This is a genomic window from Pseudomonas sp. P8_241 (genome assembly GCF_034008315.1).
GTDB lineage: Bacteria > Pseudomonadota > Gammaproteobacteria > Pseudomonadales > Pseudomonadaceae > Aquipseudomonas.
In genome coordinates this window covers 2,944,450-3,867,195 of record NZ_CP125377.1, presented here as the reverse complement: position 1 = coordinate 3,867,195, position 922,746 = coordinate 2,944,450, and the positions used below count along the sequence as shown (strand labels likewise).

Annotated in this window: 734 protein-coding genes, 4 tRNA genes and 34 pseudogenes (2 of these 772 cut by a window edge); 371 read left to right on the top strand and 401 right to left on the bottom strand. The window is 59.2% G+C overall.

The window, feature by feature from the left end; translation table 11 throughout:
* The 5 genes from QMK58_RS17285 to QMK58_RS17265 form a co-directional block, all read left to right on the top strand.
* Positions 1 to 14, top strand: partial view of a YeaC family protein gene (locus QMK58_RS17285; RefSeq protein WP_053158810.1) — the end only. It extends 247 nt beyond the left edge of the window; 14 of the gene's 261 nt are visible here — the last part of the coding sequence; its start codon lies off the left edge, out of view; it ends in the stop codon at positions 12 to 14.
* On the top strand, positions 11 to 841 hold the full coding sequence (locus QMK58_RS17280) for a DUF2797 domain-containing protein (RefSeq protein ID WP_053158813.1): 831 nt from the start codon (positions 11 to 13) through the stop codon (positions 839 to 841). The genes QMK58_RS17285 and QMK58_RS17280 overlap by 4 nt, the downstream gene beginning before the upstream one ends.
* Positions 842 to 851: 10 nt before the next feature.
* On the top strand, positions 852 to 3,509 hold the full coding sequence (gene pepN, locus QMK58_RS17275; protein ID WP_053158816.1) for an aminopeptidase N: 2,658 nt from the start codon (positions 852 to 854) through the stop codon (positions 3,507 to 3,509).
* 984 nt (positions 3,510 to 4,493) lie between these two features.
* Positions 4,494 to 5,546, top strand: a complete 1,053-nt coding sequence (locus tag QMK58_RS17270; protein ID WP_320395112.1) for a YCF48-related protein — start codon at positions 4,494 to 4,496, stop codon at positions 5,544 to 5,546.
* Between the two features lie 28 nt (positions 5,547 to 5,574).
* Positions 5,575 to 7,959, top strand: a complete 2,385-nt coding sequence (locus QMK58_RS17265; RefSeq protein ID WP_053158821.1) for an efflux RND transporter permease subunit — start codon at positions 5,575 to 5,577, stop codon at positions 7,957 to 7,959.
* Between the two features lie 54 nt (positions 7,960 to 8,013).
* On the opposite strand, the gene QMK58_RS17260 is transcribed toward QMK58_RS17265, so the two are convergent.
* From QMK58_RS17260 to QMK58_RS17250, 3 genes are all read right to left on the bottom strand, one after another.
* Positions 8,014 to 12,882 carry a dermonecrotic toxin domain-containing protein gene (locus tag QMK58_RS17260; protein WP_320395111.1) on the bottom strand — a complete coding sequence of 1,623 codons (4,869 nt, stop codon included), beginning with the start codon at positions 12,880 to 12,882 and terminating at the stop codon, positions 8,014 to 8,016.
* Between the two features lie 72 nt (positions 12,883 to 12,954).
* The gene (locus QMK58_RS17255) at positions 12,955 to 13,671 is read right to left on the bottom strand and encodes a FadR/GntR family transcriptional regulator (protein WP_053158827.1); all 717 of its coding nucleotides are present in this window, start codon (positions 13,669 to 13,671) and stop codon (positions 12,955 to 12,957) included.
* Between the two features lie 322 nt (positions 13,672 to 13,993).
* Positions 13,994 to 15,730 carry an IlvD/Edd family dehydratase gene (locus tag QMK58_RS17250; protein WP_053158830.1) on the bottom strand — a complete coding sequence of 579 codons (1,737 nt, stop codon included), beginning with the start codon at positions 15,728 to 15,730 and terminating at the stop codon, positions 13,994 to 13,996.
* 193 nt (positions 15,731 to 15,923) lie between these two features.
* Here QMK58_RS17250 and QMK58_RS17245 point away from each other — a divergent pair, with 193 nt between their 5' ends.
* From QMK58_RS17245 to QMK58_RS17210, 7 genes and pseudogenes are all read left to right on the top strand, one after another.
* Positions 15,924 to 17,246, top strand: coding sequence for an MFS transporter (locus QMK58_RS17245; protein WP_320395110.1), 1,323 nt, complete (start codon positions 15,924 to 15,926; stop codon positions 17,244 to 17,246).
* Positions 17,247 to 17,405: 159 nt separating this feature from the next.
* Positions 17,406 to 18,398, top strand: a complete 993-nt coding sequence (gene araD1 / locus QMK58_RS17240) for an AraD1 family protein (protein WP_053158836.1) — start codon at positions 17,406 to 17,408, stop codon at positions 18,396 to 18,398.
* 10 nt (positions 18,399 to 18,408) lie between these two features.
* A pseudogene (locus QMK58_RS17235) lies at positions 18,409 to 19,994 on the top strand (aldehyde dehydrogenase (NADP(+))).
* A gap of 108 nt (positions 19,995 to 20,102) precedes the next feature.
* A pseudogene (locus QMK58_RS17230) lies at positions 20,103 to 20,448 on the top strand (DUF5629 family protein).
* A 125-nt stretch (positions 20,449 to 20,573) separates the two neighbouring features.
* Positions 20,574 to 21,680 carry a lactonase family protein gene (locus QMK58_RS17225; RefSeq protein ID WP_320395109.1) on the top strand — a complete coding sequence of 369 codons (1,107 nt, stop codon included), beginning with the start codon at positions 20,574 to 20,576 and terminating at the stop codon, positions 21,678 to 21,680.
* A 403-nt stretch (positions 21,681 to 22,083) separates the two neighbouring features.
* The gene (locus tag QMK58_RS17220) at positions 22,084 to 22,290 is read left to right on the top strand and encodes a hypothetical protein (protein ID WP_156322333.1); all 207 of its coding nucleotides are present in this window, start codon (positions 22,084 to 22,086) and stop codon (positions 22,288 to 22,290) included.
* Between the two features lie 328 nt (positions 22,291 to 22,618).
* Positions 22,619 to 22,884 (top strand): annotated as a pseudogene (locus tag QMK58_RS17210) (hypothetical protein).
* A gap of 166 nt (positions 22,885 to 23,050) precedes the next feature.
* Here the strand turns inward: QMK58_RS17210 and QMK58_RS17205 are convergent.
* From QMK58_RS17205 to QMK58_RS17155, 11 genes and pseudogenes are all read right to left on the bottom strand, one after another.
* A pseudogene (locus tag QMK58_RS17205) lies at positions 23,051 to 23,648 on the bottom strand (glutathione S-transferase).
* Positions 23,645 to 27,288 (bottom strand): annotated as a pseudogene (locus tag QMK58_RS17200) (AAA family ATPase). Before QMK58_RS17200 ends, QMK58_RS17205 begins: the two co-directional pseudogenes overlap by 4 nt.
* Positions 27,285 to 28,529, bottom strand: a complete 1,245-nt coding sequence (locus QMK58_RS17195; protein ID WP_053158859.1) for an exonuclease SbcCD subunit D C-terminal domain-containing protein — start codon at positions 28,527 to 28,529, stop codon at positions 27,285 to 27,287. The pseudogene QMK58_RS17200 and the gene QMK58_RS17195 overlap by 4 nt, the downstream one beginning before the upstream one ends.
* Positions 28,530 to 28,771: 242 nt before the next feature.
* Positions 28,772 to 30,412, bottom strand: a complete 1,641-nt coding sequence (locus QMK58_RS17190; RefSeq protein ID WP_053158863.1) for a BatD family protein — start codon at positions 30,410 to 30,412, stop codon at positions 28,772 to 28,774.
* The gene (locus QMK58_RS17185) at positions 30,409 to 32,148 is read right to left on the bottom strand and encodes a vWA domain-containing protein (protein ID WP_053158865.1); all 1,740 of its coding nucleotides are present in this window, start codon (positions 32,146 to 32,148) and stop codon (positions 30,409 to 30,411) included. Before QMK58_RS17185 ends, QMK58_RS17190 begins: the two co-directional genes overlap by 4 nt.
* On the bottom strand, positions 32,145 to 33,227 hold the full coding sequence (locus QMK58_RS17180) for a VWA domain-containing protein (RefSeq protein ID WP_320395108.1): 1,083 nt from the start codon (positions 33,225 to 33,227) through the stop codon (positions 32,145 to 32,147). Before QMK58_RS17180 ends, QMK58_RS17185 begins: the two co-directional genes overlap by 4 nt.
* On the bottom strand, positions 33,220 to 33,714 hold the full coding sequence (locus tag QMK58_RS17175) for a DUF4381 domain-containing protein (protein WP_053158871.1): 495 nt from the start codon (positions 33,712 to 33,714) through the stop codon (positions 33,220 to 33,222). The genes QMK58_RS17180 and QMK58_RS17175 overlap by 8 nt, the downstream gene beginning before the upstream one ends.
* The gene (locus QMK58_RS17170; RefSeq protein ID WP_053158874.1) at positions 33,711 to 34,655 is read right to left on the bottom strand and encodes a DUF58 domain-containing protein; all 945 of its coding nucleotides are present in this window, start codon (positions 34,653 to 34,655) and stop codon (positions 33,711 to 33,713) included. The genes QMK58_RS17175 and QMK58_RS17170 overlap by 4 nt, the downstream gene beginning before the upstream one ends.
* A gap of 5 nt (positions 34,656 to 34,660) precedes the next feature.
* Positions 34,661 to 35,620 (bottom strand): AAA family ATPase, encoded by a 960-nt coding sequence (locus QMK58_RS17165; protein WP_053158878.1) that lies wholly within the window; start codon positions 35,618 to 35,620, stop codon positions 34,661 to 34,663.
* A 155-nt stretch (positions 35,621 to 35,775) separates the two neighbouring features.
* The gene (locus QMK58_RS17160; RefSeq protein ID WP_053158881.1) at positions 35,776 to 37,497 is read right to left on the bottom strand and encodes an ABC transporter ATP-binding protein; all 1,722 of its coding nucleotides are present in this window, start codon (positions 37,495 to 37,497) and stop codon (positions 35,776 to 35,778) included.
* A gap of 737 nt (positions 37,498 to 38,234) precedes the next feature.
* The gene (locus QMK58_RS17155) at positions 38,235 to 38,591 is read right to left on the bottom strand and encodes a hypothetical protein (protein WP_053158884.1); all 357 of its coding nucleotides are present in this window, start codon (positions 38,589 to 38,591) and stop codon (positions 38,235 to 38,237) included.
* Between the two features lie 503 nt (positions 38,592 to 39,094).
* Here QMK58_RS17155 and QMK58_RS17150 point away from each other — a divergent pair.
* Positions 39,095 to 43,981: an NAD-glutamate dehydrogenase gene (locus QMK58_RS17150; RefSeq protein WP_053158887.1), complete on the top strand. Its 4,887-nt coding sequence runs from the start codon at positions 39,095 to 39,097 to the stop codon at positions 43,979 to 43,981.
* Positions 43,982 to 44,144: 163 nt separating this feature from the next.
* Here QMK58_RS17150 and QMK58_RS17145 read toward each other — a convergent pair whose 3' ends face one another.
* From QMK58_RS17145 to QMK58_RS17130, 4 genes are all read right to left on the bottom strand, one after another.
* Positions 44,145 to 44,852, bottom strand: coding sequence for a hypothetical protein (locus QMK58_RS17145; RefSeq protein ID WP_053158890.1), 708 nt, complete (start codon positions 44,850 to 44,852; stop codon positions 44,145 to 44,147).
* Positions 44,853 to 45,082: 230 nt separating this feature from the next.
* A complete protein-coding gene (locus QMK58_RS17140; protein WP_053158900.1) occupies positions 45,083 to 45,493 on the bottom strand; it encodes a cupin domain-containing protein in 411 nt (136 codons plus the stop codon).
* Between the two features lie 172 nt (positions 45,494 to 45,665).
* Positions 45,666 to 45,959, bottom strand: coding sequence for an antibiotic biosynthesis monooxygenase family protein (locus QMK58_RS17135; RefSeq protein ID WP_053158902.1), 294 nt, complete (start codon positions 45,957 to 45,959; stop codon positions 45,666 to 45,668).
* A gap of 123 nt (positions 45,960 to 46,082) precedes the next feature.
* Entirely contained in the window at positions 46,083 to 47,516 is a 1,434-nt protein-coding gene (locus QMK58_RS17130) for a PLP-dependent aminotransferase family protein (protein WP_053158904.1), read from the bottom strand.
* A 206-nt stretch (positions 47,517 to 47,722) separates the two neighbouring features.
* Between QMK58_RS17130 and QMK58_RS17125 the strand changes: the two genes are divergently transcribed.
* From QMK58_RS17125 to QMK58_RS17115, 3 genes are all read left to right on the top strand, one after another.
* Positions 47,723 to 48,163, top strand: a complete 441-nt coding sequence (locus QMK58_RS17125; protein ID WP_320395107.1) for a carboxymuconolactone decarboxylase family protein — start codon at positions 47,723 to 47,725, stop codon at positions 48,161 to 48,163.
* A 70-nt stretch (positions 48,164 to 48,233) separates the two neighbouring features.
* The gene (locus QMK58_RS17120; RefSeq protein ID WP_320395106.1) at positions 48,234 to 49,211 is read left to right on the top strand and encodes a LysR family transcriptional regulator; all 978 of its coding nucleotides are present in this window, start codon (positions 48,234 to 48,236) and stop codon (positions 49,209 to 49,211) included.
* An 86-nt stretch (positions 49,212 to 49,297) separates the two neighbouring features.
* Positions 49,298 to 49,792, top strand: a complete 495-nt coding sequence (locus tag QMK58_RS17115) for a hypothetical protein (RefSeq protein ID WP_320395105.1) — start codon at positions 49,298 to 49,300, stop codon at positions 49,790 to 49,792.
* A gap of 110 nt (positions 49,793 to 49,902) precedes the next feature.
* Here QMK58_RS17115 and QMK58_RS17110 read toward each other — a convergent pair whose 3' ends face one another.
* The 13 genes from QMK58_RS17110 to QMK58_RS17050 all read right to left on the bottom strand — a co-directional run bounded on the left by QMK58_RS17110 (position 49,903) and on the right by QMK58_RS17050 (position 67,531).
* Positions 49,903 to 52,260: a tetratricopeptide repeat protein gene (locus tag QMK58_RS17110; protein ID WP_320395104.1), complete on the bottom strand. Its 2,358-nt coding sequence runs from the start codon at positions 52,258 to 52,260 to the stop codon at positions 49,903 to 49,905.
* Between the two features lie 222 nt (positions 52,261 to 52,482).
* Positions 52,483 to 54,996, bottom strand: coding sequence for a fused MFS/spermidine synthase (locus QMK58_RS17105; RefSeq protein ID WP_320395103.1), 2,514 nt, complete (start codon positions 54,994 to 54,996; stop codon positions 52,483 to 52,485).
* Between the two features lie 198 nt (positions 54,997 to 55,194).
* Positions 55,195 to 56,775, bottom strand: coding sequence for an arylsulfatase (locus QMK58_RS17100; protein ID WP_053158914.1), 1,581 nt, complete (start codon positions 56,773 to 56,775; stop codon positions 55,195 to 55,197).
* Positions 56,776 to 56,848: 73 nt separating this feature from the next.
* Positions 56,849 to 57,877: an HAD family hydrolase gene (locus QMK58_RS17095; RefSeq protein ID WP_053158916.1), complete on the bottom strand. Its 1,029-nt coding sequence runs from the start codon at positions 57,875 to 57,877 to the stop codon at positions 56,849 to 56,851.
* Positions 57,874 to 59,301, bottom strand: coding sequence for a hypothetical protein (locus QMK58_RS17090; RefSeq protein WP_320395102.1), 1,428 nt, complete (start codon positions 59,299 to 59,301; stop codon positions 57,874 to 57,876). The genes QMK58_RS17095 and QMK58_RS17090 overlap by 4 nt, the downstream gene beginning before the upstream one ends.
* Positions 59,298 to 60,878 carry a VWA domain-containing protein gene (locus QMK58_RS17085; RefSeq protein ID WP_320395101.1) on the bottom strand — a complete coding sequence of 527 codons (1,581 nt, stop codon included), beginning with the start codon at positions 60,876 to 60,878 and terminating at the stop codon, positions 59,298 to 59,300. Before QMK58_RS17085 ends, QMK58_RS17090 begins: the two co-directional genes overlap by 4 nt.
* 1 nt (position 60,879) lies before the next feature.
* Entirely contained in the window at positions 60,880 to 61,872 is a 993-nt protein-coding gene (locus QMK58_RS17080; protein WP_320395100.1) for a VWA domain-containing protein, read from the bottom strand.
* A complete protein-coding gene (locus QMK58_RS17075; RefSeq protein ID WP_053158924.1) occupies positions 61,859 to 62,443 on the bottom strand; it encodes a DUF4381 domain-containing protein in 585 nt (194 codons plus the stop codon). The genes QMK58_RS17080 and QMK58_RS17075 overlap by 14 nt, the downstream gene beginning before the upstream one ends.
* Complete coding sequence (locus QMK58_RS17070; protein WP_053158926.1) at positions 62,440 to 63,375, bottom strand: DUF58 domain-containing protein; 936 nt, start codon at positions 63,373 to 63,375, stop codon at positions 62,440 to 62,442. Before QMK58_RS17070 ends, QMK58_RS17075 begins: the two co-directional genes overlap by 4 nt.
* Positions 63,372 to 64,352 (bottom strand): AAA family ATPase, encoded by a 981-nt coding sequence (locus QMK58_RS17065; RefSeq protein ID WP_053158929.1) that lies wholly within the window; start codon positions 64,350 to 64,352, stop codon positions 63,372 to 63,374. The genes QMK58_RS17070 and QMK58_RS17065 overlap by 4 nt, the downstream gene beginning before the upstream one ends.
* Before the next feature lie 8 nt (positions 64,353 to 64,360).
* Positions 64,361 to 65,305 carry a transporter gene (locus QMK58_RS17060; protein ID WP_053158931.1) on the bottom strand — a complete coding sequence of 315 codons (945 nt, stop codon included), beginning with the start codon at positions 65,303 to 65,305 and terminating at the stop codon, positions 64,361 to 64,363.
* Between the two features lie 12 nt (positions 65,306 to 65,317).
* Positions 65,318 to 66,742, bottom strand: coding sequence for a DUF1254 domain-containing protein (locus tag QMK58_RS17055; RefSeq protein WP_053158933.1), 1,425 nt, complete (start codon positions 66,740 to 66,742; stop codon positions 65,318 to 65,320).
* A gap of 12 nt (positions 66,743 to 66,754) precedes the next feature.
* Complete coding sequence (locus tag QMK58_RS17050; RefSeq protein ID WP_256220658.1) at positions 66,755 to 67,531, bottom strand: hypothetical protein; 777 nt, start codon at positions 67,529 to 67,531, stop codon at positions 66,755 to 66,757.
* Positions 67,532 to 67,979: 448 nt separating this feature from the next.
* Between QMK58_RS17050 and QMK58_RS17045 the strand changes: the two genes are divergently transcribed.
* The 6 genes and pseudogenes from QMK58_RS17045 (at position 67,980) to QMK58_RS17025 (ending at position 71,245) form a co-directional block, all read left to right on the top strand.
* A complete protein-coding gene (locus tag QMK58_RS17045) occupies positions 67,980 to 69,299 on the top strand; it encodes a hypothetical protein (protein ID WP_320395099.1) in 1,320 nt (439 codons plus the stop codon).
* Positions 69,299 to 69,775 (top strand): DUF6392 family protein, encoded by a 477-nt coding sequence (locus tag QMK58_RS17040; RefSeq protein ID WP_320395098.1) that lies wholly within the window; start codon positions 69,299 to 69,301, stop codon positions 69,773 to 69,775. Before QMK58_RS17045 ends, QMK58_RS17040 begins: the two co-directional genes overlap by 1 nt.
* Positions 69,756 to 70,015, top strand: a pseudogene (locus QMK58_RS28985) (hypothetical protein); the annotation flags it as partial. The gene QMK58_RS17040 and the pseudogene QMK58_RS28985, both read left to right, overlap by 20 nt.
* Positions 70,016 to 70,041: 26 nt before the next feature.
* On the top strand, positions 70,042 to 70,314 hold the full coding sequence (locus QMK58_RS17035; RefSeq protein WP_320396544.1) for a bacteriocin immunity protein: 273 nt from the start codon (positions 70,042 to 70,044) through the stop codon (positions 70,312 to 70,314).
* Positions 70,315 to 70,376: 62 nt separating this feature from the next.
* A complete protein-coding gene (locus QMK58_RS17030) occupies positions 70,377 to 70,823 on the top strand; it encodes a bacteriocin immunity protein (protein ID WP_320395097.1) in 447 nt (148 codons plus the stop codon).
* A complete protein-coding gene (locus QMK58_RS17025; RefSeq protein ID WP_320395096.1) occupies positions 70,739 to 71,245 on the top strand; it encodes an S-type pyocin domain-containing protein in 507 nt (168 codons plus the stop codon). Before QMK58_RS17030 ends, QMK58_RS17025 begins: the two co-directional genes overlap by 85 nt.
* On the opposite strand, the gene QMK58_RS17020 is transcribed toward QMK58_RS17025, so the two are convergent.
* On the bottom strand, positions 71,187 to 71,612 hold the full coding sequence (locus QMK58_RS17020) for a YciI family protein (protein WP_053158938.1): 426 nt from the start codon (positions 71,610 to 71,612) through the stop codon (positions 71,187 to 71,189). The two genes, QMK58_RS17025 and QMK58_RS17020, sit on opposite strands and share 59 nt — an antisense overlap.
* Before the next feature lie 326 nt (positions 71,613 to 71,938).
* Here QMK58_RS17020 and tpx point away from each other — a divergent pair, with 326 nt between their 5' ends.
* The 7 genes from tpx (at position 71,939) to QMK58_RS16985 (ending at position 84,817) form a co-directional block, all read left to right on the top strand.
* Positions 71,939 to 72,439, top strand: coding sequence for a thiol peroxidase (gene tpx, locus QMK58_RS17015; RefSeq protein ID WP_053158940.1), 501 nt, complete (start codon positions 71,939 to 71,941; stop codon positions 72,437 to 72,439).
* A 178-nt stretch (positions 72,440 to 72,617) separates the two neighbouring features.
* Entirely contained in the window at positions 72,618 to 73,934 is a 1,317-nt protein-coding gene (locus QMK58_RS17010; protein ID WP_053158942.1) for an MdtA/MuxA family multidrug efflux RND transporter periplasmic adaptor subunit, read from the top strand.
* Entirely contained in the window at positions 73,931 to 77,035 is a 3,105-nt protein-coding gene (locus QMK58_RS17005) for an MdtB/MuxB family multidrug efflux RND transporter permease subunit (protein ID WP_053158944.1), read from the top strand. The genes QMK58_RS17010 and QMK58_RS17005 overlap by 4 nt, the downstream gene beginning before the upstream one ends.
* Entirely contained in the window at positions 77,032 to 80,139 is a 3,108-nt protein-coding gene (locus tag QMK58_RS17000) for an efflux RND transporter permease subunit (RefSeq protein WP_320395095.1), read from the top strand. The genes QMK58_RS17005 and QMK58_RS17000 overlap by 4 nt, the downstream gene beginning before the upstream one ends.
* Positions 80,136 to 81,605 carry an efflux transporter outer membrane subunit gene (locus QMK58_RS16995; protein WP_320395094.1) on the top strand — a complete coding sequence of 490 codons (1,470 nt, stop codon included), beginning with the start codon at positions 80,136 to 80,138 and terminating at the stop codon, positions 81,603 to 81,605. The genes QMK58_RS17000 and QMK58_RS16995 overlap by 4 nt, the downstream gene beginning before the upstream one ends.
* A 297-nt stretch (positions 81,606 to 81,902) precedes the next feature.
* Complete coding sequence (locus QMK58_RS16990; protein WP_053158949.1) at positions 81,903 to 83,984, top strand: putative bifunctional diguanylate cyclase/phosphodiesterase; 2,082 nt, start codon at positions 81,903 to 81,905, stop codon at positions 83,982 to 83,984.
* Positions 83,985 to 84,070: 86 nt separating this feature from the next.
* Positions 84,071 to 84,817, top strand: coding sequence for an SDR family oxidoreductase (locus QMK58_RS16985; RefSeq protein WP_053158951.1), 747 nt, complete (start codon positions 84,071 to 84,073; stop codon positions 84,815 to 84,817).
* Positions 84,818 to 84,923: 106 nt separating this feature from the next.
* Here QMK58_RS16985 and mapR read toward each other — a convergent pair whose 3' ends face one another.
* The 3 genes from mapR to QMK58_RS16970 form a co-directional block, all read right to left on the bottom strand.
* Positions 84,924 to 86,333: a GntR family transcriptional regulator MpaR gene (gene mapR / locus QMK58_RS16980; protein ID WP_053158953.1), complete on the bottom strand. Its 1,410-nt coding sequence runs from the start codon at positions 86,331 to 86,333 to the stop codon at positions 84,924 to 84,926.
* 131 nt (positions 86,334 to 86,464) lie between these two features.
* Positions 86,465 to 87,880, bottom strand: coding sequence for a cytochrome c oxidase accessory protein CcoG (gene ccoG, locus QMK58_RS16975; protein WP_320395093.1), 1,416 nt, complete (start codon positions 87,878 to 87,880; stop codon positions 86,465 to 86,467).
* A 184-nt stretch (positions 87,881 to 88,064) separates the two neighbouring features.
* A complete protein-coding gene (locus QMK58_RS16970) occupies positions 88,065 to 88,298 on the bottom strand; it encodes a DUF3203 family protein (protein WP_053158957.1) in 234 nt (77 codons plus the stop codon).
* Between the two features lie 121 nt (positions 88,299 to 88,419).
* On the opposite strand from QMK58_RS16970, the gene QMK58_RS16965 reads away from it, so the two are divergent.
* Positions 88,420 to 88,920, top strand: a complete 501-nt coding sequence (locus QMK58_RS16965; RefSeq protein WP_320395092.1) for an MgtC/SapB family protein — start codon at positions 88,420 to 88,422, stop codon at positions 88,918 to 88,920.
* 100 nt (positions 88,921 to 89,020) lie between these two features.
* Here the strand turns inward: QMK58_RS16965 and QMK58_RS16960 are convergent, their stop codons facing one another.
* The gene (locus QMK58_RS16960) at positions 89,021 to 89,182 is read right to left on the bottom strand and encodes a hypothetical protein (protein WP_172681823.1); all 162 of its coding nucleotides are present in this window, start codon (positions 89,180 to 89,182) and stop codon (positions 89,021 to 89,023) included.
* Positions 89,183 to 89,386: 204 nt separating this feature from the next.
* Here QMK58_RS16960 and QMK58_RS16955 point away from each other — a divergent pair, with 204 nt between their 5' ends.
* The 3 genes from QMK58_RS16955 (at position 89,387) to glgB (ending at position 97,086) form a co-directional block, all read left to right on the top strand.
* Positions 89,387 to 91,381 carry an alpha-1,4-glucan--maltose-1-phosphate maltosyltransferase gene (locus QMK58_RS16955; RefSeq protein ID WP_320395091.1) on the top strand — a complete coding sequence of 665 codons (1,995 nt, stop codon included), beginning with the start codon at positions 89,387 to 89,389 and terminating at the stop codon, positions 91,379 to 91,381.
* 129 nt (positions 91,382 to 91,510) lie between these two features.
* Positions 91,511 to 94,852, top strand: a complete 3,342-nt coding sequence (treS, locus tag QMK58_RS16950; RefSeq protein ID WP_320395090.1) for a maltose alpha-D-glucosyltransferase — start codon at positions 91,511 to 91,513, stop codon at positions 94,850 to 94,852.
* A gap of 2 nt (positions 94,853 to 94,854) precedes the next feature.
* Positions 94,855 to 97,086 carry a 1,4-alpha-glucan branching protein GlgB gene (gene glgB, locus QMK58_RS16945; protein ID WP_320395089.1) on the top strand — a complete coding sequence of 744 codons (2,232 nt, stop codon included), beginning with the start codon at positions 94,855 to 94,857 and terminating at the stop codon, positions 97,084 to 97,086.
* Positions 97,087 to 97,196: 110 nt separating this feature from the next.
* Here the strand turns inward: glgB and QMK58_RS16940 are convergent, their stop codons facing one another.
* From QMK58_RS16940 to glgA, 9 genes are all read right to left on the bottom strand, one after another.
* Positions 97,197 to 98,264, bottom strand: coding sequence for an autotransporter outer membrane beta-barrel domain-containing protein (locus QMK58_RS16940; protein WP_053158968.1), 1,068 nt, complete (start codon positions 98,262 to 98,264; stop codon positions 97,197 to 97,199).
* 310 nt (positions 98,265 to 98,574) lie between these two features.
* Positions 98,575 to 101,226 carry an autotransporter outer membrane beta-barrel domain-containing protein gene (locus tag QMK58_RS16935; RefSeq protein ID WP_320395088.1) on the bottom strand — a complete coding sequence of 884 codons (2,652 nt, stop codon included), beginning with the start codon at positions 101,224 to 101,226 and terminating at the stop codon, positions 98,575 to 98,577.
* 242 nt (positions 101,227 to 101,468) lie between these two features.
* The gene (locus tag QMK58_RS16930; protein ID WP_413817384.1) at positions 101,469 to 102,302 is read right to left on the bottom strand and encodes an endonuclease/exonuclease/phosphatase family protein; all 834 of its coding nucleotides are present in this window, start codon (positions 102,300 to 102,302) and stop codon (positions 101,469 to 101,471) included.
* 65 nt (positions 102,303 to 102,367) lie between these two features.
* A complete protein-coding gene (gene glgX / locus QMK58_RS16925; RefSeq protein ID WP_320395087.1) occupies positions 102,368 to 104,530 on the bottom strand; it encodes a glycogen debranching protein GlgX in 2,163 nt (720 codons plus the stop codon).
* Between the two features lie 187 nt (positions 104,531 to 104,717).
* On the bottom strand, positions 104,718 to 105,053 hold the full coding sequence (locus QMK58_RS16920) for a DUF2934 domain-containing protein (RefSeq protein WP_053158976.1): 336 nt from the start codon (positions 105,051 to 105,053) through the stop codon (positions 104,718 to 104,720).
* Positions 105,054 to 105,074: 21 nt separating this feature from the next.
* Positions 105,075 to 107,870 carry a malto-oligosyltrehalose synthase gene (locus QMK58_RS16915; RefSeq protein ID WP_320395086.1) on the bottom strand — a complete coding sequence of 932 codons (2,796 nt, stop codon included), beginning with the start codon at positions 107,868 to 107,870 and terminating at the stop codon, positions 105,075 to 105,077.
* Positions 107,867 to 109,945, bottom strand: coding sequence for a 4-alpha-glucanotransferase (gene malQ, locus QMK58_RS16910; protein ID WP_320395085.1), 2,079 nt, complete (start codon positions 109,943 to 109,945; stop codon positions 107,867 to 107,869). The genes QMK58_RS16915 and malQ overlap by 4 nt, the downstream gene beginning before the upstream one ends.
* The gene (gene treZ / locus QMK58_RS16905; RefSeq protein WP_053158981.1) at positions 109,938 to 111,737 is read right to left on the bottom strand and encodes a malto-oligosyltrehalose trehalohydrolase; all 1,800 of its coding nucleotides are present in this window, start codon (positions 111,735 to 111,737) and stop codon (positions 109,938 to 109,940) included. Before treZ ends, malQ begins: the two co-directional genes overlap by 8 nt.
* An 11-nt stretch (positions 111,738 to 111,748) precedes the next feature.
* Positions 111,749 to 113,332 (bottom strand): glycogen synthase GlgA, encoded by a 1,584-nt coding sequence (gene glgA / locus QMK58_RS16900; protein ID WP_053158984.1) that lies wholly within the window; start codon positions 113,330 to 113,332, stop codon positions 111,749 to 111,751.
* 561 nt (positions 113,333 to 113,893) lie between these two features.
* Between glgA and QMK58_RS16895 the strand changes: the two genes are divergently transcribed.
* A complete protein-coding gene (locus QMK58_RS16895; RefSeq protein ID WP_053158986.1) occupies positions 113,894 to 114,706 on the top strand; it encodes a crotonase/enoyl-CoA hydratase family protein in 813 nt (270 codons plus the stop codon).
* A 6-nt stretch (positions 114,707 to 114,712) separates the two neighbouring features.
* On the top strand, positions 114,713 to 115,543 hold the full coding sequence (nudC, locus tag QMK58_RS16890) for an NAD(+) diphosphatase (protein ID WP_053158988.1): 831 nt from the start codon (positions 114,713 to 114,715) through the stop codon (positions 115,541 to 115,543).
* On the opposite strand, the gene QMK58_RS16885 is transcribed toward nudC, so the two are convergent.
* Together QMK58_RS16885 and QMK58_RS16880 are read right to left on the bottom strand one after the other, a co-directional pair.
* Positions 115,511 to 116,290 (bottom strand): TSUP family transporter, encoded by a 780-nt coding sequence (locus QMK58_RS16885; protein ID WP_320395084.1) that lies wholly within the window; start codon positions 116,288 to 116,290, stop codon positions 115,511 to 115,513. The genes nudC and QMK58_RS16885 overlap by 33 nt on opposite strands.
* Before the next feature lie 251 nt (positions 116,291 to 116,541).
* Positions 116,542 to 117,018, bottom strand: a complete 477-nt coding sequence (locus QMK58_RS16880) for a DUF1348 family protein (protein ID WP_053158991.1) — start codon at positions 117,016 to 117,018, stop codon at positions 116,542 to 116,544.
* A gap of 260 nt (positions 117,019 to 117,278) precedes the next feature.
* Here QMK58_RS16880 and pssA point away from each other — a divergent pair, with 260 nt between their 5' ends.
* Positions 117,279 to 118,622, top strand: a complete 1,344-nt coding sequence (gene pssA, locus QMK58_RS16875; protein WP_053158992.1) for a CDP-diacylglycerol--serine O-phosphatidyltransferase — start codon at positions 117,279 to 117,281, stop codon at positions 118,620 to 118,622.
* 99 nt (positions 118,623 to 118,721) lie between these two features.
* On the opposite strand, the gene efeO (QMK58_RS16870) is transcribed toward pssA, so the two are convergent.
* From efeO (QMK58_RS16870) to efeU, 4 genes are read right to left on the bottom strand one after another with little or no spacing between them, the layout of a single operon-like run.
* Entirely contained in the window at positions 118,722 to 119,546 is an 825-nt protein-coding gene (gene efeO / locus QMK58_RS16870; RefSeq protein ID WP_320395083.1) for an iron uptake system protein EfeO, read from the bottom strand.
* A gap of 30 nt (positions 119,547 to 119,576) precedes the next feature.
* Complete coding sequence (gene efeB / locus QMK58_RS16865) at positions 119,577 to 120,875, bottom strand: iron uptake transporter deferrochelatase/peroxidase subunit (RefSeq protein WP_320395082.1); 1,299 nt, start codon at positions 120,873 to 120,875, stop codon at positions 119,577 to 119,579.
* Positions 120,872 to 122,092: an iron uptake system protein EfeO gene (efeO, locus tag QMK58_RS16860; RefSeq protein ID WP_053158998.1), complete on the bottom strand. Its 1,221-nt coding sequence runs from the start codon at positions 122,090 to 122,092 to the stop codon at positions 120,872 to 120,874. The genes efeB and efeO (QMK58_RS16860) overlap by 4 nt, the downstream gene beginning before the upstream one ends.
* Before the next feature lie 8 nt (positions 122,093 to 122,100).
* Positions 122,101 to 122,940: an iron uptake transporter permease EfeU gene (gene efeU, locus QMK58_RS16855; protein ID WP_320395081.1), complete on the bottom strand. Its 840-nt coding sequence runs from the start codon at positions 122,938 to 122,940 to the stop codon at positions 122,101 to 122,103.
* Positions 122,941 to 123,224: 284 nt separating this feature from the next.
* Between efeU and QMK58_RS16850 the strand changes: the two genes are divergently transcribed.
* Positions 123,225 to 124,241 carry an AraC family transcriptional regulator gene (locus tag QMK58_RS16850; protein WP_053159002.1) on the top strand — a complete coding sequence of 339 codons (1,017 nt, stop codon included), beginning with the start codon at positions 123,225 to 123,227 and terminating at the stop codon, positions 124,239 to 124,241.
* 2 nt (positions 124,242 to 124,243) lie between these two features.
* On the opposite strand, the gene QMK58_RS16845 is transcribed toward QMK58_RS16850, so the two are convergent.
* The 5 genes from QMK58_RS16845 to QMK58_RS16825 form a co-directional block, all read right to left on the bottom strand.
* Positions 124,244 to 124,789: a GNAT family N-acetyltransferase gene (locus QMK58_RS16845; RefSeq protein WP_053159003.1), complete on the bottom strand. Its 546-nt coding sequence runs from the start codon at positions 124,787 to 124,789 to the stop codon at positions 124,244 to 124,246.
* A gap of 27 nt (positions 124,790 to 124,816) precedes the next feature.
* Positions 124,817 to 125,287 (bottom strand): LEA type 2 family protein, encoded by a 471-nt coding sequence (locus tag QMK58_RS16840; protein WP_053159005.1) that lies wholly within the window; start codon positions 125,285 to 125,287, stop codon positions 124,817 to 124,819.
* A 65-nt stretch (positions 125,288 to 125,352) separates the two neighbouring features.
* Positions 125,353 to 126,816, bottom strand: coding sequence for a nucleobase:cation symporter-2 family protein (locus tag QMK58_RS16835; RefSeq protein ID WP_053159007.1), 1,464 nt, complete (start codon positions 126,814 to 126,816; stop codon positions 125,353 to 125,355).
* 98 nt (positions 126,817 to 126,914) lie between these two features.
* Positions 126,915 to 127,622: an HPP family protein gene (locus QMK58_RS16830; RefSeq protein ID WP_320395080.1), complete on the bottom strand. Its 708-nt coding sequence runs from the start codon at positions 127,620 to 127,622 to the stop codon at positions 126,915 to 126,917.
* A 153-nt stretch (positions 127,623 to 127,775) separates the two neighbouring features.
* Positions 127,776 to 128,957: an MFS transporter gene (locus tag QMK58_RS16825; RefSeq protein ID WP_320395079.1), complete on the bottom strand. Its 1,182-nt coding sequence runs from the start codon at positions 128,955 to 128,957 to the stop codon at positions 127,776 to 127,778.
* Between the two features lie 274 nt (positions 128,958 to 129,231).
* Here QMK58_RS16825 and xerC point away from each other — a divergent pair, with 274 nt between their 5' ends.
* A complete protein-coding gene (gene xerC / locus QMK58_RS16820; protein ID WP_413817383.1) occupies positions 129,232 to 130,200 on the top strand; it encodes a tyrosine recombinase XerC in 969 nt (322 codons plus the stop codon).
* Between the two features lie 10 nt (positions 130,201 to 130,210).
* Here the strand turns inward: xerC and QMK58_RS16815 are convergent, their stop codons facing one another.
* From QMK58_RS16815 to QMK58_RS16770, 10 genes are all read right to left on the bottom strand, one after another.
* Positions 130,211 to 131,281 carry an ABC transporter ATP-binding protein gene (locus QMK58_RS16815; RefSeq protein WP_053159015.1) on the bottom strand — a complete coding sequence of 357 codons (1,071 nt, stop codon included), beginning with the start codon at positions 131,279 to 131,281 and terminating at the stop codon, positions 130,211 to 130,213.
* Positions 131,278 to 132,876, bottom strand: coding sequence for an ABC transporter permease (locus QMK58_RS16810; RefSeq protein WP_053159016.1), 1,599 nt, complete (start codon positions 132,874 to 132,876; stop codon positions 131,278 to 131,280). The genes QMK58_RS16815 and QMK58_RS16810 overlap by 4 nt, the downstream gene beginning before the upstream one ends.
* 3 nt (positions 132,877 to 132,879) lie before the next feature.
* The gene (locus QMK58_RS16805; protein ID WP_053159018.1) at positions 132,880 to 133,893 is read right to left on the bottom strand and encodes an iron ABC transporter substrate-binding protein; all 1,014 of its coding nucleotides are present in this window, start codon (positions 133,891 to 133,893) and stop codon (positions 132,880 to 132,882) included.
* A 147-nt stretch (positions 133,894 to 134,040) separates the two neighbouring features.
* The gene (locus QMK58_RS16800) at positions 134,041 to 134,598 is read right to left on the bottom strand and encodes a membrane integrity-associated transporter subunit PqiC (protein ID WP_053159020.1); all 558 of its coding nucleotides are present in this window, start codon (positions 134,596 to 134,598) and stop codon (positions 134,041 to 134,043) included.
* Between the two features lie 17 nt (positions 134,599 to 134,615).
* Complete coding sequence (locus QMK58_RS16795) at positions 134,616 to 136,295, bottom strand: intermembrane transport protein PqiB (protein WP_053159022.1); 1,680 nt, start codon at positions 136,293 to 136,295, stop codon at positions 134,616 to 134,618.
* Positions 136,276 to 136,932 (bottom strand): paraquat-inducible protein A, encoded by a 657-nt coding sequence (locus QMK58_RS16790; protein ID WP_053159027.1) that lies wholly within the window; start codon positions 136,930 to 136,932, stop codon positions 136,276 to 136,278. Before QMK58_RS16790 ends, QMK58_RS16795 begins: the two co-directional genes overlap by 20 nt.
* Positions 136,929 to 137,525 carry a paraquat-inducible protein A gene (locus QMK58_RS16785; RefSeq protein WP_053159029.1) on the bottom strand — a complete coding sequence of 199 codons (597 nt, stop codon included), beginning with the start codon at positions 137,523 to 137,525 and terminating at the stop codon, positions 136,929 to 136,931. The genes QMK58_RS16790 and QMK58_RS16785 overlap by 4 nt, the downstream gene beginning before the upstream one ends.
* A 173-nt stretch (positions 137,526 to 137,698) precedes the next feature.
* Positions 137,699 to 139,000, bottom strand: coding sequence for an NAD(P)/FAD-dependent oxidoreductase (locus QMK58_RS16780; RefSeq protein WP_053159031.1), 1,302 nt, complete (start codon positions 138,998 to 139,000; stop codon positions 137,699 to 137,701).
* On the bottom strand, positions 138,997 to 140,085 hold the full coding sequence (locus tag QMK58_RS16775) for a polyamine ABC transporter substrate-binding protein (RefSeq protein WP_053159033.1): 1,089 nt from the start codon (positions 140,083 to 140,085) through the stop codon (positions 138,997 to 138,999). Before QMK58_RS16775 ends, QMK58_RS16780 begins: the two co-directional genes overlap by 4 nt.
* Positions 140,086 to 140,242: 157 nt before the next feature.
* Positions 140,243 to 141,601: a glutamine synthetase family protein gene (locus QMK58_RS16770; protein WP_053159036.1), complete on the bottom strand. Its 1,359-nt coding sequence runs from the start codon at positions 141,599 to 141,601 to the stop codon at positions 140,243 to 140,245.
* 162 nt (positions 141,602 to 141,763) lie between these two features.
* Between QMK58_RS16770 and QMK58_RS16765 the strand changes: the two genes are divergently transcribed.
* Positions 141,764 to 142,696, top strand: coding sequence for a helix-turn-helix domain-containing protein (locus tag QMK58_RS16765; RefSeq protein WP_053159038.1), 933 nt, complete (start codon positions 141,764 to 141,766; stop codon positions 142,694 to 142,696).
* Here the strand turns inward: QMK58_RS16765 and QMK58_RS16760 are convergent.
* Positions 142,693 to 143,289, bottom strand: a complete 597-nt coding sequence (locus tag QMK58_RS16760; protein WP_053159040.1) for a cupin domain-containing protein — start codon at positions 143,287 to 143,289, stop codon at positions 142,693 to 142,695. The two genes, QMK58_RS16765 and QMK58_RS16760, sit on opposite strands and share 4 nt — an antisense overlap.
* Before the next feature lie 165 nt (positions 143,290 to 143,454).
* On the bottom strand, positions 143,455 to 145,416 hold the full coding sequence (locus tag QMK58_RS16755) for an FAD-dependent oxidoreductase (RefSeq protein WP_320395077.1): 1,962 nt from the start codon (positions 145,414 to 145,416) through the stop codon (positions 143,455 to 143,457).
* 462 nt (positions 145,417 to 145,878) lie between these two features.
* On the opposite strand from QMK58_RS16755, the gene QMK58_RS16750 reads away from it, so the two are divergent.
* The 18 genes from QMK58_RS16750 to QMK58_RS16665 all read left to right on the top strand — a co-directional run bounded on the left by QMK58_RS16750 (position 145,879) and on the right by QMK58_RS16665 (position 168,359).
* Entirely contained in the window at positions 145,879 to 146,667 is a 789-nt protein-coding gene (locus tag QMK58_RS16750; protein ID WP_320395076.1) for a class II aldolase/adducin family protein, read from the top strand.
* Positions 146,668 to 146,906: 239 nt separating this feature from the next.
* Positions 146,907 to 147,554: a TetR family transcriptional regulator C-terminal domain-containing protein gene (locus tag QMK58_RS16745; RefSeq protein ID WP_053159046.1), complete on the top strand. Its 648-nt coding sequence runs from the start codon at positions 146,907 to 146,909 to the stop codon at positions 147,552 to 147,554.
* Positions 147,555 to 147,629: 75 nt separating this feature from the next.
* Complete coding sequence (locus QMK58_RS16740) at positions 147,630 to 148,346, top strand: response regulator (RefSeq protein WP_053159048.1); 717 nt, start codon at positions 147,630 to 147,632, stop codon at positions 148,344 to 148,346.
* A gap of 5 nt (positions 148,347 to 148,351) precedes the next feature.
* Complete coding sequence (locus QMK58_RS16735) at positions 148,352 to 149,125, top strand: substrate-binding periplasmic protein (protein ID WP_053159050.1); 774 nt, start codon at positions 148,352 to 148,354, stop codon at positions 149,123 to 149,125.
* A complete protein-coding gene (locus QMK58_RS16730) occupies positions 149,122 to 151,368 on the top strand; it encodes an ATP-binding protein (RefSeq protein WP_320395075.1) in 2,247 nt (748 codons plus the stop codon). Before QMK58_RS16735 ends, QMK58_RS16730 begins: the two co-directional genes overlap by 4 nt.
* A 208-nt stretch (positions 151,369 to 151,576) precedes the next feature.
* A complete protein-coding gene (locus QMK58_RS16725) occupies positions 151,577 to 152,989 on the top strand; it encodes an amino acid permease (RefSeq protein ID WP_053159054.1) in 1,413 nt (470 codons plus the stop codon).
* Positions 152,990 to 153,351: 362 nt separating this feature from the next.
* Positions 153,352 to 154,143: an enoyl-CoA hydratase/isomerase family protein gene (locus tag QMK58_RS16720; protein ID WP_053159057.1), complete on the top strand. Its 792-nt coding sequence runs from the start codon at positions 153,352 to 153,354 to the stop codon at positions 154,141 to 154,143.
* A gap of 91 nt (positions 154,144 to 154,234) precedes the next feature.
* Positions 154,235 to 155,395: an acyl-CoA dehydrogenase family protein gene (locus QMK58_RS16715; protein ID WP_053159062.1), complete on the top strand. Its 1,161-nt coding sequence runs from the start codon at positions 154,235 to 154,237 to the stop codon at positions 155,393 to 155,395.
* A gap of 18 nt (positions 155,396 to 155,413) precedes the next feature.
* Positions 155,414 to 157,513, top strand: coding sequence for an acetate--CoA ligase family protein (locus tag QMK58_RS16710; protein WP_320395074.1), 2,100 nt, complete (start codon positions 155,414 to 155,416; stop codon positions 157,511 to 157,513).
* 10 nt (positions 157,514 to 157,523) lie between these two features.
* Positions 157,524 to 159,131 (top strand): 5-guanidino-2-oxopentanoate decarboxylase, encoded by a 1,608-nt coding sequence (locus QMK58_RS16705; protein ID WP_053159066.1) that lies wholly within the window; start codon positions 157,524 to 157,526, stop codon positions 159,129 to 159,131.
* 24 nt (positions 159,132 to 159,155) lie between these two features.
* On the top strand, positions 159,156 to 160,346 hold the full coding sequence (locus QMK58_RS16700) for a pyridoxal phosphate-dependent aminotransferase (protein WP_053159068.1): 1,191 nt from the start codon (positions 159,156 to 159,158) through the stop codon (positions 160,344 to 160,346).
* On the top strand, positions 160,339 to 161,754 hold the full coding sequence (locus QMK58_RS16695; RefSeq protein ID WP_320395073.1) for an aldehyde dehydrogenase family protein: 1,416 nt from the start codon (positions 160,339 to 160,341) through the stop codon (positions 161,752 to 161,754). Before QMK58_RS16700 ends, QMK58_RS16695 begins: the two co-directional genes overlap by 8 nt.
* A gap of 99 nt (positions 161,755 to 161,853) precedes the next feature.
* Positions 161,854 to 163,455 (top strand): ABC transporter substrate-binding protein, encoded by a 1,602-nt coding sequence (locus QMK58_RS16690; RefSeq protein WP_320395072.1) that lies wholly within the window; start codon positions 161,854 to 161,856, stop codon positions 163,453 to 163,455.
* A 153-nt stretch (positions 163,456 to 163,608) separates the two neighbouring features.
* A complete protein-coding gene (locus QMK58_RS16685) occupies positions 163,609 to 164,568 on the top strand; it encodes an ABC transporter permease (RefSeq protein ID WP_053159073.1) in 960 nt (319 codons plus the stop codon).
* A gap of 3 nt (positions 164,569 to 164,571) precedes the next feature.
* Positions 164,572 to 165,393, top strand: coding sequence for an ABC transporter permease (locus QMK58_RS16680; RefSeq protein ID WP_320395071.1), 822 nt, complete (start codon positions 164,572 to 164,574; stop codon positions 165,391 to 165,393).
* 8 nt (positions 165,394 to 165,401) lie between these two features.
* Positions 165,402 to 167,042, top strand: coding sequence for an ABC transporter ATP-binding protein (locus QMK58_RS16675; protein WP_413817431.1), 1,641 nt, complete (start codon positions 165,402 to 165,404; stop codon positions 167,040 to 167,042).
* A gap of 9 nt (positions 167,043 to 167,051) precedes the next feature.
* On the top strand, positions 167,052 to 167,765 hold the full coding sequence (locus QMK58_RS16670; RefSeq protein WP_053159078.1) for an NAD(P)H-dependent oxidoreductase: 714 nt from the start codon (positions 167,052 to 167,054) through the stop codon (positions 167,763 to 167,765).
* 138 nt (positions 167,766 to 167,903) lie between these two features.
* Positions 167,904 to 168,359: a hypothetical protein gene (locus QMK58_RS16665; RefSeq protein WP_053159079.1), complete on the top strand. Its 456-nt coding sequence runs from the start codon at positions 167,904 to 167,906 to the stop codon at positions 168,357 to 168,359.
* A gap of 515 nt (positions 168,360 to 168,874) precedes the next feature.
* On the opposite strand, the gene QMK58_RS16660 is transcribed toward QMK58_RS16665, so the two are convergent.
* Positions 168,875 to 170,533, bottom strand: coding sequence for an arylsulfatase (locus tag QMK58_RS16660; RefSeq protein ID WP_320395069.1), 1,659 nt, complete (start codon positions 170,531 to 170,533; stop codon positions 168,875 to 168,877).
* Positions 170,534 to 170,955: 422 nt separating this feature from the next.
* On the opposite strand from QMK58_RS16660, the gene QMK58_RS16655 reads away from it, so the two are divergent.
* Complete coding sequence (locus tag QMK58_RS16655) at positions 170,956 to 171,456, top strand: GNAT family N-acetyltransferase (protein ID WP_082344460.1); 501 nt, start codon at positions 170,956 to 170,958, stop codon at positions 171,454 to 171,456.
* Between the two features lie 13 nt (positions 171,457 to 171,469).
* On the opposite strand, the gene QMK58_RS16650 is transcribed toward QMK58_RS16655, so the two are convergent.
* The 5 genes and pseudogenes from QMK58_RS16650 to QMK58_RS16635 all read right to left on the bottom strand — a co-directional run bounded on the left by QMK58_RS16650 (position 171,470) and on the right by QMK58_RS16635 (position 177,227).
* Entirely contained in the window at positions 171,470 to 172,792 is a 1,323-nt protein-coding gene (locus QMK58_RS16650) for a DUF1329 domain-containing protein (protein ID WP_053159085.1), read from the bottom strand.
* Positions 172,793 to 173,001: 209 nt separating this feature from the next.
* Positions 173,002 to 173,976: pseudogene (locus QMK58_RS28980) on the bottom strand (methyl-accepting chemotaxis protein); the annotation flags it as partial.
* Between the two features lie 288 nt (positions 173,977 to 174,264).
* Positions 174,265 to 174,567, bottom strand: a pseudogene (locus QMK58_RS28975) (PAS domain-containing protein); the annotation flags it as partial.
* A gap of 240 nt (positions 174,568 to 174,807) precedes the next feature.
* A complete protein-coding gene (gene tspO / locus QMK58_RS16640) occupies positions 174,808 to 175,248 on the bottom strand; it encodes a tryptophan-rich sensory protein TspO (RefSeq protein WP_053159089.1) in 441 nt (146 codons plus the stop codon).
* A 641-nt stretch (positions 175,249 to 175,889) separates the two neighbouring features.
* Positions 175,890 to 177,227, bottom strand: coding sequence for an MFS transporter (locus tag QMK58_RS16635; protein WP_320395068.1), 1,338 nt, complete (start codon positions 177,225 to 177,227; stop codon positions 175,890 to 175,892).
* Between the two features lie 288 nt (positions 177,228 to 177,515).
* Between QMK58_RS16635 and QMK58_RS16630 the strand changes: the two genes are divergently transcribed.
* Entirely contained in the window at positions 177,516 to 180,386 is a 2,871-nt protein-coding gene (locus QMK58_RS16630; RefSeq protein WP_320395067.1) for an EAL domain-containing protein, read from the top strand.
* A gap of 167 nt (positions 180,387 to 180,553) precedes the next feature.
* Positions 180,554 to 180,817 (top strand): hypothetical protein, encoded by a 264-nt coding sequence (locus QMK58_RS16625; RefSeq protein WP_053159095.1) that lies wholly within the window; start codon positions 180,554 to 180,556, stop codon positions 180,815 to 180,817.
* A 53-nt stretch (positions 180,818 to 180,870) separates the two neighbouring features.
* Here QMK58_RS16625 and QMK58_RS16620 read toward each other — a convergent pair whose 3' ends face one another.
* Both QMK58_RS16620 and QMK58_RS16615 read right to left on the bottom strand, forming a co-directional pair.
* Complete coding sequence (locus tag QMK58_RS16620; protein WP_320395066.1) at positions 180,871 to 181,488, bottom strand: dihydrofolate reductase family protein; 618 nt, start codon at positions 181,486 to 181,488, stop codon at positions 180,871 to 180,873.
* Positions 181,489 to 181,585: 97 nt separating this feature from the next.
* Positions 181,586 to 181,855, bottom strand: a complete 270-nt coding sequence (locus QMK58_RS16615) for a hypothetical protein (protein ID WP_053159099.1) — start codon at positions 181,853 to 181,855, stop codon at positions 181,586 to 181,588.
* Between the two features lie 181 nt (positions 181,856 to 182,036).
* On the opposite strand from QMK58_RS16615, the gene QMK58_RS16610 reads away from it, so the two are divergent.
* Both QMK58_RS16610 and QMK58_RS16605 read left to right on the top strand, forming a co-directional pair.
* On the top strand, positions 182,037 to 184,007 hold the full coding sequence (locus QMK58_RS16610; RefSeq protein ID WP_053159101.1) for a BCCT family transporter: 1,971 nt from the start codon (positions 182,037 to 182,039) through the stop codon (positions 184,005 to 184,007).
* A gap of 80 nt (positions 184,008 to 184,087) precedes the next feature.
* Positions 184,088 to 184,873: an alpha/beta hydrolase gene (locus QMK58_RS16605; RefSeq protein WP_320395065.1), complete on the top strand. Its 786-nt coding sequence runs from the start codon at positions 184,088 to 184,090 to the stop codon at positions 184,871 to 184,873.
* A 12-nt stretch (positions 184,874 to 184,885) separates the two neighbouring features.
* Here the strand turns inward: QMK58_RS16605 and QMK58_RS16600 are convergent, their stop codons facing one another.
* Positions 184,886 to 186,364, bottom strand: a complete 1,479-nt coding sequence (locus QMK58_RS16600; protein WP_053159105.1) for a DUF1254 domain-containing protein — start codon at positions 186,362 to 186,364, stop codon at positions 184,886 to 184,888.
* A 224-nt stretch (positions 186,365 to 186,588) separates the two neighbouring features.
* Between QMK58_RS16600 and QMK58_RS16595 the strand changes: the two genes are divergently transcribed.
* Positions 186,589 to 187,485 (top strand): LysR family transcriptional regulator, encoded by an 897-nt coding sequence (locus QMK58_RS16595; protein WP_053159107.1) that lies wholly within the window; start codon positions 186,589 to 186,591, stop codon positions 187,483 to 187,485.
* A gap of 6 nt (positions 187,486 to 187,491) precedes the next feature.
* Here the strand turns inward: QMK58_RS16595 and QMK58_RS16590 are convergent, their stop codons facing one another.
* The 7 genes from QMK58_RS16590 to QMK58_RS16560 form a co-directional block, all read right to left on the bottom strand.
* Positions 187,492 to 188,925 carry an aldehyde dehydrogenase family protein gene (locus QMK58_RS16590; RefSeq protein ID WP_320395064.1) on the bottom strand — a complete coding sequence of 478 codons (1,434 nt, stop codon included), beginning with the start codon at positions 188,923 to 188,925 and terminating at the stop codon, positions 187,492 to 187,494.
* Positions 188,922 to 190,115 carry an iron-containing alcohol dehydrogenase gene (locus QMK58_RS16585; protein WP_320395063.1) on the bottom strand — a complete coding sequence of 398 codons (1,194 nt, stop codon included), beginning with the start codon at positions 190,113 to 190,115 and terminating at the stop codon, positions 188,922 to 188,924. Before QMK58_RS16585 ends, QMK58_RS16590 begins: the two co-directional genes overlap by 4 nt.
* A 59-nt stretch (positions 190,116 to 190,174) precedes the next feature.
* Positions 190,175 to 191,656: an APC family permease gene (locus tag QMK58_RS16580; protein WP_320395062.1), complete on the bottom strand. Its 1,482-nt coding sequence runs from the start codon at positions 191,654 to 191,656 to the stop codon at positions 190,175 to 190,177.
* Positions 191,657 to 192,987: 1,331 nt separating this feature from the next.
* Positions 192,988 to 193,665, bottom strand: a complete 678-nt coding sequence (locus QMK58_RS16575) for a DUF3313 domain-containing protein (protein ID WP_320395061.1) — start codon at positions 193,663 to 193,665, stop codon at positions 192,988 to 192,990.
* 31 nt (positions 193,666 to 193,696) lie between these two features.
* On the bottom strand, positions 193,697 to 197,752 hold the full coding sequence (locus QMK58_RS16570; RefSeq protein WP_320395060.1) for an autotransporter outer membrane beta-barrel domain-containing protein: 4,056 nt from the start codon (positions 197,750 to 197,752) through the stop codon (positions 193,697 to 193,699).
* A gap of 413 nt (positions 197,753 to 198,165) precedes the next feature.
* Positions 198,166 to 199,296: an acyl-CoA dehydrogenase family protein gene (locus QMK58_RS16565; RefSeq protein WP_053159121.1), complete on the bottom strand. Its 1,131-nt coding sequence runs from the start codon at positions 199,294 to 199,296 to the stop codon at positions 198,166 to 198,168.
* On the bottom strand, positions 199,293 to 200,435 hold the full coding sequence (locus QMK58_RS16560) for an acyl-CoA dehydrogenase family protein (RefSeq protein WP_320395059.1): 1,143 nt from the start codon (positions 200,433 to 200,435) through the stop codon (positions 199,293 to 199,295). Before QMK58_RS16560 ends, QMK58_RS16565 begins: the two co-directional genes overlap by 4 nt.
* 143 nt (positions 200,436 to 200,578) lie before the next feature.
* Here QMK58_RS16560 and QMK58_RS16555 point away from each other — a divergent pair, with 143 nt between their 5' ends.
* From QMK58_RS16555 to QMK58_RS16545, 3 genes are all read left to right on the top strand, one after another.
* Entirely contained in the window at positions 200,579 to 201,364 is a 786-nt protein-coding gene (locus tag QMK58_RS16555; RefSeq protein ID WP_053159125.1) for an enoyl-CoA hydratase/isomerase family protein, read from the top strand.
* Between the two features lie 10 nt (positions 201,365 to 201,374).
* Positions 201,375 to 202,019, top strand: coding sequence for a TetR/AcrR family transcriptional regulator (locus QMK58_RS16550; RefSeq protein ID WP_053159127.1), 645 nt, complete (start codon positions 201,375 to 201,377; stop codon positions 202,017 to 202,019).
* A 177-nt stretch (positions 202,020 to 202,196) separates the two neighbouring features.
* On the top strand, positions 202,197 to 202,994 hold the full coding sequence (locus QMK58_RS16545) for an enoyl-CoA hydratase/isomerase family protein (RefSeq protein ID WP_320395058.1): 798 nt from the start codon (positions 202,197 to 202,199) through the stop codon (positions 202,992 to 202,994).
* Positions 202,995 to 202,997: 3 nt separating this feature from the next.
* Here QMK58_RS16545 and QMK58_RS16540 read toward each other — a convergent pair whose 3' ends face one another.
* Positions 202,998 to 205,679, bottom strand: coding sequence for a LuxR C-terminal-related transcriptional regulator (locus QMK58_RS16540; RefSeq protein ID WP_053159131.1), 2,682 nt, complete (start codon positions 205,677 to 205,679; stop codon positions 202,998 to 203,000).
* A 158-nt stretch (positions 205,680 to 205,837) separates the two neighbouring features.
* On the opposite strand from QMK58_RS16540, the gene QMK58_RS16535 reads away from it, so the two are divergent.
* The 8 genes from QMK58_RS16535 to QMK58_RS16500 all read left to right on the top strand — a co-directional run bounded on the left by QMK58_RS16535 (position 205,838) and on the right by QMK58_RS16500 (position 214,208).
* A complete protein-coding gene (locus QMK58_RS16535; RefSeq protein ID WP_320395057.1) occupies positions 205,838 to 207,250 on the top strand; it encodes a coniferyl aldehyde dehydrogenase in 1,413 nt (470 codons plus the stop codon).
* Positions 207,251 to 207,328: 78 nt separating this feature from the next.
* On the top strand, positions 207,329 to 208,414 hold the full coding sequence (locus tag QMK58_RS16530; RefSeq protein WP_053159136.1) for a Zn-dependent alcohol dehydrogenase: 1,086 nt from the start codon (positions 207,329 to 207,331) through the stop codon (positions 208,412 to 208,414).
* A 108-nt stretch (positions 208,415 to 208,522) separates the two neighbouring features.
* A complete protein-coding gene (locus QMK58_RS16525) occupies positions 208,523 to 209,719 on the top strand; it encodes an acyl-CoA dehydrogenase family protein (RefSeq protein WP_053159138.1) in 1,197 nt (398 codons plus the stop codon).
* 10 nt (positions 209,720 to 209,729) lie between these two features.
* Complete coding sequence (locus QMK58_RS16520) at positions 209,730 to 210,872, top strand: acyl-CoA dehydrogenase (RefSeq protein WP_320395056.1); 1,143 nt, start codon at positions 209,730 to 209,732, stop codon at positions 210,870 to 210,872.
* A gap of 164 nt (positions 210,873 to 211,036) precedes the next feature.
* Positions 211,037 to 211,786, top strand: a complete 750-nt coding sequence (locus tag QMK58_RS16515; protein ID WP_320395055.1) for an electron transfer flavoprotein subunit beta/FixA family protein — start codon at positions 211,037 to 211,039, stop codon at positions 211,784 to 211,786.
* A complete protein-coding gene (locus tag QMK58_RS16510) occupies positions 211,787 to 212,728 on the top strand; it encodes an electron transfer flavoprotein subunit alpha/FixB family protein (protein WP_053159142.1) in 942 nt (313 codons plus the stop codon). It abuts the gene before it with no gap.
* 145 nt (positions 212,729 to 212,873) lie between these two features.
* Positions 212,874 to 213,638, top strand: a complete 765-nt coding sequence (locus QMK58_RS16505; protein WP_320395054.1) for an MFS transporter — start codon at positions 212,874 to 212,876, stop codon at positions 213,636 to 213,638.
* Complete coding sequence (locus QMK58_RS16500) at positions 213,639 to 214,208, top strand: MFS transporter (RefSeq protein ID WP_320395053.1); 570 nt, start codon at positions 213,639 to 213,641, stop codon at positions 214,206 to 214,208.
* 49 nt (positions 214,209 to 214,257) lie between these two features.
* On the opposite strand, the gene QMK58_RS16495 is transcribed toward QMK58_RS16500, so the two are convergent.
* Positions 214,258 to 216,996 (bottom strand): LuxR C-terminal-related transcriptional regulator, encoded by a 2,739-nt coding sequence (locus QMK58_RS16495; RefSeq protein WP_320395052.1) that lies wholly within the window; start codon positions 216,994 to 216,996, stop codon positions 214,258 to 214,260.
* Between the two features lie 318 nt (positions 216,997 to 217,314).
* Here QMK58_RS16495 and QMK58_RS16490 point away from each other — a divergent pair, with 318 nt between their 5' ends.
* From QMK58_RS16490 to QMK58_RS16470, 5 genes are all read left to right on the top strand, one after another.
* Positions 217,315 to 218,421, top strand: coding sequence for an acyl-CoA dehydrogenase family protein (locus QMK58_RS16490; protein WP_053159146.1), 1,107 nt, complete (start codon positions 217,315 to 217,317; stop codon positions 218,419 to 218,421).
* Positions 218,422 to 218,455: 34 nt separating this feature from the next.
* Positions 218,456 to 219,643, top strand: a complete 1,188-nt coding sequence (locus tag QMK58_RS16485) for a lipid-transfer protein (protein WP_053159151.1) — start codon at positions 218,456 to 218,458, stop codon at positions 219,641 to 219,643.
* A gap of 41 nt (positions 219,644 to 219,684) precedes the next feature.
* Positions 219,685 to 220,257, top strand: a complete 573-nt coding sequence (locus QMK58_RS16480) for a DUF2889 domain-containing protein (protein ID WP_053159153.1) — start codon at positions 219,685 to 219,687, stop codon at positions 220,255 to 220,257.
* A gap of 208 nt (positions 220,258 to 220,465) precedes the next feature.
* On the top strand, positions 220,466 to 220,678 hold the full coding sequence (locus tag QMK58_RS16475) for a hypothetical protein (RefSeq protein ID WP_320395051.1): 213 nt from the start codon (positions 220,466 to 220,468) through the stop codon (positions 220,676 to 220,678).
* 487 nt (positions 220,679 to 221,165) lie between these two features.
* Positions 221,166 to 223,919, top strand: coding sequence for a LuxR C-terminal-related transcriptional regulator (locus tag QMK58_RS16470; protein WP_320395050.1), 2,754 nt, complete (start codon positions 221,166 to 221,168; stop codon positions 223,917 to 223,919).
* Here QMK58_RS16470 and QMK58_RS16465 read toward each other — a convergent pair whose 3' ends face one another.
* Positions 223,920 to 224,384, bottom strand: coding sequence for a PaaI family thioesterase (locus QMK58_RS16465; protein ID WP_082344464.1), 465 nt, complete (start codon positions 224,382 to 224,384; stop codon positions 223,920 to 223,922).
* Positions 224,385 to 224,546: 162 nt separating this feature from the next.
* A complete protein-coding gene (locus QMK58_RS16460) occupies positions 224,547 to 225,695 on the bottom strand; it encodes an acyl-CoA dehydrogenase family protein (RefSeq protein WP_053159159.1) in 1,149 nt (382 codons plus the stop codon).
* 478 nt (positions 225,696 to 226,173) lie between these two features.
* Here QMK58_RS16460 and QMK58_RS16455 point away from each other — a divergent pair, with 478 nt between their 5' ends.
* From QMK58_RS16455 to QMK58_RS16415, 9 genes are all read left to right on the top strand, one after another.
* On the top strand, positions 226,174 to 227,358 hold the full coding sequence (locus QMK58_RS16455) for a lipid-transfer protein (RefSeq protein ID WP_320395049.1): 1,185 nt from the start codon (positions 226,174 to 226,176) through the stop codon (positions 227,356 to 227,358).
* A 56-nt stretch (positions 227,359 to 227,414) separates the two neighbouring features.
* Complete coding sequence (locus tag QMK58_RS16450; protein WP_053159163.1) at positions 227,415 to 227,852, top strand: MaoC family dehydratase N-terminal domain-containing protein; 438 nt, start codon at positions 227,415 to 227,417, stop codon at positions 227,850 to 227,852.
* A gap of 10 nt (positions 227,853 to 227,862) precedes the next feature.
* The gene (locus QMK58_RS16445) at positions 227,863 to 228,297 is read left to right on the top strand and encodes a MaoC family dehydratase (RefSeq protein WP_053159165.1); all 435 of its coding nucleotides are present in this window, start codon (positions 227,863 to 227,865) and stop codon (positions 228,295 to 228,297) included.
* Between the two features lie 32 nt (positions 228,298 to 228,329).
* Entirely contained in the window at positions 228,330 to 229,163 is an 834-nt protein-coding gene (locus tag QMK58_RS16440) for an SDR family NAD(P)-dependent oxidoreductase (RefSeq protein ID WP_053159167.1), read from the top strand.
* A 103-nt stretch (positions 229,164 to 229,266) separates the two neighbouring features.
* Complete coding sequence (locus QMK58_RS16435) at positions 229,267 to 230,409, top strand: acyl-CoA dehydrogenase family protein (RefSeq protein ID WP_053159169.1); 1,143 nt, start codon at positions 229,267 to 229,269, stop codon at positions 230,407 to 230,409.
* Between the two features lie 122 nt (positions 230,410 to 230,531).
* Entirely contained in the window at positions 230,532 to 232,094 is a 1,563-nt protein-coding gene (locus QMK58_RS16430) for a long-chain-fatty-acid--CoA ligase (RefSeq protein ID WP_320395048.1), read from the top strand.
* A gap of 112 nt (positions 232,095 to 232,206) precedes the next feature.
* Entirely contained in the window at positions 232,207 to 234,027 is a 1,821-nt protein-coding gene (locus QMK58_RS16425) for a DUF1302 domain-containing protein (RefSeq protein ID WP_053159171.1), read from the top strand.
* A gap of 25 nt (positions 234,028 to 234,052) precedes the next feature.
* Entirely contained in the window at positions 234,053 to 235,420 is a 1,368-nt protein-coding gene (locus QMK58_RS16420) for a DUF1329 domain-containing protein (protein ID WP_320395047.1), read from the top strand.
* Between the two features lie 84 nt (positions 235,421 to 235,504).
* Entirely contained in the window at positions 235,505 to 236,692 is a 1,188-nt protein-coding gene (locus QMK58_RS16415) for a lipid-transfer protein (protein ID WP_053159173.1), read from the top strand.
* Between the two features lie 856 nt (positions 236,693 to 237,548).
* Here the strand turns inward: QMK58_RS16415 and QMK58_RS16390 are convergent.
* Positions 237,549 to 239,261, bottom strand: a complete 1,713-nt coding sequence (locus tag QMK58_RS16390) for a hypothetical protein (RefSeq protein WP_053159174.1) — start codon at positions 239,259 to 239,261, stop codon at positions 237,549 to 237,551.
* 166 nt (positions 239,262 to 239,427) lie between these two features.
* Here QMK58_RS16390 and QMK58_RS16385 point away from each other — a divergent pair, with 166 nt between their 5' ends.
* Positions 239,428 to 240,567, top strand: a complete 1,140-nt coding sequence (locus QMK58_RS16385; protein ID WP_320395046.1) for a CaiB/BaiF CoA-transferase family protein — start codon at positions 239,428 to 239,430, stop codon at positions 240,565 to 240,567.
* A gap of 9 nt (positions 240,568 to 240,576) precedes the next feature.
* Positions 240,577 to 241,818, top strand: coding sequence for a LuxR C-terminal-related transcriptional regulator (locus tag QMK58_RS16380; protein WP_053159177.1), 1,242 nt, complete (start codon positions 240,577 to 240,579; stop codon positions 241,816 to 241,818).
* On the opposite strand, the gene QMK58_RS16375 is transcribed toward QMK58_RS16380, so the two are convergent.
* Entirely contained in the window at positions 241,776 to 244,286 is a 2,511-nt protein-coding gene (locus tag QMK58_RS16375; protein ID WP_053159179.1) for a LuxR C-terminal-related transcriptional regulator, read from the bottom strand. The genes QMK58_RS16380 and QMK58_RS16375 overlap by 43 nt on opposite strands.
* 292 nt (positions 244,287 to 244,578) lie before the next feature.
* On the opposite strand from QMK58_RS16375, the gene QMK58_RS16370 reads away from it, so the two are divergent.
* Together QMK58_RS16370 and QMK58_RS16365 are read left to right on the top strand one after the other, a co-directional pair.
* Positions 244,579 to 246,486 (top strand): DUF1302 domain-containing protein, encoded by a 1,908-nt coding sequence (locus tag QMK58_RS16370; protein WP_053159181.1) that lies wholly within the window; start codon positions 244,579 to 244,581, stop codon positions 246,484 to 246,486.
* A gap of 25 nt (positions 246,487 to 246,511) precedes the next feature.
* The gene (locus tag QMK58_RS16365) at positions 246,512 to 247,879 is read left to right on the top strand and encodes a DUF1329 domain-containing protein (RefSeq protein ID WP_320395045.1); all 1,368 of its coding nucleotides are present in this window, start codon (positions 246,512 to 246,514) and stop codon (positions 247,877 to 247,879) included.
* A 180-nt stretch (positions 247,880 to 248,059) separates the two neighbouring features.
* On the opposite strand, the gene QMK58_RS16360 is transcribed toward QMK58_RS16365, so the two are convergent.
* Positions 248,060 to 249,088 (bottom strand): LuxR C-terminal-related transcriptional regulator, encoded by a 1,029-nt coding sequence (locus QMK58_RS16360; protein WP_320395044.1) that lies wholly within the window; start codon positions 249,086 to 249,088, stop codon positions 248,060 to 248,062.
* Between the two features lie 216 nt (positions 249,089 to 249,304).
* Here QMK58_RS16360 and QMK58_RS16355 point away from each other — a divergent pair, with 216 nt between their 5' ends.
* From QMK58_RS16355 to QMK58_RS16335, 5 genes are all read left to right on the top strand, one after another.
* A complete protein-coding gene (locus tag QMK58_RS16355) occupies positions 249,305 to 250,168 on the top strand; it encodes an MBL fold metallo-hydrolase (RefSeq protein ID WP_320395043.1) in 864 nt (287 codons plus the stop codon).
* Positions 250,169 to 250,393: 225 nt separating this feature from the next.
* On the top strand, positions 250,394 to 251,221 hold the full coding sequence (locus QMK58_RS16350; RefSeq protein ID WP_320395042.1) for a transposase: 828 nt from the start codon (positions 250,394 to 250,396) through the stop codon (positions 251,219 to 251,221).
* A 48-nt stretch (positions 251,222 to 251,269) separates the two neighbouring features.
* Positions 251,270 to 252,430: an acyl-CoA dehydrogenase family protein gene (locus QMK58_RS16345; RefSeq protein ID WP_053159188.1), complete on the top strand. Its 1,161-nt coding sequence runs from the start codon at positions 251,270 to 251,272 to the stop codon at positions 252,428 to 252,430.
* Positions 252,431 to 252,475: 45 nt separating this feature from the next.
* Positions 252,476 to 253,690: a CaiB/BaiF CoA-transferase family protein gene (locus QMK58_RS16340; RefSeq protein ID WP_320396543.1), complete on the top strand. Its 1,215-nt coding sequence runs from the start codon at positions 252,476 to 252,478 to the stop codon at positions 253,688 to 253,690.
* Positions 253,691 to 253,703: 13 nt separating this feature from the next.
* Positions 253,704 to 254,516 carry a CoA ester lyase gene (locus tag QMK58_RS16335; RefSeq protein ID WP_320395041.1) on the top strand — a complete coding sequence of 271 codons (813 nt, stop codon included), beginning with the start codon at positions 253,704 to 253,706 and terminating at the stop codon, positions 254,514 to 254,516.
* A 107-nt stretch (positions 254,517 to 254,623) separates the two neighbouring features.
* Here the strand turns inward: QMK58_RS16335 and QMK58_RS16330 are convergent, their stop codons facing one another.
* Positions 254,624 to 255,628 (bottom strand): amidohydrolase family protein, encoded by a 1,005-nt coding sequence (locus QMK58_RS16330; RefSeq protein ID WP_320395040.1) that lies wholly within the window; start codon positions 255,626 to 255,628, stop codon positions 254,624 to 254,626.
* A gap of 459 nt (positions 255,629 to 256,087) precedes the next feature.
* Here QMK58_RS16330 and QMK58_RS16325 point away from each other — a divergent pair, with 459 nt between their 5' ends.
* The 3 genes from QMK58_RS16325 (at position 256,088) to QMK58_RS16315 (ending at position 260,087) form a co-directional block, all read left to right on the top strand.
* On the top strand, positions 256,088 to 257,425 hold the full coding sequence (locus QMK58_RS16325) for an MFS transporter (protein ID WP_053159193.1): 1,338 nt from the start codon (positions 256,088 to 256,090) through the stop codon (positions 257,423 to 257,425).
* Between the two features lie 25 nt (positions 257,426 to 257,450).
* Positions 257,451 to 258,713: a gallate dioxygenase gene (locus tag QMK58_RS16320; protein ID WP_320395039.1), complete on the top strand. Its 1,263-nt coding sequence runs from the start codon at positions 257,451 to 257,453 to the stop codon at positions 258,711 to 258,713.
* Between the two features lie 123 nt (positions 258,714 to 258,836).
* The gene (locus QMK58_RS16315) at positions 258,837 to 260,087 is read left to right on the top strand and encodes an OprD family porin (RefSeq protein WP_320395038.1); all 1,251 of its coding nucleotides are present in this window, start codon (positions 258,837 to 258,839) and stop codon (positions 260,085 to 260,087) included.
* A 19-nt stretch (positions 260,088 to 260,106) separates the two neighbouring features.
* On the opposite strand, the gene QMK58_RS16310 is transcribed toward QMK58_RS16315, so the two are convergent.
* Complete coding sequence (locus QMK58_RS16310) at positions 260,107 to 261,345, bottom strand: LysR family transcriptional regulator (RefSeq protein ID WP_053159200.1); 1,239 nt, start codon at positions 261,343 to 261,345, stop codon at positions 260,107 to 260,109.
* Positions 261,346 to 261,501: 156 nt separating this feature from the next.
* Here QMK58_RS16310 and galB point away from each other — a divergent pair, with 156 nt between their 5' ends.
* From galB to QMK58_RS16295, 3 genes are read left to right on the top strand one after another with little or no spacing between them, the layout of a single operon-like run.
* On the top strand, positions 261,502 to 262,236 hold the full coding sequence (gene galB / locus QMK58_RS16305) for a 4-oxalmesaconate hydratase (protein WP_320395037.1): 735 nt from the start codon (positions 261,502 to 261,504) through the stop codon (positions 262,234 to 262,236).
* A complete protein-coding gene (locus tag QMK58_RS16300) occupies positions 262,233 to 262,949 on the top strand; it encodes a 4-carboxy-4-hydroxy-2-oxoadipate aldolase/oxaloacetate decarboxylase (protein WP_053159205.1) in 717 nt (238 codons plus the stop codon). The genes galB and QMK58_RS16300 overlap by 4 nt, the downstream gene beginning before the upstream one ends.
* Positions 262,950 to 262,951: 2 nt before the next feature.
* Positions 262,952 to 264,040, top strand: a complete 1,089-nt coding sequence (locus tag QMK58_RS16295) for a 4-oxalomesaconate tautomerase (RefSeq protein WP_320395036.1) — start codon at positions 262,952 to 262,954, stop codon at positions 264,038 to 264,040.
* 176 nt (positions 264,041 to 264,216) lie between these two features.
* On the opposite strand, the gene QMK58_RS16290 is transcribed toward QMK58_RS16295, so the two are convergent.
* From QMK58_RS16290 to QMK58_RS16250, 9 genes are all read right to left on the bottom strand, one after another.
* Positions 264,217 to 265,797, bottom strand: coding sequence for an arylsulfatase (locus tag QMK58_RS16290; RefSeq protein ID WP_053159209.1), 1,581 nt, complete (start codon positions 265,795 to 265,797; stop codon positions 264,217 to 264,219).
* Between the two features lie 196 nt (positions 265,798 to 265,993).
* Positions 265,994 to 266,626, bottom strand: a complete 633-nt coding sequence (locus QMK58_RS16285; RefSeq protein WP_053159211.1) for an SDR family NAD(P)-dependent oxidoreductase — start codon at positions 266,624 to 266,626, stop codon at positions 265,994 to 265,996.
* Entirely contained in the window at positions 266,623 to 267,270 is a 648-nt protein-coding gene (locus QMK58_RS16280; RefSeq protein WP_053159213.1) for a TetR/AcrR family transcriptional regulator, read from the bottom strand. Before QMK58_RS16280 ends, QMK58_RS16285 begins: the two co-directional genes overlap by 4 nt.
* A 127-nt stretch (positions 267,271 to 267,397) precedes the next feature.
* Positions 267,398 to 268,222, bottom strand: a complete 825-nt coding sequence (locus QMK58_RS16275; protein WP_053159216.1) for an SDR family NAD(P)-dependent oxidoreductase — start codon at positions 268,220 to 268,222, stop codon at positions 267,398 to 267,400.
* 29 nt (positions 268,223 to 268,251) lie between these two features.
* The gene (locus QMK58_RS16270) at positions 268,252 to 268,668 is read right to left on the bottom strand and encodes a MaoC family dehydratase (RefSeq protein ID WP_053159218.1); all 417 of its coding nucleotides are present in this window, start codon (positions 268,666 to 268,668) and stop codon (positions 268,252 to 268,254) included.
* 14 nt (positions 268,669 to 268,682) lie between these two features.
* Positions 268,683 to 269,123 carry a MaoC family dehydratase N-terminal domain-containing protein gene (locus tag QMK58_RS16265; protein WP_053159220.1) on the bottom strand — a complete coding sequence of 147 codons (441 nt, stop codon included), beginning with the start codon at positions 269,121 to 269,123 and terminating at the stop codon, positions 268,683 to 268,685.
* A 30-nt stretch (positions 269,124 to 269,153) separates the two neighbouring features.
* A complete protein-coding gene (locus QMK58_RS16260; RefSeq protein ID WP_053159221.1) occupies positions 269,154 to 270,338 on the bottom strand; it encodes a lipid-transfer protein in 1,185 nt (394 codons plus the stop codon).
* 27 nt (positions 270,339 to 270,365) lie between these two features.
* Positions 270,366 to 271,466, bottom strand: a complete 1,101-nt coding sequence (locus QMK58_RS16255) for an acyl-CoA dehydrogenase family protein (RefSeq protein WP_320396542.1) — start codon at positions 271,464 to 271,466, stop codon at positions 270,366 to 270,368.
* 279 nt (positions 271,467 to 271,745) lie between these two features.
* Entirely contained in the window at positions 271,746 to 274,577 is a 2,832-nt protein-coding gene (locus QMK58_RS16250) for a LuxR C-terminal-related transcriptional regulator (RefSeq protein WP_053159225.1), read from the bottom strand.
* Positions 274,578 to 274,793: 216 nt separating this feature from the next.
* Between QMK58_RS16250 and QMK58_RS16245 the strand changes: the two genes are divergently transcribed.
* From QMK58_RS16245 to QMK58_RS16190, 12 genes are all read left to right on the top strand, one after another.
* The gene (locus QMK58_RS16245) at positions 274,794 to 275,597 is read left to right on the top strand and encodes an enoyl-CoA hydratase/isomerase family protein (RefSeq protein ID WP_320395035.1); all 804 of its coding nucleotides are present in this window, start codon (positions 274,794 to 274,796) and stop codon (positions 275,595 to 275,597) included.
* A gap of 54 nt (positions 275,598 to 275,651) precedes the next feature.
* Positions 275,652 to 277,208: an acyl-CoA synthetase gene (locus QMK58_RS16240; RefSeq protein ID WP_053159229.1), complete on the top strand. Its 1,557-nt coding sequence runs from the start codon at positions 275,652 to 275,654 to the stop codon at positions 277,206 to 277,208.
* Between the two features lie 4 nt (positions 277,209 to 277,212).
* Positions 277,213 to 278,736 carry a long-chain fatty acid--CoA ligase gene (locus QMK58_RS16235; RefSeq protein ID WP_320395034.1) on the top strand — a complete coding sequence of 508 codons (1,524 nt, stop codon included), beginning with the start codon at positions 277,213 to 277,215 and terminating at the stop codon, positions 278,734 to 278,736.
* A gap of 239 nt (positions 278,737 to 278,975) precedes the next feature.
* Positions 278,976 to 280,115 (top strand): acyl-CoA dehydrogenase family protein, encoded by a 1,140-nt coding sequence (locus tag QMK58_RS16230; RefSeq protein WP_320395033.1) that lies wholly within the window; start codon positions 278,976 to 278,978, stop codon positions 280,113 to 280,115.
* A 28-nt stretch (positions 280,116 to 280,143) separates the two neighbouring features.
* Positions 280,144 to 281,352, top strand: coding sequence for a lipid-transfer protein (locus tag QMK58_RS16225; protein WP_053159236.1), 1,209 nt, complete (start codon positions 280,144 to 280,146; stop codon positions 281,350 to 281,352).
* A gap of 186 nt (positions 281,353 to 281,538) precedes the next feature.
* Positions 281,539 to 283,371: a DUF1302 domain-containing protein gene (locus tag QMK58_RS16220; protein WP_053159239.1), complete on the top strand. Its 1,833-nt coding sequence runs from the start codon at positions 281,539 to 281,541 to the stop codon at positions 283,369 to 283,371.
* Between the two features lie 43 nt (positions 283,372 to 283,414).
* Entirely contained in the window at positions 283,415 to 284,782 is a 1,368-nt protein-coding gene (locus QMK58_RS16215; RefSeq protein ID WP_320396541.1) for a DUF1329 domain-containing protein, read from the top strand.
* A gap of 130 nt (positions 284,783 to 284,912) precedes the next feature.
* The gene (locus tag QMK58_RS16210; RefSeq protein WP_320395032.1) at positions 284,913 to 287,105 is read left to right on the top strand and encodes a helix-turn-helix transcriptional regulator; all 2,193 of its coding nucleotides are present in this window, start codon (positions 284,913 to 284,915) and stop codon (positions 287,103 to 287,105) included.
* A 132-nt stretch (positions 287,106 to 287,237) separates the two neighbouring features.
* Positions 287,238 to 288,590: a coniferyl aldehyde dehydrogenase gene (locus tag QMK58_RS16205; RefSeq protein WP_320395031.1), complete on the top strand. Its 1,353-nt coding sequence runs from the start codon at positions 287,238 to 287,240 to the stop codon at positions 288,588 to 288,590.
* Between the two features lie 29 nt (positions 288,591 to 288,619).
* Positions 288,620 to 289,702 (top strand): Zn-dependent alcohol dehydrogenase, encoded by a 1,083-nt coding sequence (locus tag QMK58_RS16200; RefSeq protein ID WP_053159242.1) that lies wholly within the window; start codon positions 288,620 to 288,622, stop codon positions 289,700 to 289,702.
* 149 nt (positions 289,703 to 289,851) lie between these two features.
* Positions 289,852 to 291,045 carry an acyl-CoA dehydrogenase family protein gene (locus tag QMK58_RS16195; protein ID WP_053159244.1) on the top strand — a complete coding sequence of 398 codons (1,194 nt, stop codon included), beginning with the start codon at positions 289,852 to 289,854 and terminating at the stop codon, positions 291,043 to 291,045.
* Positions 291,046 to 291,057: 12 nt separating this feature from the next.
* Positions 291,058 to 292,200, top strand: a complete 1,143-nt coding sequence (locus tag QMK58_RS16190) for an acyl-CoA dehydrogenase (RefSeq protein WP_320395030.1) — start codon at positions 291,058 to 291,060, stop codon at positions 292,198 to 292,200.
* 58 nt (positions 292,201 to 292,258) lie between these two features.
* Here the strand turns inward: QMK58_RS16190 and QMK58_RS16185 are convergent, their stop codons facing one another.
* Positions 292,259 to 292,948: a tetratricopeptide repeat protein gene (locus QMK58_RS16185; protein ID WP_320395029.1), complete on the bottom strand. Its 690-nt coding sequence runs from the start codon at positions 292,946 to 292,948 to the stop codon at positions 292,259 to 292,261.
* A gap of 390 nt (positions 292,949 to 293,338) precedes the next feature.
* On the opposite strand from QMK58_RS16185, the gene QMK58_RS16180 reads away from it, so the two are divergent.
* The gene (locus tag QMK58_RS16180; protein ID WP_320395028.1) at positions 293,339 to 293,737 is read left to right on the top strand and encodes a hypothetical protein; all 399 of its coding nucleotides are present in this window, start codon (positions 293,339 to 293,341) and stop codon (positions 293,735 to 293,737) included.
* A 90-nt stretch (positions 293,738 to 293,827) separates the two neighbouring features.
* Here QMK58_RS16180 and QMK58_RS16175 read toward each other — a convergent pair whose 3' ends face one another.
* On the bottom strand, positions 293,828 to 294,409 hold the full coding sequence (locus tag QMK58_RS16175; protein ID WP_320395027.1) for a hypothetical protein: 582 nt from the start codon (positions 294,407 to 294,409) through the stop codon (positions 293,828 to 293,830).
* Positions 294,410 to 294,650: 241 nt separating this feature from the next.
* Here QMK58_RS16175 and QMK58_RS16170 point away from each other — a divergent pair, with 241 nt between their 5' ends.
* Entirely contained in the window at positions 294,651 to 294,833 is a 183-nt protein-coding gene (locus QMK58_RS16170; protein ID WP_053159252.1) for a hypothetical protein, read from the top strand.
* Positions 294,834 to 295,511: 678 nt separating this feature from the next.
* On the opposite strand, the gene QMK58_RS16165 is transcribed toward QMK58_RS16170, so the two are convergent.
* Entirely contained in the window at positions 295,512 to 296,126 is a 615-nt protein-coding gene (locus tag QMK58_RS16165) for a LysE family translocator (RefSeq protein WP_320395026.1), read from the bottom strand.
* A 221-nt stretch (positions 296,127 to 296,347) separates the two neighbouring features.
* Here QMK58_RS16165 and QMK58_RS16160 point away from each other — a divergent pair, with 221 nt between their 5' ends.
* Positions 296,348 to 297,505, top strand: coding sequence for a DUF1254 domain-containing protein (locus tag QMK58_RS16160; protein ID WP_053159256.1), 1,158 nt, complete (start codon positions 296,348 to 296,350; stop codon positions 297,503 to 297,505).
* 125 nt (positions 297,506 to 297,630) lie between these two features.
* On the opposite strand, the gene QMK58_RS16155 is transcribed toward QMK58_RS16160, so the two are convergent.
* Both QMK58_RS16155 and QMK58_RS16150 read right to left on the bottom strand, forming a co-directional pair.
* Entirely contained in the window at positions 297,631 to 298,188 is a 558-nt protein-coding gene (locus tag QMK58_RS16155) for a lipocalin family protein (RefSeq protein WP_053159258.1), read from the bottom strand.
* A 200-nt stretch (positions 298,189 to 298,388) separates the two neighbouring features.
* Positions 298,389 to 299,288, bottom strand: a complete 900-nt coding sequence (locus QMK58_RS16150) for a LysR substrate-binding domain-containing protein (protein ID WP_320395025.1) — start codon at positions 299,286 to 299,288, stop codon at positions 298,389 to 298,391.
* A gap of 85 nt (positions 299,289 to 299,373) precedes the next feature.
* Here QMK58_RS16150 and QMK58_RS16145 point away from each other — a divergent pair, with 85 nt between their 5' ends.
* Positions 299,374 to 299,871: a hypothetical protein gene (locus tag QMK58_RS16145; RefSeq protein WP_053159262.1), complete on the top strand. Its 498-nt coding sequence runs from the start codon at positions 299,374 to 299,376 to the stop codon at positions 299,869 to 299,871.
* 547 nt (positions 299,872 to 300,418) lie between these two features.
* Positions 300,419 to 302,098, top strand: coding sequence for a BCCT family transporter (locus tag QMK58_RS16140; RefSeq protein WP_082344466.1), 1,680 nt, complete (start codon positions 300,419 to 300,421; stop codon positions 302,096 to 302,098).
* Positions 302,099 to 302,288: 190 nt separating this feature from the next.
* Here QMK58_RS16140 and QMK58_RS16135 read toward each other — a convergent pair whose 3' ends face one another.
* From QMK58_RS16135 to QMK58_RS16060, 16 genes are all read right to left on the bottom strand, one after another.
* A complete protein-coding gene (locus tag QMK58_RS16135; RefSeq protein WP_053159264.1) occupies positions 302,289 to 302,675 on the bottom strand; it encodes a cupin domain-containing protein in 387 nt (128 codons plus the stop codon).
* Positions 302,676 to 302,706: 31 nt separating this feature from the next.
* Positions 302,707 to 303,570, bottom strand: coding sequence for an AraC family transcriptional regulator (locus QMK58_RS16130; protein WP_320395024.1), 864 nt, complete (start codon positions 303,568 to 303,570; stop codon positions 302,707 to 302,709).
* A gap of 333 nt (positions 303,571 to 303,903) precedes the next feature.
* A complete protein-coding gene (locus QMK58_RS16125; protein WP_053159268.1) occupies positions 303,904 to 304,473 on the bottom strand; it encodes a YSC84-related protein in 570 nt (189 codons plus the stop codon).
* A 332-nt stretch (positions 304,474 to 304,805) separates the two neighbouring features.
* Complete coding sequence (locus tag QMK58_RS16120; protein ID WP_053159270.1) at positions 304,806 to 305,864, bottom strand: diguanylate cyclase; 1,059 nt, start codon at positions 305,862 to 305,864, stop codon at positions 304,806 to 304,808.
* A 485-nt stretch (positions 305,865 to 306,349) separates the two neighbouring features.
* A complete protein-coding gene (locus tag QMK58_RS16115; protein ID WP_053159272.1) occupies positions 306,350 to 307,768 on the bottom strand; it encodes a DUF1254 domain-containing protein in 1,419 nt (472 codons plus the stop codon).
* A gap of 970 nt (positions 307,769 to 308,738) precedes the next feature.
* Complete coding sequence (locus tag QMK58_RS16110) at positions 308,739 to 309,968, bottom strand: OprD family porin (RefSeq protein ID WP_053159278.1); 1,230 nt, start codon at positions 309,966 to 309,968, stop codon at positions 308,739 to 308,741.
* A 49-nt stretch (positions 309,969 to 310,017) separates the two neighbouring features.
* Positions 310,018 to 310,992, bottom strand: a complete 975-nt coding sequence (locus tag QMK58_RS16105) for a hydroxymethylglutaryl-CoA lyase (RefSeq protein WP_320395023.1) — start codon at positions 310,990 to 310,992, stop codon at positions 310,018 to 310,020.
* A 110-nt stretch (positions 310,993 to 311,102) separates the two neighbouring features.
* Positions 311,103 to 311,828, bottom strand: coding sequence for an ABC transporter ATP-binding protein (locus QMK58_RS16100; RefSeq protein WP_053159282.1), 726 nt, complete (start codon positions 311,826 to 311,828; stop codon positions 311,103 to 311,105).
* Positions 311,821 to 312,609: an ABC transporter ATP-binding protein gene (locus tag QMK58_RS16095; RefSeq protein ID WP_320395022.1), complete on the bottom strand. Its 789-nt coding sequence runs from the start codon at positions 312,607 to 312,609 to the stop codon at positions 311,821 to 311,823. The genes QMK58_RS16100 and QMK58_RS16095 overlap by 8 nt, the downstream gene beginning before the upstream one ends.
* Positions 312,606 to 313,580, bottom strand: a complete 975-nt coding sequence (locus QMK58_RS16090) for a branched-chain amino acid ABC transporter permease (RefSeq protein WP_053159286.1) — start codon at positions 313,578 to 313,580, stop codon at positions 312,606 to 312,608. The genes QMK58_RS16095 and QMK58_RS16090 overlap by 4 nt, the downstream gene beginning before the upstream one ends.
* Positions 313,577 to 314,461, bottom strand: coding sequence for a branched-chain amino acid ABC transporter permease (locus QMK58_RS16085; protein WP_053159289.1), 885 nt, complete (start codon positions 314,459 to 314,461; stop codon positions 313,577 to 313,579). Before QMK58_RS16085 ends, QMK58_RS16090 begins: the two co-directional genes overlap by 4 nt.
* A gap of 26 nt (positions 314,462 to 314,487) precedes the next feature.
* Entirely contained in the window at positions 314,488 to 315,636 is a 1,149-nt protein-coding gene (locus QMK58_RS16080; protein ID WP_053159291.1) for an ABC transporter substrate-binding protein, read from the bottom strand.
* Between the two features lie 49 nt (positions 315,637 to 315,685).
* On the bottom strand, positions 315,686 to 316,249 hold the full coding sequence (locus QMK58_RS16075; RefSeq protein ID WP_053159293.1) for an NADPH-dependent FMN reductase: 564 nt from the start codon (positions 316,247 to 316,249) through the stop codon (positions 315,686 to 315,688).
* A gap of 13 nt (positions 316,250 to 316,262) precedes the next feature.
* Positions 316,263 to 317,456 carry a CaiB/BaiF CoA transferase family protein gene (locus QMK58_RS16070; RefSeq protein ID WP_053159295.1) on the bottom strand — a complete coding sequence of 398 codons (1,194 nt, stop codon included), beginning with the start codon at positions 317,454 to 317,456 and terminating at the stop codon, positions 316,263 to 316,265.
* Positions 317,453 to 318,622, bottom strand: a complete 1,170-nt coding sequence (locus QMK58_RS16065; RefSeq protein WP_053159296.1) for an alpha/beta hydrolase family protein — start codon at positions 318,620 to 318,622, stop codon at positions 317,453 to 317,455. Before QMK58_RS16065 ends, QMK58_RS16070 begins: the two co-directional genes overlap by 4 nt.
* Before the next feature lie 20 nt (positions 318,623 to 318,642).
* Entirely contained in the window at positions 318,643 to 319,170 is a 528-nt protein-coding gene (locus QMK58_RS16060) for a VOC family protein (protein WP_053159299.1), read from the bottom strand.
* A 115-nt stretch (positions 319,171 to 319,285) separates the two neighbouring features.
* Here QMK58_RS16060 and QMK58_RS16055 point away from each other — a divergent pair, with 115 nt between their 5' ends.
* The gene (locus QMK58_RS16055; protein WP_053159301.1) at positions 319,286 to 320,089 is read left to right on the top strand and encodes an IclR family transcriptional regulator; all 804 of its coding nucleotides are present in this window, start codon (positions 319,286 to 319,288) and stop codon (positions 320,087 to 320,089) included.
* 430 nt (positions 320,090 to 320,519) lie between these two features.
* Positions 320,520 to 321,425, top strand: a complete 906-nt coding sequence (locus tag QMK58_RS16050; RefSeq protein WP_320395021.1) for a LysR family transcriptional regulator — start codon at positions 320,520 to 320,522, stop codon at positions 321,423 to 321,425.
* Here QMK58_RS16050 and QMK58_RS16045 read toward each other — a convergent pair.
* Positions 321,415 to 322,191, bottom strand: coding sequence for a substrate-binding domain-containing protein (locus QMK58_RS16045; RefSeq protein WP_053159308.1), 777 nt, complete (start codon positions 322,189 to 322,191; stop codon positions 321,415 to 321,417). The genes QMK58_RS16050 and QMK58_RS16045 overlap by 11 nt on opposite strands.
* A gap of 24 nt (positions 322,192 to 322,215) precedes the next feature.
* Positions 322,216 to 323,508 (bottom strand): MFS transporter, encoded by a 1,293-nt coding sequence (locus QMK58_RS16040; protein WP_320395020.1) that lies wholly within the window; start codon positions 323,506 to 323,508, stop codon positions 322,216 to 322,218.
* A 251-nt stretch (positions 323,509 to 323,759) separates the two neighbouring features.
* Here QMK58_RS16040 and QMK58_RS16035 point away from each other — a divergent pair, with 251 nt between their 5' ends.
* Positions 323,760 to 324,476, top strand: a complete 717-nt coding sequence (locus tag QMK58_RS16035) for a class I SAM-dependent methyltransferase (RefSeq protein ID WP_053159311.1) — start codon at positions 323,760 to 323,762, stop codon at positions 324,474 to 324,476.
* Positions 324,477 to 324,585: 109 nt separating this feature from the next.
* Here QMK58_RS16035 and QMK58_RS16030 read toward each other — a convergent pair whose 3' ends face one another.
* From QMK58_RS16030 to QMK58_RS15985, 10 genes are all read right to left on the bottom strand, one after another.
* The gene (locus QMK58_RS16030) at positions 324,586 to 325,203 is read right to left on the bottom strand and encodes a recombinase family protein (RefSeq protein WP_053159313.1); all 618 of its coding nucleotides are present in this window, start codon (positions 325,201 to 325,203) and stop codon (positions 324,586 to 324,588) included.
* 271 nt (positions 325,204 to 325,474) lie between these two features.
* Entirely contained in the window at positions 325,475 to 326,833 is a 1,359-nt protein-coding gene (locus QMK58_RS16025) for a DUF1254 domain-containing protein (RefSeq protein WP_320395019.1), read from the bottom strand.
* Between the two features lie 101 nt (positions 326,834 to 326,934).
* The gene (locus QMK58_RS16020) at positions 326,935 to 328,302 is read right to left on the bottom strand and encodes a DUF1329 domain-containing protein (protein WP_053159314.1); all 1,368 of its coding nucleotides are present in this window, start codon (positions 328,300 to 328,302) and stop codon (positions 326,935 to 326,937) included.
* A gap of 25 nt (positions 328,303 to 328,327) precedes the next feature.
* On the bottom strand, positions 328,328 to 330,235 hold the full coding sequence (locus tag QMK58_RS16015) for a DUF1302 domain-containing protein (protein WP_053159316.1): 1,908 nt from the start codon (positions 330,233 to 330,235) through the stop codon (positions 328,328 to 328,330).
* Between the two features lie 339 nt (positions 330,236 to 330,574).
* Complete coding sequence (locus tag QMK58_RS16010) at positions 330,575 to 331,675, bottom strand: CaiB/BaiF CoA transferase family protein (RefSeq protein ID WP_053159318.1); 1,101 nt, start codon at positions 331,673 to 331,675, stop codon at positions 330,575 to 330,577.
* A gap of 51 nt (positions 331,676 to 331,726) precedes the next feature.
* Positions 331,727 to 332,869 (bottom strand): acyl-CoA dehydrogenase family protein, encoded by a 1,143-nt coding sequence (locus QMK58_RS16005; RefSeq protein ID WP_053159320.1) that lies wholly within the window; start codon positions 332,867 to 332,869, stop codon positions 331,727 to 331,729.
* A 14-nt stretch (positions 332,870 to 332,883) separates the two neighbouring features.
* On the bottom strand, positions 332,884 to 334,080 hold the full coding sequence (locus QMK58_RS16000; RefSeq protein ID WP_053159322.1) for an acyl-CoA dehydrogenase family protein: 1,197 nt from the start codon (positions 334,078 to 334,080) through the stop codon (positions 332,884 to 332,886).
* Positions 334,081 to 334,154: 74 nt separating this feature from the next.
* Entirely contained in the window at positions 334,155 to 334,943 is a 789-nt protein-coding gene (locus QMK58_RS15995) for an enoyl-CoA hydratase/isomerase family protein (protein ID WP_053159324.1), read from the bottom strand.
* A 34-nt stretch (positions 334,944 to 334,977) separates the two neighbouring features.
* Positions 334,978 to 335,733, bottom strand: a complete 756-nt coding sequence (locus QMK58_RS15990; protein ID WP_053159326.1) for an SDR family NAD(P)-dependent oxidoreductase — start codon at positions 335,731 to 335,733, stop codon at positions 334,978 to 334,980.
* 80 nt (positions 335,734 to 335,813) lie between these two features.
* Entirely contained in the window at positions 335,814 to 336,569 is a 756-nt protein-coding gene (locus QMK58_RS15985; RefSeq protein WP_320395018.1) for an SDR family NAD(P)-dependent oxidoreductase, read from the bottom strand.
* Positions 336,570 to 336,849: 280 nt separating this feature from the next.
* On the opposite strand from QMK58_RS15985, the gene QMK58_RS15980 reads away from it, so the two are divergent.
* From QMK58_RS15980 to QMK58_RS15945, 8 genes are all read left to right on the top strand, one after another.
* The gene (locus QMK58_RS15980) at positions 336,850 to 338,037 is read left to right on the top strand and encodes a lipid-transfer protein (RefSeq protein ID WP_053159330.1); all 1,188 of its coding nucleotides are present in this window, start codon (positions 336,850 to 336,852) and stop codon (positions 338,035 to 338,037) included.
* A gap of 58 nt (positions 338,038 to 338,095) precedes the next feature.
* Positions 338,096 to 338,533, top strand: a complete 438-nt coding sequence (locus QMK58_RS15975; protein ID WP_053159333.1) for a MaoC family dehydratase N-terminal domain-containing protein — start codon at positions 338,096 to 338,098, stop codon at positions 338,531 to 338,533.
* A gap of 11 nt (positions 338,534 to 338,544) precedes the next feature.
* Positions 338,545 to 338,961 carry a MaoC family dehydratase gene (locus tag QMK58_RS15970; protein ID WP_053159335.1) on the top strand — a complete coding sequence of 139 codons (417 nt, stop codon included), beginning with the start codon at positions 338,545 to 338,547 and terminating at the stop codon, positions 338,959 to 338,961.
* Positions 338,962 to 338,993: 32 nt separating this feature from the next.
* Positions 338,994 to 339,824 (top strand): SDR family NAD(P)-dependent oxidoreductase, encoded by an 831-nt coding sequence (locus QMK58_RS15965; protein WP_053159336.1) that lies wholly within the window; start codon positions 338,994 to 338,996, stop codon positions 339,822 to 339,824.
* 86 nt (positions 339,825 to 339,910) lie between these two features.
* Entirely contained in the window at positions 339,911 to 341,056 is a 1,146-nt protein-coding gene (locus tag QMK58_RS15960; protein ID WP_053159338.1) for an acyl-CoA dehydrogenase family protein, read from the top strand.
* A gap of 37 nt (positions 341,057 to 341,093) precedes the next feature.
* A complete protein-coding gene (locus QMK58_RS15955; protein ID WP_053159340.1) occupies positions 341,094 to 341,687 on the top strand; it encodes a DUF2889 domain-containing protein in 594 nt (197 codons plus the stop codon).
* Between the two features lie 40 nt (positions 341,688 to 341,727).
* Positions 341,728 to 343,296 (top strand): acyl-CoA synthetase, encoded by a 1,569-nt coding sequence (locus tag QMK58_RS15950; RefSeq protein ID WP_053159341.1) that lies wholly within the window; start codon positions 341,728 to 341,730, stop codon positions 343,294 to 343,296.
* Positions 343,297 to 343,349: 53 nt separating this feature from the next.
* Positions 343,350 to 344,822, top strand: a complete 1,473-nt coding sequence (locus QMK58_RS15945; protein ID WP_053159343.1) for a DUF1254 domain-containing protein — start codon at positions 343,350 to 343,352, stop codon at positions 344,820 to 344,822.
* Positions 344,823 to 344,884: 62 nt separating this feature from the next.
* Here the strand turns inward: QMK58_RS15945 and QMK58_RS15940 are convergent, their stop codons facing one another.
* Positions 344,885 to 345,973 (bottom strand): acyl-CoA dehydrogenase family protein, encoded by a 1,089-nt coding sequence (locus QMK58_RS15940; RefSeq protein WP_053159345.1) that lies wholly within the window; start codon positions 345,971 to 345,973, stop codon positions 344,885 to 344,887.
* A 125-nt stretch (positions 345,974 to 346,098) separates the two neighbouring features.
* Between QMK58_RS15940 and QMK58_RS15935 the strand changes: the two genes are divergently transcribed.
* Positions 346,099 to 348,780 carry a LuxR C-terminal-related transcriptional regulator gene (locus QMK58_RS15935; RefSeq protein ID WP_053159347.1) on the top strand — a complete coding sequence of 894 codons (2,682 nt, stop codon included), beginning with the start codon at positions 346,099 to 346,101 and terminating at the stop codon, positions 348,778 to 348,780.
* Positions 348,781 to 349,337: 557 nt separating this feature from the next.
* Here QMK58_RS15935 and QMK58_RS15930 read toward each other — a convergent pair.
* Genes QMK58_RS15930 through tauA form a run of 3 tightly spaced genes read right to left on the bottom strand, consistent with a single transcriptional unit; the run spans position 349,338 to position 352,106 of the window.
* Positions 349,338 to 350,207: an ABC transporter permease subunit gene (locus tag QMK58_RS15930; protein ID WP_053159349.1), complete on the bottom strand. Its 870-nt coding sequence runs from the start codon at positions 350,205 to 350,207 to the stop codon at positions 349,338 to 349,340.
* Positions 350,204 to 351,043, bottom strand: coding sequence for a taurine ABC transporter ATP-binding protein (locus tag QMK58_RS15925; protein WP_082344471.1), 840 nt, complete (start codon positions 351,041 to 351,043; stop codon positions 350,204 to 350,206). The genes QMK58_RS15930 and QMK58_RS15925 overlap by 4 nt, the downstream gene beginning before the upstream one ends.
* A 46-nt stretch (positions 351,044 to 351,089) precedes the next feature.
* Positions 351,090 to 352,106, bottom strand: coding sequence for a taurine ABC transporter substrate-binding protein (tauA, locus tag QMK58_RS15920; RefSeq protein WP_053159352.1), 1,017 nt, complete (start codon positions 352,104 to 352,106; stop codon positions 351,090 to 351,092).
* A 183-nt stretch (positions 352,107 to 352,289) separates the two neighbouring features.
* Between tauA and QMK58_RS15915 the strand changes: the two genes are divergently transcribed.
* The gene (locus QMK58_RS15915; protein WP_053159354.1) at positions 352,290 to 353,783 is read left to right on the top strand and encodes a PLP-dependent aminotransferase family protein; all 1,494 of its coding nucleotides are present in this window, start codon (positions 352,290 to 352,292) and stop codon (positions 353,781 to 353,783) included.
* Here the strand turns inward: QMK58_RS15915 and QMK58_RS15910 are convergent.
* Positions 353,780 to 355,090: an aminotransferase class III-fold pyridoxal phosphate-dependent enzyme gene (locus QMK58_RS15910; protein ID WP_053159356.1), complete on the bottom strand. Its 1,311-nt coding sequence runs from the start codon at positions 355,088 to 355,090 to the stop codon at positions 353,780 to 353,782. The genes QMK58_RS15915 and QMK58_RS15910 overlap by 4 nt on opposite strands.
* Before the next feature lie 196 nt (positions 355,091 to 355,286).
* Here QMK58_RS15910 and QMK58_RS15905 point away from each other — a divergent pair, with 196 nt between their 5' ends.
* Positions 355,287 to 356,024, top strand: coding sequence for a sulfite exporter TauE/SafE family protein (locus QMK58_RS15905; RefSeq protein WP_053159359.1), 738 nt, complete (start codon positions 355,287 to 355,289; stop codon positions 356,022 to 356,024).
* Positions 356,025 to 356,040: 16 nt separating this feature from the next.
* A complete protein-coding gene (locus QMK58_RS15900) occupies positions 356,041 to 356,808 on the top strand; it encodes an SDR family oxidoreductase (protein ID WP_053159360.1) in 768 nt (255 codons plus the stop codon).
* Between the two features lie 414 nt (positions 356,809 to 357,222).
* Here the strand turns inward: QMK58_RS15900 and QMK58_RS15895 are convergent, their stop codons facing one another.
* Complete coding sequence (locus tag QMK58_RS15895; RefSeq protein WP_320395017.1) at positions 357,223 to 358,110, bottom strand: LysR substrate-binding domain-containing protein; 888 nt, start codon at positions 358,108 to 358,110, stop codon at positions 357,223 to 357,225.
* A gap of 108 nt (positions 358,111 to 358,218) precedes the next feature.
* Between QMK58_RS15895 and QMK58_RS15890 the strand changes: the two genes are divergently transcribed.
* Together QMK58_RS15890 and QMK58_RS15885 are read left to right on the top strand one after the other, a co-directional pair.
* Positions 358,219 to 358,554 (top strand): carboxymuconolactone decarboxylase family protein, encoded by a 336-nt coding sequence (locus tag QMK58_RS15890; RefSeq protein WP_320395016.1) that lies wholly within the window; start codon positions 358,219 to 358,221, stop codon positions 358,552 to 358,554.
* Positions 358,555 to 358,560: 6 nt separating this feature from the next.
* Positions 358,561 to 358,935, top strand: a complete 375-nt coding sequence (locus QMK58_RS15885) for a tautomerase family protein (RefSeq protein WP_320395015.1) — start codon at positions 358,561 to 358,563, stop codon at positions 358,933 to 358,935.
* 141 nt (positions 358,936 to 359,076) lie between these two features.
* Here QMK58_RS15885 and QMK58_RS15880 read toward each other — a convergent pair whose 3' ends face one another.
* Both QMK58_RS15880 and gabP read right to left on the bottom strand, forming a co-directional pair.
* Positions 359,077 to 360,210 carry an aminotransferase class V-fold PLP-dependent enzyme gene (locus QMK58_RS15880; protein ID WP_053159369.1) on the bottom strand — a complete coding sequence of 378 codons (1,134 nt, stop codon included), beginning with the start codon at positions 360,208 to 360,210 and terminating at the stop codon, positions 359,077 to 359,079.
* Positions 360,211 to 360,365: 155 nt separating this feature from the next.
* Positions 360,366 to 361,766, bottom strand: a complete 1,401-nt coding sequence (gene gabP / locus QMK58_RS15875; protein WP_053159371.1) for a GABA permease — start codon at positions 361,764 to 361,766, stop codon at positions 360,366 to 360,368.
* Between the two features lie 467 nt (positions 361,767 to 362,233).
* Here gabP and QMK58_RS15870 point away from each other — a divergent pair, with 467 nt between their 5' ends.
* Both QMK58_RS15870 and QMK58_RS15865 read left to right on the top strand, forming a co-directional pair.
* Entirely contained in the window at positions 362,234 to 363,292 is a 1,059-nt protein-coding gene (locus QMK58_RS15870) for an aromatic ring-hydroxylating dioxygenase subunit alpha (RefSeq protein ID WP_320395014.1), read from the top strand.
* Between the two features lie 87 nt (positions 363,293 to 363,379).
* Positions 363,380 to 364,330, top strand: a complete 951-nt coding sequence (locus tag QMK58_RS15865) for a PDR/VanB family oxidoreductase (RefSeq protein ID WP_053159375.1) — start codon at positions 363,380 to 363,382, stop codon at positions 364,328 to 364,330.
* An 8-nt stretch (positions 364,331 to 364,338) separates the two neighbouring features.
* Here QMK58_RS15865 and QMK58_RS15860 read toward each other — a convergent pair whose 3' ends face one another.
* The 15 genes from QMK58_RS15860 to QMK58_RS15790 all read right to left on the bottom strand — a co-directional run bounded on the left by QMK58_RS15860 (position 364,339) and on the right by QMK58_RS15790 (position 386,086).
* The gene (locus QMK58_RS15860; RefSeq protein WP_320395013.1) at positions 364,339 to 365,055 is read right to left on the bottom strand and encodes a GntR family transcriptional regulator; all 717 of its coding nucleotides are present in this window, start codon (positions 365,053 to 365,055) and stop codon (positions 364,339 to 364,341) included.
* Between the two features lie 86 nt (positions 365,056 to 365,141).
* Entirely contained in the window at positions 365,142 to 366,392 is a 1,251-nt protein-coding gene (locus QMK58_RS15855) for an OprD family porin (protein WP_320395012.1), read from the bottom strand.
* 65 nt (positions 366,393 to 366,457) lie between these two features.
* On the bottom strand, positions 366,458 to 367,792 hold the full coding sequence (locus QMK58_RS15850) for an MFS transporter (RefSeq protein WP_053159382.1): 1,335 nt from the start codon (positions 367,790 to 367,792) through the stop codon (positions 366,458 to 366,460).
* 417 nt (positions 367,793 to 368,209) lie between these two features.
* Positions 368,210 to 369,016: a lytic transglycosylase domain-containing protein gene (locus tag QMK58_RS15845; RefSeq protein ID WP_053159385.1), complete on the bottom strand. Its 807-nt coding sequence runs from the start codon at positions 369,014 to 369,016 to the stop codon at positions 368,210 to 368,212.
* A 179-nt stretch (positions 369,017 to 369,195) separates the two neighbouring features.
* Entirely contained in the window at positions 369,196 to 369,990 is a 795-nt protein-coding gene (locus tag QMK58_RS15840) for an ABC transporter ATP-binding protein (RefSeq protein ID WP_320395011.1), read from the bottom strand.
* Positions 369,991 to 370,001: 11 nt separating this feature from the next.
* Entirely contained in the window at positions 370,002 to 370,763 is a 762-nt protein-coding gene (locus tag QMK58_RS15835; protein ID WP_053159388.1) for an ABC transporter permease, read from the bottom strand.
* A 9-nt stretch (positions 370,764 to 370,772) separates the two neighbouring features.
* Positions 370,773 to 371,534 (bottom strand): ABC transporter permease, encoded by a 762-nt coding sequence (locus QMK58_RS15830; RefSeq protein ID WP_320395010.1) that lies wholly within the window; start codon positions 371,532 to 371,534, stop codon positions 370,773 to 370,775.
* A gap of 257 nt (positions 371,535 to 371,791) precedes the next feature.
* Positions 371,792 to 374,254: a TonB-dependent receptor gene (locus QMK58_RS15825; protein ID WP_320395009.1), complete on the bottom strand. Its 2,463-nt coding sequence runs from the start codon at positions 374,252 to 374,254 to the stop codon at positions 371,792 to 371,794.
* A gap of 396 nt (positions 374,255 to 374,650) precedes the next feature.
* Entirely contained in the window at positions 374,651 to 376,921 is a 2,271-nt protein-coding gene (locus QMK58_RS15820) for a TonB-dependent receptor (protein ID WP_320395008.1), read from the bottom strand.
* Between the two features lie 374 nt (positions 376,922 to 377,295).
* Positions 377,296 to 378,354: an ABC transporter substrate-binding protein gene (locus QMK58_RS15815; protein ID WP_053159396.1), complete on the bottom strand. Its 1,059-nt coding sequence runs from the start codon at positions 378,352 to 378,354 to the stop codon at positions 377,296 to 377,298.
* A 36-nt stretch (positions 378,355 to 378,390) separates the two neighbouring features.
* Positions 378,391 to 379,443, bottom strand: coding sequence for an ABC transporter substrate-binding protein (locus tag QMK58_RS15810; protein WP_053159397.1), 1,053 nt, complete (start codon positions 379,441 to 379,443; stop codon positions 378,391 to 378,393).
* Positions 379,444 to 379,463: 20 nt separating this feature from the next.
* Positions 379,464 to 380,624 carry an LLM class flavin-dependent oxidoreductase gene (locus QMK58_RS15805; RefSeq protein ID WP_053159399.1) on the bottom strand — a complete coding sequence of 387 codons (1,161 nt, stop codon included), beginning with the start codon at positions 380,622 to 380,624 and terminating at the stop codon, positions 379,464 to 379,466.
* A gap of 366 nt (positions 380,625 to 380,990) precedes the next feature.
* Entirely contained in the window at positions 380,991 to 382,859 is a 1,869-nt protein-coding gene (locus QMK58_RS15800) for an ABC transporter ATP-binding protein (protein WP_053159401.1), read from the bottom strand.
* A complete protein-coding gene (locus QMK58_RS15795) occupies positions 382,852 to 384,633 on the bottom strand; it encodes an ABC transporter ATP-binding protein (protein WP_320395007.1) in 1,782 nt (593 codons plus the stop codon). Before QMK58_RS15795 ends, QMK58_RS15800 begins: the two co-directional genes overlap by 8 nt.
* Positions 384,634 to 384,817: 184 nt before the next feature.
* Positions 384,818 to 386,086: an acyl-CoA dehydrogenase family protein gene (locus QMK58_RS15790; protein ID WP_320395006.1), complete on the bottom strand. Its 1,269-nt coding sequence runs from the start codon at positions 386,084 to 386,086 to the stop codon at positions 384,818 to 384,820.
* 503 nt (positions 386,087 to 386,589) lie between these two features.
* Between QMK58_RS15790 and QMK58_RS15785 the strand changes: the two genes are divergently transcribed.
* The 8 genes from QMK58_RS15785 to QMK58_RS15750 all read left to right on the top strand — a co-directional run bounded on the left by QMK58_RS15785 (position 386,590) and on the right by QMK58_RS15750 (position 395,857).
* Positions 386,590 to 387,645, top strand: a complete 1,056-nt coding sequence (locus QMK58_RS15785) for an ABC transporter substrate-binding protein (protein WP_053159407.1) — start codon at positions 386,590 to 386,592, stop codon at positions 387,643 to 387,645.
* Positions 387,646 to 387,660: 15 nt separating this feature from the next.
* Positions 387,661 to 388,392: a class II aldolase/adducin family protein gene (locus QMK58_RS15780; RefSeq protein ID WP_053159409.1), complete on the top strand. Its 732-nt coding sequence runs from the start codon at positions 387,661 to 387,663 to the stop codon at positions 388,390 to 388,392.
* A gap of 338 nt (positions 388,393 to 388,730) precedes the next feature.
* Positions 388,731 to 389,930, top strand: coding sequence for an LLM class flavin-dependent oxidoreductase (locus QMK58_RS15775; RefSeq protein WP_053159411.1), 1,200 nt, complete (start codon positions 388,731 to 388,733; stop codon positions 389,928 to 389,930).
* A gap of 10 nt (positions 389,931 to 389,940) precedes the next feature.
* Positions 389,941 to 391,512: an ABC transporter substrate-binding protein gene (locus tag QMK58_RS15770; protein WP_053159413.1), complete on the top strand. Its 1,572-nt coding sequence runs from the start codon at positions 389,941 to 389,943 to the stop codon at positions 391,510 to 391,512.
* Entirely contained in the window at positions 391,505 to 392,566 is a 1,062-nt protein-coding gene (locus QMK58_RS15765; protein WP_053159415.1) for an ABC transporter permease, read from the top strand. The genes QMK58_RS15770 and QMK58_RS15765 overlap by 8 nt, the downstream gene beginning before the upstream one ends.
* 10 nt (positions 392,567 to 392,576) lie before the next feature.
* Positions 392,577 to 393,422, top strand: coding sequence for an ABC transporter permease (locus tag QMK58_RS15760; protein ID WP_053159417.1), 846 nt, complete (start codon positions 392,577 to 392,579; stop codon positions 393,420 to 393,422).
* Positions 393,419 to 395,221 carry a dipeptide ABC transporter ATP-binding protein gene (locus QMK58_RS15755; protein ID WP_053159419.1) on the top strand — a complete coding sequence of 601 codons (1,803 nt, stop codon included), beginning with the start codon at positions 393,419 to 393,421 and terminating at the stop codon, positions 395,219 to 395,221. Before QMK58_RS15760 ends, QMK58_RS15755 begins: the two co-directional genes overlap by 4 nt.
* 177 nt (positions 395,222 to 395,398) lie before the next feature.
* Complete coding sequence (locus tag QMK58_RS15750) at positions 395,399 to 395,857, top strand: REP-associated tyrosine transposase (RefSeq protein WP_053159421.1); 459 nt, start codon at positions 395,399 to 395,401, stop codon at positions 395,855 to 395,857.
* A 172-nt stretch (positions 395,858 to 396,029) separates the two neighbouring features.
* On the opposite strand, the gene QMK58_RS15745 is transcribed toward QMK58_RS15750, so the two are convergent.
* The 6 genes from QMK58_RS15745 to QMK58_RS15720 form a co-directional block, all read right to left on the bottom strand.
* Positions 396,030 to 397,115, bottom strand: a complete 1,086-nt coding sequence (locus QMK58_RS15745; protein WP_053159423.1) for an LLM class flavin-dependent oxidoreductase — start codon at positions 397,113 to 397,115, stop codon at positions 396,030 to 396,032.
* Between the two features lie 39 nt (positions 397,116 to 397,154).
* Positions 397,155 to 399,737, bottom strand: a complete 2,583-nt coding sequence (locus tag QMK58_RS15740; protein ID WP_320395005.1) for a TonB-dependent receptor plug domain-containing protein — start codon at positions 399,735 to 399,737, stop codon at positions 397,155 to 397,157.
* 190 nt (positions 399,738 to 399,927) lie between these two features.
* Complete coding sequence (locus QMK58_RS15735; RefSeq protein WP_053159426.1) at positions 399,928 to 401,514, bottom strand: ABC transporter substrate-binding protein; 1,587 nt, start codon at positions 401,512 to 401,514, stop codon at positions 399,928 to 399,930.
* 4 nt (positions 401,515 to 401,518) lie between these two features.
* Positions 401,519 to 402,727, bottom strand: coding sequence for an LLM class flavin-dependent oxidoreductase (locus QMK58_RS15730; RefSeq protein WP_053159428.1), 1,209 nt, complete (start codon positions 402,725 to 402,727; stop codon positions 401,519 to 401,521).
* 15 nt (positions 402,728 to 402,742) lie between these two features.
* Positions 402,743 to 403,966: a lipase family protein gene (locus QMK58_RS15725; RefSeq protein WP_053159430.1), complete on the bottom strand. Its 1,224-nt coding sequence runs from the start codon at positions 403,964 to 403,966 to the stop codon at positions 402,743 to 402,745.
* A 14-nt stretch (positions 403,967 to 403,980) separates the two neighbouring features.
* Entirely contained in the window at positions 403,981 to 405,054 is a 1,074-nt protein-coding gene (locus tag QMK58_RS15720; RefSeq protein WP_053159431.1) for an ABC transporter substrate-binding protein, read from the bottom strand.
* Positions 405,055 to 405,528: 474 nt separating this feature from the next.
* Here QMK58_RS15720 and QMK58_RS15715 point away from each other — a divergent pair, with 474 nt between their 5' ends.
* The gene (locus tag QMK58_RS15715; RefSeq protein ID WP_053159433.1) at positions 405,529 to 406,608 is read left to right on the top strand and encodes a sigma-54 interaction domain-containing protein; all 1,080 of its coding nucleotides are present in this window, start codon (positions 405,529 to 405,531) and stop codon (positions 406,606 to 406,608) included.
* Positions 406,609 to 406,617: 9 nt separating this feature from the next.
* On the opposite strand, the gene QMK58_RS15710 is transcribed toward QMK58_RS15715, so the two are convergent.
* Complete coding sequence (locus QMK58_RS15710; protein WP_053159434.1) at positions 406,618 to 407,136, bottom strand: RNA polymerase factor sigma-70; 519 nt, start codon at positions 407,134 to 407,136, stop codon at positions 406,618 to 406,620.
* Positions 407,137 to 407,340: 204 nt separating this feature from the next.
* Between QMK58_RS15710 and QMK58_RS15705 the strand changes: the two genes are divergently transcribed.
* The 4 genes from QMK58_RS15705 to QMK58_RS15690 all read left to right on the top strand — a co-directional run bounded on the left by QMK58_RS15705 (position 407,341) and on the right by QMK58_RS15690 (position 412,216).
* Positions 407,341 to 408,306: a FecR family protein gene (locus QMK58_RS15705; RefSeq protein WP_082344477.1), complete on the top strand. Its 966-nt coding sequence runs from the start codon at positions 407,341 to 407,343 to the stop codon at positions 408,304 to 408,306.
* A 98-nt stretch (positions 408,307 to 408,404) separates the two neighbouring features.
* Positions 408,405 to 410,783, top strand: a complete 2,379-nt coding sequence (locus QMK58_RS15700) for a TonB-dependent siderophore receptor (protein WP_053159436.1) — start codon at positions 408,405 to 408,407, stop codon at positions 410,781 to 410,783.
* Between the two features lie 93 nt (positions 410,784 to 410,876).
* Complete coding sequence (locus QMK58_RS15695) at positions 410,877 to 412,028, top strand: PepSY-associated TM helix domain-containing protein (protein ID WP_053159438.1); 1,152 nt, start codon at positions 410,877 to 410,879, stop codon at positions 412,026 to 412,028.
* Entirely contained in the window at positions 412,025 to 412,216 is a 192-nt protein-coding gene (locus QMK58_RS15690) for a hypothetical protein (RefSeq protein WP_053159440.1), read from the top strand. Before QMK58_RS15695 ends, QMK58_RS15690 begins: the two co-directional genes overlap by 4 nt.
* A gap of 31 nt (positions 412,217 to 412,247) precedes the next feature.
* Here QMK58_RS15690 and QMK58_RS15685 read toward each other — a convergent pair whose 3' ends face one another.
* The 3 genes from QMK58_RS15685 to QMK58_RS15675 form a co-directional block, all read right to left on the bottom strand.
* The gene (locus tag QMK58_RS15685; RefSeq protein WP_320395004.1) at positions 412,248 to 413,282 is read right to left on the bottom strand and encodes a sensor domain-containing diguanylate cyclase; all 1,035 of its coding nucleotides are present in this window, start codon (positions 413,280 to 413,282) and stop codon (positions 412,248 to 412,250) included.
* Between the two features lie 154 nt (positions 413,283 to 413,436).
* Positions 413,437 to 413,685 carry a DUF2790 domain-containing protein gene (locus QMK58_RS15680; protein WP_053159442.1) on the bottom strand — a complete coding sequence of 83 codons (249 nt, stop codon included), beginning with the start codon at positions 413,683 to 413,685 and terminating at the stop codon, positions 413,437 to 413,439.
* A 135-nt stretch (positions 413,686 to 413,820) separates the two neighbouring features.
* A complete protein-coding gene (locus tag QMK58_RS15675) occupies positions 413,821 to 414,750 on the bottom strand; it encodes a LysR family transcriptional regulator (protein ID WP_053159444.1) in 930 nt (309 codons plus the stop codon).
* Positions 414,751 to 414,858: 108 nt separating this feature from the next.
* Between QMK58_RS15675 and QMK58_RS15670 the strand changes: the two genes are divergently transcribed.
* From QMK58_RS15670 to QMK58_RS15655, 4 genes are all read left to right on the top strand, one after another.
* Positions 414,859 to 415,683, top strand: a complete 825-nt coding sequence (locus QMK58_RS15670) for a gamma-glutamyl-gamma-aminobutyrate hydrolase family protein (protein WP_320395003.1) — start codon at positions 414,859 to 414,861, stop codon at positions 415,681 to 415,683.
* Positions 415,680 to 416,753, top strand: a complete 1,074-nt coding sequence (locus QMK58_RS15665) for a M14 family metallopeptidase (RefSeq protein WP_053159448.1) — start codon at positions 415,680 to 415,682, stop codon at positions 416,751 to 416,753. The genes QMK58_RS15670 and QMK58_RS15665 overlap by 4 nt, the downstream gene beginning before the upstream one ends.
* 65 nt (positions 416,754 to 416,818) lie before the next feature.
* The gene (locus QMK58_RS15660; RefSeq protein WP_053159450.1) at positions 416,819 to 418,141 is read left to right on the top strand and encodes an MFS transporter; all 1,323 of its coding nucleotides are present in this window, start codon (positions 416,819 to 416,821) and stop codon (positions 418,139 to 418,141) included.
* Positions 418,142 to 418,321: 180 nt separating this feature from the next.
* The gene (locus tag QMK58_RS15655; RefSeq protein WP_320395002.1) at positions 418,322 to 419,626 is read left to right on the top strand and encodes an OprD family outer membrane porin; all 1,305 of its coding nucleotides are present in this window, start codon (positions 418,322 to 418,324) and stop codon (positions 419,624 to 419,626) included.
* A gap of 124 nt (positions 419,627 to 419,750) precedes the next feature.
* Here the strand turns inward: QMK58_RS15655 and QMK58_RS15650 are convergent, their stop codons facing one another.
* Positions 419,751 to 420,101, bottom strand: coding sequence for a hypothetical protein (locus QMK58_RS15650; RefSeq protein WP_053159454.1), 351 nt, complete (start codon positions 420,099 to 420,101; stop codon positions 419,751 to 419,753).
* 110 nt (positions 420,102 to 420,211) lie between these two features.
* Between QMK58_RS15650 and QMK58_RS15645 the strand changes: the two genes are divergently transcribed.
* The 11 genes and pseudogenes from QMK58_RS15645 (at position 420,212) to arsJ (ending at position 431,094) form a co-directional block, all read left to right on the top strand.
* On the top strand, positions 420,212 to 420,553 hold the full coding sequence (locus tag QMK58_RS15645) for a transcription initiation protein (protein ID WP_320395001.1): 342 nt from the start codon (positions 420,212 to 420,214) through the stop codon (positions 420,551 to 420,553).
* A gap of 385 nt (positions 420,554 to 420,938) precedes the next feature.
* Positions 420,939 to 423,179 carry a methyl-accepting chemotaxis protein gene (locus QMK58_RS15640; protein ID WP_413817382.1) on the top strand — a complete coding sequence of 747 codons (2,241 nt, stop codon included), beginning with the start codon at positions 420,939 to 420,941 and terminating at the stop codon, positions 423,177 to 423,179.
* Between the two features lie 72 nt (positions 423,180 to 423,251).
* A pseudogene (locus QMK58_RS28970) lies at positions 423,252 to 423,380 on the top strand (thiamine pyrophosphate-binding protein); the annotation flags it as partial.
* Positions 423,381 to 423,593: 213 nt separating this feature from the next.
* A pseudogene (locus QMK58_RS15630) lies at positions 423,594 to 423,734 on the top strand (aldehyde dehydrogenase family protein); the annotation flags it as partial.
* Positions 423,735 to 423,815: 81 nt separating this feature from the next.
* Positions 423,816 to 425,675 (top strand): ABC transporter ATP-binding protein, encoded by a 1,860-nt coding sequence (locus tag QMK58_RS15625; protein WP_053159461.1) that lies wholly within the window; start codon positions 423,816 to 423,818, stop codon positions 425,673 to 425,675.
* Positions 425,676 to 426,056: 381 nt separating this feature from the next.
* A complete protein-coding gene (locus QMK58_RS15620; RefSeq protein ID WP_053159464.1) occupies positions 426,057 to 426,413 on the top strand; it encodes a metalloregulator ArsR/SmtB family transcription factor in 357 nt (118 codons plus the stop codon).
* Between the two features lie 45 nt (positions 426,414 to 426,458).
* On the top strand, positions 426,459 to 426,929 hold the full coding sequence (locus QMK58_RS15615) for an arsenate reductase ArsC (protein WP_320394999.1): 471 nt from the start codon (positions 426,459 to 426,461) through the stop codon (positions 426,927 to 426,929).
* A 16-nt stretch (positions 426,930 to 426,945) separates the two neighbouring features.
* Positions 426,946 to 428,007: an ACR3 family arsenite efflux transporter gene (gene arsB, locus QMK58_RS15610; RefSeq protein ID WP_320394998.1), complete on the top strand. Its 1,062-nt coding sequence runs from the start codon at positions 426,946 to 426,948 to the stop codon at positions 428,005 to 428,007.
* Between the two features lie 4 nt (positions 428,008 to 428,011).
* Positions 428,012 to 428,728 (top strand): arsenical resistance protein ArsH, encoded by a 717-nt coding sequence (gene arsH / locus QMK58_RS15605; protein WP_053159470.1) that lies wholly within the window; start codon positions 428,012 to 428,014, stop codon positions 428,726 to 428,728.
* 113 nt (positions 428,729 to 428,841) lie between these two features.
* Positions 428,842 to 429,846 carry an ArsJ-associated glyceraldehyde-3-phosphate dehydrogenase gene (locus QMK58_RS15600; protein ID WP_320394997.1) on the top strand — a complete coding sequence of 335 codons (1,005 nt, stop codon included), beginning with the start codon at positions 428,842 to 428,844 and terminating at the stop codon, positions 429,844 to 429,846.
* Between the two features lie 12 nt (positions 429,847 to 429,858).
* On the top strand, positions 429,859 to 431,094 hold the full coding sequence (gene arsJ / locus QMK58_RS15595; protein WP_320394996.1) for an organoarsenical effux MFS transporter ArsJ: 1,236 nt from the start codon (positions 429,859 to 429,861) through the stop codon (positions 431,092 to 431,094).
* A gap of 304 nt (positions 431,095 to 431,398) precedes the next feature.
* Here the strand turns inward: arsJ and QMK58_RS15590 are convergent, their stop codons facing one another.
* The 3 genes from QMK58_RS15590 to QMK58_RS15575 all read right to left on the bottom strand — a co-directional run bounded on the left by QMK58_RS15590 (position 431,399) and on the right by QMK58_RS15575 (position 441,761).
* Positions 431,399 to 431,548: a histidine kinase dimerization/phospho-acceptor domain-containing protein gene (locus tag QMK58_RS15590; protein ID WP_413817430.1), complete on the bottom strand. Its 150-nt coding sequence runs from the start codon at positions 431,546 to 431,548 to the stop codon at positions 431,399 to 431,401.
* Positions 431,549 to 432,001: 453 nt separating this feature from the next.
* Positions 432,002 to 432,730 (bottom strand): Crp/Fnr family transcriptional regulator, encoded by a 729-nt coding sequence (locus tag QMK58_RS15580; protein ID WP_053159475.1) that lies wholly within the window; start codon positions 432,728 to 432,730, stop codon positions 432,002 to 432,004.
* Between the two features lie 355 nt (positions 432,731 to 433,085).
* Entirely contained in the window at positions 433,086 to 441,761 is an 8,676-nt protein-coding gene (locus tag QMK58_RS15575; RefSeq protein ID WP_320394994.1) for a GH36-type glycosyl hydrolase domain-containing protein, read from the bottom strand.
* Between the two features lie 1,750 nt (positions 441,762 to 443,511).
* Between QMK58_RS15575 and QMK58_RS15570 the strand changes: the two genes are divergently transcribed.
* On the top strand, positions 443,512 to 444,741 hold the full coding sequence (locus QMK58_RS15570; RefSeq protein WP_320394993.1) for a hypothetical protein: 1,230 nt from the start codon (positions 443,512 to 443,514) through the stop codon (positions 444,739 to 444,741).
* Positions 444,742 to 445,070: 329 nt separating this feature from the next.
* Here the strand turns inward: QMK58_RS15570 and QMK58_RS15565 are convergent, their stop codons facing one another.
* Together QMK58_RS15565 and QMK58_RS15560 are read right to left on the bottom strand one after the other, a co-directional pair.
* Positions 445,071 to 445,538 (bottom strand): MarR family transcriptional regulator, encoded by a 468-nt coding sequence (locus QMK58_RS15565; RefSeq protein ID WP_320394992.1) that lies wholly within the window; start codon positions 445,536 to 445,538, stop codon positions 445,071 to 445,073.
* 78 nt (positions 445,539 to 445,616) lie between these two features.
* Complete coding sequence (locus QMK58_RS15560) at positions 445,617 to 446,216, bottom strand: TetR family transcriptional regulator (RefSeq protein ID WP_320394991.1); 600 nt, start codon at positions 446,214 to 446,216, stop codon at positions 445,617 to 445,619.
* A 116-nt stretch (positions 446,217 to 446,332) separates the two neighbouring features.
* Between QMK58_RS15560 and QMK58_RS15555 the strand changes: the two genes are divergently transcribed.
* Positions 446,333 to 448,072, top strand: a complete 1,740-nt coding sequence (locus QMK58_RS15555; protein WP_320394990.1) for a CocE/NonD family hydrolase — start codon at positions 446,333 to 446,335, stop codon at positions 448,070 to 448,072.
* Positions 448,073 to 448,213: 141 nt separating this feature from the next.
* The gene (locus QMK58_RS15550) at positions 448,214 to 450,478 is read left to right on the top strand and encodes a CocE/NonD family hydrolase (protein WP_320394989.1); all 2,265 of its coding nucleotides are present in this window, start codon (positions 448,214 to 448,216) and stop codon (positions 450,476 to 450,478) included.
* Between the two features lie 80 nt (positions 450,479 to 450,558).
* Here the strand turns inward: QMK58_RS15550 and QMK58_RS15545 are convergent, their stop codons facing one another.
* Positions 450,559 to 451,203 (bottom strand): TetR family transcriptional regulator, encoded by a 645-nt coding sequence (locus QMK58_RS15545; protein ID WP_320394988.1) that lies wholly within the window; start codon positions 451,201 to 451,203, stop codon positions 450,559 to 450,561.
* Positions 451,204 to 451,353: 150 nt separating this feature from the next.
* Between QMK58_RS15545 and QMK58_RS15540 the strand changes: the two genes are divergently transcribed.
* Together QMK58_RS15540 and QMK58_RS15535 are read left to right on the top strand one after the other, a co-directional pair.
* Positions 451,354 to 453,699, top strand: a complete 2,346-nt coding sequence (locus QMK58_RS15540) for a CocE/NonD family hydrolase (protein WP_320394987.1) — start codon at positions 451,354 to 451,356, stop codon at positions 453,697 to 453,699.
* Positions 453,700 to 453,824: 125 nt separating this feature from the next.
* On the top strand, positions 453,825 to 454,379 hold the full coding sequence (locus tag QMK58_RS15535; RefSeq protein ID WP_320394986.1) for a nuclear transport factor 2 family protein: 555 nt from the start codon (positions 453,825 to 453,827) through the stop codon (positions 454,377 to 454,379).
* 47 nt (positions 454,380 to 454,426) lie between these two features.
* Here QMK58_RS15535 and QMK58_RS15530 read toward each other — a convergent pair whose 3' ends face one another.
* The 41 genes and pseudogenes from QMK58_RS15530 to QMK58_RS15335 form a co-directional block, all read right to left on the bottom strand.
* Entirely contained in the window at positions 454,427 to 455,401 is a 975-nt protein-coding gene (locus QMK58_RS15530; protein WP_320394985.1) for a LysR family transcriptional regulator, read from the bottom strand.
* Positions 455,398 to 456,381, bottom strand: a complete 984-nt coding sequence (locus QMK58_RS15525; RefSeq protein WP_320394984.1) for a LysR family transcriptional regulator — start codon at positions 456,379 to 456,381, stop codon at positions 455,398 to 455,400. The genes QMK58_RS15530 and QMK58_RS15525 overlap by 4 nt, the downstream gene beginning before the upstream one ends.
* Positions 456,382 to 456,646: 265 nt before the next feature.
* Positions 456,647 to 457,390: an SDR family NAD(P)-dependent oxidoreductase gene (locus QMK58_RS15520; protein ID WP_320394983.1), complete on the bottom strand. Its 744-nt coding sequence runs from the start codon at positions 457,388 to 457,390 to the stop codon at positions 456,647 to 456,649.
* A 54-nt stretch (positions 457,391 to 457,444) separates the two neighbouring features.
* Positions 457,445 to 458,236 carry an SDR family oxidoreductase gene (locus QMK58_RS15515; protein WP_320394982.1) on the bottom strand — a complete coding sequence of 264 codons (792 nt, stop codon included), beginning with the start codon at positions 458,234 to 458,236 and terminating at the stop codon, positions 457,445 to 457,447.
* Positions 458,237 to 458,306: 70 nt separating this feature from the next.
* Complete coding sequence (locus tag QMK58_RS15510) at positions 458,307 to 459,182, bottom strand: SMP-30/gluconolactonase/LRE family protein (RefSeq protein ID WP_320394981.1); 876 nt, start codon at positions 459,180 to 459,182, stop codon at positions 458,307 to 458,309.
* Between the two features lie 73 nt (positions 459,183 to 459,255).
* Positions 459,256 to 459,747, bottom strand: coding sequence for a VOC family protein (locus QMK58_RS15505; RefSeq protein ID WP_320394980.1), 492 nt, complete (start codon positions 459,745 to 459,747; stop codon positions 459,256 to 459,258).
* Positions 459,748 to 459,767: 20 nt separating this feature from the next.
* Positions 459,768 to 460,124: a DUF4286 family protein gene (locus QMK58_RS15500; protein ID WP_320394979.1), complete on the bottom strand. Its 357-nt coding sequence runs from the start codon at positions 460,122 to 460,124 to the stop codon at positions 459,768 to 459,770.
* A gap of 123 nt (positions 460,125 to 460,247) precedes the next feature.
* Complete coding sequence (locus QMK58_RS15495; protein WP_320394978.1) at positions 460,248 to 460,772, bottom strand: nuclear transport factor 2 family protein; 525 nt, start codon at positions 460,770 to 460,772, stop codon at positions 460,248 to 460,250.
* 66 nt (positions 460,773 to 460,838) lie between these two features.
* Positions 460,839 to 461,312, bottom strand: coding sequence for a VOC family protein (locus QMK58_RS15490; RefSeq protein WP_320394977.1), 474 nt, complete (start codon positions 461,310 to 461,312; stop codon positions 460,839 to 460,841).
* A 140-nt stretch (positions 461,313 to 461,452) separates the two neighbouring features.
* Positions 461,453 to 462,787 carry an MFS transporter gene (locus tag QMK58_RS15485; RefSeq protein ID WP_320394976.1) on the bottom strand — a complete coding sequence of 445 codons (1,335 nt, stop codon included), beginning with the start codon at positions 462,785 to 462,787 and terminating at the stop codon, positions 461,453 to 461,455.
* Positions 462,788 to 462,795: 8 nt separating this feature from the next.
* A complete protein-coding gene (locus QMK58_RS15480; protein WP_320394975.1) occupies positions 462,796 to 465,270 on the bottom strand; it encodes an efflux RND transporter permease subunit in 2,475 nt (824 codons plus the stop codon).
* Between the two features lie 51 nt (positions 465,271 to 465,321).
* Complete coding sequence (locus tag QMK58_RS15475; RefSeq protein WP_320394974.1) at positions 465,322 to 466,440, bottom strand: WD40/YVTN/BNR-like repeat-containing protein; 1,119 nt, start codon at positions 466,438 to 466,440, stop codon at positions 465,322 to 465,324.
* Positions 466,441 to 466,485: 45 nt separating this feature from the next.
* Positions 466,486 to 467,853, bottom strand: a complete 1,368-nt coding sequence (locus tag QMK58_RS15470) for a DUF1329 domain-containing protein (RefSeq protein WP_320394973.1) — start codon at positions 467,851 to 467,853, stop codon at positions 466,486 to 466,488.
* A gap of 11 nt (positions 467,854 to 467,864) precedes the next feature.
* Entirely contained in the window at positions 467,865 to 469,574 is a 1,710-nt protein-coding gene (locus QMK58_RS15465; protein ID WP_320394972.1) for a DUF1302 domain-containing protein, read from the bottom strand.
* A 450-nt stretch (positions 469,575 to 470,024) separates the two neighbouring features.
* The gene (locus QMK58_RS15460) at positions 470,025 to 470,903 is read right to left on the bottom strand and encodes a LysR family transcriptional regulator (RefSeq protein WP_320394971.1); all 879 of its coding nucleotides are present in this window, start codon (positions 470,901 to 470,903) and stop codon (positions 470,025 to 470,027) included.
* Between the two features lie 16 nt (positions 470,904 to 470,919).
* On the bottom strand, positions 470,920 to 471,534 hold the full coding sequence (locus tag QMK58_RS15455) for a glutathione S-transferase family protein (RefSeq protein WP_320394970.1): 615 nt from the start codon (positions 471,532 to 471,534) through the stop codon (positions 470,920 to 470,922).
* Between the two features lie 42 nt (positions 471,535 to 471,576).
* Positions 471,577 to 472,509, bottom strand: a complete 933-nt coding sequence (locus QMK58_RS15450; protein ID WP_320394969.1) for a fumarylacetoacetate hydrolase family protein — start codon at positions 472,507 to 472,509, stop codon at positions 471,577 to 471,579.
* The gene (locus QMK58_RS15445) at positions 472,506 to 473,477 is read right to left on the bottom strand and encodes a flavin reductase (protein WP_320394968.1); all 972 of its coding nucleotides are present in this window, start codon (positions 473,475 to 473,477) and stop codon (positions 472,506 to 472,508) included. Before QMK58_RS15445 ends, QMK58_RS15450 begins: the two co-directional genes overlap by 4 nt.
* 74 nt (positions 473,478 to 473,551) lie before the next feature.
* Entirely contained in the window at positions 473,552 to 474,571 is a 1,020-nt protein-coding gene (locus tag QMK58_RS15440; protein WP_320394967.1) for a VOC family protein, read from the bottom strand.
* Between the two features lie 21 nt (positions 474,572 to 474,592).
* Positions 474,593 to 475,129: a carboxymuconolactone decarboxylase family protein gene (locus tag QMK58_RS15435; protein ID WP_320394966.1), complete on the bottom strand. Its 537-nt coding sequence runs from the start codon at positions 475,127 to 475,129 to the stop codon at positions 474,593 to 474,595.
* Positions 475,130 to 475,190: 61 nt separating this feature from the next.
* Positions 475,191 to 476,711: a 4-hydroxyphenylacetate 3-hydroxylase family protein gene (locus QMK58_RS15430; protein ID WP_320394965.1), complete on the bottom strand. Its 1,521-nt coding sequence runs from the start codon at positions 476,709 to 476,711 to the stop codon at positions 475,191 to 475,193.
* Positions 476,712 to 476,874: 163 nt separating this feature from the next.
* Entirely contained in the window at positions 476,875 to 477,723 is an 849-nt protein-coding gene (locus QMK58_RS15425; protein WP_320394964.1) for a CoA ester lyase, read from the bottom strand.
* Positions 477,723 to 478,916, bottom strand: coding sequence for a CaiB/BaiF CoA-transferase family protein (locus tag QMK58_RS15420; protein ID WP_320394963.1), 1,194 nt, complete (start codon positions 478,914 to 478,916; stop codon positions 477,723 to 477,725). The genes QMK58_RS15425 and QMK58_RS15420 overlap by 1 nt, the downstream gene beginning before the upstream one ends.
* A 10-nt stretch (positions 478,917 to 478,926) precedes the next feature.
* On the bottom strand, positions 478,927 to 480,087 hold the full coding sequence (locus QMK58_RS15415) for an acyl-CoA dehydrogenase family protein (RefSeq protein WP_320396540.1): 1,161 nt from the start codon (positions 480,085 to 480,087) through the stop codon (positions 478,927 to 478,929).
* Positions 480,088 to 480,191: 104 nt separating this feature from the next.
* A complete protein-coding gene (locus tag QMK58_RS15410; protein WP_320394962.1) occupies positions 480,192 to 481,049 on the bottom strand; it encodes a MaoC family dehydratase N-terminal domain-containing protein in 858 nt (285 codons plus the stop codon).
* Between the two features lie 70 nt (positions 481,050 to 481,119).
* Complete coding sequence (locus tag QMK58_RS15405; RefSeq protein ID WP_320394961.1) at positions 481,120 to 481,998, bottom strand: aldo/keto reductase family oxidoreductase; 879 nt, start codon at positions 481,996 to 481,998, stop codon at positions 481,120 to 481,122.
* Between the two features lie 25 nt (positions 481,999 to 482,023).
* The gene (locus tag QMK58_RS15400; protein WP_320394960.1) at positions 482,024 to 482,917 is read right to left on the bottom strand and encodes an SDR family oxidoreductase; all 894 of its coding nucleotides are present in this window, start codon (positions 482,915 to 482,917) and stop codon (positions 482,024 to 482,026) included.
* A 102-nt stretch (positions 482,918 to 483,019) separates the two neighbouring features.
* Positions 483,020 to 484,804 carry a dihydrolipoyl dehydrogenase gene (lpdA, locus tag QMK58_RS15395; protein WP_320394959.1) on the bottom strand — a complete coding sequence of 595 codons (1,785 nt, stop codon included), beginning with the start codon at positions 484,802 to 484,804 and terminating at the stop codon, positions 483,020 to 483,022.
* An 11-nt stretch (positions 484,805 to 484,815) separates the two neighbouring features.
* Positions 484,816 to 486,126: a dihydrolipoyllysine-residue acetyltransferase gene (gene aceF / locus QMK58_RS15390; RefSeq protein WP_320394958.1), complete on the bottom strand. Its 1,311-nt coding sequence runs from the start codon at positions 486,124 to 486,126 to the stop codon at positions 484,816 to 484,818.
* An 84-nt stretch (positions 486,127 to 486,210) separates the two neighbouring features.
* The gene (mdeB, locus tag QMK58_RS15385; protein WP_320394957.1) at positions 486,211 to 488,895 is read right to left on the bottom strand and encodes an alpha-ketoglutarate dehydrogenase; all 2,685 of its coding nucleotides are present in this window, start codon (positions 488,893 to 488,895) and stop codon (positions 486,211 to 486,213) included.
* A 131-nt stretch (positions 488,896 to 489,026) separates the two neighbouring features.
* Positions 489,027 to 489,896, bottom strand: coding sequence for a methyl-accepting chemotaxis protein (locus QMK58_RS28965; RefSeq protein ID WP_413817429.1), 870 nt, complete (start codon positions 489,894 to 489,896; stop codon positions 489,027 to 489,029).
* Positions 489,891 to 490,112: pseudogene (locus QMK58_RS28960) on the bottom strand (HAMP domain-containing protein); the annotation flags it as partial. The pseudogene QMK58_RS28960 and the gene QMK58_RS28965, both read right to left, overlap by 6 nt.
* 1,161 nt (positions 490,113 to 491,273) lie before the next feature.
* On the bottom strand, positions 491,274 to 492,641 hold the full coding sequence (locus QMK58_RS15375; RefSeq protein WP_320394955.1) for a carbohydrate porin: 1,368 nt from the start codon (positions 492,639 to 492,641) through the stop codon (positions 491,274 to 491,276).
* Positions 492,642 to 492,795: 154 nt separating this feature from the next.
* A complete protein-coding gene (locus tag QMK58_RS15370; RefSeq protein ID WP_320394954.1) occupies positions 492,796 to 494,013 on the bottom strand; it encodes an MFS transporter in 1,218 nt (405 codons plus the stop codon).
* A gap of 462 nt (positions 494,014 to 494,475) precedes the next feature.
* Positions 494,476 to 495,207 carry a TetR/AcrR family transcriptional regulator gene (locus QMK58_RS15365; protein WP_150766297.1) on the bottom strand — a complete coding sequence of 244 codons (732 nt, stop codon included), beginning with the start codon at positions 495,205 to 495,207 and terminating at the stop codon, positions 494,476 to 494,478.
* 121 nt (positions 495,208 to 495,328) lie between these two features.
* Complete coding sequence (locus QMK58_RS15360) at positions 495,329 to 496,522, bottom strand: OmpP1/FadL family transporter (protein ID WP_320394953.1); 1,194 nt, start codon at positions 496,520 to 496,522, stop codon at positions 495,329 to 495,331.
* A 169-nt stretch (positions 496,523 to 496,691) separates the two neighbouring features.
* Positions 496,692 to 497,627, bottom strand: a complete 936-nt coding sequence (locus QMK58_RS15355) for a 3-keto-5-aminohexanoate cleavage protein (protein WP_320394952.1) — start codon at positions 497,625 to 497,627, stop codon at positions 496,692 to 496,694.
* 68 nt (positions 497,628 to 497,695) lie between these two features.
* Positions 497,696 to 498,562 (bottom strand): fumarylacetoacetate hydrolase family protein, encoded by an 867-nt coding sequence (locus QMK58_RS15350; protein WP_320394951.1) that lies wholly within the window; start codon positions 498,560 to 498,562, stop codon positions 497,696 to 497,698.
* A 28-nt stretch (positions 498,563 to 498,590) separates the two neighbouring features.
* Positions 498,591 to 499,520 carry a VOC family protein gene (locus QMK58_RS15345; RefSeq protein WP_320394950.1) on the bottom strand — a complete coding sequence of 310 codons (930 nt, stop codon included), beginning with the start codon at positions 499,518 to 499,520 and terminating at the stop codon, positions 498,591 to 498,593.
* 102 nt (positions 499,521 to 499,622) lie between these two features.
* The gene (locus QMK58_RS15340) at positions 499,623 to 500,132 is read right to left on the bottom strand and encodes a flavin reductase family protein (RefSeq protein ID WP_320394949.1); all 510 of its coding nucleotides are present in this window, start codon (positions 500,130 to 500,132) and stop codon (positions 499,623 to 499,625) included.
* Positions 500,133 to 500,168: 36 nt separating this feature from the next.
* Positions 500,169 to 501,398 carry an acyl-CoA dehydrogenase family protein gene (locus QMK58_RS15335; protein WP_320394948.1) on the bottom strand — a complete coding sequence of 410 codons (1,230 nt, stop codon included), beginning with the start codon at positions 501,396 to 501,398 and terminating at the stop codon, positions 500,169 to 500,171.
* 148 nt (positions 501,399 to 501,546) lie between these two features.
* Between QMK58_RS15335 and QMK58_RS15330 the strand changes: the two genes are divergently transcribed.
* A complete protein-coding gene (locus QMK58_RS15330) occupies positions 501,547 to 503,307 on the top strand; it encodes an acyl-CoA dehydrogenase C-terminal domain-containing protein (RefSeq protein WP_320394947.1) in 1,761 nt (586 codons plus the stop codon).
* A 100-nt stretch (positions 503,308 to 503,407) separates the two neighbouring features.
* Here QMK58_RS15330 and QMK58_RS15325 read toward each other — a convergent pair whose 3' ends face one another.
* Complete coding sequence (locus QMK58_RS15325; RefSeq protein WP_320394946.1) at positions 503,408 to 504,109, bottom strand: GntR family transcriptional regulator; 702 nt, start codon at positions 504,107 to 504,109, stop codon at positions 503,408 to 503,410.
* A gap of 176 nt (positions 504,110 to 504,285) precedes the next feature.
* On the opposite strand from QMK58_RS15325, the gene QMK58_RS15320 reads away from it, so the two are divergent.
* The 6 genes from QMK58_RS15320 (at position 504,286) to QMK58_RS15295 (ending at position 511,566) form a co-directional block, all read left to right on the top strand.
* Positions 504,286 to 505,119, top strand: a complete 834-nt coding sequence (locus QMK58_RS15320; protein ID WP_320394945.1) for a fumarylacetoacetate hydrolase family protein — start codon at positions 504,286 to 504,288, stop codon at positions 505,117 to 505,119.
* A gap of 79 nt (positions 505,120 to 505,198) precedes the next feature.
* Positions 505,199 to 506,119 carry a VOC family protein gene (locus tag QMK58_RS15315; protein ID WP_320394944.1) on the top strand — a complete coding sequence of 307 codons (921 nt, stop codon included), beginning with the start codon at positions 505,199 to 505,201 and terminating at the stop codon, positions 506,117 to 506,119.
* A gap of 104 nt (positions 506,120 to 506,223) precedes the next feature.
* On the top strand, positions 506,224 to 507,843 hold the full coding sequence (locus QMK58_RS15310; RefSeq protein ID WP_320394943.1) for a bifunctional 3-(3-hydroxy-phenyl)propionate/3-hydroxycinnamic acid hydroxylase: 1,620 nt from the start codon (positions 506,224 to 506,226) through the stop codon (positions 507,841 to 507,843).
* A 67-nt stretch (positions 507,844 to 507,910) separates the two neighbouring features.
* The gene (locus tag QMK58_RS15305; RefSeq protein WP_320394942.1) at positions 507,911 to 509,272 is read left to right on the top strand and encodes an outer membrane beta-barrel protein; all 1,362 of its coding nucleotides are present in this window, start codon (positions 507,911 to 507,913) and stop codon (positions 509,270 to 509,272) included.
* A gap of 59 nt (positions 509,273 to 509,331) precedes the next feature.
* Positions 509,332 to 510,588 (top strand): MFS transporter, encoded by a 1,257-nt coding sequence (locus QMK58_RS15300; RefSeq protein ID WP_320394941.1) that lies wholly within the window; start codon positions 509,332 to 509,334, stop codon positions 510,586 to 510,588.
* Positions 510,589 to 510,792: 204 nt separating this feature from the next.
* The gene (locus QMK58_RS15295; RefSeq protein ID WP_320394940.1) at positions 510,793 to 511,566 is read left to right on the top strand and encodes an ABC transporter ATP-binding protein; all 774 of its coding nucleotides are present in this window, start codon (positions 510,793 to 510,795) and stop codon (positions 511,564 to 511,566) included.
* Between the two features lie 18 nt (positions 511,567 to 511,584).
* Here QMK58_RS15295 and QMK58_RS15290 read toward each other — a convergent pair whose 3' ends face one another.
* Positions 511,585 to 512,493, bottom strand: a complete 909-nt coding sequence (locus tag QMK58_RS15290; RefSeq protein WP_320394939.1) for a LysR substrate-binding domain-containing protein — start codon at positions 512,491 to 512,493, stop codon at positions 511,585 to 511,587.
* Positions 512,494 to 512,606: 113 nt separating this feature from the next.
* On the opposite strand from QMK58_RS15290, the gene QMK58_RS15285 reads away from it, so the two are divergent.
* The 3 genes from QMK58_RS15285 (at position 512,607) to QMK58_RS15275 (ending at position 516,050) form a co-directional block, all read left to right on the top strand.
* On the top strand, positions 512,607 to 513,182 hold the full coding sequence (locus QMK58_RS15285) for a nuclear transport factor 2 family protein (protein ID WP_320394938.1): 576 nt from the start codon (positions 512,607 to 512,609) through the stop codon (positions 513,180 to 513,182).
* 114 nt (positions 513,183 to 513,296) lie between these two features.
* Positions 513,297 to 514,631 carry an MFS transporter gene (locus tag QMK58_RS15280; protein WP_320394937.1) on the top strand — a complete coding sequence of 445 codons (1,335 nt, stop codon included), beginning with the start codon at positions 513,297 to 513,299 and terminating at the stop codon, positions 514,629 to 514,631.
* Positions 514,632 to 514,688: 57 nt separating this feature from the next.
* The gene (locus QMK58_RS15275; protein WP_320394936.1) at positions 514,689 to 516,050 is read left to right on the top strand and encodes an outer membrane beta-barrel protein; all 1,362 of its coding nucleotides are present in this window, start codon (positions 514,689 to 514,691) and stop codon (positions 516,048 to 516,050) included.
* A gap of 72 nt (positions 516,051 to 516,122) precedes the next feature.
* Here QMK58_RS15275 and QMK58_RS15270 read toward each other — a convergent pair whose 3' ends face one another.
* The 8 genes from QMK58_RS15270 to QMK58_RS15235 all read right to left on the bottom strand — a co-directional run bounded on the left by QMK58_RS15270 (position 516,123) and on the right by QMK58_RS15235 (position 525,323).
* A complete protein-coding gene (locus QMK58_RS15270) occupies positions 516,123 to 517,475 on the bottom strand; it encodes an outer membrane beta-barrel protein (RefSeq protein WP_320394935.1) in 1,353 nt (450 codons plus the stop codon).
* Positions 517,476 to 517,534: 59 nt separating this feature from the next.
* Positions 517,535 to 517,915: a nuclear transport factor 2 family protein gene (locus QMK58_RS15265; protein WP_320394934.1), complete on the bottom strand. Its 381-nt coding sequence runs from the start codon at positions 517,913 to 517,915 to the stop codon at positions 517,535 to 517,537.
* A gap of 69 nt (positions 517,916 to 517,984) precedes the next feature.
* Entirely contained in the window at positions 517,985 to 518,845 is an 861-nt protein-coding gene (locus QMK58_RS15260; RefSeq protein WP_320394933.1) for a fumarylacetoacetate hydrolase family protein, read from the bottom strand.
* A gap of 5 nt (positions 518,846 to 518,850) precedes the next feature.
* The gene (locus tag QMK58_RS15255) at positions 518,851 to 519,450 is read right to left on the bottom strand and encodes a VOC family protein (protein WP_320394932.1); all 600 of its coding nucleotides are present in this window, start codon (positions 519,448 to 519,450) and stop codon (positions 518,851 to 518,853) included.
* Positions 519,451 to 519,480: 30 nt separating this feature from the next.
* Positions 519,481 to 520,764, bottom strand: a complete 1,284-nt coding sequence (locus tag QMK58_RS15250) for a 2-oxo acid dehydrogenase subunit E2 (RefSeq protein ID WP_320394931.1) — start codon at positions 520,762 to 520,764, stop codon at positions 519,481 to 519,483.
* A 23-nt stretch (positions 520,765 to 520,787) separates the two neighbouring features.
* Positions 520,788 to 523,451, bottom strand: coding sequence for an alpha-ketoglutarate dehydrogenase (gene mdeB / locus QMK58_RS15245; RefSeq protein ID WP_320394930.1), 2,664 nt, complete (start codon positions 523,449 to 523,451; stop codon positions 520,788 to 520,790).
* A 109-nt stretch (positions 523,452 to 523,560) separates the two neighbouring features.
* Complete coding sequence (locus tag QMK58_RS15240; RefSeq protein WP_150766318.1) at positions 523,561 to 524,067, bottom strand: flavin reductase family protein; 507 nt, start codon at positions 524,065 to 524,067, stop codon at positions 523,561 to 523,563.
* Between the two features lie 29 nt (positions 524,068 to 524,096).
* A complete protein-coding gene (locus QMK58_RS15235; RefSeq protein ID WP_320394929.1) occupies positions 524,097 to 525,323 on the bottom strand; it encodes an acyl-CoA dehydrogenase family protein in 1,227 nt (408 codons plus the stop codon).
* A gap of 489 nt (positions 525,324 to 525,812) precedes the next feature.
* Between QMK58_RS15235 and QMK58_RS15230 the strand changes: the two genes are divergently transcribed.
* The 3 genes from QMK58_RS15230 to QMK58_RS15220 all read left to right on the top strand — a co-directional run bounded on the left by QMK58_RS15230 (position 525,813) and on the right by QMK58_RS15220 (position 528,855).
* A complete protein-coding gene (locus tag QMK58_RS15230) occupies positions 525,813 to 526,457 on the top strand; it encodes a TetR/AcrR family transcriptional regulator (protein WP_320394928.1) in 645 nt (214 codons plus the stop codon).
* An 80-nt stretch (positions 526,458 to 526,537) separates the two neighbouring features.
* The gene (locus QMK58_RS15225; RefSeq protein ID WP_320394927.1) at positions 526,538 to 527,497 is read left to right on the top strand and encodes a zinc-binding alcohol dehydrogenase family protein; all 960 of its coding nucleotides are present in this window, start codon (positions 526,538 to 526,540) and stop codon (positions 527,495 to 527,497) included.
* A gap of 207 nt (positions 527,498 to 527,704) precedes the next feature.
* A protein-coding gene (locus QMK58_RS15220) for an IS3 family transposase (protein ID WP_320394926.1) occupies positions 527,705 to 528,855 on the top strand; the annotation gives its coding sequence in 2 pieces (ribosomal slippage) (positions 527,705 to 527,939 and positions 527,939 to 528,855; 1,152 coding nt in all).
* A 72-nt stretch (positions 528,856 to 528,927) separates the two neighbouring features.
* Here the strand turns inward: QMK58_RS15220 and QMK58_RS15215 are convergent.
* The 4 genes from QMK58_RS15215 to QMK58_RS15200 form a co-directional block, all read right to left on the bottom strand.
* Positions 528,928 to 530,301, bottom strand: coding sequence for an LLM class flavin-dependent oxidoreductase (locus QMK58_RS15215; protein ID WP_320394925.1), 1,374 nt, complete (start codon positions 530,299 to 530,301; stop codon positions 528,928 to 528,930).
* A 34-nt stretch (positions 530,302 to 530,335) separates the two neighbouring features.
* Complete coding sequence (locus QMK58_RS15210) at positions 530,336 to 531,181, bottom strand: amino acid ABC transporter permease (RefSeq protein WP_320394924.1); 846 nt, start codon at positions 531,179 to 531,181, stop codon at positions 530,336 to 530,338.
* Entirely contained in the window at positions 531,178 to 531,882 is a 705-nt protein-coding gene (locus QMK58_RS15205; protein WP_320396539.1) for a transporter substrate-binding domain-containing protein, read from the bottom strand. The genes QMK58_RS15210 and QMK58_RS15205 overlap by 4 nt, the downstream gene beginning before the upstream one ends.
* A gap of 356 nt (positions 531,883 to 532,238) precedes the next feature.
* Positions 532,239 to 533,132 carry a LysR family transcriptional regulator gene (locus QMK58_RS15200; RefSeq protein ID WP_320394923.1) on the bottom strand — a complete coding sequence of 298 codons (894 nt, stop codon included), beginning with the start codon at positions 533,130 to 533,132 and terminating at the stop codon, positions 532,239 to 532,241.
* 127 nt (positions 533,133 to 533,259) lie between these two features.
* Here QMK58_RS15200 and QMK58_RS15195 point away from each other — a divergent pair, with 127 nt between their 5' ends.
* From QMK58_RS15195 to phaC, 4 genes and pseudogenes are all read left to right on the top strand, one after another.
* Positions 533,260 to 534,447, top strand: a complete 1,188-nt coding sequence (locus tag QMK58_RS15195; protein WP_095152194.1) for an MFS transporter — start codon at positions 533,260 to 533,262, stop codon at positions 534,445 to 534,447.
* 63 nt (positions 534,448 to 534,510) lie between these two features.
* Positions 534,511 to 534,924, top strand: a complete 414-nt coding sequence (locus QMK58_RS15190) for a cyclophilin-like fold protein (protein WP_320396538.1) — start codon at positions 534,511 to 534,513, stop codon at positions 534,922 to 534,924.
* Positions 534,925 to 534,995: 71 nt separating this feature from the next.
* Positions 534,996 to 535,370, top strand: a pseudogene (locus QMK58_RS15185) (aromatic amino acid transport family protein); the annotation flags it as partial.
* Positions 535,371 to 535,558: 188 nt separating this feature from the next.
* Positions 535,559 to 537,235 carry a class II poly(R)-hydroxyalkanoic acid synthase gene (gene phaC, locus QMK58_RS15180; protein WP_320394922.1) on the top strand — a complete coding sequence of 559 codons (1,677 nt, stop codon included), beginning with the start codon at positions 535,559 to 535,561 and terminating at the stop codon, positions 537,233 to 537,235.
* A gap of 127 nt (positions 537,236 to 537,362) precedes the next feature.
* Here phaC and QMK58_RS15175 read toward each other — a convergent pair whose 3' ends face one another.
* On the bottom strand, positions 537,363 to 537,773 hold the full coding sequence (locus QMK58_RS15175; RefSeq protein ID WP_320394921.1) for a KGG domain-containing protein: 411 nt from the start codon (positions 537,771 to 537,773) through the stop codon (positions 537,363 to 537,365).
* 265 nt (positions 537,774 to 538,038) lie between these two features.
* Here QMK58_RS15175 and QMK58_RS15170 point away from each other — a divergent pair.
* Both QMK58_RS15170 and QMK58_RS15165 read left to right on the top strand, forming a co-directional pair.
* Positions 538,039 to 538,472: pseudogene (locus tag QMK58_RS15170) on the top strand (ATP-dependent Clp protease proteolytic subunit).
* 596 nt (positions 538,473 to 539,068) lie between these two features.
* Positions 539,069 to 539,524 (top strand): hypothetical protein, encoded by a 456-nt coding sequence (locus QMK58_RS15165; protein ID WP_320394920.1) that lies wholly within the window; start codon positions 539,069 to 539,071, stop codon positions 539,522 to 539,524.
* A gap of 380 nt (positions 539,525 to 539,904) precedes the next feature.
* Here the strand turns inward: QMK58_RS15165 and QMK58_RS15160 are convergent, their stop codons facing one another.
* From QMK58_RS15160 to QMK58_RS15125, 8 genes are all read right to left on the bottom strand, one after another.
* The gene (locus QMK58_RS15160) at positions 539,905 to 552,000 is read right to left on the bottom strand and encodes a VCBS domain-containing protein (protein WP_320394919.1); all 12,096 of its coding nucleotides are present in this window, start codon (positions 551,998 to 552,000) and stop codon (positions 539,905 to 539,907) included.
* Between the two features lie 24 nt (positions 552,001 to 552,024).
* Positions 552,025 to 553,371 carry an HlyD family type I secretion periplasmic adaptor subunit gene (locus QMK58_RS15155; RefSeq protein ID WP_053161247.1) on the bottom strand — a complete coding sequence of 449 codons (1,347 nt, stop codon included), beginning with the start codon at positions 553,369 to 553,371 and terminating at the stop codon, positions 552,025 to 552,027.
* On the bottom strand, positions 553,364 to 555,586 hold the full coding sequence (locus tag QMK58_RS15150) for an ATP-binding cassette domain-containing protein (RefSeq protein WP_320394918.1): 2,223 nt from the start codon (positions 555,584 to 555,586) through the stop codon (positions 553,364 to 553,366). Before QMK58_RS15150 ends, QMK58_RS15155 begins: the two co-directional genes overlap by 8 nt.
* Positions 555,576 to 557,225, bottom strand: coding sequence for an ABC transporter transmembrane domain-containing protein (locus QMK58_RS15145; RefSeq protein WP_082344521.1), 1,650 nt, complete (start codon positions 557,223 to 557,225; stop codon positions 555,576 to 555,578). Before QMK58_RS15145 ends, QMK58_RS15150 begins: the two co-directional genes overlap by 11 nt.
* 439 nt (positions 557,226 to 557,664) lie before the next feature.
* A complete protein-coding gene (locus tag QMK58_RS15140) occupies positions 557,665 to 558,123 on the bottom strand; it encodes a response regulator (protein ID WP_053161244.1) in 459 nt (152 codons plus the stop codon).
* A gap of 333 nt (positions 558,124 to 558,456) precedes the next feature.
* Complete coding sequence (locus tag QMK58_RS15135; protein ID WP_053161242.1) at positions 558,457 to 559,866, bottom strand: GGDEF domain-containing protein; 1,410 nt, start codon at positions 559,864 to 559,866, stop codon at positions 558,457 to 558,459.
* A 63-nt stretch (positions 559,867 to 559,929) separates the two neighbouring features.
* Positions 559,930 to 561,054, bottom strand: coding sequence for a two-component system response regulator (locus QMK58_RS15130; protein ID WP_082344520.1), 1,125 nt, complete (start codon positions 561,052 to 561,054; stop codon positions 559,930 to 559,932).
* Between the two features lie 234 nt (positions 561,055 to 561,288).
* The gene (locus QMK58_RS15125; RefSeq protein ID WP_320394917.1) at positions 561,289 to 565,035 is read right to left on the bottom strand and encodes a response regulator; all 3,747 of its coding nucleotides are present in this window, start codon (positions 565,033 to 565,035) and stop codon (positions 561,289 to 561,291) included.
* 405 nt (positions 565,036 to 565,440) lie between these two features.
* Here QMK58_RS15125 and QMK58_RS15120 point away from each other — a divergent pair, with 405 nt between their 5' ends.
* The gene (locus tag QMK58_RS15120) at positions 565,441 to 567,603 is read left to right on the top strand and encodes an ATP-binding protein (RefSeq protein WP_320394916.1); all 2,163 of its coding nucleotides are present in this window, start codon (positions 565,441 to 565,443) and stop codon (positions 567,601 to 567,603) included.
* A 72-nt stretch (positions 567,604 to 567,675) separates the two neighbouring features.
* On the opposite strand, the gene cysC is transcribed toward QMK58_RS15120, so the two are convergent.
* The 11 genes and pseudogenes from cysC to salA all read right to left on the bottom strand — a co-directional run.
* The gene (gene cysC, locus QMK58_RS15115; protein WP_371259816.1) at positions 567,676 to 568,308 is read right to left on the bottom strand and encodes an adenylyl-sulfate kinase; all 633 of its coding nucleotides are present in this window, start codon (positions 568,306 to 568,308) and stop codon (positions 567,676 to 567,678) included.
* Positions 568,292 to 569,113 (bottom strand): alpha/beta hydrolase family protein, encoded by an 822-nt coding sequence (locus QMK58_RS15110; protein ID WP_053161232.1) that lies wholly within the window; start codon positions 569,111 to 569,113, stop codon positions 568,292 to 568,294. The genes cysC and QMK58_RS15110 overlap by 17 nt, the downstream gene beginning before the upstream one ends.
* Positions 569,114 to 569,157: 44 nt before the next feature.
* A complete protein-coding gene (locus tag QMK58_RS15105) occupies positions 569,158 to 571,254 on the bottom strand; it encodes a sulfotransferase (RefSeq protein WP_053161229.1) in 2,097 nt (698 codons plus the stop codon).
* 128 nt (positions 571,255 to 571,382) lie between these two features.
* Positions 571,383 to 574,979: an autotransporter domain-containing protein gene (locus QMK58_RS15100; RefSeq protein ID WP_320394915.1), complete on the bottom strand. Its 3,597-nt coding sequence runs from the start codon at positions 574,977 to 574,979 to the stop codon at positions 571,383 to 571,385.
* 102 nt (positions 574,980 to 575,081) lie between these two features.
* A pseudogene (locus QMK58_RS28955) lies at positions 575,082 to 575,204 on the bottom strand (ESPR-type extended signal peptide-containing protein); the annotation flags it as partial.
* 43 nt (positions 575,205 to 575,247) lie between these two features.
* Positions 575,248 to 576,051, bottom strand: a complete 804-nt coding sequence (locus QMK58_RS15095; protein ID WP_053161225.1) for a sulfotransferase family protein — start codon at positions 576,049 to 576,051, stop codon at positions 575,248 to 575,250.
* A 726-nt stretch (positions 576,052 to 576,777) separates the two neighbouring features.
* Positions 576,778 to 577,278 (bottom strand): hypothetical protein, encoded by a 501-nt coding sequence (locus tag QMK58_RS15090; protein ID WP_320394914.1) that lies wholly within the window; start codon positions 577,276 to 577,278, stop codon positions 576,778 to 576,780.
* Positions 577,271 to 578,143, bottom strand: a complete 873-nt coding sequence (locus QMK58_RS15085) for a transcriptional regulator (RefSeq protein ID WP_053161222.1) — start codon at positions 578,141 to 578,143, stop codon at positions 577,271 to 577,273. Before QMK58_RS15085 ends, QMK58_RS15090 begins: the two co-directional genes overlap by 8 nt.
* 66 nt (positions 578,144 to 578,209) lie before the next feature.
* Positions 578,210 to 578,335 (bottom strand): hypothetical protein, encoded by a 126-nt coding sequence (locus QMK58_RS15080; RefSeq protein WP_256220673.1) that lies wholly within the window; start codon positions 578,333 to 578,335, stop codon positions 578,210 to 578,212.
* An 85-nt stretch (positions 578,336 to 578,420) separates the two neighbouring features.
* Positions 578,421 to 579,053 (bottom strand): dTMP kinase, encoded by a 633-nt coding sequence (locus tag QMK58_RS15075; protein WP_053160231.1) that lies wholly within the window; start codon positions 579,051 to 579,053, stop codon positions 578,421 to 578,423.
* 284 nt (positions 579,054 to 579,337) lie between these two features.
* Positions 579,338 to 580,183 (bottom strand): annotated as a pseudogene (salA, locus tag QMK58_RS15070) (salicylate 1-monooxygenase); the annotation flags it as partial.
* A gap of 153 nt (positions 580,184 to 580,336) precedes the next feature.
* Between salA and QMK58_RS15065 the strand changes: the two are divergent.
* From QMK58_RS15065 to QMK58_RS15050, 4 genes are all read left to right on the top strand, one after another.
* The gene (locus QMK58_RS15065) at positions 580,337 to 581,302 is read left to right on the top strand and encodes an endonuclease (RefSeq protein ID WP_053160227.1); all 966 of its coding nucleotides are present in this window, start codon (positions 580,337 to 580,339) and stop codon (positions 581,300 to 581,302) included.
* Between the two features lie 166 nt (positions 581,303 to 581,468).
* Entirely contained in the window at positions 581,469 to 581,702 is a 234-nt protein-coding gene (locus QMK58_RS15060) for a hypothetical protein (protein ID WP_053160426.1), read from the top strand.
* A 164-nt stretch (positions 581,703 to 581,866) separates the two neighbouring features.
* Positions 581,867 to 582,091, top strand: coding sequence for a hypothetical protein (locus QMK58_RS15055; RefSeq protein WP_320394913.1), 225 nt, complete (start codon positions 581,867 to 581,869; stop codon positions 582,089 to 582,091).
* A gap of 79 nt (positions 582,092 to 582,170) precedes the next feature.
* Positions 582,171 to 582,833 carry a histidine phosphatase family protein gene (locus QMK58_RS15050; protein ID WP_320394912.1) on the top strand — a complete coding sequence of 221 codons (663 nt, stop codon included), beginning with the start codon at positions 582,171 to 582,173 and terminating at the stop codon, positions 582,831 to 582,833.
* Between the two features lie 133 nt (positions 582,834 to 582,966).
* Here the strand turns inward: QMK58_RS15050 and QMK58_RS15045 are convergent, their stop codons facing one another.
* The 4 genes from QMK58_RS15045 to QMK58_RS15030 form a co-directional block, all read right to left on the bottom strand.
* Positions 582,967 to 583,458 carry a GGDEF domain-containing protein gene (locus QMK58_RS15045; RefSeq protein ID WP_320394911.1) on the bottom strand — a complete coding sequence of 164 codons (492 nt, stop codon included), beginning with the start codon at positions 583,456 to 583,458 and terminating at the stop codon, positions 582,967 to 582,969.
* A 703-nt stretch (positions 583,459 to 584,161) separates the two neighbouring features.
* Complete coding sequence (locus QMK58_RS15040) at positions 584,162 to 584,407, bottom strand: hypothetical protein (protein WP_320394910.1); 246 nt, start codon at positions 584,405 to 584,407, stop codon at positions 584,162 to 584,164.
* A 1,007-nt stretch (positions 584,408 to 585,414) separates the two neighbouring features.
* Positions 585,415 to 586,236 (bottom strand): SDR family oxidoreductase, encoded by an 822-nt coding sequence (locus QMK58_RS15035; RefSeq protein ID WP_320394909.1) that lies wholly within the window; start codon positions 586,234 to 586,236, stop codon positions 585,415 to 585,417.
* Between the two features lie 307 nt (positions 586,237 to 586,543).
* Complete coding sequence (locus tag QMK58_RS15030) at positions 586,544 to 587,617, bottom strand: NAD(P)-dependent alcohol dehydrogenase (RefSeq protein ID WP_053160223.1); 1,074 nt, start codon at positions 587,615 to 587,617, stop codon at positions 586,544 to 586,546.
* Between the two features lie 811 nt (positions 587,618 to 588,428).
* On the opposite strand from QMK58_RS15030, the gene rfaH reads away from it, so the two are divergent.
* From rfaH to QMK58_RS14955, 15 genes are all read left to right on the top strand, one after another.
* Positions 588,429 to 588,947 carry a transcription/translation regulatory transformer protein RfaH gene (gene rfaH, locus QMK58_RS15025; protein WP_053160221.1) on the top strand — a complete coding sequence of 173 codons (519 nt, stop codon included), beginning with the start codon at positions 588,429 to 588,431 and terminating at the stop codon, positions 588,945 to 588,947.
* Between the two features lie 82 nt (positions 588,948 to 589,029).
* Positions 589,030 to 590,154 (top strand): outer membrane beta-barrel protein, encoded by a 1,125-nt coding sequence (locus tag QMK58_RS15020; protein WP_256220671.1) that lies wholly within the window; start codon positions 589,030 to 589,032, stop codon positions 590,152 to 590,154.
* 12 nt (positions 590,155 to 590,166) lie between these two features.
* Positions 590,167 to 590,700 (top strand): polysaccharide biosynthesis/export family protein, encoded by a 534-nt coding sequence (locus QMK58_RS15015; RefSeq protein WP_053160218.1) that lies wholly within the window; start codon positions 590,167 to 590,169, stop codon positions 590,698 to 590,700.
* Positions 590,701 to 590,702: 2 nt separating this feature from the next.
* Positions 590,703 to 593,024: a GumC family protein gene (locus QMK58_RS15010; RefSeq protein WP_053160216.1), complete on the top strand. Its 2,322-nt coding sequence runs from the start codon at positions 590,703 to 590,705 to the stop codon at positions 593,022 to 593,024.
* A gap of 109 nt (positions 593,025 to 593,133) precedes the next feature.
* Entirely contained in the window at positions 593,134 to 594,525 is a 1,392-nt protein-coding gene (locus QMK58_RS15005; RefSeq protein WP_320394908.1) for an undecaprenyl-phosphate glucose phosphotransferase, read from the top strand.
* Positions 594,526 to 594,573: 48 nt separating this feature from the next.
* Entirely contained in the window at positions 594,574 to 595,932 is a 1,359-nt protein-coding gene (locus tag QMK58_RS15000) for a UDP-glucose dehydrogenase family protein (protein WP_053160212.1), read from the top strand.
* Positions 595,929 to 596,636 carry a WecB/TagA/CpsF family glycosyltransferase gene (locus QMK58_RS14995; protein WP_053160210.1) on the top strand — a complete coding sequence of 236 codons (708 nt, stop codon included), beginning with the start codon at positions 595,929 to 595,931 and terminating at the stop codon, positions 596,634 to 596,636. Before QMK58_RS15000 ends, QMK58_RS14995 begins: the two co-directional genes overlap by 4 nt.
* A gap of 17 nt (positions 596,637 to 596,653) precedes the next feature.
* Positions 596,654 to 597,721 carry a glycosyltransferase gene (locus QMK58_RS14990; RefSeq protein ID WP_053160422.1) on the top strand — a complete coding sequence of 356 codons (1,068 nt, stop codon included), beginning with the start codon at positions 596,654 to 596,656 and terminating at the stop codon, positions 597,719 to 597,721.
* Positions 597,718 to 598,830, top strand: a complete 1,113-nt coding sequence (locus QMK58_RS14985) for a glycosyltransferase (RefSeq protein ID WP_320394907.1) — start codon at positions 597,718 to 597,720, stop codon at positions 598,828 to 598,830. The genes QMK58_RS14990 and QMK58_RS14985 overlap by 4 nt, the downstream gene beginning before the upstream one ends.
* Complete coding sequence (locus tag QMK58_RS14980; RefSeq protein ID WP_320394906.1) at positions 598,827 to 600,164, top strand: O-antigen ligase family protein; 1,338 nt, start codon at positions 598,827 to 598,829, stop codon at positions 600,162 to 600,164. Before QMK58_RS14985 ends, QMK58_RS14980 begins: the two co-directional genes overlap by 4 nt.
* Positions 600,158 to 601,114, top strand: a complete 957-nt coding sequence (locus QMK58_RS14975; protein WP_053160203.1) for a glycosyltransferase family 2 protein — start codon at positions 600,158 to 600,160, stop codon at positions 601,112 to 601,114. The genes QMK58_RS14980 and QMK58_RS14975 overlap by 7 nt, the downstream gene beginning before the upstream one ends.
* A 14-nt stretch (positions 601,115 to 601,128) precedes the next feature.
* Positions 601,129 to 602,547 (top strand): oligosaccharide flippase family protein, encoded by a 1,419-nt coding sequence (locus QMK58_RS14970; protein ID WP_320394905.1) that lies wholly within the window; start codon positions 601,129 to 601,131, stop codon positions 602,545 to 602,547.
* A gap of 30 nt (positions 602,548 to 602,577) precedes the next feature.
* Entirely contained in the window at positions 602,578 to 603,633 is a 1,056-nt protein-coding gene (gene galE / locus QMK58_RS14965; RefSeq protein WP_053160200.1) for a UDP-glucose 4-epimerase GalE, read from the top strand.
* Positions 603,634 to 603,672: 39 nt separating this feature from the next.
* A complete protein-coding gene (locus QMK58_RS14960; RefSeq protein ID WP_320394904.1) occupies positions 603,673 to 605,148 on the top strand; it encodes a family 16 glycosylhydrolase in 1,476 nt (491 codons plus the stop codon).
* A gap of 31 nt (positions 605,149 to 605,179) precedes the next feature.
* On the top strand, positions 605,180 to 605,389 hold the full coding sequence (locus tag QMK58_RS14955; protein ID WP_320394903.1) for a hypothetical protein: 210 nt from the start codon (positions 605,180 to 605,182) through the stop codon (positions 605,387 to 605,389).
* Between the two features lie 119 nt (positions 605,390 to 605,508).
* Here QMK58_RS14955 and QMK58_RS14950 read toward each other — a convergent pair whose 3' ends face one another.
* Positions 605,509 to 607,119: a mechanosensitive ion channel family protein gene (locus tag QMK58_RS14950; RefSeq protein ID WP_320394902.1), complete on the bottom strand. Its 1,611-nt coding sequence runs from the start codon at positions 607,117 to 607,119 to the stop codon at positions 605,509 to 605,511.
* A gap of 372 nt (positions 607,120 to 607,491) precedes the next feature.
* On the opposite strand from QMK58_RS14950, the gene QMK58_RS14945 reads away from it, so the two are divergent.
* A complete protein-coding gene (locus QMK58_RS14945; RefSeq protein WP_053160195.1) occupies positions 607,492 to 608,049 on the top strand; it encodes an ATP-dependent Clp protease proteolytic subunit in 558 nt (185 codons plus the stop codon).
* A gap of 166 nt (positions 608,050 to 608,215) precedes the next feature.
* Complete coding sequence (gene gltS / locus QMK58_RS14940) at positions 608,216 to 609,430, top strand: sodium/glutamate symporter (protein WP_320394901.1); 1,215 nt, start codon at positions 608,216 to 608,218, stop codon at positions 609,428 to 609,430.
* 330 nt (positions 609,431 to 609,760) lie between these two features.
* Here the strand turns inward: gltS and QMK58_RS14935 are convergent, their stop codons facing one another.
* From QMK58_RS14935 to fdnG, 8 genes and pseudogenes are all read right to left on the bottom strand, one after another.
* Positions 609,761 to 609,976 carry a hypothetical protein gene (locus QMK58_RS14935; protein WP_053160191.1) on the bottom strand — a complete coding sequence of 72 codons (216 nt, stop codon included), beginning with the start codon at positions 609,974 to 609,976 and terminating at the stop codon, positions 609,761 to 609,763.
* A 109-nt stretch (positions 609,977 to 610,085) separates the two neighbouring features.
* A tRNA-Sec gene (locus QMK58_RS14930) sits at positions 610,086 to 610,181 on the bottom strand.
* Between the two features lie 6 nt (positions 610,182 to 610,187).
* Positions 610,188 to 612,095, bottom strand: a complete 1,908-nt coding sequence (gene selB, locus QMK58_RS14925) for a selenocysteine-specific translation elongation factor (RefSeq protein ID WP_320394900.1) — start codon at positions 612,093 to 612,095, stop codon at positions 610,188 to 610,190.
* Positions 612,092 to 613,522 carry an L-seryl-tRNA(Sec) selenium transferase gene (gene selA / locus QMK58_RS14920; RefSeq protein ID WP_320394899.1) on the bottom strand — a complete coding sequence of 477 codons (1,431 nt, stop codon included), beginning with the start codon at positions 613,520 to 613,522 and terminating at the stop codon, positions 612,092 to 612,094. The genes selB and selA overlap by 4 nt, the downstream gene beginning before the upstream one ends.
* Positions 613,523 to 613,573: 51 nt before the next feature.
* Positions 613,574 to 614,502, bottom strand: a pseudogene (gene fdhE, locus QMK58_RS14915) (formate dehydrogenase accessory protein FdhE).
* A gap of 3 nt (positions 614,503 to 614,505) precedes the next feature.
* Positions 614,506 to 615,161 (bottom strand): annotated as a pseudogene (locus tag QMK58_RS14910) (formate dehydrogenase subunit gamma).
* On the bottom strand, positions 615,158 to 616,093 hold the full coding sequence (fdxH, locus tag QMK58_RS14905) for a formate dehydrogenase subunit beta (protein ID WP_053160181.1): 936 nt from the start codon (positions 616,091 to 616,093) through the stop codon (positions 615,158 to 615,160). The pseudogene QMK58_RS14910 and the gene fdxH overlap by 4 nt, the downstream one beginning before the upstream one ends.
* The gene (fdnG, locus tag QMK58_RS14900) at positions 616,094 to 619,159 is read right to left on the bottom strand and encodes a formate dehydrogenase-N subunit alpha (protein ID WP_320394898.1); all 3,066 of its coding nucleotides are present in this window, start codon (positions 619,157 to 619,159) and stop codon (positions 616,094 to 616,096) included.
* 295 nt (positions 619,160 to 619,454) lie between these two features.
* On the opposite strand from fdnG, the gene QMK58_RS14895 reads away from it, so the two are divergent.
* The 4 genes from QMK58_RS14895 (at position 619,455) to QMK58_RS14880 (ending at position 623,742) form a co-directional block, all read left to right on the top strand.
* Positions 619,455 to 620,609, top strand: a complete 1,155-nt coding sequence (locus QMK58_RS14895) for a PatB family C-S lyase (RefSeq protein ID WP_320394897.1) — start codon at positions 619,455 to 619,457, stop codon at positions 620,607 to 620,609.
* Positions 620,610 to 620,836: 227 nt separating this feature from the next.
* Positions 620,837 to 621,694 (top strand): SDR family oxidoreductase, encoded by an 858-nt coding sequence (locus QMK58_RS14890; protein ID WP_320394896.1) that lies wholly within the window; start codon positions 620,837 to 620,839, stop codon positions 621,692 to 621,694.
* Positions 621,695 to 621,769: 75 nt separating this feature from the next.
* Complete coding sequence (locus QMK58_RS14885) at positions 621,770 to 622,381, top strand: Yip1 family protein (protein ID WP_053160171.1); 612 nt, start codon at positions 621,770 to 621,772, stop codon at positions 622,379 to 622,381.
* Positions 622,381 to 623,742, top strand: coding sequence for a cation:proton antiporter (locus QMK58_RS14880; protein ID WP_053160169.1), 1,362 nt, complete (start codon positions 622,381 to 622,383; stop codon positions 623,740 to 623,742). The genes QMK58_RS14885 and QMK58_RS14880 overlap by 1 nt, the downstream gene beginning before the upstream one ends.
* Here the strand turns inward: QMK58_RS14880 and QMK58_RS14875 are convergent.
* From QMK58_RS14875 to QMK58_RS14865, 3 genes are all read right to left on the bottom strand, one after another.
* On the bottom strand, positions 623,720 to 625,639 hold the full coding sequence (locus QMK58_RS14875; protein WP_053160166.1) for a PAS domain-containing sensor histidine kinase: 1,920 nt from the start codon (positions 625,637 to 625,639) through the stop codon (positions 623,720 to 623,722). The genes QMK58_RS14880 and QMK58_RS14875 overlap by 23 nt on opposite strands.
* A gap of 171 nt (positions 625,640 to 625,810) precedes the next feature.
* Positions 625,811 to 628,090, bottom strand: coding sequence for an ATP-dependent DNA helicase (locus QMK58_RS14870; protein WP_320394895.1), 2,280 nt, complete (start codon positions 628,088 to 628,090; stop codon positions 625,811 to 625,813).
* Complete coding sequence (locus QMK58_RS14865) at positions 628,087 to 629,739, bottom strand: VRR-NUC domain-containing protein (protein ID WP_320394894.1); 1,653 nt, start codon at positions 629,737 to 629,739, stop codon at positions 628,087 to 628,089. The genes QMK58_RS14870 and QMK58_RS14865 overlap by 4 nt, the downstream gene beginning before the upstream one ends.
* Positions 629,740 to 629,949: 210 nt before the next feature.
* On the opposite strand from QMK58_RS14865, the gene QMK58_RS14860 reads away from it, so the two are divergent.
* Together QMK58_RS14860 and QMK58_RS14855 are read left to right on the top strand one after the other, a co-directional pair.
* The gene (locus QMK58_RS14860; RefSeq protein WP_053160162.1) at positions 629,950 to 630,174 is read left to right on the top strand and encodes a YgdI/YgdR family lipoprotein; all 225 of its coding nucleotides are present in this window, start codon (positions 629,950 to 629,952) and stop codon (positions 630,172 to 630,174) included.
* Positions 630,175 to 630,200: 26 nt separating this feature from the next.
* The gene (locus tag QMK58_RS14855; RefSeq protein ID WP_053160159.1) at positions 630,201 to 630,854 is read left to right on the top strand and encodes a hypothetical protein; all 654 of its coding nucleotides are present in this window, start codon (positions 630,201 to 630,203) and stop codon (positions 630,852 to 630,854) included.
* A 58-nt stretch (positions 630,855 to 630,912) separates the two neighbouring features.
* On the opposite strand, the gene QMK58_RS14850 is transcribed toward QMK58_RS14855, so the two are convergent.
* From QMK58_RS14850 to QMK58_RS14835, 4 genes are read right to left on the bottom strand one after another with little or no spacing between them, the layout of a single operon-like run.
* Positions 630,913 to 631,998 (bottom strand): polyamine ABC transporter substrate-binding protein, encoded by a 1,086-nt coding sequence (locus QMK58_RS14850; protein ID WP_320394893.1) that lies wholly within the window; start codon positions 631,996 to 631,998, stop codon positions 630,913 to 630,915.
* Positions 631,999 to 632,053: 55 nt separating this feature from the next.
* On the bottom strand, positions 632,054 to 632,395 hold the full coding sequence (locus QMK58_RS14845; protein ID WP_053160156.1) for a cupin domain-containing protein: 342 nt from the start codon (positions 632,393 to 632,395) through the stop codon (positions 632,054 to 632,056).
* Positions 632,396 to 632,423: 28 nt separating this feature from the next.
* Positions 632,424 to 633,830, bottom strand: coding sequence for an NAD(P)/FAD-dependent oxidoreductase (locus tag QMK58_RS14840; protein ID WP_053160153.1), 1,407 nt, complete (start codon positions 633,828 to 633,830; stop codon positions 632,424 to 632,426).
* Positions 633,831 to 633,881: 51 nt separating this feature from the next.
* A complete protein-coding gene (locus QMK58_RS14835) occupies positions 633,882 to 634,697 on the bottom strand; it encodes a helix-turn-helix transcriptional regulator (protein ID WP_053160152.1) in 816 nt (271 codons plus the stop codon).
* A 260-nt stretch (positions 634,698 to 634,957) separates the two neighbouring features.
* Here QMK58_RS14835 and QMK58_RS14830 point away from each other — a divergent pair, with 260 nt between their 5' ends.
* Positions 634,958 to 635,230 carry a DUF1652 domain-containing protein gene (locus tag QMK58_RS14830; RefSeq protein WP_053160419.1) on the top strand — a complete coding sequence of 91 codons (273 nt, stop codon included), beginning with the start codon at positions 634,958 to 634,960 and terminating at the stop codon, positions 635,228 to 635,230.
* A 138-nt stretch (positions 635,231 to 635,368) separates the two neighbouring features.
* Here the strand turns inward: QMK58_RS14830 and QMK58_RS14825 are convergent, their stop codons facing one another.
* Positions 635,369 to 637,843 (bottom strand): UvrD-helicase domain-containing protein, encoded by a 2,475-nt coding sequence (locus tag QMK58_RS14825; protein WP_053160150.1) that lies wholly within the window; start codon positions 637,841 to 637,843, stop codon positions 635,369 to 635,371.
* A gap of 278 nt (positions 637,844 to 638,121) precedes the next feature.
* On the opposite strand from QMK58_RS14825, the gene QMK58_RS14820 reads away from it, so the two are divergent.
* Positions 638,122 to 638,817, top strand: coding sequence for a pirin family protein (locus QMK58_RS14820; protein WP_053160148.1), 696 nt, complete (start codon positions 638,122 to 638,124; stop codon positions 638,815 to 638,817).
* Positions 638,818 to 638,963: 146 nt separating this feature from the next.
* Here QMK58_RS14820 and pgm read toward each other — a convergent pair whose 3' ends face one another.
* The 4 genes from pgm to QMK58_RS14800 all read right to left on the bottom strand — a co-directional run bounded on the left by pgm (position 638,964) and on the right by QMK58_RS14800 (position 645,224).
* A complete protein-coding gene (gene pgm / locus QMK58_RS14815; RefSeq protein ID WP_053160145.1) occupies positions 638,964 to 640,610 on the bottom strand; it encodes a phosphoglucomutase (alpha-D-glucose-1,6-bisphosphate-dependent) in 1,647 nt (548 codons plus the stop codon).
* Positions 640,611 to 640,721: 111 nt separating this feature from the next.
* A complete protein-coding gene (locus QMK58_RS14810) occupies positions 640,722 to 642,122 on the bottom strand; it encodes a PLP-dependent aminotransferase family protein (protein WP_320396537.1) in 1,401 nt (466 codons plus the stop codon).
* Positions 642,123 to 642,162: 40 nt separating this feature from the next.
* Positions 642,163 to 643,635 carry a hypothetical protein gene (locus QMK58_RS14805; protein WP_053160143.1) on the bottom strand — a complete coding sequence of 491 codons (1,473 nt, stop codon included), beginning with the start codon at positions 643,633 to 643,635 and terminating at the stop codon, positions 642,163 to 642,165.
* Positions 643,636 to 644,201: 566 nt separating this feature from the next.
* Positions 644,202 to 645,224 carry a zinc-dependent alcohol dehydrogenase family protein gene (locus QMK58_RS14800; protein ID WP_053160141.1) on the bottom strand — a complete coding sequence of 341 codons (1,023 nt, stop codon included), beginning with the start codon at positions 645,222 to 645,224 and terminating at the stop codon, positions 644,202 to 644,204.
* Positions 645,225 to 645,493: 269 nt separating this feature from the next.
* Here QMK58_RS14800 and QMK58_RS14795 point away from each other — a divergent pair, with 269 nt between their 5' ends.
* Positions 645,494 to 646,411, top strand: a complete 918-nt coding sequence (locus QMK58_RS14795; RefSeq protein ID WP_060542037.1) for a LysR family transcriptional regulator — start codon at positions 645,494 to 645,496, stop codon at positions 646,409 to 646,411.
* Between the two features lie 92 nt (positions 646,412 to 646,503).
* On the opposite strand, the gene QMK58_RS14790 is transcribed toward QMK58_RS14795, so the two are convergent.
* Complete coding sequence (locus QMK58_RS14790) at positions 646,504 to 647,454, bottom strand: LD-carboxypeptidase (protein ID WP_320394892.1); 951 nt, start codon at positions 647,452 to 647,454, stop codon at positions 646,504 to 646,506.
* 322 nt (positions 647,455 to 647,776) lie between these two features.
* Here QMK58_RS14790 and QMK58_RS14785 point away from each other — a divergent pair, with 322 nt between their 5' ends.
* On the top strand, positions 647,777 to 649,267 hold the full coding sequence (locus QMK58_RS14785; RefSeq protein WP_320394891.1) for a DUF1254 domain-containing protein: 1,491 nt from the start codon (positions 647,777 to 647,779) through the stop codon (positions 649,265 to 649,267).
* Between the two features lie 196 nt (positions 649,268 to 649,463).
* On the opposite strand, the gene QMK58_RS14780 is transcribed toward QMK58_RS14785, so the two are convergent.
* Entirely contained in the window at positions 649,464 to 649,751 is a 288-nt protein-coding gene (locus QMK58_RS14780; protein WP_320394890.1) for a hypothetical protein, read from the bottom strand.
* A gap of 281 nt (positions 649,752 to 650,032) precedes the next feature.
* Between QMK58_RS14780 and mexE the strand changes: the two genes are divergently transcribed.
* Genes mexE through QMK58_RS14765 form a run of 3 tightly spaced genes read left to right on the top strand, consistent with a single transcriptional unit; the run spans position 650,033 to position 655,896 of the window.
* Positions 650,033 to 651,286, top strand: a complete 1,254-nt coding sequence (gene mexE, locus QMK58_RS14775; RefSeq protein WP_053160103.1) for a multidrug efflux RND transporter periplasmic adaptor subunit MexE — start codon at positions 650,033 to 650,035, stop codon at positions 651,284 to 651,286.
* Positions 651,287 to 651,298: 12 nt separating this feature from the next.
* A complete protein-coding gene (locus tag QMK58_RS14770) occupies positions 651,299 to 654,478 on the top strand; it encodes an efflux RND transporter permease subunit (RefSeq protein ID WP_320394889.1) in 3,180 nt (1,059 codons plus the stop codon).
* Entirely contained in the window at positions 654,475 to 655,896 is a 1,422-nt protein-coding gene (locus tag QMK58_RS14765; protein WP_053160098.1) for an efflux transporter outer membrane subunit, read from the top strand. The genes QMK58_RS14770 and QMK58_RS14765 overlap by 4 nt, the downstream gene beginning before the upstream one ends.
* A gap of 202 nt (positions 655,897 to 656,098) precedes the next feature.
* On the opposite strand, the gene QMK58_RS14760 is transcribed toward QMK58_RS14765, so the two are convergent.
* The 3 genes from QMK58_RS14760 to QMK58_RS14750 are packed head-to-tail and all read right to left on the bottom strand — an operon-like array spanning position 656,099 to position 659,379.
* On the bottom strand, positions 656,099 to 657,049 hold the full coding sequence (locus tag QMK58_RS14760) for an HlyD family secretion protein (RefSeq protein ID WP_053160096.1): 951 nt from the start codon (positions 657,047 to 657,049) through the stop codon (positions 656,099 to 656,101).
* 4 nt (positions 657,050 to 657,053) lie between these two features.
* Positions 657,054 to 657,254 (bottom strand): DUF1656 domain-containing protein, encoded by a 201-nt coding sequence (locus QMK58_RS14755; RefSeq protein ID WP_053160094.1) that lies wholly within the window; start codon positions 657,252 to 657,254, stop codon positions 657,054 to 657,056.
* On the bottom strand, positions 657,244 to 659,379 hold the full coding sequence (locus QMK58_RS14750; protein WP_053160092.1) for an FUSC family protein: 2,136 nt from the start codon (positions 659,377 to 659,379) through the stop codon (positions 657,244 to 657,246). Before QMK58_RS14750 ends, QMK58_RS14755 begins: the two co-directional genes overlap by 11 nt.
* A gap of 213 nt (positions 659,380 to 659,592) precedes the next feature.
* Here QMK58_RS14750 and QMK58_RS14745 point away from each other — a divergent pair, with 213 nt between their 5' ends.
* From QMK58_RS14745 to QMK58_RS14735, 3 genes are all read left to right on the top strand, one after another.
* Positions 659,593 to 660,648, top strand: coding sequence for a tetratricopeptide repeat protein (locus tag QMK58_RS14745; RefSeq protein ID WP_053160090.1), 1,056 nt, complete (start codon positions 659,593 to 659,595; stop codon positions 660,646 to 660,648).
* A 104-nt stretch (positions 660,649 to 660,752) separates the two neighbouring features.
* Positions 660,753 to 662,255, top strand: coding sequence for an ATPase domain-containing protein (locus QMK58_RS14740; RefSeq protein WP_320394888.1), 1,503 nt, complete (start codon positions 660,753 to 660,755; stop codon positions 662,253 to 662,255).
* Complete coding sequence (locus QMK58_RS14735) at positions 662,252 to 663,922, top strand: response regulator (RefSeq protein ID WP_053160086.1); 1,671 nt, start codon at positions 662,252 to 662,254, stop codon at positions 663,920 to 663,922. The genes QMK58_RS14740 and QMK58_RS14735 overlap by 4 nt, the downstream gene beginning before the upstream one ends.
* 3 nt (positions 663,923 to 663,925) lie before the next feature.
* Here the strand turns inward: QMK58_RS14735 and QMK58_RS14730 are convergent, their stop codons facing one another.
* From QMK58_RS14730 to QMK58_RS14710, 5 genes are all read right to left on the bottom strand, one after another.
* On the bottom strand, positions 663,926 to 664,303 hold the full coding sequence (locus QMK58_RS14730; protein ID WP_053160081.1) for a response regulator: 378 nt from the start codon (positions 664,301 to 664,303) through the stop codon (positions 663,926 to 663,928).
* Positions 664,304 to 664,381: 78 nt separating this feature from the next.
* Complete coding sequence (locus tag QMK58_RS14725) at positions 664,382 to 665,563, bottom strand: hybrid sensor histidine kinase/response regulator (RefSeq protein ID WP_320394887.1); 1,182 nt, start codon at positions 665,561 to 665,563, stop codon at positions 664,382 to 664,384.
* Positions 665,557 to 666,150, bottom strand: a complete 594-nt coding sequence (locus tag QMK58_RS14720; RefSeq protein ID WP_053160078.1) for a chemotaxis protein CheB — start codon at positions 666,148 to 666,150, stop codon at positions 665,557 to 665,559. The genes QMK58_RS14725 and QMK58_RS14720 overlap by 7 nt, the downstream gene beginning before the upstream one ends.
* A complete protein-coding gene (locus QMK58_RS14715; RefSeq protein ID WP_053160076.1) occupies positions 666,147 to 666,962 on the bottom strand; it encodes a CheR family methyltransferase in 816 nt (271 codons plus the stop codon). The genes QMK58_RS14720 and QMK58_RS14715 overlap by 4 nt, the downstream gene beginning before the upstream one ends.
* Positions 666,963 to 670,454: a response regulator gene (locus tag QMK58_RS14710; RefSeq protein WP_053160074.1), complete on the bottom strand. Its 3,492-nt coding sequence runs from the start codon at positions 670,452 to 670,454 to the stop codon at positions 666,963 to 666,965.
* A gap of 256 nt (positions 670,455 to 670,710) precedes the next feature.
* On the opposite strand from QMK58_RS14710, the gene QMK58_RS14705 reads away from it, so the two are divergent.
* From QMK58_RS14705 to QMK58_RS14685, 5 genes are all read left to right on the top strand, one after another.
* A complete protein-coding gene (locus tag QMK58_RS14705; RefSeq protein WP_053160072.1) occupies positions 670,711 to 671,070 on the top strand; it encodes a response regulator in 360 nt (119 codons plus the stop codon).
* Positions 671,071 to 671,143: 73 nt separating this feature from the next.
* Entirely contained in the window at positions 671,144 to 672,439 is a 1,296-nt protein-coding gene (locus QMK58_RS14700) for a glycosyltransferase (RefSeq protein ID WP_053160070.1), read from the top strand.
* Between the two features lie 146 nt (positions 672,440 to 672,585).
* The gene (locus tag QMK58_RS14695; protein WP_320396510.1) at positions 672,586 to 673,449 is read left to right on the top strand and encodes a phospholipase; all 864 of its coding nucleotides are present in this window, start codon (positions 672,586 to 672,588) and stop codon (positions 673,447 to 673,449) included.
* A gap of 163 nt (positions 673,450 to 673,612) precedes the next feature.
* Positions 673,613 to 674,557: a carbohydrate kinase family protein gene (locus QMK58_RS14690; protein ID WP_053160066.1), complete on the top strand. Its 945-nt coding sequence runs from the start codon at positions 673,613 to 673,615 to the stop codon at positions 674,555 to 674,557.
* A 191-nt stretch (positions 674,558 to 674,748) separates the two neighbouring features.
* Positions 674,749 to 675,015: a DUF2790 domain-containing protein gene (locus tag QMK58_RS14685; protein WP_053160063.1), complete on the top strand. Its 267-nt coding sequence runs from the start codon at positions 674,749 to 674,751 to the stop codon at positions 675,013 to 675,015.
* Positions 675,016 to 675,105: 90 nt separating this feature from the next.
* On the opposite strand, the gene QMK58_RS14680 is transcribed toward QMK58_RS14685, so the two are convergent.
* Complete coding sequence (locus QMK58_RS14680; RefSeq protein ID WP_053160062.1) at positions 675,106 to 675,372, bottom strand: DUF1652 domain-containing protein; 267 nt, start codon at positions 675,370 to 675,372, stop codon at positions 675,106 to 675,108.
* A gap of 280 nt (positions 675,373 to 675,652) precedes the next feature.
* On the opposite strand from QMK58_RS14680, the gene eco reads away from it, so the two are divergent.
* A complete protein-coding gene (eco, locus tag QMK58_RS14675) occupies positions 675,653 to 676,135 on the top strand; it encodes a serine protease inhibitor ecotin (protein WP_053160060.1) in 483 nt (160 codons plus the stop codon).
* Between the two features lie 37 nt (positions 676,136 to 676,172).
* Here the strand turns inward: eco and ilvA are convergent, their stop codons facing one another.
* Positions 676,173 to 677,186: a threonine ammonia-lyase, biosynthetic gene (gene ilvA, locus QMK58_RS14670; RefSeq protein ID WP_082344482.1), complete on the bottom strand. Its 1,014-nt coding sequence runs from the start codon at positions 677,184 to 677,186 to the stop codon at positions 676,173 to 676,175.
* A gap of 221 nt (positions 677,187 to 677,407) precedes the next feature.
* Here ilvA and QMK58_RS14665 point away from each other — a divergent pair, with 221 nt between their 5' ends.
* The gene (locus QMK58_RS14665) at positions 677,408 to 677,770 is read left to right on the top strand and encodes an abscisic acid-deficient protein Aba4 family protein (RefSeq protein WP_371259805.1); all 363 of its coding nucleotides are present in this window, start codon (positions 677,408 to 677,410) and stop codon (positions 677,768 to 677,770) included.
* Positions 677,771 to 677,798: 28 nt separating this feature from the next.
* Here QMK58_RS14665 and QMK58_RS14660 read toward each other — a convergent pair whose 3' ends face one another.
* The gene (locus tag QMK58_RS14660; protein WP_053160056.1) at positions 677,799 to 678,953 is read right to left on the bottom strand and encodes a PQQ-dependent sugar dehydrogenase; all 1,155 of its coding nucleotides are present in this window, start codon (positions 678,951 to 678,953) and stop codon (positions 677,799 to 677,801) included.
* Positions 678,954 to 679,004: 51 nt separating this feature from the next.
* Positions 679,005 to 679,349, bottom strand: a complete 345-nt coding sequence (locus QMK58_RS14655; RefSeq protein WP_053160054.1) for a hypothetical protein — start codon at positions 679,347 to 679,349, stop codon at positions 679,005 to 679,007.
* A 194-nt stretch (positions 679,350 to 679,543) separates the two neighbouring features.
* On the opposite strand from QMK58_RS14655, the gene QMK58_RS14650 reads away from it, so the two are divergent.
* Positions 679,544 to 680,404, top strand: a complete 861-nt coding sequence (locus QMK58_RS14650; RefSeq protein WP_053160052.1) for a Ku protein — start codon at positions 679,544 to 679,546, stop codon at positions 680,402 to 680,404.
* A gap of 51 nt (positions 680,405 to 680,455) precedes the next feature.
* Here the strand turns inward: QMK58_RS14650 and lpxO are convergent, their stop codons facing one another.
* Positions 680,456 to 681,355, bottom strand: a complete 900-nt coding sequence (gene lpxO / locus QMK58_RS14645; RefSeq protein ID WP_053160050.1) for a lipid A hydroxylase LpxO — start codon at positions 681,353 to 681,355, stop codon at positions 680,456 to 680,458.
* A 490-nt stretch (positions 681,356 to 681,845) separates the two neighbouring features.
* Here lpxO and QMK58_RS14640 point away from each other — a divergent pair, with 490 nt between their 5' ends.
* A complete protein-coding gene (locus QMK58_RS14640; protein WP_053160048.1) occupies positions 681,846 to 683,432 on the top strand; it encodes an ABC-F family ATPase in 1,587 nt (528 codons plus the stop codon).
* Positions 683,433 to 683,836: 404 nt separating this feature from the next.
* Positions 683,837 to 685,024 (top strand): MFS transporter, encoded by a 1,188-nt coding sequence (locus tag QMK58_RS14635; RefSeq protein ID WP_053160046.1) that lies wholly within the window; start codon positions 683,837 to 683,839, stop codon positions 685,022 to 685,024.
* Between the two features lie 82 nt (positions 685,025 to 685,106).
* Here QMK58_RS14635 and QMK58_RS14630 read toward each other — a convergent pair whose 3' ends face one another.
* Both QMK58_RS14630 and QMK58_RS14625 read right to left on the bottom strand, forming a co-directional pair.
* Positions 685,107 to 686,144: an alpha/beta hydrolase family protein gene (locus tag QMK58_RS14630; protein WP_053160044.1), complete on the bottom strand. Its 1,038-nt coding sequence runs from the start codon at positions 686,142 to 686,144 to the stop codon at positions 685,107 to 685,109.
* Positions 686,145 to 686,313: 169 nt separating this feature from the next.
* Entirely contained in the window at positions 686,314 to 686,925 is a 612-nt protein-coding gene (locus QMK58_RS14625) for an FMN-dependent NADH-azoreductase (RefSeq protein WP_053160042.1), read from the bottom strand.
* A 129-nt stretch (positions 686,926 to 687,054) separates the two neighbouring features.
* Here QMK58_RS14625 and QMK58_RS14620 point away from each other — a divergent pair, with 129 nt between their 5' ends.
* Positions 687,055 to 687,963, top strand: coding sequence for a LysR substrate-binding domain-containing protein (locus QMK58_RS14620; RefSeq protein WP_053160041.1), 909 nt, complete (start codon positions 687,055 to 687,057; stop codon positions 687,961 to 687,963).
* Entirely contained in the window at positions 687,960 to 688,322 is a 363-nt protein-coding gene (locus QMK58_RS14615) for an MmcQ/YjbR family DNA-binding protein (protein WP_053160039.1), read from the top strand. The genes QMK58_RS14620 and QMK58_RS14615 overlap by 4 nt, the downstream gene beginning before the upstream one ends.
* On the opposite strand, the gene QMK58_RS14610 is transcribed toward QMK58_RS14615, so the two are convergent.
* Both QMK58_RS14610 and QMK58_RS14605 read right to left on the bottom strand, forming a co-directional pair.
* On the bottom strand, positions 688,323 to 688,751 hold the full coding sequence (locus QMK58_RS14610; RefSeq protein ID WP_053160036.1) for a DUF1294 domain-containing protein: 429 nt from the start codon (positions 688,749 to 688,751) through the stop codon (positions 688,323 to 688,325).
* A complete protein-coding gene (locus tag QMK58_RS14605) occupies positions 688,748 to 689,578 on the bottom strand; it encodes an undecaprenyl-diphosphate phosphatase (RefSeq protein WP_053160035.1) in 831 nt (276 codons plus the stop codon). Before QMK58_RS14605 ends, QMK58_RS14610 begins: the two co-directional genes overlap by 4 nt.
* Before the next feature lie 280 nt (positions 689,579 to 689,858).
* On the opposite strand from QMK58_RS14605, the pseudogene QMK58_RS28950 reads away from it, so the two are divergent.
* From QMK58_RS28950 to QMK58_RS14560, 10 genes and pseudogenes are all read left to right on the top strand, one after another.
* Positions 689,859 to 690,587: pseudogene (locus tag QMK58_RS28950) on the top strand (cache domain-containing protein); the annotation flags it as partial.
* 171 nt (positions 690,588 to 690,758) lie between these two features.
* Entirely contained in the window at positions 690,759 to 691,493 is a 735-nt protein-coding gene (locus QMK58_RS28945; protein WP_371259806.1) for a methyl-accepting chemotaxis protein, read from the top strand.
* Positions 691,494 to 691,692: 199 nt separating this feature from the next.
* Positions 691,693 to 692,256: a nicotinamide riboside transporter PnuC gene (pnuC, locus tag QMK58_RS14595; protein WP_053160031.1), complete on the top strand. Its 564-nt coding sequence runs from the start codon at positions 691,693 to 691,695 to the stop codon at positions 692,254 to 692,256.
* Positions 692,253 to 692,777, top strand: coding sequence for an AAA family ATPase (locus QMK58_RS14590; RefSeq protein ID WP_053160029.1), 525 nt, complete (start codon positions 692,253 to 692,255; stop codon positions 692,775 to 692,777). Before pnuC ends, QMK58_RS14590 begins: the two co-directional genes overlap by 4 nt.
* 329 nt (positions 692,778 to 693,106) lie before the next feature.
* Entirely contained in the window at positions 693,107 to 693,544 is a 438-nt protein-coding gene (locus QMK58_RS14585) for a hypothetical protein (protein WP_053160027.1), read from the top strand.
* Between the two features lies 1 nt (position 693,545).
* Positions 693,546 to 694,118 carry a hypothetical protein gene (locus QMK58_RS14580; RefSeq protein ID WP_053160026.1) on the top strand — a complete coding sequence of 191 codons (573 nt, stop codon included), beginning with the start codon at positions 693,546 to 693,548 and terminating at the stop codon, positions 694,116 to 694,118.
* 51 nt (positions 694,119 to 694,169) lie between these two features.
* The gene (locus tag QMK58_RS14575) at positions 694,170 to 695,759 is read left to right on the top strand and encodes a hypothetical protein (RefSeq protein WP_053160024.1); all 1,590 of its coding nucleotides are present in this window, start codon (positions 694,170 to 694,172) and stop codon (positions 695,757 to 695,759) included.
* Positions 695,760 to 695,821: 62 nt separating this feature from the next.
* A complete protein-coding gene (locus QMK58_RS14570) occupies positions 695,822 to 696,502 on the top strand; it encodes a C39 family peptidase (RefSeq protein ID WP_320396509.1) in 681 nt (226 codons plus the stop codon).
* 32 nt (positions 696,503 to 696,534) lie between these two features.
* Positions 696,535 to 697,287 carry a hypothetical protein gene (locus tag QMK58_RS14565; protein WP_053160020.1) on the top strand — a complete coding sequence of 251 codons (753 nt, stop codon included), beginning with the start codon at positions 696,535 to 696,537 and terminating at the stop codon, positions 697,285 to 697,287.
* Positions 697,288 to 697,333: 46 nt separating this feature from the next.
* Positions 697,334 to 698,614: a hypothetical protein gene (locus QMK58_RS14560; RefSeq protein WP_320396508.1), complete on the top strand. Its 1,281-nt coding sequence runs from the start codon at positions 697,334 to 697,336 to the stop codon at positions 698,612 to 698,614.
* A gap of 55 nt (positions 698,615 to 698,669) precedes the next feature.
* Here the strand turns inward: QMK58_RS14560 and QMK58_RS14555 are convergent, their stop codons facing one another.
* Positions 698,670 to 699,995, bottom strand: coding sequence for a sigma-54 dependent transcriptional regulator (locus tag QMK58_RS14555; RefSeq protein WP_053160016.1), 1,326 nt, complete (start codon positions 699,993 to 699,995; stop codon positions 698,670 to 698,672).
* A 344-nt stretch (positions 699,996 to 700,339) separates the two neighbouring features.
* Here QMK58_RS14555 and QMK58_RS14550 point away from each other — a divergent pair, with 344 nt between their 5' ends.
* The 3 genes from QMK58_RS14550 (at position 700,340) to nhaB (ending at position 703,749) form a co-directional block, all read left to right on the top strand.
* The gene (locus QMK58_RS14550; protein WP_053160014.1) at positions 700,340 to 700,606 is read left to right on the top strand and encodes a hypothetical protein; all 267 of its coding nucleotides are present in this window, start codon (positions 700,340 to 700,342) and stop codon (positions 700,604 to 700,606) included.
* 273 nt (positions 700,607 to 700,879) lie between these two features.
* Complete coding sequence (locus QMK58_RS14545) at positions 700,880 to 702,169, top strand: hypothetical protein (RefSeq protein WP_053160012.1); 1,290 nt, start codon at positions 700,880 to 700,882, stop codon at positions 702,167 to 702,169.
* A gap of 77 nt (positions 702,170 to 702,246) precedes the next feature.
* Positions 702,247 to 703,749 carry a sodium/proton antiporter NhaB gene (gene nhaB, locus QMK58_RS14540; protein ID WP_320396507.1) on the top strand — a complete coding sequence of 501 codons (1,503 nt, stop codon included), beginning with the start codon at positions 702,247 to 702,249 and terminating at the stop codon, positions 703,747 to 703,749.
* 118 nt (positions 703,750 to 703,867) lie between these two features.
* Here the strand turns inward: nhaB and zwf are convergent, their stop codons facing one another.
* Together zwf and gnd are read right to left on the bottom strand one after the other, a co-directional pair.
* Positions 703,868 to 705,391, bottom strand: a complete 1,524-nt coding sequence (gene zwf, locus QMK58_RS14535; RefSeq protein WP_320396506.1) for a glucose-6-phosphate dehydrogenase — start codon at positions 705,389 to 705,391, stop codon at positions 703,868 to 703,870.
* Positions 705,388 to 706,368 (bottom strand): phosphogluconate dehydrogenase (NAD(+)-dependent, decarboxylating), encoded by a 981-nt coding sequence (gene gnd, locus QMK58_RS14530; RefSeq protein WP_053160006.1) that lies wholly within the window; start codon positions 706,366 to 706,368, stop codon positions 705,388 to 705,390. Before gnd ends, zwf begins: the two co-directional genes overlap by 4 nt.
* 273 nt (positions 706,369 to 706,641) lie before the next feature.
* Here gnd and QMK58_RS14525 point away from each other — a divergent pair, with 273 nt between their 5' ends.
* The 3 genes from QMK58_RS14525 to QMK58_RS14515 all read left to right on the top strand — a co-directional run bounded on the left by QMK58_RS14525 (position 706,642) and on the right by QMK58_RS14515 (position 709,207).
* Positions 706,642 to 706,824, top strand: a complete 183-nt coding sequence (locus QMK58_RS14525; protein WP_053160003.1) for a DUF6026 family protein — start codon at positions 706,642 to 706,644, stop codon at positions 706,822 to 706,824.
* A 199-nt stretch (positions 706,825 to 707,023) separates the two neighbouring features.
* The gene (locus QMK58_RS14520) at positions 707,024 to 708,760 is read left to right on the top strand and encodes a phosphoethanolamine transferase CptA (RefSeq protein ID WP_053160001.1); all 1,737 of its coding nucleotides are present in this window, start codon (positions 707,024 to 707,026) and stop codon (positions 708,758 to 708,760) included.
* Positions 708,761 to 708,997: 237 nt separating this feature from the next.
* Complete coding sequence (locus QMK58_RS14515) at positions 708,998 to 709,207, top strand: hypothetical protein (RefSeq protein WP_053159999.1); 210 nt, start codon at positions 708,998 to 709,000, stop codon at positions 709,205 to 709,207.
* Between the two features lie 127 nt (positions 709,208 to 709,334).
* On the opposite strand, the gene QMK58_RS14510 is transcribed toward QMK58_RS14515, so the two are convergent.
* The 3 genes from QMK58_RS14510 to zapE form a co-directional block, all read right to left on the bottom strand.
* A complete protein-coding gene (locus QMK58_RS14510) occupies positions 709,335 to 709,826 on the bottom strand; it encodes a GNAT family N-acetyltransferase (protein ID WP_320396505.1) in 492 nt (163 codons plus the stop codon).
* A gap of 118 nt (positions 709,827 to 709,944) precedes the next feature.
* Complete coding sequence (locus QMK58_RS14505) at positions 709,945 to 710,526, bottom strand: DinB family protein (protein WP_053159997.1); 582 nt, start codon at positions 710,524 to 710,526, stop codon at positions 709,945 to 709,947.
* Between the two features lie 15 nt (positions 710,527 to 710,541).
* On the bottom strand, positions 710,542 to 711,660 hold the full coding sequence (gene zapE / locus QMK58_RS14500; RefSeq protein WP_320396504.1) for a cell division protein ZapE: 1,119 nt from the start codon (positions 711,658 to 711,660) through the stop codon (positions 710,542 to 710,544).
* 175 nt (positions 711,661 to 711,835) lie between these two features.
* Here zapE and QMK58_RS14495 point away from each other — a divergent pair, with 175 nt between their 5' ends.
* Positions 711,836 to 712,888: an aldo/keto reductase gene (locus QMK58_RS14495; RefSeq protein ID WP_053159995.1), complete on the top strand. Its 1,053-nt coding sequence runs from the start codon at positions 711,836 to 711,838 to the stop codon at positions 712,886 to 712,888.
* A gap of 54 nt (positions 712,889 to 712,942) precedes the next feature.
* Here the strand turns inward: QMK58_RS14495 and QMK58_RS14490 are convergent.
* Positions 712,943 to 713,120: pseudogene (locus QMK58_RS14490) on the bottom strand (agmatinase); the annotation flags it as partial.
* Positions 713,121 to 713,122: 2 nt separating this feature from the next.
* Here QMK58_RS14490 and QMK58_RS14485 point away from each other — a divergent pair.
* From QMK58_RS14485 to QMK58_RS14475, 3 genes and pseudogenes are all read left to right on the top strand, one after another.
* Positions 713,123 to 713,266: pseudogene (locus QMK58_RS14485) on the top strand (LysR family transcriptional regulator); the annotation flags it as partial.
* A gap of 157 nt (positions 713,267 to 713,423) precedes the next feature.
* The gene (locus tag QMK58_RS14480) at positions 713,424 to 714,530 is read left to right on the top strand and encodes an enoyl-CoA hydratase/isomerase family protein (protein WP_053159993.1); all 1,107 of its coding nucleotides are present in this window, start codon (positions 713,424 to 713,426) and stop codon (positions 714,528 to 714,530) included.
* A gap of 3 nt (positions 714,531 to 714,533) precedes the next feature.
* Positions 714,534 to 715,685 (top strand): acyl-CoA dehydrogenase family protein, encoded by a 1,152-nt coding sequence (locus tag QMK58_RS14475; RefSeq protein WP_320396503.1) that lies wholly within the window; start codon positions 714,534 to 714,536, stop codon positions 715,683 to 715,685.
* 92 nt (positions 715,686 to 715,777) lie between these two features.
* On the opposite strand, the gene QMK58_RS14470 is transcribed toward QMK58_RS14475, so the two are convergent.
* The 6 genes from QMK58_RS14470 to QMK58_RS14445 all read right to left on the bottom strand — a co-directional run bounded on the left by QMK58_RS14470 (position 715,778) and on the right by QMK58_RS14445 (position 722,645).
* Entirely contained in the window at positions 715,778 to 716,551 is a 774-nt protein-coding gene (locus QMK58_RS14470) for an enoyl-CoA hydratase (protein ID WP_053159988.1), read from the bottom strand.
* A gap of 120 nt (positions 716,552 to 716,671) precedes the next feature.
* Positions 716,672 to 717,799, bottom strand: coding sequence for an acyl-CoA dehydrogenase (locus QMK58_RS14465; RefSeq protein WP_053159986.1), 1,128 nt, complete (start codon positions 717,797 to 717,799; stop codon positions 716,672 to 716,674).
* A gap of 137 nt (positions 717,800 to 717,936) precedes the next feature.
* A complete protein-coding gene (locus QMK58_RS14460; protein ID WP_053159984.1) occupies positions 717,937 to 719,130 on the bottom strand; it encodes an acetyl-CoA C-acyltransferase in 1,194 nt (397 codons plus the stop codon).
* Between the two features lie 12 nt (positions 719,131 to 719,142).
* A complete protein-coding gene (locus QMK58_RS14455; protein WP_320396502.1) occupies positions 719,143 to 719,904 on the bottom strand; it encodes an SDR family NAD(P)-dependent oxidoreductase in 762 nt (253 codons plus the stop codon).
* Positions 719,905 to 719,920: 16 nt separating this feature from the next.
* On the bottom strand, positions 719,921 to 721,585 hold the full coding sequence (locus QMK58_RS14450) for an AMP-binding protein (RefSeq protein WP_320396501.1): 1,665 nt from the start codon (positions 721,583 to 721,585) through the stop codon (positions 719,921 to 719,923).
* A 136-nt stretch (positions 721,586 to 721,721) separates the two neighbouring features.
* Positions 721,722 to 722,645 (bottom strand): carbon-nitrogen hydrolase family protein, encoded by a 924-nt coding sequence (locus tag QMK58_RS14445; protein ID WP_053159977.1) that lies wholly within the window; start codon positions 722,643 to 722,645, stop codon positions 721,722 to 721,724.
* Between the two features lie 85 nt (positions 722,646 to 722,730).
* On the opposite strand from QMK58_RS14445, the gene QMK58_RS14440 reads away from it, so the two are divergent.
* Positions 722,731 to 723,636: a LysR family transcriptional regulator gene (locus tag QMK58_RS14440; RefSeq protein WP_320396500.1), complete on the top strand. Its 906-nt coding sequence runs from the start codon at positions 722,731 to 722,733 to the stop codon at positions 723,634 to 723,636.
* Positions 723,637 to 723,700: 64 nt separating this feature from the next.
* Here the strand turns inward: QMK58_RS14440 and QMK58_RS14435 are convergent, their stop codons facing one another.
* Positions 723,701 to 723,952 carry a hypothetical protein gene (locus tag QMK58_RS14435; protein ID WP_053159973.1) on the bottom strand — a complete coding sequence of 84 codons (252 nt, stop codon included), beginning with the start codon at positions 723,950 to 723,952 and terminating at the stop codon, positions 723,701 to 723,703.
* 164 nt (positions 723,953 to 724,116) lie between these two features.
* Here QMK58_RS14435 and QMK58_RS14430 point away from each other — a divergent pair, with 164 nt between their 5' ends.
* Positions 724,117 to 724,434, top strand: a complete 318-nt coding sequence (locus QMK58_RS14430; protein WP_053159971.1) for a DUF883 family protein — start codon at positions 724,117 to 724,119, stop codon at positions 724,432 to 724,434.
* Positions 724,435 to 724,572: 138 nt separating this feature from the next.
* Here QMK58_RS14430 and QMK58_RS14425 read toward each other — a convergent pair whose 3' ends face one another.
* Positions 724,573 to 725,613, bottom strand: coding sequence for an Ldh family oxidoreductase (locus QMK58_RS14425; RefSeq protein ID WP_053159969.1), 1,041 nt, complete (start codon positions 725,611 to 725,613; stop codon positions 724,573 to 724,575).
* A 184-nt stretch (positions 725,614 to 725,797) separates the two neighbouring features.
* On the opposite strand from QMK58_RS14425, the gene QMK58_RS14420 reads away from it, so the two are divergent.
* Together QMK58_RS14420 and QMK58_RS14415 are read left to right on the top strand one after the other, a co-directional pair.
* Positions 725,798 to 730,609, top strand: coding sequence for a dermonecrotic toxin domain-containing protein (locus QMK58_RS14420; protein ID WP_320396536.1), 4,812 nt, complete (start codon positions 725,798 to 725,800; stop codon positions 730,607 to 730,609).
* 96 nt (positions 730,610 to 730,705) lie between these two features.
* Positions 730,706 to 731,707 (top strand): FecR family protein, encoded by a 1,002-nt coding sequence (locus tag QMK58_RS14415; protein ID WP_320396499.1) that lies wholly within the window; start codon positions 730,706 to 730,708, stop codon positions 731,705 to 731,707.
* Between the two features lie 51 nt (positions 731,708 to 731,758).
* On the opposite strand, the gene QMK58_RS14410 is transcribed toward QMK58_RS14415, so the two are convergent.
* Complete coding sequence (locus QMK58_RS14410) at positions 731,759 to 734,104, bottom strand: acylase (RefSeq protein ID WP_320396498.1); 2,346 nt, start codon at positions 734,102 to 734,104, stop codon at positions 731,759 to 731,761.
* 248 nt (positions 734,105 to 734,352) lie between these two features.
* Between QMK58_RS14410 and QMK58_RS14405 the strand changes: the two genes are divergently transcribed.
* Positions 734,353 to 734,721: a fe2+ zn2+ uptake regulation protein gene (locus QMK58_RS14405; RefSeq protein WP_053159961.1), complete on the top strand. Its 369-nt coding sequence runs from the start codon at positions 734,353 to 734,355 to the stop codon at positions 734,719 to 734,721.
* An 18-nt stretch (positions 734,722 to 734,739) separates the two neighbouring features.
* On the opposite strand, the gene QMK58_RS14400 is transcribed toward QMK58_RS14405, so the two are convergent.
* On the bottom strand, positions 734,740 to 734,928 hold the full coding sequence (locus tag QMK58_RS14400) for a hypothetical protein (protein ID WP_053159959.1): 189 nt from the start codon (positions 734,926 to 734,928) through the stop codon (positions 734,740 to 734,742).
* 294 nt (positions 734,929 to 735,222) lie between these two features.
* On the opposite strand from QMK58_RS14400, the gene QMK58_RS14395 reads away from it, so the two are divergent.
* From QMK58_RS14395 to QMK58_RS14375, 5 genes are all read left to right on the top strand, one after another.
* Positions 735,223 to 735,669 (top strand): DUF411 domain-containing protein, encoded by a 447-nt coding sequence (locus QMK58_RS14395; RefSeq protein ID WP_053159957.1) that lies wholly within the window; start codon positions 735,223 to 735,225, stop codon positions 735,667 to 735,669.
* Positions 735,669 to 736,103, top strand: a complete 435-nt coding sequence (locus tag QMK58_RS14390) for a YqaA family protein (RefSeq protein WP_053160409.1) — start codon at positions 735,669 to 735,671, stop codon at positions 736,101 to 736,103. Before QMK58_RS14395 ends, QMK58_RS14390 begins: the two co-directional genes overlap by 1 nt.
* A gap of 83 nt (positions 736,104 to 736,186) precedes the next feature.
* The gene (locus QMK58_RS14385) at positions 736,187 to 737,215 is read left to right on the top strand and encodes an alpha/beta fold hydrolase (protein ID WP_053159955.1); all 1,029 of its coding nucleotides are present in this window, start codon (positions 736,187 to 736,189) and stop codon (positions 737,213 to 737,215) included.
* A gap of 10 nt (positions 737,216 to 737,225) precedes the next feature.
* Entirely contained in the window at positions 737,226 to 738,179 is a 954-nt protein-coding gene (locus tag QMK58_RS14380) for a D-2-hydroxyacid dehydrogenase family protein (RefSeq protein WP_320396497.1), read from the top strand.
* A gap of 104 nt (positions 738,180 to 738,283) precedes the next feature.
* Positions 738,284 to 738,823 carry a tetratricopeptide repeat protein gene (locus tag QMK58_RS14375; protein ID WP_053159951.1) on the top strand — a complete coding sequence of 180 codons (540 nt, stop codon included), beginning with the start codon at positions 738,284 to 738,286 and terminating at the stop codon, positions 738,821 to 738,823.
* A gap of 402 nt (positions 738,824 to 739,225) precedes the next feature.
* On the opposite strand, the gene QMK58_RS14370 is transcribed toward QMK58_RS14375, so the two are convergent.
* Together QMK58_RS14370 and QMK58_RS14365 are read right to left on the bottom strand one after the other, a co-directional pair.
* A complete protein-coding gene (locus QMK58_RS14370) occupies positions 739,226 to 740,524 on the bottom strand; it encodes an ATP-binding protein (protein WP_320396496.1) in 1,299 nt (432 codons plus the stop codon).
* A gap of 4 nt (positions 740,525 to 740,528) precedes the next feature.
* Entirely contained in the window at positions 740,529 to 741,230 is a 702-nt protein-coding gene (locus QMK58_RS14365; RefSeq protein ID WP_053159945.1) for a response regulator transcription factor, read from the bottom strand.
* A 270-nt stretch (positions 741,231 to 741,500) separates the two neighbouring features.
* Between QMK58_RS14365 and QMK58_RS14360 the strand changes: the two genes are divergently transcribed.
* The 10 genes from QMK58_RS14360 (at position 741,501) to QMK58_RS14315 (ending at position 753,591) form a co-directional block, all read left to right on the top strand.
* Entirely contained in the window at positions 741,501 to 742,658 is a 1,158-nt protein-coding gene (locus QMK58_RS14360) for an efflux RND transporter periplasmic adaptor subunit (RefSeq protein WP_053159943.1), read from the top strand.
* 15 nt (positions 742,659 to 742,673) lie between these two features.
* Positions 742,674 to 745,760 (top strand): efflux RND transporter permease subunit, encoded by a 3,087-nt coding sequence (locus tag QMK58_RS14355; protein WP_053159941.1) that lies wholly within the window; start codon positions 742,674 to 742,676, stop codon positions 745,758 to 745,760.
* 153 nt (positions 745,761 to 745,913) lie between these two features.
* The gene (locus tag QMK58_RS14350; RefSeq protein WP_053159940.1) at positions 745,914 to 746,555 is read left to right on the top strand and encodes a DUF1345 domain-containing protein; all 642 of its coding nucleotides are present in this window, start codon (positions 745,914 to 745,916) and stop codon (positions 746,553 to 746,555) included.
* Positions 746,556 to 746,631: 76 nt separating this feature from the next.
* On the top strand, positions 746,632 to 747,471 hold the full coding sequence (locus QMK58_RS14345) for an AraC family transcriptional regulator (RefSeq protein ID WP_053159937.1): 840 nt from the start codon (positions 746,632 to 746,634) through the stop codon (positions 747,469 to 747,471).
* Positions 747,472 to 747,523: 52 nt separating this feature from the next.
* Positions 747,524 to 748,132, top strand: a complete 609-nt coding sequence (locus tag QMK58_RS14340) for a LysE family translocator (protein WP_320396495.1) — start codon at positions 747,524 to 747,526, stop codon at positions 748,130 to 748,132.
* Between the two features lie 133 nt (positions 748,133 to 748,265).
* Positions 748,266 to 749,291, top strand: coding sequence for a LacI family DNA-binding transcriptional regulator (locus QMK58_RS14335; RefSeq protein WP_053159933.1), 1,026 nt, complete (start codon positions 748,266 to 748,268; stop codon positions 749,289 to 749,291).
* A 152-nt stretch (positions 749,292 to 749,443) separates the two neighbouring features.
* Positions 749,444 to 750,226 (top strand): sugar phosphate isomerase/epimerase family protein, encoded by a 783-nt coding sequence (locus tag QMK58_RS14330; RefSeq protein WP_320396494.1) that lies wholly within the window; start codon positions 749,444 to 749,446, stop codon positions 750,224 to 750,226.
* Positions 750,219 to 751,205 carry a sugar kinase gene (locus QMK58_RS14325; protein WP_320396493.1) on the top strand — a complete coding sequence of 329 codons (987 nt, stop codon included), beginning with the start codon at positions 750,219 to 750,221 and terminating at the stop codon, positions 751,203 to 751,205. Before QMK58_RS14330 ends, QMK58_RS14325 begins: the two co-directional genes overlap by 8 nt.
* A gap of 94 nt (positions 751,206 to 751,299) precedes the next feature.
* Positions 751,300 to 752,592 carry an MFS transporter gene (locus QMK58_RS14320; RefSeq protein WP_053159926.1) on the top strand — a complete coding sequence of 431 codons (1,293 nt, stop codon included), beginning with the start codon at positions 751,300 to 751,302 and terminating at the stop codon, positions 752,590 to 752,592.
* A 21-nt stretch (positions 752,593 to 752,613) separates the two neighbouring features.
* On the top strand, positions 752,614 to 753,591 hold the full coding sequence (locus tag QMK58_RS14315; protein ID WP_053159924.1) for a 2-hydroxyacid dehydrogenase: 978 nt from the start codon (positions 752,614 to 752,616) through the stop codon (positions 753,589 to 753,591).
* 182 nt (positions 753,592 to 753,773) lie between these two features.
* On the opposite strand, the pseudogene QMK58_RS14310 reads toward QMK58_RS14315, so the two are convergent.
* From QMK58_RS14310 to QMK58_RS14300, 3 genes and pseudogenes are all read right to left on the bottom strand, one after another.
* Positions 753,774 to 754,943: pseudogene (locus QMK58_RS14310) on the bottom strand (pyridoxal phosphate-dependent aminotransferase); the annotation flags it as partial.
* Positions 754,944 to 755,028: 85 nt separating this feature from the next.
* On the bottom strand, positions 755,029 to 756,174 hold the full coding sequence (locus tag QMK58_RS14305) for a glycerate kinase (RefSeq protein WP_320396492.1): 1,146 nt from the start codon (positions 756,172 to 756,174) through the stop codon (positions 755,029 to 755,031).
* Between the two features lie 199 nt (positions 756,175 to 756,373).
* Entirely contained in the window at positions 756,374 to 757,498 is a 1,125-nt protein-coding gene (locus QMK58_RS14300; protein WP_320396491.1) for a sugar diacid recognition domain-containing protein, read from the bottom strand.
* Between the two features lie 171 nt (positions 757,499 to 757,669).
* Between QMK58_RS14300 and QMK58_RS14295 the strand changes: the two genes are divergently transcribed.
* The 3 genes from QMK58_RS14295 (at position 757,670) to rarD (ending at position 761,212) form a co-directional block, all read left to right on the top strand.
* Positions 757,670 to 758,980: an MFS transporter gene (locus QMK58_RS14295; RefSeq protein ID WP_320396490.1), complete on the top strand. Its 1,311-nt coding sequence runs from the start codon at positions 757,670 to 757,672 to the stop codon at positions 758,978 to 758,980.
* A gap of 154 nt (positions 758,981 to 759,134) precedes the next feature.
* Positions 759,135 to 760,148 carry an aldo/keto reductase gene (locus tag QMK58_RS14290; RefSeq protein ID WP_320396489.1) on the top strand — a complete coding sequence of 338 codons (1,014 nt, stop codon included), beginning with the start codon at positions 759,135 to 759,137 and terminating at the stop codon, positions 760,146 to 760,148.
* A gap of 182 nt (positions 760,149 to 760,330) precedes the next feature.
* The gene (gene rarD, locus QMK58_RS14285; RefSeq protein ID WP_053160407.1) at positions 760,331 to 761,212 is read left to right on the top strand and encodes an EamA family transporter RarD; all 882 of its coding nucleotides are present in this window, start codon (positions 760,331 to 760,333) and stop codon (positions 761,210 to 761,212) included.
* Positions 761,213 to 761,345: 133 nt separating this feature from the next.
* On the opposite strand, the gene hppD is transcribed toward rarD, so the two are convergent.
* The gene (gene hppD, locus QMK58_RS14280; protein WP_320396488.1) at positions 761,346 to 762,422 is read right to left on the bottom strand and encodes a 4-hydroxyphenylpyruvate dioxygenase; all 1,077 of its coding nucleotides are present in this window, start codon (positions 762,420 to 762,422) and stop codon (positions 761,346 to 761,348) included.
* Positions 762,423 to 762,890: 468 nt separating this feature from the next.
* Between hppD and QMK58_RS14275 the strand changes: the two genes are divergently transcribed.
* Together QMK58_RS14275 and QMK58_RS14270 are read left to right on the top strand one after the other, a co-directional pair.
* A complete protein-coding gene (locus QMK58_RS14275) occupies positions 762,891 to 764,423 on the top strand; it encodes an EAL domain-containing protein (protein WP_053159909.1) in 1,533 nt (510 codons plus the stop codon).
* 232 nt (positions 764,424 to 764,655) lie between these two features.
* The gene (locus QMK58_RS14270; protein WP_053159907.1) at positions 764,656 to 765,021 is read left to right on the top strand and encodes a histone-like nucleoid-structuring protein, MvaT/MvaU family; all 366 of its coding nucleotides are present in this window, start codon (positions 764,656 to 764,658) and stop codon (positions 765,019 to 765,021) included.
* Positions 765,022 to 765,184: 163 nt separating this feature from the next.
* Here QMK58_RS14270 and QMK58_RS14265 read toward each other — a convergent pair whose 3' ends face one another.
* The gene (locus tag QMK58_RS14265; protein ID WP_053159906.1) at positions 765,185 to 765,703 is read right to left on the bottom strand and encodes a DUF4946 domain-containing protein; all 519 of its coding nucleotides are present in this window, start codon (positions 765,701 to 765,703) and stop codon (positions 765,185 to 765,187) included.
* Between the two features lie 145 nt (positions 765,704 to 765,848).
* Between QMK58_RS14265 and gloA the strand changes: the two genes are divergently transcribed.
* Complete coding sequence (gloA, locus tag QMK58_RS14260; RefSeq protein ID WP_053159905.1) at positions 765,849 to 766,370, top strand: lactoylglutathione lyase; 522 nt, start codon at positions 765,849 to 765,851, stop codon at positions 766,368 to 766,370.
* Positions 766,371 to 766,534: 164 nt separating this feature from the next.
* On the opposite strand, the gene ahpF is transcribed toward gloA, so the two are convergent.
* From ahpF to QMK58_RS14245, 3 genes are all read right to left on the bottom strand, one after another.
* Entirely contained in the window at positions 766,535 to 768,097 is a 1,563-nt protein-coding gene (gene ahpF / locus QMK58_RS14255; RefSeq protein WP_053159903.1) for an alkyl hydroperoxide reductase subunit F, read from the bottom strand.
* 128 nt (positions 768,098 to 768,225) lie between these two features.
* Positions 768,226 to 768,789: an alkyl hydroperoxide reductase subunit C gene (gene ahpC / locus QMK58_RS14250; RefSeq protein ID WP_007975937.1), complete on the bottom strand. Its 564-nt coding sequence runs from the start codon at positions 768,787 to 768,789 to the stop codon at positions 768,226 to 768,228.
* Between the two features lie 137 nt (positions 768,790 to 768,926).
* Entirely contained in the window at positions 768,927 to 769,862 is a 936-nt protein-coding gene (locus QMK58_RS14245) for a site-specific integrase (RefSeq protein ID WP_320396487.1), read from the bottom strand.
* A gap of 285 nt (positions 769,863 to 770,147) precedes the next feature.
* On the opposite strand from QMK58_RS14245, the gene QMK58_RS14240 reads away from it, so the two are divergent.
* On the top strand, positions 770,148 to 771,158 hold the full coding sequence (locus tag QMK58_RS14240) for a DNA-binding protein (protein WP_053159899.1): 1,011 nt from the start codon (positions 770,148 to 770,150) through the stop codon (positions 771,156 to 771,158).
* On the opposite strand, the gene gorA is transcribed toward QMK58_RS14240, so the two are convergent.
* The 15 genes and pseudogenes from gorA to galU form a co-directional block, all read right to left on the bottom strand.
* The gene (gene gorA, locus QMK58_RS14235) at positions 771,155 to 772,513 is read right to left on the bottom strand and encodes a glutathione-disulfide reductase (protein ID WP_053159897.1); all 1,359 of its coding nucleotides are present in this window, start codon (positions 772,511 to 772,513) and stop codon (positions 771,155 to 771,157) included. The two genes, QMK58_RS14240 and gorA, sit on opposite strands and share 4 nt — an antisense overlap.
* Before the next feature lie 203 nt (positions 772,514 to 772,716).
* Positions 772,717 to 773,619 carry a hypothetical protein gene (locus QMK58_RS14230; RefSeq protein ID WP_413817416.1) on the bottom strand — a complete coding sequence of 301 codons (903 nt, stop codon included), beginning with the start codon at positions 773,617 to 773,619 and terminating at the stop codon, positions 772,717 to 772,719.
* Positions 773,620 to 773,652: 33 nt separating this feature from the next.
* Positions 773,653 to 773,907 (bottom strand): hypothetical protein, encoded by a 255-nt coding sequence (locus tag QMK58_RS14225; RefSeq protein ID WP_320396486.1) that lies wholly within the window; start codon positions 773,905 to 773,907, stop codon positions 773,653 to 773,655.
* On the bottom strand, positions 773,904 to 774,875 hold the full coding sequence (locus QMK58_RS14220) for a hypothetical protein (protein WP_320396485.1): 972 nt from the start codon (positions 774,873 to 774,875) through the stop codon (positions 773,904 to 773,906). Before QMK58_RS14220 ends, QMK58_RS14225 begins: the two co-directional genes overlap by 4 nt.
* Positions 774,872 to 775,078: a hypothetical protein gene (locus tag QMK58_RS14215; protein WP_320396484.1), complete on the bottom strand. Its 207-nt coding sequence runs from the start codon at positions 775,076 to 775,078 to the stop codon at positions 774,872 to 774,874. Before QMK58_RS14215 ends, QMK58_RS14220 begins: the two co-directional genes overlap by 4 nt.
* Entirely contained in the window at positions 775,075 to 776,004 is a 930-nt protein-coding gene (locus QMK58_RS14210; protein ID WP_320396483.1) for a hypothetical protein, read from the bottom strand. The genes QMK58_RS14215 and QMK58_RS14210 overlap by 4 nt, the downstream gene beginning before the upstream one ends.
* Positions 776,001 to 776,255: a hypothetical protein gene (locus QMK58_RS14205; protein WP_320396482.1), complete on the bottom strand. Its 255-nt coding sequence runs from the start codon at positions 776,253 to 776,255 to the stop codon at positions 776,001 to 776,003. The genes QMK58_RS14210 and QMK58_RS14205 overlap by 4 nt, the downstream gene beginning before the upstream one ends.
* Positions 776,252 to 777,175, bottom strand: a complete 924-nt coding sequence (locus QMK58_RS14200; protein WP_320396481.1) for a hypothetical protein — start codon at positions 777,173 to 777,175, stop codon at positions 776,252 to 776,254. Before QMK58_RS14200 ends, QMK58_RS14205 begins: the two co-directional genes overlap by 4 nt.
* Complete coding sequence (locus QMK58_RS14195) at positions 777,172 to 777,372, bottom strand: hypothetical protein (RefSeq protein WP_320396480.1); 201 nt, start codon at positions 777,370 to 777,372, stop codon at positions 777,172 to 777,174. Before QMK58_RS14195 ends, QMK58_RS14200 begins: the two co-directional genes overlap by 4 nt.
* A 2-nt stretch (positions 777,373 to 777,374) precedes the next feature.
* Positions 777,375 to 778,320: pseudogene (locus tag QMK58_RS14190) on the bottom strand (hypothetical protein).
* Positions 778,317 to 778,523, bottom strand: a complete 207-nt coding sequence (locus QMK58_RS14180; RefSeq protein ID WP_320396478.1) for a hypothetical protein — start codon at positions 778,521 to 778,523, stop codon at positions 778,317 to 778,319. The pseudogene QMK58_RS14190 and the gene QMK58_RS14180 overlap by 4 nt, the downstream one beginning before the upstream one ends.
* The gene (locus QMK58_RS14175) at positions 778,520 to 779,464 is read right to left on the bottom strand and encodes a hypothetical protein (protein WP_320396477.1); all 945 of its coding nucleotides are present in this window, start codon (positions 779,462 to 779,464) and stop codon (positions 778,520 to 778,522) included. Before QMK58_RS14175 ends, QMK58_RS14180 begins: the two co-directional genes overlap by 4 nt.
* Entirely contained in the window at positions 779,461 to 781,809 is a 2,349-nt protein-coding gene (locus QMK58_RS14170) for a hypothetical protein (protein ID WP_320396476.1), read from the bottom strand. The genes QMK58_RS14175 and QMK58_RS14170 overlap by 4 nt, the downstream gene beginning before the upstream one ends.
* On the bottom strand, positions 781,755 to 782,732 hold the full coding sequence (locus tag QMK58_RS14165; protein WP_320396475.1) for a toxin VasX: 978 nt from the start codon (positions 782,730 to 782,732) through the stop codon (positions 781,755 to 781,757). The genes QMK58_RS14170 and QMK58_RS14165 overlap by 55 nt, the downstream gene beginning before the upstream one ends.
* 303 nt (positions 782,733 to 783,035) lie before the next feature.
* Positions 783,036 to 783,875, bottom strand: a complete 840-nt coding sequence (gene galU, locus QMK58_RS14160) for a UTP--glucose-1-phosphate uridylyltransferase GalU (RefSeq protein WP_053157579.1) — start codon at positions 783,873 to 783,875, stop codon at positions 783,036 to 783,038.
* A gap of 286 nt (positions 783,876 to 784,161) precedes the next feature.
* Between galU and QMK58_RS14155 the strand changes: the two genes are divergently transcribed.
* Positions 784,162 to 784,350: a hypothetical protein gene (locus QMK58_RS14155; protein ID WP_053160755.1), complete on the top strand. Its 189-nt coding sequence runs from the start codon at positions 784,162 to 784,164 to the stop codon at positions 784,348 to 784,350.
* 137 nt (positions 784,351 to 784,487) lie between these two features.
* Positions 784,488 to 784,769, top strand: coding sequence for a hypothetical protein (locus QMK58_RS14150; RefSeq protein WP_053160756.1), 282 nt, complete (start codon positions 784,488 to 784,490; stop codon positions 784,767 to 784,769).
* Positions 784,770 to 784,780: 11 nt separating this feature from the next.
* Here the strand turns inward: QMK58_RS14150 and QMK58_RS14145 are convergent, their stop codons facing one another.
* Both QMK58_RS14145 and QMK58_RS14140 read right to left on the bottom strand, forming a co-directional pair.
* The gene (locus tag QMK58_RS14145; protein ID WP_053160757.1) at positions 784,781 to 785,011 is read right to left on the bottom strand and encodes a hypothetical protein; all 231 of its coding nucleotides are present in this window, start codon (positions 785,009 to 785,011) and stop codon (positions 784,781 to 784,783) included.
* A gap of 69 nt (positions 785,012 to 785,080) precedes the next feature.
* Positions 785,081 to 785,437 (bottom strand): hypothetical protein, encoded by a 357-nt coding sequence (locus QMK58_RS14140; protein WP_053160758.1) that lies wholly within the window; start codon positions 785,435 to 785,437, stop codon positions 785,081 to 785,083.
* 202 nt (positions 785,438 to 785,639) lie between these two features.
* On the opposite strand from QMK58_RS14140, the gene QMK58_RS14135 reads away from it, so the two are divergent.
* From QMK58_RS14135 to ada, 5 genes are all read left to right on the top strand, one after another.
* Positions 785,640 to 785,942 carry a DUF1883 domain-containing protein gene (locus QMK58_RS14135; RefSeq protein ID WP_007946189.1) on the top strand — a complete coding sequence of 101 codons (303 nt, stop codon included), beginning with the start codon at positions 785,640 to 785,642 and terminating at the stop codon, positions 785,940 to 785,942.
* 27 nt (positions 785,943 to 785,969) lie between these two features.
* Positions 785,970 to 786,146: a hypothetical protein gene (locus QMK58_RS14130; RefSeq protein ID WP_156322361.1), complete on the top strand. Its 177-nt coding sequence runs from the start codon at positions 785,970 to 785,972 to the stop codon at positions 786,144 to 786,146.
* Positions 786,147 to 786,251: 105 nt separating this feature from the next.
* Positions 786,252 to 786,956 carry a 2OG-Fe(II) oxygenase gene (locus QMK58_RS14125; protein WP_320396474.1) on the top strand — a complete coding sequence of 235 codons (705 nt, stop codon included), beginning with the start codon at positions 786,252 to 786,254 and terminating at the stop codon, positions 786,954 to 786,956.
* Entirely contained in the window at positions 786,946 to 787,626 is a 681-nt protein-coding gene (gene alkB / locus QMK58_RS14120; RefSeq protein WP_053160760.1) for a DNA oxidative demethylase AlkB, read from the top strand. The genes QMK58_RS14125 and alkB overlap by 11 nt, the downstream gene beginning before the upstream one ends.
* An 87-nt stretch (positions 787,627 to 787,713) precedes the next feature.
* Positions 787,714 to 788,778, top strand: a complete 1,065-nt coding sequence (gene ada, locus QMK58_RS14115; RefSeq protein WP_053160761.1) for a bifunctional DNA-binding transcriptional regulator/O6-methylguanine-DNA methyltransferase Ada — start codon at positions 787,714 to 787,716, stop codon at positions 788,776 to 788,778.
* Here the strand turns inward: ada and QMK58_RS14110 are convergent, their stop codons facing one another.
* The gene (locus QMK58_RS14110) at positions 788,779 to 789,762 is read right to left on the bottom strand and encodes an MDR family oxidoreductase (protein ID WP_053160762.1); all 984 of its coding nucleotides are present in this window, start codon (positions 789,760 to 789,762) and stop codon (positions 788,779 to 788,781) included. It abuts the gene before it with no gap.
* A 585-nt stretch (positions 789,763 to 790,347) separates the two neighbouring features.
* Here QMK58_RS14110 and QMK58_RS14105 point away from each other — a divergent pair.
* From QMK58_RS14105 to QMK58_RS14060, 10 genes and pseudogenes are all read left to right on the top strand, one after another.
* A complete protein-coding gene (locus tag QMK58_RS14105) occupies positions 790,348 to 790,647 on the top strand; it encodes a hypothetical protein (protein WP_053160763.1) in 300 nt (99 codons plus the stop codon).
* A 104-nt stretch (positions 790,648 to 790,751) separates the two neighbouring features.
* Positions 790,752 to 791,816, top strand: coding sequence for an NAD(P)H-dependent flavin oxidoreductase (locus tag QMK58_RS14100; protein ID WP_053160764.1), 1,065 nt, complete (start codon positions 790,752 to 790,754; stop codon positions 791,814 to 791,816).
* Positions 791,817 to 791,968: 152 nt separating this feature from the next.
* Positions 791,969 to 792,736, top strand: a complete 768-nt coding sequence (modA, locus tag QMK58_RS14095; protein WP_053160765.1) for a molybdate ABC transporter substrate-binding protein — start codon at positions 791,969 to 791,971, stop codon at positions 792,734 to 792,736.
* Positions 792,737 to 793,417: a molybdate ABC transporter permease subunit gene (gene modB / locus QMK58_RS14090; protein WP_053160766.1), complete on the top strand. Its 681-nt coding sequence runs from the start codon at positions 792,737 to 792,739 to the stop codon at positions 793,415 to 793,417. It abuts the gene before it with no gap.
* Positions 793,418 to 793,420: 3 nt separating this feature from the next.
* The gene (modC, locus tag QMK58_RS14085; protein ID WP_053160767.1) at positions 793,421 to 794,500 is read left to right on the top strand and encodes a molybdenum ABC transporter ATP-binding protein; all 1,080 of its coding nucleotides are present in this window, start codon (positions 793,421 to 793,423) and stop codon (positions 794,498 to 794,500) included.
* 75 nt (positions 794,501 to 794,575) lie between these two features.
* Positions 794,576 to 795,601, top strand: coding sequence for a DNA topoisomerase IB (locus QMK58_RS14080; protein WP_053160768.1), 1,026 nt, complete (start codon positions 794,576 to 794,578; stop codon positions 795,599 to 795,601).
* A 71-nt stretch (positions 795,602 to 795,672) separates the two neighbouring features.
* Positions 795,673 to 795,894: a hypothetical protein gene (locus QMK58_RS14075; RefSeq protein WP_053160769.1), complete on the top strand. Its 222-nt coding sequence runs from the start codon at positions 795,673 to 795,675 to the stop codon at positions 795,892 to 795,894.
* A gap of 129 nt (positions 795,895 to 796,023) precedes the next feature.
* Positions 796,024 to 796,254 (top strand): hypothetical protein, encoded by a 231-nt coding sequence (locus QMK58_RS14070; RefSeq protein WP_007975977.1) that lies wholly within the window; start codon positions 796,024 to 796,026, stop codon positions 796,252 to 796,254.
* A 207-nt stretch (positions 796,255 to 796,461) separates the two neighbouring features.
* The gene (locus tag QMK58_RS14065) at positions 796,462 to 796,746 is read left to right on the top strand and encodes a hypothetical protein (RefSeq protein ID WP_053160770.1); all 285 of its coding nucleotides are present in this window, start codon (positions 796,462 to 796,464) and stop codon (positions 796,744 to 796,746) included.
* A gap of 36 nt (positions 796,747 to 796,782) precedes the next feature.
* Positions 796,783 to 797,218, top strand: a pseudogene (locus tag QMK58_RS14060) (hypothetical protein).
* Positions 797,219 to 797,228: 10 nt separating this feature from the next.
* Here QMK58_RS14060 and QMK58_RS14055 read toward each other — a convergent pair.
* Positions 797,229 to 797,849, bottom strand: coding sequence for a TetR/AcrR family transcriptional regulator (locus tag QMK58_RS14055; RefSeq protein ID WP_156322362.1), 621 nt, complete (start codon positions 797,847 to 797,849; stop codon positions 797,229 to 797,231).
* A 217-nt stretch (positions 797,850 to 798,066) separates the two neighbouring features.
* Here QMK58_RS14055 and QMK58_RS14050 point away from each other — a divergent pair, with 217 nt between their 5' ends.
* The 3 genes from QMK58_RS14050 to QMK58_RS14040 all read left to right on the top strand — a co-directional run bounded on the left by QMK58_RS14050 (position 798,067) and on the right by QMK58_RS14040 (position 799,542).
* The gene (locus QMK58_RS14050) at positions 798,067 to 798,903 is read left to right on the top strand and encodes an NAD(P)H-binding protein (protein ID WP_320396473.1); all 837 of its coding nucleotides are present in this window, start codon (positions 798,067 to 798,069) and stop codon (positions 798,901 to 798,903) included.
* Positions 798,904 to 799,007: 104 nt separating this feature from the next.
* Complete coding sequence (locus tag QMK58_RS14045) at positions 799,008 to 799,217, top strand: hypothetical protein (protein ID WP_053160773.1); 210 nt, start codon at positions 799,008 to 799,010, stop codon at positions 799,215 to 799,217.
* Between the two features lie 142 nt (positions 799,218 to 799,359).
* A complete protein-coding gene (locus QMK58_RS14040; protein WP_053160774.1) occupies positions 799,360 to 799,542 on the top strand; it encodes a hypothetical protein in 183 nt (60 codons plus the stop codon).
* A 295-nt stretch (positions 799,543 to 799,837) separates the two neighbouring features.
* Here QMK58_RS14040 and QMK58_RS14035 read toward each other — a convergent pair whose 3' ends face one another.
* A complete protein-coding gene (locus QMK58_RS14035) occupies positions 799,838 to 800,443 on the bottom strand; it encodes a hypothetical protein (RefSeq protein ID WP_053160775.1) in 606 nt (201 codons plus the stop codon).
* Positions 800,444 to 800,990: 547 nt separating this feature from the next.
* On the opposite strand from QMK58_RS14035, the gene QMK58_RS14030 reads away from it, so the two are divergent.
* The 3 genes from QMK58_RS14030 (at position 800,991) to QMK58_RS14020 (ending at position 806,290) form a co-directional block, all read left to right on the top strand.
* Complete coding sequence (locus tag QMK58_RS14030; RefSeq protein WP_320396472.1) at positions 800,991 to 802,985, top strand: acyltransferase family protein; 1,995 nt, start codon at positions 800,991 to 800,993, stop codon at positions 802,983 to 802,985.
* Between the two features lie 1,107 nt (positions 802,986 to 804,092).
* Positions 804,093 to 804,632 carry a hypothetical protein gene (locus tag QMK58_RS14025; RefSeq protein WP_320396471.1) on the top strand — a complete coding sequence of 180 codons (540 nt, stop codon included), beginning with the start codon at positions 804,093 to 804,095 and terminating at the stop codon, positions 804,630 to 804,632.
* 755 nt (positions 804,633 to 805,387) lie between these two features.
* Complete coding sequence (locus tag QMK58_RS14020) at positions 805,388 to 806,290, top strand: universal stress protein (protein ID WP_053160780.1); 903 nt, start codon at positions 805,388 to 805,390, stop codon at positions 806,288 to 806,290.
* A 439-nt stretch (positions 806,291 to 806,729) separates the two neighbouring features.
* Here the strand turns inward: QMK58_RS14020 and QMK58_RS14015 are convergent, their stop codons facing one another.
* Genes QMK58_RS14015 through QMK58_RS14005 form a run of 3 tightly spaced genes read right to left on the bottom strand, consistent with a single transcriptional unit; the run spans position 806,730 to position 810,440 of the window.
* On the bottom strand, positions 806,730 to 807,884 hold the full coding sequence (locus QMK58_RS14015) for a hypothetical protein (protein ID WP_320396470.1): 1,155 nt from the start codon (positions 807,882 to 807,884) through the stop codon (positions 806,730 to 806,732).
* Positions 807,871 to 809,151 carry an LssY C-terminal domain-containing protein gene (locus QMK58_RS14010; protein WP_320396469.1) on the bottom strand — a complete coding sequence of 427 codons (1,281 nt, stop codon included), beginning with the start codon at positions 809,149 to 809,151 and terminating at the stop codon, positions 807,871 to 807,873. Before QMK58_RS14010 ends, QMK58_RS14015 begins: the two co-directional genes overlap by 14 nt.
* On the bottom strand, positions 809,148 to 810,440 hold the full coding sequence (locus tag QMK58_RS14005; protein WP_053160783.1) for an LssY C-terminal domain-containing protein: 1,293 nt from the start codon (positions 810,438 to 810,440) through the stop codon (positions 809,148 to 809,150). Before QMK58_RS14005 ends, QMK58_RS14010 begins: the two co-directional genes overlap by 4 nt.
* Before the next feature lie 332 nt (positions 810,441 to 810,772).
* Between QMK58_RS14005 and QMK58_RS14000 the strand changes: the two genes are divergently transcribed.
* The gene (locus QMK58_RS14000; protein ID WP_053160784.1) at positions 810,773 to 811,225 is read left to right on the top strand and encodes a bleomycin resistance protein; all 453 of its coding nucleotides are present in this window, start codon (positions 810,773 to 810,775) and stop codon (positions 811,223 to 811,225) included.
* A gap of 134 nt (positions 811,226 to 811,359) precedes the next feature.
* Here the strand turns inward: QMK58_RS14000 and QMK58_RS13995 are convergent, their stop codons facing one another.
* Both QMK58_RS13995 and QMK58_RS13990 read right to left on the bottom strand, forming a co-directional pair.
* Positions 811,360 to 811,686: a DUF6694 family lipoprotein gene (locus QMK58_RS13995; RefSeq protein WP_053160785.1), complete on the bottom strand. Its 327-nt coding sequence runs from the start codon at positions 811,684 to 811,686 to the stop codon at positions 811,360 to 811,362.
* A 61-nt stretch (positions 811,687 to 811,747) separates the two neighbouring features.
* Positions 811,748 to 812,137, bottom strand: a complete 390-nt coding sequence (locus QMK58_RS13990; RefSeq protein ID WP_053160786.1) for a hypothetical protein — start codon at positions 812,135 to 812,137, stop codon at positions 811,748 to 811,750.
* A gap of 152 nt (positions 812,138 to 812,289) precedes the next feature.
* Here QMK58_RS13990 and QMK58_RS13985 point away from each other — a divergent pair.
* Positions 812,290 to 812,424, top strand: a pseudogene (locus QMK58_RS13985) (transcriptional regulator); the annotation flags it as partial.
* Between the two features lie 16 nt (positions 812,425 to 812,440).
* On the opposite strand, the pseudogene QMK58_RS13980 reads toward QMK58_RS13985, so the two are convergent.
* The 3 pseudogenes from QMK58_RS13980 to QMK58_RS13970 form a co-directional block, all read right to left on the bottom strand.
* Positions 812,441 to 812,694, bottom strand: a pseudogene (locus tag QMK58_RS13980) (IS30 family transposase); the annotation flags it as partial.
* 63 nt (positions 812,695 to 812,757) lie between these two features.
* Positions 812,758 to 813,196: pseudogene (locus QMK58_RS13975) on the bottom strand (hypothetical protein); the annotation flags it as partial.
* A gap of 28 nt (positions 813,197 to 813,224) precedes the next feature.
* Positions 813,225 to 813,449 (bottom strand): annotated as a pseudogene (locus tag QMK58_RS13970) (phage tail protein); the annotation flags it as partial.
* On the opposite strand from QMK58_RS13970, the pseudogene QMK58_RS13965 reads away from it, so the two are divergent.
* A pseudogene (locus QMK58_RS13965) lies at positions 813,447 to 814,106 on the top strand (tyrosine-type recombinase/integrase); the annotation flags it as partial. The pseudogenes QMK58_RS13970 and QMK58_RS13965 sit on opposite strands and share 3 nt — an antisense overlap.
* An 82-nt stretch (positions 814,107 to 814,188) precedes the next feature.
* Here the strand turns inward: QMK58_RS13965 and QMK58_RS13960 are convergent.
* The 3 genes from QMK58_RS13960 to QMK58_RS13950 form a co-directional block, all read right to left on the bottom strand.
* Positions 814,189 to 814,275: transfer RNA gene (locus QMK58_RS13960), tRNA-Leu, on the bottom strand.
* A gap of 195 nt (positions 814,276 to 814,470) precedes the next feature.
* Positions 814,471 to 814,544: transfer RNA gene (locus QMK58_RS13955), tRNA-Cys, on the bottom strand.
* A 326-nt stretch (positions 814,545 to 814,870) separates the two neighbouring features.
* Positions 814,871 to 815,572 carry a GntR family transcriptional regulator gene (locus tag QMK58_RS13950; protein ID WP_320396468.1) on the bottom strand — a complete coding sequence of 234 codons (702 nt, stop codon included), beginning with the start codon at positions 815,570 to 815,572 and terminating at the stop codon, positions 814,871 to 814,873.
* 174 nt (positions 815,573 to 815,746) lie between these two features.
* On the opposite strand from QMK58_RS13950, the gene QMK58_RS13945 reads away from it, so the two are divergent.
* The 4 genes from QMK58_RS13945 (at position 815,747) to QMK58_RS13930 (ending at position 820,716) form a co-directional block, all read left to right on the top strand.
* On the top strand, positions 815,747 to 816,580 hold the full coding sequence (locus QMK58_RS13945; RefSeq protein WP_053160789.1) for a fumarylacetoacetate hydrolase family protein: 834 nt from the start codon (positions 815,747 to 815,749) through the stop codon (positions 816,578 to 816,580).
* 79 nt (positions 816,581 to 816,659) lie between these two features.
* Entirely contained in the window at positions 816,660 to 817,580 is a 921-nt protein-coding gene (locus QMK58_RS13940; protein ID WP_320396467.1) for a VOC family protein, read from the top strand.
* 104 nt (positions 817,581 to 817,684) lie between these two features.
* Positions 817,685 to 819,295, top strand: coding sequence for a bifunctional 3-(3-hydroxy-phenyl)propionate/3-hydroxycinnamic acid hydroxylase (locus QMK58_RS13935; RefSeq protein ID WP_053160791.1), 1,611 nt, complete (start codon positions 817,685 to 817,687; stop codon positions 819,293 to 819,295).
* Positions 819,296 to 819,363: 68 nt separating this feature from the next.
* On the top strand, positions 819,364 to 820,716 hold the full coding sequence (locus QMK58_RS13930) for an outer membrane beta-barrel protein (protein WP_320396466.1): 1,353 nt from the start codon (positions 819,364 to 819,366) through the stop codon (positions 820,714 to 820,716).
* A gap of 272 nt (positions 820,717 to 820,988) precedes the next feature.
* Here QMK58_RS13930 and QMK58_RS13925 read toward each other — a convergent pair whose 3' ends face one another.
* From QMK58_RS13925 to QMK58_RS13860, 14 genes and pseudogenes are all read right to left on the bottom strand, one after another.
* Complete coding sequence (locus tag QMK58_RS13925) at positions 820,989 to 822,065, bottom strand: alpha/beta fold hydrolase (RefSeq protein WP_320396465.1); 1,077 nt, start codon at positions 822,063 to 822,065, stop codon at positions 820,989 to 820,991.
* Complete coding sequence (locus tag QMK58_RS13920) at positions 822,049 to 822,471, bottom strand: hypothetical protein (protein ID WP_320396464.1); 423 nt, start codon at positions 822,469 to 822,471, stop codon at positions 822,049 to 822,051. The genes QMK58_RS13925 and QMK58_RS13920 overlap by 17 nt, the downstream gene beginning before the upstream one ends.
* On the bottom strand, positions 822,468 to 823,784 hold the full coding sequence (locus tag QMK58_RS13915; RefSeq protein ID WP_320396463.1) for an alpha/beta hydrolase: 1,317 nt from the start codon (positions 823,782 to 823,784) through the stop codon (positions 822,468 to 822,470). Before QMK58_RS13915 ends, QMK58_RS13920 begins: the two co-directional genes overlap by 4 nt.
* A 191-nt stretch (positions 823,785 to 823,975) precedes the next feature.
* A pseudogene (locus QMK58_RS13910) lies at positions 823,976 to 824,086 on the bottom strand (NAD(P)-dependent oxidoreductase); the annotation flags it as partial.
* Positions 824,086 to 824,406: a LysR substrate-binding domain-containing protein gene (locus QMK58_RS13905; RefSeq protein ID WP_413817415.1), complete on the bottom strand. Its 321-nt coding sequence runs from the start codon at positions 824,404 to 824,406 to the stop codon at positions 824,086 to 824,088. The gene QMK58_RS13905 and the pseudogene QMK58_RS13910, both read right to left, overlap by 1 nt.
* Positions 824,403 to 824,906: a LysR family transcriptional regulator gene (locus QMK58_RS13900; protein ID WP_320396461.1), complete on the bottom strand. Its 504-nt coding sequence runs from the start codon at positions 824,904 to 824,906 to the stop codon at positions 824,403 to 824,405. The genes QMK58_RS13905 and QMK58_RS13900 overlap by 4 nt, the downstream gene beginning before the upstream one ends.
* Before the next feature lie 303 nt (positions 824,907 to 825,209).
* Positions 825,210 to 825,404: a hypothetical protein gene (locus QMK58_RS13895; protein ID WP_320396460.1), complete on the bottom strand. Its 195-nt coding sequence runs from the start codon at positions 825,402 to 825,404 to the stop codon at positions 825,210 to 825,212.
* A 488-nt stretch (positions 825,405 to 825,892) separates the two neighbouring features.
* Positions 825,893 to 826,789 carry an alpha/beta hydrolase gene (locus tag QMK58_RS13890; protein ID WP_320396459.1) on the bottom strand — a complete coding sequence of 299 codons (897 nt, stop codon included), beginning with the start codon at positions 826,787 to 826,789 and terminating at the stop codon, positions 825,893 to 825,895.
* Positions 826,786 to 826,980, bottom strand: a pseudogene (locus QMK58_RS13885) (aldehyde dehydrogenase family protein); the annotation flags it as partial. The gene QMK58_RS13890 and the pseudogene QMK58_RS13885, both read right to left, overlap by 4 nt.
* 123 nt (positions 826,981 to 827,103) lie before the next feature.
* Positions 827,104 to 829,569 carry an efflux RND transporter permease subunit gene (locus tag QMK58_RS13880; protein ID WP_320396458.1) on the bottom strand — a complete coding sequence of 822 codons (2,466 nt, stop codon included), beginning with the start codon at positions 829,567 to 829,569 and terminating at the stop codon, positions 827,104 to 827,106.
* 5 nt (positions 829,570 to 829,574) lie between these two features.
* Positions 829,575 to 830,714, bottom strand: coding sequence for a WD40/YVTN/BNR-like repeat-containing protein (locus QMK58_RS13875; protein WP_320396457.1), 1,140 nt, complete (start codon positions 830,712 to 830,714; stop codon positions 829,575 to 829,577).
* A gap of 20 nt (positions 830,715 to 830,734) precedes the next feature.
* Positions 830,735 to 832,093 (bottom strand): DUF1329 domain-containing protein, encoded by a 1,359-nt coding sequence (locus tag QMK58_RS13870; protein WP_053160801.1) that lies wholly within the window; start codon positions 832,091 to 832,093, stop codon positions 830,735 to 830,737.
* A gap of 13 nt (positions 832,094 to 832,106) precedes the next feature.
* A complete protein-coding gene (locus QMK58_RS13865; RefSeq protein WP_053160802.1) occupies positions 832,107 to 833,735 on the bottom strand; it encodes a DUF1302 domain-containing protein in 1,629 nt (542 codons plus the stop codon).
* 405 nt (positions 833,736 to 834,140) lie between these two features.
* On the bottom strand, positions 834,141 to 835,025 hold the full coding sequence (locus QMK58_RS13860) for a LysR family transcriptional regulator (RefSeq protein ID WP_053160803.1): 885 nt from the start codon (positions 835,023 to 835,025) through the stop codon (positions 834,141 to 834,143).
* A gap of 120 nt (positions 835,026 to 835,145) precedes the next feature.
* On the opposite strand from QMK58_RS13860, the gene QMK58_RS13855 reads away from it, so the two are divergent.
* The 4 genes from QMK58_RS13855 to QMK58_RS13840 are packed head-to-tail and all read left to right on the top strand — an operon-like array spanning position 835,146 to position 837,842.
* Positions 835,146 to 836,654, top strand: coding sequence for an FAD-binding oxidoreductase (locus QMK58_RS13855; protein WP_320396456.1), 1,509 nt, complete (start codon positions 835,146 to 835,148; stop codon positions 836,652 to 836,654).
* A gap of 11 nt (positions 836,655 to 836,665) precedes the next feature.
* Positions 836,666 to 837,013, top strand: coding sequence for a c-type cytochrome (locus tag QMK58_RS13850; RefSeq protein WP_082344503.1), 348 nt, complete (start codon positions 836,666 to 836,668; stop codon positions 837,011 to 837,013).
* Entirely contained in the window at positions 837,000 to 837,395 is a 396-nt protein-coding gene (locus QMK58_RS13845) for a twin-arginine translocation signal domain-containing protein (protein WP_053160806.1), read from the top strand. Before QMK58_RS13850 ends, QMK58_RS13845 begins: the two co-directional genes overlap by 14 nt.
* Before the next feature lie 12 nt (positions 837,396 to 837,407).
* Positions 837,408 to 837,842: a nuclear transport factor 2 family protein gene (locus QMK58_RS13840; protein WP_320396455.1), complete on the top strand. Its 435-nt coding sequence runs from the start codon at positions 837,408 to 837,410 to the stop codon at positions 837,840 to 837,842.
* A gap of 45 nt (positions 837,843 to 837,887) precedes the next feature.
* On the opposite strand, the gene QMK58_RS13835 is transcribed toward QMK58_RS13840, so the two are convergent.
* Together QMK58_RS13835 and QMK58_RS13830 are read right to left on the bottom strand one after the other, a co-directional pair.
* Positions 837,888 to 839,057 carry an MFS transporter gene (locus tag QMK58_RS13835; RefSeq protein ID WP_053160807.1) on the bottom strand — a complete coding sequence of 390 codons (1,170 nt, stop codon included), beginning with the start codon at positions 839,055 to 839,057 and terminating at the stop codon, positions 837,888 to 837,890.
* Positions 839,058 to 839,067: 10 nt separating this feature from the next.
* Complete coding sequence (locus QMK58_RS13830) at positions 839,068 to 839,886, bottom strand: SDR family NAD(P)-dependent oxidoreductase (protein WP_053160808.1); 819 nt, start codon at positions 839,884 to 839,886, stop codon at positions 839,068 to 839,070.
* Positions 839,887 to 840,059: 173 nt separating this feature from the next.
* On the opposite strand from QMK58_RS13830, the gene QMK58_RS13825 reads away from it, so the two are divergent.
* The 4 genes from QMK58_RS13825 (at position 840,060) to QMK58_RS13810 (ending at position 843,743) form a co-directional block, all read left to right on the top strand.
* Entirely contained in the window at positions 840,060 to 840,863 is an 804-nt protein-coding gene (locus QMK58_RS13825; protein WP_320396454.1) for an alpha/beta hydrolase, read from the top strand.
* A 168-nt stretch (positions 840,864 to 841,031) separates the two neighbouring features.
* Complete coding sequence (locus tag QMK58_RS13820; protein ID WP_320396453.1) at positions 841,032 to 842,087, top strand: maleylacetate reductase; 1,056 nt, start codon at positions 841,032 to 841,034, stop codon at positions 842,085 to 842,087.
* Positions 842,088 to 842,129: 42 nt separating this feature from the next.
* Positions 842,130 to 843,086 (top strand): VOC family protein, encoded by a 957-nt coding sequence (locus tag QMK58_RS13815; protein WP_156322363.1) that lies wholly within the window; start codon positions 842,130 to 842,132, stop codon positions 843,084 to 843,086.
* A 12-nt stretch (positions 843,087 to 843,098) separates the two neighbouring features.
* The gene (locus QMK58_RS13810) at positions 843,099 to 843,743 is read left to right on the top strand and encodes an alpha/beta hydrolase (protein ID WP_053160812.1); all 645 of its coding nucleotides are present in this window, start codon (positions 843,099 to 843,101) and stop codon (positions 843,741 to 843,743) included.
* A gap of 48 nt (positions 843,744 to 843,791) precedes the next feature.
* Here the strand turns inward: QMK58_RS13810 and QMK58_RS13805 are convergent, their stop codons facing one another.
* Positions 843,792 to 845,159 (bottom strand): MmgE/PrpD family protein, encoded by a 1,368-nt coding sequence (locus tag QMK58_RS13805; RefSeq protein ID WP_320396452.1) that lies wholly within the window; start codon positions 845,157 to 845,159, stop codon positions 843,792 to 843,794.
* Positions 845,160 to 845,331: 172 nt separating this feature from the next.
* Here QMK58_RS13805 and QMK58_RS13800 point away from each other — a divergent pair, with 172 nt between their 5' ends.
* The 11 genes from QMK58_RS13800 to QMK58_RS13750 all read left to right on the top strand — a co-directional run bounded on the left by QMK58_RS13800 (position 845,332) and on the right by QMK58_RS13750 (position 855,695).
* Positions 845,332 to 846,138, top strand: coding sequence for an SDR family NAD(P)-dependent oxidoreductase (locus QMK58_RS13800; RefSeq protein WP_320396451.1), 807 nt, complete (start codon positions 845,332 to 845,334; stop codon positions 846,136 to 846,138).
* A 22-nt stretch (positions 846,139 to 846,160) separates the two neighbouring features.
* Entirely contained in the window at positions 846,161 to 847,084 is a 924-nt protein-coding gene (locus QMK58_RS13795) for an NAD(P)-dependent oxidoreductase (protein WP_053160814.1), read from the top strand.
* Positions 847,077 to 847,466 carry a carboxymuconolactone decarboxylase family protein gene (locus QMK58_RS13790; RefSeq protein ID WP_053160815.1) on the top strand — a complete coding sequence of 130 codons (390 nt, stop codon included), beginning with the start codon at positions 847,077 to 847,079 and terminating at the stop codon, positions 847,464 to 847,466. The genes QMK58_RS13795 and QMK58_RS13790 overlap by 8 nt, the downstream gene beginning before the upstream one ends.
* Before the next feature lie 68 nt (positions 847,467 to 847,534).
* Positions 847,535 to 848,365 (top strand): N-acyl homoserine lactonase family protein, encoded by an 831-nt coding sequence (locus QMK58_RS13785; RefSeq protein WP_320396450.1) that lies wholly within the window; start codon positions 847,535 to 847,537, stop codon positions 848,363 to 848,365.
* Positions 848,366 to 848,467: 102 nt separating this feature from the next.
* Entirely contained in the window at positions 848,468 to 851,227 is a 2,760-nt protein-coding gene (locus QMK58_RS13780) for a LuxR C-terminal-related transcriptional regulator (protein ID WP_320396449.1), read from the top strand.
* 146 nt (positions 851,228 to 851,373) lie between these two features.
* The gene (locus QMK58_RS13775) at positions 851,374 to 851,580 is read left to right on the top strand and encodes a hypothetical protein (RefSeq protein WP_053160818.1); all 207 of its coding nucleotides are present in this window, start codon (positions 851,374 to 851,376) and stop codon (positions 851,578 to 851,580) included.
* A gap of 281 nt (positions 851,581 to 851,861) precedes the next feature.
* Entirely contained in the window at positions 851,862 to 853,451 is a 1,590-nt protein-coding gene (locus QMK58_RS13770; protein ID WP_320396448.1) for an NAD(P)/FAD-dependent oxidoreductase, read from the top strand.
* A complete protein-coding gene (locus tag QMK58_RS13765; RefSeq protein ID WP_053160820.1) occupies positions 853,451 to 853,654 on the top strand; it encodes a hypothetical protein in 204 nt (67 codons plus the stop codon). Before QMK58_RS13770 ends, QMK58_RS13765 begins: the two co-directional genes overlap by 1 nt.
* A 9-nt stretch (positions 853,655 to 853,663) precedes the next feature.
* Positions 853,664 to 854,098 (top strand): nuclear transport factor 2 family protein, encoded by a 435-nt coding sequence (locus tag QMK58_RS13760; protein ID WP_053160821.1) that lies wholly within the window; start codon positions 853,664 to 853,666, stop codon positions 854,096 to 854,098.
* Between the two features lie 18 nt (positions 854,099 to 854,116).
* A complete protein-coding gene (locus QMK58_RS13755) occupies positions 854,117 to 855,391 on the top strand; it encodes an FAD-dependent oxidoreductase (RefSeq protein WP_053160822.1) in 1,275 nt (424 codons plus the stop codon).
* An 85-nt stretch (positions 855,392 to 855,476) separates the two neighbouring features.
* A complete protein-coding gene (locus tag QMK58_RS13750; protein ID WP_053160823.1) occupies positions 855,477 to 855,695 on the top strand; it encodes a hypothetical protein in 219 nt (72 codons plus the stop codon).
* Positions 855,696 to 855,704: 9 nt separating this feature from the next.
* Here the strand turns inward: QMK58_RS13750 and QMK58_RS13745 are convergent, their stop codons facing one another.
* Positions 855,705 to 855,905 (bottom strand): twin-arginine translocase TatA/TatE family subunit, encoded by a 201-nt coding sequence (locus QMK58_RS13745; protein WP_053160824.1) that lies wholly within the window; start codon positions 855,903 to 855,905, stop codon positions 855,705 to 855,707.
* Between the two features lie 249 nt (positions 855,906 to 856,154).
* Between QMK58_RS13745 and QMK58_RS13740 the strand changes: the two genes are divergently transcribed.
* From QMK58_RS13740 to QMK58_RS13730, 3 genes are read left to right on the top strand one after another with little or no spacing between them, the layout of a single operon-like run.
* Positions 856,155 to 856,763: a twin-arginine translocation signal domain-containing protein gene (locus QMK58_RS13740; protein WP_053160825.1), complete on the top strand. Its 609-nt coding sequence runs from the start codon at positions 856,155 to 856,157 to the stop codon at positions 856,761 to 856,763.
* 49 nt (positions 856,764 to 856,812) lie between these two features.
* Positions 856,813 to 858,471, top strand: coding sequence for an FAD-binding oxidoreductase (locus QMK58_RS13735; RefSeq protein WP_053160826.1), 1,659 nt, complete (start codon positions 856,813 to 856,815; stop codon positions 858,469 to 858,471).
* Positions 858,468 to 858,809 (top strand): c-type cytochrome, encoded by a 342-nt coding sequence (locus tag QMK58_RS13730; RefSeq protein WP_082344507.1) that lies wholly within the window; start codon positions 858,468 to 858,470, stop codon positions 858,807 to 858,809. Before QMK58_RS13735 ends, QMK58_RS13730 begins: the two co-directional genes overlap by 4 nt.
* 670 nt (positions 858,810 to 859,479) lie before the next feature.
* On the opposite strand, the gene QMK58_RS13720 is transcribed toward QMK58_RS13730, so the two are convergent.
* From QMK58_RS13720 to QMK58_RS13705, 4 genes and pseudogenes are all read right to left on the bottom strand, one after another.
* Positions 859,480 to 859,662, bottom strand: coding sequence for a DUF1289 domain-containing protein (locus tag QMK58_RS13720; protein ID WP_008033373.1), 183 nt, complete (start codon positions 859,660 to 859,662; stop codon positions 859,480 to 859,482).
* 2 nt (positions 859,663 to 859,664) lie between these two features.
* A complete protein-coding gene (locus QMK58_RS13715) occupies positions 859,665 to 860,036 on the bottom strand; it encodes a hypothetical protein (protein ID WP_053160827.1) in 372 nt (123 codons plus the stop codon).
* Between the two features lie 39 nt (positions 860,037 to 860,075).
* A complete protein-coding gene (dmeF, locus tag QMK58_RS13710) occupies positions 860,076 to 861,002 on the bottom strand; it encodes a CDF family Co(II)/Ni(II) efflux transporter DmeF (protein ID WP_320396447.1) in 927 nt (308 codons plus the stop codon).
* Positions 861,003 to 861,022: 20 nt separating this feature from the next.
* Positions 861,023 to 861,103 (bottom strand): annotated as a pseudogene (locus QMK58_RS13705) (metal/formaldehyde-sensitive transcriptional repressor); the annotation flags it as partial.
* 623 nt (positions 861,104 to 861,726) lie between these two features.
* Between QMK58_RS13705 and QMK58_RS13700 the strand changes: the two are divergent.
* From QMK58_RS13700 to QMK58_RS13655, 10 genes are all read left to right on the top strand, one after another.
* On the top strand, positions 861,727 to 862,371 hold the full coding sequence (locus QMK58_RS13700) for a TetR family transcriptional regulator C-terminal domain-containing protein (protein WP_320396446.1): 645 nt from the start codon (positions 861,727 to 861,729) through the stop codon (positions 862,369 to 862,371).
* A gap of 95 nt (positions 862,372 to 862,466) precedes the next feature.
* Positions 862,467 to 863,393 carry a PDR/VanB family oxidoreductase gene (locus tag QMK58_RS13695; protein ID WP_320396445.1) on the top strand — a complete coding sequence of 309 codons (927 nt, stop codon included), beginning with the start codon at positions 862,467 to 862,469 and terminating at the stop codon, positions 863,391 to 863,393.
* Between the two features lie 2 nt (positions 863,394 to 863,395).
* Positions 863,396 to 864,643 carry an amidohydrolase family protein gene (locus tag QMK58_RS13690; protein WP_320396444.1) on the top strand — a complete coding sequence of 416 codons (1,248 nt, stop codon included), beginning with the start codon at positions 863,396 to 863,398 and terminating at the stop codon, positions 864,641 to 864,643.
* Entirely contained in the window at positions 864,640 to 865,098 is a 459-nt protein-coding gene (locus QMK58_RS13685) for a RidA family protein (protein WP_053160833.1), read from the top strand. The genes QMK58_RS13690 and QMK58_RS13685 overlap by 4 nt, the downstream gene beginning before the upstream one ends.
* Positions 865,099 to 865,128: 30 nt before the next feature.
* Complete coding sequence (locus QMK58_RS13680) at positions 865,129 to 865,977, top strand: creatininase family protein (RefSeq protein ID WP_053160834.1); 849 nt, start codon at positions 865,129 to 865,131, stop codon at positions 865,975 to 865,977.
* A 32-nt stretch (positions 865,978 to 866,009) separates the two neighbouring features.
* The gene (locus QMK58_RS13675; protein WP_053160835.1) at positions 866,010 to 866,996 is read left to right on the top strand and encodes an ABC transporter substrate-binding protein; all 987 of its coding nucleotides are present in this window, start codon (positions 866,010 to 866,012) and stop codon (positions 866,994 to 866,996) included.
* Entirely contained in the window at positions 866,993 to 867,820 is an 828-nt protein-coding gene (locus tag QMK58_RS13670; RefSeq protein WP_320396443.1) for an ABC transporter ATP-binding protein, read from the top strand. The genes QMK58_RS13675 and QMK58_RS13670 overlap by 4 nt, the downstream gene beginning before the upstream one ends.
* Positions 867,817 to 868,635 (top strand): ABC transporter permease, encoded by an 819-nt coding sequence (locus tag QMK58_RS13665; RefSeq protein ID WP_053160837.1) that lies wholly within the window; start codon positions 867,817 to 867,819, stop codon positions 868,633 to 868,635. Before QMK58_RS13670 ends, QMK58_RS13665 begins: the two co-directional genes overlap by 4 nt.
* 36 nt (positions 868,636 to 868,671) lie before the next feature.
* On the top strand, positions 868,672 to 870,033 hold the full coding sequence (locus tag QMK58_RS13660) for an FAD-binding oxidoreductase (protein WP_320396442.1): 1,362 nt from the start codon (positions 868,672 to 868,674) through the stop codon (positions 870,031 to 870,033).
* Positions 870,034 to 870,202: 169 nt separating this feature from the next.
* The gene (locus QMK58_RS13655) at positions 870,203 to 871,606 is read left to right on the top strand and encodes an OprD family outer membrane porin (RefSeq protein ID WP_320396441.1); all 1,404 of its coding nucleotides are present in this window, start codon (positions 870,203 to 870,205) and stop codon (positions 871,604 to 871,606) included.
* Positions 871,607 to 871,747: 141 nt separating this feature from the next.
* Here the strand turns inward: QMK58_RS13655 and QMK58_RS13650 are convergent, their stop codons facing one another.
* The 3 genes from QMK58_RS13650 to QMK58_RS13640 all read right to left on the bottom strand — a co-directional run bounded on the left by QMK58_RS13650 (position 871,748) and on the right by QMK58_RS13640 (position 873,851).
* Positions 871,748 to 872,116, bottom strand: coding sequence for a hypothetical protein (locus QMK58_RS13650; protein WP_053160839.1), 369 nt, complete (start codon positions 872,114 to 872,116; stop codon positions 871,748 to 871,750).
* A 190-nt stretch (positions 872,117 to 872,306) separates the two neighbouring features.
* Positions 872,307 to 873,248, bottom strand: a complete 942-nt coding sequence (locus QMK58_RS13645; protein ID WP_053160840.1) for a hypothetical protein — start codon at positions 873,246 to 873,248, stop codon at positions 872,307 to 872,309.
* Positions 873,249 to 873,386: 138 nt separating this feature from the next.
* Positions 873,387 to 873,851, bottom strand: coding sequence for a response regulator transcription factor (locus QMK58_RS13640; RefSeq protein ID WP_218187259.1), 465 nt, complete (start codon positions 873,849 to 873,851; stop codon positions 873,387 to 873,389).
* Positions 873,852 to 874,337: 486 nt separating this feature from the next.
* Here QMK58_RS13640 and QMK58_RS13635 point away from each other — a divergent pair.
* Positions 874,338 to 874,484, top strand: a pseudogene (locus QMK58_RS13635) (GABA permease); the annotation flags it as partial.
* 82 nt (positions 874,485 to 874,566) lie between these two features.
* Here the strand turns inward: QMK58_RS13635 and QMK58_RS13630 are convergent.
* Entirely contained in the window at positions 874,567 to 874,926 is a 360-nt protein-coding gene (locus QMK58_RS13630; protein ID WP_053160843.1) for a response regulator, read from the bottom strand.
* A gap of 182 nt (positions 874,927 to 875,108) precedes the next feature.
* Between QMK58_RS13630 and QMK58_RS13625 the strand changes: the two genes are divergently transcribed.
* Positions 875,109 to 876,236 (top strand): sensor histidine kinase, encoded by a 1,128-nt coding sequence (locus QMK58_RS13625; RefSeq protein ID WP_053160844.1) that lies wholly within the window; start codon positions 875,109 to 875,111, stop codon positions 876,234 to 876,236.
* Positions 876,237 to 876,436: 200 nt separating this feature from the next.
* Here the strand turns inward: QMK58_RS13625 and QMK58_RS13620 are convergent, their stop codons facing one another.
* The 13 genes from QMK58_RS13620 to QMK58_RS13560 all read right to left on the bottom strand — a co-directional run bounded on the left by QMK58_RS13620 (position 876,437) and on the right by QMK58_RS13560 (position 892,208).
* On the bottom strand, positions 876,437 to 878,101 hold the full coding sequence (locus QMK58_RS13620; protein ID WP_320396440.1) for an arylsulfatase: 1,665 nt from the start codon (positions 878,099 to 878,101) through the stop codon (positions 876,437 to 876,439).
* Positions 878,102 to 878,158: 57 nt separating this feature from the next.
* On the bottom strand, positions 878,159 to 878,953 hold the full coding sequence (locus tag QMK58_RS13615) for a cyclase family protein (RefSeq protein ID WP_053160846.1): 795 nt from the start codon (positions 878,951 to 878,953) through the stop codon (positions 878,159 to 878,161).
* Positions 878,937 to 879,935 (bottom strand): NAD-dependent epimerase/dehydratase family protein, encoded by a 999-nt coding sequence (locus QMK58_RS13610; protein WP_053160847.1) that lies wholly within the window; start codon positions 879,933 to 879,935, stop codon positions 878,937 to 878,939. Before QMK58_RS13610 ends, QMK58_RS13615 begins: the two co-directional genes overlap by 17 nt.
* A 10-nt stretch (positions 879,936 to 879,945) precedes the next feature.
* The gene (locus tag QMK58_RS13605; protein ID WP_053160848.1) at positions 879,946 to 880,929 is read right to left on the bottom strand and encodes a fumarylacetoacetate hydrolase family protein; all 984 of its coding nucleotides are present in this window, start codon (positions 880,927 to 880,929) and stop codon (positions 879,946 to 879,948) included.
* Positions 880,926 to 881,507: a cupin domain-containing protein gene (locus QMK58_RS13600; protein WP_053160849.1), complete on the bottom strand. Its 582-nt coding sequence runs from the start codon at positions 881,505 to 881,507 to the stop codon at positions 880,926 to 880,928. The genes QMK58_RS13605 and QMK58_RS13600 overlap by 4 nt, the downstream gene beginning before the upstream one ends.
* 13 nt (positions 881,508 to 881,520) lie before the next feature.
* Positions 881,521 to 882,768, bottom strand: a complete 1,248-nt coding sequence (locus QMK58_RS13595; RefSeq protein ID WP_320396439.1) for an MFS transporter — start codon at positions 882,766 to 882,768, stop codon at positions 881,521 to 881,523.
* Positions 882,758 to 885,232, bottom strand: a complete 2,475-nt coding sequence (locus QMK58_RS13590; RefSeq protein WP_320396438.1) for an efflux RND transporter permease subunit — start codon at positions 885,230 to 885,232, stop codon at positions 882,758 to 882,760. Before QMK58_RS13590 ends, QMK58_RS13595 begins: the two co-directional genes overlap by 11 nt.
* Positions 885,233 to 885,236: 4 nt before the next feature.
* The gene (locus QMK58_RS13585; protein WP_320396437.1) at positions 885,237 to 886,331 is read right to left on the bottom strand and encodes a WD40/YVTN/BNR-like repeat-containing protein; all 1,095 of its coding nucleotides are present in this window, start codon (positions 886,329 to 886,331) and stop codon (positions 885,237 to 885,239) included.
* A gap of 62 nt (positions 886,332 to 886,393) precedes the next feature.
* Complete coding sequence (locus QMK58_RS13580) at positions 886,394 to 887,782, bottom strand: DUF1329 domain-containing protein (protein WP_053160853.1); 1,389 nt, start codon at positions 887,780 to 887,782, stop codon at positions 886,394 to 886,396.
* 12 nt (positions 887,783 to 887,794) lie between these two features.
* Complete coding sequence (locus tag QMK58_RS13575; protein ID WP_320396436.1) at positions 887,795 to 889,492, bottom strand: DUF1302 domain-containing protein; 1,698 nt, start codon at positions 889,490 to 889,492, stop codon at positions 887,795 to 887,797.
* 56 nt (positions 889,493 to 889,548) lie between these two features.
* The gene (locus QMK58_RS13570; protein WP_320396435.1) at positions 889,549 to 890,673 is read right to left on the bottom strand and encodes an FAD-dependent oxidoreductase; all 1,125 of its coding nucleotides are present in this window, start codon (positions 890,671 to 890,673) and stop codon (positions 889,549 to 889,551) included.
* Between the two features lie 141 nt (positions 890,674 to 890,814).
* Positions 890,815 to 891,171 carry a Rieske (2Fe-2S) protein gene (locus tag QMK58_RS13565; protein ID WP_053160856.1) on the bottom strand — a complete coding sequence of 119 codons (357 nt, stop codon included), beginning with the start codon at positions 891,169 to 891,171 and terminating at the stop codon, positions 890,815 to 890,817.
* Positions 891,172 to 891,278: 107 nt separating this feature from the next.
* Positions 891,279 to 892,208, bottom strand: coding sequence for a VOC family protein (locus QMK58_RS13560; RefSeq protein WP_095056001.1), 930 nt, complete (start codon positions 892,206 to 892,208; stop codon positions 891,279 to 891,281).
* A 277-nt stretch (positions 892,209 to 892,485) separates the two neighbouring features.
* Between QMK58_RS13560 and QMK58_RS13555 the strand changes: the two genes are divergently transcribed.
* Complete coding sequence (locus tag QMK58_RS13555; protein ID WP_320396434.1) at positions 892,486 to 893,448, top strand: LysR family transcriptional regulator; 963 nt, start codon at positions 892,486 to 892,488, stop codon at positions 893,446 to 893,448.
* A 59-nt stretch (positions 893,449 to 893,507) separates the two neighbouring features.
* Entirely contained in the window at positions 893,508 to 894,665 is a 1,158-nt protein-coding gene (locus QMK58_RS13550) for an alpha/beta hydrolase family protein (RefSeq protein WP_095152799.1), read from the top strand.
* Positions 894,666 to 894,843: 178 nt separating this feature from the next.
* Here the strand turns inward: QMK58_RS13550 and QMK58_RS13545 are convergent, their stop codons facing one another.
* A complete protein-coding gene (locus QMK58_RS13545; protein ID WP_320396433.1) occupies positions 894,844 to 895,230 on the bottom strand; it encodes a nuclear transport factor 2 family protein in 387 nt (128 codons plus the stop codon).
* A gap of 257 nt (positions 895,231 to 895,487) precedes the next feature.
* On the opposite strand from QMK58_RS13545, the pseudogene QMK58_RS13540 reads away from it, so the two are divergent.
* Positions 895,488 to 896,835, top strand: a pseudogene (locus QMK58_RS13540) (metal-dependent hydrolase family protein).
* Between the two features lie 29 nt (positions 896,836 to 896,864).
* Entirely contained in the window at positions 896,865 to 897,293 is a 429-nt protein-coding gene (locus QMK58_RS13535; RefSeq protein ID WP_413817428.1) for a GlcG/HbpS family heme-binding protein, read from the top strand.
* Here the strand turns inward: QMK58_RS13535 and QMK58_RS13530 are convergent.
* The 3 genes from QMK58_RS13530 to QMK58_RS13520 form a co-directional block, all read right to left on the bottom strand.
* A complete protein-coding gene (locus QMK58_RS13530) occupies positions 897,278 to 898,213 on the bottom strand; it encodes a LysR family transcriptional regulator (RefSeq protein ID WP_053160862.1) in 936 nt (311 codons plus the stop codon). The genes QMK58_RS13535 and QMK58_RS13530 overlap by 16 nt on opposite strands.
* A gap of 65 nt (positions 898,214 to 898,278) precedes the next feature.
* Positions 898,279 to 900,228: a methyl-accepting chemotaxis protein gene (locus QMK58_RS13525; RefSeq protein WP_256220703.1), complete on the bottom strand. Its 1,950-nt coding sequence runs from the start codon at positions 900,226 to 900,228 to the stop codon at positions 898,279 to 898,281.
* Between the two features lie 170 nt (positions 900,229 to 900,398).
* On the bottom strand, positions 900,399 to 900,869 hold the full coding sequence (locus tag QMK58_RS13520; RefSeq protein WP_053160863.1) for a MarR family winged helix-turn-helix transcriptional regulator: 471 nt from the start codon (positions 900,867 to 900,869) through the stop codon (positions 900,399 to 900,401).
* Between the two features lie 274 nt (positions 900,870 to 901,143).
* On the opposite strand from QMK58_RS13520, the gene QMK58_RS13515 reads away from it, so the two are divergent.
* From QMK58_RS13515 to QMK58_RS13495, 5 genes are all read left to right on the top strand, one after another.
* Positions 901,144 to 902,097 carry a PDR/VanB family oxidoreductase gene (locus tag QMK58_RS13515; RefSeq protein WP_320396432.1) on the top strand — a complete coding sequence of 318 codons (954 nt, stop codon included), beginning with the start codon at positions 901,144 to 901,146 and terminating at the stop codon, positions 902,095 to 902,097.
* A 40-nt stretch (positions 902,098 to 902,137) separates the two neighbouring features.
* Positions 902,138 to 903,214 carry an aromatic ring-hydroxylating dioxygenase subunit alpha gene (locus QMK58_RS13510; protein WP_320396431.1) on the top strand — a complete coding sequence of 359 codons (1,077 nt, stop codon included), beginning with the start codon at positions 902,138 to 902,140 and terminating at the stop codon, positions 903,212 to 903,214.
* A 96-nt stretch (positions 903,215 to 903,310) separates the two neighbouring features.
* Complete coding sequence (gene fdhA, locus QMK58_RS13505; protein ID WP_301158217.1) at positions 903,311 to 904,510, top strand: formaldehyde dehydrogenase, glutathione-independent; 1,200 nt, start codon at positions 903,311 to 903,313, stop codon at positions 904,508 to 904,510.
* A gap of 213 nt (positions 904,511 to 904,723) precedes the next feature.
* Positions 904,724 to 906,058: an MFS transporter gene (locus tag QMK58_RS13500; RefSeq protein WP_320396430.1), complete on the top strand. Its 1,335-nt coding sequence runs from the start codon at positions 904,724 to 904,726 to the stop codon at positions 906,056 to 906,058.
* A 37-nt stretch (positions 906,059 to 906,095) separates the two neighbouring features.
* Positions 906,096 to 907,373, top strand: a complete 1,278-nt coding sequence (locus QMK58_RS13495) for an OprD family porin (protein ID WP_320396429.1) — start codon at positions 906,096 to 906,098, stop codon at positions 907,371 to 907,373.
* Positions 907,374 to 907,666: 293 nt separating this feature from the next.
* Here the strand turns inward: QMK58_RS13495 and QMK58_RS13490 are convergent.
* Positions 907,667 to 907,750 (bottom strand): annotated as a pseudogene (locus QMK58_RS13490) (DUF4102 domain-containing protein); the annotation flags it as partial.
* A 35-nt stretch (positions 907,751 to 907,785) separates the two neighbouring features.
* On the opposite strand from QMK58_RS13490, the gene QMK58_RS13485 reads away from it, so the two are divergent.
* Positions 907,786 to 907,941, top strand: coding sequence for a hypothetical protein (locus QMK58_RS13485; RefSeq protein ID WP_156322366.1), 156 nt, complete (start codon positions 907,786 to 907,788; stop codon positions 907,939 to 907,941).
* A gap of 37 nt (positions 907,942 to 907,978) precedes the next feature.
* Here the strand turns inward: QMK58_RS13485 and QMK58_RS13480 are convergent.
* From QMK58_RS13480 to QMK58_RS13460, 5 genes are all read right to left on the bottom strand, one after another.
* A tRNA-Gly gene (locus tag QMK58_RS13480) sits at positions 907,979 to 908,054 on the bottom strand.
* A 63-nt stretch (positions 908,055 to 908,117) separates the two neighbouring features.
* Positions 908,118 to 908,678, bottom strand: coding sequence for a CDP-diacylglycerol--glycerol-3-phosphate 3-phosphatidyltransferase (pgsA, locus tag QMK58_RS13475; protein ID WP_053160869.1), 561 nt, complete (start codon positions 908,676 to 908,678; stop codon positions 908,118 to 908,120).
* 33 nt (positions 908,679 to 908,711) lie between these two features.
* Positions 908,712 to 910,535, bottom strand: coding sequence for an excinuclease ABC subunit UvrC (gene uvrC / locus QMK58_RS13470; protein WP_053160870.1), 1,824 nt, complete (start codon positions 910,533 to 910,535; stop codon positions 908,712 to 908,714).
* Positions 910,536 to 910,537: 2 nt separating this feature from the next.
* Entirely contained in the window at positions 910,538 to 911,179 is a 642-nt protein-coding gene (gene uvrY, locus QMK58_RS13465; RefSeq protein WP_032829778.1) for a UvrY/SirA/GacA family response regulator transcription factor, read from the bottom strand.
* 92 nt (positions 911,180 to 911,271) lie between these two features.
* Positions 911,272 to 911,544: a hypothetical protein gene (locus QMK58_RS13460; protein ID WP_156322367.1), complete on the bottom strand. Its 273-nt coding sequence runs from the start codon at positions 911,542 to 911,544 to the stop codon at positions 911,272 to 911,274.
* Positions 911,545 to 911,892: 348 nt separating this feature from the next.
* On the opposite strand from QMK58_RS13460, the gene QMK58_RS13455 reads away from it, so the two are divergent.
* The 9 genes from QMK58_RS13455 to QMK58_RS13415 all read left to right on the top strand — a co-directional run.
* Positions 911,893 to 912,957: a 3-deoxy-7-phosphoheptulonate synthase gene (locus QMK58_RS13455; RefSeq protein WP_053160871.1), complete on the top strand. Its 1,065-nt coding sequence runs from the start codon at positions 911,893 to 911,895 to the stop codon at positions 912,955 to 912,957.
* A gap of 356 nt (positions 912,958 to 913,313) precedes the next feature.
* Positions 913,314 to 914,192 carry an esterase/lipase family protein gene (locus QMK58_RS13450; protein WP_053160872.1) on the top strand — a complete coding sequence of 293 codons (879 nt, stop codon included), beginning with the start codon at positions 913,314 to 913,316 and terminating at the stop codon, positions 914,190 to 914,192.
* Positions 914,193 to 914,299: 107 nt separating this feature from the next.
* Positions 914,300 to 914,581, top strand: a complete 282-nt coding sequence (locus tag QMK58_RS13445; RefSeq protein ID WP_033061676.1) for a peptidylprolyl isomerase — start codon at positions 914,300 to 914,302, stop codon at positions 914,579 to 914,581.
* Between the two features lie 135 nt (positions 914,582 to 914,716).
* Positions 914,717 to 916,585: an extracellular solute-binding protein gene (locus tag QMK58_RS13440; RefSeq protein WP_053160873.1), complete on the top strand. Its 1,869-nt coding sequence runs from the start codon at positions 914,717 to 914,719 to the stop codon at positions 916,583 to 916,585.
* The gene (locus tag QMK58_RS13435; RefSeq protein ID WP_053160874.1) at positions 916,585 to 917,646 is read left to right on the top strand and encodes a microcin C ABC transporter permease YejB; all 1,062 of its coding nucleotides are present in this window, start codon (positions 916,585 to 916,587) and stop codon (positions 917,644 to 917,646) included. Before QMK58_RS13440 ends, QMK58_RS13435 begins: the two co-directional genes overlap by 1 nt.
* A complete protein-coding gene (locus tag QMK58_RS13430; protein ID WP_053160875.1) occupies positions 917,646 to 918,668 on the top strand; it encodes an ABC transporter permease in 1,023 nt (340 codons plus the stop codon). Before QMK58_RS13435 ends, QMK58_RS13430 begins: the two co-directional genes overlap by 1 nt.
* A gap of 14 nt (positions 918,669 to 918,682) precedes the next feature.
* Positions 918,683 to 920,260: an ABC transporter ATP-binding protein gene (locus tag QMK58_RS13425; RefSeq protein WP_053160876.1), complete on the top strand. Its 1,578-nt coding sequence runs from the start codon at positions 918,683 to 918,685 to the stop codon at positions 920,258 to 920,260.
* 41 nt (positions 920,261 to 920,301) lie between these two features.
* Positions 920,302 to 921,708: a sigma-54 interaction domain-containing protein gene (locus tag QMK58_RS13420; protein ID WP_053160877.1), complete on the top strand. Its 1,407-nt coding sequence runs from the start codon at positions 920,302 to 920,304 to the stop codon at positions 921,706 to 921,708.
* Between the two features lie 294 nt (positions 921,709 to 922,002).
* Positions 922,003 to 922,746, top strand: partial view of a GntP family permease gene (locus QMK58_RS13415; protein WP_320396428.1) — the 5' portion only. The gene runs 648 nt beyond the window's last position; the window shows 744 of its 1,392 coding nt (coding positions 1-744); its start codon is at positions 922,003 to 922,005; the stop codon falls past the right edge of the window.

The following is a 922,746-nucleotide window of genomic DNA, read 5'->3' as shown; positions in this document are numbered from 1 at the left end:
ATGCCATCCATTGATCGAGATTGGCCGCGGTGCAATCAGCAAAATGTCGGCGCGCCTGGACGGGCCGAACGTGCAATACGCATTTCGCCTGGGCGAAACCGAGGTCCCGGTCAATCCGTTGATCGGGACCACGGTGCGTCTCGAATATCTGGGTGCGATCCACTGCACCCATTGCGGGCGCAAGACCAAAACCAGTTTCAGCCAGGGTTACTGCTACCCGTGCATGACCAAGCTGGCCCAATGCGACATCTGCATCATGAGTCCGGAACGCTGCCATTTTGACGCCGGTACCTGTCGAGAGCCGGAGTGGGGCGAGAAGTTCTGCATGACCGACCATGTGGTGTACCTGGCCAATTCGTCGGGAGTGAAAGTCGGGATTACCCGCGCGACCCAGTTGCCGACTCGCTGGCTCGACCAGGGCGCCAGCCAGGCTTTGCCGATCATGCGCGTATCGACCCGGCAGCAGTCCGGTTTTGTCGAAGACCTGTTCCGCAGCCAGGTGGCTGACAAGACCAACTGGCGTGCTTTACTCAAGGGCGATGCGGCGGCGGTGAACCTGTCCGAGGTTCGCGATCAATTGTTCGCCAGTTGTGCCGAAGGTTTGCAAACCCTGCAGGAGCGATTTGGCCTGCAAGCGATCCAGACCATTTCAGACGTTGATCCGCTTGAAATTCGCTACCCGGTGGAGCAGTACCCGGCAAAAATCGTCAGCTTCAACCTGGACAAAAACCCGATCGCCGAAGGCACGCTGATGGGCGTCAAGGGGCAGTACCTGATCTTCGACACCGGCGTAATCAATATTCGTAAATACACGGCCTACCAGCTCGCCGTGCATCAGTAAGGACTCCAGCATGCGCACCGAACAACCGAAGATGATCTACCTGAAGGACTATCAGGCGCCCGAGTACCTGATCGACGAGACACACCTGACCTTCGAGTTGTACGAGGACCACAGTCTGGTCCATGCGCAACTGGTGATGCGCCGCAACCCCGAGCGTGGCCCGGGCCTGCCGCCGCTGGTGCTGGATGGCCAGCAGCTCGAGCTGTTGTCGGTCACCCTGGCCGACCAGGAGCTTTCTGATTCGCAGTACCAGCTGACCGAAAATCATCTGACCCTGCATCCGACCAGCACCACCTTCACGGTCGATACCAGCGTCAGGATCCACCCGGAAACCAATACCGCGCTAGAAGGCCTGTACAAGTCCGGCACGATGTTCTGCACCCAGTGCGAGGCCGAAGGCTTCCGCAAGATCACCTATTACCTCGACCGCCCGGACGTGATGAGTACCTTCACCACCACCGTGGTGGCCGAGCAGCACAGTTATCCGGTGTTGCTGTCCAACGGCAACCCGATTGCCTCGGGCCCGGGCGAAGATGGCCGGCACTGGGCGACCTGGGAAGATCCATTCAAGAAACCGGCGTACCTGTTTGCGCTGGTGGCCGGTGACCTTTGGTGCGTTGAAGACACCTTCACCACCATGACCGATCGCACTGTGGCGCTGCGCATTTATGTCGAGCCGGAAAACATCGACAAATGCCAGCACGCCATGAACAGCCTGAAGAAATCCATGCGTTGGGATGAAGAGGTCTACGGTCGCGAGTACGATCTGGATATTTTCATGATCGTCGCCGTGAACGACTTCAACATGGGAGCGATGGAGAACAAGGGTCTCAACATCTTCAACTCCAGCGCCGTGCTGGCCAAGGCCGAAACCGCCACCGATGCCGCGCACCAGCGGGTCGAGGCCATCGTTGCCCACGAATATTTCCACAACTGGTCGGGCAACCGCGTGACCTGCCGCGACTGGTTCCAGCTGTCGTTGAAGGAAGGTTTTACCGTTTTTCGTGATTCAGGCTTCTCCGCCGACATGAACTCGGCGACGGTCAAGCGAATCCAGGACGTGGCTTATCTGCGCACCCACCAGTTCGCCGAAGACGCCGGCCCCATGGCACACGCCGTGCGCCCGGACAGCTTCATCGAGATCTCCAACTTCTACACCCTGACCGTGTATGAAAAGGGTTCGGAAGTGGTCGGCATGATCCATACCTTGCTCGGTGCCGAAGGTTTCCGCAAAGGCAGCGACCTGTACTTTGACCGCCACGACGGCCAGGCCGTGACCTGCGATGACTTCATCAAGGCCATGGAGGACGCCAACGGTGTCGACCTGACCCAGTTCAAGCGTTGGTACAGCCAGGCGGGTACACCGCGTCTGGCGGTGAGCGAGTCTTACGACGCGGCGGCAAAAACCTACAGCCTGACGTTCCGTCAGAGCTGCCCGCAAACTCCGGACAAAGTCGAAAAACTGCCGTTCGTGATCCCGGTTGAACTGGGCCTGCTGGACAGCAAGGGCGGTGAGGTTGCCCTGCGGATTGCCGGTGAAGCCGCCGCCCAAGGCACGAGCCGAGTGATTTCGGTGACCGAAGCCGAGCAGACGTTCACCTTCGTCGATATCGCCGAGCAACCGTTGCCGTCGTTACTGCGCGGCTTCTCGGCACCGGTGAAACTGAGCTTCCCGTACAACCGCGACCAGTTGATGTTCCTGATGCAGCACGACAGCGACGGCTTCAACCGCTGGGATGCCGGTCAGCAACTGTCGGTGCAGGTGCTGCAAGAGTTGATCGGCCAGCAGCAGAAGGGCGAGGCACTGTTACTCGATCAGCGTCTGGTGTCGGCGCTGCGTTCTGTGCTCTCGGATGAGTCGCTGGATCAGGCCATGGTCGCGGAAATGCTGTCGTTGCCAAGCGAGGCGTACTTGACCGAAATCAGCGAAGTGGCGGATGTCGACGCCATTCACACTGCCCGCGAGTTTGCCCGCAAGCAACTGGCGGATGCGTTGTTCGAGGGTTTGTGGCTGCGTTATCAGGCCAACCGCGATTTGTCGAAGCAGACGCCGTATGTGGCCGAGGCCGAGCATTTTGCCCGTCGCGCCTTGCAGAATATCGCGCTGTCGTACCTGATGCTCAGCGGTAAACCTGAAGTGTTGGCGGCGACCCTCGAGCAGTTCGACGCCTGCGACAACATGACCGAGCGCCTGACTGCGCTGGCAGTGTTGGTCAATTCGCCATTCGAAGAACAGAAGGCCAAGGCGCTGGCGAGCTTCGCCGAGCACTTCAAGGACAACCCGCTGGTCATGGACCAATGGTTCAGTGTGCAGGCCGGCAGTGTACTGCCTGGTGGTCTGGATCGGGTCAAAGCGCTGATGCAGCACCCGGCGTTCAACATCAAGAACCCGAACAAGGTGCGTGCGCTGATCGGCGCGTTTGCCGGGCAGAACCTGATCAACTTCCATGCGGCAGATGGTTCGGGGTATCGCTTCCTGGCGGATCTGGTGATCGAGTTGAATGGGTTCAATCCGCAGATTGCTTCTCGCCAGTTGGCGCCTTTGACTCGCTGGCGCAAGTACGACAGTGCTCGTCAGATTTTGATGAAGGGGGAGCTGGAGCGGATTCGGGCTTCGGGGCAGTTGTCCAGTGATGTGTTTGAAGTGGTCAGCAAGAGTCTGGCTTGATCTTGGCTTTTGAACCTGGCGGCCTTTGGGCCGACCAGGTTCTTGGTTGATTGAGTACACCCGAACGTACGGCCCCTCGCTTAGGCTCGGCGATCCTTCGCTGCGGTATTGATCCGGGGGCATTGCCCTCCGGTCGGCTTCGCTTCGACCTACATGCAATGAGTTCGACTTCGTCGAACGGCGCTTTGCGCCAATCCCCGGATAATCACCTCCGCTCAGCCTTCCGAGGGGGCGGGTGGATCAAGATCAAAAGCTGAAGGCGAGCTAACGCTCGGCCTGATGAGTGGTGAAGAGCGACGGGTGTACGCGGCTTTTGCTTTTGCCTTTTTGTGGGAGCCAGCCTGCTGGCGATGGCGGCCTGCCAGCCGACCAGTTTCTTTCAGATGTACTCAATCCCTGCAGGAGCTGGCTTGCCAGCGATGGCGGCGTGTCAGGTGCAGCAGGGTTGGCCGGGATGGCGCCATCGCCGGCAAGCCAGCTCCTACAGGGAGACGTGTACAGCCTAGCGATCAGGCCGGCCGCCTCGCTTTGGTTGGGCTTTTGATCTTCTTGCCCCCTCGTGAGGCCCACGGAGCAGGACCGGAGCGAGGGCATGCAGAGCCTAGGCGAGGCACCGAATGTCAGGGGCAAGAGCGTTTGGTTACTTTGCGCTTTTCAAAGTAACCCGCTGTAAGAGCGGAACCATAGGTAGCCGTTACCGAAGAAATGGATATGTACACCGAACGCCGAACGCCCCCCACCAAACCCGCAATCACCCCACCTGATACCCAATCATTCAGTACAACCCCACATCCCCCCCGGTTAACAAAAGATAACGTGGCGTCGATTGTCAGACATTCAAAAACACCGATAGGATAAGCCAGCTTCCGAAGGGGCTCTGGATTGCGGGTTTCAGGACTATGCTCTGAAACACCGCTCCAGACGAGCATCCTTGCGGCGCCCTGAAAGGTTGAATGACCTAACAATAATAATGGGGGAAGGTCTATGAGTGAGCCTGTCATGGGTGTGGGTATCTGCCGCCCGCCGGCATTACGCAAAATTGCGTTGCTGGCTACAGCGCTCTCGCTGTTGAGCTCTGCCATGCTGTCGGCACCTGTGCTGGCCGCAGCGGCGCCAGCATCCGACGTTGTTTATGCCACTGAATCTGCCAAGGCCGTCAAAAGCCTGATGCTCGATGTCGTCCACGCCGGCAAGCGCCTGGTGGCGGTCGGGGATCGTGGGCACATCCTTTATTCCGATGACCAGGGCGCCACCTGGACACAAGCCAAGGTGCCAACTCGGGCATTGCTGACGTCGGTATTTTTCGTCGATGACAAGCATGGCTGGGCTGTCGGCCATGACGCGCAGATCCTCGCCAGCGAGGACGGCGGTGTCACCTGGACCAAACAATTCGAAGACCTGAAACGCGAATCTCCACTGCTCGATGTCTGGTTCAAGGACGTTAGCAGCGGCTTTGCCGTGGGGGCTTACGGCGCACTGCTTGAAACCACCGACGGCGGCAAGCATTGGGAAGACGTCAGCGACCGCCTGGATAACGAAGACCAGTACCACCTGAACGCAATCGCAGCGGTCAAGGATTCCGGACTGTTCATCGTTGGCGAGCAGGGCAGCATGTTCCGCTCCGCCGACTGGGGTCAAACCTGGGAAAAACTCGAAGGTCCGTACGAAGGCTCGCTCTTCGGCGTGATCGGCACGGCTCAAGCTTCCACGCTGCTGGCATACGGCCTGCGCGGCAATCTCTACCGTTCCGCCGACTTTGGCAGCAACTGGGAGCAGGTCGAGCTAAAAGCCGAACGTGGCGATCTGGAGTTCGGGCTTTCCGGCGGTACGTTGCTCGATGACGGTTCCATCGTGATCGTCGGTAACGGCGGCTCGGTGATTCGCAGCAGCGACAATGGCGAAACCTTCAAAGTGGTCAACCGTTCGGATCGTATCTCTGTCTCGGCGGTGACTTCGGCAGGCAATGGCAATCTGATTTTGGCCGGACAGGGTGGCGTTCGCGTCACTTCGCCTAACGGCACCGAGTCGGGCAAATGAGCCGGGTTAATAATAAGAAGGCGCAGCTATGACTTCCTTGAGCACTCATCACCAGGACAAGGCGACGTTTCTTGAACGCCTGATTTTCAACAACCGCCCGGCAGTGATTACCATCTGCCTGCTGGTCAGTATTTTCCTGTTCTGGCAGGCAACGCTGATTCGTCCGTCCACCAGCTTTGAAAAAATGATCCCGCTGGAGCATCCATTCATCCAGAAGATGATGGAGCACCGTAACGATCTGGCGAACCTTGGCAACACGGTGCGTATCTCGGTGGAGGCGACCGATGGCGATATTTTCTCCAAGGAGTACATGGAGACACTGCGTCAGATCAACGACGAGGTGTTTTACATTTCCGGTGTCGATCGTTCTGGTCTCAAGTCACTGTGGAGCCCGAGCATTCGCTGGACCGAGGTGACGGAAGAGGGTTTTGCCGGCGGTGAAGTGATTCCGCAAAGCTACAACGGCTCCCAGGCGAGCCTCGATCTTCTGCGCAACAACGTTCTCAAGTCCGGACAAGTCGGGCGGCTGGTATCCAACGACTTCAAGTCGAGCATCGTCGATATCCCGCTGTTGGAGTCCTATCCTGACCCGCAGGACCAGGGCAAGTTGCTGGCGCTGGACTACCGCAAGTTCTCCCACGAGCTGGAAGAAAAGATCCGCGACAAGTTTGAAAAACAGAACCCCAACGTCAAGATCCACATCGTCGGTTTCGCCAAAAAGGTCGGCGACTTGATCGATGGCCTGGTGATGGTGGTGATGTTCTTCGGTATCGCCTTCGTCATCACCCTGATTCTGTTGCTGTGGTTCACCAACTGCCTGCGCAGCACCGTGGCCGTTCTGAGCACAACGCTGGTGGCGGTGGTCTGGCAGTTGGGATTGATGCACTTCTTCGGCTTCGGGCTCGATCCTTATTCGATGTTGGTGCCATTCCTGATCTTCGCCATCGGTATTTCCCACGGCGTGCAGAAGATCAATGGTATCGCCCTGCAATCGAGTGAAGCGGACAACGCCCTGACCGCTGCACGACGCACATTCCGTCAACTGTTCCTGCCGGGGATGATTGCAATCCTCGCCGATGCGGTGGGTTTCATCACGCTGTTGATCATCGATATCGGTGTGATCCGTGAGCTGGCAATCGGTGCATCCATCGGCGTGGCGGTGATTGTGTTCACCAACCTGATCCTGCTGCCGGTGGCGATTTCCTACGTAGGCATCAGCAAGCGTGCCGTTGAGCGCAGCAAAAAAGACGCGGTGCGCGAACATCCGTTCTGGCGCCTGCTGTCGAACTTCGCCAGCGCCAAGGTGGCCCCGGTTTCCATCTTGCTGGCGCTGATCGCCTTTGGTGGCGGCCTCTGGTACAGCCAGAACCTGAAAATCGGTGACCTTGATCAGGGTGCTCCTGAATTGCGTCCGGATTCGCGCTACAACAAGGACAACAACTTCATCATCAACAACTACTCCACCAGCTCCGATGTATTGGTGGTGATGGTCAAGACCAAGTCCGAAGGCTGCTCGCGCTACGAAGCCATGGCGCCGATCGACGAGCTGATGTGGAAGATGCAGAACACCGAGGGCGTGCAGTCGGCGATTTCTTTGGTGACCGTCTCCAAGCAGATGATCAAAGGCATGAACGAGGGCAACCTTAAATGGGAAACCCTGTCGCGTAACCCTGACGTGCTGAACAACTCCATTGCCCGGGCTGACGGCCTGTACAACAACAGTTGCTCGCTGGCGCCGGTGCTGGTGTTCCTCAACGATCACAAGGCCGAAACCCTCGATCGTGCGGTGCATGCCGTGCAGGAGTTCGCCAAGGAAAACAACAAGGATGGCCTGGAGTTCATCCTTGCTGCCGGTAACGCCGGGATCGAAGCGGCCACCAATGAGGTGATCAAGAAGTCCGAGCTGACCATCCTGATCCTGGTGTACATCTGTGTGGCGGTCATGTGCATGATCACCTTCCGCTCATGGGCGGCGACCTTGTGCATCGTGCTGCCGCTGGTGCTGACCTCGGTACTCGGTAACGCCCTGATGGCCTTCATGGGCATCGGCGTGAAAGTCGCGACCCTGCCGGTGGTGGCACTCGGAGTGGGGATTGGCGTGGACTACGGGATCTACATCTACAGCCGTCTGGAAAGCTTCCTGCGTGCCGGTCTGCCGTTGCAAGAGGCGTACTACCAGACGCTGAAGTCTACCGGCAAGGCGGTGCTGTTCACCGGGTTGTGCCTGGCGATTGGTGTGTGCACCTGGATCTTCTCGGCCATCAAGTTCCAGGCCGACATGGGCCTGATGCTGACCTTCATGCTGCTGTGGAACATGTTCGGTGCACTGTGGCTGTTGCCGGCATTGGCGCGGTTCCTGATCAAGCCGGAAAAACTGGCTGGGCAGAAGGGTAATTCGCTGTTTGCCCATTGAGTCGATGGTGGATTGAAAAAACCGCAGCCTGAGCTGCGGTTTTTTATGCATGAATCAAAGGTTCAGAAACAGCCTTTCGTCCAATGGCGGTTCAATGATGGATTTTCTCAGGTTGACGACAGTGGTGTTGTCGGCGGCGGCTTGCCTCAACAGATCCTTGTAGGTCTGAAAGCGTTGGGCTGGAATCTTGAGGTGGGCGAAACTGTAGGACGCATGCGGCGTATCAAGGCTTGGGTAGTGAAAGTGTGCAAACCACAGGACGTTTGGACTGTTCTTTTCCCGGATCGCGTATTCGGTAAGGTAATCGCCGGTCGCAAGCTTTTTCAGGCGGGTAACCTCGCTGATATCCACGAAGCCATAGCGCCAGAGAAAATCAACCTTTTGTACCTGAGGTCTCTGTTTTTTATAACCCTCGGCGCAATACTGACGGCCGATCCTGGTAACTTCGCTGGCTTCTTCTTGTAACGTCTTGGCCAGCACCGCAGCATCGTCACCGACGAGCGCCTCAGCCTCTTTGCTCAACGCCTCAAGTTTTTCGGCGTGATGGGCCAGCATATCGTCCCAGTCCCTGGGCTCAATGATTTCGAGGCGGGCAGGATCATTCATTTTCTTTTGCTGGAACTGGATGGAAAGTTCGATTTGCGCCTGCCTGGCTTTTAATGCCGAGCTTTCTTTCCTTACCGTCGTCAGCGATCGAGGGGGCCGTGGTGTAACGGCTTCTGGAGTCGAGGCTGTAAGCTGCTCTACGTAAACTTTTTCTGTCGGGTGTTTATGAAACCTGGCAACCACCTGACCACTCACCGGATCGCGGACTTCAATGCGTTCATCTGCCTCGCCTTCCGTGGCAGGTAAAAGGTCGCCAACAAGCGTGCCTTTGTTCCGGGTTTTGAAAACCCGCTTGGTCAAGGAGTGCTCACGTTGTGGTTTTGACACTGTCGTTTGCGCGGGAACATCCGTCTCGGAGCGGACGATTTCTGCCAATTCTGCCTCGGCATTACCGATGACTTCCGTGATACGAGAAATGAAGCGTTGCTGATAGTCTGCTCGCTCAGGACTCAACTTCATTTCGAGCATGTCCTGGCAGGCGCTGAGTGAACGTTTGTAGCGGTCAATGATTGTCGAGAGAGCCTGCGCTCGCTCATCTGCAGTAAATCCTGCGGTCACCCGCAAGTTCATGTGGGACACCGTTATGGCATCCCGAAGATCGGAGACTTCCAGGTCAAACAGATATTGTTCGTAATCATTCATTGCATGGCTATGATCGAAGGTCAGCGTTTTCAATACCGCCAGGCTGTCGATCAGTGCGTTCGTCCTGTCGTTAAGCTGTGGCCGGACCAGAGTGTTTTTCAGAGCCTGACGTGCTTCTCGTCCAAGCCTGAACTGGTCCAGTTCGTTGTAAATGCGATCCAGTCTTCCAGCCAGGTCGATATTCTGTTCTTTAATCTGAAGCTTTTTCTGAAACAACTCGATCATTTCCCGGTAACCCGTTGGATTGCCTTCTCGAAGTTCGGCCTTCTGCCGCAAAAACAGTTTTTTGACAGGTTCGCCCTGTGAGGTCACCGAAGGCTTTTCTGCTTCCAGTCCAAACGCCATCGCAAGAATGTAGCCGGTCGCGAGGCCGGTGAGCAGTTCGGTTTGCCGTTGCGCATGGTCGACGGAAGGTTCCAATGCCTGGCTTCTTCGGCTCATGTTCAAGAGCTCGCCACAGGTCAGTTCCAGTTGCTCGTTTATCCGCACCAGCAGTTCCGACTGGATAGCGCCGGTTCGATTGAGATCGGCATACAACCGGACAGCATTTGTGTACTGCAGATTCGTAGCCGCATGCGCTGGGCCTTCGGCTTGATCGAGTGCTGCCCACGCCGCCTGCAGACTGCGAGTGGCAGTCTCCAGTTGATTCACTGTTTCACCCAAGCTGGTCCGGGTCCGGGAAGACTGGGTTATTTGACGTTCTAGTTGTAGTTCCAGTGCTGGCTTGTTGAGGTTGATTTCTTCCAGCTGCTGGCGAATTTCAGCCAGCTTGGCCTGACGTCTATTTTTGGGACCTCCCCCCCTCAGTTTCAGTCCACGATCCAGTCGCCAGTGTCCTTGCCCATCGCAGCTGAGTTTAAAGCCGGGATGGTCAGGTCGGACCGGGTCGATCAGATACACCTCGCCAAAGCCGGGCACGATACTGACCTTGAACAGCAGCCCGCCGGTGCTTGCGTGCCAGATACCGTCGATTTGATACAGACCTTTGAACGGACCGCTTGCTTGCGCAGGTGGCAGATTCTCGGGCCACGGGACATGAAAGCTGAGCAGCTCATTCATCAGCTTCTGGGTCGACTTCGCACTGGCGGTGGAGGTGATGAAGTCCAGCGGTGTGCGGTCACTTCCTACCGGTTCTCCTGTCAAGGCGATGGTTTCGGGTCTGATTTGAACAGTTTCGGGTTTATGCGGATTAAGTTCAGAGCGCCAAGACGCCAGTGAGGGTTCGGTTTTGTCAGGCGCGGGTCGCCGCAACGGGGGCTGAGCAGGCTCTGTGGTCGGCGCAAGGTGAAGTAGCACCATTGCGGTATTGAGTAATAAATCGATCAGAGCGAGTTCCCTGACTTTCGGATCATCGCTACCCAGTCCGGAGAGATCTTTTTCCAGGCTGTCGATCAAGACGAGCATCCAGCCGACCAACATCAGCGGTCCGCGGGCCAGTGGCAGTAGCAGCGTGTTGAAAAGCAGGCCGGCACCTTCGAAAAAAACCTTCCAGCGACTTTCCGCATTCGATACCGAGTCTCGATCGGCCAGATTGACGAGGGCCCGAGCGTTGCTACCGTAGAGTTCACTGAGGATCGTTGCTCCCGACAGTGCCTGGAACAATTCGTCGGCCCCTTCATCTCCTGCAAGACACGCCGGTGCAGGTTTTTGCGGCAGGTTGAATTCATCACCGAGGTGAAAGTGGTTGATATGCGGTTCGTTGAAGCCGTTATTGGCATAAATACTTCTGGCGCGGTCCGGCAGCCAGGCAAGGATGCTGTCTTGCAGTTCCCCGGATTGGGCAATGGCTTCGAACAGCACCTCGCGGGTCGGGAACTCGAGAAGCGCGATGGCATATTGAGGGCGATAAAGAATGCAAGGGCCGGTATTCAGGTCCCTGGGCTCGATCAGGAACATGTCTTCGACAGTGTCCGGGTCGGCCCCCGGCTTACGGTGAAAGGCCAAGGGGCGAAGGACAATCTCCTGCTCGTCGAATGTGCGGTCTGCCGTTGTATCGCCCACCAGGGCAGCGACGTATCGATGTCCCTTTTCAGTGAATCCGGACTGCTTGCGGATCTTTTGTTCAAGCGCCAGCATGGGTAACTGCACCCGAAGTTGACGGGAGTACATCTTTTCCCGCCGGCGGGCATCATCGGAATCAGAGAGCAGCAGATCCTTGATTTTCTCCGGATAGACCTTGCCGATATCAACCCGTTGAATCAATCCCTGACTGCCCAGCAAATAAGATTCGTCGAGCCATGCAGGCAAGGGCAGCCCCTGTTTGTGGCTCACGGTCATGCGTCCACCAGGTTTGCCCGCCAGGTTCTTCAATGCCAGGTCAGTCAGCGACAGGCGCACATGCTCGATAATGCCTGCGCCACCTGGATAGCCGGCAGCGACAGCGAACACCAGTTCGAGATCGTCAGGATCAAAGTTGGCCTGCTGGCCATGATCGATCTGCATTTGTGATCGCAAGGCTTTACGGCTGAAGGTGCGGATATCGTCCAGCTCTTCGTTCGGCGCAACGCTTTCGCCTTGCATAGCGACTTCAGCCAGATCCAGCAAATACTGGCGATAGGCCAAACGATCGCTCGGGGAGGTCTGTTGCAGCCAGCCCGGTAGTTGCATGTATACAGGAGTCAGTGGGGCTTCATCTGCCAGCGGTGTCTGTATGAACAGGATCGACGGGTCTGTGAGGGTTTGCGTGCGTTCGACCAGATCCAGTAGACCATTGGCGGAACTGGCTTGAAATGTCTCCAGCTCACCAAGCTGTCCGTTGAGGATGAGACCGGCCTGCACCTCGAAAAGACTGTCGTCAGGCTCGTAGCGTTTCCAGCCAATGTGATCGACCTGATACTGCTGCCGTAATACCCGGCCCCAGGCATCGTTGAAGGCTTGCATTGAATTGAATACCTCGACCCTCCCATCGACGTGGCAAAGCAGCACGTTGTTTTGCTGTTGCAACAGAATTTCAGGTCCCTGTCGGCGTATTTCCTGTTCCTCTTTAGTGAAGGTTGTTTCGAGAAACCAGGCGTCAACGGAACGGCCAGGCCTGGCATTTCGCTCCTGACGATCGGGCGTATTGGCCACCTGCAGCAACGCTTGCCGTTGCGCCTCGTTCAGGTTCGATGGACGAAGGCCCGCCGTTTTCAACTGGCCCTTCAGAACCTCACTTAACCATTGGCAGTGGCTGACGCCGTTTTCATCGGTCTGGTTCCAGTAATCCACCAGCGCCTGTTGATAGTCGATGTACAAGGTGAGGGGAAGGTCGGCAAGGATACGGGCTACCACCTGCATATCCAGGTAAGGCGCAGTGCGAGTGTTCAGGCGCTTCGACCCGTTCAGCGTCAAATAGAAGGGCAGTGGGTCACGGGGGCTGAAGTCCAGAGGGGCGGGGGCCAGCAGATGCTCGATGGCAACTTCAATCAGCAACTTGAGTGTCCAGCCACCTGAGGCGTGTGGGCTGGCAAGTTTGACCGCCATCGGGTCGAAGTCCAGGGTGGGGTAGTGTTCCTTCAGTCTGGCGAGCAAAGTATTTGCCACCACGGACGTTATGGTTGGACGCTGTGAAAATCGTTCCTGAACCGCACGGGCTGGAAGCTGGCTGGGTGCAAAGGGTGACAGAGTGTTCGGGTTGGGCATGGCGACGTCCTTTTCTTTTCGAATAATCAGTCCCCTTCCTGGAGACTGATCCACGGGCCGAATCCTTCGGCCTTACAGGAATCGCATTCTCTCATCAGTGGCGTGCCAGCCACTGATGGCAAGTCTTTACTCGGTGTGTCCGAGCACCACATTCAATGCGTTGCGAGCGTCGTCGAGCTGAACGAGCGTGGCATGTCGCGCGCCGAGGGCATCGCGGTTCTCGATAGCGGTCAGGATCGCCTTGTGCCGGGGCAGCGCCAGCTCATGCAGATTCGGCCTCTGATTGGAGTGCTTCAAGGCTTCGGCGATGGCCACCGAAAGCATGTTGCACAGGTTCGCCAACAGATCGTTGTGGGTTGCATCGGCGATGCGGCTGTGGAAATCGAGGTCCGGTTGCAACAGAGCTTCGGGCGTTGGAGCAGCTTCCATGCGTTGGTAGGCTTCACCGATGGATGCGATGTCCGCATCGGTCGCGAATTGCGCGGCCAGGGCCGCAGCGGCCGGCTCGATGATGCTGCGCACACTGGTCAGCAAATCGAAAAACTCGTTCTGCGGGCTGCTTTGCATCAACCAGTGCAAAACGTCCGGGTCCAGCATGTGCCAGTCCTTGCGCGGCTTGACCACCGTGCCGACTCGGGGGCGGGAGTACACCAGGCCCTTGGCGACCAGTACCCGGGTGGCTTCGCGCAAAACCGGCCGGCTGACCGCATATTCTTCGCACAACAGCGCTTCGGCGGGGAGTTTGTCGTCCGGCAGGAAACGTCCCGAGACGATCTGCATGCCCAGTTCCTGGACAATGCGCGAATGCATGCTTTTGCGGTCGGAGGGTTTGCGATAATCCATGGGGAGCGCTGCGGTCCTGGGCGATGGGGTGTCGCGCATGATAGCAGGCGCGGCGCAATCTTGAGGCAGATGGAAAGCAAATGTGTACAAGCGAGCCTGCTCGCGAATGCGACGTTTCAGCCAACATAAATGCTGAATGTACGACCGCTTTCGCGAGCAGGCCCCCACAGGGGATCTCTGCTGAACACAAAATTTGTGCATGACAGAAATTCAAAACTGTAGGAGCAAGCTTGCTTGCGATGGCAGCGTGTCAGCCGCCATCAATATCGACTGATCCGCCGCCATCGCGAGCAGGCTCGCTCCTACAGGGGGACAGGCAGCGTTAGTGAGAATGACGCGGCACTTCAGCTCCGCGGCAACCGACCAGGAAATCGAAGTCGCAACCCTGGTCCGCCTGCAACACATGGTCGATGTACAGCTGACGATATCCACCCACCAGCAATTGCTGCGGCGGTTGCAGGTCGGCCATGCGCGCAGCCAGTTCTGCATCCGGGATGTCCAGGTGCAGGCGACCGCTGGCGCAATCGAGTTCGATCCAGTCACCTTCCTTCACAGTCGCCAACGGTCCACCCGCTGCGGCTTCAGGCGCCACATGCAAGACCACGGTGCCATAGGCGGTACCGCTCATGCGCGCATCGGAAATACGCACCATGTCGGTCACACCCTGGGCCAGCAGCTTGGCAGGCAAGCCCATATTGCCGACTTCGGCCATGCCCGGATAACCCTTTGGCCCGCAGTTTTTCATGACCAGAATGGAGTTGGCGTCCACGTCCAGTTCCGGATCGTTGATGCGCGCCTTGTACATGTCGAAATTCTCGAACACCACGGCGCGCCCGCGATGCTGCATCAGTTCCGGTGTGGCAGCGGAAGGCTTGAGCACTGCACCCAGTGGCGCCAGGTTACCGCGCAATACACAAATTCCGCCGTCGGCGCGGATCGGGTTGTCGAGGGTACGAATCACTTCGTCTTCGCCATAGATCGGCGCGTCCCTGGTGTTTTCGCCGATCGATCTTCCGTTGACGGTCAGGGCATTCGGGTTCGGGATCAGATTGGCCTCACCGAGTCGACGCAGTACCGCAGGCAATCCGCCGGCGTAGTAGAACTCTTCCATCAGGAAACGCCCGGACGGTTGCAGGTCGACGATGGTCGGCATGCCGCGCCCGATGCGGGTCCAGTCGTCCAGGTTCAGTTCTACGCCAATACGTCCGGCAATGGCCTTCAAATGGATCACCGCGTTGGTCGAGCCACCGATGGCGGCGTTGACGCGAATAGCGTTTTCGAAGGCTTCCCTGGTCAGAATCTTCGACAGTTTCAAATCTTCGCGAACCATCTCCACCGCACGCATGCCCGACATGTGCGCCAACACATAACGGCGCGCATCGACGGCCGGGATCGCCGCATTGTGGGGCAGGGAAGTGCCCAATGCTTCAGCCATGCAGGCCATGGTTGAGGCAGTGCCCATGGTGTTGCAGGTGCCGGCCGAGCGGGACATGCCACCTTCGGCCGCAAGGAAATCGTCGATGGTGATGGTGCCGGCCTTGACCTGCTCGCTGAGTTGCCAGACCACGGTACCGGAACCGATGTCCTTGCCTTTGTGCTTGCCGTTTAGCATCGGCCCGCCGGTGACGACGATGGCCGGGACGTCGCAACTGGCAGCGCCCATCAATAGGGCGGGAGTGGTTTTGTCACAACCGGTCAGCAGCACCACCCCATCAATCGGATTACCGCGAATGGCTTCTTCGACATCCATGCTCGCCAGGTTGCGGGTGAGCATGGCGGTGGGGCGCAGGTTGGACTCGCCATTGGAGAACACCGGAAATTCCACCGGGAAACCACCGGCCTCGATCACGCCGCGTTTGACGTGCTCGGCAATCTGGCGGAAATGCGCGTTGCACGGGGTCAGTTCCGACCAGGTGTTGCAGATGCCGATGATCGGCTTGCCATGGAACTGATGGTCGGCGATGCCCTGATTCTTCATCCAGCTGCGGTACATGAAGCCGTTCTTGTCGGCGGTGCCAAACCATTGGGCGGAGCGCAGGGTGGGTTTCTTATCAGACATGATCGATTCTCTTATTGTATGACTATATTGTTCTATCTGAGCGATAACATAAGCTCAAATTCGGCTATTTGGAAGTGTTGTTGGATAAATAGTATTACTATATAGTCGTTTTCAGTGGAGGGATGACCCTGGCGATTTTCCGTGAGAGGCGTCCCCCGAGGTTCTATAAAAACAACAATCGGAGACCGATCTCATGAGCCAGGAACTGCGGCTTATTCGTCGCATCACGCGCAAACTGATTCCCTTTCTTGTCCTGCTGTACCTGATCGCCTACGTGGATCGCTCTGCTGTGGGCTTCGCCAAGTTGCACATGGGTGCCGACATCGGCCTTGGTGATGCGGCCTACGGTTTGGGTGCCGGGCTGTTCTTCATTGGCTACTTCCTGCTGGAGATTCCGAGCAATCTGATGCTCGACCGTTTCGGCGCACGGCGCTGGTTTGCGCGGATCATGGTCACCTGGGGCGCCATCACCATCGGCATGGCGTTCGTACAGGGGCCGAACAGCTTCTATCTGATGCGTTTTTTGCTCGGCGCCGCCGAAGCCGGGTTCTTTCCGGGCGTTTTGTACTACATCACCCAATGGTTCCCGGTGCGCCATCGCGGCAAGATCCTCGGGCTGTTCATCCTTTCCCAACCCATTGCCATGATGATCACCGGCCCTGTGTCCGGCGGTCTGCTGGGCATGGACGGCGTGCTCGGGCTGCACGGCTGGCAATGGCTGTTCATCGTCATCGGCACGCCAGCGATCCTGCTGACCTGGCCTGTGCTGCGCTGGCTGCCTGACGGTCCGCAACAGGTGAAGTGGATGGACCAGGCCGAGAAGGACTGGCTGTGCGGTGAACTGAAAAAGGACCTCGAAGCCTACGGTCAGACCCGTCACGGCAATCCGCTGCACGCCCTGAAGGACAAACGCGTGTTGCTGCTGGCGCTGTTCTATCTGCCGGTGACTTTGAGCATCTATGGCCTTGGTTTGTGGTTGCCGACGTTGATCAAACAGTTCGGTGGCAGCGATCTGGTGACCGGGTTCGTCTCCTCGGTGCCGTACATCTTCGGGATCATCGGCCTGCTGATCATTCCGCGCAGCTCCGACCGATTGAATGACCGGTACGGCCATCTGGCGGTGCTCTATGTGTCAGGCGCCATCGGCCTGTTCCTCAGTGCCTGGCTGTCGGTGCCGGTGCTGCAACTGGCGGCGCTGTGCCTGGTGGCGTTTGCGTTGTTTTCCTGCACCGCGGTGTTCTGGACCTTGCCGGGTCGATTCTTCGCTGGTGCCAGTGCGGCGGCGGGGATTGCCTTGATCAACTCGGTGGGCAACCTCGGCGGCTACATCGGCCCGTTCGTGATCGGCGCACTCAAGGAGTACACCGGCAACCTGGCGTCAGGGCTGTATTTCCTGTCCTGCGTGATGGTGTTCGGGCTGCTGCTGACGGGCGTGGTTTACCGGTTGCTGGAGCGCAAGCACGTATTACCGGCGGAGGAGTTTGCCGCCAGTGCGCGGAGTGCGACTCGTACCTGACTCGAAATAAGCATTACCACCGACCCTGTGGGAGCGGGCTTGCCCGCGATGACGGAGGCACATTCACCATTGATGTGCCAGACAGACTGCTATCGCGGGCAAGCCCGCTCCCACAGGGATCTGCGATTGTTTTCGAAATTTGCACTCGGGAGAAATTTCATGCGTTTGGTTCAATTCGAATTGAGTCACGGCGAGCGCCGTGTAGGCGTGGTCGAGGAAGGTCTGGTGCGTGAAGTGCAGGGCGCGCGTACGGTTCGCGATCTGGCGCTGGCGGCGATCGAGGCGGGCGTTGGTCTGGAACAACAAGTGGGGGACATGGGCCTGGGCGTCAGTCATGACTATGCCGAGCTGCTCACGCAACTGCGTATTCTGCCGCCACTGGACCACCCGGACCCGGCGCACATGCTGGTCAGCGGCACCGGCTTGACCCACCTGGGCAGTGCCTCGGCCCGGGACAAGATGCACCAGCAGGCCGGTGACGAAACTGCGATGACCGACACCATGCGCATCTTCAAGTGGGGCGTGGAGGGCGGCAAGCCGGCAGCGAATCAGCCTGGCGTGCAACCGGAATGGTTCTATAAAGGCGACGGCAGCATCGTCGTTCGTCCAGGCCAGCCATTCCCGCTGCCACCGTTTGCCGAAGACGCCGGTGAAGAGCCGGAAATCAGCGGCCTGTACGTGATCGGTCACGACGGCAAGCCGTATCGTCTGGGTTTTGCCGTGGGCAACGAGTTTTCCGATCACGTGATGGAGCGCAAAAACTACCTGTATCTGGCTCACTCGAAACTGCGCAGTTGCAGCTATGGTCCGGAGCTGCGGGTCGGCGAACTGCCTCAACATCTGGCCGGCACCAGCCGCATTCTGCGCGGCGGTGAGGTGCTGTGGCAGAACGAGTTTCTCAGCGGTGAGGCGAACATGTGCCACAGCCTGGCCAACCTTGAATTTCATCATTTCAAATACAGCCAGTTCCTGCGCCCGGGGGATGTGCACATTCACTTCTTTGGCACCGCAACCCTGTCGTTCGCCGATGGCGTACGCACGCAGCCGGGTGATGTGTTCGAGATCAGCCAGGCGGAGTTCGGCGCGCCGTTGATCAATGGCATTGCACCGGTTGCAGCAGCATTTGAACCCGGCACCGTCGGCACACTTTGAGGAGATTGGCATGACCCTGATTCTTGGCCACAACTACATCGGCGGACAGCGCAGCGCTGCCGGCAGTCTCACGATGCAAAGCGTCGATGCCGAAACCGGTGATGCATTGCCTCATGATTTCTTCCAGGCCACACCGGAGGAAGTCGACGCCGCCGCCAAGGCTGCCGCTGCCGCGTACCCGGCTTATCGCAGCTTGAGTGCCGAGCGTCGTGCGCAGTTTCTCGACGCGATTGGCGCTGAACTGGATGCCTTGGGGGATGATTTCGTGACACTGGTCTGTCGTGAAACAGCGTTGCCGGCGGCGCGGATCATCGGTGAGCGTGGGCGCACCAGCGGCCAAATGCGCCTGTTTGCCAATGTGCTGCGGCGTGGCGATTTCTACGGTGCGCGCATCGACCAGGCATTGCCTGAGCGCCAACCGATGCCGCGTCCAGACCTGCGCCAGTACCGCATCGGCCTTGGGCCGGTGGCAGTGTTTGGCGCCAGCAATTTTCCCCTGGCGTTTTCAACGGCCGGTGGCGACACGGCTTCGGCGCTGGCCGCCGGTTGCCCGGTCGTGTTCAAGGCCCACAGTGGGCACATGGCAACCGCCGAATGGGTTGCGGACGCGATCATTCGTGCGGCGCAGAAAACCGGCATGCCGGCGGGTGTGTTCAACATGATCTACGGCGGCGGGGTGGGTGAAGCGCTGGTCAAGCATCCGGCGATTCAGGCGGTGGGTTTTACCGGTTCGCTAAAAGGTGGCCGCGCCTTGTGCGACATGGCGGCTGCGCGCCCTCAACCGATTCCGGTGTTCGCCGAGATGTCGAGCATCAACCCGGTGATCGTGCTCCCGCAAGCATTGCAAGAGCGCACCGAAACCATCGCCCGAGGGCTGACCGGTTCAGTGGTTCAGGGATGTGGTCAGTTCTGTACCAATCCGGGTCTGGTGATCGGCATTCGCTCACCGCAGTTCAGTGCTTTCCTGCAATTGGTAACGGACATGATGGCTGATCAGCCGGCGCAAACCATGCTCAATGCCGGGACACTCAGCAGCTATGGCAAGGGCCTGCAAAAGCTGCTTGATCATCCGGGTATCGAGCACCTGTCAGGCAATACGCAACAGGGACGACAGGCGCAGCCACAACTTTTCAAAGCCGATGTGAGCTTGCTGATCAACAGTGATGAAGTGCTGCAGGAAGAAGTGTTCGGCCCGACAACGGTGGTGGTTGAAGTAGCGGATCAAGCGCAACTGGTTGCGGCGTTGAATGGCTTGGTCGCGCACCCGGATGGCTACCGGACTTGGCGAGCCGGCAGACTTTGAACAACCCGCTGAACCGACGCCGCTGCTGGAACAGAAAGTCGGACGCATCTTGCTCAACGGCTATCCGATTCCGGCGTGGAAGTGTGGGATCTGGATGGTGCTTGGCGGCCTGTATCCGGCGACCTCGGATGTAATGGGCAACGTCGGTGGGAACATTGGCCATCGATCGCTTCCTGCGCCCGGTATGCTTCCAGAACTACCCCGACAGTTTGCTCCCGGATGTGCTGAAGAACGCCAATCCGCTGCGCATTCAACGATTGGTGGATGGCAAGCCGTCGCGTGAGGCTTTGTAACAACCCGCGCCCTCCGTAGGAGCTGCTGCAGGCTGCGATCTTGTTCTTGAAAAACAACCTCAAAAGATCGCAGCCTGCGGCAGTTGCTACAAGGGAAGGGGTGGTCCAATGAGCTATCATTGCGTCTTTCCCATTCAAAGATTGACTGCCATGACTTCCCCAACCGACACCCTGCTCAACGTCCTCGAACACTGCGATATGGTGGAAATCGACGGCTTGCACGCTTTCGAATTCTCCCTTGATGAGTTCGACAACCTGCATATCGAATGCATGGATGGCCGTGCGGCCAAACACTGGGAGTTCACGCCGGCGCAGATCCAGGCGGCGACCTTCGATCCAACCCTGCAAAGCTGGCTGATCACAGGTGATTACCGGGGAGCAATCTCGGTTGGTGTGCATGACCGCATTTCGCGGTGACAACGATGACGGCGAAGCCGTGAATGAAGATGCGTAATCTCTGGCCGCTGTTGATGGCCGGCAGCATTGGCGCCATGGGCGTGCAAACGGCGATGGCCGAAAATGTCGAATTGCTCGTGGGGTCTTACACCGCAGGCCAGAGCCAGGGGATATACCATCCGAGTGTTCGACAGCGCCACCGGGCAAATCAACCCGAAGCCGCTGCAGGTGATCAACAGCGAAAACCCGTCGTGGTTGACCCTGTCCAAGGATCAGCGACACCTGTTCGTGGTCAACGAAAACGGTCCGGGTCAAACCGATCCGGTAGGGCGTGTCAGCAGTTTTGCCATCGACCCCAAGAGCCATGAACTGAGCCTGATCAACCAAGTGCAAAGCCTGGGCAACGAGCCGACCCATTCGAGTCTCAGCGCCGATAGCAGGCATTTGTTCGTCAGCAACTACTCGGTGTCCGAAGACCCGGGCGGTACGCTGGCGGTGTTGCCGGTGACGGCTGACGGCAAGCTCCAACCGGTGGTGCAGATGAGCAGCCACCCGTCCAGTCGGGTCAATGCCGAGCGGCAGATGTCGGCGCATGTGCACTCCACGGTGTCATCGCCGGAGGGCAAGTACGTGTTTTCCAATGACCTGGGCGCCGACAAGGTCTTTGTTTACCGCTTCGACGCCAAGGCCAACCCTGAGCTGCCTCTGACTCCGGGCACCCCGGCGTTCGTGCAATTGCCGCCCGGCAGTGGGCCGCGTCATCTGTTGTTCAGCGCCGATGGCAAGCACGCCTGGCTGACCATGGAAATGAGCGCGCAGGTCGCCGTATTCGATTACCGCGATGGCAAGCTTGAGCAGACGCAGATGGTCGACCTGGCTGCCGGCCAACCGGTTTCAGACAAGGCAGCGGCGGCGCTACACGCCTCGGCTGATGGCAAGTTCCTCTATGTTTGCAATTATGCGCACGGCCAATCAGTTGCTGGTGTTTGCCGTCGACCCGGCAACGGGGCATCTCAAGGAGCTAGAACGCAGGGCAGTCGAGGGCGATCATCCTTTGTAGCCTTCAGCCTCATCCGAGCGGCAAGTTCCCCGCTGATCAGCAATCAAAAGAGCAACCAGATTGTCGTCGTTGAGCGCGATGCCAAGACCGGGCTACTGGGTAAAACCGTGCGGCAACCGTTGTTAATGGATGCGCCGCTCGATCCCCAGTCCATCCTGTCTCGAGATCGCCAGCAGGCCTTTGCTGGCGGCCCCTGCATCCTTTTATCAACCTACGCTGATATGTGGTAATGCTGTTATCCTTTTCAAGGCGTCGACCTTCGAAGGTTAAGTTTGCTCCACGGCCCTACCCTTAAGCAAGCCAACTGAACCTGAGGAATACCGCGATGAACTTCAACCTCTTCTCCGCTATAGCTGCCCTCCCGCCATCTCTGCCACCGTTGCACTGCCAGCCAGCCCCAATGTTGAAACCAGCGACAAAAAATCCCATACCCAGAGCTACACCCAGAAATACCCGTAACAGAGCGCCAATCTCTACGCTGCGCTGGAACGCATCCCCCACGCCTGAAATTCCCTTCCTGCACCCTTTATGCTGGAGCGAACTCACTGGTTGATCGACGGCTGAACAGTCGATAACGATCAGAGTGATGTCGCTCCTGCATAACGCATTTGCGACAGTGTCAGGTGGCCATCAATGTATCGCTTGATATCACAAAGCCATGCGCCTAAATTTGACGCCGGTTTTTCGACTTCCTCTTCAGCAAGGATCGACGACATGGCGATGCGTCTGGCATTGGTTTTCCTGTTTCTTTATTCCACCCCTATTCTTTCCTCTATCGAGCCTGTATCCGGTGAACCTGAAGCGGCACGCGAACGCTTGATGAGCTTTATCGAAGACTGAAACAGTCTGGCTCAATGATCAACGCAGTTGATGGTCACTATGGATATCCCTGAGTGGTGACCTGCACGGTTTTGATCGATTCTGTGGGCATTGAAACATGCCTGCGGAGAACATCATGGCCAGCGCAATTCTCACTTCTGCCAAACACGGCGCGTACGTAGCGATCGGTCTTTACCTGGCGATGGTGCTGGTAGTCAGCCTGTCGATCCAGTCTCGAGACACCGCCGACGCTCCGATTGAAGTGGCTCATCCCGGCATTCAGTTTGAAGTTCGACCTCTCACAAGATGCAACGGCGAATCAGCCGTAACTCGCGGTAGTCGTCGGAGCATGAAAGGGCGCAGACTCTGCCTCGTTGCCTTTCTGGCGTTCTTGACCAACGGCGCCTCTTTCCTAGGCATCGCGCTCCGATTTCGGCAGGGTCGGTTGCGCGAGCCTGTTACCGAAGCCAACCACAACATTGCACGCAGTATCGAAAACGCCATGGCGCCGGGGATGTTGGTTTCGGCAATCCGCCGATCAGAAACGAAGGTGTGGCGTTCGGGCCATTCCAGGTCGATTGCTCGGCGATCGGGATGTGCGGGGTGTTGGCTTAAACCTTGCTGCAAAGGGGGGCTTTTGTGGCGAGGGAGCTTGCTCCCGTTCGGCTGCGCAGCAGTCGTCAACCGGTTGATGTGGTTTACCTGAAAATTGAGTGCAAAGGATTTGAGGCCGCTCCGCAGCCCAGCGGGAGCAAGCTCCCTCGCCACAGGGTCGGTGTTCTTATTTGCGCATCACACCGGTAAACAAGTCCGACTCCAGAAACCGCTGCAACCAGTCCTGCAAGCGCCGATACGGCGTCTGCGCGAACCAGTCACGGTCGACGTGGGCGAACTGGCGCACGAACGGCATCAACGCCACATCGGCCAGGCTTGGATGGCTGGCCAGCAAGTAGCCGCGTCCCTCCAGCAATTCATCCAGTCTTTGCAAAAACACCTCGCCCTCGCCGCGATAAACCTCCATCGGCTGCTCGGGATAACGCTCGGCGTACTTGTAGCGATTCAAGTGCACCTTGAACACCTGATCGTTCTGTTCGATCATCGTAGCTATTTGCACCGCTGCGTTGGAGATCATCCTTGAGCAACCAGTCCTGCGGATCGTTCTGTGCCAGGGCCCAGCGCATGATGTCGAGGCTTTCGTCGATCACCCGGCCATCGGCGCTGAGCACCGGCACCGTGCCTTTGCCCGACAGCGCGAGCATTTCGGCGGGCTTGGCCTTCAGGCTGACTTCGACAATGTCCACGGCCACTCCCGAGTAGCGCAGGGCCATGCGTGCCCGCATGGCATAGGGGCAGCGGCGAAAGGAATACAGCGTGTTCATTTCACCTCCGTGGTGCCTGCGGCCGCTGCCCGGCGTTGGACCTGAATCTGCACCGGAATCCGTTCATGCATTTCCTGTACCGTGGGAAATCACCGTGACCCAGCGGCCTTGGGCCTGCAAGCCGTCGAGGGCGTCCATATATTAGCTGCAGGGATTCCGGATCGAGGCTGCCGAAACCTTCGTCGATGAACAACGATTCGATCTTCAAGGTGCTCGACGCCATCGACGCGAGCCCGAGCGCCAGTGCCAGCGACACCAGGAACGTTTCGCCCCCCGACAGCGAATGCACCGAGCGCAGTTCGTCGCCCATTTCGGTGTCCATCACCAGCAGGCCCAACATGCTGCCGCCGCGCTTTAGGCGATAGCGGCGCACCAGTTGCCGCAGTTGAACGTTGGCGTGGTGCACCAGCAAGTCGAGGTTGTAAGCTTGGGCGATCTTGCGGAAGGTGTCGCCGGTGGCGGAGCCGATCAATGCATTGAGACGTGCCCAGCGCTGGTACTCGCTGTAGGCATCGGCAATTTGCTGCGCCAGGGCTTGATTGGCGTTCTGTCGGCGCTGGTCTTCGGCCTGCTCGGCGCGCAGCTCGGCGCAGTGTTGCTCGCTGGTGGCGGCGAGGTTTTGCAGGTCGATCAGCGCACTGGCCAACTGCTCGGCGTCAAGGTTGCCGTTGTGTTGCGCCTGATGATCGAGCAGGCGTTTGTCGCGCTCCTGCACCAGGACGCCGGCCTGTTCGATGGCTTTTTCGCTGTGCTGCAAGCGCTGGCGCAGTTCGCTGACCTGGGTATCGTCGACGCGCAGCAGGTCTTCGAGGCCGCCGTCATCCAGCTCGGGATGACGGGCACGCCAGTCGCCGATCTTGCCGGTGAGTTCACGTTCTTCGCCTTCCAGTGCGTGCAAGCGCTCCTGCTGGGCCTTGAGCTCGGCGGCGAGTTGCACTGATTGCGTAAGGACGCTTTGCAGCGCCTGCGCGGTGCTGGCTTCGGCGCTGCGCGCCTGTTCCACGGCCTGTTCCAGTTGCTGCTGCCAATGCTCGGCGCTGCTGTGTTCGCCGAGTAATTGCCCGAGCGTATGCTGGCTCGCCTGTTGCTGCTCGGCCAGCCCGCTGAACTGCTGTTCGGCGGCCTGCAATTGCTGCACACGGCTGTGCTGGCGGTCCTGTTCTTTCTCCAGGTTTTGCTGACGTTGTTGCTGCTCGGCCAGTTCTTCCTTTTGTTGCTCGAGTTGCGCCAGGCGCTCGGCGATCTGCCGGTCGAGTTGCATGAAGGTCGCGGCCGGCTCGACGCGCAGCGCTTGCAGGGTTTCTGCCGGGAGCAGGTTGGCGAATGCGCTGAGTTCTTCGTCCAGGCGCTGGCGGTCGTTGCCCAGCTCGCGCTGTTGATTGCTCAGGTGCTGGGCCGCTTGCTGGTGCGCGGTTTCGGCATGGCGCAGTTGCTGGGTCAGGCGTGCGGCATCCTGTTGCAGGGTGAGCAGTGCACTCTGCCGTTGCTCGTCCTGGCTGATGCTCTGGTTGAGCTGAGTGTTTTGCTGGATGAGCCAGGCGTCGCGTTTGGCGGCATCCTGATTCAGCAGTTGGGTCGCCAGCGGATGCGCTTCCAGGCTCGGGGCGAGGGCTTGCTGCTGGTTCGCCAGTTGCTCCTGCTGTTGCAGCAGTTCCTTTTGCTGGGCGATCAACCCACCGACTTCGGCGCGCAAGTCAGTGAGTTTTTCCTTGAGCAGGTCGACGGCTTTCTGCGCGTTGGCCTGTTCGCTTTCATCAAAACGGCCGAGACTTTGCAGCAGCGCCTCCGGCTGATGATACGGATGTTCGTTGCTGCCGCAGACCGGGCAAGGCTGATCGTCCTGCAACTGCGCACGCAGCTCTTCGACACTGGCACTGCGCGCCAGACGCTGACGTTCCAGCAGGTCGCGAGTGACGTTGAGGGTCTGTTCGGCAACGCTCAGATCAGCCTTGGCCTTGACCCCGTCCTGAGTCAGGCGCTCACGTTCCTGTTGCGCGGTGAGCTGGCGTTGTTGCAGCTCGGCGCTGCGCTTGTCCAGCTCCTGCTGGCTGGCCCACAGGCGCGCAAGGTCTTCGACGGCGCGCAGTTGCTTGCGGTTGTCCTGCAACAGGCTGCCCAGGATGCCGATCTGCTCGGCGACGGCATCCGGTTCGGCGCCGGCCTCCTTGAACAGCACCTCCAGTTGTTGCTTCTGTGCAGTGAGCGCTTGTTCGGTGCTCGCGGCGTTTTGTTCGAGGCTGGCCAGTTCGGTCTGGCCCTGATTCAACCGGTTGCCGATCAGCATCAACTGTTGCAGGCGATCACGGTAGGCATTCCAGGCATCGCTCAGTGGAGCCAGATGCGTACTTTGTTCGAGCCCGGTGGCGATGCGCTGCAAGTCCCCGGCGCCACGGGCTTGCTGATCGAGCAAGGTCTGAATCGTGCCCTGGCCCTGGGTGCAGGCTTGTTGCGCCTGTTGCCTGGCTTCGGCGCTGAGGGCGGCATCCTTGGCCAGACGGGCGAGGGTGCTTCGCGCTTCGAAGGCCTGACGCAGCGATGGGGCGCTGTCGGTTTGCCGTTGTTGGGTTTCGCTCAAGGCAATCCGGGCGCTGCCGAGCTGTTGCTCAAGCTGTGTCTGGTGCTCGCCGAGTTCGCCATGTTGCTGCGTGTGCAAGGCAATTTGCGCCGCCAAGGGTGTCAGCAGCGCATCGACCTCGGCTTTACGGGCGAACTGGTGCCTTTGTGGGGCCAGTTGTTCGAGGCGGGTGAACCTCAAGCGCTCGCTGGCCAGGGCTTCCCAGTGGGTCTGCGCCGATTGCAGTTGTTCGCTGGCGGCCAGATGTTCGTCCTGCAAGCGACGCAGGTCCTTGAGCCAGGTGTCCTGCAGTTCAAGCTGTTTGAGCTGCGCCTGTTGGGTCTTGAGTTGTTGCTGCGCCTCGCTGAAACGCTGATCCAGTGCGGCGCGGGCTTCAGGTGACAGCGGTGTAACACCGCTGGCCTGATCCTGCAGCAGCTTGTGCGCCTCGCGAGCCTCCTTGGTCTTGTCGAAGGCGCGACGACCGAGGCGGGTGTAGAGCGCCGTGTCGGTGAGTTTTTCCAGCAGTTCGCTGCGGTCGTTGTCATCGGCCTTGAGGAATGCGCTGAACTCGCTTTGTGCCAACATCACCGCGCGGGTGAACTGTTCGAAATTCAGCCCCAGCGCGGCTTCGAGCTGAGTCTTGTATTCGCCTTTCTGGCTGGCGAGCAATTGATCCTGATCGATGTCACGCAAGCTCTGGCGGCTGGCCTGCAGCTTGCCGGCGGCCTTGTCCCGGGCGCGATTGGCTTCCCAGCGGGCGCGGTAGCGGCGACCGTCGACACCGACGAAATCCACTTCCGCATAGCCTTCACCCGTGCCGCGACGCAGCAGGGTACGCGGGTCGCCGGTAGCGATTTCGCCGTCGGCGTCCGGCACCTTGGCGTCGCGGCCGGTGTTGTTCAGGCGTGGTACGGCGCCAAACAGCGCCAGGCACAGGGCATCGAGCAAGGTGCTTTTGCCGGCGCCGGTGGGCCCGGTGATGGCGAACAGTCCGGCACTGGCCAGGGGTTCAGCGGTGAAGTCGATTTCAAACGGCCCGGCCAGCGAGGCGAGGTTTTTCAGGCGGATCGCGAGGATTTTCATGGTTGTTCGCTCTCCATCTGCACGTCTTGCAACAGCTCGGCAAAGTCCTTGAGGGTCTGTTCGTCGACCTCGCTGCCGTAGTTGTCCTGCCAGGCGCGGCTGAACAGTTCCTGAGGCGTGAGCTGGTCCAGTTCGATCAGCGTGCTGCCTTCGTCGGCACCGTCACGGCCGCCGTTGCCGGCGTACTCGGCGGCGATGCGCACCAGGCGTACGGCTTTACCTTGCAGGGCGGTTTCCACTTGATTGCGCAGGTCGGGCTGCGGCTCGTCGAGGCGCACCCGCACCTCCAGCCATGGCTGGCGCTGGATGTCGGCCAACAGGTCGATGTTCGGCAGGTCCGCCAGTTGCAGCAGGATCTCGCTCAATGGCGCCGGGCCGATGCGTTGCAGGTTGACCGCGCGGGGAATCAGTTTCGGCTCGACGCTGACCAGGGTGTCGCCGTCGAGTGTGACGTGAAGAATCTGATGCTGATAAGCGATCTCGGAGAACGACAACGGAATGGGCGAACCGCAGTAGCGAATGCGTTCTTCGCCGTTGACCTTCTGTGGCTTGTGCAAGTGACCGAGGGCAACGTAGCTGATACTCGGCCCGAACAGGCTGGCGGGCAGGGCCTCGGCGTTGCCGATGATCAGGCTGCGCTCGGAGTCTTCCGACACCGAGCCGCCGGCCATGTGCGCATGGCTGATGGCGATCAGCGCCTGACCCTTTTGGCGTTTGGTGTTGGCGGCTTCGATCAGCCACTCATGCACCTGGCCGATGCCGCGCAAATAATTGTCGCCCAGATTCGCGCCAGTGACTTCGGCGGGCCGCAGAAACGGCAACGCCAGGCACCAGCCGGTAATTTCCCCGCTGGCATCTGGCAAGGGCAACAACAGGCGTTCGGCATCCAGTTGACCATCGTCGAGCCACAACACTCGGCCCAACGCGTGAGTCCGCAAGCGGCGCATCAACGGCGCGGGCAGTTCGATGCGCGAACCGGAGTCGTGGTTGCCGGCAATCATCACGATGGTCAGCAACGGCTGTTGCTCGTGGGCGCTGACAATGAAGTCGTAGAGGCGTTCCTGGGCTTTGACCGGCGGATTGACCGTGTCGAAGATATCGCCGGCGATCAGCAGCACATCGGGCTGATCGAGCTTCAGTTGACGCAGCAGCCAGTCAAGAAAACAGCCGTGTTCGAAATCGCGATCCTGGCCGTGCAGGTTCTGCCCGAGGTGCCAGTCGGAGGTGTGAAACAAGCGCAAGGCGAACTCCGCTACAAAATAGGTGATGGCCGCGTGGAAAATGAAGGCGGCGAAAGGGGGGAGAGTTTACTGGCAAATACCTGACAGGTGGCTTTTGTGGCGAGGGGGATTGCCCCCGTTGGGTCGCGAAGCGACCCCCTGAGTTCCTTCAGACATAGAGAGTTGCCTGTATTTACGGCCGCTTCGCAGCCGAACGGGGGCAAGCCCCCTCGCCACAAAAGTGTTCTAGCCACTGAGCGTATTTATTTCGGATAGAGCGGTGGCAACCCACTGTCACCCACCGGATCCTGAACCCGTTCGGCCATCGGAATCGCCTTGATCGCTCGCCACAACTCGTCACCTTGCCAATGTTGGCCGGTTTCGCTGTACAGCGCGCCATTCAGGCCGTCGAGGGCGTCGGACAGGGGGACGAAGCGGGCGGCCATGTCAGCCAGTGTTTCTGGTTGTTGTCGGGCCCAGGCATCGAGGGCCTGGCGGGTGGCGTGGGAGTCGTTGGCCAGGCAGGCACGCTTGAGTTCGTCGAGCACTGTGCGCGGGCTCGGGCCGGTTTGTGCCGTGCGCAGGACCGCCGGTTTCCAGCGGCCGCGCCACCAGAGACCGAAGCCGAGCAGGGTGGTACAGGCAAGGATCAGGGTGCTCAGTTGCCAACGCCAGAGAGTGTCGCTATCGGCATGGGCTTCGACCTGAGGGGTGCTGGCCGGGGTATCGACTACCAGGCTTGGATTGGCCGCCACCTGCAGCGTGCGGGCTGGCAGGCTGCTGTGCTCCAGGTGGTCTTCAAAGGTGTTCCACCAGACTACATCGACGCTGGGCAGTTCGATGGCGCCACTACGGGTAGGTACCAAAGCTTCACGCTCTTCACGGCTGCCCACCAGCCCACGCTCGGTGTTCTGGTTGCCGAGCACCGGCTGATCGGGATATCGGCGCAAGCCTGCGACTTCGGTGCCGGGCAAAGGCGGCAACTGCGTGCTGGCCAAACCTTCGGCCTTTACGATCAGGCTGCGAGTCAGGGAGTCGCCGACCTGGGCGTTATCCGGTTCCGGGTTCCAGCTTTCGTTCAGGCTCAAGCTGCGAGCGGGCAGCCATGGGGCGTCGGCCGGATAGGTGGCGGGTTTGGCCTTGACCGTGAGCAAAAGCTCGGCGGAGCTGATGCGCAACAGCTTGCCGGATTTCGGTCCTTGGGCGGCTGTATCCGCAGCGGGTTGCGCCTCCACCAACGCGGCGTTGAAGATTTGCGCCGGAATGATCAGTTCGCCGCTGTGCTGCGGGTAGATCGCGTAGCGCATTTCGATCACGCCGTGGCGCAAGCCATCGATGTCTTTTTCATAGGTGCGCGATTCGCCCAGCTGCTCAATGCGCGCGTCGGGAACCTGCAACGGCGGAAGGCTGCTGTCGTCGTAGAGCGACACCGAATGGTATATGCGCAGTGTCAGAATGGCCTGAGCCTGCACGTACACGCTGGATTGATCGAGGCTGGCGTCGATGAACACCGGCGCGCGCTTGTTCGGGTTGTTCGGGGATTCGCTCTCGATCACTTGCAGGGTGATCGGCTGGCTCTGGATGTCGCCTAATTGCAGAGAGGGGATGACCACACTGCCGTTCTGACGGGGCAGGAGGGTGATGATCCAGCGCGTGGTAGCCCGGTTGTCACCGTTGAGGGTATTCAACTGGTTGACCTGGCGAGTGCCGCGCACCTCGAACAGTGGTTCCAGCGGCGCCAGGTCAGGTTTGCCGAACTGCGTAACGTCACTGGATTCCAGGGTCAATTCGACCGTTTCGCCAGAACTCAGGCGGCTGCGATCCACACTGGAAACCAGCTCCGCAGCCTGGGCCTGGACCGCCCAGATCAGCAGGGCGAGCAATAAAGCGGTGAAGCGGGTCATCGAGTATTTTCCTGATCCTGATGTTGTTGCTGTTCGTACCAGAATTTGCGCCTGAGCAATTCACCGGGGTCATCCGGGATCTGCCGTAGCCATTGTTCCAGAGCCTGGCGCTGTTCACCTTCGAGGCTGTCGGTGGCCGGACGCAAGGGTGGCCTGGTGTGTTGCTCATCGCCCAATTCGCTGCCCGGAACCTCGTTGGCGCCGGGGTTTGGCGGTGCGGTGGGTGGTGGTTCATCGCCCTGCTCGGCCGGTTGACCCTCGGCTTTCGGTTCGCCGCTGTTCGATGGCTCGATGGCGGCGCCGGGCGGTGCGGGTGGCGGCTCGATATCGGGTTGGGTGCTCGGGGTTTTCTCCGGTTCACGCGCCGGTGGGTTGGTTTTCTGCTTGAGCAGGTTTTCGACCAGCGTCTGGTTGGTCAAGGCCGGGCGCAGATCCGGTTGCCGTTCCAGAGCTTGCTCGTACGCGTCCAGCGCGGCCTCCAGCTCACCGCTTTTTGCCAGAGCGTTACCCCGATTGTAGTGGGCATGGGCGTCGTCGCTTTCGGCGAACCGCTCGGCGGCGCCGGCGTAGTCACCGGCTTCATAGAGTGCCACGCCTTGCCATTGATGGTCTTCGAAATGCTGTGCTGCCTCGGCTGGGCGTTTACTCTTGAGCAAATGCAGTCCTTGCTGGTCGGGGCGCAGCCACAGGTCTTGAAACTCGAATGCATAGCTCGGTTGCGGCAACGCAAACAGCAGCGGCAGGCAGAGCAGCCAACCGCGGCGCCCGGCGCAGGCCGCCAGCAGCAACAGCGGCAGCAGCAGCCAGTAACCCTGATCCGCCCAGGTGTCGAGGCGCAAGGTCTGGCCATCGTTTCGCAGGCTGCGCGGACCGTCGAGCAGGCCAAGGCCACGCAAATCGATATCGCCCAGGCGCGCATGACGATAGCGTCCGTCGAGGTCATTGATGAAGGACTTCAGGCTCGGCTCGTCCAGGCGTGACACCAGGATCGCACCCTGTTCGTCCTTGAGGAAACTGCCGTCCTCCTGAGTGATTGGCGACCCTTCAGCAGTACCGATACCGAGCATCAAAAACTGCGTCGATTTTCCGCGCATTGCCCGGCGAATGCCCTGGCGTTCCTGTTCTGTCAGCGACGAGCCGATCAGCAGGATCCGACCGTCACCGAGCGCGGCCTGTTGCAGCAGGCTCAGGGCTTTTTCTACGGCAAGGTCCGCGCGATGGCCGGCCTCGGGCATCAGCGATGGCCTGAGCGCATCGAGCAGGTTGCGGCTGGTGGACAGATCATCCGACAGCGGCACCAACGTGTGTGCACTGCCGGCGTAGACGACGATCGCGGTCTGGGCGTCGCTGCGGGCCTGTAACAGGTCGAACACCTTGCGGCGCGCTTGTTCCAGCCGATTGGGCGTCATGTCGGTGGCGAGCATTTGCGGGGTTAGCTCAAGAATCACCACCAGCGGATCGGCGGGCTTCTGGCTGGTCTGCTCGACTCGCGTCCAGCCCGGGCCCAACAGGGCGAGCACGGTCAGCGTCCACGCCAGGCCCAGGGCGATCCATGGCAACTTGCTGTCACGTCCACTGCCGCCACTGAGCAATGCGGCATGAAAGGCCGGCGGTAAAATCATTTGCCAGCGCCCGGCGCGCTTCTTGCGGTGCCACAATTGCCAGAGTAACCAGCCAAGCAACGGCACCAACAGCAGCCACCAAGGCCGGAACCAGAACGGCCATAGCACGCTCATCGACGCCTCCGAAGACGCAGGCGTCTGAGGCGTTCGCGCCAGTCAGGCAGCAATTGCTTTTGCAGGAACAGATCCTTGGTAAACAGGCGTTGCAGCGGATTGTCCGGCCAGAGCGCGCGGCCTACCAGCAACAGGCTCAACCAAAGTGCCAGTGCCAGTGGCCAGTGATAAAGCGCCTGAGCCGGGCGGGCCTGGGTCGGTTGCTGGGTCACCGGTTCCAGCTGATCGAGGGTGTCCTTGATCGCTTGCAGTTCTTTGGCGTCGTGGGCGCGGAAATACCGGCCGCCGGTGGCCTCGGCGATGGCCCGAAGGGAGGGTTCGTCGAGGTCCAGGCTCGGATTGACACCGAGAAAACCCACCGTACCGCTTTGCTCCGGATCGGCGCCGATGCCGATCGGGTAGATTTTCACACCCTCTTTGGCTGCCAGCCGCGCAGCGGTGAGCGGGTCGATTTCTCCGCCATTGTTGGCGCCGTCGGTGACGAGAATCAGCACACGGCTTTGCGCCGGGCGCTGGCGCAGTCGCTTAAGGGCCAGACCGATGGCATCGCCGATGGCGGTGTTTTTGCCGGCGATGCCGATGCGGGCTTCGTCCAGCCACACGCGCACAGTATGCCGATCAAACGTCAGAGGTGCCTGCAGGTAGGCCTGACTGCCGAACAGGATCAGTCCGACGCGGTCGCCCTCACGATTTTCAAGGAAATCGCCGAGCAAGTGCTGAACCAGCGAAAGCCGGCTGACGTCTTCGTCCTGCCATTTCATGTCGGGGAAATCCATGGAGCCGGAAACGTCCACCGCCACCAGCAAATCACGGCCACTGGCGGCAATCGGCAAGGGTTCGCCAAGCCATTGCGGACGCGCCGCGGCCACCAGTAGAAACAGCCACAGCAGCATGAACGGCGCTTGTTGTCGCCACGAAGGCAGATTGGCCCGCGCGCGGCGCCCGGCCAGCCCTTCGAGATCGCTCATAAAGCTGACTTTGAGTGCGGGTTCGCCGCTGTCGGCGACTGGCAATATCAGGCGCATCACCCATGGCAACGGCAACAGGGCGAATATCCACGGCCAGGCGAATTCAAACATGCTTGCGAATCCATGTGTCGACGGCCTGGGTGAGGCCGGCGATGGCCTTGTCGTCGAGTTTGCATTCGGGTTTGTAGGCGCCTTCCACAAGAATCATCCAGCGCGTCAGCCCGGCCGCCGGGCAGCGGTTATCGAGGAAGGCCAGCCATTTACGCCCGTTGAGCGTATGGCTCTGGCTATAGGGATAGTGGTTGCGGCACAAACGCTTGAGCAAGCCATTGAGTTGCTGCAACCACGCGCCGGCGGGCGCACCGTCGTAGGGTTTGGGCATTAGCGCCAGCTCCGCCAGCGCAGCGAGGCGCACCGGGTCCAACGGCTGTTCAGCGCGCACCACGGGACGCTTGACTGCAAGCAAATGCCGCAGCTTCCAGGCACCTAATCCCATCAAGGGCAGCAACAGCAGCAGTAACCACCAGCCCGGTGCCGGCGGCCAGAAATCGATCGGTGGCGGAGAAATCAGCGGTTGCAGTTGATCGAGTCCGTTCATCGTCCTTTTCCCGAATTCTGTGGGTTCAGGTACTCGCGCAGTTGCTCGACCATCTCGCTTTGCGTGCTCAATGGCATCATCAACACGCGCAGTTTTTGCGCCAGCAATTCCCAGCGCGCGATGCGTTTCTCGGCTTGGGCGCGATACGTCTGGCGCAGCTCAAAGTTAAGGGTGTCGAGTTCCAGTTGCGCGCCGCGCTCGGCAAAGCGCAAAAGCCCGGCAGCCGGCAGGGCATGATCCAGCGGATCGGACAACGGCAGCAGCAGCAGGTCGCAATGACGCGACAACAAGCTCAGTTGTTGTTCGGCACTGTCCGAAAGGGCGCGTTCGTCGCAGATCACGATCACCAGACTTCCCGGACGCGACACTTCCCGGGCGCGGCGCAGCGCAATGCCAAAGGCATCCCGGTCCGGCTCGCTTTCGGTGTGCAGCGACTGATTGACCCGCACCAGCCGGTTGAGCAGTTGCAGCAGGCTTTGCTTGCTGCGACGGGGTTTGATCTCGTAATGCTCGTTGTCGCCGAATACGAGGCCGCCGACCCGGTCGTTATGGCCCAGTGCGGCCCAGCCGATCAGGCTCGCGGCTTGAGCGGCGAGTACCGATTTGAACATCAGCCCTGAGCCGAAAAACAGCCGACGGCTTTGTTCGACCATGATGAAAATCGGCCGCTCGCGTTCCTCATGGAACAGCTTGGTATGCGGCTCTTGCGTGCGAGCGGTCACGCGCCAGTCGATGGTGCGTACATCGTCGCCGGCCTGATAGACCCGCACCTGATCAAAGTCCACACCACGTCCGCGAAGCTTGGAGTGGTGCAGGCCAATCAACGGGCTGCGTTGGCTCGGGGTAGAAAACAACTGCACTTCACGCACGCGATGGCGCATCTCGATCAGCTCGGCAAGGCTGACACGGATGCCCGGCTCGGGCGGCAGGTTGGCATTCATCGGAGTCAAGCGACGGCTACGACGTCGAGAATCCGCTGGACCACCCGGTCCTGATCGATGCCGGCGGCTTCGGCTTCAAAGGAAAGAATGATGCGGTGACGCAAAACGTCGAAGAGTACGGCCTGAATGTCTTCAGGGCTAACGAAGTCGCGACCGGCGAGCCACGCATGGGCGCGGGCGCATCGGTCCAGTGCGATGGAACCACGAGGGCTGGCGCCATAGGCAATCCACTCGGCCATTTCGGGGTCGAACTTGGCCGGGGTGCGGGTGGCCATGACCAGTTGCACCAGGTATTCCTCCACGGCGTCGGCCATGTACAAGCCGAGGATTTCCTTGCGTGCGGCGAAGATCGCCTGCTGGCTGACCCGGCGCTCGGGTTTGGTTTCGCCGTTCAAGGCTTCGCCGCGGGCCTGTTGCAGGATTCGCCGCTCGACGGTGGCATCCGGAAAACCGATTTTCACATGCATCAGAAAGCGGTCGAGTTGAGCTTCGGGCAGCGGGTAGGTGCCTTCCTGCTCGATCGGGTTCTGCGTGGCCATCACCAGAAACAGTGGCGACAGTTCATAAGTGCTGCGCCCGACACTGACCTGGCGCTCGGCCATGGCTTCGAGCAGCGCCGACTGAACCTTGGCCGGCGCACGGTTGATTTCGTCCGCCAGTACCAGATTGTGAAAGATCGGGCCTTGCTGGAATACAAAGCTGCCGGTTTCCGGACGATAGATCTCCGTGCCGGTGATGTCGGCCGGCAACAGGTCCGGGGTGAACTGGATGCGGTGGAACTGAGCCTCGATGCCTTCAGCGAGTTCTTTGATGGCCTTGGTCTTGGCCAGGCCAGGGGCGCCCTCGACCAGCATATGGCCGTCGGCGAGCAGGGCGATGAGCAAGCGCTCGATGAGCTTTTCCTGGCCGAGAATCTGCGTTGAAAGAAAGGTTCGCAGCGCTAGCAGCGCCTCACGATGTTCCATCGATGACTGTTCCTGGAAAAAGGTCGCCGAGAGCGTTCGAAATACGCCAGGGCTGGGGGCGTTACTTTAATCCATCGCGGGGGGCGGCGACTAACGGCATTTTGTGCAATTTGCAGGGATTTGAACCTGTTCGCGCCCTTCGCAGGGAAAAGGGATCAGCCATGCAGGCAATGCTCCTCTGTTTGAAGGTCGCTCAGCAGCAGTTTTACGGCTTTGCGTTTGACCAATTCACACCACGGACCGTCGTCAACAATGGCGCCCTCCTGCATGACGATGACTCGATCAAAGCGATGCAGATGCCGGATATCATGGGTTACACAAATCAGTCCATGCGCGGCAAATGTTTCAAACAACAAATCCCACACCGGCGTAGCGAGCTTCGGCTCGATCGATGCACTGGGTTCGTCGAACAAATTGAACCGCCCCGGCCTGTTGATCAGGCGCAGTAATGACAAACGTTTGGCCTCACCGCCCGATATGTTGGATGCGTTTTCGCTGATGTTGCGATGGGAAACGATATCTTCAAGGTCAAGCCGTTGTATTGCATCGCTCAGATGGGGGGAGGGAGGCATTCCGAACAATACGGAGATATCGAAATGACCTTCCAGGAACTGCGGTAATTGAGGGCAATACCTCAGCGAGTTCAAGTGGGCCTCGGCGCTTAAGCGGGAGATCGGTATGTCATCAATGCTCAAGTGATTCCTCACCGAAGCATTTAACCCGGCCAGCGTCTCAAGCAATGTGGATTTACCCGCACCGCTGGGCCCGGTAATAGCTACTGACTGGCCTTGAGAGAAAGTAACGCTGCTCTCAATGGAGAGTCGGGTTGTGTCGGCGTCGCCCACCACACAAGGCTCAAGGAACAGCTTCGAGACGCGTCGGGGTTGGATGTCGGTCTGGCGATTACTATCGTCAAAGTTTGGCAGTGCCAAAAGCTGCTGCATGCGTCGTTGATCCGCCAGAAACTGATCAAGTACCCGATAACCCTCCGTCAACGCAGTGATGTTCAGCAAAAAGCTTCCAGCAATGGAAAAAATGGCAACCAGTTGCCCAACGCTGATACCAGGTTCGCTTGAAAGCTGACCGAGAACCCCCCAACTGAGGAGCCCTCCCGTAGAGAGACTTACAAACAGGACTTTTGCTCCGTTCAGGAAACCGCCAGAGCTTGCCGCGATAACCGCGGCTTCGGCGTATTGGACGAAGGCCCGGTTCAGGGGCTTTGTTGCGGTGTGCTCTGCGCGTTCCAATTTTATCGACTTGCCAATATTGATGGTGTTGAACAAGACGCCGCTCAGCTCATCCTCTTGTTCATTGACTGCATCGATGTGCTTTCGGCGCCACCTGATGATCTGGTGAGCCACGAAGAGATAGACAATGCCAAGAGAGGTCATTACCAGAAAAATTCCGGTGCCACCCATGTAGACAAAAGCACTGGCGACAATCAGAAACTCCACGCACAGAGGAAGGCCAACGGTCACAAAAAATGTCAGCAGTTGCTCATTTGCCGTTATCCCACGCTCAACTGACTTTATAAAGTAACCAATACGCCAAGAACTGAATTGAAGGAATTCTTTGCGCATAAGTTGGGCAATCCACTCGATGGATGCATTCATCACGGCCTGCTGTACCAACTTGGACAGGAAGAAAATTTGCAGCGGATGAATGATTGCCTGAATACACCCGGCCAGTGTGAAGCCTGCTGTTAACAATAAGAGTGTGTTGAGTGCGGACGGATTGCTGCTGTTCAGGGTGTCGACAATTTTGCCCAGTAGTAATGGTGGGGCTAGCGACATTATTTTTAGTACGAATATAGTGGTGCATGTTGAGATCAGCAGTACAGTGTATTTTTTGCAGGTTGCTCTAATAATGGTCTGCATGGGTTGCCTGAAAAGCAAGTGGGTTTCGAGGTTGGCGTAGGATTCGTTGTGGGGCGACCAAGCTCCCATTTCTTATGATGTTGAAGCGTTCAAGGCCAGGAATATAAGCCTGGCAGACAATGCCGTCATCAGCGTATTGAGTGACGACTCTGTGGTAAATGGTCCTGTTGGTCGCCAATAGATTTTGTCTCAGCGCGTCTAGTTGCGAAGGAACACTTGCTACGTAAGCTCTGAGAGGGAGGTCCAGCATTGGAAGTCTCAGGTTTTTTACGGGGTTCAGGTCGATAAGGCATCGTAATATTTTTGAATTCGCTAGAAGGTTTAGTGCTTTTCTGTCTTTGGCTTCTTGTGTGTCGTCATAAAGTGCGTCGACTTGAAATTGTTCTGTTATGGCTTTTTTTCGCAAGTGATTAATTAATAGCAGTGAGTTTGTGGTGCGGACAGTTCATCACTTCCTAAGCCGATGTAGGCCCACTCTTGGCGGGATGTAGGATGAAAGTCGTCAATTTTCTGATTGTGTTGTTGTATCGTTTTTTTTTGTTTTTGATTCAATGGGATGGAGTGTTTAGTTTTGTACTGGGAAGGAAGCGGAATGTAGTCCGTACTTACGGGCATCCGTATATTTAGGGGAAGTGATGAAGGGATCTCGCGGGCACCTTTGTTGGCAAGCCTGCTCCTACGGGTCTAATGCGATGCAAATCGACGGTAGGAGCTGGCTTGCCAGCGAAAGCGGTCTGTCAGGCCAGCTGGCTGATATACGTCCCAGTCCCTTTCAGAATGTTCTGCAAGGTTTCTTCCACTTCAGCCAGATCCACCATGTCAGCATCAAAGGTGATCTCCAGCACGTCATCTCCATTCAACGCATCGGCATCCGCCGCCGCAATTTCAATCTTCAGCAAGGAAGGGCTGAGGGTGATTTTCACGCCATCAAGGGTCGAAGGTTCGCCGTCGAGGGTGATTTCCAGCTCGTCCTCGTCCGGGTAACGGCTCATCAGGAACATCTCGCCCTGGTCGCTGTGGCAGCAGACCATGGCCATGTTGTCTTCTTCGTCATCGCACGGGTTGACGATCAAGAGGGCGGTTTTCATTTTCATGGGGAATTCCTGGCTTGCTGAATTGGGTAATGGCAATAGCTGCGATTCTGCCAGTGCGCGCAATTTTCTGCTCGTCTGCCTGTCAGAGACCCTGTCGCGAACACTGGATGTGTTACTGCTCATTTCTGGTACGTACGTCCCGTAAATCCGGACGGAAAACCGTCGTTTTTCTGTGCGAATGCTAGTGTTGTTCGAGGCGTACGCCTTGAGCTGCGTACCGATGACCGAATATGTCGCAGCACCGCAAGCACAGGCCTTGCCGCTCTGGTTAAGCTGCGCAACGGATGAGCACCCGTAAAGGCATTGCGCTGTTCGCAGCCCAGTCGTTTTTGCAGATGCTCATTCACGGAAGGTGAATGTGACCCGAGTGTCCCGTCCAGCTTCACCCCCCAGTCACCCTGTTTCCTCTGCCCGAGAATCAGGAACAGGGTGACGGGTAGCCCCGAACAGGGGTTTTGCACGCGACGCTTCCATCAATAACAAGCCCAAGCGGAGTACCACAGATGGCGTTCTTCACCGCAGCCAGCAAAGCCGACTTCCAGCACCAACTGCAAGCGGCACTGGCGCAGCACATCAGTGAACAGGCACTGCCACAAGTGGCGCTGTTCGCTGAACAATTCTTCGGCATCATTTCCCTGGATGAGTTGACCCAACGTCGGTTATCCGACCTCGCTGGCTGTACCCTTTCTGCGTGGCGCTTGCTTGAGCGCTTCGATCACGCGCAACCGCAAGTGCGCGTCTACAACCCCGATTACGAGCGTCATGGCTGGCAGTCGACCCACACCGCGGTCGAAGTGCTGCACCACGACCTGCCATTTCTGGTGGACTCGGTACGTACCGAGCTGAACCGCCGCGGCTACAGCATCCATACCCTGCAGACCACCGTGCTGAGCGTGCGTCGCGGCAGCAAGGGCGAGTTGCTGGAAATCCTGCCCAAAGGCACCCAGGGCGACGACATCCTGCAAGAGTCGTTGATGTACCTGGAAATCGATCGTTGCGCCAATACCGCCGAATTGAACGTGCTGACCAAAGAGCTGGAGCAAGTGCTCGGCGAAGTCCGCGTTGCGGTGGGCGATTTCGAGCCGATGAAGGCCAAGGTCCAGGAAATCCTGACCAAACTGGACAACAGCCAGTTTTCCGTCGATGCCGACGAAAAGAGCGAGATCAAGAGTTTCCTGGAATGGCTGGTGGGCAACCACTTCACATTCCTCGGCTACGAAGAGTTTGTGGTCAGTGACGAGGCCGATGGCGGTCACATCGTCTACGACAAGGACTCCTTCCTCGGCCTGACCAAATTGCTGCGTGCCGGCCTGACCTACGATGACCTGCGCATCGAAGACTATGCCGTGAACTACCTGCGCGAACCGACCCTGCTGTCGTTCGCCAAGGCCGCACACCCAAGCCGCGTACATCGACCGGCTTACCCGGACTACGTGTCGATCCGTGAAATCGACGCTGACGGCAAGGTCATCAAGGAATGCCGTTTCATGGGCCTGTACACCTCGTCGGTGTATGGCGAGAGCGTGCGGGTCATTCCGTTCATCCGTCGCAAGGTCGAGGAGATCGAACACCGTTCCGGCTTCCAGTCCAAGGCTCACCTGGGCAAGGAACTGGCGCAGGTGCTCGAAGTGCTGCCCCGCGACGACCTGTTCCAGACACCGGTTGACGAGCTGTTCAGCACCGTGATGTCGATCGTGCAGATCCAGGAACGCAACAAGATCCGGGTATTCCTGCGCAAAGACCCGTACGGCCGCTTCTGCTACTGCCTGGCCTATGTGCCGCGTGATATTTATTCCACCGAAGTGCGCCAGAAGATCCAGCAAGTGCTGATGGATCGCCTGAAAGCTTCGGACTGCGAGTTCTGGACGTTCTTCTCCGAGTCCGTGCTGGCCCGCGTGCAGTTGATCCTGCGTGTCGACCCGAAAAACCGCATCGATATCGACCCGCTGCTGCTCGAGCGTGAAGTGGTGCAGGCCTGCCGCAGCTGGCAGGACGATTACGCAGCGCTGACCGTCGAAAGCTTCGGCGAAGCCCACGGCACCAACGTACTCGCTGACTTTCCGAAAGGCTTCCCGGCCGGTTACCGCGAGCGTTTCGCAGCGCATTCGGCCGTGGTCGACATGCAGCACCTGCTGAGCCTCAACGAAAAAAATCCGCTGGTGATGAGTTTCTATCAGCCGCTGGGCCAGGTGTCCGGTCAGCGTGAGTTGCATTGCAAGCTGTACCACGCCGATACCCCGCTGGCGCTGTCCGACGTGCTGCCGATCCTGGAAAACCTCGGCCTGCGCGTGCTGGGTGAGTTCCCGTACCGCCTGCGTCACACCAACGGTCGCGAGTTCTGGATTCACGATTTTGCATTTACGGCCGCCGAAGGCCTGGAACTCGACATCCAGCAACTCAACGACACGCTGCAGGACGCCTTCGTCCACATCGTGCGTGGCGATGCCGAGAACGATGCATTCAACCGTCTGGTGCTGACTGCCGGCCTGCCATGGCGCGACGTGGCGTTGCTGCGTGCCTACGCCCGCTACATGAAGCAGATTCGTCTGGGCTTCGACCTGGGCTACATCGCCAGCACCCTGAACAACCACACCGACATCGCTCGCGAGCTGACCCGGTTGTTCAAGACCCGTTTCTACCTGGCACGCAAGCTAAGCAGCGACGACCTCGAACAACGTCTGGAACACGCAATTCTGACCGCTCTGGACGATGTCCAGGTGCTGAACGAAGACCGTATCCTGCGTCGCTATCTTGATCTGATCAAAGCGACCCTGCGCACCAACTTCTACCAGACCGATGCAAACGGCCATAACAAGTCGTACTTCAGCTTCAAGTTCAACCCGCACTTGATTCCCGAGCTGCCGAAGCCTGTTCCGAAGTTTGAAATCTTCGTTTATTCGCCACGCGTCGAAGGCGTGCACCTGCGCTTCGGCAACGTCGCGCGTGGTGGCCTGCGCTGGTCCGACCGTGAAGAAGACTTCCGTACCGAAGTCCTGGGCCTGGTAAAAGCCCAGCAAGTGAAGAACTCGGTCATCGTGCCGGTGGGTGCGAAGGGCGGCTTCCTGCCGCGTCGCCTGCCACTGGGCGGCAGCCGTGACGAGATTGCGGCCGAGGGCATTGCCTGCTACCGCATCTTCATTTCCGGTCTGTTGGACATCACCGACAACCTGAAAGATGGCGCGCTGGTTCCGCCGGCCAACGTCGTGCGTCATGACGACGATGACCCGTACCTGGTCGTTGCGGCGGACAAGGGCACTGCAACCTTCTCCGACATCGCCAATGGCATTGCCATCGACTACGGCTTCTGGCTGGGCGACGCGTTTGCGTCCGGTGGTTCGGCCGGTTACGACCACAAGAAAATGGGCATCACCGCCAAGGGCGCGTGGGTTGGCGTTCAACGCCACTTCCGCGAGCGTGGCATCAATGTCCAGGAAGACAGCATCACTGTCGTGGGCGTCGGCGACATGGCCGGTGACGTGTTCGGTAACGGCCTGTTGATGTCCGACAAGCTGAAGCTGGTCGCAGCGTTCAACCACCTGCACATCTTCATCGACCCCAACCCTGAGCCTGCCAGCAGCTTCGCCGAGCGCCAGCGTCTGTTCGATCTGCCACGTTCGGCGTGGTCGGATTACGACACCAGCCTCATGTCCGAAGGTGGCGGCATCTTCTCCCGTAGCGCCAAGAGCATTGCGATTTCCCCGCAGATGCAAGAGCGCTTCGACATCAAGGCCGACAAACTGACCCCGACCGAACTGCTCAATGCCTTGCTCAAGGCACCTGTGGATCTGTTGTGGAACGGCGGTATCGGTACTTACGTCAAGGCGAGCAGCGAAAGCCACGCCGATGTCGGCGACAAGGCCAACGATGCACTGCGCGTGAACGGCAACGAACTGCGCTGCAAAGTCGTGGGCGAGGGCGGTAACCTCGGCATGACCCAACTGGGTCGTGTGGAATTCGGTCTCAATGGCGGCGGTTCCAACACCGACTTCATCGACAACGCCGGTGGCGTGGACTGCTCCGACCACGAAGTGAACATCAAGATCCTGCTGAACGAAGTGGTTCAGGCCGGCGACATGACCGCCAAGCAGCGTAATGAGTTGCTGGCGAGCATGACCGACGAAGTCGGTGGTCTGGTGCTGGGCAACAACTACAAGCAGACTCAAGCCCTGTCCTTGGCAGCTCGCCGTGCTTTGCCGCGGATTGCCGAATACAAGCGTCTGATGAACGACCTGGAAGGCCGCGGCAAGCTGGATCGCGCCATCGAGTTCCTGCCGGCTGAAGACGCCATCAACGAACGCATCGCCGAAGGCCATGGCCTGACCCGTGCCGAATTGTCGGTGTTGATCTCGTATAGCAAGATCGACCTCAAGGAGCAGTTGCTGGGCTCCCTGGTGCCGGACGACGACTACCTGACCCGTGACATGGAAACCGCTTTCCCGCCGACCCTGGTGAGCAAGTTCTCCGCGGCCATGCGCCGTCACCGTCTGAAACGCGAAATCGTCAGCACCCAGATCGCCAACGATCTGGTCAACCACATGGGCATCACCTTCGTTCAGCGCCTCAAAGAGTCGACCGGCATGAGCCCGGCGAACGTGGCCGGTGCTTATGTGATCGTGCGTGACATTTTCCATCTCCCGCACTGGTTCCGTCAGATCGAAGCCCTGGACTACCAGGTCTCCGCCGACGTGCAACTGGAGCTGATGGACGAGCTGATGCGTCTGGGCCGTCGCGCCACGCGCTGGTTCCTGCGTACCCGTCGCAACGAGCAGAATGCTGCCCGTGACGTCGCTCACTTCGGTCCGCATCTGGCAGCACTGGGTCTCAAGCTCGACGAACTTCTGGAAGGTCCGACCCGCGAAGGCTGGCAGACCCGATATCAGGCTTACGTCGCCGCTGGCGTGCCTGAGTTGCTGGCGCGCATGGTTGCAGGCACCACTCACCTGTACACCTTGCTGCCGATCATCGAGGCGTCCGACGTGACCGGGCAGAACGCCGCCGACGTAGCGAAGGCTTACTTCGCCGTAGGCAGCGCGCTGGACATCACCTGGTACCTGCAACAGATCAGCGCTCTGCCGGTTGAAAACAACTGGCAAGCCCTGGCACGTGAAGCGTTCCGCGATGACGTCGACTGGCAACAACGCGCGATCACCATCTCGGTCCTGCAACAGGGCGACGGCACCCAGGACGTGGAAACACGCCTCTCCCTGTGGATGGCGCAGCACGACAGCATGATCGAGCGCTGGCGCGCGATGCTGGTGGAAATCCGTGCTGCGAGCGGCACGGACTACGCCATGTACGCGGTCGCCAACCGTGAATTGCTGGATCTGGCGTTGAGCGGGCAGGCGGTAGTGCCTGCGGCTGTCGCCGCCGAGCTGGAACCGGCTGCCTGATCAGGCGTTGAATGAAAAAACCCGCATCGAGAGATGCGGGTTTTTTTTGCCTCGAGATTTGATGATGTTTGAAAGCGCCTCTGCGCGAGCAGGAATTTTTTGTGCGCTGAAGATCCACTGTAGGAGCGAGCCTGCTTGCGATGAGGGAATCTGCAACGCCCGATTATTTATTGACTGAAGTTTGTTCAGTGTTCATTGATATATTAGTTGTCGGCCTGGTCAATAAAATACTGAGCGACTGGTCAAACTTTTGCAGTGCTCGAACTTGAACATCCTGTTGTTCGTTAATGTCCGCAACGATCTCTTCGCTGCGTTTATAGTCTGCCCACACGGGGCTAAGTGCTTTTGCATCGTAGCCTTGGGCTGTGCCCATGTAATTGAAATTCTTGTCGTAAAAGTCTGCACTGACTTTTGACTCGATATCGGAGCTGCGCGACGTCATGAGTTGACTGCGTGTATCAATGATTGCTACGACATCCGGCCTGGCTGCCCTGAGACTTTGCATGTCCGGGTAGACCGTGACCGAGCCGAACTGACGCTGCAAGGAGGCCTTGACGCCTTCAACCGCGAAGTCAGGATTGGACGTGGCCACGTAGGCGTCATGGATCGGCTGCACCAGCAGGCTCTGGCCGAATCCGGTGCCAGCGTTTGCTCGATAGTCCTGTAGATAGGCTCGATTGGTCTGGGTATCGCTGCTGTAGACAACACCTAGCGAGACGTCGCTGCCATTGGGTATGTGCCTGGCGCCACTACGGCCGACCGGTTCAGTGAAGATGCCGTCGAGGGAAGAGACCGCGGTCGGTGCCGTGGGGACCGAGCAGCCGATTAGCAAGGCAGATATCGTCAACGTACTGGCAAGTGCAAGTTTCATGGTGTTTCTCCCGTGAAACAACTTGAGTCGAAAGTTTTAAGTTGCCGGAGTTGGCCGGCGTTGACTTCCAGACTAAACCTTGACGGCTTGAATAAAATAGCCAATATCGACTCTCGTCAGGTGGTCAATAGTTTTGTTTGATTTAATAGTTGTTGGTTAATGACATGAAGAAATAAAAAAGCCCGAATCGCTGAATCGGACTGTTTTATTTATCGCTGTACGTCCAGGCATTAGTTTTCCAAAGGGATCAGTACTTTCTCATCAGGCGCCAACACCATGAATACCAGCAACTTGGCGGGTTTGGTCGCGCTGGCATTTTTCGACACCAGGTGTTCCGAACCGGCGGGTTCATACCAGTACTCACCGGCCTTGTAGGTTTTCGCTTGCTCACCCTTCACCTGGGAAACGATTTCCCCCGAAATGACATAGGCCATGGCCGTGCCTTCGTGTTTGTGGGCGATGGAAGACTGGCCAGGCGCGTAGTCGACCTCGATCATCAGGGCTTTTTTACCGGGGGCGTTTTTCAGCATTTCGTCCTGTAATACCGTGACCTTTTCGGAGGGGTCATGGGCAGACACCGATGTGCAAACCATCAGGGCCAGGACAGCAAAAGGGGCAGCACAATAGCGAACAACGTTCATGGTTCATCACCTGCGAGGGTTGGTTGATGCAAACCACAGTAGTGCGCAAGGGGGGGCGGTGAAACAGCCAATACTCGGGAAGGTGAGGGGACCAATCCACTGTTCAAAGCAAAAAGATTGCAGCCTGCGCAGGAGCTGCCGAAGGCTGCGATCTTTTGATTTTCCGCTGGGCTTAAACGATCGGAAAGCTGTTGAAGTCCACGGCATTGGCCAACTGGCTGTCGATCAGGCTGATAAAGCCCTGCACTTCAGGGCGGTCGAAATGCGCATGCATGGCTTCTTCCGACTGCCAGCGGGCGCTGACGGTCCAGCGGTTGGTGTCCTCGGGGCAGCGGTCGACCATATAGGAATCACAGCCCGGTAGCTCACGCAGGGTGTCGACAATCTTTTGCAGTTGCTTGCCCAGTTCATCCGAGCGGCCGCCGACGGCCGTAACCTGTACGGTATTGATCACTTCATGGGACATTGCTCACACTCCTGAATCAGGCCGGACGAATCCTGCTCATTGAGGGATAACGCTTATGCAGGATAGGCCTGCATCAGCAGACCACCAATAGCCAATCGCCGGGTAAAGCCGCAGGCCAATCCGTCAGGCAACCTGCTGCAGGATGTCGCGCAAGCGGTCCAGAGCAATGTCGATATCAAGGGTTTCGATCGCGCCAAACCCGAAAAAAAGCCCGGCCCGTGGCGCTTCCTGGTAGAAAAAGCTGTCGATGGCATACAGGCCCACTTCGACTTTTTTAGCCAATTCGATCACCAGGGGAATATCCATCGGCACCTTGCACATCACCACCATGTGGAAGCCCGCCGTGCTCGGCACCGCTTCCAGCCAGGGTGAGAGATCGCCGGTCATGCGCCTCAGAATGCGCTCGCGGCGACCGGCATAGATCGTATGGCAGCGTCGAATGTGTTTGAGCAGGCAGCCTTCGGCGATGAACTTGGCCAGTGCCCATTGCGGTAGCGTAGAGGTGTGCAGATCGGTGAGCTGTTTGGCGCGCACCACGGCCTCAAGGATGGCGGGTGGCAGGATCGTATAACCCAGCCGCAATTCCGGTAGCAGGGTTTTGGAGAATGTCCCGACATACGCGACGATCCCGTGTTCATCCATGCTTTGCAGCGAGTCGGTCGGCCGGCCTTCGTAGCGGAATTCGCTGTCGTAATCGTCTTCGATAATGATCGCGCCCAATTGCCGGGCCTTGGCGAGTAACGCGACACGACGCTCCTGGCTCATCGGCAGACCGAGCGGGAACTGGTGGGAAGGGGTGACATAGATCAGCCGTGTGCCGAGGGGGATTTTGTCCACCACAATGCCTTGGTCATCCACCGCAACGCCAATCACCGTGGCTCCGTGGGTGCCGAACAACAGGCGTGCCGGCGGATAACCGGGGTCTTCCATGGCGACGATGCTGCCCGGACGGATCAACACTCGGGCAATCAGGTCCAGCGCTTGCTGCGCGCCGTTGCACACCACTACGTCTTCGTCCTCGCAAACCACCCCGCGTGAAAACGCGATGTGTCGCGCGATGGCATTACGCAGCGCGGGCAGGCCTTCGGGCTGGCTGTAATAGCCTTTGGATGCCGCGATCTGACGCAATGCGTGGGCGGTGCAGCGCCGCCAGTCATCCTGGGGAAACTGGCCCTTGGTGGTCGCGCCGCCAATGAAGTCGTAGCGCAGCGTGCCTTCCAGCGTCGGGTGGCGCAAAAAGACCGGCAGGCTGCGCCATGACTCGATTACCTCGCAACCGGCCAACTCCGAATGACTTTGCTTGCGTTGCACCTTCGACGTGCGGGCGTTGACGTAGGTGCCTTTGCCCACCACTCCGGTGAGAAAGTTTTCATAGGTCAGTTGCGCGTAGGTGTCGGAAATGGTCTTGCGCGAAATACCCAGCTGTTCGGCCAGCAGACGACTGGGCGGCAGTTGCGTTCCGGCCGCCAGGCGGCCGGTCTCGATGGCGCTGCGCAGTTGGTTGTACAACTGGCCTGCGAGGTCCTTGCGGCCATTGATGACGACATGTAGTTCCATACCGGCGAGGCTCCGGAGCAGTTGAGGCGCGTGTGCGTCGCGTCAGATTACCCTCTTGCGCTTGTTGTGCAGAAGTTGCGTGGCGCAAAAAGTCTCAATGGGTCTGGTGTAGGGTGGCGCAGGGTTATTTCGCGAAATTGGATCTGTCGCCTGCCTGCATCAAAAGCTACGGTGAACCCTCCGCCTGCGTTGCACGAGATCGCGCCATGAACCCACGCCTGGATTACTACAGCGCTTCGCCCAAAGCGATGAAAGCCATGCTTGCCATGGAGGCGTTGACCAGCAACCTCAGCATCGAATCCGGCCTGCTACATCTGATCAAGATCCGCGCCTCGCAACTCAATGGCTGCGCGTTCTGCACCGACATGCATTCGGTGGATGCCAGACGCCTCGGCGAGACGGACCGGCGCCTGTACTCGATCGTGGTGTGGCGCGACAGCGGATTTTTCAATGCCCGTGAACGCGCTGCACTAGCCTGGACCGAAGCGGTTACCCTGCTTTGCGAAAGCCATGTGCCCGACGACGTCTACGCTCAGGCCCGCGAGCAATTCAGTAAAGGTGAAATGGTCGATCTGACCATCGCCGTTACCACCATCAACAGCTGGAACCGCCTGGCGGTGAGCTTTCGGCAAACGCCCAGCACCTGAGTTGTCACGTTCTTTTCATGAAGGATGCGCAGGATGGAACTCCCGATGATCAATCGACAGGGAGTTCTCGATGTCATTCATGGAAAACGCCGAGCGCCAGACAACCACCGGGTATCGTGCCCCCCTCGACAAGACCGGGTCGTGGCGCAATCGAGCAGCGGCGCTTGAGCCCGAACTGGCACAGTGTTTCACCGTCAGCGCCCGCTGCGGATGTTTCATGCAGGCGGCCCGCAGTCTCAATATCAAGGCCACGCGGTTGCGCAGACAATTGGCGCTACTTGAATCACAACTCCAGTGTTCATTGTTCAACCACTGCGATAAAGGTTTTACCCTCAGCCGCGAAGGCTTGCAGTTGCACTCGCAATTGATCGCACTGGCCCATGAGCGTGATTTGCCGATCGTTGAGCAACCGCTGGTGCGCCTGGCGGTTGCGGAGTCGGTGCTGCATGACATCCTGGGGCGTGATCTGGTGTCGTTGTTGCGCCGCAACGCCAGTGTGCGTCTGGACATCATCACGGTCGACGGCGAACTCTCGCTGCAAGCCGTCAGTGCCGATGTGGTGGTGTGGCTGGGCGATACAGTGTCGCCGTTGCCAGGACCGAGCTTTGCCATCACCGAGCCTGTGCGTCTGGCGCGCCTGGATTATCTGCCGCATATCGCCAAACGTTATTCGCGGGTGGCGTCACGGCCTTCGAGCCTCGACGAGCTCGCCGATTTCCTCCTGGTGCAATGGCAACACGACCGACAGGTAGAAAGCTTGCGCCCGTGGCATGCGGTGGTGGATCAACGCCTGGCCGCAGTGGTGCACTCACATGCCTACGGGCTGATGCTGGAGATGATCCGCTGCAGCGCCTGCATCGGCCTGCTGCCGCACTACATGAGCCACTTCGACCGAGGGTTGATTGGCTTGCCGGGGTTGTTCGACCAGCCGATGCAGCGTCAGGTGTGGATGGCGGTCAATGCCCAATCGCAAGGTGACGCGCAGGTGCGGATGGTCGAAGAAGTGATTCACAACGCTTTTGCAGAGCGGCGGGAGTGGTTTGATTGACCGCTCACGCGTTTAGTCGTACGCGTGCAGCGCGCATCTGCCATGCTCAACGTCCGTAGCACCGCTCCAATCCAAGGAACACCGCAATGGACGATGTAGAGCAACTGGGTGAAATGCTGCGCCACTACGCAGAAAGCGAAGCGCATAAAAAGCAACTGTTCGAGTCTCAGTCGGCGGTTTGGACGACGCGAATCAGTGAACTGTTCGACCAGATCGAGCAGTGGCTGGAACCTGTGAAAGCGCCGAATCTGTTGGAGGTGAGCCGCGAAGCCTATGTCGCCACAGGTCCCGGCATCCCGGTTGAGACCTCGACATTCAAGACCGAGAAGCTGTCTATCGTGATAGCCGGTAAACCGGTGGAGTTCGTGCCCGAGGTGATGGGGGCGGGCGGAGTTGTTTCATTGGGGATCGTAGGCTTGACGGCTGCACGCCTTGGCAGCGTTTCGCTGGTTTGCCAGCCGCCGGCCAATAATTGGCAATGGCGCAAGACCAACGGCTTGAAAGACCCGGATGTCTTTGCGTTCGACGCGAACTTCCTGGCGCAGCAGTTGCAAGGTTTGATACCCCGCAATCGCATTTGAAAGTTCCAGCGATGAGCGCACGCCCGCGAGAGCAATCTACCGTCGGTGTTGATGTTGTGGCTGACGGCCTCTTCGCGGGTAAGCCCGCTCCTGCAGGAGCGGGCCATGGCTCACTTCAGTGCTGGATCGCCCATGTTCATTTTCTTCCAACCCTGTAACAGCACCTGAGCTTTGGGTTCCTGCCCGCTATCCAGGTAGTACTGGATCAGCGACAACCGCGCATTGCGGTTCGCCGGCTGCACTTTGAGCAGTCGTTCCAGCTCCTCGCAGGCCTGATCGACCTTGCCGCTGTCATGCAATGCCACCGCCAGCACGTATCCGAACTGGGCGCTTTGTGGCTCCAGTTGCGCGGCTTTGCGCAGGAAAGGCATGGCCTGGTCCGATTTGCCGGCACGTACCAGTGACAAGCCTTGGGTGTGTTGCAGCAGGGCGGCGTCGGGGTGTTCCTTGAGGTTTTGCGCCAGCAGGGCCTGAGCTTCCAGCCCGCGGCCATTGGCCTCCAGCCATTGCACCAGCGTCACCAGTGCCGGGTAGAAGTCCGGATCGCGTTTGAGCGCTGTGCGCAATAACCCTTCGACTTCGCCCGCACGGCCGCTGGCCTGGTACAGCATGGCCAGGTTGAGATTGGCTTCGGCGCGTTCGGCCAAGCTCTTTTGCACCGCTTCATACTCAGCAATTGCAGCGTTCCACGGAGCTTGTGCATTGCCGAGGCCGTTGCGCGCAACGCTGAGCAGATCCCGGGCAACGGCGATGCGCACGGCTTTCACCGGATCCTTCAACAATGGCGTCAGCAACGCACCTTCGGCCGGGGGCAAGAACGCGCTGATCGCATGGACGGCGCTTTCACGTACCTGGGGTGACGGATTTTTCAGGTCATTGGTGGCCAGTTTCAACGCTTGTTCGCTGGGGTACAGCGGCAACTCGGCCAGCAGCGTGGCGCGCTGGATTGCCGGCAGGTTGCTGCGTTGCAATTGCTCGTACAAGGCCTGCGCCGCGCCTGGCTGGCCGTTGCGGATCAACCACAGGCTTTCGTCGTAGCGCGGTGCTTGCTGCGCATTGGCGTTGACCGTGTTCCACAGTTTGAATTGCTCAGTGACCTTGTCCCCGGCCTTGCCCTGGTGACAGGTCAGGCAGGCGTCGGGTGTGCCGAGTTTCTGCGCACGCTCAGGGTTGGGAATGCTGAAACTGTGGTCATGCCTGAAATCATTGCCCATGTAGAACTTGCCGGGCATGTGGCAATCGACGCACTGCGAACCCGGTTGGCCGGGAGCGTGGCGCGTGTGCTCGATGGAATCGTAGTTCTTCGCTTGCAGGCCTTTGCCGTCGACGCCTTCCTCGGTGGTTTTGCCGGCGGTGTTGTGGCATTGCAGGCAGACGCCATTGCCCGCAGCTTTCAACTCGGTGCTGTGCGGGTTGTGGCAGTTGCTGCAACGCACGCCCTTGTCGAACATTTTGCTTTGGGCAAAGGAGCCGTGTTCGAACACCTCGTCTTTGATTTTGCCGTCCAGGGCGTACAACTCCCGGGTCAGCGGACTTGGCAGATAGTCGTCCATCAAGCGGTTGCCGACGGTAAAGCCATCGTCAAGCGGGGCGCGACGTGAGTGGCAACGGGCGCAGGTTTCGATTTCGACGGTGGCGTTCTTGTCCTTGAGGTCGACGGCAAAACCGACATGGATAAGGTCGGTTTTTTTCGCGGTCCATTCCAGGTGATTCGACGCCGGGCCATGGCAGGCCTGGCATCCGACGCCAAGGCTGTTCCATTGGCTGTCGAAAGTGTTTTTCGCCGCGTCGAAATTGCGCTTGTAGCCCGTTGTATGGCACTCCACGCACATGAAGTTGGCGTTCTGGCTCGGTTTGCTCCAGTGCAGCGGGTTCTTGAAGTTCACACCCTGGCCCGGATAGAGATGAAACCAGCGGTGCTTCTCGGTATCCCAGGCCACGCCCAGTGCTTGCAAACGGCCTTCACCGACCTCGATCAGGTACTGCTGCAAAGGGGCAATGCCGAAGGTATAGGCGACTTTGAAGTCGGCATTCTTGCCATCGATGCCCGGTGTGTTGACCCAGAATTCATCGCCTTTGCGCGAGAACACCGTGGTCTCCTTTTCCGCCTTGAATGTGACGTTCTTGAAGTCGCCGAGCATGGTTTCGGCGCTCGCCGGCTGCATTGCCAGTTGGTGGTGCGAGCCTTGCCAGTCCTTTACCTGCTCACTGTGGCAGCCCTGGCATTGTTGCTCGTCGACCATTTTCGCCGGTGCACTGGCGACCGGTTGCGGTTTGGCCGGTTGAGCCACAGGCGTACTCACCGGGACCGGGCGCACAGGCGTTGGCTGGCTGCTCAACAGAAACCAGCCGATGCCTGCGACGGCCAGCAGCAAGATACCGATGGTGACGGGAAACAGGTAGCGGTTAATCAGGTTGGATTGCGAATCAGGGTTTGGGTTTGCAGCGTTATTTTTATGTTTCGGCATTGCGACTTCCGTAGTCCAGATGCGTTTGCCTTGCGGCGCGCGTTGACGCTTGATGCAGCTTTGCCGGATGGTCGGCGTGTGTCAAATGGCGATTGCTGGGGAGCAGATGGCCTCATCGCGAGCAAGCTTGCTCCTACAGGCCCGATGTCGATCGCAGTCTATGGACACGACACGAACCTGTAGGAGCAAGCTTGCTCGCGATGGTGGTCTATCAGTCGTCCATTACTCCCCGACAAACCACCGGTAATACGGATTCCCCGCATCCCCGCGCATCACTTCGCGAATGTCCCTGGCCCAGGCATCCCGGTCGCCGTCATAGGCATGCAAACTCGCACGATAGAACTGCATCAGGCGTTGCTGATGGATGTTCATGCGTTCGATGAAGCCGTCGTCGGCGTTGATCAAAGGCGGTGGCTGGTGCAAGTCGAGCAGGACAGGCAGCACACGGCTGATTTCCTTTGAGCGGACCCACGGCGCGTATTCGATGTGCGGCTGATCGTCGGTCACCGCTGGAGCGTCGGCGGCAAAGCGTTCAAGCCCGGCGCGGTCGGTCACCCAGGTGGCGAGCAGGGCGGCAGCGGAACCAATGCCGACGTCCTGCAAGGTGCTGCGCACGCTGTCCTGCTGAAAACGCTGATTGATCTTCGCGACATCCAGCTCGATCGGTTCCATCGAACCCACCAGCAGCATTTCGTGAAACTCGCTGGTCCACAGGTTGGCGTAGGGGAATACGTCGAGGAAGCTGCGCACCAGCGAGCGAGAGTCGTCGATGTTCTGGGTCGGTAGAGGCAGCCATTGCGCGACCACACCCTGCGGTTGCAAACGGCTGGCGGCCAACTGGTAGAAATCGCGGGAATACAGGTTCACTACACCGGCGGCTGAGGGCGGTGGTGGTTCGAGAGTGATCAGGTCGTAGCGTTGCGGGTTGCGCAGCAGTTCCTGGCGACCGTCGCGCAAACGCACGTCCACGCCGGGATCGGCAGCGGCATTGAAGTTGCCCTTGAACAATGGAGCGGCTTTGACCACCGACGGCAGCAACTCGGCTACGACGCGATGCTCCAGGCCCGGATAGCGGGTCAGAGCGCCGGCCGTGATGCCGGTGCCGAAACCGATCACCAGCGCCGAGCGCGGTTCACCGTTGTGGATCATCAGCGGCAACAACGCCTGAATTCGCATGTAGCGCAGGGACGGCATGGCGTCGCCGGTATTGGACACACCCTGAATGTACAAACGCTGGAACGCCCGCTGGCCCTTGCCTTGGGTCACCACGGCGACGGTCCCGCCGCGTCCTTCTTCGTAAAAGGTCAGCGTGCCATTGCGTGCGCCCGGCAACAGGTTGGCGAGTTTGTTGACCGGGGTGAAAACGGCGAACGCCACCGACAGCAAGCCGATGGCGACCACCGCCTGGCGTCGTCCCTTTTTCACCCCGTGCCCTTTACGCACGGCCAGATAGGCGATGCCGGCAGCGACAATCGCCAGCAGGCCCAACGTGCGCACCAGCCCCAACAACGGGATCAGGACGAAGCCGCACAGCATCACGCCAACAATCCCGCCCAGAGTGTTGTAGGCCACCACCTCACCGACATTGCGTCCGACCTGTTCGCGGCCGACACTCAAGCGCAGGGCCAGCGGAAACGCGGCTCCCAGCAATAGAGTCGGTACAAACACGATGCTCAGGGCGGCGACTGCAAACCGCACGCTCATGCCCACCAGTTCACTGGCACCCAGCGACAGCACCCAGGATTCGGACACGGTCTGGGCAACGACCAGCCAGCGCCCAAGCAAGGTGATTTCCAGCAATGCAATCAACCCGGCACCAGCGATCAGCAAACCGAACACGCCCCAGGGATCGCGCAGACGATCAACCCGACGGGCCAGTAATACGCTGCCCAAAAACAACCCGGTGAGGTACGTGGCCAGTACCACCGCGAAGGCATAAGTGCGGGTGCTCATGAACTGCACGATGGATTGCGACCAGACCACTTCGTAACCCAGCGCGACGCCCCCGGCGATGGAATACAGCCACAGGGCAAGGCGATCGGGCGTGTGCTCGGCGTGATGTTTGACCGGTGCGTCAACGGGAACCTGACGCTGGCGCTGGAACCACAGGGCACCTGCCGCGGCGAGCAGGTTGAGCATGGCGGCGGCCAGTGCGCTGCCGCGCACGCCCAGTGTGGCAATCAACACAAACGCGGCGAGCAAGGTGCCTGCGATGGCCCCGGCGGTGTTCGCGGCATAGAGTTGACCGCCGGACTTGCCCAGGTGTTGCGGGTCGCTGGTCAGCGAGCGAACCAACACCGGCAAGGTGCCGCCCATCAGCAGCGCGGGAATGCCCACCAGCGCAAACGGCAGCAACCAGGCCAGCAACCCGATCTGTTGTTCCAGCCAGGCAAACGGACTGGCCGCCAGGCTCATGGCAAAGGTCGCACCTACACCCAGTACGGCCACCAGCACTTCCAGTCCCGCGTACAACAGCACCGGATGCTGCATCCGGTCAGCCCAACGTCCGAACAGCAAACCGCCCAACGCCAACCCGGCGAAAAACGCACTGATGCCGGTGGTGATGGCGTACACCTCGACGCCCACCACCAACGACAGCTGCTTGATCCACAGCACCTGGTACACCAGCGCTGCAGCGCCGGAGACGAACAGCAGAAGGGCGGGAATCAGCAGCGCAGGGGAGGCGACATCAGGGGCAGGTATGGCCGACGACTTGCTGGCGACACGTGAGGACATGGATTTGTTGCCTTTTGCCATTTTCGACGTAAACACAAACCTTGTAGGCGCTGGCTTGCCAGCGAAAGCGGTGGTTCAGTCAGTATCTATATCGACTGTAAAGACGACTTCGCTGGCAAGCCAGCGCCTACAGGGGTTGTGTTCGCATTTCATAAATAAGTCCGCCCGCCGGTGAGGGCGGGCGGCGGTCCGGCGGTCTTACTGTGCAGCTTTCATTTTTTCAGCGATTTTTGCATCTACCGCAGCACGCACCTGATCGATGCTGAAGCTGGCCGGTTTCTGGCTAGGTGGATACTCGATGAACGTTTCGAGGAACGCCGCCGATTTGCCGACGGCTACCCCAGCCAGGTAGACGTTCTTGGTTTGCCAATCGTAGTACTGATCGGAAACCACGTCGGCGCGCTCATACGGGTCCATCCGCAGGTTGAAGATCTTCGGTACGCGCAGGCATACGAACGGTTCGCTCCAGACCTTGAAACCACCCGGTGCACGTTGTTCACAGAACACCGCTTTCCAGTTGTCGAAACGCATGGACACCAGCATGCCGTCGTCGTTGAAGTAGTAGAACTCCTTGCGCTCGCCTTTAGGCTGCTGGCCCGTCAGATACGGCAACTGGTTGTAGCCATCGAGGTGCACCTTGAAGTTGTTCCCGCCGGAGGTCGGTGCCCAGCCCTTGAGCAGCTTGTTCTTCACGTCGGCATCGCCAGCGGCCGCCAGCAAGGTCGGGAACCAGTCCATGCCCGAGAACATCTCGTTGGACACTTCGCCGGCCTTGATCTTGCCTGGCCAGCGCACAATCGCCGGTACGCGGTAAGCACCTTCCCAGTTCGAGTTCTTCTCGTTACGGAACGGCGTGGTCGCCGCGTCCGGCCAGGAGAACTGGTTCGGGCCGTTGTCGGTGGTGTAGACGACGATGGTGTTGTCGGTGATTTTCAGGTCGTCGAGGGTTTTCAGCAGTTTGCCGACGTCCCCGTCGTGCTCGATCATGCCGTCCGCATAATCGTTGCCGGGCATGCCGCTTTGGCCCTTCATCGATTCGCGCACGTGGGTGAACAAGTGCATGCGCGTGGTGTTCATCCAGACGAAAAACGGTTTGTCCGCCTTGGCCTGTTTCTCGATGAAGGCTTGCGCAGCGGCGGTGGTTTCGTCGTCGATGGTTTCCATGCGCTTGCTGGTCAGCGCGCCGGTGTCTTCGATCTTGCCGTCGGCGAAGCTGTGAATCACGCCACGCGGGGTGTTGGCCTTGACGAAAGCAGCGTCGTCCTTGGGCCAGTACGGACGTTCGGGTTCTTCTTCAGCGTTGAGGTGGTACAGGTTGCCGAAGAACTCATCGAAACCGTGGTTGGTCGGCAGGTATTCATCCTTGTCGCCCAAGTGGTTCTTGCCGAACTGACCGGTCGCATAGCCCTGGGACTTGAGGGCTTGAGCGATGGTGATGTCACGCTTTTGCAAACCTACCGGAGCCCCCGGAATGCCGACTTTCGACAAACCGGTACGCAGTGGCGTCTGCCCCGTGATGAACGACGAGCGTCCGGCGGTGCAGCTGTTCTCCGCATAATAGTCGGTGAACATCATGCCTTCTTTGGCGATTCGGTCGATGTTCGGCGTCTTGTAGCCGACCACACCCATCGAATAGGCACTGATGTTGGTCTGGCCGATATCGTCGCCGAAGATCACGAGAATGTTGGGTTTTTCGGCGGCTCCGGCGGTTGCCGAAATCGCCATGACCGATGCTGCCACCAAGGCAAGTTTCGGTATCCACGTACGTATGCGAGTCATCTGACTGGCTCCTTATGCTTACTGGTGTCGCGTGCTGCGACAAACGTTTATTGCGGTCCAGCGTTACGTCTTTTTATTGCGCTTGCTCAGGTGTGGCGGCATCGAACGGATAAATCCGACGCCATTCGGACGCCATGTCAACGACGGTCCAGCCACGGTTTTTGGCTTCGTCCAGGGCCTTGTCCAGACGACCGATCTGCGACTGTCGGTCATAAGCCCATTCGCGTTTGGCGTCGGTGTGGTGCACCAGGCCCATGAAGCGTTTGCCCGGCCCGGCGGCGGTCCACTGCAGCATTTGCAGGTCGCCATCGGAGTTGCCGAAGGCCAGGATCGGACGACGGCCGATGACGGCATCGATGCTCACCGGTTTGCCCGGGCCATCATCGTTATGTGCCAGCTTCGGCGTACGCAGGATCGAGGCCTTGCCATCCTTGTAGTCAAAGGTTGTGACGAATGTGGTGCCGATGACCTGCTCGGGTGGAATGCCATAGACCTTCTCCGCGAAGGCGCGCATGAAGCCGGTGTCGCCACCGGAAACGATGTAAGTCTTGAAGTTCTGGCCGCGCAGGTAATCAAGCATTTCCAGCATCGGCTGGAAGATCATTTCGGTGTATGGCTTGCCGGTTTTCGGGTGACGGGCCTGGGTCAGCCAGGTCTTGGCGTAGTCATCGAAGGCTTCGGTGGTCATTCCGGTGTGGGTGGCGCCGAAAATCTTCATCATGCCTTCAAGGCCACTGGCGGCCAGGGCTTTGTGGTCGTTTTCGAGCACGGCCTGGAAGGGCTGGGTGGTTTTCCATTCCGGGTGCTGCGCCGCGGTGCGCTTGACTTCTTCCAGTGCGAACAGCAACTCGAAGTACATCGGTTGCTCGCTCCACAGGGTGCCGTCGTTGTCGAACACGGCAATGCGGTCCTCGGGTTTGACGAAGTCCTTGCTGCTCTGATCCGTCACGGTCTGCACGAATTCGATGATGCTTTTTTTCGACGGGCCGTCATTCCAGGACGGCAGTGGCTCGGCCGCCTGGACCAGCAACGGCAAGCTGAGGGCCAGCGTCAGCAAAAATTTAAACCCGTGATAATGGCGGGGTGATATCGGGCTCATCATCGGAACTCCTTCTCGTGAACAGGGTTGAGTGGTCGCAATGCGGGTGCGACTGATTCAGTATTGTGTTCAGCCAGACTATGCAGCGTAGACAAGGATCGCTTGAGTTGGCGCAACGCTTGATCACTGGTTGGCTCGCGGCCGTAACAGGCACGCAGGAATGTTTGCAGGCGCGGACCGAGTTGAGTCAGCTTTAGTCCGCGGCCAATGCGGCGGGTCCAGAGGTACAGGGCACTCATTTGTGGTGGCTGGCCATCGATCTGGGGTGGGATCTGCCGCCAGGCGTAATCGGCCGATTCCAGCCAGGCAGTGTGTCGGGCATCGCGTCGCGCTTGCCACGCCAGCCAGACGCGATGCACTAACGGGCGGATAAACCACGCCACGGCCAGTACCGCCAAGAGTACTGCCAGCCACCCGAGCCAAGGCGCAGAAAGGTGCAGGCGGTTTTGCTGGCCGAGATTTTTCAGGTCTTCGGTGATCGAGAACACCGGTTTGTAGGCGCTGTTGGCCGTTGCGTCGAACGTCACCGCCGGCACTTGCGCGGTGCGGGTCTGGCGGCTATTGGCGTCCCACCATTTCACTTCGATGGCCGGCAAAGTGAAGTGGCCATCGGTGTCGATTCGATAGATCACGGTGTCGATGCGCTGACCGCCGTTGAAGTTGCCGCGCCCGTCATCGAGATTGCCGATTTGCGGGCTTTGCGGATAACGGCTCAGACCGTTGACGTCACCCAGTGCGGGCGTGGGCAATGCCATCGCCAGCGCACCGTCGGCCTGCAAGGTGAGTTCCCGGGTGAGGCTGTCGCCGACTTTCAGCGGTGTGGCCGAATTGATTGTCTTCTGGGTGAACCGCAGCCCCTGCGCGACCAGCACCGGTTCCCCGGCCTGGAACCCCGCAGGTTGAGCCGCAGTGAAGTGCAACGGCTGGCTCTGGGCACTCAGCTCGCTGGTGGCCTGACCCGGCATTGCTTGCACGGTCAGCGCCGGAATGTCGAAACCCTGGGCCAGGTTCGGTGTGATCAGGTAGCTGTAGCGCATGCCGTTGAAGGATTTGCCGTCGAGCGTCTGGTTGATGTGTTCGGCATGGCCATCCGGTGGCATGACCAATGCGCCGGGCAACGTCAGGCCGGGAAGGGTGGGTGCGCTGGTGAACCAGGTGTCGGTGAGGACGTCGAGTTGCAGTTCCACGAGGCTGCCGACCATGATCGAGTCCGCGGGTTGCAGGCGGGACTGGATTCGCAGTTCGGGATCGGCGGCCAGGGCGTCGAGGCTGATCAGGGTGATGAGCAAGGCGCCGAGTTTAGTGGTGATGGATCTGGCCCCATCGCGGGCAAGCCCGCTCCCACAGTGGATCTGTGTGAACCGCAACCCCCCTGTAGGAGCAAGCTTGCTCGCGATGGCCTCAACGCGGTCTCTCAGGCAAATCATGGTTTTCCCCCCGCCTGATCCTGCAAACTGAACTTGTGCTTGAGAAACTTCGCTGGCGACGTCGTCAAATTCTGCAACCACTGCTCATCCGAAGCGGCCTGTTCGGTCTCGACCGATTTGCTCTGGCCCTTGCCGGGTGCCTTGTCCATTTTGATTTCGTCGGGCTTTACCTCCGGCGCATTCTTTTCAGCGTCTTCGGTGTCTTTCTTCAAAGCGATGGCCAGTGCAAGGTTCGCGGTGGCTTCGGGAAACTGCGGCTGTAGTTTCAAGGCCTGGGTGTAGGCGGCGATGGCTTGGTCGAACTTGAAGCGACGCACGTAGATGTTGCCCAGGTAGAAGTAAGCCTGAGGGGTATTCAGGCGGGCGAAGCTGGCCAGTGCCAGGTCGAAATCAGCCGCGTTGTAAGCCGCCACGCCTTTCCAGTATGGATCGACAAACAACGCCGCCGCCTGGGGGAAATGCTGATGCTCGAAGGCCCAGCGACCTTGTTGGTCCCGGGTGAAGAACGCATCGGTGAACGCATTGGCTTGGGCCGGTGTCGGTTGCAATCCAAGGCCCGCCGCCAGCAGCAGACCGGCCATCCAGTTCAGGCTCCAGCCTTTGCGCACGCTGAAGAAAGCGATCAACAGCAATGGCCAGCACAACCAGTAACCGGCGTCTTTCCAATGCAGCTCGCGCTGTTCGTCGCTGGCCGACTGGAAGTGTTGTTGTGCGTGCAGTTCGATCCAGTCGAGGTCGTCATTGTCGAGGGTCAGGCTGCCCAGCGGCGCGTCGAGTGTCGAGGCCAGCTGCTTGATTGCCGACTGATCGAAACTGCCAAGTTGCGGGCGACCGTTGCTATCGATGCGCGGCTGACCGCTGGCGTCGTGGATGATGCCGCCGTCGCTGCTGCCGACGGCGAGGATCAACACTTGCAACTCGCTGCCCTGCAGCTTCTTGTCCAGCCCGGCCAGTGCCGAAGTATCCGCGCCGTCGGTGATCAACAGCAGGGTGCCGGGGGTCTTTTCTGCCGCAAGCAGGCGTTTGGCCTGGTCGATGACGGCCCCGACGTTTTTCCCCGGCTTGCCAATCAGGTCGGTACTCAGGGCCTGGATGAATGTGTCGAGCAGGGCCGGATCGTCGGTGGCCGGCAATACCAGATGCGCGCTGCCCGCGTAGGCGATCAGGGCGTTACGCGCTCCGGCGCGGCGTTGGATCAGATCGTGAAGCTTGTGCTTGGTGGCCTCCAGGCGACTCGGCGAAATGTCGCTGGCGTCCATCGACGGTGACAGGTCAACGGCGATGATCAGCGGCGCGCGGTTTTCCAGAAAGTCCGGGCGATCCTGCTCCCAGGTCGGGCCGGCCGCGGCGATGGCACCCAATACCAGCAGCGCACAGACCAGATGCACCGGGCGCAAGCGCTGCTGGTCTTGTGGGGTAATCAGCAAGTGCGGCAACAGGTGCTCGGCGATATTGCCGCGCAGGCGTCGTTGCAGGTCCCGGCTGCGTCGCCACAGTACCGGCAGTAACGCGCCAAACACCGCGAGCAAGAGCCAGAGCGGTCGCAAGAAATGGAAATCGCTGAGATTGATGTCCATTTCAGTCCTCTTGCCGTTGACGTGCTTGCACAAGGCGGGGGCGGAGCAGGGCACCCAGGTGATAAAGCGCCAGCAGCGCAATTGCCGCGCCCAGCGGCCACCAGAACAGATCGCGTTTGGGCTGATGACTGAGGGTTTTCACCTGATGCGGGGTGAGTTTGTCGAGGGTGCTGTAGACCTGATCCAGCGCATGGCGGTCTTCGGCGCGGAAGAATTGCCCGCCGGTGGCTTTGGCAATGTCTTGCAGGCCCTTGAGGTTGACCTTGGCTTCGCCTTCGGCATTCGGATCACCAATGCCGATGGTGTGAATCACCACGCCCTTGGCGGCGGCCATCTGGGCGGCGTGGTCCGGGGTGATTGCGCTGCTGGTGTCGTTGCCGTCGGTGAGCAGGATCAGCACTTTCTCCTGTTCGTGGGCTTGGTCGAGCAGCTTCAGGCTCAGGCCGATGGCGTCGCCGATGGCGGTGTTGGGGCCGGCCATGCCGATGCCGGTGTCATCCAGCAACAGTGACAGGCTGGCGTGATCGAGGGTCAGCGGCGCCTGCGGATACGCGCCGCTGCCGAACACGATCAGGCCGAGGCGATCTTCCTTGCGCTTGTCGATGAAGCCATGCACCACTTCCTTGACGGCGGCGAGGCGATTGATTTTCTGCCCGTTGGCGTCGGTGAAGTCGGTGGTTTCCATGGACTGGGAAATGTCGATGGCGAGCATCAGGTCGCGCACCGGTTGTTGGCGTTCGATAGGTTGCTCGACGAACACCGGGCGACTCGCTGCGATCAGCAACAACGCCCAAACCAACAGGTTCAGCAACAACTGCCAGTGATTGCTGCGGGTGCCGGCCTGGCTCGGTGCATGGCCGACCGCACGGCTCATGGCCGCGAAAAACGGCACGCGCACGGCGCTGCGGGCTTCGCGGTAGTCAGGCAGGTAGCGGTAGCCGAGCCATGGCAAGGGCAGCAGGATCAACAGCCAAGGGTAATCAAGCTGCCACATGATGATGCTCCACCCAGGTTTTGCAGGTGACGAACAGCTGCTGGCGCTGGTCGTTGGGCAAGGCCCGCAATGCGGCGTCAGGCGCATAGGCCAAGAGTGCCAGTTGCTGGCTGAAATCAGCGGGTAGCGGCTGCTTACAGTGCCGCTGCAAAAATGCCTGCCATTGCTCTTTCCCCAGCGCCGCAGGATTCCCCTGTAGGAGCGAGCTTGCTCGCGATGGCGGTGTGTCAGTCGATATTGAGTTCGAACGTGAGGCCCTCATCGCGAGCAAGCTCGCTCCTACAGTGGGTGTGGCAGGCATCGAGATCGCGACCCGCTTGAGCAATTCGGGAAGTTCGCGCAACGCACTCAAGTCATTGCTTCGTTGCTGTAACTCCGCCAGACGCGCCAGCGCCTCGCGCCGATAGCGATCCCGTCGCCATTGCCAGTAGCGCCGCGCACTCACCAGCACAACAACGGTCATCAACAGCCCAAGCAACGCCCACCAACCCCAGGTCTGCGGCGCGTAACTGACCGGCACCGGCAGTGCCAACTCCTTGAGTTGCTCAATGCTCGGAACATTCGGGTTCATCGCCGTCCTCCGGCAAGCTTGCCCAATTCAGCCCGCAGTTGTTCCTGGGCGTCGGTGGCGGTGCTGAACATCATCAGCGGCACTTGGCTGCGCCGCAGCAGCGTGGCGACGTCCTTGAGCCGACCACTGAGAAAGTCCCCCAACGGCTGATGGACCTGACGCCGATCCACCGCCAGTTCCACCTGCAATTGCCCTTGGGTAATCAGCACGCGGCCATTGTTCGGCAGGTTCAGTGCCAAGGGGTCGTAGACCTGCATGGCAATCACATCGTTATGCGCCGCCAGTTGCCGCATCAGTTGCAAGGTGCGTTCACCGGCCCCGGCAAAGTCGCTGACGATGCAGATCAGATGATCGTGACCGGCCACCGCGAGGCAATGCTGCAAGACCTTGTCGAGTTGATCCTCGCCTTCGGCATCCGGGTTGGCGGCGTTCAATGCCTGGTTCTGCTGAACGATGCGGTTGCACAGCGCTTCGATCCGCTTGCGGCTGCGCAGCGGAGCGATGCTGTCGATGCGTTGATCGTTGAACACCAGCCCGCCAACCCGATCCCCGGCGTTGAACACCATCCACGCCGCCAGAGCGCCGAGTTCGGCGGCGACCGCCGATTTGAAGCTGCGTTGCGAGCCAAAAAACATCGACATGCGCTGATCCACGAGGATCAACGCCGGACGGTCACGCTCCTCAGTGAAGGTGCGCACCACCGGTTTTCCAGTGCGCAGCGAGGCGCGCCAGTCCAGGTGACGCAAATCATCACCGGGCTGATAGCGACGCAGCTCGTCGAAATTCAAACCTCGGCCACGCAAGCGTGACGCGTGATTGCCGGCCAGGATGCTCCCCTGGGGCTGACGCGCCAGAAAACTCAGGTCGCGGGCCTTGAACTCCAGGGCCATCAACTGCGCCAGAGAGACATAGACCAGGCCGTCCGCGTTCACGCCGGTATCGCCACTTTATCGAGCAAGCGATCGAGCACCTGATCGGCCGTCACGCCGTCGGCGACGGCGTCGTAGCTCAGTTGCAAGCGATGGCGCAACACTGGGTGGACGACGGCGCGCACGTTGTCCGGCGACACAAAATCCTGGCCCTGCAGCCAGGCATCGGCCCGCGCGCAACGGTCCAGGCCAATACCACCGCGAGGGCTGGCGCCAATGTTGATCCAGCGCCCGAGATCGGTGTCGTAGTCGGCCGGGTGGCGCGTGGCATTGATCAGGTCGATCAGGTAACGGTCGATGGCAGGGGAGACGTGCACCGCGCTGACTTCTCGGCGTGCGGCGAAAATCACCTCCTGGGACAGAGCGAAGCCTTGCACCGCCGCGGTCCTGGCGCCAAGTGCCTGTTCCTCTTCGCGCAACAAACGAAGCACCTGGCTCTCGTTTTCCGCGCTCGGATAATCCAGCAGTACTTTCATCAGGAAGCGGTCCATCTGCGCTTCCGGGAGCGGGTAGGTGCCTTCCTGTTCGATCGGGTTCTGGGTCGCCACCACGATGAACAGGTCCGGCAGCGCATGACTGTTCCCGGCCACGGTGATCTGCCGTTCTTCCATGGCTTCGAGCAACGCGGCCTGGACCTTGGCCGGGGCGCGGTTGATTTCGTCGGCGAGAATCAGGTTGCCGAACAAGGGGCCGGGCTGAAAACGGATCTCGTTTTTACCCTCGACCTGATGCAGCACTTCGGCGCCGGTGATGTCCGATGGCAGCAAGTCCGGTGTGAACTGGATGCGGCTCATTTTGGCGTCAAGGTGCTTGGCCAGTGCCTTGACCGTGCGGGTCTTGGCCAGGCCGGGAAGGCTTTCGAGCAGCAAATGTCCGTTGGCCAAAAGACCGACGAGAATTTGCCGAATTACCTGGTCCTGGCCGAGTACGGCTTCGGCGATGCTGGCTTGCAGGGCATTGAGATCGTTGAGTGCGGTCATGCTGTCTCCTAGAAAAACGCCAGGGTCAGGTTGACACTGAAGCCGTTGCCTTCAGGGCGGTTCTTGGTGTCGAATTCCGGTACCCAGCGAGCGCTGATGTTGGCCTCGGCGTCGGCGAACTTGCCGGTCCAGCCCACCACCGGCCCGGCACCGACGGAGCGTCCACGAAAGCCGCTGCTGGCGGAGCCGGAGTCATCGTTGATTTGCTGGATGTAGCCGGCCGCCATGCCCGCAGCCCATCCATTGCCGAAACCGTGTGTCCAGAGCGCGTCGAGGGTGAACAAGTCACCGTTCTGATAATCGGTGACGTCGTTTTCGGTGTAGAACTCCAGGCCGCTCTCCAGGGTGAGCTCGCCACCCTTGCCATCCAGATGGGTGAACGCCACCGTTGGCATGAACGTGTAGGTGTTCTGCCCCGGGTTGGCCAGCCGATTGTCGTTGTAGGCGCCTGTCGGCACGTAGATCGGCAGCGAGAACGCTATGTGGTTGAGTTCGTCGAAGTGGTAGCCGGCCGCTATTGGCGTCACCAGCATGTCGGCGAATTGTGTGCCTGAATCCGAAGTGCCCAGTGTTCTGCCGCGCGGGCCCGTGACGCTGGCGGTGATGTCGGTGTACTGCACCGGTACGCCGATGGCCGAGGCGTAGTTCCATCGACCCTTGCCGGTGTCCCAGACATGAGTGAAGTTGGCCATGGTGTACGACACTTGCATGTCCAGCCCGGTACTCAGGGCGCCGACAATAGGCACTTCACTGTTGCCCTTCAAATCACCGTCATACCAGATGCTGGTCAGGGACATCACCCAACCCGGTTCCGGTGGAACGATGCCGGCATTGGAAAACACCTGTTGCCCGGTGATCGGGCGGCCAACGCCACCCTCAACCGCCAGCGCCAAGGGACTAACACTGACCATGCACAGCGCCAACAGCTGGCGCACTACGTAAGGCCTGATCATGACTGACTCCGCTTATTGTTTTGAGTTGACGGGCGTCAGCAACGGCATTTTCCATTGGCCGCTGGTGACTTCCGGTTTTGGCAGGTAAAGACGCAGGATGCCGTAGAACGGACCGTTCGGCGCCGGTAGCCAATTGCTTTGCAACGCCTCGGCCGGCGCCTTTTGCTGCACATAAAGGGTCAGGCCGCCGTCCGCATCGAGCTTGAGATCGGGCAGCATGCGCGAGTTGATCAGGTAGCGATTGAGCGGGTTGGCCACCAGCAGTTTGGTCCTGGCGTCGTACATCGTCAGTGACCAGAACGCATCGGCCGGGGGCAGAGCGCCTTTGTCGAAGTGCAAGGTGTAGTCGTTTTTCGAGGCGTCGACCGGCTTGTTGTCCTTGTCGACGAAATAACCAATGTAGTTCGCCTCTTCGGCAGAGTTGCCGAAAATACCCATATTGGCCCCGGCATAGCGATACAGGTAATTACCTTTGAGGTGATCGCGGGTGCCGAAAAAATCACCGCTGGTGATTTCATGGGTGTCGACTTTGCCTTTCTTGAACGCGGCAAACTGCGCCTTGGCGTCGCTGATTCCGTCTTCCAGCGCCTTGCGTTGATCGGCGCTGAGCCTGGTCAGGTTGTAGGGCTTGCCGGCTTCGATACCGATGGTCTTGAAGCGTGCGAGCAGATCCTTTTCCACGTCCTGGGCCGGGGCGAATGACAGCATGAAGTTCAAGTAGCGGAACAGGTCCGGGGTGTCGCTCATGGTCGGCGTGGGTTTGGGCCAGTCGATTTTCGTGGCGGCAGGCGGCGCCTTGTGTTTGTCGTAATGGCTCAGGGTTTCAACCTTGTAGCCCTTCTGGATCTGCTTGACGTTGGCCAGGTCTTTTTCGTCGAACAGCTGCGTGCGGTACAGCGCATAGGCAATATTGCTTTCGCTGCGCAGCAGACGGTCGATGTTCTGCGGTTGCTGACCTTTCCAGTCGGGCCCGGCAATCATGAAGTGGCCGCCGTTGTTGCCGGTGCTGCGCGTGCCCAGGTACGCAAAGTTTTGCGTATAGGCATCAATCAACTGCACCGAGTAATAACGGTGCTCTTCAATGGCCGGGAGCGTCAGCACGACCGGTTCGGCGCGCAAATCCATCCACACGAAAGAGTAAGGCGTGTCGGCGTTGGGCGTGACAAACGCCGTGTCCTTGGCGGTGAAGGCCTTGGCGGTGTTGCCGATCTGATTGAACGGCGCCTTGAAGTTCGAGCTCTTCTTGTCGACGGCCTGGGTGTATAGCGTCTTGTACATCTCCACCACCGGAAAACCGTACAGATAAGCTTCCTTGGCAATGGCTCGGGCTTCTTCGGCAGTGGCCGTGAAATCAGCCCTGGCGTTCTGTGCGCCGACACCGCAACTGACAAACATCGTCATCAGGCTGAAACCGGCTACGCGAAGTGCCCCATGCATAAAAAACCCCTATTACTCGAAGGTGATGTTGATACCGGCGTACAGCGTGAATTTCGGCAGGCCCTCACCTTTGTGGTCAACGGTCCACTGCGGTTCAATAAAGGCATTGATGATATTGGACCCCGATTTCCAGGCTTTACCGCCACCCAAACCGAGGGGGATGTAATGGGTGTCGTTTTTCAGGTCGAACGTCCAGGTGCCGGTCGAGCGCAGGTACCAACCCTTCTCCAGGTTATGGATGATGAACGGCTGGAAGGTGGCGGACTCTACGTGGGCGCGGTCCTCATCACCGGCAAACGAACTCTGGTATTGAACCAGGGCGCCAAGCAGCCCGCGAGGCGAGGAATCGATGGCGATGGCGGAGAGGCCGGCCTGCCACTTGCCCGTCCCGAGTTCATCTTGTTCGGCGGTCGGCGCAGTGATCTGCGGGCCGATGCCCAACTGCACGCCTTCGGTCTTGAGCAAGAAAATGTCGAACACGTTCAGGTCCCCGATGCCGGTGCTGTAACCGTTATGCGGATCGGGACGGGTGCTGACAGGCAGCGTGACACGCAGCAGTTGCGGGACACCGATGAAGTCGTTGGGCGCCATCGGCAACGCGCCGCGCAACAGCGCGTCATTGGTGTGGACGTTGGTGTCGTAGAGCTTGGGCGTGTAGTAGTCCTGAAGGTTGACGCCAGGCGCCAGATTCAGCGGATTGTTGCTTTTGTTGGCAGTCTCGGCGTTATCCGCCCGGACTGAAACGACAGGCGCGAGTGAAGTCGCCAATGCAAAGGCGCACATCCCCATCTTTTTGAACATGATTCCCCCGGTTCCCTGGTGGCTCACTGAATACCCGGCCTTATTTTTTTGGCCGTTATCGTGTAATCCTTTTCTGAGCGAGCCGTAGGACGGCGTCAGTTGAAGTTAGCATCTAACCATGAGTTGGCCAGTCGAAGGGATTAATTCTTTGGTTTTGTGTTCAAGTTGGCATGCAATATGTGTACTACAAAGTTAGTTTCGGCGGGCGTCGTACAACATTCATTGATTTAATCCACACAGAGGAAGTACAGATTCCGGAAAAACACGTCAGGCGTATGCATATGTACCGCACCTGACCATCGCACCCCCGACATCCTGTGCCCTACAGATAAGGAGAACTGTATGGCACAACGTATATTCAACGATGGATCGTCAGGAGACGTAGTCATCAGGTCCGGACCGCCCGCCTCCGGCGGGGGCTCGGGTGGCGGATTGGGTGGCGCAGGCAATCGGGTCGGCGCCTCAGGCAATTTTGGTGGCGTTAGCAACCGGAGAAAAAAAGCCAGGAAAAGGGCAGATACCGGGCTCACCGACCAGGCACCTGCTGTTCGCGCCAGAGGCCATGCCTCAGGCTACGACACCCCTTCAGGCACCATTGACGGTGACCGAGCCGCAGATCCAGGACATCCCGGCCGGCGTCGATTTGCGCATCCAGGACTGCATTGTCTGCGTGCCGGGTTTATCGCCAACGTACGTTTCTTTCAGCGTGCCGCCCCTGGGTACGGGCACCGTCAGCGGGACGGGGCAACCGGCGACGGTCGGTTGGTGGAAAGCGGCCACCCAGGCCAATGGCGTGGCCATCCCGACCCAGGTCGGTGATCAGTTGCGCGGACGCGAATTCAAGTCGTTCGCCGCCTTCGATGAAGCGCTGTGGCGAACCCTGGGAGAACACCCACCGCTCACCACCCGATTCGATGAGGTGAACAAAGCACGTATCGAACAAGGCTTCGCCCCCTACGCGCCGAAAAACACATGGGTGGGTGAAAACCGTGAGTTCGAACTGCGTTACGAAGAACGAGCGGATTTCTGGTCCGATCCTTTCAACCTCGATCAGATCAGCATCAAGACACCGAACAGTGCCGGGGGGTGGCTGGGGATCGAACCCGCAGTGGTGTCCTGGCCGCTCCCGCCTGCCGCCACATGGAAACCCTTGGTGCCACCGGGTAGCGAACACCTTGGGTCGACGACGCTACCCGGCACACCAACGTCCCCGACGGTATATCCCGGCAACCCGGCGATCCCGGTCCTACCGCATAACGAGACGTTTCCGGCTGTTGACGAGGGGGAGATTGGTGCGAGTATTCCGGGGTTTCCGGGAGATGGGGATCTACCTTCGCCCGGACTGGTTTTCGTTGGTCCGCCGGTTGAGCCATTGGAGGTAGGGCCGTATAACGAGCTTAGTGGGCGGAGCAGGGGGGATGGGTTGGATATTGATCATATTCCTTCTAGAAAGGCGCTGGAGGCACATTTGGAATTGAATTTTCCAGATTTAACGAAGCAGGAAATTGGCAAAATTCTGAATCGTGCACCGAGCGTCGCAATTCCTCAGAAAGTCCACCAAAAATTCAGTGAGACTTATGGAGGGCGAAACTCTAAGCAGAAGCGCGTTGAAGACTCCTCTGATATTTTTAGTGCAATTGAAAGTAATGTTTTAGCGCTAAAAGAGGGGTTGTTAGCGGAAAGTATTTCAGCAGCTGAAATTGAAAGAGTCCTTGAGCAATTACATTCGCTAAGCAAAGAGCAGGGGTGGTACTGATGAGCGCAGTGAAGATCGAGGAATGGATCGCAGGGCTTGGTAAGTCTTACGATGCGTTAGTTTCTGAGGGAGTCGTTCCACGTCAGGCTCTGCAGGAACTTTACGAAGGTAGAGATTGGCTTGACATTGAACCGTTTCCAGGGGTGGAACTTAGCTTTTGGGCTGGAACGAATCGGCTGAAAAAGGTTTTTGTCACCCTAATGGAGACAATGCCTGGAATCATTGTGTATGGAGGTGATTTGCCAATGCCGTACATGTCGATGAAGACCCAGTCCGATGTGCATGCGCTCTTCGGCAAACCAATGGAATCCAGAGGTCCAATCAAGATGCCTCAGCCGATGGGCCAGACGGGCGGGTGGGAGTCCTACCCACTGGATCCTGCTGTTTACCCGGGCAAGAAGGTTGTCTTTCAATACACCGCGGCAATGGAAGTTAAAACGCTGGTCTTTACATTGATTGATAAGGGACACGACTGAACGTTTGTATAAGGTAAGGGAGGCATTTTGGAGGGCGATCGCTATGGGGCCGACATTGCGCCGACCGTTTTGCGAACACAATCTAAGAAGTTTGCGTGAAGGACTCGCTCCATATCCGAGACTTGCGGATCAAACGGCGGGCGGAAAACTCTCGAGCTTCATCATAATGTCGAAGTTTCGATGGGGGGTGGCGTGTATGGGGTCGATAATATCTCGGTAATGACGCCGCAACGTCATATACAGGTCCATAAGGAAAGAAAAATCAGATCTTTAAAGATGGATATGAAGACTATACAGAGGCAGAGTTTTTGTCTTTTTTACGTAGGTTTCGTAATTGTCCAGCGGGGTTGCATGGTAAAGAGTTGGAAATATATCTGGATGGTCTTCTCGTCCACTTTGAAAAAATCACCGAGCACCCAGAGCGCTCCGATGTCATCTTCTACCCAAAGGACGGTCAGGAAGACAGTCCCGAGGGCATTCTGAAAAAAGTCAAGGAATGGCGGGCGGCCAACAATAAGCCCGGATTCAAGCCCGAATAGATGTCACTGGCTAACAGGCAGCTGTCCCAACTCGATGAGCGGCTGCCATTGCTTTCAGCTGTATGTCCAATAAACACAAGGAAGAACCCAAGATGGAACTTAAAGCCACACTAAAGGATTACACCCAGTCGGAATTCCAGGCACTGGTCAACAGAATCTGGGCCGTTGATTTACCCAGGCAGGACCATGACCGGTTGATTGAACATTTCGACCGAATCTGCGGACATCCCAAAGGTGCAGACTTGTTGTTTTATCCTGACGACAAGGTCAATAGCCATTCCGCGGAGTCAGTCGTGTATTACGTGAGGAACTGGCATCACGAGAAAGGTGAGGTGAAAGCCCGTGCGCAACAGTCCTGCGGTTCGAGTTTTCCAGTCGCGCCGACAGTCAGGTCTACGCGCTCAGTGTTCCTCTGGTCGAATTCATGCCACTTGAAGGACAGGATTGGCTGTCGATGGCAACGTGTCAGGGGCAGATCGAACTGCCTTTCAGAATGGGCACGACGGTAGTGCCCGCCAAACCGGGAACGATGTTCCAGGGAGCGCGCGAGATCAAATCACTGTCTCAGGTGTACATCGCTCAGGCCGTCGGCAATAGCGTCAGAGTGCGGTCGGTGCGACACGACCCACAATCGAACGGGTTCAGTTTTACCACCGATGGAGTCGCACCCATCACCCTGTGCTGGTCTGCCCCGGCCACTCTCGAAACGCTTGTTCCAGCAGCCCAGGCCTCGCCGCGTCGCCTGGGCTTTGTACAGTCTTTACCGGTGCCATTAATTGAATCCATGGCCGGCGACGCTCAAGCCGCCGAGTACGACGATTACATCCTGGTCTTCCCCGCAGATTCAGGACTTGATCCGCTGTACGTGACACTCAGCACTTCTTCGCTTGCCCGAACACTCGCTCTTCCTGCTCACGCAATTGGGGCGTGAGCTCTGCACCGAAATCCTCCAGCTCGAACACCTGGCGAATCTCGATCTCGGCTTCGGTGCCGGGCATCGGGTTGGGGCAGCGCTTGACCCATTCGATGGCTTCTTCTTTTGACGTTACCTGCCAAATCCAGAACCCGGCGATCAGTTCCTTGGTCTCGATGAAGGGGCCGTCGATGACAGTGCGCTTGTCGCCCGAGAATCGCACGCGAGCGCCTTTGCTGCTCGGCTGCAGGCCGTCGCCGGAAAGGAGAATGCCGGCTTTGGCCAGTTCTTCGTTGTAATTGCCCATGGCAGTCAGCAATTCTTCGCTGGGCATGACACCCGCTTCGGAGTCGGGGCTGGCTTTGATGATGATCATGAATCGCATGGTGAGGTCTCCGCTGGATTTGTGATGATTCACTGGATAGTCGAACGGCTCATGCTTGAATCGACAATGCTGTCTGCGAAATTTTTGTTCACCCGCGATGGTGGTGGGTCAGTCAATATAGATGTTGGACTGGATGTCGTCATCGCAGGCAAGGCAGCGCCTACAGGAGTATTGTGGTGTTCAAAAGGAGGAGGGGTAACGAGTTGTATCCAATTTTGTGCGCTGACACATGACAATTTGGTTTTGACCATAGGTCGTCGGACAATTTCGTGGTTAACTTCGGCCTCGTCAAAATTCTCCACCACCACGTCAGAAGGACTCCGTTCATGGCTCAAGTCACTCTTAAAGGCAACCCGGTTCAAGTTAACGGCCAACTGCCACAAGCCGGTTCCAAGGCGCCAGCCTTTTCCCTGGTTGCCGGCAATCTGTCCGACGTCACCCTGCAGGACTTTGCCGGCAAGCGCAAAGTGCTGAACATCTTCCCAAGCGTCGACACCCCGACCTGCGCGACTTCCGTGCGCCAGTTCAACGCCAAGGCCAGCGATGTCGCCAACACGGTCGTGCTGTGCATCTCCGCTGACCTGCCGTTCGCCCAAGCCCGTTTCTGCGGTGCCGAAGGCCTGGAAAACGTACAGAACCTGTCGACCCTGCGCGGCGCCGAGTTCATCGAAAACTACGGCGTTGCCATTGCTGACGGCCCGCTCAAAGGCCTGACCGCCCGTGCCGTCGTGGTACTGGACGAAAACGACAACGTGCTGCACAGCGAGCTGGTTGGCGAAATCGCTGACGAGCCAAACTACGACGCGGCCCTTGCTGTACTGAAATAAGCTTACCTTTACAATGTTTAACGGCCTGGCCCTGTCCAGGCCGTTTTCATTTGTGCTTCAGTGTCTTACACAAAACTCCTGTTACGTAAGCCGAAGGTAAATTGCCGGTAAAGGCGCTTTGCTTAAGAGCCGCCAGTGCTTATCGTTCAGCCTCATGTAAAACAAGCCCACGCGCCCAATGGTTGATCACTCAATGCAATCCTCCGCTTCCCGTAGTCCCCGTCGCTGGCTGTTTGGCCTGCTCGTCCTGTTGGTCATCGCCGCCCTGTGCTGGAAATTCTGGCCCGGCAGCGCTGCACCGAAAGAAGGCGCGGGGCAAAAAGCCGTGGCCGGGCACACTGGCCGGTCGGGTGGCATGCGGCCGGGGTTCGGTGGAGCGTCCGGGCCGGTGCCGGTACGCGTAGCCCCGGCGGTCAAGGGTGATTTTCCGCTGTACTACAAGGCGCTGGGCACCGTTACGGCGTTGAACACCATCAATGTGCGCAGCCGTGTTGGCGGTGAACTGATGAAGATCAATTTCGAAGAGGGGCAAATGGTCAAGGCTGGTGACCTGCTCGCCGAGATCGACCCGCGCCCATACCAGAACGCCCTGCTTCAGGCCGAAGGCACCTTGCTGCAGAATCAGGCACAACTGAAAAACGCCCAGGTCGATGTCGAGCGCTATCGCGGCCTGTACCGTGAAGACAGCATCGCCAAGCAAACCCTGGACACCGCCGAAGCGCTGGTCGGTCAATACATGGGCACGGTCAAGACCAATCAGGCGGCGGTCAATGACGCCAAACTCAATCTCGAATTCACCAGAATCCGCGCCCCCATTGCCGGACGCGTCGGCCTGCGCCAACTGGACGTAGGCAATCTGGTTGCGGCGAACGACACCACGGCACTGGCGATCATCACCCAGACCCAACCGATCAGCGTGGCGTTCACGCTGCCGGAAAACAGCCTCGAAACCGTGCTCGCCCGTTATCGCAGTGGTGCCAAATTGCCCGCCGAAGCCTGGGATCGCGGCGACACCAAGCTGCAGGCCACCGGCGTATTGCAAAGTCTGGACAACCAGATCGACGTCACCACTGGCACCCTGAAATTCAAGGCGCGTTACGAGAACCGCGATCAGTCGCTGTTCCCCAATCAATTCGTCAATGTCCGCCTGCTGGCCGACACGCTCAAAGGCGTAATATTGGCGCCTTCCGCCGCGATTCAGTTCGGCACCAACGGCACGTTCGTCTATGCCCTGGACGGTGACAAGAAGGTCAAGATCCGTGAGTTGAAAATCGGTGCCAGCGACGGTCAGAACACCGTGGTCACCGAAGGACTGACAGCGGGTGATCGGGTGGTACTGGAGGGTACCGATCGTCTGAAGGACGGCAGTGACGTGGAAGTGGTCAACGACAGCCAGGACGTGCCCGCCACTCCCACCGAACACCTGCAAGGCAAGTCGGCCGCCAATGCGCCTGAACCTGCGACCACCGACAAGGCGAAAAAGGGCGGCGCATGAATCTCTCGCGGCTGTTCATCCTTCGCCCGGTAGCTACCACGCTGAGCATGCTGGCCATTATCCTGGCCGGCGTCATTGCCTACCGGCTGCTGCCAGTGTCGGCATTGCCCCAGGTCGATTACCCGACCATTCGCGTCATGACGCTCTATCCCGGCGCCAGCCCGGATGTCATGACCAGCGCCGTGACCGCGCCGCTGGAGCGGCAATTCGGGCAGATGCCCGGCCTGACGCAAATGGCCTCCACCAGTTCCGGCGGCGCGTCGGTGCTGACCCTGCGTTTCAGCCTCGACATCAACATGGACGTGGCCGAGCAGCAAGTGCAGGCGGCGATCAACGCTGCCACCAACCTGTTGCCCAAAGACCTGCCGGCGCCACCGGTGTACAACAAGGTCAATCCGGCCGATACGCCGGTGCTGACCCTGGCGATCACCTCAAAGACCATGCTGTTGCCCAAGCTCAATGATCTGGTCGATACGCGCATGGCGCAAAAAATCGCCCAGATCAGCGGCGTAGGCATGGTCAGCATTGCCGGCGGTCAACGTCAGGCGGTGCGGATCAAGGTCAACCCTGAGGCGTTGGCCGCCAATGGCTTGAACCTGTCGGACGTGCGCACCCTGATCGGCGCGTCCAACGTCAACCAGCCCAAAGGCAACTTCGACGGCCCGACCCGGGTGTCGATGCTCGATGCGAACGACCAACTGACGTCGCCCAAGGACTACGCCAACCTGATCCTGGCTTACGCCAACGGTGCGCCATTGCGCCTCAAGGACGTGGCGGAAATCGTCGACGGCGCCGAAAACGAGCGGCTGGCCGCGTGGGCCAATGAAAACCAGGCCGTGTTGCTGAACATCCAGCGCCAGCCGGGCGCCAACGTTATCGAAGTGGTCGACCGGATCAAGGCACTGCTGCCGAGCATCACCGACAACCTGCCGGCCGGTCTCGACGTGGTGGTACTGACCGACCGCACCCAGACTATCCGCGCATCGGTCAAGGACGTGCAGCATGAGTTGTTGATCGCAATCGCCCTGGTGGTCATGGTCACCTTCCTGTTCCTGCGTCGGGCCAGCGCCACGATCATTCCGTCGGTAGCCGTGCCGCTGTCGTTGATCGGCACGTTCGGCGTGATGTACCTGGCGGGGTTTTCGGTCAATAACCTGACCCTGATGGCGCTGACCATCGCCACCGGTTTTGTGGTGGACGACGCAATCGTCATGCTGGAGAACATATCCCGGTACATCGAAGAAGGCGACAGCCCGCTGAATGCTGCGCTCAAGGGCGCCAAACAGATCGGCTTCACCCTGATCTCTTTGACGCTATCGCTAATCGCCGTACTGATCCCGCTGCTGTTCATGGCCGATGTGGTAGGGCGGTTGTTCCGTGAGTTTGCGATCACCCTGGCGGTGGCAATCCTGATTTCCCTGGTCGTTTCCCTGACCCTGACCCCGATGATGTGCGCGCGCTTGCTCAAGCGCGAGCCCAAGGAAGAAGAGCAGGGCCGTTTCTACCGCGCCAGCGGTGCGTTCATCGACTGGATGATCGCTGCCTACGGGCGCAAGTTGCAGTGGGTGCTCAAGCATCAGCCGCTGACCTTGCTGGTGGCTATCGGCACGCTGGCACTGACGGTGGTCCTGTACATGGTCGTGCCCAAGGGCTTCTTTCCGGTGCAGGACACCGGGGTGATCCAGGGCATTTCCGAGGCGCCGCAATCGATTTCCTTCGCGGCGATGAGCGAGCGTCAACAGGAGTTGGCCAAGGTGATTCTGGCGGATCCGGCCGTCGAGAGTCTGTCGTCCTATATCGGCGTGGATGGCGACAATTCGACGCTCAACAGCGGACGTTTGCTGATCAACCTCAAGTCGCACAGCAACCGCGATCTGACTGCGCCAGAAGTGATTGCCCGCCTGCAACCGGAAGTGGACAAACTGGTGGGCATTCGCCTGTTCATGCAGCCGGTGCAGGACCTGACCATCGAGGACCGCGTCAGCCGTACGCAGTACCAGTTCAGTATGTCCTCGCCCGATTCAGAGCTGTTGAGCCTGTGGAGCGGGCGGCTGGTCGAGGCGCTGGCGGATCGTCCGGAGCTGACCGACGTTGCCAGCGACTTGCAGGACAAAGGCTTGCAGGTCTATCTGGTGATCGATCGCGATGCGGCGTCGCGGGTCGGGGTGTCGGTGTCGAACATTACCGATGCGTTGTACGACGCCTTCGGTCAGCGCCAGATTTCCACGATCTACACCCAGGCCAGCCAGTATCGCGTGGTGCTGCAATCGCAGTCCGGCGAAAAAATCGGCCCGGATGCGCTAAACCAGATTCACGTGAAAACCACCGATGGCGGGCAGGTGCGGCTGTCCAGCCTGGCGCGCATTGAAGAGCGGCAGGCGCAACTGGCGATCACCCACATCGGCCAGTTCCCGGCGGTGATGATGTCCTTCAACCTCGCGCCCGGCGTGGCGCTGGGGCATGCGGTGGAGATTATCGAGCAAGTGCAGAAGGACATTGGCATGCCAATTGGCGTGCAGACCCAGTTCCAGGGCGCCGCGGAGGCGTTCCAGGCGTCGCTGTCGAGCACCTTGCTGCTGATTCTGGCGGCGGTGGTGACCATGTACATCGTGCTCGGCGTGCTGTACGAGAGCTACATCCACCCGATCACCATTCTCTCGACCCTGCCGTCGGCGGCGGTCGGAGCACTGCTGGCGTTGATCCTCAGCGGCAATGACCTGGGCATGATTGCGATCATCGGCATCATTTTGCTGATCGGCATCGTGAAGAAGAACGCGATCATGATGATCGACTTCGCTCTGGACGCCGAGCGCAATCAGGGCATGGACCCGCAAACGGCGATCTATCAGGCAGCGTTGTTGCGTTTTCGGCCGATTCTGATGACCACTCTGGCGGCGTTGTTTGGGGCTGTACCGTTGATGCTGGCTACCGGTTCCGGGGCAGAACTGCGCCAGCCATTGGGTCTGGTGATGGTGGGTGGCCTGTTGCTGAGCCAGATTCTGACGTTGTTTACGACGCCTGTGATCTATCTGTATTTCGACCGGCTCGGTCGCCGTTGGGGTCGCAAACCTGAGTCCGTGGAAGTGGTTGAGCAGCCATGAACCTGTCCGGACCTTTCATCAAACGCCCGGTTGCGACCCTGTTGTTGAGCCTGGCAATCATGCTGCTGGGCGGGGTGAGCTTCGGCCTGTTGCCGGTGTCGCCGCTGCCGCAAATGGACTTCCCGGTGATCGTGGTGCAGGCCAGTCTGCCCGGCGCCAGCCCCGAGGTCATGGCGTCGACCGTGGCCACGCCGCTGGAACGCTCCTTCGGCACTATTGCCGGGGTCAACACCATGAGCAGTCGTTCCAGCCAGGGGTCGACCCGGGTGATCCTGCAATTTGACCTGGACCGCGACATCAATGGCGCTGCGCGGGAAGTGCAGGCGGCGATCAATGCCTCGCGCAACCTGCTGCCCAGCGGGATGCGCAGCATGCCGACCTACAAGAAGGTCAACCCGTCCCAGGCGCCGATCATGGTGCTGTCACTGACGTCGGACGTGCTGGAGAAAGGCCAGCTCTACGATTTGGCCTCGACCATCCTGTCCCAGAGTCTGTCGCAAGTGCAGGGCGTGGGTGAAGTGCAGATCGGCGGCAGCTCCTTGCCGGCGGTGCGCATCGAGCTCGAACCCCAGGCGCTGAACCAATACGGCGTGGCGCTGGACGACGTGCGCAACACCATCGCCAATGCCAACGTGCGCCGGCCCAAGGGCTCGGTGGAGGACGGCCAGCGTTTATGGCAGGTGCAGGCCAACGATCAGCTGGAAAAGGCCAAGGACTACGAGTCGCTGATCATCCATTACGCCGACGGCGCGGCCCTGCGCCTGAAGGACGTGGCCAAGGTCAGCGACGGTGTCGAGGACCGCTACAACAGCGGTTTCTTCAACGATGACGCAGCGGTTCTGCTGGTGATCAACCGTCAGGCCGGTGCCAACATCATCGAGACGGTCAACGAGATCAAGGCGCAGTTACCGGCGTTGCAGGCCGTGCTGCCAGCCAGCGTCAAACTCAATCTGGCGATGGACCGTTCGCCGGTGATCAAGGCCACGTTGCATGAAGCGGAAATGACACTGCTGATCGCCGTGGCTCTGGTGATCCTGGTGGTGTTCCTGTTTCTCGGTAATTTGCGTGCCTCGCTGATCCCGACGCTGGCGGTGCCGGTGTCGCTGGTCGGCACCTTTGCCGTGATGTACCTCTACGGTTTCTCGCTGAACAACCTGTCGCTGATGGCGCTGATCCTCGCCACCGGCCTGGTGGTGGACGATGCCATTGTGGTGCTGGAGAACATTTCCCGGCACATCGACGAAGGCGTGCGACCGATGAAAGCGGCGTACCTTGGTGCCCAGGAAGTCGGTTTCACGTTGCTGTCGATGAACGTCTCCCTGGTGGCGGTGTTCCTCTCGATCCTGTTCATGGGCGGGATCATTGAAAGCCTGTTCCGCGAGTTTTCCATCACCTTGGCGGCGTCGATCGTGGTGTCGCTGATCGTTTCGCTGACTTTGACGCCGATGCTCTGTGCTCGCTGGCTAAAGCCGCACACACCGGGGCAGGAAAACCGCCTGCAACGCTGGAGCCAGCGGGCCAACGAGTGGATGGTTGGCAAATATGCCACCAGCCTGGACTGGGTGTTGCGTCATCGACGCCTCACCTTGCTCAGCCTATTTGTGACAATTGGCGTTAACATTGCGCTGTATATCGTTGTTCCTAAAACATTTCTTCCGCAGCAGGACACGGGCCAGTTGATCGGTTTCGTGCGTGGCGACGACGGTCTGTCGTTCAGCGTGATGCAGCCGAAAATGGAAACCTTCCGCCGCGCGGTGTTGAAGGATGAAGCGGTCGAAAGCGTTGCCGGTTTCATTGGCGGCAGCAACGGCACCAATAACGCCTTCATGCTGGTGCGCCTGAAACCGATCAAGGAACGCAGCATCTCCGCGCAAAAGGTCATTGAGCGCCTGCGCAAGGAAATGCCCAAGGTCCCGGGGGCGCAGTTGATGATGATGGCTGACCAGGACCTGCAATTTGGTGGCGGTCGTGAGCAGACTTCATCTCAGTATTCCTACATCTTGCAAAGCGGTGACCTTGGAGCGCTGCGCGAGTGGTATCCAAAGGTCGTCACGGCACTCAAGGCCTTGCCGGAGCTGACGGCGATTGATGCCCGAGAAGGTCGCGGGGCCCAGCAAGTGACGCTGATTGTCGATCGCGATCAGGCCAAGCGTCTGGGCGTCGACATGGACATGGTTACCTCGGTACTGAACAACGCCTACAGCCAGCGGCAGATTTCCACTATTTACGACAGCCTCAACCAGTACCAGGTGGTGATGGAGGTCAATCCGAAGTACGCCCAGGACCCGATCACCCTCAAGCAGGTTCAGGTGATCACCGCCGACGGTGCGCGGATCCCGTTATCGACCATCGCCCATTACGAAAACAGCCTGGAAGATGACCGGGTCAGCCACGAAGGCCAGTTCGCCTCGGAAAGCATTGCGTTCGACATGGCCGAAGGCGTGACCGTGGAGCAGGGCAGTGCCGCCATCGAGCGAGCCATTGCCAAGGTCGGTCTGCCGGAAGACGTGATCGCGAAGATGGCCGGCACCGCCGACGCTTTCGCCGCGACCCAGAAGAGCCAGCCGTGGATGATTCTCGGCGCGCTGGTGGCGGTCTATCTGGTGCTGGGCGTGCTGTACGAAAGCTACATCCACCCGCTGACCATCCTTTCGACCTTGCCTTCGGCCGGGGTCGGCGCGTTGCTGTCGATCTATGTGCTGGGAGGGGAGTTCAGCCTGATTTCCCTGCTCGGGCTGTTCCTGCTGATTGGCGTGGTGAAGAAAAACGCGATTCTGATGATCGACCTGGCGCTGCAACTTGAACGACATCAGGGGCTTGCGCCGCTGGAGTCGATTCGCAGCGCTTGCCTGCAACGGTTGCGGCCTATCCTCATGACCACGCTGGCGGCGATCCTTGGCGCCTTGCCGTTGCTGTTGAGCCGCGCCGAAGGAGCCGAAATGCGTCAGCCGCTGGGTCTGACCATCATCGGCGGGCTGATTTTCAGTCAGGTGCTGACCCTTTACACCACCCCGGTGGTTTACCTCTATCTCGACAAACTGCGCCATCGCTTCAACCACTGGCGTGGGGTGCGAACCGATGCCGCTCTGGAAACTCCGCTATGACTGACCGTTCGCTTATCAACCTGGCCACTGTTCGGGGCTCGCGCCTGTTGAGCCTGTCACTGTGCATGGTCCTGCTCAGTGCCTGCGCCATCGGCCCGGATTACCAGCGTCCGCAAGCCGCCGACCCGGTTCAGTACAAAGCCGCCGAGGGCTGGACTCAGGCCAATCCGAGTGACGCGCTCATTCGCGGCGCATGGTGGGAGTTGTATGGAGATCGCCAGCTCAACGAGCTGGTTGAGAGGCTCAACAGCGCCAACCAGACCGTGGCCCAGTCCGAGGCCCAGTTCCGCCAGGCCCAGGCGCTGGTGCGCAGTGCCCGCGGGGCTTTTTTTCCGACGGTCGACCTGTCGCTCGGGAAGAACCGCTCCAGCCAGGGCACCGGCAGCAGCAGTTCCAGCCTGACCAGTTCTTCCAGCGGTATTCGTGACACCTACACCGCACAGGCTGGTGTGAGTTGGGAGGCGGATGTCTGGGGTAAATTGCGTCGTGGCCTGGAAGCCGACACCGCCAATGCCGAGGCGAGTTTCGCTGACCTGGCAGCCATGCGTCTGAGCCAGCAGTCGGAACTGGTGCAGAACTATCTGCAATTGCGTGTGATCGACGAGCAGAAACGCCTGCTCGAAGCCACCGTCGAGGCTTATCAGCGCTCGCTGAAAATGACCGGAAACCAGTATCGCGCCGGGGTTTCCGGCAAGGACGCGGTGGCTCAGGCGCAAACACAGCTCAAGGGCACCGAGGCCGATCTGGTCGACCTGATCTGGCAGCGCGCCCAGTTTGAAAACGCCATTGCGGTACTGATCGGCTTGCCGCCCGCCGAGTTTTCCCTGGCAGAAACCCAAGGTATTCCCCAATTGCCGCAAGTGCCGCTGAATCTGCCTTCGCAGCTGCTGGAACGGCGCCCGGATATCGCTTCGGCCGAACGTTCAGTCATCGCCGCCAATGCCAACATCGGTGTGGCGAAGGCCGCTTACTATCCGGACTTTACGTTGAGCATGAACGGCGGCTATAGCAGCAGCACCTCCAAGGACTTGTTCAGTCTGCCCAACCGTTTCTGGTCGGTCGGCCCGCAACTGGCAATGACCTTGTTCGACGGCGGCCAGCGCTCGGCGGAAGTCGACCGCAGTGAAGCGGCCTATGACGAGACCGTGGCCAAGTATCGCCAGACCGTGCTCGACGGTTTCCGTGAAGTGGAAAACTACCTGGTGCAACTCAAGGTGCTGCAGGACGAAGCTGTCGTACGTCAGCAGGCGCTGGATGCGGCCCGTGAATCGCTACGTTTGACCCAGAACCAGTACAAGGCCGGTTTGATTGCCTACCTTGATGTCGTGGTGACTCAGGCGTCGGCGTTGAGCAATGAGCGCAGCACCCTCGATCTGCAGCAAAGCCGCCTGATCGCCAGTGTGCAGTTGATTGCGGCGCTGGGTGGCGGCTGGGACGGGCAGCTTGATGTAAGCGACACCAAGTAACAAAACTGGGTGAGGCTGCTTGGCTGTGGCGAGGGGGCTTGCCCCCGTTGGGTCGCGCAGCGGCCCTGAATCCAGCTCTGCAATCACCTGATTTGCGACCGCTTCGCGCTCGAACGGGGGCAAGCCCCCTCGCCACAAAGGTGTCTGGCTCGGTAACTCCAGCAGTAAAACAAGCGTTTCATCGGACTAATGGCCTTTTGCTAACTTTGTGAGTGCGTTCCCTTTTGGAATCAGTACAATCGCGCTATTTCACCCCCGAGAAAGGATGCAATACGGCGGTGATTTCGAGAAGTCTCCATGCTCATCGGTAGCTATTCCCCTACGCTGGTCATCATTTCGCTCTGCGTAGCGATTCTCGCATCCTATACCGCACTGGACCTCACCGGCCGTATTGCAACCGCCAAGGGGCGGGCTGTGCATTTATGGACGGCCGGGGGCGCCATTGCCATGGGTGTCGGCGTATGGTCGATGCACTTTATCGGGATGCTCGCATTCAAGTTGCCGATTGATCTGGGCTACGACATCGCGCTCACGTCACTGTCTTTACTGATTGGTGTGCTCTCCAGCGGATTCGCCCTGTGGCTGGTCAGTCAGCCGAAATTGCCGGCGTGGCAATTGGGTTTCGGCGCGCTGGTCATGGGCGCCGGCATCAGTGCGATGCACTACACCGGCATGGCGGCCATGCGCATGCAGCCCGGGATCGATTACGACCCGACACTGTTCAGCGCCTCGTTGCTGATTGCCGTCGGCGCCTCGGGGGCCGCGTTGTGGATAGCGTTCCACCTGCGTCAGCACACGCCTCATGTGCGATTGATCCGTGGCGGTGCTGCCGTGATCATGGGCATCGCCATTGTCGGCATGCACTACACCGGCATGGCCGCCGCGCGTTTTGCCGATGGCAGTTTTTGCGGTGCGGCCGCCTCTGGTTTGAATGGCAATGGCCTGGATAACCTCGTGCTGATCACCACGCTGGCGGTGCTGAGCATTGCCTTGCTGACGTCGATCCTCGATGCACGCCTGGAGGCCCGTACCGCCAGCCTGGCCCTGTCGCTGACCGAAGCCAATCGTGAACTGACGCAACTGGCTCTGCATGACACGCTGACCGGGTTGCCGAACCGGATGCTGCTCGCCGACCGTATTGACCAGGCCATGTCGAGGGTGCAGGAAGAGGGCGGGTGCTTTGCCCTGATGTTCATTGATCTGGACGGGTTCAAACCGGTCAACGATGCCTTCGGACACCACATGGGCGATTTGCTGTTGCGTGAGGTGGCGGCGCGCCTGCGAGAAGACTTGCGCAATCAGGACACCCTGGCACGGATCGGTGGTGATGAGTTCGTGCTGCTGGTGCAGTTGAACGAGCAGAATGACGCCTTGAGTCTCGCTTCCCGTCAGGTCGGGCTGATCGCGCGCTCCTTCCGTGTCACCGAGCATGATCTGCAAATCTCCGCCAGTGTTGGCATCGCGCTCTTTCCGGGCAACGGCCAAACCGCCCAAGAGTTGCTGATGAACGCCGATGCGGCGATGTATCACGCCAAAGGAGCGGGTAAAAACGGCTACAGCTTCTTCGATGCTTCGATGAACAGTAACGCCCGCAAACAACTGCAATTGCTGCAAGACCTGCGCAATGCCCTGGAACATCAGGAGTTCAGCCTGTATTACCAGCCCAAGTTCGATGCCGCCAACGGCCGGCCAATCGGTGCCGAAGCGTTGCTGCGCTGGCAACACCCGACACAGGGGATGCTGTTGCCGGACAAGTTCATCGAACTGGCGGAAAAAACCGGACTGATCATTCCCATTGGCGAGTGGGTACTCAATGAGGCCTGCCGGCAGATGCGAGAGTGGTACGTGTTGGGGTACACCGACTGGCGCATCGCGGTGAATCTTTCGGCCATCCAGTTTTGTCATGCGGGCCTGGTGAGGAGCGTGGCCAAAGCGCTGGCCACCCATCGTTTGCCGGCCAACAGCCTGACCCTGGAAATCACCGAAACCACCGCGATGAGCGACGCCGATGCCAGTATGACCGTGCTGCAGGAACTGTCGGACATGGGGGTAGACCTGTCCATCGATGATTTCGGCACCGGTTACTCCAGCTTGATGTACCTCAAACGCCTGCCGGCCAATGAACTGAAGATTGACCGCGGTTTTGTTCGCGATCTGGAACGCGACAGCGATGACGCCGCCATCGTTTCGGCGATCGTCGCCCTCGGTCAGGCCCTGGGGTTACGCATCGTCGCCGAAGGCGTTGAAACCGGTGTGCAGCAAGACTTCCTCACGCGACTGGGGTGTGACTCGCTGCAGGGCTATTTGCTCGGTCACCCGCTGCCGGCCGAGCGCTTCATGATCGAAATCCAGCGTGGGGAGCAGGTTGTAGCGAGTTGAGTGTTGATGTGAGTCCATGCAAAACCCGTGAATCACGGTTATTCTTGCCCTCGACTGCTTACGCTTGGATTGGGGGGAAAGCTCGCATGGATAAAGTCATCGTCATCACCGGCGGCAGCCGCGGCATCGGTGCTGCCACCGCTCTTTTGGCTGCCGCGCAGGGCTATCGGGTCTGCATCAACTATCTGGCCGACGAGCAGGCTGCTCAAGGCGTGCTCGAGCAGGTCCGCGCCCTCGGCGCGCAAGCCATCGCGGTGCGCGCAGATGTCAGCATTGAAGACGAAGTCATCGCGTTGTTTAACCGGGTGGACGCCGAACTGGGGCGGGTCACCGCACTGGTGAACAACGCCGGCACTGTAGGGCAAAAGTCCCGGGTCGATGAAATGTCTGAGTTCCGCATCCTCAAGATCCTCAAGACCAACGTCCTGGCGCCTGTGCTGTGCGCCAAGCACGCGATCTTGCGCATGTCGCCCAAGCACGGCGGGCAGGGCGGCAGCATCGTCAACGTGTCATCGGTGGCGGCGCGCCTGGGGGCACCCAACGAGTACGTTGACTACGCCGCCTCAAAAGGCGCGCTGGATACGTTCACCGTCGGCCTTTCCAAAGAAGTGGCCGGCGAAGGCATCCGTGTCAACGCGGTTCGCCCAGGCTACATCTACACCGATTTCCATGCCCTGAGCGGTGATCCGGATCGGGTCAGCAAGCTTGAATCCGCCATCCCCATGGCGCGGGGCGGACGACCGGATGAAGTGGCGGAAGCGATTGTCTGGCTGCTGTCGGACAAGGCTTCCTATGCGACGGGGACGTTTGTTGATTTGGGGGGTGGGCGCTAAGCCCCGGGATTGGTGTTGTCAGTGCCGGCCTCATCGCGAGCATGCTCGCTCCTACAGTGGATTTGTGGTGTTCACAGATACCCCTGCAGGAGCGAACTTGTTTTTATCAGAACGACCGCACAATCCGCCCCAACGTCTCCATCGCCTTCTCCGAATCCTCAGTCCACGGACTGCCGTAATTCAGCCGAATACAGTTTCTGAAGCGCTGCGTCGGTGAAAAGATCGGCCCCGGTGCAATGCTGATGCCTTGCGCCAGCGCCATCTGAAACAACTTCAACGAATCCATTTGCTCCGGCAACTCCAGCCACAGAAAGTAGCCGCCAGCCGGCTGACTGACCCGAGTCTGTGCCGGGAAATACCGGGCGATGGCGGCGAGCATCGCGCTTTGCTGGTCCTCCAGCGCGTGACGCAGTTTGCGCAGATGGCGGTCATACCCGCCGTGTTGCAGGTAATCGGCAATGGCCGCCTGGGCCGGCATCGACGCACACAGCGAGGTCATGAGTTTCAACCGTTCGATTTTCTGCGCATAGCGCCCGGCGGCGACCCATCCGATGCGGTATCCGGGGGCGAGGCTTTTGGCGAATGAGCCGCAGTGCATCACCAGGCCTTCGGTATCAAAGGCCTTGGCCGGTTTCGGTGCTTGCTGGCCGTAATACAACTCGGCGTAGACATCGTCTTCGATCAGCGGCACTTCATGACGGCGCAGCAATTCGACCAGTTCCTGCTTCTTCGCCTCGGGCATGGTCGCGCCCATGGGATTCTGAAAGCTGGTCATGCACCAGCAGACCTTGATCGGGTGTCGCTCCAGGGTTTGCGCGAGCACACCGAGGTCGATACCGTCGCGCGGGTGCACGGGGATTTCCACAGCCTTGAGTTTCAGGCGTTCGAGTACTTGCAGACAGGCGTAGAACGCTGGGGCTTCGATGGCTACCAGATCGCCCGGCTCTGTGACTGCTTGCAGGCACAGGTTCAATGCCTCAAGGGCGCCGTTGGTGATCAGCAGTTCTTCCATCGGCAACATCAGACCGCCAACCATGTAGCGCAGGGCGATTTGTCGGCGCAATTGTGGATTGCCCGGCGACATGTCAGTGACGACCATGCGCGGGTCCATCTCACGGGTGGCGCTGGCCAGGGAGCGGGACAAGCGTTGCAGGGGGAACAGGGTCGGACTGGGGAACGCAGAGCCGAACGGCACGGTGTTCGGGTCCTTGATCGAGTCGAGTACCGAGAACACCAGTTCACTGACATCGACCTCGGTGGATTCGTTTACCTCGCTGCTGATTACCGGTTCGCAGAACTGACTCGGGGTATGGGTGTTGACGAAGTAGCCAGAGCGCGGGCGGGCGCGAATCAAACCGCGACGCTCCAGCAGATAATAGGCCTGGAACACCGTGGATGGGCTGACGCCGTAGGTCTGACTGGCATAACGCACCGACGGTACGCGGTGGCCGGGTCCCAGAACGCCGGAGCGGATCAGTTCAGCAATGTCGTCGGCGAATTTTTCGTAGCGTTTCATCGAAAGTCCGATAAGTGTGTTTCAGAAAAACCGGAAGTGACTTCATCGCGAGCAGGCTCGCTCCCACAAAGATTGCGCTGTTCTTGAGGGAGTGAGCCTGCTCGCACGTGGCAGCACCGCAGTTTAACGGCTCAACGATTCATCGGCGCAACAAACCGGCTCTTCGCCACGCTATAGATGCCTGGTTCATCGCTGTCTTGGACTTTGAACGCGATGTTCTGCGAACCGCTGGCCGCTCGTTCCGTAGTCATCGCCACCGACACGGGTACGTCGACAATCTCGCCAGGTGTCAGGCTCAGATCGGTCTTGCCCTGCAACTGGAAGCCGTCGCCATCCACCAGAGTCAGCCGGTAATCCTGGCGTTGCTGGGTCTTGTTGATCACCTTCAGGCTGTAGATGTTTTCGATCTGCCCCTGGCTGTTCTCGCGGAACAGGCCACGGTCTTTGCTGACGTCCAGCGACACCATCGGCCGCTCCACCAGCGCAACCACCAGCGCGGCGATCATCACCAGCAGCACCGCGGTGTAGCCGATCAGCCGTGGGCGCAGCAGGTGCGTCTTGCCACCCTGCAACTGATGCTCGGAGGTGTAGCTGATCAAGCCTTTGGCGTAACCCATTTTGTCCATGATCGAATCACAGGCGTCGATGCACGCAGCGCATCCGATGCACTCCATCTGCAAACCGTCGCGGATGTCGATGCCGGTCGGGCAGACCTGGACGCAGAGCTGACAGTCGATGCAATCACCCAGGCCGACTTCGGCGGGTTTGACCTCGCGTTTGCGCGGGCCTCGGTTTTCGCCCCGGGCCACGTCGTAGGAAATGGTCAGGGTGTCCTTGTCGAACATCACGCTCTGGAAGCGCGCATATGGGCACATGTGCATGCACACCGCTTCGCGCAGCCAGCCTGCATTGATGTAGGTCGCGCCGGTAAAAAACAGCACCCAGAACAGACTGACGCCGCTCATTTGCAACGTGAGCAGTTCCTCGGTCAGCGGCCGGATCGGCGTGAAGTAGCCGACAAAGGTCAGGCCGGTCAGCAGGCTGATCGCCAGCCACAATGTGTGCTTGGCCGAGCGGCGCATCAATTTGTTGAGGCCCCAGGGTGCCGCTTGCAGTTTGATCCGCTGGTTGCGCTCACCCTCGGTGATTTTCTCGCACCACATGAAAATCCAGGTCCAGGAACTCTGCGGGCAGGTGTAGCCACACCAGACACGACCTGCAAACACAGTGATAGCAAACAGACCGAACGCCGCGATGATCAACAGGGCCGATAACAGAATGAAATCCTGCGGCCAGAACGTGGCACCAAAAATGTGGAATTTGCTCTCGGACAGGTCCCAGAGTACGGCCTGGCGTCCACCCCAATTGAGCCATACAGTGCCGAAAAACAGTAAAAACAGAAGCCCCGTGCCGCTCAGGCGCAGGGTTCGGAACAGTCCGGTAAAGCTGCGGGTATGAATCAGAATGTCGCTGGATTTGGCCTTTATCTTCCTGCCGGGTAAAGGCTCGAATGTTTCAACGGTTCGGACGGGGATTCTTTCGCTCATGGTCTTTCGCTCATCAGCCTCCATCAGGCATGAGCACTATGAGCGGCAATCTGTTTGCATAACAGACTCAGGTAATTCAATAAAAAGCGGATCAGATCGTGTGTGAGCGCCTGCCTGCGGCAAGTTGAAGCACCTGCCGCACGCGCCTATGCAACTTGTTTGCGCCGGTATTGAGCCAGATCAGTCAAATCACCGAATCACTGTCCGTCGCTTTCAGGTGCCGACGACCGTCCACTGCGCCCGCTACGGTCAAGGCGTCCGCTTCCGCTTCGGTGATGTAGATGTGCTGACCATTGATGTCCACGGCCGACATGGCTTTTTCCGAGTCGGTGATGATGGTGACATCGGGACATAGTCGGATTTCTTCGCCATTTTCAGTGGTGAAAAAGCAGGTCTGGTTTTCAATGCGCACGGTCATGGTGGAGTCCTTTTTTCGGCGGAACCTATAGTCTCTGGCCGCAACCGCTGGTTATCGTTCTATGCAACCGATTAATGGTCGGTGCGGTCCACCATCCATGGCTCCTCACAAGGACATCACCATGAACGCCTGGTGGCATGAAGTCTGGGTAACGCTGCAAGCCGAGTTCGCCGATATCGGCGACGCGTCACAGTTGACACGGGTGACGGTGCGGTTGCTGATGGCCGCTTTATTGGGCGGGATTCTCGGTTTTGAACGCGAACACAAGGGCAAGGCTGCCGGTGTGCGCACCCACATGCTGGTGGCGATGGGGGCGGCACTGTTTGTGCTGGTGCCGCAGATGTCCGGTTCCCAGGCCGACGCCATGAGCCGGGTGGTGCAGGGGGTGATTGCCGGTATCGGTTTTCTCGGCGCCGGCACCATCCTGAAAAACCACGAGGGCGACGAAGGTCACGTCAAAGGCCTGACAACTGCGGCGGGCTTGTGGATGACCGCCGCCATCGGCGTCGCGGCCGGATTAGGGCGCGAAGCCACGGCGGTGCTCAGTACGTTGTTGGCATTGGGGGTGTTCAGCGTGATGCCGCGAATTGTGAAGCTGCTGGAGAAAGACCACACCCTGTAGGCGCTGCCGAAGGCTGCGATGTTTTGACTCTGACTGTTTAACTGTCTTGATATCAGGGGAAGCCCAGATCAACGGATCGCAGTCTTCGGTGCCTACAGTGTCAGGGTTTGACAATGACAGGTGGCATCGTTGTTGGCGGTTCTTCCCGTGGCGGGGTGGTGTCGGGTGGGTCTTGTTCGGGCACCGGTTGCGGCTCGCCTTCAGGGATGACCGGGCTGTCGATGTTCGGATCGGGGGTTTCTGCCGGGAATGGGTTGTTCATTGATCAAGCCTCCAGTGGCACATGGCGTGAGTCGTGCTTAAGTTGGTTGACCACGACGTGGCAGATTTGATTCCCCCCGATTGCGCTGAACTTTTCCCGGCGCCTGTCGCTCGGAACCTAAGTGAGTTCATTCCGGGGCAGGCGTTCCGGCGGGGATGTTGAACAAACACAAGCGCGTCCATGGGGCGTAAGGAGAGAGGCTCGATGACGGCTGAAAAACCGACTGAACTGAGCTACAACCCGAACATGCCGCTGTCGCAGGCACTGTTGCTGCCGCGAATTGTCATTGAAAGCGCCATGCCGACCCTTGAAGGTGGGCAGTTCGCCGTGAAGGCGGTGGAGGGGCAGGATGTTGTGGTAACGGCCAAGGTGTTCGCCGACGGACATGACAAGCTGGCGGTGCGGGTGCGCTGGTGTTGTGATGGTCAGGACCTGTGGCAGAGCGCGGTCATGGACGATCTGGGCAACAACGGTTGGCAGGGCCAGTTCCGCGTCGAAAGCCAGGGCCGCTACCGATTCTGTATCGAGGCCTGGATCGATCAGTTCGCCAGTTTCCGTTACGAGCTGGAAAAAAAGCATGCGGCTGCCGTGCCGGTCAGCCTGGAGTTGCAGGAAGGGCGCAATCAGGTCCAGCAAGCCGCTGAACGTAGCGAAGGCCAACTCAGCGAACAACTGGCGGCGTTGCATCACGAACTGTCGGGACTGCTCGAAACCGAGCAGGTTGCGCTGTTTCTGCACCAGCGTAGCGCCGACCTGATGGCCCAGGCCGATCATCGCGCCTATTTGAGCCTGAGCCCCGAATACCCGGTGGATGTCGAACGTGAATTGGCACAGTTCGCCAGTTGGTACGAATTGTTCCCGCGTTCGATCACCGATGATCCGTCTCGCCACGGCACCTTCAACGACGTGCATTCGCGGCTGGCGATGATTCAGGACATGGGTTTCGACGTGCTTTATTTTCCGCCGATCCATCCGATCGGCCGCAGCTATCGCAAAGGCCCAAACAATTCCCTTACCGCAGGTCCTGATGACCCGGGCAGTCCCTATGCCATTGGCAGCGAGGAGGGTGGTCACGAAGCGATTCACTCGCAGTTGGGCACTCGTGAGGATTTCCGCCGACTGGTGGCCGCGGCGGCGAGCCATGGCCTGGAAATCGCCCTCGACTTCGCCATCCAGTGTTCCCAGGATCACCCGTGGCTCAAGCAGCATCCCGGTTGGTTCAACTGGCGGCCCGACGGCACGATCAAATACGCGGAAAATCCGCCGAAGAAGTACCAGGACATTGTCAACGTCGACTTCTACGCCGCCGAAGCGATCCCGAGCCTGTGGATCGAGTTGCGCGACATTGTGGTGGGTTGGGTGGAGGAGGGGGTGAAGATCTTCCGCGTCGACAATCCGCACACCAAACCGTTGCCATTCTGGCAATGGCTGATCGCCGATGTGCGGGCGTTGTACCCCGAAGTGATCTTCCTCGCTGAGGCCTTCACCACCCCGGCAATGATGGCGCGGCTGGGCAAGGTCGGTTATTCCCAGAGCTACACCTATTTCACCTGGCGCAACACCAAGTCGGAGCTGGCGACCTACTTCACCGAACTTAATCAATCGCCCTGGCGGGAATGCTACCGGCCTAATTTTTTCGTCAACACGCCGGACATCAACCCGGCCTTCCTCCACGAGTCCGGCCGCTCCGGTTTTCTCATTCGTGCGGCGCTGGCGACCATGGGCTCGGGCCTGTGGGGCATGTATTGCGGTTTCGAACTGTGCGAATCAGCCCCGGTGCCGGGCAAAGAGGAATACCTGGACTCGGAAAAGTACGAAATCCGCCCCCGGGACTTCAACGCCCCGGGCAACATCATCGCCGAAATCGCCCAGCTCAACCGCATCCGCCGACAGAACCCGGCATTGCATACGCATTTGGGCCTGAAAATCTATAACGCCTGGAACGACAACATTCTGTACTTCGGCAAACGCAGCGCCGACGGCAGCAACTTCATTCTGGTCGCGGTCAGTCTTGACCCGCATAACGCTCAGGAAGCGAATTTCGAGTTGCCATTGTGGGAAATGGGCTTGCCGGATGACGCCAGCACCCAAGGCGAAGACTTGATGAACGGCCATCGCTGGACGTGGCACGGCAAATACCAATTCATGCGAATCGACCCGGCGTATCAGCCGTTCGGGATTTGGCGGATTACCGCGTAGGCGCTGCCGCAGGCTGCGATCTTTTGATCCTGGCATTCAATGGAAAGGCAAAAGATCGCAGCCTGCGGCAGCTCCTACAGAGACCTGGCACGTTTGCCAGGCGTGTAGAGAATTCAACAGGAGTTTCAAATGGCGAAGAAACCCAAAGCAGCCACCTTCATCAAGGACCCGCTCTGGTACAAGGATGCGGTGATCTACCAGGTACACGTAAAATCCTATTTCGACTCAAATAACGACGGGATCGGCGACTTTCCTGGCCTGATCGCCAAGCTCGACTACATTGCCGATCTGGGTGTCAATACCATCTGGCTGTTGCCGTTCTATCCATCGCCTCGCCGCGACGACGGGTATGACATCGCCGAGTATCGAGGTGTGCACAGCGACTACGGCACCATGGCCGACGCCAAGCGCTTCATCGCCGAGGCGCACAAACGTGGCCTGCGGGTGATTACCGAACTGGTCATCAACCACACCTCCGACCAGCACCCGTGGTTCCAGCGAGCGCGCAAGGCTAAAAAGGGCTCGGCGGCGCGAGACTTCTACGTCTGGTCCGATGACGATCAAAAGTACGACGGCACCCGCATCATCTTCCTCGACACCGAGAAGTCCAACTGGACCTGGGACCCGGTTGCCGGCCAGTACTTCTGGCACCGTTTCTACTCCCACCAACCTGACCTGAATTTTGACAACCCGCAGGTGATGAAAGCGGTACTGTCGGTTATGCGTTACTGGCTCGACATGGGCATTGACGGACTGCGCCTGGACGCCATTCCCTATCTGATCGAGCGCGATGGCACCAACAATGAAAACCTGCCGGAAACCCACGATGTCCTGAAAAAGATCCGTGCCGAAATCGACGCCAATTACCCCGACCGCATGTTGCTGGCCGAGGCCAATCAATGGCCCGAAGACACGCAGCTGTATTTCGGCGACACCGACAAGAAGGGTTTGAACGGCGACGAATGCCACATGGCTTTTCACTTCCCGCTGATGCCGCGCATGTACATGGCGCTGGCCCAGGAAGACCGCTTTCCGATCACCGACATCCTGCGCCAGACGCCGGATATTCCGGCCAACTGTCAGTGGGCGATTTTTTTGCGCAATCACGATGAGCTGACCCTGGAAATGGTCACCGACAAGGAGCGCGATTACCTGTGGAATTACTACGCGGCTGACCGTCGTGCGCGAATCAACCTGGGGATTCGCCGCCGTCTCGCGCCGTTGATGGAGCGCGATCGCCGCCGTGTGGAGCTACTCAACAGTCTGCTGCTGTCGATGCCCGGCACGCCGACCCTGTATTACGGCGACGAAATCGGCATGGGCGACAACATCTACCTCGGTGACCGCGACGGCGTGCGTACGCCGATGCAGTGGTCCATTGACCGAAACGGCGGTTTCTCCCGTGCCGACCCGGCGAGCCTGGTGTTGCCACCGATCATGGATCCGCAATACGGCTACCTGTCGGTCAACGTCGAAACCCAGGCCGGTGACCCGCATTCGCTGCTGAACTGGACCCGGCGCATGCTCGCCGTGCGCAAGCAATCCAAGGCGTTCGGGCGCGGGACATTGAAGATGCTGTCGCCGAGCAACCGGCGAATTCTGGCGTACACCCGCGAGTACACCGGACCGGACGGCAAATACGAAATCATTCTGTGCGTGGCCAACGTGTCGCGCAGTGCCCAGGCGGCAGAACTGGACCTGTCGGCCTACGTCGGCATGGTGCCGGTGGAGATGCTGGGCGGTAACGCATTCCCGCCCATCGGGCAGTTGAATTTCCTGCTGACGCTGGCGCCGTATGGGTTTTACTGGTTCGGCCTGGCGGCAGAAAACCAGATGCCGAGCTGGCATGTGGAACCTGCTCAAAGCCTGCCGGACTTCACTACGCTGGTGTTGAAAAAGCGCATGGAGGAACTGCTCGAAGCCCCGTCGCGCAATACGCTCGAACAGCAGATTCTGCCGAGCTGGCTGCAGAACCGTCGCTGGTTCGCCGGTAAGGACGCAGTCATCGAGCAGGTGAAACTCGCCTACGGCGTGCGTTTCGGCGATCCGCAACATCCGGTGTTGTTCAGTGAGATCGAAGTCACCAGCGGCGGCCAGACCAGTCGATATCAATTGCCGTTCGGCTACATTCCGGAGGAACAGGTCGGTGCAGCGCTGCCCCAGCAACTGGCCTTGTCGAGGGTTCGACGCGTGCGCCAGGTCGGCCTGATCACCGATGCCTTCAGCCTGGAAACCTTCGTCCACGCCGTGCTGCAAGGCATTCAGGCCGGTAAGGTGTTGCAGACGAGCGAGGGCGATATTCGCTTCGAGGCTACCGCCGAGCTGGAAAAACTCGGCCTGAACGCCGAGTCACCGGTGCGTTACCTGTCAGCCGAACAATCCAACAGTTCGGTGGTGATCGGCAGCAGCCTGGTATTGAAACTGATCCGCAAAGTCGCCTCCGGTGTGCATCCGGAGCTGGAGATGAGTGCTTATCTGACGGAGGCAGGCTTCCGGCATATTTCGCCACTGCTAGGCGCCGTGGTGCGTCGCGATGCCGCCGGTGAAGACAATCTGCTGATGATCGCCCAAGGTTATTTGAGCAATCAGGGTGACGCCTGGGAATGGACGCAGAACAACCTCGAACGGGCGTTGCGTGATGAACTGGCCGGCGCCATGTCCGAGCAGGAACAACATTACAACGCGCTCGGCGAACTGAAAGATTTCGCTGGCATGCTCGGTCAGCGATTGGGCGAAATGCACCAGGTGCTCGCCGCGCCGAGTACCCACGCCGATTTTGCACCGCAGGTCACCACAGCAAAAGACGCATTGGCTTCAACCAGGGATGTTGTGGCACAGATCGAGCATGCGTTGAAGTTGCTCAAGCAGCATCAACACGAATTGAACCCGGCGGATAGAACCCTGGTCAGCCGGTTACTTGATAATAAAAAGGCGATCCTCGGCCATGTTCAGGAGCTGGGTAAAAAGACCGCGGGTGGCTTGCGGATTCGGGTGCATGGCGACTTGCACCTGGGGCAGGTACTGGTGATCAAGGGCGACGCGTACCTGATCGATTTTGAAGGCGAACCGGCACGACCGCTGCATGAACGGCGGGGCAAACACAGCCCGTACAAAGATGTCAGCGGCGTTTTGCGCTCCTTCGACTACGCTGCCGCGATGGCGATCAATGTGCACAACGTCGACAACACCGCCGTGGCCGATGCGGCACGCGTGCGGGTAGCTGATCGCTATTTGAAAGAGGCACGGCAGTCATTTGTCGACGCTTATCGGCTGGCGGCTGCCGGTCTTGGCCATGCATGGCAAGATCCGGAAGGCGAAGATGCTGCGCTGGCGTTGTTCGGTCTGGAGAAGGCCGCGTATGAAGTGGCCTATGAGGCGGAAAATCGCCCCACGTGGTTGTCCGTGCCGTTGCACGGTTTATATGGATTATTGAGTGGGCTTAAACCCTTTTCCGATCTTGGTGGAGAGTAGTCATGAGTGTCTCGAACAAGGAACAGGGTGATCACAAAGAAGCGCTGCTACCCAGGGCGCGGGACATCGACGCGTTGGTACGCGCTGAACACATCGACCCTTTTTCCATTCTCGGTCCCCACGGCGATGGCGCTGGCGGGCAGTTTATCCGGGCTTATCTGCCGGGCGCGCTGAGCGTTCAGGTGGTAGCCAGCGATTCTGGCGAAGAGCTCGGCAACCTCGAAGACACACAGACACCAGGGCTGTTTGTCGGGCATTTCGAACGGGCACAACCTTATCTGCTGCGGACTCGCTGGGCCGGTGGCGAACAACTGGCCGAAGACCCTTACAGCTTCGGCCCGCTGCTGGGCGAAATGGATTTGTACCTGTTTGCCGAGGGCAATCACCGTGACTTGAGCGCCTGCCTCGGCGCACAACTGAAGACAGTGGACGGCGTCGAGGGCGTGCGTTTCGCAGTGTGGGCGCCGAATGCCAGAAGGGTGTCGGTGGTCGGCGATTTCAACGTGTGGGACGGGCGTCGCCATCCGATGCGCCTGCGCCATCCTACCGGGGTCTGGGAGTTGTTCATCCCGCGCCTGCAGGCGGGGGAGGTGTACAAGTACGAAATTCTCGGCGCCCATGGGATTCTCCCGCTGAAGGCCGACCCCATGGCACTGGCAACCACCTTGCCACCGGACACCGCGTCGAAAGTCGCGTCGCCGCTCAAGGTCGACTGGCAGGACCAGGACTGGATGTTGTCCCGAGGCGAGCGCCATCTCCCGACCGCCCCTTTGTCGATCTATGAACTGCACGCCGGCTCGTGGCAATGCGAGCTGGACGATCTTGGCGAAGTGGCTCGCCAGTACACTTGGCCAGAGCTGGCGGAGCGCTTGATTCCGTATGTCAAGGAACTGGGATTCACTCACATTGAACTGATGCCGATCATGGAGCACCCGTTCGGTGGCTCATGGGGCTATCAGTTGTTGGCGCAGTTCGCTCCGAGCGCACGTTATGGCACGCCTGATGAGTTCGCGGCGTTCGTCAACGCCTGCCACGTCGCCGATATTGGCGTGATCCTCGATTGGGTGCCGGCGCATTTCCCTACCGATACCCATGGTTTGGCACAGTTCGATGGCACCGCACTCTATGAATACGGTAACCCTCTGGAAGGCTTTCATCAGGACTGGGACACGCTGATCTACAACCTGGGCCGCACCGAAGTGCACGGCTACATGCTGGCGTCAGCGCTGCACTGGCTCAAGCATTTCCACGTTGACGGCCTACGGGTCGATGCCGTGGCTTCGATGCTCTATCGCGACTACTCGCGCAAAGCCGGCGAGTGGGTGCCGAACCGCCATGGTGGCCGGGAAAACCTGGAAGCCATCGACTTCCTGCGCCATCTCAACGATGTCGTGGCACTGGAAGCGCCCGGCGCACTGGTAATCGCCGAGGAGTCCACCGCGTGGCCAGGCGTCAGCCAAGGCACACAACAGGGTGGCCTGGGCTTCGCCTACAAATGGAACATGGGCTGGATGCATGACTCGCTGCATTACATCCAGCAGGACCCGGTGTACCGCGCGCATCACCACAACGAACTGAGTTTCGGCCTCGTATACGCGTGGTCCGAGCGCTTTATCCTGCCGATCTCCCATGACGAAGTGGTGCACGGTAAACATTCGCTGATCGACAAGATGCCCGGCGACCGCTGGCAGAAATTTGCCAACCTGCGGGCCTACCTGAGTTTCATGTGGACGCATCCGGGCAAGAAGCTGCTGTTCATGGGCTGCGAGTTCGGCCAGTGGCGTGAGTGGAATCACGATCAGCAACTGGACTGGTATCTGTTGCAGTACTCCGAGCACAAGGGCGTGCAGAAACTGGTCGCCGACCTCAACCGCCTGTACCGGGAAGTGCCTGCCCTGCATGAGCAGGATGATGTGCCGCAGGGCTTCCAGTGGCTGATTGGTGATGATGCGATCAACAGTGTCTATGCGTGGTTGCGCTGGAGCAAGGAGGGTGATCCGGTGTTGGTGGTGGCCAACTTCACGCCGGTGCCACGTGAAGCCTATCGCGTGGGCGTGCCGTTTGCGGGCCGCTGGAAGGAGTTGATGAACAGCGATTCGGCAACTTATGCCGGGTCCAACTACGGCAATGAAGGCGGGGTGCTCGCCGAAGAGGCGCCAAGTCATGGTCAGGCATTATCGCTGGTCCTCAATTTGCCGCCGTTGGCGGTGTTGATTCTGCGGCCCGAAGACTGACCGGATCATCGCGAGCATGCTCGCTCCCGCAGGTACCACCTCAAGACCTGTAGGAGCGAGCATGCTCGCGATGGCGTCAGCCCGGTCAAAACACCTCTAGTGTCTACTCCTCACCACCGCATCCGCACACCCAGGCTGCCGATCAACCCGTTCAGATCATTGTCATCTACATCACTGCTGTAATCGGCACTGACGTACAAGCTCACCGCTGGTGTCACCCTCGCGACCAGACCCAGGCCCAGTTCGACGGTTGAAGACTTGCGACTGCTGCTGATCTTGTCGACCTCATCGAGCGTCACCGTGTTGCCGGTGTACACCGTGTGCCACAAGTTGGTCCGCACGTAGGGTTCGACGGGCAGGCCACTGATGTCGTAACTGCCTTTCAAGCGCGCTCCGACCCGGCCGCTCCAGGACGTCAAGTCAGTGGAGGACGCATTGCCCGAACCTGCATACGGGGCGTCCAGCGTGATGCGCTGATTGATCAACTGCGCTTGCGGCTCGATCACCCAGTTCTCACCCAGGCCTATGGGGAAGCCACCTTCGACCGACAGCGTCATCGCGCTGCCTTCGGTGGCTTGCCGCGCACCTTGCTCATTGCGGCTGATACCGTTGACGCGGCCTCCGCTGGCCGTCAAGTCGACGTGCCAGCCCTGTGGCCCGGTCAGGCTCCAATAGGCGCCCAGGCTCTGGCCTTGAAGATTGAGTATGTCGCTGTTGGGGTCGGAGTGCGCCACCGGGCTTCGCACGCCATTGCTGTTGAACTGAATCTGCTGGTTGCCACCCACAAGACCGACACGCTGGGTATGACCGCTGGCGCTTTGCAGGGTCAGGATCGCTGGGCTCTTGAAGTCGCTGGTTCCGGGAACGCTGGAGTCGAGGGAAAGGAAGTCGGTTTGTGCTTGCCGTGAAGCCTGGCCATAGAGTTGGTCCCAGGCAGAGGGTGCGGCGTCTTCTGTGGACAGTCGGGAACTTCGTAGATCGGGGTGGGCGCTGAATTGGCCGGGATACGTCGTTGCAAGGGCAGACAAGCTGAGCGTAGGGGGTTCCTGCTGGTACCAGGGTAAGGTGTCTTCCTCGGCAGGGCCGGCCTGCACTTCCATGGAGGAACACAGCAGGAGTGAACTTGAGACAGTGCAAAAAGTAACTTTGATCTCTTGTGAGGTGAGAGTGGTTTTCATGGAGGTCTACCTTGCAATCGCATGCGGGATCTCGCTTCTGGCGTCTCTCCTACCCCGAGTGAGGGGCGACCGAATGGAGTAGGACACACCACGGGCTGCCCGTTTTTACGGGCGCCGGCGGCTTGTCCTGATGGTACTTCCGGGGTAGTAACGTGAAGTCAAGAAGACCCGACCCCATGCGTCAAGAAAATGGCCGATAAGTGGTATGGGTATTTAAGGTCATTTAAGTGACTGATTTACGGCGCCCTCTAAGTGCTTGTTTGTTGGAAGATACGTCAAAAAAACTGCGAGCTAGAGCCTTTTTTCAGGGTTACCAACTGACCCTGACACCCATGTTGCCGAACGTTCCTCGTTGCTGGTTGCTGTCGATATTGCCGGTGTAATCAAAGGCGACGTACAGGCTGACCGAGGGATTCAGACTTAACACCACACCGACCCCGATGTCGGCTGAGGAGGACTCCTGTCGGCTTTCGATTTTATCGGCGTTATCAAAGGTCACCGTATCGGTACCGGAAAAGGTGTGCCACAGGTTTGCGCGCAGGTAGGGTTCCAAAGGTTGCCCGTTGAGTTGGTAACGGCCCTTGAGCCGCGCACCGAGGCGACCGGTCCATGCGCTGTCGGAGTCGAAAGAGACGCGGGAAATGCCATCGTTCTGGCTTTTGAGGGAGATTTTCTGGTTGATCAGTTGCGCTTGGGGTTCGACTACCCAATTGTGGGTCAGCGCGATGGGATAACCGCCTTCCACCGAAAACGTCAGGGCATGACCCTTATTGTCGATCTTCAGGCCACGCTCGGATTTACTGTCACCGTCCAGCCAGGTGTACATCGCTACGCTATCGAAGTACCAGCCTTGTTGATCGGTCAGGGTCCAATAAGCGCCAAGGCTGTCTCCATTAATCTCAACCTTGCCGGCGCGCATGTCTTCGAATCCCTGAGTGAATCCGTTGACGTTACCTTGCAAACGACTGTGGCCGACAAAGAAACCCGTCCGCTGGGTTTGTCCGCCCGCCAGTTGTGATGCGAAAAGATCGTTGCCCACCTGAAAGGCCTTCAGCGAACCATTGAGACGCGGCGCCACGGTGCCGGCCCACGTCTGGTCGAAGTCCTTGCCGTAGACCCGACCCCAGCCTGCACTCAAGGCGCCGGTTTCAGCGAGCAGGCGCTGATCGCCCTGACGATCATGGAAGGTACCGAGGGCACTCAGAACCAGTTGTGTAGCGGCTGGCGGCAGCACCGACCAGACCGGCACTTCTTGCCGGAAAAGCGCAATCGGCGCGGCGCCCGGTACGGCGGCAGGCAACACCAGGGTTTCCAGGAGTGGAACTGTTGGAATTGTTGGATTCGTTGGATCCGTTGGAACTGTTGGAACTGTTGGCACTTCAGGACTTGGCGGAACTCCGGCCTGCGCCACAATTGGCGCAGCGACGGGAACCGCGACCAGCGGCACCAGAATAGGCGGTGAATCCGGTGTTGCTCCAGCGACCTCCACCAGCGGCGGCGCCACGACGGAGGAACGCAGGTAGAAACTGTTTTCGCTGCCTCTGGTCACGCCACCCTTAAACAAACGGTAATCGTACGCCCCCGCCGATACGGTACCTTTGAGGGCAAACGCGGTGCTTTCGCTGACTGCCGTGCCTTGAGCCTTTACCACCTCAATGCCGTTCTGTTGAGTCAGGGCACCCACACCGCCGATGTTGGTGACGGTGATCAGGGTGGTGCCGGTCAATTTTCCGTTACTGACCACCAGCTTGTCGCTGGGCGAGCTGTCGTCGCCCAGGCGGGTTTGCACTAACAACTGGCCACCCTTGCCGACGTAATTGCCGTTGAGGGTCATGGTGTCGTCGGTGCGGGAGTTGCTGCGGGTGAGGTCAATGGTGCCAGCGTTGTTCAACGTGGCGAGTCGTTCTGCGTTGAGGGGGGCGATACCGCCCTGAACCGAAGTCAGCGTACTCTTGGCGTCGATGTTGAATTCACCGGTACCGATGGTGCTGTCGCCCAACACAAAAGTGCCATCCAGATCGAAGCGCGAGTCGTTGTTCAGATTGACCGTTTCCCAATTCTTATAACGGCCAGCACCCGCCGAATCGCTGTGATCAAAGGTCAACAGGTCGGTGCCGTTTTCACCGTTGATGCTCGGGGTCAGGGCCAAGGTGGTTTCAGTCAGGTTGCTCAGGGTTGCGCGGTCGTTGCCTTCGCCCATCAGGATGGCTGAGCGGATCGTCCCGCCATCGCTCCACTTCAGCGTGTCATTCCCGGCACTGGCGCGGATCTCACCGACAATCTCGCCACCGGTCACGGTGATTCTGTCGTTGCCGCCGCTGACACTGAGGTTACCGCCGATACGGCCCCCCGAGAGGATGATGGTGTCGGTGCCGAACCCGGTGACCAGATTGCCCTTGATCTCCCCGCCAGACATGTCGAACAGGTTGTCGTCGAGCTTCATGTCTACCCGGCCGATGGAGCCCGCAGTCATTCGCGCTTCGTCGCCATCCTCGAAGGCGCCCGTTATGGTGCCGCCGGTCATCAAAAACCTGTCAGGACTGTCTCCCTGAGCGAGGGAACCGATGATGCCCCCACTCATGAGAAAGTTATCGACGCCATCACCCTGGAGGACTGCCCCGGTGACCTGACCCGCACCGATGGTGAAAGTGTCGTCACCATCACCCTGCAAGACCGTGCCGACAATCACACCGGAAATCATATCGACTTTGTCGTTACCAGCACCGAAGGTCACATTGCCCGTGACTGTGCCGCTGCCGCCTGCGGGAAAGGCCAGGCTGTTGTTGCCCGACAAGTCAGTCAGTGCGCCACTGGAGCCACTGTCACACACGTAACTATCGTTGCCGACGGTGGGCGTCAGCGTACAGGCACCCAGGGCAGGTTGCGGCCATCCGGCACACAACCAGAGTGAAAAAACACAGGCGCCATAACGGTATTTGGTCAGATCTGTCGAAAATTCCATGTTCGTCTCCACGAATGGACCGATGCCCGGGCCGCCACCGCTTTAACGTGGCAAGGCATCGGGCACGCTCGGCAGCGCGAGTTGCGAGACGACATCGAGAAATCAACTTTCCCGCACAGATCCTTCGGCAACCTTGGCTACAGTGAGTCGCAAGCCCCTTCAACTATCGAAATGGGCGAGGTCACCGTAGCAAAGAATTTTTGTGCGTGGCTACTGTCAGAAATAACAGGTAGGTGTGCGCATCAGAGATGTACTTCCACCGCCAACGGCAAATGATCGGACAGATGCGTCCAGGGTTTACTCCCCAGAATGCGCGGTTGATGGCTGTTGGCGTTGCGCAGGTAAACGCGGTCCAGACGTAGCAATGGAAAGCGTGCAGGGTAGGTCTTGGCGGGTCGACCGTGGTGGCGTTCGAAGGCTTCGTGCAGATAATGGCGGCGGGCGAGGGCGGCGTTGCCTTGCAGTTGCCAGTCGTTGAAATCCCCGGCGATGATGACCGGTGCATCGTCGGGCAGGGATTCAAGCAACTGACAGAGCAACTGCAATTGCAATTGGCGATGGCTCTCCAACAGGCTCAAGTGAACGCAGATGGCATGCACCTCGGTATGGCCCGGCACGTCCAGTACGCAATGCAACAGACCACGGCGTTCGGGCCCGGTGATGGACACGTCGAGGTTGCGGTATTCGCGGATCGGGTATTTCGACAGCAGGGCATTGCCGTGGTGCCCGTTGGGGTACACGGCATTGCGGCCATAGGCGAAGTCGCTCCACATGCTGTCGGCGAGGAATTCGTATTGCGAGGTTTGCGGCCAATCGTTAAAGCGCGAGGAGTGACGATCGTGCTCGCCGACGACTTCCTGCAGAAACACCAGGTCCGCCGAGGTACTGCGGACCGCTTCACGCAGCTCCGGCAGAATGAAGCGTCGATTGAGCGCGGTAAACCCCTTGTGCGTATTGACCGTCAGCACCCGCAACCGATGAATGGCCGCTGGGGGATCCACCGGCACCGATTCGGCTGCCTGCTGCTTGGAATGACTGGCCACGTTTGCTCCTTTGTCTGCGGTCTGCTTATGCATGCGACTGATACGGTGGCGCGCAGTTCAGTTTCACAGGCGACAACGTTGCGGTCGCAAAGGTGCTTTTATTCTTCCTCCTCATGCTGAAGCTCGAACAGCAGCAACGACCGTCCGGTGACCGAGTATTCGTGGCCGAACTCAAAGCGCTCCTGGCCGCGAATCGACGGTTGGTTGGTGTCGATCATGCAGGTCCAGAATCCGCCGTCAGGCACTTGCGGCAGCATGAAGTTGACGATGTCGTGATGGGCGTTAACCACCAGCATCAGCGTAGCATCCGCGCCTTTGCGGCGAATGCCGGTTTCCTGAGCGCGACCGTCGAGCAGCATGCCCAGGCAGCGGTTGTGCGCATCGTGCCAGTGCTCGGTGGTCATTTCAGTGCCGTCCGGCGCCAGCCAGGTCACGTCCTTGACGCCGATGTCCTCGTTGTAATTTCCCACCAGAAAACGCCCACGGCGCAGGATCGGGTAAGTCAGGCGCAGCTTGATCAGACGTTTGACGAACTTGAGCAACGCTTTGCCGTCCTCGCTCAAGTCCCAGTTGACCCAACCGATCTCACTGTCCTGGCAATAGGCATTGTTGTTGCCGTCCTGGGTTCGGGCGAATTCATCACCGGCCACCAGCATCGGCGTGCCCTGGGCGATTAACAGGGTGGCAAAGAAGTTGCGCATCTGCCGATGACGCAGGGCATTGATCTCGGGGTCGTCGGTCGGCCCTTCGACACCGTGGTTCCACGACAGATTGTTGTTGCTGCCGTCCTGATTGTCTTCGTCGTTGGCTTCGTTGTGCTTGTCGTTGTACGACACCAGGTCGTTGAGGGTGAAACCGTCGTGGGCGGTGATGAAATTCACGGAAGAATAGGGACGCCGTCCACGCTGATTGAACATCTCGCCCGAGGCAGTCATGCGGCTGGCGAAGTCCGCCAGTTGCCCGTCATCACCTTTCCAGAATGCGCGGACGGTGTCGCGGAACTTGTCGTTCCATTCGACCCAGCCCGGTGGAAAACCGCCTACCTGATAGCCGCCGGGGCCGCAATCCCAGGGTTCGGCAATCAATTTGACCTGGCGCAGCACCGGGTCCTGCCGGCAGGCGACGAGGAAGCTGTGGCGTTCGTCGAAGCCGTCGTGATAGCGCCCGAGGATGGTTGCCAAATCGAAGCGGAAGCCATCCACGTGCATTTCGGTGGCCCAGTAACGCAAGGAGTCGGTCACCATTTGCAGGACGCAGGGATGGCTCAGGTCCAGGGTGTTGCCGGTGCCGGAATCGTTGATGTAGAAACGCTTGTCGTCGGGCATCAAGCGATAGTAGGACGCGTTGTCGATGCCGCGCATGGACAGGGTCGGGCCTTGTTCGTTGCCCTCGGCGGTGTGGTTGTAGACCACGTCGAGGATCACTTCCAGATTGGCTTCGTGCAGGTGCGCGACCATTTCCTTGAACTCGGCAATCTTGCCGCTGGCCAGGTAGCGCGGGTCGGGGGCGAAGAACGCGATGCTGTTGTAGCCCCAATAGTTGGTCATGCCCTTGTGCAGCAGGTGCTGGTCATTGACGAAGGCATGAATCGGGAGCAATTCAACGGTCGACACTCCGAGCTTGCGAATGTGTTCCACCACGTCATCGACCATCAACCCGGCAAACGTACCGCGCACGTTCTCGGGGACGGCAGGGTGGCGCATGGTGAAACCGCGGACATGGGTTTCATAGATGATGGTTTTGTCCCAGGGCACACTGACGCGATGGTCGTGGCCCCAGGTGTGGGCCGGGTCGATCACTTTGCATTTGGGCACGAAGGGCGCGCTGTCGCGCTCATCGAAACTGAGGTCGGCGTCGGGGTGGCCGATGGTGTAGCCGAACAGCGCTTCAGACCATTTCAGTTTGCCGACCAGTTGCTTGGCGTAAGGATCGATCAGCAATTTATTGTGATTGAAGCGATGGCCGTTCGCCGGGTCGTAAGGACCGTAGACGCGATAGCCGTAGATCAGGCCCGGATGGGCGTCGGGCAGATAGCCGTGGTAGATCTCGTCGGTGTATTCGGGCAGTTCGATGCGTTCGAGCTCGACTTCGCCGGTATCGTCGAACAGGCACAGCTCAACCTTGGTGGCATGGGCGGAAAACAGGGCGAAGTTGACCCCCAGGCCATCCCAGGTCGCACCCAGCGGGAAGGGCAAACCCTCGCGAATTCGCGTGGCTTCGGCACGGGGGGCTGGTGTGGCGAGTTTCTTGGGGCTGGTCATAAATTCTCCGGCAAACGTTTAACCTGTAGGAGCGAGCCTGCTCGCGAGGGTGTGTCAGCCTGCACAGGTGCTGAATGTTGAACCGCTATCGCGAGCGAGTTCGCTCCTACAGGTTTTTTTCGGTCGAGCGTAGCCTCAGTGGCAAGCGGGCTCGCCACGACGTCATTTAGAAACAAGGTTGGGTAAATCAAACCGCAGGCGGTTTTCGCGCAGCCCGGGGTTTTTTCTCGGCGGCTTTTTCCCCCGGCGGAATCACTTTCGATGCCGCCGCAGGCTTGCTCCTGACTTTGGGCACGGCAAGCTTGCCGTCCAGCGCTTTGCCATTGCTGAGCTTGCCGTCGCCGGTTTTTTTAACGCCAGATTTGCTGGCGGCAGCTTTGGGCGACTTGCTCGGCGCCAGCGCTTCGGCCTCTGCCAGTTTGCGCGCCATCTCCCAGTGGCGGGCTTCCTGACCTTCGGGTTTTCCTTCTGACTCCCAGATCTGATAAGCGAATTCTCGGATGCGTTTATCGTCGGTACTCATCGCAATGCTCCTGAACTGAACTCAAGTGTGGGTCGTTTGAATAATGAGATTGACCGGGAATTCCCCCAGCGCGGCGCTGATCATCAGCTCCCTGTGTTTTGTGACTGCGACGCTCGAAAAAAGTCCCTTCAGATTTTCCTCAGGCTCAGTGAACGGCAAGTTGACTCGGGTATCGCCCCACAGCGGCGCGTCGATCTGTGGTTCGGCACTGTTTTCCAGCAGTTGCGCGCATCGAATCGGCACAATCACGATGGCGCGTTTTCCTTCGTGCTCCCGGGCAAAAGCCAACACTCGTTGAGCCTGGCTGCCCAGCACTTCCAATGCCTGATACGTGCCTCGGTGAAACAGCGTCGCTTGTTCGGCACGCAGACCCAATGTGCGCGCAATCAAGGCCTGCTTGATGCGCCCATCGCGCCAGTTCATCAGCAGATCCGGCACATCAACCACCTGCTGCAGCGTTTGTTGGCGTCTGGCGTAATCCACCGGTTGCCGATTGTCCGGATCGACCAGGCTGAAGTCCCAATAGTCGTTGCCTTGATAGAGGTCCGGCACCCCTGGCACTGTCATGCGCAGCAAGGTTTGCGCCAAACCATTCAGGGCGCCGGGCGTGGCGATTGAGCGGGCCGCTTTTTCAAGGGCGGCGCGCAGCAGTTCGCCTTCCGGGCGCAGCAGCAGGCGCTGGAGAAAATCCTCGGTCGCCTGCTCGTACGCATCGTTGGGCGCGCTCCAGCTGCTTTGCAGTTTGGCTTCACGCAGCGCTTTGCGTTGCCATTGCCAGAGGCGCTTGGCGTAGTCCTCCAACGCCACCGGCTCATCCGCCCGCAACGTCAGTGGCCAGCTGCCGAGAATGGCTTGATACAGAATCAATTCATCACCCGTCGACGGCGTTTGATCGTCGGCGCGCAAGGGCCGGGCGAGGGCGCGCCACAAACCGATCTGATCGGCATACCAGGCGCTGCGCTCACTCAATACGGCCAGGCGCGCGCGGGTGTCTTCGCCGCGTTTGTGGTCGTGAGTGGCGGTGGCGAGCAGGTTGTCCGGGAAGGCGTCGAGGCGCTCGATGCAGGCCTGATGGAACGCTTCGACCGGGGCACTGAACTGCTCGGTACTGAAACCGACGTCATTGCGCGAAAGCAATACCGCCGAGCGATAGAAAGCCGTGTCTTCCACCGCTTTCGCTGCGGCGGGCGAGGTCAGTTGCTGAAAGCGTACGCAGGCATGCTTGAGGCGTTTGCGTTCGCGGCCTGCGGGACGCCGGCGCCAGGGTTCACCGCCGAGCCACCCGGCGAGGCAATCGAGTACCGGCCAGTCGGCTTCGCCCAGCGCTCGACGGGCACCTTCGATGGCCTGCTGGAAAAACACGTCATCCTGATCTGATCGGCCGAGGGGGTTGATGTACGTGCGGTACACCGGGAAATACACGATCAACGCCTGCAAGGCCCGGCGAATCGCACCGAGGGTCAGGTCGCGAGTCATGAGGTTGTCCCGGGCCACTTGCAGCAAGGCCTGGGCGACACTTTCAAAATCCCCGGCCAGGGAGCCGTTGAGAATCTGCTGGCGCGCCAACTGAGCTTCCTGAGCAAAATCGGCGGGACGTTCACTGTGGCGGTGCCAGAGTTCGGCGAGTGTCTGTGTGCCCAGCGGATCGTGCTGCAGTAGTGACAGCTGATTCATGAACTCGTAACCGGTGGTGCCGTCCACCGACCAGTCGCGGTGCAGGGTTTCGCCTTCGCCGAGAATCTTTTCGACGTAGATGGGCAGGTGCCGCCCCACGGATAACCGATCGATCCGTCGACGCAGTTTTCGGCAGTAGCCCCGAGGGTCGGCGAGGCCGTCGATGTGGTCGATGCGCAGCCCGTCGATCAGCCCTTGCGCCACCAGCTGGAAGATCTTCGCATGGGTCGCTTCGAAGACTGCCGGACGTTCGACGCGCAGGCCACCCAATTCATTGATGTCGAAAAAGCGCCGCCAATTGATGTCGTCGGCGGCGGTGCGCCAACTGGCCAGGCGATAGCTCTGGCGCTCCAATAAATTGTGCAGGCGCTGGAAACCTTCAGGAGTCTGGGAATCGAAGCGTTTGAGATTTTGCTCGATGGCTGCGGCGAACTGCGGATCGTTCGCCAGGTCGCGCAGCTCGGCTTTGAGCGGGATCGCCAGGCTATGTGCATCGGTCTGGTAGCTCAGTGCGCCGAACCGATCAGCCAGGTTTTTGAGTAGCTCGGCCTGAGTTGCGTCGGGCGCCACCTCGGTCTTGAGCAGTTCACCGTAATCGCCAGGGCAAATCGGGAAACGGTGATCGTAGTGTTCAACATGGAGCGTGCCGTGCCAGGCATCGAATCGCATCGCCAGGGTGCCGTCCTGCAAGGCGACGCCGTAGTCGCTGCCAAGGAACGGCAGGAGCAATTGGCCCTCCATCAGCGGATCGGGGGAATGCCACTGGATGTCGAAGAACTCGCCGTACGGACTCAGTCGTCCCCATTCCAGCAGGTCCAGCCACCACGGGTTATCGCCGCCGCCCACGGCCATGTGGTTGGAAACGATATCGAGGATCAGTCCCATGTCGTGTTCGCGAAGGGCATTGACCAGACGCCGCAGCGCCGCTTCACCGCCCAGTTCCGGGTTGACCCTGGTCGGGTCCACCACGTCATACCCATGCATCGACCCTGAGCGGGCGCGCAGCAAAGGCGAGGCGTAGACATGGCTGATGCCGAGGCGGGCGAAATACGGCACCAGCGGCACCGCATCGTCAAGCGTGAAACCTTTGTGAAATTGCAGTCGCAGGGTGGCCCGCAGCATTGGATCAAGCGTTTTTGTCATCGATCACGCTCGGCAGCTTGCAGGCGCGCGCAGGCGAGCAGTTCCAGGCGCCGGGCGGCGTCCGGACCATCGAGCAAAGCTTCGCTGTACCCGGGAAGCCTTCGCGACCAGTTGGGGTGTGCGTCGATGGTGCCCGGCAGATTCGCCTGCTGCTCAACGCCGAGAGCATCCTCCAGCGGCAGCAAAACCAGAGGCGCACGGGTATGGCCGAGGAAGCGAACACTGGCATCGAGGATCTGGTCGGTCTCGTGGGATTCTTCGCGGAAGTTCTGCGGATCCTGGCTCAAGACCCGGCGCAGACCTTCGCGCTCGCGCTCACGGTGCTGGCGCCATTCGATTTCACTGCTGGCGTCGACCATGCCGAGCCGGGCATTCCAGTCGATATCCCGGCCATGCCACCAGCCGTTGAGCGTCGGCAGGTCATGGGTGCTGGTGGTGGCCAGCGCATTGTCTGGCCAGTCGAGTATCGGTTTGAAGTGCGCGTTGTCCTGTTCAAACAGCAAGACGCGCATGCCCAGCATCGAACGGGCAATGAGTTTCTCCCGCAGACCCTCCGGCACCGTGCCCAGGTCCTCGCCCAGCACGATCGCCTGATGACGATGGGATTCCAGGGTGAGTAAACGCAGCAGATCGTCCACCGGGTAATAGAGGTACGCGCCGTCGGCGGGCGGCGAGCCGTTGGGTATGACCCACAGGCGTTGCAGGCCCATGACATGATCGATGCGCAAGCCGCCGGAGTGGGCGAAGTTGGCCCGGAGCATTTCGATGAAGGCGCGGTAGCCGTTACGCACCAGGCCTTCTGGCGAGAATGCGGAAATCCCCCAGCCCTGGCCGCTGCGATTGAGGATGTCCGGTGGCGCGCCGACGGTGAGGGCGGCGAGCAGTTCGTCCTGCCGGCTCCAGGCCTGGCTGCCAGCACCATCGGCGCCGACTGCCAGATCGGCGATCAGGCCTATGTTCATGCCGCTGCTGCGGGCAGCGGCCTGGGCCCGTTCCAGGCAGCGGGTGATCAGCCACTGGCAGAACGCGAAAAAACCGATGCGCCCGGCGTTTTCTTCGGCGAATTCGGCCAGCGCGGTGCTACGTGGATTGCGCCATTGCTCGGGCCACTCTCGCCAGTCGAGGTTTTCACTCCGGGCGGCGCGAGCTTCCTGAATAGCCTCGAAGCGGCAATGGTTTTCCAGGGCTTCGCCACCGGCGTGGCGAAAGCTGCTGAAGTCGGCGTGCAAGGGGTGTTCGCCCTGGACGAAGCCTTCGTACAGCGCCTGCAATATCCGGTGCTTGGCTTCGGCGGCGGCCGGCCAGTCGATCAGCGGGCGCGCTTCCAGATCCTTCAGCTGGTCAGCCAGCCCGGTTGCATCAATCGCGGTGCGCAAGGCGCGTTCACCCAGAATCGCACCAGGCGCGCAGTAGAGGCTATTGAGAAATAAACGGCTGGACGGTGAATAAGGGCTGTAGCGCTGGGTGTCACTGGAGAACATCGCGTGCAGTGGGCTGATCGCCAGCGCGTCTGCACCGCGCTCGCCCGCAACCCGGGCGAGGTCTTCCAGCGCCTGGGTATCGCCGAAGCCGCCATCGCCCGGGCGACGCAAGCCATACAGCTGCACACTCAAGCCCCAGCCACGCGGGATCGGGCTGTCTGCCGCATCGCCTACGCTGTAGCAACGGGCCGGCGCCACGGCGAGGGTGAAGGTTTGTCCATCAATGCTGGCGTGCTGGTAGCCGACCGGGATCAAGCCGGGGAGCACCGCCTGGGCATCCAGTTTCAGGTTGAGCCGCGAGCCGTCTTCGAGATGGATTTCGCACAGGGTTTGAGGGGCAAAAAAACGTGCCAGATCGAGGCCGACACCGACGTCGGCGGTGATCAAGGGTGGCAGGTGCTGGGTGTGTTGCGCCGCTTGCAACTCCAGCAGACTGGCGTCGATTTCCTGGGCGCTGCCGGCCGGATGGCCGAGTCCGGTCAGCACATTACGCAGGACCGAGGGCGCGACTTTTTGCGCGCGGCCATTGGCGTCGATCCAGTCGACCGCGAGGCCGGCACGGCTGGCCAGAATTTCCAGTTGCGCATCACTCATGGACGCTCTCCGTCAGGGGTAGCAAAGGGGCTGCAGCGATGATGCTGACGAGCGCGCAATAGGGAGCAAGGGTGCCTTGATCCAGCAGGGCGGCGGACTTTGGCGGTTGTTCGAACAACACCTGCGCGCCGGTCTGTGGGGTGTGGACCACGGGCTTGTCGCCCAGGTTCAGGTCAATGCGCCACAGACTGCCATCGCCCAGACGCCATGACGCACTGACTGCGCCATCGCCCAATACATTAGCGCCCAGTGGCTGGGTGCCAGGCAGGCGCGGGATGAGGTGTCGATGGCGGATCTGCAACAATTGTCGATACAGGTCGTGCGTCGCGCTGTCAGCACACGTTGGCATCATTGGGCGCGATGCTTCAAAGGTCTGCGGCGCATTCGGATCGGGAATGCGCGCGCGTTGGTGCGGATCGGTGAACGCGCTGAACGCCGCGAATTCATTTCGACGCCCATCGCGCACCAGTTTCGCCAGTTCACCGTGGTGGCTGGTGAAAAACAGGAACGGTTGTTCGACGGCGAATTCATCGCCCATGAAAAACAGCGGGATCATCGGCGATAACAGTAACAACGCCGTCGCTGCCCGCAATGCTTGCGGATGGGCCAGTTGATGCAGGCGCTCACCAAAGGCACGGTTGCCGATCTGGTCGTGATTCTGCAGAAACAGGATAAATGCACTGGGTGGCAGGTGCTCGCTGGGCTCACCACGTGCCACACCGTGACGGTTGATGTGGCCCTGAAACACGAAACCCTGGTTCAGGCAGCGCGCCAGTTGTGCGGTCGGATTGTGTGCATAGTCAGCGTAGTAGGCGTCGGTCTCACCGGTCAGTAGAACGTGCAAGGCATTGTGGCCGTCGTCGTTCCACTGCGCGTCGTAACCTTGCTCCAGCAGGCTGGCCTCGTTGTGTTCGTTTTCCAGCATCAGCCAGACATGACGCGCAGGATCGATTTGTTGTCGTACCCGTCGCGCCAGTTCCTGAAGGAAGTCCGGGTCTTCGATGGCGTGCACGGCGTCGAGGCGCAAGCCGTCGAAGCGGTACTCCTGCACCCACATCAAGGCATTTTCGATAAAGAAGTCCCGCACTTCACGCCGACGGAAGTCGATGGCCGCGCCCCAGGGCGTGTGCTTGTCTTCGCGGAAGAAGTCCTTGGCGTAACGATGCAGATAATTGCCGTCCGGTCCGAAGTGGTTGTAGACCACGTCGAGAATCACCGCCATGCCATGGCCATGGGCGGTGTCGATCAAATGCTTGAGCTGATCGGGTGAGCCATACGACGCCTGGGGCGCAAAGGGCAGAACACCGTCGTAGCCCCAATTACGCTCGCCGGGGAATTGCGCCACAGGCATCAATTCGATGGCGGTGACCCCCAGTTCAACCAGCCGCGACAAATGTTGCTCGACGGCCTCGAAGCCGCCGAGCGCACCGACGTGCAATTCGTAGATCACCGCCTCGCTCCACGGCCGTCCCAACCACTCAACGTGTCGCCACTGGTAAACCAACGGATCGACCACCATGCTGTGGCGATCGATATCGCCCGCCTGTGCGCGAGAGGCGGGGTCGGGCACTTCCAGTTCGCCATCAATGCAGTAGCGGTAACGCGTCCCCGCCGGGCATCGAGTATTGATCACGAACCAGCCGTCGGCCTGAGGCAGCAACGGCAAGGACTGTCCATTTTCCAGTTCGACACTGACGTAAAACGCATCTGGCGCCCACAACGCAAATTGCGTGTGCTGTGCGTCCAGCATGATTGCGCCGTGGGGCCAGGTCTCAAGGGTCCGTAACGGCATCTTCATCCCTCTTACTGTTTGTTCGATTTCCCCAACGCTTTAGCCACAAGCTGTTCGTAGAGTTCGGCGTAGGGTTCGACCGCCTTGCACCAGTTGAAAGGTGCCGCCATGGCCCGGCAGCGCATGGCGTGCAGCAGGTCAGGGAAGGCAAACACCTTGAACGCCCGGCTCAGAGCTTGCTGATAGCTCTCGACGGTGGATTCGTCGAACAGGAAACCGGTCACGCCGTTTTCGATGGTGTCGGCCAGGCCGCCGGTGTTGCGTGCCACCGGCAAGGAGCCGAAGCGCTGGGCGTACATCTGGCTCAGGCCGCACGGTTCGTAACGGGACGGCATCAGCAGGAAATCGCTGCCGGCGAACATGCGCCGGGCATCGGTTTCGTTGAAGCCGATGCGCACGCCGATCTGCCCGGGGAAACGCAGGGCCAGTTCGCGCATCGCCTGTTCTTCTTCCGGTTCGCCGCGACCGATGATCGCAATCTGGCCGCCGTTTTTGACGATGAACTCGGACACCGCTTCGGTCAGGTCCAGGCCTTTCTGGTAGACCAGTCGCGACACCACGGCGAACAGCGGACCCTCTGAGTCCTGCAGGCCAAACAACTGGCGTACGTGGGCGGCATTCACGGCTTTGCCTTCCCAATCGCCAATGCCAAACGGACAGAACAGGTGCGGATCGGTGGCCGCATCCCAGCTCTCGTCTATGCCGTTGGGAATACCGCTGAGCAAACCTTGCTGGGTCTTGGCGGCGAGGAAACCGTCGAGACCGCAGCCGAAATCCGGGGTGGTGATTTCCTGGGCGTAGGTCGCACTGACCGTGGTGATGTGGCTCGAATAGGCCATGCCGGCCTTGAGGAACGACATCTTGCCGTAGAACTCCATGCCTTCCTGTTGCAGTGCGTGATGGGGGATGCCCAACTCGGGGCAGGAACCCAGGCTGGTCACGCCCTGATACGCCAGGTTATGGATGGTGAACAACGTCGGGGTGCGCTGTCCGCGCCAGTGCATGTAAGCCGGCGCCAGGCCGGCCGGCCAGTCGTGGGCGTGCACCAGGTCCGGGCACCAGTGAATTTGTGCGAGGTTGGCGGCGATATCGGCAGCCGCCAGACCCAGGCGAGCGAAGCGAATGTGGTTGTCCGGCCAGTCACGGCCGTTGTTCGCGCCATAGGGTGAGCCTTCGCGCTCGTAGAGTTCGGGGCAGATCAACACGTAAATGACCAGACCATCAGGCATGTCCATGCGCCCGACCTTGCAGGGTGGCAGCGCCGCATGGCCGCCCAGTTCACCGATGATATGAATCGGGTTTTCGCTGTTGAGCACTTGCGGGTAACCGGGGATCAACACCCGCACATCATGCAGATGGGCCATGGCGCGAGGCAGCGCGGCAGAGACGTCGCCGAGTCCACCGGTCTTCACCAGGTCGGCAATTTCCGAGGTGACGAACAGGACTTTCTTGCGGTTGGGGTTGTGGCTGACCACCGGTGCCAGCGTCTTGGTCACCGGGACGTTGATCGGTTGCGTATTTGCGGCACTTACGGCGCTCGATTCGCCGACCTGATGAGCACGCTCTCCCTGTATTTCCAAAGCCGTACTGATCATATGAATCTCCCGTGTTGTTGATCTAATTCTTAGGTCTGGCAAACGGTATTTCAGGCCAGATTCCCTTGGCCGGGCGCAAAAGCGCTACGCATCAGTGAGCAAGCGCTGCCCAATGCGTTGAAGCAAAAGGGGTGAATGAGCCTTTGCAAAGATTGCACCAGTCGCAACGCACCTTCTTTTGAGAGGACCGACGGAGAAAGGTAAAAGTTTCCACTTTTTTTCCGTTTTGTGACCGACCGGTCTCGCCTCGAGAAAATGAGTCTAGGCCAGAACTTAGAGCGGTAAAGCGCAGATGGCAAAATTGTTCGACAATCGGTTTGAAGCGGAACGAGCGTGCCTGATCAAGGGGCGAACGCTCCGACGAAGGGCGTGTTTTTTTGCGCATTGGCCTCAAAAAGTCACGGGCCGGTCACATAACCGTGCAACAGGATTTTGCGCTCATGCACTGTTACGGTGCGTGACGGGTGAGTCCCGCATTTGGCCGAACCACTGCCTTACTGACGGTGATGGGGGGTTGGTATAGTTCTGGCCTCATTTTTTGCCCGCAAAAGGATCACTGGCATGGCTCAGTACACCGCGTTCAACGTCGAACTGGTCAATAAAATCGCTCATGTGCAAATCAACCGCCCCGAGAAGATCAACTCGATGAACGCTGCGTTCTGGAGTGAAATCGTCGAGATTTTCCAATGGATCGACGACAGCGACGATGTGCGCGTGGTGGTCCTCAGTGGGGCAGGCAAGCATTTCTCGTCGGGTATCGACCTGATGATGCTGGCCAGTGTGGCCAACGAACTCGGCAAGGACGTGGGTCGCAACGCACGCCTGCTGCGACGCAAGATCCTCAACCTGCAAGCCTCGTTCAACGCCGTCGATAATTGCCGCAAACCGGTGCTCGCGGCGATTCAGGGTTACTGCCTGGGCGGGGCAATCGATCTGATTGCCGCTTGCGACATGCGTTACGCCGCTGAAGATGCACAGTTCTCGATCAAGGAAATCGACATCGGCATGGCCGCCGACGTCGGCACGCTGCAACGCTTGCCGCGAATCATCGGGGACGGCATGCTGCGTGAACTGGCTTACACTGGTCGCACGTTTGGTGCCGACGAGGCGCGGAGCATGGGCCTGGTCAATCGCGTTTACAGCGACAGCGCCAGCCTGCTCGACGGCGTCATGGGCATTGCCGGCGAAATCGCCGCAAAGTCGCCGATTGCCGTCACCGGCACCAAGGAGATGATCAGCTACATGCGCGACCATCGCATCGATGACGGCCTCGAATACATCGCTACCTGGAACGCCGCCATGTTGCAATCCACTGATCTTCGCGTGGCCATGGCTGCCCATATGAGCAAACAGAAACCCGAATTCCTGGATTGATTGACCATGATTTCTCGCTGGACCACCGCAGTACTGGACACAGACCAACCCGGCGGCTGGGCTGTCGCACGCAGCCCTGAAGGCTTTTTGTTCGACGACAACGGCGCGCTGTTCCCAAGGGAATGGCTCAAGCGCCAGGACTTGTCGATTCTGGCTGAACACGGCATCGGTCATCTCGATGGAGAGCCGGTTTATCTGCTGGAACTGCGCAGCCACAGCGACGTGCCGGGTTGCAACTGGAAAGGTCTGCGGGCATTCATGCTGGACGGTGATCACACGGTCTATAAAGTGCTGGGTTACGCCGCGCAGATCGGCACCTGGGCACGCGAGCATCGCTTTTGCGGCAATTGCGGGCAGGCCATGACGCAAGTGCCGCGAGAGCGGGCAATGTATTGCCAGCCATGCGAGATGCGCAGTTATCCGCGCATCTCGCCGAGCATGATCGTGTTGGTCACCCGGGGCGATGAAATCCTGCTGGCGCGTTCACCGCGCTTCGTCACGGGGGTCTACAGCACACTGGCCGGTTTTGCCGAGCCGGGTGAGTCGGCCGAAGATTGTCTGATCCGCGAGGTACGCGAGGAAGTGCGCATCGAGGTCAGGAACATCCAGTACCTGGGCAGCCAGTGCTGGCCGTTCCCGCACTCGATGATGCTCGGCTTCCATGCCGAATACGCCGGTGGTGAGATCGTGTGTCAGGAAGACGAGATCGAAGACGCCCAGTGGTTCAACGTGCACGCGTTGCCGCCGTTGCCGGCGTCGCGCTCGATTGCCCGTTACCTGATCGACGTGTATGTGGCGCGGCGTTTAGGCCACGCTGAACCAGTGTTGCCAGGCTAAACGCACGGTCAGACCCAACACCACGGTGATGAACACCGGACGAATGAACTTCGCACCCCCGCTGATGGCGGTGCGGGCGCCGAAGAAGGCGCCGACCATCAATGACGAGCCCATGCACAGGCCGATGATCCAGTCCACCTGACCGGAAAAGATGAACACCGACAGCGCCGCCGCGTTGCTGACGAAGTTCATGCTGCGCGCCACACCGCTGGCCTTCACCAGATCGATAGGGTAGAGCAGCAGGCTGCTGACGGTCCAGAACGCGCCCGTGCCCGGACCGGCCACGCCGTCATAGAAGCCGAGGCTGAAGCCCTGTGTCGATTGCCACTTCTTCTTGATCGGCGCGTCGCTGTCCAGCGGCGCTTTCGGCGTACCACCAAACAACAGATAAACGCCACAGGCGAAAACGATTACCGGCAGCATCTTGTTCAGCCATTCCGCTGGCAGGTAATGCGCGACGATGGCACCGATCAGTGCGCCCAACAACGTGCCGACGATGGCGTGAACCCACTGTGCGGGATGGAACAGCTTGCGGCGATAGAAGGTAAAGCTGGCGATGGCCGAGCCGAAGGTCGAGCTGAGTTTGTTGGTGCCCAGGACCAGGTGCGGAGGCAGGCCGGCGGTCAGCAGGGCTGGTGTGGTCAACAGACCGCCGCCGCCGGCGATGGCATCGATGAAACCGGCAACAAAAGCGACAAGGGCGAGAATGGCCAGGGTGGAGAGGTCAACACTGAGTTCGAAGGGCATGGGATCGGCTTATTCGGCGGGTGCAGAAAGGGGCTGCGGGGAAGGGGCGACATCTTACTCATCTGTACAACACAAAACCAATGCAGGAGCGGATCGCAGATCCTGTAGGAGCCGGCTTGCTGGCAAGCCAGCTCCTACAGGTCCGGCGCGAGGGCTGATGCTGTAGGCGCCGGCTTGCTGGCGAACCAGACGACGCGGTGTGTCAGGCCGGCCGCCTCGCTGGCAAGCCAGCTCCTGCATAAAGTGCGTGTTTACAGGCCTAGATCTGACAGCCCTGGATGATCATCCGGTCGCCGCCCCAGCGGCCAGTGGTACTTGCGCTCGCTTTCCTTGATCGGCATGTCGTTGATGCTGGCAAACCGTCGCGCCATCAAACCATCCTCGTTGAACTCCCAGTTTTCGTTGCCATAGGAACGAAACCAGTTGCCCGAGTCGTCGTGCCATTCATAGGCAAAACGCACTGCGATGCGGTTGTCGGTAAAGGCCCAGAGCTCCTTGATCAGGCGATAGTCGAGTTCCCTGGCCCATTTGCGCGTCAGGAAGGCTTTGGCTTCTTCGCGGTTATGGGCGAACTCGGCGCGGTTTCGCCATTGGGTGTCCAGGGTGTAGGCCAGGGACACGCGCTCCGGCTCGCGGGAGTTCCAGCCGTCTTCGGCCAAACGGACTTTCTCAATGGCCGATTCACGGGTGAAGGGCGGCAATGGCGGGCGAACGTTGGCATCAGACATTTCAAGGCTCCGTATCAAGTTGAAATTCAAACAAGGGTCGAGCAGATTTTGATCTTCAGAGTGAAGGTCCTCTTTTTGCAATACCAATGCGTTGATGCCTGATAAATGGCTTTCGCGAGCACGCTCGCTCTCACAAGAGAATGCCGTTGAATGGGGGCGTGAGCCTGTTCGCGAAGAGGCCATTACAGACCGTAACAAGACCCAACCCCATCGATGGTGTAAGCTCTTGGGTTCTTCGGATTCGACCCATTGCGAGCCCTATGCCGTCGCTTTTCAAACGCTCCCTGCTGCCAAAACTACGCAGTTTTGCGCTGACCGCCGATGCCGTCAGCATCCTTTCCGGCGCTGCCGAATTTCGTCGTTGCCTGCTGGAAAAAATCGCCAGCGCGACCCAGCGCATCTATATCGTCGCGTTGTACCTGCAACAGGACGAAGCCGGCCAGGAAATTCTCGATGCCCTGCACGCAGCGAAAGCCGCACGTCCTGAGCTGGACGTGGTGGTCGTTGTCGACTGGTTGCGCGCCCAGCGCGGTCTGATCGGTGCCGGCAAACAGCCGGGCAACTCGGCGTGGTATCAGGAAATGACTCGCACCCACGCAAGTGTAGTGCCGGTGTATGGCGTCCCGGTGCAGACCCGCGAACTGTTCGGCGTGTTGCACCTCAAGGGCTTCGTCATTGATGATTGCGTGATCTACAGCGGCGCGAGTCTGAACAACGTTTATCTGCACAAGTTCGACAAGTACCGCTACGACCGTTATCACCTGATCCAGAACCGCGAACTGGCCGATTCGATGCATCACCTGGTGCAACACGGCCTGGTCGCATCCAAAGCGGTGCATCGCCTCGACTTGCCGAACCTGCCGACCACCCGCAGCCTGCGCAACGATATCGGTGACTTGCGCAGCCGTCTCAAGCACGCGGCGTACGACACCACGGCGGGCACCACGCTCAAGAACGGTTTGACCGTCAGCCCGTTGCTCGGCGTTGGCAAGAACAACCCGTTGAGCCGGGTGATTTGCGAACTCATCGCCAGTGCCCAGCATCAACTGACCATTTGTACGCCGTACTTCAACCTGCCATTGGCCGTGACCCGGGAAATCAACCGGGCACTGGCGCGGGGGGTGAAGATCGACATCGTGGTCGGCGACAAGACCGCCAACGACTTCTACATTCCGCCGAGCGAACCGTTCAAGGTGATCGCGGCGCTGCCATACCTGTACGAGATCAGCCTGCGCCGGTTTGCCAAGCGCCATCAGCGCAACATCGACAGCGGTCAGTTGAACCTGCACCTGTGGCACGATGGCGACAACACCTATCACCTCAAAGGCATGTGGATTGATCAGCGCTACACCTTGCTGACCGGCAACAACCTCAACCCGCGCGCATTCCGCCTCGACCTGGAAAACGCCTTGCTGATCGATGATCCGCACAGCCAGTTGCTGGAACCGCGCCGCAAGGAGCTGGCCGAAATCTTCCAGCACACCCGGCGCATCGAGCGCTATCAGGATCTGGAAACCCTCGCCGAATACCCGGCGGGCGTGGCCAAGTTCCTCAAGCGGGTCAGTCGCGTGCGTATTGAGCGGTTGCTTTACCGTATTCTTTGAGCGGTAACGTCGCCTTCAATGCAATCGCGAGCAGGCTCGCTCCCACAACCCTGTGGGAGCGAGCCTGCTCGCGAAGAGGCCCTTAAAGCGCTACAACACTCAGTTCAACCCCAGCTTCCCACGCATCGTCGACAAATCTTCAGCCAGCGTATTAACCGGCCCGACCAGCGCCTTGCGGTCCTTTTCCTTCACTTTGTCGTAGGTCTCGAAACCACCGTCGCTGGTCTTGTACCTGGCCAGGATCTTGTCCACGGTCGCAAAATTCTTGTCGACCTTGGCCACGAACCCGGCGTCCTGTTTCTGGATCTGTGGACGGAACAGGTCGACGATTTTCTTCGCACCGTCGATATTGCCCTGCAAGTCATACAGGTCGGTGTGGCTGTAGCGATCTTCCTCACCGGAGATCTTGGTCGCAGCGACTTCTTCCAGCAGTGCGGCAGCACCACCGACCACTTTTTCAGGCGGGAAGGTCAGGCCGGCCACGCGGGCCTGCAGGTCTTTGATGTCTTTGTTCAAGCCGTCGGCCAGTTCGCCCAGGCCTTCGGTACTTTTTTCCGAGAACAGCGAGTATTCAAGGCGGTGGAACCCGGTGAAGTCTTCGGCCATCACACCTTTCTCGTGATCGTCGACGCGGGAGTCGATGGACGCATCCAGGTCACTGAACAGCTCGGCAATCGGCTCGATCGACTCGTAATACACGCGAGTCGGCGCGTAGAGTTTTTTCGCGGTGGCCAGGTCACCTTTTTTTATGGCGTCGGTGAATTGCCGGGTGTGGCTGGCCAGCTCATCCAGTTGTTCAGTGACGTATATCTTATAGTCCGAGACCGGCCCCACCAGGTCCAGCGGCGCGGTGGCCGCGAACGCCGAAAACGGGGTGTTGAGCAAGCCAAGGGTCAGCAGTAACACGAGGGGCGACTTTTTCATGGGGCGGTTCCGTGAGGATCGTTGTGGCGGTTAGGCAGTGGTTTTGTTGTGTGTAGCGTTCAGCAGCGAACGACCGATGAAATCCTGGTCGCCGATGACACCGGGCAACGTGAAGAAATACCCGCCGCCGACGGGCTTGAGATATTCCTCCAACGGTTCGCCGTTGAGGCGGTTTTGCACGGTGATGAAGCCTTTTTCCAGGTCGCTCTGGTAGCAGATGAACAGCAGACCCATGTCGAGCTGACCGTTCTTGTTCACACCGTTGGAATAGTTGAATGGCCGACGCAGGATCAGGTTGGCCTGGCTCGCCGTGGTGCGCGGGTTGGCCAGGCGGATATGTGCGTCGAGCTTGGTCAGCTTGCCTGCCGGATCGTTGGTGTAATCCGGGATTTCGCTTTCGTGGCTGCCGCCCATGGGTGCGCCGGTGCTTTTGACCCGACCGAGAATGCTTTCCTGTTCCTGCAATGGCGTACGGTCCCAGCGCTCGACGAAGTTGCGGATGATCCGCACGGCCTGATAGCTGCCGTTGGCCGCCCACGCCGGTTCATCGCTGCCCGGTTGCACCCAGACAACGGAGTCCATCGCTTTGGCATCGTTGGAATCTGGGTTGGCTGAGCCGTCGCGAAAACCCAGAAAATTGCGCGCGCTCTGTGCCGGTACGCTGGGTTTCGCCGGGGCCTGGGGCGGCACGCTGCCTTCCTGTTTCCAGCGCACCAGTAATAAGTCCGGCAGGTTTTTCACGATGTCGCGCAGGGCGTGGATGTTGGTGTCGGTGGTGTTGGCGCACAATTGCAGGCTCAAATCGCCGTGGCAGCAGTCGGCCTCCAGCGCATCATTGGGAAAACCGACCATGCGGGTCAGCCGCTTGGGCTTTACATCGGCGAGGCCGAAGCGTTCGTCGAACAGCGACTCGCCCACCGACACGGTGATGGTCAGGTTGTCCGGTGTGACAACGGGGCCGAGGATGCCCGAGTCCACGGGGGGCAGCTTCGGATCGATCTGGGACACCGGGCCGCCCTTCATCAAAAAGGCGATGCGTTCGTTCAGGGTACGGAACAGGCGCTCAAGGTCTTCGCGGTCGCTGGCCAGAACATCAAACGACACCAGCATGCCCGACGCCGGGCGCGGCGTGACGATGCCGCTTTGGTGTTTGCCGTGGAACGCGTGACGATCTTCGGTACGGTCGCTGCTCGGCGCCGCGGTGACTTGCGCGGGGTTTGCCGCCATGACCGGGCAGCTCAGCGCCGAGCCGGCGAGGGCGACACCGGCGGCGCCCATGCCCATCAAGACTCGACGTCGCTGGAAGTTGCATGGTTCTGAATCGTTCATCGTTTGGAGCCTTCTGCTGTCAGGCCACCAAGGCCAAGGGCGGGGTCGATGGCATCCAGTGCGCTGGCCAGTGCCGTGGCTTTGTCGGCGATCTGTTGACGTTGCGCGGTGTTGACGCTGTCATAGCTGGCGTAGCCGTCGTTGACCTTGAAACGGTTCAGTTCGGCGTCGAACGCATTGAGGGCGTCATCGATTGTCGGCAGTAACCCGGGTGCAGACGTGGTCAGCAGCGGGCGCAACAGGTCGACAACTTTGCGGGCCGCATCGAGATTGCCGGCGAAACCGTTCAGGTCGCTGTGGCTGTAGCGTTCCTCTTCACCGTTGAGGGCGCGGACTTCGGCGATGCTGTTGAGGTTGCGCACGATGATGCTCACCAATTGCTCCGGTGGCAGCGACTGGGCCAGCAGCTGTTGTTTGAGGGTGGTGACGTCCGTCAGCAGACGCAGGGCATTCGGTGTCAGTCCGTCGAGATTGCGTTGTTGGAACAGCGCGAATTCGAGGCGGTGGAAACCGGCGAAGGCCGGGTCTTGCTCGCGCTTTTCAAAATAGTCGGCGCGGGCATTGATGCTGTTGTCCAGTTCAGCCAGGCGCTGCGCGGCCGGGGCCATGCGCTGATAGGCGACGCGGGCCGGCACGTACAGCGCCTGTGCCTGAGCCAGATCACCGGAGGCGATTGCTTGTTCCAGTACCGTGACCGCTTTGATCAGCACCGAGCCTTGAGTGCTCAGGTACACGCGAAATTCCGACAATGGTCCGACAAATTTCAGCATCGACGGCTTTGCCTTGGCGGCGGCATCGGACGCCGCGGTCGGCGTGACGTGCAAGGTGCCCCGCGGGTTGCTCAACAGGCCACACGTGATGGCGTAGTCGCCGGGCAACAGGTTCGCGTTAATCACCTGACTGAGGCCGGGTGCGATGTTCTCGCGCTCTTCGATCACCAGCACACCGTCGAGGATTTCCCATTCAACCGCACGATCGGAACGATTAACGATGCGCAAGCTGGCGCGCCCGGCGGGGACCGTCAGGGTATTAGGCTCACAGCTGTGCGGATGAATAGTCACCAGCACCTCGTCATGATTGGCCAGGCGCTTGGCCGCGGCCATGGTCGAGGCGTAGTAGAACAGGCCGCCGGCGGCGATCATCACGATCACCGAACCGACCACTGCCCAGCGCAAGGCATGGGGTGGGGACGCCTGGGGTGGGGCTTGGTTTGGCATGGTTGCCCTTACTGGCTGGAAACAGAAGACGGAGTTTTCGAAAGCGCCGGCGCCGGGAGAAAGAACATCACCAGCGCGATCAGCAGGTAAATCAGATAAGCGCCGAGGGTGCTGACGGTCGGCGCGTCCTGATAGCCGAACATGCCGGCCAGTACCGAGCCCAGCGGGCCGTCCATCGGCAGCGTGGCGCTGATATCGAAGAGCACGGTTTGCAGGTGATTCCACACCCCGGCTTCATGCAGCGCCTGCACGGAGTTGGCGAGAATGCCCGCGGCAACCACGAGAATAAATAACCCGGTCCAGCGGAAAAATGCAGCCAGGTTCAGGCGCAGGCTACCGCCGTAAATCATGAAACCGATGACGATGGCCAGGACAAGGCCGAACAGGGCACCCACCGGAGCGGCCGGACCTTCGCTTTGCTGGAACACCGCCAGCAGGAAAAACACCGTTTCCAGGCCTTCGCGGGCCACGGCGAAAAACACCATGGCGATCAGCGCGATCACCTGATGTGTTGAACCGGCCAGGGCATGGTCGAGGGAGACGTGCAGTGAATGCTTGATCGAGCGCGCGACCTTGCGCATCCAGAACACCATGGAACTGAGAATGCCGACGGCCACCAGCCCGACAATGCCTTCGAACAGTTCCTGTTGTTTCTGCGGGAATTCAGCGCTGACCAGTTCCAGGCCACCGCCGACCAACAGGGCGAGGGCGGCGGCGAGGAAGACACCGATCCACACGGCCGGCATCCACTGCCCGCGGCCGGTCTGTTTGAGGTAGCTGGCGATGATGCCGACGATCAGCGCGGCCTCGATGCCTTCGCGCAGCATGATCAGAAAAGGAACGAGCATTCAGCAACGTCTCGGATTTAGATAGGGTGCTAAGTTGTAACATAATGACACTCATTCACATATGCCACTGATTGACATTTACCTGAACCTGACCTGAACGATCCCAAGAACACCAAAATCCCTGTGGGAGCGGGCTTGCCCGCGATGGCGTCATAACATTCAACATTGATGTTGAATGATCGATTGCAATCGCGGGCAAGCCCGCTCCCACAGGATCTCCATTGCGCGAACGGGCTGCGCTAATATGCTCACCACTCAAAACAACAACAGGCTCGCCTCGGTCAATGTCGGAAAAAGACACCATTTCCATTCAACTGGTGCGTGAAGCGCTGCTGCAAAGCTGCGCGCCGGGCATCGCCACTGAAGATGTGCTGAACAAGGTCGGCATTGATCCGCAGCTACTGGCAAGCGCCGATGGCCGCGTGCCGGCTACCGCTTACGCGCGTCTGTGGCGGTTGTTGGCACGGCGCGGGGACGATGAGTTTTTTGGCATGGACCCGCGCAAGCTCAAATCCGGCAGCCTGGCGTTTCTCTGCCGTTGCGCCATGGTCCAGCCGAGCCTGGCAACGGGCCTCATCAGCGGTTTGGGTTTCCTGTCCCTGATGCTTGAAAACATGCCCGCCGAGTTGGTGCGTCAACAAAGCCTGGCGGAAATCGTGCTGCTCGAAGACGGCAAAGACCCGCGCCGGGCCTTCACTTATTTCACCTATTGGATGATCGTCCACGGGGTCGCGTGCTGGCTGGCGGGACGGCGAATTCCGATCCTGGCCATCGAATTGCGCTGCCCCCAGCCGGACTTCTGCGATGACTACCAGGTGATGTTTTCCGAGAACCTGCGTTTTGACCGCCCGCGCACGCGGATGATTTTCTCCGCCGATTGCCTGGACGCGCCGATCAAGCGCAGCCCCGAAGAGCTCAAGCGTTTCCTGGCCCATGCACCGGCCAATATCCTGGTCAAATACCGGGATCCGGAGAGCCTCTCCAGCCGGATCAAACAAGATCTACGGCAACTTCCCGCCGAACGCTGGCCAGAAACCGAGGCCCTGGCGCAACGCCTGTGCATGTCAGCCTCGACCTTGCGCCGTCGACTGGCCGAAGAGGGCCAGACCTACCAAGGCCTCAAGGACAGCGTGCGCAAGGAGTTGGCGATTGTCTGGCTGGCGGAACCGGCCATCAGCTTCGCCGAAATCGCCACGCGTCTCGGGTTTGCCGATGCCAGTTCGTTCTACAAGGCGTTTCGCAAGTGGTCAGGGTCAAATCCCGGGCATTACCGCAGCCTGATTCTTAATGAGGCAGAGTGAATTCAGCGCTGTTGCAGCCATTCTTCGCGAGTGATTTCCCAGGTTTCTTTCGTAAATATCCCGCCGACGAATCGACCTTCGTCGGTATGGATCAAGCGCATCCCCGTGCGTTCGGAGAGCCTGCGCGAGCCGGTGTTCGGCGCGGCTTTCGGCACACGCAGCACTGAGCGGCCAAGGGTTTCGAACCAAAAATCGGTGACAGCCTCACTGGCCTCGCTAATGAAGCCCTGACCTTGCCACTTCGGACCGAGCCAGAAGCCGCGGTTGTTGTCCTGTTCGTTCATCAAACTGATGTTGCCGATCAGTTGTTCCGGCGCTGACTTGAGTCGGATCGACCAGTGCCATTCAGAGCCCCGGGCCATCGCCGGTAACGCATTGTCACGCAGATATGTCAGTGCACCGTCTGCCGGATAAGGCCATGGAACAAACTCGTTGAGGTAACGCACCACTTCCCAGTGGGGGAATTGTTGCTGGATCGCTTCGGCATCGGCCAGCTCCAGCGGCCGCAGGATCAGGCGCTCGGTATGAAGCGTAGGGGTAGCTTCCATTGGGGGTGTCGCTCCTTGAGTCAGGCTTCACCTGGCACCGGTCGTCGATGCCGGCAGGTTGAGTGTGCCACTATCGATGAAGCGCTTGGTGTTGAAAACCCCTCCCGAGAGTTTGCCGCGCAATACGTAGGGCATGTTGTTAAGGGTTTTCAGCTGGCTGATGCCGTAGGTCTGGCGGATCACCGAAAACGCCGAGACGCTTACCGGCACGCTCACGATCACGTCGGAAAAACGTCCGATCTTGCCGCGCTCGTCGCTGACGCCGGAGGCGAAGGGTTGGCCGTTGATGTCCAGGTCCAGTGCGACACCGCTGTAGGTGAGGTTGTAGTCGTTGGGATTCTGCACGCGGATCTTCACGGCAAAACGCACTTCCATGCCCTGACCTTGCAGTGGCTCGATGCCGACTACGTTGATTTTCAGCGGGTCACGGTTGGGCAGGGACGAACAGGCGCTCAGGCAGAGCAGGAGGGAAATCAGGACTGCGTGGACGCTGCGCATGGGGGTGCTCTCGAAAAAAAGGGCTGGACCGTCAGCGGCTCAGCCCTTGAGCTCGTCCAGCGGTTCTACTGTGCGACCACCGCAGGTGTTGCGGGTTCATCCTTGGCGGTCACATCCGGGTTTTGCATCACCTGAAGCACCGAGGCTTCCGGGTCGAATTCGTCTTCTTCCAGTTCGAGGAACTCTTCGGGCAGGAAGATATTTAGAACGATAGCGCACAGCGCGCCGACCGTGATGGGCGACTCGAAAATGTTATGCAGCGCCATCGGCAGTTCGCGCAACACCTCGGGAACGGCGGCCACGCCCAGGCCCATGCCGAGGGAGATCGCGACAATCAGCATGTTGCGCCGATGCAGGCCGGCTTCGGCGAGGATCTTGATCCCGGCCACGGCGACGGTGCCGAACATCACCAGCTCGGCGCCACCCAGTACCGGTTTGGGCATCAGTTGCAGTACCGCGCCAATCATCGGGAACAATCCCAGTACCACCAACAGGCCGGCGATAAAAAACGCCACGTAACGACTGGCCACGCCGGTGAGCTGGATCACGCCGTTGTTCTGGGCAAAGGTCACCATCGGCATGCTGTTGAAGACCGCGGCCATGGCCGAATTGAGTCCGTCGGCGAGCAGGCCGGATTTGATCCGGCGGATGTACAGCGGGCCTTTGACCGGTTGGCGGGAGATCATCGAGTTGGCGGTCAGGTCGCCGGCAGCTTCCAGCGGCGACACCAGGAAAATCACCGCCACGGGCACAAACGCCACCCAGTCGAAAGAAAATCCGTATTTGAACGGTACCGGCAAGCTCATCAGCGGCACGTCGGGCAGGCTGGAGAAATTCACCTGGCCCATCAGCCAGGCGACGAAATAACCCAGGGTCAAACCGATCACAATCGCCCCGAGGCGCAAAAACGGCACATCCACCCGGTTCAACACCACGATGGTGCCCAGCACCAGTGCCGCCAACGCCAGGTGACTGGCAGCGCCCAGATCAGGCGCACCGAAGCCGCCGGCGATGTCGGTCATGGCCACTTTGATCAGCGACAAACCCATGAGGGTGATGATGGTGCCGGTGACGACCGGGGTGATCAGCATGCGCAATTTGCCAATGAATTGGCTCAACACCACTTCAATGAAAGCGGCGAAGAAGCACACACCGAAGATCGTCGAAAGGATCTCGTCGGTGCCACCACCCCGAGCCTTGACCATGAACCCGGCGCTGAGTATCACGCTGATGAACGAGAAACTGGTGCCTTGCAGGCACAACAGGCCAGAACCGACGGGGCCGAAGCGCCGCGCCTGAACAAAGGTACCCAGGCCGGAGACGAACAGCGCCATGCTGATCAGGTACGGCACTTCGCTTTGCAGACCCAGGGCGCTACCCATGATCAGTGTCGGCGTGATGATGCCGACGAAACTGGCCAGCACGTGTTGCAGGGCAGCGAACACCGTGGCGGTCAGGTGCGGGCGGTCGTCGAGTCCGTAGATCAAATCATTGTGGCGTGGAACGGGGGCTTTTTCGGAGGCGGTCATGGTGATTTGCGTGCCTGAAGGCGGGCCGGGTCAGAAAATGGACGCGCAGGATGCCAGAAGCCTCTTGTCACAGCAAAACAAGCTGTCCGCCAGCCAGATCAGAGCCGTGGCGCCAGCACCTCGCCGACGCTGCGGCGGCGGGCGTGCAACTCACTGGCGTGGATCAGTTGCTCAAGGTCTTCAGGGGTCACGTCAAAGAACGCTTCCATCTCGGCCAGCGCCTTTTTCAGGTCCTGGGCAGTAATGGCCTGGCTGTCGATTGGCGGATGGTCCGCCGCAATCACGGCCGCTGGTTCACTGGCGCGTTTGGGGTAACGAACGCGTGTCAGGTTGTTGTAGGCCAGTGCGCTGAGCAGCATCGTCGCCGCGCTGAGCATCACCGGTGCGAGGGCTTTCCAGTCCATGGCAATGGTCGCCGGATCGGCCAGCACCAGAATCAGCGCCAACGCGCCGGCCGGTGGATGCAGGCAACGCAGGCAGCACATCAGAATCAGTGCCATGCCTGCCGCCAGACACGCCGTGGCCAGTGTGCGACCCAAAAGGTGCGCTACCAGCAAAGCCAGCACGGCGGCGCACAGATAGCCACCCAGAATCGACCAGGGCTGCGCCAGTGCGCCGGAGGATACCGCGAACAACAGCACCGCCGAAGCGCCCAGTGGACCGATCAGATGTTGTGCCACCTGGATGCCGAACACCTGAGCGCAAAGCCAGACGCTCAGCAGCGTCCCCAGCGCCATGCCGATAGCGGCACGGCTCCATTCAGTGGGTCGGGTGTTGATAGCGGCAGGCAACCAGCGGGCAAACATTTCGAAAACGCTCCGTGAGCAAAAAAATTCAATCAAAAAAAAGGCTTAGCTGGGAAACCCAGAAAGCCCTTTAAGTTGTTCCAACTATTGGGGGAGGAACGGGCACAGTGTGCCGTTCAATCCATTTACTTACAAATTCATATTAATGAGCTTTCAGTGCATTAATTTTGCTGTATGGCCTCGGCCACTGATGAAACACAACAGCCCACCCACAGCGGCAAGAACGCTCATGGCGTAAAACATGGTCGGCGCTGGTGTATGCATCAGCAGGAACCCGCAAATCACCGGGCTCACTGCACCACCCAGTGCTGCCAGGTTCTGCGCGCCGTAGTAGCTGCCACGCAAGTCTTCTGGAGCGAGGGTGTCGACGAAGAGAAATTCTGCCGGATAGATGATGATTTCGCCCAGGGTGAAAATGAACATCGCCACGCACCAGCTCACCAGGCTTTCTGCGAGGCTGAAGCCGATCAGGCCAAGAATGAACAGGCCGGTGCCCGCGACGATCCATTGGCGCAAGTGCTCGCGCTTGAGCAAACGCCCGATCTGGTATTGCAGCAGGATGACGCTGATGGCGTTGCAGGCGAGCAGGGCAGCCATGATTTGCATGGTGTGTCGCGAGTCGCTGGTCACCAGCAGGTATTGCGACAGGTAAAAGGTAAACCGGCCGTGGACCACCGTGCTAAGCAGGCAACCACCGGTGAACATGATCAGGGTGCGGTCGTTTTTCAGGGTGATCAGGGTTTTGAGGAAGCTTTGGACCTGACCCGAAGCAGGCGCACGGGCAGGGTCTTTCGGGATCCCGATCATCAGGAAAATGCTTGAAAAGGCAATGGCCGCTGCGATAAGGAACGGCGCACTGGTGAAGCGGCTGGCGATCAATACACCGAACATCGGTCCCACGGCGTAACCGATGTTGGTCAGCGTATAGCTCAGGGAAAATGCCTTGGCACGCTGGCCCATGGGCAAATTGTCGCTGAGGATCGCTTTGGAACCGATCAGGAACAGCGCTGACGCGGTTTCGGTGACGATCAGGGTGACCGTGGTCAGGTAGAGGTTCTCGGCAAAGGTCAGCAGGACCAGGCCAACGGCGCTGGAGAGCATCGCGAGGATCAACAGCCGGCGCTTTTCGAAGCGATCAATGATGTAGCCGCCGTAAAGCGATAGCAGGGTGGCGACAAATACGGCGATGCCGAGCAGCAGACCAACGTCCTGTTGGTTGAGGCCGAGTTTGTCGCTGACGAACAGCGTGAGCAGCGGGCTGGTGATGGCGCGGCTGACGACGATGGTCAGCGAGCAGACCAGCAAGCGGCGGATCAGGGGGGAGTAACTGGTCACGGGGAACGTCCTTATTCGATTGAGCCGGTTTCAGCCCAATCCCGGAGGCTACTGTAAACGCAACGTTGAACCTGTGGCGAGGAAGCTTGCTTGCGTTGGGCTGTGCTGCGGCCCTGAGAGCGGACTATTGCGGGCTCCAGCCGGAGCAAGCGCCCTCGTCACAGGCTTTTGTGTATGCGCCACCCCCCGGTTTGGTCGGCATGGCGTTGACTTTCCCGGCCATGACCGGCAGCGTAACGGCCATTGCTGGACCCACACCATTTTTCGTTTATAGATGCACCTCTCTATTTCAAGGCCGTTTCGTTTGATTGACTTACCCGATGCTGATTCGCGCACTCCCTCCACCAACCCGCTAACCGTGTATCTGGCCCGTCTCGCACCGTCCAGTCAGCTGACCATGCGCTATGTGTTGCAGGACGCTGCCGACCGCTTGGGTTTTGAAGACGTCGATATCGAAGAGATCCCCTGGTACAACCTGCAGCCAGAAGACGTGATCGCGCTGGTGGCGGCCTTGCGCGAGGATGGTTATGCACCGAACACCTCTTCGCTGTACGTCAACGCGGTACGCGGCGTGATGAACGAAGCGTGGCGCATGAGCCTGATTTCTCAGGAACACCTGTTGAAAATGCGTTCGGTAAAGGGCATTACCGGGACGCGGCTGTCCCAGGGGCGCAATCTCAGGCGAACACTGATCAAGGAATTGATGGCGGTCTGCGCCGCCGATCCGAGGCCACAAGGCCTGCGGGATGCAGCGATCATCGCGATTCTGTACGGTTCCGGCATGCGTAAATCGGAATCGGTGAACCTGGAACTGAACCAGGTCGACTTCACCGAGCGCAGCCTGCGCGTCACCGCCAAGGGCAACAAACAATTGATCAAGTACGCACCCGCCTGGGCTTTCGCCAAACTCGAAGCCTGGCTGGAACTGCGTCGATCCCTGTTGAAGGAGGGCGAGGAGGACGATCCGTTCCTGTTCAACCGTATTCGTCGTGGCAGCCACATCACCCGCGAGCGCATCACCAAACATGCGATCTATTACATTGCCCGGCAACGGGGCACGCAAGTCGGGGTGAAAATCATGCCCCACGATTTCCGGCGTTCATTCATTACCCGGGTGATCGAAGAACACGATTTGTCGATTGCACAGAAACTGGCCCACCACAGCAACATCCAGACCACGGCCAATTACGATGTGCGTGATGACAATGAGCGACGCCGGGCGGTTGATCGCTTCGACCTTTGAGGCGAGGCCTTCAAACCTCGCTCAGGACGTGGGCGTGGCCGATGGTCGAGACCTGAACCGCGCTGCCGGCCGGTGGCGCGTACATGCCCGAGCTGCGTACCAGCAGTGATCGGCCGGGTTGTTCGCTATTGACCAAAGGTTGCAGCTCCACAGTCAACGTGCAGGTATTGCCGCTGAAATCCCGGTCGATCACGACTGCGCGACAACCGGCAACGTCTGCATCGCTCGGCAGGATACTGACCAATTGCAGCTGTTCAGGCCGCAGCATGATCTGCGCCGCGCTGTTGTTGCGGTGATTGTTGACCGGAATCCGCCCCAGATCACAATGGGCCCAGCCGGCCTCGATGCGCGCCGGCAAGACCACGGCATCGCCGAGAAACAGCGCGGTCTGTTCGTCTTCGGGATAACGGTAAAGATCCAGCGGATGCCCCGACTGCACCAATTGGCCATGTCGCATCACCGCCAGTTGATCGGCGAATGACAAGGCTTCGCTCTGGTCATGGGTCACCAGAATGGTGGTGACGCCCGTCTCTTCAAGCAGGCGGGCGACCATTTTGCGCATGGCCGCCCGCAAACCGGTGTCGAGTGCCGAGAACGGCTCATCCAGCAACATCAGGCGCGGTTGCTGTGCCAAGGCACGGGCCAGCGCCACACGTTGCTGCTGGCCTCCGGACAATTCGTGAGGCCAGCGCTCGGCCATATTCGAATCCAGCGCCACGCTGTCCATCAATTCATCGATGCGATGTTGTCGGACAGCGCCCTTGGTCGACAGGCCGAAGCCGATGTTGGCCGCTACGGTCATATGCGGAAACAGCGCGCCGTCCTGGGGCACATAACCGATCAGGCGCTGGTGTGCCGGCACTTCGTGGGTGCTGTCGACCAGCGTCTGGCCGTTCAGCGACAGGCGCCCGGTATCGGGGAATTCGAAGCCGGCGATCATCCGCAGCAAGGTGGTTTTGCCAGAGCCCGAGGGGCCGACAATCACTGTGCGGCTGCCGCTGGGCACTGACAGACTGACGTCGTCCAGGGCACGATGGGTGCCGTAGGTTTTACTCAGCGAATGCAGTTCGAGCGTGTTCATCGGCCCGCCGTTTTTTTCGATTGATGATAAAGGAGCCCGGTCAAGGGCAGCGACAACAGGATCATCAGCAGCGCATAGGGAGCCGCGGCGGCGTAATCGATTTCGCTGGTCATCGCCCAGAACCCGGTGGCCAGGGTGCGCGTGCCGTTCGGGGCGAGCAGCAGGGTGGCAGTCAATTCATTGGTGATCGCCAGAAATACCAGTGCCGCGCCCGCGGCCGCGCCCGGTGCAGCCAGACGCAGGGTAATCAGCCACAGCGCCCTGGCGGGTGAGCGGCCAAGGCTGCGGGCGATGTTTTCCAGCTCCACCGGGGCTTGGGCGATGCCGGCACGTAAACTCACCAGCGCCCGGGGCAAAAACATCAGCAGGTACGCCAGCAGCACGGTAATCGTGGTCTGGTAGATCGGCCGCGCGAAATGAATGGTGACCGTCACCAGCGCCAGTGCCACGACAATGCCGGGCAAGGAGCTGGTGATGTAGTTGCAGCTTTCCAGCACCCGCTGCATTCGGCCGGGATAACGAATCGACAACCACGCAATCGGGATAGCTGCGCAGGTGGTCAGCGCCGCGCCCGCTACGCCGAACAACAGGGTTTGTTGCAAGGCGGGTAATAGTTCCGGCAGGTTCCAGACTTGAGCGCCCCCGGCGACCAGCCACCTGCCGAGCGTCAGCAACGGAACACCCAGGGCGAGCAGGCAGGTCACGACCATCAGGATCATGGACAAAAGAGTCGACGGTGTTTTAAGGATCACGACCCGTTGATCCCGGGCACTGCCGGAACCGACGCGGGCGTAACGCGCCGATCCCCGTGCGGCCGATTCCACGGTCAACATGGCCAGACAGCACAACGCGAGCACACTGGCCAACATGTGCGCGGCGGGGCCGTTGAAGGTGGACTTGAACTGATCGAAGATCGCCGTGGTGAAGGTGTCGAAGCGGATCATCGCGTACAGGCCGTATTCGGCGAGCAGATGCAGCCCGACCAGCAACGCGCCACCACAAACGGCCAGGCGCAACTGCGGCAGCACCACGCGATAAAATACCGCCCAGGGCTTGAGGCCCAGGGATTCGGCGACGTCTTCAATGGCCGGATCAAGCCGACGCAACGTCGCCGCCACCGGCAAGTACAGAAACGGGAAATAGGCGATCACCGACACCAGCACACCCGCAAACAACCCGTGAATCGGCGGCACCAGGCTGACCCACGCATAGCTGTGAACGAACGCGGGGACCGCCAGCGGCGCGGTTGCCAGCAACGACCACCAGCGCCGTCCCGGCAGATTCGTGCGCTCCGTCAGCCACGCCAGCGTCACGCCCAATGCGATGCACAACGGAATCGTCAGCAGCACCAACAACACGGTGTTGACCAGCAGTTCACCGACTCGAGGGCGCAACACCAATGTCACAACGCTCGCCCAACCGGTCTGCAAGGACACGCCAATGACGTAGGCAATCGGCAGCAGTGCCAGCAACGAAACCAGCACCGACAAACCGATTACCCACGCGCCGCCACGCCCCGCGAACACCCCACGGGATCGTCGACGCAAATGTGCGGGTATCGGCTCGGCGATCCCCGCAGGCAGTATTTCCGGCATCAATTAAAGCAGTCCGGCCTGTGTCATCAGCTCCACGGCTTTTTTACTGTCGAGTTTCGAGGCATCGACGGTCGGCGCATCGAGTTGTTGCAGAGGCACCAGTTTAGGGTTGGATTCAGCGCCCTTGCCCACGGCGTATTCAAACGACTTGCCAGTCTTCAGCACAGCCTGGCCATCCTTGCCGGTGATGTACTTGAGAAACGCCTGGGCTTGTTCCTTGTGTTTGCTGGAGGCCAGCACGCCACCACCGGAAATGCTGACAAACGCACCCGGATCCTTGTGCTTGAAGTAGTGCAGGGCGGTGTTCTTGCTGTTTTCGCCAGTCTTGGCCTGATCGACGTAAGCGTAATAGTGATAGATCACGCCGCTGTCGATCTGCCCGGCGTTCACTGCCTTGAGTACCGAACTGTTGCCGCGGTACGCGGTGAAGTTGGTTTTCATCGCCTTGAGCCAGTCGAGGGTCGCCGCTTCACCTTTTTGTTCGAGGATGGCGGCGACGATCGCCTGGAAGTCGGCACCGCCCGGTGAGGCGGCCCAGCGGCCTTTCCAGCCTGGCGCGGACAGGTCCATGATCGATTTGGGCAGGTCGGCTTCCGCCAGCTTGGCCGGGTTATAGACAAACACCGTAGAGCGTGCGGCAATGCCGACCCATTTGCCGTGGGCCGGGCGGTAGGCCGCGTCCACTTGCTCCAGCGTGGTGTTGTCGACCGGGGCAAACAGGCCGGCATTGTCGACCAGCACCATGGCCGGCGAGTTTTCGGTCAGGAACACATCGGCAGGGGAATCCGCACCTTCCTGCACGATCTGGTTGCCCATCTCGGTGTCATCGCCATTGCGCAACGTTACGGGGATACCGGTCTCCTGAGTAAACGCCGCAACCCAGGATTTGGTCAGGCTTTCATGCTGCGCGTTGTAGACCACCAGGCCGACGGAATCCGCGGCATACACGTGGCCGGCGCTCAACAGCGCAGTGGCTAGCAGGGCTTTTTTCAGAAAGGCGGGGAAATGCGGATTCATGCGGCGCCAGCTCCTGTTTTTAGAGTCTTGCAGGCTGAGTCGAGAGAATCGACAACGCAACGTCGTCAATTATTCTAGATCAATACGAATCATTTGCATGTTTGAGGGGCGGCTAATTTCAACCGCCCTTTAGAAAAAATCGTCAAATCATTGCGATGCAGGACAGCCTTTTTGTATGCCTGCCGATGCTTGGTTGATCAACTCAGCCAGGCGCTTGACGTTTTTCTGCTGTGCGAGTACCAGGTCATCAATGCTAGGCCCGGACGGCGTTTTCAGGGTGCTGCGGCAGATGATCCGTACGGCATCGGCTTCACCGCCGCTGCGCAGACGCCATTTGACGTCCATCAGCGCGTATTGCCCCGGCACGGAGTCAAAACGCTGTACGTGGATCCGTACCGATTGCCGGTTATGGGCATTGCTGTTGGTCAATTGATCGATCAACGCGCTGCGCAATTCGTCGACGAGGTTGGAACCCCACCACTGGGTTTCCAGAATCGCCAGTCCGCTGTCACCCTCGCGAATGACGATCTGCGGACGATCGACCTGTGGCGGCACGGTCAGGGTGTCAATCTGGATAATCCCGGCGCTTTTGGAGTGAACACCCGGTTGCGCCGGGGTCAGGGTGTGGAACTGAATCGGGTCACTGCGGCAAGCGGCAAGCAGTACCAACGCAGCGACCAATGTGAGCTTCAGCGGAAAAACCATGGTTGTTGCTCCTTTATTCAATTGCGCGGAGGCCCTTTAAGGTCCATCGGTGCGGCATTGTCGGGACGGCCGCGCAGCAGCGATTCCGGATGCCGGCCCAGGTAATCCGAAAGGTCGCGCAAGGATCTCGATGTGCGTCCCAGTTCATCCAGGGTCTCGCCCAGTTTTTCCCGCTGCGGAGAATCCTCGGCCAGGGTCGAGTTGGCCGATTGCAGGGTGGTATTGGCCGAATCCAGGGTTTTGCTCAGGTCAGCCAGAGTGGTTGACACGTTAGGCAGCGTCTTGGCGTTGAATTGCACCAGGCCTTTGCGCAGTTCCACGAGGTTGCCATCGAGATTGCCGGCAATGCGCTCCACGGGCAGCTTGTTGAGCTTGTCGACCATGGCTTCGAGTTTTTCCTGCAATTGCTCGAGGCTGCCCGGCACGGTCGGGACCATGATCGGGCGCGCATTGGCATCGAAAGCAACTTTCTCGGCTTTTGGATAGAAATCCATGGAGATGTAGAGCTGGCCGGTCAGGAAATTGCCGGTACGGGCCTGGGCACGCAGGCCGTTCTCGATAAATGAGCCGATCAAACGCACCGCACCGGCTTCGTCGCTCGGGTCATGATTGAGCGCCTTGAGCATTTTGACATGGGCCTGCCCCAGGCGTTGCGGGTAGATCACAATGCCGACATTGACCGGGAAGGTGCGTTTCTTGGCGTCGAAATCCAGGTTGATCGACACCACTTTGCCGATCTCGATGCCCAAGAATTCCACCGGCGCATCGACCTTGAGTCCGCGCAGGGCCTGTTCGAAGCGCATGGACATGTACTGCGGCTTGCCATTGGGCGGGGCGAGGGCAGTTTGTTGGTCGTCGAACAGTTCGTAGGCGTATTCGGCGGCAGCAGGTTTATCGTTGGGGCTGTAGTCCGGCGCACGGAACGCAATGCCGCCGACCAGTATGGCTGACAGCGATTCGGTCTTGACCGCGAAACCGTTGGCGCCGACGTTGACGTCAATCCCGCTGGCGTTCCAGAACCGGGTGTTTTCGGTGACGTACTTGTCGTGCGGCGAGTGGATGAACAACTCGATGTTCACGCCTTTACCGTCCGGGTCAAGGGCGTACGCCACGACCTGGCCGACCGGGATCTTGCGGAAATAAACCGGGGAGCCGATATCCAGCGACCCCAGATCCTGAGTGATCAAGGTGAAACGCTTGCCCGGTTCGCCATAGGTAATCGGCGGCGGGTTTTCCAGACCCTGAAAGTGCTTCGAGCGGCCATTGGCCTGGCCGATGTCGGCACCAATGTAATCGCCGGACAGCAACGTATCGATACCCGAGACGCCGCCAGCCCCGATGCGCGGCCGGACCACCCAGAACTGTGAGTCTTCGCGGGTGAAGCTCTCCGCCTGCTTGGACAACTTGATGGTGGCGTTTACGCTTTTCTGGTCGTTGCTCAGGTCCACGTCCGTGACATGGCCGATCACCACGTTGCGGTACTTGACCTCGGTCTTGTTGGCGGTCAGGCCGCTACCGGTCTTGAAGTTCACCACAATGGTGGGGCCTTCTTGCAGAATGCTGTGAACCACCAGCGAAATCCCCACCAGCACCGCGACAATCGGCACGATCCAGACCAGCGAAAAGCTGAACCGGCCGCCCGTCTTGATCGGGGCCTGCCCTGGAGCTTGTGGCTCGTTAGTGGTTTGCGACTGCATCCTTGACCTCCTCAGTTTGTGGGTCCTGCTGCTCTTTATCCCAAATCAGGCGCGGGTCGAAACTCATCGCCGACAGCATGGTGAACACCACCACCAGACCAAAGAACAAAATGCCCGGACGCGGCTCGATGTCGGCCAGGGCTTGAAACTTCACCAGCGAGGCCACCAGCGCGACCACGATCACATCGAGCATCGACCAGTAGCCGATGACTTCGACGAAACGGTACAGCGTCGAGCGCTCCCTGCGCGCCCATGCGCTTTCGCGTTGCACGCTCACCAGCAGCAACGTGAGGGCGACGAACTTGACGCCGGGCACCGCGATACTGGCGATAAAAATGATCAGGGCGATGTCCCAGGCGCCTGCTTCCCAGAACTCCAGGACGCCACTCATGATCGTGCTGTCGGCGCCGCTGCCGACCATTTTGGTGTTCATCACCGGCAACAGATTGGCCGGGATGTAAAACACCAGCGCCGCGATCATGTAGGCCCAGGTCCGGGTCAACGAATTGGTTTTGCGTCGGTGCAAGGGTGCGCCACAGCGTTCGCATTCGTGGGGCGCATGAGTGACGTCGCAGGCCAGGCCACAACTGTGGCACAGGCAAAGATTGAGTTCGTCGGCGACCGGAGGCCTGCTCATAAGATGTCCCACAGTTCACGAATATCGCGCCCGGCGATGCGGATCATCAACAGACTCAGAATCGCCAGGGCAATCAGGCCGATGCCGGGCAGCACGTCGAGCAACCCGGCGAGCTTGATCACCGCGACCATCGCGCCCAGCAGACAGACTTCGAGCATGCTCCACGGCCTCAAGCTTTCCAGCCAGCGCATGCAGAATTTGAAACCGGGTGCGCGCCGTTGGGTGAGGGCGAAACCCAGGACCCAGAGCAGCAGCATCAACTGAATGATCGGCGCGATGATCATCGCAATGGCGGCGACCATGGCAATGAAGGTAATGGGGCCCAGACTCAGGGCCAATACCGAGTCCCAAAGGGTCGCGCTGTTTTTCAGGCCCTTGAGGCTGATACTCATGATGGGATAGAAATTGGCGAAGACCCAGAGCATCAAAGCGGTGAACGTCAGCGCCAGACGCTGCTCCACGGTCAGGCCGTTATAGCGCTGAAGCACGCCGCCGCAGCGCGTGCACAGGGTTTTCTGATGTTTGGCGAGCGACACTTTTTCATACACGCAATCGCAGTGCTCGCAGATGATCAGCTGATCAGTAGTTGCCATGGGCAAAGCTCAACAGAAGGCAGGAAGTTCAGAGCACCTCCTCAATATAGAAGTGGTTCGCAATTGAGCAAATAGAAATAAGTGTAGGAGCCGGCTTGCTGGCGAACCGGGCGGTGCGGTATGTCAGGCAGACCGCCTTCGCCGACGAGCCAGCTCCTGCAGGGTAAAGGCTGTCAGCCCAACACTTCACGCACCCTGTACCACAACATTCCCAGTGCCAGCAGCGGCGAACGCAGGGCGCGGCCGCCGGGGAAGGTCATGTGTGGCACGGCGCTGAACACGTCGAAGCCTTTGCTGTGACCGGCATGGATCGCTTCGCCCAACAGTTTCGCGCACCAATGGGTCACGTTCAGGCCATGGCCGGAGTAACCCTGGGCGTAGAACACGTTAGGGTGCTGGCTCAGGCGACCGACCTGCGGGAAGCGATTGGCCGAGATGCCGATTTTGCCACCCCATTGAAAATCGATGCGGGTGTTGGCCAGTTGAGGGAACACCTTGAGCATCTGCGGGCGCATGTAGGCGGCGATGTCCGCCGGATCTCGCCCGGAATAGTGACAGGCGCCACCGAACAGCAATCGCCGGTCTGCCGAGAGCCGGTAGTAATCCAGGCCGACTTTCTGATCGCACAGCGCCAGGTTGTGCGGGATCAACTGCGCGGCGGCTTCTGCTGACAAAGGCTCGGTGGCAATAATGTAGCTGCCCGCCGGCAGTACCTTGCCGCTGAGTTTGGGTTCGAGTTCTTCCAGATGCGCGTTACACGCCAGCACCAAGGTGTTGGCGCGAACCGTTCCACCGGCGCATCGCACTAGCGCGGTGCTGCCATGGATCAACTCCAGCACCGGACTTTGCTCGAAGATCTGTACGCCAAGGGTTTCTGCGACCCTCGCTTCGCCCAAGGCCAGATTCAGCGGATGCAAATGCCCCGAGCCCATGTCCACCAGGCCACCGGCATACACGCCGGAATTCACCACGTGTTCACGGATCTGCCCGGGTGCGATCAAGCGGGTTTCATGGGCGTAGCCCGACTTGATCAGTTCGGCCTGTTCGGCCTTCATCGCCGTGAACTGCGCCGCCGTGTTGGCCAGCTCGCAAAAGCCCCAACGCAGGTCGCAATCGATGCCGTGTTCGCGAATACGATCGGCCACCACTTGCACCGACTCGATGCCGGCGTGCTCAAGGTATTGCACGCCGTCGGCACCAATGTGTTTGGCGAAACCGCTGACGTCATGCCCGATGCCGCGAATCAACTGACCGCCGTTGCGCCCGCTGGCGCCCCAGCCAATCCGTCGGGCTTCGAGCAGGATCACCGAGAGCCCGCGCTGGGCCAGTTCGATGGCCGTGTTGATGCCGGTGAAGCCGCCGCCAATCACGCAGACGTCGGCCACCAGATCCGTGTCCAGGGTCGGCCGCGGCTTCATGCCTCTGGCCGACGCGGCGTAATAGGAATGGGTGTGTTCGCGGGTGTACTGATTCATTTGTTGGACTTCACTTTGCTCCACGACCGGGTCATCAGACGCATGATCGATTGGGGCGGGGTCGTGGAGATATACAGCTTGTCGAGGACTTCCTGGGATGGGTAAACCTCGGGGTTGTTCACCAGTTCAGGTTCCATGAACTGTTTGGCGGCCGGGTTCGGGTTGGCATAGCCGACCGAGGCGCTGACCTTGGCGATCACCTGCGGGTCGAGCAGGTAATTGATGAAGGCGTGGGCTTCTTTGGGGTTGCTCGCGTCGGCGGGAATGGCCAGCAGGTCGAACCACAGGTTGGCGCCTTCCTTGGGAATGGCATAGGCGATATTGACGCCGTTGCCGGCTTCCTTGGCCCGGTTGGCGGCCTGGAACACATCACCCGAGTAACCGAAGGCGACGCAGATGTCGCCGTTGGCCAGGTCCGAGACGTACTTGGACGAGTGGAAATAGGTGATGTAAGGGCGAATGCTCAGCAGCTTGGCTTCGGCTTTTTTGAAGTCTTCAGGATTCTCGCTGCGTGGGTCCATGCCCATGTAGTTGAGCATCGCCGGGAACACTTCGTCGGCCGAATCCATCATCGACACGCCACAGGCGCTGAGCTTCTTGATGTTTTCCGGTTCGAACAGCACGGCCCAGGAATCGATCTTGTCGATGCCCAGCACAGCCTTGACCTTGTCGACGTTGTAGCCGATGCCGTTGGTGCCCCACAGGTAAGGCACCGAGTGCGAGTTGCCCGGATCGTTTTTCTCCAGCAACGCCAGTAATTTCGGGTCGAGGTTTTTGAAATTCGGCAGCTGCTCGCGGTCCAGTTTCAGAAAGGCACCGGCCTTGACCTGACGGGCGAGGAAGTGGTTGGACGGCACGACTACGTCATAGCCGGTGCGGCCGGCAAGGAGTTTGCCCTCCAGGGTTTCATTGGAATCGAAGACGTCGTAGATCACCTTGATCCCGGTCTTGGCCTGGAAGTCGGCGAGGGTGGTTTCGCCGATGTAATCGGTCCAGTTATAGACGCTGACCTGAGGCTGGGCCTGGGCGACGGCACTGAACAGGACCGCCATCGCGACGGGAACCACGGATTTCAAAAGACGCATATCGATACCTTCTTGGAATTATTGGGTTATCCCGATTTTTTTCTGTCCGAACTGTAGGAGCCGGCTTGCTGGCGAAAGGGGAATGCGGTGTATCAGGTACACCCCGCCACGTCTTTCGCCAGCAAGCCGGCTCCTACAGGGAGCGTGTGTGCTGTCGTCAGACGCTAAGCATCAGGAACTCACGCTCCCAGGAGCTGATCACCCGCTTGAAGTTCTCGTGCTCGGCGCGTTTGACCGCGACATAGCCACGCACGAACTTGTCGCCCAGGTAACGGCCAATGGTTTTGCACTCTTCCATTTGCGTCAGCGCGTCTTCGATAGTGATTGGCAGGCGCAGGTTGCGACGCTCATAGGCACGGCCCTGGACCGCAGCACTCGGTTCGATGCGCTCGACCATGCCGAGGTAACCGCACAACAGACTGGCGGCAATGGCCAGGTACGGGTTCGCGTCGGCGCCCGGCAGGCGGTTTTCCACGCGCATGGCGTCCGGGCTGGACGTCGGTACGCGCAGGCCGACGGTGCGGTTTTCTTCGCCCCACTCGACGTTTACCGGTGCCGAAGTGTCCGGCAGGAAGCGGCGGAACGAGTTGACGTTCGGCGCGAACATCGGCAGCACTTTCGGGATGTACTTCTGCAAACCGCCGATGTGATGCAGGAACAGTTCGCTCATGTTGCCAGCGGCATCGGCGAAGATCGGCTGGCCGGTGGCGATGTCCACCACGCTCTGGTGAATGTGCATGGCGCTGCCCGGCTCATCGCCGACCGGCTTGGCCATGAAGGTGGCCGCCACGTTGTGCTTGAGCGCCGCTTCACGCATGGTGCGTTTGAACACGGTGATCTGGTCGGCCAGGTCCAGGGCATTGCCATGACGGAAGTTGATTTCCATCTGTGCCGGGCCGTCTTCGTGGATCAGCGTGTCCAGGTCCAGGCCTTGCAGTTCGCACCAGTCGTAGACGTCTTCGAACAGCGGATCGAATTCGTTCGCGGCGTCGATGGAGAACGACTGACGACCGCTTTCGGCACGGCCCGAACGGCCCATGGGTGCCTTGAGCGGCAAGTCCGGGTCTTCGCAGCGCTGGGTCAGGTAGAACTCCATTTCCGGCGCAACAATCGGACGCCAGCCCTTGTCGGTGTACAACTGCAGGACTTTCTTGAGCACGTTGCGCGGCGACAGTTCGATCGGGTTGCCGAATTTGTCGAAGGTGTCGTGGATCACGATGGCGGTCGGCTCGATGGCCCATGGCACCACGTACACAGCGTCGGCGTCCGGCTTGCAGACCATGTCGATGTCGGCCGGGTCGAGCAGGTCGTAGTAGATGTCGTCGTCGACAAAGTCCCCGGTTACCGTTTGCAGAAGGACACTTTCCGGCAGGCGCATGCCTCGCTCATGCAGGAACTTGTTGGTCGGTGCAATTTTGCCGCGTGCAATGCCGGTCAGATCGCTGACGACGCACTCGACTTCGGTAATCTTGTGATCTTTCAGCCAAGTGAACAGCTGATCGAAAGGGACATTCATAAAGACCTCGTTATTGGTTTTATTAACGCCAGGAGAGACCGGTTTCATCCGCCGGACACTTCCCCTGTAGCGCGTTGACGACTATCTTGTGCGAGCCGTGCGGTTCCATCTATCCACTTTAAGCAGCACAAAGCGCACCAAAAGAGTGCGTAAGGTCGCCTCATGACAGGTTCAACTTCCCTCCAGGTCCAAGCGTTCAGCACCGCCGATGTTGCCGAGCAAATCCGCGCTACGCCCGGCTGGGTGCAGCAATACCAGCAGATGTCGCCGGGGCATTTCGCGGGCCTGGTGCGTTATCTGGATCTTCAGGGCGTGGAGATTTACGAGGAGTCGATGAACACCCGGGTCGAGCAGAATTTCAGCGCGCCCCAGGGTTCGCTGGCGTTCTGTTTCGATCGCAGCGACAACGCGCTGTACGTGTTGAATGGCGAAAGCCGCAACATCTGGATCACCCCGGAGAACTACCAGGAAATCGCCGTGGTGTTCGGCCCCGAGTTTGTCCAGCGCCACAGCCTGGATGTCGCCCGGCTCGAAGGTCTGTTCATGGCACCGCTCAATTCCCAGCAGAATGCGCTGTTCAGTCGCTGGCTCAGCGGCACGCTGACGCGCCTTTCGCAGACGTTCGATCCGCTGAGTCGCGAAGCCCTGACCCAGCAATTGCTGGACGATTGTCTGTTCATTCTCGACAACGCCTGCGTGTGTCTCGACCAGGGTGCCTTGCAACGCCGCGCCGGGGAGCGGGCGATCATGAAACGGGTAGGGGAATGGGCGGCGGACACGCCGGAAGAACACCTCAACCTGCTGGAGCTGTCACAGGTTGCCGGAGTTTCACTGCGTCAGCTGCAGCACGCCTTCAAGACCTACGCCGGCATGGCGCCGACCCAATGGTTGCGCTTGCGCCGGCTCAACAGTGCCCGCCGCGAACTGCTCAGCCGCACGCCGACGCAAACCACGGTGGCCGAAGTGGCCATGCATTGGTCGTTCTGGCATTTGGGCCGGTTTTCCAGCAGCTACCGCGCCTTGTTCAACGAGTTGCCGAGCGATACGCTCAAGCGTGCGAGTGCCACTGGGCCCAGCGGTCGTGGTCGGCGTTAAAAGGTTGGCGGCGTGATCACCCAGATCACCACCGCATCGACGTCGCCAGGGTTGCCGTAACGGTGCGGTTGCTGGCTGGAGAAGCTGAAGCTGTCGCCTTCATTGAGCTGGAAATACCGTTCGCCGACCCACAGCTCGAAACTCCCCGAGAGCAGGTAACCGGCTTCTTCACCGTCATGGCTGTAGCTTTGCTGGCTGTAGGTGCCCGGCGGAAATCGCGAGTGAAGCATTTCCAGTTGGCGGTTGGCTTGCGGGGTCAGCAACTGGTCGACGATGCCGTCTTCGTAATGCACGTTCAGGCGACTGTTCTTGCGCACCACGATGCCGTCGTCCTCGGGAGCGGTGACGGCTTCGCTGGCGAAAAACCATTGGATGGTCACGCCCAGGCTTCTGGCGATGTTGAACAGCGCGGGGATCGACGGATACGCCAGGTTGCGTTCCAGCTGGCTGATATAGCCAGCGGTGAGTTCGCTCTGCTGCGCCAGTTCGACCAGGGTCATGCCCCGGCGCTTGCGCAGGCCGCGAATGCGCGTGCCGAGGAAATGCGGTTCGGCGCTGCCGGTTGCGGGGGGTGTCTTGCTGTTGTTGCTCATGGAAAATTCCGAACCGGGAAGAGGATCGCATCCCCTGTAGGAGCGAGCCTGCTCGCGATGCGGTGGGTCAGCCAACATTGATGTTGAATGTACTGACGCTATCGCGAGCAGACTCGCTCCTACAGGGGCGGTGTTAGCCGTGAAAGCCCCGGAGTATAAACAGCCTTAAAGCGCCCAGGCGACTTTCAAACCTTCATAGATTGCTTCTTCAGCGGTGCGCGGTGCCAGGCAATCGCCGATGCGACGAAATTCCACCAACCCTTGCAACTCTTCGCCCAGGGTATCCACCGGTTGATGGCCCTGGCACAACACCAGCGTGTCGATGTTTTCCATCAGCATCGGTTCGCCGCTGGCGGTGTGTTGCAGGTAGACGGTGTTGTCATCGCAGCCATACAACCGCGCATAGGGCGTGATTGGCACACCCAGTTTATGCAGCTCGCCGGCCAGTTGATCGCGTACGTACAGCGGCAGGTTTTCCCCGCAATGGGTGCCGTTGACCGCCAGTTGCACCTGATGCCCGGCGCGGATCAGACGTTCGGCGATGCCGGGGCCGATCCAGTCGCAGCGCCAGTCGACGACGACCACTGAACGGCCGATCTGCACTTCATCGCGCAACACCTGCCAGGCATCCACCACCTGCAATTCGCCGCCCCGTTCGAACGCCGGCCAGTAGGGCTCGGCGCCAGTCGCGACAATCACCACGTCGGGTTTTTCTCTTTCTACCAACGCTCGATCAACACGGGTATTGCGGATGACACGCACGCCGGCCAATTCCATCTCCCTTTGCAGGTTGGTACTGGCGCCACCGAACTCGCTGCGTCGAGGCAGCAACTGTGCGAGCAACACCTGACCGCCGAGTTGTGAACTGGCTTCGTAGAGTGTCACTTCATGCCCTCGCTGGGCGGCGACGGCAGCGGCTTTCATACCCGCCGGGCCGCCGCCGGCGATCATGATGCGCTTGCGATGCGGCGTCGGTTTGCGTTCACTGAAAATCAGCTCACGCCCGGTTTCCGGGTGCTGGATGCAGGAAATCGGCAAGCCCTTGTGAAAGTGTCCGATGCACGCCTGATTGCAGGCAATGCATGCACGTACGTCTTCGGCACGACCGGTGTCGGTCTTGTTCGGCATTTGCGGGTCGCAAATCAAGGCTCGGGTCATGCCGCACACATCGGCCTGGCCCCGAGCCAGAATCAGTTCCGCTTCCTGGGGCTGGTTGATGCGCCCGGTGACGAACAGCGGGATGTCCAAACTGGCCTTGAACGTCCCGGCTTCCTTGGCCAGGTACGCCGCTTCAATCGCCATCGGCGGCACGATATGCACCGCGCCTCCGAGCGATGCCGACGTGCCGGCGACGATGTGCACGTAATCCAGCTGCGATTGCAGCCGTTTGACGGCGGCCAGAGATTCGTCTTCGGTCAGGCCCTCCGGGTCGCGCTCGTCGGCGCAAATGCGCAGGCCGATGATGAACTGCTCGTCGGTGGCTGCACGCACCGCAGCAATGATTTCTCGCAGAAAACGCAGGCGCTGTTCCAGCTCGCCGTTGTAGCCATCGGTGCGACGGTTGACCCGGGGATTGATGAATTGCGCCGGCAAATAACCATGGCTGGCCACGACTTCGACGCCGTCGATCCCGGCCTGATGCAAGCGCCGGGCAGCGGCGGCGTAACCGGCGACGATCTCATCGATCATCGTCTGGTCGAGTGCGCGGGGCATTACGCGGAACCGCTCGTTAGGCACCGTCGAAGCGGAGTAGGCCACCGCCAGCAAGCCGTCGCTGGACTCCATGATTTCCCGCCCCGGATGGAACACTTGTGACAACACCACGGTGCCGTGGGCGTGGCAGGTTTGTGCGAGTTTGCGGTAGCCCTCGATGCACGCATCGTCGGTCGCCATCAGCACGTGGGAGGTATAGCGCGCACTGTCGTGAACGCCGGCCACTTGCAACACGATCAGGCCGACACCGCCCTGCGCACGCGCCCGGTGATAGGCGATCAGTTGTTCATTGACCAGATTGTCGGTCGGCATCGAGGTGTCATGCCCGCTGGACATGATGCGGTTTTTCAGGCGCTTGCCACGAATCTCCAGGGGTTCGAACAGGTGCGCAAAGGCGGGTGTCGAGGTCGGCATGGGGCGGGTACTCCTGGCAGGCTGGCCTGTAGGAGCGAGCTTGCTCGCGATGGACGTTAACGAAAACGCGTGTCGTCTGGACGAACGCGTCGCCCTCCGGTCCATCGCGAGCAAGCTCGCTCCTACAGAGGAATCAGGTTTTCGGTGTTGTTATTATTGGCCTATAGAAATTTACCCTCAGTAAAAAATCAACTTGTTTTTTTACTATGGCTTGCAGTAGTTTCGTGTCGAGCCCGCTCGCCACCGTGGATCAAAGCAAGGTGATCCAGAGCGAATGTTGGTTTTTGGGTCGACCATGGTGAAGAGCTGGAAGAGCGCTTCACTGCCTGGGCTGTAGGAGCTGGCTTGCCAGCGAAGGCGGGCTCATGATCGATGCAAAACCCAAGGGCGATCTGTAACTGGACGCACAACCGCGTCCAGCCGTACTGTCTGCACCAGCCGATCAGCCTGGAGACCACAAGAATGAACACCATCGCCACCCACCTGGCCTCCCAGCGCAGCGCCACTGAACAGCGCCTGCGAGAAGAGCTGGCTGCGTGTTATCGCCTGATTGCGCATTACCGCATGACTGACCTGATCTTCACCCACATCTCGGTACGCATTCCGGGGCCGGAGCATCACTTTCTGATCAACCCTTACGGGCTGATGTTCGATGAGATCACCGCGTCCAACCTGGTGAAAATCGACCTTGATGGCCACGCTGTCGAGCCGTCGCCATACCCGGTCAACCCGGCCGGTTTTGTGATTCACAGCGCGATCCACGGTGCCCGTGAAGATGCGCAATGCGTGCTGCACACCCACACCAAATCCGGTTGCGCAGTCGCCGCGTTGAAGTGCGGATTGTTGCCGGTAAACCAGATTTCCATGGAGTTCTACGGCCGCGTGGCTTACCACGATTACGAAGGCGTGGCGCTGGACATGAGTGAGCAGCAGCGGCTGGTGGCGGACATCGGCGACAAGCCGGTGTTGATGCTGCGCAACCATGGATTGCTGGCCGTTGGCGAAACGGTGAGCCAGGCATTCTTGCGCATGTATTACCTGGAAAAGGCCTGTGAAATTCAGTTGGCGGCGATGGCGGCCGGTGAAGTTGTATTGCCATCGGATGAGGTCTGCGCGCATACCGAGCGGCAGTTCAACGATCCAGGACGGCCTTTGGAAGAAGGTGAGTTGACTGACCCGGATGCGATGCAATTGGCGTGGTCGGCGTTGTTGCGTTTGCTGGAGCGGGTGGCGCCGGGGTATCGGGACTGATCTGGAATCTGTGTTGCAGGTGCTGACGCTTTCGCTGGCAAGCCAGCTCCTACAGGGATTGTGTCGGGTGCAAAAGGTGCGGCACCCCGAGTTCCTGTAGGCGCTGGCTTGCCAGCGAAGCAGGCACCGCGGTCCCTAAGACTGGAAAGCGACTGGAGACATCCCGTGCTCTTGCTGTACAGTCGTTCAGCTCGCAGCAAAAACGCGGGTCCACCGATTGAGCCCAAGGAGTGTCGCCCATGAATCAGGAAGCCCGTTTTTCCCGCATGGAACCGGAGTTGCGCAAAGCCAACCTGATCGAGGCGACGCTGGTGTGTCTCAAGCGCCATGGCTTCCAGGGCGCGTCGATCCGCAAGATTTCCGCCGAGGCCGGGGTGTCGGTCGGGCTGATCAGCCATCACTACTCCGGTAAGGACGAACTGGTGGCCGAGGCTTACATGGCGATCACCGGGCGTGTGATGACCTTGTTGCGCGACGCCATGGAGCAAGCCGCGCCCAATGCCCGGGAGCGTTTGTCGGCGTTTTTTCGCGGTTCGTTTTCCGCCGAATTGCTCGATCCGCAGCTGATCGATGCCTGGCTTGCATTCTGGGGAGCGGTGAAAACCGCCGAAGCGATCAACCAGGCCCACGACCATTCCTACGGTGAGTACCGCGGCATCCTGCGCAAGGTGCTGACGGAACTGGCGCAGGAGGAGGGCTGGGAAAACTTCGACGCGGACCTCGCCGCCATCAGCCTCAGTGCCTTGCTTGACGGTTTATGGCTGGAGTCGGGGCTCAATCCCGGCACCTTTACCCCGGAGCAGGGCATCCAGATATGCGAAGCCTGGGTCGACGGTTTGCAGGCGGGTGGACGTCAGCGCTTTTGCGGGCAGACTAGTAGCTGTTGATCACTTGTTCAGCAGTGGCTACTCTTTGGCGCTGATGCAGCACCCCTCTAATAAGAAACAAGCAGGACACCGGCAATGACTCCTCGGGTATTGATCGTCGATGACGATCCGCTGATTCGCGATTTGCTGCACGCCTACCTGTCCCAGGAAGGCTACGACGTGCATTGCGCGGCCACCGCCGAGCTGGCAGAAACGTTCCTCGCCAGCCAGAGCGTCGACCTGGTGATGCTCGACATCCGCCTGCCGGGCAAAGACGGCCTGACCCTGACCCGCGAACTGCGGGTCCGCTCGGAAGTCGGGATCATTCTGATCACCGGGCGCAACGACGAAATCGACCGCATTGTCGGCCTCGAATGCGGCGCCGATGACTACGTGATCAAACCGCTCAATCCGCGTGAGCTGGTGTCCCGGGCGAAAAACCTGATTCGCCGGGTGCGCCATGCACAGGTACCACACGCAGTTGCCGCCGTCGTCAAACCGGTCAAACAGTTCGCCGACTGGGCGCTGGACACCGACCGCCGCCGGCTGATCGACCCCACCGGTAGCGAAACCCTGCTGACCCACGGCGAATTCCAGTTGCTCAGCGTCTTTCTGCGCAACAGCGGTCACACCCTCAGCCGCGACCAGTTGATGGATCAGATCCGCAACCGCGAATGGGTGCCGAACGACCGCTCCATCGATGTACTGGTCGGACGCTTGCGCCGCAAGTTGCATGACGATCCGTCGGAGCCACAATTGATCATCACCATCCACGGCGCCGGCTACCTGTTCACCGCTGGCGTGGCAGCCTGATCTTCATGAAGCGGTGGCTGTGGCTGCTGTCAGTGCTGGTGTCGGGCAATGCCCTGGCGAACGAAACGGTGCGCTATTGCGATTATCCGGTGTACCCGCCGATTTCCTGGAGTGACGGCAAACACGTTCGAGGCCTGGCGCCCAGCGTGGTGAAAAACCTCTTCGGCCGAATGGGATACGACGTTGAAGTCGTGGTGCTGGGTAACTGGAAACGCTGCCTGCTCGACGCCGCCGAAGGCCGGGTCGATGTGGTGCTGGCCTACAGCACCGCACAACGGGAGCAAAGCATGCTGTTCTCCACGGTGCCGGTACTGCGCGAAGAAGTGGCCTTGTTCATCAATCGCCGGCACCCCGTGACGTTCGAGGAACTGGACGACCTGGCGCACTATCGCGGCGGCCTGTTGTTCGGCGAGAGCTATGGTGTGGAATTCGATCGCATGGCGGCTCGACACAACAACATCGAATGGGTCTCCGACAGCCGTCAGAACTTTGGCAAGTTGATTCGCGGGCGCATCGACTTCATCACCCAGGAGCGCCGGACCGGGCAGCTGTATGTGGAAAACCTGCCCGGTGCCCAAGACATTGTCGCGTTGCCCAAAGCCTTGAGCGTTGACTACCTGCGGGTTGCCGTCTCGCGCAAATCTCCTCTGGCCATTCACATGCCGCAAATCAACGAGCAGTTGCAGCGCATGGTCGATGCCGGTGATATCGAGCGCTGGTTGAATGAAAGTGAGGTGACTTACCGCGACATGATCAACCTGCCGGCGCACGCGCAATGATTCGCGCCCGGCCCGGTGGACTGCTGCGACGCCTGTTGCTGTTCATCCTGTTGTTCAGCCTGTGCTTCACCGTGCTGGCCAGCAGCGTGCAGCTGTACATCGAGTATCGACGGGAAATGCGCGACATCGATTCGCGTATGGAGCTGATTCGTGCCGGGTATCTGGCCAGTCTGGAACGCAGTCTCTGGGACTTGAATCAGGAGCAACTGAACGTGCAGTTGCGCGGGTTGGTGGACTTTTCCGACGTGGCTCGGGTGCATCTGAGCAGCCCCGACTTCGATCTGGTGCAAGGTAACCTGGAGCCCGTCGGGCCGTTGCGCATCGAGCGGTTCGCCCTGGATTATCAGCCGCCCTCCGGTCCCTTGCGCAACCTCGGCGAACTGGAAGTCAGCACCGATCTGGGCGCGGTGTATCAGCGTCTGTTCGCCACCGGTTTGACCAGTCTGTTGTGGATGGCCGTATTCCTGTGCGGCCTCGCGGTGGCGTTGTCCGGGTTGTTTTATCGGCTGGTCACCCGCCACCTGAAAGTCATGGCCGAGTTTGCCCGAAGCATCGCCGCCGGCGACTGGCAAGAACCGTTGAATCTGGACAAGCGTCGCGGCAGTGATGAAATCGACACCGTGGCCCAGGCTCTTGACGACATGCGCCGCTCGATCCTGCGGGATATCGAGCGCCGGGAAACCGATCGCCTGGCCTTGCAGGACAACCGTGATCAATTGCTGAAGATGGTCGAGCGCCGCACCGCCAGCCTGATGCGCGCCAAGGACGAAGCTGAAGCGGCCAACCTCGCCAAATCGCGATTCCTGGCAACCATGAGCCATGAACTGCGCACGCCGCTCAACGGCATCCTCGGCATGGCCGAACTGTTGCGCGGTGCGCGTCTGGACGAGCAGGACGGCAAACGCCTCGATGCCTTGCACAAGGCTGGCGAAGGGTTGCTGACTATCCTCAATGAGGTGCTGTATTTCGCGAAGCTGGAGGAGGGTGTCAGCCATCCCGAACCGGTGGTTTTCTCCTTTCGACAGCTCCTGGATGAAGTACTGACGCTGCTCGAACCACGCGCTCTGAGCAACGACACCTTGCTGCTGCACCGAATAGACCCGCAGGTCGCCGAGCACCATCAGGGTGCCGAGCAGTTTTTGCGGCAAGTGTTGAGCAACCTGCTGGCCAACGCGATCAAGTTCACCGAAGGTGGCGAGGTCAGTGTCGAGGTGGCGCTGCTCAATCAAGCACCCGAGCAAAGATTGCGCATCAGTGTCACCGACAACGGCATCGGCATCGCGTCCTCCGTGCAGACGAAAATCTTCGAGCGATTCACCCAGGCCAGCGAAGAAGTGGCCCAGCGCTTTGGCGGCACCGGATTGGGCCTGGCGATCTGTAAACACCTGGTGGAACAGATGGGTGGCATTATCGGGGTCGACAGCGAGGTCGGTCGTGGTAGTTGTTTCTGGTTCGAGCTGACGTTGCAACCGGCCAGCCGTGTCGAAAAAGTGCTGCCGGTTCGCGCAGTCGGGCCGGCGCTGGACATTCTGGTGGTCGAAGACGTGGCGCTCAACCGCGAGGTGGTCAAGGGCCTTTTGCAACGGGATGGCCATCAGGTATGGCTGGCCGAAGACGCGGAACAGGCAGTGCTTGAATGCGCCGCCCGCAGATTCGATCTGCTGTTGCTCGACGTGCATTTGCCGGGGATCAGCGGCGTCGAGTTGTGCAAGCGGGTTCGCCACTGTGAAGGACCTAACCGTCATACCCGCATTTTCGCTCTGACGGCCAGCGTGCAACCGGCGGTGGTGCGTGGTTATCTGGAGGCGGGCATGGACGGCATCCTGGCCAAACCGCTGAAGCTGGAAAACCTGCGTCAGGTGTTGCAAGGGCAAGCGCCAGTCGCCACGCCTGTGCCGGACGGCGAGGTCATTGACTGGCCGCTGATACAAACCCATCGCACCTTGCTCGGTGAGCAAAAGGTCCAGGGACTGCTTGGGGTATTGCGTAGCTCGATTGTCCAGCATCGCGAAGCACTGGAGGACGCTATCGCGGCGGATGACTGTACTGAAGTCGCCCATCAGGCTCATCGACTGGCGGGCAGCAGTGACTCGCTGGGATTTCGTGCCTTGGCCTCGGCGCTGCGGGCACTGGAAGAAGCGGCGCTGGCCAACAATCAATCGTCCATCGAAGCGTTGGCACCGCGTGTCCACGAGCAGATGCAGCACGCGCTGAAGGCTCTGGAAGCCCTGTTGCAGCGCTGACGTACAAGTTTGTTACGACTTTCTACAACTTCGATCTTTACGGTCAACGCAAACTTACATCGCTTTCCAATAATCGACGCAACCGCCGCAGCGCGGTCTTCGAAGCTTATTGGAGATAATAATAATGAAATGCCGTAAAGCTGCTTCCTCCCTGCGCCGTGACCTCCTGTCACGCGCTGCGCACCTCACTGACTGCTGAGGTGCCGACATGAACGACAACACTGATCGCAAAGGCATCCAGCTCACCCGCGCCTTGAAAAGCCGGCACATATTCATGTTGTCCCTGGGTGGCGTGATTGGCACCGGCCTGTTCATGGGCTCGGGCGTGACCATCAACCAGGGCGGACCGGTGGGGGCGATTCTGGCTTACCTCGTGGCGGGTTTCCTGATGTATCTGGTGATGGTCTGTCTCGGCGAACTGTCGGTACAGATGCCAGTGTCGGGTTCCTTCCAGACGCACGCGACGAAATACATCGGCCCGGCCACCGGTTTCATGATCGGCTGGGTGTACTGGATGAGTTGGGCCACCACCGTCGGCCTGGAATTCACCGCCGCCGGCATGCTGATGACGCGCTGGTTCCCGACGATCCCGATCTGGTACTGGTCGGCGCTGTTCGTGGTGGTGTTGTTCGGCATCAATGCCATGGCCACCCGTGCGTTCGGTGAAGCGGAATACTGGTTCTCGGGGATCAAGGTGGCGGCGATTCTCGGGTTCATCGTAGTCGGCGTGCTGGTGATCTTCGGTGTGATGCCCCTGAGCAGTGGCGCACCGGCGCCGATGGCGACCAACCTGATTGGCGACTCGTTGTTCCCCAACGGCTTGTCCGCTGTGTTCGCCGTCATGATGACCGTGGTCTACGCGTTCCAGGGTTGCGAGATCATGGGTGTGGCCGCTGGCGAAACCGATCAGCCGGAGAAGAGCATTCCCCGCGCCGTGCGCAACGTGGTGTTTCGCGTGCTGATTTTCTATGTGCTGGCGATCATCGTGCTGTCGGCCATCGTCCCTTGGCAGCAGGCGGGGTTGATGGAAAGTCCGTTCGTGCAGGTGTTCGACATGGTCGGCATTCCTTACGCTGCGGACCTGATGAACTTCGTGATCCTCACGGCGATCTTGTCGGTGGGCAACTCCGGGCTGTATGCCTCGACGCGGATTCTGTGGGCGATGTCGAAAACCGGCATGGCGCCCAAAAGCCTGTCACCGCTGAGCAAGCGTGGCGTTCCACTGCGGGCCTTGAGCATCACCCTGTGCTTTGCGCTGGTGTCGTTGATGACCAGTTTCGTCGCCGCTGACACCTTGTTCATGGTGCTGATGGCGGTGAGCGGGATGTCCGGCACCGTGACCTGGATTGTCATCGCGCTGGCGCAGTACAAGTTCCGCAAGGCCTACCTGCGTGAGGGCGGCAAACTCAGCGACCTGAAATACCGCGCACCGTGGTTCCCGGTGTTGCCGCTGATGTGCATCACGCTGTGCTGCTCACTGTTCGTATTCCTGGCGCTGGATGAAACCCAGCGGCCGTCGTTGTATTGGGGCTTTGGGTTTATTGCGCTGTGTTATGGCGCGTACTTCCTGATTCATCGCAAACGCCAGGGTGTGTTGGCACCGAGCTTGCCGACGGCTTGATCCCTGTAAGAGCCGACTTGCTGGCGCATATGTTCCTGCAGGAGCCGGCTTGCTGGCGATAGCAGCGCACCAGTCAACCGCGATGTTGAATGTGAGGCTGTCATCGCCAGCAAGCCGGCTCCTACAGGTTTTGCGTTATCGGTGTTTCCCCGCAATACGTTGTTGCCAGTTGTTCGAAGTTGTAACAGCGGCACTGGCCTAACCCTGAAAATCAACAAATAAGCCAATAAAACCAATGTGTTAACGATTGTAGAAGATCGTTACAGGTCATCTCTTCACCAATTGCCGCCTTACTGAACACTCGTTTAGTATGGCCTCAAGTCGCGTCACCTCAGACCAATCACAATAATTCGAGGACTCCCATGACTACTCAATCGTCACTGCTCAGCCAGGTCGAAGCAGGCGTTGCCTTGATCACCCTTAATCGCACTGCCCAGCGCAATGCGCTCGACATCCCGACCCTGAAAAACCTGCATGCCCTGCTGGAAGAATTCAATGCCGATCCGGCCGTGCGTGTCGTCGTATTGACTGGCAGCGGCCGCAGCTTCTGCGCCGGTGCCGACCTTGATGAATGGGCCGATGCCGAAGCCCGGGGCGCGCTGGAAACCTACGGCTGGACCGAAACCGCCCACGCCCTGATGACCCGCCTGCACAGCCTGGAAAAACCCACCATCGCCGCCATCAACGGCACCGCTGTCGGCGCCGGGATGGACCTGACCCTGTGCTGCGACTTGCGCATCGCCGGTCAATCGGCTCGTTTCAAGGCCGGTTACACCAGCATGGCGTACTCACCGGACGCTGGAGCCAGCTGGCACCTGCCGCGACTGATCGGCAGCGAACAGGCCAAGCGCCTGTTGTTCCTCGACGAATTGTGGGGCGCCGACCGTGCCTTGAATACCGGACTGGTGAGCGAAGTCTGCGCCGACGAACAACTGCTGACCGTCGCCAGTGAACTCGCCGCACGCCTGGCCAGCGGCCCGACCTTCGCCTTCGCCCAGACCAAAAAACTCATGCGTGAAGGTGCCGAACGCAGTCTGCCTGAACAACTGCAAGCCGAGCTCGCTGCCGGCCTGCTGTGCGGTCGCAGCGAAGACGGCACTGAAGCCCTGCGCGCCGCCATGGAAAAACGCCCGCCAACTTTTATCGGTCGCTAATCCGCATGCACACCGATCTGTAGGCGCTGGCTTGCCAGCGAAGCCTTTTAGCATCTCCCCATTTCGCCGTTAATGAACAACAGGTAGCACCATGAATTTCCAACTGACCCAAGAACAAGAAATGTTGGTGGACTCGGTACGCAGCTTCGTCGAGAAAGAACTGCTGCCTTATGAAACCGAAGTAGACCGTGCCGACGAGGTTTCCCCGCAGCTGGCGGCACAGATTCGCGGCAAGGCGATTGCCGCCGGTTTCTATGCGTTCAACATGCCCGAAGAAGTGGGTGGTGGCGGTCTGGATTACCTGTCCCAGGCGCTGATCGAGCGTGAGCTGTCCAAGGTCTCCTGGGCACTGCACGTGTTCGTGGCTCGGCCATCGAAAATCCTCATGGCCTGTACCGGCGACCAAATCAACGACTACCTGTTGCCGTGCATCCAGGGTGAGAAAGTCGACTGTTTCGCCCTGACCGAACCGGGCGCCGGTTCTGACGCCAACGCGATCAAGACCCGCGCCGTGCGTGAGGGTGACGACTACATCCTCAACGGCAGTAAGCACTTCATCAGCCACGCTGGCCATGCCGACTTCGCCATCGTTTTCGCCGTGACCGACACCTACGAGCACAACGGCAAGAAGCGCAACGCGGTGACCTCATTCCTGGTCGACCGCAATACCCCGGGCATGACCATCCGCCGTGGGCCCAAGTGTGTGAGCAACCGTGGATACCACACCTTCGAAATGTTCTTCGACGACTGCCGCGTACCGGCCAGCAAAGTGCTGGGCGAAGTCGGCAAGGGTTGGGACGTGGCCAACGCCTGGCTGACCGCCGGGCGCGTGATGGTCGCGGCCAACTGCGTCGGTCAGGCCCAGCGGGCACTGGACGTGTCGCTGCAATGGGCGGCGGACCGCAAGCAATTCGGCCAGCCAATCGGCATCTATCAAGGCGTGTCGTTCAAATTGGCTGACATGGCCACGCAAATACGCGCCGCCGAACTGTTGACCCTGCACACCGCCTGGAAAATGGACCAGGGCAGCATGACCGATGGCGAGGCGGGCATGGCCAAGCTGTTTGCCAGTGAAGTGCTCGGGCGCGCCGCCGACGAAGCGGTGCAGATTTTCGGCGGCATGGGCCTGATGGACGAAGGCCCGGTGGAGCGCATCTGGCGCAACGCACGAATCGAAAGGATCTGGGAAGGTACGTCGGAAATCCAGCGCCACATCATTTCCCGCGAATTGCTGCGGCCACTGCTGCGCTGACCGGCCCGGAGAACTCCCATGTCGCAAACCATTCGTGACAACCTCAAACGCATGCTCGCGCCACAACACGTGGCGTTTGTCGGCGGCCGCAGCATGGCCCGTGCGCTCAAGCGCTGCGCCGAGGGTGGATACCAGGGACAGATGTGGCTGGTCAATCCGCAGCACGACAGCCTCGAAGGCGTGCCCTGCGTGCGCAGCATCGCCGAGCTGCCGAGCGGGCCGGATGCGGTGTTCATCGCCACCAACCGCGAGCTGACCCTGACCTGTGTGGCCGAACTGGCGGCCATCGGTGCAGGCGGTGCGATCTGCTACGCCTCGGGCTTCGCCGAAACCGGCTCTGAAGGTCAGGCCCTGCAACAACGATTGCTCGAAGCTGCTGGCGAGATGGCCTTGCTCGGCCCCAACTGCTACGGCCTGCTCGACTACCTGCACAGCTCTGCGCTGTGGCCGGTGGCCCACGGCGGCAAAGCGGTAGAGAAGGGCGTGGCGGTGCTGACCCAGAGCGGCAACTTCGCCTACAACCTGTCGATGAGCGACCGCTCGCTGCCGGTGGCCTACATGGCCTCGGTGGGCAATCAGGCGCAACTGGGTGTCGCTGAACTGATGGACGTGTTGCTCGACGAGCCGCGCGTCACCGCCATCGGCCTGCACCTTGAAGGCCTGAAGAACGTGCCGGGTTTCGCCCGCGCCGCGCACAAGGCATTGGAAAAGGGCATCCCGATTATCGCGCTGAAAACCGGCGTGTCGCAGATCGGTGCCGAACTGGCCCTGAGTCACACCAGCTCGCTGTCTGGCTCCGATGCGTTGTATGACGCGCTGTTCGACCGCCTCGGGGTGATTCGCGTCAGCGGTCCGGTGAGTTTTGTCGAAACCCTGAAAGCGGCGGCGTGCGGCAACCTGCCGGCGGGCAACAGCCTGATCGCGCTCGCCTGTTCCGGCGGCGATGCCGGGCTGATTGCCGACTACGCCGAACGCAACGACCTGAGCCTGCCGAAACTCGATCAAGGGCAGGTCGGTGAACTCGCGCAGGTGCTGCCGACCTACGCCAACCTGGTCAACCCGCTGGATTTCACCACGGCAATCTGGGGTGATGGCGAGGCGTTGAACCGCATGCTCGACAGCGCATTGCGCACCGAAGCCGATGCAGCGATGCTGGTGCTCGACTACCCATCCGAGTACACCGGTGAGCGCAAGGAATGCGACTTGCTGCTGGAACTGTACTGCGCGGCGCTACAGCGTCACGGCAAGAGCGGTTTTGTCACCTCGGCGTTTCCTGAGTTGCTGCCGGCCCATGCCCGTGAGCGTCTGCATGCGCAAGGTGTTGCGGCGTTGCAGGGCGTTGAGGACGGATTGGCCGCGTGGGGCCGCATCGCCGGTTATCAGCGTAATCGTCAGGCGTTGTTGGCACTGGGTGAGTCGGCGCTGGTGCCGTTGTGCCCGCAAGCGCTTGCAGGCGAGGGACGCTTGCTCAATGAATGGGATTCCAAACAGGCGTTAAGCGCCTTTGGCTTGCCAACGCCGAACGGTGTTTTGAGCACCCCGCAAAACGCGCTGACAGATGCCCAAACGCTGGGTTATCCGCTGGTGGTGAAAGCCGTCAGCGCGCAGTTGCCGCATAAAACCGAGGCCGGTGCCGTGGCACTGAACCTCAAGGACGGCGCGGCATTGAGCGCTGCACTTGAAAAAATGCATACCAGCATCGCGGCCTACGCGCCGGGTGTGCCGTTCGATCAACTATTGCTGGAACCGATGGCCAAACCGCCACTGGCAGAACTCATCGTCGGGATCAAACGCGAAAACGATTTTGGTCTGGCGCTGGTGATTGGCGCGGGCGGCATTCTGGTCGAGTTGCTCAAGGACAGTCGCAGCCTGTTGCTGCCGACCAACGACGGCGCCATCCGCAATGCCGTGCTGAGCCTGCGCAGTGCTCCGTTGCTGCAAGGTTTCCGGGGGCGCGAATCGGCCGATCTGGAGGCGTTGGTCGCTGCGATTTGCGCGGTCGCCGATTACGCCTGTGAGAACGCCGCGCAACTGCTGGAACTCGATGTGAACCCATTGTTGGTCGGTGCCCAGGGCACGACGGCGGTCGATGCGTTGATTCGCCTCGGCCAAGAGTGAGGACATTAATATGCAAAGCAAAACCTTGACCGGTGGCCAGGCGCTGGTGCGCCTGCTGGCCAATTACGGCGTCGACACCGTGTTCGGCATTCCCGGTGTGCACACCCTGGAGCTGTATCGCGGTTTGCCCGGCAGCGGCATTCGCCATGTGTTGACCCGCCATGAACAGGGTGCCAGTTTCATGGCCGACGGTTATGCGCGGGTCAGCGGCAAGCCCGGTGTGTGCTTTGTCATCACCGGCCCCGGCGTGACCAACGCCGCCACCGGTATCGGCCAGGCCTACGCCGACTCGATTCCGATGCTGGTGATTTCCAGCGTCAACCACAGCGCCAGTCTGGGCAAGGGTTGGGGCAGCCTTCACGAGTGTCAGGATCAGCGTGCGATGACTGCGCCGATCACAGCGTTCTCGGCGGTGGCACTGATCGCTGAAGACCTGCCGGAACTGATCGCCCGTGCCTACGCGGTGTTCGACAGCGAGCGTCCGCGCCCGGTGCACATTTCGGTGCCGCTGGACGTGTTGTCGGCGCCGATTGCCCGTGACTGGAGCAATGAAGTCGTGCGTCGCCCGGGTCGCGGTCCGGCTTGCGCCAGTGCACTGGATGAGGCCGTTGCCAAACTCAATGGCGCAAAACGTCCGATGATCATCGCCGGTGGTGGTGCGCTCAATGCCACTTCTGAGCTGCAACAAATCAGCACCCGGCTCGCCGCGCCCCTGTTCACCAGCGTCGCCGGCAAAGGCCTGTTGCCACCGGATGCACCGTTGAACGCCGGTTCATCCCTGTGCGTCGAGCCGGGCTGGAACCTGATCGCCGAGGCCGACGTGGTGCTGGCGGTCGGCACCGAAATGGCCGACACCGACTACTGGCGCGAGCGCCTGCCACTCAACGCCGAACTGCTGCGCGTCGACATCGACCCGCGCAAATTCAACGACTTTTATCTGTGCGCGGTTGCCTTGCATGGCGATGCACAACAAACCCTCAGTGGTTTGCTCGAGCGCCTGCCGTCCGGGGTGCGCGACGCCAGCGCCGCGATTGCCTCGGTCGCCGCCCTGCGCGAAGCGGTCAAGGCCAGCCATGGTCCTTTGCAGTCGATCCATCAGTCGATTCTCGACCGCATCGCCGCCGAGCTGCCGGACAACGCGTTCATCAGCACCGACATGACCCAGCTTGCGTATACGGGCAACTACGCCTTTGACAGCCTGGCCATCCGCAGCTGGTTGCACCCGACCGGCTACGGCACGTTGGGGTACGGCCTGCCGGCGGGCATCGGCGCCAAGTTCGGCGCACCGCAACGACCGGGTCTGGTGCTGGTGGGCGACGGCGGGTTCCTCTACACCGCCCAGGAACTGGCCACGGCGGTTGAAGAACTGGACAGCCCGCTGGTGGTGCTGCTGTGGAACAACGACGCCTTGGGGCAGATCCGCGACGACATGCTCGGCCTGGACATCGAACCCATTGGCGTATTGCCTCGCAACCCTGATTTTGCCGCCCTGGCGCGTGCCTTCGGTTGCACCGTGACCCAGCCGCAAAGCCTGGCCGAGTTGCAAACCGACTTGCGTCACGGCTTCAAGCGCAACGGCGTCACGCTGATCGAACTCAAGCATGCCTGTGCGCATTGATCTGCATTTAAAGGGGATGAAGCCATGCGCTTTTCCGATCTGACTCAACGCATCGCCGGTGACGGTGCTGCCGCGTGGGATATCCATTACCGCGCACTCGCACTGCGCGAACAGGGTGAAGACATTCTGCTGTTGTCCGTGGGCGATCCGGATTTCGATACGCCGCAACCGATCGTGCAGGGCGCCATCGACAGCCTGCTCAATGGAAACACCCACTATGCCGAAGTGCGCGGCAAGCGCGCCCTGCGTGAAGCCATCGCCAAACGTCACCACCACCGCAGCGGCCAGGCCGTTTCGGCTGATCAGGTCACGGTGCTGGCCGGGGCGCAATGTGCGCTGTTCAGCGTCGCTCAGTGCGTGTTGAATCCGGGCGACGAAGTGATTGTCGCCGAGCCGATGTACGTCACCTATGAAGCGGTGTTCGGTGCTTGCGGCGCGGTGGTGGTACCGGTGCCGGTGCGTTCTGAAAACGGTTTTCGCGTGTTGCCCGAAGACGTCGCGGCGCGCATCACTCCACGCACCCGGGCGTTGGCCTTGAACAGCCCGCACAATCCGTCCGGTGCGAGCCTGCCGCGCAGCACCTGGCAAGCCTTGGCCGAACTGTGCATCGGCCACGACCTGTGGCTGATTTCCGATGAGGTCTACAGCGAACTGCTGTTTGAAGGCGAACACGTGAGTCCGGCGAGCCTGCCGGGCATGGCCGAGCGCACCGCGACCCTCAACAGCCTGTCGAAATCCCACGCCATGACCGGCTGGCGCGTCGGCTGGGTGGTGGCGCCGCCGTCCCTCGCGGCTCACTTGGAAAACCTCGCGTTGTGCATGCTCTACGGTTCACCGGATTTCATTCAGGACGCTGCCGTCATTGCGCTGGAAAACAACCTGCCAGAACTGGAAACCATGCGTGAAGCCTATCGCCAGCGTCGCGATCTGGTGTGCGACAGCCTGGCCGATTGCCCAGGGATTCGGGCGTTGAAGCCCGATGGCGGAATGTTCGTGATGGTCGATATCCGCGAAACCGGGCTCAGTGCCCAAGCGTTTGCCGACCGGTTGCTGGATCGTCACGGCGTATCGGTATTGGCGGGCGAGGCCTTTGGTCCGAGTGCGGCGGGGCACATTCGCCTCGGCCTGGTGGTCAGCGCCGAACCGCTGCGCGATGCCTGCCAGCGCATTGCACGTTGTGCGGAAGAACTGATGGAGGCGTTGGTTGATGCTTAATCACAAGGCACTGTTTATCGATGGCCGCTGGCAAAAACCGTCGGGGCAGGGTGTCGCCGAGGTGATCAATCCGGCCACCGGGCAAGTTTGCGGCAGCGTCCCGCAGGGTAATGAACTCGACGTCGAAAACGCCGTGGCGGCTGCACGTCGAGCCTTCCCGTCCTGGTCGCGCACACCGTCCAGCGTGCGTGCCGGTTACATCCGTGCATTGGCCGAACAACTGCGCAATCGTGCCGATGAAATGGCCGCGGTCATCACCACCGAATTGGGCATGCCGGTGCAGTGGTGCCGTTCGGTGCAGGTCGATGGACCGATCACCGGCCTTGAGCAGTACGTCGAACTGGCTCATCTCATGGACGAAGTGCGCGAAATCGGCAATTCGCTGGTGATCCGCGAGGCGGTGGGCGTGTGCGCGTTCATCAATCCGTGGAATTACCCGCTGCATCAGTTGATTGGCAAACTGGCCCCGGCACTCGCCGCCGGTTGCACGGTGGTGGTCAAGCCGAGCCAGGAAACGCCGCTGCACGCGTTCCTGCTGGCTCAGATGATCGAAGACGTCGGTCTGCCTGCCGGTGTGTTCAACCTGGTCAGCGGGCCGGGTTCGAAAGTCGGCGAAGCCTTGGCCAAACATCCGGACGTGGACATGGTGTCGTTCACCGGCTCCACGGGCGCAGGCGTGCGGGTCGCGCAAGCGGCGGCGCCTTCGGTGAAACGCGTGTGCCTGGAACTGGGCGGCAAGTCACCGCTGCTGATCGCCGAGGATGGCGATCTGGCGGCGGCGGTGCGCTATGGCGTGCAGGACGTAATGATCAACTCCGGCCAGACCTGCACCGCGCTGACCCGCATGCTGTTGCCGGCCAGTCGTTATGCCGAAGCCGTGGAGCTGGCGTTCGAAGAAACCGTCAGCTTGCGCATGGGCGATCCCCTCGACCCACAGAGCTTCCTCGGCCCGATGTGTTCGGCAGGACAAAAACGCACCGTGCTTGATTACATCAAGGTCGGCCAACAGGAAGGGGCGCGGCTGTTGTGCGGTGGCGATGCTGCGCCAGCGTTTGAACGCGGCTTCTATGTCAGCCCGACGCTGTTCGCCGATGTCGACAACCGCATGCGCATCGCCCAGGAAGAAATCTTCGGCCCGGTGTTGTGCCTGATTCCCTACAACGATGAGGCGCAGGCGATCCAGATCGCCAACGACTCGCCGTTCGGTCTTTCCAGTGGCGTCTGGGCCGGCAGCCCGGAGCGTGCCTTGCAGTTGGGCCGCCAACTGCGTGCCGGCCAGTGCTTCCTCAATGGCGCGGCCTTCAATTATCACGCGCCGTTCGGCGGCTACAAACAGTCAGGCAATGGCCGTGAATGGGGTGAGGAGGGGCTGAACGAGTTCGTCGAAGTGAAGGCGATTCAGGTGTGACCGTTGGCCCATCAACTGATTTTCGCACCGGGCCCTGGCCCGATGTCTTGCGTGTTTTTGAACCGGTAATTCATTAGCTTTTTGATCAGGGGCAGTGCAATGAGCGATAACAAAAACAAGATTACTCAAGCGAACCATGAATTCAGTTTTCCGCGACGCGACTTTTTAAAGTACAGCGCAGCTGCCGCAACAATGGCGGGTGCGTTCTCCATGGGTTTGCCGTTTGGCGCTTTTGCCGAAGAGGCCACACCAAAGCCTGGCGGTGTCCTGCGTCTGGGACTGGCCGGAGGCAGCACCACTGACTCTAAAGATCCGGGTTCCTGGGCTGATACCTTCACCTTCGTCGGCTTCTCGGCGGTCTACAACACCCTGACCGAAATCGCTGTCGACGGCACGGCAATCCCCGAACTGGCCGAGAGCTGGACCTCTACCCCCGACGCTCGCATCTGGACCTTCAAGATTCGCCAAGGCGTCACGTTCCACAACGGCAAGGCGCTAGACGCGGCTGATGTGGCGGCGTCAATCCAGCATCACCTCGGCGAGAAGTCCACCTCGGCGGCCAAGACTGTACTCGGCGATGTCGCCAAGGTCAGCGCCAATGGCAGCGACAGCGTGGTGTTCGAGCTGCACTCGGGCAACGCTGATTTCTCGTATGTGGTCGCCGATTACCATCTGGCGATCATGCCGAGCAAAGATGGTGTTGCAGATTGGCAGACCGGCGCCGGCACCGGTGGTTATCGCCTCAAGGACTTCGAGCCCGGCGTGCGCATGACCCTGGAGCGCAACCCGGACTACTGGAAACCAGGTCGGGCGCACTTTGCCGGCGCCGAGCTGCTGGCCATCTCCGACGGCGCGGCACGGGTCAATGCGCTGGTCACCGGGCAAGTGGACGTGATCAACAAGGTCGACCTGAAAACCGTGGCGTTGCTCAAGCGCAACCCGAACCTGTTCATCGAAGAAACCAAAGGCGCCCAGCACTACACCTTCCCGATGCTCACCGACAGCCAGGTGTTCCAGAACAACGACGTGCGCCTGGCGATGAAGTACGCGATCAACCGCGCAACCCTGCTGGCGTCAGTGCTGTACGGCTATGGCCTGGTGGGCAACGACCATCCGATCCAGCCCGGCAGCCGCTTCATCAATACCGCGCTGGAGCAACGGACCTACGATCCGGACAAGTCGCGTTTCCACCTGAAAAAGGCCGGGCTGGATTCGCTCAAGGTCCGCCTGCAAGCCTCCGATGCGGCGTATACCGGCGCGGTGGATGCCTCGGTGTTGTTCAAGGAGCAGGCCCGTGCAGCGGGGATTGACATCGACGTGGTGCGCGAACCGGCCGATGGTTTCTTCTCCAACGTATGGATGAAGCAGCCGTTCACCACTTCGTTCTGGTACAGCAGCCTGACCGCCGATCGCATGTTCAGCATCGGTTACGCCAAAGGCGCGGCGTGGAACGAAACCCACTGGGACAACACGCGTTTCAACCAACTGCTCAACGCTGCCAGGGGCGAGATGAACGACCCGCTGCGTCGGGAGATGTACAACGAAATGCAGGCACTGTGCCGGGACGAAGGCGGGGCGATTGTGCCGTTGTTTGCAAGCTCCGTGGCGGCGCGCTCGAACAAGGTGGCTCACGGCGCACAGACCGCGCCCTATGGCGAACTGGATGGGCTGCGGGTGATCGAGCGGTGGTGGCAGGCGTAATGCCGGGAACGATGGAGATCCCCTGTAGGAGCTGGCTTGCCAGCGAAGAGGCCCTCGAGCCATGCGCCGCCCATGCGGGCGCCATCGCCAGCAAGCCGGCTCCTACAGTGGTGTTTGCCGTCTTTACAAGCGTGCCATTCAAGGAACTGCACAATGAGAAGTATTTTCAAGCTGTTAGGGCAGCGCCTCGCGTTAGGCCTGCTCTCGTTGTTCGCCGTCTCGGTGATTATCTTCCTGGCCGTCGGCCTGCTTCCGGGCGATATCGCCCAGGCCATGCTCGGCCAGTCCGCCACTCCGGAAACCGTGGCGGCCTACCGCGCGCAACTGGGTCTGGACTTGCCGCCACTGACGCGCTTCTGCCACTGGATCTGGCACTTGCTGCAAGGTGACCTTGGCGTGTCACTGGCCAACCAGCGTCCCATCGCCGATCTGGTCAGCACCCGTTTGGGCAATACCTTCAGCCTGGCGCTGCTGGCGGCCTTGGTTTCCGTGCCATTGGCCTTGCTGCTGGGCATGCTCGCGGCGTTGTACCGCAACAGCTGGTTCGACCGGTTGCTCAACACCTCGGCCCTGAGCGCGGTGTCGTTCCCCGAGTTCTTCGTCGCCTACATCCTGATCCTGGTGTTCGCGGTGAAGCTCAACTGGTTCCCGAGCATTTCCAACCTGGCGCCGGACGCGTCCCTCGGCACGATCCTGGAGCGCTCGGTGTTGCCGGTCGCGACCCTGAGCCTGGTGGTGATCGCGCAGATGATGCGCATGACCCGCGCATCCTTGATCAACCTGCTGGCCAGTCCCTACATCGAAATGGCCCGGCTCAAGGGCATCAGCCAATCGCGGATCATCTTGCGCCATGCCTTGCCCAATGCCCTGGCGCCGATCGTCAACGTGGTGGCGCTGAACCTTGCGTACCTGGTGGTCGGCGTGGTGGTGGTCGAAGTGGTCTTTGTTTATCCGGGGCTCGGCCAGTTGCTGGTGGACTCGGTGGCCAAGCGCGACATCCCGGTGGTGCAGGCCTGCAGCCTGATCTTCGCCGCGACCTACATCCTGCTCAACACCAGCGCCGACGTGCTGTCGATTGCCAGCAACCCACGCCTGATGCATCCGAAGGGGTAAACCATGAACCTGTTGAAACAAGTGTGGCGGGCGCCATTGAGCGCCCGGTTCGGGCTGCTGATGATCCTGCTTTATATTCTGGTGGCCGCGCCGGTATTGGCGCCGTTTGGCGAAACTCAGGTGGTGGGCGCAGGCTTTGAGCCGTGGGGCGGGCAGTTCCTGTTGGGCACCGATAACCTGGGACGCGACATGTTCAGCCGGCTGGTCTACGGCGCGCGCAACACCCTGGGCATTGCATTCCTGACCACGGTGCTGGCGTTTCTGCTCGGAGGCTTGAGCGGTCTGATCGCGGCGATCAAAGGCGGCTGGGTCGATCAGGGCTTGTCGCGGGTGGTGGATATCCTGATGGCGATTCCACAACTGATCTTCGCCTTGCTGATCCTCAGCGTGGTCGGCACCAACGCCACCTCGCTGGTGCTGGTGATTGCGCTGCTGGACGCGACCCGGGTGTTTCGCCTGTCCCGTGCCGTGGCGATGAACGTGGTCGTGCAGGACTTCGTCGAAGCCGCACGCCTGCGCGGTGAAGGCCTGTGGTGGCTGGTCACCCGCGAAGTGCTGCCCAACGCTGCCGCGCCGCTCATTGCCGAATTTGGGCTGCGCTTCTGTTTCGTGTTCCTGTTCATCAGTGCGCTGTCGTTCCTCGGCCTGGGCATTCAACCGCCTACCGCTGACTGGGGCAGCATGGTGCGCGACAACGCTGTGTTGATCACCTTCGGCGACATCAGCCCATTGCTGCCCGCCCTGGCCGTGGCGTTGATCACGGTCAGCGTCAACTTCGTCGTCGATTGGATGCTGCACAAATCCAGCGGCCTCAAGGAATGCTGAACATGACGATGACTAAACCTTTGCTGCAAATTCGCGACCTGCACATTGAAGGTCACTACGAAGACGCCTGGCATCCGCTGATAAAAGGCATCGATCTGACGCTGCAACGGGGCGAGGTGTTGGGGTTGATTGGCGAGTCCGGCGCGGGCAAGTCGACCCTCGGCCTGTCAGCCATGGGCTACACCCGCGACGGCTGCCGAATCACCGGTGGTTCGGTGCATTTCGACGGCATCGACCTGCTCAAGGCCAAGCCTGAAGCCCTGCGCAAACTGCGGGGTCTGCGTATTGCCTATGTGGCGCAAAGCGCGGCGGCCTCGTTCAATCCGGCCCATCGATTGATCGACCAACATGTCGAAACCGCCGTGAAAAACGGCGGCATGAGCCGCGAACAGGCCATGCGCGAAGCGGTGGAACTATATCGCGTACTGCGCCTGCCCAACCCCGAAACCATCGGCCATCGCTATCCGCATCAAGTGTCAGGCGGGCAGTTGCAGCGAGTAATGACGGCGATGGCCATGGCCTGCCATCCGGACCTGATCATCTTCGACGAACCGACCACTGCGCTGGACGTCACCACCCAGATCGAAGTGCTCGCCGCGATTCGCGATGCGGTGGCGACCTACGGCAGCGCGGCGATCTACATCAGCCACGACCTGGCGGTGGTGGCGCAAATGGCCGACCGCATCATGGTGCTGCGTCACGGCAAACTGGTGGAAGAGGCCGAGACCCGACAGATGCTTGGCGATCCGCAGGAGGACTACACCAAATCGCTGTGGGCGGTGCGCAGTTTCCGCACCGAACCCAAGGCCTGCCCGCAACAGGAACAACCGCTGCTGGAATTGCGCAACAGCTGCGCCAGTTACGGCCAGCAACCGGTTCTGCATGACGTCCGCCTGAAACTGTATCGCGGCCAGACTCTGGCGGTGATCGGCGAGTCGGGCAGCGGCAAAAGCTCCACGGCGCGGCTGATCACCGGTTTGTTGCCGTCGACCTACGGCGAGGTGTTGTACGATGGCCAGCCGCTGCCGGCGGATTTTCGTCAGCGCAGCAAGGAGCAATTGCGGCGCATCCAGATGATCTACCAGATCCCCGACACCGCGCTCAATCCGCGTCAGCGCATCGTCGACATCATCGGCCGTCCACTGACGTTTTATCTTGGCCTCAAGGGCAAGGCCATGCGCGCCAGGGTCGCCGAGTTACTGGAAATGATCGAACTCGACCCCGCTACCTTCATGGAGCGTCAGCCCCGTGAACTGTCCGGTGGGCAAAAACAACGCCTCTGCATCGCCCGAGCCCTGGCGGCCGATCCGCAACTGATCATCTGCGACGAAGTGACCTCGGCGCTCGATCAGCTGGTGGCCGAAGGCGTCCTGAAATTGCTCAACCGCCTTCAGCAAGAATTGGGGGTCGCGTACCTGTTCATCACCCACGATGTTGCCACTGTGCGGGCGATTGCCGATGAGGTATTGGTGATGCAACGGGGCAGGGTGGTGGACCACGGCTCGCGCAGCCAGATCTTCACCCCGCCGCATCAGGACTACACCGGTTTGCTGTTTTCTTCCGAACCGCAAATGGACCCCGACTGGCTCGACCGGCTGCTGGCCACACGCGCTTCTAACTCTTCAACCGATACGCTGGAAAAAGTCTAAGGAATCACCATGAAAGTACTGATCGTCCACGCTCACCCGGAGCCGCAATCCTTCACCGCCGCCCTGCGGGACCAGGCCGTCGCCACCCTTGAAGCCCAGGGCCACGAAGTGCAGGTCAGCGACCTGTACAAAATGAACTGGAACCCGGTGGCCAGCGACGCGGACTTCTCGTCGCGGGAAAACCCCGAGTACCTGGTCTACGCCCTGGAACAACGCCTGGGCGTGAAAAGCCAATCGCTGGCGGCGGACATCCAGGCTGAACTCGACAAACTGCTGTGGGCCGATCTGCTGATCCTCAACTTCCCGATCTTCTGGTTCTCCGCGCCGGCCATGCTCAAGGGCTGGATCGACCGGGTGCTGGTGTCCGGCATCTGCTATGGCGGCAAGCGTTTTTACGATCAGGGCGGTCTGGCCGGCAAGAAAGCGCTGGTCACCGTGACACTGGGCGGGCGCGAACACATGTTTGGCGAAGGCGCGATTCATGGGCCGTTGGAGGACATGTTGCGCCCGATCCTGCGCGGAACGCTGGCCTATGTCGGGTTCGACGTGCTGGAACCGTTCGTGGCCTGGCATGTGCCGTACATCAGTGAAGAAGCGCGCAAGGGCTTTCTGGAGGATTACAGCCTGCGCTTGCAGCACCTGAGCGACGATCAGCCGCTGGTGTTCCCGAAACTGTCGCAATTTGACGAGCAGTTGTACCCGAAGCCGGGCGTCGAAGCCTGATCGACGGGGCGGAGGGGGTGTAGCGGTGAACTACACTTTACTGGTGTTTCACCCGATCGACGGCGACGCGCATTGTCGCTCGCCGTCCGCCACTGAACCCAGGGCTTTGCACGTGTGGCAGGCCTGACGGAGGTCAACATGAAAAGGTTTTCGCCGGTTAGCCTGTGCATCGCATTGTCACTTTTGAGTGCCCCTGGATGGGCCCAGACGGTGGTTCCGATGAAGGGGCAGAGTTCGCAGCAAACGCAGACGGATATGACCGAATGCCAGAACATCGCCAACAGTCAGAGTACATCGACGTCTTCGTCTTCATCAGGCGGACGGGCCAAGGGGGCGGCGGCGGGGGCGGCAGCCGGTGCCGTGGCGTCGGGCGTGCGCAGCAATCAGCACGAAGAGTTTGATGACCGTGTCGACAGCGATGTGAAACAGGACATACGCCAGGACCGTTCCAAGGAGGCTGCTGCGGCCGGCATGGTTGTCGGTGGCTCACGCCAGCGTCAGGACCGCCGCGAAGAGGAAAAGACCACAGCGGCGAATACCACGACGGCCTACAACAGCTGTTTGCAGGGCAAGGGGTATCAGATCAATCCTTGAAGCGGTACAGGTTGCACCCCTGTTCCCCGTGGGAGCGGGCTTGCCCGCGATGACGTCCTGTCAGGCGACTTCAATTGCGCCTGACACACCGCCATCGCGGGCAAGCCCGCTCCCACAGTTTTTTGTGTTTGGGATATCTTCTTCAATCTGGGCTATAGGTGTGTTTAAGGGTTGTAGGACGTTACTTCTCGCAAGCTACAACACCTCGCGTCATTGCCTACAGCTACGCCGGAATCCGCCGGCTTGTGCGCCTTGAAGCCAGGCTCTATCGTTTGCCGGTCGTTGAGAAACAGCAGCGATCGGGTTTGGTAGCCCGGGTTTTACAAGGTTCAGCACGTCACTGCTTGCAGCGTTTTTCTGCTCTGCTACATGGTGGCCATGCACAGGGCGTCCTTGGGCGCGCCGGTTTCCTTGTCCCGGTCTACCAACCTGCGTATGGCCACCGCCCTACGTTTCGACCCAGGCTCGATGTTTGAGCGTGACGACCCCGTGCAGGGCCGTCACTGCGAAGGTGCCTAGTTGCCAGCGGGCAATGACAGGTTGATGCCGTCTTTTTTCAGAGCGTCACGCAGGTACTGGAATTTCTGGTACTGCGACAACTCGATTGGCCCGTCGTAACCCATGCTTTGCAGTTTGCGTGGCGGATAATCGACATAGGTTTTCATCAGTTTGATGATCGCGGCAGAGATCGGCACCATCGTCCAGGTGCGCTCGGTGAAGTTGTTCATGAACAGGTCATAGCGCTCTTGCGGGTCTTGCCACAAGTCAAAGACCTGAGGCACCACCGCCACATATTTTTCTGCGCCTTTCCATCCCAGATTAGTGTCCACAGCGAGGCCACCGGTCTGCGCGCCATTATCACCGCGCAAGTTGAACACGGCCTTGTAGTTTCCGACACGGGCCGCACCCGGAGACAGTTCGTTCTCTGTGAAGTAGAACCACTCCTTGCGTGGAGACGGGCCACTGCCGGTGAGCACCGGTGTCATGTCGTAACTGTCGAAGATGATTGGCTGACCTTCGCGATCTTTTTCCGGCAGTTTCACCCCGGCAACGGCAGCGAACGTCGCCATCAGGTCCAGGCCACCGAGGATCTCGTGGTTTTTCGTGTCCGGTTTGATCTTGTCGGGCCAGACGGCGATGGCCGGAACCCGGTTGCCGCCTTCACGCACGGTGCCCTTGGTGCCGCGGAACGGGGTGTAGCCGGCATCCGGATAAACGTCCTGCCAGGCGCCGTTGTCCGTGGTGTAAACCACTAACGTGTTCTTATCCAGACCCAGTGCTTTGAGCTTGTCCATGATGCGCCCAATGTGGGTGTCGAGTTCGACGACAGAGTCGGCGTATTTGGACTTGGACATGGACTTGTGAATGAACTCCGGTGCCGGCATGTTCGGTTGGTGCACTTTCATGAAGTTGACGTTGATGAAGAACGGTTTGTCGGATTTGGCGGCCGTGTCGAGAAACTCCAGGGTGGCTTTTTCAACGTAGTTATCAAAGAACGGAATGCCAACCACGCCTGGCTTGCCATCCACGACAGGCGTGTCGACGTACTGACCGTTGACCTTGAATTCTTCGACGGGTTTTTCACCCGCCTTGCCGGACAATGCGCCTTTGGTCACCTTTTGAAACATCTCACGGGTTTCCGGATCCATGTCCGGGAACCAGGTCGGGTCGGCGTAGGTGTAAGCGTTGAGGTGATAAAGGCCGACGTATTTCATCACGTCATAGCCTTGTGCGTTGGGCAGTGCGTAATCGGCTTCGCCCAAATGCCATTTACCGGTGAAGTAGGTGTCGTAGCCAGCGGTTTTCAACACCGAAGCCAACGTCCATTCGGCGGCCGGCAAGCCGCCGCCCTGACCCTGAAAGGCCACGGTGGTCATTCCGCTGCGGTTGGGGATGCGCCCGGTCTGCATGGCAGCCCGGCCTGGCGTGCAACTGGGCTGGGCGTAAAAGGAATGGAAGGTGACGCCTTGGGCGGCCAGTTGATCAATGCTGGGGGTCGGCATGCCGCGCCCGACACCGCCACCGTAAGGCCCCAGGTCACCGTAGCCGGTGTCATCGGAAACAATGAACAGGATATTGGTTTTTTCGGTTTGTGCCGCTTGGGTCATACCGTTGAGTGCCAACAGGAGTGAACAGGCAACGTAAAGCCTGGAGCGATGCGGGAGTCGTTGCATGACGGCCTTCCTTTATCGGTGTCGATCCCGGGTGTTGCCTCTCTCAATCGAGTCTGCAACGACCAGGATCCTGGTGAGTTACCCCCCAAACCTGTGCCCGGAGAGCGCAAGGAGAACAACTAACCCGACAACAGAACTCCCGTTCGCTCATCAAGAGGCCCGTTCTAGCCTAGTTTGCTTATTCACCTTGCGCGGGGCCAGGGCGCAGATTTCAATGTCGCTCGTCGCTTTGTGGTGCAGTGAAGGGTTATCGTCAGGTTTTCAGCGTGATTTACTTCGTTGCTTGTGCGACATCGCCGCAGGCATTGACAACTTCCAGCAGTGGATCAGTTGCCTGATGGCGCTATTGGCTAGCGCATTCATGCAGCCCTGCGAGACGAATCAAATAAAGCCACCGCTTGTAAACACAAGGAATGTGCAAAATGAATTCATTCAGGGTTCGCGAACTGGAACGGGCCGATGCCCAAGCGCTGTTGGCATTCGAAGTGCTTAATCGCCAATGGTTCGAATCACATATCGATGCGCGCGATCCCTCTTTCTACTCATTGCCGGGAGTTGCCGAACATATTGATGATTATTTGTCTGGTTTGGCGGTCGGTCGCTGGCACCCCTTTGTTCTCGAAGATGCCAATGAACGAATAGTGGGTCGCGCCAATTTGAAATGCATCGACCCCTTGCAGGGCAGTGCCGAAGTGGGCTATCGGATTGATCAAAGTGTTTGCGGCCAGGGTCTTGCGACACTGGCGCTTGAACATTTGATCCGGGAGGCAAGGGGGCGCTGGGAACTAACGCAGCTGGTGGCTTATGTCTATGCGCAAAACGCGGGCTCCAGAAAAGTACTCGATCGGTGCGGCTTCGTGCTTGAACAACCGTCTTGTAGCGACAAGACGGTGGGCGAATACCGATTCGTTCTTTCTCTCTAGATAGGTGTCCGCCTCAGCGAATGCCGGCACCCGCCATGGATTCCGGCACCCACTGCGCCGTCGATAGCGGCGCGATGTAGTGAATGCCGCCATGGGGGCCGACTACGCCGTTGATGTTGTAGGTGCCCTGGGAAAGGTCGTAGGTCATGAACGGGGTGGCATCCGGGACCTGCTCGTCATAGCTCTGGCTGAGAAAAGCGAAGGAGCCACGGTAAAGTTGTCCCTTGGTGTCGTATTGATCGGAGGCCACAGCGGCCCAGGTGTCTTCATCCAGGTAAAAGCGGCGTTTCTGGTAGATGTGTTTTGCACCGGGCTTGAGGTTGCCCTCCACCACGTAGACGCGGTGTTTTTCCCAGCGCACGAAGTCCGGGGAAAGGTAATTGGGGGTGGTCAGCGACTTGGCATCGCGGGCATAGGTCAGTTTGTAGGTGTTGTAGGGCACGATCATTTCCTGCTTGCCCACCAGGGTCCAGTCATACAGTTCGAGTGCACGGGCAGTTCCCGGGTTCGGCGTGTCGTAGGCCAGGATCGAAATCTGTTTGACCCGGCGCTGGGCCGGCATGTACTGCCAGGCGCGACCAGGACGTTGCAGCGGGTTGGTGGCGTTCTTGAGCATGACCGACTCGCCGGCTCGCCGCGCAGGTCCGGTATAGGACAGCTTCAACTGGTAATAGATGTCGGAGTTGTTGATCGGCTTCGACATGTTCTCGTAGATCGGGAACGAGACAAATGCTTCGCCGGTAACCGCCAGGCTCGCCACACCCGCCGAGTCGACACTCCACGAATCGTATTTGGAGCGGATGTTGACGCCTTGATAACGCAGCAGGAAATTCCACATCGCCTCGGCGCCCGATTGCGGGATCGGGAACGGCACGCCGGGCAAGACATTATCGAAAGCTATCCCGCCACTGAGGGATTTGGCGCCGGTGGCATTCTTGCGGCTGTTTTCCAGTACCGCCTCCGGCAGCGATGCTGTGCGATGGGTCGGGTAAACGTCGATGCGGTAGCCGGGGAAACGCTTGGCCAATGCAACGGTGGTGGCCGTCAGCATGCCAGCGTACTGATCAACGTTCTTGCCATTGATTACCAGCAGGGGTTTCTCCGCTGCGTAAGGATCCGGGCGCATGCTGTCACCGGTCTTGAAACCGGCCGGGGCAGTGGTCAGGCCACCGCTGTAAGGCGGGATTGAACCGTCGGCGTTACCGGCCTTTTCAGCGCCAACCAGCGTCAGGCTGGCGCCCAGTTCGGCGGCTTCCCGACTCGAGACCAGGGCCTGTGCATCAAGGGCCAGGGTCGAGAGCAGTGACGCAGCCAAAAGACTTTTCACGAATTTCATATTGTTATTCTCCTGCTTGGCGTACCAAACAACGCGTGACTCAGGCGGAGTTTTTTTAGTACTGCCATTAAAACGCCCGCTGGTGGGAGGCGCTTTACATTTGACGACAGACGCTTGGCTATCAATGACAGACCCAAATTTTTGCGAGGGGCATTCGGCTGCCTGACTCAGACAGCCGAATGCGCGGGGAGGGAGGGTGAAGCGTTAGGCTATCGGCTGAAACGCTCGGCCAGGCCGTGCAGGTAATCGGCCATTGCTTCAAGTTCCTTGCTGATCGCGGCGCCTTGCTGGGCCTGACCGGCGCTGTGATCGCACAACTGGGCGATACGGGTGATCTGTTGGTTGATGTCTTCAGTCACGTGGCTTTGCTCTTCTGATGCCGACGCCATTTGCTGGCTCATATCGGTAATGCGGCTGACGGCTTGACTGATGCCGACCAGGGCTGTCTGTACCGCCTCGACACGCTGCATGCTTTCGCGGGAAATCTGCTCACCCTTGCTGGCTGAGGAAACGGCGCGATCAACACCGACATGCAGTGAACTGATGATGCCGTGGATCTGCTCGGTCGACGTGCGAGTGCGTTGCGCCAGGGAGCGCACCTCGTCGGCAACCACGGCGAAACCTCGGCCTTGCTCACCCGCCCGGGCCGCCTCGATCGCCGCATTGAGCGCCAGCAGGTTGGTCTGTTCGGCAATGGATGTGATGACGTCGACGACGGTGCCGATTGACTGCGTCTCGCTGGCCAATGTGTTGACTGCCTGACCGATGTCATTGACGGCTTCGTTCATGGCTTCCATCGCGTGCAGGCTTTGCTGGGCCAACTGGCTGCCATCTTTCGTCAACTGGTCGGCTTCGGAGGCGGCATGCGCGGTACTGATGACGTTTTGAGTCACCTGTTGAACGGTTGCCGCCATTTGCGAGATGGCCGCAGCGGACTGATCCGTTTCATTGCGCTGGCGATCCAGCGATTGCGCTTGTGAACCGGAGAGTTCGGAGGACTGTGCTGCCTGGGACTTCACATTGACCACCGCGTCGACGAGACGGGTCAAGGCGGTCTGCAAGCGCGCTTCCTCACTCAGCATGGCCATGTCCAGTCGACCCTGGGGGCCGTGGTTGTCGCTGTAGGTCAGCGCGACCAAGGGATCGGAAAAGGCTTTCGGGTGTTCGGCCAGGGTGCGCTCGATGGCGCTGCGGTGTCGGGATTCGATCAGGTACCAGGCAACACTGAGGCTCGCCACCAGAATCCCCTGAGCCGCGGTGCCTGGGAGCCAGTGCCCCGCCAACAGCGAAACCCCGCCTGCCATCAGTAATGGCCAGGCGTTTTTCAGTGGCCGCAAAATCCGTGCACTCCGGGCAACGATCGGCTTGCCGGCCCGCATCCTCGCATAGAGTGCCGAGGCGCGACGTACCTGGTCGCGACTGGGCACGGAGCGCACCGACTCGTAACCACTCATGCGGCCGTTTTCATAGATAGGGGTGACGTAGGCACTGACCCAATAGAAATCGCCATTCTTCGAGCGATTTTTCACAATCCCCATCCAGGGTTTGCCTTGCTTGATGGTGTGCCACATATGCAGGAATACCCCGGGTGGCATATCGGGGTGTCGAACCAGGTTGTGGGTCTGACCGACCAGCTCGTCGTAAGTGAAACCGCTGATATCGACAAATGAGTCGTTGCAATAAGTGATTCGGCTATCGAGATCGGTCGTGGAGATCAAGCGTTGGTCGGCGGGGAAGCTTCTTTCATGCTCGGTTACAGGCAAATTCACACGCATAGAGTGCGATTCCTTTTCGGATTATTAGTATCAGTCAGAGCATGTAAATCAGAACCGGTAGAGCGGCTGAATCGACTACGAATAACCCCGCCGTGGGTACTCGCAGCCGATGGATTCCTGCAGTGCTGGCTAACGCCGATCAGCCCGGTCCCGATACTGCTGGCGACTTCGTTCTACGCGGATTTCGGCAATGTCAACGATGCTTTCGACGACAATTGCTTTTCATTTCATGACATTGTGTCAGCGGTTATTACACAGGATGGAGAAGTTCAGCGCGGCGGCTACGCACAGCCACACAAGGTAAGGAAACAGAATCAAACCGGTGATCACGTCAATCTTCAAAGCCATCACCACCATGGCCGCGACCACAAGCCACAGCATCGAGAGGATTAGCATGCCTGCGAAAATTCGCTGTGCGCCGAAGAACACCGGGGTCCACAGCGTATTCAGCGCAATCTGCGCCGCCCATAACGCCAGCACCGCCTGACTTCCCGGTAGCAGGGTCAACCGGTAACCGGCCCAGGCGAGCAACAGATAGATAATCGACCAGGCGACCGGAAACGCCCACTTGGGGGGGGTGAAACCAGGTTTGACGAGAGATTCGTACCACGGGCCCGGTTTGAAAATCAGACCTGTGCTTGCCGCGGCAGCGCAGGCCAGTAGAAAAATCATAAACGTCATCGCTTGTCCTTCGCTGTAATCAGCGCTTGGTGGTCTCAAAGAGAGGACGCTTGTTGAAGCGAAAAGTTTGGATGGAGGGATGAGATACCTCACGTCAGCGAGTCGCCAGTGCCTGGGGGTGATGGTGGCCCGCAATAAGCATGGCAAAAGGACTTCAACTGCTCTGCGTACATTGGCGTGAATGCAATGACGCTGAGGAAACAGTAAGCGAACTGGTTGGTGGGCACTAGACGGGAGAATCGGCAAGGGTTCATGAGGTTTGTTCATTAGTCGGTCCTCGCCCTCCTTCCTGTCCGGAAAGCGACCCCCATGAACCTTCCTTCGAACAGCACTAATTATACGGCGGCACTGCGGACGATGAGCTGGGCGACATTAGGTGCACTGACCTATCCACTTTATTTGTTGCATCAAATGACTGGCTTCATGATTTTCAATGTTGCCTATCCGGCGGTGAGTCCACATGTACTGCTTTGGGGCACCATCGCCTTGATGGTGAGTGCGTCTTATCTGGTCCATAAAAACATAGAGCTTCCCGTTGCCAGGCGGATAAAAAACTGCCTTCGCTTTCCTTCAGCCGTGTCAGGGCTCAATAGCCGGGGTGAAGCGCTTGCATTGCTCCACCGCCCCGGCTTGTTTGCGTTTCAGGCCTCAGCCTTCATGCCCACGCCTTTCTCCTGCGTCGGAATATCATGCAGCGAAATCCTTGAAGTCTCCGGCAAGGCCAGTCCACCCGCCAGCGCGAGCAATGCAACCGCAATCAGATAGAACGCTGGCGACAAGTTGCTGCCGGTGGTGCTGATCAGCCACGTCGCCACCAGCGGTGCGGTACCGCCGAAAAGGGTGTACGCCATGTTGTAGGTGATCGCCGACGCGGTGTACCGGGTGCGGGTGGGGAAGGTTTCAGAGAGCAACGCGGCCGTGACCACGCCACACAGTACCGCGCCGACCGCCAGGAGCATCACGCCGATGATGGACGCTGCGAACGAGCCGGAACTGGCCATCAAAAACGATGGATACACGACCAGGATCAACAGCACACACGCCGTCATGACCGTGATTCGACGCCCGATCCGGTCTGAGTACAGCCCGGCCAGCGGGCAAATGGCGGCAGCGAACAGCAAGGCAATCAATGACACCAGCAGCGCCGTCGCACGACTCAGGCCACCCGCGACTTGCAGGTAGGTCGCGAAGTAGGTGGTGAACATATAAAACGAAAGCGCCGTGAGTGACACAAAGGCGCCCAGGCAACAGATCGCCGCACCATGGTTGCGCAAGGTTTCCTTGAGCGGCGAGTGGGCGACTGCATGTTCCTGTTTCACCGCCTGGAAGGCCGGTGTTTCATCCAGCTTCCAGCGCAGGTAAAGCCCCACCAGACCCAGCGGGGCAGCAATCAGGAATGGCAGGCGCCAGCCCCAGCTGCCCATCGCTTCGGCCGATAATGAAGCCTCCAGTGCGTAGGCCACCACGGCTGCCGCAGCGAACGCGGAAAAGGTCGACACCGGGATGAAACTGCCATACCAGGCACGTTTATCACTGGGTGCATGCTCCATCAAATACGCACAGGCCCCCGCGTATTCGCCCCCGGCGGAAAAACCCTGGGCGCAACGGATCAGCGACAGAAGAATCGGCGCCATGACCCCGATCGCAGCATAAGTGGGCAGCAAACCGATCAGGGTCGTTGCACCCGCCATCAGCAAAATTGTCATCGCCAGGGTTCGCTTGCGGCCGATCCGGTCGCCCAGCATGCCGAAGAAAATCCCGCCTAGAGGCCGAAACGCAAACGCCACGGCGAACACTGCAAAGGTCTTCAGCAGTGCGGCACTGGCATCGCCGCTGGGGAAAAATTGCTGGGCAATGGTCGTGGCCAGGAAACCATAGACGGCGAAATCGAACCATTCGACGAAGTTGCCGATGCCGGCCGCTACAATCACTCTTCTCAACGTACTCGGGCTGACTTGTTCTGTCGTTGCATTCGTCATGCTGATCCTCGACTGTTCGTCCATAAGTCTTCGATTATCGGGGCAGGGGCCAGGACGGTTCACTTCAGAAGTGTCATCCACATAGCCAGTACCGACTTCATGTCGATGAAACAGGCATGATTCGCGCCAAAACCGTGAGACGAGTGCCGCTGTACCGGTCACGGAAGAGACACCAAAGTGAATAAAATTATTGAAAAAAACCGCTATACGCTTTAAACGGGAAGCTCGCCGGCTCATTGCTAGCAACTATTGAAGAAAGCATCGCCGGTTTTGGCTCAGGGAGCGCTGATGAGTTTTAGTACGTTGACCGACTTCCCGCGGCAATCAAACGACTGCGACGGTGTCGGTACGATCTGCGCAGGCAACGACGATACGATCGAACAATTGCTCGATTCAGCGCGCAACTGGGCCCACACCACCGCCTGGGCGTTTTATCGTGCCGGTGAACAGATGCATTGCGTCGGCCAGGGCGACCCTCTTGTCCAGTGGCCCGCAAACATTGCAAATGAGCAGTTCGCAACCTTTTGTTCGACCCGTCGCTTGCACGGCTGGCCGACCGGTAAGGGCGAAAGTGTGTTGGGCTGGCTGCTCGCGCCAGTCCATGATGCCGACGAGCCGGCGCTCGCCGACTTCGCCCGACGCCTGGGCATGCAGATACAGACCAATACCCTTGCCCGTGCGCAGATCACCCAGCGGGTGCTGTATGAAATCACTTACCTGGCCAGTTCGACTCGCGACCGCTCAGTGTTTCTGGTGGGGGTTCACCGGCTTCTGGCCAGCCTGATCGACGCCGAGAACTTCTATCTCGCGCTGTATGACCCGCACAGTGGCAAGATCGACTACCCGTACTACGTCGACATCATTGACGTCGATGCCCTGGAGTCGGAGAACTACGAATACCTTGTCCCTTCACGCCTGTCGTTGACGGGCCAGGTGTTGACCACTGGCCAGCCATTGCTGATCGACGCCGCCGGGATTCTCGCGGCGCAGGCCGAGGGGCGTTTCTACTGCGTGGGGGATCGCCCCGAGTTCTGGATGGGCGCGCCGTTGAAAAACGCCTCGGACGAGGTGTTTGGCATGCTGGCGATGCAGGTCTACGACGTTTCCCGTACCTACAGCGCCGAGGACCGCGCGCTGTTTCTGGTGGTGGCCCGGCACGTGGCCATGGCGCTGGACCGGATTCTGCACCGCGAGGACCTGGAAGCCACAGTGATGCGTCGCACCCTGGAGCTGTCGGCGCTCAATGATGCATTGCGCCAGGAAGTCGCCGAACGCGAGCGTGCCGAGCATTTGCAAAGCGCGCTGTTCCAGATTGCCGAACTGTCGAGCCAGCCCGGCGACATGGCCGAGCTGTTTCACACCTTGCATGGCATCGTCGGCGATCTGCTGTTCGCGCAGAACTTCTACATTGCACTGTTCGACGACGCGACCGGCGAAGTGACCTTTCCGTATTATGTCGATGAGCGGCAGACGATCTGTCCTGCGGCACGACGTGGACGACGGGGTTTGACCGAGTACGTTATCCGTCAGCGCCGACCCTGCCTGATAGACGCAAGTGAAGCTGAACGATTGTCTGCGCAGGGTGAAATCGAACTGGCCCATGAGTCGGTCCGATCCCATTCCTGGCTGGGCATTCCCTTGTTCGATGGCGATGTCGTGCGTGGCGTGCTGGCAGTGCAAAGCTATACCGCGCAGGTGTGCTACACCCAGCGTGACCAGGAACTGCTGACGTTCGTGTCGCGGCACATCGACACCGCCTTGTCGCGGCGCACGGCCGCCGAAGCGATTCATGTCGCCAATCTCAAACTCGAAGCCCGGGTGCAGAGCCGAACCCGCGAGCTCGATCACGCCAATGCCAAGTTGCAACACGAAAACTCCCACGATGCGTTGACCGGGCTACCGAATCGCACCTATCTGCAACAGCGCCTTAATCTGGCCTGGTCGCGGTTCGGTAGCGAAGGCGGGCACCTGGCCGTAATGTTCATCGATCTCGACCGCTTCAAAATGGTCAATGACAGCCTTGGCCATCATTTTGGCGACCTGCTGTTGATGGAGGCTGCCCAGCGTTTGCGCGGGTGTCTGCGTGACACCGACATGTTGGCGCGCCTGGGGGGGGATGAGTTTTCGGTGCTGGCTCCCGAGGCGCCGCTGGAGGTGATGATCGAAATCGCCGAACGGATTCTGGTCGCGTTTGATCTGCCGTTTTTCATCAATGGCTATGAAGTTTTTTCGTCCTGCAGCATCGGTATTGTCAGTGCCGACAGTCAGTTTCATCACGAGCCCGCTGACCTGTTGCGCGATGCCGATGCCGCGATGTACCGGGTCAAGAGTGCCGGGCGCGACAGCTATGCGGTGTTCAATCAGGAAGTGCGCCGTGAAGTCTCGGACCAGGTGGAGCGTGAGGGCGCCTTGCGTAATGCGCTCAAACGGACGGATGAACTGCTGCCGTATTTTCAGCCCATTGTCAGCGTCGAAACCGGTGAACTCATGGCCCTGGAAGCGCTGATTCGCTGGCATCAGCCGGGTGGCCGGGTGATCGAACCTGGCGAGTTTCTGCCGGATGTAGAGGGCTTGCGCCTGATCGGTCGGCTGGACCTGTACATGCTCACCAGCATTGCCGTGATCCTCGCACAACCGGAACACGCCGATTGGCCTGCCGTGCACATCAATTGCTCCAGTTACAGCATGACGCGCCCGGATTTCGCCAGTGAGGTGCTGGCGCTGTTGGACCGGCACGGGGTCGCGCCGTCGCGGATCTGCCTGGAATTGACCGAAGGTGCGTTGGTGGCAGAGCCCGCCATCGCCCGATTGACCATGCAGCAATTGGCCGACAACGGCATGTCGGTGGTGCTCGATGATTTTGGGGCCGGGTTTTCATCCCTCAGCTATGTGCATCAATACCGCTTCAGCGGCTTGAAGATCGACAAGTCGTTCATCCTCGAATTGACCACCAGTGCTCGCAGCCGCGCAATCGTCCGGGCGATTGTGCGGATGGCCGAATCGCTGGACCTGAGCGTGGTCGCCGAAGGCGTCGAGGATCAAGCGACGCTGGACCTGCTGCGTGAAATGGGTGCCGGGCAGGCCCAGGGTTTTTACTTTTCCAGGCCGATGGGGCTTGAGACGTTGTTGGCCAGTGCGCTGTTGAATCCCCAGGGTTGAATGTTTCGCGACCGGCGGGAAGCGACTTTCTTGTGGGACCGCTCAGGTCGACCTATCGTTAAATCCCTGAAGTCATACAGTTGCAGGCGCGAGCTCGCTCCTGCAAAAAACAATCAGCATTGTCCACGGGGCATGAGGTGATTGATTGCTCCGCACGGAGGTAAATCATGATTCGCAAGTTATATCTGACAGCCCTGGCCGCACTGGCCATTGCAGCGGGCGGCAGCGGGTTGTCGACGCTGGCCTACGCGACCGATCAGGCTGACCAGCGACAAGAGTCGCGCGATACCAAGCAGGAAGGGCGCGACGCGGCCCGAGAGGTCAAGGAAGAGTGCAAGGAGGGCGATGAAAAGAGTCGCAACGACTGCCGTCAGGACAAGCGCGACACCAAACAGGACAATCGTGACACCGCGCGAGACATCAAGTATTAACGTTCTGTATCCAGCCCCCCGCACCTCGCGGGGGGCTGAGAACTTGTGCCCCGTTATCGGAATGATCCGGTACGCACTTCGCCGCTGCGCACGTAATGGGTAATCAGCACTCCACCGGGCGTGACAGTTGAATGCGCCAGGGTGAAGGCCGATGCCAGGGCGTTGTCGTCGAACAATCGCTTGCCTCGTCCCAGCACAATGGGGTGAATCAACAGTCTAAGTTCGTCCACTAGCCCGGCTTCAAACAACTGGCGCACCAGGTCGCCGCTGCCCTGGGTCAACAGGGGCGCGCCGTCCTGTTGTTTAAGCGCGTGAATGGCGTCGGCAAGGTTTCCCTCCAGCGCGTGACTGTTGTGCCAGGCAAGGTTGTCCCTGCGATGGGTGGCCACATGCTTGGGCACGCTGTTGAACAGGCTGGGGATGCTGCGGCTGTTTGAATCGTCCTGCCGGTGCGGCCAATACCCGGCGAATATGTCGTAGGTGCGACGCCCCAACAGCAACTCGAAGGGTTTTGCGAACAGCTCTTCAATGGCCTGACCGAACGTGGCATCGGTGTAGGGCACAATCCAGCCACCGAAACGGAACCCGCCGCTGGTGTCCTCATCAGGGCCACCGGGCGCTTGAATAACGCCGTCCAGGCTGATGAAGGCGGCAACAATGAGTTTGCGCATGGTCTTCTCCTGATGGCTTCTCTTGAACGATCATCGTTTGTCGAACGAGTCGCTGCCAAATCGACAATGCGTTGGAACCGCGCCAACCCATGGGGCGTCAGTTCTTCACGTCCTCGACCGAACTGCTCGACGACGCCGCATCTTTTTCCGTTTCATGCGACTCGGCGCCCGAGTTTGAACCTGACGACTCTTCGCCCTTTTTGTCGGCCTTCTCCTCATTCGATTCAGGCCCCTGAGCCTTGTTGACGCCAGGAACAGCGTCCGGAGGAAGGGTATGCTCATGAACGTTCTTCTCGGTCGCAAGCGCCAATACGGAGCCCGTCGACAACAAGCTTGCCAGTGTCAGCGCGGCTATTTTTCTGTTCATGGAGGGGGCCATCCATTCGAGGGGTATAGAGCGTTGGAAGCGCAGGCGAGGCAAAAGGTGCGCACGCGCTGACGAGCGGCAGGAAGTGGCTGCGCTGACTACACTCGATTAGCCGTTGAAGCCCACGAGCATGTTGGATAGCACATGCGAACTCTTTGCGTCAGAAGAGAACGACTCGATCATGGACAGCCCTTCCAGACCCAAGAGCACCCTCAATCCCCCCGTCTTTTATACCAGCGCCGTACTGATCCTGGTGCTGGTGCTCTACGCCGTGATCTTCCAGGTCGAAGCCCAGACCCGGTTCGACTTTATCCAGCAATGGATCAACACCAATGTCAGCTGGTTCTACATCCTGGCGGTCGCACTGATCCTGATCAGCACAGTGTTCCTGGCCGTGAGTCGATATGGGGACATCAAGCTGGGCCCGGATCACAGCGAGCCGGATTATCGCAACAGCAGCTGGTTTGCCATGCTGTTCTCCGCCGGCATGGGCATCGGGCTGATGTTCTTCGGGGTGGCCGAGCCAGTCATGCACTTCACCAGCCCGCCGGTGGGCGAAGGCGGTACGGTGGCGGCGGCGCGCGAGGCAATGAAAATCACCTTTTTTCACTGGGGCCTGCATGCCTGGGCGATCTACGCCATGGTCGCGCTGATCCTGGCGTATTTCAGCTTTCGCAACGACTTGCCGCTGACCTTGCGCTCGGCGTTGTATCCACTCATAGGCGATCGTATCTACGGGCCAATCGGCCATGCCGTCGACGTCTTTGCCATTCTCGGCACGGTGTTTGGCGTCGCCACGTCTCTAGGCTATGGCGTGCTGCAGATCAACAGCGGTTTTCACCACTTGTTCGGCTTGCCGGTGAACGCCACGGTCCAGGTCATTCTGATTGCATCGACGTGCGCGCTGGCGACGTTGTCGGTCGCCAGTGGCCTGGACAAGGGCATACGCATCCTGTCCGAGCTGAATCTCGGACTGGCTGTAGTGCTGATGATTTTTGTCCTGCTGTTGGGACCGACTGTTTTTCTTTTACAGGCCTACGTACAAAACACCGGCGCCTACTTGTCCGACATCGTCAACAAGACCTTCAACCTGTACGCCTATGAACCCACCGACTGGATCGGCGGCTGGACCCTGCTGTACTGGGGATGGTGGCTGTCCTGGTCGCCCTTTGTGGGGCTGTTTATTGCGCGTATTTCACGGGGGCGAACCATTCGCGAATTTGTCTGCGGTGTGCTGTTCGTTCCAGCTGGTTTCACCTTGTTGTGGATGACGATATTCGGCGACACGGCGATCCACATGATTCTCAACGAGGGCGTGACCGAGCTGGCGAAGGTGATTGACCAGGACAGCTCGCTGGCGTTGTTCGCCTTCCTGGAACACTTCCCGTTTTCCGGTCTGGTGTCGATGATCGCTGTGCTGATGGTGGTGGTGTTTTTTGTCACCTCGGCCGATTCCGGTGCACTGGTGGTGGACATGCTGGCGTCATCCGGGCATGACCACTCACCGCTCTGGCAACGGATTTTCTGGTCGGTGACCATCGGCGTTGTGGCGATTGCGCTGCTCCTGGCCAATGGCTTGAAAGCCTTGCAGACCGCGACGATCGCCAGTGCGTTGCCGTTCTCGATCATTCTGCTGGCATCGATCTGGGGGCTGTTCAAGGCACTGAACCTGGACGCCACTCGCCGTGGTTTGCGCAACCAGGCATTGCCGGGCCCGCATCATTCACGCCATCCCCACGGCGGCTGGCAACGGCGGCTGCGCAACATTGCGATGCTGCCCAGGCGCTCCCATGTCAATCGGTTCATTGCAGAGGTGGTGAAGCCCGCGTGCGAGGAGGTGGCCGGCGAATTGCGCAAGCAAGGCTACGAGGTCATGGTGAGTGAGTCCGATGGCAACGTGGCGCTGGAACTGGTGCATGCAGGCGAGGGGCGCTTTCTTTATGAGGTGCGCCCCCGTGCGTTCACCGCGCCGAGCTTCGTCATCCGCGACAGCGAGGACGGCAGCGATGCCCGCAAATATTTCCGCGCCGAGGTGTACTTGCGTGAAGGCGGGCAGGACTATGACATCATGGGCTGGAGCCGCGAGGACGTCATCGGCGATATCCTTGATCAGTACGAGCGTCACTTGCATTTTTTACATGTGGTGCGTTGAAGTGATCGGCTTCAATCGGGAACCAACACATGAAGGCTGAGCGCCTCTCGGCCTTCATTCATTGCAATGGAACATCATTGATGCAGCGCATTTCTACCCGACAACACTGGATCGATACCCCAAGCGGACAGCTATACGCCCAGAGCTGGAACCCGGACGAGGAACAGGGCACGCCCATCGTGCTGTTGCATGACTCGCTGGGGTGCGTGGCCTTGTGGCGTGATTTCCCCGAGCGACTGGCGCAGGCCAGCGGGCGCCGGGTGATCGCCTATGACCGCTTGGGTTTCGGGCAATCGGCAGCCCATCCCGGCACCCTGGCGCTGGACTTTATCGAGGAGGAAGCCACGGGAGGCTTTCAGGCTGTGCGTCAGCATCTGGATTTAAGTCGGTTCGAAGTGTTCGGCCACAGCGTGGGGGGCGGCATGGCTGTGAACTGTGCCGCCGTTTACCCCCAGGCTTGCCGGGGATTGATCACCGAGTCTGCACAGGCGTTTGTGGACAGCGGCATTTGCCAGGGTATTCGCGCAGCCGAGCGCGAGTTCGCCGGGCCTGGGCAATTAAAGCGGTTGCACAAGTACCATGGTGACAAGGCCGATTGGGTATTGCGCGCATGGGTCGACACCTGGTTGTCGCCGGCATTCAGTCAGTGGACCCTGGACGGGGCGCTGCAACAGGTTCGCTGCCCGGTGCTGAGCCTGCATGGTGAGCACGACGAGTTCGGTTCCCATCTCCATCCAGAGCGCATCACCTCGCTGGCTTCGGGCCCGACGACCCTGCGGCTCCTGGAAAACTGCGGCCATGTGCCCCATCGGGAACATCCCGATGAGGTACTGGCAATTGTCTGTGAGTTTTTGCGAGCGGTTTGAAGTTCGTCTCGATCAGTTGGTTTTCAGCACCGGCGGCGGGGTCCAGTCACCGTCGAGGGCATCGGCTTGCGGCCAGTAGGCGCGGATGTACAACGAGAAGTCGGCGTCTTTGGGCGCTGGCAACCAGTTGCTTTCCTTGTCTGCGCCCGGCGACTCACTCTGCACATACAGGGTCAGCGAACCGTCGGGATTGGTTTGCAGCGATTTGTTCTTGGTCCCGATGGAGTAGCGCTTCAGTGCATTGGGCGCGAAGAAATGCTGTTCGTTGTACAGCGTCAGCGACCAGAAGCCCTTGACCGGAGGCAGCTTGTTCTTGGCGAAGGTCACGCTGTAGCCGTTGCGACCATTGAGGCGCAAGCCGTTCTGATCGAGGTCCTGGTAGAAGTATTTGGTCTCTTTCTGCTGGTTCACGAAAATGTTCGAGCGTGCGACGGCGGTGCGGCTGAAGTAGTCGGTGCCGAAGGCTGCACCATTGCTCACGGTGCTCCAGTAATCCGGTAATTGCAGGCCATAATTGCGGAACTGCAACAACGGGTCGATCACTTCGCGGTCGGCTTTTTTCGCTTCGTCGATCATCGCGGCGCGCAGTGCTGGATCAGCCTTGGCGATGGCGGCAAGGGCAGCCATTTGCGCGTAACGGGCTTCTTCGCCCGGCAATGGTTTGGCATCTTTGAGCAGGGCCGGCAGTTCGTCGAAGAATTTCTCCGGGATCACCCACTTGGTTTCGGCGGTGCCTTCGGCGGCCTGGGCGGGGAATTTCGGCTGCAGCCTCCAGTCGCGGCGTTTGAGTTTGCCGTCGTATTTGGACAGCGGATACATGTCGATCCCGGCCAATGCCGGCTGTACGGCCTGGCGATCCTCGGCGGTGTCGTCCTGGAATACTCGCGGAATCACGAAACCGGTGTTGGTGCGCGCGCGGTAAACCCGGGTGATGCCGGGTGGAACCTTGCCGTTCCAGTCCGGGCCCACCAGCAGGTAAAACCCCGGTTGGGTGTTATACATCTTGCCCAGTTCGGCAAAACTGTCGGAACGCAGGTCCACCACCTGGTAGACCCAGAAGCGTTTGCCGAAGTCCGGCACCTGCAGCACCACCGGTTCAATATCCAGCGCGATGCTGCCAGCGCCGTAAACGACGTCCTGGTTAGGGCAGGCGACCAGGCGCTCGGCCGGGTCGATGTAGTCGCTGAGCATCGACAGTTGGTTGATCGGTGCCACGGGTACGATCCCGCCCATCAAGCCTGGCTCGGGCAGATCCTTGAATGTCTGGCGGCGGTTGTAGATGTTTGCCATCGGCCAACCCCAGAAATACGCCTCCCGCGCCATCATGCGCACAAACGGTTCGGTCACTTTCGTGCCAGCGACGGGGCCGGCGACCGACCCGGCGACGTTGGCCTGGGTAGCGGGACTCTGGGCGGCCAGCACCGAGGTGGCGACAAACGTACTGACGAAGGTCAGGGCGAAGAGGGCATGGCGCCCGGTAAATGGCTTCATGAAGCATCCTTACTTGATGGCAATGACTTGATGCAGGTGCACTGCCTGAGAAAGATAGCTCATCTTCGGTGCGAGGATGACAGGTGTGTCAAATGTCGCTGCATCGTGTTTAAACGTTTATTGTATTCGCTGCGCCGACGCCCGCTTCGCGTCGAATTGTCTGGAGCGCGGATTGTACCCCTCCAGAGGCGTGCTCCAATCAAATCCGGTTATCGAGAAAAACTGTGCTCAGAAACGTGACGGACATGGACTTGCGCTTGTTGCGCATCTTTTCCATTGTCGTGAAATGCGGTGGATTCACGGCGGCCCAGGCCGAGCTGAACATGAGTCAATCGAACATCAGCACGCATATTTCAAGCCTGGAAAAACGCCTGGGGTATCGGATCTGTGAGCGGGGCAAGGGCGGGTTTCGCCTGACCGAAAAAGGCCAGCGGATTCTCAAGGCTTCCTCGGCGTTGTTCGGGGCGGTGGATGCGTTTCGTGATGAAGCACAGGATCTTGCCGGGCGCCTGGTCGGCGATCTTTACCTGGGCCTGGCCGACAATATCGCGACCTTGCCGGCGGCGCGTATCGATGCCGCCATTGCGCGTTTTTATCAGCGCGAGCACGACATGCACCTGCACATTTTCGTCAACTCCCCTACGGAACTGGAACGGGCAGTGATTGACGGCCAACTGGACATGGCCATTTCCTACTTCAGCCGACCATTGCCGACACTGGCTTATCAACCACTGTATTCGGAAGAAATCGGCATCTTCTGCGGCCTCAAGCACCCGCTGTTCAGCGTGGATTCGCCGAGCCTCGAGCAATTGCGCGCCTGTGACTGGATCACCCACGGCTTCCTGCCGGCCGATCAAGTGCTGCCCGTTGCAGCGCAACGTGCTTCCGCCACGGCGCACCACATGGAAGCGGTGGCCCATGGCGTACTGGCCGGCACCCACCTGGGTTATCTGCCGGCACACTACGCCCGGCCCTGGTTGCAGAGTGGTCAGATGCGCGCGCTGCACCCCGAAACGCTACATTATGAGGTGCAACACAGCATGATCACCCACGTCGGTCACCCGCAAAGCGAAGCGGTGCGAGCGTTCGTTTCAGACCTGTTGGCTGAGCATGGCCTGTAGGCGAAATCAGCCCAGGCAACGCGTCACATGTTTGACCGACTGATAGGCTGACAGGCCCCATGGGCCGAGTTCGCGGCCAATGCCGCTGCCCTTGATGCCGCCCCAGGACGTTTCAACGAACACCGCCTGAATCGAATTGATCCACACGTGGCCGACTTCCAGGGCATTGGCGACGCGTTCGGCGCGCTGCAGATCGGCGCTGATCACCGTCGCCACCAGACCAAAACGGCTGTCGTTGGCCAGTGCCAATGCCTCTTGCTCCGAATCGAAACGGTGGACGCAGAGCACCGGGCCGAAGATCTCTTCGGTCCATAGCCGGCTGGTCAGCGGCACATCCGCGTACAGGGTCGGGCAGACGAACCAGCCCGCGTCACGCAGCACGTCGCCACCGGTCAGGCAATGCAGGCCTTCGGCGCGGGCGATGGCGAAGTAGTCGGCCACTTTATTCCACTGTGCCTGACTGGTCAGCGGCCCCATGTCGACTTCTCCGGTCACCGGATTGCCCACCCGTTGCTTCTCGAAGGCAGCCTTCAAACGCTCCATCAGTGCATCGGCAATATGATCCTGCACCAACAAGCGAGACGTGGCGGAGCACATCTGCCCGGCGTTCCAGCAGATCCCGGCAACGATCCATTCGACTGCTTGATCGAGGTCGCAATCGTCGAATACCACGATGGCTGATTTACCGCCCAGCTCCAGCGTCACTGGCCGACAATGGGCCGCCGCGCTGTTCATCACCTGACTGCCAACGCCGTTGCTGCCGGTGAACGACAACTTATCGAGACCTGGATGGTTGCTCAGCGCCGCACCGGTTTGTGCCTTGCCACCGATAATGTTCAGGACACCCGCGGGCAAGCCCAGCGCATCGGCAATCTGGCCGTAGGTCTGCTCGATCAACGGCGTGATTTCCGAGGGTTTGAGCACCACCGTACACCCGGCGGCCAGGGCCGGTGCCAGCTTCCAGGCACTGGTGACCAGCGGGAAATTCCACGGCACGATCAAACCGACCACACCCACCGGCTCCAGACGAGTGCGTGACGAAAAACCGCGGACGGCCAGCGGTACATCGCGGTGCTGATGGTCCGCCAGACCTTCGGCCAGGTCCGCGTAGTAGGTAAAGGTAGCCACGGCATCATCGACATCGACGACGGCTTCGTGTCGAGGCTTGCCGTTGTTCTGCATCTGCAACGCGATCAACGTTTCACGGCGCAGTTCGATCTGTTCGGCAAAGCCTCTCAAGTAGACCGCCCGTTCTGACGCACGGGTATTGCGCCAGTCCGGGAGCGCCTGACGGGCGGCTGCGACGGCCTGGTCCACTTGCGCGGCGCTGGCCACTTGCAGTTCGGCGAAGGGCTCGCCCAATGAGGGATCGAACACGGTGATCAGATCAGCGCCATCGCCCGTGACCCAGTCGCCGTTGATGTAATGGCAGGCGCTCATGGTGTTACTCCTGGCAGAACACCGTGGACGGCGTTGCGAAAAATCTGGCTGTAATCGGCGGCACTGAGAACGCAGGCGTTGGTGTCCGAAGAGGAAATGTCCGCGAGCGCTTGTTCTCCAACCCAGCTCGCTGCCTCATCATCGATGCCGATTAGCTGGAGCGAATGAGGAATCCCGAGACGTTGGCGCAGGTCCAGCACCCAATCGAGAAACCCGTTGAAGTCCGGCTGTTGCAACTCCAGGTAGCGGGCCAGACGCGCAATGTCGAAACTGATCGCAGCTTGGTTGGCGATCAGGACATACGGCAGCAGGATCGCATTGAGCAATCCGTGGTGCTTGTGATAGCGCGCACCGAGTGGGTGGGCGAGGGCATGCACACCGCCCAGGCCCTTCTGAAACGCCACGGCGGCCATGGCCGAGGCGACCAGCATGCCTTCGCGGGCGGCCATGTTCTGGCCGTCGCTGACCGCATCCATCAGGTGCTGTTGAATCAGGCGCACGCCTTCCACCGCCACGCCGGATGACATCGGGTGATACAGCGGCGAGCAAAAGGCTTCGATGTGATGGGTCAACGCATCCATGCCGGTGGCAGCGGTCAGCGTTGGTGGCAGGCCACGGGTCAGCACCGGGTCGAGGATCACGCACGCCGGGAGCAGTTCCGGGTGGCTGATCACACGTTTTACGTTCAGTTCGCTTTGGGTCAGCACGGCTTCACGTCCCAACTCGGAGCCTGTGCCGGCGGTGGTTGGCAGGGCAACCAGACGGGGCAGGCCCAGGCGCGGGAAGTCCGCCAGTGTCGGGTAGTGCGCAATGACCTGCGACCACTCGAAGCGTTCCAGACCCTCGGCATCGATGGCCGCCAGGCTGATGCCTTTGGCGGCGTCCATGGCGCTACCGCCGCCCAGGGCAATCAGCGAGTCATGATTGCCCGCCTTGAACGCGGCTACGCCCCGGCGCACATCATCCATGCTCGGGTTGCTGGCGATGTCGCTGAACAACCCGAACGGCAGGCCCGTATCGGACAGATGAGCCTTCAACAGTGCCAGGGGTTCCAGCGCCAACATGCCGGGGTCAGTGACCAGCAAGGGATTGCGCATGCCCAACAAACTGCAGCGTTCGGCCAATGCGTCGAGCGCACCGGGCCCACAGAAAATCTCCGTGGGGTAATTCCAGTAGTGAAGCGAAGACATTTGCAACTCCGGATCAGCGAGGTCCTGGGTTCGTGGACCTCGCGCAACAAGACAGGGGATTATTCGGTACGCAACCGAGGCGTGAGGGTGCGCAGGTAAGGCTTGGCCCAACACATGTAGATCAAGCCCAGAACTGCCAGGATCGAGAACACCAGGATCACCGCCCAGACCTGGAACCACGGCGCACCGGCTGGTGCGAGCGACTCACGAGGCCAGGCCACGTTGATGCTTTCGAACACCAGCCAGAAGAATGCCGCGAGGTTGATCGCCACGCCCCAGCGACCGAGACTGAAAGTGCCGGGTTCGGCTTTCCAGGTACCGCGCAGACGGGCGAGCAGGGCACAGGTCACGACGATCAGAAACACCACAAAGAACCCGCCGCTGCCGAACGCGATCAGGGTGCCGACGGCGGTCGCGTTGAGGCCCAACGCCAGGCCGAAACTGGCGAACAGGGTGCTGAACACCATCGCGGCAAACGGCACCTTGCGCTTGTCCACCCGACGCAGCAGCGCCGAAGCCGGCAGGATCGAATCACGGGCCATGCCAAACACGGCGCGTCCGATGTAGGTCTGGACAGAGACTACGCAGGCGATGAACGCCACCAGCACGATGCCCACGAAAGGACGTTCCGCCCAGGCACCAAAGGCGTCGACGACGGCCGGCGTCACCGGGTCAATGACCTGGCCGGAGACCATGGCAGCGGTGTCGGTATAGGACAGCGTGACCGCGAACGCGGTGAGCATCACGGTCAGGCCGACCAGGATCATCGAACGCAGGATGGCGCGCGGGGTAGAGGTACGGGCATCGGCGGTTTCTTCGGAAACTTGTGAGCACGCATCAAACCCCAGGAACGCCCAGCCCCCCACGGCCATGGCCGTCAGAAAACCCGAGAAGTAAGCACCGTCACTGCCCTGGGTGGAGGTCAAGCCGTCCAGCAGCAAGGAGAACGAGTGATTGCGAAAAAACAGCAGCAACAATACGCCGATGCCAATCGAAGCGATCGCTTCGGCAATGATGCCGGCGTTGACGAAGTATTTGAGCGGGTTGATCCCGAACAGATTCACCCCAAGACCCAGCAGCAACAACATTGCACCACTGAACACCTGGGCATTCGCCGACGGCGCTTGACCGGTGAAAAACAGCCAGAGCCAGAACCCGCCCAGATAAGCCACGGTGGTCAGCGAAGCCAGGGCCGAGGCCAGGTACATGAACCCGGTGAACCAGGCCCAACGATCGCCGGCCAGACGCTTGACCCATTGGTAACAGCCTCCGGCAAGCGGGTACTGGGAAGCCAGTTCGGCATAGACCAGCGCCACCAGCATTTGCAACGCCAGGCAGAGCGGGACGATCCAGACCCAGGACGGCCCGGCGTTCATCGCGCCCAGCGACATCACGGAATAGATCCCGACCACCGGCGACACGGTGGCAAATCCAACGGAAAACGAAGACCAGAGCGATAACCCGCGGTGCAACTCCTGTGCGTAGCCCTGGCTTTGCAACAGGTGTTCATCGGCGTTTTGCCGGGAAAGCGGGGCGGTCATTGCCCACCTCCAGCGATTGCATGGAAGGGGGCGCAACGACCGGCACGCTGGCGTGCGAACTTGGCTGACATAGGAATTCCTTGGGTCGGCAGACACATTATTTTTAGGATCGCCTTTTTCAGGCGTACCGACAAAACGTGCTCCTTCGAGAGAGGAGTGCCGAAAGCTTAAAATGCTCAAACATTTAAATGAATCCATATATGCGTAGGCTGGCATCTGGATTTATTGATGTTTGAAAAGCTCGGTGCGAATTCCCCTTCTTGCCTCCCGCTCCCCACGATTTCTACCCCTTTGAGGGGCCGAAACAAGCCCTGCGACTCATAGCATCGCGTCGCGGTAACGGTAAAAAAACACCAGAAACCACCGAGCAGTTGCGCCCCGAGAACCTTTGAGTGCCCCCGGCGCTTCAGGCTTTAGTGCCCAGGCAAAATCTGTTCGTTTTTGAAGAGCAGGACGTCAGGTTGGGTTTCACCAAGTTAATGTTTTAACAAGCCTGAATTGATGGCCCCAAAAATCATTACAACCAGAAGTGATGTAAGTGGAACAAACAGAAATCTAATGGCAGTGTCCGGGTCGTCTTTTCTGTTTTTGTAGATGGATACCAGCGAAGCGATGATCGCGATGACGTATATCAGCAGGATGAAGTAGGTGATGCTGTCTCCTTCAAACAGTCCAGGGTATATATAAACGCCTATGAAACAAAGGTAGACGAGGGAGTTTGATATTGGCTTGCTTTTGAAGTCTCTCCAGAGCTCGCGTGTGCCGACTGCCCTGAAATAGCTTCCCGCATAAAGACTTATCAAGAAAAGTACATTGATGTCTGTGCGGCTGTAGTGCAGTCCGATCAAGTTCAGAGTCTGTGTGACAGGGTCGGCAATATAGTCGTGATAAAACGATAAGCCTTCAAGAATGAAAGACTTCTATTTGAAAATCGTCTCTGACAGTGAAGCAATCGAGCCAATATTAACGAACAACGACACAGTGATGATCAGTTTCATCAAGAGGGAGCTGTTCGACCACATTTTTTTTGCTTCATCCCAATCGCCTTTTAACCCCATCTGTACTGCCCCCCCTGGCGTAGATACAAGAATACGATATCAGTGACGTAACAATTTCCGTCCCTTGTGTCTGATAACGTTCCTTGCTGATGCGTAACGCTCTGTTGTGTTTCAGTTTCGTATCGAACACAACACGAGTCGGGCAGCAAAGGCGACGTGGCAATTGGCTACTTCAAGGAGTGTAGCAGCGTACCTGTAGTCCGTTTCTGTCTGAATCGGGCCGTGAACGAGACAGTCTTGCAGCGATCGCCAGCCAAGTAAGGTTCGTCCCTTTCAACGATGGATGAACGCCCAGAGATCGGTGTTCAGTTTTTCGATTGCGTCTTTAAAGTCTTTGGTGGTGATTCGCTGACTCTCGTTCTCCAGCTGGCTGCCGAACACCTTACGCACCATTCTGGCCATGGTCTGATGGGTTCTCGCGTCAATGAACTCGGCTTCGATAAACAGATTGGTGTCCTGGTCCCGGTGACCGGTGGCGGCCTGTGTCGCGCCGACAACCGCCGCGATCGGCATCACTTCATACCACTTCATGCCTTCGTTCGAGGCGCTGACACCGGTAATGGCCGCACGCAGGATCAGGGGGTGGGACCCGGCCGGCGCAGCGGCCGCGTTAGACACCCTCTGGTACTTCTGGCCCAGTATGAGTTTGGCCTTTCTGGACATGAAGTCCTGCAAGTCGGCCAGCGTCTGCTGATTGACCTGCTCGTTGGGTTTGGGCGCGGGATAGAACTCCAGCGTTCGGAACGCAATGGTGTCATAGGCATTGGGGTTCCACGACGGGCTGACCCAGCGCATTGCCTTCTCACCCGTGGTGGTGGTCACTTCTTGCAGGTTGTCGTAGTTGGACAGGAAACCCGAGTACTGCTCGCGTTCAGGGACCTGGGAGGTGCAACCGCCGAGTAGCAGGCCGGTCAATGCGACGCCAATAAACAGTTTAGGTACCCAAGTCATAGGGAGACGCTCCAATTACTTCACCGACGAGTCAGAAGTCGTACTTCACTCCAAGCATGCCTTCATAGCTGTGGCTATCGCCATCAAAGGATTGCTGATAGCCCGCAGAGATATAGAAGGTAACTTTCTTGTCGGCTTGATAGTCGACGCCCAGGTTGGCCTCCCACCAGCTCCCGCTGATATCCGATTCAAAGGGCACGAAGCCGTCGGCCGAGGAGAACTCGGTTTTTGGCTGCCCCTTGAATTCATGCCAGACGCTGGGGCGCAGCCAGCCATTGGTCCGCAGTGTGTCTCCCTTGTCGTTTTCGCGAAACCAGTCTTTGGTCAGGCGCACGCCCAGACGGCCGATCAGCGAGTCAACATCCTTGAAACGCACATCGGCTGCGATGTCGCTGCTGTCATCCAGGTCGATGCGCGAATAGATCAGTTGGGCCTGGGGTTCGAGGTAAAGGTTTTCGAACTTGTCCTCGCCTTCGCCTTCATCGATCAGGAACGGATAGCCGGTTTCCACTGAGGCGGTGTAACCCCAGCCCTTGGTGTCCAGTTCATCAATGTCGCCCGGCTTGGCCTCGATGTCGAAGTGGTGGAGTTGCAGCACGCCATCGACGTAGGCACCTTCGGGACTGAAGTGCGTCCAGTAACCGCCAACGCTGTAGGCGCGCAGAACGTTATTGCCGGCACCGAATCCAGTGTAATGCTCCACACCGCCGTCAATCTTGCCGATGGCCAGGGACAGTCCCGCCTGATCGTGACTGCCATCGGTGTCTTCGCCGCGATACAGATCCAGACCAACCTGGAACGCCTGCAGGTCATAGTTGTACGCCGGGGAGTCGCCGAACGGGCCGTCATGGCTGCTGTCCCGTTCGCCGCTGCGAAAAATCATCCGGCCCCAGCCGATCGATGGGCCGTAGGTTTCTTCATGCTCCTTGGGCAGCGGATCAGTGGGCATACGCCGTTCTTCGGCGACCCGCTCGTGCAAGGTGTCGATCACGCCACGGCTGTAGACCAGCGCGAGCGCCGGGATGGCGCCGTACAGCGAAGTTTCCGGGCGGAAATTGGGCACGGGTGGCGTAGGTGGGGCAGGGGGCGGCGGGTTTGGTGGAACCGGGGTTGGAGGCGCCGGCGTGGGTGGGTCGTCCGGGGGAACCGGCGGCGTTGGGGGCGTTGGCGGCGCTGGCGGCGCTGGCGGCTCCGGTTCGGCACTGGAACGCAGGTACCAGGCCTCACCATTGCTGGCGTCCACACTAGAGCGATGCAACGTGTACTCGTACGGACCGGCAATCGCGCGGTTGCCCATGCGAAAGGCGTTGGCGTCGGTGATGCCGCCATTCGACGTGTCCACCACCAGAATGCCGTTGCCGGTGGTCAAGGCACCTCGTCCCAACACGCCGCTGGCATCCCTGGCATTACGGATGAGCAAAGCAGTGTTGCCGGTGGCCAGTGCAGTAGCCGTCCCTCCATCGATGACCAGTCTGTCCGAGGGCGAACCGTCACCCTCGAGGACGGTATGCAGCGCGATTGCGCCGTCACCGCTGTAGGTGTTGACGGTGAGGGTCTTGAACACGCCGCCCACCGGGGCTGAGAACTCGATGAGGCTGGGGTCGTTGACCAGGTTGGTCAGGTTGGAGTCACCGGTCATGCGCCAGACGCTATTGTTGCTCAGGGTCAGGTTGGAAACGCTGCCCGGCGCGGTAAAGGCAGAACCGACGACCGTCGATCCGGAGAGGCTGACATTGGCAAGGCCAGGGGTAGTGGGCGGTGCGGGTGCTGTGACGGGGGGCGACTGCAGCGGCGGCAGGTCGCCGGTGATCTCATCCGGAAAATCGCCAGGGCCGGTGAGGGGCGGTGGCGAGGCGGAAAGCGCGACAAAGTCGTTGATGGTTCCCACACGCAACCATTCACTGGCGCCCGTTGCAGTAGAGTCGGCAAGGGTCACATTGGCATCGCCGGCGATGCCAATAATCGGGCCGCTACTGTTGGTCAGGGCGCTGCGGGTGAAGTCTGCCTTGGAGACGGCCCCCGGTATTCCCACCGCATAAAGGGTCATCGAATCGGCGCCACTGGCTGACACCTTGGCGTCGGTGCCGCTGATACGCCCGCCAATCAACGCGACGGCGCCATGGGCATTCGCGCCGGTGGTCTGGATCGAGCTCTGGTTGACGGTCACCGAGGTGGGATTGTCACGCGATAGCGCGCCATAGGCACCCGTGCCCTGAGTGAGCACGGTGCTGCGGTTCGCGATCACATTGGCTTCGCCGCGACCAGAGGGCGTTGAACCGTAGTTTTCCAGTACCGCCCGCAATCCATCAGCACCGGTGCCGCGAGTGGTGATCGAGGAGTCGTTCACCGTCACCGTGGCGACATCGACCGGCTGATCGTTGCGCGATTGTGCCTGGGCCCCAAAGGCATTGAGACCGGTGGTTACAACGGTGGTGCGATGGGTCGTGGTATTGGCAGTGAACCGGCCCGCGCCGACCTGTTCGGCGACGGCGTACACGCCCACTCCCAATTCACCGGCGGTGGTGATCCTGACGTCATTCAAGGTGGAATTGCCGCCATCGTCCGACCAGGCGCCCATGGCGGAGAGCCCCGAGGTATTAACCACCGTGCCGTTGGCAACCAACGTGCCGTTAGGGTTACGTGCGCCAAGCCCATGGGCGAAAGATGACGGCCGGACTTGATTGCCGGTGGTGGTGACGGTGCCGCCGTTGAGCGTGACGCTGCCGCCAAGGTCGGCAATGGCGCCCATGGCATTGTCGTCGCCACTGGTATTGATCGTCACGTTATTCGCCGTGACGGAGCCTGGCGTACTCGTTGCACTGCTGGCACTCAATGCTGCGGAGTTGGCGCCTGTGGTGGTGATCGATGAATCGCTGATAAGAATGCTCGCGCCGTCCCGGGCCGTTACACCCACGGCGACGGTGGGGGTCGTGGTGTTGACACTGCTGTTGCTCAGCGTCAGGTTCGAGCCGGCGCCTTCGGCCTGCACCGCCGATGCAAACGGCCCGGTGACGCCATTGAGCGCAATGCTGCTGTTACTGACCTGCGCCACACCGCCAGCTTTGATGGAAATCCCGAATGTTCGGCTACCCCCGACCTGGATCGCCGTGTCTGCCACCTGGGCCTGCGAATCGGCGCCTTCGACGGAAAGACCAAAGCCGCGCAGGCCGGTGGTGGTGATCGCGCTCCCGGCTCCGCTCATCACAATCCTGCCCCCGGTGTTCGCCCGTACCCCGGCATTGGGAAAACTATCGTTATTGCTGCTTCCCGAGTTGGTAAAGGTACTATTGGTCAACACCAGGGTGCCCCCGGCCTCGGCCAGCGCTGCCGATGCGTTGGTGCCGGAAGTGCTGGCGCTGATGCCGGTGGCGTTGATCTGGCTGCCGGTGCCGGTCGCGTACAACCCATGACTGCCCGCTTGAGTGGCCGTATTGATCGCTCCGGCGGAGGTAATCTGTGCGGCGTTGGACAGGTTGACCACGCCACCGCTCTCGGCCAGCACCCCGAAGGCTGCGCGGGAACTGGTGCTGACCGAACCACCGGAGAAGTTGATCTGGCTGTTGGCTCCGGTCGATACCAGGCCGTAGTTGCCCGTGCCGTTGGCCCCACCTGTTACCAGCACAGTGGTGTCGCTCAGCGTCACTACACCGCTGTCGTCAGCAACCGCACCGCGCATGTTCAGGGAGGTGCCTGAAGCAGGGGTCAGATCGATGACGGCACTGGCCGCCGAGACATTGCTGCCGGCGCCGGATGCGCGCACGCCGGTCTGTCCGGTCGCGGCGGCGCCAACGGAGGTCGTCGTGACGATACCGAAATTGAAACTGATGGTGGCGTCTTGCAGTGCCAGCGCCCCCAACGTGGTGGCCGCGGCGAGATTGAGGGTAACGGCATCAGCGGTTATCAGCCCCGCCGCTCCATTGGCGTTCAGCCCGATGGCACCGGCCGGAGTGACATTCACGGTGGTGCCGGGTGCAACCGTACAATCAGTGTTATTGGCCACCGCGGGTGCAGGGCAAACCCCCGCGGACCAGGCAGGTACCCCCACACCACTCAACAGCGCCACCGTGGCCGCAATCTGCAGCCGCAATCGCCATTCGGGGGATGAACCAGGATCTGTAATCCCAATGAAAGGAAGGCTGGTATAGGCCGTCGGCTCAGACTGCTCAGGCATTGGACGGGGGAATCTGCTGAACGAACCGGACGAATTCACGTGTCGAGTCATGGCGATCAAATCCCTCTGCGAATCTTCGAAGCAACCTGTCGAGATTCCCTTCAAAAGCGTCCATTCGACCGAGGGGACTGCGCAATTCGGATCGCGCACGGGGTCATACGCCAGAGACTACTTTGGGATGTGCCTGGGGTTGTGCTCAGGCTCACTTGGATGTTCGTGGTGTGGCCTTCGTGTATGGATCCAAGATACAGCGTAGTCGGTTTTTTCGGCTCGTCCTGCAGGTGTTGTGTGCGGCGACAATGGGTCGGATTGTCGCCGCCGGTACGTTTTCAAACGGGATGAAGATCCCGCGCCGTCAAACCTGCCCAGAACCCTTCGCTTCCCGCCGCAATCGCCGCCTGACCCAGCACTTCGGCCCACTGTGCATCGCTGCCAAACTCGTCACGCCATGACCACAACCGACGGGTTGCGAAGTGCAGGGTGTGCTCATGGGTAAAGCCGATGGCACCGTGCACCTGATGCGCCACCGAGGTCGCCAGTGTGGCGGCTTCGCCGGCGCAGACTTTGGCCACGGCCACGTCGAACAGCAAACTGCTGCGACTGCCCGGTTGGGCAGCCATGGCCTGACAGGCACTGTGAAGGGCCACTTGCGTAGCCGTTCGGGCCAGGCCGATCGCGCCGGCCATCTGCGCAAGCTGTTGCTGAATCGCCTGAAATTTTCCGATGGCCTTGCCGAACTGCGCACGCTCGTTCGCATAGGCCACCGCCTGATCAAGGCTTGACTCCAAAGCCCCGACCAACATGCAGGCGCGCATCAGAGCACCGAACAACCACACAGGCTCTGCAATGTCGGCCACTTGAAGCGCCACCATTGCTTTGGCAGGCGTGGCGTCGAAATGCAGGGTGTCGCGTTGTTCGCCCGCAAAGTTGCTGCCGGGCTCCACGCGAACCAGAGGATGCTTGAGATCGACCAGTGCAATGCGCCCGCGCGGATCGGCAACGACCGCCCATTGGCAACTGCGTGCCCAAGGCACACTGGTAGCGCTGCCACTCAGATTGCCGTCTTCGCCCAGCTCAAGATCACCGCAATGTCCGGTCTGAATGACTGTCATTGGGCCTTCTGGCACGTCGAGTCCGACGCGGCCCAGTAACATCGCAGCCAGCATGGTCTCGCTCAGGGCAAGCGGGGCTTTCCAGTAGCCGATGGCGCGCATTACGGGGCTGACCTCAAGCCAGTTCGCACCGCTGCCACCCGCGTCCTCCGTCACCAGTGCACCGGGCAGACCGTTGTCCACCACGAGTTGCCACAATTCGCTCGCGGCCTGTCCGGCATCGAAGCGGGCCAGCACCTCGGGGGTGATCTGATCGGCGAACAGGCGTTCGACGCTGTCGGCAATCATCGATTGCAGTTCCGATGGCGCGTTGGCGTCCACCGCTTGATCATTGAGTGCCTGGTTCATCGCAGTCCTAATCCTCTCGCAATAATGCCGCGAAGAATTTCGCGGGTGCCGCCACGCAACGAAAACGAAGGGGCGGTCTGAGTCAGATACCGCATCACCTGATCGAGCCTGGAACCCGGTTGCCGGGTGCCGCCGAACAGATCGTGGGCCAGGTCGGGCAGCGATTGTTCCAGCAGCGCGCCTTGATCCTTGACCAGCGCGGCCGGTGTCGCCGGGTTTTCACCGCGGGCGAGCATGCCGGCCACACCCAGTGACATTTGGCGCAATGCGCCATATCGCGCGGCGACTCGCCCCAGGCTTACGGCATGGCGCGAGTTCTGCGGATCGGCGGCATCGAGCATTTCCAGATACAGCTGCGTGCAGCTGAGGTAGCGCTCCGGCCCGCTGCGCTCAAGCGCCAGCTCCGCACCGACTTGCTTCCAGCCATCACCCGGTTGGCCGATGACAAAATCATCGGGGACGAATACGTTGTCCAGGAACACTTCGTTGAAATCGTGCTCGCCCAGCATGTTGTAGATCGGGCGCACCGTGACACCGGGGGCTTGCAGGTCGATCAGCAATTGCGAGAGACCGGCGTGACGATTGTTTTCCTCTTTCGGGCCGGTGCGCAGCAGGGTCACCATGTAATGGCTGCGATGGGCGCCGGTGGTCCACACCTTGCTGCCGTGGACGTGCCAGCCGCCGTCGGTCTTGACCGCACGGGTGCGCACCGAGGCAAGGTCGGAGCCGACATCCGGCTCGCTCATGCCGATGCAAAACAGCAATTCACCCCGGGCTATGGCGGGTAGAAACCGAGGGGCGAGGACGTCAGGCGAAAACTTCATCAGCAACGGGCCGGATTGACGTTCGGCGATCCAGTGGGCATTCACCGGGGCGCCCGCGGCCAGCAACTCTTCAAGGACCACATAGCGCTCAAGGGCGCTGCGCTCATGGCCGCCGTAGCGTTTTGGCCAGGTCATGCCCAACCAGCCCCGGGCGCCGAGCTTGCGGCTGAACTGCGGGTCGGCGCCGTTCCAGTTTTTGGCGCGCTCCTGGGCCGGGAAGTCTTTCAACGTCTCGGCGAGGAATTCGCGCACCTCGGCGCGCAGGGTTTGCGTGCTGGCGTCCAGATGACAGGGACGGATGTCGAGTGCCTGCATGGCTTTTTGCTCTTGTAATTAAAAGGGGAGACGACGCTTTAAGCAACTTGCTGAACGGACAACAAGTAAATAAGCTATCAGCAACCCCGATGGCGTTCAAGTGGCCGCCCGTCCCTGTGTTTCATTTCAATCCTGGAGTGTTTATGTCTGTTCACACCGCGTTTATCCCTGGCCACGGCCTCACGCTGGACCTACAAGGGCATGTCGCAACGCTGGGTTTCAACCGGCCGCCGCTGAATTTCTTCGATGCCCAGTTGATCAAGGACCTGGCCGACACACTGGACTATCTCGACGATTTACCGGAGTGCCGCGTGGTCATCCTGCAAGCCGAGGGCAAAGTGTTTTGTGCCGGTGCGGACTTTTCCGGCGCCGATCAACGCGATGCGCAATACCCGCGTCGCGTCTACAAATCGGCGGTGCGTTTGTTTCGCAACCGCAAACCGCTGATTTGTGTGGTGGAGGGTGCCGCCATTGGTGGGGGACTGGGTTTGGCGCTGGTCGCCGACTTCCGGGTCACCAGTGAGAAAGCCCGGTTTTCTGCCAACTTCAACCGCTTGGGCATTCATCAGGGGTTCGGGATTTCGGTTACCATGCCGCGATTGGTCGGCCCGCAAATGGCCTCGCTGCTGATCGCCACGGGGCGCCGCATCGATGGCCGCGAAGCCGTGCGCATCGGGCTGGCCGACGTGCTGGCAGAGCCGGGGCTGGAGCGACAGGCCGCCCGGGATCTGGCCGAAGAAATTGCCGCTTCGGCGCCCATGGCCGTCATGTCCAGCCGTGAAACCCTGCGCAGCGGGTTGGCCGATGCGGTCGACCGGATCATCGATCGGGAAGCCAGCGAGCAGGAATGGCAGATTGTCAGTGCCGATTTCGCCGAAGGCATCCAGGCGATGGCCGAACGACGCCCACCCGTATTTACAGGTCAGTAAGGAACTACCGATGGAACCCGTTGAAAAAACCACTCAGGCGTCCACCCGTCGCACCCAGGTCGAACGTCGCGCCGAGGCTGAACAACGGTTACTGATCGCGGCACGGCAAATTGTTGCGCGCAAAGGCTGGGTCGGCATGACCCTGTCCGAGGTGGGTGAGGAGGCCGGGTTCAGCCGCGGCCTGGCGACCCACCATTTCGGTAACAAGGCCGGTTTGTTGCGCGCCCTGGCGGGTTTCGTCAATTCGAGCTTCATGCACCTGGTGGAGGCCGAGTCCTCGCGGTGGCGTCCCGGCATCGACGCGCTCAAGGGCTTTGTCAGCATTTATCTGGGACGCAACGATGGCGACTGGATCAACACCCGCGCCTTGCTGGCACTGATGGCCGAAGCGGTAACCCAGGATTCGGACATCGCGCAAATTCTCGCCGAATACAACCGCTCGGTGCAGCAGCATCTGGCGCACTACATCAGCGAAGGCATCGCCAGCGGCGAGATCCGCGCGCAGGTCGACCCGATGGCCGGTGCGATGCTGATTCTGGGCGCCTTGCGCGGGACCATGCTGCAGTTTTTGCTGGACCCGTCCGATATTCCGCTCAAGCAATTACACGATCAATTGCTGGCGTTCGTTGAACATGCGATGGCCGTGGGTGCGTAAGGACGCTTCAGAGGTTGGATGTTGGCAAGACTGTCCAGCGAATCGATGGATCACTTCCAATGCTTGCAACGAGCTCCCCCCCGGCCTGGGTAGGACGCTTCGCACCTGTGCCTGCCGTAACCTCGAGCCGCTCAAGTGAGCGCTGCGACAACACAATAAAAACATCGAGGTTACTTCATGACTGTACTGAACACTTTCGTTGAATTATCCATTGAAGAGGGCCTGGCGACGCTGACTCTCAAACGTCCCGAGCGCAAGAATGCAATCACCCTGCAAATGGCCGATGAGTTACGCCAGGCGCTGGAGAGTCTTCGTGCGAATCCGGCGGTCAAGGCGCTGTTGTTGACGGGCGCCGGGTGCGATTTTTGTTCCGGGGCCGACGTCAGCAAAATGGGTGACGCAATCGCAGCGATCGATGTGCTCCAGCGAATAGACCCTTTCAACCGTGTGCTCGTTGCACTGGCGACCTTCGACCGGCCCGTGATCGCCGCCGTGGATGGCGTTGCGTTCGGCGCCGGCTTCAGTCTGGCTCTGGCCGCTGACTTTCTGATCGCCTCGGACCGGGCACGCTTCTGCATGGCGTTTGCCCGTATAGGCCTTGTTCCGGACATGGGTGCATCTCACACCTTGCCGCGCATCGTCGGGTTGCCCAAAGCCAGGGAGATTATCTATTCCGCCCGCGAAGTCTCTGCGCAAGAAGCCCTGGCGCTGGGCATCGCGCTTGAAGTGCATCCCGCCGACCGGTTTCGAGCGCGTGCGCAAGAACTGGCGCGCAGCCTGAGCAATGTGTCGACGGTCGCTTTCGGCCTGAGCAAACGCCTGTTGGCGCGCACCTTCGACGTCGATCTGGCCACGCAACTCGATGGCGAAGCCGCCGCCCAGGCGGTAGCGATGACTTCGCCCTATGTCCAGGCAGCCGCCGCGCGGTTCATGCGCAAAGAACCGGCGCTTTACCAATGGCCCGTTGTGAAGTGACGTTCAGTCCAGCAACCCTTGGGCCCGCGCGATCGACACCGCCTCGGTGCGTCCCCCGGCACCGAGTTTGGTGTTGATCTTGCGCAGGTGCGATTTCACCGTCAGCTCGGAAAGAAACATCTTTTCCGCGATTTCGCGGTTGCGATAACCCAACGCCAGCATGCGCACCACTTGCAGTTCACGGTTGGACAGATTGGTCGTTGTCGCGTCTTCGCTGTTGCCCTCGACTTTCTGGCTGCTGCTCTCGCCCTTCAACAACAGGGCGATAAAGCCTGCACGGATGCCCAGTGCCTGTTCCTGGCCATGAAAGGTCACCGACCAGCGTTCCAGTACGGCCGCCAAGGGTGCGCCTTCGTCGAGAAAGGTGCGGATGAAACCCACGTGGCTGGCGAAGCGCAAGGCCAGCGTCAGTTGTTCCAGGGCCTCCTTGTGCTGTTTTGTGCCATCCAGTGCCATGGCCAGCAACAGACGCAGTTTCAGGGCGCGGCGATGCTGGTGGCGTTGCAGTGCCTGATCGATAGCCTGGCGCAACGGCTCGGCGCAATCGCCGTCACCTTGAGCGATGCGCAGGCGCTGGCGAGCGATAAAAGGTATATCGACATCGTTGGCGCTCAGTGTCACCCCCGTCTGTTCCCAGTCACTTAACTGTTCGGCCGCGCGCATGGCGTGATCGGCGGTATCCAGGCGATTTTCCAGAGTGGCGACACGTGCGCGCTCCAGCCAGGTCGAGCAGAGAATGCGCGTGGAGCCCGCCACCTGGCCCAACTGGTCGAGATCGGCCAGGTGACGCATCCAGTTCGGGCGATCTGCGTTCAGGTAGGCAATGCGTGCCAGCAATACATGGATGCTGATCAACGAGTCTGGCGCGGCGTGTTCCCTGGCATAAGGCAACAGTTCGCTGAGTCGCCGCTGGGCTTCATCCAGGGCAGCGGTTTCGTAAAGCACCACGCAATGGATGGTTTGCAGGATGGGAAACCCTACGGGCGGAGTTCCGGCAAACGACTCACGACTGCGGCGCATGGCGGCATCCACACGGGTCAGGGCACTGTCGAGTTGCCCTTGGGTCAGGTCGAGCATCGCCTCCAGGGCATCGGAGACATCGCGCAGGTAGGCCGACTCACGTTGTGCCTCGCGTAGCCCCGCACTGCCAAGCTTGTTGCGCGCTTCATCGAAGCGTCCGCTGTAGAACAGCGAGCAGGCCTGCACAAACGCCGTCAACCGATAGGACAACGTGTCCTGGGGGCCGAGTCGCTCCAGCAGTTCGGTACTGGCCAGCAACGCCTCGTGGACCCGGTCGCCGATCAGCAACAACAGCGGATAGACGTAGTGGTGTTCGTCGGCCAACGCCGGGTTTTCCAGGACCTGAAGCGCGTCTTTGTGGCGACGCGCATGGAGTAACGCCCACGCATAGGCAATGCCCAGTCGGGGATGCAGATCCCGTATCTCGACCGGAATGCGCGAGAGCCAGCGCATCAGCAGGCTCGCATGGCCGTTTTCCACCAGTTCATCGATGTGCAACACCAGTTGTTTGGCGGCCTCATCGACGGCGTGCGCGGCAAACAGATGCTCCAGGGCATCCACCGGCTGATCGTTGGTGAAGAACCAGTAAGCCGCCGCACGATGTTGCTGTTCGAATTTGTCCGAATGTTGTTTGAGCGATTGCAGGAGGAAGTCTGCGAACAGGCTGTGAAAACGAAACCATTGGCGCTGGTCGTCTGTTGCAACAACGAACAGGTTGTCCCGCTCCAGCGATTCGATCATGGCTTTGCTGTCGCTGTGGCCGGTGACGGCATCGCACAGGGCAGGGCAGAACCGCGACAGCACGCTGGTCTGCAACAGGAATTGCTGGCGCTGCGCGGTCTGCCTGGCCAGAACGTCTTCGGCAAAGTACTCGGCCAGCGCCGGGTTGGAACCATTGAACGAAGCAATAAATGCTGCCGGATCGCTGTGCCGTTGCAGAGACAGGGTCGCGAGGTAGATCCCGGTAATCCAGCCTTCGCAGCGCTGGTGCAGGTTGCCGATGTCGACGGCGTCCAGCGGCAGTTGACGCTTTTGCAGGATATAACCGGCCGTTTCCTCGATGCTCAGGCGTAATGCATCGGTGCCGATCTCCAGCAACTCGCCTCGGGCCCGTAACCGCCCCAGGTTGATGTCCGGCGTTGTGCGCGCAGCGATGGCCAATGTGCTGCCAACGGGCAATGCCTTGAGCAGGCGCTGGAAAAAATCCAGGGCCTGCGGATTGTCAATGGCCTGGAAATCATCCAGCAGGAGGGTGAAGGTTTCGCTACTGGCAGCGAGGTGCTCCAGCAACCATTGCTCGTAACGCGCCGGCTCGCCTTCGTCAGGCGTGTACTCCTCAAGCAGACCCAGTTCGCGCAAACCGATGGACAACACATGGAGCAGCCGGGCTGGCTCGTTGTCGGCCTGATCAAGGTTGCACCACAACACCCGTCGACCGGCGTTGATGCAGCGCTCGCGGTATTGCTGCAACAGCGTGGTCTTGCCGTACCCGGCACAGGCGCTGATCAGGATCAGGCGCACGCCTTCGTATTGTTCGAGTTGTGCAAGCAAAGTCGAACGTTCCAATTGGCCTGGCAGGCTGGCCGGCGCCAGGAATTTTCCAGCGCGAACGGGTGGCTTTGCTCCCTGTGCTGGTTCATTGGAACTACGTTCAAACCCTTCCATGCATCCTACCTTTGGTTGTCGTCGTGCCGGGGTGGCCCTTTCTAGTATCGCCTGTCATGAGCAACACCCGATTCATGCTTCGAGCCCGCCAGTGTAGCGGGACGACACCGGATTGGAAGCTCCCGAACCGCCCACCATTGCATGGAAGTCCGAACACCATGAGTGCCAACGAAAACCTGAACGCCGCTGATATTCGCGTGATCCTGGACAAGCAACGTGCCGCCTGCGTGGCCGATGAACCGTGGACGGCCGAACAGCGCTGCGAATTGATCGACCGGGCCATTGGCCTGCTGGTCGATTACCAGCACGACATCGTCGATGCCTTGTCGGCTGACTTCGGTCATCGCAGCCCTGATTTCTCGCGCATGCTGGATGTTTTGGGCCCCCTGGCATCCTTGAAGTATACCAAGGCCAAAATCGCCGAATGGATGCAGCCGGAACAGCGGGCCACCGACCGCGGGGAGGCATGGGTACAGTATCAGCCGCTGGGCGTGGTGGGCATTCTCACCGCCTGGAACTTCCCGGGGAACATGGTCTTCAACGGTTTGGCCGGGGCCCTGGCGGCAGGCAATCGCGTGATGATCAAGGTCTCCGAATACAATCCGAACACTTCGGCGTTGCTGGCGCGCATCTTGCGCGAAGTCTATGCCGAGGATGAAGTCGCGATCATCACCGGTGGTCCTGACATCGGCCATGCCTTCAGCCAGCAACCGTTTGACCATCTGTTGTTCACCGGTGCCAGTAGCATTGGCAAGCACGTCATGCGCGCCGCCGCCGAGAACCTGGTGCCGGTGACCCTGGAGCTGGGCGGCAAGTCACCGACCATCATTTCGCGCACCGCCGACATGAAAACCGCAGTGACCAAAATCCTCACCGGCAAACTGCACAACGCCGGGCAAATCTGTCTGGCACCGGACTATGTCTTTGTGCCCGAAGAGCAACAGGACGCGTTCGTTGCAATGGCCCGGGAAGTGGTTACAACGTTGTACCCGACCTTGCTCGACAACCCGGATTACACCTCGGTGATCAACGCCCGTCACTTCGAGCGCCTGCACAGTTACCTGAATGAGGCGCGCGAGGCGGGTGTCGAGCTGATCGAACTGAACCCGGCTGTCGAGCAATTGCGCGGCCAGCCGCACCACAAGATGGCGCCGACCCTGCTGCGTAATCCAGGGGACGAACTACAGATCATGCAGGACGAAATCTTCGGCCCGTTGTTGCCGTTCAAACCCTACAAATCCTTTGCCGACGTGGTCAGCTACATCAACTCGCACCCACGCCCACTGGGCCTGTACTACTTCGGTAACGATGCCGGCGAAGAGTCCTTCGTGCTCAACCGTACCACCTCTGGTGGCGTGACCCTCAATGACGTGCTGCGCCATGGCGGTGTCGAGACATTGCCCTTTGGCGGTGTCGGCCATAGCGGCATGGGCTGCTACCACGGCGTCGACGGTTTCCGCACGTTCAGCCATGGCAAATCGGTACTGCGCGCTGTCGATGGGCCGGACGCGATGCGACCTCCCTACAGCGAACAGGTACGCCAGTTCGTCGGGTCGATGATCAAGCGCTGAGACAACCACCGGCATGGCGGGTGCGCTCATAGCGCTCGCCGTCGCCATTCACTTCATGCTTTTAAAAGAGAATAAAAAATGAAAGCTGCCGTATTCCATGCTCCCGGTTTGCCAATGACCATCGAAGAAGTCGGCATCAGCAAACCCGGACCCCGGGAAGTGCTGGTGCGTACCGTTGCGGTGGGCGTCTGCCACTCCGACCTGCACTTCGTCGATGGCGCGTATCCGCATCCGAAACCGGTCGTCCTCGGCCACGAAGCGTCGGGCATCGTCGAGCAAGTGGGTTCCCTGGTGCGCACGGTGAAGCCGGGTGATCATGTGGTGACCTGCCTGTCGGCCTATTGCGGCCACTGCGAGCACTGCGTCACCGGGCACCTGTCGCTGTGCGTGTCTCCAGAGACCAAACGCGGTGCGGATGAAGAGTCACGCCTGACCTACATCAAAAAGCCGATGACGCAGTTCATCAACCTGTCGGCTTACGCTGAGCAAATGTTGGTGCATGAGAATGCGCTGGTCGCGATTCGCCGGGACATGCCGCTCGACCGAGCCGCCTTGCTGGGGTGCGCGGTCACCACCGGGACTGGCGCCGTGTTCAATACCGCCAAGGTTCGTCCGGGCGAAACCGTCGCGGTGATCGGCTGTGGCGGCATCGGCCTGGCCACCATCAACGGTGCGGCGCTGGCCGGTGCGGGACGGATTATTGCCGTCGACATGCTCGACTCGAAGCTGGAACTGGCCAGGCAGTTCGGCGCCACCGATGTGGTCAACGCCAAAGACGGCAGTGCGGTCGCACAGGTGCTGGAATTGACCCGTGGCGGCGTGCATCACGCGTTTGAATGCATCGGCCTCAAGCAAACCGCCGAACAGGCTTTTGGCATGCTGGCTCGCGGTGGTACCGCGACGGTGATCGGCATGATCAAGCCGGGTGTGAAGCTGGAGCTCGATCCACTGGCACTCCTGCATGAGCGTCGTATCCAGGGTTCGTTCATGGGTTCCAACCGCTTCCCGGTAGACCTGCCGCGCCTGACCGACTTCTACATGCAGGGCCGGCTCAAGCTCGATGAAATGATCTCGCAGCGGATCAAACTGGAGCAGATCAACGAAGCCTTCGACGAACTGCGTCGGGGTGAGCTGGCTCGCTCGGTCATCCTCTTCGATCAATAAATGCAGTGTGCCGTCGCAGTGCCAACGACTGCGGCGGCACGCAGCCCCTTTGCAGCACGTGCAAAACAAGACCGGCCACAGGCTGGCGACTCACTGTTGAGGTACCACATGGATATTCATTTCAGTCCCGAGGAAGTGACGTTCCGCGAGGAAGTTCGCGCATTTCTCAAGGCAAACCTGCCGCAAAACATCGCGGCCAGGATCAACCAGGGCAAGTCGGTATGCAAAGACGACCAGGTACTCTGGATGCGCACCCTTAATGACCAGGGCTGGCTGGCGGCAAGCTGGCCGGTGGAGCAGGGAGGCACGGGCTGGAGCGCCGTGCAGAAGCACATTTTCGACGAAGAATGTTCGGTTGCCGGTTCACCGCGGATTGTACCGTTTGGCATCAATATGGTCGGGCCGGTGATTATCAAATTCGGCACCGAAGAACAAAAGGCGCATTTCCTGCCGCGCATTCTCAACTGCGATGACTGGTGGTGCCAGGGCTACTCCGAGCCTGGCGCCGGGTCTGACCTGGCCAGCCTGCGCACCCGTGCGGTGCGCGACGGCGACCATTACGTGGTCAATGGCCAGAAGACCTGGACGTCAACCGGCCATATGGCCGACTGGATGTTCTGCCTGGTGCGTACCGATGCCGATGCGCAACAGCAAAGGGGTATTTCCTTCCTGCTGATCGACATGAAAACCCCGGGCATCACCGTGCGGCCGATCATTACCCTCGACGGCGGTCATTACGTCAACGAAGTGTTCCTCGACAACGTGCGTGTACCGGTACACAACCTGGTCGGCCGTGAGAACGAGGGCTGGACCTGTGCCAAGTATCTGCTGACGCATGAACGCACGACGATCGCCGGGATCGGCATCGCCAAGGCCATGCTCTCGCGTCTCAAGCAGGTTGCCCGACAAGAGTATCGCAACGGCAAGCCGTTGATCGAAGACCCGCACTTGCGTGCGCAGATCGCCGATGTGGAAATCCAGCTGATGGCCATTGCCATGAGCAACCTGCGCATTCTGGCCTCGGCCCAGGAGGGCGGCGTTCCGGGTTCAGAAAGTTCGATCCTGAAAATCAAGGGCACCGAGATCCGTCAGGCGATTACTTACCTTCTGACCAAAGTGGTGGGGGCCTATGCCAATCCGTTTCTTAAAGACGAGTTGAGCTATGACCATGAAGGCGAACTGCTGCACAGCGAGTTCAGCAACTCGTCGACCTGCCAGTACCTGGACATGCGCAAAGCCTCGGTCTACGGCGGGTCCACTGAAATCCAGAAGAACATCATCGCCAAGATGATTCTCGAACTCTAAGGGGCAGGCCATGGACTTTAAACTTTCACAAGAGCAGCAAATGCTGCAAGACACGGCTGCCCGACTGGTGCGTGACACCTACAGTTTCGAGCAGCGCGAACAGTTTCGCGACAGTGCCAAAGGCTTCAGCGACGAGTTCTGGCAGCAGATGGGAGAGCTGGGACTTGCCTCGGTACCGTTCGCCGAGGCATTCGGGGGGTTCGGTGGCAATGGCGTGGACGTCATGCTGGTGGCCCAGGAGCTCGGGCGCGGTCTGTGCCTGGAGCCGTGGCTGCATTCGGTGATCTATGCCGGCGGGCTGATCGATCAACTGGGCAATGCCGCGCAAAAGAACGAACTGCTGCCGCAAGTGGCCAGTGCCGAGCTGCAATTGGCCGTGGCCATCGATGAACCGCAAAGCCATTACCAGTTGCACGATGTCCAGACCCGTGCCGAAGCGGTCAATGGCGGCTGGTCGCTCAGCGGACGCAAATCGGTGGTGGTCGCCGGCCAGAGCGCCGGCTTGATTCTGGTCTCGGCGCGGGTATCCGGTGAAGTGCGTGACGAGGCGGGCATCGGCCTGTTCCTGGTCGATCCGGCAGCCCCGGGCGTGAGCATACGGGAATATCCGACCATGGACGGTCGCCGGGCTTGCGACCTGTTCCTGGACAACGTGGTTGTCAGCAATGCCGCCGTATTGGGTGAGCACGGCAAGGCACTCGATGCCTTGCGTTATCAGCAGGGACGCGCCATCGCCGCACAATGCGCGCAGGCGGTTGGCAGTCTGGAGGCAACTTGCGCGTTGACGCTTGATTATCTCAAGACCCGTAAGCAATTCGGCCAGGTCATCGGCAAATTCCAGGCCTTGCAGCACCGCATGGTGGACATGCACATCGAACTGGACCAGGCGACTTCGATGACCATGCTCGCCGCTTGCGTGGCCAACGAGCCGGACAGCCCTGAACGCAGCCGAACACTGGCTGCCGCTAAATACACCGTCTGCCGTGCCGCGCGTTATGTCGCCGATCAGGGCATTCAGTTGCACGGCGGTATCGGTTTGACCTGGGAATACGTGCTGTCGCATCACGCCAAACATCTGCTGATGATCGCTCGCCAGTTCGGCGACGACGACCATCACCTGCAGGCCTACAGCGACCTGATGCAAGACGAGTAGCCCGTCATCCCCAATCCCCAGCAGGAGCGAGCCCGCTCGCGATGGACGTCAACGATAACGCGTACACGCTGAATAACCGCGCCGTCCTGGAGTGCTTCGTCGGATCACCGGCCGGAGCAAGCTCGCTCCTACAAAAAAAGATCCATTCATTTTGGAGTTATCTGATGAAAGTCCTCGTAGCCGTCAAGCGCGTGGTCGACTTCAATGTCAAGGTTCGCGTCAAGGAAGACCAGTCCGGCATGGACCTGGCCAACGTCAAAATGGCCCTGAACCCCTTCTGCGAAATTGCCGTGGAAGAAGCGGTGCGCCTCAAAGAGCAGGGCGTCGCCAATGAAGTCGTCGTGGTCAGTGTCGGGCCTGCCGCCGCCCAGGAACAATTGCGCACCGCGCTGGCCTTGGGTGCAGACCGCGCCATCCTGATCGAGAGCGACGACGAACTGAGCTCGCTGGCCATCGCCAGGCTGCTCAAGGCCGTTGTCGATCAGGAGCAACCGCAGCTGGTGATCCTCGGCAAACAAGCGATCGACAGCGACAACAACCAGACCGGGCAGATGCTCGGCGCACTCACGGGCTTTGCACAGGGTACCTTCGCCTCGAAGGTCGAGATCGTCGGTGACAAGATCAACGTCTCCCGTGAAATCGACAGCGGCATGCAGACGGTTTCCCTGAAATTGCCCGCCATCGTCACCACCGATCTGCGTTTGAACGAACCGCGCTATGCGTCCCTGCCGAACATCATGAAGGCCAAGAAGAAGCCTCTTGAAGTGCTGACCCCGGATGCTTTGGGTGTTTGCACCGCCTCCACCAACACCGTCCTCAAAGTTCAAGCGCCCGCGACACGCAGCGCGGGCATCAAGGTCAAGTCGGTGGCGGAACTGGTCGAGAAACTGAAAAACGAAGCGAAGGTGATTTGAATGGCAATCCTGGTAATCGCTGAGCACGACAACAACACGCTGGCCACGGCCACGCTCAATACCGTGGCTGCCGCCGCTGAAATCGGTGGTGACATCCATGTGCTGGTTGCGGGGCAGGGTGTGGGGACCGTGGCTGAGTGCGCTGCAAACATCGCAGGGGTGGCCAAAGTGCTGTGGGTGGATCATCCGGTCTATGCCCATCAGCTTGCGGAAAACGTCGCACCTTTGGTCACCCGCCTGGTGGTCGAGCAGCACACCATTTTCACCCATGTTTTGGCGCCTGCCACGTCCTGCGGCAAGAACATCCTGCCGCGCGTTGCTGCGGCACTGGACGTTGACCAGATCTCCGAGATCATTTCGGTAGAAAGCCCTGACACCTTCAAGCGCCCGATCTACGCCGGTAACGCCATCGCTACCGTGCAGTCGAGCGCGGTGGTCAAAGTGATCACCGTGCGTGCCACCGGTTTCGACCCGGTCGCCGCCGAAGGAGGCTGCGCCACCATCGAGTCCATTGCCGATGCCCATGACGCAGGCATTTCCAGCTTTGTCAGCGAAGCGCTGGCCAAGTCTGATCGTCCTGAGCTGACCGCTGCGAAAATCGTGGTGTCCGGCGGACGCGGGATGCAAAACGGCGAGAACTTCCAATACCTGTACAGCCTGGCCGACAAGCTCGGCGCCGGTGTCGGAGCGTCACGCGCCGCGGTTGACGCAGGGTTTGTGCCCAACGACATGCAGGTCGGACAGACCGGCAAGATTGTCGCGCCGCAGTTGTACATCGCCGTCGGTATCAGCGGGGCGATCCAGCACTTGGCGGGGATGAAAGACTCGAAAATCATCGTCGCCATCAACAAAGACGAAGAGGCGCCGATTTTTCAGGTGGCCGACTACGGCCTGGTGGCCGACCTGTTCGAGGCGGTCCCGCAACTCGAACAAGCCCTCTGAAAACCACCACTCCCTGTAGGAGCAAGCCTGCTCGCGACGGGCTCAAACACGATGCGTTCTTGCTGACAGACCGCGTAATCGTTGACATCCATCGCGAGCAGGCTCGCTCCTGCAGGATCAGCATCATCCATGAAAGGAGAGCCGCATGAGTCATGCTGCTGAGCACTACCTGCCGGCGACGTCCGATTATTCCGTCGAGGAAACCCGGGGGGTCTATCGCAAGGTCATCCTGCGCTTGTTGCCTTACCTGGTCCTGGCCTATGCCATCAACACCATCGACCGGCTGAACGTGTCCTTCGCCAAGCTGCGCATGGCCGAGGACATCGGGCTGACGGATGCCGCCTACGGCCTTGGCGCAGGGATTTTTTACCTGGGCTACATCCTGTTCGAAGTACCGAGCAATATCTATCTGCAACGCACGGGTGCGCGGGCCACTCTGACACGCATCATGGTGCTGTGGGGCATGGTCACCGTGGCCACGGCGTTTGTCACCACGGCGGATCAGTTGATTGTCGCGCGCTTCCTGCTTGGCGTGGCCGAGGCCGGTTTCTTCCCCGGCGTGATCCTGTACTTGACGTACTGGTTTCCCCCCGCTCTGCGTGCGCGCATTACGGCGGTATTCCTGATGGCAGCCATGGTCGCCGGCATCATCAGCGGGCCGCTCGCCGGAACCATCATGAGCCATTTTCATGGTTGGCTGGGCCTGCGCGACTGGCAGGTACTGTTTGTGCTCGAAGGCGTCCCGGCAATGTTGCTGGGGCTGTTCGGCTGGTTCTGGCTGGTCGATAAACCGGATGATGCGCGCTGGCTCACGGTACAGGAAAAACACATGCTGGCGGCTTGCCTGGCCCACGGGCGGCCGGCAGACACGCCCAATGCCAGCCTGGTGCAAGTGCTGCGCAATCCCTAGGTGTACATTGCCGGGTTGGTGTTCTTTTGCATCTACAGCGGCTCGAACACGGTGTCTTACTGGATGCCGACATTGATTCGCGGGTTTGGCGTGCAGGATCTGAAAAGCATCGGCCTGTTGGCCAGCGTGCCGTACATGGGTGCCTTGATCGGCATGTACCTGCTGGCCCGCAGCTCAGATAAACGGCTGGAGCGGCGCTGGCACGTGAGCCTGACCCTGATGCTCAGCGCCACCTGTTTCTTTTTGCTGGGGCCGGTCCAGGATCATCTCGTGCTGTCGGTGGTGTTCATGAGCATCGGGGCTGCCGCCGCGCTGTCCGCGCTGTCGCTGTTCTGGAGCATACCGCCAGCCTTACTGTCGCCCTCTGCAGCGGCGGTGGGGATTGCGGTAATCAGTTGCATCGGTGGTCTGGCCGGGGTCATCAGCCAGATTGTGGTGGGAGCGATCAAAACCGCAACCGGAGACTTGTACCTTGCGTTCGATGTGATCGCGGGCGTGTTGGTGGTGGGTGCGGTGGTGCTGCTGGTGGCCATTCCGGCCAGTCAGCTTAAGGAACGTGTGAAAGCGTAGACAATCCTGATGGGCTCATCGCGGGCGACCCGCGATGAGCGTTTGCCTTTCAGGTGATCCAGCCCCGCGCGCGGGCGATGGCCAGGGTTTCGGTACGCCCTTTGGCCTCCAGTTTCGCGTAGATCTTCTGCAGATGGGATTTCACGGTGAATTCCGAGAGAAACACTTTCTCGGCGATTTCACGGTTACGATTCCCGGCAGCCAGCAGTTGCAGGATCTGGTACTCGCGCACGGTCAGCACTTCGTGCGCCCCGTTGTCGTTGCGTGCGTCTTCCATGCTTGCGTCACTGGTCCCCAACTGTTGCATCAGTTTTTCGACGAATCCGCATTCGATACCCAGCTCCTTGCAGCGAGCCTTGCCCGTGGTGGCCCAGCGTTGCAGCAACCCGGTCATGCGCTCGCCTTCCTCAATGAACGTGGCCAGGAAACCGTCATGACTGGCCAGGCGCAGCGCCTCATTGAGCGCCTGAAAAGCCTCCTGCGGGTGCTGGATACTGTCCAGCGCCAGGGCCAGAAGAATGTGCAGTTTCAGTTCGCGGCGGTGATGTTGCCAGTGCCGTGCCTGTTCGATGGCCGTGCGCAACGCCTTGACCGCCGCAGCGCCTTCACCCTGGAAAATGCGCAGGCGCTGACGGGCGATACTCGGCGTGTCCATATCGTTGGCGAACCGGATGAAATCGGGGCGGTCCCAATCGCCTGCCAGATCCGCCGAATGCAGGGCTTGCACCGCCGAATCGAGGCGCTGTTCCAGTATTGCCACGCGGGCTCGCTCCAGCCAGGCGGAACACTCGACGCGGCGCGAACCTACCTGACGGCCGATGTGCTCCAGTTCCATCAGGCAACGGGTCCACGTCGTGCGGTCGCCCTGACGGTAGGCGATGCGGGCAGTCAGTACGTGAGTGACGATCTGGTTATCAGGGGAGCTGACATGCTTGGCAAAAAACAGGCTGCGCGACAGGTACGTTTGCGCTTGAGCAAAATCGCCGTTCTCGTACAGCAAAAGGCCGTGGAGGATGTCCATCGACAACTTCGCTTCGTGGGGCTTGCGCTGGCCGTTGTTTTGCGGCCGGTCCGGTGTGCTCTGCATGCGCACGAGGGCATTGCTCAAGCGGCCCTGGATCAGATCGAGCGTGCTCTCGTTGACGCTCAAGGTGTGGCGCAGAAAGCTCGAATGAACCCGTGGATCGCGTTGCAATGTGCGGGACAACAGGTGGCGCGCCTCGTCATAGCGGCCGCTGGCGACCATGTTTATCGCCACCGAGCTTGCCAGCACCATGTACAGGTGCACTTCGTCGGCCGGCATTCGCTCAAGCAGTTCGATGCCCTTGCTGCAGCACGCCTCGGCCTGATCGGTGGCCCCCAGGTGCAGGCACTTCAGGACCTCGGCGACGTAGGCATAGGCGGGTCCCGATTCTTGTTCCAGGCGCTCGGCAACCTGCATCGCGTCTTTGAGGCGGGTCGTGGTCGCCAGCAGCCAGGCGTAGGCCTGACTGAGTTGCGGATAGCGGTCGCGAGTCGATTCCTCGATTCGGTCCAGCCAGCGCAGCAGCAGGCGCGTGCGGCCACTGTCGATCAGGGTATCGAGGTGAGTGTTCAAGGCTTGGGCGGCGGCGTCGAGGAGCCCGGCATTGAACAGGTGCTCGACACCGGGGATCGGTTGCCCTGCCTCGAAAAACCAGTGCGCGGCAGTTTTATGAAGGGTCTGGGCCATGCCTGGATACAGACGATCCAGGGCATGGCGCAAGAAACTGGCAAACAGATGGTGATAGCGAAACCATTGTTGCTGGCTGTCGACCGGGACCAGGAACAGGTTGGTGCGGTCGAGGTGGTCGATCATGGCGCGGCTGTCGCTGCGCCCGGTTACCGCCTCGCAGAGTGGCACGCAGAATTGCTCGAGGATGCTGGTCTGCATCAGGAACACGCGGCAGTCTTCGGTCTGGCGAGTCAAAATGTCTTCGGTGAGGTATTCGGCCAGTTCCAGGTTGGATCCGGAAAACGATGAAATGAATGCGCCGTGATCATCCCGATCCTTGAGCGACAAACTGGCCAGGTACAGCCCGGCGATCCAGCCTTCGGTACGCCGGTACAGCGTGGCCAGTTCGTCGTCGTGCAATGGAATCTGCCGCTTGTCGCGAATGAACGCCATGGCTTCTTCGGGGGTAAATCGCAGATCCCCGGGACGGATCTCCAGTAGCTGACCCCGGGCTCGAATCCGCCCAAGACCGATGCCCGGCGTGGAACGCGAAGCCATCACCAGGACGCTGCCGCCAGGCAGTTGCTCTACCAGTTGCTGGAGGAACTCAAGCACTTCGGGGTTCTGGATGACTTCGACCTCGTCGAGCAGGATCGCAAAGGGCAATGGACTGTTCACCAGTTGATCGAGTACGTCCTGGGCATTGGGCGGATCGTTGCCCAGCGTCTGCTCGCCAGACCGCGAAATCAAAGCGCCGAGGCCTTTGTCCAGCAGGTTGACGAAGCGTTGCAGGTCATTGTCGGCCGTTTCCAGGTTGATCCACAGCACCGGCTTGCCGCTGGTCATGCAGTGCTCGCGGTACTGCTGCATGAGGGTGGTTTTACCGAAACCGGCGGCGGCACGAATCAGGATCAGGCGCGCCGCGTCCGCGTTGGCCATTTGCTGCAGCAGGTGCGAGCGCGACAAATGGCTGTCGGCCGATTTCGGACTGGCGAACTTGATGGAACCACTTCTCGAGGCTGACGACTCAACCGGGGCGGGAGAAAGAGCAGGGCTCAGGGAATCGACCGCCGGGTTGTCCCGGTGAACTGGCATTGAAAGAACCTCCATGCAGGTCACTTGCCATGCAAACTGACGGCAATGCGACCCTTTTATTCTTGTTAGTCCCGACCATAGTGCCACGTCTGGCCAGTGCCCGAGACTTTGGTCTAACGCAACGTTGTGCCACAACCGGCGTGGTTTGCGCCGTTCAAAGCGCCGGGTCCGATTATTCGGCACGTACGGCCTCTTGCAAACCCACCCCCCCTGTGAGGGTGGCTCCCGATCCTCCGGTCTCATGCAACGATTACCTCGACACAAAGGAACGGGTTATTTCCCCGTTTCCCATGCAATCGGGATGAGCAAAGGTTACGGATGGACGTTCAACGCACTATCTACCGTGAAGACCATGAAATGTTCCGCACCGCCGTGCGGCGTTTTCTTGAGCGCGAATACCTGCCTCGACACGCCCGTTGCGAAAACCCCGGCGATGTCGAGCCTCGGGTCTGGCTGAAGGCCGGTCGCGAGGGATTGCTGTGTGTGACCCTGCCAGCGGAGTTCGGTGGCGGTGGCGATTTTGGTCATGCGGCGGTTCTGCGCGAGGAATTCGCCCGTGCCGGTGTCTGCGATCGGGCGTTCTCCCTGCACTCCGACGTCATTGCGGCGACCATCGCTCAATGGGCCAGTGAGCAACAGAAGCGCCGCTGGCTGCCGGGGGTTTGCAGCGGCGAAGTTCAGTTGGCCCTGGCGGTGAACGAGCCCGGTGGCAAGCTCAGGAACCTGCAAACGCGCGCTCTGCGCGATGGTGATGACTACCTGATCAGCGGCAGCAAAACCTGTGTCGGCAACGGCATGACCGGTGGCCTGATATTGCTCGCCTGTCGCACCGGGGAGGACGACGGCGAGGCGGGTATCAGCCTGATCATGGTCGAGACAGACCGCCCCGGTGTGCAGCGCAGCCGCAGTCCTCATCGCTGCGAGCAACCGAGTGCCGCCGAATTGCGCTTGAGCAACGTCCGAGTGCCGGCCAGCCATTTGCTGGGCGAGGCGGGCAGGGGCGTGGAGTACCTGAACCGGTCGGGGGATCAGGAGCACCTGTTGTCAGCGGTTTACGCCGCCAGTCGCCTGGAGCATTTGCTGGATCTGACCCTGATCCATCTGCGTCAACCCGATGGTGACGGGCATTGCCCATGGCAGTTGCAACACACCCGCAACAAGATGGCGGCCATCAAGGCCCGCGCCGTCGCCTTGCGGGTATTGGTTGATCACTACCTGGACCAGCGCATGCGCCAGTCGTTGAGCGCCGAGCACGCGGCGGTCGCCAATCTGTATGCCAGCGAAACCCTGCGCACCTGCGCCGACGAACTGTCGCGCCTGCGCGCCGCTCAGGGCCGCCTGCGCACCCATTCGATTACCCGCGCCGTGGTCGACCACGGCGCTACCGGCAAGGCCCTGCACGAAACCATCGCGCTGGCGCTATGAAATCCCACAACGCACAACCCTACAGGACATCTCGATGAGTCATAACGCATTAGTAGCCGGGGTCGGCATGATCCCATTCAGCAAACCGGGTGCGAGCCCGAGCTACATCGATATGGGGGCCGAAGCGGTGCGCCTGGCGCTGGCCGATGCCGGCCTGAGCTATGACAAAGTACAAATGGCGTTCGCCGGTTACGTCTACGGTGATACCACCTGCGGTCAGGCCGTGCTGTATCGGGTCGGTCGTACGGCCATTCCGGTGTTCAACGTCAACAACGCCTGTGCCACCGGCTCCAGTGCCTTGTTCCTCGCCCGTGCCGCCGTTGAAAGCGGCCAGGTCGATTGCGCCCTGGCAGTCGGTTTCGAACAGATGCGACCGGGACCGACCCGCTCCAACTTCGATGACCGGCCGTTGCCCCGAGGTGATTATCTGCCGATTCAGGATGAGCTGTGCGGTGACGCCGGCGACATCCCTCGCAACCTGATTACCTTCGGCGGCGCGGGCCGCGAGCACATGCGCCGATACGGCACGCAGATGAGCACCTTCGCTGCGATCCGCGCCAAGGCCAGCCGCCACGCTGCCAACAACCCATTGGCTTTGTTCAAGAAGATCGTCACCACCGAAGAGGTGATGAACGACCAACTGATGTGGGACGGGGTGATGACCCGCATGATGGCGTGCCCACCGACCTGCGGCGCAGCTGCCGCGATCATCTGCTCGCCGGCGTTTGCGAAAAAGCATGGCCTGCGCAGCGACGTGGCGATCCTCGCTCAGTCGCTGGTGACCGATCCGGTGGAGTCTTTCGAACCGAAAACCATGATTGGTTTTGTCGGTGCACACATGGCCGAGCGGGCTGCGGGTGCGGTCTACGAAAAGGCCGGCGTCGGTCCCCAGGACATTCGCGTGGTCGAACTGCACGACTGCTTCGCCCACAACGAACTGCTGACCTATGAAGCACTGGGCCTGTGCCCGATCGGCGAGGCCGAGAAATTCGTCCTCGATGGCGATAACACCTATGGCGGCCGGGTCGTGACCAATCCTTCCGGTGGTCTGTTGTGCAAAGGCCATCCACTGGGCGCAACCGGCCTTGCGCAGTGCTACGAGCTGACCCATCAACTGCGCGGAACGGCGGGGGCGCGTCAAGTCGAGGGCTTGCGTCATGGCTTGCAACACAACCTCGGCCTGGGCGGCGCCTGCGTCGTCACCCTGTACGGAAAAAACTGAGCCATCCGTGCGTTGCGTTTTTTGCAAGAAGGATTCCATTGATGACCACCCAGCCTCTTGAATCGCCCGTTCGCACCCTGCTGCATACCCGCGAAATCACCTGCAAGGGCTATCAGCGCAGCGACGGTCTGTTCGACATCGAAGGACGCCTGCTGGACCTGACCAATGAGCCAACCGACCTGCCTTTTCACCGGGTGCCCAGTGGCGGTGCGATCCATGATATGCGCCTGGTGATGACCCTCGACACCGACATGGTGATCCAGAGCATCGCAGCCCTGACAGCCACCGGTGCCAGTCCGTTCTGCGGCGAAGCGGCGGCAGCCTATTCGCGCCTTGTGGGGTTGAAGATTGCCGCGGGTTTCAAGCAGAAAATGAAGGCCATTGTCGGTGGCGTGAGCGGTTGCACCCACATCACCGAACTGCTTGAACGCATGGCCTCCACCGCGATGCAGACGATGTTTTCCACCTTCCGCGCGGAGGCCAGCCGCCGCAGGGAGACAGGGGCGCAACAGGTCGTCGCGGTGCGCCCATGGGTGATCGGCACCTGTCACGCCTATCGCGAAGGCGGCGATGCGGTACGGTTGTTGTGGCCTGAAGGCTTGCCCAAGGCTTGAATTGTCATCCCGGACCAACGCGGCGCTCTCAGGTTCTTCGCGAGCATGGTCGCTCCTACAGGAGTGTGCGATCACCTGTAGGAGCGAGCGCGCTCGCGATGGCCGTCAACGATGACGCGGGCATGCTGAAAAAACGCGGCGCTCTCAGGTTCCGAGATCGCCCCCCCCACACGAGAGTACGCGGTCATCTGTAGGAGCCGAGCCCCGCATGGCCGTCAACGATAACGCGGGCATGCTGGAAAACGCGGCGCCTCAGGTTCTTCGCGAGCATGCTCGCTCCTACAGGAGTACGCGATCACCTGTAGGAGCGAGCGCGCTCGCGATGGCCGTCAACGATAACGCGGGCATGCTGGAAAAACGCGGCGCTTTCAGGTTCTTCGCGAGCATGCTCGCTCCTACAGGAGTGTGCGATCACCTGTAGGAGCGAGCGCGCTCGCGATGGCCGTCAACGATAACGCGGGCATGCTGGAAAAACGCGGCGCTTTCAGGTTCTTCGCGAGCATGCTCGCTCCTACAGGGCGAGCGCGCTCGCGATGGCCGATCACATGCTGGAAAACGCGGCGCTCTCAGGCTCGCGAGCATGCTCGCCCACAGATGGCGACCCGTCAACGATGACGCGGGCATGCTGGAAAAACGCGGCGCTCTCAGGTTTTCGCGAGCATGCTCGCTCCTACAGGAGTGTGCGATCACCTGTAGGAGCGAGCGCGCTCGCGATGGACGTCAACGATGACGCGGGCATGCTGGATAAACACCGAGTGTCTGGTTTCACTGCAAACTCGGTTGTACGAAAGCCGTATCGGCAAACGACGCGTTAAGGCCTACAATGTGCAGCGTAATTTCATGCTGCCGAGACACACTCTGTCCCACGTCGCTCGTCGCCTGACCCGCCATTCCGGAACCGTTTTCCCATGTCGCTACCCCCCATCAAAGACATTGACCTGCGTTGTTCGGTCGAAGCGGACCAGTCCATTGCCGATACCAAAGTTGTCCCTCCGCGCGGGGCACGTCGGCTGGTACCTCGGGAAAGCCTGATGCAGCGCCTGCTGGAGGTCCGTCGGCAGCGTTGCGTGGTGATTCAGGGACCTGCTGGCTGCGGTAAAACCAGCACGTTGCTGGCCTGGCGCCGGGAATTGCTGGCGATGAATTTCGAAGTTGCCTGGCTCTCACTGGCGGTGGAGGACGACGAGGTCGGGCGCTTCTGCCATTGCCTGCAGGCCAGTCTTGCTGAAGTGTTGCCGGAGCACGTGCGTGATGCGGGCGTTCTGCTCGGGCGCGACAATCAGGAAATGGCGTTTGAGCACTGGATCATCACGCTGGTCCAGGGCATCGCTCAGCATTCGCGCGAACTGGTGCTGATGCTTGATGACATGCAGCATTTGCAGAACCCGCGGATTGTCCAGACGCTGCAATGGTTGATCGACTATGCACCGCAAAACCTGCACCTGGTATTCGGTACACGCAGTGCGTTGCCATTCCCGTTGGCGCCCTTGCGCGCCCGGGATCAGGTCAGTGAATTCGATTTGCGCGACCTGCGCTTCAGTCGCAGCGAATCGGAGCTTTTCCTGCGAGAGCACCTGGGTGTCATCGACTCACGCGACGCGGCGACGCTGCACGAACTGACCGATGGCTGGATTGCCGGCCTGCAATTGTTTGCCGTCGATATCAAAGCCAAACAGATGACCCGCTTCGACCGGGTGCAGATTCGCGACGCCACTGGCTTCGCCGACTATTTCGAACGTGAAGTCCTGGTGCGCCTGGAGCCAGAAGACCTGCGCCTGCTCACCTATGCATCGATCTGTGAACGGTTCTGTGCCTCATTGTGCGCGACCTTGCTGGGCCAGCCCCACGCGATTGCCGGCATGATGACCCAGCTCGCACGGCTCGATGGGGACAATCTGTTCATCACCCAGGTCAAGAGTCATGACCGCGAAACCTGGTATCGCCTGCACCCGCTGCTGGGCAGCGTTTTGCAGGCGCGCCTGGCGGCGCGGCCGCAGCAGGAGCAACTGTTGCACGTCATCGCACGCGGCTGGTTCACCGAGCATGATCATCTTGATGAAGCGGTGCGTCATGCGCTACGCGCCGGCGATAACGAGGCGGCCGCCGATATCGTGGAAGCTTGCGCTTACGACCTGCTGGCCAAAGGCAACCTCAGTCAGATCTCCGGGCTGCTCAAGGGCTTGCCGGCAGAGGAGACCGCAGAGCGTTTCGGCCTGCAAGTGGTGCTGGCGCATTTGCAACTGTACTCGCGCAATTTCCAGGCACTGCACCTGACGCTGCAGCATCTGCAAACCCATTACGCAAAACTCGCCCCCCAGCAGCGCCACGCACTCACCGTCCTCAAGGGCAGTCAGGCAATCCATCAGGACGACACCGCAGCAATGCTGGCGATCCTGCCCGAACTGCTGGCGATCCCCGTCGATGCCGACGACTTTTCATGGTCTGGGCGCAGCAACACGCTCGCCTGGTTGTATATGTACCAGGGTGAATTCGAGAAAGCGCGGGAGCTTCTCGAAAACGGCGAACGACCACTTGGCTCGCCACGCCGCAGCCTGCTGGGGCGTTGCATGAGTGGCATGAGCCTGGCACTCGAAGGCCGCGCCACCCAGGCCGAGCATCTCTACCGAGAGGTGCTGGAGGAGTCCGAAAAGCACGGAGTGGCCTACCTTGTGGTCAGCACCATGGCCGCCGGATTGCTTGGCACTGCGTTGTACGAACAGGGGGAGTACGACGCGACCTGCCAGTTGCTCGAACGGCGGATGAAACTGCTGGAGCAGGTAGCGATTCCCGACACCGTGTTGCAGTGCACGCAGACACTGGCGATGGCGCACTGGCTGGCGGGCCGACGGACCGAAGCCTTGAGCTGGCTGGATCGCCTGGAACAGTATGCCAGTCGTTATGAGCTGGGGCGGTTACTGGTCTGTGCACTCCTGGTGCGTATGCGCTGGATGCAGCAAACAGGGGACGAGGCGGAGGCTGATTGTGTACTGCAGCGTATCAGCCAAGCGGCGCAACAGAACGGCTTGTCGGAGTCGGGTACACCACTGGAAGTGCGGATCATCGCCCGTCGGGCCACGGTTGAGCGGCACCTGCATACCGCGGATTTTGCGGCGGCGGCCGAGCGGTTGCCGGCGCTGATCGAGGCGTCACAGAGTAACCACCGTTGGCGTCGCGTCGTGTCGATGCGCGTGCAGATGGCCGTGATCGAACAAGGCAGGGGTGAGCTGAACGCGGCTCGCGAGCAATGGGTGGAGGCGTTGCGTCAGGGCCATCGCCTGGGTCTGGTTCGCAGCGTGCTGGACGCGTGGCCCGGCGTCCCTTCGATGCTCCAGGGGCTGATCGCCGACAATGTGCTTGATCCAGTGCTGACGTTTTACGCGCAACGCCTGCTCGACATCGCCCGCGCCACCGATGCGGGCAGCCAGCAGGCAGCGGACACCGACACGACCTGCGTGCTGAGCATTCGCGAGATGGACGTGCTCGGTCTGGTGGCTCAGGCGCTGCCCAACAAAAAAATCGCCCGGGTGCTGAACCTGTCGCCGGAAACGGTGAAATGGCACATGAAGAACATCTTTTACAAGTTGGGGGTTACCGGGCGGGACGAGGCTATCGCCAAGGTGCGCGACCTTCAGCTCAAACTGCCCAGCAATCCGCAGCTTTAATCAGCCTTTGCGATTCCTGCCGTGCAGGCTTGGGGTATTACCGATAAACGTCGCCTTGCCCCGTGCCACCAGACGCTCGCCATCGACCAGGTCGAGGCTGGCATGGGCCAGCGAGCGCCCGACCCGGTGAATCTGCACATGGGCTTCGATCCACGCACCCAGGCTGGCCGGGCTCAGGTAGTCCATGCTCAGGTTGATGGTCGCCGGCGGCAGCTCGGTGGCCGCCGCCAGTTTCAGTGCCCGTCCGAAGGCGGTGTCGGCCAGGGTTGCGAGAAAACCGCCGTGGGCGATGCCTAATGGGTTCAAGTGTTCAGGGCGGATGCGCGCGGCCAGTATGGAGCGTTCTTCATGGACATACAGGCCGGTGCAATGCACCACAAAACCGACGCGTCCCATCGGCACGAAACCGGCTGGAGGCCTGTCCTCGTGGGCGACAGCTTGAAAGGGCTCAGGGGGTGAATTCATTGGCGTGTGCTCGTTGTGTGCGTGCAGTGGTCAAAGCCGATCACTGAAGGCGCTATCGCGCCAATTCTGTAGGAGCGAGCGTGCTCGCGAAGATCGCAAGAACAACGCGTTTCGTCAGGATGCCTGCGTCATCGTTGACGATCTTCGCTGGCAAGCCAGTTCCTACAGGGTGCGGGCAATCAGCTCTTTCATGACTTCATTGGAGCCGCCATAGATACGCATCGGCCGGGTGTTGATATGCAGGCGGGCGATCGGGTATTCGAGCATGTAACCGTAGCCGCCATGTAGCTGCAGGCACTCGTCGATGATCTGACAGGCTTGCGTGGAGGCCCACCACTTGGCCATCGCGGCGGTGGTTGCGTCCAGTTCGTGCTTGATCATCTTGCCCAGGCAATCGTGGATGAAGGTGCGGGCGATGGTCACGGTGGTCTGCATTTCCGCCAGTTTGAAGCGGGTGTTCTGCATGTCCAGCAGCGGCTTGCCGAAGAGCTTGCGGTCGTTGGTGTACTTGATGGTTTCCTCGACCGCCCGCTCCATGGCACCCAACGCGTTCATCGCGATGAACATGCGCTCCTCGGGCAATTGCTGCATCAACTGGACGAAACCCTTGCCTTCCTCCGGGCCAAGCAGGTTGGCGACCGGCACGCGCATGTCATCGAAGAACAGCTCCGAGGTGTCCTGGCCTTTCTGACCGAGTTTGTCGAGGATGCGTCCGCGACGGAAGCCCGGCAGGTCATTGACCTCCAGCACGATGATCGACATGCCCTTGGCGCCCAGGGACGGGTCGGTCTTGCATACCAGCAGCACCAGGTCGGCCTGGGAGCCGTTGGTGATAAACGTTTTCGAACCGTTGATGACGTAATGGTCGCCATCGCGAATGGCCTTGGTCTTGACGTTTTGCAAGTCGGTGCCGGCGCCGGGTTCGGTCATGGCGATGGCGGCGACCATTTCGCCGCTGGCCATTTTCGGCAGCCAGCGCATTTTCTGTTCTTCTGAGGCGTAACGCAGGATGTAGTGCGCGCAGATCGCGCTGTGCACATTGGTACCCAGGCTGGTAGCGACCGCGCGGGCCAGCTCGTAGCCAATGATCGCGTTGTGCGCGTGACTGCCGCCGCTGCCGCCGTACTCTTCCGGAATCGCCGGGCACAGCATGCCCATCTCACCCGCTCTGAGCCACGTCTGGCGGTCCACGTGCTTTTGCTGCGCCCAGCGTTCTTCATGGGGCACCAGTTCTTCGGCGGCAAAACGGCGAACCGATGCCTGGAAGATCGCCAGGTCTTCGGTCAGCCACGCTGGTCTGTATTCAGTCATTTGAATCCTCGCAAGGTCAGGGGACAGGGACTCTTGCCATGCTCGTTGCAGCGCAGGATTTGAGCGAGCGCCGAAGGGATGATGCTGCGGAGTAGATCCGCTGTGGTCCGAAGGAAGGCGTTGAGGGAGTAGTTCTGAAAACCTTTCAAGGGCATGCGTATATGCCGCGCTGCCCTCGCTTTTCTGTAGGAGCGAGCCTGCTCGCGAAAAACGTCCGGCACATGCGTTCAACCGGGCAGCACGCGTTATCGTTGACATCCATCGCAAGCAGGCTCGCTCCCACAATGTTTGGAGGTTGAAAGCCAAACACCCCCGCGGTACTCCCACCAAACGTTCCTTGGAACGCCTCCCGTTACCTCCGCAAGTTCATCCCTTCGACGGTCGAAGCGCGGCGACTGCCAAACCTAGGATGAATCCCACAAGAACCTGCCGGCCGGCGGTACGACCACCGAACGCGTATTCCAAGGGAAATTCATCCATGAGTGAAAAAGTCGTCGTCGCCGGGGTCGGCATGATCGCCTTCGCCAAACCGGGCAAGAGTTCAAGCTATACGGAGATGGGCGCCGAGGCTGTGCGTCAGGCGCTGAAGGATGCCGGCATCGGTTACGACAAGGTGCAGATGGCGTTCGCTGGCTATGTCTACGGCGATTCCACCTGCGGGCAGACCGCCCTGTATGAAGTGGGCCGCACGGGTATTCCGGTGGTGAACGTCAACAACAACTGCTCCACCGGCTCGACGGCTCTGTACCTGGCCCGCGCCGCTGTGCAGAGCGGCCAGGCTGAATGCGTGCTGGCATTGGGTTTCGAGCAAATGCAGGCCGGTGCGCTCAAGTCGCATTGGGATGACCGTCCACAAACCAGGGCCAGCGTGGCTCACGTCCTGGAAGGACTGACCCGTGACGTCGACCTGCCGCGTGCGCTCAAAACCTTCGGCGGTGCGGGCCGCGAACACATGCAGAAGTACGGCACCCGCATGGAAACCTTCGCCGCCATCCGCGCCAAGGCCAGCCGCCATGCCGCGAACAACCCCTTGGCACTGTTCAAGAATGTCCTGACCACCGAAGACGTGATGAACGATCAGATTTTGTGGCCAGGCGTGATGACGCGCCTGATGGCCTGTCCACCAACCTGTGGCGCAGCGGCGGCGATCATCTGCTCGCCAGCCTTCGCCAAGAAGCACGGCCTGCGCAGGGACGTGGTGATTCTCGCCCAGTCGCTGGTCACCGACTCGGTGGAGTCGTTCGACCCGCCTTCGATGATCGCCTACGCCGGTTTCTACATGACCCAGAGTGCCGCGCAATTGGTCTACGAGCAGGCGGGCGTTGGCCCGCAGGACGTGCGCGCCGTGGAGTTGCATGACTGCTTCGCCCACAACGAATTGCTGACCTACGAAGGCCTGGGCTTGTGTCCAGTCGGTGGCGGCGAGCAGTTCGTCCTCGATGGCGATAACACCTTCGGCGGCCAGGTAGTGACCAATCCGTCCGGCGGTCTGCTTTCCAAGGGCCATCCACTGGGAGCCACCGGCCTGGCGCAGTGCTACGAGCTGACCCATCAGCTGCGCGGCACCGCAGACAAGCGCCAGGTCGAAGACCTGAACATCGCCCTGCAACACAACATTGGCCTGGGCGGCGCCTGCGTCGTGACGATGTACGGACGCAACTGAGTCTTTCCACGGGCGTGACCGTTCGGCCACGCATAACAACAAGAGGAGTGAGACAAATGGCAGACAAGAGTCTGATCGGGCACCAGCTCGACACGTTCAGCGTCGACGTGGAGAAGGGCCGCCTGCGCTTCTTCGCCAAGGCAATCGGTGAAACCGATCCGGTCTACACCAGCGAAGCGGCTGCCATCGCGGCGGGCCACAAATCCCTGCTGGTGCCGCCGACGTTTTTGAAGTGCCTGGAAGGTGAAGGTCGTGATCTGACGACGTTCCTGAAGCTGGTCGATTTCGACCTCGGCCGCATCCTGCATGCCGAGCAATCCTTCGTCTATCACGCCCTGGCCTATGCCGGCGACGTGCTGACATTCGACGCCCGCATCACCGATGTCTACGAGAAGAAGGGGGGGGCATTGCAGTTCGTGGTCACGCAGTCGCGCGTCACCAACCAGCATGGCGAACACATCGCCGATGTCCGCTCGTCCCTCGTACAGCGTTGAGGAAATGTCCATGTCCCTGTCTCAAAGCAGCCACGTTCAATACTCCGATATCCAGGTTGGCGACGCCATTGCGCTGCTGCAACTGCCGCCGGTCAACCGTACCACCCTGGCCCTCTACTGCGGGGCTTCGGGCGACCACAACCCGATCCACGTCGACCTCGACTTTGCACGCAAATCACGCATGCCCGATGTGTTCGCCCACGGCATGTTGTCGGCCGCCTACCTCGGTCGTCTGCTGACCCAATGGGTACCGCAGCAACAGGTACGCAGCCTGTCGATCCGTTTCACCGGCATCACCCATTTGGGGCACATCCCGACCTGCACCGGAACCGTCACCGAGAAATTCGAAGAGAACGGTGAGAAACGCGTGCGCCTGCAGATCCGCTGCGCCAACCAGTACGGCGAAGAAAAACTCGCCGGTGAAGCCGTCGTGGCCCTGGCCTGAACTTCCATCCCACCTCTCTAAGGAAAACAAAAATGAAAAAGCTTGAAGGCAAAGTTGCACTGGTCACCGGTTCCGGTCGCGGTATTGGTCGTGAAGTCGCCCTGCAGCTGGCGGCGTATGGCGCCAAAGTCGTGGTCAACGATCTGGACGCCGAACCGGCTGATGAAGTGGTTGCGCAGATTCGCGACGCGGGTGGCGAGGCCGTGGCTTGCGTCGGTAGCGTGACCGCCGCCGATTTTGCCGACCGTTTCGTGCAAACCGCCGTCAAGAACTATGGCGCCATCGACATCATCGTCAACAACGCCGGTTTTACCTGGGACAACGTCATCCAGAAGATGAGCGACGAACAATGGTACGCCGTCATCGACTGCCACCTGACCGCGCCATTCCGCATCCTGCGGGCTGCCCAGCCAGTGATCAGCGCCCAGGCCAAAAAAGAGGCCGCAGAAGGCCGCGAAGTATTGCGCAAGGTGGTGAACATTTCCTCTGGTGCAGCGGGCGGCAACGTCGGCCAGTCCAACTACTCCTCGGGCAAGTCCGGGATTCTGGGCCTGACCAAAACCCTTTCCAAGGAGTGGGGGCGCCTGAAGGTCAACGTCAACGCCGTTGCCTTCGGCCTGATCGATACTCGCCTGACCCAGGCCCTGGCCGGTGAAGACAGCAAAACCGTGAGCATTGAAGGTCGCGAGATCAAGGTCGGCGTTCAGCAGTCACGTCTGGACAGTGTCGCCGCCACCATCCCGCTGGGCCGTACTGGCACACCGGAAGAGGCGGCGGGTGCAGTGGTCATGTTCTGCCTGCCGGAATCCAATTTCTGCTCTGGTCAGGTCATCTACTGCGGCGGTGGCCCAGGCTCGAACTTCTAACTGCCCGTCGCGGTGCTCGCCCGCCACAACGGGCGGGGCCAACGCTGTGTCGCGCCTGTTGCCCGTTCGCGGTCAACAGGCCTCAGAACCCGAGGTATTTGCAATGCTGGAAAACTACCGCTCTGCCTGGATGACCGAGGACCTGGAGTCGTTCAACGACATGGTCCAGCGCTTCGCCAGGGAATACATGGAGCCGAACGAGTTGAAATGGCGCGAGCAGCACTGCGCCGACCGCTCCGCCTGGCTCAAGGCCGGTGAACTGGGTCTGATTCTGCCTGACGTATCGGAAGAATACGGTGGTGCTGGTGGCGGCATCGGCCACTACGTGTGCGTGATTCAGGCGATGAACGCCAACGGCAGCGGCCTGGGCATTGGCCTGAGTCATATCGTCGCCCACTACATCCTCGAATCCGGCACCGAAGCGCAGAAGAAACACTGGCTGCCGAAAATCGGTTCCGGCGAGATCATTTGCGCTATCGCGATGACCGAACCAGGCGCTGGTTCAGATCTGCAATCGGTGCGCACCCGTGCGGTGAAGAGGGGGGACAAGTACGTCATCAACGGCGCCAAGACCTTCATCAGCAACGGTCAGACCTGCGACATGGTGCTGGTCATCGCCAAGACCGACATCACGCAGGGCGCCAAGGGCGTTTCGTTGTTCATGGTCGACACCAACACCCCGGGCTTTCGTCGCGGCAAATTGCTGAGCAAAGTCGGCATGCACGCCCAGGACACCTCGGAAATGTTCTTCGATGACGTCGAAGTGCCGGCTGATTGCCTGCTGGGTGAAGTGGAAGGTCGCGGTTTCTACACCCTGATGAGCCAACTGCCGTACGAACGTGCGCAGATCGGTGTAGGTGCTGTCGCGGTGATGGAGCGTGCCCTGCGTTTGACCGTGGAATACACCAAGGACCGCAAAGCCTTCGGCAAGCCGGTCATCGACTTCCAGAACAGCCGCTTCGTGCTGGCTGACGCGAAGGCGACGGTGCTCGCTTCACGCACCTTTGTCGACCTGATCATCCAGCGCTGGATCGACGGCACCCTCGATACCACCCTGGCATCGATGGGCAAGTTCTGGCTGACCGAGCGTCAAGGCGAAGTGCTCGATCGCTGCCTGCAACTGTTCGGCGGCTACGGCTACATGAACGAGTACCCGATCGGGCGGATGTGGGCCGATGCGCGGGTAGCGCGGATCTACGGTGGCTCCAACGAGATTCAGCGCGAAGTTGTTGCGCGCTCGCTGTGACGTTCAGACCGGCCCGTTGCGGGTCGGTTTGTCAGCGTACTCGACAGTCTTTGACTGCAGAACGCTGACCGGCCCCGGCAAAGTTTCGAACCCATTGAATAATAAAAACAATTGGAGTTTGCATGTACATCACACAAGGGCTGCACCGTCATCTGCAGCAACGACCCAATGCCATTGCGGTTCGCTTCCAGGGCCGTCAGATTACCTACGCCCAGTTCGGTGCGCGTGTCGCACGCCTGGCCGGTGCACTCAAGGGACTGGGGGTTGCCAGCGGTGATCGCGTGGCGATGCTGGCATTCAACTGCGCACGTTATCTTGAGTACTATCAAGCGGTACCCTGGGCCGATGCGGTGGTCAATCCGGTGAATTTTCGCTGGAGTGCGGCGGAGATCATCTATTCCCTGAACGACTCGCAAACGAGCGTCCTGATTGTCGACGATCACCACAAGGAACTCGGCGCCCGGGTACTTGAAGAAGCGCAAAGCGTACAACGGGTGATTTATGCCGGCGATGGCGAAACCCCCCGTGGCATGCTCAATTACGAATCGCTGATCGCTTCCAGTGAACCGGTGGAAGATGCCCGGCGCGGTGGCGATTCGTTGCTCGGGATTTTCTATACCGGTGGCACCACCGGTCACCCCAAAGGGGTGATGCTCAGTCACAACAACGTGGCGTTTTCGGCGCTCAATACCCTGTCCCAGGGGCGCCTTGGCAACGATACGATTTTTCTGCATGCGATGCCGATGTTCCATCTGGCCGACTTCGCGGCGATCACTGGACTGTTCATCACCGGCGCCACCCACGCGATATTGCAGACCTTCTCGCCAGAGGGTGTACTGCAAGCCATTGACCAGGAAAACGTCAACGAAATCCTGCTGGCGCCGACCATGATCCAGATGTTGCTGGACTGGCGCGAAACCCGTGGGCAAGCCCACGACGTCAGTTCGCTGAGGACCATTGGATACGGTGCGTCGACCATCACTCCGGCACTGCTCGACCGGGCGCGTGCGGTGTTCACCAACGCCGGCTTCTCCCAGGGCTATGGCATGACCGAGCTGTCCCCGGTGGCCGCGACGCTCCCCGCCGAGTACCACACTGCCGAGTACCAGGCCAATGGCAAAATGTATTCGGCGGGCCAGCCAGCCATTTGCGTAGAGATCCGCATCGTCGATGCCAACGACAATGAAGTGCCGCGTGGCACCGTCGGCGAAATCATCGTGCGTGGTCCCAACGTTATGCTCGGCTATTGGAACAAGCCAGAAGCGACCGCTGAAGCATTGCGCGGCGGATGGATGCACACCGGTGATGGCGGCTACATGGACGAGGACGGTTTCATCTATATCTGTGATCGCCTCAAAGACATGGTGGTCAGCGGCGGCGAAAACATCTACTGCGGCGAGGTAGAGGCGGCCATCGCCCGTCATCCTGCCGTCGCGCAAAGTGCGGTGATCGGCATTCCCTGCAAGAAATGGGGCGAGACCGTTCACGCCGTCATCATCCTCAAACCCGGTGCCAGCGTTACCCAGGAGCAGATTATCAGCCACTGCCGTGAGCTGATTGCCGGCTACAAGGTGCCGCGCAGTGTCGAGTTTCGCGACTCACTGCCGCTGACCAGTGTCGGCAAAGTGCTGAAGACCGAACTGCGCAAACCCTTCTGGGAACACCATCAACGCACCATCGCCTGAACCCTGACGGGCACGCGGTCAGTCAGGCCGCGTTGCTTTTTGATCACCGTAATCCGAGTCGCATCCACGAGGGCGATCGGGTTTCCTTGCGCCAGAATCAATGGAGAAACGCATGAGCATTACGAGAATGCGTGGAGTTTGCTACCCACACCTTTTGGCCGTCGCCGTTGCTGCCGCCGTTAGCCCACAGGCATTTGCCGTCGATTTCAGCATCGGTGAAATCGAGGCCAGTTTCGATTCGTCGCTGTCGGTGGGTGCCAGTTGGGCCGTCCGCGGACCCGACCCGGACTTCATTTCCAACTTCAATTCGCAAGGTGTCAGGGGCAACGCCTCGTCGCGGACCAACGACGACAACCGGCTGAATTTCAAGAAGGGCGAAACCTTCTCGAAGATCTTCAAAGGCGTGCATGACCTGGAGTTGAAGTACGGCGACAGTGGCGCCTTCGTGCGCGGCAAGTACTGGTACGACTTCGAGCTGATGGACGAAAGTCGTCCGTTCTACGACATCGACGATCACGGCCGCCAGCGTGCGGCGAAATCGTCCGGGGCGATGTTTCTCGACAGCTTTGTCTACCACAACTACACGCTGGATCAATTGCAGGGCAACGTGCGCCTGGGCAAGCAGGTGGTGAGCTGGGGCGAAAGCACCTTCATCGGCAACTCGATCAACAGCATTAATCCGATCGACGTCGCAGCCCTGCGTCGTCCCGGCGCAGAAGTGAAGGAAGGCCTGATTCCGGTCAACATGCTGTACGTGTCCCAGGGCTTGTCCGAGAACGTTACCGCCGAGGCTTTTTACCAGATCGAATGGGCGCCGTCGGTGATCGACAATTGCGGCACCTTCTTCGGCAATGACCTCACGCCTGAAGGCTGTAACGACCGTGTCGTCCTGGCGGGTCTGGATCTGCCACCCGGTGTGGCAAACAACACGGCCACTCCTGGCCTGACCGACGACGCTTTCATTGCGCGCACCAAAACCCGTGACGCCCGTGACAGCGGCCAGTTCGGCGTAGCCCTGCGCTGGTTCGCCCCGGACTTGAACGACACCGAGTTCGGCGCCTATTTCATGAATTACCACAGCCGTAACCCGAGCCTGGACTTTACCCGCGCAACCAATACCGCCAACGCGGTGACGGCGGTTCGCAGCGCCAGCTACAACGTGGTCTATCCAGAAGACGTGCGCTTGTACGGCTTGAGCTTCGCCACCAACGCGCTCGGTACATCGCTGGGTGGCGAGGTCAGCTATCGGCCGAACATGCCGTTGAACCTCAACGGTGCCGATATCAACCTGGCCGCCGTGGGCAACGCCACTTCACCGCTGTTCGTCAGCGGACAGTCGTCCAACGTCGTCGGGGCGTCGATTGATGGCTACCAGCGTATGCCGGTGTTGCAGGCGCAGATGAGTGCCACCCGGTTCTTCGACCAGATCCTGGGTTCCGAGCGCCTGACCCTGGTGGGCGAGGTGGGCTACAACCGCATCAACGGCCTGGGTTCCAGCGACGGCAGCGATGTGCGGTTTGGCCGCAGCACGGTGTTCGGCGCCGGGCAGTTGGTCAATCAGGCGGTCTGCGTTGGCCAGGCCACACCGGTACCGGGTCAGCCTGGCGTCACGCGACCCGGCAACCCGCAACAGGAATGCAACAGTCACGGTTTCTATACCACCGACTCGTGGGGCTATCGCCTGCGCGGCAAGCTCGAATACCCCAACCTCATCGCGGGCATCAATCTGTCGCCCAACCTGGCCTGGTCCCATGACGTCAATGGTATCGGTCCGAACTTCGAGGAAGGCAATAAGGCGATCAGCCTCGGCGTGGATGCCGACTACATGAATACCTACACAGCGAGCCTCAGTTACACCGACTACTTCGGCGGAAAGTGGAATACCAACACTGATCGCGACTATGTCGCCCTCAGCCTGGGTGTGAACTTTTAATACCTGTCAGACGGAGAAAACAACAATGAAATCCAGCATTCTGATCAAAGCCTGCACCTTGACCCTCAGCCTGATTGCTTCCAGCGTGATGGCGGCTGTTTCCCCGCAGGAAGCGGCGCAATTGGGTACCACGCTGACGCCGCTGGGCGGCGAGAAGGCCGGCAATGCCGGCGGCACCATTCCTGCCTGGACCGGTGGCCTCAAACCCGGTGCCGCCCCAATGCAGAACGACTTTCTGGGCAATCCGTTCGAAGGGGAAAAACCGCAGTTCGTAATCACTGCTGCCAACGTCGCGCAGTACAAAGACAAGCTCACGGCCGGGCAACTGGCGATGTTCACGCGTTACCCCGACACGTACAGGATCCCGGTGTACAAGACCCAGCGCACGGCGTCCGCGCCACAGGCAGTCTACGACGCCGTGAAGAAAAGTGCGGTGACCACCGAGTCGGCCAATGACGGCTACTCGTTGAAAAATTTCGAGCAGTCGCGCTATTACGCGTTCCCGATTCCGAAGAATGGCCTGGAAGTGGTCTGGAACCACCTGACCCGCTCACGGGGCACCAACTTCATCAACCGTCAGGCCCAGGCCACGCCGCAAACCAATGGTGACTACACCATTGTGCAGATTGAGATGGCCACCGGGTTGCCCTGGAAAATGGCCGACGCCAAGCCCGAGGACAGCGCCAACATCCTGTTCTACGTCAAGCAGACGGTGACGGCGCCCGCACGTCTGGCCGGTAGTGTGCTGTTGATTCACGAGACCCTCGATCAGGTCAAGGAACCGCGCATGGCCTGGGCCTACAACGCTGGGCAACGCCGCGTGCGTCGTGCCCCGCAAGTGGCCTATGACGGTCCGGGCACCGCTGCCGACGGCATGCGCGTGGCCGACAACGCCGACATGTACAACGGTGCACCGGACCGTTACGACTGGAAGTTGATCGGCAAGAAAGAAGTTTACGTTCCCTACAACAACTACGTGTTGCAGTCGCCGAAGCTCAAATACGCCGACATCATCAAGCCCGGCCATATCAACCAGGACCTGACCCGCTACGAGCTGCATCGGGTTTGGGAAGTGGAGGGCACGCTCAAGCCTGGCCAGCGCCACATTTATGCCAAGCGTCATATGTACATCGACGAGGACACCTGGGCTGCCGTGGAAATCGACCAGTACGACGGTCGCGGCCAACTGTGGCGGGTCAGCGAAGGTTACCTGGTCAACGACTATCAGCAGGGTGTCGCCGTGTATGCCGCGATGGGGGTCTATGACCTGATTGCCGGGCGGTATCTGGTGTCGAACCTGGGTAACGAAAACAAGCGTGGCACCGACTACGCGTACCAGCCGACCATGAATGACTTCACTCCGGCAGCGCTGCGCAACGCCGGTATTCGCTAAATCCTTTGAGCAATGGCAGTCCGTCCTCTTGAGAGGGCGGACGGCTGTCCCCTGTGTCCCGTTCACTGAATCTGGAGAAGAACAATGTCGCAAAAACCTTACATTGCCGGCGTCGGCATGATCCCGTTCGTCAAGCCTGGTACCAGCGGTACTTACATCGACATGGGCGGCGAAGCGATTCGTCTGGCCCTTCAGGATGCCGGTCTGGATTACAAACTGGTTCAGCAAGCCTATGCCGGCTACGTTTACGGCGACTCCACCAGCGGTCAGGCCGCCCTCTATGAAGTGGGCATGAGCGGCATCCCGGTGATCAACGTCAACAACAACTGCGCCACCGGTTCCAGCGCGCTGTTCCTGGCACGCCAGGCGGTGGAGAGCGGGGCGGTCGAGTGCGCCCTGGCATTCGGTTTCGAGCAGATGCAGCCAGGTGCCCTGAAAGGCCATTGGGATGACCGCCCGCGCGCGACCACGCACAAGACCCAGTCGGTGATCGACGAACTGACCTCTGATGTAGAGATCCCGAGCGCGCTGCGCATGTTCGGTGGCGCCGGTCGTGAGCACATGCAGAAGTACGGCACGCAAATGAGTACCTTTGCCGCGATCCGTGCCAAGGCCAGTCGTCATGCCGCCAACAACCCGTTGGCATTGTTCCGCAAAGTGGTCACCACCGAAGACGTGATGAACGATCAAGTGATGTGGCCGGGTGTGATGACCCGCCTGATGGCTTGCCCGCCGACTTGCGGCGCGGCGGCCGCCATTATCTGTTCCGAAGCTTTCGCCAAAAAGCATGGGTTGCGCACCGATGTGGTGATCCTCGCGCAATCGTTGACCACTGACAAACCCGTCTGCTTCGAAACCCGTTCGATGATCGAAGTCGTCGGCTTCGACATGGCCCAACGGGCTGCCAGGGAAGTCTATGAGAAGGCCGGTGTCGACCCGCTGGACATCCGGGTCGCTGAAATGCACGACTGCTTCGCCCATAACGAATTGCTGACGTATGAAGCCCTGGGCCTGTGCGATGTCGGCGGCGCGGAAAAATTTGTTCTCGAAGGCAGCAACACCTACGGCGGCCAGGTCGTGACCAACCCCTCCGGTGGCCTGTTGTCCAAGGGACATCCGCTGGGAGCGACCGGTCTGGCGCAGTGCTATGAGTTGACTCAGCAATTGCGAGGTAATGCCGACAAACGTCAGGTCGAAGGGGTGAATGTCGCGCTGGCGCATAACCTGGGCCTGGGTGGTGCATGCGTGGTGACCCTGTACGGTCGCACTTGATCCCTCTGGCGGTGCATGCCTTAGAGTATGCACCGCCAACCGGGTTACTTGTTTTGACCGGGCCTTGCGCCCGGTTTTTTTATGCGCGGTCAGGTCGTCAGCGATGACGCGGGCATGCTGGAAAAACGCGGCGTGCTCAGGTTTTTCGCGAGCGTGCTCGCTCCTACAGGGGAATACGCTCACCTGTAGGAGCGAGCGCGCTCGCGATGGTCGTCAACGATGACGCGGGCATGCTGGAAAAACGCGTCGTGCTCAGGTTTTTCGCGAGCGTGCTCGCTCCTACAGGGGAATACGCTCACCTGTAGGAGCGAGCAGGCTCGCGATGGTCGTCAACGATGACGCGGGCATGCTGGAAAAACGCGTCGTGCTCAGGTTTTTCGCGAGCGTGCTCGCTCCTACAGGGAATACGATCACTTGTAGGAGCGAGCACGCTCGCGATGGTCGTCAACGATGACGCGGGCATGCTGGAAAAACGCGTCGTGCTCAGGTTTTTCGCGAGCGTGCTCGCTCCTACAGGGGAATACGCTCACCTGTAGGAGCGAGCGCGCTCGCGATGGTCGCCAACGATGACGCGGGCATGCTGGAAAAACGCGGCGTGCTCAGGTTTTTCGCGAGCGTGCTCGCTCCTACAGGGGAATACGCTCACCTGTAGGAGCGAGCGCGCTCGCGATGGTCGTCAACGATGACGCGGGCATCCTGGATTAACGCGGTGTGCGTGAGTTCTTCGCGAGCAGGCTCGCTCCTACAGGTATTTGATAGGCAGATAACAGGCACAAAAAAACGCCGGCCTTTCATTGAAGGGCCGGCGTTTTTGAGGAAGGGATGCGATGAGCGTCAACGACATCCCGCCATCGAGTTACTCGCTCTTGGCCACCTGGTCGACTTTCTGCATGCGACTGGTGTCCATCAAGACCATGCCGAAGGCCATGCCATACATCAACCGTCCCTGTTTATCGACTTTCATCGGCGCGTACATGCCGTTGAACACCGGGTCGCTGCCGGTGGCGATTTCCAGCACGGTTTTGCCGGTGTCCAGATCCATGCCGATGTGGAAGCCTTCACCCAGCCGACCGGCATAGAAGCCATTGATCAAGGCCATGCGACTGCCACCGCTGATCATCGGCACGATCGAGATCGAACCCACGTCTTCACGGGTCCACAGGCTGTTCCATTGATGCTTGCCATTGTCCCATTTGAACATTGCCACGCCACTCGGGGCAGGGCGGGTCATGCCGTTTAGCATGGTCACGTAGTACCCGGATTTGGACAGGACCGGTTTTTCCACGGCAGGGATGTTGTTGACCACAAACGCGTGACCGTCATACACCGCCACCGACTGTTCCGATTGCACGGTAGGGATGGTCGGGCCCATGTCGACTTCACGCTGGTCGGCAACGCGCGGTGACCCGGTGCCCGGTTTTTGCTTCCAGCCGGTCGGAATACCGTCGCGCCACATGGCGACCAGGTTCATCTTGTTTGCGCCGTCGGTGAACACTACCAACTTGTCTTCCTCTGGACCGTAGCCCATCAGGGTCGGCGTCGAGCCGGTGCCGTCACCGATTTTGATCGAGGTAAAGCGCGAGCCGCGTTCATAAGGCGCTTTCCAGGCGCCACTGGCGTCGTCGGCGTGGAGCTTGCCTTGCTTGTCGACCACCAGACGGTACATGTTCTGGTTGGATGCGACATACACCGCACCGCCATCGACTTCCGGCCCGGTGGCGAAGGAGTTGAGGAACAGTTCGTCACTGCCTTCAACGCGATAGCTGTCGATCAGTTTGAGTGTCGTGCGATCGAGGGTGGCGACCACGCCGCCCATGGTGTTGATCACCAGGTAGCCGTTTTGGGTCATGCCCATGCCGAAGGTGACGTCCACGGGAACGTTGACGCCGCGCTTGGTCTTCTCGTTGTCGAACAGCGCATCCGGAAGCTGTACTTCCTGGGTGAGCTGCATGCCGGACGCCGGATCCTTCTGATCGTTCTGGTCAATGCGGAACACTCGACGGGCGCTGGCGCCGATGAAGGCATCGTCACGGGTCAGCAGTGAGTAGATCGCCCCCCCCATGACTTGATCGGCGGTAGCGGTCAGCATGCGGTTCGGTTGGGCTGTCATGTAGTCGAGCAAACCCTTTTCGTCCCTCGCTTCAAGAAACCTGCGGGTTTGGGCCGCTTGCTGCAAACGCTGTTCAGGCGTGACCGGCTGGTAGTTCGGCAGCTTGACCGGCAGGTCGACGCGGGCCACTTCGGTGAACTTGAAGTCGTCTTCGATCTTCACCTTGCGCAGGGAAAAGCCGGCCCAGAACCAGTAAAGGTCGGTATCGCCGACCTTGTCGCTGTATTGCACCAGGCTCCCCGATTCGTTGGGCAAAACACGGTAGGCGTCCGGTGTCATCTTGAAGGTGCCACGCGGCACGGCGATGTCGGTACTGTCCGAGGCCCCGTCGTTCCAGTGGGTCTGGTTGTTGTAGGACTGCGCCAGGTAAGGGTTGCCGGGTGCGATCTGGGCCCACCCCAGTGCCGGGACGGTCAGTAGACTCGCCAGAAGTGCCCAATGCGAACGTAGAGCAAACATGTTTTCTTCCTTCCTGTTGTTGTTATTGCCTGAAGAGGAAGGCCTAGGGTAGCCCTGTCTTTTCCAGCCTATAGCCCCCCAAAGCGGGGGGCACGATTTTCAGGGGGCTCTGCTAGGGTATCGACTACGATCAGCGCTGGTGCACAGGGCTTCAGCGTCCGTTGCCATGTCACTACAAATGGGGGAAGAGATGCTTTCAGGTATCAAGGTCGTAGAGATTTGCGGGATTGGTCCGGGACCCTTTTGTGCCATGCACCTGGCCGATCTGGGGGCCGATGTCATAGCGGTCGAGCGCGCAGAGTCAAAGTCGATCAGCGGGCAAGCGAGCCACACGGCCAACCCGGTCAACCGTGGCAAGCGGTCGGTGTTTGCGGACCTGAAAAGCGCTGAAGGTCGCGAACTGGTCCTGAAGCTGATCGAGAGCGCCGATGTCCTGATCGAGGGCATGCGCCCCGGCGTCATGGAGCGTCTTGGCCTTGGTCCGCAGGACTGTCAGGCACGCAATCCACGCCTGGTCTACGGGCGCATGACCGGTTGGGGGCAGAGCGGTCCATTGGCCAGTGCCGCCGGTCACGACAATAACTACATCGCCCTGTCAGGTGCGCTTCATCACAGCGGGACCGTCAATGAGGCACCTTCGTCGCCAATCACACTGATCGGCGACATTGGCGGCGGCGCTCTGTACCTGACTATCGGCCTGCTTGCAGGCGTGCTCAATGCCCGGCAGACCGGCAAGGGCACAGTGGTCGACGCAGCCATCGTCGACGGTTCGGCGCACATGATGCAGCTGATGCTGTCGCTGCAGGGTCGAGGCTTGCTCAAGGAACAGCGCGGTAAAAGCGTGCACGACGGCTCGCATTTCTATGCGACTTATCGCTGCGCCGATGACAACTATGTGGCGGTGGGTTCAATGGAGCCGCAGTTCTATGCGTTGCTGTTGCAAAAACTGGGGTTGGACAATGATCCGCGTTTCGCCAAACAGTGGGACATGAACCGCTGGGAAGAACTGCGCGGCTTGCTCGCCGAGGTGTTTGCCGGCCAGCCCCGCGATCACTGGTGCCAATTGCTGGAAGGCAGTGACGTGTGCTTCGCGCCGGTACTGAGCCCGCGTGAGGCGTCGCAGCATCAGCACATGGTGGAGCGGGGCGTGTACTTTGAACGCGACGGTGCTTTGCAAACCAGTCCCGCGCCCCGTTTCGATGGCCGCGTTGAAGTACCAGGAGCGATCCCTGAGCGAGGTGAACATACGGCCAGGATCATGGCGGCACTCGACATCAACGATCTCGCGGCTGTCTGGAAACCCTAGCGTACGGCCATGAAGACAGCCTGTGACCTGCTGGCCCTCGGACGTTTCGACGCGGCCAGGCGCAGGCTGTCCCAAGTGATAGGGCATGCCGCGCAGCACGGCACCGGCGGCGTACCCCCTGCGGCGACGGCGATGGAAAGCCTCATCGACCTGACTCAAGGGGGGCTGGCATCGGCCCGTATGCGCCTGGAGTGTTTTGTTCCAGATTGCACCGCGTTGGCGGGCTTGCTGCCCAACGTCATGCGAGCCCTTGTGCTTTACGAAAGTGGATCGCTGGATCAGGCACAAGACCTGCTCGCGCGAACCCAGCCTCACATCCCGGACGACAGCCCGCCGGACGCACTGATCGTCAGTCATATCCTGATGGCCCGAATCGCCTACTCCCGAGGTGAGGGGGCCATCTGTCGACGCCACCTCGCCACGCTTATGCAAGCTGCCCATGACCGGGCATGCCGACGCAGCCAGTGCTCGGTCTGGATTGAGCGTGCGCGTATGGCGACGCTGGAAGGTCGTGTGCTTGCGGCTGCTCAGGCGTTGACTCACGTGGACAGATACGGCGATTGGGCGCGTTCGCAGGCGTTTTACTACGCCAACGACGTCGACACGCCCACCGTCGCCCGCGTGCGCCTGTACATCGCACAAGGACGCTTTGACCTGGCGCTTCGCACGTTACGCCCGGAAATTGCGCAAGCACACGGGCAGGGTCGTTTGCGCCGCAAGCTCAAGCTGCGTTTGCTGCTCGCCGTGGCCCTTGAGGGCAGTGCACAACACGAAGCGGCAATGGCAGAACTCACCGGGCTGTTGCCGTTTGCCAGCGAGGAGGGCTGGCGCAGCACCTTTGTCGAAGAAGGGGCCTGCCTTGAGGCGCTGTTGCAACGCTGCGCCCGGACACTCCGGGCGCGAGGGGGCGAGCCGGGGTTTATTGGTGATCTGCTCAAGCGATTGGCTGGCGCGCCTGGACTGCCCAGCGACGTTGGACAAGCGTGCTCTGTGCTCACCGAGCGCGAACAGCAAGTGGTCCGTCTGGTCGCTCAGGGCTATCCGATCAGTGCGATTGCGGACAATTTGCGACTTTCCGGGTACACGGTGAAAGTGCATCTGCGCAATCTCTTCCGCAAGCTGGGCGCTCACGGCCAGACGCAAGCCGCCGCCATCGCCAGGGCGCGAGGGCTGCTCGATTGCCTTGAAGACGCGCCCCATGTGCTGTGTCACACCAATACACCGGTCGCCTTGGCGCGCATCACCGCTTGAGCGCGCCGGGTTACGCCCAGCTTGCTGTTGATGTGCTTGATGTGTGCCTTGACCGTATTGGTCGAGATGTACAGGCGCTCGCTGATCTCCCGGTTTGAGAAACCTTCGGCGAGCAGTTCCAGTACGGCCATCTCACGGCTCGTGAGCTGCTCATGTTGCTTGGTACTGACGGCCGATTGGCGCGGTGGGACCACTCTGGCTTCGCTGACGACCAGATTGAAGGTGCCGTTGTTTCGCGTCGGCTGCCGGGCCGGGTGCGACGCGCCAGTGTCCCGGGTGAGGTCATCCAGCAGGCGCAACGCCTTTGCCTCAAGCCCGTGGAAGTTCAGGCGACGGCACTCGCGCAGCACGGTCTCCAGGCGCCTGCCGGCGTCTTTGGACTGGCCGATGCCCTGTTCGACAATGGCTAATAGCAGCTGACTGTGCACCGCCAGCGACGGCACATACACGCAGGTCAAGCGAGCGGCGGAGCCTCGCAGATATTGTTCGATCATCTGCGCCATGAGCAGCGCCTGTTTCCAGTTTTTCTGATGGATCAGCACGCTGAGGGTTTGTAGATTGAGCACCGCGCGGTAGCTGCTTTCCTGGGCATCGGCGCATTGCATGTGGCGTTCGGCGTCCTGCAGCAAAGCGAAGGCCTGCTGGAAATCGCCCCGGCAGGCGCACACTTGCGAGAGGCCCGTCAGTGCGTGCAGGATGGACAGGTTGTGGGCGCCAAGGAGCTGCAACGCCTGCTTCAGGGTGCGCTCGCAACAGTCCTGCTCACCGCGCTGCAGATGCAGTTTGCCCTGCAACACCAGCAGACGGCCCAGCAGCATCACATCCCGATTGCCATCGGCCTGCAATAACGACAGATTGTGCTGCAACAACCGTTCGGCCAGATCGCTTTCCCCACACAAAATCATCAGGCAAATACGCTGAGTGTTGACCTGCACCTCCCGGATCAGACTGCCTTGGCGCCGCGCCTTTTCGAGGGCGAGCATCAGGATCTGTTGAGCCTGAACAGTCGCGCCGGTGCTCATGGCCATGCGCGCAAGGATGACCGTGCAGACAAACGACAGATGTTGCTCATCCTCGCCCAGATGCTCCAGCGCGGCCTGGCAATACTCCATGGCCTGGGTGCAGTTGCCCAGAAGACCATTGATTGAACCCGACAAGGCTTGCCAGAGCGCCAGCAGGCGACGGTTCTGTTGTGCCGAGGGTTGCGGCAGGAATTGACTCAGTTGTTCCAGGGCCGCCTGCGCGTCATTCAGCCGCATGTTCATCATCAAGGCACAGGCGATGAGTACTACCAGCTGCGGCGTGCTTGATTGCAAGCGGGCCGGCAAGTGCTTGCGCCAGTCCAGCAGCCTCTGCAAATTGCGCCCGGACAAGAGCCAGCTCGGGTTGAGTGTCGCCATGTAGTTGGCGGCGACATCCGCGCGACCGGCACTCAACGCCAGGTCGATGGCGTCCTCGATGAAACCGCTCGCACTCAGGCCACGGCAGGCGCGCAAGCGCAATCGATTGACTGCGCTTGCGTCCATCCTGCCCTGCAGTGCCTGAGCGACTGCCGGCAGGATGCGATACCACTGGCCATCGCTGTCCAGTGCCTGGAAGAACGCATGGGACATCAATAATTGATGAAGGCACGCTTTGTCATGAAGCTCTTCCCAAAGCTCGGCACACAGGGCTTGGCAAAATCGCGGCAAATACGCCAGACCGCACAGCAGGCTGCATTGCTCGGCGCTCAGGTGTGACAGCAGTTCGCGCTCGAGGTAGTCGTACAGCATCGGTTGAGCGGCGCTCGGGGAGGTGAGCAACAAGCGTGTGCCTGCGCACCAGCCCCAGGCCTGTTGCCAGATCGCGTCGAGGCCCGCTTGCGTCGTCGCCGGGGCCAGCAGATACACGAGGTCGTCGGACTCCTGACGGGAAAAAGCCAGTGCCTCGCTGTCCAGCGTCAGCAATTGACCTTCGAGTAGCAGGCGCGGCAGGTTCCAGGTCGGGCGTCGTCGGCAGCTGACCCAAAGTTCAATGGGGGCGGAGGAGTGCACAAGCAGGTGGTCGATCCACGCATCGAGTGCCGTATCGGCCCCGGCAAGATAGTCGTCGAGGACCAGGGTGCATGGTTCTTTCAAGCCTTCAAGCGCACTCAGCAGCGCGGAACCGGTAACGACGGGTTGCGCCAGCTCGCCGAGCAGTTCGGCGATGCGCATGCAAAACCGCGCCAGGCACAAGGGTTGACCCGCCAGATTGAGTTGCAGGATCAGCGGCGCCGGTGCGGACCGGGACAGGCATTGCCTGATCAATGAGGTTTTGCCATACCCCACGGGTGCGCAAAGCAAACGCAGGCGTCGGGGTTTCTCCAGCAACTGCGCCACCAGATGCTGGCGCGGTAACAACCGAGAGGAAGGACTGGGCGCTTCCTCGGACGCCAGGCTGACCGGCTTGCGCGACTGTAGGGAAATGGCTGAAAGGGACTGCGACATTTCGGTCTCCCGGACCACAGGGCAATGCGCCGCGTTCTAGTCCACAGCAGGCTAATGACTGAACGGTAACTGCGCTAAAGCATCCGCAGCCTGACCAGCGCCGGCAATACCCTTTTCGGTTGATAAGACTGCCCCACACATCGCAAGCCCGCCAACGTTACTTCTTGTATCGACGATCAACCCGTGATTACCCACACGGGTAATCCGAAATCACCCCATCAGGGAATGTCCCGAGTGATGGCACATTCCCTACTGTTGGCGCTCCAACACAAACCGTAGTTCGGGGAGCCGCATGACAAAAACAACAAAGTGCGCAGTCTTTCAACCGCATCTGCTGGCAGCAGCCGTTGCCTTGGGGATTAGCGCGCAGGCTTACGCTGTAAGTTTCGATATGGGTGAGATTGAGGGCAGTTTCGATTCGTCGCTGTCGGTGGGTGCCAGTTGGGCCGTCCGCGGACCCGACCCGGACTTCATTTCCAACTTCAATTCGCAAGGTGTCAGGGGCAACGCCTCGTCGCGGACCAACGACGACAATCGGCTGAATTTCAAGAAGGGCGAAACCTTCTCGAAGATCTTCAAAGGCGTGCATGACCTGGAGTTGAAGTACGGCGACAGTGGCGCCTTCGTGCGCGGCAAGTACTGGTACGACTTCGAGCTGATGGACGAGAGTCGGCCGTTCTATGACATCGACGATCACGGCCGCCAGCGTGCGGCGAAATCGTCCGGGGCGATGTTTCTCGACAGCTTTGTCTACCACAACTACACGCTGGATCAATTGCAGGGCAACGTGCGCCTGGGCAAGCAGGTGGTGAGCTGGGGCGAAAGCACCTTCATCGGCAACTCGATCAACAGCATCAACCCGATTGATGTGGCGGCCCTGCGGCGCCCGGGTGCCGAAGTCAAGGAAGGCCTGATTCCGGTCAACATGCTGTACGTGTCCCAGGGCTTGTCCGAGAACGTTACCGCCGAGGCTTTTTACCAGATCGAATGGGCGCCGTCGGTGATCGACAATTGCGGCACCTTCTTCGGCAATGACCTCACGCCTGAAGGCTGTAACGACCGTGCGGTGATCGCCGGCCTCGACCTGCCGCCGGGCGTGGGCACCAACAGCAAATCCGGATTGGCTGTCGCCGGGACCGGAGCACAGGGCGGCGGGGTGGACGACGCCTATGTGACCCGCACCAAGACCAAGGATGCCCGTGACAGCGGCCAGTTCGGCGTGGCCCTGCGCTGGTTCGCCCCGGACTTGAACGATACCGAGTTCGGCGCCTACTTCCTCAATTACCACAGCCGTAACCCGAACCTCGATTTCACCCGCGCCACCGTGACCACCAACACTGGAGCCGGCCTGGCGACGGTGCCGGGCGCGATCAATTCGATCCGCACCGCGACCTACCACGTTGTGTATCCCGAGGACATCCGCCTCTACGGGCTGAGCTTCTCGACCAACGCCCTCGGCACCTCGCTGGGCGGCGAAGTCAGCTATCGGCCGAACATGCCGCTGCAACTCAACGGCGCCGACTTGAATCTGGCGGCGACCGGCAACAAGAACTCGCCGTCGTTCGTTGCCGGCCTGTCGCAGAATGTTGCCGGCGCACCCCTCGACGGTTACGTACGGATGCCGGTGTTGCAGACCCAGTTCAGCGCCACACGCTTCTTCGATCAGGTCATGGGCGCCAGTCGTTTCACCCTGGTCGGCGAGGTGGGCTACAACCGCATCAACGGTCTGGGCGATTCCGACGGCACTGACTTGCGTTTTGGCCGCAGCACGATTTTCGGTGCGGGCGCACTGGCGACCGGCGCGGGCGTCGGTGCGACCGGCCCGCAAACCTGCGTCGGAACGCAGAGTCAGGTACCCGGTGCCGCTGCCGGTGTCACCCGTCCGAGCAATCCGCAGCAGGAATGCAACAGCCACGGTTTCTATACCACCGATTCCTGGGGTTATCGCCTGCGCGGCCGACTCGACTACCCGAACGTGTTCGCCGGGGTGAACCTGGCGCCGAACATCGCCTGGTCCCATGACGTCGACGGCAATGGCCCGAACTTCGAGGAGGGCCTCAAAGCCGTCAGCCTCGGGGTGGATGCCGACTACGCCAACCTGTACACCGCCAGCCTCAGCTACACGGATTACTTCGGCGGCCATTTCAACACCAACGGTGATCGCGACTACGTTGCGCTCAGCGTCGGCGTGAACTTCTGATAGCCCACAGCAAAGGATCGAGACCATGAAAAAAATCATTCTTGTTGCATGCGGCACACTCGCGTTGAGTCTGTTATCGACCAGCATCATGGCTGCTGTTTCTGCGCAGCAAGCCGCGCAACTGGGTACCACGCTGACGCCGTTGGGGGGCGAGAAGGCCGGCAACGCCAGTGGCACTATTCCTGCCTGGACCGGTGGCCTGAAGCCTGGCGCTGCACCGGTGACCAATGAATTTCTCGGCAACCCGTTCGAAGGTGACAAGCCGCAATTCGTGATCACCGCCGCTAACGCCGCGCAGTACAAGGACAAGCTGACGGCCGGGCAACTGGCGATGTTCGTGCGTTACCCCGACACCTACAAGATTCCGGTGTACAAGACCCAGCGCACGGCATCGGCGCCGCAGGAGGTCTACGATGCGGCGAAGAAAAGCGCGGTGACCACCGAACCCGCGAACGATGGCTACGCGCTGAAAAACTTCGAACAATCGCACTACTACGCCTTCCCGATTCCGAAGAATGGCCTGGAGGTGGTCTGGAACCACCTGACCCGTTCACGGGGCACCAACTTCATCAACCGCCAGGCCCAGGCCACCCCGCAGACCAATGGTGACTACACCATTGTGCAGATCGAAATCGCAGCGGGGTTACCGTGGAAAATGGCCGATGCCAAGCCTGAGGAAAGCGCCAATATCCTGTTTTATGCCAAGCAGACCGTGACGGCACCGGCACGGATGGCGGGCAGTGTGCTGCTGATCCACGAGACCCTCGATCAAGTCAAGGAACCGCGTATGGCCTGGGCCTACAACGCCGGTCAGCGTCGGGTACGACGTGCACCGCAAGTCGCCTATGACGGTCCGGGCACGGCGGCCGACGGCATGCGCGTGGCCGATAACGCCGACATGTACAACGGCGCGCCGGACCGTTACGACTGGAAATTGATCGGCAAGAAAGAGATGTACATTCCGTACAACAACTACTTGCTGCAATCGCCGAAGCTCAAATACGCCGACATCATCAAGCCCGGGCATATCAATCAGGACCTGACTCGCTACGAACTGCATCGGGTGTGGGAAGTGGAAGGTACGCTCAAGCCTGGTGAGCGGCATATCTATGCCAAACGTCACATGTACTTCGATGAAGACACTTGGGCGGCCGTGGAAATCGATCAATACGACGGTCGCGGTCAATTGTGGCGGGTCAGCGAGGGGCATCTGGTCAACGATTACCAGCAGGGCGTTGCGGTCTATGCCGGGATCGGTATCTATGACCTGATTGCCGGGCGTTATCTGGTGTCGAACCTGGGCAACGAGAACAAGCGCGGCACCGACTACAGCTACCAGCCGACAATGGCGGACTTCACCCCGGCTGCGCTGCGCAACGCGGGTATCCGCTAAACAGCCGGGCCGACGGTTCTGCACATCACCGCTGTTCGAGGACGCCTTCGCCGGCAAGCCGGCTCCTACAGGGGATCATGCCTTTCGGGCACTTCGTAACTGCCGGAGGCTGCGATTTTTTGATCTTCCGACGCAAGGTGGGCCGCTCCTGCACAGCACGCGTAACCAATGTCTTGAGCGTCAGCTCAGCCAACCCCGGGTGCGAGCAATAGCGACTGCCTGGGTACGGCTGCGAGCCCCCAGTTTCACGTTGATCCTGTGCAAGTGGGTTTTCACCGTGCATTCGCTGAGGAACAATTTCTGGGCGATCGCGCGATTGCGATGGCCGACGGCCAACAAGTGCAACACCTGTAGTTCCCTTTCGGTCAGCGTCGTAGAGAGGTCGTTTTCGTTCGATTGAGTGTCTCCGGGCACCAAATCGATACCGAAGCGCAAAAGCAAGCGCGTGATGAAATTCCGATTGATGGCCTGATCAGGGTGTTTGCATTGATAGCCCACCCAACGTCGCAACAACGCCGCCAAGGGCTCACCTTCGTCGATAAAACCCTGCATGCCACCTTCATCGCCCGCCAGGTACAGAGCGTGGTCGAGTGCCTGTATCGCCAGGCGGGTGTGGTTGAGTCCGTCCTGGGCCATGGCCAACAGCAGATGCTGTTTGATTTCGAAGTGTCGATGCTGATTCAGGCGCGCACTCTGGATCGCTACGAGCAGCTCGTCGACTGCAACGCCGTGATTGCCTTGGGCAATGCGCAGGCGTTGGCGGGCGATCAGTGGATTGTCGATTTCGTTGGCAGGCTGCAAGGGGTTGGAGGGCTCCTGGTGGCTGATGTTTTCTGCCGTTTGCAAGGCTTGTTGCGCCACATCCAGATGGTTGTTCAGCGTCGCCACTCGGGTGCGCTCCAGCCAGGCCGAGCACTGGACACGCAGGGAACCGGACTGTTGACCGAACCGTTCAAGTTCCAGCAGATAGCGTAGCCAGGTGTCTCTTTCACCGCCAAGCAGCGCCAGGCGCGCCATCAGCACATGACTGATGACCAGGGCGTCATCTGCGCCAATCTGCCGGGCTTTGGGCAGGATGTCAGCCAACCATTGCGCCACCTGTTGCAGGTCGCCGCGCTCATAGGCCGCAAGGGCGGTCAGGGTGTCGCGCAGCAGGTGGTGGCGGTCTGTGGCAGACGCCTGGCAGCGGGTGGCGAGGAGGCCAGGCATGTCGGTGATCCCGGTAAATTCAGCCACAATCCTCCGATTGCCGGTGATCGGCGAGTAGCAAAATCAAGCGGTTCAACCTCCCTCTACCGTACGTTCCTTCGGACGATGTTCGCTTCATCGGTCACTTCGTTCCTTCGGCCGTCGCGACAGACGCGGGATGTCCATAGCATGGAAAAGGAGTTTCGAACGTCATCTTCATTCAAGGTAAAACGCGCAATGAACCGTCGTATTTCTGCATTGGTCGGTACGGGTCGCAGGCTCGATGGCGGAGTCATGTTCGGCAACACACCGCGCTCGAGCTGGTCTGACTGGGTCAACCCCGATCTCGACAACCAGATCAAACTCGCTTCGCGCGCCTTGCTCGTAGAACAGGACGGAAAGAACATACTGGTGCTGGCGGGCAGTGAAGCATTGCTGGCCCCGATGCCCCGGACGTGCCGCTGTCAAAAGCCCCCCGAGGGCTTGCTCGATTCGCTGGCCGAGCAGGGCCTGGGCGAAGACGATATTCATGTGGTGGTGCTGGTTCACCTGCATGCCCGGCTATCGGCGCAACTGCTGGGCGCCATCGAAGACGGAGAAATGCCTCGTCTGCTGTTCCCCAATGCCCGTTACCTGGTTGGCGAGCGTCACTGGGAGCGCGCCCGCCGTCCGCACCCGCGTGATCGGGCACTGTTTATTTCGCCCGTGCTCCACCGACTTGAAAGCAGCGGTCGCCTGACGTTGCTCAAGGGGACGGATAGCGAGCTGCTTGGCAGCGGTTGGCAGTTTCATCTCAGCGATGGCTACACACCGGGGCAGTTGCTTCCGGAAATCGCCATGCCCGGCGGACCGGTGCTGTTCGCCGGCGACCTGATTCCGGGCAGCCATTGGCTGGAGCTGGCGGTCACCAGCGGGTATGACCGCAATCCCGAATGCCTGATCGGCGAGAAAGAGCGTTTGCTCGATCACCTGGTCAGCCAACGTGGCCGGGTCTTTTTCAGCCGCGACCCGGAGGTGGCGATGGTCAAGGTCATGCGCGACAGGCAGTCGCGGTACCTGGCGTACGATTTGTACCGCGCACTCAATCAGTTCGAAGGTTGAAGCGCAAATCGGATTCTCGCGTCTTCGTTCACGTCCATCGCGAGCAGGCCTGCTCCTGCAGGAGCGAGCTTGCTCGCGAAGATCCGAGGCGCACCGCCCTCACCAGGGGGGCGCCCAATTTCACCTGCTTGCTGACGCCCCCCCGAACCGGGGAGTTTTGCGCAGAGCGCGAAACTCCGAGCATGGGACATACGCACCCTGACAGGATTTTTGTGCATGACGTCCATGAGTGATTCCCCCTACGCCGCCTGGATCGGGCGCACCGAACACACCACAGAGCGCTTGAGTGCAAGCCTGGTCAAACGGATCGCGGCTACCCTGGGCGAATCGGCACCCCATTCGGGCCAGCCGTTGCCTGCATTGTGGCACTGGGCATTCTTTCAGCCCGCCGTGGAAGAACCGGCGCTTGGAAAGGATGGCCACCCGGCCGGCAGCGTCCTTCTGCCGCCCACACACCCTCGCAATCGGATGTGGGCGGGTGGACGGGTCGAGTTCCTTGAGGCGCTGCGCGTCGACGCCGAAGCGACACGCACCACAACCGTGCTGAACATCGAGGAAAAATCCGGGCGCAGCGGTTCGCTGCTGTTTGCGACCTTGCGTCACGAATATGTGCAGGACGGGCGCCTGGCGATTCGCGAGGAGCAGGACATTGTCTACCGCGATCCGACTCCGCCCAAACCCGCCAGTGGCGAAGCGTTGCCCCTGGCAGGCTGGCAAGAGTCGATTACACCCACCGCGACGTTGTTGTTTCGCTACAGCGCCGTGACGTTCAACGGCCATCGCATCCATTACGACTGGCCGTATGTCACCGAAGCCGAGGGTTACCCCGGTCTGGTGGTGCAGGGGCCTTTGATTGCCACCCTGAACCTGCTCGCCTTCTGCCGCGCCAACCCGCAGGCGCGGATCCGGAGCTTTGAATATCGCGGCATCCGACCGCTCATTTCGCCACACCCCTTCATCGTCGGCGGGCGCCTCTCCGCCCCCGGCAGAGCTGAACTCTGGGCGGGTGACGCCGGCGGAATCGCCCAGCGCGCCGAACTGACTTTCGAATGATTTTTTGCCAACCCCTGGCAATTCCATAACAAGAACCGAGGACTACCGATGAATCCCAACAGTGACGAACTCAATGCCATCCGCGAAGGTGTACGGGCGTTGTGCGCTGAATTCGATGCCGCTTACTGGCGCGGGATCGATGAGCAAAAAGGCTTTCCGCAGGCCTTTGTCGACGCCTTGACCCGGGCCGGGTGGCTGGCGGCGATGATCCCGACCGAATATGGCGGCTCGGGCCTGGGCCTGGCCGAAGCGTCGGTGATCCTGGAAGAAGTGAACCGTTGCGGCGGCAATTCCGGCACCGTGCACGGCCAGATGTACAACATGTTCACCTTGCTGCGAAACGGCAGTGAGGCGCAGAAAAGTTATTACCTGCCGAAGCTGGCCAGCGGTGAACTGCGCCTGCAATCGATGGGCGTCACCGAGCCGACCACCGGCACCGATACCACCAAGATCAAGACCACGGCCGTGCGCAAGGGCGACAAGTATGTGATCAATGGGCAGAAGGTCTGGATCTCGCGCATCCAGCACTCGGACCTGATGATCCTTCTGGCCCGCACCACACCCCTGGCCGAGGTGAAGAAAAAATCCGAAGGCATGTCGATCTTCCTCGTTGATCTGCGCGAGGCCATCGGTAACGGCCTGACCGTGCAACCCATTGCCAACATGGTCAATCACGAGACCAACGAGCTGTTCTTCGACAACCTGCAGATCCCCGCCGACAGTTTGATCGGCGAAGAAGGCAAAGGCTTCAAGTACATCCTCGATGGCCTGAATGCCGAACGCACCCTGATTGCCGCCGAGTGCATTGGCGATGGTCGCTGGTTCATTGAAAAGGCTAGCGCCTATGCCCGTGACCGGGTGGTATTCGGCCGCCCGATCGGGCAGAACCAGGGTGTGCAGTTCCCGATTGCCGAGGCGCATATCGAAATCGAAGCGGCGGACCTGATGCGCTGGCGCGCTTGCGAGGAATACGACAGCGGCATCAACGCCGGGGCCAGCGCCAACATGGCCAAGTACCTGGCGGCGAAGGCCTCCTGGGAAGCGGCCAATGCCTGCCTGCAAACCCACGGCGGTTTTGGCTTTGCCTGCGAATACGACGTGGAACGCAAGTTCCGCGAGACGCGGCTGTACCAGGTTGCGCCCATCTCCACCAACCTGATTCTGTCTTATGTGGCCGAGCATTTACTCGACCTGCCACGCAGTTTTTAAGGGGGGAAATCGATGAGCCATACCCGTACACCGGCCGCTTTCCCAATGAACAGTGTAAACCTGAAACAACGCCCCCTCGACGGCATCACCGTGGTCAGCCTCGAACACGCCATCGCGGCGCCGTTCTGCACGCGTCAATTGGCTGATCTGGGGGCACGGGTAATCAAGGTCGAGCGACCCGGCAGCGGCGACTTCGCCCGTGGATACGACGAGCGTGTGCGGGGCATGGCCTCGCATTTTGTCTGGACCAATCGCTCCAAGGAAAGCATCGCGCTGGATCTCAAGCTGCCGCAAGGCCAGGTCATTCTCGAACAACTGTTGCAGCAAGCCGATGTCCTGGTGCAAAACCTTGCGCCGGGCGCCGCTGCAAGAATGGGCCTGTCGTTCGAGGCGTTGCATGAGCGCCATCCACAACTGATTGTCTGCGACATTTCCGGTTATGGAGAAGGTGGCACGTACGAGGACAAGAAAGCCTACGACCTGCTGATCCAGAGCGAAAGCGGCTTTCTGTCCGTGACCGGGAATGCGACGCAGGAGGGCATGGCCAAGGCCGGTTGCTCGATTGCCGATATTTCCGCCGGCATGTACGCCTATACCGGGATTCTGTCGGCACTGTTGCTGCGTGACAAAACCGGGCAGGGCAGTCGTGTCGAAGTGTCGATGCTGGAAAGCCTGGTGGAGTGGATGGGCTTTCCGATGTACTACGCCTTTGAAGACGCCGAGCCACCGCAACGGACCGGGGCATCCCACGCGACGATTTACCCCTACGGCCCGTTTCCGACCGGTGACAACGGCACGGTGATGATCGGGCTGCAAAACGAACGTGAATGGGTGAAGTTCTGTCAAACCGTGCTTCAGCGTCCCGAGCTGATTGAGGACCCTCGGTTTTCGGCCAACTTCAAACGCTCGGCCAACCGTGAGGCCTTGTGCGCAATCATTGTCGAGGTGTTCGCGCAGCTGGACGCCGCCGCCATCATCGCAAGGCTCGATGCCGCGCAGATCGCCAATGCGCAGGTCAACGACATGGCCGGTGTGTGGGCGCATCCGCAGCTCAAGGCCAGGGGCCGCTGGACCGAGGTCGCGAGCCCGGTGGGAATTCTGCCGACGCTCTTGCCACCCGCCAGCAGCAATGCGTTTTCACCTTACATGGCGCCAGTCCCCGGACTGGGTCAGCACAGCCGTAGCCTGCTGGGTGAGCTGGGTTACAGCACCGACGATATTCAGCGCCTGAACGAAACCGGCGTTGTCCAGAACGACTGAAAGAGGAATGTCGATGTCCAGACTGTTTGTTCGCTCGGCGCTGTTTGTGCCGGGCAATCGTCCTGAGCGTTTTGCCAAGGCGCTGGCCAGTGGTGCCGACGTCGTGATCGTCGATTTCGAAGACGCCGTGGCAGCGCAGGACAAAGCGCTGGCCCGTGAGCAGCTTGCCGCGTATTTCAACACGCATCCGGAGGCGCGGGTCTGGGTGCGGATCAATGCCAGCGCAACCCAGGAGCATGAGGCCGATCTTGAACACTGTCGCCAGCACCCTGGTGTGGTCGGGATATTGCTGCCAAAGGCCGAATCAGCCGCTCAAGTGAGCGAAGTCACGGCGCTTGGCAAACCGGTCTGGCCAATCATCGAAAGCGCGCAGGGCGTGCTGGCCATCGGTGCAATTGCGTCGTGCCGCGGTGTGCAGCGCCTGACGTTCGGGGCACTGGATCTTGCCCTCGACCTGGGGTTGAAGGCGGGTAGTGGCGGGGCTGAAGCCGTGTTCGACCAGACCCGTTATGCCCTGTTGCTGCACTCGCGGGTCAACGCTCTGGAACCGCCGCTGGACAGTGTCTATCCGGCTTTCGAAGATGACGCGGGACTGGCCTGCGCCATGCAGCGTGTCCGCGATATGGGCATGGGGGGAGCCTTGTGCATTCACCCGCGACAAGTGCCTGTCGTGCACGCGGCGCTGGCGCCCAGCGCTGAAGAAATGGCCTGGGCACGCCGCGTGGTCAGCGCGGCCGAGTCCGGTGAAGCGGCGTTCAAAGTGGACGGGGCAATGGTCGACGCGCCTGTGCTCGGTCGGGCGCGCCGTTTGTTATCGCTGGGTTGACTGGTTCTTGTGAGCCTGTTGTGCCACCCCGGCCAATGCGCTTGCGGGAATTGGCGGCACGCGAGATACCCAACCGTGGCAGGCCGATTGCCCCGTGACAGGTGGAGTCAGGCGGTGAAGCCGAACAGACGTCTTGGGGTCTCCCACAGTATTTGCTGGCGGTCACTGGCATTGGGGAACATTTCGCCGAAGTTGCTCAGAACGGTGCCCAATTCCATGTTTTGACGCGCACGCAAGAACGGCCAGTCCGTGCCCCACATACAGTTTTCGGCTGTGAACGCCTGCAGCAGTGCCAGTTGATAGGGCTTGGCATCGGCATAGGGGTAACGCTCTTTGGAGTATTGCGACAGCCCCGAGAGTTTGACGAAGGTACGTCCGTTGCCGGCCAGCGACAGCAATGCCTGGAAGGCCGGTTGGTGCAGGCCGGCACTGGCATCGGGTCGGCCGGAGTGGTCAATCAGCACACGGGGCCGTGTGCGCTGCAACAAGGGCAACAGCGCCAGCAACTGATCGTCCTTCACCTGAATCTGTGCATACAGGTCAAGCTCAGCCAAGCGCCCCATCAGCGCGTCGATTTTCACAAAGCGATCGGGACCCAGTAGCGCAGCATTGAGCGCCACACCGACGACACCCTGTGCCTTGTACTGCGCGAGGGTCTCGCTGGAGACGTCGTTCGGGACCACGATCACACCTTTATGGCGACCGTTGCCGCGAGCCAGCGTTTCCAGCAGACAACTGTTGTCCAAGCCATAAGCCGAGGTCGGCTGCACGACCACGGAATGGCGAATGCCATAGGCTTGCATGACCTGTGCGTAATACGCCGCTGAACCGATCTCGGGTCCTGCCGGCTGGTAGGTGGAGTCGGCGGGATAGGGGAACTGCACAGGGTCGATCACATGATGGTGGCAATCGATCTTGGGTTGAGAAAACAGACTGAGCAGTTGGGAATCCATAACCGTACCTGGCGATTGATCGGTGCCTTCATTGTCTGCGCTCTGCAGGCTGCTGCGTGAGGCCTGGCTCAGGGTCGGCAGGCCAAGCGCGGCGCCGGCTGTCAGCACAATGGTGCTTGTTTTGAGCAGCGAGCGACGGGACAAGCGAGTGTCAGTCATGTTCAAACCCTTCTTTTATTAGTATGTGCAGCGACAAGTCAATTACCACTACCGCCGTCAAGGCAGTGGCTTCGACCTTAAGGTACGCGCTCGCCGAGCGTCTTCTGTGAAGTCATTAAGCAGGTATCGATTTTATTTATGGGTATTAGCATTTGGCCGGGCACCAGGGCGCAAGACCCGCACCAGCTGAGGTTTGGGTAAGGCGCGGTTGCCAATCGAGAAAGCCGCTCTTGTGCATTTGGCACCGTCCTGAGCCTTGAAGCCACGCCGTTTGGCCGCGTAATGACCCGCTGCACGTCATCCGATAAGAAAAACAGATACCTGTTTAAGGATTTCCCAGAGGCGCCGCAGACAACTGCGGCTTTAAAGTCATGCCCAATGTTCGGCTGTCGGACGGCCTCTGGCTTGCACCGATCTCCAGGCCGTACGGTACTTCTACAAAAACAAGAAGGTAAAAGCATGAGTCACGAAACGGTCGACATCAAAGCGTGGATCGACAACCGACCGGTTGCCGGGTACCAGTGGCTCATCATGAGCCTGTGTTTCTTCATTGTGCTTTTCGATGGCCTCGATGTCGCGGTCATGGGTTTTATCGCGCCATCGCTGATACAGGAGTGGGGGTTGTCCAAAGCCGCTTTTGGCCCGGTCATGAGTGCCGGGATGGTCGGGCTGGCCATCGGTGCCCTGACCGCTGGCCCTTACGCTGACCGTGTGGGGCGCAAGAAAGTGCTGCTGTTGGCCGTGACGGGGTTCAGTGTGTTGAGCCTGGCGTGTGCGTTTGCGCGTAACCCCTATGAGCTGGCGGCCTTGCGCCTGTTGACCGGTGTGGCCCTGGGCGCCGCGATGCCCAATACCACCACACTGCTTGCCGAGTACCTGCCAGAGCGCAATCGCTCGCTGTTCATCACCATCATGTTTACCGGGTTCAACATGGGATCGGGACTGGGTGGTTTGTTGGCAGCCTGGTTGATTCCGCTGTATGGCTGGAAATCGGTGTTGCTGGCCGGCGGCATTCTGCCAATGGTGCTGCTGCCTTTCCTCTGGTTGTTTCTGCCCGAGTCCGCACGTTTCCTGGCAGCGCGCAATGCACCCGCCGCCCAGATCGCCAAAGTACTGAACAAGCTTGGGGGCAAATTCACGGCAACGACTGACTTCACCCTCGCCGAACCCCAGGCTCAGCACAAGGCACCGGTGCGCATGCTGTTCACCGAACGATATCGGGCCGGCACACTGGCGCTATGGCTGACCTATTTCATGGGCCTGCTGGTGATCTACCTGACCATGGGCTGGATGCCGACCCTGTTGCGCGAAGGCGGTCTGTCCATCGAGCGGGCAGCCACCATCACCGGCCTGTTCCAGATCGGCGGTACTGTCGGGGCGATTGTGGTGGGCTGGATCATGGACCGACGCAACCCGAACGGCGTAATCGCCACCTCCTATGCGCTGGGTGGCGTGTTTATCCTGCTGCTGGGGGCCTTTAGCCTGGAATCGAGCTTGCTGGCGCTTGGCGTGATCGCCGCCGGTTTCTGCATGAGCGGCGCGCAGACGGGCCTCAACGCGTTTGCCCCCGGTTATTACCCGACGGATTTCCGTGCAACGGGCGTCAGCTGGATGCTCGGCATCGGTCGTTTCGGCGGGATCTTTGGTTCTCTCATCGGTGGTGCGGTGCTCAGTCTCGGGTTGGGCCTGCCGTTGCTGTTCGCCCTGTTGAGCGTGCCGGCCTTCATTGCCGCACTGGCGATCCTCGCCAACGGTCTTGCACGGCGTCGGGTCAACCGGGCTCTGTTGGCGCAATAATCTTTTTCGAACACAGGAACTCGTCATGGCACGCATTATCGGTGGCCTCGCTGTATCCCATACACCTACCATCGGCTTCGCCGTCGATCACGATAAACAGCATGAAGCGGCGTGGGCGCCGATTTTCGAAGGCTTCGAACCGATCAAGGTATGGTTGAAGGAGCAACAGCCGGATGTGCTGTTCTACATCTTCAACGACCATGTGACGTCGTTCTTCTTCGACCACTATGGCGCGTTCTCCCTCGGCGTTGATGAGCGTTACGAGGTCGCCGACGAAGGTGGCAATCCGCGCTCGCTGCCCGCAGTGGGCGGGCATGCCGCGTTGTCGCGGCACATTGGTCAAAGCCTGATGGCCGATGAGTTCGACATGAGCTTCTTCCGCGACAAGCCGCTGGACCACGGGTTTTTCTCGCCGATGTCGGCGTTGTTGCCCTGTGATCCGGCGTGGCCGGTGCAGATCGTACCGCTGCAAGTGGGGGTGTTGCAGTTCCCGATCCCCAGTGCGTTGCGCTGCTATAAGTTGGGTCAGGCCCTGCGTCGCGCGATTGAAAGCTATCCCGAAGACTTGAAGGTGGCCATTGTCGCCACTGGCGGTGTGTCCCATCAGGTGCATGGCGAACGCTGCGGATTCAACAACCCGCAGTGGGATGAGCAGTTCATCGATCTGCTGGTCAACGACCCGCAGCGCCTGACCGAACTGACCCACGCCGAGTACGCCACCCTGGGCGGGATGGAAGGCTCGGAGGTCATCACCTGGCTGATCATGCGCGGCGCGTTGTCGGCCACGGTGAAAAATCTGCATCAGGACTATTACCTGCCATCCATGACCGGTATCGCGACCCTGTTGCTGGAAAACCAGGACCGTGCGCTGCCTGCCGACGTCAACGCACGCCACTTGCAGCACATGCAGCACCAGTTGGCCGGCATCGAAAAACTCGAGGGCACCTATCCATTCACTCTGGAGCGCAGCGCCAAGGGCTATCGCCTCAACAAGTTCCTGCACCGCATGATCGAGCCGCAATGGCGCCAGCGCTTTCTCGAAACGCCGGAAGCGTTGTTCGATGAAGGCGGCCTGAGCGACGAGGAACGGGATCTGTTGCGCCGCCGTGACTGGCGCGGGCTGATTCAGTACGGGGCGATCTTCTTCGTGCTGGAGAAACTCGCGGCGGTCCTCGGGATTCCCAACCTGCAGGTCTACGCCGCCATGCGTGGACAGAGCCTGGAGGCGTTCATGAAAACCCGAAATCAGCAGGTGCTCTACTCGGTGGCGGGCAAAGGCCCGCGCTGAACTTCAGCAGTGAGCGCGGCTCGTCCCGGGCCGCTTTCGATTTTTTTCTTCTTGAACTTGCTGTGCCTGGTGATTGCGGGCGCAGGGCATTTCCTTTACTCAAAAAACCGGAAAACAATAACAATGAAAACCGTCGTTAATCATCGAATTGTCTGTTCGCTGGCAACTATCTGCGCATTACCGCTGCCAGCATCCGCCGCTGGCTTTATTGACGATGCCAGCGCCAACCTGAACCTGCGCAACGCCTACTTCAACCGCAACTACACCAACCCGGCCTACCCCCAGGGCAAAGCCGAAGAGTGGACCCAGAGCTTCATCCTCGACGCCAAGTCCGGTTTCACCCAAGGCCCAGTCGGCTTTGGTGCCGATGTGCTGGGGCTGGTCTCGGTCAAGCTCGATGGCGGCAAAGGCACCGGCGGCACGCAGCTGTTGCCGATCCATGATGATGGCCGCCCTGCCGACAGCTTCGGCCGCCTCGGTGTGGCGCTGAAAGGAAAAATCTCCAAGACCGAATTGAAGGTCGGCGAGTGGATGCCGGTGCTGCCGATCCTGCGTTCCGACGACGGCCGTTCGCTGCCGCAAACCTTCCAGGGCGGCCAGTTGACCTCCACCGAGATCAGCGGCCTGACCCTCTACGGCGGCCAGTTCCGCCAGAACAGCCCGCGCAACGATGCGAGCATGGAAGACATGTTCATGAACGGCAAATCGGCGGCCTTCAGCTCGGACCGTTTCAACTTCGGTGGCGGTGAATATGCCTTCAACGAAAAGCGCACTCAGGTTGGCGTCTGGTACGCGGAACTCAGCGACATCTACCAGCAGCAGTATTTCAACCTGAGCCACAGCCAGCCCATCGGCGACTGGACCCTGGGCGCCAACCTCGGTTACTTCATCGGCAAGGAAGACGGCAGTGCCCTGGCCGGCGACCTCGACAACAAGACCGCGTTCGCGCTGCTCTCGGCCAAGTACGGCGGCAACACTTTCTATGTCGGCCTGCAGAAACTCAGCGGCGACGATGTGTGGATGCGCGTCAATGGCACCAGCGGCGGCACCCTGGCCAACGACAGCTACAACTCCAGCTACGACAACGCCCGGGAAAAATCCTGGCAAGTGCGCCACGACTACAACTTCGCCGCCCTCGGTGTGCCTGGACTGACCCTGATGAACCGCTATATCAGCGGCGACAACGTGCACACCGGGGCCATCACCGACGGCACGGAATGGGGCCGTGAATCGGAACTGGCCTACACGGTGCAGAGCGGTCCGCTCAAAAGCCTCAACGTCAAATGGCGCAACGCGAGCATCCGCAAGAGCTTCAGCACGAACGAGTTCGATGAAAACCGGGTGTTTATCAGCTACCCGATCAGCCTGCTGTAAAATCAAAAGATCGCAGCCGCTACCTTGTTCCCGCGTCGGGGTGGAGCGTCGCGTTCGTCGCTTGCTCGCGGATCACCCGACGAATCATGTCCATCAGCGCCTGGGCGACAGGGGAGTGCAGGCAGCCATTGCGATAAGTCAGACCGATAGCCCGGGTGGTCTGGTTAAGCTCCAGGGGCAGAATGCACAGTTCGCCCGAAGCGATCTCCTGTTCCAGTTGATGGGCGGACACGGCGGCAAGCATGTCCGAGCGCAACAACAGGCCGCGGATGATTGCCATGTCGCCGCTTTCCACGACAGGCCGGGGCGGGGCAATGCCGAAACGGGTGAAACATTCATCAAGCATCTGCCGGGCTGGCGAGCCGGCGCGAGGCAGCACCCACCGGGCAGCGACCAATTCATCGTGCCGCACTGCTTTTGAACAGAGCGGGTGATCGCGTCGCGCCAACACCACCATGTCTTCCGTGAGCAGCGCTTCGCCGACCAGGTCGCTGGCGTAGGCCTCCGGGCGCAAGGCACCAAAGACGAAATCGACATCACCTGCACGCAGCTCTGTCGCCAGTAGATCAAACGGACTTTCGTTGGTAATCACCTGGATTCCAGGGTGTTCGGCCATCATGCGCACCATGGCTTCGGGCAATATCCGGGTGCGGCCCAAGGGTAGGGCGCCGACCTGCACCACGCCTTGCAAGGTGCCGCGCAGAGCCGTGATATCGGTCTCGATGTGGCGCAGTTCGTTCAGCGCCCGGCGGATCGCAAAGAGAATTTCGTGGCTGGCACGGGTGGGCTGCAATCCGCGAGGCGTGCGCTCGAACAGCGGTTGGCCGCACCCGCTTTCCATCACCTTGATGGTCGAGCTGATGGCCGGCTGGCTCAGGCCGAGCAGGCTGGCGACGGTCTGCATGTGGCGGGTTTCGCAGAGTTTGACGAACACTTGCAGGCGCCGGGCCTGGAATAGATAAAGCGGTTCGACCGCACGCTTATCCGCGCCATCGAGCAGTCGCGGCACACTGTCGAGTTCGGCCAGCACGCGACGTGCCCGCGGCAGCAAGCGCTCGCCGAAATCGGTCAGACGCATGCCGTTGGCGTGGCGTTCGAACAAGGGCACATCGAGCCGTGCCTCCAGTTCGGAGATCGACCGGGTCACCACGGACTGAGCGCGAAACAACGCAACAGAGGCCCTGGAAACACTCCCGTGATCGGCCACCCGGACAAAGGCGCGTACGTGCATCAGGCTGGGCAGTTCGGTGGATTCCATGGGGCTCGGGCTCTGCGAAGGGGCTTTGGAGCGCAACTATGCCGCTGCCATTTTCGGATGGCAATAAAAAAAACGCATACCTAAAACACTTCAATGCATTACTCCTGGGGCGAGTCGCAGTGCGATGCTCGTTCGAAACGCATGAGGAGTTTCGCAATGATCGAGTCACCGAAAAACGCGCTGGTCGTCAGCGCCCACTCTGCCGATTTCGTCTGGCGTGCGGGCGGTGCCATCGCGCTGCATGCGCAACAGGGTTATGCCGTGCACATCGTCTGCCTGTCGTTCGGTGAGCGCGGTGAGTCCGCCAAGCTGTGGCGCAAGGGCCAGATGAGCGAAGAAAAAGTCAAAAGCGCTCGGCGTGAAGAGGCCCAGGCGGCGGCCGATATCCTGGGGGCCAGCGTCGAGTTCTTCGACATCGGTGACTACCCGATGCGGGCCGACAAGGACACTCTGTTTCGCCTGGCGGATGTGTTTCGTCGCGTCCAGCCCGAGTTTGTCCTCAGCCACTCGCAGAAAGACCCTTACAACTACGATCACCCATTGGCCATGAACCTCACGCAGGAGGCGCGCATCATCGCCCAGGCCGAAGGCTACAAGCCGGGGGAGAAAATTGTCGGTGCGCCGCCGGTCTACAGCTTCGAGCCGCATCAGCCCGAGCAATGCGAATGGCGCCCCGATGTGTTGCTGGACATCACCTCGGTCTGGGACAAGAAGTACGCGGCCATCCAGTGCATGGCCGGTCAGGAACACCTCTGGGAGTACTACACACGCGTCGCGCTGCAGCGCGGTGTGCAGGCCAAGCGCAACGTTGGCATCACCTCCAGTCGTGACATCGTTTATGGCGAGGGCTACCAGAGCATCTTCCCCCGTGTCACGGAGAACCTGGCATGAGCGAGCTGATCGGAAAGACCGGCGTTGTCGTACGCCACATCGCCAGGGCCGAGCAGGCCCTGGTCGATGAACTGGGGCGCTTCGGTGTCGCGACCATTCACGAGTCTCAAGGGCGAAAAGGCCTGTTGACGTCTGCGATCACGCCGATTCAACGAGGGTCGGTCGTCAGCGGTTCGGTGGTCACGGTGCTGGTTGCGCCGGGCGATAACTGGATGTTCCATGTGGCGGTGGAGCAGTGCCGCCCCGGCGATATCCTGGTGGTTGCCCCCAGCTCACCGTGCACCGACGGTTACTTCGGCGACCTGCTTGCCACTTCGCTCAAGGCCCATGGTGTACGAGCCCTGGTAATCGATGCCGGCGTGCGCGATACCCACACCCTGCGCGAGATGGGCTTCCCGGTCTGGTCCCGCGCCATCAGTGCCCAGGGCACCATCAAGGAGACCCTCGGTTCGGTCAACCTGCCGCTGGTGTGCGGCGGTCAATTGGTCAACCCGGGCGACGTGGTGGTGGCCGATGACGATGGCGTGGTCATCGTGCGTCGCGACGAAGTGGCGCAGGTTGTCGAAGCCAGTCGCGCACGCGCTGACCTTGAGGAGCACAAAGCCTTGCGCCTGGCCAAGGGCGAACTGGGGCTGGACATCTACAACATGCGCCAGCGGCTCGCGGAGAAGGGCCTGCGCTACGTCGACAGCCTCGATGAGCTCGGAGATTGAACATGGGCCAGACACGCATTCCTTGCCTGTTGATGCGCGGCGGGACCTCGAAGGGCGCGTACTTCCTGGCCCGCGACTTGCCTGAACAGCACGTACTTCGCGACCGCGTGCTGCTGGCGGTCATGGGCTCGCCGGATGCGCGACAGATCGATGGCATCGGTGGCGGCGACTCGCTGACCAGCAAGGTGGCGATCATCAAACCCTCCGCACGCGCCGACGCCGATGTCGACTACCTGTTCGCCCAAGTGCTGGTCGATGAACCGCGGGTCGACTACGGCCAGAACTGCGGCAACATTCTCGCCGGTGTCGGGCCGTTCGCGATTGAGCGCGCCCTGGTGGCCGTTACGGGTGATATAACCCCGGTGCGCATTTTCATGGAAAACACCGGGCAGATCGCGATTGCTCATGTACCGACACCGGAAGGCGCTGTCAGCTATTCGGGCGCCGCGCGGATAGATGGTGTGCCAGGCTATGCAGCGCCATTGATCGTGGAGTTCGAGGATGTCGCCGGCTCCAGTTGCGGTGCTTTGTTGCCCACTGGCAACGTTGTGGATCTGTTCGATGGCGTTGAAGTCACCTGCGTCGACAACGGCATGCCAGTGGTGCTGATCCGAGCCGAAGACCTCGGGTTGAGCGGCTATGAGAGTCCGACTCAACTGGATGCCAATTCTGAATTGAAGGCCCGCCTCGAATCGATCCGCCTGCAAGCGGGGCCGAGCATGAACCTGGGCGACGTCACTCAGCGCAACGTGCCCAAAATGTGCCTGATTGCGCGGGCACAAGCGGGTGGTTCACTCAGCACCCGCACCTTTATTCCGCACCGATGCCACACCAGCATTGGCGTGTTCGGTGCGGTCAGTGTGGCGGGTGCCTGCCTGATCGAGGGCAGTGTGGCGGCGAGTGTGGCGTGTGCCGTTGATGGCGAAGTCAGGCAACTCTCGGTTGAACACCCCACGGGCGAGTTCACCGTAGAATTGCGTCTGCGCAATGATCGTTTGATCAGTTGCGGGCTGATGAGAACTGCCCGGTTGTTATCAGATGGGGTTGTATGTATTGCGCAGACGCTATGGTCAGGCAATCAGGGCCGTTAAACGTGCTGTCCCGGCCCTCGGTAATCCGGTGGATAGGCATGGCTCATGCGCATGAGCGCGGGTAAGCGTCCGCACAGCCGAAGGCCGCCAGTCAGAAAGCAATTGCCCCCGTAGCGGCGCAGGGGGCAACGCGGTACAAGAAATCAGGGCGTCCACGCGGCAGTGGACGACACCTGTCACTGCCTGGCCTGGGCTTTATTGTTCTGTTCGATTTTCGCGTCTACCGCAGCGCGGATCTGATCGATGCTGAAGCTGGCCGGTTTCTGGCTAGGTGGATACTCGACGAAGGTTTGCAGGAACCTCGCTGCCTTGGCCACCCCGGCCGCCAGCAAGTAAGAGTTCTTTACCGTCCAGTCGTAATACTGGTCAGACACTGTGTCGGCCCTTTCATACGGGTCCATCCGCAGGTTAAACAGTTTCGGGACGCGCAACGGCACAAAAGGGCTGCTCCATACCGCAAAACCACCGGGCTCACGCTGTTCGGCGAAGACCACCTTCCAATGGTCGTAACGCATCGACACCAGCACGCCGTCGTCGTTGAAGTAGTAGAACTCCTTGCGCTCGCCTTTAGGCTGCTGGCCCGTCAGATACGGCAACTGGTTGTAGCCATCGAGGTGCACCTTGAAGTTGTTCCCGCCGGAGGTCGGTGCCCAGCCCTTGAGCAGCTTGTTCTTCACGTCGGCATCGCCAGCGGCCGCCAGCAAGGTCGGGAACCAGTCCATGCCCGAGAACATCTCGTTGGACACTTCGCCGGCCTTGATCTTGCCTGGCCAGCGCACAATCGCCGGTACGCGGTAAGCACCTTCCCAGTTCGAGTTCTTCTCGTTACGGAACGGCGTGGTCGCCGCGTCCGGCCAGGAGAACTGGTTCGGGCCGTTGTCGGTGGTGTAGACGACGATGGTGTTGTCGGTGATTTTCAGGTCGTCGAGGGTTTTCAGCAGTTTGCCGACGTCCCCGTCGTGCTCGATCATGCCGTCCGCATAATCGTTGCCGGGCATGCCGCTTTGGCCCTTCATCGATTCACGCACATGGGTGAACAAGTGCATGCGCGTGGTGTTCATCCAGACGAAAAACGGTTTGTCCGCCTTGGCCTGTTTCTCGATGAAGGCTTGCGCAGCGGCGGTGGTTTCGTCGTCGATGGTTTCCATGCGCTTGCTGGTCAGCGCGCCGGTGTCTTCGATCTTGCCGTCGGCGTAGCTGTGGATTACGCCTCGCGGTGTGCGGGATTTGACGAAGTCCGGATCATCCTTCGGCCAATACGCACGCTCGGGTTCTTCTTCGGCATTGAGGTGGTACAGGTTGCCGAAGAACTCATCGAAACCGTGGTTGGTGGGAAGAAACTCGTCCTTGTCGCCCAGGTGATTCTTGCCGAACTGACCGGTCGCGTAGCCCTGGGACTTGAGGGCCTGGGCGAGGGTGATGTCACGCTTTTGCAGGCCAATGGGCGCACCCGGTACGCCGACCTTGGTCAGGCCGGTACGCAACGGCGACTGACCGGTGATGAATGACGAGCGCCCGGCAGTGCAGCTGTTCTCCGCATAGTAGTCGGTGAACAGCATGCCTTCGTGGGCGATGCGGTCGATGTTTGGCGTCTTGTAGCCGACCACGCCCATCGAATAGGCACTGATGTTGGTCTGGCCGATATCGTCGCCGAAGATCACCAGAATGTTGGGTTTGTCAGCGGCATTCGCCGCCATTGCCATGACCGTTGTCGCTACGAAGGCGAGTCCGGGCAGCCACTTTTTAATGCGAGTCATCAGACTGGCTCCTTGTTGACGGGCGTCGCGCAGGGCGACCAGTGGCCATGTTCGAGCGTCATCAAAAGGTTTGCGCCACCCACATCAGGTGGCCATGACCTGTAGGAGCTGCCGCAGGCTGCGATCTTTTGACTTTGGCTTTTTCAAGATCAAAAGATCGCAGCCTGCGGCAGCTCCTACGTTGAACCGCGCGGCGTCAGGCATTGCGGTGGTCGATGTGCAACACCGCGCCGGTTACGCTGGCGCCTGCACCGCTGGCCAGCAACAACAACGGCCCGTTGAGTTCTTGCAGGCCGGTGTCCTTGTCACGTCCGGCAGCGATGACATTGACGCGAATGCGGTGCGGCGTCAGCGACTGGGCCATGGCCCGGCTCATGCGGATCAGGCTGCTGTTGGGCCGCAGGCAGGGGTTGGGCGAGCTGATCGGGCGCGGTGGCGGGTCGATGTTGACGATGCTGCCGCCACGCTCGGCCTTGATCATGTGCAGGCTGGTGCAATGCACGAGATGATTGTTTAGCGCCACGTGTTCTCGCTCGGCACTGTTGTTGATCAATACATCGACACTGCCGAAGCGTTTTTCAACGGCAACCAGCGCCGCTTCGATGCTGGCGCGTCGAGCGCTATCGAGGTCGACGATCAAGACTTCGCCACCTTCCCAGCGCAGGTCCGCCGCCAGTTGTTTCAGTTGAGATGGGTGTTGTGCGCCGATGGCTACACGCGCTCCGGCGCGGCTGATCAGGCTGGCGAAATGCGCGCCGAGCCGGGTGCTGGCGTCAGCGACCAGCACGGTTTTTCCAGCCATGGAGAACCGTTGCATGAGATCACTCATGACCGTGCCTCCATCGGTGCGCTGCGGCGAGTAATCGCCGGGCGGCGGGTGGGGGCGCGGGGTGTTGCAACGGGGACGGCGCCAAGCATTTTCATCACCAGGTCCGAGTAATGTCGGATCACCTCGTCGATGCTCCAACGGCCATCGGCCTGATACCAAATGCAAGCGTGGGTAAGCATGTTGAACAGGGTGCGGGCCATCAGCTTCGGCTCTGCGCAACTCAGCGAGCCTTCTTGAACGCCTTGTTCCAGAAGATCCTGCATTCCCTTGAGGTAGAGCCGACGAGCCTGGCGCACCAGGGTCAGGGATTGTTCGTCCAGGCTTCTGAATTCCAGATTGCCGAGCACAGCCTGGTCCTGATGTTCCAGGTGATAGCGCACATGGCAGGCAATGAACGCACGCAGTTTGAACGCGGCATTGGCAGCGGTGGCAGGGCGCTGGCGTTGCCATTCGTGGGACAAACCCTGGAAGTATTCGAGGATCAGTTCCAGTAGCAACTCGCTTTTGCCTTTGTAGTAGAGGTACAGCGTCGAAGCGTTGATTCCCGATTCGGCCGCCAGTTGACGAAGGCTCATCGACTCGTAGCCGTTACGCGAAATCAGCTTGATGGCAGCCAGGCGGATGGTGCTTTCGGTCATGTTCATGGTGTGATCCTGCGATCCCTGTAGAAGCGTGCTTGCTCGCGATGGTCGTCAACGATGACACTGGCTGTCTGATTGGACGTCCATCGCGAGCATCCGAGCGTCGGCCGGCTGCTCCTACAGTTTTGGGTTATTGCAGATTGCCAGCGACGGCGATGGTCTGCGCCGTGATGTAGTTCGATTCCGGCGAGCAGAACAGGTACACGGCGTCGGCCGCTTCCTTGGTGGTGCCGGGGCGACCCAACGGGTTGCGCTGGGCGAACGACTTGGCCGCTTCCGGGCTGATGCCGACCCGAATGTCACGACCTTCGATGTTCACCGTGGCGCCGGCATGGGCGTCGGCGCTGGTCATGCGGGTTTCGATGAAACCGAAAGCCACCGCGTTGACGTTGACCTTGAAGCGGCCCCATTCCCGCGCCAGGGCACGGGTCATGCCCAGCACGCCGGCCTTGGCCGATGAGTAGTTCATCTGCCCGGCGTTGCCGTTGAGGGCTGAAACAGAAGAGATGTTCACCACTTTACGGAACACTTCGCGTTCTGCGACGGCGTCTGCCTGGGCTTGCGCCTTGATGATCGGGTAGGCGGCACGCAGGATGCGGAACGGTGCGGTCATATGGCAGTCGAGAATCGCGTACCACTGCTCGTCGCTCATCTTCTGGATCACATCGTCCCAGGTGTAGCCGGCATTGTTGACGATGATGTCGATGCCGTTGAAGTGGTCCATCGCAGTCTTGATGTAGCGCTCGGCGAAGTCCGGGGCGCTGACGTTACCGTGGCAGACAGCGGCTTCGCCGCCCATCTTGCGGATCATTTCAGCGGTTTCGTGGGCCGGGTCGGCGTCGAGGTCGTTGATCACGATGCGCGCGCCTTCGCTCGCCAGTTTCAAAGCGATCTGCTGGCCGATGCCACGACCGGATCCGGTGACCAGTGCGATTTTGCCGTCAAGTTTTGCCATGGGTGTTGCTCCTCGATTATTGGGATTGTTTACAGAGCGATCTCAGCGTCACCAACAATTTTGGTGTCGCCGTATTGATTGGTGGTGCGCACTTCAACCTTGATGCGTGGCTCGCCGTCGACTTCAAAGCACTCGACCACGGTGCCGGTGCAAGTGATCTGGTGGCCCAGGTGGGTGATGCCGAGAAAGCGCACGCCGAACTCGCGCAACTGGCGCTGATCGACCCACTGGGTCAGCAGTCGACCGAGGTAGGCCATCGACAACATGCCGTGGGCGAACACGTCGGGCATCCCGGCCTTGCGCGCGTAATCGGTGTCGATGTGAATGGCGTTGTAATCACCCGACGCACCGGCAAACAACGCCAGGGTGGTGCGGTTGATCGGTGGCAGGGCCAGCGGTGGCAGGGTGTCGCCGACGTTGATCTTTTCCAGGCTTATCGCGTTCATGCTTGTTCTGCGCCTCAGCTGTTGCGTTGCACGAGCACGCTGCGCAAGTCTGCGACGTGCTCACCGTGTTGATTGGTGACTCGGGTTTCGCGCACCACGAACTCCAGGGCACCGCCTTTCTTGTCGTAGATGTCGGCGATGCGCACATCAAAGCGCAGGGTGTCGCCGGCATAGGCCATGCGGTGATAACGGAACGACTCTTCACCGTGCAGGATGCGCGCGGTGACGATGCCCAGCTCGTCGCGCCAGGTGTTGGACGGGATCTGGAACTCCAGCGAGAACAGGAAGGTCGGCGGCAGCGGCAGGTTGGGATAGCCCGCGTCGCGAGCGGCCTGGTCATCGAAGTAGATCGGGTTGGTTTCCCCGGTGGCCTTGGCGAAGAAGCGCAGTTGCCCGGCTTCAGCGGTGGCGAGGAACGTGGGCAGTTGTCTGCCGATGTGCTTCTTGTCGATCATCTGAGTGACTCCTCTTCAATGCCGGCGGCTTCAGTGTTTCTGGTACACGGTGACGACGCAGGCACCGCCCAGGCCGAGGTTGTGTTGCACGGCGATACGCGCGTCCTGCACCTGGCGCTTGTCGGCGGTGCCGCGCAATTGGTGGGTCAGCTCGTAGCACTGCGCCAGGCCGGTGGCACCCAGTGGGTGGCCCTTGGAGAGCAGGCCGCCGGACGGGTTGGTCACCCACTCGCCGCCGTAGGTGTTGTCGCCGTCGTTGACCAGTTGCTCGGCGCCACCTTCGGCGCACAGGCCCAGGCCTTCGTAGGTCAGCAGCTCGTTCTGGGCGAAACAGTCGTGCAACTCGATCACGTCGATGTCTTTGGGCCCGATGCCGGCCTGGTTGTAGGCGATGTCGGCGGCCATGCGCGTCATGTCGAAACCGACCACGCGGATCATGTCCTTGGCGTCGTAGGTGCTCGGCAGGTCGGTAGTCAACGCCTGGCCGGCCATCAACACATCGGTGCGCAGGCCGTGCTTTTTCGCGAAGGCTTCGGAGACCACGATGGTCGCGGCGGCGCCGCAGGTTGGCGGGCAGGCCATCAAGCGGGTCAGTACGCCTTCCCAGAGCATGGGCGCAGCCAGGACTTCTTCGGTGCTGACCACGTTGCGGAACACCGCCAGCGGGTTGTTGGCCGCGTGGCGGCTGGCCTTGGCGCGGATCTTGGCGAAAGTTTCCAGTTGGGTGCCGTACTTCTGCATATGGGCGTAACCGGCACCGGCGAACTGGCGGATCGCGGTGGGCAGGTCGGGCATGCCGACCAGTTCGTTGGTCAGCGTGAGGGCGCGCTCGGTGGCCGGGGCACGGTCGGTCCAGGCGGATTTGAGCGCACCCGGATTCATCTGCTCAAACCCAAACGCGAGGGCGCAATCCACCGCACCGCTGGCCACGGCCTGACGGGCGAGGAACAGTGCGCTGGAGCCGGTGGCGCAGTTGTTGTTGACGTTGATCAGCGCGATTCCGGTCATGCCCACGCGATACAGGGCTTTCTGGCCGCAGGTGGAGTCGCCGTAGACGTAACCGGCGTAGGCCTGCTGGATGTCGCGAACGTCCAGGCCGCAATCGGCCAAGGCCAGGCGAATGGCTTGTTCACCCATGATGTCGTAGGGCTCATTGGTCCCCGGTTTCTTGAACTGGATCATGCCGACGCCAGCCACGAACACTTTTTGGCTCATCGTTGTTTTCCTTGCTGTTTGAGAGATTCAGAGCTTGCGCGCGATCATTTCGCGCATGACTTCACTGGTGCCGCCGTAGATGCGGTTGACGCGCATGTCGACGAACGCACGGGCAATCGGGTACTCCATCATGTAGCCGTAGCCGCCGTGCAGCTGGACCATGTCGTCGATGCATTTCCACAGGGTTTCGGTGGTGTAGAGCTTGGCGATGGCCGCTTCTTCGAGGGTCAACCGGCGGCGCATGTGCTCGCCCAGGTAGTAGTCGACCATCACCCGCATGGCGGTGGCTTGAGCCTTTATGTCAGCGAGCTTGAATTTGCTGTTCTGGAAGTCCCACACGGTCTGGTTGAAAGCCTTGCGGTCCTTCACGTAGTCGAGGGTCTGCTCCAGCAGACGCTCGAGCTTGGCGGCGGCGGACACGGCGATGGAGAAACGTTCCTGGGGCAGTTCGCCCATCAGGTAGACGAAGCCCTGGCCTTCTTCGCCGAGGCGGTTGCCCACCGGCACGCGCACGTTGTCGAAGAACAGTTCGGCGGTGTCCTGGGCGTGCTGCCCGACTTTCTCCAGTTTGCGCCCGTGCTTGAAGCCGGGGCGATGGGTTTCCACGGCGATCAGGCTGATGCCCTTGGCGCCAGCGGCCGGGTCGGTCTTGCACACGACGATCACCAGATCGGCGGTCAGGCCGTTGCTGATGAACGTCTTGCTGCCATTGATCACGTACTCGTCGCCATCGCGTACGGCTGTGGTGCGCACGGCCTTGAGGTCGCTGCCGGTACCGGGCTCGGTCATGGCGATAGCGAGGATGGTTTCGCCGGAGCAGATGCCCGGTAGCCATTGCTGTTTCTGTTCGTCGTTGCCGCAACGATTGATGTAGGGGGCGATGACGTCGGAGTGCATGCCGAAGTAGGCACCGCTGATACCGGCCCGGGCGAACTCTTCGTTGAACACTGCGCAGTGGCCGAAATCGCCACCGCCACCACCGTATTCCGTGGGCAGGGTGATGCCGAGCAAGCCTTCGCGGCCGGCCTTGAGCCAGGTTTCGCGGTCGACTTGACCGGCCTTGTCCCACGAGGCCTGACGGGGCAGGCATTCACGCTCGAAAAAACGGCGCACGGTGGTGCGGAACATTTCATGGTCGTCGCGGAAAACGGTTCGGGCGATGTGCACGCAAGACTCCTCATCGATGGCAAGCCGGCAATGGGCCAGGCGCCTGTGGATGAGCCTTACGATAGGTGGGGGGCATCGGGCGAACGCCACCCGAGGTGGGTGGCGGGCTGGAAATTCAGTGTTTGAAGCGGACACAAGTTCTGTAGGAGCTGGCTTGCCAGCGATGGCGTCCGGGAGATGGCCGCAAGACTTGAGGCCCAATCGCCAGCAAGCCGGCTCCTACAGTGAGGGCGTTTTGCGTTAAGTGCCGGGGGGGGCGACGTTGCCCTGCGACTCCAGATCACGCACCCGCGCCACTGCTTCATCGCGGCTGCTGACGCCGAGCTTGCTGTAGATATGGCTCAGGTGCCATTTCACGGTTTCCGGGGACAGCCCCAAGGCACGGGCGATTTTCTTGTTGGGCAGGGCCTGGGCCAGCAGGCGCACGACTTCGATTTCCCGCTCGCTCAAGGGCTCGATCCCGGCCGCCAGCGGTTTGCTGGTGGTCGTGGTGGTCGGTTTATCCTTCGATACGGCGGGTGCAGTTACGTCGGCCGCTTGCAGCCGCTCGACATAGAATGCCAGCACCGGGTCGAGAGTCTCGCGGCTGGCGATGTCGCCAATCAGCTTCAGCCCATCCTGATGGGCATCGAGCAGGCTGCGGACCAGGCCGAAGCGCTGCCCACGACGCAAGGCTTGCATTATTTTGTCTCGCGCCAGCTCATGATTGCCTCGCTCGGACTCGATCACCGCCCCGAGCACCAGCAGACGCACCGTGCCAAGTTGGCGTCGGTGGCGCTCGCAGGTCTCGATCAGTCGTTCGATGCGCTTCGCCGCACCCTCCAGGTCGCCTTGAGCCAGCTGCCAGCGAATGCGGGCGTTCTCGGTGAGGATGTGGATTTCCTTGAGCGCCGTCTGCCCGGCGTCCGGGTGCCGGGCATCGATGGCCTCCAGACGCGTCAGTTTGGCGTGTGCCGCCGCCGATTCACCGAGGATCAGCAACCAGCGTACCTGCCAGGTCAGGCAATACGCTTGCAGGCGTTCCAGGCCGAGCTTGATCGCGTACTCGTCCAGCCGTTCGACAAACGCCAGCGCTTCCTGCTGATTGCCTGCCAGCCATTGCACATTCCACAGCACTTGCAGCACGCGCAGTACCGAGTCGGGGATCGAGATCCGCTCCAGGATATCGATCCAGCCCGACAGCAGTTTAAACGCCGCGTCGACGTCATTGGTTTCGTAGAGCACTTCGCCCAGCAGCGCCGCGGAGAGGTACGTCGCATCGGCACCGGCCTTGCCGCAGTGGCTGGCCTCATGCAGCACATCGCGATAAACCCGTTCCGCCTGGGTCATCTGGCCTTCGAGCGCCAGGCTCAGGCCGATCATGCAGCGCCCTTGCAGGCTGCCCGCCGTGGTGCCCAGCAGCGGTTCGCCATTGATCAGCAAGGCAGGGCGGTCGAGTTGCACCTGCCGGGCCTTTTCGTATTCGCCGCGGTGCATGTACAGCCAGGACAGGATGTTGGCGCAAGATCCGATGGCAACGCTGTTGCTGCCGGGTGGCGGGTTGAGCAGTTGCGGCAGCACCGACATGGCCGCGACGGTGTCATCGCGTTGCAGCGCCAGGGACGCCCGCAGCAACGAGATCATGAAACGGTCATGCACTTCGCTTTGGGGAACATCGCGGAACAGCTGTTCGAGGCTGTTGGTGCAGGCATCGAAGTCCCGGGCATAGAGTTGCATCCGTGCCTTGAGGATCCGCAGTTTGACCCGCGCCTGTACCTGCTCGACCGGCAGCAGTCGAACCAGTTCGATCAACATGCGCAAGTCGCCATGGGCATACAGTGCCTCGGCGTTCTGCTCCACCAGGTCGGCAGCGGCCGATGGATCGCCACCCATCACCGCATGGTGCACCGCTTCATCCAGGTAACGATGGTCACGGAACCAGTTCCAGGCACGGACGTGCACCACTTGTTGTTCGGCCTGGGTGCGCGAATCGAAATACTTGAGCAGGGTTTCGCGCAGCAGCGGGTGCAGGCGATACCAGGTTTCACGTTCGGTGCTATCCACCGGAATCAGGAACAGGTTGTCGCGTTCCAGGCGCGCCAGCAGTGCGTTGGCCTCGGCGACCGCTTGCGGGTAGCCACTGAGCGCTGCGCACAACGAGGCGCAGAAGCGGTTGCACACCGCCATGAGTAACATCAGGTCGAGGTCTGTCGGCGACAGGTGGGATAACACTTCGATTTCAAAAAAACTGGCGAACGCCTGATTGTCCCGCACCTGCGTCTGCACGGAGATGGCGCCTGGCGCCTGCGGCGAACGCTTCTTTTTGTGGCTGACGGCAAGCAGTTGCAGACCTGCCACCCAGCCATCGGTCAGCTCGTGCATCTGCCTGGCGTCACGGGCATTGATCTCGCCCAGTTGCGCTTTGAGGAACTGTTCGGATTCGGCCGGGGTGAAGCGCAAGTCGCGCAGGTTCAGTTCCAGTACCAACGCCTGGCTGCGCAACCGCGCCAGGGACAAAGGCACGGCACTGCGCGACACCAATGCCAGGTGCAGGTTGGCCGGCGCGTAGTCGATCAGCCATTGCAGGGCCTGATGAATGCCTACGTCGGTCAGGTGGTGCAGGTCATCGAGCACCAGCACCAGTTCGCGGCCACGACTGGCAATGCTGCGCACCAGGGTGATGACCGTGCGTTCCACCGCCTCGCTGTCGATACCTCGACCTTCCAGCTGGGTCGCTTCGCGCACCAGGGTGGCGTCGATCTGGCCGAGGCTCGCCAGCAGGTAGTCGATAAACCGGGTCAATTCGTTGTCGTCGGCCGACAGCGTCAGCCACGCCACATCGAAACCCAAGGGTAACAGCGCCTGCCGCCAGGCAATCAGCGTTGAAGTCTTGCCGCAACCGGCCGGGCCCTTGAGCACGATGCAGCGCTGGCGGCGGGCCTTGAGCATTTGCTCCTGCAGGCGCTCGCGGGAAATCAGGCGCCCGGTGCCGCGCGGCGGAATCAGTTTGGTACTGACGATCGGCGACTGTGTCGGATTCAAGACCTGGCTCGCGAGGGTGTCCGATGCATTGGACTTGCGGTGTTTGTCCATGGGGTTGTCCGAATCATTTTTGTTTTATGGGTGCATTGAATCCAATCGAGTGTAACCCACAGCCCGACGGTCATGACCCCGACTTCGGCATCCGCCACCCGATGCGGGTGGTCGTCGTCGATTCGCCGATTGGTCTACTGGACGGCATAACAACAGGAGTGCCGCCTGGCCCTCCATCAGAACAGCGCAACAGCGGTGGAGCGCAGGAGTTAGCCCATGGCCATTCAGTTCAAGATCATCGATCACGTGGCGCTGATCACGCTCGATGCGCAACAGTCGGACAATGCGCTGAGCGCCAGCGACCTGATGCACCTGCGCAAGACCCTGGGCGCCTGCCAGGATGACGAACAGGTGCGGGTCATTGTGCTGACCGGTGCCGGAGAGCGAGCCTTTTGTTGCGGCGCAAGCCACAAGGAATCATTGCGGCCAGCGTCCGGGTTTGTCGCAGGGACACTGAAAAGCCGCGAGACCGAAGCCGAGGAGGGTGGCTACACGCGCCTCCTGGACCTCAGCGACCTGGACATCTGGAAGCCGATGATCGCTGCCGTCAATGGTGCCTGCCTGGGGGGCGGTCTGGAGTTGGCGCTGCAGTGTGATCTGCGGATCGCCGTCGACGCCGCCACCTTTGGCCTGCCACAAGTACGCGACGCGAGCATTCCGGTGGCGGGTGGCGTGCAATTGCTGCTGCGCGCGATTCCCGCCGCCCACGCCATGAAAATTGCCCTGACGGGAGAGTCGGTCAGCGCCCAGGAAGCCTTGCGCATCGGGCTGGTAATCGAGCTGCTGCCCCGGCAACGGTTGCTCCCGGCGGCCCTGGACCTGGCAGAGCGCATTGCCGCCAACGGCCCGTTGGCGGTGCAGTCGATCAAGCGCCTGGCTTTGCAAACCGCGCACCTGACACCCCGCGAGTTCGCCAGCCAGGCCCATCTTCACTGGGGTTTGCTGCGCGACAGCGAGGATCACGCCGAAGGGCGCATGGCCCTGGCCGAACAACGCCCGCCGAAATACACCGGCACCTGATTCGCGACACCGCTTGCGACCCTGCCTGACAACAATAATTTACAGGAGAGCCCCATGTATCTGACCCAAGGCCTGCACCATGTGCTGCAACAACGTCCCCACGCATTGGCGACTGTGTTTCGCGACCGCCGTCGCACCTATGCCGAGCTGGCCGAGCGCGTCGCTCGTCTGGCCGGTGCCTTGCAGCAACTGGGTATGCAGACCGGCGATCGGGTCGGTCTGCTGGGCCTGAATTGCGACCGGTTCCTCGAATATTTCCTCGCGACCTGGTGGGGGGGCGGCGTGGTCAATCCGGTAAACATCCGCTGGAGCGTGCCGGAAATCGTCTACTCGCTGGACGACTGCGATACCCGCATCCTGCTGATCGACGATACTTTTGTGCCCATGGCCGAAGGCATCGCCAGCACCGCCAGGGTGCGACCCTTGCTGATTTATATCGGCGACGGTCAATTGCCCGAGGGCATGTTGTCCTACGAGCAACTGATCCGTGACACGGCGCCTGTCGACGATGCGTTTCGTGGCGGCGACGACCTGGCCAGCATCATGTACACCGGCGGCACCACCGGTCGGCCGAAGGGCGTCATGCAATCGCACATGAACCTGTGGTCAGCCGCCGTGGCCCGGGCCGCCGATGTGCCGGTGCCGGCCGATGCCCTGACCTTGCACATCGCGCCGATGTTCCACCTGGCGGCGCTGTCGCGGGTGATCCTGATTTCGCTCCTCGGGCTGCCGAGCATCTTCGTTCCGGCCTTCGATGCGCTGGACGTGATGCGCACCATCGAGCGCGAACGCATTACCGACATTCTGATCGTGCCGACCATGTTGCAAGTGCTGATCATGCACCCGCAATTCGCCCAGCATGATCTGAGTTGCCTGCGCTGCCTGACCTATGGCGCCTCACCGATTGCCGTGCCCTTGCTGGAACTGGCGCTCAAAGCGCTGCCGAATGTCGAGTTCACCCAGGGCTACGGCATGACCGAAGCGGCACCACCGATTACCGCCAACGGCCCCGAGAACCATAACGCCGAAGGCATCGCCAGTGGCCGGTTGCGTTCGGCCGGACGGCCGGGGCTGGGGGTGATCGTGCGCATCGTCGACGAACACGACCACCCCGTACCGTGCGGCACTGTGGGCGAAGTGGTGGTGCGCGGCCCGAACATCATGCTCGGCTACTGGAACAACCCCGAGGAAACCGCCAAGGCCCTGCGTGGTGGCTGGATGCACACCGGCGACGGCGCCTACATGGACGAGGACGGGTATATCTACATCGTCGACCGCTTCAAGGACATGATCGTCAGCGGTGGCGAGAACGTGTATTCCGGCGAAGTGGAAAGCGCCATCGCCAGTCACCCGGCCGTCGCGGCCTGCGCGGTGATCGGCATTCCGTGTGCGCAATGGGGCGAGGCGGTGCACGCGGTGGTCGTGCTCAAACCGCAAACCCAAGTGGCGGGCGCGCAGATCATCGAGCACTGTCGCCGCCAGATCGCCGGCTACAAGACGCCCAAATCAGTGGAGTTCCGCACAGCGTTGCCGTTGTCGGGCGCGGGCAAAGTGCTCAAGCGCGATTTGCGCGAGCCATTCTGGGCCGGCAAGGATCGGGGGGTGAGCTGACAGCATGTTCATGACCCAATGCCTGCAACGTACGCTGCAACAGAACCCGGACCATGTCGCGACGATCTTCGGCGAGCGTCGCCAGACCTATCGCGCATTTGGCGAGCGGGTCGCACGCCTGGCCGGCGCCTTGCAAAACCTCGGCATGGCAGCGGGGGACCGGGTGGGCATGCTGGCGCTCAACTCCGACCGTTACCTGGAATACATCATGGGCGTGTGGTGGGGTGGCGGGGTGCTCAATCCGGTGAATGTACGCTGGAGCGTGCCGGAGATTGTCTACTCGCTGGACGATTGCAACACCGGCATCCTGATTGTCGACGAGCATTTCGCTGGTCTGGCCGATGAGATCCGCAAGACGGCCCGACATGCGCCGCGGTTCATTTACGCCGGTGAGGGCGAAGTGCCGTTGGGCATGCTGGGTTTCGCGCAATTGATTGACCAGGCCACGCCGATTGAGGACGCCGGTCGTGGTGGCGAAGACCTGGCCTGCATCATGTACACCGGCGGCACCACTGGATTTCCCAAGGGTGTGATGCAGTCCCATTTGAACCTGTGGTCGGCGTGCATGCCGCGCATGGTGGACATGCCGCCGATACGCGGTGGCCTGTTGCTGCACGTCGCGCCGCTGTTTCATGTGGCGGGCATGGCCCGTGCACTGATCCAGTTTCTGGCCGGTGAAAGCCATGTACTGGTGTCCGGGTTTGATGCCCTGCAAACGTTGCAGATCATCGAACGAGAACGGGTCACCGAGACGCTGCTGGTGCCAACGATGATCGGTGCGTTATTGGCTCATCCTGACTTCGAGCGCTATGACCTGGGCAGCCTGAAACGTCTGACCTACGGCGCTTCGCCCAGTGCCGGTGACATGGTCGAGCAGGTACTCGAACGGTTTCCGGACATCGAGCTGTCGCATTCCTACGGACTGACCGAGGCCTGCCCGGTGGTGTCGAGCAACCTGCCGTGCAACCACACCCCAGAGGCGCGCATCAGTGGACTGTCGCGCTCGGTAGGGCGTGGCGGGCTGGGCGTCAACGTGAAGATCGTCGACCCGCAAGGCCACGAAGTTCCACGTGGCACGGTGGGCGAGATCATCGTGCGGGGTCCGAACATCATGCAGGGCTATTGGAACAAACCCGAAGAAACCGCCCAGGCGCTGCGCAACGGCTGGCTGTATACCGGCGATGCCGCGTGGATGGACGAGCAGGGTTACCTGTTCATCGTCGACCGGCTCAAGGACATGATCGTCAGCGGTGGCGAGAATGTGTATTCGGTGGAAGTCGAGAATGTCCTTGCCCGGCATCCGGCCGTGGCGATGTGCGCGGTGATCGGTATCCCCCATGCGCAGTGGGGCGAGGCGGTGCATGCGGTGGTGGTGCGCACGCCCGCTTCGCCCGTCGATGAAGCGCAATTGCGGCTGTTTTGTCGTGAATTCATCGCACCCTACAAATGCCCGAAAACCGTTGAGTTTCGTGACGAACTGCCACTCTCGGCGGCGGGCAAAGTCCTCAAGCGCGAACTGCGCAAATAACCCCAGCCCAATCCCCTGCAGGAGCGAGTTTGCTCGCGATGGACGCAACGATAACGCGTGCCGCCTGACAGTACGCGTCGTCCTTGCCTCCATCGCGAGCAAACTCGCTCCTACAGGGAGTCGTGTTTCAGGCCTTTGGTTTCGCTACCCGATCCGGGTGGCTTCATCACCACCCCCCAGCCATACAGTGGACTCACGAACCAGGCGCTCGTCTGTCTGGCAATCCACTGGAGATTCCGATGCACATCAACCGTACCGTCTACCGTGAAGACCACGAAATGCTGCGTGAAACCGCGCGGCGTTTCTTCGAGCGTGAATGCCTGCCCAAGCAGGCGCAGTGGGACGAAGCCGGGCAGGTCGACCGGGAAACCTGGCTCAAGGCCGGTCGCCACAACCTGCTGTGCCTCACCGTGCCGACCGAGTACGGCGGCGGTGGCGGTGACTTTGGTCACTCGGCGGTGTTGATCGAAGAGTTGTACCGCGCCGGTGTGTCGGGTTGGAGCCTGGGCGTGCACTCGGACATCGTCGCCCCGTACATCGTGCGTCTGGGCACCGAAGAGCAAAAGCAACAATGGTTGCCAAAGGTCTGCTCCGGCGAAACCGTCCTCGCTGTCGCCATGACCGAGCCCGGTACCGGCTCGGACCTCAAGGCAGTCCGCACCACAGCCGTGCGCGACGGTGACGAGTGGGTGATCAACGGCAGCAAGACCTTCATCAGCAACGGCCTGACCTGCGACATGGTCGTGGTGGTGTGCAAGACCGATCCGAGCGCTGGCGCCAAGGGTTGCAGCCTGATCATGGTCGAGTGCAACCGCGAAGGTTTCCGTCGCGGGCGCAAACTGGAAAAAGTCGGCCAACACGCCGCTGACACTGCCGAGCTGTTCTTCGACGACGTGCGCGTGCCGGTCGGCAACCTGCTGGGTGAAGAGAACAAAGGCTTCATGCACTTGATGGAAGAACTGCCGCAAGAGCGCCTGGTGATTGCGCTCTACAGCGCCGCCAAACTCGAACGCCTGCTGGAGCAGACCGTCGAGTACGTGAAGGATCGCAAGGCGTTCAATCAGACTGTCTGGGACTTCCAGAACACCAAGTTCAAGCTGGCCGACATCAAGGCTCAGGCCACCGCCGTGCGCCTGACCATCGACCACTACATCGCCGAACACATGCGCCGCCGCCTGACCGTCCAGGAGTCGGCGATCGCCAAGTTGTTCGCCACCGAAACCCTGTGCAAATGCATCGATGACATGGTCCAGCTGCATGGCGGTTACGGCTACATGCTCGAATACCCGATTGCCCGTGCTTTTGTCGACATGCGCGTGACGCGGATTTTCGGCGGCACCAGTGAAGTGCTGCGCGAGCTGATCGCTCGCCAGTTGTGATCCTTCTCCTTCATTTTCAGGTGACACCATGAGCGAAAAAGTACTGGTTGCCGGCGTCGGCATGATCCCGTTCCGCAAGCCCAGCGAAAGCCCGACCTACGTGCAGATGGGGGCCGAAGCGGTGCGCCGCGCCCTCGCGGATGCGGGTATTGATTACAATCTGGTGCAGGAGGCGTACGCCGGTTATGTCTACGGCGATTCCACCTGCGGCCAGACCGTGCTGTACGAAGTGGGCATGACCGCGATCCCGGTGGTCAACGTCAACAACAACTGCGCCACTGGTTCCACCGCGCTGTTCCTGGCGCGCAAGGCCATCGAATCCGGCTCGGCCGATTGCGTGCTGGCGGTCGGTTTCGAACAGATGCAGGCCGGGGCATTGAAATCCCACTGGGATGACCGTCCGCCAACCCGTGAGCGCTTTTTGCCGATCCTGCGCGGGCTGACCGCCGATATGGATGGCATGCCCCAGGCCATCCGCACCTTCGGCGGCGCCGGTCGCGAGTACCTGCACAAATATGGCTGCAAAATGGAAACCTTCGCCGCAGTTCGCGCCAAGGCCAGCCGCCATGCGGCGAACAACCCGCTGGCGCTGTTTCGCAAGGTGCTCAGCGTCGAGGACGTGATGAACGACCCGGTGATTCTGCCGGGTGTGATGACGCGTTTGATGGCTTGCCCGCCGACGTGCGGCGGTGCCGCGGCCATCCTGGTGTCCGAGCGTTTCGCGAAAAAGCACGGCTTGCGCCGCGACGTGGAAATCGTCGCACAGGCCATGACCACCGACACCCCGGCATCTTTCAATTTCGAAAAACCCTCGATGCTCGATTGGGTCGGCACCCACATGACTCACGCCGCTGTCGGTCAGGTCTACGAGAAGGCTGGCGTCGGCCCGCAGGACATCGATGTTTGCGAACTGCACGACTGCTTCGCCCAGAACGAGGTGATCTGTTACGAGTCCCTGGGTTTTTGCCCGGAGGGTGGCGCCGAGAAGTTCGTCATGGATGGCGACAACACCTACGGCGGGCAGATCGTCATCAACCCGTCCGGCGGACTGCTTTCCAAGGGGCATCCGCTGGGCGCCACGGGCCTGGCGCAGTGCTACGAGTTGACCCAGCAACTGCGCGGAAACGCCGAACAGCGTCAGGTCGAAGGCGCGCGTCTGGCCATGGCCCACAACCTCGGTCTGGGCGGTGCCTGCGTGGTGACGCTCTATGGAAAGGTCAGTGGCGCGGCGCAGTGACCACGCTTTTTGCCGGGTGAATGTCACCGGGCGTAACGCCCGGGGCGCGCTGCGAAAACCGGGTTGTTACGCACTGGAAATACCCATTGAAAATGCTGGTTCAAATCACCCGTTCGGGTGTCAGGACCTTACCGGAGCCCCGCTAGCATGGGCGCACCAACACCTATCCTTAACCGGAGAAACCGCATGACAAAAACAACAATGCGCGGCGTCTTCCAGCCGAGTTTGCTGGCCGTAGCTGTAATGGTTGCAACGTGCGCGAGCCATCAGGCTCACGCTGTTGATTTCAACATCGGGGAGATTCAGGGCAAGTTTGATTCGTCGCTGTCGGTCGGCGCCAGTTGGTCGACGACGGATGCGGACAAGCAGTTCATTTCCAACTTCAACTCACAGGGTGTCACCGGTGGCGAGTCCGCCTCGCGGACCACCGACGACAACCGCCTGAACTTCAAGAAAGGTGAAACCTTCTCGAAGATCTTCAAGGGCGTGCATGACCTGGAATTGAAGTATGGCGACAGCGGCGCCTTCGTGCGCGGCAAGTATTGGTACGACTTCGAACTGATGGACGAGAGCCGTCCGTTCTACGATATCAATGACGCGGGACGTGATCGCGCAGGCAAGTCATCCGGGGCGATGTTCCTCGACAGCTTCGTCTACCACAACTACACCCTCGGCGATCAGGTCGGTAACGTGCGCCTGGGCAAGCAAGTGGTGAGCTGGGGCGAGAGTACGTTCATCGGCAACTCGATCAACAGCATCAACCCCATCGACGTTGCGGCGTTACGCCGTCCGGGCGCTGAAGTGAAGGAAGGCTTGATTCCGGTCAACCTGATTTACGTGTCCCAGGGCCTGGCCGACAACATCACCGCCGAAGCGTTTTATCAGCTGGAGTGGGACAAATCGGTGGTCGACAACTGCGGAACGTTTTTCGGCAACGACGGCGTACCCCAAGGTTGCAACGACCGCCTGGTGATTGCCGGTCTCGACCTGCCACCGGGTGCTGCGAGCAACACCGGCGGCCTGGCGGCCATCGCCGCCGGGACGGACGACGCCTTTATCCCGCGCCTCAAGGACAACGATGCCCGTGACAGTGGTCAATTTGGCGTTGCCCTGCGCTGGTTCGTGCCTGAGTTCAACGACACCGAGTTTGGCGCTTATGCACTGAACTACCACAGCCGTAACCCTTACCTGAGCATCAACCAGATGAGCAACCCGGCAGGTGGTGTGGCATCGGCCCGCAGTGCCCGTTACTTCATCGATTATCCGGAAGATATCCGCCTGTATGGCTTGAGTTTCCAGACCAACGTCGAAGGCGTGTCTCTGGGGGGTGAGGTCAGCTACCGGCCGAACATGCCGCTGCAACTGAACACCGCTGACCTGTTGTCCTCCGCGACCTTCGGCGCGACCTCACCGCTGATCACCACTGGCTTTGCCGGTCGTAACCTGGGGGGTGAAGTCAACGGCTACAAGCGCATGCCGGTGACCCAGGCCCAAGTGACTGCAACCCAATTCTTCGATCAGGTGTTGGGCGCCAGTCGCCTGACGGTGGTGGGTGAGGTCGGGTACAACCACATCAATGGCCTGGGCAAGGCCGACGGCACTGACCTGCGCTTCGGTCGCAGTCCTGCCTTCGGTTCCGGCGAATTGCCGGGCGCCGCCGGAGCGGCCACCTGCCGAGGCACTGCCGCAGGCACGCCGGCAGCCAGTAACCCGGCGCAGGAATGCAATGACGATGGCTTCTACACCAGCAACAGCTGGGGCTATCGCCTGCGCGGCAAGCTCGATTACCAGAACGTGATCGCCGGCATCAACCTGTCGCCGAACCTGGCCTGGTCCCATGACGTGTCTGGTTACGGCCCGAACTTCGATGAAGGCTCCAAAGCAGTCAGCGTCGGTGTCGATGCGGACTACCTGAACACCTACAACGCCAGCCTGAGTTACACCAACTACTTCGGTGGCGACTTCAACACCAACGTCGACCGCGACTACGTTGCGCTCAGCTTCGGCGTGAATTTCTGATGCAACTCTGCCCCAGAGGTACTTGTATATGAACAACCTGAACATGAACGCACGTATTTTCCTGCGCGCTGGCGCACTGAGTCTTTCGTTGCTGGCCAGTGGTGTGATGGCCGCTGTCTCGCCCCAGGAGGCCGCTCAGCTGGGAACCTCGTTGACCCCGTTGGGCGCTCAGAAAGAGGGCAATGCCAATGGCAGCATTCCGGCCTGGACCGGTGGCCTGAGGCCCGGTGCAGCGGCACTCGACAATGGCTTCCTGGGGGATCCGTTTGCGGGTGAAAAACCACAACTGGTGATTACCGCGGCCAACGTCGACCAGTACAAGGACAAGCTGACGCCGGGGCAGGTGGCGATGTTCAAGCGCTACCCGGACAGCTACAAGATCCCGGTATTCAAGACCCAGCGCACCGCCGCGTCGCCACAAAACATCTACGACATCGCGAAAAAAAGTGCGGTCACCACCGAACTGACTCCGGACGGTAACGGCCTGGTCAACTTCACCCAGACCCGCTACTACCCGTTCCCGATTCCGAAGAACGGTGTAGAGATCTACTGGAACCACACTAACCGTTATCGCGGTGGCAACATGGAGCGCCAGGCCGCGCAGGCCGCACCGCAAACCAACGGCTCCTACTCCATCGTCGAGTACGACGACAAACTGGCATTTCCGCAATTGATGGAAGGCGTAACCGGGGGCGAGGGCGACAACGTCCTGTACTACTACAAGCAGGAAATCACCGCGCCGTCACGCATGGCCGGCAGTGTGATCCTGATCCACGAGACCATCGACCAGGTCAAGGAGCCGCGCCTGGCGTGGGTCTACAACGCCGGTCAACGCCGTGTTCGACGTGCGCCGCAGGTGGCCTATGACGGTCCGGGCGCCGGTTCCGATGGCATGCGCACCGCCGACAACACCGACATGATGAACGGTGCGCCGGATCGCTACGACTGGAAGTTGATCGGCAAAAAGGAACTGTACATCCCGTACAACAACTACCGTTTGCAGTCGCCGAAAGTGAAGTATGACGACATCATCAAGCCAGGGCACATCAACCAGGACCTGACGCGTTACGAGCTGCACCGCGTGTGGCACGTCGAGGCCACGCTGAAGCCGGGGCAGCGTCATGTCTATGCCAAGCGCGACATGTACTTCGATGAAGACACCTGGCAACTGGCGGAAGTCGACCATTACGACGGCCGTGGTCAGCTGTGGCGGGTGGCGGAAGGCTATGCGATCAACGACTACGAGCGCGGGGCGCCCAACTTCGCCATGCTCGGCATCTATGACCTGATCGCCGGTCGCTACAACGTGCTGGCGATGACCAACCAGTCCCGCCACGCAACGACCTACGGCATGACGGCGAAGATGACCGACTTCACCCCGTCGGCGCTGCGTAACGCCGGCATCCGCTGACTGTCCATCGTCGCTTGAATCAACGCCCTGTTCGCAGGGCGTTGTGCGTTTGTGCCCCCCTGATGTGGGTGGCGCGTGTTCAGTCGGCTGGCCCAATGATGGAGTCCTCTCTTCACCAGCGAGGTCCGTCATGCTTGTGCCACGGCCGCATCTGAGCAATCTACTCAAGCGCGAGCAACACCGCTTGCAACTGCTTAGCGCACCTGCCGGTTATGGGAAAACCGCGCTGGTGCATGAATATTTGCAAGGCCTGGAGCAACCCGGGCAAGTGGTGTGGTTGAGGTTGGGTGGGCGGGCGCAGACGCTGGAAAGTCTCAATTCGGCGCTGGCCAGTGCATTTGGGGTGGCGGCGGATGCGGTGCTGGCGTTGCTCGGTTCAGGAAAGGTGGGGACTGAACCACCGCTATCGCGAGCAGGCTCGCTCCTGCATGGGAGTACGGTCAACTGCAGGAGCACGCTTGCTTGCGAAGAGGCCATTGCAAGCCATGAAGATTCAAAGATTCGACTGGTTTTCGACGACCTGCCAGCCGAGTTGCCCACTGATCTGAACCACTGGTTCGATCAACTCCTGTCCCTGCATAACCCTCACCTGCAAATACTGGTCACCTGCCGCCAACGCCCGGACTGGAACCTGCCGCGCCTGATGCTTGACGGCCAATTGCTGGATCTGCAGGCCAGACATCTGGCCTTGCGACCCGATGAGTTCGAGGCGTTGATTAATGCCATGGCACCTGACACCGACACCGCATCACGGGAAAGACTCTGGCACCAAACTGGCGGGTGGTGTGCCGGTGTTCGCCTGTTATTGCCACTGGCATTGGGCGATGCAGGGTCTTCGCTGCTCGGCCAATACCTGGACCGGGAGCTGTTGTCGCGCCTGAGCGAAGATCAGTTGGAGGTGTTGTGCGGTCTGGCGCATCTGTCCAAGGCCAGCGCCGAGCTTTGCGAGCAGCTCTGGGAAGGGCAGCAGGCCGGTCGGGTGTTCAACAGTTTGTTGCAGTGCCAGGCGTTTCTGGTCCCTGTCGATCATCAGCCCGGCTGGTTCCGCCTGTTGCCTTTGGTGGCTCAGCCCCTGCAAGGGCAATTGAGTCCTGGGCCGCTTAATCGCCTGCGACTGCGCGCCTGTCAGCTTCTCAGTGTACTGGGGCACGTCGATGATGCCGTCGAGCAAGCCCTGTGCGCCGATCAGCCGGAGGTCGCCGCCAACTACATGGAACGCCTGTGGCTCAGCTGGATTCTCGGTGAGCGGCACCTGAACACACTCATGGACTGGCGCGAACGCATCGAGCCGCAGCTGCTGCAAAGCAGTCCCCGTCTGATCTACCTGTGTGCCAAGGCCCTGTTGTTCAGTGGCCGGCTGGATGAAGCCCAGGAGTGCCTGCTACGCCTGGGGCGCTTCGTGCCGCTTCCAGATCCGCAACGCAATCGGCGTCTGTTGGCCAACTGGCAGGGATTGTTCGGCACCCTGCACGCCTTGCGCGGCAACACTGAACAAGCCAGCCTGCACTGCCGCGCCGCGCTTGCAGTGCTGACCCACCAGGACTGGCTTTCGGTGTTGTTGTGTCATTGCATCCTGGCACGTATCGCCATGCAGACCGGCGATCTGACCGAGGCACAGGCGCTGTTGCAATCTTCGCTGGAGCTTGCCCGGCGCCAGGGCAGTCACGAATCGGAAGTACTGGTCAACACGGACCGGGTGCGGTTGATGATGCTGCAGGGCGAGCTGAGCCAAGCGCAAGCGTTGTTGCGCACCGAGCTAAAACGGATGACCGGCAACCGGACACAGCCCTGTTCGCTACTCGGTCGATTGATGTTCCTGCACGGCGAATTGCTGTTGCAGCTGGGCCATACCGACGAAGCCGGGCAGGTCGTCCGGGCCGGGTTGGTGGCCGTACGTGACTGCTGCGCGCCGTTCGTACTCAATGGGTACTTGCTGTTGTCCGAGCTCGCTTCACGTAATCAGGAGCGGGAAAAGGCGCACTTGATGCTGTACGAAGCCGAGCGTCGAATGCATTGGGGCAAGATCGACAGCGCCTGCTACGAGGGGCCGATCACTGCCCAAAAAGCCCGGATTGCGCAACGTGAACAAACAGCGCCCACCCGCTTGAGCGTCGTGCCGGATTACCAGGACGACCTGACACCCCGCGAGCTTTCGGTGCTCAAGTTGCTGGCCGAAGGCATGTCGGTGCGGGAAGTCGGCAGCCACCTGTTCATTTCGCAAAACACCGTCAAGACCCACGCCAAGAACATCAACGTCAAGCTCGGCGCCTGCCGCCGCACTCAGGCAATCAACAGCGCCAAGGCCATGGGCATCCTCGCCTGAAATTGTGCTGCCCGGCGCCACCCACCTGATCCGGGTGGCGGCGTCTCGCCAGGAATGATCAACCATGCAGCCAGACCCCACGCATGGTTGCCTGAGCGCGGCCGCGGCCTGACAAAAACAAGAGAGGTAATGATGAGCGCCATCGAGAGTTCGCCGAGTACCGACATCCGCGCGATCCTGGAAAAACAGCGGGCGGCCTTCCTGGCTCGCGAACCCTACAGCTTCGAAGAGCGTTGTGAGTTGCTCGACCGGGCGATCGGCTTGCTGGTCAATCATGAACAAGAGATTGTCGATGCGTTGACGGCTGACTTCGGTCATCGCAGCCCCGGGTTCTCCAAGGGCAGCGAGGTGCTGTCGCCACTGGCCACGCTCAAGCAAACCAAAGCCGAGCTGGCTGAGTGGATGCGCCCGGAAAAACGTCAGGCCCGGGCCGGTGAAGCCTGGGTGCAATACCAGCCGTTGGGCGTGGTGGGCATTGTCACCGCGTGGAACGTGCCGGGCTACATGGTGTTCAGCGGCTTGGCCGGTGCCTTGGCGGCCGGTAACCGGGTGATGATCAAACCGTCGGAGTTCACCCCGCACACTTCGGCACTGATCGCCCGGTTGATCCGTTCGGTCTATGCCGAAGATGAAGTGGCGGTGGTCCTGGGCGGCGCCGAGGTCGGTCAGACGTTCTGCGGCCAGCCGTTCGATCATCTGCTGTTCACCGGCGCCACCAGCATTGGCAAACACGTATTGCGCGCCGCGGCGCAAAACCTCGTACCGGTGACTCTGGAGCTGGGCGGCAAGTCGCCGAGCATCATTTCCCGTAGCGCCGATTTCAAGGATGCGGTGGCCAAGGTGGTCATCGGCAAACTGCTCAACGCCGGTCAGCTGTGTGTCGCCCCGGACTACGTTTTCGTGCCGCAGGAGTCGGTGCAAGCCTTCATCAGCGTGGCCAGGGCCGTGGTCGCCAGGTTCTTCCCCACGCTCAAGGACAACCCCGAGTACACCTCGATCATCAATGCCCGTCATTTCGAGCGTTTGCAGGGCTACCTGAAGGAAGCGCGGGAGGCCGGTGTCGAGCTGATCGAACTGAACGCCGCCGCTGAAGACTTCAGCGACGGTGCACGCAACAAGATCGTGCCGACCCTGCTGCGCAATCCCGGTGACGACTTGCAAGTGATGCAGGACGAAATCTTTGGCCCGCTGCTGCCGATCACACCCTACGAAACCATCACCGATGTGATCGCCCGGATCAACGCCCGGCCCCGGCCGCTGGCGCTGTATTACTTCGGCAACGACGCCGCCGAAGAAGCGCTGGTACTGACCCGTACCTGCTCCGGCGGCGTCACCCTCAATGGCGTGTTGAGTCATGCCAGCACCGAAGGTCTGCCGTTCGGCGGCGTCGGTCAGAGCGGCATGGGTGCCTACCACGGCATTGATGGCTTCCGCACATTCAGCCACGCCAAAGCGGTGTTGCGCTCAGCGGCCAACCCGGCCTGAACCCACAACATTCTTGAGAGAGAACTGCCATGAAAGCTGCCGTATTCCATCAAGTTGGAGCCCCCCTGGTCATTGAAGAAGTGGGCATCAGTAAACCGGGCCCGCGTGAGGTGTTGATCCGTACAAAAGCAGTGGGCGTCTGCCATTCCGATTTGCACGTAATCGATGGCTCGTTTCCGTATCCCGGCCCGCTGGTACTGGGTCACGAGGCCGCCGGGGTGGTCGAGCAGGTAGGCTCCGAGGTGCGCTCGGTCAAGCCCGGTGACCATGTGGTGACGTGCCTGACCGTGTTCTGCGGCCATTGCGACCACTGCGTCACCGGCCATCTGGCCCGCTGCGTGTCCCCGGAAACCAAGCGTGGCAAGGATGAAGAGTCGCGCCTGACTTACGTGCAAAAACCGATTCCGCAGTTCGTCAACCTGTCCGGTTTCGCCGAGCAGATGCTGGTGCACGAAAACGCCTGCGTGGCGATCCGCCGCGACATGCCGCTGGACCGCGCCGCATTGCTCGGCTGCGCCGTCACCACCGGCACTGGCGCGGTGTTCAACACCGCCAAGGTACGTCCGGGCGAAACCGTGGCCGTGATCGGCTGCGGTGGTATCGGCCTGGCCGCGATCAACGGTGCGGCGCTGGCGGGGGCAGGGCGGATCATCGCCATCGACATGCTCGACTCGAAGCTCGAGCTGGCCAAACAGTTCGGTGCCACCGACGTGATCAATGGCCGCGATGGCGACGCTGCCAAACAAGTGATGGAATTGACTCGCGGGGGCGTACATCACGCCTTCGAATGCATCGGCCTCAAGCAGACCGCCGAGCAGGCGTTCGCGATGCTGGCTCGCGGCGGCACCGCCACGGTGATCGGCATGCTCAAACCTGGCCTGAAAATCGAGCTGGACCCGTTGCAGTTGCTGCACGAGCGACGTATCCAGGGATCGCTGATGGGGTCCAACCGCTTCCCGGTCGACATGCCGCGCCTGGTGGATTTCTACATGGCCGGCAAGCTCAAGCTCGACGAAATGATTTCCCAGCGCATTCGCCTCGACCAGATCAACGAAGCGTTCGATGAACTGCGTCGCGGAGAGCTGGCGCGCTCGGTCATCGTTTTCGACTGATACGCCTCGTTACCCCTGTAGGAGCGAGCCTGCTCGCGAGGGTGTGTCAGTCGACAGCAATGCCGCTGATCCACCCTCGCGAGCAGGCTCGCTCCCACTTGGGGGATCAGAGGGATCAGCGCACACCCCAATGCTTTTGGAGTTGATGGATGGACATTGAATTCTCAGTGCACGAACAAGCCTTTCGCGAGGATGTCCGGGCCTTCCTGCGCGACAACCTGCCCAGCGAACTGTCCGAGCGCATCTCGCTGGGCAAACGCCTGAGCAAGGAACACCAGGTGCAATGGATGCAGATCCTCGACCGGCAAGGCTGGCTGGCGCCGGGTTGGCCGCAGGCACACGGCGGCACCGGTTGGAGTGCCGTGCAGAAACATATTTTCGACGAAGAGTGCTTTGCCGCGGGGGCGCCGAAAGTGGTGTCGTTCGGCCTGAAGATGGTCGCCCCGGTGATTATCAAGTTCGGCACCACCGAGCAGAAAGCGCATTTCCTTCCGCGGATTCTTGCCTGTGAGGACTGGTGGTGCCAGGGCTACTCCGAGCCCGGTGCCGGATCTGATTTGTCGTCGCTGAAAACCCGCGCGGTGCGCGAGGGCGATCACTACGTGGTCAACGGCCAGAAAACCTGGACCACGCTGGCGCATTTTGCCGACTGGATGTTCTGCCTGGTGCGCACCGATCCCGAGGCCCGTCAGCAGCGGGGCATTTCGTTCCTGCTGATCGATATGAAAACGCCCGGCATCACCGTGCGGCCGATCATTACCCTCGACGGCGAACATGAAGTCAACGAAGTGTTCTTCGACAACGTGCGGGTGCCGGTGGCGAATCTGGTCGGGCAGGAAAATGATGGTTGGACCTGCGCCAAGTATTTGCTGACCCACGAGCGCACCAGCATTGGCGGGATAGCCCAGAACAAGGCATTGCTCAGCCGGCTCAAGCGTATTGCCAGCCAGGAAGTCCGTGATGGCCGGCCGTTGATCGAAGATCCGCTGTTTCGCGTGCAGATCGCTGAAGTCGACATGCAGTTGATGGCCGCTGAAATGAGCAACCTGCGGACCCTGGCCGCCACACAAAACGGTGATGTGCCCGGTGCCGAAAGTTCGTTCCTGAAGATCAAGGGCACCGAGATCCGGCAGGCCATTACCTACCTGATCAGCAAAGCCGTAGGCCCGTATGCCTTGCCGTTCATTGAGGATGAGCTCGGATATGGTGAGGAGCCCTTGCTCTACACCGACTACAGCAGTGCGGCCACCTACCAGTATCTGGATGCGCGCAAGGCCTCGATCTACGGTGGAGCCAACGAAATCCAGAAGAACATCATCGCGAAAATGATCCTAGAACTGTAAGGCGCCCCGATCATGGATTTCAAACTGACAGAAGAGCAACTGATGTTGCAGGAAACCGCCGCGCGGCTGGTGCGTGACGTCTACGGTTTTGAGCATCGCGAGCAATACCGCCAGAGCGCGCACGGCTTCAGCGCCCCGTTCATGCAGCAATTGGGCGAACTGGGGCTGTGCGCCGTGCCTTTCGCTGAGGCCTATGGCGGATACGGCGGCAGCGGTGTGGAGAACATGCTGATCATGACCGAGCTGGGTCGGGGGCTGTGCCTTGAACCGTATTTGCACTCGGTGATTTTCGCCGGTGGCCTGATCGCCCAGTTGGGCAGCGCAGACCAGAAGGACACGTTGTTGCCGCAGGTCGGCAGCGCCAGCCTGCAACTGGCCGTTGCCATCGATGAGCCGCAGAGCCACTACCGCTTGCAAGATGTTCAGACTACCGCCGAACCGGTAACCGGAGGCTGGCAGCTCAATGGTCGCAAGTCCGTCATCATCGGCGGCCAGAGCGCCGGACTGATTTTGGTGTCGGCACGCACCCACCATGAGACTCGGGACGAGAAGGGCATCAGCCTGTTTCTGGTCGATCCTCAGGCCCGCGGCGTGCGTCGGCGTGTTTTCGATACGATGGATGGGCGCAAGGCCTGTGAGCTGTACCTTGACGACGTGTTTGTCGATAACGATGCGTTGCTCGGCGAGCCGGGGAATGCCTTGCCGGCGCTGCGTTACCAACAAGGCCGGTGCATCGCCGCGCAATGCGCCGAAGCCGTGGGCAGCATGCAAGCGGCCTGCGCGTTGACCCTCGATTACCTGAAGACGCGCCAGCAGTTCGGCCAGCCGATCGGCAAGTTCCAGGTGTTGCAGCATCGCATGGTCGATATGCACATCGAACTGGACCAGGCCATCTCGATGACCCTGCTCGCCGCCTGCGTGGCAGACCAGGCGGACACCGACGAACGCAGCCGCATTCTGGCGGCCGCCAAGTTCATCGTCAGCCGCGCCAGTCGTTTTGTCGCCGACCAGGGTATCCAGTTACATGGCGGCATCGGCCTGACATGGGAGTACCTGTTGTCGCACCATGCCAAACATTTGCTGATGGTGGCCCGTCAGTTGGGTGATGACGATCACCATTTGCAGGTTTTTTCGAAGTTGATGCAGGTGGCGTGAATCAAGTTCCAAAGTGACACGAGCGCCTCGATGGCGCTCTTTTTTCAACTGCAACAACTCAACCGCTTACCAGATAGGCCCCCGCGGGAACCCGATAACGCAGTTTCTTGCATTTGCCGGGGGCAGGCTGCTGACCCGGCGGTCGATCAGGAAACCAGACTCGGCATTTGCCTGGAGGCGGCCTATGGCCGCGGGGAATCTCAGCCTCAGCGTATGCCCGGTCTGACTCGACATTAACCCTTTGCAATGTTCCTTCGCGCGTTTGCGCAGTGGATTGCTCAACAACCGCCATGTCTGCTTCGCGGTGCCGTTGAGTCTGCTCTTGCAACCCCTTCTGTACAGCGACCCTGTCCGCATTGACATTGGGCGGGGTACCTGAAGATTGGGCTTGCTGCGCCGCCTGGATCAATTGGAGGTTGCGGTTGCGCAACTCGACGTTGCGACCCACGCCTATGTTCGAGCGCGCCGCCAGGGTTTCAGCCTGCTGGTACTGCCCCTGCTGAAGACGCAATACACCTAGGTAGTGCAGCGTCGCGGGATTGTTGGGCTGGATATGCAGGGCACGCTCCAGCGTGGCAGCGGCCTGGTCGAGTTGGCCATTTTCATACTGCCGCGAGGCTGTTTCGATCAGGGCGGTTGATGCGCTGTTACTTTGCGCGGGCGTTCTTCGCTCGGCCGCGGCAGAACAAAACGACGCGACGGCGCAGAACACCAGGATGAGACCCGGCAGAACACTCTTGGTTGGCATCAGGGGGCGGACTCGACTGAACTCGGACGGCATCGCAAACAGACCACAGCACTGCTCGGTATTTCCGATACAGCGCCGCTATGACCCGACCAATACCCTGAAGTTCCTGCTGCAACGGCCGTCGCGACCAGCAGCATTTGTTCCACCGCAACATCCAGGCAGGAGGGGCTGCTGCTCTTCACGCCGGGCAGAAGAGGGCAGAGGCAATGGATATCGAAATTGCCAACTTCAAAGGGCACACGCACTGACACCCTTGGCGATTTAAACAGCGGTCGCTAGAACTTTTTCTTGTTTATCGGTCTATCTGGATAGGCATAACGTTCGCTCAGCGCGAGCTCACAGGATCGCGCGTCTACCCCTCCAAATATCATTCAGAGGTTGTCTTCGCTCATGAAATTCCTTGACCCACGCAGGGTGCTGTTCGGCCTGTTGGCGTTCGCGGCATTGGGCTCGGCGTCAGCTACAACGATGAAGGCCTCAACCCCTATTTTGGCCACTGAAGTCGCGGTCGTTGAGGTACCGGTCCAGGCGGCCGCAAACCCTTGGCCGACCTTGGCCAGCAGGGCCGACAGGCAGCAAGGGCCGCTGCTTGCCCATGACGACCGATACTGGCATGACGGTCGTTGGCACGATCGCAGAGACGATTGGCGTCGAGACGACAGGCGTAGAGATTACTGGCGTCGAGAGCAAGCCCGCCGTGAAGCAGAACGCCATCGTGATTGGGAGCGCCACCAGGATCGGGCCATGCGGCACCGCTACGAGGATGATCGCCGCTACTATCGTCGCTAGTGCAACGCCACGGGAGCAATTCGCCTGCGACACGGGCGATGCTCCGCCACGCTGTGAAACCAGGGCTCAAAGAAGTTACCGCCCGAACGTCTACGTCAGCTCAAGTCTCTCTAACGCGTAATCCTTACCGGCCAGGGTAAGTTCAAACGTGGTGGCGCCGAACGTACCCCTTGTCACGTTTTGCCTCACAAGACGTTTAGCCTGGAGTTGCTTCAGGCCGACTTCAACTTCCAGCGTACTGAGTGAGACAAGTTTGCAAACCGAGTTTAAATTTGCAATTTTTCTGAAGTTCGCATGATAGGCCAACGCTTCCATCAGTAGCGTCTGGTTATCGGTCAACTGTGGGAACTGAGGATTGTTCTTTGTGTAAATTTTTCGCTCTATCTCGTGAAGCTCGCCGTGCGTTCCATCCTTGATGCGGGTGTAGTAAATCGCTACGGATAAGGTGCCGATCAAAATCGCGATAATCATCAGCAGCGACCAATTGGGCATGGGTGTTTCCAGTGCAAGCCAATCCCAAAAAAGAAGCAGCCAGCCCGTGGTATCTGCCAACAATGTCAGTTCGAAGTAATTGTCGAGCAGCTTTATGGCAGCCCAAGTGACAAGTAAAACTCCGGCCGAGCAGGCCATTGCCTTGAACGAGATAGGGGATTGCGCGCCTTGTGCTGCCATGCTGCTCGTCTCTGGTGCAGTAACGGATGCTATGAGCATAGCAGTGGAAAAGTGGCGCTATGGATGATCAGACCATCGACTGTTTTGCCATGTCGAGGCATCATCGACCCCGATTTCCAGGTAACTGACAGTGTTTTCAAGCTTCGAATAGCCAAGGGCTTTATTTTCACTGGCAGTCGCTGTGTCGCCGCCATTGATCCACGGCTAGACTGCATCACCTGCGAGAAGCGTTGGAGGCGTCATGAACTACATTCTCTGGATCATTCTTGGTACCAACAGCCCACTGCCGGCACCCGCGGTCGACCATGCCGAATACCAGAATATGGAGGCATGCCAGCGCGCAGCCGATCAGATCAAGGCAGCACTCGACGGGGTGCAGTTCCATGTCCATACCATCTGTACACCCAAGGAAGAGACAAAGTGACTTGGCATCATCGATGCCTCCTTGAGATGTGTGTGATGCATACGTCGCGTTAAAGCTACGAGCTGATTGCAGGCTCCATTGGCGGCCGCAACACCGACTACGACAGGCAGCTGCGCGGGCAGCACAGCGAGGACAGCCCGAACTGTCCTCCGGGGCTCAGGCTTCGGTGACGCGAATCGGTTCTGGGCGATCGGTTGAATGTTTGTGGCCTTTCACGATTTTTTACCTGGGTTCAATCGAGTAACAGCATTTCAGTGTACAGATCTGCAATTTTTCCCATATCGCGGCAATCTCCCACGCGTTGATTGATCACAAAACCGTCGAATGCCATCCACAGGGTATGTGCCAGGAGGCCGTCGCTCCTTTCGCGGCGTTTGGTTGCCGATGATTGCACTGACCGGACTTGGGTATGCCTCAAACCTAGGCTAGCGGGCTGGCTTCCCAACTATCAGTAGACGATGCATCTGGCGCGATGTTTTGCGCCGATTGTGTCTGATAGCGTTCCTTGTCCATGCGTAACTCCCTGTTCGGCTTGAGTGTCGCGCTAGAAACGCGACATGAGGTGAGGAGGAAAAGCGAGATGACTTTAGCCCCCATTACTGGCGCATTAGCAGCGCGGCCATGGCCTGCTTTTGGGCGATAGCGGAGTCTCCCCACGTCTCGCGGTCGATTCAATACTCAGGTCAGCTGTCGTACTCCCAAGCCCAGAATCAGACCACCGCACAGGCGATCAATCACTTTCCGAGCCTTCTGATACGCCGAGGAAATCGTTGGTTGCGACAAAGCCACCGCAACCAGTCCATACCAGGTCAGCGAAACAACCACCACAACCGCCAGCATTGAGACGAAAGTGCTGACCGAGGGGTGGGCGGGGGCTGCTGCTGAAAAGACGGCGGCGTAGAAGGCTATGGATTTAGGATTGCCGATGTTGGTGACGACACCTTGAAAGAAAGATTTCCGGACGCTGCCAGCCGGGCCCTCGCAAGGCCGTAAGGCGGGATGCTTGCCTGCTTTAATGATCAGGCGTACGCCAAACCACATCAGGTACGCCGCACCCATTATCTTCACTACCAGTACCGCCCATGGGAAGGCGGCAAACACAAGGCCTAGGCCTGTGATCGCACAGCCAGACCAGAGCAGGTTCACGGTCACTATACCGGCGACTAAGGCCAGCGCCTCGGCACGTGTCGCGGCTACTGCCTTGTGAACAACGGCGACGAAGTTCGGCCCCGGAACCACTACGCCTGCCAGATAAACCCAGAAAACAGTGAGCACCGCGGAACTGTCGAACATTTCGATCCCTCTTATCGCTGATCGGTATCAGCGTCTGATTGAAGATTTCATCACGTTTTTCGCCGCGAGAGCATCAATGCTAGCGAGCGAAGGGGCCGACAGTCAGACACAGATTCCACAATAAACTCCGATACAGTGACCTTTTATGCTGAGTAAGGCCTGCCCGGCGATGAGGCGGTCAGGGATCGCTATGGCCAGGCGAGGAATACTTCGCGATAAGGGTGGATGTGTGCTGCCACAGTGTCCGCAAGCTGGCTTCACCGTCCGCCAAGGACATGCCCACTGCCAACAATGACACCTACTACATGAGCGCGGTGCTGGATCTGACCGAACCGTATGTATTGAGTGTGCCGGATACCCATGACCACTATTACGTGGTCGACGTATTCAACATGTGGCAAGAACTTGAGCACTATGTCGGGCGGCGCACCACTGGCACCCAAGCTGGAAAGTTCGTGTTAGTGCCGCCAGGGTGGAAAGGTGAATTGCCCAAAGATGCCAAACGTCTTGACGTCACGACCCAGAAAATCTGGCTTTTGGGTCGCATTCAAGTCAAGCAGGGCGAAGATGTCGCGCCGATTCTGGCGCTGCAAAAGCAGTTCAGTGTCGTGCCACTGAGTGGCAAGTCGCACAAGGACGAGACCTTGCCGGCGTTGCCGCAAACAGACGATCCGCTGGGCTTCTTCACGGAGTTGGCCGCGGCGCTCAAGGACAATCCGGTCAAACCTGCTGACGCCGCACTGTTTGCCCAATTCGCCCGTATCGGCCTGACGGAGAAAGGCTTTTCCCCGGATAAACTCAATCCAGCTACGCGCAAGGGACTTGAGGAAGGTTTGAACGATGCGCCCTACGTAGCGATTGCGTCGCTTGCCAGCACGTCAGAAGTGCGCAATGGCTGGAACTGGGTCACCGGTCTGGATAGCTTTGGCTACATCTATCCGCTGCGCGCCATGGTGGCGGGGCCGTATCTCGGCGGCCAGGGTGAGCATGAAGCGATGTACCCGATCCGCTTCACCGACAGCAAAAACCAACCCCTCACCGGCGACAATCAATACGAGGTCAAACTGGCTTCGGCACCGCCGGTCAATGCCTTCTGGTCACTGACCATGTACGACGCCAGCGACAAGATGCTGGTCGATAACGAGATCAATCGCTACAAGGTCGGCACCGATACGCAGGGCCTGAAAGTCGCGTCGGACGGTTCGATCACGATTCCAATTTCCCACAAAAAACCTCAAGGCGAAAATGCCGCCAACTGGCTGCCGGCCCCGCAGGGCGGCTTCTATGTACTGCTGCGTTTGTACCAGCCGAAAGAAGATGTGAAAGAAGATGTATTGTCCGGCAAGTGGCAGTTGCCGCAGTTGAACAAGGTCAATTGAACGTTCGTATGTGAAGATCTGATGATTGGTCAATAGCGCGGCTGACTGTCCGCTATTGGCCGTTCTCTGACACTCACGTCAGGCAGCAATCGGTAGACTGCTGCCTACGGATCATTACAAGTTGACTAGGGCTTGGTCGGATCTGCCGGACGCCAGATTAGTTTGCTGGTGTCATACCCCTGTCGCTGAGCAATCTTTAGCAGCTGTTCGCGTTTGACGCCGTTAATTTCAGATGCGCGTGAAATCACCCATAGATATTCTCGGTTCGGGTGGCCGACCAGTGCGAACTGGTAGGCGGGGTCGTGGTAAAGCACCCAATACTCACCTTTGGTTATTCCTGGTGCAATGCGGCTGAACCAGTTATCAAATTGCACCCACAGTTTGTCTGTCTTACCTGGCTGCTGCGATTCGGCAATTCCGCGTACCTCTTTCCACTCGCCATCCTGTTCCCTGCAACGATTGGTGACGTCAATGCGACCATCATCACGTAGACCATAATGCGCTTCTGACTGCTGGCAATTGCGCTGAAAGAACATAGGCAACCTGGCCTGCTCGTACCAGGTGCCCTGGTATTTTTGCAGGTCGACTTGCATGGTGGTGGGAGGGGGCTCCTGGCTTGAGCCAGCGCACCCAGCGAGTGCCAATCCCAGATAGGAAAGTAGAACGATCTTGCGAATCGACATATAGACCTCCAGGTTGTCAGGAGAAACACGCATGTCATTGGAGGTAGGTGAGAGTGAAAAGTGCTATCGATTTCGTGATGGCGGCGTTCACTGTTGGCACGGGCCGATTGCTGCCTTTCGCGATGGGCCACTATCAACCTATTGCAGCCCTTCATTGGAGCGCCTGAAACAGTACCAAGGGACGTTTTCGTCCCTTGGTTTCAAAAGGTGAAGCCTTTACTCAATAACCGGTGAAGCCTTGACCGAACCCTCATTGGCGGTGTATGAGCCGGGCCAGGCTTCGACAGCAGGAAGAATCTCAGCGGGCTTGGGCAGCTCAATTTATTCAACGCAATCAATTGTCCATTGAATGCATCAAGAGCGTGAATCGCCGGATTCCAGAGTGCGATGCCCAATCCTGAGCGGGCGGCTTCGATTGCCTGGGCGTAGTCACCCATCACCCTGTCGGTGGGCTTCGAAGTCAGGCGTTTACCGTGATGGCTCATCCACGCTCGCCACAGTGTCGTGTCACCGGTGTGTAGCAGCGGAGTGTCCTTTATCAAGGACAACGGCTGTTCGTTCATGGCGAGGACTTCGGGTGACGCCACGGGGCAAAGTGACTCCTCGAACAGTGGCTCCTCGTCTCCGTCATTCCATTGTCCACGCCCGTATCTGATGGCCAGATCGACCTCGCCTGAGGAAAGGCTGGCATTCAGCGCAGAGGTGACCAGTTCGATCCGTAAATCCTGAGTCGTGCCTTCCAGTTCGGTCAGGCGCGGGATCAACCAAAAACGTGCGAAGGACGACGTAGTGGCCAATTTGACGATGGGTAAGGTTTGGCCGGCGGGCCGGGGCTGTCGCGCTTGTTTCAGTTGTTCGAAGGCATGAGCGACTTTGGCCAGCGCGATTTGTCCCGTGGCCGTAACGGTGACACCGCGCGCATGGCGGTCGAACAAGGAGCATTGAAACCATTTTTCAGCCATTTCCACACGTCGGCTGATGGTCGCATGTGTAACTTCCAGTTCCGCTGCCGCTGCAGTGAAAGAACCGGTTCTGGCGGAGGCAAGGGCAGCTTGCAGGGCTTCGAAGGGAGGAAAAATATCGTTTGAGATGTACGTCATATGCACAGCTTATGGATAAGTAGTGCTATAGGTCAACAGCTCAGGGTTTTCTATGCTGAGCTGCCTTATTCGTTGAGATAGCAGCATGTCGTGTTTGAAAGCGCTCATTTCGCCTTTGGTGTTCATCGCGCAAGTGGTAGGGCTTGGGGTGGGCAATTATTGTTATGCCGCCTCCAGCTTAGAAAGGCCAATCGTACGAGGTTACGAAGGGAATGGAGGCGTCACCGTTGAACTGGTCATGTCTGGCTCACCTGGAAAAGAATGGGCATTGCTCAGGATTCGAGGAGCGGAAACGGAAGCGGGGGCCGTGGTACATCAGGCAAACGTTCAGCGCTCACCGGTTTCGACATCCTTTGTAGAAATTATCAACGGGGTTTCACGGACAATTTTTGAGGTGCGAATGCATCAGGGTTTTCTTCCGCGTCAAGACCAGGAGCCTTATGTCTTGGGAGAAAGCGCCCGCTTGGAGAGACTGAGTAATATCGGTATGGAGCTACAGAGGTTTGGAACTGAGGAATTTGCCGTTCATCAAGCTGGGACACAAAGCGCCTTGTCCGAAGGCTTGACCGGTAACCGTCCTTGATCAAACGGCTTCTTTTGGCCGATTTCTGCCTGTGGCGACCGGCTGAAAACGACCCATAACGGACACTTTTAATAGCCTCCAATTCTGCTTGTACCTCATCGCGTACGAGGGCGGGTATCTCTACAGAACTTTGGGTGTCGAGTGCCGCTGAGCGTGACGTTTACGCCGTCTACATCTCTCGGCAGTCTGTCGATGCGTAAATAACCCGTTTCAGAGAAACGCTAAAGGCGAGGGTGGGAAGCCAATTGGCAGGCAGTGTACTCGGGTACACGTAAGGCGACCTTTGAGGTCGTCTTTTTTTTGACTGAGAGCTTACTTCGCCGACGCAGATGCAAGGATCGGCGATTGTGGATGTAAGGTCTTTTCGACCTGTTCCTATACTGCTCCGCCCCCGCTCCAAAGGCCAGTTGTACCACGATTGACCACGCTCGATCGCACTTTGGGCGGGGGTGTCACTTCTGCACTTCTATGACTGTTCCAGGCGGACGAAGGTCGCCAGGGAAGAGGCAAAAACAAGATCAATACAGCCGCTATAGAAAGGTAATCCATGAAAATTTCCGTGAAAGTTAACCCGGTTCAGCCGGGTGACCAACTTCCCCGAGCCAGCAAAGATTATTTGCTGATAGTGGTCAGTGTGGTTTCGATCTTCCTCACTGTGTTTGCTTTGGCCGCCTTTCCGGCGCGCTCCGAGCAGGTCGCCAGCCAGTTGTTCACTCGTGCCACGACGCTACTCTCAGCGCCGGTACTGTTGACCTTCCTGGCTTTTGTGGCGGGCTCGCTGTTCATCATTTTCAGCAAGTACGGGAACATTCGTCTGGGCTCGGGTCAGCCCCAGTTCAAGACCGTGCCCTGGATCTTCATGTTCATTTGCGCAGGATTGAGTTCCGCTACCCTCTATTGGGGATTGGTGGAGTGGGCTTACTACTACAACACGCCGGGTTTGAATATCACGGCAGGTTCAACCGAAGCGTTGAACATGAGCATCGCGTATGCGTTCTTCCATTGGGGCTTTGGTACATGGGCGTGCTATGCGGTGGGCGGCATGGCCATGGCTTATTACTATCATGTGCGCAAGCATGACAAGCTCAGCCTCGCCGGCATCATCGAGGCTGTTACGGGATGGAAAGCCAACGGCCCGATTGGCCGCCTGGTGGATATCATTTTCCTAATTGGCACCTTCGGCGGACTCACTGTCACCATGGTGGTGACCACGCTGACATTCTCCAACGGCTTCTCAAACCTGACGGGACTGGAAAACAACTTTGCGATGCAAGCGGGAATCGTGTTGCTGATCGCCAGTATCTTTTCGCTCAGTTCATACATCGGGCTGGAAGGCGGAATGCAGCGCCTGGCGAGCATGGTGTGCTGGGGCGCATTATTTTGTGCACTGGCGGTGCTGGTGGTCGGACCGACGGGCTTTATCGTCAACAATACCGTGAATGGCGTGGGCTTGATGTTCTCTAACTTCCTGCACATGAGCCTTTTCACCGATCCGTCAGGTAGTGGTGAGTTCACACGGAACTGGACGGTGTTCTATTGGTTCTGGGCGATCTCCTACACACCTGCGGTTTCGATTTTTGTCGCACGAGTTTCTCGTGGTCGCACGTTGAAAGAGGTCTCGGCGGCGCTGTTGTTGGGGGGAAGTGTCAGTTGTTGGGCAATTTTCGGCAGCCTGAGTGGCTACGGCATCGATCAATTGATTCAGGGGCAACTCGATGTTCCAGCCATCGTTGCCAGCCAAGGTGGAGAAGTGGCGATTACTCGGTTGCTGGACGGGTTTCCGATGTCCACGGTAGCGACTGCGTTCTATTTGTTTGTGATGGTGATCTTCCTGGCTTCGCACATCGACGCCTCTGCCTATACCGTAGCTGCCGCTACCACGCGTAATCTGCCTGAAGGCCGTGATCCTTCACCTTTCCTGCGACTCTTCTGGTGCGTCATGCTGGCCTTGGTGCCCTTGACCATGATCGCCAATCATATTTCGCTGAAAACCGTGAAGACCTCAGTCATCCTGACATCGATTCCATTTCTCTTCCTGCTACTGATCATGGCCTATGGGTTGGTCAAGTGGATCCATGCTGATTATCGTAATCGAAGTGCACAGGACATTGAAGAAGAGTCACGGCTTCTCGGCCTGAATCTTGACGTGGGGTCGGAAAACAGGGTCCTCGATGGATCACCTGAAACGACTGCATCGGCCTGCAAGGCGCCCACTCCAACTATTTGAAACCTTGCCAATGGACGCTCGGCGTTATGCCCAAGGACGGGCATAGATAGAAATCCCAGTGAGTGAGGCAATGGCATATTTAAAGCAATGGTATAGCGGTGAATGGCAGCTTCTGGCCGGAAGGGGCCTGTCGCAGGATTGAAAATCTGAACAGTCAGCGCCGTCCAACAGGTTTGGACGGCGCCCTGGTTTAGATCCAGACGTCGTTGTTTGCCGTGCGCTCGCCACCTTCCTGGCCGGTATTCAGTATCCCGCGAGGTTCGATCATCATCAGCCTGGCTTCGCCCTCCGAGGCAGTTCTGTGCTCTACGCCTCGTGGCACCACATACAACTCGCCTGGGGCGACATATACGCTGCCATGCGGTAGATCAACACGCAGCTTTCCCTCTAACACAAAAAATGCTTCGTCGGTTTCCGGGTGTGTGTGCCAAATGAACTCGCCCTCGATGCGTACGACCTTGAACTGGTAGTCGTTCATCTCGGCAACCACGCGTGGGCTCCATTGCTGATCGATGAGCGAAGCCTTTTGGGCCAGGTTGATGGCGTGCGCGCTCGGTTTCTCGTGAAGGTATTGCATGGTGGGTCTCCATTAAGCAGGAGCCGTTACCCTAACGGAGGAGCGGTTGTTCAGGCTTGTACGATCCTGCAAGTAGACGCTGGACTCGAATACGCTCAAGCCAGCGCATTGGGGGCACTCCGAAACAGGCGGTGAAATGTCGGGTCATATGGCTCTGGTCGTGGAAACCCGCTGCTAGTGCCGCATCTACGAGTGTGAAGCGATCAAGGATCAGGGCGCGAAACAGGTCCAGACGGCGCAACGTTACAAAGCGATATGGGCTGGTGCCAAATAACGCTCTGAAGTCACGTGACAGGCTCCAACGCTCCTGCCCGCAGGCATGCTCGAGCATCTGCAGGGTAATCCCCCCATGAAGATTGGCCATGATGAACTCTCTTGCCCGCCTGGCAGCCTGGTAGTCCGGGTTCTTGCGCCCGCGCGGCTTGCCTGCGACCGCTCGCAGCGCCATTGCAAGGTCAAACAAGGCGTCCTGCTCCTCCAGTGGGTCGAGCGGATGATCCATTGCCTGCACGAAAGGTTGGCTGGCGTTATATAGGCGCGAGTCATTGGACAGACCACCAGCAACATAGGGCAGTGACTCTCCGCCAAGAACTTGCTGAATCATGGCGGGGTCCACATAGGCCATACGGTAACGGAAGCCCGCCTCGGTCCCGGCCATACCGTCATGCAGTTCGTCTGGATGCAATACCAGGGTATTCCCCGGTATACCGTGGCGCAAAGCCCTCTTGTAATGGAAGCTCTGCACGCCCGACAGAGTCCGGCCGATGGAGTAGGTGTCATGGCGATGCGGGTCGTATCCATGCCCCCCGAACCAGGCCTCGATTCGTTCTATTCGCCCAGGTTCGGCATTTCGCAGAACCCAGTCCGTCGCTGAGAAAGCATTATTTCGATCCATGAGTGGCTGTCCGGGAATGCTTGGATCAATCAGGCTGTGATCCACCGTCGATGGAACAACTATACCTTTGCAGAGGATGAGCTGGCAGGCTTCAAAAAATGATGGGGCGTGACCGACCGCTTTTGGCTGTGCCTGTTGCGAAGAGCAGCAACCGACCCATTGCTGCCCTCCGCGCCCAAACAGGGGGTATTAGTTCAACTGAACCCCCTCCGGTACGCAGGACATGCAAGTTATTGTTTGCCCTGCCATGTATCGGGCACCGTTTGTCCCGCGTCAGGCCGCCGCTCGCTAGCCGTCGCCGGCTTATTTACCTGAAGGCACATGCAGACGGCCTCAGCGATTCAGCTTGGTGATTTTTGAACCCTGCAATCCCAGCCCGGCCATTAAGCCCTTTTGATCAAAGATGAACGCATAGACATCGGACTGAGCCGTTGAAGTAGTCAACGACTTGGCCATGCCTGAATCTACGACCACGATGCTTGGGCCCACACCGACCTCAAATCCATTCGCTTTTTTCAGATCGTTCATCGCTGAATAGGTCATGAAGAACATCACGTAACCAAACTTCTGCACGCCCGCCTGAAGGCCGTAAGAGGCTGCTGTGGTCGAGTAGTACCCCGTGACTTTTCCGTTCTCAATCAATTCACCTTCGCCACGCTGTGCGCCGGCAATGAGGCCCGCTTTCAGCACCTCAGGGAAAACGAGAATACCCTTGGCTCGCTGCGCGAGGGCGCGCGCTTGCGGCGTCTTGGCATACAAACTCTGTAACGCCGCGTTCGCGTCGCGGTTCATTTCTGCGTTAGCAGCCTTCACTTCTGAGGCGGAAGTTGGTTGATCCATCTGGCAGCCCGACGTGAACGCGAAGATTGAAATCATTGCCATCATTCGAAGGTATTTGGTCATGAGCAATATTCCGTTTCTGTACCTGCCATTGAGGAACCTGCGTGGCGATCGCCATTGCGGATCAAAGACTGACGGGGTCGATCTTTCACTTAGACTTTAACCCTATTAAGCGGTTGGTCAAATGCTATGCACATGCATGCTTCTGAGACGAAATCGACAGTCAGCTTCTGGCCGTTCTCTGCCGGTCGTCACTACAGCGTGTGCTGGTCCATTCAGTTTCAAGCTGCGAAACACGCGCTCCATCGGGGCACTATCCCAGTAGTTTCCACGACGAAACTATCTAGTTGCTGTAAAAAATTGATTTACAAGGTGTCTAGCGTATCCACTGTGATTCAAGGTGCGTTGACGATGTCGCCTAAGGTAAAATGGACCTTGTCGCGCCCGCTATTCTTGGCCGCATACAGCGCCTTGTCGGCTTCGCTGAGCCAGTCTGCGGCGTCGGTCATTGCACTGCCGCACGATGCCAAACCGATACTCAGGCTGACTCGCAGCTCAGGTAGTTGCTCATTGCGGTAGTTGCCCATTGCCCTTCGCAGTCGCTCCATAATTTCGACGGCCTGGCTCACCAGGCTGTTGGGCAGGATCACACAGAACTCGTCTCCACCATAGCGACCGGCCAGGTCACCTTGACGAAGGTTTTTCTTCAGTTCGGCGCTCAGCTGGCGTAGCACGCTGTCGCCAACGAGGTGGCCGTAAGTGTCGTTGATCTGTTTGAAGTGATCGACATCAATGATCGCGATCACCGTTTCGAAGCCCTCCTGCCGGCAGGTGAAAAACTGCAGGTGAAGCAAATCCTTCCACGCCCCATGATTGAGCAGGCCGGTGAGACTGTCGGTACAGCTCAGGGCGCTAAGACGGCGCTTGTGGTCGGCGAGCTTAATGGCCAGGCGATAACAGACCCAGCCCAGCGCTAGTGGATAGAGCGTCAGCATCGGCAAGCAGGCGTAGATCTGTACGTCGGTTACAGTAAGTTGTACCTGCGGGCCGAACAGTGTTATCGCAAGCAGAATTCCGACAGTCTGGGCCAGTGCGCCATGCACGAATAAACGCTGGCCGCCTGCAGCGACGTTGTTCATCGTCATCATCGAAAGGATGGTCACGGCAGGCAACGGATTGAACTGCATAGTCGCGGTCCAGAACCCGCCCATCACTGAGTCGAAGAGTAAGTTGCGCCGCTCCGCCTGATACGGCTCACTAGCGCGGGTGGCCAATTGATAGGCCAGATGCGGCCAAACCAAGCCGTTGAAAAACAACAGTACCCACACCCATCCCGGCAGGCCCAGCGGCGCAATGGCGGCCAATACGCTCAGCATGCCAATCGCCAGGCCAATAAGGCGTGGCAGGTAGATTCGTTTGGCAAAAGACCGTCCTTTGCCAATCTTGTTGACCATTATCCCATTACCATCCATGTTTCCTTCCCTCGATCGTTACTGTGCTGCAGGAGTCGCCGCCGATCGCATAATTTGCATGAACACTCTCAATATTGACGCGAGGGTGAAGAGCGACCTTGCAAGCGCTCTCAAGGCCTAGGTAAACCGCTCTGACTCCTGGTCTGCCACGATCGTACAAGTCTCACTGGTCTTTCGATCATAATATTGAATCGCCATCAGAGCGACTTCTGAATCGGTCCTGGTCTCATAGGTATCTCTGACGGGCTGTTTTTGGCCGGTTTCTGCCCATCGCGAGAGGCAGAAAACGACCCAGTAGACGGTCGCGGACGTAAGAAACCCAGGGGTGAAGTTGACGCGATTTAAAGCTTGGCTATCACCGATTCCTAGTGCGCTTATTGGCCAGTCTTTGAATAGCTGTAACAAATCTGATGCCCTGGCCAGCGGCGGCTCACCAAGGCCGTCCGCTGGATACAGTTGTCAGCGCGTCATGTAACTTTGACGATCTGCGGTGGACTCCATGTCCCTTTGCCAGGAGGCAGGATGGAAGGCGTTTCCGTCTTCGGCCAATACAGGCGCATCACCATGTAGATCAGATCATTTGGTGCGGGCAGCCAGTTGCTTTCCTTGTCTGCGCCGGGTGAATCCTTCTGGATGTACAGCGTCAGCGAGCCGTCGGCGTTCTTTTTCATATCGGGTAACATCGGCGCGTTGATGAGGTAGCGATTGATCGGGTTCTTGATCAACAGTTGCGACTTGCCGTCGTACATCGTCACCGACCAGAAGGCATTGACTGGCGGGAGTTGCCCGGCAGGAAAGGTGATCGTGTACTTGTGCTTGCTGCCGTCGAGTCGCTCGCCATTGGGTAAGGTACTGGTTATCGGATACGTGGCCTCATCGGCATCGTTGGCGTAGATGCCCGCTTGCGCGACGGCAGCGCGCTTGAGCCAGTCACCGTTATAAAAGGCACTGTTGCCACCGGCACCGGCAATGTTCCAGCCGTTGATCTTCGTGCCGAGATTCTTGATCCCATCCTCGACCTTCGCATGCCCAGCCTGCATGCCCTGAACGATGGCGGACTTCTGCTCGGGCGATAGAGCCTGGAAGTTAAAATCCTTCCCTACGCCGATTCGGGCAAGTTTCTCGCGGATCGCCACTTCATTCGGTGCGGCTGGGTCGAACTGCAAGGCAAAGCCGAGGTATTTGAAGAAGTCGGTCTTGACCAGGTCGTTGTCGATCTTCGGGAAATCAATCGGCGGCGCGGCAGGTGGCGCAGGTTGCTTGAGATAGGCGGATAGCGGTTGTGCCTTGTAACCGGACTGGATCTTTACGACGTTGGGCATGTCCGCCGAGTTGAAGAGCTGGGTCCGGAAGACCGCGAAGGGCAGTTGCGTGCGGGAATGAAACACCTTCTTGACGCCCGGCGGAGTCGCGCCTTTCCACTCGGGGCCGACCACCATGTAATCGCCGGCTTCATCGCCGGTGGTACGGCTGCCGATGTAACCGAAGTTGTAAGTGTTGCCGTCGATGAGTTGCACCGTGTAATACCGCGGTTTCTCGACCGCTGGTACCGAGAGCACGATCGGCTCACTGCGCAGGTCCATGAAGAGCATGGAATATGGCGTGTCGCTGTTCGGCGAGACGATGGCCGTGTCCTTGTAGGTCGCGACGTGGTGCAGGCTATGGATCTGGTTGAACGGCGCCTTGAACTGGCTGGAGTTCTTGTCCACCGCGTAGTCGTACATGATCGCGTAGTTCATCACGATGGGCAGACCGTAGATGTAGCCTTCCTCGGCAATGGCTTTCGTTTCGGCGGGAGTGATGTCCGTTGCGTGAGTGAGGATGGATGTAAATGAGGTGAGCAATAACATCGCACAGCCAACGGCTTTCGGTAGTGGGGTTTTCATTAACCTGCTTCTCCATTCCTTGAATCGGATCGTTAGTCGATCAACTAACCATCAATTGGGCGATATGAAGGGCGCACACTTCACGACCTGATGACACATCGCGCTTCTCGTCTTCCTGTACGTCTTTGTCTTGCCCGACGATGTCACTCCGAACGCGACACTGTTCCAAGAGAAGTCGACATGGATGGGGATAGCAAACCCAGGCTGCACGGTCAGTATAAGCGGCAATTTAAATAACGCTGCTGAGAGGTCGGCAGCTTTTCCAGACACTGCCACGCACCGACGCAGCATCGCCGTCCTTTCTGATCCGAGGCTCCCCATCGAAATTTTTCCAGGCTCTAGTGGAGAGGTATGACGGCATAGGTCATATGGGTCGGTCAGCCACAGGATGAACACCGCTGGGAACTGAACGGCCCCGACGGCGCCCGCACCGACGTCCGTCCCCGCTATGTGACGCGGGCCATGTTGGGACTGCGTGCCGCCGCGATCGCCGGTGTGGGCGTGGTCAAGTTACCGCGCATGATCCTTACCGAGGCTTTCGCACGCGGCGAGTGGGTACAGGTACTCCCGGGGCGGGAGCCAAAACGCTAGATCATCCACCTCGTATTCGCGTCGCTGCGCGGACAGCTTCAGAGCGGCGTCATAAAACGGTATTTTCATGAAGCCGCCCAGGCTGCGTGGGGGGCGGGGAGTACTGAGCTTAAGTACGAACTGTTCCATTGCTCCCCGTCCCCACAGCTACAGTTTGTCCAGACCGATGTCGTCGGCCAAGCAGACGCCGGTACGGGAGAGCATCCGCAGATCAAAGCCGTCGAGGAAAGTGATCCGCACCGACTCACAGATGATCACTTAGTTGAAACTCGACAGTTTGCTTCCCTCTATCAGGGCGCAGAGATCAATTGCGTGTGACTGGGTCATAGTTGTTCTCCACACAATAAGACCCAAACTCGCAGGTTCTGGCTTGCCGGATTCACCACAGTTTCCAGGTATAAGCGGCGATCAGGCGATTCTCATCAATCTTCTGAGTCAGGCCATTGCCGGACCGGAAAGTGACGTTGCGCCAGCGTAGGTTCAAGCCTTCCAGCATTCCACTCTGGAAGACATAGCTGAGGTCGGTATCGCGCTCCCACTCAGTGCCATCGCGTACCGTACTGGTGCGAATGTCGTCGCCTTTCACATAACGGTTCATGAGCGTCAGGCCCGGAATTCCGAGGGCTGCGAAGTCATAATCATGGCGTAGTTGCCACGATTTTTCATTGGCCCTGGAGAAGGAGTTGTAGGTAACCAGGTTTACCAAATAGGGCATGCTGGTGTCGATGTAGGGGAATGCGCTGTCGCCTGACAGACTCTGGAATGCGGCGCCGATTCGATGCGCCCCGACCGACAGGGTGAACATGCCGTTGAAGTTGCGGTTATCAATTTTTCCGGCTTTGCTGGCGCCGATGTCATTGCTGTCGAAATAACGCAGGTCGGAACGCAGGCTCACTCCCTCTGCTAGCGGCAGTACATGAACCAGCCCGGCGAATTGCTGGCGATAGATGTCCTGTAGATCACCGTGGTGGTAAGTCAGAGTCAGGTTTTTGCCAAACGCATAGTCACCACCGAGCAAGTCCATATGATCGCTGCTCTGGCCGGCAAAGCTGATGTCATCACTGTGCGAGTAGTTGCGGTCCTTGCTTTCGGTCAATCTCGCCGCGGTGAAGGTCAAATCGTCGATTTCCTTCGACGTCAGGTAGGCGCCAGTGAACGTCTGGGGCAGCAATCGGGTATCGGAGTAGTAGGCCAGCGGATGGGTCGGTATCAGGGTTCCCACTTTGAGCTGGGTCTGGGACAGGCGCATTTTTGCGGTTGGGCCCAGTGCGCTGTATTCGTCCACTGGCTCGTGGCTTTGCGGGCCGAAAGCTAGCAAGCCTGTGCCACGCCGATCTCGGCTGGAGTCGAGTTTTATGCCCAGCGTACCCAAGGCGTCGAAGCCGAACCCCACGGCGCCGTCGGTGTAGCCAGACTGAAATTGGGCGATGAAGCCTTGGGCCCATTCCTCGGCCTTTGCCTGGGGGGCGCCACTTTGGCGAAAGTCCCGGTTCAAATAAAAGTTACGGGTGGCCAAGGTCGCGCTGCTGTCTTCGACGAAGCCTGCCTGGGCGAAATTGAGGTCGCACAAAACCAGTCCTGCGGTGGCAAGAGATAGATACCTATTCATTTTTTTATTGTTCTCTAGGGGGGTTGAAGAGCTTTCAAGCCTGTGTGGGTTAAGTGGAGCTCACAGAATTCGTTGAATTTTGAACGTTAAGCCGCGCGATACCCTCCGTAGAGGTTTGAGCGGCCCGCTCGCGCTGCCGGATCAGCCAGCGCGCCGAGTGGCCGCCCAATGGACGACCTAGCAAGGACTCGGCAAACTCGATCGCGCTCACCAGCGCGACTGGGTTGATGCCGGTGTCGAAGCCCGAGTTCTCGGCCAGCAAGACGAGATCCTCCGTGGCGAGGTTGCCGGCAGCGCCGGGCGCAAACGGGCAGCCGCCAATGCCGCCGGCGCTGGCATCAAAGCGGCGCACGCCGGCTTCGATTGCCGCCCACGCATTGGCCACGCCCATCCCGCGGGTATCGTGCAGGTGAATCGACAACCGATCGAGCGGTACGACAGTCGCCAGTTCGGTCATGCGCCGACGCACCTCTGCAGGGAACGCCGACCCGATGGTGTCCGCGATCACCACCTCGTCGGCACCGGCCGCATACATCTCGGCTGCCAGTACCTTCACGCGGTCCAGCGGCGTGGCACCCTCGAACGGGCAGTCGAAAGCGACGGCGATATAGGCGCGTGTCTTGATTCCGCTCGCGCGCGCCTCGCGCAGCACCAACGCGGACTCTTCGCGCGCCTGCGCCAGGCTCATGTTGATGTTGCGGCGATTCATTTCCTCCGTCGCCGACAGGACGACCGCGACTTCCCGGCAACCCGCCTGCAGCGCTCGTTGCAGGCCCTTGAGGTTCGGCACTAGGACCGACGTGCGGAGTGTCGGCAGGCGCTGCTGAAGACCCAGAACGACGTCGGCCGCATCGGCCATCTGGGGAACAGCCTTGGGCGATACAAAGCTCGTCGCCTCCACGCTGGCAACGCCGGCTGCCACGAGGTGCTGCGCAAGCGCCAGCTTTGCCTCGGTGGACACCTGGGCGCATTGGTTCTGCAGCCCGTCGCGCATGCACACATCGGTGATATAAAGACGTTCCATGAAGTCAGCTCCTCATTAGGAGGTTGCAAAGGCCCGTCCGACACCTGTCGGCGTCGGCGGGGCAGAGGATCATTCGGAGTCGGTTGACAACGCGGTCAAATGCGCGGGCGTCAGGCCTTGACCTCGTCGGCCAGCTCGAAGTAAAGGCTTTCCAGGTTGTCGCGGCGCGCCAGTTCAGCACTGGTTTGCTGCAGGGCGATGCGGCCCTTGATCAGTACAACGGCTCGTTGCGTGAAGGGCAGCGCAATGTCCAGCTTCTGCTCCACCAGTAACAGGGTCAGACCCTCGCCACGCAACACGTCCAACGACTGCAGAATCTCTTCGACCACCCGGGGCGCGATCCCAAGGAAGGGTTCGTCGAGTAACAGCAGCCGCGGTTTCGACATCAGCGCGCGGCCGATGGCCACCATCTGCTGCTCGCCCCCGGACAGGGTGCCTGCCGCCTGATGGCGGCGCTCCGCCAACCTGGGGAACAGTTCGTAGACCCGCTGCAACTGCTCGTCGGCCGCCTGCTTGCCGCCGGGTAGCGTGATGGAACCGAGCATGAGGTTGTCCAGCACCGACATCGGCGCGAACATGCGTCGCCCTTCCGGCACTTGCACCAGACCGCGTCGCACAATCGCATCGCTGGTGAGTGCCATCAGATCAGATCCCTCGAGCAGGACCTGGCCCTTGCGCAACGGCAAGGTTGCGGACAGCGCGTTGACGAGCGTGGACTTCCCGGCACCATTGGGGCCCAGCACGGCAACCGTTTCGCCTTGCGCAATCGAGAGGCTGAGATCGTCGATCACCGGGCCGTGGCCGTAGCCCGCTGAGAGGTTGCGTATATCAAGCATTCTGCAGATCCTTTAAGTTGCCCAGGTAGGCCTGCACCACTTCCGGGTGCCGCTGGACCTCGGCTGCGGTGTCGTCGGCGATCTTGCGCCCGAAGTTCAGCACGGCCACGCGGTCCGCCAGGGACATCAGGAAGCGCATGTCGTGCTCGATCAGCAGGACCGAGATGCCGCGTTTGGCAATCGTGCGCACGATCTCCTCCAGACGGCGGCACTCCGGAGCGGTCAGTCCGGCGGCGGGCTCGTCGAACAACATCAGTCGGGGCTCCGCTGCCAGCGCACGGGCGATCTCGAGCAGGCGGCCTTGGCCGAAAGACAGCGTGGCGACGTCAGCATCGCGAAACTCCGACAAGCCAACGAAATCGATCAGGGAATCGGCCTTGGCCGCGGCTTCGCGCTCCGCACGAGCGGACGATCCAGTCCCTGCCAGGATCTGCCAGAGCGACGACGGCATACGACTGTGCATGCCCACCATCACGTTCTCGCGTACCGACATGCTCTCGAAGGGCTTGTTATGCTGAAAGGTGCGCACAATCCCGCGTGGTGCAAAGCCGTGCGGAGGCACCTTGCCCATGGGCTTTCCATCAAAGACGATCTCGCCGCTGGTGGGTGCTAGCGCCCCTGCGATCATTGAGAAAGTGGTGCTCTTGCCGGCCCCGTTGGGCCCGATTACACCGAGGATTTCGCCCGGGTAGACGTCAAGATCAAGGTCGGCGACGGCATGCAGGCCGCCGAAGCGCCGACCTAGGCCGCGCACCTGCAGGAGGGGGTTGTTGGCGCTCATGGCTGGACCTTCCGAAGTTGCACTTGCCCTTGACGACCTTGCCCTTGACGACATTGCCCTACGACACGATCCCAAATGCCGATCAGGCCACGCGGCTGGAAGATCACGACGAGTACCATGAACAGGCCGAACACCAGAGCATGATGATGTCCGATCAGGGGCGACAGCAGCAGTGGCATCAGGTACAGCACGGTGGTGCCGATGATGGCGCCGGCCGGCCGGCCGGCGCCGCCAACGACGACCATGAACAGCAACTGGAACACGGCCTCCTGGCTGAAGATGGCCGGGTTGACAGTGTTATCCACGAAGGCGTAGACCATCCCGGCCACACCGGCCAGCGCACTGGTGATGGTGTAGGCCAGTACCTTGGTGCGGCGCACGTCCACGCCCATGGCGACTGCGGCTTCCGGGTTGTCTCGGACTGCCCGGCAGGCACGACCAAACCAGGACCGGTCGAGACGCCACAGCGTGGCAAAGGTTGCAAGCAGGAGCAATACGATCACCACCGTGTACCAGGGGCCGGTGACGGTGGCGCCGAAGATGGTTGGCAGGCTGTAGTTAGTCAGGCCGCCAGTGGCGCCGGTTACGGCTCCGCCTTCGTTCAGCACCACGATGAATAGCTGAGCGAAGGCCAGCGTGGCCAGAGAGAGGTAGAAGCCGGCCAGGCGGGTGGCGGGAATGGCGACGATCAGCGCCAGCGCCAGGCAGACTGCCACCGTGGCGATGACAGCCAGCGGCAAGGGCAGGGCCAGTTGAGTGATGAAGATCACTACCGAGTAAGCGCCGATGCCGTAGAAGGCAATATGCGAGAACGCAACCTGACCGCAAATGCCGAACAGGAAGTTGTAGCTCAGGGCCAACGTGATCCACAGCAGCAGCTTGCGGTACACGTCCATCTGATAGCTGCCCAGAACAAAGGCCAGGCCAGATAGCACGAGGGCGGCGACGATGTAGCGTACGAGGGATTTCATATGCGAGCCTCCCGGGCCTTTAGCAATCCGGTGGGACGCACCAGTAGGAAGAGGATAAGCAGGACCAGCGGGACACCCATTGCCAGGCCGGCTGGGATGGGGGCGTAGCGCACCGTAAATTGCTCCACCAGAGCCAGCACGAGTCCGCCCAGCAGAGCCCCTTCGACGCGGCCGACGCCGCCTATCACCAGCGCGGTGAAGCCTTGGACCGCCAGCGGCATGCCCATCATGTAGTGGGCCGAGATGTTGGGCGCGACCAGAATCCCAGCCAGCCCGGCAACCGCCGCGCCCACCGCGAAGGATGCCGCGGTCACGCGCCCGAGGCGAATGCCCATGAGCGCGGCGGCACGGCGGTCGATCGCTACCGCCTCGAAGGACTTGCCGGTCAGTGTGCGTTCGAAGAAGTACCACACGCCGACGAAGACCAGTCCGGTGGCCGCGATGATGAAGAAGCTCTGGTACGAACCCGCGAGCAGCCCCAGTTCGAATCGTCCGAAGCCCAGCGCAGGCGGCACTGGTTGCGGATCGGCACCGAAGCCGATGGAGATCGACTCGCGAAACACCACCAGCATGCCCAACAGCGCAAGCACGGGCGCCACATGGGGCGCGCCTTTCTCCACCAGGGGGCGCACCGTCAGCCGTTCGGTTAGCCAGCCGATCACCAGCATCAACAGCAGCACCAGGACCATGGCCACCGGGTAGGGCATCTCGATGCGCGAGAGCGCGACGAAGGCCCCGAAGGCGGCCACCATGGCCCACTCACCCACCGCGAAATTGATGATGCCGGTGGGCCGGTTAATCAGCAGATAGGCCAGTGCCACCAGACCATATATGCAGCCGCTGGCGGCTGCGCTCACAAGCAGTTCCAGAAAATCGTTCATAGGATTCCTTACTGTAGCCCGGGGGCCTACTTGGTACCGGTGTGAACCACCGGACCCTGCTTGTCGCCGGTGTAGACGCGCACAACCATCCCATTGGGATCGAAGCCGGTCCGCTTGTCGTCGGCAAAGCCATAGCCGGTACCGGTTGCACCCATCACGCCGACATAGGCCTGGGTTGCCTGCATGGCCTGGCGTACTTTTTCCTTGTCGGTATTGCCCGCGCGCTGGATCGCGTCGGCGACCAGCATCATCCCGTCGTAACCGTAGCCATTGAGGTTGTAGGGCTCGTTGCCGGTTTCCTTCTTGAACGATTCGACGAAGCGTTCGACTTCTGGCTTGGCGGGATCAAACGCGTCTACGAAGGCAAGCCCGTCGAGCAAGCCCTTGGCCACTGCGGCGGTTTGCGGCGTCGAGAAGTTGAAGTTACCCAGCAAGGCGGACTTCATGCCCAGCTGGCGATAGGCGCGCAGGATGAGGGCGTTTTCAGGCGTCAGGAAGCCGGTGAGAAAGATGGCCTCCGGATTGGCTGCGCGCACTTTCTGCATCTGCGGCTCGGCCGTGGTGGTACCGCGCGAGATCACCTCCTCGGAGACGACCTGGATGCCGGCCTTCTCAAGACTGGCCTTGAATGACTTGGTGGTGAGTTGGCTCAGCTCCGTGTTGTCGGACACCACGGCCACCTTGCTGTACTTCTTGTTGGCTGCATAGGACAGCAGCGTGGCGATCTGGGTCGACCCCAGCGGGCCGGTTTGCCAGAAGTTGGGATTGCTGAGTTGGGTCGTCAAGGTGTCGCCGCTATTGCTCGGGGCCAACTGGGGGGTCTTCGTTTCCACCGTCACAGTCTGCACTTGTTGCGTCGCCGGAGTCAGCGAATTGGACAGGATGAACACCGCGCCAGCATCCACGAGCTTGCGCGCGGCGGTGGCGGAAATGTCCGGACGGCCCTGGTCGTCCTCCACCAGCAGTTCGATCTGGCGGCCGAGCAGGCCACCCTTGGCGTTGAGTTCCTTGACCGCGAAGGTGACGCCGGCCGAGACCGGCTCGGCATACGGTTTCGCCGGCCCGACCTTGTCGGTGATCATGCCGATTTTGATGGTGTCCTCTGCCATGGCCGGCAGCGCCACCAAGAGGGTGCAACCAAGGGCTGCTCGAATAGCTTTGCTGAATGTGTTCATGGTTTGTCCCGGATTGTTGTTATTGGGATCGCAGTTTTGGTAATCGCAGTTATCTATTGCGCGGGGTGACCTGTGTGATCCATTCGTTGAAGGCGTGCATTTGCGCGCCCAGTAGCCCGCGGGTCGTTTCATCCACGAGCCTGCCTTCGGCGTCGAACCTCTGGGCACAAAGACCGATGAAGATCTCCGGACGAGGCAGCACGATGGCTTCCAGGCAGCCCAGGACCTTGCGCAGTTCGTATTGCTGCCGCGCGCCGCCGACAGGACCGGGGGTAACCGACAGCAGCGCCACAGGCTTGTTCTTGAAGGGCTGGGGCGTCGTGCGGGACAGCCAGTCGATCGCGTTCTTGAGCGTGCCGCTGATCGAAAAGTTGTACTCGGGGCTGGCGATCAGCAGCGCGTCGGCGCACCGGATTTCTTCGGCCAGACGCAGGACTTCTGCCGGAATACCCTGCTCCTCGACATCGCCGTCATATACAGGAATGCCCCGCAGGCTGCCTTCGACCATTCGCATATGCGAGGGCATGTTTTCTGCCGCCGCGAGCAGGCCACTACGGTTGTAGGACTGATGCCGCAAGCTGCCGCAGATACCCAGGATTTGTAGATTCTTCATGTGGTTGTTTTCCTTAAGCAATCACTGCTGACTCGCGCAGCCGGTGGATGTCTTCTTCCGATACACCTGCAGCGCGCAGGACCTCGGTGGTGTGCTGACCGAGGTCAGGGCCCATGCTCGTGATCTGCCCCGGCGTGGCACTGAGCTTGGGGGTGATGCCGGGGACGCGCAAAGTGGACCCGTCGGCGAGGGAGACCTCAGGCACCATTTCGCGCGCCAGGAACTGCGGGTGGTCGATCATGTCGGCCACCGTGAACACTCGGCCGGCGGGGACCTTCGCATCTGCGAGCGCCTGCAGTGCATCGACCAGCGAACGCTGCCGGGTCCATGTTGCAATGGCTTCGTCGATCACGGTCATGGCCTTGACTCGTCCCGGATTGCTAGCGAGTTCCGGGGCAACGCCAAGATCATTGCGTCCAACCAGCGCCATGAGCCGGCGGTAGATGCTGTCGCCATTACCGGCGATCAGCACGAACTGCCCGTCTGCGCAGGGGTAGGCATTGGTGGGGGCCACACCAGGTAACGCGCTACCCGCCGGTTCCCTCATCATGCCGAAGCGATCGAATTCGGGAATGGCGCCCTCCATCATGTTGAACACCGATTCGTAGAGGGCGACGTCCACCATTTGGCCCTGGCCGCCGCGAACGTCGCGGTGGTAGAGCGCCATCAGCAGGCCGATCACGCCATGCAAGGCTGACAGCGAATCACCGATGCTGATGGCGGGCCGTATCGGTGCGCGGCCCGGCTCGCCGGTAATGTGGCGCAGGCCGCCCATCGCCTCTGCGATAACGCCGAAGCCGGGCTGGTCACGCATCGGACCAGTCTGTCCGTAGCCGGAGATGCGCAGCATGATCAGGCGTGGGTTGAGCCGCGAGAGGGTCTCGAAGTCCAGCCCCCAGCCCTCCAGCGTGCCTGGTCGAAAATTCTCGATCAACACATCGGCCTCCATGGCCAGGCGACGCACCAGGGCTTGCCCCTCGGGGTGCTTGAGGTCCAGAGCCAGCGAGCGCTTGTTGCGCGACTGCACATGCCACCACACCGAGGTCTCGCCCTCGGGCGTGCGCCATGTCCGCAAGGGATCTCCGCCTTCGGGCGGTTCGATCTTGATGACGTCGGCACCGAAATCCGCCAGTGTCTTGGCAGCAAAGGGACCCGCAATCAGGGTACCCATTTCAATCACGCGCAGACCGGAAAGTGGAGTTGTCATGGGAGTCTCCTCTCGTACTGTTCGGCCCAGCCGCCGATCAAGGCGACAGCCTTTTTCAGGTGTTCCGGCTGACCCTTGAAATAATGGTTGGCACCGGGCAGCAACTCGAAGCGCTTGTCGGTGCTCGCGCAGGCCTCGTAGAGCAGGCGCATGTCGGGCTGTGGGACGGCGTCGTCGCCACCATGCTCGATGGCCAGCAACGGCACAGTGATCGCTCGGGCGCAGGTTTCGCCATCGGCCTGCGAGTCATCCAGTGACCATTGCGATAACCAGGAGCGCAGCATCGAGAAGCGCGCCAGGCCGACCGGTCCGCTGTTAACGGTTTCCGGAACGCCCAGGTAGCAACCGGGGGCCCGATCGTTGGAATCGATGCGCATATCGAGGAAGCGAGGGTCGGCCATGGTGCGATGGGTCACGAAGCCGCGTTCCATTTCGGCCCCGCCGGCGCGGCGCAGTTCGTCCAGGGTTTCGCGCACGCGCACGGTGATGCGTCGAATCCGGGCAACCTGGGCCGCACGGTACTCGGCGAGCCAGTCCGCGGGGTAAGGAGCGCGCACCGGTTGGATTGACGAGTAGATGTCCAGACGCGGATCGCGGCGCGTGGGGTCGTCTTCGTCGAGTACCGAAGGATCGATCCAGTCGGCGAGGCAGCGTGCTCGCGAACGATGCGCTGCTTCCAGCACCAAACCGTCGGCCGGCCAGAGCTGGGCTGCCGTGAGGTCAACCGGATCGCCGGCAGGCGTGTGAGTGATGGTCGGTTGCTGGGCCTGCGACTGATAGAACAGGCTCAGCGATCCGCCGCCGGACCAGCCCAGCAGGATCACCTTCTTGTAGCCCATGACCTCTTTGGCATAACGCACGCAGGCGCCAAGGTCCAGCGCAACTTTTTCGTAGATCAGCGAGGTGTCGTTCTTGGCATAGCGGCTTCCCATGCACAGCACCGAGTGACCAGCTTGTGCCATGGCGCCCGGCAGCGGCAACAGTTGCAGCGTGGAGCTGGGGTGCATCATCAAGAAGACGGTGTGGCGCCCGCCCTCGCGCGGCCGGATCAGCACTCCCTCCAGGTTGACGACGCCTTGACTGCCGACGAAGCCGTAGCTCTCCGTGACCAGGCTGGACTCGGGGTAGCTCACATGCACCCACTGGTGTTCAATATCTTGAGTCATCCGACGTCTCCTTCAGCAACTCAGACTGTTATGGCGCGCCGGGCGGCCTTTTCGGACATCCACTTGCTCAGTTCCACATGAGCTGTTTCAATATCAGAATCAGAGACTGGCTCATCCGACATGTCGATCGTCAATTCCAGGCGAACGCCATTGGGGTCGAAGAAGTAGATAGAACGTACGAATCCGTGGTCGGTGATGCCGAGCACCTCGATGCCGGCACTTTCGAGTTTTTGTCGAACTCGCTCCATGGCACCCATCGAGTCGACCTTCAGCGCCAAATGGTTGACCCAGGCCGGAGTGTTGGGGGAGGGCTGCGCCGCCGTGTCGTCGCCAAGGTCAAAAAAGGCGATTGACGAACCATCGCAGAGATCGAAGAAAAGATGCGCGTAGGGGCAGTTCTCCCCCGTGCTGGGCACGCTGTCCGCAAGCACGACGTGGGTCAGCGGCAAGCCCAGGATGTCCTCGTAGAACGCGCGGGTTTCCTCTGCGTCGCGGCAGCGCCAAGCAAAGTGGTGAAGACGCCGAATGGGTTCAAAAGTCTTGGGCATGGGGCAAAGCCTCTATGTTGTTGTTGTTTTGGAGAATATGAGGAAACTAATGCAAAGTGTCAAATATTGAGATTTTACACACGACCAACGGCAATCACCCTGGAGTCCCCGCTTGATGAGCAAATTCGCCCGAATGACCGACGTGCTGGATCTCTTTTCCGAGAGCGATACCCTGCTGACAGCAGAGATGGTCGCTGCGCGTCTTCAACTGTCTCGCCCCACGGTTTTCCGTTACCTGCGCGAGTTGTCTACGGCCGGCTTCCTGGCCAATTACTCCGGCCACTACTCGCTCGGAGCGCGGATCATCATGCTGGACTACCGGATTCGTCAGTCGGACCCGCTGCTCAAAGCGGCACGCGAACCCCTGCAATGCCTTTCCGAGGAAACCGGATTCACCAGCTTCCTTTGCCGCATGTACAACGACGAAGTTGTTAATGTGTACCAGCAGGTCGGCCGCTACCCAGCGGGTGAGGCCTTCGCGCGGGGACATCCGATGCCAATGTTTCGCGGCGCGCCGTCGCAAGTCATGCTCGCCTTCCTGCCGCCGGCGCGCCTGCGCAAGATCTGTGAAAGGCATATGGACGACCCCGACCTGCAACGGCTGGGTACCGACTGGTCTGCGCAGAAGGCCCACTTCGCCGGTGTACGGAAGCGGGGGTACTACCTCTCAGAGCAAGAACTGGAGGCCGGAGCCATGGGCTTGGCCGTTCCCATCCTGATGCCACCTGTAGGCCTGGTGGGGTCCATCGCCCTGGTTTTCGACGTGGAACGGCTTGCATTGATCAATGTCGATGGCTGCGCGGCGCTCGCCCAGCGGCAGGCGATCGAGATTGCACAGCGACTCGCCGGGCTCGCTGCGGGAACCCGGAACGAGGGCACCGATTCAATCTTGACCCGTCCGGCGTCAACTAGGGCTTAGGTTGGTTTTTGTCGGGCAAAGCAGAATGACCACGCAGGATCAAAGGGGTTGGCCGCACTTCGTATTTTCACGTACCGAACGTTTGGAATCGTCGAAGCGCGAAAAAGCCACCGCCGCTGAAAACACCACCGACTTTGGTTTTCGCTGCAAATACCCAGCTTCGGTATCGGGATTCGGGGAGCAATGGAGCAGTAAACGTGCTTAAGCTCAGTACCTCCCCACAAACCCGCGCGCAGCCTGGGCGGTTTCATAAAATCACCGTTTTATGAAACCGCTCCGAGGATGGTCAAAGATGAATTTCTTGGTTCTTGCTGATCGTTGCCAGCCCATTTCGCACACTGTCTCCAACCTCACCGGAACCTGCATTGTGGAATAATTTTGTAGATTCATAGGATAAGCTGATCAATCTGTCTGATTCCGAGTGCGCACCATGGCCATCAACTTCGACCTCAACGACCTGCAAGCTTTTCGCGCCGTGGTCGAGCAGGGCAGTTTTCGCAAAGCCGCCGACACCGTGCGTATATCTCAGCCTGCGCTGAGCCGGCGCATCGAAAAACTTGAAGACGCCCTCGGGGTACGATTGTTCGAACGCACTACACGCAAGGTCAGCTTGACTCAGGCCGGGCGCGGTTTCATACCCAGCGTCGAGCGCTTGCTGGACGATCTGGACGTGGCGCTGCTGGGCATCAGCGAAGTCGCCTCGACCCGGCTCGGCCATGTCACGGTGGCCTGCGTGCCCTCGGCAGCGTATTACTTCATGCCGCGCGTGATCGCGCATTACCACCGGCAGTTCCCGAAGATCAAAGTCAAAGTGCTCGACTCTAGCGCCCACGACGTACTCAGCGCCGTCGTCAATGGCGAAGCAGATTTCGGTCTGAGCTTCATGGGTACGCTGGAGACTGAAGTGGAGTTCGAGCCATTGGTGCAGGAAGGTTATGTACTGGCCTGTCGGCGCGATCATCCGTTGTCGGGGCGAACCAGCCTGACCTGGGAAGAGTTCTATCAGCAGGATTACATCTCGCTGGACAAGACCTCGGGCAATCGCTTTTTGCTGGATCAGGCGCTGACCGGAATCGTGCCGCAACGGCAGAGCATCTGTGAAACCCGGCATGTGACGACGATGATCGGCTTGGTGGAAGCGGGGTTGGGGGTAGCGGCAGTGCCGCTGATGGCGATGCCGGCAACGGATCACCCGATTCTTACGCGGGTGCCGCTGACCGACCCGCAGGTGATGCGCAGTGTCGGCCTGATCAAGCGCCGGGGTCGCACGTTGACCCCGGCTGCGTTGGAACTGGAACGGCTGGTGGTGGAAATGAAAGTTCAGGTCAGCGACTGACCGAATCCAGCCCGGTTGCCTTCACATCCGGTTGAGCGGCCGAGGACGCCAGGTACTCCAGCAACGCCTTGGCTTCAGCCGGGTGTTGCGCGCCCACGGGAATGCCGGCAGCGAAGCGCGTTACCGATTGCACCGACTCTGGGATCTTCGCCACAAAACTTACGCCGGGCACGGGCAGCAATTCGCTGACCTGCTGGAATCCCAGTTGGTAGTCGCCTGTGGCAACCACCGAACCCACGGGGATTTTCGGGATCATCTTCGATTTGGGTTTGAGTTGATCCTCAATGCCCAGGCGCTTGAACAACTGATCCTCGATGTATACGCCGCTGGCGCTATCGGAATAGGCGATGGACTTCGCGTCGAGCAAGGTCTGCTTCAGTCCGTCAACGGAGCTGATGTCCGGCTTCGTCGCGCCCTCACGCACGACCAGCCCGATTCGGGAATCGGCCAGTTCAACCCGTGACGCCGGGTCAACCTTGCCTTGCTTGATCAAATCATCGAGGGCGTAGCCGACCATGATCACCACATCAGCTTTCTCACCACGGGCCAGGCGATTGGGGATCGCTTCTGGCGCCTTGCCCATCGAGGGGCCAAGGGCGGTGAACAGCGTGTTGTCGGTGGACGCGGCGAATTTCGGCCCGAGGACTTTGTAGGCAGCGGTGAAACCGCCGGAGGTCATCACGCGGATCTCTTCGGCCTGGGCAACGGTGCTCAGGCCGAGGCTGGCCACCAAGGCTAGGGCGGCAGCATTGAATAATTTTTTCATGGTCATTTTCTCTAAATTGCAGGTTCAAGACATCGCTGGTTGCAGGCGGCCAGTGGAGCGGCGATAGAGATACAGCGTCGCGCACAAGGCACAGAGTGCGGCGAAGCTCATCCAGTATCCGGGTGCGGCTTTGTCGCCGGTGTACTGGATCAGGAAGGTCGACATCGCCGGGGTGAAACCGCCAAACACTGCTGTGGCCAGGCTGTACGCCAGCGAGAAACCGGCGACACGGACTTCGACCGGCATGATCTCTGTGAGCGCCGCAATCATCGCGCCGTTGTACAAACCGTAAATGAACGACAACCACAGTAAGACCAACAGCATGTTGACGAAGCTCGGCGCGTTCACCAGGTACGTCAGCGCCGGATACGCGGTAGCGAGGGTCAGCAGTGCCATGGCGATGAGCACCGGACGCCGACCGATACGGTCAGATAATGCACCGCCAATGGGTAACCAGAAAAAGTTCGAAACACCCACCAACAGCGTCACTAATAACGCGTCGGATGTGCTCAGGTGCAGCACGGCTTTACCGAATGTTGGCGCGTACACGGTGATCAAATAGAACGCGGTGGTGGTCAGTGCGACCATCATCATCCCGGCAAATACGATTACCCAGTTTTGCGCAAGGGTACGGAACACATCGCCCATACTCGGCCGGTGCTTGCGTGCGGCGAACTCCTCGGTTTCTTCCAGATTGCGACGCAGGAAAAAGATGAACGGGACGATCATGCAGCCAACGAAAAACGGAATTCGCCAGCCCCAATCGGCAATCATCGCAGGCGCCATCCACTGGTTCAGTCCGTAGCCCAACGCTGCTGCAACGATGATCGCAACTTGTTGGCTGGCCGATTGCCAACTGGTGAAAAAGCCCTTGTTGCCGGGGGTGGCAATTTCCGAGAGGTACACCGAGACACCCCCCATTTCCGCACCGGCCGAGAAGCCTTGCAGCAAGCGACCGATCAACACGATGGCTGGGGCGAACAGTCCGATGGTTTCGTAACCTGGCACTAACACAATCAGGATCGTGCCGCTGGCCATGATCGACAGCGTCACGATCAAGCCTTTGCGCCGACCTACATCATCGATATAGGCACCCAGCACCACCGCGCCCAATGGACGCATCAGGAAGCCAGCACCGAACACTGCAAAGGTCATCATCAGGGAGGCAAATTCACTACTGGCCGGGAAGAACACGGCGGCAATCTGCGTGGCATAAAAACCGAAAAGGAAGAAGTCGAACTGCTCAAGGAAATTACCCGAGGTGACCCGGAAAATCGCACTGGCGCGTGAGCGCCCGGAAGGAATTGATGCTGTCATTGGCTTGTACTCCACCGCTTTTATGACGTGCACCGCCTGGACGCGCTGCACGGTTCTTATTGGGGAGAATGGTGGAGCAGGATGATCGATATGATAAGTGCATTGTTGGAATGCATTAATGCATGAAACTGATCAATGCAAGCAGAGGCATCCACCGATGCATTCCCTGCAGGAATGCAGTACATAAAATTAATGAATTTTTATTATCTCCATAGATGACCTAACTTGATTCAAGGACATGGAGAACCGCCTTGAAATCATTACCTCTCAATCCCGCTGAAAAATTTGATACCACACGAGCCAATGAGTACGGACGACAGAGCCGTATTGCGTTGGCAGGCTATGACGCCTGTCACGACCTTGCTGCCTGCATGCTGGCAGCAAGCCTCAGCAGTACAGGCTCGGCGAAGATACTGGTCGTTGGCGCTGGTGGTACGGCGCAGGAAATCATTGCAATGGCGACCTTGGAGCCCAGTTGGCGCTTTACTGCGGTTGATCCATCCGAGCCGATGCTGGCGGCTGCGAAGCACCAGTTGAAAACGAACGATTTGCTTGAAAGAACGCAAATGCATCTTGGACATGTTGAAGATCTGGAAGCCAACCAGTCCTACGACGCAGCCACCTTGATCGGCGTCCTGCATCATCTCGAGGGTAATGATGCCAAGCGACAACTTCTGCGATCTGTTCGGGCTCATTTGAAGCCGGGTGCGCCGCTGATTGTCGCGGGAAATCACTACGCTTATTCCAGCCAACCGCTATTGCTGGCGGCTTGGGGTCAGCGGTGGCGGCAGCAAGGAGCGAGCCCGGATGAAGTGACCGTCAAGCTGGGGAAAATCCTCCAGGGCGCTGATCCGCCACATTCTGAGGCGGCGGTTCAAAAACTGTTGAACGAGGCCGGATTCGGGGACGCTACGCGCTTCTTCAGCAGCTTGTTCTGGGGGGGCTGGTTGACGACCAAAATGGTTTGACGCTGGACGCGACAGGCAGCTACTGGCCGATTTCTGTCTGTCACGAGGGGCGAAAGAACGACCCATAGCTGATAGGGGCGACAGGCAGAAATCGACCGTGGATTCGCATTCAGGCGCTGGCCAAGTCCCTGATCCTGAGGACTGTGGTGGTTGAGCAGTTGGCGTGCCTGGCTGTTGCGCGGATGCCAAGGCCTGCACCGAGCAGTTCCGTAACGCGTTTGTGCAGATCTTCATCGACCGGTCGGCCCTGATACTTACCCGCAGCTTTAGCCTTCTCGATACCCTGGGCCTGGCGCTCGCGGCGTTGCTCGTAATCCTTACGCGCAATGGCGGCCATCATTTCCACCAACATCGAGTTGATAGCACCCAGCATCCGCCCGGTGAACTCGTCGCCCTTCGTGTCCTTAATTCCCTGATGACTGGTCGGTAGATCGAGCGCGACGATGCGCAGGCCCTTGGAATCAATCGTGGCCTTGAGCTTCTGCCAGTCCTCCACCGGCAAGCGTGAGAGCCGGTCTATCGACTCCACCAGCAGCACATCCCCCTTGCGCGCATCCTTGAGCAGACGCAGCAACTCGGGTCGGTCTGCGGAGGCGCCGCTGGCATTCTCCAGATAAACGCTCGCGATGACCTTGTTATGGTCGCTGGCGAACTGCTCCAGCGAGGCCTGGGCGCGGCTAGCGTCTTGTTCTTCGGTGGATGCTCGGAGGTATGCGCGGATGAACATGATGGGTGCCTGTATCAGTTAGGGTGTCCTACTAATACTGTTGCGCTATGGGTGTTACTTATCAAGCGGAAAGCGAAAATAAATTCGAATCAGCGCGTATCAGCTCAGGCATACCCTTTGTTACGCAGGGAGGGGAGTGACGAAAATGGGTTCGGAATAAAGGGAGTCGGATTGCACCAACTCCACTTGACCTGCATGCAAGACACTGTGCGCTAGCGTTGGTATCTCTTTTCAGTCCACGCGCTTGATCGCAGGGAGGCGATAAGAGCCATCAAGCACGGATGATCCAGGTCCGTAGAAACGCAGGGTCAGGTTGAACGGCCCGGCCCGGTAGCCAGTTTGACGTGTCGCTCGGGCGTTCCTGCTGGATTAGCAGGGTCAGCGAACCGTCTGCGGCCGGTTTGAGTCCCGCGGTCATGCTGCCAATGCTGTATCGGCCGAATGAGTTTTCGACAAACAGCATATCCGCGCCGTACATCGACAGATTCCAGAACAACGAGGCAGGCGGTTGCTGGCCCTTGGCGAATTGCATGACGTACTTGTGTTTGCCATCCAGAGCGCTTCCCTGGTCGTCCACCTGTGTGTTGGGATATAGCACTTGCTCCGATAGCTGTGCACCAATCACGTTTTTGGCCAGCGCAGCGCGCATCGCGTAATCATGACCAGCTCGGCCACCGACCATGAAGTAACGCCAGCCGTTGGTGACTTCGCCCAAATTCTTCCAGCGCTGATCGACGATCTGCTGGGCGGCCGCAACAGCACGGGTCAGCCCACGCAAGGTCGCCTCATCGAGTGAGCGCCAATCAAACCCCTTTTCTGGGCTCAAGCCAATCAGGCGCAATTGCGTCATGAACGCCTCATCCTGATCGCCACTCGCCGGCATGAACTGCTGCATGGCGTGCCCGAGCTGGTCAAAAAAACGCACGCCTTCCGGGGCCGTACCATTGAAGACAGGAATGTCTGCGGTACTCGGCTTGTATTGCAGACCATCGTGCAAATAAGCGGACAACGGCATGATCTGGAAACCTTTTTGCGCTTCGATGGCGGCGGCGACATCCTGCTCACCGTTGGCGAAAATACGTACCGCAATTACCCCCCACTTGGTGCGGCTCGGCACCTGGGTCATTTCACGAGGCACCGTGCCATGAAAGTCCGGACCGGTGATCAAGTAGTCGCCCGGTTGAGCGCCTTTGATACCACCAATGTTGCGGGTGACTTCATCGAAGGTGTTGCCAATCTGGGTCAAATACCAGCGTGGTTCAGTCAGCGCGGGGACATGCACAACCAGCGGTTCCTTGGACACGTCAAAGCGCGCGTAGGCATCGATCGTCACATTATTGGGTGTGACAACCGTGCGGTCCTTTGCTGTTTTCAATGCGCTGTACTTGCGCAGGGTGTTCATGCCCACGGCGCCGGCCTGAAGACTTTTCGGCCCCGTCACATCATAAAAATACAGGGGAAAGCCCCACAGGTAAGCCTGCACACCAAGGGTGTAAGCGTTTTCTTCGCGGGCCTGTTCGGCTGAAAGGATAGATGTTGCTGGCGCGTCGTTACTGGCCGATTGTGCGGGGAGGGGAAGAAGTAGCGAAAGACTCAGACCGATGGCCAGAGCGAGTCTTGTCATTATCATGTTCGGTTCCTTGACGAATGAAGATGCCTTTCACTTGGAAAGCTGCATCACGTGCTTCATCCGTCATCCAGATGAAGTACGTGATTAAGCACAACCGACGCTTAACGAATACCGGTGTTTCGCAGTGCAGCGGGGGTGAAGTCGGTCATGGTCGGACGGTAACTATAGTCCTGCCCGCGTTTGTTTTCGTTCTGCAGGTTGGAAACGACGTAGCGCCCGGCGATCAGGTCATACACCGTAATAGCAGCGTAGTTCGCGGTGCCCTGGACATAGTCGTTGACCAGAAGACCTTCCCCGACCCGCCACAGTTGACCGCGACCGTCGTAGTGGTCGATTTCCAGTACCGCCCAGGTGTCCTCGTCGAAGTACATGTGTCGCTTGGCATAAATATGCCGCTCGCCCGCCTTGAGTGTGCCTTCGACTTCCCAGACCCGGTGCAGTTCGTAGCGGGTAAGGTCCTGGTTGATGTGCCCGGGTTTGATGATGTCTTCGTACTTCACCTTCGGCGAAAACAACGTGTAGTTGTTGTATGGCACGTACATCTCTTTCTTGCCGATCAGTTTCCAGTCATAGCGGTCCGGAGCACCGTTGTACATGTCGTTCTGGTCGGCAACGCGCAGGCCATCGGCGGCGGTACCCGGGCCGTCGTACGCCACCTGCGGCGCACGACGCACACGACGTTGACCGGCACTGTAGGACCAGGCCATGCGCGGGTCTTTGAGCTGATCGATGGTCTCATGGACCAGCAACACGTTGCCCGCCATGCGCGCCGGCGACGTGACCTCCTGCTTGGCGTAAAACAGCACGTTGGCGCTTTGCTGCGGGTCGGTATCCTTCATCTGCCAGGGAAAACCGACGCTCTGCTGGACATTGACGAGGGTGTAGCTGCCATTGACCTGCGGCGTCGCCTGTACCAGGTTTTGCATGAAACTGGTGCCGCGGTAGCGGGTCAGGTGATTCCACACCACCTCAAGGCCAGACTTCGGAATCGGAAACGCGGTGTAGTGCGACTTCTCGAAGTTCTGCAAGCCATAACCATCGTTCACGGCGACGGTGTTCAGCGCGCTGGACTTCACCGCGGCATAGACATCCTGTGGCGAAGACGCGGTACGCTGAGTCTTGTACACCGGAATCTTGTACGTGTCGGGATAGCGCTGAAACATCGCCATCTGGCCCGGCGTCAACTTGTCCTTGTACTGAGCGGCGGTGGCGGCCGTAATGACGAATTGCGGTTTCTCGCCTTCGAACGGATTGCCGATAAAGTCGTTTTGCACCGGGGCGGCACTAGGCTTGAGGCCGCCGGCCCAGGCTGGAATGCTGCCATCGGCATTGCCTGCTTTCTCGCCACCCAGTGGCGTCAGGGTGGTGCCCAGTTTGTCGGCTTCCTGTGGCGAAACGGCTGCCATCACGCTACTGGCCAGCAGGGTCAGCGCCAAAGCACCGGCAGTCAAAATTGTGGTTTTTTTCATTGTTTTATCCTCTGCCTGTCGGCTGTCAAAAGTTCACGCCGACGCTGAGCGCAACGTAGTCGCGGTCGCCGTTGGTGTTGAAATGGCCGCCGAAGAAATCCGTGTAGCTGAGACTGGCGGTGTAGAGGTTGGCGTAGTCGGCATCCAGACCCAGGCTGACGGCTTTGAGGCCTTCCTCGAAGTTCGGGCCGTTACCCTCGACGTCATGGGACCAGGCGATGTTCGGCGCCAGGTTCACGCCGGCGAACACGTTCGGGTAATCCAGACGGCCGCGCAGGCGATAACCCCAGGAATCGGTGGTATAGAAGCCGTGGCTGTTGCACTCCTGCTGGGGGTTACTCGGCCGGGTAACACCGGCTGCGGCGCCGGGAACCTGGCTTGCCGCACCCGCGCAAGTTTGCGGTCCGGTGGCGCCCGCGCCAGGTCCGGTTGCCAGTTCGCCCGCACCGAAAATCGTGCTACGGCCAAATCGCAGATCCGTGCCATCCGCCTCGCCCAGACCATTGATGCGGTTGTATCCGACTTCACCCACCACGGTCAGACGACTGGCGCCCATCACCTGGTCGAAGAATTGCGTGGCACTCAATTGCGTTTGCAGTACCGGCATCCGCTCATAGCCCTTGAGCGGCGCTCCGGCGACGTTTTGCGATGCGCCAGAGATGAACAGCGGCGAGTTTTTGTTGCCCGTCGCCGCCAGGTTCAGGTCGCCGCCATTGAGTTGCAGCGGCATGTTCGGGCGGAAGCTGATTTCGCCAGCCAGGGCGGTGCCATCGACGTTGGTCGAGAAGCTCAGGCCGTAAAGACGAATGTCCTCTGGGTAGACCACGTGGTAGCTGGCCGTGCGGATTGAGTTGATAGCACCAGGGACAGTGGCCGCACCAGCACCGGTATTGGCGATATTGGTGGCGCGGGTGAAATCCAGATTGGGGTTGCGGGCATGATAGTTGAGGAAGTAGGCACCGAACTCGGTGTCATTCAAGTCCGGCGCAAACCAGCGCAAGGCCACGCCAAACTGGCCGCTGTCCTTGGCGTCCTTGGTCTTGGTGCGCGTCACGTAAGCATCATCCACGCCACCGCCCTGTGCTGCAGTGCCCGCCACCTGCAAACCAGATCCGGTGTTGGTCGCTACACCTGGAGGCAGGTCAAGACCGGCGATCACTGCGCGGTCGTTGCAGCCTTCAGGCGTAACATCGTTACCGAAGAAGGTGCCGCAGTTGTCCAGGACCGAGGGTGCCCATTCAATCTGGTAAAAAGCCTCGGCGGTGACGTTCTCGGACAGGCCTTGCGAGACATACAACATGTTCACCGGAATCAAGCCTTCCTTGACCTCGGCACCGGGCCGCCGCAGAGCCGCCACGTCGATCGGGTTGATGCTGTTGATCGAGTTACCGATGAAGGTACTTTCGCCCCAGCTCACCACCTGCTTGCCCAGGCGCACGTTGCCCTGCAATTCGTCGAGTGTGTAGTTGTGATAGACGAAACTGTCGAGGAACATCGCTCCGGACGACTTCGCCGCACGTTGGCGGCCATTATCATCGATGTCGTAAAACGGCCGGCTCTCGTCCATCAATTCGAAATCGTACCAATACTTGCCGCGCACGAAAGCGCCGCTGTCACCGTACTTCAGTTCCAGGTCATGCACGCCTTTGAAGATCTTCGAGAATGTCTCGCCCTTCTTGAAGTTCAAGCGGTTGTCATCGCTGGTACGCGCAGATGCGTTGCCCCTGACCCCTTGGGAATTGAAGTTGGAGATAAAGTCCGGGTCTGGTGCGCGTACGGACCAACTGGACCCAAGCGACAACGAACTGTCGAAGCTGCCCTGAATCTCCCCAATGCTGAAGTTGACTGCGTAAGCCGGTGCATTGATGCCCAAAGCAACAGCCGTGGCCAGCAGTTGCGGCCGAAAAATTCCGCGCATTGTTGTTTTTCTCATGCGGTACTCCGAGTGGGGTGAAAAGTGTGTAAGCGCTGAACCCGCTTGCGGGTAATTGCCGACTGACTGGTCAGTTCTCAGTGCCGTCCCGATGCTACGGTCCACCGCGCCTGAGCAGCCCACTCGGGAGGAGGGGAAAAGGAGTGGGGAGAGTGGGGAGAGTGGGGAGGGGGTGGTTCGCTCAAGAATTTCGAGGCGAACGAAAAACCTGTAGGAGCGAGCTTGTTCGCGATAGCTTCAGCTCAGTCAACGTTGATGTTGAATGTGCCGTCCTCATCGCGAGCAGGCTCGCTCCCACAGGTTCCGGGTTTTATCTGATTGGCATCGGCCGTACGAGCGTCAAGAAGACTGCCAGACGGAACCTTTTGCCGGTGAGTTCAGGATGCCCATGATCTGCTCGGTATGTTCACCCGTTTTCGGCACGCTTGCAGGCTGTACCACCTCGCCATTGAAGCGCGGTGCGACGGCGGTTTGCAGCAACCCATCGCGCTCGAACCAGGTTTCACGAGCGGTGTTGTGCGGATGCAGCGCGGCTTCGCTGGGTGCCAATACCGGGGCAAAGCACACATCGCTACCTTCCAGCAGTTCGCACCAATGTGCGCGTGTCTTGCTGGAAAACAGCTCGGTGAAATGCTGGTGCTGTTCTTTCCAGAACCGGCGATCCCATTGCCAGACAAAGCGCGAGTCAGCCTGGAGGCCGAGTTTTTCCAGCAGCAGTGAATAGAACTGCGGCTCGATCGAACCCAGCGTAATGAATCCGCCATCAGCGCAGCGATAGGTTGCATAGAACGGCGAGCTGTCATGAATATTCTTGCCGCGTTCATCACCCATAAAGCCCAGGTTACGTGTCGAAAGCATGAGCTGGAGCATGTGTGCCGAACCGTCGACGATGGCCGCATCGACCACCGCCCCTTTGCCGGTGGCCCGTGCGTTGAGAATGCCGCTCAGTAAGCCGATGGTCAGGTATAGCGCGCCGCCACCGACATCGCCTAACGTGGCGAATGCGGAGGAGGGGGGAGCTTCGGACGCACCGTTGTGAAACAGCGCGCCGGACAGCGACGCATAGTTATTATCGTGCCCGGCGACCTTGGCCAGCGGTCCGGACTGACCCCAGCCGGTCATGCGGCCGTAGACCAGGCTCGGGTTACGGGCCTGGCAATCTTGCGGCCCAAGACCCAGGCGTTCCATCACGCCAGGGCGCATGCCTTCGATCAGCGCGTCTGCGTCTTCTATCAGGCGCAAGACCAGCTCCCTACCCACGGCACTTTTCAGATCGGCGATCACCGAACGCTTGCCTCGGTTGAGCACGTTGACCCTCGACGCGCCACTGGCATCGCGCTCAACCGCAATCACTTCAGCGCCCAGATCGGCCAAATGCATGGCCGAAAACGGGCCAGGACCGATACCGCAAATTTCCACAATCTTTATGCCTTGCAGCATGAAAACACCTCAACGGTTACACAGGTTGCAGCCGGGGAAAAAAGTACGGGCTCATGCGACATCCATCAGGCGGCTGTACGCCGCGAGGTGGTAGTCATCATCGCCAAACTGATGGCTGAACATCACCAGTCGCTTGGCGTGGTGAGAGAGGTTGTATTCCTCGGTCATGCCAATCCCTCCGTGCAGCTGGATGGCTTGCTCTGAGATGTGGCGCGCGGCGCGGGTGACAATGAACTTGGCCGCGGCCAGGGCACGGCTGCGTTCAAGGCTGTCGGGGTCGTCGGCCACGCAAGCGGCAAGAATGACCATTGACGCCGCCTGATCCAGTTCACTGCGCATGTCCACCATGCGGTGCTGAAGTACTTGGAACTTGCCGATGGGCTGACCAAACTGTTTGCGGGTCTTGAGGAAGTCCAGGGTCAGGTTGCAGGCCTCTTCCATGCTGCCCAGCGCTTCAGCGCATTGTGCCGCGATGGCGCGACCTTGTTGGTAACGCAGCGCCGGGAAGGCCTCGCCGGTTTCGCCCAGTTGCTGGGCGTCACTGACAAATACGCCATCCAGGTAGAGTTCGCTGGCCCGGCGACCGTCGATGGTTTGATAATCGCGGCGCAGAACATCCGCGTGGGCAGGGTCAATCACGAACAGGCCGATGCCGGATTCGTCATCCTCCTCACCCTCAACGCGGGCGGACACCAGAACCAGGCCAGCAAACTGAGCGCCGATGACCACCGATTTGCGACCGGACAGACGCCATCCTCCGGTGGCTGGCGTGGCGCGAGTTTGCACGGAGCTCAGTTGGTAATGACTGTCCAGTTCTTCGGTTGCCACGGCGACCTTCAATTCGCCGCTTGCAATGCGTGGTAATAGATCGTTTTGCTGTGCCGGGCTACCCAGTTGGCTAATAAGGCCGCCGGCCAGAATCACCGAATCCATATAGGGTTCAAGGCACAGTCCACGGCCGAGTTCGGTCATGATCAGCATGGTGTCCACGCTATCACCGCCAAAGCCACCCAGTTGCTCGGCGAACGGTACGGCGGTCAGGCCGAGTTCGCCGAGCTGAGCCCAGAACAGCGGGTTGAATCCGGCTTCGCTGAGACGAAAACGCTCGCGTTGCTCGAAGCTGTAGTGGTCGCGAACCAGACGCGCCACGGTGTCCTGCAGCATCTGCTGCTCTTCAGTCAATTTGAAATCCATGATCGGGCGGCCTTTTACAGTTCAAGAATCATCTTTGAGACGATGTTTTTCTGAATCTCGTTGGAACCACCGAAAATCGACAGCTTGCGCAGGTTGAAATACTGACCCGACACCGTGGAGCTGTATTCGGTGTGGAGCAGATTGTCGGTAGTCACTTGTTCTTGTTCCGCATCCAGGAACGGCAGCGCGTAAGGGCCGACAGCCTTGCGCATCAGGTGGCTCAAGGACTGGCGAATCTCGGAGCCTTTGACCTTGAGAAACGAGCTGGCGGCGCCGATGCCGCCGCCATCACGGGCGGCGGCGAGCATCCGCAGCGTGCTCATTTCGGCTGCGATCAGTTGCATTTCCACTTCGGCGATTTGTGCGCGAAACAGCGGGTCGTCGATCAATGGCCGGCGATTACGCTGTTCCCGGCCAGCAATGTGCTTTAGCTGGCGTAGCTGCGCTTTCGAGGTGCCGATGCCGGCGACGGTGGTGCGTTCGTGGGTCAGCAGGTACTTGGCGTAGGTCCAGCCGTGGTTTTCCTCACCCACCAGGTTGGCCACTGGCACGCGCACGTCGTCGAAGAAAACCTCGTTGACTTCATGGTCGCCGTCGAGGGTGATGATCGGCCGCACGCTGATCCCCGGACTTTTCATGTCGATCAGCAGGAATGAAATGCCACGTTGCGCCTGGGCTTCGCTATTGGTGCGCACCAGACAGAAAATCCAGTCGGCGAACTGAGCCTGGGTGGTCCAGGTTTTCTGACCAGTGACGACGTAGTGATCGCCGTCGCGCACAGCGCGGGTCTTCAGCGAGGCCAAGTCGGAACCGGCACCGGGTTCGGAATAACCCTGGCACCACCAGTCGGTGCCGTCGAGGATGCGGGGCAGGTAATGGGCTTTTTGCTCTTCGGTGCCGAACTTGATGATGACCGGGCCCACCATCACCACCCCGAACGGTAGTACCGGCGGCGCACCGAACGCGGCGCACTCGTCTTCGAAAATATGCTTCTGTACTTCGCTCCAGCCAGTGCCGCCCAGCTCCGCCGGCCACAGGGACGCGTACCAGCCGCGTTCGTTCAGCGCCGCCATCCAGCTCACGTAATCGTGCTTGGTCAGGCGTTTGCCCAACCGTCCTTTGGCGGCCAGCTCCGGGGGTAGCTTGTCATGCAGAAAAGCCCGCACTTCCTCACGGAAGGCCAGTTCGGCCGGCGTGTATTGGATGTCCATTGAAAGGGTTCTCTAATGAGGAGAGGGTAGGCGGCGCGCGGGGCAGATCGAATAGGCCTGCGCACCGGCTCGCATCAGGCGCCGCGGTAGACCGGGGAGCGCTTCTCTTCGAAGGCCTTGATCGCCTCCTTGTGGTCGGCACTGAAGAAGTTTTCCTTCTCGAGGGCTAGCGAGGTATCGAGGACCAGGTTGACGGTGTCGCGCAGGATCTTGTTGACGACGGCCTTGCTGGCCTGGATCGCCAGGCGCGGACCGTCAGCCATGCGTCGGGCCATCGCGGTGGCGCTGGTCAACACTTCGCCATTGGCTACGACCTGATTGACTAGGCCGATGCGCTCGGCTTCGGTAGCGCTGAGCGTGTCGCCGGTAAACAGGTATTGTTTGGCGCGGGCAGGGCCGACCAGCAGGGGCCAAATAGCACCACCGCCATCACCGGCAGCAATGCCTACGCGTACATGAGGGTCGGAAATTTTCGCTGACTCGGCGACGAAAATCATGTCGCAGAACAACGCCAGGGTTGCTCCAAGACCGGCCGCGTGACCATTGACCGCCGCGATGATCGGCTGTGGCAGTTCAAGCATGTCGATAATGATCTTGCGTGCTTCACGGAACAGCTGATCGATGCCTTGCTGATCGATGTCACGCATCCAGGCGAGGTCGCCGCCACCGCAAAAACCGCGACCTTCACCCGTCAGGACCAGGGCATGCACGCTGCGGTCGGCGGCGATGTCGGCGAATACCCGGGAAAGCTCTTCGTGCAGTGCACCGTTCACCGCGTTGAAAGCTTCAGGGCGATTCAAACGTACGGTCAACACGCCGTTGTCTTTTTCGAAGGTGATGAAGTTGTACTGTTCGTAGTTCATAGAGGCTCCACTAAAAAATGTGCAACTGTCAGGTTTAAGCCGTGTAACCGCCGTCCACTACGAAGTGTCCGCCGGTGGCATATGAAGATCGGTCCGAGGCCAACCAGAGCACCATTTGTGCTTGTTCGGACGGCTCGCCCAGCCGGCGTTGGGGAATGGTCTTGAGCATCGTCGCCAGCGTATCGGGATCGAATTCGCTGCCGACTCCGACGATCATCGGTGTCTCTACGAAACCCGGGCACAGCGCGTTGATTCGCACGCCGTACTTGCCATATTCCAGCGCGGCACTGCGGGTCAGGCCGATCACGCCATGCTTGGACGCCGAGTAGGCGGATGCGCCAGCGGTGCCTTGCAGACCCATGATCGAGGCGGTGTTGATGATCGAACCGCCGCGCGCTTTCATGGCGCGCAGTTCATGCACCATGCAGTTGAAAACCCCGGTCAGGTTCACATCCAGCACGTTGCGCCAGTGCTCCAGGCTTTGGTTTTCGATCAGCCCGGTGGAACCGCTGATGCCGGCATTGTTGAAGGCGATGTCGAGCTGGCCGTATTGGCCCAGCGTTACCTCGACCAGCGCCGCGCAATCTTCCTCGCGGCGCACGTCGACCCGCTGGAAGAAGGCATCACCATCGGATTGGCGAATTTCGTCGACCACGGCTTGTCCTGCCGCGTCGTTCATGTCCGCCACGACCACCCGGGCACCCTCGCGGGCGAACAACAGGGCTGTCGCACGGCCGATACCGGATGAACCACCGGTGACGATGGCCACCTTGTTTTGCAGAAGCTTCATATCAATGACTTCCATTACATGTGTCAAAAATGGGGGGCAGCCAAAAGTCCTTGCGGGAGCCAACTGACTGGCTTCACGGCTCAAGCCGATACACCGCCGTCGACCACGAAATGCCCACCGGTGGCGTAGGACGACCGATCCGAGGCCAGCCAAAGCGCCATCTCGGCCATTTCCTCAGGTGTGCCCTGACGGCGTACGGCCGAGCCTTTAACGCCCGCGCTGATCATTTTTTCGTTGAAACCGCTGTCCGGGCCGGCGGTCATGGGCGTCTCGATCAATCCGGGGCACAGGGCGTTGATGCGCACGCCGTACTTGCCGTATTCCAGAGCTGCGCTGCGGGTCAGGCCGATCACGCCATGCTTGGAGGCGCAATACGCCGCAGCCCCATAAGTGCCACTGATACCGGCGACCGAGGCGGTATTGATGATGGAACCGCCGCGGGATTTCATCGCGCGCAGCTCGTGAACCATGCAGTTGAAGACGCCCGTCAGATTGACATCGAGCATGCGTTGCCAGAGCGCCAGGCCCTGATCCTCAGTCAAGGTCGGTGCGGCAAAGACGCCGGCGTTGTTGAGGGCGATGTCGAGTTGGCCATATCGCTGCAACGTCGAATCGACCAGCGCCGCACAATTTTCCTCACTGCGTACATCGAGCATTTGAAAGAACGCTTGCGCGCCTTCCTGCTCAATCAACCGCACCACCTCCAGGCCCGCGGATTCATTCATGTCCGCCACGACCACTTTGGCGCCCTGACGCGCGAAGAGCAGGGCAGTGGCCCGCCCGATGCCGGACGCTGCGCCGGTCACGATCGCAACTTTGCCTTGTAGAACCGTCATGGAAACTCCTCTGTGCGTTTTCCGTGCATGGCCAGAGAAGCTAAGGCAGTGGCGAATGATCGGACCCACTCTCGAAGAGTGGCGGGCAGGGAGGGGGTAAAACGCCGTCAGTCAGGCGCGACACCGAACCAGTGGCGAGGAACCCACCCACCCCACCCACTCTTCGAGGGCGGGTCGTATCGCAAGCACGCTACGTATCTTGAAAGTGTGAGCCGGCCCAGCCGTCGCTTGATCTCGTGAACCTGGTGTCACGAGGCACAACCACACAATGGAGAAGACGATGTCGCAGAAAGTGTATGTAGCCGGCGTAGGTATGATTCCGTTTCTGAAACCAGGTGCCAGCGGCTCCTACATCGAAATGGGCGCCGAGGCGACCTGCCTGGCCCTCAAGGATTCTGGGCTGGATTACCGGCTGGTGCAGCAGGCCTATGTCGGGTACGTCTACGGCGATTCCACCTCTGGTCAGTCGGCCCTCTATGAAGTGGGGATGACCGGTATCCCGGTAGTCAACGTCAACAACAACTGCTCGACCGGCTCCAGCGCGCTGTACCTGGCACGCCAGGCCGTAGAAAGCGGTGCGGTGGAATGTGCCCTGGCGCTGGGCTTCGAGCAAATGCAACCCGGCGCGCTGAAAAACCAGTGGGAAGATCGCCCGGCCGCCATGGGCAAAAGCTCGGCAGTGGCGGACCTGCTGACCGCCGATGCCGAAGGCGTACCCATGGCGCTGAAGATGTTCGGTGGCGCCGGTCGTGAGCACATGCACAAATACGGCACGCAAATGAGCACCTTCGCGGCCATCCGCGCCAAGGCCAGCCGTCACGCGGCCAACAACCCGCTGGCGCTGTTCCGCAAGGTCGTGACTACCGAAGACGTGATGAACGATCAGGTCGTATGGCCCGGCGTGATGACCCGCCTGATGGCTTGCCCGCCAACCTGTGGTGCCGCGGCGGCAATCATCTGCACCGAGGCTTTCGCCCGCAAACACGGCTTGCGCACAGACGTGGTGATCCTCGCCCAGTCGATGACCACGGACATGCCAATCGCCTACGAGCCGCCATCGATGATCCAAATGGTCGGTTTCGACATGGCTCAGCGCGCCGCTCATGAAGTGTATGAGAAGGCTGGTGTAGGACCGCAGGACATCCGCGTCGCCGAAATGCACGACTGCTTCGCCCACAACGAACTGCTGACCTATGAATCGCTGGGTCTTTGTCCGGTCGGTGGCGCCGAGCGATTTGTGCTCGACGGCGACAACACCTATGGCGGCCAAGTCGTCACCAACCCGTCGGGCGGGCTGCTTTCCAAGGGGCACCCGCTGGGCGCCACTGGGCTGGCGCAGTGCTACGAACTGACCCATCAATTGCGCGGCACGGCTCAGGACCGTCAGGTACAGGGTGTGCGTCATGCGTTGCAGCACAACCTCGGACTGGGCGGCGCTTGCGTCGTGACGCTCTACGGCCGCGGCTGATCCATTGGACCCGCCTCCAAGGGCGCGGGTCTGAGAACCCTGATAGGAGAGTAGTGAAATGGCAGACAAGAGTCTGATCGGCCGCTCGCTCGGCGTCACCAGCGCCGAAGTGGAAAAAGGCCGCCTGCGTTTCTTCGCAAAGGCGATTGGTGAAACCGACCCGGTATACACCGACGAAGCTGCGGCTCAGGCCGCTGGCTATAAATCCCTGCCGGTACCACCAACGTTCCTCCTGTGCCTGCAAGGCGAGGGGCGCGACCTGGTGGAAATGTTGGACATCTACGGCTTTGACCTGGGGCGCATCCTGCACGCCGAGCAATCGTTCGTGTACCACGCCAGCGCCGTTGCCGGTGACACGCTGACTTTCGATTCCCGCGTAGTCGATGTCTACGAAAAGAAGGGTGGCGCCTTGCAGTTCGTGGTCAACGAAACCCGCGTGACCAATCAGGACGGCATCCACATCGCCGATGTCCGCGGCACCCTCGTTCAACGTTGAGGAACATACCCATGAATATTCAATACAGCGATATCCACGAAGGTGATGAACTGCCGGCGTTGAACCTGCCAGCCATCAACCGCACCACCCTGGCCCTCTACTGCGGCGCTTCGGGTGACCACAACCCGATCCATATCGACATCGACTTCGCCCGCAAGGCGCGCATGCCCGACGTATTTGCCCACGGCATGTTGTCCGCCGCCTACTTGGGACGCCTGCTGACCCAGTGGGTACCGCAGCAACAGGTGCGTTCGTTGTCGATGCGTTTTACCGGCATCACCCAGCTCGGCCACACGCCGACTTGCACAGGCAAAATCACCGAAAAATTTGAAGAAAATGGCGAGAAGCGTGTGCGCCTGGCGATCCACTGCGCCAACCAATATGGCGAGGACAAGCTTGTCGGCGAAGCCGTCGTAGCGCTGGTCTGAATCCTCCAACTCCCTATCCTTGGAAAACAATAATGAAAAAGCTCGAAGGCAAAGTCGCTCTGATCACCGGTTCCGGTCGTGGGATTGGTCGCAGTGTCGCCCTGCAACTGGCCGCCTATGGCGCCAAAATCGTGGTCAATGACCTGGACGCCGCGCCCGCCGAAGAAGTGGTCGCTGAGATCCGCGCCGCCGGCGGCGAAGCCGTGGCCTGTGTCGGCAGTGTCACTGCCGCCGATTTCGCTGAGCGCTTTGTGCAGACCGCCGTTCAAAGTTTTGGCGGCATCGACATCATCGTTAACAACGCCGGCTACACCTGGGACAATGTGATCCAGAAGATGACCGATGAGCAGTGGTACGCGATTCTCGACTGCCACCTGACCGCACCTTTCCGCATCCTGCGCGCCGCCCAGCCGGTCATCAGCGCTCAGGCCAAGAAAGAAGTCGCCGAAGGTCGGGAGGTTTTCCGCAAGGTGGTCAACATTTCTTCCGTTGCTGCCGGTGGCAACGCTGGTCAGGCTAACTACTCCTCGGCCAAGGCGGGCATCCTCGGCATGACCAAGACGCTGGCCCGCGAGTGGGGCCGCATGAAGGTGTGCGTCAACGCCGTAGCGTTCGGCTTCATCGATACGCGTCTGACTCAGGCACTGGCCGGCAACGAAAGCAAGACCGTCAACATCGAGGGCCGCGAGATCAAGGTCGGTGTACAGCAGGCCATGGTTGACGGCGCCAGCCAGATGATCCCGCTGGGCCGTCCGGGCACGCCGGAAGAAGCCGCAGGTTCGGTGGTGATGCTGTGCCTGCCGGAAGCCAACTACGTGTCCGGCCAGACCCTGGTCTGCGGTGGCGGTCACGGTGCTGTTTAAACACTGATCGTGAAAATCCCGGCGCCTCGCCATTCACCGCGGAGCGTTCGGGTCATGACAACAATAAGAATTTTGAGGTATTCGCCATGCTGGATAGCTACCGTTCCCCTTGGCTCGACGAAGACGTCGCGCCATTTGCCGACAGTGTTCGCCGTTTTGTCACCACCCAATTGGCACCCATGGAAGAGAAGTGGCGTGAGCAGCACCAGGCCGACCGCGCTTCATGGCTGGCGACGGGCGAAATGGGCATGATCCTGCCCGATATCGACGTGGAGTATGGCGGTTCGGGCGGCACACCGGCGCACCTGGCAGTGGTGGTCAGTGAACTGTTCTATGCCGGTGTATCCGGCATGGGCGTTGGAATCAACCACATCGTCGGTCACTACATCCTCGATGACGGCACTGAGACGCAAAAGCAGCACTGGCTGCCGAAGATTGCCTCGGGTGAAGTGATCTGCTCCGTCGCCATGACCGAGCCGGGCACCGGTTCCGATTTGCAGGCTGTCCGTACCCGCGCAGTCAAGCAAGGCGACAAGTATGTGATCAATGGCGCCAAGACGTTCATCACCAACGGCCAGACCAGCGACATGGTGGCCGTGGTCGCCAAGACCGACATGTCCGCCGGCTCCAAGGGTATTTCGATTTTCCTGGTTGACACCAAGCTGCCGGGCTTCCGTCGCGGCAAGTGCCTGGACAAGATCGGGCTGCTATCGTCGGATACTTCCGAAATGTTCTTCGACGATGTCGAAGTCCCGGCCGACTGCCTGCTTGGCGGTGTCGAAGGCAAAGGCCTGTACACGCTGATGAAGCAACTGCCGTTCGAACGGGCGCAGATCGCCATTGGCGCCGCCGCCACCATGGAACGCGCCCTCAAGCTAACCCTTGAGTACACCAAAGAGCGCCAGGTGTTCGGCAAGCCGGTACTGGATTTCCAGAACACCCGTTTCAGCCTCGCTGACGTCAAGGCCACCGTATTCGCTTCGCGCACGTTCTGCGATCACATCATCGCGCAATGGGTCGCGGGCAAACTCGACTCGACGCTGGCCTCGATGGGCAAGTTCTGGCTGACAGAACGCCAGAGCGAAGTGCTCGATACCTGCCTGCAGTTCTTCGGTGGCTACGGCTACATGAACGAATACCCGATCGCCCGGATGTGGGCTGATGCGCGCGTTGCACGTATTTACGGTGGCGCCAACGAAATCCAGCGCGAGCTGGTCGGTCGTTCGCTCTGAGTCCCGAGTTCATGTCCCCGGCGTCGAGATAAGTGCAATGAAGCAACCTGTATCGGGCGAAAAAGAACGCCAGCCGCTGCATACACGACAGGTGATCTGTACCGGATACCTGCGTAGCGATGGTCTGATCGATCTGGAAGGCACGCTGCTGGACAGCAAACATCACGACCATGATGCCTTCTACAAAGTCATCACTGCCGGTGCGCCCGTGCACCGGATGCGAATTGTCATCACCGCGGATCTGCAGTTCAACATTCGCAACGTCGAGGCGGTCATGGACGACTTCCCGACACCGTTTTGCCCGGAAATCGTTTCCGCTTACAAAAGCCTGATCGGTCTGAAGGTAGGTCCTGGCTTCAAGAAGCAGATGATCCAGCGCGTGGGCGGAGTTCAAGGCTGTACCCACCTGACCGAATTGCTTGGCCCGATGGCGACCACGTTGTACCAAAGCACCGTGGATCTGCTGCGCGAAGCCGAACGTGAGCGTGCGGCCCGCGAGCCGGGTTATGTCGTACCGAAGCCCTGGTTCCTCGGCACTTGCCACGCCCATCACCCCGACAGGGAAGAGGTGCGCAAGCGCTGGCCCGATACTGCGCTAGAACGGGTACGCCTGATTACCGATGGCCTCTAACAAGGCCATAGCCCCAGAACAATAAGAATGGGAGTTCCCGATGTACATCACCCAAGGTTTGCACCGTCACCTGCAACGCTGCCCGAACGCTACTGCCATTCGCTATCAGGGTCGCGGCATCACCTACGCCGAATTTGGCGATCGCGTTGCACGCCTCGCCGGTGCGTTAAAGGGCCTGAGCGTCACACGCGGTGATCGCGTGGCGATGCTGTCGCTCAACTCCCTGCGCTACATCGAGTACTACCAGGCAGTGCCTTGGGCCGATGCGGTGCTCAACCCGGTCAATACCCGTTGGAGTGTGACGGAAATCATCTACTCGCTTGACGATTCGGGTACGACGGTGCTGATCGTCGACGACAACTTTCTGGCCCATGCGAGCAAGATCATCGAAACAGCAAAAACCCTACGGGTGGTGATCTATGCGGGTGACGGTGAAACACCGTCCGGCATGCTTAATTACGAAGCGTTGATTGCCGAGTACGCGCCAGTCGAGGACGCACGTCGCGGCGGCGATGAGCTGCTGGGTATCTTTTATACCGGTGGCACCACCGGTTTTCCGAAAGGTGTGATGCTCAGCCACACGAACGTCTGCGTTTCATCGATGGCCATCGTTATGTCTGGCTCCTGCCGTCCACACGAACGTTTCCTGCATACGATGCCGATGTTCCATCTGGCTGACTTTGCGGCCATGACCGCACTGTTCATCAGCGGCGGTACCCACATCGTCCTGCCTTCTTTCCTGCCACAGACCGTGCTGGAAACCATTGCCACCGAGCGAGTCAGCGAAATCCTTCTGGCACCGACCATGATCCAGATGCTGCTGGACTGGCGGACCAACAATCCTGACACCGCCGGCCTTGACCTGTCGTCACTGCAAACCCTGGGCTACGGCGCATCACCCATCACACCAGTTTTGCTGGATCGTGCCCGTGATACGTTCCCCAGCGCCGGATTCCGCCAGGGTTACGGCATGACAGAACTGGCGCCCATCGCCACCTTGCTGTTACCCGAGTATCACAGCGCAGAACACCACCAAAGCGGCAAAATGCACTCGGCCGGGCAGCCGGCGGCGTGCGTGGAAGTGCGCGTCGTCGATACCGAAGACCTGGAAGTGCCGCGTGGCACCGTCGGGGAGATAGCCGTACGCGGGGCGAACGTCATGCTCGGTTACTGGAACAAACCTGAAGCCACCGCTGAAGTATTGCGCAATGGCTGGATGCACACCGGTGACGGCGGCTACATGGATGACGATGGATTCGTCCATGTGTGCGACCGCCTAAAGGACATGATCGTCAGCGGCGGCGAAAACATCTATTCCGCTGAAGTGGAGACCGCCATCGCCAGCCACCCGGCCGTGGCCCAGGTCGCGGTGATCGGCATCCCCTGCGACAAGTGGGGCGAAACGGTGCACGCGGTGATCATCCGCAAACCCGGCGCGATAGTCACTGACGAGCAAGTGGTCAGTCACTGCCGCGAACGCATCGCCGGCTACAAGTGCCCACGTAGTGTCGAGTTCCGCGACAGTTTGCCGGTTTCCAGCGTGGGCAAGGTGCTCAAGACCGACCTGCGAGCGCCGTTCTGGGAGGGCCGCAAGCGCGGTGTGGCCTGATTCATCCGTGGCACGGCAAACAATAAAAACAGTAAGTTGAGGACCCAGAAACTATGCAATCTCACTGCACAAATGTCGGGTCGCGTGGCCGCAAGACCTTGCTTGCAGCCTGCTTGATCAGCCTTGGGTTGGGGTTGGGACTGACCGGCGCTCCGCTGCCGTCATTCAGCCAGACCCAGACACTGTTGACCCCTGAAGTCCTACACACCCGCATGATTGAACGCCGTGCAGTTGAAGCGGCGGTCTGGGGCATGCCGTTGGTGAACTTCGATGCCATGCGCCAGGCCTATTTTCGCGATGCCGGCGCACGCTATAACGACGTCATGTACTGGTCGCGTCCGTCGGATTGGAAGAACCAGACCACCACCCCCAATCATTCCACCATTTACGTCATGACTTTCGTCAATCTGAAGGATGGCCCTGTTGTTCTGGATATTCCGGCAACCACTACGGCAGGTCTCTATGGCGCAGTGCTCGATGCCTGGACCATCCCGTTGCTCAATGTCGGCAGCCGCGGGCAGGATCAGGGCAAAGGTGGGCGCTACCTGATGTTGCCGCCGGGCTATAAGGGTGAAGTGCCGGCCGGTTTCATCCCCATCCAAAGCAACACCTACAACAACTACACCTTGTTGAGGGTCATCACCCAAACCACCAGCACTCAGGACTTGGCGAATGGCGTCGACTACCTGAAAACCTTGAAAGTTTACCCACTTGAGCAGGCGCAGACACCGGCCTCCAACCGCTACATAGACGTGGCCGACAAAGTCTTTGAAGCCATCGCCCGCTATGACGCCAGTTTCTACGACTCATTGGCGCGGATGGTCAGTGAAGAACCGGTGCAGGATCGCGACCTGAGCATGATGGGGCAATTGAATGCGCTGGGCATTGGTAAAGGTCTGGACTTCAAGGCAGACGCCCAGCGTCAGAAACTACTCGACGCGGCCATCGGTGAAGCACACGCCTACATGATGGACGGCTACGCCCGATCGGGTATCGAGGTTTGGGAAGGGCGACGCAAATGGCGCTCACTGGCCGGGCCAAAACAGGCGATTGGCACCAAACTGACGTTCATCGAGCCGGGGCAGGGTGTCTATCTGGACGAGCGGGCTTTTGCCTGGTTTGCCATGTTCGGCCCCATCGTGCCGCCGGGGCCACAGGTGTACATGAAAAGCTACGAAACCGGCAAAGGCGAGCCCCTTGATGGCAGCCAGAGCTACCGCTTGACCATCCCGGCCAACGCGCCGGCACGGGATTTCTGGGCGCTCGATGTGTACGACGCGCGTACTGCCGGGTTCATCCGCGAGGCGAGGGTAGTCGGGCTTGACTCCTACAACCAGCAGATGAAGAAGAACCCTGATGGCAGCGTCGATCTGTACTTCGGGCCGAAACCGCCGACCGGGCATGAAGCCAACTGGATCAGCACTCAGGCTGGCCAGCCGTTCTTCACCATGTTCCGGATCTATGGACCGCAACAGGCGATGGTCGACCGCAGTTGGGTGTTGAGTGACATCGAAAAACTCGACTGAGGAACCCTGATGGAACCGCGCGGTTCAGGTGCAGGCCTGGCCGCGCGTTGGCATATTCAGAGTCAGGGTAACTCGCCGATCAGGCCTACGGCGATTCGTTGCGCATCCTCGGCGATACTCTCGCTGAGAAGAGCCAGCGGTCCGCCGTTGTGTGGCCAATTCGGGTTGTTGTTCTGAGGGACGTTGCTGCTGTCGATCCGGCTGATACGCCGTTCGATACGTTGCGCGATCTCGGCCGTCAACAACCGTGCGCGGCTGGCGATATTGCCATCCAGGCGACCGGCATCGAGTTGCGCAAAACCCAACCCGCACATCAGCCGGGCAGCATCCAGTTGGGTGGCGAGTTCGGCGAACTGCATGGCCACGAGGTGCTGGGCGGCAATCGGGCGACCGAACTGCGTGTTGTGCCTGGCCCGGGACATCGATGCATCGAGCAACGCCTGACCACGGGCCAATTGGATCACCGCTTCATGCAATTTGAATGTATCCAGCACATGGCGTGTCATCAGCGAGGCAGGGGCTGCATCGCCGAGCCAGCGCTGTGTCGGGAGTCGGGCCTGAGTGATCTGCAGGCATATGTGCTTCTCACCTTCAACATCGTGGTAATGACGGATCTCGAAGCGGTCTTCCGAGCGATCCAGCAATATCCATGAGGAAGCCTTCGAGTGTTCGCGAACCGCACAAATGAGCAAGTCGGTCTGCAGGCTTGCGCTGATGTTGTCGCATCTGCCGTCAATGAGCCACTCGTCGCCTTTGCGTCGACCGTGCAGTGCACTGGTCGGGCCGTTCCGGGTGATTCCGACAAGTCTGCGGCCAGCGATCAACTCGGGGAGATAGCGCTCAGCCAGCGCCGGATGCTGCATCACCAGCGTCGTTGCGAGCGTATTGAGCAATACCTGACAGGCAAGTTCGACACTGCCTGCTGCCAACTCTTCGAACAGTCTGCCCTGGGTCACCCAGTCGACGCCGTGACCTCCGAGGGACCTGGTCACCACCATGCCAGGCAAGCCGAACTCGGCGACCGCCTGAGTGAGTTCCAGCAGCTGATCGCGCGGTGCTGCGGCGTGGCGCAATAGACTGGCGACGGGTGCAATTTCACGCTGCACAAAGGTGCGCATGCTGTCGATTGAAAGTCTTTGGGCATCTGTCATCGGTGGACATACCATCTCAAGTTCACTCATAGTCCGAATGCTTCCAAGTTAATGCATTGCCGATGATTTTCGCCCACCCCGCTGGAGTGGTGTCACCTTCATCGCCCTCGCTCGAGTTTTGCCTGATGAAACCCAACACCCTGCTTGTCAGCACCAAATTCGCTCCGCCGCGCCTCTCCAGCCAAGCTGTATTGCGTGAGGAACTGATGGCGCGTCTGAACGATGCGCGCCATAAAAAACTAATGGTCATCACCGGCAGCGCCGGGTTTGGAAAGACCACGTTGATGGCGCAATGGCGAATGGAATTGGTCAAGGAGGGGGCGCGCGTTGCTTGGCTTTCGCTGATTTCCGAGGATGCATCGAGGACGACGTTCTGCGCTGGGTTGATCGGTACCCTGCAAAAAATCGGACTGGTTCTGGAGGACGACCTGTGGCTGATAAGCGACGCGGGTAAGACTGGTTGGCAGCAGGCGATGTGCGCAGCCCTGGTCAATACGCTCGACCGGGATGGGGCCGAGCAATACCTGATGATCGACGATTTTCACCACATCACCGATCCCGCGATCTTGGCGCTGATACAGGCGCTGGTCGACGCGGCCCCAGGGAATTTGCACATTGTCTTGGCATCACGGGTGGCGACGCCGCTATTGCTCGGTCGCCTGCGGGCAATGGGCGAGCTTTGCGAGATTGACGGCACTGAACTGTCGTTCGCCTTTCGCGAGTCCTTCAGTTTTCTCAAGAATCATCTGGATGCCAATATCGATCTAGACGCCGCACATTCGATTCACGACTTGACCAACGGATGGCCGATCGGCCTGCAACTGGTGTCGATCTCGATGAAGGCCAAGCCTGGTAAGTCGCCGAAACCCGGCAGGCAGTTGCTCAACAGCGCGAGTCTTGGTGCGTACCTTTCCGAGGACGTCATTGGCGATCTACCCGATGAGTTGTTCCAGTTCATGCAGAAAATATCGGTTTTGCGTCGTTTCAGTTCTCCCTTGGCCGCCTATGTCACGGAAAACGAGCATGCCCCGCAGCTGATTGCATCCATTGAAGCACGAAACCTGTTTTTGCTGCCGGTGGACATGGAAGATCGTTTTGAGTGGTATCGGCTGCATCCAATGTTCGCTGAGTTCCTCAACCAGCGCCTGGAGCAGGGCGGGATCGACGTCAGTGGGCTGCACCTGCGTGCTGCTCAATGGTTCGCCAATGAGGAGCTCTTTACCGAAGCTGTTCGACACGCGGTGCTCAGCGGTGATTTTCAGACGGTAGTGGAGATCCTTGAACGGGCCATTCCTACTCTGGCCAATCTCAGTCATCTTGGCGTCTTCATGCGCTGGATCGAGCGCGTGCCGACAGAGCTTCTCGCCCAACATCCGCGATTGATGCTGATGGGGGCCTGGAGTGCGGTGATGGTCGGCCATCTGGACACGGCCAGGCATTGGAAAGACATCCTGACGTCGAGCCACCCGACACCAACCCAGGCGTTGCAAATCAAATTGCTGCAGGCGTTGATCGCAGAGATGGACGAGGACGTGGAAAGCGGCCTGGTCTATCTGAACGAGATTGGCGACGCGCCATTGGGGCATGCTTTTTTCGAGTACTTCCGCTGGGGGCTGACCGTGGCCGCGCTTGCCACCATCGGACAGTATGCTCAGGCGCGAAGCCGATTCAACGCCTTGGCTGACCACCTCATGCTCAGCAACACAAGCGAGGTGGCGCTGGTCAACCGCAGCACCCTGGGTGTCGTCGCGCTGTACGAAGGCAACGTGCTGGAAGCCGAACGCATCTGTTCGAGCGTCCTTGCAGACGCGGAAACCCATCATGGGCGTCGTTCGATAAGTGCGACCAGTACGGCGGCGATTCTGGCTGAGTTGTGGTACGAACTTGACCGCATCGACGACGCCCGAGAAACCCTCGCCAACCGCCTGGACATGCTGCATTTTTCTGCGCCTGAATACATGTACTGCGCCGCCCGTACTTATGCACGGCTGCAGTTCCTGCAGGAAGGCGTAAGGAGTGCGCTCGACTATGTCGCAAAAAAAGAAAGCCATTTCCGCGCGCTGGGGTTGAACCATGGCGTTGCCGTCATGCTTGCCGAGCAGGTCAACCTGGTGCTGAAAGCCGGTGACTGGCGACATGGAGAATCGTTGCAGGCATCCCTCGATGACCTAGTTTTACAGCCACAACGTTCCAAATCATGCCAAAGCGCAATTACCGCCGCGGCTAGTTTGTCACGGGCTCGCCTGGCGCTGGCCAGGCAGGAACCGGAGGCAGCACTGCTGGCGATCGAGGAAGTTCATGAAGTCGCGACCTTGCTCAACAGGGGGACGCTGTTGGTCAAAGCTGATCTTCTCAAAGCAATAGCATTGGATAGGCTCGGGAATGATGAGGCATCCCGCGACAGTCTAACAACAGCGCTCGCTTCAGGTTACCGATTGGGCTTGGTACGGACGTTTCTTGACGAAAGCGAAGCATTACGTGACTTGCTGGCCAGGCTGGACTGTCAGTCAGTGGAGACGCTTGTGCAGTATCAGCAGCAACTGCTGATCGGCATGAAGCAAATCACTTTACCAATCAGTGACAAGTCTACGGCACCGTTAACGGGGTCTTACGATGACACAGAGCCGCTGACCAAGCGCGAGCAGGAGATTCTCACGCTGCTGGAACAGTCCATGTCCAACAAACACATCGCACTGGCACTCAACATCAGCGTGCAGACCGTCAAATGGAACCTGAAGAACATGTTCATCAAACTCGGGGTGTCGAGTCGTTACGAAGCCATTATCGTTGCGCGCAAGCGCGGATGACGCACCCCCTCCAGTGGGGTGGGTCGTAACCCTGAATCAATGCATTAATGTGCGCCCCTTTGCATGCCTTGCGATGTTGTGAGGCACACGCATACACAGGGGTTGAACATTGTGATTCGTAGCATTTCCAATCTGGCAGGCCCGCGGCGTAAATTGGACGGCGGAATTCTGTTCGGGCATACGCCTCGTTTGAAGTGGGCTCAGTGGATGAGCAGGTAGGGGGCGTCTGCTTAGAGGACATATCTCGAATGACTGCTCCTGGCCGGTTTCTGCCTGTCGTGACCGGCAGAAGTCGACCGATTCTGTTGAAAAAGTCGGCCATGGTTTCCGCAGCTGAAAACTACGCGTCCCGGATCGAAATCTTTACTTTCAGCAGCTATTTTCCAGACGCACATTTCACACAGCAGCGTGTCAAAAAGGAATGTTTACCGGTTAATGATCAGGCCGCTTTAAATGACCGACTTTTTCAACAGAATCGCCCGTTTTCTGCCCATCACGCCGGGGGCAGCCGATGCCCGAACAACTACCGGGCGTTGCCTGCGAAACCGCAGGCATGCTCAGGCCTTGCCTTTCCAAGGTACCAGGCGCCGTTCCAGCCAACGCATGCCCAGGTCGAACAGCAAGGCCATGACGCCGATGACCAAGATACCCATGATCACCACGTCGGTGGCCATGAATTTTGAAGCGGTCAACACCATGAAGCCCAGACCAGCTGTGGCCGCAACCATCTCGGCGGCCACCAGGGTGGTCCAGCCGAAGCCAATTGCGATGCGCATGCCGGTCAGTACCTCCGGCAGCGCCGCTGGCATGATCACGTGACGCAGCACCTGGGCACGACTGGCGCCCATGGAGTAGGCGGCATGAATCTGTTCGATGGCCACCGACTTGACCCCGGCGCGTGCGCTGAGGGCCAGCGGGGCGAACATCGCCAGGTAGATCAGCAGCACCTTGGAGCCCTCACCGATGCCCATCCAGATCACCACCAATGGCAAATACGCCAGCGGCGGTAGTGGCCGGTAGAACTCCACCAGCGGGTCGAAAATCCCGCGGGCCACGCGATTGACACCCATCATGATCCCCACCGGGATCGCCGTGAGCACTGCCAGGACAAACGCCCCGAAGACACGCAGGGCACTCCAGCCGATGTGGTTGAGCAAGGTCGCGTCGGCGAACCCGTCGCGGGCCACGTCCAGAAATTGTGCCCAGACGGCCTCGGGCGATGGCAGGAACAGCGGTTTGATCCAACCGGCGTTGGTTGCGATGTACCAGGTGGCAAACGCCAGTGCCACGGTGACCAGGCTCAAGACCAGGCTCGAACCATTGCCCGGTGCACCATACTGTTCGCCCGGTCGGGCGGGCGCGGCACGTCGCAGTTCATTGAGGGTGCGCAGCACGGCGTTGCGTTGTTTTTCGTCCATCAGGCTCATGCGGCCTCCTCGTCACCGTGGATAATGCTCAACACCTGCTCGCGCAGGGCAATGAATTCGGCACTGGATTTCACCGTTCGGGCGTCCTGGCCGGCGAGAAAACGGCGGCCGAAGTCGATCGGGAACTCGTGAGTGATGCGGCCTGGACGTGGCGACATGATGATCAGCCGGGTGGCCATGAACAGGGCTTCTTCGACGTCATGGGTGATAAAAAACATCATTTTTTCGGTGCGTATCCAGATCTGCAGGATCAGTTCCTGCAAGCGTTCGCGGGTCAGTGCATCCAGTGCTCCGAGCGGCTCGTCAAGCAACAGCATCTGCGGATCATTGGTCAGCGCCCGGGCGATTCCTACCCGTTGTTGCATACCGCCGGACAGCTGATACACCGCGTGGCCGGCGAAATCCGCCAGCCCCGTGAGCTCCAGGAAGTACCGTGCGCGCTCCTCGCGCTCCGCCCTGGCCACGCCGCGAAGTTTCAGGCCGAAGGCGACGTTGTCGAGCACATTCAACCAGGGCAGTAACGCATGCTTCTGGAAAACTACGCCGCGTTCGGACCCTGGCCCGGTGACCTGGTCGCGCAGTTGTGCCACCGCCGAGGTCTGTTGCGGCACCTGGCCGTGGAAATCACCCAGGGTGATCAAACCACTGCTGGGCTGGATGAAGCCGGCCATCAGGTTGAGCAGGGTGGTCTTGCCGCAGCCCGACGCCCCCAGGGCGACGACGAAATCGCCGCTGGCGATGTCCAGGTTGACCCCGGCCAGGGCCGTTACCCGCAGGCCTTTCTGCTGACCGGGGTAGTGTACCGACACGTCGTGGATTTTCAGGCTCAGGCCCATGGCTTTTTCCTCTTGGTGGGGTGACTCGCGCCGCCCGTTGCTGGGGTTACTCGGTGGCCTGGACGAAGCCCGGGTTGATCGCGACGCTGTAGTCGGGCAGCAGCGAGGGGATTTTTTTCTGTTCTTTGAGGAAGGCGGCAGTGGCCGCCAGCGCCTTGGCCGCGCCACCGTCCTTGCCCGCCCCCAGCCAGTTGGCACCGGCCTGTTCGGTGGCCAGAGGAAACTGGTAAAGGGCCAGCACGGGAGGCACTTCGTCAGGCTTGGCACCGGACTGGCGCGCCACGTTGATCACTTGCGGCGAGTCGGCGGTCCAACTGCCAGGCGCCTTCACGTAGTCGGCGGTGCTGGCCTGCAACACCTTGGTCAGGGCAAGCATGCCGGCGCCGTGCTCGGCGGCGAACTTGCGGTCGACCACGATGCCGTCGAAGGTGGCCTTGCCCCATTGGGTCAACTGCCCGGAGGTCAGCAACACCTGCCCGCTTTGCTTGAGGCGACCCAATGCCGGGTCCCAGATGAACGCCGCGTCGATGTCGCCGCGCTCCCACGCGGCCGGGATGTCCGAAGGCTGCAGGTTGATGACCTTGACCTTGCCGCTCAGGCCGAACTGTTCCAGGGCAAACAAGGCATGAAAGTGCGTGGTGGACACAAAAGGCACGGCCAGGGTTTTACCCGCCAGGTCTTGGGGCGCGACGATGCCGCTGCCATTGCGCACTACCAGGGCTTCGGCGTCATTGATGTTGTCCAGAATCCAGAACAACTGGGCGTCCACGCCACGGCTTACGGCGGCGGCAATCGGGCTGCTGCCGGCCACGCCGATCTGCACGTCACCGGAGGCCATAGCCAGCATCACATCGCCACCGCTGTCGAAGTTGCGCCATTGGATGTCCCAGCCAGTGGCCTTCTCGAATTGCTTCTCGGCGATGGCGTTCTTCCACGGCGCGAACATGCTTTGCACGCCGATAGTCACCGTCTGTGCCTGGGCAACAGTTGCAAGGCCCAGGGTCAGCGCGGCGGCGGGTAACAGCAGTGAGTGTCGAATCCATTGGTGCAGGGGCTTGAGCATGGTGTGGCTCCTAAGGTGGAAGGCATTGTTTTTCGCACAACTCGATCTTAGTGCCGGCCCGTTGCTTGCTTTAGATCCAGATGCGCCGGGCTTTGGTGCCAGCTATCCCGCCAGACCTTTGGGGGTAGGGCGTGCAGCACGACAGGTGCGCCATCGAGGTGCGTCATCAAGGGAGCAGGAACTATGTTGGAGCGTTATTTTCGTCCGTTCGAAGCCGGTCGCGGCTTGCAGGAGCAACTGCGCGAGAGCCTGCTCAACGCCATCCTCGATGGCGCGCTGCCGCCCAGTGACGCCATGCCCTCATCGCGTAAGCTGTGCCAGTTGCTCAAGGTATCGCGCAACACCGTGGTACTGGTCTACGAACAATTGGTGCAAGACGGCTACCTCACCCCCTCGGACCGGCGTGGCTATTTCATCAATGAAAAATTTCTGCGCCAGCAACTCAACGTCAGCCTGCGACCGAAATCCCCGGCACTCTTCGAGCGGCCTGATCATGCCCCGGACTGGGAACATCGGCTGCAGACCGGTTCGGCGCAGATGCGCGCCATCGTCAAGCCACGCAACTGGCGCGAGTACCGCTACCCGTTTATTTACGGGCAGATAGAGGATGACGAGCAGACCGCCGCGCGCTGGCGCGATTGCGCGCGGATCGCCGCCAGTGGCGCGCACATGCGCAGTTGGGTCGACGACCAGGTGATGCTCGACGATCCCTTGCTGGTGGAACAGATCATCCAGCGGGTGTTGCCAAAACGCGGTATTCAGGCGCGACCGGAACAGGTACTGGTAACCGTCGGCACGCAGAACTCGCTCTATATGATCGCGCGCCTGTTGGGTCGCCCTGGCCTCGAAATGGGCCTGGAAGAGCCCGGGTATGTCGATGCGCGGAACATTTTCAGCCTGATCGGATGCACGCTGCGTCCCCTGCGCATTGACCGGCAGGGACTGGTGGTGGACGAGCAATTGCAGGGGTGCGAAATGCTCTTCTGCACGCCCAGCCACCAATCGCCGACTGGGGTGACCATGCCGATGTACCGGCGCCTGGAGCTGTTGGCCAGTGCCCGCGAGAATGACTTTCTGATTATCGAGGACGACTATGAAAGCGAGCAGAACTTCCTCGGCAGCAACCACCCGGCGCTCAAGAGCTACGACGACAGTGGCCGGGTGATTTACCTGGGCAGCCTGACCAAGACCCTGTTGCCGGGCGTGCGGCTGGGCTTCGTTGCCGCCGATGCCGAGCTGATCCATGAGTTGCGCGCTTTGCGCCGGTACATGTACCGCCATCCGCCGTCGAACAACCAGCGCATTCTGGCGCTGTTCCTGGCCATGGGGCATTACGATGCCCATGCCCGGCGCCAGCGTGATCGGCTGGCGCGAAAATGGCGGGTGATCAGCCGGGCCTTGGCCGAGCATTTGCCAGAGTGCCACGCCAGTGGCATGGCGGGCGGTTCATCGATCTGGGTCAGCGGCCCGCCGATGGTGGATGCCTGGGCCTTGCAACGTCGGGTAGCCCGGCTCGGCGTGTTGATCGAGCCGGGGGATATTCATTTTCTCGGAGAGGGACGCACGGGATGTTACTTCCGGCTGGGCTTCGGTGCGATCGCCACGGCGTTGATCGAGCCGGGCATCGAGGCACTGGGCAAGGCCTGGCGCGAGTTGCGCCAGGCCGAACCGGCCTAAAGGCTTTCCTCGGCCAGGGTGCTCTTGAGCACCTCGAACATCGCGTCCACGTCGCTGCGGCTGGCCACCAGCGCCGGGGCGAAGATGATCGCGTCGCCTGTCGTTTTCACGTGCAGGCCGGCGTCGTACAGCGCCCGCTGTACCTGCGCGCCCTTGGCCCCGGGCGAGCTCCCTGGGGTCAGTTGGATGCCGCTGAGCAGGCCGTAGCCGCGCAAGTCACTGACCTGGGGCAGTCCGCGCAGTCCGCCCAGTGACTCCATGAAGTAGGGCGCCAACTGTTGACCGCGTCCGAACAGGTCCTCATCACGGTAAATGTCCAACGATGCCAGAGCGGCGGCGCACGCTGCCGGGTGACCGGAGTAGGTATAGCCATGGAACAGCTCTGGCCCCTGGCCTTGGCTGGCACCGACCACGGCGTCGTAGATCGCTTCGTCGACGGCCACCGCGCCCATGGGAATCGCGCCGTTGGTCAAGGCCTTGGCCATGGTAATAATGTCCGGCTTGACCGCGAAGCTTTGCGCGGCAAACGCCTCTCCCGTCCGACCGAAACCGGTGATCACTTCGTCGAATACCAGCAGGATTCCGTGGCGGTCGCAGATGTCGCGCAGGCGCTGCAGGTAGCCGGCTGGCGGTACATAGACACCGATGGATCCGGCGATGGGCTCGACAAAGCACGCCGCAATGCTGTCGGCGCCATGGGTAGCGATGATGCGCTCAAGGTCGCTGGCCAGGTCCCCGCCCTGGGCGGGCTCGCCCAATTGATAGCGCTGGTCTTCCTGCCAGGTGTGGCGCATGTGACTGACGTGGGGCAGACCGCCGGCGGCGAAGGCCTGGCGATTGCGCATCATGCCCGACAGGGCCACACCGCCGAAATTGACCCCATGGTAGGCCCATTCACGCGACACGAAACGGGTGCGCTGAGCCTGGCCGTTGGCCCGGTGGTAAGCCAGGGCGATCTTCATTGCGCTGTCCACCGACTCGGAACCGGAGTTGGTGAAGAACAGCTTGTTCAAGCCCGCCGGCAGGAGGTGGCAAAGGCGTTCGGCAAGCTCGAAAGACAACGGCGAAGCGCGCTGGAAATGCGGGGTGAAATCCAGGGTCAGCAGTTGCTTGCACACCGCCTCGGCGATTTCGGTGCGGCCATGCCCGGCCGCACAGCAGAACAGCCCCGAGCTGCCGTCGAGCAGCTCCCGACCTTCAGATGTCCAGTAGCGCACACCCTCGGCACGCACGAACAGTTGTGGGGCACGTTGAAACTCCCGGTTGTCGGTGAAGGGCATCCATTGATGGTTCAGGTTCGTTGCCATGGGGTTACTCCTGAGGGTGGGCACAGATCGGCCGGATACCCCGCAGCCTAGCCATGCGGTCGCGGCGTGCTTAGATCCAGTTGGGCATTTCGATGGAGCCAGAACGGCCAATACTGGACCCATTGAAAAGCCCATCTGGCTCTAAAGCGTGCACCGATGCCTGACTAGAGTGGCGTCATTGTCAAAGGAGCACGCCGTGAGCCCGGAATTGAATTGGACCTTGAGTGCCTTGTGCGTGCTGGTAGCCGCCGTTGTACGTGGTCTCACAGGATTTGGCTTCGCGGCCATCGCGGTCGTCGGACTGGCGATGCTCGGATCCCTGCGCGATGCCGTACCCCTGGTGTTGTGCCTGGAGGTGGCGTCGAGCCTGATGTTGTTGCGCGATGCATGGGCCGAGGCCGATTACCCGCTGTTGCGTCGGGTTCTGGTCGCGGCGGCGGTCGGCGTACCCTGCGGCATCTGGCTGCTGACCGGGATCGACAGCGAATGGTTGAGCCTTGGCGTGTACATGCTGGTGGCGACGCTGGCATTGCTCGGGTTGACGCGGGTGACGTTACCCATTGGCCGTGGACCTTGGGGGGCATGGCTGGTGGGCGGCGGCAGCGGGGCATTGATCGCCGCGTTTTCCATCGGCGGGCCTCTGGTGGTCGCCTGGCTCAGCCACAGCGGGCTGCGTGCCCGGCCGCTGCGGGCCACTCTGATCATGTTCTTTTTCGCCGTGGACCTGGCGGCCCTGGCCGGGCTGGCGTTGGCCCATTCCATCGGGCCGAAGGTCCCACAGCAGGCCCTGACACTACTCTTGCCACTGTTGTCCGGGCTGTGGATAGGGCAGAGGTTGTTCCTGCACATTCGCGCCGACCACGCGGCACGACTCACCCAATGGCTATTGCTGGCGTTGGCAGGCTTGGGCCTGCTGGGCCGGTCATGGTCCTGACATCTGGAGATTGATCATGCAACCTACTGTGTTTATCACCGGCGCCACCTCCGGTTTCGGCGAAGCCTGTGCGCGACGCTTCGCCCGGGCCGGCTGGTCGATGGTGCTCACCGGCCGCCGCGAAGAACGCTTGCTGCGCCTGGCCAACGAATTGGGCAGGCAGAGCGATGTATGGCCTTTGGTCCTGGACGTGCGCGAGCGCGATGCCATGGAAACGGCGATCGACCAATTGCCGGAGCACTTCAAGACCCTGCGCGGGCTGATCAACAACGCGGGCCTGGCGCTGGGTACCGAAGCGGCCCAGGCCTGCTCGCTGGATGACTGGGAAACCATGGTCGACACCAACATCAAGGGATTGCTTTACAGCACCCGACTGCTGCTGCCGCGTCTGATCGCTCACGGCACCGGGGCAAGCATCGTTAACCTCGGTTCCATTGCCGGAAACTGGCCGTACCCCGGTAGCCACGTGTACGGCGCCACCAAGGCCTTCGTGCGGCAGTTTTCGTTGAACCTGCGTTGCGACCTGCAAGGTACCGGGGTGCGGGTCACCAACCTGGAACCAGGCTTGTGCGAAAGCGAATTCTCGCTAGTGCGATTTGCCGGCGACACCCAGAAGTACAACGCCGTGTACGCCAACGCCCAGCCGCTGCAACCTGCGGACATCGCCGAGACTATCTTTTGGCTGATGAACCAGCCGGCGCATATCAACATCAACAGCCTGGAAGTGATGCCGGTAACCCAAGCCTGGAACAACTTTGCGATTGAGCGTGGCGCGGTGGCCTGAATCGCTGGGGATTCATACGCAATCGGCCTGTAGCAAGAGATTGTCTGGCTGCGATGCCGGCGGGTGAGTGCAGTTGGCTCACTTTGCGCCATGAGTCGGGAGGCCTGTCCGATATCTTTACTGGCAGACCTCCCGCGCATATTGAATGTTTTGCCACCTGCCCGAGGTCATCACAGAAGTGTGTTTGATATCGCTGGTACGCAGTTTCGATAATCTTTGGCGGTAACCGCGTTGCGTTGGTTACCTTGGCTCCTGCGAATGAAGCTCACCACCGCCGCGACTTCTTGATCGTCCAGGCGCCAGGCAAAAGTGGGCATCTGCACCGGAGAGGGCAAACAGCGCCGCTGGCGCGTTTGGCGCAAGGCGCATCTTGTAGGTGTTTGCACCCTCCAGGAACGTCCCGGGCACCTTCGATTATTTCGTCATCGTGAAACGCAATGCCTGTTCTTCCAGGCTCGTTTTGATCAATCCAGCCAAAACTCGGGTGGCAGGTGTCTGCTCGTCGCCTGCGCTGTGCAGCATATAGCCAAGGCTTGGCACGGGTGGCAGGCCAGAAACGACGGTGAGATGGCTCGGCAGTCCGATTCGGGGGCGCAGCGTCAGGCCCAATCCGGCGGCGACGGCCGCCCAGAGACCAGCGACGCTGGGGCTGGTCAGGGCAATTCGCCAGGGTATCTGCGCGGCATCCAGCGCCTGGGTGGCGACGCTGCGCAATACGCAAGGCGCGTCGAACATGATCAATGGCAGCGGTGAGTCATCAAGGGCAGTCAACAATGGCGTATCGCGGGCCCCGATCCAGTGCATCCGGGTTTCGCCCAAGCGCGTGGCATAGGGTGACATGTGCCCGGTGTCCCAGGTCAGCGCCAGGTCCAGATCTGCACTTTCGACCAGAGCAAGCAGTTCGGCGTTACGGGCGATTCGGACTTCGAGATTCACTCTTGGATAAGTCTGGACGAAGCGTCGCAGAATATCGCTAAGGAAATGTTCCCCGAAGTCCTCCTGTAGCCCGAGGCGTAGGGTCCCGGCGGTCTGGTTTTCGTGCAGCGTCTGGAAAATGCCGTCGTTCAGTTCCAGCAACCGGCGGGCATGGCTGAGCAGTGTTTCCCCCATGGGGGTCAAGACCAGCCCGCGACCGGATTTGGCCAGTACCGGCGTACCGACCTGCTCCTCGAGCTTCTTCAATTGAGCGCTCACGGCAGACGTCGACCGACCGAGCCGATCCGCTGCTTTGGCAAAACTGTTGTAGTCCACGCCGGTGACGAAGGTGCGCAGTACGTCAAGATCGAAGGTAGGGCGGCGCATTCAATAGTCCACTAAATCAGGATGATTGATGCTATTAAATCTGATATTCGGAATGGTTGCGACTTGTTAGTTTTCCTCAGTCATTTGGATATCAGAGGGAAAAACAACATGAGTGCATCGACGGTCACGGGGCGAGAAAACCTCAGCAACTACCCGCAGAAGTTTGCCGAACTCACCGACAACATATTGTTTGGCGACATGTGGACCCGGACTCAATTGAAGCCCCGAGAACGCAGTCTGGCAACGGTGGCCGCGCTGGTGGCGATGTACCGTCTGGAGCAACTGCCCTTTCATTTGAAACGCGCACTGGATAACGGTTTGTGTGTCGATGAACTGGCTGAAGTCATTACCCATCTGGCGTTTTACTCAGGTTGGCCGACAGCCGCCTCGGCGCTGAATCTGCTCAGTGAGCTACAGGCTTGCCCTTCAAATTGTCAGGAGTAATCGTTGATGCCATTTGCACGCATTTCACTGCACCGGGGGAAGTCGCCCGAGTATCTACAGGCATTGTCCGAGGGACTGCACGACGCCTTGGTCGAGAGCTTCGAAGTGCCGAAGACAGATCGTTTCCAGGCCTTTGACCAGCATGCGGTCGGCGAGCTGATATTTGATCCCCACTATCTGGGTGGGCCGCGTAGCCATGACTTTGTGCTGATCGCGATTACCGCTGGTCGCCCTCGAAGTGTTGAGACGAAACAGCTTTTTTACCGCGATCTGGTCGAGAGGTTGGGACGGGCGACGGGACTGAGCGCAGAGGATGTCATGGTGGTTATCACCACGACGGCCAGCGATGAGTGGTCGTTTGGAGGAGGGCGGGGCAACTAGCGGCCTACCGCCGCCGATCATCCGCCCGTGCAAGCCGTATTTGGGAATTCCTTCTTGAATGCGGCTAGGGTCGGCAGTGCCCGGGCAAGATACCTTCCGAGTATTCACCGGTTCGGTCTGTGCTGCGGGCACGCTGAGGGCTTAGTTAACCATCACTTCGTCGAGCGCCTGCTCTAGGGTGCTGACCGTGCGCTCGATATTGTGCAGCTTTTCGAGCCCGAACAGACCGATGCGGAACGTCTGGAAGTCGGCCGGCTCGTCGCATTGCAACGGCACTCCGGCGGCGATCTGCAGGCCGTGGTTGGCAAATTTCTTGCCGCTCTTGATGTCGGCATCATCGGTGTAGCTCACCACTACGCCAGGGGCCTGAAAGCCGGCTGCGGCCACGCTTTTAATGCCTTTGCCGGTCAACATTGCGCGCACCCGATCGCCCAGGGCCTGTTGTTCACCGCGGACCCTGTCGAAACCGTAGGCTTGCGTCTCTTTCATCACTTCGTTGAACCGCGCGAGGGAATCGCTGGGCATGGTCGCATGGTAGGCGTGTCCGCCCTGTTCGTAGGCCTGCATGATCTGAAGCCACTTTTTCAGGTCGCAGGCGAAGCTGCTGCTCTGCGTCTGCTCGATGCGCTCGAGGGCCAAAGAACTGAACATCACCAGGGCGCAGCAAGGGGAGGCGCTCCAGCCTTTCTGCGGTGCGCTGATCAGCAGGTCGACTGCGCATTTTTGCATATCAACCCAAAGCGTGCCTGAGGCGATGCAGTCCAGTACGAACAGGCCACCTACCGCATGCACGGCGTCGCCGACGGCCCGCAGGTAGTCGTCGGGCAGGATGATCCCTGATGAGGTTTCAACGTGGGGGGCGAAGACAATCTGCGGCCTCGAAGCCTCAATGGCTGCCAGCACGTCGTCCAGAGGCGGTGGGGCGTAGGCAGCTTGTCGACCCGTGTCGACCGGTCGGGCTTTGAGCACCGTAGTGGCCGCCGGGATATTGCCCATCTCCAGGATCTGGCTCCAGCGATAACTGAACCAGCCGTTGCGTATCACCAGACATTGCTGGTCGGTGGCAAACTGTCGTGCCACCGCCTCCATGCCAAATGTGCCGCTGCCCGGGACCACCGCGACAGCCTGGGCGTTGTAGACCTGTTTCAGGGTTGTGGAAATGTTCCTCATCACGGCTTGGAATGACTGCGACATGTGGTTGAGCGAGCGGTCGGTGTAGACCACTGAGTACTCGACCAGCCCCTCAGGATCGATACCGGGATATAGCTTTGACATGGAGTGACTCCTTTGGCAGAGATGTCAGTGGTATCGACCCTGCCCTAAGCCTTGGCAAATGACAAGATTGCTCGGGATTGAATTGCGACTTCTGTCGAGTGGCGGGCATCACCTGTGGGGGAGTTTCAGGTTCGACGCAAATACCTCCCTGGTTTTTATCCCACTGACGTAACCCTCGCCGCCTGGGCAGGGTGACGCGACGTCACAAGACCAATAAAGGAAATCGCCAGCGCCAATCCAATGGTCGTGCTCACTTCCGTACGGTGTTCCGGGGTGATCATCATGACCGCCAGCGCTGCGCAAATGAACACGATCACCAGCCATGTCAGCCATGGAAACAGCCACATGCGAAAGGTCAGCTCGACGTTCTGCCGACGTAATATCCGGCGCATGCGCAGCTGCGAAACCGCAATGGCCAGGTACACCAGCAAGGCAATCGCGCCGGAGCTGGCCAGCAGGAACTCAAACAGCCCGGCGGGCATGAAGTAGCTCCACACGGTGATCGCCGCGCCCAGCACCGTGCTGGCGATGACGGCCGCCCGTGGTACCCCTTCCGAGGAGGTCACCTTCAGCCCCTTCGGCGCATCGCCACGTCGGCCCAGTGAAAACAACATGCGCGAGGCAATGTAGATCGAGGAGTTCATGCAACTGGCCACGGCAATCAGAACGACTACGTCGACCATGAACTTGGCATGAGCAATGTTCATGATTTCCAGGGCCCGCTGATAAGAGCCTACCGAGGCCAGCAACGGATCATTCCAGGGCACCACGGAGATGACCACGAAAATCGACAGCAGGTAAAACACCCCGATGCGCCAGATCACCGAGCGCGTTGCCTTTGCAATGTTCTGGGCGGGATTATTGGATTCGGCCGCCGCGATGGTGACCGCTTCCGTACCGATGAAGCTGAACATGATGGTGATGAAGGCGCCGACTACCGCTGACAGGCCGTTGGGAGCAAAGCCACCGTGCTCAGCCATCAGGCCGCTCAGTCCGCTGACTTCCCGGTCGGGAACCCAGCCCATCAGTACGGCAAAACCCACGCCGATGAAAGCTATGATCGCAACGACCTTGGCCATGGCGAACCAGAATTCGAATTCGCCGTACTTGGAGACACTGAACAGATTGGTGACCACCAACGCAATGATCGACACCAGGGCGAACAGCCAGGCATCGATCTGGGGAAACCATTGATTGAGCACATGGCCCGCCGCGAGCGCTTCGATAGGAATCACCAGGACCCAGAACCACCAATAGAGCCAACCGATGGTAAAACCGGCCCAGCGTCCTATGGCCTGGTCGGCATAGGTGGAGAACGAGCCCGTGTCCGGATTGGCTACCGCCATTTCACCGAGCATGCGCATGACCAGAACGACGAGCAAGCCTGAGAATAGATAGGCCAGGAGGACCGCTGGACCCGCCGCAGCAATGGCATGCCCTGAGCCAACGAACAAACCGGCGCCGATAATACCGGCGATTGACAGCATTGTTACGTGACGAGGCTTGAAGCCCTGCGCCAATTGGCCACTCGAATCCCTGGAGTTCGGGCTAATCATTGGTTTTTTTCTCTGCTGGTCGACATTTAAGCGGATTGACAGGGGCAACCGATCATCGTTGTTACCGCATTCTTCAACCGCTGCAGTTCTTGTCAAACCCATCATTTCGATGGGGGTATCTCGATGAAAAGATGCGCCACCTTACCCGGCTTCTCCGCTGATTCAGTTACCTGATCACGCCACCTCCGTGTCTGATATCGACACATCAATACATTGTGTTCTCGGTGAAAACCAGTCAGTCACCAAGTGGCCAGCGTCAATCCTCTCGGTTCTTTGAGCGTTGTTTAAATAAGGCCGCGTCGGTCCTGGAAACGACTTCACTCAGGCGTGGTACTCGCAAGGTTGGATATGGCTGAGCCTGCATTAATGGATCCATTGATAGTCTGTCATCTACGATTAGCTTGACTTGACCCGGTAATGTCCGCTCAAATGGATCCATAAAAACAAGCCTGACTTGGAGATCCCCCATGTATCCGAAGAACACCTGGTATGTCGCCTGCACCCCGGACGAGATCGCTGACAAGCCCCTTGGGCGGCAAATATGCGGTGAGAAAATCGTTTTCTATCGAGGCCATGAAGGGCGCGTTGCCGCCGTCGAGGATTTTTGCCCACACCGCGGCGCCCCCCTATCGCTTGGGTATGTCGAGAACGGCAACCTGGTCTGTGGCTACCACGGCCTGGTGATGGGCTGTGATGGCAAAACCGTCGAAATGCCAGGTCAGCGCGTACGGGGTTTTCCGTGCAACAAGACCTACGCGGTTGAAGAGCGTTACGGTTTTATCTGGGTCTGGCCTGGGGAACAGGACAAGGCTGACCCAACCCTGATCCATCATCTGGAATGGGCTGTGAGCGATGAGTGGGCCTACGGTGGTGGACTGTTCCACATCGGCTGCGACTATCGCCTGATGATCGATAACCTGATGGATCTCACCCACGAAACCTACGTGCACGCCTCGAGCATCGGCCAGAAAGAGATCGATGAAGCGCCACCGGTCACCACCGTTGAGGGTGACGAAGTGGTCACCGCGCGGCACATGGAAAACATCATGGCGCCGCCGTTCTGGCGCATGGCCCTGCGGGGTAACAATCTGGCCGATGACGTGCCGGTGGACCGTTGGCAGATCTGCCGCTTCAGCCCGCCCAGTCACGTATTGATCGAAGTGGGCGTGGCCCACGCGGGCAAGGGCGGTTACAACGCGCAGCCGCAGCACAAGGCCGCGAGCATCGTGGTCGACTTCATTACTCCGGAAACCGACACCTCGATCTGGTACTTCTGGGGTATGGCACGCAACTTCAATCCGCAAGACGAGGCACTGACCGCCAGCATTCGCGAGGGCCAGGGCAAGATCTTCAGCGAAGACCTGAACATGCTTGAGCAGCAGCAGAAAAACCTGCTGGCCAATCCTCAGCGCAACTTGCTCAAGCTCAACATCGATGCCGGTGGCGTGCAGTCCAGGCGAGTGCTGGAGCGCATCATCGCCCGTGAGCGGTCTCCGGCGGTCGAGCTGATTACCTCGGTCAAGTAGCGACGGCGAGCGCCCTCGAACGTACCCCGGTCCACTCCCATTCCCATTGTTCGCGGCCACTGCGGTGGCCGGTCTTGAAGGTGCGACATGATTGAAGTCGTCGTGACATCCCGCAACAACGAAGCGTTGGATATTTGCAGCTACGAATTGACCTGTGCCCAAGGGGGCACATTGCCCGCCTTCACTGCCGGGGCCCACATTGACGTGCACTTGCCCGGCGGACTGGTCCGTCAGTACTCACTGTGCAATCACCCCCGGGAGCGCAATCGCTACCAGATCGGCGTGCTCAAGGACGCCGCCTCTCGCGGAGGGTCGCAGTGCATGCATGAGCAGATCAACAATGGCGATCGCCTGCACATCAGCGAGCCGCGCAACCTCTTCCCTTTGGCGGGGGATGCCCGGCGCAGCCTGTTGTTTGCCGGCGGTATCGGCATCACCCCGATTCTCTGCATGGCCGAGCAACTGGCTGACAGCGGTGCCGATTTCGAACTGCATTACTGTGTGCGTGCCATTGACCGTGCGGCTTTTGTCGAGCGACTCAAAGGTTCTTCCTTTTCTGATCGCGTGCACCTGCATTTCGATGAAGACGCCGATTCGCGTCTGGATGCCGCTAAGGTGTTGTCCAATCCGGGGCCGGACTTGCACCTGTATGTCTGTGGCCCTTCGGGGTTTATGCAGTTTGTGCTCGATAGTGCCAAGGCCCAAGGTTGGAGCGATGGGCAGTTGCATCGTGAATACTTCGCTGCAGCGCCGGTGGATACGAGTAGCGATGGGTCGTTCCAGGTGAAGCTTGGCAGTAGCGGTCAGGTGTTCGACATTCCGGCCGACAAGACGGTGGTCCAGGTGCTGGAAAGCCACGGGGTCGAGATCGCCATTTCCTGTGAGCAGGGTGTTTGCGGAACCTGCCTGACCCGCGTGCTGGAAGGAGTGCCTGATCACCGCGACCTGTTTCTCACCGACGAGGAGCAAGCCGCCAATGATCAGTTCACGCCCTGCTGTTCGCGGGCCAAATCGGCACTCTTGGTGCTGGATATCTGAACCAACGCTTATTCGCCGCGCGCGATCACTTTCATCTGCACGCTACTGCTGCCGGTCGCGCCGAACACCTCGGCGTAACGCAGGGTCGCATTGGCGTGTTCGCGCATGATGGCTTCGGCGCGGGCGCCCTGGCGGTTGACCAGCGCGTCGAAGACCGAGTGATGTTGCATGTGGGCGAAGTTGAAGCGCCGGTACTCGCGCACCATGTCCTGGCGATCGATCGCCAGCGCTGAGACTGAAGCGAAGGGGCGATGGTCGTTGCGCGCCAGGGCTTCGGCGATGGCCGGGTTGGCGCTGCTTTCGACAATCACCTGATGAAAGCGCATGTTGAGGTCATGGAACACCTCCAGGTCTTCTTCCGTCACGTAGCCTTTGTCGAACAGTGTATCGCCTTGTACCAGGCATTCGTGCAGCGCTGTCTGCGCATGCGCGCTCAGTCCCCGCTCGGCGCTCTGCCGTGCCGCCAGCCCCTCCAGCACCCCGCGCACCTCCACGGCGCCGGCGATATCGTCGGCGCTTACCGAGCGCACCTGATAACCCCGTCCGCCATGGCGCACCAGCAAGCCTTCCTGCTCAAGGGTAACGAATGCCATGCGTACCGGCATGCGCGAGACGCCGAAGCGTTCGGCTGTCGGGATTTCCATCAGCCGTTCGCCGGCCGCCAACTCGCCCGAGGCAATCATTTTGCGCAGTGCAACCAGCACCATTTGACCGGGTTTACTCATGCAGGCGACTTCCAGAGAGGTGATTCGCCATAGTAACGCAAGGAAGGGGAGAGCTGCAGGGGCGACTGGCGCCCCTGGAGGGAAGATCAGAGTGACAGGGGGTAGTTGATGATGAGGCGGGTCTGATCGAAGTCACTGTTGAAGCTGCGACGGTTGGTGGCGTTGTTGAGGCGCACGCTGAGGTTCTTCAGCGGGCCACTTTGCAGGGTGTAGCTGACTTCGGTGTCGCGCTCCCACTCCTTGCCATCGCTGCCCGCCTTGGTGGTAGCGTTTTCGCCGTGACCGTAGCGCGTCATCAGCAGCAAACCGGGGATGCCGGCGGCAGCGAAGTCGTAGTCATAACGAGCCTGCCAGGAGCGTTCGTCGGCGTTGCTGAAATTACCGTTGAACATGTCGTTGCCCAGGGTTCGCCCGCTACTGCCATACACCGACATCCAGCCGGTATCGCCGCTGACCTTCTGCAGGCCCAGATACAAGGTATGGCCTCCCAGTTTGGCCGAGAACAACCCGTAGGCGGTGTGGCTTTGTACATTACCGATACGCGCGCTGCCGTCTTCCTTGTCGATGAAGTAACCCAGGTTGGCGCCAAGGGTCCAGTCAGCGAACTGCTGTTTGTGCAGCAGGTTCAGGTAGCTTTGCTGGTAGATGTCTTCAAGTTGCGAGTGCCAGGCGCCGACCAGGGTTTGTTGTTCGTTGAAGCGGTACTCGGCACCCATATAGTTGAAGCCGTCGGACGTGACGGTGGGCGCCGCCCAGGCGGAGAGGTCTTGCATGTCTGAGGAATTGCGCAGGCTCACGTCAGTGTATTGACCTGCCTGCAGGTTCAGCCCCGGGAACTCGCGGGACACCAGCATGGCGCCCTGAAAGGTCTGTGGCAGCAGGCGGCCGTCATCGTAGCGCAGCAACGGTATGTCCGGCATGAGCTCGCCGAGCATCAGTTCTGTAGCAGAAAGGCGCATTTTCGCGGCCACTCCAACGCGCCCGTAGTCGTCGGCGGAGCGACCGTCGTCGTGCACCGGCAGCAGCTCCGAACCGCTGCGTTGCGGGCCACTGTCGAGCTTGACGCCAAGCATCGCTATACCGTCCAGGCCAAAGCCGAGCACGCCAGGGGTATAGCCGGAATTGAACTTGAGAATAGCGCCCTGGGCCCATTCCTCTATCTTGCTCTTGCTGGCGCCCGGGTCATTGAAGTCACGATTGAAATAGTAATTTCGCAGGACCAGGCTGGTCTTGGAATCGTCGAAAAAACCACCGTTCTCAGCATGCGCTGAAGGGAAGACGGCGATAAGAATTGCACCGCCGAGCAGGGCCCGGGGAGGGAGGGGGAAGCGAGTCATTATTATTGTATTCCTTGGGGATGTAGTCAGCAGCGAGGATGGACCTCGCTGCTTTGTTGCATTGCTCAGGCCTGGCTGAGTCGCACTTCTGGCTGCTGTTGGGCGCCAGGCCTCAGTAACAGCAGCACGGCGGCGGCGATCACGAAAACCACGGCAAACACCCCATACAGGTGCAGTGGCTGCCAGCCGCTATCGAGCAGCAGGCCGGCTACGGTCGGCGAAAGAATCGCACCGATCCGTCCGATACCGATGCCCCAGCCGACCCCAGTTGCTCGTACGGAGGCGTCATAGACGATCGGCGACAGTGCGTACAAACCAGCCACGCAGCCGTTGGAAAACAGCCCGATCAATAGGCCCAGGCCGAGTGCCATTGATACCGATGAAGCCGAGTCAACGAACAGGACCAGCAAGCCTGCGGTAATCAGCATGAACAACGACAGCACTCGGGTCAGACGCCAGCGCGAAGCCATGGCGCCAATCAGCGCCGCGCCGAAAATGCCGCCGACGCTCAGCAACACACCACCGCTGATCCCTTGCTGGGCCGACAACCCTGCTGCTACCAACAGCTTCGGCGTCCAGCTCATGACGAAGTAGAAGCCGAACATCACCAGGAAGAACAGCAGCCAGATCAACAAGGTCGTGCGCCGTGAAGCCGGTGAGAGCAATTGCGCCAGGCGCCCGCGGCCTGAAGTCGGCGCCGCGGGGGCGGCGGGCAGTTCGCGCAGTGCCGGCTGACCGAGGCGGGCGGCCAGGCGATTGATGCGTGCCAGGGCGTTGTCGGGGCGGCGGGCGATCAGGAAATCCAGTGATTCGGGCAGGTACATCAGCACCAGCGGGATCACCGCCAGGGTCACAGCGCCACCGAAGACGAATACCGAGCGCCAGCCAAAGTGCGTCAGCAACCACACCGACAACAGACCGCCGAGGGTCGCGCCCAAGGCATAACCGGTGGACTGCAGGCTCACCGCCAGCCCACGCCAGCGTTTGTTGGCGTATTCACTGGCAATTACGTTGCTGCTGGCCAGGATCCCGCCAATACCCAGGCCGGTCACCCCGCGTAGTAGCGCCAGTTGCAGTGGCGTCTGGCTCAGTGCCGACAACAGCATGCCGGCCCCTGAAAGCAGCAGGCAAAACAGGATCAAGGGGCGACGACCAAAGCGATCCGCCCACGGTGCAATAAACAGAGAGCCTGCCGCCATGCCAAACAGCCCGGAACTTAACAACAGCCCGATCTGTGCGCCATTGAGACCCCATTCGGCAGACACCGAAGAGGCCGTGAAGGCCATCACCAGCACGTCGAAACCATCGATCATGTTCAGGACAATGCAGATACCCACGGCCAGCCACTGGAACGGCGCCATGGAACGCTCATCGACCACGCTCTTGAGATCGACGGTCATGGCTGTTGCCCCTCGAAACGAGGATGAGTACAGGTAAAACGAGCAAGGCACACGAAGGTGGGTACAAGCCAAGGCTTGAGCCCGATTGAAAAGTCACTCATCACGACACCCTTGTTGTTTTTATGAGCGGGCAGGCGCAACACCTGACACCGTGCGGCGCCAGTCAATCAATTTATGGATCCATTGAAAAGTGTTGTTATGAGTGTTTTTTTAGATTTTTATCTAAGAAAACAATAAATATAATTAAAAACAATGAGTTAGGCTATAACTTAAACCGTTCGATTATCGGTCAAAGAAAATGGTCTTCACATTAAGGATCCATTAAAGTCCTCCATAGGCGTCTGTTCCCGTACAGCACACTGCTGGGCCATTCCCCGAATGGCGTATTACCTATTCCAGGTTATGCGCCCTGCGGTACTAGCGATGGTTGCGATAGCGTTCGGTCAAGGACTGCACGAGGGTGACGTAGGATTGCGTCTCGGCATAGGGAGGTACCCCGTTGTACTCGACCACGGACGCTTCTCCGGCGTTGTAACCTGCCAACGCCAGCATCTGGTTGCCGTTGAAGCGCTTGAGCAGCCAGGCCAGGTAGCGCACGCCGCCACGAATGTTCTGTCGTGCGTCGAACGGATCGTCCACGTCAAAGCGCTCGGCGGTGGCGGGCATCAACTGCATCAACCCCTGAGCGCCGGCTTCGGAAATGGCGTTGGGGCGAAACGCCGATTCGGCATGTATCACTGCGCGGACCAGCGCCCGGTCGACACCGTAATGACCCGAAGCGGCTTCGATCTCCTGTCGATAGGAGCGGGTGTCCAGGCGCAGTGAGGTGACCTTGAAATCCTTCGGCGCCCTGCACAGATAGCAACCCTTGATGACATAGAGCTCAAGGACATCGACCCGTGCGGAAATCCCGACGGGGCGGCGGCTCACATATTGACGAACACCTTTGTGGACGAAGGTGAACACCCTAATCCGCACCGCACCTGCGTCGTCGTCCCGCACCAACCGTGGCAGGGCCATTGTCTTGGCACCGACACCGGCGCCCGCCGTGTCATTCTGGCGAGTGCAGCGGGCGCTGGCGACGGCTTGGCTGGTGTAGCTGATGGCTCCGTCCGTGGCTTGGCACTTGAACATGGCGCTGGCGCACAATGGAGCGACCAGCAAGGCCAGCTCGATGCAGCCAGGAAGGCTCTTGCGAGCCCATCGCCATGCTCTGGATCTCATCACATCGCTCCGCGCCTAAGGCGCCGATCCGGGCCTTAGGCGCCTGGCCCGGGCGCTGTCTTTAGAGGGCCTATTCTGTGTGGCCCGACTTTGTTCTGATAGTTATACCCCTTGTAACCGCCCTTGGAACTTGCATTGACGTACGGGCTGCCGGCGTTCCCGACGGATTGCGTCACGGTTCAATGCCCAACCAGTTCCTCCAGCAGCTGTTCCTTGTAACCTTGCAACACGGTCGAAGTACGCTCCCGGGGGTGGGGCAGGTCGACTTTGATCTCGTGTTTGATCCGTCCCGGATGGGCGTCCATGACGATCACCCGGTCCCCCAGGTACAGCGCCTCTTCAATGTCGTGAGTAACCATGATCACCGTGCAGCGCTGCTGTACCCAGATGCGCTGCAACTCGTGTTGCAGGCGGATCCGCGTCAGCGCATCCAGAGCGCCCAGAGGCTCGTCGAGCAACAACACTTTTGGTTTATTGATCAATGCGCGAGCGATGGCTGCTCGTTGTGCCATGCCACCAGACAGCTGATGCGGGTAGGCGTTTTCAAAGCCATCGAGGTTCACCAGAGCAATGTGCTCGGCCACCCACCGGTCTTTTTCCGCTGCAGACAGCGGGTGGTTCTTCAAGGCCAGGGCGATGTTCTGGCTCAGGGTCATCCACGGAAACAACCGATGGTCCTGAAACACGATCCCGCGCTCCAGGCTGGTGCCGACGACGCTTTTGCCGTCCAGCGAGATGTCCCCTTCATAATCGGCTTCCAACCCGACGATCAGCCGCAACAGGGTTGATTTGCCGCAGCCGCTGGCACCGACGATGCTGACGAACTCGCCGGGACGAACGTCGAGATTGATATTTTTCAGTACCGGCAGCGGTTGTCCTTCGATCCGAAAAGTCTTGCTCAGACCGCGAATATGCAGCGCACCCGACTGCAAGGGCGTGCTGTGTAGCAGAGTAGTTTGGGCAATTGCGTTCATGGAGTGGCCTTTCAACGAGTGTTGCGCCAGCGCAGCAAATGGCGGCTAAGAAGGGTGAAGAGCAGCGTCATCAGGTAGCCACAGAGGCCGATGCACAGCACGCTGAGGACAATGACCTCCATGCGTGAGCCGGCTTCGGCGTTCATCATCAGGTTGCCGAGGCCGGCGCCTGAGGAGAGAAACAGTTCGCTACCGATGGCGGTGACCCAGGCAAATGCCAGTGCGTGCAACACCCCGGTGGCGATGCTCGGTAGCGCCGCCGGCAGCAGTACATGGCGAAACCGTTGCCAAGGGCTCAGGACCAGCACCTGCCCAACCTCCCGATAGCGCTGTTCGACGTGGCTGAAGCCCTGCCAGGTATTGAGGACCATCGGATAAAACGCGGCGAGGCTGACGATCAGCACCTTGGAGAATTCTCCGTTGCCGAACCACATGGCGATCAGGGGAATCCAGCCCAGCATCGGGACCTGGCGAATGGAATGGAACAACGGCCCGATCAAGCGGTTGGCCACGGCTGAAAGCGCCATCAGCACCCCCAGCAGCACACCGAAAAGGATGCCCAGGGCCAGGCCGGCGCAGGTGCGGGCCAGGCTGGCCAGCAAATTCACCAAAAGTTCGCCATTGGCCAGCAGTTCCACCAAGGCCGAACCAATAGCTGACAACGGCACAAAGGCGTAAGCCCCGGCGGCGCCCTGGCGTGACAGGTACTCCCAGCCGCCGATCAACAATAGCGGCAGCAACAAGCCGCGGGATTTTGCAAATAGTCGAGACATCAGCGGCTCCTAGCGGGTCTGCCAGCGAAACATCCGCTGTTCCAGTTGGCGAAAACCAAAGTCGAGTACAAAGCCGATCACGCCCGTGACGACCACGCCGACCATCACCACATCAATGCGCAACATTTGCCGGCTCATTTCAATCATCTGACCCAGGCCGCTGTCGGCAGCCAGCAACTCGGTGGCGACCAGCACCACCCAGGCCCGGGTCAGGCTGATGCGAAATCCGGTGATGATCGGGGGCGTGGCAGCAGGCAGGGCGATCTCGCGGACGAAGGTCGGCCAGCGCAGCCGATACACGTCAGCCACTTCGAAGTAGCTGCGCGGAATGGCTTTGACGCCTTCGCTGGCGGCCAGTGCCACCGGGAAGAAGGCGGTTTTGGCGACGATGATGATCTTGAAGGTTTCATCGATACCGAACAGCAGCACGAACATCGGGATCAACGCGATGCTGGGGATCTGGCGCAGCGTATGAAATAGCGGCGAGCAGTAGTTCTCGACATTTTTCGACAAGGCCATGAGGATCCCGAACGCCAGGCCTGACAACGAGCCGACAGTGAATCCCAGCCCCAGGCGCGACAGGCTGTTGAGCAGGTGCTCTTGCAACTCGCCGCTGGCCGACAGCTCCCCGAAGGTTCGCCATACTTGTGCGGGTGGGACCAGCAGGTTACGCGGGAAAATTCCGGCCTCCGCTACCAACGCCCAGAGCAACAGCAGGGCAGCAGGAGAGATAAGCCAGGTCAGGGTATACAACAGTCGTTGGGGGCGCATGGCAGGTCTTATTTCGGCTAAGTACCGAGGGGGTATCGCAAGAGCTGTGCCAGCCGCGACGATGCATGCACCGCCCCCTCCCGGATCCGGCTTGCTGGCGATAACACCCCCTGTAGGAGCCGGCTTGCTGGCGATAGCTGCGGTGCAAACACCACAAATCGTGCTGTCCGCCATCGCCAGCAAGCCGGCTCCTACAAAGGCAATGGTGCTTCATCAACACTGGTTGCTGCTCCAGCAACACCAGAACAGCAGCCCCGTCAGAATTCGTAACTGACACTGGTGTAGTAGAACGCTCCCTGGGCGCCTTCAGGGCTGGTGATCGAGTATTTCGGTACACCGTACAACTGCGTGCCGTCAGCCTTGTCCGGGTGGGTATCGAACAGGTTGATCGCACCCAGCGAAACCTTCAGGGTTTTGTTGAAGGTGTAGGACAGGTCCAGGTCGGTCACCCATTGCGGACTGTACGTCTGGTCCAGGGTGGGGTTGGCGGCGTTGAGGCTTTTCCATTCGCCATACCGACGTTGAGCCACGGTGATGCCCCAATCGTCATACAGCCAGTTGGCACTCAAGATCAGCTTGGTTTCGGGGGTGCCGTCTTCGATCAAACCTTGGGTGGTTCGACCGATTATCTGCGAACCCTTGATATTGCCGACGTCACGCAGGGCGGTGATTTTGGTGTTGTTCTGGCTCACGCCGGCGTTCAGGTTCAGTTGTCCCCATTGCTGCAGGTCCAACTGATAGTTGCTCGCCAGCTCGACACCGTCGGTGCGGGTATCGGCGACGTTGCTGTAGAAGGCCGCACTTTGAATATTCGCGTACGGCGTGCCAGCGAAAATCGGCGAGACCACCGACGCGGGCAATTGGTCGGAGAGGGTGATGCGGTTATCGATATCGATGCGGTAGGCGTCCAGCGTCACCGATGCATTGGCCAGCGGGCGCCAGACCAGACCCAGAGAATAACTGGTCGACTCCTCCGGTTTCAGCGATGTGCCGCCCAGCAACGCGGCTTCCGGGCTGTCTGCGCGCAGGGTGCGTTGCTGCACTTCGACAAAATTGCCGCTGCCTGGCGGTTGCTCCACCACCTGCACGCTGAATGACGACAAGCCGCTCTGCACCAGTGACGGCGCGCGATAGCCAGTGCTGGCGGTAGCTCGGGCAGCGATCTGCGCAGTGAAGTCATAACGCAAGGACAGTTTGCCGTTGGTGGTGTCGCCGAAGTCCGAGTAGTGCTCGGTGCGCACCGCAACACCGGCCTGGAATTTCTCGGTGATCTGCCCTTCGACATCGACATAGGCTCCCAATACGTTGCGGTCCAGTGTGGCCGCATCGACTTGGGTAATGCCCGAGTAGTAACCCGGGATGCGCCGCTGCGTAATCGGGTCGACGCTATTGAAGAACGGACCGTTCTGCCATCCGGCGGCTTCTCCTTCGCTCAGCTCGTAGTTCTCCTGGCGCCAGGCCAGGCCAGCGGAGAGTGTCAGCGGCTTGAACAACAGGTCGGTGGGGAAATCCCGCACCCAGTCCAGCGTTGCGTTGGTCTGGTCAGCCTCACGTTTGCCGGTGTAGATGTTTTCCGGGCTGTTGGCGCCCCAGCTCGGGTTGATCGCATGGTGGTCGGTGGAATCCAGGGTGTTGTCGCCATGGTTCACGGCGAAGTCGAATTTACCCAGTTGTTCGTCTTCGTAGCGCAGCCCCCCGGTCAATGCATAGTCTTCCAGCGAATAGCGGGTAATGGGCAGGCGTCCGTCCGGGAATCGCTGCAACGCGGTGCTGCTGTAATTGTTGCGCAACGTCGTAGGCGGATCGAAAAAGCCTTCCGCATCGGTATTTTTGTGGGCGTACGTGGCAAAGCCGTAGGCGGTCAGACCTTCGCCAATGCCGACCTCGCTGTTTACGGCAACGTTGTATTGGTCCGATACATTGCCCGAGCCCCAACGCCAGGTGCGATAGCGATTGTTCTGTTCACGGGGGGTGTTGATGCTGGTAGAGCCCGGGTAAAAAATCCGGTTGTCCGGGTTGGTGTCGCTGGCCGGGTCCTGATTGCCGGCGTCGAAACTCATGGTCAGGAAGCCGTCGTTGGGCAGGGTGAAGCCTTTCCAGCCGCTGAGTTTGCGCTGGATGCCATCACCTTTGTCATAGCCGCCGAAGCGGTATCCGAGATTGCCTCCCTCGTCCTTTTCCTTGAGCACGATGTTGATCACGCCGGCAATGGCGTCTGAGCCGTATTGCGCTGCGGCGCCGTCGCGAAGGATTTCCACGCGCTGGATCGAGCTCAGGGGAATCAGGCTCAAATCGACGGCCGCCGCACCACGGCCATTGACCAGGCTTTGCCGGGTGACGTTGGCGCTGGTATGGCGGCGCTTGCCGTTGACCAGCACCAGCACCTGATCAGAGGCCAGGCCGCGTAGCGATGCGCCTTGGGCGATGGACCCGGCGAAGGCACCTTGGGGTGATTGCGGATAGGTGAACGAGGGTGACAGCGCGGTGAGGGCGCCGGACAGGTCACTGGCGCCGGTCTGTTCCAGTTGCTCGCCAGACAGCACGTCAATCGGCGCGGCGCTTTCCAGTGCCGTGACATCGCTTCGACGGGTGCCGAGCACGACCACGGTGTCCAGGTGATCGCCGGTTGCACCGGGTTGGGTAGGGGCAGCAACGACAGGCAGGGCAAGGCTGCCAATGACCAGCGCAATAGCGCCGGCCAACGGGGTGTGATGGAACATGGGTTAAATTCCTTCCATGCTGTAGGCGCCGGCTTGCCGGCAATGGCGGCCTTCAAAGCGATACAAGACTTGCGGGCCTCATCGCCAGCAAGCTGGCTCCTACAGGGTTTTGTGTGGTTCCGGAGGACCGGAAATCGATTGTTTGAATGGATACCGGCAGACCGGAAATCGATGGGTGTTGCGTGGATACCGGCGGCCCGGAAATCGTTGGGTATTGCATGGAAACCGGTGGCCCGGAAATCGGTGGGTATTACTGGGAAACCGGTGGCCCGGAAATCGAGGTTTTCTGTAGGAGCCGGCTTGCTGGCGATGGCGGCCTTCAGGGCGATGCAAGGCTTGCGGGCCTCATCGCCAGCAAGCCGGCTCCTACAGGGGGTTATGTGCCTCCTGCAAGGGTCAGAAGCGGCTGGTCACGCTCAGGCCAACGGTGCGTGGGTCGCCGTAGGTAATGACGTATTGGCCCAGCGTGCCGTTCGGACGGCCGTGAACCTGGTAGCGACGGTCGGTGACGTTGTTCACAAAACCAGTGACGCTGAGCTTTTCATCCGGGCTGAACCAGGTCAGGCGAGTGTTCGCCAGGGTGTAGTGCGGTTGGCTGAGGGTCTTGTCGGCGCTGCTCTGGCGGTCGGCGAGGAAGTATTCCTTGTCGCGATAGCTGACATCGCCACCGGCGACCAACTTGCCACCGATTTCCAGCGGGAACGTGTAATCGGCACCCAGCGCCACCACGTTGCGCGGCGAACGCACGAAGCTGTTGCCACTGTAATCACCCGTGACGACGCCGGTGTTGGGGTTGGTGTTCTTGAAGTCGGTGTACTCGGTGTCGAGGAACGAAACCGCGGCACGCAGATGCAGGAAGTCAGTCGGTTGGGCTTCGAGTTCCAGCTCGGCGCCCTTGACCGTACCCTTGGCGCCGTTGGTCAACGCCGTGGTGAGCACCCCGTTGTTGACCGTCAGCAGGTTCACCTGGATGTCCGAATAGTCGTAATAGAAGATATTGGCGTTGGCCGTCAGGCGATGGTCGAACCACTCGGACTTGAGGCCGATTTCGTAGGCGTCGAGTTGTTCCGGGTCCACCGTGGTCAGCTGCGAAAGGCTGGTGGACAGGCCGGTGTTGAATCCGCCGGAACGGAAGCCGTGGGCATAGCGGAAAAACACTCGCAGGTTGTCGTTGATCCGGTATTCCGGCGTCAGGTCATAGGTCCAGGCTTCCCAGGTCTTGTCTTCCTGACGGTTGCCATTGGTGCCGACACCGGCCAGGGGCACCAATGGACCGTTGGCGGTGATGCGGGTCAGTTGGGTCAGGTCGAGGTCGATGTCTTTCTTTTCCTGGGTCCAGCGCAGGCCGCTGGTCACGGAGAACTTATCGGTGAAGTCATAGGTCAGGTTGCCGAACAGCGCGTAACTGTCCGTGGCGTGGTCGTAGCTCAAGTCACGAAAGTCGGTGGCGCCGCCGATCTGGTTCGAGCCGGTGCCGTTAGGCGTGGGGCCGGGTGTGATGATGCGCTGTGCGGAGCTGTCGAGATCTTCGTGGAAGTAGTGCGCTCCCAACAACCAGCGCAAGGTTTCCTGCTGCGGCGAGGCCAGACGCAGTTCCTGGGAATACTGCGAATATTTGTTGTCGGCAATCGCTGCGCCGTTGACCTCATAAGGCGTGTAGTCGGCGTCGCTGGTGGATTGCCCGCGAATGTAGTCATAGGCACTGATGGAGGTCAGGGTGTAGTCACCCAGATGCCAGTTCAGGGTCAGCGAAGTGCCGTCGTGATTGAGCTTGGAGTCTTCATTGACATTGATATCGATATCGCGCCCGCTGGGACGTTCATAACCCACGTTGTAGTAGCGCCCGACGGTGAGTGAGCCGTTGCTGCCGTCGCCTTTGTATTCGCGACTGTGAACCTTCAGCAATGCCTCAAGATCATCATTGACCTGAGCCAGAAACTGCAGGCGCACGGCTTTCTTGTTGACGTCGCCGTAGGTGTTGTCGTCCACCAGGTTGTCCTGAAAGCCGTCACGCTCTTCGGAATACAGCGCGATCCGCGCCGCGAGTTTCTCATCCACCAGCGCTCCCCCCAGAGCGCCACTGACGATGCGTTCGTTTTTGGTGCCAAACCCGATCGTGCCGAAACCATCGGTGTCGAAGGTTGGTTTTTTGGAGATGACATTCACCGCGCCTGCGGTGGTGTTCTTGCCGTACAGCGTGCCTTGCGGCCCTCGCAGGATTTCGATGCGCTCCAGGTCGAACAACGGCCCGCCGCCGGCGATAGGTGCGTTCAAGTAGACGTCATCGGCGTAGATTCCCACCGGAAAAACCGTTGCCGCGCCGGTGTCCCCGGTGCCGAGACCACGGATGTACCAACGCGGCCGGCCATCGCCGTCCGGGTTTTTTGCCGAGGTGTTGGGCACGAACGTGGTGATGTCACCCATGTTGCGCACACCATCGACGACGAGGCTGTTGCCCTGTATCGCCGACACCGCGACCGGAATCTCTTGCAGGGTTTCTTCCCGGTGTTGAGCGGTCACGGTCACGGTCTTGAGTGAAGGCTCCGTGGCGGTTTTGCTGCTATCGGCTTCTGTGGCTTCTGCTGCCAGCAATCCCTCGCTGACGCCGCCCCCGGCCAGCAACAAGGTTAGCCAGATACTCTTGGTGATTGGATTAAGTTTATGCATTTAAGTCTCCCCCAAAAAAGTTTCACTAGTGGGGGTAGAGCAGAGATCGTGCCAAGAGGTTTTGCGAGCGCTTTAGTTTTGTTAAGTGCCTGTATTTAAATGGTTATGTTGTTATTGAAAGTTGTGTTTGTGGGGTTTTTCCAGCGTTTTTTTAGTTAGGCTGCATGCGAGTTAAAGAGCCTGTCAGGTATTCAGCACAAAGTTGTTTGGTGGGTGTTGCTGGAGCAGCAGGCGTCGGGGGGAAGAGTGTTGCCTGGCCAGCAATTCATTGGCCTTGCGGACGCCATCGCCAGCAAGCCAGCTCCTACAGGTCGTGCGCAAACCTTGTAGGAGCCGGCTTGCCGGCGATGGCGGTATTACAGGCGATGAGGCACTCAAACCGCCAGGCGGGAAGTGGAGCCAATGACATTTTCAAGCACGCTGAAATCGATCCAGTCGCGCACATCGAATCGTCGCGGGATGAAATCCCAGCGATGCAGGAAATCGGTGAAATCCTGCAACGCTTCGATCGAGCGGGTATCGAGCGTGGTGCGCAAGCGCCGATGGGCGTCTTCACCGTAGGCGGCGGCTACCCAATACTCACTGGTGTTCAGTTCACGGGCCAGAAAACGCCGGGTTTCATCCGGATTGGCCCAGGCCCATTGCTCGGTGCGCAGCACGGTATCGACGATTTTCACGCTGGCGTCGAAGTGCTCGTGCAGCAAATGGGTGTCCACGGTCAGGGTTCGGGGCGTGCCGTTGTTCGAGCGAATCAGCGGGTCCGGATGGGAGCCGGTATCGACCACCACCTGCAAGCCGAACTCATGGGCCAGGTGCACCGCATGCGCGCCCTTGAGAAAAATCGCGTCGATGTCACCGCGCAGCAAGCCGATCAGCTCATTGTTGCGCTTGCTGATGCGGGTGACTTCCAGGCTGACTTCCGAACCATAGACATGCTGCTTCTGATCGTCGCTGTAGGTCCCGCCATAGGGGTAGTCCACCAACTCGACGTCGGCCACTGTCAGGCCTTCGAGCTTCAGGGCGTTTTCCAGGCCGCGCAGGGCTTGGGCACGGGTGAAGTCAATCTGCACGTTGGCCCATTTCGGCAGGCCGAAACGACGGTTTTTCAGGTCGCGAATGCTCTTGATGCCGCTTTCCTCGGTGGTCAGGATCAACTGCACCTCGTCGCTCCAGGACAGCCCCAGTACCCGGGTTTGTACGCCGCTGGCATAGGCCCAGATGGCCGGGATATTGCCGCCATGACGCACCGAGTTTTTCAGGTGATGGTCGTAATGGGCTTCGCGTACCTCCCGCTCGCTGGACTCGCGCAGGGATTGGATGTTGGTGCCGAACGGCAGAAAGGCTTCGGCCAGTCGACCGGACTGCACGGCGATGCCAAGCCCCGTGGGAACAGGGCTATGGGTGTACCAAAGCGTATCGAGTGGTTTGCTCATGTTGGCCTTCAGTTCGAGTCCATGAAACCTGGCGGGTTACCCGGCCAGCGCGGTGGGCGATTGCAGCAACGCGTCCAGCGGTCGTCGATCGATCCAATCGCGCACGTCGAAACTTTTCGGGATGAAACGCCAGCGATGCAGAAAGTGGGTGAAGTCCTGCAGGGCGCCAATGGCCTGCTCGTCCAGTTCGGTGTTCAGGCGCAGGTGGGCGTCGTTGCCATAAGCGGCGCTGACCCAGTACTCGCTGCTGTTGGTTTCGCGGGCCAGGTAGCGGTGCGCGTCTTGGGGATGGGTGTGCGCCCAAAATTCGGCGCGTCGTACAGAATCGAGAATGCCGGTGGCGACCTCGAAGTGGTTGTCCAGCAGGTTCAGGTCCACCGCCAGTGTGCGAGGCGTGCCGTTGTTGCTGCGAATCAGCGGCTCGGGGTGCGAGCCGGTGTCGATGACCGTGTGCAGGCCAAACTCATGGGCCTGGCGGGCGGCGCTGGCGCCTTTGAGGAAAATCGCATCGACTTCACCACGCAGCAGGCCCACCAGTTCCAGATTGCGCCCTTCGACCCGCTGCGTACTGACCGGCGTGCCGTTGACAGTACTGACCTGAGGATCGCTGAACGTGCCCTCGTAGCGGTAGTTCACCAGCTGCACATCGCCGACTTGCAGGCCTTCGAGTATCAGGGCGTTTTCCAGACCGCGCAGGGCCTGGGCGCGGGTAAAATCGATCTGCGCACCAGCCCAGTCGGGCAGGCCGAAACGGCGTCCCTTCAGGTCCTTGACGGTTTTGATACCGCTGTCTGGAAGGGTCAGGATCAGTTGCACTTCATCGGCCCACGACAGCCCGATGACGCGTGTCTCCCGGCCTTGGGCCCTGGCCCAGATCGCCGGGATATTGCCGCCATGGCGTACCGAGTTGCGCAGAGTGTGATCGAAATGCGACTCGCGCACAGCCTTGTCGGCGGACTCGCGCAATGACTGTACTTGCGTGCCCAGTGCGCCAACGGTGTCTTGCAGCCAGCCTTTTTGCACGGCGATGCCCAGTCCGGTGGGGACCGGGCAACGGGTGTACCAGAGGGTGTCGAGGGGTTGAGTCATCAAAAATTCTCCCGCAGCGTTCAGGCGCTGGCTTTCAAATGAGAGGTCGCCTGGGTGGCTGGACGTTGGTGCACCAGTGGCAGGACTTCCTGACCGATACGCAGGGCTTCTTCCAGGTGTGGGTTACCGGCGAGGATGAAGGTCGAGAAACCGGCGTCGCGGTATTCCACCAGGCGTTCGGCGATGTTCTCGTGACTGCCCACCAGACCCACGGTCGGCCCCGGCTTTGCCTTGGCGAAGCCGGCCCAGAGGTTCGGGCCGATGATCAGGTCGTCGAAGCGGTCGATGTGCTGGTGGTAGGCGGTCTGGCGCGCGCCACCGACCGAATCGGAGCCACTGGTGAAGCCCTTGGCGACCACGCTGCTCTTGCCTTCGAGCTTGTCGAACTGACGACGCAGATCTTTCCACGCCAACTCTTCGGTTTCCCGGGCGAACAAATCGACCCGCAGACCGAAGCGCACGCTGCGGCCCTGCTTGTCTGCCAGTTCGCGCACCCGTTCGATGTGCGGCTTGAGCTTGTCGATGGGCTCGGCCCAGTTCAGGTAAACGTCTGCGTGTTTGGCTGCAACATCCAGGGCCGCATCGGAAAAACCGGAAAAGTACACGCCGGGTTTGCGCTCGTTCTGCAGGCCGTGGGGTAACGCGCCGTTCTCCAGTTGATAAATATCGCCGTCATAGGAGAAACGCTCGTTCTGCCAAAGGCCCTGGATAATGTCGAGAAATTCGCCGGTGCGCTTGTAACGCAGGTCATGTTCCAGGAAGTCACCGTTGGCCCGCTGACTGGCCGGGTTGCCACCGGTGATGATGTTCCACTCCAGGCGACCGCGACTGAGGTTTTGAAGGATCGCCGCTTGTTGCGCGGCGTAGGCCGGAAGTGTCCAGGTCGCTTGGAATGCGATCAAAAATTTGATCCGGCGGGTTTCCCGTGCGAGGGCCGCTGCGGCAATCCACGGCTCCGGGCCGGTGGGCAGCAAGGCGCCTTCGAAACCTGCCAGTTCGGCGGCTTTTGCGACTTGGGCAATGTAGTCGATGTAGGTGAAGTCATCCGGTTCACCATTGGGCAGACGCCCGGGTGCGATATTGCCTGGACGATAGTGCGGATTTCCGCGGTTATGTTTGTCGGTGGTCAGTTGCGGACCATCGGTGCCCAGCGGCAGGCGCCAGAAAAACTCAGTGCTCATGGGATGCTCCTGATTCAATTACGCGTTGCGTCGCGCAGGTGCGAGGACGTCTTGAGGGGATGATTGCAACGGACATGCCATGGTCGATAAGCCGGGTTCTGACCAGCAGGGCCGGGGGATTGGCGGGCAAACGGGGAGGGGTGGCAGGCGAGGGTGCTGCTGTAGCAACAGCCGGCCAGCAATGGGTGTTCAGGGTGCAACAAGGAGTGTTCATTGCACGTGCATCTGTAGGCGCAGGCTTGCTGGCGATCAGGCCGGTGGATTTTGCGCGACTTTGAGCGCGCCATCGCTGGCAAGCCAGCGCCTACAGGTCCGCGTGTGAACCCGAGTTTGTAGGAGCCGGCTTGCTGGCGATGGCGGTCGCATTCACGCCGATGCGGTGGCGACGATCTCGTCAATGGACGAACCGGCTTCGGCGCTGCGCAGGTACGTCTGGTACAACGCCGCATATGCGCCACCCTTATCGATCAACTGGCTGTGGGGGCCTTGTTCCACTACGCGACCATGACGGATGACCGCGATGCGGTCGGCATCGCGAATGGTTGCCAGGCGATGGGCGATGATGATGGCGGTGCGGCCTTCGCAGAGTCGGCGAAACGCTCGCTGAATTCGGCGCTCGGTATGGATGTCGACAGCTGAGGTCGCCTCGTCCAGCACCAGCACCGCCGGGTCTGCGAGGTAGGCACGTACCAGGCAGACCAACTGCCGTTGGCCATGACTCAGATGCCCGCCCAAAGGACCGACTTCGGTCTGGTATTGGTGCGGCAGGCGCTCCAGCACTTCGTCCGCGCCCAGCTCCCGGGCTGCTGCAATCAGGCTCGCGTCGTCGGCGTGGGGAGATGCCAGACGCAGGTTGTCCAGGATGCTGCCGCTGAACAACACATTGTCTTGCAGCACCACGCCGACATTACGCCTCAGTTCATGCTGGGCCAGGTTACGAACATCAATGCCATCGAGTCTGACCGCACCCGACTGAACCTCGTAGAAGCGCGTCAGCAGCTGCACCAGCGTGCTCTTGCCGTGACCCGAAGGGCCGACAATCGCCATTACCTCACCGGCAGGGATGTGCAGGTCAAGGTCGTTGATCACCGGCGAGGGGCTATTGGCATCGTAGCTGAAACGCGCTCGCTCGAAACTCACTTCGCCCCGGGCTTTGCCCACGGTTTGCGGTGTGGCGTCGTCGTTGATCTGCGCAGGCGTATCGAGCAACAAAAAGATCCTCTGCGCCGAGGCCGAACCCGTGGCGTAGCGCTCGAACAGGTCCGACAGTTCCTGCAGTGGCCCGAGGAACAGGAACACATAAAACAGACTCTCCGCGATCTGGCCAACGGTCACATCCGCCTGTGCCATGCCATAAGCGCCTACCAGTAACAACACGGCCATCCCGGCCGAGCTGAGCAGGGCGGTAAAGGGTGCGAACCAGCCGGATCGCAGGCTGCCGTGGATCAGCGCCCGATTGAAGTCATCCAGCAGGCCGCGGTAGCGCCGCAGGTTCGGGGCTTGCTGCGCACACTGTTGCAACATGCGCGCGCCGCTCACGCTTTCCACCAGATGCGCGGTGAAACGGCTGCGGTTCTCCGCGACCCTGGCCCAGTTGCGCTGGGAAATGCGTTTGAAACTCCAGGTCGCCAGCACCAACACTGGCACCGTAGCGGCGAGACTGAGAAAAAACCGCGGGTCGATTCGCCACAGCATCACCGAGGCCAGTGCGCAGCGCAGCAAGGCGCCAAGCAACTCGGGTGGCCCCTGGATCAACAACGGTTCAAGGGCATCGACATCACGGTCGACACGGGAAATGATTCGCCCGGCCTTGGTGCGGTCGAAATAGCTGACGCTCAGGCTCTGTACATGCGCGAATACCCGTACTCGCAAGTCATTCAACACCCGGATCGCCGCACTGCCGGCGATGAACTGCGAGACCCCAGCGAGCAGGAAACGCCCGAGCCAGCTGACCGCCAGTCCCAGTCCGAGCCACAGCACAAGGCGCTCATCGAGCAACCAGTGATCGTTCTGTTGAATCAGCCCACGATCGAGCAATTCACGGACAAACCAGGGGCGCAGGAACACCGTGAATACCAGCAGCAATTCAATGCCGATGACCCCGGCAATATGTCGGCGAATCGGTTTGAGCAGCGGCAACAGTCGACCGAACATGCTGCGGTCGAGGGCTTTTTTGGCCAGCATTTCTTCAATTTCGATATCGCTCAAGGCTTTGCCGGCGATTGGGTTAGCCATGGTCGATCCCTAGCAGGTCGCGGTAGTCCGGATGGGTTTTCAAGAGTTCAGCATGGGTACCGCTGGCGGCGATCCGACCGTCCTGGAGCATCAGCACGCGGTCCGCCAGGAGGATGGTCGACAGCTTGCTGGAGATCACCAGCAAGGTGGTGGCACGCCCCTGATCACGGCGCAGCTGGCGAATGTTGTTCAATACCTGACGCTCGCTGATCGCATCCAGCGCGCTGGTGGCATCGTCCAGGCACAGGATGTCCGGCTCGCCGAGCAGCGCACGGGCCAGACTCAAGCGTTGGCGCTGACCGCCAGAAAGCGTCACGCCCCGATCACCGAGCGGCGTAGCCAAACCTTGGGGCAGGCGCTCAAGCACGTCCTGCGCGGCAGCCAGGCACAAGCCATGATGCAACTGTTGATCGCTGGCGTGCGGCGCAGTCAGGCGCAGGTTGGCCGCGAGCGTGTCGGAGAACAAAAAACTTTCTTGCGGCACCACATGCACCCGGCGCCTCAGTTCGTCCAGGTTCAACTGACGAATGTCCTGCCAACCCGCACTGTCGGAGCCGATCAGTAAACGACCGGAGGAGAAGTCGCTCAGACGTGGCAACAGACTGGCGAGCAGGCTTTTCCCGGTACCGGTCGCGCCCACCAGAGCGACGATTTCGCCCGGCTGCAACGTCAGTGAACAGTTCTGCAAAATCTCTCGACCACCGCCGGGAGCGCCGACACTCACGTGCTCCAGCTTCAACCCCAGCGGCGATTCGGGCAGGCTGCGGTTGCCGCTGCGAATCGCCGCTGGCTCGTCCAGCAGTTGCCAGATGCGCTCAGCGCTGGAGCGGGCATCGGCGAAAGTCTGCATGACGCGGCCAATACCTTCGATGCGAAACACCAGAGTGGTGGCAATGAGCAGCGAAGTGACCAATTCACCGATGCCCAGTCGGTCGGTTGCTACCAGATGAGCGCCGTAAACCAGAATCCATACATGCCCCAAGGCAACGACGGCCTGGGGCAAGGGTATCCGCGAACTGGAGTAGGCGAGGGCAAGCCGGGCGTGGTCGGCAAACACCCCCACTTGTGAGGCGAAGCGCTGAATGCGACTGTGTTCCAGACCAAAGGACTTGATTACCCGAACGCCGCTGATGCCTTCGCTGAGGTCCTGATTGACCCGGTCATAGGCTTCGCCAACCGCTCGATCGAGACTGACCAGGCGCTCGGTCTGGCGCACGAATATCCATAGGCCGAACACGGTCAACAGCAACGGAACCAGGCCCAGTAGCGGGTTGTACCAACCCAGCAGGCCGACAGTTGCCAAGACCACCAGTGGCGTCTCCACGACTTGCCGCCAGAAGCTGATGAGTGCATCGCGCACCTTGTCGGCATCGCGGGTGGTGCGAGTGATCATCTCACCCATGCCGTGTTGCCAGTGATAACCCAAATGCAGGGTTTGGACCTGTTGCAGGATGCGCTCGCGCAGACGCGTCAGCAGTTCCTGGCTGAGGACCAGCGACAACACGCTGGCGGCGTATTGCAACGCGCCACGGCCTACGGCCACGGCGAGCATCAGCCACAGCCAGTACCATCCAAGGCTGGCATCGAGGCCGCCATCGGCTTGGCGGATCACTGCGCGACCCGCGCTGACATCGTTCACCGCGTGCCCGATCAGCCATTGCTGCCAGACCAGCCCAAGGTTCACGGCAATGAACAACGCCGCTACGAGGGCGAAGCGCCAGGGCATTTCCCGGTAAATCGCAAGGCTGCGCAATAGAGGGTGTTTTTCGATCATGTAATTGCTCTGTGATAAGTGCCGCACCGTAAGCACCTGTAGGAGCCGGTTTGCTGGCGATGGCGTCTTTGATTGTGGCGCAAACTTCGAAGGCCTCATCGCTGGCAAGCCAGCTCCTACAGGTTTGTCGCTGTTTTCAAATTTCCCTTGTAGGCGCCGGCTTGCTGGCGATGGTGTGGTCAGATCATCGCCCGGGGCTGGTGGCGCCCTGTTTTTCCTTGGCATTGAGGATTGCGGTGTACTCGCCCGGATCGACACCATTGAGGTAGTAGTTGCCGACGTGATGCAGGCGCCAGCGGATCGGGTCGTGGGTGGTGTGAACCCGGGCGTTGCGCCAGAAGCGATCGAGGTTCCATTTGGTCAGTGATGAGCTGGCGCCGAGCAGGGAGAAGATGTCGCTGGAGATCTTCAGCGAGGCCGAATCGGAGTGGGCTCGGGCGGTGGCCACCGAGAGAATCAGTTCGTCCTGCAGTTCCTTGTTGTCCGGGTCCAGTTCATGTTGGTCGAACACCCGTGCAGCATCCCGCAGCAAGGATTGCGCGCCACGCAAGGCGACGGCGTATTCGCCGATCTGTTTGATGATGTGCGGTTCTTGATTGGCCTGATCGACGCCGCTTTCTACCCAAGGGCGGGCGTTGTGGTTGAGGTATTGCACGGCGGCCGACAGCGCGCCCTCGGCAATGCCGGTGTCGATGGCCGCATGGAGAATCTGCGGGAAGGTCAGGCCTGTGCGTTTCATCGGGCCTTTGCGCTGCGAGACGAAGCCTTCGTCGAGTTCGATGTTGTCGAAGATTACCGTGCCGCTGACCGAGTTTTTCTGGCCGAAGGCTTCCCAGTCATCCACCAGCGTCAGTCCTTTGGTATTGCGATTGAGCAGCACCCCGGCGCCACCATCGTCGCTGGCGGCGGTCAGGGAGATCCATTCGGCGAGGTAGGAGCCGGTGGAGTAGAACTTGCTGCCGTTGAGTATCAGCTTGCCGTCGGAGCGACGTTCGACCCGGGTCTTGAGCGCGAATTTGTTCTTGCCACCTACCTCGGCCAAGGCATTGCCGAAACGTTTGCCGGCCAGTACATCACGGATCAGCCGGTCGCGAATCTCATCTGAATACCCGGTGAATATCCCCCGCAGCATGACGTTGTGGATTTGCAGCAACTGACCGACGCCACCGTCGGCGACTGAAATGAGGCGCACGGTTTCGACAATGGTTTCGACCGAGGCACCGAGCCCGCCAAAAGCCTTGGGAACGCCAATCGCGGTCAAGCCGCTTTCGGACAACAGTTGCGCCTGACGCCAGGGCAGTTGGCCGTTCTGGCTGGAGTCGGCGGCGATTTCGGCGATCTCCAGGACGATTTCCCTGGCCACGGCGATGGCTTGGGTTTCGCTTTGCAACACGCGGATGGGGGCCTGTTCCTGGGTCAGTGGGCCGCCAGGATGGTGTTCGACATTGCTCATTGCTGTACCTCTGATAATTGATCTGATGCCCATGTAAAAAATCCTCGCGGGCGCCGGCTCGCTGGCGATGGCGCCCTTGATTACGACGCAAGGTTCGAAGGCCAATCGCTGGCAAGCCAGCTCCTACAGTTCAGCCGCGTGAACCCGATGCACCCTTGCGAACCCGATCCGTGTAGGAGCCAGCTTGCTGGCGATGGCGTCCCAGGGTGTTGCAGGGGCTTGAGCAAGTTCTGCGCCAAAGGCTTGAAAGCGGGTTCTGCGCAGGGTCTGGCGCGGTGGAGGGATGGCGGGTGTTGCTGGAGAAACAACAAGATTGCGCCGATTGCTCGAACAGCAGCAGTCGCCATGCAGAGTTGCTTGCAGGCCAGCAGTTGAAGGCGGCTGATTTGCGGCGACTGGTCTGAGCGCCTTTAAAAACGGGGCTTTCAGCTTTTGGCACGGGCACTGCAATGGCACTGGCAACAGTCACCGCGACTGACTTGCCCAACCCGATGGAGTTGCCCATGACGCTTGCTGCCAAACAACACCGACCCGATACCCAGACCGAGCTGGATCAAATCTGGTTTACCCGTTGCCCGGTGCCGACGGCCTCCGGGATCGCTTACAAACTCGGTTGGCTCAGCGATGAATTCGCCGCTGATGGCCTGCCGGTTTCGACCTTGCAGGAGGCCCGTCAACTGGGTCACCACCACTACGATCACGAACTGCCGGGGCTGTTTCGCGAAGGCGGAAACGTACCGGCATTGGCGGCGCGGGCAGCCGGTGCGCCGAGTCGCTTGATCGGCCTGACCTGGATCGAAGAATGGCAAACCATCCTGGTTCGCCCGGACTCCGGCATCAGCCGGCCGCAGGATCTCAAAGGCAAGCGACTGGCGCTTCCCGCCTGGGGTGAAACCCGTCCTGGGAGCATCGCTCGGGCCATGAGCCTGCATGGCTACAAGGGCGCGCTGAGTCTGGCTGGGCTGGGGTTCGATGATGTCGAACTGGTGGAAGTCGCCCTTCAGGATCAAGAGCGGGCGGCGAGCCCACAGGAAGGTTTGCAACGATTGTGGTCGGGCCTCGATTACCTGGTACGCGGTGAGGTGGACGCGGTCTACGTCAAAGGCGCTTCCGCTGCCGACGCCGCACGGCGTCTCGGGCTGGTGGTGGGCATCGACCTGGACCTGATCGCCGAGCCGCGCTATCGCATCAACAACGGCACGCCGCGGCCCATCACCGTTCACCAGAGCCTGCTGGACAATAATTTCGACCTGGTGGTGCGTTTTCTCGCGCAAACCCTCAACGCCGCTGACTGGGCTGCCAATAACCGGGAGGCACTGAACGCCATTCTCGAGGAGGAAACCCGTGCCGGCAGCGCCGGGGTTGCTGAGGCCTATCGCGGCGAGTTCCACACCACGCTGGCGCCTGACCTGTCTTCGCAGCGCCTTGAGTTCCTCGATACGCAAAAAGACTTTCTTTATCTGCACGGCTTCCTGGAACGCGATTTTTCCATCGCCGACTGGGTCGATCCGCGCCCGTTGCAAGCCGCCCATGAACTGCTGGCCAAGCGCCGCGCCTGAATCCGGAGATCTGCCATGACCATTCTCGTCAATGAACAATTGATCAGCGAAGAACTGAAGAACTTTATCGACAAGGTGCTGATCGAGGCTGAAGAAGCCTTCACCGTGTTCCGTGAAACCAACACCATCACTGCCAATGGCACGGTCGGTTTCATCGAGCGTGTGCCGGGCCAGGAGCTGCTGGTGTCGGTCAACTACGGCGGCCCATGGAACTACCGCAAACCGCTGCAAGCGACGGTCACCGATTTTGAAGGCAAGGTGATTTACGGCAAAGGCAAGGGCGGTTTTGGCCGCTACACCAAACTGTTCCAACAGCATGCCGACATCACCACGGTGTCCCATGTGCATTCGCCGTACCTGGGCGCCTGGGCGCAGACCCATCGCACCCTGCCATTTCACTACGTGCCGGTGCAGCGTTACCAGCTGGCCCGGGAGCTGCCGGTGTACATCGACCGACGCCAGCCGGAGGTCGATTTCATCCTCGACAGGATTGCCGAGAACCCCTTCAACCTGGCGATTCTGGAAGCCAACGGCGGCTCGACCGTGTGGGGCAAGCAAGGCTTGCGCGCCACCGCCGAATTCATCCTGTTGCTGGAGGAGGGGGCGCAATTGCAATTGCTCGCCGATGCCTTGGGTGGTTCCCGTGCCTATGGCCCGGGCGTTCTTACCCAACAATGGAAAATGAGCGGTCTGTACGAACAAGCCACCGAACTGGGCCTGGTGCCCGCCATCGACCGCCGCACCTGATCGCCCGACCACCACGCACCCTGTAGGTGCTGGCTTGCCGGCGATCGCGGCCGCAAGAGCGGCGCAAAGTTGGAGGGCCTCATCGCCAGCAAGCCGGCTCCTACATGGATCGGGTTCGCAAGGGTGCATCGGGTTCACGCGGTTGAACTGTAGGAGCCGGCTTGCGGGCGAAGGCGGCCGCAAGAGCGGCGCAATGTTGGAGGACCTCATCGCCAGCAAGCCGGCTCCTACATGGATCGGGTTCGCAAGGGTGCATCGGGTTCACGCGGTTGAACTGTAGGAGCCGGCTTGCCGGCGAAGGCGGCCGAATGGTCGACACATAAACAAGGAGCACGCCCATGGCTGTAAAAATTCTCTGGTACCTCACCACCCCTGACGGACCTTATCCGTGGGAACCGCAAGGTCGCTGGAAAACCGATTTCGAACATTTGAAGCAACTGGCCGTGGCCAGTGATCGCTTGGGGTATTACGGGTCGCTGCTGGGCTCCAGTCCCAACGAAAGCCTGGCCGTTTCGGCTGCGTTGATCGATGCCACCCACCGCCTGCGTTTCCTGGTGGCGCAGCACCCCGGCGAGTTATCGCCAGCGGTGTTGGCCAAGTGGGCGCTGACTTTCGATCAATTCTCCAACGGCCGTCTGTTGTTCAACGTGGTCAACGGCAACGACGCCGGCCTGGCTACCCTCGGCGTGCATTACCCCCACGATGAGCGCTATGACTTCAGTCTCGAATACTGGCGCGCTTTCCAGAGCTTTTACGCCGGCGACACCTCAGGCTATGACGGTCAATACGTCAAACTCGCCCCTCGCTCGCCGGCGGCTGCCAGTCATCCGCTGGGCGGGTGGCATCCGCCGAAACAGAAACCCGGCATTCCGTTGTGGGGCGCTGGCACCTCGGGCCCCGGCGTTGCCCATTCGGTGCAGTTGCTCGACGTCTACCTGAGTTTCGCCAACACCCCACCAAAGCTTGGCGAGAAGTTTCGCAAAGTGGCGGCGGAGGCGGCCAGGATCGGCCGTGAGCTGACCTTTGGCACGCGTCTGCAAATCATCGTCCGTGAGACCGAAGAAGAAGCCTGGGCTCACGCCGAAAAACTTTTACAGCGCACCTCACTGCAAACTGCACGTACGGCGATCGAGCGGCAATTGCCTCCCGGCGAAACCCTGGACAGCTTTAACAGCGACGACCCGCAAATCCAGCGCAACGTTGAAGCCATTCGTGCGGGTCGCCTGCCCAAGGCAAGGGACCTGGAGATCTACCCCAACATCTGGCTCGGCCCGAGCCTGTTCGGCTTCAACATCCTCGGTCCGGCCGCTGGCACTTACCTGGTGGGCAGCGCCGAGCAGGTCGCCGAGCGCATTCGTGAATACGAAGCGCAAGGCACGTCGGCGTTCATTCTCTCAGGCTTCCCGTTGATCGATGAGGCGCACCGCGTGGCCGACCTGTTGTTCCCGTTGCTCGACCTGGATCACGGTTTCGAGGTGCCGCGCCTGCGGGCTGAGACGCCAGTTCTGCAACGCGCCAACGTAGTAGAGCAGGCCTGAGGAGTCAGTCATGAGAGAAGGATTTTCCCGTCGCAGGTTTCTCGGTAACGGCCTGGCGGTCGGCGGTGGCCTGATACTCGGCAGCAGCCTGCTCAGTGGTTGCGACAGTGGCGCGGCCGTCAGTGGCGCAGCAGCGTTGTCCAGCACCCCGGTGCACGGCGGTCGTTTGCGGGTCGGCATTATCGATGGCGACCAGTCGGGCAACCTTGACGCGCACAAACCGGTGGGCGGCGGGATCATTCGCGGCTGGGCGTTGTACAGCAAGTTCTGGGAATGGAACACCGATGTCAGCACGCGTCTGGCCTTGGCCGAATTTGCCGAGCCCAACGCAGATGCCAGCGCCTGGACCATTCGCATCAAGCCAGGGTTGGAATTTCACCACGGCAAGAGCATTGGTGCCGACGATATGCTGTTCTCGATCCTGCGCCTGACCGACCCGAAACTGGCTTCGCCCTTTGCCGGCCTGGTGGGGGCGATCGACCGCAATGCTTTGCGCAAACTGGACGAGCGCACCATTGAAATTCGTTTCAAGGAAGGACAAAGCTTCTATCCGCTGGATGAAACCCTGATCAGTTTTGGTGGCATCGTCCCCACCGATTACGACCCGATCAGCAATCCGGTGGGTGCCGGGCCATACAAACTCAAGAGTTTCATCCCCGGTCAGCGCTCGCTCTACCAGCGTTTCGAAAACTACTACAAACCCGGTCAACCCTATGCCGATGAGCTGGAAATCATCGAGTTCAAGGATCAGGTGTCCCGCGCTGCGGCTTTGCGTGCCGGGCAAATCGATGTCGCCAGCGGCGTGCAGGCCGAACACAGCGCGCTGCTCAAGGCCGATTCGCGACTCAAGCTGTACGCGTCGCCGAGCACGTCGTTTACCGGTTTCAACTTGAATCTGGCCAAGGCGCCGTTTCAGGATCTGCGCGTGCGTCAGGCCTTTCGGCTGCTCGCCGACCGTCGCGAACTGGTCGAGCGCGGGCTCAATGGTTTCGGGCGGATTGCCAACGATCTGTATTCGCCCCACGACCCGACGTACAACCACAGCATTGCCCAGCGCCCGTACGATCTGGAACAGGCGCGATCACTCTTGCGTCAGGCCGGGCAGGATGACCTGCGAGTGGAGCTGACAACCACGCCGGGGCCGGGTGTCAATGCAGCGCTGGTGTTCGCCCAACAGGCGAAGAAAGCCGGAGTTGAAATCAAGGTCACTCAGGTCGATGGCTCGGTGTTCAACGGCCCGCAACGGGAAAACTGGTTGTTATCGCCGGGCTCGACACCGGCTCGGGGATTCCTTGCTTCGGCGCTGCACAACGACGCGCCGCAGGCCATTTACAACCGCAGCAATTTCCACGATGAGCGCTTCAGTTCGTTGTACCAGCAGGCGCTGGCTCAGCCTGAACTGCAACAGCGCAAAACGCTGGTACATGAGGCACAAAGTATTCAACACGAACGGGGCGGTTTGCTGATCTGGGGCTTCAATGACGTGCTGGATGCGGCCTCTGTTCGGGTTGGAGGGCTCGCGCCTGAACAGACGACGTTCGCCTCCTGGCGTTTCGATGAGATGTGGGTGAACCATGCCTGAGCCATCCTGCAAAACCCCGCGCACGCCCGCCTGGTTGTCCTGGTTCATTGGGCGATTGGGCTATGGCCTGCTGACCGCGTGGGTCATCAGCCTTGTGGTGTTCATTGCCACTCAGGCACTGCCTTCGGATCCGGCGCGGGTAATCCTGGGCCCGGACGCGCCGCTGGAAAGTATCCTCACACTGCAAAGGCAATTAGGCCTGGACCGGCCGATTCTGGAGCAATACCTGCGCTGGCTCGGGCACGCGCTCAGTGGCGAGTTGGGTGTTTCACTCGACTCGAACGCGCCGGTCGGCAGCATCCTGTTCGGCCGTTTTGGCTACACGTTGGCGTTGTTGGCGGGCGTGATTGCAGTGGTGGTGCCGGCGGCGTTACTGCTCGGCGTGTCGCTGGCCTTGCGGCGTGACAGCCGCCTGGATCGCTGGAGCTTGTCGCTATTGATTTTCCTCAAGGCCACCCCGGGGTTTCTCCTGGCCATCGGTCTGGTGTTGCTGTTTTCCATGCCGCATATGGACGTGCTGCCGGCGGTGTCGATTCTCGATCCCGACAAATCACTGCTGCGCCAATTGCAGTTTCTGGTGCTGCCAGTGCTGGCCCTGAGTCTTTCTGCTTTGCCCTACCTGACACGCATGGTGCGAGCGTCGATGATCGAAGCGCTGGAGTCCGACTATGTCGTCGCTGCCAGGCTGCGGGGCATTCCCGAGTGGCGGATCGTCTGGCGGCACACGTTACCCAATGCATTGATTCCGGCGATTCAGGGCGTGGCCCTGACCTTGCGCACGCTGATCGGCGGGGCGCTGCTGGCCGAGGTGATTTTCAGTTATCCGGGGATCGGCACCTCGTTGAACGCAGCGATTCAGATGCGCGACTTGCCGATGGTCCAGGCCATCGTGTTGGTGATTACCCTGGGCGTGGTGCTGATCAACCTGTTCGCGGATTTGCTGACGGTGCTGTTGACCCCGAAACTGCGGACCGCCCGCCGGGTGTCCATGATCCAGCGTAACCGTCGGGGCATCCAGCCCTGGTGGCGTCGCTCCCCATCCAAGGCACCTTGAGAGGTGATGCATGACTGACTCCCGACGTTCGCGCTGGCAGCTGTGGCTGGCGGAACCGCAAAGCCGCAAAGGCGGGTTGATTACCCTGGCCGTGGTTGCGTTGGCGTTGTTTGGCCCGTTTCTGGCGCCCCACAGCCCGACGGAAATGGTCGGTTCGGTGTATGGCGCGCCCGTGGGCAAGGCGTTGCTGGGCTATGACTTTCTCGGGCATGACGTGTTGTCGCGCTTGCTCAGTGGCGGCGTGTCGGTGCTGTGGATGTCGGTGGCCGCGGCCTCGATTGCATTGTTGACCGGTAGCACGCTGGGCCTGTTGTCGGGGTTATCCCGGCGGCGTCTGGATCAATTGATCACCTGGCTGGCGGACGTGTCGCTGGCTTTTCCCGACCTCATTCTGGTGCTGTTGATCGTCTCCATGCTGGGGCGCGCGCCTTGGCTGATCGTACTGACCGTGTCCATCGCCTTCACACCGGGGGTGATTCGTCTGGCCCGTGGCAGCACGGTGTCTGTAGCAGGGCAGGAATTCGTCGAGGCTGCGCAGATGATGGGCTATTCGCGGTGGCGGATTCTGTTCAAGGAAATCCTGCCGAACATCCTCACTCCCTTGCTGGTGCACTTCGGCAACATGCTGACCTGGGGCGTGGGCATGCTCTCGGGGTTGAGTTTTCTCGGTTATGGCGTAGCGCCGCCCACCGCTGACTGGGGGTTGATGATCAACGAAAACCAGGCGGGGCTGCTGGTGCAGCCTTGGGCGGTATTGGCCCCGGCGATCTTGATCGGCATCTTCGCCTATGGCACCAACATTCTGGCCGAAGGCATCGGCCGCAGCAGTTCAAGGATCGGGGAGAAACAGCCATGAACGCCATTGCCGGAATCGAGTCCCGCTCCCCTGTGCTCAATGCGCAGGTATTACAGGTTGAGGCTTTGCGCGTCGAGTTGCCTGGACAGGTCGATGTGCTCAGCGGTGTGACATTCAGTCTTGCGCGCGGAGAAATTCTGGGATTGGTCGGGGAGTCCGGCTCCGGCAAGACAACCCTGGCCACTGCCTTGCTGGCTCATGCCCGAAGGGGAGCACGGATTGTCAGCGGAAAAGTCGAAGTGTCCGGCCAATCGCTGTTGACGCTGGAGGGTGAAGACCTGCGGCGGGCTCGGGGTAGCCTGATAGGTTACGTGGCACAGGACCCGGCGACAGCCTTGAATCCGGTACTGCGTATCGGCAGTTTGCTGCGTGAAACGCTGGGGGCTCATCAGGTTGATCTGGATCGCGCCGGGCAACGGCAACGCATCGTCGAGACCTTGCGCGATGTCGGTCTGCCCGATGACGCGCAGTTCCTGCGACGCTTTCCCCATCAGCTCTCTGGCGGGCAGCAGCAACGGGTGATGTTGGCGTTGGCCTTTGTCTTGCGCCCGGCCTTGATCGTCCTCGATGAGCCGACGACAGCGCTGGACGTCACCACCCAGGCCCACATCCTCGCGACGTTGCGCCGGTTGTGTAAAAGCCTGGGTGTCGCGGCGGTGTATGTGTCCCATGACCTGGCGGTGATCAAGGATCTGGTGGACCGGGTGATGGTGATGTACGCCGGGCGCATCGTCGAGGTTGCACAGCGCGAATTGCTATTCTTGCAGCCGGCTCATCCCTATACCCGGGGGTTGCTGGCGGCGATTCCCGATGTGTCGCAACGCCGCGACTTGCTGGCGATTGCCGGGCATGCTCCGGCACCGGGTCAGCGACCACAGGGATGTGCCTTCGCACCTCGATGCACCCGTCGCGTCGCGGCGTGCTCGCTGGTCGAGCCGTCATTGCAGGACCTGTCGCCACAGCAGCAGGTGGCCTGTCTGGTGCCGCATCTTCAGGCTTTGCAACCGATTGCCCGAGCGCCTGCGCCTCCCGCTGTCGAGGCGCTGGAGCGCAGGCCACTGCTGGAGGTCAAGGACCTGAACGTGGCCTACGACCGCCAGGTTCTGTTCGATGTGTCTGTGCGGGTGGCTGCCGGTGAATGCCTGGCAGTGGTGGGCGAGTCCGGTTCAGGCAAGACCAGTCTGGCTCGTGCCATTGCCGGGCTGGGAGAAAACGCAGAGGGCGCGGTGCATTACGCGGGCGAGTTGTTGAGCCTGTCGGGGCGGCAGCGTGTACGGGCGCAACGGCATCAGATCCAGTACATTTTCCAGAATCCATACCGCGCACTGAATCCGCGGCAAACGGTTTACCAGACGTTGAGTGCGCCACTGGAGCATTTCTTCGGCATCAAGGGCGCAGCAGCGCGACAAAGGGTGGATGCGGTGCTCACGCGGGTTTCGCTGCCGGCCTCGGTGGCGGATCAGTATCCCCACAGCCTGTCCGGTGGAGAACGTCAGCGCGTGGCGATTGCACGGGCGTTGGTCTGTGAGCCAAGGCTTTTGATCTGCGATGAGATCACCTCGGCACTGGACGTCTCGGTACAGGCGTCGATTCTGGCGCTGTTGCGGCAACTGCAAGGCGAAGGACTGACGCTGCTGTTCGTCACCCATGACCTGGGTGTGGTTCGCGCCATTGCCGACCGGGTGTTGGTGTTGAAATTGGGTCGTGTGGTGGAGCAGGGGCAGGTGGATGCGGTGCTGGACCAGCCGCAAGCGGCGTATACGCGCACATTGCTGGAGAACTCGCCGACGTTGGGGTGACGTCCATCGCCAGCAAGCCGGCTCCTACAATGCTGAAATATAATGCGACACACCCTTGTAGGAGCCGGCTTGCTGGCGATAGCGGTCGACCAGAAAATCCAGAACCAGACCTTGACGACGATCTTTCGCCTGCCTACTAGCCTGTTGTTTTTGTCTCAAACACAGGAGGGCAATGGAATGCCTGATCTTCCCCACGCCAATCGCTTGCACGCTGGGCGCTATTCCCAATCCGGGCAAATCTACCTGCTCACCGCCGTCACCTATCACCGTGATCCAGTATTTGCCAATTGGCGTACGGGGCGTCTGGTGGCGGATCAATTTCGCCAAACCCAGGCAGAAGAATGGGCTGACTCACTCGCGTGGGTGGTCATGCCCGACCATTTTCATTGGTTGGTGGAGCTGAAGAACAGCACGTTGCCGGCGTTGATGCTGGCCACCAAATCGCGCAGTGCACGAACCATCAATGCCCACCTGGGACGCAGTGGCCGCCTATGGCAAAAAGGCTTTCACGACCGGGCAATTCGACGTGAAGAAGATTTGCTGGCGGTGGCACGTTACGTCATTGCCAACCCCATACGAGCAGGCCTTGTCAGGCGAGTACATGATTACCCGTTGTGGGACGCGAAATGGCTTTAGGCGCAGGTTTGCCAGCTCCTACAAGGGATGGTTGTGAACACGACTCTGTAGGAGCCGGCTTGCTGGCGATTGCGATGGTGGATGTGCCGACGTCATCGCCGGCAAGCCAGCTCCTACAAGGGATGGTTGTGAACACGGTTCTGTAGGAGCCGGCTTGCTGGCGATTGCATCGTTATGCCACCCGCGCCTTGCGGCGGCGCGCTTCTTCGCGCACGGCCGGGATGATCCAGCGTCCATAATCCACGGTGTCGTACAACGGGTCGTAGCCACGGTTGAGGAAGGTGGTCACTCCCAGATCGACGTAATCGAGCAGGGCCTGGGCCACGGTTTCCGGGGTGCCGACCAGGGCGGTGGTGTCACCGTAGGCGCCAACGGCGGTGGCGGTTGGCATCCACAGCGCACGGTCATGACGATCACCCAGGGCTGCGGCGGCGAGCAATCGTTCGGAGCCGGTGCCCTTGATGCGTTTTTGCCAGGGGCTGCCCGCCGCAAACTGCGGGTTGGCCTTGATCTGTTCGAGAATCTGCTGCGCCCGTTGCCACGCCAATTCTTCGGTGGCCCCCAGAATCAAACGTACCGACAGGCTGACCCGTGGCGCCTCGACGCCCGCCGCGCTGGCGGCCGCACGCAGTTTGCCGATCTGCTCGGCCACACCGCTCAAAGGCTCGCCCCACAACGCATACAGGTCCGCGTGTTTCACCGCGATCTGATAGGCGATATCCGAAGATCCGCCGAAGGAAATCGGAATGTGTGGCTGCTGCAACGGTTTGACCGGCGAGAACGCCCCCTTGATGTTGAAGTACTGCCCTTCGAAGTCGAAAGGCTCCTCGGCCGTCCAGGTCCGGCGAACGATTTCCAGGTATTCATCGGTGCGTTTGTAGCGTTCGGTCTTGTCCAGCAGGAAGTCGCCCTCCTGAGGCTCGGCGGTGATCCCGGTGATGGCATGCAGGCGAATCCGGCCGCCACCCGTGGTGTGATCGAGCGTGGCGAAAGCCCGGGCTGCGACCGTCGGGGCGGTGAGGCCCGGACGGTGAGCGATCATGAACCCCAGGTGCTCGGTGTGAGCGGCGGCGTAGGCTGCGATCTGCAGACTGTCGGCGCTGCCTGGGCCGCTGGCGATCAGCACCCGGTCAAAGCCTGCATGCTCATGGGCACGGGCGTGGTGGCGGATAAACTCCAGATCGAAATCCGGGCTGCGCACGCCGCGGGTCTCGGACCACTGGCGGGGGAAAATCATGCCGACAAATTCAATGGACATTGGAACACTCCTGATGGCGGAAAGCGGTTTGGTCGCGACTTAGAACTGGTAATCCACCTGGGCGAGCACGGTGCGACCAGGCATGGGTTGCAGGAAGGTATTGGTGGACCCGGCCAGGCCGCTGACGAAGTTCAATTCATCGGTCAGGTTGAGCACGCGCAAGGTGGTGCTCCACTGCGGCTGGCGGTAGTACACAGCCAGGTCGAGGTTGTATTCGTCGGGGATTTTCACGGTCTTGCTCAGGTTCAGGTACCAGCTGCTGGTCCACCAGCCGGACAGTTCGGCACCGAAGCCTGAGTCGAAGCGATAGTCGAAGTAACCGCTGGCGGTGTATTCGGGAATCTGTACCGCATCGAAGCGCCCGGACGGCCGCTGGTTAAGGCTGTTGTTATCGCCAAACACTGTGCCGTTGTCGGGAATGAACCCCGCCGAGGCGAAACCGGCCTGGGAGGCAAACTCGTTGTAGGCGGTGAGCTTTGAAAGGTTCAACGCCGTGCGCAGGTGATCGTCTGGCTGATAACGAACGGTCGATTCCACGCCCTTGATCACCAGTCGCGCAATGTTGTTGTTGCTGTCGGGGGACTGATCACGTTCCTGCTTGAACGCTGCCAGGGTCATGAACAGTTCGTTGGGCACGGCTTCGACTTTCAATCCGACTTCGTGCAGCACGCTCAGGCTTTCGAACGCCAGTGGGTTAAGAAGATTGGCCCCGGCGCCACTGCCCCAGCCCAGGCCGTTGGAGAAGAACCCGGTGTTGACCGCCAACGAGCGATCAAAGGTGTAGTACAGCGTGCTGTTTTCGGTGGGTTTCACGTACGGACTGACCTGAAAGGCAAACAGTCGGTAGTTGTCACTGTCCTTGCGCGGATTGCCGCCGGCGAGCACGAAGGGGTTTTCGATTTCAGCGTCGATCCAGCTGCGGCTGGCACCGATGTTCAGACCGACACGCTCACCCAATCGCAGGTTGTGCTGGGTGAACAGCGTTTGCGTGGTCCAGGTACTTTCTGCGGTGTAGGGCGCGACGGATTCGGCGTACAGGCCATGCCCGGCCGGGTACATCGCTGGCAGATTCAACCACCCGTAATAGTTGGAGAATTGCGGCACGCCGGGCTGGCCGATCCAGGCACCATTGCCGCCGGCCGGATTGGAACCAGTGAGCCCCAACAGATCGCCCGGGTTCTTGCCCGACGGGTCCTGCGTCAGATCGTAGGCGTTGATGGTCGAGCCGAAATTGTTGTTGGCGGCAATCGACTGGTTGAACTCGCGGCGGTAGATCAGCCCGGTATTGCTGTCATCGCGCAGGGTAAAGCCGCCCAGCTGAGCTTCGTTGCGTGAGCGAAACTCGAAGCGGTTATCGAAAATATTGTCTTTGGACTGGACCTGGAAAGAGCCGACGGCGTCAGTCATGTCTTTTGAGCGCTGGTAAAACGTGCTGTTGGCCAGGGTGATGGTCGGCGTCAGATCGGCTTCTGCACGCAACTGTGTGGTGAAGCGCCGCGAGGTGTTTTCATCCTCGTCGCGCTGGCCGGTTTGCGAGGACAGTGAGGTCAGACCATTGCCGGCCAGCGAGGGGTCATACACCCAGCCGCGCAGACTGCCAGGGTTGCTTCGCGTGTTGGGGGAGGCCGTCTGGAAACTGCCGTTGACCACACTGTATTGCCCCTGGGCGTTGCGTTGACGCTGAACCCAGCCCAGGGTCGGCGCATCCGCCGCGCCGGAAGCCAGGACCGGCGACCACAGGGTGTTGCCGTTCTGGATGATCGGCGTCGCGCGCCCGGAGTAGTATTTTCCGCTGTCCACCAACTCCTGGTTGGCGCGGTTCCAGCCGTGGGTGATGTTGTAGTCGTAGTAGTCGTCGTAACTGGCATTCCAGTCCACGCGCACGTTGTCGTTGCGCCAGGCCAGGGCGCCGTAGAACGCGTCGAAGTTGTTGTCGACGTTGTCGTAGAAATCCTCCTGGCGCTGCTTGGTGATGCTGATCCGGTAGGCCAGGCTGTCGCTGAGCGGGCCTGTGTTGTCGACGCTGAATTTACTGGAATCACGGGATTCGCCGTCGGGTACCCAGGTGCCCAATTCACCGCTGAGTCTGGTTTTGAATTCGTTGAAATTCGGTTTTTTACTCAGGTAATTGACGTAGCCACCGCTACCGGACACCGAACCGTAGGTCACCGAGGAGGGGCCGGCAACGATATCGGCGCCTTCATAGGCGTTGAAGTTAGCCGGATGCCGCACGCCATAAGCCCGCTGACCGTCCTGAAAGACCTCAGAACCCTGGGCGCGGAATTGCGGTGCGATCCCGGCGTTCTGGCCGCCACCCCGGGTGATGCCCGGCGCATATTTGACCAGGTCGTCGGCGCTGCGGATCGGGTCGTTCGCCAGCTGTTCGGCATTGACCTGAGTGATTGAGCGCGGGGTGTCGAGCACCTTGGTTTCGATGCCTCCGTAGATGGAAGACTCTGGCCGGGTGGGCAGGGCGTCATCGTCGGAATCGGCGGCGCTGGCTTGAACAGTGACGGTTTGCAGTTGAGTGTCGGCGGCGAAGGTCGCGGTCGACAGGGTAGAAACGATGACCAATGCCAGAGCGTGGCCAGAAGCGGGACGAACGAAGCCGATAGAGGGCATGAAAATGTGCCTCGATAGATAAATTCATTGAATGGCGCAAACGTCATAACGGCCACCACCACCCTGTAGGAGCCGGCTTGTTGCGGGCGGCGTTCCGACGATGGCGGCCGTGATGGCGCCATTGCCGGCAAGCCGGCTCCTACAGGTCGGTGGTGTAGGGTCGACCGTGGGGTGTCAGCGCCCGTGCGGGTTATGCCGTGTCTTTCAACCAGAGTTTTTCAAAGCGCCAGGTGCTGAACAGCGACTCCTCGGCCGCAGCCCCGCCCACGCGGTTGGCCACGCTGTCGAGCAAGTCGGCGTATCCCCAGATCAACATGCCACCGCGTTCGTACTGGATCTGCTGGACCTGGTGCACCAGCGCCTTGCGTTTCGCAAGGTCGGGTTGGGCCATGGCCGCCAGAAACAGCTCGCTGAACTGCGGATCGTTGAAATGGGTTTTGTTCGACACGGCAAAAGGCGCGTCGGTGTGGATCGCGCTGGCCAGGAATGGCGCACCGATGCTGCCGCCGGTACTCAGTGTCCAGTCGTTGCGCAGCGGCCCCTGGAACGTGGCCAGGTCGACCTGCTTGACCTTGAGCGTGACACCGATGCGTTTGGCCTGTTCGGCCAGCACCAGCGCTGAGGTCAGTCCCGGACCAGGTGTCGTCACCAGTTCCAGTTCAAGGTTTTCATGCCCGGCTTCCTTGAGCAGTTGCGCCGCACGTTGTGGGTCGTGAGGGCGCGGCCCAAGTGTGTGGTTGAAGGTTGGATCGCTCGGCGCATAGAGGTCGTTGGCCACTCGGCCCTGACCGTTGAGCGCCCGGCGCACCAGTTCTTCCCGGTCAGCCAGCAGGCGAAATGCCTCCCGTACCCGCGGGTCGTTGAACGGAGGTTTGTCGAGGTTCATGTCGAACGACAACCAGTTGCCGCTCACCGATTTGAGTACCGTAAGCCGTGGATCGCGCTGCAGCACTTGCAACTGTTCGGTGGGCATCACGTTGGCCATGTCGATTTGCCCGGAGCGCAGGGCCGCCAGGCGCGATACCTGATCCTTGAAGTCGATGATTTCCAATTCGTCGGCGTAAGGTTTGCCGTCCTTGTAGTAGTTCTCGAACCGCGTGAACAGCGAGCGCTGGCCGGGGGTGAAGCTTTTCAGTTTGTAGGGGCCGGCGCCTACCGGGTTGGTCACCGGGTGATAGTCCACGGGCACGATCCCGCCAAAGTTGACCCAGGTTTCCGCCAGCGGCATGTAACTGCGGCCTTCACGAAAGTTCAGGCGTACGGTGCGGGCGTCGAGTTTGACCAGGTTATCGCGGTCTACCCAGTGCAGCAGCGCGGCGTAGGGCGAGGCCAGTTGTGGGTCGGTGAGACGGCGGATGGAGAAGATCAGGTCATCGGCATCGATGGTTTTGCCATGGTGAAATTCCAGGTCCGGGCGCAGGCGAAGCGTCCAGCTGCTGGCATCGGCATTCGGCTCGGCGAATTCGGCCAGGGCCAGGCGCGGCTGCATTTGCTCGTCCCATTCCCACAGCTTGCTGTATAGCGCGAAGCCGCGAACAATGCCGCTGCCGATGGGTTTGTGCGCATCGAGGTTGCCGCTCTGGTTGCCGTCGAGAATGCCCAGGCGCAGGCGTCCGCCATAGCGCGGCTGATGGTCGGCCATGGCGCTGGCGGATGATTTTTCGCTGCTCGGGCCGCAGCCGGCGAGCAGGCCGCCACCGAGCAGCAAGCCACCGCCAAGCAGCGCACTGTGGCCGAGAAAGTCCCGGCGGCTGAATAATGAGTGATCGTCGCTCATGGCATCAGGCTCCGGCCGGGCCGTTGGCGGAGCGCAGCTCCAACGGCGCTTCTGACGGGCGACTCAGTTCGACGCGCTCACTGCGAAAGTGCGGCAGGATGTGCTCACCCAGGCGGTAGGCTTCTTCCAGGTGCGGGTAGCCGGCGAGGAAGAACAGGTCGATGCCGATGTCGTTGTACTCGCGAATCCGCGCCACGACATTTTCATAGCTGCCCACCAGCGCGCAACCTGGCGGAATGCCGATATAACCGAAACCGGTCCAGACGTTGGGGTGAATGAAAAAGTCGTCGAAGCTTTGGGTTTCGGTCTTTTGCGCGAACCCGCTCTCGTAGCTGAGCTTGCGTGCGGTGCGCAGCCCGGCATGGGCCGCCACGGCCTTGACTGCGCCTTTGGCAATGCCTTCGTCGAAGAAACGCTTGGCTTCGGTGCGGGCCAGTTCCTCGGTTTCCCGGGTAATGACATCGATCGACAAACCGAAACGAATGTCGCTGCGTCCGTACTTCAATGCACGCTCGCGTATATCGGCAATCAGCGCGGCAATTTCCTCCGGATGCTCGGCACGCATCAGGTAGAAGTCGGCGTGTTTGGCCGCGAACTCGCGAGCCGGGATTGACGAACCGGCGGTGCAGATCAGTGGCAGTTCGGCTTTCTTCAAAGGTCCGCGCAAACCTCCGCCTTCGGCTTTGTAGAATTTGCCCTCGTAGTGGAAGTTCTCGCTGTGCCAATAGCCCTTGACCACGTCCATGAACTCGATGGCCCGTTCATAGCGCTCGTCGTGATCGCTGAAATCGCCGACCTGACGCTGAATCGCATCCGAGCCGCCATTGATGATGTTCCACACCAACCGGTTGCCCGTGGCGCGCTGATAGGTGGCGGCTTGTTGCACCGCTACCCACGGCGTGTAGTGATAGGGCTGGAACGCCGTGACGAATTTCAGCGTGCGGGTTTCCCGGGCCAGCAGTGAGCAGACGGTCCAGGGCTCTTCGCCTGAGGGGGCGTTGACCATCAGCGCACCGCCGAAACCGTTGATTTCTGCGGCCTTGGCGATCTGCCCCAGGTAGTCGATGTAGGTGAAGTGGTCGCCCACGCTGAACGCCGAGACGGCGCCAGTGCTCGGGCCACCGCGATGCCAGTCACCACGGTTGCGCGGGTCGCCAGGGAGGAATTGGGTTTCGCCATGGAGGGGCAGGCGGGTAAAGAATTCAATGCTCATGTCGAAGGCTCCGTCTCACTGCACGTTGGGGCTGCAAATCGGGGTGATGGGCTGGTCGTTGATGACCTTGTGGGCGAAAGGCACCGAGTCCTTGAGGGACGCGTTGACCGTTTCGCTATGGCCCAGTCCTTTGTAGAGATGGCCCTCAACCACGGAGCCGGTTTTGCAGGCGTCTTGCATCAGCGCGACCTGGGTCGAGGCCGCCGGGGTTTTGTCTTCGGCGCCGGTGCCGATGAAAATCGGTTGGGCCAGTTTCAGCGTCGGGTAGGACACTTGTTTCTGCCACGCCGCGAGCTGGTCACCCTGGTAGTCTTTTTTGGCATTGGCCGGCGTCAGGCCGACGCCGACCACATCGCTGACCAGGGCCGCCAGGCAGCTGGTGCGGGCTTGCTCGAACAGTGGCAGCGCCTTGTCGGTGTAGAAATCCTTGGGGTTGATGCTCGAGTCGTACTGCTGAGCCGCGAGCAAGGTATAGAAGCCGTAGGCGAGGGACGCGTCGACCTTGTTGACGTCCTGTTCACCGACGTTTTTCGCACCCGCGGTGTAAATCACGCCGGTGCCGATGCTGCCTTTTACCCCCAGGTCCGGCGCATAAGTCGGTGCGTAGGCGGCGGAGGCAAAGGCGCCTGCGCCCCCTTGGGACTGACCGACGATCAGCACTTTGTTGGCCAGCCCCGGAACCCCGGCGACCACGGCTTTGGCCGCATCGAGAATGCCGTAGGCCGCCATGCGATTGTTCAGCAACGGGTGGCCGCCGGGTACGCCAAGGCCCTGATAATCGGTAGCGACAATCGCATACCCTTCGTCCAGCCAGCGGCTGAGGTACTGCACGTCGCGGTAGGAGCGGCCTTGCCAGGACGGCGCGCAAACATCCGCTATACCGACCGTGCCATGGCCCCAACTGGCAACCGGCCAGCCACCGGCTGGCGCCTTGCCCTTGGGCAGGAACAGCGTGCCCGAGACCACGATCGGGGTCTTGTTGTCGATGCCGTCGGTGGAGGTGTAGAGAATCCGTTGCGCGCTGGCGGCGTTGGGCAGGCTCAAGGTCTTTTCCAATGGCTCGCTGCGCAGCAGCTTGCCCGGCGTGGACGGAATGACTTCTTGCCAGGTGTAAAACGCCGAGACACGGCCGTCGCCTTGCTGCGGATCGGGTTTTGGTGCGTGTGTACCGGCAGCCATGGCAGTGATGGACAGCGTCAGGACACTCAAACCGAAGACGAATTTTTGCGGCAGTTTCATGGTGATTTCCCTATTCATGGATTGTTGCTGACCTGGCCACGCAGGGCCGGCCAATAGTCGGTGAGTTGCAGATCGATCAGCGCCTGGTTGGTGAAACCGGTGGCCAGCGAAGGGGTGATGTCGTAGTTGTCGCGAATCAGGTGATTGGCCAGGGCGTAAGCTGTCAGGGCCTGGTAATGTGCTTTGAGTTGTTGGTCGCTCTTCGGCGCCCAGCGCTCCTTCCAGGCCACCGGGTCGTTCTGATCGTCGCGACGCAGCACGCTTTCCGCTGTGCCGGCGCGGGAGGAGAGTTGGTAGTAGGCATCCTGGTTCTGCTCCTGGGAAATCCACCAGGCGGCCTTGACCCAGGCCGTCGCCAGCAACTGCGTGATGTCGGGGTGCTGGGTGACGAAGTTATCGGTGCCCCAGAGGTCGGAGATCAGGCGCCAGTCGTTGGCGCCTTCCTTGGTCGACCAGAGAATCTTGCCCACGCCTTTGTCCTCCAGTGCGTAGGCCTCGCTGAGCAGTACCGCCGCATCGACTTTGCCGGCGGACACGGCTGCGGCACCGACTTGCGGGTTGAGGTTGGCGATCTTGAAGTCGTCGAGCTTCAGGCCTTTGCTGGCGAGAAAGTTGCTGAATGCGAACTCCCAGGGACGACCTCGGTGCAGGGCCAGGCGTTTGCCTTTCAAATCTTCGATGCTCTTGGCCTCGGAACCTGCCGGTACCACCAGATAAATGTTGTTGCCGCTGCCTCCGGGTACGATCAATTTACCCGGCACGCCACCGGCGCCAGCGATCACCGAGGGCAGATCGCCGCGCACGGCGAAGTCGATGCTGTTGTTGCTGAAGCCTTCGTTGATCTGCGGACCGGCGCCAGCGTGGGGCAGGGCAATCCACTCAAGTTTCACGCCGCGCTGGCTCAGTTGCTGTTCTAGCCAACCGTCTTCGATAACCCGCCCGGCGATGCCACCGAACACCGGTTTTCCGCCCTGGGTGTAGGCGACGATGGCGATCTTCACCGACGTCGGTACCTGTTCGGCCAGTGCGGTGGCACTGAGCAGAAAACCGGTCAATGCGACCAGGCTGTTGCGCCAGAAACGTTTCATTGAAATCTCCCTAAATGGCAATTGGCGAAAACCTTGCGTCGTCCTTGCGGACGCCATCGCTGGCAAGCCAGCTCCTACACAATTCACGTGGTGCACCCATCTCCTGTAGGAGCCGGCTCGCTGGCGATAGGCCCTTGAGCCTTGCGGCGCCGTTGCGGGCGCCATCGACGGCAAGCCAGTGCCTACAGGTGTTACGCTGTCGGGAGGGAGAGAGCAGATTGCATGCCACAGCGCGAAAATCCGCCTGCAGGCCTTGCGCGGCGGGACTTCAGGGTTGGGTAGCGAGTGTGATGTCGAGGGTAGGGTGCTGATCTGCAAACAGGGGAATGCTTGGCAGTTGCTGCTCCAGCAACAAGGCACGAGCAATTGATCGATATATTCGAACTGGGTATATGCAAATACTAATTAATAATTTTTTAGTCTAAACAACTTCGTGCAATATTGATCACGCGCTTTTACTGCCAGGAATGCACCATGTCGCTGATCACTCATCCAAACGCCCGCGAATTGACCAAATCGGTAAGGGCCACCGTTCTGGTTTTCAAGGACCCGCGCTCCCAGGAGTTGCTCAGCCGAATAGAGCGCCTGGCGCCCAGTGAAGCCAATACCCTGATCATCGGCGAAACCGGAACCGGCAAGGAGCTGGTTGCCCGTCACATCCACCACTTGAGTCGCAGGGGGCGCGAACCTTTCGTCGCAGTGAACTGCGGTGCGTTTGCCGAAACCCTGGTGGAAAGTGAGTTGTTCGGCCACGAAAAAGGCGCGTTCACCGGCGCCACTTCCAGCAAGGCCGGCTGGTTCGAAGCGGCCAACGGCGGCACGTTGTTTCTGGATGAGATCGGTGATCTTCCGCTGAACATGCAGGTCAAATTGCTGCGGGTCTTGCAGGAGCGCGAAGTCGTGCGTCTGGGGTCGCGCACGCCGATTCCGATCAATGTGCGCCTGGTGGCCGCGACCAACGTCAATCTGGCGGATGCGGTCGTCGCCGGGCATTTTCGCGAGGATCTTTTCTACCGCTTGCACGTCGCGACGATTCGCCTGCCACCCCTGCGGGAACGACCGGGAGACATCCTGCCGCTGGCTGAGTTTTTCCTCGAAGAGCACTGCCAGCGCCTGGGTTACAACCGTGCGTCACTGAGTGTCGAAGCCGAACGAAAACTGTTGGAGCACAGCTGGCCGGGCAACATCCGCGAACTGGAAAACTCCATTCACCATGCCTTGCTGGTGTGCCGCAATCAGCGGGTCGCACCCGCGGATCTGCATTTGGTGGACATGCGCTCCTCAGGCATCCGTCACGAGCAGGAACAAGCGGTTCATGCAAGTCTGGGGATCGCCGGACCGGTGGATCTGGAAGCGGCACTTAACGCACTGTTCGAACAGAACATTCCCGATCTTTATGAGCACATTGAAGAAACCATTTTTCGCGCCGCTTACCGGTTTTGCCATGGCAACCAATTGCAGACCGGACGATTACTGAATATCAGCCGCAACATCGTTCGGGCGCGATTGGAAAAGATCGGGGAGTTGAACAAGCCGGTGTCGGTGGAGAATTGACAGGGTGCCCTAAAGCGCTTTTTGCCGGCAGTGGAGCAGGGCCTCACTGATCATGGCGTGGACCAGTGATGGAGAAACACCAAGTTTTTTCGCGATTTCGTTCTGTTTCATGCCGTGAATTCGGCACATTTCGAACGCATAGCGCGTGCGTTCGGGCAAATCGGACAATGCTCCGCAAACCCTTTCCAGCACCTGTTGATCCGACACCAGTGCTTCCGGCGTTTCCGCCTGTGGGCCGGACACCTCGCTGCTGTCATCTTCCTGGACGATCAAGCGTTCTTCAAACTGGCGGCGACGGTAATGGTCGATCGACAGATTGCGCACTATACGCGTGAGGTACGAGGCTTGAGACCGGATCGGCCCACTCGCGTCAGCCTCGCCCATTTTCAGGAAGGCTTCATGGACAATGTCCTCGGCATGGCTGCGGCATCCGGTGATTCGCGCCGCGAGCCCAATCAAGCGCTGACGCCGCTCAAAGAACACTTCAAGCAATTGGGAGCCGCTCCCCGCCGTATTAGGCTTTTGCATGATGCACCTGAATTGTTTTTATGAATCTGCCAGCGAGGGTCGTGAATTTATTCTTATTAAGAATTATTTGCAATAAATCCTCTGTCGCATTTCACCCAAAGTGCCATCAACCATGCCGAAGGCGATTTCAACGGTGTGCTGGAACTGAACCAAAACCGCCGGACATGGAGTAAGCTTGCGGAAATTTTCCTTCTACCAGCCATGATGACCAATCCTTCCTGCCCGCAGAAATCTACTGGTGAAATTGCTGCCGACTGGTGTGTGCGACTGCACTTCGGCGAGTGCACGGATGCCGATCGCGCGCAGTTCCGGCGCTGGCATGATGCGGATCCGTCCCATGGGGTGGAATACACCAAAATTTGTCGAATCTGGCAGGTAAGCGAGCAGTTGCCAGCCAGCCTGGATGTCGACCGTTCAGGACGCTCGCGCTGGAGCGAGCGTTTACCCTGGATGGCGCGCGCGGCGGTGTTCGTGGTCGCCGTGGGTGCCGTCTGGGGTACAGGTTGGTCAGTGGGCATGCTGCCTGGCAGTGTCCGCTACTTCATGGCGCAGGAAGTCCGTCGACAGGTGCTACTGCCGGATCACAGTCAGGTGCAACTCAATCAGCGAACTGGACTTGTCTACCTCGGTTTTCGCGATCAGCGCCAGGTACTGCTGCGTAATGGCGAAGCTTTTTTCGATGTTCAGCACGACCTTGAAAAGCCATTCGTGATACGTGCCGACAACGCCAATATCAGAGTCACCGGTACTCATTTCAATGTCTGGACCGGACAGGAAATCACCACGGTAACCGTCACCCAGGGTTCGGTACTGGCTTCGCGCAATGACGGCAGCGATGACAACAATCAGGGCGCAGTGCTCACAGCGGGGATGCAAGCGGCATTCGGCCCTGATCGAATGGTGCAATTGGCCCGCATCGATCCCTCCCGGGCTGCTGCCTGGCGCAACGGCAAGCTGATGCTTGATGATGTCAGCCTGCGCGAAGCGCTGCCCCTGATCAACCGCTACCTTGACGTACCGTTGAAGCTGGCGGACAGCGGGGTGGGCGACCTGCGTTTCGGTGGCACCTATGACACCGCTGAACTTGGCCAGCTGGTTAGCGCGCTGCCGAAGATACTGCCGGTCAAATTGCGCCACAGCGATCAAGCGACTTTGCTATTGAGGCGCTGAACCCCACCTTCTGGATTTCTTTCTTGTGATTTTCTGAACAAATCACACGCTCATTCGTCGATCCGGCATGCCCTTACATTCAAGCTACCGGAAGCATTATGAGCGCCTATCCACTGAATCGACCCGCCCTGAGCCTGCGCCGCTGCATCGCCGCCACCATTCTGGGCCTCACACTGGTGACAGCCGTACCGGCGATGGCCGACCCGGTCCAGGTCAACATTCCTTCGCAGGCGCTGTCCTCTGCGCTTTCCGATCTGGCGAGGCAGGCCAATCTGCAGATCATCTACAGTCAAGACACCGTGTCCGGCATTCGTAGTCGTGACGTCGCCGGAAAGATGGAGCCGGAGGCCGCACTGCGTCAGTTGTTGGGAGGGGCCAGGATCGTCTACCAGATCGAAGGCAACCATGTGACATTGCAGGGCGGCACTGACGACTCGGCGATGGCCTTGCCTGTCACCAGCATCGTTGGTCAGGCCTACAGCTCCGTGAGTCCCAATGACGGCTATGTGGCCAAGCACGCTTCTGCCGGGACCAAGACCGACACGCCACTGGTTGAAACGCCATACTCGGTTTCGGTGGTCACCCGAGAGCAAATTGAGGCCCAGCAACCCAAGACCGTCTCACAAGCTCTGCGCTATACGCCGGGCGTCAATGCCGAAATTGCCGGGCCTCAGTTTGTGACCGACCAGTTGACCATTCGCGGTTTTCAGCAGGGCACCGGGCGCATGTTGCGTGATGGTACGCGCACCTTCCTGCCCGACTTTCTCGGCTGGGACGCCCCTGAACCCTATGGTCTGGAACGTATTGAGGTGCTGCGCGGTGCCAGCTCGGTTCTCTACGGAGCCTCCGACCCGGGCGGCCAGATCAATCTGGTGACCAAGCGGCCGACGATCGAGCCACTGCATGAAGTGCAGTTGCAAATGGGCAACGAGAACTACCATCAGGGCGCCTTTGATCTGGGGGATGCGCTGGACGAGGAGGGGATCTGGAGTTACCGGCTGACTGGCCTGTTCCGGGAAGCCGATGCCCAGACCGACCACATTACCAACCGTCGCCAGTACATTGCTCCAGCCATCAGCTACCGTCCCAGCGACAACACCGAGCTGACGTTTTTGGGTGAGTATCAGAAACAGACCGGCAACTTCGCCAATCCGTTACCGGCCGAGGGCACAGTGTTTCGAGACCCGCGTGGACGTCTGGACCGCGACACCTACGTGGGGGACACCGCCACGGACTTCATGACCAACGAAAAGACATCGTTGGGTTATGTGTTCGAGCATCAGTTCGACGAAATCTGGACTGCGCGCCAAAACGTACGTTACAGCGACTATCGTCAAGCCAGTTCCGAGATTGCCCTGTTCGGGCCGGTTGGCGACCAGTACTCGCGCTATAACGATCAACGCAAGGGCGACGGCCATCTGTTCACCATGGATAACCAGATCCAGGCCAACTTCGCTACGGGCCCACTCGAACACACGCTGTTGACCGGCATTGATTACAACAACGGCAAGTTCGATCAGGACCAGTCGCTGAACTTCATCCTGGAAAGCTTCGACGTGTTCAATCCGGTCAACGGGCAGCCACTGACTTTCATTCCGTTCAGTGCCAATAGCTACGAACAGAAAATGTCGCAAACCGGTGTCTACCTGCAGGACCAGTTGAAAGTCGACAAGTGGGTGTTCCTCCTGGGTGGCCGGTACGATTGGGCCACCAACCAGAAGGATGACCGCGCTCCGCAGACCCAGAAGGATGAGAAGTTCAGCGGTCGCGCCGGTATTGTCTACCTCTTCGACAATGGCCTGGCTCCCTATGCCAGCTACAGCGAATCGTTTTTGCCAGTGATGGGCGTTACTGCTGACAACTCGCAACTTGATCCGGAAACCGGCAAACAATACGAAGTGGGCCTCAAGTACGAGCCGCCGGGCTCCAACAGCCTCTACACCATTGCCTGGTTCGACCTCACCAAGCAAAACGCCACGGAGAACGTTAACGGCTTCTCCAGGCAGGAGGGTGAGGTTCGTTCCCAGGGCGTGGAGCTCGAAGCCAAGACTGAAATCACCCAGGGTTTCAACCTGATCGGCAGTTACACCTGGAACGATGTCGAAGTCACTCAATCGGAAACCGGCAACAAGGGCAATACTCCGTTCCGGGTACCAGAGCACATGGCGTCGCTGTGGGGTGATTACATTGTCCAGAGTGGCTCGCTGGCTGGCTTGCGCCTGGGGGCTGGTACCCGTTACGTGGGCAGCACATTCGGCGATTCGGCCAACAGTTTCAAAGTGGACAGCTATACCGTGGTCGACGCGCTGGTCAGCTATCAACTCGGCAAGGTCTCCGCTTCGCTGGATGGGGTAGAGGTGTCGCTCAATGCCACTAACCTGTTCGACGAAGAGTATGTGGCCGGTTGCTTCAGTACCGTTGGCTGCCAGTACGGACAGCAACGCACGGTCTACGGCACTGTGGGATATAACTGGTAACCCCGAGCTGCCCAGGTACTTTTTTTGTACCTGGGCGCCGACCGTACCCTGCAACGTTCGGCAAGCGTTAATTTATAAGGAATAGCACCGGACATGACCGCCCGAGCCTTGCGCAACTGGTATCTGGTCCACAAATGGACCAGCCTGATCGCCACCCTCTTTTTGTTGTTGCTGTGCATCACGGGGTTACCGCTGATCTTTCATGAAGAGATCGAGCACTACTTCGAACCCCACCCGCCGCTGCGTCCGCTGACTGCTCAAGCGCCACGAATCGACTACGACAAGGTGATTGCCAGTGCTTTGGCAGCACGACCAGGTGAAGTCGTGCGCTTCGTCGGTTTCGACCCGCAAGACCCGCGAGGCGTGGTGATCACTGCCGCGAGTCTGGGGCCAGCGCCGCTGGACGATCACGCTCAGCCGTTCGATACGCGCACCGCAGAGTTGTTCCCGCCGGAGCCACCGGATGATGGTTTCATGAACCTGATGCTGCGCCTGCATACCGATTTGTTCCTCGGACTGCCCGGTTATCTGTTCCTCGGTTTCATGGGGCTATTGCTGGTAGCGTCGCTGGTTTGCGGCGTGGTGGTGTACACGCCGTTCATGCGCAAGCTGGACTTCGCCACCGTGCGTAGCGGACGCAGCCAACGACTGAAATGGCTGGATCTGCATAATGTGCTTGGCATTGTCACCTTGGCCTGGGTATTGGTGGTTGGCATTACCGGCGTGATCAATACCCTGGCGCTGCCCATACAGGGTCTGTGGCAGACGGGCCAGTTGGCGCAGATGACCGCCCCCTACAAAGACGCACCGCCGCTGGAGCGCCTCGGTTCATTGCACAAGGCATTGGAGGCCGCCCGAAATGCGGCGCCGGACATGCAGCCGAGCTTCGTTGCGTTTCCCGGTACTCAACTCAGCAGCCAGCATCATTACGCGGTGTTCATGCGCGGTACCACGCCACTGACCGCGCGCCTGCTCAAGCCAGCCCTGGTGGACGCACGAACCAGCGAGCTGACTGACATGCGCGAGATGCCCTTGTATGTGAAAACCTTGCTGATCTCGCAACCCTTGCACTTTGGCGACTATGGTGGCTTGCCATTGAAGATCATCTGGGCCGCCCTCGACCTGATTACCATCGTCGTCCTGGGGAGTGGTTTGTACCTCTGGTTGGGCCGACGCAAAGTCCCGCTGGAAAAGCGCCTTGGCGAGCTGAATGCCAATAGCCTGGGAACGGGGAGCAGGGTATGAGACGCGGTCTCTGGATGATCTTTCGTTGGCCGCTACTGCTGGCGGTGCTGAGCTTTCTCGGGCTGCTGTCGGCACTGATCGGCGATGGGTTCTATGACCTGCTGTCGTGGCTCAGCCTGGCCGTGCCTTTGCTGCTGGTAGCGGTGGTCTGGATTCGCTTGCGTGGAGGAAGCCGGCCGCGTTCGTGAGCGTACTCGGCGTTGCTGACGCTCGGCTTTCCTACAACCGTTGGCGGTTTCGCTGCTGTTTCACCTTATACATCTCGCGGTCCGCCAGCTTCGTGGCCTCGTCCACAGTGATGCTGCCCGGTATCACTGCCACGACCCCGACACTCGCGCCGGTATATTGAATATCACCCAGACCGTGACCCAGCTCATATTGCCCTATTGTCGCTTGGGACAGTCGATCCTGAAGTAGTTCGGCGGCATGTTGCATGTCTTTTGCCAGGTCCGAGTGTTCCGATGGTGTGCCCAAGGCGATCACGATGAACTCGTCACCGCCACTACGGCCGATGATGTCGCTGGTTCTAAGACCCTGCTGCAATTGAGCGGCTACGCCGCGCAGTAGCTGGTCTCCGGCCTGGTGGCCGTGGGTGTCGTTGATGAGCTTGAACCCATCCAGATCGAGGACTCCCAGCAGTATGTACTTGCCTTCCCGCTGGGCCAGGGCGAACAGGCGAGCGGCATCGTTCAGGATGGCACGCCGATTGGACAGCCCGGTCAGTGGATCTGTCAGGGCCAGCTTGGTCAACTCGGCGTTGGCAGCCCGAAGTCGCTCAACAAGCAGCTCACGTTCAAGGGAGTATCCCAGCAACCCGGACAGCAACATCAGCAAGGGTTCCACTTCAGGAGTGCGGGCCACCTGAGCCGAGCTGGCGGCACATACCGTCCCCAGCACGTGCCCAGCCTGGGATCGAATCGGCGCGCTCACGTAAGTTCTGATGCCCAGGGCGGCGGCAGCCTCCGAGTCGCCCCAGCATTGGGCAACGTTATCCGAGTACATGCGATTTTCGTCCAGCGCCCGCTTGCACAGAGTATCTGTCCAGGGCACCACCAGCCCTTCGGGAATCACCATGTCACCGACGTTGCGTGCGAACTCGATACGCTGGACACCCTCGTCGGTATCAATGGTCGTCAGGTAGGTCGACTCCATACCGGTCACCTGGCTAAGCAGGGTCAGCAAAGGACGGGTCAGTTGCTCCAGGGTTTGGGCTTTTGGAAGGGTATCGGAGAGAAGAGAAAGAATCTGATCCATTTGGGCGTGCCGATAGCTGAGTGGTGTTTCAATTATCGGCTGATCGGCGCGGCACTGAACAGTACTGGGCTTCACCCGGCTGAATGGGGCGGCCGCGACCTTGCCGATCAACTCCACACACCCGCAACAATCGCGACGCGCGCCCTGGGCAGAACTAATTACCGCCCCAGGTGGTGTCTATCACAAGGTACGCAAGTCGTCGCGTCTTGCCTTGATGGTCGATGTACTCCATGGTCGCCGGATAAACCTCATTCTCGATAGGCGTTGCCGTCACCGAGACGACCTCGGCGATATCCAGGTGCATGCCATAGGTGTACTGAGTGTCGGCGACAGGTGACGGGCCGGCGGCCAGCACGGGACCTGAAATCAGTCCCAGCATGACGAAACACAATGGTTTTTTCATTTTCGCTTCCTCTATGTATCTGTAGCGCTTCGCATTCCCTGTCCGGTTGATCGAGTAACTGTCTGAGTCACGTTAGTGGTCGATGCAATCAACCAGTATGGACCCGTGCCGAGTAATGCGCCCCGTCCGGCGCGACTATAGATAAGGCGCAATTTCGTGCTCCGCCTCCTGGAAGTACGAACGGATGATAGTGAACGACTGCTTCGCGGCGGGCGTCAGCGTCCGATGCCGGATCGTTACGATGCCCAGGGTCAGGTCCAGCTCAAAGGGTGGCTGGACATCAAGGATCGCGACGGACTTTTCCCTGAGCAGTTTGATCATGGCGAGGAAGGTGGTGGGAAAAAGCGCGTTGGTACTGAGAATGAGGTCGTGCGCCGTCTCGATATTATTGATGCTCGCGGCAAAGTTGGTCTCGATGGGCATCTGCATGCCATAGAGATGGGCCATCTTCAGGGCCAGCATCTCATTGATATATCCCGAGCCGATCAACGGGTGCTCTTTCAGGTCATCCATGGTCAGGCCTTGGCGCGTGGCCAGTGGATGCCCGGCCCGGGCGAACCAGCCAAAACTGCAGGTGTACAAAGGCTCGACCATTAGCTCTGGGTAGCGGGCTGCTGCCCCCACGTCACCAATGAAGAAGTCGAGCCTTTCGTTTTGCAGGGCATCGAGCAGTACATCGGTACTGTGCACCTGAGCCTGGATCTTCAAACCGGGTCCAGCCGCTAGCAGTTGCCGGATCAGCGAGGCCAGGAAGTCATGGGCAACCGAGGAGCCCAGCCCGAATGCAAGCGGGCCATAGGCCCCGTTTTTCATCAGGTTCAGCGTTCGCGCCCCTTCACGCTCTTCAAAAATGATGCGCTTCGCCCGCTCGAGGTATTCCATCGCGAAGGGCGTGGGGTGCAAGCGACGATTGGTCCGGTCAAAGAGCGACACCCGCAATTCGTCCTCCAGCGCCTTGATGCTTCTGGAGAGCGCCGGTTGGCTCAGGTGCACCGCATCAGCGGCGGCGCTGAGCGATCCGGTGTTCATCAGCGCGAGAAAGTGCTGTAACTGTCGGGTATTCATGGGCTTTCCACTTGCAGATAATGCATGAAATCAGAATTTATTATGCAATTTACCATGGTTTAACGATCTCATAGACTGGGTCCTCGTTTACCCCTACGGGACTTGACCATGACCAGATCGCCACTATTCGCGGACGGCGCCAGACCCCTTGTTGCCATCGCCACCGATCGCGTTGATCGCTATGGCCATCCTGCGCATACCTTGCTGCATGGTTACGTGGACGCAGTGGCCAGCACGGCCCGTGCTCTGCCCTTGGCGCTACCTGCTGATCCCGATGCCATTGACTTCGAGAGCCTGCTGGCCAATATCGATGGCCTTGTGCTCACCGGCAGCCCGTCAAATATTTCGCCTCTGCGTTATGGCGGCACCGCCACGCCGGACGTGTCGACGCTGGACCTGGCCAGAGATGCAACGGTTCTACCGCTCGTCAGAAGGCTGGTGGATGCGGGAGTCCCGGTATTGGGGATATGCCGCGGTTTCCAGGAAATGAACGTTGCCTGGGGTGGCACGCTGGACAGTGCCGTTCATCAGCGCCCCGGTGCCATTGACCACCGCGAAGGTGATCATTCACGCCCGATCGTCGAGTGGTACCAGTACAGCCACAGCATCAAGGTGGCTGCGGGTGGGCTGCTGTCACGTCTGCGAGGCACGGATCATGCGCAAGTCAACTCCCTGCATCATCAAGGCATCGCGCAGCTTGGGACCGGCCTGACTGTCGAGGCGACCGCACCGGACGGGCTGATTGAGGCGTTTTCGGTTACTGACGCCAGCAGCTTCGCCCTGGCGGTGCAGTGGCATCCGGAGATGCGCGTGCACGATGACCGGCTGTCCCGCGACATATTCGAGGCATTTGGTGATGCCTGCCGACGCCGCCGCGAAACCCGCCTGCGTTCGATCGTACACGCAGCACGCGCCGAGGCTTTGATTCCATGACGAGCGCAGAACACATCGACGATCTTTTCAGTGATTCGTATGCACAAGCACGCGAAAAATTTTTTACGGCGGCCAACCAGCGAGGCCTTTCGATCGACAGCTATGAGCTGAACCTCAAGGGTGCCCGTGACGAAACGCTGGCAACGGATGTCGTGTTCGACGGTCCGAGGGATGCTTCCAAGGTGCTGATCCTGCTCAGCGGCGTCCATGGCGTGGAAGGATTCCCTGGTTCGGCGGTGCAGACGGGGGCGCTGCGGCTCGATACACCCAAGCCGGACGACACGGCGATTCTCTATGTTCACGCGATCAACCCGCACGGTTTTTCCCACCTGCGCCGAGTGACCCAGGAAAACGTCGACCTGAACCGTAACTTTATTCAGTTCGACGGTCCGCTTCCGCAAAACGAGGGTTACCACGACATTCACGAGGCCCTGCTGCCTGCGCAATGGCCCCCCGAGGATGATCAGGTGTTGCAGCAGTACCGTCTGACCCATGGTGACAAGAAGTTCCAGTGCGCTATCTCCCTAGGCCAATACCATTATCCGGACGGCATGTTCTTTGGTGGACTGACACCGACATGGAGCAACTCCACCTTCCGGCAGATCCTGCGCACCTACGCCGCCAACGCCACGGTCATCGCTTCCGTGGACGTCCATACCGGACTCGGCCCCTACGGCTATGGGGAAAAAATCTTCGCCACCCGCGACACCTGCACCCTGGAGAAAGCCAGGCACTGGTGGGGTGAGATCACCGACGTACATGCCGGCAGCTCTACCAGCGTGCCGATGAGCGGGCCCATTCAGGTGGCCATTTCGCAGGAATGCCCAGCGGCCAGGCACATCGGCATTTGCCTTGAGTTCGGCACCTACCCGATCGAGAAAATAATCACGACGCTTCGGGCCGATCACTGGGTTTTCCGCCACGGCAAGCAGAATACGGCGCAAAGCAGCGAGATCACCCAACGGCTCAAGGATTTGTTCTACCCCAACCACGCGGACTGGAAAACACCCGTTTGGACGCAAGCCAGCCATGTCGTGAATCAGGCGTTGCAAGGGCTGGAAAACTGGTAACGGCATACAGCGAAAAACAGGGACCTGTTTAAGATTTATTCTAATAAGTACAGAGATCTTGATCCATGAACCATTCGACATTATCGATCACTGAAAGCCCGAGTGAGGAAAGCCCTGAAGTGGCTATTCCACACGCCACCCTCAACAAAAAATCAGTCGCCGCCGCGGTGGCTGGTAATGCGCTCGAGTTCTATGACTTTGTCATCTATGCGTATTTCGCGGTCTATATCGGCAAAGCCTTTTTCCCGGTGTCAGGCGAGTATGGCAGTCTGATGGCAGCGGCAGCGACCTTTGGCGTCGGTTTTCTCGCACGGCCACTGGGCGGTGTACTGATCGGCACGTTTGCCGACAAGGCCGGGCGCAAACCGGCAATGATCCTGACGGCGGCCTTGATCACTCTTGGCACGCTGGGCGTGGCCATCACCCCGAGCTACGAAGTGATCGGTATCGCAGCCCCCATCTTCGTGGTTTTTTGCCGCCTGCTGCAGGGCCTGGCCCTGGGGGGTGAGCTGGGTCCTGCCACCTCACTGCTGATTGAAGCAGCCCCCCCCGGTCGCCGTGGCTTCTACGCCAGTTGGCAAGTCGCCAGCCAAGGCTTGGCCGTTGCCGTGGGCGGCATGCTCGGGGTGGCGCTGTCCCTGAGCCTGAGCACTGAGCAGTTGGCCAGTTGGGGTTGGCGGATTCCGTTCCTGCTGAGTCTGGTGCTGATTCCTCTGGTGGTGTACATGCGCAAGTCCCTGCCCGAGACCCACGAGGGCTCGCAAGAACGCAGCGGCAGCGCGATAGTCGGCGAGGTGCTGCGTAATCACAAAAAAATTCTGATCCTCGGTGTGATGTTGTTCGCCTCGATCGCGGTCGCATCGCAGATCGGTAACTACATGGTGAGCTACGCGGTACAGGTCCTGAAACTGCCGGCAGCAGTCGCGCAAGGCAGTGTACTGATCGGCGGGATCGTAACCTTTGCCTTTTCCCTTCTGGGTGGCCACCTGAGTGATCGTTACGGTCGGCGCCTGACCAACATTTTCCCCCGGGTCGCGCTGGCCTTGGTGATCGTCCCGCTGTTCCTGTGGCTCACGGGTTCACCAAGCCTGATCACGCTGCTGACCGTCAATGCGGTCATTGCAGCCCTTACGGCGATGTTTGGTGCGGCGGGTATCGTCCAGGTGCCGGAGCTGTTGCCAATTGCTGTGCGCAGCACCGGCCTGTCAATTACCTATGCCATCGGTGCCGCAATTTTTGGTGGCAGTACCCAGTTTCTCGTCACCTGGCTGATTGCTGTAACCGGCAGCCCCATGGCGCCCGCCTGGTACCTGGTCGGTATCAGCCTGGTCAGCCTTGTTGCCATGCGGATGCTGCCTGAATCACGCGACACCAACGTTCAGGAATAAGCGCTGGCACCCCGTGCAAGATTGCATTTATGCGAAGCAGAAGGTTGAAGTGCGTTCAAAAGGCGCCTTCGACCTCGCGATAAAACAACAACAATAATTTCAGACGTTCGTCTGCCAACAACTGCGCTATAGGCAAAGTCAATGTACCGCACAGAGAAGCTTCCAGTATGGTCGGCGGGAATGCTCGTGGCCGCTATTTCAGCATCGCCGGTTTATGCTGAGGATCACGGGTTTGTCGAAGACAGCACGCTGACGCTCAATACCCGTCAGTGGTATTCCCATGAAATCGGCAGCAAGGCGGTGCACTTCCGCGCACAGACCAATGAAGGCCCCCGCGCGGTGCGAGATCGTACTGCCTGGGTTCAGGGGTTCAAGCTCGATTACATATCCGGTTTCACTCAAGGCCCCCTGGGTTTCGGTCTCGACGTTTCAACCTATTCGGCAGTGGCGCTGGAGCGCAGCCAGCTGACAACGGCTGGTGGCAGCAACCGCGTGCTGGTGGACAAGGACGGCAATGTGGTCGACGACTGGAGCAAAATCGGCGTGGCGGCGTTGAAGGTAAGGCTCGCGCAGACAACGCTGAAAGTGGGTCGGCAGCAGATGTCCAGAACGCCGGTCATGGGTTACGCAGACACCCGGACGCTGCCGGCTTCCTTCGACGGTGTTTCGCTGGAAAGCCATGATATCGACGGCCTGACGATCAAATCCGGGTACTTCGACAGAGCATCCCCTAGGACCGGCGCGGGCACTCAGGATCTGACCCCGACCTATACGTACCGGCACGTCACCGGCGACTTCATCGCCTACGGTGGTGCAGATTTCGTGACCAAAAGCGGATGGCGCGCCAGTGCCTACCTGTCGCGCCTCGACGATATCTGGGACCGTGAATACGTCGGCCTGGGCAAGAAATACCAGTGGGGCCCGATCAGTACCGACATGCAGTTGGATGTCTACAACACTCAGTCCAGTGGTGCCGAGAAGGGCGGCTATATCGATCAGCAGGCCTACGGACTGAGCGTCGCACCGACCTGGAAAAACCATACGCTGAAGTTTGGCGTGCAGAAGATCGATGGCGACGAATTCTTCGACTTTGTCGGCGAGTCGAATGCGATCAACCTGCCCAACGTCGGGCTTTCGAACTATAACGGGCCAAACGAAAAGTCGTTCCAGATCAATTACATGACCGACTTTGCCGCTTACGGTCTGCCAGGCTTTAAGTCCTCTGTCTGGTACATCAAGGGCTGGGGTATCGATGCCACTCACTACAAGGGTGGCTCGAACGGCATGTATGCCGACTTTAAAAACCAGGACGACGAAAACGAGTATGAAGTCGGCACGCTGGCCAGCTACACCTTGCAGTCCGGCAATTTCAAGGGGGCGAGTGTGATGAGCGGTTATGTCTGGCACCGGTCCAGCCCACTCCAACTGGAAAACAATATTGAAGAGTTCCGCTTGATTATCAACGTTCCCTTCAAGATCCTGTAACCCGAGCAAAGAGGGCAGCAATCGTTTCAAAAGCACTGAGCGCTTCTGAACCGATTGCTGCCTTTGCCGAGAGGCCGCTGTTCGCCAACAGGCGGCATTTATTGTTTGCGAGATCAGGGTCGATTCAGAGACAACTTTGTAACGCGGCCAGATGTTTTTTTGATATCCAGCGATACGTCGCAGCGTAATACTTAGCCACCGAGCCGGATTTTTCTGGCTGGATGTCGACAAAATACGCGGAACCACTCGTTGCTACGGTGTAGCCACCGTTGCTGCCGGATTCCTGAGTTGCCCCATCCCGTCCTTCAAAAACGAACAGGCTTTTCCACTCGCGCTGAACGCAATCAGCGATGACCTTGTCGGCTTTTTTTGAGTGCAGAACTTCGCGTGGTGCTTCCTGGCGCATCTCGTTCATGGTTGGCGTCGCACATCCTGTCAATGACAGTAAAGCCAACACCCCTATGGCAAATTTCATATTTTCCGTCCATGTTGAAAATAATCGAGAAATGCAATTCTGCAGGATACTTTACGTCAGGGCGAACACTCGCTCCACGACCGACATCAATTTCCGTAGGAATTAACGTCATGGCCAAGTACCTGATCTCCTTTCCCAGCGCTGCGATGATTGTGCCCGAAGGCGAGTTGGAGGCGGTGGGTCGCGACGCGCACGCCGTGATCGACGAGGCGAAAGCCGCCGGCGTCTACGTCTTCGGCGGCGGCATCGACGAAGGCGTGCCGCCCGTTCTCGTCGCAGCTGACGGGGCTGTCGCCGAGGGCGGCTACCCGTGGGCGCCCCCGCTTGATGGCGGCTTCACCGTGCTCGAACTTCCCTCACGCGAGGAGGCCGTCGCGTGGGCCGCGCGCATCGCGAAGGCCTGTCGTTGTGACCAGGAGCTACGCGTCTTCGGGTTCGACACGCAGTCCTGAGGGCCGCAGGGAAGTGACGCAGAAAGTGCGGCCTGACCCTTCTTTCAAGCGTTGAGTCACGCGGGAATTGGTTTATCCAGTGCCTGGCAATTTGCTCGCACCGGCAGATCCATCGCGGCAGGGTTGTTCTCTGGGACATCGAGAACAGTGGCTTACCACGGCAAGTACATCGGCTTGGGCTATCCACCCATGCCAATGCTCGCGCCTGGGCGCAGGCGGGCGAGGAGTCGCTCGCGGCATGCGTGCCAGAGGGTATTGCCCAGGCCCGATATCAGCGCTTTATCAGGGCATGTGGCACTTGGCGCACTGAGTTGTAGCAGGCGCTCTGGAGGGCTGGAGCAAATTGAATGCGGTCGACCGCAGAAAACGCTCTTGCGGGCAGGCAATGGTTAGCCTGCTTACGACTTGGCGTGGTATTTGCTATCAATTCGCCATCCGAATGTCGCGGTTGGAGAGGCAAATGTCGCTTTCAAGTAAGGTCATGCAATTATCCTCTAGCGAGAAGCACTGGTTACCCTGGTTCGGCAAGACCGGAAAAATCACGATGGGTTGGTCATGCCGACTCAATCGATCGGCTTATCCGGTGATCGAACAAACCTTTGAAGCCATCGCACAAACCCGTGCGCAGTTGCTGCACAACTGGACGCGCGAGCAGTGGGAACACCTCGCTGAACTGGCAGAACATCTCGGTCGGGATTTTGCCCATATCGACAGTCATTCACTGTTGGAAAAGCTCAACCAGGCGGAAGATTTTTCCGAGCTATTTGTCCTAAGTGTCGATGGCGCCGTCATCGCCTCTACCTGGAGCGGACGCGGTAAAAGTCAGCCTCAGAAAACCCGCGCCCTGGCCGAAGGGATGAAGGCGCCGTTTCTTCACGGCCCTTACAGCGATCCATTGACCTTGCAGATCGGTCCATCGACTTCACGCTTTCACGATGAAGTCACGTTGATGTTCTATCAGCCTTTGAAGGCCGATGGAAAAGTCCTGGGCTGCCTCTGCGGTCGCGTGCCAAACGATGTATTGGGCGATCTTATCCAGCGCGAGGCCGGGCACATCTATGCCGAGTCGGGCGACAATTACCTGTTCATGGCGCAATCACGCTTTGATCCGGCGATTGCACCGGGCACCGCGTTGTCGCGCTCACGTTTCGAGGACGGTACGTTCACCCACGGCGAAAACCTGAAAAGCGGCGTGCATACGCCCTGGAAGACCGTGCAGATTCAACGGCACACGGAGCTGGAGTTGCGCTTCACTGACCCGGCGACCCAGGCGTTGCACCCTGGTGTGCGCGAAACCATACGCATGGGCTCCAATCTGTTCGTGACTTATCCCGGTTACTCGGACTATCGGCACATTCCGGTGGTCGGCAAGGGGGTCACGTTCCAATTGCCAGGATCACCTGATCGCTGGGGAATGATGTGTGAAGCCGATCTGGAGGAGGTTTACCGCCGACGATCACTCAGCTATGGCCTGATGAAACCTTATCTGGCCACCATGGCAGGGCTGTTTGCCTGCAACTACACGGTCCAGCATTACAGCGGATTGGCACAAGGGATGATCGATGCCGTCGAGGTGTTGGGTATGGTCTGCGCCACTGTGCTGTTCAGCCTGTTGGGGCCTGGACGGCTTGCACAAAGGTTGGGCGAGATGACAGGCGTGATCAGGACCATCGCCGAGGGCGAGGGTAACCTTCGCCAGCGTCTGGACACCACACGAATGGCCAATGACGAGACCGGCGACATGGGGCGCTGGATCAACAGCTTCATCGATAATCTGGACTCGGTTGTCGGGCAAGTGGTCAAAGCCAGTCGCACCGTCGGTGCCACCAACCAGCTGATGTTGGGGCGTAGCCAGGAAGCCGGCGTCACTTCAGTGGAGGTGGCCGAAGCGGTGCATCACATGATGATTATCGTTGAACACCAATTGGGCGAGATCCAGCAAGCCTCTGCCAGCGCCGAGCAAATGAAGCAGGCAATGGACGAAGTCGTCGCCCGCGCCCGTGAGCAGTTTCTCGCGGTGCAGGCAGGCACCCAGTCGATTCGGGATGTGGTCGAGCGCTCTTCTTCAAGCGTGCAGTTGCTCGACAGCCGCATGACGCAAATCGGCAACATTACCGGCCTGATCAGTGACATTACCAACCAGACCAATCTGCTGGCACTCAATGCCGCCATCGAGGCCGCGCGCGCGGGCGAACATGGGCGAGGTTTTGCGGTGGTCGCCGATGAGGTACGCAGTCTCGCCTCACGCACCTCTCGAGCCGCCGACGACATTCGGCAGATGGTCGAAGGCTTGCAGAACGAAACGCAAACCGCCGTCAGCTTCATGAAGGAGGGCGTCACGGACGTCGATAACAGCCTGCGCCTGGCCGAAGATGCCTCCTCGGAAAACGTGCAGTTGCATCAAGCGGTGGAGAGTATGTTTGCGATCATTCAACAGCTCAACAAACGCAGCCTTGACTACGGCAAGACGATCAGACAGGTCGACCAGTCCTCGGCAGAAATGCGTCAGACGGTGGTGGTGTTGCAAGGCAGTGCCGAGACGGTGAGGCTCAATGCCAACAAACTGCAAAAACTGGTGGGGCAGTTTGAGGTGAGCAGCAACCACGGACGGGTGGCGGCTGCTTGAGAAGGCGGGCGAGGGCGGGCTGATCATGGCGGCAGCCCGCCATTTAGAAAAGGCCGTCAGGGGTGTGAGAGCATGGTGACTCGTGGCCCGGGTGCGGCCAATGCGATGGTCGCGTTGCACACCGCATGGCAGGACAGCGTGCCGTTGGTGCTGTTCGTTGGACTCATTCCCCGTACCGAAACCTATCGCGCCTCTTTTCAGGAGTTCGATCTCAATGGCTGGTTCCGTACGACCAGCAAAGGCGTATTCCAGATCGAACACGCCGAGCGAATACCCGAAATTGTCTCGCGGGCGTTTGCCTTGGCGCGAACCGGACGCCCGGGACCGGTAGTGATCGGCCTGCCGGAGGACATGCTGCGTGATCGGGTGCAGGCCCAGGCGGTTGCCCCTATCCAAATCCTGCAAAGTGTTCCGAACATGAAGCGCGTCTGGCTCGAGGCGGGTGGCAAGAGTCCCCACATCGTCTGCGCTGACGCACCGGATCTTGACGCGGCAGCGCAAGCCGCCGCGGCAGCGATTGCGTTCAACCAGGGTGAAGTGTGTACCGCAGGCTCGGCGTTCCAATAATTTCGCAAAACCCTCAAAGCAACCTTTCAATGGCAGAATCTGCGTAACTTGATTGTTTTGGAGACCACCATGCTTCGTGCATTTGAACGAAGGCTCGACCCTTTTCCTCCTGACGAGGTGCCACCGCCACCCGAGGGCCTGTTTCGATTCCTGTGGGCATGCACGCGGGGAGCCCGCGGCTACATCCTGGCGCTTGCGCTGCTCAGTGCCAGCGTGTCGATTTACGAAGCCTGGCTGTTTTCCTTCCTCGGGCAGGTCGTGGACTTGCTCTCGACCTGGCAGGCGGGCGGTGATGCGGCTTTGCAGGAAAGTCGCGTGTTGTGGGGGATGGGCATCGTGATGGTGACCAGCGTCGGTCTAGTGGCGTTGCGCACTACGGTGCAGCACCAGATATTGGCGATCAATCTGCCGTTGCGATTGCGCTGGGATTTCCATCGACTGATGCTGCGGCAAAGCCTTTCGTTTTTTTCCGATGAGTTTTCCGGCCGGGTCACTACCAAGGTCATGCAGACTGCGCTGGCCGTGCGCGACGTGCTATTCACCTTGATCGAGATCGCACCCGGGATTGGCGTGTATTTCATCGCGATCATTGCCCTGGCCGGCGGCTTCGCACTGAAACTGATGCTGCCTTTCGTTGCCTGGGTCGTGTTGTTCGGGGTGGCCATGCTGTACTTCGTGCCCCGCCTGGGGAAAGTCGGGCAGGAGCAAGCCAACGCCCGGTCGATGATGACCGGACGTATCTCGGACGCCTATACCAACATCACTACAGTGAAGCTGTTCTCCCACTCCAATCGTGAGGCGCACTTCGCGCGTGCAGCAATGGAGGATTTCAAGCAAACCGGCTTTCGCCAGATGCGCCTGGTCAGCCAATTCGAGATTGTTAACCAGGCATTGGTGGTGGCGCTGATCATGGCAGCCGGTGGTTATGCCCTGTGGCTATGGCACCAGGGTGAGGTCGGTGCGGGTGCGGTGGCGGCAATCACCGCCATGGCGTTGCGTATCAATGGCATGTCGCACTGGATCATGTGGCAAATGACCTCGCTGTTCGAGAGCATTGGTACCGTACAGGATGGCATGACAACGTTTACCCGCGGCCCCAAGGTGCAGGATGCGCCGGACGCGGGCGTACTGCTGACCTCCGGCGGGGCGGTCACCTTCGACAAGGTGAGCTTCAACTACAATGGCGAACGCCAAGTGCTTGATGGCCTGAGCCTGAATATCCGAGCGGGCGAAAAAATCGGCCTGGTTGGCCGCTCTGGCGCCGGCAAATCCACGCTTATCAACCTGCTGCTGCGCTTCTATGACGTCGACAGCGGGGAGATTCGCATCGACGGCCAAAACATCGCGAAGGTGACACAGGACAGCCTGCGCGGCTCCATCGGCATGGTCACGCAGGATACCTCCCTGCTGCATCGTTCCATTCGCGACAACATCGCCTACGGCCGTCCCGATGCGACCGATGCGCAAATTCGTGGCGCCGCGGCCAATGCCCAAGCCGATGAGTTCATAAGTCAACTGAGTGACCGGCAAGGCAATACCGGCTACGACACCCTTGTGGGTGAACGGGGCATCAAGCTGTCCGGCGGCCAGCGTCAACGCGTCGCGATTGCCCGGGTGATGCTCAAGAACGCTCCGATCCTGCTGCTTGACGAGGCCACCAGCGCGCTGGACTCGGAAGTCGAAGTGGCCATTCAGGAAAGCCTCGATGAAATGATGCAGGGCAAGACAGTGATCGCCATCGCCCATCGGCTGTCCACAATTGCGGCCATGGACCGGCTCATCGTCATGGATGACGGACGCATCATCGAACAGGGCACCCACACCGAACTGCTCGGGAAAAACGGCGTCTATGCGCGGCTGTGGCAGCATCAAAGCGGTGGGTTCCTGGGTGAGGATCAGGGAGTGGTCGAGGTTATGGATCAGGCGTGAAGGTGAAGGGGGCGAGAGCCCCGATTGCTACTCGTCAAGGGCTGATCTGCCCCTCTTCGCGTGCATGCCGTGTCTTTTGTTCATTCTGCTCATCACGACTCCTGCCTGGGATTGAGATGCTGGACAGCCTAAAGCCACGGTGGTGACGGAATAATTACCTATATACGCTCGTTCGTATGTATTGCGGCTGAAGGTGTGCTCGTTTTCCGAAATCCGGCTTCGAGTCATGAGCGTACAGGCCAGAATACGGGCATGTGTGCGTAATACGCCTTTGCAGCTTTACTGGATATACGGAAATACGTATATTCGAATAACCATATCCAATCCGGTATTTGGCGATGACCGATAAGGCCCGCGTGCTTTTTAAACGTTGAGACCCCTATGGCTGACCATCTGACACCGACCACCGTATTCAAATGCCTGGCTGACGAAACTCGTGTTCGGCTGATGTTGCTCATCACCCGTGAGCAAGAGCTGTGCGTCTGTGAACTGACCTGCGCACTCGATGAGAGCCAACCGAAAATCTCCCGGCACCTGGCGCAACTGCGCAGCTGCGGCTTGCTGGAGGATCGTCGGCAAGGTCAATGGGTGTATTACCGCCTGCATCCCAGTCTGCCGGATTGGGTGATTGCCGTACTGAAAACCACGCTGGACGCCAACCAGCACTGGCTCAGTCCAGACGCCAAACGCCTCGACGTGATGGGTGATCGCCCACAACGCTTGGCTGCTTGTTGCTGAGTTAACGTCGGCCCAAGAAACGCAGGGCCTTTACGAGATAGCCTGATGAAGATTCTGTTTCTTTGCACCGCCAACAGTTGCCGCAGCATTCTTTGCGAATCCATGTTCAATCACTTGGCTCCGACTGAGATGCAAGCCTACAGCGCCGGTAGCCAGCCAAAGGGCGAAGTCCATCCACTGAGCCTGAAAACGTTAAATATGGCTGGAATCTCTACCGCAGGGCTCTACAGCAAGTCCAGCGATGTCCATGTAAACCTGGTCCCTGATTTCGTTATCACGGTTTGCGACAAGGCTGCCGGCGAAGCCTGCCCGGTCTTTTTTGGCCCGGCCACCAAGGCCCACTGGGGGCTGGCAGATCCTTCTGAGTATCAAGGGACTCAAGAAGAGATCGAGGCGGCTTTCGAAGCCACTCTGGAACAGATCAGAACCCGCATTGAAGCTTTCCTGGCGTTACCACTTAAGCAGTTAAGCGCCGAGCAACTCAAGGCCGAACTGGCCTTGATTGGCACTCTCTGACTCTGGGGATATGACAATGAGTAAAAGTCGTCTTTCTTTTTTAGATCGCTACCTGACGGTCTGGATATTTCTCGCCATGGCGATTGGTGTCAGCTTGGGTAGTCTGTTCGAAGGGCTGCCGGTCTGGCTTAACAGCCTTTCGGTGGGTTCGACCAATATCCCGATTGCCATCGGCCTGATCGTAATGATGTATCCGCCGCTGGCTAAGGTCAGGTACGAAGAGCTGCCGGAGGTATTCAAGGACAAGCGCATTCTGGCCCTTTCGCTGATTCAGAACTGGGTGATCGGCCCAGTGCTGATGTTCGTACTGGCCATCGTGTTTCTCGCTGACAAGCCGGAGTACATGACAGGCCTGATCCTTATCGGTCTGGCGCGCTGCATCGCCATGGTGCTGGTGTGGAATCAGATTGCGGGTGGCAATAACCAATATGTCGCCGGGTTGGTGGCCTTCAACAGCATCTTCCAGATCCTGTTCTTCAGCGTGTATGCATGGGTCTTCTTAGGTCTACTGCCGCCATTGTTCGGCCTTCAGGGCAGTGTGATTGACACCAACTTTGTCAGCATCGCCGAGTCCGTGCTGATCTACCTGGGCATCCCATTCCTGGCTGGTTTCCTTACACGCAAAATCCTCATCAGCCGCAAAGGCGAAACCTGGTACAGCCAGCGCTTCATTCCGCGCATCAGCCCTCTGACCCTGGTCGCGCTGTTGCTGACCATCGTGGCGATGTTCAGCCTCAAGGGCGACATGGTGTTGCAGCTTCCGCTGGATGTGCTGCGTATCGCTATCCCGTTGACCATCTACTTCGTGGTGATGTTTTTCATCAGCTTTTGGATGGGCAAGCTGCTCCGCGCGGATTATCCACGCACCACTGCACTGGCCTTTACCGCTGCCAGCAACAACTTCGAACTGGCCATCGCTGTGGCCATTGCCACATTCGGCCTCGCTTCGCCGGTAGCCTTTGCCACGGTGATTGGCCCGCTGGTGGAAGTGCCGGTACTGATCTCCCTGGTTGGCGTGGCCCTCTGGCTCAAGCGCCGCTGGTTCGATCATCCGAAGGGCGCCATCGCTCAGGAGTAAACGTATGACTGAAGAACTGATCCCCAACCTCGATGCCGAACTGGTCGACCTGCCGACCCTCGATAAACTCGGCAGCACGCTGTCGGCTACCCACAAACCGCGAATCCTGCTGCTCTACGGCTCGACCCGCGAGCGTTCGTTCAGCCGCCTGCTGACTGAAGAGGCTGCGCGCCTGTTGCAACATTTCGGCGCAGAAACTCGCATCTTCAATCCATCTGAGCTGCCGTTGCCAGATGATGTGCCGGACAGCCACCCCAAAGTGCAGGAGCTACGCGAGCTGGTGCTCTGGTCAGAAGGTCAGGTCTGGTGCTCCCCCGAACGCCACGGCTCGATGAGCGCAGTGTTCAAGGCGCAGATCGACTGGATTCCGTTGACCATGGGCGCAGTGCGCCCAACTCAGGGCAAGACGCTGGCGGTGATGCAGGTTTGTGGTGGCTCGCAATCTTTCAACGTGGTCAACCAGCTACGTGTATTGGGTCGCTGGATGCGTATGGTCACCATTCCCAACCAGTCCTCGGTGCCGAAGGCCTACCTGGAGTTCGACGAGGCGGGGCGCATGAAGCCCTCGGCATTCTACGACCGTGTCGTGGACGTAATGGAAGAGCTGGTGAAGTTCACATTGTTACTGCGCGAGCGGCAGGACTATCTGGTCGACCGCTATTCCGAGCGTAAGGAGTCGGCGGAAGAACTCTCCAGGCGCGTTAATCAACGCTCTATCTGAAGGACGCTGCGCCCGCGTGCGATTCAGCACCCTGCGCCTATCAACTACGCCAGCCAATTCGACATCGCCAAGTCGTAATTGCCCCCAGTCAGCAGCCCCAAGAGAACAACAGCATGAGCATCAAAGTAGGTATCAACGGTTTCGGTCGCATCGGTCGTCTCGCCCTGCGTGCAGCCTGGGGCTGGCCAGAGTTCGAGTTCGTGCAAATCAACGACCCGGCAGGCGATGCAGTAACCCATGCGCACCTGATCAACTTCGACTCTGTGCATGGTCGTTGGAACAACGAAGCCTGCGCAGAAGGCGATCATGTAGTGATTGGCGGCAAGCGCATCAAGGTCACCGCGAACAAAGCGATTGCCGACACCGACTGGTCGGGTTGCGATCTGGTGATCGAGGCCAGCGGCAAGATGAAGACTGTGGCTGTGTTGCAGACCTACTTGGATCAGGGCGTTAAGCGTGTGGTGGTCTGTGCGCCGGTCAAGGAGCAAGGTGCCTTGAACGTGGTGATGGGCGTTAACCAGCACCTGTTCGACCCGGCGCAGCACCGCATTGTGACCGCTGCTTCCTGCACCACCAATTGCCTGGCCCCGGTCGTCAAAGTGATCCACGAGAACCTGGGCATTCGCCACGGTTCGATCACCACCATTCACGACCTGACCAACACCCAGAGCATCCTCGATCAGCCGCACAAGGATCTGCGCCGCGCCCGCGCTTCAGGCATGAGTCTCATCCCGACCAGCACTGGCTCGGCCACCGCCATTGCGCAAATCTTCCCCGAACTGCGTGGCCGCCTGAATGGTCACGCGGTTCGCGTACCGTTGGCGAATGCCTCGCTCACCGATTGTGTGTTCGAAGTGGAGCGCGCCACCTCGGTGGATGAGGTTAATGCGTTGCTTAAAGCGGCGGCAGAAGGCCCGCTGAAAAACATTCTCGGCTATGAGACGCGCCCACTGGTGTCCATCGACTACCGCACCGACCCGCGCTCATCGATCATCGATGCGCTTTCGACGATGGTGATCAATGGCACTCAAGTGAAGATTTATGCCTGGTACGACAACGAATGGGGTTATGCCAATCGTGCTGTTGAGCTGGCCAAACTGGTCGGCATGGCCGATTAACAGGGAGAGATCATGAACGCGTTGTCAGCCCTTTCCCCGCAAGTGCGCCAGTACCTGTCAGTGACCGGCAATTACTGGGCTTTTACTCTCACCGACGGCGCCTTGCGCATGTTGGTGGTGTTGCACTTCCATGCGTTGGGCTACAGCCCGTTACAGATTGCGTTCCTGTTTCTGTTCTATGAAATCTTCGGCGTCATTACCAATCTGGTCGGCGGTTACCTGGGTGCCCGTCTAGGTCTCAATCGCACCATGAACATTGGTTTGGGGCTCCAAGTGGCAGCCTTGTTGATGCTGACTGTGCCCGCCGCCTGGCTGACCATCCCTTGGGTGATGGGCGCTCAGGCGTTGTCGGGCATTGCCAAAGACCTCAACAAGATGAGCGCCAAGAGTTCCATCAAACTCCTGGTGCCCGACAACCAACAAGGCACCCTCTACCAATGGGTGGCGATCCTTACCGGCTCGAAGAACGCGCTCAAAGGCGTGGGTTTCTTCCTGGGCAGTGCGCTGCTGGCATTGCTGGGCTTTACGGTTGCCGTGCTAGCAATGGCCGCGACTCTGGCGTTGATCTGGATAGTCAGCCTGTTCCTGTTGAAGAAGGATCTGGGCAAAGCCAAGGCCAAACCGAAGTTTCGCGACATTCTCTCCAAGAGCCGGGCGATCAATATCCTCTCGGCTGCGCGAATGTTCCTCTTTGGTGCCCGCGATGTCTGGTTCGTGGTGGCGTTGCCGGTCTACCTGAGTAGCGTATTCGGCTGGGACTTCTGGAAGGTTGGTGGCTTTCTTGCGGCCTGGGTCATCGGCTACGGCGTCATTCAATCGTTGGCCCCAAACATAACCGGTAAGAAACGCGGCCACGTACCGGATGGTCGTGCGGCATTTCTCTGGGCACTTGCGCTGGCAGGGCTGCCTGCGGCAATCGCCCTCGGTCTCTCGACGGGTTGGTCGCCGCACATTGTGCTGCTGGGTGGGTTGATGGTATTCGGCGCGCTGTTCGCGGTGAATTCTTCTCTGCACAGCTATCTCATCGTCTCGTATGCCAAAGAAGACGGGGTATCGCTGGACGTGGGTTTCTACTACATGTCCAACGCCCTGGGCCGATTGCTCGGCACCGTGCTGTCCGGCTGGATTTATCAGGGTTACGGGTTGGAGACTTGCTTGTGGGTTTCCTCGGTCTGCGTGCTGCTGGCCGCTGTAATTTCTATCGCCTTACCCAGGCATGCCGAGGCGATTTTAAACCGTCAGACATGACGCAGTGCACCTCTGCTGCGTCAGGCTCCCGCCGTCAAGCGTTCACCCAGGATCAGAGCGCTCAAAAATCCTGAGTGCAGTGTCGATTGTAAAGGGCTCTGATCGACCCAAACCGGTCGGTGGTGGAGTCCAGGAAACCAGGGGCGATTCAAAAACGTTGTTTCACACATGAGACTGCTCCCTGAAAACGAGCTTCCTCACCATTTTTTGTGAAGCAAAGCGGCATCGTCCCATAGAGGACGGGTATGCCAAGCCATCTTCGACGAACTCGGAAGGGGCGTGGCTGCGCTGAGATCAATTTCAGTTAGTTAATCGAGCGAGGCAGTTCCGTTGCCATTTTTATGGCCGACAACGGGTTGCGCAGGTCATGACTGACAATCCCGATAAGCTGCTCGGCGAACAGGGCACTGTCTTCAGCCGCAGCGTACGTGATACGCAACTTGTCCTGGGTCATATCCAGCACGCGTCGTTCTTGAGGTGTTTCACCAAATGCCTTTCGGCAAGCATTCGGGCATTGAGCAGTTCGCGCTCGTACCTTTGGCTATCCGCCGCTTTGAACACGTCATTTCATGAAATATACCCGCAGAATGCTCACAGCTGTCCATTCACTGCGAAAGGAGCAAATTTTGAGGGTCCTTGCGCGAGTGGTGTCTATAATTTTCCAGATATCGGCCCCATTGGTCAGTGAATACAAATGCCCGCAGATGACGAGTTACTGCCCGGTTCTGAGGTTCTCTTCGAGGAAGCTGACTGCGGCTTACTACTTACCTCGGAAAATGGCGAGATCGCACGGGTCAACCTGACATTCTGCATTCGGGGGGAAGGGCACCCGCTGTGAATGACGGTTTATGGCTGTGGATTCAACCGGTCGACGCAACAGATCGGCTTAATCGTTCAGGGGGCAGCTTCATGGGACACGCCGCAATGGAAAGTAGGGCAGCAATCGTTCGGTTTCTCTCCTGACCACGGCGTAGCATTCGCAACTGAGCTCTTCGAGCCGGGCCCTGTCGAGGATCTTGATGTGCCCCCGACTGTATTCGATAACACCCAGGCGCTGTAGCTTGCCGGCGGCGTCGGTCACGCCTTCCCGGCGTACACCAAGCATGTTGGCGATCAATTCCTGGGTCATGGTCAATTCATTGCCTTTCAGGCGATCAAGCGACAACAGCAACCAGCGACACAGTTGCTGGTCGATGGAGTGGTGGCGGTTGCATACCGCCGTCTGAGCCATTTGTGTGATCAGTGCCTGGGTGTAACGCAGCATCAGCAGAAGCATCTCTTCATGGCGGTTGAACTCGTCCTTGAGCTGCTGACCGGGTAACCGGAACGCATGCCCGGCACTTTGCACAACGGCCCGACTCGGGGTGCTTTCACCGCCCATGAATACTGCAATACCGATCAAGCCTTCATTGCCGACAACCGAAATCTCGGCCGCGGCACCGTTCTCCATCACATACAACAGAGACACGATGGAGTCGGTGGGGAAGTAGACATGCCGCAGAGCGCCGCCGGACTCATAGAGCACTTTGCCAAGTGGCAGCTCGACCGGTTCAAGGTGGGGGAGCAGGCGATCCAGCGCTTGCGCCGGAAGTGCTGCCAGGAGGTAGTTCTGTTGTGGCTTGGGTACAGCAAACATATCAGCCACCGTTCAAGGGGAATACCCTGATGGGGACAGGTTACTCCAAAGCGCACTATGCGGGGCAACGCACCGAAGTAGCCGCTGAAATTTGCGATGCTCAAGGGAACGACGCCGCATCTGCAGCGCCGAACGCTGGAGAATGCCATGAGCAAACACATTGACCCCAATCTTCGCCAGGGCCCTGGCAAGCCCACTGCGAAACAGCCACAGAGCATGCCAATACCCCTGCATTACAAGCCTGGGCAGTCTGCCAACCAGCCTGTACACACCAAGTTGAGTAAGGCTGTGCAGCCACACCACCAGGGCCCGAATCTTCCTGCCTGAACTCAGGCCTCGCCAGGAGCGCTGTATCTCAGCGCTCAAGATCGGCTTCGACGGGTCTATCACGCCCTGAAGTTTCTGGTTGATCCGCTGTGACCGGGCATGACACCAGGACCTGATGTTCTCTGCCGTCATCGAGTAATTCCAGCGCGTCCTTGCCCAGCAGCTCGCCGTCCAGCGTAATCGAAGCTGAAGTGCCGGTGCCGGGGCGCACATTGATATGGTAGTGCGTCGCCCCATAGCGGTAGCGCAGCGTATAACCAGGCCAGCCTTGCGCCAGCAGCGGTACGATCTGCAATGAAGTCCCGACTCGCTGCAATCCAAGCAATGACTCCACGATGAATCGGTACGTCCAGCCGGCCGACCCGGTGTACCAGGTCCAACCTCCACGACCCGCATGTGGCGGCGTGCCGTAGACGTCGGCAGCCATGACATAGGGCTCGACCTTGTAGGTTTCGATCCGGCTGGCGATCTCATTGCCTGCGGGGTTGATCATGTTGAGCAACCTCCAGGCCCTGGTGTTGTCACCAAGCCTTGCGAAAGCCATGCCGGCCCACACCGCAGCGTGGGTGTACTGGCCGCCATTTTCCCGTACTCCCGGCACGTAACCCTTGATATAGCCGGGCTCAAGCGAGCCAGTGTCGAAGGGCGGATCGAGCAGCAGTACCGCGCCTGTGTCAGGACGCACCAGATGCTGCTCGAATGAGGCCATGGCCGTGCGGCGCCGCGTTTGCGAGGCGGCACCCGACAGTACGGACCAGCTTTGCGAGATCGAGTCGATGCGGCATTCATCATTCTTGGCCGAGCCCAGTACCTGGCCGTCGTCAAACCAGGCGCGCCGGTACCATGATCCGTCCCAGGCATGCTCCTCCAGACTGGCCTGCAACATGGCTGCCTGTTGGGTACAACGCTGTGCGAAAGCAGGGTCTCCATGCAATTGGGCGGTGATGGCAAACTGCTGTAGAACCTCGTAGCCGAAAAAGCCCAGCCATACGCTTTCCCCATGACCCAGATGGCCGACCAGATTCATCCCGTCGTTCCAGTCGCCAGTGCCCATCAAGGGCAGACCGTGGCTGCCGCGCTGCAGGCTGTGTTCGATTGCGCGTACACAATGCTGATAGAGGCTTTCTTCGAGGTGCGATTTGCCCGGCAGGTCGTAATATGACTCCTCCCCGGCATTGAGTGGGCGGCCTTCAAGGTAACCCACGGATTCGGCCAGCACGCTGAGGTCGGCGGTGACGTTGATATAGTGGCTGGTCGCCAATGCCAGCCAGAGATAATCGTCCGAACAGCCACTGCGCACACCCCGATCGAGCGGCGGGTGCCACCAGTGCTGAACGTCGCCTTCGGCATATTGATGGGCTGCACACAGCAACAAATGGTCACGCACACTGGCGGGATCGGCATGGATCATCGCCATGCTGTCTTGCAGTTGATCACGAAAGCCGATAGCCCCCCCGGACTGATAGTAGCCACTGCGGGCCTGGAAGCGACAGGCGATCACCTGGTACATCAGCCAGCCATTGACCATGACATCGATACTTGGGTCGGGCGTCTGGATCTGAATCACGCCAAGCAGCGAACGCCAATGTTCGCGTACGGCCTCGAGTTCCACGGTAGCCGAACCCAGTCCCCGGTACTTTTGAACCAGGCGTAGTGCTGAAGCAGTATCCTTGGCTGCACCGAGTCGGAAGACGACGTCCTGGCCATCACCGTTGTCGAGGTCCAGGGCAACCTGTACCGCCGCACAAGGATCGAAGCCGCCGCCTGTACGTCCCGACAGTCGTGCCTGCTGTAATCCGGCGGGAGCTTTGAGGCTGCCGTTGCGGCCGATGAACTCGGTGCGATCACCACTGATACTGGTGTCGCTCGAGTCGGTATCGAGGAACGCCACCCGTTCGGAAAACTCGATCGAATAGGCGTTCCTGGCGAAAAATGCGCCACTTGCGGGGTCGGCTTCAGTCACCACATGCATTGCTGATTTGCTGCGCAAGTCGCCCAGCACCCACTCGACATAGCAAGTCGCCGACAGGCGTCGGGCGCGGCCTGAGCGATTTCGAATCTGCAGGTGCGAGAATTTGATCGAAGCATCCAGCGCCACATAAACCCACAACTCGGTGTGGATACCGTCTTCATCGTGCTCGAAGACGCTGTAGCCGAAGCCGTGCCGGGTTCGGTACGTGCCAGTGCCGGGACAAGGCTGTGGCGTCACCGACCAGAAATGCCCGGTTTCTTCATCGCGGACATAGATCGCCTCGCCGCAGGCGTCGGTGAGCGGGTCGTTATGCCAGGGGCTGAGGCGGAATTCGTGAGCGTTTTCCATCCAGGTGTAAGCGCCACCACTTTCGGAAATCACTGTGCCGAAATGCGGGTTGGCCAACACGTTGGCCCATGGCGCCGGCGTCGGCCTGTCAGGCTGCAAGGTCATGACATACTCGTTGCCATCAGCGCTGAAGCCGCCATAAGCGTTGCTCAGGAGCAAACCTTCGATAGCTGGGAGGGGGACTGCCGCCGTTGTCTTGGGTTGGCGCTTGAGCGTGGGTACTAACGCCGGGTATACCGGACTTGCGTGACGCCGATGAACTTGTTCGGCAATGCTGCCGTTGCTTTCGCTCAGTACCAGGCGCGCCACCGACAGGATCAGCGTACGATCCTCGTTCGACAACTGCTGCGCCGGACGTACGAAAATGCCCCCGGGACGGTCGATCAGCGGAGCTTCGCTGCCGGACGTCACCACCCCCATGATCAAGTCCTGGAGTTGTTGGCGATAACCGGCCTGGTCTTCGTTCCAGATGACGAGGTCCACCACCAGCCCCTTTTGCCGCCAGTAGGCGTGGGCCTTGACCATCTGATGTACGAGCTCGATGTTCTCCACGGTTGCGATCTGCAGCAGAACGATGGGCAAGTCCCCGGATATCGCCTGGCCCCAGAGGCTCGATTGATCCCGTCGATTGGCCATCAATACGCTATTTTCAGTGCGCGACGAAGCATTGGCGTAGATGATCGAAGAGGCCATCTGTTCAAACAGGCGGGCATCTTCCAGCGATACATTGAGTTGGCGCAGCAAGACCTGGCCGTGAGTCCATGCCAGGTCGAAGACGCGATCGGCGAGGTGCCGGTCGCGGTATTTATTGATCAGATACAGACAACCTTCACGGCTGTCCGCGACGCCCGTCACCAGGTCGATGGTCGCCGCTTGCCCTGGCTCCAGTGAAATACGGCAGCGGATTGCCACGATCGGGTCGAGCACCGAGCCTGCAGTTCCGGACAGCTGCTGGACATTGCCATCAAGCGCCGCAGGTGCTGCAACGTTGCGCCCGCGGCCGATGAAGCGCGCTCGATCGGTCTCATAGGAAATGGCATCAATGTCCACACCATGGGCAGCCAGCAGGTGGCACATCCAGGGTGCCGCTTCCTTACTGGAGCGAGGCCTGCGGGTGCAGATGATTGCCTGCAGCGTTGGCAGCAACTCGGTCTGCACGAACAGGTTGCTGAAGGCCGGGTGAAGGGCATCACTGATTGCCGGCGCCAGGACCACCTCGGCGTAGGTGGTGATCTCCACGCTACGACGTACGCGGGCGCGGTTGGTGATGTGCAGCCTGCGCAGTTCGATATCGTCTTCGGGGGACACGACGATCTCCGTGTGCGTATCGAAGTCGAGCTCGCGAACACGAAACTCGGCCCGGGCATCGCTGAAAATCGCTTCATGGCTTTCTGGTCGGTGCCGGGTCGGCTGGTGGGCCGAGGACCAGAAAACGCCGCTGGTGACATCACGCAGGTAGCAGAACATGCCCCAGTTGTCGCAGGTCGCGTCTTCGTGCCAGCGGGTCACGGCGATATCGTTGCAGCGGCTGTAACCGCCGCCGGCACTGCTGAGCATGACATGGTAATGGCCGTTAGAGAGCAGCTGGACGGCGGGGCGCTTGCGCCCGGGATCGGCGAACACCCGAAGTCTGGTTTCCTGCGTCCGTCCGCCTTCTTCTGTGGCAGGGTCCTGGGCCGCATGCAGGTAGGGCGCGGCGGTCTTGGGTACGCGTTCCTGCAGCAGCAAGATGGTCGCCTGGAATGCCGGAATCGACTCGAAACGTCGCTGCATCGGCCGGTCCAGCAGCAGGCTGGTCAAGGCCAGCAGGCTCATGCCCTGATGGTGCGCCATGAACGACTGCACAACCGCATAGCGCTGGCCGCGTGGCAGACGTGCCTCGGTGTAGTCGACCGCTTCGTACAGACCATAGCGACCGGCCGAGCCCTGAGCAGCCAGGCGTTGCAGGTTCCGGCACGCCGCTTCCGGCTCGACCATCAGCGCCAGAGCACTGGCGTACGGCGCAATCACGGTATCCTCGGCCAACCCGCGCTTGAGGCCAAGGCCTGAAACACCAAACGCCCGATACTGATAATTGAAGTGAGCATCCAGGGTGTTGTAACCCGACTCGGACACGCCCCAGGGGATGCCCAACTGGTTGCCATGCTCGATCTGCAAGGCGACGGCAGCGCGGCATGTCTGCTCCAGTAGCGTACCTTCATAGCTGGGCATTACCAGGTTTGGCATCAGGTACTCGAACATTGATCCGGACCAGGAAAGCAGTACTGGCACCCCCCGATTGTTACTGAGCAAGCGTCCAAGGGTGAACCAGGCCTGCTGCGGCAGCTGGCCCTGGGCGATGACCACGAAATTGGTCAGGCGAACCTCTGAAGCGAGCAGGTCGTAATAGCCGTTGTCCAGCCTGCGCTCGTCGGCGTTGTAGCCTATCGAGAAGAGGTCACGTTGAGCATCGTAGAGGAAAGTGAAGTCCATGCTGGCCAGTGACGCGGACAATTCGGCCAGGCGCTCAAGGTGGATGATTCGTGCGCGAGCCAGGCGTTGCACCGCCTGCACTTGCGCCTGATCGGCGGGCAGCCACTGCGTGCAATCGATCTCTGCCATTTGACGCAGGGTGAGTGCAGGCGCCCTGGCCTGGGCCGTTGCCTGCGGCAGCTCGAAGCGCAGTCGTTCTGTGCGCAGATCCGCGCACTGCGCCTGTAATGCCTGCAACCAGTAGTGTGCTTCTTCAGCAGACGTGGCCGGATGGTCGATTACCAAGGCATCCGCCAGATCGAGTAATTGCAGGATGTTGTCCGGGGTGTCCTGGACAGTGGCCAGCTCCACCTTCGCACGTAGTTCAAGCACGGCACAGTCATCGAGATTCACGCCCTGTAACGCCTGCTGCAGCACATCGAGGGTGTCGCCCAGGCCGCCAAGGGTGCGTTGATCGAACAGGGGCGTGTCGACCAACCCCAGCAGCCCAGGCCGCAGGGTTAGCAGCAGGCCCGCCAGGTTGCCGCTGTCCACGGTGGACACGTACCGAGGCGCCAGCGGCTGGAGTGTCCGGGTGTCGTACCAGTTGTAGAAGTGCCCATGATGACGCTCAAGGCCGGCCATGCAATCAAGCGTTGCAGTGATGCGTTCGAGCAAGCGCCCGGTACTCAAATAGCCGAAATCGTGGGCCGCCAGGTGAGAGAGCAAGGCCATGCCCATGTTGGTTGGTGATGTCCGATGGGCAATGGTTGGCTTGGGAATCTCCTGGACGTTGTCCGGCGGCAACCAGTTGTCCTCAGGGCCCACATACCGATCGAAGAAGGCCCAGGTCTTGCGCGACAGCATGCGCAGGAATCGCAGGTCTTGCGCTGATGGGTTAAACGCCGCCGGTGTCGTCGGCAGGCTGATCCACCAGGCAATTGCCGGGCTCGCCAACCACACCAGCAGCAAGGGTGCCGCGAGTGCGAGTACGGAGAGAGAGGGGAGCAGGGCGGCGAATAGAATCAGCGCCAGCGCAGGGGAAATCCACATGCTTCGATACATGCCCGGCAGATCGTTGCCACTGGATCGCTCCACTTCACGAGAAGGCTGCCATTGCAGCAGGCGGCGTTTGCTGACCAGCATGCGCCAGAGTGAACGGCCAATCGCATCGATGCTCAACAACGCATCGGATGGCAACCAGACAATCGACAGCAGCGCTCGCATGAAATGCTGACCCGAGGTACGCAATGCAGCGCTCAGGTGTTGCCCCAGTGGAATATCGGCAGCTTTCTGTACCAGCGCCAGTACCGACTGCAGTACGGGTTGGAGAAACACCAGAATGACCACCGCCAATGTCCAGGAGACGGGCTCGGCCGTACCCAACCAGCCCCATGTCAGCATGACCAGAAAGGCACCTGGCTCCAGGCTGCGGCGCAGATTGTCGAAAATCTTCCAGCGTGCCAGGGCACTGAGGCGGTTGGGTGCGAATCCTCCCTGCGGTTTCGGCGCCCACGGCAGGGCCCAGTACAGCACTTGCCAGTCGCCGCGAATCCAGCGGTGTCGGCGTTTGGCGTCGGCGCTGTAGCGCGAAGGATACTCCTCATACAGTTGTACATCGCTGAGCAGCCCGGAGCGGGCATAGCAGCCTTCGATCAAGTCATGGCTGAGAATGCAGTTGTCGGGCAAGCAGCCCTCGAGTGCCTGTTCGAAGGCGTCGACGGCATAGATGCCCTTGCCGATGAAGGAACCGTTCTGGAACAGGTCCTGATAAACATCGGAGACCGCACGGGTATAGGGGTCGACACCCGCATCGCTGCCAAACAGGCGGGCGTAGGTCGAGCGTGCCGTGCTGGGCAGGCTGATCCCCACCCGTGGCTGCAGGATGGCGTACCCGCTGACGATCTGCCCGCTCTGTTCATCGAATACGGGATGGTTCAGCGGGTGCATCATAGCGCCGATGCACTGACGCGCGACATCGCGTGGCAGCAAGGTATCGGTGTCCAGTGTGATGACGAAGCGAACCGAACCCAGTGGCGCGACATCACCGACGATCAATGCAAAGCGGTCCTGTCCTTTGCCAGGCAACCCTTTGTCACGTAGCAAAGCATTGAGCTCAGCGAGTTTGCCGCGCTTGCGTTCATGCCCCATCCATACCCGTTCGGTGGAGCTCCAGTGCCGTGGCCTGTGCAGCAGGAAGAACCGGTCGACCTGGCCATCGGCATATTTGCGGTTTAGCGTCTCGACCAGATGGCGTGCCAGTGCGAGCAGTTCGGCATCCTCGGGCATCACCTCGGCAGGGGCGTCCATGAAGTCACTGAGTAACGCAAAATGCAGGTTGGCATCGCGATTGGCCAGGAATCGCACTTCCAGGCTTTCGGCCAAGGCCTCGATGTCGCCGGCGTTGGCAAACATCGTAGGCACCGCCACCAGCGTACGCGCCTCGGCCGGTATGCCCTCGCTGTAGTCCAGACGGGGCAGTATCGACGGGACTACCGTGAGGGTCACTAGCCAGTTGACCAGGCCGATCGCGAGACGGCTGGTCATCAATAGCGTGGGCACGGCGAGCAGGACCAGACACCAGATTGGCGTGCCACTGCGATAAGCGCTGCTGAGAAATGGCCAGGCCAACAGCAGTGTCAGCAGCAGTGCAGGGCACAGGTAGAACTTCAACGGGGCGCTCTGCAGCAGGCGCTTCCATCGTTCGAGCAGCGGCACACTGGCGTGCAGCGCCTGCTCCAGACTGAGCAACCCGTCAGCCACCAAGTAGTAGCCCACGTGCCCGGTTACACCGGCCGTGGGCTGTGTGGTGGTGGCCAGTTCGATGGCGGCTTGTGCCACCTTGGTTTCAGACTGCACACAATGCCGCGCGAGGCGTTCGACCACATGGCGGTAATGATCGCGGGTGGCGAAGTCCATCTTCGCGTAGACGCCCGCCGGGTCCGTGCACAATTGCTGTTCGACATGGCTGAGCCGTTCGACGAACTCGCGCCAGTCGGTTGCTGCCAGCAACCGCAAGCTGGCGATGCTGTTGCTGATGGACACCTGGTCACCGGATTGCTGCTGAGCATCCAACTGGACCAGGCGTTCGACCGTCAGACCGGACTCACCGAGAGTTTGTTCTATCCACGCCATGGGCAAAATCAGCGCAGCGCTTTGTCCGTGCAGGCGGCGCGCCAGTTCTGCAACGAAAGATGGCGTCATCGGCGGTGCCGATCGCGCCATGTCGGCAACGGTCAACACCACGCTCTTGGCGTCGCGCTCGGCTATTTCGATCAAGCGATCGGCCCAGTCATCGGCAAGGTTGCGGTCATCCCGGTTGGCCATTACGCGAGATGCCACGCGTCGCAAGTTCTCGATCAGCGCCAGTCGCAGCATGATCGGGATTGCCCAAAGCTCGCCCAGGGCCAATGGCGTAATGGTCTGATAAGAGGCGATGAAACTATTCAGGCTTTGCGCGTCGATCCGGCCATCGCCGTGAGCGATGGTTTCCAGGGCGATGTCGTAAACCCGCGGCAGGCCGGCTGAAGGGCCTTCGGAAAGGCGTGGCAACTCGCGGCTATAGCCATTGGGCAGGTGGGTCCTTGCGGTACGGATGTTTTCTTCGATGAGATAGAAGTTGTCCAGCAGCCATTCGGCCGCAGGGGTAGCACGTCGGCTGGACAGTTGTACGGTTCTGAGCGTTGCGCAGCTACGTTCCAGAATCAGTTGGTTGTCAGTCAGGCGGCCCAGTAATGCGTCCTTTTTTGAAAGACGCCCAAGCAGATGCTGCCGTGCCAGTACGATACCGTGGTCAGCGATCTGCTGCGCATTGAACAGGTCGGAACGCAGGATTGGCTCGTACTCGAACTTGTGCCGCGCTGCACTCCACCTGAGCCAGATGGCCGGTGAGCGCCAAAGGCTGGACAGCGTGCGTGTCAGGATATTTTGCATGAGATCCTTCGTACGAACCGCGCAGGGCAGGTCGCATGTGGAATGAAGGCGGTTCTACGCCAGGCTGGGTGTGCGGGGCATTGCGCCGCCGGGCGCAGCATTCCACCGACGAGTGTGGGTTATTCATCGGGGCGAAGTCTGTTCGCTAGCGAACATAGGCGATGTTGGCCGCAGGGGGCTGTGTGATCGGCAAACTATTGGAAACAGCGCTGTCGTTACGCTCAAGGTGGTGTGCGAAGCAGCCGCGCAGGTGACGAGGATTTTGCTTGTTTTGTTGCTACCGGAAACTCCCCGGACGGACGGGTACGATCAACACGGATGAAATAAATCGCATTTGTTAGCTCTCAGACCTGAAATGTATGGAAGAAAGGGTACTGGAGTGAAATCGTCGTATCGCTCAACAAGATAGAAAGGTCATTAATTAATAGCTCAACTAAATAGACGTTTAGTTGAGCTGGCTAATGATTTCACGTAGATGTTGTTGCGTTGCCATTGGTGGTAGACCACCTTCAAGAGCACATATCTCCTCGCAAACGCGGTGTCAGGGCGCTTGATGTGGTCCATCCTGATCTCGCGGGGGTGCCAGGCAGAGCGTTGAAAAACCTAGGCGCGCCGGGCAAATCAAGGCGAACACGCAGGGTCAGAATGACTCTGTTAACTTGTTTTTTTACGTGTTAACCAGCGTAGTTAACACGTCAGAATCGTGGTTAACAACGGTACCGGACTGGCATTTTACTGAGCTTTTAATCTAGCCAGATTCAGGAGAGCAACCAGGGTGTTGGGCGGGACGAAAGCTCAACAGCCTTCAAGCGCAAGGTGTTAGCCGCCAGACCGTCAAGATTTTCAGGTAAATCAGGCGGTGCTTTTCACGTGTCGCAGCCCCTTGAAATCTGCGCACCAACTCCATGCTCAATGCTGCAGATTTCACACAGCGACGTGTTTTCCGATGGACTTGCCGCGTAAGTCGCGTAAGTAATGCCGTAAACGATCGAGCGGCTCCCAAAAAAGCTTCTTCAATCTAACGAATGGGCAAATCCGCATACGATGACCGTCACAAAGGCCGTGCCAGAACCTGTAGCGCGCTGATCATTGCCGGACAAATGATCTGTCAGCAAATCAGTGAACGTGAGGTAAGGCTCGATTTACACGATTACTTCTGAGAACTGCCAGGCTTCAAATCTGACCACCATGGACCCCGCGTGGGAATACGAAGGTACGCATAATGTATATTATGTTAAACGAATGCCGTTTCAATGGTGTTGCAACTTGTTTTGTGACCGACCACAATTAAATGGAATCCTAACGGCAGGCAATAAATCTAACATTTTCATTCGGTTATGTTCCTAGCTAGCAAGCACGCAGTTATCTTCTGTCGTTGATCGCTGGAATTGTATCGATATTTATCAACTGATAAACCTAGCGACATCGCTCTTTTCCACCTGATAACGAGCAATTCCACTGATTAACAGCTACCAATTCCACTTTTTTCAGACGAATAAATCCATTGCTTACGCAATAACAATAAGAAATTCCACGGTTTTTGGTGATTTCTTTGTTGGATAGTCCACCTGATAGTTTTCCATGCGTAATCGATTATCGGTGGAAATATAAAAAGATTTCCAGAAATCGATATCAATTAATTGACTAATTGGAATCGGGCATTTACCGTTCCTAATGAGCCTGTGAGCTCTGTGTAACAACGCGCATTTACGGTGCGCACCTTTTCTTAATAGATGCGGAGTGTTCATAGGTGAAAATCTACTTGCGGCCTCGCCCAATTTTCGACGACAAGGCGTCTCTGGAAACTCCATTATTAAACCTCTATGCTCGTTATCCGTCAGTGTGCAAATATTTTGAGAGCTTCCAGTCTTCTATTGATGTCGAGAAAGACTACGTTTGTGCACGCAAATTTTTATTAGCGCGCTGCGTAGAACCTAATACGTTCCCAAACTACAGAAATTATATTGAGCGCATACTTCTTTGGAGTTGGATCTACGCGGAAAAATCACCATTAGCTTTGAGTGTCAATGACATCAGGGACTTTGTTAGTTTTAACGAGCACCCTGCGAATGATTGGGTGGGAAGCTGTCCGAGACAGCGATTCACTGATAATGAGGGCTATATAGATTTCAATGACGCTTGGCGACCAATGAGGAATCGACGCTCAAAGGCGATGGGGAATTGTATTAAAATAGATGATGAGGACGACTCGACTTTTCAGTGCGTGACGTCAGTTAGTTGCATGGTTCAGTTGCTTAGTGCATGCAGTTCATTTTATAACTACATGATCGAGATAGGTGTTGGTAAATCGAATCCTGCGGCGCTATTAAGTAAACGATACGCTAATCGCTTGAGATCCACAAAAAAAAATAGGCCATCACTAACGCACGAACAATGGGCATTGGTTGTTGATACTGCGGAAACCATGGCGCAGTGCGACCCTAGATATGAACGATCGTTATTCATTATCATGGTAACCTATTACTTGTACCTTCGAGGTGCTGATCTCGCTAGCTTTAATGAAAACACACCATGCATGAGTTCTTTTTTTGAACGCGACGATTGTTGGTGGTTTGAATTACCAGGTCGAAGCAAGTCTCAGATAATTTCGGTGGACCCCGAATTTATTCCATATCTTGTCCGCTATAGAGAAAGCCGAAATCTGTCACCCTTACCGAGTCCTGGGGACAGTGATCCGCTGCTTGTAACGGTACATGGTAGACCTGGATTAACGGATCGACAGATAAGAAAAATCGTTCAAAACATTTTTGATCTCACGCTTTTGAAGATGGTACGTAGTGGTTCGAGCGATGAGCAATGTACTTCCCTTCGTGCTGCTTCTTTAGCTTGGTTGCGCGAAACCGGGGCAATGAACGCCGCACAATTTAGGGATCTTAGACACCTTCAGCGAGATCTCCGCTACGCATCACTCGCCTATACGATGGACCGGTACTACAGCAAAGGAACAGAACAGCTCTAGGGTGCAGTTGTATTGCAACCTGCTTAGCCTTCTTTTGGCCAGAGTTTTCTAGGAATACCTAGCGGCCAGATCGGAGAAATACAGATGTGATATCCGATAACTGTCATACCCGGATACTGCATAAAAGGTTTGTGATGCGCATGCTAGGGCCATTCGAGTGACCCATTGGCCTCACCTATGCCACGTCTATCCCTGCCGCTGTAAGGTGTTTACCCAATTATCTAACTAACGTGTTATTGTTTCAGCCTTCATAACGCCGTTCGCGCCGCTTATTCTTACGCGCAAGGCCATCCGTGTGTTCGAGTACCTGCAAACGCCATCGCGGATCGCTAGGTACGAATGTCTGGCATTGAGAACCTGGGCGATTCAGTGCGCAGCATCTTCTCCAACAGACTCTCTAGGCGAAGAAGTTCCTCCGACGTGAGGCTTGCGGTGAATTCATTCATTGCAGCCACCTCCATCGTTGGCAGCACCGAACCTATGGCTTCCCCATCGGCTGTCAGCGCCAGGCGAACCTGGCGTTGGTCCTTATCGTCCGGCATACGAACGATCAAGCCCTTGCGCTCAAGGCGATCGAGCATGCGAGTCATCGCCGCGCTGTGGATGGAAAGGTGTCGGCACAACGCGACGGCAGTGTTTTCCCCGCGACGAATGATCCTCAGCACTTTGAGTTGGGCAGCGGTGATACCCAACGGCATCAGATGTCGATCCAGCAGCCGATCTTTCAATGCGGCCGCCCGCCCAAGCAACATTCCGAACTGCACTTGCTCAAAACCGGCGCCGGAAAAATCGTCCATGTAATCCCCTTCAATGCGTAGACGGATCGTCGTGCACGTCCCCGCCCGGTTGTTCAACCAGACAGTTCGATGTTCAGCTTAGGGCACGAGAATCTTCTGAATGGCAGGACCGACAATCCTGACCAGTTCTTCCGATTCGGCGGCAACCAGAATGGGCACCCCGATGATTCGCCGGCCGACGACCATGCCGACGAGCAAAGAAGCGGCCAGGCCGGAGCGGAGCATGGCTTCTGGATCGGGATGGTCACTGGTGCCTGTCAGCAATCGCGACTGGATGAAGCCACGTAGCTGCTCGCGAGCCTGATCATTGACGAATGCCCCGCGCAGCGTGGCCATCAACGGTTCTGACTCTTCGGCTATGCCTTCCCAGCCGGCGAGAAAGGCGCGCACCACTCGCTCGCCCAAGTGCTCGTCCGGTCCCTCATAGAGCGCATCGAAGCGCTGCAGCGCGGACGCCGGAATAGCCATCACCGCGGCAAAAAGCTCGTCCTTCGAGCGGAAGAACTGCATCACCTGGGCCACATCGACGCCCGCATCGGCCGCCACCAGGCGAATGGTGGTGCCGGCAAAACCGTCACTGGCGAAGCGCGCTCGTGCTGCGTCAAGCACCAACTGCCGCGTGCTGTTGGGTCCTGGCCGCCGTCCACGGCGCGGCGCGGGAGTGGATTCTTTAGTCATAGGCTCACCCTGATTTCCTGCGAATTCAATATATCAACACGTGTTGAATTAATTTCCATACCGCCGTACCTTACTGCAATCGGTCCCGAAACAAAAAACAAATATAAGGAGTTCGCATGAGTGACTGCCCAAAGATGTTTGTACCGTCTCACCCGCTGCCGGCGGGCAGAACCGGCCTTCTCACTGCGTTTGAACCAGGTACTCGCACGCTGAAGGCAGGTTTTCAGATCGCACCGCCATTCCGCCCGTTGCCGGTCGATATCGTGTTCGAGAAAGACGTGGCCGTCACCCTGCGCGACGGCGTGACCATTTATGTCGACGTCTTCCGTCCCGCCGGCACCGAGAAGGTCCCCGTGATCGTGGCGTGGAGCCCCTATGGCAAAGGCCAGGGCACCTCCATGAGTGTAATGGGTGTCTTCGGTCTGGTCGGGCTGAGCAACTCCGTGGTTTCGGGACTGGCAAAATTCGAAGCGCCGGACCCGGCGTACTGGTGCGCCCACGGCTATGCCATATGCAACCCCGACATTCGCGGCTGCGTGGATTCCGAAGGCGACAGCGTGCTCTGGGACCGCCAGGATGGCCGCGACAGCCATGACCTGATCGAATGGTTGGCAGAGCAGTCCTGGTGCACCGGCAAGGTCGGCATGAGCGGCACCTCCTACCTCGCCGTTTCGCAATGGTTCGCCGCAGCCGAACAGCCCAAGCACCTGGCGGCGATCAACCCCTGGGAAGGCGTGAGTGATGTCTACCGCGATCTGGTGATGCGCGGCGGCATGCCGGACACCGCTTTCGCACGCCTGCTCCAGGAAGGCAGCTTTTTCGGCAAGAACCGCAAAGAAGACATCCTGTCCGAAGCCGAACGCTACCCGCTGATCAACGAGCTATGGGCCAACAAAATCCCCGAGTTCGAGCGCATCAACGTCCCGGCCTTTGTCGTGGCCAGTTACTCCAACACCCTGCACACCGCAGGCACCTTCCGCGCCTGGCGACGCCTGGCCTCCGAGGACAAATGGCTGCGCATCCACAACAGCCAGGAATGGCCTGACTACTACGACGAAGCCAACGTGGAAGACCTGCGCCGCTTCTTCGATCGCTACCTCAAAGACATCGACAATGATTGGGAGGTCACTCCCCACGTGCGCTACTCGGTCCATGATTTCCAGGGCGGTGACCAGGTCAATGTACCGGCCGACGCTTTCCCGCCGAAGGAAGCGGTTTCGACCAAACTGTACCTCGACGGCGGTGCGCGCATTCTCAACCCCGCAGCGCCAGCCAGCGAAGTGCCTGCGATGTACGACGTCGGCGTCAATCCCGATGTGGTTTCCTTCATCACGCGCTTCGACAAGGAAACGGTGATGGTGGGCTATCCCAAGGCAAATCTGTGGGTCGAGGCACGCGGCGCCGATGACATGGACCTGTTCGTGCTCATCCAGAAACTCGACAGGTTCGGCTCCCCGCTCCAGCAGTTCACTGCGCATAACCAGAGCGCGAGGATTCATGACCTCACCGATCACGGCGCCACCGTCCTTCGCTACAAAGGTTCGGATGGGCGCTTGCGGGTGTCGACGCGCCACTTGGACGACAACTTGTCCACCGATGACGTTCCCGCCCACAGCTTCGACCGCATCGAGAAGCTTGCGCCGGGCGAAATCGTGAACATCGAAATCGACCTGCTCCCGATCGGCATGGCGTTCCACCCGGGTGAACAACTGCGCTTCATCATCAGTTCGCGCAACCTCTCGGGCACGTTGATGCCAGGCATTGCTGAATACGTTGGCGCCAACAGCGGGCAGCACGTGATCCATACCGGTGGCAAATACGCCTCTTATCTGCAATTGCCGATCCTGGCGGATTGACGGCGGCTGGCACCCTGCCCTTTGCGCATAGCGCCACGACCAGTCGGTCGGGCGCTTTGCGGCAAAGGGCACTTATTTGAAAGACCGCCTCGGCACCTTGCGGAACGACCGACTCGCCGAGCCCTTCTTTAGGAAACATCCATGAATACGTCTCCTGTACCCGCTCTGAGCCCTGTTTTGACAGGTGTTTTTGCCGGCCCGATCGCCGGTCTGAAATACCAGACACCGACGCTGTCCGGTGTAACCAACGACGAGGGCGAATTCCAGTACCGCGCCAACGAAGCCATCACCTTCCTGGTGGGCGGGATTGTACTGGGCGCCATCGAAGCCGCGCCACGCCTGAACCTGGCGCAACTGGCCAATCGCGTTGATGGCAAGATCGACAAGCTGCTGGACCCGTCGGTAACCAACTTGGCCCGTTTCGTCCATACCCTGGATCAGGACGGCAACATCGAGTCGGGCGTCAGGATTTCACCCGTTGTGCATGAACTGATAGGTTCAGCGCCGATCAACTTCAGCCCACCGGTCATGCCAATGGGCCAGGGTGGCGGCGTCGGCTTTGCCAATGATCCGACCTTGCTGCAAATCCTCGAAACGCTCAATGCCACGCCCGGTGTATTCACGGCCAAAACGCCACGCACGCTGTGCGATGCCGCCACCAGCCGCAACGAACTGCGACGCAATATTCGCGGCATCATCAAGATGACCGATGTGCGCATTCCGTTGCGCGATGGCTCCTACGTCTGCGCGGACGTGTTCCGCCCCGCATCCGCAGGCCGTCATCCTGTGGTGATGAGTAAAGGCTTCTATGGCAAGAGCTTCTACCACGACTGCATTTGCAACGACGCCGACGTCATCCGCAAGGAAGAGATGGAGGACCGCTACTTCTCCGGCAATCCGGACGGCGCCCAATACGAAAACCACGAGACCGTCGACACCTCGGTCTGGGTACCGGAGGGTTACGTCTGCATCCGTGTGGACGCACGCGGCGTGTGCAAGAGCCCGGGCAAGCAGGCCCCCTTCAGCGTCCAGGAAGCCGAAGACTATTACGACGCCATCGAGTGGGCCGGTGCCCAACCCTGGTCGAACGGCAATGTCGGTTTGTGGGGCATGTCTTACCTGGCCATGGCCCAACACAGCGTGGCCAGTCTGCAACCTTCGCACCTCAAGGCCATGATCGCGCAAGGCACCGATGCCGATATCTACAACGAGGCCCTGTATGGCGGCGGCATCTTCGGCGCCGGGTTCTGGAACTGGTGGTACAAGGTCTGGTCCGGCAATAACCACTGTGGCGACCGCCCTGAAACCCCGTGGATGGCCCGCGTGCTGGCCACGCCGTTCAACGACCCCGAGGCCTATGGCCCGCGCGGCAGCATCTTCATGATCCCCGATCTGAGCAAGGCGACAGCGCCAGTGTGGATCGTCGGCCCTCAAGTGGGTGCGATCATTCACCAACTGGGCAGCAGCGAAACCTTCATCCGGTCCACCGCCTCCAAGGCACGCAAGTTTGATTTCACCGACGCCTGGTTCCCCGGCTCCTACAGCAACAAGTCCCTCAGCGAACACATGCGCTATTTCGACTACTGGCTCAAGGGCATCGACAACGGCGTGATGGATGAGGCACCGGTACGGGTGCAGGTGCGGACTGGCAACGGCGCGCACTTCGTTCTGCATGAAAATGCATGGCCGATCGAGCGCACCCAGTACCGCCGCTGGTACCTCGATGCCCGGCCTTCGGACTGGCAGAACGATGATCGTCGCCCCGACCTGCTGCGCATTTCTGAAGCCCTGCCCGCCGAAAAAGGCAGCGCCGAGTACGACGCCCACCTTGATCTGGGCACGCCTACGATCGCACCGGCGGGCTCCAGTGACGGCACCCCACGCTGGTCAACGGGTATCTCCTTTGTCAGCGAACCGATGAGCGAAGACCTGGTGCTCGCCGGCTACATGAAGGTCGGTCTGTGGGTGGAATCGAGCAGCGCGGACATGGATGTATTTGTCTCCCTGCGCGTCCTTGATGAGCAAGGCCTGGAAATCCGCTACGAATCCGTGGTGCTTCCGGTGGACCCGGTGCACATTCACCCGGTGGGCCATGGCTTGTTGAAAGTGTCTCGCCGCCAGCTCGATGCCGAACGCACCACCGAGTACTGGCCGGTACATACCCACCTGGAAAAGGACAGCGCACCTCTGCAACGAGACGAAATCGTGCCGGTCGAAGTCGGCCTCAACCCCAGCACCGCGATGATCCGCAAAGGTTGCCGCCTGCTGGTGGATATCCAGCCCTACGCACCGGCGGGCGTACCGGTTCGTGCCTACGACGAGAGCTATCACGTCGATGCGGTTAACCGGATCTACACCGGGCCGGAGCATCCGAGTTACCTGCAGCTGCCTATCGTTCCCCAGTAAGCGCGTTGCTTTCGTAACCACGTAGGCTCAACGATGGTGTCCACCTGGCGAACGGGGTGGACACTATCAAGCAGTGCGGATCAGTCAGTGGCTATTGCGCCTTGGCTGGCAGGCAACAGGATGTGCTGGATAGCCGGCGCAACCATCGCTACCAATGTGTCTTGATTGGCCGTAGCAAGCACCGGCACACCGATGATCTGTCGCCCGGTCACCAGCCCCACGAGCATGGATAACGCCAGGCCCGCCCGCAGGCGCGCATCGGGTCCAAGGGACTCGCTGCCCCCCGCCGATAACCTGGACTCGATGTAGTCGCGCAGATGCTGACGCGCCTGTTCGTTCACCATCGCGTTCCTGAGCATCGCCATCAGCGGCTCCGACTCCTCGGGTGCCCCTTCCCACGCCTGGAAAAAGGCGCGAACGACCCGCACTCCCAGTTGCTCGTCGGTGCCGTCGAAAACTGCACCCAGCTTCTCCAACGCCGACTCCGGGATGTTCATGACGGCCGCGAACAGCTCGTCTTTCGAACGAAAAAATTGCATGACCATGGACACGTCGACGCCTGCATCGGCGGCCACGCGCCGCATCGTCGTCGCGGCAAATCCATCGCTGGCGAAACGAGTACGGGCGGCATCCAGCACTGCCTGTCGGCTGCTGCCCGAACCTTTACGCCGCCCCGTCCTGATTTCCCGGGTTGCCGCTGAGCCTGGTTCTTCTTTGATTTTCATGGCGCCGACGCTTCCTGTTCTTCGTTGTTTCGCGATGGACAAAGGTTACACCGAATAACTCAACAAGTGTTGAGTTTCTGTTTTTTTAGACCTACACTCGCCTCGCTGCACTGAGCAAGACCAAGATCTGCACCACAAGAGGACCTCTTCATGAGCGATACCCCGCAGACTTTTACCCCCGCCGATCCGCTGCTGGCCCAGAGCATCGGCAATGCATCAAGCACGCTGCAAACAGGCATTTTTTCCGGGCCTGTGGCTGGGCTCAGATACCAGACCCCTACCCTCAGCGGACTGACCAACGACAAGGGCGAGTTCCATTACCATAAGGGTGAACGCATTGCCTTTCTGGTCGGCAACACCTCGATCGGTTCTGCAATGGGCGCACCCAGCATCAACCTCGCAGAAATTGTCAGTCGAGTGGACGGCAACATCCACAAGCTGCTCGATGCGGGACTGACCAACATTGCACGCTTGCTGTGCTCGCTTGACCGCAGTGGAAGGATGGACGGCGGCATTACCATTGACCCGGTAGTACACGACGTTGTTGGCCTACATCGCATCAATTTCCGTCACGACATTTCCTTCGCCGGCCTGGCTCTGGATCCTGTTCTCGAGTTCGAACAAGACCCCTTGATCGCAACACTGCTCGCCGAGCTCTCGGACGCTGGCGTCTTTACCGATCGCACACCGCGTCAGCTCTGCCTTGCGGCGACCGCCCGCAATGAAGTGCGCCGCCACATCCTCGGTATCCAGCGTTTCAAAGACGTGAAAATCCCGCTGCAAAACGGCCTGTTTGTCTACGCGGATGTATTCCGCCCGGCCAAAGCAGGCAAGTTCCCGGTCATCATGAACTGCGGTCCCTATGGGCGGGCGTTCTATCATCACTCGATCGCCGACGACGCCGGCTTTGATGCCCATGAAGAGATGGAGGAACGCTATTTCCACGGCAATCCCGAAGGACAGGTCTTCGAGAATCACGAAACCGCCAACACCGTAGACTGGGTGCCCCATGACTACGTGCTGGTGCGCGTCGATGGCCCAGGGTCGGGTAAAAATCCGGGCACACTCGCGCCCTTTGGCATAGAGACGGCCGAAGCATTTCGCGACGCGATTGACTGGGCCGGCGTGCAATCCTGGTCCAATGGCAATGTCGGGCTGTGGGGCATGTCGTACTACGCCATGAGCCAACACGCAGCGGCCAGTCTTGAGCCGCGGCACCTGAAAGCGATGATCGCCATCGGCACCGATGTGGACCTGTACGATGAAGTGGCCTACACCGGCGGTATCCTCAACGAAGAGTTTTTCACCCACTGGTACAAGGCCGGCGTTCTGGCGGCGGTGTGCGGTGAACCCAATGCAGTCGACTTTATCGGGATGCTCAAGGAGTCCACGTTCAGGGACTCGGACACCAGCAAGGCATTCGGTCCCCGCTCGACGATCTTGATGAGCCCGGACATGAGCAAGGTCAAGGTGCCGCTCTGGTCCATCGCCTGCACCACCCACATGGCGCACTTCCATCAACTCGGCAGCAGCGAGGCGTATCTCGCCACGAACACGGCGTCGAAAAAAATCGACTTCTGGGAAGACTGGTTCACCAAAGCCTATTCACGAACCGCCATCGCCGATCACCGGGCGTTTTTCGACCATTGGTTGAAAGGTGTCGACAACGGCATCATGGACACCCCGCCGGTGCGCCTGGAGATCCGCAGCGGCAATGGCGCCTCCTGGATTCAGGAAGAAAACGAATGGCCGATTGCAGGGACCCAGTATCCCCAATGGTTCTTCGACGCCTCGCTTTCGGACTGGCAGGGCGATGAACATCGCGATGACTTCCTGCGCCTGTCGCTGACGCCGCCGAGGGTCGATGCCCAGGCGGATTATTCTGCAGAGATTGCGCTGGAGCTACGCACGGGCATGCCGCCCTGCTTCCTGCCCGTCAAACCGCCATCGGTACTGGAAATCTGGAAAACGGGCATCTCGTTCATCAGTGATCCCGTGAACGAAGACATGGTGTTCGCCGGTTATGGCAAAGCGAAGCTGTGGGTGTCCTCCACCAGCGAGGACATGGACATTTATGTCAGCCTGCGGATACTCGACGATAGCGGCCGCGAGGTCGATTACGCCGGTTCGACCACCATGGGAATGAACGTGCCCAATTACCCGCTGGCGAAGGGTTGGCTGAAAGCGTCCCATCGCAAGATCGATGCATCACGTTCGACCAGATACACGGTCAAGCACACGCACCGCAAAGCCGACTACGCACCGCTTGAACGCGACGAAGTGGTGGCGGTTGAAATCGAGATCATTCCCAACACCGCGTTGATCCGCAAGGGATATCGCCTGCGTGTGGACATTCAGCCCTTCGACGGGGTCGATCACGGCCCCCGCCATGGCTATGACAATGCCTACCACGACGGCGCGCGCAACACGATCCATACAGGGCCGGATCGCCCGGGCTTTATCCAGTTGCCCATCGTCCCGGCGCAGGGCTCGTAAGTCCGTCCGGCATCACTTGATGCAAAACCGAACATTGATTCGATAGCCACATCCCGGGCTCGTTGAGACACGAGGCCGCGGGTCGAAAGCTGCATGTCCAATAACAATGAGTACAGGAGATAACCATGACCCTCGAAGAACTCGCCGCGCGCACCGAAATCCACGATGTCCTGCTGCGCTATTGCCGTGGTCTGGATCGGATCGACATGTCACTGGTGCGTGGCGCCTTCCACAAGGATGCCTACATCCATTTCCCTGAAAGCCTGCATGTCGGAGGGGCCGAAGGATTCTTTCAATTCCTGACTGATGAAATGCCACGATTCAATCGCACCCAGCATTTCCTCGGCAATAGCCTGGTCGAATTCGATGGCCCGGAAATCGCCTATGTCGAAACCTACCTGCAGGCCGACCATGCCGCTTCCGAGCGGCATCACTGGAATGGCGACACGGTTAAATTATGGGCGCGCTACTTCGATCGTTTTGAGCGTCGCGATGGCGTCTGGCTAATCGCCGAGCGCCGTCTCATGGTTGATTTGATGTACCGCTATCCGAGAGGAAACTGGTTCGACGATCATCCGGACGCTTCCGGCAGTCCCCGCGACGGGACCGATCGGGTTCTGCGCAAGGTGGCCGGCTTCTCGGGCACCCCGATGGCAGCCAAATCACTCGCAGACGCTTGATCGATGTTCACCAGAGGGGCAATGCCCCTCTGGTCCCCTTCCCTGGTTCATTGCAGCCTGCGAACGGCCGACTGGTTGCCTGACCGAAAGCCACTCAGCAGCTTGATGTGCTCCTGGGTCACCTGCTGGACTGCACTGATCGCTTCCAGCATCAACGCTGAAGGCGTTTGCCGCGCCGGCTGCACCAACAACAGCTCCAGCGTCAGGCCGGCACCGGAAAAGGGGTTGAGCCTGAAATCCCGCTCCGATGGATCCGCACCGAAGTCGTGAACGAACAGCAAGCCGGGAAGAATCGCCATCCACTCGCTCTGCCTGATCAGGTCGAGCGTGGCCAGTACCGCGTCGAGCTGGTAACAAGGCCCCGGCCCTGTAAGCGCTTCCAGCTGCGAACCGATCCACTGTGCATATTCGCGACTGTCAGGCGCCAGCAGCTTGTGGCCCGTCAGCTCGTCGAGTTCAATTAACTCGCCATGCTCGAAGCCACTGTCATGGGTAATCGACGAGACCAGAAACGCCGGTGTAGCGGCAAATACAGTGGTCTCCAGATCCGCCGGCGGCTGGGAAATCGACGGAATGATTGCAAAGTCGAGTTCGCCGGCGCGGACCATGTCGATCAGCATATTGCTGGGCGCATCGATCACAGCGACAGAGGCGTTGGGGTTTTGCGCCATCAGGCGCAGATAGGCCGGCGCGAGCTGATAGGTTGCCAGTGTCGGCGTGACCCCTAGCCGGACCTCACCAGCCAGGCCCTGCTCAAAGCTGTCCAGGGCCAACAGGGCTTTTGAGTTGGCCTCCAGCACCTCCAGGCAATGCAGGTAGAACAAGGTGCCGGCCTCGGTCGGCTCCACACCTTTCTGCCGGTCGAACAGCTGCACGCCGAGCATCTCTTCGATCTGTTTGACGTGCTGGGAGATGCCCGACTGAGTGGCGAACTCACGTGCCGCCGCCGCGGTGAACGATCGTGTCTCGTACACCGCCACGAACATTTGCATCTCCCGCAGACCGGGCAGCGAGTCATTCATGGCGAAATCTCATTGGAAGCGGACGAGGGGTCGAGGTTGGGCAACTGCTCGCCATGGGCGATGCGAATCGGGATCGCGTTGATATCCTCGGTGGCCTTGCGCAAAAACCCGATGAAGTTTTCGGCCACCTTGGACAAGGGCTTGCGCGCCGGCTCTACCAGCAGCATGTCGTCCCAGAGAATGGGATCGGCCAGCGGATTGAGGGTGAAGCGTCGGCGCCGCAAATCATCGGCGATGAACAGCCCGGAAATGATCGCCGTCCAGTGACTGGAACGCACCAGATCCATGGCGCCGAGCATGGACTCGAACCAGTTGAGCCGCTGTACGATCTCGACCTTGTGGTCGATCAGGTACTGTTCCAGCAACGGCCGTCGCCCGACAGGCAGCACCAGGTGCAAGTCCTTGATATCGCGCAGGCGCACCGGCTCGCAATGGGGCAAACCTGAATCAGGCGAGGACACCAGGAACGCAGGTGTCCTGGTGAACAAGGACGTGACCAGCCCCGCGGCTCCGCCCGCCTCATAAGACATACGCTGGGTGATGGCGAAATCCAGCATGCCGCGGCGCACCGCGGTCGCAATCACGCTGCCGGCACCTTCGGTCAGGTGCACGGAAACGTTGGGATAAGCCGCTTCAAAAGCCAGGAGTGCCCGGCTGAACACCGAGCGGCTCATGGTTGGAATCATGCCGATGCGAAGCGAGCCGCCTGTGGGCTCTGCGCGGTGACCAACCGCGTTACAGGCGCTCTCATGCAGGCGCAGCAACTGCACACATTGTCGGTAATAGGCATGGCCGGCCGGCGTCGGGATGATCGCGCGGTCCCGGGCGAACAGACGTACGCCCAACTGGGTTTCCAACTGCCGCACGTGCGCGGAAACGCCGGACTGGCCCAGCCCTTCCCGGCTGGCAGCTACGGTGAAAGAACCTTCCTCGTACACGGCAACAAACATGCGGATGTGCATCAACTTCGGGAGCATCATGCGCGGGATCGTCTCTTGTTTTTTTCTTGCTATAAGCAATCAGCAAATTTGCGAAGAGTCGTACTGTATCCATATCGGGAATGGCTTGCCAGTGCAGCGCCCGACAGAATTGCGCCGGCTATGCCGGTCGGATTGCCAACCCCTCTGTAGGAGCGAGCATGCTCGCGATGATCGTCAACGATGACGTGGGTTGTCTGGATTGACGCGGTGTGTTTGAACCCATCGCGAGCAGGCTCGCTCCTACAGGAGGATGCGTTGTCGTCGCTTAGCAGACTTTCATCATGCCGCCGTCGACGGCCAACAATTGACCGGTCATGAACTGCGCATCGTCACTGGTCAAAAACAGGATCGGCCCGACGATATCGTTGGGCACTGCCATTCTTTTGAACGCTTGCTGATTGACGACGCTTTCGCGTACGGCATCGGGTAATCCACTGGTACCGGGTGTCGCAGTCAGTGCCGGCGCAAGGGCATTGACGGTAATGAAATCCTTGCCCAGATCGTTGGCCAGCCCGCGGGTAAAGCCAATGATGCCCATCTTGGTTGCCATGTAGTGGCTGACGCCCACGGCGTTGGTGACGATCGATGTTGAAGACAGGTTAACGATGCGCCCCCAATGGTTCTCGCGCATCATCGGCACGAAGACCTTGGCGCTTAAAAACATGCTGTCCAGATTAATCGCAAAGGTCCGGCGCCAGGTTTCGTAGTCCATGTCATCGATATGCACATTGGGGTAAATCCCGGCATTGTTCACCAGGATGTCGCAGCGACCATATTCCTTCCTGACCAGCTCGCCGGCAGCGATCCAGTCCTGTTCCTTGCTGACATCACAATGAATGGCGATGGCCTTGCCACCGGCCTCCTCAACCCGTTCGCAGGTTTGGGAAAGATCGGCGATATCGAGCAGCGCCAACATGGCACCACGCTGGGCGAGTTGAATCGCCAGTTCCTGTCCAATGCCTTTAGCGGCACCGGAAACAATGGCGACGCGATTTTCGTGGGTTTGCATGTTTTTACCTTTAGCGCCTTGAGAGTCGATTCAAAATGTCTGGCGTCTGAATGCTTATGCCTCTGATCTCCAGATGATGCTGGACATTCCACCATCTACCGCTACGTCGGTGCCGGTAATATAGGACGCCCTGTCTGATGCAAGAAAGACAGCCGTTTCGACAATCTCTTCCGCGCGGGCCGGCCGGCCCAGTGCGGCATGACGCCACAGTGGTCGCGCTTTCGGCAGGCCGTACTCATCAAGTATTGGCGATGGCAGCGCGTCCGGGTCGGCAATCAGCCCTGGACTGATACTCACCGAGCGAATGCCATGTGGTGCGCCTTCCGCGGCAAGCATACGGGTAAGCGCCATGACGCCTGCGTTAGCCACACCATGAGCAACGGCAGGAAAACCGGATAGCTCAAGATGGCCAGCAATCGATGCCACGTTGACTATCACGCCTTTTTTCTGAGACCGCATCTGCGGCCAAACCGCCCGAGCGGCCACATAGGCGATCGTTAGCTCATTGCGAATCGTGTAATTCCAATGCTCAATCGAGGCTTTCTCAAAAGGTGCGATGCTGACGCCTGCGGCGTTGTTATAGAGGACGTCAATTCGCCCCCAGCGCAATATGGCTTCATCGGCCCACCGCTGCGCATCCAAGGGATTGGCTAGATCGAGAGGCTCCAGCGAAAAAATCTCGCCACCCTCCTCCCTTACCAGCCTGCAGGTTTCTTCAGATCGCTGGGTTGAGATATCGCAGCCGAGCACCTTTGCGCCTTCCCTGGCAAACATCTGCGCAGCTATCCGCCCCATACGCCCACCGGTTCCTGAAATCAGCACCACCTTGTCTTTGAACTCGGCCATCGCAGCTATCCTGTACCTTAAGAATCCACACTTTCAAAGGTGCGCCGAATTTCGTTCGGCGCTAACCCGATCAGCCACCAAAACGCGGTTCAGACAGCCCTTGCACGCCAAGGCCGCGAATGGCGAACAGACTGCCGCGCATCATGTTGTCACCGGGATAGCGCGGCAGCGGAGGCTTGGCCATGGAGGTGACAAACAGCGTGTCCAGGTCTGGTCCGCCGAAGTTGACACTCGTGACCTTTTTCACCGGCATTTCGATGATACGATCCAGGCTGCCGTCAGGCGCGAAGCGGCACAGCTTGCCCGCGTAAACCTGGGCGTTCCAGAGGAAGCCTTCGGCGTCGACGGTCGAGCCGTCGGTCGCTGTGGTCGGCGTGAAGCCGGCTTTGGTAAAGGTGCGACGGTTGGCGATGGCGCCGGTGTCGAGGTCGTAGTCATAGGCCCAGATTTCCCCGGAGAAAGTGTCCGAGAAATAGAACGTCGACCCGTCCGGGCTCCAGCAGGGACCGTTGGAAATCGCAAAACCTGTGTCGAGCGTATGCACCGACAGGTCGGGATCGACGCGAAACAATGAGCCGTCGGCGAAGCCCTCACGAGTGTCCATGCTGCCAACGATGAAGCGCCCGCGCGCATCGACCTTGCCATCGTTCAAGCGGTTGTGCGGTTTGTCAGCCTCGGGGTTGGCGATCAACTCCGTCTCGCCCGTGTTGAAGTCAAGGAAGTGAAAACCCGAGCCGAGTGCAACGATAGCCCCGCCATCGCGGCGCAGCGCCATGGAGCCAATGGTGTCGGGCATCTCCCACGTCCGAACCTCGCGGCCGTCGGCGGTGCAGCGAAACACGCGCCCGCCGACCACGTCGATCCAGTACAGGCGCTGTTCCTGCACGTCCCATACAGGACCTTCACCGATGGTGGTCTTTACATCCACCAGAACATCGATCTGCATGTTATCTCCCGGATTCTATTGAACTGCTATGGAGCGATCCGACGCTGAACCGCAACCTCGAAGTTGACCTTGTTCAGGCCTTTGGCGGTTCGGCGATGGTGATGAACACACCGTAGGGGTCCTTGAAGCTGAACCAGGTCATCGTAAGATTGCCGCCAGGCTTGCGGATAATGATGTCTTTGGGCTCACAAACGACTTCGACACTTTCATAGGCACTGATCTTTTCAAAGGCCTCTCGGGTGTTTTCAACCAGCAGCGCCAAACGGGTAATGCCCACCTGGTTCATCAAGTCGTAAGGGCCGTCACCGGTGATGGTGGCGGGCTTGGTGTATTCGATCAGATTGATTTCGGTGGCGTGTTTTGGATCTGCGCCCGCCGTCAGGATGTGGTGCGCATAGATACTGATTTCATCTTCGGCAAAACCCAGCAGCGGACCGTCCGCTTCATCGGTGCGTGTTTCGAAGGTGGAAACAAAACCCAGTACATCCCGGTAAAACTTCAGGGCCTGATCGACGTCCGGGACGGTGATGCAAACATGCAGCAGTTTTTTTACGAGTGCGTTCATAACTGTTTACCGTCCGTTAATTAACCGTTCCAGGTGTTGGTGAGGTTGTAGCGGGTTGCCCATTGGACGTCATAGACTTTGTCGCCCCATGTCTTGGTTTTATCTTCCCCGGCTTCGATGCGCGCCGGGCTATTCATCCAGGCTTCAAACCTGGCCTGATTATCGAACTCATAGATCGTCAGATAAGTCGGGCAAGCCTGGGTGACGGTGCCGACGTGATAGGTCTCTTCGGCCAGTTTGAAGCGGGTGACTTTCTTGACGAAGTTGCCCTGCAACAGCATTGGCACATGAACGTCGTCGTACCATGCATTGAACTTGTCTTCGTCTTCGGCCTGGCAATTGATGCCAACTGTCCAGATAACCGTCTGGTTGCTCATTTTTCAGCTTCCGGTATGCAAAGTTGCTCTAATCAAGAGCAACATTATGGAAATTCGGGCAAAAGAAACCCCAGACCACTTCCGTTCGAAAACCGGAAGTGGGCCCGTCGTTACTTTTAGTTCTTACTTCCTGGCGATGGCTTCGAAGAATCTGACCTTGCCTTCTTCACGATGACTGCGCAGCGTGTGCGTGGTCATCACTGGGTGCTGTTCGTAGGCTGGCTCAGGCACATTCGGGTTGCCCGTCCAGGAAATCAGGCGGCACACGCGATTGCTGATGCGCCAGCCCTTGTCAGTACGAACCAGTACATCGTCATACCAGCCACGGCCAACCCAGTCAGGACCGCCCACCGCTGTATCGCGCGAGAGCAGCCAATCGCCATAGGTCAGTGCATAGGCGGTATCGCCGTCCACGTGCACGCAGGAACCGGTCATCGTGTGCATGTGATTGGTCAGGGTTTCGTGGAAGTCCTTGAAGGCGAACTTCAGCGCACCCACCGACTTCCAGACAGCGCCAGCCGGGCCGAAGTCAGCGTGGGCATCCTCGGTAAACACCTCGTCCAGCAAGTCCCAGGCGTGAGCGTCCAGCGCCACGCCATAGAGGTTGATGACATCGATAATTTCGGATTTATCTTGTGCAACACTCATTTAAAACTCTCCGTTTTGCCAGAGTAAGAGAAATCGAATCCAACTGGCATTTCGAACAATGCCCTATTACTTGCAGTATTCAATGACTTCCAGGACGTTGTCGAAGGGGTCTTTGAAGGTCAGGATCTTGAACTTGCCACCGGTAGGCGCAATCACCGTTTGTGGTTCGCACAGGAAGACGATGTCGCCACGCGCTTTGAGCTTCTCATAGATGGCATCGGTGTTGTCCACACCAAACGCCATGCGGTTGATGCCGGCATGGTTAAGCGGAGCAGATGGGGTGGAGCTGACGACGGTCCTTGGCTCAACGAACTCGATCAGATCGATGACGGTCGCGTTTTCCTTTTCCTTGCCGACCAGATGATCAGCATGGATTTCAATGATCTGGCCAGGGAAACCGAGGATTTCGCCTGGCGCCCTTTCGCCCCGCAGCTTGCCGATGGACTCGAGCCCGAGCACATTGCAATAGAATTCAAGTGCCGCTTCGATATCGGCAACGGTGATGCAGACGTGGAACAGACGGTTGATGTAGCGATCCATGTTTATTTCCTTTGTTTTTAGGTGGTACTGCAAATTGGAACAACGCTTAAGGTGAAACTCTGAAACAGCTGTGTTCGAAGTCACGTTATGCAAACAACGAGAAACAGCGCACGCAAACCCGCCTCAACACTGCAAATTCTTTACGGTTGATCAGGCTGCGAAGAAACTTCTTTAACCATTAGAAAAGCCATGAGCGCCACCAGACTGGGTGCAGCCATGCAAATCAGAATGACCGGCACACTGATGCCTGCGGCCAGCATGAAACCGGCTATCGCTGGGCCAATGATCGGTCCGACCCGGCCAATGGCGTAAATAACGCCCATCGCCGATGAACGAAAACTCAAGGGATACAGCGAGCCGACATAGGGCAATAAAATGCAGGTGGCGCCCATTGCGGCGAACCCGGCAAAAAACATGCAGATCAATGCGGCCGTCGGGTTCTCGATAACGCCGATCAGCGCGATCGAAACAAAGAGAACGGGCATGTAGATGGCAAACACCTTCTTGTAACCCATTCGGTCTGCCATCCAGCCGGCCAACGGCGTGGAGATGAAGTTGCTGCAGGTAAAGACCAGGATGAAAGACACCCCGGTGGTCAGCGAATAACCTCGCTGCACCATCAGCTGCGCGATCCAGGTCGTCAGGGTCACGGCAATCATCATGATGCAGAGCATGCCGATGCCGAGAAACAACGTGTTGCGCGCATATTCGCCCTGGAACAGGTGTTTGAGCGGCACCTTGGCGGACGGTGCTTCCTGCAGGCTGTATTGCTCATCGATGGCAGGCACAAACTGTCGATCGGCCTGGACCAGGATCCTGCGAATGCTTGCGCTGTTGCCCTTCTTCACCAGGATCGACATTGACTCGGGCAGCCCCACCAGAGCAACCGGAACCAGGACGATGCACACGAAGGTTCCAAGCAATATCGCCCGCCATCCGACCGTGGTCAGAATGGCCATCGAAATCACCGCCGATAACAACACACCCACCGAGATGCCGGTATAGGACACGCTGGACACCATGGCTTTCCACTTGCCCGGCGTGTATTCGAACACCAGTGCGATGGCAATCGGCACGATACCCGCCAGGCCGAAACCGGCGATGAAGCGGTAGATGGCGAAGTCGACGACGCCCTGGGCCAGGCCGCAGGCTGCCGTGAAGGTGATGAACACCGTCATGCCGATCAGCATCATGCGCTTGCGGCCAATGGCATCAGCCGCCACGCCAAAGAGAATGGCACCGCCCACGGCCCCGATATGCCCCACGCTCGCGAGAATCCCCGCTTGGGCCGGGCCCATTTTCATGTCGGCCATGATGGCGGGAAGCAGCGTACCGAACAGCGCGCTGTCGATACCGTCAAACACGATCGCGAGAAAACAGATTACTGCCACGCGCAGGCTGAACGAATTGAACTGGCCGCCTTCAATGACTTGCGTGACGTTGACTTGTCGCTTGCCGGATAGTTGAGTACTCATCAGATCAGTCATGGCAGGCATCTCTCGTACACCACTTTTTCAGGTTGGCCAGCCGGGACGGGCGTCGATGCGGCAGGCTGGGGCGCGGCATCAGTGGCCTCGACGATGGCGCCTTCACGTGCGCCGGGGAGCAGGAAACGCGCCAGGGCCGGAATCAGTACCAAGGCGCCGAGCATGTTCCACAGGAACATGAAAGCCAGCAGCAGGCCCATGTCCGCCTGGAACTTGATACTGGAGAAATGCCAGGTCGCCACGGCTGCCGCCAGGGTCACACCGGTCAGCAACACCACCCGGCCGGTGAACTGCAAGGCGGTGGCGTAGGCTTGTTTCAGGGTGGCGCCTGCACGCATGCGGGCCAGGGTCACACTCAGCACGTACAGCGCGTAATCCACACCGATGCCCACGCCCAGGGCGATCACCGGCAAGGTCGCGACCTTCACGCCCATTCCCAGGGCCACCATCAACGCCTCGGCCAGAATGGAGGTGAGCATCAGCGGCAGCATCGCCACCAGCACCGCCCGCCAGGAGCGGAAGGTGATGAAGCACAGCAGCGCCACCGCCCCGTAGACCATGAACAGCATCTGGTACCAGGCTTTGTGAACCACGATATTGGTGGTGGCGTCGATGCCAGCCGAACCGGCCGCCAGCAGGAAGCTGGCGTCCTTGTCATTGTTTTTCGCGGCGAAGCGCTCGACCAGGTCGACCACCTTCTGTAGCGTTTCAGCGCGGTGGTCACGCAGGTAGGCGTACACCGTCAGCAGGTTGCATTCTTCGTTGTACAGTTCACGGGGTGCCCGTGCGGTGATGGTGTTGAGCATGTTCTGGTTACCCGGCAAGTCGTACCACAATGGGCTGCCCTCGTTCATGCCCACCATCAGGCGCCGTTGCAGGCGCGCAATCGACTGGGTGGACTCCACGCCGGGAAGATCCATCAATTCCCACTCAAGCTGGTCGACCCGGCGCAGCACATTGGACTGACTGCAGTTGCCCTCGGAGGTCTTGACCATGACGGCAAACAGGTCATTGCTGGCACCGTAGTTTTTCGTCAGGTAGTTCACGTCGCGGTTGTAGCGCGAATCGGCTTGCAGCTCCGGAGCCCCGGGATCGAGGTCGCCGACTTTCAGCTGGGTGCCGACGGCAACCCCCACCACCGCCAGAACAGTCGCCACCACTACTGCCGACGTGGCTCGTCGTCCCTCGGTGAAGCTGATCAGCCAATTAAAGAAGGCGCTGCTCTCCCCCGCTGCGTTGGCCGATTCCCGGCGCACCGCCCGCTCGGCAGCTTTACGGCTGACACCCACGTAGCTCAGGAGCACGGGCAGCAGAATCAGGTTGGAAATCACCAGCACCAGCACACCCAGGCTCGCGGCGATGGCCAGTTCGCGGATCACCGGGATGTCGACCATCAGTAGCACCGCAAAGCCCACGGCGTCAGCCAGCAGAGCGGTCAGGCCGGCCAGGAATAGGCGCCTGAAGGTGAAGCGCGCAGCGACATAGCGGTGCGTGCCGCGCCCGATGTCCTGGAGGATGCCGTTCATTTTCTGCGCGCCATGGCTGATACCAATGGCGAAAATCAGGAACGGCACCAGCATGGAATAAGGGTTCAGCGAGTAACCCAGCAGGGGCAGCAGGCCCAGTTGCCACAGCACACCGGTCACAGAGGTAATCACCACCAGCGCCGTGCTGATCACGTCGCGGTTGTACAGGAACACCATGACGGCACAGATCACCAGGGCAATGAAGAAGAACCCGATCACCTCCTGCATGCCATCCATGAGGTCGCCGGACAGCTTAGCAAAGCCGGTGATGTGAATCGCCACCTCGTCACTGCTGTACTTGGCACGCAGTTGTTCCAGCTGTTCGGACAGGGCCGCGTAGTCCAGCGGCGTGCCGGCGGCATCATGCTCCAGCAGCGGTATCTGAATGACGGTGGAACCGCCATTGGCCGCGACCAACTGGCCGATTTCGCCGGAGCGCTGCACGTTCATGCGCAACTCCTCGAGCTTTGCCGGCGAGCCGTCATAATGCGCAGGAATCACCTGACCGCCGTCCAGGCCATCCTCGGTCACCGCGGTCCAGCGCACATTGGGTGTCCACAACGACTTCATGAACGCCCGGTCCACACCCGGCAGCATGAAAACGGCGTCGTTGATCTGGCGCAGGGTTTCCAGATAGCCCGCGTTGTAGATGTTGCCCTTGCGGGCTTCCACCGCGATGCGCACCGAGTTGCCCAGGCCGGTCAGCTCTTTCTTGTGCGCCAGGTAGTTGGTGATGTACGGGTGACCCGTCGGAATGGTCTTCTCAAAACTGGCATTGAGCTTCAGGCCCAAGGCGCTGACGCCCAGCAGAACCGTCGCCAGCACGCACAGCAACAGCACCAGGATGCGGTGGTTGAAAACGGCGCGTTCGAGCGGCGAGCCCGAGCGCGAATCAAAGTCTTCGAGCCGGCAAGCCGCGGTCGAGGGTGGTTTCACTGTGGTCATATCGTAGGACTCGTTCTATAGCGCATCGCGTGATCGGAGAGTTGCAGGTCGTCAGCCAAGCCGGGCGACTCCGCCCAGGCTGGTGGCAACGAGGCCACCGTCTGCGGCTTCGACCAACGAGGTCAGAGGATCGCGCCGCGCCAGCGGCTGCTCGGTGAAGTGGGCACCACCGTCGCTACTGGCAAGGACTCGCCCACCCTGTGCGAGCAGCATCACCCGGCCATCGCGAAGTTCCACGCTGGACAGGATCGTCAATGGCGCCGATAACCCGATCGGACTGACGGCCGAGCTGCCCGGATCGATGCGGCACGCTGCGCCCAGCAGCCCGGCGCAGACAAAACCACCGTTGCGTGTGGCCGTCGCGGTGAACAAGGTGCGCTCGGAAGGCGCTGCCAGTGATTCGAAGCTGGCGCCATCGTCGCGGCTGCGCATCAGCACGCCCTGCTCTCCGGCCACCACCCAGGTCTTGTCATGGCGGGCAACGGCGTACAGATGCATGCTCATGGGATTGGGCAGGCGCTCGCGGCAAGGCGTCCAGGTCTTGCCGCCATCGTCAGTGGCGGCTGCCAGGCCAAACGCGCCCACTACCATTCCGCGCCGGGCGTCGGCGAAGCAAATCGACAGCAAGGGTTTGTCTGCACCGTCCTCCACCAGACGCTGGGCGTCCTGGATGCGGTGATCGCGGTCGGCATTGGCGGAAGGCAAGCCCCGGGCCTGTTCCAGGGCAGCCTTGGCAAGCGCCACCCCGTCGGTCTGCAGCGACCAGCTTTCGCCTCCGTCAGAGGTATGCAACACAACACCACTGTGGCCAGCGATCCAGCCCTGACGGGCATCGACGAAACTCGCCGATGTCAGGGTCACGCTGACCGGCACGTGGGCCTGCCGCCACTGCCGTCCACCGTCGTCGGACAGCACGACCATGCCGCGCTCGCCGATCGCCACCAGCCGCTCACCGGCCAGTACCACACGGGTCAGCACAGCGTGTGCGGCCCGCGGGGTCATGGTGGCCGGTTCGCTCAGCGGGCCGGACATGGCTGCCGAGGCGAACGCTGCGACTGTGGACGCCATGGACGGCGCCAGCAGCACCTGCAGACCCAGGCCCATCCCGAGCAGTAACAGCCCGCGACGCGACCCGTCGACGCCTTCATTGTTGTTGTTATTGTTATTCATACCGGTTATCTCATCAGTTTCATTGTTCAAGCGAGATACAGTTTCCTAACGGACGCCTTCTCCAGCGAGCGACTCGGGGGTGAAGATCCGGTCCGGCAACGCAGCCTTGAGGTCGACCTGTTTTTCACGAGGGAAATAGGCAGACGCGAAGTAGCCACCGCCAATCAGGTCGTAGGACATGTAGCCCGCGACGATGGTGCCTGGGCCTGCCGGGAACACGGTCGGCAGGTTGTACGTCACCTTCCACAGTTGTCCCTGTGCGTCCCAGCGTTCGCCGGCGACAGCGATCCAGGTGTCTTCATCCAGATAAACCCGCAGGCGCGGAATCACATGGCGCTGGCCGGCCTTGAGGGTGCCTTCGACCACCCAGACCCGATGCTGCTCGAAGCGCACGAAATCAGGGTTGATGGTTTGTGCGGTCATGAGCTGGTCGAGCGACGGCGCCTGGTGGTAGCTATTGGAGTTGTACGGCACGTACATTTCTTTCTTGCCCACCAGCTTCCAGTCGTAGCGGCCGATGGAAGAGGAATACACCTCGGTCTCGTCGAAGTTGAGAATGCCGCCGGCCACCGGGCTCGGTACGTCGCAGCAGGTCAGTGGCAGACGACGCACACGGCGCTGGCCGGTCAGGTACACCCAGGTTTTCGACTCGATGTCATCGATGTTGTTACGCTGCAGCAGGATCTCGCCGGCGCGGATCGGCGGGCCGAAGGTGTCGACACGGCGTACCACGATGTTGGAACCGGCGGCTTGCCATTTTTCCAGGTTGCTGTTGGGGTCGTAGTAAGGGAACGAGCTCTTCGCCACGTTCTGCGACACCGGAATCACTTTGCCCTCCGGGGTTACCCGGGCAAGGCTGGGGGTCGTCTGGTAGCTGGGCGTGGTCCATCTGAGCAAGTGGTTCCAGATCGCTTCTTCGCCATTTTTAGGGATCGGGAACGGAATGCCGCCGTAGGCGCCCTTGGGGAAAGGACCCAGTTCGCCACTGGGGTCCATGGTCGCCCGGGTCGCGTTCGCGAAGGTGTTGTCATAGACCCATTGCGGAGCCGCCGCGGTGCGCCGTGTCGGGAATACCTCGACCTTGAAGTTCGGGAACTTTTTCAACAGACCCAGGGTACCTTCAGTCAGCTTGTCCGCATACTGCGCAGCGTTCTGCGGCGTGATGGTCAGCAGCGCTTTGTCCTTGGCGAACAGGTCCGGGATCGCCGGCGATGTGTACGACGCATCGACCGGATAGCCGCCGTCCCACGCCGGAATGCTGCCATCCTTGTTGCCGGCACGCTCTGCGCCCAGCGGAGTCAGGGTAGTTTTCAGTTTGGCCGCTTCGTCAGCCGAAACGGCGGCCTGGACAGTCGGGGCCGCCAGCGTGGCGCAGGCAAGCGCAAGCACAGTCATGCGAGTGAAAATGGTCATGTTGTTTTCCCTTAGAAGGTGCGACGCAGCGACACTGAGACGAAATCACGATCTTTCAAGCTTTGCTGGAAGGTGTACGTGCCGTTGACGGTGGGATCGGTGGACGAATACACGGCGGTGTTTTCAGCGCCGTAGTAGTGGGTGTACGCCATCGAGAAGTCCCAGACAGTCAGGTAGTTGCCTGCCAGGGTGAAGGTCATGTCGCCGCCATCGTCAGGGCCCATGATCGTCACGGGCGACTTGCCATGGTTGTAGCCGACCGTGAAAGAAGGCGTCAGGTCCAGACCATCGAGCACGTTGCGTTGCGGCAGCGCAATCAAGCCACGCACCGCTGCTGCGCGTTTATCCAGTTCCGGATCCCTGGCATTGCAGTTGCTGGTGCAACTGGTCAGCTGGTTGACGGCCACTTCCATGCTGAAAGAAGGCTCGTCGGAGAGGAAGTTGCGCGGCATCGTCCAGATCATCGAGACGTTGGCGTGGGCCGTGTTGCCGATGGCATAAAACGCGTGGTTGTTGTTGTCCGCTTCCTGGGTTCCAACTTCCTGCGGCAGGCTGGTCAGTGGCGTGTCTCGACGCACCGACAGCTCACCGGCGAAGTTGACCGTGTCCACGGTCGTGGTGGCACTGATACCGTAGGTTTTGATGTCTTCCGGATACACCCACTGGTACGTGCCGAAACCGGCACCGGTGACCGGGGTCCGCCCGGCATGGGAGTACAGCACAGGCGTCTTGGCATGGTAGCGGATCGCATAGACACCAAATTCCCAATCGCCCAACTGGCTGCGCAAGCCAAGACCATATTGACCATCGTCGCTGGCCTTGATGTCTGCGCCCCGGGACAAGCCAATGCCTGGCACACCGGGTGCGAAGCGAATACGCTCGCCACCGTCGCCGATAAAGTCGTTCACCGAGAAGTAACTGCCGGCCGCAGGCAGACGGGTGGCCTCCCAATCGTACTGGTAGTAACCCATGATGGTCAGTGCCGGCGAAAACTGGATCTGGCCCGAGAACTGGCCGACCGGGCGAATGATTTCCTTGGTGGTCGATCCTGGTACCGAGGAAGCCTTGACCGCATCCACCGGAGACTGGGTGCCGGCAATGGCGTTGGAACCGAAGAACAGGCTCTCGCCCCACAGCACCGTGTGCTGACCCAAACGACCGCTGACGCGGGCTGTACCGACGTCCGCGCCGCCAAACACGAACGCATCCAGAATCTCGGCCTTGCGGCCGTGCAGGTCGCGGGTGTCATCGGTGAATTCGTTGTACGGAACAGACAGCGAGTTGTTGGTCGCCGGGGAGTCGTTGTCATTCTTGTGGTTGTAGACGTCGTCGTACCAGGCTGCACCACTGACCCTCAGGCCGTAATCTTCGCGAAAGACCAGGTCCATTTCCGACAGCAGATCGAGCCGGTTGGAAATCAGCCTGCCGCTCTTGAAGTTACGGTCGCCGTCATCGCCGTTCAGCGCTGCGGGGCCACCGCTGCGATCTGCAGGAGGGGGAGCGAACTGGGTGAGCCTGTCAGACTGGCCCTCGACGCGCATGCCGGCGGAGTACTTGACCGTGTTATCCCAGCGCAGCTTGAAGTCGGGGTTGCCCAGATCAATGGGCGCCGCCAGTGAGGAGCCAGCAGCCAGCAGACTGGTCGCAACCACCACGGACCGAAGGCTTTGGTGGTAAGAGACGTCGTGCGGTGCTGCAAATTTTATTTTTATTATTTGCATTATTGCTACCTAGAGAGATTGTGTGACGCATGAACTCCGGTTGCTGATCGGCCCGTTGCATGAACTTCGGCCAGTCACAGCGACCCACAAGAAATACCTCCCATGTTGTGTGGCACCGGCTTGAGTTCATGCACGGACGAATCGTTGTGCAGGCAACACAGAGTCGTGGTTTGAGATTGATTTCTTATCCTCAGCCCTGCTGTGTTTCTGTGTTGGACCGAGTATATGCAGGCCCTTTTCGGCATGAACAATGATAAAACTGGCTACACCGCAGCCAGATTTCTGATGGTCAAGCCGGGGTGCCGGTTCGTCAGGGAAAGGCGCAAACGCCCACGGCTGCACCCGCCGTAAAGGCGTGCAGACGGGCAAAAAAGCGACGGGGATTTGATGGGGATTTGAATGCATTGTGGCAAGGGAGCTTGCGCCCTCGCCACAGGATCCTGTGTTGAATCATGCCGTCAGATGCATCGCCATTTTGTCGAACAGCAGCTTGACCCGCGTCAATTCCAGTCGGGCCGTCGGCACCATGATTTTCACCCAGCGCTCGACCAGGGAAAACTCCTCCAGCACCGGAACCAGTTCCCCGGCCTGCAGGGCATCGGCAACGATCGGCAGTGCCAGTTGCACGATGCCGTGACCATCGCGAGCCGCAGCGCACAGATAGCCTTCGTCATTGGTGATGAGCACGGGGCGCACGTCCACCTCGATGCGGCCCTCTGGCGAGTTGAAGCTCCAGATGGAACCGGCCAGGGAAAACGTCAGGCACGGGTGATGGATCAAGTCGCGTGGATGCAGCAACGAATCGCAGCGATCGAGATAGGCAGGTGCGGCGCAGAGCAATCGCGGAAAGGGCCGGATGACCTGCTCGATGACGTCCGAATAGGCCATCTGATCCATCCCGACCGAGATATCAAAGCCCTCCTCCGCCGGATTACCGCCCCTGTCCGAGGCGATGATCTCCAGCTGCACCAGCGGATGCTCGGCACGGTAGCGGATGAACAGATCACCCAGGCCCTGGCGGATGAGTACGGCCGGTGCCTTGATCCGGATCGGGCCTTCGATGCTGCCGGGGTTGAGGATCGCACCGCTGGCCATGTCGCTGTAGGACCGCAGCAGTTGCCGGGCATGGGTCAGGTAGCTTTGCCCGGTGTCGGTCAGCGTCAGTCGCCGGGTCGAGCGGTCGAAGAAGGTGGTTTTGAAGTCCCATTCGAGCTCGTCGACCCGCTTCATGATGACCGAGGGCGAGGTATGCAAAGTGCGTGCGGCGGCTGAGAAGTTACCGGTGTCGGCGGTCACGACGAAAGCCTTCAGCTTCAACAGCATGTCCATGGTGGAGCGCTCAAGATCAAGTGGTAAGTTCAGACTCGACGGCGCGACGGATTTCGACCTTCGACCAGAGGCGGTCGTGGTGTGCCTGGCAACCTGGACCCAACGCCCCGATCTTGTTGAGCACACACCAGTGCTCAAGGTAGAAGAGCGCAAAATCCGCGATGGTCATTTTCTCGAATAGCCAGTCTTTGCCGTTGATCTGTCGTTCTGCCCGGTCGAGCCCGGCCTGGAATATTTTCAGGCCCTGGGCTTTTACCGCCGCGTGCTCTGATTCGCTCGGCGCGAATTTCTCCGGCCGGCGAGCGCGAGTGTAGCCTTGCATGTGCACGGTAGATACCAAATATTCGAGCATTTCCAGCACGCGAATCTCGCCTTCGACATCGGTCGGGATCAGTTCTCTATCGGGGTTCATGCGCGCCAGATAAAGCGCGATCACCGGGAACTCCGTGAGTAGCGATCCGTCATCGCGAATCAGCGCGGGGACTTTGCCCTTGGGATTGATCTGCGTGTACGCCTCGAACTCCGGCGTCCCCGGACGGGCCGCCTTCTCGATCTCGAACGGCTTGCCGATTTCAGCGAGCAAGGCATGGATGCCGATCTGGCAGGCACCGGGCAGGAAATACAGTTTCATGAAACGCTCCATAAACGATGGGGAAATGGCGACGCGGCGTCGCTACACGATGAAAGTTTCGAGGACGCCGATACCGTCCACGCCCGCTTCGACCCGGTCGCCAGGCTTGAGGTACCACGGGTGTGGATCGGGCTTGTGGTGCAAGGCCACGCCTTCGGGCGTACCGGTGCTGATCAGGTCGCCGGGCACCAGGCCGAAACGCGACCAGAACGCGACCATCTCGGGAAAACCGAAGATCAGGTCACGGCAATCGGAGTGCTGGCGCAGTTCGCCATTGACCTTGAGCCACAGCACCAGGCCGTTCGGGTCCGGCACGTCGTCGGCAGTGAGAATGTAAGGGCCAATCGGGCCGAAGCCGGGGAAGTTCTTGCCCAGCATGATCATGCCGTTCTGCATCTCGCGAAGCTGCCATTCGCGCGCCGACAGGTCATTGAAAATGGTGTAGCCGAAGATGGCGTTGGCAGGGTCGATGTCGCTGTCGGCATCAATCGCCTTGCCCAACACCAGTGCGATCTCGACTTCGTAGTCGAAAGCGAGCACGTCATCGGGCCGCTTCACCTGACTCTTGTGCGGGACCAGCGTGCGCCCGAGCTTGACGAAGCCCGTTGGAAAGTCGCTGTGCAACTTGCTGGCATTGGCGGTATCGCCCTTCATTGACTCCAGCTTGTGCCGGCCAAAGTTGCGGCCGGCGCAGAACATGGATTTTTCCGGCACAGGCGTCAACCACTCGACGGTGTCCGGGTCATCCATCCATAGCGGGTCCTGGCGCTCCGCTGCCCAGGCGAGCAACTTGCGCGTGGCGTCCATCGCCGCCGCGCCACCCTCAATCAGTGCCATGACCGACGCTGGCGTGACCGGGCCATTCCGGACAGCGGCCGCCTTGGCGACATCGACCAGAAGCTCCCGTCCCGTTACAGCGGTGACGATGCCGAGCCGCTCCGGGCCCGCGGCAGATTGGTAGCGTGCGATTTTCATGGGTCGAGCCTTGCCAGCAGGTGTTTGAGCAGTTGCACTTCGCTCGGGTCCAGCTTGCCTTGCACATCGGCCTCGCTCGACTTGCGGATGGCGATAAGTTCCAGGACCGCGAGGCGACCTGCGGCGGTCAACCTGACAGCGACTCGACCGTCGCCGGGATCAACCTCCTCCAGCAATCCACGCTCGATGAGGTTCTGCACGATGGCGGCGGAAATGCCCTGGCCGCGAACCTTCTCGCTGCGCGCCACGATCTCAGGCATACACAGGCCGTCCTCACGCCCGATGATGCTCAGCACGGCGTACTCCTCGGCAGTCCACTGCCGGGATTCGAGCTTTTCAATCACGCTCTGGCGGGTGCGCAAGTAGGCATTGGAGACCTGGTACAGCAAATCATCGGAGGACAGGTTGCTGAACTCGTCCGCCGACTCGACAGAGGCAACGGTTTGCTTGGGCAGCAGCATGCCGTATCGGCCGCCGTGGAACACCAGGGGCTTGCGCGCCGAGTGGCCGAAATCGACAATCTCGCCGACGAAGATCACATGATCGCCACCCTCGTACTGATAGGCCAGCTTGCAGGTGAAACGGGCCATGCAGTCCGCCAGCAGCGGAACACCGTCGGGCCCGCGTTCAAGCGTCAGCCCCTCGAAGCGGTCAATGCCCTTGCTGGCAAAGCGCGACGACAGCGCCTCCTGATCGGCAGACAGGATATGCACGGCGAAATGCCCGCTGTTGCGAAACGCGTCCATGTTCAAGGAGGTCCGCGCCAGGCTCCAGAGCACCATGGGCGGGTCCAGCGACACCGAGGAGAAGCTGTTGGCGGTCAAGCCGATATCCACACCGCCCGGCCCGGCCGTGGTCACAATGGTCACACCGGTGGCGAACGAGCCGAAAGCGTCGCGCAAGGCGCGGCCGTCGAAGCCTGGGTCCGTCTTGGCGGGTTCTGTTTTTGTTGTTGTCTGCGTAGTCATTCTGAGTGCCTCCAATCTCTCGTTCGAAACCGCCCCCGCTGCGTCGGGGGCCAGTGCTCCGGCCCCCGGCAACGTTACTTGGCGGCTCTGGCGCGTGCCTTGTCCGCCAGGTAGGTCTCAAGGGTCACCAGCGGGCCGCGCTGGTGGTCCAGTTCTTTGGTGGCAATGCCGCTGAACGCGGTCGTATCGTTGAACCAGCATTCCTGCGGCGGCAGGCCCCAGCGCAGCGACAGGCCGGGCTTGCGCACATCCCACGCAACCGGCTCGACCTCGATATCGATCAGCAGATAGTGATCGCAGAACAACTCCACCCGATGTCCATCGGGATCGCGCAGATACACGAACAGCACACCCGCCGGGCCATGGCGGCCAGGTCCGCGCTCGACCACATCGCCCATGCCCAGGTTGCCGGCGATGTCGCAGGCGCGCAGGATGCTGTGGGAGTCGGAAACGGTGTAGGCGAAGTGATGCAGGCGCGGACCCGGGTTTTCCAGGAATACGATGTCCTGTGTCCCGGGTTTGCGGAACATGAAGGTCGCTATCAGCTTCTCGTCCAGGGCCATGTATTCGGAAATGCGGAAGCCCATTTCTGCATAGAAATCGGTCTGTTCCTGCACATTCGGCACCTGGATCTGGTAGTGGTCGAAGCGCATGGCGGCGCCGCCCTTGAAGTCCTGGAACTGCGTGTACACACGGGGCGTCGTCGACATGGTGGCGCACAGTTGCACCGGGGTGCCGGCCGGGTCGTTGACCAGCAGCGTGCGGCCCTGGTGCGGCACTTCGATCCAGCGTGCCGGCAGGCCTTTGGAGCGGTAAAAGTGCTCGGCCTTGTCCAGTTCCTCTTCGGTGTAGACCCGGAAGCCGATCGCTTCGGCTTCATGGTCGCCGCTCTTGCGCTTAATCACCAGGCTGTGGTGGCACACCTCTTCCAGACCGCGGAAATACAGGGTGTCGGCATCCCGCTCGGTCAGCACCAGGCCAATGACCTGCTCGTAAAAATCGCGGCTGGCTTCAAGGTCGCGGGAGGTAATGACGGCGTGGCTCGAACGGGTGACATTGAATGGTGGGTAATAGACCGGTTTTGGCAGTGGCATGGTAAGTCTCCTGATGTCTTTTCAGAGCCGAGTGAAATCGGCCTCGTTGCTCAACTCGAGGGGGCCAGTCAAGCGACCGGTCATGTTGTACCAACCAATATTGAACAGCAGCGCCATGCTCTGCTTCGGGCCGAGACGGTGGTAAACGTCTTCCCAGACCCCGGTGCTGACCTGGGCTGGCGCACGGGTGGCATCGCGGGACAAGCGCAGTACCGCCTTCTCGAGGTCGGAGAACAGCGGGCTCTTTTCAAAATCCCACAGCGCGAGCATTTGCTCCTTCGCGACGCCTTCCTTGATGGCCCGATTCCAGTGGGGGTCGTGTTCGTATTGGGTGCCCATGGTCTGGCACGCCATCACGATGGCCATCTCGCGCAATTTCGGATCGATGCCGTAGCCTTCGCGGACCGCGTCGGCCATGGGGATGAAGACCTCGAGGATCTCCGGGCAGATGGCCAGGGTCCGAAAGATCTGCGCGTTCGGTGCGTGACCACGCTTGGCCGCCAGCAGCGCGAAGGCTTCCGGCTCTTCGTCCGGCGTGGGCAGGTGAATACGAGGCATACAGAACTCCACACATTATTGTTGTCTGTCAGCGGCCGCAGCGTGGCTACGGCCCCTGCGATCAGCGGCCGTTGATGCGCCGGTCCCATTCGCCATTGCGATCCAGGAACGCCCACACACGGTCTTGCGCCTCGCGGGCGCCCGGGTAACGCTCGCCGCGCATCTGGGCGTTGCGCCATGGATCACCGGAGAAGAACTTCTCGTACAGGTTCTGACGACCGGCAAAGGACGAGCAGGAGGCATCCCAGGCCAGGCGCAACAGCTGCATCTTGCGTTCGGCCGGGATGTCGGCACCGGCGCAATAACGCTCGATGGCCGGACCGTTTTCGCTGTAGAGATCCTCGACCGTCGGCGCCACGACCACGTTGCCGGCGCCGAGCAGTTGCAGGATTTCCAGGGCGCGGGCATGCATCGCCGGGTACTGCGCGCGCACCACATTGAGCGGTTGCTCATAAGGCACCACGGTGCCGCCAGGTCCTGGAATACAGTCGATTTCCGCCACGCGAATCAGGGCGCGCAGGGTCTCGACATAGGCCACCAGCTCGGACAGTTGCACCATCACGTTGGGGAAACGACTGTGGTTCACTTCCGTCAGGTTGTAGGCAATGCCCAGCAGAAACTCCATCTTGGCCAGCGAGCGCGTGGCCGACTGGTGCGAACCGTGGGGGCCGGAAGGCGATTTCATGGCCGACTCAACGGCCTTGATGCTGCGGTACATGAACACGCGTTCCCACGGAATGAACGCTTCGTCAAACCACAGCACCGCGTCCATCTCATCCATCCGCGCCGAGAGCGGGTCGTTGGCAAACCGGCCCGTGGTGGGGAACGCGGGACGGCAGATCATCTTCATCCCGGGGGTGTCGATGGGGCAGGCAAAGCCGACCGCGTAAGCCTCGGCATCTTCCACCAGGGGGAATTTTGCCGCCGCCGGCATGATCAGCACTTCGTTGGCCAATGGGCCCAGGGTGGCGACCGAACGCGCGCCGGACACGTAGATGCCGGCATCGGATTCGCGCACGACGCGCATCACCATGTCGCCTGGCTGTTCGAACATCTGCAGGCGTTTGTCGATGTCCGGCGAAACCAGTGAGTGGGTCAGTGCCAGGTCGTTTTCGCGAATGAATTCGTGGTACTTCAGGATGTTCTGGCTGAATCGCTCGCCACCCGCTGCGAACAGTTCGTGCGCCGAGGCATGGGCGCTGACCATGACGTTCAGGAAATCAGGGGTGCGCCCCATCATGCCGCCTACTGCATCCATCCAGGTCTTCATCATTTCCCGGCGCAGACGCAGGTCTTCGGCAGAGCGCGGCAGCATGAACGAGCGACCGACACGGGCGCCGGAGGTTGGCGAGACAAAGGTCATTTTGTCCTGCAGGGCTGGCTCGCACTGGATGTCATAGAGGTCGGCGATGGATTGAACCGCGCCACGGAAACGGCGATCCACCGTCACATCCTTGATGCGCTCGCCATCGATCCAGACGGAACGACCGTCTTTGAGAGAGTCGATGTAATCAGCCCCGCTGCGTACTCCGACCCGGGCTCCACTCATGGCAGTTGATTTTTTGTTTGCGTTATTTTCCATGGGTACTGCTCCTGCATTTGTAACGTTTGGCCTGAGGCGGGATGACCGCCGCAAGTAAAATTCGGCTGCTGTTTCCACACCTCGATAGTATTGAGAGAGGCCTGTTTTAAGAATTTGTCATTTGGACCAAGAGCTGTTCCAAAATAGAAAAGAGCAACCGGCGTCAGAGGCCAAACTCTGCCGCCAGCGCGAGAATCCGCGCCGCCCGTGCCATGACCGGCGCATCGATCATGCGGCCATCGAGCACCACCACGCCGCCGCCGGCAGCCTCGGCCAGCCGGGACACGGCCTTCGCCCATTCGATGTCCTGAACCGAAGGCGTGAAGGCCGCAGCGGCTTCGATCACCTGGCTGGGGTGGATCAGCAACTGGCCACTGAAGCCGTGGCAACGGGCACGCGCGGCGTACCTGGCCAGGCCCGTCTGGTCGCCGATCGCCGTGTACACCCCGTCCACCGGGGCCGGCAAGCGGGCCCGCTGGCTGGCGAGGACCAGCATGGCGCGCCAAGGCAGGAACACCAGTTCCTCGGGGTCTGACTCGTCGGGTATCAGGTCGAGCTCGACCGCCAGGTCCAGCTTGCCGAACATCAAGCGCGCGCACCCCCGCGCCGCGGCGATTTGCGCCAGCGCTTCGAGGCCCTGCCCGGTTTCGATAATGCACAACACCGGTTTGCCGCTGATGTCATGGGCGTGTTCGACCTGCGCAGCGCTGTCGGCCTTTGGCAACATCACGCCGGCGATGCCGGAGTGGCGACAGGCCGCCAGGTCATCCTCATGCCACACCGTGTCCGCGGCATTGATGCGCACGGTGACCCGCTCTTCAGGGTGGGCCTCCAGCCAGGTCAGCAAGGCCAGTAGCGCGGCCGGCTTTTCGGCTGGCGCTACCGCATCCTCGAGATCGACCACGACCACGTCGGTGCCGCTGGCCAGCGCCTTGGCAATGCGTTCCGGACGGTTCGCGGGTACGAAGAGAAAGGTTCGCGCACGACCCAGGTTCAATTGTCGGATCGCCATCACACCACCTTCCTTTCGCGCAGATCATCGGCGCGGTCTGTGTAGCCGAGTTCGCGCAGGATCGCGGCGGTATGCTCACCCAGTGCCGGTACCGGCCCCATGCGGGCGGGATGATCACCGCCCATGCCCGGCGGTTGCAGCGCGGGCACGGGCCCGGCGGGCGTATCTACGCTGGTCCAGCGCTTGCGCGCCTCGAGTTGCGGATGCTTCCAGATGTCGCTCATGGTGCTGACGTTCGCGTTGGCAATGTCGGCAGCATCGAGGCGAGCCATGACCTCTTCGGCGGAGAACCCGGCGAAGCTCTGCTCGATCAGTGCGCTGACGGCATCACGGTTGGTGGTGCGTAGTGCGTTAGTGGCGAACCGCTCATCGGTGGCAAGGGCTGCATCGCCCAACAGTTTTTCGCAGAACACCGCCCACTCACGCTCGTTCTGCAGGCCGAGCATGACCGTGCGGCCGTCGCCTGCGCGGAATGGCCCGTAAGGATAAATGGTCGCGTGGGACGCGCCGGTGCGCCGCGGTGGCGCCTGATCCTTGTAGGCGTAGTACATCGGGAAGCCCATCCACTCGACCATCGCATCGATCATGGCGATCTCGATGCGCCGGCCACGCCCGGTTTTGCCCCGCTCGATCAGGGCGCCGAGGATGTTGGTGTAGGCGTACATGCCCGCCGAGATGTCGGCGATCGAAATACCGGCCTTGACCTGATCCTCCGGCGTACCAGTGATCGACAGGAAGCCCGACTCGCTCTGGATCAACAAGTCATAGGCCTTCTTCTCGGTATACGGACCGCCCTCTCCATAACCCGAGATGTCACATACGATCAGCCGTGGATTTTTCTCCGAGAGCGCTTCGTACGACAGCCCCATGCGTGCGGCTGCGCCTGGCGCCAGGTTCTGCACCAGCACGTCGGCCTCGGCCAGCAACTGCATGAGAATTTCCTGGGCCTCGGGTTGCTTGAGGTCCAGGGTGAGGCTTTCTTTCGAGCGGTTGACCCAGACGAAGTGCGAGGCAAGGCCGTCGACGCGATCGTCATAGGCGCGGGCAAAGTCGCCGCTGCCAGGGCGTTCGACCTTGATCACACGGGCCCCCTGGTCGGCGAGATGACGCGTCGCCAGGGGCGCGGCAATCGCGTGCTCGAGGGAGACCACTGTGATGCCTTCGAGTGGAAGTACCGGTTTGCCAGTCACCATGTCAGGTTCCTCAGAAAGAGCGCGGCAGCCCGAGCAAGTGCTCGGCGACGTAGGAGTAGATCAAGTTGGTGGAGATCGGCGCGACCTGGTACAGGCGGGTCTCGCGGAACTTGCGCTCGATGTCGTATTCGTTGGCGAAGCCAAAACCGCCGTGGGTTTGCAGGCAGACGTTGGCCGCTTCCCACGAGGCCTTGGCCGCCAGGTACTTGGCCATGTTGGCCTGGGCACCACAGGGTTGGTTGGCGTCGAACAGCTGGCACGCCTTGAAGCGCATCAGGTTGGCCGCTTCGATCTCGATGAAGGCGTCGGCGATCGGGAATTGCACGCCCTGGTTCTGGCCGATCGGACGGTCGAACACCACGCGCTCATTGGCGTATTTCACGGCGCGTTCCATGAACCAGTAGCCGTCGCCGATGCATTCGGCGGCAATCAAGGTGCGCTCGGCGTTGAGCCCGTCGAGGATGTATTTGAAACCCTTGCCCTCCTCGCCGATCAAGTTCTCCTCGGGAATCTCCAGGCTGTCGAAGAACAGTTCGTTGGTCTCGTGGTTGACCATGTTGGGGATCGGCTGCACGGTGAGGCCCTTGCCGATCGAGTCCTTGAGGTCGACGATGAAGATCGACATGCCCTCGGACTTGCGCTTCACTTCGGTCAACGGTGTGGTGCGCGCCAGCAGAATCATCAGGTCGGAGTGCTGCACCCGCGAGATCCAGACCTTCTGGCCGTTCACTACATAGCGGCCGTCTTTCTTCACCGCATTGGTCTTGATCTTGGTGGTGTCGGTGCCGGTCGTCGGCTCGGTGACCGCCATCGACTGGATGCGCAATTCGCCCGAAGCGATCTTCGGCAGGTACTTTTCCTTCTGCGCCCGGCTCCCGTTACGCAGCAGCGTGCTCATGTTGTACATCTGGCCGTGAACGGCGCCGGAGTTGCCGCCCGAACGGTTGATCTCTTCCATGATCACCGACGCTTCGGTCAGGCCCAGGCCCGAGCCGCCGTACTCTTCGGGGATCATCGCCGAGAGCCAGCCGGCACCGATCAAGGCGTCGACAAACGCCTCGGGGTAGGCACGCTGCTCGTCAATCTTGCGGAAATATTCGTCCGGAAACTCGCTGCACAGAGCACGTACGGCGTCGCGGATTTCCTGGTGTTCGTCAGGGGTATAGAGCATGGTCATAGCGATTTTCCTGTCCTGTATTAGGCAATTGCGGCACGGCAGTGCCCTTGGCGCTCCCTCACGGAGGCACCTTTTGAATCGGTAAGTGGGCTGGCTGATCAGTCGAAGGTGACTTCAGCCTTCATCGCTAGGCGCCCGTCGCAGTCGGTCCACAAGTCGGCGCTGTCCGGGCCGGTGAACTGGCCGCACAGATCAAAGTCCGCCGTATCGAAAAGCGGGCCGACTGCACGGAACACGAAGCGTCGAATGCGTTTGGCCGGGTGCGCAGCGCGAAAGGTTTCGAGCAACAGCGTGGCGGCCAGTGGACCCTGCACGACGAGACCGGGATAGCCCTCTTCGCGCGTCGCGTAGGCCTGGTCGTAGTGGATGCGGTGGCTGTTGAACGTCAGCGCCGAGTAACGGAACAGCAACACCGGGTCGGGGTGAATACGCTGACGCAATGCTGCGCTGCCACGGGCCTGTTCACCGGCGAGGGTCGCACCTGGCGGGGCTGGCTGGCGGTAGACGATGTCCTGCTCCTCCACCAGACACACGCCACGCTCGCTTGAAACTGTGTGCTCCACAGTCACGAACACCAGTTCGCCATTGCGTCCGGTCTTGCGCTCGCAGCGCGCAATGCGGGAAATCCGCGTGACGGCCTCGCCGACCCGCAGCGGCTGCTCGAACGTCAGGCGACCGCCCGCCCACATACGGTTGGGCAGGTCCACCGGCGGCAGGAATCCGCCGCGTTTGGGATGTCCGTCGGTACCGATTTCGCTGGCCCGAGCGTTGGGCGTGAAGTACACCCAATGCCACAAGGGCGGCAGTTCGGCTCCCTCTTCCAGGGTTTCGGGATCACGATCGAGCGTGGCGGCCAACGCATGGGCAACCCGTTGATCGATGCGGTCGGTACGCAGTTCCCCCCGGCCCACCCATTGGCTTAAGTCAACCGTGGTTGCCTCTTTGCAGTCGTTCATTGTTATCTCCTGCGTCACCTGTTTTTGTTTTATGTCCCGTGGGGTCGGTCTCTCGGCGTCGATCCCGAGGCTATTGACCCGCAGCCTGAGGGGCCGAGATAGCGTCCAGCGCAGCGACCGCATCGGCCGGCAAAACCAGCGATGCGATCGCGAGGTTTTCATGCAGATGAGCGACCGAAGAAGTGCCGGGGATCAGCAGGATGTTCGGTGAGCGTTGCAGCAGCCACGCCAGCGCGACCTGCAGCGGCGTGGCACCCAGGCCATTGGCGACTTCGGACAGCGTCGCTGACTGCAGCGAGTTGAATCCGCCCAGTGGAAAGAACGGGACGTAGGCGATGCCGTCTTTGGCCAGGGCGTCGATGAGCGTGTCATCAACGCGATGCACCAGGTTGTAGTGGTTCTGCACGCAGGCAATCTCGACGATGTCGCGACCTTCCTGCACCTGCGTGGCCGTCACGTTGCTGAGGCCGATGTGGCGCACGAGCCCTTGTCGCTGCAGCTCGGCGAGTGCCTGGAGCGGCGCGGCGATGGAGCCTTCCGCCGGCCCCTGGGGGCTGAGCATGACGCGAAAGTTCACGACATCGAGGGCTTCCAGGCCGAGGTTGCGCAGATTGCCCTCGACCGCCCGCACGAGATCATCCGGCTCGCAGGCTCGAATCCATGACCCGTCCGTGCCACGGCGTGCGCCGATCTTGGTGACGATCAGCAGGTCCTCGGGATAGGGTGCCAGCGCTTCGCGAATGAGTTGATTGACGACCTCAGGGCCATAGTAGTCGCTGGTGTCAATGTGGTTGACGCCTGCCGCCACCGCCGCGCGCAAGGTGGCGAGCGCGCTGGCCGTGTCCCGCGACGGCCCGAACGCGCCGGGCCCCGCGAGTTGCATGGCGCCGTAACCGAGCCGCTTGATGATGCGGCCGCCAAGAGAGAATGTACCCGCTCTTTCGATCATCTGAATTCTCCGTCTCTGGTCATGACTATTGCTGCGCCTTGAAGGCTGAATATTCCTTGCGCACGAAGTCCTCGAAGCTGGCCGGTGCGCGACCCAACAGCCACGACAGGACATTGGGATTACCGAGGAAATCGTGGTGGCTGTAGCGTTTCTCGATCGACTCGCTGACCCGGGCCTGATGGGCAAAGGTCACGGGATCGCCACTGCCGAACCGGGCACGGACGAATGCCGCCATATCAATGCGTTCGACCTGGATCGGGCGCTCGAGCACATCCGAGAGCACCTGCCCGATATCGTGTGCGGTGAACCGGCCTGGCCCCACCAGCTCATAGGTGGCTGCGCCATGGAGTGCCGGCTGTGCGAGCACCATGGCAGCGACCTCGGTCACATCGTCCAGATCGACCATCGATTGGAAACGATCCAGCGCCCAGGACAAACGGAACACGCCCTCTTCGAACACCGGCTTCATGCGTGTCGCCAGCATGTAGTTGGCCGGTTGCAGAATGGTGAACTCCAGTCTGGAGGACAGCAGGTGCTCCTCGATGTCCCGCTTGATTTCATGCTGGACCAGGTCAGTGGTGATGGCATGCAGCACCGAGCTGAAGACGAAGTGCCCTACCCCTGCTTCCCGTGCCGCATCCACGATGTCGAAGCCGATCGCCCGTTCCGCCGGGTGCAGCGTCGGGCCGATGTGGTAGATACTGGCGACGCCGCGCACCGCGTCACGAATGAACGCCGGATCTGCCAGATCGCCCACCAGCACCTCCTGCACACCCAGTTTTTTCAGGGTCTCGGCCGAGGCATTGCTGCGCACGCAGGCACGTACGTGATGTCCTGCGGCGAGCAAACGGGGCAGCAGCCGCTTACCCTGATTGCCGTTGGCCGATGTGACGAGAATCGTGGCTGGAACACTGGTCATAGAGGTTAATCCCACTCTGGTCGATAGCAAGGCGAGGCGCTGAAGACGCGTCCTGCCCATGTATTTTTATTGTTTACTTCGAGTGCATCCCCATCAGGCGTCTCAGCGACGTGCCGGCGGCAGGTCGGTGCAACTGCCATGGGCGACTTCCGCCGCCATTCCTACCGTTTCACCCAATGTCGGATGCGGGTGGATGGTCTTGCCGATATCCACGGCGTCGGCGCCCATTTCGATGGCCAGGCAAACCTCACTGATCAGATCCCCGGCACCGGTGCCAACAATGCCGCCGCCCACCACGCGCCGGGTCTCGGCATCAAAGAGTAGTTTGGTGAAGCCTTCATCACGACCGTTGGCAATCGCCCGTCCCGACGCAGCCCATGGGAACACTGCGACCTCGACCTTGACGCCCTTGTCCTTGGCTTCCTGCTGAGTCAGGCCGGCCCAGGCCACCTCCGGATTGGTGTAGGCAACGCCGGGAATCTGCAATGCATCGAAGCGGCTGCGGGCCAGTTCTGGATTGTCCGAGGCCTCGCCTGCCGCCACTTCAGCGGCGACGTGGCCCTCGTGGACGGCCTTGTGGGCCAGCATCGGCTGGCCAACAATGTCCCCGATCGCGAAGATGTGCGGCACGTTGGTGCGCATCTGCTGGTCCACGGCAATGAATCCGCGCTCACCGACATTGATACCCGCCTTGTCGGCACCGATCTGGTCGCCATTGGGTTTGCGGCCGACCGCCACCAGGACCAGGTCATAGCATTGCGGCTCCGTGGGGGCTTTTTCACCTTCGAAGGTCACCCAGATGCCCTGCTCGCCGGCCTCGGCTTTCACCGTGCGGGTTTTCAACATCACCTGATCGAAACGGTGGCTGTTGTGCGTCTCCCAGACCTTGACCAGGTCGCGATCAGGCCCCTGCATCAAGCCGTCCAGCATCTCCACCACATCGATGCGCGCGCCAAGGGCTGAATAGACGGTGGCCATTTCCAGGCCGATAATCCCCCCGCCGACCACCAGCATGCGCTTGGGCACTGCCTTGAGTTCCAGGGCGCCGGTGGAGTCGACGATGCGCGGATCCTTCGGCATGAACGGCAGCTTGACGGCCTGACTGCCGGCGGCAATCACGCACTGTTTGAAGCGAATGACCTTCGTTTCGCCGGTCTGTGTCCGGCCGGAACCGGAGGAAACTGCCACCTCGATATGATGCGGATCGAGGAAGCGCCCGACGCCACGCACCACGTCGACTTTTCGGCCCTTGGCCATGCCGGCAAGCCCAACCGTCAGCTTGCTGACCACCGACTCCTTGTGGGTGCGCAATTTGTCGATATCCACCTTGGCCGCACCGAAGTCGATACCCAGGGCTGCCAGATGCGGTGTCTCCTCCATCACCGAGGCGACGTGCAGCAATGCCTTGGAGGGGATGCAGCCAACGTTCAGGCACACGCCGCCAAGCGAGGCGTAACGCTCCACCACAATGGTCTTGCGGCCCAGATCCGCCGAGCGAAAGGCGGCGGAATAACCGCCGGGGCCGCCACCCAGGACGAGCACGTCGCATTCCATATCAGCGCTGCCGGCGTGGCTGGAAGCCGTTGCGGGCGCGGGTGTCGGCGATGGCGCTACGACAGGAGGTGGTGCAGGCCGGGCTGCCACGTCATTCGACTCCAGCGTCAACAACACCGCGCCTTCGGCCACTTTGTCGCCGATTTTGACCAGCACTTCCTTGACCACACCGGCGCCCGAAGACGGCACATCCATGGTCGCCTTGTCGGACTCCAGCACGCAGATGGCTTGATCAACGGCAACCACATCGCCGACCTTGACCAACACCTCGATCACCGGCATGGCGGCAGCGTCGCCGATGCCTGGCATCTTCACTTCAATAACCTGACTCATGGGCTGCCCCCTCACAGTGTAATTCGACGGAAGTCAGCCAACAGAGCCGCCAGATGCTGGAGGAAACGTGCCGCCGCCGCGCCATCGACGACGCGGTGATCCCATGAAAGGGCCAGGGGTAGAATCAGCCGCGGGGCAAACCCGTTGCCGTCCCACACCGGTCGCGTCTGCGCACGGGTAACGCCGAGGATCGCCACTTCCGGCGCATTGATGATGGGGGTAAAACCGGTGCCGCCGATGCCACCCAGGCTGGAAACGGTGAAGGTTCCACCGGTCATGTCCGCCGGGCCCAACTTGCCATCCCGTGCCTTTCTCGCCAACTCACCGCACTCAGTGGCGATCTGGCCGATGCCTTTTTGATCGGCGTCGCGAATGACCGGCACCACCAGCCCGTTCGGCGTGTCGGCGGCAAAACCGATGTGGTAGTACTGCTTGAGGACCAGGATCGGCTCGCCGTCTTCGTTGCCCAACGAACTGTTGAACTGCGGGAAGACTTTCAAGGTAGCGACCGCGGCCTTGATCAGGAACGCGAGCATGGTGTACTTGATCGCGTCCTTGCCGCCTTCCGTGTTGAGCTGGACACGAAACGCTTCAAGCCCGGTGATATCCGCTTCTTCGTTGTTGGTGACGTGGGGAATCATCACCCAGTTGCGCGAGAGGTTTGCGCCGGAGATTTTCTTGATCCGTGAGAGCGCGACCTTCTCGACGGTGCCGAACTTGCTGAAATCAACGTCCGGCCAGGGCAGCAGGTTGAGGCCACCGGAGTGATCGCCACGTGGTGCAGGACTGTCGAGGCGAACCAGGGCGTCCTTGACGAAGCGCTCGATATCGTCACGAAGCATCCGCCCGCCCTTGCCGGTGCCCGCCACTTTCGAGACGTCTACACCCAGTTTGCGCGCATAACTGCGGACCGAAGGACTGGCATGTGGTTTCGGGCCGGACGTCATCACCATTGGCGCAGGGGCAGATGCGACAGGTGCAACCGGCAGCGCTACGACAGGTGCCGGCGCAGGTACATCCTTTACAGCATCAACCAGCGCATTGCCATTCACTGCAGGCGCAGCGGCAGGCACTGCATCGGCCGCCATCTGCAATGTAAGGATGGCGCTGCCCCTGGAAACCCGATCACCCTCCTTGATCGTCACCGCGACAACGATGCCTGCGCCAGGACTTGGCACATCCATCGAGGCCTTGTCCGATTCGAGGGTCAGCAACGGGTCGTCGAACGCTACCGTATCGCCCGGTTTGACCAACACTTCGATCACCGGAAGGTCTTTGAAGTCCCCGATGTCAGGGACATGAATCTCTCTGATTTCACTCATGACTTACCGTCGCCAAGAAAGGGATCCGTTGCGCGTTCACGCAACGGATGGAGCGCTCATCGAGCGCATACGAAGAGAAAACCGTTAACGCGTCCAGGGCGCTGGACGATCACCGTCCAGGGCGTAGCGTTCGATGGCTTCGGCCAGCACCTGACGCGGCAGCTTGCCTTCGCGCACCAGTCCGTCCAGAGCCGCCAGAACGACCTGGTGACGGTCCACCTCGAAGAAACTGCGCAAGGCGGCACGGGTGTCACTGCGGCCAAAGCCATCGGTACCCAGGGCAATGAAGCGCGCATCGACGTAACTGGCGATGAGTTGCGGCCAGGCGCGAACGTAGTCGGAGGCGACAATGACCGGTGCATCGCCGGCGAGGGAGGCGCACAGGTGGCTGACCTGTTCGGTTTCAGCGGGGTTCAGGCGATTGTGTCGCTCGACTTCACGCGCTTCACGAGCCAGCTCGCTGAAACTGGTGACGCTCCACACCTCGCTCGATACCTGCCAGTCAGCCAGCAGCAACTCGGACGCCGCGATCACTTCCCGCAGGATGGTCCCGCTGCCCAGCAACCGCACCGCACCCCGTGACGCCGGTGCATCGGCCACTGCGTAGCGATACATGCCGCGAATGATTTGATCTTCAACGCCGGACGGCAGCGAAGGCTGGGCGTAGTTCTCGTTCATCACCGTGATGTAGTAGAACTCGTCGACATCGCGCTCCATCATCTGGCGCATGCCGTGGTCGACAATCACCGCCAGCTCCCCGGCGAAAGCCGGGTCATAGGCACGGCAATTGGGCACGGTCGCAGCGACCACATGGCTGCTGCCATCCTGGTGCTGCAGCCCTTCCCCACCCAGGGTCGTGCGCCCTGCGGTGGCGCCCAGCAAGAAGCCGCGGGCACGTTGGTCAGCCGCTGCCCAGATCAAGTCACCGACGCGCTGGAAACCGAACATCGAGTAGTAGATGTAGAACGGCAGCATCGGATTGCCGTGGGCGCTGTAAGAGGTTGCCGCGGCGACCCAGGAAGACAGCGCTCCCGCTTCGGTGATGCCCTCTTCCAATAGCTGGCCATCGCGGGCCTCGCGGTAATACAGCATGGAGCCGGCATCTTCCGGCTCGTAAAGCTGGCCAAGCGGCGAGTAGATACCGATCTGGCGAAACAGGTTGGCCATGCCGAAGGTGCGGGCTTCGTCCGCGACGATAGGTACGATGCGTGGCCCCAGCTCCTTGTCTTTGAGCAAACCGCCGAGCATCCGCACCACCGCCATGGTGGTGGACATTTCCTTGCCATCGGCCTCAAAGGCGAAACGCGCGTAGTCAGCCAGGGCTGGAATGGCGACGTGTTCGTTACCCTTCTGCCGCGCCGGCATGTAGCCGCCCAACGACGCCCGGCGCTCACGCAGGTAACGCATTTCCTGGCTGTCTTCGGCCGGGCGATAGAAGCGCAGTTGTGCGACATCGTCGTCTGACAGCGGCAGCGCGAAGCGATCGCGGAACGCCTTGAGGGCGTCGATATCCAGCTTCTTGGCCTGGTGCGAAGTCATGCGCGACTCCCCTGCACCGCCCATGCCGTAACCTTTCTTGGTTTTGGCGAGGATGACGGTCGGACGGCCCTTGTGCGCCTTGGCAGCGGCGAACGCGGCATGCAGCTTGCGGAAATCGTGGCCACCGCGTTTCAGGGCATCGATCTCGGCATCGGACATGTGCGAGACCAGTTCCTTGACCTCTGGATCCTGCTGGAAGAAGTGCAGCAAGTTGTAGGCGCCGTCCTTCGAGCCGAGGGTCTGGTACTGGCCATCGACGGTCTGGGCAAAGCGTTGCAACAGGGCGTTGTTGGTGTCCCGCGAGAACAACGGGTCCCAGTCCGATCCCCAGATGACCTTGACCACATTCCAGCCGGCACCGGTAAACAGCGCTTCGAGCTCCTGGATGACCTGGCCGTTGCCACGCACCGGCCCGTCCAGGCGCTGCAGGTTGCAGTTGACGATAAAGGTCAGGTTGTCGAGCTTTTCCCGTGCCGCGAGGGTCAGGCCGGCAATGGATTCCGGCTCGTCCATTTCACCGTCACCGAATACGCCCCAGACATGGCGGTCGCCGGTGTCAGCGAGATTACGGTTCTCCAGGTAGCGCATATAACGCGCCTGATACACCGCACTGATCGGACCAATGCCCATCGAGCCGGTGGGGAATTGCCAGAAATCGGGCATCAACCAGGGGTGCGGATAGGAACTCAATCCGTTGCCGCCCACTTCCTGGCGATAGTTGGCCAACTGTTCTTCCGACAGGCGTCCCTCAAGGAACGCACGGGCGTAAACGCCAGGCGCCGAATGCGGCTGGTAGAACACCAGGTCGCCGCCGTGCTGTTCATCGCGGGCACGGAAGAAGTGGTTGAAGCCGACCTCGAAGATCTCGGCGGCCGACGCGTAACTTGCGATATGCCCGCCCAAGTCTCCGTAGGCCTGGTTTGCGCGCACCACCATGGCCAATGCATTCCAGCGAATGATCGACGTGATCCGTTCCTCGACAGCAAGGTCGCCCGGATAGGGACCCTGCCGTTCAATCGGAATTGTGTTCCGATAGGCCGAGTACGGGTGCACATGCGAGGTGATGCCAAGTGCTCTTGCGTGTTGCTCTAACTGTTTGAGCAGGAACTGGCCGCGCTCCGAACCGCCATCGCGCACGACGGCTTCTAGCGACTCCAGCCACTCCCGGGTTTCGTCCCGGTCAATATCCAAAGACGCCATTGCCCCGGGGTTTTCGTTTAGCGAACTCATGTCTGCCTCCACTCTTATTGTTGTTTGCTTAGAGATGAACCGACAGAACGTGCCGCCGTACTAAGCTTCATTACTTACGTTTCAGTACTGTCGAGTCCCTGAAACTTGATTGATCGAGAAAGGAGCCCGTTTCAGGTCGTCGTGCGAAAACCGCCAACCGCCGCGTTGAGCGCACCGCCCACCTGTTCCAGCCCGCGCACCGATTCTTCCAGCAGCCCGCTGGCAGCGGTGCTCTGCTCCGCGACCGTACGTACCCGCGCCATGCTTTCGCCCACCTGTTCCGCCACCGCACTCTGCTGCTCAGCCGCCGCGGCGATCTGCTGACTCATCTGTTCCACGGTCGACACCGCTGCGGCGATTTCCTGCAGCGCCTGGGAGGCCTGCGCGGCAAGCACTACGCTTTCGCCGGTCAGCACCTGGCTTCCCTGCAGGCGACTGTCCGCCTGCTCGGCGACACTGCGCAGTTGCTCGATAATGGTGGCGATGCTGTCGGTAGAGGCTTGTGTGCGCCTGGCGAGGTTGCGTACCTCGTCGGCCACCACCGCGAAGCCACGACCGTTTTCGCCGGCACGTGCTGCTTCAATCGCCGCATTAAGGGCCAGCAGATTGGTCTGCTCGGCCAGGGCCTTGATCACATCGAGCACCTTGCCGATGGCCGCACTCTCGTTGAGCAGCAAGCCCATGGCCTCGGAGCAACCACTCATTTCCTCTGCCAGGTGACCAATCTTGGCCGTCGCCTGACGCACCAGCTCCTCGCCTTTTCGCGCCTCACTGTTGGCCTGCTCGACCGCGTTGCGGGTCTGGCTGGTATTGCGCGCGACGTCCTGGGCGGTAGCCGCCATCTGCTGCATCGCCGTGGCCGCCAATTCGGTTTCCTCGCGCTGGGAGTCGACACCCTGACGCGTACGCTCGGTCACCTGCACCAGGCCGTTGGCGGCCTGATTCAACTGTCCGACACCTTGGCCAATCCGGCCAATCAGCCCACGCAGACTGGCGAGCATGAGCCCAACGCTGCCGAGCAACTGCCCCAGCTCATCACGGCGCCCAGCGGCATCGACCTGTGCGCTGAGATCGCCCGATGCCACGCGCCGGGTCAGCTCAACCGCCTGACGCAACGGCTGCAGGATCAAGTGGCGAATCAACAGGCTGGCGCCGAAGCCAAAACTCAGCGCCAACAGCACAATCCCACCCAGCAGGCGCGATACCCGCTGACTCATCGACTGCGAGGCCTGCACCTGCGCGACGCGAGCCGCGCCCAGCAATGCACTGACCTTGTCGGCGGCGACATTCATCGCGGACTGGCTATCGCCGGTCTGGTCACGACTGGCGGCATAACCGTTGAATGCAGCGCGATATTCGTCCAGCGCTGCACGTGCCTGGGCCAGGGACTCGCGCTCCGTACCTTCAAGGCGCAGCTCGAGGTTTTCCATATACGAGCGCAACTCGATTACCCGCGCCTCCCAGGCGTTGCGTACTTCGGTGCTGCCCTGCAGCGTGAAATAGAGTTCGCTGTCGCGCAGGTTGGCCAGCTTGTCACGCAGCGTGGAGGCTTGTTCAAGCTGCAGCATGCGCACCGAGTCAGCTGGCTCAGTCCGCGAGGCCAATAGATTGACCGCGTCGAGTTGATCGAGCATGACCACGGTGAATCGCTCGCCAACCACCTGCGCCAGCTGTTGCATGCGCAGGCGCGCCTCGCGGGCATCGCGCTGGGCCTGGGCGTAGCGCTCGAACTGGGCGAGATAAATTTTCGCGGCGTCCATGGAGCCGCCCTGCCCGGTTTCCACCCGGGACTTTTCCAGCAACGTCACCAGCTCGCCGGTGAGGCGGGCAACCTTGTGCGCCTCGTCCTCTGCCAGCTCCAGGCCGAACGCCTTGACCGCTACCTGCGCCTGCAGCAGCAACGACTCGACGGTGGCGACGTCGTTCATCTTCCCGGCCCGGGCTTCGAGCACATTGAGGGCATAGAACCCGGTCGCGGCAACGCCCAGTGTCGACAACAGCACCAGACCGAAACCCAGGGTCAGCTTGGTGCCTACTGACAGATTGCCCAGGGCACGCGCGATCATAGAGACACCCCTTCGCACAACGACAGCACAGTGCAAGTTCCATTGAGGTCATGGCGGCCGAATCTGAACCAAAGAGGATATGGCGTGGAGCACGAAGGCGCGCTTGGCATATGAATTCTTCTTGTTGTTCTTCGATTGTCGACGCTCTGCGCCGCTTGCGTTTAGAGCCTATCCCGTATGCCTGCGGGACGGCCAATGGCCAATAATGATGCGCGCTAGTTGAATTGCTGATAGCCCCGGACTCGCCCGCCGAGCCACCGCATTGCACGAGCGGCTCGACTGATCGGGCGTGTGTTTAGCCGATTTCAGGCATCAAAAAAACAAAGTGATGCCGACCTGCAGATTAAGTGCATCCTTGACGTCGGGACTGAACGCTGGATGCTCGACGTAACTGAGCCCCGTACGCAAATAGGTTCCCGCAGCAAGACGCATGTTGTAGGCAAGGGTCGTGGACTTTGAATCGTCGGCGTTCGACACGTGGAATTTGTCGAGCTTGGCGTTGGCATCGTCGCTGTAGCTGGTATACCCGTATTCCAGGGTCAACATGTCGAACGGGCGCGAATCAAAGGGCCCTTTGGCGAAGACGCGAAAGCCGTAATACAGGTCAAACAGGTTGCGATCCTCTGGCGCAGACATCCAGGTAAAACCGGCATATAGGCCCCTTGAGGCAATGGCGCTGTCGAACTGGTAGAACTGGTAGTCGCCGAGGACGTAACCGGCGTAGTTGTCGTCGCTACGCTCGTTACTCAAGAACTGCGTGTAGTCCGAGGTGTTGTAGATATAACCGGCACGCAGCCAGGCATAGGGCGTGCCCGGGGTCGCGTTGCGTTTAAAGCCGAGCTCATCGATATACAGCGCACCGCCATGGTCAACGTGCATGTCGAGTTCGCCCAGGTGGCGGTCAATTTCCGGCCCCATACCGTCGGGACTGATACTGCGTTGCACGCCGAACTTGTTATAAAAGTTTCCCATGTTCAAGGTCACGTTGGCTGCCGGGCTGGACACAGGCGCGTGGCTCAGGCCGACCTGGTACGGGATAAGCGCCTGCAAACCCTGGGTTCCCCCCACCAGCGTACCGCCAGTGAAGGGGCCGACGAACTCCAGGTCGTTGGGCAACACACCGATTTTGAATTCGACAGTTTTATCCCACAGGCTCTGGTAGTAGGCGATACGCGTGTAGCTGAATTTCGAAGACGGATTCACTTCGTCCCAGCTGGAGTAGTAACTGCCCACCCCGAAGATGAACTGGCCATTTTCCAGGCCAACCTGCCCCAGGTCATAGGTAAACCCGGCCACCAGGTTCGACGAGTAAGTGGGACGCTCGCCGCCGTAGGCTTGCGGATTGTGCCGGTCGTGATTCGTGTAGTTATTGGTAAAGTTGGACATGTTGAGGATGTTGAAGCCAATCCCGTGTTCAGCCAGATCACTGCGCAGTCCACCGGCATCACCGAGGATACTTTCCGACGGCGGTGGCAACTCGGTCAGTTGGCCGTGTTCCGCCAGGGCATCGATTTTCGCGAACTGTTTTTTACGCTCGATGATTTGGCCAAGCAATTGACTGTCGGGCAGTGATTTCTGCGCTGCTGCCGGTTCAAGGGACGCAGCCGGCAATTTCAGTTCCGGGGCCACCTGCCCGACCAGATTCTGCTCCTTGGGTGATGTTTCAGCGCGAGCATTCAAGCCATGAGCTGCCCAGAGTGCCAGGGATGCCGCCAGCGTCAGCCTTATGAATTCGGGCGCACGCCTACGGATTCGGTTCATCCCGATTGAGGTGGGCCGCATACAATTACCTTTTATTTTTGTTGTATTCAGAAGCTGAAGTGAATGGATCGAACTAGGTGACTTTGGCCGCAGTGGACATCCACGTCTGTTGCGGCGACCTGGCAGACAGGCACAACAAGCCGAACGCCAGAACCGGCAGTACCGGGAACAGCATCAAGCCGAGGTTATAGGAGCCGCTTTTATCAAACACCATGCCCAGCACGATGGGGCCGATAATGGCGCCCAGCAGGGTGACCGAAAAGGCACTGCCGAAGATCCGCGCGTAAGCCAACCGGCCAAATCGGCGGGCAATCAGATAACCGAGGATATCGATCTCGGCGCCCTGGGTTGCTCCGATCAGAAAGCTGGCGACCAGCGCCCAATTCGGCCCTTCGATCAGCATCAGGAAACCGACGAACTGGCAGGCGAGGAAGATCCCGGCCACGGTGCGGGTGTGCAAATGATCCAGCAAGGCACCACCGAACAGCCGCCCAAACAGTGACCCGACAGACCCGGCCGCAACAATGCCGGCAATCTGCGCGGGGGATACGCCCCAATCCGAGAGCATCGCAGGCAGGTGAAAACTTGCGCCGACAGCGCCAAACAGCACCAGCACAAAGGCCAGGGAATACAGCCAGAAATCCCGCGTCCCCATGGCACTGCGCAGGGTCAGACCGTCCTGACCAGGCTGCGTTTTCTCACCGCGGCGTTCTGCCTCGGGCATCGGCCCCTTGTTGTCACGGACAAACACCGCGAGATTGACCAGGCCAATGACCAGGGCAATCGCCCCGGCCACCACAAAAGCGTCCCGCCAGCCGTGCAACACGATGTTTTGCGAAATCAGGTAGGAGAACCCGCCGGTGCCCACCGCCAGGCCCGACGAGGTAATGGCAAAGGCAAGCCCAAGGTGCTTGTCGAACCAGCGCTGGGTCAAAAACAGGAAAGCCGGATAACTCGCCAGATTGCCCAGGGCCACACTCAACGCCGTGATCGCAACAAAAGCGCCGAAAGAATGGGTCAGCGACAGGCACATATAGCTGCCACACCCCAGCACCGTGCCCAGCAGCGCGACCCGGCGTGCGCCAAAACGGTCGACGAGGTAGCCGGCGAGCGGCATCACCAGGGCATTACAGATAGATGCAGCGGAAATGATGATGGAGAAATCAGTCCGCGACCAGCCGAACTCGGCGGTGACCGACTTCATGAACAGGCCCAGCGGAATCAGGAGAATGGCGGGCGGCGCGATGCTCATCCCCAGGAAGCATCCAACGAGTACTGACCAGCGTTTCATGTGATGTGTCCTTATTATTGTTATGGAAAACCAGCTGGCGTGGCGTCTGTAGGCGGACTCGCGCAGTTTTAAACACCGGCGTAACGGGCTGAAGCTCCCTTCATGTCCAGCCGATACCGCCTCCTGCAGCTGGAGCATCGCCGTTTCTTCACGAGCCTACGTTCACCCGCAAATTATATCAACAGTGGTTGAGATATTCCCTTCACCCTTGGTCGCATTAATCCGAGCGAATGAAAGGTTCCAGTGGGCGAATCAGGTCGGCCTACTCGAAGATGGCCGCTTTACCAGATCAATGATCGAGACGATTCCCTCCGTGCCACCCAGGCTGATCACCGTTGAAAAACAAAAAAAAGCCTGAAACCTTTCGGTTCCAGGCGCTATTGCCTGTTCTTTTGTGGTGTTGAAGCCAGCTATTCCTGGCTCAGGTCCCTACCTGCTGCCGCAGCACCCTGGCTGACGATGTCAGACACTGAGATCAATATGAATAATCCTGTCGACCTCATCATGAGCAACCCCCATCCCGCGCAAGATGTACTGCACCATGCTTTCTACAGCACTGACCGGACGACCACCCTCAAGGATCTTGCGCAACAGGAACAGCATGCCGCCAATGATGCAGTCCACGGTGGAGTCGATGTCGACGACGTCGAACGCCCCTTCGTTGTTGCCGATCAGGATATCCCGCGCCAGGGGATTACCCATGGTCGAGATCATGTCGTTGATGCTGTACATGGAGTGCACCAGGAACCAGCCCCAGACCGGATCGGTGAGGCCGCGGTGGATGGTACGGCGGATGTTGACCCCTACCCGTTCGGCGATGCCCGCATCCGCGGCGTTCCCCGCGTCGAGCTCGGCAATCATGGCGAGGGCGTCTTCGATGAACACCGCCCGGGCGACTTCTTCCTTGCTGGAGAAGTAATTGTAGAAGGAGCCGAAAGAGAGCTCGGCCTCCTCGGTAATGTCATTGATGGCGGTCGCTTCGATGCCTTTGCGCCCCATCACCGAGCGCGCGGCACGCAGCAATTTGTTGCGCGTGCGCAGGCGGGCTTTTTCGTTGATGCGCGGTTGGCGTGGTGCGTCTGTGTCGTCGGCCAATGGTTCAGCGGCCTTGGCTTTTTTCTGTGCCGGCGCTTTTTTGGCAAGCGTAGCGTCGGCTTTGGGACGCTTTGGGGTGGGGATGGCCTTTTCGTTCATTACCGGTACCGACTGGGCGTTAGGGGAGCAAGGATAACCGACTCTACCAGCCCCGCCCACCCGGGACCCTGCCGGCACTCGCGCTGCTGCGCCACGGTTGAGAGTGGCGCAGCTTTATCGCTTAGAACTTCATGCCAATGCCCAACAGAACTTGCGAATAGTGCGCGTCGATGTTGCTGCCGGTGCTGGGCCCGGTACCGTGCAGGGTGTCGGGCAAGTGGTATTCATAGCCCAGGGAGATATCGGTCTGCTCGGGCAGGTGATAGGTGAAACCGGCGGAGACCGAGTCATTGAGGATGCCGGGCGAGTAGTAGTTGGCCGCCGTATGATCTGAGTCCACGGCCTCGCTGGCGTGCTTGAAACCGGCGCGCAGGGTGAATGTTTTGCTGGCGTTCCACGAAGCCCCCACGCGGTACACATCCTGACTGTTGAGGCCGGCACCCTGGGGATTATTCAGGAAGCCCACGTCGCCCCAGCCAATGCGCAAGTAGTCAAGCGCCAGGGTCACATCCTGGGTGACGCGCAGCGCCACCCCCACGCCATATTGCTCAGGCAAGTCCAGGTGGCCACCGGCAATCGCCAGCAGGTCATCCTTGTAGCCCTTGGCATCGCCAAAACGCATTTTCGGTGAGTAAGACGCGCCGACACTCAGCAACGGGTTGATGTGCCACAGGCCCCCTACCCGCCAGCCGTAGCCCGTGGTGGTGGCGATGCCGTGGCTGGGTGACAACGCCAGGCTGCCATCGGGACCGGGTGCCACCAGGCCGCGGGCTTGCAGTTGCTGGACGCCGAGCAGGACGGACAAGCCCAGGGCAAAATCCGGGGTCACTTTATAGGACAGGGTCGGGGCGAAATTGACGTAGGCGATCTTGGTTTTCACATCGGGATTGCCCATGCCCGGTACCGCTTCATGGCTGTAATCGGAGCCGGAGCCAATGGAATAGACCGACATGCCGACCGACATGCGCTCGTCCAGCACATGGTTGAAACCGCCGCTGGGGATCGGCACCCGTACCTTGAAATCGTCCTTGTTGTTTTCGTTGCCGAAGCTTGAGTGAAAGTTGCCGAAAAACATCTGCAGGCCGCCGTCGATGCGGTTGCCCAGGTCGGCCATGCCGGCGGGGTTATCGCTGGCGATCATGCTTGACTGGGGGAAGGCCATGGAGGCGCCACCCATCTGCGCCGACTCGATACTGGCGGAGGTGGGGCTGTTGAAGTTCATCGCCTGGCAGGCTTGAGTGCCGCACAGCAGCAGGCCGACGCCGGTCAGCGAACGACGCAAGGCCCTGGTGTTCAACGCAAGGTTGATGTTCATTGAAACTCCCGTATGACTATTATTTTTATTGGCATGGTTGGGTGAAGCCGTAGGGCCGTGGCGCGGATGGGCAGGCTTCTGCCAAATGCGGCGCGCACGGGTCCGCTGCCGCTGTTCGCGGCAGTTGTGGCGGGTTCCTTGAAGGGGCTGGGTAGCGGTGGCGCGGCGCTTAGAAAGCGACGTTGTCACGCCCTTTGAGCTGCATGATTTGCCGGGCGTCCTCGGCCGTCGCCACTTCGAAACCCAGGGACTCGATCACGCCCCTGATGGCCCGTACCTGCTCGGCATTGCTCTGCGCCAGGCGGCCCTTGCCCAGCCACAGGTTGTCTTCCAGGCCCACGCGCACATGGCCCCCCAGCAGCAACGACTGGGTGGCGATGCGTGGCTGCTGCGCGCCGACGCCGAGCACCGACCAGTTGTAGGTGTCGCCGAACAGGCGGTCGGCGGTGCGTTTCATGTGGGCGACGTCTTCGGGGTGGGTACCGATGCCGCCACGGATGCCGAACACCGACTGGATGAACAGCGGGTCCTTTACCAGCAGTCGCTCACGGAAATGCGCGGCGGTGTACAGATGGCCGATGTCATAACACTCGATTTCAAAACGGGTGCCCTGCTCGCTGCAGGCCGTTAGGATTTGCGCAATGTCCTTGAAGGTATTGCGGAAGATGCGTTCGTCGCTGCTGGCCAGGTACGGCTGCTCCCAGTCATGCTGGAACTCCTTGTAGCGCTGCAACAGCTCGTACATGCCGAAGTTCATCGAGCCCATGTTCAGCGAGGCCACCTCCGGCTTGAAGCGCATGGCCGGTTCGATGCGTTCTTCCACGCTCATGGTCGGCGAGCCACCCGTGGTGAGGTTGATCACCACATTCGACTCGCGCTTGATCTGCGGCAGGAACTGCTCGTACAGGGCCGGGTCCTGGCTGGGGAAACCGTTGTGCGGATCACGGGCATGCAGGTGCACAACCGCAGCTCCCGCCTCAGCGGCTTCTATGGCGGAACGGGCGATCTGCTCCGGGGTGATCGGCAGATACGGCGACATCGACGGGGTATGAATGGAACCGGTGATAGCGCAGGTGATAATGATTTTCTTGCTGTGTGCAGCCATGGCGGAGGACCTTCTTGTTGTTATTCAGGCATGGGAACGGCCGGCGATGTGCGCCGGCCGGCCATGTTTCAACGGGGCTCGGCGACGATGGTGTTCTGGATATGGCCGATGCCTTCGATTTCCACACGCACCACATCGCCCACCTGCAGGAAGGTTGGGGGCTGCATGGCGATGCCGACGCCCGCCGGGGTGCCGGTGATCAGGATGTCGCCAGGCTCCAGGGTCATCACTTCGCTGAGGTAGGCAATCTGCTTCGCGACGCTGTAAATCATCAGTTCAGTGGACGAATGCTGGCGACGCTCACCGTTGACGCTGAGGCTGACGGTGAGTTGTTGCGGGTCGGCGATCTCGTCGGCGGTGACGATCCACGGGCCGATCGGGCCATGGGTGTCGAAGGATTTGCCCAGGGTCCAGGTCGGGCTTTTGGCCTGCCAGTCACGGGCGCTGACGTCGTTGGCGACGAAGTAGCCAGCCACGTGTTGCAAGGCATCCGCCTCGCTGATGCGGCGCCCGCCCTTGCCGATGACCACGCCCATTTCGGCTTCGTAGTCGAGGCGTTCGACCACTTGCGGGAAATGCACGTCGTGGTAGGGCCCGGTGATGCAGGTGATCTGCTTGCTGAACCAGACTTGCGAGGTCGGAATGGGCACACCCAGGCGACGCGCTTCTTCTTCGTGGTCTTTGTAGTTCATGCCCAGGCACATGAATTTTCCCGGACGCAGGATGGGGGCCAGCAGGCGCACCTGATCCAGGGCAATGCTGTTTTCAGGGGTGGCGACCAGGTGGGCAGCGGCGGCCAGCACTTGCGGCAAGGCCAGTACCGCGGCCACGTCGGCAGCATCGGCGGGCAACAGTGACGCCAGGTCGATCACGCGATCACCGTCGACGCGGCCGATGGAAGTGGTGCCGTTGTAGCTGTAGCGAGCGAGTTTCATGGAGGATGTTCCTTGTTCAATAGGTGGCTTAGCTGAGAAAGTCGGGATTCAACGGCGGCGCCCACTGGGACAGCGCATCGGGTGTCAGTGGCTCGTGGCTGACCGGGGTGGCGTCGTTGACCAGGTCGCCATCGGTCCAGTGCTCGATCTTGTTGCCGGCCGGGTCCAGCCAGTAGTCGAACACCTGGCTGCCCTGCACGTGCCGGCCAATTCCCCAGGAGTGACGGTGCTGGCGCTGCGTCAGGTACTGGTTGCCACAGGACAGGTCGTCCCAGTCCAGGACCTCAAAAGCGCAATGGTCGAACCCGGGTTCCGTCGCGCCGAGGTTGAGCAAGGCGACGGTGTGGTGATCGGTAAACTCGTCACCCAGGCCGCAGTGCATGAAGGCCGCGACGGTATTGCCCGGCACGCCACCGTAGTAGCTGTCGGATACCCGCAGGCCGAGCACGTCCTGATAGAAGGCGAACATGGCCGGGAAGTTGACGGTCTTCAGTACGACGTGGCCCAGACGCATGACATGGGAGGCCCGCACTGCTACCCGGTTGGTGGTGCCGACACGGCGACGCTGGTCAGCGGTATTGAGCTGCAGTGCCGCACGCACCGGGCGTGGGCTGATCACATCACCGCCGAACAGCAGGTCCAGGCGCCCGCTATCGGGGTCGTGAAGCGTCACGATGGAACCCGCACCGAGTTCTTCATTGGTGCGCACAGGCACATCGAATTGCGCCGCTACACGGTGCAGATCGTCCAGGCTGGATACCCGGTAGCCGACACCCAGGGCCTTGTTCGGCCCGCGTTCGGCGATGTAGGCCGGATAACCTCCGCCGTAGCTGGCCATCTGCAGCGAGGTTGCGGTTTGCTCCTGTTCGAGCAGGCCAAAATCACCGAGGAAACTGGCCTGCGCATCAAGGTCGGGAACCTGATAGCGCACGTAGGCGATGTCACGTATGGCAATCATGTGGTGCTCCTTTTATTGTTGTTCAACCCGTGGATCGTCAAAAAAAGGGCGCGATTAACCACTACCGCGCCCGCGGCAGCACAGGACTCAAGGATCTTTCAGTTAGCCCAGATCGAACCAGCAGGTGGCCGGATCGAGGGCGTGCAATTGCTTGTAGGCGCCGGAGAAAAACAGCAACGGACGCCCGTCTGACTCTTCCAGGGCCTCGACATCGGCGGTGTAGATCAAGTGGTCGCCGCCGACATGCACGGCATTGGCCCGTACCGCGAGTTGTACCAGCGCACCTTCCAGCACAGGTGCCGCCCCGAGGTCACTGAACACAGGGCTGTGCTCCGGGTCGGGACGACCGCCGAAATGGCTGCTCAGCCCTTCATGTTCCTCGCGCAAAAAGCTGATGCCGAAGGCATCGCCGGCCTTGATGCTGCTGGCAAAACGCGCCTGGGTACGCACGGCAATCAACACCATGGGCGGGTCGACCGACAACGACATGAATGCATTGGCGGTCATCCCCGTGGGCTGACCCTCGTGGATGAAACTGACCACCGTGACGCCGGTGGCGAACTTGCCCATTACGCGGCGAAAGGACCGCGCATCAACTTCGCTGACTTGCATAACCAGGACTCCTCATTGATACCGGTGAAACGCCGCTTAGATAAACGGGGTGCCAGGCGTCATGCCGCAGAGAATCCGGCCATAGGTTTCGAAGTTGGTGTTCGGCGTGACGATGCCGTGCAGGGAGGCAATCCGCGCGTCCTGCCAGATTTTGGTCATCGGGTTGTTGGCTGAGGCCAGCGAGCCACCGGAGGCCGACGCGAGCATATCGACCGCTTCCCAGATCAGCTTTTCCGCATAGCCGACGTCACGACGGACCTTGGCGCGTTCGAGGAAATCCATGTAGACGCCGGAGGCGGCGCCAGCATCCATGGCATCGGCGTGGCGTTCGAGAATGGCGCGGGCGGCGTCGATCTTGGCCGAGGCTTCGCCCACTTGCAGGTGGGTGATGGGCGCCTCGGATTGTTTGGCGTACCAGGAATATTGAATGCTGCGACGTGGCAGGGTTTCCAGGAAGGTTTCCAGCGCCGCCACGCCCAGGCCCAACGCCGGGAAGGCCAGGATGATTGCCAGCATCGGCATGCAGGCGGTCTGGAACAGCGGCTCATCCGCCAGGTGACTGGACGGGTAGTCGCCCTCGATGGCCCTGGTCACCGAGCCGATGCGCGCGTTCGGCACGAACACGTTCTTCACCGACACGCTGGAACTGCCGCTGCCGCTGATGCCGATCACATTCCAGTCGTTGAGAATCTCGATCTGCTCGACGGGAATCAGCGCGACGCCCTGGTCCACAACTTTGCCGGTGGCGTCGACCAGTGGGATGCCGAGCATGTCCCAGGTGGCGTGGTAGATACCGGAGTTGAACCCCCACAGCCCCTCTTCGATCAGGTAACCGCCTTCGACTTTCTTCACCACCGCCTTGCGCGGCGACAGCACGCCGGTCACCCGTGCCGGCTTGGCGCCACCGAAGACTTCCTCGGCGGCCTCGGCACCAAAGAAGGTAGCCGCGCACCAGGTGGTGACGTTGGTCAGCGCCGTGACCCAGGCCACCCCCGCATCGGCCCGACCCAGTTCCGCCACCACATTGAGGAAGGTGCGCACTGACACCGCCTCACCGCCGAACCGGCGCGGGGTGGTCATGCTCAGCAGGCCGCCGGCTTCCAGGTCAGCGATGGTTTCGGCGGGTAGCCGTCCAAGGGCCGCGGTGTCTTTGCTGCGGGCCTTCAAGGTGGGGATCAGCGAACGAGCGTAGTCCTGCAAGGCGAGGCCTTTGCCAGCCGCGGTGTCGACAGCTTGCACGGTGTGTTCTGCGTATTTCGCATTCATGACTTCATCCTGCTTTTGATTGTTTTTGTGGTGCTCATGCCCGGAGCTGAACTGGCCCGGCGCGAGTTATTGATATATTCATCATATTTGATAAAGTCATCAATAGTTTTCAGAAATTATTTTTCCCCATCACCGCCGAGGTTCAGCAATGCCCGAATTCAATGCCCCCTTGACCGACATGCGATTCCTGCTCAACGAGGTCTTTTGCGCACCGGCACTATGGGCACGCCTGCCGGCCCTGGCAGACACCATCGACGGGCACACCGCCGACGCGATTCTCGACGAGGCTGGCAAGCTCACCGCCGGCCTGCTCGCCCCGCTCAACCGCAGCGGCGATGAAGAAGGCGCGCATTGGGAGCAAGGACAGGTGCGTACGCCTTGCGGCTTCAAGGAGGCTTATGCGACTTATGCCGAGGGCGGTTGGGTCGGCCTGAGCGGCAACCCCCGGTTCGGCGGCATGGGCATGCCGAAGATGCTGGCGGTCTGTTTCGAAGAGATGCTCTACGCCGCCAACTGCAGCTTTGCGTTGTATTCGGCCTTGAGTTCCGGCGCCTGCCTGGCCATCGATGCCCATGCCAGCGAAGCACTGAAAAGCCGCTATTTGCCGCCCATGTACGAGGGTCGTTGGGCCGGTTCCATGTGCCTGACTGAAGCACACGCCGGCACTGACCTGGGCCTGATCCGAACCCGGGCGCAGGTCCAGGCCGATGGCAGTTACCGCATCAGCGGCAGCAAGATTTTCATTACCGGCGGCGAGCAGGACCTCACCGAGAACATCATCCACCTGGTGCTGGCCAAGCTGCCGGATGCACCGGTGGGGCCAAAAGGCATTTCGCTGTTCCTGGTGCCCAAGCGACTGGTCAATGACGACGGCTCACTGGGCGAACCCAACGCCGTCAGCTGCGGCTCCATCGAACACAAGATGGGCATCAAGGCCTCGGCCACCTGCGTGATGAACTTCGACGGGGCGCAAGGCTGGTTGATCGGCGAGGAAAACAAGGGACTGGCGGCGATGTTCACCATGATGAACTACGAACGCCTGTCCATCGGTATCCAAGGCCTGGGTTGCGCCGAAGCGTCCTACCAGAATGCCCGCGCCTATGCCCGCGACCGCCTGCAAAGCCGTGCGCCTGCCGGGCCGGTGGCTACCGGCAAGATAGCCGACCCGATCATCGTTCACCCCGACGTGCGCCGCATGCTGCTCACCATGAAGGCCATGACCGAAGGGGGGCGCGCCTTTGCCTGCTATGTCGGGCAGCAACTGGACCTGGCAAAGTTTTCCGACCAGGGCGAAGAACAGCAGCGCGCCACTCAACTGGTGGCGCTACTGACGCCGGTGGCTAAGGCATTTTTCACCGACACCGGGTTCGACAGTTGCGTTCTTGGCCAGCAAATATTCGGCGGCCACGGCTACATCCGTGAATGGGGCCAGGAGCAACTGGTGCGCGATGTGCGCATTGCGCAGATCTACGAAGGCACCAACGGCATTCAGGCCCTCGACCTGCTTGGGCGCAAAGTCGTCTGCAACGGTGGCAAGGCGCTGCGGGTATTCACCGAGGAAATTGTGCAGTTCGCGCAGCAACAGCACAGGCCCTACGGCGCCGAACTGGTTGCTGCCACCCGGCGTCTTGAAGCGTTGAGCGACTGGTTGATGCAACAGGCCAAGGTGGACGCCAACCTGCTAGGCAGTTCCTGCGTGGAATATCTCCAGTTGTTCGGCTACGTGGCTTACGCCTACATGTGGGCACGCATGGACCAGGCGGCCATTGACCACAGTCCCCCTCATCAGGCAAAACAGGCCACTGCGGCGTTTTTCTTCAGCCGTTTGCTGCCTCGTATCGAAAGCCTGGACACCTCGATTCGAGCCGGGAGCAGAGATCTGTTCTGTTTGGGTGAGGAACACTTCTAAAGAATGGAATCACTTCGCTCAATCAGACAATGCCGACGCCTTGGTGAGGCGTCGCTTGCCTATGCTGAAAAATAGCCGCTTGAGCGAGATGTCATCACCGCTATCCGAGCAGTGCGTGCTTGAGTACCGAATCGGTCGTGGTCTGATAGTGACTGGCCAGTAACTCGCACGCCTTGTCGATATCTTTGGCCAACGCGGCATCCATCAGTTGGCGGTGTTCACCGGGCACATCACGCTCGCTGCTGTCGGCATAGTGCATCGACAAGAAACGATAACGTGCGGTCTGGTCCCGCAGGGACGCACACAAGCGCAGAAGTGTTGGCGAATTGCAGCTTGAAATCAGCGCCTGATGGAACAGTTCGTGGGCGTTTTCCCATTCCGGCTTGAGCAGGCGCTCCGGGCCTTCGACGATGGTGAGGCGATCAAGCCGGTGATGCGCGGCCAGAACCCGACTCTCCCACTCCACGTCCCCCAAACGAATGGAATCGGCCAGCGCTTTGCATTCAATGTGTAACCGTGCAGCAGTGATATCAGCGATTTCCGCTGCGGAAATGCGCCCGACGCTGAAGCCTTTCTGATCCGCCGCCGAGACGAAGCCACTGCTGGCCAGGCGCGACAAGGCTTCGCGCAGGGGAATGACACCGACGTCGTAGGCATCGGCCAGTTCCTTGAGCCGCAGGCGGCTGCCAGGAGCCAGGTGACCGTTGATGATGTCCTGGCGAATACGGGCTTCAAGCTGCGAGGCCATGGTGCGCTTTTCCGCGACGTCTGCGGGTTGCCAGTTGATCTGTGGGGAACTCACGGTCGACTCCTTTACGCCTTTTGTCCTGATGAATCATACACAGACGGTGAATTTTATCACATTCATAAAAATATATATTTTTGTTGACGATATATTTTATTGGTTTTAGCTTAGTGACTACGCGGTCGGCTGCTTTTCACCACCGACCCTTTTCCAATCCAACTAGAGAATTCGTCATGCGCTACGTTCGCTTCCTCAATCAAGGTCAACCTGTCCTGGGTGTCGTCACTGCCGACGGTGTACGCGTACTAGGTGCCGAGTCTCTTGAGTCCCTGCTGGCCCGCGGCGTCGACCTGACCACCCACGGTGCCCAGGCTGATGGTGCTTTGGTTGAGATCGCTGAAGACGCCTACCTGCCATTGCTGGCGCGTCCGACCAAGATCGTCTGCGTAGGCTTGAACTATGCCGACCACACCAAGGAATCGCCTTACGCTCAACCGAGCTACCCGACCCTGTTCCCGCGCTGGAACTCAAGTCTGACGGCCCACAACAAGCCTCTGATTCGCCCTCGTGTTTCCGATACCCTCGATTACGAAGGCGAAATGGCGGTGGTGCTTAAAAGCGGCGGCCGCCACATCCGCAAGGAAGATGCGCTGGACCACGTAGCTGGTTACGCGCTGTTCAACGAAGGCTCGGTACGTGACTACCAGTTCATCTCGCCACAGTGGACGGTCGGCAAAAACTTCGATGACACCGGCGCATTCGGTCCGGTGCTGGTGACCGCCGACGAATTGCCGGCAGGTGGCAAGGGCCTGCTGCTGGAAACCCGGGTCAACGGCAAGGTCGTGCAATCGGCCAACACCGACGACATGCTGTTCGACGTGGCGACCATCATTTCCACCCTGAGCGAAGCGGTGACCCTGGAAGCCGGTGACGTAATTGTCAGCGGCACCCCGGCCGGCGTTGGTTTCGGCATGAATCCAAAGGTGTACCTGAAGGCCGGCGACGTAGTCGAAGTGTCCATCGAGGGCATCGGCAAGCTGGTCAACCCGGTGGTCGACGAAGCCTGACAACACCGGTTGAAACCTCGCGCAGGGCCGCCCTCAAGCCCTGCGCGCTACAATTACAATAATTAAAATGGAGGCATTCATGAGCCAGTCCCATGGTGTGCATTCAATCGATCACTACGCGCTGAACGTTCCGTCCCTGGATGAAGCCTGCCAGTTCTTTGCAAGCTTCGGCCTTGATGTCGAGCGTGGCCCGGAGCAACTTCTACTGCGGGCAGCGGACGGGCATGTGTGGGCGAAAATCCTGCCTGCCGCCTCCAAGTCCCTGGCCTACCTCAGCTTCAATTGCTACGAACAGGACTTCGCCGCGCTGCGCCAGCAGATCGAAAGCGCAGGCGGCCGTTTTGAAGACCGCATCGGCGACGGCATCTGGTTTCGTGACCCGGACGGCAATCTGTTGCAGGTCAAGGTGGGCGAAAAGACCATGCCCGACCAGAAGACGCCTCACCACAGCAGCGACACACCCGCCAATAGCCGCGGCGCAACAACACGCGACGGCCTGCCGCAGGTCCGCCCTCGCCGCTTGTCTCACGTGTTGCTGTTCACGCCGGATGTGCTCGGCGCCCTGCACTTCTATGGACAGGCGCTGGGCCTGAAGCTCTCGGACAAATCGCTGGACATCATCGCCTTCAGTCACGCCGCTCACGGCTGCGATCATCACCTGGTGGCGTTCGCCAAGAGCAGTGCCAAGGGCTGGCACCACGCGGCATGGGAAGTCGACAGCATCGACGAAGTCGGCTCCGGCGCATCGCAGATGGCCGTGGCCGGACACACCAAGGGCTGGGGCACGGGCCGTCATTGCCTGGGATCGAACTACTTCCATTACGTGCAGGACCCTTGGGGTTCCTTCTGCGAATACTCGGCAGACATGGACTACATCTCTGAAGGCAGCGAATGGCCGGCCGGCGATTACCCACCGGAAAATTCCCTGTACCTCTGGGGCCCGGACGTCCCGGACAACTTCATCTTCAACACTGAAGCGCACGCTCCGGCACCGACCTGAGCCACCTCTAACGAAACTGACTTCCTGCATCGCGCGATTCAAATGAAACGCGCGACGGGTCCGGCCATGTCCGGAAATCATTGAGAAGTACACGAGGTACAGTCATGAATCAGCACACCACAGTCGATGTCGCCATTGCCGGTTACGGTCCCGTAGGCCAGACCCTGGCCATTCTGTTGGGCCAGATGGGCTATTCGGTCGCCGTATTCGAACGCTGGCCAGCGCTTTATCCCCTGCCGCGCGCAGTTTTCTACGATCATGAAATTCGCCGCGTTTTCCTCTCCATGGGGCTGGGTGAAGAGCTGGCAAAAATCTCCCAGCCTTCGGCGCGCTATCAGTGGTTCAACGCCGACTGGAAAGTACTGGTGGAAATCGACTGGTCAGCCGAATCCATCAGCGACGGGCCGTTCGGCTATCTGTTCAACCAGCCGTCACTGGAAGCCGCCCTGGACCGCAAGGCCAAAAGCATCGGCAACGTGCAGATTCATCAGGGCTGGGAAGCCACCGCGCTCAAGCAGGACGCCGATGGTTGCGACATGGTGCTCAATCGAGTGATTCGTGAGGACGGCAAGTTTTCATTGGGTCAGGAGCAGCAAAGCGTCCGCGCCCGCTATGTGATCGGTGCCGACGGCGCCAACAGCTTCGTACGTCAGTCGCTGGGCATTGAGTGGCAAGACCTGGGCTTCCAGGAAGACTGGCTGGTGGTCGACCTGCAGCCCAAGCCTGGTGTGGAACTGGATGTGCCAGACATCGGCCAGTGGTGTAACCCCGAACGCCCGACAACCATGGTACCGGGTGGCCCCGGCTATCGCCGCTGGGAATTCATGCGCCTGCCTCACGAAACCATCGAAGACCTGCAGGACTCCGACAAGGTCTGGTCGCTGCTGTCGCGTTGGGTCGCCCCGGACACCGCCGACCTGGTACGCCATGCGGTCTATCAGTTCCGCTCGCGCATCGCCTCGAACTGGCACAGCGGCCGGGTGATGCTGGCCGGTGATGCCGCGCACGTGATGCCACCGTTCATGGGCCAGGGCATGTGCTCGGGGATTCGCGATGCGTGGAACCTGTCCTGGCGCCTGGACCTGCTGCTGCGCGGTCTGGCCGACAACAGCTTGCTGGACAGCTACACCCTGGAGCGCAGACCGCAGATCCGCGCGGTGATCGAAGCCTCCATGGCCATGGGCAAAGTGGTCTGCGTGTCTGACCCCGTGAAGGCCGCCGAGCGTGACGCGGCGTATTTGAGCGGCAACGTTGCACCACTGCCACCGTTCCCCGGTCTGACCGATGGACTTTTGCAAGAGGACGGTCAATTGCGCGGCATTCTCGGGGTACACGGCTCGATTGAAATCGATGGCAAGGTCAGCCGCTACGACGACGTCATTCAACGCGGCTTTCACCTCCTGGTGCGTGGCGACGAAGACCCACTGGCGCTACTTGATGCGCAGCAACTGAACTTCATCCGTGACTACGGCCTGCAAGTCGTGCGACTCGCGCCGCAAGCCGACAGCGCAAAGGGCATTTACCGCGACGTCTCCGGCAAGTACTTGCAATTCATGGCCGAGGCCGGGCTCAAGGTCCTCGTTGTGCGTCCGGACTACTACTGCTACGGCGGCGTGGCCGAGTTGTCGGCGCTGCCAAAGCTGCTCACTTCCCTGAGCCACCAATTGCAACAGAACGTCGGCCAACAATCCCTCGTCAATGACACCAGGGCCTGCCACGTCTGACAGCGAGTTTCCGGGGGCACGGACGCCCCCCCTTCAAAACTCTGACAACAAAAACAAGAGACAGACAATGCACAACATCAAGGTGAAAACGCTTGGTGCGGTTCTGGCCGCCTTCGCGACGCTCAACACTCATGCGGCAGAAAACATTGGAACCGGAGAAGGCACGCTGTTTCGCAGCCTGTTCGGCGACACCCTGGAAAAGAACTACGGAATAACGGTCTCCGGTCTGTTTGACGTTGGCTATTCGCGCAACAACCGCTCGACCCATGACGAGCGCCAGGATGGCCTGAGCAACCTGCCACTGGTGGGTTTCGCCGACGAAGGCCTGGAATGGGGCGGCCTGCACCTGTTCGTCGACAAGGCACTCAAGGGCAACATGATCCCGCGTATCACACCCCTGCCCGGCCCGGCGCCAACCGAAGCGTCCTTCGGCTTCACCTTCGAAATGAACTACGGCCGCAATGCGCAATTCGCCCGTACGCAAGGCTGGGACATGCATTGGGACGTCAACTCGCCAGGCGACGACGACTTGGCCAAGGCCCAACGTGACAAACAGAAATTCCTCGCCGTTCCCAACATCGCCGCGACCGCGTATCTGCCTTACGGCCCCGGCATCACGGCCATGGCCGGCGTCTTCGGCCCGGCGCTCGGCTATGAAATCCCGCCGAACATCCGTGCCGCGCGTAACCCGTTTGCCAGCAAGACCTACGCCTTCGTCAGCGAGCCCGGCACGGTTGGCGGCGTTCAGATCGGAACGCGCCTGTACAACGGCGAGTCAGGCATTCTCGGTGTGGAACTGGGCGTAGTGCAGGGCTGGAACAACCTGCGCGACAACAACGACAGCAAATCGCTGATGGGTGCCGTGCGATGGCGCACTGCCGACATGCAGACCTGGATCGACTACGAGTTCATCCTCGGCGATGAACAGAACGACAGTTTCAGCGATGTGCAGGCGCCGACCTCGCGCCTGGTCTCGGCAGACGGTCAATTCAAGCAGCAGCACTCGCTCAACGGCTGGCACCGCTTTGACTCGAACTGGTCGATGGGCGCCGAAGCGGTCTACGGCCATCAGGACGGCGACGGCAAAGCCACAACCGTCGACATCATCAACGGCCCCGGTTTCGATGGCGCGCATTGGTGGGGCGCCAACGCAGTGCTCACTTACCAGCAACGACCGGACCTTTCGTACTCGGTACGCGCCGAGCATTTTGCCGACCCTGACGGTTTCATCCTGCTGCCCGCCTCCACCGCCCGCGGCAACTTCAACGCCGTCACCGCCGGCCTGCGTTACGACCTGAACAAGTACATCTCGCTGCGTCCGGAACTGCGTTACGACGTGTTCGATGGCAATGCCGACGATCACCCGTTTGGCGCTGGTCGCGACCGCACGCAATTGACCGGACTGGTCGAAGCACTGGTTTATTTCTAAGCCCCTGGCAGCCGGGTGCTGATGCGGCTGCCTCCCTCAACTCCATCCGAGTAACAACCATGAACAACAATAAACACGCGTGGGATGTTCGCTACGAGTTCAAAGCGGTGGCCCTGCTCGCGCTGGGTTTCGGCCTGGTGGGTCTGGATCGCTTCATTATCCTGCCGCTGTTCCCTGTGATGATGAAAGACCTCGGTCTGAACTATCAGGACTTGGGAAGTGTGACCGCCATCCTAGGGCTGGCGTGGGGTATTTCTTCGATTTTTATGGGGCGACTGTCGGATCGAATCGGACGCCGTAAAGTACTGATCCCGGCCGTCCTGGTGTTCTCGTTGCTCGCGGGGCTTTCCGGGCTGGCCACCGGTATCGGCGGTTTGATGCTGATTCGGGCGATCATGGGCATCTCCGAAGGCGCCTTTACGCCAACGGCACTGGCGGCCACGGCGGAGTCTTCGCACCCGACGCGGCGCGGCATGAACATCGGCATCCAGCAGGCCTTTTTCCCGATCCTGGGTCTGGGCCTCGCGCCAATCCTCGCTACCCAGTTGTTGCTGGTGGTGCCGTCGTGGCGCTGGGTATTCGTGATTGTGTCGCTACCGGGGTTCCTGCTGGCCCTGGCGATGTACCGCTACCTGCGGGAAACCCGCACCGTCGCGCCGGTGAATAACCAAGCCCATGCAGCCACCGTCCAACCGAGCTGGCTAGATGCCCTGCGCTTTCGCAATGTATGGCTGAACATCGTCGGCATGTTCTGCATGCTCACCTGCCTGTTCGTCATCAGCGTGATGATGCCCAACTACCTGATGGACTATCTGCACCTGAACGTGCAGCAGATGGGCTTTGTGATGTCGGCCATCGGCCTGGGTGGTTTTCTTGGGCAGTTGATCATGCCAGCCGTGTCCGACCGCATCGGACGTAAACCGGTGGTGCTGATTTCGTTCATCGCCACCGGCGTGTTCCTGTGGCTGCTGATGGGCACCGGCGCCGAACCGATGAAGTTGTTCGCTCTGCTGTTCCTGACGATTTTTTTCAACTTCAGCATGATCTGCATGACCGTTGGGCCACTCACCAGCGAATCCGTTCCAACGGCGCTGACCTCCACCGCCACCGGCCTCGTGGTGGGCATCGGCGAGATTTTTGGGGGCGGCATCGCGCCGGCCATCGCGGGCTATATCGCCCAGCATCACGGCATTGAAAACACGATGTACCTGGCACTCGGTGCCGTGATCGTCGGGCTGCTGGTCGCCACCTGCCTGCGCGAAACCGCCCCGGCCAGAACGAACGCGCCTGCCGCCGAGGGCATTGACAGCGTTTAAAAACCACTGAAGATCAACACTGTAGGAGCTGCGGTGCGGCGATCCGTTTTGCCAGCGAAGGCGGCATCAGCTTCACCAACGCTATCGCCAGCAAGCCGGCTCCTACAGATTTGTGGGGTGCCAAACAATCCGCATGAGGCTTGTCAGCGAAGGCGGCATTAGCATCACCGCAAGCACCAACACTTTCTCTGCAAGGTTTTCCACATGATCGAACTTCACCAAGTCACCGCCTACCAACAACAGACCCGAGTGCTCAACCAACTCTCCCTGAAGATCGGGCCGCAGGAGCGCGTGGCGATTCTCGGCCCCAACGGCGCGGGTAAAAGCACTCTGCTTAAACTGATCAACAGGGAACTCTACCCCGTCGCCCAGGACGGCAGTTACCTGAAACTGTTCGGCAGTGAGACCCTGAACCTGTGGCAACTGCGCAACAGGATCGGCTTCGTGTCCCAGGACTTGCAAGAGGATTACACGCCCTACACCAGCGCCCTGGACGTTGTGGTTTCCGGTTTTTTCGGCGCCATCGGCCGTCATGACCATTTGCAGCCGACCGCGCTTCAGCTCGAGCAGGCGCGCGCCATGATGGCGAGCCTGGGGATTTCGCAGGACGAATCCTGCATGTTTCAACGCCTTTCCACCGGCCAGAAAAGACGCCTGCTGCTGGCTCGAGCGCTGGTGCACCAACCCCAGGCACTGATTTTCGATGAGCCGGCCAACGGCCTGGACATGGGCGCGAGCCTGGCCATGCTGACGTTGCTGCGTGGCTTTTGCAGTGAGGGCCGGTCGTTGCTCATCACCACCCACCACGTTGACGAGATCATTCCGGAAATCGAGCGCGTGGTGCTCGTCAAGCAGGGGCAGATTGTTGCCGACGGCCCCAAAACGGAACTATTGACCAGCGCACACCTCTCGGACCTCTATCAAACGTCGCTGCACATCAGCGAGAAAAACGGCTGGTATCGCTGCTGGCACGACTAAGAGCAGCTTGCCCGCCGTTCAGGACTGCCGGGGCGTCGCAGCGGCCATTCCACCCTGGCGTGCAACTTTCAGGAACGCGTGCACCGCACCCGCTGTTTCACTTACGCGGCTGATGAGCAACAGGTCTGCTTGTGGTTCGACGTCATCGAATGTTCGATAGATCACTCCGGGAATCCTGACTTGAATCAAGGGCGCAGGTACCAGTGCGACGCCCATTCCAGCCGCGACCAATGCCAGCACACTCAACGTGCTGGTGGTGCGCTCAACCTTGGGCTCGCGCCCCAGCGCTTTTCGCAGCGCAGCCAGCATATGCTCATCCGCACCGTGTGCGGCATAGACGATCAGCGACTCGGCACCCAGCATCGGCACACGCAACGGCTGCTGATTCGCCAACGGATGGTCCTCAGGCATTGCCACGACCAACGGCCAGGTGCCAATCCGTTCAAACAGCAGTGCGCTGTCGAGGGCCTGCCCACCATGACTCGGTGCATAACCCAGATCCAGCTGCGCATTCTGGATTGCTTCGACCTGCAGGTGCGGTGCCAGCTCGCGAAGGATGACCTGGGCGTCTGGGTATGCCGCACGAAATGCCCGAACGTCAGCCATCAACCTGCCACTGAACACGGCATTGCCTGCGAAGCCAATCCGTACCGTGCCCATTTCCCCGCGTAAAGACCGTTGCACCAGTTGTTGGGCATACGCCGCCTGGTCGAGGGTGCGTTGCGCTTCGGCACGCAACAGAGCGCCAGCTTCCGTGAGCTCCACGCGACGGCTGGTGCGCAAGAACAAGGCCCCGCCGAGCTCTTCCTCCAACGAGCGGATTTGCATGCTCAGCGCCGACTGAACAATGTGCAGACGCTGGGCGGCGCGACCGAAATGGCCTTCCTCGGCCACGGCTAGAAAATAACGTAAATGCCGCAGATCCATCGCGCTATCCCCCATCAGTTTTTATGATCAATTGTTCATATCAATCTATTTGAAGTTATCTGTCCATAGGGAGATGCTGACTTCGACACCCCGCTACCTGCCAAGGACAACTCATGCAGACTTTTCTGGAAGACCGTTTTCAAATCACCGACCTGATCACCGGTTGGATTCACCGCGACCTGGGCCAATGGGACGAGTTGGCCAAGCTCGCTCATCCTGACGGGATCATTGAAATCACCTGGTTTGAAGGGCCGTTCGCCGAGTTTGTCGAAGGCTCCAAGCGCATGGGCAAATCCGATTTGCGTACCAAGCACCTGATCGGCACGCCGGTGGTGACCTTCAACGGCAATAAGGCCATCGTCGAAACCAACGCAGTAATCGTTGCCGAAAACGTCAAGCTGGGTCTGGGGTGCAGCGTGCACAACCGCTTCTACGACCTGGCGGAAAAACGCGACGGAATGTGGAAGCTGGTCAAGCGACAAAGCATCTATGACATGGGTAGCTTCACTTTCCCGCAAGGCCTGGTCGAGATCGATCGTGAGGTCGTGGCGCACTACCCTCGTGAATACGCGCCGCTGGCTTATCTACTGGAAATGAGCGGTTTTCCACTCAATCGTCTATTCGCCACCCGCGGCAGCGAGCTTGAACAAGGTATGCGCGCCGAAGCCAGCGCATGGCTCGCTGACTGATAGCCCGCTATCGCCAATCCATACAACCGAAATCTTATCCGAATCCCACTCATTCCTGCTTTGCACACCTGACACCGCTATTACCGAAAATAATTACAACAGAGGTATTTGCTTGTGAACAATCAACTCGACATCTGCGCGATCGTCGAAAGAAGCCGTTTGGGCGCCTTTCAACTACTTGTGCTGGTTCAATGCTTCCTGTGCATGGTCGTCGATGGCTTCGATATTCAAGCCATGGCCTATGCCGCGCCCAGCCTCATCGCCGAATGGGGCATTCCCAAAGCCAACCTGGGTCCGGTGTTCAGCATCAGCATGCTCGGCATGTTGATCGGATCGCTAGCCCTGGGCTCGGTAGCCGACCGCGTCGGGCGACGCCCCGTACTGGTGACTGCCTCGCTGGCCATGGCCGTTCTGATGTACTTCACCGCCCACGCGACGACGGTGGATGGCCTGTTGGCACTGCGATTTTTTACCGGTATCGCCATGGGGGCCATCGTGCCCAACGTCGCGACGCTGGTGACTGAGTACGCCCCCCGACACAACCGGGTGATGCTGTTGACGCTGGTGGCGTCGGGCATGGTTGTCGGAGGTCTGGTAGGCGGCGCCATCGCGGCGGCTGTGATTCCGCTGTACGGCTGGCAAGCGGTGTTCTATCTGGGTGCCTTCGCACCATTGTGTGTAGGTCTGCTGATGTTTTTTGCACTCCCCGAATCGCTGCAATGGAGTGTGTTGCGAGGACGAAAGCTCGACCGCGTCAAGGCCATACTCCTGCGCATCGAGCCTGGGCTGCAGATCGATCCACAGACCACTCTGGTGATCGCTGAGCCACGCAAGAAAGGCCTGGCGTTTTCACTGTTGTTCGCCGATGGTCGGCTTCCCGGCACGCTGTTGCTGTGGCTGATCAACTTCATGAACATGCTCTGCGTATATTTCCTCGCGTCCTGGACGCCGGTATTGATGAGTGGCGCCGGCCATTCTCCGTCGCAGGCGGTACTGGCGGGTACATCCATGTGGCTGGGTGGTCTGGCGGGCGGGTGGTTGTTGGGCTGGTTTGTCGACCGCAGAGGCTTCGGTGCGGTGCTGGTGCCCACCTTCATTGTCTCTGCTGTAGCCATCGTTCTATTCAGCCATTTCTATGCCTCGATCAATCTGGCTTATTTGACAATTGCGGTCGCAGGTTTCGGCATTCTCGGCGGCCAGGCGGCATTGAACGCCATGACCTCTACCTTCTATCCGACCGCCCTTCGCGCTACCGGCACCGGCTGGACGCTTGGCCTTGGACGGCTGGGTGGCATATGCGGCCCTTTCATAGGCTCCACCTTGCTGCACTTGCAGTGGTCGACGAGTGATCTGTTAGTGGCCGCCGCCATTCCCGCCAGCCTCACGGCCATCGGCATCATCGCGTTCTGGCGATTGAACCGAATGGTCGGATTATCGGTTACCAACTGACGGCCGTGCCCAGCGGCCAGTGCAAGGCCGCTCTCAAAATAAAAACAAGAGAAAACCATGAAGAACATCAACGTCAAATCGTTTGGTGCGGCTCTGCTCGTCTTCGCAACAGGCCATTGCAATGCAGGCCAGGGTGCGGGTGTCGGCGAAGGCACTGTGTTTCGCGGGATTTTTGGCGACTCCCTGGAGCGCGACTATGGCATCACAGTATCCGGACTGTTGGACGCCGGTTTCTCACGCAACAACAATTCATCCCAGGATGATCGTAAATCCGGGCAAACCAACACACCGATCGCTGGCTTTTCGGACGAAGGATTTGAACTCGCCACCCTTCACCTGTTTGCCGATAAAGCGTTGAAAGCCAACTTCGTTCCGCGCGTGACACCCCTACCCGGGCCAACGCCCACTGAAGCCTCCTTCGGCTTCACCCTTGAGGCCGCTTACGGACGCAATGCCCAGCAGGCGCGCACTTATGGTTGGGACATGCATTGGGGGATAAATTCCCCGGGGGACGATGACCCCGATAAGGCCAGGCGCGACAAGCAAAACTTCCTCGCGGTGCCCAATATCGCCGCGACGGCTTACTTGCCTTATGCCGGTGGCTTCACCGCGATCGCCGGCATCTTTGGCTCAGGGCTGGGCTACGAGATTCCACCTAACGTGCGTGCAGCGCGAAATCCGTTTGCCAGTCGCTCCTATGCCTTCATGACCGAGTCTGGCGCGGTTTCCGGGTTGCTGCTGGGTAAACGCCTGGTAAGCAACCAAAGCATGCTGCTGGGTGCCGAGTTAGGGGTCATTCAGGGCCAAGGCAACCTGCGCGACAACAACGACAGCAAGGCGATGCTCGGCGCAGTGCGTTGGCGTACGCCAGACATGAGCACCTGGATCGATTACGAGTTTCTCGTGGGTGACTCACAGAACGACAGTCGCAACGACATACAAACACCGCGTGGCCGTGTGATTTCCGCTGACGGTCAGTTCAAGCAGCAGCATTCCCTCAATGGCTGGCACCGGTTTACCGAGCAGTGGTCCATGGGCGGGGAAATGGTTTACGGCCATCAGGATGGCGACGGCAAAGCCTCCACCGTCGATATCGTTACCGGGCCGGGTTTCGATGGCGCGCACTGGTGGGGAGCCAACGTCGTGTTGACCTACCAGCAGCGCAAGGACTTGTCGTATTCCGTTCGCGCCGAGCATTTCGACGATCCGGATGGCTATATCCTGTTTCCCTCCTCTACCGCTCGTGGCGCGTTCAATGCGCTGACCATGGGCCTGCGTTACGACGCCAACAAATACTTGTCGCTGCGCCCGGAACTGCGCTACGACTGGTTCGACGGGCGCGACGATGCACAGCCGTTTGGTCAAGGCGATGCCCGTAACCAGTTGACCGCTACGGTGGAAGCGCTGGTGTACTTTTGAAATGGGATAGATAGCAGGGGCAAAAACCATCGCTCACTGTGTTTGGCAACGAGCGATGGTGTTGAAGCAGTACTAAAAATAATAGAGCGCCTCGACCATGGTGCTCAGTTGCGTGCGATCGCGGCCGTTACCGTAGGGACGGTCTTGATCTCGCGCATCGAACCAGTCGTAGCGCAGCTCCGGGCGCAGCGACAGGTTCTTGTTGACGTCATAACGAAACCCCGTGGTGACTGCATTGAAGTCACCTCGGGCAGTCGTTGTCGGGAAGAGGATAAAACCATCTGGATCACTGAAGTGCTCACCCCGCAGGGACCAGGACAGCGGCGGTCGAATCTGATAAGCCACCACCGCGTTTACTCCCCACCAGGAAGCGCCGGCAAAACCAGGACCATTGACGACATCGACAGTCGAGGCTTTACCATCCCCATCCTGACGGCCATAAACAACTTCGGCGCCCATCGACCAATGCTGGTCAAATTGGTGCCAGCCATTCAACGAGTGTTGCTGCTTGAATTGCCCCGACGGCGACACCACTCGCGAGGGCGGTGCCTGCACATCACTGAAGTCGTCATTCTGTTCATTACCGACAATGAACTCGTAATCGATCCAAGTCTTCATATCTTGCGTGCGCCAGCGCATCGCACCCGTCAGCGATTTGTCGTCGTTATTGTCGCGAAGATTATTCCAACCCTGCACCACGCCCAGTTCGACCCCCAGAATACCCGAGCCACCGTTATAGACACGGCTGCTGGCGAGTACCCCGGCTACCGTGCCGGGCTCGCTGACAAACGCGTAGGTTTTGCTGGCGAACGGGTTTCGCGCGAAGCGGACATTGGGCGGGATTTCATAGCCCATGGCCGGGCCAAATACGCCGGCCATGAAACTGACACCGGGGCCATAAGGGACATACATCTCTACGGCTGAATTGGGTATCGAGAGAAAATAGTCTTTATCGCGCTGTGCCTTGGAATTGACTTGCTCGTTCATGTCCAGCGCCATATCCCAGCCGTATGTCCTGGCGAATTGGGCGTTGCGGCCGTAGTTGAGTTCAGCGGTAAAACCGAAAGAAAAATCCTCGGGCTTTGGACCGGGTAGCGGAGTGATGCGCGGGATGAAATCACCCTTGAGTTGTTTATCCACGAAAAGGTGCAGGCTACCCAGTTCCAGCCCTTCATCGGACATGCCGGTAATTGGCAAGTTGCTCAGCCCGTCCTCCCGCTCTTTATGGTTTGAGCGGTTATTGCGCGAGTACGCTATGTCCAGCAAGTTGGATACAGTGATGCCGTAATCGCGCTCCAGGCCTTCGCCGAACAGGCTACGAAACAATGTGCCTTCGCCCGGTTTTTCGGTTTCATCGGCATGACAGTTCACCATCGCGAGGGCGGCCAGAACCGCGCCAAGCGCTTTCACTTTGACGTTTTTCATCTTCTGTCTCTTGTTCTTATTGTCAGAAGCCCACCTTGGAGGTGGGCTGCAAGTGGGTGTTAGATGTTCGTGGCCTGGAAGCTGATCTGTCGCCAGGTATTGTCTCGGCGCAGCCAAACTTGAGTGGTGATGACGTCCATTTCGCGACGCTCGCCGGTGGCGCGAAATTCAATGCTTTGCAACAGGCGCCCGATGGCTACCGCGACGTGGTTGTGAACCTGCACCTGGAAATCCTGCTGCCGTTCGACGCGCAGGAAGCGGATGGCATTCTCGACCAGTGCCAGGTACGCAGGCTTGTCGTCAATCTGGCCGGTGGCATGGATATGCACCAACTGATCATCGACCAGCTCACCCAACGCGCCAATATCTCCGTCTACCAGCGCAAGGCAGCGAGCGTTTTCCAGTTTGGAAATGGTGTTTGCGATCACTTGATCATTCATGGGTGATTCTCCTCAATGGAAATACGAAGGACCGCTCGCCGCATGCGCACGGCCCTCGCCTTGCACGCCTCAGATTTCGTTGCGCACTACGTTTTCGATAGCGCCGAGCCCGTCGATTTCAACACGCACCCGATCACCTTTGCGTAGCCAGCGCGCTGGTTTGAAACCGGCGCCCACACCACCCGGAGTACCCGAGAAAATCACGTCGCCAGGCTCCAGGGTCATGACCTTGGAGAGGTGCTCGATCTGCTGGTAGCAATCGAAGATCAACTGGTTGGTATTGGAGTCCTGGCGCTTCTCGTCATTGACGAAGCACCGGATACCCAGCTGGTGGGGATCCTCGATGTCATCAGCCGTGACGATCCACGGGCCAAACGGGGCGTGAGTATCGAACGACTTGCCGAGGATGAATTGCGAAGTCCGTAGCTGCCAGTCACGCACGCTGACGTCGTTGCCGACGCAGTAGCCGAAGATCGCCTGCTTCGCCGACTCCGCGGTGAGGTGGCGACAGCGTTGTCCAACAATGAAGACCATTTCGGCTTCGTAATCGAGGGCCTCGGACACCTTCGGCAAGTCGACGGGTGCGAACGGCCCATTGGCAGCCGTGTTCATCATGGCAAACCACAGCTGGTCCGCCGGCATGTCCATGCCCGACTCCTGGACGTGGTCGGCGTAATTGAGGCCGATGCCGAGGATCTTGCCTGGACGAGGTACAGGTGCCAGCAACGTGACCTGGTCGAGCGCCATACCCGCCACGCCACTTGCCGCCAGCTTGCGTAGCTGTTCACGCCACGCGGCCCACTCGGTGATCAGGCCGATCATGCTGACGGGGGCGGCACTGAGATGCTCAGCGACGGCAATGACCTGTTCGCCGACGACCAGCCCGACAGCCGGAGCGCTGTCACGCTGCTGAAAAGTACAAAGTTTCATGACACTTACCTTTTTTGCGGGCCGAGTGATTGGCCGGTAGCGGCGGTACCCAGTGCGCACAGTTGGGCGTCAGTGGCACCGTTGCGCCACATCGCGACCATCTCATCGGGATCGAACTCGATACCGATGGGATTGTTGGCGAAAATTTCGGTTTTGAAGAAAGCCGCCGCATCGCTCTGATCCGGGAAGTTGTCGACTTGCAACTCGATGTTGTTGCCTTCCGGATCGCTGAAATACAACGACGTGGTTGGCCCGTGGTTGATGCTCCAGACCGGCAGGATGCCCAGCGGCTTGAGCCGGTCATAGGTGCTGAGCAGGTCGCCGATGGAGCGGTAGCTGTAAGCAATGTGGTGCACGCCAACCACGGCGTCTTGCTTGCTCGCCAGTTCCGGCTTGTTGAAGAACGCCAGGCGATGATGCTCTTCGTCAAAGGTCAGAAAGGTCAGGACCTCATCCTCGAACACCAGGTCGGCCTGGAACAGCTTGCGGTACCACTCGACCACGGTCTGGCGATCGGCGCACTGGAAAACCAGGTGTGCCATCTTGAACGGGACAATTCGCCCGTTGCCTGAGGTGAGGTCGTCTTCGCGCTGCAATGCAGTCATGTTTGTTCTCCTTGTTTTTGTTGTGATGAGCTAGATCGAGACTCGGCGGAAGTCCGCCAGCAACGTGGTCAGTAACGCGAGGAAGCGACCGGCTTCGGCACCGTCCACCGCGCGGTGGTCCCACGACAGCGACAACGGCAATTGCAGGCGCGGCTGGAACGCCGAGCCATCCCAGGAGGGCTGCATCGCCGCCCTGCCGACGCCGAGGATCGCCACTTCTGGTGCATTGATGATCGGGGTGAAATGCCCGCCGCCAATTCCGCCCAACGACGAGACGGTGAAGCAGCCTCCACGCATCTGCTCACCGGAAAGCTTGCCGTCCCGGGCCAACTGCGAAAGCTCGGCCATTTCAGCGGCGAGCGCAGCGATTCCCTTGCGATCCGCGTCGCGAATCACCGGGACCACAAGACCGTTGGGCGTGTCGGCGGCGAAGCCGATGTGGAAGTACTGCTTCTGTACGATTTCGTCGCCTTCCAGGCTGACGTTGAACTGCGGAAACCGCTGCAATGCCGCCACGCACGCCTTGATCAGGAATGCCAGCAGGGTGATTTTGGCCTGCCCTGCTTTCGCTTCCTGATTGAGCTGGACACGCAGCGATTCGAGATCGCTGATATCGCTCTGGCTGTGATTGGTGACGTGCGGAATGCTCACCCAGTTGCGATGCAGATTGGCCGCCGACAGACGCTTGATTCGCGACATCTGGCGACGTTCGATCGGGCCGAAGCGGGCAAAGTCGACTTCCGGCCAAGGCAGCAGATTCAGGCCAGTTCCCCCGCCCATTGCTGGTGCCGGGTTGGCACGCTGGGCCTTGACGAACGCCTTGACGTCATCACGCTGGATTCGGCCGCTCGGATCGCTGGCTTTGACTTCATCCAGATCGACATCCAGTTCCCGTGCAAGCTTGCGCACGGCAGGACCGGCCAGGGCCAACGACGCGGCACGTGGTTTGTCGGTAGCGAGCACCGCCTCGGGGACCGCCGTATTGGTTAGCGCAGCCGTCGCTGGCACCGCTGCCTGAATCGAGGCAGGAGCCGGAGTCGGTTCTGGCGTTGGCGTTGGCGTTGGCTGGACGATTGCGGCATCCGCGAACTCAACGTGCGCAATCACACTGCCCTTGGAAACGCAGTCACCGGGTTTGATCAGCACTTCGCGAATCGTGCAATCACGAGTGCTCGGTACATCCATCACCGCCTTGTCCGATTCGAGGGTAATCAGCGCCTGCTCGACCAGGACTTTGTCGCCGGGTTTGATCAGCACCTCGATGACTGGTAGATCCTGGAAGTCGCCGATATCGGGAACCATGAGTTGTTGCATAGTCAGTCTCCTCGTTAGCGCAATCAGCAGTTCCAGGGGGCGTCGTGGGCAACGTCGATGCCGTAGCGCACTCGGGCCTCGGCGGCCTTGTGCGGATCAATGGCCGCCAGCGCGGCGACTGCAATGTGTTGGCGGTCCATCTCGAAGAAGCGGCGCAAGGCGGGACGCGTATCGCTGCGGCCAAAGCCGTCGGTACCCAAGGCGACGTAAGGCGCCTGGACATAGGGGGCGATCAGCTGCGCATAGCCGCGCACATAGTCGGTAGCGGCCACGATGGGTGTGTCGCCCGCCAGGCACTGCTGAACGTAGCTTTGGCCCCCTGTCTCGCCGCCAAAGAGCGCGCAACGCTCGACCTCCCGGGCTTCACGCGCCAGCTCGGAGAAGCTGGTCACACTCCAGATTTCACTGGTCACGCCCCAGTCCTCGGCCAGGAGTTCAGCGGCGGCGATGACTTCCCGTGCGATCGAACCTGAACCAAGCAAGCGCACGACCGGCGAAACGCCCTCGTCGCCACGGCAGCCGAAGCGACGCATGCCTTTGATCACCGCGTCATAATCAACGTCAGTCAGAGGCGCCTGAAGGTAGTTCTCGTTGGTGACCGTGAGGTAATAGAACTCGTCCTGCTGCTGTTCGAGCATGCGCCGACTGCCGTGATCGATGATGACCGCGACCTCGCTGGCGAACGCCGGGTCGTAGGCGCGGCAGTTCGGGACCGTGGAAGCAATCAACTGGCTGGTGCCGTCCTGATGTTGCAAACCTTCACCGGACAGCGTGGTGCGTCCGGCAGTGGCGCCAACCAGGAAACCGCGGGCGCGCTGATCCGCGGCAGCCCAGATCAGATCGCCGATACGCTGGAAGCCGAACATCGAGTAGTAGATGTAGAACGGCAACATGGTGACGCCGTTGACGCTGTAAGAGGTCGCCGCAGCCACCCAGGAAGAGATCGCACCGGCTTCCGTTATGCCTTCCTCCAACAGTTGGCCATCCCTGGACTCCTTGTAATAAAGCATCGCGCCGGCGTCTTCCGGTTCATAGAGCTGCCCGGCGGGCGAATAGATCCCGATCTGTCGGAACAGGTTCGCCATGCCAAAGGTGCGCGCCTCATCGGCAACAATCGGCACAATGCGCGGCCCAAGTTGTTTGTCCTTGAGCAAGTTGGTGAACAGCCGCACTACCGCGGTAGTGGTCGATGTCTCACGCTCATCAGGGGTCAGCGCGAATTGCGCATAAGTGGCCAATGCCGGTACCGGGAGAGGTTCGGCCCGGGTCTGGCGACGTGGAAGGTATCCACCCAGCTCCGTGCGGCGGGCATGCAGATAGCGCATTTCGGCACTGTCTTGCGCCGGTTTGTAGAAGCGCATTTCTTCCAGCGCCTCATCGTCCAGCGGAATCACAAAGCGGTCGCGGAAGGCCTTGAGCGCATCGATATCGAGCTTTTTCTGCACATGGGAGGTGTTGCGCGATTCACCAGCCAACCCCATGCCATAACCTTTCTTGGTCTTGGCAAGGATGACCGTTGGCTGGCCATTGTGCTCTTTGGCAGCCGCGAAGGCGGCGTAAAGCTTGCGAAAATCGTGACCGCCACGACGCAGGCCGTCGATTTCCTGCGGGCTCATGTGCGACACCAGCGCCTGCAACTCCGGGTCGAGATCGAAGAAGTGCTCCATGTTGTAGGCGCCGTCATTGGCACCCAGGGTCTGGTATTGACCGTCCACGGTGTGAGCAAAACGGCGCAGCAGCACATGGTTGCGGTCGCGAGCGAACAGCGCATCCCAATCCGAGCCCCACACCACTTTGATCACGTTCCAGCCGGCGCCTTTGAACAGCGATTCCAGCTCCTGGATGATCTGGCCATTGCCTCGGACCGGCCCATCCAGCCGTTGCAGGTTGCAGTTGACGATGAACGTCAGGTTATCGAGGTTTTCCCGGGCCGCGAGTGACAGCGCGGCAATGGACTCCGGCTCGTCCATCTCGCCATCGCCAAATACACCCCAGACATGGCGTTTCGACGTGTCAGTGATGCCACGATGTTCCAGGTACCGCAGGAAGCGCGCCTGGTAGATCGAGCTGATCGGACCAATGCCCATCGAGCCCGTAGGAAACTGCCAGAAGTCGGGCATCAACCAGGGATGAGGGTAGGAACACAACCCACCCCCCTCTACTTCCTGGCGGTAACTCGCCAGCTGCGATTCTTCAAGGTCGCCCTCAAGAAACGCCCGGGCGTAGACACCGGGTGCGGAGTGCGGCTGGAAGTACACCAGGTCGCCCTTGGAGTCGCCGTTATCGGCCTGGAAAAAATGGTTGAAGCCGACTTCGAAAATCTCGGCAGCCGAGGCGTAGCTGGCGATATGGCCGCCCAATTCTCCGTAGGCCTTGTTGGCCCGGGCGACCATCGCCAGCGCATTCCAGCGGATGATCGAGGTAATGCGTTCTTCCATCGCCAAGTCACCAGGAAACGCCGGCTGCTTATCCAGGCCGATGCTGTTCTGGTACTGCGAGTAGGGATGGGCGGCACGTCGCACACCCAAGTGGCTGGCATGCTCTTCCAGACGTTGCAGAAGGAAGTCGATCCTTTCACCGCCCGCGCTGCGGGCAATGCTTTCGAGCGCATCAAGCCACTCAAGGGTTTCCTGTTTATCGATGTCGTTGTCTGTTTTCACAGGCAAATCGTGGGTGTTGGCGGTCATGGCAAATCACTCGGTTTACATTAATTCGGCACGAGCGCGCCCTATGGCATTTCAAGAAGGAAATGCCGCATGGACAGCTCAGGCATCAGTTCGGTTTATGTGGCGGGGGTCACCAACCGTCGACGCAACCGCTCCACTCCACGCTGGGTGCGCGAGCGTGCATCTGGTGATAGCGGCCGCCGAAAAACAGCAGCGGTTTGCGTTGTGCGCCAACGCGGACATGCTCGATTTCACCGATGTAGAGCAAATGGTCGCCTGCCGGATGAACATCGACCGTGCGAGCCACCAGGTGCACGAGACTTCCGTCCAGTAGCGGTGTGTCCTGGTGATAGATGTAAGGCAGGGCTGCACCCTCCTCCGGTTTGCCGCCGAAATGACCGCTCAACCAGCGTTGGCTCTCGGCAAGGAAGTTGACGCCATAGCGCACTCCTTCTTTGACAAACTGGTTGAAGCTGGAGGCATTGCGGATGGAAATCAGGATCAGCGGCGGCTCCAGCGAAACCGACATGAAGGCGTTGGCAGTCATGCCTGCCGGTTGGCCATCGGCGACGAAGGTTACAACGGTCACACCGGTAGCAAACTGACCCATGACCGAGCGCAGCAGTTTGGCGTCCATAGACATTTTCCTCAGGTTCGTCGCGGTGTTTACACCAGCGCAGTGACAGTGTTTTCCACACCCAGCAGCGCCTTGCCATAAAGCTCGTTACCGACTGCGGGTAACGCCACGGCATGGCGAGCGGCGGTGTTGGAATCACGCCACCAGCGTTGCATCGGACTGGCTTCGGAAAAACTCCCGGCACCATGGGCGGACAACAGGATGTTGATCGCGTCGGTGATCAGGGTGTTGACGTAACCGACGTCTGCGCGAATTCGCGCACGGGTCAAATGATCCAGCTTGACGCCCTGGCGCGCAGCTTCATCCATCTCATCGGTGGCGCGGAACGCACGCAAGTGCGCGGTATCGATCTTCAGAGCTGCTTCCGCGATTTGCGTCTGAAACACCACCGAGTCGGTCTGCTTCTCAAACGAGGTGTAGGCCACTGCCCGACGCGATGCATTGTCGATGACGTACTTCAACGCTGCGCGCCCCAGGCCGAGTTGCGGGCCGTTGAGGATCAATGATGCAAAGGGCACGAACAATCCACGATAAGCCGCTTCGTCCTTGAACTCGGTGGCGTACTTGCCTTCGATCGCATCGCCCATATTCAGCAAGCGATGATCGGGCACAAAGACTTCATCGGCCACGATGCAGTTGCTGCCTGAAGCGCGCATGCCCGCGGTGAACCAGGTGTCTTCGATGGTGTAATCGGATTCAGGCATGAGCGCCAGATACTGAGCGACAACAGTGCCGTTGGCATCACGCTCCTCAGCACCCACGACAGCCCAATCGGCATGGAGACTGCCCGACGAGGAGTACCACTTGCCCGAGACGATCAAGCCGCCGGCGACACGACGGGTAGTGGGCGAGGCGTTGAACACGCCGGCGACCCGGGCATCGGGATCAGCACCAAATACATCGTTTTGAGCCTGCTCCGAGAACAGGCTGGTGAACCAGGCACACACGTTGGTCAAGGCCACGACCCACGCGGTCCCACCACAGGCCTCGCCCAGCGCGGCCGAGATTTCCAGGTGCGCTCGCAACGACCCCTCATAGCCGCCATAACGCTTTGGCACCATCAAGCGGAACAGCCCGGCCTCACGAATGGCTTCGATATTTTCATCGCAAGTGCGGCGTTCCTTTTCGCACGACACCGTGTTCTTGCGCAGCAATGGCTGCAGAGCCTCTGCACGCTTGATCAGATCTTGCAGGCTCGGAGTTGCTGCGATCGAAGTTACGGAACTGATGTTCTGGAAAGTCGCTTCTGTGGTCATACCAACCTCAAATATCATAATGAACAAAGTTGTCATTTATAAATTTCGGGTGAGCGAATCCCCCAGCGAGCAACATTTGCTCGGCCGGCAGTCGTTCTGGACACCCGTTCGGGTTTTACATCGTCAGAACTTCATTGCTTGCGCAGGGATACAGAGGATCAGCGAATTTTGAAAACCGTGACGTGCCAGTTCGAGCGAGCGTAGGGGGATGTCGGATGAGGCCGTGCTGGCGGGAAGGAAGGATTGAACATTTTTCGTCTCCTGTTATTTTTATGACGATATTGTCATTACGACAATTGAGTACAATGTAGGACAGGATTTTTCGTCGCGCAAGGCGTTTTTAGACAAATTTGTCATTCTTAAAAAAAGGCGTTAATTTGTCATTCTGACGACGTGTCACTCCCTTGAGGTCCAGCAGTGCAAACACCAGAAACCGCCGCCCCCGAGTCCGATCACCGTCCCAGAGTCGCCAGGAAGAAACGGCAGGCCATGCGCAGCAAATTGCTTGATGCAGCCATGCGCGTGTTCGCCACCTCCGGCGTGTCGCCTCCGGTCATTGATGATGTAATCCGCGAAGCCAATGTTTCGCGTGGCACGTTCTACAACTACTTCGACTCGCTGGATCAAGTGCTCCTGGCTATCGGGCAGGAGCTCAACAATCAGATGACAAGCGACATCCTTCCGGTCTACGACGTTTTGACCAAGCCCTGGCAGCGTGCGGCGGTGGCGTCCAGGCTTTTCCTGGTACGCGCCCTGCTCGATCCCAAGTGGGCAGGTTTCGTGACACGTGTCGATGCCTGGCAACACAACACACTCGTTGCGGAGTACATGTCCAAAGACCTTGAGAACGGCAAGGCAACAGGCGACTTCAGGTTCGACCGCCTGGATGCGGCGACGGATTTCCTCATGGGCGCCTCTGCACACGGCATTCAAGCCATCCAGCAAGGCGTGGACCATCCCAACAAATACATGGACGCCTGCGTTCGCATGACGCTTTCGAGCCTGGGCTGCAGCGTCGAAAGGTGCGAGGAAGGCGTCGCGTTTTCGGTCTCGTATCTGAAGTCCTGGGTGAGCGGAGAGCTGACCGCCACGCTGCCCGAATGGGCACTCGACATGGAATCTGAAACGGTTTGACGATGACTCAAATCACCGACTGACTGCACTGGCGCGTATGCGCCCGAATAACCCGCACCCATTACTCCAGGAGCCTCTTGATGAAAGCTGCCGTAGTCCACGATTTCAACGCGCCGCCGCGATACGATAACTTTTCCACACCAGTGGCTGAGGCTGACGAAACCCTCGTTCAGGTCCGCGCTGCAGCGCTTAGTCAACTGGTCAAGGCTCAGGCATCGGGTCGTCATTACAGCAGCGGCAAAACCTTGCCCCTGGTTCCGGGAGTGGATGGCGTCGGGCTTCTACCTGATGGTCGACGTGTCTATTTCGCTTTTCCGAGAAAACTGTTTGGCTCGATGGCCGAGACGAGTGTCGTGCCACTGGACAATTGCGTGGAGATTCCCGATGGCGTGGATGACGTGACAGCCGCCGCCATCGGTAATCCTGGCATGTCCTCGTGGGCTGCCCTTCTGGATCGCGCAAGATTTGTTCCTGGCGAAAATGTCCTGATCAATGGTGCGACGGGGGTTTCCGGACGTTTGGCAATACAAATTGCAAAACATCTGGGTGCGGCAAAGGTCATTGCCACGGGGCGTAATGCCCACAGCGTCCAGGGATTGACAGCATTGGGAGCTGACCTGGTGATACCTCTCGACGCACCGGCCGAGGAGTTGAAGGCTAACTTTCACGATGCCTTCCACAAACACAAGGTCAATGTGGTGCTCGACTACCTGTGGGGGCCATCGGCCGAAAGTCTGCTGCACGCAGCGGTTGGCCAGGATCATCAAGCAGGCGAGCCGCGAATCAGATTCGTACAGATCGGCTCACTGACAGGCAACAACATCAATCTGCCCGGCTCACTGCTGCGCAGTTCCGGCCTGGAGCTGATGGGCAGCGGCCTGGGCAGCGTGTCCCATGCAGGTCTGGTTGAAGCGGTAGGTGGCGTCCTGCGGGCAATCAACAGCGCTGGCCTTTCGATTGCTGCCGAGGCGGTGCCATTGGCAGAGGTGGAAAGCGCGTGGCAGCGTGAGGGAACATCGCGACTGGTGTTCACACTGTGAGGTCGCCCTTCCCTCGAAACTGATATTCATACTGCAAATAAGGTCCATGAAAAAAACACTCATGGGCCGACGAGGTCCAGCCACTCATTCTGCTTACACCGCGGGTATATACAACCTGACTGCTTGATGCAGTGCATCCAGTGTCTGAATCGCCCCGGGTTTCGTAGACACCTCTTTGCCTTAAACTGAGGCCAATTAGGAGGTGCCATGAGCAACCCGCGTTACCCCGAAGAATTCAAAATCCAAGCGGTCAATCAAGTGACCGAAAAGAAGCTGCCTGTCGCTGATGTAGCGGCCCGTCTTGGCGTGTCGACGCATAGCCTCTACGCCTGGATAAAGCGCTACAGCAAACCTCAAGAAGAACGGCAGCAGGACGATGATCAGCACGCTGAACTGCGTCGTCTGCGAGCAGAACTCAAGCGGGTTACTGAAGAGCGAGACATCTTAAAAAAGGCCGCCGCGTACTTTGCCAAGGAGTGCGGTTGAAGTACGCCTTTATCAAGCAGCGAGCAGATGACTATTCCATACGACGGCTTTGCCTGACGCTGAAAGTCCACCCCAGTGGGTATTACGCCTGGTTGTCTGAGCCGCAATCTGCACGCGCCAAAGACGACCAACGACTGCTGGGTTTGATCAAGCATTCATGGCTGGAAAGTGGCGGCGTTTATGGCTATCGCAAAATCCATGACGATCTGCGCGAGGTCGGTGAAGACTGTGGTCGCCATCGTGTAGCGAGGCTGATGCGTCTTGAAGGTCTGCGCTCTCAGACAGGGTATCGACGTCGCCCTGGAAAGTACGGCGGTAAGCCAGCGGTCGCCTCACCCAATTTGCTGAAGCGCCAGTTCGATGTCGTGGAACCCAACAAGGTTTGGGTCACCGACATCACCTACATTCGTACATATGAAGGCTGGTTGTACTTGGCTGTGGTGCTGGATCTGTTTTCTCGTCAGGTTGTAGGCTGGTCAATGAAGTCTCAGATGACCAGTGATTTGGCTATTGATGCGTTATTGATGGCGGTTTGGAGGCGTAAACCGAAACAAGAGGTAATGGTTCATAGCGACCAAGGTAGCCAGTACAGCAGCTCCGATTGGCGCAGCTTTTTGAAGGCGAACAATTTGGTTGCCAGCATGAGTCGCCGAGGCAACTGTCATGATAATGCCGTGGCCGAGAGCTTTTTCCAGCTTCTGAAACGGGAACGGATCAAGCGGAAAATTTACACCACGCGGGAAGATGCTCGTAGTGATGTGTTCGATTACATCGAGATGTTCTACAACGCAAAACGTCGTCATGGTTTCAACAATCAGCTGTCGCCGGTAGAGTTTGAAAAGCGTTACGCAATGAGCTTGCAAGGTGTCTAGAGAATCCGGGGCGATTCAACACTCGCCGAGCATGGACACATGGTGCGTAAAGGCAACTCCACCCTAAAAGCTTTAATCAAAGCGGAATGAGGCGCCGTAAGCAGAATCCGGTAAATGGTTAGCGCCATCGCTCCGTAACCGCGAACGGAAAGTACCGCTCTGTGGCTGGGTACGATACAAGCCTCGTTTTTGCAGCTCAGGAATGACCAGCTCAACGAAGTCCTCAAGACTACCTGGGCTAATCAGCGGGTTGAGCATGTAGCCGCTGGTGCCGGAGATCCGTGCATGATCTTCGATTCGTTCGGCCACTTGTTGTGGTGTTCCCACCAGTATCAGATCACTGCCTCGGGTGACGTTGGCAAAGCGCTGTTTGACATCGCCGGCGGTCAAGGGCTTGCCACTGCCATCAGGGCGCATCACGTAGGAAGTCATGCCTTCGGTGTGAGTCGACAACGCGTCGCCGTCCGCGTAGCGGCTGATATCGATTCCGGTATCGCCGGCATAACTCACCAGTTGCGCCTGCAAGTGATAGTTGCTTTGCAGTTCATCATACTTACGCTGGGCTTCGATCTCGGTCTTAGCCGTGACGATTCGAAGTACTGTCAGTGATTTAACATCCTCAGCGTGACGACCCCGTGCCCTGGCCTGTGTCCATATATCTTCCAATCCCTGGCGAATCTCCAGCGGGTTGGCCTTGGCGATGAAAATCAGTTCGGCGTGCTTGGCCGCAAACTCACGACCACGGCCTGACCAACCGGCCTGGATCAGCAACGGTGTGCGTTGCGGTGATGGCGACGTCAAATGCGGCCCGGCCACCCGGTAATGCTCGCCGACATGATTGATCGGTCGCACGCGATCGCCCTTGGCATAGACCTGGCGAGACTTGTCGGCAACCACAGCATCGTTTGCCCAACTGCCTTCCCAAAGTTTGTAGACCACATCGAGAAACTCCTCGGCGCGTTCATAACGATCATCGTGTTTGATCATCTGCTCCAGGCCGAAGTTGCGAGCGGCGCTGGTCAGGTAGGAGGTGACGATGTTCCACCCGACTCGGCCATTGGTCAGGTGATCCAGCGTGCTGAAGCGCCGGGCATGGGTGAAAGGATGCTCGTAACTGGTGGTGACAGTGACGCCGAATGCCAGGTTTTCCGTCACGGCGGCCAATGCCGGGATGATCATCAACGGATCGTTGGCTGGCGCTTCCACCGCCCACTTCATGGCCGCGTCGGCATTACCGCCAAACACATCGTAGAAACCCAGCACATCGCCAAAAAACAGCATGTCGAGATGAGCCTGGTCGGCGATGCGTGCCAGGTTCGACCAGTAGCCCAGCGAGTTGATGGTCAGTCGTTCATCAGCCGGGTGCGTCCAGAGGCTCGGCGCGCCGCCACAGCCAACACTGGCTTGCTCATATAACGCAAACAACAGAGGTTTTGGATCGGACATCGTAGTACCTGTAAAAGTCATTAAACGGGGCGGGTCAGCGCTGATGCTTGAAACCTTTGCCGTAGTAGCGTTCAAGACGGTTCTGTATCAACTCAAGTCCAATGGACAGGAGCCAATAGATCACGGCTGCGGTGGTGAGCATTTCGATGTAGCGGTAGGACGAGCGACCGTACGACTGCGCCAGGAACATCACTTCCCAGACCCCCATCACCGATATCAACGATGAGTCCTTGAGCATTGAAATGAACTGACTGGTTGTCGGGGGAATGATCGTACGCATGGCTTGCGGCAACACGATGTGCAGAAACGTTGCCGCCGGCCCCAGCCCCAGAGCCATCGCCGCTTCGCGCTGTCCAGGTGCTACAGCCATGATGCCGGCACGAAAAATCTCGCTGAGGTAGGCACCATAATTGAGCGAAAGCGCAATGATCCCAGCGCTGATGGCGCCCGGAACAACACCCAACTGCGGCAGACCCAGGTAGATCAGCAGGATCTGAATCAGCAGCGGAGTACCGCGAAAAAAAGACGCATAGAAACTGGCAATGCCGAAAGCCATTGCGCTGCGAGATAGGCGCGCAAGTGCCGTTACGAAGCCAAGGAGCAATGACAACCAGATCGAGCAGAAGCAAAGGAACAACGTCAGCGCGGCGCCTTGCAAGAAACCGTCAGGCCCCAAATGCAGGCCGACCAGGTTGGGCAACTTCTGCACAATGATCGAGAACTTCAGATCGAAGCTCATGAAAAACATGACGCACAAGCCGAAGAGCACCGCCCAGGTCAAATACAGACGAGTGCGAAAACCAAGTAGCTGGCTGAAACGAGGCGTCTCGGCTTCAGGGGCAATAGTCGCCTTGGCCGGGTATGGATTGAGGGCTGTCATTGGCTGATATCGGCACCGATCCACTTCTGTGAAATCTTGCTCAATGTGCCGTCGGCCTTGAGCTGGGTGACGACCTCAGTGACTTTGGCGTTCCATTGCGGATCGCCCTTTTCGATCGCTACAACATTGGGCTCTGCATACAGCGTGTCGCCAGCAATTTTAAAGCGAGGATCCTGGGCGATGCGTTCGCGAGCAGTGATGAGGTTGGTGACCATTGCATCCAGGCGTACGCCCGTGCCCAAGGCCAGATCCTGGAAGGCCACCGTTTCGTTGTCGTATGGCGCGACTTGTACGCTTTCGAATGGATAGCTCAACGGCTTGTCCTCGGCGCCCTCAATCACCAGATCCTTGTTCAAATAGGCTTCGTAGGTCGACGCACTGATCACACCGACTTTTTTACCTGATAGATCCTTGCCCGTGACAATGTCCTTGTTTTTGGCATTCACCACGATCACGGCCGGTGACTGGTAATACTCCACCGGGAAGTCGAACACTTCGGCCCGTGCCTTGCTCGGGGTCATCGAGCAGACGCAGATGTCATATCGTCCGTTCCAGTGTCCAGCTGCGATGACATCCCAGGACGGTGTCTGCAACTTCAGCTTCACCCCTAGCCGTTGCGCAACAGCCTTGGCGACATCTACGTCAAAACCGTCCAGTTGGTTCTGTTCATTGAGAAAGGAGAATGGCGGATAGCTTTCCATCAGTACGCCGCTCAGCTCCCCGCTGCTGGTTACGCGATCCAGCGTGGCGCCCGCGAAAGCCGTCGAGAATGTAGCCAGTAACGCAAAGCCAAAAGGTAAAAGCGCCGTAGTTTTCAAAGACAAGTGCTCCAATCAATTCAGAAAATCCGAATAGATTAAAACGCACTATAAAATTGCTTTGTACTAGATTTATGGAATAACAGGCTGTGTTCAAGCTATATGGGTCTAGCGATTCAAATGCAAGTCGTTTCATACATCGCGATCTATGTTCTACCGATTACTATCTACTACGAAGCGTAGGGGATGGCGCGAATTTGCTTGTGGCAAAGATAATCTGAATCAGTAAATCGCGTTATCTAGATTGCTTCGCGCAGCGCGTTGGCAACTAGCGAAAACGCCGGAGAGGGCTGCCGACGGTTAGGGTAGTACAAATAGTATCCAGAAAATGGTGGGCACCAATCTTCCAGCATCCGCACCAGCTGGCCTTCCTGGAGATGAGGTTCAAACTCCTCTTCCGGAAGGTAGGCAATGCCCAGCCCGGCCAGTGCAGCATCCACAATGTGGGTCGACGTGTTGAAAATGAGCTGGCCATCTACTCGTACGTTCAATTGTTTTCCGCGCCGTTCAAAGTCCCATACATAGAGTCCACCCGATGTCTGCATCCGCTGGTTGATACAGATATGGCTCATAAGGTCACGCGGACTTTTGGGAATGGCATGAGCGGCAAAGTATGTTGGGGAGGCAACAGCGGCCATACGTAACGGCGGCCCAATTCGGACTGCGATCATGTCTTTGTCGATGGTGTCACCCAGGCGCACACCCGCATCAAAACGATCCGCTACGATGTCTCTGAATCCGTAATTGACGTCGAATTCGACCTTGATATCCGGGTATTCGTGTAGCAAGGCAGTGAGTTTGGGCAGCAACGTTGTCCGCAGAACGTGATCACCGCAGGTAATGCGTACCGTGCCGGCTGGCTTGTCGCGCATTTCCGTTAAGACATCAAGTTCCGCTTCGATTTCATCGAAGCGATGGCCGATCGCTTGCAGCAGTCGCTCCCCCGCTACTGTCGGCGAAACGCTACGCGTGGTGCGCGTCAATAATCTGATTTGCAGACGTGCTTCCAGACCGGTGATGGCCTGACTTATTGCAGACTGCGTAACGCCCAGTACTCCAGCTGCGCGCGTAAAGCTGCCTTCTCGCGCTACTGTCACGAAAGACAGCAAATCGTTGAGATTCCTTCTGGCCATTGTGCAACCGTCTATTTAGTCTATTGATTAGCTGCACTTATAACCATGTTAAGCATTCATTAGCTAGTCGCCCGAGTGTTCATTCGTCACCATTGCCGGCATGAATACGAATGTACCTGAGGCCCCGATGGGCACTATTTCCTCAACAAACGATGTTCCTGCTTGCTGGAGCGGCGTCTTTGCAATGACGCTTTGTGTATTCGCGCTGATCGCTTCGGAGTTCATGCCTGTCAGCCTGCTGACGCCGATGGCCGTTGATCTTCATGTTACCGAAGGGATGGCAGGTCAAGGCATTGCGATCTCCGGGGCATTCGCTGTGCTGACCAGCCTGTCGATCTCTTGGATAGCCGGAACCCTCAACCGCAAGACACTCTTGCTGGCACTTGCTGGGCTGATGGCTGTCTCCGGCGCGATTGTCGGGCTGGCGCCCAATTATCTGACGTACATGGTCGGTCGTGCGCTTATCGGTGTGGTCATCGGAGGTTTTTGGTCGATGTCCGCTGCGACGGCCATGCGGCTGGTGTCTGCCACGCAGGTGCCCAAGGCCTTGGCCATCTTCAACGGTGGCAATGCATTGGCTACCGTAATCGCCGCCCCGCTGGGCAGCTATCTGGGCTCGATCATCGGTTGGCGCGGCGCTTTCTTTTGCCTCGTGCCAATAGCGGCGGTTGCGTTCATCTGGCTGTGGATCAGCCTGCCAACCATGAAGGTAGAGCCGCGCACACCGGGAACCGGCAACGTCTTGAAGTTGCTCAGGAACCGTTCCGTTGCGCTCGGCATGGCCGGATGCGGCGCCTTCTTCATGGGGCAGTTCGCCCTGTTTACCTACCTGCGGCCTTTCCTCGAAACGGTGACGCGCGTCGACGTATCCACGCTGTCGCTAGTCCTGCTGGTGATCGGTATAGCGGGCTTTATCGGGACTTTGATCATCGGCCTTTTCATAAGACGCGGTCTATTCCGGACATTGATAGTCATACCGGTGCTGATGGCGTTGATTGCTTTGGCACTGATCCCTTTTGGAACCTCCGTCGTTGTCGTTGGCGCACTGCTTGGATTTTGGGGGTTGCTGGCAACTGCGGCCCCTGTAGGCTGGTGGAGCTGGATCGCACAGGCCTTACCAAAAAATGCCGAGGCCGGAGGTGGCTTGATGGTGGCGGTGATTCAACTGGCCATCGCCCTGGGCTCCACCGTTGGCGGACTGCTGTTCGATAGTCGCGGCTACCAGAGCACTTTCGTCGTGAGCGCAGCCGTGCTGCTGCTTGCCGCATTTGTGACGGTGCTGACATTCCGTTCAACAACACCTCAATCCGCTTGAGCTATGCAACTTTAGGGGAGACGGGTCATGAGGACACTTCGTTGGCTTGGTTTGCTGTCTGCAATGCTCGTGTTGGGTAGTTATGTATCTGTGAATGATGCCGCGTCGGCGTCGTCGATACCGGAGAAATTTCGCATGTGGATGACCATCGGGGAACAACGCTTCGCCATTACCTTGGTCGACAACGCCGCCGCTGGTGCATTTGCCAAGCGACTACCGCTAACGCTCGACATGAGCGATCTGAACCGCAATGAAAAACACGCCAGTCTTCCAGAAAACCTGCCTGCCGATGCGAGCAAACCGGGAACGATCCGCAACGGCGACTTGATGTTGTATGGCGGGGACACCTTGGTCGTCTTCTATTCAACGTTCGACTCGACGTACTCCTACACGCGCCTTGGGCGAGTGGATGACACCGCTGACCTGGCTCAGGCGCTAGGGCGCGGGGATGTGCAAGTGCTGTTCTCTAAAGACTGATGACTCCGCATCAACAAGGATTCCAATGAAAAAGCTCATTGTTCTATTAACGCTTCTTGTCAGTTCACTCTCTGGAGAAAGGTGCGCAATCGTTCTACTAGCTGGTTTCCGCCGCCTTCATCTGGCCGGTGATGATCGGCCTCGGCATGCTCTATGTACCGCTGGATAGCGTGGTAAAAGTCTTCTCGGTTGGGTATGTGCTGGTCTGCATATCGGTCGTGGTCTCGATGACAGTCGCGGGTTTCTTCATTGGCAATGTGATGAAGATGTATCCCATCGACTCGGCCATTGTCACCTGCTGCCACAGCCGCCTGGGTGGAACTGGGGACGTTGCAATCCTCTCTGCCTCTAATCGCATGTCGCTGATGCCTTTTGCTCAGATTTCAACACGCATCGGTGGAGCATCGACGCCAACTCAATGCACAATCGCGGACATAAGGTCGTGATTTTGTCATGAATTGAAAACCCGTTGTCGCCAAATGAAAGGCTGTCCATCCCCCCGTCTATAAAATCCCAGAGACCTGCGTGGCAAGCCCCTGCCCTTTGCTGCTCGCCTGACCGGCACGCTCTCCGGTCTTGCCCGCAGCCATAAAACTACCGGGTGCCCGTCTCGGGTGCCCTAGCGGGTGTCACGATGGATAAAAAAAATAAAGACCTCTCCCAGCAAGCTGCAATGCACACGCTGAACCTGAACCCGGCCTTCGGTCCTCGCGGGCGCGACCTGCTCGGAACCGCCCGGATGGTCCTGCGACAGGTGTTGAAACAGCCCGTGCATAGCGCTCGCCATATGGCGGCATTCGGCGTTGAGCTGAAGAATGTCCTGCTCGACCGCTCCCAGCTCGCGCCGGCGGCGGGAGACAAGCGCTTCGACGAGCAGACCTGGCAACGCAACCCGCTCTACCGTCGCTACAAGCAGACGTACCTGGCCTGGTGCCAGGAGATGAATGAATGGATCAGCACCAGCAACCTGAGCGAAGAAGACGCCCAGCGTGGTCAGTTCGTCATTGGCCTGCTGACCCAGGCAATGGCGCCGACCAATACCCTGGCCAACCCGGCAGCGCTCAAGCGCTTCTTTGAAACCGGCGGCAAGAGCCTCCTGGATGGTTTCTCCCAGCTGACCCGGGACCTGATCGAAAACGGCGGCATGCCAAGCCAGGTGGACAAGACCGCTTTCGAGGTCGGCCACAACCTGGGCATCACCGAAGGTGCGGTGGTGTTTCGCAACGAGGTGCTGGAGTTGATCCAGTACAAGCCTCGTACCGAACAGGTGCAGGCGCGTCCATTACTGGTGGTGCCGCCACAGATCAACAAGTTCTACCTGTTTGACCTGACGCCGGAAAAGAGTCTGATCCGTTATCTTCTCGACAGCGGTATCCAGACCTTCGCCATCAGCTGGCGCAATCCGGGCAAGGCACAGCGTGATTGGGGTTTGTCCAGCTACGTTGAAGCCCTGAAGGAAGCGATCGACGCGGTGCTCAAGATCACCCGCAGTCCCGACCTGAACACCTTTGGCGCCTGCTCCGGCGGTTGCACCCTGTCCTCGCTGTTGGGCCATTACGCCGCCCTGGACGAGAAGAAGGTCAATGCCTTTACCTTGGCGGTCAGCATGCTGGACATCCGCCCCGACACTCAGGTCGGGCTGTTCGCCGACGAGAAAACCCTGGAGGCAGCCAAGCGCCGTTCGTACCAGGCCGGTGTACTGAAGGGAAGCGAACTGGCCAAGGTCTTCGCCTGGATGCGCCCCAATGATCTGATCTGGAATTACTGGATCAACAACTACCTGCTCGGCAACGAGCCACCGTCATTCGATGTGCTCTACTGGAACAACGACACGACCAATCTGCCCGCCGCGCTGCACGGCGACTTCATTGATATGTACCAGACCAATCCGTTCGCCCGCGCCGGCGCCATGGAGGTTTGCGATACACCGATAGACCTCGGTCAGGTCACCAGTGACTTCTATTGCATCGCAGGCCTTACGGACCACATCACCCCGTGGGACGCCTGCTACCGTTCCATGCATCTGTTTGGCGGTCAGGGCGAGTTCGTGGTGTCCAACAGCGGGCATATCCAGAGCATCCTCAATCCGCCGGGCAACCCCAAGGCGCGCTTCATGACCAGCAGCGAACTGCCGGTCGATGCCCAGGAGTGGATGGACTCCGCCAGTAAACAGGCGGGTTCCTGGTGGCCCCACTGGCTGGCCTGGCTGCAGGCACGCTCGGGCGATCGCAAAAAGGCTCCCGCGAAACTGGGCAACAAGGCTTATGCCCCTGCCGAGGCTGCGCCGGGAACCTACGTGCACCTGCTCTGAAACGGCGATCGCCGGACGTGTGCAAGGTGCCTTTCATGAGCAGGTGCTGGCACCCTTCGCGCAAATGTCTTAGCCACAAACAACCAGGCCCCGATTGAAATTGGGGCCTGGCGAGGATCAAACGGCGTCAGGACTTACGTCCTCCGCCATCTTTGTGCTGACCTCCTTCGCGTCCCGCTTGAGAGGTTTTGTCCTGGTCATCGGCATGGGTGCCGCCACGACCGGCTCCTTGCCCGCCGCCCGTGGATTGATCCGCATCGCTTGATTGCCGTCCACCCGATGCCTGGCCACCTTTTTGCCCTGGCTTGTCCATGGTGTCGTCATCGTCGGTAAATTCGCCACCGCGATTACCTTGCCCGCCTCCGGACATGCGATCTGTATCGCGGGTCTGTTGGCCGCCTGAAGCCTGACCACCTTTCTGGCCCGCCCCGGTTGCCCGGTTGGGATCGTTGGTCATTTCACCTTGCTTGCCGGCTTGTTTAGCCTTGTCTGGGTCATTGGAGAAATTGCCGGGATTTTTATTTCCTGTATTAGCCATTTCTATTCACCTCTTACATCGTTAGTTCGAGCATTCGCTCGTATACTTCGGAGGTCACGGCAAGTTGAAAGTTTGGCGCAATTGAGCAGGCTTGCGACGAGTGGAATCGCGCCGTTAGTTCCATTGAAATCAAGGGCTTTCGACTGGCGGTGGGCGCTGGCGAAATGCGTGAAAACAGCCACTTTTCCATGGAAAATGGTCAATATTCACCAGGTGGGATAGTTAAAAAGAAGGTTTACAAACGCCGAATTCCGGAGGACAGCCAATGACCGAGCATATCGCTCACTTTCACTGTCAGATCGACCAGCCGACCACCGAGCGTTTCAGGGATTGCTGCCTGGAAGCCATCGATCAGGGCGCCACGTCACTGCTGCTGATCCTGTCCACCTGCGGCGGCAGCACCAACTTCGGCTTCACCCTCTATACCTTCCTGAAGTCCTTGCCGGTGCCGCTTTGTGCGATCAATGCCGGCAACATCGAGTCGATGGCATCATCATGTTCCTGGCCGCAGGCCGACGTATCACCTCGCCCCATGCACGCTTTCTGATTCACCCGATGAACTGGTATTTCAGCCAGAAATCCGTCGACCACCAGCGCCTGCGCGAATACCTGTCGAGCCTGGACAATGACCTCGCCCACGAGATGAAGCAGATGGTGTTTGCCGACGATGTCAACCACTGGAAAGTCAGTGGTGGGTGATCCGCCTACAAGCTGGGCACCCCACGATCGGCGATGGCGGAGTATCAGGCAACAGGGATGTTGGATGTGCTGGCCTCATCGCCAGCAAGCCGGCTCCTACGGGGATCTGCGGCGAACCTAGGGTTTGTGAACGCCACCAAACAGTGTAGGAGCCGAGCGCATCTGCAACTCGATAGCGACCACAGACCGGACAATCTCTCTCCTCCCACGGGCCATGACACTGAATGCGTTCAGCGACACCTGCACAAACCAGACAGCTCATGGGATCACCATTATTTTTTTGTTAGTTTGTAGCTGATCCGTCTTTTTTTCAGCCGCTTTAATCTAATAACTCACCGCGTATTCAATTACCGGACCCCCAGTCATAAGTCGGGGGCTTGAACCATTGGGATGTACCTCAGCACGGTACCGAGCCCATGGATGTCTGGCTCAATAGCGGGATCTGTTTTTTCGAAGAAAATCCCCGATGCTTAGGGCTAATTCCACGCCTACAACAGCGTGTGCGACTGCCGATCAAGCAGAGCAGCTGTCTTGCGACTAGCTTTACCTCGAACACTAAAGCCTCCGCCCACAACTCAACCAGGTAAATGTTCGTTATGACTAAAAAAATCGACCTGACGATCACCCACGATTACCTCAATCCGTTTGCCTCGCCGGATAACCCCAAGCTAAGCCCCGGCCTGGTGGACTACCTGTCGGATAGCGCCTGGCACCACCCCGAGCTGTGCCTGCAGATTTGCTGCCCGCAAGATGAGCGAGAACGCCTGCAGCAAGCCATCAGCAATACCTTTGCGCAAAAGAGCGAACAACTCAGAGGAGATATTCGCTCCCAGCGGCTGGTAGCGCTGACACTCTTGGGCTTGGCACTAGCCTTGGCACTGGCAGGCACGGCTCTGGGTATTGAAGGCACCATCCCCGTGGGAGTCGTTACCGTCACCGCGTGGATGCTGCTCTGGCGCAGCGGGGAGATATTTTTTCTGGATATCCGCAGCGCTAACCGGCAGTTGCGTAAGTACCAGCGCATCGCCAGCGCATCAAAGCAGTTTGATTGAGGTTGGCGCAACCACAGGAACGCACTGCACGGCTGACTCAAGAGCAGGCGAATTCCTAAAAAACGACTGTCAGCCACCAACAAAAAGAGCCCTCGAAGGGCCCTTTTGTACTCAAACCAGACTCACTGGCCAGCCAAGACTCGACGGTCGCGGAGGCTCGCCAGTGTCGAGCCTCTTCAGGCAGGTTGATGTCGGCGAGTTCTCCAGCAATGTGCGCGTATACGCCGCTTTCCCAGGAACTTCGCTCTTGCGTTGTTGCGAAGGTCCGAGCACCCGCCGCGCGGCACGCCAAGCACTTCATAGGTGCCTGCCGAGCCGGTCGGCGACTGTAGACGTCGCTAATGGTCCGCCACGTTCTTCTCTTCGCTCCTGTCTGCCCCTCAGCCGTGATACTGCGGATCGGGATCCGGCATCGGCGCATCCGCCAAATGTGCATCGTGGTGCCCGGTGTCAGTCAGCTCGGGCGTTGCGGCATCCGGGTGCAACGGGCTATCCGGGGGCGGTTGGTGATCCAGCGATAGCGCTGGATCTGGGTGGCTGAGGTGGGCTGCATCCACGCCACCGAGCTGTAGGTATTCCTCGACTGACGATCGCGCTGAATTATCTCCATGCTGGGCCGATGTGCTGTCGCTATGCCTATCGAGCCCTGCCAAATGATCAGCATCGGTCTGGGCAAATTGCAGGTAAAGATCCACGGTTGAAGGCTGGGCGGTCGTAGCGTGCGCCGCATCGCCAGCACTTGCTTGCTGTGCCGTCCCATCCGGAGAGTCCTGGTGCTCTGCCGGCGGGTTGTCAACTGTGGAGGGCTCTACAGCCATATTGGCCATATGCCCCGACACGCTTGGTGCATCGTTGACAGCTGCCGCACTCATGACACTCAGGTTGGGTACATCATTGAGGCCAGTCAGGGTGATGGTCACGTTGTGCGTGGTGCCATCGACACTACTGACCGAAAAGTGCTCAGTCAGTTGTTCACCTTCGGCCAATTGCTGCACGGCAGCCTGGTTGTTGTCGGCGCTGTAGTGCCAGGCACCGCTGGCGTCGATATCGAGCAAACCATAAGAGCCCACCAGCGCGTCCGCACCGTTATGCGCTACGAACGACGCTCCGTTGTCGTCGGGGTCGCTGATGGTGAGTTGACCGTTGGTTTCCAGTAAATGGGGGGTATCGGTGTAGCCTTCTTTCTGGACGTTGCCAATATCGACGCCTGCAATCACCGCCGCCTGGTTAGTGCCGGTCAGCGTGATGATCAGGTCCTGTGTCGCTGCCGCACCTTGACTGTCAGTGACGGTCATCGCAATGGTCAGTACCTGCGTCGCCCCTTCGGCAAGGTGCTGCCAGGCCGCATCGGCCGGGTCGAAGCTGTAGCTGCCATCGGCATTCAAGGTGAAGCCTGCCACGCTCGCGCTGGTGCTGTAGATCAGCGTGTCGCCGGTGTCGATATCGGTGCCGAGCAACTGGCCAGTGACCATGGCACCCTCTTCCATCGCGTCCTGCGCGCTGATGGCGTTGAGTAGCGGCACATCATTGGTGCCAATCAACGTCACGCTGATCTGGTGCTGGGTGCCGTCGGTACTGCTGACGGTGAAATAGTCGCTGACCTGGGCACCCTCGCCCAGTTGTTGAATGGCAATCTGGCTGTTATCCGCCGTGTAGTGCCAGGCGCCGCTGGCGTCGAGGGTCAGACTGCCAAAAGTGCCCAAGAGCGGGCTGCTGCCACCGTGCGCGACGAATTGAGCTTCGTCGCTGTCAGGGTCACTGACGGTGAGCTGGCCCCCGGTTTCCAGTTGGCCGGTGACACTCTGATCCTCAATGACGCTGCCGCTATCTACCCCGGCGATCACGGCACCCTGGTTCGTACCGGTCAGCGTGATGGTCAATATCTGCGTGGTACTGGCGCCGTGATTATCAGTGACTGTCAGCGGGATGCTCAGGGTCAGCGTCGCACCGGCGTTCAGGCTTTGATAGGCCGCGTTGCTCGGGTCGAAATGGTAGGTGCCATCGGGGTCGATAGTAAAACCATCGACCGTAGCATTACTGCTGTAAGTCAGCGAATCGCCGGTGTCGACGTCTGTCGCCGTTGCATGGCCGGTGATGGCAGCGTCGCCTTCGGTGATCGTACGTGCAGTCAGCACGCTCATGACTGGCAGGTCGTTGCTGCCGGTGATGGTTATCACCAGGTTTTGCGTGGCTGTCGCACCTTGACTGTCGGTGACGATGATCGGAATGGTCAGTACCTGCGTCGCCCCTTCGGCAAGGTGCTGCCAGGCTGTATCGGTCGGGTCGAAGCTGTAGCTGCCATCGGCGTTCAAGGTGAAGCCGGCTACGCTCAACGTACTGCTGTAGATCAACGTGTCGCCCGTGTCGGTATCGGTGCCGAGCAACTGGCCAGTGACCCTGGCGCCCTCTTCAATCGCGTTTTGCGCGGTGAGCACACTCAGCACCGGCACATCGTTGGTACCGTGCACCATGATGCTGATCTGGTACGGCGTACCGTCGGCGCTGGTCAGACTGACATTATCGGTCAGGGTCGCGCCTTGGCCCAGGTGTTGAATGGCATCCTGGGCGTTGTCCGCCGAGTAGCGCCAGGTGCCGTCACCGTGTAACTCCAGGGTGCCATAGGCGCCCTGCACGGTCTGCGCATTGATAATGCCTTCGCCGGTATCGACGTCAGTCAGGTGGATCTGCCCGGAAACCACCAGTTGACCATTGGTGACATCCTGGTCCTCAGTGAGGTCGCCGGTGCGCTGCCCCGTGATGCTGGCGGCATCGTTGGTGCCGTGGACGTCGATGGTAATGACCTGCGTGACTTCACCGCCATGTTGGTCTCTGCCGTGAGCAATGAAGGTCTCGCTAACGACTTGGCCATCCTTGAGCGCCTGCACCTGAGGTGAGTTGCCATTGAGCAGGTAGTTCCAGGTGCCATTGGCATACATCACAAAATGGCCATACGCACCAGCCGTGTTCATGCCAGTCCACTGGGTGATGTCGCCGGTATCCACGTCATTGGTGGTCAACTGGCCATGACTGTTGGACGTGGTGTCTTCCGTGGTGCTGCCGCGCACGTCGCCGCCCACCACGGGCAGGTCGTTACTGCCGCGGATGGTAATGATCACGTCCTTGCCCGCCGATACACCGTTGCCGTCGACGGCCGTGACATGGAATGTCTCGGTGAGACTGTCGCCCGCGTTGAGTGCCTTGACAGCGGGGTTCAGCACATTGAGCGTATAAATCCAGGCGCCATCGCTTGCGACTTCGAAATGGCCATGAGCGCTGTCCACGGACTGCGGGTTGACCGTCGCGACGTCGCCGGCATCCGGATCGCCCGCCAGCAGCTTGCCGCTGGTCTGGATGATGCTTCGATCGGTAACGGAACCTGTAGTCGCACCGTTGATCACCGGCGCATCGTTAATCCCGCTCACCCGTAGACGGATCTGTTCCAGGGCCATATGACCGTTGCCGTCTCTGACCTGCACGGTAAAAGTGTCAGTGAGTTGTTGGCCCGCAGCCAGGCTTTTCAGTGCTGAGTTGGCATCGGCCTGATCGAGCTGATAGTGCCAACTGCCGTCCGGATCAATCGACAGCGTGCCAAATTGGCCTTGCGAGCTCGATACCAGGCTGAAGCTGAAAGTCTCGCTGATATCCGGATCGAGGACCGGGATTTTTCCAGCCAGTGTTTCCTTGCCGCCAGGTACGGCGATGCCGTCAGTGACACTGGGGATCATCGGGCCGTCGGCCGTGCCATACACGGTCACGACGACTTCACGTGAGCTGGTCCCGTTGTGATTGTCGATGACATTGACCCAAAAGCGTTCGACGACTGACTCGCCGGCATTCAAGTACTGCGCCTTGGCATTGTCGAGGTGGTAGGACCAGTCACCGTTGTTGTCGATGCTGAAATCGCCGAGTTGGCCTTTGCCATCCTGCACGCTCCAGGTCGTGCTGTCGCCGGTGTTCAGATCCTGCACCGCGAGACTGCCACTGGCGGTGAACTGTTGGTCCTCGATCGTCGTGCCCTGGAGCACGCCGATGATTTGTGGTGTGTCGTTGGTACCATTGATGGTCACGGTGAACTGCGTTTGCACCTTATTGCCACTGGCGTCAACGCCGTTAACGTTGAAATACTCCTGGACTGACTGTCCTTCATTGAGCGCCTGGACCTGCGCCGCATCGTTATGCAAGTTATAAACCCACGCTCCGTCGGGCCCCAGGGTAAGGACACCGAAGGTACCGTTGACGGGCGTCACCTGCCAGGTGACTGGGCAGCCGATGGGCGAAACGCCGGTCAGCAGGCCTGAGCGTATGAGTGAAACATCCTCGGTCACGCTGACACTGACTGACGGCAGGGTCAGCGGGGGCGTGCCGGTATCACCGCCGCCTGTGCCTGGATCGGGCGGCGCGTCAGGGGCCTGGGTGCCGACCACGCTGACGTTGACGAAGCATTCCACGCTAACGCCCTGATTGTCAGTCAGTAACACACGAAAGCTATCCGTCGCCTGATCACCAGGCTGTAACGCCTTGGTGTCGGCGTCGTTTACGTCGAGCGTGTAGGTCCAGCGTCCATGGTCGTCGAGCGTCAAGGTACCGAACGTGCCCTGGCCGTCACTGAGGCTCCAGGTGTTGGTGTCGCCCTGATCCGGGTCGTAGCCGACCAGCCGCCCGGATGCGGTGTGTGAGACGTATTCGAACACCACGCCGGTGGTAACGCCGCTGATGACCGGCGCATCGTTGGTGCCGTGCACCGTGATCGTGACCGGCTGGTAGGTGACGCCGCCATTCTGATCGTGCGCCGCGATGGTGAAGGTTTCGGTGACGGACTGTCCTTCGGCGAGGGCCTGGACGTACGCCTGCGAGTCGAACAGCTGATAGGTCCACTGCCCATCGGTGTTCAAGGAAAAATGGCCGTAGGTGCCGGCGTACTGACTCTGCTCGAAGCTCGACTGGTCGCCGCTGTCCACATCATTGACGCAGAGGCGCCCGGTGACGCTGTTCTGCTGGTCTTCGGTGACATCACCACTGTCGACGCCACTGATAAACGGCGCATCGTTGTGGCCATGAACCGTGATAGTGATGTCCTTGAAGTCGGTCGCACCGTGCGGGTCGGTCACCTGGACGCGGAACGTCTCGGTTGCGCTAGCGCCCTGCCCCAAGGCATCGACACTGGCCGAGCCCGTGTCCAGCTGGTAGGTCCAGACACCCTGCGCATTGAGGGTCAGCGTACCGAGCTGACCATGCGGCTCGCCGATGATGGCCCAACTGGCGGTATCACCGATGTCCACATCGCCAGGCAGCAACTTGCCGCTGACACGGGTAGCAATGTCCTCGGTTACTTCGCCGCTGCTGGTACCGCCGATGTATGGGCCGTCATTGGTCCCATGGACCTGCACCTGAATCGTGGCGGAGCTGCGCTCACCAGCCGCGTCAGTGATATTGACGACGAAGCGATCGACGACCGTCGCACCTTCGGCGAGTCGATCCGCTTTGTCGTGGTCGAGCGTGTAGGTCCAATGCCCGTTCTGATCGAGCGTCAACGTGCCGTAACTGCCAACACTCTGTCCGCTGTAACCATCGATCGACCAGGTCAACGTGTCGCCGATGTCCGGGTCGCCACTGGCAATAGTGCCTTGGGCAGTGGTCGAGCCGATCTGGTCCTCGGTCACATCTCCCGTGAGCGCGGGCGAATTCGGGTCGATGGCCGGGCCGTCATTGGTGCCGGTGACCTGAAGGGTGACCTGCTGATCGGCATGACCGCCGTGGTTGTCGGTGACGCGTACGATGAAGCTGTCTTGTGGCGTGTCGCCAGCCTTGATCGACTGTGAGCGCGCAACATCGAGGCGATACGTCCAATTGCCGTTCTGATCGATGCTGAGCGTGCCATAAATACCTTGGGGCGTGAGCACCTGCCACGTCCCCAGCTTGTCGCCTGTGTCGATGTCGTTGAACGACAGCGCACCGCTGGCGGTCATGGTCCGGTCTTCGACCACGCTACCCTGATGAGCGCCGCTGATGGCTGGATTGTCGTTGCTGCCGTTGACCTCGATCGAGATCACCTGATTGACCGGCGTGCCGGACGCATCGGTGCCACGCACGGTAAAGTTATCGGTATGGCGCTCGCCCACCGCCAGGGCCTGGGTGGCGGCGCGTGAGTTGTCGAGGCTGTAGTTCCAGGTACCGGTCGAGGTGTCGAACGTCAAGGTGCCGTAGGTACCGCCGCCGTTGACCAGCGACCAGGTGAAGGTGTCACCGGTGTCCGGGTCGGCATGAGTCAGGGTGCCGCAAACCGCGCTCTGCAGGTCATCCTCGGTAACCGCTGCGGTGCTGCTGCCACTGATCACGGGCAGATCGTTGGTCCCGCTGATGACGATGTCCACGGTCCGCTGCGTGATAGCGCCGTGGTTGTCGGTGACGGTGGCAATGAAGCTGTCGTGCACCTGCTGGCCGGCCGCCAGGGCCTGGGTCGCTGCGCGACTATTGTCCAGGGTGTAAATCCAGCTACCACTTGCGGCGTCGAGGGCCAGGGTGCCGTAGCTGCCCTCGGTCGACGTCAGGCTCCAGGACAGACGGGCGTCGGAATCGACATCACTGGCCACCAGCAGGCCGGTGGCCGTGCGTACGGCGGCATCTTCAGTGACCGCGCCGATGAGGACGGAGCTCGGGCCAATCTGCGGCGCATCGTTGGTGCCCAGCAGGGTGACCGTGATCTGATGCGCCGTTCCATCAACGCTGCGCACGGTGAATGTGTCCGTCACCGTCGCGCCTTCGCTCAGTTTCTGCACGGCCGCAAGGTTGTTGTCGGCGCTGTAGTGCCAGGCGCCACTGGCATCGATGGTCAGACTGCCATAAGTGCCCGCGAGGGCGCCGGTGCCAGTGTGCGGCGTGAATGCCGCCTCGCCTTTGTCCACGTCGCTGATGGTCAGTTGGCCGCCGGTTTCCAGTAGATGACCGCTGGTGACCAGGTCTTCGGTGACGCCGCCGCTATCGACGCCGGCGATGGCCGCACCCTGGTTGGTGCCTGTCAGGGTGATGGTCAGGATTTTCGTCGCAGTGGCGCCGTGGTTGTCGGTCACCGTCAGCGGGATGCTCAAAATCTGCTTCGCACCGGCGTTCAGGCTTTGATAGGCCGCGTTGCTTGGGTCGAAATGGTAAGTGCCGTCCGGGTCGATGCTGAAACCATCGACCGTCGCCGACGTGCTGTAGATGAGCACATCGCCGGTGTCGATATCGGTGGCAACGGCCTGGCCGGTGATCGCGACGCCTCCTTCGGTGGCCGTGCGTGCAGCTAGCACGCTCATCACCGGCAAATCGTTGCTGCCGGTAATGGTAATCACCAGGTTCTGCGTGGCTGTGGCGCCGTGGTTGTCGGTCACCGTCACCGCAATGGTCAGGACGTGCTGTGCCCCTGCGGCCAGGTGTTGGTAAGCCGCGTCGCCGGGGTTAAAGCTGTAACTGCCGTTGGCATTGAGAGTGAATCCGGCAACGGTCGCGGTTGCGCTGTAACTCAGCGTATCGCCGGTGTCGATGTCGGTCGCCGTCAGTTGCCCGGTGACCTTGGCACCATCTTCCACCGCGTTCTGCGCGGTGATGGCGTTGAGTACCGGCACATCGTTGGTACCGTTCAACGTGATCGTCACGGTATGCGGGGTGCCGTCGACGCTGGTAATGGTGAAGTGTTCGCTCAACGTGGCGCCCTGCCCCAGTTGCTGCACCGCCGCCTGGTTGTTGTCGGCGCTGTAGTGCCAGGCGCCGCTGGCGTCGATACTCAAGCTGCCGTAGCTACCGGTCAGTGCCGCGGCACCCGAATACTCGGTAAATACCGCTTGGTCGCTGTCCGGATCGCTGATGGTCAACTGGCCAGCCGCCTCCAACAGATGCGTGCCCGGGGAGTCAAAGTCCTCGGTGACGCCACCGGTATCCCGCCCGGCGATGACGGCACCCTGGTTGGTGCCGATCAGGGTAATGCTCAAAATCTGCGTCGCCGTACCGCCGTTGCCGTCGTTGACGCTCACCGGGATGTTCAGGGTCTGCGTGGCACCGTCAACCAAGTGCTGGTACGCGGCGTTCGACGGGTCGAACGAATAAGCGCCATTGGCGCTCAGGGTGAAGCCCGGTACCTGCGCCGAAGTGCTAAAGCTCAGGATGTCGCGAGTATCGACATCGGTGGCATTGAGCTGTCCGTGTACCACGGCACCGCCTTCCAGCACGTTCTGGGACGGTACATTCAGCAGCACCGGGTTGTCATTGGTACCCCGCACACTGATGACGACGTCCTGACGAGCCGACGCGCCATGTTCGTCGGTGACCAGCACACTGAAGTGCTCGCTGACCTGTTGCCCCTGCGCCAGACCTTGGGTGGCTGGACGACTATTGTCCAGGGTGTAGGTCCACTGGCCGCTGTCCTCGTCGATGGCCAATGAGCCGTAGACACCAGACGCAGACACCAGGCTCCAGTTGAGCTGGCTGCCGTTATCGACGTCACTGGCGCTCAGCGCGCCGACTACCGTGTTCGCCGTGGCGTCCTCGGTGATCGCACCGGTGGTAATCGAACTCTGGCTGATCACCGGCACATCGTTGGTGCCGCTCAGGCTGATGATCAGGGTCTGCGTGACGCTGCCGCCATGGTTGTCGGTGACCGTCAGCGGGATGCTCAGGGTCAGCGTCGCACCGGCGTTCAGGCTTTGATAGGCCGCGTTGCTCGGGTCGAAATGGTAGGTGCCATCGGGGTCGATGCTGAAACCGTCGACATCGGCCGACGTGCTGTAGGTGAGCACGTCGCCGGTGTCGATGTCGGTCGCCGTGGCATAACCGGTGATGGCCGCGTCGTCTTCGGTGGACGTGCGTGCGGTCAGTACGCTCATCACCGGCAGGTCGTTGCTGCCGGTGATGGTAATCACCAGGTTCTGCGTGGCGGTGGCGCCGTGGCTGTCGGTCACCGTCAGCGGGATCGTCAGGACCTGCCGGGCCCCTTCGGCCAGGTGTTGGTAAGCCGCATCGCCGGGGTTAAAGCTGTAGCTGCCATCGGCGTTCAAGGTTAATCCGGCCACGCTCGCGGTGCTGCTGTAAATCAGCGTGTCGCCGGTATCCACGTCGGTGCCGACGAGCTGCCCGAAGACCCTCGCACCATCCTCGTCGGCACTTTGTGCGGCGATAGCATTGAGTACCGGCACATCATTGGTGCCGATCAGCGTCACGCTGATCTGGTGCTGAGTGCCGTCAGTGCTGGTAACGGTAAAGTGGTCGCTGACCTGGGCGCCCTCGCCCAGCCGTTGAATGGCAATCTGGTTGTTGTCCGCCGTGTAGTGCCAGGCGCCGCTCGCATCGAGGGTCAGACTGCCATAGGTGCCCAAGAGCGGACTGGTGCCGTCGTGCGCGACGAATTGAGCTTCGTCGCGGTCAGGGTCGCTGATGCTCAGCTGGCCCCCGGTTTCCAGTTGGCCGGTGGCACACTGATCCTCAATGACGCTGGCGCTATTCACCCCGGCGATCACGGCACCCTGGTTGGTACCGGTCAGCGTGATGGTCAGCATCTGCGTTGCCGTGCCGCCATGATTGTCGGTCACCGTCAGCGCGATACTCAGGGTCAGCGTCGCACCGGCGTTCAGGCTTTGATAGGCCGCATTGCTCGGGTCGAAATGGTAGGTGCCATCGGGGTCGATACTGAAACCGTCGACATTGGCCGACGTGCTGTAGGTGAGCACGTCGCCGGTGTCGATGTCGGTTGCCGTGGCATAACCGGTGATGGGCCCGTCGCCTTCGGCGGCGTTCTCGCCCGCATGCACGTTCATCACCGGCAGGTCGTTGCTGCCGGTGAGCGTGATGAGCAGGTTCTGCGTCGCCGTGGCGCCGTGGCTGTCGGTCACCGTCACCGGGATCGTCAGGATCTGTTGGGCCCCTTCGGCTAGGTGTTGGTAAGCCGCATCGCCGGGGTCAAAGCTGTAGCTGCCGTCGGCATTGAGGTTGAAGCCGGGGGTGAACGAGGTTGTGGCGTAGCTTAGCGTGTCGCCAGTATCCACGTCGGTACCGACAAGCTGGCCGTACACGACGGTGTCGTCTTCGGTGAGATTCTGCGCCGGGATCTGCAGCAGCACAGGGTTGTCATTGGTTCCGCGCACACTGATATCGATGTGCTGTTGCGCTACTGCGCCATGCTCATCGGTGACCAGCGCAGTGAAGTGCTCTGTGACCTGCTGACCCTCTGCCAGGGCCTGGGTGACAGGACGACTGTTGTCCAGGGTGTAAATCCACTCGCCACTGAGCGAGTCGATGGACAATGTACCAAAGGTTCCCTCTATCGGCTCCAGGCTCCAGCTGAGCTGGCTGCCGATATCGACGTCGTTCGCGACCAGCACACCCGTCACCGTGTTCTGCGTAACGTCCTCCAGGATCGATCCGCTAGTGATGGAGTCGTGACTAATAACCGGCACATCGTTGGTACCGGTCAGGGTGACATCGATGTTCTGCTGGGTGCCATCGACGCTGGTAATCGTGAAGTGATCGGTCAGCGTGTCGCCTTGCCCCAGTCGCCGCACAGCTGCCTGTTTGCTATCAGCCGCGTAATGCCAGGCACCGGACGCGTCAAGGGTCAGCACCCCGTATCGGCCGGCCAGGGCGTCGCTGGCGCCGTGGGGCGAGAACCGGGTTTCGCCGCTGTCGGGATCGCTGATGGTCAGCTGCCCGCCCGTTTCCAGCAGGTCCGTGCTGCTGGTGTTGTCGTCGGAGACCGTTCCGCTGAGCGCGCCACTGATGACGGCTCCCTGGTTAGTCCCGGTTACGGTAATGACCAGATTTTGCGTGGCCGAACCACCATGTTCGTCGGTGACTGTCAGCGGGATAACCAGCGTTTGCTGAGCCCCGGCGGGTAACGATCGATAGGTGCTGTGGGCCGGGTCGAAGCTGTAGCTGCCATCCGGATTGAGGGTGAAGCCGTCGACCTCGGCTGCGGTGCCAAAGGTCAAACTGTGGCCATCATCCACGTCGCTGGCATTGAGTTGTCCCGTCAACAGCGCGTCGCCTTCAGCGGCTGTACGCGCAACGAGGGTGTTGAGCACTGGCAGGTCGTTGCTGCCGGTGAGATTGATCACCAGGTTCTGCGTGGCGGTGCCGCCATGGCCATCGCTGACCGTTACCGGGATGACCAATTGCCGCGTGTCGCCTTCGGCCAGGTACCGGTAGGCGGAGTTGCTTGGGTCGAAACGATAGCTGCCATCCGCTGCCAGGATGAAGCCAGGTACATCGGCAGTGGTGTTGAAACTGAGCTGGTCGAGCGTGTCGACATCGGTGGCAGTGACTAGCCCCTGAATACTGTCGCCATCTTGCGTCGCCTGGAGCGAGTCGATGCGACCAATGATCGGGTCATCATTGAGTCCGATGATGGTGATGTTCAGGCGCGCGGAGGATGTCGCACCGTACTCGTCGACCACACTGGCGAGGAATGACTCAGTAGCCAACTCGCCCTCGGCGAGCCCCTGAGTCGCGCCTCGGTCGTTGTCGAGGTGATACTGCCACTGGCCGGTGGCCGCATCGAGCGTCAATTCGCCGTATTGGCCGTGCACGGTGTCGACCTGCCAGTGCAGCTGGGCGCCCTGGTCTGCGTCCTGAGCCTCAAGCTGACCGCTGGCGAATGTTTGCCCGTCTTCGCGACTGCTGCCGGTGAGTACCGAACCTTGAGTGATTTGCGGGCGGTCGTTGGTGCCTTGCAGGTCAATGCGAATCAGCAGATCGACGGGCGCACTATGGCCCGAACTGGCGCGCACCAGAAACTCCTCGATGACATGCTGGCCTTCGTTCAGCCCCTGAAACGCCGGGCTTGTTTCGTTCGGGGTGTAAAGCCAGCGGCCATCGGGCGCGACTTGCAACTGTCCGTACACGCCATCCGGCGCCAGCGCCTGCCATTGGACAGCCGCGCCGGCCTCGCCACCGCTTACACTCAGATGGCCGCTGATCTGATGTTGACTATCTTCAATCACACTGCCGGCGAGATCACCGGCAGCCAACAATGGCGACGAGCCTTCGTCGCGGCCCGATGCGTGCGGAGTAAGCAGTGCGCTGGCATCGCCTCCGACAGGCACCAGGTCGGTAGCCGGTAACGCTGCTGAACCCAGGTCAGCTGTCACAAAAGCCCGGGCCGCAGTGTTGATGCTCGGCGAAGGCATATTGCCGCCAGCATCGGCATCGAAGCCAGTCGGGCTGTATGCAGGTGTCGCAACGACTGGCACCTGGCCAGGCTCGGGCAATGGCTGCTCGGCGCTGGCATACGCCGGGGCACTGCCATGCGGTTGCTCGGGGGCACCGCCGGCGTGGGGTTGCTCGCCAGGCAGTGTTTCCCCTTGCTTGTCTTCGGTCCAGCCCAGCGGGCTCTTTTCCTCAACCGGATCTTGCTTGCCCAGTGGCTGCTCATGCGCACGCAGGCGCTTGGCGGCTTCGTCCGGGCTCATCCCCGGGTGTGCGCCAAATGTCGAACCGTCAAAATTATTGGTCATGGTCAATTACTTTTGCACCTGCACCTAGCGTTCGTGGAATGCCATATCGGCACCGAGGAAAACGGGTTTGGCCAGATACTGGAACACCGACTTGCGGCCAGTGACGATATCCGCCTCACCGGTCATGCCCGGGATCAGTTGGCGGTCCGCGTCGGTCCCGACGAAGGCCTTGTCGAGCTGGATATCAACCTTGTAATAAGTCGCGCCGGTTTGCTCCTGACGAAACGCCGATGGCGAGATGCGTTTGACCTTGCCCGGCACTGAACCGAAGCGGCTGAAGTCGAAGGCATCGACCTTGACCAGTGTGTTTTGCCCGATCCGTACGAACCCGATATCGCGTGGCGAGACCAGTACTTCCATCACCACGCCGCCTTCGCTAGGCACCAGCTCCGCCACCGTACCGCCAGGTGCAATCACCGCGCCAGCGCGGGTATCGGGCAGTTGCTTGATAAAACCGGCCACTGGCGCCACAACGTCGGTGCGCTTATGGCGATCTTTGAGGGCAACTATCTCGGCATCCAGCTCTTTAATTTTCTCGATCAGCTCGCTGCGCCTGGCCCCAGCCTTCTGATTGACCTCGTCCAGCACCTGCTGCAGCGCCGCCTGGGCCACGGCGATGGTCTTTTGCAGTTCGGCGATACGCGATTGCAACTGGGCCAGGTTGCGTTCGACCTCCGCCGCATGCTCCTGCGCCTCGGCCATGCGCACAGCAGAAATAGCCCCCCTGGCGAAGCCGTCCTGGTAGCGGGCCTGGACGCCAAGGGCCAGGTTCAATTGATTGCGCATCGCAGGCAATTCGCCCTGTGCACCGGTAAGCGCCGCCTTCTGTTGTTCGAAGACGGTACGCTTGGAATCGGCGAGTGAAGAGTTAAGGGCCAGCTCATTGAGGTAACGCTTGATCGCATCCGCCACCAGAACCGGCTGATCGGCGAAAGCGGAAAAAATCGGCTGACGTGTCTCGATGACAGCTCCCCACAGTTCGAGATCGATCTGCAGGGCGGAGCGCCGCACACCGACCTGATCGAGATCTTTCTGCACATCGGTCGTGGCAAACCGGGCGATGACCTGCCCCGCCTTGACATGTTCGTTCGCCTCGACCAGCAGTTCAGTGAGGATGCCGCCCTCCTTCGACTGCACGAGCTGAATACGCGACACCGGCTGAACCTCTCCACGCGCCTTGGCCAGCTCATCAACCTGAGCGATCAGCGTCCAGAGCAGGAACAGCACCACAAGGGCAACAATGGCCAACAGCATGCGTCGCAATTGCCGCGAACTGCGGCCATCGTTAAGCAAGTTGGCAATATTGGCGCTGGCACGGTCGTCGGCCCCAGTGATGGTAATGATTTTTGGAAGTGGGTCGATCTTAAGCATGAATCGGTCCTTTTAAACTGTCCTGCGCCGCCGCTTTCGGGCTCTGAAGGGCGACTGGCCCGATATGAATCAATTTGCCCTGATCGAGAATCACGATCTGGTCTGCGGTTTCGATCAGGTCCGCACGGTGAGTAGCAATCACCACGGTGCTGATGCCACGCAGGTTGTCGAGCAGGCGCTTGAACATGCCGTCCAGTACCGGATCGCCGTCGCGCAACGGGTCATCCAGCAAAAGCAAGGGTGGATCGTCCAGTACGGCTTCGACCATTCCCACCACGTGACGTATGCGCAGGGCGTCGGGGTCTTCGCGCCAAGGATCGAGCTGCAGGCTCAGCGCCTCTTCCTCAGTCGTGCAGCCGAGCAAACTCCACCAGGTTTCGCCCGCTACACGGGAGAAACAGGCAACGATGCGCTCGTCACAGGCAGACGGATGGGACAGCTGGAGGAAATCACGCACCGATAACGGGAGGTTCTGCAGGGTCTGCGCATGAAAGCCGACCCAGACGCGGTAATCCGCTGGATCGAACTGGCGGATGTCCCGCCCATCGAGCACCACGCGGCCACTCTGTGGCAGGCGCACGCCGGACAGGCACTGCAACAGAGTGCTTTTGCCGGCGCCGTTGGGCCCGACCACCACCACACGCTGGCCCGGCTGCAACTCAAAACTGATGCCGTTGAGTGCAGGTTCCTGCTCGGCGGTATAGCGATAGTACAAATGGTCCACGGCGATACGAGGCGCCAGCGGTTCGATCGGCGAATACATTTGCGGGTGTTGCGCCTCGCCAGCGGACTGCATCAGCCGCTCCAGTTGCAGGCGCGATTCTCTGATCTGGCTCATGCGCAGGCTGAGGAAAAAGAATTGCTGGGCCGGGGTGGTAACGTGCCAGACCAGCATCATCGTGGCGATCAGCCCGCCCGCCGTCATACCTTGAGCCAGGACCAGCGCGATGCCGGCGGCCATGGTGCCAAGCACAGTGAACATGCCCAGCGCCTGGCCGATGCTCTGCACCAGCGCCTGGGCCAGGGCCAGATCACGATTGGCCTTTGCCGCCTGGCTGGACATATCGCGCATGCGCCGCAACCAGTGGTGGTTGCCACTGATGCCCTGAAGGGAGCGAAGTCGCTGGATACCGCTGGAGTATTCCTCCAGCAGTCGATTGCCAACGCGGCTTGCGTGAACGGCTTTGCGCTGTACATAGGGCTGTACTAACCAGGCAGCGAGCAAGAACAGCAGCAGCCCGATGATTGGCACGAAAACGATCCATCCGCCAAGCAACGCGATTACCACGATGAACACCAACACGAACGGATAGTCGACCAGCGCCACACCGCCGGCACCGCTAAGGTACTGACGCACGCCTTCCAGCGAGCGCATGCGGTTGAGGTTGTTGTTCAGGCCCAGCCGCGATGAGTATTCCAACGGCAGGCCGAGAGTTTTGCGAAACGCCGCGGTACCAATGCTTGCGCCGGCCCATGCACCCATGCGCGCAAGCAGTGAAGCGCGCCCGAGGCGCAGCCCCCAACCACTGATGATGGCGATGATCGCCCCCAATCCCAGAGTGGTCAGCGTGCCAGTGGCGCCACTGGGGATCACTGAGTTGTAGACAGTCATGGTGAACAACGACACCGACAATGCCAGGAGGTTGGTGACCAGGCTGATAAGCCCAATCCCGACCAGCTCGCGCCGGGCCTTCGCCATCAGCCGCGCAAACCAGTCGGGCTGGGGAGCGTCGAGGGGGATGAACCCGGCTTTGCGCTGGATCATCAGAAACTCGGTGCCACTCGACGGCTGCCAGCCTTCGACCGGGCTGACTCCGTCATGCCACCAGTCATTGCTCTCAAGGCGCCCGAGATAGAGCATGCAATGCTCATCGGTGAGTGCCAGGGTGCCGACCGGCAGGCTTTCCATCAGGTTGTCGCGGTTGCCATGGGGTAAGTAATCAGAGCGGAATCCGATGTCCACCAACAGTGTGCGCAAGTCTTCTACGGTAAAACCGGCGCCTTGAGGCGGAAGGCTGGGCACCAGATTGCGCGGCGCACCGAACCAGTCCAGCGTCACCAGCAGTGCGGGCAGGCAGCGGGCGATCGCCGAGGCGCCGAGACGCGCCTCGCCCAGCAGTGTGGCGATACGCTGCATGCGCGCGCGTTCACTCCAGAACACCTGCAGTCTGCTGTCGCTTTGCGACCGGTCGGAACTGATATTTTCAGCCTGCATGTTGATGACTCCTGCCAATGTGGATGCTGCGATCGCACGCGCCAATCATGATCGGCTTGTTACTGGCCACCAGCACCGTGGGGCGTCCGGCCATGTTTTGCAGCAACTCGGCAAGGCGTTTTTGCCCGTCCAGATCAAGGCCGCTGCCAGCATGATCCAGCAGTAAGATCTTGGGCTCGCGCACCAACGCCCGAATCAGCGCGATGCGCTGGTAAACCCCTTCATCGAACTGTTCAGCGCCCAGGGCACCTATTTGCGTCAACGCGCCACTGCGCAAACGGCCGAGAAATGGCAGCAGGCCTAATGCGTCCGCATAATCGCGCGCCCGCTCGTTGTACCGAGGGTCGAAAAGGGTCAGGTTGTTGAGTATCGAACCTGCCACCAAAGCCGGATGACGCGGTACCAGGCTCACGCTATGGCGCAGGCTGGCGGCCGAATATTCACGCACCGAATGACCGTCCAGGCGCACTTCCAGCCCCTGCTGCCGCCCGGTACCGGCCACCAGCGCCAGCAGTTTTGACGCCAGTGCCGCATCGCAGGCATCCAGATGAACCAGTTCGCCGGAGGCAATGTTGATGGTTAGCTCGGGGTTGTTCTCCCTGAGCAGCTCAATACAGCCTTGGGTGACGATGAGCGATGTCCGGGTCTGCTCATGCGTCTGCGGATACAGCACCGCATCGCCGACCGGCAACTCAAGCAGGTGATGGACTTTCGCCTGTGCATCCCGTGCCTGCGCCAAACGCGCCAGGTAACCTAATCCGAGCATTGCCGGCCCAATGGAGCGACCGGCGAGCAATGTACAAGCGGTAAGTCCGCCAGTGCTCAGTTCGCCCTTCATCACGTCAATCGCACCAAAGATCACAATGAGTACTGTGGACAACTGGCCCAACAGCGTAGCGTTCTCGCGAACCCAGGCGACAAGCATTTCCAGGCGCGCCGACGCTTCCATGTAGTGTGCATTCATTGCGGCGTAGTTGCGGCTGAGACCGGGCTCGGCTCCGCGCGATTTGACCTCGGTCAGACCGGCAAAGGACGCCCACAACAAGTTACGGCGGCGGCTATCGGCTGCCTCGACGCGGCCCAAGGTCCGCTCGGTGGCTGTCTTGACCAGCAGCGTCATGCCTAGGGTGACCGCGAACAACACCAGCGGAATAAAAGCCAGCCAGCCACCGATGTAAGCCACCAGACCGATGTAAACGGCGATGAACGGCACCTCGTAAAGCGCCACCGTGGCATTGCCGGACCAATGATCGCGCACCTGCGCCACCGAACGAATGCCGTCGATCACACTGGCGGTACCCATGCCCTCTACGACATTGATATCCGCCTTCAGCAGCCGGTCGAAAATACGCGTGGTTGTTTCGCTTTCGTATTGCGCGGCGATGTGCGCAAACAACGCAGTGCGGCCGTAACGCAGGATGGCCTCGAGCATGATGGCGACACCGACACCGACCACCAGGAACACCGCCGTGCCGTAGGACTGGCTTGGCAAAATGCGGTCGTATATCTGCAGCAATGCCAAAGGTAAGGCCAGGGCCAGCAGATGAATCACAAATGAGACTGCTGCTATGTCCAGTCGATGAAAGCGAGAATTATCGTCGCCGACCCGCACGGTGGGTTTCGGGGTTGAGCTGTACAACAGGACTTCCTCGTGAACAGGTCACAGATGTGTAGGTAAAGCAGCAGGGGGAGCAATCACTTCTGCCAAGTGCGTGCAGTAACGCACGCCACCCACCCGCCTGCTCTGAAATGGACTGAAACCGTTTCCGCCGGGCGATGAAAAACGCTGAAAAACGCTGAAAACTTCTGAACAGCCTCCTGGGGGGAACTCTGAAGAGGACTTACGCCCAGGTGCTGGAGACTGAACGCTGGCACTGGCCAGATGTGGAGGCAAAGCGCTTGGTACAAACGCTTCAGATAAGCGCTTATACAACCTGCACACTGTCGGCCCACGTTGACAGACCACCGATCGAATCGCTGGCCAAGCGCGTGGAGCCTTCGATATACCGCTCTTCATGCAGAGCAATAGACGGTTGACTCAAGGATGCATTGCCAGGTCCTCGATGGCTTGATGATGGCTAAGGAAGATTTTCAGGCCTGAAACCAAGTTCAAGGTGAACCAAGGAGATCAGTTCGTCTGGATTGATCGGCTTGAGCAGAAAGTCGACGACATTCAAGCGCATGGCCTCGATAGCGTCTCGAACACCGGCATCTCCAGAGATGATCAAAATGGGCAGGTCAGCCCACTCAGACTCACGGATCATTCGAATCAATTGCAGACCATCGTGCGGATACATGCGTAAATCCGTAATGATCAATTCAACCGAGTTGTCGTTACTCAATGCACGCATGGCTTCAACTGCACTTCTAGCCTGCAGGCACAAAAGGCCATTGACTTGAAGAATCTCAGTCAACATCTCGCGTGTGCATGGGTCGTCCTCGACTATCAGGATTTTTTGAGGTTCCAGCGCAGCCTCTTGGAACACGGTATTGATGGCCACGAGTTCGTCGGCAGTCAGAATATTGTTATAAGGCATAGTCTTCGAACCACTTAGGTAGGAGCCGCTGGCTGCTTGTTTGCCGCCTTCAGATGAGAATTGAAAACGTCTGGTAAGTGTTGATCAGCCATGTACTCGGGGACCGACCCGGATGTTCAACGCACTTGGGCAAGGCTTGGGGCCGCTTGGCAAAGTGTTGATCGTGTTATCGCCTGCTGCACAAGATGAACATGTCATTACCATCCTCGATGAGATAACGCGACTCACTCAACGACCGCCCTCCCCCTCGGCTGAATGGCTGTCGAAAATAAAGACTGCAGTGGCGGTGATCATCGAAATTCCTGTGAGGATGGTCCAGGTTAAAGGTCGGGTTCAGACGTGCGTATGCAACGAGGGAGTACGACAGTACTCACTCACGTAGCGATCGCGGCCTTGTTGCTTGGCTTGATAAAGCAGCAGATCTGCACGCACCAGCAGGGTCGAAAAGTTTTCCTCCGGGCCTCGCCAAGCGGCGACTCCCATGCTGCAAGTGACACCAAAACTCCTTCCGCCATATTCGAGCATTGAATTGTGCAAGGTTTGCAACAGACGCTCAGCCATCGTCTGCGCACCGGTCAGATCGGTATCGGGGAGCACGATGAGGAATTCTTCGCCGCCGAAGCGGGCCACCAGGTCCGGTTGGCGCAGCGTTTGATTGAGCAACTGCGCGAAAAACTTCAGTACCTCATCTCCGCCGTCATGACCATACGTATCGTTAACCAGCTTGAAGTGGTCGATATCCACCATCAATACGCACAAAGAACTGGGCTTGCGTGTGGCGCGGGCCAACTCCGCCTCTGCTATGGATATAGCTGCCCGACGGTTGTACAACCCGGTAAGGTAGTCGCGGGTAGCTGCTCTATATTGCACCACACTGGAATCGACAAGATGCATCACCAGCCAGTTAATCATCAGTAAACACATGATTATCCCCACCAGCAGTAACATCCCGAAGCTGTTCCATTTAAGAAACTGGGGCAAAAAATTCTCGACCAGTGGCTCGCTGTAATAGCGCATCTGCAGCCCTTGGTGCAGGTTCGAAAACTGCCGGACAAACCGTTCCTGATCTGGCCCCTCAGTCGGGAGCGAGGCCGGCCAACCAGCGCCTGTGGCGGGGATATATTCCGCGTTATTGGGGGTGAAGTGGATGTCAAAGTACCAGGTTGGCATCTGATCGTCTGTCACCGCCACATGCACGACGAGCCTATCGACAAATGCCGGACCTGCCGCCGTGCGAGGCGGCAGCGGCTGTGCCTGTAACCGGGTTTGCGTTTCCTGAATCACCACGTCCCCGCCGCCGCAGCTATAGCCCAAGAGCTGCCGGCTGGTCATCTGAATCTGGCCCTCTTGTAAACTCAGGCGTGGCCTCTGAGGGGAAGGCAGAGGCGCCACCTGGTGTATCGGCACCCGTAATGTGAACTGTTTCAGTTCGTCCACACCCGCCGACTGGATCTCCGTGGTGCGCTGTTGCATGGCAATGTATTCATCTGATAAGCACCCAGGCGGAGGTGGATCGGCCTCAAGCAGCGTTTGTTGCAGTTTATGGGTCTGCTGCTGACGCACCAGGTTGGAATAATTCCAGGCGCTTCGCTGAGTGAGCAGCGCCTGCTGCCCTTCCAGAAACATTACGCGTTGGCGCTGAAAACGGTCGGCGATCCCTATGACCGTCAGCAACGACAATATGACCACAAACACCCAGCAAACGCGCTTGATCGTGCGCGCGTTCTCAACGACCCAACTCATGAGGCTTACTCCGGGGTGAATTCAGGCACCTTTTGTTTTGTGTCTGTCATTGCAAGGCAACCGTTAACCGAACATGGCCTCAAGGGGCTCTTCTGCAGCAGTGTCGGCGTAGCGCTCGGCGATTTGCTCAAACTCTTTTTCCAGCGCCATGAACGCCGCCGCGACTGCCGGATCAAAATGCCGGCCGGCACCATCACGGATGATCGCAACTGCCGTCTGGTGGGTCATTTCCGATTTGTACACCCGCCGGCTGATGACCGCGTCGTAGACATCGGCGACCGCCATCAGGCGGGCGCTCACGGGAATGGCCTCACCGGCCAGACCGCTGGGGTAACCGCTGCCATCCCATTTTTCGTGGTGGCACAGGGCAATTTCCTTGGCGATGCGCAGGAAGGGCACTTGCGCTCCCAAAAGCTCCTCAGCATGCACCAGAGCCTGATACCCCAATCGGGCATGCGTTTTCATGATCTCGAATTCGGCGGGCTCAAAGCGCCCTGGTTTGAGCAGGATCTGATCAGCTATTCCGACCTTGCCGATGTCATGCAGCGGTGCTGATTTGAACATCAGCTCGATAGTTTGTTGATCTAGATAAGGCCTGAATCGCGGGTGATTACGCAGTTTCTCAGCCAGCGCTCGAACATAATGCTGCGTTCGGCGCAAGTGATTGCCGGTCTCGTTGTCACGCGTCTCGGCCAATGACGCAAGGGCCAGAATGGTCACATCATGGGTGGCTTGTAACTCACGGGTGCGCGCCACTACTTCCTTATCGAGATAGTCGTTATGCAAGCGCAACAGGTCCGTTGTCGCCTTCAAGCGTATCTGTGTCTGCACTCGTGCCAGCAGTATTGGCGGGTTGATCGGTTTGTTCAGGTAATCGGCCGCTCCCAGCTCGAAGCCCAGGCATTCGTCTTCGTCCTGATTCCTGGCGGAAAGAAACAACACCGGCACGTCACAGAGCTTCGGATCGCTCTTAAGCGTACGGCAGACATCATGGCCATCCATCTCGGGCATCACCACATCCAGCAGGATCAGATCGGGCATCGACCGTTCGACGCTTTTCAACGCCTGCGCCCCGCTGCTAGCCACGCGCACGTGATAACGCTCACCAAGCAGCTCACTGATCAGCTGCAGATTGGCCGGCATATCATCGACTACTAATACGGTGGGCCTGTGGGTTGGACGGTTCAACTAGAGTTCCTCAAGACGAGTTCACCGATACGCGGGTAAACAAACGCTACTGTCCTGGCAGCACGAGACGGTTGTCCCCGATCGTCGCCTCGACCATGAGCGTGCAGTAACGCATGCACTGTAAAAATCTGCTCTGAAATGCCTTGAGTTTTGCCTCGCCGAACGATGAAAAACGATGAAAACTTCTGAATTAAGGTCTTTTGAGAGTCATGAAGACCTGTGCCCCATATATTTCTATCCGCTCACTGCGACGGCTTCACAGGCCTGCAGGGCCTCACTCAGACAGACTCGAGCGCGCTCGAAGTCAAAACGTTTCACGGCGGCCTCCAGTGGCGGGAAGCGGTTCGCGAACGCGCTGCGAAGCATGCCGGCATGCATGGAAAAATAAGGCACCGTCTGCGCGTCAAAGTCCGCTAGCAGCACATCGAGATCTCGGCTTACCTGCTGCAACTCGACCCAGCTGACCTCTGTCAAAGATGCCTCGGTCTCACGGGGTAACCTCTGACGTAACTGCTCCAACAATGCCGTCAAGGGTTGCGTCAAAACGTCCAGGCAAACCTGCAATTGATCCTCGGGTCGCTTTGCTTGCAGAGCCTGTTCCAGCGAATCTGCTGCCTGAGCGACGGCGTCCGCGCCGATGGTCGCCGAGACGCCTTTGCAGCTATGCGCCAACAGTTCGGCTTGTGCCAACTCGCCCGATGCCATCGCCGCGCTCAACTTTTCTATAGAGGGACCCTGGTCGATCAGATACCGTTGCAATAATTCCAGATACAGGCTGTGCTTTCCCAACACACGGCGCAGCCCGGCAGCCATATCCACGCCATCGAGGTTAAAGCCTACATCGCAGCTGTTTGACGCCAACGGCACAGTGCGCTCCTGATTGTCTTGCGTCTCAGTGAGCAATCGTTGCAATACCGAATAGAGCATCTGCGGTTCGAAGGGCTTACTGATAAAATCGGTCATTCCTGCTGCCAGGCAAGCGTCATGATCACACTGCCTGGCGTTAGCGGTCATCGCGACGACGGGTAATGTGCTCAATCCGGGCAACTGCCGCAGTCGCCGGGTGGCCGTCAGGCCATCGAGTACCGGCATCTGCATGTCCATGAACACCAGGTCATAGCGCTCTTCGACCAACCTCCTCAGGGCGTCGCTACCATTTGCCGCAATCTCGACAACACAACCAACTGCCTGCAGTAATTCGGCGGCCACTTGCTGATTCAGTTCATTATCTTCCACCAGCAAAATGCGTGTGCCTTCGGCCACCCTCCAGTCGCTGAGGCCCTCTTCTTCGAACAGCCCCTCCAGGACATCACTCTGAGCCAGGTTCAATCGGACCTCGAACCAGAAGTTGCTGCCCTCACCCAGGACACTCTGAACGCCGACTTGGCCGCCCATCATTTCGGCCAGTTGTTTGGCGATTGCCAGCCCCAGCCCCGTGCCACCAAAGCATCTTGTCGTGGAGGCATCTGCCTGCAAAAAACTCTGGAAGATGTGTTTCAACTGTTCGGCAGAAAGACCGATACCGCTATCGATGACACTAAAGCGCAGCAAGGCATCATCCACGCCAGCCTCACGCAAGCTCACTTCAAGCCGGATGTGCCCACGTTCGGTGAACTTAACTGCGTTACTCAAGTAATTCAGCAATATTTGCCGTAGGCGCAGTGGATCCCCGCACAGGCGTTCCGGCACATTTGCGCCGACATTGAACTGCATACCCAGGCGCTTATCGTCAATGCGAGGACGCACCTGGTCGAGCACCTCCTCCAGCATCTGAGTCAGGCTGAAGTCGCGAACCTCCAATTGAAGCTTGCCGGCCTCGATCTTGGAAAAATCCAGAATATCGTCAAGCACGCCCAGAAGGTGTCGGCTGGAACTCTGTACCTTGCTCAGGTAGTCACGCTGTCGCTCGCTCAGATCTGTTCTCAAGGTGAGGTAGGTCATACCGATGATGGCGTTCATCGGCGTTCGTATCTCGTGACTCATGTTGGCAAGAAACTCAGCCTTGATACGTGAACTGTCCTCCGCCAGTTGCCGCGCCTGCCGCATCTCGTCCGCGGCCGCGTGCTGGGCAGTGACATCTTCAATGATCCAGATCGAGCCTCGCGACGACAGCTGTCCGGGCGCGACCGCTCGGGCACTCACGCTTGCCCAGAAACTGCTTCCGTCCTTGCGGCACAGTTGCATCTGTTGGTGATAGACCTCGCCGCGGTCCAGTGTTTGGCGAACTTCGGCTTCGAATGTGAGCATTGCCTCGGCGGGCATGATGTGATCCATCCAGATCAGCGGAGTGCGCTGCAACTGTTCGCCCGGTGCATAACCGAGCAACTCATCCAGCCGCGAATTGACCTGTAGAATCAACATGCCGCGCACCATGGCAAGTCCATAGGGTGCCGCGGACACAATGGCTTGCTGCTGTTCGTGCGCTTCACGCAACAGGCGCTCGTCAGCCTCGCGCTGAGTGAGATCACGGATTGCAACGCACAGACATTTGCCTTGCCCTTGACGCGCGGGCAGCAAACACAGACGCAACTCGACCGGGAAATCGCTGCCATCGGCTCGTCGGGCAATCACTTGGGCTGTTTCCAGCCCCTTGCTGGCGCAAGCCCGCTCGATCATGCGATCAACCAATGGGAGTTGACTTTCCGGCAGCAGCATCCGATAGGTTTTGCCTAACAAGTTGCCATGCGTATAGCCAAAGGTCACCTCACTTTCCTGGTTGGCCAGGATCACGCTGTGCTCATCAAACACCAGCAGCGCTTTAGGTGCGAACTCAACGATACCGCGATACCAACTCTCGGTGAGCTCCAGGGATTCCTGTCGCTGTTGTAATACGAGTGCCTGGCTCTCCAGTTGCGTTGCCTGCTGGCAGGCCTGGCCCAACAACTGCTGATTGCGCGTGCGTTGTTGCAAAAGGCTCAACAGCCCACTGAGCGGATCGACCATGGCATCGAGCAAATCCCGTTGGGCAGGGTCCAGTCGATGACTGAAATAAAGTTCAAGGCTGGCCAATTGTTGGCCATCTTGAAACAACGGCAAGCTGTAGTGAACTTGATCAGTACGCACCACACATGAAGTATCGAACAACAAGTCGACTTCACAGTCCAGGCAAGCGCTTAGATGCTGTTGCAGCGTCTCAACAAATAATTCTCGATCGCTGCACGACTGCAACGCTTGCATCAACTCGCCGAGGTGCCCTTTGACCCAATGCTGTCGAAGTAGCTCTTCATTAAGATCGACATACGCATCCAGAGCCTCAGCCAGGCTCACGACTTCCGCGAGCCCCCGCATCGGTCCCAATTCCCCGATGGTTTCCCCGGTATGCAGGCGGCGCATGCGATCGGAAAGCGCCAACAGTGGAACCATCAATTGGCGACGCAATACGACCCAAAAGACCAGCAAGCCTGCCCCTAGGGTAATCAATTGCATCAAAATACTGATGTGAGCAGCCAGCTCGGCCTTCTCCCAGGCCGCCTCGAAGTCGGCGTTCAGACGCTTACTGATGGAACTTCTAAGTTGATTAAGCGCACTGGCGAAGTTCCACTCGGAGGTGATGTAAGTGGTGCTAGCCAGCAGCGATGATGCGCCTGATCGCCAAAGCTCTTTCATGGCTGAGCGTTCCATGCCCGTCTGTTTGCGGTCCATGACTTCGACCGCGTCCAGCAATTTGCCTTCTCTTTCAGTCAGGCCAATCGCTCGAAGGTTCGTCGCGGCGTCCTGGAATGCACGGCCTTCTTTCCACTTCAGGTCATATTGGGTCAGCAATAGCTGTTCGCCCGTGCCTACGTACAAGCGAGCGAGCTGAGTAAGTTCGCTATTGAGCGTTGCCATCTGAGCAACGACGATAATGGTCTGGTGACGTCGTTCAGTGGCCTGCGCGGCTTGGTCACCGTAATACTCATCCAGCGTCACGCTAATCAGGCAGGCAACCAGCACCAAACCAAATCCTACCGAAATGAGTTTACTCAGACGCTCAAGGCTCACACCTGCTCTCCTGCGGACACTACTGCGACCCATGCCGGCAGCTAGCCCACCCAGTAAACCTGCACACCGTCAGCGCCGTTGTGAAAAACCATGATTCATTGGAACCAACTCGATGAAAAACGCTGAAAAAATATGAAATGCATTATGAAAGCCTGCCGCACGAGCCCACTGACGGTACTGAAAGAATGCCCTCTCGTTCAAGGGCGTTACCAGCCAGTGCGGCAACAGTAGGCTTGGAGCCTATTGGGCAAAGCTGCTGATCGTAACGCACGGAAAACCATGACTCTTCAAACCTTCGACAATGAGAACTGCACAGTTGCCAGTGCACCGCGACCATGTTAAATGCTGCTCCACGTCGGCCAATCTCGCTCATAAGACAATGGCGATTTCAGGAACAGGACAAACATGAAAACAGTCAATAGTTCGAGATTCGTCCGGTACGCCCTGATTGCGATTGCTGCAACGTTCGCAAGTCTGCTCTATACCTTTTTGACCATCAAGCAAGCGGCATACGACGCACGTGAGGCCAGTGAGAAGCGCTACCGCTCGTTTTTACTTGCTGATGAATTACGTCGCAGTTCTGATGAACTGACGCGTCTGGCGCGTACTTATGTAGTGACCGCAAACCCGGAATTTGAACGCGAATACCTGAAGATCATCGAAATTCGCAACGGCAAGGCACCACGCCCGAAAGACTATCACCGCATTTACTGGGACTATGTTGCGGCGGGCCAAGCTCAGCCTCGACCCGACGGGGAAGCTGTGGCGCTGAAAGTATTGATGGAACAGGAAGGATTTACGGATGAAGAGTTCGCCAAACTCAATGAGGCCCAGGTCAGTTCCGACAACCTGGTCAAACTTGAAGTCAAAGCGATGAACGCGGTCAAGGGCAAATTTGAAGATGCCCAAGGTAACTACTCGGTAAATGCCGAGCCTGATCTCGCCTTGGCCCGAGCACTGCTGTATAGCCGGCAATACCATGCTCTCAAGGCACAGATCATGAAACCGCTGGACGAGTTTTATGGCGAGATGGAGATGCGCACTTCACAAGAAGTCGCCCTGGCGAACAACACGCTGGATTTTTCCCAGAACGTATTCGTGACTATTTTGCTGATGTTGATAGGCGAGATCAGCTTGTTGATTTACCTGGGTCGCAAGCAGACCCAGGAGATGCTGGGCGGGACTCCCGTCGAGCTTAAATGGGTGTTACATGAGCTGGCTAACGGCAATCTGGAGATATCAATTCCCGAAGCGTCTCAAAACAGCGCTCTCGATCGCGTGCGGATAATGGCCGAAAAACTGAGATCGTTGATGGAAGCGACAACCAAGAGCAATCAGCAATTGCATGCTGCCCTCGTCGCTATCGAGAAAAAAAATCATCAGCTTGAAATCGCCGATCAGCATAAAAGCGAATTCGTGGCCAATATGAGTCACGAAATTCGCACGCCGATGAACACCATCATCGGCATGAGTTACCTGGCGTTGAAAACCGAATTGAGTCCACGCCAAGCGGATTACATAGAGAAGATCCAGCAATCGGCAAAGCATTTGCTGGGCATCATCAACGACGTGCTTGATTTTTCAAAGATCGAGGCTGGCATGCTGAGCGTTGAGCGGCGCGCATTTACCCTTGAGGAAGTGCTCAACAACGTCGTGAATCTGGTCGGTACGGGAGCCGCGCAACGCAACCTGGAATTGACCCTTGATGTAGCCAGCGACGTCCCGGCCACGCTGGTTGGCGATGCGCTGCGCGTGGGGCAAGTGTTGGTCAACTTTGCCAGCAACGCAGTCAAGTTCACCGAACAGGGACAGATCACTATCGAGATTCGCTTGCGTGGACGCAGCGAGTCCGATGTGCTGCTGTATTTTGCAGTCAGGGACACAGGCATCGGTATTTGCGAAGAGCAAATGGGGCATCTGTTCCAAAGTTTCCACCAGGCAGATGCATCGACAACACGCCAATACGGTGGCACCGGTCTGGGCCTGGCGATTGCAAAGAACCTCGCGGAGTTGATGGGAGGTGCGGTCGGGGTCAACAGCGTCGTCGGCCAAGGCTCTACCTTCTGGTTCACCGTTCAACTTGGCACCGTGCAAGTCGAATGCAAAGAACCGCAAGGTGGTCGGGTGTTGGTGGCGAGTGGCCCAATTGCCAGGATCATGGCGACAATTTCCGGTGCGCGGGTACTTTTAGTGGAAGACAACGCACTGAACCAACTGTTGGCGAGCGAACTGCTGAGCGATGCCGGATTGCTTGTCGATATCGCTGATAATGGCCAGATTGCCATCGACAAGGTACAAGCGGTTGCCTACGATCTGGTGCTGATGGACATGCAGATGCCAATACTCGATGGCCTGGGTGCGACGCGTGCCATTCGTGCCTTGCCGGGCAAAGCTAACCTGCCCATTGTCGCCATGACTGCCAACGCCATGCAGGCCGATCAAGAGCGCTGCATAGAGGCGGGCATGGTGGACTTCGTCGCCAAGCCGATCGACCCCGAAACGCTATTCCGTACCCTGCTGCGCTGGATCGAGCCTACCGGTTCGCGCCCTCCCTCTACAGGCGCATGAGACTGCCCCTGTCCCTACCGCCGATGCGTCGCTACCGGTTAACGATCTATTTCGCCGGTATGCCAGGCACGATCACTCACCCTCCGATGCCGTCAGTCGTTCCGGTCTAAGCGGAATATGTCGCACCACATAATCGAGCAGTATCTTCAAACTTTCCTCAACCGATATTGTTCCAGTATCGATCGCCAATTCAGGACACTGCGGCGCTTCGTACGGCGCACTTACCCCCGTGAACTCAAGCAGCTCACCGGCATGTGCCTTTTTGTATAGCCCTTTGGGGTCACGGGCTTCGCAGGTCGCCAGGTCTGCGGCGATATGTATTTCGTGAAACATCGGCCCGACCGCCTTACGTGCACGCTTACGGTCTTTGCAGTAGGGGGAAATGAGGGCGGTGATGCATATCAACCCGGCATGTGAAAACAAGGCGGCCACCTCCCCCACGCGGCGAATGTTCTCGGTCCGGTCTTCGGCACTGAAACCCAGATTCGCATTCAGGCCATTGCGCACGTTGTCGCCATCGAGCACATAGCAGCTGTAGCCCATTTTCGTCAGCGCCAGTTCCAATGCCATGGACAAGGACGACTTGCCCGAAGCGGACAGCCCGGTAAGCCACAGAACCGCGCCGCTGTGGCCATAATGCGCTTTTCGGTCCGACGCACTCAGGGCGTGCGGTACGCTTGTCAGGTTGTTATTCATGCTTTGCACTCGTCGAGCACGGTAAAAAGATAGCGAGAAGTTCAGGCCAGCGTCTAGCCCAATCGCTTTCATGGTTCATGCCCGCCACGATAAAGCTGCGCGCGCATCGATTGTCTGTCGCACTGACAAAATGCTGCGCTATCACGGGGGGCACGACGCTGTCATCCGCGCCACTGAAGTGGATCTGCGGTATGGCGGCGATCTGATCGGCAACGTCGATGGCATTGAGCGACTCCGGCATCGCCGGCACCTGATGCAGGCGATTGACTTCGGCATGATCAAGGTTACCGGCCACGGTGCGCAGCGAGGCTATGTCCTGGCGCCTGGCGGCAATCAAAACCGCCAGCGCGCCGCCTCCCGAATAGCCGACCAAGTGGATGCGTTGCCCTGGCACCCGCGCGGCGTAATGGCTCACCGCCTGGTTCATGGCCACGACGACTTCCTCGGCAAAGCGCTTGTCGGTCCAATAGGCTTGGTCGCAACGCGGGCTTTGCACCAACGGCGTGAATTGGCAAGGGCGTGCCAGGTACACGACGTTGGCCGCGGGGTCCACCGCTGCCAGTGTCAAACCCAGGGCCTGATGCGGCGACGGATTGTCCGAGGGCAACGTGCGCGTACGCCAGGCTTTACCATCACCCTCGATATAGACGGTCAATGGCAGATCCGGGCGGCTGATCCGATGAAAACCGGTCAACACGAAACCGTCGGTGTCGACCCGGTCACGGTACAAGTGGCCGCTGAGCGCCAGGCTCTCGGCATGCCTGTTTGGATCGGCACAACCGGTCAATCCCCCTGACGCCAAACTCACGCACATGAGTGCCCCCCCTAGACAGCGCAACAACGACGCACTCGAGCTTTTCACGCTTCACCTGTATCCAGCGCCCGCAACAACGGCCCGAGCTGTGGGGCATGCGCTCGCCAGCGGTCTTTAGAGGTTTTGTAGATCGGCTGGCGCACCTGATTGACACTCGCGGTACGCACCACGCGCCGAGTCTTGTGGAACTCAAGGCAGGCGTCGTTCCACGGCAGGCCAATGAAGTCGATCAGACGCCGGGCTTGCCCTTCCAGGTCATCCACCACCGCTTCGTAGTCCACTTCAATAAACGACTCGACGGGCAATAACGCTCGCCAGTGAGCCATCAACGCCTGGTAGTTACGATGAAACTGGCCCAGTTCGGCCTGATCGTAGGTGAACAGTTGCTCGCCACCGAACAGCTTGCTGTAGCAGGAAAGGCAGGTGTCGACCGGGTTGCGACGACAGTGAAGGATGCGCGCCCCTGGCAGGATCAAGGGGATCAGGCCGGCATACATAAAGTTGGCCGGCATCTTGTCAACCAGACGATCACAACCGTCGAGCAGTGGCGTGATGCGCTGAAGATAGTCCTGACCGAGCCTGGCCAGATCCTCGACCGAACAATTGACCAGACTCTGCGGAAAAGCGCCCAGGCTTTCCACCGCGAGACGCAACGAATCCAGCTCACCGGCACCCTGCACCCGCGGATGGGAAGCGAGAATCTGCTCGACCAAGGTCGTGCCCGAGCGCGGCATGCCGACGATAAACACAGGCATCGACGACTGCGCGCCCATCCCCTGATGTGCGGCCATGAACTCTTCACTCAAGACCTCGGCAATGCCGTGCATCCATTGCTGCGTCGCTTGCGGGTCATAACTGAAGGTGGCGCGCTTGAGCCGATTGCCCGCATCCAGATGCTGGAACGCGCGCACCGAATCACCCGCGTCCAGGTAAGCCTTGCCCAAGGCAAAATGGGTCGACAGTTTGTCGACCAGCAGCAGGCCTTCTGAATGCAGCAAGCCAGCTTCCATGGCCGCGATGTCGGCATCATCGGCTGTGAAAGTTTTGCTGTCCGAGCGCCCTGCCAGCACACGAATCGAACCCGGGAACGCCGCCAATGCCTGTTCGAAGGCCTCGGCGGCGGCTTCCTTGCGTCCCATCTCCAGCAGCAATGATCCTTGCGCGATCATCGCCTCTTCGGTCACCGAGCCGGGCAATGTCGCCGCTTGAAGGAAATGCTCCAGCGCCTCTTCATGCATACCGATGGCCTGCAGCGTAATGCCCATGGCGTTGTGGGTATTGGCGTCGTGAGGGGCCAGGGCCAGCGCTTGCCGCGCGCAGTGCAGTGCCTCATCGAGCAGCCCGCCCTTTTTCAGGACCTGGGCTCGCGCCGTAAGGCCGCCGACATGCTTGGGGGCGAACGCGTACAAGGCATTCAGCCAGCGTAACGCCTCGCCATCTTGAAGGCGTTGCGTTTCGGCTTCAGCGATATTCAGGTAAGCATCGATCAGCCGCGGGTTGAGTTCGATGGCCCGTCGCCCGATAGCTACCGCCTCATCGAAATGGCCTTGTGAACTCAATAAAAAAGACAGGTTACTGTAGGCCTCGGCGTAATTCGGGTCGAGGGTCAGCGCCTGTTTGTAATGCCACTCGGCGCGCTCAGGGCGATCCAGCCGGCGGTAGGTGTTGCCCAGGTTGTTGTGTACTTGTGCCGTTTCAGGACGCAAGTTCACCACACGCAGCAGACACTCAAGGCTTTCCTCCAGCTTGCCCATTTCCTGCTGGATGATACCCAGATTGTTCCAGGCATCCACCAGCGTGGGGGCCAGGGCGACGGCCTGCTGCCCTGCCTGTTCGGCCTCCTCCAGCAAGCCTTGTTGCCGACACATCTCGGCCAGGTTGCTGAAGTAGATCGCCGGCGCGCTCGGCGTCTGGCACGCCTGGCGCACGAAAGAGATGGCCAGATCCATACGGCCATAGGCGTGGGCCATCAGCCCAAGCAAATGCGAAGCATCGGCCTGTCGTGGCCATTTTTCCAATATTCGTTGGCACAACTGCTCGGCCTGCTGGGCCTGGCCTGCGTTCCAGTGTGCGTGGGCCAGATTCAAGGCCTCGGCGAGTGTCAGTTGTGGAGGGTCGGTCGTTGTCGGTGTGCCGCTCATGGGGGAACCTTTGAGTCGGGAGTAAGGACAGTTGTGCAAAAGGCGTTGGTTCTCCGGCTTCGGCAGGCCTGAACGCCCATTGTCTATCACCAACAATGGGCGTTATCAGGTTAACCGTGGCTAGCCGATCAGAAGTTCCAACGCACCTGCACATCACCGGTATTGGCCGTGTAACCACTGGCCGCTTCCAGGGTGTACTTCGCCGACACACTCAGGGCACTGCTTTTGAGCAGAGTCACGCCCATCGTCAGTACGCCAGTGTCATCCACCGGCTTGGCGCCCAGGCTGCTGAAGCTGGTGGCCCCGGCCGTGTCAGCGGCAAAGTTGGCGACCGACTGCAGACGCGTGTCCTGGTACTCATGACGCCAGGTCAACTGCGCCGATGGCACGACATTGCCGTACTCAGTAGCGTAGGAACGCTCCAGCTTGGTGCCCAGGTCGCTTTTCAGCGAGTGGGTGCTGGTAGAGTTCACATGCAGTGCCGCACCATTGCCGCCTTTTTCGGTGTAGCTGTCTTCGTCAAGAGTACTGTAGGTCAAACCGCCAATCGGCGTCAGCACCGTATGGGAACCGAGGTCGATCGGGTAACCGACCTGGGCCGCGGCGATGTACTGCATGGCGTCATGGTCGCCCTTGGCTTCGCCGTTGAAGCCAGGGAAGTTAACGTCACGCCGGGTGTCGAATTGATGCTGGATCGCCCCCATCGATAGGTCCAGGTACCACGGGTTGGCCGTGTAGCTGGCATAGCCGAACAGACCATAGGACTTCACGTCGGCAGAACTGCCGGTGTTGTCGCCGTCGCTATTGACCGTGGTCTGGGTGTAGCTGAACAGACCACCGGCCTGCCAGCTGTCGTTGACCGCACCGTCGGCACCTATCAGCATTCCGCCGTAATGGCTGTGATAACCGGCGATATTATCGCTCTCGCTCAGACGCGAAGTACCGCCGAAAGCCTGGCCCCAAAGCCCGGAATTGCTGGTTCCCTCACCCGTGGCGATACCGCCGCGGGTCTTGTCGTTCTGCGCGATGCGCATCCCGTCCAGGTGCGCCGCCGTGACATTGAGCACTTGCACCGTGGACGCCATGGACGCCTGAGTCGCGGCAGACGCGGTCGCCGCCGGGCTCAACTGCGCACCGGCCTTGTTACCCGCGGCCGAAGAGCCAAGGGCCGCGGTGGCGTTGAACAGGTTCATCAACGGAGCATCGTAGGCGGTGTAGTTGAACAGCCCGGAGAGCGTTGCGATCCCGGTAGTGGTGGTCGCGCGGTTGATCGGACCGCTGGATGGCCCGTCATGCGGCGGCGTCACGGCTGGTGGCGGTAGCGTCACGGCAGGTGGCGGCGGCGTCACAGCTGGTGGCGGCGGTGTCACGTCAGGTGGCGGTAGCGTCACGTCAGGTGGCGGCGGCGTCACGGCAGGTGGCAGCGGCGTCACGGCAGGTGGCAGCGGTGTCACGTCAGGTGGCGGCGGCGTCACGGCAGGTGGCAGCGGTGTCACGTCAGGTGGCGGCGGCGTCACGGCAGGTGGCAGCGGTGTCACGTCAGGTGGCGTAGCGCTGCCCACTGTGACCAACAAACCGCTATTGCCGCCGTTGTCTACGCTGGTACCGGAAGCGTTGTACCCGGCGACATTATAGTGAAGGCTGCTGGCGTTATATTCGGTGCCAGGGGTGGCCGCCTGAACCACCAGGTAGCGTTGTCCTTGAGCAAAGCCGTAGCTGCCCAGCTGCTGCAACCCAATCGTGGAGCCCGAAGCGATGTTGGCAGTCCCGGATACTACCAGGCGACCATAGCCGCTGTCGGTGCTGACATCGCCAGTGGTCACGGCGTTGCTGGCCACACCGGAAATCAGACTGGCATCGGCACCCTGGTAGTAATTACCGGTGATATTGATCGTATTGTTGACCTGCAGGACGCCGGTCGCATCATTGGTGACGTTATGAGTGCCCACGTCGATGTGGTCATTGAGCAACTGGTTGCCAGGGCCGAACACCACGTTCGAGTAGGTGCTGGTGATCAGGCCGATGTTGTCTGCCCCGACGCCTGTGCCTGAGCTGCCTGTCAGTGTGCCAAACACCGAACCATTGCCGCCATTGATCATCAGGTCCTGCGAAGCAATATTGTAGATCGTACCGGCGATGGTACCGGTGTTGGCAATGGAGCCGAGCACGTTGATTGGGCCATTTAAAATGGCGTATTGAGCGCTGATGAGGCCACTGTTGTTCAGTGCACCGATACTGCCACCATTGATAATACCGAAGTAACCACCGGAGATAACGCCATCCGTTTCGTTGCTAAGTAAATCAATGCTCCCGGAACTAATCGCAATACCGGTCGTGCCGCTGATGGTGCCATGATTGCTTAGTGTTCCAATGCTGCCTCTACTCATATAAATGCCTGAGGAGCCGCTGCTGGAGATGCTGCCACTGTTGCTGAGCGTAGAGATGGTGCCATCGTTACGAATGCCTGATCCGGCGCCAAAGATAGTGCCATTGTTGCTCAGGGCGGTGATTGTGCCGTCGTTGGAAATACCAGTAAAACCCTCGATGATACCTTCGTTGCTCAGCGTACCGATGGTGTCATTGTTAGCAATCCCCGCTGCGGAACGTTCAAGCACGTTGCCCGCAATATGGCCATCCGCATCATTGTTCAGGCTGAGGATACCTAAGTTAAGAATGCCGTTAAAACCGCTGACAGTACCGCTGTTGGTGATGGTTGAATCACCCGCTGCAAAAATACCGGAGCCGTCAATGCCTTCTCTGCCATCTGCGCCTTGGCTGCCGTTTAGGCCGTTTTGGCCACTATTGCCGAAACCGCCTTGGTAGCCGCCTGCACCTGCTGCACCTCCTGTACCTCCTGCACCACCCAAGCCCCTGACCCCGCCCATACCGCCTCGAATAGTCCCGGTGTTGACCACCACCATGTTGGAACCCGAGACGCCAGCGCCGCCAGCGCCGCCAGTGCCACCGTCGCCACCATTGCCACCAGTGCCCCCGTTGCCACCGCGGCCAAAATATCCACCACCAGCTCCACCAGCACCGCCCTTACCGCCGGCACCACCGGTAACGCCCGTGGCACCATTGCCCCCAGTAATGCTGGCATTGTTGATCAGCGTAAAATTGTTGCCCTCGACGCCATCTCCACCGACGGAGCCCTCCCCTGCACTGGCACCGGCACCGCCGTTGCCACCAGCGCCACCAGCGGCACCAGCGGCAGGAAAGACAGCAGGATTATTACCCCCTTTACCGCCATTGCCCCCAGAGCCCGCTGATAGAGTGGAAACACCAGCGCCACCGGTTACGGTGGCCGTGTTCATGAGCGTGAAAGCACTGCCACTGATTGCCGCCGAACCATTGGTCGGGGAAGAGTATTGGCCATTCGAGCCCGAGGTACCGGCACCTCCAGCGACGTTACCACTAATGGAGTTCGCGCCATTCGCCCCTGTACTGCCATTCGTTGCAGACCCACCGCTACCCGCATCGCCGGAGAACTGGCCCGAAATCGCGGTGGTGATCGCTCCTGTACCTGGGCCGTTCAATCTCAACGAATTGCCGCTACCAATCAGGTTGCCACCATTAATGGTCAGGGGAGCATAAGCGTTCAGCGTCGTTGCGAGGTTACGTAGCAAGATGTCCGAGGTCAGGGTAATCGTGCTTATCCCCGGATCGATATTCACTGCCCCACTGGTGGACAATTGTTCGCGCAGGGACCCTGAACCGAAATTCACACCCGTATCGACATCATAGGACGTCGCCCACACTGAAGAGGCAACACCCAACGACAGCAAGGCCAGTGGCAAGACGGCTGTTTTAGCGCATCGTTTCGACGAGCGAGTGCCCGAACCGGTAACGGCTAAAGAGCTGCCACACGTTTTTGACTTGGCTACTTCAGAAACGACTTGCGGCGCCCCCAATGTGCTGTTCCATACCAACCGGTAAATCGCCTTGTTCATGCATGTAACCTATGCTTTGTTGATTTTTTTTGGCTAAGGGGATTCAAAGAATCTTGACCCCGTGCGGGTTGTGTTGCGGGTGTTGCCAGAAAGCGTCATTGCTAAAACGAGCAAATACATCGGGGGGCAGAATGGTCGGCCGGCTGAGGGCCCGTACGCTGGGCCTGACGTCGTGTAGCCCGGGTGTGCCCGCCCGTTGATCGAACTCGCTCGCGTCGAACTGAACGTTGTCCATGTCGTGCTTGAAGGCAGGCTCACCGATAAAGGCATAGATGCCGTCGAGGACCGCCTGCGGGTTGTCGACCAGACTCTCGTAGCGCACCAACAGCAAACGGCTGGCGTGTGCGCCGTAAAACGCCTCTTTGAGGGCGTTGTAGGGGTAACCGAGCATGCCGTCGGCGTTGGCCACGGCATCGGCGCGGCTATACACCGTGCCACCGGCCTGATAGTTGAAAATGGCTGAAGGCGAGAACGTATTGCGTTGAATCAAACGTTCGATGCTATCGACGATCCACGGCACCTCACGTACGCAGGCAATCACCTTGTTGTTTGGAAAAAGGCTGTGCAGCAAGGCCATGCGTGAGCACCAGGCGCGGTTACTGTCGAAGATCACCGAAGCCGAGTATTCCTTGCCATAGAACTGCTCAAACAAGCCGCGCAGAATGCGTTGGCGTTGCTGATCGGAAATAAACAGCGAAAACTCGTTTTGGCCACTCATACCATTGAGCAGCTCATTGACCAGGCCGGCCACAGGGCTGCTTATATGCGCGTGAAAACGCGGGTTCTGGCGTAGCAGGGCCGACAGCAAAGTCGAACCCGAACGGGGCAAGCCAGAAATGAAATGCATTGCGTGCTCGGGGCAGGTCATAACGCCTTGGTCCCTGACAGAAGTATCACTGAACATTTGAAAATCCTGTTGCGGCGTTTCTCAAGTTGACTGGCCTAGTGACCTGAGCAGGCAGTTCGTTAATCCCTACGAGCCAGAAACAGGTACTATAAATTAAAATAGATAAACGCATTGACCCAGTTGGCCAACAAGATGACGTTCATCAAACGTAAGGCAGGCGATGCGGCAGGACACAACCTGCCAAGTAATATTCTCGTGCTCTTTTCACCGTTCTGCGTCGGCATTCCCAAGTCCTGCCGTAGTAATACATCCCCTCGACAAAACCGCTCTGAAATAGGTTGAACCGCCTGCCGCTGAACGATGAAAAACACTGAAAAACGCTGAAAACTTATGAAAGGCACCCTTCAAGTGCCACGCTCGGACAGGCCGGCGTCCGCTACGTTGCAAAGTATCCTCCAGCGGCTAGAGGCCAATCTCCGGGTCAACAACGCCGGAGTCGGTCGCACCTCCAAAGTCGTGCGGACTGGCGCGGGGGATATCGGCGTATTGCAGTGGCGCAGAGCCGCTCAGACCCCGCGTTTCATTATTGGTTGAAGCATGACGCCCGTTTACTAAACTTTAAGTAACGCTGAACGCGGGGCAGTTAACGCCGTGATACACGATCCATAGAAGTTATGAGCCGTGTCAAAGGTAACGGGGGAAGACGCGAAGAAAGTTTAAACAGTGTTATCGCCGGCTGCACAAAATGAACATGTCATTACCATCATCAATGAGATAGCGAGTTTCAGTCAGTGGCCGTATCCAGTAACTCAAGTTACTGTTTGGCCGAAAAATAAACATGCCCAATGTACTCGTCAACTCAGGATTCTTGCTGTCGGCTTCGCCTTGGGCATTACTCACAACATTGACTTGCAAACGATGTCCTTGTTGTTGCACCTCAAAGGCGCTATTGCGACGTGCGGTTCCCAGTTCTGTGCCGGTGTTGGCATCAATCAATTTGGCCACCATGCGCATATGGCTCAGGCCGGTGCGCTGCAAATCCAATCTGTAACGTATCGTCAACCAACCCGGCCGCGCTTCAGAATGCGTTTGATGCGCACTTTCCCCTTCGCACCAGAAATCCCGGCCGGTAGCGTGCTCTGCCGACAGGCGCCCAAGCCCCACGCCCAGCAGGCCGACGAAAAGGAAGGCCAGGCACCAGACTGCGTTTGCGCCAGATCTAGTCATGTTGTTGTACACCTATGCAGCGACTACCGACTTTTTCAAGTTCACCCTCACAGAGAATCTGATCGGCGCCACGACGGGCGGGCAACAGATAAAGGTGCAGATTGTCCAGTGACAGTCCCTCAAGTTCCGCCAATTTACGACTGCGCAGCACCAGGGGTTGCAGGAAGGACGGCGCCATGGGTTGTATGTCTCGAGCGGACAGATGGACCTGTACCTCACTTATTGTTACCGGCGTAGCGAACGTTGGAGGTATGACCTCTGGCGAGGCGGGCAGCCCGATTCTTCCCAGCAAAAATGCAAGGGCACCCCACAGGAGTAATGCCACCCAAAGCCCCCAACGTACGGGCGAGGTTACCGGTGATACAGGCAGAGAATCGCAAGCACTTTCCATTGCTGCCGGCATTGCCATGATCGAAGGCGGTTCGGCATCCTGGCTCCCCGTATCAGGCATGGCTGGAGCAAGGATGGGGCGTTCGCGGTCAACGACGGCTTCACCCGCAACGGGCACGGCTTTCGATACGCTGGATACTTCCTCGACCCGTACACTGTCCGCGAGCTTGTAGCCTATGCGCGGCAACGTCTGAATGAACTCTCTATCGGGTTGCAGCTTTTCCAGCGCCAGGCGTAATTGTCGGACCACCTGAGCCAAACTGTTGTCGGTTACTTCCAGGCCGAACTGGCCCCACGCCCCCTCCATCAGTTCGCGCTTACGCACTACCGTGCCACCGGATCTCAAGAGCATGGCCAGGCATCGACTGGCGATTGCGCCCACGCGTAAAGGCTCCTCGTCTGCACAATCGGCTCGAAACAACAAGAAGTTGTCTTCGTCAAACACCAACTGTTCATCGATCAGTACTAGGCCCATGGCGACCTTCTATGCGTGGCAGGAAGGCGAGTCGAATACATTTCTTCAACCCTTGGAGTTAAGCGGTTATTCCTTACCTGCGCCAACGCCTTCACCCGGCAGGAGCAAACTTTCCTGGCAGCCGGCATGCCAAAACGGCTCAAGCGCCTCGGTAAAGGCCAGCAGGTGCTCAACAACATTGCGTCGTGTCATTCAGGCCACACCGTCAAGCATGCGCCCGTGCCGACGGGCACTTGTTCACATATCGGACGGTCACAATCGGCTTGCAGGTCAGCTTTTATCGTGACTCGTCCAGGGGGCATCGAAGGGCTTTATAAATCTCAGAAATCACCTGCATCGTTGCGTCTTCGATCGTTCCTTCATTGCGGCATAAAACCCAGCCGTGATCTGCAATCGCTCGCTCGAACGCGTTGGTACAAGCGACATGTTCTTCCAGCTTATGGATCACAGTACTGCTCAGCCCACGCCGTCGTGCCGCTGCCCGTGCCCATGAAATTTCAGGAGCCGTGATAACCCCGACATGCAGGTCTGGCACTTGCACGTTTCGATCAATGTTCAGCCGTAGAATCTCTGCAAACGGGACTATCCGGCGGAACGCGGCATCCGACGGGTACCAGCGATCGATCAAGATGATGCTGTCTGGTGGCTGTTTAGTCAGCACGTTCCGGGAAATCCAGGTACGGCTATCAGCAAAGCGCTCACAAACCCTCAACTCCAAATCCCGGGTGGGATTTCTGACGAGCTTGTTAACGAGGGTCATTGTTTCACCCCTATAGGGATCGCTTTTTTTCTCGCAAAGTCGGATCACCTTTTTGTTGTCTGCCCTCAGTAATTTCGTCACGGCTTCCAACAGTGTGGTTTTGCCGGCTCCCTTGGGCCCATCTAGAGAAACAAACAGCGGACGATTCATTCTTCACATAACGATTGAGATACGATTTTTTTGCCCGGTTCGTTCGCTGGAAACGCTTGGCGCGTCTACGCGAATCGAGTGTAGGGACCTCATGAACAGACACTAATGAACACTCTAACTTGGTTTCTGCCTAACGGGTCTCAAAAGATCAATCAATTAGAGTTGACCTAGCATCGGCCTGCATCTGCCTTCGCTGGCGATTGTTTAGCTGATCTTGCACCACCATGCATTCACGAACGAAGAGAGCCGCTGGATGCTCCCTCCGTGCATGTTGGTTCAAGTCGTTAGGCAGAGGCTCGCCAACCCAACTGGGCACGAGCCTCTTGAAGATCGGACTGCATATCGTGATTCCACAGCCAGTCGAAACGCTCTGCGAGGGTTTTCCCCAGTAGTTGTTCGTCGTCGGATACAGCTGGATCACGCAATTCATAAAGCTCCCCGGCTTCCCAGGATGTGCGCTGCACACGGCAGGCACGGGGACGACGGATTGCGTCGTAAGCCTCGAGCACCGCTTGTGGCTGGCTGTCCATGACCTGAGGATCGGCGAGCAATCGCGCCAGAAGCCAGGCGTCTTCCAAGCCCTGACCTGCGCCAGCGCCCTGGTGCGGCAACATGGCATGCGCAGCATCGCCGATCAGCCCTGCGCGGCCATGGACATAACCCGGCAATTCATCGAGTTCATGCAGAGCCCAAAGGGTGGGTGCCGGAATGCATTCGAGCAGCACCCGTGCAGCGTCTCCCCAATGATTGAAGGTAGAGAGCATTTCTTCCTGGCTGGCATTGCGCACCCATGGAGAATCGCTTGGCCAGGTCGGATCGGGGCGACTGCGATCGGAAATGAAGGCCACGACGTTGATCAGCCGGCCTTGCTTGACCGGGAACGTGAGAATGTGTACGTCGAGCCCCAGATACATCTGCGGGACGTCGACCAAGTGCTCATCGACACCCCGAGCCCGGTAGGCTGTACGCAGCTGTTGGCTGTCGATCATCCCGCGGTAGGCGCAGGTACCACTGAAACGCGGTGCCACCAGGGGCTGGCCAAGACCGTTGAGGACATGATCACGAATTGAAGACTTGATACCGTCCGCGGCGATCAACAGGTCGCAGCGATGCTCAGTGCCATCGGTGAACTGTGAAACCTCACGAAGGTGATCTGCCTACTTTGAAGTTCGCTGGATTCGCACAAGATCAAAAGTCAAAATCAATCGCGGCCAGTATTCATCTGAAAATTCCAAGAATATGCCTATAATTCGCGCCCTTCCCTTAATAACTAATGTTATCCAATGAAAAAACTGCTGTTCGTAGTAACGCTTGCCCTCTCCGTAATTACCACCGCCTTCGCAAGCCCTCCCTCAACCTTTACCGAAGCCAAAGTCATAGCTAAACAAAAAATCTACCTCGACCAGGCGAGCAGCCCGATGGGCGAGTTGTATTGCGGGTGTAAATGGACATGGGTTGGTAAATCAGGTGGTCGTATCGATGCTGAGTCATGCGGCCTAAAGGCCAGAAAACAGGAGAGTCGGGCAGAACGGACTGAGTGGGAGCACATCGTTCCGGCCTGGACATTCGGCAACCAGCGTCAATGCTGGAAGAACGGTGGGCGCGAGCACTGTGTGGACGATGATCCGGTGTTTCGAGCAATGGAAGCAGACCTGTTCAACCTCTACCCATCTGTTGGCGAGGTGAACGGCGACCGCAGTAATTTCAATTACGGCATGGCCACCGGGATTGCGCCGCAATATGGGCAATGCAAGACGCGAGTAGATTTCGACCAACGTGCTGCGGAGCCTCGCGACGAGGTTAAAGGTCTGGTCGCACGGACCACCTTTTACATGTTCGACAGATACAAACTGAGCATGTCGCGTCAGCAGCAACAGCTGTTGATGGCTTGGGACAAGCAGTACCCGGTATCGTCCTGGGAGAAAGAGCGCGATCGACGCATCGCAAACATCATGGGGCATTCCAATCCGTTCGTAACGGGCGAGCGTCAATGGTCACAAGGGTATAAAGCAATTGGTGACGGGGTGGTCAGCGCCATTTCCATTGATCCTCCCCGCGCTCCAGCTCAGCCAAACCTGGCGAGCGCGAGCGGAGCAGGTTCGATCATTGGCAATCGGAAAAGCCAGGTCTACCACCTCTCAATGGGGTGCCCTGGCTATGGTCAGGTGTCTGCGAAAAACCAAATAACTTTTAACTCTGAATCTGAGGCCCAGGCTGCGGGATATCGAAAGGCAGGCAACTGCAAATAGTTGCTGTTTGTTGACGTCCGGCCTTGGGAAACCGAGGCCGGCACCCGACCCTGGATAGCGATATGTGCTGAGCTTAGGCTTGATGATTATCCGAATCTTTCAAATAGACCACCGTGAGTCCATGGGTATTGAACGGCCGCAGAATCAGAGCAACTGGAGACTAAACATGAGAAAGCCACCTATGAAAATCATGATCGAAGAATGGGACGGTGACGGTGCGATTCGAATTCCTGACGAGGCATTGCAGGAGTTGGAGCTCGATGTGGGTGACTCGTTGTATCTGATCGAAGAGTTTGTCGGCAACACGCGTTGCCTTGTCCTGTCAAAAACGCCTCAGATTGCGGATCGAATAGACGAGCTCACTGAGGCCTGGGATAGCGGACAGATTGGCAACGCCTAGGAGAAATGGCGCCTTGGTTTCCACCCTCCCTTACAGAGTGAAAGGCTCTAGTTAGCACCTTTTCGGTGACTTAACCTCAAAATATCTTTAGGATGCACGGACGAAAATATCATTTGGCTATCATGCAGCCAGAAGGTAAACGAAGGGGTTTCAGCGAGGTCAAAATGGGTGGTCTATACCGTCTTGTGTGGTTCTTGGCGATGGTTTTGGTGATGGCTCCTGCATTCATCTTTGCATCGAATGTTGAGGGCATCAGTTACCGTGAAGCCACGATGGTGGTTCTTGGCTATCTGCAGTCTGTCATTCACCTGCCTTACGAAGTGGCTTTGCTTTTGAGCCCGGTAGTGGCTTTTGTTGGTCAGCTTTTGCCGGCGACCAGCTCACAGTAATGGCTGGGGAAATGCTTTGGGAACACATTGGAGTGATCCTGACGATCTTGTGCTCGCTAAAGCAAACCGAGGGCCTGCAATGAAAGTTGCAAGGTTGATCCGCCACGCTGAGAGTGCGGCAAACGCAGGCCTTGCCACGACAGCGCCGGACTCGATACAGCTGACTGAGAAAGGCCAACTTCAAGCTCGGGCGCTCGTTGAATCCATCACGACCACACCCGACCTGATCGTCTCGTCCCCCTTTGAACGTGCTATCGCAACCGCACTGCCTACAGTAGAACGCTTCCCCCACGTTCCATTCCAATTGTGGCCCGTCGAAGAGTTTACGTATCTGAGCCCAAACCGCTTCGCAGGCAGTACGCAGGCAGATCGAAAGCCATTTGCGCAACACTATTGGGAAAACGGTGACGCAGAGATTGTCGATGGGCCTGACGCTGAGTCGTTCGATAATCTACTCGAGCGTGCGGATGCAATGCTGGCAAAGCTTGCGGACCAGGATGCTCAGAACATCCTGGTTTACAGCCATGGGCAATTCATCAGAGCTGCTGCCTGGCTGATCAAACATGGAAGCCACGCTCGCTCATACGACCGGATGCGTGAGTTTCGGGCCCTCGACGTGAGAGAGCCGTTTAGAAACTGCTGGAGTTATCACGTCGTGTTTAATGACGGCAAATGGACGGTTGAATCGCGAATCGACTCATCTGGCCATGAGCGATTTATCGACGACTTCTGCACGAAATAACGTGTTCGGCAAACCTGCAGGGCTTACCCCATCCAGAACCGCGGATGCTGCTGCGACTCCTGGCCTGCTCAGTGCTTTGGGCAAAACCTCTTTTAGCTCGTAGTCACGCCGCCAGCCTCGGTTCCCAACCAGATCAGGTCTCTCGGGTTTCAGTCATGGCAATGCCCTTGCGACCTAATTGTTTGACGCCATACATGGACTGATCTGCCGTCTTGAGCAGGGTGTCGAGACTCTGGCCGTGAACAGGAAACAGTGAAACCCCGATACTGCACGAGAGTGATCGTTCTGCAACGGTTGTCTTCACTGACTGTACGATGGCTTCCAACAAACTCTCAGCCTTTTTTTCAGCACTGTCGGCCCTGAAAATATCCGCGAGCAGAATGACGAATTCATCCCCGCCATAACGTGCGACTGTATCGCACGCGCGAGTCGCCTCAAACATGCGATTCGCCACCGTTCGAAGTACTTGATCGCCTGCCTCATGGCCACATTCGCCGTTGATTTCCTTGAAGTGATCCAGGTCGATCAATAACACGGCAAACGGTGTCCCGTTCACTTTCCAACTGTCGATGGCCTGTTCAAAACGATCGGCAAAGAGGTAGCGGTTGGGCAGTTCCGTCAGCACGTCATGGGTGGCCGGATACGTGCTCGTTCGTGCTCGACTTTCGCCCTTTCTATTGCCTTGAAATGCCGAATCAATACAAGCGGCGTGAGGACAAGCGCAGCGGATAAACCGGTAAGGATCACCAATTCTTCGGCGGTCAATTCATCCGCAAAGCGTAGCTGACGCTCAAACAGCAATCTCATGGCTTGTGACGCGTTTCTGATGACTGAATCGCCCTCTGGGGAGGCTCAGCAAGTATCTGAGGGATTCAAGCTGGCGAGCCAAGCCTGTTGGCCGATGACAGCGGCTTGGGCAGAAATTGCTTACACCGAAACGACCGCCAAGTCGCCCTTTCTTCGAAGCCACCTCATGACACTGTCATAAATTGTCTTGGTTAAGTCCCACCTTGTTCTTGAAAGCGTCTTGTTTTGCCGGTAGTTGTGGTTCACCAATGTCATGCACGGAAAGCAACCATGCACGCAAGACTCAGAGTGATCGAAACCACTGCGCTAGAGGATGGCAGCAAGCGATACAGGGTCGTTGATCTTGTAGAAGGAGGATCGGCCAGCAAGCATGGAGTCTTCAAAGTCAGGACAGAGGCTGAAGCCGTCTGTTCCAGGTTGAACGATGGATGCCCTCAACCAGTGGTAAAAAAATGGCGCCAGTAGGCAATCTCTGACCTGGGGTGAACTACAAAACCAACACATCGATTTTTGTCGATCAGCTACAGAGCAGGCATAGCCTCTCGCTCTGAAAGCATGCTTTTGAGCCGTTCCTCATTCAACGCTCGGCAAGCTTCATCAGCTTCTGCACGTGTCTGAAAGGCCATCTTCAGGCGAAGCTTTTCTTCATTGTCATAGACGTTGAAACCTATCGGAGCCGTTTCGCAGTAGAAGCGCGTTCCGCTGCGCATGCATCCCGTTTCTATTGGGATCGCGGGGACAACAACAAATCTTGAAATCATATTCATGTTCTCTCCAATCACCCTTTCTGTTTAGCGGCTATTCGCCACCATCGCAAGCGACGAACGATGTTTTCCGATGGGGGACATGACCGCTGGTGACGTCGAGTGGACTAAATGACGCTTGCCGGCTGATGAAGCCGGAGTAACTGCCTCATGACAAACGCCTTACCCCGTCAACGCGGTGGTTAGAGGTAGATTCAGTGAACAAGAGAAACATCATCTCTGATTCAAACTTTTCCCTTTCCTGGGCGTCCTTTTTTTAGCGTTATTTGGCTTTGCGTAGCCGGCTCGCTGAACTTCACAATCTTGCGCAATAGTTGACGGCACTTACGCCGAGTTGCTTGAGCGGTTGGGAGAAATTCACAAAATAGAAAACCTTAGTTTCCAAAGTTGACGGAAAGTCAAACGCTACTGACTCAGGCTTGAGTGCATGATGCGACCTTGAGCAAAAATTGCAAATTCAGACTCGGCTAATTATCGATAAACTGGATGACGGTCCACCTACGACCATGTCTACGACCATTGGTCGCATTCGCTGATCACAGGTAGCAAACGGACAGAAACCCGCTATTACGTTAGTAACTGCAATTTCATTCACGGCACATCGTCAGAGGAACGCCCCCGGGATGCGAAATTCACTTAAGCATTCGAGACTTCGTGTTGGTTTTTTTCTTTCTGTAATCCTGGTGGGGATGACCGCTTGCAGCAGTAATGAACCCACCAAGCAACTTGAGCGACCACCTATCGATGATAGCGAGACTTCGTCTGTGCGTGTCACTACGAGCTGGATACAACACTCGCTTAGCCAAACTGACTGCCTGAAGCACGCCCGAACCGCCCTTACCAGAGCGAGATATTTTGTTGATGCAGGAGACAGATCTGTCTTTGGGTTTCGTGAAGGTATGACTTTTTCAATTCGCTGCGACTACGAAGGCGTGGCTTTTTTAGCAGTCGCGTATCGCCATAGACCCAGCACTCAAGTCCAGGATCGCAACTTGAATGAAATAACGAGGTTATTTTAAGGACTCATTCACCACCTCTGGCGTCGCCGCGGACCCTGCCAGCAGACCACCATCAATGTTGAACTCACTGCCAGTAATATACGTCGCTTCATCCGAGGCGAGTAACAAGGCCACGGCTGCCACTTCTTCGGGCATTCCGAATCGTCTGAGCGGAGTGTCCCGAATCAGGGCGGACATTCGCTCTTCACGACCTGCATCGTCACCCAACATGGGCTCCCATATCGGAGTGAGGATGGCGGCGGGATGAATCGAGTTGCATCTTACGTTCAGCCCTTGCTCGGCACAGTAAAGTGCCACCGTCTTGGTGTGATTGCGAACGGCTGCCTTGGACGACGCGTACGCGGCGGCACCTGGAATGCCGACCAGGCCCGAGCGAGAGGAGATGTTGATTATTGAACCGGCCCCTGAATGGCGCATGGCGCGAATGGCGTATTTGCAACCCAGGAAGACACCGTCGAGATTGGTCTGATGCACAGCGCGCCAGTCCTCCAGGCGCGCATGTTCCGGATCATGCTGTACGGCGCCTTGCTCAAATCCGGTAATGCCCGCGTTATTGACCAAAACGTTCCAGCTACCACGCTCCTTCAAGACCTGCATCATCACTCGCTGCCAATCTTCTTCACAGCGTACATCCAGGCGCAGATAACAGGCGCGGCCCCCTAACGAAGCTGCAACGGTGCTGCCGAGTTCATCGTTTATATCGGTGACATAAACAAAGCAGCCTTCCTGTACGAAGCGTCGTGCAATCGCGGCGCCAATCCCTTGAGCCGCCCCTGTCACTACCGCGATTCTGCAATTCAGTTTATTGGCCATTATTGAAAAAACCTCCATGTCGGGACGTCAAAAAGCATAAAGCAGAGACTACTTGGCCTAGAGCTCCCGTGCACGGTCTCCGAGGCTGTCTACCGCAAACGGCTTCGTCAGTACCTGCATGCCAGCCTGAAGCTGACCGGTACCGATAACGGCACTCTCTGCATAACCGGTGGTGTCACACCGAAATAAGTTCAAGTCACTCCAGTAGATGGGCAGGACCCGTTTCGCGATGCAGCGCTGCGTCTGCGTCCACCCAACAGGGATGACCCTGCACTTGCGATGGACTGTTACTCGCGCAGGAAATGGATCAAGGCGTAATCGCCACTTTCATCACCCCGTCGCGCTGATGCGCGAAAAGGTCATAGGCCGCCTCGATATCGTCGAGTTTGAAACGGTGAGTCACCAGCGGTGACAAGTCCACACCCTCACTCGCTACCACCGCCATCAATCGACGCATGCGTTCCTTGCCACCCGGGCAAAGCGTGCTGAGGATGCTGTAGTCGCCCAGACCCGCGGCAAAAGCGTCAAGTGGTATCCGCAGGTCGCTGGAGTAAACGCCGAGACTGGACAGTCGCCCACCCGGGCGTAAAACCCGCAGCGCCGACTCAAAGGTACCCTGGGTGCCCAAGGCCTCAATGGACACATCGACGCCGCGGCCATCGGTCATTGCCATGATCTGCTCGACCACGTCACCCTCCTTGAAGTTGACCACATGCGTCGCGCCCAAACCCTTGGCCACGTTCATTCGCTCGGCAACCGCATCGACGCCAATGATGGTAGTAGCGCCTTTGAGCCGTGCACCGGCCACGGCACAGAGACCGATCGGCCCCAGTGCGAATACCGCGACGGTATCGCCGATTTCCACGTTCGCCCGTTCAGCTCCGGAAAAACCGGTGGACATGATGTCCGGACACATCAGCACCTGTTCGTCGCTGAGGCCGTCCGGAATCGGGCACAGATTGGCCTGCGCATCCGGTACCAGAACGTATTGCGCCTGACAGCCATCGATGATGTTGCCGAACTTCCAGCCACCGGTGGCCCTGAAGCCGTGCCGGGTATCGGGACCATCCTGCGAGCCGCAGCCACACAGACAGGCGTAGCTATGCCCGCTGGGGGTTATCGCGCCGGCAATCACCCGCTGCCCTTCGCTGAAGCCGCGCACTTGCGAGCCAAGCCGTTCGATGATGCCTACGGGTTCGTGGCCAACAGTCAGCCCCTTCGCTACCGGGTACTCACCACGCAGGATGTGGACATCCGTGCCACAAATGGTAGTGGTGGTGATTCGGATCAATGCGTCGAGTGGGCCCACCTCGGGAATGGGCTTGTCCTGAAGTACGATACGGTTTTTTTCGATGAAGACAGCCGCTTTCATGGTTGCCATGCTGATCGCTCCTTGTTCGAGTGTGCGATCAAGTGCAGCACGAAATTCACGCTCTGTTGCGTTAGCAGATCAAAGGTAGCGATCAGCAGATATAAAAGATCGACGCTCATAAACGAAGCGAAAAAGGCATTTGAAGAGCAATAACCTTATAGCCACTGAAACATTATGGTGCCGCAAATTGCCTCTTCATAACTTATGCACCAAAATTACGCAAAAACGTAATATGTGTCGGTCATGATACTTTCGATATATACCCTGCCCTTACCCTTTGCCTGCCAATCAAACTAGCCTGAAGTGACTGCAGCCATTTCGGAAAGTTTAATTTGTCCGACAAAAATATTACGACCTTCCAAATCAATCACTTACACCACCAAAAACTCGCAATTCGATAAAAGGCATCCTTTTTGACTCTTGGTGTTTGACATGAGGGTTAGAGTAGTCGATAACTATAACCGCCCATGTGAATACCTAATGAGTTCAATCTAATCCTGGTATTGATAGATCCGGGCAACAACTGAAACAACTTCTTCCCAGGGCGCCAAGTGCGCACCGTGCGGTAGCTTTGCCTTAACGAAAGTGAACGGCATATCAACAGAGAGAGATAAGCACTTCTCGGAACTGATTCAAATTTGAAACACATCTATTTCATTTTTGAAACACCCACCCCTGCCAATAACAACATTCGAGCATCTGGGATTGTTCTTTTAAAGGCTTGAATAAGCCTACTACCTACTAGCAAGCATGCTGTCTGCTCAACCCTGCCATCAGGCTTTGCATGCTTAAAAATGCGCTAAGTACGGAGTTTTCCTGAATGCACACCCCTACCCCCAATACTTCCAGCTGGTATCTATTGCAGTGCAAGCCCCGCCAGGATGAACGGGCCAGAATCAACCTTTTGCAACAGAACTACGTTACGTTTTGCCCTCAGCTCGTCAGTGAACGACTGGTTCGCGGCAAACCGCAAAGGGTGCTGGAATTCCTCTTTCCCGGTTACCTCTTCATTCAATTGAGCCGCGAGGATCACTGGGCGCCCATCCGCTCAACGCGCGGCGTCAGTCGCATCGTCGAATTCAATCACGTACCGGCAATCGTGGCCGATCAGGTCATCGAGCATTTACGCGTGCGCTGCCTTGAATCCCTGGACCCCGATTCAGTCCAGGTACTCGAACCCGGTGAAAAACTGCAAATCGTCCACGGTCCGTTGTCGCCGCTGGAAGGCGTCTTTCTGTCAATGCTGGGTGCGGAGCGAGTGATGCTCCTGCTGCAGTTTCTCAATCGACAACAACATGTTTGCGTTCCCCTGAGTTATCTCGAACGCCAACGATCCTGACTTCAAGAAAATCCTGCCTGGCTTATCAATTTTCGGGAATCACGATATGTCCCTAAAGTCGCACTGTCCTTTTGCGCTACTCATGGCTTCTTTGTACCCCGGCATGGCCTGGAGTCTCGATCCGCAGTCGATTGATATCTATGGATTTCAGTTCGTGCCCACGTTTGGCTTATCAGAAAGTCACGACGACAACATCAGGGAACTTGAACACGATGTTCAGTCCTCGATGGTGACCAAACTGGCGCCCTCTTTCGAACTCAAGGCTGAGGACCGCAATAGCGCCACGCGGATTCTCTGGCAACCGAGCCGCTACATCTATCACTCGGAGTCCGATGCATCGTACACCTCGCAGCGCCTGCGCGCTGACAGTGTCATGGAGTTTACCGACCGCCACCGCCTGAAGCTTGAAGCCGAAGCACGCAAATATGAACGCACGACGTCGACGGCAGTGGACGGTATCAACGACAAAATTGAAAGCCAGCGTGCCGGTGGCATTTACACCTACGGTGCCAAAAGCGCCGATAACCAGATCGACATCGGCGCCAATTACGCACGACTGCGTTACGACAATGCCGATGGCATCAACGACGACAAGGAGCGCGATACCACGGGTTTCACCACCACCTGGTATCACCGAATCGGCAGCAACACCCGAGGTTTGCTTGAATACGATCACACCCGCTTCGACTATCTGCAGTCCAACAGCCCGCGCAGCAGTAAGTCCGACGCGCTTTTGGGTGGCGCTGAATGGGATCTGTCAGCGCGCACGACCGGCAAGGTCCGGATCGGTTACGAGAAAAAAGACTTCGATGAGAGTACGTCGAAGAATCTGGACAACCCGACCTGGCAAGTCGATCTGAAATGGAAACCACGCACCTACTCGACCTTTACCTTCCTGGCCCGTCAGGCACTGGCCGAAGGTGACGATGGCGCCGATGCCGTGAAGTCGACCTTCACCCAGGTGGGCTGGCGCCATGGCTGGACTGAACGGATCACCAGCGTGGCCGAGGCCGGTTTCGGGCAGTACAAATACGAAGGCCAAAGCCGCACCGACGACCTTCAGGACTACAACCTCGCTGTGATCTACAAGATGCGCCGCTGGCTGGATATCGAGCTGGGTTATCGGTACCGCGATAACGACTCCGATGCCGACAACGAAAGCTTCACGCGCAACGTCTTCCAACTCAGCTTCAACGTCAGCCTGTAAGAGGATTCGCCCATGAACTCGCGCCTGCTTGGCCTGTTGTTATGGCTGTTTCTGGCTTCGGCCACTCACGCAGCCGACCCCGCTGTCGATTACAAACTTTCGGCTGGCGATGTGCTGCGCATTACCGTTTTCGGCGAGCCGGAACTGAGTGTCAAGAAAGTCCGACTCAACGACGCCGGGACGTTTTCCTACCCATTCCTGGGTGAAATCGTCGCCAAGGGAAAGACCCCGAATCAGGTGGAAAAGACCATCGTCGACGGCCTCAAGCAAGGTTATCTGGTCGACCCCAAAGTCAGCATCAGCCAGATCGAATACCGCCCCTTCTATATCAACGGTGAAATCCAGAAACCCGGCAGTTACCCCTTCGTGCCCGGGCTGACCCTGGAAAAGGCCATCGCCCTGGGTGGCGGCCTGACCGAGCGAGCTTCGATGAAACGCGTGACGATCCTGCGCGGTGATGGCAGCCCTCCTCTCGAAGACGACGTTTCCAAGACCACCGTCATTTCTCCCGGTGACACCATTTCCATTGCACAAGGCTTTTTCTAATCATGGACAACAGCCCCAGCACCTACGTCGAACGTCCCCTCCAGGCGCATCTGCATCATCAGCAGCAGCACAGCGAAGAGTCGGACACCATTGATCTGCTCAAACTCTGGAGAATCATCTGGCGCGCCAAATGGAACATCGGTTGGTTTGTCATCCTGTGCTGTGCGCTTGCGGTGGCAGCGTTGTCGTTCATCACGCCGCAGTACATTGGCAGCACTACGTTGCTGATCAAGGAAAAAACCCCGCCGGTGCTGACTTTCCAGCAGGTGTCCGATTCCGGTGCCAGCACCACGGCGGACTATTTGCAGACGCAACAGGCGCTCCTGCAATCGCGGGATCTGGCGGAACGGGCGGTCAGGAAACTCGGCCTCACCACAAATCCATTGACCGATCCTCGCCAACAATCGCAATCGTGGTTTACCCCGCGCAAGTGGCTGGCCGACCTCAATGGCGGACAATGGCTGCCATGGCTCGGCTACCTGACCCCGGAAAAACCGGCGCCCACTGAAGAGGATGTGTTCAATCAGGTCACCCAGGACCTGATGCTCCACACCACCGTCAAATTCGTCGGCAAGAGCCAGTTGATCGAAATCGCCGTCGAGTTGCCGGACCCTGACCTCGCCGCGGCGGCGGCCAATGCCCTGGCCCAGGGCTACATGGACAGTCAGCTCGACTCAAGCCTCAAGTCATCGCAGAACACCAGCAGTTGGATGAACACCCGCCTGGTCGAACTGCGTGACAAGCTGCGTGTGGCTGAGAACAAACTCCAGGCTTATCGCGAAGAACAAGGTCTGGTCGATGTCGATGGTGTGGCGACCATCAGCGCCAACGAGTTGCAAATGACCGGTAACCGCATGATCGACGCGCGCCGTAACCGGGCGGAAGCCGAAAGCCAGTACCGCCAGGCGCAATCCTTGAGCAATGGCGACATGAGTCGACTATCCAGCGTACCGGCGGTGCTGAGCAACCCGTTGATCCAGCAATTTCAGGCGGATACGGCCAAGGCACAAGCCAAGGTCGAGGAGCTGCAAGGTCGGTATGGACCCAAACACCCATCGCTGATTTCCGCACAATCGGAACTGCGTACCGCGCAAACCAGCTTGCGTCTGCAAGTGCAGCAGGTAGTGGCCGGTATCGAACGCCAGTATCAGCTCGCGGTGGCCAGCGAAGGTGCGCTGCAGAAGTCGTTCAACACCAACAAGGCGCAGATCCAGAACATCTCTCGCAAAGAGTTCCAGTTGCGCGAATACCAGCGTGAAGTCGACAGCACCCGGGCGTTGTACGAAACCTTCGTCACCCGCTTGAAAGAAACCGCCGCCACCTCCGATATGGATTCGGCCAAGGCCCGCATCGTCGACCCGGCGATTGCACCGATAGAGGCCAGCAAGCCGCGCAAGACGCTGATTGTGGCGATTGTCGCGGTTGTGGCCGCCGTGATCGGCGTAGCGCTGGCCTTCCTGTTCGAAACCCTGAGCAATACCTTCAGGACCGAGGAGACCATCGAAAGCACGCTTAACGTCCCATTGCTCAGCGTGGTGCCGCTGGTCCTGAAGAAAAGCCGTCGGCAACTGGCGCGACTGTTCGAGGACAACGACAACCCGCGATTCTCCGAGACCATCCGCAATCTGCGCACCTGGCTGATGCTGCAAAGCACCGAAGCACCGTCGCAAGTGGTACTGGTTACCTCAACCGTCCCCGGCGAGGGCAAAAGCACCATTGCCAACAACCTCGCCTGCTCGCTGACCCCATTGGAGCGAGTGCTGCTGATCGATGCCGACCTGCGCCAACCCACGTTGTCACTGAACTTTGACTTCCCGCCGGACAGCCCGGGGTTCGCCAATGTGATTGCCGGTACGGCAAGGCTGGAGGATTGCATCCGTACCGTCGGCAATCTCGACATGCTGTCGGCCGGGAGCGTGTCGCCACCCTCGATGGATTTGTTCAACTCACCCCGTCTGCCCTCCCCCGGCGATCCACTCGATTCGCCACGCCAGCCACCGGCGCAGGATCTGCTGAGTTCACCGCGAGTCGCACGGATGCTGGAAGTCCTGAAAGCCCGCTACCGGCACATCATCATCGATTCGCCTCCTGCCGAAATGGTCAGCGATGCGCTGTTGCTGGCCAAGCATTCGGACGCCGTGATCTATGTGGTCAAAGCCGACAGTACACCGGTGGGCCAAGTGCAAAAAAGCCTGGCGATGCTCCAGCAAAGCCAGGCGCCGGTGTTTGGCGTGGTGCTCAACCAGGTCGACATGCGCAAGGCACGCAAATACGGCCATAGCCACTCCAAATCGTTCTACGACTATGACTTCGCCCCCAGGTAAATCCGGGTAGCGGCCATCGCTGCCTTACCTGCCTCACTACCAGCGTGTGTACCGAAGCCGGGCGTCCGAGACGGCTTCGAATGGCTACCTATGCCCAGAGATTGAGCCGATGACTCCGCTATATACCGCACAAATGGCGCACCGCCGTGGCGTCACGTTCTGGGGCCAGTGGTTGAGTGCAATGGCCCTGGTCAATCTGTTGCTGGTCCTGCTGGTGCAATTGCGCGTCGGCAATCTCACCAGCGAATACCGTGTCCTGATGATCCTGACGGTGCTCGGTTCCGTGCCGATCTACAGCCTGATGGATGTCTATCACAAGCGTCATGGCCTGTTGATCGGACTCAGTCGGTTACTTGCCGGTTGGTTGATCCTGCTGAGTGTGCTGATCACCATCGCCTTCGTCACCCAAACCAGTGCGCTGTTTTCGCGCCAGGTGATTATCGTCTGGGCCGTGACAGGGTTCCTGGTCCAGGCTGCCAGTTTCCTGCCCTTGCATTACTTCGCTCGACTGTATTCGCAAGTGGTGCGCAACGAGCGCCGCTCGGTGATCATCGGCACGTGTCCGACAGCGCATGAACTGGCGAAAAAACTCTCCCGCCCCAACCGCGCCTTGCTACTGGGTTTTATTGCGGCCAGGCAAAATGCCGGCCCGGCACCGAGCATTCTGCCGCTGCTGGGCCACGTCGACGACATCCGCGAACTGATCACCCGGATGGAAGTACGGCGCGTCTACATCGTGTTGCCGATGGTCGACGCCGCCACCATCGAAGCGTTGTACATCGACCTGCTGGACATGAATGTCGATGTGGTCTGGATCCCCGATTTCGGCAGCATGGTGTTGCTCAATCACTCGATTTCCGAGATTGAGCGCATGCCGGCGATCTATCTCAACGAAAGCCTGATCACCTCCCATCCGGGCAGCCTGTTCTGCAAAGACCTGTTGGAACGCAGCCTCGCCGCCGTCGCCATTATGGTGTTGAGCCCATTGCTGCTGAGCGTGGCCCTTGCGGTGAAGCTGACCTCTGCGGGACCGGTGCTGTTCAAGCAAAACCGTCACGGCTGTGACGGTCAGGTGATCAGGGTCTGGAAGTTCCGCTCGATGCGTGTCCACAACGACGGCGAAGTCCGCCAGGCCACGCGTGACGACGACCGCGTGACACCACTGGGGCGTTTCCTGCGCCGCAGTTCCATCGATGAGCTGCCGCAGTTGTTCAACGTGCTGTTTGGCCAGATGGCCCTGGTCGGTCCACGCCCCCACGCGGTCACCCACAACATCTATTACACCGGCAAAGTCCACGCCTACATGGCCCGTCATCGCCTCAAGCCCGGGATTACCGGACTGGCCCAGATCACCGGGCACCGCGGCGAAACCGAAACCCTGGAAAAGATGCAGCTGCGGGTCGCCCAGGACCTCAACTACATCAACCAGTGGTCGCTGTGGCTGGACATCAAGATTCTGCTCAAGACCCCCTTCACGCTGTTCTCGAAAAACATCTACTGACCTTGTGCCCGGCCCAGTGCCGGCCCCACGACACACTGAGGTTCTCCCATGAATGTGAGTGTATTTGGTATCGGTTATGTGGGACTTGTACAAGGCGCAGCGCTGGCCGAGGTGGGTCACAACGTCCTCTGCGTCGACGTCGACGCCAACAAGGTCCTGGCGTTAAAGGAAGGCATTCTGCCCATTTATGAGCCGGGTCTGGAGAATCTGGTTCGAGACAATCATAAAAGCGGGCGTTTGCAGTTCAGTACTGACCTGGTCAGTGCCGTGCATCACGGCGATGTGCAGTTGATAGCCGTGGGTACACCGCCCGACGAAGATGGCTCGGCCGATCTGCAATACGTATTGAGCGTGGCGCGAACCATCGGCCAGCACATGCAGCGCCATCAAACCATCGTCGATAAATCCACTGTCCCGGTGGGCACTGGCGACCTGGTGCGCGAGTGCATCGCTCAGGCGCTGAGCGAGAGCGATCGCAGCGAGCTGACTTTCGATGTGGTTTCCAACCCGGAGTTTCTCAAGGAAGGCTGCGCGGTCGAGGACTGCATGCGCCCCGACCGCATCATCATCGGCACCAACAGCCAGCGCGCCGAAGACGTGATGCGCGAACTGTACGAGCCATTCAATCGCAATCGCGAAAAAATCATCGTCATGGACGTTCGCAGCGCCGAGCTGACCAAGTACGCCGCCAACTGCATGCTGGCGACCAAGATCAGCTTCATGAACGAAATGGCCAACCTTGCCGAAAAAGTCGGCGCCGATATCGAGATGGTTCGCCACGGCATCGGGTCGGACCCGCGCATCGGGTATCAATTCATCTACCCCGGTGTCGGTTACGGCGGCTCATGCTTTCCCAAGGACGTGCAGGCGTTGATTCATACCGCCAACAGCCTGGACTTCGATGCGCGAGTGCTCAAGGCCGTCGAGTCGCGCAACAACGAGCAGAAAACCACGCTGTTCAAGAAGATTTTCGATCACTTCAACGGCTCGCTCCAGGGCAAGACCTTCGCCCTGTGGGGCTTGAGCTTCAAACCCAACACCGACGACATGCGCGAGGCCCCCAGCCGCGTATTGATGGAAGCGCTATGGCGCGCCGGGGCGAGTATCCAGGCGTTCGACCCCAAAGCCATGGAGGAAGCCCAGCGTCTGTATGGTGCTCGCGATGACCTGGCACTGGCCGGTACCAAGGAAGCGGCGCTGAAAAACGCCGACGCGCTGGTCATTGTCACTGAATGGCAGGCCTTCCGTGCGCCGGACTTCGAACTGCTTGCGCGGCAACTCAAGCAACCGCTGATTTTTGACGGGCGCAACCTGTTCGATCCGCAGCGTTTGGGCAAGCGCGGCTTCACCTACGTGTCCGTGGGCCGCCAACCCCAACAAGCCATGGCGCAAGGAGTCGCGCCATGATCCGGCTCGAGTTGATGGGCCAGTACTCGCCAGCCTTGCTGGAATCCAACAAGGCGTTCTCATTCATCAACTTCGCCTCGATCGGCAGCTTCATCCAGCAACCGCCCGATGCGCTCGCCTATTTTTGCGACGGCATGCTGATGTCGAGCTTCATGTCGAAAGTGACCGGGAGAAACATCGACCGGGTCAGTTTCGACTTCACGTCCATCGCCGACCCGGTGTTCAGCGATGCCGAAAAACAAGGCAAGCGGGTGTACATCGTCGGGGCCACGCAAAACGAACTGGAAATGTTCATCCGCAAATTGCGGGTGCGTTATCCACGACTGGCGATTGCCGGTTATCACAACGGTTATTTCGATGCCACGCAGGCGGCGGCGATCAAGGCGGACATTTGCCTCGGCCGATCCAACATCCTGATCGTGGGCATGGGCGCCGGGTTGCAAGAGAACTTCGTCCTCGGCGCACTGGATTCAGGCTTCACCGGAGTGGCCTTTACCTGTGGCGGTTTCATCCGCCAGGAAGCCATGGCCAACGGCTTTTACTACCCCGAAATGATCAATCGCCTGCACCTGCGGGCGTTCTATCGCATGTATCGCGAGCCACACACCATCAAGCGTTACCTGCTCGACTACCCGAGCAATTTCATACAGCTGGCGGCAATGATTCTTCGCCACAAAGTCGCGATCAACATTACTGCGCCCTGAGCGCCGGGGACATGACCATGCACATTCTTTTCACGCTCAAGGATTTCAAGACCGGCGGCGGTGTCGAGCGCGTCCAGCAACGGCTGGCCAGCGAGTTTCTCAAGGATGGGCGACGCGTGAGCTTTTTCGTCATGAACGGCGAAACGCCCGATGTCGACGGGGCGAACGTCCTCGACGGCGGCGGCAGCGGCCTGTTCGGCCTGTTCAAATCCATCGTGCTGCTACGCCGCAGCATTCGTCGAGAGGGCGTGACGCACCTGATTGGTGCCAAGGAACAAGCCAACCTCTGCACCTGGTTTGCGACCCTCGGCAGCCGCTGCCAGGTCATTTATACCCGGCATACGTCACTGGACTGTTCGGAACAAAAGACCGGCGTCCATAGCCTGCGTTTGCTCTATGCGCTGTACCTCTGTGGCAGCGGCAAAGTGGTGACGGTGTCCCATGGATTGCGCCAAACCCTTGTCGACCTGATGCCGTGGGGGCGCAAGCGAATCACCTACTGCCCCAATGCCGTGGTGACCGAGCAACTGCACAACGCCTCCCGCGCGCCCTTGCCGCAAGACATTCCGAGTGAATACTGGATCAGCGTCGGCCGACTGGTGGACCTCAAGGGATTTCATATCCTGCTCGACGCCTACGCCCTGGCACTGCGCGAAGGCAACCTGCCCTACCTGGTGATCGCCGGTGATGGGCCTCGCCGTGAAGCCCTGATCGCACAGGCACAGCGGTTGGGCATCGAGCGCCGCGTGCACTTTGTCGGCCACTTGAGCAATCCGTACCCGCTGATCCGCCATGCGCGACTTTTAATCCTGAGCTCACTGCATGAAGGCTTGCCGACAGTGTTGATCGAAGCGCTTGCGCTTGGCACGCCGGTGCTGTCCGCAGATTGCCCCAGCGGGCCCAGGGAGTTACTGGACAACGGACGTCTGGGGCAACTGGTGAAGGTCGATGATGTGCCGGCACTGGCGCTGGGTATGCGGCAAAGCCTGAAGCTCAAGGAACACACGAAAGTCTGCGCCGACGCCGTCCGCCCGTACACCAGTCGGCAAGCCGCGCAGGCGTATTACCAGGTGTGGGACCAATGAAACGTTTACTGATCATCCTCCACGACCTCAACGCCGGTGGCGCCGAGAAGATGATGGCGCGGCTTGCCGGTGCGCTGGTCGACGCCGGTAACGATGTGACGCTGCTGATGCTGACGGGGGGCGGTGTCAACATCGCGCTGCTCGACCCACGGGTCAAACAGGTCGAACTGAACAGTTCACGCAGCGCCAATGCGGTGCCGGCATTGGCGCAGTACCTTCGGCAAAACCGCTTCGACGCCCTGTTGGCCGCCCTCACCCACGTCAACGTGGTGGCGATTGCCGCCGCTGTGTTGTCCGGGACCCTGGCGCGGTTGCACGTCAGTGAGCGCAATGCGTTTTCCCGGGACAAGCACGTCAACCCGTCGTTGCGCGTGCGTTTGGCTTATCTGCTGGCGCCGCTGTTGTACCGGCTCATTCCCAACCCGGTGATTTGCGTTTCCCAAGGCGTGGCTCAAGACCTGGTCGAGACCACAATTGCCCGTCGCCAGGACGTCACCATTGCCGACAATCCAGTGCTGGACAACGACTTTCGCGAAAAGACACCGAGCTGTCCGACCCATCCATGGCTGCTGGAAAAAACCGCCCCGGTAATTGTCGCCTTGGGGCGCCTGGCTGACCAGAAGGGTTTTGACACCCTGATCGACGCCTTCGCCCGCTTACCGGACCGCTCTACGCGACTGATCATTTTTGGCGAAGGCAGCCTCAGGTCCGCGTTACTGGAGCAAGCCGCCCGCCTCGGGGTTGCCGAGCGCTTCGACTTGCCGGGTTACGCCAGCGACCCCTTGGCCCAAGTGGCCGCCGCCGATTGTTTTGTCCTGTCGTCACGCTTCGAGGGCAGCCCCAATGCCCTGGTCGAAGCGCTGTCCACGGGCACCCCGGTAGTGGCCACCGACTGCCCTTATGGCCCGCAAGAGATTCTCGGCGACGGTGCGGTGGCCCCATTGGTCGACGTCGACGATCCCGAGGCACTGGCCCTGGTCATCACGGCGGAACTGACCCTGCCCAGGGATCGCTATCGCCAGATCCGCATCGACGCCGCCGCCCGCTACATGAGCGGGCGCGCCGTACAGACGTACCTCGCCGCGTTACTCGGGAGTCAATCGTCATGAGCCAGTTGCACGTCAGGTATTCGACACTGCGCGACGCCTTCACGCTGTTCGGTGTGCTGTTCTACTTCCAGTTGATTTCGTTTTTCCTCGGCCTGGGCAATGTAGCGAGCATCGGCGATGTCGATAAAGACCTGGAAGGCAACGCGATCAATCAGGTCTGCGGTCTGATCACCTTGCTGGTGCCATTGTTCCTGTTTATTCGCCACAAGGTGTTCCTCAGCAAAACCTTTTATCGCGGCAATTTCTTTTTGTTGGTGTTCCTGTTCTGCGTGGCGGCATCGATCGGTTGGTCTTCAGACCCGATGCTGAGCTTCAAGCGCTTTATTGCGTTGCTCAGTGTGGTGTTCTTCGCCGGGTTCATTGCGTACAACTACAGTGTCGAGAAAATCGCCTTCATGCTCGGTTGCATCATCGGTGCCGCCGCATTGATGGGGCTGATATTCGCCCTGATCAGGCCCGACATAGCGTTCATTGCCGGCGGGATTCGCGACGGCGCCTTCAAAGGCATTTTTCCCGAAAAAAACGGCGGTGCCCGGCTCAATGCGATCGGCATCCTCTTGCTGTTGCCGATGATTCGCCAGCGCAACCCATTGGCGATGGCCTATGCGCTGTTCTCGCTGATCGCCATCGGGCTGGCGCAGTCCGCTACGGCGATTGCCTTGATCGTCAGCGGCGCGGCGAGCTACTGGTATTTCCTGACCCTGGTGCGATTGCGGGTCAACCGTTCGCTGCTGGCGTTCTTCGCTGCCACGGCGGTCTACGTGCTGATATGCCTGTTCCTGTACGGCAACTATACGTTGCTGCTCGAACTGCTCGGGCGTGATCCCTCGCTGACCGACCGCACGCTGATCTGGGAACTGCTGACGCCATTCATCGATGAACGCTTGCTCAAGGGTTACGGTTTCGGGGCGTTCTGGGCCAGCGCCGATGCCGACATCTTCATCAAGCGCTGGGGCTACATCGGCAACGCCCACAGCGGTTATCTGGAAACCCTGCTCAACGGTGGCCTGATCCAGCTGACGGCGCTGATCCTGATGCTGGCCCAGGCCATGGTCAAACAGTACCGGGCGATCACGTCCGCCCAGTCGGCACAGGTTCGCGCCTGTGCGCTGGTGATCGTCGGCCTGTTCATCGTCACCAACTACGTGGCGTATGTGATCCCCAACTATCGCAGCGCCGAGTTTCTGGTGTTCTGCACGCTGGCCCTGTCCTTTCGACACCATCGCGCACCGCGCCCCGAGCGCTCACCCACAGCCGTGCAAAACCGCTCCCCCGGCAGGGCAATCCCGCGTAATCCGGCCCAAGCGTATCACAAGGAGAAAACCCCATGGTAAATCAAGCCCCCCCATCAACCAGCACAGTGTGCGTGCTGATTCCGATGTACAACGGCGCCGACAGCATCGAACAGACGCTGGGATCCTTGAGCCAGCAAACCCGTTTGCCCGATCACGTCATCGTGATCGACGATGGCTCGACCGATGACGGGCCGCAACGGGTCAGCAACTTTGCCGCACCGTTTCGCCTGACGCTGTTGCATCAGGCCAACGAAGGTCAGGCCAGCGCCCGCAACACAGGGTTGAAACACACGGAAGAAACCTTTGTGGCGTTTCTCGATGCCGATGACCGATGGCATCCGCAGAAACTGGAAAAACAACTGGCACTGTACGAAGACCTGCTTCGCCAGGGACACCCGGTGGGGTTGGTCGATTGCAACGTGTTGGTCGAGTACAGCGACGGCAGACGTCACCAGGAAGGTCGATACAAGAACGGTCGACACTTCTACGACTTCATCCATGCCAATGTCGTCAACGGCGTGTCGGCTGTGCTGATCAAGCGAGACGTGATCACTCGGCTCGGCGGTTTCGACGCCAGTCTGCGCTATTCCGAAGACCGCATGATGTGGGCCAGGATCGCCGAACACTGGGAAATCCACACGGTCCCCGAAATGCTGATGAGTCGCACGGTCAACGGCGGCAACATCACCGCCCAGCCGCTGAAGTACTACTCGCACAAGATCCGGTTCATCGATTTGTACCTCGCCCGCTACAGCGATGTGCTGAGTAAACAACAACGGATCGATTTTGTGCTGGGTAACCTCGCCGAGTTTCTCCGGTCGTTTTCGCGCAGCGCCGAATATGGGCAGGTGATCAACGTTTACCGGCGAATGTTCGAGTACTCCTGGCAGGCGCTGGTATTCGCCCAGGGCAAACCAACCTTGCGATACCTCAACGCCCGCATCCGCAGCCTGGGCAAACCCTCCACCGAATCGACTACTGCTCACTGAACCCGGTGCCCGCCATGGCCAATCATCGTCTGGTGACATTGATCTGGATCTTCACCGAGAAATTCGGTCTGATCTTCCTGTCGATGATCACGTTTGTCGTCTTCGCCAGGTTGCTGACTCCCACGGAACTGGGGATCGGCACGGTGATCATCGCGATCGTCGAGATCGTTGGCATGCTCTACTCGTCGGTGCTGGAGGATCCGCTGGTACGGATGGAGCGCCTGGAGGCGAAGCATATCAGTACGACATTCTGGTTCGCCGTGCTGATCAGCCTGGCGTCCATTGTCGTAATCTCCCTCGCCGCCGTGTTGTATACGCCGTCACCGGCGTTGCAATGGATGACGGCGGTGGCCTCGGTAAAGATCCTCTTCACCATGATGGCCCGGGTATATGTCGTGGAGATGCGGCGCACCAGCAACTTCAAGAGGCTGGCCTCGCGCACGCTGCTGGGGAAAATTGCCGGGGGCGTCGGCGGGATCGGTGTCGCGCTCCTGGGGTATGGCCCGTGGGCGGTCATCGCGCAGGCGTTGATCATGGATTTTGTCTGCGTGGTCGTACTGATGCTCGCAGACCGGCGCCGCATTGCCTTTTGCATTGACGGCCCGATCCTGCGAGAACTGCTCAAGTCCGGGACACCAGTGGCGATCAACGTGCTCAGCTCGCAAACCCTGCAGCGCGGGGTCAACGTGGTACTCGGCATGACGGCCGGCGCCCATGCGGTCGGCATGTTCAATCTGGCCATGCGCATCATCGACTTGCCGCGCACAGCGATCTACAACGGCCTGATGAGTTATGCGCTGCCGGTGTTCGCCCGTCGCATTGGCGATCCACCGCGACTGATCGGCATGATCAGTGATTCGACGGCGATCAGTGGGTTTCTGCTGACGCCGTTTTTCCTCGGAATTGCGTTGACGGCCGAAGACATCATCCTGCTGATTTTCGGCGCCAAGTGGGCTGCTGCCGTACCCCTGCTGCAAGTGCTGGCCGGCACTGCCGCACTCGGCAACCTCGCCATGTATGCGACCACGGCGTTGGTCGCGGTCAACCATACCCGCGTCACCCTCAAGGCCGAAGTGATCACCACCCTGCTCGCCCTCGCGCTGGTGTACGCCATGGGCCCTGTCTACGGCGGCATGGGCGCAGCGTTGGCCTTGCTGGTGCGCATGCTGATCATCACGCCCCTGCAGGTCCGAGGCCTGAACACTGCGATCGGTTACGGCTGGGATGCGTTTTTCGAATCCAGCTATCGCAGCGTGATCGCCTCGCTGGTCATGGCCACCGCTGTGTTGTTTGCGTCTTCGCATCTGGCCTTGCAGGGCTACCTGCACCTGGTGGGCAACATCGCCATCGGTGCCGTCACCTATGCGATGGCCTACAGCGTGCTGCATCCGCGCTGGCCCCAGGAATTCAAGTTGGTTTTCACCGCTCGCTGACCCTGACTTCTTGAAACAGGAACGACCGCCATGCAAAAAACCACGCTGATCACGGGTGGGGCCGGTTACATCGGTTCCCACACCGTCCTGACCCTCATCGACGCCGGCCATCAGGTTCTGGTGCTGGATAACCTTTGCAACAGCTGTCACGAGTCTATCGAGCGCCTGGAGCACCTGGCCCATACGTCGATCGAATTCATCGAAGGCGATATTCGCGACACGCCGTTGCTGGAGGAAATTTTCAGCCGCTACGACATTGATGCCGTGGTGCATTTTGCCGGCCTCAAATCTGTGGCCAACAGCGTGCAGCAACCCCTGGATTACTACGCCAACAACGTCGTCGGCACGCTCAACCTGTGCCAGGTGATGGCGCGGTACAACGTGTTCAAACTGGTGTTCAGCTCCTCGGCAACGGTGTACGGCGAGCCTTCGCAGATTCCGATTTTCGAAGACCTGGGCACAGGTGAACCGGCCAGTCCTTATGGCCGCTCCAAGCTCATGATCGAACAGTTGTTGAGCGATCTCGCACGGTCAGAACCGCGCTGGAGCATCGCGTTGCTGCGTTATTTCAACCCGATAGGCGCTCACGAAAGCGGATTGATTGGCGAGGATCCGACCGGCAAGCCGAACAATCTGCTGCCCTGTGTGACCCAAGTGGCGATCGGACGCATTCCCGAGCTGACGGTATTCGGCAACGACTACCCCACCGTCGACGGCACGTGCGTGCGTGACTATATCCACGTGGTCGACCTGGCCGAGGGGCATCTCAAGGCATTGCACCTCTTGCAGGGCGATCCCGGCATTCATGTCTGGAACCTCGGCACGGGGATCGGGTACAGCGTCCTGCAGATCATTCGCAGTTTCGAGGATGTCACCGGGATCAGCGTGCCTTACCACATCGCCCCGCGCCGTGCCGGCGACATTGCCCAATGCTGGGCTGATGCGAGCAAGGCCCGGCGGGAACTGGGCTGGTGCGCCCGGCGCAACCTGCCGCAGATGATCCTCGACAGCTGGCGCTGGCAATCGAGCAACCCGTATGGCTATCGCCACACATCGCAGCCCATGGCCAAAGTCGCCATCCGGTGACGGGCTGCTCGACTCTCCATTGCCGGCAAGGAAATTCTCATGATCAGGGACTGTTTACTGGGTGTTCTGCTGCTCGCAATGGCGGGTTCGGCGTGGGCGGCAACTGCTCGCCCGACCGCCGAAGGCCTGGTGCTCTGGCTTGATGGCGCCGACGCGACAAAAATGACGCTTAACAGCCAGAACCGGGTGCTGCGTTGGCGCGACAAATCGGGCAAAGCCAACGATCCCAGCCTAGATGACCCGGCAGCCCAATCCCTGCCGCTGCGTGTCGACAACGCCTTGAATGGTAATGCCGTGGTGCGCTTCGATGGCACTTCAGCCTTTCTGGGCAAAGCGATCCGCACGGCCAAAGGGCCGGTGAGTGTGTTTTTGGTGTACCGCCGGTTGCCCGAACAGGCCGGTGGCGATACCTGGCAACGGGTGTTCAGTTCGCGTCCGGTACTGGCCGATAACGATAACGTGCCGCCGAATTTCGCCATCAGCCTGGAGCAAATCACTGCGCTGGAGCCGACGCTATCGTTTCTCGAGCTCAGCGATGTACCCATCGGCCCATACGCGGTCGCACGCAATGTTGTAGGCACCACTGAAATCTTTCGCGGTGACATCGCTGAAGTGTTGATCTATGACCGCCCCTTGGTGACGCAACAGGAGCGTCAGGGCGTGTTCGAATACCTGGCTAACAAATGGTCGGTGAGCATTCCCAAACAAGCCGACACCTGGACCCGGGTCGGCCCGCTGGGCAGCGTGCCGCAACGCACACATCCCGACCTGCCATTGTCGGACCAGGCCAATGCCGGGCGCTGGGTACTCGACCCGCAACTGTCCGATGACTTCAATGGCAGCCGTCTTGATGAGGATCGCTGGCATGTCAACAATGCCATTGGCAACGAGTCCCTGGGGCGCAAGCCGGCGTTGTTCATGCGCGAGAATGCAACGGTCGGCAACGGCAATCTCAACATCGTTTTTCGCAAGCAGACTTTGCCGGAAAAGTACGTGCGTCTGGGGTTCAAGGACTACTCCTCGGCGATGGTGCGCACCAACGAGCGCGGCTTCTACGGCTATTACGAATCCCGCGCCAAACCGATGGCATCGGCAGGCTCCAGCGCATTCTGGCTGGCATGGACCGGCCTGGAGGACAACGCTACTGAAATCGATATCTTCGAGATCACCGGCAATACCAAAAGACCCGGTATCGACCGGACGTACAACATGAACGGCCACATCTGGGCCACACCGCAAAGCAAAGAGCACGTAGCCAATGGCAGCACCTGGGTCGCGCCCTGGCGATTGGCGAGCACTTTCCATGTGTACGGATTTGACTGGCAGCCGGACACCCTGCGCTGGTACGTCGACGGTGTGTTGGTCCGTGAGTCGAAAAACACTCACTGGCATTTCCCGATGCAGATTGTCTTTGACAGCGAGGCGTTCTGGGAATGGTTTGGCGTAGTGGACGACGCCGACCTGCCTTCCACGTTCAGAGTCGACTACATCAAGGTCTGGCACCGAAACCCTTGAGGCACGTCAGACTTTGACTGAATGGCCACTATTGCCTACGCAGCCCGGCCTGTGCGCTCTAACTCACTGCGCCACCGCGCAGGCGCCATCGGCTGCACGCAGTTTGCGGGTGCTCGACAGTCGCATCGAAAACCGTGATCAGCTTCTGATGTCCCACGGCGCCGCCGGGCAATTCACCTTGGGCAACCGCAGCACCTGCGACAACGCCAACCCGCACCCGCTCAAGCGTGCCGCGGGTTAGCTGCCGAAAAACTCCGGGCCGCTCTTGAAGCCAATGGCCAGGAACACCGCTATTTCCGGGTCGGTCCGCAAGCGCGGAGCATAAACTCAAGCATGATGCGGATTCCCTTTCAATGACGGTCAAAGATCCTTGGGTTCTTGTGCGGGGGCCGTATACCACTTGTTCTGGGGCACCCACTTCTCCTGTTGCGGATCGCCCAGGTAGTGCGGCGACATGATCTGTACGCCGTACTCGTTGAACACGTCCTGGATGTTGGCATGGAGCATGCTGAGTAGCACCGCGCGCGGTCGTGGCTGGCTTGGAATGGCCTGGGCCACCAGGCGGTATTCCGGGTAGAAATCCGACAATGCCGTTTGAAACACTTGCGCCGGCGGTGTTTCGAGAATGCCGGGCGTGCGCCTGGCGGCTTCCAGCAACATCCCTTCCACTTGCCGCCAAGGGGTGTCGTAACCGATGGTGACCACGGTGTCGACCACATAACCGGGGCCTTGCACCACTCGTGAATAGTTCTTGGTGACCGTGCCGGTGATCATCGAGTTGGGCAGGGTCAAGACCTCGCCCAGACCGGTGCGAATGGTGGTGGTGAACATGCCCAATTCGGTGACCGTCCCTTCGTGGTCGCCGATGCGCACGAACTCACCGGGGCGCAAGGTGCGGGTGTACGTGAGGATGAGCCCGGCAGCGGCCTGCCCGACCACGCTCGACGCACCCAGCGAGATCATCAAGCCGACCAGCACCGACAAGCCTTTGAATGCATCGGTCCCCGCGCCCGGCAGATAGGGATAGGCCATGGCCAAGGCAAAAAGCCAGATCGCCAGCGACGTCAGGCGTTGGGTCGGCTGCAGGGTTTCATGGTTGAGCCAGCTGAAGGTGCCGGGCATAGCCATGCGACGCACGATCCGGCGCATGAACGCCGTAGCGCCGCGGGCGATGAAAAAGATCGCCAATGCCACGCCCAGGCCGGGTATCGCGCCGAGGATGCCTTGGAGTAAATAATCACCGACTTCCAGCAGATAGTTGTTGAGGCTTTCGCCCCACGGACGGGTATAGGGGAAACGCGACAGCACAAACCCCAGCCATTCATACGTCAGTAACACCACGATGACCCAGCGCAGAAACTCAAGCAGACGGCTGACCAGCGGAAAAAGAAACTTGGAGTCGAACAACGGCACCCGCCCGACCTTGATCGCTTGCGTGTGCTTGTGCATCAGTTCGGGCAGTCGCTTGAGCAACCGTCGGCGCAGAAACACCATGCACAACAGAAGCCCGAGGTAGACGCCCGTGGCGAGCAATGCCGCCGCCACCGACCGAAGGATCAACCGCAGGCTGCGGCCCTCCTGGACTTCGCCGACGACCTGACGAAGTTTTTCCGCCGCCGCTTCGGCCGCCTGTTGGGCCGATTCGTACTGGGTTTCATCGAAATCCTTGGGCGACACGATAAAGGCACGACGGCTCCCCAACAGCACCATGTAGCTTTTCAGCACAGGATCGACGGTGACACGCAGGTCATCCGCTTCATCCAGGGCTTCGCCGATAACCCCTTTGGCCCGTTTGACCCGCGAGGCCGGTGCTTCGCCAAGAATCGTCGCATGGAACACCATGATGCTGCGGTTGGCGATTTTCAGTTCAGCAGGCGCATCGATTACTTTCGGTGATTCATCGGCCCATGACAGCGCTGACCAGAACAGACCGAACACAGTCAACAATACAGCGAGCACCCCGCTCCGCATCGGTCAGTTCCTTACTTCACAAAATTCAGCTCGAAGGTTTGTATCGCAGCGTAGTTCAGCGATGAACGGTTGTCAGATTTCGCAGAAGACGGACTGGGAGAGAACGCAACGCTTTGTTCACCTCTAATTAGCCACGAGCACGGGCTCGTATAATTCGCAGGACGTGGAAAATCCAAAGATTGAACGAATTGATCAAGGGTGCGACCAGTGGATTTCGCCCTTTAGTTCCATCTAAAACAGCTCTGCACGACTGGCGGACATGGGTAAACCGCACACACCGTGCGCTTTGTTTAAGGAGCAAACAGACAACTTTTACGGGACTGTAGGACTCAAAGAAGAACCCTCCATGCATCGAACACGGGAAGTCAGTCGATGACCGAACACATCGTGCATTTTCACTGCCAGATCGATCAGGCAACGACCGAGCGCTTCAGGGACTGTTGTCTTGAAGCCATTGATCAAGGCGCAACGTCGCTGCTCTTGAATCTGTCCACCAGCGGTGGCAGCACCAACTTCGGGTTCACGCTTTATACCTTTCTCAAATCATTGCCGGTACCGTTATGCGCGATCAATACCGGCAACATAGAGTCGATGGGCATCATCATGTTTCTGGCGGCGGGCTTGCGCATCACTTCGCCGCATTCGCGCTTCTTGATTCACCCGATGAACTGGTACTTCAGCCAGAAATCGGTCGATCATCAACGGCTGCGCGAATACCTGTCGAGCCTGGACAACGACCTCGCGCGCTACGTGCAAATCTTCACCCTCGAAACCGCTGATGCAGCGACCAAACTCGACATTTTCCATTGCCTCTCGGCCGAGGAGAAAGTCATCGCCGCCCACGAATCCCTGGCCTACGGCATTGCCCACGAAATGAAGCAGATGGTATTCCCTGACGATGTCAAACACTGGAAAGTCAGTGGCAGTTGATGACACTGCGCTTTGGTCAAACATCCACAGGCAATGAATTTTTAGGTCAAACAGGAAGGTTTGGGCATTCCTGCTATGGTGCAATCACCGTTCATTGACGCAGGTCTGAACTCTGAACGGTCATATCCTGATAATGGTTCCCCCCGAATTTCCAGGCAGACGTTCGATGACCTCCCAGCTCTTTCAAGTTCACGGCTTAGTGAGTTTTACCCTTGCGATTCTCTTGCTTTTCCTGGGTAAAACCCTCGTACAGCACAACACTTTTCTGCGTCAGTACTGTATTCCTGAATCGGTCGTGGGCGGGTTTGTCTGTGCGGCGGTAACGACCCTCCTGTATTTCGGCCTGAATGTTCAGATCGAATTCGATTTGCAGGTTCGCGATACGTTACTGCTCTACTTCTTTGCCGGCATTGGCTTGAAATCGGACATGCGTCAACTCATCAAGGGCGGGCGTCCGCTGCTGATTCTACTGTTGCTCGCCAGCGTGTTCATCGTTGTGCAAAACGCGCTGGGCATGGGTGTGGCCCAAGCCTTTGGGTTCGATCCCAAGGCGGGTTTGATGGTGGGCTCGATTTCCCTCACGGGTGGGGTCGGCACTACCCTGGCCTGGGCACCGATTTTCGTCGAAAAGCTGGGAATCAGTAATGCCCACGAACTGGGGATCGCCAGCAATACGGTCGGCCTGATTGCCGCCTGCGTGATCGGTGGCCCAATCGCCAACCAGTTGATACGCCGTTATCGTCTGACGCCTTCCGGAGATGCGGCGCTGGAAGTCGGCATTCTCGAGCAACAACCGAGCAAGGGTCTGGACTACTACGACGTACTCTGGGCCTGGATGTGGCTGAACCTGACGCTGATGCTCGGCTATGGACTCAACCTGCTGTTGGTCGATGCCGGCATTACCTTGCCAAAATTTGTCAGTTGCCTCTTCGCGGGCATCGTCATTCACCACATCGTACTGGCAGTGCTGGGTGATCAGCGGCTGAAATCCTGGAGTGGCGCCAGCCTGGGCCTGTCACTGATCTCCGATATCTGCCTGGGCATGTTCTTGACCATGGCCCTGATGGGGCTTCAGTTATGGCAACTCAGCGGCGCGTTGATGTTCATTCTGTGCGCCTTGACCCTGCAGATTCTGTTGACGGTCCTCTACACCTATTTTGTGGTCTTCCGCTTTATGGGTCGCGATTACGAAGCCAGCGTTATTGCTTCCGGGTTCGGGGGCATTACCCTAGGTTCCACGGCAACGGCCATCGTCAACATGACGACTGTGACGCAGAAGTACGGTGCGGCCCACCAGGCCTTCCTGATCGTGCCGTTGGTATGCGGCTTTTTCATCGACCTGGTCAACGCGGTGATCATCGGCATGTTCAGTGGTCTTTAGCCCCGGTATTGTTGACCTGTAGGAGCCGGCTTGCTGGCGAACCGGGCTATGCGGTGTGTCAGGCTGGACGCCTTCGCTGGCAAGCCAGCTCCTGCAAAGTATGCAGCAGACCTCGATCCTGTAGGAGCCGGCTTGCTGGCGAATCGGGCTATGCGGTGTGTCAGGCTGGACGCCTTCGCTGGCAAGCCAGCTCCTGCAAAGTATGCGGCAGACCTCGATTGCGTAGGAGCCGGCTTGCTGGCGAAGGCGTCATCACGCCCGGCCTTGCAACCCCCCTGAACAAAAAGGCCACTCGATCGAGTGGCTTTTTTTTGTTATTCAATCGCTCGTCTAGGCCAGCTTGATCGTTCCGCCCTGGATCTCATCCCGCGCCATTCGCAAGTCATTGGCGTCCTGATGCAACTGGTGAATCAGGTTGAGCAACCGTTGACGCAGCACTTCGTCCTTGAGTTGCTCAGCTGCGCGCATCACATCGAGCGCCGCGGCCTCATTATTGGAGGCGACGGAGTCGAGCAATTTACGCATGCTTCTTGATGGCCGGTTCATCTCTGGTTTGCCCTCGCTTTTTGATGAGGGGGATCATAGGGGTTGAATGTTTCTCCTATGTTTCAGATGGATAAGAACCACACCGGGCGGGATGCGCCAGACGGGAAAATGGCGGAAGGCAGCCGGAGTCGAACCTGCCCGGGAACGGACGCCGTCCCCAACCGGGTTTGAAGCCCGGCCGCGCCACCGGGCGCGATTGCCTTCCTTGAAGTCAGGGCTCGGTGTGTTGAGCCAGTGCACTGTCCAGACGAATCTGTCGACGATCACCCATGCGTCGAGTCAAGCCGATACGGTCGAAGTATTCCAGAATCTGAATGCTGCGCTTGCGCCCCAAACCGATTGCATCGCGAAACGCCGCCACTTGAATCACCGGGTCGACGGCCGCCAGTTGCACAAGCATAGCCGCCAATCGGCGGATCATGCTGTCGGTGTAAAACAGGTCACGTACCACTTGATGCAGCAGACCCAGGCGCGCCATTTTGCGCAGCAGCGTGCGCACTTTCGATTCGTCATGCCCCAGGTTGCGCACCCATGGCGGGTCGAAACCGGCCTGTTCGAACAACGGCTGCAACTGTAGCCACAAGGCTTCGTCCGCTTCACTCAAGCGCACCTGATGCTTGGGCAGGTGCAGCCATGGCCCGCTACTGACGATGACGCCGCTGGCCAACAACTCGTCGAGCAGACTGATGAAGGTCGGGCGGTCCAGCGCCGTACCGGTAAAACGCCGGAAGCGGTCGCGGTCCGGGCCCATCTGGTCCGGTTCCGTTTGATGGAAGCGAGCGAGGTGCGCGAGGAGTGGCGCTTTTAAAGCTTCCCAACGCGTGGCGCTATACAGCAACGGGCCTTGGCGGGTTTCGATAAGACGAATGTCGCCGGGCAATACCCAGGTGCTGCGCAGTCGATTGAACTGACGCTCCACGCGCTGCGGGTCCAGTCCGGTGTCGCTCAAGGCCAACAACACAGGCAAGGTATCTTCGGGTTTTTCGCTGTTCGCCAAGGCCTGTAGTTGTTCCAGGCGTTCGGGGCTGCGCCGCTGCCGAGTGGGCGCAAACGGATCGAGCACCCGGCCGCCGCCGAGGGTGCGCTGAGCACTTTGGTCGCGCAGGATCAGCCGATCACCCTTCACGCTGTGTACAGGTGAATTGAGTAAGAGCTGCGCAAACATCCTCTCTCCGGGTGCCAGGCTGGAACCTTCAAGCAGAGCCACTCGCCCGGTCACGTCCTGCGTGCCGAGGTGAACATGAACCGGTTGAAAGTGCTCGAAAGCCCGCGTTTCGCCCGCGAGTAACTGCAGGTCGATATCCAGGCGCTGGGTTGGCGCGTAGAGCCACTCTGCAAGCAACCAGTGACCGCGATGAATCTGCTCCAGCGCCAGGCGTTCGGCGCTCAGGTTCAAGGCCACGCGTTGACCGGCAAACGCGGTGACCGCAGCCTGGTTCTGTGCATGCAATCCGCGAATGCGCACCGGCCTGCCTTGCGGTCCCAGTATCAGCGTATCGCCCACCGCCACCTGCCCGGACAACGCCGTACCCGTGACCACGATACCGGCGCCAGCAATGCTGAATGCCCGATCAATCGCCAAGCGAAAACCGCCTTCGGTGCCGCGCTGTTGCACTTCTCGTTGGGCTTGTAACAGCTGTTGGCGCAAGGTTTCGATGCCTTCGCCGGTGATGCTCGACAACGCAATCAGCGGCGCTTGGGCATAGGGCCCCGGCGCTAGTAGTGTGCGAACCTGCTCTCGGACGACCTTCATTCTGTCGCCATCGACCCGGTCGCATTTACTGATCGCAACGATTGCTCTGGGAATGCCCAGCAGTTCGACAATCGCCAGGTGTTCGCGGGTCTGTGGCATCACCCCGTCATCGGCGGCCACCACCAGCAACACCAGATCAATACCCTGGGCGCCAGCCAACATGTTGTGGGTGAAGCGTTCATGACCGGGTACATCAATGAAACCGGTCAGGCCCGCGCCCGGCTCCAGCGCCGCGTAGAGGTAACCCAGGTCGATGGTCATGCCGCGTTCGCGTTCCTCCCGGCGGCGGTCGCCAGCCTGGCCAGTGAGCGCCTGAAGCAAAGCGGTCTTGCCATGGTCAATGTGCCCTGCGGTGCCGACAATCACCCTGCCCGACCCTCTAGGTGCAGCTGGTCGAGCTGTGCCAGCCACGCTGGTTCGTCATCCAGTTGCCGCAGGTCCAGCCACAGGGCGTCATCGTCAATACGCCCAAGCACGGCAATCGGCAGACCTCGAAAAGCCTCCTCAAGACTCAACAAGGTGCGCCCTCGTAAACGTTTTGAGGTGAGTGGGCGCAGACACAGCGCAGCACTGGGCAGTCGTGCCACCGGTTGGCTGCCGCTGCCGATCATGCCTTGAGCCGGTAAAGCACTGACCGCCCAAGCGTCACCCAATACCTGGGCGAGCGCCGGTCGCAGGCGTTCAGCCTGGGCAAGAATTTCTTTTTGCGGACGGGTCAGCAGGCGCAGGCTCGGCAACCGCTCGGCCAAACGGTCCGGGTTGCGGTACAGGTTCAATACAGCTTCAAGGGCGGCAAGGGTCAGTTTGTCGACGCGCAGCGCGCGTTTGAGCGGGTTTTTCTTGATCTTGGCGATCAGCGCTTTGCTTCCGACAATCAACCCGGCCTGCGGCCCTCCGAGCAGTTTATCGCCGCTGAAGGTGACAATGTCCGCGCCATCGAGCAGTGCCTGACGCACCGTCGGCTCGGCAGGCAAACCCCAACGGGTCAGGTCCAACAGGCTGCCGCTGCCGAGATCTTCGAGCAGTGGCAACCCATGTTGATGGGCCAGTTGTGCCAGTTCAGCAGTCGGCACGCTCGTGGTGAACCCCTGAATGCTGTAGTTGCTGGCGTGCACACGCATGATCAAGCCGCTGCGCGGGCCGATGGCCGCTTCATAGTCGCGGGCATGGGTGCGGTTGGTGGTGCCGACTTCGTGCAGCTTTACCCCGGCACGGGCCATGATGTCGGGGATGCGAAACGCCCCGCCGATTTCGATCAGCTCGCCCCGGGAGATGATGCCTTCCTTGCGCGCCCCCAGGCTGTTGAGGGTCAGCAGCACGGCGGCGGCATTGTTGTTGACCACGGTCACGGCTTCGGCGCCGGTGAGCTCGCGGATCAGGCCTTCGATCAAATCGTCGCGGTCGCCGCGCTTGCCGCTTTGCAGGTCGAATTCCAGGTTGAGCGGATAGCGGGCAGCCATTTGCACCGCATCTATCGCTTCCTCGGGCAACAACGCTCGTCCGAGGTTGGTGTGCAGGACGGTGCCGGTGAGATTGAACACCCGCCTGACATGGCTGCGATGTTGGCCGGCCAGTCGCTCGCCGACTCTGCCCGCCAGCACCTCGGGCGTGACTTCAGCCGGTGCGAGCACGCGCTGCTGAACATCTTCGCGTAGCTCGTCGAGCAATTGACGCAGGGCCGCGAGCAACGCGTCGCGCCCATAACGCTCGGCCAACGGCTGGCACGCCGCGTGACGCAACAGACTGTCAATGGAAGGCAAACGCAGGGGATGGCTGGCACCGCTGGCGGACATCTGACACTCCTGAAATCGAAAGACCGACGCGCCAGAGTGTAGACCCTGTGATCATTCGTCTCCCGGTGCCAGCAACAGATTGGGTGCCAGGCGCTGATAGCCGTCCTGGGCCAGGCGCATGTCGAGTATCAGGCTGGACAGATCCGCTGACAGCGCTTCGGCATGGGCGTCGTTTTCCAGGTACAGCAATTTCAGATACGTGTTGCAGCTGGGGCACATCTCGGCGCGCAACGGCGCTTGATTGGCGGCGTGGCGATCGTCCTCAAGGCTGAGGTAGTCCAGGCCCTTGCTCTGTTCGCAGTACACGCATTTGACCCGCACCACATGCCATTCGCAGGCACACAAGGAACAGACCAGATAGCGCAAACCGTTGTGTTTGCCCCGATTGCGGATCACCCCGGCCATGGCCGGTGAACCGCAGGCCGGGCATTGGCTGAGGCTGTCGCCGGGCTTGAGTTGCAGGTTGGGCGTGCTCAACAGCCAGTGGCTCCAGGCGGTTTGCAGGGCCGCACCGAGAAACGGCACCAACACTGCCGGTACTAGCGAATACTGGCCGCTGACCGGGTGCGGGCCGCCCGGGCGCGTCGCTGACCGGGGCTCGCTTGGTCCAACGCTGCCAGGGCGTCGGCCACAGCGGGTTGCATCGGTGCCGGGTAGTTTTCCAACAGTGCATCGAGATACGGCTGCCAGTCCTCCTCGCGGACCAGACTGTCGGCCGCGAATGGGGGCAAGCCGTGCTGCTGGCACACCTCGATGCGTTGTTGATCCAGCGGTTCACTCGGCGGCGGGTTGTCCAGCACGTGCTGTTGCACCCGGCACACCCCGGCGATGAGGCGCAGATAATCGGCCAGTGGATGCCCCTCGGCCAGGTGTTCGAGGCGCTGGGCGCGCAGATCAAAAAGTGTGTGCGGCGGCAGGTGCAGAAACGGCGGCGAACTGGCCGCCGCTTCAATTTGTCCGGGTTCGAGGATGGTTGGCAACGGTCAGCCCTTTTTCGTGATCGGTGGTTTCGGTGCCTCGTCACGGGTCACCTCGCGGTACCAGAGTTCATGGTGCTTCTTCGCCCAATGGCGGCTGACCCAGCCGTGCAGCATGGCGTGGACCGAATCCTTTGATCTAGCGACCCGGCGAGATATGCACGATGATGCTCAGGGATCAGCACAAACCCCGCCAACGCATGCAGCAACATGGCCCAGCGAATCGCGGTGATGCCGAAGTACTCGCTGAAATAGGCGCGCCAGATCACCAGACCGCTGAACAACAACACCAGCATGCACAGCAGTAAAGTCCAGAACAGCAGCTTCTGCCCGGCGTTGTACTTGCCCACCGGTGGCACGTCCTCCTCGTCGTTGGCCATCACCCGGTCTATGCGCCTGAGCCACAGGCGATCATTGGCAATGAAGAAGTTGGCGCGCCAGAAGCTGAACACCAGACCGAGGAAAAACACGAACATCAGCACGCCCATGAACGGGTGCAGAATGCGCGTCCAGGGCCCGCCACCGAACAGATTGCTCAGCCAGAACAGCGCCGGATGAAACAACGCCAGCCCGGACAACCCGGCCATGAAAAACAGAATCGCCACCAGCCAGTGATTGGTGCGCTGGTTGCTGGTGTAGCGCAGGATGGTCTTGTTACTCATGGCCTGCCCTCCCCGCGTGGATCAAAGGTGTGTACCGCCGGATCGACCTCATGCACCGAAGTGTCCAGTGGACTGGGGTGCTCATCTTCTTCGACCCGGTTCGGTCCGATGCGCACGTAGTGGAAGAACCCGGCCAGCACCGCAGCGCCCATGGCCAGCAGCGCCAGGGGTTTGCTGATGCCTTTCCACAATCCCACCAAGGGGCTGATCGCCGGATGATCAGGCAGCCCGGCATAAATCCGTGGCGTGTCGGCGTGGTGCAACACATACATAACGTGGGTACCACCGACGCCTTCGGGGTCGTACAAGCCAGCATTTTCAAAGCCGCGACTCTTGAGGTCGACGATGCGCTCGGCAGCGTGTTCCTTCATGTCGTCTTTGGTGCCGAATACGATGGCGCCGGTCGGACAGGTTTTCACACAAGCAGGCTCCAGCCCCACTGCCACGCGGTCCGAACACAACGTGCATTTGTAAGCCTTGTGATCTTTTTGCGAAATGCGCGGAATGTTGAACGGGCAACCGGTGATGCAGTAACCGCAACCGATGCAATGATCCTGATCGAAATCGACGATGCCGTTGGCGTGCTTGATGATCGCCCCCGGGCTGGGGCACGCCGCCAGGCATCCGGGTTCGGCACAATGCATGCAGCCGTCCTTGCGGATCAGCCACTCCAGGTTGCCGGCGTCGGTTTCGTGCTCGGTGAAGCGCATCAACGTCCAGGTTTCCGAGGTGAGGTCTTGCGGATTGTCGTAGGTGCCATGGTTATGGCCGACCTCGTCGCGCAACTCGTTCCATTCCGAGCAGGCGACCTGACAGGCCTTGCAGCCGATGCATTTGGTGGTGTCGATCAGCTTGGCGACTTCGGCCACGCCGCGCACCGAGGGCGCGGGTGTGGTGGTGGCCGAGCGGGCGATGATGTCTTGGCTGGCCATTTAGACTTTCTCCACGTTAACCAGGAATGACTTGGATTCCGGGGTCTGTGTGTTGCCATCGCCGAGGAACGGCACCAGGGTGTTGGTCAGGTAGCCGTGTCGCGTGAGGCCGGTAAAGCCCCAGTGCAACGGGATACCGATCTGGTGCACCACCTGATTGTTGACCTGCAGCGGACGAATCCGCTTGGTCACCACCGCCACCGCTTCAATGAAGCCACGCTTGCTGCTGACCCGCACCCGGTCACCGGCGACGATGCCTTTTTCCTTGGCCAGCACCTCGCCAATTTCAACGAATTGCTCCGGTTGGCTAATCGCGTTGAGCTTGCAGTGCTTGCTCCAGAAGTGGAAATGCTCGGTCAGCCGGTAACTGGTGGCGGCGTATGGGTAATCCTTGGCCACGCCGAGGGTCTCCCATACCGAATCGAAGATTCGCGCTGCCGGGTTGCTGGTGGCTTTCTTGTTTTGCGGATGCAGCGGGTTGATGCCGATTGGTGTTTCGAACGGCTCGTAATGCTCGGGGAACGGGCCTTCGTTCATCTTGTCGACGGCGAAGAACCTCGCCACGCCTTCGGGGTTCATGATGAACGGATTCATCCCCGCTTCCGGCGCCACGTCAGCCTTGTAGTCCGGCACATCGGTACCGCCCCAGGCCTTGCCGTTCCACCACACCAGGCGTTTTTTCGAATCCCACGGCTTGCCGGACAGGTCCGCCGAAGCGCGGTTGTAGAGAATCCGTCGATTAGCCGGCCAGGCCCATGCCCAGCCTTGATGCTGATGCATGCCGAACGGATCGTTGTTGTCACGGCGCGCCATCTGGTTGCCCATCTCGGTCCAGCTGCCGCAAAAAATCCAGCACCCGGATGCCGTGCTGCCGTCGTCCTTGAGTTGACCAAACCCGGCCAGTTGCGCGTTGCCCTTGATGGCGGCGCCAGTGACGTCGGTGAAATCCGTCGTGGCATAGCCGTTGATTTCCTTGGCCAGTTCTTCAGGCGAAGGCTCGTGAGCAATCTTGTACGGCCACGACAGTTTCAGCATCGGATCGGGGTATTTGCCGCCCTCTTTCTCGTAGCGCTGGCGCAGACGCAGGAACAACTCACTCATGATCCGAATGTCAGTGCGCGCTTCGCCAGGGCCATCGGCACCCTTCCAGTGCCATTGCAACCAGCGACTGCTGTTGACCAGCGAACCGTCCTCTTCGGCAAAACAGGTGGTGGGCAGGCGAATGACTTCGGTCTGGATCTCGGCACTGTTGACGTCGTTGTACGGACCGACCTTTTGCCAGAACTCCGAGGTTTCAGTGGCCAGCGGATCCATCACCACCAGCCATTTGAGCTTGGCCAGCGCCACCATCACCCGGTTCTTGTCGGGCAGCGCGGCGATGGGGTTGAAGCCCTGGCACATGTAGCCGTTGACCTTGCCCTGGCCCATCAGGTCGAACACCTTGAGGATGTCGTAGTTGGGAATGTCCAGCTTCGGCAAATAATCGTAGGCCCAGTTGTTCTCCACCGTGGCATTGGCGCCGTACCAGGCTTTCATCAGGCTGACATGGAATTTTCCGTAGTTCTGCCAGTAGGACAGCTGCCCCGGCCGCAACGGTTTTTGCGTACGCTTGACGATGTAGGCGTTGTAATCCTGCTCGGTATCGGTAGGCAGCGTCAGGTAGCCGGGCAGTGAGTTCGACAGCAAGCCCAGGTCGGTCAGGCCCTGGATATTGGAGTGCCCGCGCAAGGCATTCACACCTCCGCCCGGCATGCCGACGTTGCCCAACAACAGTTGCACCATCGCCGCGCTGCGAATGATCTGCGCGCCAATCGAGTGCTGGGTCCAGCCCAGGGCATAGAGGATCGTCATGGTCTTGCCCGGTTGCGAGCACGTGGCGATCTCTTCCCAGATTTTCTGCATCGCATCGACCGGCATGCCACAGATCTGGCTCGCCAACTGGATGTTGTAGCGGCTGTAATGCTGCTTCATCAGTTGATAGACGCAGTGCGGGTCTTGCAGGGTCGGGTCGACCTTGGCAAAGCCGTCCTCGCCCAACTCATAGCCCCACCCGGACTTGTCGGTGTACGTGCGCTTGGCGGCGTCATAGCCGCTGAAGATCCCGTCCTCGAAGCCATACCCGGCTTTGACGATGAACGACACATCGGTGTAGTTGCGCACGTACTCGTGCTGGATCTTGTCCTCGGTCAGCAGGTAATTGATCAGCCCGCCCATGAAGGCGATGTCGGTGCCGGTGCGGATCGGCGCGTAATAGTCGGCCACCGAAGCGGTCCGGGTAAAACGCGGATCGACCACGATCAGCCGCGCATTGTTGTGCGCCTTGGCTTCGGTCACCCATTTGAAGCCGCACGGATGCGCTTCTGCTGCGTTGCCGCCCATCACCAGAACCAGATTCGCGTTAGCGATATCGGTCCAGTGGTTGGTCATGGCACCACGGCCGTACGTCGGGGCAAGACTTGCCACCGTCGGGCCGTGTCAGACACGCGCCTGGTTATCAAACCCCAGAATGCCGAGACTGCGAATGACTTTGTGGGTGACGTAGCCCGCTTCGTTGGATGCCGCCGAGGCCGCGAGGAAACCGGTGGTGAGCCAGCGGTTCACCGTTTGGCCCTGGGCGTTTTTCTCGATGAAGTTGGCGTCGCGATCGGCCTTCATCAGGTCGGCGACGCGATCCAGTGCTTCATCCCAGGAAATGCGCGTCCATTCGGTGCTGCCGGGCTTGCGTACTTGCGGGTATTGCAGACGACCGGGGCTGTGAATGAAATCCAGCAGGCCTGCGCCTTTGGGACAAAGGGTGCCGCGGTTGACCGGGTGGTCGGCGTCACCTTCAATGTGAATGATATTTTGCGCGACATTCTTCGCATCATCGCCCTGGCTGTACATGATCAAACCGCAACCGACCGAGCAATACGGGCAGGTGTTGCGGGTTTCATGGGTGTGGGCGAGCTTGAAATGACGCACCTGTTCGGCAAAGGCTGCCGTCGGGGCCATGCCCAACGCGCCCAGGCTAGAGCCTGCAAGGCCGATACCGGCGACCTTGAAGAACTGACGACGGCTGAGATCCATCGTGCACTCCTGATCAGGTGGAACCCGGTACATGGCCGGGTCTTTTTGAACAACCACGGTTGCGGCAGTCTGTCTGCCGACACTTGAACTTTAGCCAATGCTGTCGAATTCACCATGACAACCGACCGTCGGACAAAATCAGCTTGCTGCGAAGATCCTTGTTGGAGCGAGCCTGCTCGCGATGGTGTCTCAGTTGACACCACCGTATCTGACCCACCTTCGCGAGCAGGCTCGCTCCTACAGTAGGTTGGCGCTTATCATTGGCGCATGTTCAACCCCGCTTACGAGACCGCGCATGACTTTCGATTTTGATCAGGTGTTCGACCGCCACAACACCGGCAGCACCAAATGGAGCCGCTACCCGGCCGATGTGCTGCCAATGTGGGTCGCCGACATGGATTTCGCCGCGCCGTCGGTGATTGTCCAGGCTCTGCAAAAACGCCTGGAGCACCCGATGGTCGGCTACAGCGTGGCTCAGGACGATCTGCGCGAAGCAATCGTCGCCGATCTCTGGAACAAGTACGCCTGGCGCGTCGAACCGCAAGAGCTGATCTTCCTGCCGGGGGTCGAGTCGGGTTTCAACATGGCGCTCAAGGCGCTGGTACAGGCACAACAGAATGTCGTCGTGCAGGTTCCAAACTATCCGCCACTGCGCCACGCGCCAGGTCATTGGGGGCTGAACAAGGTCGAGCTGAGTTTCGATTCGCAGCCGGACGGCACCTATGCCACACCGTTGGCGACGTTGAGCGAATCCTTGCAGGGCGGCGGCGCGCTGCTGCTGAGCAACCCGCACAACCCGTTGGGCAAAGCCTTTCCCCGGGAAGAACTGCAAGCCATCGCCGATATCTGTCTGGAGCACGATGCCTGGATCATCTCTGACGAGATTCACGCCGAACTGTGCTTCGACGGCCGCACACACATTCCGATGGCCACGCTAAGCCCGCAAATCGCCCAGCGCACCATTACGCTGATGTCCGCGAGCAAGGCCTACAACATCGCCGGTCTGAAAACCTCGTTCATGATCATCCAGGACCGCCACGTGCGCGAACGCGTCAACCACGCCCGTTGCGGCATGGTCGACAGCGTCAACCCGTTGGGCATGGAAGCCACTCGAGTGGCTTACAGTGAGGCGGCTCCGTGGTTGGCCGAGTTGAAGAACTACCTGCAAGGCAACCGCGATTATCTGGTTGACGCCGTGGCCACCCGTTTGCCGGGCATCACCATGAACGTGCCGCAAAGCACCTACCTCGCCTGGCTGGATTGCTCGGCGCTGGGGCTCGACGACCCTCAGCAGTTCTTCCTGGAACAGGCCAGGGTCGGCTTGAGCGCCGGGCTGGACTTTGGCGATGACTGCAAGCAGTTCGTGCGCCTGAACTTCGGCTGCCCGCGTTCGCTGCTGGAGGAAGGTATTGCGCGGCTGGAACGTAGTTTGCGTGACCTCAAGGGCTGATTTCTTTGCAGGAGCTGGCTTGCCAGCGAAGGCGTCCAGCCTGACACACCGCGTCGCCCGGTTCGCCAGCAAGCCGGCTCCTACAGATCGAGTTTTACCCACAATCCTGCACACCGCGCTTCCTACAGGGTTCAGAACATTTTCGGATTGTCAGAATCCAACCGAACTCCGGACAAAACGCCAGGGTCAACCCTTTGACTCCTCAGCCTTGAATCCGGAGATTGATGATGAACGACTATCCCAAACCGCCCTTCCCCAGGCAGCAGCAGCCGGTTCCCGGTGACCAGCAGAAAATGGACCCCTATCCCGACTGTGGCGAGCAAAGCTACAAGGGTTCCGGTCGGCTGGAGGGCAAGATTGCCTTGATCACCGGCGCTGACAGCGGTATCGGCCGCGCCGTGGCGATTGCCTTCGCCCGGGAGGGTGCCGATGTGACCATCGCTTACCTCAATGAACACGAGGACGCGAAGGAAACCGCGCGCTGGGTCGAACAAGCAGGCCGTCAATGTTTATTGATATCCGGGGATCTAGCGCAAAAGGAGCATTGCCAGGCCTTGGTCGAAAAAACCGTCGAACGTTTCGGTCGCATTGACGTGCTGGTCAACAACGCCGCGTTCCAGATGACCCACGAAAACCTCGAAGACATTCCCGACGAAGAATGGGTGATGACCTTCGACGTCAATATCACCGCCATTTTTCGAATCTGCCAGGCCGCGCTGAAGTATATGAAGCCCGGCAGTTCGATCATCAACACCAGCTCCGTCAACTCCGATATGCCCAATCCGACATTGCTGGCCTACGCCACAACGAAGGGCGCGATCGCTAATTTCACCGCCGGTCTTGGGCAAATGCTCGGACCAAATAACATTCGCGTCAACAGCGTGGCTCCAGGGCCGATCTGGACACCGTTGATCGTCTCGACCATGTCTGAAGAAACCATACAAAACTTCGGTGCCAACACATCGCTGGGGCGCCCGGGCCAGCCTGTGGAAGTCGCCCCGATCTACGTGCTGCTAGCCTCCGATGAAGCCAGTTACATCACCGGACAGCGCTACGGTGTTACCGGGGGAAAACCGATGCTGTAACACCGCCGAAAAATTTGAACCGGTGATGGCTTCCAGTGCTCAACACCGTATAGGTCCTGATACCTGGAGGTCGTCATGTCCGCACCCCTTGTCAAACTGTTCACTCAACCGAACTTCGCCTGGACGGATATTCGCAAGGAAGAGGAAGCGCACCCGCGTCATTACCTGGCACATTTGCTGATCCTGGCGCTGATCCCTGCCGTGTGTCTGTATATAGGCACGACTTACGTCGGCTGGAGCCTGGCCGAAAACGAAACGGTACGGCTCAGCCCCCGTAGCGCCTTGCACCTGTGCGTCATGTTGTACCTGAGCATTCTGGTGGGCATCGCGGTAATGGGTCTGTTCATCCGCTGGATGTCTCGCACCTTCGAGGCGCGGCCGACGATCAATCAATGCATTGGCTTTGCCGCCTACACCGCCACGCCATTTTTCCTTGCCGGAATTGCGGGTCTGTACCCCAGTCGATGGCTGGCAATTGCAGTACTTGCCGCGGCATCGGCGTATTCGACGTTCCTGTTGTTTATCGGCTTGCCGACCTTCATGCACGAGCGCAAGGAGCAAGGTTTGCTCAATTCGGCGTGTGTCTGGGGCGTTGGTTTGTTGGTCCTGGTGACGATATTGGTGACGATGATCCTGATGTGGTTCAACGTGCTCACCCCTGAGTACTTGCGCGCTACCGTCGGATAATGGGCTTCACGGCCTGGGTGGCGGTGCTGGGTGCGGTGTTGCTCACCCTTGCGCTCACATCGTCCTACCTGCGCTGGATGCCGGTGACCACCTCGGCAGTGTGTCTGGTACTGGGCGTGGTCATCGGACCGGCCGGGCTGCAATTGCTCACGCTCGATATCAAGGATGCGGCTTTCTGGATGGAGCATCTGTCCGAGGTCGCGGTACTTTTTTCACTGTTTGTCTGCGGTTTGAAACTGCGGCTGAACCTTCGCGACCGCCGATGGAGGGTTGCATTCACGCTGGCCGGGCCAGTGATGGTGCTGACCATTGCCGGGGTCAGCGTGTTGCTGCATTTCACTTTTGAATTGCCGTGGGGGCCGTCGTTGTTGATCGGGGCAATACTGGCGCCTACCGACCCGGTGCTGGCGTCACTGGTGCAGGTCAACGACGCCAAGGATTATGATCCGGTTCGATTCGGATTGACGGGTGAGGCAGGCCTCAACGACGGCATTGCATTTCCCTTTGTCATCCTTGGTTTGCTGTTTATGCAATCCAGCGGCAGCCCGCAGGCATGGCTTGATGACTGGGCATTGAAACGGCTGTTATGGGCAGTACCCGCAGGCTTGCTGACGGGCTACTGGATGGGGCGCGGGATCGGCCGTCTGACCCTGTTCATGCGCATCAAAAATGCTGACAGCACGTTCTCACCCAATGATTACCTGGCCCTCGCCCTGATTGCTTTGGCCTATGTCGTGGCCGAAACGATCCAGGGCTATGGATTTCTTTCGGTGTTTGCCGCTGGCCTGGGGTTGCGTCAGGCCGAGGTCAGTTCGTCGGGTGACGCCCACACTCCGGCTGAGCATCTGGTTCAACCCGTCGTCGGTCATCAGAATGTCGAGCCTGAAGCCGCTGTGCACGGTGATGTGGAAAACCTCGAAGACAGTCAGGTCGCAGCCGGGATCATGATGGGCGACATGTTGTCGTTTGGCGGCTTGGTGGAGCGATCCATGGAAGTGTTTCTGGTCACGTTGCTGGGCGTGGTGCTGATTGCACACTGGGATTGGCGGGCACTGGTGATCGCGCTGGTGTTGTTTGTCGTGATTCGCCCGCTGGTTGTGCTGCTCATGCCGTGGGGCCGGTTGATCAATGGCCCGCAGCGCCTGCTGATTGGCTGGTTTGGTATCCGTGGCATCGGTAGCTTTTATTACCTGTTCTATGCCTTGAATCATGACCTGCCGCCTTCGGTCGCCACGTTATGTGCCGACATCACGCTCTCGGTCGTAGCGCTGAGCATTTTGGTGCATGGCATCAGCACCCAGCCGATGCTTGCTCGCTACGAGCTGCACAATCGCCCTGTCATTTCATCGCCTGGGCAATGATCTCCACCAGATTGAGTTGCGTGAACGGTTTTGAAAGCCGAGGCAGATCGGCCGCAAACCCCTCAAGGCGTTCGGCGTAACCGGTCGCGAGGATGATTGGCAACGCTGGTTTCATCAGACGGATGGCGTGGGCCAATTGCTCACCACTCATCTGCGGCATGGCCATGTCGGTGATGACCAGATCGATATCGGTTTCGCTGGCGAACACTTCGAGCGCCCTGGCACCGGAAAGGGCGCTGATGACCCGGTGTCCCAGGTCTTCCAGCAACAGGCTGGTGCTGGTCAACACCAGGCTGTCATCGTCCACCACCAGCACGCACAGGCGTGGCACCGTGACGGCAGCTTCCAGTGCCGCGGGTTTGGCGACTGACTCACTGGTAGCGACCGGCAACCAGAGTTCAGCGGTCGTCCCCAGGTCTTTCTGGCTCTTGAGGATGAAACGCCCACCCAGTTGCTCTATGTAACCGTGGACCATTGACAGTCCGAGCCCTGTGCCTTTGCCGACACCTTTTGTGGTGAAGAACGGGTCCATCGCAGAAGCCAGCGTCTCCTCGTCCATGCCCTCCCCGGTATCGGCAACACTCAGACAAACATAACGTCCCACCGACAGCGAAGACACACGGCTGTCTGCAGCGTCTTCCGTTCGGGCACTGATCAGGATTTTCCCGCCGTGGGGCATCGCATCCCGGGCATTGGTCACCAGATTGAGAACGGCCAGTTCCAGCTGATTGACGTCAGCGAGCACTTGCTCAAGATCCCGTGGAAAGCGGGTTTCAACTGTCACAGATGGCCCAAGGGAGCTGCGCAACAGGCCGGAAATGCCTTCGATCAACGCTGGCAGCTTTACCGGTTCGGATTTGAGTTCCTGACGTCTGGCGAAGGCCAGCATTCGCTGGGTCAGGGACACACCTCGCAAGGCACCCTGGGTCGCATTGTCGATCAATCGGATGATTTTCGAATCGTCCGTGACCCGTTTGCGCACGATTTCCAGGTTGCCGAGGATGACCGTCAGCAAGTTGTTGAAATCGTGTGCAATCCCGCCACTGAGTTGGCCGATGGCTTGCATTTTCTGCGACTGGAACAACGCTTCGCGCGTTTTCTCCAATGCTTGTTGAGCTTGCGTGACTTCGGTGATGTCCCGGGTAATCTTGGCAAACCCGAGCAAGGTCCCGGTTTCGCCCCAGATCGGGTCCACGACCACATGGGCGAGGAACCGAGTACCGTCTTTACGCACACGCCAGCCTTTGTTTTCAAATCGACCTTCGCGAACGGCGACCTCCAGGGTGCGTTGCGGCTCACCGGCCTCGCGATCTTCGGGGGTGTAGAACATCGAAAAGTGCTGGCCGATGACTTCCTCGGGGAAATAGCCCTTGATGCGCTGCGCCCCCGGGTTCCAGTTGGTCAGGCGTCCATCCGGGGCAAGCATGTAGATCGCATAGTCCGTCACGCTTTGCACCAGCAGGCGAAACTGTTGCTCACTTTGCTTGAGCACTTCTTCGGCCATTTTCCGGTCGGTCAGATCCCGGGTGATCTTGGCGAAGCCCAGTAACGTGCCCGACGAGTCGCGTATCGGGTCAATCACCACATGGCACCAGAAATGCGTGCCGTCCTTGCGCACCCGCCAGCCTTCCCCCTCGAATCGACCTTCGCCAAGCGCGGTGTCCAGCGCCCGTTGAGGCAACCCGGCACGGCGGTCGTCTTCGGTATAGAAACGCGAGAAATGCTGTCCCAGAATCTCGGCTTCCTCATAACCCTTGAATCGCCTGGCGCCCGCGTTCCAGCTGGTGATGATGCCGTCCGGATCAATCATGTAGATCGCGTAGTCAATCACTGCATCGATCAGCAGCTTGAAACGGCTGTCGTCGATGGCGGCTGCCTTGGATCGATCTTCACTCATTGATTGCGTCGCCTGGATGTTTGTGTGAAGTATGCGACAAACCGCTGATTTGGAAAGTGCGAATAACGACGTACAGAACCTGGAACGGCAATTTTAATCCTTGTTGTCGCGGTCACTCGGTGTCTAGACAGAACGTTGAACAGCTGACGTTCGGTATGTTTTAAAAGCCCTTTACATCGCGGGATAAAGAAGCGTCGGTGCGATTGACCACCAACGGGGCAATAACTGCTTGACCTTGCCTTCTCCAAACCGGTCGTCTATCAACATCACCACCCCTTGATCCTGCTGCGTCCGGATCACCCGACCTGCAGCCTGAACCACTTTTTGCACACCGGGATACAGGTAGGTGTAGTCGTATCCTGCACCAAAGATCGCCGCCATCCGATGCTTGAGCTGCTCATTGACCGGATTGAATTGTGCCAGACCAAGCGTTGCGATAAACGCGCCGATCAGCCTCGCGCCGGGTAAATCGATGCCTTCACCGAACGCGCCGCCAAGCACCGCGAAACCGACGCCCTGGCCATCGGCGCTGAACTGGTCGAGAAATTGTTGGCGTTGCTCTTCGGCCATCCCTCGGGACTGCGACCATGCCTTGATGTGTGGATGAGTTTGCGCCAACAACTGCGCCACTTGCTGCAAATAATCGAAACTACTGAAAAATGCGAGGTAATTACCGGGAAGTTCGGTGAATTGCCTGGCGATCAGTTCCACAATCGGCCCGAGGGATGACTCGCGGTGAACGAAGCGTGTGGAAATCTGGTTAACGATGTGCACTTTCAGTTGATCGGCGTGAAAGGGCGATTCCACATCGATGCATACCATGTCCGCTGGGGTCCCCAACAAATCCGCGTAATAGTGCCGGGGGCTGAGGGTCGCGGAAAACAGCACGGTACTGCGCGCAGCAGTCAGGCGTGGGCGGATGACGCCGGCGGGCACCACATTGCGCAGGCACAGCGTCGAAAGTGGGCGCTTGCGCTCGAGATCGCGCTTGCTGATATCGAACAGGAACTGCTCATCGAACAACTCGGCCACCCGGCCAAATTGCAGCATGTCGAAATAGAAACTTTGCAGGGCGCTGTCGAGCCCTTGGGGGTGATCGTTCAGATAGTCGCCAATGCTGGCGCTGCACGAGGACAATGCCTGCAGCAGTTTTTCCGGGGCCTTGTCATAAGCCTGATAGGTGCCGGTTTGCTGGTTATGCAGCGCATTCCATTCGCGATTGACCCGCTGCAACGGCTTTTTAAGCACTTCTGGCGCGTTTTTTCGGACGCCATTCAAGGTCCATTGATCAAGGCTGGCGCTGTACATCTGGCGGCCGCGCTCTACCAGGTTGTGGGCCTCGTCGACCAGTACCGCGACTTTCCAGTTATTGGCCTGCGCCAATCCGAACAGCAATGCGGTGAAATCGAAGTAGTAGTTGTAATCGGCAACCACGACGTCTGCCCAGCGTGCCATTTCCTGACTCAGGTAATACGGACAGACATCGTGCGCCAGGGCAATCTTGCGCAATCCATTGTGGTTCAACAGGCTCAATTGACTCGCCGCCTGACGCGCCGCCGGCAGACGATCATAAAACCCGCGGGCCAGTGGACAGGATTCGCCATGACAGGCTTTGTCCGGGTGTTCGCAGGCCTTGTCCCGGGCAACCATTTCCAGAACCCGTAACGGTGGTGCGCCGGCGCCTTCAAGGATGACCTGCGCCGCGTCCAGGGCCAATTTGCGTCCGGGAGTTTTCGCCGTGAGGAAGTACACCTTGTCCAGTTGCTGTGGCGCCAGGGCCTTGAGCATCGGAAACAGCGTGCCCACGGTTTTGCCGATCCCCGTCGGGGCCTGGGCCATCAGGCAGCGCCCGGTACTGACGGCCTTGTACACCGATTCAGCGAGGTGACGCTGCCCCGGTCGAAAGTCGGCATGGGGGAACGCCAATTGTTGCGCGGCCCGATTGCGTCCTTCGCGATGGATCATTTCCTGCTCGGCCCACTGCAGGAATCGCGCGCAATGCGCCTCGAAAAACTGTTGCAGCTCATCGGCACTACAGGCAGCGACCAGGCAGGTTTCCTTCTCGCTGACGACATCGAAGTACACCAGCGCCAGATTGATCTGTGGCAGATCGAGTTTGCGGCACATCAACCAGCCATAGATTTTTGCCTGGGCCCAATGCAGCTGGCGGTGGTTGTCCGGTTGTTTGCTCAAGTCGCCACGGTAAGTCTTGACCTCCTCGAGGCAGTTTTGCGCCGGGTCATAGCCGTCCGCCCTGCCCTTGACGGTCAATGTCTGAAAATATCCTTCCAGGGAGACTTCGCTTCGATAGCCTTCACTGCGACGTGACGCCACCGTGCGATGCCCGACAATGCCTTCCAGCGCCGTCGGTGAAGGGGTGAAACGCAGATCGAGGTCACCGGCCTTGGCGGTGAATTCACACAGTGCCCGTACCGCAATGCTGTAGTTCAAGCGCCTGGCTCCGACCATTGCACATAGCAGACGGCGATAGGCATCTGGTGTTCATGGCAAAACTCAAGCCAGCGAACCTGGTTGTCCTGCAATCGATCACCAGGCCCCTTGACCTCGATCATGCGGTAGGTCTTTTCCTGCGGCCAGAACTGAATCAGGTCCGGCATGCCGGCGCGGTTGGCTTTGATGTCCTGCAACAGGCGGTTGAACCAGTGCTTGAGGTGCTCGGCGGGCAAGCAGTCCAGAGCCTGATCGAGCAATTCTTCGCTGAGCACGCTCCAGAACACGAACGGTGACTGCACGCCCCACTTGCCGGTGTAGCGTTCGCGTATGGTCTGGCGGTAGCGCCCGTCGTCGAGTTCAGCGAGACATGCCTGGAACAGTTGCGCCCGGCGCTCATGGAAGTCTTCATTGAGCAGGTCCACGGGCCCGCGCTGGAACGGGTGGAAAAAAGCCCCCGGCAGCGGCGCGAAAATCGCCGGCCAGCACAGCAACCCGAACAATGAATTGATCAAGCTGTTTTCGACGTAATGCACCGGCGCCATTCCTTGCGACAAATGCGCCTGAACATGGAACTCCACCGACAACGCGGGCTCACTTCTGGGCAACTGCAGATCCAGGCGTTGCATTGGCCGAGGTGAGGCGCGTTTGATTGGCGGCCCACCGAGCTTGCGTCGTAATCGGGGCAGTACACGGAGCAATTGCTGGTGTTCGGCGGCACTTTCCGGCGCTTGCTCGGCCAGCGTCGCCTGTTCCAGGGCCAACTGGAACTCACCGCAGCGTTCCAACACCCGAATCAGCCGTGAACGCGCCCCGGGATAGCTGCACTTGCGGTACAGGTTGAGGGCCGTGGAGAAGTCCGCGATGCGTTCACAGTGTTGGGCCATCTGGAACAGCAGCTTGGCGCGTCGTCGTTGCAGCCATGGGTTGTCCAGCACCAAACCTGAAATCCGTTCAACCACTTCGTCCAGCGCTGCTCCTGACTCGAACTGTTGCTGATATTCGTGCAGCAGGACACAGGCATCCACGTCCGCGCGGTTACGCAGGCCCCTTGACTCGGCACAGAACTCGACTTTTTCGTAGATATAGACACCAAGGTCGGCGAGCACGAACTCTGACCAGTCCTGATAAAGATTGCCAAAAAACATCAAGCGCAGGCGATCGCACAGGCTCATGATGGTCAGGCTGAACAGGCGCTCCTCGAGTGTCGGGCACCAGTCGGTGAAACGTTGCGCCTGCGGGAACCGTTCGCTCAGTGCCGGCAGCCAATCGCTTTTCCTTCCTTTGGGCTGGTCGATGGCCATGCTGAAACACTGAAGGATCTCGGCCTTGAGTAGCACCTCGAACAGCGTTTCCATCGATAATGGCGTGTGTTCATCAACCCACCCCATTTCGAGCAATGGTTCGACCGCCGTAGCGATATCACCGATTTCGTCGTAATGCAGTTTGCTCGCCCTGAAGTGAATGCCCTTGCGCATCACCATTCTGACCAGCAGTGCACTCGTCTCACGGGGCAACCGTTTGAAGTCGCGAAGGAAGGACTGCTCCTCGACGCTCAGTACATCGGCGTAACGATGCTCAAGCCAATCAAGCACTTGCATGAAGTTATTGAGGTAATAGAAAGGATCATCAAGAGGATGTGCGGTCACGTTTGATCGGGCCCAAGGCTTACAAGTACTGGCTATCCATACAGATACCAGTTTCCCCCCGCCCGATGCAAACGGAAAAGGATCAATGGCAGCACAGTCCGCTATATTTTCAGGACGGTAGAACTTTCTGCCAATCCGCCGCACCAATCGCGATAGCGGTGCAGCGGATCGGACCGATCCCGCTGTTTCCTTAACGCATGCGAGGTGAACATGAACATCAAGACTCTGGGCTTGCCCTTGGCGGTAGCGGCTTTTCTGGCACTGGCCGGATGCTCGACACCCACCGTCGTGACCCTGCAGAACGGCACCCAGTATTTGACCAAGGACATCCCGAAAACCAAGACCAAGGACGGTTTTTACGAGTTCGAGGATATTTCCGGCGCGAACGTAAAAGTCCGGGCCGATGAAGTGGCCACGATTCGGCCGGAAGAATGAGGCTACGGGACGCAGGTGAAGCCCAAATGATAAAGCCATTTTTGGCCTCCCTCCTCGCCGCCACAGCGTGCGCGACAGTGAGCCTTTGTGCGGTAGCCGCCAAGCCTGCGCCCACCTTCAAGACCAGTTTCGACTGCGCCACGGCCCGATTACCCGTGGAAAAGCTTGTGTGCCAGGACGCTCGACTGGCACAGATGGATCTCGAACTGTCGCGCCTTTATCTCCTGGCGCTCACGGACCAACGTTCCGTACCGCCACCGGACAAGGTTGAGGTAGATCAGCGGTTCTGGATTGCTACCCGCAACCAGTGCGGTTTCGAGGCAGATCCCAAGGCTTGTACGATTCGCAGTTATGCCGAGCGGGCCCATAAACTGCGCCAGGGTTCGGCCATTGCGCGAACCAAGGACCCCAGCAGGCTAACCGAGGGTCCCCTGGCCTTCCGTTGCGCAGGTTTGAACGCACTCGTTGCAGCGACATTCTTTACGGTCCAACCGGGCGTGGTGTTTTTGGCATGGGCGAACAACTCGATCGCCCTTGCCCAGGCACCCGGCGACCCGGGTGGCCAGTTCACGGGGAAGGATGCCAGGGGCATTTACAGTTTCTGGCAGAACGGCAGCGACGTACTGTTGCAGATACCCGGCTCAAGGCCGATGAGTTGTACGGTCGAGCCCACGGGCTGATCGAATTTCAGCACCAGTAACAACGGGACGTCCTGTCCCTACAGACTGATATAGCGTTTCAGCTACCTGTGCGAATCTTGTTCCAAACCCGCGTACGAACCCGGTCGATATTCAGCGGCATCGCCTCAAGCGCAAACAACTTGCCCATCATTTCCGGACTTGGATACACCTTGGTGTCATTCTTGATCGCCGGGTCGATCAGGCTGTCCGCCTGTTCGTTGCCATTGGCGTAGTGCACGTAGTTGCTGACATCGGCCATGACGTCCGGGCGCAGCAGGTAGTTCATAAACGCGTACCCGGCCTTTTCGTCCGGTGCGTCAACCGGCATGGCGACCATGTCGAACCAGATCGCTGCGCCTTCCTTGGGAATCGCATAACCGATCTCGATGCCGTTTTTGGCTTCCTTGGCGCGGTTTTCCGCTTGCAGGATATCGCCGGAGAACCCGACCGCCACGCAAATGTCACCGTTGGCCAAGTCACTGGTGTACTTGGACGAATGGAAATAGCTGACATACGGCCGCACTTTCATCAGCAGGGCTTCAGCCTTTTTATAGTCTTCCGTTTTTTTGCTGTGATGTGGCAATCCCAGATAGTTCAGCGCGGCGGGCAGCAGTTCCGGGCCGTTGTCGAGGATCGCTACGCCACACTTCTGCAGTTTCTCCATGTTCTCGGGCTTGAAGATCAGGTCCCAGGAATCCACCGGTGCGTTGTCGCCCAGCACCGCTTTGACTTTGGCAATGTTGTAACCGATGCCGGTGCTGCCCCACAGGTACGGGAAGCCGTGCTCGTTACCCGGATCGTTGGCCTGCAACGCCTTGAGCAACACCGGGTTGAGGTTCTTCCAGTTCGGCAATTGGCTCTTGTCGAGTTTCTTCAGCGCCCCGCCTTCAATCTGTCGGGCCATGAAGTGGTTGGACGGGAACACAACGTCGTAACCGGATTTGCCGGTCATCAATTTGCCATCGAGGGTTTCGTTGCTGTCGTAGACGTCGTAGGTGAAGGCGATGCCGGTTTCTTTCTGGAAGTTTTTCGTGGTGTCTGGCGCGATGTAGTCCGACCAGTTGTAGATCTTGACGTTTTCGGCCGCTTGACTGATGGAGGCAGCCAGCATCAATGGGGCCAGTGTCAGTGTCTTTCGGATCATGAGTCGATTCCTGAAGGGGTTGTTGTTATTGGCAGGCAATCAAAAGATCAAAAAATCAAAAAATCAGGACGTAGGTCTTGCGCACGGTTTCCTGGATATCCCAGATGCCGAGGCTGTTGGCCGGCAACATCAGCGCGTCGCCTGCTTCGATAACCAGCGGCTCCCCGCCATCAGGGGTGAAGGTGCAGCGACCTTGAATGAAGTGGCAGAATTCCTGGGCGACGATCTGCCGCCGCCAGCGCCCCGGAGTGCATTCCCAGACGCCGGTTTCGACGCCGTCGTCGCGTTCGACGCTAGTGGTCGAGGCCACAGCCACGGGCGTGCCGAGCGGTACGGCGACGGGGTTCGATTCTTCCAGTTTCAGGGTGGCGGTGTTCTTGAATTGCGTGATGCTCATGGCAATACCTGTCGAGAAATTAAACCGTTTAGTGCATGAAGCCTTCCATGAAGCCCGCGACGCCGCTGGCCAGCTTGCGCCGCCACGGTGCGGTAGCCGGGTTGGCCAGGGTCTGGTCTTCGTGGACAAAGCTGCGGATGATCGCGTTGTAGCCGAGCCAGCGCACGGGCTCCGGCTCCCAGGTCCTGAGTGCGTCGAGACCACCCTCGGGGATGACCCACGGCTGACGAACCAGCTCGCTGTCCTGCTCGAGAATCAGGTCGGCCAGGGTGCGTCCACCGAGATTACTGGCCCCGACACCCTCCCCTCCATAACCACCGGACAAGGCGATGCCGTTGGCCCGGTCGCAAAGCATGTGCGGTTTGAAACGCCGGGACATACCGAGGTTACCGCCCCAGGCATGGGTGATCTGCACGTTCTTCAGTTGCGGGAACAATTCGCCGAACAGATAGCGGCGCAGTTCTTTTTCGTCGGTGCTCAGGTCAAAGTCGTGACGAAGCTTGCCAGCAAATTGATAGCCACCCCGGGCACCAAAAATCAAACGGTTGTCTGCCGTGCGCTGCCCATACGTCACCTGTCGACTGGCTTCGCTAAATGCCTGACCGCGGCTCAGGCCGATTTCGTCCCAAGTCGCGGCCGACAGCGGTTCAGTCGCGACGATCAGGCTCTGCACCGGCAACTGATAACGCCCCAGCGGCGGCAAAGTGACGGAGTAACCTTCGACCGCCGGCACTACCCAGCGACTGCGCACCGAGGCTTTTGCCGTGCGCAGGCTGCCTGACTGCCAATGGGTGACCGGGCTGTTTTCGTAGATCCTGACTCCCAGGCGTTCCACCGTTTGCGCCAGTCCGCGCACCAATTTGGCGGGGTGAAGGGTCGCGACGTGTGGTGCGTAGATACCGCCATAGGGTTTGGCGATCCGAATCTGTTGTGCCAGTTGCTCGGGGCTGAGCCAGCGGTAATCGCTTTCGTTGAGGCCCTGGCGATAAAGATCATCCAGGTAGTGGCGCAGGCTGACTTCCTGCTCGGGATAGCGAGCTGCGCAATACAGCGCACCACCTTTGCGATAGTCGCAGTCGATGCCTTCACGTTCGATGACAAGTTCTACTTCATCGGGAATGCTGTGCAACAAGTCGTAGGAAGCCCGGCGATCCTGCGGTGATAAACCGGCAAGCAGGCGATCCTCACCCAGCAAGTTTCCCATCAGCCAGCCGCCGTTGCGTCCTGACGCGCCGAACCCGGCGGTTTGCGCTTCAACGATGGCAATGCTCAGGCCTGGTGCCTGGCGCTTGAGATAGTACGCTGTCCAAAGACCGGTGTAGCCCGCGCCGATGATCGCGACGTCGACATCCAGATCCTGTTCCAGCGCCGGTCGCGCCAGCAAGGGCTCGTCGAGCTGGTCCATCCACAAACTGATAGTGCGCCACGCCGACATGCAAGACTCCGTCACCTGAAACTTCGATGGCGTTGATCCTAGTGCGTGGCTTCAGTCACTGTCTTGCGCGCGTGCACGCAAAGAAATTTGTTTCACGTAAGCCTTGGGTGACTGACCGGTGTGCTGACGAAAGCAGCTGTAAAACGCCGAGAGCGAATTGAAACCCGCCGCGAAGGCCAGGTCATCGATACGCAACGGCGGCGTTGCGGCATCCAGCGCCGCGAGCAAATGTTGCAAACGCGCCTGGTTGACGTAGCGGTAAAAGCTCTGGCCCAGCACCTGATTGAGCAGATAGGAAATCTGATTACGGCTGTAACCGCACTCCTTCGCCACCCGCTGCAGGTCGAGGTCTGGATCAAGATAGGGTTGCTGGCGCTGGAAATATTGCTGCAGATCGTCCGCCATGAAACTCAGTTGGCGCGGCGACAAGCCCAGTCGGCTGACGGCCGGACGCTGATTGCTGGTGTGCTTGCTGACCGGTTGTTCATGTACGAGAGAAGCGTACTCATTGACCCGCCAGATCAGCCCGTCCTTGACGGTGATCGCCTCGCTGGCGCGGAACGACACCAGCCCTTCACCGCCGCGCAAGGTAATTCGGTACTGAATGAAGGCGGTGTTGCCATCCAGCCGAATACGGTCGGAGTGCTCCAGCGCTTCGTCCGGGTCGCGTGGCATGCTGTTGCGTACGTATTCGCGCAAATCGCTCAGGCCCATGACGCGATTCTGAAAAAAGTCGTTGTACTGGATGTCAGGGTGATAGAGCGCCATGACACCGTCCAGGTCGCGGTGCTTCCAGCGCAAGTGGTAGCGCATGACCGTTTCGCCCGTCGCCTGGGTTTGCAGGGGGCCATCATCATCGGCGTGCATAAGGGTCTCAACGGAAAAAGTCGAGCTTGCCCAAGTTCCGCCACGGCTTCAACGACTAAACAGAGGTCTGTGGCTGCGTAGTGCCGTGATAGCGTGACCTGCATCAAAAAAATCGCAGCAATCGCCAAACGGCCTGAAAATTCCACATTTTTTTCACACACCGGTGCTACTTTAAAAGACTGTCACTGGTTGAACCAATGAAGGTTCTTCCCCCCTGGCATGGGCTAAAGGAAGCGCTCGATGAGGAAGGTGGGCAACACATGAATAAAGGGTTCAGTAAGGTCACGTTTCCAAACGCCTGTCAGCTGATGCGCTGGCATTTTCATCCCATGGGATTCGAGGCGAACATGGATGCGCCGGGCAGCATGATTGCCCGACTGTTTGACCGAGCCACTGGCGAGACCATGATCGCCATTGCCGGAATTCCTTGCGCGACAGTCATGAATGCCGCGGACGTGGAGCGAATAATTGAAGCGGTGGAGGACGAACTCGAAGCGTTCATTCCTCCGCAGGCGCTTAGGAGCTATGCCTGAGGACTGACTTTTCAATAAAAAACCCACTTGATGTGGGTTTTTTATTATCCCGCGCAAGGATCGCAGCCTTCGGCAGCTCCTACGCGGATTGTACCTACCCCCCCGTAGGAGCTGCCGAAGGCTGCGATCTTTAGCGGTTCACCCCGACACCTTGCCCTGCCGATGATCGGCAAAATACGCCTTGCCCTTTCCAACCCGGTCAGACGCCTTGGGCATGTTGGCGGCCTGATTGTCCTGTGAATCGACGTACCAATAACAATGACTGACTGCCCGGGTAATACCAACGTAGGCCAGTCGCAGGATTTCGTCCTTTTGGGCGTTGTCGTATGCTTCACTGTCGCCAGCCTTCCCCAGACCCGCCATGCGGTAAACCTGATTTTTGTAGGGCGAACTGGTCAGGTGCTGGCAATCGCCGAGCAGAAACACCGCGTCGGCCTGAAGGCCCTTGGCGCTGTGGTAGGTCAACTGCTTCAACCTTCGAGACTCAAAGGGCAAGCTAGAATCCACATTAACTACAGGCTGAATATGCTGTTCTATCAATGACTTATCGCTACTTTTTCGATAAAGCATTAAGATTGAATCTCCCTTCCTGTAGTGCTCCATCAGACGCTGAGCCATGCCTTGGTCATCCCGATCAAGCACATTCACCGGCAGCAGCGCCTTGGGCTCGCCACTGGCCTTGGCCTTTTTCCCGGCAATCGCGGGCGCTGCACGAACAATATGCTCGGCGGCATCGATGATGTGCTGGTGACTGCGGTAGTTATCACTGAGCATCACCTTGGTGGTACTCGGCGACGGGAACTCCTTGTTGAACTCCATGAAATACGTCGGAGAACTGCCGCGCCAACCGTAGATGGATTGCCAGTCATCCCCCACGCACAACAACGACGAGCGCTGGGCACCCCGACCGACATGCATCGCCGGCCCACGACGACGGATCTCCGCCAGGCTCGCCCTGATCCAGGAGACGATTTGTGGCGATACGTCCTGAAATTCGTCGATCATCAAGTGTGACAATGGTCTAAGCAGTTCATCGCTCAAAAGCTTGAGGTTTTCCGGGGAGTGCTCGCTGAACAACGCGAACATGCGGTTGTACGTCATGACAGGCGGTTTCTGATCAAGCAAATGATCTTCCAGTGCCCTCCAGTAGAGACTCAAGGCTTCGAAGAAAAACCGGTCAGGATCGTCTTTGGCAAAGCTCATCTGCCCCACTGCAGCGGGCACGTCCAGTCCCAGGTTTTCGATAAACCCGGCGGCGGCGACGAAACAGTCCAGCAAGGGTGCAGATGCTAGCTCGCCCTTGACCTTGTAATCGAAGCCCGGCCCTGCACTGGCGTCACCAGCCAGTGAAGCTAAAAGACGGTCAGATGATTCGTAACTATCAAGCCATATCAATGGCTTACGACAGAAAGCTTGAAATAGGGTTCGCTTGACTGCCCATTCTGCGCGCACTGTCAGCTTGGCATTTGGGCGCGTGACCTGGGGATTTTCCCGCGGATCGAAACCCAGTACCACCCAGACATCCAGTGACGGAATGTAACCGTGACAATGAAATTTCGCGCCGTTGATCTCGAACGATTGGCGGTTGGGCTCGATGCCTTTGATTGGCCACGCGCCAGCACGCAACCACAAATCTTCGACGACATCGCACAGTTCTTCATCACGCCTGGCAGCCAACTCCGTGACGCCAATCCGCTTTTGCACATCCGGGTGATCACGCTCCAGCTCTTTGAGCTGCAACGCATGGCGGGACATCGGTTTGATCAGCTCGCGAAAACGCTCGTCCCTGCTATGTAGACGGTGATAACAGGCATTGAGCTGCTGGCGCTGAGCGTCATTGATACGCAGGTCGAACGGATTGCTGTCGACCTCTTCATCACTAATTTGGGTTCGAACGCTGAGGTTCTCGAAGGCTTGCAGCCGCTCGAAGCCCGGCAAGCTTCTTACCATCGGCAGAATCCGCGAGTGGAAAGTGCGCACCAGATCACGCGCTTCCTTGAAGCTGATCGCCCGCTCCCAGAGCGCAAACAGTTCGATCAGCTTATTGATGAAGTCCTTGCGCGACTCTCGGGTGAACGTCACGACCGTCATCGAACTCAGCTCAAAGCCCAGGTAATGGGTCAGGAGCAATATACGCAGTACCAGCGTGGTCGATTTGCCCGCGCCGGCACCGGCGATGACCGAGGTGGACGGTGTATCGCTGAAGATCATCTTCCACTGCGCAGCGCTGGGTTGTGCGTGTGACGCGAGCAGGCGCGCGACATCGGCTTTCATGCGTTTCTTCAGTTCGGCGCTCAATGGCAGGCGCCAATCGTCGAACAACAGGTCATCGACATTGGGCGCACGATGCTCGGTGCTGCGCGAGTCTCGGATCAGCAGGACTTGTCGACCCTCCTCCAGACCTTCGAGCCGGCCTTCCTTGTAGCCGTAATCCACACCAGCGCTGTGACCACTGCGGAAGCCGTCGGCCTGACCGTGCAACCACGATGCGCGGTGCTGGGCATGCAAGCGCGTGAGACTGTAACCGAAGAAACGGGCCAGCATGCGCTTGATCAGCGGCATCTCGCCCAGGGGACGAAGTTCAGGAGGAAGATCGGAGGTGTGTTGCGGCACGCGGACTGACTCCAGGGTGTGAGGCTGTTGGGCGCTATGGTGTCTGCATTTGCCGTTGAGTTCTAGTGAAATGCTTATAGCTCATTGGCTTATGCGATGAATTGAATGCTGTATGAGAGTTTTTTGAAACCTCTATACATCTATTTATTCGATGATAATGCCGCACTTTTTACGCTTTTTATCGATGAATTACTGATGGATGATGGCCGTCATCAACCACCGGTCTCGCTTCGTGGCTCACGCGCTTTGCCCCATGACGAACCTTTCAGGAGACGATCATGCTTGAACTCAGACCCTTCAACTCCCTCGGTGGCGCTCACCATGGCTGGTTGGATGCCCACCACCATTTTTCGTTCGCCGAGTACTACGACCCAACGCGCATGAACTGGGGCAACCTGCGGGTATGGAACGACGATGTGATTGCCCCAGGCACCGGATTCCCGCAGCACCCGCACCGGGACATGGAAATCATCACCTATGTCCGCGAAGGCGCAATTACCCACCAGGATAACCTTGGCAACAAGGGCCGTACCGAGGCGGGTGACGTTCAGGTCATGAGCGCCGGCACCGGGATCGCCCATAGCGAATACAACCTTGAATCGACCGAGACGCGAATTTTTCAAATCTGGATCATTCCAAACGAGTCCGGCCTGGCGCCGTCCTGGGGTGCCAAACCATTCCCGAAAGGTGAGCGCGAAGGTTTCGTAACCCTGGCGAGCGGCAAGCACGGTGACGATCAAAGCCTGCGGATTCGTGCCGATGCGCGATTGGTGGCAGCGAACCTGAAGGCTGGGGAGTCGGCCGAATACCGTCTGGACAATGGTCGTCGTGCCTATCTCGTTCCGGCCACGGGCATCATTGAAGTCAATGGCTTGCGTGCACAAGCTCGAGACGGTGTCGCGGTTGCTGACGAACCCGTATTGCGAGTCACCGCGATTGAGGACAGTGAGATTGTTTTGGTGGATCTGGCTTGAGTTGGTGACAGCGAGATAAAAAAGGGGCAACCACCATGGTTGCCCCCTTTTTTTTGGCGACGGTACTCACGTCTTCGCTGGCAAGCCCGCCCCTACAGAGTCAGCATTCCCTGTAGGAGCTGGCTTGCCAGCGAAGGGGCCTTCATTTACTTCGCAGAAATGGCGCCATCCACGAGCGTTTGCGCTTCAGCCACCAACTGTTTGAGGTGATCGTCGCTGACAAAGCTCTCGGCATAGATCTTGTAGATGTCTTCCGTGCCCGATGGACGTGCCGCGAACCAGCCGTTTTCGGTCATGACCTTCAAACCGCCAATCGCCTGGTCGTTGCCTGGCGCATGGCTGAGGATGCTCTGGATCGTTTCTCCGGCCAGTTCGGTCGAGGTCACCTGCTGCGGCGACAGCTTGCTCAACAGAGCCTTTTGTTCAGGATTGGCCTTGGCATCGACTCGTACAGAGAACGGTTCGCCCAATTCATCGGTCAAAGCGCGGTAGGCCTGACTCGGATCACGACCGGTGCGGGCGGTCATCTCTGCGGCCAGCAGTGCCGGGATCAGCCCGTCCTTATCGGTACACCAGACACTACCGTCCTTGCGCAGGAACGATGCGCCGGCGCTTTCTTCGCCGCCAAAACCAAGAGAACCGTCGAACAGGCCATCGGCAAACCATTTGAAGCCAACCGGTACCTCGTACAGACGACGCCCCAGACGCTTGGCCACACGATCGATCAAGCCACTGCTGACCACGGTTTTACCCACGGCAGCATCGGCACGCCATTGCGGGCGATTCTGGAACAGGTAATCGATGCAAACGGCGAGGTAGTTGTTCGGCGCCAACAAGCCACCGGACGGGGTCACGATGCCGTGACGGTCATGATCCGGGTCACAGGCAAACGCCACATCGAAGCGCGACTTCAGACCGATCAGGCCTTGCATGGCATGGCTGGACGATGGGTCCATGCGGATCTGACCGTCCCAGTCGACGGTCATGAACCGGAAGGTCGAATCGACTTCTTTGTTCACCACGTCCAGGTCCAGACGGTAATGTTCGGCAATCGCCGACCAGTAGCGAACCCCTGCTCCACCCAGCGGATCGACGCCCAGTCGCAACTTGGCGTCGCGGATCGCATCGAAGTCGATCACGTTGATCAGATCGGCCACATAGGTGTTCACGTAGTCGTGACGATGAGTCGTGCTCGCCTTCAGCGCCTGCTCGTAACTGATGCGTTTGACCCCAGCGAGCTTGTTGGCCAGCAGTTCATTGGCCTTTGTCTCGATCCACTTGGTGATGTGGGTATCGGCCGGGCCGCCATTGGTGGGGTTGTACTTGTAGCCTCCGCTTTGCGGCGGGTTATGGGACGGTGTGATGACAATGCCATCGGCCAGGCCGGTGGTGCGTCCACGGTTGTAGCAAAGGATCGCGTGGGAGACTGCCGGCGTCGGGGTGTATTCGTCACCTTCGGCAATCATCACCGTCACGCCGTTGGCCGCCAGCACTTCGAGGGCACTGGCACCGGCCGGAGTGGACAGCGCATGGGTGTCGATACCGACAAACAGTGGGCCATCAACACCTTGAGCCTCGCGATACAGGCAAATAGCCTGGCTGATGGCCAGAACGTGCCATTCATTGAAACTCAGGTCGAACGAGCTGCCACGGTGCCCGGAGGTGCCGAACGCAACGCGCTGGGTCGATATGGCGGCATCAGGCTGGCCGGTATAATAGGCCGTTACCAGTCGCGGGATGTCGACCAACAATTCTGCCGGTGCCGGTTTGCCCGCAAAAGGACTGAGTGTCATGCAAAACCTCTGGGATCGAGTGGTTCAAGAGTTGGGGCGCAGTTTACTGGCAGTTTGACCACAACGCGATGGGATCGATCCAGGACGTTAGAAGTTGTCATTGCGCCCTCCTCAGTCCATCGCCTCCAGACGCAGCGCATCGCCCAGTAAACCCAAGGCGGCAGCGAGGTCATATTCTCCACCGAAGGTGTGACTCAACCGCAGATTCTGCGCGTGCAACCCCTGAAGGCTGAACAGTTCGCCTGGAGCAATGACCACATCCTGCGTCAACAGGCGCTGAAACACCCGGCGAACATTCACCCGGCGCAGCGAGCGTACCCATACGGTTGCGCCGCCCTGAGGTTCGACGACGAGCAAGGCGTCACCCAGGCGCTCGCGCAACAACTGGGTCATCTGCCCCTTTCGCTCCTTGAGCAGTCGTCGCAGTACTTGCAGGTGTTGATCGATTCGGCCATTGCTGTACAACCGGGCAATGGCTTTCTGGCGGATCGGTGACAGGCGGAAAGAACGCAACATGAACTGCCGTTGCAGTTGCGCGCTGAAATGCCTGGAAAGCAGATACCCGAAAGGCGCTTCCGGGCCGATGATTTTCTCGAATGAGGAAAACACCATCAGGCGTTCCGGGGCGAGCAGATCGCGAAACCGCGGGCGACCCGCCTCAAAGGCCAGTTCCCCATAGCAGTCGTTCTCCAGTACCCAACTGCCGTGTTGTGCCAGCAATCGAGCGATGGCCTGGCGGTTGTCATCTGGCGCCAGGCTGCCGCGCGGCATGTTCAAGCCCGAGGACACCATGACCAACCGAACCGATTCGGTTTCCAGCAACATCTTGAGCCGTTCGAAGTCCAGACAACTGTTTGCCATCACTGGCAACTCGATCACCCGCACGCAAGAGGCTTGGAACAAGCGCAATATTGCCCAGTCGCACGGCGATTCGACCACCACTGCCGCGTCGTTCAAACCCAATACAGCGATGATTATTTCCAGCACACCTCGAAGGTCGGCGCCGACGAAAACGTCATCGGCATGCCAGCATCGAACCGGCGACGTGGTGTAGCGTGCCGCCAGGGCGGTGCGCAATTCCAGTTCACCATAGGGTTGCGCGAATGGTAGCGACTGGCGCGGGTATTGACGCAGCAGTTCACGCTCCAGCAGCAGCAAGGGACTGTCGAGCGGCTGCAACAAAGCAGGCTCATCGGCACTCAGGACCAGCACCCCCGGACGTCGGGCATTGACGTAGACGGTTTCGAGCAAGTCGTTGCTGCTGTGCATCAAGTCGATCGAGGACGCCGGTACCGCGAAATAGCCAGACTTGGCCACGGAATAGACCCGCCCTTCTTTTTCCAGCAACGCATACGCGTACTGGATGGTCGAGATCGACACATTAAGGCGAATCGCCAGGCGCCTCAACGAGGGCAAACGCAAACGTCCATGCCCGAAGGACTCGTTGATCAGAGTGGTGAGGTATCGGTAGACCGCCTGATAGGCGAAATCGGCGTCTCGTGGACCCTTCATCGCCACCGGCCAATCGCGCATCCGCGCAACCCACGCACTGTCAACGACCCACAGACCATTCATCTGCCATAGCGATACCGGCTTCTGGAGAATCCGCGCCGTCACTGGCCGTTTCGGTCCTCTCGCCCGGAATATCGGGCACCAACTCCATTCGATACAGTCTGCCGATCAAGCTGACCGGCAGCCCGCTGACTTCAACCATCCACTGCATGATCTGTTCGGCGACGGGATGCCCCTGCATGGCCCGGTGCAGGTCGGGCATGGCCACCAGCATGCCCGGGTGACACAGTCGTAAAAAGCGCTCGAGGCCGGCCCCCTTGTCGATAAACGGCGCAAACAGCAGGCAAACAAGCTGCGCTTCATTCAGACCGAGGATCCTGTGCGCATCAGCCGTAGTCCGTTGACGCTGCTGTGCCAGCGTTGCCGGATTGCCAAAGGCTTCGATCAATTGTTCACACATCTGATCGGGTAACTGCTTGCGACGCATCATCACCAAGGCTCGCTTCAAGTGTTCGACGACCACTGCCTCGTAACTGCGACCTTGCTGCAAACAGGCCTGCAATCCGCACAGGTGAGCCGCGACCGCCAGGCTGACGAACTCGTTGTCTCTGATCTGGGCACTCGGTGCATCAGGCTGGAATCCAAGAAACTCGTTCAGTAGGGGCCAGCGCTCTTCTGCGGGACTGACCAACATGTCGTGAATATCAATGCAGGTCGCGCGGCGACAGGTTTCAAAGCGTTCTGCCGGACGCCATTGCGCCCGATCCTGATCGGCGTAGAACTCGCGGTAACTGTCACTGCCCAGTTCATCGAGCAACGTGAACAGCCCCGTGTTTGCAAATTCGCCGATGTCCGGCAAGTCCAATCCCGCTGTCATGGCGGCGCGATTCAAACCGTCGATAAACTGTTTCTGCTGTCGCGGCGTTTCGTTGCTGAGCAATGCATCGACGCCCCCCTCCCACCGAGCGATCTGCCCATAAAACTCGCCAGTGGCCAGATAGCCGCTACGCCCGGCATCAAGCGCCTCGCTGTAGTGTCGGCGATGGCCGAGCAACAGCAGATTCAGCCGGTTTGACTCAGTGCCGGCGTTGGAATTCGGTGCCTGATGATTGAACGGCAACACCTCCCGATCATCCACCATCAACACCTCAACCCGAAGATCGTCATAGATGAACAATGCACTGTTGGTGCGGTGCATGTTTTCCAGGGCTGTCGCGCTGTTCCCGTTCAATCTCAATGAGGCGATGCGCAGTTTGAATGTCGTAGGCGAACGAGTTGCGATCGTCAACTGAGCCGCCCGAAGCAGCGCCAGGCTATAACAGTTGTCGCGAGTTCCTGTCTGGATCGCCAGCACCTTGAAATCACCGATGTTTTCCATTCCCCCTGCCGCTACCGCCAGGCGCTGGATCAACAATTGCAATGCCGTGCGTTCGGCTCGAGAAAAAAATCCGAGCAATCTGTGCAGTACCTGTTGATAGACATTGTTCATCGCTTGATCATGAATGCTGGTCATCTTTATTTACCTGGTACTTGTAAGTTCTATAGTGCACCAACAGTCCCGCACAACGAGCGGACTGCGCGGCTATAAGTCATGGAAATTACGGTCAAATACTAGCACTCGAATTCAATGGCATCTTTTTCGAGCATTCTTGGTGGGCCTGTGGAGACAGCATCAAGAACAGACCTATGCCGTTGTTTTTAAACCATTTATTTAGTTTGCCCGGCGCTCCTAGGAAATATCCCACAACGTCCCACAAACGTTTAACACAGGAAATAAGGAAAGCAGTTATCGCCGCGCTTACAGTATCTACGCAACAACATGTTCTTTTTGATAAATGCACCCAAGGCGCACATAGACAAGTATCAGCCTGACACACAGACATGACTCATTCCTTGAGATGAAAGTAATCATTCAATTATCAGGGCTTAGTGACTGATTAGAAGCCACAGATTGAGAGCAAAAACCAGTTCAGTTGTGGATACCGACTGAGATCATGCCGTTAGGAGCGCTTGTTTTCGGAGGGATAAATGCAAAAAAGTCCGTGGTACACGGACTTTTTTTAACGCAGGGAGGATGGATTACGCCGGTTCGACCTGAAGAGCAACCCGTTCACGACATGGGCATTCGTCCATGTAGCGATGCGCCTGGACAAACTCGGCAAACGGGAAGACCCGAGTCTTGAGCGGCAGGAGCACACGATCAGCTGTCATCTGGTTGATGTCACGCAAGGCGCGTTGCAACGCGACCTGATCCTGGATGATGCCCAGTTCGGGCTTGCCGGTGAAATTGCCGATGCAGTGCACGAAGAACTGAATATTCTTCTGGAACGCTGCGCACGCCGGGAACGGCGTCTGATTGCCGCCCTGCAGGCCGTACAGCACCAGGCTGCCGCGAGGTGCGAGCACGTCACCCAATAACGACATCTGCGGACCGCCCAGACCATCGAACACCACATCCACGCCGCGGTTGTCGGTGATCTTGTTGATCCGCATCAGCAGATCTTCCTCTTCGGTGACGATGACCTTTTCGGCACCGAGCGACAGCAGGTATTCGCGCTCTTGCGCTGTCTTGGTCGCGGCAATTACCCGTACACCCAGGGCTTTGCCCAGTTGCACGAAGGAAGGCCCCGCGCAGTGACTGGCGTCGGTGACCAGGACAAATTGCCCGGGTTTGACCCGTGCCAGATCGGTATAGGCGAAATAGGCGATCAACAGCGGCGTGTAGTGCACGCTCGCTTCAATCGGACTGAGCACATCCGGGTAACGGGTCAGGGCCGAGCGCGGCAGAACAATCTGCTCGCCGTAGACAGGATAATCGTTCGGGCTTTCGGCCGGGAAACTGGCCACCTTGTCGCCGACCGCCAGGTCTTCAACACCTTGACCCACGGCAGTGACGACGCCGGCCATTTCCTGGCCAAGACCGGAAGGCAAACGAGCATGGGAAGGTGCCAGGTTCTGGCGCCACAATGTGTCATACCAGCTGATGCCAATCGCCTCGACGCGCACCTGCACTTCGCCCGGTGCAGGCTGAGCGGCCGCATGCTCTTCGCATTTGAGCACCTCGGCTGGACCAAACTTGTGAAAACGGATCGTGCGGGACATCGCAAACCTCGCCAATTGAACCTCTAATGCCATGAACTCTAGCTGGGCTTTTAACCCAAGACTATCTGTGGCTATTAATAGTCGACATGCCTGTCATTGATTTCGCCCTTTCGGAAACATCGCCAGATGCAGTATGAATCCGACGTAGCCTTTGTAGGAAATCTGAATTTCTCGGTGCAGAGTACCAGCCTTTACCCGTAAGATTCCCGCTGGCCATTGTTCTCATATGGCCGCCCACGTCAAGCTTGCTGACTCTGCCAGGACTCCAGATGAATCGTAATGACCTGCGTCGTGTCGACCTGAACCTGTTGATCGTTTTCGAAACATTGATGCACGAACGCAGCGTGACCCGCGCGGCGGAAAAACTTTTTCTCGGCCAACCCGCTATCAGTGCAGCGCTCTCGCGCTTGCGCGGTCTGTTCGATGACCCGTTGTTCGTGCGCACCGGCCGCAGCATGGAGCCGTCTGCACGGGCGATCGAAATCTTCGCCCTGCTCTCTCCGGCACTGGATTCGATTTCCACGGCGGTCAGCCGGGCAGCCGAATTTGATCCGGCCACCAGTACCGCAGTGTTTCGCATCGGACTGTCCGACGACGTCGAATTCGCCCTGCTGCCGATGCTGCTCAAGCGCCTGCGCGCTGAGTCACCGGGTATCGTGCTGGTAGTGCGACGAGTCAACTACATCCTGATGCCAGGACTGCTCGCTTCCGGGGAGATTTCCATCGGTGTCAGTTACACCACCGACCTGCCGGCCAATGCCAAGCGCAAAGTGCTGCGCCGCAGCCAGCCTAAACTGTTGCGGGCCGACACCGTCCCGGGGCCATTGAGCCTGGATGACTACTGCGCACGACCCCACGCACTGGTATCGTTTGCCGGCGACCTCAGCGGTTTTATTGATGAAGAGCTGGAGAAGCTCGGTCGTAAACGCCACGTGGTACTGGCCGTGCCGCAGTTCAACGGATTGAGTACCTTACTCGCCGGAACGGACATTGTCGCCACGGTACCAGACTACACAGCCGATGCACTGACCGCCGCGGGCGGTGTTCGTGCCGAGGATCCACCCTTGCCGGTGCGCAGTTTTGAACTGCACATGGCCTGGCGTGGATCACAGGATAACGATCCGGGTGAGCGCTGGTTGCGATCGCGGATTCAGATGTTCTTCGGGGATCCGGATAGCCTGGCCTAACCGGACACCTGTTCATCGATGCGAACAATTTGCGATATTTGGGCTTCTTCGAGTGTTCGAGATTAATTTGACCACTCGAAGAACATTCCACGTCACGAGCAAGTATGAGGCAAGGCGTATTTCACGATATAACGCTCTGCCTGCACCTCCATTTCAACCTCTGCGCCCATCATCAGCGGGTAATTGTCTGGGACATGCCCGGCCGGAAAAGCAAATATTTTAGGGATTTTATATTTTTCCGTAATCTGATGGATCAAGTTATAGGCAGTTTCGTCGAAATCCGACTTCGTGCCGCCCATGTCTCGCATGGAACCTATGATAATACCTTTGATTTTAGCCAATGCACCCGACGTTTCCAGTGTTTGCATTTGTCGATCGATTCTATAATAAGCATTTTCTCCAACATCTTCCAAAAACAATATTGCCCCCTCATAATCGAAGTCGTAGCGTGTTCCGGAAAGTGCCCCCACAATAGTCTGGTTTCCGCCAACCAGTCGCCCCTTGGCTTTGCCTGTTTGATTCAGTTTATGTGAAATCATCTCGTACGCAGGCGCACTGCCTTTCAAAATATCAAAGATCTTGCCGTAGGCAGACGCCGGCGGAGCAACGCCATTACTCAGCGTTCGCACAACGTTGTGCCCATGGATCGTAGCGATACCGTGGCGGTTGAACGCACTGTGCAGGTAGGTGATATCGGAATAACCAATCAGCCATTTGGGATTTTTACAAATCCCACTCAAATTCAACCCGTCGAGCAACTGCACACATCCATAACCACCGCGGGTTAACCAGATAGCTTCTATATCCGGGTCATCGCATGCCCATTGTAAATCTGCCAACCTTTGCTGCGGAGTTCCTGCATAGGCGTAATGATTGTCGTATCTCTCAAAACAATTTTTTGAATATACAGAAACACAGCCCTGTTCTTTGATCATCGCAGCAACGTGATCCAGAAAAGCAGGATTGGTCAAATAACCCGCCGGTGAAACTATAGCAATTTTGCTTCCGCCTTTAAGTGGGTTTGGAAATCTCGTGTACTTCATAAATACCTCTCTAGTTGTCGAACATTGATTCAACATACCAGAGCCACTTGAAAACCACTTTCATGAGTTATCGATAAATTATTTCGAAAACTTCACCCTCTCAACTTCAGCAGTTAATCAACAATCCAATGCAACACTCATTAGCCTTGAATGAGAAATTCTTCGGCGAACTACCGGCCCTGCTCAATGGCCAACTGGCTGCCCCCACCTGAAGACGCCGAATTCTCACTGTACTTCCGAGCCTATTGGCCACAAGCTGACGCCCTCGACGGCGCTTGGCCCCACCGGCCGTGGAGCAAAACAATTGATAAGGACTTCGACGATGAACGCAGCCAGCAAAACGCTGACCGCACTGGCATTGGCCGTTTCGGTCAGCCTCGGCGCCCAGGCCGCCACGCATTATGAACAACTGGCCGACCTGCCTTTCGCTGGCGGTTATCCAACCCTGGAAGGCGTGGCTCAGCTCAAGAACGAGCTGTTTTTCCAGCGCGCCGTGCAGTCCTACATCTGGGCACTGCCGGCACTGAACATGTACGCCATGAAGGAAGGCTCGGAAAAAACCTTCGGCGCGGGCTACAACGTACTGCCGATCTGGAAAGACCGGCTCAACGCCAAGACCCTGGTAACCACACCGAACTCCGACGTGATCTATGCCATGGGTTATCTGGACCTGAAGCAGGACGGCCCGATGGTGATTGAAGTGCCGCCGGGAATGCAGGGCATTCTCGACGACTTCTTCCAGCGCCCGATCTGCTCCGAAGGCCCGATCGAAGGCCGCCATTGGTGCGGCGATGTCGGCCTGCCCGGCCCGGACAAAGGCAAGGGTGCCAAGTATCTGGTGCTGCCACCGGATTACAACGGTGAAGTGCCTCGTGGCTACCTGACCTACCGTTCGCGCACTTACAACGTGTTTGTGTTCTGGCGCGGTTTCTTCAAGGACCCGAAACAGCTGGAAGCCCCGGTCAAGCTCATGGAGCAGACGCGCATCTATCCACTGGGTAAAGAAGCCACAGCCAAAAAGATGGAGTTTCCGAACGCCTCGAAAACGCCGATCAATATGCTCTATCCCACCGATGGCAGCGCGTTCGACATGCTTTCGCGGTTTATTGACCATGAATATGTCGATTCGCAAGACATGGAAATGCGCGGCATGCTTGCCGCCTTGGGCATCATCAAGGGCAAGCCGTTCCAGCCAGATGCAGCGACCCGCGACCTGCTCGACAAGGCCGCTAAAACCGCGAGCAAGATGGGGCACGCCACCTCTTACACACCCCAAACCATCGTCACCAATGGCACGTGGTACCCGGACCGCAAGTGGCTGAACGTCTTCCCGGGCAATGCCACGTTCACTGCCGACACCTTCAACTACATCGACCCGCGCACCGGTTTCTTCACCAATGCCTACTCGGCCAGCCCGGGCATGGCGGTAAACATGGAGAACGTCGGCGCCAAGTACCCGGCCACCTTCGTCGACGCCAAGGGCGAGTTCCTCTCGGGCAGCAACGCCTACACACTGAACCTGCCCAAAGGCATCCCGGCAGCGTTATTCTGGTCGGTGACGGTGTATGACTCGATCACCGCGTCTGGCGTGGACAACGGCCAGCCGTTCCCGTCGTTGAACGCGATGGACAAACCTCTGGTGAATACCGACGGCTCGATTGACCTGCACTTCGGGCCGGATTCACCGGGTGAAGGCAAGAACTGGATTCGCACCTTGCCGGGCAAAGGCTTCTTCGTGATCCTGCGCCTGTATGGCCCGACCAAGTCTTTCTTCGACAAGGAGTGGAAGCCTGGAGACCTGCAGAAACAGTAACCATCAATGCAACTTGGCGATATGGGCGCAGGCGCGCTCATATCATTTCTGAGTCAAGGACTGCGCAAAGATGCCTTCTGGTTATCGTCAGTCGCAAAACTGTCACTAGCCGACCAGCTTGCCGATCCAAACCCCTGCACGCCCAAGGCAGACAACGCGTTGGGCGCGCCAACGTCCTAGAAGTCCGAGCAGCCATTCATGTTGTGCTCATACAGCCAGGTGTCCGGGCGCTCGCGCGTCCAGTCCGGCCGCGCATCCACTGCACCAAACAGGTTGTAGGCTGCTGCAGGTAAAGGAAGTGATTGTCACCCGCGGTCGTCGCCAGCCCCGCCGCGCTGGCGCAGTTACCACCGAATGCACAGCCATAGAGATTGGCCAGACGCCCGGAGCCGAGCAGCCCGCCACGGTTCTCGCCAATCCAGGTGTTGGCCCAGATTTGCCAGAAGGTGCTGGCCGAGATCGTTTGCCCGACGCGGTTCTGCAAGCGCCCTCCCGTCACCAGGACGCAGCCATTGCGCGAGATGGCTAGCAGTTGCTATGAGGTCAGTGTGCCGCTGTCGCCCTGGCTGATTTGGCTGCGTTTGTGATTGCAGGGTGCAATTGTCATCAGCCTGCTTGATGGTTTTTCAGCAAAAGGCGCAGGCTAGGCGGCTTGATCACGTCTTATATCATTCCGAATGATAGTTACCTTCGCCCCATTCGATTCGTGACATACCAACCCTCCGCGCATCATTCGCCAATCTCAACACATTGGCGGATGCATCCATGGAACAGTCACTCAAACATTTGCGCTTCCCGTTGGCCTTGTTGGCCGTACTGGTGATGAGCGCTTGCGGCAAGGCGCCGGAAACTGCCGCCACAATGCCGGCCGCCAAGGTCAGTGTGGCCAGGGTGCTGGAGCAACCGGTCAACGAGTGGGATGAATTCACCGGACGCCTCGAAGCACCGGAAACCGTTGAGATTCGCCCACGGGTCTCCGGCCAGATCGATGAAGTGGCGTTCACTGAAGGCGCACTGGTCAAGAAAGGTGACCTGCTGTTCCAGATCGATCCTCGCCCGTTCCAGGCTGAGGTCCGCCGCCTCGAAGCACTGGTCGCCCAATCCCGCGCCAACGCCACCCGCAGTGAAAACGAAGCCCAGCGCGGTGAGCGCCTGCGCACCAGCAATGCCATCTCCGCGGAGCTGGCTGATTCGCGTACCAGCGCTGCACAAGAAGCACGCGCCGCTGTAGGCGCCCTGCAAGCGCAGCTGGATCTGGCCAAGCTAAACCTGAGTTTCACCCGCGTCACCGCACCGATCAGCGGCCGGGTCAGCCGCGCCGAAATCACCGCCGGCAACCTGGTGACCGCCGACACCACGCCACTGACCAGCGTCGTCTCCACCGACAAGGTCTACGCCTACTTCGATGCTGACGAGCGTGTGTTCCTCAAGTACACACAACTCGCTCGCCAGGGCAAACGCGGCGCCACCACCCCGGTTTACATGGGGCTGTCCAACGAAGATGGCAACCCGCACCAGGGCGTCATGAACTTCGTCGACAACCAGGTCAACCCGAAGACCGGCACCATCCGTGGGCGCGCCGTGTTCGACAACAGTGATGGCAGCTACACCCCGGGCCTGTACGCACGCTTGAAACTGGTGGGCAGCGGCACCTATAGCGCCATGCTGATCAACGACGAAGCGGTCGGCACCGATCTGGGCAAGAAGTTCGTGCTGGTGATGGACAGCGACAACAACACCGCTTACCGCGCAGTAGAGCTGGGTCCGAAGATCGAAGGCTTGCGCATCGTACGTAACGGTCTGAACAAGGACGACACCATTATCGTCAAGGGTCTGCAACGGGTACGCCCGGGTTCACCGGTCACCCCTGAAGTGATTCCGATGGCCAGCGAACAAACCCTCGCGGCCCTCGCACAACAACGCCAAGCGCTGGAAGCCAGCAATCTTCCCCAAGTCGCGCCTGCCAGGGTCACGCCGGGTACGGTTGTGAAACTGGCTGCCACGACCCCACGCGATTAAGGGATTTTTACGATGAATTTTTCCCAATTCTTTATTTCGCGGCCGATCTTCGCAGCGGTACTGTCGCTGCTGATCCTGATCGCCGGTGCGATCTCGCTGTTCCAGCTGCCGATCAGCGAATACCCGGAAGTGGTGCCGCCGACCGTTGTAGTGCGCGCCAACTTCCCGGGGGCCAACCCTAAAGTCATCGGTGAAACCGTGGCCGCGCCACTGGAGCAAGCCATCACCGGCGTCGAGAACATGCTGTACATGTCCTCGCAATCCACCGCTGACGGCAAGATCACCCTGACCATCACCTTCGCGTTGGGCACTGACCTGGACAACGCTCAGGTACAGGTGCAGAACCGCGTGACCCGCACCGAGCCGAAGCTTCCCGAGGAAGTGACGCGCATCGGTATCACCGTGGACAAGGCCTCGCCCGACCTGACGATGGTGGTGCACCTGACCTCGCCGGACAAACGCTACGACATGCTGTACCTGTCCAATTACGCGATCCTGAACATCAAGGATGAGCTGGCGCGGCTGGGTGGCGTCGGTGACGTACAGCTGTTCGGCATGGGCGATTACTCGCTGCGTGTGTGGCTCGACCCGAACAAGACCGCGTCGCGCAATTTGACCGCCACCGATGTGGTCACCGCGATTCGTGAACAAAACCGTCAGGTGGCGGCCGGCGCACTAGGTGCGCCCCCTGCCCCGAATGCGCAAAGTTTCCAGCTGTCGGTCAACACCCAAGGCCGTCTGGTCAACGAGGAAGAGTTCGAGAACATCATCATTCGCGCAGGCGACAACGGTGAAATCACTCGCCTCAAAGACATCGCTCGCGTTGAGCTGGGTTCCAGCCAGTACGCCTTGCGTTCCTTGCTGAACAACCAACCCGCCGTGGCAATCCCGATCTTCCAGCGTCCTGGCTCCAACGCCATCGAGATCTCCAACGAAGTTCGGGCAAAAATGGCCGAGCTTAAAAAGAACTTCCCGGAAGGCATGGACTTCAGCATCGTCTATGACCCGACGATCTTCGTGCGCGGCTCCATCGAGGCGGTGGTTCACACCCTCTTCGAAGCACTGATCCTCGTGGTGCTCGTGGTGATCCTGTTCCTGCAGACCTGGCGTGCCTCGATCATTCCACTGGTGGCCGTACCGGTTTCCCTGATCGGTACCTTTGCCGTGATGCATCTGTTTGGCTTTTCGCTCAACGCCTTGTCGCTGTTCGGCCTGGTACTGGCGATCGGTATCGTGGTGGACGACGCCATCGTGGTGGTGGAGAACGTCGAACGAAACATCGAACTCGGCTTGACCCCGGTTGAAGCCACCAAGCGCGCCATGCGTGAAGTGACAGGTCCCATCATTGCGACAGCTCTGGTGCTGTGTGCGGTGTTTGTTCCGGCGGCGTTCATCTCCGGGTTGACCGGGCAGTTCTACAAACAGTTCGCCCTCACCATCGCCATCTCCACCGTGATTTCGGCCTTCAACTCTCTGACCTTGTCGCCAGCCTTGGCCGCGGTGCTGCTCAAGGGCCATGACGCACCGAAAGACCGTTTCTCCAAAGTGCTGGACAAGATGTTCGGTGGCTGGTTGTTCCGTCCGTTCAACCGCTTCTTTGAAAAGGCCAGCCATGGTTATGTCGGCACCGTCGCCCGCGTGATCCGCTCCAGCGGCATCGCCCTGCTGCTGTATGCCGGCCTGATGGTCCTGACCTTCTTCGGTTTCTCCAGCACCCCGACCGGTTTCGTCCCCGGCCAGGACAAGCAATACCTGGTGGCCTTCGCGCAATTGCCGGACGCTTCGAGCCTGGACCGTACCGAAGACGTGATCAAGCGCATGTCTGACCTGGCGCTGAAGCAGCCTGGCGTGGAAAGCGCGGTGGCCTTTCCTGGTCTGTCGATCAACGGTTTCACCAACAGCCCGAACGCCGGCATTGTGTTCGTGACGCTCAAACCGTTCGACGAACGTAAAGACCCGAGCATGTCCGCAGGGGCCATTGCCGGTGCCTTGAACGGCCAATTCGCGGACATCCAGGAAGCCTACATGGCGATATTCCCGCCGCCGCCGGTACAAGGCCTGGGCACCATCGGTGGTTTCCGCCTGCAAATCGAAGACCGGGGCAACCTGGGCTACGAAGAGCTGTACAAAGAAACCATGAACATCATCAACAAGAGCCATAACGTGCCGGAACTGGCCGGGTTGTTTACCAGCTATACGGTCAACGTGCCTCAAGTCGATGCAGCGATCGACCGCGAGAAAGCCAAGACCCACGGCGTGGCCGTCAGCGACATCTTCGACACCCTGCAGATCTACCTGGGTTCGCTGTATGCCAACGACTTCAACCGCTTCGGTCGCACCTATCAGGTCAACGTTCAGGCCGAGCAGCAGTTCCGCCTCGAATCCGACCAGATCGGCCAGCTGAAAGTGCGTAACAACAAAGGCGAGATGATCCCGCTGGCAACCTTCATCAAGGTCAGCGACACCTCAGGCCCCGACCGCGTGATGCACTACAACGGCTTCATCACCGCTGAAATCAACGGCGCGGCCGCCCCCGGCTACAGCTCCGGCCAGGCCGAAAAAGCCATCGAGAAACTGCTCAAGGAAGAACTGCCCAACGGCATGACCTACGAATGGACCGACCTGACCTACCAGCAGATCCTGTCCGGCAACACCGCGCTGTTCGTGTTCCCGCTTTGTGTGCTGCTGGCGTTCCTGGTACTGGCGGCTCAATACGAAAGCTGGAGCCTGCCGCTGGCGGTGATCCTGATCGTACCGATGACGCTGCTGTCGGCCATTACCGGGGTGATTGCTTCCGGTGGCGACAACAACATCTTTACCCAGATCGGTTTGATCGTACTGGTGGGGCTTGCCTGTAAGAACGCGATTTTGATCGTCGAGTTTGCCAAGGATAAACAGCTGGAAGGCATGAACCCGCTGGCTGCGGTACTGGAAGCCTGCCGTCTGCGTCTGCGGCCGATCCTGATGACCTCCTTCGCGTTCATCATGGGTGTTGTGCCACTGGTTTTCTCCAGCGGTGCCGGTGCCGAAATGCGTCATGCCATGGGTGTGGCGGTGTTCTCCGGGATGCTCGGGGTGACTTTCTTCGGTCTGTTGCTGACGCCGGTGTTCTATGTACTGATCCGTAACTTCGTCGAGCGCGGACAAGCGCGCAAGGCCGCCCGCGCCCTGAAGCTGGAGTCGCAACAATGAGTCTGAAAGCCTTTCTGCCGAGCCTGTTGGTACTGGCGCTGAGCGCCTGTGCCGTCGGACCGGACTACAAGACCCCAGCCACCGAGCCGGCCAATATCACCACGGCCACCGACGGCGCCGCTGGCCAGAAAAACTTCGACCGCTCGCGCTTTGAAGGCATCTGGTGGCAGCAGTTCGAAGACCCGACCCTCAACCAGTTGGTGCTCGAGTCGCTCAAAGGCAACCGTGATTTGCGCATCGCCTTTGCTCGCTGGAAAGCGGCACGGGCGATCCGTGACGACGTCAGCAACGACGCCATGCCGACCATTACCAGCCGGGTCAGCAGTGACTTGGGCAAGGGACAGATTCCGGGTCAGACCACCGACCGGGTCAATAGCGAACGCTACGACCTGGGTCTGGACATGGCCTGGGAAATCGATCTGTTCGGCCGTATCCAGCGCAACCTGGAATCGGCCAACGCCGAACAGCAAGCCTTCGAGGCCGATCTGTACCAGCTGCAAGTCACGATGATTGCCGAGCTGGTGGACGCTTACGGTCAACTGCGGGGCGCACAACTGCGGGAAAAAATCGCCCTGGCCAACCTGCAGAACCAGCAGGCCTCACGCAAGATCACCATCAGCCTGCGCGATGCCGGCGTGGGCGATCAGCTCGATGTCGAGCGCGCCGATGCGCGACTGGCGTCGGTTGAGGCCAGTGTGCCGCAACTGCAGGCCGAACAGGTTCGCCAGAAAAACCGTATTGCCACCCTGCTGGGTGAACGTCCGGACAAGCTGACCGTGGACCTGAGCCCCAAAGACCTGCCGGCGATTGCCAAGGCCCTGCCGATTGGCGACCCGGGTGAACTGCTGCAACGTCGTCCGGACATTCTCAGCGCCGAACGCCAACTGGCTTCGGCGACGGCGCGGATCGGCGTGGCCAAGGCGGATCTGTTCCCTCGGGTGAGCCTCAGCGGGTTCCTTGGGTTCACCGCCGGACGCGGTTCGCAGATCGGCTCCTCGGCGGCCAACGCCTGGGCGCTTGGCCCGAGCATCACCTGGGCGGCGTTTGACCTGGGCAGTGTGCGCGCCCGATTGCGCGGTGCCGATGCCGATGCCGAAGGCGCTTTGGCGACCTACGAGCAACACGTGTTGCTGGCCCTGGAAGAATCGGAAAACGCTTTCAGCGACTACAACAAACGCCAACAACGCCTCATTTCGTTGATTCGTCAGAGCGAGTCCAGCCGGTCCGCTGCCGATCTGGCTGAAATTCGCTACCGCGAAGGCACTGCCGACTTCCTGGTGTTGCTCGACGCCCAGCGTGAACGCCTGGCGGCCGAAGACACGCAAGCCCAGGCCGAAGTCGATCTGTATCGCGGCATCGTCGCGATCTACAAGGCCCTCGGCGGCGGCTGGCAACCGGAGACGGTGGCCAGCAAGTAACAGCTTTTAAAGTGCTCCGTTGGTTGGCCGCAACCCACCAACTTCTTTGCCCCGCGCCTTATTCGGTCGCGGGGTTTTTTTTGAATGGCACAATCCCCTGTAGGAGCGAGCCTGGTCGCGATGGACGTCAACGATGACGCGGCAAACCTGATTCACCTCGTCGTCATCGACATTTTCGCGAGCAGGCTCGCTCTTACAGGGGTTAGCGACGGTTTTCCTGGACAGTCACCGTGGCCGTAGTTCCCGCCCTCAGTTTGTCTTTACCCGCGTAGTCGGCATCGATCTCAATCCGCACCGGCACTCGCTGCGCCAGTTTCACCCACGTATAGCTGGGATTGATGTTCGCCAGCAGGCGCCCACCCGGCAGGTTCTCCCGATCGGCAATGGCAAAGGCGATGCTTTGCACAGTGCCGCCGAAGGTTTCGCCGCTCATCAACTCGATTTTGACCCGGTCGCCCTGCCCGATGCGTGGCAGCTTGGTTTCTTCAAAATAGCCGCTGACATAAAACGAGTCGCTGTCGACCAGCGCTAGCAACGGTCCACCGGCAGAGGCATAGTCACCCTCTCGGGTCAACAGGTTGGTGACAAAGCCCGTGACCGGAGAAATCACCCGAGTACGCTGCAAATCGAGTTCGGACTGGGTCAATGCGGCGATGGCCAACTGCACATTGGCCTGTGCCAGCACCAGATTGGCCTGATTGCGCAGCAAGTCCGCCTGGGCGACTGACACATCCGTGTTGGCTTTCTCCCATTCTTCCCCGGAAATCGCCGAGCGATCCTTGAGCGTGCGCCGGCGCTGCTCCTCGCTCTGGCGTTGCTTGAGCAGCGCGTCACTGGCCGTAATCGAGGCCTGGGCCTGCCCGAGCGATGCTTTCGCCACTTCCACCCCGCGCCTGGCATGTTCTACGGCAAGGTTGTAGCGCGCCGGATCGATTTCCAGCAGCAACTGGCCCTTGTCCACGTGCTGGTTGTCCTGCACGGCAAGGCTGACAATCCGCCCCGAGACGTCTGCTGACAGGGTCACCACATCTGCTCGCACTCGCGCATCACGGGTCCAGGGTGCGCGGGTGTAATGCTCCCAGGCAAACCAGCCCAGTACAAACGCCAGCACCACCACTGCTACGGTCGTGAGTCGAGAAAGAATCGTCTTCAATGGCTCAAGCTCCCATCAACAGAATCAAGGTTGCACAGACACTTACGTACAACGCACCTTCGAACAGCGCTTCATGCCAGACAAATTGCAGCACACCGAGGCGGCGCAATCCCCAGTCCAGCAGCAGGAAAATCGGCAGCGCCAGAAGAAGCGCCTGGGCTATCGGTGGTAAATAAACGCCTCCTATTTCCAGATCAATGGGCAAGTGCTCGCTCTCCTTGGGCAGGTGCTGGTTCAAAATAGCGGCGATAGCGCTCCACAAACGACACCACGATCAACAGCGCCACGCGCATGCGAAACACTGACCATAGATGCTCATGCACACTCGAGTGCAATCCATCCAGTTCATCGCCCAGGTTACGCAGGTTTTCCAGCACCTGGTTCGCCTCTACACCCGGTCGTCCGGCAACCAGCCTGCCCGTTTGCCTGACCGTCGCAAACAGGCGGCCTTGAACGTCGGGGCTGAGCAAATCGTTGTTCTGTCCCTGCTGCCTGAGCTGATTCAAGGCAATGCCCAGTGCCATGCTACCCAGGCTGACCTGGAACAGTTCCCGTGACTGCGGGTCCTGGGTCGCTGGCAGAAGCCCCAGCATCATGGTCAGGCGATCGACCATTCGGCTTTCGAATGCAAATTGCTGTTTATCGGTGGCCGAGGTCTTGAGCAAGGCGTACACCTGTTCGCCGTTCTCCTGGTGCAGACGGCGCAGTCGCAGATCAGGCCTGAACGGGAAGATCAACGAGTAAACACTCAGTGCCAATACCGTGGCACAGGTATAGGCCCCGGCAAATTCGAACCACTGAAGGGCGGTGTTTTGGCCAAGTCCGACGTTCTGTGGGCCGAACAGCAGAAATGTCGTCAATCCCAACCCGATGCCAGTACCCGTGGTGGACGGACTGGAAAGCCCGACCGCGACCGCGTAAAGCAAGGGCACCAACAGCAAGGCCAATAGCTCGAAGTTGCTGATCATCGGCACAAGCATGAACTGAAGGAGCGCCGAGACCAGCAGCGCCAGTCCGTATCCTCGGGCGTAGCTCTGGACGGCCAGCAACGGTCGTGGAAATGTGGCCATGAGCGAGCAAAGAATCCCCACCAGCACCATCCCGCCCCGTGCACCGTCCCAGCCGGTTTCGATCCAGATCAGACCGGCCACCAGCAAGGCGCAGAACGCACGAACAGCGTTCATGGTCGCCAGGGTGAAATCCAGGTGCAGCGGATTTTCCTGCCCGCGAAACATGCTGCTGGCGGCGCGTCCGCTCTGGATTGCATCGCTCAACTCGAGAATCTGTTCAAGCTGCTGCAACATCCGCGCCTGCTCCCAGCGCAATGACCAGGCCAGCGAGCGCAAGGTCGCCGGCATCGATTCGGTGAGTTGTTCGGCTCGGTAGGCCAGTTCATCGAACCGCTGTTGCAGGGTCGTGAAACGGTGGCGCTTTGCGGCTGACAGCGAGCGCCCCTGCTGTGCCAGTTCATCGAGAAAGGCCAGTTCTTCGGTACGCAGCTGCTCAATTTCCTCAGGCAACTCGCCCTCCCAGCGCTCGGTCAACAGCAGCCGCTGGTGGCGCAATGCGGTCAGTCGCGCGGTCAACAAAACCAACTGATTGGCGAGCAACTGCACCAGGCCATTGGCGCTGCGCAAGCGCGGCGCATCGAAATACAGATGCCGGCGCACGCCCTCCAGCGCACTGATCTGGCCCAGCAACTGCATCTGCCGACGTTGAAAATCCTCTTCACTTTCTTCGGTGCGGATCACCGCGCTTGCATGGGTTGCCAGCAACCGGGTGATTTGATCGATTTTTGTAAAGTAGTCCCGGGCAACGGATTCTGGTCTGGCCGTGAGCAAGCTGACCACGCAAACGCAAGCAACGGCCAGCAACGTCTCGGTGACCCGGGTCACGGCCAGCAAAAAAATGCCGTCCTGATCCGGCACAGCCAGTAACGCCACGACCACCGCGGTGTAGCCACTGAGCACAAACGCCTGGGAGCTGGTGTAGCGCAGCAACGTGCCGCCGGCGGTGCACAGCGCCAGCCACAAGGCCAGCGTGGTAATGAACGGTAACGGTGCCTGGGGAAAAATGGCCATGATCACCACCGCCACGACCGCCCCCAAGGTTGTACCGACCACCTGGCCAAAACTGCGCGCCAGCACCATCCCACCCAAAGGCTGACTGATGATGACCACGGCCATGATCGACCATTTGGGTTGTTCAAGGTCAAACACAAAGGCCAGGTACAGCGTCAGCAGCCCGGCGACGACGGTTCGCAGGGCGAACAGCAACACCCCGCGCCCGGGTTTGATCATCATTTTGAAATACTGCAACAACGCTTGCATGGGCATGCTCGTCAAGTGATCTCCAGCAAGCGTAGTCACTGCCTTGATGCCTCGACAGGTTTCACCGTGGACATCACTGGCAGAGCGATTCCTTATCATCTGGAGGGCCGTGCGCGGCGATCAGACGTTTTTGCCAACGCAAGGGTTTGACTCACAGCCCGGCCTGACCGAAGCTGGCGTCTTTGCAAAAGCTTTCCAGCTCCCGGATTCTGCATGCCCAAGTCCCGCCGCTATCTGCTCATCAGCCTCGGTGTCCTGTTTGTCATCGGCCTTGCGTGGCTCTCCCTGCGCAGCACTGCCCCGGTCATTCCCGACGTGATCAAGCACGGCTACAGCGAAGCGTTGGCCAAAGCCAAAGCCGGTCAACCTGGCGCTGCACGCGTGCTCTACCAGCAACTCGCTCGCCCGGACCTCAAGCCCAAGCGTCGCGTGTGGCTGCATGCCGAACTGCCCAACTACCCAAGCTCGGTCGCCTTGAAGCTGGCGGATGCCGACTTGCAGCACGAGGCGCCCGAGGTGCGCATCGCAGCGATCAAAAGCATCAGTGGCCTGGTGCCCAACGGCCAACGCAGTCTGCTGCTCGGGCCGTTGCTCGACGACAGCGAGCAAAGCGTGCGCCTGGCAGCGATCAATGCATTGTTGGGCTTGTCACCCGATGACCTGGGTTTGTATTTCGGACCCTTGGAGCAGGCTATCGACGCGTGGGAGCAAGTACTCAAGAACGCGCCGAACAGTGCCGAAAACCAATATCAACTGGCCCGACTGCACCTGCACAACGCCGAGTTGAAGGAAGCACAGCAGGCCCTGGACAACACACTGCGTCTGGATCCGGCCAATTTGCCCGCACTGGTCATGCAGATCGATGTGCTGGACCGGCAAGGGCAGAACGATGCCGCCCGACAGCTGTTGGCCAAGCAACTGCGAGCCCAACCTAACTCGGCCTATCTGCAACATGCGCTGGGGCTTTGGTTGCTGCATCACGGCCAAAGCGAATTCGCCCTCCTCGGCCTGTCCAAAGCCGTTGAGCTGGAGCCGGACAACAAGGATTACCGCTACGACCTGGCCACCACGCTGCATGGCGAACAGGAGCTGGAAGCTGCACAAAAGCAGTTGCAGGAAATCGTTCAGCGCCACCCTAACGACCGCAAGGCGCGGGTTCTGCTGATCAACTACTGGAAGGAAAGCGGCCAACTGCAAAACGTGCAGATACTCCTGGCGCAACTCGAACAGCTCAATCCCGATGATCCGGCCCTTCAGCAAGGGCTTTGATACTGCGTAAATTTCGTTGAACCGTCGTCTCGGCCAACGGTCAAGAGAACAGGCAGCCACTCAGTTTGGCTGCCTCGTTTCCCCTGGTCATGAGAGGGCAGTACTTGTCTACATTCAACGAGTTGACTCGTGTAAAAGCGGCCACCGGTATCGAAGGCCTTGACGATATCCTTGATGGGGGCCTGTCGCGCAGTCATGTGTTTTTGCTGGAGGGTGAGCCGGGTACCGGCAAGACCACCGTCGCGCTGCAGTTCCTGATGGCCGGTGCGCGAGCCGGCGAGCGGTGTTTGTACATCACACTGTCCGAAACCGAGCGCGAGTTGCGCCAGGGCGCCCGCTCCCATGGCTGGGAGCTGGACGAAAATGTCCACATCTTCGAACTGACGCCCCCGGAAAGCCTGCTCAACGCCGAGCAGCAACAGACGCTGCTTTACTCCTCCGACCTGGAACTGGGAGAAGCCACCCGCCAGATCTTCGAAGTGGTCGAACGGGTCAAGCCGACGCGCGTGGTCCTCGACAGCCTTTCCGAAATTCGCCTGCTGGCCCAGAGCTCACTGCGCTATCGCCGGCAGATTCTGGCGATCAAGCACTATTTCGTGCGCTACGACGCCACGGTGTTGCTGCTCGATGACCTGACCGCCGAATCCCTGGACAAGACCGTACACAGCGTCGCCCACGGGGTCATTCGCCTGGAAGAACTGACGCCCAATTACGGCGCGGAACGGCGCCGGATCCGCGTGGTGAAGTACCGGGGCCAGAAATACCGGGGCGGTTATCATGATTTCACTATCATGAGCGACGGCGTGCATGTGTTCCCGCGCCTGGTCGCGGCCGAGCACCGCGGGACTTACATCCGCCAACAGTTGACCAGCGGCATCCGCGAGATGGACGCCCTGCTCGGCGGCGGCATCGAAACCGGCTCCAGCACACTGATCCTCGGCCCGGCGGGCACCGGCAAATCCTTGATCTCGATGGTCTTCGCCGCCGCAGCCGTCGCACGAGGCGAAAAAGCCGCTTTGTTTATCTTCGATGAAGAGCTGGGGCTGCTGTTCGAGCGCATGAAAAACATCGGCATCGACCTCAAGGCATTGCAAGACACCGGTAACCTGCTGATCGAACAAGTGGACGCTGCGGAGCTGTCACCCGGCGAATTTTCCCATCGGGTCCGACGTTGCGTGGACGAAGGCAAAATCAAGACCGTGGTGATCGACAGCATCAATGGATATCAAGCCGCGATGCCGGAGGAAAATGCCCTGGTGCTGCACATGCATGAGCTGTTGCTGTACCTCAACCGTCAAGGCGCGGCGACGTTCATGACCGTTGCCCAGCACGGACTGGTTGGCGATATGCAAGCTCCGGTGGATATCACCTACCTGGCCGACACGGTCATCCTGCTGCGTTACTTTGAGGCGTTGGGCAAGGTTCGCCGGGCGATTTCGATCATCAAGAAACGCACCGGCAGCCATGAATCGACTATTCGCGAATACCGCATCAGCGCGCAAGGCATGACCGTCGGTGAACCACTGGAAGCCTTCCAGGGCGTCTTGCGTGGTGTGCCCACGTATCTGGGCGCGAGCAATCCATTGCTCGAGGATGAAACCCGGTGACGGCTGTGCAAGCAACGTCCGAGCGCGCCATCATTCTCGCGCCGCTGGGTCGTGACAGCCAGATAGCCTTGATGATGCTCAAGGAAGCGGGTTTCGACGGGGTAATCAGTGGCGACCTGCTCGGCCTGTGCGCCGAACTGGAATACGGTGCCGGTCTGCTGCTGATCTCGTCCGAAGCCTTGCTGGGCCGTGATGTCGAACCACTGGTGCGACTGATCGAACAACAACCGGCCTGGTCGGATCTGCCAATCGTACTGATGACCCACCACGGCGGTCCGGAGAACAACCCTGCGTCCCGTTTTGGCCCGCAATTGGGCAACGTCACCTTTCTCGAACGCCCTTTTCATCCGGTCACCCTGATCAGCCTGATCACTACCGCCCTGCGCGGACGACGACGACAGTACGAAGCCAGGGACCGGCTGATCGACCTGAGCCAAAGCGAGCTGCGCTTGCAAAACACGCTTGAAACCCTTGAGCAGCAGGTGGAAGAGCGCACGGCTCAATTGCGGCATAACGAAGAAGTATTGCGCCAGTCGCAGAAAATGGAAGCGGTCGGACAATTGACCGGCGGCATCGCCCACGACTTCAACAACATGCTGACCGGCATCATCGGCAGCCTGGAACTGCTGCGTCGCCGCCTGGCCCGTGGACGCACTGAAGACCTGGACAGCCTCATCGATCTGGGCGTGACTTCAGCCAACCGCGCAGCCGGCTTGACCCATCGCCTGTTGGCGTTTTCTCGTCGCCAGTCGCTCGACTCCAAACCGGTAGAGATGAACACCCTGGTGATCGCCATGGACGAACTGCTGCAACGCAGTATCAACGAGAGCATTCGTCTGGACATGCAGCTCAACGATCAGCTGTGGGTTGCCGAAGCCGATCCCAATCAACTGGAAAGCGCCCTGCTCAACCTGGTGATCAACGCCCGTGATGCCATGCCCAATGGTGGAAATCTGCTGGTCAAGACCTGGAACCAGCAACTGGACAGTCAGTTCACCGAAGCGCACAGCAATCTCGAACCGGGGGATTACGTCGTGCTCAGCGTCACCGACACGGGATGCGGCATGCCGCAAAGCATCATCAACCGTGCCTTCGACCCCTTCTTCACCACCAAGCCAATTGGCCAGGGCACCGGCCTCGGGTTATCGATGATCTACGGCTTCAGCAAACAATCGGGTGGTCACGTCGCCATTCAGAGCGCGGTTGGAGAAGGCACTACGGTGAATCTGTATCTGCCGCGCTTTGGAGGCGACCTGCCCCAGGATAACCCGATCAATATCCAGCACGCCCCCTACGCGCAAAATGGCGAAACCGTGTTGATCGTCGAGGACGATCCGGCGGTGCGCGTGCTGGTGGGAAGTGTGTTGAGTGACCTGGGTTACGCCTTTGTAGAGGCCAGCGATGCCGACAGCGCGGTGCCGATCCTGGATTCGACCCAGCGCATCGATCTGCTGATCAGCGACGTCGGCCTGCCGGGCATGAATGGCCGGCAACTGGCGGAGATTGGCCGCCAGCTGCGGCCTGACCTGCGGGTGTTGTTCATCACCGGCTATGCCGAACATGCGGCGGTACGCGGTGGGTTCCTCGATCCGGGCATGCAGATGATCACCAAGCCCTTTACCTTCGATTTATTGACGGCGAAGGTGAGGGAGATGATCAGAGTTTGATGCTTACGAAAGCATGTCGTGCATCAGCTCTTGCAGCTTGTCCAGATCAAATGGTTTGTCGAGAATCGGCGCCTTGCGCGTGATCGGGCTGTCGGTCTCGCGGATTTCCTGGGCGTAGCCGCTGATGAAAATCACCTTGAGTTCCGGTCGTAGCTTCACGGCAGGCTCGGCGATCTGCACGCCGGAGATTCCACCCGGCAGGCGGAAGTCGGTGATCATCATGTCCAGGTGCGGTTTGCTCGCGAGGATTTCAAACGCCTGTTCACCGTTTTCGGCCTGCAGGACGCGGTAGCCCTCGCCCGATAGATAAGCCGACAACACCATCAGAATCGATGGATCGTCCTCGACAACGAGTACTACATCTTGCGCATCTTCACTCATGGGGAAGCCTTTGTTCAGTCAATTGCTGCTGATACGACCCTGCGGGCGCTCAGAGGTTGCGTTTATCGGGCTGTTTTCCTACAGCGGCAGACAAACGCGAAACAAGGCGCCTTCGCCAATCCTGCTCTGGACGGTAATAGTACCGCCATGGGCGGTCACAATCTGTTCTGAAATAAACAAACCCAGCCCCAGCCCGACGACGGCATGTTTGGCCGACACTCGCTCGAACTGCTGGAAAATCCGCTTCTGGTTGTCTTCGCTGATGCCGATGCCTTGATCCTGCACGTCCACCACCGCCTGCCCCCCTGTACTGTACACCCGCACCGCGATCGGGCTCTTGGCCCCGTAACGCAACGCATTGGTCAACAGATTGGAAATCACTTGTTCGATCCGGAATTCATCCCAGCTGCCGATTACCGCTTGCGCGGCGTCAAGGCTGACCGAGGCTTCAGCGGCTTCAATCTGCTGGGCGAAATTCTGCAACAGGTCGCGAACCAGCACTGCAAGATCAAAGTGTGTGGGCCGGATCGACAACTTGCCGGTGCGAATGCGCGACACGTCGAGCATGTCCTCGATCAAGCGGATCAGGCTTTTGATCTGCCGCTCGTCGCGGTCGACCATGGCGTGCATTTTGTCCAGGGTGAACGCGTCGGCATTGTCCCGGGCGAGGTGCATTTTGCGCAGCTGGGTCTCGAGGATCAGACCATTGAGCGGGGTGCGCACTTCGTGGGCGACGATAGACATGAAGTCATCGCGCATACGCACCGCCTGCTCCAGTTCCAGTTGAGTGTTCTGCAACTTGACCAGTAACGCTTCCTGCTCGCGGCGGCTTTGCTCCAGGGCGAGGACCTGCTCTTTCATCGCCTTGCTCTGGCGATAAAGTTCGACGAACACGTTGACCTTGCTCTTGACCGCCTGGATATCCAGCGGTTTGTGCAAAAAGTCCACGGCGCCACTTTCGTACCCCTTGAAGGCGTAGTTCAACTCACGGCCGGCCGCGCTGACGAACACAATCGGGATGTTTTTGGTCTTTTCGGTACCGCGCATCAACTCGGCCAGCTCGAAGCCGTTCATGCCGGGCATCTGCACGTCGAGAATGGCCATGGCAAATTCGTGCTGCAACAGCAGCGACAAGGCTTCATCGGCAGACAACGCCTTGAACACCGTACGGTCTTCACGCTTGATCAGCGCTTCAAGCGCCAGGAGATTCTCCGGCAGATCGTCAACGATCAGCAGTTTGGCCTGGATAGTACTTAGCATGCGATTTGTTCCAGCTCGACAAGCAGACGGCCGATGCCGCGTATAGGGAGAATGTGGTCCGGCTGATGCATATCCAGCGCCGCCAGCGGCATGGTGGCGACATGCGCCTCTTGAGGGTCTTGCACAATGGTCAGCCCTCCATGCTGTTTGACGTGCGCCAGCCCGCTCGCGCCGTCGCGGTTGGCGCCGGTCAGCAGCACGGCAGCCAGGTGCACACCGTAGACATCGGCAGCCGACTCGAACAGGTAATCGATGGCCGGGCGCGAGTGATGCAGCCGGGGCTCCAGGCTCAGGGAAAAACTGCGATCCTGCTCCACCGACAAGTGATAACCGGGCGCTGCGAAATACAAGGTGCCGGCGTCGACCGGCGTTTTGTCGCACGCCTCCAACACCGGCAAGGCGACCCTCCTGGCGAACACTTCGGCCAATTGGCTGCGGCGCTCATCGGGCAAGTGCAGAACCACGATGATCGGCAAAGTGAAGCCTTCGCGAAGCGGGCCGAGAATGCTCAGCAGCGCTTCGACGCCCCCGGCGGAGGCGCCGATCACGATGGCTTCGATAGCAGGTAGCCCTGATGCGCTGTTCATGATTTACGGTAGATCCGTTCCTGTTTGACCAAGGGCTCGAACTGATCGCCGAAGGCCGAAAAATCCGGAGTTTCCTTGCTTCCCAACACCAGGAATCCGCGATGGCAAAGGGATTCATGGAACAAGCCGAATGCCCGGTCCTGAAGCTTTTTATTAAAATAAATCAATACATTACGACACGATATTAATTGTGTTTCTGAAAATACGCTGTCGGTTGCCAGGCTGTGATCGGCGAAAGTCACATTCTCACACAATGACTTGTCGAAAATCGCGTACCCGTACGCGGCGGTGTAGTAGTCGGCAAACGAATGCTGGCCACCGGCCTGCTGATAGTTAGCAGTGTAGGCACGGACGTTCTCCATGGAGAAAATCCCTTGCTTGGCTTTTTCCAGTGAGCGCGGATTGATGTCGGTGGCATAGATGATGGTGCGGTCCAGCAACCCCTCTTCACGCAGGAGGATCGCCATCGAATAGACCTCTTCTCCCGTACTGCAACCGGCGATCCAGACCTTGATCGAGGGATAGGTGCGCAGCAGCGGCACCACTTCCTTGCGGATCGCCAGGAAGTGCGATGGGTCTCGGAACATTTCGCTAACCGGGATCGTCAGCAATTGCAGTAACTGCATGAAGGCTGTGGGGTCGTGCAGGACTTTTTCCTGCAACGCCGAGATGGTGTTGCACTCGAACTGGCTCAACGCATGAGTGACCCGGCGCTTGATCGACGCGCCGGAGTAATCACGAAAGTCATAGCTGTATTTGAGGTAGATTGCCTCGATCAACAACCGCAATTCGATTTCGCTATTTCTCTGCACTTAGATTCGTTCCATTTTCGGTAACCACACGCGTATCAAGGAAAACAGCCGATCCAGGTCGATGGGCTTGGCCAGGTAATCGTTGGCGCCGGCCTGCAGGCAGCGCTCCTGATCATCCTTCATCGCCTTGGCCGTCACGGCAATGATCGGCAGCTTGCGCCAGCGCGGATCCTTGCGGATCTCGAGAGTGGCCTCGAAGCCATCCATCTCCGGCATCATCACGTCCATCAACACCAGATCGATGTCTTCGACTTCATTCAATTTATCGATCGCTTCGCGCCCGTTTCGACCAATCACCACCACCGCCCCCTTGTGCTCCAGCGCACTGGTCAGGGCAAAGATATTGCGCACATCGTCATCGACCAGCAGTACCTTGCGCCCTTCGAACACTTTGTCGCGACTGCGTGCGACCTTGAGCATCGTCTGCCGCTCATGGGACAGCCGCGATTCGACTTTGTGCAGAAAAAGTGTCACTTCATCAAGCAGACGCTCGGGTGAGCGTGCGCCCTTGATGATGATCGAGCGCGAGTACTTGCGCAGTTCGGCCTCTTCGTCCCGGGTGAGATTGCGTCCGGTATAGACAATCACTGGCGGAAACGAGCAAATGTCCTCGGTCGACATGCGCTTGAGCAAATCGTTGCCGAGCATGTCCGGTAACTTGAGGTCGATGATCATGCAATCGAAAACCGACGCACGCAGGAGGTCAAGCGCCTCTTGTGCAAGACCAACGGCGGTGATTTCGATGTCATCGTCGCCGATCAGGCGGGCAATGCTGTCGCGTTGCAAATCGTCGTCCTCAACCAGCAGCACACGTTTGACCTTCTGGGTCAGCTTGGCCTCCAGTCGGGCAAACACGTCCTTGAGTTCGTCGCGAGTGGTCGGCTTGACCGCATAGCCAATGGCGCCCATGTGCATTGCGGCTTCGACGCGGTCCTCGACCGAGATCACATGCACCGGGATGTGCCGGGTTTCCGCGTGTTCTTTCAAGCGTTGCAGCACGGTCAAACCGGAATGGTCAGGCAGGCGCATGTCCAGCAGGATGGCGTCGGGAATGAACGCCCTGGCCAGGTCGTAGCCCTCATCGGCACCATGGGCTACCAGGCAGTGGTAACCCAGTTCGTGGGCCAGGTCATAAAGGATATGGGCGAAATTAGATTCATCTTCCACCACCAGAATGCAGCGGCTGGAAAACGGCCCCTTGTGTCGATCATCATCAAAACGCGGAATGTCGACCTCGGCAATCAGCGGTGATAGCACTATCGGTGTAACGCTTACCGGCGCCGCGACCGCAGCAAGTCGCATGGGCTCGACCGGCACTTCCCCCGGCTCCAGATATTGTTGCGGCAACACCAGCGTAAACACACTGCCCTGGCCCGGTGCGCTGCTGACGCTGATCGAACCGCCCAGCAAAGTCGCCAGGTCACGGGAGATCGACAGGCCCAACCCGGTGCCGCCGTAACGGCGGTTGGTGGTGCCATCGGCCTGGCGGAATGCTTCGAAAATGCTTTCTTGCTGGTCCCCGGCAATGCCGATTCCGGAATCACGGATATTGAACGCAATACCCTCGTTTGGCGCCCGGTCGACCGTCAGGCTGACGCTGCCTTTTTCAGTAAATTTCACCGCGTTGGACAGCAGGTTCTTGAGCACCTGCTCCAGACGTTGGCGATCGGTGAACATCATCTGCGGCGCACCGTCCTGCAAAATGATCTGGAAATCCAGCTGTTTGTCCGTGGCCAATGGCTGGAACATCCCGCGCAAGCCATCCACCAGACGCGCCACGCTGGTATTTTCCGGACGAATCTCCAGCTTGCCAGCCTCGACCTTGGAAATATCGAGAATGTCGTTGATCAGGTTGAGCAGATCATTACCCGCGGAGTAGATCGACTCGGCGAACTTGACCTGCTCGGCGCTGAGGTTTTCCTGTGGGTTTTCCGCCAGTAACTTGGCCAGGATCAACGAGCTGTTTAGCGGCGTGCGCAGTTCGTGGGACATGTTGGCGAGGAATTCGGACTTGTACTTGCTCGAACGCTGCAATTCGTCGGCGCGGTCTTCGAGCTGGAGCTGCACCTGATTGAGTTCGGTGTTCTTCTGGTCCATGGCGTCGCGTTGTGCGGCCAGAACCTCGGCCTGCTCGGCGAGTTGTTCGTTGGTTTGCTCCAGCTCCACTTGCTGGGTTTCCAGGTGCGCCTGGGATTCCTTGAGAATCCGCGACTGCTCTTCAAGTTCTTCGTTGGCGGTCTTGAGCTCTTCCTGTTGTACCTGCAACTCTTCGTTGAGTTGCTGGGTCTGGGCCAGCACTTCCTGCAAGCGCTGACGGTAACGTGCGGCCTCGATGGACGTGCCGATGTTACCGGCAATCAGCTCCAGCAACTCGATGTCACGGTCGCCCAGAGCACGCAGGAACCCCAGTTCGATGACGCCGTTGACCCGATCGTCGTCGCTGGTCGGCACCACCAGCACACTGCGTGGCAAGCCTTCGCCGAGACCCGAGCTGACTTTGAAGTAATCGCCTGGAACCTCGTCCAGACGCACCAGGCGTGCCTGCTGCGCCACTTGCCCGATAATGCCCTCGTTGCTGTCAATCTGTTGGTCGAGGGCCTCTTGCTCACGGGAAAAACCGTAGCATGCAACGCGCTTGAGGTCGCCGTGCTCTTCGCGCACGTAGATTGCACCCACGGCCATGCCAAGGTACTGCGCGCAAAACTGCAGAATGTTGCGTCCCAACAGGTTCAGGCTCAGTTGTCCCAGCACTTGCTCGGCCAGTTCGGTCTGGCCATTACGCAGCCATGCCTGCTGCTCCAGACGCAAGGCGCTGGCTTTTTGCGCGGCGAGGTTGGTGCTGTAGCTTTGCGAAAGGTTGAGCAAATCCCGGCGTCCGATGTAGGACAACAAGCCACTGACCCCGGCGATAAACAGTAGATAAAGGCTGATGCTCATGATGGTGGTGCGACGGACTTCCTCGTTGCGTGCGGTGCGCAACTGCTGCTCGGTGCCGATGACGTCTTCATACTGCTTGCGAATTTCATCGGTCAGCCGCTTACCGCGTCCCGACCTGACCGCGCTGCGATAATCGCCGCTGGCGCGCTGCAGATCGATCATGGTTTGCGCGTAGTCCGTCCATTCCTGCTGCAACGCCTTCAAACGGCGCAAACGGTCGGTCTGCACCGGATTGTCAGCGGTCAGTTCGAACAGCGTATCCAGGGCAACGTTGATGCGCGGCTTGGCAGTCTCGTAAGGATCGAGGAAATGCTCGTCGCCGCTGAGCAGGAAACCGCGCATGCCGGTCTCCAGGTCGACGGTCAGCTTGACCGCTTCGTTGGCGTTATTGATCACCCGATCGGTATGTTCTACCCATTGAATCGTCGTTAACAGATAGGTAATCAGCGAAACGAAGAACACGGCGCTGATGACGCCCAGGCCCAACGGCAGGCTGATGTTGCGGCTCAGGAGTTTACGAAATCGTTGCTCATCAACCGAAGAACCGGAGGTCATGGGGCAGGCCTTGTCGAACTGTCAGAATGCAGCGAGTTTGCCCCAAAAACGGCCTCGGGATCCAATTTTCTGACATGTTTTCGCGCAAAGTCCTACGTTACAGTGCTACCGCTCAAAGCGACGGGTTATCCTTGAGAGCATGTACCGCTGTTCTTTTTTTACGCCGTAGGGAACTTGTCGGGATGCGCCACTTACTGATGCAAGAGGCCGGCGATTTCGACCGGACCGACCAGCCATTTTTTCAGGAATGCCCACTATGCCCTCCTCCCCGTCCACTATCCTTGTCGTCGAAGACGACAACATCGTGCGCATGCTGATTGTCGACGTACTGGAGGAGTTGGAGTTCAGGGTGCTTGAGGCGGACGGCAGCGAGCAGGCGCTGGAAACTCTCGAGGATAAAGACCGGGTCATCGACCTTATGATGACCGATGTCGGGTTGCCGGGGATGGATGGCCGCGAGTTGGCTAACCGGGCGCGGGCACTACGCCCCACGCTGCCCATTTTGTTCGCCAGCGGTTATGCCGAGAGCATCGATGTACCCGCTGACATGCACGTGATCGGCAAACCGTTTTCCATTGATCAGTTACGCGACAAGGTAAAAAGTATCCTCGACTGACCCACCTGCCTGATGTGGTTAAATGACGCCTTTTTTCAGGCCTGCCCTGTGCCCGCGTCAAGGAACCCTTTTCATGAGTCAACCCCACCCTACCAAAGTCCTGGTCATTGGTTACGTCTGGCCCGAGCCTCGCTCCTCGGCCGCCGGTGGGCACATGATGCAAATCCTCGACATTTTCCTGCGCCAGGGTTGGGACATCACGTTCAGTAGTCCGGCTGGCGACGGTGAACACCCGGCCGATCTGTCCGCTGTGGGCATTCGCCAGGTTCCCATCGAGCTCAATAGCAGCAGCTTCGATACGTTTGTCGCTGAACTGGCCCCGGATATTGTTCTGTTCGATCGTTTCATGATGGAAGAACAGTTCGGCTGGCGTGTAGAAAAACACTGCCCGGATGCGTTGCGGGTGCTTGAAACGTCGGACCTGCAATGCCTGCGCGACGCTCGGCATCACCGGCTCAAGGAGCGGCTGAAGGCCAGCGACGACGTAAACGACTTCACGGACCTTTTTGCACCCGCGTTACGCGAAGAGTTTCAGTTGATGGCCGATACCGACGTGGCCAAACGGGAAATCGCGGCGATCTATCGTTGCGACTTGAACCTGATGATCTCTGAAGTGGAAATCGAACTGCTGGTAGAACACTTCAAGGTGCCGCGCGAGTTGTTGCACTGGAACCCCTTGATGGTGGACTTGCCGACAGTGCCACCTGCAACGTTCGAAGATCGGGCGCACTTTCTGCATATTGGCAATTTCCGCCATGCCCCTAACTGGGATGCCGTGCTCTGGCTGAAAACCACGATATGGCCAATGATCCGGGAGCAAATTGCGGGGGCCCAATTACATATCTACGGCGCCTACACACCACCAAAGGCGACGGCGTTGCATAACCCGGCCCAAGGCTTCCATGTCATGAACTGGGCAGAAGACGCGCTGCAAGTCATGTCCGCCGCGCGGATTTGCCTGGCGCCCTTGCGTTTTGGTGCCGGCATCAAAGGCAAGATCGTCGATGCGATGCTGTGCGGTACGCCGAATGTCACGACCCCGATCGGTGCTGAAGCGATGCATGCTCAAGAGCCATGGCCAGGTGCCATCGCTCTTACAGCCAGGGAGTTCGCCGACCGCGCCGTACAGCTTTATACCGACAAATCGCAATGGCTCAGCGCTCAGACACAGGGGCAGGCGCTACTGGCCGGTCGTTACCTGCAAGCCGCCCACGGCCCGGCATTGATCGAAAGGCTGGTTGACTGCCAACAACACCTGCCGCAACTCAGACGAAACAACTTTACCGGTAGCATGTTGCGTCACCATCATCACAAAAGTACCCAGTACATGGCGCAGTGGATTGAAGCGAAAAACCGCCATCAAACCTGAGTTCGCCGCAGGCTATGCCGTTAACACAGGCAGTGCCCAGACACGCGATATATAACTACCGCCTCTCGCCGAATCTGTCCGAATAACCTCGCCCACTTCAATCAACCCTCTCACGAGTGAGGGGGTAATAAGAGAAGGAAAAGGCGATGGCAGACAATGAAATCAGGCAGTTCGACAACAGTGCATGGATGAGCAGCGTTCCGGGCATTGACAATCTAAAACTCATAGACATCGTCTGGCCCGGCGCCCATAACGCCGGGATGGATAAAAAAGCCCCCAATCATGATGCGGCAGTCGGCATTTGGACGAACTGTCAAAACGACTCTTTCTCCTGGCAGCTGGTCAATGGTGCGCGTGCCTTCGACATTCGACTGGGATATGCAGCAAACCGTAAGCAGCCCTTTTACTTTCATCACAACGGTTTTCGGTCCCCTCGCGAGCTCAATGAACTGATCGACGCAGTCATCATGTTTCTGGCTCGAAACCCGGATGAATTCATCGTGCTGGATTTTCATCAGTTAGGCGATGGCGCTAAAGATTTCGACTACAAGGCACTCAGTGAACTGTTGGTACACCGACTTGGACCTCGTGTCCTGCGCCGGTCCGATGCCGCAAAAACACTTGGAGAAATCAAACGATCAAGTACCCTTCGCCGAATTATCATGGCCGCACTCGTCCAACCGGAAATGGACATTGATTACTTCTGGCCACCCATTCCGCACAAGTGGCACAAAAGCTCCTTCAGCAGTGTTGCCGAGGTTCGGCGGCTCGTCGCTAAAACGGTAGAGGAAGCACCCTATCGAACACCTTTTCTATGGTCACTTTCGGTGACCAGCTATTCCGTGATTGGTCCGGTTCGCATCCCGAGCGTTATCGATAACTGGTTTAGTCGCACACAAGACGTAACGTCGCGCTGCAGCATCATCAATACAGACTTTTTCGACGAGTCAGACATCGTTCGCCATTGCGCGGATGCCACCCGCATCAAGGCCGCTCGAGATGATGACTGAACAGGTAAAAAACCTGGCTGGTCTACCTGACATGAAAGCGGCATGATCAACCGCGATAACAGTAAAGGAAGCGCCTCGTCAGGATCTGGACAGCCAGAGTGGCCGATTCATTTTGCGATACGCTATGAGCAACCTGTCGCGACCCTTTGAAGAGCGAGCAATTATGTATCTGGTGTGTGGCGAAGCGCTGTTCGATTTCTTCAGTGAAAACGACCCCGGCGACCTGGCTTCAACAGTGAATTTCAAGGCCATTGCCGGCGGATCGCCATTCAATGTGGCGGTGGGCTTGCGACGTTTGGGCGTGGATGCCGCGTTACTTGCCGGATTGTCGACCGACTATCTCGGGCGTCGCTTGCTGCAAGTATTGCAAGATGAGGGTGTACGCACCGACTATTTGATCGACTTCGATGTGCCGAGCACCCTGGCCATGGTTGCGGTTGGGGCCAACGGTTCGCCGCACTACAGTTTCCGGGGCGAAGGCTGCGCGGATCGACAGTTGCAACTACAACATCTGCCGACGCTGGGGCCTGAGGTGAGAGGACTGCACATCGGGTCATTTTCCCTGGTAGTCCAGCCCATTGCCGACACATTGCTGACGCTGGTGCGTCGGGAAAGCGGTAAACGCCTGATCAGCCTCGACCCGAACGTTCGACTCAACCCTGAGCCGAACATCGAGTTATGGCGCTCGCGCATTGCGACGCTGGTGGAGTTGGCCGACCTGATCAAAGTCAGTGACGAGGACCTGGATTTTTTGTACCCCGGACAGGACCCGGCGGGTGTCATCGAAGGCTGGATGCAGCACCGCTGTCAGTTGGTATTCCTGACGCGTGGCGGCGACGGTGCAACCGTGTTCAGCCGGGCTCACGGGTCATGGTCGGCTCCCGCCCTTTCGGTGAAGATTGCCGACACCGTAGGCGCTGGTGATACCTTTCAGGCTGCGCTGATTGCCTGGTTGACCGAGCATCAGATGGATTCGGTGGAAGGCATGATGCAGCTCAGTTGCGATCAGATCGACACGATGCTTGGGTTCGCGATCCAGGCAGCGGCGCTGACGTGCAGCAAGACTGGACCGGATTTGCCCCATCGGCATCAAATAGATTTGCGTTGACCCTGTGAGAGCCGGCTAGTCAGAGAAAGCGGTCTGACCAGCCGACAGGCGGCGTTCAGGCGGGTTAACCATTTCTTAACTTTGCGGTCCAACACTTCACTGGACCGCACGCCTTCAGTTTTCTCTGACGCCCAGTGCGGCAGGTTCGACTACACGTCGAACTGTATTTCCGACCGCACCGGAGATCGTTCATGAACACGCACTCATTGCTGCTGGCCTTTGCGTTCACTTGCACCGCGTTTGCCGGCCTGGCTCAGGCTGACGACACCTCAACCTCACAAGCCGTGCCCTATCACTACGGCATGCCATTGCACGTCAGCAAGGTTATCTCGCTGACAGAGCCCTCTACCCTGGAGTGCAAAGTGGTAAAGGCCGACATGAAGTATCTCGATGAAAACGGCAGACCTGCGGAAATTTCCTACCGCAAGCTTTCCGACGCCTGCGAGAACCAAGGCTGACCGAGCTTTCGACTGTGGATCAGCCGCTGACGTGCGATGGGTCTGGACTTTTTCAGCCCCATCGCACTTTAGTGGCGTTTGAAAACCGCGTTAAAGTGCCTTATCCAGCGACGAATAGCGTTCGACTTCGACGGGATGCTGTTGAGAGCGCAAACCAGCAATCAGATCATTGATTTCCCTACAGCCATTTAGCTGCGAAGCATCGATACCTGTCACCGAGAAATCCAGTTGATCGGTTCGCCCGTCGGCAAATACCTTGATGGTCAGCTTGAGGTCAGGAGATAGCGAACACTGGCAGCGTTTGGGCAAAAAACTGCTTTCGATGATGTTGCGAAGTTCCAAGGCAGATAAAAACATGGCGACCGGCTCCTTTGTTTGATTGCCAATGATTAATAACGCCCGCTCGTGTGAAATTGCGGCGAACTTAAGAACAGCTACAGCATAAAACATGCCCGGATTTTCGCCGTGCAGCTCATCGTTAAATCAAAGGTTTAGACGAAACGCCCGCGGTTTCGGCCGTGCAATTTGCAAGAACGGCCTGTCTGGGTCCGGTACTTTGCACGCTGACCGCGCAGGATTTGCATTCGCTGCTCACCGCGGTAAGAATGCGCCCATTCATCACCAGCAAGGAGGCAACATGGGTTCTTTGACCTTGAACGCAACAATCGGGTTGCTCGCTGCGGGGCTGACCAGCCTGGTGCAAGCGGCGAAACTGGAAACAGTCGCGCCCTTCCCCAAAGCCGAAAGCGGTTTCACCCGTCAAGTCATTCACCTGGCCCCGCAAACACGAGAAGACGATTTCCAGGTTGAAATCCTCGCCGGCAAGACAATGACCGTGGATTGCAATCGACCACGTTTGGGCGGAATGCTTGAAGAAAAAAACCTCGAAGGCTGGGGCTATCCGTTCTACCGTCTGGAAAAAGTCATTGGACCGATGAGCACTCTGATGGCCTGCCCGGCCGGCACCAGCCAACAGGGCTTCGTCCCGGTGGTCGGCGACGGTTTCCTGCTGCGCTACAACAGCAAACTGCCGATCGTGCTCTACGTTCCCAAAGACATCGAAGTGCACTATCGAATCTGGTCGGCGTCGAGCAAGGTCGAGAAGGCCGTTCAGGAATAACCGGCCATTGTGCAACGCCGACACCCGCCACCTGCCCTCACGCCAGAGCGCCGCATAATGCGGCGCGCTCGGCCACATATCCCAGACTATCGAAATTGATGTTGGCACCCGAGTCGATGGCCACCAGCGTCTGACCTCTGACCCCGGTCCGGTCCACGTATTTTTTAATGCCTGCAACTGCCAATGCGCCGGACGGCTCGGTGATCGAGCGGGTATCGTCGTAGATGTTCTTGATCGCCGCGCAGAGTTCGTCGTTACTGACGGTTACCACTTCATCGACACAGAACCGGCAAACCTCAAACCCATAAGCACCGATTTGAGCGACGGCCACACCGTCGGCAAAGGTTCCTACGCCGGGCAGGACGACCCGCTCGTCCGCCAGCAACGCCGCGTAAAGGCATGCAGAGTGTTCCGACTCAACGCCAATGATCCGCACTTCAGGCCTCAGGTACTTAACGTAGGCCGCGATTCCCGCGATCAAACCGCCGCCGCCTACCGGCACAAAGATCGCGTCCAGTGAACCTTGGTGCTGACGCAGGATTTCCATGGCGACTGTTCCCTGGCCTGCGATGACATCCGGATCATCAAAAGGCGAAACAAAAGTACGACCGGTTTCCCGGGCGAGGTCCAGCGCATAGGCCAGCGCAAACGGGAAACTCTCGCCATGCAACACCGCGTCGGCGCCTCGGCTGCGAACCCCGGTCACTTTCAATTGCGGCGTCGTACACGGCATGACGATGCAGGCATCGATTCCTAATTCCCGTGCGGCCAGTGCCACGCCCTGAGCATGGTTGCCGGCAGATGCGGTGACCACGCCACAGGCCTTTTGCGCATCGCTCAATTGCACGAGCTTGTTATAGGCCCCACGGATCTTGAAGGAAAAGGTGGGCTGCAAATCTTCGCGCTTGAGCAAAATGTGGTTACCCAGGATTTGCGACAATGCATGGGCAGGTTGCAGCGGCGTGCGCACGGCCAGTTCGTACACCGGCGCGGCGAGGATCTTTTTGACGTAGTGCTCCAGCAAGGCCTGTTGTTCGGATGTGCAATTCATCGTCGTCTCCTGACTTTTATCGGGACCCAGGAGACAGAAAATGAAAACCCGCCTCCAGGGCGGGTTGGGTGCTGCAGATGTGAGCTAGCCCGCCAAATGAGGAATGGCGGTAATAATGCTTGGCTGGCAGCGCAATACGTGAGTAGTCATGGCACGAAATTAGCCGGACGCTGATAGCAAGTCAATGGCAAGTTTTTCGTGGCGCCAGTAGGCTGGTCGTCATGATCATCACCCCAAGGACGGAAACCATGAAAACCATTGCCCTGCCGTTGATTGCCCTGATTGCCTTTGGCGCCTACACCGTTTCGGTAATGCTTCAAGCCGAACAATCGCTGATCGACTTCGGCATCAGCCTTATGTCGAGTCCGGATACGGCGCAAGTGGTCATAGACCTGTATGTGCTGGCCACAATGGCGGGCATTTGGATGTACCAGGATGCGCGCAAACGTGGGCAGTCGGCGTTATCGGTCGCGCCCTATTTGCTGATCACCGCCATTTTTGTGTCCATTGGGCCGTTGTTGTACCTGGTGGTCCGTGGGATTCACAACCACAAACAACGGGTGAGTGCGCCTCAGCAAAGCTGATCCGCAGGCCCACCGATTGTTGAGTCGCTTACTGTTTCAGACCGACTTTATAGAGCCCGCCCTTCTCTTCATCGGTGAGCACATACAAATACCCGTCCTGCCCTTGGCGTACATCGCGGATGCGCTTGTTCAGATCGCCGAGCAAGCGCTCCTCGTGCACCACCTTGTCACCCTCAAATTCCAGGCGGATCAGCTCCTGGCTGACCAGCGCGCCGATAAATACGCTGTGTTGCCACTCCTTGAATCGGTCGGCGTCGTAGAACGCCATGCCGCTCAAGCCCGGGGATTTTTCCCAGACATGGTACGGTGCAAGGGTGCCTTCGGCGGTTTGCCCTTTGGCTTCGGGTATCGGCTGGCCGGAATAGTTGATGCCGTGGGTCGCCAACGGCCAGCCGTAGTTTTTCCCGCGTTCGATGATATTGATCTCGTCTCCACCGCGCGGGCCATGTTCGTTTTCCCATAGCGTACCGTTCCAGGGATTCACTGCAGCACCTTGCGGGTTGCGTTGCCCATAGGACCAGATTTCCGGCCGCACATTGGCCTGACCGACGAAGGGATTGTCTTTAGGCACTTTGCCATCCGGGTAGATGCGCACCACCTTGCCTTGCAGCTTGTCCAGATCCTGAGCAGTCGATCGGTCGTTGTTTTCCCCGAAGGTCACGAACAGGTACCCGTCGCGGTCGAACACCAGCCGCGAACCGAAATGGTTGCCCACCGACAATTTGGGTTCCTGGCGCAGGATCACGTGAAAGTCCTTGAGCGCCGTGAGGTCTTCGGACAACCGACCGCGTCCGACAGCTGTACCGGCCTTGTCGCCCGAACCGCCACCTTCGGCGTAGGACAGATAAACCATGCGGTCTTGTTTGAAGTCGGGTGACAACGCCACGTCGAGCAATCCGCCCTGGCCTTTGGCCCAGACTTCGGGCACGCCATTGAGTGGCGCTGACAGTTTGCCATCGGTCGTCACCAACCGCAGGTTCCCGGGCCGCTCAGTCACCAGCATCCCCTGGAGGTCAGGCAGAAACGCCAGTGCCCAGGGGTGTTCCAGCCCTGTCACGATCGGGGTGACCTCAAGGGTTCCCTGCTCACTTTTGAATGTTTGGACAGGCTGCGCCAACGCAGCGGATGTGACGGTGAGCAGTGCGCTGCCACACAAGGTAGCCAGCAGGGTTTTACGCAACATGCACGATTCCTTTTCTCGTCAGAGTGGCAAACAAGGCATGTGCCCTGGCGTTCAACGGTTGCTGCCGGAATCTCGGGGAGGCGGATTCGGGATGAATTTCGGTGGGCTTGAGGGCGTTGTTTGAGCAGGATAACGATTGCCGATTCCGCCGTTATCCAGGGTCGGCGGGCGCGGCGCTGGCACGGTGTTAGGGCTGCGGATAGCCGGGGCGCTGGGTTGCGTACCCTGCATGCTGTTGGGGTTTGCCCGGTGAATCGGGCTGTTGTAAGGATTGTTGCTGGCAGCGCCCGGCAGATTCTGAGCCACCAACAATGACGCAGTGGCATCGGCCTGGGCTGCGGCACTCAATGCACCACACAAGACCAGCAGCATCGCAGCGGGAAGGAATGAGTTCATGGCGGCCTCTCTGCATCAGCGTGAACAAGAACTTCGATACCACGCTACGCCCGGGGTTCGGATTTGTTAACCAAAACCGCACTGGCAAGATGTAACACGAAGTTGAGCGACACCTGGTGACTTACCGAAAACAACGGAAACTTTTGTCCAGCGCGGTGGGTCACCTGAACACATCACTTTGCGAGTAAACCACCATGGCTCGGGCAATCTGGAAAGGTGCAATCAGCTTCGGATTGGTACACATTCCTGTGGCGCTGGTCTCGGCGACGTCGTCCCAAGGCGTGGATTTCGACTGGCTCGACAGCCGCAGCATGGACCCGGTGGGTTACAAGCGCGTCAACAAGGTCACCGGCAAGGAAGTCACCAAGGAGCATATCGTCAAAGGCGTCCAATACGAAAAAGGCCGGTACGTGGTGCTCAGCGAAGAGGAAATTCGCTCGGCACATCCGCTGTCGACACAGACCATCGATATTTTTGCGTTTGTCGACAGCAGTCAAATCCCGTTACAGAACATCGACACACCCTATTACCTGGCACCGGATAAACGCGGGGGCAAGGTCTATGCGCTGTTGCGCGAGACCCTCGACAAAACGGGCAAGGTCGCCCTGGCCCGAGTGGTGCTGCATACCCGTCAATACCTGGCGGCGTTGATGCCAATGGACTCGGCCATGGTGCTGGTGAAATTGCGCTGGCCGGCGGAAGTCCGCAGCCTGGACGAACTCGCTCTAGGCCCGGACGTCACCAAGGCTCAGCTGACCAAAGGAGAACTGGACATGGCCAAACGCCTGGTGGCCGACATGAGCGTCGAATGGTCGCCGGACGATTACCGCGATGAGTTTGAAGACAAGATCATGGCCCTGGTGGACAAGAAAGCCCATGAAGGCAAGATCGAAGACGTGGAAACCGCTACTGGGGAGCAAGAGCGTAAATCCGCCGATGTGATTGATCTGACGGAACTGCTCAAACGCAGTCTGGGTGGCAAGGGAGCAAGTAAGGCAACGGCCAAGCCCAAAGCGGCGAGCAAGCCGGCTGCGCGCAAAAAAGCCAGCAAGTAATGGATTGAATGTCGCCCACGTCCCGCGATGACACCGACAGCCCCGACGGCCTCAAATCAGCACGAAAACCGCGACCAACCCGGCAAAAATCGACCATTTTTGCAGGTAGTAAAGTTTGCGATTTCGCTTTTTCAATTGCTTGCCATGCAGCCGAATCTTGTAGATTTTGCCGAACAGTCGATTGATGCCCCCGACTTTGTCACCTGCCTCGTTCGGCGCACCGGCCGCCGACATCACATGGCGGCTGAACCAGCTGTTGAAGAAAGCTGCCCAGCGATACTTCATCGGTCGCTCGACATCGCAAAACAGGATGATGCGATTTTGCTGCGTGGTGTTTTCGGCGAAATGTATGAAGGTTTCGTCGAACATCACCGCCTCGCCGTCTCGCCAGTGATAATTCTCGCCATCGACATTGATGTAGCAACCGGCATCGTTGGGCGTTTCGAGGCCCAGGTGGTAGCGGTAGGACCCGGCATACGGATCGCGGTGACGCACCAGTTTGGCACCCGGTGGCAACTCGGCGAACATGGCAGCCTTGATTGAACCGATGCTTTGCACCAGTTCCGTCGTGCGTGGGCAAAGTTTCATGGCTGACGGGTGACTGTCGCCATACCACTTGAGGTAGAAACGCTTCCAGCCCGTCTTGAAGAAGGAATTGAAACCGACATCGTCATACTGGTTCGAACGCTTGATCTCCCCGGCCCGGAGCAAATGCTGACCTTCGGCGCGGATCTCTTCCCAATGCGCTTGCAATGGACTCAGATCGGGAAAATCCGCGGGATTGAGGTAGGGCTTGTTGGGGATTTTCGAGAACATATAAAGGAAGCAATTGACCGGTGCCAGAAACGTCGAGTGATCGCTTAGCTGACGCCCCAGCTTATGGCGTACTCGTCCCCGCAGATGTACATACGCAATCGATACAACGTAGATAACGGCAATGATGAGTTTCACAGAAATCGCCACACCTCAGGTGAACACACTGCGGCCCTTGTTGGCCTGAATGCCATTGGGTCATGTGCAGCGTCTGAATTCGCAAGTGCGTCCAGCGGTACACCATTGAGCCCCGCCGCTATTCGGCACCGGACTGATGGATGGCATTTTAGCCACAGTTTGTAACCAATAGTTAACCCGAAAATGTGAAAATCTGTCCATTCATACAGGCAAAGTGTCGCACAGGCCTGAACGCCCTATCGTTTAAAGAGCCAGACCAGTACAATCGCCGCCAAACTTTACGCGCACCCTTGGTTGATCGCGGGAAACAATCCCGTCTCAGCACGCTTTGACTCGGGTCAAGCGCTCCACATGCTGCTGTCCACTTGATGCCAGATGGATCTTCCGCTTCTGATCGGGATGCACATCCCATGGATCGAACAGCGGGAACGGGTACTGAATCGGTACTGCCGCAACCCTAGCTACTCTGAATGCTTCGCAGGAAAAACCTTTGATTTCTACAGCTAACATCACGATGCAGTTCGGCGCCAAGCCGCTCTTCGAAAACGTTTCGGTCAAATTCAACGGTGGCAACCGTTATGGCTTGATCGGTGCCAACGGTTGCGGCAAGTCGACCTTCATGAAGATTCTGGGCGATGACCTCGAGCCTTCCGGCGGCCAGGTCATGCTGGAGCCAAACGTGCGCCTGGGTAAATTGCGCCAGGACCAGTTCGCCTACGAAGAATTCACCGTGATCGACACCGTGATCATGGGTCACGAAGAGCTGTGGAAGGTCAAGGCCGAGCGCGACCGCATCTATTCGCTGCCGGAAATGAGCGAAGAAGACGGCATGGCCGTGGCCGAACTGGAAACCGAGTTCGCTGAAATGGACGGCTACACCGCTGAATCCCGCGCCGGCGAACTGCTGCTGGGCCTGGGTATTCCCATGGAACAGCATTTCGGACCGATGTCTGAAGTCGCTCCAGGCTGGAAACTGCGGGTGTTGCTGGCTCAAGCCCTGTTCTCCGATCCGGAAGTGCTGTTGCTCGACGAACCGACCAACCACCTGGACATCAACACCATTCGCTGGCTGGAAACCATTCTCAAGGCGCGTAACAGCACCATGATTATCATTTCCCACGACCGCCACTTCCTGAACAGCGTCTGCACCCACATGGCTGACCTGGACTACGGTGAGTTGCGCCTGTTCCCGGGCAACTACGACGAGTACATGACCGCGGCCACCCAGTCCCGCGAGCAGTTGCTGTCGGACAACGCCAAAAAGAAAGCCCAGATCTCCGAACTGCAGACGTTCGTCAGCCGCTTCTCGGCCAACGCCTCGAAAGCCAAGCAGGCCACCTCCCGCGCCAAGCAGATCGACAAGATCCAGCTGGCCGAAGTCAAGCCATCGAGCCGCGTGAGCCCGTTCATCCGATTCGAACAGACCAAGAAGCTGCACCGACAGGCCGTGACCATCGAGCAGATGTCCAAGGGCTTCGACGGCAAGACCCTGTTCAAGAACTTCAGCTTCACCGTCGAAGCCGGCGAGCGCCTGGCGATCATCGGCCCGAACGGTATCGGCAAGACCACCCTGCTGCGCACGCTCATGGGCGAACTGACCCCGGACGCCGGTTCGGTGAAGTGGACCGAAAGCGCGGAACTGGGCTACTACGCCCAGGACCACGCCCATGACTTCGAAGACGACGTCAGCCTGTTCGACTGGATGGGCCAGTGGACTCAGGGCGAGCAGATCATCCGTGGCACCCTGGGCCGCATGCTGTTCTCCAACGACGAGATCCTCAAGTCGGTCAAGGTCATCTCCGGTGGTGAGCAAGGTCGCATGCTGTTCGGCAAGCTGATTCTGCAAAAGCCGAACGTTCTGGTGATGGACGAACCGACCAACCACCTGGACATGGAATCGATCGAAGCGCTGAACCTGGCGCTGGAGAACTATCCGGGCACGCTGATCTTCGTCAGCCACGACCGCGAGTTCGTATCGTCCCTGGCCACCCGGATCATCGAGTTGAGCCCGAATGGCGTGACTGATTTCAGCGGTACTTATGACGATTACCTGCGCAGCCAAGGCGTAGTGTTCTAAGCGTCAGCTGTCATTGAAAAGCCCTGTCCATGTGACGGGGCTTTTTGCTTTCAAGATCAAAAGATCGCAGCGTTCGGCAACTCCTGCAATTGACGGTGTATACCGTCTTGAGCCTCACTGCGCAAATCGCCTTGTACATGGAATCATGCAGCTACGCGGGCTCTTCGTAGGAGTTGGCTTGCCAGCGAAAGCGGTGTGTCAGTCACCATCGATGTTGGATGTACCGACCCCTTCGCCGGCAAGCCGGCTCCTACAAGGGATACTTGTCGAGCACGGATTCTGTGTGCACTGAAGACCACTGTAGCTGCCGAAGGCGGCGATGTTTTAATCGTTAGCGTGCTTTCTTTTATTGCAACGCCGCGCCATGATGGAACTCTCCCACCGCCGCCCGCGAACGAGCCCTCATGTCTGTGCAGCAATTGCCTCCGCAAAGCTCCATGGCGATCACCCTGCAGATCGTCTCCATCGTCTTCTATACCTTTATTGCCTTCCTCTGCATCGGCTTGCCGATAGCGGTATTGCCAGGTTATGTCCACGAACAGCTCGGGTTCAGCGCCATTGTCGCGGGGCTGACCATCGGTTCCCAATACCTCGCCACTTTGCTGAGCCGCCCCATGGCAGGTCGCATGTCGGACAGTATCGGAACCAAGCGCGCCATTATTTATGGCTTGTCAGGGATCGTGTTGAGTGGCGCGCTGACATTGCTCTCGACCTTGCTGCAAAGTTTTCCCCTGCTCAGTCTGTTGATCCTCCTCGCCGGGCGCCTGCTGCTCGGGGTCGCTCAAGGGTTGATCGGCGTCGGCACCATCAGTTGGTGCATGGGCCAAGTGGGCGGGGAACACACGGCGCGGTCGATATCCTGGAACGGCATTGCTTCATACGGAGCGATTGCCATCGGCGCGCCGCTGGGCGTGGTGATGGTCGGGCAACTCGGGTTTGCCAGTCTCGGGATTGCGCTGTCGCTGCTGGCCCTGGCTGCGTTGCTACTGATTCGCAACAAACCGTCAGTGCCTGTGATTCGTGGTGAGCGCCTGCCCTTCTGGGCCGTGTTCGGGCGCATCGCGCCGTTTGGCGCGAGCTTGAGCCTGGCCTCCATCGGCTATGGCACCCTCACAACATTCATCACCCTGTATTACGTCAGTCGTGGCTGGAGCGGTGCGGCTTATTGTCTGAGCGTGTTCGGCGTGTGCTTCATTGTGTCGCGGCTGCTGTTCATTTCCAGCATCAGCCGCTTCGGCGGCTTCACATCTGCCATTGCCTGTATGTGTATCGAGACGGTTGGTCTGGTCCTGCTGTGGCTTGCACCTTCAACCGGTTACGCCTTGCTTGGCGCCGGGCTGACCGGTTTCGGCCTGTCGCTGGTGTATCCGGCACTCGGCGTCGAAGCTATCAAGCAGGTCCCCAGCGCCAGCCGCGGTGCGGGGCTGAGTGCCTATGCCGTGTTCTTTGACCTGGCACTGGCAATTGCCGGCCCGCTGATGGGCGCCGTTGCGCTGAATCTGGGGTACTCGTGGATTTTCTTCAGCGCAGCGTTGTTGTCGGTGACGGGGTTGGGTTTGACGTTGTGGCTCAAACGGCGCGCCGAAACTTGAAGAGCAGAAAATCAAAAGATCGCAGCCTTCGGCAGCTCCTACGGTAAATGTGTAGGCGCTGCCGAAGGCTGCGATCTTTTAACTACTGATCCGCCGTTTGCATCCCGGCCCGGGTCGACCGGCCCAAGGTGCGAGTGAAGAAGCTGCCGGCTTCGGAAATGAGACTGCGGTGAATGTCTTCACGGTCAACGCCATCGGCATCGGTGCACAGCGCAGGCATGATCACGATTTGCTCATCATTGCACGGCGCCATGAACACGAAGTGCCCTGCCCCGGCCAATAATTTGAAGTCTGGCGCTACAGGCAGTTTGCGCGCAAGCGCGGCGGCATTCTTATCCACCGCCACCAATTTGTCGCCATCGCCACTGTAAAGCAGCACCGGCACGTGCACGTCGGCCAGGGTTTGGCGGCCAAACTTCAGGCTCAAGGGTGCCATCAACATCAGGGCGTGGACCCGTGGATCTGCGACGGGTTGCAAGTCATCGCGATCGACAATCAGCTCGCCTTTGGTATTGCAGGCATCGCGATCATCCGGGCGCTCTTCGCAATAACGCCGCAGGCGATCCAGATCCGGCGTCGCGCCGGACAGAATCAGCGCCGTCTCGCCCCCTGCCGAATAACCAATCACGCCCACTTGATCGGCATTGACGAACGGCGCGAGCATGCGGTCTCCCAAGGTGGCGGTGATAGCTTCGGAAATCTGTATCGGCCGACCATAGAGGTTACTCAATGTACCGAGTCGGCTGTGGTCTTTGGAGTTGTCACCGGGATGGATCACCGCCACCACCACAAAGCCTTTGCGCGCCAGCGATGTCGCAAGGTCGTGCAGGGCCAACGGGGTGCCGGTGTTGCCGTGGGAGAGCATGAGCATCGGAAAGCGGCCGATGGCGACTTTGGTGTCTTCCCCGGCTTCGACGGTGTACCCCTCTAGCTTGCTGGTGTGCTCCCGGTCGCTGGAAGGATAGAACGCGATGGCGCGCATCGGTTGCAGGTCCAGCGGATCAAGAAAGCTCATTTCATGGAAGCCGACGCTCCAGCGAGGATGCGAAGCAGGTGCAGCGTGCACAGTAATCAGGCTGCCAAGCAGGCAAATCAGCAATGTTGCACAAAGACGCACCATGGGATGCCCCACCTTGTTACCGGACCGGAGACGCTAACCCTCGACTGCATAACTCGGGCCACAATCTGTAACGACCAGAAACAAAAAACTCCGCATCTGGTACTTGCGCATCCAGAATACAGAGTTTTTTGAGGCTTTACCTGAGCGGTTGAGCTTCTTTACGCAGGGCTTACGCTGCAGCGAACAACTGCTCGCTGATTCGCGTGTGAGCGTCGCTCATTGCTTTGTTGCGCACTTCATCACCATAAGCCAGGCCCTCGGCACGGACGATTTCAACGTCGGTGATGCCGATGAAACCGAACAACAGCTTCAAATATTCTTCGTGGGCAACACCAGTTGCCTGACCGGCGTGTATGCCACCGGAGGTCGAAACAATTACGACTTTCTTGCCACCGCACAGGCCTTCAGGACCCGCTTCGGTGTAACGGAAGGTCTGGCCGGCAACGGCAATGCGGTCGATCCACGCCTTCAATTGCGTCGGGATAGTGAAGTTATACATCGGAGCTGCAATCACAACGGCATCGGCGGCGAGGAATTCGGCCAGGGTCTGGGCACTCAGGTCGGCTTCGTGCTGTTGAGCGGCGTTGCGCAATTCAGCGGTAGTGCCAGCAGCAACCAGGGTTGTGGCAGAGAAATGGCTGATGGCATCAGCGGCCAGGTCGCGGTAGGTCACTACGGCGCTTGGTTCGGCGGATTGCCAGGCTTTAACGACTTCGCCGCTCAACTGACGGGAAGCCGAGTTGTCGCCAAGAATGCTCGAATCGATATGCAGCAGTTTCATGTGGGATCTCCAAGTGAGGATCGCAACCGGGCGACCTGATGGAAACAATCCTACAGATGAAACCAATGGCTGATTAGATGGCAACAATGCGATAGTTTGTCTCACACATAGAACAATCAGGTAACCCTCATGCAAGACCTGAACGACCTTTATTACTTCGCCAAGGTGGTGGAAGCCGGTGGCTTCGCGGCGGCCGGGCGTTTGCTGGGGATTCCCAAGTCGCGACTGTCGCGTCGAATCGCCGAGCTGGAGGAACGCCTGGGCGCTCGTCTACTGCAACGCACCACCCGCCAGTTGAAGCTGACGGCCGTAGGCGAACGCTATCTGCGGCACTGCCAAGCCATGCTGCTGGAAGCGGAAATGGCCGACGAGGCGGTGGCGAGCATGTCCAGCGAGCCCCGTGGACGTCTGCGGGTGTCCTGTCCGGTGGGACTGGCTCACGAAATTCTGCCGGGTGTGATCAGCGACTTCCTCGAGCGATTCCCGCAGGTGCAACTGGAAGTCATGCTGCTCAATCGCCGCGTCGACCTGGTGAACGAAGGTATAGATGTCGCATTGCGGGTGCGCGAGTTGGGTGATGAAGATCCGCTGCTGGTGACCCGACGCTTGCGTCAGGCGCAGATGTTGTTGGTTGCCAGCCCGGGGTTCCTGCTTGGCCGTGAGATCAATCACCCCGAAGACTTGAAAAGCCTTCCGGTGTTGGGCGCCCTCGAAGCCGATCGGTTGATGCATATCCGCCTGCTGGACCAGCAAGGCAAAAGCTTCGAGCTTGCGATGGAAGCTCGCCTGGGCATCGATGACTTTATCGTTCGCAAGGCCAGCACCCTCGCCGGACTCGGCTTTACAATGCTGCCGATGATGTATTGCGAACAGGAACTGGCCAGCGGTTCACTGGTGCAATTGCTGCCCGAGTGGTCGCTGCCTGGCGGCTGGTTGCAGGCGGTGTACCCTCATCGACGCGGCGTGATGCCGGCCGTACGCGCCTGGATCGATCATCTGGTCGAATCCTTCAATGCCTGTGGAGAGCGATTACTATGAAGGCTGGACGCATGAGCGAAGAGGATGTCGCGGTATTCTGCCTGACCCTGCCCGGTGCGCGGGAGGATTACAAATGGGGTGGCGTGCGAGTGTTTTCGATTGCGGGGAACAAGATGTTCGCCTTGCAGGGACTAAGGGGTTCGTCCCTGGCGTTCAAGGTCGATAAGGATCTGTTTCTTGGCCATTGCGACCGTCCGGGAATCCATCCGGCGCCTTATCTGGCACGCGCCCAATGGATCATCATGGAACTGCCCTACCCGTTGGGCCGTGAAGAGCTGCAAGGCTTGTTGCAGCGCTCCCACCAATTGGTGGTGAGCAAACTGCCCAAGCGCACCCAGGTGGGGTTGTTGCTCGATTGATCAGAACAACGCGAACAGGTGTGCGCCGAGGAACAACATGTCGATCCAGAACACCTGGTGCAACAGCACGATGATCCAGAACACCAGTTGAAACGAAACCTTGCGGGTTTTGTGCCGCAATACTTGCTGAGCCAGTAAAGCGCCCGGCCAGCCACCCGCGAATTCCAGCGCATGCAGCACGTTTTCCGGCGTGCGCCATTGATCCGCAACTGCCTTGCGCTTGTCGCTCCAGTACAGCGCTAACGTCACAACACTGATGATGCCGTAGGCTGCCAGGGGAATCAGCGAAACCCCGCGCAGCCATAACGACATCGAACCCCACAACGGCAACGCACATAGAATGACGAACACCAGCCATTTCAGCCGGGGATTGCGGATCTGGCCTCCGGGCTGACGCCCGGGATTATTGCGCGTGCGGGAGTCACTCATGGTTTGGCGGCAGTCCAGTCGACCCAGCCGAATTGCCAGGTGGCCAGGATCAGCAAGCCGAACCCGATGCGATACCAGGCAAACACCGCATAGCTGTGACTGGCAATGAATTTGAGCAAACCACGCACCGCGATCATCGCGAAGATAAACGCGGTGACGAAACCAATCGCAAACACCGGGAAATCCGCAGGCACGAACAGGTGACGGTATTTGTAACCCGAATACACCGCGGCACCGACCATGGTCGGCATCGCCAGGAAGAACGAAAACTCGGTAGCGGTCTTGCGCGACAACCCGAACAACAGGCCGCCGATGATGGTCGAGCCCGAGCGCGATGTCCCCGGAATCATCGCCAGGCACTGGGCAAAGCCGACTTTCAGCGCGTCTTTCCAAGTGATGTCATCGACCGTTTCGGCATGGACTTCATGCTGACGGCGTTCGGCCCACAGCATGATGATGCCGCCCACGACCAGTGCACTGGCCACGGTGATCGGGTTGAAAAGATACTCGTGGATCAGATCGGCAAAAATTACGCCCAATACCACGGCGGGCAGGAAGGCAATCAACAGGTTTGCGGTAAAGCGCCTGGCGCTTGGCTGGGTTGGTAAACCGATGACCACGTCGAAAATCTTTCGCCGAAACTCCCACACCACCGCCAGGATCGCCCCAAGCTGAATGATGATGTTGAAAGCCATGGCTCGCTCACCACCGAAGTCGAGCAAGTCGGCCACGATGATCTGGTGCCCGGTACTGGAAATGGGCAAAAACTCGGTCAGCCCTTCTACAACCCCAAGTATCAACGCCTGAAAGGCAGTCCAAAGATCCATCAATCCCCCAAAAAGCTATGCGCGTCGGCATGCCCCGTTAGTATTTTTCAAAACGTTGACTGCGATCAGCGTAGCTGAAGTCCCACGCGTCTTTCTCCCCGCAGAACCCTGAATATCCTGTGAAATTCAGGTTTTCGGATGCGGGGCCGAAATCCTATCAGACAAGTCCGATTAACGCTGCGGCGTTATTCGACGCAGGTCGCATAGGCCCATCGGACAAGGTGTGGTTGGATGCTGGCGTGGATTTATTACAAGAACAAGAAAAGGGAGTAAACGGGGTATGAACAGCTTGCGCAATATGTCGATCAGCCGTCGCTTGTGGGTCATCCTGATCGTGGCGGTGATGATGCTGCTGACCTTGGGCCTGTTGATGCTCAAGCAAATACACAATGACCTGTACCACGCCAAGGCGCAGAAAACCCAGCATGTGGTGCAGACCGCCAGCGGTATCCTCAGTTATTACCATAACCTCGAAACGTCCGGCACACTCAGCCGTGACGCGGCACAGAAACAAGCCCTGACTACCGTTCGCGGGCTGCGTTATGACCAGAACGATTACTTCTGGATCAACGACCTGACGCCCGTGATGATCATGCATCCGGCCAACCCTAAACTCGATGGACAGAATCTTTCGGCGATCCGTGATCCGGACGGCTTTGCCGTGTTCAACGAAATGGTCGCGGTGGCCAGGTCCAACGGGGCTGGCATCGTCAATTACCGCTGGCCGAAGCCCGGCGCTGATGCCCCGGTGGAAAAAACTTCCTACGTGAAGCTGTTCGAACCCTGGGGCTGGGTGATCGGTTCGGGCGTGTATATCGATGACATGCAGGCCGAGTTCTACGCTCAGGTCTGGAAAGCGGCGTCGATTGGCCTGGCCATTGCGCTGATCATGGCGCTGCTGGTGATCCTGATTGCCCGCAGCATTGTTCACCCCCTGCAGGAAGCCGTGAACGCCATGGCCAACATTGCCACTGGCGAAAGCGATTTGACCCGCAGTCTCGATACCCATGGTCAGGACGAAGTCACGCAATTGGCCCGGCACTTCAATGCCTTCACCGCTAAATTGCGCCGCGTGGTCAGCGAACTGCAGGAGTCCGCCAGTGCACTGGGTCAGTCATCCAGTGAGCTGGGCACCGACGCCGCCCAGGCGCAACAACGCAGCCAGCAGCAATCAGAGCAAATGGAGTTGGTGGCCACAGCGATCAATGAAGTGACCTACGGCGTGCAGGATGTGGCGAAAAACGCCGAGCACGCCGCCAGCGAAATGCGCGACGCCGAGGCACAGGCGCAACAAGGCCAGATCAATATCGATGGCAGTCTGAAGCAGATCGACACCTTGTCCTCCACCATTGACCAGGCCGTGGACGTGATTCGCACCCTGGCGACTGAAAGTACTCAGATCGGCAGTGTTCTGGAGGTCATCCGCTCGATCGCCGAACAAACCAACCTGCTGGCCTTGAACGCAGCGATTGAAGCGGCCCGGGCTGGCGAGCAAGGCCGTGGTTTCGCCGTGGTGGCCGACGAAGTCCGCTTGCTGGCCCAGCGCACGCAGAAATCCACGGCAGAGATTCAGTCGATGATTGAACGGCTGCAAAATCATTCCGAAGCAGCAGTCAAGGTGATTGGAGACAGCAGCCGTGCCTCTCAATTGACCATCGAACAGGCGGGACTGGCCGGCGCAAGCCTGAACGCCATCGGTCAGGCACTACGCAACCTCAATGGCTTGAATGCATCCATTGCCAGCGCGACCCTGCAGCAGGCCCATGTGGTCGAGGACATCAACCAGAACGTGACTCAGGCGGCCGGGTTGTCCCACAGCACCGCATTGGCCGCTGAGCAGTCAAGTGCGTCGAGCGTTCGCCTCAAGGCGTTGAGCGAACAGTTGAACGGCTTGCTCAAGCAATTCCGGGTGTAACTCCTCTCTGTACTGTAGGAGCGAGCTCGCTCGCGATGGTCGTCAACGATAACGCGTGTTTGCAGGCTAAACGCAGCGCGCTTGAGGCCTTCGCGAGCAGGTTCGCTCCTATAAAAATCCGATATCCCCCCCGCCCAGCCATCCCCACGTCATTTTGGGTACAATCCGCCCCCCTCTTCAATTTCACCAAGGAACCTCCATGTCCGGGCTTGAACTGTTTGCCGCCACTCTCGGCGTCATTGCCGTCTGGTTGACGGTCAAACAGAACCCCTGGTGCTGGCCGATCGGCCTGGTGATGGTGCTGATCTACAGTTGGATCTTTTTTGAGGTGAAGTTGTATTCCGACATGCTGCTGCAAGTGATCTACGCCGCGTTACAGCTCTACGGCTGGTGGCAGTGGACCCGCGCAGGCGAGGCGCACCAAGGGCGGGAGGTCAGCCGTCTGGGTGGACAGGCCGTCGCATCGGGGCTCGCACTTGGCGCGATTGCCAGCCTGTTGTTGGGCGCTGCCATGGCGCACTGGACCGACGCGGCCCAGCCCTGGCTCGATGCCGCCCTCACCGCCTTCAGCCTCGTCGCACAAGGGTGGATGGCACAAAAACGCGTGCAGTGCTGGCCGTTGTGGATCGTTTTGGACGTTATTTTCGTCGGCCTGTTTTTGTACAAAGGGATGTACCTGACCGCTGCCTTGTATGGTTTGTTCGCCCTGCTTGCCGTAAAGGGCTGGCGTACCTGGCGCAGCGATCCGGTGTTTTGCCCATGAAGGTATTGGTATTGGCAGGGCCGGAATCCAGCGGTAAAAGCTGGATCTCGAGTGAGATTCACGCCAAATTTGGCGGCATATTGATCGGCGAGTATGTTCGGCACTTCATCGAACGTGAAGCCCGACTAACCTGCCTCGACGACATTCCGTCCATCGCACAGGGGCAGCTGGCCTGGGAAGATGAAGCACGCGCCAAACAGCCACCACTGCTGATTCTCGATACGCACCTCTTGAGCAATATTTTGTGGAGTCGCACGCTGTTTGGTGCTTGCCCGGCGTGGATCGAACAAGCATTGCTGGCACGGCACTACGACCTTCACTTGCTGCTGAGCCCTGAAAACGTGCCTTGGCATGACGATGGCCAGCGCTGCCAACCGCAACTGTCAGAACGCCTGGCGTTTTTCGAGGCAAGCCAACACTGGCTTGAACTGCACCACCAGTCATATCGGGTACTGCAAGGTGACTGGGTACAGCGCAAGGACGCAGCCTTCAAGGCAGTGAAGCAATTGCTGGAAGCCTGACAGGGCGCCCACTCCAGCAAAAATGTCCATTTCTGATACATCCACCTCTACGCAAACCCTCGATTTAGAGCCTCCCAAACGCTCCCGCACGAAACTGTTAAGTCACTGAAACACCCTGCCTTCCCCCCTCTTAACGAGCAACGCCGCCAGCATGGAGGGGTTTTTTGCGTGGCTCTGTCTCAGCGACGTTACAAGACTTTTTTGATCAGCCTGGCACTTGAAGGCAACCCACTGTTTTTACAAGAAAAACAAAAAGCGGCACACCTTCTGCTCTCTTATCCGCAGCGCTGATAAGGGCCAGCGTTTCACTTACAGAAGGAATTGCCGTCGTGGGGAAACTTGATAACAGCATCTTTAGCCTCTTGCTGACCGGATGCGCACTGGGCTCGGTTGTCTCGCTGCCCGTACAGGCTGACAACGGCATCATCACCATCAAACGGGATGTCCAGACGCGCAACGCAGTAGTCCCGCCGCTCATTCCCGACCCTAGCCCAACCACCGTCAACGCCAACCCCTCGAAACAGATCCTCGCTCAGACGAACGAGTTGAGCGACGGTGATTTTGCCAATGTCGCCAGTGGCGCAGGCATCAGTCGACTGGTCACCCAAGGCACCAACAACCTGGGCGGCAATATCACCAACCAGACCCAGCTTTCCAACATGCCAGCCGGACGTTCGGGAAATTCCGGCGGCGGCATTGCGAACATGGTCAACTCAAACATCCAGCAAGGCCTGGGTGCGCTGAAACTCATAACGGGAGACCGTTAGGATGAATCGCAAGTTACTTATTGTCGCCATGTTCTGCAGTGCACCGTCCTTTGCCCAATCTCCCGTCATCAACAACGCCGACATCGACGGTTCGGGCACCCAGTACCAGGGCAACCTCTCGGTCAACCAGGCTGCCGGCGATCAGCAGCAACAGGCAAACGCCAGGGCGATTGCGATTGGCCAGGGCGCCAGCGCAACCACACAGATTCGCCAACGGCTGCGCACCCCTGGCGATCCCGCGAACGATGCCCGGACCAGTATCCAGGGCGACTCCTTCAGCAACGGCAACGGCATTCTGGGCGTCAACCAGAGTGCAGGTGCCAACAACCAGCAGGCCAACGCACTGCGCATCAGTGTCGGTAGCCAGCCGCAAAGTCTCGACGACAGCGTCCTCATGCAACAGAACGTGGCGCTGCTCAACAACTCCGATCCAACTGCCTCAGCACCCGGCTATCGCCAGGTCACTACCAGTGATCAGGCTTTCACAGGTAGCCGTGGGGTGATTCAGTTGAATCAGAGCGCCGGGGTAGGAAACCGAACTGCCAACACCCTGAGCGTACGGGTCGTGGATTGACCCATATAGGTAACAACAACACTTAACCTAAAATAAGTACGGAGAATCACCATGAAACCTTCGATGGCAATCAAGCCTCTGGTTTTCGCAATTGCTGCGGTCATGGCTGTTGCTGTACAAGCTGGGCAAAACGATAGGCGCGACCATGGCCACCATAATGGCAATGGAAATGGCAATGGCAATGGCAATGGCGGTGGGCAACAACAAACCCCTCCTCCTCCAACAAGAATCAACGTCAACGCAACGGCCAATGCGAACGATACGCAACGCAACACCGGCAATACCATCCGCAACGAAGGCACTCAGAACTCAGCCGAGATGAGTAGCTCTGCGACTGGCACCAGCGGCAACGTCGGCGTCAACGTGGCTGCAGGCGCGGGCAACCAACAGGACAACGCCGCTGCCATTGCGAACGCTGGCTCCGATCCTAGTCAGGATAATGCCTTCGTGTTTGGCACGGCCAACGCCACCTCCCAAGTAACGCAATTCAGCAACAGAAACCGGGTCGACAACTTCGGCAGCACTAACTCTGCCGTGATGAGTGGTTCGGGCAACAGCGGCAGCGGCAACATGGGTGTCAACATTGCTGGCGGTGACCTGAACCAGCAGAAAAACACCATGGCGATTGCCAACTCCAATGCGCCACTGGGTAGCGCAACGGCGACCGCCTCTGCCAACCAAAATGGCCCTGGCCTGGTCGTCAATAACAACGCCGATCGCACCTATCGTGTAGATACGATCACCGTTACCAACACCGCCACCGGTAACTTCTCTCGCGAAAGTGCGTTTGAACTCAGCGGCAGTCAAAGCGCTTCTTCGGGCTGGAACGCCGCGGGCGCCAAAAACTCCAGTGCCAGCGGATCCGCTAGCCTTGCTGTAAGCGGCGCCAACAGCAGCAGTGCGAGCGGTTCCAACAATAGTGCCTCGAGCAACACTCACAGCAGCAGTGCCAGCGGTTCTAACAGCAGTGCTTCGAGCGGCACCAACAGCAGCAGTGCCAGCGGTTCCAACAGCAGCAGTGCAAGCGGTTCTTCGAATGCTGCTTTGAACGCTTCGTTGAACGCTAGCCTGGACGCTTCGGCGGCGACTGCCAACTCCAATACCTTTGGCAATCGCACCCGCAGCAGCAGTTCCGAGGCATCTTTGAACGCTTCGCTGGGCGCAACGCTTGACGCATCGGTAAGCACTTCGTTTGATCGGGCCAACGACTCCGCGTTCGACAGAGCACGTGATTCCTCGTTCGACAGATCGCGCGAATCCTCGTACGACAGAAGCCGCGACTCCGCTTCCAGCAATACGCACGAATCGTCGTACGACCGCTCGAAAGACTCGTCCTTCGAAAAATCGCTCGATGCATCGTACGAGAAAGCGAATGCCTCCGCGTACGAAAAATCGGGCAGCAAATCGTCCGAGTCTGAGTTCGCCAAAGCAGGAGGCTTCAGTGAAAGCAGCGCTTATGATTTGAGCACCAGCTACTCTTATCAAGTGCTGACTCCAACTGGCTGGGCCAACCCTGTGACCAACACTGCAACCCTCAGCGGTTCGGTGAATGGCGGCAGTGGCAACCTGGGTGTCAACGTAGCGGCTGGTGTGGGCAACCAACAAAGCAACTCGCTGGCCATTTCCAATCAGTCGTTCTAATGCTGTCTGTGGAGGCCCCCTTCCTGGGGGCCTTTTTCAACACAAACAAAAGGCATCCGCCCATGCGCATCATCGCCTTGGCATTTTTGCTTTGCGTGGCCAGTGTGGTCGAGGCTGCACAAATGCCACTGTCCGTCCTGCCGGGCGGCGCTGTGGTGTACAAGCCGATCCAGAGCATACGCGAGCGTAAATTTTCCGACCTGGTGCAACAGAAAACCGACTTCAGTTGCGGCGCGGCTGCGCTGGCGACCGTATTGCGCCAAGCCTATTGGCTTGACGTCGACGAAGAACAGATCATTGAAGGCATGCTGGCACACTCAGATCATGATCTGGTCCGTGTCCAGGGCTTTTCCATGCTCGACATGAAGCGTTATGTGGAAAGCATCGGCATGCGTGCCCGTGGCTACCGGGTAGCGCCACAAACGTTGAACGAAATCAAAATTCCGGTCGTGGTACTTCTGGACATCCGTGGCTACAAACATTTTGTAGTCATGCAAAGAGTCCATAACGACTGGGTCTACATCGGGGATCCGGTCCTCGGTCATAAACGCTACAAAGTCGAAGACTTTGTCAAAGGCTGGAACGGTATCGTCTTTGCCGTCATCGGCCAGGGCTACGACAAGAACAATGCGTTGCTCGACCCGCCCCTGCCACTGACCGCCAGGAACCGCGTCAACGCTTTCAGCCCGGTGCAAGACTCAGAGTTGATGGACTTCGGATTCATCCAAAGCGACTTTTTCTAATAATAAGGAGCACGACGCTCCGGGAGCATTCAATGAAGACTCCAATCTGGCTAGCCTTAATCTGCGCGGCCGCCAGCCTGCCGATCCATGCAGAAACGTTGAAACCCATTGAGCTGAACGATCAGGAACTGTCACTCCTGCGCGGCCGCTATGTCATGCCGGGACGGATTATCAGCTTCGGCATCGCCATGACCAGCACCTGGCAAAATGCCAACGGTGAAGTGATCGGGGCTACGTCCTCGATGCAAATTCAACAATCGACCATCAAGCCCCAGTTCTATGTGTCGATGATCGACGAAAAAACCAATGGCTCAGCGCGCTCGCAAGGTCCCGTTACGGGCACAGGTACCGTTACTGGCGGCAGCGGCCTCAATACCACCGAAGGCGTCACACAAGTGGTGCGCGCTGCCGGTGACAACAACATTGCCTACAACGATGTTGATATCAACGTCACAAAGGCCAGCCAAGCGCCAGCGGTACAACCGCAGGGTCAGGCATTGACCTCAAACTCGACGCTGGTCGGCGCCAATGGCGCGGGCTCGCTGAGCGTTTCTTCGACCGGTACCGGCGTGCAACTCAACATCGTCGCCAACAACAATCAGGGCAGCACCGTACAACGCCTGGCCCAGGGTGGGCTGATGCAGAACACGACGTTGCTCGGCGGTGGCAACCAGGTCCGCAACCTTACGTCCCTCAACGTCGTGCTGCGTGACAACGTGCCGACCGGCGGATCGCTGAACGGCAATCTGGACCAGCTTAGAGGTCTTCGCACTTCCGGATTCTGATCTACGCTCAGTCTCATCATATGTAGTCAGAAGGGACGGCTAACACATGCACCGATCTTTTACGTTCAGAGCTATCGTTTGTTTGAGTAGCCTGGCCCCGGCCACATTGCTTTACGCAGCAACGGACCCCCAGGTCGAAGCACTAAAACAAGAACTCATGGAGTTGAAACAGCGTTACGAAGCACAACAGAACGCGCTGATGGTACTTGAACAGCGCGTTCGGCAAGTCGAAGAGACACCTGCGACACCCGCTCCCAAACGCCTGACCAAATCCCCTGCCGAAACAACCGGAGGGGGCCAGGCGGTGGCCGCCGGTGCGCCGGGAACCACCGGCAGTTCATACGGCCAGTCGCTCAAGGATGATTCGGAACCGGCGCAAAGCGTTTCCAACCTGTACGACGAAGCGAGCGGCTTCTTCGGTGGCGGCAAGTTCAGCGTCGAAACCGGCCTGAGCTACACGCATTACGATACTCGCGCGCTGACGCTCAATGGCTTCCTGGCGCTGGACTCTATTTTTCTGGGCAACATCAACCTCGACCGCATCAAGGCCGACAACTGGACGCTGGACCTGACCGCTCGCTACAACGTGGCGCAGCGTTGGCAGTTCGACATAAACGTCCCTGTGGTGTATCGCGAATCGACGTATTCCTCCGGCGGTGCCGGTGGTGCCGGTCCGGTCACGTCAGACGCAAGCGTTACCCGCGACCCGACCATCGGCGATGTGAACGTTGGCGTTGCCTACAAGTTCATGGATGAGTCGACCAATTGGCCCGACGCGGTCGCGACCCTGCGCGTCAAGGCGCCGACCGGTGATGACCCTTACGGCATCAAACTGGTGAGTGACCCGACCAACGACAACCTCGCGGTGCCCGAAGATTTGCCTACCGGCAATGGTGTCTGGGCGATCACCCCAGGTATCTCGCTGGTCAAGACCTTTGACCCGGCCGTGCTGTTCGGCAGCCTGGCCTACACCTTCAACATGGAAGACTCTTTCAGCGACATCAGCCCGCAGGTCAACTCCAAAGTGCCCGGGGACGTGAAGCTCGGCGACTCATGGCAGGTCGGCGCCGGCATTGCGTTCGCCTTGAACGAGAAGATGAGTATGTCGTTCTCGTTCACCGACCAGTTCGCCCGCAAGAGCAAGATCAAGCCGGACGGTGGCGAGTGGCAATCGATTTCCAACAGCGATTACAACTCGGCCAACTTCAACATCGGCATGACCCTGGCGGCCACCGACAACCTGACCATCGTTCCCAACCTGGCCATCGGCCTGACCGACGATTCGCCGGACTTTTCCTTCAGCCTGAAATTTCCATACTACTTCTAGTTCGGAACCCCAAAAAAAACCCGCTTTTGAGCGGGTTTTTTTATCCTCCAATCGTTCAACGTATCTGATGCTTGTGCAACAAACGGTAGAAGGTAGGCCGGGAAATCCCGAGCACTTTGGCCGCGATGCTCAAATTATCACTATGACGGTTGAGTACATCGCACAAAGCCTGCCTCTCTGCCCGGTGCTTATAGTCTTCCAGCGTACCAATCGGCGTGGCAACCGCCTGATGGCTGATCAGCCCCAAGTCTCGTGCTTCGATCTGACGGCCTTCGGCCAGCACCAACCCCCGACGGACGCGGTTGGCCAGCTCGCGAACATTACCCGGCCACTCTTGCTTGGCCATGGCAAGCAACGCGTCCTCACTGAAGCTGCGCGGACGGCGCCCGGTTTCATGACTGTAGAAATGGGAAAAGTGGTTGGCCAGCATTAACAGATCACCATTGCGCTCACGCAGGGGTGCGGTCGCAACCTGCAACACGTTCAGGCGATAGTACAGATCTTCGCGGAAGCATTTTTTCGCGATCGCGGCCTCCAGATCAACGTGAGTCGCGGCCAACACCCGCACATCCACGGGAATCGGTTGACTGCCACCCACCCGCTCGATGTGCTTGTCCTGGAGGAAACGCAGAAGATTGGCCTGCAGTTCCAGCGGCAGGTCGCCGATTTCATCGAGAAACAGTGTGCCGCCATTGGCCGCTTCAATCCGCCCGACCTTGCGCTGGTGCGCGCCGGTAAAAGCGCCTTTTTCATGACCAAACAGCTCGGACTGAATCAGATGTTCGGGAATCGCGCCGCAGTTGATCGCGACAAATGGTTTGTTGTGACGCTGGGACTGACGATGCAAGGTTCGCGCGACCAGTTCTTTACCGGTGCCGCTCTCACCCCGAATCAATACCGGAGATTCAGTGGGCGCCAGCTTGCTCAGCAGTTTACGCAATTCACGGATAGGCTTGCTGTCGCCCAACAACTCGTGCTCTGGCTGATCGATGTGAACCGTACCCTGCCCCCGCAACCGCGCCATCCCGAAGGCCCGGCCCAGTGTGACCTGTACCCGGGAGACATCGAATGGCAAGGTATGAAAATCGAAAAACCACTCGCAAACGAAATCCCCGACATTTTGCAGGCGCAAGACTTCCTGGTTAAGTACAGCGATCCACTCGGTATTACTCCGACTGATCAATTCTTTGACGGCATCCGGATGCTCGAGATGAAAGGGTTGCAGACGTAACAACCCTACGTCGCACGTGCGGTCGGCCGCGTGTTCCAGCGTACAGCTATCTACATCCCAACCCACCGAGCGTAATCCCGGTAACAAACGATGGCAGTCGTCGCAGGGATCCACTACTAACAAACGTCGTAATGCAGGCGCGTCGCTCATGACTGTTCCTTGGCGCCAAATTTTCGAAAATATATAAAAAACAGTCATTTGGCGGACCTGGCTGTAACGTTAGCAAGAATTTGACGGCGTCTTGTACCGTTTGACTATAGAGGTCTTACAAAAACAGTTATAAGAAATCAAAAAATGTTAGTTAGCTAAGTAGGTCCTTCCTTTCGTTTAGCTTTCACTATCAGCCCAATACCCTGATTAACGAAAGAAAGATGAAATTTCTTTAAATTATGTGTGACCCGCCCCCCGGTTGCGGGCATCAGTACAAGTAACCAGCCGAACGGTAAGCCCAACCGACGGCGCGGCACTGATTGGGCATACAGAGAGAAGACCCTATGAACGCCCCGCTCCGTATCAACGAAGCTCTTTTGATTGCCGACCGCGCATTTAAACCATTCAAATGCGTAGCCTGGGCTCCCCAGGACGGGAATGGCGAACTCACGCTAACGGTTATCGACCGCACGAGCACCAGCATCGGCCGCAAGCAGATCCCTAGTAGCGCCTACACCGATCCTGCGCAACTGGAGCACCTGCTGGAACAGGCTCGCGCCGAGTTAAGCGAAGAAGGATATACACTGCTGTCCTGGTCAATGCCGCACTAACTTGTCTTGCGGATTACTTTGGAGTAATCCGCACCCTCCCTCTTCATTTATTAGCTGAGTTTTCAGCTATTGGTTCCCGTCTGATCGAAGTTTCGCAAACCTGCTTTCTTGGCAAGCTTGGCATTGGTTCGCAAAGACATTGTTGTGGCACACAACGACTCTCCGTCTGTTTGTTTCGACAGTTGTGCATCCGGTCATTCAAGGATTGAATGTTTTCCTTATAAGTCGCCACCAAACTTCCGGAACCTGGACGACTCGCAAGGAGATGCGTGCATGTCAATCCAGTCTGCTATTGCACTTCCGATCACACTTCAGAATGCCGGGCAACTCGATACAACCTTTGCCGGCAACGGCAGAACCCAGGTCTATTTCGCCGGCAGTCTATCCAGCATCGCCAATGGGGTCGCGATTGATGCACAAGGACGCCTGCTGGTGGCCGCGAAGGTCGGCATGCGGAACGGAAGCCATTTCGGCCTGGCCCGCTTGCTCGACGATGGTTCGGCGGATCTGTCGTTTGGCAAGCAAGGCAGTGTCATAGGGCAGTTCGAGGCGGGCTTCGAAGCCATGGGCGCCAAGGTTCATGTACTGCCTGACGGAAACCTTCTATTGGCCGGCCTGCAGTACGAAAACGCCCACCGTACACTCCCGGCCCTGGCATTGATCGATCAGCAGGGGTGCCTGGTACAGCGTTTTGGTGACAACGGCCGCCGTGTCGTGCGTTTGCCTGGCGGTCTTTCCCTGGGCATGCGCGATGCCTGGCTGCCACCAGGTGTACCTGGCGCAGAAGCCTGTGATGTTGGCGTTCAGGAAGACGGTCGAATCCTGCTGCTGGCCAACCATCACTTCGAATTGGCCGACCACGTCGGTCTGTTGATACGGCTCGACGTCGAAGGCTCGCTGGACAGTTCGTTCAATGGGCACGGGTTTGTCATCGTCAGGCACTTGTTGATGAATACCTGGCTCAGCAGTTTGCGGGTACAACACGACGGCCGAATTCTGGTCGCAGGTTCAATCAACTTTCCCCAGGAAGGCCTGCTGGCGCGTTACGACGCAGAGGGTCGCCTGGATGAGAGTTTCTCGGTGGATGGTTTCCTGACCTTCGAGGCGCAAGGTCACAGCGCGCAAGTCAGTCAGGTGGTGCAGCAGGATAACGGTGATGTGTTGTGTTTTGGCAGTAGCCGTGACCCGATGCACTGCCTCACGTTTAAAATTCACAGTAACGGTCGTGCTGACAACCATTGCAACGCCGGCCAGCCTCAGCGCCTGGAAATCGGCCACAGCGGCTGCCAGTGGACCTGCGCCCAAGTGCAACCGGACGGCACCGTATTGACGGCGGGATCCACCATTGGCGGTGTCGAGGCCGATTTCATTGTTGGTCGATACCTGCCCGACGGATTGCTCGATGGCGACTTTGGCGACGGCCGCGGCTGGACACGGACCCGTTTGGGCCGCAGCCTGGACACGGCCACCGCCATCACTGCGCAGGCCGACTCAAACATCGTGGTGGCCGGTTATTCCCTCGATGGCACCTACAAAGCTGTCATCGCACGTTTTTTTGGATAAATACCGACACTGCACGTTCGCTTGATCTTCTGAGCCGCTTGCGGCAACTTGCGCGCTTCTTAAACAAGGAGCAACCGATGTCCGGTTCAATGGCCCAGGCGTTCGCGCACAATTTTCTCGGGAACTCACCGCGCTGGTACAAGGCCTGTATCGTCGGCTTCCTGATCCTCAACGCCCTGGTACTGTGGACCGTTGGCCCGGTTGCTGCAGGTTGGCTGCTGGTGCTGGAGTTTATTTTCACCTTGGCCATGGCGCTCAAGTGTTATCCGTTGATGCCTGGCGGTCTGCTGTTGATTGAAGCCCTGCTGCTGAAGATGACGACGCCCCAGGCACTGTATGACGAACTGCTGCACAACTTTCCAGTGATCCTGCTGCTGATGTTCATGGTGGCCGGCATTTACTTCATGAAAGACCTGCTGCTGTACCTGTTTTCGCGTCTGCTGCTCGGGGTTCGCTCCAAGACGCTGCTGGCATTGATGTTCTGTTTCCTGTCCGCGTTCCTGTCGGCGTTTCTCGATGCCTTGACCGTAACCGCCGTGATCATCAGCGCCGGCGTGGGCTTCTACTCGGTGTATCACCGCGTCGCTTCGGGCAACGATCCGCGCCAGGACAGCGAGTACAGCGACGACCAGCAATTACCCACGCTGCATCATGGCGACCTCGAACAGTTCCGGGCATTCCTGCGCAGCCTGCTCATGCATGGCGCGGTAGGTACCGCGCTGGGCGGTGTCTGCACGTTGGTTGGCGAACCCCAAAACCTGCTGATCGGCCATGAGATGGGCTGGCACTTCTCCGAGTTCTTTTCCCAGGTTGCACCGGTTTCCCTTCCCGTACTCGCCGCCGGCCTGGTGACTTGCATCCTGCTGGAAAAATTGCGTTGGTTCGGTTACGGCACACTACTGCCTGACAACGTGCGGACAGTGCTGGGCAACTACGCGGCCGAAGACAATGCCGAACGCACTACACGCCAGCGAGCAGCGCTGATCGTGCAAGGTCTGGCGGCGTTGATACTGATTGCCTGCCTGGCGTTTCACATCGCTGAAGTAGGCCTGATCGGATTGATGGTGATCGTCCTCATCACCGCCTTCACCGGCATCACCGACGAACACCGCCTGGGCTCTGCATTCAAGGACGCCATGCCGTTCACTGCCTTGTTGGTGGTGTTTTTCGCCGTGGTGGCAGTCATTCACGATCAGCAACTGTTCACGCCCTTGATCCAGTGGGTACTGGCACTGCCGGCGGACCAGCAACCGGGCATGCTGTTTATCGCTAACGGCTTGCTGTCGGCCATCAGCGACAACGTGTTCGTGGCAACCATTTACATCACCGAAGTCAAGCGCGCCTTCCTGGCAGGTGAAATGACCCGCGAGCATTTCGAGACCCTGGCCATCGCCATCAATACCGGCACCAACCTGCCGAGCGTGGCGACGCCCAATGGTCAGGCGGCATTTCTGTTTTTGCTGACGTCGGCGATTGCACCACTGGTGCGTCTGTCTTATGGGCGGATGGTGTGGATGGCGCTGCCGTACACCGTGGTGATGGGTACATTGGGCTGGTATGCAGTGAGTTACTGGTTGTAACCCCCTCTAATTCAACGGTAGGAGCAAGCTTGCTCGCGATGGCGGCGGCACATTCAACATCATCGTTGACTGTCATTGCCACATCGCGAGCAAGCTCGCTTCTACAGGGGGATGGGTGTTATCCGAGCCGATGCCAGGCACGACCGTCACGAGCCAGCAACTCCTCACCGGCCCGGGGACCGTTTTCACCCGCCGCATAGTCCTGCACGCTGGAGTCCTGCTGCCAGGCGTCGAGAAACGGCTGAACGGCGCGCCAGCCGTTCTCGATGTTGTCGGCACGCTGGAACAGCGTCTGATCGCCCGTGAGGCAGTCGTAGATGAGGGTTTCGTAGCCGGTGGACGGCTGCATTTCGAAGAAGTCCTTGTAGGCAAAACCCAATTCGATGTTGTCCATCTTCAGGGCCTGGCCCGGCCGCTTGGCCAGCAGGTCAAACCACATGCCTTCGTTCGGCTGGATCTGGATGCGCAGATAGGTCGGTTGCAACTCATCCACCTCGGTATCGCGGAACTGCGCATACGGTGCCGGCTTGAAACAGATGACGATCTCGGTATCGCGCACACTCATGCGCTTGCCCGTGCGCAGGTAGAACGGTACGCCGACCCAGCGCCAGTTATCGATCATGACCTTCAGGGCCACATAGGTTTCGGTATTGCTGTCAGGCGCCACGTTGTTTTCCTGGCGATAGCCCGCCAGAGTTTTGCCATCGAGCCCTGCGGCGGTGTATTGCCCGCGCACTGAATTGGCCTTGGCCTCCTCGACCGACCAGGGACGAATCGCACCCACCACCTTGGCTTTTTCGCCACGCACCGCATCGGCGCCGAAAGCGGCAGGCGGCTCCATGGCCACCATCGCCAGCAACTGGAACAGGTGATTGGGCACCATGTCCCGCAATGCACCGGTGTGTTCGTAAAAACTGCCACGGGTTTCCACACCGACGGTTTCGGCGGCGGTGATCTGCACGTGGTCGATGTAATGGTTGTTCCAGAACGCCTCGAAAAGGCTGTTGGAAAACCGGCTGACCAAAATGTTCTGCACGGTTTCCTTGCCCAGATAGTGGTCGATTCGGTAGATCTGTTTCTCCGTCATTACCTTGAGCAAACAAGCATTCAAGGCTTCGGCCGTGTGCAGATCGGAGCCAAATGGTTTTTCGATCACCACCCTTCTGAAGGCTTCTGGGGTTTCCTCCAGCAAGCCTGCGCTGCCGAGACGGCGCACCACTTCACTGAAGAAACGCGGCGCGGTGGCCAGGTAGAACACCGCGTTACCGGTTCCGCTGTCGGCGATTTTTGCCGCCAGCGCTTGATAAGTGCTGTCGTCCAGAAAGTCGCCCTGGACGTAGCTGATACCCTTGGCGAGCTTGGCCCACACCGCCGGATCAAGGGCTTGATCGCCCTTGCCGGTCTTGGTGGCCACCTCGTTGCGAATGAAGTCTTCGAGCTTTTTCGCAAAGCCTTCATCACTGATGGCGTTGTGGTCAACGCCGATGATCCGCAGTCCATCCCCCAGCAAACCGTCGCGACTCAGGTTATACAGCGCCGGCATCAGCAAGCGCTTGACCAGGTCACCATGGGCGCCGAACAGGAACAGCGTGGTCGGCGGCGCGGGTTCAGGCCTGGATTTTCTGCGGATCGGGTGGGTCATTTTTTCGCGGTCTCCACGTGGCCGCCGAAGCCGAAGCGCTGGGCCGAGAGCACCTTGTCGCCAAAGGAGCCTTGGCCACGCGAACGGTAGCGGGAGAACAGCGAGTTAGACAGTACCGGCACCGGCACCGCTTGCTCCATGGCGGCTTCGATGGTCCATTGACCTTCACCGCTATCGGCCACGGAACCGGAGAAACCGTCTAGTTTCGGATCGCTGGCCAAGGCATCGGCCGTCAGGTCGAGCAACCACGAAGACACCACGCTGCCACGACGCCAGACTTCGGCGATGTCAGCCACGTTCAGGTCAAAACGCTGGTCTTGCGGCAGTTTTTCGCTGTTTTTGGTCTTGAGGATGTCGAAGCCCTCAGCGAAGGCCTGCATCATTCCGTACTCGATGCCGTTGTGGATCATCTTCACAAAATGCCCGGCGCCCGCTGGACCGGCATGGATGTAGCCACGCTCGGCACGATCGTCGTCGGATTTGCGGTCCTTGGTTCGAGGGATGTCGCCCATGCCCGGGGCCAGACTTTCAAACAGCGGGTCCAGACGCTTGACCGTCCCGGCGTCACCGCCAATCATCATGCAATAACCACGCTCCAGACCCCAGACGCCGCCGGACGTACCGACGTCGATGTAGTGCAGACCTTTTTCCGCGAGGGTTTTCGCCCGGCGAATGTCGTCCTTATAAAACGTGTTGCCGCCGTCGATGATGGTGTCGCCGGCTTCGAGCAAAGTGCTCAAGGTGTCGATGGTCTCTTCCGTCGGCGCGCCGGCCGGCAGCATGACCCAGACAGCCCGCGGTGCGGTCAGACCGGCGACCAGGGCTGGCAGGTCTGGCGCACCGGTTGCGCCCTCGGCGGTCAGGGTTTCGATGAAGGCGGTATTGCGGTCATAAACAACGGTCGTGTGTCCGTTGAGCATCAGGCGCCGCGCAATATTGCCGCCCATACGGCCCAGTCCAATAATCCCGAGTTGCATGTGCTGATGCTCCCTACTACAAATAAAAGTGTGTCAAAAGGTATAGCCCAACGCGACTAATGAAGCTTAGTCCAGAGCGCCGGGATGAAGTTTCCGGGCATTGTGCCCGATTCAGACTGATAACGTCGGGAATCAAGCCCAAGACACAACGACATTGAAAAATAAAAAAGTTCCCTTCAGGGGCAAAAGAAATCAAAATTGGCGCCGATAGTAGTTCAACCGCTGATTTCGAGGCGGTTCTACAGTTGAGACACGCCATTTGCGAGGTGAGCAATGGGCACAGTACACACCGCACTGCCAGCACAAACCCTTTACGTCACCATCCGTCGCGATGAACTGCGCCAGTTGAAAGACGAGCGCGACCAGTTGAAGCAGGAACTGGCGCAATTGCGATTGCTGCTGCAAGGCAACCAAAACCAACCTGTAATTGTGATTCAAAGCGCCCCGCACGCCTGATCCCGCCGATTGATCCGGAAGCAGCCTACGCTGCTTCCCTCCTGCACCTGCGCTGCCGCTTACGGCAACTCACGAAATTTTTACATCTGTTTTCCGATACTTACGTGTTTATGGTCGTTCGTCTATCGTACGACCCCTATTCCTCGTCCGCGAATTTTAACGTCCGGCGGCGGAAGTATTTTCTCGGCTGGAGCGCTGAATGAATGTGTTTAAACGCAGCAAGACGACTGCGAAAGGTTTCGATTGGGCCGGATTAATCTGGTTGTTCGTGTTCTTCTGGTATTTCTCCGGGATCACCCAACTGCTGATTCAACTGACGGGCACTTCCGGTTTCACCGGCTTCCGCCAGGCCTTCGTGATGAGCGCCATCTGGCTGGCACCGATGCTGCTGTTCCCCAATAAAACCCGTGTCATGGCGGCTGTCATCGGGGTCGTGCTGTGGGCCTGTTCGATGGCCAGCCTGGGTTACTTCTTCATCTATCAGCAGGAATTCTCCCAGAGCGTGATCTTCATCATGTTCGAGTCGAATGTGTCTGAAGCTGGCGAGTACATGACCCAGTACTTTGCCTGGTGGATGGTGTTCGCGTTCCTCGCCCACACCGCATTTGCATGGTTCCTGTGGACTCGCCTGCGCCCGGTTTACCTCCCACGAGGCAAAGCGCTGCTGGCTGCGACAGCTATCGTGGTGGGTGTGGTCGGTTACCCGCTGGTCAAGCACACGATGCGTACAGGCAGTCTTGCCGAGGGTTTCGAGAAGTTCGAAACACGTATCGAACCGGCCGTGCCTTGGCAGATGGCCGTGGCGTATCACCGCTACCTCGACACACTGGCCAACATGCAGGACATGCTCGCCAGTGCCAGCAAGATTGCCCCCTTGCACAACCTCAAAAATGCGATGGCCAACCAGCCCGCAACCCTGGTGCTGGTGATCGGTGAATCCACCAACCGTCAGCGCATGAGCTTGTACGGCTATCCACGTCAAACCACGCCGGAACTGGACAAGCTCAAAGGGCAGCTGGACGTTTTCGACAATGTCATTACCCCGCGCCCGTACACCATCGAGGCGCTGCAGCAGGTTCTGACCTTTGCCGACGAGGAAAAGCCGGACCTCTACCTGTCGACGCCGTCGCTGGTCAGCATGATGAAACAGGCCGGTTACAAGACCTTCTGGATCACCAACCAGCAGACCATGACCAAGCGCAACACCATGCTCACCACCTTCTCCGAACAAGCCGACGAGCAGGTGTACCTGAACAACAATCGCAACCAGAACGCGGCCCAGTATGATGGCGACGTGATCGAGCCCTTCAACAAGGCCCTGGCCGATGCAGCACCGCGCAAGCTGATCGTCGTGCATCTGCTGGGTACGCACATGAGCTATCAGTACCGCTATCCTTCGAGCTTCGACAAGTTCACGGACCGCACGGGTGTACCGGCCGGTGTGCGTGACGACCAGGTGCCGACGTACAACAGCTACGACAATGCCGTGTTGTACAACGACTTCGTGGTGTCCAGCCTGATCAAGGATTACGCCAAGTCCGATCCGAACGGCTTTTTGCTGTACCTCTCGGACCACGGCGAAGACGTGTTCGATTCCGTTGGCCACAGCACCCTGGGTCGTAACGAGAGCAAGCCGACAGCGCCGATGTACACCATTCCATTCATCACCTGGGCCTCGCCGAAATGGCGTGAAACCCACGGCTGGAACGTCACCGGCGATGTTTCACGCCCTTACAGCAGCTCGCACCTGATCCATACATGGGCAGACCTGGCAGGCCTGAGCTTCGATGAACTTGATCGCAGCAAGAGTCTGGTCAGCGATAGCTTCAAGGTACGGCCGTTGCTGATCGGCAACCCTTATGAGCGCCAGCAGCGAGACTTGATCGACTTCAGCCTGATGAAGCCCAAAGTTGCACCTGCGGTAGTTCAGCAGTAATCCTTTCAGGGGCCGGTTCCGGCCCCTTTTTCATGCTGTCTGCAGGCGCTGGCTTACCAGCGAAGGCATCAGCCATATCGAGGCAGGACTTAAAGGTGCCTTCGCCGGCAAGCCGGCTCCTACGGAGGACTTTGTCAATTAATTCCCATTTCACGGAATCGGCGGATAATGCCTTTTCGACACTGATCATTGGTTCATGGACGAAAGGCATCCGACACCTGTAGTGGGAGGCAAACCATGAAACGCACTACATTGATTCTCGCCGGCCTGATGGCCTTGAGTTCAACCAGCGCTTTTGCCGAAGGTGGCGCAGAACGCATGCGTTATTACTTCGAAAGCCTGCGACTCGCCCAGCAGCAAGCCCTGGGCCATCCCGTCCAAAGCAATGAACTGAAGGTCCCGGACGATCAAACCGCGCAAATGACTGAAACCTATCGGCCGAAGTGAACCTGGGGCCTTGTGTAGGAGCGAGCTTGCTCGCGATGGACGAAAGAACGGTGTTTAATCAGTAAGCACGCGTAATCATTAATAACCATCGCGAGCAAGCTCGCTCCTGCAGACGCCGGGCGCTAATTCAGAGGGCCTTGGTCCAAAACAGCATCCGGCCATGGGCCGGGTCGAACATGCCTGCTGCAAAACCGGCTTTTTCGTAGGAGGCCTGGGCCACGGCATTGCCTTCCAGCACTTCCAGGGTGAGCTTGCAGCAACCGCGTTGACGGGCAATTTCCTCGACCTTTTGCAGCATGCGCTGGCTCAAGCCCAGGCCACGAAACTTCTTCACCACCGACACATCGTGCACGTTCACCAATGGGCGACAGGCAAACGTCGAAAAACCTTCGAAGCAATTGACCAGTCCGGCCGGCTCACCACCGACAAACGCCAACACACTGAAGGCATGGGGTCGTCGGGCTAGCTCGCCAGGCAACTGCTCCAACACATCGGCCGGCAAGGCTTGGCCGCCGCCCATCGGATCCTCGGCGTAGTGGTTCAATACCAGGCAAATCGCTTCGGCGTGCACAGGATTTGTGTAGCTGGCCTGAAGCACAAGAATTTCTGCGCAATCCATTTCCATCCTCGACAACACATGAAGTAGCCCCCGACGCGCAGGTCGTGCCGGAGTGCCGCGCGACCATAACGCGAGCGCGGTATGGCCGACAATCAGCTGCGCTGAAAATAATTGACGCTCAAGCGCCCCAGATCAATGTTTCGGTCCAGCCCAGCTCGGCAAAGTCAGCCGCCCGCAGGTGCGATTCACCGGCACAGAAAAACTCATCGAGTTGTGGCGGTTTCACCGAAGTACCGCTGAGCATGGCGTGAACCTGACCACGATGATGGATCTGGTGTTCGAATAGGTGCGACAACAGGCGCAAACGGCTGTCGTGTTGCGGATTATCACGGGCGATCGTCACAATTTTGCCGAGGTCGGCATCGCGCATTTGTTCACAGTAGGCAATCAGGCGACGATCAACCTGGGCCTGTTCACGCGCAAGGTCCGAGGCCTGGGTAAACGGCTCGTCTTCCCTGAAAAACACGTAGCAATCAGGATGCGGATCGTCCCCGCGCAATTCACGCTCCAGCGCGTCCACATAAAACCAGTCGCAGGAAAGGATGTGATTGAGGGTGGCGCGGATGCTGGGGAAGAAGCTGACCCTGGGCGCTGCAAGCTCCTGGGCACTCAACGGTTTCCAGGCCTTGGCCAGACGATGATTGGCCCAGGCGTTCTGATAGGCCATGGTCAGCAAATGGTGCGACAGAGGCTGATTCATCTTCCCTCCCGCGGATCACGCTTGGGCGAACCGTTGCAGTTGCATTTCCTGTAGCCGACTCAGGGTGCGGCGGAACGGAAACTCCAGATAACCCTCGGTGTAGAGCGAGGCCATCGGCACCTGGGCTTCCAGGTACAACGGCACCTTGCGGTCATAGCACTCGTCTACCAGGGCAATGAAGCGCCGCACACCGTCGTCATGCACCGACAACTGCGGCAACTCGCGATCCCCCGCCTCCACTCGTTCGACAGCGTCCTCAGTCCCACGGGCAATGCGTCCGGCACGTTTTTGCGCACTGAGATTGGGAACCTCACTCAACAGGATAGCGCTGTAGGTGTCGCACAGGGCCATGAAATCCATGGCGGCGAAAGGTTGCTCGCAGAGATCGGAGTATCGGGTCCATAGAACACTGGGGCTGGCCTTGATTACATCGAGCGAGCGATAACCAACCTTGATCGGCTCGCTGGACAACGTCTGGCCGATGGTCAGCGCCGCGAACACCTCCTCCAGCGCGCAATCCTGCCCAGGCTCTGCCACCCAGTAACGTTGCGAACCGGCGCCAGGGTGCAGGCGATGGTCTTCCCCGCCGTCCACCGCGATCACCTGCATGTGCTGCTTGATCGCGGTGATCGCGGGCATGAAGCGGTCGCGGTTGAAACCGTCGGCGTACAACTGATCCGGCGGCAGGTTCGAGGTGCAGACCACTACCACACCCTGCTCGAACATCACCTGAAACAAGCGCCCGAGAATGATTGCGTCGCCAATGTCATTGACGAACAGTTCGTCGAAGCACAACACGCGCACATCTTCACTCAATTCCCGGGCCAGTGCCTTCAGGGGGTCGGCGATGCCGGTCAGCTGGAACGAGCGTCGATGCACCCAACCCATGAAATGGTGAAAGTGCTGTCGCCGGGCCGAGACCCGCAGGCTTTGGTAGAACTGATCCATCAGCCAGGTCTTACCGCGCCCGACCGGGCCCCAGAGGTAAACGCCAGCGATAGGCGAGTGTCCGGCATGCAAGGCTTCGTGGCATTTGTGCAGCGCCCAGACGGCGTGTTCCTGAGCTTCGTCCTGGACGAAGCCGTTCTGTTCGATGGCCTGCTGCCAGGCGCTGAGGGGGGAGTCGATAGTCATGGGCGGCAGTATGCCATCGCCCATCAACACAAGTGCAACACCGTGCCGGTTGTACCTCTGTCAGCGCCAGTGGTCGGGTGCGTGACGAAGCGTCTTGACGGAATATATTATACGCATAATATTTAATACGTGTCGCTAGGCATCTAAATCAATCCCTATCCCCAGGAGCCATCCCATGCATTACAAAGTGTTCGGCCGTAAGACCGGTTTGCGTGTTTCCGAACTGGCGCTGGGCGCCGGTAACTTCGGCACCGGTTGGGGCCACGGTGCCGAGCGCGACGAAGCCAGGCGCATTTTTGAGGGTTATCTGGAAGCAGGAGGCAACTTCATTGACACCGCCAACGGCTATCAAGGCGGGCAATCGGAGACCATGCTCAGCGAGTTCATCGCAGAAGAACGGGATAGCCTGGTGATAGCTACCAAATACACCCTCGGGACGACTCCCGCAGCCGGTATTTCCCACACAGGCAATAATCGCAAGAATATGATTCGCGCCGTCGAAGAAAGCCTCAGACGTCTGAAAACTGATCACATCGACTTGTTCTGGGCGCACATGAGCGACGGCGTTACGCCGATGGACGAGATCCTGCGCGGTTTCGACGATCTGGTACGCGCCGGCAAGATTCATTACGCCGGGCTGTCGAACTTCCCGGCCTGGCGCATCGCTCGCGCCGACTTGCTGGCCGAAGTCAAAAGCTTTGCGCCGATTGCCGCCATCCAGGTTGAGTACAGCCTCGCCGAGCGGACCGCCGAACGGGAGCAACTGCCGATGGCCGAAGCCCTGGGTCTGGCCGCCACGTTGTGGTCACCACTGGGTGGTGGCTTTCTCACCGGCAAGTATCGCAACAGCGAAGGCGATAACCGCGCGACGAAACTCGGAATGCTGATCCACGCCGAAAAAGGCGCCCGTGAAACCGCCCTGCTCGACACCTTGCTCGGCGTCGCCGCCGAACTGGACGCCAGCCCGACCCACGTCGCCATCGCCTGGCTTCGAGAAAAGGCCAAACGCTCGACCACGGCACTGATTCCGATCCTGGGTTCGCGCACCCGCGAGCAACTTGACGCGACGTTGGGTGCGCTGGATGTACAGATGAGTATTGAGCAATTGGCGCGGCTGGATGCGGTCAGTGATGTGGACCAAGGTGTACCGCATGAATCCATCGCGGGTTCGGCGGCGCGATTCAGTGGAGGGGTCACTCTCGATTTGCCGTTGATTCCAGTGGCCTGACAACCATCAATCCTGTGGGAGCGACTGTGCTCGCTCCCACATGTAGACCGAGTCTTACCGATCGACCTTGTGTTTAGCCGCGTACAAACACAGCATCTCCATCGCCAAAGTTGCTGCTGCAAGTGACGTGATCTCCGCGCTGTCGTAAGCGGGCGCTACTTATATCAAACGTCAGATACACCGGGTTGTCCCCGACCCGCGCCCGAATCGCCTCGACAATCGCATCGACACCGCAAGCTGTGTTCGGCGCGCTCGGAACAGGTCGAAGGCACCCTCGCATTCATTCTTTCCGGCAAGCATGTCGGCTACGTGCCCAGTCACTTCCCAGGGGATGCGCAGAAGGCATTCGAAGAGGATTTGCTGGCGGCGTTTATCTGAAGACACCGCGGTCCAGGCTGAACCCGTGCCGGAATTAGCCATGCATAAATGCACAGACAACCTGCACTTATCCGGGTTGTACAAGGCAAATTTGCACTGATACGATCCGCTATCGCTCGCGCGCGGGCTTAAAAACAACAAAAGCAGGGAGTTAGTGATGACTGCTCAGGTTCTATCGAAGGGGGCGCAGTCCATGGATGCCACGCAAAATGAAGTGCTGGCCGAAGTTCGCAACCACATAGGTCATCTGACCCTCAACCGCCCCGCCGGTCTCAACGCCCTGACCCTCGACATGGTGCGCAACCTGCACCGTCAACTCGACACCTGGGCTCAGGATTCGCAGGTGCATGCAGTGGTTCTGCGCGGCGCAGGTGAAAAAGCCTTTTGCGCTGGCGGCGATATCCGTTCGCTGTACGACAGCTTCAAAAGCGGCGACACCCTGCACGAAGATTTCTTCGTCGAGGAATACGCCCTCGATCTCGCTATCCATCACTACCGCAAACCCGTGGTCGCCTTGATGGACGGTTTTGTCCTCGGCGGTGGCATGGGTCTGGTCCAGGGCGCGGACTTGCGGGTGGTTACCGAGAAAAGCCGCCTGGCGATGCCGGAAGTCGGCATCGGCTATTTCCCGGACGTCGGCGGCAGCTATTTCCTGCCGCGCATCCCCGGTGAGTTGGGGATTTACCTGGGCGTCAGCGGCGTGCAAATCCGTGCGGCCGATGCGCTGTATTGCGGCCTGGCCGACTGGTATCTGGAAAGTGACAAACTGGGCACGCTGGACGAGCTCCTCGATCAACTGCAATGGCACGACACGCCGCTCAAGGACCTGCAAGGCCTGCTGGCCAAGCTCGCCGTACAACAACTGCCCGATGCACCGCTGAGTGCGTTGCGTCCGGCCATCGACCACTTCTTCGCCCAGCCCGACATGCCGAGTATTGTGGATCAATTGCGCCAGGTCACGGTAGCCGACAGCCGTGAATGGGCGATCACCACCGTCGAACTGCTGGCCACCCGTTCGCCGTTGGCCATGGGCGTGACCCTGGAAATGCTCCGTCGCGGACGCGAGCTGTCCCTTGAACAGTGCTTCGCCCTTGAGCTGCACCTGGACCGCCAGTGGTTCGAGCGCGGCGACCTGATCGAAGGTGTGCGCGCCTTGCTGATCGACAAAGACAAGCAGCCACGCTGGAACCCGCCGACCCTCGACGCGCTGGACGCCGAGCACGTGGCGAGTTTTTTCAGCGGGTTTGACCAGAGCGGGAGCTGAGGCATGCACGATATCGAATTGAGCGAAGAGCAAGTCATGATCCGCGACATGGCCCGGGACTTTGCCCGTGGCGAAATCGCACCCCATGCCCAAGCCTGGGAAAAAGCCGGCTGGATCGACGACGCGCTCGTGGCAAAAATGGGCGAACTGGGTCTGCTGGGCATGGTGGTGCCCGAGGAATGGGGCGGCACTTACGTCGACTACGTCGCCTATGCCACAGCGGTGGAAGAGATTTCCGCCGGCGACGGCGCAACGGGCGCGTTCATGAGCATCCACAACTCCGTCGGCTGCGGGCCGGTGATGAACTACGGCAGCGAAGAACAGAAAAAGACCTGGTTGGCGGATCTGGCCAGCGGTCAGGTCATCGGCTGCTTCTGCCTGACTGAACCCCAGGCCGGTTCCGAGGCGCACAATCTGCGTACCCGCGCCGAACTGCGCGACGGGCAGTGGGTGATCAACGGCGCCAAACAATTCGTCAGCAACGGCAAGCGGGCGAAATTGGCGATTGTGTTTGCCGTGACCGACCCGGATCTGGGCAAACGCGGTATCTCGGCGTTTCTAGTGCCGACGGACACCGCCGGTTTCATTGTCGATCGTACCGAACACAAAATGGGTATCCGCGCTTCCGATACCTGCGCCGTGACCCTGAATAACTGCACTATTGCCGAGGCCAACCTGCTCGGCGAGCGGGGTAAAGGCCTGGCCATCGCACTGTCCAACCTTGAAGGTGGCCGCATCGGCATCGCCGCACAAGCGCTGGGCATCGCACGGGCGGCATTTGAAGCGGCGCTGGCCTACTCTCGCGACCGCGTGCAGTTTGGCAAACCGATCAACGAACACCAGAGCATCGCCAACCTGTTGGCCGACATGCACATGCAATTGAACGCTGCACGGTTGATGATCCTGCACGCCGCGCGCCTGCGCACGGCCGGCAAACCATGCCTGTCGGAAGCCTCACAAGCCAAGCTGTTTGCTTCGGAAATGGCCGAGAAGGTGTGTTCGTCCGCCATTCAGATTCATGGCGGATACGGCTATCTGGAAGATTATCCAGTGGAGAAGTACTACCGGGATGCGCGGATCACGCAGATTTATGAAGGGTCGAGCGAGATTCAACGGATGGTGATTGCCCGCGAACTGAAGAATTATCTGGTGTAAACGCAAAAGATCGCAGCCTTCGGCAGCTCCTACAGAGTTACGCGTTCTCCTGTAGGAGCTGCCGAAGGCTGCGATCTTTTGATGTAATCCTATTACTTGCCTTGGAACTCCGCCTCGCGCTTGGCAATAAACGCCGCCATCCCTTCTTTCTGATCCTGCGTCGCAAACGCCGCATGGAACACCCGGCGTTCGAAACGCACGCCTTCGGAAAGGCTCACTTCGAATGCACGGTTGACGCTTTCCTTGACCATCATCGCAATCGGCAACGATTTTTTGGCGATCAATGCCGCGACTTTCAGGGCTTCGTCCAGCAGCTCATCGCTCGGCACGATACGCGCGACGATGCCGCAGCGTTCCGCTTCCACCGCATCGATCAAACGTCCGCTCAGGCACATTTCCATGGCCTTGGCCTTGCCCACAGCGCGGGTCAGACGTTGAGTGCCGCCCATGCCTGGCAGCACGCCAAGGTTGATTTCAGGCTGACCGAACCTGGCGTTGTCGCCGGCCAGAATGAAATCGCACATCAGCGCCAGTTCACAGCCCCCACCCAAGGCAAAACCGTTGACCGCCGCGATGATCGGTTTGCGGCGGTTGGCCACGCGATCGCTGTCGCTGAACAGGTCATCGAGGTAGATCTGCGGGTAAGTCAGTTCAGCCATTTCCTTGATGTCGGCGCCGGCGGCGAAGGCTTTCTTCGAACCGGTGAGCACGATGCAGCCGATGTTCGAGTCGGCTTCCAGGCCATCAAGAGCGTGGTTCAGTTCGCCGATGATCTGCGCGTTCAACGCGTTCAGCGCTTGCGGACGGTTGAGCGTGATCAGGCCGACGCGGCCATGGGTTTCCAGCAAAATCGTTTCGTAGCTCATATAAATGACTCCTGATAAACATTCAATCCCCGTAGGAGCTGCCGCAGGCTGCGACCTTTTGATCTTGAAAGCCAAAGTCAAAAGATCGCAGCCTGCGACAGCTCCTACGGGTGTTCCAATTTAGAGATTGCGCGAAATGACCATGCGCTGAATGTCGCTGGTGCCTTCATAGATCTGGCAGACCCGGACGTCGCGGTAGATCCGCTCCAACGGGAAGTCGTTGAGGTAACCGTAGCCGCCGAGGGTCTGCAGCGCCGAAGAGCATACCTTCTCCGCCATTTCCGAGGCGAACAACTTGGCCATGGAGGCTTCGACCAGTGCCGGTTTGCCGCTGTCACGCAGCGCTGCCGCGTAATGCACCATTTGCCGCGCCACGGCGATCTGGGTCGCCATGTCGGCCAGGCGGAACGCTACAGCCTGATGCTCGATGATCGGCTTGCCGAAGCTCTCGCGTTCACGGGCGTAATCGCGGGCTGCTTCGAACGCGGCGCGGGCCATACCCACCGACTGCGAAGCGATGCCTACGCGTCCGCCTTCGAGGTTGGCCAGGGCGATCTTGTAGCCTTCGCCCTCCTCACCCAAACGGTTGACCACCGGCACTTTTACGTCTTCGAAGAGGATCTGGCAGGTGTCGGAAGCGTGCTGGCCGAGTTTGTCTTCGATCCGCGCAACTTTGTAGCCTGGCGAATCGGTCGGTACGATGAAAGCACTGATCCCGCGTTTCCCCGCACTCGGATCAGTCACCGCAAACACGATCACCACCCCGGCGTTTTGGCCGGACGTGATGAATTGCTTGCAGCCGTTGAGCACGTAGTGGTCGCCGTTCAGTCTGGCTCGGGTTTTCAAACCACTGGCGTCGGAACCGGCCTGGGGCTCGGTCAGGGCGAACGCGCCGAGCATCGCACCGCTGGCCAGCGGCCTGAGGAAGCGTTCCTTCTGATCGTCGTTGCCGTAGTGCAGGATCGGCACGCAACCCACCGAATTGTGCACGCTCATGATCGTCGAGCAGGCACCGTCGCCCGCGGCGATTTCTTCCAGGGCCATGGCGTAGGCCAGGTAACCGGTGTCGCAACCGCCCCACTGTTCCGGCACCAGCATGCCGAAAAAACCCAGTTCGGCCATTTCACCGATGGCTTCCTTGGGGAATCGGTGCTCACGGTCCCACTCGGCAGCGAAAGGTTTCAGGCGCTCCTGGGCAAAATCCCGGGCCGCGTCGCGAATCTGCTGTTGTTCGTCATTGGGAAGCATGACTATTCCTTAACATTATTTTGGACCCTGTAGGAGCGAGCATGCTCGCGATGGACGTCAACGATGACGCGGGAAGCCTGATTCCCCGCAATGCTCTCGAGTTCATCGCGAGCATGCTCGCTCCTACAGAAATCGTGTCAGTAGAGGCATTCCACGGCCATGGCCGTCGCTTCACCGCCGCCGATACAAATCGCCGCCACGCCGCGCTTCAAGCCTTTGTGCCGTAGGGCCGAGAGCAGGGTCACAATAATCCGCGCACCGGAGGTACCGATCGGATGACCCAGGGCACAAGCACCGCCGTGCACGTTGAGTTTCTCGTGAGGGATTTCCAGCTGAGTCATTGCCACCAGGCTGACAACTGCAAACGCTTCGTTGATCTCGAACAGGTCGACCTGATCCAGCGACCAACCGGTTTTCTTCAGCAGTTTCTTTATCGCACCGATGGGCGCCACCGGAAACAGGCTCGGGGTATCGGCAAACGCCGCGTGCCCGTGAATCACCGCCAGTGGCTTCAGGCCTTGTTTCTGCGCTTGCGACTGGCGCATCAACACCAGCGCCGCCGCGCCGTCGGAAATCGAACTGGCATTGGCTGCCGTCACGGTGCCGCCCTCGCGGAACGCCGGTTTCAGCGTGGCAATCTTGTCGAGCCTGGCTTTCGGTGGCTGCTCATCATCGCTGATCGTCACCTGCTCTTTGCCGACGGTCACGGTCAGCGGCACGATCTCGTCCTTGAAACTGCCATCCTTGATCGCCTGCTGAGCGCGGGTGGTCGAGGCAATGGCGAAGGCGTCCTGGGCTTCACGGCTGAAACCGTGGGTTTCAGCGCACTCCTCGGCGAAGGTGCCCATCAGGCGGCCCTTGTCGTAGGCGTCCTCCAGACCGTCGAGGAACATCGAATCCAGCACCCGGCCGTGGCCCATGCGATAACCCGCACGGGCGCGGTCCAGCAGGTATGGCGCGTTGGACATGCTTTCCATGCCGCCGGCTACCACCACGTCGGCACTGCCGGCGAGCAGCATGTCGTGGGCCAGAATGGTCGCTTCCATGCCGGAACCGCACATTTTGTTCAGGGTGGTGCAGCGGGTCGATTTATCCAGCCCCGCGCCTAGCGCCGCTTGACGCGCCGGGGCCTGGCCGAGTCCGGCAGGCAGCACGCAGCCGAACAGCACCTCATCGACAGCATCACTGGCAACACCGGCACGCTCCACCGCCGCCTTGATGGCCGCGGCACCGAGTTGCGGCGCGGTCAGGCTTTTCAGTTCGCCCTGGAAACCACCCATCGGGGTGCGCACGGCGCTGACGATGACAATTGGATCATTGGATTGAGTCATGACAAATCCTCCTTACTTGGCCGCCATGCGCAAGGCACCGTCGAGACGGATTACCTCGCCGTTGAGCATGCTGTTTTCAATAATATGCCTGACCAGCCCCGCGTACTCGGCCGGTTTGCCCAAACGCGGCGGGAATGGCACGCCAGCGGCCAGAGAATCACGCACTTCCTGTGTCATGCCGGCCATCATCGGGGTTTCAAAAATGCCCGGTGCGATGGTCATCACACGGATACCGAAGCGCGCCAGCTCACGGGCGGCGGGCAACGTCAGGCTGACAATCGCGCCTTTGGACGCCGCGTAAGCCGCCTGGCCGATCTGGCCGTCGTAAGCCGCCGCCGAGGCGGTGTTGATGATCACACCGCGCTCGCCATCGGCGTCCGCTTCGGTTTCCGCGATTGCCGCCGCCGCCAGACGCAGCATGTTGAAACTGCCGATCAGGTTGACGTTGATCACCTGGCTGAAACTGGACAGCGCATGCGGGCCGTTCTTGCCGAGGATCTTCTCGCCGCGCACGATACCTGCGCAGTTGACCAGACCGTTGAGACCACCGAAGGCTTTGACCGTGGCCTGCACCGCTGCTTCGGCGGCCGCTTCGTTGCTGATGTCAGCGACAACACTCTGCGCACCCAGGCGCTGGGCCTGTGCCGCGACCGCTTCGGCGTTCATGTCCACCAGCATCACCTTCGCGCCGGCTGCGACCAGCACTTCAGCGGTGGCTGCACCGAGGCCGGAAGCCCCGCCGGTGACGATAAAAACCTTGTTCTCGATCTGCATCACTGTTTCCTTGAATTCATGCTGAAACGTTCTTCGCGGCGGCCTCTTGAGCCTTGGCGATTTCCTGATTACGCAAAATAAAGCGCTGCAATTTGCCGCTTGGGGTTTTCGGCAGTTCGCTGACAAATTCGATTTCACGGGGGTACGAATGCGCCGCCAGACGCTTGCGCACGTGTTGGCGCAGTTCTTCGGCGAGCTCCGGTGCAGCGCGGTATTGCGGGCTGAGCACGACGAAAGCCTTGACCAGTTCTGTACGTTCCGGATCTGGCTTGCCGACGACGGCGGCTTCGACCACGGCCGGGTGTTCGATCAGCGCACTCTCGACATCAAACGGCCCGACGCGATAGCCGGAAGTGGTGATCACATCATCACTGCGCCCAACGAAACTGATGCTGCCATCCGGGTTCCACTCGACGGTGTCGCCGCTCAGGTAATAGTTACCCACGAAGGCCTTGGTTGGCCCGCCTTCATAACCCGCGAACCAGCACATCGGCGACTGGCTGCGATCGATGGCCAAAATGCCCGGCTGGCCGACACCCAGTTCCTTGTAGTCGTCATCCAGCACCACGATGCGGTGACCGGGCGAAGCAAAACCGGCGGCGCCCATATGAATCGGATGCTCCAGGCCATGGTGGTTGCACAGCACCATGCCCAGTTCGGTCTGTCCGTAATGGTCGTGAATGACCACGCCGAGGTTGTCGGCGAACCAGCGAATCACTTCCGGGTTCAGCGGCTCCCCCGCGCTGCTGACAATGCGCAGTTTGCCCTTGATCGATTTGGCGAATTCATCGCCGCCGGCAATCAACAGACGGTACGCGGTCGGCGAACCGGTGAGGTTGGTAATTGCGTATTTGTTGATCACCCGGCACGTGCTTTCGAGGGTGAACGGACCATCGTAAAAGGTGATCGGATGCCCCATGGCCATGGGACCTGTGACACCAAAGTAGATGCCGTAGGCCCAACCCGGATCGGCGACGTTCCAGAACGCGTCTTCGGGACGCAAATCCACGGCGTCGCGTGTGTAGCTCTCGAAAGCGACAATAGCCTTGAGCGGTACCGACAGCGCTTTCGAAGGGCCGGTAGTGCCCGAGGTAAACATCAGCAGGAAGGGGTCTTCGCCGCTCAGCAGCACCGGATCGCAAGTCGCAGGATAATTGGCCAGTTCGGCCCAGAAACTGAAATCACCGCGCACGATGCCCTGCCCTTTGGCGCCAGCGACGGTGACGATGGTCGGGCAATCGGCGACTTCGGCGAGTTTCGAGCGGTTGACCGCGTCGGTGACCACCACTTTGGCGCCAGAGCTGCTCAGACGGTGCTCAATGGCTTTGGGGCCAAACGCGGTAAACAGCGGTTGATACACCGCACCGATGCGCCAGGTGGCGAACACGGTGATCAGCAGTTCGATATTACGTGGCAGGAGACCGGCAACCTTGTCGCCTTTTTTCACGCCTTGCGCGAGCAGGAAATTGGCGAAGCGTGCAGCCTTTTCTTGCAGGTCGCTGAAGGTGTAAGTCGCGCTGGCGCCGTCGCGACCTTCCCAGAACAGGGCGATTCGGCCCGGCAAGGCATGGCGATCGCAACATTCGACACAGGCGTTGAGGGCTGTCAGATCACCGGCGAGTGCAGCATCGACGGTGTGTTGATAGTTGAACTGAGAAGTAGCAGACAAGTAATCGCGCATTGCCAGAATCCCTCTGTGTTTTTTATTAGGTTGGGGGAACCGTAATCAACAGGGAAATACTCGCTCTGCGCGGGTTGGCGGGCAATGGTCTAAGTTATCAAGTTGTCTGACTGGTTTGGCCAAAGCCCGCAAGGCGTCAGGAGATGAAGCGAACCCCGGGTTTGGCGCGCTCGTCGACGGTGAGCTCGAACACGTCCGCACGCGCGTAATGCCCGACCACGTCGTAGTCGTATCGAGCTCGGACGAGGTCATCGGTATCGATTTCGGCGGTAAGCAAACCGGAGCCATCGCGCAGCGGTCCGGCCAAAATGTCGCCCATTGGGCCGACGATGACGCTGCCGCCGGCAATCAGTGGCCGGTCCGCCGGCCAATTGGCGATGTCTAGCCCCAAGGCTTGCGGCGAAGCCTGAACCTGACAGGCGCTGACCACGAAGCAACGCCCTTCGTGGGCAATGTGGCGCATGCTGACTTGCCACATCTCCCGCTCGTCCACTGTCGGTGCGCACCACACCTCCACGCCTTTGGCGTACATCGCGGTACGCAGTAGCGGCATCATGTTTTCCCAGCAAATCACAGCGCCGATTCGCCCGACCTGGCTGTCGATCACCGGTAACGTCGAGCCATCGCCCTTGCCCCAGATCAACCGTTCGGTGCCTGTGGGCATCAGTTTTCGATGTCTGGCAACCAGCCCGGCCTGTGGATCGAAATGCAACGCGGTGCAATACAAGGTGCTGCCTGCCCGTTCGATCACACCCACGACCAGATTGGCCCCGGTGCGCGAGGACAGCCCGGCCAGCACCTCGGTTTCGATGCCGGGAACGTCAATGGCATTGGCGAAATATCGGGCAAACGCTTCACGCCCTTCGGGCAGTCGATAACCCAGTTGCGTGCCGAAGCCTTCACCCTTGGGATAGCCGCCCAACAGGGCTTCGGGCATCACCACCAGACCGGCCCCGGCTTCGACGATCGCGTTTTCATAGGACAGGATCTGGTCCAGGGTGTCAGCTTTACCGCCCGGCGAAGCACCGATTTGCAGGGCGGCAACAATGGATGTGGGCATCTTGGAAAACTCCGTTGGGATCAGGTGTTGCTCATTCTCCGGCGCCACTGGATCATGAATAAAGCCCTGATCACTGCTGAATGATATGAGCCACATGAATATCACCGACATCGACCTCAACCTGCTCAAAGTCTTCGAAGCCCTGCACGAAGAATCCAGCGCCAGCCGTGCGGCCCTGCGCCTTGGCGTGACGCAGTCGGCGGTCAGCGCAGCCCTGCGCCGGTTGCGCGAGGTGTATGGCGATCAACTGTTCGTGCGTACGGGCCGAGGGCTCGCGCCATCGCTCAAGGCCAATCAGCTGAAACCGGTGGTCAGCGAAGCCTTGAACAAATGCCGCCAGAGCCTGGCGATGGTTGATCCGGCCGCGACTGTGTACGACGGACGCTCGGTCATCGTAGGCCTATCGGATGATTTCGAAATTGCCTACGGGCGACGCTTGATCGAAGAAATCGCTCGGCGGGCACCGAAACTGCGCCTGATTTTTCGCCAGACCCACAGCCAGATCGTCGGCCAGGCATTGATGGAGCGCGGCATCGACCTGGCGATTACCGCTGGCGGATTCGCCGAGCGACTGCTCAGCCGGCAAGTATTGGGCGAAGGCGGTTACTTGTGCCTGGCGGACCCTGCGAGTCTGGCCGAGGGGCAGCAACACATCAGCCTCGAGGAGTTTGTCGCCCGCGAACACATTCTGGTGTCGTCCGGCGGATTTATCGGCATCACTGATGAAGGGCTCGCGGCGCTGGGGTTGAGCCGACGGGTGTGTGCCTCGACCACGCATTTCGCGGCGTTGCCGCATCTACTCAAAGGCAGTCACGCCGTGGCGACCATTCCCGCTCATGCAGCGCGAAGCATCGCGACAATCACCGGGCTGGCATTGCTGCCCTGCCCTTTGGCGCTGCCGCGCTATCCGATCGAACTGGGTTGGCGCACCAGCACCCAGCTCGATCCGGTGGTCGTTAAAGTGCGAGAAGCGATTATCTCCATCTTCTAGTAGGAGCTGCCATCAGGCTGCGATCTTTAAAAAAAGATCAAAAGATCGCAGCCTGCGGCCGCTACTACTTGGCCGCCATCAGGCGATTGACTTCACTGCGCACCATATTGGCGAATTCCGGCGGCGACATGCCGTCCAGCTCGGATCGCACCCATTCGGCCCATTTGCCTTTGCGCTTGGCCCGCTCGCCAAACAACCGCGCGGCTTCGCCCTTGGCTTTGCCCAGGTTGTTTTGCCAGAGGTCGAACAGACGGGATTTCTCGTCTTCAAGCGCTGCGCGCTCGGCAAGGGATTTGTCGGCCAGATTGAAGCTCATGGGAATTTCCTGCTGCGTAAAATTGGCGACATCTTACACTGTAGGACGAAACGTCCTGCGCCGGTTTACAGCAAAATTGCGTCCCCGTGACGATTGGACTGCAACTTTTGCACCGGCGGCAGACTCCATTGTTCACTGTCCACTCACCTGCAAGGAGTACCTCAATGGCCCGGAAAACCGCCACGCAAGTCGCTGATGAACAAATCAAGGATCAGGCCTTCAGCGAACTGTCGACGCTGATAGAAGAATCGGAAAAACTGCTCAAGAGCAGTGCATCTCTGGTTGGAGAGGAAGCGGAGACCCTGCGCGAGCAAATCTCCTTGAAACTCCAGCAGGCCAGGGATTCAGTCAGCAGCGTCCGCGACCGGACATTGCCTGCGGTCGAAGCCACGCAAACCTACATTGGCGGACATCCATGGCAAACCGTTGCGATTTCCGCCGGATTTGGCCTGGTGGTTGGCTTACTGCTCGGCCGTCGCTAAACCCATCATTTGCACTCACCGAAACCCCTGTAGGAGCGAGCCTGCTCGCGATGGACGCAAGAACGCCGCGTTTACCCAGTAAGCACGGGTTTTCGTTGACGTCCATCGCGAGCAGGCTCGCTCCTACAGTTTGAAAATTCAGATTCCGCCCAACTCCCGCAGATTCGCCATTGTTTGCGCATCCAGCGTAATGCCTCCAGCCTTGGACTTGGCACGCTGCTGATGACGTCGATCCCCCGGCAGCCGCTTCAAACCGACTCCGTGCATTTGTCGCACCAGCTCCTTGCTGCGCTCGGCAAAACCTTGTCCGGCAGCCTTGCTCGGGTCAATCACGATCAGTAGCTGGCCGGTCCACGGCGTTTTAGCGCCCGGGTGGTTTTTCCAATCGAACTCGAAGGAAAAATTGCCCCCGGTCAGCGCCGCCGCCAACAGTTCGACCATCATCGACAACGCCGAGCCCTTGTGACCGCCGAACGGCAGCAATGCACCCCCTTCAAGAATCGCTTTAGGGTCGGTGGTCGGTTGACCGAGGCTGTCCACACCCATGCCCTCCGGCAAGCGTTCGCCCTTGCGCGCGGCAATCTGGACATCGCCATGGGCAATGGCGCTGGTGGCGAGATCAAAGACAATCGGTGCACCGTCGGCCCGTGGGGCGGCGAAGGCAATCGGGTTGGTGCCGAACAACGGTCGATCGGCACCATGGGGGACCACGCAGGTCATGCTGTTGACCACACTCAATGCCACCAGTCCCTCGTCCGCGAAAGGCTCGACGTCCGGCCACAATGCGGCGAAATGGTGCGAATTGCGGATTGCCAACACCGCGATCCCGGCGCTGCGAACCTTTTCAACCAGCAAGGGACGCGCTGCCGCCAGCGCGGGTTGTGCAAAACCATTGCCGGCATCGACACGGACAAAACCAGACGCAACATCTTCAATCACCGGAACAGCCTGGCCATTGACCCAGCCGCTTTGCAGCGTCGACACATAACCCGGAATCCGGAACACGCCATGGCTGTGTGCACCATCGCGCTCGGCGCCGGCGCAATTGAGCGCCAGGGTTCGGGCGACCTCGGCAGACGTGCCATGGCGGACAAAAATGTGTTCGAGCAGTAGAACGAGCGAGTCGAAATCGAGCGTTTGTTCGGCCGAACTGACTGCCATTTCAGGCGATGCGGTCATCAGAAGCTCCAGTGTTTTTTATTGTTAAGCACGTTGACTCGCCGATTAAGCGCTTTCTTGTGGGCTCGCTGTCAAGTCTTCACGACGGGTTTCGGGTGAGCAATATGTACCGCACCAGTGCAGCGCATTGATCGTACCGTTTTTCCTCGAACCAAGATCAATCGCAACATTTCGAGGAAACACCATGACTGATTCATTCATACCGTATTTTTTCGACGAGGCTGAACGCGCCTCCAAGGCAAAACAACCCGGTGACCGGGAAAAAGCGCTGGGTTTCACAACAGATGATCTGAACTGGCTGCAGGCGGTTTATCTGCCTACCGATGCGACCCGAAAGGCCAATGTCAAACCCATGTCCGTCCACCAGTTGCTACTGGACTTGCCTGACTCGATCAAAACCCCGCTAGCCGGTGCCTTTGCGATGAGCCGGCCCGTCGAGGGTGACGTTGTGCTCTACACACCCTGGAAAGGCCTGGTCAAATACGCCGACATGGATGACCTCAAGACCGACCTCAAAACCTGCTTGACGCAGGACACCGGCAAACTCGAACTGCTTCGTTACCTGTCGGTTCAACGGCGCCATGTCGTGCTCGCAGGCGATACGCCAGACATCTCCGTCGAAGTCGTTGAAGGTGCGGTCTTCGAGCACCAGCAAACCACCCTCGAACTCAATCGCACGCAAAATGTCGAGGCGATGATGGCCGAACTGCGCAAGACGCCTACGTTGCAATCGATGCTGGATGAGACGCTCAACATTGCATTCTTCAGTTCATTCCCAAAACTGGATCAACGCCGCACCCGCCTGGAATGTACTCGCCCTGCTGTCGGTACAATCGAAACTCCCTCCCCAACCACGTCACTGTCCTTGAGCGAAGCCTTGTTGCAGCGCTACGCGAGTAGCCCCTGGCCGGCCGACGAAACAAGGACCTTTTCCAACCCTAAACATGGCGTCAGCAACAATGCCGACAATCAGACCTGGGAAAGCACCCTGACCGATATTGCCGGAGGATTTACACCTCGCCTGCAAAGCCAGATCGAAACGTTCTGGAACACCGAGCTCCGCAAAGGTGTGTCGCGCGAGGCATTTTTTACCGAGTGCTTGCGCGACGCCTTTCACCTAAATCTGTTGCTCAAGCGCCAGGAAGGGGTTTTGACAACCGAGGAATATCTACGCCTGGTCAAGGTCAGTCTCGCCTCTGTTGCGGACAACCCGCTTCGCATCGAAAAAGTCCGCATATCCGCGCCGTTCAAACACTATGTCGACCTGGCCTCGACACTGATGATCGGCGAAAGCGGTACACCCGGTTTTCTGTATACCCAAACCAGGGGGATCGAAGCGACGACCGACTTGCCTGCACTGCAGAAAATCGTGCTGCTGATGCTGAAAAGCGAAGGCCACGAAGACAATTTGTTGAATTACATGTCACTGGATGAACGCCGTACTTTTCTCGACCTGGAGTCAGACAAGCGTACCGTTACCGGCGTACCGATCCCTCGTCCCGTATTTGAGCATTTGATGGCGGACATTCTGGCCAAGCAGCAGGAGAACCTCACGTGTGCATTGAGAGCCTTCCTTGAAAGCGAAGGCAAGCATGACCTTCATGGGTTGGTGGGCAAGGCACTGGATGTGCGTGGCTACATTGATGATCGATTGCTGGCCATCGATGGCGACGAGCGCTGGAATGCCCAGGCAGTGCACCAATGGGCCGCACAGCCGGCCACCGTGCGTGCCGAAACAGCCAAAGCCCACCTGGCCTTGCTTAACACGCTCACGCAGGCTCTGGAGCACAATCTGCAGAGCCACCCTGCGATCCCCGCCGCCACGCTGACCGTGGCGGACGCAAAAAAGACGGTGGACGCGTCCGTGAAAAAACTGCAATCGGACTTTGCGCACCTGCTTGGCCTGGGGTTGAAAAGCGAACTGGAACTTCGAATGGTCGACCGCACGCTGAGCGCGACGGAACAGGCCATGATCAAAGCAGTGCTCGACAACCCGGTGCGCCTGCAAAGGGCCGCGCTCAATAACAATATTCCCGATATTTGCTCCCTGGCGCTCAAGGCGAACGGTTCCGACACGTTGTTGAAATTGTCCAGTTGCTTCGTGCTGACTGAACGACGCGATACGGACCCGACGAAATCGGGTAAGGCGATTTTGTGGACTCCGGCGTTGGGGTATGAGCCCTTCCCTTCATTGCCGGCGTTAAAGACAGAACTGGATCAGCGCCTGCTGGAGCACGATAAACGCACGTTTCTGCTTGAGAATCTAAGTCGAAGCGAACGGTCACCCACGCGAAGTTACACGCTGGCACCACTGCAGCAAGTGAACGAAAACTTTCTGGACCAAGTGCAAAGGCCTTTTGTCCAACTGGACGAAACGAGCGTCACAGAGGCACTTGCCACGACGGCGTCCACCGCAACGCGCGCCCGTCTTTTACACCAGATAGCCTTGCGCCAGCCTCAGACCGGGTTACGCCGGGCAACCGACATCGCCAAGGCTCTGACCACCCGACAAAGCCTTCCGGCATGGCTCGCCAACGCGTCCATTGAAGATCAGGTCCTGCATGCGGAATTGCTTCAACAGTACCTCGACTGCGTCAAAGATGATCAGGATTGCCTGAGTGACATTCCCTCGCTGGCGCGCACGGCGCACCAGGAGCTTCAGAAACTGCTCAAGGCGGACACGTTTGATCTTGATCCGGACAAGATCGAGTTGAAATTCACCGCGCCCCAAGTGTCGACACAAATTCTTACGGCGTTTGCACTCAGTCATTTCGATGATCTGGATGCCGCCCGATTCACCGTCGCATCGCTCGACACCACCCCGATCCCTGGCAAAGTCGACGCAACCTATGTCAAAGACCTGATACGAAAACTGAACCTTGGCCAACGCCATCAAGAAGTACTGAAGCAGTATTTTGCGCCGACCCATACTGACGCCCCGGCGCGCAGAAAGCGTTTTGTATCGCAGGTACCCTGGCAACTGATGCACTACGCCCACACGCAAAAGTTGCGTGAGCGCCTGAGCGGAAGCGGCTTCGACCTGATCAAGCAAATCATGGACATGCCCGACGCCACTGCACGGGCAACTGTGAACGATGCAAACGCGATCATCCGGCCACTCGAATTTGCCGGCATCAAGAAAGACCAGACAATCCAGATACCCGGTGTCTATCTGATCGGGACCCACGGCAACGATTCCGGCAGACAGGTTCTGGTGGCGCCTTACAGCCCCAGGCACGGCCTCAAGGAGTATGAAGATCAACACGCCTTGATGTCCGAACTAAAGGCCCCGGGCATGCTGCGCCACTGGGTTCTCGGTCGATTGCCGGATTCCGACCGGACACTCTGCAAAGAGCGGTTTTCACTCGACAGTCAGGAAGCTGCGGTCAGTCTTGCTTCCAATCCGCTGAAGGGAAACGTACTGGTGCAGTTGTTCAAGGATAATGCTGTGCTGCTCGGCCAACTCTTGGGTTGCCAGGCCGACACTGAAGCCCAAAGTGAATGGGCAACCGTCAAACACGTGTTGGGCGAAGACTTGCGAGAAATGTTTTCGTTCTGCATGGGCAAACTGGCGTATCCAATTACGGTGTGGCGCAGTTTTCGTCAAATCCAGGCGTCTGCCGAACACTTGCAAAACCATCACTGGACAGCCGCGGTCTCCGGATTGGTCAGCGGCCTGGCGCAACTCGCCTCACTGCGTGGCTCGATGGTCACGAAGAACGCCCCTTCTGCTGCCGTCAGTACGCTGCCGACAGAAACACCCGACACTCCATTCAACTGGAAAGACATTGCGGTCACGGCACTTGAGCGCACGCAATTGAAGCAACACGAAGCCAGCGACGTAGAGCTGCATTCAATGGCATTGGACACGGCACTCGGGCTCTATAAGCACGCCGCAACCCAAAAGACCTATGGTGCCGTTGAAGGCAAGGTGTATCCGGTCGAAAAGAAACGAACGCGCTGGCGCATCGTCGGTAACAAAAAACCGGGGCCCTATTTGCGTCAGAGTGTTACCCGGCAATGGATCATCGACCCGCCACCCGCATTACCAATGGCCCCAAGCCAGGGCGTGCTCAAACGGGTGGAAACTGTAATGGCCGTCTGGGAAGGCATGAATGTCGACGCAAACGGTATGCCGCAGATCCGTGTGCGATTCCCGGTCAAGGCACGGGAGATAGAAGAAGGCCTGAACCAGGCGACCACCTATGTCTGGAATGCCTTTCGCAACCTGCAGTTGCTCAAAGAAACCGGTGATGCAGTCACACCGGTCCATCAACTCATCATGGACTTCGCCGACGTGCCGAAAGTGGAGCCCATCCACGTAACCATGGTGGAAAAGGTCATTGCAGAGATTTTTACTGCCTTGCTGGACCCGACACTAAGAGCACCGAACAGCAAACGTTTTGCGGTTGGACGCGTCCTCGCGGACCCGGAAAACACATTCGGTTTCATCGTTCCGTCCGACCCCAAACGAAAAATCTATCTGGCGGAGCAGTTCTTCCGGCCTGTCTTCGATTACTACCGCAACTACATGTCGGATGCAGCCTTTCCGATCCGGGCTCACACCCGCGCCGCCACGTTGATTCATGAGCTCTCGCACATCGTATGCAACACCGAGGACATCGCCTATCTCGACTCCGGCAGACCGTTTCACACGCTGATTGAAACAACGAGCGTGCGGGCCAGGGCGCTGAAGGACGCACTCAGCAATCTGCACAAAAAGGGATTGTCGAGCCAGACACCTTTGCCCGAGCTGTTCTCTCGTTACAACGACGATCTGCAAGTCTGGGAGGACCTGGGGCAAACATACTATGAAGAAACCGACCGTCCCCTTTTGCAGGTTTTGCGACTGACCGGTGACAAAACCCTCAGTGACGCACGCGTACGCTTCAAAAGAGACCCATTGGTCAGACTGGCTGTACAACTGGGCAATGCTGACAGCGTGACGTTACTGATCACCCAAATGGGACGCCAACTGCATGTCAGCACCCCTTGAATCCGAAAATAGGTGCGCGTTTGATGGGTAATTGCCATGATCGATGTTCTCGCCGGCTGCCTCCAAGGTTAGAATGCAGGAAATCAGGATGGGCCAATGACCGAACAAACGCTCTCGGAAGCCGAATACGACGCCATCACCGATGCCGCTGCGCATTGGTGCATGCGTTTGCACGCCAATGACTGCACCGAGCAAGAGCGCCTGGCGTTCGTGCAATGGCGTGATGCACATCCGCTGCATGCGTTCGAGTACGAGGCCATGCTGGAAATCTGGGACGTCGCGGGGGAGTTGCCTCGTCCGGACACCGTCGTGCCAATGCTTCGCGTCAAACCCGCCACCCCGTGGCGCACCCTGGGCATTGCTGCTGCGGTGTGCGCCCTGGCGTTGCCACTGGCGGCCTATAGCGGCTGGCATCTGGGTTGGGTTCCAAATTCGTACCAGCACTTTGAGGCGATCGACAATGTCCGTCATGTGACCTTGAACGATGGCAGTCAGGTCGAGCTGAACCTGGGCAGCGAGCTGACGTTCAGCAACTACAAGAATCAGCGGCAAGTCACGCTGGACAAAGGCGAGGCGTTCTTCAGCGTCAGCCATGACACCCGCCACCCCTTCGTGGTCAAGGCTGCCGAAGGTCGAATTCGGGTGACAGGCACAAAATTCAACGTCTGGATGTATGAAGACCAGGTGAAGGTCAACCTGGTCGAAGGTTCGGTGCTGGTCACCGGCAACGATGACCTGCCCGGTGACGGTCTGCGCCTGGGACCTTCGATGCAGGCGAGTTACGGCAGGGGTGACTTCACTCCCCGCATCAGCCAGACCTATGACAGCGACACAACGCTGGCCTGGCGACAGGGCAAACTGGTGCTCGATGACCTGGCTTTGAATGATGCGCTGCCACTAATCAATCGCTACCTGGACAAGCCATTGATCGTTGCCGATAACAGCACCGGTTCGATCCATATTGGCGGCATCTACAACATCAAGGACATCAATGGGCTGGTGAAATCCCTTCCACGGGTCTTGCCGGTCTATTTGACGCGTAACCAGAGCGGCAATCTGGTGGTGAATTCGATCCCGCAAAAACCTTCAAAAAGCTGAAAAGACCGCAACCCTTTCGGGATGCGGCCTTTTTTGTTCACACATATTCACTTAGTGCGCCGCCACCTTGCCAGGCTTGTCTTCCTGTTGTCGGATGGTCTGCACCTGATACTGCGGATCGGAAGTGATCTGCTGTTCGGTAAACGGCAATACACCCAGTTGCTTCTGCGAAAAGGCCGATGTCTGGTCCCGAGCGTACTTTGACGCCGGGTCACTGGACAACGAGAACGCTAAAAGTCCTTTGGCTTGCGGCCCGTTGTCATCGAACGTCACCACTTGCAGGTAGCTGGTGCCGCTGACCACTTCGCGCTTGCCGTCGGTTCGCGGCACGCTTTGAATGGCGTTGTAGACACCCAGCGCTCCCGGCCCGCCATGAATCGGTGTCTGCTGACCGCCGCTGCTGACCACCTGAATATCGCCCCAGCGGCTGTTGGCTTTGAGCCCGGACTCAGTCACCTGTTCAACTGACGCCAGCATCGCCCCGCGCAACGCCTTCGCCACCTCGGGACGATCGACCGCGAGGCCGCGTGGGGTGTGTTGCGGGTCATTTGGATCGAACGCCACACGCCAGGCATCCGGGAATTGCTCCAGCGCCTCCATGACATTCTGGAAGTGCACGAAACCCAGGCCGCTGTTGAGGTTTGCATGGCGGTCCCAGGTCGTGAGGCTGACGCACAGCGGCGCAAGGTTTTTTGCATCGGCACTGAGCCCCGTCGCGCAGAACTGCAACAAATCCGGCATGACCTGCTCAGCCTGATAGACCTGATCGTCCATCACCATGTGTTGCAAGTCTTGCGCGCCGATTTTGCCAGCTTTGGTCAGCGCACTCAGACGCGCCAGCGCAAATCGCGAACGCAGCCCCAGCGGCTGACCGTCCTGACTGATCAACGGCGAATAGCCCGTCAACGGTTGCGCCGGGTTGGCCATCCATGCCGAGTCGTTGGAGTGCTGGACAAAGTCCTTGCGCAGCAATTGCGGCAACTGGCTGGACGCGTAGATCCCTTTTTGTGCGGCCTGCGGGTCGATGTCCCAGGCGCAGGCGCTGTTGGAACCGTCCAGAATGATCATCTGCAAGCCGATTCGCGGATCGCTGCATTTCGCGAGTTTGTCGGCGCCCACGTTCGGCACCACCGACAGGTTCATGTAGAGGGTCTGCCCCTGATCGTCCGCCGCCAGCGTGTTGACCCACGGAATGCCTTGAATGGAGTGCACCGACTCCTGGAAGTCCTTGAGGTTGCCAGCACGGTTCATTGCATACCACTGCTGCAGCACGCGATCGTTATCCAGATTGGCATCGCGCAGGCTGAACGCGTGCTGATTGTCCCAGTCGAGCTTGCCGGGCCATTGCACGATCGGACCGAACTTCGAACTGTAGACCTCATGGGTAATTGCCTTGATCTGCCCGTCCGCCAGCTTGACGTTGACGGTCAAGGTCTGCTTGTCCAGCGGCAAGGACTCACCATCCAACAGGTAACGCGTCGAATCCTTGGGGTCCAGTTGCAGGCGATACAAGGTGAAGTGCTTGGACGAGTCCACCGTGTGGGTCCAGGCCAGGTGTCGATTGAACCCGATGTTGATCACCGGCAGACCGGGCAACGCAGCACCCATTACGTCCAGTTTGCCGGGAATGGTCAGGTGCATTTGATAGAAACGCATGCCGCCGACCCACGGAAAGTGTGGATTCGCCAACAGCATGCCGCGACCGTTGAAAGAACTGTCGCTGCCGACCGCCACGGCATTGCTGCCCCGGTCCAGCGCGAAACGCTGCATACGTGTAGTCGCGACCTGGAAAGCGGCGTGGTCATTCGATGCCTGGGTAACCGACTTGGGTGGCGTAGCACCGGCCAGGGCTTCGGCGAACTGCCCGACTCCACCCTCGACGAGCAGGCGACGGGTCAACTTGACCAGGTCCAGCACCGTGATGTCCCGCACCCAGTCCCCCTGGCATTGCACCGGCAAACCCTCGGCGCGACGCTCCGCCAGGGCACGGTTGTAACCCGCGACATAACCTTTAATCAGTTCGCGGACTTCAGGCGTTTGTGCCTGCCAGAAACCCGCGACAGCCTGCGGGTTGTTCAGCCACATGAAGAACAGATCGCTGGTCAGGTTTTCACGTTCTTCGACGGTGAACTGGTCCGGCCCGAAATACCGCGAGCGCTCGCCGTTGACCGTGGTGATTTCGTTGGCCAACAGGCACAGGTTGTCCTGGGCGTAGGCATAACCGATGCCGTACCCGAGACCACGTTCATTGTCTGCACGAATGTGCGGCACACCGAAACTGGTCCGGCGGATCTCGGCAGTCGCCTGCTCGGGTTGGGTGCGCGCGTTCGCTGCAAGGCTCAACCCCAGAAACACGCCTGCCAGGCTCAACCTGGTTAACTGGCTGGAAATAATCACGCTCGCTCCTGATCGAAAAAACGATGGCCACAGTCCTGCGTACAGATACGCACTGCGCCTCCCTTTAGGGACGAAGCTCACAAAATTAATTTAGGGTTTACGCGGCACAGGACCGAGTGCTTACAACCCGATCACACAGCTTCGACAAAATTTCTACATTCAAGTCTTCATGATTTGGGCTGCTCAAACGTCTAGTTATACAAGAGCGCCCATTTTTTCCTGATCAGGCTCTGAAAAGGAGTTTTGCAATGTACAACTCGCAACTGCCAGCGGACGGTAGCAACGCGCCAAAGGGTACTTCCATGGGAGTCGGCGTATTCGAGCCGCGTACCGAACGCCACGGCAACGAACGGATCAGGGTTCTGCTCAAGAACTTCGGTTTGCGAACCAGTCTGATTCGCCTCAAAGTCATCGATGCCCTGCTCACGGCCGCCGAAAGCGACCGCAGCCTCGGGGTGCGTGGCGTGCACAGCCATTTGCTGGAACTGGATATCCCGCTGTCTTTTCTAAGCGTTCGCGAAGTGCTGAAGCGCCTGTGCAGTGAAGGTGTGATCGTCCTCAATCCGGACAAAAGCTACAGCCTGCACCCCAAGGCTGCCGCCATGCTCCACCAGTAAACAGGACCGGGCCCTGGATCAGGGCTTGACCTTACGGCGCATCACGCCATTGATGACCACCACGATCACCGCCACGCCGATGGCGATGTACTGGAACATTTTTTCGCTGATAGCGCCGGTGTTCTGCAGCCAGGAAAGGCCAAACATGATTCCCAGTACGACGAGGGAGATCAGAATCGAGTATTTCAAACGTTGCGACTGGGTCATTGCGGTTTCCTGAAACTGAAAGATGTATCCGACTTGGCGGGGCCTCATGTTACAGCCGATGAAACGTTTTGGCTTCATCGCGGCGATATCTTGAGGGTTTTCCCCTTGAGCATCAGCACCGACGCTCAAGAGACCACCTGACAATGTTGTAATGTCCCCTTCATCCGGCTGACAGCATTGATCTACCATGATCTGGCTGGCGCACTCTGTAGCACTTGGAAACAATCCTCGAATGCCTGACCGATAAAACAGGTCAGAATGCGTTTTTTTGCCCGTTAGCCGAGACCAATGCCCATGCGAACCCACCTGCGCCTGATCGCCCTGAGCGCCCTGTTTGTTTCCTCCCTGGCTCAAGCCGCCGACCTGATTCCGATCGAAGTCCACCGCGACGCCAATTGCGGTTGCTGCAAGAAGTGGATCAGCCATCTGGAGGCCAATGGTTTCAAGGTCGAGGATCACGTTGAAGCCAACATGAGCGAGTTCAAAAAGGAGCATGGCGTACCGCCGCGTCTCGCGTCATGCCACACCGGCCTCATCAATGGCAAATTTGTCGAAGGTCACGTACCTGCCGATCAGGTGCTGGCCTTGACCAAGCGCAACGATCTGCTGGGCGTCGCCGCTCCCGGCATGCCAATGGGTTCGCCCGGCATGGAAATGGACGGCATGAGTGATGCTTACCAAGTCATCGGCTTGAAAAAGGATGGCACTGATGTGGTGGTTGCGGACTATCCGGCGCATTGATACCCGGGGCGTACATCGGCCTGTTTTTTGCCGCATTCGGTGCTGCGACGTTGCTGCCTTTGCAGTCCGAAGCCGTACTGGTGGGATTGCTGGCCAGCGATCGGTACGAGATCGGGTTGTTGCTGGGTGTGGCAACGCTGGGCAACGTCCTCGGTTCGCTGCTTAACTGGTGGCTGGGACGCGGTATCGAGCGGTTTCGCGATCGGCGCTGGTTTCCGGTCAGTCCTGAACGCCTGGAAAAAGCCCGGATTTATTACCAGCGTGGGGGCCATTGGTCGTTGCTGCTCAGTTGGTTACCGGTGATCGGCGATCCGCTGACCCTCGTGGCCGGGGTGATGCGCGAGCCGTTGGGGCGGTTCCTGTTGATCGTCACCCTCGCCAAAGGTGCCCGCTATAGTGTGCTGGCACTCGCGACTTTGGGCTGGATGGGTTGAACCAACAAGGGCGGCGATTGCCTGCTTAATGTCGCCCTAATCAAGCCGATCCAGGATCGGCGGATTTTTGATGGAGTTAACCCATGTCGCTGCCCTTACCCCGCTGGCTTCCCCGACTGCTGCTGACCACCGCCCTGCCCCTTACGGCCTCGGCCCAAGGGCCTGTCTATGGTCCCGAGTTGCAAGGTTTCGAGTATCCCTACACGCTCAAGCACTTCGCCTTTGAATCTCAGGGCAAATCCCTGCAAATGGGTTACATGGACGTCGCCGCGCAAGGCAAGGCCAACGGTCGCAGCGTGGTGCTGATGCACGGCAAGAACTTCTGCGGCGCTACCTGGGAAAGCTCAATCAAAGCCTTGAGCGACGCTGGTTACCGGGTCATTGCCCCCGACCAGATCGGATTCTGCACCTCCAGCAAACCGGACAACTACCAATACACCTTCCAGCAGCTGGCCAGTAACACCCAACAGTTGCTCAAAGCCCTCGGCATCCAGAAAGCCACGCTGCTCGGGCACTCCACCGGCGGCATGCTCGCCACCCGTTATGCCCTGCAATACCCCGAAAACGTCGAACAACTGGCGATGGTCAACCCGATTGGCCTGGAAGACTGGAAAGCCCTCGGCGTGCCCTATCGCACGGTAGACCAATGGTACGCGCGCGAACTCAAGCTCAGCGCCGACGGCATCCGCACCTACGAGCGCAACACGTATTACGGTGGCCGCTGGAAACCGGAGTTTGATCGTTGGGTGGACATGCTCGCCGGCCTGAACACAGGCTCTGGACATACCCAGGTCGCCTGGAATTCGGCGCTGATCTACGACATGATTTTCACCCAACCGGTTTACTACGAATTCCACAACCTGAAGATGCCGACCCTGTTGTTGATCGGTACGTCCGACTCCACGGCCATCGGTAGCGACATTGCATCGCCCGAGGTCAAGGCGAAAATCGGCCATTACGACCTACTCGGCAAACAGGTGGCGAAGCTGATCCCTCATTCGACGCTGATCGAGTTCCCCGGTATGGGCCATGCGCCGCAAATGGAAGAACCGGAAAAATTCCACCAGGCCTTGTTGACCTGGCTGAGCAAATCCAGTCCGACGGGTAAATGAGGAGCGGCTGATGGCGTTGCAGATTGCAGTGATCGACGATTGGCAGGACGTGGCTCGGGGCGTGGTGGACTGGTCGGTGCTGGATGCGGTTGGCCAGGTGAGTTTCCTGCATGACTACCCTGCTGATAACGAGATTCTGGCGCAGCGCTTGGTTGATTTCGAAGTGATCTGTGTGATGCGCGAACGCACGCGCTTCGATGAAGACCTGCTGCGTCGCCTGCCAAAACTCAAGCTGCTGGTCACCGCAGGCATGCGCAATGCCGCCCTGGACCTGAAGGCCGCCGCCGCACTGGGCATCCAGGTCAGTGGCACTGACAGCTACAAACATGCCGCACCGGAATTGACCTGGGCGCTGATCATGGCCGCGATGCGCAATCTGGTGAACGAGGCCAACGCCCTGCGTGCCGGAAAATGGCAACAAGGCCTGGGCGGCGATCTGCACGGCAAGACGTTGGCAATCCTCGGCCTGGGCAGCATTGGCCAGCGTGTTGCGCAGTTTGGCCAGGTGTTCGGCATGCGGGTGATTGCCTGGAGCGAAAACCTCACCGCCGATCGTGCTGCCGAAGTCGGCGTGACCTATGTCAGCAAGCAGCAACTGTTCGAACAGGCCGACGTGCTGTCGGTGCACCTGGTACTCAGCGACCGCAGCCGGGGTCTGGTAGACGCCCAGGCGCTGGCCTGGATGAAGCCGACGGCGTTGCTGGTGAATACCGCGCGTGGGCCGATTGTCGATGAGACTGCGTTGATCAAGGCGTTACAGAAACAACGACTTGCCGGTGCAGCGCTGGATGTCTTCGAACACGAGCCGTTATCGGAGCATCATCCGTTCCGGACCCTGGACAACGTGCTGGCCACGCCCCATGTCGGCTACGTCAGCGAGCAGAACTATCATCAGTTTTTCTCGCAGATGATCGAAGGCATCCAGGCATGGGCGGCGGGGCAACCCGTTCGCGTGCTGGGCTGAGAAAAACCTTCGACTTTTGCAATCCCACCGATGTCTCAACCTTGCGCTATAAATTGCAAGGACGTAACCCGATCCGAAACGCATCCACCTGTGGAGCATTGCCCATGAAAGTCCGTTTCGCTATGTTGGCTTCCCCATTGTTTCTGGCTGTTGCGTTGTCCAGCACCCTCGCGCTGGCGAACGGTGACGATGAGGATGACGTCCCCGCCAAACCCAATTGCCCCAAGGGCCAGGTTTTCGACACCAAGTCGCAGAAATGCGTCAAGCAAACCAGCAGCCTGGTGCCTGACGAAGACCGCACCCGCTACGCCTATCAGTTGGCCAGGGACGGGCGCTATGAAGAAGCCCTGGCCCTGCTCGACACCCTGAAAAACCCGAACACTGCCAAGGCCCTGAATTATCGCGGCTACGCCACGCGTAAACTGGGGCGCACCGACGAAGGCATCGGTTACTACCTGCAATCGGTAAAACTCGACCCGCAGTACGCGCAAGTACGCGAATACCTCGGCGAGGCCTATGTGATCAAAGGCCGGCTGGACCTGGCGCAAGAACAGTTGCAGCAGATCAAATCCATTTGCGGTAATACCCGTTGCGAGGAATACCGTGACCTGGCCGAAGCCATCGACGGCTCATCGAAGACCTGAGGCACACTCATCGTCGGCCGGGAGTTTCAAGAGCTGTTGTGCGCTCGGAAACTCTCCCTGCCGCGCCTGGAGCGTATATCGCACCTTATCGCCAACCACAAAGCACTGACCGGCCGTGGTGATGCCCGCCCCTAACCTGATCGCCACACAGGCGCAAAGTCCATCCTCAGGTTTGATCAGCGCAAAACACGTGGACGTAGAGTCAACCCTGACATCCCTGAATGCACTGATCGTCCCCTGACCGCATTTTGTTATTATTGGTGCGCTCATTCCGGCCTCCTTACCCTTGTCTTCCGCCTGACTACACACGGACAGTGAAACGCACAAGTTGCCGACATGACTACTGTAAAACATGACAGTCAGTACATTGCGGCGGGTCAGAAAGGCTGCCGTTCGTCCAATTCAGCCCGTTGCAGGCAACCACAACCTGAAACGCGCCCCACCCAACGGCGAACCTTCGACCGTCAGCGTCCCGCCTTGGGCTTCCAACGCCCGTCGACTGATTGCCAATCCCAACCCGAACCCGCCCGTGGCCCGATCACGACTGCGATCAAGGCGGTAGAAGGGTTCGAAAATACGCTCGCGCTCGTCTTCGGGAATGCCGATGCCGTCATCATCCACCCAGATCTCGCATCCGCCGGCGTAGACCTGAACCCCGATCTGGATGCGTTCTTCGCAATAACGCATGGCATTGCGCAGCAGGTTCTGCAGGGCACGGGCCGTCAAGCGTGGGTCGAGACTGAAGCGTTCCAGTTGACCGTGGAGCAACACGTCGATGACGATGTCCGGTGACTGCTCTTCATCGACACTGCCCAAAATGCTGTCGATAAACTCATCCAGCGACACCTCGACCTGTTCCGGCAGTTGCGCCGGGTTTTGCAGGCGGCTGTAGGAAAGCAACTCCAGCACCAGTTCATCCAGTTCGCGAATGTGTGCCACCAGGCTCTGCAACCGCTCGCGACTGGCGGTCGGCAAATCCTCGGACAGGGCCAGCGCCAGGCCGAAGTCCAGGCGAGTCAGCGGTGTGCGCAGTTCATGGGACACTGCATTGAGCAGATCCCGCTGCTGATTGAGCAGGTTCTCGATGTCACCGGCCATGGTATCGAACACATTGGCCAGACTGCCGATGTTGGAACTGGCGGGGATTTTCGTACGTTCGCTCAAATATCCTTTACCGAAGCGTTCGGCAGTGCCTTTGAGGCGCTCCAGATCGCGCCAGTGCGGGCGCAGCCACAGCAACAGACAGGCAAGCATGGTCGCGCCGATCAGCACGTTGATGCTCCAGTACAGGAGGTTGACGTCCATCGGGTCCGGCGGCACAACCATTTGCACGACCATCCGATCATCCAGCGGCGCCACCGCCAGTGTGCGCCAGCCCCAGTCGCCGACGCGTACTACATTCTCGCCGAACTGCAAGCGTTGCTGTTCTTCAAGCGTCAAACCGACATCGTCGTTGCCGCTGAGCACGATATGCAGCGGGCTGAATTCTTTGTCCATTTGCTCGGCCAAAGCTGGCCACTGCTCGGCGGGCACGCCATGAAACTGTTTGACGATCAGGGTCTGCAACCCGCGGGAGTAATCAAGGTTGTAGGTGACAAAACGCTCCTGGAAAACCCTGACCACCAAGTCTGGCACCAGATAGATTGCCGCGCTGTACGAAACAATGGTCACGACATACAAGCGAAAGAGGATTTTGAACATCGGCTCAGCATTCCCACTCGGAGCGGCTGAACAGATAACCCTTGCCCCACACCGTCTTGATCTTGCGTGCCTCGCCGGCGTGGTCGTCGAACTTGCGCCGCAATTTGGAAATCGCCACGTCCACGGAACGGTCGGTGCCGTTGAATTCGATACCGCGCAGACGTTGCAGGATCTGGTCGCGACTCAGCACTTCGCCCGCATGCCGGGCCAGCACCACCAGCAGGTTGTACTCGCCGCTGGACAATTCGACCAGCTGCTCGCGCCAGGTCACCGTGCGTTCGGACAGATCGATGCACAGGTTGCCCATCAGAATGCGATCGTTGGCGGTTTGCGGTTCGCTGAGGCTGCTGCGCCGCAACAAGGTTCGCACCCGGGCCAGCAACACTCTCGGCTCACAAGGCTTGGTCACGTAGTCGTCAGCGCCCATCTCCAGGCCGAGCACCTGATCGTGGCTGTCATCGCGCGCAGTGAGCATCAGGATCGGCAACGTTGCCGAGTCAGCGCGAAGCAAGCGGCAGACTTGCAAACCGTCGAGGCCGGGTAGCATCAGGTCGAGGATCACCAGGTCCGGCGGACTGGTCCGCGCACGTTCGCGCACGTGGTCACCGCGGCCGATCACGCTGACGGAGTAGCCGTTGCGTTCCAGGTAGCTGGCAATCAGTTCGGCCAGAGCGGTGTCGTCTTCGACCAGGAGAATGTTGGGCATGGGGTGTTTCCAGAAAGTGCAGTGGCGTCTGTTCCGGCCCTATCGCTGGCAAGCCAGCTCCTACAGGTCGTGCGCTGAAAATCCTTGTAGGAGCTGGCTTGCCAGCGAAGGCGGCCTGACAGACGCAATAAATTTCAAGAAGTGCAGGATATACGCCCTCCCCCCCCCCTGAGTAAAACCCTTACACAATTTCACACAGCACCAACAAAGCTTCACCGCTACCCTCGCTGTCGCCCAGTAGGATGCTGGGGGTCTTTATTGGGGTATTTCATGTCAAAGAATCTGCTTGCCAGGCTCAGCCTGATCGCATTGGCGTTGGCGCTGGGCGCCTGTGACAAGTCCTCGAACGCTGAAGAGCCGGAGCCACTGGCCACCGTGCGCATCGAGACCCTCGAAGCCCAGCCGCTGACCATCAGCAGCGAACTGAGCGGCCGGATTGCCGCACCACGTATCGCCGAAGTGCGCGCACGTGTTGCGGGCGTGGTGTTGCAGCGCACCTTCCGTGAAGGCAGCGACGTGAAAAAAGGCGACGTGCTATTCCGTATCGACCCGGCGCCGTTCAAGGCTGACCTGGACAGCGCCGAAGCCGTCCTGCGCAAGGCCGAGGCCAATGCGTTCCAGGCCCGGTTGCAGGAACAACGCTACGCCCAGTTGATCGACGACAAGGCCATCAGCGGTCAGGAGTATGACAACGCCCGTGCCAACGCCCGGCAGACCGCCGCCGAAGTCGCTGCCAGTAAAGCCGCCGTGGAGCGAGCGAAACTGAACCTCGGTTACGCCACGGTTACCGCACCGATTTCAGGGCGTGTCGGCCGTGCACTGGTCACCGAAGGCGCACTGGTCGGACAGAACGAAACCACACCGCTGGCGCTGATTCAGCAGCTCGATCCGATCCATGCCGACCTGACCCAGTCCACTCGCGAACTCAATGACCTGCGCCGAGCTTTTCGTTCCGGCCAGTTGCAGCAGGTCGGCCAGGGTCAGGCCAAGGCCACGTTGATTCAGGATGACGGCAGCCTTTATCCACTGCCGGGCAAACTGTTGTTCAGCGACATCACCGTTGATCCGGGTACGGGGCAGATTATTCTGCGCAGTGAATTTCCCAATCCGGATCTGGATTTGCTCCCTGGTAGCTTCGTGCGGGTACGCCTGGAGCAAGCGGTCAATCAGCAAGGTCTCAGCGTGCCGCAACGGGCGGTCCAGCGTGACAGCGCCGGCATCGCCCAGGTGCTGATGCTCGACGCCGAACAACGGGTCGCGCAACAGCCGGTCGAGTTGGGCGCCGTGCAGAATGATCGCTGGATCGTCACCGGCGGGCTCAAGCCAGGCGACCGTATTGTCGTTGAAGGCCTGCAACACGCCCGCCCTGGCGAGAAAGTGCAGATCGACGACACTCCTCTTCCACTGGCCCAGATGTCTGGCCAATAAGCAGGACGCTTGTTTATGCCGCAGTTCTTTATCGACCGCCCAGTGTTCGCCTGGGTGGTCGCCCTGTTTATTCTGTTGGCCGGTGCGCTGGCCATTCCACAGTTGCCGGTGGCGCAATACCCCGACGTCGCACCCCCGCAGATCGAAATCTACGCCGTATACCCGGGTGCTTCGGCGCAGACCGTGGACGAGAGCGTAGTCAGCCTGATCGAGGAGGAACTCAACGGCGCCGATCACCTGCTGTATTTCGAATCCCAGAGCAGCCTCGGCAGCGCCACCGTGAAGGCCACGTTTAAACCGGGCACCAATCCGGAGCTGGCCCAGGTCGATGTGCAGAACCGCCTTAAAGCCGTGGAATCCCGTTTGCCGCAAGCGGTCATTCAACAGGGCTTGCAGGTGGAGAAAGTCTCCTCGGGCTTCCTGCTGTTGATCGCCCTCACTTCCAGTGACGGCAAGCTCGACGACGTGGCGCTCAGCGATTACCTGGCACGCAACGTGATGAACGAGATCAAGCGTCTGGACGGTGTCGGCAAAGCGCAGTTGTACGGCGCCGAACGGGCCATGCGGGTGTGGATCGATCCGCAGAAACTGATCGGTTTCAACCTGACCCCTGCCGACGTCAACGCCGCCATTGTCGCGCAGAATGCCCAGGTTTCAGCGGGCAGCATCGGTGACTTGCCGACTCGCACCACCCAGGAAATCACTGCGACCATTCTGGTCAAAGGCCAGCTCTCGACGCCGGAAGAATTCGCCGACATCGTGCTCAAGGCCAATCCCGATGGCTCCACAGTGCGAATCCGCGATGTGGCGCGGGTCGAGATCGGCAGCCAGGAATACCAGTTTTCCACGCGTCTGAACGGCAAGCCGTCCACCGCTGTCGCCGTGCAGTTGTCGCCCGGCGCCAATGCCCTGAACACCGCAACCCTGGTGCGGGCGAAGATGGACGAACTCAAGCGCTACTTCCCGGCCAACGTCGAGTATTCGATTCCGTACGACACCTCGCCTTTCGTCAAAGTCTCGATCACCAAAGTGGTTTACACCCTCGGCGAGGCGATGTTGCTGGTGTTCGCGGTGATGTTCCTGTTCCTCCAGAACATCCGCTACACGCTGATCCCGACGCTGGTGGTGCCGGTCGCCCTGATGGGTACGTTCGCAACGATGCTGGCGCTGGGCTTTTCGATCAACGTACTGACCATGTTCGGCATGGTACTGGCCATCGGTATTCTGGTGGACGACGCCATTGTGGTGGTGGAGAACGTCGAGCGGATCATGGCCACCGAAGGTTTGTCGCCCAAGGACGCCACGCGCAAGGCGATGACACAGATCACCGGCGCCATCATCGGCATCACGCTGGTGCTTGTGGCGGTGTTCATTCCAATGGCGTTCATGCAAGGCTCGGTAGGAGTGATCTACCAGCAGTTCTCGCTGTCGATGGCGACCTCGATCCTGTTCTCGGCGTTCCTCGCCCTGACCTTGACCCCGGCGCTGTGCGCCACGCTGCTCAAGCCGATTGCCAAAGGCGAACACCACGAAAAAACCGGGTTCTTCGGCTGGTTCAACCGCCGCTTCGAGCAACTGACCGACCGCTATCAGGGCTGGGTCGCCTATGCGTTGAAACGCACCGCACGCTACCTGGTGATCTACGCAGTGCTGCTGGTGGGGCTGGGTTTTGCCTTCAGTCGCTTGCCCTCTTCGTTCCTGCCGGTGGAAGACCAGGGTTACACCATCACCGACATTCAACTGCCACCGGGTGCGAGCAAGAACCGCACGGTGCAGGTGGCCGGGCAAATCGAAGCGCACAATGCGACCGAGCCAGGTATTCGCGACAGCGTGGTGATCCTGGGTTTCAGTTTCTCCGGCAGCGGCCAGAACGCGGCGCTCGCCTTCAGCACGCTAAAGGACTGGTCGGCGCGCAGCAGCGATGATTCGGCCAGCGCCATTGCCGATCGCGCCAACATCGCCCTCAGCCAGATCAAGGACGCCGTGACCTTTTCCGTGCTGCCGCCACCGGTGGATGGCCTCGGCACGTCCAGCGGCTTCGAGTTCCGCTTGCAGGATCGCGGTGGTCTTGGCCACGTGGCACTGATGGAAGCCCGCACTGCGTTTCTGGCGGCAGCCGAGAAGAGTCCGATCCTGATGAACGTACGAGAGAGCTCGCTGGCCGAAGCGCCACAGGTCGAGTTGATCGTGGACCGCAAGCAAGCCAACGCGTTGGGCGTGTCTTTTGCCGACGTCGGTAACGTACTGTCCACCGCTGTCGGCTCGGCCTACATCAACGACTTCCCCAACCAGGGACGGATGCAGCGGGTAATGGTACAGGCCGAAGGTGATCAACGCAGTCAGGTGGACGACTTGCTGAAGATCCACGTGCGCAACACCCATGGGAAAATGGTGCCGTTGTCCGCCTTCGTCCAGGCCAAATGGACTCAGGGTCCGGCGCAACTGACCCGCTACAACGGCTACCCGGCAATCGCCATTTCCGGCGAGCCTCAAGCGGGTCACAGCACCGGCGAGGCCATGGCCGAAATCGAGCGTCTGGTAGCACAAGGCCCGGCGGGGTTGGGCCAGGAGTGGACCGGGTTGTCGCTACAGGAACGCTTGTCCGGCAGCCAGGCGCCGATCCTGCTCGGTTTGTCATTGTTGATCGTGTTTCTGTGTCTGGCGGCGCTCTACGAGAGTTGGTCGATCCCGACCTCGGTGTTGCTGGTGGTGCCTTTGGGCGTGCTGGGTGCGGTGTTGGCGGTAACGTTGCGCGGGATGCCCAACGATGTGTTCTTCAAGGTCGGGCTGATCACCATCATTGGTCTGTCGGCGAAAAACGCGATTCTCATCATCGAGTTCGCCAAGAGCCTGTACGACGAAGGCCACGACCTGATCGATGCGACCCTGCAAGCCGCACGTTTGCGGTTGCGGCCGATTGTCATGACTTCACTGGCGTTCATCCTCGGTGTGGTGCCCTTGGCGATTGCCACCGGCGCCAGTTCGGCGAGCCAACAGGCTATCGGCACCGGGGTGATTGGCGGGATGATCACGGCGACACTGGCGGTGGTATTTGTACCCGTGTTTTTTGTGGTGGTGATGAAACTGGTGCGCAAGCGCTAACCAACACCACACCCCCTGCAGGAGCTGCCGAAGGCTGCGATCTTTTGATCCAGATCTTCGGCAGGCAACCTGAACATCAAAAGATCGCAGCCTTCGGCAGCTCCTGCATAAGCAGTGCTATGGTGCAAGGACGCCTCTGCAAAGCGAATCTCCATGCCCTTCCTTCCCCGTACTCATCCTCGCCTGTCTGCCGCCATCCTGCTCGGCATCGCAGTGGGCATCCTGATGCCGGCCGACTCGGTCATCAGCAAGATCCTCTTCGGTTGGAACGCCGGGGTCTGGACTTACCTGATTCTGATGTCCTGGCTTGTCGTGCGCTCGAAAGCCCCAGACGTGAAACGCATCGCCGAAATCGAAGACGAAAATGCCGGCCTGGTGTTGTTGGTCGTGTGCATCGCCGCGATCGCCAGCCTGGCGACGATCACCTTTGAACTGGCAGGCAGCAAGGATCTGGAAACCACCCGCAAGCTGCTCCATTACGGTTTCACCGCCTTCACAGTGCTTGGTTCCTGGCTGTTGATCGGGGTGATTTTCAGCGTGCACTACGCCCGCCTGTTTTATACCTGGGAAGGTAAAGAGCCCGCCTTGCGCTTTGCCGAGGGACTGGACACGCCCAACTACTGGGACTTCCTGTACTTCTCGTTCACCATCGGCGTGGCCGTGCAGACTTCTGATGTCGGCGTCGCGACGCGCGACATGCGCAAGATTGTGCTGGCGCAATCGCTGATCGGTTTCCTGTTCAATACCGCCATCCTCGGTTTCTCGATCAACATTGCGGCTGGCTTGTTCAATTGATGGCTGCACAAACCTTCTAGCCATTGCTCGGGTTACAAGCGTTAAATGGAACGGCCATCCGCTTCACAGGTGCAGCATGACCACTCACAACTGGCTCGATCTGGCCCAGGACGCTGACACCGGCATCGAGACCCTGCGCGCGCATTTCCAGGGCCACGCCTACGACCCGCACTGGCATGACAGTTACCTGGTCGGTGTCACCGAGCAAGGCGTCCAACAGTTCAATTGCCGCCGGGCAAAACATCAAAGCACGCCTGGGCAGGTTTTTTTGCTGGAGCCGGGTGACATTCACGACGGCGAAGCGCCGACCGATGAAGGCTTCACCTACCGCATGCTGTACCTCGATCCGCAATGGTTACAGCGTGAGGTCGGTGCTGTATTTGATAACGCGCCGCACAACAGTGAGTTGAGTTTCGCCATTACCCTGGCCAGCGATGCGCGACTGGCCCACGCTGCCAGCCTCGCATTCGAAACCCTGCACGTTGGCGAACTGAAAATCGTGCGCCAGGCAGCCCTCGACGGTTTGGTAGAACGGCTGACCCATCACCTGCACTGGCGCACCCGCTATGGTGAAGACCCGCGCCTGCCCCTGGTTGCGCAAAAAGCCCGGGACTATCTGCATGCCAACGCGCAAGCCGACATCGGCCTCGATCAATTGGCCGCCGTCACCGGTGTCGACCGCTTTCGCCTGACCCGCGCGTTTAAAGCAGCGTATGGCATCGCGCCCCACGCGTACCTGGTGCAATTGCGTCTGGCCACGGCGAGACGAATGCTGGCCCGTGGAGAACAACCGGCGACGGTGGCCATGGCCCTGGGCTTTGCCGACCAGAGCCATTTGGGGCGATGGTTCGTACGCGCCTACGGCCTGACGCCAGCGTTGTACCGCAAGCGCTGCTCAAATCTTCCAGACAGGTAAGCCACCGATTGTGAAGATCCACCTTAATGATCTTCACCGGAGTTTGCCTGCGATGCTGTCCTCTTTCCCGACGTTGCTGCCCTTTGTGCTGTTCGCCTTCGTGGCATCGATCACCCCTGGCCCGACCAACATCCTGGTGCTGAGCAACAGTGCCCGTTTCGGTATGGCCGCCGCCGTTCCGATCATCCTCGGCGCCTGCGCCAGCGCCGCAATCCTTGTATTGCTGGTGGGTACTGGTGCCGGTTCAGCATTGATTCAATGGCCCTTGGTGCAAACGCTTATGCGGTGGGCGGGCGTGACATGGCTCAGTTACCTGGCATGGCAGATTCTCCGGGCCCCCGCCGCGGGTATTTCTGCCCGGAACGACGAAGAGCGCCTCAGTCTGCTCGGGGCAGCCAGCCTGCAATGGATCAACCCCAAGACCTGGATGATGGCGTTGGCGGTGGTCAGCGTGTTTGCTGACGTGGGCGAAGATCGCCTTGTGCATGTGATCTATCTGTCCCTGGCATTTTTTCTGATTTCCTTGCCGTGCCTCGGGGTCTGGGCGTTGCTCGGCGCGGGCTCCAGCCGCTGGTTGCGTTCGCCCTGCGCCATGCAACGTTTCAATCGTTGTACGGGCCTGTTGCTCTTGGGTTCAGCCTGGTTAAGCCTGCTGGCCTGATTTCCATTTGTCGGTTTTTATCGAACGCTGCGCCATCGAGTGCTTGACGGCGGATTCGTTTCTGGTGTCTTCTGAAACCGGTTTCAGCGTTACAGCGCTCAGCCTTATAAATCCAATAAGAAGGTTTCAGACCGTGAACGATTTTTCCGCCGCCCAGCGCAGCCGCGTGACCATGCTTGACGTGGCCGAACACGCCAAGGTCTCCAAGGCCAGCGTCTCGCGGTTCATCGGCGAAGACCGCGCCTTACTCTCCGATGCCATTGCCCAGCGCATCGAGCAGTCCATTGCCGAATTGGGCTATCGCCCGAACCAGATGGCCCGGGGTCTGAAGCGCGGGCGCACGCGCCTGATCGGCATGCTGGTGGCCGACATTCGCAACCCTTATTCAATCGCCGTGATGCATGGGGTGGAAACCGCCTGCCGCCAGCACGGTTACAGCCTGGTGGTGTGCAACACCGACCGCGATGATGAACAGGAACGCCAGCACCTGGCCCTGCTGCGCTCGTACAACATCGAAGGCCTGATCGTGAACACCCTCGGCCATCACCGCAACGAATTGCACGAACTGCACCGGGAAATGCCCCTGGTACTGGTGGATCGCAAAGTCGAGCATCTTGAAAGCGACATGGTCGGACTGGACAACCCCGCAGCGGTGGCCATGGCCCTCACCCATCTTGAAGAACGCGGCTACCGCGATGTATTGATGGTGACGGAGCCGTTCGACGGCACCAGTTCGCGGATCGAGCGGGTCGACAGCTTCAAGGCTCAGGTCGAACATCGCCCGGCCCTGCGCGGCACGTTGATCGAAACCGGCAGCGATTTGACTGCACGGCTGAAAGACTTTCTTGAATCGCCAGGCCCCGGCCCAAAAGCGCTGTTTTGCGCCAACGGAGTTGCGGCACTGGCCAGCACCTATGCGTTGCGTGATCTCAAGTGCAAGCTGTTTGAGGACGTGGGTTTGATCGCCCTGGATGACCTGGATTGGTATCCCCTGGTGGGCAGTGGCATTACCGCCCTCGCCCAGCCAACCAGCGCAATTGGCGCCAGTGCGTTTGAGTGTTTGCTCAAGCGGTTGCGCGGGGATGACGGTGCGGTGCGGACGCTGGATTTTTCGGCGCAGTTGATCATTAGAGGGTCGACCCTTGGGATTTCTCAGTGAGTTTTCTGCCCTCATCGCGAGCATGCTCGCTCCTACAGTAGATGAGCGTACGCAGAGCCATTGTAGGAGCAAGCTTGCTCGCGATGAGGCCGTCACCAGCGACGCCTATTTTTTTGAACAAAAATGAAACCGGTTTCAGAGGTAGAAAAACAATGAACAAACCACCCGTTTCCATCAGCCTCTCAAGCTACGGCGCCGACCTGGTGCGCCAGCGAGGCCAGGGCAGTTTCATCGAAATATTGGCCGCCGCCGGCGCCACTCACATCGAATGGCGCGAAGAGCTACTGACCACTGAAGCCCCCGCGCAATTGGCTCAAGCCACTCAAGCTGAGGGCCTGCAAAGTGTGTACTCCTCGCCGATGGAGCTGTGGCTCGCCGGCCAATCCAAACCCAATCCCGAACTGGTCAGCGCCCTGCAGCGCGCCCAGGTATTCGGCGCGAAATGGCTGAAAGTGTCGTTGGGGTACTTCACAGACAACAGTGACCTGCAAACCCTGGCCCGAATGCTTATAGCGAGCCCCCTGCAGCTGCTGGTTGAGAACGATCAGACCCTGCAGGGTGGCCGCATCGAACCTTTCCAGCGGTTTTTCGATGAAGTCGAACGGCACAGCCTGACAATCAAAATGACTTTCGATATCGGCAACTGGCATTGGCAGGATCAGTCCGCTGCCAGCGCCGCACAGTTGCTCGGCCGTTATGTCGGTTATGTGCACTGCAAAGCAGTCACTCGACGCGCCGACGGCAAACTGGTCGCCATCCCACCCGCCGCCAGCGATCAGCAACAGTGGGAACACCTGCTGCGGCACATGGCCCAAGGCGTTATGCGGGCCGCGGAGTACCCGCTGCAAGGCGACGATCTGCTGCAACTGACCACCGAACACGTCGCCGCCCTCGCCCAACTCGGCCAGTCGCAACGGGAGAGCGCTCATGTCTGAGATCGATATCCTCTCGTTCGGCGAAACCATGGCGATGTTCGTCGCCGAGCAAACCGGTGACCTGGCCAGCGTCAACGCTTTCCACAAACGCATAGCCGGCGCTGACAGCAACGTCGCCATTGGCCTGTCGCGGCTGGGCTTCAACGTCGCGTGGCTGAGCCGGGTCGGTGCCGACTCTCTGGGTCGGTTCGTGATCGACACGCTGGAAAAAGAAGGTCTGGACTGCCGCCACGTCGACATCGACACCGCCCATCCCACCGGCTTTCAGTTCAAGTCCCGCACCGATGACGGCGGTGATCCCGTCGTCGAGTACTTTCGCCGGGGTTCGGCGGCCAGTCACTTGTCGGCGCATTCGATCGTTCCAGGGCTACTCAATGCACGGCATCTGCACGCCACCGGCATTCCACCGGCGCTGTCGGAAACGGCTCGGCAGATGACGTTCGAATTGATGAGCCGCATGCGTGATGGTGGGCGCAGCGTGTCCTTCGATCCCAACCTGCGCCCAAGCCTGTGGGCCAGCGAGCAACTGATGATCACTGAGATCAACCGCCTCGCCGCCCTCGCCCATTGGGTGTTGCCGGGGTTGAGCGAAGGTCGGTTGCTGACCGGTTTCGTCGAGCCGGCCGACATCGCCGCGTTTTACCTCGACCAGGGCGCCGAGGCCGTGGTGATCAAACTGGGGGCGCACGGCGCTTATTACCGCACGCACCTGGATTGCGGTTTTGTTGCCGGCGTGCCCGTGCGAACGGTGGTCGATACGGTCGGTGCCGGCGACGGTTTTGCTGTCGGCGTGATCAGCGCGCTGTTGGAAAACCACAGCATTGTCGACGCCGTGCAGCGTGCCAACTGGATTGGCAGCCGAGCGGTGCAGAGCCGAGGAGATATGGAGGGGTTGCCGACCCGTACCGAAATGCTCGCTGAATTTGAGACCGCCATCGCGAGCAGGCTCGCTCCCACATTAGAACGCGTTCCCCTGTAGGAGCGAGCCTGCTCGCGATGAGGCCCGCACAGTCACTGAAGATTCGAACCCGTTACCTGCTGCGACAAAAACAACAAGCTCAGGAGCACCACTCATGAAAACCGCAACGCTCGCCACCCGCCGCTGGTGGTACATCATGCCCATCGTGTTCATTACCTACAGCCTGGCGTATCTGGATCGTGCCAACTACGGTTTCGCCGCCGCTTCAGGCATGGCCGCCGACCTGATGATCACCCCGGGCCTGTCATCGCTGCTCGGCGCGCTGTTCTTCCTCGGATACTTTTTCTTCCAGGTGCCGGGGGCGATCTACGCGCAAAAGCATAGCGTGAAGAAACTGATTTTCGTCAGCCTGATTCTCTGGGGCAGCCTGGCAACGTTGACCGGCATCGTCTCCAACGCCTACTGGCTGATCGTCATCCGCTTCATGCTCGGTGTGGTCGAAGCGGCGGTGATGCCGGCGATGCTGATCTATCTGTGCCATTGGTTCACCCGCGCGGAACGCTCGCGGGCCAACACCTTCCTGATTCTCGGCAACCCGGTGACCATGCTCTGGATGTCGGTGGTCTCGGGCTATCTGGTGCAGCACTACAGCTGGCGCTGGATGTTCATCGTCGAAGGTTTGCCGGCGGTGCTCTGGGCATTCATCTGGTGGCGGCTGGCCGATGATCGTCCGGCCCAGGCCAAGTGGCTCAGCGAGCAGGAAAAACAGGATCTGGAAAGCGCCCTGGCCGCCGAACAGGTCGGCATCAAAGCGGTAAAAAATTACGCCGAAGCGTTCCGCTCGCCCAAGGTGATCATCCTGGCCCTGCAGTTTTTCTGCTGGAGCATCGGCGTATATGGTTTCGTGCTGTGGCTGCCGTCGATCCTCAAGGCTGGCGCGCAAATGGACATGATCCAGGCCGGATGGCTGTCGGCATTGCCTTATCTGGCGGCCGTCATCGGCATGCTGTTGGTGTCGTGGGGTTCGGACAAACTGCAGAAACGCAAGCGCTTCGTCTGGCCGCCGCTGCTGATTGCTTCGATTGCCTTCTACGGTTCCTACGCCCTGGGCGCCGAACATTTCTGGTGGTCGTACGCCCTGCTGGTGCTCGCCGGCGCCTGCATGTACGCGCCGTATGGCCCGTTCTTCGCGATCATCCCGGAAATCCTCCCGGCCAACGTTGCGGGTGGCGCCATGGCGCTGATCAACAGCATGGGTGCGCTAGGTTCATTTGGCGGCTCTTATCTGGTCGGTTACCTGAACAGCTCCACCGGTTCGCCCGGCGCATCGTTCCTGTTGATGAGCGGCGCATTGATGCTTTCGGTGGTGCTGACCGTACTCCTCAAGCCCGGTGCCAGCGACCGTGAGCAGACCACGATAGCGCGTACCGCCACCGCCCATTCCTGAATTGAAGTCGAGATCACCCAAATGAAAAAGCAGGTCGTTCTGTACAAAAAACTTTCGCCGCTGCTCATGGCTCGCCTGCAGGAGCAGGCTGAGGTCACGCTGATCGACAGCCTTGATGCACAAGGCATGGCAAAACTGCGTGACAGCTTGCCCCGCGCCCACGGTCTGCTCGGCGCCAGCCTGAAACTGGATGCCGAACTGCTGGACCGGGCGCCGCACCTCCAAGCCATCGCCAGTGTCTCGGTGGGCGTCGACAACTACGACATTGACTACCTCAACGAGCGTCGGATCTTGCTCAGCAACACCCCTGATGTGCTGACAGAAACCACCGCCGACACCGGTTTCGCGCTGATTCTCGCCAGCGCCAGGCGAGTGGTGGAATTGGCGAATCTGGTTCGCTCAGGCGAATGGAAACGCAACATCGGCCCGCCGCATTTCGGCAGTGACGTGCACGGTAAAACCTTGGGCATCATCGGGATGGGACGTATTGGCGAGGCCTTGGCGCAGCGTGGGCATTTCGGTTTTGGTATGCCGGTGATCTACCACAGCCATTCGCCAAAACCGGCGGTGGAGCAACGTTTCAGAGCGCAGTACCGCGGCCTGACCGAGCTGTTGCAGCAAGCGGATTTCATATGCCTGACGTTGCCGTTAACCGCCGAAACCGAAGGCCTGATCGGTGCCAAAGAGTTCGCGCTAATGCGGCCCGACAGCATTTTCATCAACATTTCCCGAGGCAAGGTGGTCAATGAAGCAGCGTTGATCGATGCCTTGAGCACGGGTCAGATTCGTGCGGCGGGGCTGGATGTTTTCGAACGTGAGCCACTCAATCCTGATTCGCCGTTGTTGCGGCTGAACAACGTGGTGGCGACGCCGCACATCGGCTCTGCAACCCATGAAACACGTGAAGCCATGGCCAAGTGTGCGGTAGATAACCTGTTGGCGGCGCTGGCGGGTGAGCGGCCGGTGAATCTGGTGAATGCCAGGGCGTGGAAAGCTTGAGAACCTGATCGTTCGCGGGCAAACCATTGTGCGAGCGAGCCTGTTCCGGGCGGCGTGCGACGATGGACTTGCCAGCGCCGGGTTTATCCAGCATGCACGCGGTGTCGTTAACGACCATCGCTGGCAAGCTTGCTCGTGCAATCGCGATGAGTGGCGCCAGAAGACTGTGTTATCCCCGATATCAGCAAATCCGCCGCACACAACGCCATGCGTCGACAGGCATCCGCCAGCCTGGTTTGATCCACCACCAGGCCGATGCGGATGTAACCCGCCGCACTCGGGCCGAACGCTTCGCCCGCCAGTACCGACACGCCATACCCTTCGAGCAGCCGCTCGGCGAAGTGCTGGGCGGACAATCCGGTCTTTCGTACATCGACCATCACGAACATCCCGCCATCGGGCCGAACAGGCCTGAGGCTCGGACACAGGCTCAGACTTGCGCACACCAGGTCGCGCCGCTGGCGATACTCCTCACGCATGCAGGCGACTTCCGGCAGGTCTTGATCCAGCGCCAATTGCGCAGCGTTCTGCACGAAGTCCGGAATCCCGAACAGCATCGACAGCGACAGATTCACCAGGTGTTCGGCCATGGGTTTGGGGCCGATCACCCATCCCACCCGCCATCCACTCATGGCATGGGATTTGGAAAGACTGTTGATCGTCACAGTGCGCTCGGCCATGCCCGGCAGACTGGCCGGGCTGATGTGCTTACCCTCGTACAACAGATCGCTATAGACCTCGTCACTGATCAGCCACAGATCATGACGAATGCACAGCGCAGCCAGCGCTTGCCAGATGGGGAGCGACAGGCTGGCGCCGGAAGGATTGTTCGGACTGTTGAGTAAAATGGCTCGAGTCTTCGGTGTGATCCGAGCGGCGACATCGGCCGGATCCACGCGAAACCCGTTTGCCGAACGAACGGGCACCGACACCAGTTTGGCTGCACACGCGCCGATCACGCCTTCGTAGGTCACATACATGGGCTCGGCGATGATCACTTCATCGCACGGGTCCAGCAGGCATTGTGCGACCGAGTACACGGCGCACTGCGCACCCGGAAAGACGATGACATGGTCTGCATCGACGGGTTGACCGCTGCGCTGGCGATGTTGACGGGCGATGCTGTTACGCAACCCTCGATTGCCCCGTACTTCGGGGTAATGAGTGTCGCCAGCCAGCAGACTGGCGATCGCGGCCTGAACAATGGGTTTGGGTGTCTCGAAGTCTGGATCGCCGATCGAGAGCAGCAGGACATCGGCCCCCTGCTCGCGCAGCTCCAGCGCTCGATCATGAATCTGCCAGGCCGCCGCTCCTTCTCCCGCGATTCGTTGGGTCAAGGCTGAATAGCGCATGTCGTTCTCCTGTCGCGCGAATTCCTAGCCTCAACCCTATCTCAATTCATGAAACACGCCACCCTTCGAATGCGCATCGCAGAAACTATCCGCGTGTACGGCTGGCCATCCACCAGACCCGGGCAATATCGGTGGCTCGCTCACGCAACAGGCGCGGCGCCTGGGTACACGCCTGGTCCAGGCTCATCGGCCCGCTCGCCAGGGCAAACGCTGCATCGATGCCGTGGTCGTACAGCGCTTGATAGCCCTTGCCCAGCGTGCCGGCGATCACAATGACCGGCACACCTTGTAGTTTTGCGATGCGTGCCACGCCGTACGGCGTCTTGCCGCGAAGGGTCTGTGCATCGAAACGACCTTCGCCCGTGATCACCAGATCGGCTCCAGCGACCGCTTCGGCCAGGTTCACCAGTTCCGCCACCACTTCGACCCCGGCCTTGAATTGCGCGCCCAGGAAGGCCTTTGCGGCAAATCCCAAACCACCCGCCGCACCGCTGCCGGGCTCGTCGCGCACATCCCTTTTCAAGGCGCTTGCACAATGCCCCGCAAAATTCGCAAGGGCGCAGTCCAGTTGTTCGACCTGCTCGGGTGTAGCGCCTTTTTGCGGGCCGAAAATCACCGAGGCGCCATGCGGGCCACACAGCGGATTGTTGACGTCGGCGGCGATGTCGAAACGCACGTGTGCCAAACGCGGGTCGATGTCGCGCAGGTCTATCCGCGCGAGTTGCGAGAGTGCCAGGCCACCCGGCGCCAAGGTCTGCCCTTGGGCATCGAGCAGCTTCACGCCCAAGGCTTGCACCGCGCCCGCACCACCGTCGTTGGTCGCGCTGCCGCCAATCGCCAGAATCACCCGTTGCGCGCCGGCGTCGAGGGCCGCGCGAATCAATTCGCCGGTGCCAAAGGTGCTACTGATGCAGGCATCGCGCTGATCCACGGGCACCAACTGCAAGCCACTGGCCTCGGCCATTTCGATGATCGCGGTGTGGCTTTGCGGCAACCAGCCCCAGGCGGCGTTGACCGTTGCACCCAGCGGACCGCGTACTTCATTGCGGCGCAGCTCGCCTTCACAGGCAGCGAGAATCGATTCGACCGTCCCTTCCCCGCCATCGGCCATCGGGCATTTGATCAATTGCGCTTCGGGCCAGACTTCAGCCAATCCCAGCGCAATGGCATCGGCCACGCCTTGGGCGCTGAGGCTGTCTTTGAACGAGTCGGGGGCGATCACGATTTTCATGGGAATTCTCCAGTTCCAATGCCTACATGCTGCCAGCCGCCACACACAATAACGCCGGTCCGCTGCACAAGTGGTTGTGAGGATTATTGTTCATTTCCACAAAACCCGAGATACACACGCTCACTGTAGGAACTGCCGCAGGCTGCGATCTTTTGACTTTGATTTTTCAAGATCAAAAAATCGCAGCCTGCGGCAGCTCCTACGGGGTATGTATATCGGTCTGCGGCAGTAGCTGCACGCCCAGGTACAACGCCAACATGCCGTCGAGGCGCAATGGGTCAACTCCACTGAGTTCGGCAATCCGCTCCATCCGATAGCGCAGGCTGTTGCGATGAATCCCCAAGGCATCGGCGCAAGCCTGGCTCTGACCGTCGTGTTCGCACCAACTGCGCAGAGTCGCCAGCAACTGACCGTTGTTGTCCTTGGTGATGACCTTGCGCAGCGGATTCAGCAACTCGTCGAGGGCATCGTCATTGCGGTGACGCCAGAGCATGACCGGCAGGCGATAGCGATGGAGCGTCAGCAATCGAGAACCGGGCAGCACATCGCGGCCGTAGGCCAGCAAGTCGCCAACCCGGCGATAGCAACGGCGCAAGCCGCTCAGTCCATCGGCCTGCCCGCCTACGGCCAGGCGCAGGATGTTCCAACCCAGGGCGTCGAGCTTATCCAGCAAACGGTCATTCTCGATGGATTGACTGGCCGGTCGGCACCAGAGCAGCGAAGACTTCGCCGAGTTCACGCACCAGCTGTCGGGATAACGGGTCGTCAGCCAGGCGTTGAGTGCCTCGGCGGTTTGCCCTGGTCCGTGCTCCATGCCTAACTCGAACAGGTACGGCACACGGGTCAATTGCGGCTTCAGGCCCAATTGCTGAGCTTCGTCGATCAACCGCGGTGAACTGCCGGCGTCGCTGAGCAATAACGCCAACAGGTCATCGCAACGCTGGCGCCGCCATTGCTGTTCGGCCTGCTGATTGCGCTGGCCCACCAACATTTCAGCGGTCATGCGCACCAGTTCGGCATAGGTGCGCAGTTGCTCGGGTTCACCGGTGATGCCGAGTACGCCGATCAAGCGCTGATCGAGCATCAGCGGCAGGTTGATGCCCGGCTGCACGCCCTTGAGATGGATCGCCGTTTGCGCGTCGATCTCCACCACACGACCGTTGGCCAACACCAGTTGCGCACCTTCGTGTCGGGTGTTGACCCGCTCAGGTTCGCCGCTGCCGAGGATCAGGCCCTGGCTGTCCATGACATTGACGTTGTACGGCAGAATAGCCATCGCCCGGTCGACGATGTCCTGGGCCAGGTCGTGATCGAGTTCGAACATAGGCGTAATCCTTGAAGAGATTTGAAGGAACGGGTTGTTCACCCGCACAGGGTGGGTTCGCAAACCCTGTGCGCCGGCACAAAGACAGCAACCGTTAGGGTGGTCGAGACTCTCAGGGCGATCAACGTTACCCTTTGCATCGCAAAAAATCATAATAAAGAGAGAGCCGCCATGTCACAGAGCGCCGTAGCGTCCCAGGCCATCGCTGACGATAAAAACGCCGTCTATAAACGCATTACCCTGCGTTTGATTCCGTTCATTTTCATCTGCTACCTGTTCAACTACCTCGACCGGGTGAACGTTGGATTTGCCAAGCTGCAGATGCTCGACGCGCTGAAATTCAGCGAAACCGTGTACGGCCTCGGGGCCGGGATCTTCTTTATCGGCTACGTGCTGTGCGGCGTACCGAGCAACCTGGCCCTGACCAAATTCGGTCCACGGCGCTGGATCGCGCTGATGATGATCACCTGGGGCACGCTGTCGACCTGCCTGCTTTTCGTCACCACACCGACCGAGTTCTATACATTGCGCCTGTTCACCGGCGCGGCCGAAGCCGGGTTCTTCCCGGGTGTGGTGCTGTACCTCTCGCAGTGGTTCCCGACCTTCCGCCGTGGCCGCATCATGGCGTTGTTCATGTCGGCGATCCCGGTTTCGGGTTTGCTCGGCAGTCCCTTCTCTGGCTGGATTCTCAATCACTTCGCCGCAGGCCAGGGTGGTCTTGCCGGCTGGCAGTGGATGTTCCTGCTGCAAGGTATTCCGACCGTTGTGCTCGGCGCACTGGCTTACTTCCTGCTCAGCGACAGCTATGCCAATGCCAAATGGCTGACCCCGTTCGAGCGCTCGGTGCTCGAAGCCGACCATGCCGAGGACCTTGCCAGCAAACCGAAAACCACCACCGATTCGCTGCTGGCGGTGTTCAAGAACCCGGCGATCTGGGCCTTCGGCCTGATCTACTTCTGTATCCAGAGCGGTGTCTACGCGATCAACTTCTGGCTACCGTCGATCATCAAGAACCTGGGCTTCAGCGATAATCTGATGATTGGCTGGCTCAGTGCGATTCCGTATCTGCTGGCGGCGGTGTTCATGTTGATCGTCGGACGCTCGGCAGACCTGCGCAAGGAACGTCGTTGGCATTTGGTTGTACCGATGCTGATGGGCGCGTTGGGTCTGTTGATCGCCGTAAACTTCGCCGCCAACCCGGCCATCGCCATCCTCGGCCTGACCATCGCAACCATGGGTGCCCTCACCGGCCTGCCAATGTTTTGGCCAGTGCCGACCGCGATGCTCAGCGCCGGTGCGGCTGCCGGTGGTCTGGCGTTGATCAACTCCATGGGGCAGATGGCCGGCTTCCTGAGCCCCTACCTGGTGGGTTGGGTCAAGGACAGCACCGGGTCGACCGATGCGGCGCTGTATCTGCTGGCGGGTGTCATCGTCTGCGGTAGTTTGCTGGCGTTGCGCATGACCCGAACCCTGCGCGCTTAAAAGCGAAAATCAAAAGATCGCAGCCTGCGGCAGCTCCTACAATGTGAATGTCATTTCTGTGTAGGAGCTGCCGCAGGCTGCGATCTTTTCGTTTGCCATATCCAACAATTCTGATATCTGATTGAGCCTTTCCCACTGGTAAAAGGATTTGCTCATGAGCTATCGCACGCTGGGTCATTCAGGTCTTCAGGTGTCCACCCTGACCCTGGGCACGATGATGTTCGGCGAACAGACCAGCACCGAAGATTCCTTGCGGATCATCGACAAGGCCTGGGACCAGGGCATCAATTTCATCGACACCGCCGACGTCTACACCAACGGTCGCTCCGAAGAAATCGTCGGTGAAGCGATTGTCCGTCGCCGGCAGGAATGGGTACTCGCGACCAAAGTCGGTTTCGGCCCGGTGGACGGCGTTCCGAACCGCAGCGGTTTAAGCCGCAAGCACATCTTCAATGGCATCGATGCCAGCCTGGTGCGCCTGGGCACCGATTACCTCGACATCTATTACCTTCACCGCGAAGACCACAATACGCCGCTGGAGGTCACGGTATCGGCCATTGGCGATCTGATTCGCCAGGGCAAGATCCGTTACTGGGGCTTGTCCAACTATCGTGGCTGGCGCATCGCCGAGGTGATTCGTGTAGCCGACAAGCTGGGCGTCGACCGGCCGGTGATCAGCCAGCCGCTTTACAACATCGTCAACCGCCAGGCCGAAACCGAGCAGCTCAGCGCCGCGCAAAACTACGGACTTGGCGTGGTGCCTTACAGTCCGCTCGCGCGCGGCGTACTCAGCGGCAAGTACGCGCCGGATGTGAAGCCGGACGCCAACAGCCGTGCCGGGCGTGCGGACAAGCGAATTCTGGAAACCGAGTGGCGCGTCGAATCCTTGCGCATCGCCCAGCAAATCCAGCAGTACACCCAACAGCGCGGCGTTGGCATCGTTGAGTTCGCCATCGCCTGGGTGCTGAACAACAATGCGGTCACTTCAGCCATCGTCGGGCCCCGCACCGAAGCGCAGTGGGACGCCTACACTATGGCGCAAGCGGTGAACATCACTGCCGAAGACGAAGCGTTCATTGATTCACTGGTGACGCCGGGGCATGCGTCGACGCCGGGGTTCAATGATGTGAGCCATTTTGTGTCGGGCCGTAAACCACATGATGTCTGACGAAACTCATCTTCTGTAGGAGCTGGCTTGCCAGCGAAAAGGGCGCGCCTGACGTACCGCGTCGTCTGGTTCACCGGCAAGCCGGCTCCTACGCAGGAAGGTGTTGATCAGTGGGTCAGTATTTATCGCTAAAACCACGTATCCTCCGCACCCCGTTTCACCGTCAACCTCGCGAGGACAGCTTGTCTAAAGGTATCGCTCTATCGGTTTCAGCCTCGGTGCTGTTCGCCGTCATGTATTACTACACATCGTTGCTCACTCCCCTGAGCGGCGTGGAAATTTTTGGCTGGCGCATGCTGCTGACCGTGCCGTGCATGACCGTGTTCATGATCTGGTCCGGCGAATGGAAACGTGTCGTCGAGATTGTCCGGCGCGTGATCGCCAAGCCAAAACTGATCGCAGGTCTGTTTGCCTCCTCAGCCCTGCTGGGCGTACAACTCTGGCTGTTCATGTGGGCACCGCTCAACGGCTACAGCCTGGATGTCTCCCTCGGCTATTTCCTGCTGCCGCTGACCATGGTCTTGACCGGGCGCATTGCCTATGGCGAACGTCTCTCGTATCTGCAAAAAGTCGCCGTGGTGTTCGCCTGCCTCGGAGTGATCAACGAGTTGTATCAGGTTGGTGGTTTCTCCTGGGCGACCTTGCTGGTATGCATTGGCTACCCGACCTATTTCGTTCTGCGTAAACGCCTGAAGGCCGACAACCTCGGCGGCTTGTGGCTGGACATGGCGCTGACGCTGCCCGTGGCCTTCTGGTTCGTGCTGAGTGGCGCGCAAGGCTTCGGCGTGTTCGAGCAGCATCCGTGGCTGTCGCTGTTGATTCCGGTGCTGGGCGTGATCAGTGCGTCGGCACTGGTGGTTTACATCATTGCCAGCCGCTTGCTGCCCTTCAGCCTGTTCGGGTTGTTGAGTTATGTTGAACCGGTGCTGTTGCTGGGCGTGGCATTGTTGCTGGGGGAAAGTATCAAGGCCGGCGAGTGGCTGACGTACATTCCGATCTGGATGGCGGTGCTGGTGCTGGTGTTTGAAGGGTTCAAGCATCTGGTCCGACAGCGCAGACCCTAAAGCAAAAGATCGCAGCCTGCGGCAGCTCCTACAGAATCAACACCATTTCTCTGTAGGAGCTGCCGCAGGCTGCGATCTTTTGATCTTCAAAAAAACCGGTCACAAAGGACCGGTTTTTTACATTTACATCCGCTTAGTCAGTGGTCAGCACACCACGGCGTACCTGATCCCGCTCGATCGATTCGAACAGCGCCTTGAAGTTGCCTTCGCCGAAACCATCGTCGCCCTTGCGCTGGATGAACTCGAAGAACACCGGCCCCATCAGGGTTTCCGAGAAGATCTGCAGCAGCAGACGCTTGTCGCCCGACTCGGACGAACCGTCCAGCAAAATGCCCCGAGCCTGCAGTTCGCCCACCGGCTCACCATGATTCGGCAAGCGACCTTCGAGCATTTCGTAGTAGGTTTCCGGTGGCGCGGTCATGAAGCGCATGCCGATGCTTTTCAGGTGATCCCAGGTCTTGATCAGGTCATCGGACAGGAACGCAACGTGCTGGATGCCTTCGCCGTTGAACTGCATCAGGAACTCTTCGATCTGCCCGGCGCCCTTGGACGATTCTTCGTTCAACGGGATACGGATCATGCCGTCAGGCGCGGTCATCGCTTTGGAGGTCAGCCCGGTGTACTCGCCCTTGATGTCGAAGTAACGAATTTCGCGGAAGTTGAACAGCTTCTCGTAGAAGTTGGCCCAGTAGGCCATGCGACCGCGATACACGTTGTGGGTCAGGTGGTCGATGATCTTCAGGCCAGCCCCGGCCGGGTGACGGTCAACGCCTTCAATGAACACGAAGTCGATGTCGTAAATCGAACTGCCTTCGCCGAAACGGTCGATCAGGTATAGCGGCGCGCCGCCAATGCCTTTGATCGCCGGCAAATTCAGCTCCATAGGGCCGGTTTCAATGTGAATCGGCTGGGCACCCAGTTCAAGCGCTCGGTTATAGGCCTTTTGTGAATCCTTGACACGGAATGCCATGCCGCACACCGACGGACCGTGTTCGGCGGCGAAGTACGAGGCCACGCTGTTGGGCTCGTTGTTGAGGATCAGGTTGATCGCGCCCTGACGGTAGAGGTGGACGTCTTTGGAGCGGTGGGTCGCGACCTTGGTGAAGCCCATGATCTCGAAGATCGGCTCCAGCGTGTTCGGAGTCGGGGAAGCGAGCTCGATGAATTCAAAGCCCATCAGGCCCATTGGGTTTTCGTATAAATCTGCCATGGTCGGCGCCTCATCATTTTTATCAATTAACAAAGGTTATTTGCTAGCAATGCTGAGACCGGTGGGTGGCGCGCAGGAGATACCCCGCACGCTGCGTGCGAGGAAGTCACCGTAGATCAGTTGAAACCCGAATATCTTCATTGTCGACCCAAGGCTCTTGCGGGCGAGGCTTCTGCTGCTGCCAGAAGACGATTATTATTGTATGCGTAACCCGATTCTACACAGCGTAAAACGGTTTGTCCGCCTTCTGTATAAAATCCCCTTTTTTCCTGAGCGCGCAAGGGGTTTATTGCGCAGATAAATCCCTGCCAGAATCACGCCCCCTGCAGGTGCACGCCACGGCTGACAATATGACGGCAGCGTAACCGCCCAGGGCCAACTATCATGGCCTATACCCGAACTCTTTATGGGAGGCGTATTGCCCTACCAGCATTTGAGAGCCTAATTTCATCGCAACAGGTTTCGCGAATGCCACTGAAAGTCAAATCCCGCCAACGCAGACTCAGGATGGCGATCACCTTGATCAGTGGTTTGATCCCCATCCTGCTGGGATCCGTCATTCTTTATATGCAGGCGCAGCGAACACTCCAGCAAAGCTCGGCACAAACCGCCCTCGAAGCAATTCACCAGTTCGACCTGATGCTCGACAACACGGCCCAGGCAGCTCAGGCGTTACTGCCACTGGCCGGGCAGAATTGCAAAGACGTCACGCTTGCCCTGCGCGAACAAGTGACCCGTCGTCCTTTCGTGCGCTCGACCAACCTGGTGTGGGACAACGATCTTTACTGCAGTTCGCTGTTCGGTGAGTTTCACGAAATAGTCAATCCCGGTGACTACACGCACGGCGGGTTATGGTTGATGAATGGCAACCCGGTGACCCCCGACACGGCACTGCTGGTATATCGACTCAGTGAAGGCAAAAAAGGCGCACTGACGACCCTGGATGGTTATCACTTGAGCAACATCCTGCGCCTGATTGGCGGCAAGGCTGCGTTGCTGCTCCAGGTCGGCCCCGACTGGTTGTCGGCTGACGGTAAAGTCCATACGAGCGCGCGGCCTGAATTGCCCGTCGCCCAAAGCACTGAGCTGTCGAAAAAATACGCTTTTAAAGTATCGGCAGGTTTCCCTGAAGGCGAAGCCTGGCGATACATACGCAGCGAATACCCACCGCTGTTCAGTTTGCTGATCTTTTTCGGTGTGATCGCCGGTGCCATCGTTCACTTCCTGCAAAAGCGCTCAATGTCGCCGACCCATGAAATGCAAAGGGCGCTGGAAGCATCGGAGTTCATTCCATACTTCCAGCCCGTTGTGCATGGCGACAGCAAGCGCTGGGCCGGGTGTGAAGTATTGATGCGCTGGAAACATCCAAAGGAAGGCCTGGTGCGCCCAGACCTGTTCATTCCGTTTGCCGAACACACCGGTCTGATCGTGCCGATGACCCGCTCGCTGATGAAACAAACCGCCGCCCTGCTCGCCCCGCAATCGGACTCCTTCAGCGAGCCCTTTCATATCGGTATCAACATCACCGCCAGTCATTGCCAGGATCTGGAATTGGTCAACGATTGCCGTGAGTTTCTCGATGCATTTGTTCCAGGCTCCGTTCATCTGGTGCTGGAACTGACCGAGCGGGAACTGATCGAACCCACGGCCATCACCCTGCAACTGATCGAACAACTCCATGGGTTGGGCGTGAAATTCGCCATCGATGACTTCGGCACCGGTCACTCAAGCCTTGGTTACTTGCACCAGTTTAATGTCGATTTCTTGAAAATCGACCAGAGCTTTGTCGCCATGATCGGCGTCGATACCCTCTCCAGTCATATTCTGGACAGCATCATCGAACTGGCGGGCAAGCTCGAGCTGGCACTGGTTGCCGAAGGCGTGGAAACACCACGACAAAGTGACTACCTGAGCGCTCAAAGTGTGAACTTCCTTCAGGGTTATCTGTTCGGCAAACCGATGTCTGGTGCAGAGTTCATTAGTGCATTAAGTGACCATTAACTAACGGACTTAACCGACAAGACAACGTGTACAGGCACCAAAGTGAATCAAATTACTACTCTAGTTACATGAAGAAAAAGTCAGGATTTACTCTTGGCCAATTAACTACTACAATTTTCATGCCCGCGCTAAATTGGCAGGTGAGCCATTATCACCGAGTCGCTTCAAAGCTCTTGGCTTATAGCTTTGTTTGCGGTTGGTATCAACCAAACACACTATTGGAGTAAAGATATTGTCCAGACTCGCTGAATTTCGTGCAGCCGAAAAGGCCCTTCAAGAACAGCTCAAGCAGCTCGAATCCCTGAAGAACGATGCCGGGCTCAAGAAAGAAATCGAATTCGAGGAGAAGCTCCAGGGTTTGATGAAAACTTACGGCAAGAGCCTGCGCGACATCATCGCCATTCTCGATCCGAACCCGAGCAAATCCGGTCTTCAACAGGCCACCGCACCTAAAACCCGCCGGGCTCGCGTGGTCAAGGTTTATCAGAACCCGCACACTGGCGAACTGATTGAAACCAAGGGCGGCAACCATCGCGGCCTGAAAGCCTGGAAGGAACAATATGGCGCCGCCACCGTTGACTCCTGGCTTCGCGGCTAACATTTGTACCCACAGAAAAGCCCTGCCAATGCAGGGCTTTTCTGTGGTGTCATTTAAATCCGCGTAAAGGTAGCGCACGCTTACCTAACTGCCGATCAACTTTGTGCTTAATCCGTTTGGGTATCTAAAATTTTTTCTTGTGTCGAGACCGCACACCGGATTACTAAAGTTTCAAGCTGTTACGCGCTGCCTCTACTTCCCCCATGCTCGCCTTGTAAGCCTCGGCCTGTCCGGCGTAAGAAAGAACATAGGCTTTATCGGCATCCATCGCGGCGACCAATGTTTGTGAAAGCACATGCCTGCCGTTCTGCGTGATAGTGCAGGTTGTCTCAAGCGCCGCCAATCGACTCAACGTAGTGGAGTGGATGCGTGTGCAAACACTTTGATAACCGCTCGCAAAAAAGTCCTTCTGCACCGACTTGCGCATTTCCAGCAGTACACCTTCCAGGTTTACCTGGTGATTGCTTTCGACCTGACTCATCGTCAGCTCCATCACCATGACCGGCGCGCCGCCCTGATCATTTTTCACTGCTCGCTGGCGGCTCACACCGACATCGACTTCGGGAACGGCTTCAACCTGCCAGCCTTGTGGCCACGTCACGACGGGGGCTTCAGCGAACGCAAGGCTAACGCCCGACAGCAAAGCTAACAGAACGAATAACGAATGACCGAATCGAAACATTGCACTCAGTACTCACAAATTGATCAACAAAGTCTGAGCCCGGACCGCCCGGTCAGGCAATAGCTGAGCGTTTGCGTTTGGCGATGTCAGAGCCCTTGCGTATCATTGTCGCCATTCGTTAGCCCACATATTTTCCGGAGGGTCCATGAGCCTGCACGAATTGAACAGCTTCCCGGGCGTCACCGCCCAACCAGACACCGCCACCCAGAAGTTCGTCTTCAATCACACCATGCTGCGGGTCAAGGACATCACCAAATCCCTGGATTTCTATACGCGCATCCTGGGCTTCACCCTGGTAGAAAAACGTGACTTCCCGGAAGCCGAGTTCAGCCTGTACTTTCTGGCGCTGGTCGATAAAAGCCAGATTCCCGCTGACACCGCTGCACGTACCGAATGGATGAAGTCGATTCCGGGCATTCTGGAGCTGACCCACAACCACGGCACCGAAAACGACCCGGACTTTGCCTACCACAACGGCAATACCGATCCGCGCGGTTTCGGCCACATCTGCATCTCGGTGCCGGACATCGTCGCCGCGTGCGAGCGTTTTGAAGCACTGGGCTGCGACTTCCAGAAACGCCTGAGCGACGGCCGCATGAAGAGCCTGGCGTTCATCAAGGATCCGGATGCCTACTGGGTCGAGATCATCCAGCCAGCGCCGCTCTAAATCAAAATCAAAAGATCGCAGCCTTCGGCAGCTCCTACAAGAACGAGGTTTGCATTGACTTGAAATGCTTTTCTCCCGTAGTAGCTGCCGCAGGCTGCAATCTTTTTCAACACACACAAAAACCCCATGATCACTCATGGGGTTTGTGTTTTCAGCGCCGCCTTTTATGCCGGGGCCGAAGTCCGGATCAGATGATCAAATGCGCTGAGCGAAGCCTTGGCACCCTCACCTACCGCGATCACGATCTGCTTGTACGGCACAGTCGTCACGTCACCTGCTGCGAACACGCCCGGCACCGACGTTTCACCACGCGCATCGACAATGATCTCGCCACGAGATGACAGCTCGATGGTGCCTTTGAGCCAATCGGTATTGGGCAGCAAACCGATTTGCACGAAGATCCCTTCCAGTTCCACGGTGTGCTGTTCGTCCGTCTGGCGATCCTTATAGCGCAATCCGTTGACCTTCTGACCGTCGCCAGTCACTTCAGTGGTTTGCGCACGGGTGATCACGGTGACGTTCGGCAGGCTGTGCAACTTGCGCTGCAATACGGCATCGGCACGCAACTGCACGTCGAACTCCAGCAGCGTGACGTGCGACACGATACCGGCCAGGTCGATAGCCGCCTCGACGCCGGAGTTGCCACCGCCGATCACCGCCACTCGCTTGCCTTTGAACAGCGGACCGTCGCAGTGCGGGCAGTACGCCACGCCCTTGTTGCGGTATTGTTGCTCACCGGGGACGTTCATTTCACGCCACCGTGCACCGGTCGCGAGGATCACGGTTCTGGCCTTGAGCTTCGCCCCACTGGCGAAGTGGACTTCATGCAGCTCGCCCTCTTTACCCGTGATCAATTTGTCTGCGCGCTGCAGGTTCATGATGTCCACGTCGTACTGCTTAACGTGTTCTTCCAGCGCCACGGCCAGTTTCGGCCCTTCGGTTTCCTGCACGGAGATGAAGTTTTCGATGGCCATGGTGTCGAGCACCTGACCACCAAAACGCTCTGCCGCGACGCCGGTGCGAATGCCTTTACGCGCTGCATAGATCGCGGCCGATGCACCCGCCGGGCCACCGCCGACTACCAGCACGTCAAAGGCTTCCTTGGCGCTGATCTTCTCGGCCTGACGCTCGATGCCGCTGGTGTCGATCTTGGCGAGAATTTCTTCCAGGCCCATGCGGCCCTGACCGAAGTTCACACCGTTGAGGTAGATGCTCGGGACCGCCATGATCTGGCGCTCATCGACTTCAGCCTGGAACAACGCACCGTCGATAGCAACGTGGCGGATGTTCGGGTTCAACACGGCCATCAGGTTCAGTGCCTGGACCACGTCCGGGCAGTTCTGGCAGGACAGCGAAAAGTAAGTCTCGAAGGTGAACTCGCCTTTGAGCGAGCGAATCTGTTCGATCACTTCAGCACTGGCTTTCGAAGGGTGGCCACCGACTTGCAGCAGCGCCAACACCAACGAAGTGAATTCGTGGCCCATCGGGAGGCCGGCGAAACGCAGGCTGATATCGGCGCCCGGGCGATTGATCGAAAACGACGGCTTACGCGCATCATCGCCGTTGTCGAGCAAGGTAATCAGGGTGGAAAGACTGGCAACGTCTTTCAAGAGTTCGAGCATTTCCTGGGATTTCGCACCGTCGTCGAGGGAAGCAACGATCTCGATCGGCTGGGTGACCCGTTCCAGGTACGATTTCAACTGGGCTTTAAGATTGGTGTCCAACATACGGGCGATTTCCTTGAATTCTTGAGACAAAAAAAACGCCCGAGCGAATCTCGCCCGGGCGTTTTTGTTGGGCGGTGCAGCTTGCTTAGAAGGTGCGGATGTCCGCCCTGATGAAGCGCGTCACAGACTTAGATCTTGCCGACCAGGTCCAGGGACGGAGCCAGAGTGGCCTCGCCTTCTTTCCACTTGGCCGGGCAAACCTGGCCTGGGTGGGCAGCGACGTACTGGGCAGCCTTGATTTTGCGCAGCAGCTCGGAAGCGTCACGGCCTACACCGCCATCGTTCAGTTCAACGATCTTGATCTGGCCTTCAGGGTTGATCACGAAGGTGCCGCGGTCAGCCAGGCCAGCTTCTTCGATCAGTACGTCGAAGTTGCGGGAGATGGCGTGGGTCGGGTCGCCGATCATGGTGTACTGGATCTTGCCGATGGCTGGCGAAGTGTTGTGCCAGGCAGCGTGGGCAAAGTGGGTGTCAGTGGAAACGCTGTAGATCTCGACGCCCAGCTTCTGGAATGCGTCGTAGTTGTCAGCCAGGTCTTCGAGCTCGGTTGGGCAAACGAAGGTGAAGTCGGCTGGGTAGAAGAACACCACCGACCACTTGCCTTTCAGGTCAGCGTCCGAGACTTTTACGAAGTCGCCGTTTTTGAAGGCGTCAGCTTTGAAAGGTTTAACTTGGCTGTTGATGATAGGCATCGTTGACTCTCCGTCAGGGTTAAGAAGTTGATGGAAAGAACTTTACCTATCCAATCGCTCGATAGCTCATTGGCAAATCTGATGCTGCTGATTGGCTTTGGCTATTAGCCACCGGAATTAATAGAAGAAAACTGAATTTACAGTGCGATTGGTGTTTCCAGGCGCGTCATGCCCAGAAACGGGCTGGTCTCGATGTAGCGCATCGCGGACTTCATGTCCTTCCAGCCCACGTAGCTCATCAACGACTTCAAGTCCCATCCACTTTGATGCGCCCACGTGGCGAAACCACGGCGCAGCGAGTGGCTGGTGTAATGCTGGGCGCAGATACCCGCGCGCTCCAACGCCTGACGCAACAATGGAATCACGCTGTTGGCGTGCAAACCTTCTTCAGCTAAATGCCCCCAACGGTCGACGCCGCGGAAAACCGGCCCGCGCACCAGCGCCGCTTCAGTGATCCAGTCGATATAGGCCTGCACCAGGCACAATCGCTGCAATGCCGGGGTTTGGTAGGTTTTGCCGAGATTGTCGCGATCACTCTTGCTACGCGGCAGATACAGCGTGATACCGGCGGCGGCGCTGGCCTGCACGTGTTCAATTTGGAGCCGACACAACTCATCACTGCGAAAGCCGCGCCAGAAACCCAGCAGGATCAATGCTGTATCCCGTTTGGCGCGCAACAGAGCAGGACGGTCATTTTTGGCTTTCGCTGTTTGCGCTTCCTGCGCCAGCCATGTCACCACTTGTTCCAGATGGCGAAGCTGCAAAGGCTCGGCCTGTTTCTCCTGGGCCGGGTGCAGCGCCCGTATGCCTTTAAACACCTTGCGTACCACCGGCGCTTTGGTTGGATCGGCAAAGCCCTGGCTGTTGTGCCACTGCGCCAACGCCGACAAGCGCAGCTTCAAGGTGTTGATCGACAACACCCCGGCGTGGGCAACCAGATAACGCGCCACGCTATCGCTTGTCGCCGGCAAAAAACCGCCCCACACCACCTCGAAGTGCTCGATGGCCGCCCGATAGCTGCGCCGGGTGTTGTCGCGTGTCGCGGCTTGCAGGTAACGCTCGATATCACTCATTCAAATCACCTTCACCACCTGCAGGAGCGAGCATGCTCGCGAGGGATGTTAACGATGACGCTCGCTGCCTGGCTGTGCGGAGCTCTCTGGTTTTTCGCAAGCGCGCTCGCTCCTACAGGGGTTTTGTGTACCGAAATTGCGCCACTGATGCTGAAAACCAGCCTTCATACGGGGTAATACCAGTATATCCCGTGTTAATAACATTCAGCATTTAACTTTTTATTATGAATGGTACAATGTGTAATGTAGTGGTATGTACCACAGCAATAAATCGTAGGAGATCTCATGGCTCGTGGCGGCGTAAATAAAGTGGTAGTGCAGGCTGCCCGGTTGGCGATCCTTGCTCGAGGGGAAAACCCCAGCATTGATGCTGTGCGAATCGAGATGGGCAACACGGGCTCGAAAACCACGATCCATCGCTACCTCAAAGAGCTGGACGACCGGGTCGAAAACACTGAAGAAACGTCGGAACCGATTGACGATGAACTGTTGGCGCTGGTCGCGCGACTGGCGCAACGGCTCAAGCAGCAGGCGCAAGAGCCTGTCGACCAGGCCCGCGAACAGTTCGAGCAGCAACGCAAAGCGCTGGAGATTCAGCTGACCGAGGCGCAAGACAACAACACCGAATTGCAGCAGCAATACGAATTTCAAAGCCTGGCGCTGACCCAGGACTCCGAGGCCCTGCAAGAAACCCGTGCCATGCTGCAAGCGGAGCAATCGCGCAACGCCGGCCTGAACCAGGCGCTGACCGATTTCGAATTGCGCCTGCAAGACAAGGACGAGCAGATCCGCTCCCTTGAAGAGAAGCACCTGCACGCTCGCGAGGCGCTGGAGCACTATCGCAACGCGGTGAAGGAACAGCGCGAGCAAGAACTGAGTCGCCACGAAGGCCAGGTGCAACAACTTCAGGTGGAATTGCGTCAGGCGCAGCAGAGCGCGCTTGTCCGTCAGGACGAAATCACCCAGCTGCACCGAGACAACGAGCGCTTGCTGACTGAGAACCGCGGCACGCTGCGGGAGCTGAGCCTGATGCAGGAGCAGCTCAAGCAAAGCAATACCCGTCAGGATCAACTGCTGGAGCAGACAACCCGCGTAGACAGCGAGCGCACCCTCCTCCAGGAACGCTTGCGCATCGCCCTGCTGGAAAGTCAGGCGCTCAAACAGAATGTCGATGAGCAGTCGCAGATCAACAAATCATTGGAATTGGAATTGACCAAAGCCCAGGCAGACCTGGAGGAAAGCGTGCGTCTGGCGGCCGTCGTTACGACGGCGCCAGACTCAGCCAAAGACGATTAACCGGTGACCGGCGTACGCATGGTGACGAACTCTTCGGCGGCCGTCGGGTGCACGCCGATGGTTTCGTCGAAGTCGCGCTTGGTCGCGCCCGCCTTCAAGGCAATCGCCAGGCCCTGAACGATCTCCCCGGCCTCCGGGCCGACCATGTGGCAACCCAGCACCTTGTCGGTTTTGGCATCCACCACCAGTTTCATCAAGGTGCGCTCCTGACATTCGGTCAAGGTCAGCTTCATCGGGCGGAAGCGGCTCTCGAAAGTCTGCACCTCATGGCCAGCTTCGCGAGCCTCCTCTTCGGTCAAACCGACGGTGCCGATATTCGGCAAGCTGAACACCGCCGTCGGGATCATCTTGTAATCCACCGGACGATATTGCTCAGGCTTGAACAGGCGGCGCGCAACGGCCATGCCTTCAGCCAGCGCCACCGGTGTCAGCTGCACACGACCGATGACATCGCCCAAGGCCAGGATCGACGGCTCGGCGGTCTGATACAAATCATCGACCTCAACAAAGCCCTTCTTGTCGAGTTTGACCCTGGTGTTTTCCAAGCCAAGGTTGTCGAGCATCGGACGCCGACCGGTCGCATAGAACACACAATCGGCTTCCAATTGACGTCCATCCTTGAGCGTAACTTTCAGGCTGCCATCGACCTGCTTGTCGATGCGCTCGATGTCCGCGTTGAATTGCAGGTCCATTCCACGCTTGGTCAGCTCTTCCTGCAAATGCTTGCGTACGGAACCGTCGAAACCGCGCAGGAACAACTCACCACGATACAACAGCGTGGTCTGCGCGCCCAAGCCATGGAAAATCCCGGCAAACTCGACAGCGATGTAACCACCGCCAACCACAAGAACTCGCTTTGGCAGCTCCTTGAGGAAGAACGCCTGATTGGAACTGATCGCGTGTTCATGCCCCGGAATCTCCGGGATCTGCGGCCAGCCGCCCGTGGCGATCAGGATATTTTTAGCGGTAAAACGCTCGCCATTCACCTCGACTTGATGCGGATCGATGATTTTCGCGTGTCCCTCATGCAACAACACACCGCTATTGACCAGCAGATTGCGATAAATGCCGTTCAGGCGATTGATCTCGCGGTCCTTGTTGGCGATAAGCGTCGCCCAATCGAACTGCGTTTCATCCAGCGTCCAGCCAAAACCAGACGCCTGCTCGAAGTCTTCGGCGAAATGCGCGCCATACACCAGCAGCTTCTTCGGCACACAGCCGACGTTCACACAGGTCCCGCCCAAATAACGGCTCTCGGCCACCGCCACTTTCGCGCCAAACCCGGCCGCAAACCGCGCCGCCCGCACACCGCCGGAACCGGCACCAATCACATAAAGGTCAAAATCGTAGGCCATTTTCAATCTCCTCGGCAGGCCGACAGCATATCACTCGACCCACTTGCCGCCACAAGGCGGCACCCGATAGCCCCTCACGCCTCAGCGTCATGTGCACACACTCGGCAACGTATTAAAAAGGCCGCTCAGAGCCAAGCCTTGGCCTGCCCTGAGCGGAATCCACTGATGCGCGCCGCAGAACGAGCGGCCTTGAGGATTCGTCGTCAAGCCGGCTCTCGCTCTTGCTGGGTAGCGAGCTCAGCCTCGCGTTTGGCGATGGCGGCTTCGAGTTTCGGGGAGGGTTTGGCCCATTGTTCCGGGGGGAGTGGTTTGGACCATTCGATGATGTCGGGATAGAGCAGGTCAGGCGGTGGGTACAGCTTTTTCCTTTGCAGATAGGTGGCGAGAGGAGCATTGAAGATGAATACGCCGAACACGCCCTCCCACAACAGCGTCAAAATCCAACCGCGCTCTTTGGCCTTGTCGCTCATGTAATCGATGTAGTAGCGCAGGTTCGCTCCCGAGTTGAGCGCAGCCGCCTCCGGCGCTGCTGCCGGCCCGATCTCCATGTAGCTGCGCATGCACTCCCACAACGCCATCGCCGTGGTGCCGCCGCCGCAGTGGAAGCCCAGCGAAAAGTGCTTGTTGTCTTCCTCGGCGTGGGGATCGGGATTCTCGAAGCCGATGACCAGCAAGCCCATCGTGTTGCGGCCAGCCTGGCTGACGGAAGAGTGCTGAGTGGCGGCGGCGGTCACGCTTTCCCAGGGGACGAGCCAGTATTCGCCGTTATCGCGTGGGACGCAGACTTCGCGGCGTTGGCAGTTGAAGCGTATGGGTAAGGGGACTTCGCGGAAGAGGCCTTGGATTACCAAACAGATAGGAATGGCCATAATAACTGCGCCCAATATCAAAATCTCTTGACTGAAGTCAGAATTGAGATTTCGAGTAAAAAAAGACATGGCTAAAAACAACATCACCATCGGCCATAGCACCATTACCGCCGAACCAATGCTGTAGTTGCCGACATCCAAAAACACCTCATTCTTGCGCCAAATGATGTTGAGCACATCACACGGCTTTTCTCCCGTAGGGATGGGCAGCGGCGCCAAATAATCGTTGCGCGACAACAGCCGTTTTTGTGGTGCCTGCCTCGGGCGTGCTCATGGTTTGTCCTTGGGTTGCAGGTAAGAGGCGCCGGGATGATCTTCGCCGAGCCGGTATCGCGGGACACGATCCAGCTCAGGCGTCGGGTCGTTCCGCAGCGCGATCACGCCGGTGCTGTCGCTCAAGGTAAAGGCCAGCCCTGCTTCGCCACCGATGAAGGTCTGGGCACCAAGCATGGCGAGGAGTGGCGTGCGATAGCGCAACCGCAGGGAAACGCTGCTGGACAACCGGCCTTGAGGATTCGTCGTCAAGCCGGCTCTCGCTCTTGCTGGGTAGCGAGCTCAGCCTCGCGTTTGGCGATGGCGGCTTCCAGTTCCGGGGAGCGTTTGGCCGATTGTTCCGGGGGGAGTGGTTTGGACCATTCGATGATATCGGGGTGGGTCAACGCGGGTGGCGGTGACAATTTCCACGCTTGCAGCATCATTGCCAGCGGTGCCCCGAACAGTACGGCGCCGATGATAAGCCACAATGCCTTGTCAATTTCCCAGGCTGCCAGATGTTGTCTGATGCCATTCAAGTAGTCACAGAAAACACCCCAGAAAACATTCCTTCCACGCAGTCTCTCTCGCTCCCCTTCAAAATCATTGGTTAACGGGAGAACTTGCAGCCCGATCTCCATGTAGCTGCGCATGCACTCCCACAACGCCATCGCCGTGGTGCCGCCGCCGCAGTGGAAGCCCAGCGAAAAGTGCTTGTTGTCTTCCTCTGCATGGGGATCCGGATTCTCGAAGCCGATGACCAGCAAGCCCATCGTGTTGCGGCCAGCCTGGCTGACGGAAGAGTGCTGTGTGGCGGCGGCGGTCACGCTTTCCCAGGGGACGAGCCAGTATTCGCCGTTATCGCGTGGGACACAGACTTCGCGGCGTTGGCGGTTGAAGCGTATGGGTAGGGGGACTTCGCGGAAGAGGCCTTGGATCAGAAACAGCGCTGGGATGCCAGTGATGATTGAGCCAGCTATCAATATGTCTTGGCTAAAATCTCCAGAGGCGATATTTCGTGTGAAGTACGCCATGATTAAAAACAGCATCACCATCGGCCATAGCACCATTACCGCCGAACCAATGCTGTAGTTGCCGATATCGATAAACACCTCATTCTTGCGCCAGATGATGTTGAGCACATCACACGGCTTTTCTCCGGTAGGGATGGGCAGCGGCGCCAAATAATCATTGCGCGACAACAGCCGTTTTTTTGTGGTGCCTGCCTCGGGCGTGCTCATGGTTTGTCCCTGGGTTGCAGGTAAGAGGCGCCGGGATGATCCTCGCCGAGCCGGTAGCGCGGGACACGATCGTTCAGGGTAAAGGCCAGCCCTGCTTCGCCGCCGATGAAGGTCGGGACGCCGAGCATGGCGAGGAGTGGCGTGCGATAGCGCAACCGCAGGGAAACGCTGTTGGACAACCGGCCTTGAGGATTCGTCGTCACGCCAGCTCTCGCTCTTGCTGGGTAGCGAGTTCAGCCTCGCGTTTGGCGATGGCGGCTTCCAGTTCCGGGGAGCGTTTGGCCCATTGTTCCGGGGGGAGTGGTTTGGACCATTCGATGATGTCGGGATAAGGCAGATCAGGCGGATGTGAAAGCTTCAAATTCTGAACTTTCTCCGCCAGGTACGTCCCCAAAATCGTAATGCAGAATATCCCCCATAAAACACCTATGAGGTCCCCCTTGCGCAGGTCAGAAATGATCGAACCGATTTGCGTTTCTTCGTAGGGTGCAATTCCTACTCGGCTATCAGGTACAGCCTCCGACCCTACTTCCATGTAGCTGCGCATGCACTCCCACAACGCCATCGCCGTGGTGCCGCCGCCGCAGTTGAAGCCCAGCGAAAAGTGCTTGTTGTCTTCCTCTGCATGGGGATCCGGATTCTCGAAGCCGATGACCAGCAAGCCCATCGTGTTGCGGCCAGCCTGGCTGACGGAAGAGTGCTGAGTGGCGGCGGCGGTCACGCTTTCCCAGGGGACGAGCCAGTATTCGCCGTTATCGCGTGGGACACAGACTTCGCGGCGTTGGCGGTTGAAGCGCACAGGGAGCGGTACTTCGCGGAATAGGGCCTGGATCAAGAGAACGGTAGGCACACCAATAATGATGGTGGTCATCACCGCAAAAAGGTGCATTTCATCGTGATCATTTCTGAACAGATAACCCATAAATGCAAACAGTACCACCATCGGCCAGAGCACCATCACCGCTGAACCAATGCTGTAATTGCCGATGTCGAGAAACACCTCGTTCTTGCGCCAGATGATGTTGAGCACATCACACGACTTTTCTCCCGTAGGGATGGGCAGCGGCGCCAAATAATCATTGCGCGACAACAGCCGTTTTTTTGTGGTGCCTGCCTCGGGCGTGCTCATGGTTTGTCCTTGGGTTGCAGGTAAGAGGCACCGGGATGATCTTCGCCCAGCCGGTAACGCGGGACACGATCCAGCTCAGGTGTCGGGTCGTTCCGCAGCGCGATCACGCCGGTGCTGTCGCTCAAGGTAAAGGCCAGCCCTGCTTCGCCGCCGATGAAGGTCGGGGCGCCGAGCATGGCGAGGAGTGGCGTGCGATAGCGCAACCGCAGGGAAACGCTGCTGGGCAACCGGCCTTGAGGATTCGTCGTCACGCCGGCTCTCGCTCTTGCTGGGTAGCGAGTTCAGCCTCGCGTTTGGCGATGGCGGCTTCGAGTTTCGGGGAGGGTTTGGCCCATTGTTCCGGGGGGAGTGGTTTGGACCATTCGATGATGTCGGGATAGAGCAGGTCGGGCGGTGGGTACAGCTTTTTCCTTTGCAGATAGGTGGCGAGAGGAGCATTGAAGATGAATACGCCGAACACGCCCTCCCACAACAGCGTCAAAATCCAACCGCGCTCTTTGGCCTTGTCGCTCATGTAATCGATGTAGTAGCGCAGGTTCGCTCCGGAGTTGAGCGCAGCCGCCTCCGGCGCTGCTGCCGGCCCGATCTCCATGTAGCTGCGCATGCACTCCCACAACGCCATGGCCGTGGTGCCGCCGCCGCAGTGGAAGCCCAGCGAAAAGTGCTTGTTGTCTTCCTCTGCATGGGGATCCGGATTCTCGAAGCCGATGACCAGCAAGCCCATCGTGTTGCGGCCAGCCTGGCTGACGGAAGAGTGCTGAGTGGCGGCGGCGGTCACGCTTTCCCAGGGGACGAGCCAGTATTCGCCGTTATCGCGTGGGACGCAGACTTCGCGGCGTTGGCGGTTGAAGCGTATGGGTAGGGGGACTTCGCGGAAGAGGCCTTGGATTACAAAACAGATAGGGATACCCATGATGATCAACCCTCCTCCCCAGATCAGGGGGTCGGGATTGATGTAGTTCATTAAAATAAACAACATCACCCCCGGCCAAATGGTCATCACCGCCGAACCGATGCTGTAGTTGCCGACATCCAGAAACACCTCGTTCTTGCGCCAAATGATGTTGAGCACATCACACGACTTTTCTCCCGTAGGGATGGGCAGCGGCGCCAAATAATCGTTGCGCGACAACAGCCGTTTTTTTGTGGTGCCTGCCTCGGGCGTGCTCATGGTTTGTCCCTGGGTTGCAGATAAGAGGCACCGGGATGATCTTCGCCGAGCCGGTAGCGCGGGACACGATCGTTCAGGGTAAAGGCCAGCCCTGCTTCGCCGCCGATGAAGGTCTGGGCGCCGAGCATGGCGAGGAGTGGCGTGCGATAGCGCAACCGCAGGGAAACGCTGCCGGGCAACCGGCCTTGAGGATTCATCGTCAAGCCGGCTCTCGCTCTTGCTGGCTAGCGAGTTCAGCCTCGCGGTTGGCGATGGCGGCTTCGAGTTTCGGGGAGCGTTTGGCCCATTGTTCCGGGGGGAGTGGTTTGGACCATTCGATGATATCGGGGTGGATCAGGTCCGGCGGCGGGTTTAGCTTCCAACGTTCCAGCACGTCGATCAGTAAGGTATTGAAGATAAAAATTCCGCAGAATCCCTCCCACAAGGCAGTTACCAGCCAACCCCTGAGCTTCGCGGCCTTTACCAGATCATCCAGATAGGTTGCCCAAATCCCTTTCGAGCGGTCGAAACGTGCTGTCTGATCCTCGACAACGTCCGGCCCGATCTCCATGTAGCTGCGCATGCACTCCCACAACGCCATCGCCGTGGTGCCGCCGCCGCAGTGGAAGCCCTGCGAAAAGTGCTTGTTGTCTTCCTCGGCGTGGGGATCGGGATTCTCGAAGCCGATGACCAGCAAGCCCATCGTGTTGCGGCCAGCCTGGCTGACGGAAGAGTGCTGAGTGGCGGCGGCGGTCACGCTTTCCCAGGGGACGAGCCAGTATTCGCCGTTATCGCGTGGGACACAGACTTCGCGGCGTTGGCGGTTGAAGCGTATGGGTAGGGGGACTTCGCGGAAGAGGCCTTGGATCAGAAACAGCGCTGGGATGCCAGTGATGATTGAGCCAGCTATCCTGCCATAAAATCTCCAGAGGCGAATTTCGTGATTTCGAAGTACGCCATGATTAAAACAGCATCACCATCGGCCATAGCACCATTACCGCCGAACCAATGCTGTAGTTGCCGACATCCAGAAACACCTCGTTCTTGCGCCAGATGATGTTGAGCACATCACACGGCTTTTCTCCCGTAGGGATGGGCAGCGGCGCCAAATAATCATTGCGCGACAACAGCCGTTGTTTTGTGGTGCCTGCCTCGGGCGTGCTCATGGTTTGTCCCTGGGTTGCAGGTAAGAGGCGCCGGGATGATCTTCGCCGAGCCGGTAGCGCGGGACACGATCGTTCAGGGTAAAGGCCAGCCCTGCTTCGCCGCCGATGAAGGTCGGGGCGCCAAGCATGGCGAGGAGTGGCGTGCGATAGCGCAACCGCAGGGAAACGCTGCTGGGCAACCGGCCTTGAGGATTTGTCGTCACGCCAGCTCTCGCTCTTGCTGGGTAGCGAGTTCAGCCTCGCGTTTGGCGATGGCGGCTTCCAGTTCCGGGGAGCGTTTGGCCCATTGTTCCGGGGGGAGTGGTTTGGACCATTCGATGATATCGGGGTGGGTCAGATCCGGCGGCGGGTTTAGCTTCCAACGTTCCAGCACGTCGATCAGTAAGGTATTGAAGATAAAAATTCCGCAGAATCCCTCCCACAAGGCAGTTACCAGCCAACCCCTGAGCTTCGCGGCCTTTACCAGATCATCCAGATAGGTTGCCCAAATCCCTTTCGAGCGGTCGAAACGTGCTGTCTGATCCTCGACAACGTCCGGCCCGATCTCCATGTAGCTGCGCATGCACTCCCACAACGCCATCGCCGTGGTGCCGCCGCCGCAGTTGAAGCCCAGCGAAAAGTGCTTGTTGTCTTCCTCGGCGTGGGGATCGGGATTCTCGAAGCCGATGACCAGCAAGCCCATCGTGTTGCGGCCAGCCTGGCTGACGGAAGAGTGCTGAGTGGCGGCGGCGGTCACGCTTTCCCAGGGGACGAGCCAGTATTCGCCGTTATCGCGTGGGACGCAGACTTCGCGGCGTTGGCGGTTGAAGCGCACAGGGAGCGGTACTTCGCGGAATAGGGCCTGGATCAAGAGAACGGTAGGCACACCAATAATGATGGTGGTCATCACCGCAAAAAGGTGCATTTCATCGTGATCATTTCTGAACAGATAACCCATAAATGCAAACAGTACCACCATCGGCCAGAGCACCATCACCGCTGAACCAATGCTGTAGTTGCCGACATCCAGAAACACCTCATTCTTGCGCCAAATGATGTTGAGCACATCACACGGCTTTTCTCCCGTAGGGATGGGCAGCGGCGCCAAATAATCATTGCGCGACATCAGCCGTTTTTTTGTGGTGCCTGCCTCGGGCGTGCTCATGGTTTGTCCTTGGGTTGCAGGTAAGAGGCACCGGGATGATCTTCGCCGAGCCGGTAGCGCGGAACACGATCCAGCTCAGGCGTCGGGTCGTTCCGCAGCGCGATCACGCCGGTGCTGTCGCTCAAGGTAAAGGCCAGCCCTGCTTCGCCACCGATGAAGGTCTGGGCGCCGAGCATGGCGAGGAGTGGCGTGCGATAGCGCAACCGCAGGGAAACGCTGCTGGGGGTTGTGCCCAAGACATCGCGTAGCGACTTGAAGGGACCACTCAAGCGCAGACCCTGACCGTCCTTGAACGGTATCCACTCGCAAACGCTGCTGACCAGCCAGTGCGGCGTCATGTCCCGCCAGGGACGCGGCGGCTTGAAATGTTGGTTGGGGCTGTTCTTGATCAGATGGCGGTAAGCCTGGGTATCCACGGGATCACCGATCATGCTCAGCTCCAGGTAGGCACTGCCGGGCTCGGCCCCCGGTAAATCGATGGTCAGGGCCTCGATGGCGCTGACGAAGGCAAGGCCCGACGCGCCACTACCCAGGGTCGATTCCGTGCTGCTTTGCATGCTGACCCGAGGTGCATACAGGATGAAGTACAGCCTATCGAGTTCTTCCTCCTGGGCTTTGGCTGCGATGGGGGCCAGGTCGAGCGCCCGGGCTTTTGACCAGCAACAGAAGTTGAGGAAGTTTTGCAGCGGGGTTTGCTCGAAGACCCAAGTGATCAAGTGCAGCACGCCCAGCACGGCAATCAGCCAGTTCAACGGCCCCAGGTACAGCGTATAGCGCAAGATGGCGGTTTCGACAGTTATAGATCCCGCCAAGGCTTTCATTGTGTAAGTAGCCCCCAACAATGCCTGGGCGCCAAAGGCCGTGATTTGTCCACCAACCACAGTCTGGCGCATGTCCAGCCATGGATCGATTCGGCTCTGGGCATCTTCTAGTTGCTTTTGTAGCGATCTAAACTCCTGATACGCGGCACCTGCAGACAACCCGCCAATCACCCCACCAAACAGAGTCAACGTCGGGGCCATTGTCAGTCCCTTCCCAACTTCCTTAATCCCCAACCCCTTCCGCACCTGATGATCAATCACCGCCACCAACGCCGCCCCCGCATACAACGTCGCCGACACCGTGTCATACATCCGTCGACTGTCCATCCCCTCCACCACCCCAGCCTCGCTCAAATAGTTCTGCGCATTCAGCACGTTCAACAACAACGCCGCCACTGGCACCACGCCACCGCTGTTGGCCACCGCCGGTGAGTTGACGATCCGCTCCACCCGCCCGGCCCCAATGGCCTTGCCGGTGGTTTTCACCCAGCCGTCCAACGCGTCGGCCTGTTGTCCCAGCAGTTTCCACAGCTGCCGGCTCCCTTCGACGCCGAACTGCAAGCGCGCATCGCTGCCCAGACGCGCGGCGACGAAAATGCCCAGCCAGGCATTGCTGAAGGCTTTATCGCCTTTGAGCACCAGCAAGGCCGCCGCGAGCCGCTTGACCAGCACGCTCCACGCGCTGCCGACGTCACGGGCCATGGCCGCGATGTCGTGCAGGATCGGCTTGCTCAATGGCGCCAGCGCCAGGTGCGTGGCATTGAGGTTGTCGTCGGCCAGTGCCGCCATCAGTTCGCCCAGGCGGCTGACGTTATTGACGGCGGCGTCGATCGTGGGTGTCCAGGCGTTGAACAGGTGCGTCAGCGCACCACCGTCCGCCGCGCGCACATAGTCGGCGTACTGTTCGGCCCCCTGGGCGCGGATGCATTGGGCGGTCAGGCAGCCGGTGGCGAGTTCGGTCAGCCACTGGCGGGTCTCCAGGTCGTCGTAATCGACAAACCAGGTGCCGCTGCGCGAGCGTTTGAGGTACTGGCCGCGGTCGGCGAACAACGCGGTGTGACGCTGCTCGATCTGCTGGTAGTGCGCCGGCGCGGTCTCTTCGAGCCAGGTGTTCATCGCCTTGAGGTCGATGTACTCGCTGACTTTATCACTCAAGAAATGGTTGTTGAGGTTGGCGTGCTTTTGCGCGCGGTACTCGCGGACGACGAATTCCGCTTCGGTGTACAAGTCCGCCGGAATAAACGCCCGCACCGGGGCGACGATGGCGGCGATGCGCGCATCGCGGGCGGCCACCTCGGCCTGTGTGGGCTGGCCGCCGTACTGGCGGGCACGGGTTTCGGCCTTGAGTTCCTCATCCAGCCGGTGCTGGGCCTTGAGCATCACCTCGCCCTGCTCGGGCGTGAGGCTGATGTCGCGATCCTTGTATCGGTAGCTGAGCGTGCCGGCCAGCTCGGCGCCGTCTTCGCTGATCAGGCTGCGAATGAACCCCCAATGCTCAGGCGCAGGTTGTTGTCGCCCAGCCACTGTTCGTGACGCGCCTCCAGCCACTCTTGCTCATGGTTGATGTCCCGCAGCACGCCCAGATCGTCGTCCAGGCAGGCGAACACGCTGAACAAGGGCCCGGCCTGGGATCTGGCGCGGTCCAGCCAGTCCCGGGTGCCCTGCCCGTCCCACGGCTCGGCACTCCACTGACCCGGCGGCTGATCGCTGGCGTCGGGGTACTCGGCGAGGATACGTTCGCGCTCACGGGCGCGGTGCATGGCGTCGGTGTAGGCCTTGATGTTGGCCGGGGTCGGGGCTTTCATCGCCGCGGCGCCCAGCGCGCCGGTGTCTTCACCGCCCTGTTTTTGATCCGCTTTCATCGACCGGGCATAGGTGTCCGGGATGAGTTCGGCCAGCACTTGATCGGCGCTCGCCAGCGGCGGGCAATGGGGCGCTTGCAGCTCGTCGGCCACCGTGCGCAAGGCCACGTGGCGCATGTGCGCTGCGCGCTGGGCATGGCTGTCGCTCAGCGACTGGCAGTGCTCGGCGTTCAGCGGGAACTCGCTGTAGAGCATCCAGGCGTCGTGGATTTTTTCCAGGGCCAGCCCCGCCACGTTACCCTTCTGCAAGAGGGTCGTCTCGTCCTCCAGCGCTTGCTCGCTGAGCAAACCATCTGCCGCGACCGCATAGCGTTTCAACGGACCGTTGTTTTGCCACAGGTAGAGAAAACCGGCCCGCAGGCGCCGTGTCGCCAGGGGATGACTCTGCGTGCCAACCCCGGGCTGGCAGCAGGCCTGGGTGGCGTTTTCTTCCCCCAGGGCATAACGCACCGGCACCACGAACAGTACCGGCTGGTGGGCCGGGCAAGGGGTCAAGGGGCTATTGATATCTTCATGCGGCATCGCCTTGGCGGCACGGTCGGCCTGTGCCAGGCGATCGACCATCGCCAGTCTATCTGCGCTCATACAGCTCCTTTTCGGCAATGTTGGCCGGCGCGAACCAGGTTTGTCCTGAATCTCTGAAAGGAGACAAACACAATGCCCAAGCCATACCTAGCCTGATCAAGTTCGAATTGCGGAGCACGCTAACAAAGCGGAAAAAGATTTGATGTAGGACAGATCTGAAAATGCAGATGGCTGAAATGCTTTGCCTTTTGGCTCGCACAAAAGCAAACGCCCCGAACAAGTCGGGGCGTTTGCCTGGGCCTTCATCCGTCTGGTTTTAAACAGACAGTGGAGGCGAGTTCAACACAAGCAACTCAAGCGCTATCAGTAAGCCTTGCCTGTCTTGTAGAAGTTCTCGAAGCAGAAATTGGTCGCGTCGATGTAACCTTCAGCGCCGCCGCAGTCGAAACGCTTGCCCTTGAACTTGTAGGCCATCACGCAGCCGTTCTGAGCCTGTTTCATCAACGCGTCGGTGATCTGGATTTCGCCGCCCTTGCCTGGCTCGGTCTGTTCGATCAGGTCGAAGATGTCCGGGGTCAGGATGTAGCGGCCGATGATGGCCAGGTTCGACGGTGCGTCTTCAGGCTTTGGCTTTTCAACCATGCTGTGGACACGGTAGATGTCGTCGCGGATCATCTCGCCGGCGATCACGCCGTACTTGTTGGTCTCTTGCGGGTCGACTTCCTGGATGGCCACGATCGAGCAGCGGAACTGCTTGTACAGCTTGACCATCTGGGTCAGCACGCCGTCACCGTCGAGGTTGACGCACAGGTCGTCCGCGAGCACCACGGCGAACGGTTCGTCGCCGATCAGCGGACGACCGGTCAGGATCGCATGGCCCAGGCCTTTCATTTCGGTCTGACGGGTGTAGGAGAACGAGCACTCGTCGAGCAGCTTGCGAATGCCGACCAGGTATTTTTCCTTGTCGGTGCCCTTGATCTGGTTTTCCAGTTCATAGCTGATGTCGAAATGGTCTTCCAGGGCGCGCTTGCCACGACCGGTGACGATGGAGATTTCGGTCAAGCCCGCATCCAGGGCCTCTTCAACGCCGTACTGGATCAGTGGCTTGTTCACCACCGGCAGCATTTCTTTAGGCATGGCCTTAGTCGCTGGCAGGAAGCGAGTACCGTAACCGGCTGCTGGGAACAAGCATTTCTTGATCATAAAAGTCCTTGAAAGGGCTGTGTGTACGAGTTTCGGCGCAGTCTAATCAGCCAGTGAGCACCTTACAATGCCCAGCGCTGGCTAACCGATGCCAACATAGAGAAATATTTGCTCGGATAGTTCCCCGTGGGTTACGCAGTCAGCTGCGCAGCTCTTAGGGATAGCAGAGACTCGCAGAATTGCACGCGCCCCACCGACATAAACCCCGCGCCTCAACCTCATCAGCACCGATTGCGTGCATTTGGCGCTATCATGGCGCAATTGAACCAGCCAACGAGGCAAATAGATGTCGGCAGCAAAAAGCGTCAACGGGTACCTGATCAACAAGGCTAAAGATGGCCAATGGTGGGTCGACAGCGTCGGCGGTGAAAATATCGCCGGTCCTTTCCCTTCCGAAGCGATGGCAATCGAAGTGGCATCGGTGTTGCAACTGGAACATCCGGAACCCAAGCGACGCGGCAAGGACAAGAACTGATCGTCCCGTGCACGATCGTAGCCCTGCCATCGTGCAGGGCTTTTTTGTGAGCGCCCGCGAAGAAGTGGCCTTTCGCTATAACCTTTTGCCTGCGGCGCTGTCATAACCCTGGCCTACCCCCTGACGACGACCACGACATGACAAAATTTTTGCCTTTGATCGCATTACTGGCCCTGACCGGCTGCGCGACCTCCGAACAAACGTACCTGAACAATGGCGAGCAAGGCCTGGCAATTGATTGCTCTGGAGAAGCCAACTCCTGGGCCGCTTGTTACGAAAAAGCAGAAGCCTCTTGCGCGGGCACCGGCTACCGGATTGTCGGCACCGATGGAACGCCTTCACTCAAGGAAAGCGAAAAGACCCTTGGCGCCGACGTAGGGAACTACAAGAACCGCAGTGTCGTGGTGGTCTGCAAGTAAGGCGCCCTGCCCTACATGTGAATCTCGGCGAATTTGATCCCCAGACCGCGTATGGTCTCGATCAGCTCGTCGAGACTGACGAAGGATTCGACTTCGTCGTTTTCATCGACCAGAAAAAAACTGCGACCGGCGCTTTTTTTGAAAAACACGATCCATTCGCCGGGGTCAGCCGGACTCTGAATCACATGGGTCGCAGAGATCAGACCCTCTGCATGGCATTCCCGTACCCGCTCTCGCTTCATACTCGACTCCATAAATGACAATGCCGCCCAAACCTCGCCCGGACGGCATCGATAACGCTCGACAGTCTATCAGCCGGAAATGCACGCGTTCACGGCATCGCTGACATCTCGGGGACGTACCGGAACGTTGGACATGCTCTCATGCAACTTGATGCTGCTGCCGCCAGAGCGTTCTTCGATATCGATGACGGCGGCCGGCCCCGAGGAAAACTTCTGCGGCACAATCACTCGCTCGCCGTCCTTGTGGGGTTCGATTTGCAAGGCGCCTCGGCTTTCGGCCAGCTTCTGGCTCAGGCACTCGGAATACTCATGGGGTTTCTTGCCTGAAATCACGTTCATGGTCGGCAGCGACTCGTTGATATCGGTGACACTTGCACAACCACTCATCGCCAACGCCCACGGCAGAACCCAGTAACCCCACTTCATACAAAACCTCCGATAAAGACTGTCGGACAGCGCAATGGCGTTTTTTCTCCGGGATATTGCGCTTCGAATGCACAATTACTGCTTTTATTGCCTTCAGGACCCTTCCCGGCCGGATAATTAGCTGTACGGGCTGATAAACTGCGCGCCATTGACCCATGCTATCGTTTTGATTTTGTAGAAAAAGCCCTTCTGGAGGCGCCCCATGAAATTTATCCATCAGCGCGAGCACCTCAACGAAGACGACATCGTCGTCATTCAATGCTCCCAAACGTGCAACATCCGTTTAATGAACGACGCCAACTTCCGCAGCTTCAAAAATGGCGGTCGTCATACCTATCACGGCGGCGCGTTCGATACATTCCCGGCTCGCATCACGGCGCCGAGCACCGGTTTCTGGAACATTACGATCGACACGGTCAACCGCCGCCCCATCAGTGTTACCCGCAAACCCACGCTGACTCATTCGATCAAAATCATCCGTCGCTCCAGCACTAAACTGAGCTGAGAGACAGACCGATATAAAGAAAGGCAAATGAACGTGGCTCAAACGACCAAATACGTCATCAAATACAAACTCAATGGCGAACGCCGCTTCGAGTTTGCGCAACTGGAAAATGGTACGGCTGAAGAGGCCAAAGCGGCGCTGGACGCTCTCCACGGTCCTGGCGACGATGTCATCAGCGAAATCAGCGTCAGCAAAGCGCTCTAATCAGCGCTTTGAGTGAACCCGACGCCTGAGTTCGACCGCAAGTGTCAGAGTGCGCAAGCCATTCCCACCTCTTAAGCTGGTCACCTCAAGCATCGAGGATCGGCAATGAGCGAGCGCTACCTGGACAAGCTGGACTGGCCCGGGCTGGAACAGCAGCTGGACGAGGATGGCTATGCGCTCATCCCGTCTCTGTTGAGCCGCAAGGCGTGCGATGAAGTGAGCGCCTTGTACGGTCAATCCGAGCCATTTCGCTCAGAGATCGTGATGGCTCGCCACGGTTTCGGTCGTGGCGAGTACAAGTATTTTGCTTATCCGTTACCCGATCTCGTAGCCCGCTTGCGCAGCGCGCTCTATACACGACTGGTCCCTATCGCCAATCGCTGGCATGCGCAGATGAGCCTGCCTTCGCGCTTTCCTGAATCCCATCAAGACTTTCTTGATCAATGTCATGCCGCCGGTCAGAAGCGTCCGACACCCTTGTTGCTGCAATATGGGCCAGGGGACTACAACTGTTTGCATCAGGACTTGTATGGCGAACACGTCTTCCCACTGCAAGTGGCAGTTGTGCTGTCAGACCCGGCACAGGACTTCAACGGTGGCGAGTTTGTAATGACCGAACAGCGCCCGCGCATGCAGTCACGTCCGATGGTCATTGGTCTGAAAAAAGGCGACGGGCTGATATTTGCCGTCAACCAGCGACCGGTCAAAGGCGTTCGCGACTATTACCGGGTGACGCTGCGTCACGGCGTCAGTCGCCTGCACAGCGGAAAACGGCATACCCTTGGAATCATCTTTCACGATGCGCTATGAGCTTATGAACCCGCATACGTTCGACCTGTTCACCGATGCCGAGCCAGAACAACAGCCCAAATGCGTGAAGATCGGCGAACAGTCCTGCGTGCTCAGAGGGTTCGCCTTACCCTGGCTGGACCGCGTGTTGCCTGCTCTGGAAGACGTCCTCATCGCGGCTCCGTTTCGCCAGATGGTCACGCCGGGCGGCTTTACCATGTCAGTTGCCCTGAGCAGTTGCGGCACGCTCGGCTGGACCACTGACCGCAGCGGATACCGGTACACCCGCCACGATCCGCAGACGGGAAAACCCTGGCCGGCGATGCCCGAGGTGTTCTTGCAGCTGGCACGATCGGCCGCCTGTGAGGCCGGATTTTCGGACTTCGTGCCTGACTCCTGCCTGATCAATCGATATATTCCCGGGGCGAAGATGTCTTTGCATCAGGACAAAGACGAACATGACTATGGGGCGCCCATCGTTTCGGTATCGCTGGGTCTGCCGGCGATGTTCCTGTTCGGCGGTTTTGAGCGCGGCGATAAAAGCCAGCGCATTCCATTGCTGCACGGCGACATCGTGGTGTGGGGTGGTGTCGATCGCTTGCGTTACCACGGCGTGCTGCCGATCAAGGCGGGAACCCATCCGCGACTGGGTGAGCAACGCATCAACTTCACGTTCCGCACTGCAGCCTGAACGCTGCGAGTTCGACCGCAAGCGCCGGAGTGCGATGCCACTGTCACGCGGGTTAACGTTCAGTAAATCCCTCAACGGACATGAGCCATGAGCAGTCAATCGAACCCGATCAACGCCGAAACCGATCCGCGCTGGGCTGCCGTTGTCGCCCGCGATCCCAAGGCAGACGGGCAGTTTGTCTACGCGGTGAAAACCACGGGCATCTACTGCAACCCCAGTAGCCTGGCGCGTTTGCCCAAGCCGCAGAACGTCGAATTTTTCGATACCGCCGAACAAGCGCAGGCTGCCGGATACCGACCGAGCAAGCGTGCTACGAAGGATCAAAGCGATGTCGCAGCGCAACATGCCGCCACTGTCGCTGCCGCATGCCGCCACATTGAAAACGCACCGACGCTTCCGGCATTGAGTGAACTGGCTGATGCCGCAGGACTGAGCAGTTTCCACTTCCATCGGGTGTTTAAAGCCGTCACCGGCCTGACACCCAAGGGTTACGCGACGGCTCATCGTTCCCGCCGGGTAAGAGAACAGCTGGCCCATGGCAGTTCAGTGACTGACGCTCTTTATGAAGCGGGCTTCAATTCCAACAGTCGTTTTTATGAAGCAGCGGATCAATTGCTCGGCATGAAGCCTGGCGATTACCGCGCAGCCGGTCAGAACAACGACATTCGTTTCGCTGTCGGCCAGTGCTCGCTGGGGGCGATTTTAGTGGCGCAGAGTGAACGTGGCGTGTGTGCGATCTTGCTGGGTGATGATCCGCACCAACTGGTGTGCGATCTGCAGGACAAGTTTCGGCGCGCCAACCTGATCGGTGCCGATCATGAATTCGAGCAACTGATCGCCAGGGTCGTAGGGTATATCGAGGCTCCGGCAATGGGCCTGGATTTGCCGTTGGATGTCCGCGGTACGGTGTTCCAGGAGCGGGTCTGGCAAGCGCTGCGCGAGATTCCCGTCGGCAGCACCGCCAGTTACGCCGACATCGCTCAGCGCATCGGATCGCCCAAAGCTGTTCGCGCCGTGGCTCAAGCCTGCGGCGCAAACAGTCTGGCAGTGGCGATTCCGTGCCATCGCGTGGTGCGCAGCGATGGCAACTTGTCGGGCTATCGCTGGGGCGTCGAGCGCAAACGTCTGTTGCTGGAGCGCGAGTCGCAATAATCAGCGATTCACATCCACCACGACCCGCCCGCGCAACTGGCCGGCAAGCAAGCGCGGAGCGGCGTCGATGGCTTCGCCCAAACCGATTTCATGACTGATCAGCGACAACAGATCGAAGTCCAGATCCGTGGCCAAACGATTCCAGGCTTCGATCCGCTTGGCTTTCGGCTGGGTCACGCTGTTGATGCCGGCCAGGGTCACACCCCGCAAAATGAATGGGGCAACGGACGCCGGGAAGTCCATGCCTTGCGCCAGGCCACACGCGGCGATGGTGCCGTTGGCCCTGGTGCTGGCACAGGCGTTGGCGAGGGTATGACTACCGACTGAATCGATGACCGCCGCCCAACGTTCCTTGGCCAAGGGCTTGCCCGGTTCGGACAGCGATGCACGGTCGATGATTTCGCGGGCGCCCAGTCGTTTGAGGTAGTCATGCTCCGACGGGCGCCCCGTGGATGCGACCACCCGATAGCCAAGCTTGCTCAGCAAAGCGATGGCGAAACTGCCTACGCCGCCGTTGGCCCCGGTGACCAGAACCTCGCCTTGTTCCGGCGTCACACCGTTATGTTCCAGTGCCAGGATGCACAGCATCGCCGTGTAACCTGCCGTGCCGACCGCCATCGCCTGGGCAGCGGTAAACGCCGTGGGCAGCGGGATCAGCCAGTCACCGTTCAGGCGAGCCTTCTGCGCCAACCCACCCCAATGTCCTTCACCCACGCCCCAGCCATTGAGCAGGACTTCGTCACCGACCTTGTAGTCCGTATGCCCGCTGACTTCGACCGTCCCTGCCAGATCTATCCCCGGCACCATGGGGAATTTGCGCACCACCGGGCTGCTGCCGGTGATCGCCAGGCCATCCTTGAAGTTCAGCGTGCTGTACGCAACACGCACGGTGACATCGCCCTCGGGCAGTTGATCGTCATTGATCTCTTGCAGTGTGGCCCGGTAACCGTTGTCGTCTTTGTCGATCAAAATACCTTTGAACATTGCGGCCTCTCAATGGAATCAATCAGGGGGGGGCATTTGAAATAACACAAGGCAACGTTTTGCCGTACTCGAGTTTAAGCCAACCGGCGAAAACGCCGGGCGATTCGAACAACGGCAACTATGCTTTTTTTTCGGTCTTTAAAAGCCGATAGTAGCGGTCCCGTCGATGGAGCTGACAATGTCTGGAATGCGCTTGTTCACCGCTACACACCCTGGACAGGCTGGACGTTCGGTTTTGGTTTCGGCTGGAGTTGGGGTGGCAGCACGGTCGCCGTGGGTTGGGGTTGGGGTGCCTACCCATGGTGGGGCAATTACGGTTGGGGTTATGCCTGGGGTCCGCACCGCTACCCCGCCCCGATGCCTTGAGGTGGTGCAGCTTACGGCTATCGCGGAGGCGCCGTTGCCTGGGGACCGGGTGGTTGGGCGGGAACCACCGGTAACGTCTACCGGCAGTGGGGCGATCGCGCTTCGGTCCGCCGCTATGGCGCTGGGTACAATGCCTGGACCGGCAATCGCTGGGTCGGTGAAGTCGGTGCTTCCTGTAATTCACGGACCGGCATCGCGGCGGCGGGTCAACGTGGCGCGGTGCACAACGTTTACACCGGCAACTATGCGGCAGGTCGCAGCGGCGCGCTGAAGGGTCCTGAAGGGGGGGCAATGGCCGACCAGCACGTGACGGCAGGCAACGCGCGCAACGGGGCCCAGGTCACCGCCAATCGCGGAGCGGTTTACACCCCGAACACCGGCAACACCACCCAGTATGGCGGTATCCATAATCGCAACTGCGGCATCGCTCACGTCGGCAACGATCGATTCAACAACTATCACTCCTCATCCCAGTTGATGAATCACTCTTTCGGTGGCGGTGGATTCCATCGACGCTGATAGCTGACACGCGAAGCGAAAAGACGACTGGCCTCGCACCAGTCGTTGCGTTACAAATCTGTCCTACCGTCCCGCCCCGGATTCACCGTCGGAGAACACTGCACATGAACCAATGGCCAGATACCCGCATTCTTGATTTGCTCGGAATCGAACTGCCGATTATCCAGGCCCCCATGGCCGGCGCTACGCTGTCGTCCATGGTCATCGAAGCCAGCAACGCCGGCGGCCTGGGTTCAATGCCGGCCGCCATGCTGAGCACCGAACAGTTGCGCGAGGAATTGAAAACAATCCGCCAACACACCCAGCGTCCAATCAACGTCAACTTTTTCTGCCATCGTCCCTCGGCACCTGACGAACAGCGAGCACAGGATTGGAAAAACCTGCTGCAACCCTACTATCAGGAGCTGGGCGTCGACTTTGATGCGCCGACCCCGGTTTCCAACCGCGCGCCTTTCGATAATGCCGCGTGTGAAGTCATCGAAGAACTTCGCCCCGAGGTCGTGAGCTTTCACTTTGGCTTGCCGGAAAAAGCTTTGCTCGATCGCGTGAAGGCTACCGGGGCAAAAGTACTGTCGTCGGCCACCACCGTAAAAGAAGCAATCTGGCTGGAACAACACGGCTGTGACGCCATCATCGCCATGGGCTATGAAGCCGGGGGGCATCGAGGAATGTTTCTCAGCGATGACCTGAGCAGCCAGGTCGGGACTTTTGCATTGGTTCCTTTGATTGTCGATGCGGTGAATGTGCCGGTGATAGCTGCTGGCGGCATCGCTGACGCACGCGGAGTTGCCGCCGCATTCATGCTTGGCGCTTCGGCGGTGCAGGTGGGGACGGCGTATTTGTTCACGCCGCAAGCGAAGGTCAGCGCGTCCCATCACAAGGCATTGCGCACTGCCAGGGAAAGCGAGACGGCACTCACCAACATTTTCACTGGCCGTCCGGCGCGCGGAATCCTTAATCGGGTGATGCGTGAACTCGGGCCGATGAGCGCCAAGGCGCCAGCCTTTCCGCTTGCCGGCGGCGCGCTTACGCCATTGCGAGCCAAGGATGAAGCGGATTTCAGCAACCTTTGGGCCGGGCAAGCATTCAATCTGGGCGTAGAACTGTCCACCGCTGAACTTACCAAACGCCTCGCCGAAGAGGGTTTGGCGAGGTTACTGCGTCGCTAGATCTCACACCTTTCGCCGCTGACACGGCTCGGTCAGCGGCGACAAAGTTTCGACTGGCAAATATTCGGCGTTCCGTTTGCATACAATTCGCTATATATTTCTGTACATAGCGAATTACCCCCAGTTGCATTTGCCTACGACGGAGCCGTTTCATGAACCTGCGTGCCTCACGTTTCGCCCCTACCTGCCTCGCATGCCTTGTTACCGTATTCGCCCTCGGCTCCGCCCAGGCGGACGAAGTCCAGGTAGCCGTGGCCGCCAACTTCACCGCGCCGATCCAGGCCCTCGCCACCGACTTCGAAAAAGACACCGGGCACAAACTGGTCACCTCCTTCGGTGCGACAGGCCAGTTCTACACCCAGATCAAAAACGGCGCGCCGTTCGAAGTGTTCCTCTCGGCAGACGAGAGCACACCGAAGAAACTTGAAGCAGAAGGCGATACCGTCAAGGGCTCGCGCTTCACCTACGCGGTCGGCACTTTGGCACTGTGGTCGGCTAAAGAAGGTTATGTCGATGCCAAGGGCGAGGTACTGAAAAAGAATGAGTACCAGCATCTGTCCATCGCCAATCCGAAGGCCGCGCCTTATGGCCTGGCAGCGACTCAGGTGTTGGCCAAAGAGGGCCTGACCGAGAAGGTCAAGGACAAGCTTGTTGAAGGCCAGAACATCACCCAGGCCTACCAGTTTGTCTCCACCGGTAACGCAGAACTCGGGTTTGTCGCGCTGTCACAGATCTACAAGGATGGCAAAATCACCACCGGCTCTGCCTGGATCGTACCGGCCAGCCTGCACGACCCGATCAAACAGGACGCCGTAATCCTCAACAAGGGCAAAGACAATCCGGCTGCCAAGGCCCTGGTCGATTACCTCAAAGGTCCAAAAGCGGCCGCTGTCATCAAGTCCTACGGTTACGAGATCTAAATGTCCCTCACGAGTGCCGACTTTTCCGCCATTTGGCTGACCCTGAAACTGGCGTCCCTGACGACCGTCATTCTGTTGATCGTCGGCACTCCGATTGCCTTGTGGTTGTCGCGCACTCAATCCTGGTGGCGCGGCCCGGTTGGCGCGGTTGTCGCCCTGCCCCTGGTGCTGCCGCCCACGGTGATTGGTTTTTACTTGTTGCTGGCCCTCGGACCTCACGGGTTCATCGGACAGTTCACCCAGTCACTGGGACTGGGGACCCTCACGTTCAGTTTTGCAGGATTGGTGATCGGTTCGGTGCTGTACTCGATGCCGTTTGTGGTGCAGCCACTGCAAAACGCCTTTTCCGCAATTGGTACCCGACCACTGGAAGTGGCCGCGACGTTGCGCGCCAATCCATGGGACACTTTCTTCAGCGTGACCCTGCCTTTGGCTCGCCCCGGATTCATCACGGCGGGCATTCTCGGTTTCGCTCACACCGTCGGCGAGTTCGGCGTGGTCTTGATGATCGGCGGCAATATTCCCGATAAGACTCGCGTGGTGTCGGTACAGATCTACGATCATGTCGAAGCCATGGAATACGCCCAGGCTCATTGGCTCTCCGGGGCGATGCTGGTGTTCTCGTTTGTTGTTCTGCTGGCGCTGTACTCCAGCCGTAAAAGCAAAATCGGCTGGAGCTGATCGATGATTCACATGCGCCTGAAACTGGCTTATTCGGGTTTTGCCCTGGATGTCGATCTGCAACTGCCAGGGCGTGGCGTCACGGCGCTTTATGGTCATTCGGGTTCGGGCAAGACCACTTGCCTGCGCTGCATCGCCGGTCTTGAACGCGCCGATGAAGGCTTTATCCAGGTCAATGACGAAGTCTGGCAAGACAGCGAACAGAACATTTTCGTGGCACCACACAAACGCGCCTTGGGTTATGTGTTTCAGGAAGCCAGTCTGTTTCCCCATTTATCGGTACTGGCCAATCTTGAGTTCGGTCTCAAACGTATTGCGAAGCACGAACGACGTGTCGACATGGCGCATGCCACCGAATTACTGGGAATCAGCCATTTGCTGGACCGGCATCCGCAGCACCTTTCTGGCGGCGAACGTCAACGTGTCGGGATGGCCCGTGCCCTGCTCACCAGCCCAAAACTATTACTGATGGACGAGCCACTGGCCGCGCTGGACGCCCAGCGCAAAAGCGAGATCCTGCCCTACCTGCAACGGTTGCACGATGAACTCGACATCCCGGTGCTGTACGTCAGTCACTCCCAGGACGAAGTGGCGCGGTTGGCCGACCATATCGTCCTGCTCAGCGACGGCAAGGCACTGGCCAGTGGCCCCATCGGCCAAACCCTGGCTCGCCTCGATTTGCCGCTAGCGCTCGGGGACGACGCCGGCGTGGTGATCGAAGGGTGCGTCAACGCGTATGACACCCACTATCAATTGCTGACCCTGCAAATGCCCGACACCACGCTGAGTATTCGCGTGGCCCACACGCCACTGGAGGTCGGTCATACATTGCGCTGCAAGGTTCAGGCACGAGATGTCAGCCTGAGCCTGCACAATGTCGAGCAAAGCAGCATCCTCAATCGCTTGCCAGTCACCGTTGTCAGCGAATTGAACGCCGACAATGCCGCTCATGTCTTGATACGCCTTGATGCCGCAGGCACTCCGTTACTCGCACGCATTACGCGCTTTTCGCGGGACCAGCTAGGTATTCATCCCGGCCAGCAACTCTGGGCGCAGATCAAAGCGGTGGCGGTACTGGCCTGAAATTCTCGGCACGAGCGCAGCGGCGTGGGGTCAATGACAATAACGGCCCCTGATTCCATAACAAGGACTATCGCCATGTCCGATGTATTGCCTCCCGACCTGCATTATGTCGATGACACTCAGCCCGGAATCAGCCGTAGAAAACTGCGGGGCAAATTCTGCTATTTCGACCCGACAGGGCAGCGAATCACCGACGCGGATGAGATTAAACGCCTCAACGCGTTGGCGGTGCCTCCGGCCTACACCGAGGTCTGGATCTGCGCCGATCCCCGAGGGCATCTGCAAGCCACCGGTCGGGATGCCCGCGGGCGTAAACAGTATCGCTATCACGCACGCTGGCGGGAGGTGCGAGATGCCGATAAATACTTGCGCCTGCGGGATTTCGGACTGGTTTTGCCTAAGCTTCGCAAACAGCTGGAAGCGTTGTTGGCGGCGCCAGGCTTCAGTCGCGACAAAGTCATGGCCACGGTCATCACCCTATTGGATGCGACCCTGATTCGCATCGGTAACAGCCAATATGCACGGGACAACCGCTCCTACGGCCTGACCACCTTGCGCAGCCGACATGTTGAAATCAACGGCAGTGCGATCCGCTTCCAGTTCCGCGGCAAGAGTGGCATCGAACACCAAATCACGGTGAAAGACCGACGCCTGGCACGAATCGTCAAACGTTGCCAGGAGATCCCCGGGCAAAACCTCTTTCAGTATTTCGATGAGAACGGTGAGCGGCACAGCGTCAGCTCATCCGACATCAACACTTACCTGCAATCGCTCACAGGTGCCGATTTCACCGCCAAGGATTACCGCACCTGGGCCGGTAGCGTGCTGGCGCTGGCCACCTTGCGGGAACTGCGCTGGGAAACTGAACCGGACGCCAAGCGCCATATGGTCGAAATGGTCAAGAACGTTGCCACGCGATTGGGCAACACCCCAGCCGTTTGCCGCAAGTGCTACATCCACCCGGCCGTGCTCGACGCTTTTGTTCTGGGAACCCTGGTCGAGCTGCCCAAACCACGCGCCCGTAAAGGCCTGACGCCCGAAGAAGTCGGACTGGCGATGTTCCTGGAAACGATGCTGACCGCGCCTCAACCGACGAACTGACCTGTCTATTTTTTGCACGATTGCCAATGGCTTCTATAGTTGATCTGATACAAATCAACTACGGAGACGCCATGGAAGACATTTTCGTCGTGAAGCGTTGCAACAAGATCATCATCCATGGTCGCAGAGACGGCGAAACCGATCACCCGCCACCGGATGCCGCCGTCTGGTACCGAATCACCGACACCCGTACCGAGGGGTTCATTGGTGATGGCTTTGATCTTGAAGCAGACGCCCAACAGACGTGCGATCAGTTGAATGCAAGATCACAAGTGACAGCACGACAAGGGTAAAGGCGTTTCATCATTTTTTAACGGGTCTATACTGAAATAGCTGAAGGCCCCGTGACCCAATCAGCAGTCAGCTCGCTCCCTGCGGGCTTTTTGCTGCCCTGCCAGGTTTCTTGAACGGAGGTGTTTCCCATGTCCGAAAAAGAGTCCATCACCACCCTGCTCACCCTCCTTGATTCGCGTCAGGCTCGCCTGGCTGCAGCTTGCAAGGAAATTGCCGATTGGGTTGACCATCAAGGCGGGCATCCAACCGCCCTGAGAATTCGTGATCGCCTGAACGACATCGAAAAAGACACACCGCTGATTCGCCACACACTGTCTTCTCTGCAACCGGTTGATCGGCCCCTACCTCGGTTCAGATGATCAAATCTGCACACAAGGCAGGAAGACCTGGCCTGAACCCTGGCGCATGGTCGGTGTTTCGACGGTCTGCAAGCGTGCGTGCACCTGAACAAAAATTACGACTGCCTCCAACCCAGCCTGGTGCTGGGTTTTTTGTGAGTTCAATATAAACGAACGTCTGCGTGGGCTTGAGGTCAAACGATCACACGTCGCAAAGGAGACGTTCCGATGGTAACTCACTTCAAAATCAGTGGGCATCTGGCCTGTGGTCACAAAGGTAATAACCTCACCTCCACACGTGAACTCAATCGTGTGAAATGCAGAAGTTGTCGCAATACAGACGCTTACAAGGAGGCGCGCAAAGCCGAGCGCAACGCTGTCCGGCGCGCGGCACGCAAAGCCAAAGCTGTTCAAACGGTTACTGACTGGCGTTCAGCATGGACAGAACGGCTGACTGCGATGGCCGGCCTGCAGCGATTGCCCCGCGGCTTTTCCGGTCAACCTTTCGTTTAATCGCGATACTCAGGGGCCCCGTGGGAAGAAAATGCCATGAACAGAATTATTCTGCTTGTCATCGCCAGCCTGGGGCCCGCCGAGGCCAACGCTCAAGGATGTGATGTCCTGACGCGCTCGCAAAGTCCATCTGTGCCTGTAATTGTGTCGCACACTTGTGTCGCACACTTGTTATGAATATGAAGGTATGCCGGTCGACGCTATAAATTGGTCCTGCAGCAATGAGAGCAAGGAAATGCTCAGCAATACGAAAAAACCCGTTGCGCAATGTGGCGATCATTACCAGGCGGCGTGTCTGGCAACTTTGACTCAAGAGTCGCTGGCCAACCCGCAGTCCACCAGCAAGGACAACAGCAAATCAATTAACATTCCCGACAATGCACGGATCATCACGTTCTACTACAACGCGGAAAACCTGGCACAGGCAAAAATTGATTGTGAAACGGGCGGGGGCGAATGGAAGTCGAAGTAACCGCAAAGGATTACTGAAGATCGGATTCAACGATCGCCGGCGCCATGATTTCGCGCAACGACATGCGTTTGAACGCTTCAACCAGACCGCGCCCCTCCTTCGGCTCGCACGTGATGGCCAGCCGCATCGTCGCCTCACCCAGGTGCCAGATCAGAAAAGCAGCTTCCTCAACCTGTTGCGCATCACGACCTGGATAAACGCGAAGCATCGCTTGCGCCAAAAATTTTCCCGCTACCCGACTTTCCTCCAACTCCAGTTGCAACAATTGCTTGTCAGCCTGCATCGCGGACCAGATGTCTCGCATGACCGGTGTCGCAAAAACAATCTCGTAGTACTGGTCGAGCAACCCTGCATACGCCTTGCGTAACCCTTGAGTATCCTCGACCGCGGATAATGCCTTTTCGATACAACGACGACTCTCAGCATTGTAGCGTTCGGCCAGCGTATGGATGACAGAACTCTTGTCGGGGAAATATTGATACAGAGAGCCAATTGAAATCTCCGAACGCTGAGCAATTTCGCTCATCTTGAGTTGGTCGCTGCCCTTGTTTGCAATCAACTGCGTTGCTACCGCAAGAATCCGCTCTTGTCGCTCGCGGCTGCGTTGCTGCGTGGGGCGGCGTCGAGTCATTTCTGTGGGCCGTTGCGTTGCTTCGATTGTTTTCCTGGGCACGAGCGTACTTCTCGATCAATAACGTGACATGTACTCACCTTAGCACCTCACACCAATGTTCCCAAGTGATGTCCATCCATCGGGAGACTGGATTTGCACAGTTGACGAAAAAACATGAGCATCTATCATATTTAAACGTGAGTATAACTCACATTAATCGATGGAGGTGAATGTCATGAATTCTCTTCAGGAAACCATTCTGGTCCTTGGCGCGACAGGCAAAACCGGAAGACGGGTCAAAGAGCGCCTTGATGCTGCTGGTGTTTGTGTTCGTCTCGGCTCCAGAGAGGCAAATCCACCCTTCGACTGGGAGGACCGATCGACCTGGGTAGCCGTGCTGGAAGGCGTGCACGCGGTCTACCTTTGCTATCAACCAGACCTCGCCGTGCCCGGTGCCCTGGAGACCGTTCAGGCGTTCACTGACCTGGCAGTCAAACTCGGCATCCGCAAATTGGTGTTGCTGTCCGGTCGCGGTGAGATTGAAGCGCAACAGGCTGAACGCGTCGTGCAGAACAGCGGTGTCGACTGGACGATCCTGAGAGCGAGTTGGTTCTGCCAGAACTTCAGCGAGGCGCACTTTCTTGAGCCGATCCTGCAAGGCGAACTGGCGCTGCCCGTCGGCAACATCGCCGAGCCCTTTGTCGATGCAGAAGACATCGCGGAAATCGCCGTTGCAGCTCTGACCCAGCCCGGGCACAACCATCGACTCTACGAACTGACCGGACCGCGTGCCCTGACCTTTGCAGAAGCCGTTCAGGAGATCGCACGCGCAACACACCGTGACATAGATTTCGTAGCGATCCCGAGCGAAGCCTATCGTGAAGCGCTGGAACAGGAGCAAATCCCTTCACAATTGATCGATCTGGTGTTGTATCTGTTCACCACGGTGCTCGATGGCCGCAACACTCTGGTGGCCAATGGCGTGCAGCAAGCACTCGGTAGACCCGCGCGAGACTTCTCCGATTACGTGCGGCGCACCGTCGGTTCAGGAGAATGGGCAAACGCGCGCTGACATCCATCGCCCAGCATTGGCGACCTTCAGCTTCCTCGACTAGGGTCTCTGTCGTATCGATCGGCACCACCTCAATTGGCGGGAGTGTAATGAAGGAGGAAACAATGTCACCCATTCGTAGTGCCGAAACAACCTACCGCCAGTGGTCCAGCCCGATCCTGCTTGAACTCAAGGAACGAGAACATCAATTGCAACCGTGCGACCGACAGGCTTTGCAAAATATCCTCCTGGAACGACGGTTGATTAACGAGGGTAACCCTTGCGGCGAAGAGCGACGCAATGTTGATGCGGGTCCAGATAGCGACTCGCGATAACCTTGAGGGACGGCGCTCAAAAGCTATTTTTGATAATTATTAATTTCCTGACACCTCGCCCACCAACCTTAAATGCGCTGGGGGGACCATTTGGTTTTTCCACGTTCAAACGGGGCAAAACCACACACGGAGGGATTCCAGGATGCTGATAAAAATCGAAAAAGCGGTCACACCGGAAGGCTGGAACGTATGGATGGACGCGTGGTGCGTTAAATTTCGCAGCTATGCAGAAGCTTTGGCATTCGCGGACAAGCTGGAATATCGGATCAACTCACCACATCCCTTGCCTTTCAGCGTGGATATCCTTGAGTTGGAACTGGCATAGCGTCGCTTGCAGGGATTGTCTTCTTGTTTAGGCTCGGGTTTTGCTTTCAACGGGTACGCCGTGCAATCCATCTTTGATAATTATTAATTTCCTTACTTACTTCGCTCAGATTTAAATGCCGCTCGAGGAGGGTTGGTTAAGGTGGGGTTTACAGGTGACGCCTTTAACGGACACTTCGAATGCAGCCCAGTTTGCATTTGAAGCATGCTGACTCTCCTCTCCATGTGTACGACTTTACCCCGCATCTTCCCCCAGGAGATGTGGGGTTTTTTTTGGTATCGGGTAGCTGACGGTTCTAGAACCACCCACTACGATTGTCTTCGAGTTCTTGGCGACATTGCTTGAGTTGAGCGTTATAAATCTCTGACTGCTGCTGCACTTTACGGGCTACCTGCATCAGCCAGGGTTTACTGCGATAGGTGTTTCGGCTATAGCCTCCACGTCCTTCGTGGTAAGCCAGATATTGGTTGTAAGTATCCCACTGGGAGATTCCGAGCTGACGGTAAGTGCCGCTGGCGTACCAACCGATAAACATGATCGCGTCGTCGAAGCTGTCGCGAGAACCACCGTTACCCGTTCCCTTCTTGTATTCACCCCATACCGGATCCTGAGCCTGCGCATAACCGTACGCAGAACTGACGCGCCCCCATGGAATTACCCAAAGCAGGTAGTCACGAGGTGGCAGTGCGTCGGCCACGAAACTGCTTTCCTGCTTCATGATGGCCAAGGCCACATGCAAAGGTGTCCCATAATCCTTCTGCATTTCCAGCGAATCTTCGTACCAGTCAGGATACTCACGGTAGATGCTGCAGATGTTGCCTTGATCACTGGGTGGTGTGGTAACACAACCCGACAAGAACATAAGCAATACGGCCAATAGAAAAATCGGTCTTGGTTTCATTCATTATCCTGAGGAAATAAGGGCAAAGAGGCCCCGGATTTGCTGCAAGGAACCTGAGTGAGGCAGGCGCAGACAAAAACGTCAGAAGACATCAATCTCGACAGAGTCACCCTTTTAAGAGGCTGCTTTTGTAAGTCACTGTTGCGGAAGTCGCCGAGCCAACCAACGAGAGCGCAATTAACCATTGCACTTGCAGTGAAAAAGGAGGACCCACAGCGAGGATGGAGAATCACGTCCGCAATTGCGATCCCAAAGAAGCAAGGTTTCACACCAGCTGTCGTCCGCAAACCCTTGGACTTTCGATGGCAACACGGGAACCTGGCTAGCGCGAATTATTTGCAGATTTTTGGGGGGGGAAATCGCAGACTTCTATGATGATGTACCCATCACTTGCGTCGCCTCCCTCACCGGGCTTCCCTGGTCATGGCATCAACGCTCGCAAGGCAACAGTGACAGAGCTCATACCGAGCTTTTGAAACAATCCTGATACGAGTAGGATGCATACGCCTTAAATAGCGGCCAACTGACACTTGGAATAATGCCAAAAATGACGTCCTCTGCTGAACAAGCCATCAGGCTAGCGCCCCACGATACCACTCACCCGAAGTATCGCCCCGACATCGATGGCCTGCGTGCCATCGCTGTGCTGTTGGTGGTCCTGTATCACGCAAAGTTCCCGGTCCTCGGTGGGTTCGTCGGTGTAGACGTGTTCTTTGTTATTTCGGGCTACCTGATCACATTCATTCTGCGCAGGGAAATTCTGACAGACCGGTTTTCGTTTCAGTCGTTTTATGTTCGACGGATAAAACGTCTTCTGCCTGCTTACGCTTTCATGCTGTTATGTTTGTCGGCCTACTGCTATCAGTACCTTATGCCGGACGATCTGTTGTCGTACGCCAAAAGCGCCCTTTATTCGATGGTTGCCGCCAGCAATATCTACTTTTTTTCGGGAACTGGCTATTTTGGATCTGCCAGCACAGAACCTCTTCTGCACACCTGGTCAATCGCAGTAGAAGAACAGTTCTATATCGTGTGGCCTGTGATTCTGTTGGGACTGGCGTGGGCAGGAAGCAAGAAGACCGCCCGATGCGTAATTGCCGCGATCTTTGTCGGGTCTCTTGTAGCTTCTGAAATTTATGCGGTCGACCATAAAAACGCGGCCTATCTACTTCTGCCATTTCGGTTCTTTGAACTGATGATCGGATGCACTCTGGCGCTCTATCAGCACCGGGTCGCACGACTGATAAGCGCTCCTGGTGCACTCTCGATCGTCGGCTTGATCCTTATCATCGGTAGCGCTTTACTGATGAATGAATCTTTTTCCTTCCCGGGACTCAACGCATTACCTGTATGTCTGGGTACAGCGTTCGTGATCGCGGCCGGGTTCAAGTCGCAAACCGGCATTGGTACCAAAGTTCTCGGCCTCGCGCCGATTCGCTACGTTGGCAAGGTGTCCTATTCCTTTTACCTGTGGCATTGGCCGGTGCTGGTCCTGGCTCAGTACCGCGGTATCGAACTGACCCACTTCAACGCGGCAATTCTGATGGTGTTTGCTTTTGCAGCCTCTGCCATCAGCTATCACCTGGTTGAGACGCCATTTCGGTCAATGCGCGCAAAAGGGTTCAAAACGATCGTTGCCACCATGTATCTGGTACCACTCGTGGCCATCGGCAGTATGACCTACGTGATCATTGAGAATGACGGTTTTCGTGCTCGAGCTGGCGAGTTGGTGGCAGAACTGGAAGAGACCAATACGTCGCACGTGCAGCGCGCCCAATGCATTAGCACTTTGCAAGTGGGCAATACCGACGAGTGCCACTTGGGTGTGACCAAAATGGCAATGGACGGAATGCTGATAGGGGATTCTTTTGCGAACGCCTATGCCCCTTTTGTTGATGTACTGGCAAAGGACGCAGGCTTGATGATTCACGACACCACGGCAGGCTCTACACCTGCAATACCAGGTGTGTTCGTGATGGATATGCAGAACAAAATATCCAATGAAGAATCACTGAAAATTGCGACATACAACACATTGCGTTTTGAGATGGCAAAAAAACAAAAAATCGTCATTTTATCTAACTTCTGGAACAGTTATGCCGATTGGCAAGTCAGATTTAGAGTCCACAACTCAAATATTAGCGACATCAATGACGACGTTGAAGAGCTACAATTCAATACCGTTAAAGCTTTCCTGGATTCTGGTGTAAAGGTCGTAATACTTGCTCAACCCTTCGCCGAAATCGGTCGGGCAACCGTCAGTAAAATGCGAGAGATGAAGCTGCACCACACAGCCCTTTCCACTGTCCTGATTCCACCGGTACAAAAGAAGACAGACAGAATTGAATACAAAATAAAGGAACGCTTTCCAGAGGTCATATTGATTGATCCAAACGATGTCTTGTGTGAACAGACTTGCTCACCTGTCGTTAACGGGAAAATCATATTCCGGCTGGATGGCTCTCATTTGAATGCGCCAGGCGCAGCTGCACTAGGAAATGAGTTCATCAGTAAAAAAGGAAACCCTCTTAAGTCTCTTTGAGCGGTCAAGGGCGCAACGACATGCGCCCTCTCCCTCGATCAAACCTTCATCTTTCCACGGCAGCGTACTTGTCTCGTCCGCCGACAGCCTTGAAGCGATTGGCGATGATGAAAGCAAGCGCTTGGTCGAACTGCTGCTACCGTCGCCGATGGTGGATCTGGCTACGAATAGTGCCGTGATCCCTGCTACGACGGGACGGGATAACTGACCGACCGCGTCCACGCTGAGTCATCATGAACTCAATCGATGCAGGCCCCATACAGACGTCGAGCCTATCACTTGTTCCTCTGAATCCACCCAATCAGCAACAAGGTGCAGCCTGAGATGAACAGGCCAAAAGCCAGGTAACCGAAGGCTACGTCCCTAAGCAAATGGTTCAGACCAACGCCTAGTCCGACAATCGCCATTGGTATTCCAGCGGCAAACATGGGGTTTCGAAACGCGTTTTCCATCTCTGCTTCTCGCTCAGGATCTAACTGCATTAAACGATAAGCCTCTCAGCTAACTGCTGGCGAGGAGTATTTTCTGAATACCGCACGCAACGCCCCCCCACGAGGAGCTAGTCGAGCTCATTCTGCGACCAAAAATCAGAGTGCTGACCGGCCCGGACAGAGTTCTGCGTACTGACCAGCCAAGGCCTGCTCCTGAAAATTGTCGCAGGCGAAGTCGAAACGAAATATTTCGTTCAACCGGATCCGGCCTTGCAAGCAATGTTGAGCGCTCCGCACCTCACGATCACCCTCAAACAGCCGGTACACCAGCCCTTGACGTCGGCACCAAGTCTTTGCGAGGTAAAGTTTCCCTGCTCAGCGGCGCCCTTCTTAGCCTTCACCCACTTTGATAATTTGAAGGCATACCACTCGTTTGCGAAAAACTCGATTTTCTTGACCGCGCGGAGGACCGGCGGCTCGCTTCTCTTCACGTTTTACCGGGGATCTGTACCCTTGACCACAAGCGTGCTCACCTGATGGTGTCCGGTACGCGAAGCACGCCATCAACCACCAAGGTGTTTGGAGATCGCCAGACGTTTGAAAAGACGTCGATCTTACGCAAAAATGGCCGTTGGCCATCATCTTGATGCGACCGAAATTAACAGGGAAAAATGGAATGAAGTTTAAGATCGCAGTCGCATTCAGCTGCCTCCTCGGCTTTTCGAATGTTGCGTATGCTCAGCTGGACTTTCAATACCAGGAGCTGCCCAAGGATAGAAATAGCAGGGAATATGGCGTTCAAATTAAAGCTTTGGAAAAAGTGATAGACGGTTACAAGTGGGTCGCTGATAACGGTTTTGGCTTCATCATCACTTTAATTCCAAATCCAATACCCACCGCCACAAGTGACAGAGCTGTAAACGGGCTTTACTTCGGAATGCAACGCTTCTATTACAACAAGGAACAAGTTCGGACTATTCCATACGAGCTTTATGCCAGGCAGAGTGAGCGCTCGGGCTATGTAGAGCTTTGGGACGATGAAAGCTCTCGATCAATGCACGTAAAAGTCATTGACGACGACACCCTTGAAGTTTTCAACGACGCAAAGGAGAGAAACGAAAAGGACCGCCTGATTTACAAAAAAGCAGCGAAATTTGAAAACAACCCTCAAGAAGACAGGCTCGAAAGCGCGGAAGAGTCCGGCGTTTTTCACTAGCTTCACTTTTTATTAGAGGCTACGGCCGTAGCCTCACCCCTTAGAGCCCGGCGCAACTTAGTATTCACTTGAGGTTCTAGGCTTCGGACCAAACTCAACCAATCTCTCACTCGGTGCCAGAATTCGCACCGACTTCGTTTCTTTTGTCTGCTTTTCCATATCGCGATTGACGAGAATCTTCCCCGGTGGCACGTGGCCAATCCTCGCCGATGAGAATTGAAAAGAATTCGCTATTTTTGAGTCGGTTAAGAAATTTACGAATCTTGCCAATCACGATTCTACAACTCATTGAAGGCAGGCCACTATAGTGCCATACCCTATGCACATCAAAACCCCTGGCACGCTGAAAAAATCTTGAAAATTAAAGCTTTTCGCTGCTACTTCTGGCGATAAGGCAGGTCAGATTCTCATCTTTAAGAAGAACGGCGCCAGTCACATCGTCAAGGTGAATGGCAGTCCAAGCGTCACCGCGATGGCGGTGACCACGGTCGTATGTTTGAGCCTCAGAAACCCGCATGCACACCACGCAATGCTATCTAACATGGGACGACGCCAAACAAACCCGGAGCAATCGCCCGCATGATGAAAAGATCTGCTACAGCCTTCGACAGGCGTGGCAACTGGTAAGCCAGTAATGCAGGCGTATATTGATATTGTCGATCCAGGTAGTTGAGGCGATGAAAGATCGCCAATGGTGGGACAAGCGAAAGTGCTGGGGGCGCTAGTGGATAACCCAGAACGTTTGGAGGTGTCACATGAGACAGTATCAACGACTCTTTCTGATCGCAGGTCCAACCATGCGTCACTCGCCGGCGATGGAGCGGGCAATCGCACTGGCCGACGCTACAGGCGCAGCGCTGCATATCGCGGTGTTCATCGAAGACTTCGACCTTATGCGGTTAATGAGCAACAGTGAACCACTTCGTGAAAGTTGTCGGCAGGAGAACCTGCAGTGGTTGGCGGATGAGGCCGAACTCATGCGCAGGAAGGGCATCGATGTGACCACCGAAGTTGCATTGAGCCGTGACCCGCTGCAAGAGATCCTTGGGCATGTGGCTGAAATGCAGCCGGACCTGATTATCAAGGACGTACATCATGAATCAGCGCTCAAACGTGTATTCGTCACGCCCTTGGATTGGCAGTTGTTGCGCGAATGTGCGCCCCCCATACATCTGGTCAGCGAAGTCAGGTGTCCGCTTCCTCGGGTGATTGTCGCGGCGATTGACCCATCGCATCCAGAGGGTCAAATCAGCGGAATCAACGACAGCATCATTCAGGCGGCTAACGAAATGGCGGCGCAATGTGATGCTGAGTTGCACATGCTATATGCCTATGAACTGACACACACACATTTCTCTGATGCAGGTGCTGGCGCCGTGACGATGCCAGGCTTCAGCAACGAAGTGCGCCGGTCTCTTGAAAAGTGCTTTGTTGCCTTGGCAGGACGGTACGACGTGCCAGTTGAGCGACAACACTTCATCGCAGGGCCGCCAGCCAAAGCGATGGTTGACTTTGCCACTCATTCTCGAGCAGACGTCTTCGTAATGGGAAATACCCATCACAAAGGGGTAGAAAAACTGATTGGCAGTACCACGGAGCATGTTCTGTATCAGGTGCCCTGCAGCGTTTTGGCGATCAAGGGAGAAGCGGATCACTGACCGAAAAACCGCCACTATCGCAGCCGGTTGTTGGTGCTGATGTGGTTATGACCCAAACCGCTGACTTCAGCTGAACCTTAGGCGGTCTATGAAGACACGCATAAGACCCTCGATTACCGAGTATTCAGGTAGGTCAGTCCGGATCAAAACTGCATCAGCGCCAACATCTGTTAAAGCCAGCAACAGTACTGAAAACTTCAACCTCCACACCTCAAATCAGTATGGCCTCCTGGGGCATTGTGTCTACTGTCATGGAGACACAGTACCTGCCGTTGTTCAAGACGGGTTTAGTCTTGGGAGTGATCAGACCGCAAAGACTTCAGTACCAATGGGTGGCGTAGCACTGACGCTCTACATTTCTATCCCCTTACTGAAAATAAGCTAGAAAAGCTCGCCATCGGCTTTTTGGGGGTTAAGCGCCGATACGTGAGGGAGCGGATCAGCGCGAAGAAGAGGTCGCCAGATCCTCTTCGACAAAGCGCAGCATCGCCTCCGCCAGCGCCTCGCGCGGATAGGCATTCTGTGTCACCAATAGTGAAGCGAGGGTTGAATGCGTCCTGGCGATCGGCACTGCCAGTGCCCAATGATCGGCGTTGATATAGCCCATCAGGCTGCTGCCAGGCACAATCTGATCGTAGAAGATCATTTGGCTGTCGTTGCGGGCATCGATGCGCGCCAGCTTGTTGTAACTCGATTTCAGCACGGCCGAGATGTGATCCGGCTGCGGGAAGGTAACGAGCGAATAGAAGTTCAGATCGGACGGCAGCCGGTTCTGCGCCAGCCAGCTCTTACGCGTTGCGGGTCGCAGGCTGTCGATCGCGCCACCGTCACCCGAATCGCAAGTCGCACCGGGAAAGTACCGCAACAGGTCAGCCTGGTACTGCTCGGCATCGTTGGCCAGCGCCGAGCCGCCGACCGAGCCGGCTGCGCTGATCACTGCCGCCACGCGGGGGCGGATTTCCGGGTAAGCGACCATTGCTTCGAGAACGTCGGGCGCGCCTTTCGAATATCCGATCAGGACGAGGCGCGGCGGTCCGGCTTCGGCTGGCATCGCCATGATCGCGTCGCGTATCTGTCGTGCGTTCTTTGCGGAGCTCGATAAGGCGTCGACCTTCATCTGCACCAGGTCATATCCGAACTGACGCAGATGAGTTGCTACGCTGCCGGGCGCTTGCAGCCATTGCTCGAAGCATTCGTAGCCGACGCCGGCTACCACAGCGCCGATCAGACGGCGTTTCGATTGACCGAGATTAACGGGTTTGCCAGTGCCACCAGGTTCGACTCCGACGCGCGTCAGTGCCTCCTCGCAAGGGCGGCTATCGGGCAAGGCACTTCCTCGCTTGTCGAGGATCGAGCAGAAAATCTCGCGAAAGCGCGCCCGCTTGTCCTTCACGCCGGCCTGCGACGCAGGGACCAGCACAAGCGGTGGTGTATCCGTCGAGTAGGCAATCAGCGGCGCGGGTGTGCAGGCAGTGAGCGCATGACAACCTGCTATCAGCAGCCATACCATTCCCGCGCTGCACAACAATGGGTGGGCACCGCACCAACGGCTGGCTTTGTCATCCGGCCGGCTGAACAGGTCACTTGCGGGCATCGTCGACCTCCTTGCGTGCAGGCGATTCGCGCCAGTCCAGATACGGTTCCCAATCGAGCATCTGAACCTGTGACAGGCTGAGCGGCCGCGTCGCAAAGAACATGACCGCACGCAGACCGTCGCTGAAGTAATGGGCGCCGCTGGACGTCGTTCGCGGTTGTGCCTGGGACGTGGGACCGACGCCGGTGACGAACCCGAGCTTGTCCAGACCGGCCGAATACATCATGTCCTGGATCAGGAAATTTCTCGCCTCATCGACGTCCTCATGCAAAACGAGGTTTTGTGCCTCGCGCGGTGCAAAGCGTCCGCCGGTCGGTCTTGCGACCTGCGCGACATAGACGGAGTGACCTTCGAAGCGCATAGGCGTGATCCACACACGCACCCAAGTCGCCGGCGCTCCGGCTTGCGATTGCTTGCGAACCACGGCATCGGGCATGCGGCCGAATGCACGTTCGGCCGCATCTACGGGGTGCGCGGCACGCCGGTAGCCGCGACGCACAAATGCGGTGGCGATATCGGCGAACTCGCCGACGAGAATCGCATTGAACGGATCGCCGCTCGTCCGGCCGTTCGCGTCAGCGGCGCAGCAGGGAAGGCGCTCCAACGCAGAACGCAACGCGGCCAGATCGTCATAGTCCTTGATCTCGGAACCCTGATGCTGAAACAAGCCTTCGGCAAACCATTTTTCCCCGGCATCGTCGGGTACCCGCAAGAAGAGGGAGAACGGGATCAGGGTCTTTCTCTGCAGCAGATCGATATTCAGCAGCCGCGTAACGCGCTCAGGGTTGATGAACAGCACGCCCGCCTTCGTTTCACCTGGCAGGACGGGATTTTTGAACCCCAGTTGGTCCAGGTGTGCATTGATGCGCGCGTTCGCTGCCGGGGCGAATGTGCCATGCATGGACCAGGCGACTTCGAGTGGCGAGAAATAGTCGGGATCGGTTCCCGGCTGCAACAACAAGAGCGGTTCGACAGTCCGGTTCTGGACTTCGACCCACACGGGCTGCACGCGTGTCTTGTCCAACTCTAACCCCAGCATGCGCCGCCTGTCTTCGGCACTGAGCACGGCAGCGCTGACGCGTATCTCGTGCCTGGTGGCCGTCTGCGCACGTTCACGCAACTCGGCAGTACTGAAATCAGCAGGTGCCTGCCAGGTCGAACAAGCAACGGCGAGCGCAAGAACCGCTGCACAACCCACGGTGCACAAGCAGCGCATTGCACATCGCAGAGTACCCCAGCCGCATGGCGTCGATGTCAAGCGGCTCATGGCTTGACCCGCCCCGGTGATTGTCCGCCATTCTCGTAGATTCCCTTTGACAGAAAGAATTCGATTTGCGCCAGGGAAGTGTGCGTGTGATCGAACACCAGGACACAGCGCAGGCCATCCGTGTAGTAAGGATCGGTTGTCAGGTTCTCGCGCGGTGCGCTCTTGGTAGCGGCACCCACACCCTTCACAAATCCGAATTTGGCCAGCGTCACCGAATACGCCATATCCTGTGTCAGCGCACTGCGCGCTTCATCGACGTCAGGGTCGATCTTGTGCGTCGTCAGCGTCGCAGAATGCACGGTCAACCGGCTGCCGATATCACGGCTGATCTGTCCGACCCACACCTTCTTGCCGTGATATTGCATCGGACTCAGCCACAGCCTCAGGTGATTGCGCTGGTGGACGTTGTCACGCGCCTTTTGCAAGGCAAGGTCCTGAGCTCGGCCGAATAGATAGAGATCGCTCACCGGAGCATAGGGATAGCGTTCGCCGGCAAGCGCCGAATTAACCATTTTCATGATCGACCCCGACCACTTTTCCTCGGTTCCTCGCCAGCCGCGACGCGCGAATGCGGGGAAGGCATCATCGAGGCCGCCGACGATCACCAGGTTCAGCGGATCGCCGTTTCTGGAGCCCTCTTCGTTGGTGACGCAGCACGGAAGCGCCTCCAGCGCCGCCTGGAAACTGGCGTCATCCGTGTAATTCACAATGTCTTCTGGAGGATAGATGCCCTGTCTGAACACTTCGCTGATGTGGTAATCGGTGCGCAGTCCCGGCACGATGGCCAGGACAGAGAAATGTCTCGCCCGCCCGTCTGCCACCAGATCGAGGTTAACGAACTTGAACCCCTCGTCGAGATTGGTCAACACGAAGCCCGAGGTTGTCGTGCCAGGTGCGACAGGATTGCGAAAGGCCAGCCGACGAAAGTGCCGGTCGAGCGCCGTCCGCTCGTCCAGCGGAACACCCGGAAAAAACGCTTCGGCCGCCTCGGATGCAGGGAAGAAATTTGGATCGAGGCCCGGCGAAAGCAGATAGTAGGTGCGGTCTTCCCGATTTTTGACTTCGATCCAGACTGGCTGTATCGATGTATTCGCCAGAGGCACGCCGTAGACCGCCTCGCTTTCTGCGGCCGACAGTACGGCGGTCGACACGCGCAAGCCGCCATCGCTGCGCGTCACGGCGCGGCTCTTGTAGTCAAGGCTCGTTGTTGCCGGAGGCTGGGAGGCACAGCCGGCGAGCGCGGCTGCGATGGCTGTTACTGCGAGAACATGTCTCACCATGCGATGCATCGCGTAACCTCATCAAGTGAGCTTTACCAATCTCGCTGGCCTGCCTATGTAATCCGTGGCTACTACAAACATTAGTTTCTACATCGCAGCTTTTCATTATGAACCGCCCCGGGAACTCTGGAGGCTTTTTGGTATGAATCACGCCGCCATGGCAGAATAGTCGAACTATCGATAGCAGGCCGCTTCGGCCTTTGCAGGTAATACGTCACCGATGGGCTCCAGCGCCATCGATGGCTGCCCTTCCCCGCCCCGCTAGCAGAGTCTGATTTCGCCGATCAACGTTTTACAATGCTCCCTCCCGGCGAATGAGCCGATTGAAATGGACGTCACTCATGTTCGAACGTAGCAAACTGGTTCCGGAATTAATGGTCACTGACCTGGATAGCAGTCTGGCTTTTTGGGATTCTTGCCTTGGATTTGAAGTGGCCTATCAACGCCCAGAAGACGGTTTCGCTTACCTGGACTATAACGGTGCACAAGTAATGCTTGAGCAGGTTGACCCGCACGCCAGCCAATGGCTAACGGCCCCCCTGACAAAGCCGTTTGGAAGAGGAATCAACATCCAGATTGACGTTGTGGCTGTCGCACCCATCATCCAAAAACTTGGTCAGGCTGGGTTTCCACTCTATCTAGAGTGCAAAGACACTTGGTACCGGGCTAACAATGTAGAAGTCGGCCAGCGCGAATTCATCGTCCAGGATCCCGACGGCTATCTCGTTAGGTTGGTAGAGCGTTTGGGTGAGCGACCGGGCGACCTTTCTAGAGAAGTTACCTGCAAGAAATGAAGCGACACGGCATTCTAAGGAACGAGTTCAGCCTAGCGGACAACGAGAATTGTCTGTCGACAGGAATGGCTTGACGACACATTGGCATCAAAAAAACCGAGGCCGTGGCCTCGGCTTTTTTCGCAACCTAAGACTTATGGTCTGAATTGAATAGGCTTATTACCGCCGAAGTTCTTTTTTTCGATACCAGCTTTCGCGTAGGCCATGAGTTCTTCAGCATTTTTTCCGTCAACGGATTGCGCAAAAGATTTACCCTCTTCAGCGACGCCTAGTCCCATTGCTTTTGTCACTGTCGACGAGAACTCACGCTGCTTATCGGCAGGAAGGCTCTTCATCATTGCCTGAACCGATTCACCGAACGATTCGTACGAGCTGCCATCAATCTTTTTTTCGCCGCAGCCAGCGAGCATGCCCAGTGCCAGGGTCAGTGCAGCCACGCCAAAAAAATTAACTTGTTTCACACAATTATCCTTATCGATGTCGAAAACGAAGCATCACCGAGCATATCAGAGAGGCTTTTAATTACAGGCCGGCTGCGTTCAGCATTGGATTGCTGCTACCGCCAGCGGTGCCATTTGCCTTGTAGGCATTGGCCAGCACGCCTGCTTTGCTCCACTCGAAAACGGTCGACTCCGACTTGTTCTCACCGACGAAAGGGATAGCGGTGATCAGGGTGTAGTTGTACGTCCAGATTTCCTTGCCACTGATCTCGTTACGAGCCGGCGGGTAGCCGATTGCGGAGATCACGTCGGCCTGGCGGGTCTTGCCCTTGACGAAAGTAGCCAGCTGTTCAGGTGATACGTAGGTGCCGGTCTTCATGTCCAGTTTGTCTGCGACTTTCTGCACGCCAGCGCAGCCGCTGAGTAGTGCGACAGACAGAGCTGCTGCTGCGAAAAAGCTTACTTTGTTCAAACTGAATTCCCTATATTACGATCTAGTACGCTTGATGGCTCAGTGACATCTTCAGCGCTCAGATACTAGAACGTTTTCAGTGCGAAGTCACCCAAGATGGTCATTCTAGAGCGGCCGGCCTTTATTCGAACAAACCTGAACTGGAGCAGAAAATGTCCCGTCTCGCATAATTCCGTGCACTTGAACAACAGCTCGCCGCCCAGTTGGCCGAGCTCTAAACCCTGAAAAACGACGACGGTCTGAAGCGCGAAATGGAATTCGCGCAAAAGCTTCGCGACCTGTTGGGGTAGTACGGCTACAGGCGGCCATGGAACGGATCGAGTTACCTGCCACCACTGCACGCGAAATCTCTTCGCGCTCAGCCAACGTCAGCGCCAATCTGGACCTGCGGCGTACAGCGGGTCTGATACCGAATGTTTGCGCCAAGATGCGTGTATCGATGAATGGTTTCGATCAAATAGTTGGGCTATGTGCTGGAGAGAGTCACCTTTGTGCCAGTGATCCAACATCAGTTTTTTCTGGCTTTCGATGTAATAGATCCGAGGTCTCTGTTTCATCTGCAACACTCCTTCTGCTTACACAGAATTTAGTTGTGTTGCATCGACCGGTTGAATCCACAAATTGATGCTGACCATCACCCTACCCTTGCACCGCCGCATGAAGTCGGCCATGCGCTCATAGTTTTCGAACGGAAAATCCACCCCGTAGCCTGTGGTCTGCCAGTACAGGGGATCCATGTAATGGAAGGTGTGCGCCCGGTCATAGCGCTCGGCGCATTCCAACCACGGCAGGTTTTCCACGTAGGTACCGGCCAGGCGTTGCCAAGCGTTCGAGAGGTTTTCTTCGATACGAAGTAGGTTGATCGACGGGGTGGTGGTGGCGGTGCCGAAGGTTTGCCCGGAGACCTTGCCCGCGAAGGCATGGTGCTGCAGGTAGAAAAATCGGGCGGCGCGCTGTCGGTGAGTCTTCGACGTAGCATTCATCGGGTGGAAACAACGGAATGAGGCGATCGGCCAGGCGGCGTTTGCCACCCATCCAAGGGATGATAGGTGCAGACATGGATAGCAAGGACCGACTCCACCAGGTATGCCTGCTGCGCCGGGCGTCGGGTCAAACGTTCCTGCGCGGCCCAGCGAAACGCCGTCTGCCGGCGCAGTTCATCGAAGGCTGCCGTGTCCAGGTTAAAGTAGAAAGGCCGTTCATTGACCTTCAGGGGGTAGAGAATCAGTAGGTGCGGGAACGGCTTCACCGCGTCGGGAATCGGCGACATGTCGCCGGCAAACCACTCGGTGGGGAAGATGTTGCCCAACGCGGCAGGCGCAAGTCAGCACCGGTCCGAGCGAATCGAGAAAAGGCGCTGCTGAGCGCAATATGGAACTACGCCAGAGACAAGGGTTACACGTCATTGGCCAACCCCTGCGCTGGTGTCAAGGGTAATAAAGAGACCGGTCGGGATACTTACGTCGAACTGCTCAAGCGCGTGCACGATAAGGCTGATACCGGCCTGCAAGATGCCATGGACTTGGCCTATCTGACCGGACAACGAGTGACTGACACACGACTGATGGACGAGCGCGATGTCCGCGACAGCCAAATATGGTTACTTCAGGGGAAAACAAAGGCTAAACGACGAATCGAGGTAACTGGTGAGTTGAAGGTATTGATTGATCGAATCATGACCCGAAAGTCGGGGCACAAGGTCCGCTCGACGCGGCTGATCGTGTCAGAGGATGGCGCACCGATGACGGTGGCGATGTTGCGCAGGAGGTTTGACATGGCCAGGGAGGCCGCTGGTGTTTCCAAACCGGAGTTTAAAATGCGCGTTTTGCGAGCAAAAGCCGGTACGGATAAGGCAGAATCCAGTGGTGACATGATGCAAGCCAAAGATCAACTTGGGCATACCACCGTTGTTATGACGGAGCAGTACATCCGCAACCGTAAAGGCAAAAAATTTTCGCCAACCAAGTGAATTCCGGACCAACTCCAAAACTGCGGACCAGAAACAAAAAAGGGTTTGCATCAGCTTTCGCCCGCAAACCCTTGATTTTAAATGGTGCCCGAAGCCGGAATCGAACCGGCACGCCCTTACGAGCGGGGGATTTTAAGTCCCATGCGTCTACCAGTTTCGCCATTCGGGCGGTAGCGCGGTGAAGCCGTCTAAAACTTGCCGAAATACACTCTGGCCGTCCTGACGCATTTGCAGCAGAGGTGGGAGAATATACATCCCGCCCCGGTGAAGCAAGTTTACAAAACCCCTTTTCAAGACTAAATCTTGCAAGTATTACAAATAAAAAAGCTCCGTAAATCATAGATCTACGGAGCCTGTTTATAAGTGGAGGCCGAGGTCGGAATCGAACCGGCGTAGGCGGATTTGCAATCCGCTGCATAACCATTTTGCTACTCGGCCTCAAAACATTTGCTGTCAGTAGCACAACATCAAATGCGTAAAAACTTGGAGCGGGGACAGAGAGTCTAATTAACACCCTATCTCCTTGAAAACATTGAGCTTTTTTAGCCGTCAGTGCTTTCGATGGCGTGAATTATGTACTCATTTTTTGAGGCTGGCAACCCCTTGATTTCAAAAAAAATTCCGCTCGCGAATCGGATAACCCCATGAAGGTCCTTCCTCCGTTCGCGTACACCCGACGACAGGGCGTTTCGCCATCAAAACATTCTTTTTACTGCGAATGCATTAAAGCTTCGATTTCCAGGCTTGCCGCTGAGTATTGAGGCTTAAGCCAATAACGCGTGCTTCAACACCGAGTCGGTAGTGGTCTGATAATGGCTGGACAACAGTTCGCACGCCTTGTCGATGTCCTTGGCCAGCGCCGCATCCATCAGCTGTCGATGTTCGTCGGGAACATCACGCTGGCTGCTCTCTTTGTAATGCATCGAAAGAAAGCGATAGCGCGCGGTCTGATCGCGCAGTGATGTGCACAAGCGCAGGAGCGTTGGTGAATTGCAGCTGGAAATCAACGCCTGATGGAACAGTTCGTGGGCGTTTTCCCATTCCGGCTTGAGCAAGCGCTCCGGGCCTTCGACGATGGTCAAGCGATCGAGCCTGTGATGAGCGGCGAGGACCCGACTCTCCCACTCCACATCACCCTGACGAATGGAGTCGGCCAACGCTTTGCATTCAATGTGCAATCGTGCAGCGGTGATGTCGGCGATTTCCGCTGCGGAAATTCGCCCGACACTGAAACCCTTCTGATCCGCCGCCGAAACGAAGCCGCTGCTGGCCAGGCGCGACAAGGCTTCACGCAAGGGAATCACACCCACGTCATAGGCGTCGGCCAGCTCCTTGAGGCGCAGGCGACTGCCTGGGGCCAGTTGGCCATTGATGATGTCCTGGCGAATCCTGGCTTCGAGTTGCGAGGCCATCGTGCGTTTTTCCGCGACGTCTACGGGTTGCCAACTGATCTGAGGGGAATTCACGCTCGACTCCTTACGCCTTGTTCTGCTGAATCATACACAGAAGGCAAAATTTCTCACATCTGCAGGAATATATATTTTTTGTTGACGATATATTTTATTGGTTTTAGCTTAGTGACTACGCGATCGGCTGCCTTTGAGCGCCGCCCCTTTTCAAATCCAACAAGAGAAACCGTCATGCGCTACGTCCGCTTCCTCAATCAAGGTCAACCTGTCCTGGGTGTCGTCACTGCCGAAGGCGTGCGCGTGCTCGGTACCGAATCTCTTGAATCGCTGCTGGCCCGCGGCGTCGACTTGACTACCCATGGTGCCGAAGCCAACGGGGCGCTGGTCGACATCGCCGAAGACGCTTATCTGCCATTGATGGCGCGCCCTACGAAGATCGTTTGTGTGGGTCTGAACTACGCCGACCACACCAAAGAGTCGCCTTACGCTCAACCAAGCTACCCAACCCTGTTCCCGCGCTGGAACTCCAGCCTGACGGCCCACAACAAACCGCTGGTGCGTCCGCGCGTTTCCGACACCCTCGATTACGAAGGTGAAATGGCCGTGGTCCTGAAAAGTGGCGGTCGTCACATTCGCAAGGAAGATGCGCTCGAACACGTTGCCGGTTACGCACTGTTCAATGAAGGCTCGGTACGTGACTACCAGTTCATTTCGCCGCAGTGGACCGTCGGCAAAAACTTCGATGACACCGGTGCATTCGGCCCGGTCCTGGTCACCGCCGACGAATTGCCAGCAGGCGGCAAAGGCTTGCTGCTGGAAACCCGGGTCAACGGCAAGGTCGTGCAATCGGCCAACACCGACGACATGCTGTTCGATGTCGCCACTATCATCTCCACGCTCAGTGAAGCGGTGACCCTGGAAGCCGGCGACGTGATCGTCAGCGGCACCCCGGCCGGCGTGGGTTTCGGTATGAATCCAAAGGTGTACCTCAAGGCCGGCGACGTGGTCGAAGTGTCCATCGAGGGCATCGGCAAGCTGGTCAACCCGGTAGTCGACGAAGCCTGACAACACCGTTCAAAACTCGTGCAGGGCTGTCCTCAAGCCCTGCACGCTACAATTACAATAATTAAAAATGGAGGCAATCATGAGCGTGTCCCATGGTGTGCATTCAATTGATCACTACGCGCTGAACGTTCCGTCGCTGGACGAAGCCTGCCAATTCTTTGAAAGCTTCGGGCTCGACGTAGAACGTGGCTCGGACCAACTTCTCCTGAGGGCGGCCGACGGACATGTGTGGGCGAAGATCCTGCCGGCTGCCTCCAAATCCCTGGCCTACCTGAGTTTCAATTGCTACGAACAGGACTTCGCTGCGCTGCGTCAGCAGATCGAAGCCGCGGGCGGCCGTTTTGAAGATCGTCCAGGTGCCGGCATCTGGTTCCGTGATCCGGACGGCAATCTGTTGCAGGTCAAGGTCGGCGAAAAAACCATGCCCGACCACAAGACCGCCCACCGCAGCAGTGACACCCCCGCCAATAGCCGTGGCGCAACAACGCGTGATGCCCTGGCACAGGTCCGCCCTCGCCGCTTGTCCCATGTGCTGTTGTTCACCCCGGACGTGCTCGGCGCCCTGCACTTCTATGAACACGCGTTGGGCTTGAAGCTCTCGGACAAGTCGATGGACGTCATCGCCTTCAGTCACGCCGCTCACGGCTGCGATCACCATTTGGTGGCGTTTGCCAAAAGCAGCGCCAAGGGCTGGCACCACGCGGCATGGGAAGTCGACAGCATTGATGAAGTCGGCTCCGGCGCCGCGCAAATGGCCGCAGCGGGACACACCAAAGGCTGGGGCACTGGCCGTCATTGCCTGGGCTCGAACTACTTCCATTATGTGCAGGACCCGTGGGGTTCCTTCTGCGAATACTCGGCAGACATGGACTACATCGCCGAAGGCAGTGAATGGCCCGCTGGCGATTATCCGCCGGAAAACTCCCTGTACCTGTGGGGCCCGGACGTTCCGGACAACTTCATTTTCAACACTGAAGCGCACGCTCCGGCGCCCACCTGAGCCACCTCTAAAAAACCTGACTTCCTGCATCGCGCGATTCCATTGAACCGCGCGACGGGCCCGGCCATGTCCGGAAATCATTGCGAAGTACACGAGGTACAGTCATGAATCAGCACACCACAGTCGATGTCGCCATTGCCGGTTACGGTCCCGTCGGCCAGACCCTGGCCATTCTGTTGGGCCAGATGGGTTACTCCGTAGCCGTCTTTGAACGGTGGCCGGCGCTTTATCCCCTGCCCCGCGCGGTTTTTTACGATCATGAAATCCGCCGTATCTTCCTCTCCATGGGGCTTGGTGAGGAGCTGGCAAAAATCTCCCAGCCATCGGCGCGCTACCAGTGGTTCAACGCCGACTGGAAAGTGCTGGTGGAGATCGACTGGTCAGCCGAATCCATCAGCGACGGTCCGTTCGGTTACCTGTTCAACCAGCCATCCCTGGAAGCTGTACTGGATCGCAAGGCCAAAAGTATCGGCAACGTGCAGATTCATCAGGGCTGGGAAGCTACCGCGCTCAAGCAAGACGCCAATGGCTGCGACATGATGCTCAATCGGGTGATTCGCGAAGACGGCAACTTCTCGCTCGGCGAAGAGCAGCAAAGCGTCCGCGCCCGCTATGTGATCGGTGCCGACGGCGCCAACAGTTTCGTGCGCCAGTCACTGAATATTGAATGGCAAGACCTGGGGTTCCAGGAAGACTGGCTGGTGGTCGACCTGCAGCCCAAGCCGGGTGTGGAACTGGATGTGCCGGACATCGGCCAATGGTGCAACCCCGAGCGTCCGACCACCATGGTCCCTGGCGGCCCCGGTTATCGCCGCTGGGAGTTCATGCGCCTGCCCCACGAGACCCTCGAAGACCTGCAAGACACCGACAAGGTCTGGTCGCTGCTGTCGCGTTGGGTCACGCCGGACACCGCCGACCTGGTGCGCCACGCGGTCTATCAGTTCCGCTCGCGCATTGCCGCGAACTGGCACAGCGGCCGGGTGATGCTCGCCGGCGATGCGGCCCACGTGATGCCGCCGTTCATGGGCCAGGGCATGTGCTCGGGGATCCGCGATGCATGGAATCTCTCCTGGCGCCTCGACCTGCTACTGCGCGGCCTGGCGGACAACAGTTTGCTGGACAGCTACACCCTGGAACGCAAGCCACAGATCCGCGCCGTGATCGAAGCCTCCATGGCCATGGGCAAAGTGGTCTGTGTGTCCGATCCGGTGAAGGCTGCCAAACGTGACACGGCGTACCTGAGCGGCAACGTGGCGCCACTGCCACCGTTCCCGGGTTTGACCGACGGTCTGTTGCAGGAGGAAGGTCAATTGCGCGGCATTCTCGGAGTACACGGTTCGATCGAGATCGATGGCAAGGTCAGCCGCTACGACGACGTCATCGACCGCGGTTTCCACCTGCTGGTCAGCGGTGACGAAGATCCGCTGACACTGCTCGATGCACAGCAACTGGACTTCATTCGCGCCTACGGCGTGCAGGTCGTGCGACTGGCAGCGCAGGCCAACAGCGCCAAAGGCATCTACCGCGACGTCTCCGGCAAGTACCTGCAGTTCATGGCAGAAGCCGGGCTCAAGGTCCTGGTCGTGCGCCCGGATTACTACTGCTTCGGTGGAGTAGCGCAACTGTCGGCCCTGCCGAAACTCCTCGACTCCCTGCGCCGGCAATTGCAGCAGAACGCCCCTGTCGCCAGTGGCGCCCGGGCCTGTCACGTCTGACACCGGTTTCTCGGGGGCATGGATGCCCCCCCTTTCAGCACTCTGACAACAAAAACAAGAGACAGACAATGCACAACATCAAGGTGAAAACGCTTGGTGCGGTTTTGGCCGCCTTCGCAACGCTCAATAGCCACGCCGCCGAAAGCCCCGAGACAGGCGAAGGCACGCTGTTTCGCAGCCTTTTCGGCGACACGCTGGAAAAGGACTACGGGATTCAGGTCTCAGGTCTGTTTGACGCCGCCTACTCACGCAACAACCGCTCAACCCACGACGAGCGCCAGGACGGCCTGAGTAACCTGCCCGTGGTCGGTTTCGCCGACGAAGGCCTGGAATGGGGCAGCCTGCATCTGTTCGTCGACAAGGCACTCAAAGGCGACATGGTGCCGCGCATCACACCCCTGCCCGGCCCGAAACCGACTGAAGCCTCCTTCGGTTTTACCTTCGAAGCAAACTACGGCCGTAACGCCCAATTCGCTCGCACCCAGGGCTGGGACATGCATTGGGACGTCAACTCCCCCGGCGATGACGACCTGGCCAAAGCCCAGCGGGACAAACAGAAGTTCCTCGCCGTGCCGAACATCGCCGCGACCGCCTACTTACCCTACGGTCCTGGCATCACCGCCATGGCCGGGGTATTCGGCCCGGCACTGGGCTATGAAATCCCGCCCAACATCCGCGCCGCGCGCAATCCCTTTGGCAGCAAGAGCTATGCCTTCGTCAGCGAGCCCGGCACCGTCGGCGGCGTATTGCTCGGCACCCGCCTGTACAACGGTGAGTCCGGGATTCTCGGTGCGGAGTTGGGCGTTGTGCAAGGCTGGAACAACCTGCGCGACAACAACCGCAAGGCGATGCTGGGCGCCCTGCGCTGGCGCACGCCCGACATGAACACCTGGATCGACTATGAGTTTCTCGTTGGCGATTCACAAAACGACAGTCGCAGCGACATACAAACACCCCGCGGCCGCGTGATCTCCGAAGATGGCCAATTCAAGCAACAGCACTCGCTCAATGGCTGGCACAAATTCAATGAGCGGTGGTCGATGGGCGGCGAAATGGTCTACGGTCGTCAATCGGGCGATGGCAATGCATCGACCGTGGACATCGTCACCGGTCCCGGTTTTGATGGCGCGCATTGGTGGGGAGCCAACGTCGTGTTGACTTACCAGCAACGCAAGGACTTGTCGTTTTCCGTACGGGCCGAGCATTTCGACGACCCGGACGGCTACGTTCTGTTCCCCTCTTCCATTGCTCGTGGCGCGCTCAATGCGCTGACCACCGGCCTGCGCTACGACTTCAACAAATACCTGTCGCTGCGCCCGGAACTGCGCTACGACTGGTTTAATGGTGACGGCGATGCGCGCCCTTTCGGCCAGGGTGATGCACGAAACCAGCTGACTGGAACCGTGGAAACACTGGTGTAATTCTGACATGAAGTTTTGAATGCTCCGGGGTAACGAGCTCCCGCTGCCCCTCCTGAATGACCGTCGATGTTTGAGCCAGACCGCTATGGGCAGATCACTACGCTTTGATCAGGGCGTGCCCGACTGCGCCACCGACACCGCTACCGATGATCGTGCCAATGGTTTCGCCCGCCAGGGACTACCGGGAGAACGCTCAAACACCCTCGAATTACACGTCTCGCTCGACCCTGTACGGATGATCCGAGGTTTCACACCGGCTGCAGCATTGGTTTTCAGACTGATCGGTCGCCCAACCATTGATCGAGCCTGGGCCACATCCGTTTGACCGCGGCCGGCCCCGCCACCAGGCTGACATGACCGCCCGGCAGCATCAGCTCCTCCTTGTCGAGCGAACTCACGCGAGCCACCAGCGGTTGTGCGCAGTCCGGTGGCACCAGGGAGTCGTATTGCGCGATCACGTGCAGTAACGAGACTTCGATATTTTTCAGATCAACCTCTTGGCCACCGATGCGCATGCCGCCTTCGCAAAGTGAGTTGTTTTTACCCAGTTCGTGGTAAATCTGCCGCAAATATTCGCCGGAAAGCGGCAAGGTCTCGGCACTGAAACGCGCCATCATCCGGTAACCCCTGACGTAGTCCTCGTTCCACAAGTTGTCCAGGAGGCGGGCCTTCCCGGCAATACGGCCCGCGGGGCGATGCAGCTCAATTGCTTTGATGATGGTCTCCGGCGGGACAAGGCCTGTCGCATCGATCAAGCGCTCGATGTTGATGTGCCGTTGTTTGGCCAGGGGCATTTTCGTCCAGTCGATGGGGGTGGTGAAACAGACCAGGTTCTTCAGCGGGCCGCCGGGATGCAGTGCGGCGTAAATTGTCGCCAGGACACCGCCCATGCAGTAGCCAATCAGCGTGACGTCTTCCACACCCGTGTCTTGTTGTACTCGACGGATACAATCGGGAATGAAGTCGAGCACATAGTGTTCGAGCTTCAGGTGGGACTCTTCCCGGGTGGGCGCGATCCAGTCCATGACATAGACGTCGTAACCCCTTGCGAGCAAAAACTCGATCAGGCTCTGCCCCTTGGTCAGGTCGAAGATGTCAGCCTTGCTGGTCGTCGCCATTACGAACAACAACGGCACGCGGTAAATCTCGTCCGCTGTTGCGTGATAGTGGTAAAGGCACAAGGTCCCGCGGCGGTGCAGCAGGGTCTTGGGCGACAGGCCTACGGCCGGTGGCGGGGTGCCGAGATACTCAATGCCCTTGAGGCCGCGCTGGACCATCATGCCGAGCTCCGAGCGCAATCTGCCAGCCAACGACGAGTCGGCGACCTTGTTGTCATTCGGCCGAGTCATCTTTGATCCCCTCCTTTTTTTTTCGTTTGGAGGCCGGCTTGAGAAGCGCCGGGCCTGCTTCCGCCAGTGGACCTCGCGTGCGTGGGGGGCGAGGTGCAATTGCCGTGCTGGTGGGCGGCGCAAGCAATCGGTCAAGCTTGTCTTCAACCCGCCGCAGGGACGCGGCAAGGGCGTCGATTTCGCCACGGCCTGGCACGTCCAGACGCTTGTACAAACGCTCCAGCGATGTTTGCGTCAGGTGCTGCAAGCCAAGCGAAACCCTGGTGTATTGGTCGATCACGAGACCCAGTTCTTTCGAGTCGATATTTCGCGCGGCCAAGGCATTGACGCCGTTTTCGAACCGGGTGACAGCCTCACGATACAGTTTGAACGGATCAGGCAATGCCATGATGTACTCCTCGATCAAGGGTTCACAGTGCAGTTTTTTTCTGTTGGCCAGGTTTGCCGAGCAGCCATTCGATCAAGACTGCAAATGGCTTTGCGCCGCATCATGACGGTCGGCAAGCACCACGGCTTGATCAACACCTCGCAGGCTCTGCTCGCCTTTGGCGACAGCAGGCGTAACAAGGCGATGCCCCACCGTTCGGTGACAACCCACGTGGTCAATGTAGTAGTCGCGAGCTCGTCGGTGACGGTACGCAGGCGCGAAGGCTTGCGTGGCAGGCAGTCAGCGATTTCAATCGTCCGGTCCGCCGCCGGTTGCCGCGCGAATGCGCCCTTCAATGCATTGCCGATGCGCTGCAGCGCATCGCGGCTGGCACCGTTGACCGAATCGAAATTGAGGAAACCATGGAACTGACCGCTGTAGTGCAACAGTTCCACCGGCACGTCATCAGCGCGCAGGCGGGCGGCATAATCCAGGCCATCGTCGCGGATTGGGTCGAAACCGGCACTGACGATAACGGCCGGTGCCAGGTCGTGCATATCGGGGTTGCGGCGTGGCGAATACCAGGGATCGAGCAAGTCCAGTGTGGCGAGCGAGGGTGCCAGGGTTCGCTCGATCCATTGCACCGCATGATCGGTCAGAAGGGTCCGCCCGTACGCGTTCTCCGCATAGGAAGGGAACCTATCCACCAACTCGGTTGCCGGGTAAACCAGCACTTGCAGACTCAGGGCCGGGCCGCCGCGACGCAGGCTTTCCTGAGCGACGGCCGCACAGAGATTGCCGCCGGCCGAGTCGCCACCAATTGCCAGGCGAGTCGTATCAATTCCTAGTTGCTCGCCATTTTTTGCCACCCATTCAAGCGCCGCGAGCGCATCGGCACGCCCCGCAGACAGATCGTGCTCCGGCGCCAGACGATAGCGCACGGCGATCACGATGCAGTTGGCTGCCAGAGCAATGCTGCGGCAGATTCCATCGGCGGTGTCCAGATCGCCAATGATGAACCCACCGCCGAAAAACCACATAAACGCAGGCTGCAGCTGCGTGGCCTCGTCAGGTTTGAAGATGCGCAAAGCGATTGCACCGCCCGGTCCCTTGATCAGTTGCTCAGTCACCGACCTCACAGGCGGATTGCGCCCCAGAGCAAGTGCCGTCAATCGCCAGCCCTGGCGCAACCTGGGCAGCGAGTAGTTCTCTGCCGGGCGAAGGCTGGCGGATAAGTTGGCCAGGCGCAGGAACGCACGGGCCTCGCTATCGGGTTGGTGTGCGCGCAATACGCGAGGCATGCCGACAGCCGATGGCTCAGGGACCACCCGTTGTTTTTGATTGTTTTTCATTGCCACTCCACTCGCAGGGCTTCCGTATGCCGTGCACGAGCAACAGCTTACTGAGCGCCACGGTTGCAGTGGCTACCCTCAATGGGGGGGGTAAGCTTTTTTTCAGGCCGGCAGACACGATTTCAACCCGCTCACGGCTTTGGCATCTTTCGAACTGACGAACAGATACACGCCACACTCAATGAAGTAGCACGCCCCGTATACGCAATGCTCATACCGAACGCCTGGGCTCGTGCAGCCACTGCTCTGCCTATACGGCCCAAACCGACGATGCCCATTCGTGCGCCAGACACCCGCGCAGTCATCGGAAGGCGGCCGGCTGTCCATTCAGATCATCCCAATATGGCGGATCGCCAATCGCACTGATGAAGTAATCCCACACCACGCGAACTTTCTGAGAGCGGAGTCGATTCTCGGAGGAAATCAAATGGATCTGGCTTGGCGTCTGCTCGACCGCCCCCTCCCAATCCGGCAAAAGCTTAATGAGCTGCTTGTTTATTAAACTCTCTCTACTGAAGAGCCAAGAAGGAAAAAACACAATCCCCCGCCCCGCGAGCGCCGCCTCTACCAGTACCTGGCCATTGTTACTTCTGAGCGGGCCATGCACCTCGATGATTTTCACCTTGTCACTGGCCGGTTTCCTAAAATACCAGCGCTGCGGGCACCGGTTCCCTTGTAGACCTGACATGCGTGGCTCTGCAGATCCTCTGGCGAAACGGCTTTCCCATACTTCGCCAGGTATTTTTCGCTAGCGCATAAAACGTATTGTTGGTTGCAAATTTTCCGGCCAATCAATCCGGAGTCCCCCAAGTGCCCCACCCGAAATATGATGTCTGCGCCCTCTTGAACCGGGTCGATAAAGGCATCGGTGACCGTCAGTTCAACAGTCAATTGCGGATACTTGTCATACAGACCATTCAACAGTTTCACGATATGCAGACTGCCGAACGCAACCGGCGCGTTGATCCGCACAAGACCACGGATCTCGCCTCCCTTACCAGTGACGTCCTCATCGGCGGCATCCAGCAACTCCAATACTTCGCGGATCTGCACGTAATAGCGCTCGCCCGCTTCCGTCAGCTTGACTGTGCGAGTATTGCGATACAGTAGCTGCTGGCCCACCTCCCTTTCAGCGCTGCGATAAAGCGTGAAACGGACGACGCAGGGACGCGAAAGTGTCGCGCCGTCGCCGAGAAGTTGCCGGTCACGGCAACCATGGCAAAGTACCGGTGCGCTTTGAGGTGCATAGGGGAATTCTCCAACAGAAGGCGCGGTGGATCTGTACTAAAACAGAACGGCTCCTGATTGTCCTCTTGGACTCGCCGCCCAGACCTGTTTGCATCAGACATGAAAAGGCAGCCGCACCAAATACCGGTGACGGCTGCCAATAGCTCAGGAACTGGAACCTTGCCAGGTCGCGATTGCTTACCCTTGATGAGGCGCGTAATCGACATAACCTGCGGCCCAGCCGCCGTAGAAGGTTTCGCGCTTGGCTTCTGTCAGAGGCCAGTTGTTCTCCAGGCGCGCCACCAGATCGGGGTTGCTGATGTAAGCGGTACCAAACACAGCGAGGTCGATGAGGCCGTCATTGATCAGGTCTTGCGCACGTTGGCGCGACATGCCGCCAGCCAAAATGAGCGCCGTGTCAGACAATTTTGATTTCAGGGTCGACAGCAAATTGATAAAAGGCGCTTTCGGTCGCAGGTACGACACTTGCAGGGCTGTCAGATTGGGAAGAAAGAGACGAAAGCAAAGGTACTGATCCGACTGTTTGAGTGACTGGCCAGGACTCAGAATAAGTCCATGAGTCAAAGCTGGGGCCACCCTTTAAAACCCACCGGTAAGGCACAGCCATATACCTGGCAACCAGGTGCATAATCGGTATGGATAGCTCTTGGCGGCTGGTTAAAGATTGCAAGGGCCGCCAGGATAAACAGGCAAAAGACTACCGTGGTGAAGAGCATTTTTTTTATATTCATCACTGAGCTCACGCAGGGATTTAAGGAGCTATTACACAAATTTTCCGAACACAAAAAACCTATCTTTAGAAAGCAGCTCACTTTCTTTTCACATCAGGTCTCAAGACTTGAATGACATGACTAAGACAGCTATTCGCCCCACTGCTGTTCAAAGAAACGTGCAAGACCTGCGATGGCTTCAAGAGCCTCCTCCAGTTGGTCCACCATGCCTTGGAAGACGTGGATCATGCCCGGCCAGACATCCAGCACCACTTTCACATCAGCAGCTGCTAAGCGCGCCACCAGCTGGGTCGAGTCGTCCAACAGACACTCGCTACTGCCCACTTGAATCAATACTGGGGCGAGGCCGCGCAGGTCTGCCAGGACGGGCGATGCCAGCGGGTGGCGAGCATCCACACCGTTCAGATAGAGGTCGGCCATCGAAGGGCCTTGACCGAGGCGGCCTAGCATAGGGTCTACCGCGCGTTTGTTAGCCCAGGATGCGCCACTCTGGGTCATGTCTACCCAGGGTGACATGACTGCCGCAGCAACCGGCTGCGCTAGCCCGGCGTCGCGAATTGCAAGCAGCAGCGCCATGCTTAACCCACCACCCGCACTGTCTCCCGCCACCGCCAGACACTGCGGATCGATGCCACTGCCAAGCAAGCCGCGATAAGCGACCACCGCGTCGTCTACAGCGGCTGGAAACGGATGCTCAGGTGCCAGCCGGTAGTCGATGGTGAGCACGCGCGCTTCACAAGCTGCCGCCAGATGGCTGGCCAACGAGCGGTAGGCATTGGCACTTCCGACGGCGTAACCACCGCCATGCAGATAGAGCAATACCCTGCCCGCTTTGACGCGTTGGGGGTGCGCCCACAATCCGGGCACACCACCCACCTGCGCCGGCTCGAAACTGCAACCTGGGGCGATAGAACCTTTTGATAACAGTTGTTCGGTTAGTTGTCGCTGCTGTTCGATGGGCAGCGTGCCCAGCGGCGGCATTTGTTCCAGCATGGCGACGATCGCCCGCAGTTCCTGTTGGCTCATAGCCTATCTCTCGAGGCGAATGACGTTTTACCGTGTTTGAGCTCGTTCGGCTTAACGCCCAGGCACATGTATTTGATTTCCAGGTAATACTCGATGCCGTACTGCGAGCCCTCTCGGCCAGGACCCGACGCCTTGATGCCGCCAAACGGCGCGACTTCGTTAGAGATCAGGCCGGTGTTGATACCCACCATGCTGGCTGTTGTTGCGGTATTTGGAGAGACCCATGCGCCGTCGATAAAGGCCTGCTGACAAAACAGTGAGGCGTCTTGCAATTGCATTGGTCACTCCAACGAGCCCGCCGAAACGGGCCCAACTCAATGGGGAAGGCTGTCCAGAACGCGCTGGCTCAATGGGTCATTATCGCTGTGCTTGCTGGCTTTGTGCCGCGCGGACGACGCTATTGGCCGCAGCGCCGGCTTGAGCAAAAAGCTGGCGAGCGCCGGGAGCAGGATCAGCGCGCCGAGCATGTTCCAAAGGAACATAAAGGCCAGCAAAATGCCCATATCGGCTTGAAATTTGATCGGCGAGAACACCCAGGTGGCCACACCAATTGCCAACGTGGCACCGGTCAACAGCACCACCCGCCCGGTAAACAGCAACGAGCGGTAGTAGGCCTCGGACAACGACTCACCATTGCGCATATGCACCAGTAGGATGCTCAACACGTAGAGTGCGTAGTCGATACCGATGCCGACGCCCAGGGCGATCACCGGCAAGGTGGCCACCTTGACGCCGATGTCCAACCACACCATCAACGCCTCGGCGAGAATTGAAGTGAGTACCAACGGCAGGATGGCGCAGGTCACCGCGCGCCAGGAGCGGAACACCAGGAAGCACAACAGGACCACGGCGCCATAAACCCAGAACAGCATTTCGCGGTTGGCCTTTTTCACCACGATATTGGTGGCTGCCTCGATGCCCGCCGTGCCGGCGGCCATCTTGAACTGCTGCTCGGCACTGTTGTTTTGCGCGGCAAAGTCTTCGACTACCTTGACCACACCACCCAGGGTTTCGGCTTTGTGGTCGGTGAGAAAAACCCGCAGCATCGACACATCGCACACCTGGCTGACCAGCGTCAGCGGCGCGTATTTCACCAGATTATTGATCACCGCCTGGTTGGGCAGCAAGCCAATCCACTTGGGATTTCCCTCGGTCAACTGGCTGGTCATGATCTTGATAAACGAGGCAAACGAGTCGGTCGCGGCCACACCTGGTTGCTGACGCAGTTGCCATTCGAGGCGGTCGATTTTCTCCAGCAGCGCGTAGTCCATGCACTGCCCCTCACGCGAGTTGACCATGACAATAAACACGTCGCTGGCGTTGCCGAAATGCGAGGTGATATAGGCGTTGTCCTGATTATAGCGCGAGTCCGTGCGCAACTCCGGCGCCCCCGGATCGAGGTCGCCGATTTTCAGGTTCAGGCTGACCGTAAAACCCACGAGACCCAACACCAGCGCCGCCACGAGCGTGGGGCCGGCCACCTTTCGCTTGGTGAACTGGTCAAGGAAACGCCAGAGCGGATGGCGAATGCCGCTGCTCATGTCGGCCTGTTCGTTACGCAGGCTGCGCACGGCGGCCTTGTGCCCTACTCCCACATAGCTGAGCACCACAGGCAACAGAATAAGATTGGTGAAGATCAGAAACGCCACGCCAATACTGGCGGTCGTTGCCAACTGGCGGATCACTTCAATGTTGATCAGCAGCAACACGGCAAAGCCGACTGCATCGCACGCCAGCGCGACCAGCCCGGCCATAAACAAACGGCGGAAAGTGTAGCGCGCGGCGATAAGCTTGTGCGTGCCGCGGCCAATGTCCTGCATGATGCCGTTCATTTTCTGCGCGCCGTGGCTCATGCCAATGGCGAACACCAGAAAAGGCACTAGGATGGTATAGGGATCCAGGTCGTAGCCCAGCAGCGGCAACATACCCAACAGCCAGCTCACCGACACCATCGAACACAGCAGCACCACCAGCGTGCTGCGAGCGCAGCGGGTGTAGTTGTAGACCAGTACGCCGGCGATCAGAATGGCCACGGCAAAAAACACTAGTACCTGGCCCAGCCCGGCAATCAGGTCACCCACCACTTTGGCAAAGCCAACGATGTAGATGCCGGTCGAATCACTCTGGTATTTGTCGCGGATGTGTTCGAGCTTGGCGCTGAACGCGCCATAGTCAAGGGGTTTTCCCGTCTCGGTATCGATATCGAGCAATGGCACCAGTAGCATGCTCGACTTGAAGTCCGGCGCCACAATGCTGCCGATTTCGCCGGAGCGCTCGATGTTCAGACGCAAGCGGGCCAAGGCCTCGGCAGAACCGTCGTAGTTGGAGTCGATAACCGGGCCGGCCTCGATGCCTACTTCGGTAATACCGCGCCACCGCATGGTCGGCGTCCACAGCGACTTCATATACGGCCGGTTAACGCCAGCGAGCAGGTACACCTCATCGCTGATCTTTTGCAGGGTGGCCATGTAGTCGGCATCAAGGATTCTACCCTTACGGTTCTCCACCACGATGCGCACAACGTTGCCCTGCCCGGCCAGATCATCCTGGCGGGCGGTGTAGTTCTGAATGTAGGGGTGGTCGTTGGGGATCATCCGCAAAAAATTGGCGTTGAGCTTCAGGCCGTTGAATTGAGCGACGAAGAACGCCGTCAGAAACAGGCAGAACAGCAACACCCACAGTCGATGGTTAAACAGCAGCCGCTCCAAGGCGGAACCGGAGCGCTGATCAAAGTCCTTGAGGTCGGCAATGACAGGCGCTTCTTCGTGAATAGAATGCATGGGTATTACTCCTCGGAAGCGGTATTGGCCAACGCAGCCGGGGGAATCTGCACAACACCGGCCAGGCTAGACAACAGAATGCTGCCGCTGGTGGTTTCAACGGCGCCGGTTAATGGCGCGCCCCACTCGAATGCCAAGGTGCGGAAACTGCGTCCCTGGTCATGGCTAAGATGAATACGACCGGACTGATCGAGCAGCAACACATCGCCGTTGCTACGGCGAAGGGCGGCGTTGAAGGTGGCGTTGTGGCTGCCCGGCACCTGGGCCTTTTGCCAATTGTCACCGGCATCATCGGAAACAAACGCGTTGCCACGCAGACCATAGGCGAGCACCTTGCGCTGGCCTATTGCGAGCAAACCGAAATAGCTACCGTCATAGGGTGATGGCTGCGCCGCGAGGGTTGCCTGGGCGCCTGCGGACTTGAGCACTAATCCCTGCTCGCCAACCGCTAGCAAGTTGCCGTCGACTTTTTCCAAGGCATAGACATGCATGCCATTGGGGTTGTCGAGTGCTTGGGAAAAGCCCTGCCAGGTGGCGCCGCCATCGGTACTGCGCAGCGCCAGATTGAAGGCGCCGACCACGGTCACGGTGCTCGAGTCTTCAACCAACAGGTCGAGAAACGGCTTGTCCGGCCCGTCGTTTACCAGACTTTCGGCGCGGTCCAGCAGGTCTTCACGAGCGCTCTCGTCGAGACTCGCCGCCTGTTGCCGTGCCTGAGTCAGCAAGGTGCTGGCAGCACCGATGCCATCCAGCTGCTTCTGCCAGCTTTCGCCCGCATCCGCACTGTGCAGCACCACGCCCATTTGGCCGATGGCCCAACCCTGACGCTCATCGGCGAAGGCGACGGCGGTGAGGTTGACGTCCACCGGAACCTTGGCACTACGCCAGTGTTGGCCGTCATCGTCAGACAGCGCGATAACACCGTGCTCGCCAACCGCCACCAGGCGTTCACCGGCTCGGGTTATCGCCAGCAGCATGCTGTGATGCACCTGCGCAGCGGCCGGCGCCGGTCGTTCAAGCGGCGTAGCGGACGCCGATGTTTGCGTGTTCTCTGAGGAACTGTCAGCAGCCATGCTGGGGGTCGCGAGCGCGGCCCCCATGATGACCGCACCGACCATAAACCACTGGAGGTCGAGGCGTTTCATAAGCGTTACCTGTATTGAATTCAGCGGACGCCTGAGCGCTCGAGTTGTTGCGGTGTGAACATCTCCGGCGGCAGCACCTTGAAGTTCACTTCGCCGCTGTCGTTCAACGTGTTCATAAAGGTGTAGTCACCGGCTTGCAGGTTGTAGACGATCATCGGAATCGTCATGTTCACCGGCGCCTCGGGGAAGGTCATAGGCGGAAGTTGAAAGGTCTTCCACAGCTGGCCTTTGGCGTCCCACAGATCGCTGCCGACGATGGTCCAGCTATCTTCGTCGATGTACATGCGGCGTTTAGGTACCACGTGCCGTGCGCCCGGTTTCAGATTGGCTTCTACCACCCACACGCGGTGCAGTTCCCAACGAATCAGGTCAGGGTTGGCGAACTTTTCGCCGACCAGATCGCTGGATTTGGCATACGCCATATTGTTGCCGTTGTAGGGCACATAGAATTCCTGACGGCCCATCAGTTTCCAGGTGTAGCGGTCGATCGCGCCGTTGAAGCCCCAGCTGTCATCAAAGTTGGTCAGCCCCGAACTGAAGTTGTTCGGCACGTCGTACTGCACGTTGGGCGCCTTGCGCAGACGGCGCTGGCCGGTCAGATAAGCCCAGGCATTTACCGGGGTGATCATGCCCTGGTCCGGGTTGGCATGGACCAGTTGCTTTTCGCCTGCCGAATAGGCCGGAGCAGTGGCCGTCACCAGGGTTGGGCCCCAGAGTTTGCCCTGCCAGGGATCGGGACGGTTGTCGGGGTAATGGAACGGCGTAGTCACCTGCAGGATATTGCCCGCCGTCAGCGCACGCTTGCCGCTGGAGGACACGAACCAGGTGTTGGCGTTCACCGTGCTGTCCGTTGCGCGCCAGTTCCACTGCACGTTGAAGATCGCCTGCTCGCCATCCTGCGGAATCGGGAACGGCACACCACCTGCATAGGTGTTCATGTCCAGAATCTGATTGGTCAGCGTGGTGCGGGTGGCGTTTTTCAGGGTGCGGTCATAGATGTACTGCGGTGCCGCCGCGGTGCGGTGGCTGGGGTATACGTCGATGCGGTAGCCGGGGTAGTTTTTCAGCAGCTGCTGCGAACCGAGGAACAGCTTGTCGGCGTATTGCGCGACATTACTGCCACTGATGCTGAACAACGGTTTTTCGTCGGCGAACAGCTTGGGAGGCAGCTTGGGGTCTTCGCGCGTTACGCCCTCGGTCAGGCCGCCGGTCCAGGCCGGAATCGAGCCATCGGCATTAGCGGCCTTGATGGCGCCAAACGGGGTCAGTTCACCGCCCAGGCGCGCAGCTTCGGCGGCGCTGACCGCTGCCAGGGTGTGCAAGGGCAAAGCGGCGGCCACGCACAGGGTCAGCAAGGCGATCTTGTTGTTGTGTTTCATGCAGCGTCTCCAGTCAGAACGAGTAGGCGAGGTTCAGCAGAACGAAGTCGCGATCGTGATAAGCGTTGTTGTCATCGGAGCCGAGGTACTTCGTGTAGCTGATGCCACCTCGCAAGTTGCCGGCGTATTTGAAGTTGAGGGCGGTGGTCACATCGCCGCCGTGGGCAGCACCGGTGTTGTTGAAACCGGCATCCACCGACGACCTGCCGGTGAAGTTGTAACCCAGGGTGATTGGGCTGCTGAGGTCGATTGACGGCAGCGCCTGGTACCAGGTGGGCTCGAAGATCGTGCGCAAACCACCGGCGGTGCGCACGGTGTTGTCCTTGTCCCGGCGCTCCTCGTTCTCGGTCACTTTGTAGAGGTGGTTCAAGCCCAGCTCGCCGGTCAACTGCGAGGTGTCCCACAGCGACACGCGCGGCAGCACCCAGATGGTGGAAATCTGCGCATGGATGGTTTGCCCGACTGCATAGCCGGCATTGCTGCCGCCGTTGATTCGTTGATCGTCGACCACCACCAATTGGCTGGAATCACTCACCAGAGGCACGTTGTCGCGGAAGGAGATTTCACCGGCGACGTTGGCATCGCCGACCTTCGTCGAGGCGCTCAGGCCGTACAGCTTGATGTCTTCGGGATACACAAACAGGTACTCGTCGGGCACCGCGACGCCCGGTGCAACCGTGGCCATGTGAAGGAATACCTGCGGGGTCTTGGCGTGGTAGCGCAGGAAATAAGCGCCGTAATCCCAGTCGTTGTCGAAGTCTCGGTACTTCATGGCCAGGCCCCATTGGCCACTGTGTTCGCGGGGTTCTATATCCCGACCGCGAGGCACGCCAAAGCCTGGCGCCAGCAGCAGGTTTTCACCACCTTTGAACACCATGTCGCCGGTGCTCCAGTAAGTACCCGGTGCGGCGACGCGCGTCTGTTGGTACTCGAACTGGTAGTAGCCTTCGACCGACAATTTGTCCGTCAGCGACAGCGCTGCCGACAGCTGATTGACCGGCAAAAACACTTCCTTGGCCAACGTGCTCGGCACCGAGAGGGCCTTGTAGGCATCGTTGGGTGCTTGGCCGTGGGCAATGCCGTTGGTCGCCAGAAACAGGCTTTCGCCCCACAGCAAGGTGTGCTGGCCCAGACGCCAGGACAGGTAGTGACCGTTTAGATCGATGCCGCTGTGAACAAAGGCGTCGAGCAATTCGATATCGCGTCCGGCCTGGTCTTTGGCCTGGGCGGTGAACTGGTCATTGTCCACCGTCGACATGTTGTAGCTGGCCGCGGGAATGCTGCGATGGTCACGGTTGTAGACGTTGTCGTACCAAGCCGCCGCGCTAATGCGCACGCCACTGTTGGCCGCGTCTTTCAGGTTGAAGTCGAACTCGGTGAGAATATCGAACCGGTTGGTAATCAGATCGTGCTTGTTGAACGCTTGGGTACCGTCGTTGGTGTTGATGTTGCTGGTGTTGTAGTTCGACGGTGCTTCGGTGCGTTGGCCAATCTGGTACTTCACCGTGTTGTCCCAGCGCAGTTGGTAGTCGTCGGTGTCCAGCAACTGGGCGGCCTGGGCCAAGCCCATACCGCTGGCGGAGATGGCGGCGATGGTGGCAGCGAGGGTGGCGCGGCAGACTCGTTGTTGTTGTTTTGTCATGTTGTGTTTCTACCCCGGTGAGATGTGCTCTTTTTCAGGCGTGTAGAGACCCTGCACGAGCACGCAGAGCAGCTCGCGGTTAGGCGTTGAAACAAGAATGGAAGGCGGGCTAGATCGAGCCGGGCACTTCTGGCGCCGGCACCTGAAGCCCGATCATTGCAGGCGGGGAAGATCTCCCGCCACGAACGGGTGGGACGGCGGCACGGGTTGGCGGATACGCATTCATGTCCTGTTTTTTCCTTGTAGTTTCCGGACAATCCAAACGCTGAGGTCTGGAGATGCTTGCGCTTCGACGAGGAGTCCGAAGAGGAGCACGACCTCACATTCCCGCAATCTCTGCCAGGGTTCTCCTATCGAAAGATAGAGCGAAGATAGTTGGCGGCAAGGGGGCACTGCCGCCGGTGCTCAGCCCTGCTCGATCAACCGCTGCGCCAGCCAGCTGCCGGCCCGGCCGGGGGGTGTGTCGACGCGGTGGATCAATGTGAACGACTGCTCGCCCAGCTGACGAATCGGCACCGTCAGACGTACCAGCCGTCCCTGGAGCAAGTCGTCTTCAACTCGGTGCAGCGGCATATGCCCCCAGCCAAGACCGGCGCGCAACAGGGCCAGCTTGGTATCGAAGTCGGTTACCCGCCAGGTGCGTACGCCACTGATGGCCAACGAACGTCCCTCGGTCAGCCCGCTGGCATCATCCAGAATCAGCTGCAGGTGCTCGCGCAGCATGGCCATGGACAACGCTTGCGGTTGCGCCGCCAACGGGTGGCTGGGTGCCGCGACAGGCACCATCTGCAGATGGCCGAAATCACGCGCCTCGATATGGTCTGGCCAATCGTAAAACAGGCCGCTGACACCCAGCACACAGGTACGCGACTCCACCAGTTGCTGTACCCGGCCCAGCGGTACGCTTTCCAGGCGCATCGCCACTCCCGGAAATTCGGCCGCGAAGTGACCCAGCACGGTAGCCAGGCGCTCAGACGGGTAAAGCACATCCACCGCCAGGCCGATCTCGCCTTCCAACCCCTTCACCAGGTTTTCCACCCCGGCCTGCAACTCATCGCTGAGCAGGCACATACGCCGCGCATACGCCAACACCGCCGCCCCGCTCTGGGTAAGGATCGGCCGGCGCTTGCCGCGCTCAAATAGCGTAAGACCCAGCAGCGCTTCCAGGTTGGCAATGCTGTAGCTGATCACCGGCTGCGTGCGCCCCAGACGGCGCGCGGCCGCCGAGAACGAACCGCAGTCCACCACTTCAGTCAGCACCCGTAGTTGATCGAGAGAAGGCGTCGCCATGTATAAAACTTCTGAATACTTTAAATAGCTTTTACCCGGCTTATGCCTATAGATCCAGCCCCCTATGATTCTGCTCAAGCGTGCCCCAACCGGCCGCAATAACAACAAGCGGAGTCCCGCATGACCAGCTATTCCGTCCTACCTGCCGGCGTAACGCAGGAACACTTTGCCCTCGCCATCAACGCCTTTCGCCATTTGCTGGGTGATGCCCAGGTGATCAGCGAACCCCAGCGCCTGGCGCCCTACCGAAAAATCATGTTGCCCCACGATGAGAACGACTACGCCGCCTCTGCCGCGCTGTTGCCGGATTCGGTCGAGCAGGTGCAAGGCATCCTGAAAATCTGCAACCGCTTCAAGGTGCCGTTGTGGCCCATCTCCACTGGCCGCAACTTTGGATATGGTTCGGCAGCGCCCGGCGAACGCGGACAGGTGGTTCTCGACCTCAAACGCATGAACCGCATTCTCGAAGTGGATGCGCAGCTGTGCACGGCGTTGGTCGAGCCGGGCGTGACCTACAAGCAACTGCAGGACTACCTGAAGGAACGCAATATTCCGTTATGGCTGTCCTTCCCTGCCCCCGGCCCGATTGCCGGCCCGGTTGGCAACACGCTGGAACGTGGCGAAGGCAACACCCCCTATGGCGATCACTTCAACAATGCCTGCGGCATGGAAGTGGTGTTGGCCAATGGCGAGGTACTGCGCACCGGCACGGGCGGTCTTCCGAACTCCAACTCATGGCAGATCTTCAAGTACGGCTTCGGCCCTTATCTGGACGGACTCTTCACCCAATCCAATTTCGGCGTGGTGACCAAGCTCGGCCTCTGGCTGATGCCGGCACCTGCCGGCCACCGTACAGTGCTGGTGCAATACGACGAGGCGCAGCTGGAAACCGCCATCGATACACTGGCCCCGCTGCGAATCGCCGGGCTCATTCCCAATGTCGGCGTAATGGCCAACGCCGCCATTGCCCTGACCTCGGCCAAAACGCGCCACGATATCTACCAGGGCACCGGCCCGGTACCGCAAGACATCATCCGCAGCGAAGCGAAGAAGATCGGCCTGGCCGACTGGAACATCATCTTCACCCTGTACGGCAGCGAAGAGCGCATTGCCGCCGACTACAAATTGGTCAGCCAGGCGTTCGAGCGCTCCGGCGCGCGGGTGATCCCTGATATTCATGATCCGATGCAGGTCAACGAGCTGTCGCTGGACGCCTTTCGTTTGTACAACTGGCGCGGCGGTGGCGGCTCCATGTGGTTCTCGCCGATCTGCCCGGCGCGTGGCCGCGACTTTGTCGAGCAAACCCGCCTGGCGCGCTCGATCTACGAAGAGTTCGGCTTCGACTATATGTCCGCCCCGGCCCTCAGCGGCCGCGCTCTGCACCATGTGATGCCACTGGAATACGACCGCACCGACGCTGAAGAAACCCAGCGCGCGCACCGTTGCTTCGAAAAGCTGATGGACGAATTCGCCAAACGCGGGCACGCGGTTTACCGCACCGGCATCGGCTATATGGACAAGCTGGCGGACAGTTACGGACCGGTAAAAAAAGAGGTCAACCGAGCGATCAAACGGGCGCTCGACCCGAACGGCATCCTCGCGCCCGGCAAGTCCGGCATTCGCCTGTGAGGCCCCCTGACATGACTATTTCCCCACTCGCTATTTGCCGCCCGCGGCGCAGTGTTTTGCGTTTTTCACCGCTGCTGCTCACCCTTGCTACCGCCACCCTGCCCGCCCACGCCGAGCGCAGTGCGCAACAGGTCTGGGCCGACACCTGCACCTACTGCCACAGCAACGGTATTGGCCCGGAACTGCGTGGCCGGCAACTGCCGCCAGCGATGATCCAGGCGTTTGCGCGCTTTGGTGTAAGGCAGATGCCGGCATTTCGCGACAGTGAAATCAGCGACTCGGAGTTGGCTACCCTGGCCAACTGGATCAGCCAGCAACCGGCGACAACTGCCGAGGAGAAACCCCATGTGGCGCCGTGATGTGTTGCGTGGTTCGCTGCTGATGGGCGGTGGCGCGCTGCTGGCCGGCCTGCCGCTGGCCAGCCCGGTATGGGCGGGCCCCGTCGAGATGCGCCTGATTGTGTTGCTCGAAGGCGACACCCGCATCGACAGCTTGATTGCCACATTGGGCAGAACGCCTGATGAAATCTGGCGTCTGCCCGCCGGCCAGTGGCTTCAGCCGGACGACTATGTTGCCCGCCTGGCCGGCCGCACCGGAAGTCGCTTATGCAGCTCGCTGGGCGCCGCCAACCATTGCCTGCTTCTCGATGCTTTGCGCGTGCAGGGTGCCGAGTTGCATGATGAACAACGCATTCTTTCAGCTTCAGGTGTCCCCTTATTCACGCTGCAGGCCGTTCTCTAAGGAGCCTTACCGATGATCAACAAAGCTATAGGTGCCGCGCTGCTAAGCGCCTGCCTCAACGTTCAGGCTGCGCCGCTTAGCAACAGGCAGGTGGTACTCGAGTTTATTCACCTGACCTTCACCGAGAAACAACTGCGCCCAGCCTTCGAGCGTTATGTGGCGCCGAGCTATATCCAGCACAACCCCAACGCACCGGATGGGACCGTGGCCGCCATCCAGTTTCTCGAAGGCTTTCAGCAACAGTTCCCCGACGCGCGCTACGACGTGCAGCGCGTGGCCAGCGAAGACGATCTGGTGTTTGTACACGTCCACGCACGCACCAGTGCCGATGATCCTGGCATCGCGGTAGTGGATATTTTTCGCCTGGAAAACGGGCGAATTGCCGAGCACTGGGACGTGCTTCAACCGGTGCCCGAGAAGTCGGTCAGCGCCCACCCGCTGTTCTGAATAAGTAGGTAAAAGGCGCCAGCATTGCGCTGGCGCCTTGAGTCTCTACGCACTCCCGACCGGTAACTGCGCTACCGCCCGCGACCACACCGGCAGCAAAAACAAGCTACCGCCCCAGGCCACCAGCAGAATGAGCAGAAAGTAACTCCACTGCCCATACGCCAGCGCGGCAAAAAACAGCGGCGCCGATAGCGTGGCGCCAATGCCGGTGATCTGCCCGACCATCCCGGCCGCCGTACCCGCCATACCCGGATCGGGCAACGCACGCGGCAATAATGCGTAGGCCAGCGCAATAAAACCACCTACTGCCAGCTGCTGCAAAATCGCCCCACACCAGGCCAGCGCGGCCCAGCCCCAGGGCACATAGAAGGCCACCCCGCCGGTCAAGGCGACGAATACCAGCAGCCCCCCAATCGGCAGCCCTGCCCACCCTCGCGTCAGCATCCAGCCAACCACAAAGCTGCCCGCCACTCCGGCCAAGCTGGCCAACGCCATCATTTGCGCGCTACGGGCCAGCTCAATGCCATGCACCTGGTTGAGGTACAGCGCTCCCACCGCGCTGGTGCCGATGCCCGCCAGCGCCGACATACTCAGGCTCAGGCCAAAGCGCAGCACCCGCACATTGCGCAGCACGGCAAAGCCGGTGCCCGCGCCAACCCGGGCACGCACGGCAGGTAGCACGACCACCGTCAATGCCAGCACCAGTAACACACCGGCATGCAGCAAAAAACCGCCCTGCCAGTGTGCCCCTCCGGCGAAGGGCGCTACCAACAACAAGCCAAAGGCATAGCCGACCGGCATTACCGTCGACCACAGCGTCAACGCTTGCACCTGACGGCGCCCTTCGGTGCTGATCATCAGCAGCGTCATGCCCGAGGTCAGCACGGCCACCAGCGCTATACCCTCTAGCAACAGGGCAACCCGCAACAGCCCAAAGCTGCTCACCAAGCCATTGGCCAGGCTGCAGGCGGCAATGCACAGCACTCCCACACCCAGCAACAGGCGCGGTCCGACCCGGTCAATCAGCCAGCCGACCGGAATGCCGGCAAACGCCAACGGCAGCAATTGCCCGGCGATGGCGATGCCCACCAACGAACTGGGCACCGTAAAGGCGCGGCCGATATCTGCGGCCAACGGGCCCATCATGCCGAGGGCCGAAGTGCCGGCCAGGCCGAATAGGTAAATCAACAGGATTGCAGGCCATTTGATCGTCATAACGAGCTCCTTAATCGGCGTGACCAAGCAGTGCGCCACCGTCGATGACGATCTCGCTGCCGGTGATAAACGATGAGGCGTCAGAGGCCAGGAGCAGCGCCAGGCCCTTGATCTCCTCGGGCTCGGCAACGCGCTGTTGCGGGTTGGTGGTTTCCAGCAGGCGGCGCATTTCGGGGTCTCGCACATGGCCGCCAGCGATATTGGTGGCGAATGCACCCGGCGCCATTGCGTTAACCTGAATGTTGTAGCGCGCCAGTTCCAGAGCTGCCTGGCGCATCAGGTGCGAAGCGGCGGCCTTGGCGGCGAAATAGGAGGTTCCCACCCCGCCGACGTTGCACAAGCTGGCGACCGACGTGGTAACGATGATCTTGCCGCTGCCGGCCGGCTTCATATGCCGCGCCGCCTCTTGTAAGGTATGCAGCACGCCACCCAGGTTGATGCCCAGGTAAGTGTGCCAATGCTCCTGGGTGATGTTCTCCAGCGCGCCCTCGACACTGCGGCTGCCGTCACGGGCAATAAAGCCTTCGCCGACGTCCACCCCGGCATTGGCAAACACCACATCGATGCGTCCCTCGCGGTGGGCGACCGCCTCGAACGCCGTCGCCAACGATGCCCGTGAACTTACGTCCACTGTCTCGCCGGACACCGCCACCCCCCGTGCACGCAGCCGCTCTACCACCGCCTCCAAGCGGCGAGTGTCTATATCCATCAACACCACCCGCGCGCCGTTTTCGGCCATGGCTTCAGCGCAGGCCAGGCCAATGCCACTGGCCCCACCGGTCACTACACACACCTTGTTGCTTACCTCGAACAATTGCGCAGCGTTCATCGCCTTCCCTCATTTTCTTGTTATGGAGAAAAGGCAGCAGAGCGTCGGGCCTGGCGCGAATCACCTATCTATCGACTGCGTGGGGCCTGCGCTATCCAACGATAGGTGCCCTACTCACTCACCCGACCCAAGCTCCTGGCTCGCAAACCCAGACACAGCCTCAGGAGCCCACAATGTCCAACAACAGCTTCGGCGACGCCCGCGTCGATCACAGCGGTTTCGACCGCCACGAGTACCTGATCAACGGCTGCCCCACCGTGGTGTACAGCGCAGGCGACGGCCCGCCACTGGTATTTCTGCACGGCGGCGGCACATGGCACGGCATCGATTTCGCCCGTGCCTGGACCGACCGTTTTCGCGTGATCCTGCCTTATCACCCAGGCTTCGGGCAGTCTGCGGACAACCCCAACATCGACAGCCTGCAAGACTACCTTCAGCACTATCAGGAGCTGTTCGAGGTCATGGGTCTGGCGCATTTCAATCTGGTGGGTTTTTCCCTCGGCGGGCGCATGGCGGCCGAGTTCGCGATTCAGCACGGCCAGCAGATCGACAAACTGGTGCTGATTGCGCCGGCCGGTCTGGACGTGAAAGAGCACCCTCAGCCGGACTTTATGGTTATTGCGCCGGAAGAGATTCCGTACTATCTGGTGCATGACATCGTCACGCTGCTGCCATTCTTGCCCAACGGCCCGGACGAAGAATTCGGCGCCATGCGCATGCGTGAAGGCATGTCCGTGGCACGTATTTCCAACAACGGCGTGATGACCAATCCCAAGCTGCCGAACTGGCTGCACCGCATCCGCATGCCCACCCTGCTGCTGTGGGGCAGCGAGGACCGCATCGTGCCGCCGGGCCAGGCCGAGCACTGGCAGCGCCTACTGCCGCACGCACAGTTAAAAATGTTTCCCGCCGCCGGCCACCTGGTGCTGGACGAGGCGCCCCAAGCCCGCGACGCCGTCGCCGGGTTCCTGCTGTAACTGCTAACGATGGGCCATCGCGCCCATCACTGCGGCCGCGAAAACGACCCTGATTGGCAGTACGGCCGCACTATCTTTCGGCAGGTGATTGGCACCTCCCCCGAGCACAACCTGCTAGCACGACACAGTGTTCCAGCAGCACGCCAGCCTCGGGAGTACCACCGCGCTATGCAGCCTTTCATCTACAACGCACTACCATCACGAGTCATTTTCGGCTTTGGCACCCTGGCCCAAACGGCCGACGAAATCCGCGCCTTGGGTTGCTCACGCGCACTGGTGTTGACCACGCCACAACAGCGCGACGCCGGCGAACGCCTGGTCGCGCAATTGGCTGAACTGGCCGTCGGCCTTTACGACAACGCCACCATGCACACGCCCGTGGAGGTCACCCAAGACGCCCTCACGGTGGTCAAGCGCTGCGGTGCCGACTGCGTTGTGGCACTGGGCGGAGGCTCGACCATCGGCCTGGGCAAAGCCATCGCGCTGCATACTGATCTGCCACAGATCGTGATTCCCACCACCTACGCCGGCTCCGAAGCGACGCCCATTATCGGCCAGACCGAGAATGGCCTGAAGACCACCCAGCGCACCCTCAAGGTGTTGCCGGAAGTGATCATCTACGACGTAGAACTCACCCTCAGTCTGCCGGCGCAGATGACTGTCACCAGCGGCCTGAACGCCATCGCCCACGCCGTGGAGGCGCTGTATTCGAAAGACGCCAACCCGCTAATTTCCTCGCTCGCCGAACAGGGCATCGCCGCCATTGGCCGCGCCCTGCCCCATATCCACGTCAACCCGCAAGACCGCGAAGCACGCTCCGATGCGCTGTTTGGCGCCTGGGCCTGCGGCACCTGCCTGGGCGCGGTGGGCATGTCGATTCACCACAAGCTGTGCCACACCCTGGGCGGCAGCTTCAACCTGCCGCACGCCGAAACCCACACGGTGATTCTGCCCCACGCCACGGCGTACAACGCCGCCGCCGCACCCGAGGCCATGGCCCGCATCGCCCGTGCCTTGGGCGTGGAAAACGCAGCGCAAGGACTGTTCGATTTGGCGTTCAAGCATGGCGCACCCACCCGCCTGGCCGACATTGGCATGCAGGCGAAAGACGTAACGCGCGCGGTGGAAATCGCCTGTGCCTCGCCCTACTGGAACCCTCGGCCCATTGAATCGGCGGCCATTGGTGAACTGCTCGACAACGCTTTTAACGGCACCCGTCCGTAACACGCCAACGCGCAGCGAATGCTCAACCACAAGGAGAACGTCATGGAACTCAACCCGCACATCTTGCGTCACCACCACATCACCCTTAACGTCGGCGGAGCCCAGGAAGACTACGACTTCCACACCCAGGTACTGGGCCTCAAAAGCGTAAAGAAAACCGGTCTGTATGACGGTACTGACCCGATCTATCACTTCTACTACGGCAACGACATCGGTGAAGAAAGCACCCTGATCACCTGCTTCCCTATGCGCCAGTCCGGCCGTAAAGGCCGCCCTGGCAGCGGGCAGATCAAGACCCTGGCGCTCTCGGTACCAGTGTCGTCGTTGAGTTTCTGGGCCAAGCACCTGGAAAGCCACGGCTTCAAACCGCAATTCCAGGAACGCTTCGGCGAACAGCTGCTGCACTTCGCCCACCCCTGTGGCATTTGCTACGAGCTGGTGGGCATTGCCGATGATGACCGCAAGCCTTACTCCAACGGCGTAGTGCCATCCGAATTCGGCATTCGCGGCACCCACGGAATTACCGTCTCCGTGCGCGACCTGGAGAACTCGGCCGAATTCATGCACTACGGCTGGAGCGGCAAACTGCGCAACACCGACGGCGCATTTAGCCGCTACGAAGTGGGTAACGGCGGTTCGGGCACCATTATCGACTTCCAACTCGAACCGGACCTGGCGCAAGGCTCCTGGGCCTATGGCGAGGGCACCGTGCACCACTGCGCATTCGAGGTCACCGATCTGGAGATCCAGAAGAGCGTCAAGCTGCACCTCGAAGGCCTGGGCTACACCGACGTGTCCGACCGCAAAGACCGTGGCTATTTCGACTCGGTGTATGTGCGCACGCCGTCTGGCGCGCTGTTTGAAGCGGCGGTGTCGAAACCCGAAGGCTTCCTGGTGGACGAGGCGCTCGAAGACCTCGGCAAAACCATCCAGATTCCGCCGCAGCTCGGCCCGCGCGCCGAGGAAATCGCTGCCTACCTCGAACCCCTGAAATACTGAGGGGCTGCCGGGATGAGTGCGAACCCGCATCTGCAGTATCCCACCCTCGCCTCGGGGCCCGCCCCCGAGGCCCAGGGCGGCGCGGCCATTCTGATTCATGGCCGCACACAGAGCCCGGCAGACATGCTCGCCATCACCGCGCGCATTAACCTGCCGGACATCCCCTATTTCGCCATCCAAGCCGCACAACACTCCTGGTACCCGGACAAATTCATGGCGCCGCTGGAGAACAATCAGCCGGCGCTGGACTTTGCCCTGGCGCGCCTCGAGGCTGCCGTCGTCGAGCTGGAAAATCGCGGCATCGCGCGTTCGCGCATTGTGCTGATCGGCTTCTCTCAAGGCGCCTGCCTGGCCTGCGAATACCTCTATCGCCATCCGCATCGCTGGGGCGGGTTGATCGCCTTTACCGGCGGTTTGATAGCGCCTCCTGGCACGTCCTGGCTAACGCCTGACAAGCTGGCCGGCACGCCGGTGTTCTTCGGCAATAGCGAAGCCGATCCTTGGGTCCCTTTGGCGCGTACCGAGGAAACAGCCGAAGTGTTTCGTCGTATGGGCGCCGAGGTTGAGCTGCAGGTGTACAACGGGCGCGGCCATGAGGTAGGTGACGAGGAAATCGCCCTGGGGCGAGACCTTCTGCAACGCACCCTCGGGCTGTAACGCCGCTCCGTAAGCAGGGCCATGCGGCCCTGCTTGCACTCACGCCGCTTAACCCGCTGCCAACGCCATCAGGTGCCCGGCATCTGCGGCCTTATCCAACGCCCAGAGTCCGTCCAGCAATGGCGCCACGGCACAGCCTGAACGGCCATAGGCCGCAAGCTCACGCAGCTTGGCTTCCAGTTCAGCATCACTCAACGGCAGCGCCAAACCACCGCGTGCGGTCTCCACCCGATGGCTCACCAGCTCGCCGGATTGCAGCCAGATGTGCACCTGCGCCGACTCCACCGAATAGCTGGGGTCATCGCGCATGACCAGCTTCGGGTACAAGGCTCGCAAACGTTCATCGGCCACCGCTGCATCACTGAACGAGGCGAGCCCCGCTTGCCCGGTCAACAGGCTGACAGCCACCGCATGCTGGGCACTGACCTGCGATTCGCGTCCCAGCCCAATAGTCGGCCGGTCCGTGCGCTCGCGCAGCAGCGGGTGACCGATCAACTCAATACGATCGATGGGCTCCCGCGACCAGTCCCGCTGCTGCGCCAATGCCAGACAAGCCTCGATCACAGGGTTGAGCACCACCCCGCACGGATAGGGTTTGTAGGTATTGGCCGCCAAAGACCACTGCTCGCCGAGCCCTTCCTGCAACGCCGCGTAACGGGGTTGCTCACCCATCACCCGCAGAAAGCCACGCTCACCTTCCAGTGGTTGCTCGGGCCCGGCAAACCCCTGCTCGGCCAGCAAGGCCGACAGCATGCCGTTGCGCGGTGCATTGCCCACACTCAGGCTTTTTGCCGCGCTACCTAACGTTTCCACCAACCCCGACGCCTGCGCGCTGGCGTTGCCCAGCGCCCAGTGCAGTTGCCGGGCATTCAACCCCAGCACGTTGCCCACCGCCGCTGCGGCGCCAAAAACACCACAGGTGGATGTGATATGCCAGCCGCGCTGGTAGTGCCAGGGGTGCAGTGCCATACCCAGGCGGCACTCCACCTCGATGCCCAGCGCCAACGCCAGCAGCAGTTGCTCACCACTGACCGGCCGGGTTTCAGCCAGCGCGAACAAGGCCGCTGCCACCGGCGCCGTAGGATGGATGATGGTCGGAATATGGGTATCGTCGAAGTCATAGACATTGGCACTCATCGCATTGATGGCTGCCGCGTCGAGCATGTCCAGGCGTTCGCTGCGCCCGATCACCCGGCCCTGGCCACCGCCGCGCAGGCACCCTTGTAGCGCCAGCACCTTGCCAATATCCGGGTCGTCGCAACCGGCCAGGGCCACCGCGAAGTAGTTCACCAACGCACGTTTGGCTTCGTGCTGAATGGCCGTGGGCAGATCGCTCCACCGTGTGTTTTCAATAAAACCGGCCAGTTGCCGGGTCACAGCAGGGGCGGCGGGAATCGGGTTTTCAGTGGGGCGCATCGACATCTCCTCGAAGGTGGTGCCGCCGATAGATACGCGCGCCACCCCTGGCGCGCACCTATCCATAGGCAGGCGCGGCGCCAGTGCCCCTCACTATCTTTCGGCAGGTGCCTTGGCAGGGGGCAGGCGCAAAGCTGGCCCGGCACTTCAGACAGCCCAGAGGAAACCCGGCATGGCCCCCTTTATCGAAAACCGCCCCCTGCACGGCAAACGCGCGCTGATCACCGGTTCCGCCGCTGGCCTTGGCCTGGCGATTGGCAAGGCGTTGGCGAAAGCCGGTTGCGCGGTGGTGTTGCATGGCCGGGCGCCCGCAAACACCATGGCGGCCCCCTGCGCTGAACTAAGCGAGCACCATGCTGTGCCCGTGCATTACCTGAGCGCCGATCTGTCTAGCGCCGAGGGTGTAACGGCGCTGGTGGAGGGCGCCCGCGAGGTGCTCGGCGGCGTCGATATTCTGGTAAACAACGCGGTCACCCGGCACTTCGCCCCGGTACACGAATTTCCGCTAGAGGCTTGGGACCTGGCCTTGGCCGTCAACCTCTCGGCGGTGTTCCAGGCCACCCGCCTGCTGCTGCCGGGCATGCGCGAACAGCGCTGGGGCCGGATCATCAACCTGACCTCGATCTACGGCATGCGCGGCACACCGAACCGGGTAGATTACGTGACCACCAAAAGCGCGTTGCTCGGCTTCTCCCGCGTCGTGGCGCTGGAAAACCTCGACCACGGAATTACCTGTAACTCCGTTTCCCCCGGCTCCACCCTTACCCCATCGATTGCCGCCCGCGTCGAGGCGTTACGCCAGCGCGACGGGCTCGACGAAGAAGAGGCCGTGCGCCGCTTCCTGGCTGGCAAGCAGCCATCGGGACGCTTCAACCAGGCCGAACACGTCGGCGAACTGATCACCTTCCTGTGCGGCGAAGCCGGCACCGATATCACCGGCGCCATGCTGCCGGTTGATGGCGGTTGGCTGGCGAGCTGACAACTCACCCGGAGAACTCCAGATGTCCAATCCAAGCATCGGCTTTATCGGCCTCGGCACCATGGGCGAGCCCATGGCCACCCGCCTGGCGCAAGCCGGTTATGACCTGACCGTATCCGACCTCAACGAGGCCGCAGTCGAGCGCCTAGTCGCCCTGGGCGCCAAGCGTGCCAGTAGCCCGGCCGCGGTGGCCTCGCAAGCGGAGATCGTCTTCGCCAGCCTGCCTACTCCAGATGTGGTGGAGAAGGTCGCACTGGGCGACCAGGGCGTTGCCGCTGGCAGCAAGGTGCGGGTCTTTGTCGACTTGTCTACCACTGGCCCGCGTACCGCCAAGCTGGTGGCGCAAGCGCTGGCAAAAAACGCCGTTATTGCCGTCGACTGCCCGGTGAGCGGCGGTGCTGCCGGCGCGCAAAAAGGCAGCCTGGCACTGATGGTGTCCTGCCCGACGCCGACCCATGACGAACTGCTGCCGATCCTCCAGCACCTGGGCAAGGTGATCTTCTGCGGTGAAGAACCGGGTCTGGGCCAGACCATGAAACTGGTGAATAACCTGGTGTCGGTCACCGCCCTGGCCGTGTCCTCCGAAGCGCTGGTGATGGGCGTAAAAGCCGGTCTCGATCCGCAAGTGATGCTCGACGTGTTCAACGCCGGCAGCGGTCGCAACAGCGCTACCGCCGACAAGCTACCGCGCGCCGTGCTACCGCGCACCTTCGACTTCGGTTTCAGCACCGCCTTGTCACTCAAAGACACCCGACTGTGCCTCGATGAAGCCGAGGCCATGGGCGTGCCCATGCCGGTTGGCAGCGCCGTACGCCAGGTACTGAACATGACCCGCGCAGCCTTCGGCGATAACGCCGACTTCACCCGCATGGTCTGCCTGATCGAACAGTGGGCCGGTGTTGAAGTGCCTACCGTCGCCAAAAAACAAGGAAACCACCATGGATAACGCACTGTTCGAAAAAGGCTTCACCAACCGCAAGACGGTACTGGGTGCCACCCATGTGGAGAAATCCTGGGCCAGCGCCGATGCCTTCAACAAGCCCATGCAGGAACTGGTTACCGAGTACTGCTGGGGCGCGATCTGGGGTGACGAAACCCTGCCCTTCAAAACCCGCAGCCTGCTCAACTTGGCCATGCTCACAGCCATGAACCAGCACCACGAACTGGGCGTACACGTCAAAGGCGCGCTCACCAATGGCGTGAGCGAAGAAGAGATTCGGGCGGTGCTGATGCAAGCGGCCATTTACTGCGGCGTGCCGTCTGCCTTGGCGGCATTTCGCGTGGCCAGCGAAGCGATCAAGGTGTGGGAGGCCGAACACCAGAGCTGATTGCCACTCCTGCTGCTCCCGGCCTGCCCCGGCGGGCCACTCTACAAAAACAAGACCGGAAGCCGCCGATGAACAACCCACCCTGCTACGAAGTGTTTGCGCTGCGCTACGCCCATGTGGCGCGTCGGCGTCGTGACAATTTTATGGAAATTCACGACGCCCACGATCTGCCCATGCCCATGGACTATTTCGTCTGGCTGATTCGCGGTGAAGGCCGCACCTGGTTGGTCGATACGGGCTTCAATCAGGCCGCCGCCGACGCCCGCGGCCGCACGCTGCTGCGCTGTCCGATCAAGGCCTTGGAAGTCCTGGGCCTCAGCCCGCAGGACATCAGCGACACCGTCATAACCCATATGCACTACGACCACGCCGGCAATACAAACCTGCTGCCCAACGCACGTTTCCACCTGCAGGAAACGGAGATGCGGTACGCCACCGGGCGCTACATGCTCTATAAACCGCTGCGCCAGCCGTTCAACGTCGAAGACGTGGTCAATATCGTGCGCGGTGTTTATCAGGAGCGCGTGGTGTTCCACGACGGTGACGTCGAACTGGCCCCTGGCATTCAACTGGTTCACGTCGGCGGTCACACCCAGGGCTTGCAAGCGGTGCGCGTCCATACCGCGCGGGGCTGGGTGGTGCTCGCCTCGGACGCCAGCCATTACTACGACAACATGGAGCACGAGGCGCCCTTCCCGGTGGTGCTCAACGTCGGCGACATGCTCGACGGCTACCGCAAACTGCTGGCCCTGGCCGACTCGGCGCAGCACCTGATACCCGGCCACGACCCCTTGGTACGCGCGCGTTATCCGTTCCACGGCGACCCGTTCGACGACGTGGTTGCCCTGCACCTGCCGCCCCATGCCAGTGCTGGACAACCGCAGCCCTTTGCGCCATAAGAACCCACCTGCCGTGACCGGGCTACTCACCCGGCACGCGTTGTTCAGGCATATCAACAAGAGGTCGAGTTATCGACCCAGATGTATAGAGGCGACGTGCATATGCGCAGTAGAACCGCTTCCGACTCCCAGGAACCGACTCAAGTCTTCCTGATCGGCTCCCGACTGCTCCCCCCGGCAGAAACCGCCAACCTGATTGCCCGCCCACGCTTGAACAAGCGTTTCGGCGAAGCCGGTGAAGCCGTGCTCGCATTGGTTCAGGCGCCCCCCAGTTACGGCAAAACCTGCGTGCTCGCCCAGCACTACCACCTGCTGCAGCAGCACGGCCAGCGCGTCACCTGGTTGTCGCTGGACGCCAGCGCCCAGGAGTTGCCGGTATTTGTCGCCTACCTCAAAGGCGCGATTGAACTGGCCGACGTCGAAGGCCTGGCCCACGAACAGCTCACCCGGGTCGGTGAAAACAACCTGCACCGGGCCTTCAACGCGATTCTTGGTCTGGTGAAAACCCAGGCCGGCGCGCCGTTGTATGTCTTCGTCGACGACGTTCACCATCTGGCCGGCACTGACTCAGTGCGGGTGCTGTCGATGCTGATTGACCATGCGCCACCGGGGCTGCATTTCATTCTGTCGTTCCGTGGCGAGCCCTGCCTGTCGGTGGCCCGTCAGCGTATGCACGGCCAGGTCTATGACCTCGGCAACCAGGACCTGCGCTTCAGCCATGGCGAGACCGTGCAGTTGATGGAGCGCCATGGCGTCAGCGGCTTGGATCAGGCGCAACTGAACATTCTCGAAGCCCGTTTGGAGGGCTGGGTAGGCGGTCTCAAACTCGCCGCCATGTTGCTGCGCCGCGACCCGGAACTGCTGCACGACCTGGCGAACTTCTCAGGTGAACGCCGTCAGTTCGCCGACTTTTTTCTGCAGGATGTGCTGCTGCGCCAACCCGACAACATTCGCCGTTTTCTGCAGTACAGCGCCGTGCTGGACCGCCTGTGTGTGCCACTGTGCAATGCGCTGACGCAGAGCCATGACGGCCAGGACATGCTGCGTGAGTGCGAAGCCCGTGGCCTGTTTCTACTAGCAATGGACGAAGAGCAAAAGTGGTATCGCTACCACCCGCTGTTCGCCGAGTTCCTACGCCGCCAGGTGCGCGAGAGCGACCCTGCGCTGTATCAACAGCTGAACCGCCGGGCCAGCGACTGGTACTCCGACAATCAGTTGCATACCGAAGCCTTTAACCACGCCCTGGCCAGCGCTGACACGCTGCGCGCAGCGGAAATCATGGACGCCAACTGCGAACAGATTTTCAGCGCCGACGAGAACGCGGTAAGCCTGGTGGAAAAATTGCCGGCCGACATGCTGGAGCGTTTTCCGCGCATGCTCCTGGCCAAAACCTGGAACCTGTTGATGGGCTGGCAGTTCGAAACCTGCCGCCACTTGCTGGTGACTGCCCGCCAGAGCATCGACCGCCTGGAGCAGGCCGGAGAGGTGTCGGAAATGGAAATTCGCAACCTCAACCATCAGATGATGCACCGCGAAATGATGCTGGCCATGCTCGCGGACGAGATGCCCCAGGTCGAGGACAAGGCGCGCACCCTGGTCGACGAATACGATGACGCCCACCCCCTGGTACGCGCCAGTCTCTACACGGCGCTGATCTATGCACGACGCGAGCACTACAAGCTCGGCGATATCGAGCGCCTGCATACCCAGGCGCTGGAGTATCTCAACCGTGTCGGCAGCCCGCTGGGCACTGTTTTTCACCAGGCGGTGCTGGGCCCTTCACGCTTTGTCGCCGGGCGCGTGCACGTGGCGCTGCATTCGCTCAACGAAACGCTGAAATCGGCTGAGCGCATTGCCGGTAAAGGCTCGCCACTGGCCGCCGTGGTGGCCATGCACCTGGCGAAAATCCACTACGAGCGTGATGAGCTGACGCTTTCGCGCAACATCCTCGAACAGTACCTGCCGCAGATCAGCTACAAGGGTTTTGTCGACCAGGCCATTGCCGGCTGGCTAACCCGAGCACGGCTGTCGATGATCGACGGCGACGTTTCCACCGCCTTGCGCATGCTCGATGAGGCCGACGTGTTTGCTCAGGAGCACGACTTCGAGCGGCTGCGCCTGTTCACCCTCGCCGAACGACTGAAATGGCTGCTGCGTCAGGGCGACACCGACTCGGTAATTCGCCTGGGACGCAAGCATGACCTGCGCCGGCCGGCCAACCTGTTCACCCCGCACCACGGCATCACCACCCGCGACGAGGCCCGCGCGTTGTCCTGGGTACGGGTCGCCCAGGCCGAAGACCGCCTGCCTGAAGCGTTGGGTCTGGCCAAGCAATGGCACCGCCATATGAGCGCGGCGGATGCCATTCGCAGCGTGCTGCGCTGGGACCTGATCATCGCCCACCTGTCGCTGCTGTCCGGCGACAAGCGCGCAGCATTGCGAATCGTGCGGCGGGCCATGTTCCAGGCCGCACCGGGCGGTTTTATTCGCGTATTTCTCGATGAAGGCGCTTGGCTGCACGGCTTGCTGCGCGAGCAAATGCAGGCCGCCGCGCTGGAAGGTGAGCCGGCCGATGCCTTTGCCACGCAGTTGCTGCAACGCTTTCGCGGTGACAGTGCCATTGCCGCCAAACCGGCCTTGCCGGCCAGCGAACCGGTGGCCATTGCCGGCTCATTGAACAGCCGCGAGCTGGACATTCTCAAGATGGTTGCCGCCGGCATGCTTAACCGCGAAATCGGCGACAAGCTGGGCATGACCGAAGGATCGGTGAAGTGGTACCTGCAGCAGATCTACGACAAGATCGGCATCCGCCGCCGCTCCCAAGCCGCCGAACGCGCCCGGCAGTTGGGCATTCTGCGTTGACCCCTGGTGCGCGCCTATCCATTGATAGGTGCCGCGCCCTTCCTTAGGCTCGCCAGGCCACCGATCAAACCGGCGAACTATTCTCGCAAGCAGCCAAAAGGACAACAAGGTGCCGCCGTTCCTGAACGGCCTGGTCGATCTGCCCGTTGGCCGCAAACTCTGTCGAAATTGCCTCTGCCCTGTTGCAGCTGCTACTGGCTTTGCGTGACCGCGAGTACAGCTATCGCAACGTTTACAGGAGTGGGGACGAGTCGATGCAGGACGCCGCGGCGAACGATCACATAGCGGCCTCCAGCGCTGAACTGGCACGTCAGGGTGGCGAGCAGCAACTGGTGAAGCAATTTCGCACCTGAGCATCGCTATCTTTCGACAGGGTTATTGCGCAGATGTCGACGCCACACTAGCCCTCAATCCGTACAGCTTATGCGTAACAGCTGCAAGACATTCGGCCCTCCCATGCCGCTGAATTTTTAGGGGTGACCGTGCTGAGACTGGGCGGTCGCCCCTTTTTTTGCAGCGGTTGACAGGGCGCGCTGCGCCACTATCCATGGATAGGTGCTCAGCCGCGTCGGCATTTCTAGCATCAGCCCCATTGGGCAGTTACCCACCGACAGGAACAACAGGAATCATCGACATGAGCAACTCCTACGACATCGTCGCCGTGGGCTCCGGCCACAACGGCTTGGTCGCTGCCGCTTACCTGGCTGCCGCCGGTAAAAAGGTTTTGGTACTGGAACGCAACGCCTGGTTCGGTGGCGGCGTAGTGACCCGCGAACTGACCGTGCCGGGTTTCCGTCATGACCAACACAGCGTCGGGCACATCTTTATCCAGGCCAACCCGCTGATCCGCAACGACGAACTCGGCCTGCTGAGCAAATATGGCCTGACCTACATCTACCCCGAAGTACCGCTGATCTCGGTGTTTGAGGATGGCAGTACCCTGAGCCTGTACCGCAACCGAGAGAGGAACTATCAGGAGCTGGCCAAGTTCTCGCAAAAGGACGCCGAGGCCTACCTGAAGTTCTCCGAAATAGCCGCTCACTACCTGCCCATGTTGCTTGGCACCCTGTACTCGGCGCCGGTACCGATGGGCGCGCAGTTCGCCATGATGGACCAGAGCCCGGAAGGCCGGGCCATGTTCGCCACCATGATGAAAAGCAGCTGGGAAATTATCTGCGAGTGGTTCACCCACGAAAAAATTCGGCTGCACTTTGCCCGCATGGTCGGCGAGAACCTGGCCAGCCCCGAGGAACTGGGCTCCGGTATTAGCCTATTTATGTTTCTCGGTTTTATGGAGAAGTACGGCGTCGGCATTCCGATCGGCGGCAGTGGTGCGCTGACCGATGCGCTGATTCGTTGTATTCGCGATCACGGTGGCGAGGTGCTCGCCTCGGTCGACATCGCCAAAATCGAAACTCGTGGCGGTCGCGCCAGCGCCGTGCGCAGCCATGATGGCCGTGTGTTCGAAGCCAAGGATGCAGTCATTGGCGGTATTCACCCGCACCTGTTGCGCAATTATCTGGACGATGCAGGAGTAGCCCCGCAGGTATTCGAGCACGCGGAACGTACCCAGACCTCACCCTGTGCCTGCATCACCATTCATGCCGCGCTCAGTGAAAAGCTGCGTTTCAAGGCCGGCGACCACGTCGACCAGGCCGCGTTTATCGAACTGTTGGCGGTCGATCTCACTCGCTTCCGCCGCTCCTTCGACGACGTACGCTATGGCGAACTGCCGCGCGACCCGCTACTGGCCCTGGTCTCGCCGACCAACCTGGACCCGACACGTGCACCTGCCGGCCGCGCCACCATGCATGCCTGGGCGTACGTGCCATTCCAGATCGGCCAACGCCCGCCGGAGTATTGGGATGAAATCAAGGAGAGCTATGCCGAAGAGCTGCTGGCCAGGATGAGTCCGTTTTTCCACAACCTTTCCAGCGACTTGATCATCGCCAAACACGTCGACACTCCGCTGGATATGCAACGCACCTCGCCCAGCTTTCAGCGCGGCGATCTGCACGGCATCGCCGGCTACCAACACCAATTCGGCGCCCACCGCCCGACCCCGGAACTGGGCCGCAACACAGTGCCCGGCGTCGAGCGCTTCTACCTGGTAGGCCCATTCCAACACCCGGGCGGCGGTGTATTCGGCGCCGGCCGAGCGACAGCCATACGCATGTTCGATGACCTCAAGATGAACTTCGGAAAATTCAACAAGGTGTCCTAATGAAGCTCTTTTCCCCCGATGGCAGTGAACTGATGAAAATCGAAGCACTTGAGCGTGATGGTGAGTTGCTGCTGCTCAAGGGCACCGCCTTTGGTGCCATGCCGATCACCGCCCAACTGCGCCCGCAGGAAATGCGCGGCGGTTTCAGCCTGTTCAATCTCAAGCTGTTGTGCTTTGTCATCAGCATGCTGTTTCGCCGCTGAGAGGTCGCCATGCACACATCCGCCAACAAGCAACTAGTGCTCAACTACCTGCGCCATATGGAGGACGGCAACAGTCCCGCCGCCCTCGCCCTGGCCAGCGATGACGCCCGCTTCTGGATGCCCGGCCCGGGTGAACTGAGCAAGCACCAGGTAGCCGAGTTTTTTAAGCAGGTCGGGCCGCTGATACTCAGCATGCGCTTTACCATCCACGGCGTGATCGAGGAAGGTGAGCGCATCGCGGTCGAGGCCAGCGGGCTTGCGCAACTGGCCAACGGCAAGCAGTACGCCAACGACTACCACTTTCTGTTTGTCGTTCGCGAGGGTCAGGTCACGGCCATGAAGGAATATGCCGACACCGCGCCGGCGGCGGTGTTCTTCGAAACCAGCGCGCAGCACAACGCTGACGGACCGCACAACGATTCCATCATCCGCCCCCAAGAATAAGATCCACGGAGACTCCCTATGAGCAATAAAGGTAAACGCATCGTTATCGTCGGCGCCGGCCCTGCTGGTCTGGTTACTGCCTTGGGCCTGGCACGCCAGGGTGCCCAAGTGACTGTCATCGACCGCGAAGACGACATTCTGCGCTGGCCGCGCGCCATGGTTTATTTGCCTTCGACCCTCAAGGTTCTCGACGAAATCGGCCTTTTGGACAAAGCCAAAAGCGTCGCCGCCTGGGGCTACGAATACAACCTGCGCTTCCCGCTGACCGGTAATATCGGTCGCCTGGACTACCACTTGATAGAAGACCTGACACCCTACTCCTTCAACCTGCATTTCGGCCAGGATGTGCTCGCCGAGATGATCCTTGAAGAGTTCCTCAAACTGCCCGGCGCGCAAATGCGCTGGAAGACTTCATTCGATACCGTCGAGCAAGCAGAGGACTGCATCCAAGTAGCCCTGCATACCCCCGACGGCCCGCGCACCATTGAGGCGGACTGGCTGGTTGGTGCCGACGGCGCGCGTTCCAGCGTGCGCAAGGACATCGGCGTGGCGTTCGATGGCTTCACCTGGGACGACACCTTTATGGCCACCAACGTCCTCTATGACTTCGACCAATACGGCTACGCACCATCGACCATGATTGCCGACCCCGACCACTGGTGCGTGATCGCCAAAATCGATGACAAGCAGCAGTGGCGCATCGCCTATGGCGAGGACAGCAGCCTCACCGAAGAGGCTCGCCTGGCCCGCATCAAGGAGCGGTTCAAGCAATTTCTGCCGGACGCGGACGCCCCGCTCGAACTGCTAGCGGCTAACTCGTACCGGGTGCACCAGCGTTCGGCTTCCACTTACCGGGTCGGCCGGGTGTTCCTCGCCGGTGACGCTGCACACGCCACCAACCCTATCGGAGGCATGGGCTTTACTTCAGGTGTGCAGGATGCTCACGCGCTGATCAAGTACCTGGGCGGGGTCATCAACGGTACCCTGGCCGAGGATGCCTTGGACTGGTATGCCCACGAACGTCGCCGTTGCTTCCTGCAGATCGCCAACCCGACGGCCATCGAATTCAAGCGCCGCACCCAGGAGCGTGACACCGCCAGGCGCATGGAGGATGAAGCCAATATGTTCGCTCTGATGGCCGATCGCGAGATGTCGCGCCAGGCGATGATGTCAATCTTTAACTTGACCGGTCGAGGCTACCAGGAAGATTGGCAAACCACGCTGCTGGTTGAAGATGAAGCAGGACAGACGCCCGCTCTCGGTGCCCACGGCGGGGTCAAACTCAAGGCCTGAGTGCCCACCGCTGCTTCCCGAACGACCGTGCTGGAGAGGCTCGTCAGCACGGTCCCGCAATCCTCCGACTCCGCGAGCAAAGCCCATGATCTTCACCGTCGCCCAAGTTTTTCGCCCCACTCAGATCGCCTATGACCCCGACGCCCAGGAACTCCACGTACAGTTCTGCAACCCGCACCGGGCCAACACCGGGAGAACTTTGCAGGTGCGTTTTGCCACGCCGGCGCTAAAGGAACTGCTGCTGGAAATCCGCCGTTTGGAAGCCGCTCCAGACAAGCCGTTGGAGCGGTTGTTCGCCGACTGATTCAGGCCATCACGAACGTGCCCGCCGATCAGGCTCGGCCTCATCGAGCACGGCAGGAGGCGGTGCGTCCTCTGCCAATGAATGACGCAGCTCCTTTATCGCCGTACCGACGTCCGCACCCATCCCGCGCAAGCGCTTGCCGCCGAAAAACACCAGCACCAGGACCAGTACCAGGCCCACTTTCCACAGACTCAATCCTGCCAATCCCATCGCGACCTCCACCTTTCGAAAATGAACTGATCCGACTCGGCGCACAGCACTACTCGAAGCCAGAACAAGAGCCAGCATGGCAGGTAAGCCAAGGTGAAAACGCTATCTTTGGGTAGGTGATCGGCGCTATCGGCGACCTCGACAATCAATCCTGTCTGCTTGTCCGCCCTGCTATCGCGGCGGCTATAAGAACAAACAATAACGCCGCAGCAAACTTGTGCGCCGGCGGAATTCGATCGGGGAAACCTAATGAATAGACGCAACTTTCTCAAGACCAGCCTGGCCGGCGCGGCGATCCCCGCGCTATCCGGGGTCGGTCAATTCAGCCTGGCCGATACGCTCTCCACGTGGGGCGGCGGCCTGCCCGAACTGGCCGTCTCCGACTCGCGCTTTGCCGCCTGCCAGCGCTTCGGCAGTACCGCAGAAAAAGCCGGTCTAGCCCATAGCGCCATATACGGCGATATCACCGCGTTGTGGTTTGAACACCTCGACCCGCAGTGGCGCAAAGGGCCGACAGTAATCGCCGGGATAACCGCTCGCCAACCGCTGTTCGTGTTGGAGCGCCTGGCCTGGGACCGCGGCATGCGCGTGGTGCTGCGGGTGGAGCATGACTGGAATGCCGATGGTAGCGTTAGCCACACCTTGGATGCACCCGCGCATCAATTGCCGGATCTGACGGCGCTGTTCAACGGAAATGCTGACTGGAGCGAACGCTTCGCCCGGCTCAGCGCCAATTGCTCGTGGAATCTGGCGCGCACCAGCTGCGCTCAGCGTACAGCCCAATCCCCGGCCTATGCCAGCAACGACCAGCAAGCGCCCTTGGTGAGCTGGGTGATTGCCCCTACTCAGCGAGCCTGAGCCTTTATCCCGCTTAGCGCACGACCCAAACAAGAAAAAGGAACCCGACATGCGCCAACCCCCTGGCATCAGCAGCCACGATTTCGCCGAAGTCATCCGCCTATTTGGCGAGGTGGTCGGCAAGGAATGGGTCTTCATCAGCGAAGAAGACTTGCATCTGTACCGCGACGCCTATTCGCCCTACTGGGGCGAGCCTGAAGAGCGCATCGCCTCAGCAGCCGTGGCGCCATCTTCCACCGAGGAAGTACAAGCGCTGATGCGCATCGCCAATCGCTTCAAGATTCCCATGTACCCCATTTCCACTGGCAAGAACCTGGGCTATGGCGGGTCCGCCCCCGCCTACTCGGGTTCGGTGGTACTTGACCTCAAACGCATGAACCGCGTTTTGGAGGTCAACGAGAAACAAGCCTATTGCGTGGTGGAACCGGGCGTCAGCTACTTCGATATGTATCGCCACCTGCAAGATAACAACATTAAGCTCTGGATCGATGTACCCGATCCGGGCTGGGGAAGCATGCTCGGCAATGCCGTCGACCGCGGCGCTGGCTATACCTCCTCGCAGTTTCGCAACCACTTCGATGCGCACTGCGGCATGGAAGTGGTGCTGGCTGACGGCACCCTGATGCGCACCGGCATGGGCGCCATGCCGGGTTCGGACACCTGGCAAATGTACAAGAGCGGTTTCGGCCCCTGGATTGATGGCATCTTCAGTCAGTCCAATTTCGGCGTGGTGACCAAGATGGGCTTCTGGCTGATGCCCGAGCCGGAGGCGTTTCTCAAGGGCGTTGTGCACCTGTCGCGCTACAAAGACATGATTCCCTTGGTCGATATCATGACCCACCTGGAGAACACCAAAGTGTTCACCGGCTACCCGGACATCAATAGCCCGGTGCTCGGCACCCCCAGCCTGGCCGGACTGCACGACTTCCTCGCGCATGGTCCGCAACCGCGTGACGACGAATATATGCAGCTGTTGAAGCGCGGTGCCGCGCCAGAGGAATACGAGGCCTACGGCAAGCGCAACAAGATCCCCTTCTGGAGCTGCGCCTTTACTTTTTACGGACCGGAGAAGGTCATTCGCGCGCAGTGGGAAAACGTGCAGGCACGCTATCTCCAGGCCCTGCCCGACGCCACCTTTGAAGAGCGGGAGTTCTACAACCTGCCGTTAAGCGAGGAGCAGAAAAAACAGGTGCAATATCCGGCGCAGTTCGGCATCCCCAACCTGCGTACCTTCGCCATCGGTGCTCGCTCAAGCTGGAACCCGTCGCCGCCCTCTGACGGCCACGCCTGGTTCTCACCGATCATTCCGCGTGATGGCGCGGCCATCCTCAAGATCAACGACGTGCTCGGCAAAGCGGCCAAAGCGCTCGGTGTACCACTGGTGTTCGCCATGAACGTACCGGTGCCGTCCTGGGAGCGCTGCTTCGTCTTTATCATCCCGTTCTATATCACCAAGGATGCGAAGCGGAACAAGGAAATCCGCGACGCGTTCCGCAAGCTGATCAAACTCGCCGCCGAAAACGGCTGGGGCGAATACCGCACGGCAGCGTCCTTTCAGGATGACGTGATGGACACCTACTCGTTCAACGACCACGCCCTGCTGCACTTCCACGAAACACTGAAAGACGCGGTCGACCCCAACGGCATCCTGTCGCCGGGACGCTATGGCATCTGGCCTAAACACCTGCGCAAGGAGAAGAAGGTATGAAGTTGATCGCTATGCTGGTTCTGGCGTTTTTTTACCTGAGCGCTTCCTTCGGCGTGTGGGCCGGCGAGGACGCGCAAGGCAAGCAGGTCTTTGAAAAATGGTGCATGCCCTGCCACGGCAAGGGCACCGAATACCCCGGCACCCTGGCACTTGACGCACGCTACAAAGGCGCGGTGCCTGCGGCCCTGGAAGACCGCGCGGATCTCACCCCGCCCCTAGTCAAATACTTCGTGCGCAATGGTATTTCGGTGATGCCGTTCTTCCGCAAAACCGAGATCAGCGACAGTGAGCTGGATGCGTTGGCCCACTACCTGCAAAAACAGCCTGCCCAGCCTTGAGAAGCCGCGACTCAACGCCTCTTTGGATCTATGTTGTGGCAGAAAAACATACGAAAAGTCTGATGTCTGCCTTTAGCTGCCGGCAGAGCGTGATCTGACGGCCAGAAGTGGACTTTGCGTGCCTACCACTCAAAATAGAAAGCATCGCGGCTTTAGCCGCTAGCTTTTTTCGATGGTAGTGAAAGATCTGCTTCTTGCCGCTATCTGCCCTTGGTGACCGGCAGCAAAGGGTCGTATTCAGTACTTCGCGACAAGCAGAAAGCGGCCGGGAACAGCCCCTCCCGAAGGGCTGTTAAGGGTCGATTCTGTTGAAAAAGTCGGATTTTCAGCTCGCCTGAACTCAGACACGACCACCACCGGAGCACCTACTCACCACATTGAGTGGTTTTTCGGACCTTCGTTGACCTTTACTGCTTTGTTATTGAGTTAGTTTGAGTTTTTTTGCTTGGTGCAAGCGCACCTATCCCGTGACTGGCGGCCCTTGAGATGAAAATTTGGCCAGCCGTCGCAGGTTCTGCACCGCAGCGGCCAGCGTGAATTCATCGGTCGCATCACTCATGCCACGTAGTCGCAAGCGATCCAATTTCAAATGCAGAGATTTTGCAGCAGGCCGAACAGGGAGCTACTTTTTCAACAGAATCGACCCATAGCGGTCATCCAGAACAAGTGACTATCCCTGTGCTTTCTTCAGCCCTTTCAAGCGCACATTCGCCCTTTGCACCGCGGCCATTTTTTCAGGTCGCTTCATGCGTTTCCACTTTCTGATGTCTTCCTTGCTTCGCCCGCAGCTCACACACAAATCACCACTGAGCTGGCAAACTGAGATGCACGGATTCTCGATTTCCTTAGCCATTGTCAGCCACCTTTGGCCACACGTGATTGAGTCAGGCGGATTTTCCAGTCGCCTCCGTGAGTTCGCTGACACTCCTCCTCAGAGTCGAATCGGACACTGTGGTCTGAAGGGATCAGGTCGATGTTGGCGTCATTCAACGCGATGGACGTCAACTCAAAGATGCGCGCCTTAGCGTCAACCAGGGCGTTCTTTCTGTCAGCCAGGGTCTCGAATACCCAGATTACCTTCAGGGTTTCAGACAACGCGTTCAGGTTTGCGATGTGGGTGAGCCAAGCAAAGCCTTTGATTTCACCTTTTGCTGTTTCGCACGCTTCGGTGAGCGTAGTTATCAACCGACGTTCGATACGTGCCAGTTCACGTTTCCCTAGAGGCATTGCGGGTTCCTTTGGAGACAATGGTGGGGAGGCGCTGAATCAGACAGGTCGAAACTCGACCGTCAGATGACTGACTTCGTGAACTGGCTTGAGACGTTCACGAATGCTATCGGCGTTCGCAGTGACCTCACCAAGGACGCTGACGATGGCCGCATGGGCTTGCGGTCCAACCCGCCAGACGTGCAAGTCCGTGATAGTGGCATCCCCCGGTTTCTCAACCAGCTCGCGGATTTCCTCGGCAACGTGTGCGTCTGTCTGATCCAGCAGTACTCCTGCGGTGGCCCCCATCAAGGTCCATGCCCAGCGCGCAATAACAATGGCGCCGACAATGCCCATGACCGGGTCCAGCCACACCCAGCCGAGATACCGGCCGGCGAGCAGTGTAGCAATGGCCAGAACGGAAGTCAGCGCGTCTGCAATGACGTGGACGTAGGCCGATTTCAGGTTGTTGTCGTTACCGTGATGGGCGTGGGCATGAGCATGGCCGTGCTCGTGCTCGTGCCCATGACTGTGCCCGTGACCCAGCAGCAGGGCACTGACAATGTTGACGATCAAACCGGCAATCGCGATGAGCGTAGCGGTGCCGAACTGAACTTCCGTTGGCTGCAAGAGGCGCATGACAGACTCAACACCAATTCCCAGGGAGACCATACCCAGAATCAGCGCCGAGGCGAATCCGCCCAAGTCTCCAACCTTTCCGGTACCGAAACTGTAGCGCTGGCTGCAAGCGTGCCGTTTTGCGTATCCATAAGCGGCCGCCGCGATGCCCAATGCGCCGGCATGAGTTGCCATGTGAAAGCCATCAGCCAGTAACGCCATCGAGCCCGTGATATAGCCAGCGGTGATCTCGCCAACCATCATCACAACGGTCAGCGCCACAACCCAAAGCGTACGCCTGGCATTTTCGTCGTGCGCTGAGCCAAGGAACACATGGTCGTGTGTGTAGTTGATGTTCGTGCTGTTCATGAGCGTGTTCCTGGATGCGTTCACCTGGAGTAACGGCGAATGGCTTCAAGAAGCTCCTCAACGCCTTTGTTACGCTCTACTTCGCTGAGAGCAGGGTTCGCGGACGGAGGGATTATCTACGCGCCCTTGCGGGAAGTAGAGACTTCAGTTTCGAGGGGGAAGCGAGGGGTTTGGAGGTTCCGCTTCTGGCCAACTGCTGCCTACCACGACCGGCTGAAACCGGCCAGAAGCGGTCGGTCATTCCAACCTGCAACATCCAGCCTGTATAGCCACATAGATCTCAACGTAAAAAAGAATGCCTGGGCGCAATCCCCACTTGGGGCACGCCAAAGGGGCTTTCACACCAGTAACGCTAACGCGGTCCGACTTGCGCCGTCGAAGGCTGACTCTTCAGGACTGCCGTATCGGCGTAAAAGCTGCAACAGAAACGCAGGTAAGTCACGCAGCGTTTTTTTGCTGCTTCGGGAGGTGATGTAGTCTGCATGCTGCTGATAAGCTTGCTCGAATCTGCTGACGTCGACAGGCAACGGACCCAGGTCGATTTTCTAACTACAGCGTGGATCAATACTTGATTAACACAAAGACCAGCGCCGTTTTACTGTTCGTAAACTGATCAAGAGTCTACCGCGTTGGATTTTCACAACGGATAAAGCAGCAGTTCACAGGCAGGGTCTGCGCCCCAAAATGTCTCGAGCTGTGGCATTTCCCTGCACCGGTGCATCAAATGAGCGCAATAAAAACACCCGAAGCCTCCCTGCGTAACAGTAAGCAGAACCGCAAAGAGATCTTGCAGAGCATTCGCAGCGCCGCCATCAGCGAATTCAGCTTGCACGGTTACAGTGGTGCTTCGACCCAGTCGATCGCCGAGCGCGCGGGGCTGAAAAAATCCCAGTTGCACTACTACATCGAGGACAAGGAAAGCCTTTATAACGAGGTGCTGGCCCAGATTTTCACCCGCTGGGAAAAGCTGTTCATATTGAGCGACGCAAGCCACACGCCGGCACAAGTGATCGCTGACTATGTACGCCAGAAGCTGGATTTCGCCCTGCAGGAACCCGAGTTGTCACGGGTCTTTACCCACGAACTTATTAGCGGCGGGCTGCGTCTACAGCCGTTTTGGCCCCAAGCGGTTGCGGCGACTGAAGAGAAAGTCGAACGCCTGCAAGCCTGGGTCGATGCTGGCCAGTTACGCCCTCTCAACCCGCGGCTGCTCATCATGCATATCTGGGCGCTGACCCAATATTATGCGGACTATTCCGTGCAAGCCGAGCGCATGTTGGGCGAGTCGCTGCAGAACCCTGACCAGCGCCAGAAAATACTCGACGAATTGGTTGAGTTCGTCCTGGCTGGATGCGGCTTGAGCCGCTAAAGCCACCTTCCCTTCCCCGCCCAAGCGTCCAACCGGACCGCTTTGGCACACCTATTGCTTTTTCCTGACCATTCGATCAAACCAATCGGTCAAATATGAAAAAGCTTAGCGACATACGTGTTCAGATTCAGCAACGGCACGCCCTGACAGCGCACATTGACTGCTGGCGCCTGACCCCCGGGGAGGATTCGGTGCTGCCTGCATTCAGTGCCGGAGCACACATTGAAGTGCAGATTGCACCGGGTATTCGTCGTGCCTACTCACTGTGCAGCGACCCGGCACAGCGCGGTTTTTATGAGATAGCGGTCAAGCGTGAGGAGGATGGGCGCGGCGGCTCGCAGGCGTTGCACCAGACAGCTCGGGTCGGCAAAGATCTGTGGATCAGCCCGCCACGCAATGCCTTTGGATTGGCGGACAACGCCGGTAGCCATTTGCTGGTGGGTGCGGGCATCGGCCTGACGCCGATGATCGCCATGGCTCACAGCCTGCACGGCTGCAAGGCAGACTTTCACCTGGTCGCCAGGGTCCGCAGTCGCGCCGAACTCCCCTTCGCTGACTTGCTGACACAAGGCCCGTGGCGCGCCAGAGTGTCGCTGAGCTTCAGCAGCGAGGGCGAACTGCAGCTGCCAAGTCAGCCCAATCATGTGTACTGCTGCGGTCCGAGCGGATTCATGCAAGCTGTTCGGACGCGCTTTGCCGAACTGCCTGGCGTCGGCTGGCACCAGGAGCACTTTGGCGGTGAATCGGTTGAGGTAGCAGCGTCTGGCTACCGGCTCAAATTGGCCCTGCGCAATCAGGAGATTGAAGTGGCCGCGGGGCAACGGCTTATCGATGCACTACGTTCCCACGGGGTGGCCTGCAATACCGTTTGTGAACAGGGGGTATGTGGCAGTTGCGTAGTGCCTTGGACGGACGGGGAGCCGCGTCATCTCGATGAATGCCTCAGCAATGAGGAACGCCAGACACTCCTCGCCTTGTGCTGTGCCGGTTGCAGTTCCACCAGCCTGACCCTGGAGCTGTAATCATGCCTTTGCAGCTCGAGAACATCCGCCTTCCCGCCTGGCTGCTCCCTCCTGCATGGCCACGGGTGTCCGACCAACCTCGATTGGCAGACTTGAGTATCGATGCCGGTCGAGTCCAGGCCGTGACACCCGCCACAGGCCAAGGTAACGGTCTCGACTGCAAAGGCTCCCTGGTGTTGCCGGGGCTGCTTGAAGCCCACGCCCATCTGGACAAGACGTACACCCGTGCTCGCCTCGGGCGCATTGCGCCGGGCTTGCTCGGCGCAATCGCTGCCACACAGATCGACCGTTCGCGTTGGAGCGAGGACGATCTGCGTCAACGTGCCGGCCGCGCCTTGTTGCAAGCGCAGGCAAACGGCGTCACCCATCTGCGCAGCCATGTCGACTGGTGGAGCCCGCAGGTGCCCAAGGCCTGGGCAGTGTTGCGCGAGCTCGCCGAGGACATGCCGTGGCCATTAGAGCGGGTCGCTCTCGTACCGCTACCGCTGTTCGAAGATGCCGGCCATGCCCGACGCATTGCCAATGCGCTAGCACGTCATCGCGACGCCCCCGGCGCGGTGCTCGGTGCCTTCATCCACAGCAGTAATTTCAGCCTGCAGAGCGTGCAGAACCTGCTTGCCTGCGCGGCAGACCTGGGGCTGCCCCTGGACCTGCACATTGATGAAGAGCTTTCGGTTACGGCTTGCGGCCTGGCGACTGTCGCGCGGTTGGCGCGCGCTTCGGCATTCCCCACGCAGATCATCTGCAGCCATGCTTGTGCCTTGGCGAGCCAGTCGGACGCAGTGGCCAGGCAGACCCTGGATCTGGTTGCCCGCGGCCCTATTACTCTGTTGGCCCTGCCCGCCACCAACCTGTATCTGCAAGACGCCGTACCTGACCGCACCCCACGCCTGCGGGGCCTGACCCTGTTGAAGGAAGCACGCCAACGTGACATCCCACTGCTGATCGGCAGTGACAACGTACAGGATGCCTTCAATCCCATCGGCAACTACGACCCGTTAGCGAGTTTGCAGCTGGTTGCATGGGTCGCTCAACTCGACGACGTATTCGACATCTGGTCCCAAAGCATTTGTCGCGTGGACTGGCTGGGTAGACCCCAGGCAACACCCACCCTCTGCGGTCAGAGCGCCAACCTTACTTTGCTTCATACCACGGACCCGTGGACCTGGCCTGCCGAACGTGATCGCAGCCTCTTGCGTGGCGAACAGCTACCAGCCAATTACCTGACTTTCCTGCGGAGCTTGCCATGACCCACTCCCCCACATTTTCCCAACCCCTTGCGCGGTACGCGGCATTTCACCGTGCGGGGGATTTTATTTTTCTGTCGGGCGTGATCGCCGTAAACCCCGGCGCAAATCTGATCGTGCGCGGCTTCAACGATATCCCGGCGACGGCAGCCGAAATCCTGGGCCGCACCGGAGAGTTCTCCACCGACTACAAGCAGGGTCCAATCCTGGCCCAGAGCTGGTACGTGCTCGACAGCATCCGTCAAATCATAGAGAGCGCCGGAGGCCGCATGAGCGATGTGTTCAAGCTGGTGCAGTACTTTCGTGACCTCGATCACTTCCCGCTCTACAGCGGGGTGCGCAAAAGCTTTTTCCCCGATGCACCGCCCATTTCCACCGTCGTGGAGGTCAGCGCCATGCTGCCATCCCCCGACATTCTGGTGGAAGTCGAAGCCACCGCCTATCTGCCACAACGTTAATCGTTTCTACCCTCGCCCTGGAGTTTTGCCATGTTAAACGGATATACCCCCGCTTCACGCTTCCTGCCGTATCTGAGCTGGTGCGCCATCGACAGCCTGCCGGACAAGGAAAACACCGTCATCGTCCTGCCCGCAGGTGCCATCGAGCAGCACGGCGCTCACTTGCCTTGTGCGGTTGACAGCATTGTCGCTGCCGGCGTCGTGGGCAAGGCCATGGAACTGCTTGGTGAAGATATCCCTGCCTATGCCTTGCCCCCGATCACCTACGGCAAATCCGATGAGCACCTGCATTTTCCCGGCACAGTCACCCTGACCGGCGAGCTGGTGCTGAACACCGTGATCGAGATCGGCGAGTCGATCTACCGGGCGGGCTTTCGAAAGTTTCTGATCGTCAACACCCACGGTGGCCAGACACAGCCACTGGAAATGGCGGCCCGAGAATTGCGACTGCGCCACGGCGACTTTGTGATCATCGCTCGATCAGCCTGGAGCGTTGCGCACGACGAAAGCTTCGTCTCGCACCAGGAAAAGCAGTTGTCCATGCATGCGGGCCATGCAGAGACCGCCATCATCATGGCGTTGGCCCCCGATACGGTGGACATGACCAAGGCCCAAGCCCATTTCCCGCCGCCCTTCCCTTGCCCGACGCTGTCCTCGACCCGCTCGGCCGCCGCCTGGTGCGCGATGGACTTCGGTCCGAGCGGGGTGATTGGCGACCCCACCCCGGCCACGCTGGAACAAGGCCAGATGCTGCTCGATCAGCTCGGTAGCCAATGGGCCAAAGCCATCGGTGAAGTCCATCGGATGCAATGGCTGACCCGCGCGCAAACCACCTGGGGCCGCAGTCAGTACAGCGGCTATATCCAGAGCCAGGCCTGATCCCAGACACGACCACAAGGAGTTCATCGTTCATGACGTCAAAGCGCAATGCTCGAATACGCCTCGCTCTGCTAGGTGGGTTGGGTTGGCTGGGAGGTACCGCTCAAGCCGCCACCCCACTGACCTTCATCACTAACTGGTATGCCCAGGCCGAACACGGTGGTTTCTACCAGGCCCAGGCTGAAGGCTTGTATGCCCAACAAGGTCTGCAAGTCACCGTGCAGATGGGTGGCCCACAGGTCAGCCCGGTGCAACTGCTCGCCGCCGGCCGGGCGCAGTGCATCATCAGCGACGATCTCGCGACCATGATGGCCCGCGAACGCGGCGTACCGCTGCAAATGGTCGCTGCCACGTTCCAGCACGACCCGGTCGTACTGATCGCCCACGACAACATCGAGCAAATACAGGACCTGGGTAACAGCACGATTTTGATCTCGAGCGCCGCGAACTCCAGTTGGTGGCCTTGGGCCAAGACTCACCTGGGTTTGCGCGATGAGCACGTGCGCCCGTATACCTTCAACATCCAGCCGTTCATGGCCGACCGCAACGTGGCCCAGCAGGGCTACCTGACATCCGAGCCTTTCTCCCTCGAGCAGGCCGGAGCGAACTTCAAGGTCTTCGCCCTGAGCGACGCGGGCTACCCTCCCTACGGCAACTCTATTGCCTGCGACAGCGCGTGGATGGCTGAGCACCCGGAACAGGTCAGCGCCTTCCTCAACGCGTCAATGCAAGGGATGAAGCACTACCTGGCCAACCCAAGTGCCGGCAACGCCCTGATCCGCGAGGCCAATCCGCAGATGAGTGAGGCCCAGCTCGACTATGCCGTCAAGAAGCTGCGCAGTACGGGACTGGCCACTGGCGGCGATGCGCAAACCGGCGGCATCGGCATCATTACGGCCACGCGTATGCAGCAGACGTGGCAAATGGCGGTGCAAAGCGCGCTGATCGATCCCGTCAAAGTGCCTCTCGATCAGATGTACACCACGCGATTTATTCAGCTCCAGCCGGTGCTGCCATGAGTACCGCCGCTCTGATTCACCCGTGGCGTACAGCAGAACAAGCGCAGGTGCCGGCAGCTATCGAGGCGCTGTCAGTCGAGAAAACCTACACCAATGGCACTCAGGCTCTGCGGCCTGTGGAATTGAGCATTGCCGAAGGCCAGTTCGTGACCCTGCTAGGTCCTTCAGGCTGTGGCAAGAGCACGTTGCTGAAGATGATTGCCGGCCTGAGCGAACCCACCGATGGCCGTCTGTTGCTGTGGCGCAAGCCGGTTGCCAGCCTGGCCGAGACAGGCAAACACCTGTCCTATGTGTTCCAGGAGGCAACGCTAATGCCTTGGCACAGCGTGCACAAGAATGTGCGCCTGCCATTGGAACTCGACGGCGTGCCCGTCGCGGAAGCAGACCGTCGGGTGGCCCTCGCATTGCAGCGTGTCGGTTTGCAGGACTTCGCCCAGGCGCTGCCCCGAGAGCTGTCCGGGGGCATGCAGATGCGGGTATCCATTGCCCGCGGGCTGGTGGTCGAACCTCACCTGCTGCTGATGGACGAACCCTTTGGCGCCCTGGACGAAATTACCCGCAATGCCTTGGACAGTGACCTGCTGGAGCTTTGGCAGCGCCATAACTGGACAGTGATGTTCGTGACCCACTCGATCCAGGAGGCCGTGTTCCTCTCACAACGGGTTGTTGTGATGGCCGCTCGACCGGGTCGGGTCGTGGCAAATGTGCGCATCGATGAACCGTACCCACGTACCAGCGAATTTCGCCTGTCGGCACGTTTCAGCGAATACGCCATGCACCTGCATGAGCTGTTGGTAGCGGCCAGTAAAGAGGAAATACGATGAAAGCCAAAAACGACAAACTGCCGTGGCTGGCCAGTGAAAGCGCTCAGAGAATCGTCGTGCCAACGGTGATCTCCCTGCTGCTGGTTACCTTGTGGCAGTTGGCGCTAACGGCGCTCAAGGTGCCCACCTACCTTATACCGACACCGTGGCTGACCCTGACCACCCTGGTGCAGGACTGGGACGTACTTGGACCGGCCTTGCTCTTCACCCTGAAGATCACGGTTCTGTCCTTCATGCTCTCGGTGTTGATCGGTGTAAGTATCGCTTTTGTGTTCGTACAAAGCCGGTTGATCGAACTGGTGCTGTTTCCTTACGCCGTGCTGCTGCAAGTAACGCCTATCGTTGCAATCGCACCGCTGATCATCATCTGGGTCAGCGACACCACGCTAGCCATGGTGATTTGCGCGACGCTGATGGCGGTCTTCCCGGTCATCTCCAACACGGCGCTCGGCCTGCGCAGTGTATCGCCGGGGCTGGTGGCTTATTTCAAGTTGCGTCGCAGCAGTCGCTTGCAAGTGCTGTTGCGCCTGCGGGTGCCCACTGCCATGCCGTACTTTTTTGCCGCGCTGCGCATTTCCAGTGGCCTGGCGCTGATCGGTGCGGTCGTCGCCGAGTTCGTGGCCGGTACCGGGGGTACCAACACCGGGCTGGCCTATCAGATCCTGCAAGCGGGCTTCCAGCTGAACATCCCGCGGATGTTTGCCGCGCTGCTGCTGATTTCCGTCACCGGTATCGCACTGTTTGCCAGCATGTCGCTGCTATCAAAAAAAGCGATCGGACGCTGGCACGACAGCGAAACCGATCGCGGACTTTGAACTCGCACATCCACTTCGCCAAAAGGTTTTTTAGCCATGACTGACCTGAACACCCGAACCCTGGCCCTGCGTGAGCAATTGCCCGCACTGGACTGGATCAGCAGCGCATTCCAGCTCAAGCGTCTGTCGAAGGACTTCCACTGGTTCAGCCCCATCCTCAAGGCCAGCCTGGAGAATCGCCAGGCCGACCTGGCATTGCGCCCTCGTGATGAGGAGCAATTGCGCCAGGCGATAGCGGCCTGCTGCAGCGGCGGCATTCCCATCACCCTGCGTGGGGGCGGTACCGGAAACTATGGCCAGGCCGTGCCCTTGCAGGGCGGATTGGTCATCGACATGAGCGGGCTCGATCAAGTGTGCTGGTTGCGTGATGGCATCGTCCGTGCCCAGGCCGGCATTCGGCTCTCTGTCCTCGAGGACAGTGTGCGCGAACAGGGCTGGGAACTGCGCTGCATGCCGTCGACCTTCCGCATCGCCACACTCGGTGGCTTGTTCGCAGGCGGCTTCGGCGGCATTGGCTCGATCACCTACGGACCACTGGCAGCCAACGGGACGTTACTCGGCGCTCGGGTAATGACCGTGGAGCCCGAGCCCCGCATCATTGAACTGCGCGCACCCGAGCTGATGCTGCTCAACCATGCCTATGGCACCAACGGTATCGTACTGGATCTGGATATCGCCCTGGCACCCGCCCAGTCGTGGGATGAATACCTGCTGGGCTTCAGCAGCGCCGCGCAGGCGTTTGCCTGCGCGCAGGAACTGGCGCAGAGCCCTGGCATCGCCAAGCGCAACATCGCCTTGTTCGACGCCAAGGTGGTCGATTATTTCAGCGGCCTGACCCATTGCCGTGCGCCTGGAGAACACGCGGTGATCGCGGCAGTACCGTCCCAGGCCCGGGACCCACTGGAGCAGCTGGTCAACCGTCATGGCGGGCGTATTGCTTTGATGCAGAGTGCGGCGCAGGTGCGTGAAAGCGGCCACAGCCTGCTCGAATACTGCTGGAACCACACCACGTTGCACGCGCTCAAGGAGGACAAGACCCTTACTTACCTGCAAAGCGGTTACGAGTATGGCCAGACCTGGTCTCAACTCCAGACGATCAGGTCGCTGGTGGGGGATGACGAAGTGCTGACCCATCTGGAGTTCATCCGTGACCTGCAGGGACGCATCGTTTGCGCAGGCCTGCCACTGGTGCGCTACCGGGATCCGCAACAGCTTCAAGCGCTCATCGAACTCCATCGCACCCATGGCATCACGATCAACGACCCCCATGTGTTCACCCTTGAAGACGGCAAGCACAGTGGTGCCCTGGACCCGGCAGTTATTGAACTCAAACGGCAGCTTGACCCCGCCGGGCTGCTCAACCCCGGAAAGATCCGAACCTGGAATACGCCGGTATAGCCACCACCGGGATCGACCCGCCCGGTGATTAGGTCGGCCTTTAAAGCCGGCTGATTTTTCTCTCCCGACATTTCACGCCCGCTCCAGCAGCGCTGTTTCGCGTGGCCATATTTTGGCCAGGTGCGGTCGCGCTTGCCCCGGAAAAATCCCTGCTAATGGAAGAACAGCAATGAAACGAGACAAGAAGCGGTACGGCAACACTCCCTCCACTCGCCTCCTGTTCGCGCTGGCCGTCAGCCTGCCAGCAGTTGCCTGGGCCGACGAGCAGCGGCCCGGTGATGCCGATATGATCGCGGTCCAACAGCGCCCCGGCACTCTGACCGAACCGGTGCAGCAGCAGGACCAATCGGTACTCCACGATACCGCGACGCCACAGGTCGACGGCGAAGCCGATACATTGGCCGAAATGATCAGCGGCGGCCGCATCGACGGTAATTTGCGCACGCTTTACTACGCTGCCCACAATGCCTTTTTCACCCCGGGCAAGACCCAGGACACCTTGAGTTACGGCGGCAAGCTCGGCTTTTTCAGCGCCCGCTACGAGGGCTTTAGCCTGGGCCTGAGCGGCTACATTCAAAGGGGCATCGCACATTCCGACGACCCTTCCGAACGCGATGGTTACCTGGGCCCGAACGTCACGGCGATGGGCGAAGCCTATGTGAAGTGGGAACACGAAAATTTCAAGTTGGTCGCCGGCAATCAGGAAGTGGATGTACCGTTCGCCAGTACTTACGACTGGCGAATTGCACCACAACTGTTCCAGGGTGTTTATGCCCGTTACGGTGACAACGACAACCATGTCACCGCGCTGCGCATGTACCGTTTCAAGTCATACATCGACGACTCATTCACCAAGCAAACGACCTACAACCACAGCTTCGATGCCTATTCAGGCCTGGGTGACCAAGACACTGATGGTTTCTGGGGAGTGGGCGGTGCCCGCACCCTGAACTTCGAGCCGGTGGAGCTCAAAGCCAAGGCCTGGCACTTCGAGTATCTGGACTATGCGCATTTGACCTACCTCGAGGGCGGGCTGAGCAGACGCGAAGGCAGCATCAAACCGTTCATAGGTGTGCAGGCATTCCATGAAGATAGCGAGGGGCGAGAACTGCTTGGCGAAATCCATAGCCGAGTCTATGGCGTGCAGTTGGGCATCAAGCACAATTCGTTGACCGCCAGCCTCGGTTACGACCGGATCGTGCCGGACCCGAACAGCTACCTCAACGGCGCCCTTGTCACCCCCTACTCCCACAACGTCAGTTCCGGTCCACTGTTCGCTCAACCGTTCCTGACCAGCACCCAGGATCTCGGTGCCGGAAATGCTTATGCAGTCGATATCAACGGTGCGCTGCGCGATCACCTGTTCGTCGGTGCCCGTTATTCATTCATGGACCTGAAACCAACGACTGGCGTAGCCAGTATCAATCAGTCCGAATACATGGGCTTCGCCATCTATAAATTCGCCGGCAGTTTGCAAGGTCTGAGCATTGCTGACTTTATCGGCCTGCAACGTCAGCCAGGACAGGAGAAAAATTTTTGGCAAAACCGCCTGGCGCTGGAGTATGCGTTCTGAGGGTGTGGCCTCAGGCCCGGTCCCTACTCGTTGCGAAATGTGCAGCGGCCGCGATCAGCATCATGTGACCGCGTTCGCTTGCAACGACAGGTCGGGGCCGCCAGTTGAAGTCAACCGGTGGTCAGGTGCAGCGACTGCCTATCAGACAATGTCCGGCAGTAGCTTTTTGGTCTTGATGTACGTGTCACTATCGCACCAAGTGAAAAGCACTTGTCCGTTTTCATTATGTTTAACGTAGTCGATTTTTGGGTCATCCGGGCCGTCGACCTGCACCATGGTGGCACCTGGAAATGATCGTGCAATTCCCAATGATTTTTGCAACTCGTCAGGCTCGAATTTCCGGTCAAACTCGCCTTCAGTGTTCCCGTGAAAACCGTAATATACCGTTATCGCCCCGGCGTCTTTGATGAGTTCCTTGACTTTCTCCAGCTTTGGCATGAATCCATCAACGTCAGTTTGGCCATCGTTGGTGAAAACGTTTTTCTTGTATCGAACAATTTCATCTGTCATGACAAACTCCTTGAATTGACGTTTCTATAAAACTAATTGACCAGCGGACTCTTGAGTTTTTTACAAGCTCGAGATAGTCCAGGTAATCGGCAAACTTTACACAGCTTGCCGCGCTTCACGTGCTTGAAAGTAAGGGAATCGCCCCACGTCCTGAGTCAACTTGCAGGGCGGTTCATTCACTCAAGCACCTCTACAACATCACCAATTCCTTACGTTTTGCCAACACGAGTGCGGCATTATTTTCCGTCTTCAACAACTTCTTCTGGTTGATCAGCTCGGCGGTCTCGGAAATTTTCGTGTTGATTTCTTTAATCAATTCTTCGAGGGCAATGAAGTCGGATTTGTAGTCTGCGATAGCAGCCTTCAGATCCCCCTTGTTCTTTGTCTTGTAGTCGGCAAGCTTCAAATCATGAACTTGCTGACTCAGATCTCCTACCGCCCCTTCAAGGTCATTCTGCTGGGAAATAAGGCCATTGATTCTGTCGAAGTTGGCAAGTGCACGCGCTCGATCGGCCGACATCCGAACATCGTAGATGTAGAAGTTTTGAACAATGATTTCACTATTGAAGAAATCTTTGCTACTGAACTTATTCTCCATCACGCAAACGAACATACTCATCCCGGGAATAATGTCCTTTTGCACAATCTGCTTGGACAAGTCGGTTTCCGTCCCGGTCTTGATGGCGGAAAGAATCCCTGTGATGGCCTGAAAGGCTGCGTTGGCGATGATTGCTTCGGTTCCGGCCATCATTGTCAGAAGCTTTTGCGTCGTCGGCGAAATGGTGCTTCCCTTGGCAGCGGCAGCTGTAGGGACCTTGTCGTCCTTTTCGCCTTTCGTCGGCGGCATGTCTATGGCTTTCCCTCCAAAGACAGCCGTGCGAACGTTTTCGATCATATCGACCACGTTGCTGAGCGACCACGTCGAAGCGGTAGTCAGGTGTTGGTACGACCCGCTTGCCAGAGGTTGGGCATCGTCCCATTTTCCGTCTGCGTAGAATTTCTTGATCTGCATATCCAAAACTTTTTGGGCTTCTGCCGCAGTTTTGTCCAGCTCTGTGTTTCTTTCATCGATGTATTTTTGAAATGCCGTGTTGTCCTGGCCTATTGCTTTGATGTCTGTTGAATGTCCCATTTGAACTTAACCTCTCTGCGGGTCGTTGATAAGTAAATGGTGAATCCTCTCATTGCGTCGCGAAACCGGGGCTCGCAACGCACTGTCAATCTATAAGACGATAGCGAGACTTCAAATACCTCCGATGTCGTAGGTCGCCTACTCGTAAAGTGCAACAAGCTGCCCGATGCTGCGAAGCTTTAGCTTGCGCAACAGATTCTCGCGGTGTTTGCGGACAGTGAGATCGGCGATTTCAAGCAGTCTCGAGATGTGCTTGCTTGTGTGTCCCTGGATTACCAGTTTCATCACCTGGAGTTCCCTGGCCGAAAGGACATCGTACAATGGGCGTTCAACCAACTTCGGCAAGTAGTTCTGCTGCCTGGCGTGTTCAATCAATTGCCTGGCATTCCGGAATCCCGCTTTGCGGAGCATGTTGCGACGGTGCGTCTTAACTGTAAACTCACTGATGGCAAGCTCGGATGCGATTTCCCGGCAAGATAAGCCCCTTGCCATCAAATGAAGGATTTCTATCTCGCGCCGTGTCAGGGGTGGCCGCTGGTCATTCATCGCCCGGATCCGCCAGTAGCCGAAATGCCGCTGCGTCACCATGCTGAATAGATTCAAATAGGCTTATTGCCGCGACGAAGCGCAGCGCCAGCACTGGCTGAGGCGTTACGCAAGCACGCCACTGCGCCTCGGCCAAGGCGAGAAGAGCTGATCCTCCCTTACGATTCAGAAGGGGTTCAAGAAAGGCTTTTCCATGCACTTGAAGAAGCTCCCTGCCTCCAGATCGCTTTTATCCCAAGCTATCGCATAGCGCTGGCTCGCACGGGTGATTTCGACTGGACGCGTCGTTTGAGCCTCACCAAAAAACGCACGGTAAGCTGCGTCCGCGAGAAAGTGGCCAGAGGGTTTGGCCTCTCGGGGACTGATCATTGGGGTAAGACGAAGGCCGCAAGTGGGTCGATGCTGGCCTGAAAAAGGCTACGGGGCGTGTATGCAGGCGTATTGCGGTGCCTGCGCGGGGAACGACATTTTCTGAGTGCGTAGAGCTGTCTTACGCCCCAGAAACGTTGCCGCGTCCTACCAATACCAAGAGAGGTCAAGGAAATGGAATCCAACCGTCTGAAGCAAAGCCTGAAGCAACGTCATATCACCATGATTGCGCTTGGCGGGGTGATCGGCGCGGGACTTTTCATGGGGGCTGGCTCATTGATTGCCGCGGCCGGTCCCGCCGCCATCCTGTCGTACTTCATCTTTCTGCCGCGCGCGACAGGCAGAGAACGGGCCAATAGCAGCCACTCGCCTACACTCATCGACTCACAGGCCTGAGCAGTGATTACGCAGGTATGTACAACCTGACTGCTCTATGTAGAGCCTCTAGTGTCCACGGTTTGCAGAGGAAAAAGGAGTGTGCCGGCATCAACTCATCAGGCATGGATCTATTGCCTGATGTGAGAATGACTGGCAATAAAGGCCAGCGCGTCCAAATCACTTGAGCCAATTGCAGTCCATCCATTGTGCCTGGCATGCAGATGTCACTCATAACCAGGACAATTGAAGTTGAGCTCTCTAGCACGGCCAGAGCATCATCAGCAGATTTGCAATCAATGATGTTTGGCCCTAGCAGCGAAATCGCATCAACCGTCAGTGAACGCAATATTTCATCATCTTCTACGAGCAGGACTGTGGGAGACATGATCAGGACTCCTAAGCATTCTTCTTTAGTCCTATTACAGACAGTAAGCATTTCGGGCACCTGACAGGCGGTGCTCGAGTAGACTTCATGGCCGAATTTCGTCATTCCGCTAGTCTGATTCTGTCGAACAAATTTTTCTGGCTGATGCCTTCATGAGAATCGGGACGATCAAGAGGACTGTCATGCGACTTTCAGAATTCATCCTCAAGAATCTGGAGCCTATTCTTCAAGCCTGGGAGGAATTCGCCAGGACTGTGGACACCCCGATGCCTGCGATGGGGCCGCTAGGTCTTAGAGATCATGCCGAATACATTTTGAGGAGTGTGGCGCTCGACATGCGCACCTCTCAAACACCTCAAGAACAAATCGATAAGTCCCATGGTCTTGGGCCTGTAACGAAGGATGAGTCGGCGGCGCAAAGTCACGCAATTACCCGCCTTATCGCAGGTTTCACCCTAGACCAACTTGTTTCGGAATACCGAGCCTTAAGGTCAAGCGTGCTCCGACTCTGGCTAACCCAAGGGTATACAGGCGAAGACCATCAAATCCTGGACATGATCCGATTCAATGAGGCAATTGACCAAGCGCTTGTTGAGTCCATTGCTGCGTATGGCCGCGCGGTGGAGTCGACTCGAAAAACAGTCTTGGGCGTCCTAGGGCACGACCTTCGAACACCATTGGGTGCCGTGACATTGGGTGCCGACCTGCTGAGGCAAACCGAAGAGCTGGGCACTCGTGGAGAAAGGATCATCGCGCAGATCACTACGAGCGTTCAAAGCGCCAATCAAATGGTTAACGACCTGCTCGACCTGGCACGCTGCAACTTGGGCAATGGAATCCCGGTACGACCGGAAAAGACTGACCTGACGTCTGTTTGCAAAGCAGTGGTGAGCGAACTCTCTGCCGCGCACCCTAAGACGGAAATCATATTCACCGATTCGGGAACTGTAACCGGCCTGTACGACCCGTCACGTATGGCACAAGTTTTCTCAAATCTTATTGGCAACGCTGTGCGGCACGGCAATGCTCGGCGTCCGATAAATATCACATTAAATGGGGACGGCCCCACAGCCTGCTTTTGCGTGCAAAATTTTGGAGAGCTTATTCCCTCCAGCGCACTGCCCTCTCTGTTCAATCCTGAGCGACGTTACTCTAAATACTCAGAGGGAGAAAAAGGGACATCTTCTGGACTCGGGCTGGGATTATTCATAGCGTCTCAGATTGTAGAAGGTCATGGCGGGAAAATTGAGGTCGAGTCGACACTCGAGCAGGGCACGATTTTCCGCGTGATCTTGCCCAGCTGTGAATAAACATTTTTTCCCTACTTCGACCTAATCCAACTGGTCGTCATCACCGGTGCAGTGAATAGCAATCGGCCAATTTCAGCCTATTCTGAAAGGCAGCTTTGGATTGGTAGCTGCCCTTCGCGACAAGCAGTTATCTTTTCAATCCATATCGAGCGCAGCCTCCACACTGAATGTTCAAAGCACTACTAGTTCGTACCGCAGTGTTACTGAAACGACTGCCCGGCAAAAACAACACCAACCTGCTTTGCATATTTCAACCATGCTTCCTTCAGCCGTTGCACCGTCTCTGGTTGGGAGGCAGCCAGGTCCGTTGTTTCGCCGCGATCCTTCGCCAAATCAAACAATTGCCATTGCAATGGTTGCGCGTTTTCGCCAAAGCCTGCCTGGGGTTTAAGGCCCAACAACTTGAGATTGCCCTCTCGATAATACGCGTTGCCGAACAGTTCTCCAGCCAGGCTGCTATCACTGTGCGGGCGGCCATTGCCCGCAAGCATCGGCAGCATTGATTTACCGGTGATCGGGTGTTTACTCGTAGCCGTTGGCGCTTGGTTTGGCAGTGCGATACCCGCCAGCTCCAGGAAGGTCGGTGCCAGGTCATCAACCCGCGCAACGCCGCGCTCCACACCTTGACGACGCAGTGACTTGGGTAATTGGATTATCGCCGGCACGCTGATGCCTCCCTCTGCGGTGGTGCCTTTGAACAAATGGAATGGAGCGGCGCTGACCTCTGCCCAGCGCAGCCCATAGTCGATCTGAGAACCCTTCTGCCCGAGGTTGGCAAAGCTATTGTCGGTGCGCGCTGCCAGAGGATAGAACTGTGCGTGGTTCTCCCCCGCCGCGCCGTTGTCCGACATGAACACGATCAACGTATTGTCGTACTGTCCGCTCTGACGCAGGTAATCGATCAAGCGGCCGATGTTATGGTCGAGGTTATCGACCATGGCGGCGTAGATTTCCATCTTGCGCGCTTCGACACGCTGTTGCTCAGCACTCAACTGTTGCCAGCCCGGCAGCTTGGGATTCACCGGAAGCGGCTGCGCAGGCTGGGCATCGTTGGGCATGAGGCCGAGGTTTTTCATTCGCTCGATCCGGGCCAGGCGCACGCTGTCATAGCCTTGATCAAATCGCCCCTGGTACTTGTCGAGGTATTCCTTGGGTGCCTGCAGCGGCCAGTGCGGCGAAGTGTAAGCGGCGTAGGCAAAAAACGGCTTGCCCTCCTTTTTGCTGTTTTGCAGGTAGCTGATCAGCTTGTCGGTGTAGAAATCCGTGGAATAGAAGTCGTCGGGCAACGTCACGGCCTTACCGTTTTCGCGGTAGTGCACTTGCTCAAGCTTGCTGGGGTCCACACTGGTAGGTTTAAAGTGCGATGCCCCACCCTCCAGCAGAGTGAAGGACTGCTCGAAGCCGCGCTGATCCGGTCCTTGATCTGCCTCCAGCCCCAGGTGCCATTTACCGACCATCAGCGTGCTGTAGCCCCCCTTTTTCAGTAACTCGGCAATCGAGTACGAGAGCTGATTCAAATACCCCTCGTAACCCGGCTTGCCACGTTGAAAAGGCTGCAACGCTTCAGCCATGGTACCGAGCCCGGCGAGGTGATTGTCGGTGCCGGACATCAGCATCGAGCGCGTGATTGAGCAGGTCGGCGCCGCGTACATGTTGGTGAACCGCAATCCGTCTCTGGCCAGTTGATCCAGGGATGGCGTGCTGATTTCGCCGCCATAACTGCCCAGGTCGGAGTAGCCCAGGTCATCGGCCATGATCAGTAGAATATTGGGCTGCGCCGTATCGGCGCTGGTCGCCATGACCAGGCTGCTACCCAGCGCCAGCACGGTGGCCAGTAATGTTTGAGGCAGACGCAAAAGAGCCATGTTTTTTCTCTTATTGTGTGTGATCGAGGACTTTCTTCTGCTACTCCCGCAGGCGCCCTACTCTTCGAATATCGCCACCGCCCGAACAAACCCGGCCGATGCGTGCTTGATTTTGTAAGGGAAACACGACACCACGAAGCCACTGGACGGCAGGGATTCCAGGTTGGCGAGTTTTTCCATTTGCCCGTAACCGATATCGCGTCCGGCTTTGTGCCCTTCCCAAATAATCGAGGCATCGCCATCGGCAGCAAACCGCTCACGGGTGTATTTGAACGGCGCATCCCAACTCCAGGCGTCGGTACCAACGACCCGCACCCCGCGTTCCAGCAGGTACAACGTGGCTTCACGACCGATTCCCACACCGGCATCGAGATAACCCGGCTGACCGAACAACGCGCCGGCACGGGTGTTGATGAGCACGATGTCCAGCGGCTGCAAACTGTGGCCAATTCGAGCCAGTTCCGCTTCGATCTCGTCGGCGGTTACCACATGACCATCGGCCATGTGCCGAAAATCCAGCTTCACACCCGGTTGCAGGCACCAATCGAGCGGCAGTTCATCAATACCAAAAGCCGGTTGCCCGCCGTCAGTGGTCGAAGCGTAATGCCATGGAGCATCCATGTGCGTGCCGCTATGAGTGGTGATGTGCAGTCGCTCGGCGGCCCAGGATTCGTTGCCCGGCATCTGCTCGAGTTGCAAGCCGGGAAACATCGCGGCCATTTCCGGCCAGCCTTGCTGGTGATCCATGTAATCGATCTTCGGCAGCAACGGTGGCGGATCGGTGTAGGGGTTGTTGTCGAGGGTGACAGACAAGTCGACGAGGCGACGTTTTGGCTTAGTTGGCTGCGACATGAAAGGTGTCTCCGGTCAGCGGCATATGTCTGGAATTCGAGGGATTGAGGGCGTTGCGCACCAACGTGGCAGCGTTACGGTCATGGTTGAATCCGGCGGCGCGCGCCTGCGGTGTTTTCAATGGCGGCATACGTCCGAACAACGCTTCCAGTCGCGCGTCCGGCACAAAGCCGATCAATGCGCGGCGCTCCTGCCCATAACGCTCGGCCAATGCGTCGATCACCTGGGCAATCGACAAATGCAGAACCGGCAACTGCCACACCCGGTGTACCCCGAGCAAGGCGCCATGCAGCTCGGCGGCGTGGATCAGGTTGTTCACGCAACAACGGGCAGACATCCACCACGCCGTCGCTTCTGGAGAAACCGGGCATTGATAAGACTCACCGCTGGCAAAGGCACGCATCAGGTCGCTCATGAATGCCGAACGCAATCCATTGGGTTCGCGAGGTCGGGCGACAATGCCTGGCAGGCGCAACACACGACCGTCCACATCGCCGCGCCGGGAAAGATCGCTAATGGCGCTTTCCACCATGGCTTTGTGCGTGCCATAGGACAATTCGGGACGCAACTCGGCCGTCTCGTTCATCCGTGCGGGTAGAACACCGCCGTACACCGCAACACTGCTGGCATACACCAAAACTGGCGGATGGGTTTTGTTGCGCAGCTGATTAAGCAATTCCAGGCTGGCCAGCAGGTTGACCTGGTAGCCGAGGTCGTACTGCTCTTCTGCCGTGCCACCGGGAACACTCACCAGATGGAACACCACATCAATGCCGTCGGCCAATACCCGACGCATCAGGGCCAGATCCGTCACGCTGCCGAAATGACGACGAAGACGAGGGTCGTCCGGTAAGTCCTGCAAGTCTTTATCCAGCACTAGCAACGAGCCAATGGCCTGCCCTCGCAAGCTGCCGAGCGCCAGCAGACAACGCACCAACTCACGTCCGACAAAACCATTGGCACCGGTAATCAACACACGCATAAAGCGCTCCTCAGCCTTGGGCCTGAACGATGCATTGATCGATTGCACCGAACAGCGACTGCCCATCGCTGCCGGTGACATCCATGTGCACGCGGTCACCAAAGCGCATGAAGCCGGTTTGTGCGGCACCCAGTTCGATCATCTCGATGGCGCGCCGCTCGGCAATGCACGCCGATCCCGCGCTTCTTTCGGCATTGGAGACCGTACCGGAACCAATCAGCGTGCCCGCTCGCAGCCTGCGAGTGAGCGCGGCATGGGCAATCAACTGGCCAAAACTGAAGTTCATCTGTCCGCCGTGCGGATGACCAAACCATTGGCCATTCCAGTGCACCTGCAAAGGCAAATGCACACGCCCGTCGCGCCAGGCGTCGCCCAGTTCGTCCGGTGTGATGGCCAGCGGAGCGAAGCTGGAGGAAGGCTTGGCCTGCAAAAATCCAAACCCCGTGCTCATTTCCCTAGGGGCCAGGGCGCGCAAGCTGACGTCGTTGATTTGCAGGATCAGTTTGATGTGTTGTTGTGCCACCTCGGCGGCGCAGCCCATCGGCACATCATCCACCAGCACGACAAACTCGCCCTCGAAATCGATGCCCTGGCTCTCGCTCGGCAGCGCGATATCGTCGCGTGCGCCAATGAAGTCGTCGCCGGCGCCCTGATACATCAGCGGCGTGTGTTCGACCCCGTCGATGGGGTCAAGGTTGAACGCTTTCTGCATCAGCGCACCGTGACTGAGAAATGCCGAACCATCGCACCATTGATAAGCGCGAGGCAATGGCGCCATCGCCTGGGCGGGATCGAAGGCGAAGGCATCCGCCGCCTCGCCCGCATTCAACTGAGCCGACAGCAACTGCAAGCGAGGCTCGATAGTGCTCCAGTTCTCGATTGCCTGTTGCAGGGTGAGCGCCACGGAACGGGCATCCACTGCCCGGGCGAGATCCCGCGAGACCACGACGAGCTGACCGTCGCGGCTGCCGTTTTTCAGTGTGGCGAGTTTCATGCCGATGCTCCCTTGCCGTTGCTCAACTCAGCGGCGAAACGCCCGTCAAGCAGAATGAAGACCATGCGCGCCATCGCTTCGGTTCGGTTGCTCCAAGCGTGGTTGGTGCCACGTTGAACCACCACGTCACCGCGTTTGAGGTGTACCTCTTCCTTATCCAGCACCAGCCACACCTCTCCTTCGGTGACGATGCCGTAGTCGAGGGTCTCGGTGCGGTGCATCAATTTATGCCTGGAGTCGTGTTGACCGGTGCCCGCTTGGGACTCGCCGATTTCAGCAAACACCGCCGCGGCATCTTCGGCGCTGACCTGGTTCTGCACGCTGTCCGGTGGAATATCCACCACGCGAATGACGCTGCCCTGTGGTCCGGGACTGAGTTGTAGGGGCTTGCTGCTTGGGTCACTGGCGTTGTCGAGCAAAGCCGGGCTGGTGCTGCTGTTCCACAGTTCGTAAAACACGGTGCCCGGCACGGCCGATAGCGCGAACACGTTCGGCGTGGGTCCGCTGCTGGCGACGATGGCCTGGCCCTGCTGATCGTGGCCGGTGACCACTCGTTTGAATTCAGGAAGCGCTTGCATGGAAAATCCTCGTTCAGTTTCCGTCGCCAATGGTCTTGCCACCGACTACAACATTCGCGTGCTGCAACAGACCGCCGAGCCTGGGTACGGCCAGGCAAAACACCGCCACCAGCAGTTGCGATCCGCCCACAATCCCTAACGCACGGGGCAGCGCCATGGCGTCACCATGGGTCAAGGCGAGAACCGCCAGGGGGCTGATAAATTCGCCGGCGAAGATGGCCGCGGTAAAGCACCCCGCCGCCCGCCCGCGTTGATGGAAATTGACTTGCGCCATGATCCAGGTGATCAGCGTCGGCAACATCAAGCCAATGCCCAAGCCGTTGATGGTCACTGCGACCACGACCTGCACATGGGTCAAGGCCTCAGCCATCAGCAACCCGCCGATACCTGCCAGCACATAGGCGATCAGCAGCATGTGGTGCCCACGCATCCCGCTGAACAAACGAAAACTCAGCGCACCGATCAGCACGCCCAGTTGGTTGGCGCCCATGGTCATACCGATTTGTTGCGGGGCATCTACTTGCAGAAGATTGAGAAGATAACCGGCCTGCACCGGCACGATAAACAGGCTCAAACCTGCCAACAGTGACAGCACATACATAGGCATCAGCGCACGCCACGGAAACTTCCCGGTTGGCAACGATTGCAGGGGTTGCCCGGTTTGTGGGCGGGCTTGCGGCTCCCACAACTTCCAGGCCATCAGCGGCAGGAAAATCAAACCCACGGCGTACAACGCAAACGGGGTGCGCCAGTCGTTTTGACCCAGGAAGCCACCCAACGCGATGAATACAGCAGCCGACAACGACGTGGCGACCATCTGCAAGGCAAACAGACGCTCGCGCCTGGCACCGCTGTAGTAATCGCCCATCAGCGTGGTGCAGCAGGTCATGATGCCCGCCTCGGCCAAACCGATACCCGCCCGGCTGAGCACGATGGCCTGCAGTGAATCGAGCCAAAGCGGCAGCACACCGCAGAGGACATACAGCAGCATGCTCGCCAGCAACAAGGGCTTGCGCCCAAGGCGATCAGCGATCAGCCCGGCGAACGGCGCCAGCAAGGCAATCACCAACGCTGGCAGCGTCAGTACGATGGGAACCAGTACGGCGCTGCCGTCGACGCCAGCAAAGTGCGCCTGCATCCGCGGCAACACCGGGGCCAGCAACACTGCACCCAACACTGGCAGGCAGCTGCCGAGCAGCAACAACATCGACTGCGCCAAACCGGCCTGACGGATGGGTTTTACAAAGGTATCAGCGACCATGGCAGTGCTCCTTGAGGCGCAGGTGATGAACGTCCGCGACCACTGCTGGCTCGGCCCCCGCCATATGGGTCACCGGCATTGATACAACGGCGTCCTGTGCATTGCGGCTTGCGGGTAACAGGAAGTACGCCAGCGCGGGCAGCAACACCAATGCACCGACCATGTTCCAGACAAACATGAAGGCCAGCAGCACGCCCATGTCGGCCTGGAACTTGATCGGTGAAAACGTCCAGGTCGCCACGCCGATGGCCAGGGTGATTCCGGTCAGCATCACCACCTTGCCGGTGGATACCAGTGCGCGGTAATAGGCTTCGGACAGGCTCGCCCCTTGGCGCAGATGACCCAGGAGAATGCTCATCACGTACAGCGCATAGTCGACCCCGATGCCGACGCCCAAGGCGATGACCGGCAGCGTGGCGACTTTGACGCCGATGTTCAGCCAGACCATCAAGGCTTCGCAGAGGATGGAGGTGAGCATCAGCGGAATCACCGCGCACACCGTCGCGCGCCAGGAGCGGAAGGTGATCAGGCACAGCAAAATGACCGCGCCGTAGACCCAGACGAGCATTTCGCGATTGGCTTGCTTGACCACAATATTGGTCGCCGCTTCGATGCCGGCGTTACCCGCCGCCAGCAGGAACTGCACCTCGTCGGTGTTGTTCTCGGCGGCAAACTTTTCCACATGCTCAACCAGGCGGGTCAGCGTCTCGGCCTTGTGGTCGGTAAGGTAGGCGTACAGGGTCAACAGGCTGCAATCTTCGTTGTACAGGCCCCGAGGCGCGCTGGCGGTGATCATGTTGAGCATCGCCTGATTGTTCTGCAGCTCGTACCACTTCGGGTTGCCTTCACTGAGCCCGACCAGCATGCGCCGGTTCAGCAGCGCCAGCGAGTTGGTCGAATCCACGCCTGGCAAAGCGCGCAGTTGCCAGTCCAGGGCATCGACCTTGGCCAGGATGTCGTAGCGCGCACAACTGCTGGCCGGGGTTTTCACCATCACCGCGAACAGGTCGCTGCTGGCGCCGTAATGTCGGGTCAGAAAAGCATCGTCCTGGTTGTAACGCGAGTCCGCACGCAGTTCCGGCGCACCGGCGTCGAGGTCACCAATTTTCAGTTGCAGGCTGACCAGAAAGCCGAGTGCTGCCAAGGCGAGGCTGATGGCAATGCACAGGCTGGCCCAGCGCCGATGAGTGAACAGGTCCAGAAAACGCCAGAACGCATGGCGCGCCTGCCCGCTTTGCTCGGCCTGTTCGCTCTTGAGGCTCAGTTGTGCGGCACGCGGCGTCACGCCGACATAAGAGAGCAAAACCGGCAGCAAAATCAGGTTGGTGAAAATCAGCACGGCCACGCCAATGCTGGCGATCACGGCGAGGTCCTGAATGACCTGGATCTTGATCAGCATCAGTACCGCAAAACCTACGGCGTCACACAGCAGCGCTGTCAGCCCGGCGAGGAACAGGCGCCGGAAGGTGAATCGCGCAGCCACCACCCGGTGCATGCCACGCCCGATGTCCTGCATGATGCCGTTCATTTTTTGCGCGCCGTGGCTCATGCCGATGGCAAACACCAGAAACGGCACCAGTACCGAGTACGGGTCCAGCTGGTAATTCAGCAATGGCAGCAGACCGAGCTGCCAGACCACCGCCACCAGCGAGCACAACACCACCAGCACCGTACTGCGCAGACAACGGGTGTACCAGAACAGCACCGCCGTGGTGATCAGGATCGCGACGGCGAAGAACAGCAGGATCTGCTTCAGGCCGGCAATCAGGTCGCCGACTTTTTTTGCGAAACCGGTGATGTGAATCTCGATGTTGGTACTTTGATAGGTGCTGCGCAGGGTCTCCAGTTGTTCGGACAGCACCGCGTAGTCCAGCGGCTTGCCATCGGTGGTGGTTGCCAGCAATGGGACGTAGATGATGCTGGAGGCCTGGTCGAAAGCCACCAGTTGACCGAGTTCGTTGGAGCGTTGCACGTTGCGGCGCAGCGCATCGAGATTGGCAGCGGTGCCGCTGTAGTCGTCCGGGATCACCGGACCGCCATCCAGGCCATCTTCGGTCACCGCGACCCAGCGCGTGGCCGGTGTCCATAGCGACTTCATGTACGCACGGTCGACACCCGGCAGCAGGTAGAGCTTGTCGCTCAGCGCCTGCAGGGTTTTCAGGTACTCGGCGTCGTAGATGTCGCCTCGTTTGTTCGCTACCACAATCCGCAGGGCATTACCCAAACCCGTGAGCTGTTTCTGATGCTCAAGGTAGTTCGCAATGTAAGGCTGCTGTGTGGGGATCATCTTTTCGAAGCTGGCATTGAGCTCGATACGGGTGGCTTGATAACCCAATACCAGGGTCGTCAGCACACACACCAGCAGGACCCACAGGCGGTGATTGAACAGCGTGCGTTCCACCACTGAACCGGAGCGTGGATCGAAATTCGCCAGGCTGGCCGTGGCGTTGTCGAAAGACTTCATAACCTCACTCCGAAGCGTTGGCGTTTGACGGCGACAGGCGCGTCAAACCAGTGAATCCCGCCAGCGTAAGGCTGCCATCGGCGGCCTGGATAACACTGGAGACGGGCTTGCCGAGCGGTTTGCCATAGGGCACGAGCGTTGCGCCGGGCTGGCTGTTGGTGCGAAACAAGGCGCCGCTCTGATTGACCAGCAACAACTGGCCATCGTCGGTACGGATGGCATCGCTGAAAGACACCGGCATCGAGACCGGCGCAGGCTGGAAGCTCTGGCCCAGGTCGCGGGAGGCAAACGCATTGCCCTTCAACCCGGCCACCAGCAACACACCGTCGTCGCGCATTTGCAGGGTGAAGTAGCTCCCCATGTAAGGGCTTTCCAACTGTTTGAATGATTGGCCCGCATCGTCGGAGCGCGCGAGGTAGCCCTGCTCGCCGGCGAGGAACCAGTGTTGCCCCTGTTGAGTGATCGCGGACAAATGCGCGCCCATGGGGTTATCGATTTGCCCCGCGATGGATTGCCAGGTGGTGCCGCCATCGTCGGTGCGAAAGGCCAGGCCGTACGCCCCTACAATCAGACCGTGTCGGGCGTCGACGAACTGCACGGCCAGAAACGGTTTGTCAGCGCCTTCACCCACCAGTCTTTCAGCCGTTTGCACACGCGCGGCGGCGGCATCCTGGTCGTTGGCCGAGGGCAGTTGTTGGCGCGCGGCAGCCAACTCAAGCTGTGCGGCACGCAGGCCATCCAGTTGCACCACCCAGTGCTCACCTCCGTCACGCGATGCCAATACAACACCCGCATGCCCGACGGCCCAGCCCGTCTGGGCGTCGACGAACTGCACCGCCGTAAGGCTGACCGAGACCGGCACCGTCGCTTGACGCCAGCTGACGCCGTTGTCATCGGACAGCAACACAATGCCCCGCTCACCCACTGCCACCAGCCGCGCGCCCGCCCGTGCCAGGTCCAGCAACACCGCGGATTTCGCTTGCGGCGCCTGCATCGCCGGCGTTTCGAGTGCGTCGCTCACCGCAGCGGCGTGCGCCTGGCACAACGGCAAAGCCACAAGGCACATCAGCCGACCCACCACCTGACAGAATCTGTTCATTACCGACCTCGACAAACCTTTTGAAACCGGATCACGATTCGCAAACCGCGATCCGGTCCGTCTTAACGAACCCCGGCACCCGCCATCGCCGCCGGCGAAAACTCGGAGGCTTTGTAGCGATCCACCATGCCGTACTGCTCGGGCTGACCGGTGTAGACGTTCTGGATAAACCAGGCGCCGGAGGTCAGGTCGTAAAAGCCCGAAGACAATTGCGCTTGCGCAGGCAGGTCAGGGAGTACTGCCGGCAAGGACCACAGGGTCTTGGCCAGTTGACCATTGGCGTCCCAACGGTCGCCGAGCATGGCTTGCCAGGTGTCCTCATCGAGGTAATAACGGCCCTTCGGCAACTGGTGGCGCTTGCCCGGTGCCAGGTCCGCTTCCACAACCCACACCCGGTGCAATTCCCAGCGCACGTAATCCGGGTTCATGTGGTGAGCGAGAAACAGGTCTTCAGGTTTGGCAGCGGCCTGAACTTTGTTGGTGTTGTAGGGGATGTACATCTCCTGCTTGCCCACCAGCTTCCAGTTGAAGCGGTCCATGCGACCCTGGAATACGCTCAACTCGTCGAACGACATCACCCCGGCAGTCGCCGGGGTCGGCGTGTCGCAGCAGGCATTCGGCAGCTTGCGCACGCGACGTTGGCCGGTCAGGTAAACGTGCGCCTGGGACAGGTCGCCGTTGATGTTGGTACGGCCCATGATCTGTTCACCGGCGCGCAATGGCGGACCGACGTTGAGCAGTCGGAACATCCAGTAGTCACCGGCAAAGGACTCTGGTGTCCCTTCCTGGTAGTAATACGGCATCTCCTGAATGGCCTGACCGTCAGTGGTCATGACCTGCTTGCCGTCGGCGGTCATCAGGTAGTGCCGAAAATGCATCGACACCGAGGTACCGCGCCAATTCAACACGTGGTTCCACATGGCTTCGGCGCCGTTTTGCGGGATCGGAAACGGGATGCCGCCAAAGGCGCCTTCGGGTACCGGACCGGCGCTGCTATCCACCAGTTTGGCGCGGGTGGCGTTTTTCAGGGTGTTGTCATACACCCACTGCGGTGCTGCAGCGGTGCGGCGTGTCGGGTAAACGTCGATGCGATACGTGTCCGGGAAACGCTTGAACATTTCCTTGGTGCCGTCGCTGAGTTTGCCTGCGTATTGCGCAAGGTTTTTCGAGGTAATGCTGAACAGCGGTTTGTCTGCCGCGAACGGATCGGTGCGCTTGCCGCCTTCCTTGAACGAGGGATCGACTTTGGTGTAACCACCGTCCCAGGCGGGAATGGAGCCGTCGGCGTTACCGGCGCGCTCGGCCCCGAAGGGTGTCAGGCTTTTCGAGAGTTTGGCCGCGTCTTCAGCCGTCGCCGCCAGTGTTACTTGGCTGCAAATGGCCAGGCTGCCGAGCAGTGCCAGGCAAAGGGCTTTGAGCTTGAAGGCTCCGGATTTCTTGTTGTAGGTCATGCGCAAGTCCTCTTAAAACGTGGTCTTGACGGAGAAAGCCAGGTAGTCCCGGTCTTTCAGCGATTGCTTGTAATTGAACTGGCTGGCCGCGTTGAGGTTGGTGTCCTCGGCGCCGTAGTAATGCGTGTAGGTCAGGCCGGCGGTGACGCGATCCAGGTAAGTGGCGGTGATGCCGATGTTCATGTCGCCGCCGTTATCCGGGCCAAAGGAGCTGACAACGGCCGACTTGCCCAACGGGAAATAGCTGACGCCGATTGGAATGCTGATATCGATGCCGGAGAAAAACTGGCGGTAGGTCGGGGTGTAAACCATCTTGAATCCGAGGCCGTCATCAGTGGCGTTGGGGTCAAGCGCAGCGCGGTTTTTCGTGACGCTCAGCAGTCGGTTCCAGGCGATCTCACCGACCAGTCCCGATTCCCTGGAAATGAAGTTGGGGCCGAACGAAGCCAACACGTTGAGGTTGACGTGAGCGGTACGACCCACGGCGTACAGGGCATCGTCATCGTTATCGGCGACAACGCCCGGCAAGACGGTTTGACCGTTGGAAACCAGCGGCATGTTCCAGCGCATCGACGCTTCACCGGCGAAGCTGTACTCATCGACGGTGGTCGAAAAACTGGTGCCGAATGCGCGAATGTCTTCCGGGTAAACCCAGTAGTACTCGCCGATCTGGCCCGTGCTGAAATTCGGTGCACCGCTGGAGGGCTTGAGGTAAAGCTTGGGGGTTTTGTCGTGGTACTGAATCGCGTAGAGGCCGTACTCGACGGTTTCCGCGCTGTATTTCAACTGCAGGCCACCCTGCCCCGAACTTCTTGCCTCCTTGTCATTGCCGTGGAAAAAAGCAGCCGGGCTGCCGGGATTGCCACCGAGGAATGGGGGAAATGGCGCGCCCACGATCAAGCGTTCGTTGCCTTCACCAATGGTGTCGCTGGTGGAGAAGTAACTGCCTGCGCCCGGCAGGCGTGTTTCTTCCCATTCGAGCTGGTAGTAGGCACCGAGCGACACGTCGTTGGTCAGCTGAAACGTCCCCGAGAGTTGATTGACCGGACGGGTGATTTCCTTGAACTGGGTGTTGGGTACGGACTGCGCCTTCACCACGTCGACCGGGCCCATGCCACCGGCAATGCCGTTGGCCCCGAAGAACAGGCTCTCACCCCAGATCAAGCCGTGGCGGCCGGCGCGCACGGACGTGGCGTGATCGGCCAGCTCGCCGTTCCAGTACACGAATGCATCGAGCAATTCACCGTCACCGCCATGCAGGTGGCGGGTGTCATCGGTAAATTCGTCGTAGGCCACGGAACGGGCGTTGGCACGCGCCGGATCGTCGTTATCGTTGTCTTGCTGATATTCAGTGTCGTACCAGGCGGCGCCACTGAGGCGCGCGCCGACGTTTTTGAACGACATGTCCAGCTCGGAAAGGATATCCGTGCGGTTGGAGATCAAGCCTTTTTTGAACGCCCGATCGCCATCGTCCTGATTGAGCGCAACCCGCCCCTCACTTAGTTTGCTGCTGGGATCCTGGGCGCGCCATGCGGCGCTGTACTTGGCGGTGTTGTCCCAACGCAGGCTGAAATCCGGATTGCCGGTATCCACCTGAAAGGCGTGTGCAGCCTGGCTGCACAGCACCAACGCTGCGGCCAACGAGAAACCAAAGGGTGCAGAAGTGCAGACCGGGCGGCGCGCAAGCGTCGCAGTCATGGAGCTAACCATCGCGTTAACCTCTTGTTTTTATAGTGGTAACTGCTGTGGGTGACGGCCCTGTCGAATCAGATCGGCTCAGCCGTGCGCGCAAGCATTTGCTTGACCAGGCCGATGCGGTCGAATTCGCGGTCGTGTTGCATTTCCTTGTCGCCCGCCAGCACCGAGCTTTCGCTGATGAACTTGCAGCGCTCGAAACGGCGTTCCATGAAACGCTGGAGAATTTGCTCAATACTGCCGTCGCCAGTCAGTTCTTCACTGAGCACGATGGCATCTTCTATCGCCATGCCCGCCCCCTGACCCAGGTGTGGCGTCGTCGCATGGGCGGCGTCGCCGATCAACAAAACGCGGCCGCGGTACCAAGGCTCATTGACGAAAACCACTTCCATTGGCTTGTAAACCACTTGGCTGCTGTCGGTGATTTGTTCACGTAACTGGCCGATGAGGCCGGTAAAGCCTTGCAAGCGCTGACGCATCTGCTCGGCCAGCGTCTGCGGGTCCATCCAGGGATTGGACGGTTCGTGAGAAGTGAGGAACAGGTACATCAAGTCACCGGCCAGCGGCACCAGGCCGGCGTTACCGTCAGCGCTCTGATAGTTGGCCAGGTGATCGATTTGCGGGTCGCGCGCAAAGTTGTAGCGCCATACCGATTGGCCGGTAAACCTGGGTGTGTACGTGTCACCAAACAGCAAATCGCGCACTTTGGAGAACAAACCATCGGCACCCACCACCAGGTCATAACTACCGTGGCTGCCGTCGGTGAACAACACGTCGACGCTGTCACCCAGATCGTTCAGGGATTCCACACTGAGTCCAAGGCGTACTTTGGCACCCAGTTCCAGCGTCGTTTCACTGAGGACTTTATGCAGTGCCAGGCGTGAGATACCGACGTTCGCCGGGTAGGCAGGCCCTGCCAGGCGCTGGCCCGGAATGCGTGCCAATTGCTGACCGGCCGGGCCATAGATGGCGACGTCTTCAAAGGCATACGCCGCATCGAGATAACCGTCGAGCACGCCCAGCTTGGCCATTTCGCGAACGACGTTGCTTTGCTGGATGATCCCGACACCGTAAACGGTCCATTCTGACTTGAGTTCGATCAGGTCGACTTCAATGCCCTTGCGCCGCAGTGCGATGGCTGCACACAAGCCGCCAATACCACCGCCCACGATCAGAACTTTGTTCACTGCACTCATGGTGTACTCACTTTTTATTCTTGTGATTCGATGCAGCGCCGGGCACTGCGTCGTTAGGCCCAGCTTCTCGTCAAAGCAGGGATTTGACTAATCGCGAGTAGGGATGCGATGTATCGCCAAACGCGATACCTCATCTGCCCCTCATATCGCCGTCGTTACAGGCATTTCCAATACCACCCAGCCCTCCTCCAGATGCCATGACAGCGCGTCCAGCCGCTGGCCCAGACACGGGCCGTAGACACATTCGCCGGTGTCCGGAAGAAACTGCGCACCGTGGGCGTAACAGACGATCAACTGACCATCAGCCGACAAAAACCGGTCCTTGCGGTACTCCAGGCGTACATCCAGATGCGGGCAACTGTTGCGATAAATCCGCACCTGCCCTTGGTGCACCAGTGCAAAAACTGTGTCCCTGCCGCGCTGCGATGGATCGAATCCACGCGCCTGCCCTTCTGCCAATTCGTCCATCCGGCACAGGAAAAAATCGCTGTGATCCATGACGGAAACCTTTGTTGGAGCGAGCCTGTTCGCGAAAAACCTGAGAGCACCGCGGGGCATCAGGCTCCCCGCATCATCGTTTGCCTCCATCGCGAGCTTGCTCGTTCCTACCGGGGCGGACCGCCCGGCGCCCATTTTTCTTTCGAGGTGAACAGGAACAACTGCGAGTTATCCGCCGACAGTGGTGCGCGGCGCGCCTCCCAGGCGTCATCGTGTTTGTCCATGTCGGCGTCGTATTCGATGTGGCAGCCCAGCGGACTGTTGAAGTACCAGAACCAGTTGGAGCCAAAGAGATGACGGCCAGGGCCCCAGAAACTGGTCCAGCCTTTTTGTTCGAAGCGTGTACCGGCCAACAACACTTCAGTGCCACTGCCCATGTGAAACGTGAAGTGCTCGCAGCCCTTCATGTGCGGCGGAGTCTGGATCATGAACAGGCAATGGTGGTCATCGGACCCCGCCGGACGCATGAATGGCCCTGCCCCGATGAAAGTGTCGGTGGTTCGAAAACCCAGGCGCTCGGCGTAGAACGCTTCGGCCTTGGCGGCATCCGGGACGAAATACACCACGTGCGACAGCGTGCGCGGCGTGGCGCTCATCTCGAGGGTGATGCCCGGTTGGTTAAGCGGACGTTGTGGCGCGTGGCCGGCGGCGTTGGTCAAATCGTCTGGCGCGACATAGGACTTGCGGACGGTGACCTGGAAAGCGATGGCAAATCCCATGTCGTCGACGCTGTGCAGCACGCCGTTTTCACGGGTGACTTGACGGTCTCGCGCCAACTCGTCTTCGATGGCGTCGAGGTCAGCCACGCTGGCAACACCGTAAACGGTTTCGCGAATCGACGGCGCCGGGCCGATGGCAATCGGTAGCGTCGGATCGTCCGCACGGCGAATGATCACGGCCGTACCGTCCAGTGCTTCAAAACGCCCGCCGCTGCTGTCAACGTCAACCGGCGCCAGGCCGTAATCACGCAGGCAATCGGTACAGGCTTGGATGTCATCGACGCCAAAAATCAGGGCATCAAGGCCAATGATGTTCATCGCTACCACTCCATTGAAATTAGTATCCGGAAGCAGACACTGGCGGCTCGCAAGCGCACTCAGCGATGCATGGAATCCGGTGGTGGTGTCGGCAACAAGTCCGACTGCGGCGAAGATTGCCGTGCGGTTTGGCAGTTGACTAATCGCGAGTGAGGATGCGACCTATCGGCAAACGCGATACCTGAGTGCGCGGGATAACGGCAGACGGACGGGGTTGACGGGACGATGAATTAACCGGAATGTATCGCGAAAATAAATACAACAGCGGATATGCCTGATGCGTTTCAACCACTTGGACCTGAACCTGTTGGTCGCACTCGATGTATTGCTTGAAGAGCAGAACATCACCCGTGCCGCCGAACGCCTGCACATGACGCAGTCCGCCACCAGTGGGGTATTGGGACGCCTGCGAACCTATTTCGAAGACGAATTGCTGGTGCAAGTGGGGCGTAAAATGCAGCCAACGCCTTACGCGCAAGAGCTTGCCAAACCCATCCGTGAAGTGCTGTTGACGATCCAGTCGTCGATCACTGCCAAGCCGGTGTTCGACCCTACGACCAGCAAACGTCATTTCCGCCTGGTGACTTCGGACTACCTGATCAGCGTGCTGTTTGCCCAGGTGATACAGAAGATCCATCAGGAAGCGCCCAACATCACCTTCGAAATGATCGGCCCCGGTGACAGTTCCGCTGATTTGCTGATTCGTGGCGAGGTCGATCTAATGATCGTGCCTGAGCGCTACATCATCGAAGGCCACCCTCACCAGCTGTTGTTCGAAGAAGATCACGTCTGCGTCGTCTGGCAAGGCAATACCCAGGTCGGCGACAGCCTGACCCTTGAGCAGTACATGGACATGGGCCACGTCTCTGTCGGCTTTGGTCGCAGCCGGCACTTGAGCATCGAAGAGTGGTTCATGAACCAGTACGGTTTCAATCGCCGTATCGAAGTCATCACCAACGACTTCAACACCCTGCCGCAACTGGTCGTCGGTACCCAGCGCATCGCCACCATGCACCAACGCCTGGCACGGTTGTACGCCGAGCATTTGCCACTGCGCATCCTCAATCCACCGGTAAAGATTCCGGTCATGTGCGAGTTCATGCTCTGGCACCGCAGCGTCGACGGTGACCCCATGCACCGCTGGCTGCGCGAACGCATCAGCGCATTCATCCAGCATCTTGAACACGATCATATCGCCGCTCGCGATACCTCCCATCCGGAGTCACGATTGGCTAATTAGCCGGGGCGTCCTTAACGTGCCTTGTGAACGACAAGGCAACCACAAGGACAACAACAACCATGTTCCGTTACTTCCCGACCAATTACGTATGGAATCTCTCCGTCGACCTGGCCATCGAGATGGGCGCCCGCATGGGCGAAATTGAAGAGATGTGCGCACCACTACAGGAAGCCGCCCAGCAACCCGATGCCGCTGGAACCAAGGCGTTTCGCGAAACCTGGGCAAAGATGGCCGACAAACTCTGTGGCCTTGCTGAAGAAGATGAAGGCAATGGCCGGCTGCTGTCTGCTGGTGAAAAGTACAACCGCGCCGCCACCTATTACCTGACCTGCGAACGTTTGCAGGCCCACGGCGCGCCGGGCCGGACAGAGCTGTACCAGCGTTTTTTGCAGACGTTCAAACGCGGTATCGAACTGTCTCGCGAGAACTGTGAGCGCGTAGAAATCCCCTACGAGGGCAAACATATTTCCGGCTTGCTGGTACGTGCCGAAGGCGTGACCGGTCCGGCCCCGATCCTGGTGCAGGTCAATGGACTGGATTCGACCAAAGAAATGAAATATCGCGTCGGGCTGCCAGCGTGGCTGGCGAAGCGCGGTATTTCATCATTGATCATCGATCAGCCCGGCACAGGAGAAGCGCTGCGATTGCACAATCTGGTCGCCCGTTTCGACAGCGAGCATTGGGCCAGTCGGGTGGTCGACTGGCTGGAAAGCCGTAGCGATGTGGATGCCAAACGCATTGGCCTGGAGGGCGTCTCGCTCGGCGGCTATTACTGCCCGCGTGCGGTCGCTTTCGAACCACGGTTTGCGTGCGGTGTGGTGTGGGGCGCCAACCATGACTGGCGCGATGTGCAAAAACGTCGCTTGGAAAAAGAAGGCAGCTTCCCCGTTCCGCACTATTGGGCGCACGTGTGCTGGGTGTGGGGGGCGAAAGATATGGATGAGTTCATGGCCATCTCCGAAAACGTGCACCTGGATGGCGTACTGGACCGGATCAAGGTTCCATTCCTGGTGACCCACGGTGAAAAGGACTCACAGATTCCATTGAAGTGGGCACATCGCACGTACGAGCAACTGGTCAACAGCCCCAAACGCGAGCTTAAAATCTTCACCGAACGCGAAGGTGGCGTGCAGCATTCCAGCTTCGATAACAGCATCAACGCGGGCCAATACATCGCCGACTGGATTGCCGAAACATTAGGCGGCCACACCGCGTAAGCTGCGTCCTCTACAACCTCGCTTGCCAGCGATGGCGATGTCACATTCGCCATCGCCATCGCCATCGCCAGCAAGCCGGCTCCTACCGATTTGTGTGGTACCAAACAATCCGAATTCACCCACGATCCTGTAGGAGCCGGCTTGCCGGCGATGGCGTTTTGTCGAGCGCCGAACGAGCTCAGTTGGGTGCTCGGGTACCATGGAAGGAGGTGATCTGCCACCCTTGCTCGCCAAACGCCCAGACCTGCGTAGCAAAGCCTTCACCACGAATCGACTGGTCACCACCGCGCTTGCGCAACGTGTTGCACTGCGGTCCCGTCATGACGGCAAGATGCTCGCCATAGAAGCGGATCAGCAGTTCGCCGCGCTCAATGTCCAGATAGTCTACGGCGCTTTTCGCATAGTCCAGATACTCCGCCTTGCCTTGTACCAATCCCGTGGTGTGTACGTACACCAGATCATCGGCGAACAACTGCGCCACACGCGAATGGTCTTCCTCTACCAATGCCCGGCGGCGCTCTTGCTCAAGTGCCAGAAGTTCAGCTTTTACAGTTGCGGTGGTCATGGGGACTGCTCTCTGTGGATGAAGAGCGCGCACCATAGCCCCCGATCAGGCTCAAAAAAAATCGCCGATCACGATGCCAACCATCGTGACTCGCGATACCCGGCCCTTGCTGTTATTCATCAACGCAAAGCCCCGGCACCGCTGAGGTACAGCCGCTATTGACGCCATCAATACGCGAGCATTGATGCAAGTTGCTGGTGGCATGCATGGCCCTGCCCTAGCTTCGCTTTGCATAACAACCCACACAGTGAAACGCCATGCCCGCCCTACACCTGAAATGCCAGACCCTGTTCGACGGTACCGGTCTGCAAACCCGTCAACAGCAAACCCTTATCGTGGAAAACGGCCTGCTGTCGTACGTCGGCCCGACCGCCCTCGCGCCGCAGACGCAACCGGGAGACACCCTTAAGGTTCCTTGCGATAACTTTGTCATGCTGGGCCCGGTGGAGGAGCACACCCATTTCCTTCGGCCAGCGCCAGAGCGAAGAAGACATTGATATCTGGACCAGCGACGAGTTCCGTGCGCTGCGTGGCATGTTCTTCGCCCAACATGTGCTGGCCGCCGGTGTGACCAGCATGGTCTGCCCGGGCGATAGTGGCCAACTCAGCATCGCTGTGCGCAACGCGATCGCTGCCGGTTTGTTCGAGGGCCCACGTATTGCCGCCAGCAGCCGGGTCATCACCAATCGACAGAGCCTCAACGACTGGTTTCCGAGTCGGGTAGGTGCTCCGGAGTATTTCACTGCGCGGCTGGTCACCAGTCGCAGCGAAGCGTTGGCTGAAATCCGCAAACAGGCCAAGGATGGCGTCGACCTGATCAAGATCGCCATGGACGGCACCCACCGCCGCCCGAACGGCGAAATCATCGCCGCGTTCACCGCCGAAGAAACCTATGAGATGGTCGAAGAAGCCCACCGCCTGGGCTGCAAAGTGGCAACCCACGCCTATGGCCGAGAAGCTGTGATGTACGCCGCACGCGCCGGTGTCGATCTGGTGTTCCATGCCTTCTACATGGACGACGCCTGTATCGAGGCGTTGCTCGAAGCCGGCAGCATTCTCGCGCCGACCATGACCTTCCCGCAAAACACCGTGGACTTCTGCCAACCCCATGATCCAGCCATCAGCACCGGTTACGCCGGTTACTGTGCCCGCACGCTGGAAGTCGGTTCGGCCGTGCTCAAACGCGCCAAGGCGGCAGGTGTGCCGTTCGCGTGTGGCAGCGACAGCGGTTTTGCGGTAACGCCCTATGGCGAGTGGCACGCTCGTGAGCTGGAACTGTTGGTCACCCGGCTGGGCTTCACACCCGCAGAAGCGCTGTATGCCGCCACCAACGTCGGTGCGCGCTGCATGCCACGCGGTGAGACCATCGGCACCCTCGAAGTGGGTAAGCAAGCAGACTTCCTGTTGCTCGACGGTTCGCCGTTGCACGACATCCGCATCCTGCAAGACCGCTCTCGCCTTAAAGCCGTGTACAAGGCTGGCCAGTCCGTGCGCATGGAGCGCAGCCCCTACAACCCCAAACAGGTCTCTGATTTCAACTCGCTGAAATGGACTGATCTTTACACCCGAGACCGCGTGACCCAATTGGGCAAGTGGGCACAATGAGGACCAACACCCTGCAGCAACTCGACCTGATGACCGCCACCAACATCGCCAGCCAGGCCATCCGCATCGCTCGAGAAACGGGCATCAACCCTCTTGCCGTGGCCGTGCTGGATAGTGCGGGTCATCCGCTGGCAGTCTTGCGTGATGAACATGCCAGTTTCCTTCGACCACAGATCGCCACCGGCAAGGCACGGGGTTGCCTGGGAATGGGCCTTGGCGGGCGCGAACTGGCCCGACGCGCACAAGCGATGCCGGCGTTCTTCGACGCCATCAACAGCCTGACCGGCGGCGAAGTGATTCCCGTCGCCGGAGGCGTGTTGATTCGCAATGCCGAGGGACTGATTCTGGGCGCCATTGGCGTCAGCGGCGACACTTCGGACAACGACGAGCGCTGCGCTTTACAGGCTATTGAACAGGCTGCGCTGGTGGCGGATACCGGTGATCAGGCAGTGCGCTGATCAAGCAATGCGGCCTGCTGCGATAACAGGCCGCGAAACCACACCATCGCCGGGTCATGATCTTGATAAGGGTGCCATTGCAATACCTGAACGGCATCAGGAAATGCCAGCGGTGCCGGATGAATACGCAACGGATAATGTTGAGCGAAGCGCTGCGCCTGGCGGCGAAACACAGTGGCGATCCGGGCAGTACCGACGATGAATTCGGGCATTAACACGAAGCTTTCCAGGGCCACTGCCACTCGGCGATGAACACCCGACTCATGCAAGTGCGCTGCATCCATCGCCAGATTTCGACCATCGGCAAACTCGCGTACCACGTGCTCCGCCTCGCAATAGTCGGCCAGGCTCAAGCCTTCGGCGAACCGGGGTTGCCGAGCGCAGACGATACAACAGAGCTCGTCGTTCATCAGCGGGATATGAGGGTAAGCCGGGTTCAATCGCCGCTGAGGCACAATCACACAATCGCTGCGGCGATAGTCGAGCGCCTCGCTGACCACGTCACCGTCACGCGGCACAGGCATGTCCCGCAGACTCAAGCGCACACCTGGTGCGATTCGGGCCAACTCAAGACTGACGGCTGGCAGCAGGACGCCAGCTACGTAGTCGGAAGCCACCAAAGTGAAGTGCCGAGTGCAACTGGCCGGTTCAAAATTGACCGGTGCATCGACAATCTCACGGGTCAGAGCCAACGCTTCACGCACTTTGGGAAGCAGTTCCAGACCCAACGCCGTGGGCTCCAGACGCCGTCCAATCTGGACCAGCAACGGATCATTGAAATGCTCACGCAAACGTCCGAGCGCCGAACTGGTTGCCGACTGCCCCAGGCACAATCGCTCGGCGGCCCTGCTGACACTACATTCACTCAACAAGGCGTCCAAGGCGACCAGCAGGTTCAAGTCAAGACGTCGATAACGCATGTCGTATCCAGTTTAAGTTTTCAGGTGTTTGAACTACGTCGCTGATCACACCCAGCGTGAGTGCTTCAGGTCTCGCGGTGAAACGCCCCTAGCGCTTCACCAAGGCTGACGCTCAGGCGCTGCAAGTCGCCATTCGCTGTCTCCAGCCGAGCACACTCCTCGGCATTTTGCTCTACGACCCTGTCCACCTGCCCAAGCGCTGCATCGACTCGACAGGCTATGTCATGTTGCGATGCTGCGGCGTGGGCAATTCTCTGTCCGCTGTATTCAACTCGCGAGATGGCCTCGGTAGTCGCACCCAGGACCTGACTTGCGCGCACTGTCAGCTCAACGCCTTCGGCAGTCCGTCGCTGACTGTCGAAAAGACTGGTTGCGGTGTCGCCTGTGACCTTCCAGAGGCGTTGAATCATGCTGTCGATCTCGCCAGTCGATGCTCGCGTTCGACTGGCGAGCACCCGAACCTCGTCGGCCACTACAGCAAAACCGCGACCCTGCTCACCGGCTCGCGCTGCTTCGATGGCGGCATTCAAGGCCAATAGATTGGTCTGTTCGGCGAGTGCGCTGATCACATCCAGCACACCGGTAATAGCCTGGCTTTCGCTCTGCAACAATTGCATGGAACCCACACTGCTGGTCATTTCCCGCGATAGCCGCTGAAGGCTTTGACTCGCCTGTCGTACCAGGTCGTCGCCATGATGAATCAGCTTGCAAGCATCGCCCAGGCTCGCCTGGCTTCCCGCGACTTGCTGGTTGACCTGCGCCGCCGCTTGGGTCATATGCTGCATGGCCGCAACCACCTCGGCGGTCTGCTCGCGCTGTGCGCGCACACCCTGCCCTGTGCGATCGACCATTGCACCCAGCGAGACGGCCGCAGCGTCCAGTTGTTGCACGTCGCTGCCGATTCGCCCCACAAGATGGCGCAGCGCCTGCAACATCAGGTCAATAGCACTACCGAGCTGGCCCAACTCATCTTGTCGATCAAGCAGCGCGGGACGGTCCTTCAGATCTCCCGCAGCCACCCGTTGCGCCAGTCCCAGCATCATTTTCAGTGGCGAAACAATTGAACGCTGGATCAAAAGGCACGCGCCGACACTGAGCAACACGGCAAGCAGCACCATCACTGCAAGTTGCTGATCCAGACGTCTTTGGAGTAATTCATAAGATTGTGCAGCCCTCGCTCGCTCGGTTTCCAACACCATCGTCACTTGTTCAGCGGACACCGACATGCTCACTTGTTGCGCCATGGCCTGCTCACCGCTGCTGGCAAAACCCAGAAATGCCTCGCGATACTCGGCCAACGCTGCGCTGGCCTCATCCAGTGCACGACGACGATCGCCATCGAGCTGCGAATTCAGACTACCTAGCGCGCTGGCAAGCTCATTGACCCGGTTGACCCAGTCGTCCCGATATCGGTTTTGCGGATCGAGGGAAAAATACAGCTCGCTGTCACGCAGATTGGCCAAGCGTTCGCGCAATGCAACCGCCTCTTCCAACTGCTGCATTGACTGCGCTTGGGGCAGCTGGTGTTGCTCAAGATTGAGGTTGATATCGTCTAATTGGTCGAGGAATACTTCGCTGAATCGCTGCCCTGTCGTTTCCGCCAGCACTTGCATGCGCAGCCTCGCCCGAATCGCCTGGTAGCGCGCTTCGGCATAGGCCTGAAATGCCTTCAGGTAACGGTCGGTTGACTGGGCGAGCGTCTGTTTGAAACGCTCTCCCGAAAGAGCAAGCGACGGCCCGACTTGTAGTTGACGTAAAGAATCCTCGACCTGCGCAGCCGATTCTCGTGACGGCAGCAAACCAAAATCCCGCTCTGCAAGCCGCGCCTGGGCAAGACTGGCTTTCTGGCGATCCAGCTCCCGTAACTGTGTGGTGCTTGATTGCGTTACCCGCACCGAATACCAGGCGGTGAGCGCCATGCCCATCGTGCAGATCAGGACCAGACCGAAGCCGAGCGTTAACTTGCCGCCGACACTAAGGCGGTTCAGCGAAGCACCCAATCGATGGATTCTCACTTGCTCGGCCTGTGTGCGGCGATAGAGCGATCAGCCATCGAGTGAACCCCATTATTGTTTTAATCGGGGCAGGTTGACGTGACAGAGCGAAGCTGACCAATCGCTTGTGTGGATGCGACCCATCGGCAATCGCGATACCTGAAAGGCACTCGAGTTTCAGGTAGCCAGATTCAAGCGTCTTCGGGGTCGTACTCGTTCACATTGGCGACTTGGGAGTGCAGTCGGCCCAACAACTCGACGAGGGTGTCCACTTCCGAGGCAGAGAGCTCGCTGAGCAGCCGCCGCTCACGTTCCAGTGCAACCTTCAGGACTCGCTCATGCAGGGCTTTGCCGCTGTCCGTCAGGCTGACGGTATAGCGCCGCGCGTCCTTTGAATCGACCTGGCTGCAAATATGCCCGGCACCTTCCAGCGACTGCAATGAACGGCTGACCGCGCTCTTGTCGAGGCCGATCGTCTGGCAGATTCGGTTGGCGGTGATGTCATTTTCCACAGCAAGCATCGAAAGCATTCGCCATTCGACGACACCGATACCGAAATGCTTGCGATAGCACTGCGATGCGCCTGAGGAGAGCTTGTTGGACAAGAAATTCAGCAGTGCCGGGACATAACGCGTGAGGTTCAGTTGGGATTCTGCGGACATTGAGCGAACACCTTGGATCGGCGGGGCCTTGGAATATTAGTTGACACCGCAACTAAATAATCGGAGGATTTCTCTACCGAACGTCACGGGCGATTCGCTGCATGATATGCCGCCGCCCTGCCTCATAAAAATAATTATCAGGTTTTGGTCATGAACCCCTTCAATCTCATCGCCTTCGTCCTCCTCGCCCCAGCACCCGGCTGATCCGTCCCCGGCCAGTGCTCTAACCGACGCTTTTTTTTTCAGCAGCCACTTCAGTGTGGAGGGACAAGTCATGCTTCAAGTCAACGTCACCCGCAAAGCAAACGAAGCCGAAGGCATCTGCAGTTTCGAACTATGTGCCGCCGATGGCAGCACGCTGCCGGCGTTCGAGGCCGGCGCCCACATCGACATTCACATTGCCGATGGCCTCACCCGCCAATACTCCTTGTGCAACGACCCCAAGGAACGCCACCGCTACCTGATCAGCGTGCTCAAGGACCCGAGCTCTCGGGGCGGCTCCAGAGCCATGCACGAGCAGATTCAGTCTGGGCAAACACTCACCATCAGCGCTCCGCGCAATCTTTTCCCGCTTGATCGCTCAGCCAAGCGACACCTGCTGTTTGGTGGAGGTATCGGTATCACGCCCATGTTGGCCATGGCCTGGGAGCTGTCACATCAAGGGGCCGATTTCGAATTGCACTACTGCTTCCGTTCGAGCGAGCGCGCAGCGTTCGTCACGATGCTTGCTGATACCCCATTCGCCGATCGCATAAAACTTCATGACGACAGCGGCCCCCAGATACAGAAGCTGGATGCGCCAGCCTTGCTCACGCCCTCCCACGCCGACACCCATCTGTATGTGTGCGGGCCGGCCGGCTTCATGAACTACATCCTCGATTCAGCGCAGAACGCCGGGTGGCCGCAGGACCGGGTACACAAAGAATTCTTCGCTGCCGACCCTATCGATCAAAGCGCCAATGCATCGTTCGAAGTTGAACTGGCAAGCAGTGGCCAGGTTTTTCAGATTCCTGCCGAGCGTACGGTTTTCGAAGTGCTCGACGAGGCCGGTATAGCGATCGAGTCATCTTGCGAGCAAGGCGTCTGCGGCACGTGCGTCACTCGCGTACTGCGGGGCATACCCGAACACCGGGACAAGTTCCTGACAGTGGCCGAACACGCCGCAAACGACCGCTTTACCCCCTGCTGCTCTCGCGCCAAGTCATCACGCCTGGTGCTCGACTTGTGAATTCAAACAACAACATCAACCGTGCCTCCTGGAGAACACCATGAACACTTCCACTCTCCAAACGCTTGCCGAAGAAATTCCGGCGCCTGCCTTGCCCAGCTTTCCCCTCAACCAATGGTACGTCGCTGCCCTGGGTTGGGAGTTGAAGGACAAACCGGTAGGCCGGACATTACTCAACAAGCCTGTCGTGCTGTTTCGCAAGGCCAACGGCGAGGTCGCGGCATTGGAAGACCGCTGCTGCCACAGAGCATTGCCACTGTCGAACGGAACGCTGGAAGCGACCGGCATTCGTTGCGGTTATCACGGCCTGCTGTTCGATGACCATGGAAAATGCGTCGAGATCCCGGGCCAGGACAAGATCCCGAGCAAAGCCAAAGTGCCCGCGTATCACGTGCGTGAGCAGGACCAGATCGTCTGGATATGGTTTGGCAGCGAGGCTCAACCCGAGCCGATGTGTGAGCCGCCGACTTACTCCGTCCACAGCAGCGGCAAATACCTGTTCGACGGCAACGTGTACCACTACGACGCGCCTTATCAATTAATCCACGACAACCTCATGGACTTGAGTCACTTGGGGTATGTCCACCTGCGCACCATCGGTGGCAACGCCAGCATCCATATGAATGCGCAGATGAATGTGGAAAGTGAAGACAACGTCGTAAGGGTCGTGCGCCATATGCCGGACTCTGTTCCACCACCTACCTACACCGCCGCCTACCCTTTCAAAGGCAACGTGGACCGCTGGCAGGAAATCGAATTTCACGTCAGTCATCTGCGGATATGGACCGGTGCGGTGGATGCCGGTACCGATTCACTGGATAACCCTGATCGTGGTGGCTTCCACATGCGCGGGTTCCACGGGGTAACGCCGGAAACCGACACCACCAGTCACTACTTCTGGACCATGGCCACCAACCCGGCGAGTGATCCAGAAACCATCAAGGCCAAGGTCGTTGAGCAAACCATCCTGACCTTCGATGAAGACAAGGAAGTGATCGAAGCCCAGTACCAGAACATGTGCCGGTTCGGCGCGCGTCCGATGATCGACATCCACGTCGATGTCGGCGCCAATCGCGCCCGCCGAATCATCGAGCAGCTTCGCCAATCCAGCTTTTGAGTCCTTCAGACCAAACTCAGGGCTCCAGGACATTTGCTGCCCCGAAGGCAGCATTTTGCAGCGCAACATAACAACAACTTCCTCGAGGAAAAAAGCATGTCTGGCAATCGTGGTGTGGTGTATCTCGGCGCTGGCAAGGTCGAAGTACAAAAAATCGACTATCCAAAAATGCAGGACCCGCGCGGTCGCAAGATCGAGCACGGGGTCATTCTCAAGGTGATTTCCACCAACATCTGCGGCTCCGACCAGCACATGGTGCGCGGCCGGACCACGGCACAAACCGGCCTGGTGCTGGGTCACGAAATCACCGGCGAAGTGATCGAAAAAGGCAGTGACGTCGAGCACCTGAAAATCGGCGACCTGGTGTCCGTGCCATTCAACGTGGCATGCGGACGCTGCCGCTCTTGCAAGGAGCAACACACCGGTGTCTGCCTGACCGTCAACCCGGCCCGCGCCGGCGGTGCTTATGGTTATGTCGACATGGGCGACTGGACCGGCGGCCAGGCCGAATACGTGCTGGTGCCCTACGCCGATTTCAACCTGCTGAAACTGCCGGACCGCGACCGGGCCATGGAAAAAATCCGCGACCTGACCTGCCTCTCCGACATCCTGCCGACCGGTTATCACGGTGCGGTGACGGCTGGCGTTGGCCCGGGCAGCACCGTGTACATCGCCGGTGCCGGACCGGTCGGGCTGGCGGCGGCTGCATCCGCTCGCTTGCTGGGTGCGGCGGTGGTGATTATCGGCGACGTCAACACGGTGCGCCTGGCCCACGCCAAGGCCCAGGGTTTTGAAATCGTCGACCTGTCGAAAGACGCGCCGCTGCACGAACAGATCGCCGCGCTGCTCGGCGAACCGGAGGTGGATTGTGCGGTGGACTGCGTCGGCTTCGAAGCCCGCGGCCACGGTCATGACGGCGTCAAACACGAAGCCCCGGCTACCGTGCTCAACTCGCTGATGGGCGTGGTGCGTGTGGCCGGCAAGATAGGCATCCCCGGCCTCTACGTCACTGAAGACCCGGGCGCCGTAGACGCCGCTGCGAAAATGGGCAGCCTGAGCATCCGCTTCGGCCTCGGCTGGGCCAAATCCCACAGTTTCCACACCGGCCAGACGCCGGTGATGAAGTACAACCGGCAGTTGATGCAGGCAATCATGTGGGACCGCATCAACATCGCTGAAGTGGTCGGTGTGCAAGTCATCAGCCTGGATCAGGCGCCGGAAGGCTACGGCGAATTCGATGCCGGTGTGCCGAAGAAGTTTGTGATTGACCCGCACAAGTCCTTCAGTGCGGCCTGAGCCTGAGCTCACGATCGCCCAGCGCTTCTCGCGTCTGAGCTCCATACCGCCCCGGAGTCGAGCCGCCGGCTCCCAGGCACCTTGCATGCTCCACTGACCAACAAAAACAACAAGGTATCGACATGTACACACTGCAACCTCCGCATAGTGAGGCGGCTTCGGCTGCCCGTCGTTCAAAGCATTTTTCCACCCACAGCTTCGGAGCCTGACGCCATGAGCCAGTCGATTGGGCAACAGCTGGACGAAAAACCGATGGTCAGCTTCCAGTGGGGCGTGGTTGCGCTCTGCTTTCTGATAAACATGCTGGATGGCTTCGATGTATTGGTGATGGCTTTCACCGCCGCGTCCATTTCCGCCGATTGGGGCCTGAGCGGCATTCACCTCGGCTACCTGCTCAGTGCAGGGCTTGTCGGAATGGCTATCGGCTCGTTGTTCATTGCCCCTTGGGCCGATCGCTTCGGGCGACGTCCGCTGATTCTGCTGTGTGTAGGCATCGCCGGGCTCGGCATGCTGGCGTCATCGAAGGCGACATCCCCCGAGATGCTCGCGGTGCTGCGCCTGATAACCGGACTCGGCATCGGTGGCATCCTGGCCAGCAGCTACGTCATTGCCGGGGAGTACGCCAACAAGAAGTGGCGCAGCCTGGCCATTAGCCTGCAATCCACGGCCTATGCACTGGGCGCGACCATCGGCGGCCTTATCGCGGCGCAAATCATTCCGTCCCTGGGTTGGCGTTCGGTGTTCTTTTACGGTGGCATAACGACGCTGCTGATCCTGCCGATCCTTGCATTCTGGTTGCCCGAGTCCCTGGCTTTCCTGCTGTCGCGCCAACCCCGGCGCGCGCTGGAGCGTATCAATGTTCTGCTGCAACGAGTCGCGATCACGTCCCTCGAGCGGTTGCCCGAGGCGTTGCGTGAATCCAGGAAACCGCTACGAGCCACCTTCGCCGAGCTCTTCTCGCCAGCGTTGCTGCGTTCAACCTTGCTGGTGTGGAGCGCCTTCTTTCTGGTGATGTTCGGTTTCTATTTCGTCATGAGCTGGACGCCGAGGCTGCTGGTGTCGGCCGGCCTGTCGAATACGCAAGGCATCACGGGCGGTGTACTACTCAACGTCGGCGGCATTCTTGGCACCTCACTGATCGGCTTGCTGGCGGCACGTTTTCGTCTGTCCCGAGTACTCATGGCTTACCTTCTGGTCAATGCGGTGCTGCTGGCCGTCTTCGTGCAATTCACTGCCAACCTGAACCTGGCCTTCGCCCTGGTGCTGATGATCGGAGTTTTCGTCAACGGCTGCGTCGCGGGGCTCTATGCGCTTACCCCGAGCATTTACAACGCCACCCAGCGCGTCACTGGCCTGGGTTGGGGCATTGGCATCGGTCGCGCCGGTGCGATTCTCTCGCCATTGGTGGCTGGCCGTTTGATTGATGCGCAGTGGCAGCCCGCCGACCTTTACCTGCTGTTTGCCCTGTCCTTCGTCCTTGCGGCTGGCGCCGTCTGGCTTTTGAAGCCGCAACGGCTGCTACAGCTGAACACCGTCAGCAACGCCTGATTCGACCGTCCATAACAATAAAAGCAGGACCGATCACATGCAAAAAAACACTGAATGCCCTTGGCGCTACAGCCTGGGCATGGCGATAGCCTGCGCGACTTCCACTGCCTACGCAGGGTTCGTGGATGAAAGCAGCGCTACCCTGACCACGCGCAATTACTACCTGGACCGAGACTACAAAGGCGACAGCCCCTATTCGGCCGCTCGCGAGTGGGCTCAGGGATTCATCCTCAAGGCCAACTCCGGTTTTACCGACGGGACCGTCGGGTTCGGCCTGGACCTCACGGGGATGCTGGGTCTCAAACTGGACTCGTCGCCCGATCGGACCGGCACACAACTCCTGCCTTTTGACCCGACGACCCGAGAGGCTGAGGACGAATACTCGGAACTGGGTGTGGCACTGAAGGCGAAAATCTCAAAGACCCGGCTATCCGTTGGAACGCAGTTCCCTGCCCTGCCCGTCATCACCGCGAGCCCTGCACGTTTGGTTCCGCAATCCTTTCGTGGTGCGTATGCGGTTTCCGATGACATCGACAAACTCACGCTGCACACCGGCCGTATGGATCGAGTGAACCTGCGGGACTCCACTGACTATCAGCCAATCTCACTGGCGTCGCCCAATGGCCGCTTCAGAAGGGGCGCCAGCTCGGAGCGTTTCGACTTCATGGGCGGTGACTATCGCTGGTCTGACACGTTGACCCTTCGCTATTTTCACGCCGAACTGAAGGACATATACACCCAGGACTTTGCGGGAGGCATCCACCAGTTTCCCCTCGGCCCAGGCAAACTCAAAACGGACGTTCGGATCTACAACAGTCGGGAGAACGGTCGCGCAGAAGCCGGCAAGGTCGACAACCTGAACGCCGGTGCCATGTTCAGCTACCAGGTCGCGGCCCACACCTTGGGCATGGGCTACATGTACCAGACTGGCGACACAGCAATGGCCTACATTGCTGGCGGGGAGCCAACGGTGCTCAGCGACGGCACCATGAGTGCAGACTTCGTCAACCCGAAGGAGCGGACCTGGGTGGCGCGTTATGACTACAACTTCGCCGCTGTTGGGCTACCGGGCCTGACCGGTATGGCTCGCTATTTGAGAGGTAGCCACATTGACCTGCCCCAATTGGGGGGAACTGACCTGACAGAGTCGTCGAAGGACGTGGAGTTGGCCTACGTCATACAGTCCGGCCCGGTCAAGGGCCTCGCTCTGCGCCTTCGCCATGCCTTGTATCGCAATGAGCAAAGTGCAGCCTCGACATTCAGGAGCGACAACGAAACCCGGATTAACGTCGACTACACGATTAAGCTCTGGTAACTGATGGGAATAAATAACATTCTGAATCGCCCCCGGTTTTGTTGTAGGACGTGGGCGACTAACGAATTCGATTCACGATAGGAGAGGCAGTTTTTTTGAACTGTCTAATCCTTATAAATCGATGGACTCGATAATTCCTAGCAACAATTACCGTTTTTTTTGATCGTTTTCAAAGGCAATACTCGCCCGGTTGTAGGTTGTCCGAAACTGGTTCGGGTCAGCGTGTGACAGCTGGGCGTCTACCCATTCTCGTCGTAACCGAGCTCATTTAGAGCGGTTGAAAGCGTTGCACGGAGGGACAACCCATCCATATCCTTGAGGGTATAGTTTTTTCCGTAGTGTTTAGCGTTGCGAACTGCCGTATCTGTCAAAGGCATGAGTACATCTCCACGTCTTGATCGAATGAGGAGAGATGTACGGTTCCGGCAATGTGTTCTCTATCTGGAAACTGCTACGCGCAAACCCGGATTTCGATGTACTTATTGATGTAATTGAAATTCGTGGCTGGCGGCAGATTTCGGTAGAAATCGCCAGAACGAAAAAAGAGGCCGAAGCCTCTGTTTTCTAGCTTTACAGCGCTCAATGGAGTTCTGCAAAGCAATATTTGGAGCGGGAAACGAGACTCGAACTCGCGACCCCGACCTTGGCAAGGTCGTGCTCTACCAACTGAGCTATTCCCGCGTCTTGGTGTGGCGCATTCTATAGAATTCAGAAGCCCCGTCAACCCCTTGATTCAAAAAAGTTTTATTTCTTTTCAACGTCGGTCTTCAGATGCGGCCAGGCGGCCCGCAAGTATTGGACCATGGACCACAAGGTAAGGCCTGCGGACACCATCAACAGCGCATAGCCCAACAGAACCCAGAAGCTGAAGTTCGATGGATTGGCCAGCAGGATTACCAGCGCCAGCATTTGCGCAGCTGTCTTCCATTTGCCCAGGTTCGATACGGCGACGTGGGCACGGGCGCCGAGTTCGGCCATCCACTCTCGCAGTGCCGAAACGACAATTTCGCGACCGATGATGACGGCGGCCGGCAGCGTGAGCCACAGATTGCCGTGTTCCTGCACCAGCAATACCAGGGCAACGGCAACCATCAGCTTGTCGGCAACGGGATCGAGAAAGGCCCCGAACGGCGTGCTTTGCTCCAGACGGCGGGCCAGATACCCGTCCAGCCAGTCGGTAGCGGCAGCGAACGCAAACACCGAGGCGGATGCCATGTAGCTCCACTGATAAGGCAAGTAGAACAGTAAAATGAAGATCGGTATGAGCAGAACGCGTAGAACGGTAATCAGATTAGGGATATTCATCGGCACAACTGGCTACGAGGTGAGGGGGGCATTCTACTCGCTGTGCAGATTTGCATAAATCAACTCTGCGAGCTTTTTACTGATCCCGGGGGCTTTGGCAATTTCTTCGATGCTGGCACGAGACAGCTCCTGCAATCCACCAAAATGTTTGAGCAAATCGCGCCGGCGTGTGGGTCCTACTCCGGCAACACCTTCAAGCGTAGACGTTCGACGGGTTTTTCCGCGTCGGGCGCGGTGCCCGGTAATTGCAAAACGGTGGGCTTCGTCCCGGATCTGCTGAATCAGATGCAACGCCGGAGAGTCACCGCGCAACGTGAATTCGTGGGCGGCGTCATTGAGATAGAGTGTTTCGAAACCTGCCTTGCGCGTTGCACCCTTGGCGACGCCCAGCAGGATCAGATCGGGTACCGCCAACTCATTGAGCACATCGCGAGCCATGGACAGCTGACCTTTGCCACCGTCCACCAGGAGAATGTCCGGCAGTTTGCCCTCCCCGTCCTTCAACTTGCTGAAGCGTCGCGTCAATGCCTGGTGCATTGCCGCGTAATCATCGCCCGCCGTTACGCCTTCAATGTTGTAGCGACGGTAGTCGGACTTGATCGGGCCTTCGGGCCCGAAAACCACGCAGGAAGCCACGGTCGCTTCACCGCTGGAGTGACTGATGTCGTAACACTCGAGGCGTTGTGGCGGCTCATCCAGTTTCAGCACCTGAGCCAACGCTTCAAACCGCGCTGCGACGTGCTGACGATTGGCCAGACGAGCACTCAGCGCCTGTTCGGCATTGGTCACTGCCAATTGCTGCCAACGCGCCCGCGTCCCACGCACCCGGTGGCTGATGGCCAACTCGCGACCGCGCAATTTATCGATGGCGGCGATCAGGGTCGCAAAGTCGTCGTGAACCACGTTGACGATCAGTTCGCTTGGCAGGTCGCGCTCCGGGCTGGTGATGTAGTACTGGCCAAGAAAAGCGGCCATGACCTCGGATACGTCTTCCTCGATACCGACCTGCGGGAAGAAGTTCTTGCTACCGAGTACCCGCCCGCCCCGCACACTGATCAGGTGGACACAGGCGCCCCCCGGATTGACAAAGGCGGCGATCACATCGACGTCGCCCGTCCCGCCTTCCATGCTCTGCTGGTCCTGAACCCGTCGCAGCAAGGCGATCTGATCACGCAACTCGGCTGCCCGCTCGAACTCCAGATTGATCGCCGCTTCTTCCATCCCGGCGGACAACTCATCGGTCAGCGCATGGCTGCGCCCTTCCAGGAACATCACCGAGTGCCGAACGTCTTCTGCGTACACCTGGGGTTCTACAAAGCCAACACAGGGTGCCTTGCAGCGCTTTATCTGATATTGCAGACAAGGACGTGTCCGATTCTTGTAGTAACTGTCTTCACACTGGCGAACAAAAAACGTCTTTTGCAACAGACTCAGACTTTCGCGAATGGCCCCCGCGCTAGGGTAAGGACCAAAATACTTTCCTTTACCCTTTTTCGCACCGCGATGAATGCTCAGGCGTGGAAACTGGCCATCCGAGAGATACACGTAAGGGTAGGATTTGTCGTCGCGCAGCAGGATGTTGTAGGGGGGGCGCCATTCCTTGATCAACGTCTGTTCAAGCAGCAAGGCTTCGGTTTCGTTGGCCGTGATGGTTGTTTCGACTTGCGCGATACGCGCCACCAATGCGGCGGTCTTGGGGGCAAGACCCGATTTTCGAAAGTAGCTCGACAGGCGATTCTTGAGGTTTTTCGCTTTACCGACGTACAGCAGCCGCGCATCGCTATCGAACATGCGGTACACGCCGGGACGCCCACTGACCGTGGACAGAAAGGCGCTTGGATCAAAGGTTTCGGTCATTATCAGAGACTGGCGTCAACCATGCCATGCCGAACCGCCAACAGCGTCAACTCGACATCGCTGCTGATCGAAAGCTTTTCGAAGATGCGGTAGCGGTAGGTGTTTACGGTTTTGGGGGAGAGGCAAAGTTTGTCGGAAATGATCTGCACTTTCTGGCAACCGACAATCATCAACGCAATCTGGATCTCTCGCTCCGACAACGCATCGAAGGGGGAATCATTGGTTGGCTGAAACGATTTTATTGCCAGCTGCTGCGCGATCTGCGGGCTGATGTAACGTTGTCCGGCGAATACCAGGCGGATGGCCTGGACCATTTCCGGCAACCCGGCGCCCTTGGTCAGATACCCTGCGGCACCGGCTTGCAACAGCCGTGTAGGAAACGGGTCTTCTTCACAGACGGTTACCGCAACGACTTTGATATCCGGATGACTGCGCAGCAATTTGCGAGTGGCTTCAAGACCGCCGATACCGGGCATTTTGACGTCCATCAAGACCACATCGGGCTTGAGTTCACGCGCCTTGATCAAGGACTCTTCACCCGATTCAGCCTGGCCGACTACTTGCAGGCCATCGATGTCAGCCAGCATTCGTGTAATGCCTGTACGAACGAGATCGTGGTCATCGACTACTAGCACCCTAATCAAGCAGACACCTCACGACATGGTCTTATTTGGTTGCCAGACACCTTAGCAAAAAGCGACTGGCAGACCTAGCGGAAAGCTTCAGATAAAAAGTTTCAATAGTTCTTCAAATGGTTGTGGCAAACGTCAAGCGTGTCACAAACTTCCAGGTACTCAAGCGATAGACGTTGTCGCTGACAACCCATAGCAATTTCTGATTGAAACTGCGCACCGGCCTCTAGTAAGCTCGGCGCATCCATCGGAGACAAACCATGCTCAACACCCGTTCCCAGCTTCGTACCGCCAGCGCCCTGCGCATGGTTGCGGCTGCCCGGACGAATGACGTTTGTGCTCCGGTCAGCTTTTATTTTGGGTATTGGTTTAGCCACTGGCGCGCCTGATACCCACACGGCGCCCACTTCAAACGGGTCGCCACCAGAGAATTCTCAACCCCCGGTCGGCCTCCCGACCGGGGGTTTTGTTTTTTCAGTCCTGTCATTTTTAGCGACACACCAGACATTCAGAGGATCCACACAATGAACTACGCCACTTATTACCGTTACGACAGTTTTACCGCCTGGCGATTTACCACCCTCCGCTCGGGACAGCCTGCCGCCTCCGATCGGTCACCCACAGGTGGCAAGCACATACACGCAGCCGATCCGGCCAATTGTCGAACACCCCAGTAGGGCCGGTTGGCGGGAATGAACCCGCCTCCAGCCCAGGAAGCCTTTAAAATGAACTCGTCCGTCTCCGCACTACCGCTGTCTACGCTGACCTCTGCCAATGAAGCGCTGACCTCGCGCCTGCCCAGCTCATTGCAACTCAAACAGCAACTTCCACTGAGCAATGCGTTGATCCAGCAGGTCAATGCGCACCGCCAAGCGGTGCGCGCGATTCTCAACGGTGAGGACTCCCGTCTTCTGGTCATCGTCGGCCCTTGCTCGATCCACGATCCCGAGTCAGCCCTCGAATACGCCGGCAATCTTGCCCGCTTGAGCAGCGAAGTCAGCGACCAGATGTTGCTCGTGATGCGTGCCTACGTCGAAAAGCCTCGCACTACCGTCGGCTGGAAAGGCCTGGCGTACGATCCGCAGCTGGACGGCAGCGATGACATGGCCGGCGGGCTGACGCTGTCCCGCGAATTAATGCGTGAAATGCTCCGCCTGGGCCTGCCGATTGCTACCGAACTGTTGCAACCGATGGCGGCGGGCTACTTTGACGACTTGCTCAGTTGGGTTGCTATTGGGGCGCGTACGACCGAATCACAGATTCACAGGGAAATGGCCAGCGGCCTGAGCATGCCGGTCGGTTTCAAGAACGGAACGGATGGTGGCGTCGGCGTGGCCAGCGACGCCATGCGATCTGCCGCCCATCCGCATCGCCATTTTGGCGTCGATAGCCAAGGCCATCCGGCGATCATTCAAACCCCCGGCAATGCGGATACCCACCTGGTATTGCGTGGTGGCCACCAGGGTCCGAACTACGATCGTGAGAGCATCGCCCAGGTGAACAGCGATCTGACCCGACTGAAGATTCCGACCCGGATCATGGTCGATTGCAGCCATGCCAATAGCGGCAAGGATCCACTGCGTCAACCCGCGGTGTTCAATGAGGTCCTGGAACAACGTCTGCAAGGCGATCACTCGCTGATCGGCATGATGATCGAAAGTCATTTGTTCGAGGGATGCCAACCACTGAGTTCGGCGTTGCAATACGGTATATCGGTCACAGATGGCTGCCTTGGCTGGACCGCAACCCAGCAACTTTTACGGCAGGCCGCGGCGCAATTGCGAACTTAAATCACGCAGCATTACGGCTTCGTCATCCAGTCTCGAATCGAAAACTGGATGACGGCCGTGTATTGAAAGAAAGGTTATTGAATCATCTGCCACTTGGTTGTGATTGCGGGAGCAGCGCTGCGCTGTACGGAAAGTCGACGTTTGCAGAGTAGGCCCTTGCGCTGGAGTGAGCCGAGTCGAGTGATATAGACGTCCAGGTATTCCGACCAAGACCGCATATACATACGTCTATTCGTACTAGATCCATACCGCTTTCATCCATTTTCAGCGGACTTTTCATACATCACGCCAGCGTTGAGTGTTTTAGAGTGGAGCGCAATGCACCTCCCACGAACAGCTGCGAAAAAGGTATGAACATGCAACGGAATGCAAGCACCTGCCACCCAATACTGCTGGTCCATGGCCTGTTCGGTTTCGAGCGGATCGGCAAATTCGAACTCTTTCACGACATCAGGCAAACCTTGCGAAACGCTGGGGCGAGGGTGTTCGTTCCACACCTTTCTACCGTTTCCAGCAACGAAACTCGTGGTGAGCAATTAGTGGCGCAACTCAAACGGGTACTGGAAGGAACAGGCGCCAGCAAAGTCAATCTGATCGGACACAGTCAAGGCGCACTCGCTGCACGTTATGCTGCAGCGAGTGCACCGCACCAAGTCGCTTCGGTAACCTCTGTCAGCGGGCCAAATCACGGGTCCGAGCTGGCTGATTTTCTGCGCAAGGCATTAACGCCCGGACGCTTGCCGGAATTGGTTGCCGAGGCGGTCGTGACCCTGTTTGCCGATTTCCTGGGAGCCCTGAGCAACGACCGTTATCTCGCGCGCAACGCTGTCGCGGCCCTGAATGGCCTGACCACCGAAGGCGTGGGCGCATTCAACGACAAGTACCCGCAGGGGTTACCCAAAACCTGGGGTGGACAGGGTCCGGAGCAGGTCAATGGCGTTCGCTATTATTCCTGGAGCGGTGTCCTGCCGCCCGTGCTCGACCAAGGTACCCACGCGCTCGACCCGTTCCACTCGTTGTGTCGTGCCTTTTCACGCTACTTCGTCACCGAAGCCGACCAGAACGACGGGATGGTTGGACGTTTCAGCTCCCACTTGGGCACCGTGATCCGTTCCGACTACGCCCTGGATCACCTTGACACCATCAGCCAGCCAGCCTGTCAATTGCGAACTGGCATCGATCCGGTCGAACTGTATGTACAGCATGCCGAACGCTTGCGAGAGGCCGGTTTGTAAGACAAGCCCTCCCCCGAATCCCGCGCAGAATGGAACTTTGAGAAGAAATAGAGCACTGAATCCGGTAGGCTCAGCACTTTGCAAAACATTGAATGGAGAATTTTCCCATGCCTAAAGCCACTGCCCGTCACATCCTTGTTGCCAGCGAAGCCAAATGCAACGAACTCAAGGCTCAAATCGAAGGCGGCGCCGATTTCGCCGAAGTTGCCAAAGCGAACTCCACCTGCCCATCCAGTCGCCAGGGCGGTGACCTCGGTTCGTTCGGTCCGGGCCAGATGGTCAAGGAATTCGACACCGTTGTATTCAGCGCGCCAATCAACGTCGTGCAAGGCCCGGTGAAGACTCAGTTCGGTTACCACCTGCTGGAAGTGACCAGCCGCCAGGACTGATCAACGCTTGAGCTATTGTCACAACGGCCCGCCATTTGGTGGGCCGTCGTGTTTCAGGTACGTTAATACGGCTGGCGAGGGACGCGCCGCTAGCGTACAAATTGTCGTTCATGACCCCCGGCTTTAAGGCTGACGATGCGACTGGCTTTCCCTACTTTGTTATTCACTGCCGCGGCCCTGCTATTGGGTGCCGTTGGTGTGAACGCGGCGCCGCAGTACGCAATGACCGTCTACGGCGAACCGGCCAAATACCCCGCCGGTTTCAGTCATTTTGCCTACACCAACCCGTTGGCCCCCAAGGGCGGCACGATGCGGCGATCGGCGATCGAAATCGGTCAATTCGACCATGTCCTGCCCTACATAGACAAAGGCATTGGCGTCTCGCAGATCGACGGCATGCTCTATTCGCCGCTGGCCCAGCGCTCACTGGACGAACCCTATACCGTATACGGCCTGGTGGCGCAGACGATGGAACGCTCCGATGACGGCCTGTCCCTGCGCTTTGAGCTCAATCCCAAGGCGCGCTTTGCCGACGGCAAGCCCATCACCGCCCAGGATGTGCGCTATACCTTCGACCTGCTGATGACCCAGGGCAGCCTGCGCTATCGCACTCAGTTCGCCGACGTCAAAGGCGTCGAAGTTGAATCACCGCTGACCGTTCGCTTCGACTTCAAGAACAACGAAAACCGCACCCTGCCCCTGGACATCGCGACCCTGCCGGTGTTTCCCGAACATTGGTGGAAGACCCGGGACTTTGCCGGCGGTGGCGGCTACGAGCCACCACTGGGCAGCGGCCCCTATAAAGTAGGCAAAGTCGACTCAGGGCGCAGCATCACATTCGAACGCAACCCCGATTGGTGGGGCAAGGATTTGCCGGTCAGTCGCGGCCTGTACAACTTCGATCATTTCAGCATCGAGTACTTCGGTGATACCGACGTCGCGCGCCAGGTACTGCGCGGCGGTGCCTACGACTACAACCGCGAGTTTTCCGCTACCGGCTATTCCATCGGCTACGACAGCCCGGCCCTGAGTGATGGTCGCCTGCAAAAGGCTCACCTCGCCACCGAAGCACCGCAACCATCCCAGGGTTTTGTATTCAATCTGCAAAAGCCGATGTTCCAGGACCGTCGCGTGCGTCAGGCACTGGTAATGCTGTGGGACTTCGAATGGAGCAATCGGCAGATGATGCGCAACCTGTACATCCGTCAGCAGAGCTTCTTCTCCAACACCGACCTCGCCGCACGGCAACTGCCGGATGCCGGTGAGCTGGCGATTCTCGAGCCGTTACGTGGGCAAATTCCCGACGACGTCTTCGGCAAAGTGTTCGAGGCACCGAAAACCGATGGCAGCGGTGTGATTCGCGACAAGCAGCTGCAAGCACTGGATTTGCTCGAACAGGCTGGCTGGAAACCCGATGGCGATCAACTGGTGAACGCCGAGGGTGAGCCCTTGAGTTTCACGTTCCTGGTCAGCCAGAACGGCATGGACCGTTTGCTGTTGCCCTACAAGCGCACACTGAAGCAGATCGGCATCGAATTGAATATCCGCCGCATCGATTCATCCCAGTACGTCAATCGTCTGATGAGCCGCGACTACGACATGATCGTCACCGGCTATCCGGTGACCACGTCTCCGGGGGGCGAGTTGCTCAACTATTTCGGCTCGACCGCCGCCACTGACCCCGGCTCCAACAATTACATGGTGCTGAAAAATCCGGCGGTGGACACCTTGATCGCCGGGCTGGTACGCGCCAATACCCAGGCCGACATGCTGCACTATGCCCATGCGCTCGACCGCGTGCTGCAATGGAATTACTACTGGATTCCCAATTATTACCCACCGGGCACCTCGACCGTCTGGTGGAATCGCTTCGGCATCCCGAACGTGCAGGCGAGCAATGACGAAGCCATCGAGAGCTGGTGGGAAATGAGCACCACGCCTTTGACCAATCAGCAAATGACTGCCGAGCGTATCCGCCGTGGCAAACCCGGAGGGCCGCACTGATGTGGGCTTATATACTGCGGCGCCTGCTGCTGATCATTCCGACGCTGGTGATCATTCTTCTGGTCAATTTCGTGATCGTCCAGGCAGCGCCCGGCGGCCCGGTGGAACAAGCCATCGCGCACCTGCAGGGCATCGGCGGGGCCGCGGCCGGCGGCGGTTCGAGTGACTCGGTGAGCAGTACCTCCCGAGCCAGTCGCGGCCTCGACCCACAATTGATCAAGGACATCGAAAAACAATACGGCTTCGACAAACCGGCGCACGAGCGTCTGTGGCTGATGCTCACCAGTTACGCCCGGCTGGATTTCGGCAAGAGCTTCTTCCGTGGCGCCACGGTCACCGACCTGATCCTGGAAAAAATGCCGGTCACCATTTCCCTCGGGCTCTGGGCAACGCTGATCACTTATCTGGTGTCGATCCCGCTGGGCATTCGCAAGGCCGTGCATCACGGCAGTCATTTCGATATCTGGAGCAGCACGGCGATCATTATCGGCTACGCCATGCCGGCGTTTCTGTTCGCCATGTTCCTGATCGTGATCTTCGCTGGAGGCACCTCGCTGAACTGGTTTCCGGTTCGCGGACTGGTTTCGGACAACTTCGACTCACTGTCGACCCTCGGTAAAGTCGCCGATTACTTCTGGCATCTGGTCCTGCCGGTTTCGGCGCTGGTGATCGGCGGGTTCGCTACGCTGACCATCCTGACCAAAAACTCGTTCCTCAACGAGATCACCCGGCAATACGTGGTGACTGCCCGCGCCAAGGGCTTGAGCGAGCGCCGCGTTCTGTACGGCCACGTGTTCCGCAACGCCATGTTGCTGGTGGTGTCGGGAATCCCCCAGGCGTTTATCAGCGTATTTTTTGCTGGCTCGCTGCTGATCGAGGTGATCTTTTCCCTCGATGGCCTCGGTCGCATGAGTTACGAAGCGGCGGTGTCGCGGGACTATCCGGTGGTGTTCGGCTCGCTGTTCATATTCACCTTGTTCGGTCTCTTGATAAAACTGGTCGGTGACCTTTGCTACACCCTGGTCGACCCGCGCATCGATTTCGCCGCGAGGAACGCCTGATGTTGACGCTCTCCCCATTGGCGCGTCGCCGCTTCGAGCGCTTCAAGAAAAACCGCCGTGGCTGGTGGTCTCTGTGGCTGTTTATCGGCCTGTTCGGCTTGACCCTCGGCGGCGAACTGATCGCCAACGACAAACCGCTGATCGTCAGTTACCAAGGTCAGTGGTACTTCCCGGCTCTCAAGCGCTACACCGAGCAGGAGTTTGGCGGACAACTGCCATTCCAGGCCGATTACCGCAGCGATTACGTGCAACAACTGATCAAGAAGGACGGTGGCTGGCTGCTGTTTCCGCCGATTCCATTCAGCGACGACACACCCAATTACGACCTGAACAAACCCGCACCGAGCCCGCCGACCCGCGTGAACTGGCTCGGTACCGACGACCAGGCACGGGACGTGCTGGCCCGGGTGATCTTCGGTGCGCGGGTGTCGATTCTGTTTGCCCTGATGCTGACGTTTGTCAGCGCCCTGATCGGCATCGCCGCCGGTGCCCTGCAAGGTTACTACGGCGGTTGGGTCGATCTGCTGGGTCAACGGTTGCTCGAAGTCTGGTCCGGGCTACCCGTGCTGTACCTGCTGATCATCCTGTCCGGGTTCGTCGAGCCGAATTTCTGGTGGCTCTTGGGGATCATGGCGCTGTTTTCCTGGCTGGCCCTGGTGGACGTGGTGCGCGCCGAGTTCCTGCGCGGACGCAACCTGGAATACGTCAAAGCCGCGAGAGCACTGGGCTTGAGCGACCGCAAGGTCATCGTGCGGCACATCCTGCCCAACGCCATGAATGCGACCTTGAGCTACCTGCCGTTTATTCTGACTGGGGCTATTTCGACCCTGACGGCGCTGGATTTCCTCGGTTTTGGCATGCCTGCGGGCAGCGCTTCGCTGGGCGAACTGATCGGCCAGGGCAAGCAGAACCTGCAAGCGCCGTGGCTGGGGCTGACGGCGTTTTTCACCCTGGCGCTGATTCTTTCTTTACTGGTGTTCATTGGCGAAGCGCTGCGCGACGCCTTTGACCCTCGCTCTTGAAGCGGAACATTGATATGACCAACCTGATCGAAATCCGTGATCTCAGCGTCGCCTTCAGCGGCCAGACCGTCGTGCGCAACCTGTGCCTGGACATCCGCCCCGGCGAATGCCTGGCGCTGGTGGGCGAGTCCGGCTCGGGCAAGTCCGTCACGGCGCATTCGATCCTGCAATTGCTGCCCGAATGCGGCACCGAGACGACCGGCAGCATTCGTTATCGCGGCCAGGAACTGGTGGGGGCCGACGCCGGTAAATTGCGCAAACTGCGCGGTGACCGCATCGCGATGATCTTCCAGGAGCCGATGACTTCGCTCAACCCGCTGCACAGCATCGAAAAGCAAATCGGCGAAACGCTGCTGGTGCACAAGGGTATGGCCGGGAAAGCGGCGCAGGCGCGGATTCTTGAGTTGCTGCATCTGGTGGGCATCCAGAAACCCCAGGAGCGACTGAAAGCCTACCCCCACCAGCTGTCTGGTGGACAGCGCCAACGGGTGATGATTGCCATGGCCCTGGCCTGCGAGCCGGAATTGTTGATTGCCGACGAACCCACCACAGCGCTTGATGTGACGGTGCAGCGCAAAATCCTGCTGCTGCTCAAATCCTTGCAGCAACGGCTGGGCATGTCTCTACTGCTGATCAGCCACGACCTCAACCTGGTGCGCAGCATCGCCCAGCGCGTGTGCGTGATGAAGGCCGGTGAGATCGTCGAACAGGCCCCTTGCGAAACCCTGTTTACCGAACCCAGGCATCCTTACAGCTGCGTGTTGCTTAATGCTGAACCCGAGGGTGAAGCCCTGCCCCGGGACGAACGCGAAAACGTGCTGGAGGTTGATGATTTGCGGGTGCGGTTTCCTGTCAGTGGCGGACTGTTCCAGCGCAAGACCTACCTGCACGCCGTGGATGGCATCAGCCTGAACATACAGCGCGGCAAAACACTGGGCATCGTCGGCGAATCCGGTTCCGGAAAGTCCACACTGGGCCAGGCCATCCTGCGCCTGCTCGACTCCGAAGGCAGTATTCGCTTTCAGGGCGAAGCGCTGGAGGGCCTGACGCAAAAACAGCTACGCCCATGGCGAAAGAAGATGCAGGTGGTGTTCCAGGATCCGTTTGGCAGCCTCAGCCCGCGCATGTCGGTGGCGCAAATCATCAGTGAAGGCCTTGAGGTGCACAGCCAGTTGACGGCGGAGCAATGCAACGCCGAAGTGATTCGGGCGTTGCAGGAAGTCGGTCTCGACCCGCAAAGCCGCCATCGCTATCCCCACGAATTTTCCGGCGGCCAACGCCAGCGTATCGCCATCGCCCGCGCGTTGGTGCTCAAACCCGCGTTGATTTTGCTCGACGAGCCCACCTCCGCGCTGGACCGCACGGTGCAAAAACAGGTCGTCGCCCTGCTTCGCCAGCTTCAGGAAAAACACGGTTTGACCTATTTGTTCATCAGCCATGACCTGGCGGTGGTACGCGCCCTCGCCCATGACATGATCGTGATCAAGGACGGCAAGGTGGTGGAAAGCGGCGCCAGCCATGATGTGTTCGATTCGCCGCAGCATCCGTACACCAAAGAGCTGATGGCGGCGGCGCTGATGGGGCATGCATAATCCGCGCAAAAGACATTGATCTTCAACAAGGGAATCCCCCCATGAACACCACCGAAAGCCTCAAGGACTACCAGCGCGTGCGCCTGCTGGCGATCCGTTCGTTGTTCGAGATCATCGAGCAGTCGAGCGAGGGTACGGTGATTGTCGACCGCGATGCCAACATCGTCTGGATGAACGAGCGCTATGCCCGACGCTTCGGCCTGCAATCGGCAGAAAGTGCAATCGGCAAGCCCTGCGAAAGCGTCATTCCCGGCAGCCTGCTGCGGGAAGTGGTGCGCACCGGCCGACCGATTCTGCTCGACATGCAGGACACCTCCAAAGAACCGCTGGTGGTCATGCGCCTGCCGATTCATGACGATGCCGGCGTGGTGATCGGCGCCATCGGCTTTGCCCTGTTCGACGAATTGCGCAGCCTGTCGCCCATGCTCAAGCGCTACATGAGCATGCAGGAAGAACTGGCCTCCACCCGTTCGCTGCTGCGGGCGCGGCAGACCAAATACAACTTCGCTCATTTCATCGGCACCAGCGCCGCCAGCCTGGAAGTCAAACGCCGGGCGCGCCGCAGTGCCAGCACGGAGTCCCCGGTATTGCTGCTCGGCGAAACCGGTACCGGCAAGGAACTGCTGGCCCAGGCGATCCACAATGCTTCGCCGCGTGCGCACAAGGCATTCGTCAGCATCAACAGCGCGGCCATCCCGGAGTCATTGCTTGAAGCCGAATTTTTCGGCACCGCGCCGGGTGCCTTCACCGGCGCCGATCGCAAGGGCCGCGCCGGCAAGCTGCAAATTGCCCAGGGCGGCACCTTGTTTCTCGATGAGATCGGCGACATGCCGCTGCCCCTGCAAAGCAAACTGTTGCGGGTGCTGCAGGAAAAGGAATTCGAACCGGTGGGCTCCAACGAGGTGATCCAGAGCAATGTGCGGGTCATTGCCGCGACCTCCACCGACCTCGAAGCGGCGATCAAACGCGGCGAATTTCGTGCCGATCTGTATTACCGCCTGAACGTCTTGCCGATCCAGGTTCCGCCCCTGCGCGATCGCCTCGACGACCTGCCGGCCCTGAGCGAAGCGATTCTGGAGGAACTGCGCAGTCAGCATGAATTGCACCACGAAGCGCTGGCGCTGCTGAGCCAACATGCCTGGCCGGGAAACATCCGCGAATTGCGCAACGTGCTGGAACGCGCCGCCCTGCTCAGCGATGACTTGCGCCTGACAGCAACCGATCTGCGCGCAGCCATTGGCACCTTCACGCCCGTTGAGCGCGTGTCACCGTTGCCCCTCGAACCGATTGTTGATGAGACGTTCAGTGCGGCGCGGGAACGGTTTGACCGGCATTTGATCGAGGCCACCCTGGCGCAATGCGGGGGGAAAGTGATTGAAGCGGCGGCACGCCTGGGGCTTGGACGGTCTACGTTGTACAAGAAGATGGTGGCGTTGGGGATTGTTTAGTCTCCTTAAAGAGACACTCATCTCTATTTGTAGATGGATTTTAGAGATCAAAAGATCGCAGCCTTCGGCAGCTCTTACGGGGTGGTTATGCATTCCAGCGTAGGAGCTGCCGAAGGCTGCGATCTTTAAACACCATAAAAACGTCTCAATAAAGAGACAAGCCTTTCGCAACAATATCGACGAATAACAATAAATCATTATATTTCAACAACTTAGCTATCTGGCACAAAACTCGCTATACGCCTCTCCTGCAAAAGATCCACCCTACAAAAATAACAACCCAGGAGACACACCATGAGTGTGATCATTGCCTTGGCAGCCCTCGCGCTGCTGATGCTGGCTGCTTACCGTGGCTACAGCGTTATCCTTTTTGCCCCGATTGCCGCTCTTGGCGCCGTCCTGCTCACCGACCCTTCAGCCGTCGCGCCCGCCTTCACCGGCGTGTTCATGGAGAAAATGGTCGGCTTCATCAAACTGTATTTCCCGGTGTTCCTGCTCGGTGCGGTGTTCGGCAAGTTGATCGAGCTGTCCGGATTTTCGCGCTCCATCGTTGCCGCCGCGATTCGCCTGCTCGGCACTCGTCAGGCCATGCTGGTGATCGTGCTGGTCTGCGCCCTGCTGACCTACGGCGGCGTCTCGCTGTTCGTGGTGGTCTTCGCGGTCTATCCGTTTGCCGCCGAGATGTTCCGTCAAAGCAACATTCCCAAGCGCCTGATTCCTGCGACCATCGCCCTGGGCGCGTTCTCGTTCACCATGGACGCCCTGCCCGGCACGCCGCAGATCCAGAACATCATTCCCAGCACCTTTTTCAACACCACCGCGTGGGCGGCGCCGTGGCTGGGTGTGATCGGCACCATCTTCGTGTTCAGCGCCGGCATGCTGTTTCTCCAGCGCCAGCGCAACAAGGCCCAGCGCAGCGGTGAAGGCTATGGCTCGGACCTGCGCAACGAACCGGAAACCGCCGCCGACATCAAGCTGCCCAACCCGTGGCTCGCCCTGTCGCCGTTGCTCGCGGTGGGCATCATGAACCTGCTGTTC

Excerpts from the sequence above, each read along its gene's own strand:
- pepN (WP_053158816.1), top strand. The coding sequence starts at position 852 with ATGCGCACCGAACAACCGAAGATGATCTACCTGAAGGACTATCAGGCG.
- QMK58_RS17270 (WP_320395112.1), top strand. The coding sequence starts at position 4,494 with ATGAGTGAGCCTGTCATGGGTGTGGGTATCTGCCGCCCGCCGGCATTA.
- QMK58_RS17265 (WP_053158821.1), top strand. The coding sequence starts at position 5,575 with ATGACTTCCTTGAGCACTCATCACCAGGACAAGGCGACGTTTCTTGAA.
- QMK58_RS17255 (WP_053158827.1), bottom strand. The coding sequence starts at position 13,671 with ATGGATTATCGCAAACCCTCCGACCGCAAAAGCATGCATTCGCGCATT.
- QMK58_RS17250 (WP_053158830.1), bottom strand. The coding sequence starts at position 15,730 with ATGTCTGATAAGAAACCCACCCTGCGCTCCGCCCAATGGTTTGGCACC.
- QMK58_RS17245 (WP_320395110.1), top strand. The coding sequence starts at position 15,924 with ATGAGCCAGGAACTGCGGCTTATTCGTCGCATCACGCGCAAACTGATT.
- araD1 (WP_053158836.1), top strand. The coding sequence starts at position 17,406 with ATGCGTTTGGTTCAATTCGAATTGAGTCACGGCGAGCGCCGTGTAGGC.
- QMK58_RS17220 (WP_156322333.1), top strand. The coding sequence starts at position 22,084 with ATGTATCGCTTGATATCACAAAGCCATGCGCCTAAATTTGACGCCGGT.
- QMK58_RS17190 (WP_053158863.1), bottom strand. The coding sequence starts at position 30,412 with ATGACCCGCTTCACCGCTTTATTGCTCGCCCTGCTGATCTGGGCGGTC.
- QMK58_RS17185 (WP_053158865.1), bottom strand. The coding sequence starts at position 32,148 with ATGAGCGTGCTATGGCCGTTCTGGTTCCGGCCTTGGTGGCTGCTGTTG.
- QMK58_RS17180 (WP_320395108.1), bottom strand. The coding sequence starts at position 33,227 with ATGTTTGAATTCGCCTGGCCGTGGATATTCGCCCTGTTGCCGTTGCCA.
- QMK58_RS17175 (WP_053158871.1), bottom strand. The coding sequence starts at position 33,714 with ATGAACGGACTCGATCAACTGCAACCGCTGATTTCTCCGCCACCGATC.
- QMK58_RS17170 (WP_053158874.1), bottom strand. The coding sequence starts at position 34,655 with ATGAATGCCAACCTGCCGCCCGAGCCGGGCATCCGTGTCAGCCTTGCC.
- QMK58_RS17165 (WP_053158878.1), bottom strand. The coding sequence starts at position 35,620 with ATGGAACATCGTGAGGCGCTGCTAGCGCTGCGAACCTTTCTTTCAACG.
- QMK58_RS17160 (WP_053158881.1), bottom strand. The coding sequence starts at position 37,497 with ATGCAGACCATTATTAGAGCAACCTGCAAAAAATACACTGTACTGCTG.
- QMK58_RS17155 (WP_053158884.1), bottom strand. The coding sequence starts at position 38,591 with ATGAAAATGAAAACCGCCCTCTTGATCGTCAACCCGTGCGATGACGAA.
- QMK58_RS17150 (WP_053158887.1), top strand. The coding sequence starts at position 39,095 with ATGGCGTTCTTCACCGCAGCCAGCAAAGCCGACTTCCAGCACCAACTG.
- QMK58_RS17145 (WP_053158890.1), bottom strand. The coding sequence starts at position 44,852 with ATGAAACTTGCACTTGCCAGTACGTTGACGATATCTGCCTTGCTAATC.
- QMK58_RS17140 (WP_053158900.1), bottom strand. The coding sequence starts at position 45,493 with ATGAACGTTGTTCGCTATTGTGCTGCCCCTTTTGCTGTCCTGGCCCTG.
- QMK58_RS17135 (WP_053158902.1), bottom strand. The coding sequence starts at position 45,959 with ATGTCCCATGAAGTGATCAATACCGTACAGGTTACGGCCGTCGGCGGC.
- QMK58_RS17130 (WP_053158904.1), bottom strand. The coding sequence starts at position 47,516 with ATGGAACTACATGTCGTCATCAATGGCCGCAAGGACCTCGCAGGCCAG.
- QMK58_RS17125 (WP_320395107.1), top strand. The coding sequence starts at position 47,723 with ATGAACCCACGCCTGGATTACTACAGCGCTTCGCCCAAAGCGATGAAA.
- QMK58_RS17120 (WP_320395106.1), top strand. The coding sequence starts at position 48,234 with ATGTCATTCATGGAAAACGCCGAGCGCCAGACAACCACCGGGTATCGT.
- QMK58_RS17115 (WP_320395105.1), top strand. The coding sequence starts at position 49,298 with ATGGACGATGTAGAGCAACTGGGTGAAATGCTGCGCCACTACGCAGAA.
- QMK58_RS17110 (WP_320395104.1), bottom strand. The coding sequence starts at position 52,260 with ATGCCGAAACATAAAAATAACGCTGCAAACCCAAACCCTGATTCGCAA.
- QMK58_RS17105 (WP_320395103.1), bottom strand. The coding sequence starts at position 54,996 with ATGTCCTCACGTGTCGCCAGCAAGTCGTCGGCCATACCTGCCCCTGAT.
- QMK58_RS17100 (WP_053158914.1), bottom strand. The coding sequence starts at position 56,775 with ATGACTCGCATACGTACGTGGATACCGAAACTTGCCTTGGTGGCAGCA.
- QMK58_RS17095 (WP_053158916.1), bottom strand. The coding sequence starts at position 57,877 with ATGATGAGCCCGATATCACCCCGCCATTATCACGGGTTTAAATTTTTG.
- QMK58_RS17090 (WP_320395102.1), bottom strand. The coding sequence starts at position 59,301 with ATGATTTGCCTGAGAGACCGCGTTGAGGCCATCGCGAGCAAGCTTGCT.
- QMK58_RS17085 (WP_320395101.1), bottom strand. The coding sequence starts at position 60,878 with ATGGACATCAATCTCAGCGATTTCCATTTCTTGCGACCGCTCTGGCTC.
- QMK58_RS17080 (WP_320395100.1), bottom strand. The coding sequence starts at position 61,872 with ATGTGGCAGCTTGATTACCCTTGGCTGTTGATCCTGCTGCCCTTGCCA.
- QMK58_RS17075 (WP_053158924.1), bottom strand. The coding sequence starts at position 62,443 with ATGAACCCGAATGTTCCGAGCATTGAGCAACTCAAGGAGTTGGCACTG.
- QMK58_RS17065 (WP_053158929.1), bottom strand. The coding sequence starts at position 64,352 with ATGACCGCACTCAACGATCTCAATGCCCTGCAAGCCAGCATCGCCGAA.
- QMK58_RS17060 (WP_053158931.1), bottom strand. The coding sequence starts at position 65,305 with ATGATCAGGCCTTACGTAGTGCGCCAGCTGTTGGCGCTGTGCATGGTC.
- QMK58_RS17055 (WP_053158933.1), bottom strand. The coding sequence starts at position 66,742 with ATGCATGGGGCACTTCGCGTAGCCGGTTTCAGCCTGATGACGATGTTT.
- QMK58_RS17050 (WP_256220658.1), bottom strand. The coding sequence starts at position 67,531 with ATGGGGATGTGCGCCTTTGCATTGGCGACTTCACTCGCGCCTGTCGTT.
- QMK58_RS17040 (WP_320395098.1), top strand. The coding sequence starts at position 69,299 with ATGAGCGCAGTGAAGATCGAGGAATGGATCGCAGGGCTTGGTAAGTCT.
- QMK58_RS17030 (WP_320395097.1), top strand. The coding sequence starts at position 70,377 with ATGTCCAATAAACACAAGGAAGAACCCAAGATGGAACTTAAAGCCACA.
- QMK58_RS17025 (WP_320395096.1), top strand. The coding sequence starts at position 70,739 with ATGCCACTTGAAGGACAGGATTGGCTGTCGATGGCAACGTGTCAGGGG.
- QMK58_RS17020 (WP_053158938.1), bottom strand. The coding sequence starts at position 71,612 with ATGCGATTCATGATCATCATCAAAGCCAGCCCCGACTCCGAAGCGGGT.
- tpx (WP_053158940.1), top strand. The coding sequence starts at position 71,939 with ATGGCTCAAGTCACTCTTAAAGGCAACCCGGTTCAAGTTAACGGCCAA.
- QMK58_RS17010 (WP_053158942.1), top strand. The coding sequence starts at position 72,618 with ATGGTTGATCACTCAATGCAATCCTCCGCTTCCCGTAGTCCCCGTCGC.
- QMK58_RS17005 (WP_053158944.1), top strand. The coding sequence starts at position 73,931 with ATGAATCTCTCGCGGCTGTTCATCCTTCGCCCGGTAGCTACCACGCTG.
- QMK58_RS17000 (WP_320395095.1), top strand. The coding sequence starts at position 77,032 with ATGAACCTGTCCGGACCTTTCATCAAACGCCCGGTTGCGACCCTGTTG.
- QMK58_RS16995 (WP_320395094.1), top strand. The coding sequence starts at position 80,136 with ATGACTGACCGTTCGCTTATCAACCTGGCCACTGTTCGGGGCTCGCGC.
- QMK58_RS16990 (WP_053158949.1), top strand. The coding sequence starts at position 81,903 with ATGCTCATCGGTAGCTATTCCCCTACGCTGGTCATCATTTCGCTCTGC.
- QMK58_RS16985 (WP_053158951.1), top strand. The coding sequence starts at position 84,071 with ATGGATAAAGTCATCGTCATCACCGGCGGCAGCCGCGGCATCGGTGCT.
- mapR (WP_053158953.1), bottom strand. The coding sequence starts at position 86,333 with ATGAAACGCTACGAAAAATTCGCCGACGACATTGCTGAACTGATCCGC.
- ccoG (WP_320395093.1), bottom strand. The coding sequence starts at position 87,880 with ATGAGCGAAAGAATCCCCGTCCGAACCGTTGAAACATTCGAGCCTTTA.
- QMK58_RS16970 (WP_053158957.1), bottom strand. The coding sequence starts at position 88,298 with ATGACCGTGCGCATTGAAAACCAGACCTGCTTTTTCACCACTGAAAAT.
- QMK58_RS16965 (WP_320395092.1), top strand. The coding sequence starts at position 88,420 with ATGAACGCCTGGTGGCATGAAGTCTGGGTAACGCTGCAAGCCGAGTTC.
- QMK58_RS16960 (WP_172681823.1), bottom strand. The coding sequence starts at position 89,182 with ATGAACAACCCATTCCCGGCAGAAACCCCCGATCCGAACATCGACAGC.
- QMK58_RS16955 (WP_320395091.1), top strand. The coding sequence starts at position 89,387 with ATGACGGCTGAAAAACCGACTGAACTGAGCTACAACCCGAACATGCCG.
- treS (WP_320395090.1), top strand. The coding sequence starts at position 91,511 with ATGGCGAAGAAACCCAAAGCAGCCACCTTCATCAAGGACCCGCTCTGG.
- glgB (WP_320395089.1), top strand. The coding sequence starts at position 94,855 with ATGAGTGTCTCGAACAAGGAACAGGGTGATCACAAAGAAGCGCTGCTA.
- QMK58_RS16940 (WP_053158968.1), bottom strand. The coding sequence starts at position 98,264 with ATGAAAACCACTCTCACCTCACAAGAGATCAAAGTTACTTTTTGCACT.
- QMK58_RS16935 (WP_320395088.1), bottom strand. The coding sequence starts at position 101,226 with ATGGAATTTTCGACAGATCTGACCAAATACCGTTATGGCGCCTGTGTT.
- QMK58_RS16930 (WP_413817384.1), bottom strand. The coding sequence starts at position 102,302 with ATGCATAAGCAGACCGCAGACAAAGGAGCAAACGTGGCCAGTCATTCC.
- glgX (WP_320395087.1), bottom strand. The coding sequence starts at position 104,530 with ATGACCAGCCCCAAGAAACTCGCCACACCAGCCCCCCGTGCCGAAGCC.
- QMK58_RS16920 (WP_053158976.1), bottom strand. The coding sequence starts at position 105,053 with ATGAGTACCGACGATAAACGCATCCGAGAATTCGCTTATCAGATCTGG.
- QMK58_RS16915 (WP_320395086.1), bottom strand. The coding sequence starts at position 107,870 with ATGACAAAAACGCTTGATCCAATGCTGCGGGCCACCCTGCGACTGCAA.
- malQ (WP_320395085.1), bottom strand. The coding sequence starts at position 109,945 with ATGAGTGATGCGCAACTGGAAATTCTGGCCAGCCGTGCCGGCCTCGCG.
- treZ (WP_053158981.1), bottom strand. The coding sequence starts at position 111,737 with ATGCCGTTACGGACCCTTGAGACCTGGCCCCACGGCGCAATCATGCTG.
- glgA (WP_053158984.1), bottom strand. The coding sequence starts at position 113,332 with ATGATCAGTACGGCTTTGGAAATACAGGGAGAGCGTGCTCATCAGGTC.
- QMK58_RS16895 (WP_053158986.1), top strand. The coding sequence starts at position 113,894 with ATGGCTCAGTACACCGCGTTCAACGTCGAACTGGTCAATAAAATCGCT.
- nudC (WP_053158988.1), top strand. The coding sequence starts at position 114,713 with ATGATTTCTCGCTGGACCACCGCAGTACTGGACACAGACCAACCCGGC.
- QMK58_RS16885 (WP_320395084.1), bottom strand. The coding sequence starts at position 116,290 with ATGCCCTTCGAACTCAGTGTTGACCTCTCCACCCTGGCCATTCTCGCC.
- QMK58_RS16880 (WP_053158991.1), bottom strand. The coding sequence starts at position 117,018 with ATGTCTGATGCCAACGTTCGCCCGCCATTGCCGCCCTTCACCCGTGAA.
- pssA (WP_053158992.1), top strand. The coding sequence starts at position 117,279 with ATGCCGTCGCTTTTCAAACGCTCCCTGCTGCCAAAACTACGCAGTTTT.
- efeO (WP_320395083.1), bottom strand. The coding sequence starts at position 119,546 with ATGAAAAAGTCGCCCCTCGTGTTACTGCTGACCCTTGGCTTGCTCAAC.
- efeB (WP_320395082.1), bottom strand. The coding sequence starts at position 120,875 with ATGAACGATTCAGAACCATGCAACTTCCAGCGACGTCGAGTCTTGATG.
- efeO (WP_053158998.1), bottom strand. The coding sequence starts at position 122,092 with ATGCCAAACCAAGCCCCACCCCAGGCGTCCCCACCCCATGCCTTGCGC.
- efeU (WP_320395081.1), bottom strand. The coding sequence starts at position 122,940 with ATGCTCGTTCCTTTTCTGATCATGCTGCGCGAAGGCATCGAGGCCGCG.
- QMK58_RS16850 (WP_053159002.1), top strand. The coding sequence starts at position 123,225 with ATGTCGGAAAAAGACACCATTTCCATTCAACTGGTGCGTGAAGCGCTG.
- QMK58_RS16845 (WP_053159003.1), bottom strand. The coding sequence starts at position 124,789 with ATGGAAGCTACCCCTACGCTTCATACCGAGCGCCTGATCCTGCGGCCG.
- QMK58_RS16840 (WP_053159005.1), bottom strand. The coding sequence starts at position 125,287 with ATGCGCAGCGTCCACGCAGTCCTGATTTCCCTCCTGCTCTGCCTGAGC.
- QMK58_RS16835 (WP_053159007.1), bottom strand. The coding sequence starts at position 126,816 with ATGACCGCCTCCGAAAAAGCCCCCGTTCCACGCCACAATGATTTGATC.
- QMK58_RS16830 (WP_320395080.1), bottom strand. The coding sequence starts at position 127,622 with ATGTTTGCCCGCTGGTTGCCTGCCGCTATCAACACCCGACCCACTGAA.
- xerC (WP_413817383.1), top strand. The coding sequence starts at position 129,232 with ATGCACCTCTCTATTTCAAGGCCGTTTCGTTTGATTGACTTACCCGAT.
- QMK58_RS16815 (WP_053159015.1), bottom strand. The coding sequence starts at position 131,281 with ATGAACACGCTCGAACTGCATTCGCTGAGTAAAACCTACGGCACCCAT.
- QMK58_RS16810 (WP_053159016.1), bottom strand. The coding sequence starts at position 132,876 with ATGCCGGAAATACTGCCTGCGGGGATCGCCGAGCCGATACCCGCACAT.
- QMK58_RS16805 (WP_053159018.1), bottom strand. The coding sequence starts at position 133,893 with ATGAATCCGCATTTCCCCGCCTTTCTGAAAAAAGCCCTGCTAGCCACT.
- QMK58_RS16800 (WP_053159020.1), bottom strand. The coding sequence starts at position 134,598 with ATGGTTTTTCCGCTGAAGCTCACATTGGTCGCTGCGTTGGTACTGCTT.
- QMK58_RS16795 (WP_053159022.1), bottom strand. The coding sequence starts at position 136,295 with ATGCAGTCGCAAACCACTAACGAGCCACAAGCTCCAGGGCAGGCCCCG.
- QMK58_RS16790 (WP_053159027.1), bottom strand. The coding sequence starts at position 136,932 with ATGAGCAGGCCTCCGGTCGCCGACGAACTCAATCTTTGCCTGTGCCAC.
- QMK58_RS16785 (WP_053159029.1), bottom strand. The coding sequence starts at position 137,525 with ATGGCAACTACTGATCAGCTGATCATCTGCGAGCACTGCGATTGCGTG.
- QMK58_RS16780 (WP_053159031.1), bottom strand. The coding sequence starts at position 139,000 with ATGAATCAGTACACCCGCGAACACACCCATTCCTATTACGCCGCGTCG.
- QMK58_RS16775 (WP_053159033.1), bottom strand. The coding sequence starts at position 140,085 with ATGCGTCTTTTGAAATCCGTGGTTCCCGTCGCGATGGCGGTCCTGTTC.
- QMK58_RS16770 (WP_053159036.1), bottom strand. The coding sequence starts at position 141,601 with ATGAATGTCCCTTTCGATCAGCTGTTCACTTGGCTGAAAGATCACAAG.
- QMK58_RS16765 (WP_053159038.1), top strand. The coding sequence starts at position 141,764 with ATGACAGGTTCAACTTCCCTCCAGGTCCAAGCGTTCAGCACCGCCGAT.
- QMK58_RS16760 (WP_053159040.1), bottom strand. The coding sequence starts at position 143,289 with ATGAGCAACAACAGCAAGACACCCCCCGCAACCGGCAGCGCCGAACCG.
- QMK58_RS16755 (WP_320395077.1), bottom strand. The coding sequence starts at position 145,416 with ATGCCGACCTCGACACCCGCCTTTGCGCACCTGTTCGAACCCCTGGAG.
- QMK58_RS16750 (WP_320395076.1), top strand. The coding sequence starts at position 145,879 with ATGAACACCATCGCCACCCACCTGGCCTCCCAGCGCAGCGCCACTGAA.
- QMK58_RS16745 (WP_053159046.1), top strand. The coding sequence starts at position 146,907 with ATGAATCAGGAAGCCCGTTTTTCCCGCATGGAACCGGAGTTGCGCAAA.
- QMK58_RS16740 (WP_053159048.1), top strand. The coding sequence starts at position 147,630 with ATGACTCCTCGGGTATTGATCGTCGATGACGATCCGCTGATTCGCGAT.
- QMK58_RS16735 (WP_053159050.1), top strand. The coding sequence starts at position 148,352 with ATGAAGCGGTGGCTGTGGCTGCTGTCAGTGCTGGTGTCGGGCAATGCC.
- QMK58_RS16730 (WP_320395075.1), top strand. The coding sequence starts at position 149,122 with ATGATTCGCGCCCGGCCCGGTGGACTGCTGCGACGCCTGTTGCTGTTC.
- QMK58_RS16725 (WP_053159054.1), top strand. The coding sequence starts at position 151,577 with ATGAACGACAACACTGATCGCAAAGGCATCCAGCTCACCCGCGCCTTG.
- QMK58_RS16720 (WP_053159057.1), top strand. The coding sequence starts at position 153,352 with ATGACTACTCAATCGTCACTGCTCAGCCAGGTCGAAGCAGGCGTTGCC.
- QMK58_RS16715 (WP_053159062.1), top strand. The coding sequence starts at position 154,235 with ATGAATTTCCAACTGACCCAAGAACAAGAAATGTTGGTGGACTCGGTA.
- QMK58_RS16710 (WP_320395074.1), top strand. The coding sequence starts at position 155,414 with ATGTCGCAAACCATTCGTGACAACCTCAAACGCATGCTCGCGCCACAA.
- QMK58_RS16705 (WP_053159066.1), top strand. The coding sequence starts at position 157,524 with ATGCAAAGCAAAACCTTGACCGGTGGCCAGGCGCTGGTGCGCCTGCTG.
- QMK58_RS16700 (WP_053159068.1), top strand. The coding sequence starts at position 159,156 with ATGCGCTTTTCCGATCTGACTCAACGCATCGCCGGTGACGGTGCTGCC.
- QMK58_RS16695 (WP_320395073.1), top strand. The coding sequence starts at position 160,339 with ATGCTTAATCACAAGGCACTGTTTATCGATGGCCGCTGGCAAAAACCG.
- QMK58_RS16690 (WP_320395072.1), top strand. The coding sequence starts at position 161,854 with ATGAGCGATAACAAAAACAAGATTACTCAAGCGAACCATGAATTCAGT.
- QMK58_RS16685 (WP_053159073.1), top strand. The coding sequence starts at position 163,609 with ATGAGAAGTATTTTCAAGCTGTTAGGGCAGCGCCTCGCGTTAGGCCTG.
- QMK58_RS16680 (WP_320395071.1), top strand. The coding sequence starts at position 164,572 with ATGAACCTGTTGAAACAAGTGTGGCGGGCGCCATTGAGCGCCCGGTTC.
- QMK58_RS16675 (WP_413817431.1), top strand. The coding sequence starts at position 165,402 with ATGACTAAACCTTTGCTGCAAATTCGCGACCTGCACATTGAAGGTCAC.
- QMK58_RS16670 (WP_053159078.1), top strand. The coding sequence starts at position 167,052 with ATGAAAGTACTGATCGTCCACGCTCACCCGGAGCCGCAATCCTTCACC.
- QMK58_RS16665 (WP_053159079.1), top strand. The coding sequence starts at position 167,904 with ATGAAAAGGTTTTCGCCGGTTAGCCTGTGCATCGCATTGTCACTTTTG.
- QMK58_RS16660 (WP_320395069.1), bottom strand. The coding sequence starts at position 170,533 with ATGCAACGACTCCCGCATCGCTCCAGGCTTTACGTTGCCTGTTCACTC.
- QMK58_RS16655 (WP_082344460.1), top strand. The coding sequence starts at position 170,956 with ATGAATTCATTCAGGGTTCGCGAACTGGAACGGGCCGATGCCCAAGCG.
- QMK58_RS16650 (WP_053159085.1), bottom strand. The coding sequence starts at position 172,792 with ATGAAATTCGTGAAAAGTCTTTTGGCTGCGTCACTGCTCTCGACCCTG.
- tspO (WP_053159089.1), bottom strand. The coding sequence starts at position 175,248 with ATGACGTTTATGATTTTTCTACTGGCCTGCGCTGCCGCGGCAAGCACA.
- QMK58_RS16635 (WP_320395068.1), bottom strand. The coding sequence starts at position 177,227 with ATGACGAATGCAACGACAGAACAAGTCAGCCCGAGTACGTTGAGAAGA.
- QMK58_RS16630 (WP_320395067.1), top strand. The coding sequence starts at position 177,516 with ATGAGTTTTAGTACGTTGACCGACTTCCCGCGGCAATCAAACGACTGC.
- QMK58_RS16625 (WP_053159095.1), top strand. The coding sequence starts at position 180,554 with ATGATTCGCAAGTTATATCTGACAGCCCTGGCCGCACTGGCCATTGCA.
- QMK58_RS16620 (WP_320395066.1), bottom strand. The coding sequence starts at position 181,488 with ATGCGCAAACTCATTGTTGCCGCCTTCATCAGCCTGGACGGCGTTATT.
- QMK58_RS16615 (WP_053159099.1), bottom strand. The coding sequence starts at position 181,855 with ATGAACAGAAAAATAGCCGCGCTGACACTGGCAAGCTTGTTGTCGACG.
- QMK58_RS16610 (WP_053159101.1), top strand. The coding sequence starts at position 182,037 with ATGGACAGCCCTTCCAGACCCAAGAGCACCCTCAATCCCCCCGTCTTT.
- QMK58_RS16605 (WP_320395065.1), top strand. The coding sequence starts at position 184,088 with ATGCAGCGCATTTCTACCCGACAACACTGGATCGATACCCCAAGCGGA.
- QMK58_RS16600 (WP_053159105.1), bottom strand. The coding sequence starts at position 186,364 with ATGAAGCCATTTACCGGGCGCCATGCCCTCTTCGCCCTGACCTTCGTC.
- QMK58_RS16590 (WP_320395064.1), bottom strand. The coding sequence starts at position 188,925 with ATGAGCGCCTGCCATTACATCAACGGCGACTGGGTCACGGGCGATGGC.
- QMK58_RS16585 (WP_320395063.1), bottom strand. The coding sequence starts at position 190,115 with ATGTCTTCGCTTCACTACTGGAATTACCCCACGGAGATTTTCTGTGGG.
- QMK58_RS16580 (WP_320395062.1), bottom strand. The coding sequence starts at position 191,656 with ATGACCGCCCCGCTTTCCCGGCAAAACGCCGATGAACACCTGTTGCAA.
- QMK58_RS16575 (WP_320395061.1), bottom strand. The coding sequence starts at position 193,665 with ATGACTTGGGTACCTAAACTGTTTATTGGCGTCGCATTGACCGGCCTG.
- QMK58_RS16565 (WP_053159121.1), bottom strand. The coding sequence starts at position 199,296 with ATGAACCAGGCACTCAATGATCAAGCGGTGGACGCCAACGCGCCATCG.
- QMK58_RS16560 (WP_320395059.1), bottom strand. The coding sequence starts at position 200,435 with ATGCAGGCACTCGACATCCGTCCCTGTCATCTGGACGCCAGCACGCAA.
- QMK58_RS16555 (WP_053159125.1), top strand. The coding sequence starts at position 200,579 with ATGTCTGTTCACACCGCGTTTATCCCTGGCCACGGCCTCACGCTGGAC.
- QMK58_RS16550 (WP_053159127.1), top strand. The coding sequence starts at position 201,375 with ATGGAACCCGTTGAAAAAACCACTCAGGCGTCCACCCGTCGCACCCAG.
- QMK58_RS16545 (WP_320395058.1), top strand. The coding sequence starts at position 202,197 with ATGACTGTACTGAACACTTTCGTTGAATTATCCATTGAAGAGGGCCTG.
- QMK58_RS16540 (WP_053159131.1), bottom strand. The coding sequence starts at position 205,679 with ATGGAAGGGTTTGAACGTAGTTCCAATGAACCAGCACAGGGAGCAAAG.
- QMK58_RS16535 (WP_320395057.1), top strand. The coding sequence starts at position 205,838 with ATGAGTGCCAACGAAAACCTGAACGCCGCTGATATTCGCGTGATCCTG.
- QMK58_RS16530 (WP_053159136.1), top strand. The coding sequence starts at position 207,329 with ATGAAAGCTGCCGTATTCCATGCTCCCGGTTTGCCAATGACCATCGAA.
- QMK58_RS16525 (WP_053159138.1), top strand. The coding sequence starts at position 208,523 with ATGGATATTCATTTCAGTCCCGAGGAAGTGACGTTCCGCGAGGAAGTT.
- QMK58_RS16520 (WP_320395056.1), top strand. The coding sequence starts at position 209,730 with ATGGACTTTAAACTTTCACAAGAGCAGCAAATGCTGCAAGACACGGCT.
- QMK58_RS16515 (WP_320395055.1), top strand. The coding sequence starts at position 211,037 with ATGAAAGTCCTCGTAGCCGTCAAGCGCGTGGTCGACTTCAATGTCAAG.
- QMK58_RS16510 (WP_053159142.1), top strand. The coding sequence starts at position 211,787 with ATGGCAATCCTGGTAATCGCTGAGCACGACAACAACACGCTGGCCACG.
- QMK58_RS16505 (WP_320395054.1), top strand. The coding sequence starts at position 212,874 with ATGAGTCATGCTGCTGAGCACTACCTGCCGGCGACGTCCGATTATTCC.
- QMK58_RS16495 (WP_320395052.1), bottom strand. The coding sequence starts at position 216,996 with ATGCCAGTTCACCGGGACAACCCGGCGGTCGATTCCCTGAGCCCTGCT.
- QMK58_RS16490 (WP_053159146.1), top strand. The coding sequence starts at position 217,315 with ATGGACGTTCAACGCACTATCTACCGTGAAGACCATGAAATGTTCCGC.
- QMK58_RS16485 (WP_053159151.1), top strand. The coding sequence starts at position 218,456 with ATGAGTCATAACGCATTAGTAGCCGGGGTCGGCATGATCCCATTCAGC.
- QMK58_RS16480 (WP_053159153.1), top strand. The coding sequence starts at position 219,685 with ATGACCACCCAGCCTCTTGAATCGCCCGTTCGCACCCTGCTGCATACC.
- QMK58_RS16475 (WP_320395051.1), top strand. The coding sequence starts at position 220,466 with ATGGCCGTCAACGATAACGCGGGCATGCTGGAAAACGCGGCGCCTCAG.
- QMK58_RS16470 (WP_320395050.1), top strand. The coding sequence starts at position 221,166 with ATGTCGCTACCCCCCATCAAAGACATTGACCTGCGTTGTTCGGTCGAA.
- QMK58_RS16465 (WP_082344464.1), bottom strand. The coding sequence starts at position 224,384 with ATGAATTCACCCCCTGAGCCCTTTCAAGCTGTCGCCCACGAGGACAGG.
- QMK58_RS16460 (WP_053159159.1), bottom strand. The coding sequence starts at position 225,695 with ATGACTGAATACAGACCAGCGTGGCTGACCGAAGACCTGGCGATCTTC.
- QMK58_RS16455 (WP_320395049.1), top strand. The coding sequence starts at position 226,174 with ATGAGTGAAAAAGTCGTCGTCGCCGGGGTCGGCATGATCGCCTTCGCC.
- QMK58_RS16450 (WP_053159163.1), top strand. The coding sequence starts at position 227,415 with ATGGCAGACAAGAGTCTGATCGGGCACCAGCTCGACACGTTCAGCGTC.
- QMK58_RS16445 (WP_053159165.1), top strand. The coding sequence starts at position 227,863 with ATGTCCCTGTCTCAAAGCAGCCACGTTCAATACTCCGATATCCAGGTT.
- QMK58_RS16440 (WP_053159167.1), top strand. The coding sequence starts at position 228,330 with ATGAAAAAGCTTGAAGGCAAAGTTGCACTGGTCACCGGTTCCGGTCGC.
- QMK58_RS16435 (WP_053159169.1), top strand. The coding sequence starts at position 229,267 with ATGCTGGAAAACTACCGCTCTGCCTGGATGACCGAGGACCTGGAGTCG.
- QMK58_RS16430 (WP_320395048.1), top strand. The coding sequence starts at position 230,532 with ATGTACATCACACAAGGGCTGCACCGTCATCTGCAGCAACGACCCAAT.
- QMK58_RS16425 (WP_053159171.1), top strand. The coding sequence starts at position 232,207 with ATGAGCATTACGAGAATGCGTGGAGTTTGCTACCCACACCTTTTGGCC.
- QMK58_RS16420 (WP_320395047.1), top strand. The coding sequence starts at position 234,053 with ATGAAATCCAGCATTCTGATCAAAGCCTGCACCTTGACCCTCAGCCTG.
- QMK58_RS16415 (WP_053159173.1), top strand. The coding sequence starts at position 235,505 with ATGTCGCAAAAACCTTACATTGCCGGCGTCGGCATGATCCCGTTCGTC.
- QMK58_RS16390 (WP_053159174.1), bottom strand. The coding sequence starts at position 239,261 with ATGTTTGCTCTACGTTCGCATTGGGCACTTCTGGCGAGTCTACTGACC.
- QMK58_RS16385 (WP_320395046.1), top strand. The coding sequence starts at position 239,428 with ATGTCACTACAAATGGGGGAAGAGATGCTTTCAGGTATCAAGGTCGTA.
- QMK58_RS16380 (WP_053159177.1), top strand. The coding sequence starts at position 240,577 with ATGAAGACAGCCTGTGACCTGCTGGCCCTCGGACGTTTCGACGCGGCC.
- QMK58_RS16375 (WP_053159179.1), bottom strand. The coding sequence starts at position 244,286 with ATGTCGCAGTCCCTTTCAGCCATTTCCCTACAGTCGCGCAAGCCGGTC.
- QMK58_RS16370 (WP_053159181.1), top strand. The coding sequence starts at position 244,579 with ATGACAAAAACAACAAAGTGCGCAGTCTTTCAACCGCATCTGCTGGCA.
- QMK58_RS16365 (WP_320395045.1), top strand. The coding sequence starts at position 246,512 with ATGAAAAAAATCATTCTTGTTGCATGCGGCACACTCGCGTTGAGTCTG.
- QMK58_RS16360 (WP_320395044.1), bottom strand. The coding sequence starts at position 249,088 with ATGCCTGGCCTCCTCGCCACCCGCTGCCAGGCGTCTGCCACAGACCGC.
- QMK58_RS16355 (WP_320395043.1), top strand. The coding sequence starts at position 249,305 with ATGAACCGTCGTATTTCTGCATTGGTCGGTACGGGTCGCAGGCTCGAT.
- QMK58_RS16350 (WP_320395042.1), top strand. The coding sequence starts at position 250,394 with ATGAGTGATTCCCCCTACGCCGCCTGGATCGGGCGCACCGAACACACC.
- QMK58_RS16345 (WP_053159188.1), top strand. The coding sequence starts at position 251,270 with ATGAATCCCAACAGTGACGAACTCAATGCCATCCGCGAAGGTGTACGG.
- QMK58_RS16340 (WP_320396543.1), top strand. The coding sequence starts at position 252,476 with ATGAACAGTGTAAACCTGAAACAACGCCCCCTCGACGGCATCACCGTG.
- QMK58_RS16335 (WP_320395041.1), top strand. The coding sequence starts at position 253,704 with ATGTCCAGACTGTTTGTTCGCTCGGCGCTGTTTGTGCCGGGCAATCGT.
- QMK58_RS16330 (WP_320395040.1), bottom strand. The coding sequence starts at position 255,628 with ATGACTGACACTCGCTTGTCCCGTCGCTCGCTGCTCAAAACAAGCACC.
- QMK58_RS16325 (WP_053159193.1), top strand. The coding sequence starts at position 256,088 with ATGAGTCACGAAACGGTCGACATCAAAGCGTGGATCGACAACCGACCG.
- QMK58_RS16320 (WP_320395039.1), top strand. The coding sequence starts at position 257,451 with ATGGCACGCATTATCGGTGGCCTCGCTGTATCCCATACACCTACCATC.
- QMK58_RS16315 (WP_320395038.1), top strand. The coding sequence starts at position 258,837 with ATGAAAACCGTCGTTAATCATCGAATTGTCTGTTCGCTGGCAACTATC.
- QMK58_RS16310 (WP_053159200.1), bottom strand. The coding sequence starts at position 261,345 with ATGGAATCCACCGAACTGCCCAGCCTGATGCACGTACGCGCCTTTGTC.
- galB (WP_320395037.1), top strand. The coding sequence starts at position 261,502 with ATGATCGAGTCACCGAAAAACGCGCTGGTCGTCAGCGCCCACTCTGCC.
- QMK58_RS16300 (WP_053159205.1), top strand. The coding sequence starts at position 262,233 with ATGAGCGAGCTGATCGGAAAGACCGGCGTTGTCGTACGCCACATCGCC.
- QMK58_RS16295 (WP_320395036.1), top strand. The coding sequence starts at position 262,952 with ATGGGCCAGACACGCATTCCTTGCCTGTTGATGCGCGGCGGGACCTCG.
- QMK58_RS16290 (WP_053159209.1), bottom strand. The coding sequence starts at position 265,797 with ATGACTCGCATTAAAAAGTGGCTGCCCGGACTCGCCTTCGTAGCGACA.
- QMK58_RS16285 (WP_053159211.1), bottom strand. The coding sequence starts at position 266,626 with ATGAGTGATCTCATGCAACGGTTCTCCATGGCTGGAAAAACCGTGCTG.
- QMK58_RS16280 (WP_053159213.1), bottom strand. The coding sequence starts at position 267,270 with ATGAACATGACCGAAAGCACCATCCGCCTGGCTGCCATCAAGCTGATT.
- QMK58_RS16275 (WP_053159216.1), bottom strand. The coding sequence starts at position 268,222 with ATGGCAAAACTTGACGGCAAAATCGCACTGGTCACCGGATCCGGTCGT.
- QMK58_RS16270 (WP_053159218.1), bottom strand. The coding sequence starts at position 268,668 with ATGAACGCGATAAGCCTGGAAAAGATCAACGTCGGCGACACCCTGCCA.
- QMK58_RS16265 (WP_053159220.1), bottom strand. The coding sequence starts at position 269,123 with ATGATCGACAAGAAGCACATCGGCAGACAACTGCCCACGTTCCTCGCC.
- QMK58_RS16260 (WP_053159221.1), bottom strand. The coding sequence starts at position 270,338 with ATGAGCCAAAAAGTGTTCGTGGCTGGCGTCGGCATGATCCAGTTCAAG.
- QMK58_RS16255 (WP_320396542.1), bottom strand. The coding sequence starts at position 271,466 with ATGTTCCGCACCACCGTGCGCCGTTTTTTCGAGCGTGAATGCCTGCCC.
- QMK58_RS16250 (WP_053159225.1), bottom strand. The coding sequence starts at position 274,577 with ATGGACAAACACCGCAAGTCCAATGCATCGGACACCCTCGCGAGCCAG.
- QMK58_RS16245 (WP_320395035.1), top strand. The coding sequence starts at position 274,794 with ATGGCCATTCAGTTCAAGATCATCGATCACGTGGCGCTGATCACGCTC.
- QMK58_RS16240 (WP_053159229.1), top strand. The coding sequence starts at position 275,652 with ATGTATCTGACCCAAGGCCTGCACCATGTGCTGCAACAACGTCCCCAC.
- QMK58_RS16235 (WP_320395034.1), top strand. The coding sequence starts at position 277,213 with ATGTTCATGACCCAATGCCTGCAACGTACGCTGCAACAGAACCCGGAC.
- QMK58_RS16230 (WP_320395033.1), top strand. The coding sequence starts at position 278,976 with ATGCACATCAACCGTACCGTCTACCGTGAAGACCACGAAATGCTGCGT.
- QMK58_RS16225 (WP_053159236.1), top strand. The coding sequence starts at position 280,144 with ATGAGCGAAAAAGTACTGGTTGCCGGCGTCGGCATGATCCCGTTCCGC.
- QMK58_RS16220 (WP_053159239.1), top strand. The coding sequence starts at position 281,539 with ATGACAAAAACAACAATGCGCGGCGTCTTCCAGCCGAGTTTGCTGGCC.
- QMK58_RS16215 (WP_320396541.1), top strand. The coding sequence starts at position 283,415 with ATGAACGCACGTATTTTCCTGCGCGCTGGCGCACTGAGTCTTTCGTTG.
- QMK58_RS16210 (WP_320395032.1), top strand. The coding sequence starts at position 284,913 with ATGCTTGTGCCACGGCCGCATCTGAGCAATCTACTCAAGCGCGAGCAA.
- QMK58_RS16205 (WP_320395031.1), top strand. The coding sequence starts at position 287,238 with ATGAGCGCCATCGAGAGTTCGCCGAGTACCGACATCCGCGCGATCCTG.
- QMK58_RS16200 (WP_053159242.1), top strand. The coding sequence starts at position 288,620 with ATGAAAGCTGCCGTATTCCATCAAGTTGGAGCCCCCCTGGTCATTGAA.
- QMK58_RS16195 (WP_053159244.1), top strand. The coding sequence starts at position 289,852 with ATGGACATTGAATTCTCAGTGCACGAACAAGCCTTTCGCGAGGATGTC.
- QMK58_RS16190 (WP_320395030.1), top strand. The coding sequence starts at position 291,058 with ATGGATTTCAAACTGACAGAAGAGCAACTGATGTTGCAGGAAACCGCC.
- QMK58_RS16185 (WP_320395029.1), bottom strand. The coding sequence starts at position 292,948 with ATGCCAACCAAGAGTGTTCTGCCGGGTCTCATCCTGGTGTTCTGCGCC.
- QMK58_RS16180 (WP_320395028.1), top strand. The coding sequence starts at position 293,339 with ATGAAATTCCTTGACCCACGCAGGGTGCTGTTCGGCCTGTTGGCGTTC.
- QMK58_RS16175 (WP_320395027.1), bottom strand. The coding sequence starts at position 294,409 with ATGGCAGCACAAGGCGCGCAATCCCCTATCTCGTTCAAGGCAATGGCC.
- QMK58_RS16170 (WP_053159252.1), top strand. The coding sequence starts at position 294,651 with ATGAACTACATTCTCTGGATCATTCTTGGTACCAACAGCCCACTGCCG.
- QMK58_RS16165 (WP_320395026.1), bottom strand. The coding sequence starts at position 296,126 with ATGTTCGACAGTTCCGCGGTGCTCACTGTTTTCTGGGTTTATCTGGCA.
- QMK58_RS16155 (WP_053159258.1), bottom strand. The coding sequence starts at position 298,188 with ATGTCGATTCGCAAGATCGTTCTACTTTCCTATCTGGGATTGGCACTC.
- QMK58_RS16150 (WP_320395025.1), bottom strand. The coding sequence starts at position 299,288 with ATGACGTACATCTCAAACGATATTTTTCCTCCCTTCGAAGCCCTGCAA.
- QMK58_RS16145 (WP_053159262.1), top strand. The coding sequence starts at position 299,374 with ATGTCGTGTTTGAAAGCGCTCATTTCGCCTTTGGTGTTCATCGCGCAA.
- QMK58_RS16140 (WP_082344466.1), top strand. The coding sequence starts at position 300,419 with ATGAAAATTTCCGTGAAAGTTAACCCGGTTCAGCCGGGTGACCAACTT.
- QMK58_RS16135 (WP_053159264.1), bottom strand. The coding sequence starts at position 302,675 with ATGCAATACCTTCACGAGAAACCGAGCGCGCACGCCATCAACCTGGCC.
- QMK58_RS16130 (WP_320395024.1), bottom strand. The coding sequence starts at position 303,570 with ATGGATCGAAATAATGCTTTCTCAGCGACGGACTGGGTTCTGCGAAAT.
- QMK58_RS16125 (WP_053159268.1), bottom strand. The coding sequence starts at position 304,473 with ATGACCAAATACCTTCGAATGATGGCAATGATTTCAATCTTCGCGTTC.
- QMK58_RS16120 (WP_053159270.1), bottom strand. The coding sequence starts at position 305,864 with ATGGTCAACAAGATTGGCAAAGGACGGTCTTTTGCCAAACGAATCTAC.
- QMK58_RS16115 (WP_053159272.1), bottom strand. The coding sequence starts at position 307,768 with ATGAAAACCCCACTACCGAAAGCCGTTGGCTGTGCGATGTTATTGCTC.
- QMK58_RS16110 (WP_053159278.1), bottom strand. The coding sequence starts at position 309,968 with ATGAATAGGTATCTATCTCTTGCCACCGCAGGACTGGTTTTGTGCGAC.
- QMK58_RS16105 (WP_320395023.1), bottom strand. The coding sequence starts at position 310,992 with ATGGAACGTCTTTATATCACCGATGTGTGCATGCGCGACGGGCTGCAG.
- QMK58_RS16100 (WP_053159282.1), bottom strand. The coding sequence starts at position 311,828 with ATGCTTGATATACGCAACCTCTCAGCGGGCTACGGCCACGGCCCGGTG.
- QMK58_RS16095 (WP_320395022.1), bottom strand. The coding sequence starts at position 312,609 with ATGAGCGCCAACAACCCCCTCCTGCAGGTGCGCGGCCTAGGTCGGCGC.
- QMK58_RS16090 (WP_053159286.1), bottom strand. The coding sequence starts at position 313,580 with ATGAAATCCCTCGTACGCTACATCGTCGCCGCCCTCGTGCTATCTGGC.
- QMK58_RS16085 (WP_053159289.1), bottom strand. The coding sequence starts at position 314,461 with ATGAACGATTTTCTGGAACTGCTTGTGAGCGCAGCCGCCAGCGGCTGC.
- QMK58_RS16080 (WP_053159291.1), bottom strand. The coding sequence starts at position 315,636 with ATGAACACATTCAGCAAAGCTATTCGAGCAGCCCTTGGTTGCACCCTC.
- QMK58_RS16075 (WP_053159293.1), bottom strand. The coding sequence starts at position 316,249 with ATGAAGAATCTACAAATCCTGGGTATCTGCGGCAGCTTGCGGCATCAG.
- QMK58_RS16070 (WP_053159295.1), bottom strand. The coding sequence starts at position 317,456 with ATGACAACTCCACTTTCCGGTCTGCGCGTGATTGAAATGGGTACCCTG.
- QMK58_RS16065 (WP_053159296.1), bottom strand. The coding sequence starts at position 318,622 with ATGACTCAAGATATTGAACACCAGTGGGTGCATGTGAGCTACCCCGAG.
- QMK58_RS16060 (WP_053159299.1), bottom strand. The coding sequence starts at position 319,170 with ATGCCCAAGACTTTTGAACCCATTCGGCGTCTTCACCACTTTGCTTGG.
- QMK58_RS16055 (WP_053159301.1), top strand. The coding sequence starts at position 319,286 with ATGAGCAAATTCGCCCGAATGACCGACGTGCTGGATCTCTTTTCCGAG.
- QMK58_RS16050 (WP_320395021.1), top strand. The coding sequence starts at position 320,520 with ATGGCCATCAACTTCGACCTCAACGACCTGCAAGCTTTTCGCGCCGTG.
- QMK58_RS16045 (WP_053159308.1), bottom strand. The coding sequence starts at position 322,191 with ATGAAAAAATTATTCAATGCTGCCGCCCTAGCCTTGGTGGCCAGCCTC.
- QMK58_RS16040 (WP_320395020.1), bottom strand. The coding sequence starts at position 323,508 with ATGACAGCATCAATTCCTTCCGGGCGCTCACGCGCCAGTGCGATTTTC.
- QMK58_RS16030 (WP_053159313.1), bottom strand. The coding sequence starts at position 325,203 with ATGTTCATCCGCGCATACCTCCGAGCATCCACCGAAGAACAAGACGCT.
- QMK58_RS16025 (WP_320395019.1), bottom strand. The coding sequence starts at position 326,833 with ATGATAATGACAAGACTCGCTCTGGCCATCGGTCTGAGTCTTTCGCTA.
- QMK58_RS16020 (WP_053159314.1), bottom strand. The coding sequence starts at position 328,302 with ATGAAAAAAACCACAATTTTGACTGCCGGTGCTTTGGCGCTGACCCTG.
- QMK58_RS16015 (WP_053159316.1), bottom strand. The coding sequence starts at position 330,235 with ATGAGAAAAACAACAATGCGCGGAATTTTTCGGCCGCAACTGCTGGCC.
- QMK58_RS16010 (WP_053159318.1), bottom strand. The coding sequence starts at position 331,675 with ATGCTGCAAGGCATAAAGATTGTGGAAATTTGCGGTATCGGTCCTGGC.
- QMK58_RS16005 (WP_053159320.1), bottom strand. The coding sequence starts at position 332,869 with ATGGATTTCAAATTGACTGAAGAGCAGCAGATGCTGCAGGACACCGTG.
- QMK58_RS16000 (WP_053159322.1), bottom strand. The coding sequence starts at position 334,080 with ATGGACATCCAATACACGCCGGCCGAACTGGCCTTCCGTGAGGAAGTG.
- QMK58_RS15995 (WP_053159324.1), bottom strand. The coding sequence starts at position 334,943 with ATGAACTACGAACAGTACAACTTCATCACCTTCGAAAAAGACAACGGC.
- QMK58_RS15990 (WP_053159326.1), bottom strand. The coding sequence starts at position 335,733 with ATGAAGCTTCTGCAAAACAAGGTGGCCATCGTCACCGGTGGTTCATCC.
- QMK58_RS15985 (WP_320395018.1), bottom strand. The coding sequence starts at position 336,569 with ATGACGGTTCTACAAGGCAAAGTTGCGATCGTGACCGGCGCAGCGTCC.
- QMK58_RS15980 (WP_053159330.1), top strand. The coding sequence starts at position 336,850 with ATGTCGCAGAAAGTGTATGTAGCCGGCGTAGGTATGATTCCGTTTCTG.
- QMK58_RS15975 (WP_053159333.1), top strand. The coding sequence starts at position 338,096 with ATGGCAGACAAGAGTCTGATCGGCCGCTCGCTCGGCGTCACCAGCGCC.
- QMK58_RS15970 (WP_053159335.1), top strand. The coding sequence starts at position 338,545 with ATGAATATTCAATACAGCGATATCCACGAAGGTGATGAACTGCCGGCG.
- QMK58_RS15965 (WP_053159336.1), top strand. The coding sequence starts at position 338,994 with ATGAAAAAGCTCGAAGGCAAAGTCGCTCTGATCACCGGTTCCGGTCGT.
- QMK58_RS15960 (WP_053159338.1), top strand. The coding sequence starts at position 339,911 with ATGCTGGATAGCTACCGTTCCCCTTGGCTCGACGAAGACGTCGCGCCA.
- QMK58_RS15955 (WP_053159340.1), top strand. The coding sequence starts at position 341,094 with ATGAAGCAACCTGTATCGGGCGAAAAAGAACGCCAGCCGCTGCATACA.
- QMK58_RS15950 (WP_053159341.1), top strand. The coding sequence starts at position 341,728 with ATGTACATCACCCAAGGTTTGCACCGTCACCTGCAACGCTGCCCGAAC.
- QMK58_RS15945 (WP_053159343.1), top strand. The coding sequence starts at position 343,350 with ATGCAATCTCACTGCACAAATGTCGGGTCGCGTGGCCGCAAGACCTTG.
- QMK58_RS15940 (WP_053159345.1), bottom strand. The coding sequence starts at position 345,973 with ATGACAGATGCCCAAAGACTTTCAATCGACAGCATGCGCACCTTTGTG.
- QMK58_RS15935 (WP_053159347.1), top strand. The coding sequence starts at position 346,099 with ATGAAACCCAACACCCTGCTTGTCAGCACCAAATTCGCTCCGCCGCGC.
- QMK58_RS15930 (WP_053159349.1), bottom strand. The coding sequence starts at position 350,207 with ATGAGCCTGATGGACGAAAAACAACGCAACGCCGTGCTGCGCACCCTC.
- QMK58_RS15925 (WP_082344471.1), bottom strand. The coding sequence starts at position 351,043 with ATGGGCCTGAGCCTGAAAATCCACGACGTGTCGGTACACTACCCCGGT.
- tauA (WP_053159352.1), bottom strand. The coding sequence starts at position 352,106 with ATGCTCAAGCCCCTGCACCAATGGATTCGACACTCACTGCTGTTACCC.
- QMK58_RS15915 (WP_053159354.1), top strand. The coding sequence starts at position 352,290 with ATGTTGGAGCGTTATTTTCGTCCGTTCGAAGCCGGTCGCGGCTTGCAG.
- QMK58_RS15910 (WP_053159356.1), bottom strand. The coding sequence starts at position 355,090 with ATGGCAACGAACCTGAACCATCAATGGATGCCCTTCACCGACAACCGG.
- QMK58_RS15900 (WP_053159360.1), top strand. The coding sequence starts at position 356,041 with ATGCAACCTACTGTGTTTATCACCGGCGCCACCTCCGGTTTCGGCGAA.
- QMK58_RS15895 (WP_320395017.1), bottom strand. The coding sequence starts at position 358,110 with ATGCGCCGCCCTACCTTCGATCTTGACGTACTGCGCACCTTCGTCACC.
- QMK58_RS15890 (WP_320395016.1), top strand. The coding sequence starts at position 358,219 with ATGAGTGCATCGACGGTCACGGGGCGAGAAAACCTCAGCAACTACCCG.
- QMK58_RS15885 (WP_320395015.1), top strand. The coding sequence starts at position 358,561 with ATGCCATTTGCACGCATTTCACTGCACCGGGGGAAGTCGCCCGAGTAT.
- QMK58_RS15880 (WP_053159369.1), bottom strand. The coding sequence starts at position 360,210 with ATGTCAAAGCTATATCCCGGTATCGATCCTGAGGGGCTGGTCGAGTAC.
- gabP (WP_053159371.1), bottom strand. The coding sequence starts at position 361,766 with ATGATTAGCCCGAACTCCAGGGATTCGAGTGGCCAATTGGCGCAGGGC.
- QMK58_RS15870 (WP_320395014.1), top strand. The coding sequence starts at position 362,234 with ATGTATCCGAAGAACACCTGGTATGTCGCCTGCACCCCGGACGAGATC.
- QMK58_RS15865 (WP_053159375.1), top strand. The coding sequence starts at position 363,380 with ATGATTGAAGTCGTCGTGACATCCCGCAACAACGAAGCGTTGGATATT.
- QMK58_RS15860 (WP_320395013.1), bottom strand. The coding sequence starts at position 365,055 with ATGAGTAAACCCGGTCAAATGGTGCTGGTTGCACTGCGCAAAATGATT.
- QMK58_RS15855 (WP_320395012.1), bottom strand. The coding sequence starts at position 366,392 with ATGACTCGCTTCCCCCTCCCTCCCCGGGCCCTGCTCGGCGGTGCAATT.
- QMK58_RS15850 (WP_053159382.1), bottom strand. The coding sequence starts at position 367,792 with ATGACCGTCGATCTCAAGAGCGTGGTCGATGAGCGTTCCATGGCGCCG.
- QMK58_RS15845 (WP_053159385.1), bottom strand. The coding sequence starts at position 369,016 with ATGAGATCCAGAGCATGGCGATGGGCTCGCAAGAGCCTTCCTGGCTGC.
- QMK58_RS15840 (WP_320395011.1), bottom strand. The coding sequence starts at position 369,990 with ATGAACGCAATTGCCCAAACTACTCTGCTACACAGCACGCCCTTGCAG.
- QMK58_RS15835 (WP_053159388.1), bottom strand. The coding sequence starts at position 370,763 with ATGTCTCGACTATTTGCAAAATCCCGCGGCTTGTTGCTGCCGCTATTG.
- QMK58_RS15830 (WP_320395010.1), bottom strand. The coding sequence starts at position 371,534 with ATGCGCCCCCAACGACTGTTGTATACCCTGACCTGGCTTATCTCTCCT.
- QMK58_RS15825 (WP_320395009.1), bottom strand. The coding sequence starts at position 374,254 with ATGTTCCATCACACCCCGTTGGCCGGCGCTATTGCGCTGGTCATTGGC.
- QMK58_RS15820 (WP_320395008.1), bottom strand. The coding sequence starts at position 376,921 with ATGCATAAACTTAATCCAATCACCAAGAGTATCTGGCTAACCTTGTTG.
- QMK58_RS15815 (WP_053159396.1), bottom strand. The coding sequence starts at position 378,354 with ATGAGCAAACCACTCGATACGCTTTGGTACACCCATAGCCCTGTTCCC.
- QMK58_RS15810 (WP_053159397.1), bottom strand. The coding sequence starts at position 379,443 with ATGACTCAACCCCTCGACACCCTCTGGTACACCCGTTGCCCGGTCCCC.
- QMK58_RS15805 (WP_053159399.1), bottom strand. The coding sequence starts at position 380,624 with ATGAGCACTGAGTTTTTCTGGCGCCTGCCGCTGGGCACCGATGGTCCG.
- QMK58_RS15800 (WP_053159401.1), bottom strand. The coding sequence starts at position 382,859 with ATGGCTAACCCAATCGCCGGCAAAGCCTTGAGCGATATCGAAATTGAA.
- QMK58_RS15795 (WP_320395007.1), bottom strand. The coding sequence starts at position 384,633 with ATGATCGAAAAACACCCTCTATTGCGCAGCCTTGCGATTTACCGGGAA.
- QMK58_RS15790 (WP_320395006.1), bottom strand. The coding sequence starts at position 386,086 with ATGAGCAATGTCGAACACCATCCTGGCGGCCCACTGACCCAGGAACAG.
- QMK58_RS15785 (WP_053159407.1), top strand. The coding sequence starts at position 386,590 with ATGACGCTTGCTGCCAAACAACACCGACCCGATACCCAGACCGAGCTG.
- QMK58_RS15780 (WP_053159409.1), top strand. The coding sequence starts at position 387,661 with ATGACCATTCTCGTCAATGAACAATTGATCAGCGAAGAACTGAAGAAC.
- QMK58_RS15775 (WP_053159411.1), top strand. The coding sequence starts at position 388,731 with ATGGCTGTAAAAATTCTCTGGTACCTCACCACCCCTGACGGACCTTAT.
- QMK58_RS15770 (WP_053159413.1), top strand. The coding sequence starts at position 389,941 with ATGAGAGAAGGATTTTCCCGTCGCAGGTTTCTCGGTAACGGCCTGGCG.
- QMK58_RS15765 (WP_053159415.1), top strand. The coding sequence starts at position 391,505 with ATGCCTGAGCCATCCTGCAAAACCCCGCGCACGCCCGCCTGGTTGTCC.
- QMK58_RS15760 (WP_053159417.1), top strand. The coding sequence starts at position 392,577 with ATGACTGACTCCCGACGTTCGCGCTGGCAGCTGTGGCTGGCGGAACCG.
- QMK58_RS15755 (WP_053159419.1), top strand. The coding sequence starts at position 393,419 with ATGAACGCCATTGCCGGAATCGAGTCCCGCTCCCCTGTGCTCAATGCG.
- QMK58_RS15750 (WP_053159421.1), top strand. The coding sequence starts at position 395,399 with ATGCCTGATCTTCCCCACGCCAATCGCTTGCACGCTGGGCGCTATTCC.
- QMK58_RS15745 (WP_053159423.1), bottom strand. The coding sequence starts at position 397,115 with ATGTCCATTGAATTTGTCGGCATGATTTTCCCCCGCCAGTGGTCCGAG.
- QMK58_RS15740 (WP_320395005.1), bottom strand. The coding sequence starts at position 399,737 with ATGCCCTCTATCGGCTTCGTTCGTCCCGCTTCTGGCCACGCTCTGGCA.
- QMK58_RS15735 (WP_053159426.1), bottom strand. The coding sequence starts at position 401,514 with ATGAGCGACGATCACTCATTATTCAGCCGCCGGGACTTTCTCGGCCAC.
- QMK58_RS15730 (WP_053159428.1), bottom strand. The coding sequence starts at position 402,727 with ATGAGCATTGAATTCTTTACCCGCCTGCCCCTCCATGGCGAAACCCAA.
- QMK58_RS15725 (WP_053159430.1), bottom strand. The coding sequence starts at position 403,966 with ATGAAACTGCCGCAAAAATTCGTCTTCGGTTTGAGTGTCCTGACGCTG.
- QMK58_RS15720 (WP_053159431.1), bottom strand. The coding sequence starts at position 405,054 with ATGAAACGTTTCTGGCGCAACAGCCTGGTCGCATTGACCGGTTTTCTG.
- QMK58_RS15715 (WP_053159433.1), top strand. The coding sequence starts at position 405,529 with ATGTCGCTGATCACTCATCCAAACGCCCGCGAATTGACCAAATCGGTA.
- QMK58_RS15710 (WP_053159434.1), bottom strand. The coding sequence starts at position 407,136 with ATGCAAAAGCCTAATACGGCGGGGAGCGGCTCCCAATTGCTTGAAGTG.
- QMK58_RS15705 (WP_082344477.1), top strand. The coding sequence starts at position 407,341 with ATGACCAATCCTTCCTGCCCGCAGAAATCTACTGGTGAAATTGCTGCC.
- QMK58_RS15700 (WP_053159436.1), top strand. The coding sequence starts at position 408,405 with ATGAGCGCCTATCCACTGAATCGACCCGCCCTGAGCCTGCGCCGCTGC.
- QMK58_RS15695 (WP_053159438.1), top strand. The coding sequence starts at position 410,877 with ATGACCGCCCGAGCCTTGCGCAACTGGTATCTGGTCCACAAATGGACC.
- QMK58_RS15690 (WP_053159440.1), top strand. The coding sequence starts at position 412,025 with ATGAGACGCGGTCTCTGGATGATCTTTCGTTGGCCGCTACTGCTGGCG.
- QMK58_RS15685 (WP_320395004.1), bottom strand. The coding sequence starts at position 413,282 with ATGGATCAGATTCTTTCTCTTCTCTCCGATACCCTTCCAAAAGCCCAA.
- QMK58_RS15680 (WP_053159442.1), bottom strand. The coding sequence starts at position 413,685 with ATGAAAAAACCATTGTGTTTCGTCATGCTGGGACTGATTTCAGGTCCC.
- QMK58_RS15675 (WP_053159444.1), bottom strand. The coding sequence starts at position 414,750 with ATGAATACCCGACAGTTACAGCACTTTCTCGCGCTGATGAACACCGGA.
- QMK58_RS15670 (WP_320395003.1), top strand. The coding sequence starts at position 414,859 with ATGACCAGATCGCCACTATTCGCGGACGGCGCCAGACCCCTTGTTGCC.
- QMK58_RS15665 (WP_053159448.1), top strand. The coding sequence starts at position 415,680 with ATGACGAGCGCAGAACACATCGACGATCTTTTCAGTGATTCGTATGCA.
- QMK58_RS15660 (WP_053159450.1), top strand. The coding sequence starts at position 416,819 with ATGAACCATTCGACATTATCGATCACTGAAAGCCCGAGTGAGGAAAGC.
- QMK58_RS15655 (WP_320395002.1), top strand. The coding sequence starts at position 418,322 with ATGCTCGTGGCCGCTATTTCAGCATCGCCGGTTTATGCTGAGGATCAC.
- QMK58_RS15650 (WP_053159454.1), bottom strand. The coding sequence starts at position 420,101 with ATGAAATTTGCCATAGGGGTGTTGGCTTTACTGTCATTGACAGGATGT.
- QMK58_RS15645 (WP_320395001.1), top strand. The coding sequence starts at position 420,212 with ATGGCCAAGTACCTGATCTCCTTTCCCAGCGCTGCGATGATTGTGCCC.
- QMK58_RS15640 (WP_413817382.1), top strand. The coding sequence starts at position 420,939 with ATGGTTAGCCTGCTTACGACTTGGCGTGGTATTTGCTATCAATTCGCC.
- QMK58_RS15625 (WP_053159461.1), top strand. The coding sequence starts at position 423,816 with ATGCTTCGTGCATTTGAACGAAGGCTCGACCCTTTTCCTCCTGACGAG.
- QMK58_RS15620 (WP_053159464.1), top strand. The coding sequence starts at position 426,057 with ATGGCTGACCATCTGACACCGACCACCGTATTCAAATGCCTGGCTGAC.
- QMK58_RS15615 (WP_320394999.1), top strand. The coding sequence starts at position 426,459 with ATGAAGATTCTGTTTCTTTGCACCGCCAACAGTTGCCGCAGCATTCTT.
- arsB (WP_320394998.1), top strand. The coding sequence starts at position 426,946 with ATGAGTAAAAGTCGTCTTTCTTTTTTAGATCGCTACCTGACGGTCTGG.
- arsH (WP_053159470.1), top strand. The coding sequence starts at position 428,012 with ATGACTGAAGAACTGATCCCCAACCTCGATGCCGAACTGGTCGACCTG.
- QMK58_RS15600 (WP_320394997.1), top strand. The coding sequence starts at position 428,842 with ATGAGCATCAAAGTAGGTATCAACGGTTTCGGTCGCATCGGTCGTCTC.
- arsJ (WP_320394996.1), top strand. The coding sequence starts at position 429,859 with ATGAACGCGTTGTCAGCCCTTTCCCCGCAAGTGCGCCAGTACCTGTCA.
- QMK58_RS15590 (WP_413817430.1), bottom strand. The coding sequence starts at position 431,548 with ATGACCCAGGACAAGTTGCGTATCACGTACGCTGCGGCTGAAGACAGT.
- QMK58_RS15580 (WP_053159475.1), bottom strand. The coding sequence starts at position 432,730 with ATGTTTGCTGTACCCAAGCCACAACAGAACTACCTCCTGGCAGCACTT.
- QMK58_RS15575 (WP_320394994.1), bottom strand. The coding sequence starts at position 441,761 with ATGCAAAATATCCTGACACGCACGCTGTCCAGCCTTTGGCGCTCACCG.
- QMK58_RS15565 (WP_320394992.1), bottom strand. The coding sequence starts at position 445,538 with ATGGACGATTTTTCCGGCGCCGGTTTTGAGCAAGTGCAGTTCGGAATG.
- QMK58_RS15560 (WP_320394991.1), bottom strand. The coding sequence starts at position 446,216 with ATGACTAAAGAATCCACTCCCGCGCCGCGCCGTGGACGGCGGCCAGGA.
- QMK58_RS15555 (WP_320394990.1), top strand. The coding sequence starts at position 446,333 with ATGAGTGACTGCCCAAAGATGTTTGTACCGTCTCACCCGCTGCCGGCG.
- QMK58_RS15550 (WP_320394989.1), top strand. The coding sequence starts at position 448,214 with ATGAATACGTCTCCTGTACCCGCTCTGAGCCCTGTTTTGACAGGTGTT.
- QMK58_RS15545 (WP_320394988.1), bottom strand. The coding sequence starts at position 451,203 with ATGAAAATCAAAGAAGAACCAGGCTCAGCGGCAACCCGGGAAATCAGG.
- QMK58_RS15540 (WP_320394987.1), top strand. The coding sequence starts at position 451,354 with ATGAGCGATACCCCGCAGACTTTTACCCCCGCCGATCCGCTGCTGGCC.
- QMK58_RS15535 (WP_320394986.1), top strand. The coding sequence starts at position 453,825 with ATGACCCTCGAAGAACTCGCCGCGCGCACCGAAATCCACGATGTCCTG.
- QMK58_RS15530 (WP_320394985.1), bottom strand. The coding sequence starts at position 455,401 with ATGAATGACTCGCTGCCCGGTCTGCGGGAGATGCAAATGTTCGTGGCG.
- QMK58_RS15525 (WP_320394984.1), bottom strand. The coding sequence starts at position 456,381 with ATGATGCTCCCGAAGTTGATGCACATCCGCATGTTTGTTGCCGTGTAC.
- QMK58_RS15520 (WP_320394983.1), bottom strand. The coding sequence starts at position 457,390 with ATGCAAACCCACGAAAATCGCGTCGCCATTGTTTCCGGTGCCGCTAAA.
- QMK58_RS15515 (WP_320394982.1), bottom strand. The coding sequence starts at position 458,236 with ATGGCCGAGTTCAAAGACAAGGTGGTGCTGATTTCAGGAACCGGTGGG.
- QMK58_RS15510 (WP_320394981.1), bottom strand. The coding sequence starts at position 459,182 with ATGCAGATCGATGTTCTGGTGGATGTAAAGACCACCATCGGTGAAGGT.
- QMK58_RS15505 (WP_320394980.1), bottom strand. The coding sequence starts at position 459,747 with ATGAACGCACTCGTAAAAAAACTGCTGCATGTTTGCATCACCGTCCCG.
- QMK58_RS15500 (WP_320394979.1), bottom strand. The coding sequence starts at position 460,124 with ATGAGCAACCAGACGGTTATCTGGACAGTTGGCATCAATTGCCAGGCC.
- QMK58_RS15495 (WP_320394978.1), bottom strand. The coding sequence starts at position 460,772 with ATGAGTGTTGCACAAGATAAATCCGAAATTATCGATGTCATCAACCTC.
- QMK58_RS15490 (WP_320394977.1), bottom strand. The coding sequence starts at position 461,312 with ATGGATCGCTACATCAACCGTCTGTTCCACGTCTGCATCACCGTTGCC.
- QMK58_RS15485 (WP_320394976.1), bottom strand. The coding sequence starts at position 462,787 with ATGAGTACTCAACTATCCGGCAAGCGACAAGTCAACGTCACGCAAGTC.
- QMK58_RS15480 (WP_320394975.1), bottom strand. The coding sequence starts at position 465,270 with ATGACCACAGTGAAACCACCCTCGACCGCGGCTTGCCGGCTCGAAGAC.
- QMK58_RS15475 (WP_320394974.1), bottom strand. The coding sequence starts at position 466,440 with ATGAATAACAATAACAACAACAATGAAGGCGTCGACGGGTCGCGTCGC.
- QMK58_RS15470 (WP_320394973.1), bottom strand. The coding sequence starts at position 467,853 with ATGACCATTTTCACTCGCATGACTGTGCTTGCGCTTGCCTGCGCCACG.
- QMK58_RS15465 (WP_320394972.1), bottom strand. The coding sequence starts at position 469,574 with ATGCAAATAATAAAAATAAAATTTGCAGCACCGCACGACGTCTCTTAC.
- QMK58_RS15460 (WP_320394971.1), bottom strand. The coding sequence starts at position 470,903 with ATGGACATGCTGTTGAAGCTGAAGGCTTTCGTCGTGACCGCCGACACC.
- QMK58_RS15455 (WP_320394970.1), bottom strand. The coding sequence starts at position 471,534 with ATGAAACTGTATTTCCTGCCCGGTGCCTGCCAGATCGGCATCCATGCC.
- QMK58_RS15450 (WP_320394969.1), bottom strand. The coding sequence starts at position 472,509 with ATGAAAATCGCACGCTACCAATCTGCCGCGGGCCCGGAGCGGCTCGGC.
- QMK58_RS15445 (WP_320394968.1), bottom strand. The coding sequence starts at position 473,477 with ATGACTACGCAGACAACAACAAAAACAGAACCCGCCAAGACGGACCCA.
- QMK58_RS15440 (WP_320394967.1), bottom strand. The coding sequence starts at position 474,571 with ATGCCACTGCCAAAACCGGTCTATTACCCACCATTCAATGTCACCCGT.
- QMK58_RS15435 (WP_320394966.1), bottom strand. The coding sequence starts at position 475,129 with ATGCCTCGTATTCACCTGCCCACGCCGGACGAAGAGCCGGAAGCCTTC.
- QMK58_RS15430 (WP_320394965.1), bottom strand. The coding sequence starts at position 476,711 with ATGGAAAATAACGCAAACAAAAAATCAACTGCCATGAGTGGAGCCCGG.
- QMK58_RS15425 (WP_320394964.1), bottom strand. The coding sequence starts at position 477,723 with ATGGCGATCCGACAATTGAACCTGGGTCGTGCGCGAACCTTTCTCTTC.
- QMK58_RS15420 (WP_320394963.1), bottom strand. The coding sequence starts at position 478,916 with ATGGTGACTGGCAAACCGGTACTTCCACTCGAAGGCATCACAGTGGTC.
- QMK58_RS15415 (WP_320396540.1), bottom strand. The coding sequence starts at position 480,087 with ATGCTCTATACCCCTGACGAACACCAGGAAATCCGCGACGCCGTACGT.
- QMK58_RS15410 (WP_320394962.1), bottom strand. The coding sequence starts at position 481,049 with ATGAACGACTGCAAAGAGGCAACCACGGTTGACTTAAGCCAATGGGTG.
- QMK58_RS15405 (WP_320394961.1), bottom strand. The coding sequence starts at position 481,998 with ATGATCGAAAGAGCGGGTACATTCTCTCTTGGCGGCCGCATCATCAAG.
- QMK58_RS15400 (WP_320394960.1), bottom strand. The coding sequence starts at position 482,917 with ATGACCAGTGTTCCAGCCACGATTCTCGTCACATCGGCCAACGGCAAT.
- lpdA (WP_320394959.1), bottom strand. The coding sequence starts at position 484,804 with ATGAGTCAGGTTATTGAAGTGAAGATGCCAGGCATCGGCGACGCTGCC.
- aceF (WP_320394958.1), bottom strand. The coding sequence starts at position 486,126 with ATGAGTGAAATCAGAGAGATTCATGTCCCTGACATCGGGGACTTCAAA.
- mdeB (WP_320394957.1), bottom strand. The coding sequence starts at position 488,895 with ATGAGTTCGCTAAACGAAAACCCCGGGGCAATGGCGTCTTTGGATATT.
- QMK58_RS28965 (WP_413817429.1), bottom strand. The coding sequence starts at position 489,896 with ATGCTCGCCAGTCTGCGTGGGCTGATTGGCCGGATTGGCCAAGGTGTC.
- QMK58_RS15370 (WP_320394954.1), bottom strand. The coding sequence starts at position 494,013 with ATGAAACGCTGGTCAGTACTCGTTGGATGCTTCCTGGGGATGAGCATC.
- QMK58_RS15365 (WP_150766297.1), bottom strand. The coding sequence starts at position 495,207 with ATGAACGAAAAGGCCATCCCCACCCCAAAGCGTCCCAAAGCCGACGCT.
- QMK58_RS15360 (WP_320394953.1), bottom strand. The coding sequence starts at position 496,522 with ATGAACATCAACCTTGCGTTGAACACCAGGGCCTTGCGTCGTTCGCTG.
- QMK58_RS15355 (WP_320394952.1), bottom strand. The coding sequence starts at position 497,627 with ATGGCTGCACACAGCAAGAAAATCATTATCACCTGCGCTATCACCGGT.
- QMK58_RS15350 (WP_320394951.1), bottom strand. The coding sequence starts at position 498,562 with ATGAAACTCGCTCGCTACAGCTACAACGGCACCACTTCCATCGGCCGC.
- QMK58_RS15345 (WP_320394950.1), bottom strand. The coding sequence starts at position 499,520 with ATGATTGCCATACGTGACATCGCCTACGTGCGCTATCAGGTTCCCGAC.
- QMK58_RS15340 (WP_320394949.1), bottom strand. The coding sequence starts at position 500,132 with ATGCAAGTCAGCGAAGTTGATGCGCGGTCCTTTCGCCGCGTAATGGGC.
- QMK58_RS15335 (WP_320394948.1), bottom strand. The coding sequence starts at position 501,398 with ATGAATGCGAAATACGCAGAACACACCGTGCAAGCTGTCGACACCGCG.
- QMK58_RS15330 (WP_320394947.1), top strand. The coding sequence starts at position 501,547 with ATGCCCGAATTCAATGCCCCCTTGACCGACATGCGATTCCTGCTCAAC.
- QMK58_RS15320 (WP_320394945.1), top strand. The coding sequence starts at position 504,286 with ATGCGCTACGTTCGCTTCCTCAATCAAGGTCAACCTGTCCTGGGTGTC.
- QMK58_RS15315 (WP_320394944.1), top strand. The coding sequence starts at position 505,199 with ATGAGCCAGTCCCATGGTGTGCATTCAATCGATCACTACGCGCTGAAC.
- QMK58_RS15310 (WP_320394943.1), top strand. The coding sequence starts at position 506,224 with ATGAATCAGCACACCACAGTCGATGTCGCCATTGCCGGTTACGGTCCC.
- QMK58_RS15305 (WP_320394942.1), top strand. The coding sequence starts at position 507,911 with ATGCACAACATCAAGGTGAAAACGCTTGGTGCGGTTCTGGCCGCCTTC.
- QMK58_RS15300 (WP_320394941.1), top strand. The coding sequence starts at position 509,332 with ATGAACAACAATAAACACGCGTGGGATGTTCGCTACGAGTTCAAAGCG.
- QMK58_RS15295 (WP_320394940.1), top strand. The coding sequence starts at position 510,793 with ATGATCGAACTTCACCAAGTCACCGCCTACCAACAACAGACCCGAGTG.
- QMK58_RS15290 (WP_320394939.1), bottom strand. The coding sequence starts at position 512,493 with ATGGATCTGCGGCATTTACGTTATTTTCTAGCCGTGGCCGAGGAAGGC.
- QMK58_RS15285 (WP_320394938.1), top strand. The coding sequence starts at position 512,607 with ATGCAGACTTTTCTGGAAGACCGTTTTCAAATCACCGACCTGATCACC.
- QMK58_RS15275 (WP_320394936.1), top strand. The coding sequence starts at position 514,689 with ATGAAGAACATCAACGTCAAATCGTTTGGTGCGGCTCTGCTCGTCTTC.
- QMK58_RS15270 (WP_320394935.1), bottom strand. The coding sequence starts at position 517,475 with ATGAAAAACGTCAAAGTGAAAGCGCTTGGCGCGGTTCTGGCCGCCCTC.
- QMK58_RS15265 (WP_320394934.1), bottom strand. The coding sequence starts at position 517,915 with ATGAATGATCAAGTGATCGCAAACACCATTTCCAAACTGGAAAACGCT.
- QMK58_RS15260 (WP_320394933.1), bottom strand. The coding sequence starts at position 518,845 with ATGAAACTTTGTACTTTTCAGCAGCGTGACAGCGCTCCGGCTGTCGGG.
- QMK58_RS15255 (WP_320394932.1), bottom strand. The coding sequence starts at position 519,450 with ATGACTGCATTGCAGCGCGAAGACGACCTCACCTCAGGCAACGGGCGA.
- QMK58_RS15250 (WP_320394931.1), bottom strand. The coding sequence starts at position 520,764 with ATGCAACAACTCATGGTTCCCGATATCGGCGACTTCCAGGATCTACCA.
- mdeB (WP_320394930.1), bottom strand. The coding sequence starts at position 523,451 with ATGACCGCCAACACCCACGATTTGCCTGTGAAAACAGACAACGACATC.
- QMK58_RS15240 (WP_150766318.1), bottom strand. The coding sequence starts at position 524,067 with ATGGACGCCAAACTGCTGCGCTCGGTCATGGGTCAGTTTGCTACCGGT.
- QMK58_RS15235 (WP_320394929.1), bottom strand. The coding sequence starts at position 525,323 with ATGACCACAGAAGCGACTTTCCAGAACATCAGTTCCGTAACTTCGATC.
- QMK58_RS15230 (WP_320394928.1), top strand. The coding sequence starts at position 525,813 with ATGCGCAGCAAATTGCTTGATGCAGCCATGCGCGTGTTCGCCACCTCC.
- QMK58_RS15225 (WP_320394927.1), top strand. The coding sequence starts at position 526,538 with ATGAAAGCTGCCGTAGTCCACGATTTCAACGCGCCGCCGCGATACGAT.
- QMK58_RS15215 (WP_320394925.1), bottom strand. The coding sequence starts at position 530,301 with ATGTCCGATCCAAAACCTCTGTTGTTTGCGTTATATGAGCAAGCCAGT.
- QMK58_RS15210 (WP_320394924.1), bottom strand. The coding sequence starts at position 531,181 with ATGACAGCCCTCAATCCATACCCGGCCAAGGCGACTATTGCCCCTGAA.
- QMK58_RS15205 (WP_320396539.1), bottom strand. The coding sequence starts at position 531,882 with ATGGAAAGCTATCCGCCATTCTCCTTTCTCAATGAACAGAACCAACTG.
- QMK58_RS15200 (WP_320394923.1), bottom strand. The coding sequence starts at position 533,132 with ATGGCCAGAAGGAATCTCAACGATTTGCTGTCTTTCGTGACAGTAGCG.
- QMK58_RS15195 (WP_095152194.1), top strand. The coding sequence starts at position 533,260 with ATGGGCACTATTTCCTCAACAAACGATGTTCCTGCTTGCTGGAGCGGC.
- QMK58_RS15190 (WP_320396538.1), top strand. The coding sequence starts at position 534,511 with ATGCTCGTGTTGGGTAGTTATGTATCTGTGAATGATGCCGCGTCGGCG.
- phaC (WP_320394922.1), top strand. The coding sequence starts at position 535,559 with ATGGATAAAAAAAATAAAGACCTCTCCCAGCAAGCTGCAATGCACACG.
- QMK58_RS15175 (WP_320394921.1), bottom strand. The coding sequence starts at position 537,773 with ATGGCTAATACAGGAAATAAAAATCCCGGCAATTTCTCCAATGACCCA.
- QMK58_RS15165 (WP_320394920.1), top strand. The coding sequence starts at position 539,069 with ATGACTAAAAAAATCGACCTGACGATCACCCACGATTACCTCAATCCG.
- QMK58_RS15160 (WP_320394919.1), bottom strand. The coding sequence starts at position 552,000 with ATGACCAATAATTTTGACGGTTCGACATTTGGCGCACACCCGGGGATG.
- QMK58_RS15155 (WP_053161247.1), bottom strand. The coding sequence starts at position 553,371 with ATGCTTAAGATCGACCCACTTCCAAAAATCATTACCATCACTGGGGCC.
- QMK58_RS15150 (WP_320394918.1), bottom strand. The coding sequence starts at position 555,586 with ATGCAGGCTGAAAATATCAGTTCCGACCGGTCGCAAAGCGACAGCAGA.
- QMK58_RS15140 (WP_053161244.1), bottom strand. The coding sequence starts at position 558,123 with ATGCCTTATAACAATATTCTGACTGCCGACGAACTCGTGGCCATCAAT.
- QMK58_RS15135 (WP_053161242.1), bottom strand. The coding sequence starts at position 559,866 with ATGAGTTGGGTCGTTGAGAACGCGCGCACGATCAAGCGCGTTTGCTGG.
- QMK58_RS15120 (WP_320394916.1), top strand. The coding sequence starts at position 565,441 with ATGAAAACAGTCAATAGTTCGAGATTCGTCCGGTACGCCCTGATTGCG.
- QMK58_RS15110 (WP_053161232.1), bottom strand. The coding sequence starts at position 569,113 with ATGTGCGTGAGTTTGGCGTCAGGGGGATTGACCGGTTGTGCCGATCCA.
- QMK58_RS15105 (WP_053161229.1), bottom strand. The coding sequence starts at position 571,254 with ATGAGCGGCACACCGACAACGACCGACCCTCCACAACTGACACTCGCC.
- QMK58_RS15095 (WP_053161225.1), bottom strand. The coding sequence starts at position 576,051 with ATGCATTTCATTTCTGGCTTGCCCCGTTCGGGTTCGACTTTGCTGTCG.
- QMK58_RS15090 (WP_320394914.1), bottom strand. The coding sequence starts at position 577,278 with ATGACTAGATCTGGCGCAAACGCAGTCTGGTGCCTGGCCTTCCTTTTC.
- QMK58_RS15085 (WP_053161222.1), bottom strand. The coding sequence starts at position 578,143 with ATGGGCCTAGTACTGATCGATGAACAGTTGGTGTTTGACGAAGACAAC.
- QMK58_RS15080 (WP_256220673.1), bottom strand. The coding sequence starts at position 578,335 with ATGACACGACGCAATGTTGTTGAGCACCTGCTGGCCTTTACCGAGGCG.
- QMK58_RS15075 (WP_053160231.1), bottom strand. The coding sequence starts at position 579,053 with ATGAATCGTCCGCTGTTTGTTTCTCTAGATGGGCCCAAGGGAGCCGGC.
- QMK58_RS15065 (WP_053160227.1), top strand. The coding sequence starts at position 580,337 with ATGAAAAAACTGCTGTTCGTAGTAACGCTTGCCCTCTCCGTAATTACC.
- QMK58_RS15060 (WP_053160426.1), top strand. The coding sequence starts at position 581,469 with ATGAGAAAGCCACCTATGAAAATCATGATCGAAGAATGGGACGGTGAC.
- QMK58_RS15055 (WP_320394913.1), top strand. The coding sequence starts at position 581,867 with ATGGGTGGTCTATACCGTCTTGTGTGGTTCTTGGCGATGGTTTTGGTG.
- QMK58_RS15050 (WP_320394912.1), top strand. The coding sequence starts at position 582,171 with ATGAAAGTTGCAAGGTTGATCCGCCACGCTGAGAGTGCGGCAAACGCA.
- QMK58_RS15040 (WP_320394910.1), bottom strand. The coding sequence starts at position 584,407 with ATGAATATGATTTCAAGATTTGTTGTTGTCCCCGCGATCCCAATAGAA.
- QMK58_RS15035 (WP_320394909.1), bottom strand. The coding sequence starts at position 586,236 with ATGGCCAATAAACTGAATTGCAGAATCGCGGTAGTGACAGGGGCGGCT.
- QMK58_RS15030 (WP_053160223.1), bottom strand. The coding sequence starts at position 587,617 with ATGGCAACCATGAAAGCGGCTGTCTTCATCGAAAAAAACCGTATCGTA.
- rfaH (WP_053160221.1), top strand. The coding sequence starts at position 588,429 with ATGCACACCCCTACCCCCAATACTTCCAGCTGGTATCTATTGCAGTGC.
- QMK58_RS15020 (WP_256220671.1), top strand. The coding sequence starts at position 589,030 with ATGGCTTCTTTGTACCCCGGCATGGCCTGGAGTCTCGATCCGCAGTCG.
- QMK58_RS15015 (WP_053160218.1), top strand. The coding sequence starts at position 590,167 with ATGAACTCGCGCCTGCTTGGCCTGTTGTTATGGCTGTTTCTGGCTTCG.
- QMK58_RS15010 (WP_053160216.1), top strand. The coding sequence starts at position 590,703 with ATGGACAACAGCCCCAGCACCTACGTCGAACGTCCCCTCCAGGCGCAT.
- QMK58_RS15005 (WP_320394908.1), top strand. The coding sequence starts at position 593,134 with ATGACTCCGCTATATACCGCACAAATGGCGCACCGCCGTGGCGTCACG.
- QMK58_RS15000 (WP_053160212.1), top strand. The coding sequence starts at position 594,574 with ATGAATGTGAGTGTATTTGGTATCGGTTATGTGGGACTTGTACAAGGC.
- QMK58_RS14995 (WP_053160210.1), top strand. The coding sequence starts at position 595,929 with ATGATCCGGCTCGAGTTGATGGGCCAGTACTCGCCAGCCTTGCTGGAA.
- QMK58_RS14990 (WP_053160422.1), top strand. The coding sequence starts at position 596,654 with ATGCACATTCTTTTCACGCTCAAGGATTTCAAGACCGGCGGCGGTGTC.
- QMK58_RS14985 (WP_320394907.1), top strand. The coding sequence starts at position 597,718 with ATGAAACGTTTACTGATCATCCTCCACGACCTCAACGCCGGTGGCGCC.
- QMK58_RS14980 (WP_320394906.1), top strand. The coding sequence starts at position 598,827 with ATGAGCCAGTTGCACGTCAGGTATTCGACACTGCGCGACGCCTTCACG.
- QMK58_RS14975 (WP_053160203.1), top strand. The coding sequence starts at position 600,158 with ATGGTAAATCAAGCCCCCCCATCAACCAGCACAGTGTGCGTGCTGATT.
- QMK58_RS14970 (WP_320394905.1), top strand. The coding sequence starts at position 601,129 with ATGGCCAATCATCGTCTGGTGACATTGATCTGGATCTTCACCGAGAAA.
- galE (WP_053160200.1), top strand. The coding sequence starts at position 602,578 with ATGCAAAAAACCACGCTGATCACGGGTGGGGCCGGTTACATCGGTTCC.
- QMK58_RS14960 (WP_320394904.1), top strand. The coding sequence starts at position 603,673 with ATGATCAGGGACTGTTTACTGGGTGTTCTGCTGCTCGCAATGGCGGGT.
- QMK58_RS14950 (WP_320394902.1), bottom strand. The coding sequence starts at position 607,119 with ATGCGGAGCGGGGTGCTCGCTGTATTGTTGACTGTGTTCGGTCTGTTC.
- QMK58_RS14945 (WP_053160195.1), top strand. The coding sequence starts at position 607,492 with ATGACCGAACACATCGTGCATTTTCACTGCCAGATCGATCAGGCAACG.
- gltS (WP_320394901.1), top strand. The coding sequence starts at position 608,216 with ATGACCTCCCAGCTCTTTCAAGTTCACGGCTTAGTGAGTTTTACCCTT.
- QMK58_RS14935 (WP_053160191.1), bottom strand. The coding sequence starts at position 609,976 with ATGAACCGGCCATCAAGAAGCATGCGTAAATTGCTCGACTCCGTCGCC.
- selA (WP_320394899.1), bottom strand. The coding sequence starts at position 613,522 with ATGTCCGCCAGCGGTGCCAGCCATCCCCTGCGTTTGCCTTCCATTGAC.
- fdxH (WP_053160181.1), bottom strand. The coding sequence starts at position 616,093 with ATGGCCAGCCAAGACATCATCGCCCGCTCGGCCACCACCACACCCGCG.
- QMK58_RS14895 (WP_320394897.1), top strand. The coding sequence starts at position 619,455 with ATGACTTTCGATTTTGATCAGGTGTTCGACCGCCACAACACCGGCAGC.
- QMK58_RS14890 (WP_320394896.1), top strand. The coding sequence starts at position 620,837 with ATGAACGACTATCCCAAACCGCCCTTCCCCAGGCAGCAGCAGCCGGTT.
- QMK58_RS14885 (WP_053160171.1), top strand. The coding sequence starts at position 621,770 with ATGTCCGCACCCCTTGTCAAACTGTTCACTCAACCGAACTTCGCCTGG.
- QMK58_RS14880 (WP_053160169.1), top strand. The coding sequence starts at position 622,381 with ATGGGCTTCACGGCCTGGGTGGCGGTGCTGGGTGCGGTGTTGCTCACC.
- QMK58_RS14875 (WP_053160166.1), bottom strand. The coding sequence starts at position 625,639 with ATGAGTGAAGATCGATCCAAGGCAGCCGCCATCGACGACAGCCGTTTC.
- QMK58_RS14860 (WP_053160162.1), top strand. The coding sequence starts at position 629,950 with ATGAACATCAAGACTCTGGGCTTGCCCTTGGCGGTAGCGGCTTTTCTG.
- QMK58_RS14855 (WP_053160159.1), top strand. The coding sequence starts at position 630,201 with ATGATAAAGCCATTTTTGGCCTCCCTCCTCGCCGCCACAGCGTGCGCG.
- QMK58_RS14850 (WP_320394893.1), bottom strand. The coding sequence starts at position 631,998 with ATGATCCGAAAGACACTGACACTGGCCCCATTGATGCTGGCTGCCTCC.
- QMK58_RS14845 (WP_053160156.1), bottom strand. The coding sequence starts at position 632,395 with ATGAGCATCACGCAATTCAAGAACACCGCCACCCTGAAACTGGAAGAA.
- QMK58_RS14840 (WP_053160153.1), bottom strand. The coding sequence starts at position 633,830 with ATGTCGGCGTGGCGCACTATCAGTTTGTGGATGGACCAGCTCGACGAG.
- QMK58_RS14835 (WP_053160152.1), bottom strand. The coding sequence starts at position 634,697 with ATGCACGCCGATGATGATGGCCCCCTGCAAACCCAGGCGACGGGCGAA.
- QMK58_RS14830 (WP_053160419.1), top strand. The coding sequence starts at position 634,958 with ATGAATAAAGGGTTCAGTAAGGTCACGTTTCCAAACGCCTGTCAGCTG.
- QMK58_RS14820 (WP_053160148.1), top strand. The coding sequence starts at position 638,122 with ATGCTTGAACTCAGACCCTTCAACTCCCTCGGTGGCGCTCACCATGGC.
- pgm (WP_053160145.1), bottom strand. The coding sequence starts at position 640,610 with ATGACACTCAGTCCTTTTGCGGGCAAACCGGCACCGGCAGAATTGTTG.
- QMK58_RS14810 (WP_320396537.1), bottom strand. The coding sequence starts at position 642,122 with ATGAAGGGTCCACGAGACGCCGATTTCGCCTATCAGGCGGTCTACCGA.
- QMK58_RS14805 (WP_053160143.1), bottom strand. The coding sequence starts at position 643,635 with ATGACCAGCATTCATGATCAAGCGATGAACAATGTCTATCAACAGGTA.
- QMK58_RS14800 (WP_053160141.1), bottom strand. The coding sequence starts at position 645,224 with ATGTCCCGCACGATCCGTTTTCACAAGTTTGGTCCAGCCGAGGTGCTC.
- QMK58_RS14795 (WP_060542037.1), top strand. The coding sequence starts at position 645,494 with ATGAATCGTAATGACCTGCGTCGTGTCGACCTGAACCTGTTGATCGTT.
- QMK58_RS14790 (WP_320394892.1), bottom strand. The coding sequence starts at position 647,454 with ATGAAGTACACGAGATTTCCAAACCCACTTAAAGGCGGAAGCAAAATT.
- QMK58_RS14785 (WP_320394891.1), top strand. The coding sequence starts at position 647,777 with ATGAACGCAGCCAGCAAAACGCTGACCGCACTGGCATTGGCCGTTTCG.
- mexE (WP_053160103.1), top strand. The coding sequence starts at position 650,033 with ATGGAACAGTCACTCAAACATTTGCGCTTCCCGTTGGCCTTGTTGGCC.
- QMK58_RS14770 (WP_320394889.1), top strand. The coding sequence starts at position 651,299 with ATGAATTTTTCCCAATTCTTTATTTCGCGGCCGATCTTCGCAGCGGTA.
- QMK58_RS14765 (WP_053160098.1), top strand. The coding sequence starts at position 654,475 with ATGAGTCTGAAAGCCTTTCTGCCGAGCCTGTTGGTACTGGCGCTGAGC.
- QMK58_RS14750 (WP_053160092.1), bottom strand. The coding sequence starts at position 659,379 with ATGCAAGCGTTGTTGCAGTATTTCAAAATGATGATCAAACCCGGGCGC.
- QMK58_RS14745 (WP_053160090.1), top strand. The coding sequence starts at position 659,593 with ATGCCCAAGTCCCGCCGCTATCTGCTCATCAGCCTCGGTGTCCTGTTT.
- QMK58_RS14730 (WP_053160081.1), bottom strand. The coding sequence starts at position 664,303 with ATGAGTGAAGATGCGCAAGATGTAGTACTCGTTGTCGAGGACGATCCA.
- QMK58_RS14725 (WP_320394887.1), bottom strand. The coding sequence starts at position 665,563 with ATGCTAAGTACTATCCAGGCCAAACTGCTGATCGTTGACGATCTGCCG.
- QMK58_RS14720 (WP_053160078.1), bottom strand. The coding sequence starts at position 666,150 with ATGAACAGCGCATCAGGGCTACCTGCTATCGAAGCCATCGTGATCGGC.
- QMK58_RS14710 (WP_053160074.1), bottom strand. The coding sequence starts at position 670,454 with ATGACCTCCGGTTCTTCGGTTGATGAGCAACGATTTCGTAAACTCCTG.
- QMK58_RS14705 (WP_053160072.1), top strand. The coding sequence starts at position 670,711 with ATGCCCTCCTCCCCGTCCACTATCCTTGTCGTCGAAGACGACAACATC.
- QMK58_RS14700 (WP_053160070.1), top strand. The coding sequence starts at position 671,144 with ATGAGTCAACCCCACCCTACCAAAGTCCTGGTCATTGGTTACGTCTGG.
- QMK58_RS14695 (WP_320396510.1), top strand. The coding sequence starts at position 672,586 with ATGGCAGACAATGAAATCAGGCAGTTCGACAACAGTGCATGGATGAGC.
- QMK58_RS14690 (WP_053160066.1), top strand. The coding sequence starts at position 673,613 with ATGTATCTGGTGTGTGGCGAAGCGCTGTTCGATTTCTTCAGTGAAAAC.
- QMK58_RS14685 (WP_053160063.1), top strand. The coding sequence starts at position 674,749 with ATGAACACGCACTCATTGCTGCTGGCCTTTGCGTTCACTTGCACCGCG.
- QMK58_RS14680 (WP_053160062.1), bottom strand. The coding sequence starts at position 675,372 with ATGTTTTTATCTGCCTTGGAACTTCGCAACATCATCGAAAGCAGTTTT.
- eco (WP_053160060.1), top strand. The coding sequence starts at position 675,653 with ATGGGTTCTTTGACCTTGAACGCAACAATCGGGTTGCTCGCTGCGGGG.
- ilvA (WP_082344482.1), bottom strand. The coding sequence starts at position 677,186 with ATGAATTGCACATCCGAACAACAGGCCTTGCTGGAGCACTACGTCAAA.
- QMK58_RS14665 (WP_371259805.1), top strand. The coding sequence starts at position 677,408 with ATGATCATCACCCCAAGGACGGAAACCATGAAAACCATTGCCCTGCCG.
- QMK58_RS14660 (WP_053160056.1), bottom strand. The coding sequence starts at position 678,953 with ATGTTGCGTAAAACCCTGCTGGCTACCTTGTGTGGCAGCGCACTGCTC.
- QMK58_RS14655 (WP_053160054.1), bottom strand. The coding sequence starts at position 679,349 with ATGAACTCATTCCTTCCCGCTGCGATGCTGCTGGTCTTGTGTGGTGCA.
- QMK58_RS14650 (WP_053160052.1), top strand. The coding sequence starts at position 679,544 with ATGGCTCGGGCAATCTGGAAAGGTGCAATCAGCTTCGGATTGGTACAC.
- QMK58_RS14635 (WP_053160046.1), top strand. The coding sequence starts at position 683,837 with ATGTCTGTGCAGCAATTGCCTCCGCAAAGCTCCATGGCGATCACCCTG.
- QMK58_RS14630 (WP_053160044.1), bottom strand. The coding sequence starts at position 686,144 with ATGGTGCGTCTTTGTGCAACATTGCTGATTTGCCTGCTTGGCAGCCTG.
- QMK58_RS14625 (WP_053160042.1), bottom strand. The coding sequence starts at position 686,925 with ATGAAACTGCTGCATATCGATTCGAGCATTCTTGGCGACAACTCGGCT.
- QMK58_RS14620 (WP_053160041.1), top strand. The coding sequence starts at position 687,055 with ATGCAAGACCTGAACGACCTTTATTACTTCGCCAAGGTGGTGGAAGCC.
- QMK58_RS14615 (WP_053160039.1), top strand. The coding sequence starts at position 687,960 with ATGAAGGCTGGACGCATGAGCGAAGAGGATGTCGCGGTATTCTGCCTG.
- QMK58_RS14610 (WP_053160036.1), bottom strand. The coding sequence starts at position 688,751 with ATGAGTGACTCCCGCACGCGCAATAATCCCGGGCGTCAGCCCGGAGGC.
- QMK58_RS14605 (WP_053160035.1), bottom strand. The coding sequence starts at position 689,578 with ATGGATCTTTGGACTGCCTTTCAGGCGTTGATACTTGGGGTTGTAGAA.
- QMK58_RS28945 (WP_371259806.1), top strand. The coding sequence starts at position 690,759 with ATGGAGTTGGTGGCCACAGCGATCAATGAAGTGACCTACGGCGTGCAG.
- pnuC (WP_053160031.1), top strand. The coding sequence starts at position 691,693 with ATGTCCGGGCTTGAACTGTTTGCCGCCACTCTCGGCGTCATTGCCGTC.
- QMK58_RS14590 (WP_053160029.1), top strand. The coding sequence starts at position 692,253 with ATGAAGGTATTGGTATTGGCAGGGCCGGAATCCAGCGGTAAAAGCTGG.
- QMK58_RS14580 (WP_053160026.1), top strand. The coding sequence starts at position 693,546 with ATGAATCGCAAGTTACTTATTGTCGCCATGTTCTGCAGTGCACCGTCC.
- QMK58_RS14575 (WP_053160024.1), top strand. The coding sequence starts at position 694,170 with ATGAAACCTTCGATGGCAATCAAGCCTCTGGTTTTCGCAATTGCTGCG.
- QMK58_RS14570 (WP_320396509.1), top strand. The coding sequence starts at position 695,822 with ATGCGCATCATCGCCTTGGCATTTTTGCTTTGCGTGGCCAGTGTGGTC.
- QMK58_RS14565 (WP_053160020.1), top strand. The coding sequence starts at position 696,535 with ATGAAGACTCCAATCTGGCTAGCCTTAATCTGCGCGGCCGCCAGCCTG.
- QMK58_RS14560 (WP_320396508.1), top strand. The coding sequence starts at position 697,334 with ATGCACCGATCTTTTACGTTCAGAGCTATCGTTTGTTTGAGTAGCCTG.
- QMK58_RS14555 (WP_053160016.1), bottom strand. The coding sequence starts at position 699,995 with ATGAGCGACGCGCCTGCATTACGACGTTTGTTAGTAGTGGATCCCTGC.
- QMK58_RS14550 (WP_053160014.1), top strand. The coding sequence starts at position 700,340 with ATGAACGCCCCGCTCCGTATCAACGAAGCTCTTTTGATTGCCGACCGC.
- QMK58_RS14545 (WP_053160012.1), top strand. The coding sequence starts at position 700,880 with ATGTCAATCCAGTCTGCTATTGCACTTCCGATCACACTTCAGAATGCC.
- nhaB (WP_320396507.1), top strand. The coding sequence starts at position 702,247 with ATGTCCGGTTCAATGGCCCAGGCGTTCGCGCACAATTTTCTCGGGAAC.
- zwf (WP_320396506.1), bottom strand. The coding sequence starts at position 705,391 with ATGACCCACCCGATCCGCAGAAAATCCAGGCCTGAACCCGCGCCGCCG.
- gnd (WP_053160006.1), bottom strand. The coding sequence starts at position 706,368 with ATGCAACTCGGGATTATTGGACTGGGCCGTATGGGCGGCAATATTGCG.
- QMK58_RS14525 (WP_053160003.1), top strand. The coding sequence starts at position 706,642 with ATGGGCACAGTACACACCGCACTGCCAGCACAAACCCTTTACGTCACC.
- QMK58_RS14520 (WP_053160001.1), top strand. The coding sequence starts at position 707,024 with ATGAATGTGTTTAAACGCAGCAAGACGACTGCGAAAGGTTTCGATTGG.
- QMK58_RS14515 (WP_053159999.1), top strand. The coding sequence starts at position 708,998 with ATGAAACGCACTACATTGATTCTCGCCGGCCTGATGGCCTTGAGTTCA.
- QMK58_RS14510 (WP_320396505.1), bottom strand. The coding sequence starts at position 709,826 with ATGGATTGCGCAGAAATTCTTGTGCTTCAGGCCAGCTACACAAATCCT.
- QMK58_RS14505 (WP_053159997.1), bottom strand. The coding sequence starts at position 710,526 with ATGAATCAGCCTCTGTCGCACCATTTGCTGACCATGGCCTATCAGAAC.
- zapE (WP_320396504.1), bottom strand. The coding sequence starts at position 711,660 with ATGACTATCGACTCCCCCCTCAGCGCCTGGCAGCAGGCCATCGAACAG.
- QMK58_RS14495 (WP_053159995.1), top strand. The coding sequence starts at position 711,836 with ATGCATTACAAAGTGTTCGGCCGTAAGACCGGTTTGCGTGTTTCCGAA.
- QMK58_RS14480 (WP_053159993.1), top strand. The coding sequence starts at position 713,424 with ATGACTGCTCAGGTTCTATCGAAGGGGGCGCAGTCCATGGATGCCACG.
- QMK58_RS14475 (WP_320396503.1), top strand. The coding sequence starts at position 714,534 with ATGCACGATATCGAATTGAGCGAAGAGCAAGTCATGATCCGCGACATG.
- QMK58_RS14470 (WP_053159988.1), bottom strand. The coding sequence starts at position 716,551 with ATGAGCTACGAAACGATTTTGCTGGAAACCCATGGCCGCGTCGGCCTG.
- QMK58_RS14465 (WP_053159986.1), bottom strand. The coding sequence starts at position 717,799 with ATGCTTCCCAATGACGAACAACAGCAGATTCGCGACGCGGCCCGGGAT.
- QMK58_RS14460 (WP_053159984.1), bottom strand. The coding sequence starts at position 719,130 with ATGACTCAATCCAATGATCCAATTGTCATCGTCAGCGCCGTGCGCACC.
- QMK58_RS14455 (WP_320396502.1), bottom strand. The coding sequence starts at position 719,904 with ATGCAGATCGAGAACAAGGTTTTTATCGTCACCGGCGGGGCTTCCGGC.
- QMK58_RS14450 (WP_320396501.1), bottom strand. The coding sequence starts at position 721,585 with ATGCGCGATTACTTGTCTGCTACTTCTCAGTTCAACTATCAACACACC.
- QMK58_RS14445 (WP_053159977.1), bottom strand. The coding sequence starts at position 722,645 with ATGCCCACATCCATTGTTGCCGCCCTGCAAATCGGTGCTTCGCCGGGC.
- QMK58_RS14440 (WP_320396500.1), top strand. The coding sequence starts at position 722,731 with ATGAGCCACATGAATATCACCGACATCGACCTCAACCTGCTCAAAGTC.
- QMK58_RS14435 (WP_053159973.1), bottom strand. The coding sequence starts at position 723,952 with ATGAGCTTCAATCTGGCCGACAAATCCCTTGCCGAGCGCGCAGCGCTT.
- QMK58_RS14430 (WP_053159971.1), top strand. The coding sequence starts at position 724,117 with ATGGCCCGGAAAACCGCCACGCAAGTCGCTGATGAACAAATCAAGGAT.
- QMK58_RS14425 (WP_053159969.1), bottom strand. The coding sequence starts at position 725,613 with ATGACCGCATCGCCTGAAATGGCAGTCAGTTCGGCCGAACAAACGCTC.
- QMK58_RS14420 (WP_320396536.1), top strand. The coding sequence starts at position 725,798 with ATGACTGATTCATTCATACCGTATTTTTTCGACGAGGCTGAACGCGCC.
- QMK58_RS14415 (WP_320396499.1), top strand. The coding sequence starts at position 730,706 with ATGACCGAACAAACGCTCTCGGAAGCCGAATACGACGCCATCACCGAT.
- QMK58_RS14405 (WP_053159961.1), top strand. The coding sequence starts at position 734,353 with ATGTACAACTCGCAACTGCCAGCGGACGGTAGCAACGCGCCAAAGGGT.
- QMK58_RS14400 (WP_053159959.1), bottom strand. The coding sequence starts at position 734,928 with ATGACCCAGTCGCAACGTTTGAAATACTCGATTCTGATCTCCCTCGTC.
- QMK58_RS14395 (WP_053159957.1), top strand. The coding sequence starts at position 735,223 with ATGCGAACCCACCTGCGCCTGATCGCCCTGAGCGCCCTGTTTGTTTCC.
- QMK58_RS14385 (WP_053159955.1), top strand. The coding sequence starts at position 736,187 with ATGTCGCTGCCCTTACCCCGCTGGCTTCCCCGACTGCTGCTGACCACC.
- QMK58_RS14380 (WP_320396497.1), top strand. The coding sequence starts at position 737,226 with ATGGCGTTGCAGATTGCAGTGATCGACGATTGGCAGGACGTGGCTCGG.
- QMK58_RS14375 (WP_053159951.1), top strand. The coding sequence starts at position 738,284 with ATGAAAGTCCGTTTCGCTATGTTGGCTTCCCCATTGTTTCTGGCTGTT.
- QMK58_RS14370 (WP_320396496.1), bottom strand. The coding sequence starts at position 740,524 with ATGTTCAAAATCCTCTTTCGCTTGTATGTCGTGACCATTGTTTCGTAC.
- QMK58_RS14365 (WP_053159945.1), bottom strand. The coding sequence starts at position 741,230 with ATGCCCAACATTCTCCTGGTCGAAGACGACACCGCTCTGGCCGAACTG.
- QMK58_RS14360 (WP_053159943.1), top strand. The coding sequence starts at position 741,501 with ATGTCAAAGAATCTGCTTGCCAGGCTCAGCCTGATCGCATTGGCGTTG.
- QMK58_RS14355 (WP_053159941.1), top strand. The coding sequence starts at position 742,674 with ATGCCGCAGTTCTTTATCGACCGCCCAGTGTTCGCCTGGGTGGTCGCC.
- QMK58_RS14350 (WP_053159940.1), top strand. The coding sequence starts at position 745,914 with ATGCCCTTCCTTCCCCGTACTCATCCTCGCCTGTCTGCCGCCATCCTG.
- QMK58_RS14345 (WP_053159937.1), top strand. The coding sequence starts at position 746,632 with ATGACCACTCACAACTGGCTCGATCTGGCCCAGGACGCTGACACCGGC.
- QMK58_RS14340 (WP_320396495.1), top strand. The coding sequence starts at position 747,524 with ATGCTGTCCTCTTTCCCGACGTTGCTGCCCTTTGTGCTGTTCGCCTTC.
- QMK58_RS14330 (WP_320396494.1), top strand. The coding sequence starts at position 749,444 with ATGAACAAACCACCCGTTTCCATCAGCCTCTCAAGCTACGGCGCCGAC.
- QMK58_RS14325 (WP_320396493.1), top strand. The coding sequence starts at position 750,219 with ATGTCTGAGATCGATATCCTCTCGTTCGGCGAAACCATGGCGATGTTC.
- QMK58_RS14320 (WP_053159926.1), top strand. The coding sequence starts at position 751,300 with ATGAAAACCGCAACGCTCGCCACCCGCCGCTGGTGGTACATCATGCCC.
- QMK58_RS14315 (WP_053159924.1), top strand. The coding sequence starts at position 752,614 with ATGAAAAAGCAGGTCGTTCTGTACAAAAAACTTTCGCCGCTGCTCATG.
- QMK58_RS14305 (WP_320396492.1), bottom strand. The coding sequence starts at position 756,174 with ATGAAAATCGTGATCGCCCCCGACTCGTTCAAAGACAGCCTCAGCGCC.
- QMK58_RS14300 (WP_320396491.1), bottom strand. The coding sequence starts at position 757,498 with ATGTTCGAACTCGATCACGACCTGGCCCAGGACATCGTCGACCGGGCG.
- QMK58_RS14295 (WP_320396490.1), top strand. The coding sequence starts at position 757,670 with ATGTCACAGAGCGCCGTAGCGTCCCAGGCCATCGCTGACGATAAAAAC.
- QMK58_RS14290 (WP_320396489.1), top strand. The coding sequence starts at position 759,135 with ATGAGCTATCGCACGCTGGGTCATTCAGGTCTTCAGGTGTCCACCCTG.
- hppD (WP_320396488.1), bottom strand. The coding sequence starts at position 762,422 with ATGGCAGATTTATACGAAAACCCAATGGGCCTGATGGGCTTTGAATTC.
- QMK58_RS14275 (WP_053159909.1), top strand. The coding sequence starts at position 762,891 with ATGCCACTGAAAGTCAAATCCCGCCAACGCAGACTCAGGATGGCGATC.
- QMK58_RS14265 (WP_053159906.1), bottom strand. The coding sequence starts at position 765,703 with ATGTTTCGATTCGGTCATTCGTTATTCGTTCTGTTAGCTTTGCTGTCG.
- gloA (WP_053159905.1), top strand. The coding sequence starts at position 765,849 with ATGAGCCTGCACGAATTGAACAGCTTCCCGGGCGTCACCGCCCAACCA.
- ahpF (WP_053159903.1), bottom strand. The coding sequence starts at position 768,097 with ATGTTGGACACCAATCTTAAAGCCCAGTTGAAATCGTACCTGGAACGG.
- ahpC (WP_007975937.1), bottom strand. The coding sequence starts at position 768,789 with ATGCCTATCATCAACAGCCAAGTTAAACCTTTCAAAGCTGACGCCTTC.
- QMK58_RS14245 (WP_320396487.1), bottom strand. The coding sequence starts at position 769,862 with ATGAGTGATATCGAGCGTTACCTGCAAGCCGCGACACGCGACAACACC.
- QMK58_RS14240 (WP_053159899.1), top strand. The coding sequence starts at position 770,148 with ATGGCTCGTGGCGGCGTAAATAAAGTGGTAGTGCAGGCTGCCCGGTTG.
- gorA (WP_053159897.1), bottom strand. The coding sequence starts at position 772,513 with ATGGCCTACGATTTTGACCTTTATGTGATTGGTGCCGGTTCCGGCGGT.
- QMK58_RS14220 (WP_320396485.1), bottom strand. The coding sequence starts at position 774,875 with ATGAGCACGCCCGAGGCAGGCACCACAAAAAAACGGCTGTTGTCGCGC.
- QMK58_RS14210 (WP_320396483.1), bottom strand. The coding sequence starts at position 776,004 with ATGAGCACGCCCGAGGCAGGCACCACAAAAAAACGGCTGTTGTCGCGC.
- QMK58_RS14200 (WP_320396481.1), bottom strand. The coding sequence starts at position 777,175 with ATGAGCACGCCCGAGGCAGGCACCACAAAAAAACGGCTGTTGTCGCGC.
- QMK58_RS14195 (WP_320396480.1), bottom strand. The coding sequence starts at position 777,372 with ATGAATCCTCAAGGCCGGTTGCCCGGCAGCGTTTCCCTGCGGTTGCGC.
- QMK58_RS14175 (WP_320396477.1), bottom strand. The coding sequence starts at position 779,464 with ATGAGCACGCCCGAGGCAGGCACCACAAAAAAACGGCTGATGTCGCGC.
- QMK58_RS14165 (WP_320396475.1), bottom strand. The coding sequence starts at position 782,732 with ATGAGCGCAGATAGACTGGCGATGGTCGATCGCCTGGCACAGGCCGAC.
- galU (WP_053157579.1), bottom strand. The coding sequence starts at position 783,875 with ATGATCAAGAAATGCTTGTTCCCAGCAGCCGGTTACGGTACTCGCTTC.
- QMK58_RS14155 (WP_053160755.1), top strand. The coding sequence starts at position 784,162 with ATGTCGGCAGCAAAAAGCGTCAACGGGTACCTGATCAACAAGGCTAAA.
- QMK58_RS14150 (WP_053160756.1), top strand. The coding sequence starts at position 784,488 with ATGACAAAATTTTTGCCTTTGATCGCATTACTGGCCCTGACCGGCTGC.
- QMK58_RS14145 (WP_053160757.1), bottom strand. The coding sequence starts at position 785,011 with ATGAAGCGAGAGCGGGTACGGGAATGCCATGCAGAGGGTCTGATCTCT.
- QMK58_RS14140 (WP_053160758.1), bottom strand. The coding sequence starts at position 785,437 with ATGAAGTGGGGTTACTGGGTTCTGCCGTGGGCGTTGGCGATGAGTGGT.
- QMK58_RS14135 (WP_007946189.1), top strand. The coding sequence starts at position 785,640 with ATGAAATTTATCCATCAGCGCGAGCACCTCAACGAAGACGACATCGTC.
- QMK58_RS14130 (WP_156322361.1), top strand. The coding sequence starts at position 785,970 with ATGAACGTGGCTCAAACGACCAAATACGTCATCAAATACAAACTCAAT.
- QMK58_RS14125 (WP_320396474.1), top strand. The coding sequence starts at position 786,252 with ATGAGCGAGCGCTACCTGGACAAGCTGGACTGGCCCGGGCTGGAACAG.
- alkB (WP_053160760.1), top strand. The coding sequence starts at position 786,946 with ATGCGCTATGAGCTTATGAACCCGCATACGTTCGACCTGTTCACCGAT.
- ada (WP_053160761.1), top strand. The coding sequence starts at position 787,714 with ATGAGCAGTCAATCGAACCCGATCAACGCCGAAACCGATCCGCGCTGG.
- QMK58_RS14110 (WP_053160762.1), bottom strand. The coding sequence starts at position 789,762 with ATGTTCAAAGGTATTTTGATCGACAAAGACGACAACGGTTACCGGGCC.
- QMK58_RS14100 (WP_053160764.1), top strand. The coding sequence starts at position 790,752 with ATGAACCAATGGCCAGATACCCGCATTCTTGATTTGCTCGGAATCGAA.
- modA (WP_053160765.1), top strand. The coding sequence starts at position 791,969 with ATGAACCTGCGTGCCTCACGTTTCGCCCCTACCTGCCTCGCATGCCTT.
- modB (WP_053160766.1), top strand. The coding sequence starts at position 792,737 with ATGTCCCTCACGAGTGCCGACTTTTCCGCCATTTGGCTGACCCTGAAA.
- modC (WP_053160767.1), top strand. The coding sequence starts at position 793,421 with ATGATTCACATGCGCCTGAAACTGGCTTATTCGGGTTTTGCCCTGGAT.
- QMK58_RS14080 (WP_053160768.1), top strand. The coding sequence starts at position 794,576 with ATGTCCGATGTATTGCCTCCCGACCTGCATTATGTCGATGACACTCAG.
- QMK58_RS14075 (WP_053160769.1), top strand. The coding sequence starts at position 795,673 with ATGGAAGACATTTTCGTCGTGAAGCGTTGCAACAAGATCATCATCCAT.
- QMK58_RS14070 (WP_007975977.1), top strand. The coding sequence starts at position 796,024 with ATGTCCGAAAAAGAGTCCATCACCACCCTGCTCACCCTCCTTGATTCG.
- QMK58_RS14065 (WP_053160770.1), top strand. The coding sequence starts at position 796,462 with ATGGTAACTCACTTCAAAATCAGTGGGCATCTGGCCTGTGGTCACAAA.
- QMK58_RS14055 (WP_156322362.1), bottom strand. The coding sequence starts at position 797,849 with ATGACTCGACGCCGCCCCACGCAGCAACGCAGCCGCGAGCGACAAGAG.
- QMK58_RS14050 (WP_320396473.1), top strand. The coding sequence starts at position 798,067 with ATGAATTCTCTTCAGGAAACCATTCTGGTCCTTGGCGCGACAGGCAAA.
- QMK58_RS14045 (WP_053160773.1), top strand. The coding sequence starts at position 799,008 with ATGTCACCCATTCGTAGTGCCGAAACAACCTACCGCCAGTGGTCCAGC.
- QMK58_RS14040 (WP_053160774.1), top strand. The coding sequence starts at position 799,360 with ATGCTGATAAAAATCGAAAAAGCGGTCACACCGGAAGGCTGGAACGTA.
- QMK58_RS14035 (WP_053160775.1), bottom strand. The coding sequence starts at position 800,443 with ATGAAACCAAGACCGATTTTTCTATTGGCCGTATTGCTTATGTTCTTG.
- QMK58_RS14030 (WP_320396472.1), top strand. The coding sequence starts at position 800,991 with ATGACGTCCTCTGCTGAACAAGCCATCAGGCTAGCGCCCCACGATACC.
- QMK58_RS14025 (WP_320396471.1), top strand. The coding sequence starts at position 804,093 with ATGAAGTTTAAGATCGCAGTCGCATTCAGCTGCCTCCTCGGCTTTTCG.
- QMK58_RS14020 (WP_053160780.1), top strand. The coding sequence starts at position 805,388 with ATGAGACAGTATCAACGACTCTTTCTGATCGCAGGTCCAACCATGCGT.
- QMK58_RS14015 (WP_320396470.1), bottom strand. The coding sequence starts at position 807,884 with ATGCCCGCAAGTGACCTGTTCAGCCGGCCGGATGACAAAGCCAGCCGT.
- QMK58_RS14010 (WP_320396469.1), bottom strand. The coding sequence starts at position 809,151 with ATGAGCCGCTTGACATCGACGCCATGCGGCTGGGGTACTCTGCGATGT.
- QMK58_RS14005 (WP_053160783.1), bottom strand. The coding sequence starts at position 810,440 with ATGCATCGCATGGTGAGACATGTTCTCGCAGTAACAGCCATCGCAGCC.
- QMK58_RS14000 (WP_053160784.1), top strand. The coding sequence starts at position 810,773 with ATGTTCGAACGTAGCAAACTGGTTCCGGAATTAATGGTCACTGACCTG.
- QMK58_RS13945 (WP_053160789.1), top strand. The coding sequence starts at position 815,747 with ATGCGCTACGTCCGCTTCCTCAATCAAGGTCAACCTGTCCTGGGTGTC.
- QMK58_RS13940 (WP_320396467.1), top strand. The coding sequence starts at position 816,660 with ATGAGCGTGTCCCATGGTGTGCATTCAATTGATCACTACGCGCTGAAC.
- QMK58_RS13935 (WP_053160791.1), top strand. The coding sequence starts at position 817,685 with ATGAATCAGCACACCACAGTCGATGTCGCCATTGCCGGTTACGGTCCC.
- QMK58_RS13930 (WP_320396466.1), top strand. The coding sequence starts at position 819,364 with ATGCACAACATCAAGGTGAAAACGCTTGGTGCGGTTTTGGCCGCCTTC.
- QMK58_RS13925 (WP_320396465.1), bottom strand. The coding sequence starts at position 822,065 with ATGACTCGGCCGAATGACAACAAGGTCGCCGACTCGTCGTTGGCTGGC.
- QMK58_RS13915 (WP_320396463.1), bottom strand. The coding sequence starts at position 823,784 with ATGAAAAACAATCAAAAACAACGGGTGGTCCCTGAGCCATCGGCTGTC.
- QMK58_RS13895 (WP_320396460.1), bottom strand. The coding sequence starts at position 825,404 with ATGTCGCGCCAACGTGCGCAAGACCTGATCAATGACGGCCTCATCGAC.
- QMK58_RS13890 (WP_320396459.1), bottom strand. The coding sequence starts at position 826,789 with ATGAGCCAACAGGAACTGCGGGCGATCGTCGCCATGCTGGAACAAATG.
- QMK58_RS13880 (WP_320396458.1), bottom strand. The coding sequence starts at position 829,569 with ATGCATTCTATTCACGAAGAAGCGCCTGTCATTGCCGACCTCAAGGAC.
- QMK58_RS13875 (WP_320396457.1), bottom strand. The coding sequence starts at position 830,714 with ATGAAACGCCTCGACCTCCAGTGGTTTATGGTCGGTGCGGTCATCATG.
- QMK58_RS13870 (WP_053160801.1), bottom strand. The coding sequence starts at position 832,093 with ATGAAACACAACAACAAGATCGCCTTGCTGACCCTGTGCGTGGCCGCC.
- QMK58_RS13865 (WP_053160802.1), bottom strand. The coding sequence starts at position 833,735 with ATGACAAAACAACAACAACGAGTCTGCCGCGCCACCCTCGCTGCCACC.
- QMK58_RS13860 (WP_053160803.1), bottom strand. The coding sequence starts at position 835,025 with ATGGCGACGCCTTCTCTCGATCAACTACGGGTGCTGACTGAAGTGGTG.
- QMK58_RS13855 (WP_320396456.1), top strand. The coding sequence starts at position 835,146 with ATGACCAGCTATTCCGTCCTACCTGCCGGCGTAACGCAGGAACACTTT.
- QMK58_RS13850 (WP_082344503.1), top strand. The coding sequence starts at position 836,666 with ATGACTATTTCCCCACTCGCTATTTGCCGCCCGCGGCGCAGTGTTTTG.
- QMK58_RS13845 (WP_053160806.1), top strand. The coding sequence starts at position 837,000 with ATGTGGCGCCGTGATGTGTTGCGTGGTTCGCTGCTGATGGGCGGTGGC.
- QMK58_RS13840 (WP_320396455.1), top strand. The coding sequence starts at position 837,408 with ATGATCAACAAAGCTATAGGTGCCGCGCTGCTAAGCGCCTGCCTCAAC.
- QMK58_RS13835 (WP_053160807.1), bottom strand. The coding sequence starts at position 839,057 with ATGACGATCAAATGGCCTGCAATCCTGTTGATTTACCTATTCGGCCTG.
- QMK58_RS13830 (WP_053160808.1), bottom strand. The coding sequence starts at position 839,886 with ATGAACGCTGCGCAATTGTTCGAGGTAAGCAACAAGGTGTGTGTAGTG.
- QMK58_RS13825 (WP_320396454.1), top strand. The coding sequence starts at position 840,060 with ATGTCCAACAACAGCTTCGGCGACGCCCGCGTCGATCACAGCGGTTTC.
- QMK58_RS13820 (WP_320396453.1), top strand. The coding sequence starts at position 841,032 with ATGCAGCCTTTCATCTACAACGCACTACCATCACGAGTCATTTTCGGC.
- QMK58_RS13815 (WP_156322363.1), top strand. The coding sequence starts at position 842,130 with ATGGAACTCAACCCGCACATCTTGCGTCACCACCACATCACCCTTAAC.
- QMK58_RS13810 (WP_053160812.1), top strand. The coding sequence starts at position 843,099 with ATGAGTGCGAACCCGCATCTGCAGTATCCCACCCTCGCCTCGGGGCCC.
- QMK58_RS13805 (WP_320396452.1), bottom strand. The coding sequence starts at position 845,159 with ATGCGCCCCACTGAAAACCCGATTCCCGCCGCCCCTGCTGTGACCCGG.
- QMK58_RS13800 (WP_320396451.1), top strand. The coding sequence starts at position 845,332 with ATGGCCCCCTTTATCGAAAACCGCCCCCTGCACGGCAAACGCGCGCTG.
- QMK58_RS13795 (WP_053160814.1), top strand. The coding sequence starts at position 846,161 with ATGTCCAATCCAAGCATCGGCTTTATCGGCCTCGGCACCATGGGCGAG.
- QMK58_RS13790 (WP_053160815.1), top strand. The coding sequence starts at position 847,077 with ATGGATAACGCACTGTTCGAAAAAGGCTTCACCAACCGCAAGACGGTA.
- QMK58_RS13785 (WP_320396450.1), top strand. The coding sequence starts at position 847,535 with ATGAACAACCCACCCTGCTACGAAGTGTTTGCGCTGCGCTACGCCCAT.
- QMK58_RS13780 (WP_320396449.1), top strand. The coding sequence starts at position 848,468 with ATGCGCAGTAGAACCGCTTCCGACTCCCAGGAACCGACTCAAGTCTTC.
- QMK58_RS13770 (WP_320396448.1), top strand. The coding sequence starts at position 851,862 with ATGAGCAACTCCTACGACATCGTCGCCGTGGGCTCCGGCCACAACGGC.
- QMK58_RS13765 (WP_053160820.1), top strand. The coding sequence starts at position 853,451 with ATGAAGCTCTTTTCCCCCGATGGCAGTGAACTGATGAAAATCGAAGCA.
- QMK58_RS13760 (WP_053160821.1), top strand. The coding sequence starts at position 853,664 with ATGCACACATCCGCCAACAAGCAACTAGTGCTCAACTACCTGCGCCAT.
- QMK58_RS13755 (WP_053160822.1), top strand. The coding sequence starts at position 854,117 with ATGAGCAATAAAGGTAAACGCATCGTTATCGTCGGCGCCGGCCCTGCT.
- QMK58_RS13750 (WP_053160823.1), top strand. The coding sequence starts at position 855,477 with ATGATCTTCACCGTCGCCCAAGTTTTTCGCCCCACTCAGATCGCCTAT.
- QMK58_RS13745 (WP_053160824.1), bottom strand. The coding sequence starts at position 855,905 with ATGGGATTGGCAGGATTGAGTCTGTGGAAAGTGGGCCTGGTACTGGTC.
- QMK58_RS13740 (WP_053160825.1), top strand. The coding sequence starts at position 856,155 with ATGAATAGACGCAACTTTCTCAAGACCAGCCTGGCCGGCGCGGCGATC.
- QMK58_RS13735 (WP_053160826.1), top strand. The coding sequence starts at position 856,813 with ATGCGCCAACCCCCTGGCATCAGCAGCCACGATTTCGCCGAAGTCATC.
- QMK58_RS13730 (WP_082344507.1), top strand. The coding sequence starts at position 858,468 with ATGAAGTTGATCGCTATGCTGGTTCTGGCGTTTTTTTACCTGAGCGCT.
- QMK58_RS13720 (WP_008033373.1), bottom strand. The coding sequence starts at position 859,662 with ATGGCTAAGGAAATCGAGAATCCGTGCATCTCAGTTTGCCAGCTCAGT.
- QMK58_RS13715 (WP_053160827.1), bottom strand. The coding sequence starts at position 860,036 with ATGCCTCTAGGGAAACGTGAACTGGCACGTATCGAACGTCGGTTGATA.
- dmeF (WP_320396447.1), bottom strand. The coding sequence starts at position 861,002 with ATGAACAGCACGAACATCAACTACACACACGACCATGTGTTCCTTGGC.
- QMK58_RS13700 (WP_320396446.1), top strand. The coding sequence starts at position 861,727 with ATGAGCGCAATAAAAACACCCGAAGCCTCCCTGCGTAACAGTAAGCAG.
- QMK58_RS13695 (WP_320396445.1), top strand. The coding sequence starts at position 862,467 with ATGAAAAAGCTTAGCGACATACGTGTTCAGATTCAGCAACGGCACGCC.
- QMK58_RS13690 (WP_320396444.1), top strand. The coding sequence starts at position 863,396 with ATGCCTTTGCAGCTCGAGAACATCCGCCTTCCCGCCTGGCTGCTCCCT.
- QMK58_RS13685 (WP_053160833.1), top strand. The coding sequence starts at position 864,640 with ATGACCCACTCCCCCACATTTTCCCAACCCCTTGCGCGGTACGCGGCA.
- QMK58_RS13680 (WP_053160834.1), top strand. The coding sequence starts at position 865,129 with ATGTTAAACGGATATACCCCCGCTTCACGCTTCCTGCCGTATCTGAGC.
- QMK58_RS13675 (WP_053160835.1), top strand. The coding sequence starts at position 866,010 with ATGACGTCAAAGCGCAATGCTCGAATACGCCTCGCTCTGCTAGGTGGG.
- QMK58_RS13670 (WP_320396443.1), top strand. The coding sequence starts at position 866,993 with ATGAGTACCGCCGCTCTGATTCACCCGTGGCGTACAGCAGAACAAGCG.
- QMK58_RS13665 (WP_053160837.1), top strand. The coding sequence starts at position 867,817 with ATGAAAGCCAAAAACGACAAACTGCCGTGGCTGGCCAGTGAAAGCGCT.
- QMK58_RS13660 (WP_320396442.1), top strand. The coding sequence starts at position 868,672 with ATGACTGACCTGAACACCCGAACCCTGGCCCTGCGTGAGCAATTGCCC.
- QMK58_RS13655 (WP_320396441.1), top strand. The coding sequence starts at position 870,203 with ATGAAACGAGACAAGAAGCGGTACGGCAACACTCCCTCCACTCGCCTC.
- QMK58_RS13650 (WP_053160839.1), bottom strand. The coding sequence starts at position 872,116 with ATGACAGATGAAATTGTTCGATACAAGAAAAACGTTTTCACCAACGAT.
- QMK58_RS13645 (WP_053160840.1), bottom strand. The coding sequence starts at position 873,248 with ATGGGACATTCAACAGACATCAAAGCAATAGGCCAGGACAACACGGCA.
- QMK58_RS13630 (WP_053160843.1), bottom strand. The coding sequence starts at position 874,926 with ATGTCTCCCACAGTCCTGCTCGTAGAAGATGATGAAATATTGCGTTCA.
- QMK58_RS13625 (WP_053160844.1), top strand. The coding sequence starts at position 875,109 with ATGCGACTTTCAGAATTCATCCTCAAGAATCTGGAGCCTATTCTTCAA.
- QMK58_RS13620 (WP_320396440.1), bottom strand. The coding sequence starts at position 878,101 with ATGGCTCTTTTGCGTCTGCCTCAAACATTACTGGCCACCGTGCTGGCG.
- QMK58_RS13615 (WP_053160846.1), bottom strand. The coding sequence starts at position 878,953 with ATGTCGCAGCCAACTAAGCCAAAACGTCGCCTCGTCGACTTGTCTGTC.
- QMK58_RS13610 (WP_053160847.1), bottom strand. The coding sequence starts at position 879,935 with ATGCGTGTGTTGATTACCGGTGCCAATGGTTTTGTCGGACGTGAGTTG.
- QMK58_RS13605 (WP_053160848.1), bottom strand. The coding sequence starts at position 880,929 with ATGAAACTCGCCACACTGAAAAACGGCAGCCGCGACGGTCAGCTCGTC.
- QMK58_RS13600 (WP_053160849.1), bottom strand. The coding sequence starts at position 881,507 with ATGCAAGCGCTTCCTGAATTCAAACGAGTGGTCACCGGCCACGATCAG.
- QMK58_RS13595 (WP_320396439.1), bottom strand. The coding sequence starts at position 882,768 with ATGGTCGCTGATACCTTTGTAAAACCCATCCGTCAGGCCGGTTTGGCG.
- QMK58_RS13590 (WP_320396438.1), bottom strand. The coding sequence starts at position 885,232 with ATGAAGTCTTTCGACAACGCCACGGCCAGCCTGGCGAATTTCGATCCA.
- QMK58_RS13585 (WP_320396437.1), bottom strand. The coding sequence starts at position 886,331 with ATGAACAGATTCTGTCAGGTGGTGGGTCGGCTGATGTGCCTTGTGGCT.
- QMK58_RS13580 (WP_053160853.1), bottom strand. The coding sequence starts at position 887,782 with ATGACCTACAACAAGAAATCCGGAGCCTTCAAGCTCAAAGCCCTTTGC.
- QMK58_RS13575 (WP_320396436.1), bottom strand. The coding sequence starts at position 889,492 with ATGGTTAGCTCCATGACTGCGACGCTTGCGCGCCGCCCGGTCTGCACT.
- QMK58_RS13570 (WP_320396435.1), bottom strand. The coding sequence starts at position 890,673 with ATGAGTGCAGTGAACAAAGTTCTGATCGTGGGCGGTGGTATTGGCGGC.
- QMK58_RS13565 (WP_053160856.1), bottom strand. The coding sequence starts at position 891,171 with ATGGATCACAGCGATTTTTTCCTGTGCCGGATGGACGAATTGGCAGAA.
- QMK58_RS13560 (WP_095056001.1), bottom strand. The coding sequence starts at position 892,208 with ATGAACATCATTGGCCTTGATGCCCTGATTTTTGGCGTCGATGACATC.
- QMK58_RS13555 (WP_320396434.1), top strand. The coding sequence starts at position 892,486 with ATGCGTTTCAACCACTTGGACCTGAACCTGTTGGTCGCACTCGATGTA.
- QMK58_RS13550 (WP_095152799.1), top strand. The coding sequence starts at position 893,508 with ATGTTCCGTTACTTCCCGACCAATTACGTATGGAATCTCTCCGTCGAC.
- QMK58_RS13545 (WP_320396433.1), bottom strand. The coding sequence starts at position 895,230 with ATGACCACCGCAACTGTAAAAGCTGAACTTCTGGCACTTGAGCAAGAG.
- QMK58_RS13535 (WP_413817428.1), top strand. The coding sequence starts at position 896,865 with ATGACCGCCACCAACATCGCCAGCCAGGCCATCCGCATCGCTCGAGAA.
- QMK58_RS13530 (WP_053160862.1), bottom strand. The coding sequence starts at position 898,213 with ATGCGTTATCGACGTCTTGACTTGAACCTGCTGGTCGCCTTGGACGCC.
- QMK58_RS13520 (WP_053160863.1), bottom strand. The coding sequence starts at position 900,869 with ATGTCCGCAGAATCCCAACTGAACCTCACGCGTTATGTCCCGGCACTG.
- QMK58_RS13515 (WP_320396432.1), top strand. The coding sequence starts at position 901,144 with ATGCTTCAAGTCAACGTCACCCGCAAAGCAAACGAAGCCGAAGGCATC.
- QMK58_RS13510 (WP_320396431.1), top strand. The coding sequence starts at position 902,138 with ATGAACACTTCCACTCTCCAAACGCTTGCCGAAGAAATTCCGGCGCCT.
- fdhA (WP_301158217.1), top strand. The coding sequence starts at position 903,311 with ATGTCTGGCAATCGTGGTGTGGTGTATCTCGGCGCTGGCAAGGTCGAA.
- QMK58_RS13500 (WP_320396430.1), top strand. The coding sequence starts at position 904,724 with ATGAGCCAGTCGATTGGGCAACAGCTGGACGAAAAACCGATGGTCAGC.
- QMK58_RS13495 (WP_320396429.1), top strand. The coding sequence starts at position 906,096 with ATGCAAAAAAACACTGAATGCCCTTGGCGCTACAGCCTGGGCATGGCG.
- QMK58_RS13485 (WP_156322366.1), top strand. The coding sequence starts at position 907,786 with ATGTACGGTTCCGGCAATGTGTTCTCTATCTGGAAACTGCTACGCGCA.
- pgsA (WP_053160869.1), bottom strand. The coding sequence starts at position 908,678 with ATGAATATCCCTAATCTGATTACCGTTCTACGCGTTCTGCTCATACCG.
- uvrC (WP_053160870.1), bottom strand. The coding sequence starts at position 910,535 with ATGACCGAAACCTTTGATCCAAGCGCCTTTCTGTCCACGGTCAGTGGG.
- QMK58_RS13455 (WP_053160871.1), top strand. The coding sequence starts at position 911,893 with ATGAACTCGTCCGTCTCCGCACTACCGCTGTCTACGCTGACCTCTGCC.
- QMK58_RS13450 (WP_053160872.1), top strand. The coding sequence starts at position 913,314 with ATGCAACGGAATGCAAGCACCTGCCACCCAATACTGCTGGTCCATGGC.
- QMK58_RS13445 (WP_033061676.1), top strand. The coding sequence starts at position 914,300 with ATGCCTAAAGCCACTGCCCGTCACATCCTTGTTGCCAGCGAAGCCAAA.
- QMK58_RS13440 (WP_053160873.1), top strand. The coding sequence starts at position 914,717 with ATGCGACTGGCTTTCCCTACTTTGTTATTCACTGCCGCGGCCCTGCTA.
- QMK58_RS13435 (WP_053160874.1), top strand. The coding sequence starts at position 916,585 with ATGTGGGCTTATATACTGCGGCGCCTGCTGCTGATCATTCCGACGCTG.
- QMK58_RS13430 (WP_053160875.1), top strand. The coding sequence starts at position 917,646 with ATGTTGACGCTCTCCCCATTGGCGCGTCGCCGCTTCGAGCGCTTCAAG.
- QMK58_RS13425 (WP_053160876.1), top strand. The coding sequence starts at position 918,683 with ATGACCAACCTGATCGAAATCCGTGATCTCAGCGTCGCCTTCAGCGGC.
- QMK58_RS13420 (WP_053160877.1), top strand. The coding sequence starts at position 920,302 with ATGAACACCACCGAAAGCCTCAAGGACTACCAGCGCGTGCGCCTGCTG.